The organism is Marinobacter sp. (assembly GCF_965229985.1).
GTDB lineage: Bacteria > Pseudomonadota > Gammaproteobacteria > Pseudomonadales > Oleiphilaceae > Marinobacter.
The window spans coordinates 968,488-1,891,233 of the sequence record NZ_OZ245935.1; the positions used below are offsets into that span (position 1 = coordinate 968,488).

Annotated in this window: 838 protein-coding genes, 13 tRNA genes and 3 pseudogenes (1 of these 854 only partly in view); 339 read left to right on the forward strand and 515 right to left on the reverse strand. The window is 56.8% G+C overall.

The window, feature by feature from the left end; all coding sequences use genetic code 11:
* Together ACO06L_RS04400 and ACO06L_RS04405 are read right to left on the reverse strand one after the other, a co-directional pair.
* Window positions 1–1,227 carry the 5' portion of a carbamoyltransferase gene (locus ACO06L_RS04400; RefSeq protein WP_336143547.1) on the reverse strand. It extends 642 nt beyond the left edge of the window, so only the first 1,227 of its 1,869 coding nucleotides appear in the window; its start codon is at window positions 1,225–1,227; its stop codon lies beyond the left edge, outside the window.
* Between the two features lie 176 nt (window positions 1,228–1,403).
* Entirely contained in the window at window positions 1,404–2,132 is a 729-nt protein-coding gene (locus ACO06L_RS04405) for a PEP-CTERM sorting domain-containing protein (protein ID WP_336143545.1), read from the reverse strand.
* A 378-nt stretch (window positions 2,133–2,510) separates the two neighbouring features.
* Here ACO06L_RS04405 and ACO06L_RS04410 point away from each other — a divergent pair, with 378 nt between their 5' ends.
* The 9 genes from ACO06L_RS04410 (at window position 2,511) to ACO06L_RS04450 (ending at window position 14,249) form a co-directional block, all read left to right on the forward strand.
* Complete coding sequence (locus ACO06L_RS04410; RefSeq protein ID WP_336143542.1) at window positions 2,511–4,034, forward strand: lipopolysaccharide biosynthesis protein; 1,524 nt, start codon at window positions 2,511–2,513, stop codon at window positions 4,032–4,034.
* A 57-nt stretch (window positions 4,035–4,091) separates the two neighbouring features.
* A complete protein-coding gene (locus ACO06L_RS04415) occupies window positions 4,092–5,180 on the forward strand; it encodes a glycosyltransferase family 4 protein (protein WP_336143827.1) in 1,089 nt (362 codons plus the stop codon).
* A 29-nt stretch (window positions 5,181–5,209) separates the two neighbouring features.
* Complete coding sequence (gene wecC / locus ACO06L_RS04420; RefSeq protein ID WP_336143540.1) at window positions 5,210–6,418, forward strand: UDP-N-acetyl-D-mannosamine dehydrogenase; 1,209 nt, start codon at window positions 5,210–5,212, stop codon at window positions 6,416–6,418.
* 9 nt (window positions 6,419–6,427) lie between these two features.
* Window positions 6,428–7,588: a non-hydrolyzing UDP-N-acetylglucosamine 2-epimerase gene (gene wecB, locus ACO06L_RS04425; protein WP_336143538.1), complete on the forward strand. Its 1,161-nt coding sequence runs from the start codon at window positions 6,428–6,430 to the stop codon at window positions 7,586–7,588.
* Between the two features lies 1 nt (window position 7,589).
* Window positions 7,590–8,423, forward strand: a complete 834-nt coding sequence (locus ACO06L_RS04430; RefSeq protein ID WP_336143536.1) for a hypothetical protein — start codon at window positions 7,590–7,592, stop codon at window positions 8,421–8,423.
* Window positions 8,416–9,411, forward strand: a complete 996-nt coding sequence (locus tag ACO06L_RS04435; RefSeq protein WP_336143534.1) for a glycosyltransferase — start codon at window positions 8,416–8,418, stop codon at window positions 9,409–9,411. The genes ACO06L_RS04430 and ACO06L_RS04435 overlap by 8 nt, the downstream gene beginning before the upstream one ends.
* Before the next feature lies 1 nt (window position 9,412).
* Complete coding sequence (locus tag ACO06L_RS04440) at window positions 9,413–10,651, forward strand: glycosyltransferase family 4 protein (RefSeq protein WP_336143532.1); 1,239 nt, start codon at window positions 9,413–9,415, stop codon at window positions 10,649–10,651.
* Between the two features lies 1 nt (window position 10,652).
* Window positions 10,653–12,629, forward strand: a complete 1,977-nt coding sequence (gene asnB, locus ACO06L_RS04445) for an asparagine synthase (glutamine-hydrolyzing) (RefSeq protein ID WP_336143530.1) — start codon at window positions 10,653–10,655, stop codon at window positions 12,627–12,629.
* A gap of 114 nt (window positions 12,630–12,743) precedes the next feature.
* The gene (locus ACO06L_RS04450; RefSeq protein WP_336143528.1) at window positions 12,744–14,249 is read left to right on the forward strand and encodes a right-handed parallel beta-helix repeat-containing protein; all 1,506 of its coding nucleotides are present in this window, start codon (window positions 12,744–12,746) and stop codon (window positions 14,247–14,249) included.
* 29 nt (window positions 14,250–14,278) lie between these two features.
* Here the strand turns inward: ACO06L_RS04450 and ACO06L_RS04455 are convergent, their stop codons facing one another.
* The 4 genes from ACO06L_RS04455 to ACO06L_RS04470 are packed head-to-tail and all read right to left on the reverse strand — an operon-like array spanning window position 14,279 to window position 19,434.
* Window positions 14,279–15,616, reverse strand: a complete 1,338-nt coding sequence (locus ACO06L_RS04455; RefSeq protein ID WP_421845352.1) for a glycosyltransferase — start codon at window positions 15,614–15,616, stop codon at window positions 14,279–14,281.
* Window positions 15,583–16,725 (reverse strand): glycosyltransferase, encoded by a 1,143-nt coding sequence (locus ACO06L_RS04460; RefSeq protein WP_336143059.1) that lies wholly within the window; start codon window positions 16,723–16,725, stop codon window positions 15,583–15,585. Before ACO06L_RS04460 ends, ACO06L_RS04455 begins: the two co-directional genes overlap by 34 nt.
* Window positions 16,725–18,044, reverse strand: a complete 1,320-nt coding sequence (locus tag ACO06L_RS04465; RefSeq protein ID WP_336143061.1) for an O-antigen ligase family protein — start codon at window positions 18,042–18,044, stop codon at window positions 16,725–16,727. Before ACO06L_RS04465 ends, ACO06L_RS04460 begins: the two co-directional genes overlap by 1 nt.
* A gap of 4 nt (window positions 18,045–18,048) precedes the next feature.
* Entirely contained in the window at window positions 18,049–19,434 is a 1,386-nt protein-coding gene (locus ACO06L_RS04470) for a glycosyltransferase (protein WP_336143063.1), read from the reverse strand.
* A gap of 94 nt (window positions 19,435–19,528) precedes the next feature.
* Here ACO06L_RS04470 and ACO06L_RS04475 point away from each other — a divergent pair, with 94 nt between their 5' ends.
* A complete protein-coding gene (locus ACO06L_RS04475) occupies window positions 19,529–20,107 on the forward strand; it encodes a serine acetyltransferase (protein WP_336143064.1) in 579 nt (192 codons plus the stop codon).
* On the opposite strand, the gene ACO06L_RS04480 is transcribed toward ACO06L_RS04475, so the two are convergent.
* The 3 genes from ACO06L_RS04480 to ACO06L_RS04490 all read right to left on the reverse strand — a co-directional run bounded on the left by ACO06L_RS04480 (window position 20,097) and on the right by ACO06L_RS04490 (window position 23,798).
* Window positions 20,097–21,272 carry a glycosyltransferase family 4 protein gene (locus ACO06L_RS04480; protein WP_336143066.1) on the reverse strand — a complete coding sequence of 392 codons (1,176 nt, stop codon included), beginning with the start codon at window positions 21,270–21,272 and terminating at the stop codon, window positions 20,097–20,099. The genes ACO06L_RS04475 and ACO06L_RS04480 overlap by 11 nt on opposite strands.
* Window positions 21,273–21,402: 130 nt before the next feature.
* A complete protein-coding gene (locus ACO06L_RS04485; protein ID WP_336143068.1) occupies window positions 21,403–22,926 on the reverse strand; it encodes a hypothetical protein in 1,524 nt (507 codons plus the stop codon).
* Window positions 22,927–23,054: 128 nt separating this feature from the next.
* Window positions 23,055–23,798: a 4'-phosphopantetheinyl transferase family protein gene (locus ACO06L_RS04490; protein ID WP_336143070.1), complete on the reverse strand. Its 744-nt coding sequence runs from the start codon at window positions 23,796–23,798 to the stop codon at window positions 23,055–23,057.
* 160 nt (window positions 23,799–23,958) lie between these two features.
* Between ACO06L_RS04490 and xrtA the strand changes: the two genes are divergently transcribed.
* Window positions 23,959–25,464: an exosortase A gene (gene xrtA, locus ACO06L_RS04495; RefSeq protein ID WP_421845355.1), complete on the forward strand. Its 1,506-nt coding sequence runs from the start codon at window positions 23,959–23,961 to the stop codon at window positions 25,462–25,464.
* On the opposite strand, the gene ACO06L_RS04500 is transcribed toward xrtA, so the two are convergent.
* The 14 genes from ACO06L_RS04500 to prpD all read right to left on the reverse strand — a co-directional run bounded on the left by ACO06L_RS04500 (window position 25,451) and on the right by prpD (window position 46,058).
* On the reverse strand, window positions 25,451–26,179 hold the full coding sequence (locus ACO06L_RS04500) for a hypothetical protein (protein WP_336143073.1): 729 nt from the start codon (window positions 26,177–26,179) through the stop codon (window positions 25,451–25,453). The genes xrtA and ACO06L_RS04500 overlap by 14 nt on opposite strands.
* Window positions 26,180–26,242: 63 nt before the next feature.
* The gene (locus tag ACO06L_RS04505) at window positions 26,243–26,965 is read right to left on the reverse strand and encodes an FkbM family methyltransferase (protein WP_336143074.1); all 723 of its coding nucleotides are present in this window, start codon (window positions 26,963–26,965) and stop codon (window positions 26,243–26,245) included.
* Between the two features lie 247 nt (window positions 26,966–27,212).
* Window positions 27,213–28,394, reverse strand: coding sequence for a DegT/DnrJ/EryC1/StrS family aminotransferase (locus ACO06L_RS04510; RefSeq protein ID WP_336143076.1), 1,182 nt, complete (start codon window positions 28,392–28,394; stop codon window positions 27,213–27,215).
* 44 nt (window positions 28,395–28,438) lie between these two features.
* Window positions 28,439–29,566 (reverse strand): glycosyltransferase, encoded by a 1,128-nt coding sequence (locus ACO06L_RS04515; RefSeq protein ID WP_336143078.1) that lies wholly within the window; start codon window positions 29,564–29,566, stop codon window positions 28,439–28,441.
* Window positions 29,559–35,384, reverse strand: coding sequence for an amino acid adenylation domain-containing protein (locus ACO06L_RS04520; RefSeq protein WP_421845358.1), 5,826 nt, complete (start codon window positions 35,382–35,384; stop codon window positions 29,559–29,561). The genes ACO06L_RS04515 and ACO06L_RS04520 overlap by 8 nt, the downstream gene beginning before the upstream one ends.
* Before the next feature lie 13 nt (window positions 35,385–35,397).
* Window positions 35,398–36,717: a FemAB family XrtA/PEP-CTERM system-associated protein gene (locus ACO06L_RS04525; RefSeq protein ID WP_336143084.1), complete on the reverse strand. Its 1,320-nt coding sequence runs from the start codon at window positions 36,715–36,717 to the stop codon at window positions 35,398–35,400.
* A gap of 9 nt (window positions 36,718–36,726) precedes the next feature.
* Window positions 36,727–37,587 carry an XrtA system polysaccharide deacetylase gene (locus ACO06L_RS04530; RefSeq protein ID WP_421845360.1) on the reverse strand — a complete coding sequence of 287 codons (861 nt, stop codon included), beginning with the start codon at window positions 37,585–37,587 and terminating at the stop codon, window positions 36,727–36,729.
* 63 nt (window positions 37,588–37,650) lie between these two features.
* Window positions 37,651–38,940 carry an outer membrane beta-barrel protein gene (locus ACO06L_RS04535; RefSeq protein ID WP_336143087.1) on the reverse strand — a complete coding sequence of 430 codons (1,290 nt, stop codon included), beginning with the start codon at window positions 38,938–38,940 and terminating at the stop codon, window positions 37,651–37,653.
* Window positions 38,933–39,754 carry a hypothetical protein gene (locus ACO06L_RS04540; protein ID WP_227512730.1) on the reverse strand — a complete coding sequence of 274 codons (822 nt, stop codon included), beginning with the start codon at window positions 39,752–39,754 and terminating at the stop codon, window positions 38,933–38,935. The genes ACO06L_RS04535 and ACO06L_RS04540 overlap by 8 nt, the downstream gene beginning before the upstream one ends.
* A complete protein-coding gene (locus tag ACO06L_RS04545) occupies window positions 39,754–41,280 on the reverse strand; it encodes an XrtA system polysaccharide chain length determinant (protein WP_064228350.1) in 1,527 nt (508 codons plus the stop codon). The genes ACO06L_RS04540 and ACO06L_RS04545 overlap by 1 nt, the downstream gene beginning before the upstream one ends.
* A gap of 43 nt (window positions 41,281–41,323) precedes the next feature.
* A complete protein-coding gene (locus ACO06L_RS04550) occupies window positions 41,324–41,974 on the reverse strand; it encodes an XrtA/PEP-CTERM system exopolysaccharide export protein (protein ID WP_336143089.1) in 651 nt (216 codons plus the stop codon).
* A gap of 61 nt (window positions 41,975–42,035) precedes the next feature.
* Window positions 42,036–43,448, reverse strand: coding sequence for a TIGR03013 family XrtA/PEP-CTERM system glycosyltransferase (locus ACO06L_RS04555; protein ID WP_064228349.1), 1,413 nt, complete (start codon window positions 43,446–43,448; stop codon window positions 42,036–42,038).
* A 193-nt stretch (window positions 43,449–43,641) separates the two neighbouring features.
* The gene (locus tag ACO06L_RS04560) at window positions 43,642–44,403 is read right to left on the reverse strand and encodes a PEP-CTERM sorting domain-containing protein (protein WP_064228348.1); all 762 of its coding nucleotides are present in this window, start codon (window positions 44,401–44,403) and stop codon (window positions 43,642–43,644) included.
* Window positions 44,404–44,573: 170 nt separating this feature from the next.
* On the reverse strand, window positions 44,574–46,058 hold the full coding sequence (gene prpD / locus ACO06L_RS04565) for a 2-methylcitrate dehydratase (protein WP_336143093.1): 1,485 nt from the start codon (window positions 46,056–46,058) through the stop codon (window positions 44,574–44,576).
* Window positions 46,059–46,326: 268 nt separating this feature from the next.
* On the opposite strand from prpD, the gene ACO06L_RS04570 reads away from it, so the two are divergent.
* The gene (locus ACO06L_RS04570) at window positions 46,327–47,043 is read left to right on the forward strand and encodes a DUF1194 domain-containing protein (RefSeq protein WP_336143094.1); all 717 of its coding nucleotides are present in this window, start codon (window positions 46,327–46,329) and stop codon (window positions 47,041–47,043) included.
* A 65-nt stretch (window positions 47,044–47,108) separates the two neighbouring features.
* Here the strand turns inward: ACO06L_RS04570 and prpF are convergent, their stop codons facing one another.
* The 10 genes from prpF to ACO06L_RS04620 all read right to left on the reverse strand — a co-directional run bounded on the left by prpF (window position 47,109) and on the right by ACO06L_RS04620 (window position 60,713).
* Window positions 47,109–48,287, reverse strand: coding sequence for a 2-methylaconitate cis-trans isomerase PrpF (gene prpF, locus ACO06L_RS04575; protein WP_202347533.1), 1,179 nt, complete (start codon window positions 48,285–48,287; stop codon window positions 47,109–47,111).
* Window positions 48,284–50,881, reverse strand: coding sequence for a Fe/S-dependent 2-methylisocitrate dehydratase AcnD (gene acnD / locus ACO06L_RS04580; RefSeq protein ID WP_202347532.1), 2,598 nt, complete (start codon window positions 50,879–50,881; stop codon window positions 48,284–48,286). The genes prpF and acnD overlap by 4 nt, the downstream gene beginning before the upstream one ends.
* Entirely contained in the window at window positions 50,878–52,008 is a 1,131-nt protein-coding gene (gene prpC / locus ACO06L_RS04585) for a bifunctional 2-methylcitrate synthase/citrate synthase (RefSeq protein WP_202347531.1), read from the reverse strand. The genes acnD and prpC overlap by 4 nt, the downstream gene beginning before the upstream one ends.
* A 124-nt stretch (window positions 52,009–52,132) precedes the next feature.
* Window positions 52,133–53,020 (reverse strand): methylisocitrate lyase, encoded by an 888-nt coding sequence (gene prpB / locus ACO06L_RS04590; RefSeq protein ID WP_202347530.1) that lies wholly within the window; start codon window positions 53,018–53,020, stop codon window positions 52,133–52,135.
* Window positions 53,021–53,037: 17 nt separating this feature from the next.
* Window positions 53,038–53,718 carry a GntR family transcriptional regulator gene (locus ACO06L_RS04595; protein ID WP_202347529.1) on the reverse strand — a complete coding sequence of 227 codons (681 nt, stop codon included), beginning with the start codon at window positions 53,716–53,718 and terminating at the stop codon, window positions 53,038–53,040.
* Between the two features lie 111 nt (window positions 53,719–53,829).
* On the reverse strand, window positions 53,830–55,416 hold the full coding sequence (locus ACO06L_RS04600) for a glucan biosynthesis protein (RefSeq protein WP_202347547.1): 1,587 nt from the start codon (window positions 55,414–55,416) through the stop codon (window positions 53,830–53,832).
* A gap of 54 nt (window positions 55,417–55,470) precedes the next feature.
* Window positions 55,471–57,600 carry a glucans biosynthesis glucosyltransferase MdoH gene (gene mdoH / locus ACO06L_RS04605; protein ID WP_202347528.1) on the reverse strand — a complete coding sequence of 710 codons (2,130 nt, stop codon included), beginning with the start codon at window positions 57,598–57,600 and terminating at the stop codon, window positions 55,471–55,473.
* Window positions 57,593–57,877, reverse strand: a complete 285-nt coding sequence (locus ACO06L_RS04610; RefSeq protein WP_202347527.1) for a hypothetical protein — start codon at window positions 57,875–57,877, stop codon at window positions 57,593–57,595. Before ACO06L_RS04610 ends, mdoH begins: the two co-directional genes overlap by 8 nt.
* Before the next feature lie 25 nt (window positions 57,878–57,902).
* Window positions 57,903–59,450, reverse strand: a complete 1,548-nt coding sequence (locus ACO06L_RS04615; protein ID WP_227715955.1) for a glucan biosynthesis protein G — start codon at window positions 59,448–59,450, stop codon at window positions 57,903–57,905.
* A gap of 114 nt (window positions 59,451–59,564) precedes the next feature.
* A complete protein-coding gene (locus tag ACO06L_RS04620) occupies window positions 59,565–60,713 on the reverse strand; it encodes a ShlB/FhaC/HecB family hemolysin secretion/activation protein (protein ID WP_202347526.1) in 1,149 nt (382 codons plus the stop codon).
* Between the two features lie 332 nt (window positions 60,714–61,045).
* Between ACO06L_RS04620 and galU the strand changes: the two genes are divergently transcribed.
* Window positions 61,046–61,882 (forward strand): UTP--glucose-1-phosphate uridylyltransferase GalU, encoded by an 837-nt coding sequence (galU, locus tag ACO06L_RS04625; RefSeq protein ID WP_136631891.1) that lies wholly within the window; start codon window positions 61,046–61,048, stop codon window positions 61,880–61,882.
* A 16-nt stretch (window positions 61,883–61,898) separates the two neighbouring features.
* On the opposite strand, the gene ACO06L_RS04630 is transcribed toward galU, so the two are convergent.
* Window positions 61,899–62,141, reverse strand: coding sequence for a hypothetical protein (locus ACO06L_RS04630; RefSeq protein WP_064228336.1), 243 nt, complete (start codon window positions 62,139–62,141; stop codon window positions 61,899–61,901).
* Window positions 62,142–62,276: 135 nt separating this feature from the next.
* Between ACO06L_RS04630 and ACO06L_RS04635 the strand changes: the two genes are divergently transcribed.
* Complete coding sequence (locus tag ACO06L_RS04635) at window positions 62,277–63,158, forward strand: RibD family protein (RefSeq protein ID WP_202347525.1); 882 nt, start codon at window positions 62,277–62,279, stop codon at window positions 63,156–63,158.
* On the opposite strand, the gene ACO06L_RS04640 is transcribed toward ACO06L_RS04635, so the two are convergent.
* Genes ACO06L_RS04640 through ACO06L_RS04655 form a run of 4 tightly spaced genes read right to left on the reverse strand, consistent with a single transcriptional unit; the run spans window position 63,155 to window position 67,431 of the window.
* Window positions 63,155–64,072 carry a lysylphosphatidylglycerol synthase transmembrane domain-containing protein gene (locus ACO06L_RS04640; RefSeq protein ID WP_202347524.1) on the reverse strand — a complete coding sequence of 306 codons (918 nt, stop codon included), beginning with the start codon at window positions 64,070–64,072 and terminating at the stop codon, window positions 63,155–63,157. The two genes, ACO06L_RS04635 and ACO06L_RS04640, sit on opposite strands and share 4 nt — an antisense overlap.
* Window positions 64,069–66,009 (reverse strand): glycosyltransferase, encoded by a 1,941-nt coding sequence (locus ACO06L_RS04645; RefSeq protein ID WP_202347523.1) that lies wholly within the window; start codon window positions 66,007–66,009, stop codon window positions 64,069–64,071. Before ACO06L_RS04645 ends, ACO06L_RS04640 begins: the two co-directional genes overlap by 4 nt.
* Entirely contained in the window at window positions 65,996–66,394 is a 399-nt protein-coding gene (locus ACO06L_RS04650) for a 6-pyruvoyl trahydropterin synthase family protein (RefSeq protein WP_064228332.1), read from the reverse strand. Before ACO06L_RS04650 ends, ACO06L_RS04645 begins: the two co-directional genes overlap by 14 nt.
* A 29-nt stretch (window positions 66,395–66,423) precedes the next feature.
* A complete protein-coding gene (locus tag ACO06L_RS04655) occupies window positions 66,424–67,431 on the reverse strand; it encodes a zinc-dependent alcohol dehydrogenase (protein WP_202347545.1) in 1,008 nt (335 codons plus the stop codon).
* A gap of 214 nt (window positions 67,432–67,645) precedes the next feature.
* On the opposite strand from ACO06L_RS04655, the gene ACO06L_RS04660 reads away from it, so the two are divergent.
* The 8 genes from ACO06L_RS04660 to ACO06L_RS04695 all read left to right on the forward strand — a co-directional run bounded on the left by ACO06L_RS04660 (window position 67,646) and on the right by ACO06L_RS04695 (window position 73,987).
* Entirely contained in the window at window positions 67,646–68,380 is a 735-nt protein-coding gene (locus ACO06L_RS04660; RefSeq protein WP_064228331.1) for a CDP-alcohol phosphatidyltransferase family protein, read from the forward strand.
* Entirely contained in the window at window positions 68,367–68,984 is a 618-nt protein-coding gene (locus ACO06L_RS04665) for a YceI family protein (protein ID WP_138103102.1), read from the forward strand. The genes ACO06L_RS04660 and ACO06L_RS04665 overlap by 14 nt, the downstream gene beginning before the upstream one ends.
* 145 nt (window positions 68,985–69,129) lie before the next feature.
* Window positions 69,130–70,200, forward strand: coding sequence for a hypothetical protein (locus ACO06L_RS04670; protein ID WP_064228330.1), 1,071 nt, complete (start codon window positions 69,130–69,132; stop codon window positions 70,198–70,200).
* A gap of 102 nt (window positions 70,201–70,302) precedes the next feature.
* Window positions 70,303–71,391 (forward strand): hypothetical protein, encoded by a 1,089-nt coding sequence (locus ACO06L_RS04675; protein WP_064228329.1) that lies wholly within the window; start codon window positions 70,303–70,305, stop codon window positions 71,389–71,391.
* A 145-nt stretch (window positions 71,392–71,536) separates the two neighbouring features.
* Window positions 71,537–72,487, forward strand: a complete 951-nt coding sequence (locus ACO06L_RS04680) for a DMT family transporter (RefSeq protein ID WP_064228328.1) — start codon at window positions 71,537–71,539, stop codon at window positions 72,485–72,487.
* A 55-nt stretch (window positions 72,488–72,542) separates the two neighbouring features.
* A tRNA-Val gene (locus tag ACO06L_RS04685) sits at window positions 72,543–72,619 on the forward strand.
* A gap of 252 nt (window positions 72,620–72,871) precedes the next feature.
* On the forward strand, window positions 72,872–73,318 hold the full coding sequence (locus ACO06L_RS04690; protein ID WP_064228327.1) for an antitoxin Xre-like helix-turn-helix domain-containing protein: 447 nt from the start codon (window positions 72,872–72,874) through the stop codon (window positions 73,316–73,318).
* A gap of 27 nt (window positions 73,319–73,345) precedes the next feature.
* Window positions 73,346–73,987, forward strand: coding sequence for an RES family NAD+ phosphorylase (locus ACO06L_RS04695; protein WP_064228326.1), 642 nt, complete (start codon window positions 73,346–73,348; stop codon window positions 73,985–73,987).
* 10 nt (window positions 73,988–73,997) lie between these two features.
* Here ACO06L_RS04695 and ACO06L_RS04700 read toward each other — a convergent pair whose 3' ends face one another.
* The 6 genes from ACO06L_RS04700 to dapA all read right to left on the reverse strand — a co-directional run bounded on the left by ACO06L_RS04700 (window position 73,998) and on the right by dapA (window position 79,173).
* Window positions 73,998–74,543 (reverse strand): lipocalin family protein, encoded by a 546-nt coding sequence (locus tag ACO06L_RS04700; protein ID WP_082905047.1) that lies wholly within the window; start codon window positions 74,541–74,543, stop codon window positions 73,998–74,000.
* 61 nt (window positions 74,544–74,604) lie between these two features.
* Window positions 74,605–75,612, reverse strand: coding sequence for an NAD-dependent epimerase (locus ACO06L_RS04705; protein ID WP_064228325.1), 1,008 nt, complete (start codon window positions 75,610–75,612; stop codon window positions 74,605–74,607).
* A 28-nt stretch (window positions 75,613–75,640) separates the two neighbouring features.
* Window positions 75,641–76,372, reverse strand: coding sequence for a TIGR04219 family outer membrane beta-barrel protein (locus tag ACO06L_RS04710; protein ID WP_202347522.1), 732 nt, complete (start codon window positions 76,370–76,372; stop codon window positions 75,641–75,643).
* A gap of 30 nt (window positions 76,373–76,402) precedes the next feature.
* A complete protein-coding gene (purC, locus tag ACO06L_RS04715) occupies window positions 76,403–77,116 on the reverse strand; it encodes a phosphoribosylaminoimidazolesuccinocarboxamide synthase (RefSeq protein WP_064228323.1) in 714 nt (237 codons plus the stop codon).
* A gap of 45 nt (window positions 77,117–77,161) precedes the next feature.
* Window positions 77,162–78,259 (reverse strand): outer membrane protein assembly factor BamC, encoded by a 1,098-nt coding sequence (gene bamC, locus ACO06L_RS04720; RefSeq protein WP_064228322.1) that lies wholly within the window; start codon window positions 78,257–78,259, stop codon window positions 77,162–77,164.
* 35 nt (window positions 78,260–78,294) lie between these two features.
* A complete protein-coding gene (dapA, locus tag ACO06L_RS04725; RefSeq protein ID WP_064228321.1) occupies window positions 78,295–79,173 on the reverse strand; it encodes a 4-hydroxy-tetrahydrodipicolinate synthase in 879 nt (292 codons plus the stop codon).
* A 74-nt stretch (window positions 79,174–79,247) separates the two neighbouring features.
* Between dapA and ACO06L_RS04730 the strand changes: the two genes are divergently transcribed.
* The gene (locus ACO06L_RS04730) at window positions 79,248–79,715 is read left to right on the forward strand and encodes a peroxiredoxin (protein WP_202347521.1); all 468 of its coding nucleotides are present in this window, start codon (window positions 79,248–79,250) and stop codon (window positions 79,713–79,715) included.
* A 7-nt stretch (window positions 79,716–79,722) separates the two neighbouring features.
* On the opposite strand, the gene ACO06L_RS04735 is transcribed toward ACO06L_RS04730, so the two are convergent.
* On the reverse strand, window positions 79,723–80,802 hold the full coding sequence (locus ACO06L_RS04735; RefSeq protein WP_064228319.1) for an AI-2E family transporter: 1,080 nt from the start codon (window positions 80,800–80,802) through the stop codon (window positions 79,723–79,725).
* Window positions 80,803–80,818: 16 nt separating this feature from the next.
* Window positions 80,819–81,046, reverse strand: a complete 228-nt coding sequence (locus tag ACO06L_RS04740) for a sulfurtransferase TusA family protein (protein WP_202347520.1) — start codon at window positions 81,044–81,046, stop codon at window positions 80,819–80,821.
* Between the two features lie 165 nt (window positions 81,047–81,211).
* Here ACO06L_RS04740 and ACO06L_RS04745 point away from each other — a divergent pair, with 165 nt between their 5' ends.
* Window positions 81,212–82,684, forward strand: coding sequence for a M48 family metalloprotease (locus ACO06L_RS04745; protein WP_064228317.1), 1,473 nt, complete (start codon window positions 81,212–81,214; stop codon window positions 82,682–82,684).
* On the opposite strand, the gene nadA is transcribed toward ACO06L_RS04745, so the two are convergent.
* The 15 genes from nadA to aspS form a co-directional block, all read right to left on the reverse strand.
* Window positions 82,685–83,746 carry a quinolinate synthase NadA gene (gene nadA / locus ACO06L_RS04750; protein WP_202347519.1) on the reverse strand — a complete coding sequence of 354 codons (1,062 nt, stop codon included), beginning with the start codon at window positions 83,744–83,746 and terminating at the stop codon, window positions 82,685–82,687.
* Between the two features lie 190 nt (window positions 83,747–83,936).
* Window positions 83,937–84,012, reverse strand: a tRNA-Lys gene (locus tag ACO06L_RS04755).
* Window positions 84,013–84,080: 68 nt separating this feature from the next.
* Window positions 84,081–84,156: transfer RNA gene (locus tag ACO06L_RS04760), tRNA-Lys, on the reverse strand.
* A gap of 94 nt (window positions 84,157–84,250) precedes the next feature.
* Window positions 84,251–84,988 carry a tol-pal system protein YbgF gene (ybgF, locus tag ACO06L_RS04765; RefSeq protein ID WP_064230138.1) on the reverse strand — a complete coding sequence of 246 codons (738 nt, stop codon included), beginning with the start codon at window positions 84,986–84,988 and terminating at the stop codon, window positions 84,251–84,253.
* A 16-nt stretch (window positions 84,989–85,004) separates the two neighbouring features.
* Entirely contained in the window at window positions 85,005–85,577 is a 573-nt protein-coding gene (gene pal / locus ACO06L_RS04770) for a peptidoglycan-associated lipoprotein Pal (RefSeq protein WP_202347518.1), read from the reverse strand.
* Between the two features lie 67 nt (window positions 85,578–85,644).
* Entirely contained in the window at window positions 85,645–86,958 is a 1,314-nt protein-coding gene (gene tolB / locus ACO06L_RS04775) for a Tol-Pal system beta propeller repeat protein TolB (RefSeq protein WP_202347517.1), read from the reverse strand.
* A 16-nt stretch (window positions 86,959–86,974) separates the two neighbouring features.
* Window positions 86,975–87,955, reverse strand: a complete 981-nt coding sequence (tolA, locus tag ACO06L_RS04780) for a cell envelope integrity protein TolA (protein WP_202347544.1) — start codon at window positions 87,953–87,955, stop codon at window positions 86,975–86,977.
* Between the two features lie 79 nt (window positions 87,956–88,034).
* A complete protein-coding gene (tolR, locus tag ACO06L_RS04785; RefSeq protein ID WP_202347516.1) occupies window positions 88,035–88,481 on the reverse strand; it encodes a protein TolR in 447 nt (148 codons plus the stop codon).
* Between the two features lie 46 nt (window positions 88,482–88,527).
* Window positions 88,528–89,217: a protein TolQ gene (gene tolQ, locus ACO06L_RS04790; RefSeq protein ID WP_064230142.1), complete on the reverse strand. Its 690-nt coding sequence runs from the start codon at window positions 89,215–89,217 to the stop codon at window positions 88,528–88,530.
* Window positions 89,218–89,220: 3 nt separating this feature from the next.
* Complete coding sequence (locus ACO06L_RS04795; RefSeq protein WP_064230143.1) at window positions 89,221–89,682, reverse strand: YbgC/FadM family acyl-CoA thioesterase; 462 nt, start codon at window positions 89,680–89,682, stop codon at window positions 89,221–89,223.
* Window positions 89,675–90,706: a Holliday junction branch migration DNA helicase RuvB gene (gene ruvB / locus ACO06L_RS04800; RefSeq protein WP_008169131.1), complete on the reverse strand. Its 1,032-nt coding sequence runs from the start codon at window positions 90,704–90,706 to the stop codon at window positions 89,675–89,677. Before ruvB ends, ACO06L_RS04795 begins: the two co-directional genes overlap by 8 nt.
* A gap of 132 nt (window positions 90,707–90,838) precedes the next feature.
* Window positions 90,839–91,468 (reverse strand): Holliday junction branch migration protein RuvA, encoded by a 630-nt coding sequence (gene ruvA / locus ACO06L_RS04805; protein WP_064230144.1) that lies wholly within the window; start codon window positions 91,466–91,468, stop codon window positions 90,839–90,841.
* A gap of 30 nt (window positions 91,469–91,498) precedes the next feature.
* Complete coding sequence (gene ruvC / locus ACO06L_RS04810; RefSeq protein ID WP_014577393.1) at window positions 91,499–92,026, reverse strand: crossover junction endodeoxyribonuclease RuvC; 528 nt, start codon at window positions 92,024–92,026, stop codon at window positions 91,499–91,501.
* An 18-nt stretch (window positions 92,027–92,044) separates the two neighbouring features.
* Window positions 92,045–92,788 (reverse strand): YebC/PmpR family DNA-binding transcriptional regulator, encoded by a 744-nt coding sequence (locus ACO06L_RS04815; RefSeq protein WP_064230145.1) that lies wholly within the window; start codon window positions 92,786–92,788, stop codon window positions 92,045–92,047.
* A 25-nt stretch (window positions 92,789–92,813) separates the two neighbouring features.
* Complete coding sequence (gene aspS, locus ACO06L_RS04820) at window positions 92,814–94,622, reverse strand: aspartate--tRNA ligase (RefSeq protein ID WP_064230146.1); 1,809 nt, start codon at window positions 94,620–94,622, stop codon at window positions 92,814–92,816.
* 209 nt (window positions 94,623–94,831) lie between these two features.
* Between aspS and fabR the strand changes: the two genes are divergently transcribed.
* Window positions 94,832–95,449: an HTH-type transcriptional repressor FabR gene (gene fabR / locus ACO06L_RS04825; RefSeq protein WP_064230147.1), complete on the forward strand. Its 618-nt coding sequence runs from the start codon at window positions 94,832–94,834 to the stop codon at window positions 95,447–95,449.
* Window positions 95,450–95,461: 12 nt separating this feature from the next.
* Here the strand turns inward: fabR and ACO06L_RS04830 are convergent, their stop codons facing one another.
* From ACO06L_RS04830 to guaB, 6 genes are all read right to left on the reverse strand, one after another.
* Window positions 95,462–95,896, reverse strand: a complete 435-nt coding sequence (locus ACO06L_RS04830) for an HIT domain-containing protein (RefSeq protein WP_064230148.1) — start codon at window positions 95,894–95,896, stop codon at window positions 95,462–95,464.
* Between the two features lie 23 nt (window positions 95,897–95,919).
* Window positions 95,920–97,263, reverse strand: a complete 1,344-nt coding sequence (locus tag ACO06L_RS04835) for a UDP-glucose dehydrogenase family protein (protein WP_064230149.1) — start codon at window positions 97,261–97,263, stop codon at window positions 95,920–95,922.
* Window positions 97,264–97,293: 30 nt separating this feature from the next.
* On the reverse strand, window positions 97,294–98,289 hold the full coding sequence (gene galE, locus ACO06L_RS04840) for a UDP-glucose 4-epimerase GalE (protein ID WP_202347515.1): 996 nt from the start codon (window positions 98,287–98,289) through the stop codon (window positions 97,294–97,296).
* Between the two features lie 9 nt (window positions 98,290–98,298).
* On the reverse strand, window positions 98,299–98,802 hold the full coding sequence (gene tadA, locus ACO06L_RS04845; protein WP_064230151.1) for a tRNA adenosine(34) deaminase TadA: 504 nt from the start codon (window positions 98,800–98,802) through the stop codon (window positions 98,299–98,301).
* Between the two features lie 20 nt (window positions 98,803–98,822).
* Entirely contained in the window at window positions 98,823–100,400 is a 1,578-nt protein-coding gene (guaA, locus tag ACO06L_RS04850) for a glutamine-hydrolyzing GMP synthase (RefSeq protein ID WP_202347514.1), read from the reverse strand.
* A 62-nt stretch (window positions 100,401–100,462) separates the two neighbouring features.
* Complete coding sequence (guaB, locus tag ACO06L_RS04855; RefSeq protein ID WP_202347513.1) at window positions 100,463–101,926, reverse strand: IMP dehydrogenase; 1,464 nt, start codon at window positions 101,924–101,926, stop codon at window positions 100,463–100,465.
* Window positions 101,927–102,118: 192 nt separating this feature from the next.
* On the opposite strand from guaB, the gene xseA reads away from it, so the two are divergent.
* The 3 genes from xseA to ACO06L_RS04870 all read left to right on the forward strand — a co-directional run bounded on the left by xseA (window position 102,119) and on the right by ACO06L_RS04870 (window position 106,011).
* A complete protein-coding gene (xseA, locus tag ACO06L_RS04860) occupies window positions 102,119–103,507 on the forward strand; it encodes an exodeoxyribonuclease VII large subunit (protein WP_202347512.1) in 1,389 nt (462 codons plus the stop codon).
* A 103-nt stretch (window positions 103,508–103,610) separates the two neighbouring features.
* Window positions 103,611–105,485 carry a propionyl-CoA synthetase gene (locus tag ACO06L_RS04865; RefSeq protein WP_202347511.1) on the forward strand — a complete coding sequence of 625 codons (1,875 nt, stop codon included), beginning with the start codon at window positions 103,611–103,613 and terminating at the stop codon, window positions 105,483–105,485.
* Between the two features lie 316 nt (window positions 105,486–105,801).
* Entirely contained in the window at window positions 105,802–106,011 is a 210-nt protein-coding gene (locus tag ACO06L_RS04870) for a cold-shock protein (protein WP_008169155.1), read from the forward strand.
* Between the two features lie 91 nt (window positions 106,012–106,102).
* Here ACO06L_RS04870 and leuA read toward each other — a convergent pair whose 3' ends face one another.
* Complete coding sequence (gene leuA / locus ACO06L_RS04875; RefSeq protein WP_421845376.1) at window positions 106,103–107,797, reverse strand: 2-isopropylmalate synthase; 1,695 nt, start codon at window positions 107,795–107,797, stop codon at window positions 106,103–106,105.
* 145 nt (window positions 107,798–107,942) lie between these two features.
* Here leuA and ACO06L_RS04880 point away from each other — a divergent pair, with 145 nt between their 5' ends.
* On the forward strand, window positions 107,943–108,440 hold the full coding sequence (locus ACO06L_RS04880; RefSeq protein WP_069183406.1) for an Lrp/AsnC family transcriptional regulator: 498 nt from the start codon (window positions 107,943–107,945) through the stop codon (window positions 108,438–108,440).
* A gap of 1 nt (window position 108,441) precedes the next feature.
* Here the strand turns inward: ACO06L_RS04880 and ACO06L_RS04885 are convergent, their stop codons facing one another.
* Window positions 108,442–109,056 (reverse strand): TetR/AcrR family transcriptional regulator, encoded by a 615-nt coding sequence (locus ACO06L_RS04885; protein WP_202347543.1) that lies wholly within the window; start codon window positions 109,054–109,056, stop codon window positions 108,442–108,444.
* A 127-nt stretch (window positions 109,057–109,183) separates the two neighbouring features.
* On the opposite strand from ACO06L_RS04885, the gene ACO06L_RS04890 reads away from it, so the two are divergent.
* A complete protein-coding gene (locus tag ACO06L_RS04890; protein ID WP_064230159.1) occupies window positions 109,184–110,917 on the forward strand; it encodes a proline--tRNA ligase in 1,734 nt (577 codons plus the stop codon).
* A gap of 36 nt (window positions 110,918–110,953) precedes the next feature.
* On the opposite strand, the gene murB is transcribed toward ACO06L_RS04890, so the two are convergent.
* From murB to ACO06L_RS04935, 9 genes are all read right to left on the reverse strand, one after another.
* Window positions 110,954–111,988, reverse strand: coding sequence for a UDP-N-acetylmuramate dehydrogenase (murB, locus tag ACO06L_RS04895; protein ID WP_202347509.1), 1,035 nt, complete (start codon window positions 111,986–111,988; stop codon window positions 110,954–110,956).
* A complete protein-coding gene (locus tag ACO06L_RS04900) occupies window positions 111,981–112,463 on the reverse strand; it encodes a low molecular weight protein-tyrosine-phosphatase (protein ID WP_202347508.1) in 483 nt (160 codons plus the stop codon). Before ACO06L_RS04900 ends, murB begins: the two co-directional genes overlap by 8 nt.
* Window positions 112,456–113,250 (reverse strand): 3-deoxy-manno-octulosonate cytidylyltransferase, encoded by a 795-nt coding sequence (gene kdsB / locus ACO06L_RS04905; protein WP_202347507.1) that lies wholly within the window; start codon window positions 113,248–113,250, stop codon window positions 112,456–112,458. Before kdsB ends, ACO06L_RS04900 begins: the two co-directional genes overlap by 8 nt.
* A gap of 27 nt (window positions 113,251–113,277) precedes the next feature.
* The gene (locus tag ACO06L_RS04910) at window positions 113,278–113,466 is read right to left on the reverse strand and encodes a Trm112 family protein (protein ID WP_064230163.1); all 189 of its coding nucleotides are present in this window, start codon (window positions 113,464–113,466) and stop codon (window positions 113,278–113,280) included.
* Window positions 113,467–113,485: 19 nt separating this feature from the next.
* Window positions 113,486–114,532, reverse strand: a complete 1,047-nt coding sequence (gene lpxK, locus ACO06L_RS04915) for a tetraacyldisaccharide 4'-kinase (RefSeq protein WP_202347506.1) — start codon at window positions 114,530–114,532, stop codon at window positions 113,486–113,488.
* Complete coding sequence (gene msbA / locus ACO06L_RS04920; protein ID WP_202347505.1) at window positions 114,529–116,307, reverse strand: lipid A export permease/ATP-binding protein MsbA; 1,779 nt, start codon at window positions 116,305–116,307, stop codon at window positions 114,529–114,531. The genes lpxK and msbA overlap by 4 nt, the downstream gene beginning before the upstream one ends.
* Window positions 116,304–116,729: an ExbD/TolR family protein gene (locus tag ACO06L_RS04925; RefSeq protein WP_202347504.1), complete on the reverse strand. Its 426-nt coding sequence runs from the start codon at window positions 116,727–116,729 to the stop codon at window positions 116,304–116,306. The genes msbA and ACO06L_RS04925 overlap by 4 nt, the downstream gene beginning before the upstream one ends.
* Window positions 116,730–116,734: 5 nt before the next feature.
* Window positions 116,735–117,361, reverse strand: coding sequence for a MotA/TolQ/ExbB proton channel family protein (locus ACO06L_RS04930; protein WP_069183399.1), 627 nt, complete (start codon window positions 117,359–117,361; stop codon window positions 116,735–116,737).
* 72 nt (window positions 117,362–117,433) lie between these two features.
* A complete protein-coding gene (locus ACO06L_RS04935) occupies window positions 117,434–119,866 on the reverse strand; it encodes a DNA internalization-related competence protein ComEC/Rec2 (protein ID WP_227715952.1) in 2,433 nt (810 codons plus the stop codon).
* An 81-nt stretch (window positions 119,867–119,947) separates the two neighbouring features.
* On the opposite strand from ACO06L_RS04935, the gene ACO06L_RS04940 reads away from it, so the two are divergent.
* Complete coding sequence (locus tag ACO06L_RS04940) at window positions 119,948–120,493, forward strand: DUF2062 domain-containing protein (protein WP_064230168.1); 546 nt, start codon at window positions 119,948–119,950, stop codon at window positions 120,491–120,493.
* On the opposite strand, the gene lolD is transcribed toward ACO06L_RS04940, so the two are convergent.
* Together lolD and ACO06L_RS04950 are read right to left on the reverse strand one after the other, a co-directional pair.
* Window positions 120,481–121,170 (reverse strand): lipoprotein-releasing ABC transporter ATP-binding protein LolD, encoded by a 690-nt coding sequence (gene lolD / locus ACO06L_RS04945; RefSeq protein ID WP_064230169.1) that lies wholly within the window; start codon window positions 121,168–121,170, stop codon window positions 120,481–120,483. The genes ACO06L_RS04940 and lolD overlap by 13 nt on opposite strands.
* Window positions 121,171–121,183: 13 nt before the next feature.
* Window positions 121,184–122,425 carry a lipoprotein-releasing ABC transporter permease subunit gene (locus tag ACO06L_RS04950; protein WP_202347503.1) on the reverse strand — a complete coding sequence of 414 codons (1,242 nt, stop codon included), beginning with the start codon at window positions 122,423–122,425 and terminating at the stop codon, window positions 121,184–121,186.
* A gap of 129 nt (window positions 122,426–122,554) precedes the next feature.
* On the opposite strand from ACO06L_RS04950, the gene ACO06L_RS04955 reads away from it, so the two are divergent.
* From ACO06L_RS04955 to infA, 9 genes are all read left to right on the forward strand, one after another.
* Window positions 122,555–123,142: a PilZ domain-containing protein gene (locus ACO06L_RS04955; RefSeq protein WP_202347502.1), complete on the forward strand. Its 588-nt coding sequence runs from the start codon at window positions 122,555–122,557 to the stop codon at window positions 123,140–123,142.
* A gap of 95 nt (window positions 123,143–123,237) precedes the next feature.
* Window positions 123,238–123,540 carry a hypothetical protein gene (locus tag ACO06L_RS04960; RefSeq protein ID WP_064230172.1) on the forward strand — a complete coding sequence of 101 codons (303 nt, stop codon included), beginning with the start codon at window positions 123,238–123,240 and terminating at the stop codon, window positions 123,538–123,540.
* A gap of 101 nt (window positions 123,541–123,641) precedes the next feature.
* Entirely contained in the window at window positions 123,642–124,691 is a 1,050-nt protein-coding gene (locus tag ACO06L_RS04965) for an agmatine deiminase family protein (protein WP_320407641.1), read from the forward strand.
* Window positions 124,691–125,614, forward strand: coding sequence for a carbon-nitrogen hydrolase (locus tag ACO06L_RS04970; protein WP_064230174.1), 924 nt, complete (start codon window positions 124,691–124,693; stop codon window positions 125,612–125,614). Before ACO06L_RS04965 ends, ACO06L_RS04970 begins: the two co-directional genes overlap by 1 nt.
* Window positions 125,615–125,621: 7 nt before the next feature.
* Window positions 125,622–126,533, forward strand: a complete 912-nt coding sequence (locus tag ACO06L_RS04975) for an AAA family ATPase (RefSeq protein WP_064230175.1) — start codon at window positions 125,622–125,624, stop codon at window positions 126,531–126,533.
* 141 nt (window positions 126,534–126,674) lie between these two features.
* Window positions 126,675–127,628, forward strand: coding sequence for a thioredoxin-disulfide reductase (gene trxB, locus ACO06L_RS04980; protein ID WP_202347500.1), 954 nt, complete (start codon window positions 126,675–126,677; stop codon window positions 127,626–127,628).
* A gap of 214 nt (window positions 127,629–127,842) precedes the next feature.
* Window positions 127,843–128,556 carry a leucyl/phenylalanyl-tRNA--protein transferase gene (gene aat / locus ACO06L_RS04985; protein WP_064230176.1) on the forward strand — a complete coding sequence of 238 codons (714 nt, stop codon included), beginning with the start codon at window positions 127,843–127,845 and terminating at the stop codon, window positions 128,554–128,556.
* Window positions 128,557–129,270, forward strand: coding sequence for an arginyltransferase (locus tag ACO06L_RS04990; RefSeq protein ID WP_202347499.1), 714 nt, complete (start codon window positions 128,557–128,559; stop codon window positions 129,268–129,270).
* An 80-nt stretch (window positions 129,271–129,350) separates the two neighbouring features.
* A complete protein-coding gene (gene infA, locus ACO06L_RS04995) occupies window positions 129,351–129,569 on the forward strand; it encodes a translation initiation factor IF-1 (protein WP_008169200.1) in 219 nt (72 codons plus the stop codon).
* Window positions 129,570–129,675: 106 nt separating this feature from the next.
* On the opposite strand, the gene clpA is transcribed toward infA, so the two are convergent.
* Together clpA and clpS are read right to left on the reverse strand one after the other, a co-directional pair.
* Window positions 129,676–131,946, reverse strand: a complete 2,271-nt coding sequence (gene clpA / locus ACO06L_RS05000; RefSeq protein ID WP_064230178.1) for an ATP-dependent Clp protease ATP-binding subunit ClpA — start codon at window positions 131,944–131,946, stop codon at window positions 129,676–129,678.
* Window positions 131,947–131,964: 18 nt separating this feature from the next.
* On the reverse strand, window positions 131,965–132,324 hold the full coding sequence (gene clpS / locus ACO06L_RS05005; protein ID WP_008169202.1) for an ATP-dependent Clp protease adapter ClpS: 360 nt from the start codon (window positions 132,322–132,324) through the stop codon (window positions 131,965–131,967).
* A 306-nt stretch (window positions 132,325–132,630) separates the two neighbouring features.
* Here clpS and ACO06L_RS05010 point away from each other — a divergent pair, with 306 nt between their 5' ends.
* The 8 genes from ACO06L_RS05010 (at window position 132,631) to ACO06L_RS05045 (ending at window position 139,669) form a co-directional block, all read left to right on the forward strand.
* Window positions 132,631–132,942, forward strand: a complete 312-nt coding sequence (locus ACO06L_RS05010) for a cold shock domain-containing protein (RefSeq protein WP_064230179.1) — start codon at window positions 132,631–132,633, stop codon at window positions 132,940–132,942.
* A gap of 173 nt (window positions 132,943–133,115) precedes the next feature.
* Window positions 133,116–133,748, forward strand: a complete 633-nt coding sequence (locus ACO06L_RS05015; RefSeq protein ID WP_202347498.1) for a pseudouridine synthase — start codon at window positions 133,116–133,118, stop codon at window positions 133,746–133,748.
* Entirely contained in the window at window positions 133,745–134,209 is a 465-nt protein-coding gene (locus tag ACO06L_RS05020; RefSeq protein WP_202347497.1) for an NUDIX hydrolase, read from the forward strand. The genes ACO06L_RS05015 and ACO06L_RS05020 overlap by 4 nt, the downstream gene beginning before the upstream one ends.
* A 36-nt stretch (window positions 134,210–134,245) precedes the next feature.
* A complete protein-coding gene (gene mnmA, locus ACO06L_RS05025) occupies window positions 134,246–135,433 on the forward strand; it encodes a tRNA 2-thiouridine(34) synthase MnmA (RefSeq protein ID WP_202347496.1) in 1,188 nt (395 codons plus the stop codon).
* Complete coding sequence (gene hflD, locus ACO06L_RS05030) at window positions 135,430–136,074, forward strand: high frequency lysogenization protein HflD (RefSeq protein ID WP_202347495.1); 645 nt, start codon at window positions 135,430–135,432, stop codon at window positions 136,072–136,074. The genes mnmA and hflD overlap by 4 nt, the downstream gene beginning before the upstream one ends.
* Window positions 136,075–136,162: 88 nt before the next feature.
* Entirely contained in the window at window positions 136,163–137,530 is a 1,368-nt protein-coding gene (gene purB, locus ACO06L_RS05035; RefSeq protein WP_202347494.1) for an adenylosuccinate lyase, read from the forward strand.
* Window positions 137,531–137,546: 16 nt separating this feature from the next.
* A complete protein-coding gene (locus ACO06L_RS05040; protein WP_202347493.1) occupies window positions 137,547–138,698 on the forward strand; it encodes a cupin domain-containing protein in 1,152 nt (383 codons plus the stop codon).
* A gap of 5 nt (window positions 138,699–138,703) precedes the next feature.
* Window positions 138,704–139,669, forward strand: coding sequence for a GNAT family N-acetyltransferase (locus tag ACO06L_RS05045; RefSeq protein WP_202347492.1), 966 nt, complete (start codon window positions 138,704–138,706; stop codon window positions 139,667–139,669).
* Here the strand turns inward: ACO06L_RS05045 and ACO06L_RS05050 are convergent.
* Window positions 139,658–140,668, reverse strand: coding sequence for a LysR family transcriptional regulator (locus ACO06L_RS05050; RefSeq protein ID WP_039882066.1), 1,011 nt, complete (start codon window positions 140,666–140,668; stop codon window positions 139,658–139,660). The genes ACO06L_RS05045 and ACO06L_RS05050 overlap by 12 nt on opposite strands.
* Window positions 140,669–140,903: 235 nt before the next feature.
* On the opposite strand from ACO06L_RS05050, the gene ACO06L_RS05055 reads away from it, so the two are divergent.
* Both ACO06L_RS05055 and ACO06L_RS05060 read left to right on the forward strand, forming a co-directional pair.
* A complete protein-coding gene (locus tag ACO06L_RS05055) occupies window positions 140,904–141,671 on the forward strand; it encodes a hypothetical protein (protein ID WP_064230187.1) in 768 nt (255 codons plus the stop codon).
* A gap of 53 nt (window positions 141,672–141,724) precedes the next feature.
* A complete protein-coding gene (locus tag ACO06L_RS05060; protein WP_202347491.1) occupies window positions 141,725–144,058 on the forward strand; it encodes a hybrid sensor histidine kinase/response regulator in 2,334 nt (777 codons plus the stop codon).
* 3 nt (window positions 144,059–144,061) lie between these two features.
* Here the strand turns inward: ACO06L_RS05060 and ACO06L_RS05065 are convergent, their stop codons facing one another.
* A complete protein-coding gene (locus ACO06L_RS05065) occupies window positions 144,062–144,553 on the reverse strand; it encodes a glutathione peroxidase (protein WP_202347490.1) in 492 nt (163 codons plus the stop codon).
* A 252-nt stretch (window positions 144,554–144,805) separates the two neighbouring features.
* On the opposite strand from ACO06L_RS05065, the gene ACO06L_RS05070 reads away from it, so the two are divergent.
* The 3 genes from ACO06L_RS05070 (at window position 144,806) to htpX (ending at window position 147,479) form a co-directional block, all read left to right on the forward strand.
* Window positions 144,806–146,020, forward strand: a complete 1,215-nt coding sequence (locus tag ACO06L_RS05070) for a pyridoxal phosphate-dependent aminotransferase (RefSeq protein WP_064230190.1) — start codon at window positions 144,806–144,808, stop codon at window positions 146,018–146,020.
* 11 nt (window positions 146,021–146,031) lie between these two features.
* Entirely contained in the window at window positions 146,032–146,502 is a 471-nt protein-coding gene (locus ACO06L_RS05075) for a hypothetical protein (protein WP_064230191.1), read from the forward strand.
* A gap of 95 nt (window positions 146,503–146,597) precedes the next feature.
* A complete protein-coding gene (gene htpX, locus ACO06L_RS05080; protein WP_064230192.1) occupies window positions 146,598–147,479 on the forward strand; it encodes a protease HtpX in 882 nt (293 codons plus the stop codon).
* Between the two features lie 53 nt (window positions 147,480–147,532).
* On the opposite strand, the gene pdxB is transcribed toward htpX, so the two are convergent.
* The 3 genes from pdxB to ACO06L_RS05095 are packed head-to-tail and all read right to left on the reverse strand — an operon-like array spanning window position 147,533 to window position 150,572.
* Window positions 147,533–148,684, reverse strand: coding sequence for a 4-phosphoerythronate dehydrogenase PdxB (gene pdxB / locus ACO06L_RS05085; RefSeq protein ID WP_202347489.1), 1,152 nt, complete (start codon window positions 148,682–148,684; stop codon window positions 147,533–147,535).
* A gap of 17 nt (window positions 148,685–148,701) precedes the next feature.
* The gene (locus ACO06L_RS05090; protein ID WP_064230194.1) at window positions 148,702–149,985 is read right to left on the reverse strand and encodes a DEAD/DEAH box helicase; all 1,284 of its coding nucleotides are present in this window, start codon (window positions 149,983–149,985) and stop codon (window positions 148,702–148,704) included.
* Window positions 149,982–150,572: an elongation factor P hydroxylase gene (locus ACO06L_RS05095; protein WP_064230195.1), complete on the reverse strand. Its 591-nt coding sequence runs from the start codon at window positions 150,570–150,572 to the stop codon at window positions 149,982–149,984. The genes ACO06L_RS05090 and ACO06L_RS05095 overlap by 4 nt, the downstream gene beginning before the upstream one ends.
* Before the next feature lie 160 nt (window positions 150,573–150,732).
* On the opposite strand from ACO06L_RS05095, the gene dsbD reads away from it, so the two are divergent.
* Entirely contained in the window at window positions 150,733–152,628 is a 1,896-nt protein-coding gene (gene dsbD, locus ACO06L_RS05100; RefSeq protein ID WP_064230196.1) for a protein-disulfide reductase DsbD, read from the forward strand.
* Between the two features lie 12 nt (window positions 152,629–152,640).
* On the opposite strand, the gene tusA is transcribed toward dsbD, so the two are convergent.
* Window positions 152,641–152,880: a sulfurtransferase TusA gene (gene tusA, locus ACO06L_RS05105; RefSeq protein WP_064230197.1), complete on the reverse strand. Its 240-nt coding sequence runs from the start codon at window positions 152,878–152,880 to the stop codon at window positions 152,641–152,643.
* 86 nt (window positions 152,881–152,966) lie between these two features.
* Here tusA and ACO06L_RS05110 point away from each other — a divergent pair, with 86 nt between their 5' ends.
* On the forward strand, window positions 152,967–153,257 hold the full coding sequence (locus ACO06L_RS05110; RefSeq protein WP_008174741.1) for an antibiotic biosynthesis monooxygenase family protein: 291 nt from the start codon (window positions 152,967–152,969) through the stop codon (window positions 153,255–153,257).
* On the opposite strand, the gene rlmM is transcribed toward ACO06L_RS05110, so the two are convergent.
* On the reverse strand, window positions 153,254–154,330 hold the full coding sequence (gene rlmM / locus ACO06L_RS05115; protein WP_202347487.1) for a 23S rRNA (cytidine(2498)-2'-O)-methyltransferase RlmM: 1,077 nt from the start codon (window positions 154,328–154,330) through the stop codon (window positions 153,254–153,256). The genes ACO06L_RS05110 and rlmM overlap by 4 nt on opposite strands.
* A gap of 112 nt (window positions 154,331–154,442) precedes the next feature.
* Here rlmM and ACO06L_RS05120 point away from each other — a divergent pair, with 112 nt between their 5' ends.
* Window positions 154,443–156,284, forward strand: a complete 1,842-nt coding sequence (locus tag ACO06L_RS05120) for a sensor domain-containing diguanylate cyclase (RefSeq protein ID WP_064230199.1) — start codon at window positions 154,443–154,445, stop codon at window positions 156,282–156,284.
* 3 nt (window positions 156,285–156,287) lie between these two features.
* Here ACO06L_RS05120 and ACO06L_RS05125 read toward each other — a convergent pair whose 3' ends face one another.
* The gene (locus ACO06L_RS05125) at window positions 156,288–156,935 is read right to left on the reverse strand and encodes an alpha/beta family hydrolase (protein WP_202347486.1); all 648 of its coding nucleotides are present in this window, start codon (window positions 156,933–156,935) and stop codon (window positions 156,288–156,290) included.
* Between the two features lie 220 nt (window positions 156,936–157,155).
* On the opposite strand from ACO06L_RS05125, the gene ccoN reads away from it, so the two are divergent.
* The 9 genes from ccoN (at window position 157,156) to ACO06L_RS05170 (ending at window position 165,834) form a co-directional block, all read left to right on the forward strand.
* On the forward strand, window positions 157,156–158,586 hold the full coding sequence (gene ccoN, locus ACO06L_RS05130; protein ID WP_064230200.1) for a cytochrome-c oxidase, cbb3-type subunit I: 1,431 nt from the start codon (window positions 157,156–157,158) through the stop codon (window positions 158,584–158,586).
* A gap of 15 nt (window positions 158,587–158,601) precedes the next feature.
* Window positions 158,602–159,210 (forward strand): cytochrome-c oxidase, cbb3-type subunit II, encoded by a 609-nt coding sequence (ccoO, locus tag ACO06L_RS05135; RefSeq protein WP_064230201.1) that lies wholly within the window; start codon window positions 158,602–158,604, stop codon window positions 159,208–159,210.
* A 4-nt stretch (window positions 159,211–159,214) separates the two neighbouring features.
* Window positions 159,215–159,400, forward strand: a complete 186-nt coding sequence (locus ACO06L_RS05140) for a CcoQ/FixQ family Cbb3-type cytochrome c oxidase assembly chaperone (protein ID WP_064230202.1) — start codon at window positions 159,215–159,217, stop codon at window positions 159,398–159,400.
* Complete coding sequence (gene ccoP / locus ACO06L_RS05145; RefSeq protein ID WP_064230203.1) at window positions 159,397–160,287, forward strand: cytochrome-c oxidase, cbb3-type subunit III; 891 nt, start codon at window positions 159,397–159,399, stop codon at window positions 160,285–160,287. The genes ACO06L_RS05140 and ccoP overlap by 4 nt, the downstream gene beginning before the upstream one ends.
* Window positions 160,288–160,415: 128 nt before the next feature.
* Window positions 160,416–161,846 (forward strand): cytochrome c oxidase accessory protein CcoG, encoded by a 1,431-nt coding sequence (gene ccoG / locus ACO06L_RS05150; protein ID WP_202347485.1) that lies wholly within the window; start codon window positions 160,416–160,418, stop codon window positions 161,844–161,846.
* Between the two features lie 44 nt (window positions 161,847–161,890).
* A complete protein-coding gene (locus ACO06L_RS05155; protein ID WP_202347484.1) occupies window positions 161,891–162,406 on the forward strand; it encodes a FixH family protein in 516 nt (171 codons plus the stop codon).
* Window positions 162,403–164,850: a heavy metal translocating P-type ATPase gene (locus ACO06L_RS05160; RefSeq protein ID WP_202347483.1), complete on the forward strand. Its 2,448-nt coding sequence runs from the start codon at window positions 162,403–162,405 to the stop codon at window positions 164,848–164,850. The genes ACO06L_RS05155 and ACO06L_RS05160 overlap by 4 nt, the downstream gene beginning before the upstream one ends.
* 37 nt (window positions 164,851–164,887) lie before the next feature.
* Window positions 164,888–165,148: a cbb3-type cytochrome oxidase assembly protein CcoS gene (ccoS, locus tag ACO06L_RS05165; RefSeq protein WP_064228984.1), complete on the forward strand. Its 261-nt coding sequence runs from the start codon at window positions 164,888–164,890 to the stop codon at window positions 165,146–165,148.
* Window positions 165,145–165,834: a sulfite exporter TauE/SafE family protein gene (locus ACO06L_RS05170; protein ID WP_064228983.1), complete on the forward strand. Its 690-nt coding sequence runs from the start codon at window positions 165,145–165,147 to the stop codon at window positions 165,832–165,834. Before ccoS ends, ACO06L_RS05170 begins: the two co-directional genes overlap by 4 nt.
* A 4-nt stretch (window positions 165,835–165,838) precedes the next feature.
* On the opposite strand, the gene ttcA is transcribed toward ACO06L_RS05170, so the two are convergent.
* On the reverse strand, window positions 165,839–166,753 hold the full coding sequence (gene ttcA, locus ACO06L_RS05175; RefSeq protein WP_202347482.1) for a tRNA 2-thiocytidine(32) synthetase TtcA: 915 nt from the start codon (window positions 166,751–166,753) through the stop codon (window positions 165,839–165,841).
* A gap of 72 nt (window positions 166,754–166,825) precedes the next feature.
* Between ttcA and ACO06L_RS05180 the strand changes: the two genes are divergently transcribed.
* Genes ACO06L_RS05180 through ACO06L_RS05190 form a run of 3 tightly spaced genes read left to right on the forward strand, consistent with a single transcriptional unit; the run spans window position 166,826 to window position 169,241 of the window.
* Entirely contained in the window at window positions 166,826–167,470 is a 645-nt protein-coding gene (locus ACO06L_RS05180) for a TetR/AcrR family transcriptional regulator (protein WP_064228981.1), read from the forward strand.
* Window positions 167,471–167,498: 28 nt separating this feature from the next.
* The gene (locus ACO06L_RS05185; protein ID WP_202347541.1) at window positions 167,499–168,164 is read left to right on the forward strand and encodes a DNA-J related domain-containing protein; all 666 of its coding nucleotides are present in this window, start codon (window positions 167,499–167,501) and stop codon (window positions 168,162–168,164) included.
* A 45-nt stretch (window positions 168,165–168,209) separates the two neighbouring features.
* Entirely contained in the window at window positions 168,210–169,241 is a 1,032-nt protein-coding gene (locus ACO06L_RS05190) for a polysaccharide deacetylase family protein (protein ID WP_064228980.1), read from the forward strand.
* 4 nt (window positions 169,242–169,245) lie between these two features.
* On the opposite strand, the gene ACO06L_RS05195 is transcribed toward ACO06L_RS05190, so the two are convergent.
* From ACO06L_RS05195 to ACO06L_RS05210, 4 genes are all read right to left on the reverse strand, one after another.
* Entirely contained in the window at window positions 169,246–170,220 is a 975-nt protein-coding gene (locus tag ACO06L_RS05195) for a MalM family protein (protein ID WP_320407640.1), read from the reverse strand.
* 117 nt (window positions 170,221–170,337) lie between these two features.
* Complete coding sequence (locus tag ACO06L_RS05200; RefSeq protein WP_064228979.1) at window positions 170,338–171,963, reverse strand: OmpP1/FadL family transporter; 1,626 nt, start codon at window positions 171,961–171,963, stop codon at window positions 170,338–170,340.
* Window positions 171,964–172,001: 38 nt separating this feature from the next.
* Window positions 172,002–173,012: a hypothetical protein gene (locus ACO06L_RS05205; RefSeq protein WP_064228978.1), complete on the reverse strand. Its 1,011-nt coding sequence runs from the start codon at window positions 173,010–173,012 to the stop codon at window positions 172,002–172,004.
* Between the two features lie 54 nt (window positions 173,013–173,066).
* On the reverse strand, window positions 173,067–173,867 hold the full coding sequence (locus ACO06L_RS05210; RefSeq protein WP_064228977.1) for a C39 family peptidase: 801 nt from the start codon (window positions 173,865–173,867) through the stop codon (window positions 173,067–173,069).
* Between the two features lie 249 nt (window positions 173,868–174,116).
* Here ACO06L_RS05210 and malT point away from each other — a divergent pair, with 249 nt between their 5' ends.
* A complete protein-coding gene (gene malT / locus ACO06L_RS05215; RefSeq protein WP_202347480.1) occupies window positions 174,117–176,873 on the forward strand; it encodes an HTH-type transcriptional regulator MalT in 2,757 nt (918 codons plus the stop codon).
* On the opposite strand, the gene ACO06L_RS05220 is transcribed toward malT, so the two are convergent.
* The 7 genes from ACO06L_RS05220 to ACO06L_RS05250 all read right to left on the reverse strand — a co-directional run bounded on the left by ACO06L_RS05220 (window position 176,870) and on the right by ACO06L_RS05250 (window position 185,575).
* The gene (locus tag ACO06L_RS05220) at window positions 176,870–178,351 is read right to left on the reverse strand and encodes an SLC13 family permease (RefSeq protein WP_064228975.1); all 1,482 of its coding nucleotides are present in this window, start codon (window positions 178,349–178,351) and stop codon (window positions 176,870–176,872) included. The two genes, malT and ACO06L_RS05220, sit on opposite strands and share 4 nt — an antisense overlap.
* 51 nt (window positions 178,352–178,402) lie before the next feature.
* On the reverse strand, window positions 178,403–179,008 hold the full coding sequence (locus ACO06L_RS05225; protein ID WP_064228974.1) for a DUF2238 domain-containing protein: 606 nt from the start codon (window positions 179,006–179,008) through the stop codon (window positions 178,403–178,405).
* A 20-nt stretch (window positions 179,009–179,028) separates the two neighbouring features.
* A complete protein-coding gene (locus tag ACO06L_RS05230; RefSeq protein WP_202347540.1) occupies window positions 179,029–180,777 on the reverse strand; it encodes an N-acyl-D-amino-acid deacylase family protein in 1,749 nt (582 codons plus the stop codon).
* 98 nt (window positions 180,778–180,875) lie between these two features.
* The gene (locus ACO06L_RS05235) at window positions 180,876–182,081 is read right to left on the reverse strand and encodes an efflux RND transporter periplasmic adaptor subunit (protein WP_202347479.1); all 1,206 of its coding nucleotides are present in this window, start codon (window positions 182,079–182,081) and stop codon (window positions 180,876–180,878) included.
* A gap of 32 nt (window positions 182,082–182,113) precedes the next feature.
* A complete protein-coding gene (locus tag ACO06L_RS05240) occupies window positions 182,114–184,495 on the reverse strand; it encodes an ABC transporter permease (RefSeq protein WP_064228971.1) in 2,382 nt (793 codons plus the stop codon).
* A 20-nt stretch (window positions 184,496–184,515) separates the two neighbouring features.
* Window positions 184,516–185,247 (reverse strand): ABC transporter ATP-binding protein, encoded by a 732-nt coding sequence (locus ACO06L_RS05245; RefSeq protein ID WP_202347478.1) that lies wholly within the window; start codon window positions 185,245–185,247, stop codon window positions 184,516–184,518.
* A 7-nt stretch (window positions 185,248–185,254) separates the two neighbouring features.
* Window positions 185,255–185,575: a TraR/DksA family transcriptional regulator gene (locus ACO06L_RS05250; protein ID WP_064228969.1), complete on the reverse strand. Its 321-nt coding sequence runs from the start codon at window positions 185,573–185,575 to the stop codon at window positions 185,255–185,257.
* A 143-nt stretch (window positions 185,576–185,718) separates the two neighbouring features.
* On the opposite strand from ACO06L_RS05250, the gene ACO06L_RS05255 reads away from it, so the two are divergent.
* The 3 genes from ACO06L_RS05255 (at window position 185,719) to ACO06L_RS05265 (ending at window position 189,327) form a co-directional block, all read left to right on the forward strand.
* Entirely contained in the window at window positions 185,719–186,051 is a 333-nt protein-coding gene (locus tag ACO06L_RS05255; RefSeq protein WP_064228968.1) for a phasin family protein, read from the forward strand.
* Window positions 186,052–186,060: 9 nt separating this feature from the next.
* Window positions 186,061–187,863, forward strand: coding sequence for a PHA/PHB synthase family protein (locus ACO06L_RS05260; protein WP_064228967.1), 1,803 nt, complete (start codon window positions 186,061–186,063; stop codon window positions 187,861–187,863).
* A 99-nt stretch (window positions 187,864–187,962) separates the two neighbouring features.
* Complete coding sequence (locus ACO06L_RS05265; protein WP_064228966.1) at window positions 187,963–189,327, forward strand: sodium:solute symporter family transporter; 1,365 nt, start codon at window positions 187,963–187,965, stop codon at window positions 189,325–189,327.
* Window positions 189,328–189,351: 24 nt separating this feature from the next.
* Here the strand turns inward: ACO06L_RS05265 and ACO06L_RS05270 are convergent, their stop codons facing one another.
* The 15 genes from ACO06L_RS05270 to ACO06L_RS05340 all read right to left on the reverse strand — a co-directional run bounded on the left by ACO06L_RS05270 (window position 189,352) and on the right by ACO06L_RS05340 (window position 204,518).
* Window positions 189,352–190,350: an AgmX/PglI C-terminal domain-containing protein gene (locus ACO06L_RS05270; protein WP_201257839.1), complete on the reverse strand. Its 999-nt coding sequence runs from the start codon at window positions 190,348–190,350 to the stop codon at window positions 189,352–189,354.
* A gap of 5 nt (window positions 190,351–190,355) precedes the next feature.
* A complete protein-coding gene (locus ACO06L_RS05275; RefSeq protein ID WP_064228964.1) occupies window positions 190,356–190,856 on the reverse strand; it encodes an ExbD/TolR family protein in 501 nt (166 codons plus the stop codon).
* Complete coding sequence (locus tag ACO06L_RS05280) at window positions 190,853–191,365, reverse strand: ExbD/TolR family protein (protein WP_064228963.1); 513 nt, start codon at window positions 191,363–191,365, stop codon at window positions 190,853–190,855. The genes ACO06L_RS05275 and ACO06L_RS05280 overlap by 4 nt, the downstream gene beginning before the upstream one ends.
* A gap of 25 nt (window positions 191,366–191,390) precedes the next feature.
* Window positions 191,391–192,098 (reverse strand): MotA/TolQ/ExbB proton channel family protein, encoded by a 708-nt coding sequence (locus ACO06L_RS05285; RefSeq protein WP_064228962.1) that lies wholly within the window; start codon window positions 192,096–192,098, stop codon window positions 191,391–191,393.
* 139 nt (window positions 192,099–192,237) lie between these two features.
* Entirely contained in the window at window positions 192,238–192,543 is a 306-nt protein-coding gene (locus ACO06L_RS05290; RefSeq protein WP_064228961.1) for a hypothetical protein, read from the reverse strand.
* 15 nt (window positions 192,544–192,558) lie between these two features.
* Entirely contained in the window at window positions 192,559–193,128 is a 570-nt protein-coding gene (locus tag ACO06L_RS05295) for a tetratricopeptide repeat protein (protein WP_064228960.1), read from the reverse strand.
* A complete protein-coding gene (locus ACO06L_RS05300; RefSeq protein WP_202347477.1) occupies window positions 193,115–196,000 on the reverse strand; it encodes a tetratricopeptide repeat protein in 2,886 nt (961 codons plus the stop codon). The genes ACO06L_RS05295 and ACO06L_RS05300 overlap by 14 nt, the downstream gene beginning before the upstream one ends.
* Window positions 195,993–197,927 carry a hypothetical protein gene (locus ACO06L_RS05305; protein WP_227512769.1) on the reverse strand — a complete coding sequence of 645 codons (1,935 nt, stop codon included), beginning with the start codon at window positions 197,925–197,927 and terminating at the stop codon, window positions 195,993–195,995. Before ACO06L_RS05305 ends, ACO06L_RS05300 begins: the two co-directional genes overlap by 8 nt.
* Window positions 197,928–197,947: 20 nt before the next feature.
* Window positions 197,948–198,499, reverse strand: a complete 552-nt coding sequence (locus ACO06L_RS05310) for a hypothetical protein (RefSeq protein ID WP_064228958.1) — start codon at window positions 198,497–198,499, stop codon at window positions 197,948–197,950.
* 19 nt (window positions 198,500–198,518) lie between these two features.
* Window positions 198,519–199,682, reverse strand: a complete 1,164-nt coding sequence (locus ACO06L_RS05315) for a DUF3570 domain-containing protein (RefSeq protein ID WP_064229018.1) — start codon at window positions 199,680–199,682, stop codon at window positions 198,519–198,521.
* Window positions 199,669–199,905, reverse strand: a complete 237-nt coding sequence (locus ACO06L_RS05320; RefSeq protein ID WP_082905028.1) for a DUF4266 domain-containing protein — start codon at window positions 199,903–199,905, stop codon at window positions 199,669–199,671. Before ACO06L_RS05320 ends, ACO06L_RS05315 begins: the two co-directional genes overlap by 14 nt.
* An 18-nt stretch (window positions 199,906–199,923) precedes the next feature.
* Entirely contained in the window at window positions 199,924–200,421 is a 498-nt protein-coding gene (locus tag ACO06L_RS05325; RefSeq protein WP_064228957.1) for a TlpA family protein disulfide reductase, read from the reverse strand.
* A gap of 17 nt (window positions 200,422–200,438) precedes the next feature.
* Entirely contained in the window at window positions 200,439–201,083 is a 645-nt protein-coding gene (locus ACO06L_RS05330; protein WP_064228956.1) for an outer membrane beta-barrel domain-containing protein, read from the reverse strand.
* Window positions 201,053–201,805 (reverse strand): SH3 domain-containing protein, encoded by a 753-nt coding sequence (locus tag ACO06L_RS05335; protein WP_064228955.1) that lies wholly within the window; start codon window positions 201,803–201,805, stop codon window positions 201,053–201,055. The genes ACO06L_RS05330 and ACO06L_RS05335 overlap by 31 nt, the downstream gene beginning before the upstream one ends.
* A 22-nt stretch (window positions 201,806–201,827) precedes the next feature.
* Window positions 201,828–204,518 (reverse strand): PD40 domain-containing protein, encoded by a 2,691-nt coding sequence (locus ACO06L_RS05340; protein ID WP_202347476.1) that lies wholly within the window; start codon window positions 204,516–204,518, stop codon window positions 201,828–201,830.
* Window positions 204,519–204,688: 170 nt separating this feature from the next.
* Here ACO06L_RS05340 and ACO06L_RS05345 point away from each other — a divergent pair, with 170 nt between their 5' ends.
* The 3 genes from ACO06L_RS05345 to ACO06L_RS05355 are packed head-to-tail and all read left to right on the forward strand — an operon-like array spanning window position 204,689 to window position 209,993.
* Window positions 204,689–205,924 (forward strand): hypothetical protein, encoded by a 1,236-nt coding sequence (locus tag ACO06L_RS05345; protein WP_138103134.1) that lies wholly within the window; start codon window positions 204,689–204,691, stop codon window positions 205,922–205,924.
* A gap of 31 nt (window positions 205,925–205,955) precedes the next feature.
* Complete coding sequence (locus tag ACO06L_RS05350) at window positions 205,956–208,421, forward strand: LamG domain-containing protein (protein WP_202347475.1); 2,466 nt, start codon at window positions 205,956–205,958, stop codon at window positions 208,419–208,421.
* Window positions 208,422–208,433: 12 nt separating this feature from the next.
* Window positions 208,434–209,993, forward strand: coding sequence for a hypothetical protein (locus ACO06L_RS05355; protein ID WP_064228951.1), 1,560 nt, complete (start codon window positions 208,434–208,436; stop codon window positions 209,991–209,993).
* A gap of 21 nt (window positions 209,994–210,014) precedes the next feature.
* Here ACO06L_RS05355 and ACO06L_RS05360 read toward each other — a convergent pair whose 3' ends face one another.
* Window positions 210,015–211,028 carry an FAD:protein FMN transferase gene (locus tag ACO06L_RS05360; protein WP_227512767.1) on the reverse strand — a complete coding sequence of 338 codons (1,014 nt, stop codon included), beginning with the start codon at window positions 211,026–211,028 and terminating at the stop codon, window positions 210,015–210,017.
* A gap of 217 nt (window positions 211,029–211,245) precedes the next feature.
* On the opposite strand from ACO06L_RS05360, the gene ACO06L_RS05365 reads away from it, so the two are divergent.
* Both ACO06L_RS05365 and malK read left to right on the forward strand, forming a co-directional pair.
* Window positions 211,246–212,859 carry an alpha-glucosidase family protein gene (locus ACO06L_RS05365; RefSeq protein WP_202347539.1) on the forward strand — a complete coding sequence of 538 codons (1,614 nt, stop codon included), beginning with the start codon at window positions 211,246–211,248 and terminating at the stop codon, window positions 212,857–212,859.
* A 31-nt stretch (window positions 212,860–212,890) separates the two neighbouring features.
* On the forward strand, window positions 212,891–214,006 hold the full coding sequence (malK, locus tag ACO06L_RS05370; protein ID WP_202347474.1) for a maltose/maltodextrin ABC transporter ATP-binding protein MalK: 1,116 nt from the start codon (window positions 212,891–212,893) through the stop codon (window positions 214,004–214,006).
* A gap of 198 nt (window positions 214,007–214,204) precedes the next feature.
* On the opposite strand, the gene malG is transcribed toward malK, so the two are convergent.
* The 3 genes from malG to malE all read right to left on the reverse strand — a co-directional run bounded on the left by malG (window position 214,205) and on the right by malE (window position 217,962).
* On the reverse strand, window positions 214,205–215,095 hold the full coding sequence (malG, locus tag ACO06L_RS05375) for a maltose ABC transporter permease MalG (protein ID WP_064228948.1): 891 nt from the start codon (window positions 215,093–215,095) through the stop codon (window positions 214,205–214,207).
* A gap of 10 nt (window positions 215,096–215,105) precedes the next feature.
* Window positions 215,106–216,599: a maltose ABC transporter permease MalF gene (gene malF / locus ACO06L_RS05380; RefSeq protein WP_230707373.1), complete on the reverse strand. Its 1,494-nt coding sequence runs from the start codon at window positions 216,597–216,599 to the stop codon at window positions 215,106–215,108.
* 163 nt (window positions 216,600–216,762) lie between these two features.
* Entirely contained in the window at window positions 216,763–217,962 is a 1,200-nt protein-coding gene (gene malE / locus ACO06L_RS05385) for a maltose/maltodextrin ABC transporter substrate-binding protein MalE (RefSeq protein ID WP_336143228.1), read from the reverse strand.
* Window positions 217,963–218,223: 261 nt separating this feature from the next.
* Between malE and ACO06L_RS05390 the strand changes: the two genes are divergently transcribed.
* The 3 genes from ACO06L_RS05390 (at window position 218,224) to ACO06L_RS05400 (ending at window position 222,361) form a co-directional block, all read left to right on the forward strand.
* Window positions 218,224–220,047: an alpha-amylase gene (locus ACO06L_RS05390; RefSeq protein ID WP_202347472.1), complete on the forward strand. Its 1,824-nt coding sequence runs from the start codon at window positions 218,224–218,226 to the stop codon at window positions 220,045–220,047.
* A 7-nt stretch (window positions 220,048–220,054) separates the two neighbouring features.
* Window positions 220,055–220,933 (forward strand): aldo/keto reductase, encoded by an 879-nt coding sequence (locus ACO06L_RS05395; RefSeq protein WP_227715948.1) that lies wholly within the window; start codon window positions 220,055–220,057, stop codon window positions 220,931–220,933.
* Between the two features lie 177 nt (window positions 220,934–221,110).
* Window positions 221,111–222,361, forward strand: a complete 1,251-nt coding sequence (locus ACO06L_RS05400; protein WP_202347471.1) for a substrate-binding protein — start codon at window positions 221,111–221,113, stop codon at window positions 222,359–222,361.
* 23 nt (window positions 222,362–222,384) lie between these two features.
* On the opposite strand, the gene ACO06L_RS05405 is transcribed toward ACO06L_RS05400, so the two are convergent.
* The 9 genes from ACO06L_RS05405 to ACO06L_RS05445 form a co-directional block, all read right to left on the reverse strand.
* Window positions 222,385–224,016: an NADP-dependent glyceraldehyde-3-phosphate dehydrogenase gene (locus ACO06L_RS05405; protein WP_202347470.1), complete on the reverse strand. Its 1,632-nt coding sequence runs from the start codon at window positions 224,014–224,016 to the stop codon at window positions 222,385–222,387.
* A gap of 11 nt (window positions 224,017–224,027) precedes the next feature.
* Window positions 224,028–224,834 carry a triose-phosphate isomerase gene (tpiA, locus tag ACO06L_RS05410; RefSeq protein ID WP_202347469.1) on the reverse strand — a complete coding sequence of 269 codons (807 nt, stop codon included), beginning with the start codon at window positions 224,832–224,834 and terminating at the stop codon, window positions 224,028–224,030.
* A 23-nt stretch (window positions 224,835–224,857) separates the two neighbouring features.
* Window positions 224,858–226,159 (reverse strand): phosphopyruvate hydratase, encoded by a 1,302-nt coding sequence (eno, locus tag ACO06L_RS05415; protein ID WP_202347468.1) that lies wholly within the window; start codon window positions 226,157–226,159, stop codon window positions 224,858–224,860.
* Between the two features lie 325 nt (window positions 226,160–226,484).
* Window positions 226,485–228,227, reverse strand: a complete 1,743-nt coding sequence (locus tag ACO06L_RS05420) for an extracellular solute-binding protein (RefSeq protein WP_064228939.1) — start codon at window positions 228,225–228,227, stop codon at window positions 226,485–226,487.
* Between the two features lie 223 nt (window positions 228,228–228,450).
* Window positions 228,451–228,726, reverse strand: a complete 276-nt coding sequence (locus tag ACO06L_RS05425) for a DUF2160 domain-containing protein (protein ID WP_064228938.1) — start codon at window positions 228,724–228,726, stop codon at window positions 228,451–228,453.
* Between the two features lie 11 nt (window positions 228,727–228,737).
* Window positions 228,738–229,544, reverse strand: coding sequence for a carbohydrate ABC transporter permease (locus ACO06L_RS05430; protein ID WP_064228937.1), 807 nt, complete (start codon window positions 229,542–229,544; stop codon window positions 228,738–228,740).
* A gap of 10 nt (window positions 229,545–229,554) precedes the next feature.
* Window positions 229,555–230,421: a carbohydrate ABC transporter permease gene (locus ACO06L_RS05435; protein ID WP_064228936.1), complete on the reverse strand. Its 867-nt coding sequence runs from the start codon at window positions 230,419–230,421 to the stop codon at window positions 229,555–229,557.
* Window positions 230,421–231,521, reverse strand: coding sequence for an ABC transporter ATP-binding protein (locus tag ACO06L_RS05440; protein WP_202347467.1), 1,101 nt, complete (start codon window positions 231,519–231,521; stop codon window positions 230,421–230,423). Before ACO06L_RS05440 ends, ACO06L_RS05435 begins: the two co-directional genes overlap by 1 nt.
* Window positions 231,521–232,615 carry an ABC transporter ATP-binding protein gene (locus ACO06L_RS05445; protein ID WP_202347466.1) on the reverse strand — a complete coding sequence of 365 codons (1,095 nt, stop codon included), beginning with the start codon at window positions 232,613–232,615 and terminating at the stop codon, window positions 231,521–231,523. The genes ACO06L_RS05440 and ACO06L_RS05445 overlap by 1 nt, the downstream gene beginning before the upstream one ends.
* Before the next feature lie 332 nt (window positions 232,616–232,947).
* Between ACO06L_RS05445 and ACO06L_RS05450 the strand changes: the two genes are divergently transcribed.
* Window positions 232,948–234,828, forward strand: a complete 1,881-nt coding sequence (locus tag ACO06L_RS05450; RefSeq protein WP_202347465.1) for a sigma-54-dependent Fis family transcriptional regulator — start codon at window positions 232,948–232,950, stop codon at window positions 234,826–234,828.
* Between the two features lie 26 nt (window positions 234,829–234,854).
* Here the strand turns inward: ACO06L_RS05450 and glpK are convergent, their stop codons facing one another.
* Complete coding sequence (glpK, locus tag ACO06L_RS05455) at window positions 234,855–236,327, reverse strand: glycerol kinase GlpK (RefSeq protein WP_064228932.1); 1,473 nt, start codon at window positions 236,325–236,327, stop codon at window positions 234,855–234,857.
* A 204-nt stretch (window positions 236,328–236,531) separates the two neighbouring features.
* Here glpK and ACO06L_RS05460 point away from each other — a divergent pair, with 204 nt between their 5' ends.
* Together ACO06L_RS05460 and glpD are read left to right on the forward strand one after the other, a co-directional pair.
* Complete coding sequence (locus ACO06L_RS05460; RefSeq protein WP_202347464.1) at window positions 236,532–237,290, forward strand: DeoR/GlpR family transcriptional regulator; 759 nt, start codon at window positions 236,532–236,534, stop codon at window positions 237,288–237,290.
* A 182-nt stretch (window positions 237,291–237,472) separates the two neighbouring features.
* Window positions 237,473–239,002, forward strand: a complete 1,530-nt coding sequence (gene glpD / locus ACO06L_RS05465) for a glycerol-3-phosphate dehydrogenase (RefSeq protein WP_202347463.1) — start codon at window positions 237,473–237,475, stop codon at window positions 239,000–239,002.
* Between the two features lie 276 nt (window positions 239,003–239,278).
* On the opposite strand, the gene ACO06L_RS05470 is transcribed toward glpD, so the two are convergent.
* Window positions 239,279–240,421 (reverse strand): porin, encoded by a 1,143-nt coding sequence (locus ACO06L_RS05470; RefSeq protein WP_064228930.1) that lies wholly within the window; start codon window positions 240,419–240,421, stop codon window positions 239,279–239,281.
* Window positions 240,422–240,779: 358 nt separating this feature from the next.
* Between ACO06L_RS05470 and ACO06L_RS05475 the strand changes: the two genes are divergently transcribed.
* Window positions 240,780–242,531 carry an ABC transporter substrate-binding protein gene (locus tag ACO06L_RS05475; RefSeq protein WP_265103108.1) on the forward strand — a complete coding sequence of 584 codons (1,752 nt, stop codon included), beginning with the start codon at window positions 240,780–240,782 and terminating at the stop codon, window positions 242,529–242,531.
* Between the two features lie 14 nt (window positions 242,532–242,545).
* On the opposite strand, the gene ACO06L_RS05480 is transcribed toward ACO06L_RS05475, so the two are convergent.
* On the reverse strand, window positions 242,546–243,148 hold the full coding sequence (locus ACO06L_RS05480; RefSeq protein ID WP_064228928.1) for a uracil-DNA glycosylase family protein: 603 nt from the start codon (window positions 243,146–243,148) through the stop codon (window positions 242,546–242,548).
* A 92-nt stretch (window positions 243,149–243,240) separates the two neighbouring features.
* On the opposite strand from ACO06L_RS05480, the gene ACO06L_RS05485 reads away from it, so the two are divergent.
* Window positions 243,241–243,981: a nitroreductase family protein gene (locus ACO06L_RS05485; RefSeq protein ID WP_202347461.1), complete on the forward strand. Its 741-nt coding sequence runs from the start codon at window positions 243,241–243,243 to the stop codon at window positions 243,979–243,981.
* A 21-nt stretch (window positions 243,982–244,002) separates the two neighbouring features.
* Here ACO06L_RS05485 and ACO06L_RS05490 read toward each other — a convergent pair whose 3' ends face one another.
* Window positions 244,003–244,968, reverse strand: a complete 966-nt coding sequence (locus tag ACO06L_RS05490) for a glucokinase (RefSeq protein WP_202347460.1) — start codon at window positions 244,966–244,968, stop codon at window positions 244,003–244,005.
* A complete protein-coding gene (gene edd, locus ACO06L_RS05495) occupies window positions 244,965–246,785 on the reverse strand; it encodes a phosphogluconate dehydratase (protein ID WP_064228925.1) in 1,821 nt (606 codons plus the stop codon). Before edd ends, ACO06L_RS05490 begins: the two co-directional genes overlap by 4 nt.
* 169 nt (window positions 246,786–246,954) lie before the next feature.
* Here edd and gap point away from each other — a divergent pair, with 169 nt between their 5' ends.
* A complete protein-coding gene (gene gap, locus ACO06L_RS05500) occupies window positions 246,955–247,959 on the forward strand; it encodes a type I glyceraldehyde-3-phosphate dehydrogenase (RefSeq protein ID WP_202347459.1) in 1,005 nt (334 codons plus the stop codon).
* Between the two features lie 68 nt (window positions 247,960–248,027).
* Complete coding sequence (gene pyk / locus ACO06L_RS05505; protein ID WP_064228923.1) at window positions 248,028–249,476, forward strand: pyruvate kinase; 1,449 nt, start codon at window positions 248,028–248,030, stop codon at window positions 249,474–249,476.
* Window positions 249,477–250,014: 538 nt separating this feature from the next.
* On the opposite strand, the gene ACO06L_RS05510 is transcribed toward pyk, so the two are convergent.
* Genes ACO06L_RS05510 through zwf form a run of 3 tightly spaced genes read right to left on the reverse strand, consistent with a single transcriptional unit; the run spans window position 250,015 to window position 252,873 of the window.
* Window positions 250,015–250,662: a bifunctional 4-hydroxy-2-oxoglutarate aldolase/2-dehydro-3-deoxy-phosphogluconate aldolase gene (locus tag ACO06L_RS05510; protein WP_202347458.1), complete on the reverse strand. Its 648-nt coding sequence runs from the start codon at window positions 250,660–250,662 to the stop codon at window positions 250,015–250,017.
* A 29-nt stretch (window positions 250,663–250,691) separates the two neighbouring features.
* Window positions 250,692–251,405, reverse strand: a complete 714-nt coding sequence (gene pgl / locus ACO06L_RS05515; protein ID WP_202347457.1) for a 6-phosphogluconolactonase — start codon at window positions 251,403–251,405, stop codon at window positions 250,692–250,694.
* Window positions 251,398–252,873 (reverse strand): glucose-6-phosphate dehydrogenase, encoded by a 1,476-nt coding sequence (zwf, locus tag ACO06L_RS05520; RefSeq protein ID WP_104322841.1) that lies wholly within the window; start codon window positions 252,871–252,873, stop codon window positions 251,398–251,400. The genes pgl and zwf overlap by 8 nt, the downstream gene beginning before the upstream one ends.
* 211 nt (window positions 252,874–253,084) lie before the next feature.
* On the opposite strand from zwf, the gene ACO06L_RS05525 reads away from it, so the two are divergent.
* The 4 genes from ACO06L_RS05525 (at window position 253,085) to ACO06L_RS05540 (ending at window position 259,444) form a co-directional block, all read left to right on the forward strand.
* The gene (locus ACO06L_RS05525; protein WP_064228920.1) at window positions 253,085–253,957 is read left to right on the forward strand and encodes a MurR/RpiR family transcriptional regulator; all 873 of its coding nucleotides are present in this window, start codon (window positions 253,085–253,087) and stop codon (window positions 253,955–253,957) included.
* Between the two features lie 276 nt (window positions 253,958–254,233).
* Window positions 254,234–255,562, forward strand: a complete 1,329-nt coding sequence (locus tag ACO06L_RS05530) for a carbohydrate porin (protein ID WP_227715947.1) — start codon at window positions 254,234–254,236, stop codon at window positions 255,560–255,562.
* A gap of 216 nt (window positions 255,563–255,778) precedes the next feature.
* Entirely contained in the window at window positions 255,779–258,943 is a 3,165-nt protein-coding gene (pulA, locus tag ACO06L_RS05535; protein WP_202347456.1) for a pullulanase-type alpha-1,6-glucosidase, read from the forward strand.
* A 72-nt stretch (window positions 258,944–259,015) separates the two neighbouring features.
* The gene (locus tag ACO06L_RS05540) at window positions 259,016–259,444 is read left to right on the forward strand and encodes a hypothetical protein (RefSeq protein ID WP_082905029.1); all 429 of its coding nucleotides are present in this window, start codon (window positions 259,016–259,018) and stop codon (window positions 259,442–259,444) included.
* Between the two features lie 79 nt (window positions 259,445–259,523).
* On the opposite strand, the gene ACO06L_RS05545 is transcribed toward ACO06L_RS05540, so the two are convergent.
* The 10 genes from ACO06L_RS05545 to ACO06L_RS05590 form a co-directional block, all read right to left on the reverse strand.
* Window positions 259,524–261,368 (reverse strand): SurA N-terminal domain-containing protein, encoded by a 1,845-nt coding sequence (locus tag ACO06L_RS05545; protein ID WP_202347455.1) that lies wholly within the window; start codon window positions 261,366–261,368, stop codon window positions 259,524–259,526.
* Between the two features lie 156 nt (window positions 261,369–261,524).
* The gene (locus ACO06L_RS05550; RefSeq protein ID WP_008174603.1) at window positions 261,525–261,797 is read right to left on the reverse strand and encodes an HU family DNA-binding protein; all 273 of its coding nucleotides are present in this window, start codon (window positions 261,795–261,797) and stop codon (window positions 261,525–261,527) included.
* A gap of 238 nt (window positions 261,798–262,035) precedes the next feature.
* Window positions 262,036–264,453 (reverse strand): endopeptidase La, encoded by a 2,418-nt coding sequence (lon, locus tag ACO06L_RS05555; protein ID WP_064228916.1) that lies wholly within the window; start codon window positions 264,451–264,453, stop codon window positions 262,036–262,038.
* A gap of 161 nt (window positions 264,454–264,614) precedes the next feature.
* Window positions 264,615–265,898, reverse strand: a complete 1,284-nt coding sequence (gene clpX, locus ACO06L_RS05560; protein ID WP_064228915.1) for an ATP-dependent Clp protease ATP-binding subunit ClpX — start codon at window positions 265,896–265,898, stop codon at window positions 264,615–264,617.
* 76 nt (window positions 265,899–265,974) lie between these two features.
* On the reverse strand, window positions 265,975–266,610 hold the full coding sequence (clpP, locus tag ACO06L_RS05565; protein ID WP_064228914.1) for an ATP-dependent Clp endopeptidase proteolytic subunit ClpP: 636 nt from the start codon (window positions 266,608–266,610) through the stop codon (window positions 265,975–265,977).
* Between the two features lie 172 nt (window positions 266,611–266,782).
* Window positions 266,783–268,087 carry a trigger factor gene (gene tig / locus ACO06L_RS05570; RefSeq protein ID WP_202347453.1) on the reverse strand — a complete coding sequence of 435 codons (1,305 nt, stop codon included), beginning with the start codon at window positions 268,085–268,087 and terminating at the stop codon, window positions 266,783–266,785.
* A 223-nt stretch (window positions 268,088–268,310) separates the two neighbouring features.
* Window positions 268,311–268,395 (reverse strand) — tRNA-Leu (locus ACO06L_RS05575).
* Between the two features lie 79 nt (window positions 268,396–268,474).
* Window positions 268,475–268,550, reverse strand: a tRNA-His gene (locus ACO06L_RS05580).
* 75 nt (window positions 268,551–268,625) lie between these two features.
* Window positions 268,626–268,702, reverse strand: a tRNA-Arg gene (locus tag ACO06L_RS05585).
* Between the two features lie 32 nt (window positions 268,703–268,734).
* A tRNA-Pro gene (locus tag ACO06L_RS05590) sits at window positions 268,735–268,811 on the reverse strand.
* 233 nt (window positions 268,812–269,044) lie between these two features.
* Here ACO06L_RS05590 and folD point away from each other — a divergent pair.
* Window positions 269,045–269,902, forward strand: coding sequence for a bifunctional methylenetetrahydrofolate dehydrogenase/methenyltetrahydrofolate cyclohydrolase FolD (gene folD / locus ACO06L_RS05595; RefSeq protein ID WP_202347452.1), 858 nt, complete (start codon window positions 269,045–269,047; stop codon window positions 269,900–269,902).
* Between the two features lie 138 nt (window positions 269,903–270,040).
* Here folD and ACO06L_RS05600 read toward each other — a convergent pair whose 3' ends face one another.
* The 3 genes from ACO06L_RS05600 to ACO06L_RS05610 all read right to left on the reverse strand — a co-directional run bounded on the left by ACO06L_RS05600 (window position 270,041) and on the right by ACO06L_RS05610 (window position 275,436).
* Window positions 270,041–272,221 (reverse strand): malate synthase G, encoded by a 2,181-nt coding sequence (locus ACO06L_RS05600; RefSeq protein ID WP_202347451.1) that lies wholly within the window; start codon window positions 272,219–272,221, stop codon window positions 270,041–270,043.
* A 150-nt stretch (window positions 272,222–272,371) separates the two neighbouring features.
* Window positions 272,372–273,760 carry a cysteine--tRNA ligase gene (gene cysS, locus ACO06L_RS05605; protein ID WP_202347450.1) on the reverse strand — a complete coding sequence of 463 codons (1,389 nt, stop codon included), beginning with the start codon at window positions 273,758–273,760 and terminating at the stop codon, window positions 272,372–272,374.
* The gene (locus ACO06L_RS05610) at window positions 273,757–275,436 is read right to left on the reverse strand and encodes a glutamine--tRNA ligase/YqeY domain fusion protein (protein WP_202347449.1); all 1,680 of its coding nucleotides are present in this window, start codon (window positions 275,434–275,436) and stop codon (window positions 273,757–273,759) included. The genes cysS and ACO06L_RS05610 overlap by 4 nt, the downstream gene beginning before the upstream one ends.
* 138 nt (window positions 275,437–275,574) lie before the next feature.
* Here ACO06L_RS05610 and ACO06L_RS05615 point away from each other — a divergent pair, with 138 nt between their 5' ends.
* Both ACO06L_RS05615 and ACO06L_RS05620 read left to right on the forward strand, forming a co-directional pair.
* Complete coding sequence (locus ACO06L_RS05615) at window positions 275,575–276,075, forward strand: peptidylprolyl isomerase (protein WP_202347448.1); 501 nt, start codon at window positions 275,575–275,577, stop codon at window positions 276,073–276,075.
* Window positions 276,072–276,797, forward strand: a complete 726-nt coding sequence (locus ACO06L_RS05620; protein WP_202347447.1) for a UDP-2,3-diacylglucosamine diphosphatase — start codon at window positions 276,072–276,074, stop codon at window positions 276,795–276,797. The genes ACO06L_RS05615 and ACO06L_RS05620 overlap by 4 nt, the downstream gene beginning before the upstream one ends.
* A gap of 38 nt (window positions 276,798–276,835) precedes the next feature.
* On the opposite strand, the gene ACO06L_RS05625 is transcribed toward ACO06L_RS05620, so the two are convergent.
* From ACO06L_RS05625 to ACO06L_RS05675, 11 genes are all read right to left on the reverse strand, one after another.
* Complete coding sequence (locus tag ACO06L_RS05625) at window positions 276,836–277,606, reverse strand: amino acid ABC transporter ATP-binding protein (RefSeq protein ID WP_064228906.1); 771 nt, start codon at window positions 277,604–277,606, stop codon at window positions 276,836–276,838.
* Window positions 277,607–277,644: 38 nt separating this feature from the next.
* Window positions 277,645–278,730, reverse strand: a complete 1,086-nt coding sequence (locus ACO06L_RS05630; protein ID WP_202347446.1) for an amino acid ABC transporter permease — start codon at window positions 278,728–278,730, stop codon at window positions 277,645–277,647.
* On the reverse strand, window positions 278,730–279,917 hold the full coding sequence (locus ACO06L_RS05635; protein ID WP_336143264.1) for an amino acid ABC transporter permease: 1,188 nt from the start codon (window positions 279,915–279,917) through the stop codon (window positions 278,730–278,732). Before ACO06L_RS05635 ends, ACO06L_RS05630 begins: the two co-directional genes overlap by 1 nt.
* Window positions 279,918–280,008: 91 nt before the next feature.
* On the reverse strand, window positions 280,009–281,034 hold the full coding sequence (locus ACO06L_RS05640; protein ID WP_202346831.1) for an amino acid ABC transporter substrate-binding protein: 1,026 nt from the start codon (window positions 281,032–281,034) through the stop codon (window positions 280,009–280,011).
* A 260-nt stretch (window positions 281,035–281,294) separates the two neighbouring features.
* Window positions 281,295–282,152, reverse strand: coding sequence for a hypothetical protein (locus ACO06L_RS05645; protein ID WP_227715841.1), 858 nt, complete (start codon window positions 282,150–282,152; stop codon window positions 281,295–281,297).
* 98 nt (window positions 282,153–282,250) lie between these two features.
* Window positions 282,251–283,459 carry an ABC transporter permease gene (locus ACO06L_RS05650; RefSeq protein ID WP_202346833.1) on the reverse strand — a complete coding sequence of 403 codons (1,209 nt, stop codon included), beginning with the start codon at window positions 283,457–283,459 and terminating at the stop codon, window positions 282,251–282,253.
* Window positions 283,456–284,199, reverse strand: a complete 744-nt coding sequence (locus tag ACO06L_RS05655; protein ID WP_202346834.1) for an ABC transporter ATP-binding protein — start codon at window positions 284,197–284,199, stop codon at window positions 283,456–283,458. Before ACO06L_RS05655 ends, ACO06L_RS05650 begins: the two co-directional genes overlap by 4 nt.
* A complete protein-coding gene (locus ACO06L_RS05660; protein WP_202346835.1) occupies window positions 284,199–285,449 on the reverse strand; it encodes an efflux RND transporter periplasmic adaptor subunit in 1,251 nt (416 codons plus the stop codon). The genes ACO06L_RS05655 and ACO06L_RS05660 overlap by 1 nt, the downstream gene beginning before the upstream one ends.
* Window positions 285,450–285,697: 248 nt before the next feature.
* Window positions 285,698–286,090, reverse strand: coding sequence for an acyl-CoA thioesterase (locus ACO06L_RS05665; RefSeq protein ID WP_064228898.1), 393 nt, complete (start codon window positions 286,088–286,090; stop codon window positions 285,698–285,700).
* 67 nt (window positions 286,091–286,157) lie between these two features.
* Complete coding sequence (locus tag ACO06L_RS05670) at window positions 286,158–287,738, reverse strand: PQQ-dependent sugar dehydrogenase (protein ID WP_202346836.1); 1,581 nt, start codon at window positions 287,736–287,738, stop codon at window positions 286,158–286,160.
* A gap of 113 nt (window positions 287,739–287,851) precedes the next feature.
* Window positions 287,852–288,622, reverse strand: coding sequence for a ferredoxin--NADP reductase (locus tag ACO06L_RS05675; protein ID WP_064228897.1), 771 nt, complete (start codon window positions 288,620–288,622; stop codon window positions 287,852–287,854).
* A gap of 145 nt (window positions 288,623–288,767) precedes the next feature.
* On the opposite strand from ACO06L_RS05675, the gene ACO06L_RS05680 reads away from it, so the two are divergent.
* The gene (locus tag ACO06L_RS05680) at window positions 288,768–289,652 is read left to right on the forward strand and encodes a LysR family transcriptional regulator (RefSeq protein ID WP_064228896.1); all 885 of its coding nucleotides are present in this window, start codon (window positions 288,768–288,770) and stop codon (window positions 289,650–289,652) included.
* Here the strand turns inward: ACO06L_RS05680 and ACO06L_RS05685 are convergent.
* Entirely contained in the window at window positions 289,644–290,252 is a 609-nt protein-coding gene (locus tag ACO06L_RS05685) for a tRNA-(ms[2]io[6]A)-hydroxylase (protein WP_064228895.1), read from the reverse strand. The genes ACO06L_RS05680 and ACO06L_RS05685 overlap by 9 nt on opposite strands.
* A 256-nt stretch (window positions 290,253–290,508) precedes the next feature.
* Between ACO06L_RS05685 and ACO06L_RS05690 the strand changes: the two genes are divergently transcribed.
* Window positions 290,509–293,103, forward strand: coding sequence for a bifunctional aconitate hydratase 2/2-methylisocitrate dehydratase (locus tag ACO06L_RS05690; RefSeq protein ID WP_064229012.1), 2,595 nt, complete (start codon window positions 290,509–290,511; stop codon window positions 293,101–293,103).
* Window positions 293,104–293,208: 105 nt separating this feature from the next.
* Here the strand turns inward: ACO06L_RS05690 and ACO06L_RS05695 are convergent, their stop codons facing one another.
* The 13 genes from ACO06L_RS05695 to ACO06L_RS05755 all read right to left on the reverse strand — a co-directional run bounded on the left by ACO06L_RS05695 (window position 293,209) and on the right by ACO06L_RS05755 (window position 304,730).
* Window positions 293,209–293,955, reverse strand: a complete 747-nt coding sequence (locus ACO06L_RS05695; protein WP_064228894.1) for a sulfite exporter TauE/SafE family protein — start codon at window positions 293,953–293,955, stop codon at window positions 293,209–293,211.
* Window positions 293,956–294,084: 129 nt separating this feature from the next.
* Window positions 294,085–295,575: a sodium/proline symporter PutP gene (putP, locus tag ACO06L_RS05700; RefSeq protein WP_064228893.1), complete on the reverse strand. Its 1,491-nt coding sequence runs from the start codon at window positions 295,573–295,575 to the stop codon at window positions 294,085–294,087.
* A 303-nt stretch (window positions 295,576–295,878) separates the two neighbouring features.
* A complete protein-coding gene (locus ACO06L_RS05705; RefSeq protein WP_064228892.1) occupies window positions 295,879–296,658 on the reverse strand; it encodes a helix-turn-helix transcriptional regulator in 780 nt (259 codons plus the stop codon).
* Between the two features lie 99 nt (window positions 296,659–296,757).
* Window positions 296,758–297,399: a dTMP kinase gene (gene tmk, locus ACO06L_RS05710; protein WP_202346837.1), complete on the reverse strand. Its 642-nt coding sequence runs from the start codon at window positions 297,397–297,399 to the stop codon at window positions 296,758–296,760.
* On the reverse strand, window positions 297,396–298,460 hold the full coding sequence (gene mltG / locus ACO06L_RS05715; RefSeq protein ID WP_202346838.1) for an endolytic transglycosylase MltG: 1,065 nt from the start codon (window positions 298,458–298,460) through the stop codon (window positions 297,396–297,398). The genes tmk and mltG overlap by 4 nt, the downstream gene beginning before the upstream one ends.
* A 5-nt stretch (window positions 298,461–298,465) precedes the next feature.
* Window positions 298,466–299,284, reverse strand: coding sequence for an aminodeoxychorismate lyase (pabC, locus tag ACO06L_RS05720; protein WP_202346839.1), 819 nt, complete (start codon window positions 299,282–299,284; stop codon window positions 298,466–298,468).
* A gap of 8 nt (window positions 299,285–299,292) precedes the next feature.
* Window positions 299,293–300,540, reverse strand: coding sequence for a beta-ketoacyl-ACP synthase II (fabF, locus tag ACO06L_RS05725; RefSeq protein ID WP_202346840.1), 1,248 nt, complete (start codon window positions 300,538–300,540; stop codon window positions 299,293–299,295).
* 130 nt (window positions 300,541–300,670) lie between these two features.
* Window positions 300,671–300,904 carry an acyl carrier protein gene (gene acpP, locus ACO06L_RS05730; protein WP_008174976.1) on the reverse strand — a complete coding sequence of 78 codons (234 nt, stop codon included), beginning with the start codon at window positions 300,902–300,904 and terminating at the stop codon, window positions 300,671–300,673.
* A gap of 133 nt (window positions 300,905–301,037) precedes the next feature.
* Entirely contained in the window at window positions 301,038–301,781 is a 744-nt protein-coding gene (gene fabG / locus ACO06L_RS05735; protein WP_064228887.1) for a 3-oxoacyl-ACP reductase FabG, read from the reverse strand.
* 18 nt (window positions 301,782–301,799) lie between these two features.
* The gene (gene fabD / locus ACO06L_RS05740; RefSeq protein WP_202346841.1) at window positions 301,800–302,738 is read right to left on the reverse strand and encodes an ACP S-malonyltransferase; all 939 of its coding nucleotides are present in this window, start codon (window positions 302,736–302,738) and stop codon (window positions 301,800–301,802) included.
* Between the two features lie 112 nt (window positions 302,739–302,850).
* Entirely contained in the window at window positions 302,851–303,852 is a 1,002-nt protein-coding gene (gene plsX, locus ACO06L_RS05745) for a phosphate acyltransferase PlsX (protein ID WP_413816173.1), read from the reverse strand.
* Between the two features lie 43 nt (window positions 303,853–303,895).
* Window positions 303,896–304,075, reverse strand: coding sequence for a 50S ribosomal protein L32 (gene rpmF, locus ACO06L_RS05750; protein WP_008174968.1), 180 nt, complete (start codon window positions 304,073–304,075; stop codon window positions 303,896–303,898).
* A 100-nt stretch (window positions 304,076–304,175) separates the two neighbouring features.
* Window positions 304,176–304,730 (reverse strand): YceD family protein, encoded by a 555-nt coding sequence (locus ACO06L_RS05755; RefSeq protein WP_202346843.1) that lies wholly within the window; start codon window positions 304,728–304,730, stop codon window positions 304,176–304,178.
* Between the two features lie 137 nt (window positions 304,731–304,867).
* Here ACO06L_RS05755 and ACO06L_RS05760 point away from each other — a divergent pair, with 137 nt between their 5' ends.
* The gene (locus tag ACO06L_RS05760; RefSeq protein WP_202346844.1) at window positions 304,868–305,485 is read left to right on the forward strand and encodes a Maf family protein; all 618 of its coding nucleotides are present in this window, start codon (window positions 304,868–304,870) and stop codon (window positions 305,483–305,485) included.
* Here the strand turns inward: ACO06L_RS05760 and ACO06L_RS05765 are convergent.
* From ACO06L_RS05765 to rluC, 3 genes are read right to left on the reverse strand one after another with little or no spacing between them, the layout of a single operon-like run.
* Complete coding sequence (locus ACO06L_RS05765) at window positions 305,482–306,525, reverse strand: S49 family peptidase (RefSeq protein WP_202346845.1); 1,044 nt, start codon at window positions 306,523–306,525, stop codon at window positions 305,482–305,484. The two genes, ACO06L_RS05760 and ACO06L_RS05765, sit on opposite strands and share 4 nt — an antisense overlap.
* Window positions 306,526–306,564: 39 nt before the next feature.
* A complete protein-coding gene (locus ACO06L_RS05770; protein WP_064228882.1) occupies window positions 306,565–307,212 on the reverse strand; it encodes an HAD family hydrolase in 648 nt (215 codons plus the stop codon).
* Window positions 307,209–308,270 (reverse strand): 23S rRNA pseudouridine(955/2504/2580) synthase RluC, encoded by a 1,062-nt coding sequence (gene rluC, locus ACO06L_RS05775; RefSeq protein WP_202346846.1) that lies wholly within the window; start codon window positions 308,268–308,270, stop codon window positions 307,209–307,211. The genes ACO06L_RS05770 and rluC overlap by 4 nt, the downstream gene beginning before the upstream one ends.
* A 595-nt stretch (window positions 308,271–308,865) precedes the next feature.
* On the opposite strand from rluC, the gene rne reads away from it, so the two are divergent.
* Window positions 308,866–312,117: a ribonuclease E gene (gene rne / locus ACO06L_RS05780; protein WP_202346847.1), complete on the forward strand. Its 3,252-nt coding sequence runs from the start codon at window positions 308,866–308,868 to the stop codon at window positions 312,115–312,117.
* Window positions 312,118–312,120: 3 nt separating this feature from the next.
* A complete protein-coding gene (locus tag ACO06L_RS05785) occupies window positions 312,121–312,663 on the forward strand; it encodes a YecA family protein (protein ID WP_104322878.1) in 543 nt (180 codons plus the stop codon).
* Here ACO06L_RS05785 and ACO06L_RS05790 read toward each other — a convergent pair.
* Window positions 312,660–313,538 carry a PHP domain-containing protein gene (locus ACO06L_RS05790; protein ID WP_202346848.1) on the reverse strand — a complete coding sequence of 293 codons (879 nt, stop codon included), beginning with the start codon at window positions 313,536–313,538 and terminating at the stop codon, window positions 312,660–312,662. The two genes, ACO06L_RS05785 and ACO06L_RS05790, sit on opposite strands and share 4 nt — an antisense overlap.
* Window positions 313,539–313,669: 131 nt before the next feature.
* On the opposite strand from ACO06L_RS05790, the gene ACO06L_RS05795 reads away from it, so the two are divergent.
* From ACO06L_RS05795 to ACO06L_RS05805, 3 genes are all read left to right on the forward strand, one after another.
* Window positions 313,670–313,969 (forward strand): YciI family protein, encoded by a 300-nt coding sequence (locus ACO06L_RS05795; RefSeq protein ID WP_064228877.1) that lies wholly within the window; start codon window positions 313,670–313,672, stop codon window positions 313,967–313,969.
* Between the two features lie 125 nt (window positions 313,970–314,094).
* A complete protein-coding gene (locus ACO06L_RS05800; protein ID WP_202346849.1) occupies window positions 314,095–314,766 on the forward strand; it encodes a TIGR04211 family SH3 domain-containing protein in 672 nt (223 codons plus the stop codon).
* Window positions 314,767–314,770: 4 nt separating this feature from the next.
* Window positions 314,771–315,061, forward strand: a complete 291-nt coding sequence (locus ACO06L_RS05805; RefSeq protein ID WP_202346850.1) for a PilZ domain-containing protein — start codon at window positions 314,771–314,773, stop codon at window positions 315,059–315,061.
* A 52-nt stretch (window positions 315,062–315,113) separates the two neighbouring features.
* Here ACO06L_RS05805 and rraA read toward each other — a convergent pair whose 3' ends face one another.
* Entirely contained in the window at window positions 315,114–315,593 is a 480-nt protein-coding gene (gene rraA, locus ACO06L_RS05810) for a ribonuclease E activity regulator RraA (RefSeq protein WP_202346851.1), read from the reverse strand.
* A gap of 30 nt (window positions 315,594–315,623) precedes the next feature.
* The gene (ppsA, locus tag ACO06L_RS05815; protein WP_413816174.1) at window positions 315,624–317,960 is read right to left on the reverse strand and encodes a phosphoenolpyruvate synthase; all 2,337 of its coding nucleotides are present in this window, start codon (window positions 317,958–317,960) and stop codon (window positions 315,624–315,626) included.
* A gap of 216 nt (window positions 317,961–318,176) precedes the next feature.
* On the opposite strand from ppsA, the gene ppsR reads away from it, so the two are divergent.
* Window positions 318,177–318,992, forward strand: coding sequence for a posphoenolpyruvate synthetase regulatory kinase/phosphorylase PpsR (gene ppsR / locus ACO06L_RS05820; protein ID WP_064228872.1), 816 nt, complete (start codon window positions 318,177–318,179; stop codon window positions 318,990–318,992).
* 96 nt (window positions 318,993–319,088) lie between these two features.
* On the opposite strand, the gene ACO06L_RS05825 is transcribed toward ppsR, so the two are convergent.
* The gene (locus ACO06L_RS05825; RefSeq protein ID WP_202346853.1) at window positions 319,089–322,013 is read right to left on the reverse strand and encodes an insulinase family protein; all 2,925 of its coding nucleotides are present in this window, start codon (window positions 322,011–322,013) and stop codon (window positions 319,089–319,091) included.
* A 100-nt stretch (window positions 322,014–322,113) separates the two neighbouring features.
* On the opposite strand from ACO06L_RS05825, the gene ACO06L_RS05830 reads away from it, so the two are divergent.
* The 3 genes from ACO06L_RS05830 to ACO06L_RS05840 all read left to right on the forward strand — a co-directional run bounded on the left by ACO06L_RS05830 (window position 322,114) and on the right by ACO06L_RS05840 (window position 325,157).
* The gene (locus tag ACO06L_RS05830; RefSeq protein ID WP_202346854.1) at window positions 322,114–322,575 is read left to right on the forward strand and encodes a hypothetical protein; all 462 of its coding nucleotides are present in this window, start codon (window positions 322,114–322,116) and stop codon (window positions 322,573–322,575) included.
* 115 nt (window positions 322,576–322,690) lie between these two features.
* Window positions 322,691–324,010, forward strand: a complete 1,320-nt coding sequence (locus tag ACO06L_RS05835; RefSeq protein ID WP_202346855.1) for an MORN repeat-containing protein — start codon at window positions 322,691–322,693, stop codon at window positions 324,008–324,010.
* A gap of 52 nt (window positions 324,011–324,062) precedes the next feature.
* Complete coding sequence (locus ACO06L_RS05840; protein WP_202346856.1) at window positions 324,063–325,157, forward strand: response regulator; 1,095 nt, start codon at window positions 324,063–324,065, stop codon at window positions 325,155–325,157.
* Here ACO06L_RS05840 and ACO06L_RS05845 read toward each other — a convergent pair.
* Window positions 325,117–325,902 carry a nucleotidyltransferase family protein gene (locus tag ACO06L_RS05845; RefSeq protein WP_202346857.1) on the reverse strand — a complete coding sequence of 262 codons (786 nt, stop codon included), beginning with the start codon at window positions 325,900–325,902 and terminating at the stop codon, window positions 325,117–325,119. The genes ACO06L_RS05840 and ACO06L_RS05845 overlap by 41 nt on opposite strands.
* Between ACO06L_RS05845 and ACO06L_RS05850 the strand changes: the two genes are divergently transcribed.
* Complete coding sequence (locus tag ACO06L_RS05850) at window positions 325,894–326,745, forward strand: 6-carboxytetrahydropterin synthase (protein WP_202346858.1); 852 nt, start codon at window positions 325,894–325,896, stop codon at window positions 326,743–326,745. The genes ACO06L_RS05845 and ACO06L_RS05850 overlap by 9 nt on opposite strands.
* 129 nt (window positions 326,746–326,874) lie before the next feature.
* Here the strand turns inward: ACO06L_RS05850 and ACO06L_RS05855 are convergent.
* From ACO06L_RS05855 to gltX, 3 genes are all read right to left on the reverse strand, one after another.
* A tRNA-Glu gene (locus ACO06L_RS05855) sits at window positions 326,875–326,950 on the reverse strand.
* Between the two features lie 7 nt (window positions 326,951–326,957).
* Window positions 326,958–327,033, reverse strand: a tRNA-Ala gene (locus ACO06L_RS05860).
* Window positions 327,034–327,146: 113 nt separating this feature from the next.
* Window positions 327,147–328,631, reverse strand: coding sequence for a glutamate--tRNA ligase (gltX, locus tag ACO06L_RS05865; RefSeq protein WP_202346859.1), 1,485 nt, complete (start codon window positions 328,629–328,631; stop codon window positions 327,147–327,149).
* Between the two features lie 186 nt (window positions 328,632–328,817).
* Between gltX and ACO06L_RS05870 the strand changes: the two genes are divergently transcribed.
* Window positions 328,818–329,816, forward strand: coding sequence for a zinc ABC transporter substrate-binding protein (locus ACO06L_RS05870; RefSeq protein ID WP_202346860.1), 999 nt, complete (start codon window positions 328,818–328,820; stop codon window positions 329,814–329,816).
* On the opposite strand, the gene ACO06L_RS05875 is transcribed toward ACO06L_RS05870, so the two are convergent.
* Window positions 329,793–330,707 (reverse strand): AEC family transporter, encoded by a 915-nt coding sequence (locus ACO06L_RS05875; RefSeq protein WP_064228864.1) that lies wholly within the window; start codon window positions 330,705–330,707, stop codon window positions 329,793–329,795. The two genes, ACO06L_RS05870 and ACO06L_RS05875, sit on opposite strands and share 24 nt — an antisense overlap.
* A 5-nt stretch (window positions 330,708–330,712) precedes the next feature.
* Window positions 330,713–331,483, reverse strand: a complete 771-nt coding sequence (locus tag ACO06L_RS05880) for an SDR family oxidoreductase (RefSeq protein ID WP_201257841.1) — start codon at window positions 331,481–331,483, stop codon at window positions 330,713–330,715.
* Between the two features lie 107 nt (window positions 331,484–331,590).
* Between ACO06L_RS05880 and ACO06L_RS05885 the strand changes: the two genes are divergently transcribed.
* The 6 genes from ACO06L_RS05885 (at window position 331,591) to ACO06L_RS05910 (ending at window position 336,742) form a co-directional block, all read left to right on the forward strand.
* A complete protein-coding gene (locus ACO06L_RS05885) occupies window positions 331,591–332,085 on the forward strand; it encodes a hypothetical protein (protein ID WP_202346861.1) in 495 nt (164 codons plus the stop codon).
* Window positions 332,086–332,192: 107 nt separating this feature from the next.
* Window positions 332,193–333,227 (forward strand): tRNA dihydrouridine(20/20a) synthase DusA, encoded by a 1,035-nt coding sequence (dusA, locus tag ACO06L_RS05890; RefSeq protein WP_227715843.1) that lies wholly within the window; start codon window positions 332,193–332,195, stop codon window positions 333,225–333,227.
* A gap of 127 nt (window positions 333,228–333,354) precedes the next feature.
* Window positions 333,355–334,320, forward strand: coding sequence for a transaldolase (gene tal / locus ACO06L_RS05895; RefSeq protein WP_064228861.1), 966 nt, complete (start codon window positions 333,355–333,357; stop codon window positions 334,318–334,320).
* 42 nt (window positions 334,321–334,362) lie between these two features.
* A complete protein-coding gene (locus ACO06L_RS05900; RefSeq protein ID WP_064228860.1) occupies window positions 334,363–334,812 on the forward strand; it encodes a TerB family tellurite resistance protein in 450 nt (149 codons plus the stop codon).
* An 11-nt stretch (window positions 334,813–334,823) separates the two neighbouring features.
* Window positions 334,824–335,951, forward strand: coding sequence for a 3-deoxy-7-phosphoheptulonate synthase (locus ACO06L_RS05905; RefSeq protein WP_064228859.1), 1,128 nt, complete (start codon window positions 334,824–334,826; stop codon window positions 335,949–335,951).
* Window positions 335,948–336,742, forward strand: coding sequence for a glycerophosphodiester phosphodiesterase (locus ACO06L_RS05910; RefSeq protein WP_064228858.1), 795 nt, complete (start codon window positions 335,948–335,950; stop codon window positions 336,740–336,742). Before ACO06L_RS05905 ends, ACO06L_RS05910 begins: the two co-directional genes overlap by 4 nt.
* A 69-nt stretch (window positions 336,743–336,811) precedes the next feature.
* Here the strand turns inward: ACO06L_RS05910 and sthA are convergent, their stop codons facing one another.
* From sthA to ACO06L_RS05960, 10 genes are all read right to left on the reverse strand, one after another.
* Window positions 336,812–338,203 (reverse strand): Si-specific NAD(P)(+) transhydrogenase, encoded by a 1,392-nt coding sequence (gene sthA, locus ACO06L_RS05915; protein ID WP_202346862.1) that lies wholly within the window; start codon window positions 338,201–338,203, stop codon window positions 336,812–336,814.
* Between the two features lie 58 nt (window positions 338,204–338,261).
* Window positions 338,262–338,510, reverse strand: a complete 249-nt coding sequence (gene nqrM / locus ACO06L_RS05920) for a (Na+)-NQR maturation NqrM (protein WP_064228856.1) — start codon at window positions 338,508–338,510, stop codon at window positions 338,262–338,264.
* Window positions 338,511–338,522: 12 nt separating this feature from the next.
* Complete coding sequence (locus ACO06L_RS05925) at window positions 338,523–339,572, reverse strand: FAD:protein FMN transferase (protein ID WP_202346863.1); 1,050 nt, start codon at window positions 339,570–339,572, stop codon at window positions 338,523–338,525.
* A 9-nt stretch (window positions 339,573–339,581) separates the two neighbouring features.
* Entirely contained in the window at window positions 339,582–340,808 is a 1,227-nt protein-coding gene (gene nqrF, locus ACO06L_RS05930; RefSeq protein ID WP_014577567.1) for an NADH:ubiquinone reductase (Na(+)-transporting) subunit F, read from the reverse strand.
* A gap of 37 nt (window positions 340,809–340,845) precedes the next feature.
* Window positions 340,846–341,454 carry an NADH:ubiquinone reductase (Na(+)-transporting) subunit E gene (nqrE, locus tag ACO06L_RS05935; RefSeq protein WP_064228854.1) on the reverse strand — a complete coding sequence of 203 codons (609 nt, stop codon included), beginning with the start codon at window positions 341,452–341,454 and terminating at the stop codon, window positions 340,846–340,848.
* Window positions 341,454–342,119 (reverse strand): NADH:ubiquinone reductase (Na(+)-transporting) subunit D, encoded by a 666-nt coding sequence (locus ACO06L_RS05940; RefSeq protein ID WP_008175066.1) that lies wholly within the window; start codon window positions 342,117–342,119, stop codon window positions 341,454–341,456. The genes nqrE and ACO06L_RS05940 overlap by 1 nt, the downstream gene beginning before the upstream one ends.
* Window positions 342,120–342,121: 2 nt before the next feature.
* On the reverse strand, window positions 342,122–342,925 hold the full coding sequence (locus ACO06L_RS05945; RefSeq protein ID WP_064228853.1) for a Na(+)-translocating NADH-quinone reductase subunit C: 804 nt from the start codon (window positions 342,923–342,925) through the stop codon (window positions 342,122–342,124).
* Window positions 342,918–344,126, reverse strand: coding sequence for an NADH:ubiquinone reductase (Na(+)-transporting) subunit B (locus ACO06L_RS05950; RefSeq protein ID WP_202346864.1), 1,209 nt, complete (start codon window positions 344,124–344,126; stop codon window positions 342,918–342,920). Before ACO06L_RS05950 ends, ACO06L_RS05945 begins: the two co-directional genes overlap by 8 nt.
* A gap of 4 nt (window positions 344,127–344,130) precedes the next feature.
* Entirely contained in the window at window positions 344,131–345,477 is a 1,347-nt protein-coding gene (locus tag ACO06L_RS05955; protein ID WP_064228851.1) for a Na(+)-translocating NADH-quinone reductase subunit A, read from the reverse strand.
* Between the two features lie 268 nt (window positions 345,478–345,745).
* Entirely contained in the window at window positions 345,746–347,200 is a 1,455-nt protein-coding gene (locus ACO06L_RS05960) for a glyceraldehyde-3-phosphate dehydrogenase (RefSeq protein ID WP_413772190.1), read from the reverse strand.
* A 236-nt stretch (window positions 347,201–347,436) separates the two neighbouring features.
* Between ACO06L_RS05960 and mfd the strand changes: the two genes are divergently transcribed.
* The gene (mfd, locus tag ACO06L_RS05965) at window positions 347,437–350,970 is read left to right on the forward strand and encodes a transcription-repair coupling factor (RefSeq protein ID WP_202346865.1); all 3,534 of its coding nucleotides are present in this window, start codon (window positions 347,437–347,439) and stop codon (window positions 350,968–350,970) included.
* Window positions 350,971–350,999: 29 nt separating this feature from the next.
* Window positions 351,000–351,824, forward strand: a complete 825-nt coding sequence (locus tag ACO06L_RS05970; RefSeq protein ID WP_202346866.1) for a CsiV family protein — start codon at window positions 351,000–351,002, stop codon at window positions 351,822–351,824.
* On the opposite strand, the gene ACO06L_RS05975 is transcribed toward ACO06L_RS05970, so the two are convergent.
* The 5 genes from ACO06L_RS05975 to ACO06L_RS05995 form a co-directional block, all read right to left on the reverse strand.
* Window positions 351,799–352,587 (reverse strand): S-methyl-5'-thioinosine phosphorylase, encoded by a 789-nt coding sequence (locus tag ACO06L_RS05975; RefSeq protein WP_202346867.1) that lies wholly within the window; start codon window positions 352,585–352,587, stop codon window positions 351,799–351,801. The genes ACO06L_RS05970 and ACO06L_RS05975 overlap by 26 nt on opposite strands.
* Window positions 352,584–353,807, reverse strand: coding sequence for a mechanosensitive ion channel family protein (locus ACO06L_RS05980; RefSeq protein ID WP_064228846.1), 1,224 nt, complete (start codon window positions 353,805–353,807; stop codon window positions 352,584–352,586). Before ACO06L_RS05980 ends, ACO06L_RS05975 begins: the two co-directional genes overlap by 4 nt.
* A 24-nt stretch (window positions 353,808–353,831) precedes the next feature.
* A complete protein-coding gene (locus ACO06L_RS05985) occupies window positions 353,832–354,296 on the reverse strand; it encodes a L,D-transpeptidase (protein ID WP_264753879.1) in 465 nt (154 codons plus the stop codon).
* Window positions 354,297–354,381: 85 nt separating this feature from the next.
* The gene (locus ACO06L_RS05990) at window positions 354,382–355,059 is read right to left on the reverse strand and encodes a TetR/AcrR family transcriptional regulator (RefSeq protein WP_064228844.1); all 678 of its coding nucleotides are present in this window, start codon (window positions 355,057–355,059) and stop codon (window positions 354,382–354,384) included.
* Between the two features lie 60 nt (window positions 355,060–355,119).
* Window positions 355,120–356,013 (reverse strand): hypothetical protein, encoded by an 894-nt coding sequence (locus ACO06L_RS05995; RefSeq protein ID WP_202346868.1) that lies wholly within the window; start codon window positions 356,011–356,013, stop codon window positions 355,120–355,122.
* Window positions 356,014–356,170: 157 nt separating this feature from the next.
* Here ACO06L_RS05995 and ACO06L_RS06000 point away from each other — a divergent pair, with 157 nt between their 5' ends.
* Entirely contained in the window at window positions 356,171–356,791 is a 621-nt protein-coding gene (locus ACO06L_RS06000; RefSeq protein ID WP_202346869.1) for a riboflavin synthase subunit alpha, read from the forward strand.
* Window positions 356,792–356,804: 13 nt separating this feature from the next.
* Here the strand turns inward: ACO06L_RS06000 and ACO06L_RS06005 are convergent, their stop codons facing one another.
* The 5 genes from ACO06L_RS06005 to ACO06L_RS06025 form a co-directional block, all read right to left on the reverse strand.
* The gene (locus tag ACO06L_RS06005) at window positions 356,805–357,953 is read right to left on the reverse strand and encodes a class I SAM-dependent methyltransferase (RefSeq protein ID WP_202346870.1); all 1,149 of its coding nucleotides are present in this window, start codon (window positions 357,951–357,953) and stop codon (window positions 356,805–356,807) included.
* A 168-nt stretch (window positions 357,954–358,121) separates the two neighbouring features.
* Window positions 358,122–359,168: a class I SAM-dependent methyltransferase gene (locus ACO06L_RS06010; protein WP_202346871.1), complete on the reverse strand. Its 1,047-nt coding sequence runs from the start codon at window positions 359,166–359,168 to the stop codon at window positions 358,122–358,124.
* Between the two features lie 124 nt (window positions 359,169–359,292).
* The gene (locus ACO06L_RS06015; protein ID WP_162841237.1) at window positions 359,293–359,466 is read right to left on the reverse strand and encodes a hypothetical protein; all 174 of its coding nucleotides are present in this window, start codon (window positions 359,464–359,466) and stop codon (window positions 359,293–359,295) included.
* A gap of 111 nt (window positions 359,467–359,577) precedes the next feature.
* Window positions 359,578–360,270, reverse strand: a complete 693-nt coding sequence (can, locus tag ACO06L_RS06020) for a carbonate dehydratase (RefSeq protein WP_202346872.1) — start codon at window positions 360,268–360,270, stop codon at window positions 359,578–359,580.
* 65 nt (window positions 360,271–360,335) lie between these two features.
* Window positions 360,336–365,222, reverse strand: a complete 4,887-nt coding sequence (locus ACO06L_RS06025; protein ID WP_202346873.1) for an NAD-glutamate dehydrogenase — start codon at window positions 365,220–365,222, stop codon at window positions 360,336–360,338.
* Window positions 365,223–365,385: 163 nt separating this feature from the next.
* On the opposite strand from ACO06L_RS06025, the gene ACO06L_RS06030 reads away from it, so the two are divergent.
* From ACO06L_RS06030 to ACO06L_RS06055, 6 genes are read left to right on the forward strand one after another with little or no spacing between them, the layout of a single operon-like run.
* Window positions 365,386–366,348, forward strand: coding sequence for an AAA family ATPase (locus ACO06L_RS06030; RefSeq protein WP_202346874.1), 963 nt, complete (start codon window positions 365,386–365,388; stop codon window positions 366,346–366,348).
* Window positions 366,349–366,385: 37 nt separating this feature from the next.
* Entirely contained in the window at window positions 366,386–367,327 is a 942-nt protein-coding gene (locus ACO06L_RS06035) for a DUF58 domain-containing protein (RefSeq protein ID WP_202346875.1), read from the forward strand.
* Window positions 367,324–367,794: a DUF4381 domain-containing protein gene (locus ACO06L_RS06040; RefSeq protein WP_202346876.1), complete on the forward strand. Its 471-nt coding sequence runs from the start codon at window positions 367,324–367,326 to the stop codon at window positions 367,792–367,794. The genes ACO06L_RS06035 and ACO06L_RS06040 overlap by 4 nt, the downstream gene beginning before the upstream one ends.
* Window positions 367,788–368,819 carry a vWA domain-containing protein gene (locus ACO06L_RS06045; protein ID WP_082905032.1) on the forward strand — a complete coding sequence of 344 codons (1,032 nt, stop codon included), beginning with the start codon at window positions 367,788–367,790 and terminating at the stop codon, window positions 368,817–368,819. The genes ACO06L_RS06040 and ACO06L_RS06045 overlap by 7 nt, the downstream gene beginning before the upstream one ends.
* Window positions 368,809–370,620, forward strand: a complete 1,812-nt coding sequence (locus ACO06L_RS06050; RefSeq protein WP_202346877.1) for a VWA domain-containing protein — start codon at window positions 368,809–368,811, stop codon at window positions 370,618–370,620. Before ACO06L_RS06045 ends, ACO06L_RS06050 begins: the two co-directional genes overlap by 11 nt.
* A complete protein-coding gene (locus ACO06L_RS06055) occupies window positions 370,614–372,356 on the forward strand; it encodes a BatD family protein (protein ID WP_202346878.1) in 1,743 nt (580 codons plus the stop codon). Before ACO06L_RS06050 ends, ACO06L_RS06055 begins: the two co-directional genes overlap by 7 nt.
* Window positions 372,357–372,359: 3 nt before the next feature.
* Here the strand turns inward: ACO06L_RS06055 and ccmI are convergent, their stop codons facing one another.
* The 9 genes from ccmI to ccmA form a co-directional block, all read right to left on the reverse strand.
* A complete protein-coding gene (ccmI, locus tag ACO06L_RS06060) occupies window positions 372,360–373,628 on the reverse strand; it encodes a c-type cytochrome biogenesis protein CcmI (protein ID WP_202346879.1) in 1,269 nt (422 codons plus the stop codon).
* Window positions 373,629–373,696: 68 nt separating this feature from the next.
* Entirely contained in the window at window positions 373,697–374,170 is a 474-nt protein-coding gene (locus ACO06L_RS06065) for a cytochrome c-type biogenesis protein (protein WP_064228831.1), read from the reverse strand.
* Window positions 374,170–374,706, reverse strand: coding sequence for a DsbE family thiol:disulfide interchange protein (locus ACO06L_RS06070; protein WP_064228830.1), 537 nt, complete (start codon window positions 374,704–374,706; stop codon window positions 374,170–374,172). Before ACO06L_RS06070 ends, ACO06L_RS06065 begins: the two co-directional genes overlap by 1 nt.
* The gene (locus tag ACO06L_RS06075) at window positions 374,703–376,709 is read right to left on the reverse strand and encodes a heme lyase CcmF/NrfE family subunit (protein ID WP_064228829.1); all 2,007 of its coding nucleotides are present in this window, start codon (window positions 376,707–376,709) and stop codon (window positions 374,703–374,705) included. The genes ACO06L_RS06070 and ACO06L_RS06075 overlap by 4 nt, the downstream gene beginning before the upstream one ends.
* Window positions 376,710–376,746: 37 nt before the next feature.
* Window positions 376,747–377,217: a cytochrome c maturation protein CcmE gene (gene ccmE, locus ACO06L_RS06080; RefSeq protein ID WP_064228828.1), complete on the reverse strand. Its 471-nt coding sequence runs from the start codon at window positions 377,215–377,217 to the stop codon at window positions 376,747–376,749.
* 14 nt (window positions 377,218–377,231) lie between these two features.
* A complete protein-coding gene (gene ccmD / locus ACO06L_RS06085) occupies window positions 377,232–377,471 on the reverse strand; it encodes a heme exporter protein CcmD (RefSeq protein ID WP_202346880.1) in 240 nt (79 codons plus the stop codon).
* A gap of 2 nt (window positions 377,472–377,473) precedes the next feature.
* Complete coding sequence (gene ccmC, locus ACO06L_RS06090) at window positions 377,474–378,217, reverse strand: heme ABC transporter permease CcmC (RefSeq protein WP_202346881.1); 744 nt, start codon at window positions 378,215–378,217, stop codon at window positions 377,474–377,476.
* A gap of 31 nt (window positions 378,218–378,248) precedes the next feature.
* A complete protein-coding gene (gene ccmB, locus ACO06L_RS06095; protein ID WP_202346882.1) occupies window positions 378,249–378,974 on the reverse strand; it encodes a heme exporter protein CcmB in 726 nt (241 codons plus the stop codon).
* Window positions 378,964–379,602, reverse strand: a complete 639-nt coding sequence (gene ccmA / locus ACO06L_RS06100; protein ID WP_202346883.1) for a cytochrome c biogenesis heme-transporting ATPase CcmA — start codon at window positions 379,600–379,602, stop codon at window positions 378,964–378,966. Before ccmA ends, ccmB begins: the two co-directional genes overlap by 11 nt.
* A 156-nt stretch (window positions 379,603–379,758) precedes the next feature.
* On the opposite strand from ccmA, the gene ACO06L_RS06105 reads away from it, so the two are divergent.
* The gene (locus ACO06L_RS06105; protein ID WP_202347018.1) at window positions 379,759–381,117 is read left to right on the forward strand and encodes a flagellar hook-length control protein FliK; all 1,359 of its coding nucleotides are present in this window, start codon (window positions 379,759–379,761) and stop codon (window positions 381,115–381,117) included.
* Window positions 381,114–381,431, forward strand: coding sequence for an EscU/YscU/HrcU family type III secretion system export apparatus switch protein (locus ACO06L_RS06110; RefSeq protein WP_202346884.1), 318 nt, complete (start codon window positions 381,114–381,116; stop codon window positions 381,429–381,431). The genes ACO06L_RS06105 and ACO06L_RS06110 overlap by 4 nt, the downstream gene beginning before the upstream one ends.
* Here ACO06L_RS06110 and ACO06L_RS06115 read toward each other — a convergent pair.
* The 16 genes from ACO06L_RS06115 to flhA form a co-directional block, all read right to left on the reverse strand.
* The gene (locus tag ACO06L_RS06115) at window positions 381,417–382,520 is read right to left on the reverse strand and encodes an ATP-binding protein (RefSeq protein WP_202346885.1); all 1,104 of its coding nucleotides are present in this window, start codon (window positions 382,518–382,520) and stop codon (window positions 381,417–381,419) included. The genes ACO06L_RS06110 and ACO06L_RS06115 overlap by 15 nt on opposite strands.
* Entirely contained in the window at window positions 382,517–384,799 is a 2,283-nt protein-coding gene (locus tag ACO06L_RS06120) for an ATPase, T2SS/T4P/T4SS family (protein WP_202346886.1), read from the reverse strand. The genes ACO06L_RS06115 and ACO06L_RS06120 overlap by 4 nt, the downstream gene beginning before the upstream one ends.
* Window positions 384,800–384,825: 26 nt before the next feature.
* Window positions 384,826–385,218 carry a DUF2802 domain-containing protein gene (locus ACO06L_RS06125; RefSeq protein WP_064228820.1) on the reverse strand — a complete coding sequence of 131 codons (393 nt, stop codon included), beginning with the start codon at window positions 385,216–385,218 and terminating at the stop codon, window positions 384,826–384,828.
* 67 nt (window positions 385,219–385,285) lie between these two features.
* Window positions 385,286–385,774, reverse strand: coding sequence for a chemotaxis protein CheW (locus ACO06L_RS06130; RefSeq protein WP_008173094.1), 489 nt, complete (start codon window positions 385,772–385,774; stop codon window positions 385,286–385,288).
* Window positions 385,775–385,908: 134 nt separating this feature from the next.
* Window positions 385,909–386,730, reverse strand: coding sequence for a chemotaxis protein CheW (locus ACO06L_RS06135; RefSeq protein WP_202346887.1), 822 nt, complete (start codon window positions 386,728–386,730; stop codon window positions 385,909–385,911).
* Entirely contained in the window at window positions 386,723–387,520 is a 798-nt protein-coding gene (locus ACO06L_RS06140) for a ParA family protein (RefSeq protein ID WP_202346888.1), read from the reverse strand. Before ACO06L_RS06140 ends, ACO06L_RS06135 begins: the two co-directional genes overlap by 8 nt.
* A gap of 196 nt (window positions 387,521–387,716) precedes the next feature.
* A complete protein-coding gene (gene motD, locus ACO06L_RS06145) occupies window positions 387,717–388,499 on the reverse strand; it encodes a flagellar motor protein MotD (RefSeq protein WP_202346889.1) in 783 nt (260 codons plus the stop codon).
* An 18-nt stretch (window positions 388,500–388,517) separates the two neighbouring features.
* The gene (locus ACO06L_RS06150; protein WP_064228816.1) at window positions 388,518–389,258 is read right to left on the reverse strand and encodes a flagellar motor protein; all 741 of its coding nucleotides are present in this window, start codon (window positions 389,256–389,258) and stop codon (window positions 388,518–388,520) included.
* A complete protein-coding gene (locus tag ACO06L_RS06155; RefSeq protein WP_064228815.1) occupies window positions 389,258–390,421 on the reverse strand; it encodes a protein-glutamate methylesterase/protein-glutamine glutaminase in 1,164 nt (387 codons plus the stop codon). The genes ACO06L_RS06150 and ACO06L_RS06155 overlap by 1 nt, the downstream gene beginning before the upstream one ends.
* A gap of 65 nt (window positions 390,422–390,486) precedes the next feature.
* Entirely contained in the window at window positions 390,487–392,637 is a 2,151-nt protein-coding gene (locus ACO06L_RS06160; protein ID WP_202346890.1) for a chemotaxis protein CheA, read from the reverse strand.
* A gap of 16 nt (window positions 392,638–392,653) precedes the next feature.
* Window positions 392,654–393,439: a protein phosphatase CheZ gene (locus tag ACO06L_RS06165; protein WP_104320479.1), complete on the reverse strand. Its 786-nt coding sequence runs from the start codon at window positions 393,437–393,439 to the stop codon at window positions 392,654–392,656.
* 20 nt (window positions 393,440–393,459) lie between these two features.
* Entirely contained in the window at window positions 393,460–393,843 is a 384-nt protein-coding gene (gene cheY / locus ACO06L_RS06170; RefSeq protein ID WP_008173086.1) for a chemotaxis response regulator CheY, read from the reverse strand.
* Window positions 393,844–394,005: 162 nt separating this feature from the next.
* A complete protein-coding gene (locus tag ACO06L_RS06175; RefSeq protein WP_202346891.1) occupies window positions 394,006–394,749 on the reverse strand; it encodes an RNA polymerase sigma factor FliA in 744 nt (247 codons plus the stop codon).
* Window positions 394,750–394,780: 31 nt separating this feature from the next.
* Window positions 394,781–395,593, reverse strand: a complete 813-nt coding sequence (locus ACO06L_RS06180) for a MinD/ParA family protein (protein WP_064228812.1) — start codon at window positions 395,591–395,593, stop codon at window positions 394,781–394,783.
* Between the two features lie 85 nt (window positions 395,594–395,678).
* Entirely contained in the window at window positions 395,679–396,974 is a 1,296-nt protein-coding gene (flhF, locus tag ACO06L_RS06185; RefSeq protein ID WP_202346892.1) for a flagellar biosynthesis protein FlhF, read from the reverse strand.
* A gap of 60 nt (window positions 396,975–397,034) precedes the next feature.
* Window positions 397,035–399,215: a flagellar biosynthesis protein FlhA gene (gene flhA / locus ACO06L_RS06190; protein WP_202346893.1), complete on the reverse strand. Its 2,181-nt coding sequence runs from the start codon at window positions 399,213–399,215 to the stop codon at window positions 397,035–397,037.
* Between the two features lie 218 nt (window positions 399,216–399,433).
* On the opposite strand from flhA, the gene upp reads away from it, so the two are divergent.
* From upp to ACO06L_RS06205, 3 genes are read left to right on the forward strand one after another with little or no spacing between them, the layout of a single operon-like run.
* The gene (gene upp, locus ACO06L_RS06195; RefSeq protein ID WP_064228809.1) at window positions 399,434–400,072 is read left to right on the forward strand and encodes a uracil phosphoribosyltransferase; all 639 of its coding nucleotides are present in this window, start codon (window positions 399,434–399,436) and stop codon (window positions 400,070–400,072) included.
* Window positions 400,073–400,074: 2 nt separating this feature from the next.
* Complete coding sequence (locus ACO06L_RS06200; protein WP_202346894.1) at window positions 400,075–401,331, forward strand: uracil-xanthine permease family protein; 1,257 nt, start codon at window positions 400,075–400,077, stop codon at window positions 401,329–401,331.
* Window positions 401,312–402,166 carry a class I SAM-dependent methyltransferase gene (locus ACO06L_RS06205; protein WP_202346895.1) on the forward strand — a complete coding sequence of 285 codons (855 nt, stop codon included), beginning with the start codon at window positions 401,312–401,314 and terminating at the stop codon, window positions 402,164–402,166. The genes ACO06L_RS06200 and ACO06L_RS06205 overlap by 20 nt, the downstream gene beginning before the upstream one ends.
* A 468-nt stretch (window positions 402,167–402,634) precedes the next feature.
* Here ACO06L_RS06205 and flhB read toward each other — a convergent pair whose 3' ends face one another.
* From flhB to ACO06L_RS06320, 23 genes are all read right to left on the reverse strand, one after another.
* The gene (gene flhB / locus ACO06L_RS06210; RefSeq protein ID WP_064228806.1) at window positions 402,635–403,771 is read right to left on the reverse strand and encodes a flagellar biosynthesis protein FlhB; all 1,137 of its coding nucleotides are present in this window, start codon (window positions 403,769–403,771) and stop codon (window positions 402,635–402,637) included.
* A gap of 6 nt (window positions 403,772–403,777) precedes the next feature.
* Window positions 403,778–404,563 (reverse strand): flagellar biosynthetic protein FliR, encoded by a 786-nt coding sequence (gene fliR / locus ACO06L_RS06215; RefSeq protein ID WP_104320353.1) that lies wholly within the window; start codon window positions 404,561–404,563, stop codon window positions 403,778–403,780.
* A 3-nt stretch (window positions 404,564–404,566) separates the two neighbouring features.
* Window positions 404,567–404,836, reverse strand: a complete 270-nt coding sequence (fliQ, locus tag ACO06L_RS06220) for a flagellar biosynthesis protein FliQ (protein ID WP_008173075.1) — start codon at window positions 404,834–404,836, stop codon at window positions 404,567–404,569.
* An 8-nt stretch (window positions 404,837–404,844) separates the two neighbouring features.
* Entirely contained in the window at window positions 404,845–405,621 is a 777-nt protein-coding gene (gene fliP / locus ACO06L_RS06225) for a flagellar type III secretion system pore protein FliP (RefSeq protein WP_064228804.1), read from the reverse strand.
* A gap of 4 nt (window positions 405,622–405,625) precedes the next feature.
* Window positions 405,626–406,075, reverse strand: a complete 450-nt coding sequence (fliO, locus tag ACO06L_RS06230) for a flagellar biosynthetic protein FliO (protein WP_202346896.1) — start codon at window positions 406,073–406,075, stop codon at window positions 405,626–405,628.
* Window position 406,076: 1 nt separating this feature from the next.
* Window positions 406,077–406,568, reverse strand: coding sequence for a flagellar motor switch protein FliN (fliN, locus tag ACO06L_RS06235; protein WP_202346897.1), 492 nt, complete (start codon window positions 406,566–406,568; stop codon window positions 406,077–406,079).
* Entirely contained in the window at window positions 406,561–407,559 is a 999-nt protein-coding gene (gene fliM / locus ACO06L_RS06240; RefSeq protein ID WP_062782258.1) for a flagellar motor switch protein FliM, read from the reverse strand. Before fliM ends, fliN begins: the two co-directional genes overlap by 8 nt.
* A 36-nt stretch (window positions 407,560–407,595) precedes the next feature.
* On the reverse strand, window positions 407,596–408,105 hold the full coding sequence (locus tag ACO06L_RS06245) for a flagellar basal body-associated FliL family protein (RefSeq protein ID WP_202346898.1): 510 nt from the start codon (window positions 408,103–408,105) through the stop codon (window positions 407,596–407,598).
* Window positions 408,106–408,270: 165 nt separating this feature from the next.
* Window positions 408,271–409,449, reverse strand: a complete 1,179-nt coding sequence (locus tag ACO06L_RS06250; RefSeq protein ID WP_202346899.1) for a flagellar hook-length control protein FliK — start codon at window positions 409,447–409,449, stop codon at window positions 408,271–408,273.
* A gap of 153 nt (window positions 409,450–409,602) precedes the next feature.
* A complete protein-coding gene (locus ACO06L_RS06255; RefSeq protein WP_064228798.1) occupies window positions 409,603–409,950 on the reverse strand; it encodes an Hpt domain-containing protein in 348 nt (115 codons plus the stop codon).
* Entirely contained in the window at window positions 409,943–411,700 is a 1,758-nt protein-coding gene (locus ACO06L_RS06260) for a PP2C family protein-serine/threonine phosphatase (protein WP_202346900.1), read from the reverse strand. The genes ACO06L_RS06255 and ACO06L_RS06260 overlap by 8 nt, the downstream gene beginning before the upstream one ends.
* Before the next feature lie 24 nt (window positions 411,701–411,724).
* On the reverse strand, window positions 411,725–412,030 hold the full coding sequence (locus ACO06L_RS06265; protein WP_064228796.1) for an STAS domain-containing protein: 306 nt from the start codon (window positions 412,028–412,030) through the stop codon (window positions 411,725–411,727).
* 122 nt (window positions 412,031–412,152) lie between these two features.
* A complete protein-coding gene (fliJ, locus tag ACO06L_RS06270) occupies window positions 412,153–412,596 on the reverse strand; it encodes a flagellar export protein FliJ (RefSeq protein ID WP_064228795.1) in 444 nt (147 codons plus the stop codon).
* Window positions 412,596–413,993: a flagellar protein export ATPase FliI gene (gene fliI, locus ACO06L_RS06275; RefSeq protein ID WP_064228794.1), complete on the reverse strand. Its 1,398-nt coding sequence runs from the start codon at window positions 413,991–413,993 to the stop codon at window positions 412,596–412,598. Before fliI ends, fliJ begins: the two co-directional genes overlap by 1 nt.
* Complete coding sequence (locus tag ACO06L_RS06280) at window positions 413,974–414,867, reverse strand: flagellar assembly protein FliH (protein WP_202346901.1); 894 nt, start codon at window positions 414,865–414,867, stop codon at window positions 413,974–413,976. Before ACO06L_RS06280 ends, fliI begins: the two co-directional genes overlap by 20 nt.
* Entirely contained in the window at window positions 414,867–415,910 is a 1,044-nt protein-coding gene (gene fliG / locus ACO06L_RS06285; RefSeq protein ID WP_202346902.1) for a flagellar motor switch protein FliG, read from the reverse strand. Before fliG ends, ACO06L_RS06280 begins: the two co-directional genes overlap by 1 nt.
* Window positions 415,903–417,606: a flagellar basal-body MS-ring/collar protein FliF gene (gene fliF, locus ACO06L_RS06290; protein ID WP_202346903.1), complete on the reverse strand. Its 1,704-nt coding sequence runs from the start codon at window positions 417,604–417,606 to the stop codon at window positions 415,903–415,905. Before fliF ends, fliG begins: the two co-directional genes overlap by 8 nt.
* A gap of 15 nt (window positions 417,607–417,621) precedes the next feature.
* Window positions 417,622–417,990, reverse strand: a complete 369-nt coding sequence (gene fliE, locus ACO06L_RS06295) for a flagellar hook-basal body complex protein FliE (protein WP_008173058.1) — start codon at window positions 417,988–417,990, stop codon at window positions 417,622–417,624.
* Window positions 417,991–418,205: 215 nt separating this feature from the next.
* A complete protein-coding gene (locus ACO06L_RS06300) occupies window positions 418,206–419,669 on the reverse strand; it encodes a sigma-54-dependent transcriptional regulator (protein WP_202346904.1) in 1,464 nt (487 codons plus the stop codon).
* A 12-nt stretch (window positions 419,670–419,681) separates the two neighbouring features.
* Complete coding sequence (locus tag ACO06L_RS06305) at window positions 419,682–420,926, reverse strand: sensor histidine kinase (RefSeq protein ID WP_202346905.1); 1,245 nt, start codon at window positions 420,924–420,926, stop codon at window positions 419,682–419,684.
* Between the two features lie 230 nt (window positions 420,927–421,156).
* Window positions 421,157–422,608, reverse strand: a complete 1,452-nt coding sequence (locus ACO06L_RS06310; protein WP_202346906.1) for a sigma-54 dependent transcriptional regulator — start codon at window positions 422,606–422,608, stop codon at window positions 421,157–421,159.
* 70 nt (window positions 422,609–422,678) lie between these two features.
* Complete coding sequence (locus ACO06L_RS06315; protein WP_202346907.1) at window positions 422,679–423,008, reverse strand: SOS cell division inhibitor; 330 nt, start codon at window positions 423,006–423,008, stop codon at window positions 422,679–422,681.
* A gap of 17 nt (window positions 423,009–423,025) precedes the next feature.
* Complete coding sequence (locus ACO06L_RS06320) at window positions 423,026–424,384, reverse strand: DUF1329 domain-containing protein (RefSeq protein WP_202346908.1); 1,359 nt, start codon at window positions 424,382–424,384, stop codon at window positions 423,026–423,028.
* A 224-nt stretch (window positions 424,385–424,608) separates the two neighbouring features.
* On the opposite strand from ACO06L_RS06320, the gene ACO06L_RS06325 reads away from it, so the two are divergent.
* Both ACO06L_RS06325 and ACO06L_RS06330 read left to right on the forward strand, forming a co-directional pair.
* Window positions 424,609–425,121, forward strand: coding sequence for a DUF6586 family protein (locus tag ACO06L_RS06325; protein ID WP_064228785.1), 513 nt, complete (start codon window positions 424,609–424,611; stop codon window positions 425,119–425,121).
* Window positions 425,122–425,172: 51 nt separating this feature from the next.
* The gene (locus tag ACO06L_RS06330) at window positions 425,173–425,433 is read left to right on the forward strand and encodes a hypothetical protein (protein ID WP_008177453.1); all 261 of its coding nucleotides are present in this window, start codon (window positions 425,173–425,175) and stop codon (window positions 425,431–425,433) included.
* Between the two features lie 4 nt (window positions 425,434–425,437).
* Here ACO06L_RS06330 and ACO06L_RS06335 read toward each other — a convergent pair whose 3' ends face one another.
* Window positions 425,438–425,929, reverse strand: coding sequence for a cell division inhibitor SulA (locus ACO06L_RS06335; RefSeq protein ID WP_064228783.1), 492 nt, complete (start codon window positions 425,927–425,929; stop codon window positions 425,438–425,440).
* A gap of 41 nt (window positions 425,930–425,970) precedes the next feature.
* Window positions 425,971–426,582: a transcriptional repressor LexA gene (gene lexA, locus ACO06L_RS06340; protein WP_192875727.1), complete on the reverse strand. Its 612-nt coding sequence runs from the start codon at window positions 426,580–426,582 to the stop codon at window positions 425,971–425,973.
* Between the two features lie 210 nt (window positions 426,583–426,792).
* On the opposite strand from lexA, the gene ACO06L_RS06345 reads away from it, so the two are divergent.
* The 3 genes from ACO06L_RS06345 to ACO06L_RS06355 are packed head-to-tail and all read left to right on the forward strand — an operon-like array spanning window position 426,793 to window position 429,257.
* Window positions 426,793–427,794, forward strand: a complete 1,002-nt coding sequence (locus ACO06L_RS06345) for an amidoligase family protein (protein WP_064228781.1) — start codon at window positions 426,793–426,795, stop codon at window positions 427,792–427,794.
* On the forward strand, window positions 427,787–428,521 hold the full coding sequence (locus ACO06L_RS06350; RefSeq protein ID WP_064228780.1) for a gamma-glutamyl-gamma-aminobutyrate hydrolase family protein: 735 nt from the start codon (window positions 427,787–427,789) through the stop codon (window positions 428,519–428,521). Before ACO06L_RS06345 ends, ACO06L_RS06350 begins: the two co-directional genes overlap by 8 nt.
* 31 nt (window positions 428,522–428,552) lie before the next feature.
* Window positions 428,553–429,257, forward strand: a complete 705-nt coding sequence (locus ACO06L_RS06355) for an SIMPL domain-containing protein (protein WP_064228779.1) — start codon at window positions 428,553–428,555, stop codon at window positions 429,255–429,257.
* 2 nt (window positions 429,258–429,259) lie between these two features.
* Here ACO06L_RS06355 and ACO06L_RS06360 read toward each other — a convergent pair whose 3' ends face one another.
* Together ACO06L_RS06360 and ACO06L_RS06365 are read right to left on the reverse strand one after the other, a co-directional pair.
* Window positions 429,260–433,012: a translocation/assembly module TamB domain-containing protein gene (locus ACO06L_RS06360; protein ID WP_421846199.1), complete on the reverse strand. Its 3,753-nt coding sequence runs from the start codon at window positions 433,010–433,012 to the stop codon at window positions 429,260–429,262.
* A 5-nt stretch (window positions 433,013–433,017) separates the two neighbouring features.
* Window positions 433,018–434,667 (reverse strand): autotransporter assembly complex protein TamA, encoded by a 1,650-nt coding sequence (locus ACO06L_RS06365; RefSeq protein WP_064229005.1) that lies wholly within the window; start codon window positions 434,665–434,667, stop codon window positions 433,018–433,020.
* Window positions 434,668–434,958: 291 nt separating this feature from the next.
* Between ACO06L_RS06365 and ACO06L_RS06370 the strand changes: the two genes are divergently transcribed.
* On the forward strand, window positions 434,959–435,966 hold the full coding sequence (locus ACO06L_RS06370; RefSeq protein ID WP_202346909.1) for a hypothetical protein: 1,008 nt from the start codon (window positions 434,959–434,961) through the stop codon (window positions 435,964–435,966).
* A gap of 45 nt (window positions 435,967–436,011) precedes the next feature.
* The gene (locus ACO06L_RS06375; RefSeq protein ID WP_064228777.1) at window positions 436,012–437,499 is read left to right on the forward strand and encodes an amidase; all 1,488 of its coding nucleotides are present in this window, start codon (window positions 436,012–436,014) and stop codon (window positions 437,497–437,499) included.
* A 55-nt stretch (window positions 437,500–437,554) separates the two neighbouring features.
* On the opposite strand, the gene ACO06L_RS06380 is transcribed toward ACO06L_RS06375, so the two are convergent.
* Together ACO06L_RS06380 and ACO06L_RS06385 are read right to left on the reverse strand one after the other, a co-directional pair.
* Window positions 437,555–437,631 (reverse strand) — tRNA-Met (locus tag ACO06L_RS06380).
* 98 nt (window positions 437,632–437,729) lie between these two features.
* Window positions 437,730–439,067, reverse strand: a complete 1,338-nt coding sequence (locus ACO06L_RS06385; protein ID WP_227715845.1) for an acetyl-CoA C-acetyltransferase — start codon at window positions 439,065–439,067, stop codon at window positions 437,730–437,732.
* Between the two features lie 315 nt (window positions 439,068–439,382).
* Here ACO06L_RS06385 and ACO06L_RS06390 point away from each other — a divergent pair, with 315 nt between their 5' ends.
* A complete protein-coding gene (locus tag ACO06L_RS06390) occupies window positions 439,383–440,789 on the forward strand; it encodes a 3-oxoacyl-ACP reductase (RefSeq protein WP_202346910.1) in 1,407 nt (468 codons plus the stop codon).
* A gap of 42 nt (window positions 440,790–440,831) precedes the next feature.
* Here ACO06L_RS06390 and ACO06L_RS06395 read toward each other — a convergent pair.
* From ACO06L_RS06395 to ACO06L_RS06420, 6 genes are all read right to left on the reverse strand, one after another.
* Window positions 440,832–440,907, reverse strand: a tRNA-Val gene (locus ACO06L_RS06395).
* Window positions 440,908–440,929: 22 nt separating this feature from the next.
* Window positions 440,930–441,006, reverse strand: a tRNA-Asp gene (locus ACO06L_RS06400).
* A 67-nt stretch (window positions 441,007–441,073) separates the two neighbouring features.
* Window positions 441,074–441,149, reverse strand: a tRNA-Val gene (locus ACO06L_RS06405).
* Between the two features lie 161 nt (window positions 441,150–441,310).
* Window positions 441,311–441,568, reverse strand: a complete 258-nt coding sequence (locus ACO06L_RS06410) for a hypothetical protein (RefSeq protein ID WP_202346911.1) — start codon at window positions 441,566–441,568, stop codon at window positions 441,311–441,313.
* Window positions 441,569–441,617: 49 nt separating this feature from the next.
* Entirely contained in the window at window positions 441,618–442,490 is an 873-nt protein-coding gene (locus tag ACO06L_RS06415) for a DUF2846 domain-containing protein (protein ID WP_202346912.1), read from the reverse strand.
* Window positions 442,491–442,630: 140 nt separating this feature from the next.
* Window positions 442,631–443,611, reverse strand: a complete 981-nt coding sequence (locus ACO06L_RS06420; protein WP_202346913.1) for a hypothetical protein — start codon at window positions 443,609–443,611, stop codon at window positions 442,631–442,633.
* 296 nt (window positions 443,612–443,907) lie between these two features.
* On the opposite strand from ACO06L_RS06420, the gene purE reads away from it, so the two are divergent.
* The 6 genes from purE (at window position 443,908) to ACO06L_RS06450 (ending at window position 451,346) form a co-directional block, all read left to right on the forward strand.
* A complete protein-coding gene (purE, locus tag ACO06L_RS06425) occupies window positions 443,908–444,399 on the forward strand; it encodes a 5-(carboxyamino)imidazole ribonucleotide mutase (RefSeq protein ID WP_202346914.1) in 492 nt (163 codons plus the stop codon).
* Window positions 444,400–444,614: 215 nt separating this feature from the next.
* Window positions 444,615–445,733 (forward strand): 5-(carboxyamino)imidazole ribonucleotide synthase, encoded by a 1,119-nt coding sequence (locus ACO06L_RS06430; RefSeq protein ID WP_202346915.1) that lies wholly within the window; start codon window positions 444,615–444,617, stop codon window positions 445,731–445,733.
* Between the two features lie 71 nt (window positions 445,734–445,804).
* Entirely contained in the window at window positions 445,805–446,383 is a 579-nt protein-coding gene (gene sodB, locus ACO06L_RS06435) for a superoxide dismutase [Fe] (RefSeq protein ID WP_064228770.1), read from the forward strand.
* A 283-nt stretch (window positions 446,384–446,666) separates the two neighbouring features.
* Window positions 446,667–448,727 (forward strand): putative bifunctional diguanylate cyclase/phosphodiesterase, encoded by a 2,061-nt coding sequence (locus ACO06L_RS06440; RefSeq protein ID WP_064228769.1) that lies wholly within the window; start codon window positions 446,667–446,669, stop codon window positions 448,725–448,727.
* A 22-nt stretch (window positions 448,728–448,749) separates the two neighbouring features.
* Window positions 448,750–449,337, forward strand: coding sequence for a LemA family protein (locus tag ACO06L_RS06445; protein WP_014577658.1), 588 nt, complete (start codon window positions 448,750–448,752; stop codon window positions 449,335–449,337).
* Between the two features lie 11 nt (window positions 449,338–449,348).
* Window positions 449,349–451,346, forward strand: a complete 1,998-nt coding sequence (locus tag ACO06L_RS06450) for a M48 family metallopeptidase (protein WP_202346916.1) — start codon at window positions 449,349–449,351, stop codon at window positions 451,344–451,346.
* 4 nt (window positions 451,347–451,350) lie between these two features.
* On the opposite strand, the gene gspD is transcribed toward ACO06L_RS06450, so the two are convergent.
* The 7 genes from gspD to ACO06L_RS06485 form a co-directional block, all read right to left on the reverse strand.
* Window positions 451,351–453,300, reverse strand: a complete 1,950-nt coding sequence (gene gspD, locus ACO06L_RS06455) for a type II secretion system secretin GspD (RefSeq protein WP_202346917.1) — start codon at window positions 453,298–453,300, stop codon at window positions 451,351–451,353.
* A 32-nt stretch (window positions 453,301–453,332) separates the two neighbouring features.
* Window positions 453,333–454,187, reverse strand: a complete 855-nt coding sequence (locus ACO06L_RS06460; protein WP_064228767.1) for a type II secretion system protein N — start codon at window positions 454,185–454,187, stop codon at window positions 453,333–453,335.
* Between the two features lies 1 nt (window position 454,188).
* Window positions 454,189–454,413, reverse strand: a complete 225-nt coding sequence (locus tag ACO06L_RS06465) for a hypothetical protein (RefSeq protein ID WP_421845448.1) — start codon at window positions 454,411–454,413, stop codon at window positions 454,189–454,191.
* Window positions 454,377–454,979: a type II secretion system protein N gene (gene gspN / locus ACO06L_RS06470; protein WP_421845450.1), complete on the reverse strand. Its 603-nt coding sequence runs from the start codon at window positions 454,977–454,979 to the stop codon at window positions 454,377–454,379. Before gspN ends, ACO06L_RS06465 begins: the two co-directional genes overlap by 37 nt.
* Window positions 454,980–455,112: 133 nt before the next feature.
* Window positions 455,113–456,765, reverse strand: a complete 1,653-nt coding sequence (groL, locus tag ACO06L_RS06475; RefSeq protein WP_064228765.1) for a chaperonin GroEL — start codon at window positions 456,763–456,765, stop codon at window positions 455,113–455,115.
* A gap of 78 nt (window positions 456,766–456,843) precedes the next feature.
* Window positions 456,844–457,131, reverse strand: a complete 288-nt coding sequence (gene groES, locus ACO06L_RS06480; protein ID WP_008171363.1) for a co-chaperone GroES — start codon at window positions 457,129–457,131, stop codon at window positions 456,844–456,846.
* Between the two features lie 194 nt (window positions 457,132–457,325).
* A complete protein-coding gene (locus ACO06L_RS06485) occupies window positions 457,326–457,874 on the reverse strand; it encodes an FxsA family protein (protein WP_202346918.1) in 549 nt (182 codons plus the stop codon).
* A 282-nt stretch (window positions 457,875–458,156) separates the two neighbouring features.
* On the opposite strand from ACO06L_RS06485, the gene ACO06L_RS06490 reads away from it, so the two are divergent.
* From ACO06L_RS06490 to ACO06L_RS06500, 3 genes are all read left to right on the forward strand, one after another.
* The gene (locus ACO06L_RS06490; protein WP_064228763.1) at window positions 458,157–458,918 is read left to right on the forward strand and encodes an SDR family oxidoreductase; all 762 of its coding nucleotides are present in this window, start codon (window positions 458,157–458,159) and stop codon (window positions 458,916–458,918) included.
* 124 nt (window positions 458,919–459,042) lie between these two features.
* Window positions 459,043–459,285: a helix-turn-helix transcriptional regulator gene (locus tag ACO06L_RS06495; RefSeq protein ID WP_008171357.1), complete on the forward strand. Its 243-nt coding sequence runs from the start codon at window positions 459,043–459,045 to the stop codon at window positions 459,283–459,285.
* On the forward strand, window positions 459,275–460,459 hold the full coding sequence (locus tag ACO06L_RS06500; protein WP_202346919.1) for a type II toxin-antitoxin system HipA family toxin: 1,185 nt from the start codon (window positions 459,275–459,277) through the stop codon (window positions 460,457–460,459). Before ACO06L_RS06495 ends, ACO06L_RS06500 begins: the two co-directional genes overlap by 11 nt.
* On the opposite strand, the gene ACO06L_RS06505 is transcribed toward ACO06L_RS06500, so the two are convergent.
* The 3 genes from ACO06L_RS06505 to ACO06L_RS06515 all read right to left on the reverse strand — a co-directional run bounded on the left by ACO06L_RS06505 (window position 460,416) and on the right by ACO06L_RS06515 (window position 462,622).
* Entirely contained in the window at window positions 460,416–460,724 is a 309-nt protein-coding gene (locus ACO06L_RS06505; protein WP_202346920.1) for an MGMT family protein, read from the reverse strand. The two genes, ACO06L_RS06500 and ACO06L_RS06505, sit on opposite strands and share 44 nt — an antisense overlap.
* The gene (locus ACO06L_RS06510) at window positions 460,724–462,061 is read right to left on the reverse strand and encodes an AmpG family muropeptide MFS transporter (RefSeq protein ID WP_202346921.1); all 1,338 of its coding nucleotides are present in this window, start codon (window positions 462,059–462,061) and stop codon (window positions 460,724–460,726) included. The genes ACO06L_RS06505 and ACO06L_RS06510 overlap by 1 nt, the downstream gene beginning before the upstream one ends.
* Window positions 462,062–462,139: 78 nt before the next feature.
* Window positions 462,140–462,622 (reverse strand): YajQ family cyclic di-GMP-binding protein, encoded by a 483-nt coding sequence (locus ACO06L_RS06515; protein ID WP_008171349.1) that lies wholly within the window; start codon window positions 462,620–462,622, stop codon window positions 462,140–462,142.
* 111 nt (window positions 462,623–462,733) lie between these two features.
* Here ACO06L_RS06515 and ACO06L_RS06520 point away from each other — a divergent pair, with 111 nt between their 5' ends.
* Together ACO06L_RS06520 and ACO06L_RS06525 are read left to right on the forward strand one after the other, a co-directional pair.
* Window positions 462,734–463,705 carry a response regulator gene (locus ACO06L_RS06520; protein ID WP_041645339.1) on the forward strand — a complete coding sequence of 324 codons (972 nt, stop codon included), beginning with the start codon at window positions 462,734–462,736 and terminating at the stop codon, window positions 463,703–463,705.
* Window positions 463,706–464,004: 299 nt separating this feature from the next.
* Window positions 464,005–465,030 carry an AraC family transcriptional regulator gene (locus ACO06L_RS06525; protein WP_202346922.1) on the forward strand — a complete coding sequence of 342 codons (1,026 nt, stop codon included), beginning with the start codon at window positions 464,005–464,007 and terminating at the stop codon, window positions 465,028–465,030.
* On the opposite strand, the gene ACO06L_RS06530 is transcribed toward ACO06L_RS06525, so the two are convergent.
* The 5 genes from ACO06L_RS06530 to ACO06L_RS06550 form a co-directional block, all read right to left on the reverse strand.
* The gene (locus ACO06L_RS06530; protein ID WP_064228759.1) at window positions 465,027–466,238 is read right to left on the reverse strand and encodes an argininosuccinate synthase; all 1,212 of its coding nucleotides are present in this window, start codon (window positions 466,236–466,238) and stop codon (window positions 465,027–465,029) included. The genes ACO06L_RS06525 and ACO06L_RS06530 overlap by 4 nt on opposite strands.
* A 138-nt stretch (window positions 466,239–466,376) precedes the next feature.
* Window positions 466,377–466,778, reverse strand: a complete 402-nt coding sequence (gene fliS, locus ACO06L_RS06535) for a flagellar export chaperone FliS (RefSeq protein WP_202346923.1) — start codon at window positions 466,776–466,778, stop codon at window positions 466,377–466,379.
* A gap of 36 nt (window positions 466,779–466,814) precedes the next feature.
* The gene (gene fliD, locus ACO06L_RS06540) at window positions 466,815–468,806 is read right to left on the reverse strand and encodes a flagellar filament capping protein FliD (RefSeq protein WP_202346924.1); all 1,992 of its coding nucleotides are present in this window, start codon (window positions 468,804–468,806) and stop codon (window positions 466,815–466,817) included.
* A gap of 202 nt (window positions 468,807–469,008) precedes the next feature.
* Window positions 469,009–469,446 (reverse strand): flagellar protein FlaG, encoded by a 438-nt coding sequence (locus ACO06L_RS06545; RefSeq protein WP_202346925.1) that lies wholly within the window; start codon window positions 469,444–469,446, stop codon window positions 469,009–469,011.
* A gap of 72 nt (window positions 469,447–469,518) precedes the next feature.
* The gene (locus tag ACO06L_RS06550) at window positions 469,519–471,021 is read right to left on the reverse strand and encodes a flagellin (RefSeq protein ID WP_064228755.1); all 1,503 of its coding nucleotides are present in this window, start codon (window positions 471,019–471,021) and stop codon (window positions 469,519–469,521) included.
* 394 nt (window positions 471,022–471,415) lie between these two features.
* On the opposite strand from ACO06L_RS06550, the gene ACO06L_RS06555 reads away from it, so the two are divergent.
* The gene (locus ACO06L_RS06555; RefSeq protein ID WP_421845456.1) at window positions 471,416–472,927 is read left to right on the forward strand and encodes a flagellin; all 1,512 of its coding nucleotides are present in this window, start codon (window positions 471,416–471,418) and stop codon (window positions 472,925–472,927) included.
* Window positions 472,928–473,022: 95 nt separating this feature from the next.
* On the forward strand, window positions 473,023–475,023 hold the full coding sequence (locus ACO06L_RS06560; protein ID WP_202346926.1) for a hypothetical protein: 2,001 nt from the start codon (window positions 473,023–473,025) through the stop codon (window positions 475,021–475,023).
* A 57-nt stretch (window positions 475,024–475,080) separates the two neighbouring features.
* On the opposite strand, the gene sbcB is transcribed toward ACO06L_RS06560, so the two are convergent.
* Complete coding sequence (sbcB, locus tag ACO06L_RS06565) at window positions 475,081–476,526, reverse strand: exodeoxyribonuclease I (RefSeq protein WP_202346927.1); 1,446 nt, start codon at window positions 476,524–476,526, stop codon at window positions 475,081–475,083.
* Window positions 476,527–476,575: 49 nt separating this feature from the next.
* Complete coding sequence (locus ACO06L_RS06570; protein ID WP_202346928.1) at window positions 476,576–477,451, reverse strand: hypothetical protein; 876 nt, start codon at window positions 477,449–477,451, stop codon at window positions 476,576–476,578.
* Window positions 477,452–477,804: 353 nt separating this feature from the next.
* On the opposite strand from ACO06L_RS06570, the gene ACO06L_RS06575 reads away from it, so the two are divergent.
* Together ACO06L_RS06575 and ACO06L_RS06580 are read left to right on the forward strand one after the other, a co-directional pair.
* Window positions 477,805–478,833, forward strand: a complete 1,029-nt coding sequence (locus ACO06L_RS06575) for a response regulator (RefSeq protein WP_064228750.1) — start codon at window positions 477,805–477,807, stop codon at window positions 478,831–478,833.
* A 3-nt stretch (window positions 478,834–478,836) separates the two neighbouring features.
* Window positions 478,837–479,790, forward strand: coding sequence for a sensor domain-containing diguanylate cyclase (locus ACO06L_RS06580; RefSeq protein ID WP_202346929.1), 954 nt, complete (start codon window positions 478,837–478,839; stop codon window positions 479,788–479,790).
* 37 nt (window positions 479,791–479,827) lie between these two features.
* On the opposite strand, the gene ACO06L_RS06585 is transcribed toward ACO06L_RS06580, so the two are convergent.
* The 29 genes and pseudogenes from ACO06L_RS06585 to cysQ form a co-directional block, all read right to left on the reverse strand.
* Complete coding sequence (locus ACO06L_RS06585) at window positions 479,828–480,196, reverse strand: histone-like nucleoid-structuring protein, MvaT/MvaU family (protein ID WP_202346930.1); 369 nt, start codon at window positions 480,194–480,196, stop codon at window positions 479,828–479,830.
* 178 nt (window positions 480,197–480,374) lie between these two features.
* The gene (gene tviB, locus ACO06L_RS06590; protein WP_202346931.1) at window positions 480,375–481,637 is read right to left on the reverse strand and encodes a Vi polysaccharide biosynthesis UDP-N-acetylglucosamine C-6 dehydrogenase TviB; all 1,263 of its coding nucleotides are present in this window, start codon (window positions 481,635–481,637) and stop codon (window positions 480,375–480,377) included.
* Window positions 481,638–481,680: 43 nt separating this feature from the next.
* On the reverse strand, window positions 481,681–483,069 hold the full coding sequence (locus ACO06L_RS06595; RefSeq protein ID WP_202346932.1) for an MBL fold metallo-hydrolase RNA specificity domain-containing protein: 1,389 nt from the start codon (window positions 483,067–483,069) through the stop codon (window positions 481,681–481,683).
* Between the two features lie 78 nt (window positions 483,070–483,147).
* The gene (locus tag ACO06L_RS06600; RefSeq protein WP_202346933.1) at window positions 483,148–485,091 is read right to left on the reverse strand and encodes a polysaccharide biosynthesis protein; all 1,944 of its coding nucleotides are present in this window, start codon (window positions 485,089–485,091) and stop codon (window positions 483,148–483,150) included.
* Between the two features lie 80 nt (window positions 485,092–485,171).
* Window positions 485,172–485,732, reverse strand: a complete 561-nt coding sequence (locus tag ACO06L_RS06605; protein WP_202346934.1) for a sugar transferase — start codon at window positions 485,730–485,732, stop codon at window positions 485,172–485,174.
* A gap of 9 nt (window positions 485,733–485,741) precedes the next feature.
* A complete protein-coding gene (locus ACO06L_RS06610; RefSeq protein ID WP_202346935.1) occupies window positions 485,742–486,680 on the reverse strand; it encodes a UDP-glucose 4-epimerase family protein in 939 nt (312 codons plus the stop codon).
* Window positions 486,677–487,861: a glycosyltransferase gene (locus ACO06L_RS06615; RefSeq protein ID WP_227715846.1), complete on the reverse strand. Its 1,185-nt coding sequence runs from the start codon at window positions 487,859–487,861 to the stop codon at window positions 486,677–486,679. The genes ACO06L_RS06610 and ACO06L_RS06615 overlap by 4 nt, the downstream gene beginning before the upstream one ends.
* Before the next feature lie 10 nt (window positions 487,862–487,871).
* Window positions 487,872–489,008 (reverse strand): non-hydrolyzing UDP-N-acetylglucosamine 2-epimerase, encoded by a 1,137-nt coding sequence (gene wecB, locus ACO06L_RS06620; protein ID WP_202346936.1) that lies wholly within the window; start codon window positions 489,006–489,008, stop codon window positions 487,872–487,874.
* 29 nt (window positions 489,009–489,037) lie between these two features.
* Window positions 489,038–490,162, reverse strand: coding sequence for a UDP-2-acetamido-2,6-beta-L-arabino-hexul-4-ose reductase (gene wbjC, locus ACO06L_RS06625; RefSeq protein WP_202346937.1), 1,125 nt, complete (start codon window positions 490,160–490,162; stop codon window positions 489,038–489,040).
* Between the two features lie 5 nt (window positions 490,163–490,167).
* Window positions 490,168–491,196: a polysaccharide biosynthesis protein gene (locus ACO06L_RS06630; protein WP_202346938.1), complete on the reverse strand. Its 1,029-nt coding sequence runs from the start codon at window positions 491,194–491,196 to the stop codon at window positions 490,168–490,170.
* Between the two features lie 55 nt (window positions 491,197–491,251).
* Window positions 491,252–491,416, reverse strand: a pseudogene (locus ACO06L_RS06635) (DapH/DapD/GlmU-related protein); the annotation flags it as partial.
* Between the two features lie 314 nt (window positions 491,417–491,730).
* On the reverse strand, window positions 491,731–493,056 hold the full coding sequence (locus ACO06L_RS06640) for a surface carbohydrate biosynthesis protein (RefSeq protein ID WP_227715864.1): 1,326 nt from the start codon (window positions 493,054–493,056) through the stop codon (window positions 491,731–491,733).
* Complete coding sequence (locus ACO06L_RS06645) at window positions 493,034–493,675, reverse strand: hypothetical protein (RefSeq protein WP_202346941.1); 642 nt, start codon at window positions 493,673–493,675, stop codon at window positions 493,034–493,036. Before ACO06L_RS06645 ends, ACO06L_RS06640 begins: the two co-directional genes overlap by 23 nt.
* Before the next feature lie 692 nt (window positions 493,676–494,367).
* Window positions 494,368–495,132 carry an oxidoreductase gene (locus tag ACO06L_RS06650; protein WP_202346942.1) on the reverse strand — a complete coding sequence of 255 codons (765 nt, stop codon included), beginning with the start codon at window positions 495,130–495,132 and terminating at the stop codon, window positions 494,368–494,370.
* On the reverse strand, window positions 495,116–495,817 hold the full coding sequence (locus tag ACO06L_RS06655) for a cytidylyltransferase domain-containing protein (protein ID WP_202346943.1): 702 nt from the start codon (window positions 495,815–495,817) through the stop codon (window positions 495,116–495,118). Before ACO06L_RS06655 ends, ACO06L_RS06650 begins: the two co-directional genes overlap by 17 nt.
* A complete protein-coding gene (locus ACO06L_RS06660; protein WP_202346944.1) occupies window positions 495,814–496,824 on the reverse strand; it encodes a Gfo/Idh/MocA family protein in 1,011 nt (336 codons plus the stop codon). The genes ACO06L_RS06655 and ACO06L_RS06660 overlap by 4 nt, the downstream gene beginning before the upstream one ends.
* Window positions 496,821–497,867, reverse strand: coding sequence for a nucleotidyltransferase family protein (locus ACO06L_RS06665; protein ID WP_202346945.1), 1,047 nt, complete (start codon window positions 497,865–497,867; stop codon window positions 496,821–496,823). The genes ACO06L_RS06660 and ACO06L_RS06665 overlap by 4 nt, the downstream gene beginning before the upstream one ends.
* A 44-nt stretch (window positions 497,868–497,911) precedes the next feature.
* Window positions 497,912–498,535: an acetyltransferase gene (locus tag ACO06L_RS06670; protein WP_202346946.1), complete on the reverse strand. Its 624-nt coding sequence runs from the start codon at window positions 498,533–498,535 to the stop codon at window positions 497,912–497,914.
* On the reverse strand, window positions 498,532–499,596 hold the full coding sequence (gene neuB, locus ACO06L_RS06675) for an N-acetylneuraminate synthase (RefSeq protein WP_202346947.1): 1,065 nt from the start codon (window positions 499,594–499,596) through the stop codon (window positions 498,532–498,534). The genes ACO06L_RS06670 and neuB overlap by 4 nt, the downstream gene beginning before the upstream one ends.
* A gap of 5 nt (window positions 499,597–499,601) precedes the next feature.
* Entirely contained in the window at window positions 499,602–500,768 is a 1,167-nt protein-coding gene (gene neuC / locus ACO06L_RS06680) for a UDP-N-acetylglucosamine 2-epimerase (protein ID WP_202346948.1), read from the reverse strand.
* On the reverse strand, window positions 500,765–501,925 hold the full coding sequence (locus ACO06L_RS06685; RefSeq protein WP_202346949.1) for a LegC family aminotransferase: 1,161 nt from the start codon (window positions 501,923–501,925) through the stop codon (window positions 500,765–500,767). The genes neuC and ACO06L_RS06685 overlap by 4 nt, the downstream gene beginning before the upstream one ends.
* Entirely contained in the window at window positions 501,918–502,901 is a 984-nt protein-coding gene (locus ACO06L_RS06690) for an NAD-dependent 4,6-dehydratase LegB (RefSeq protein WP_202346950.1), read from the reverse strand. The genes ACO06L_RS06685 and ACO06L_RS06690 overlap by 8 nt, the downstream gene beginning before the upstream one ends.
* A 39-nt stretch (window positions 502,902–502,940) precedes the next feature.
* Complete coding sequence (locus tag ACO06L_RS06695) at window positions 502,941–504,164, reverse strand: lipopolysaccharide biosynthesis protein (RefSeq protein WP_202346951.1); 1,224 nt, start codon at window positions 504,162–504,164, stop codon at window positions 502,941–502,943.
* A gap of 8 nt (window positions 504,165–504,172) precedes the next feature.
* On the reverse strand, window positions 504,173–505,153 hold the full coding sequence (locus ACO06L_RS06700; protein WP_202346952.1) for a Wzz/FepE/Etk N-terminal domain-containing protein: 981 nt from the start codon (window positions 505,151–505,153) through the stop codon (window positions 504,173–504,175).
* On the reverse strand, window positions 505,153–507,852 hold the full coding sequence (locus ACO06L_RS06705) for an SLBB domain-containing protein (protein WP_336143391.1): 2,700 nt from the start codon (window positions 507,850–507,852) through the stop codon (window positions 505,153–505,155). Before ACO06L_RS06705 ends, ACO06L_RS06700 begins: the two co-directional genes overlap by 1 nt.
* 33 nt (window positions 507,853–507,885) lie before the next feature.
* Entirely contained in the window at window positions 507,886–509,367 is a 1,482-nt protein-coding gene (locus ACO06L_RS06710) for a capsule assembly Wzi family protein (RefSeq protein WP_202346954.1), read from the reverse strand.
* 220 nt (window positions 509,368–509,587) lie between these two features.
* On the reverse strand, window positions 509,588–510,346 hold the full coding sequence (locus ACO06L_RS06715) for a Wzz/FepE/Etk N-terminal domain-containing protein (RefSeq protein WP_202346955.1): 759 nt from the start codon (window positions 510,344–510,346) through the stop codon (window positions 509,588–509,590).
* 88 nt (window positions 510,347–510,434) lie between these two features.
* Entirely contained in the window at window positions 510,435–510,914 is a 480-nt protein-coding gene (rfaH, locus tag ACO06L_RS06720; RefSeq protein ID WP_202346956.1) for a transcription/translation regulatory transformer protein RfaH, read from the reverse strand.
* The gene (gene cysQ / locus ACO06L_RS06725) at window positions 510,911–511,687 is read right to left on the reverse strand and encodes a 3'(2'),5'-bisphosphate nucleotidase CysQ (protein ID WP_202346957.1); all 777 of its coding nucleotides are present in this window, start codon (window positions 511,685–511,687) and stop codon (window positions 510,911–510,913) included. The genes rfaH and cysQ overlap by 4 nt, the downstream gene beginning before the upstream one ends.
* A 90-nt stretch (window positions 511,688–511,777) precedes the next feature.
* Between cysQ and ACO06L_RS06730 the strand changes: the two genes are divergently transcribed.
* Window positions 511,778–513,139 (forward strand): MBL fold metallo-hydrolase, encoded by a 1,362-nt coding sequence (locus tag ACO06L_RS06730; RefSeq protein ID WP_202346958.1) that lies wholly within the window; start codon window positions 511,778–511,780, stop codon window positions 513,137–513,139.
* Here ACO06L_RS06730 and ACO06L_RS06735 read toward each other — a convergent pair.
* The 3 genes from ACO06L_RS06735 to ACO06L_RS06745 all read right to left on the reverse strand — a co-directional run bounded on the left by ACO06L_RS06735 (window position 513,136) and on the right by ACO06L_RS06745 (window position 515,841).
* Window positions 513,136–513,579 carry a pilin gene (locus ACO06L_RS06735; protein ID WP_064228998.1) on the reverse strand — a complete coding sequence of 148 codons (444 nt, stop codon included), beginning with the start codon at window positions 513,577–513,579 and terminating at the stop codon, window positions 513,136–513,138. The genes ACO06L_RS06730 and ACO06L_RS06735 overlap by 4 nt on opposite strands.
* Window positions 513,580–513,682: 103 nt before the next feature.
* Window positions 513,683–515,110, reverse strand: a complete 1,428-nt coding sequence (locus tag ACO06L_RS06740; protein WP_202374531.1) for an O-antigen ligase family protein — start codon at window positions 515,108–515,110, stop codon at window positions 513,683–513,685.
* 227 nt (window positions 515,111–515,337) lie between these two features.
* Window positions 515,338–515,841 carry a pilin gene (locus tag ACO06L_RS06745; RefSeq protein WP_202346960.1) on the reverse strand — a complete coding sequence of 168 codons (504 nt, stop codon included), beginning with the start codon at window positions 515,839–515,841 and terminating at the stop codon, window positions 515,338–515,340.
* A gap of 386 nt (window positions 515,842–516,227) precedes the next feature.
* On the opposite strand from ACO06L_RS06745, the gene pilB reads away from it, so the two are divergent.
* The 12 genes from pilB to ACO06L_RS06805 all read left to right on the forward strand — a co-directional run bounded on the left by pilB (window position 516,228) and on the right by ACO06L_RS06805 (window position 530,058).
* Window positions 516,228–517,946, forward strand: a complete 1,719-nt coding sequence (gene pilB, locus ACO06L_RS06750) for a type IV-A pilus assembly ATPase PilB (RefSeq protein ID WP_202346961.1) — start codon at window positions 516,228–516,230, stop codon at window positions 517,944–517,946.
* Between the two features lie 2 nt (window positions 517,947–517,948).
* Window positions 517,949–519,169 carry a type II secretion system F family protein gene (locus ACO06L_RS06755; protein ID WP_064228717.1) on the forward strand — a complete coding sequence of 407 codons (1,221 nt, stop codon included), beginning with the start codon at window positions 517,949–517,951 and terminating at the stop codon, window positions 519,167–519,169.
* Entirely contained in the window at window positions 519,169–520,044 is an 876-nt protein-coding gene (locus ACO06L_RS06760) for a prepilin peptidase (protein WP_202346962.1), read from the forward strand. Before ACO06L_RS06755 ends, ACO06L_RS06760 begins: the two co-directional genes overlap by 1 nt.
* 3 nt (window positions 520,045–520,047) lie before the next feature.
* Window positions 520,048–520,647, forward strand: coding sequence for a dephospho-CoA kinase (gene coaE / locus ACO06L_RS06765; protein ID WP_202346963.1), 600 nt, complete (start codon window positions 520,048–520,050; stop codon window positions 520,645–520,647).
* Window positions 520,640–521,734, forward strand: a complete 1,095-nt coding sequence (locus tag ACO06L_RS06770; protein WP_202346964.1) for a hypothetical protein — start codon at window positions 520,640–520,642, stop codon at window positions 521,732–521,734. The genes coaE and ACO06L_RS06770 overlap by 8 nt, the downstream gene beginning before the upstream one ends.
* Entirely contained in the window at window positions 521,734–522,477 is a 744-nt protein-coding gene (tsaA, locus tag ACO06L_RS06775) for a tRNA (N6-threonylcarbamoyladenosine(37)-N6)-methyltransferase TrmO (protein WP_202346965.1), read from the forward strand. The genes ACO06L_RS06770 and tsaA overlap by 1 nt, the downstream gene beginning before the upstream one ends.
* Before the next feature lie 43 nt (window positions 522,478–522,520).
* Window positions 522,521–524,872, forward strand: a complete 2,352-nt coding sequence (locus ACO06L_RS06780) for a response regulator (protein WP_202346966.1) — start codon at window positions 522,521–522,523, stop codon at window positions 524,870–524,872.
* Window positions 524,873–524,934: 62 nt separating this feature from the next.
* On the forward strand, window positions 524,935–525,123 hold the full coding sequence (gene yacG / locus ACO06L_RS06785; RefSeq protein ID WP_008170214.1) for a DNA gyrase inhibitor YacG: 189 nt from the start codon (window positions 524,935–524,937) through the stop codon (window positions 525,121–525,123).
* Window positions 525,124–525,235: 112 nt separating this feature from the next.
* Window positions 525,236–525,793, forward strand: a complete 558-nt coding sequence (locus tag ACO06L_RS06790; RefSeq protein ID WP_064228712.1) for a YfaZ family outer membrane protein — start codon at window positions 525,236–525,238, stop codon at window positions 525,791–525,793.
* 141 nt (window positions 525,794–525,934) lie between these two features.
* Window positions 525,935–528,106, forward strand: a complete 2,172-nt coding sequence (locus tag ACO06L_RS06795; RefSeq protein WP_202346967.1) for a hypothetical protein — start codon at window positions 525,935–525,937, stop codon at window positions 528,104–528,106.
* A gap of 89 nt (window positions 528,107–528,195) precedes the next feature.
* A complete protein-coding gene (locus ACO06L_RS06800; RefSeq protein ID WP_064228710.1) occupies window positions 528,196–529,131 on the forward strand; it encodes a glucosaminidase domain-containing protein in 936 nt (311 codons plus the stop codon).
* 12 nt (window positions 529,132–529,143) lie between these two features.
* Entirely contained in the window at window positions 529,144–530,058 is a 915-nt protein-coding gene (locus ACO06L_RS06805; RefSeq protein WP_064228709.1) for an acyltransferase, read from the forward strand.
* On the opposite strand, the gene ACO06L_RS06810 is transcribed toward ACO06L_RS06805, so the two are convergent.
* From ACO06L_RS06810 to zapE, 5 genes are all read right to left on the reverse strand, one after another.
* Window positions 530,024–532,726, reverse strand: coding sequence for a LuxR C-terminal-related transcriptional regulator (locus ACO06L_RS06810; RefSeq protein WP_064228708.1), 2,703 nt, complete (start codon window positions 532,724–532,726; stop codon window positions 530,024–530,026). The genes ACO06L_RS06805 and ACO06L_RS06810 overlap by 35 nt on opposite strands.
* Window positions 532,727–532,941: 215 nt before the next feature.
* Window positions 532,942–534,303: a DUF1329 domain-containing protein gene (locus ACO06L_RS06815; RefSeq protein ID WP_202346968.1), complete on the reverse strand. Its 1,362-nt coding sequence runs from the start codon at window positions 534,301–534,303 to the stop codon at window positions 532,942–532,944.
* 34 nt (window positions 534,304–534,337) lie between these two features.
* Window positions 534,338–536,188, reverse strand: a complete 1,851-nt coding sequence (locus ACO06L_RS06820; protein ID WP_202346969.1) for a DUF1302 domain-containing protein — start codon at window positions 536,186–536,188, stop codon at window positions 534,338–534,340.
* A gap of 438 nt (window positions 536,189–536,626) precedes the next feature.
* Complete coding sequence (locus tag ACO06L_RS06825; RefSeq protein WP_202346970.1) at window positions 536,627–537,811, reverse strand: thiolase family protein; 1,185 nt, start codon at window positions 537,809–537,811, stop codon at window positions 536,627–536,629.
* A 33-nt stretch (window positions 537,812–537,844) separates the two neighbouring features.
* Window positions 537,845–538,942, reverse strand: coding sequence for a cell division protein ZapE (gene zapE, locus ACO06L_RS06830; protein ID WP_227512777.1), 1,098 nt, complete (start codon window positions 538,940–538,942; stop codon window positions 537,845–537,847).
* Between the two features lie 231 nt (window positions 538,943–539,173).
* Here zapE and ACO06L_RS06835 point away from each other — a divergent pair, with 231 nt between their 5' ends.
* Window positions 539,174–539,614, forward strand: coding sequence for a YhcB family protein (locus tag ACO06L_RS06835; RefSeq protein ID WP_064228703.1), 441 nt, complete (start codon window positions 539,174–539,176; stop codon window positions 539,612–539,614).
* Between the two features lie 228 nt (window positions 539,615–539,842).
* On the opposite strand, the gene ACO06L_RS06840 is transcribed toward ACO06L_RS06835, so the two are convergent.
* From ACO06L_RS06840 to ACO06L_RS06890, 11 genes are all read right to left on the reverse strand, one after another.
* Complete coding sequence (locus tag ACO06L_RS06840; RefSeq protein WP_202346971.1) at window positions 539,843–540,586, reverse strand: Nif3-like dinuclear metal center hexameric protein; 744 nt, start codon at window positions 540,584–540,586, stop codon at window positions 539,843–539,845.
* 166 nt (window positions 540,587–540,752) lie between these two features.
* Complete coding sequence (gene hisC / locus ACO06L_RS06845) at window positions 540,753–541,805, reverse strand: histidinol-phosphate transaminase (RefSeq protein ID WP_202346972.1); 1,053 nt, start codon at window positions 541,803–541,805, stop codon at window positions 540,753–540,755.
* Window positions 541,806–541,958: 153 nt separating this feature from the next.
* Window positions 541,959–543,263, reverse strand: a complete 1,305-nt coding sequence (gene hisD / locus ACO06L_RS06850) for a histidinol dehydrogenase (RefSeq protein WP_202346973.1) — start codon at window positions 543,261–543,263, stop codon at window positions 541,959–541,961.
* A 53-nt stretch (window positions 543,264–543,316) separates the two neighbouring features.
* Window positions 543,317–543,958 carry an ATP phosphoribosyltransferase gene (gene hisG, locus ACO06L_RS06855; RefSeq protein WP_008170183.1) on the reverse strand — a complete coding sequence of 214 codons (642 nt, stop codon included), beginning with the start codon at window positions 543,956–543,958 and terminating at the stop codon, window positions 543,317–543,319.
* Between the two features lie 40 nt (window positions 543,959–543,998).
* Entirely contained in the window at window positions 543,999–545,261 is a 1,263-nt protein-coding gene (gene murA, locus ACO06L_RS06860; RefSeq protein WP_014577731.1) for a UDP-N-acetylglucosamine 1-carboxyvinyltransferase, read from the reverse strand.
* A gap of 29 nt (window positions 545,262–545,290) precedes the next feature.
* Window positions 545,291–545,533 carry a BolA family protein gene (locus ACO06L_RS06865; protein ID WP_064228698.1) on the reverse strand — a complete coding sequence of 81 codons (243 nt, stop codon included), beginning with the start codon at window positions 545,531–545,533 and terminating at the stop codon, window positions 545,291–545,293.
* 104 nt (window positions 545,534–545,637) lie between these two features.
* Window positions 545,638–545,970, reverse strand: coding sequence for an STAS domain-containing protein (locus ACO06L_RS06870; RefSeq protein ID WP_202346974.1), 333 nt, complete (start codon window positions 545,968–545,970; stop codon window positions 545,638–545,640).
* Window positions 545,967–546,620, reverse strand: a complete 654-nt coding sequence (locus ACO06L_RS06875) for an MlaC/ttg2D family ABC transporter substrate-binding protein (protein WP_064228696.1) — start codon at window positions 546,618–546,620, stop codon at window positions 545,967–545,969. The genes ACO06L_RS06870 and ACO06L_RS06875 overlap by 4 nt, the downstream gene beginning before the upstream one ends.
* A 32-nt stretch (window positions 546,621–546,652) precedes the next feature.
* Window positions 546,653–547,102, reverse strand: a complete 450-nt coding sequence (gene mlaD, locus ACO06L_RS06880; protein ID WP_202346975.1) for an outer membrane lipid asymmetry maintenance protein MlaD — start codon at window positions 547,100–547,102, stop codon at window positions 546,653–546,655.
* Window positions 547,103–547,136: 34 nt separating this feature from the next.
* Complete coding sequence (gene mlaE, locus ACO06L_RS06885; protein ID WP_064228694.1) at window positions 547,137–547,919, reverse strand: lipid asymmetry maintenance ABC transporter permease subunit MlaE; 783 nt, start codon at window positions 547,917–547,919, stop codon at window positions 547,137–547,139.
* A complete protein-coding gene (locus tag ACO06L_RS06890) occupies window positions 547,916–548,728 on the reverse strand; it encodes an ABC transporter ATP-binding protein (RefSeq protein WP_202346976.1) in 813 nt (270 codons plus the stop codon). Before ACO06L_RS06890 ends, mlaE begins: the two co-directional genes overlap by 4 nt.
* Before the next feature lie 188 nt (window positions 548,729–548,916).
* Between ACO06L_RS06890 and ACO06L_RS06895 the strand changes: the two genes are divergently transcribed.
* The 12 genes from ACO06L_RS06895 (at window position 548,917) to yjgA (ending at window position 558,275) form a co-directional block, all read left to right on the forward strand.
* Window positions 548,917–549,897: a KpsF/GutQ family sugar-phosphate isomerase gene (locus ACO06L_RS06895; protein ID WP_064228996.1), complete on the forward strand. Its 981-nt coding sequence runs from the start codon at window positions 548,917–548,919 to the stop codon at window positions 549,895–549,897.
* A 22-nt stretch (window positions 549,898–549,919) separates the two neighbouring features.
* Window positions 549,920–550,468, forward strand: coding sequence for a 3-deoxy-manno-octulosonate-8-phosphatase KdsC (gene kdsC, locus ACO06L_RS06900; protein ID WP_202346977.1), 549 nt, complete (start codon window positions 549,920–549,922; stop codon window positions 550,466–550,468).
* The gene (gene lptC / locus ACO06L_RS06905; RefSeq protein WP_064228691.1) at window positions 550,465–551,049 is read left to right on the forward strand and encodes an LPS export ABC transporter periplasmic protein LptC; all 585 of its coding nucleotides are present in this window, start codon (window positions 550,465–550,467) and stop codon (window positions 551,047–551,049) included. Before kdsC ends, lptC begins: the two co-directional genes overlap by 4 nt.
* The gene (lptA, locus tag ACO06L_RS06910) at window positions 551,033–551,599 is read left to right on the forward strand and encodes a lipopolysaccharide transport periplasmic protein LptA (protein WP_202346978.1); all 567 of its coding nucleotides are present in this window, start codon (window positions 551,033–551,035) and stop codon (window positions 551,597–551,599) included. The genes lptC and lptA overlap by 17 nt, the downstream gene beginning before the upstream one ends.
* Entirely contained in the window at window positions 551,577–552,302 is a 726-nt protein-coding gene (gene lptB / locus ACO06L_RS06915; protein ID WP_064228689.1) for an LPS export ABC transporter ATP-binding protein, read from the forward strand. The genes lptA and lptB overlap by 23 nt, the downstream gene beginning before the upstream one ends.
* Window positions 552,303–552,459: 157 nt before the next feature.
* Window positions 552,460–553,980, forward strand: coding sequence for an RNA polymerase factor sigma-54 (locus ACO06L_RS06920; RefSeq protein WP_202347022.1), 1,521 nt, complete (start codon window positions 552,460–552,462; stop codon window positions 553,978–553,980).
* A gap of 100 nt (window positions 553,981–554,080) precedes the next feature.
* The gene (gene hpf, locus ACO06L_RS06925; protein ID WP_008170154.1) at window positions 554,081–554,389 is read left to right on the forward strand and encodes a ribosome hibernation promoting factor; all 309 of its coding nucleotides are present in this window, start codon (window positions 554,081–554,083) and stop codon (window positions 554,387–554,389) included.
* Window positions 554,390–554,476: 87 nt separating this feature from the next.
* The gene (ptsN, locus tag ACO06L_RS06930) at window positions 554,477–554,947 is read left to right on the forward strand and encodes a PTS IIA-like nitrogen regulatory protein PtsN (RefSeq protein ID WP_014577742.1); all 471 of its coding nucleotides are present in this window, start codon (window positions 554,477–554,479) and stop codon (window positions 554,945–554,947) included.
* Window positions 554,948–554,975: 28 nt separating this feature from the next.
* Window positions 554,976–555,860 (forward strand): RNase adapter RapZ, encoded by an 885-nt coding sequence (rapZ, locus tag ACO06L_RS06935; RefSeq protein ID WP_202346979.1) that lies wholly within the window; start codon window positions 554,976–554,978, stop codon window positions 555,858–555,860.
* 7 nt (window positions 555,861–555,867) lie between these two features.
* On the forward strand, window positions 555,868–556,137 hold the full coding sequence (locus ACO06L_RS06940; protein ID WP_064228687.1) for an HPr family phosphocarrier protein: 270 nt from the start codon (window positions 555,868–555,870) through the stop codon (window positions 556,135–556,137).
* Between the two features lie 93 nt (window positions 556,138–556,230).
* Window positions 556,231–557,592: a magnesium transporter gene (mgtE, locus tag ACO06L_RS06945; protein ID WP_064228686.1), complete on the forward strand. Its 1,362-nt coding sequence runs from the start codon at window positions 556,231–556,233 to the stop codon at window positions 557,590–557,592.
* A gap of 161 nt (window positions 557,593–557,753) precedes the next feature.
* Entirely contained in the window at window positions 557,754–558,275 is a 522-nt protein-coding gene (yjgA, locus tag ACO06L_RS06950) for a ribosome biogenesis factor YjgA (RefSeq protein ID WP_202346980.1), read from the forward strand.
* A 9-nt stretch (window positions 558,276–558,284) separates the two neighbouring features.
* On the opposite strand, the gene ACO06L_RS06955 is transcribed toward yjgA, so the two are convergent.
* The 7 genes from ACO06L_RS06955 to ACO06L_RS06985 are packed head-to-tail and all read right to left on the reverse strand — an operon-like array spanning window position 558,285 to window position 567,485.
* On the reverse strand, window positions 558,285–559,130 hold the full coding sequence (locus tag ACO06L_RS06955) for a carbon-nitrogen hydrolase family protein (RefSeq protein ID WP_202346981.1): 846 nt from the start codon (window positions 559,128–559,130) through the stop codon (window positions 558,285–558,287).
* A gap of 30 nt (window positions 559,131–559,160) precedes the next feature.
* Window positions 559,161–562,916, reverse strand: a complete 3,756-nt coding sequence (locus tag ACO06L_RS06960; RefSeq protein WP_202346982.1) for a YhdP family protein — start codon at window positions 562,914–562,916, stop codon at window positions 559,161–559,163.
* Window positions 562,917–562,956: 40 nt separating this feature from the next.
* Complete coding sequence (gene rng / locus ACO06L_RS06965) at window positions 562,957–564,438, reverse strand: ribonuclease G (protein ID WP_064228682.1); 1,482 nt, start codon at window positions 564,436–564,438, stop codon at window positions 562,957–562,959.
* Window positions 564,435–565,040 carry a Maf family protein gene (locus ACO06L_RS06970; protein WP_202346983.1) on the reverse strand — a complete coding sequence of 202 codons (606 nt, stop codon included), beginning with the start codon at window positions 565,038–565,040 and terminating at the stop codon, window positions 564,435–564,437. The genes rng and ACO06L_RS06970 overlap by 4 nt, the downstream gene beginning before the upstream one ends.
* A gap of 2 nt (window positions 565,041–565,042) precedes the next feature.
* Window positions 565,043–565,519: a rod shape-determining protein MreD gene (gene mreD, locus ACO06L_RS06975; RefSeq protein ID WP_202346984.1), complete on the reverse strand. Its 477-nt coding sequence runs from the start codon at window positions 565,517–565,519 to the stop codon at window positions 565,043–565,045.
* On the reverse strand, window positions 565,519–566,442 hold the full coding sequence (gene mreC / locus ACO06L_RS06980; RefSeq protein ID WP_227715869.1) for a rod shape-determining protein MreC: 924 nt from the start codon (window positions 566,440–566,442) through the stop codon (window positions 565,519–565,521). The genes mreD and mreC overlap by 1 nt, the downstream gene beginning before the upstream one ends.
* Before the next feature lie 2 nt (window positions 566,443–566,444).
* Window positions 566,445–567,485, reverse strand: a complete 1,041-nt coding sequence (locus ACO06L_RS06985) for a rod shape-determining protein (RefSeq protein WP_008170134.1) — start codon at window positions 567,483–567,485, stop codon at window positions 566,445–566,447.
* Between the two features lie 453 nt (window positions 567,486–567,938).
* Here ACO06L_RS06985 and gatC point away from each other — a divergent pair, with 453 nt between their 5' ends.
* Genes gatC through gatB form a run of 3 tightly spaced genes read left to right on the forward strand, consistent with a single transcriptional unit; the run spans window position 567,939 to window position 571,168 of the window.
* Window positions 567,939–568,226 carry an Asp-tRNA(Asn)/Glu-tRNA(Gln) amidotransferase subunit GatC gene (gene gatC / locus ACO06L_RS06990; RefSeq protein ID WP_008170132.1) on the forward strand — a complete coding sequence of 96 codons (288 nt, stop codon included), beginning with the start codon at window positions 567,939–567,941 and terminating at the stop codon, window positions 568,224–568,226.
* A gap of 11 nt (window positions 568,227–568,237) precedes the next feature.
* Window positions 568,238–569,695: an Asp-tRNA(Asn)/Glu-tRNA(Gln) amidotransferase subunit GatA gene (gatA, locus tag ACO06L_RS06995; RefSeq protein WP_202346985.1), complete on the forward strand. Its 1,458-nt coding sequence runs from the start codon at window positions 568,238–568,240 to the stop codon at window positions 569,693–569,695.
* Between the two features lie 21 nt (window positions 569,696–569,716).
* Complete coding sequence (gatB, locus tag ACO06L_RS07000) at window positions 569,717–571,168, forward strand: Asp-tRNA(Asn)/Glu-tRNA(Gln) amidotransferase subunit GatB (RefSeq protein ID WP_202346986.1); 1,452 nt, start codon at window positions 569,717–569,719, stop codon at window positions 571,166–571,168.
* 505 nt (window positions 571,169–571,673) lie between these two features.
* Here the strand turns inward: gatB and rimO are convergent.
* Window positions 571,674–573,020, reverse strand: coding sequence for a 30S ribosomal protein S12 methylthiotransferase RimO (gene rimO, locus ACO06L_RS07005; protein WP_202346987.1), 1,347 nt, complete (start codon window positions 573,018–573,020; stop codon window positions 571,674–571,676).
* Between the two features lie 304 nt (window positions 573,021–573,324).
* Here rimO and ACO06L_RS07010 point away from each other — a divergent pair, with 304 nt between their 5' ends.
* The 4 genes from ACO06L_RS07010 (at window position 573,325) to ACO06L_RS07025 (ending at window position 577,885) form a co-directional block, all read left to right on the forward strand.
* A complete protein-coding gene (locus ACO06L_RS07010) occupies window positions 573,325–573,735 on the forward strand; it encodes a PilZ domain-containing protein (protein WP_202346988.1) in 411 nt (136 codons plus the stop codon).
* A 159-nt stretch (window positions 573,736–573,894) separates the two neighbouring features.
* Window positions 573,895–574,803: a sulfate adenylyltransferase subunit CysD gene (cysD, locus tag ACO06L_RS07015; protein ID WP_202346989.1), complete on the forward strand. Its 909-nt coding sequence runs from the start codon at window positions 573,895–573,897 to the stop codon at window positions 574,801–574,803.
* 1 nt (window position 574,804) lies between these two features.
* Window positions 574,805–576,463, forward strand: a complete 1,659-nt coding sequence (gene cysN / locus ACO06L_RS07020; RefSeq protein WP_202346990.1) for a sulfate adenylyltransferase subunit CysN — start codon at window positions 574,805–574,807, stop codon at window positions 576,461–576,463.
* 405 nt (window positions 576,464–576,868) lie between these two features.
* The gene (locus ACO06L_RS07025) at window positions 576,869–577,885 is read left to right on the forward strand and encodes a nucleoid-associated protein (RefSeq protein ID WP_202346991.1); all 1,017 of its coding nucleotides are present in this window, start codon (window positions 576,869–576,871) and stop codon (window positions 577,883–577,885) included.
* On the opposite strand, the gene trmH is transcribed toward ACO06L_RS07025, so the two are convergent.
* Window positions 577,821–578,603, reverse strand: coding sequence for a tRNA (guanosine(18)-2'-O)-methyltransferase TrmH (trmH, locus tag ACO06L_RS07030; protein ID WP_202346992.1), 783 nt, complete (start codon window positions 578,601–578,603; stop codon window positions 577,821–577,823). The genes ACO06L_RS07025 and trmH overlap by 65 nt on opposite strands.
* 186 nt (window positions 578,604–578,789) lie before the next feature.
* On the opposite strand from trmH, the gene miaB reads away from it, so the two are divergent.
* From miaB to lnt, 5 genes are all read left to right on the forward strand, one after another.
* Complete coding sequence (miaB, locus tag ACO06L_RS07035) at window positions 578,790–580,136, forward strand: tRNA (N6-isopentenyl adenosine(37)-C2)-methylthiotransferase MiaB (RefSeq protein WP_064228673.1); 1,347 nt, start codon at window positions 578,790–578,792, stop codon at window positions 580,134–580,136.
* Window positions 580,137–580,611: 475 nt separating this feature from the next.
* Window positions 580,612–581,595: a PhoH family protein gene (locus ACO06L_RS07040; RefSeq protein WP_064228672.1), complete on the forward strand. Its 984-nt coding sequence runs from the start codon at window positions 580,612–580,614 to the stop codon at window positions 581,593–581,595.
* On the forward strand, window positions 581,592–582,065 hold the full coding sequence (gene ybeY / locus ACO06L_RS07045; RefSeq protein ID WP_064228671.1) for an rRNA maturation RNase YbeY: 474 nt from the start codon (window positions 581,592–581,594) through the stop codon (window positions 582,063–582,065). Before ACO06L_RS07040 ends, ybeY begins: the two co-directional genes overlap by 4 nt.
* Entirely contained in the window at window positions 582,062–582,907 is an 846-nt protein-coding gene (locus ACO06L_RS07050) for an HlyC/CorC family transporter (RefSeq protein ID WP_064228670.1), read from the forward strand. The genes ybeY and ACO06L_RS07050 overlap by 4 nt, the downstream gene beginning before the upstream one ends.
* Entirely contained in the window at window positions 582,897–584,459 is a 1,563-nt protein-coding gene (gene lnt / locus ACO06L_RS07055; protein WP_064228669.1) for an apolipoprotein N-acyltransferase, read from the forward strand. Before ACO06L_RS07050 ends, lnt begins: the two co-directional genes overlap by 11 nt.
* Here lnt and ACO06L_RS07060 read toward each other — a convergent pair.
* Window positions 584,428–584,976: a zinc ribbon-containing protein gene (locus ACO06L_RS07060; protein WP_064228668.1), complete on the reverse strand. Its 549-nt coding sequence runs from the start codon at window positions 584,974–584,976 to the stop codon at window positions 584,428–584,430. The genes lnt and ACO06L_RS07060 overlap by 32 nt on opposite strands.
* 448 nt (window positions 584,977–585,424) lie before the next feature.
* On the opposite strand from ACO06L_RS07060, the gene leuS reads away from it, so the two are divergent.
* From leuS to ACO06L_RS07085, 5 genes are all read left to right on the forward strand, one after another.
* Window positions 585,425–588,010 (forward strand): leucine--tRNA ligase, encoded by a 2,586-nt coding sequence (leuS, locus tag ACO06L_RS07065; RefSeq protein ID WP_202347025.1) that lies wholly within the window; start codon window positions 585,425–585,427, stop codon window positions 588,008–588,010.
* Between the two features lies 1 nt (window position 588,011).
* On the forward strand, window positions 588,012–588,599 hold the full coding sequence (gene lptE / locus ACO06L_RS07070) for an LPS assembly lipoprotein LptE (RefSeq protein ID WP_202346993.1): 588 nt from the start codon (window positions 588,012–588,014) through the stop codon (window positions 588,597–588,599).
* Window positions 588,596–589,603: a DNA polymerase III subunit delta gene (holA, locus tag ACO06L_RS07075; RefSeq protein WP_064228666.1), complete on the forward strand. Its 1,008-nt coding sequence runs from the start codon at window positions 588,596–588,598 to the stop codon at window positions 589,601–589,603. Before lptE ends, holA begins: the two co-directional genes overlap by 4 nt.
* A 111-nt stretch (window positions 589,604–589,714) precedes the next feature.
* On the forward strand, window positions 589,715–589,978 hold the full coding sequence (locus ACO06L_RS07080; RefSeq protein ID WP_064228665.1) for a hypothetical protein: 264 nt from the start codon (window positions 589,715–589,717) through the stop codon (window positions 589,976–589,978).
* 197 nt (window positions 589,979–590,175) lie between these two features.
* Window positions 590,176–590,811: an endonuclease gene (locus tag ACO06L_RS07085; protein WP_064228664.1), complete on the forward strand. Its 636-nt coding sequence runs from the start codon at window positions 590,176–590,178 to the stop codon at window positions 590,809–590,811.
* Between the two features lie 88 nt (window positions 590,812–590,899).
* Here the strand turns inward: ACO06L_RS07085 and ACO06L_RS07090 are convergent, their stop codons facing one another.
* The 9 genes from ACO06L_RS07090 to bioB form a co-directional block, all read right to left on the reverse strand.
* Window positions 590,900–592,690 (reverse strand): acyl-CoA dehydrogenase C-terminal domain-containing protein, encoded by a 1,791-nt coding sequence (locus ACO06L_RS07090; RefSeq protein ID WP_202346994.1) that lies wholly within the window; start codon window positions 592,688–592,690, stop codon window positions 590,900–590,902.
* Between the two features lie 211 nt (window positions 592,691–592,901).
* Window positions 592,902–594,701, reverse strand: a complete 1,800-nt coding sequence (locus tag ACO06L_RS07095; protein WP_421845482.1) for an acyl-CoA dehydrogenase C-terminal domain-containing protein — start codon at window positions 594,699–594,701, stop codon at window positions 592,902–592,904.
* 270 nt (window positions 594,702–594,971) lie between these two features.
* Window positions 594,972–595,640 (reverse strand): putative metalloprotease CJM1_0395 family protein, encoded by a 669-nt coding sequence (locus ACO06L_RS07100; protein WP_202346996.1) that lies wholly within the window; start codon window positions 595,638–595,640, stop codon window positions 594,972–594,974.
* Between the two features lie 22 nt (window positions 595,641–595,662).
* Window positions 595,663–595,908 (reverse strand): flagellar basal body rod C-terminal domain-containing protein, encoded by a 246-nt coding sequence (locus ACO06L_RS07105; RefSeq protein ID WP_064228661.1) that lies wholly within the window; start codon window positions 595,906–595,908, stop codon window positions 595,663–595,665.
* Window positions 595,909–595,959: 51 nt separating this feature from the next.
* Window positions 595,960–596,652: a dethiobiotin synthase gene (gene bioD, locus ACO06L_RS07110; RefSeq protein WP_064228660.1), complete on the reverse strand. Its 693-nt coding sequence runs from the start codon at window positions 596,650–596,652 to the stop codon at window positions 595,960–595,962.
* 22 nt (window positions 596,653–596,674) lie between these two features.
* On the reverse strand, window positions 596,675–597,502 hold the full coding sequence (bioC, locus tag ACO06L_RS07115) for a malonyl-ACP O-methyltransferase BioC (RefSeq protein ID WP_202346997.1): 828 nt from the start codon (window positions 597,500–597,502) through the stop codon (window positions 596,675–596,677).
* Window positions 597,490–598,245, reverse strand: a complete 756-nt coding sequence (locus tag ACO06L_RS07120; protein ID WP_202346998.1) for a carboxylesterase — start codon at window positions 598,243–598,245, stop codon at window positions 597,490–597,492. Before ACO06L_RS07120 ends, bioC begins: the two co-directional genes overlap by 13 nt.
* Window positions 598,242–599,417: an 8-amino-7-oxononanoate synthase gene (bioF, locus tag ACO06L_RS07125; protein WP_202346999.1), complete on the reverse strand. Its 1,176-nt coding sequence runs from the start codon at window positions 599,415–599,417 to the stop codon at window positions 598,242–598,244. The genes ACO06L_RS07120 and bioF overlap by 4 nt, the downstream gene beginning before the upstream one ends.
* Before the next feature lie 210 nt (window positions 599,418–599,627).
* On the reverse strand, window positions 599,628–600,686 hold the full coding sequence (gene bioB / locus ACO06L_RS07130; RefSeq protein WP_202347000.1) for a biotin synthase BioB: 1,059 nt from the start codon (window positions 600,684–600,686) through the stop codon (window positions 599,628–599,630).
* A gap of 41 nt (window positions 600,687–600,727) precedes the next feature.
* Here bioB and ACO06L_RS07135 point away from each other — a divergent pair, with 41 nt between their 5' ends.
* Window positions 600,728–601,471 (forward strand): ComF family protein, encoded by a 744-nt coding sequence (locus ACO06L_RS07135; protein WP_227715849.1) that lies wholly within the window; start codon window positions 600,728–600,730, stop codon window positions 601,469–601,471.
* 160 nt (window positions 601,472–601,631) lie between these two features.
* Here ACO06L_RS07135 and ACO06L_RS07140 read toward each other — a convergent pair whose 3' ends face one another.
* Entirely contained in the window at window positions 601,632–602,741 is a 1,110-nt protein-coding gene (locus tag ACO06L_RS07140; RefSeq protein ID WP_202347001.1) for an NAD(P)/FAD-dependent oxidoreductase, read from the reverse strand.
* Window positions 602,742–602,890: 149 nt separating this feature from the next.
* On the opposite strand from ACO06L_RS07140, the gene ACO06L_RS07145 reads away from it, so the two are divergent.
* Genes ACO06L_RS07145 through cmoB form a run of 5 tightly spaced genes read left to right on the forward strand, consistent with a single transcriptional unit; the run spans window position 602,891 to window position 606,511 of the window.
* Complete coding sequence (locus ACO06L_RS07145; protein WP_082905036.1) at window positions 602,891–603,316, forward strand: hypothetical protein; 426 nt, start codon at window positions 602,891–602,893, stop codon at window positions 603,314–603,316.
* An 11-nt stretch (window positions 603,317–603,327) separates the two neighbouring features.
* On the forward strand, window positions 603,328–604,344 hold the full coding sequence (locus ACO06L_RS07150) for a serine/threonine protein kinase (protein WP_202347002.1): 1,017 nt from the start codon (window positions 603,328–603,330) through the stop codon (window positions 604,342–604,344).
* A gap of 34 nt (window positions 604,345–604,378) precedes the next feature.
* A complete protein-coding gene (locus ACO06L_RS07155; RefSeq protein WP_202347003.1) occupies window positions 604,379–604,747 on the forward strand; it encodes a kinase in 369 nt (122 codons plus the stop codon).
* Window positions 604,740–605,516, forward strand: coding sequence for a carboxy-S-adenosyl-L-methionine synthase CmoA (cmoA, locus tag ACO06L_RS07160; RefSeq protein WP_202347004.1), 777 nt, complete (start codon window positions 604,740–604,742; stop codon window positions 605,514–605,516). The genes ACO06L_RS07155 and cmoA overlap by 8 nt, the downstream gene beginning before the upstream one ends.
* Before the next feature lie 2 nt (window positions 605,517–605,518).
* On the forward strand, window positions 605,519–606,511 hold the full coding sequence (gene cmoB, locus ACO06L_RS07165; RefSeq protein ID WP_202347005.1) for a tRNA 5-methoxyuridine(34)/uridine 5-oxyacetic acid(34) synthase CmoB: 993 nt from the start codon (window positions 605,519–605,521) through the stop codon (window positions 606,509–606,511).
* A 54-nt stretch (window positions 606,512–606,565) separates the two neighbouring features.
* Here the strand turns inward: cmoB and ACO06L_RS07170 are convergent, their stop codons facing one another.
* The 11 genes from ACO06L_RS07170 to ACO06L_RS07220 form a co-directional block, all read right to left on the reverse strand.
* Complete coding sequence (locus ACO06L_RS07170) at window positions 606,566–607,861, reverse strand: adenylosuccinate synthase (RefSeq protein ID WP_064228650.1); 1,296 nt, start codon at window positions 607,859–607,861, stop codon at window positions 606,566–606,568.
* Between the two features lie 82 nt (window positions 607,862–607,943).
* On the reverse strand, window positions 607,944–609,125 hold the full coding sequence (locus ACO06L_RS07175; RefSeq protein ID WP_202347006.1) for an ATP phosphoribosyltransferase regulatory subunit: 1,182 nt from the start codon (window positions 609,123–609,125) through the stop codon (window positions 607,944–607,946).
* A 173-nt stretch (window positions 609,126–609,298) separates the two neighbouring features.
* A complete protein-coding gene (gene hflC, locus ACO06L_RS07180; RefSeq protein WP_064228648.1) occupies window positions 609,299–610,174 on the reverse strand; it encodes a protease modulator HflC in 876 nt (291 codons plus the stop codon).
* 2 nt (window positions 610,175–610,176) lie between these two features.
* Complete coding sequence (gene hflK / locus ACO06L_RS07185; protein ID WP_202347007.1) at window positions 610,177–611,364, reverse strand: FtsH protease activity modulator HflK; 1,188 nt, start codon at window positions 611,362–611,364, stop codon at window positions 610,177–610,179.
* A gap of 83 nt (window positions 611,365–611,447) precedes the next feature.
* Window positions 611,448–612,746: a ribosome rescue GTPase HflX gene (hflX, locus tag ACO06L_RS07190; RefSeq protein ID WP_202347008.1), complete on the reverse strand. Its 1,299-nt coding sequence runs from the start codon at window positions 612,744–612,746 to the stop codon at window positions 611,448–611,450.
* 118 nt (window positions 612,747–612,864) lie between these two features.
* Window positions 612,865–613,116: an RNA chaperone Hfq gene (gene hfq, locus ACO06L_RS07195; RefSeq protein WP_008170056.1), complete on the reverse strand. Its 252-nt coding sequence runs from the start codon at window positions 613,114–613,116 to the stop codon at window positions 612,865–612,867.
* Window positions 613,117–613,149: 33 nt separating this feature from the next.
* A complete protein-coding gene (gene miaA, locus ACO06L_RS07200; RefSeq protein WP_265103098.1) occupies window positions 613,150–614,118 on the reverse strand; it encodes a tRNA (adenosine(37)-N6)-dimethylallyltransferase MiaA in 969 nt (322 codons plus the stop codon).
* A gap of 64 nt (window positions 614,119–614,182) precedes the next feature.
* A complete protein-coding gene (gene mutL, locus ACO06L_RS07205) occupies window positions 614,183–616,093 on the reverse strand; it encodes a DNA mismatch repair endonuclease MutL (RefSeq protein ID WP_202347009.1) in 1,911 nt (636 codons plus the stop codon).
* Window positions 616,094–616,113: 20 nt separating this feature from the next.
* Window positions 616,114–617,472: an N-acetylmuramoyl-L-alanine amidase gene (locus ACO06L_RS07210; protein ID WP_064228643.1), complete on the reverse strand. Its 1,359-nt coding sequence runs from the start codon at window positions 617,470–617,472 to the stop codon at window positions 616,114–616,116.
* Between the two features lie 38 nt (window positions 617,473–617,510).
* A complete protein-coding gene (gene tsaE / locus ACO06L_RS07215) occupies window positions 617,511–618,008 on the reverse strand; it encodes a tRNA (adenosine(37)-N6)-threonylcarbamoyltransferase complex ATPase subunit type 1 TsaE (protein WP_202347010.1) in 498 nt (165 codons plus the stop codon).
* Entirely contained in the window at window positions 618,005–619,558 is a 1,554-nt protein-coding gene (locus tag ACO06L_RS07220) for an NAD(P)H-hydrate dehydratase (protein WP_202347011.1), read from the reverse strand. Before ACO06L_RS07220 ends, tsaE begins: the two co-directional genes overlap by 4 nt.
* A gap of 147 nt (window positions 619,559–619,705) precedes the next feature.
* Here ACO06L_RS07220 and queG point away from each other — a divergent pair, with 147 nt between their 5' ends.
* Complete coding sequence (gene queG / locus ACO06L_RS07225) at window positions 619,706–620,785, forward strand: tRNA epoxyqueuosine(34) reductase QueG (RefSeq protein WP_202347012.1); 1,080 nt, start codon at window positions 619,706–619,708, stop codon at window positions 620,783–620,785.
* Here queG and orn read toward each other — a convergent pair.
* Window positions 620,780–621,325 carry an oligoribonuclease gene (orn, locus tag ACO06L_RS07230; protein WP_202347013.1) on the reverse strand — a complete coding sequence of 182 codons (546 nt, stop codon included), beginning with the start codon at window positions 621,323–621,325 and terminating at the stop codon, window positions 620,780–620,782. The genes queG and orn overlap by 6 nt on opposite strands.
* A 281-nt stretch (window positions 621,326–621,606) precedes the next feature.
* On the opposite strand from orn, the gene rsgA reads away from it, so the two are divergent.
* Window positions 621,607–622,662 carry a small ribosomal subunit biogenesis GTPase RsgA gene (gene rsgA, locus ACO06L_RS07235; protein WP_202347014.1) on the forward strand — a complete coding sequence of 352 codons (1,056 nt, stop codon included), beginning with the start codon at window positions 621,607–621,609 and terminating at the stop codon, window positions 622,660–622,662.
* Window positions 622,663–622,673: 11 nt separating this feature from the next.
* On the opposite strand, the gene motB is transcribed toward rsgA, so the two are convergent.
* On the reverse strand, window positions 622,674–623,633 hold the full coding sequence (gene motB, locus ACO06L_RS07240; protein WP_202347015.1) for a flagellar motor protein MotB: 960 nt from the start codon (window positions 623,631–623,633) through the stop codon (window positions 622,674–622,676).
* A 31-nt stretch (window positions 623,634–623,664) separates the two neighbouring features.
* Complete coding sequence (motA, locus tag ACO06L_RS07245) at window positions 623,665–624,516, reverse strand: flagellar motor stator protein MotA (protein WP_064228636.1); 852 nt, start codon at window positions 624,514–624,516, stop codon at window positions 623,665–623,667.
* 174 nt (window positions 624,517–624,690) lie between these two features.
* On the opposite strand from motA, the gene asd reads away from it, so the two are divergent.
* Window positions 624,691–625,545 carry an archaetidylserine decarboxylase gene (gene asd, locus ACO06L_RS07250; RefSeq protein ID WP_064228635.1) on the forward strand — a complete coding sequence of 285 codons (855 nt, stop codon included), beginning with the start codon at window positions 624,691–624,693 and terminating at the stop codon, window positions 625,543–625,545.
* Here asd and epmA read toward each other — a convergent pair whose 3' ends face one another.
* The gene (epmA, locus tag ACO06L_RS07255) at window positions 625,546–626,514 is read right to left on the reverse strand and encodes an EF-P lysine aminoacylase EpmA (protein ID WP_202347676.1); all 969 of its coding nucleotides are present in this window, start codon (window positions 626,512–626,514) and stop codon (window positions 625,546–625,548) included. It lies immediately after the preceding gene.
* A gap of 7 nt (window positions 626,515–626,521) precedes the next feature.
* On the reverse strand, window positions 626,522–627,097 hold the full coding sequence (efp, locus tag ACO06L_RS07260; RefSeq protein ID WP_041645387.1) for an elongation factor P: 576 nt from the start codon (window positions 627,095–627,097) through the stop codon (window positions 626,522–626,524).
* A gap of 45 nt (window positions 627,098–627,142) precedes the next feature.
* Between efp and epmB the strand changes: the two genes are divergently transcribed.
* From epmB to ACO06L_RS07275, 3 genes are all read left to right on the forward strand, one after another.
* The gene (gene epmB / locus ACO06L_RS07265; RefSeq protein ID WP_202347677.1) at window positions 627,143–628,183 is read left to right on the forward strand and encodes an EF-P beta-lysylation protein EpmB; all 1,041 of its coding nucleotides are present in this window, start codon (window positions 627,143–627,145) and stop codon (window positions 628,181–628,183) included.
* A gap of 222 nt (window positions 628,184–628,405) precedes the next feature.
* Window positions 628,406–630,211 carry a GTPase gene (locus ACO06L_RS07270; RefSeq protein ID WP_202347678.1) on the forward strand — a complete coding sequence of 602 codons (1,806 nt, stop codon included), beginning with the start codon at window positions 628,406–628,408 and terminating at the stop codon, window positions 630,209–630,211.
* Between the two features lie 108 nt (window positions 630,212–630,319).
* The gene (locus tag ACO06L_RS07275) at window positions 630,320–632,404 is read left to right on the forward strand and encodes an EAL domain-containing response regulator (protein WP_202347679.1); all 2,085 of its coding nucleotides are present in this window, start codon (window positions 630,320–630,322) and stop codon (window positions 632,402–632,404) included.
* Between the two features lie 11 nt (window positions 632,405–632,415).
* Here ACO06L_RS07275 and serB read toward each other — a convergent pair whose 3' ends face one another.
* Both serB and parC read right to left on the reverse strand, forming a co-directional pair.
* The gene (gene serB, locus ACO06L_RS07280; RefSeq protein WP_320407644.1) at window positions 632,416–633,648 is read right to left on the reverse strand and encodes a phosphoserine phosphatase SerB; all 1,233 of its coding nucleotides are present in this window, start codon (window positions 633,646–633,648) and stop codon (window positions 632,416–632,418) included.
* The gene (parC, locus tag ACO06L_RS07285; RefSeq protein WP_202347680.1) at window positions 633,641–635,950 is read right to left on the reverse strand and encodes a DNA topoisomerase IV subunit A; all 2,310 of its coding nucleotides are present in this window, start codon (window positions 635,948–635,950) and stop codon (window positions 633,641–633,643) included. Before parC ends, serB begins: the two co-directional genes overlap by 8 nt.
* Before the next feature lie 278 nt (window positions 635,951–636,228).
* Between parC and ACO06L_RS07290 the strand changes: the two genes are divergently transcribed.
* Together ACO06L_RS07290 and ACO06L_RS07295 are read left to right on the forward strand one after the other, a co-directional pair.
* Window positions 636,229–636,468 carry a hypothetical protein gene (locus ACO06L_RS07290; RefSeq protein WP_064228628.1) on the forward strand — a complete coding sequence of 80 codons (240 nt, stop codon included), beginning with the start codon at window positions 636,229–636,231 and terminating at the stop codon, window positions 636,466–636,468.
* Between the two features lie 134 nt (window positions 636,469–636,602).
* A complete protein-coding gene (locus ACO06L_RS07295) occupies window positions 636,603–638,240 on the forward strand; it encodes a methyl-accepting chemotaxis protein (RefSeq protein WP_202347681.1) in 1,638 nt (545 codons plus the stop codon).
* 34 nt (window positions 638,241–638,274) lie between these two features.
* Here ACO06L_RS07295 and ACO06L_RS07300 read toward each other — a convergent pair whose 3' ends face one another.
* Window positions 638,275–638,856 carry a YceI family protein gene (locus tag ACO06L_RS07300; protein WP_064228626.1) on the reverse strand — a complete coding sequence of 194 codons (582 nt, stop codon included), beginning with the start codon at window positions 638,854–638,856 and terminating at the stop codon, window positions 638,275–638,277.
* Window positions 638,857–638,926: 70 nt separating this feature from the next.
* The gene (locus tag ACO06L_RS07305; protein ID WP_202347682.1) at window positions 638,927–639,472 is read right to left on the reverse strand and encodes a cytochrome b; all 546 of its coding nucleotides are present in this window, start codon (window positions 639,470–639,472) and stop codon (window positions 638,927–638,929) included.
* Between the two features lie 529 nt (window positions 639,473–640,001).
* Here ACO06L_RS07305 and ACO06L_RS07310 point away from each other — a divergent pair.
* Window positions 640,002–641,288 (forward strand): EAL domain-containing protein, encoded by a 1,287-nt coding sequence (locus tag ACO06L_RS07310; protein WP_227716010.1) that lies wholly within the window; start codon window positions 640,002–640,004, stop codon window positions 641,286–641,288.
* On the opposite strand, the gene ACO06L_RS07315 is transcribed toward ACO06L_RS07310, so the two are convergent.
* The 8 genes from ACO06L_RS07315 to ACO06L_RS07350 form a co-directional block, all read right to left on the reverse strand.
* Window positions 641,283–643,061: an SLC13 family permease gene (locus ACO06L_RS07315; protein ID WP_064228623.1), complete on the reverse strand. Its 1,779-nt coding sequence runs from the start codon at window positions 643,059–643,061 to the stop codon at window positions 641,283–641,285. The genes ACO06L_RS07310 and ACO06L_RS07315 overlap by 6 nt on opposite strands.
* A gap of 95 nt (window positions 643,062–643,156) precedes the next feature.
* A complete protein-coding gene (gene parE, locus ACO06L_RS07320) occupies window positions 643,157–645,052 on the reverse strand; it encodes a DNA topoisomerase IV subunit B (RefSeq protein WP_202347683.1) in 1,896 nt (631 codons plus the stop codon).
* Window positions 645,053–645,119: 67 nt separating this feature from the next.
* Window positions 645,120–645,593: a protease complex subunit PrcB family protein gene (locus ACO06L_RS07325; protein WP_202347684.1), complete on the reverse strand. Its 474-nt coding sequence runs from the start codon at window positions 645,591–645,593 to the stop codon at window positions 645,120–645,122.
* Window positions 645,593–648,211 (reverse strand): S8 family serine peptidase, encoded by a 2,619-nt coding sequence (locus ACO06L_RS07330; RefSeq protein WP_202347685.1) that lies wholly within the window; start codon window positions 648,209–648,211, stop codon window positions 645,593–645,595. The genes ACO06L_RS07325 and ACO06L_RS07330 overlap by 1 nt, the downstream gene beginning before the upstream one ends.
* Window positions 648,212–648,373: 162 nt before the next feature.
* Window positions 648,374–650,425 carry a TRAP transporter large permease subunit gene (locus ACO06L_RS07335; RefSeq protein WP_202347686.1) on the reverse strand — a complete coding sequence of 684 codons (2,052 nt, stop codon included), beginning with the start codon at window positions 650,423–650,425 and terminating at the stop codon, window positions 648,374–648,376.
* A gap of 15 nt (window positions 650,426–650,440) precedes the next feature.
* The gene (locus ACO06L_RS07340) at window positions 650,441–651,451 is read right to left on the reverse strand and encodes a putative solute-binding protein (RefSeq protein ID WP_202347687.1); all 1,011 of its coding nucleotides are present in this window, start codon (window positions 651,449–651,451) and stop codon (window positions 650,441–650,443) included.
* Window positions 651,452–651,509: 58 nt separating this feature from the next.
* Window positions 651,510–652,574 carry a hypothetical protein gene (locus tag ACO06L_RS07345; RefSeq protein WP_202347688.1) on the reverse strand — a complete coding sequence of 355 codons (1,065 nt, stop codon included), beginning with the start codon at window positions 652,572–652,574 and terminating at the stop codon, window positions 651,510–651,512.
* A 204-nt stretch (window positions 652,575–652,778) separates the two neighbouring features.
* Complete coding sequence (locus ACO06L_RS07350; RefSeq protein ID WP_202347803.1) at window positions 652,779–653,399, reverse strand: TetR/AcrR family transcriptional regulator; 621 nt, start codon at window positions 653,397–653,399, stop codon at window positions 652,779–652,781.
* A 157-nt stretch (window positions 653,400–653,556) separates the two neighbouring features.
* Between ACO06L_RS07350 and ACO06L_RS07355 the strand changes: the two genes are divergently transcribed.
* The 8 genes from ACO06L_RS07355 (at window position 653,557) to ACO06L_RS07390 (ending at window position 665,455) form a co-directional block, all read left to right on the forward strand.
* Window positions 653,557–655,350 (forward strand): acyclic terpene utilization AtuA family protein, encoded by a 1,794-nt coding sequence (locus ACO06L_RS07355; protein WP_202347689.1) that lies wholly within the window; start codon window positions 653,557–653,559, stop codon window positions 655,348–655,350.
* Window positions 655,351–655,502: 152 nt separating this feature from the next.
* Window positions 655,503–656,369: an SDR family oxidoreductase gene (locus ACO06L_RS07360; protein ID WP_202347690.1), complete on the forward strand. Its 867-nt coding sequence runs from the start codon at window positions 655,503–655,505 to the stop codon at window positions 656,367–656,369.
* A gap of 9 nt (window positions 656,370–656,378) precedes the next feature.
* Entirely contained in the window at window positions 656,379–657,995 is a 1,617-nt protein-coding gene (locus ACO06L_RS07365) for an acyl-CoA carboxylase subunit beta (protein ID WP_064228613.1), read from the forward strand.
* Between the two features lie 412 nt (window positions 657,996–658,407).
* Window positions 658,408–659,568, forward strand: a complete 1,161-nt coding sequence (gene atuD, locus ACO06L_RS07370; RefSeq protein WP_202347691.1) for a citronellyl-CoA dehydrogenase — start codon at window positions 658,408–658,410, stop codon at window positions 659,566–659,568.
* 227 nt (window positions 659,569–659,795) lie between these two features.
* The gene (locus tag ACO06L_RS07375; protein ID WP_202347692.1) at window positions 659,796–660,617 is read left to right on the forward strand and encodes an enoyl-CoA hydratase/isomerase family protein; all 822 of its coding nucleotides are present in this window, start codon (window positions 659,796–659,798) and stop codon (window positions 660,615–660,617) included.
* Between the two features lie 153 nt (window positions 660,618–660,770).
* Entirely contained in the window at window positions 660,771–662,741 is a 1,971-nt protein-coding gene (locus ACO06L_RS07380; protein ID WP_202347693.1) for an acetyl/propionyl/methylcrotonyl-CoA carboxylase subunit alpha, read from the forward strand.
* Window positions 662,738–663,565 (forward strand): SDR family oxidoreductase, encoded by an 828-nt coding sequence (locus ACO06L_RS07385; protein ID WP_202347694.1) that lies wholly within the window; start codon window positions 662,738–662,740, stop codon window positions 663,563–663,565. The genes ACO06L_RS07380 and ACO06L_RS07385 overlap by 4 nt, the downstream gene beginning before the upstream one ends.
* A gap of 63 nt (window positions 663,566–663,628) precedes the next feature.
* Complete coding sequence (locus ACO06L_RS07390) at window positions 663,629–665,455, forward strand: long-chain-acyl-CoA synthetase (protein WP_202347695.1); 1,827 nt, start codon at window positions 663,629–663,631, stop codon at window positions 665,453–665,455.
* Window positions 665,456–666,016: 561 nt separating this feature from the next.
* Here ACO06L_RS07390 and ACO06L_RS07395 read toward each other — a convergent pair.
* Together ACO06L_RS07395 and ACO06L_RS07400 are read right to left on the reverse strand one after the other, a co-directional pair.
* A complete protein-coding gene (locus tag ACO06L_RS07395; RefSeq protein ID WP_202347696.1) occupies window positions 666,017–666,997 on the reverse strand; it encodes an NADPH:quinone oxidoreductase family protein in 981 nt (326 codons plus the stop codon).
* Between the two features lie 145 nt (window positions 666,998–667,142).
* Window positions 667,143–667,709, reverse strand: coding sequence for a BLUF domain-containing protein (locus ACO06L_RS07400; protein ID WP_202347697.1), 567 nt, complete (start codon window positions 667,707–667,709; stop codon window positions 667,143–667,145).
* 192 nt (window positions 667,710–667,901) lie between these two features.
* On the opposite strand from ACO06L_RS07400, the gene ACO06L_RS07405 reads away from it, so the two are divergent.
* The 5 genes from ACO06L_RS07405 to ACO06L_RS07425 all read left to right on the forward strand — a co-directional run bounded on the left by ACO06L_RS07405 (window position 667,902) and on the right by ACO06L_RS07425 (window position 672,606).
* Window positions 667,902–668,519 carry a trimeric intracellular cation channel family protein gene (locus ACO06L_RS07405; protein ID WP_202347698.1) on the forward strand — a complete coding sequence of 206 codons (618 nt, stop codon included), beginning with the start codon at window positions 667,902–667,904 and terminating at the stop codon, window positions 668,517–668,519.
* A 151-nt stretch (window positions 668,520–668,670) separates the two neighbouring features.
* Window positions 668,671–669,969 carry an NCS2 family permease gene (locus ACO06L_RS07410; RefSeq protein WP_064228604.1) on the forward strand — a complete coding sequence of 433 codons (1,299 nt, stop codon included), beginning with the start codon at window positions 668,671–668,673 and terminating at the stop codon, window positions 669,967–669,969.
* A 30-nt stretch (window positions 669,970–669,999) separates the two neighbouring features.
* Entirely contained in the window at window positions 670,000–670,542 is a 543-nt protein-coding gene (locus tag ACO06L_RS07415; protein WP_064228603.1) for an adenine phosphoribosyltransferase, read from the forward strand.
* A 23-nt stretch (window positions 670,543–670,565) separates the two neighbouring features.
* A complete protein-coding gene (locus ACO06L_RS07420; RefSeq protein WP_202347699.1) occupies window positions 670,566–671,228 on the forward strand; it encodes a fumarylacetoacetate hydrolase family protein in 663 nt (220 codons plus the stop codon).
* Window positions 671,229–671,277: 49 nt separating this feature from the next.
* Entirely contained in the window at window positions 671,278–672,606 is a 1,329-nt protein-coding gene (locus ACO06L_RS07425; protein WP_202347700.1) for an ABC1 kinase family protein, read from the forward strand.
* A gap of 6 nt (window positions 672,607–672,612) precedes the next feature.
* Here ACO06L_RS07425 and ACO06L_RS07430 read toward each other — a convergent pair whose 3' ends face one another.
* Window positions 672,613–673,290, reverse strand: a complete 678-nt coding sequence (locus ACO06L_RS07430) for an SIR2 family NAD-dependent protein deacylase (RefSeq protein WP_202347701.1) — start codon at window positions 673,288–673,290, stop codon at window positions 672,613–672,615.
* The gene (locus ACO06L_RS07435; protein WP_421845499.1) at window positions 673,290–674,693 is read right to left on the reverse strand and encodes an FAD-binding oxidoreductase; all 1,404 of its coding nucleotides are present in this window, start codon (window positions 674,691–674,693) and stop codon (window positions 673,290–673,292) included. Before ACO06L_RS07435 ends, ACO06L_RS07430 begins: the two co-directional genes overlap by 1 nt.
* A gap of 190 nt (window positions 674,694–674,883) precedes the next feature.
* Here ACO06L_RS07435 and serA point away from each other — a divergent pair, with 190 nt between their 5' ends.
* Window positions 674,884–676,113, forward strand: a complete 1,230-nt coding sequence (serA, locus tag ACO06L_RS07440) for a phosphoglycerate dehydrogenase (RefSeq protein ID WP_209400783.1) — start codon at window positions 674,884–674,886, stop codon at window positions 676,111–676,113.
* A gap of 67 nt (window positions 676,114–676,180) precedes the next feature.
* On the opposite strand, the gene ACO06L_RS07445 is transcribed toward serA, so the two are convergent.
* Both ACO06L_RS07445 and ACO06L_RS07450 read right to left on the reverse strand, forming a co-directional pair.
* On the reverse strand, window positions 676,181–676,837 hold the full coding sequence (locus ACO06L_RS07445) for an OmpA family protein (RefSeq protein ID WP_064228599.1): 657 nt from the start codon (window positions 676,835–676,837) through the stop codon (window positions 676,181–676,183).
* Window positions 676,838–676,874: 37 nt separating this feature from the next.
* Complete coding sequence (locus tag ACO06L_RS07450) at window positions 676,875–677,882, reverse strand: alpha/beta hydrolase (protein ID WP_064228598.1); 1,008 nt, start codon at window positions 677,880–677,882, stop codon at window positions 676,875–676,877.
* Window positions 677,883–677,959: 77 nt separating this feature from the next.
* On the opposite strand from ACO06L_RS07450, the gene ACO06L_RS07455 reads away from it, so the two are divergent.
* Window positions 677,960–678,853, forward strand: coding sequence for an alpha/beta hydrolase (locus ACO06L_RS07455; RefSeq protein ID WP_202347703.1), 894 nt, complete (start codon window positions 677,960–677,962; stop codon window positions 678,851–678,853).
* Here the strand turns inward: ACO06L_RS07455 and ACO06L_RS07460 are convergent.
* Both ACO06L_RS07460 and ACO06L_RS07465 read right to left on the reverse strand, forming a co-directional pair.
* Window positions 678,831–679,085 carry a GIY-YIG nuclease family protein gene (locus ACO06L_RS07460; RefSeq protein ID WP_082905039.1) on the reverse strand — a complete coding sequence of 85 codons (255 nt, stop codon included), beginning with the start codon at window positions 679,083–679,085 and terminating at the stop codon, window positions 678,831–678,833. The genes ACO06L_RS07455 and ACO06L_RS07460 overlap by 23 nt on opposite strands.
* A gap of 13 nt (window positions 679,086–679,098) precedes the next feature.
* Window positions 679,099–680,004 (reverse strand): DMT family transporter, encoded by a 906-nt coding sequence (locus ACO06L_RS07465; RefSeq protein ID WP_202347704.1) that lies wholly within the window; start codon window positions 680,002–680,004, stop codon window positions 679,099–679,101.
* 171 nt (window positions 680,005–680,175) lie between these two features.
* Here ACO06L_RS07465 and dctP point away from each other — a divergent pair, with 171 nt between their 5' ends.
* A complete protein-coding gene (gene dctP, locus ACO06L_RS07470; RefSeq protein WP_202347705.1) occupies window positions 680,176–681,279 on the forward strand; it encodes a TRAP transporter substrate-binding protein DctP in 1,104 nt (367 codons plus the stop codon).
* Here dctP and ACO06L_RS07475 read toward each other — a convergent pair.
* Genes ACO06L_RS07475 through ACO06L_RS07485 form a run of 3 tightly spaced genes read right to left on the reverse strand, consistent with a single transcriptional unit; the run spans window position 681,253 to window position 684,188 of the window.
* Window positions 681,253–682,056, reverse strand: coding sequence for a mechanosensitive ion channel family protein (locus tag ACO06L_RS07475; protein ID WP_202347706.1), 804 nt, complete (start codon window positions 682,054–682,056; stop codon window positions 681,253–681,255). The two genes, dctP and ACO06L_RS07475, sit on opposite strands and share 27 nt — an antisense overlap.
* Before the next feature lie 10 nt (window positions 682,057–682,066).
* The gene (locus tag ACO06L_RS07480; RefSeq protein WP_227716008.1) at window positions 682,067–683,314 is read right to left on the reverse strand and encodes a hypothetical protein; all 1,248 of its coding nucleotides are present in this window, start codon (window positions 683,312–683,314) and stop codon (window positions 682,067–682,069) included.
* 34 nt (window positions 683,315–683,348) lie between these two features.
* Window positions 683,349–684,188, reverse strand: a complete 840-nt coding sequence (locus tag ACO06L_RS07485) for a 23S rRNA (adenine(2030)-N(6))-methyltransferase RlmJ (RefSeq protein WP_202347707.1) — start codon at window positions 684,186–684,188, stop codon at window positions 683,349–683,351.
* A 193-nt stretch (window positions 684,189–684,381) separates the two neighbouring features.
* Between ACO06L_RS07485 and ACO06L_RS07490 the strand changes: the two genes are divergently transcribed.
* The 5 genes from ACO06L_RS07490 (at window position 684,382) to ACO06L_RS07510 (ending at window position 690,626) form a co-directional block, all read left to right on the forward strand.
* Window positions 684,382–685,668, forward strand: coding sequence for an imelysin family protein (locus tag ACO06L_RS07490; RefSeq protein WP_064228592.1), 1,287 nt, complete (start codon window positions 684,382–684,384; stop codon window positions 685,666–685,668).
* A gap of 2 nt (window positions 685,669–685,670) precedes the next feature.
* The gene (locus ACO06L_RS07495; RefSeq protein WP_064228591.1) at window positions 685,671–687,077 is read left to right on the forward strand and encodes a di-heme oxidoredictase family protein; all 1,407 of its coding nucleotides are present in this window, start codon (window positions 685,671–685,673) and stop codon (window positions 687,075–687,077) included.
* A gap of 30 nt (window positions 687,078–687,107) precedes the next feature.
* Window positions 687,108–688,121: an imelysin family protein gene (locus tag ACO06L_RS07500; protein ID WP_227716666.1), complete on the forward strand. Its 1,014-nt coding sequence runs from the start codon at window positions 687,108–687,110 to the stop codon at window positions 688,119–688,121.
* A 13-nt stretch (window positions 688,122–688,134) separates the two neighbouring features.
* Complete coding sequence (locus tag ACO06L_RS07505) at window positions 688,135–689,229, forward strand: DUF1513 domain-containing protein (protein WP_202347708.1); 1,095 nt, start codon at window positions 688,135–688,137, stop codon at window positions 689,227–689,229.
* An 83-nt stretch (window positions 689,230–689,312) separates the two neighbouring features.
* Complete coding sequence (locus tag ACO06L_RS07510) at window positions 689,313–690,626, forward strand: hypothetical protein (RefSeq protein WP_064228986.1); 1,314 nt, start codon at window positions 689,313–689,315, stop codon at window positions 690,624–690,626.
* A gap of 53 nt (window positions 690,627–690,679) precedes the next feature.
* Here the strand turns inward: ACO06L_RS07510 and ACO06L_RS07515 are convergent, their stop codons facing one another.
* From ACO06L_RS07515 to ACO06L_RS07545, 7 genes are all read right to left on the reverse strand, one after another.
* Window positions 690,680–692,170, reverse strand: coding sequence for a thrombospondin type 3 repeat-containing protein (locus ACO06L_RS07515; RefSeq protein WP_421846200.1), 1,491 nt, complete (start codon window positions 692,168–692,170; stop codon window positions 690,680–690,682).
* A 16-nt stretch (window positions 692,171–692,186) separates the two neighbouring features.
* A complete protein-coding gene (locus ACO06L_RS07520) occupies window positions 692,187–693,257 on the reverse strand; it encodes an OmpA family protein (protein WP_202347710.1) in 1,071 nt (356 codons plus the stop codon).
* 321 nt (window positions 693,258–693,578) lie between these two features.
* A complete protein-coding gene (locus ACO06L_RS07525; RefSeq protein WP_064228586.1) occupies window positions 693,579–693,944 on the reverse strand; it encodes a DUF4870 family protein in 366 nt (121 codons plus the stop codon).
* Window positions 693,945–694,012: 68 nt separating this feature from the next.
* Complete coding sequence (locus ACO06L_RS07530; protein ID WP_202347711.1) at window positions 694,013–695,653, reverse strand: methyl-accepting chemotaxis protein; 1,641 nt, start codon at window positions 695,651–695,653, stop codon at window positions 694,013–694,015.
* Between the two features lie 219 nt (window positions 695,654–695,872).
* Entirely contained in the window at window positions 695,873–697,876 is a 2,004-nt protein-coding gene (locus ACO06L_RS07535) for a PhoX family protein (RefSeq protein ID WP_202347712.1), read from the reverse strand.
* Window positions 697,877–698,056: 180 nt separating this feature from the next.
* Window positions 698,057–698,353 (reverse strand): hypothetical protein, encoded by a 297-nt coding sequence (locus tag ACO06L_RS07540; protein WP_202347713.1) that lies wholly within the window; start codon window positions 698,351–698,353, stop codon window positions 698,057–698,059.
* Window positions 698,354–698,444: 91 nt separating this feature from the next.
* Window positions 698,445–698,696, reverse strand: coding sequence for a hypothetical protein (locus tag ACO06L_RS07545; protein WP_064228280.1), 252 nt, complete (start codon window positions 698,694–698,696; stop codon window positions 698,445–698,447).
* 183 nt (window positions 698,697–698,879) lie between these two features.
* On the opposite strand from ACO06L_RS07545, the gene ACO06L_RS07550 reads away from it, so the two are divergent.
* Complete coding sequence (locus ACO06L_RS07550) at window positions 698,880–700,148, forward strand: alkane 1-monooxygenase (RefSeq protein WP_202347714.1); 1,269 nt, start codon at window positions 698,880–698,882, stop codon at window positions 700,146–700,148.
* A 199-nt stretch (window positions 700,149–700,347) separates the two neighbouring features.
* On the opposite strand, the gene ACO06L_RS07555 is transcribed toward ACO06L_RS07550, so the two are convergent.
* Both ACO06L_RS07555 and ACO06L_RS07560 read right to left on the reverse strand, forming a co-directional pair.
* A complete protein-coding gene (locus ACO06L_RS07555; protein ID WP_202347715.1) occupies window positions 700,348–701,127 on the reverse strand; it encodes a crotonase/enoyl-CoA hydratase family protein in 780 nt (259 codons plus the stop codon).
* A gap of 177 nt (window positions 701,128–701,304) precedes the next feature.
* Window positions 701,305–703,107: an acyl-CoA dehydrogenase gene (locus tag ACO06L_RS07560; RefSeq protein ID WP_202347716.1), complete on the reverse strand. Its 1,803-nt coding sequence runs from the start codon at window positions 703,105–703,107 to the stop codon at window positions 701,305–701,307.
* 257 nt (window positions 703,108–703,364) lie between these two features.
* On the opposite strand from ACO06L_RS07560, the gene ACO06L_RS07565 reads away from it, so the two are divergent.
* A complete protein-coding gene (locus ACO06L_RS07565; protein WP_202347717.1) occupies window positions 703,365–704,357 on the forward strand; it encodes a GlxA family transcriptional regulator in 993 nt (330 codons plus the stop codon).
* A 110-nt stretch (window positions 704,358–704,467) separates the two neighbouring features.
* Window positions 704,468–704,632, forward strand: a complete 165-nt coding sequence (locus ACO06L_RS07570; protein WP_162841244.1) for a hypothetical protein — start codon at window positions 704,468–704,470, stop codon at window positions 704,630–704,632.
* Between the two features lie 15 nt (window positions 704,633–704,647).
* On the opposite strand, the gene ACO06L_RS07575 is transcribed toward ACO06L_RS07570, so the two are convergent.
* Window positions 704,648–705,670: a CNNM domain-containing protein gene (locus tag ACO06L_RS07575; protein ID WP_202347718.1), complete on the reverse strand. Its 1,023-nt coding sequence runs from the start codon at window positions 705,668–705,670 to the stop codon at window positions 704,648–704,650.
* A complete protein-coding gene (locus ACO06L_RS07580) occupies window positions 705,667–707,721 on the reverse strand; it encodes an NADPH-dependent 2,4-dienoyl-CoA reductase (RefSeq protein WP_202347719.1) in 2,055 nt (684 codons plus the stop codon). The genes ACO06L_RS07575 and ACO06L_RS07580 overlap by 4 nt, the downstream gene beginning before the upstream one ends.
* Window positions 707,722–708,074: 353 nt before the next feature.
* Between ACO06L_RS07580 and ACO06L_RS07585 the strand changes: the two genes are divergently transcribed.
* From ACO06L_RS07585 to ACO06L_RS07655, 15 genes are all read left to right on the forward strand, one after another.
* Window positions 708,075–710,876, forward strand: coding sequence for a monovalent cation/H+ antiporter subunit A (locus ACO06L_RS07585; RefSeq protein WP_202347720.1), 2,802 nt, complete (start codon window positions 708,075–708,077; stop codon window positions 710,874–710,876).
* A complete protein-coding gene (locus ACO06L_RS07590; RefSeq protein ID WP_064228271.1) occupies window positions 710,876–711,241 on the forward strand; it encodes a Na+/H+ antiporter subunit C in 366 nt (121 codons plus the stop codon). The genes ACO06L_RS07585 and ACO06L_RS07590 overlap by 1 nt, the downstream gene beginning before the upstream one ends.
* Window positions 711,238–712,755 (forward strand): monovalent cation/H+ antiporter subunit D, encoded by a 1,518-nt coding sequence (locus tag ACO06L_RS07595; protein WP_064228270.1) that lies wholly within the window; start codon window positions 711,238–711,240, stop codon window positions 712,753–712,755. Before ACO06L_RS07590 ends, ACO06L_RS07595 begins: the two co-directional genes overlap by 4 nt.
* A complete protein-coding gene (locus ACO06L_RS07600) occupies window positions 712,755–713,243 on the forward strand; it encodes a Na+/H+ antiporter subunit E (RefSeq protein ID WP_064228269.1) in 489 nt (162 codons plus the stop codon). The genes ACO06L_RS07595 and ACO06L_RS07600 overlap by 1 nt, the downstream gene beginning before the upstream one ends.
* Window positions 713,240–713,509, forward strand: coding sequence for a K+/H+ antiporter subunit F (locus ACO06L_RS07605; RefSeq protein ID WP_064228268.1), 270 nt, complete (start codon window positions 713,240–713,242; stop codon window positions 713,507–713,509). The genes ACO06L_RS07600 and ACO06L_RS07605 overlap by 4 nt, the downstream gene beginning before the upstream one ends.
* Before the next feature lie 42 nt (window positions 713,510–713,551).
* Window positions 713,552–713,884, forward strand: a complete 333-nt coding sequence (locus ACO06L_RS07610) for a Na+/H+ antiporter subunit G (RefSeq protein WP_064228267.1) — start codon at window positions 713,552–713,554, stop codon at window positions 713,882–713,884.
* 117 nt (window positions 713,885–714,001) lie between these two features.
* Window positions 714,002–716,311 (forward strand): putative monovalent cation/H+ antiporter subunit A, encoded by a 2,310-nt coding sequence (locus ACO06L_RS07615; protein WP_202347721.1) that lies wholly within the window; start codon window positions 714,002–714,004, stop codon window positions 716,309–716,311.
* Window positions 716,308–716,733: a Na+/H+ antiporter subunit B gene (locus ACO06L_RS07620; protein ID WP_064228266.1), complete on the forward strand. Its 426-nt coding sequence runs from the start codon at window positions 716,308–716,310 to the stop codon at window positions 716,731–716,733. The genes ACO06L_RS07615 and ACO06L_RS07620 overlap by 4 nt, the downstream gene beginning before the upstream one ends.
* Window positions 716,734–716,767: 34 nt before the next feature.
* Window positions 716,768–717,115 carry a Na+/H+ antiporter subunit C gene (locus ACO06L_RS07625; protein ID WP_202347722.1) on the forward strand — a complete coding sequence of 116 codons (348 nt, stop codon included), beginning with the start codon at window positions 716,768–716,770 and terminating at the stop codon, window positions 717,113–717,115.
* Window positions 717,112–718,626 (forward strand): Na+/H+ antiporter subunit D, encoded by a 1,515-nt coding sequence (locus tag ACO06L_RS07630; RefSeq protein ID WP_202347723.1) that lies wholly within the window; start codon window positions 717,112–717,114, stop codon window positions 718,624–718,626. The genes ACO06L_RS07625 and ACO06L_RS07630 overlap by 4 nt, the downstream gene beginning before the upstream one ends.
* The gene (locus ACO06L_RS07635; protein WP_064228263.1) at window positions 718,623–719,096 is read left to right on the forward strand and encodes a Na+/H+ antiporter subunit E; all 474 of its coding nucleotides are present in this window, start codon (window positions 718,623–718,625) and stop codon (window positions 719,094–719,096) included. Before ACO06L_RS07630 ends, ACO06L_RS07635 begins: the two co-directional genes overlap by 4 nt.
* Window positions 719,097–719,105: 9 nt before the next feature.
* Window positions 719,106–719,378, forward strand: coding sequence for a monovalent cation/H+ antiporter complex subunit F (locus tag ACO06L_RS07640; RefSeq protein ID WP_014577875.1), 273 nt, complete (start codon window positions 719,106–719,108; stop codon window positions 719,376–719,378).
* Complete coding sequence (gene mnhG, locus ACO06L_RS07645; RefSeq protein ID WP_064228262.1) at window positions 719,371–719,778, forward strand: monovalent cation/H(+) antiporter subunit G; 408 nt, start codon at window positions 719,371–719,373, stop codon at window positions 719,776–719,778. Before ACO06L_RS07640 ends, mnhG begins: the two co-directional genes overlap by 8 nt.
* Window positions 719,779–719,848: 70 nt before the next feature.
* Window positions 719,849–720,130: a pyrimidine/purine nucleoside phosphorylase gene (locus ACO06L_RS07650; protein WP_064228261.1), complete on the forward strand. Its 282-nt coding sequence runs from the start codon at window positions 719,849–719,851 to the stop codon at window positions 720,128–720,130.
* 168 nt (window positions 720,131–720,298) lie between these two features.
* Window positions 720,299–721,942 carry a fatty acid--CoA ligase gene (locus tag ACO06L_RS07655; RefSeq protein WP_064228260.1) on the forward strand — a complete coding sequence of 548 codons (1,644 nt, stop codon included), beginning with the start codon at window positions 720,299–720,301 and terminating at the stop codon, window positions 721,940–721,942.
* Between the two features lie 60 nt (window positions 721,943–722,002).
* On the opposite strand, the gene ACO06L_RS07660 is transcribed toward ACO06L_RS07655, so the two are convergent.
* The 6 genes from ACO06L_RS07660 to ACO06L_RS07685 form a co-directional block, all read right to left on the reverse strand.
* Complete coding sequence (locus ACO06L_RS07660) at window positions 722,003–723,256, reverse strand: D-amino acid dehydrogenase (protein ID WP_202347724.1); 1,254 nt, start codon at window positions 723,254–723,256, stop codon at window positions 722,003–722,005.
* 145 nt (window positions 723,257–723,401) lie between these two features.
* Entirely contained in the window at window positions 723,402–723,758 is a 357-nt protein-coding gene (locus ACO06L_RS07665; protein ID WP_064228258.1) for a translation initiation factor Sui1, read from the reverse strand.
* Window positions 723,759–723,793: 35 nt separating this feature from the next.
* Window positions 723,794–724,321 carry a DUF4136 domain-containing protein gene (locus ACO06L_RS07670; RefSeq protein WP_201257856.1) on the reverse strand — a complete coding sequence of 176 codons (528 nt, stop codon included), beginning with the start codon at window positions 724,319–724,321 and terminating at the stop codon, window positions 723,794–723,796.
* 82 nt (window positions 724,322–724,403) lie between these two features.
* Window positions 724,404–725,009, reverse strand: a complete 606-nt coding sequence (locus ACO06L_RS07675; RefSeq protein ID WP_064228256.1) for a YigZ family protein — start codon at window positions 725,007–725,009, stop codon at window positions 724,404–724,406.
* A 168-nt stretch (window positions 725,010–725,177) separates the two neighbouring features.
* On the reverse strand, window positions 725,178–726,500 hold the full coding sequence (locus ACO06L_RS07680) for a sensor histidine kinase (RefSeq protein WP_202347725.1): 1,323 nt from the start codon (window positions 726,498–726,500) through the stop codon (window positions 725,178–725,180).
* Entirely contained in the window at window positions 726,497–727,183 is a 687-nt protein-coding gene (locus ACO06L_RS07685) for a response regulator transcription factor (RefSeq protein WP_202347726.1), read from the reverse strand. The genes ACO06L_RS07680 and ACO06L_RS07685 overlap by 4 nt, the downstream gene beginning before the upstream one ends.
* Window positions 727,184–727,380: 197 nt before the next feature.
* Between ACO06L_RS07685 and ACO06L_RS07690 the strand changes: the two genes are divergently transcribed.
* Both ACO06L_RS07690 and ACO06L_RS07695 read left to right on the forward strand, forming a co-directional pair.
* Window positions 727,381–728,547 (forward strand): GNAT family N-acetyltransferase, encoded by a 1,167-nt coding sequence (locus tag ACO06L_RS07690; RefSeq protein ID WP_202347727.1) that lies wholly within the window; start codon window positions 727,381–727,383, stop codon window positions 728,545–728,547.
* 47 nt (window positions 728,548–728,594) lie between these two features.
* Window positions 728,595–729,260: a hypothetical protein gene (locus ACO06L_RS07695; RefSeq protein WP_202347728.1), complete on the forward strand. Its 666-nt coding sequence runs from the start codon at window positions 728,595–728,597 to the stop codon at window positions 729,258–729,260.
* A 26-nt stretch (window positions 729,261–729,286) separates the two neighbouring features.
* On the opposite strand, the gene ACO06L_RS07700 is transcribed toward ACO06L_RS07695, so the two are convergent.
* Genes ACO06L_RS07700 through ACO06L_RS07710 form a run of 3 tightly spaced genes read right to left on the reverse strand, consistent with a single transcriptional unit; the run spans window position 729,287 to window position 731,449 of the window.
* Complete coding sequence (locus ACO06L_RS07700) at window positions 729,287–730,624, reverse strand: nicotinate phosphoribosyltransferase (protein ID WP_202347729.1); 1,338 nt, start codon at window positions 730,622–730,624, stop codon at window positions 729,287–729,289.
* A 27-nt stretch (window positions 730,625–730,651) separates the two neighbouring features.
* Complete coding sequence (locus tag ACO06L_RS07705) at window positions 730,652–731,200, reverse strand: isochorismatase family protein (RefSeq protein ID WP_202347730.1); 549 nt, start codon at window positions 731,198–731,200, stop codon at window positions 730,652–730,654.
* Between the two features lie 33 nt (window positions 731,201–731,233).
* Window positions 731,234–731,449 (reverse strand): dodecin, encoded by a 216-nt coding sequence (locus tag ACO06L_RS07710; RefSeq protein ID WP_008173934.1) that lies wholly within the window; start codon window positions 731,447–731,449, stop codon window positions 731,234–731,236.
* A 192-nt stretch (window positions 731,450–731,641) separates the two neighbouring features.
* On the opposite strand from ACO06L_RS07710, the gene ACO06L_RS07715 reads away from it, so the two are divergent.
* Window positions 731,642–732,415: a DUF3750 domain-containing protein gene (locus tag ACO06L_RS07715; protein ID WP_064228252.1), complete on the forward strand. Its 774-nt coding sequence runs from the start codon at window positions 731,642–731,644 to the stop codon at window positions 732,413–732,415.
* A gap of 134 nt (window positions 732,416–732,549) precedes the next feature.
* On the opposite strand, the gene ACO06L_RS07720 is transcribed toward ACO06L_RS07715, so the two are convergent.
* The 4 genes from ACO06L_RS07720 to ACO06L_RS07735 all read right to left on the reverse strand — a co-directional run bounded on the left by ACO06L_RS07720 (window position 732,550) and on the right by ACO06L_RS07735 (window position 735,608).
* Window positions 732,550–733,866, reverse strand: a complete 1,317-nt coding sequence (locus tag ACO06L_RS07720) for a hypothetical protein (protein ID WP_202347731.1) — start codon at window positions 733,864–733,866, stop codon at window positions 732,550–732,552.
* A gap of 88 nt (window positions 733,867–733,954) precedes the next feature.
* Window positions 733,955–734,266: an AzlD family protein gene (locus ACO06L_RS07725; protein WP_202347732.1), complete on the reverse strand. Its 312-nt coding sequence runs from the start codon at window positions 734,264–734,266 to the stop codon at window positions 733,955–733,957.
* On the reverse strand, window positions 734,256–734,996 hold the full coding sequence (locus tag ACO06L_RS07730; RefSeq protein WP_202347733.1) for an AzlC family ABC transporter permease: 741 nt from the start codon (window positions 734,994–734,996) through the stop codon (window positions 734,256–734,258). Before ACO06L_RS07730 ends, ACO06L_RS07725 begins: the two co-directional genes overlap by 11 nt.
* A 69-nt stretch (window positions 734,997–735,065) precedes the next feature.
* Window positions 735,066–735,608: a hypothetical protein gene (locus tag ACO06L_RS07735; protein ID WP_202347734.1), complete on the reverse strand. Its 543-nt coding sequence runs from the start codon at window positions 735,606–735,608 to the stop codon at window positions 735,066–735,068.
* A gap of 327 nt (window positions 735,609–735,935) precedes the next feature.
* Here ACO06L_RS07735 and ACO06L_RS07740 point away from each other — a divergent pair, with 327 nt between their 5' ends.
* Window positions 735,936–737,033, forward strand: coding sequence for a Glu/Leu/Phe/Val family dehydrogenase (locus ACO06L_RS07740; protein WP_064228247.1), 1,098 nt, complete (start codon window positions 735,936–735,938; stop codon window positions 737,031–737,033).
* Between the two features lie 91 nt (window positions 737,034–737,124).
* Window positions 737,125–738,558, forward strand: coding sequence for a sodium-dependent transporter (locus tag ACO06L_RS07745; RefSeq protein WP_202347735.1), 1,434 nt, complete (start codon window positions 737,125–737,127; stop codon window positions 738,556–738,558).
* A gap of 6 nt (window positions 738,559–738,564) precedes the next feature.
* Here the strand turns inward: ACO06L_RS07745 and ACO06L_RS07750 are convergent, their stop codons facing one another.
* The 4 genes from ACO06L_RS07750 to ACO06L_RS07765 all read right to left on the reverse strand — a co-directional run bounded on the left by ACO06L_RS07750 (window position 738,565) and on the right by ACO06L_RS07765 (window position 742,750).
* Complete coding sequence (locus ACO06L_RS07750; RefSeq protein WP_202347736.1) at window positions 738,565–739,467, reverse strand: NAD-dependent protein deacetylase; 903 nt, start codon at window positions 739,465–739,467, stop codon at window positions 738,565–738,567.
* A gap of 15 nt (window positions 739,468–739,482) precedes the next feature.
* Window positions 739,483–740,214: a hypothetical protein gene (locus tag ACO06L_RS07755; RefSeq protein WP_064228244.1), complete on the reverse strand. Its 732-nt coding sequence runs from the start codon at window positions 740,212–740,214 to the stop codon at window positions 739,483–739,485.
* Window positions 740,215–740,415: 201 nt separating this feature from the next.
* Window positions 740,416–740,979: a DUF1415 domain-containing protein gene (locus ACO06L_RS07760; RefSeq protein WP_202347737.1), complete on the reverse strand. Its 564-nt coding sequence runs from the start codon at window positions 740,977–740,979 to the stop codon at window positions 740,416–740,418.
* 184 nt (window positions 740,980–741,163) lie between these two features.
* Window positions 741,164–742,750 (reverse strand): ABC-F family ATPase, encoded by a 1,587-nt coding sequence (locus ACO06L_RS07765; protein ID WP_202347738.1) that lies wholly within the window; start codon window positions 742,748–742,750, stop codon window positions 741,164–741,166.
* Window positions 742,751–742,932: 182 nt separating this feature from the next.
* Here ACO06L_RS07765 and ACO06L_RS07770 point away from each other — a divergent pair, with 182 nt between their 5' ends.
* Both ACO06L_RS07770 and ACO06L_RS07775 read left to right on the forward strand, forming a co-directional pair.
* Complete coding sequence (locus ACO06L_RS07770; RefSeq protein WP_064228242.1) at window positions 742,933–743,211, forward strand: peptidylprolyl isomerase; 279 nt, start codon at window positions 742,933–742,935, stop codon at window positions 743,209–743,211.
* A gap of 23 nt (window positions 743,212–743,234) precedes the next feature.
* Complete coding sequence (locus ACO06L_RS07775) at window positions 743,235–744,161, forward strand: hypothetical protein (RefSeq protein WP_227716007.1); 927 nt, start codon at window positions 743,235–743,237, stop codon at window positions 744,159–744,161.
* Here the strand turns inward: ACO06L_RS07775 and ACO06L_RS07780 are convergent.
* Window positions 744,158–745,339 carry a M24 family metallopeptidase gene (locus ACO06L_RS07780; protein WP_202347740.1) on the reverse strand — a complete coding sequence of 394 codons (1,182 nt, stop codon included), beginning with the start codon at window positions 745,337–745,339 and terminating at the stop codon, window positions 744,158–744,160. The two genes, ACO06L_RS07775 and ACO06L_RS07780, sit on opposite strands and share 4 nt — an antisense overlap.
* Before the next feature lie 97 nt (window positions 745,340–745,436).
* On the opposite strand from ACO06L_RS07780, the gene ACO06L_RS07785 reads away from it, so the two are divergent.
* Window positions 745,437–746,516, forward strand: coding sequence for an MBL fold metallo-hydrolase (locus tag ACO06L_RS07785; RefSeq protein WP_202347741.1), 1,080 nt, complete (start codon window positions 745,437–745,439; stop codon window positions 746,514–746,516).
* On the opposite strand, the gene ACO06L_RS07790 is transcribed toward ACO06L_RS07785, so the two are convergent.
* Entirely contained in the window at window positions 746,488–747,318 is an 831-nt protein-coding gene (locus ACO06L_RS07790; RefSeq protein WP_202347742.1) for a DUF2059 domain-containing protein, read from the reverse strand. The two genes, ACO06L_RS07785 and ACO06L_RS07790, sit on opposite strands and share 29 nt — an antisense overlap.
* 99 nt (window positions 747,319–747,417) lie before the next feature.
* Here ACO06L_RS07790 and ACO06L_RS07795 point away from each other — a divergent pair, with 99 nt between their 5' ends.
* Window positions 747,418–748,125: a lysozyme-like domain containing protein gene (locus tag ACO06L_RS07795; protein WP_202347805.1), complete on the forward strand. Its 708-nt coding sequence runs from the start codon at window positions 747,418–747,420 to the stop codon at window positions 748,123–748,125.
* A gap of 6 nt (window positions 748,126–748,131) precedes the next feature.
* Here the strand turns inward: ACO06L_RS07795 and ACO06L_RS07800 are convergent, their stop codons facing one another.
* On the reverse strand, window positions 748,132–749,031 hold the full coding sequence (locus ACO06L_RS07800) for a LysR family transcriptional regulator (protein ID WP_064228237.1): 900 nt from the start codon (window positions 749,029–749,031) through the stop codon (window positions 748,132–748,134).
* Between the two features lie 148 nt (window positions 749,032–749,179).
* Here ACO06L_RS07800 and ACO06L_RS07805 point away from each other — a divergent pair, with 148 nt between their 5' ends.
* Entirely contained in the window at window positions 749,180–749,374 is a 195-nt protein-coding gene (locus tag ACO06L_RS07805; protein WP_064228236.1) for a hypothetical protein, read from the forward strand.
* A gap of 152 nt (window positions 749,375–749,526) precedes the next feature.
* Here ACO06L_RS07805 and ACO06L_RS07810 read toward each other — a convergent pair whose 3' ends face one another.
* The gene (locus ACO06L_RS07810; RefSeq protein ID WP_202347743.1) at window positions 749,527–751,209 is read right to left on the reverse strand and encodes an AMP-binding protein; all 1,683 of its coding nucleotides are present in this window, start codon (window positions 751,207–751,209) and stop codon (window positions 749,527–749,529) included.
* Window positions 751,210–751,548: 339 nt separating this feature from the next.
* Window positions 751,549–751,977 (reverse strand): Lrp/AsnC family transcriptional regulator, encoded by a 429-nt coding sequence (locus tag ACO06L_RS07815; protein ID WP_064228234.1) that lies wholly within the window; start codon window positions 751,975–751,977, stop codon window positions 751,549–751,551.
* A 117-nt stretch (window positions 751,978–752,094) separates the two neighbouring features.
* On the opposite strand from ACO06L_RS07815, the gene ACO06L_RS07820 reads away from it, so the two are divergent.
* On the forward strand, window positions 752,095–753,216 hold the full coding sequence (locus ACO06L_RS07820; protein WP_227716005.1) for an arginine N-succinyltransferase: 1,122 nt from the start codon (window positions 752,095–752,097) through the stop codon (window positions 753,214–753,216).
* A complete protein-coding gene (locus tag ACO06L_RS07825) occupies window positions 753,206–754,012 on the forward strand; it encodes a DUF1338 domain-containing protein (RefSeq protein WP_202347745.1) in 807 nt (268 codons plus the stop codon). Before ACO06L_RS07820 ends, ACO06L_RS07825 begins: the two co-directional genes overlap by 11 nt.
* A gap of 22 nt (window positions 754,013–754,034) precedes the next feature.
* Here ACO06L_RS07825 and ACO06L_RS07830 read toward each other — a convergent pair whose 3' ends face one another.
* Complete coding sequence (locus ACO06L_RS07830) at window positions 754,035–754,691, reverse strand: protein-L-isoaspartate(D-aspartate) O-methyltransferase (RefSeq protein ID WP_202347746.1); 657 nt, start codon at window positions 754,689–754,691, stop codon at window positions 754,035–754,037.
* Between the two features lie 191 nt (window positions 754,692–754,882).
* Here ACO06L_RS07830 and ACO06L_RS07835 point away from each other — a divergent pair, with 191 nt between their 5' ends.
* Window positions 754,883–755,548: a hypothetical protein gene (locus tag ACO06L_RS07835; protein ID WP_202347747.1), complete on the forward strand. Its 666-nt coding sequence runs from the start codon at window positions 754,883–754,885 to the stop codon at window positions 755,546–755,548.
* Window positions 755,549–755,563: 15 nt separating this feature from the next.
* Here the strand turns inward: ACO06L_RS07835 and ACO06L_RS07840 are convergent, their stop codons facing one another.
* Window positions 755,564–756,340, reverse strand: a complete 777-nt coding sequence (locus tag ACO06L_RS07840) for a sulfite exporter TauE/SafE family protein (RefSeq protein ID WP_064228229.1) — start codon at window positions 756,338–756,340, stop codon at window positions 755,564–755,566.
* Window positions 756,341–756,478: 138 nt separating this feature from the next.
* Between ACO06L_RS07840 and ACO06L_RS07845 the strand changes: the two genes are divergently transcribed.
* The 6 genes from ACO06L_RS07845 (at window position 756,479) to ACO06L_RS07870 (ending at window position 762,171) form a co-directional block, all read left to right on the forward strand.
* The gene (locus ACO06L_RS07845; protein ID WP_202347748.1) at window positions 756,479–757,540 is read left to right on the forward strand and encodes a PA0069 family radical SAM protein; all 1,062 of its coding nucleotides are present in this window, start codon (window positions 756,479–756,481) and stop codon (window positions 757,538–757,540) included.
* A 66-nt stretch (window positions 757,541–757,606) separates the two neighbouring features.
* Complete coding sequence (locus ACO06L_RS07850; protein ID WP_202347749.1) at window positions 757,607–759,295, forward strand: L,D-transpeptidase family protein; 1,689 nt, start codon at window positions 757,607–757,609, stop codon at window positions 759,293–759,295.
* Window positions 759,296–759,327: 32 nt separating this feature from the next.
* A complete protein-coding gene (locus ACO06L_RS07855) occupies window positions 759,328–759,780 on the forward strand; it encodes a hypothetical protein (protein ID WP_202347750.1) in 453 nt (150 codons plus the stop codon).
* 6 nt (window positions 759,781–759,786) lie between these two features.
* The gene (locus ACO06L_RS07860; RefSeq protein ID WP_064228225.1) at window positions 759,787–760,077 is read left to right on the forward strand and encodes a SelT/SelW/SelH family protein; all 291 of its coding nucleotides are present in this window, start codon (window positions 759,787–759,789) and stop codon (window positions 760,075–760,077) included.
* Window positions 760,078–760,182: 105 nt separating this feature from the next.
* Window positions 760,183–761,283: an NADH:flavin oxidoreductase gene (locus ACO06L_RS07865; protein ID WP_202347751.1), complete on the forward strand. Its 1,101-nt coding sequence runs from the start codon at window positions 760,183–760,185 to the stop codon at window positions 761,281–761,283.
* A 102-nt stretch (window positions 761,284–761,385) separates the two neighbouring features.
* The gene (locus ACO06L_RS07870) at window positions 761,386–762,171 is read left to right on the forward strand and encodes a ZIP family metal transporter (RefSeq protein WP_202347752.1); all 786 of its coding nucleotides are present in this window, start codon (window positions 761,386–761,388) and stop codon (window positions 762,169–762,171) included.
* Here ACO06L_RS07870 and ACO06L_RS07875 read toward each other — a convergent pair.
* Window positions 762,158–763,066, reverse strand: coding sequence for a LysR family transcriptional regulator (locus ACO06L_RS07875; protein WP_202347753.1), 909 nt, complete (start codon window positions 763,064–763,066; stop codon window positions 762,158–762,160). The genes ACO06L_RS07870 and ACO06L_RS07875 overlap by 14 nt on opposite strands.
* 188 nt (window positions 763,067–763,254) lie before the next feature.
* On the opposite strand from ACO06L_RS07875, the gene ACO06L_RS07880 reads away from it, so the two are divergent.
* The 3 genes from ACO06L_RS07880 to ACO06L_RS07890 all read left to right on the forward strand — a co-directional run bounded on the left by ACO06L_RS07880 (window position 763,255) and on the right by ACO06L_RS07890 (window position 767,176).
* Window positions 763,255–764,766 (forward strand): CoA-acylating methylmalonate-semialdehyde dehydrogenase, encoded by a 1,512-nt coding sequence (locus ACO06L_RS07880; protein ID WP_202347754.1) that lies wholly within the window; start codon window positions 763,255–763,257, stop codon window positions 764,764–764,766.
* A gap of 28 nt (window positions 764,767–764,794) precedes the next feature.
* Complete coding sequence (locus ACO06L_RS07885; RefSeq protein ID WP_202347755.1) at window positions 764,795–766,465, forward strand: GMC family oxidoreductase; 1,671 nt, start codon at window positions 764,795–764,797, stop codon at window positions 766,463–766,465.
* Window positions 766,466–766,555: 90 nt separating this feature from the next.
* Window positions 766,556–767,176, forward strand: a complete 621-nt coding sequence (locus ACO06L_RS07890; protein WP_202347756.1) for a LysE family translocator — start codon at window positions 766,556–766,558, stop codon at window positions 767,174–767,176.
* A 5-nt stretch (window positions 767,177–767,181) separates the two neighbouring features.
* Here the strand turns inward: ACO06L_RS07890 and ACO06L_RS07895 are convergent, their stop codons facing one another.
* The 4 genes from ACO06L_RS07895 to ACO06L_RS07910 all read right to left on the reverse strand — a co-directional run bounded on the left by ACO06L_RS07895 (window position 767,182) and on the right by ACO06L_RS07910 (window position 770,962).
* Window positions 767,182–767,853, reverse strand: a complete 672-nt coding sequence (locus ACO06L_RS07895; RefSeq protein WP_202347757.1) for an NAD-dependent epimerase/dehydratase family protein — start codon at window positions 767,851–767,853, stop codon at window positions 767,182–767,184.
* Window positions 767,854–768,015: 162 nt separating this feature from the next.
* The gene (locus ACO06L_RS07900; RefSeq protein WP_421845518.1) at window positions 768,016–769,542 is read right to left on the reverse strand and encodes a tripartite tricarboxylate transporter permease; all 1,527 of its coding nucleotides are present in this window, start codon (window positions 769,540–769,542) and stop codon (window positions 768,016–768,018) included.
* Entirely contained in the window at window positions 769,542–769,988 is a 447-nt protein-coding gene (locus tag ACO06L_RS07905) for a tripartite tricarboxylate transporter TctB family protein (RefSeq protein WP_209400669.1), read from the reverse strand. The genes ACO06L_RS07900 and ACO06L_RS07905 overlap by 1 nt, the downstream gene beginning before the upstream one ends.
* Window positions 769,985–770,962: a Bug family tripartite tricarboxylate transporter substrate binding protein gene (locus tag ACO06L_RS07910; RefSeq protein WP_305965984.1), complete on the reverse strand. Its 978-nt coding sequence runs from the start codon at window positions 770,960–770,962 to the stop codon at window positions 769,985–769,987. The genes ACO06L_RS07905 and ACO06L_RS07910 overlap by 4 nt, the downstream gene beginning before the upstream one ends.
* Before the next feature lie 202 nt (window positions 770,963–771,164).
* On the opposite strand from ACO06L_RS07910, the gene ACO06L_RS07915 reads away from it, so the two are divergent.
* From ACO06L_RS07915 to ACO06L_RS07930, 4 genes are all read left to right on the forward strand, one after another.
* On the forward strand, window positions 771,165–772,829 hold the full coding sequence (locus ACO06L_RS07915) for an ATP-binding protein (RefSeq protein ID WP_305965983.1): 1,665 nt from the start codon (window positions 771,165–771,167) through the stop codon (window positions 772,827–772,829).
* The gene (locus ACO06L_RS07920; RefSeq protein WP_305965982.1) at window positions 772,826–773,539 is read left to right on the forward strand and encodes a response regulator; all 714 of its coding nucleotides are present in this window, start codon (window positions 772,826–772,828) and stop codon (window positions 773,537–773,539) included. The genes ACO06L_RS07915 and ACO06L_RS07920 overlap by 4 nt, the downstream gene beginning before the upstream one ends.
* Entirely contained in the window at window positions 773,540–774,331 is a 792-nt protein-coding gene (locus ACO06L_RS07925) for a M48 family metallopeptidase (RefSeq protein WP_305965981.1), read from the forward strand.
* A gap of 69 nt (window positions 774,332–774,400) precedes the next feature.
* Complete coding sequence (locus ACO06L_RS07930; protein ID WP_222465083.1) at window positions 774,401–774,913, forward strand: DUF2244 domain-containing protein; 513 nt, start codon at window positions 774,401–774,403, stop codon at window positions 774,911–774,913.
* A 10-nt stretch (window positions 774,914–774,923) separates the two neighbouring features.
* On the opposite strand, the gene ACO06L_RS07935 is transcribed toward ACO06L_RS07930, so the two are convergent.
* The 3 genes from ACO06L_RS07935 to ACO06L_RS07945 all read right to left on the reverse strand — a co-directional run bounded on the left by ACO06L_RS07935 (window position 774,924) and on the right by ACO06L_RS07945 (window position 777,205).
* Window positions 774,924–775,148, reverse strand: coding sequence for a hypothetical protein (locus tag ACO06L_RS07935; RefSeq protein ID WP_305965980.1), 225 nt, complete (start codon window positions 775,146–775,148; stop codon window positions 774,924–774,926).
* A gap of 151 nt (window positions 775,149–775,299) precedes the next feature.
* On the reverse strand, window positions 775,300–776,082 hold the full coding sequence (locus ACO06L_RS07940; RefSeq protein WP_222465085.1) for a substrate-binding periplasmic protein: 783 nt from the start codon (window positions 776,080–776,082) through the stop codon (window positions 775,300–775,302).
* 211 nt (window positions 776,083–776,293) lie between these two features.
* Window positions 776,294–777,205 (reverse strand): diacylglycerol/lipid kinase family protein, encoded by a 912-nt coding sequence (locus tag ACO06L_RS07945; RefSeq protein ID WP_222465086.1) that lies wholly within the window; start codon window positions 777,203–777,205, stop codon window positions 776,294–776,296.
* 79 nt (window positions 777,206–777,284) lie between these two features.
* Here ACO06L_RS07945 and ACO06L_RS07950 point away from each other — a divergent pair, with 79 nt between their 5' ends.
* On the forward strand, window positions 777,285–778,175 hold the full coding sequence (locus ACO06L_RS07950) for a haloalkane dehalogenase (protein ID WP_305965979.1): 891 nt from the start codon (window positions 777,285–777,287) through the stop codon (window positions 778,173–778,175).
* Between the two features lie 26 nt (window positions 778,176–778,201).
* On the opposite strand, the gene rarD is transcribed toward ACO06L_RS07950, so the two are convergent.
* The 5 genes from rarD to ACO06L_RS07975 form a co-directional block, all read right to left on the reverse strand.
* Window positions 778,202–779,092 (reverse strand): EamA family transporter RarD, encoded by an 891-nt coding sequence (gene rarD / locus ACO06L_RS07955; RefSeq protein ID WP_222465088.1) that lies wholly within the window; start codon window positions 779,090–779,092, stop codon window positions 778,202–778,204.
* Between the two features lie 26 nt (window positions 779,093–779,118).
* On the reverse strand, window positions 779,119–780,006 hold the full coding sequence (locus ACO06L_RS07960) for a DMT family transporter (RefSeq protein ID WP_305965978.1): 888 nt from the start codon (window positions 780,004–780,006) through the stop codon (window positions 779,119–779,121).
* A 102-nt stretch (window positions 780,007–780,108) separates the two neighbouring features.
* A complete protein-coding gene (locus ACO06L_RS07965; RefSeq protein ID WP_305965977.1) occupies window positions 780,109–782,304 on the reverse strand; it encodes a hypothetical protein in 2,196 nt (731 codons plus the stop codon).
* Complete coding sequence (locus ACO06L_RS07970; protein ID WP_305965976.1) at window positions 782,301–783,035, reverse strand: TVP38/TMEM64 family protein; 735 nt, start codon at window positions 783,033–783,035, stop codon at window positions 782,301–782,303. Before ACO06L_RS07970 ends, ACO06L_RS07965 begins: the two co-directional genes overlap by 4 nt.
* 60 nt (window positions 783,036–783,095) lie before the next feature.
* The gene (locus tag ACO06L_RS07975; RefSeq protein WP_069182895.1) at window positions 783,096–783,335 is read right to left on the reverse strand and encodes a TIGR02647 family protein; all 240 of its coding nucleotides are present in this window, start codon (window positions 783,333–783,335) and stop codon (window positions 783,096–783,098) included.
* A 53-nt stretch (window positions 783,336–783,388) separates the two neighbouring features.
* Here ACO06L_RS07975 and ACO06L_RS07980 point away from each other — a divergent pair, with 53 nt between their 5' ends.
* Entirely contained in the window at window positions 783,389–784,087 is a 699-nt protein-coding gene (locus ACO06L_RS07980; RefSeq protein WP_305965975.1) for a pseudouridine synthase, read from the forward strand.
* A 75-nt stretch (window positions 784,088–784,162) separates the two neighbouring features.
* Entirely contained in the window at window positions 784,163–785,512 is a 1,350-nt protein-coding gene (locus ACO06L_RS07985) for a dicarboxylate/amino acid:cation symporter (protein ID WP_421845524.1), read from the forward strand.
* Window positions 785,513–785,547: 35 nt separating this feature from the next.
* Here ACO06L_RS07985 and ACO06L_RS07990 read toward each other — a convergent pair whose 3' ends face one another.
* Entirely contained in the window at window positions 785,548–786,036 is a 489-nt protein-coding gene (locus ACO06L_RS07990) for a hypothetical protein (protein ID WP_202347769.1), read from the reverse strand.
* An 81-nt stretch (window positions 786,037–786,117) separates the two neighbouring features.
* Entirely contained in the window at window positions 786,118–786,642 is a 525-nt protein-coding gene (locus tag ACO06L_RS07995; protein ID WP_202347770.1) for a shikimate kinase, read from the reverse strand.
* A 179-nt stretch (window positions 786,643–786,821) separates the two neighbouring features.
* On the opposite strand from ACO06L_RS07995, the gene ACO06L_RS08000 reads away from it, so the two are divergent.
* The 9 genes from ACO06L_RS08000 (at window position 786,822) to ACO06L_RS08040 (ending at window position 794,653) form a co-directional block, all read left to right on the forward strand.
* Entirely contained in the window at window positions 786,822–787,523 is a 702-nt protein-coding gene (locus ACO06L_RS08000) for a lytic transglycosylase domain-containing protein (RefSeq protein ID WP_202347771.1), read from the forward strand.
* A 23-nt stretch (window positions 787,524–787,546) separates the two neighbouring features.
* Complete coding sequence (locus ACO06L_RS08005) at window positions 787,547–788,479, forward strand: LysR family transcriptional regulator (RefSeq protein ID WP_202347772.1); 933 nt, start codon at window positions 787,547–787,549, stop codon at window positions 788,477–788,479.
* Between the two features lie 68 nt (window positions 788,480–788,547).
* On the forward strand, window positions 788,548–789,363 hold the full coding sequence (locus ACO06L_RS08010) for a putative hydro-lyase (protein ID WP_064228197.1): 816 nt from the start codon (window positions 788,548–788,550) through the stop codon (window positions 789,361–789,363).
* Between the two features lie 50 nt (window positions 789,364–789,413).
* Window positions 789,414–790,379, forward strand: coding sequence for a TRAP transporter substrate-binding protein (locus ACO06L_RS08015; protein ID WP_202347773.1), 966 nt, complete (start codon window positions 789,414–789,416; stop codon window positions 790,377–790,379).
* Window positions 790,380–790,438: 59 nt separating this feature from the next.
* Window positions 790,439–790,957: a TRAP transporter small permease gene (locus ACO06L_RS08020; RefSeq protein ID WP_064228195.1), complete on the forward strand. Its 519-nt coding sequence runs from the start codon at window positions 790,439–790,441 to the stop codon at window positions 790,955–790,957.
* Window positions 790,957–792,264: a TRAP transporter large permease gene (locus ACO06L_RS08025; protein WP_064228194.1), complete on the forward strand. Its 1,308-nt coding sequence runs from the start codon at window positions 790,957–790,959 to the stop codon at window positions 792,262–792,264. The genes ACO06L_RS08020 and ACO06L_RS08025 overlap by 1 nt, the downstream gene beginning before the upstream one ends.
* Window positions 792,265–792,295: 31 nt before the next feature.
* Window positions 792,296–793,030, forward strand: a complete 735-nt coding sequence (locus ACO06L_RS08030; protein ID WP_064228193.1) for a 5-oxoprolinase subunit PxpA — start codon at window positions 792,296–792,298, stop codon at window positions 793,028–793,030.
* The gene (gene pxpB, locus ACO06L_RS08035) at window positions 793,027–793,719 is read left to right on the forward strand and encodes a 5-oxoprolinase subunit PxpB (protein WP_202347774.1); all 693 of its coding nucleotides are present in this window, start codon (window positions 793,027–793,029) and stop codon (window positions 793,717–793,719) included. Before ACO06L_RS08030 ends, pxpB begins: the two co-directional genes overlap by 4 nt.
* Entirely contained in the window at window positions 793,709–794,653 is a 945-nt protein-coding gene (locus ACO06L_RS08040) for a biotin-dependent carboxyltransferase family protein (RefSeq protein ID WP_202347775.1), read from the forward strand. The genes pxpB and ACO06L_RS08040 overlap by 11 nt, the downstream gene beginning before the upstream one ends.
* Before the next feature lie 32 nt (window positions 794,654–794,685).
* Here ACO06L_RS08040 and putA read toward each other — a convergent pair whose 3' ends face one another.
* Together putA and ACO06L_RS08050 are read right to left on the reverse strand one after the other, a co-directional pair.
* On the reverse strand, window positions 794,686–798,315 hold the full coding sequence (putA, locus tag ACO06L_RS08045) for a bifunctional proline dehydrogenase/L-glutamate gamma-semialdehyde dehydrogenase PutA (protein WP_202347776.1): 3,630 nt from the start codon (window positions 798,313–798,315) through the stop codon (window positions 794,686–794,688).
* 169 nt (window positions 798,316–798,484) lie between these two features.
* A complete protein-coding gene (locus ACO06L_RS08050; protein ID WP_202347777.1) occupies window positions 798,485–801,979 on the reverse strand; it encodes an NAD-glutamate dehydrogenase in 3,495 nt (1,164 codons plus the stop codon).
* A gap of 159 nt (window positions 801,980–802,138) precedes the next feature.
* Here ACO06L_RS08050 and ACO06L_RS08055 point away from each other — a divergent pair, with 159 nt between their 5' ends.
* Window positions 802,139–802,591, forward strand: coding sequence for an Lrp/AsnC ligand binding domain-containing protein (locus ACO06L_RS08055; protein WP_064228188.1), 453 nt, complete (start codon window positions 802,139–802,141; stop codon window positions 802,589–802,591).
* 27 nt (window positions 802,592–802,618) lie between these two features.
* Here the strand turns inward: ACO06L_RS08055 and paaY are convergent, their stop codons facing one another.
* Window positions 802,619–803,218: a phenylacetic acid degradation protein PaaY gene (paaY, locus tag ACO06L_RS08060; RefSeq protein WP_064228187.1), complete on the reverse strand. Its 600-nt coding sequence runs from the start codon at window positions 803,216–803,218 to the stop codon at window positions 802,619–802,621.
* Between the two features lie 384 nt (window positions 803,219–803,602).
* On the opposite strand from paaY, the gene paaG reads away from it, so the two are divergent.
* The 11 genes from paaG to paaZ all read left to right on the forward strand — a co-directional run bounded on the left by paaG (window position 803,603) and on the right by paaZ (window position 815,151).
* The gene (paaG, locus tag ACO06L_RS08065) at window positions 803,603–804,394 is read left to right on the forward strand and encodes a 2-(1,2-epoxy-1,2-dihydrophenyl)acetyl-CoA isomerase PaaG (RefSeq protein ID WP_202347778.1); all 792 of its coding nucleotides are present in this window, start codon (window positions 803,603–803,605) and stop codon (window positions 804,392–804,394) included.
* A 3-nt stretch (window positions 804,395–804,397) separates the two neighbouring features.
* Window positions 804,398–805,918 (forward strand): 3-hydroxyacyl-CoA dehydrogenase PaaH, encoded by a 1,521-nt coding sequence (gene paaH / locus ACO06L_RS08070; RefSeq protein ID WP_202347779.1) that lies wholly within the window; start codon window positions 804,398–804,400, stop codon window positions 805,916–805,918.
* The gene (gene paaI / locus ACO06L_RS08075) at window positions 805,915–806,361 is read left to right on the forward strand and encodes a hydroxyphenylacetyl-CoA thioesterase PaaI (RefSeq protein ID WP_202347780.1); all 447 of its coding nucleotides are present in this window, start codon (window positions 805,915–805,917) and stop codon (window positions 806,359–806,361) included. Before paaH ends, paaI begins: the two co-directional genes overlap by 4 nt.
* On the forward strand, window positions 806,358–807,605 hold the full coding sequence (gene pcaF, locus ACO06L_RS08080) for a 3-oxoadipyl-CoA thiolase (protein ID WP_202347781.1): 1,248 nt from the start codon (window positions 806,358–806,360) through the stop codon (window positions 807,603–807,605). Before paaI ends, pcaF begins: the two co-directional genes overlap by 4 nt.
* Before the next feature lie 59 nt (window positions 807,606–807,664).
* Window positions 807,665–808,975: a phenylacetate--CoA ligase PaaK gene (paaK, locus tag ACO06L_RS08085; protein WP_202347782.1), complete on the forward strand. Its 1,311-nt coding sequence runs from the start codon at window positions 807,665–807,667 to the stop codon at window positions 808,973–808,975.
* Between the two features lie 328 nt (window positions 808,976–809,303).
* Window positions 809,304–810,296: a 1,2-phenylacetyl-CoA epoxidase subunit PaaA gene (gene paaA / locus ACO06L_RS08090; RefSeq protein ID WP_202347783.1), complete on the forward strand. Its 993-nt coding sequence runs from the start codon at window positions 809,304–809,306 to the stop codon at window positions 810,294–810,296.
* 17 nt (window positions 810,297–810,313) lie between these two features.
* Window positions 810,314–810,595, forward strand: a complete 282-nt coding sequence (gene paaB / locus ACO06L_RS08095; RefSeq protein WP_014577967.1) for a 1,2-phenylacetyl-CoA epoxidase subunit PaaB — start codon at window positions 810,314–810,316, stop codon at window positions 810,593–810,595.
* A 12-nt stretch (window positions 810,596–810,607) separates the two neighbouring features.
* The gene (gene paaC, locus ACO06L_RS08100) at window positions 810,608–811,372 is read left to right on the forward strand and encodes a 1,2-phenylacetyl-CoA epoxidase subunit PaaC (RefSeq protein WP_064228182.1); all 765 of its coding nucleotides are present in this window, start codon (window positions 810,608–810,610) and stop codon (window positions 811,370–811,372) included.
* Entirely contained in the window at window positions 811,356–811,925 is a 570-nt protein-coding gene (paaD, locus tag ACO06L_RS08105; protein ID WP_202347784.1) for a 1,2-phenylacetyl-CoA epoxidase subunit PaaD, read from the forward strand. Before paaC ends, paaD begins: the two co-directional genes overlap by 17 nt.
* Before the next feature lie 13 nt (window positions 811,926–811,938).
* On the forward strand, window positions 811,939–813,018 hold the full coding sequence (gene paaE / locus ACO06L_RS08110) for a 1,2-phenylacetyl-CoA epoxidase subunit PaaE (RefSeq protein WP_202347785.1): 1,080 nt from the start codon (window positions 811,939–811,941) through the stop codon (window positions 813,016–813,018).
* Between the two features lie 87 nt (window positions 813,019–813,105).
* Window positions 813,106–815,151 (forward strand): phenylacetic acid degradation bifunctional protein PaaZ, encoded by a 2,046-nt coding sequence (gene paaZ / locus ACO06L_RS08115; protein ID WP_202347786.1) that lies wholly within the window; start codon window positions 813,106–813,108, stop codon window positions 815,149–815,151.
* 121 nt (window positions 815,152–815,272) lie between these two features.
* Here the strand turns inward: paaZ and ACO06L_RS08120 are convergent, their stop codons facing one another.
* The 6 genes and pseudogenes from ACO06L_RS08120 to ACO06L_RS08145 form a co-directional block, all read right to left on the reverse strand.
* Window positions 815,273–815,977 (reverse strand): ABC transporter ATP-binding protein, encoded by a 705-nt coding sequence (locus ACO06L_RS08120; protein ID WP_064228284.1) that lies wholly within the window; start codon window positions 815,975–815,977, stop codon window positions 815,273–815,275.
* Between the two features lie 210 nt (window positions 815,978–816,187).
* Window positions 816,188–816,637, reverse strand: a pseudogene (locus tag ACO06L_RS08125) (hemerythrin domain-containing protein); the annotation flags it as partial.
* A 17-nt stretch (window positions 816,638–816,654) separates the two neighbouring features.
* A complete protein-coding gene (locus ACO06L_RS08130; RefSeq protein ID WP_064228178.1) occupies window positions 816,655–817,413 on the reverse strand; it encodes an ABC transporter ATP-binding protein in 759 nt (252 codons plus the stop codon).
* Complete coding sequence (locus tag ACO06L_RS08135; protein WP_202347787.1) at window positions 817,410–818,417, reverse strand: branched-chain amino acid ABC transporter permease; 1,008 nt, start codon at window positions 818,415–818,417, stop codon at window positions 817,410–817,412. Before ACO06L_RS08135 ends, ACO06L_RS08130 begins: the two co-directional genes overlap by 4 nt.
* Window positions 818,417–819,292 (reverse strand): branched-chain amino acid ABC transporter permease, encoded by an 876-nt coding sequence (locus ACO06L_RS08140; protein WP_064228176.1) that lies wholly within the window; start codon window positions 819,290–819,292, stop codon window positions 818,417–818,419. Before ACO06L_RS08140 ends, ACO06L_RS08135 begins: the two co-directional genes overlap by 1 nt.
* A gap of 82 nt (window positions 819,293–819,374) precedes the next feature.
* Complete coding sequence (locus ACO06L_RS08145) at window positions 819,375–820,532, reverse strand: ABC transporter substrate-binding protein (protein ID WP_202347788.1); 1,158 nt, start codon at window positions 820,530–820,532, stop codon at window positions 819,375–819,377.
* Between the two features lie 306 nt (window positions 820,533–820,838).
* On the opposite strand from ACO06L_RS08145, the gene paaX reads away from it, so the two are divergent.
* Window positions 820,839–821,807, forward strand: a complete 969-nt coding sequence (paaX, locus tag ACO06L_RS08150) for a phenylacetic acid degradation operon negative regulatory protein PaaX (protein WP_064228283.1) — start codon at window positions 820,839–820,841, stop codon at window positions 821,805–821,807.
* Window positions 821,808–821,815: 8 nt separating this feature from the next.
* Here the strand turns inward: paaX and ACO06L_RS08155 are convergent, their stop codons facing one another.
* The 4 genes from ACO06L_RS08155 to ACO06L_RS08170 form a co-directional block, all read right to left on the reverse strand.
* On the reverse strand, window positions 821,816–822,325 hold the full coding sequence (locus ACO06L_RS08155) for an acyl-CoA thioesterase (RefSeq protein ID WP_202347789.1): 510 nt from the start codon (window positions 822,323–822,325) through the stop codon (window positions 821,816–821,818).
* Window positions 822,326–822,368: 43 nt separating this feature from the next.
* Entirely contained in the window at window positions 822,369–823,553 is a 1,185-nt protein-coding gene (locus ACO06L_RS08160; RefSeq protein ID WP_202347790.1) for a YbfB/YjiJ family MFS transporter, read from the reverse strand.
* A gap of 30 nt (window positions 823,554–823,583) precedes the next feature.
* Entirely contained in the window at window positions 823,584–824,150 is a 567-nt protein-coding gene (yeiP, locus tag ACO06L_RS08165; RefSeq protein WP_092033827.1) for an elongation factor P-like protein YeiP, read from the reverse strand.
* A 74-nt stretch (window positions 824,151–824,224) separates the two neighbouring features.
* Complete coding sequence (locus ACO06L_RS08170) at window positions 824,225–825,310, reverse strand: threonine aldolase family protein (RefSeq protein WP_227716012.1); 1,086 nt, start codon at window positions 825,308–825,310, stop codon at window positions 824,225–824,227.
* A 109-nt stretch (window positions 825,311–825,419) separates the two neighbouring features.
* Here ACO06L_RS08170 and ACO06L_RS08175 point away from each other — a divergent pair, with 109 nt between their 5' ends.
* Window positions 825,420–827,621 carry a LemA family protein gene (locus tag ACO06L_RS08175; protein ID WP_202347792.1) on the forward strand — a complete coding sequence of 734 codons (2,202 nt, stop codon included), beginning with the start codon at window positions 825,420–825,422 and terminating at the stop codon, window positions 827,619–827,621.
* Window position 827,622: 1 nt separating this feature from the next.
* On the opposite strand, the gene ACO06L_RS08180 is transcribed toward ACO06L_RS08175, so the two are convergent.
* The 3 genes from ACO06L_RS08180 to ACO06L_RS08190 all read right to left on the reverse strand — a co-directional run bounded on the left by ACO06L_RS08180 (window position 827,623) and on the right by ACO06L_RS08190 (window position 830,601).
* The gene (locus ACO06L_RS08180) at window positions 827,623–828,321 is read right to left on the reverse strand and encodes a crotonase/enoyl-CoA hydratase family protein (RefSeq protein WP_202347793.1); all 699 of its coding nucleotides are present in this window, start codon (window positions 828,319–828,321) and stop codon (window positions 827,623–827,625) included.
* A 261-nt stretch (window positions 828,322–828,582) separates the two neighbouring features.
* Entirely contained in the window at window positions 828,583–829,131 is a 549-nt protein-coding gene (locus ACO06L_RS08185) for an outer membrane beta-barrel protein (RefSeq protein ID WP_202347794.1), read from the reverse strand.
* A 180-nt stretch (window positions 829,132–829,311) separates the two neighbouring features.
* The gene (locus tag ACO06L_RS08190) at window positions 829,312–830,601 is read right to left on the reverse strand and encodes a cation:proton antiporter (RefSeq protein WP_202347795.1); all 1,290 of its coding nucleotides are present in this window, start codon (window positions 830,599–830,601) and stop codon (window positions 829,312–829,314) included.
* A gap of 231 nt (window positions 830,602–830,832) precedes the next feature.
* Here ACO06L_RS08190 and ACO06L_RS08195 point away from each other — a divergent pair, with 231 nt between their 5' ends.
* Window positions 830,833–831,036: a CsbD family protein gene (locus ACO06L_RS08195; RefSeq protein WP_202347796.1), complete on the forward strand. Its 204-nt coding sequence runs from the start codon at window positions 830,833–830,835 to the stop codon at window positions 831,034–831,036.
* Window positions 831,037–831,758: 722 nt separating this feature from the next.
* Here the strand turns inward: ACO06L_RS08195 and ACO06L_RS08200 are convergent.
* The 7 genes and pseudogenes from ACO06L_RS08200 to ACO06L_RS08230 all read right to left on the reverse strand — a co-directional run bounded on the left by ACO06L_RS08200 (window position 831,759) and on the right by ACO06L_RS08230 (window position 836,957).
* The gene (locus ACO06L_RS08200; RefSeq protein ID WP_202347797.1) at window positions 831,759–832,319 is read right to left on the reverse strand and encodes a hypothetical protein; all 561 of its coding nucleotides are present in this window, start codon (window positions 832,317–832,319) and stop codon (window positions 831,759–831,761) included.
* Window positions 832,320–832,379: 60 nt separating this feature from the next.
* Complete coding sequence (locus tag ACO06L_RS08205; RefSeq protein ID WP_202347798.1) at window positions 832,380–832,889, reverse strand: hypothetical protein; 510 nt, start codon at window positions 832,887–832,889, stop codon at window positions 832,380–832,382.
* Window positions 832,890–833,458: 569 nt separating this feature from the next.
* Entirely contained in the window at window positions 833,459–834,367 is a 909-nt protein-coding gene (locus ACO06L_RS08210) for a hypothetical protein (protein ID WP_202347799.1), read from the reverse strand.
* Window positions 834,368–834,458: 91 nt separating this feature from the next.
* Entirely contained in the window at window positions 834,459–835,280 is an 822-nt protein-coding gene (locus tag ACO06L_RS08215) for a hypothetical protein (protein ID WP_202347800.1), read from the reverse strand.
* 98 nt (window positions 835,281–835,378) lie between these two features.
* A pseudogene (locus ACO06L_RS08220) lies at window positions 835,379–836,203 on the reverse strand (IS3 family transposase); the annotation flags it as partial.
* Window positions 836,188–836,559 (reverse strand): transposase, encoded by a 372-nt coding sequence (locus tag ACO06L_RS08225; RefSeq protein WP_421845538.1) that lies wholly within the window; start codon window positions 836,557–836,559, stop codon window positions 836,188–836,190. The gene ACO06L_RS08225 and the pseudogene ACO06L_RS08220, both read right to left, overlap by 16 nt.
* 77 nt (window positions 836,560–836,636) lie before the next feature.
* Complete coding sequence (locus tag ACO06L_RS08230; protein ID WP_202348346.1) at window positions 836,637–836,957, reverse strand: hypothetical protein; 321 nt, start codon at window positions 836,955–836,957, stop codon at window positions 836,637–836,639.
* A gap of 770 nt (window positions 836,958–837,727) precedes the next feature.
* Here ACO06L_RS08230 and ACO06L_RS08235 point away from each other — a divergent pair.
* Window positions 837,728–838,696, forward strand: a complete 969-nt coding sequence (locus ACO06L_RS08235) for an integron integrase (protein ID WP_202348345.1) — start codon at window positions 837,728–837,730, stop codon at window positions 838,694–838,696.
* A 158-nt stretch (window positions 838,697–838,854) separates the two neighbouring features.
* Here the strand turns inward: ACO06L_RS08235 and ACO06L_RS08240 are convergent, their stop codons facing one another.
* The 3 genes from ACO06L_RS08240 to trxC all read right to left on the reverse strand — a co-directional run bounded on the left by ACO06L_RS08240 (window position 838,855) and on the right by trxC (window position 840,841).
* Entirely contained in the window at window positions 838,855–839,334 is a 480-nt protein-coding gene (locus tag ACO06L_RS08240) for a hypothetical protein (protein ID WP_202348344.1), read from the reverse strand.
* A gap of 92 nt (window positions 839,335–839,426) precedes the next feature.
* Window positions 839,427–840,143, reverse strand: coding sequence for a substrate-binding periplasmic protein (locus tag ACO06L_RS08245; RefSeq protein WP_202348343.1), 717 nt, complete (start codon window positions 840,141–840,143; stop codon window positions 839,427–839,429).
* A gap of 257 nt (window positions 840,144–840,400) precedes the next feature.
* Window positions 840,401–840,841 (reverse strand): thioredoxin TrxC, encoded by a 441-nt coding sequence (gene trxC / locus ACO06L_RS08250; RefSeq protein ID WP_202348342.1) that lies wholly within the window; start codon window positions 840,839–840,841, stop codon window positions 840,401–840,403.
* A gap of 74 nt (window positions 840,842–840,915) precedes the next feature.
* Here trxC and ACO06L_RS08255 point away from each other — a divergent pair, with 74 nt between their 5' ends.
* Window positions 840,916–841,719: an SDR family NAD(P)-dependent oxidoreductase gene (locus tag ACO06L_RS08255; RefSeq protein WP_227716096.1), complete on the forward strand. Its 804-nt coding sequence runs from the start codon at window positions 840,916–840,918 to the stop codon at window positions 841,717–841,719.
* A gap of 9 nt (window positions 841,720–841,728) precedes the next feature.
* Here the strand turns inward: ACO06L_RS08255 and ACO06L_RS08260 are convergent, their stop codons facing one another.
* Together ACO06L_RS08260 and ACO06L_RS08265 are read right to left on the reverse strand one after the other, a co-directional pair.
* Window positions 841,729–842,112: a DUF2750 domain-containing protein gene (locus ACO06L_RS08260; RefSeq protein WP_202348340.1), complete on the reverse strand. Its 384-nt coding sequence runs from the start codon at window positions 842,110–842,112 to the stop codon at window positions 841,729–841,731.
* Window positions 842,113–842,159: 47 nt separating this feature from the next.
* On the reverse strand, window positions 842,160–842,969 hold the full coding sequence (locus tag ACO06L_RS08265) for a type II CAAX prenyl endopeptidase Rce1 family protein (RefSeq protein ID WP_202348339.1): 810 nt from the start codon (window positions 842,967–842,969) through the stop codon (window positions 842,160–842,162).
* Window positions 842,970–843,233: 264 nt separating this feature from the next.
* On the opposite strand from ACO06L_RS08265, the gene ACO06L_RS08270 reads away from it, so the two are divergent.
* Entirely contained in the window at window positions 843,234–844,190 is a 957-nt protein-coding gene (locus tag ACO06L_RS08270) for a DUF2860 domain-containing protein (RefSeq protein ID WP_202348338.1), read from the forward strand.
* 28 nt (window positions 844,191–844,218) lie between these two features.
* Here the strand turns inward: ACO06L_RS08270 and ACO06L_RS08275 are convergent, their stop codons facing one another.
* From ACO06L_RS08275 to ACO06L_RS08285, 3 genes are all read right to left on the reverse strand, one after another.
* Window positions 844,219–845,016: an SDR family oxidoreductase gene (locus ACO06L_RS08275; RefSeq protein WP_202348337.1), complete on the reverse strand. Its 798-nt coding sequence runs from the start codon at window positions 845,014–845,016 to the stop codon at window positions 844,219–844,221.
* A 19-nt stretch (window positions 845,017–845,035) separates the two neighbouring features.
* On the reverse strand, window positions 845,036–846,085 hold the full coding sequence (locus ACO06L_RS08280) for a mechanosensitive ion channel family protein (protein ID WP_202348336.1): 1,050 nt from the start codon (window positions 846,083–846,085) through the stop codon (window positions 845,036–845,038).
* Window positions 846,086–846,160: 75 nt separating this feature from the next.
* Window positions 846,161–847,717: a BCCT family transporter gene (locus tag ACO06L_RS08285; protein ID WP_202348335.1), complete on the reverse strand. Its 1,557-nt coding sequence runs from the start codon at window positions 847,715–847,717 to the stop codon at window positions 846,161–846,163.
* A 139-nt stretch (window positions 847,718–847,856) separates the two neighbouring features.
* Here ACO06L_RS08285 and ACO06L_RS08290 point away from each other — a divergent pair, with 139 nt between their 5' ends.
* Complete coding sequence (locus ACO06L_RS08290; RefSeq protein ID WP_202348334.1) at window positions 847,857–849,050, forward strand: multidrug effflux MFS transporter; 1,194 nt, start codon at window positions 847,857–847,859, stop codon at window positions 849,048–849,050.
* Window positions 849,051–849,158: 108 nt separating this feature from the next.
* Entirely contained in the window at window positions 849,159–851,312 is a 2,154-nt protein-coding gene (ovoA, locus tag ACO06L_RS08295) for a 5-histidylcysteine sulfoxide synthase (RefSeq protein WP_227716097.1), read from the forward strand.
* Here ovoA and ACO06L_RS08300 read toward each other — a convergent pair.
* From ACO06L_RS08300 to ACO06L_RS08310, 3 genes are all read right to left on the reverse strand, one after another.
* Window positions 851,287–852,396 (reverse strand): ADP-ribosylglycohydrolase family protein, encoded by a 1,110-nt coding sequence (locus ACO06L_RS08300; RefSeq protein WP_202348333.1) that lies wholly within the window; start codon window positions 852,394–852,396, stop codon window positions 851,287–851,289. The genes ovoA and ACO06L_RS08300 overlap by 26 nt on opposite strands.
* 79 nt (window positions 852,397–852,475) lie before the next feature.
* The gene (locus tag ACO06L_RS08305) at window positions 852,476–853,249 is read right to left on the reverse strand and encodes a substrate-binding periplasmic protein (RefSeq protein ID WP_064227828.1); all 774 of its coding nucleotides are present in this window, start codon (window positions 853,247–853,249) and stop codon (window positions 852,476–852,478) included.
* Between the two features lie 207 nt (window positions 853,250–853,456).
* A complete protein-coding gene (locus tag ACO06L_RS08310) occupies window positions 853,457–853,906 on the reverse strand; it encodes a pseudoazurin (protein WP_202348332.1) in 450 nt (149 codons plus the stop codon).
* Window positions 853,907–854,094: 188 nt separating this feature from the next.
* Between ACO06L_RS08310 and ACO06L_RS08315 the strand changes: the two genes are divergently transcribed.
* The 4 genes from ACO06L_RS08315 to ACO06L_RS08330 are packed head-to-tail and all read left to right on the forward strand — an operon-like array spanning window position 854,095 to window position 856,345.
* Window positions 854,095–854,670: a demethoxyubiquinone hydroxylase family protein gene (locus ACO06L_RS08315; RefSeq protein ID WP_202348331.1), complete on the forward strand. Its 576-nt coding sequence runs from the start codon at window positions 854,095–854,097 to the stop codon at window positions 854,668–854,670.
* Window positions 854,671–854,680: 10 nt separating this feature from the next.
* A complete protein-coding gene (locus ACO06L_RS08320) occupies window positions 854,681–855,199 on the forward strand; it encodes a hypothetical protein (protein ID WP_064227826.1) in 519 nt (172 codons plus the stop codon).
* Between the two features lie 14 nt (window positions 855,200–855,213).
* Window positions 855,214–855,843 (forward strand): DNA-3-methyladenine glycosylase family protein, encoded by a 630-nt coding sequence (locus tag ACO06L_RS08325; protein ID WP_202348330.1) that lies wholly within the window; start codon window positions 855,214–855,216, stop codon window positions 855,841–855,843.
* 10 nt (window positions 855,844–855,853) lie between these two features.
* Window positions 855,854–856,345 (forward strand): nucleoside deaminase, encoded by a 492-nt coding sequence (locus tag ACO06L_RS08330; RefSeq protein ID WP_230708102.1) that lies wholly within the window; start codon window positions 855,854–855,856, stop codon window positions 856,343–856,345.
* Here ACO06L_RS08330 and ACO06L_RS08335 read toward each other — a convergent pair.
* Window positions 856,315–857,181: a DMT family transporter gene (locus tag ACO06L_RS08335; protein ID WP_064227824.1), complete on the reverse strand. Its 867-nt coding sequence runs from the start codon at window positions 857,179–857,181 to the stop codon at window positions 856,315–856,317. The two genes, ACO06L_RS08330 and ACO06L_RS08335, sit on opposite strands and share 31 nt — an antisense overlap.
* Before the next feature lie 119 nt (window positions 857,182–857,300).
* Here ACO06L_RS08335 and ACO06L_RS08340 point away from each other — a divergent pair, with 119 nt between their 5' ends.
* Entirely contained in the window at window positions 857,301–858,227 is a 927-nt protein-coding gene (locus ACO06L_RS08340) for a helix-turn-helix domain-containing protein (RefSeq protein ID WP_202348329.1), read from the forward strand.
* 72 nt (window positions 858,228–858,299) lie between these two features.
* Window positions 858,300–858,833 (forward strand): prepilin-type N-terminal cleavage/methylation domain-containing protein, encoded by a 534-nt coding sequence (locus tag ACO06L_RS08345; RefSeq protein ID WP_202348328.1) that lies wholly within the window; start codon window positions 858,300–858,302, stop codon window positions 858,831–858,833.
* Window positions 858,834–858,867: 34 nt separating this feature from the next.
* On the opposite strand, the gene ACO06L_RS08350 is transcribed toward ACO06L_RS08345, so the two are convergent.
* Entirely contained in the window at window positions 858,868–859,281 is a 414-nt protein-coding gene (locus ACO06L_RS08350; protein WP_202348327.1) for a hypothetical protein, read from the reverse strand.
* Window positions 859,282–859,406: 125 nt separating this feature from the next.
* Here ACO06L_RS08350 and ACO06L_RS08355 point away from each other — a divergent pair, with 125 nt between their 5' ends.
* A complete protein-coding gene (locus tag ACO06L_RS08355) occupies window positions 859,407–859,976 on the forward strand; it encodes an NnrU family protein (protein ID WP_202348326.1) in 570 nt (189 codons plus the stop codon).
* Window positions 859,977–859,996: 20 nt separating this feature from the next.
* Here the strand turns inward: ACO06L_RS08355 and ACO06L_RS08360 are convergent, their stop codons facing one another.
* The 3 genes from ACO06L_RS08360 to ACO06L_RS08370 form a co-directional block, all read right to left on the reverse strand.
* Window positions 859,997–860,962: a zinc-binding metallopeptidase family protein gene (locus tag ACO06L_RS08360; RefSeq protein WP_064227820.1), complete on the reverse strand. Its 966-nt coding sequence runs from the start codon at window positions 860,960–860,962 to the stop codon at window positions 859,997–859,999.
* Between the two features lie 116 nt (window positions 860,963–861,078).
* Window positions 861,079–861,705: an NAD(P)H-dependent oxidoreductase gene (locus ACO06L_RS08365; RefSeq protein WP_202348325.1), complete on the reverse strand. Its 627-nt coding sequence runs from the start codon at window positions 861,703–861,705 to the stop codon at window positions 861,079–861,081.
* Between the two features lie 134 nt (window positions 861,706–861,839).
* Window positions 861,840–862,736, reverse strand: coding sequence for a LysR family transcriptional regulator (locus ACO06L_RS08370; protein WP_064227818.1), 897 nt, complete (start codon window positions 862,734–862,736; stop codon window positions 861,840–861,842).
* 134 nt (window positions 862,737–862,870) lie between these two features.
* Between ACO06L_RS08370 and ACO06L_RS08375 the strand changes: the two genes are divergently transcribed.
* Window positions 862,871–863,776, forward strand: coding sequence for a DMT family transporter (locus tag ACO06L_RS08375; protein ID WP_202348354.1), 906 nt, complete (start codon window positions 862,871–862,873; stop codon window positions 863,774–863,776).
* 122 nt (window positions 863,777–863,898) lie between these two features.
* Window positions 863,899–867,174, forward strand: coding sequence for a carboxyl transferase domain-containing protein (locus tag ACO06L_RS08380; protein ID WP_202348324.1), 3,276 nt, complete (start codon window positions 863,899–863,901; stop codon window positions 867,172–867,174).
* Between the two features lie 2 nt (window positions 867,175–867,176).
* Here ACO06L_RS08380 and ACO06L_RS08385 read toward each other — a convergent pair whose 3' ends face one another.
* From ACO06L_RS08385 to ACO06L_RS08395, 3 genes are all read right to left on the reverse strand, one after another.
* Window positions 867,177–868,862: a BamA/TamA family outer membrane protein gene (locus tag ACO06L_RS08385; protein ID WP_227716098.1), complete on the reverse strand. Its 1,686-nt coding sequence runs from the start codon at window positions 868,860–868,862 to the stop codon at window positions 867,177–867,179.
* A 67-nt stretch (window positions 868,863–868,929) separates the two neighbouring features.
* Entirely contained in the window at window positions 868,930–870,813 is a 1,884-nt protein-coding gene (locus tag ACO06L_RS08390; protein ID WP_202348322.1) for a monovalent cation:proton antiporter-2 (CPA2) family protein, read from the reverse strand.
* Window positions 870,814–870,881: 68 nt separating this feature from the next.
* On the reverse strand, window positions 870,882–871,742 hold the full coding sequence (locus ACO06L_RS08395) for a LysR substrate-binding domain-containing protein (protein ID WP_202348321.1): 861 nt from the start codon (window positions 871,740–871,742) through the stop codon (window positions 870,882–870,884).
* 190 nt (window positions 871,743–871,932) lie between these two features.
* Here ACO06L_RS08395 and ACO06L_RS08400 point away from each other — a divergent pair, with 190 nt between their 5' ends.
* Complete coding sequence (locus ACO06L_RS08400; RefSeq protein WP_227716099.1) at window positions 871,933–872,208, forward strand: hypothetical protein; 276 nt, start codon at window positions 871,933–871,935, stop codon at window positions 872,206–872,208.
* On the opposite strand, the gene ACO06L_RS08405 is transcribed toward ACO06L_RS08400, so the two are convergent.
* The 4 genes from ACO06L_RS08405 to ACO06L_RS08420 all read right to left on the reverse strand — a co-directional run bounded on the left by ACO06L_RS08405 (window position 872,205) and on the right by ACO06L_RS08420 (window position 876,255).
* On the reverse strand, window positions 872,205–873,110 hold the full coding sequence (locus tag ACO06L_RS08405; protein WP_202348320.1) for a homocysteine S-methyltransferase family protein: 906 nt from the start codon (window positions 873,108–873,110) through the stop codon (window positions 872,205–872,207). The genes ACO06L_RS08400 and ACO06L_RS08405 overlap by 4 nt on opposite strands.
* A 10-nt stretch (window positions 873,111–873,120) precedes the next feature.
* The gene (locus ACO06L_RS08410) at window positions 873,121–875,151 is read right to left on the reverse strand and encodes an alkyl/aryl-sulfatase (protein ID WP_202348319.1); all 2,031 of its coding nucleotides are present in this window, start codon (window positions 875,149–875,151) and stop codon (window positions 873,121–873,123) included.
* 74 nt (window positions 875,152–875,225) lie between these two features.
* Window positions 875,226–875,549, reverse strand: a complete 324-nt coding sequence (locus ACO06L_RS08415; protein WP_202348318.1) for a hypothetical protein — start codon at window positions 875,547–875,549, stop codon at window positions 875,226–875,228.
* Between the two features lie 103 nt (window positions 875,550–875,652).
* The gene (locus ACO06L_RS08420) at window positions 875,653–876,255 is read right to left on the reverse strand and encodes a pyridoxamine 5'-phosphate oxidase family protein (RefSeq protein WP_202348317.1); all 603 of its coding nucleotides are present in this window, start codon (window positions 876,253–876,255) and stop codon (window positions 875,653–875,655) included.
* Between the two features lie 107 nt (window positions 876,256–876,362).
* On the opposite strand from ACO06L_RS08420, the gene ACO06L_RS08425 reads away from it, so the two are divergent.
* Together ACO06L_RS08425 and ACO06L_RS08430 are read left to right on the forward strand one after the other, a co-directional pair.
* Window positions 876,363–877,796, forward strand: coding sequence for a PLP-dependent aminotransferase family protein (locus ACO06L_RS08425; protein WP_064227807.1), 1,434 nt, complete (start codon window positions 876,363–876,365; stop codon window positions 877,794–877,796).
* Window positions 877,793–878,470 carry a class I SAM-dependent methyltransferase gene (locus ACO06L_RS08430; protein ID WP_202348316.1) on the forward strand — a complete coding sequence of 226 codons (678 nt, stop codon included), beginning with the start codon at window positions 877,793–877,795 and terminating at the stop codon, window positions 878,468–878,470. Before ACO06L_RS08425 ends, ACO06L_RS08430 begins: the two co-directional genes overlap by 4 nt.
* Here ACO06L_RS08430 and ACO06L_RS08435 read toward each other — a convergent pair.
* Complete coding sequence (locus tag ACO06L_RS08435) at window positions 878,442–879,344, reverse strand: LysR family transcriptional regulator (RefSeq protein ID WP_202348315.1); 903 nt, start codon at window positions 879,342–879,344, stop codon at window positions 878,442–878,444. The two genes, ACO06L_RS08430 and ACO06L_RS08435, sit on opposite strands and share 29 nt — an antisense overlap.
* 105 nt (window positions 879,345–879,449) lie before the next feature.
* Here ACO06L_RS08435 and ACO06L_RS08440 point away from each other — a divergent pair, with 105 nt between their 5' ends.
* Both ACO06L_RS08440 and ACO06L_RS08445 read left to right on the forward strand, forming a co-directional pair.
* Complete coding sequence (locus ACO06L_RS08440) at window positions 879,450–880,076, forward strand: class I SAM-dependent methyltransferase (protein WP_202348314.1); 627 nt, start codon at window positions 879,450–879,452, stop codon at window positions 880,074–880,076.
* A 108-nt stretch (window positions 880,077–880,184) separates the two neighbouring features.
* Entirely contained in the window at window positions 880,185–880,388 is a 204-nt protein-coding gene (locus ACO06L_RS08445; RefSeq protein ID WP_104322768.1) for a DUF3185 family protein, read from the forward strand.
* 14 nt (window positions 880,389–880,402) lie between these two features.
* Here ACO06L_RS08445 and ACO06L_RS08450 read toward each other — a convergent pair whose 3' ends face one another.
* The gene (locus ACO06L_RS08450) at window positions 880,403–880,795 is read right to left on the reverse strand and encodes a DUF2784 domain-containing protein (RefSeq protein ID WP_202348313.1); all 393 of its coding nucleotides are present in this window, start codon (window positions 880,793–880,795) and stop codon (window positions 880,403–880,405) included.
* A 108-nt stretch (window positions 880,796–880,903) separates the two neighbouring features.
* On the opposite strand from ACO06L_RS08450, the gene ACO06L_RS08455 reads away from it, so the two are divergent.
* Window positions 880,904–881,647, forward strand: coding sequence for a maleate cis-trans isomerase family protein (locus ACO06L_RS08455; RefSeq protein WP_202348312.1), 744 nt, complete (start codon window positions 880,904–880,906; stop codon window positions 881,645–881,647).
* On the opposite strand, the gene ACO06L_RS08460 is transcribed toward ACO06L_RS08455, so the two are convergent.
* Window positions 881,644–882,672 carry a GGDEF domain-containing protein gene (locus ACO06L_RS08460; protein ID WP_202348311.1) on the reverse strand — a complete coding sequence of 343 codons (1,029 nt, stop codon included), beginning with the start codon at window positions 882,670–882,672 and terminating at the stop codon, window positions 881,644–881,646. The two genes, ACO06L_RS08455 and ACO06L_RS08460, sit on opposite strands and share 4 nt — an antisense overlap.
* A 345-nt stretch (window positions 882,673–883,017) precedes the next feature.
* Between ACO06L_RS08460 and ACO06L_RS08465 the strand changes: the two genes are divergently transcribed.
* Together ACO06L_RS08465 and ACO06L_RS08470 are read left to right on the forward strand one after the other, a co-directional pair.
* A complete protein-coding gene (locus ACO06L_RS08465; protein ID WP_202348310.1) occupies window positions 883,018–885,588 on the forward strand; it encodes a GcvT family protein in 2,571 nt (856 codons plus the stop codon).
* 117 nt (window positions 885,589–885,705) lie between these two features.
* Window positions 885,706–886,830, forward strand: a complete 1,125-nt coding sequence (locus ACO06L_RS08470; RefSeq protein WP_202348309.1) for a GlxA family transcriptional regulator — start codon at window positions 885,706–885,708, stop codon at window positions 886,828–886,830.
* Here the strand turns inward: ACO06L_RS08470 and ACO06L_RS08475 are convergent.
* The 6 genes from ACO06L_RS08475 to ACO06L_RS08500 all read right to left on the reverse strand — a co-directional run bounded on the left by ACO06L_RS08475 (window position 886,822) and on the right by ACO06L_RS08500 (window position 893,061).
* Window positions 886,822–888,561 carry a formate--tetrahydrofolate ligase gene (locus ACO06L_RS08475; RefSeq protein WP_202348308.1) on the reverse strand — a complete coding sequence of 580 codons (1,740 nt, stop codon included), beginning with the start codon at window positions 888,559–888,561 and terminating at the stop codon, window positions 886,822–886,824. The two genes, ACO06L_RS08470 and ACO06L_RS08475, sit on opposite strands and share 9 nt — an antisense overlap.
* Complete coding sequence (locus ACO06L_RS08480; protein WP_202348307.1) at window positions 888,558–889,472, reverse strand: methylenetetrahydrofolate reductase; 915 nt, start codon at window positions 889,470–889,472, stop codon at window positions 888,558–888,560. The genes ACO06L_RS08475 and ACO06L_RS08480 overlap by 4 nt, the downstream gene beginning before the upstream one ends.
* A gap of 66 nt (window positions 889,473–889,538) precedes the next feature.
* Entirely contained in the window at window positions 889,539–890,900 is a 1,362-nt protein-coding gene (locus ACO06L_RS08485; protein WP_053112835.1) for a glycine cleavage T C-terminal barrel domain-containing protein, read from the reverse strand.
* Between the two features lie 116 nt (window positions 890,901–891,016).
* The gene (locus tag ACO06L_RS08490) at window positions 891,017–891,472 is read right to left on the reverse strand and encodes a DUF4112 domain-containing protein (RefSeq protein ID WP_202348306.1); all 456 of its coding nucleotides are present in this window, start codon (window positions 891,470–891,472) and stop codon (window positions 891,017–891,019) included.
* A 20-nt stretch (window positions 891,473–891,492) separates the two neighbouring features.
* Window positions 891,493–892,140 carry a DsbA family oxidoreductase gene (locus ACO06L_RS08495; RefSeq protein WP_202348305.1) on the reverse strand — a complete coding sequence of 216 codons (648 nt, stop codon included), beginning with the start codon at window positions 892,138–892,140 and terminating at the stop codon, window positions 891,493–891,495.
* A gap of 57 nt (window positions 892,141–892,197) precedes the next feature.
* Window positions 892,198–893,061 (reverse strand): LysR substrate-binding domain-containing protein, encoded by an 864-nt coding sequence (locus tag ACO06L_RS08500; RefSeq protein ID WP_202348304.1) that lies wholly within the window; start codon window positions 893,059–893,061, stop codon window positions 892,198–892,200.
* 112 nt (window positions 893,062–893,173) lie between these two features.
* Between ACO06L_RS08500 and ACO06L_RS08505 the strand changes: the two genes are divergently transcribed.
* From ACO06L_RS08505 to tenA, 3 genes are read left to right on the forward strand one after another with little or no spacing between them, the layout of a single operon-like run.
* Window positions 893,174–894,076: a DMT family transporter gene (locus tag ACO06L_RS08505; RefSeq protein WP_053112839.1), complete on the forward strand. Its 903-nt coding sequence runs from the start codon at window positions 893,174–893,176 to the stop codon at window positions 894,074–894,076.
* Between the two features lie 58 nt (window positions 894,077–894,134).
* On the forward strand, window positions 894,135–894,347 hold the full coding sequence (locus ACO06L_RS08510) for a hypothetical protein (RefSeq protein WP_053112840.1): 213 nt from the start codon (window positions 894,135–894,137) through the stop codon (window positions 894,345–894,347).
* A 25-nt stretch (window positions 894,348–894,372) separates the two neighbouring features.
* Window positions 894,373–895,041: a thiaminase II gene (gene tenA, locus ACO06L_RS08515; RefSeq protein ID WP_202348303.1), complete on the forward strand. Its 669-nt coding sequence runs from the start codon at window positions 894,373–894,375 to the stop codon at window positions 895,039–895,041.
* Window positions 895,042–895,081: 40 nt separating this feature from the next.
* Here tenA and ACO06L_RS08520 read toward each other — a convergent pair whose 3' ends face one another.
* Complete coding sequence (locus tag ACO06L_RS08520) at window positions 895,082–895,561, reverse strand: NADAR family protein (RefSeq protein ID WP_202348302.1); 480 nt, start codon at window positions 895,559–895,561, stop codon at window positions 895,082–895,084.
* 97 nt (window positions 895,562–895,658) lie between these two features.
* Entirely contained in the window at window positions 895,659–896,351 is a 693-nt protein-coding gene (gene mtgA / locus ACO06L_RS08525) for a monofunctional biosynthetic peptidoglycan transglycosylase (RefSeq protein WP_202348301.1), read from the reverse strand.
* A 110-nt stretch (window positions 896,352–896,461) separates the two neighbouring features.
* Here mtgA and ACO06L_RS08530 point away from each other — a divergent pair, with 110 nt between their 5' ends.
* From ACO06L_RS08530 to ACO06L_RS08545, 4 genes are all read left to right on the forward strand, one after another.
* Complete coding sequence (locus ACO06L_RS08530) at window positions 896,462–896,791, forward strand: 2OG-Fe(II) oxygenase (protein WP_064227786.1); 330 nt, start codon at window positions 896,462–896,464, stop codon at window positions 896,789–896,791.
* On the forward strand, window positions 896,788–898,005 hold the full coding sequence (locus ACO06L_RS08535) for a polyhydroxyalkanoate depolymerase (RefSeq protein WP_202348300.1): 1,218 nt from the start codon (window positions 896,788–896,790) through the stop codon (window positions 898,003–898,005). Before ACO06L_RS08530 ends, ACO06L_RS08535 begins: the two co-directional genes overlap by 4 nt.
* A 108-nt stretch (window positions 898,006–898,113) precedes the next feature.
* Entirely contained in the window at window positions 898,114–898,857 is a 744-nt protein-coding gene (fabG, locus tag ACO06L_RS08540; protein WP_202348299.1) for a 3-oxoacyl-[acyl-carrier-protein] reductase, read from the forward strand.
* A gap of 25 nt (window positions 898,858–898,882) precedes the next feature.
* Window positions 898,883–900,793, forward strand: coding sequence for a PHA/PHB synthase family protein (locus ACO06L_RS08545; protein WP_202348298.1), 1,911 nt, complete (start codon window positions 898,883–898,885; stop codon window positions 900,791–900,793).
* Here the strand turns inward: ACO06L_RS08545 and ACO06L_RS08550 are convergent.
* Window positions 900,771–901,490 carry a DnaJ domain-containing protein gene (locus ACO06L_RS08550; protein WP_202348297.1) on the reverse strand — a complete coding sequence of 240 codons (720 nt, stop codon included), beginning with the start codon at window positions 901,488–901,490 and terminating at the stop codon, window positions 900,771–900,773. The genes ACO06L_RS08545 and ACO06L_RS08550 overlap by 23 nt on opposite strands.
* 46 nt (window positions 901,491–901,536) lie before the next feature.
* A complete protein-coding gene (locus ACO06L_RS08555; RefSeq protein ID WP_202348296.1) occupies window positions 901,537–902,232 on the reverse strand; it encodes a VWA domain-containing protein in 696 nt (231 codons plus the stop codon).
* Between the two features lie 91 nt (window positions 902,233–902,323).
* On the opposite strand from ACO06L_RS08555, the gene ACO06L_RS08560 reads away from it, so the two are divergent.
* Complete coding sequence (locus ACO06L_RS08560) at window positions 902,324–903,196, forward strand: hypothetical protein (RefSeq protein WP_202348295.1); 873 nt, start codon at window positions 902,324–902,326, stop codon at window positions 903,194–903,196.
* A 35-nt stretch (window positions 903,197–903,231) separates the two neighbouring features.
* On the opposite strand, the gene ACO06L_RS08565 is transcribed toward ACO06L_RS08560, so the two are convergent.
* The 4 genes from ACO06L_RS08565 to ACO06L_RS08580 all read right to left on the reverse strand — a co-directional run bounded on the left by ACO06L_RS08565 (window position 903,232) and on the right by ACO06L_RS08580 (window position 906,470).
* Entirely contained in the window at window positions 903,232–903,660 is a 429-nt protein-coding gene (locus tag ACO06L_RS08565; protein ID WP_064227779.1) for an organic hydroperoxide resistance protein, read from the reverse strand.
* 42 nt (window positions 903,661–903,702) lie between these two features.
* A complete protein-coding gene (locus tag ACO06L_RS08570) occupies window positions 903,703–904,197 on the reverse strand; it encodes a MarR family winged helix-turn-helix transcriptional regulator (RefSeq protein ID WP_064227778.1) in 495 nt (164 codons plus the stop codon).
* A 100-nt stretch (window positions 904,198–904,297) separates the two neighbouring features.
* Entirely contained in the window at window positions 904,298–904,753 is a 456-nt protein-coding gene (locus tag ACO06L_RS08575) for a GatB/YqeY domain-containing protein (RefSeq protein ID WP_202348294.1), read from the reverse strand.
* Window positions 904,754–904,877: 124 nt separating this feature from the next.
* The gene (locus tag ACO06L_RS08580) at window positions 904,878–906,470 is read right to left on the reverse strand and encodes a BCCT family transporter (protein ID WP_202348293.1); all 1,593 of its coding nucleotides are present in this window, start codon (window positions 906,468–906,470) and stop codon (window positions 904,878–904,880) included.
* Window positions 906,471–906,702: 232 nt separating this feature from the next.
* Here ACO06L_RS08580 and ACO06L_RS08585 point away from each other — a divergent pair, with 232 nt between their 5' ends.
* Both ACO06L_RS08585 and ACO06L_RS08590 read left to right on the forward strand, forming a co-directional pair.
* Window positions 906,703–907,596 carry a patatin-like phospholipase family protein gene (locus ACO06L_RS08585; protein WP_202348292.1) on the forward strand — a complete coding sequence of 298 codons (894 nt, stop codon included), beginning with the start codon at window positions 906,703–906,705 and terminating at the stop codon, window positions 907,594–907,596.
* 90 nt (window positions 907,597–907,686) lie between these two features.
* Window positions 907,687–908,355: a glutathione S-transferase family protein gene (locus tag ACO06L_RS08590; protein ID WP_064227774.1), complete on the forward strand. Its 669-nt coding sequence runs from the start codon at window positions 907,687–907,689 to the stop codon at window positions 908,353–908,355.
* Window positions 908,356–908,366: 11 nt separating this feature from the next.
* Here the strand turns inward: ACO06L_RS08590 and ACO06L_RS08595 are convergent, their stop codons facing one another.
* From ACO06L_RS08595 to ACO06L_RS08625, 7 genes are all read right to left on the reverse strand, one after another.
* Window positions 908,367–909,149 carry an alpha/beta fold hydrolase gene (locus tag ACO06L_RS08595; RefSeq protein WP_227716100.1) on the reverse strand — a complete coding sequence of 261 codons (783 nt, stop codon included), beginning with the start codon at window positions 909,147–909,149 and terminating at the stop codon, window positions 908,367–908,369.
* A gap of 42 nt (window positions 909,150–909,191) precedes the next feature.
* Window positions 909,192–910,265, reverse strand: coding sequence for a hypothetical protein (locus ACO06L_RS08600; protein WP_064227772.1), 1,074 nt, complete (start codon window positions 910,263–910,265; stop codon window positions 909,192–909,194).
* Window positions 910,266–910,294: 29 nt separating this feature from the next.
* Complete coding sequence (locus ACO06L_RS08605) at window positions 910,295–912,313, reverse strand: ABC transporter ATP-binding protein (protein ID WP_064227771.1); 2,019 nt, start codon at window positions 912,311–912,313, stop codon at window positions 910,295–910,297.
* 1 nt (window position 912,314) lies between these two features.
* Window positions 912,315–913,235, reverse strand: a complete 921-nt coding sequence (locus tag ACO06L_RS08610) for an ABC transporter permease (RefSeq protein WP_064227770.1) — start codon at window positions 913,233–913,235, stop codon at window positions 912,315–912,317.
* 21 nt (window positions 913,236–913,256) lie between these two features.
* Complete coding sequence (locus ACO06L_RS08615; protein WP_064227769.1) at window positions 913,257–914,174, reverse strand: ABC transporter permease; 918 nt, start codon at window positions 914,172–914,174, stop codon at window positions 913,257–913,259.
* A complete protein-coding gene (locus tag ACO06L_RS08620; RefSeq protein WP_064227768.1) occupies window positions 914,174–915,727 on the reverse strand; it encodes an ABC transporter substrate-binding protein in 1,554 nt (517 codons plus the stop codon). Before ACO06L_RS08620 ends, ACO06L_RS08615 begins: the two co-directional genes overlap by 1 nt.
* Window positions 915,728–915,878: 151 nt before the next feature.
* Window positions 915,879–916,802: a LysR family transcriptional regulator gene (locus ACO06L_RS08625; protein WP_064227767.1), complete on the reverse strand. Its 924-nt coding sequence runs from the start codon at window positions 916,800–916,802 to the stop codon at window positions 915,879–915,881.
* Between the two features lie 144 nt (window positions 916,803–916,946).
* Here ACO06L_RS08625 and ACO06L_RS08630 point away from each other — a divergent pair, with 144 nt between their 5' ends.
* The 3 genes from ACO06L_RS08630 (at window position 916,947) to ACO06L_RS08640 (ending at window position 918,883) form a co-directional block, all read left to right on the forward strand.
* Window positions 916,947–918,197 carry a porin gene (locus tag ACO06L_RS08630; RefSeq protein ID WP_202348290.1) on the forward strand — a complete coding sequence of 417 codons (1,251 nt, stop codon included), beginning with the start codon at window positions 916,947–916,949 and terminating at the stop codon, window positions 918,195–918,197.
* A 169-nt stretch (window positions 918,198–918,366) separates the two neighbouring features.
* The gene (locus ACO06L_RS08635; RefSeq protein WP_227716101.1) at window positions 918,367–918,717 is read left to right on the forward strand and encodes a DUF6635 family protein; all 351 of its coding nucleotides are present in this window, start codon (window positions 918,367–918,369) and stop codon (window positions 918,715–918,717) included.
* Window positions 918,659–918,883 carry a DUF6635 family protein gene (locus tag ACO06L_RS08640; RefSeq protein WP_320407649.1) on the forward strand — a complete coding sequence of 75 codons (225 nt, stop codon included), beginning with the start codon at window positions 918,659–918,661 and terminating at the stop codon, window positions 918,881–918,883. Before ACO06L_RS08635 ends, ACO06L_RS08640 begins: the two co-directional genes overlap by 59 nt.
* 10 nt (window positions 918,884–918,893) lie before the next feature.
* Here ACO06L_RS08640 and ACO06L_RS08645 read toward each other — a convergent pair whose 3' ends face one another.
* Window positions 918,894–920,279, reverse strand: coding sequence for an FAD-binding oxidoreductase (locus ACO06L_RS08645; protein ID WP_064227765.1), 1,386 nt, complete (start codon window positions 920,277–920,279; stop codon window positions 918,894–918,896).
* A 232-nt stretch (window positions 920,280–920,511) separates the two neighbouring features.
* Between ACO06L_RS08645 and ACO06L_RS08650 the strand changes: the two genes are divergently transcribed.
* Window positions 920,512–921,807, forward strand: coding sequence for an NAD(P)-binding domain-containing protein (locus ACO06L_RS08650; protein WP_064227764.1), 1,296 nt, complete (start codon window positions 920,512–920,514; stop codon window positions 921,805–921,807).
* Window positions 921,808–921,854: 47 nt separating this feature from the next.
* Here ACO06L_RS08650 and ACO06L_RS08655 read toward each other — a convergent pair whose 3' ends face one another.
* Window positions 921,855–922,013 carry a hypothetical protein gene (locus tag ACO06L_RS08655; RefSeq protein WP_162841249.1) on the reverse strand — a complete coding sequence of 53 codons (159 nt, stop codon included), beginning with the start codon at window positions 922,011–922,013 and terminating at the stop codon, window positions 921,855–921,857.
* Between the two features lie 165 nt (window positions 922,014–922,178).
* Between ACO06L_RS08655 and ACO06L_RS08660 the strand changes: the two genes are divergently transcribed.
* Window positions 922,179–922,382, forward strand: coding sequence for a hypothetical protein (locus ACO06L_RS08660; protein WP_064227763.1), 204 nt, complete (start codon window positions 922,179–922,181; stop codon window positions 922,380–922,382).
* Window positions 922,383–922,483: 101 nt separating this feature from the next.
* The gene (locus ACO06L_RS08665; protein ID WP_014578073.1) at window positions 922,484–922,660 is read left to right on the forward strand and encodes a DUF1328 domain-containing protein; all 177 of its coding nucleotides are present in this window, start codon (window positions 922,484–922,486) and stop codon (window positions 922,658–922,660) included.
* Window positions 922,661–922,746: the final 86 nt, after the last annotated feature.

The window sequence follows — 922,746 nt, forward strand, 5'->3', positions numbered from 1 at the left end:
AGTTTCCTGGGTCTCTTCATCGAAAACCGCGTCAAACCGATTAAGGGCCGAACGAATATCCTCATCAGAGAACTCAGGGCCGAGATAAGCACCGTTCATACCATCAGGGCTGTCCTGTCGCCGCTGCGGATGCTCACCCGCATACCAGGCGCTCAGGGCGGCTCCTATTGATCCTCCGGCATCCCCGGCGGCGGGCTGAACCCACAAGCCCTTGAAGCCAGCCAGGCGAGCTACCTCACTGTTCGCCACACAGTTCAGAGCCACCCCCCCGGCCAGACACAAGTGCTCCATCCCCGTTTCTTTTCTGAGCTGGCGAGCCAGGCGCACGACACAATCGTTGGTTACTTCCTGAATGGACGCAGCGATATCCATGTGGGCCTGAGTCAGCGCATCGCTCTCAGGCGCCCGGACTGGCAATCCAAAGAGCTTCCCGAACCGCTCGTTCACCATGGTCAGCCCGGTACAGTAATCAAAGTAATCCATATTGAGCCGAAACGAGCCGTCGGGCTTGATATCAATCAACTCAGAGCGAATGAGCTCGGCAAAACGGGGCTCTCCATAAGGGGCAAGCCCCATTACCTTGTACTCTCCCGAGTTAACTTTGAAACCCAAATAGTAGGTAAACGCCGAGTACAAGAGCCCTAATGAGTGCGGGAAATCAATCTGCCACAGCGGCTCCAACCTATCTGAACTCCCCACCCATGCCGAGGTTGTGGCCCACTCTCCCACCCCATCCAGACACAGCACTGCGGCCTTCTCATAAGGGGATGGAAAGAAAGCTGACGCTGCGTGAGACTGATGGTGGGCAGTAAACAGCAGAGGCGGCAACGCTTTGCGCGCCAGCCCGGAGAGTTCGCACAACTGGGAGCGCAGCTCCTGCTTCAGATACAGCTTTTCCTTCAGCCAGACGGGCATGGCCTTGAGGAACGAGCCAAGCCCCTTTGGCGCAAAGCTAAGATAAGTCTCCAGAAGGCGCTCGAACTTCAGCAATGGCTTGTCATAAAAAACCACTGATTGGACCTGGTCCAGACCAATGCCGGCGAATTCGAGACAGAACCTGACTGAGTGAGCGGGAAACCCCGGATCATGTTTTTTTCGGGTGAATCTTTCTTCCTGGGCGGCGCAAAGTATGGTGCCATCACGTAACAAAGCGGCACCTGAATCGTGGTAAAAAGCTGAAATACCGAGAATATACACAGGAGAGGAATTGACGAAGTCATCATCCATGGAACACACGCGCCCTTGAGTTCAAAACAGCTACAGTAAAGCGCAATACCGCAGGGATTTCACTTGTAAAATTTACTGACGCCAAACAAAAACGCAGGATGGAGAGATCTCCACCCTGCGTTGACCAGCAATGCTAAATAAAGCCTGGCTTCAAGCACTTTGACTGCTCGTGACCATCAGGCCTTTGCGCGCTTCCTTAGCGAAAGACCAATCAGACCAAGGCCAAGCAATGCAAGAGTGCCAGGCTCAGGAACAGTGTACGAACCCTCGGTGATGTCGTTCGCACAGGTCATAGTCCAGCGCAGACCAATCTCTTGTGGATTGAGCGCGTCCAGACCAAGGTCGGCGAGAGCAATCTGGAAACTCAACATCGTGATCGTAGCGTTATTCCGGTCCTCTCCGGAAATTGACAGAGCTGAGCTACCCGCAACCGTACCACCAGATCCGAACCGCACTTCCTGGCCCGCACGAACGCTAGAGGCACCGTGGACATCTTCCGAATTTTGAATCGTGGCGCCCGCAAGGTTCATCAGATTTGCAGAACCAGCAAGCAAAGAGCTCACATCAACAGCATACTCCCAGGATTCACCGTTTGAGGAGTTATCATTCGCATACGGAGCAGCGCCAAACGGATTCCACCCGTCAGTACTGATAAACAAATCCCCATACTTCCAGCCACTGTGTTCCTCGAAATTGGTGGAAACATCAACGTAGAGATAGCTCATGTCGCTGGAAACATCCATGCCGAACACTGCAAAATCACGCGCTGCACCAAGAACATCACCAGCACTACCAGCACCGATATATTGGTCAGCACCGTCATCATCAATCGTGTAAGCAGCTGCTCCTGATGCTACACCGAACGACAATGCGGTCGAGAGTAATAGTTTGTTTAGCGGTTTCATAAGATTTCGTCCCTTTTCCCTGATTTCGAGGTTTACTACAGTCCTCACGCACTGAAAGGTAAGCAAACATTGAACCAGAAAATAATAAACCTTTGTATTCAATGCCCTATAAAAACACAGAGTGTTTCGCTACTTCGCCAATGTAAAGTTAACTGACGGCGCCTTTCCAAATGGAGTTAGAACAAGTAATCTCGGCATCGCATGACGATCAGTAGTACTGGGATGTACTCTGTACAGTAATTGGACCTAGAGGGATCTTGCAGTCTTGATTGAGTTTACCTCCCACCAATCGCCTTCGAACATGTGTGGACCAGTTAATGTTTGCTCCACGCTCCAGCAGGCATTTTCCATTTTTCACCCTATGGGTGAGGGTGCAGTATGAGCGCCAAGGTATTGTTATCCGGCTCTTTCCTGCGCTTGGTGGCCCTGCTGACGGGGATGGCCATATCCCTTTTCATGATGCCATTCCTGGTGAAAAGCTTGGGAGATCACTGGTATGGGCTTTGGGTTCTTGTAGCGAGCACTCTCGGATTCTATGGAGTGCTGGACCTGGGCCTGAGCAGCGCAACCCAGCGCTTCATTTCCCATGCGCTGGGGCAAGATGACAAACCCGAGATGAACAGTGTCCTGTCGAACTCGCTTGCGCTGTTCACCGGTATAGGGTTAGTTGCTGCAATCATTACAACCGTTATAGCTCTGGTTTCTCCCCTATTTTTTTCCAGCGCAGTCGATGCAGAAATATTCAGGAGTATTGTGCTGCTGATGGGTTTTGCGCTGGCTCTGAACTTCGTAATGAACGCCTACAATGGTGTCCTTGTCGCCTACTACAGGTTCGATATCCAGGCAAAAGTAACCTTGTTCAAGAATATATTTCGAGCTTTGGCGGTCGTTCTCGTATTTCAGGTCGACCCAAGTGTTATGAACCTCGCGTTAATCACAGTGTTGTTTGATTTGATCGGCCATTGGATCATACTCAGGTCGTCAATGAGGCAGGCGCCCTGGATTTCTCCGTCAGTGAAGCTTTTGTCAAAACATCAAATAAAACAGCTTACCGGGTTTGGTTGGTTCAGCTTTCTAGTATTTGTAGGCCTACAGATACGCAACAAGGGCCCTTACTTTATAGTCGCTTCCACGCTTTCCATCGCCTCAGTGACAGTGTTCCAGATTGCCAACCAACTGATTTCCTACCTCAATCAACTCCAAACCAGCGTTTTCGGCGTGTTAACCCCTTACTTTACGAAAACATACAGCCAGAACCATCGCGATAAGCTTAACGCTCATTACTTACTGTCACTCAAGCTCTCAGCGATCTCGGCCTCTGTCCTCGCAGGTTCAATGATTCTTCTGGGCAGGCCCTTTATTCACGCCTGGATGGGGCCTAGCTACGACGAGGCTTACCTTACCCTCATCCCTATTGCCATAGGAACCTACTGCGCCTCCATCCATGCCCCAAGCTTTCAGTTACTGCAGGCAATGGCCAGACATCGCTATTACTCTTATTTTGGACTTGTAGAAGGCATACTGATAATCGGAGTTGGCATCTGGGCGACCGAGGTCTTTGGCCTCATCGGTATCGGATACTCAATCGGGGGAATTCTCGGCGTAAGCCGTTTCCTGCTCATGCCCGTTATGGTCTCGAAAATCACAAATATTTCCTGGCGTAAGATTTATGCTGCGGGCTCCAGGGTTACGCTTTTGACTATCCTGGTACACGGCCTTATGTGGCTGTCTCTGGTTCAAATTGGAATTGAAAATCAGTTATTCATTGCGATGCCAACCGTCATAATGTTGTACGTTGTCGGGTTACCTGCCCTCCTTTACCTTTCACTGACTGCCATGGAAAGACAGTTGGTCGCTGGGATTATTCGGCAGTTTCTGAGGAAAGAAGCCTCATCAAGCTAGGCTCTCTCCTCAGAACTACTCTGTTTATTTTTCGAAAGGATGTTAAGACCGGTGCAGATGCGAATTGGGCATTTTATCGAAACAGAAGTCGCAGGAGGCGCCGAACAGGTACTGATTGACCTCGCTCGCTACGCGAACTCTATGCCACAGAAGTTTCAGGCAGTGGTTTTACACTTCGGCCACCCCTGGATTTCGGAACAATGCGAAATCTACGGCATTGAACAGCGTGTTATACCTTTCCGAAAAAACTTCAAAAGCACAATTCGTTTGCCGCTATTTGCGTGGGAATTTGGCAAATGGCTCAAGGGAGAGCACATAGACCTACTCCATAGTCACCTATTCGGGCCCGTAACAGGCGGAGCGCTCGCAGCCTGGGTTGCGAGCATCCCCCATGTTGGGACATTACATGACGTCTACATGATTGAGGAGAAGCCAGCGCGCATTTATCTGGTTAAGCTGGCTGCACTCCTTGGCACCAGACTCGTAACCGTTTCCAGAAATATGGAAAGTTTTTACCGGGCAAGAGCTTCTTTCCCGGACGATTCAATGATCACGATTTACAACGGGATCGAATTGGATGCCAGTACATCAAGAGCCCCCCAGCAAAAGGACCCCGTTTCCATAATTTGTGTCGGACGCCTCGTTTCGCTCAAGAATGTTGATCTGGTAATCAAGGCTGTGATGGCCGTCGCGCAACGCTATAAAGTCCAACTTTACATACTGGGAGACGGCCCGGAACGTCCATACCTCGAGTCCTTGGTACCCCCTGAGTTTGAAGAAACAATCTTCTTTTCAGGCGTCTCCAACGATGTATTCTCCTGGTTACAACGGTCCGACATTTTTGTTCAGTTTTCCTCAACGGAAGGACTATCACGCAGCATTATTGAAGCCACGGCCGCGGGACTACCATCTGTAGTAAGTGATGTGGGTGGGAACTGTGAGATAGTTGAACACAACGCTACCGGTTTTGTTGTCCCTGCGGGCAACTTGGGCGCTCTCATCGAGTCGATTACTAAACTGCTAGACGACAATAATCTTCGCCTCACCATGGGCGAACGGGGCATGCTTCGGGCCAAAAGGCTTTTTTCCAGAACGGCCAACAACGACCGGTATATTAACCTGTATCAACAGTTGCTTACCCTCTAATATAGTCTTTCAAATGTGGAAAGGATGCTATGACCAAAGAATTTAAATCGATCTGTGTAGTTGGCCTCGGATATATTGGTCTTCCCACTGCCTCCCTGCTGGGAACGAAGGGATTCGAGGTTCTAGGCGTTGACGTCTCAAAAGAAGTTGTCGACACAATCAATGCCGGGAAAATCCATATTGTCGAACCGGATCTCGACATCCTCGTGAAATCGTCAGTCAATGCCGGTTACCTCACCGCTTCACTGACGCCAAGGGAAGCAGATGTTTTTATTCTCGCTGTACCCACCCCATTTCAAGAAGACCATCAACCTGATTTGAGTTATGTCGAAGAAGCCACCCGGATGATTTCACCCCACGTGAAGCCTGGGAACCTGGTTATACTGGAATCAACCAGTCCGGTGGGCACTACCGAGCATACCGTCGCGAGGATTCTCCGTGAAAACGGACATGACGTCGGGAAAGACGTTCATGTAGCCCACTGCCCGGAAAGAGTGCTTCCCGGAAGAATCCTTATTGAACTCGTGGAAAACGACCGAATCGTCGGCGGGATAAATGCGAGGTCCACCGAAATAGCCGCAAACTTCTATCGGTCATTCGTTCGTGGGGAAGTTCTCGAAACCAATGCAGGCACCGCCGAAATGGCAAAGCTGACAGAAAATGCCTTCCGGGACGTCAACATCGCGTTTGCCAATGAGATGTCGATTATCTGCGATAGTCTGGGTATAGATATCTGGGACCTTATCAACCTCGCCAATCGCCACCCCAGGGTAAACATCCTGCAACCAGGGCCTGGGGTTGGGGGGCACTGCATCGCGGTCGACCCATGGTTTATTATCGCTAGCGATCCGGAAAACGCGAAGCTGCTGGAAACAGCCAGACTGGTTAACGACAAAAAACCTCAATGGGTCATCGATAAGGTTAAAGCGAAGGCGGCCAAATTCAAAAATCCGAAGATTGCGTGCCTCGGCCTCGCCTTCAAGGCAAACGTTGACGACCTGCGCGAATCTCCCGCCGTAAAAATAGTGCGGCAACTTCAGAAGGAAGCAGTCGGTGAGCTTCTCGTATGCGAGCCTAATATCGAAAAACACCCTGACTTACCCCTTCACAGCCTCAGCGACTGTATTGAGCAAGCTGATATAGTCCTTCTTCTGGTAGACCACAGAGAGTTCAAAGCCCTCAAACCAGCAGATCTGAACGAAAAGATTCTCATCGATACACGCGGAGCAATTCGATAGGTTCATGGAATGAAACGAATTCTTTCTATTTTCGGCACACGTCCCGAAGCCATCAAAATGGCACCAGTCGTAAAAGCTATTGAAGCGAGCTCGTCGCTGGAGAGTATTGTGGCGGTAACCGCGCAGCATCGACACATGCTTGATCAGGTACTCAACCTTTTCGAAATCCGTCCTGACTTTGACCTTGATATCATGAAAGCCGACCAGGACCTTTTCGACGTTACATCAAGAGTGCTGCTAGGAATCCGGGAAGTCATCAAACAGGCAAAACCTGACATGGTGCTTGTACATGGCGACACTACCACGTGCTTTGCGGCCGCACTGGGAGCATTTTACAGCAATGTTCCTGTTGGCCACGTCGAGGCCGGACTACGAACGGGCGATCTGAGTGCCCCCTACCCCGAAGAAGCAAACCGTTCCCTCGTAGCCCGCATTGCAACCCTCCATTTTGCTCCGACCGAGACTGCCCGTCAGAATCTATTGAAAGAAGGAATTAGCGATAATCGGATTATAGTAACTGGCAACACTGTGATAGATGCGCTGTTGATGACACGGAGTCGTCTCCGGGAATACGGGGAAGAACACTGGAAACACTATCTTGGTGAAGGGGCTTATCTCCGCATCTCACAAAGGCTGGGGAAGATGATCCTGATTACAGGTCATAGGCGAGAAAATTTTGGCCAGGGCTTTCTGGATTTCTGTACGGCCATTTCTAACCTTGCTGATCGTTATCCTGACTGGCTCTTTGTGTACCCGGTTCACCTGAACCCCAATGTTCAAAGACCCGTCCGGGAAATTTTGTCTCAGCATTCCAACATCTTGCTAACCACACCTACCGATTATCTGCCGTTCGTTTGGCTGATGAACGAGTGTGATCTGGTGCTGACAGATTCAGGCGGAATACAAGAAGAAGCGCCGTCTTTGGGCAAACCAGTCATCGTCACGCGAAAAGTTACAGAGCGCCCTGAGGCCGTTGAGGCAGGGACTGTCGTTCTAGTTGGAACTGATCAAAGACTGATTGAAGCAACGGTCACCCAAATCCTGACTGACACAAACACGTACCAGGCCATGTCTCGAGCCCATAATCCGTACGGGGATGGAACCGCTGCTCTAGCAATACAAACAGCACTAAGCGATTTACAAGCTGAGAATTCTAACCGGAACTTGTGACATGCGACTTTATTATTACAAAGATCCCCACGGTATCATTAACTTTGGGGACGACCTTAATCCTTGGATATGGTCAAAGCTTCTTCCAAACGGTTTCCTAGATAAAGACCAAGAACACCTCTTAGTCGGAATTGGAACTCTCCTAAATGACAATTTACCTAAATCAGCCTCAGTATCTGTCTTTGGCTCCGGGGTGGGTTACGGAACTCGTCCACCTGTCGTGGATACAAGATGGAAAATTTACGCGTTAAGAGGCCCTCTTTCAGCCAAAGCTCTGCAAGTCGCCGACGAGTACGCGATTACAGACGGCGCCTATCTGCTTCGGGGTTTAATCAAAGACTTACCTGAAAAGAAGTTTCGAGTATCGTATATGCCCCACTTTACTCTTTCCAGCGATTCCCAGAGAGATTGGTGCGAGAGCCTTGGGATACACTACATTGATCCGTCAAAAGACATCCATATTACACTTCAGGATATACTCAAAACCGAGCTCCTTCTTACCGAAGCTATGCACGGAGCGATCGTGGCGGATTGTTTTCGCATACCGTGGATTCCTGTCAAATCAAGTAAAACAATACTGGACTTCAAATGGATAGACTGGTGTTCCTCTCTAAGTATCGATTACACACCAATTAATATTGTTCCCATTTGGGAGAATGTACAAAATAAAGCTCACAAAGAATTCATCAATTTTTCAAAATCGAAAATTAATGAAAGGATATTCAAAAGAGCTATTGAAAAGCATCCAAGATCCCTGAGCGGGAATGAAATATCCAAACTTAGGTTTCAGCAACTTTCGGACAAAATTGTAGAACTGGTAGAGAGAAATGCTTAAGCAATCAGTTGACATGGGCAATCTAAGGGTAAGCACATTGATTGCAGCATTTAATGTCGAAAAGTACATTAGGGAATGCCTTGAATCCATTGACAGCCAGTCTTCGGCTCCAGATGAAGTTATCATAATCAACGATGGTTCGAGCGACAATACACTTAAATTAATTGAGGACTGGTCAAAACTAACAGCCATTCCTGCCACCATAATCTCTCAAGAAAATAAGGGCATAACAAAAACCAGAAATCGGCTATTAAGTTTAGCAAATTATGAGCTCATTGCGTTTCTTGATTCAGATGACTACTGGGAGAAGCACCACATTGAGAAAATGAGATTAGCATTCCATAAGCACCCAAACCTAGTATGTGTTTTCTCAGATGCATCTGCATTCAACAAAAACGGAATCGCAGAGAAGAGTTACCTATCGAGGTCAAACCTAGGTTGCTTTAGATATGAAGAGTCCGGCAGTCTGAGACTGCTGCAGGAAAGAATAACAAGATCGCTGATACCTGGGTGCTTTATTCACCTGAACAGTGCGGTCTTTAAGAAAGAAGATGCAGAGAATATTGGCTTTTTTGACGAATTTCTTCCACTTAGCGAAGATAGAGATTTCTTTATTCGTCTTTCAATAAACGATGGGTTGGCATATTACACGGACGTACATTCATTTGTCAGACAACATGACTCCAATAGTACCGGTTCTAAAAATAGACTTTCAGTTTTAGAAAAATCCGTCTCAGTAGCCAAAAAGATAAAAAATTCAAAATTTATATTACAAACAAGACTAGATCATCTAGAGGCAAGACGTGTGCTTCGAAGAAGTCTATTCAATTATCGCTATACAGCGTCAACAATGGGTATATCATCATATATTGGCGCGGGAGCTCTGCACGATTCTTGGTATAAAATTGTTTGGATCTTGGACATCAAATCATGGTTAAGAGCGTCGGTCGCAAGCCTGAGGCCTACAACCAAAAAAGGGTCCTGTTAAAATGAAGATTTTGTGGCTTTCACATTTGGTTCCATACCCTCCAAAAGGCGGGGTTCTCCAGCGGTCTTACTACCTCATAAAAGAGCTTTCAAGTCATCACACTGTCGATCTCGTTGCATTCAATCAGGCGGGTCTGATTTCCCCGCTATATAACGGCGACGTTGAAAAAGCTCTCGAAGATGCAAGGCAGCATCTTTCGACTATCTGTAATCAAGTTGAGTTCTTCCCGATTCCGAACGAGGCAAGCCGCTCCGGAAAGCTGGGGCTCGCGCTGAAGAGCCTCCTTACCCCGGCCCCTTACACCATAAACTGGCTACGGTCGAGCGAGTTCGAAAAATACCTTCATCATCTGACCAGCACTGAAGAATATGATCTTATTCATTTTGACACCATCAGCCTGGACATTTTCCGGCACTGCTTTGATGGCGTCCCCTGTTTTCTGGACCACCACAACATCGAATCACACATGTTATTGCGGCGGGCCCGCAACGAACCGAACCCGTTTAAGAAGCTCTATTTTTTCCAGGAGGGCTTGAGGCTTAAGCGATATGAAGAGCGAGTATGTCCCTTTTACGATGGCCATATAACTTGCTCCGATGTCGACACTGAACGCCTGAGAACCCTGACACCGAACTCAAGCATCAAGACGGTTCCCAATGGCGTCGACACCAATTTCTTCAAGCCCACAGGTCTTAAACACGAGGAGCGAACGCTCATCTTCGTTGGTACTATGAACTGGTATCCGAACATCGAAGCTGTTCTTTTCCTTTGTAGCCAAGTGATGCCTCTACTCAGGGAGCAGTACAAAGACATTACCTTAAAAATCATTGGCGCTAATCCTCCAGACGAAATCCAAAAATTCAATTCTACGACGACTGATATCAAGATCCTCGGGTTCGTGGATGAAATTCGTGACCACATTGAGAAAGCGACTTTATACGTCTGCCCAATAATGGATGGTGGAGGCACCAAGCTTAAAATTCTTGATGCACTCGGCATGGGCAAAGCTATAGTCGCTAATCGAATAGCGAGCGAAGGCATAGATGTAGTAGAGGGCGAGAGTATTGTTTTTGCGGATTCTCCCGAAGAGTATTGCAGTGCAATCATCAGCCTACTGAACGATCCCGCCAAAAGAGAGCGAATGGGGGAGGCCGCCAGAAAGCTCGCCATTGAGAAATATGACTTCAAGTCAATTGGACAATCACTAACCAACTATTATCTGGAAAGGACCGGCCACTAAAATGTGTGGAATCGCAGGATGCACCGTTCGAGGCATGAGCCAATCAAAGGTAGCGGGCTTGGCAGATGCCTTCATTGCCTCTCTGAAACACCGGGGGCCAGACGGGCATGGATTCTGGTCGTTTCCCGATACAGTTCTTCTTGCCCATACGCGGCTTTCGATTCAGGACCTTTCTGAAGCTGGCAAACAGCCCATGAATTCGGCCAGCCAGCGATATGTCATCTCTTTCAACGGAGAAATCTACAACTTTCCACAGATTCGAGATGAGCTCCAGCAGCAGGGAGTAACCTTCAAAGGTCACTCCGACACTGAAGTAGTTTTAGCGCTGGTTGACTCCATTGGTATCCCGGCAACCCTCGAGAGAATCGAGGGCATGTTTGCGATCGCGCTGTTCGATCAACAGACCGGAAACCTGACACTTGCCCGGGACAGAATGGGGGAAAAGCCTTTGTTTTATGGCTGGATTGGTGAGCAATTCGTTTTTGGCTCAGAGCTGAAAGCATTTCATGCCCTTGGTAAAAAGCTCACCTTGAACAATGAAATCATAGGAGACTTCCTTGCGTGTGGTTACATTCCTACGCCCTACTCGATCTTTAAAGACATATATAAGCTCACTCCTGGAACATACCTGACACTGTCACCGCAAGATCAAACCGGACGGCCACAAAAGTTCACCCCACTGCCGGGGAGCCCGTCAGGCCCGATACGATACTGGAACCTCCAGGACGTTGCCGCGGTGATCCCAGATCTTACGACATCTTGCAGTGCAATCAGTCACCTGCAGGATTGCTTAATGGAAACAACCAGCCAGCAGCTAGTGGCAGACGTCCCTGTTGGCTGTTTTCTCTCTGGTGGCATTGATTCTTCACTAGTGACTGCTTTGGCACAGTCGGTATCTTCAACCTCGGTTGATACGTTTACGATAGGTTTTGACGACCCTCAGTTCGATGAAGCCCGCTACGCATCAGAACTGGCGAGACATATCGGGACCAATCATCACGAAACCTATATTTCTAGCAACGATGCATTGGGTGTCATCGACGATTTACCAACGATTTACGATGAGCCGTTTGCAGACCCATCTCAACTTCCTTCCGTACTTGTTTCAACCATTGCCAAGAAGAACGTTACCGTTTGTCTATCCGGCGACGGAGGCGATGAACTCTTTGCCGGATATAACCGGTATGCCAGCACCTCAGCAATGATGGCGAAAACCAAACGGATCCCAAAACAAGTTCGCGAACGCCTTGGAAGCTTGCTGTGTAATATGAACCCCGGATGGATCGAGAAGCTATTGCCTTTTATTGGCCGTATTCCCGGTCTTAAAGCTGCAAAACAGGCCAACGTAGCCCTAAAAATTCGGAAACTTGGCTGGTTGATGCAAACAAGCAAACCGGAAGACATATATCTGTTCCTTCTGAGTTTTAATGGGCTGGACCCGGATCCAGAACGTTGCCCCGAGATTCTCAGGAAACGCGTGCTTGAGGCTTTCCAGAATCCGTGTGATTTCCTCGATACCGTAATGCTTCTTGATCAACTTAACTATCTGGTAGACGACAACCTCACGAAAGTTGATCGATCTTCGATGTCAGTATCGCTCGAGACCCGCCTGCCCCTGCTTGATAGAAAGGTTGTGGAGATGTCCTGGCGAATTGCGCCGTCGTTGAAACTAAACCAAGGGCAAACCAAGTGGCCACTGCGCCAGATTCTTTATCAACATGTTCCCAAGCACCTGATAGAACGCCCGAAAATGGGTTTCTCTGTTCCGCTTTCGCGCTGGCTCAGAAAGGAGCTAAACTACGAGGTAGGAACCTTGTTGTCCGGTGATCGGTTCAGGAATCTGATCGACCTGGATCATTACAGAGCACTTTGGGCGCAACATGATGGAGGAAGACGGGATAACAGTTTGTTGCTCTGGCCTGTGATTGTCTTATTGCAGTGGTTGAACGCAAACGAAGAGCGTATCGATGGTTTTTAGTAGTCATTGTGTTCTTTTTTGTACTGTGCCGAACCGATCAACGTCTGTCAGCGGCGATCGATCAGAATAGATCCCTCTGACCCAGGGCCCACTGAAAACGAGGGAGTTTATCCTATGTGTGCACTTACGCGCTTTCTCCTGCTGCTAACCCTAGCACTTGCCATGCCCTTGATCGCGCATGGCCAGAGTGCCGAGGAAATCGACCCCAATGCCCTCTACGTCGATAAAGATCATCCCAATGCCTCGGATGGAAATGATGGACGATACCAACAAATGGGTGGGACAGGTCCTCTCAAAACCATTCAAGCTCTTGTTGACGCCTTAAAACCTGGGATGACCGGCTATGTGAGGGAGTCCGTTGAGCCCTACTTTCAAGATCATAGAGCGAGTGGCGCGGCATTCGGCGGAGTAACATTTACGAGTGGCGGAGTTGAAGGGCAACCGATTGTCGTTGCTGGATACCCTGGAGAGCGACCAGTTATTGATCAAAAGTTAGGAATAAGCACCGATCAATCCAAGCCATTGAGCGCCTTCTTTATTTTTCGTGGCGACTATATCACGATCAGAAATTTTGAAATAACTCGAACCCGTTCATCCGGCATTTTTACGAATCCAGGCGCTGCGACAGGTGATCATATCAAGCATTTGATTATTGATGATGTACACGTACATCATTTGTACGGCGGTGACAATGTCGGAGGTATTAGGATAGATGGCTGCGAGTCGTGCGTCGTGAAAAACTCCACTATCCATGACATATACGACACGAGAGTATCATCTAACGAGCTGACACCAGAACCGTATGGATTGCACGCAGGTATACATGGCTACGGACCAAGGAACTCCACAATTGAGAAGTCTACATTTTTCAATTTAAAGCGGGCAGTTTATCAGAAGCAGCCCAATGAGTATGGTGATCCATCGAACGTTGTCAGACAAAGCATCTTTCGCAATGTTGGCGTAGCCTATTCGCTCGAAGTAGCAGGCTACAAAGCGCCGGCGGTGAACTCCGCAGGATTTTACGGAAATCTTGTAATAGATAGTGGAACTGCAGTAAAAGCCGTATTACACGAGACAGCCAGCCAATCCAAGGGTCTAAAAATTTATAATAACACTCTTTTCAACACTACGGTGCTCTCTTACATTCGCGGTATTACAAACGTAGAAGTTTTTAACAACATTGTGGTTGGTAGTGATGACTATCCGATTTATTCCGAGAGGACTGGGGCAGAAGAACTGGGAAATCAAACTCAATACAGCTTTGTGGACTACAACCTCTATTACGGCGTCCCAAACATCGCGTTGATAGACCGCTCTGGTGATTATTATTACTTTAGAGATTTATCGAGCTGGCAAACTGCGGTTACCGTATCAGATGCAGAGCACCTCGCGACAGATCCGGGTGCCAACAGCCTTTTTACAGACCCGCTATTCGCAGACGCTACCCAGGAGGATTTTCACACCCTGAATGATTCGGTTAAGGTCGCCGGTCGTGGGGGCCTTTACAGCAGCGAACTGGGCGTTTACGGACTGTTTGCCGATATTGGCGCGGATGCTGTCAGCGCTGCAATCGCTACCAAGTCTGCAGCGCCGAAACCTCCCACACTTCAGATAGACTAGGTCGCCAAGTTGAGAAATGGGAGCTGCTTTCAAGCTCCCTTTTTTTGATCTCCGCCGCACATGCTGTGGATCTTGCCAACATCCCAGCAAGGCTTCTTTCCGCCCTGGCTCCACAAGGTTGCTTCTGGTGAATTCACCTTAATGAACAGTTTTTCCGGTTGAGATGTAAAGCGACCATAGTCCGGATCGAACCTTTTGAGCACATTTTCGAGCTTCTCAGTAGTCTTAACTGGGGAAATGTTTTCAATGGCCCACTCTCTGGGCGAAAAAGAATCCCAGTTCTGAGAAAAGAAAATCAGCGTTTTTGGAAGATCGGATTCAGTTATGGTGACGCCGGTCTGTGAATTAAAGTACTCTTTGTTTACTCCGATATTATTTGATAATAATATGCCGGGCGTCCCAGCAAAAAAGCCCTCAAAAAGGCTCCGATTGCTTCCCTCCTTGAGGGAGAGCAGAATATTAACCTTTGATTTGTTGAGCAGAACATTAAGCTCAGGTTGCGAAAGCCCCTCGTAGAAAGTTATCTTGTCAGAGAGTTGAAAGTCACGAATCAAATCCAGTATCTCTTCACGACATTCTCCCCAACGGCCACAGACTAACGCTGCTTTCAACGTTACTCCCTGCCTGTCCAGGTCACGAAGCGCCTTGAGAAAGACATATTGCCTTTTGATCGAATTGAAATTGGCAACATAGATGACGTCATATTCCTTCTCAACAGCCTCGATCGGCCTGAATACATCCGGGTCTACCCAGTCACCTGAGCCGAATTCCACCGGCACAAGGTTGGTATCTAACGACTCAAGGAGTGATCTATCTTCGCATTCAGATGCTTCAACAATGATAGGTGCAGAAAGAGATGACCAGCTCAAAATCTCCGGAAGACAATAGCCCGCCCAACTAGGTTCGAGGACTATATGAAAATACTCCAACAATCGCTCCAGGTTAAAACGAGCAAAAGCGTCAGGAAATGTCGTGGTAAACTTGATGAGATACACCCCTTTCTCCAGTACTCCACCGGTCTCATCAATAACCGGGTCTTTAAGCACAATTGAACGTTTTTCAATCCATTCAGGAGAGGCATTTGCCTCTTTCAATACGACGCGCCTGCTAACTTCAACCAGATCTTCAAACCACAATCGGACAAGCACCCGGGAAAGCCGGCTTGGCCCTACTCGATCAGCTTTCATCAATAAGACAAGGCCATTATCCCTGACACCCACTGTCTTCAGGAGGTACGAACCCAGCGCCAAAACAGAAGATAGATAGCTACGTAAAGGAAATACAACGTAGTCTTTTACGTGCCACTTTAAATAGGCAAATCTGGTTCTGAGCCTCACGACAAATCGACCTGATTTCTTTCCAGGCATTCTTTGTAAAAACTTCTGAGAAGCTCAAAATAATAGTCTGGAAGAAATTCCCGCTCGTAACGCTCACGGGCTTTTTTGCCCAACGATTGTCGCAAGGCTGCGTCTCCCATAAGCGTATCAAGCTTCTTGGCAAGATCGCTTGAAGATCCCTTTTCAAACAACAGACCATCAACGCCATCTTCGATTACGCTAGGAATCCCCCCAACCCTTGAGCCGATTCTCGGTTTTCCCGCGGCCATCGACTCTAAGAGGACGCGTCCCATAGCTTCCGTTCGGGAAGCTAATACAAAGATCCCACAACTGCCAATATGTTCGGGCATATCGGCGGGATCAACGGCGGGGTGGTGGAAGATTTGCGGATGCCCCTGGAAATATTGTTCCAGAAATTGTTGGTCGGGGTAGTGCCCCAGGATTTTCAGTTTCCACTCCGGGTATTTTGGGGCAACAATTTTAAATGCCTCGATTAGAACATCGACCCCCTTGATCCAGAAAGGGTAACCCGCAAACAGAACAACCTGCTCCTCTCTCAGGTTCTCAAACCGATTCGCATCCACGAAATTCTGGAACCTCGATATAAGGGGGTTCCGGGGAAAGGGTCGGAATGAATCGACCTGGCCGTCGTACAGGAGCTTTATGCCGTCCGCGCGCTTAAGAACATACCTCTCGACATTCACCATTGAGAATTTCTTCAGGCGGCGTTTAAGAGGACTTTCGATGTCCATATAGATTGTGTCGTCGGTGTAATCCCCATTCACCTCAGTTACAAGCTTGACCTTAAAAAAACGGCAAAGAATAGCGCCGAGCAATCCTGTCTTGAGAGGATCATAAGTTATGAATAAATCATAGGGTTGACCGCTTTTTTGCGCTTTACGAAGGTAGCGAAAACCGAGCCAAAGAAACCCCAGAGTCGATCTTAGGGACCTTGGCTTTTGCTCGGATATGCAGTGTATATCCATTCGACCGTATTTTACTTGCTGAGCTCGCGGCCCAGCAGTTAGAACCGTCCCATAGAAATCCTTCGAAAGCATCTCACACCGCCTGCCAAACACATGTTCAAGGTTGTATTTTGGGCCTGGAGAGAGAAAAAAGATCTTTTTGCCTTGCGCCATCAACGGCTCCCTTTTTTGAGTTTCCCTTGCCTGGAATGAGGCAGGCATTCAGATTTAAGAAATATCCACCATGCTGCAACTGAAAAGCCGATAAGGTTCCAAAAAATCGGGTAGTACAAAACCGATATGAACGTAGCGGAAACCAAAAACCCAGTCATTGAAGCAAGCAGCGCCGTCGCAAACAACACTGTGGCTTCACTTTTCCTGCTTTCCTCGTCAATTCGTTGCTTTGACTGCGTCTGACTCAAGTATGTCTTTTTGTAGACTGACCTGATTCGCAAGCCTCTCTTGTAGAACGATACCGTGAGGGCAAAATATATCAGAATGCCCGCAAAACCCATTTCCGGAATCAGTGAGAAATACAGGGAATGACTTTGCCTTCCGGCGCGGCCCCTGGCACCTTCCTCATAAAAGGGGCTCAAATGGAAATATCTTGCTGAAGTCCAGGGGTAATTCTGGGGGCCGACACCGAATATGGGGTTGTCCTTAAAGATTTCCCAAGCGGTAGTCCAGTGAAGAAAACGAAGATTCCGGGTCGAATTCTCCTTATCAGTTATCGTTTTCATATCCGCAACATAGTCGTCGGGCACGAAATTCATTGCGACCCCGCCCAATACACCGGCCAAGATGGTTGATAAAAGGATATTCCGAACAGGCTTCTTCGAAAAAAGTAGTATCATTCCCACAACGGCCATCAAGCCCAGGAATCCGCCCCGGGATGAAGTCATCACGATTGCTGCGATCGCCAACGCGGCAGCCCCCAATGCTAGCCAACGCTTGAGTTGCCTCTCCCCAGACAATTTGTGGTAATACCAGCAAAAAGGCAGCCCAACGACCAGAAACAGGCAAACATCATTTTCATCGCCAACGAACCCTCCGGGCCCTCGCCCGCCGTTTAACAGAACCCAAACTGAAACGAGTAGAACAATATAAACCAATGACTCAAATAGCTTTTTTAAGGCTGATTCGCTATCAACCAATATCGTGGTCGCAAACACGACTGCCAGCGTCAGAAACATCGCCTTCGTAGCGTTAAACGCGTGATAGTTATTGTTTGCGAACGGCACATGAATCAACATCAAGACCCAGAATGTGAGTACCAGTAATAAAAGCCGATCTTTGGGAAGGTCTTTTGAGTAGACATACACGATACCCAGGAGGAAGATATTTAACAGAGCGGGGATCTTAAAAGGTCCCAGGAAACTCAGATAGCTGTCTTGAAGGCGAACATACTCAAAGAAGAGAAAAGCCAGTAGGGCCAACAGGTAGCGGCTCTTCTTTGCGAATCGGGCACGCTCTTTCCTTTCTAGAACTTCCATCGTTCTACTCACCCAACGACTCGATCAGCTCCAGATACACCCTGTTCTGAGCTGCCCTTGAGAACTCTTTTCGCTTTCTGAGTTCTTCCTGAGAAAGAGATTCTGCGTTGTGACGGCTTAAATCATTCAAGGCCAGAAGAAGCATTTCTTTCAAACGATTCAGGTTATCGTCAGATGCGTATCCAAAACCATTTCCTCTCACGAACTCTCCGGTCGAAGAGGTGTCTTCAGTAATTACAAATGACTTGCAGGGATAGCGGAGGTAATCAAACGTCTTTGCTGGAATCTGTAAAGGCTGCTGCTGAGCATAGCTCACCAGCAAGTTGGCTCGAGACAACTCCTTTTCGAGGTTGTTCGGTGGCAACATTCCATGAAGTAGCACCACATGCTCAAGATTATTCTCCTGAGCCCAGTCACGAAGGCTGTAACCATTCCAGGTTTCGCAGTTTCCATAAAGATGAAAACGGATACCACCGTTCTTGATTTTTCCGCATTCCATTAGCGATTTTATAGCCTTCAGTAGCGGAAAAGGGTTCCGGTTTGCATAAAGTTCTCCAGCAAAGGCGAGCTCAAAACCGCTTTCAAAGGGTGCCGACTTATCAATGAACTCTCCATCAAAACCGTTGTATACTGTATTAACGCGATAGCTATAACCTTCCCGTCTTGCTACATCTCTCATTTCATTTCCGAGAGCCTCGGTCGTTACTACTACCTGATCAGCTTTACGAAGGTAAAGTTTTTCCAACCAGTTTTCGAACGCTACCCTGTATGGCGCCCTACACACGGGTTTGACAAGCTCCCACATGTTGATGGGGTCCCGGATATCCATTATCCATTTTGCGTTGAAAAGGATGAGGGAAAAGCGAGCCAGAAAGTGGACCGACGCTGGAGGAGACGAACTGATCACCAAATCAAATTGCTGTCCTTTGATTTTCTGATAGATCAGCAGAAACATAGAAGCAAGCAACCATCCTTTGGTGGCGTTTAACATCGCTTGTCCCGATATGATCATGCGTTTGAGGAGGAACCTAAATGAGTATGTCCCATTGGGAGCATCTGGAGGCCTACCACTTTCTGGATTCCCACCATCATCAGCAGCTCTCGTAGGGCGTTGCTCTACTTCTTGTCCCGCACCCCTCGCAGATCTATTCAGCTTTTTAAGAAAAGCATAGGTAGGGTTTAACAATCCTGGCAGGTGGGGAGCTTGTATTATCTCAACAGAATCTTGCCATTGGCGTGTGCTTGCCGCCGGTTGGTCAACATGTTTCGTGGTGAGGACAGTAACCTTCCATCCGGCGGCCAGCATTGAGTTAACCAATTCCGTGGGCCGTTTGGCCCCCACCGAACGATCAGGGGAAAAATGATAGCTGACTACCAGAGCACGCTTCATAGCAACCTTTAATACATTCCATAGCGTTTAAGAGACAGTTTCAAAAAAGCCTCGCTTGACTTAGACTTCTGAGCATCGATTTCAGGGGTTTACCATGACTTTTCGAAAGCTAAAAGATTTGATTCGATCCGATTTGTACCGTTATTTTGGATCCTGTTCATTTTCTCTATTTTTCAAAGCCTATCTCAGACATCCCGGATTCCGTTACACCTTCTATCTCCGGTTCGGAGAATACTGTCATGATAAACGACATTTGAGGTATCTGATTTATCCTCTTGTAAAAATCATCCACAAACACCTCACGTTTCGCTATGGGATTTCTATACCCATAGGCACTGAGATCGGCTATGGCTTCTACATAGGTCATTTCGGAGGAATTGTGATTAACGGTCAATCTATCATTGGCAATAATTGTAACCTTTCCCAGGGCGTGACGATCGGCGAGATTCCATTTGGCACAAACGCCGGCGCTCCTGTTGTGGGGGACAACGTTTATCTTGCCCCCGGAGCAAAAGTGATTGGCGGAATACACGTGGGCAGTTTCTCAGTTGTGGCACCCAATTCGGTTTTGCACCGCTCAATTGATCAGCATTCAGTGGTAAGCGGAGTTCCAGCCACCCTTATCTCATGCAATGGGAGCGGTGGTTATATCCACAATCCTTTCAGTAACTAGGCCGCTTGCGTTCAAGATTTCCCGCTATTCCAAGGACATTCGAATAAATATCGCAATACTGCCTAGTCATTTCCCTTGCGGAGAAGCCGTGGCTTACCCTTTCATAACCCTGCTTCTTGCAAGATTCCAGTTTTCGGCTATCAGTTAGGAAGTCGCCAATAGCCTGCGCAGTCATATCCGAATCGTCCGGCTGAATTAAAGCACCTTGCTCCGAACTACTAAGCACGGACTTTACTTCTCCCACATCGGTAGCCACCACAGCGCAGCCTGAAGCCATAGCTTCTAGCAAGGAAATAGGCAACCCCTCGTTTCTGGACGGAAGCACAAAGATATCGACCAGCTTTAACAAATCACGCGCGTCTGAGCGGTGGCCAAGCAAGACTACAGTTTTTTCCAACCCCAAATCCTGGATTAGGGCTTCAAGACGCGGCCGTTCCGGCCCTTCACCTATGACCAAAACCTTAAAAGACAACTTTTGAAGTTCAGGCAATCTCAGAACCTTGTCAATAGCATTGACCAGCACATCAATGCCCTTCTCAGGGGTAAGGCTTGAAAGTGAAGCAACGAGCAATGTGTCTTTGTCGATATTCAAGCTGGAGATTAGGCGCTCACGATCCGGTTCAGACTTGCTAATAGAGTCAACATCAATCCCGTTTAGAATTAAAGACGTCCTGGAAGCAGGAACGCCTAGCCTGTTCATATCTTTTTGGATCTTGCTTGAAACAGCAACAACGTGCTGAAAAGTCCGAAGACTCAAGGCATCCAGAAGTGAATATATCCAGAGTTTGAGATTGGTCCGTTTCCAAAGATGATTCGTCGCGACTTTCGGCAGACTGATCCCCGCAAGCCAAACAAGAATATCTTCTTTGTAACCATGGCAGTGCAGAGCACTTACGGAATAGGATTCACAAATCAGGCGAAGATCGCTAAGAACCTTTCGAGAAGGGGTGCCGCCGCATTCCAGCTCAGTTACGCCAATCCCCATGTCGTTCGCAACTTTGTATAGCTGTGTGGTAGGGTCATTCGGATCCCTTAGCACGAGCAGAAACGCATCAACACCAAATTCGGCACTGTTTTTGAGTAGTTCCAGAACTACCTGCTCTGCTCCCAAAAGAGCACTGGAACTTCGAATATGCAGGACGCGAGGCCGGATCCCGACCGCCATATACAACTCCCTGTACCAATGGCTCCTGAAGTCATCAAACCTCGGAGAGACATTGCAGCGTTAGTAAACGACTGCTTCCAACTACAGGATATATTGATTGGCCTTCGCTTGGAATACTGTTGCCATGAACCTATTCCACAATTTTGACTTTAGTATCTGACAAATCACTTTTTACGTTATCGGTATCAACAACCCTGATTTGGAATGACCAGGAGCCGGTAGAGAGGTCTTCGATCATGTAAGTGGTCGTGGTCGGGTCTGTTACAGAAATCACCTTCGGCTCTGGGATGTCCGGAGACACCCGCATAGCATCAACAATGACGTACCCATTGGCCTGGTTTGTAACACTGACGCTCAATTCTTTGTCGCCCGGGATAACAGCTCCCAAGGGCTGCCAATCACCGCCGTTCGACCTTTGGTCAACCTCAACCATTTTCTCTACAATATTGCCGGCTTCGTCAACATAACGTAATTTATAGGCTGCATTACTGGCGCGGTTGGAAGCTGATGTCCAATTAGTCACGACCGCGTAGGTGAGACCCGGCTGCAGATCAGAGAAGACCCACTCCGCTCTTGACTCACCGCCCCCGCTGGCTACTGCCAGATAGTTTTCACCAATATAGCCACTCACGCTAGTGGATTCGGCAAATCCGATCCCTGCTCTACTGAATCCGGGATCGCCATTATCAATCGTCGTCTGCTCGGCACCGACGCTTCGCTTGTAAACGATCTCGTAACCTGCGATTTCCGAGATGCTGAGATCTTGCCCATTTTCTCGCTCGGTAGGTATCGTCCAATTCAGAAAGGCTATATTTGATGCTGGCAAACTGTCAGCGTTATTCGGATCGGAGGAAGCAAGAAACTCTTCATAATTTGAGTATCCGTCTGCATCCGCATCCTCGGACCGATCGTCCCTCAGTGGATCAAGACCATAGCCAACTTCAAAGGCATCATCGACTCCATCGGCATCACTGTCTTTACTGCTGGGATCAGTAAGTAATACAAACTCGTCCAGATTGGTCAGTCCGTCACCATCAAGATCATTATTCGCGTCCCCGCCATCATTGGGATTCAGACCATACTGTAACTCCCAGGCATCATCTATTCCGTCCGCATCCTTGTCAGGATTAGCCACGGATACTTCTTCAAAAAGAATAGCGTCTGCAATGACATATCCGTTGGCGTCGTCGCTTACCGTGACGCGCCCCGTTAATGCAGACATTCGGTATGTACCAAGTTTGAACCAGACTCCACCATTAACCGTTTGATCGACTGAGACTACATCCTGAACAAGGTTGTTCTTATCATCGAGGTGATGCACCGTGTATTTGACGTTCGTTCCGCGGTTGCTATGAGATGTCCAACGGGCGTAGACGTTAAAGTTCTTGATAATGTTCAGGTTCCAGGTTGCCTCACTTTCACCGGTACCACTTGGGGCAAAGGCATAATCATCCCCATAGAATTGACCTGAGTGGGAGGAGTTTTTCCAGTTTCCCACCTGAAAGTGCGCTACATCATTATTATCGACAATGTACTCTCCAGCTGTGCCAGATGCCGGAGCCTCCTGTTCGTTCGGATCAATCTCCGGTTGGAATGCGCAACCCACTAAAGAGCCAGCAATAGATAAAGCCAAGATGATACGGAAGCTGGACATAAACCTACCCCCGGTTACCATAAATGTTTAATCAACTCTTCTTCATCGTGGCACACTTTCGAGATTTTTACAGAGCCGATGTAGTCCAACATCTTCTATTAACGAAACGACTGCAACTCAATCGTTCTTTAGATTTCCAGAGCACCAATTTGCAGCGAAATCGTATCAACGGTCGATGGTTTCCAATTAACACAAGCTGAAAGACAGTAGTCGGAACTACCCACGACATCGAAAACCCAAAAGCCATTGAGCTGAAAAGGAGCGGTTCTGCCTTCAGACTCGTTGCAGCGCGGCAGCCCGGCAAAATCCAATTGCGAGCTGAGGCCGGCAAGCCCTTGCCCAGTGGCTTTCAGGTAAGCCTCTTTTCTGGTCCAAAGGCGAAGAAAACGCTGACCTTTATCCAGGCGATTGCCAGCCTCCTCTAACCAAAGCTTTTCTTGCGTAGAAAAAAAACGGTCGTGGATTGGCAGGCATGCAGGTAAAGCCTCACTTGACTCGATATCAACACCACATTCACCGTCCGATGAAAGAGCCAACGCAACGAATGGACCACTATGGGATATACTCACACCAAGACCACCGGGGTATTCAATTCTTGGTCTGCCCGACTCTTGGATTTGAATCGAAACCTCACTCGGCTTTATTCCATAAATCTGTGAGATTACCTCCCTGGTTATCAGGCGGCCCACTGCAAATCCCCAAGACGAAGGGCCATCTTTGAACGCCTTGAATTTTTCCATCTCCACACTCGAGAGCTTTTCTTCCAACGTAGCGTACTTGATGCTAGCCGCCCGTAAGTCCTGCTGAGCTACAACAAGCACAAGCCTATCGAGTTCAAGGTGCTTACGAACAGTCTGTGGTCTCGATAACATCAACTTCACCTTGTTTGTGATTTCTCGGCTTGCCGGCTAGCCTAGCTTGGGCTTTTTCACTAAATAGCGTAAGCTTTGACTATCGCCCCACAGATGCGACATACCTATTCGTGCAGGGCGCAGGGATGCTTTGGCTATTATGCGAAGGAACTACCGCAAGATGATTGTCGTTCGAAACAAGGATTACCTCCTCCTCTTAAGCATCTTTCTCTTCGCGGTAGCCTTTGCCCCTGAGTGGCGATCTTATTTTGACCTTTGGTACCACTCAATCGTTTATTCACACGGCTTCCTTGTTCTGGCTTTGTCGCTTTACCTGCTGTGGCGCCAATGGCCAGAGCTAAAAACGCGCTCGTTGAGTCCCTCTTTGATCGGTTTCGCGGCGTTGGTTACCAGCTGCCTAATGGTGCTTCTAGCAAAGGCGGCCGATATCAGGACGGTTACACTTTTATTACTCCCCTTCGTATTCCTTAGCTGGGGGTGCGCGCTTTGGGGAAGCTCTTTCATTAAGCTCTGCGGAGTACCTGTCCTTATTCTGGTGTATGCAGCACCAATTTGGGACGACTTTTCACCACTTTTCCAGGTGATTACGGTATTTGCGAACGAGTTACTGCTGTCGTTAGTCGACATCCCGGCTGAAATTCGAGAACTCTATATAACAATTCCCGGCGGCACCTTTTTTGTAGCCGGCGGTTGTAGCGGAGTTCGCTATCTTATGGTCGCGCTTTGTCTCGGTACAGTTTACGGCAATCTTTTTTATGGTGATGCTCGCCGCACCCTTTTTCTAACTCTGATCGCCGGCGCTCTCTCCATGCTCGCGAACTGGATTCGTGTCTTTGGAATCATAGTAGCGGGCCATATTACAGAAATGGAAACATCTCTCGTCGAAGATCATGAGACATTCGGATGGATTGTCTTTCTGATCATTGCATTGGTACCCCTGTTCTTTATTGCAAGAAAACTTGAAACGCGGGACACGGACATCGATCTTTTGCGTCAAGCCATGCCGAAAGTCTCGGAGAACAGATATCAAGATAGAAAAACAGCTCAAGCAACGGTGATCAGTTTTCTGATCGTTCTTGCCGTACCCACGGTTTTCTACTCGCAAACCTCGTTATTTGTTGAAAAGGATGGTGCCAGGCTGCCAAGTTTGCCGGTCGCCCCGAAAGACTGGCGTGGCCCGCTGCGTTTTGCGGATTTCTGGAAACCCAGTTTCCAGAACGAAGATATTGATCTCAGCGGAATCTACGTTTCGAAGACCCTCCAACAGGTTCAACTACAAATTACCGGCTACCACACACAAGGCCAAGGGAAGGAACTGATCTATCACAGCAATCGTTTGTACGATTCAGATGAGTGGAACCTGGTTTCGAGCAATATTTTACACTCAGGCCTAGAGGATCAAGGTATCAACGAAGTAAGAGAATCGATCCTTGAACGCCGAGACGGGTCAGAGCGCATCATAATCTGGTCGTGGTATTTCCTTGATGGATACCAAGGCCCATCGGTGTTGAAAACCAAGCTGATAGGAGGTATCCGAAAGCTCATGGGAGATGGAAGCGGAGCATTAATTGCGGTTGCAGCACGCTGCCCCAAAGATGGAGAGTGCAAGGCGCAAAGATCCGATATTAAGAGCCTCTTGAAAGCAATGAGTTTTAAGACAGATTGAGTTTACTAGTGCCGATAGCCTCACCCCGCGTCTCCTTTCGGAAAATAAGCAGCGATAAACCGAGCATGATAATCCATACGATATGCTTGGGTTCCGATACCTCGAATGTTTTTCTATAAATATCAATGTGGTATTGAGTCTCGAAAAACCCCCGGGAAGTCCGAAATGATGCATCGCCCTCAGTGCTTACATAATCAAAACTTAACTCTGAACCAAAGTTGCTTTGATTAACAAAGTAATCAAGCACATCTCGCTCGTTAAAGATAAAACGCGACTCAGTCCCTTCAACTGTTTTGTCGTATTCACGACCATCGAAAACAAAGCGGCCTCGGTCATACGCGCCGAAAACCGCGTTATCATCTGCGACAAGCTCCCAAAACAGAATCTCCACCGCCTCCAGCTTCAAAATGTAGTCGCCCGACTCCTGCCAATTTTCACCATTGGAAACCAAATGATCCTCGAAGAGAGACCATTCCTGCTGATCGAGAATAGTTCCCGCGTAGAAGCTATCGATATCCTCCCGAACTTCAGCATATAAATTCCTTGGGCTGGTAAGTTCATATGCTTTCCCCTGCTCGAAATGGGTATTCTGGGCATGAAATCCGGCGCCCAGGTATATGGCGTCGGAAATCTGAATGAGCTTTGAGAACGCCGGGCTGGAAAAGAGCACCATAGCCACGAAGATGATAGATGAATAATGACGTGTTAGTTGCATTGAATTATGCCTCCATGCATTTATATAGAATGACTTCCTAACCTAGATGATCCGTGATGCTCATCAACACAATTGCGAAGATTGTTCGCTGGGAACAAAAAGGTAATTGACCCCTACAGAGGCGTCGTCGGCAGCCAATAATTTGCCGTCCTCCTGGATCACCCACGGAGTATAATCCAGATCGAGAAAAACCTTGAATATCTCTTCTTTATCAACTGACACTTCGCTGTAAACAGCGGGCCTTACCGATCGTATAGTTGACAGTGCTCCTCGGAGAAAACTCAACTCATGTCCTTCAATGTCGACCTTTATAAGAGATATATCGCCATCAATACTGGTTATTAAATCATCAAGCTTGGCAGACTCTACCTCTATTCCGGCACTTGCCCCAGCGGTGTTGTCAATCCGTGCTTCACCATGAGCCGGGGTTCCATCTTCATAGGCGGGAATCATCATTCGCACAGCGCGGTTATGATCAGACAGTGCAAGCCTGAGAACCGTAACATTGTTACAGTTTTTGTATTTCAAGTTTTCTAGAAGAATCTTATACGTATTGGGAATAGGTTCAAATGCATAAACGTTACCCTCATGACCAACCAACTCAGACATGATCAAACTATACAAACCAATATTGGCGCCGACATCCAGACAGGTTCCACCTTGAGGAATAAACCTTTTCAAGATGGCGAACTCACTTTTGTCAGCAATCCCCCAGTTGCGCAAAGTCTTTCTGTAATACAGCGCCTTCAACCTCAGCAGAATGAATTGAGGAAGATTCCGATCCAAGAAATGCCTTACCGCTAACGTGTTCACATGACGAGCCTCGGTTTCGTGCCTTTGAGCAGAAATCGATAGCTTTATAGAGCCACGGAACAATCTCACATTTGATCAAAGGAACTGCCCCTATTCCGCTAGGCCTAAATCCAAAGCAATCTTCAGACGCACCCCAGTCATTCATTTGTGCAATATTTGATCTATCATAGACAGAGAAAAACCCACCGTCTAGCTAATCGGTGAAGTTGGTTTTTAGGACTTACAAGCGTGCTTTTAGAATCCGGGAAATCCTTGAAATCTGCTCCACAGAAACAGAGTCATGGGTGGGAAGGACCAGGAGCCGTTCGGCAAACGATTTTGCGTTAGGGAAGTCGGCTGGCTCTGGAGAAATCCCAATGGCGCTCGCAACCCCTTCGACTTCGGGTAGGGCCCGCCCATATAGCGCATTTACCCCAAGACCTTCATTCTCGAACAATTCCAGTAAACGGTCGCGTTCATAGGGGCTATTCATAAGAATCGGGTAGCGAAGCATCGGCTCGGAGTATCGAGCCATTAAAAGCGCATTTTCAGATTTGCATTTCAAAGGCAGCAAAGTGAAAGAAGAGGCGTTGGGCTCAGCTACAAGTATCCGGTCGTATTCTAGATGCCTCGGTGCGCGAGCCATAAATGCCCGTATACCGCTATTGAGTGGACCTTCCAAGGACTTTAGTGTCTGTATTTTTTGCAGGGGCTTGTAGCAGGTTTCTCCTAGCTTCAAAAATGGCAGGCGGGCCAGAAAAGAATAAGGGATTCGGCTCATCATAATATTGACTGCGACCCGTTTTACCGCCCACAAAAATGGGCCAGACACCGTTGAATGCTCTTCACCTGCCCAGTAACAACCTGCGCCTTTTGGTATAGAGTCTTTAACCAACAACGCACCGCCTCCCATCAGGTTAATAGGCTTACCACGGCCAAAGCTCTGAACGACACAGTCTGCATGGTGTTCTTGCGTTGATACTGGAGGAAAGCATTGGGCAGAATCGTCAATCAATCGTATTCCGCACTGTTTCGCAATTGCCGACAGTTGAGTCAGACGTTCCGGAATGCCGAGAAAGTTTACAGCCACAATTCCAACGGTATTGCCAGAAATCGCCTTCCTAATTCTTTCAAGGTCCATCCAGGGCCGGTTCTGTATGAGATCAATGAAAACCGGAACGGCACCCTGGGCAACGATTGCTGACACAAGGTCCGGGCAACCATAGGCCGGAATCAGCACTTCAGGCGTTCCCACTGGTTTTACCGACTTAATGGCGAGGTTTACTGCGACGGAAAGTGCGGACGTTCCGGAATCAAGGAATACAACTTCGTAGCCGCTGTGCCAATTCACCTGCACTGAGTCGGATGGCCGATAAGAAGGCACACGGTTTCCAACGGGCCTTAGTTTCAGAAAGCTAGCCACTGCCCTGCCTCCGGAAGGTTAAGTTCAATGCGGTCCTTGACGACCTATCTCTTGGACGGTGACCACACAGTCATCCTCTCACCCCGGAGAAAACGAAGGGTCGCATGAGCTATTGCGACGTTCACCTGGACAAAGAAGTAAGGAATCTTTACCACTGTTTTGTCTCGATGCGAGCTTGAAAAATACCCGAACACGACAATGGCGTAGAACGCGAGTTGACATAACATGGCCAGCGAGTAAATACCTCCACGATATGCCAAGAGCAACGTGCAGATTGCCAGTAAGACCAAAAACCAGGGAACGGCCCACCGCAGTATCTTATGGCTCCAAAGCTGAAATGCAAACCACCGGAATTTAAATGGATTTAGAGCCTCCTTGTGTCTCGCTGCAGCGGTCAACCCCCTTATTACTGTGCGCAGCTTACGCTGATATTCCTTCCCGGGATCCTGGACATCCTGATAGTAGCCAAGAACATCGGGCGCTGTAATCGCAACATACCCCAACGTCGCGCAATTCAAAGCCGTATTAAAATCACTGGGCGATAGAATATCCCACGCTTCACAGACTTCCTTTCTTGCCGCAAAGAACGATCCACTCAACCCAACCAGGCCAGCCCGTTGGGACTCCAAGCGACGCAGTAGCATCTCATACTTAACATATGCACCTTCGCCCGCAACGAGGCCATCGCGACTAATAAAACGATCTTCACTCGATACGGCTCCGACTGCCGTATCCTCAAAATGACTCACGAGTTTTTCGATGGCATCCGGCGGGATCCTTGTTGCGACGTCAGAAAAGACAAGGATATCTCCCTCGGCGGCACGAATTGCATGCAACTGCGCGTTTTCTTTGCCCTTCCTTTCTTCAGCTCTCGCAAGCTTTACTCCGTCGTTCTTGAAACTCCGTACTATCGCGTCCGTTTCATCAACAGACGCATCGGAAGCGACCACAACTTCCAACTGCGGATAGCTCAGTTCGAGACAATTAAGAATTTTATCCCTGATGCGCTCCTCTTCATTGTGGGCTGTGACAATCAGGGATACTCTCGGTGGTTGCGCATTGAGCTTTCGTTCAGAGGACCCACGCCGCGGTGTTAGCTTGAGGACAATCGGGTAGAGAAAATAACTGTAGACACTGCCTAGAAGGGCAACCCAAAACAACAACTCAAGCATTTTCATTAGCCCTGTTAGTATTATGCGATTCGATTTCCGCAAAGAACCTTTGAAGTATGTCCTGGACTGCCTCAGACTCCATGAACGAATTGTGCTCAACATCCACAAACTCAGTACGGACCTTCCCCAGGAGCACCCCCTCCCAACCGAGACTCGGTGCCGCATATACTGGGCCCCGCCCTTCTGGAGCGCGGATCAGCAGTACATCGCCGGAATAGATTTTGTCCCGATGCGTGTACAATGCTTTCTTATTTGACTCTTCAACCCAAAACGGACGTAATTGGTAGGGTAATTCGCGTCCGATGGCCCTATGAATATGTGTCGCAAGTGCTTTTCCATAATAGATTCCACGAGCTCTGATGCTCTCTATTGCCCTGCGAACAATGCTCGGGTCAGGGAAATAATCTGGATACTCTCGTGCGTGGGGTCCAACCGTATCAAGGAGTATGACCCAATCAACATCATGCCCCAGGAGTTGCAGCCTGTGAGCCATTTCTAACGCAATATTCCCACCCATCGATCCGCCCATTAATGTAAACGTACCCCGATAGCCTGCAGCAAGCAGTTCGTTTACATAATCGGCCGCCATTTGTTCAATGGTTTCCTGGGGCTTTAATAATCCATCAAGGCCCCGCGATTGGAAACCTACAACGGGCCGATTAACATCGCGGAAGTGACGAAGCCCACGATAGCTAAGAACATTACCGCCAACCGCGTGCACACAAACGATCGGAGATAATTCAGTCTTCTTGTCAACAAGAGTGACTAAACTGTTCCAGTGGGCTTGAGGGCGATAGGAATCCGAGTTGTTTGTTTCAGGGTGGCTGAGCACATTTATCTGCTCGGCCAAGGCTCTGATTGTAGACGTTTTTAGCAGAACGGCCAAAGGCAGATTCACACCGAAAGTTTTCTCGATCCGTGAGAAAACCTCTAATGCCTTAAGCGAACTCCCTCCAAATACAAAAAAATCGTCATGTCTTCCAAAGTCAGCTCTTCCGAGTATATCTCGCCAGATTTCAGCAAGCTTTTGCTCAAATTCACCCTGGAATTCTGTTTTACCCTGAAGAGGCAATTCACTCTGTTTCACTACTGGCTTGGGGAGTGAGGACTTGTCAATCTTTCCCGTAGGCCCGGTCGGAAGCTTATCAACCTCAATGATATGGGTTGGAACCATGTAAGCGGGAAGGCTTACATGCAGGACTTCATGAATTGCTTCAATTGCTCTATCGTATGGTGCTTCATTACTCCGCACGAAGTAGCAAACAAGTTGTTGTTCGCCTGAAGGTGCCCGCCAAGGCATGGTAAAGGCATGATCAGCAAGACCACTTCCTACTACCTTGAGCGTCACTTCCTCGGGTTCGATTCTGAACCCCCGGATCTTTACTTGATTATCAGCTCGCCCCAGAAACTCAATATTGCCATTACCCAACCACCGGGCAAGATCCCCAGTCCTGTATACCTTCTCAGGGTCATAATGCTCTATTACTGTAAACGCTTGCTTGGTGAGATCCGGTCTATTGATATAACCCAAGGCGACACCATCACCCCCTGCATAGAGTTCCCCCGGAATACCTATAGGGCAACGTTGTCCGTTCGGATCCAGGATATGAACGCGGGTATTGGCAATTGGTTTGCCTATAGGGACTGGAACAGGCACTTTGTCGGCATCTGACATGCTAAAACAGCAGGTAAATGTTGTATTCTCGGTTGGGCCGTAGCCGTTTACTAGTGTCAGTCCAGGATTACGCTTGAGCACTTTTTTGGCAAAAACCGGTGATAAAACTTCACCTCCGGTCAGCAGATAACCAAGAGAATCGAAAATGCCCGCCGCCTCTTCGGCGAAATAATGAAAAAGCGTAGTTGTCAGAAAAACACTGTTTACATTCTTAGCCTTCAAAATCCGTTCCATGTCTCTGGTCGTTAGCCTTTCCTGTTCAGGAATAACCAATACCCCACCATTCAGTAACGGTCCCCAGATCTCAAGGGTTGATGCATCGAAAGGGACGGGCGAGTTCATAAGGAATCGGGTTTCAGAATCGAGCTGCATGAAATCAGTGTTCTTTACCAGCCGAAGCACGTTCCTGTGCGCTACCTCAATACCTTTCGGATCTCCTGTTGAGCCAGACGTAAACATGATATACGCCCTTTCCATTGGCTCGATGGTTGGAAAATTCGAAGAGGCCGGGGAGGAAGAATGCGGCTCTATCTGCACTAACCGGCACGCGTCAGGGAATGATTCCTTGACGCTTTGTTGCAGAGAGTGGGCTAGGACGATCTTGGTTCCGGACTGAAGAATCATCTGTTCCAGTCGTTTGGCAGGAAATCCGGAATCCAGAGGAACATAGCTAGCCCCCGCTTGCAGAATCCCTATCAAAGCAGCGATAGTGTCAGGGTGGCGGCTCGCAATCACTCCAACAGGATCTCCTCTCAAGACACCCTGCTCTAGCAATGTCTCCGTGATACTTCCGGCCCGCTCTGCAAGCTGTCTGTAGGTCCAGCATTGGTCACCAAACTCAACGGCTGGGGAATCAGGATTACTGGACACTTCTGCACTAAAACAGCTAACAATGCTTCCATCTCTGGGGTAAGAGCATTTGGTCGTATTGGCTGCTGAGATAATGTCCAGATCTTCCTCTAACAGCATGCTGAGATTAGCTACCGGAGTCTCAGGGGCGGAGATAGCGCTGATCAGAAGCTCCCGGAAATGATGAGCCATCCTGGACAGCGTTTCTTGTCGAAAAAGTCCCGCGCTGCCCTTCAGCCGCAAACTCAATCCTTCCGCATCATAGTCCGCAAACATTGTTAACTCAGTTGGTCCGTATCCGGTATCGACCATCAACGGTCCCTCCAGACAATTAGTCGTTCCAATTGCCTCAGGTAGTCCCTGCTCATCATTAAACGAAAAGATCGCCTGGTACAACGGCGTCCTTCCAACGTCACGATCAGGATTTACGCTGTTCACCAGGACACCAAATGGCACCCTGCCGTGGCTTAGTGCGTCAATTGTTGTCTTCCGCGCACGACTCAAAAACTGGGAAAACGTTTCGCTACCGATAACCTTTTCCCTAACCGGCACAGTGTTCATAAACAGGCCGATCGCCTTTTCCCCGACTCCAGATTCGCGACCACTAACGGGAACGCCTACTACGTAGTCGCCTTGCTGACTGTATCGGTAAAGCCACACGAAGAACACAGCAAGCAGAATCTGAAAAGGGGTTGAATCCGTCCCCCGCGCGTATTGATTCAGTCTTTTGTAGGCTAATCTGCCAAGGCGTAATCCAGTTTGTATGCTCTCCTGGCTGAATTCCGGCGGGCGAGGATTGTCTGCTTTCACTTCCAGGTAAGGTGGCATTTCCTGAAAGATGGACTGCCAGTAGGCAAGGTCTTGCTGGCTATGCCCGGCTGGTGCGCGCAAGTATTTTTCAAATACATCCTCACAGAGAGCCTCATCATCGGACGGATGACCCTTCTCTACCTCCCCATAAATCTGCGCAAGGTCGCTCCAAAGCCGTTTCTCTGACAATCCATCAATGATCATGTGATGAGCAATGAACTGCAGAACATCGCCTGAGGGGAAACGGTGCAAAACAAACCGGATTAAAGGCTCGGAAGGAGAAAAACTGAACTCCTTCCTGGATTCTTTGCTCAGGATCTCTTCACGAGTGGAGTCTTCCGTTTCCCTACTAAAAACCGTTAAGGCAATACCCGGCGATGTAGCGTTTGTTTTCCATCCAACAAGCTTGCCATCTGAAATCTCAGGAAACATGCGAAAGGCGACATGCCGTGACTGAAGGGTTTTCAAAGCCTCAGAAAGGACTTTTTTATCCAGCCTGCCCTCCAACAGTAGAGCTTCAGATTCGTTATAGACACTTTGCGTTCCGTGAAGCACCCCCGAATACCACATACTCTCCTGCGCAGATGAAACAGGAACTAGACCCGATGGTTCAACCAGCCGGGAACCAGGAGGCTTTTGCATTGCTCCTCCTGGTTTATCATGAAGTTGCCGCTCAATGAGGTTCCAGTGCTCAAATAGATGCGGAGTCGCGAGAAATTGGACCGGTTCTATCCAGCATTTGTAGTCTTGCTCCGCGAGGACGCTTAAACGCGCTGCAGACAAGGAGTGTCCGCCCATGGAGAGGAAAGTAGCTTTGGCATGGGTAGGCGCTCTCCCTAAAACCTGCTCCCAGAGTTTCGCAAGCCCGCTCATTTCTGAGGGAACAGTGTTCACTTCCGGACTTGCTTGAAGAAAATTTTTCGGTAGAGATTCTCTGAGCTTTCGCCGATCCACCTTACGGTTGGGCGTTTCGGGAAATTCATCCACACGGAACCACACAGTTGGAATCATGTACGTGGGAAGAACGGATGAAAGCATCTTGGTTAGAGACTCATCATCAGGCGCTACCTTTGGTCGGATGAAACCAACTAAAACTGGCTCATTAATTTCATCATTGGTTTTGACTACTATTGCATCCTGGACTTCGTCAACCTGTCGGAGAACGGCTTCAATCTCTCCAAGCTCGATCCTGTGTCCGCGAATTTTAACCTGATTATCGAGTCGATCCAGATAGACAAGATCACCGTTGCCCAGAACGGAAACAAGATCGCCCGTGCGGTAGAAACGCTCAGCCCTTCCAAAACCGCTGGCGGAAACGAACCTGTCCTCGGTTAGCTCTGGGCGGTGGTAATAGCCAGGCGTCAGAGCAACACCGCCAATCCAGAGTTCACCAGCATCATTTTTGGGAACACGGTTTCCATTGCTATCACAGACTACGTATTCAATATTCGGTAATGGTTTACCAAGCGGAATTCGCCCGGTACTCAGATCTGCTTCTGAAACCTGATGACAGCTGGACCAAACAGTAGCCTCAGTCGGGCCATACATGTTCCAGACTTCCCCGGCGCAGGCGACAAGTCCGTTCGCAAGGCTCAACGGGAACGCCTCCCCCCCACAAAGCAACTTCTGGTGCCTTTGGGGCCGCCAACCGTAGTCATACAGTAATCGCCAGGTTGCCGGCGTAGCCTGCATCAGGGTCAGACGATTTTCATCAATGACCCGCGATAGCGATTGAGGGTCGAGGCTGTCTCGTTTTGAAACAACATAAACGGTGGCTCCGGCAATCAGCGGCAGGAACAATTCCAGAACGGAGATATCGAAAGAAATTGTGGTGAGGGCCAAAACCCGGTCTTCGGCAGCTATACCCGGTTTATCCGCCATCGCCAGCAGGAAGTTCATCATGGCTGCCCGGGTGATGGGGACGCCTTTGGGGCGGCCTGTCGAGCCGGACGTGAATATCAGGTAGGCGAGATCGTCCGGGCGCCATTCAGGAAGAGATCGGGCCTCAAGCTGGGCAGGTTTGTCCTCCACCACAAAGCGAACGGACGGATTGCTCGGGGGAAGGAGCGCCTCACTTTCCCGGTCTGAGATCACAGCGGCCGAATCGGAGTCTTCAATGATCACAGCGATGCGATCCGACGGAAATGCTGGATCGGCTGGAACATAGCATGCCCCGGCCCGAAGGATACCCAATAACACAGCAGGCAGTTCCAGGGCACGTTCCATGCACACCAGAACCTTGTCTCCCGTCTTTATGCCTTCTGACAGAAGCCAATACGCCCACTGCCGGCTCTGGAGTTCCAGTTCCCGGTACGTGAGAACATCTTCACCAAATACTACAGCGGTTTTTTCCGGCTTATCCTGGCTTTGATTGATAAACAGGTAATCGTAAGGAACTTCCGGCCAGTTCTGGGAATCTGACAGTAATTCAACTGGAGCGATGACCGAACCAATCGTCTGATTATCCCTTTGCGCTCTTTCCATTGAACATCCGATCTCAAGGGAGGTTTTTTACAATACCCGGACCAATTAGCCGGCTCATCCATACTGGCATTCGTTTCCAAATCGCAATTAAAAGGCGAAACTTTGGGTTGTCCGGATTCAACTCTGGCAGGTTTTTCCCTTCGGGCAACGCATAATCCCAGAACAGAGGGATTTCACTTGCACCCCATTGTCGCTTAAACCTTGAGGTACCCGCTCCCCTGCTACAGCGCCCAAAATCAAATATTTGATATTTGTTCTGAATCGCGTATTCAAGGATTCGCCAGTACATCAACATATTAATTCCGGTGTAATTCTCCTCGCGAATCGTCGAGGCCCAGGGTATCTCGAGGCGCCCACCCTGGCCTGCGATGAAAGCACACCCGACTGGCCGGCCATTCTTTTTAACGACCACCAGGCTGGCACCAGAACCTAGCTCTCTCAACAAGTTGGAGAAGAACTCCTTGCCGTAAACGGGTGTCCCAAGGTCTCGCATATTGCGGGCGAACACTTGATAGAACTGACTCAACAGTTCTTCCCCGCCGAAAACGACCTCATCCGCTTCCCGCTCGCCCCTGCGAATCTGGGCCCGGACTTTGGGCCGAAAACTGTTCCACAGGTCCTCTTTCGCTTCTGGAAGAGGTAGCCAGAAGGTCAGTTTATCGGTGCGCTTGGGAAACTTAAACCCGATATCGAAGGCGTGCCTCAGTTCGACATGAGCTACCCCGGTTTCATCTCGCCAGGAAACGGCATTATCGGCAAGTAAATCAGCCGCCTTCCGGTGGTTCGCCAGCACCCCGCCGTAATTGAAGTAGGGAACCGAGACAATAAAATCACCGAAAAGACGGCTTTTCATGCGCACCAGGGGCAAAACCCCGATAACACGGTTGTTTTCGTCCAGTGCGCAAAGATATCGGGTCTGATGGCCAGAGGTTGCTTCGATGAACCTGGTAGTACCTGTGGAATGCCAGATTGAACCCGCAGGGTGCGCCCGCACGTACGCATCCGCAGCAGCGAGGAACTCTCTGCAGGCGAACGCATCAACGATCCGGACTTCTCCGGCTACGGGGTTATCCAGGATTGGCGAGGGAACATCCGGCGTTCCGGGAAACCATGCTTTGGGTTGCTCGTCGACCGTTAATTGCTTTTTGAGCGTTTTCTGAAGTTCCTTGATCTCACTTGAGACCGTCTTCAGTTTGTTGATCAGTGAATCGGCATTGGCGCCCGATTTTTTGGCCACTCCGATCGCTCTGTTCAAATCACCCTTTCTGTCGCGGAGGTTCTCCAACTGCACTTTGAGCTGCCCGGTATCAGGGAATTCGCGATGTGAACCCATATCCGCCCCCTAGACTGAAACCGGTTCAGGGCGGAGTTCCACGCTCGATAGTACGTCTTGTACTGAACCAAAACGAAAATCGCCGAGAAGGGTTTCCAGCCGCCCCATGCATTTATCAAGGTTGTTGTAATGACGGAACCGCGAGAACGCTTTTACTTTCAGGCGGGGTTGGTCGGCGTCAATCTCCCAGGGGTGCAAATAGAAGATGAAAGGCTGCCCTGACCGATTGATTCGCCCAAGCCCCCAACGGCTCAACCAATAGGGGAAAAGACGAAAATACCCGCCTCCGGCAATGGGTAATCGGTAATTTCCCAATGGGCAGGTGGACAGAGGAAACTCGATCAGCGTGCCTCCATTCGGCGCGCGCAGTCGGTAAGGCTCATGAGGCGTCCCTGGCATGCCATAGCGGTCATGATGCACGGGGAAAATCGAGGAATCCCAGGTGAAGCCCTCCTCACACAGGATGTCGAGAGCCCAGCGGGATTGTGCCGTAATTGAATAACTGGCCGCCCGATAGCCGGTAATCGCTTCGCCAGTAATGTCCTCAAGGATACCCTTCGATTTGCGGGTTTCTTCTCGAAAAACTTCAGGACTCTGGTTATAGACAAGCTGATGACTGTATCCATGGCTGGCTATTTCATGGCCAGCATTCCGAATTCTTCTGACAAGATCCGGGGAACGTTCAGCCACCCATCCGAGGGTAAAAAAGGTTGCTTTCACGTCTTTATCCGAGAACAACTGCAGAAGACGGTCTGTGTTGGCTTCAACACGATACTCCATTGAAGGCCAATCCTCAGGACTGACTGCTTCGGATAACGCGGCTACCTGGAAATAATCTTCAACATCGATCGTTAGGGCATTCCTGATCACTTCCGTGTACTCCACTGCCTTCAGAGGCGCTTGAAATATTCATTCTGGGGAGGCTTAACTATTTCACCGGAACCTGTAATTCACTCCTACACTCACCCAGTTCTCTTCAAAATCATTCGCAGGAAGATCGCTTTCGCGATTCTCATGACCAATTTGAGCTGTCAGATCGAGGTCACTCGTTGCTGAATAAGTGATTCCCGTCCTTAGCCTCAGCGCCACGTCATCCTGGGTATTGACTTCAAAGCGAGAATACTCGTAATTACCGGACAGCTGGACGCTCAGCAAAGGCCTCAAGGGCTGACTGTAGGCAATATTTAAACCTGCAACATCTTCGCGGTCATCGGTGCGGAGGTAATCCGCCCTGTTTGCGTATAAACGAACGCTCAAGTCAGCATTATTGCTGTAGCTTTTATTCAAACCGGTGCTTACAGCTGTTACTTCTACTTCAGTCGTTTCCCGCAAATTGAAGACGAAGTCCTGAAACCGGATATCAAAGTCAGATGTTTGATCAGTAAGTTCCCGGCTGGCCTCAAAAAAGAATGCCAAGGATGAGGTCAGATCACGTTCAAGGAACAGGTCTCCTATCCAGCCATCCGAGCTTTGCTCGAAACTGCCGAAACGGCTGGTAAGCTCGCTATAACCGAGACTTCCACGAAATCGAGTGGCCGCCCACTCTTTGGACCAGTTGAACGAGGCCGAATCGGTATCAATCTCACCTCCTGTATCCAGTTCTGCCCTGTCTGCAGTAAAGCTTATTCCCCCCGAGAGGGTTGCATTGAACAGATGGTTCCAGCCTGCCGACCCGATGTATCTTTCGCTGTCTGTTTCTTCAGGTTCGCGAAACTCGGTATTTTCATAGTTTATCGAGAGATTGATCTGGTCCCGGTTGCTAATGGGAATAACGTAGCTGGGCCCTGTGCGGAAGACGTTTTTGAGAGTGCGGTTATCCGGAGTATCGGTTCCGCGCGAATCCTGTTGAACCTGCCTAAGATTATCGGACAACTGCCAGGTCAACCCTGGTCGTAGTTCACACAGCCCCCTGAATGCAAGGTCGGCATAGGTCTCAGGGTCATAGGTAGAATCTGCCCAGACCCCATAGCCAAGACTGCCACCCGTTTCTGACACGCACCTGCCCGGATCAGATTGGTGCTGAACAGATAACGTAACACGGGTTTCCGTATCGCTGAGTTCATTGTTCGCGCTCTGGGTGACGTTGTCACTGTATTTGGACTCTACGCCTCCCGATAAGGTTACAGGTTTGGCAAAAACATGCTGGGCACCAAGGCCAACACAAGCAAGCAAAGCGATGTGGCAAGCGTACTGAATCGTCCCGGATTTTCCTGGCCTATCCATTAATTACCGCTCCCACGAATTTATTCGAACTAAAGGCACTCGCAGCTTGCTCCAGTCCGGAACTGGTTATCTTGCCGTGAGGAACCACCAGCATCCCGTAATCACAAAGTTCAGTGAGTATTCTGGCATCAGGCGAGTCCGAGATAGGCGCTGTATCCAAAACTATAAAGCGATCTGGATAGCGCCGACGAACCGCCTGAAGGAATTGTTTCATTCGGAAAGACGTGAAAAATTCCGCAGGTGTCTCACGCCGGCTACCAGCCGGTATCAGTCGTAGACGTGGGATCCCCGTTGGGTAGAGAATCCGACCAATGTCGAAATCGGGGTCGTCCAGAAAATCGGTCAGGCCGTTCTCTGGCATGATATCCAGTGCTGAGTGTAAGGTCGGTTCCCGGAGATTACAGTCGATAACGAGCGCGGTTTTCGCATGGTCGAAGGCAAAGGCTGCAGCCAGATTCAGTGCAACGAACGATGAGCCAGCTGATTCGGACGCCCCGCTGACAACCAGAGTGAAGTTATTTCCGCCGGATATCTCAAGCAGTTTGGTTCTGAGATTACGGAATCTGTTCACAAGATCCCTGTTTGCCGATTCAGGATAGATTATCCGGCGCTCATCCAGATCCTCTTTGGTGAGCTTCCGAGGTTCCTGCATCCGGGCAATCTGTTTGCTCAGGACATACTTGTCGACGGCGCCAGGCCCCAATTCCAAAGAGCTCGGTACCAGCAGCCTGGAATCATTCCAGTCTGCTTGCTCCTCAACCTGTTTATCCTCTTGGGAGCGTTCCAGCTTTTTGTTAGCGTCAACATCTCTCATCAAATCACCCCAATGATGGTTGCGGCAGCGACAGCAATGTAGGCCGCAGCAACCAATGCCGACAGAATAAATACAGCAACGGTGATCCGCCTGTCACGACGCTTCTCATAGGGCGTCCGAACCACCGGTATCTGCTCAAGCACCGGGAAGTCAAACTCTTCCTCCACCTGACTACGCACTCTTATTCTGGGATCGACTTGAACCCATCCGATTGCCGCCCCGAACGGAGCCACAAGACCTATGAACAGGCCCGCCATGGCGAACATCTCAAACCTTGGCCCGTCCGGGGCGAGTGGGTATTGGGCTGTTTCGTTTATCCGGTAATTCAGGCCCTGACCTTCAATATCCAGGTGCATGGATACACGCGCTTTTTCTCGACGTTTCAGGAGGTCATCATAGATCTGTTTATTTACCTCCATGTCGCGGGTCAGCTCGGAGTACTGGGCCTTATTCGCCTGGATCCGCTCCATTCTTTCCTTCTGTTCTGAAATCAGCCTCTCAATGGAGCGAATGCGGGTTTGTATCGTCTCCATATCCGCTCGGGTAGTAACCAACTCGGATCGAACCTCTTGATAGACCGGATTGGCGACGCTCTCCCCCTGATTCTGATTCAATTCAGGAGTCGCCTCCGCCAGCGCCCTGTCACGCTGCTTGCGAAGCTCTGCCAGTTGCTCTCTCAGGATTACTATGTCCGGGTAAGAATCGTGGTATTGCAGTCGAAGGGCGTCAAGACGAGCCTCGAGCGTATTGATCCGCTCCTGAAAGGCATTTTCCGTTTTGCCTTGGCGAAGAGTGGGAGGCAGATTACTCAATTGTTGTTGGAGGGAATCAGCTCTAGTTTCAAGCTCTTCTCGCTCTAGCTGTGCCAGCTCAAGTTGACGCCGGAGGTCCGCCATCCTGTTATTGGCTTCGCCTTCTGTGCCATCTACGTTCCTGGAAAGAAAGTCCTTAAGGCGCCTCTCAACTTCTGCGAGCTGCTGCTCATAGCTCTTTACCTGTTTATCAATGAAGTCGTACGCAGCTCTGCTTTCAGAACGCTTGCGTTGATTATTCTCCTCGATAAACAGCTGCCCAAAACGCTGTGCCACCTTGAATGCGCGGATCTGCGATTCTGCCGTGTACTCAATACTGAAATAGGAGTCACCACGAGGCCTGACAATAAGATTGCTCCGCAAACCAGCGATTCGACCTTCAAGAACCTCCGGAGATGGCGACGCAGCGCCTTCACCAAAGATGTCCGGGTCCGTCGCTATCTGTTCTATGACGCTGCGCGACCAGAGGAGCTCCTTGGCAGCTGATGCCCGCTCATTTATTTCTGTCGGTACCGCACTTCCTTCCATCAAAGGCCTGATAATGTTTTGGTCATCAACGAAGATTACCACGCTCGATTCGTATTTGTATGGCCACAGAAAACCAAGCGCCAGAACCGCCGCACTCACAATTGCAAATAGCAGGAAGGACAGCCATTTCCGCGACCGGACTTCACGCAGGGCCTCTCGTGGCAACTGACTTAAAGGAAGAGCCATTTCAAATACTCACTCAGGAATCGATGGTCTTTCAGGGATCTATTCAGAAACTGCGCTCAGGGACGCTGATAATGTCGCCCGGTCGCAGGGAATAGTTTGTTGTGATGTCCCCATCACTCAGAATGTCTCCGAGACGAACAGGAATGGCGACCACTTCTCCCTCATGAACTCTATAGAGGCGGGTATCATTTTCGGCAGCAAATGGTGTTAGACCGCCTGAACCCAGCACCATATCAAGAACGGTCATCCCTTCACGGTATGGGACAGAGGTTGGTTGCTGGACGGCGCCAGTCACCCTCACCCGATTAACAAACTCGTTACTCCCCATGGAAGTAACAACAATGCTCACCTGAGGTTCGCGAATATATTGTGCCAATTGCGTCTCGATGGAATCGGCTAACTGTTGTGGTGATCTACCACTAGCCTGAACATCGCCTACCAGAGGCACAGAGATCTTTCCGTCCGGCCGGACAGGAACCGCTATGCTAAGGTCCTCATTTCTCCAAACGGAAACCTGAACGACGTCGGTTGGCCCCAGAACGTATTCTTCATTCTCTTGTGTCACCGGCGCCTCCAGGGCCCGTTGAATTCGATCGGGGGAGGATGACGGTGTTGAGGAGCAACCGCTCAACACGATCAAAGCCAGAACAGAGGCAAAACCATTCAGCAAAAACTTTGCGCCAGTCATATTCATTACTCTCTTTCTTCTCCGTGAATGGGAAAGCTGTAATCGACGAGAAAACTCTGACCCACAGCTACCTTGATCCTTTTTTGAACAATACCACCTCTACTGTCTGAATTATAACCAACAAATCCAGAAGTAAACTTTGGTTCTTGATGTAATAAAGGTCGTACCTGAGTTTCTCGCGAGTGTCCTCTTCATTGTCGGCGTACGCAAAGCAAAGCTGCGCCCACCCGGTCAGACCAGGCTTTACGCGATGTCGTTCATTGTAGAATGGAATCTTGCGGGTCAACTGCTCAACGAACACAGGACGTTCTGGTCTCGGCCCAACAAAAGCCATGCTGCCATTCAGGACGTTGAATAGCTGAGGCAGCTCATCAATTCTTACCTTTCGAATAAAATCTCCGACCCTGGTTACCCGGGAGTCGTTTTTCTTCGCCCATACTGCGCCATCTTTCTCAGCGTCGGTCTTCATTGAGCGGAACTTGTGGACCATGAAAGGTCTGCCGTTAAGTCCAACCCTTTCTTGACTATAAAACACCGGTGCTTTCCAGCCATCCTCAATCTTGATCGCGATAGCGGTCAACAACATCAATGGGCAGGTAGCAATAAAAAGCGCGCCGGCGGCAAGCAAGTCGAGAGAGCGCTTGCCTGCGCCAAATACAGAAGAAACATTGAAACCGTCCGAGAACACCAGCCATCCTGGCGTAATCATCTCAAGGGCAACTTTGCGCGACTCACGCTCATAGAAACTCGCTCCGTCGACAATCTTGATGCCTTCCATTTTGCATTCCAGAAGGTCCTCCATCGGCAGACCCTTTCGACGGTCATCGACAGCAACCACAATCTCGGCTACCGGGCTGCGCAGCACATAATCGTGAAGCGTACCCGGAAAGTTCAGCAGGTATTGTTGATCGACTTCAATAGCGGCATCCGGCATGGGGACAAACCCGGCCAACACAAATCCCTTCCTGTTAAATGGCGTTCTCAGATCCTCCAGCAACTGTCGGGCACGAACGCCGGCGCCCAGCACCAACACTTTCCGTTTGAACGCATCCTTGCCGATGACCGCAAAAAATACCGAACGAGCAATACCAAGAAGAAAAACACCAAATACCGAAGAGGTCGTCAGAACACTGCTGTCTCCCAGGTACCAAAGCCATTCACTTGAGGTAAACCAGGCAAAACCACTCAGTGGAAGCGCAATAACAACGGCCATGATAGTCCGGAGCATCATGCCGGACATGCCCTCCTCAACCCGGGACTGATGAACACCCAAAGCGACCATCACGACAAGGTTGAATATTGCAAAAACAACACAGGAAGGAAGAATAAATTTCAGATTAGCGCCGAAAAGCTCAACATCTCCAAAAAACCGGAAAAAGATGGCAAGTGCACAAGCCAGGACCAGGACAGCGCAGTCGATCAGGCCAAGAATGACGAAGGGGAGATGAATGTAGTGTCTAAACAATCTGACGTGGGCCACGTCGACTCCTTTTGCTGCTCACAACCATAAAACTGCATCCTTTGCGTTCTATACAGCGATTTCAGAGCAACAGTGTACTTCAATTTGGGTTTACTTCAATCGAGGGGACATAACCTTTTCGATGCATTCCGCTATTTGTAAACAAAACTGACAGGCCGTACTTCTCCGACCTGCCAGTTACGTTAACCTCTTCTTACGATTTCGCCTGCTTTCGCTTCCGCGACAGCGCGAGCCCGGTAATACCAAGGCCAAGAAGAGCCAGAGTTCCAGGCTCAGGGACCGTCACACGGCCAACGGTAACGTTGTCTATACCAATGCCATCACTGGTGTTGTTCATATTGAAAGAAAGCTTTTCAATAGAACCGCTTAGCGAAAAAAAGCTGAGGTAGTAGGTGTTTCCGGAGGATACGTTGCCATTCGTTCCAAGTATATTTTGAATTGATTCGGTGAAAACGTCGTCAATTCCGCTAACTTTGATATCCAGGGTGCCCCACTGGTCATTAGGGTCAGTAAGGAAGAAGCCAATGGCAGTAACACCGTCTATTGGCTTGAAATCGAAAGCTTGATGATCGAGGCTATCCAGATACTGTTCGTTGTCAGTGTCACTTGGCATCGGGAAGCGGCCGTAAAGGTCACCTTGCACAATCCCCAAACCTTCACCGCAAGAAAAACTCCCTTGATTACAGGATTGGCCATATTGATCCGGATTATTCTCAGAGGTAGAGAATTCGCCGACACCGGTATTGACTACCAGGCTTTGAAAGCCACTTGTAAGCCCCTCAAAACCTTCCGTTTGTCGGCTGGAGAGTTGGCCCCAAAAAAACTGCTCATCATCCTGGGTGGCGCCGGGGCCGCTAACGTAATGGACGATACTGGCTTGAGCGATGGACGAAAAAGCAAACGCTGATGCGACCGAGATGCCGGCCGCCAATCGAAGGAATGAAGACATCACCATGATACTGCTCCTTGGTACTTCCCTTTTTGATGTCTGCTCCTTGAAGCAAATTCGGGGCCGAAATTTTTAACCTATTACTTTCAATTAGTTAAACAAAAAATAAGCCAATGAGCTTAACGTTGTGTAAAAATTACTGACAGGCGGCCTCACTTGTCCCTTGTCCAACCTCGCTAAATGGTAAAAAGTGAAACAAAATCCTGTACGGCAGTTGCTTCCAGATCCTGCTGGTCCTTGCATATTGCGTTGATCTGATCACAGCGCTGAGCTGGAAACCGCGTGGCGAGGTTGTGGCGGAATTTATCTAACAGCAATGGCATTCCATCTTTTCTCCGCCGGCGATGGCCAATAGGATACTCAACGGCTACTTTGTCGGTGCTGCTGCCATCTCTGAAAAATACCTGGACCGCATTGGCTATTGAACGCTTGTCCTCCTCCAGGTATTCCCGGGTATAGCGCTCATCTTCAACGATCTCCATTTTATCCCGAAGGGTGTCGATGATCGGGTGAGCCTCGTGAAATGAATCCTCATAGTGTTCTGCAGTGAGAGTTCCGAAAATCAAAGGTACGGCTGTCATGTACTGCAAACAGTGATCCCGGTCCGCCGCGTTCGCCAACTTTCCAACCTTGGAGATGATCCGGATAGCCGATTCGTGAGTGGTAATAACAATCCTGTCGATATCATCAAGCCGGTCCTGTATCTCTGGATGAAGCGTTACTGCTGCCTCAGCAGCGGTCTGGGCATGGAATTCGGCCGGGAAGGAAATCTTGAAAAGGATGTTCTCCATTACATAGGAGCCAAAATTCTGGGGAATCGAGAATTCTCTTTTGCCCTCTGGCTTGAGCTTCTGATCTTTGTTGGTTTTGCTGAATAGTACGTCGTAGAAACCCCATTGCGGCGCTGTCAGCACTCCCGGTATTCCCATCTCCCCACGCATGGCTATATCGGCCAGCCTCACTGCCCTCGATGTGGCGTCGCCGGCGGCCCAGGATTTTCTGGAGCCTGCGTTGGGTGCGTGACGATAAGTCCTGAGTGATTGTCCATCTACCCATGCATGGGATAACGCAGAGAGTAGCTGCTGCCGGTTGGCGCCCATCATTTTCGCCGCAACTGCTGTAGAGGCGACTTTCACCAGCACTACATGATCCAGACCCACGCGATTGAACGAATTCTCAAGCGCCAGGACCCCCTGGATTTCGTGAGCCATGATCATGGCCTCCAGAACCGCTCCCATAGTCAGGGGGGCTTTGCCCTCGGCGACCCGTTTCTGCGAGAGGTGGTCTGCCACTGCCAATATGGCACCGAGATTATCCGATGGGTGACCCCATTCTGCCGCCAGCCAGGTGTCGTTGTAGTCCAACCAGCGAACGATACAGCCGATATCCCAGGCGGCTTTCACCGGATCAAGCCGGAAAGACGTTCCGGGTACGCGCGCACCATGAGGAACCACCGTGCCCTCAACGATCGGGCCAAGATGTTTCGTGCAGTCCGGAAAACGCAGAGCCAGAAGACCGCACCCGAGAGTATCCATCAAGCAGTAGCGAGCGGTGTTCCAGGCTTCGTCGCTGTCAATGCGATAGCCTAGAACGTAGTCAGTTATTTTGCTCAGGACTTCGTCATAATCGGGGCGTTCGTTTATATCGAATTGCGCAGACATAAACCGTTTTCCTCTTTTGAAGTCAGCTTTACGATCAAGACTAGTTGAATACCCAGCGGAATTCAGTGATCGCGGATCGGCTGATGTTGAAAAAATTTACACCTCAGTGTGTCATTTTTTAGACAGAAATCCCTATGTCACTGTTTATAATGTTGAATTTATTATTGGCACGAGTCTGGCTATCGAAAAGAATAGAGCAAGCGACTGCGTTGCTCAGGCAAAGGCGGGTTCGGAAACCTGTAAAAACAATTTTCAAGGAGATCTTCATATGAAAATCAAGCAAACACTCGCAGCTCTGCTTCTGGCGTGCTGCACGGCATTTGCGCCATTCTCAGCGTCAGCAGCTCCGATTACGGAATTGGCTCTGGTGGTGGATGCATCTGGAAGTATCAGTAGCAGTAACTGGAACCTCCAGATGAGTGGTTACGCTAACGCAATCAACAATGTGGTGCCCACTGACGGAAGCGTTGGCATTTCGGTCATCCGGTTTGCACAGACCGCAAGTGTCGTGCGGACCATGACGACGATTACCGACATTACCGCCAGGACAAATCTGGCAAACTTTTTCCTTGGTCTCAGCCAAAGCGGAAATGGTAACCTCACCTGTATTTCATGCGGGATAACCTCTGCTGAAGGCACGTTTAGCGGCTTAGCGCAACGTTCCATCATCGATGTTTCAACAGACGGTTTTAACAATGTGGGAACTGATCCTGCTGGATCTGCTGCCATAACCGGCACTTCAGCGTGGGCCGTGGAAAATGGCAATGCCGATGTAGTCAACGCAATTGGCATCGGAACCGGCACTGCTCCCGACTTCGCTTATGGACCGGGATCGTTTTCGCTCCTGGCGAGTAACTTCAACGACTTCCAGACTACCCTCGAAGAAAAGCTTCGTCGCGAGATTCAGGTTCCTGAACCCGCCACATTGGGCCTTCTGGGTCTGGGACTCCTCGGTGTTGCAGGTATGCGTCGCAAGAAAGCCTGACAGAAAGACCTGCACGATTGAGCCATAAGCAGAATGAAACGGCGGCCAAAAGGCCGCCGTTTTTGTTAGAACGTATCGCCAGGCACCATCACCCAACCTTCCATCAATACCCGCGCACTGCGGCTCATGATGGCTTTGGTTGCGGTCCATTGACCATCCACTTCCTTCGCTTCTGCCCCCACACGCAAGGTGCCGGAAGGGTGACCGAAGGTCACATGGGTTCGGTCGCCACCGCCTGCCGCAAGGTTCACCAGGGTTCCGGGAACCGCCGATGCCGTGGCAATTGCCACCGCCGCCGTGCCCATCATGGCGTGGTGGAGTTTGCCCATGGACAGGGCGCGAACCAGGACATCCACATCCCCTGCCCCGATGCTCTTGCCGCTTGAAGATACGTAATCCGACGGCTTCGCCACGAAGGCCACTTTCGGGGTGTGCTGACGGTTGGCGGCTTCTTCGATGTTCTGGATCAGCCCCATCTTCACCGCACCGTGGGCCCGGATGGTTTCGAACATTGCCAGGGCTTTGGGGTCGGAGTTGATGTCGTCCTGTAGCTCTGTGCCTTTGTACCCGATGTCTTCGGCGTTGAGGAAGATGGTGGGGATGCCGGCATTGATCATGGTGGCTTTCAGGGTGCCTACGCCGGGCACTTCCAGGTCGTCCACCAGGTTGCCGGTGGGGAACATGGAGCCTTCGCCGTCAGCCGGGTCCATAAATTCCACCTGCACTTCGGCAGCCGGGAAGGTTACGCCGTCCAGCTCGAAATCGCCGGTTTCCTGTACCTCACCGTTGGTGATGAGCACGTGGGCGACGATCGTTTTCTTGATATTGGCCTGCCAGATGCGGACGGTGCAGGTGCCATTCTCCGGAATCCGGTCTTTGGCCACGAAACCGCTGTTGATGGCGAAAGCGCCTACAGCAGCAGTAAGGTTGCCACAGTTACCGCTCCAGTCCACAAACGGCTTGTCGATGGAGACCTGGCCGAACAGGTAGTCGACATCATGATCCGGCTGGGTGGGCTCCACCAGGATCACGGTTTTGCTGGTGCTGGAGGTAGCGCCGCCCATACCGTCGATTTGCTTCTGGTAGGGGTCGGGACTGCCGATCACCCGCAGCAGGAGTTTGTCCCGGGCTTCGCCCGGGCTCTGGCAGGCTTCCGGCAAATCCTTCAGCCGGAAGAACACGCCTTTGCTGGTGCCGCCACGCATGTACGTGGCGGGGATTTTTATTTGTGGCTTGTGTGTCATGCCGCACCTTCCGATTGCAGGAAATCCTCGGCGAACCTCTGCAACACACCACCTGCGCTGTAGATAGACACTTCTTCAGCGGTATCCAGGCGGCAGACAACCGGAATGCGCTCGGTGCTACCGTTCTTCCGGTGGATTACCAAAGTGAGCTCAGCGCGGGGCGCCGGTGTGCCCTCCACGTCGTAGGTTTCGGTGCCGTCGATGCCCAGGGTCTTGCGGGTGGTGCCTTCCTCGAACTGCAGGGGCATCACGCCCATGCCGATCAGGTTGGTACGGTGAATCCGCTCGAAACCTTCGGCAACGATGGCTTCGACACCGGCCAGCGCCACGCCTTTGGCGGCCCAGTCACGGGAGGAGCCCTGCCCGTAGTCGGCACCGGCAATGATGACCAGCGGCTGCTTGCGCTCCATGTAGGTTTCAATGGCTTCCCACATACGGGTGACCTTGCCTTCCGGCTCGATCCGCGCCAGGGAGCCCTGCTTCACGTTGCCGTTTTCGTCCCGGACCATTTCGTTGAACAGTTTCGGGTTGGCGAAGGTGGCACGCTGAGCGGTCAGGTGGTCACCCCGGTGTGTGGCGTAGGAGTTAAAGTCTTCCTCCGGCACACCCATCTTGTGCAGGTATTCACCGGCTGCGCTGTTCATCAGGATCGCATTGGATGGCGACAGATGGTCAGTGGTGATGTTGTCCGGCAACACCGCCAGCGGGCGCATGCCCTTGAGGGTTTTCTCACCTACCATGCCACCTTCCCAATAAGGCGGGCGACGGATGTAGGTGCTCTGCGGGCGCCATTCGTACAACGGGTTGGTGTTGGCCTGCGCATCGCGAGTGATGTCGAACATCGGGATGTAGGTGCTGCGGAACTGTTCCGGCTTCACGCTGGATTTCACGATAGCATCGATTTCCGCGTCGTCCGGCCAGATGTCCTTCAGGGTGACGGGGTTGCCGTCTTTGTCGTAGCCCAAGGCATCTTTCTCGATGTCGAAACGGATGGTCCCTGCGATCGCATAGGCAACCACCAACGGCGGCGACGCCAGGAACGCCTGCTTGGCGTATGGATGAATCCGGCCGTCGAAGTTGCGGTTACCGGAAAGCACCGCAGTGGAATACAGATCCCGATCGATGATTTCCTGCTGGATTTTCGGGTCCAGGGCGCCACTCATGCCGTTACAGGTGGTGCAGGCAAAAGCCACAACACCGAAGCCGAGTTGTTCCAGCTCTGGCAGCAGCTTGGCTTCTTCCAGGTACATCTTGACCGTCTTGGAGCCCGGCGCCAGGGAGGTTTTCACCCAGGGCTTGCGAGTCAGCCCCAGTTTGTTGGCGTTGCGGGCGATCAGGCCGGCAGCCACCATATTGCGGGGGTTGCTGGTGTTGGTGCAGCTGGTGATGGCGGCGATGATGCAGGCGCCATCCGGCATCTTGCCCTCTTCCTGTTCCCACTCACCGGCAATGCCGCGTTCTGCCAGCTCGGATGTCGGCAGATGCGCATGGGGGTTGGAGGGGCCAGCCAGGGTACGGGTCACTTTGGACAGGTCGAACTTCAGCACGCGCTCGTATTCGGCGTTCTTCATGCTGTCGGCCCAGAGACCGGTTTCCTTGGCGTATTTCTCCACCAGAGCAACCTGATCGTCTTCACGGCCGGTCAGTTTCAGGTAGTCGATGGTCTGGCCGTCGATGTAAAACATCGCAGCGGTGGCACCGTATTCCGGGGTCATGTTGGATATGGTGGCACGATCGCCGACTGTGAGGCTGTCAGCGCCTTCACCGTAGAACTCCAGGTAGGCGCCAACCACGCGCTCTTTACGCAGGAATTCGGTAATGGCCAGTACCATATCGGTACCGGTGATACCCGGCTGCAGTTTGCCAGTCAGCTCTACGCCGACAATATCCGGCAGGCGCATCATGGACGCACGGCCAAGCATAACGCTCTCTGCTTCCAGGCCACCCACGCCCACGGAAATAACGCCCAGGGCATCCACCATCGGGGTGTGGCTGTCCGTACCAACGCAGGTATCCGGGAAAGCCACTCCATCGCGGTTCTGAACCACCGGGGACATCTTTTCCAGGTTGATCTGGTGCATGATGCCGTTGCCAGGAGGAATCACGTCCACGTTCTTGAACGCGGTCTTTGTCCAGTTGATGAAGTGGAAACGGTCGTCGTTGCGGCGGTCTTCGATCTGACGATTCTTCTCGAACGCGTCTTTCTCAAAACCGGCGTGCTCAACGGCCAGGGAATGATCCACGATCAGCTGGGTCGGAACCACCGGGTTGACCTTGGCAGGATCACCGCCCTTCTCGGCGATGGCGTCACGCAGACCCGCCAGATCCACCAGGGCCGTCTGGCCAAGAATGTCGTGGCACACCACGCGGGCCGGGTACCAGGGGAAGTCCAGGTCGCGCTTGCGCTCGATTAGCTGCTTCAGTGAGTCCGTCAGCACCTCAGGGTCGCAGCGGCGAACGAGTTGTTCCGCAAGGATCTTGGAGGTGTACGGAAGTTTTTCGTACGCGCCGGCCTGGATGTCTTCCACGGCCTGGCGGGTATCGAAATAGTCCAGGTCGGTGCCTGGTAATTTTTTACGGTATTCGGTGTTCATGGGCGCTCCTCAATCGGTACCCACTTGGCATCCGCCGGGCCGGTGTAATCGGCGCTTGGGCGGATGATGCGGTTGTTTGCACGCTGCTCTTTCACGTGGGCGGTCCAGCCGGATACCCGGGACATCACGAAGATCGGGGTGAACAGTTCGGTCGGAATGCCCATGAAGTGATAGGCAGAGGCGTGGAAGAAATCGGCGTTACAGAACAGCTTCTTCTCGCGCCACATAACGGCTTCACAGCGCTCGGATACCGGGTACAGCACGGTATCGCCCACTTCTTCCGCCAACTTCTTCGACCACTGCTTGATGATGGCGTTGCGCGGGTCGGACTCTTTGTAGATCGCATGGCCGAAGCCCATGATTTTCTCTTTCCGCTCAAGCATGCCCATCAGACCTTCTTCGGCCTCTTCCGGCGTCTTGAACTTCTGGATCAGGGCCATGGCTGCCTCGTTGGCACCACCGTGCAGAGGACCGCGCAGAGAACCGATCGCGCCGGTCACACAGCTGTGGATGTCAGACAAGGTGGAGGCACAAACGCGGGCGGTAAATGTGGAGGCGTTGAATTCGTGCTCTGCGTACAGGATCAGAGACACGTTCATCACGCGCTCGTGGAGTTCGCTGGGCTTCTTGCCGTGCAGCAGCTCCAGGAAATGGCCGCCGATGGAATCCACGTCGCTTTCAGTTTCGATACGAACGCCATCGTGGGCGAAGCGGTACCAGTAGGTGATGATGGACGGGAACACTGCCAGCATGCGGTCGATCTTGTCGTCCTGCTCGCTGAAATCTTCTTCAGTTTCCAAATTACCCAGCATGGAGCAGCCGGTACGCATCACATCCATCGGGTGCGCGTCTTTGGGGATCTGCTCAAGCACGGTTTTCAGGGCAGCAGGTAGACCGCGCAGGCTCTGGAGCTTTTTCTTGTAGGCATCCAGTTCCTGACGGTTTGGCAGTTTGCCGCGCAGCAGCAGGTAGGCGATTTCTTCAAACTGGGCTTTCTCGGCGAGATCTGCGATGTCGTAGCCGCGGTAGGTCAGGCCTGCGCCGCTTTTACCCACTGTACACAGGGCAGTTTCGCCAGCTACCTGGCCACGGAGGCCTGCGCCGCTCAATTGTTTTGCTTCAGCCATTGTTGTCTCCCATCGTTATCTTGTTTGGGGTGTCGGATTACGGCTTCGCCTAATCCGACCTACATAATTGATGCCGGAATTTTTGTAGGTTGGATTAGCCGAAGGCGTAATCCAACAAACCTCATTAACCTTTGCTCTGCTGGAACAGCTGGTCCAGCTTCTGCTCGAAATCGTGGTAGTTCAGGAAATCGTAAAGCTCCATACGGGTCTGCATCAGGTCTACCACGTCTTTCTGGTCGCCCTTCTCCAGAATGTTCTGGTAAACAGTCAGGGCGGCCTTGTTCATGGCGCGGAAGGCGCTGAGAGGGTACAGAACCATGTCGGCGCCGGCTTCCGCCAGTTCCTTACGGTTGTACAGCGGGGTGGCTCCGAATTCAGTGATGTTGGCCAGGATCGGCACATCGAGGGCTTCAGAGAAGGCCTTGTAGTGCTCAAGTTCCGTAACCGCTTCGGCGAAGATGCCGTCGGCGCCGGCTTCGATGCAGGCCTTGGCGCGCTCGATGGCGGCTTCGAGTCCTTCTTTCTGGAACGCGTCGGTACGGGCCATGATGAAGAAGTCTTTGTCCTCACGGGCATCCACGGCGGCCTTGATGCGGTCGACCATTTCTTCCTGGGACACGATTTCCTTGTTCGGGCGATGACCACAGCGCTTCTGGGCAACCTGGTCCTCAATGTGGACAGCCGCAGCACCGGCACGTTCCATTTCGCGGATGGTGCGGGCGATGTTGAAGGCGCCACCCCAGCCGGTATCAATATCGACCAGCAGCGGTACGTCGGTAGCTGCGGTGATACGGCGAACGTCCTCGACCACGTCGTTCAAGGTGGTCATGCCCAGATCCGGCAGGCCGTAGGAGGCATTGGCGACGCCGCCACCGGACAGGTAGATGGCCTGGTGGCCCACTTTATCGGCCATCATGGCGGCATAGGCGTTGATGGTGCCGACAATCTGCAGGGGCTGGTTGTCTTTGAGCGCCTTGCGGAAGCGGGCGCCGGGGCTGAGTTTGTTGGACATGGTGTTGGCCTCTTTCATTAAATGGAGATTTCGCCTTCCTGGATCTTTTTCTCAATGTTCTGTCTTGCTGCGTTGATATGGCGTTTCATCAGAAATTCGGCGAGTTCGCCGTCGCGCTGGGCGATGGCCTCGACGATACGGCGGTGTTCACCGAGAGCACGCTGGGGGCGCCCGGTGGAGGTGCTGAGACGGTAGCGGTACATCCGTACCATGTAATAAAGATCACCCAACAGCATCTGGGCAAGTTTGGTGTTGCGGCTGCCGGTGGCGATTCTGTGGTGGAAGTCGTAATCCCCTTCGGCCTGGTAATAGGCCTGGCCCTGCGCTTCGTCGATCATGCGTTCGTGGGTGTCGAGGGTAGCCTGAAGATCGGCGATTTCCTGATCGGTCATTCGCTCGGCTGCCTGTCGGGCCGCCAACCCCTCCATGACTTCACGTATGCGGTAGAGCTCCATCAGCTCTGAGGCGCTTACTGAAACCACTTTAACGCCGGCATGGGGGCGGCGCACCAGAAGACCACGGGATTCAAGACGGCCTAGCGCTTCCCGGAGAGGGCCGCGAGTGAGGTTAAAACGGGAGCAAAGCTCCAGCTCGCCAATCTTTTCGCCGGGCGCCAGCTCGCCCTTCACGATTGCCGTTTGCAGACAATCAAAAGCTTCATCGGCGCGCGTATAGGTGGTAGACAGTAACTCAGTCATAGTTTGTCAACAAAACCGGGTTGATTTTGAGAAAAGCTACGCCTGAGTGGTCATATTGTCAACAATATTGACTAAATTCAGCTTCAAATTGTTTACAATAGCTGTAATCAATCAATAGATCTGGCGTTGGGCAACCGGGGGTGGTGTGTACTGGTATAGCCAGGTTTCCGTGAGTGGCTCGCCGCCCAGCCTGAGATACAGGCGAATATTGATAGGTTCAACGGAGTCGTCCGGCACCAGGTCAAACATGGCCCGGTAGCCGCCGATTGCAGACAATGGTCTGGCGGACGTGATTTCGACCTCTCCCCTGCTCACACTGATAACCGGCTCCACATCCGCATCCTTACCGAGCATCTCCAGCGCGCCGCCGGCGAAATCAACAGCAAAGCGCCATGAGAAGTAGGTCCGCTTTTGTCCTACCACTCCGCCCAGCCCGGTACGGGTTGCTGTCACCGTGGCCAACTCATAGGGCTGTAGCGGCGCTTGCTCCCCCCAGTGCAGGCGGTAGCTGTAGAGATACTCCTGGCCCGGCAACAGGGGTTTTTCCGGGTGCCAGAAAGCAACGATGTTATCGAAGGTTTCATCCACGGTGGGGATTTCCACCAGGTCAACGCTGCCCCGCCCCCATTCTCCGCGGGGCTCCACCCAGAGGCTGGGCCGACGATCGTAAAACACACCGTCATCCTGGTAGTGGTCGAAATTCCTGTCCCGCTGCAACAGGCCAAAGCCGATCGGGTTGTTATCCTGGAAACTGTTGAACCGGAGATTGGTGGGATTCACCAATGGCCGCCACAACCACTCGCCGCTTCCGTTGCGTATGGCCAGGCCGTCAGAATCGTGTATCTCCGGCCGCCAGTCGTAGCCCATGCGATCGTCGTTTTCACCCACCTGGTACATGCTGGTCAGCGGCGCAATGCCTGCCCGGGTGATTTCGGTTCTGGGATACAGCGCGACATCGACATCCATGACCATGTTGCGCCCCGGGTCGAGCACAAAGGCGTAAGCGCCGGTGGTGCTGGGCGAATTCAGCAGAGCCCATACCCGGAGGAGCTGGCTGCCCGGTGCCGGCTTCTCCAACCAGAATTCGGAAAACCGGGGAAACTCTTCTTCGCCGGCAGTGCCGGTATCAATGGCCAGCCCTCTGGCCGACAGGCCGTATTGCATCTCGGAGCCCACCGCCCGGAAATAGCTGGCGCCCAGGAAGGCGGCCAGGTCCAGGGCAAAGTTGTTGTGGTAATGAACCCGAAAGCCGGCGTAGCCGAGGTCTTCCGGCAGATCGCCCAGAGGCTGCTCTCCGCTGTACCGGAACAGATCCTGTCGATAGGCCAGCTCATTGGCCTGGCCATCGATTACTTCGTGGATTTTTACGGGTTGTTGGAAATACAGCCCAAGGTGGAAGAGCTGAATCTGGAAAGCGGTATCGTCGTCTTGCCAAAGCGCCTTATCTGCGCGGAAAGCAATGGCCTGGTAATCGTCCCAGGAAAGATTTTTCAGGGATTGGGGCAATTCACCTTCATGGGATACGTACGCCTCGGCCGCCAGCGCCCGGGCGCGGCCCTTGAGCCAGGCGTAGCTGAATGCACGGAGCCTGCTGCCAGATACCGGTTGAATTCCGGCTCCATTTACCAGGGGCGCTAGCGGCAGGAAACCGACGCCTAGGATTCCGGCCAACGCCTTGACCACTGACCGTCTATCCACCTTGGTGACCCTTTCCATTTTTCCTCCTGTCTCTAACTCCGGCATCCGGCTCCGTTAGCCAGATACTGGGTCTTGCCTGGATACCTGCTCGTGACTTCTGCGGGTGATGCATTGGCCCCAGTAGCCCCGTTCAGGTGCACGCCAGGCGCCTTTATGCAGGTCAGCCAGGGACTGGCTGTCTCTAGCCAGGCCACTCAGTTCTGCACGACTCATCACCGATGGTCCCTTCTCAAGGCAGCGGTCAACGGCGACCATAAGCTTTTCGCTCCTCGGTCCTCTGCGGTGATCTTTTGCCAGAGCCCTGTGTAACCGGTTCAGGCCGGGATTGAGAACGGCCTGTTCAAAGGGACTCCATACGGAATCGCAAACGGGCTCCGAACGAAAAGTGCGCGCATCATCCAGCAATGGCAATGGAGGCTCGCGTTCCTCCGGTATTCTCAGAAGGCCCCAGGCCTTTAGTACGCTGCCCGGCCCGATTCTGCTCAGATAAACTGCGGTTGGAGCCGCCACCAACAACGGAATGGCAACTGGCAATGACCAGAGGAAAAACAGTTTATCCAGGCTCAATGCAAACGCCGACCAGCACCCACCAACGAGCATTCCGGGAAACTGCGTAACCAGCGCCTGCCGCCAGGTTGTTTCCTCCGTGCGGTTCTGGCCAGACCAGGAAAGCGACAAATTGAGCAACGCTGCCACAACATAACGGCTGTGTGCCCACATTCTTACCGGTGCCAACAGGATCGAGATCACTATCTCCAGCAACACACTGGCAAATAGCCGAAGGAATCCTCCAAACTCCCGGGTGTAACGGTGGAGAACAGCATCAAGAATGGCCAGGAATTTGGGCAGGAACAGCAGTGCGAAGGTGCTTAACGCCAACACCAGGGCCCAGTCCGGCCGCCATTCCGGCCAGAGCGGAAACGGCCCTTGATGACCTTCAGGAAAGTACTCGATTGGAGCCAGCGTCATTCTCGCTGCCTCTAACGTGGTCAGAACAAGGAAGCCAAACCACAGTGGGGATGCGAGGTACGCCATTACCCCATTGAGAAATGCCATCCGGTGAGCAAAGCGCAGTCCCGGCTCACGAAACATCACCCAAAGATGCTGGAGGTTGCCCTTGGCCCAGCGGTTGTCTCGGGACAGTTCATCAGCAAGCGTGGGAGGAGATTCCTCAAAGCTGTTGCCAAATCCCGTCTCGAGCCAGACTTCGTATCCCGCCCTGCCCATGAAGGCTGCCTCGACAAAATCGTGGCTCATGATCGGGCCACCAAAAATGCCGAATCCGCCCAGTTTGGGCAAACCACAATGCTTCATGAATGGTTCGGTCCGGAGGATCGCGTTGTGTCCCCAGAAAGCGGCGTCGCCCATCTGAATCGCGGCCAGGCCCGTAGCAAACAACGTTGAATAGAACCGATTGGCAAATTGTTGAACACGGGCAAACAGTGATTTCCCGTTGATGATGGTCGGATTGGTTTGCAGAATACCGACACCGGGTTCCCGTTCCATCAGCTGCACCATGCGCACAACCGTATCGCCGCTGAGCAGACTGTCGGCATCAAGTACCACCATATACTTGCACCGCCGCCCCCAACGCCGGAGAAAGTCTGCAACATTTCCGCTCTTGTAATTGAGGTTCACCGGACGCCGACGATAGAACAGTCTACCCTCGGCGCCCAGCTCTCGGGCGAGCTCATGCCACCGCCGCTGCTCCTCCAGCCAGACATCGGGATCACGGCTGTCCGAGAGAATATAGAACTCGAAATGCTCAATCCTGCCTGTCCGTTCAATGTCCCTGTACACCGCTTTCAGGCCGCTCAGGGTCCACTCTACCGGCTCGTGGTATATCGGCAGCAAAATAGCCGTTTTTGCCAGTGGCGTAGCGGCAAGGGCTTCCGGATTATGGCGCCGCAACAGCCCGTGACGGTCGCCACCGGTGAGGCGTAGCACAAAACCGAATACCGCCGTCCAGAAACCGACTGCAATCCATGCATAAAGAATGGCAAACAGCGCTGTCATACCCAGTTCGAGCCAGGTCCCTCCATGGTATGGAAGCACCCAGAGCAGGTAGTAGCTGGCTACGGCTGTCTGCCCCAGCACAAACAGGATCAGCAGGCTACGGCGAGCGAATGCAATGTGTCGCCAGCGGTAGCCTTGAGACAAGGTGGCGCCGGGAACTTCAGCCATGAGCGGGGTACCCTATGCTTCCGCGCAACAGCGGCGGAGCTGGCGCGGGAATCGTTTCCTCCACAACGGGGAAGTAGTTGGGAAGGCGATCCATGGCCCGGGCGAGTAACTGCGCTTCGCTGAAATCATTGGTCTCACCCTCCCCGCCCGTCTCCGCAAGGGCATCATCCAGCATTTTCAGAAGCTTGCGGGACATGCTTCGGTTCATCGTTACGCCGGATTCCGTCAAGTAGGTGGATACCCGAGCGACTACTTGCTGTAGCGTCTGCGCTGTCATCGTTGCCTCCTTTCGTCTGCCGTCGTCACTCAGATTTCGCCCGCAATCCGGTAGCGGGTGGCAATGAGTAAGTCCATGTTTCGGTTAACGTCTCACTACCCAGGCTCAGGAATCCCCTCAATGACAGCGGCTCTTCTTCAGAGGGTTTTGCAAGAATCGAGAGCCTCCAGGCATCAGTGGCAGGGATGTACTCTACAAAATGCTCTATTATCTCGACGCCTTTGCCACCCGAGACCTGACTGACCACGGCATCCTCTGGCCCCAGGGCGCTCAGTTGTTTGCCCTGAAAGTCGACTATGAACCGATAGGCTCCAACCTCATTGCCTCCGCCAGTACGGTTTCCATCTCCCACGAATGTGTGGATCGCGCGGCCTGAAGGGTGGCGGGATACTGATGGCGATCCGACGGCCAGATCGTATTCGAATCGGCGGCCTTCCCCTTTCTTCACGTCCTGATCCGGTTTCCAGAAGGCCGCAATGTTGTCATTGGTTTCTGCACCGGAGGGAATCTCAACAAGCACAACAGAGCCCGGCCCCCAGTCTTTAACCGGCTGAACCCAGGCGCTGGGGCGCAGATCGTAGCGTGCTTCACTATCCTGGAACTGCTGAAACTGCTGATTCCGCTGCATCAAGCCGAACCCCTTCAACTGCCCTACCTCGTGGAAATTCAGCTGCAGTTGCGATGGGTTGATCAGTGGCCGCCATAGCCATTCTCCAGACTGGCCATCATGAACCAGGAGTCCATCTGAATCATGCACCTGGGGCCGCCATTCTCCCCGGGGACGAAGTGTGTTTTCACCGTAAAAGAACATGGAGGTGAGCGGCGCCAGGCCCAACTGCTGAATATCGTCCCTGAAGAAAAGTTCAGCGGTTACACGAATCCGCGTACTTTCCCCTGGCTGAATCACAAAACGGTATGCACCGGTCAAACTGGGCCCGTCGAGAAGCCCGTACACCACCATGGTGTCACTGTCTGCGGCGGGCCGCTCCAGCCAGAACTCCTTAAAAGACGGAAACTCCTCACCCGAGGGCAAGCCGGTATCAACCGCGATACCACGCCCGGAGAGGCCGAACTGCTGCCCCTTGCCAATAGCCCGTAAATAGCTGGCACCACCAAAAACCAGAAACTGGTTCTGTACGTTCTTGCCATCGAAGGGAAAGGTGAGCTTGAAACCGGCATAGCCGAGATCAGCCGGGATGCGCTTGGCAAGCTCCGGCGTCGGGTAGTCAAAATCGGCCTTGTCGTAAGCGACCGACTTCACCCCCTCGCTATCAATCACATGGAGCTTTACCGCGTGGGCGTAGAAACTTCCCTGAGGGATCATCATTACCTGGAATGGGGAGCGCCCTGAGCGCCAGAGACTTGCCTCAGGTTTAAAGCGGATGCCCTGGTACACAGGGTATTCCAGCGCCTGGAGGAAATCCGGTGCAGGTTGTGGTTGCTGATAGCTTTTCCTGGCCAGCTCATTAGCCTTGCCCACCACATCCTCAAAGCCGAAAGCATTCGCCAGTGATGGATGGCAGGCGAGGAAAAACATCATCAGACAAGTTGTTGGTAGTCCTGAACCTTTCATGCACAAAATCCCTTGCTTTCCGTTGCTTGAATGTAGCACCTGATGGGCGCATCGCCTCAAGTGACATCTTCGTAACGGCTTTGAAAGGATTTTGCCGATTTTCCGGCGCCAGATTCAGATCCCCAGGGACATGGAAAGAGATACATCCGGACCCGCGGGACGACGCATGGCTTCTCCTGAGAGATCCAGAATCTGCCCAACATTCATGCTGGCATAGAATCCCCTGCCCTGGAGGCGAAGCGAGACCTCTCCGGTGCTGGCGCCAAAACCCTGTCCGTCAGTTACCGATGTCGGCGCCCACCCTTTGAGAACCGACACCGAGACATAGGAATTAACCGAATTGAAAAAAGGCAGGGAATACCCCGGACTTCTGGCATTCATGCGAACCCACCCACCCTCGGATACATACATGGACTGGCCATTAAACCCCTGCGACATGGAAGGGCCGGCGACCAAAAGGTATTCCGAGGAAGCAAGATCTTCCGGTGCCAACTGATATCGTCCGTCCAGCCCAAGATCCCAGGCGTAAAACGAACGGCTCAGGGATGCGCCCAACGTGAGTTTATGGAAGCGGGTGCGCTCAGAGGTAACTGCCGATACGCTAGTGGATTCACGGTTTTCCAGTCCCCCCATTGCAGTGACAAGGGTGCCAGCCTGAAAACCGCCGACCATTTCCGTCTTGCCTGAACATCGCACACCAAAGCTGGACAGCTGATGAGATGTATCCGAAACCCACACCGACTCTTCGTATCGGCGACTTGTACCACTGGAATGGCTGAATAGGCCGTCCATTTCAAAAGCGTTCCATGACCACAATGCCCGACTTCCTGATAGATTCAGACCGCTGTATTCGTCACGAGCATCGACTTGCTGCCCTGCTTTGGTGGTCACACCCCCATTTTCTGAATCTTCGACGGCGAGTGCAAAGTCAACGCCCGCCACCGGGAACGAGTAATGGAAAGTGAGAGACTGGAAATCCCCATCACTCTGGCGTGAAACCGAATCCCTGAAATCAAGCGAGATATCGTGGCGGGACAAAATCATGTTGCTGCCGGCCACGCGAAGACGCCCGTCGGCAGAGTCATTGGTATGGTCCGTGGCCCCGGAAAATTTGAGAGTGGAGGCGAGGTAGCTGGTGACAGACCTGAGCAGGTCTTCCGGGTACAGATTCCAGCCTGCAGGATTCAGAGGCAACTTCTCAGCTATCGAAACGGCGCTGGCGGGCGCGCACCAAAGCAGTGCAACCAGACAATAAATTCGCAAAACAAACGCCTCGGCCGGTCAGGTTCAGGATTACCAACACTTTAAAAGAGGTATGCGGTTTGGGCTATGGTTTTTTGCTAAAACTTACAATTTTAATCTTCCTAAAAACAGAGTGTTAGGGCGCCCTGTGAAAGTTGTATCTTAACGTTTCCAACCAGCCCTCGTGGGACACACAGAGATACTCACAGTTACAAATGTGGATGCCCCCTGCATTTGTCTCAACAACTTGGGTAAACTCGGCACACTTTGTGAAAGAACAACCGTTCATAGGCCAACGCAGAGGCGTTGAGCAGCCCACAGGGCGCGAAAACGACTATTAAAGGACGAATGATATGATCAAAAAATGCCTGTTTCCCGTCGCCGGCTACGGCACCCGTTTTCTTCCGGCAACCAAGGCGATGCCCAAGGAAATCCTGCCGGTGGTGAACAAACCCCTGGTTCAGTATGGTGTTGAGGAAGCCGCGGAAGCCGGTATTCATGAGTTCGGCTTTGTAACCGGTCGGGGCAAGCGGGCTATCGAAGACCACTTCGACATCAGCTACGAGCTTGAGCACCAGATTGCCGGTTCGGGCAAGGAAGACCTGCTGACCTCCATCCGTGATCTGATCGACCACAACAGTTTTGCCTTTACCCGACAGAATGAAATGAAAGGCCTCGGCCACGCCATCCTGACCGGTCGCAACCTTGTGGGGGACAGTCCCTTTGCAGTCGTGCTGGCCGATGACTTCTGCATTGGCCCCGAGGGTGAAGACGGCGTACTGGCGCAGATGGTCAAGCTCTACAACCAGTTCCGCTGCTCCATTGTTGCCATTGAAGAAGTGCCTGCCGACGAAACCCACAAATACGGGGTGATTGCCGGTGAATCCATGAAAGATGGTCTCTACCGGATCACCGATATGGTGGAAAAGCCGGCCCCGGAAGATGCCCCGAGCAACCTTGCGATTATCGGGCGGTACATTCTTACCCCGGATATTTTCGACATTATCGAGCGGACGCCGGCGGGCAAAAACGGTGAGGTCCAGATTACCGATGCCCTTCTCGAACAGGCAAAGAACGGTTGCGTACTGGCTTACCAGTTCAAGGGGCGCCGGTTCGATTGCGGCAGCATTGATGGCTTTGTGGAAGCCACCAACTACGTCTACGAGAATATCTACAAGAAAGGCAAGTAACGGATCCGGGGCGGGTTCAGCTGCCCAGAATCTGAAGAATCATTCGCCGGTTTTCCGCGCTCGTCCTGCGGAACCGGCGAAGCAATTCCACCTCTTCTGCAGTCAGCTGCACCTTCTCAAGCGCTTCCTCCAGCTCAGCCAGCGACTCCAGCAGCTCATCACTCTTGTCCAGGGCAATACCGGGAAGCTCAAGTTGCCCGTGGTCCTCAGGCCTCTCTGGTTCCCAGTGCTGAATGGGTTGCGCATGTTGCATGGCCATTTACCTCGTCATCCAAATCGGGATACTTGCCCCAATAATGCCCTGCGAAGTGAATCAATCCGGAAATGTAACGTACATATAGCTTTGCACACAATCTGCCTATACTGAAGATGGCAACAACTGAACAGGCGATTTATGGCGGCAAGAACCCTGGATATCGACTCGGCATGGGAGCTGGTGCTTAGCGCAGTTAACCGCAGCAATGTGACACTGCCATTGCCGGGAACTGACAAAGAAGCAGTAAAACTTAATGGCCACGGCGCCTGGCACCTGATGCAGCCGGCCACGGGCGAGGCAAAGGATCTGCTCTCGGTGTTTCTTCCCCTGTGTCGGCCTGTACCAGAAGATGGCAACCCCAAAGTCATCGGCCAGCTGGGCCAGAGCCTCGATGGGCGGATCGCAACGGTGACCGGTCGCTCCCGTTTCATCAACGGAGATGACGGCATTACCCATCTTCATCGGATTCGTGCGGTGTCGGATGCCGTGATCGTGGGTGCCGGCACCGCCTCCACCGACAACCCCCGCCTCACCGTGCGTCGCACCAGCGGGCGTAATCCGGTACGTGTTGTCATCGACCGTCACCGCCGCGTACCAGACAGCCATCACCTGTTTACCGACGGTGAGGCCCCTACCCTGCGATTGGTGGCGGGCCACTATGACAAAAGCAAGAACCCTTCGATCGATTCCGGCGTTAGCGAGATCCCCTGCCTTGGAGATGCGAACGCCGAGGAGCCCGTGGATCCAAAGTTCATCCTTCAGGTTCTGGCGGATCTTGGTTTGAAAAAGGTGTTCGTGGAAGGGGGCGGCGTCACCGTCTCCTCGTTCCTCAATGCGGGCTTGCTGGACCGGCTTCACGTAATGGTCGCCCCCATGATCATCGGCAGCGGCAGGCCGGCCTTCTCCCTTCCGGAGATCGATTTTCTGGATGACGCCCTCCGGCCACGGGCGCAGCTGGTGAACCTCGGCAGCGATATGCTCTTCGACCTCGATTTTTCCCGCGACACGAGGCTGGATTAGCGGCTGGTGAACAAAAACCCCCCCCCGGGCAAACTCGAAACCAGCACCAACGCCCCATACCCTACGCTAAGCGCCACCCCCTGCTCTGCCGGCAGCCCAACCATAGGCCACAGCACGGCCGCAGCACCTTCCCGAATCCCCCAGCCAGCCACGGTCAATGGAATAACCATGCTAAGCAGCAAAATACTGCCCAACCCGGCAGTCACCACCACAGATTCCACGCCATCAAGATAACCGGCTCCCCAGGCCAGGCAGAGAAACACCCCAAGATAGCTCGCCAACACCAGTAGCGAAGAGCCAAGCTGGACTGGCAATACGGTGCGATTCAGCAGCGACAGATACAGATCATGCCGAAGACGCTGCAGGTAACTTGCGATTGCGGTTTTCACTGCCATCCAGGCGCCCAGAACAACGACAACAGCGACAATAACCAGCCATTGCCCACCGTCCCAGGGCCCGAAAGTGAGATGCCCGGAACTGACCAGCCAGCCAACGGAGAAAGCGACAACCAGACCCAGCACCAACTGGCCGGAGAGTCGCTCGATGGCCACCCCGTGAACCGCAGACAAACGTTCACCAGCGCCGCTGCCATGGCGCCAGGCCCTGTTTACGTCGCCGAGGACGCCGCCCGGCAGGACCTGATTCAGGAAAGTGGCCAGATAGTACTCCCGAACCGCAACAGGGTACGCCAGAGGTAGACCAAGCCGTTCCACGGTATAGCGCCAGCGCCAGGCAGAAAGTGCCACCTGGAAAACCGTAAGCGCCAATGCAGGCAACAGCACATAGAGAGAAACACGGGCAAGCTCTTCGAAGAGCGCGCTGGCATCCACAGCGCGGACAACAAATCCGATGATCAGAACTGTGAACAGCCAACGGGCCGCCAGTCGCAACTGTCTTTGGCGCAGTTCCGTCAAGGCAACTCCCCGGGTGGCAGCGCCAGCAGATCCAGATGCCGGACAACAACCGTCAGTTTGCCCTCGGACAACTGACGGTTCCGCGTGTCCAGCCATCGGTTCAGGCGATCACGGTCGGTGGGCGACTGTTCGATGGCGGCGTCGGTCCATCCCTGCATCAGCATCCCCACCAATGCCTGATCCCCACTACTCAGGGTCCAGGGGGATTCCGCCAGCTTGACCCGATACCCTTCCTGGGTGAGCAGGTCTCTAAGAACGATGGGGGCTTCAGGCCCGAGGGCCGCGCCGGTGCCCTTGTCGCCATGCTGGTGCTGGTTCACCAGATTCCGAAGCAGCTCATCATCCGGATGACCTGGGGACACTTCAAAATGTCCTGCATAGCTCAGCACAATGAGCATCGCTGATTTCCTGTGCGCCGCCGCGTGGCTGAGCGTTTTCAGCCAGGGCTCTGAAACAAGATCAATCAGTGCTGACGCCGTGATCAGGCTAACCTCGGCAGGCAGGTGTTGCTCCATGTTCTCTGGTGACAACTGTACGGTGGTCGTCTCAAAGGGCACGTCCAGTATGTCCACCCGCTGTCTGGCCTCACGCAGTAGCGCCGCATCCTGATCCAGAGCCAGCCAGGTTTGCGGTACCTGTAAAAAAGGCACGAGGAACAGCGCATTGGAACCACGCCCGGTGCCAATATCGACAATCTGCACGGGGCAATGAATTTCGGGCGGCAGGCTATCGTAATGGAGGAGCAGCCACTGATTTAACTCTTCAGTCAGCTCTCTGGAACGTGCCCGATGATCTGCCGCCTCCCGCGCTGCCAGCCAATCGCTCGCAAACTCGGAGTGCTGGTGCAAGCTGGAAGGCAAACCCTGAAAAAATCGGAACGCTTCGCCGACGTCGTTAGCGGTATCCGCCCATGAGCGGATACGCCTTGATTCTCTGGCAGCCAGTTTTCGGGAATGGTCGAGTTGGTCCGGATGCTCAAGCCAGTTCCTGATCCGGGCCTCAAGGGCCCTGACATCCCCGGCACAATACTGAACCACTCCCGGCCTCGCAGACGTGTTGGCAAGGGCACCACCATCGGAAGAGATGACCGGCAGCCCCTCGGCCAGCGCCTCGTCGATCACCATGCCATAGCCCTCATAGAGCGACGGCAGTACAAAGAAATCAGCCTGCCCATAGAGATCGGCAAGTTCGGTCTCGTCCACTTCACCGACCAGTTGAATCCTGTTTTCGAGGCCAGCTTCAGCAATGGCCCGACGCACCTGATGGCTGTATCCCGGATCACGAGTGTCAGACCCCGCCAGCGTGCAATGCCATGGGAGGGCCTTCATGTGTTCCAGCGCTTCCACCAGTTGATGTTGGGCCTTTCTTGGTGACAGATGGGCGACGCACAGAATGCGGGGGCCATCTTTTTCAGAAGACTCAATTCGGGCTTTCGGGTTATTGGCTCTGGCCACACCCGGCTCAGCTACGCGAATGGCCTCGGTCGGCACATCGTAATCCGCCAGACGGAAAGCCGTGTGTTGGCTGGTGGTAATAACTCCCTTCACGAACCCCAGCGCCCATTTTTCAGACTCAAAGAACCACTGCCTGTCGGCCTCGCTGATGCCCGTCTCGTCAGCAAGGGGGTGATGCACAAGGGCAAGAAGATTCAGGCGATGGGAATGCTTTTCGAGGATCTCCGGCAGGCCACCCATCGCCAGACCATCGAGTACTACACAAGTGCCATCGGGGAAGCTCGCAAGCCTCTCATCCATCGCATTGCGGGCGACCCTGTCCGGGCGCGGGAACTGCCCGGGCAAACCGCTTACCCGGGCCATACAACCATCCTCGCAAAGTGCCTCCACCAACTTGCGGACATACCGGTAACCGCCAGTGTTCTGCTGCGGATCGCCCGGCACCAGAAACTCGACGGATTCCGGCGCGTCAGATTCCGGCATGGTAGCTGGCCCAGGCAATATGGGATTCAGAGAGGGTGACTTTCAGGCTGACAATTCCTTTACCCGTCTCGCCCAAGCGGCCCCCGTGAATGGCCGCCGCCATCCGGTCGAACACCAGCTTGGCCATGAATTCAGTGGTGGTATTGCGGCCTCGCAGTTCCGGCAGCTCGTCCAGGTTCTGCATGTTGAACTCGGAGAGAATATTCTTGAGAAGCTCAGAGGCCAGGCCAATATCCACGACCAGGTCGTCCTTATCCAGCTGGTGACGTTCAAAGGTCACATCCACCACATAGGTGGCACCATGGACCTTCTGGGCAGGGCCAAAGATCTCTCCGTTGAAGCTGTGGGCAATCATCATATGGTCCCGGACCGTCAAGCCGAACATAGTCTCTCCTTAGCGGGTAGTTTGGATTATCAGTAAACAACTCGATGGCAGAGAGTGTCCCGGCCATCAATGAGAATTCGTGCCATGGATTTTGGCAGGTCATCGAACCGGCACTCGCCGGTAATCAGCGCATCCAGCGCATCGTCCTGGAGCAGTTCCAACGCCAGTGCCAGGCGTTTGCGATAGTCCCACCGCGGAACGCGGGAGGGCACAATCTGGCCCACCTGGCTGGATTTAAGGGTCATACGCCGCGGATGGAATGCGGCACCCAATGGTGCAGGTACCAGCTGATCCCCGTACCAGCTCATTTCAACAATGGTAGCCTCCTGGCCAGCCAGCCCAAGGGCCGTTTCCAGGCCCGATGGGTGGCCACTGGCATGGATTACCAGATCGTGATCGTCGGCCCCGGGTCCGCTGCTGAAAGTAAGCCCCAGCTGCTCGGCGACGGCCTGTCTCTCTGGATTCGTGTCGATCGCGGTGACACGGGTTCCCGGAATGCGACTGGCTAGCCAGGCGACTAGCAGGCCAACCACACCGAGACCAACCACCGCAATCCGGTCACCGACCGCTGGTGCGCCATCCCAGAGGCCGTTGACAGCGGTTTCCATATTGGCCGCCAGAATCGCCCGCTCGGCGGGCAGGTCTTTCGGCAAAGGCGTTACCGCCGATGCCGGCACCCGATAGCGATTCTGGTGCGGGTACAGGCAAAACACGGTCTGCCCCACCAGCTCAGCAGGCCCTTCAGTCACCTTGCCGACGTTGGCGTAGCCGTATTTCACCGGCCACGGAAAATCCCCTGCCTGGAAGGGGGCCCGCATTGCGATGTATTCACTTCTCGGGACCCGACCATGAAAAACCAGTGATTCGGTACCCCGGCTGATGCCTGAATAAAGGGACTGAACAGTGACCAGCTCTCCTTGCTCTTCAACCCCGGGATTCGCCAACGGCGTTTCCTGAATCTCGCCTTTTCCGGCGCCGGTTACCCACCAGGCCCGGGCCATTGTCTCGGTGTTGGGAGTGTCAGGGGCACGTTGCACTTCAGGATCGCGTTGTACTTCAGGATCGCGTTGCAATGGGAGCTCCTTTCTTGGCAGTGTTCTCAGCGGCTTTTGTCGTCGCCCTTCCCGGGCTGAACCTTCAGGTCTGAACGCGGTCAATGCTCGTAAGCACACTCAGACATATCAACTATAGTCAGTGTACAGCGCATCCGGGGTGTTTGATGCCTGCAAACCTATACGCTGGAGTTCAGTGATGGATTCTAACGGCAGTTCAGCTTCACAAAAGGTTCCCCTGCCGCTGGACCTCGCCTGGGGGTTTGGTCTTGTCGCCCTGCTATGCCTGGCCACAGGCTGGCTCACCGCTCCACCCGATCTTTTCTATTTGCTGGCAGCCGCACTTTATCTGGGCGTTTGTGGCCTGGTTATCCGGGCCTGGCCCGAAACCCGGGACTTCGGCTGGGCCAACCGGGCAACCCTTTTGAGGGGCTGCCTGGTGATTGTCCTGGTGGCCCTGGCCCCATTTTCCGGACACCTGACTGACAGCCTCTGGCTGTATGGCTGGATGGCATTGCTGGCGCTGATTCTGGATGGAGTGGACGGCAAGGTTGCCAGAGCGACAGGATCCGAGAGCGACTTCGGCGCCCGGTTCGACATGGAGCTGGATGCCCTATTCATCCTCGGGCTCAGTATCGCCGTTCTGACACTGGGCAAGGCGGGCATATGGGTGCTGGCCCTTGGCCTTATTCGCTACGCCTTTGTTGCTGCCAGCCACTTCGCCGATTGGCTGAATGGGCCACTGCCGGACAGCTTCAGACGTAAGACGGTTTGCGTATGGCAGATCGTTACCCTACTTGTGGCGGTACTGCCGCCAGTCAATACGCTGTTTGCCACCACCACCCTTGCAACCGCCCTTGCGCTGCTGGTGTGGTCGTTCTTCGTGGATATTCACTGGCTTTATAAGAGGAGACATCACCATGATGTTCGTTAACCGGAAAACCCTTACCCACTCTGCCATTGCCCTGCCTGCGGCCCTCGCATTGAGCCCTGCAGCCATGGCCGAGCCGCAAAACTTTGTCGTTGATGACGAGCACTTCTCGATGTTCTTCGAGATCATGCACATCGGGTATGCCCCGGTGATGGGCATGTTTCGGGAAGTCGAAGGCCAGTTCGTTTACGACGAGGAAGCCAGGGAACTCAAATCCGGCAAACTGGTGTTCCAGAGTGACAGCGTGTTTACCAACCACAAAAAGCGGGACGAACACGTTCGAAATGAAGACTTCCTCGACAGCGAAGAGCATCCGGAGATCACCTTCACCGTCACCGACTTTGAAACCACCGGCGAGAACACCGGCAAAGTAACAGGAGATCTGGAGCTGCTGGGCCAGACCCGGCCCGTGGTTCTGGATGTAACCCTGAACAAATCTGACGTTTACCCCTTCGGCCACGAGGAATACACGCTCGGGATTAGCGCTTCCGCCACGCTGAAACGCAGTGAATGGGGCATGACCTATGGCCTTGATGGTCAAATGGTCGGTGATGAAGTGAAACTGCACTTCGGGTTCGAAGCCATTCGGGAGTCCGGCTGGCTCTGATTACTGATTGAGTGTTCCGGGCAACTGGAATGTGACCCGGCGCACAATGCGGACACATTCTGTTACACAAACAGGCCGGTTTTTTGGGCTGCGGCGTAATTCCCGTTATGTTTAGACCTACAACAACAAACAAGGGACCTGCCGCATGCCCGGTAAGGCAGCTTTACTGTTCACAATGGTAACCGCCGGTGTGGTTGGCACCGGGTATCTGCTTTCCGCCGACAACCACCGCCAATTCAGTTGGCTCACCGAGCTGGCCAGCACAGACGAATCTGGGTCTGTTCAGAACACACAGCCGGCAAAGCAACCGCCCAACGCCCCCACACAGCAACCCGAGCCTCCATCGGACAACGCCCTTGGCTTCATGCTGGCCAGCGTTGCCGACCAGTACGCCAAATCCACCCGTTTTCCTGCCTGGTCGGTGCCACTCAGCCCGGAACAGGCCAGCGCCTATCGTGGCAATCACTACGAGCCGGTCAGCCTGCCACTGGAGGGTAAAGGGCAATTCACGGTCACGCTTGAAAAGTACCGGTTTACAGAGGGCGAAGAGATCCTTGTTGCTGCAGCCATCCAGGGCCCTCAGGTGGTTGACCGCTCTCTTTCTGCAACCCTCGAGCGACCCGAAAGTCGGGATGCAGTCGCTAGCACCACACTTCAGGAAGCCGGTTCGCCGGGTTACTTCGAGGGCGTTCTGTCCGCCGACGAATCACCGGGTGAATACCGCCTGATCGTCGAAGCCCGACTTGACGGCAAACCGGTTCGCCATGCCTCAACGCTGACCATTGAACCTTACCTGGGCGACTTTGAGGGACTGGGCGATGCCCGCATCAGTAACAACAATCTGATTATCCCCGTTCGGTTCTCACCGGAAGATCCCGGCTTTTACGCGCTCTCGGCCCAGCTTTACGTCGGGCAGCGTCCGGTTGCCCAGCTGCAGATGGAAAAAAGGCTGGACAGCACATCGGACACCATCAACCTGAAGGCACACGGCACGGTATTGGCGAACCAGACCGTGGACGGTCAACTACAGCTGAAGAACCTGCAGATTCGCCAACTCCCCGCCAGGCCAGGTGACAGAACCAACTACGCGTTCGGCCCTGACGAGGGCTACACATTCACACCGCCGGACCTCGACAGTCTTACCGATACGCCGGCGGTGAACCCCGAATCAGAACAACGGGCGGCGCTGCTGCGGCAGCTTGCCGACAAGTTCTGATGGCAGAGCGTAAGCTCTGCGCCGGCTGACGCCGGGCTGTACCGCCAGAAATGGCGGAGAAACGTCTTTTGACAACAATAATTCAGCAAAGACGGAGCAACTATGAAAACAACAAAGATCGGAAGTGCCTGTAAGACCGCCCTGGCGGTCGCTATCACCGGCAGCCTCTTTGCCGGCACCGCCCAGGCCCAGCTGGCCGGGCACAATGTGATACTGGTGCACGGATTCCAGCAGGAAGACCTGGCCAATCCTCCCGCCAACCTTCAGGAAGTGAAGAGTGCTGGTGAGGACTATTGGCGCACCTTCTGGCTCTCCCGTGCCGAAGCCCGTATCGACTGGGGCAGTGACGGACGTGTTGAGGGTGGCATTGCCCAGCAGGCCTATGAACAGATGCGGCAGATCAGTCAGCAAGGGCTGTGCAATGACTACTGCATCGTCGTCTCCCACTCCACCGGTGATCTGGTTACCCGCTATCTGCTGGAAAACCAGGCTCGGTGGCTTCAGTCCGAGGGCCTTCAACCCCTGAAGATCCTGGCAGCCCTGGATTACTCCGGCGCCGGGGGCGGGACGGAACTGGCCAACCTGGCCCTGAGTCTTGCCTACAACGACAGCTGGTACAACTGGCCCCTCAGGGCGGCCGTCGAAGCCTTCACCGGCATAGAGCCGGAGCCCGGCAAGCTGGGCGTGGTAAATGACCTGCAGACCAACGCAGCTCGCAACCTGGCGGTAAGCCCGAATTCAATCCCCAGGCTGCGCTTCGTGGCCGGCGGCTCCTCCTATGGCGGTATCACCAAACCGTTCATCGCCGGCACCGACGATGGCGTGGTGCCCACCCATTCGGCTTGCGGTGCAACCTCCGCCACCGGGATTGATTCCTGCTCCTCCAGCATCAGCCTGGCGGGCAAGGTAACGAGCCAGAATGGCCCGGGCGCTCTGTACTACAACCACTACCCGGTGCTGATGAACGAGGACGTTACCCACAGCGGTGTGCTGGGCTCCGAGACGGGCAACATCTCTGTACCGGTAGTCAACAACACCACCCTCAACGGTCTGCAGGTGGACTTCGCCAGCCGCACCTACAACAAGCGCGCCTGGTGGCAGTGGTGGGGTTCCGGTGACCGGTACATTGAGGTTCCCGGCTCGGACCAGACGGATATGTCCAATCTGGTGTACACAACTCTGAATAACTAGACCCATCCGGACCATGTAAACGAAAGGCTCAGGGAAGAGCCACTTCTTGCCTCGGTAATTCTACCCATCTTTTCTTTTTAGTTCGCAAACTATACATTGGTTCGCTTCCCCGTTTGATTCACCCACTGCCGGCAAGCCATATCCGATGTCTGACACCCACAAATCCGATCTGCTCCTGATTGTTGTCACGCTGTTTGCGGCCATCAGCTGGATGTTCTCCAAAGAAGCAGTGCTGCTGATGCCTCCGCTGATGTTCATGGCTGCGCGGTTTCTGATTGCCGGCACGGTGCTCGCCTTTTTCGCCCGCCGCTCGCTGATGAGGTTAAGCGTGGATCAGCTTCGTCGAAGTGTGGGTGTGGGCCTGGTATTCGGCACCGCCATGACCTGCTGGGTGATGGGCCTGGTTCATGGCACCAGCCTGGGCGAAGGCGCTTTCCTGACCAGCCTGGGTGTGGTGATTGTCCCTATCATTGCCCGATTGGTGTTCAAGGAGGCTCAGCCTCCAAGTACGTGGTTGGCCATTCCCATTGCGGTTGCCGGGCTGGCGTTATTATCCCTTGAAAACGGATTCCGCCCGGAAGCCGGCCAGATTTTCTTTGTTATGGCAGCGACGATCTTCGCCCTGTACTTCAATCTCAATACCCGCGCAGCTAACCAGAGAACGGTGATTAACCGGCTGGGAAAGACGGTGGAAAAGCATCGGGTACCCGCCCTGCCCCTGACAGCCATTGCTTTGCTCACGGTCGGCATGCTGACTATGATCGAGTCCATGATTATGGAGCCCTGGCTGCCTACCCTGAATAACCTTTCGCCAATACTGGTCTGGTGGGTGGCGGCCAGTGCCGTCATTGGCACCGCCGGACGCTTCCTGCTTCAGACCCTGGCCCAGAGCCTGTCTACAAACAGCCATGGCGTCGTAATTCTGGTACTGGAGCCGGTGTGGGTCGCCCTGTTCGCTGCAGGCTGGTTTAGCGAGACCATGACCAGCATTCAACTGGCCGGCTGCGGTCTGATCTTCGCGGCACTGATCGTCAACCGCTGGGCGGTTCTGAGCAAAGTCATCAAGGAAAAACTCCGGAGCCGGAAAACCGCATAAAAGTGGTTGACCAGCATCGGCTGAATCAGTATATTTCGTCCCCGTTGCAGGACACAGGACCATAGCTCAGTTGGTTAGAGCGCTACCTTGACATGGTAGAGGTCCCCAGTTCGAATCTGGGTGGTCCTACCACTCCTGCGAAGAAAGTCAGTTACTTACATCCGCTGTAAGAACTGGCTTTTTTTGTGCCCGCAATTTCCCTGCTGCCTCCGTTACCTGCGCCCGTCATCCGGTACAGTGAGAAGTACACCTGTACGTCGGCGAGCATTTATGCTCACCTTAACTTTTAACGAGCAATATTGCGCAGAGCCAGGGAGGAGCCTATACTTTTACTGAACTATTCAGTAATGGGCCTATAGATATTGAGGGCCAGGAGAGGCAGCCATGCTTGGCTTGAAGCACCATCAGCCGTTGGACACTACCCCGCCCACCAATTCCGGACGCGTACTGACAGCTACCCATAGCACAGCAGGACTTCGCTGGTTATTCGAACACAGGGAGCACTGGGGGCTGACTATGGATCAACTGGGAATCCTTCTTGGTGGCATTCGCCGCAGGACGCTTACAGATTGGCAGCAGCGGGCCAATCGTGGAGATGAAGTGGAAGTCTCACGGGATACCATGGATCGAATTAGCCTGCTCCTGGGCATTCACAAGGCCCTGACACTGCTTACCCCGGCCGGACATGAGCAACTGGCGTATGAGTGGTTCCAGACACCAATCGAGCTTATGGGTCTGCAGGGAACATCGATCCGCGACTACCTGCTTAAGCAAGGGTCCATGGATGCGCTCTATTACGTTCGCCGGAACCTTGACGCGATGCGCGGATGAGAATATCAAAACGACAGGGAGTATGGGTTGAATCGTGTAAAGCCTGAATGGAAGCATCACCGGGTCATCCATAGCAAGCACCCTCCGATCGACTGCTTTGAAAGCCCCGACTCCATGATTCTTGCCGAGCTGGAGTCCGCCACCAGCGACCGTATTGCGCATTGGCCCCGTTACGTCGATAAAGCAGACTTTCGGGCCGGCCCCGGCTGGAGCCCCGTCATGGCGTCCTTCTGCTACCCCGCTGAGGGGCGTTTCAATACCAGAAACCGTGGGGCTTACTATGCGGGCGATTCTGTTGAAACGGCACTCCGGGAATGGGTCTACCATGCAGGCAATGTGTGGCGGGGCTTTGGTGTTGGCAACGATTTTTCAGCAGTGGTCCGTTGCTACAGTGGCCACGTGGCTAAACCACTGGTGGACCTTCGGAACCAGCACCAATACATGCATGAAACCAACTATGAAACCGGGCAGAAGGTCGCCGCGGATCTTCTGAATGCTGGTGAATTCGGGGTTCTTTATAACTCGGTCCGCAACCCGGGGGGAGAAGCCATTGCCCTGTTCCGACCACCGGCAACGACACCCGTTGTTCAGGCTGGCCACTATACGCTCTACTGGGATGGCCAACGATTTACCAAGTACGCCCGGCTTGAGGAGTTCAGACCGCTTTAGGCGGTTAGCCCTAGGGCTCCTCGAGGTTCTTTTCCTGCCCTACCAGGATCAATTCTTCCAGATCGAATCCTTCCGCCCTGGCCCGATCCCTGAACGCCTTAATCGCCTCTTCGCTGACTTCCGGCGTGCGTGAGAGAAACCAGAGATAGTCACGGTCGTAACCGGTCACATAGGCATACGAATACTCGTCTTTGTCGAGTTCGAACACCACGTAAGAGGCGTAAAAGGGCCCGAAGAAGGACACCTTCAGATGGCCTGTGTTTTCGTCTTCGACAAATACGGCGCGGCCGTCAGCTTCCTCCCATTGCTCTTCTTCGGCGTTATAGCCGCGGTTGATGACCTTGATGCTGCCGTCGTCGTTAAGGCTGTACTCGGCACGAACATTGGTGAGGCCGCGCTCGAATGAATGGTCCAGGCGGGCGATTTCGTACCAAGTACCCAGGTAGCGGTCACTATCAAAACCAGAGACTGGCTCAATGCCTTCCGGAAGGCTGGTGCAGCTGGCCAGACCCATAAGCCCGACTATCAGGAACCATCTTCTTAACGCTGCCATCATCGCTAAGGCTCCATTTTCGAGTAACAGATACAACAAGGGCCAGCAGTTTCTGGCCCTTGTTTTAAACGTTGTAGAAGTCCCGATACCAGTCAACAAACCTGGCAATCCCCTCCTCGACGGGAGTCGCCGGCTTGTAGCCTACGTCGTCGATCAGATCATCGACATTGGCATAGGTGGCGGGCACGTCTCCCGGCTGCAACGGAAGCAGTTTTTTCTCCGCTTTCTTGCCGACCCGCTCCTCGATAATCTCGATAAACCGGGACAGCTCAACCGGGTTATTGCTGCCAATGTTGTACAAACGGTATGGAGCCTTGCTGGTGCCAGGGTCCGGGGTTGCACCACTCCATTGATCGTTGGGCTCGGCAACATGATCCAGGGTCCGGATCACGCCTTCCACGATGTCGTCGATGTAGGTGAAATCCCGGCGGTGGTGGCCATGGTTAAAGACGTCGATGGGCTCGCCGGCGAGTATCTTTTTGGTAAAGATAAACAGTGCCATATCCGGCCGGCCCCATGGACCATAGACGGTGAAAAACCGCAGGCCTGTGGTTGGCAGGTTGTACAGATGGCTATAGGTGTGGGCCATGAGCTCATTCGCCTTCTTGGAGGCCGCGTAGAGACTCAGAGGATGATCCACGTTGTCGTGCACCGAGAAAGGCATGGTCTCGTTGGCGCCATATACTGAGCTGCTGGAGGCATATACGAGGTGTTTCACCTTGTTATGCCGACACCCTTCAAGGATGTTCATGAAGCCAACAAGGTTGGCATCCACGTAGGCGTGCGGATTCTCGATCGAATACCGCACACCTGCCTGGGCTGCCAGATGCACCACCCTTTCTGGCTTGTGCTCAGAAAAAAGCGCTTCCATGGCGGTTCGGTCTGCCACATCCTCACGAACCTCGGTGAAGCCCGCCTTGCCAACCAGGCGCTGCAGCCGGGCTTCCTTCAGATTCACATCGTAGTAGTCATTGACGTTATCCACGCCAATAACTTCATCTCCCCTGTCGAGCAGGCGATGCGCCAGATGAGAACCGATAAACCCGGCCGTACCAGTCACAAGAATCTTCAAGTGTCTCTCCTTGAAAGGAATGCCATCCTTAGAACGAAACGCCTGCACTCACGAACGGGCCACCAATCTCGACATCGAGGCGATCATTGTCATCTTCGTAATCAATGGACATCTGACGATAGCCCGCACGGAACTGGATCAATGAGATTTCGTACTGACCGTAGGCGTTGAAATCGTGCAGCGAGTCGCCGTCGAAGCTGATGAAATTACCTTCTGCCCCCACAGACAGGCCGGTTAACGGCAGATCGAAACGCGCTGCCAGGTAGGCCATGGGGATAACAGCGTCGACCTTCGTTTGGCTCGAAGGAACGCCGGTAAACGCCTCTTTAACAATCAGCTCACCTGAAAAATCGCGTGCGGTCAGGCCAAGATCAAGGTTTACCCAGTTATCAAGCACTTCGTAATAAAGGGTCAGATCCAGCTGTTCCAGATCCAAATCGGACTGGACCTCACCAGTAACGCCGTCGAAGCCAGCGAGACCTACATCGCCTCGACCACTCTGTTCAACCAAAGTGTAGTTCAACCGAACATTGGGCAACAGCGGCACCGGATGCTCAAGGTACAGGGAGGCATTGGCGTTGGTATCGCTATCGAGATTCAGATCGTTCTCGACATCCACAACATCGTTGTTGGTGGCAGCCTTACCGGAAAGATCGGAATCCCAGTAACTCACGCTGGCACCCAGACCAACCACGTCTGCCTGTGACAGAGGCGCCACGAGGATCAATGAACCACCTACAGCAAGCATCAGTTTACGCATGACACACCTTCTATTTGTTGTCTGTTTCGATCAGTCGAACTGGATTCCCAACCGGCGCCCGACTTCCTCGTAAGTCTCAATGACCTCGCCGAGGCCCTGACGGAAGCGATCCTTATCCATCTTCTTGCGGGTTTCCTTGTCCCAGATGCGGCAACCGTCCGGGCTGAATTCGTCGCCCAGGACGATCTTCCCTTCACTGCGACCAAACTCCAGCTTGTAGTCCACCAGCAACATACCGGCGGCGTCAAACAGGGCCTTGAGTACGTCGTTTACACGGTAGGTCAGCACTTTCATCTGTTCCAGCTCATCAGCTGCAGCCCAGCCAAAGCTGACGGCCAGCGATTCGTTGACCATGGGATCGTGGAGCGCGTCGTTCTTCAGGAACAGTTCGTAGGTTGGCGGATTCAGCTCCTGCCCTTCTTCTACGCCCAGGCGGCGGCAGAGGCTGCCAGCGGAGACGTTACGGACCACGCATTCAACTGGAATCATGTCCAGTTTCTTCACGAGCGATTCGGTGGACGACAGCAGTCCCTCGAAATGTGTGGGTACGCCCGCCGCCTCAAGTTTTTCCATAATGAACGCATTGAACTTGTTGTTCACCATGCCCTTGCGATTGAGCTGTTCCTTTTTCTCGCCGTCAAAGGCGGATGTGTCGTCACGGAACTCCAACACAAACCGGTCGGGATTGTCAGTCCGGTAGACGGATTTTGCCTTGCCGGCATAAAGTTCTTCGCGTTTTTCCATTGGGGTTCTCCGAAAAGCGGCCGCCCTGGGCGGCCTCTTCCTGAATCAGTATAGGTAATCGAATAGTTGCGCGAGCAAATCCGGCGTAGTACGGCTGCCGGTGTAGCCCGGAACCTCCTCGGCAGAGATGACAATGGCGTCGCTCTGCTGGCTAAGGCTCACTGTATGGGTATGCTGGGGTTCTTCCTTGTCGCTGAACCAGCTGAACCAGCCCGAATCCCGCTCATCTTCGGTGCGGAAGTCAACATGGAACCAGCCTTCACTGCGGTTAAGATCAACAACAGGAATTCCCGAGTCTGTCAGTGCCCGGCTTACTTCCGCCCAGGAGCGACCGTAATCAAGCTCCATGCGGATCGCGACCGCCTCATCATTTTCCGAGATCAGGCGGACAAGGGGATCGCTGACCATACCGGATGCAGCGCGGGAAAAGGATTTGGTTTCCTCCCGGGCCCTGAGGAAATCGCCCAGGTCAGACAACAGGCGTCTCTGCAATTCCAGCGCCTGCTCCGAAGGATCGGATACACCGGTCCAGGGGATCAGCTCTTCCGGCTGATCCGGAACTTCCAGTTTGCGCACCTGCACTTCGGTGGTCTTGCGTCGAACGCCGGGGGCCATACGCACCTGCAGGACCACTTTCTGTTCGCCGGCAGACGGGTTATCGGAAAGTTCTACCAGATTCCGGGCCCGCTTGCTGAAGTTGGCAAGTTCGGTCTGCAGGATGCCCAGTTGAGGGCTATCGAAGCCAACACCCAGACCGCGCTCGGAAAGGTAGCTGTTCACCGCCGGCCAGATTCTTCCAGGCACGTCGTTTACCAACAGCCAGAGCCGGCCATCGAGCTCTTCGATCACGTAGTTTTCATCCAGGATGTCCGAGGTCATGTCCGGCGGCTGCGGTATATCGGACGGATACATCTTGCTGGCATCGGCCGGCTGGACATCACGGATTGGCATGGTCTGGCTGAAGCGGGAATCGTCAGCGGTTGCCGGCAATTCCAGTGGCTTCCCTTCCTTCGCATTCACATAGCGTTCGGAACGATCTTCAACAAGACTGCATCCCGAGGCTGCTGCCAGAAGCAGCAGCCCGGATACCATAACAACGGGTTTCAACATCAGGGTACTACCGGTTCCTTTTAGAACCTGCATCAGGTTACTCCGGGGATGGGATGATTTAAGCAAACTCAGAGTACACCTGAGGCCTTGAGGGCATCTTCCACTTCGCCATGGAATTTTTCGCTGAGCGGTGTCAGCGGCAGACGAATGCCTTCCCCAATCATCCCCATGCGATGGAGCGCCCACTTCACCGGAATCGGGTTCGCCTCGAGGAACAGCTTCCGGTTGAGAGGCATAAGCAGTTCGTTAAGACGCTCGGTCTCTTCACGGTTTCCTGCTACAGCCGCTTCGCATAGCTGGGACATTGCTTTCGGAGCGACGTTGGCAGTAACCGACACGTTGCCCTTGGCACCGGCCAGCATCAACTCCGCTGCAGTGGCATCATCACCCGAGTAGACCGCTAGACGGCCATTCAACGCTTCGATCAGTTCAGCGCCGCGGGGAATGTTGCCGGTGGCGTCCTTGATTCCCACGATATTCGGGATATCCGCAAGCCGAAGCACGGTCTCGTTCAGCATGTCGCAGGCCGTTCGACCCGGCACGTTGTAAAGCATCTGGCTCATGCCGGGGACGGCTTCGGCAATAGCCTTGAAATGCTGATAAAGGCCTTCCTGGGTCGGCTTGTTGTAGTAAGGAACAACGAGCAGACAGGCATCGGCGCCAAGCTTGTGGGCTTCCGCAGTCAATTCAATGGCCTCACGGGTACTGTTACCGCCCGTGCCCGCAATAACGGGGATACGTCCGTTAACGCGTTTGATGATATGGCCAATGGTCTGGCAATGCTCTTCCGGGTCGAGCGTTGCGGATTCGCCGGTGGTGCCCACAGCAACGATGCCGTGCGTGCCGTTTTCAATATGAAAGTCTACCAGCTTGTCCAGATCCTCCCAGTGAATGTCACCGTTTGGATGCATGGGCGTGACCAGTGCGACAAGGCTACCCGTAATCATAAAAGCTCCGTCCGAATAAAACCGATATGGTAATGTTGGGCACGAACTGACACAAGGGAATTAAAGGAGATGTCATGCCATCAGTTGAGTTAAACAAACCCGTTCCGGATTTTGAAGCTCCGGCAACCGGAGACCAGACCATTCGACTGGACGATCTTAAAGGCCAGAATGTGGTGATTTATTTCTACCCGAAAGACAACACACCCGGCTGCACCACCGAAGGCCAGGACTTCCGGGACCGAATGAAGCAGTTTGAAGAACTGGATACGGTTGTTCTCGGGGTATCAAGAGACGGCCTGAAAGCCCATGAGAACTTCCGCGCCAAGCATGAGTTTCCCTTCCACCTGATTTCAGACAAGGACGAAGCCCTCTGCAACCTTTTTGACGTGATCAAGCTGAAAAAGCTCTACGGCAAGGAGTACATGGGCGTCGATCGCAGCACCTTCCTGATCGATAAGGACGGAGCTCTGAGAGCTGAATGGCGTGGCGTAAAAGTCAAAGGCCACGCGGACGAGGTCCTGGAAGCTGTAAAGGCGCTTTAGGCGCCTTTCAGGCGTCGCTGGTCTCGGTCAGCGGCGCAGACTCCTTTACCGGCCAGGCGGCAAACACAGCCTTGAGCATGGTTGCCAGCGGAATGGCAAAGAAAACACCCCACAAGCCCCAGATGCCCCCGAAGAACAATACTGCAACGATAATTGCCACCGGGTGCAGATTGTTGACCTCCGAGAACAGAATCGGCACCAGTACGTTGCCATCCAGCGCCTGGATAACACCGTAGGCCACCATCACCCAGATGAACTGGCTACCCCAACCGAAGGCGAACAGGGCAATCACCGCAACGGGGATGGTAACAACAGCGGCACCGATATAGGGAATAACCACGCTTAGCCCAACCAGCAGAGAGAGCAGTGCCGCATAGGGCATGCCCAGCAGTTTGAAGGCAATGTAGGTGGCGCCGCCCACGATCAGTATCTCCACCGCCTTGCCGCGGACATAGTTGGCGCACTGAAGGTTCACCTCGTGCCAGATCTGCAGCATCATCGGGCGCTGGGGCGGCAGCAACCTGGCAATGGAGCTAAGAAGAACTTCCCGATCCTTGAGAAAGAAAAACACCAGGATGGGCACCAGCACCATATAGATAAGCAATGCCACGAGATCTGGAATGCTGGACAGCGAGAAAGACACCAGCCATTGGGTCATATGTCCCACTTCGGTACTCACCTGGCTATAGACCGTGCTGACAGCCTCGCCGGAGATCAGGTGCGGGTACTGCTGCGGCAGCAGCTCAAGATAGGATTGCAGCTCGCGGATGATGCGCGGTGCCTCACCGGCGAGGTTACTCAACTGGGTCCAGATTAACGGTAAAAGGCCGAACAGAAAGCCCACGAGCACACCGAGGAACACCAGGAATACACCAATGATCGATACCGTCTCCGGCACACCCAGTTTGTTGAGCTTGGTCACCAGGCCCTGCAGAATAAAGGCTATGATCAGAGAGGCAATGGCCGGCGCAAGCATCGCACCAAACCAGATAACGAAGATGGTTCCCGTTACCAGAATAAGGAACAGGATGACGGCTTCTTCATCCGAGAAATATTTGTGGGCGAGACCGCGTAGTGTACTGATCATTTACAGCTCCGAATCCTTAACCGCCGCACTTTATCACAAACCGGTACTGCCCGGCGGACTCAGAACTGCTCATCAACTTGTGATCGGACAACTGCAGGAAGGCCGGGATATCGCGGGCCGAACCGGCATCCGTGGCAATGACCTCAAGTTCTTCGCCCGGCGCCATGCTGTTCAGTTCCAATTTGGTCTTCAGCAGAGGCATGGGGCAGCGTAACCCGGAGGCATCAAGCGTTCGATCAACCATACTAGCGATACACTCTCGCAAAAATTATAAGCGGATTTAACAAGCGGGCATTATGCCGACAGTGATAATGTATTGCATCACAATCCTCTTCAAGCAGGGGATCAGAACTTTTTATCGTAAACCGCTGTCAAACCGGCGACTCAGACCACAGGCACCCGGCACTACATGATTGTTAACCAACCCCGAACCCGAACGCTACCGTCACTGGCCGTCACCGCCCTGCTGGCACTGCTGCTCGTTGCCCTGACCGGCCACGCCCAGGAAAGCAGGCTACCGAGCATTGGTGGCAGTGGCGGAGGCCTGATCGCGGGCCAGCAGGAATCGGATATCGGCCAGCAGGTCATGGTGTCTATCCGCCGATCGGCACCCAGGATCAGCGACCCCCTCGTTTATGACTATTTGAGCGCCATCACCTATCGACTGGTTCCCTCGGCTCCGCTTCAGGACCGGGACCTGACCCTCGCGCTGATTGATAGCCCCGCCATCAACGCATTCGCAGTGCCCGGCGGTATTGTCGGCGTCAACGGCGGCCTGTTCCTCAATGCTGCAACAGAGCAACAGTTTGCTTCCGTCCTGGCCCACGAGCTTGCCCATCTTAGCCAGCGGCATTTTGCCCGGCGCATGGAACAACAGGAAACCAGCGCTCCGCTTACACTTGCAGGCATGATTGCCGGCATTGTGTTGTCGGCGGTCACCCAGTCGGATATTGGTTTTGCTGCCATTGCAGGAACCCAGGCTTTGGCGGCCCAGAACATGCTGGCGTATAGCCGGGCTCATGAACAGGAAGCCGACCGGGTCGGGCTCGACATTCTGGCCAGTGCAGGCATGGATCCTCGTGGCATGCCGGAAATGTTCGAAATCATGATGCGCCAGAATCGAATGCAGGGAAATCGCCTGCCCGAGTATCTGTCAACGCACCCCTTAACCCAGAGCCGTGTTGCCGACACCCGCAGCCGTGCCGAACAGTATCCGGACGAGAACATCCGGGACGGCCAGGAATACCACCTGATGCGCAGCCGCCTTCAGGTGCACTACGCACCTTCGCCTGATGTTGCCGTGGAAACCTTCGAGGCCTATCTGGAAAGCCCGGATGCCCAGAGAAACGACGCTATCCGATATGGATTGTCCGTGGCCTACCTCGAGAACAGGCAATACGACAAAGCCGTGGACATTTTGAACGACCTGCTGACCAGGAACCCCGGGCGAATCACATTTCAGGTGACGCTGGCGGAAGTCAGGCTGGCGCAAAATCGTATGGGCGAGGCACGGGATGTTCTGAAAGACGCACTGGCGAGGAATCCGGGGAATTATCCGATCATCCACACCCTGGCTCGCACCGAAATAGCAGACGGCAATGGTGCCGCAGCGGCTGAATACCTGAAACAGCTGACCCGTCAGTTTCCGGGGCAGGAACACCTCTGGCTGAAACTGGCCGAGGCCGAGGGTATGGCAAGGAACATTGTCGGCGTGCATCGCGCCCGGGCAGAGTACGACGTATTGATGGGCGATCTGGAATCTGCCCAGCGTCAGCTCAGGCAGGCGCAGGAGAAGTTACCCGCGGGCGCGCCGCAACGACAGATTGTGACCGAGCGACTGGCGGAAATTACCAGTCGCCTGCACGCGCGGGCCAACAGCTGATCAGGCGTTACCGGCAGCCTCGAGATTCATGTTGGCTGTAAAATCCAGCATACGCTGCAAAGGCTGCAGTGCTTTCTCTCTCAGCTCTGAATCCACGAGGACTTCCTGATCGCCCTGCTCCAGCACCTGAAGCAGATTCTGAAGGCCGTTCATGGCCATCCAGGGGCAATGGGCGCAGCTACGACAAGTAGCGCCATTACCTGCAGTGGGCGCCTCGATCAGCGTTTTGTTTGGAGCCAGCTGCTGCATCTTGTAGAAGATGCCGTTGTCGGTGGCAACAATGAACTTTTCATTGGGCAATGTCTGAACAGCGTGAATCAGCTGCGAGGTCGAGCCCACAACGTCTGCCATTTCAACCACCGCATCGGGCGATTCCGGATGCACCAGCACAGCCGCGTCGGGATAGAGCGCTTTCAGATCCTCCAGCCCACGGTACTTGAACTCCTCATGGACGATGCAGGAACCATCCCAGAGCAGCATATCTGCGCCTGTGGTTTTCTGAACGTAGTGACCCAGGTGCTTGTCCGGGGCCCAGAGAATTTTTTCGCCGCGGGCATCCAGATCCTCAACAATCGCCTGGGCACAACTTGAGGTAACCACCCAGTCCGCCCTCGCCTTCACGGCCGCAGATGTGTTGGCGTAGACCACAACCGTGCGGTCCGGGTGCTGATCGCAAAACTCGGCGAATTCATCGGCAGGACAACCCACATCCAGGGAGCAGGTTGCCTCAAGGGTTGGCATCAGAACACGCTTTTCCGGGTTCAGGATCTTCGCCGTTTCACCCATAAACCGCACGCCGGCAACCACGACGGTCGAAGCCGGGTGCTGGTTACCAAACCTGGCCATCTCCAGGGAATCCGCAACACAGCCACCGGTTTCCTCGGCAAGGCGCTGAATATCAGGATCGGTGTAGTAATGGGCTACAAGTACCGCATCCTGATCCTGCAGGGCCGACTTGATACGAGCTTCCAGCTCGGACTTTTCGTCCTCGCTGAGCGGCTTCGGCTCGGCGGCATGTGCCAGGTGTTCTTGAACAAGGATACGGTCTTCGGCGTATGTCATTACTGCGTCTCTGTGTTGCGTTAACCGGGGGATTATAGCATTCATGCCCGGCCTTCATGTTTCTGAAACAGTGCTATCACAAAGTTGTGATTTCGTTTTCTGTTACCTGTTTACCTAGGTAGGAACGTATACGCAAAAAAAAAGAGCCCGGAGGCTCTTTTTTCACAAAAACCCGCAGGTTTCTGTTATTTGGTGGGTCGTGAAGGATTCGAACCTTCGACCAATTGGTTAAAAGCCAACTGCTCTACCAACTGAGCTAACGACCCTGAACTGCTGACTGAAGCCGCGACTTCAATCCATACCGAATGACTCAGCCCACCCGGCATTTCGTGTTTGGTGGGTCGTGAAGGATTCGAACCTTCGACCAATTGGTTAAAAGCCAACTGCTCTACCAACTGAGCTAACGACCCAAACGAGGCGCATATAGTAATGATTTTTGGCCGCTGATCAACCCCTTTTTTTCAGGTTTCTCAACATTTTTGCCACGCCCGACAATCAGCCGTTCTAGGACTCCAGGAACTTCCGGGCCAGGTCCGCAGCGCTGCTGGATGGGTAATCCTCAATCACGGTTTGCATAGTGCGCCGTGCCTGATCCTTTTCACCCAGACGATCGTGGGTCACACCCAGCTTGTAGACGGCATCCGGCGCTTTACGGTGGTCTGAAAAGCGGGTGGCAACAATGGTGAACGCCTGCTTTGCCTGCTCCAGCTGCGGCTTGACGAGATACACCTCACCCAGCCAGTAGTAGGCGTTAACAGTCAGATCACCCTCTGGATACTCATCGATAAACTCGTATATCCGGCTGATGGCCTCATCGTATTTTTTCTGGTTACGGATCAGATCCTGAATCTGTTCGTAAGCCTTTCGCTCCTCCGCATCCGGCTGACGATATTCCCTTGCTGCCGGTGCTGACCCCGAAGCTGTGGAATTACTGGCTGTACTGGCCTCGGGCGCGGGTTGAGAAGCCACCTTCTCCGAGAGATCCAGAATACGCTGATCCAGATCGATATAGCGGTCACGCCCCTGCTGCTGCAGGCGGTTGATCAGGTGCCTCTGCTCCTCGACTTCGCCCTGGAGCCGCCTGACTTCACCCTGAAGCTGCTGGATCATGTAGAACAGCTCAGCTGTCGCCTGGCTATTATTGGCGTTGCGCTGAGTGTCCTGAGCTGATTGCGCCAGAGTAACTCCCGCATGCCCAAGGGCAAGCGGGAGCACCACTGTCGCCATGAGGATTTTTCTCATGGTCCTTCCTGTGTGATTACTCAAATACGAGTTCCACACGACGGTTCTGGGCCCAAGCACTCTCGCTGGAACCCATCACTGCCGGCTTCTCTTCACCATAGCTTACGGTTTCAAGCTGGCCACGTGAAGCGCCATTGACGATCAGGAAGCGCTGTACAGCGTTGGCACGACGCTCACCCAGAGCCAGGTTGTATTCCTTGGTGCCGCGCTCATCGGCGTGACCTTCGATACGCACGTTCTGACCGGGGTTGTTGGCGAGGAAGCGAGCATGGGCCACCAGCACGTCGCGGGCTTCCTGCTTGATTTCGGCAGTGTCGAAATCAAAGTAGAACACGGTAATTTCACGGAGAGCCTGCTGCTCCGCCTGCTCCCGCGCGGCCATGCGCTCTTCTTCGGTCATGGCTGAAGAAGAAACACCACCCTGATCATCACCGCCGTAAACGGTGGAACCGCCTTCCTGATCTACCGCAGAAACGTCAGAGCCGAACTCACCACCGTCTTCTGAGGTGCCACCGGTGGAGCTACAGCCCGCTACCAGGCCAACGGACAGCAACAGTGCGAACGCTTTTGATTGAGCCGAGAAAATCATATTTTCTTCCTTTCAGTTGAGTAACATTATTAATTGAACGATTGCCGACGCCGAAGGGCATGGGCAATCAGCGAACCAAAGGTCCCCAGGCAGGCTCACGGACATCCCCTTCGGATGCCGGCAAGCTGTAGGCTGCCCCACCATCCGCAGAAATAACCGTGAGCACGTTGCTTCCGTTCTGCCGGGTAGCGTAGATCAGCATCCGACCATTGGGCGCAACACTGGGAGACTCATCAGACTCCGTACGGGTAAGGATCGTTTCCTCCCCGGTTTTCAGTTCGGTACGGGCAATGTGAAATGCCCGGTCCCGCTGGTGAACGTAATAGACATATTTGCCGTCATTGTCGGGCCTGGGCCGGGCGTTGTAGCGGCTGCCGAAGGTGATACGACGAGGCTCCGCACCCGGTGTTTCCATATGGTAAATCTGGGGCCCGCCGGAACGATCCGAGGTGAAGAATATACCCTCGCCACTGGCGTCGTAGCTCGGTTCGGTATCAATGGCCCAGTGGTTGGTAAGCTTGGTCAGTTGCCGGCTATCGAGACTCATCCGGTAGATTTCGGCGTTGCCATCCTTCGAAAGGGTCATCAGTAACGACCTGCCGTCGTCGGACCAGGCCGGCGCCGAGTTCAGACCTGGAAAATCAGCAACCTTGGTGCGCTGGCCGGTTGAAAGCTCATGCACAAAGATAACGGGCTTTCCGGTTTCGAAAGAGACATACGCCAGTTTTTTCCCGTCCGGCGACCAGGCGGGTGACAGAATCGGCTCCTGGCTTTCGAGGCGAATCCGGGCACGCTTACCATCGACATCACTCACCTGCAGCCGGTAACGAGGCTTGCCATTGGCGGTATCCAGCGTGACGTAGGCGAGCTTGGTTGAGAAAGCACCGGGCACGCCGGTGATCGCTTCATACACCTTATCACTGATGTGGTGCGCCAGAGAACGTATATTGGAGGCGGGTGCTGCCGCTGTCTCGCCAAGAATCCTTTCTTCCCGGTTGACATCGAACAGCTCATATCGCGCCTGGACACGGTCACCGCTTCTGGTGAGCGAACCGACCAGGACGTAGCGCTGACCAAGCAGACGCCAGTCCCGGAAATACACTTCTTCCCGCTGGGATGGCAGGCTCAGCATTTTTTCCGGAGGCAAGGTACGGAACTCCCCCGTCATGGTCAGATCGGCCTGGACAACGCTGCCAACCTTGTCTCCCGCCGGCATCTGTCCCGACTCAGCGAAGGGCACTACCGCAACAGGAATGGCGGAATCCGCACCCTCGGTAATCCGGATCAACAGCTCGGCACGGGCTCCTGAAACCGCAAAGAAGATCAATGCAAGGACGGCGAGCAGTGTTCTGGACGGTTTGTACCAAATCCGATGTGTCATGGTGTTATCCGTATCCTTATCTCAACCGGCGTGGGTTGAATTCAATCGTAAACTGTCGGAAATACCGTTCAAAGGTATCCCGATCATTGGGTATCGGGTAACGGCTCAGTGAGCGCACCGCCCCCAGGGCGGAATTATCAAACGCAGTGTTGCCACTGCTGCTGACCAGACGCACTCCTGCAAGCTCCCCCGTTGGCAACAGGGTAATCTGAAGCCGCGCAGTCATATCCTCCGTAGCCGAGGATGGCGGATACCACGCCTGGCTCAATCGCTCCCTGATCAGTGCCTGGTACTTCTCGCTCTCCGACAGCATCTGAGCTTCCCGGGCTTTCGCGGCAGCCGCCTCCTGCTGGCGACGTGCTTCCTCTTCCCGAGCCTTTTGAGCCGCCTCCGCCTGGGCTTCAAGCTGTTGTTCCCGCAGCTTGCGCTCCGCCTCAAGACGTTTGCGCTCTGCTTCCTGGCGGGCCAGTTCTTCCTGGCGCTTGCGCTCAGCCTCTTCACGCTTACGCTGTTCTTCCTGCCGCCGCTTCTCCTCTTCGGCCTTTCGTCTGGCCTCTTCCTGGCGGCGTTTTTCTTCCTCGGCTTGCTGTCGAGCCCGTTCCTTGGCCTCCGCTTCTGCCTTTTGACGCGCCGCTTCTTCTTCACGCGCTTTCTGGGCTTCACGTTCCTTCGCCTCGGCTTCCTGACGCTCCTGCTCTTTTTGCTGCTGCAGCCGCTTCTGCTCTTCCTGCCGCTTCTGCTCAGCGATACGGCGAGCTTCTTCTTCCTGCTTTTGCCGCTCTGCCTCCTCGCGGCGACGCTGCTCCTCAGCCCGGCGCTCCTCAGCGCGCTTCTGCTGATCATCTGGCTCAACAACCGGACTCGGCTCCGGCTCTTGCTGGGTAATCAACCGTGCCGATATGCTTCTGGGCGGCGGCTCGTGATCGGTACTGGTCCAGGACCAACCTGCCAGCGCAATACCCAGAATCAACAGATGAAGCGTTACCGAAAGCGCCACCGGTGATTTCCAGGGTGGCACTCCGGTTGTGGTTACTTCGCGCTCGTGATCTCTCACAACACTCCTGCCCGCACCACGATCAATTGTCGTCTCGGGGTGATTCAGTGATCAGGCCGATACTGCTCGCCCCGGCACCCTGTAATTCCGCCATCAATCTGACAACGGTGCCGTAAGGAACGTTTTCATCACCGCGAACCAGGATCTCACTTGAAGCGCGCTGCGAAAGAATCTTGGAGATCTGTTCCCGTAAATCCCCAAGAGTCATGGGGTCACTGCCTTCATCACCAATTTCGACGTAGTAAGCACCGTTCGCATCCACGGAAACAATGATCGACTCAACGTCTTTATCTGCCTGGATCGGGTCCGAGGTAGTCTGAGGCAAATCAACCTTGACTCCCTGGGTCAGCATCGGAGCGGTGACCATGAAAATAATCAGCAGCACCAGCATGACATCAATGTACGGAACCACGTTGATCTCGGACATTGGCTTACGCCGGTTTTCCGGCATCATTCCCATGCCTTTCATAAAGCAGTGCTCCTAAGCTGATCCCTGCCCATGAATTTCCGTGCCATCATGCGGCACCCTTTTCGCTCTGGTGCACGCGACGATGGAGAATGCTGGAAAACTCATCGGCAAAGGTTTCATAGTTCTTCAGCAGTGCATCGGACATGGCCGAGAAACGGTTGTAGGCGATAACCGCCGGTATTGCGGCAAACAGGCCCATGGCAGTCGCAATCAGGGCCTCCGAAATGCCGGGCGCCACCGTGGCCAGGGTTGCCTGCTGAACCTGGGCCAGGCCGCGGAACGAGTTCATGATGCCCCAGACGGTACCAAACAAGCCGATGTACGGACTGGTGGAGCCAACCGTGGCCAGAAACGGCAGGCTGGCCTCAAGCCTCTCGTGCTCCCGGGAGAAGGCCACACGCATTGCCCGCTGGGTACCTTCCATAACCGCATCGGCATCCCGGCTTTGCTGGCGCAAACGGGAAAACTCCTTGAAACCGGCCCGGAACAGGGACTCCATGCCGGAAAACGGCGTCGGATCGGCATTCACCTCCCGGTACAGCTGGCCCAGATCCATACCAGACCAGAAACGCTCTTCAAACGCCAGTTGAGCCCGCTTGGCTTTGCGGAATACCTGCAGACGCTGGAAAATCAACGCCCAGGACATGACCGACGCCAGGGCCAGCAAAAGCATGACCAGTTGCACCAAGACACCGGCATTTGCAATCAGGTACCAGACTGAAAGTTCTGAATCCACTTCTTACTCCTGGCTCGTTCTGTTTATCGTTTCAGTGGGCTGGACATTCCTGGCCAGCAATTCCTGCATGTTTTCCGGCAAACGCCGGGGGCGGCCGGTATCGAGCGCAACGCAGGCGACCCGCACATTGCTATCACTCAAAACCTTGCGGTCGGCGGCCCGCAGGACACGCTGCCGAAAATCCATCCATACCCGGCCAAACGCCACCGGTTCGGCAGTGACAAGCAGCTCATCATCAAGCTTTGCGGCTACCGCGTAATGAATGTCCAGACGCTGCACGACATAACTGATGTTGTCTGCCAGCCCCGCCCTGAGGCCAACTCCGCAACTGCGTACCCATTCGGTTCGGGCCCGCTCCATGTAATGGAGGTATTTGGCGTGAAATACGATGCCGCCGGCATCGGTGTCCTCAATATAGACCCGGATCGGCAGCTCGAACCTTGCCTCTGGCGCCTGTTCAACCAAAAAGATCGTCCTCCCTGCCCGACTTCGGCGGAATGACGCCGAAATGCTGATAGGCGTTGGAGGTCACCATCCGTCCCCTAGGGGTTCGGACCATGTAACCCTGCTGGATCAGGAATGGCTCAAGTACATCCTCAATGGTGCCGCGCTCTTCACTGATCGCGGCGGCAAGGCTTTCAACCCCCACCGGGCCACCGTCGAACTTTTCGATCATGGCCAGCAGCAGACGACGGTCCATATGATCGAAACCCTGGTTATCCACTTTCAGCATGTTCAGGGCCTGATCAGCTATGTCAGACGTGATCCGACCGTCGGAGCGCACCTCCGCAAAATCCCGCACCCGACGCAACAGACGGTTTGCGATCCGTGGCGTGCCCCTTGACCGACGGGCAATTTCAAACGCGCCCGCCTCATCAACGGCAACCGAAGAGAGCCGCGCGGAACGGAGAATGATGCTGGTGAGATCCTCGGTGTTGTAGAACTCCAGCCGCTGCACGATCCCGAAGCGATCCCGCAAGGGCGATGTCAGCAACCCCGCACGGGTGGTGGCCCCTACAAGAGTGAACGGCGGCAAATCAAGCTTGATGGATCGGGCCGCCGGACCCTCACCAATCATGATGTCGAGTTGGTAATCTTCCATCGCCGGATAAAGGACTTCTTCGACGGCGGCGCTGAGACGGTGTATCTCGTCGATGAAGAGAACGTCACCTTCTTCAAGATTGGTCAGCATGGCTGCCAGGTCCCCGGCTTTTTCAAGCACCGGACCAGAGGTGGTCTTGATGGACACGCCCATCTCGTTGGCGATGATATTGGCCAGGGTTGTCTTGCCCAGACCGGGCGGGCCAAAAATCAGAACGTGGTCCAGCGCTTCCTGACGGCCACGGGCAGCGGATATAAAAATATCCATCTGCTCACGAACCGTAGGCTGGCCAACGTATTCAGCCAGCAAGGTCGGGCGAATGGCCCTGTCCTGTACTTCCTCGTATTCACCGGCCCGGGCCGAGATCAACCGGTCGGATTCGATCATGGCATCACCCATAGTGTGGGAATCAACATCGTGCCTCACGTTTGCCCGCTATTCCAGCGCAGCCCCAATTGTACAAAGGGGTTTGCAGGTGTCACGTTACGCTCTCTACAGGTTCACGACAGGTTTTCACGCTCAGGCCGGTATCATGTTTCGCAGGGCCAGACGGATGAGGGTTTCGCTGGTCATACCCTCCTCGGCCACTTTGCTGATGGCCTTGGCGGCCTCCTGGGGCTTGTAACCCAGTGCAATAAGTGCGGCTTCCGCTTCCTCGGTGGCCGCCGGCCCGCCAGCGGGACCTTGTCCGCCCGGCTGCACAACTCCTGTCGTCTCTGGCGACGTTGGCACAAATTGCCCTTCAAGTTGCACTATCCGGTCCGCCATTTCAATAAGAAGGCGTTCTGCGGTTTTCTTGCCAACACCGGGGAGTTTGACCAGTGAGGCGGAGTCACGGTTCTCAACGCAGCGAATGAACTGTTGGGCGTCCAGACCGGAAAGAATGCCGACCGCCAGTTTCGGGCCAACACCGTTGACTTTGATCAGCAGGCGGAACAGGTCCCGGTCCAGGCTGGAGGCAAAGCCATAAAGGCTCTGGGCGTCTTCACGGACGGCAAAATGGGTGTGCAGGGTGACTTCATCGCCGGTTTCCGGCAGGTGAAAGAAGGTGGTGTAGGGAATGTCGACTTCGTAACCCAGGCCGGCGCACTCAACCAGCGCCTGGCCCGGAGCCTTTTCAACCAGAATACCTCGGATACGACCAATCAAGTTGAATCTCCTGTCGCTCCTGGGAGCGGTTTATTGTTGTCGCACGCGACCGCTTCGGACCTTTCCGGCGCCACTGGCCACCCGCAGAATACTCTGGCTCATGTGGGCGTGGCACATGGCAATGGCGAGCGCATCGGCCGCATCCGCCTGGGGTTTGCGTGAGAGCGAGAGCAACACCTGAACCATGTGCTGCACCTGGGACTTGTCAGCGCCACCCTTGCCAACCACTGCCTGTTTTACCTGCCTGGCAGAGTATTCATGAACCGCCAAACCACTGTTGGCGGCACTGACGATGGCCGCGCCGCGGGCCTGACCGAGTTTCAGAGCGGAATCGGGATTGCGGGCCATAAACACCTGCTCAATGGCAAATTCTTCCGGCCGATATTCTCCGATCAGGGTGGCAAGGCTCTGGAAGATGGTCTGGAGGCGCTCCGCCATGGGCTTCTCGCCCACCCGGATACAGCCACTGTCGATATACTCGATGTGTCGACCATCGGCGCGAATGACGCCGTAACCGGTTATTCGTGATCCCGGATCAACGCCCAGAATTATCGCCACATCAATGCCCCTGACTGGTTAAAGCGATTCCATGATTTCGCCGGAGATATCCGCGTTGTGGTAGACATTCTGAACATCGTCCAGATCTTCGAGCATATCAATAAGCTTCAGGATGGTTTCTGCGCCGTCCCGATCGAGCTCCACTCGCGTGGACGGAACCATGGTTACTTCGGCATTGTCCGGCACCAGACCGGCATTGACCAGCGATTCCTTGACGTCCAGAAACTGCTCGGGCGTGGTCACGATTTCCCAGGAGCCGTCGTCCTGGGCCGCAAGGTCCTCGGCGCCAGCGCTGAGCACGGCTTCCACCAGCCTGTCCTCTTCCCACTCCGGACCGTAGCTGATGATGCCCTGTTTGCTGAACAGGTAGGCCACCGAACCGTCAGTGCCGAGATTACCGCCCATCTTGTTGAATGCGTGACGGATCTCGGCAACGGACCGGTTCTTGTTATCGGTCATGACTTCCACGAAGATTGCCACGCCACCGGGACCATAGCCCTCGTAGGTCAACTCCTCGTAGTTGTCGTCATCGCCACCACCGGCGCCACGTTCTACCGCGCGCTCGATGGTGTCTTTTTTCATATTCGCGGTGAGCGCCTTGTCGATAACCGCGCGCAGACGGGGGTTATCGTCTGGATTCCCCCCGCCCTGGCGTGCGGCTACGGTCAGCTCACGAATGATTTTGGTGAAGATCTTGCCCCGCTTGGCATCCTGTGCCGCCTTGCGGTGCTTGATGTTGGCCCACTTACTGTGACCCGCCATACAGCTCCTCCCTTAAATCACTGACTTACTCGTTGCCCTCTCCGGCTTCCGCCTTGTTGCCTTCAACCGGCTTTGACGGCTTTCGCAGACGGATATGCAACTCACGCAGCTGCTTCTCATCCACTTCGCCCGGCGCCTGGGTCATCAGACAGGTGGCACTCTGGGTTTTCGGGAACGCGATGACGTCACGGATAGACGTCGCACCAGTCATCAACATGACCAGACGGTCCAGGCCGAACGCCAGGCCACCATGGGGCGGGCAACCGAACTTCAGGGCATCCAGCAGGAAGCCGAACTTGGCTCGGGCTTCTTCCTCGCCGATACCCAGGATGCGGAACACCGCTTCCTGCATTTTCTCATCGTGAATACGGATAGAACCGCCACCCAGCTCGGTACCGTTCAGCACCATATCATAGGCGCGGGACAGCGCATTGGCGGGGTCTGCGGCCAGGTCTTCCGGGCTGCAGGAAGGCGCAGTGAACGGGTGGTGAATCGCGGTCAGGCCGCCGTCCGGGGTTTCTTCGAACATCGGGAAATCCACAACCCAGAGCGGTGCCCACTCGGAGGTCAGCATGTCCAGATCGTGACCGATCTTGATCCGCAGTGCGCCCAGGGCCTCGTTGACCACGTTGGTCTTGTCCGCACCGAAGAACACGATGTCGCCGTCTTCGGCACCTACGCGCTCCATGATGGCCAGAGCAATGTCATCGCCCAGGAACTTGATGATCGGGGACTGCAGACCTTCAACGCCCTTGGACAGATCATTGACCTTGATATAGGCAAGACCCTTGGCGCCGTATATACCGACGAACTTGGTGTAGTCATCAATCTGCTTCCGGGTCAGCTCACCACCCTTCGGCACACGCAAAGCCGCCACACGACCCTTTGGATCCTTGGCGGGACCGGCGAAGACCTTGAAGTCTACCCCTTCAACCAGATCGTTCACATCCAGCAGCTCCAGCGGGATACGCAGATCCGGCTTATCGCTGCCGTAACGTTGCATTGCCTCGGCATACGGCATTTGCGGGAAGGACGGCAGTTCAACCTCCAGCACATCCTTGAACAGCGCCCGGATCATGTCCTCGTTTAGCTTCATCAGGGTCTCTTCATCAATGAAAGAGGCCTCGATGTCTACCTGAGTGAACTCCGGCTGACGATCTGCACGCAGGTCTTCATCCCGGAAACACTTGGCGATCTGGTAGTAACGATCAACACCAGACACCATCAGCAACTGCTTGAACAGCTGGGGAGACTGCGGAAGCGCGAAGAAGGAGCCTTCATGGGTACGGCTCGGCACCAGGTAATCCCGCGCGCCTTCCGGCGTGGCACGGGTCAGGATAGGAGTTTCCACATCCATGAAGCCGTTGCTGTCGAGGTAGTTACGGATATAACTGGTTACCCGGGAACGGAAACGCAGGCGGTTGATCATCTCCGGACGACGCAGGTCCACAAACCGGTAGCGCAGGCGCACGTCCTCGCCCACATCGACATGCTCATCCAGCGGGAACGGCGGCGTTGCGGCGGCGTTCAGGATGCTCAGTTCTTTACCCAGAAGCTCAACCTGCCCGGTCGGCATGTTGTTGTTCTCGGTGCCGGCAGGACGACGACGCACCCGGCCGGTTACCTTGATCACGAACTCGCTGCGGACTTTTTCCGCAAGCGCAAAGCTCTCAGGGGTATCAGGATCAACAACCACCTGAGACATACCATCCCGATCCCGCAGATCCAGGAAGATAACCCCACCGTGGTCACGGCGGCGGTGTACCCATCCGCAAAGCGTGACTTCCTGATCGATGTGGGATTCGTTAATCCCACCGCAATAGTGACTGCGCATACCGGTTCCCGTTACGTTTAATGTGTTCAAATTTGTTGCTCGAAGTGCCCGCTGAAAATGCTGCGACCATAGCGGAAAAGCCGCCCATTATAAACACTATTGGCCCGAAAATCAGGCGCCCCTGAGGCGTAAATTGGAAGGCAGGATGACTGCGGGGTATTAGAGGACTAGAATGCTGATTTTTAACGGCAGAGGGATGGAGTCTCACCTTGGCAACCAGAGCGGAGCAGAAACTGAAAACCCGGCGGGCACTGATGGATGCGGCGCTCTCGCAACTGAGTGCCGACCGGGGCTTTGGCAGCCTGAGTTTAAGGGAAGTTGCCCGGGAAGCGGGAATCGCCCCCACGTCTTTCTACCGGCACTTTGCGGAGCTTGATGAACTGGGGCTGGCTCTGGTGGACGAAGGCGGCGTGGCGCTGAGGCAACTGATGCGTCAGGCCCGCAAGCGGATTGCCCGGGACGGTGGCAGCGCCATTTCCACTTCTGTGGAAACCTTCATGGAGTACCTGGGCAACAACGCGAATCTGTTCCGACTGATGCTGCGGGAAAGAACCGGGGTATCCAAGCCGTTCCGGACAGCGGTAAAGGCCGAGATTGATCATTTTGTCACCGAGCTGGCAGATGATCTTCGGCGGATCGCCGATGAACAGAACAGACCGCTTTCCGAAGCAAGACTGGTGGCCGAATCAATGGTGACGCTGGTCTTCAATCAGGGGGCCGAAGCGCTTGATGCAACGCCGGCAGAACGTGAAGAACTCAAGGCCAAGCTGAAAACCGAGCTCCGGATGATTCTGGTGGGCTCGCAGACTCTGGCAAAGCGCCAGTAGCCTGCACTGGGATTAAACGCCCGCTTTCAGTTCCGCCAGCACTGGCGCCAGTCGTTGCCGAACCTGCTCCAATTCCTCATCGGAATACGGTACCGGCGCCCGCTTGCCCCATATCGGGCCCGGCCAGGCCGGATCGCCCTCGAACCGCACGATGTGATGAAGATGAAGCTGGGGCACCATGTTGCCAAGGGCGGCGACATTCATCTTGTCGCCGCCGAAAACGTCCATCATGGCTTCACTGAGGGCCGAGGACTCGCGGACCAGCTGGTGCTGCTGATCCGCCGACAACTGGTAAATCTCCCGGATCCCGGCAACCGCCGGCACCAGGAGCACCCAAGGCCAGGTACTGTCGTTCATCAGTCGGATTTCACACAGCGAGGTGCTTCCAAGGCCCATCGTGTCGGCCTCCAGTCGCTCATGTAACCGGAAAACCACCGGCTCACTCATGATTCCCTCCCCATTATCTGCATTTACTCCGAGTGGAACCGCGTACGGCCACGGCCAATGGCGTAGTAAATGAGGCCGTAGCGCTCGAGCATTTCCGGCTCGTAGAGGTTGCGGCCGTCAAAGACCACTTGCTCGCGAATGGTCGCTGCAATGGATTCAAAGTCCGGCGAACGAAACTCCTTCCACTCGGTACAGATCGCCAGCACATCTGCACCCTTGAGAGCCTGCTCTTTGGTACCACACAGGGTCAGGCCATCCTGATCACCATAAATACGCTGGGTTTCTTCCATGGCCTCCGGGTCAAAAGCCTGCACCTTGGCACCGGCCTTCCAGAGATCTTCCATCAGAGTGCGGGAAGAGGCTTCGCGCATATCATCCGTATTTGGCTTGAATGCCAGTCCCCAGAGCGCGACGACCTTGCCATTCAGATCGCCGCCAAAGTAATGGCTGATCTTGTCGAACAGCACGTGTTTCTGGGCATAGTTCACCGATTCAACTGCGTTCAGCAAGCGTGCTTCATAGCCGCAGTCGCTGGCGGTTCGGGCCAATGCCTGGACATCCTTCGGGAAACAGGAGCCGCCGTAACCACAACCCGGATAGATGAAGTGATAGCCAATCCGCGGGTCGGAACCAATGCCCCGGCGCACGGCTTCAATATCGGCTCCCAGCCGCTCTGCCAGGTTCGCAATCTCGTTCATGAAGCTGATTTTGGTGGCCAGCATGGAGTTGGCCGCATACTTGGTAAGTTCCGCGGACCGCAGATCCATAAAGATCATCCGGTCATGGTTGCGATTAAACGGGTAGTAAACCTCCCGCAGCAGTTCCGCCGCCCGCTCGCTGTCGGTACCGACAACAATACGATCAGGCTTCATAAAATCGTTGATGGCCGCGCCTTCCTTGAGAAACTCCGGGTTGGACACCACATCAAAATCGAGCTCCAGACCACGACGGTCCAGCTGGGCGCGAACCGCAGCCCGGACCTTGTCGCCGGTACCCACCGGTACCGTGGACTTGTCGACCACCACCTTGTAGTCCTCCATGTGTTCACCAATGGAACGGGCTACGGCAGTAACATACTGGAGGTCGGCAGAACCGTCTTCGTCCGGGGGCGTGCCCACTGCGATAAACTGGAGTGTTCCGTGACGGACGGCCTCTTCGGTATCTGTTGTGAAGGAGAGGCGGCCCGCCTCAACGGTGTGCTTAACGATATTTTCGAGCCCCGGCTCATAGATGGGAATCTGGCCATTCTTGAGCTTTTCAATCTTGCCCTGGTCAACATCCATACACAGTACATTGTGGCCAACATCCGCCAGGCATGCGCCGGTGACCAGGCCTACATAGCCTGTTCCAAAAATCGTTATTTTCATCCTTTAAATCCCGATACAAATACAGAAAAGTTATTGGGCGTTGTCGGCTTTTTTCTTCTGCCAGATCGCTTCCCACGCCAGAGCCGTGCTCACAATCGTTTCCAGATTGTCGTAATCAGGCTGCCAGCCCAGGGTCTGGCGAATACGCGTGTTGTCCGCCATCAGCGCCGCCGGATCGCCGGCGCGGCGGCCCGTTTCGGTGACCGGAAAATCAACGCCGGATTGCGCCTTGACCACATCAATCACTTCCCGGACCGTAAAGCCGCGACCATAACCGCAGTTCATTACCTTCGAATGACCACCGTCTGCCATGTAGCCCAGCGCCATTACATGAGCCTTGGCGAGATCTTCCACATGGATGTAGTCACGAATGCAGGTGCCATCCCGGGTATCGTAATCGGTGCCGAAGACACCCATCCCCTCACGCTGGCCGGTCACGCATTCGCACGCCACCTTGATCAGATGCGTAGCTTCGGGCGTAGCCTGGCCCAGCAGCCCTTCCGGATTGGCGCCTGCCACATTGAAGTAACGCAGAATCACATAGTTGAGGCTTGAGGCTGCAGACAGATCCATGATCATCCGCTCGCTCATCATCTTGGACGCGCCGTAGGGATTGATCGGAGCCAGCGGCAGATCCTCGGTGAGCACCGTCTGCTCGGGCATACCATAAACGGCGGCGGTGGAGGAAAACACCATGTAAGGCACTTGGTGCTTTTCGACCGCTTTCAGCAGGTTCAGGGTATTGCGGGTGTTGTTGCTGTAGTACTTCAGGGGGTTGGCGACGGATTCCGGCACCACAATGTTGGCCGCAAAATGCAGAACGGCTTCAAACCGGTGACGGGAGAACAGATCCTCGACCGCCCCCTCATCAGCCAGATCGCCGACCACCAGTTCGCCGGCGGTCACCGCCCAGCGGTAGCCTGTAGAGAGGTTATCGAACACCACGATATCGTGACCAGCCTGGCCAAGCTGACGAACAACATGACTGCCAATATACCCGGCTCCGCCGGTAACGAGGACTTTCATAGGCGAGAACTACTCCTTCCCTGAATTCTGTTTACGCAAACGCCGGATCTCTGCCCGGCGCCGGCTGAAAAACTCACTGATCACCTGGCTGCACTGGCCTGAGAGAACACCGCCAACCGCCGTCACATCCCAGTTAAGGTGGGGCTCCTCAAGCGTTCGGCGTGCAGATTCTATTGCCCCGGCCTTGGGCTCACTGGCACCGTAGACAAGCCGACTGATGCGGCCATGAACGATAGCGCCCACGCACATGGTACAGGGCTCCAGAGTAACGTAAAGCGTGGCATCGGGCAGCCGATAATTGCCCACCCGGGCGGCGGCATCGCGCAAAGCCCGGATTTCCGCATGAGCCGTGGGATCGCAACCGGAAATCGGCGCGTTAAAACCAGCGCCGACTTCTTTACCGTCCAGAACCACAACAGCACCAACAGGCACTTCGCCTTTGGCTGCGGCTTCACCAGCCAGCTGCAGCGCTCGAGTCATCCAGTATTTGTCTTCCGCTGTCACCTCAGACATCGGACCCGATCACCCGCTGATTATTCCCACTCAATCGTTGCCGGTGGCTTGGACGAAACATCGTAGGTCACCCGGGAAACGCCGGTGATCTCGTTGATGATCCGGTTGGACACGGTTTCAAGCAGATCATAGGGAAGATGCGCCCAGCGGGCGGTCATGAAATCGATGGTTTCTACCGCCCGGAGGGCCACTACGTATTCGTAGCGGCGGGCATCTCCTACCACGCCTACCGACTTGACCGGCAGGAACACCGCAAAGGCCTGGCTGGTCTTGTGGTAGAAATCCGCGCGATGAAGTTCTTCCAGGAATATGGCATCGGCCTTGCGCAGGATATCGGCGTATTCCTTTTTCACTTCGCCAAGAATACGCACGCCGAGGCCCGGCCCCGGGAACGGGTGGCGGTAAACCATGTCGTACGGAAGGCCGAGCTCAAGTCCGATCCGGCGGACCTCATCCTTGAACAGCTCCCGCAGCGGTTCAACCAGCTTCATTTTCATGGTTTCCGGCAAGCCACCTACGTTGTGGTGTGACTTGATCACATGGGCCTTGCCGGTTTTGGAGGCGGCAGACTCGATGACGTCGGGATAGATCGTGCCCTGGGCCAGCCAGTTCACGTCCTTGATGTTGGCCGCCTCGTCATCAAACACGTCGATAAAGGTATTGCCAATAATCTTGCGCTTCTGCTCGGGATCACTCACGCCCTTGAGTTTCGACAGGAACAGGTCTTCGGCATCAACCCGAATCACTTTCACGCCCATGTTGCTGGCGAACATATCCATCACCTGGTCGCCTTCGTGAAGACGCAGGAGGCCATTGTCTACGAACACACAGGTCAGTTGGTCACCGATCGCGCGGTGAAGCAGCGCAGCCGTTACCGAGGAATCAACACCGCCGGACAGGCCAAGCAGTACCTTGTCAGTGCCGACCTGTTCACGAATCTGCTGAACCGCGTCATCCACAATTTTGGCCGGTGTCCAGAGAGCCTCGCATTTACAGATGGTCAGAATGAAATGCTCAAGAATCCGCTTACCCTGAAGGGTGTGGGTAACCTCGGGGTGGAACTGAACACCGTACAAATTCCGGCTGAGATCCTGCATTGCGGAAATCGGAGCACTCTCGGTGGAGGCCAGCAGCTCGAAGCCTTCCGGCATCGCCACCACCTTGTCACCGTGACTCATCCACACGTCCAGAAGAGACTCTCCAGCCGGCGTCAGGTGATCGGTGATATCCGCCAGCAGTGGCCCTTTGGCGCGAACCTTCACCTGAGCATAGCCAAACTCTCGCTTCTCGGAACTGGCAACGCGGCCGCCAAGCTGCTCTGCCATGGTTTGCATGCCGTAACAGATACCGAGAATCGGAATGCCGCGGTCAAACAACCCTTCCGGCGCCCGGGGACCGCCCAGCTGAGTTACTGACTCCGGACCACCTGCAAGAATAATCCCCTTGGGATTGAACTCATTGAGCTCGTCATCGGTGATATCGAACGCCTTGATTTCACAGTAAACGCCGATCTCCCTTACACGGCGGGCAATCAGCTGGGTGTACTGGGAACCGAAATCGAGAATCAGGATGCGGTGGTCGTGAATGTTCTGGGCCATGGAGTCCTCGGAGCTGAATAAACAACGCGGCCCTCTGGGGGCCGCGTCTGGTAGGGCAATGGTTAACCGATACGGTAGTTGGGCGATTCTTTTGTGATGGTCACATCGTGCACGTGGCTCTCACGCATGCCGGCGTTGGTGATGCGCACGAATTCCGGCTTGGTCCGCATTTCTTCCATGGTCGCACTACCGGTGTAGCCCATGGCCGCACGCAGACCGCCGACCAGCTGATGAACGATGTTACGCATCGGGCCCTTGCAGGCAACGCGGCCCTCGATGCCTTCCGGCACGAGCTTCTCGATACCTTTACTGGCATCCTGGAAATAGCGATCGCTGGAGCCCTGCCCCATGGCGCCAATGGAGCCCATGCCCCTATACGCCTTGTAACTGCGCCCCTGGAACAACTCTACCTCGCCAGGTGCCTCATCGGTGCCTGCCAACAGACTGCCGATCATGACACTGTGGGCGCCAGCGGCGATGGCCTTGGCAATATCACCGGAGAAACGGATACCACCGTCCGCAATCACTGGAACTCCAAGCTCCTTAAGGGCTGCCGCCACGTTGGAAACCGCTGAGATCTGCGGTACGCCGATACCAGCCACAATGCGAGTGGTACAGATGGAACCGGGACCAATACCCACTTTCACGGCATCCGCGCCGGCTTCTGCCAGGGCAAGTGCCGCGTGTGACGTGGCAATGTTACCGCCAATCACCTGAACATCCGGGAAGTTTTTCTTGATCCAGCTAACACGCTCGATAACGCCACGGGAATGGCCGTGGGCCGTATCCACAACGATCACGTCAACGCCGGCCTCGGCCAGTGCGGTAATCCGTGCCTCGGTGTCACCGCCGGTGCTGACCGCTGCTCCAACCCGCAGACGCCCCTGATCATCCTTGCACGCCAGCGGATAATCCTTGGCTTTCTGGATATCCTTCACGGTGATCAGGCCGCGCAGCTCGAAGTTGTCGTTGACCACGAGGACCTTTTCGATCCGGTGACGATGCAACAGTTCTTTCACTTCCTCGAGGCAAGCGCCTTCCTTCACCGTAACCAGCTTCTCTTTCGGGGTCATGATGTCCCGAACCAGCGTATCCATACGGCTTTCAAACCGGATATCACGGCCCGTCACGATACCGATCAGGTCGTGCCCATCTACGACCGGCAGGCCGGAAATGCTGTTTGCCATGGTGATATCGACCAACTCACGAACGGTGGTCTCTGGCGATACGGTAATCGGATCCTTGACAACACCACTTTCGAACTTCTTGACCTTGCGGACGGCAGCCGCCTGTTGCTCAACGGTCATGTTCTTGTGCATGATGCCGATACCGCCTTCCTGGGCCATGGCGATGGCCAATTCTGCCTCGGTAACGGTATCCATGGCGGATGACAGAAGAGGGATGTTGAGGGTGATACCCTTGGTCAGCTGGGTTTGCAGGCTAACCTCGTGAGGCAGCACTTCTGAATATCCGGGAACCAGCAGAACGTCATCAAATGTGAGGGCTTCTTCGGCAATTCGCAGCATTGGGATCCGCCTTTTGATCGTGCTAAGTTGGGAATTTCCGTGCCGTACCCGCGGCGGTACGACAAAGCAAAATCCTTAATCGATCTATTATAATGGGGCTCTCGGGGACAGTAAACCGGGGCGTTTTTAAGGTTCGATTGCATCTTTTTGAAATTTCGCTATTTTTACCCTTCCTTTTTTCGGCTATTGCGTATGTATAACGACGGATCAGGACCGGCGGCGCCGCATCTTCAGGACACCCGGCCCCGGGCGCTCAGTGTCAGCGAGCTCAACCACCAGGCCAGACATCTGCTGGAGTCCAGCTTCATGCAGGCGTGGGTGGAAGGCGAACTCTCCGGATTCTCACGCCCCTCCTCCGGCCATTGGTACTTTTCCCTGAAAGACCGCAAATGCCAGGTTCGCTGCGCCATGTTCCGGGGAATGAACCAGCGTATTCGGACATTGCCCAAAGAGGGTGATCAGGTTCGGATACGCGGCAAGGTGACCCTCTACGAGATCCGGGGCGACTTCCAGATCATCGTTGAGCATATTGAGCCAGCGGGGCTCGGCGCTCTGCAGCAGGCCTTCGAGGAGCTCAAGCGCAAGCTGCTGGCCGAGGGTCTGTTTGATCAGACCAGGAAGAAACCACTGCCGTCCCTGCCCCGGCACATCGGTGTGGTTACCTCCCCCACCGGCGCCGCGATACACGACATACTGACCGTCCTGGCCCGTCGCTGCCCCGCCATTCCCGTGACACTTTACCCCACGGCTGTTCAGGGCAAGGCCGCCACGGCCGATATTGTTGGCGCCATTGAAGCCGCCCAGAGCCACGGGGTTGCCGACGTGCTGATTATCGGTCGCGGCGGTGGCTCCTTGGAAGATCTCTGGTGCTTCAACGAAGAAGCGGTAGCCCGCGCCATTGCCGCTTGCCGGATTCCCACCGTGAGCGCGGTTGGCCACGAAGTGGATGTGACCATTGCGGATTTCGTGGCGGATCTCCGAGCACCGACACCGTCGGCGGCAGCTGAAAAGATTTCACCGGATCAGTCTGACTGGCTCAGACAGCTCCGTGAGCGGCAATTCCGTCTTTCCAATGCCATGAGCCTTGCCCTGAAGCGCCTTGGTACCCAGCTCGGGCACCTGGGTGCACGGTTGCGGGACCCGCGACGGGAACTTCTGGAGAAAGCCCAGCGGATGGATGAACTGGAACTGCGACTTCAGAAGGCTATCCGACAGCGCCTGACAACGGTGGGCGTGCGCAATGATCACCTACGCCAGAGACTGGTCATGCAGTCACCGCGCCGCCAGCTTTCTGATAGCCGGGAAGCCCTTCGGCGCGTGGGCGAACGACTGACTTCTATCATCCAGCAGGATCTGAGCCACCGCCGGGAAAACCTGGAACACGCGGCGCAGACCCTGAACGTGGTCAGCCCCCTGGCAACCCTTGGCAGGGGGTATGCGATCGTCCGCGACAACCAGGGGAACATCATCCGGGAAGCATCTGAAGTCGGCCCGGGCGATACCATTTCCGCCCGGGTTGCCAAGGGTGAAATGAAGGCAAAGGTGACGTCGGTCAAATCTGCAGAGGAAACTGGCCCCTAGAGCGCGCAGACTAAGCCAATGGTCTACTAGTCCATGATTTCAAACGGCCTAAAGTTGTCAGGAAACGTATTAAAACAACAACAGGCACGATGAGGTGGAATGTATGGACTACCACTCGGAGTTCCGGCGGTCGATAGACAAACCGGACGACTTCTGGCGTGAACAGGCGGAAAAAATTGACTGGATTGAACCGCCGAAAACCATCTGGCAGCCAACAGACAATGGCCACGGGGAGTGGTTCCCCGATGGCACCCTGAACACCTGCAATATCGCGCTGGATGCCAACATCCGCGCAGGCCGTGGTGACCAGAAAGCCCTGATCTACGACTCTCCGGTTACCGATACCCAGCGTTCCTACACCTACAACGAACTGACCGACGAGGTTGCACGCTTCGCCGGTGCCCTGAAAGACCGGGGCATCACCAAGGGTGACCGGGTCATCATCTACATGCCAATGATCCCGGAAGCCGTCATTGCGATGCTGGGCTGCGCGCGGATCGGGGCTATTCACTCTGTGGTTTTTGGCGGCTTTGCTGCCCACGAACTGGCCGTGCGCATTGATGACGCCAAACCCAAGGCCGTGATTACCGCCTCCTGCGGCATTGAAGTCGCCCGCGTGATCGAATACAAGCCGCTGGTCAACAAGGCCATCGATCAGGCCAGCCATAAACCGGAAACCTGCATTGTTTACCAGCGTCCCCAGGTGAAGGCCGACCTTCAGGCTGGCCGGGACCACGACTGGAACGAGTTGATGAAAACGGCTGAACCCGCCAACCCGGTGCCCGTCAAGTCAACGGATCCGCTCTACATCCTTTACACCTCCGGTACCACCGGAAAACCCAAGGGTGTGGTGCGTGATAATGGCGGTCACGCGGTTGCCCTAAACTACAGCATGAAGCTGGTCTATGATGCCAAACCCGGCGATGTTTACTGGGCCGCCTCCGACGTTGGCTGGGTCGTTGGCCACAGCTACATCGTTTACGCCCCACTGTTTGCCGGCTGCACCACAATCCTGTACGAGGGCAAGCCGGTGAAAACGCCGGATGCCGGCGCATTCTGGCGTGTGGTACAGGACCACAAGGTCAACATGCTGTTTACCGCTCCGACCGCATTCCGGGCCGTCCGCAAGGAAGATCCGGAAGCGGATCAGTTGTCACGCTATGACATCAGCTCACTGAAACGCCTGTTCCTGGCCGGCGAGCGCCTGGATCCAGCCACCTATGAATGGCTGAAGGAACATACCGGCCTGCCGGTTCTTGACCACTGGTGGCAGACCGAGACGGGCTGGGCCATCTGCTGCAACCCGGTGGGTATCGAATTGATGGCCACCAAACCGGGATCTGCGACCGTGCCCTCACCCGGCTACAACGTTCAGGTGGTGGACATGAAAGGCAGCCAGATGCCCGCCGGCGAGCAAGGCCAGATTGCCGTGAAACTGCCCCTGCCGCCAGGCTGCATGATGACGGTCTGGGGCGACGACGAGCGCTTCCGCAAAACCTATCTGGAACCGATATCGGGATTCTACAGTTCCGGTGACGGCGGGTTTATTGACGATGACGGCTATGTGTTTGTCATGGGCCGCACCGATGACGTGATCAATGTGGCCGGCCACCGTCTTTCCACCGGCGAGATGGAAGAAGTGGTGGCTTCACACCCCGCCGTTGCCGAGTGCTGCGTGGTAGGTGCTCACGATGACATGAAAGGGCAAATTCCCATCGGACTGGTTCTCATCAAGGATGGCGCAACCATCGACCATGACGAACTGGAAGACGAACTGGTGGAGATGGTTCGCGACAAGATCGGTGCCATCGCCTGTTTCCGTCGCGCCCTGGTAGTGGACCGACTTCCCAAGACCCGTTCCGGGAAGATCCTGAGACGGGTTATCCGTCAGATCGCTGATGGCGAGGAATACTCGGTGCCCAGCACCATTGATGATCCGGCCATTCTGGAAGAAATCAGCGAGCAATTCCGCCACTGACGGAAGCGCCCTGAACCCTGCCCGCCCCCGGTTAACGGGGAGCGGGCATTTTTTATTCAATCAAATCCCAAGCCGTTGTTTTTGCCGACAATAAAACCTGCATGAAAGGTGCAAAAATTTCGTTGACGCCCCCCAAAGTCGGTCTATACTGAAATTGCTGTGAAAATACAGCGGTATTTGGTGAATGCGTTTCAACGTCCTGCCGAAGTGCTCTTCGTTGCCCCTTCCTCAGTACTCTCTGGATTTCTCAGCAACGATTCCATGTGGAATTTTGAAGGTCCCGTGAGGGCAAATTACAGAAAGACAGGAAAGATCAATGTCCGATACTAAAACCGGCCACGTTAAGTGGTTTAACGAGTCCAAAGGCTTTGGCTTCATCGCTCAGGACGGTGGCAGCGACGTGTTTGTTCACTACAGCGCAATCAACGCAAGCGGTTTCCGTACCCTGACCGAAGGCCAGCAGGTACAGTTCACCGTAACACAGGGCCCGAAAGGCCCGCAGGCGGAAAACGTTACCCCGGTCTGAGGGTTTACGTTCCGTCCTTTGCCCCTCACGGGCATCGGAAAACCAACAAGCCGGCATTCGTGCCGGCTTGTGTCGTCAGGGCAGTGCGGTATCAGGCACCGGCTGTTTCAGCCTCCATTTCCTTCCTGGGCATTTCAACACCCACCGCCTGGGCTACCGCCGAAAACAGTGCCTGCAAAGTAGCAGACGTGGTGTCCTCTGCCAGTGCCGCTGCACTGCAATGCATACCGCTTGCGGTCAAGCGGATACAGGCCAGAGCGTTGGCATTAGTGCCCTCACCCAGGGCAAATTCGTCGTAAGCCTCGACGGCGATGGAGATACCAAAGCGCTTCTCCAGCGCCTCCGATACGGCCTCCACAGCGCCCAGCCCATGGCCATCCAGACGAATCGGCGACGCATCGCGACCCACTGACACCTCGGCGTGCACACCCTCTTCGTCACGGTGCAGGTCGTAGGAACGCAGAGCCCAGTCGGCGTGGACTTTCAGGTAGCGATCCTCGAACAGGCGATGAATGGTCAGTGAGTCAATCTCACCACCGTTGGTTTCCGCTTCTCGCTGCACCACCTTGCTGAACTCGATCTGCAGCCAGCGCGGCAGGCTGATGTTGTAATCCCGCTCCAGTACATAGGCGACACCGCCCTTGCCAGACTGACTGTTGATTCGCACCACTTCCTCATACCGGCGGCCGACATCAAACGGATCGATGGGCAGGTAAGCGACATTCCAGGTCTCCCCTTCCTTGCGGCGCGCCAGGCATTTTCGGATGGCGTCTTGGTGGCTGCCTGAGAAGGCGGTAAAGACAAGCTCGCCGGCGTAGGGATGACGCGGATGGGTGGAAATCTCGGTGCAGGCCTCGACTACCTCTACGATCTCTGCCATGCCGGACAGATCCAGTGTGGGATCAATGCCCTGGGAATAGAGGTTCATGGCCATGGTCACCAGGTCCATGTTGCCGGTGCGCTCACCGTTGCCCATCAGGGTACCCTCGACTCGGTCGGCTCCGGCCATCACCGCCAGCTCCGCAGCGGCCACGGCGCAGCCACGATCGTTGTGGGTGTGCACGCTGATGCTGATGTGCTCACGGCGCTTGATGTTGTCGCAGATCCATTCAATCTGGTCGGCGAACACATTCGGTGTCGCCATTTCAACGGTGGCAGGCAGGTTGATAATCATCGGCTGGCCCTCTTCCGGGCGCCAGACCTCACTTACGGCATCAATCACTTCCGCAGCGAAATCCAGTTCGGTTCCGGTAAAGCTCTCCGGTGAATACTGGAAGGTCCACTCGGTTTCCGGGTGGCGGGCAGCAATGTCACGAACCAGCTTTGCACCATTGACGGCAATATCCCTGATGCCATCGCGATCCAGTCCAAACACCTGCTCCCGCTGAACCGTGGAGGTGGAATTGTAGACATGCACGATCGCCTTCCGGGCGCCGGCAAGTGCTTCATAGGTGCGTTCGATCAGTTCAGGGCGAGCCTGGGTCAGCACCTGGATCTTCACATCCTCGGGAATGCGGTTTTCTTCAATCAGTTTGCGACAGAAATCAAAATCCGGCTGGCTGGCAGCGGGAAAGCCGATCTCGATTTCCTTGAAGCCCAGCTTGACCAGCAACTCGAACATCCGCGTTTTCTGGGCAACAGACATGGGCTTCACCAGCGCCTGGTTGCCATCCCGAAGGTCAACGGCACACCAGGTGGGCGCCTTCTCGATGACCTTGTCCGGCCAGCGACGGTCGGTTTTGGCAACAGGTTTGAACGCAACGTATTTGCGATGATCGAAAGCCATGCGTGTAATTCCTTGCGGTTTCGGGAATGAAATTATCAATGCGTACAGGTTAACGCGATAAAGCTGGAATTTGATTGCGAACTTCAACGGGAATGGGTACTTTATAATCTATAAATTGCCCACAAAATAGGATTCGTGGAATTTTATGGCTGAAAATCAGAAAACCCTCGTCAAAATTGACAAGATGGACCGTCGAATCCTCGAACACATCCAACAGGATGGTTCCCTGACCAACCAGGAACTGGCAGAGAAAGTCGGGCTGTCACCTTCACCCTGCCTGCGCCGTGTGAGGGCTCTCGAGGATGCTGGCATTATTGTCAGAACCGTCACTATTCTGGACCACAAGAAGCTTGGCCTCTCACTGACCGCGATCATACTGATTGGTATGGACCGGCATACGCCAGAGCGATTCGCGGCCTTTGAAGAGCAGGTGGCCGAGTACCCGGAGGTGCAGGAGTGCTACCTGATCACCGGCCAGGACGCCGATTACATGCTCAAGGTGGTGGTGCCGGACATGGACCACTACCACCATTTCCTGTTGAACCGTATCACCCGCATTCAGGGGGTCAGCGGTGTACATTCCAGCTTTGTACTCCGCAGAGTAATCGACAGTACCGCCCTGCCCCTGGGTTATCTTTCCTGATTCAGGCGACAAGCTCGCGAACGTAAGCCCGGGCCATGCACTTGAGTTCCTCCACCAGTTGCCGGCCCTGTCCCTCCGGGAGGGTCACTGCCAGCCGCAGCACAGTGCCCGCGGACCGTGGCAGCAACAAGCTTGCTGTCCAGCGCCGGGCGTCAGCGATCTGGGGGCATTCCTTTCTGAGCTTCTCGTCCAGGTCCCGGGCGTTGGTGTACAGCTCTCTCAGATCCAGCTCCCGGAGTTCCGGCATGGCCTCCACGCCGCTCCAGATAGCCGAACAGGCAGGCTCATCGCGGTAAAATTCGTAGAACTGATCAATGAGAACGTCTACCGCATCAACCACGCTCAGTTCCTGTAAACGCTCCCTCAGAGCACGTTCCATCTTCTCCACATGCTGTTCAGCAATGGCATGAACGATGGCCGCCTTGTTGGGAAAATACCGATACAGGGAGGCCAGGGACATTCCCGACTGCCGGGCAATGGCTGACATGCTGACAGCCTCGACGCCGGTCTCGTGAAAAATGGCGGCGGCGTGGCGAAGGATGGTGTTGACGCGTTCCCGGCTGCGCGCCTGGACCGGCCGGCGCCGCGGGGCCACATCAATAGATTCGTCGGTCATCATCTGTACCTTGTGCAACAGGCTCCGTACAATAATGGCCACTTTACGACAAATAAAGGCTTCGGCGGACCAACCGCCGCCTGTCCATTAGTCTAACACTTCAGATTTATTACAAACGGAAGACACGATGCGAGCAAGCCGTTACCTGATTGCCACCCAGAAAGAGACCCCCGCTGACGCCGAGATCATCAGCCACCAGCTGATGTTGCGTGCCGGCATGATTCGTAAACTGGCCGCCGGGCTTTACACCTGGTTGCCAATGGGCCTGCGCACCCTGCGTAAGGTTGAGCGGATTGTTCGCGAAGAAATGGACAAGAGTGGTGCCCAGGAAGTATTGATGCCAGCGGTCCAGCCGGCCGAGCTCTGGGAGGAATCCGGGCGCTGGACCCAGTACGGCGGCGAATTGCTGCGAATGAAAGACCGCCACGGCCGGGATTTCTGTTTCGGGCCGACCCACGAAGAGGTCATTACCGACCTGATCCGGAACGAGCTGAGCAGCTACAAGGAACTGCCGGCCAATTTCTACCAGGTACAGACCAAATTTCGGGACGAGCGTCGCCCCCGGTTTGGCGTCATGCGGGCCAGGGAATTTCTCATGAAGGATGCCTACTCCTTCCATCTGAACGCAGAGTCTCTGAACGAAACCTATGAGCTGATGCACCGCACCTACTGCGCCATCTTCGACCGGTTCGGCCTCGATTACCGTGCAGTACAGGCGGATTCCGGCGCCATAGGCGGCAACGCTTCCCACGAGTTCCATGTACTCGCATCCTCCGGCGAAGACGACATCGTTTTCAGCACAGAGAGCGATTACGCGGCCAATATCGAGAAAGCTGAGGCGGTAGCGCCGGGCGGAGATCGCCCTGCCCCGGCCGAGGAGATGAAGGAAGTCGCCACGCCAGACCAGAAAACCATCGAGGCGGTGTCCGCGTTGCTGGGCATTGACCCCACCCGCACGGTCAAGACTCTGCTGGTGAAGGCCGAAGCGGACGAAGACGGCAATTCCGGCCTGATCGCTCTGGTTCTGCGCGGCGATCACACCCTGAACGAGATCAAGGCCGAAAACCTGGCCGGCGTTGCCGAGCCTCTGACCATGGCCACCGATGAGGAAATCGAGCAGGCTGTCGGGTGCAAGGCCGGGTCTATCGGACCGGTAAAACTCAATGTACCGGTGATTGTTGACCGTAGTGCTGCCCACCTGGCGGACTTTGTCTGCGGCGCCAACCGAGAAGGCTTCCACCTGACCGGTGTGAACTGGGACAGGGACGCAACGCTTGACCGTGTGGAAGACCTGCGCAACGTGGTTGAGGGCGACGCCAGCCCGGACGGCAAGGGCACTCTGGAAATCCGTCGCGGGATTGAGGTCGGCCATATTTTCAAACTCGGCAACAAATACAGTACCGCCATGAACGCCACGGTTCTGGATGAGAACGGCAAGACCGTAATCATGGAGATGGGATGCTACGGCCTCGGCGTTTCCCGGGTTGTCGCTGCCGCCATTGAGCAGAACCATGACGACAACGGCATCATCTGGCCGGACGCCATCGCACCGTTCCAGGTGGCCATCGTGACCCTGAACGCCCACAAGTCACCCACGGTTGCCGAAGCCGGTGAAAAGCTTTATGAGCAGCTTCGCCAGGCGGGCTACGACGTGCTTCTGGATGACCGCAAAGAGCGCCCGGGCGTGAAGTTCGCCGATATGGAACTGATCGGTATCCCGCACCGGTTCGTGGTGTCCGAGCGCGGTCTGGCAGCAGGAACCCTGGAATACAAGGGCCGGCGGGATGCGGAGAAACAGGATGTGCCGGTGGCCGAAGCGCTGCCATTCCTGGTAAATGCCTCGCCCCGCAAAGGACTGTGAAAGGATCTTTGAATCCGTGCCCGCCTCCGGGCGGGCTTACCTCTGGCTACCCACGATCCCCGGCTCCATTTCCAGCGTTACCCCGAAACGGTCTGCCACCGATTGACGGATCGTCTCCGCAAGCTCGAGTATGTCGGCGCCAGTGCCGCCCGAGTGGTTAATCAGGACCAGTGCCTGCCGGTTATGAACGCCCACCCGGGCATTACGGAACCCTTTCCAGCCACTTTGATCAATCAGCCAGGCCGCGGCCAGTTTAACGCCGTGCTCCTGGGGATAGGCCACGATATCGGGGTTCCGTTCCCTGAGAGCCTCATAGGTTATGCTATCCACCACCGGGTTCTTGAAGAAACTTCCGGCGTTCGGAATGATGTCCGGGTCCGGCAGCTTGCGTCGCCGGATGGCCATTACGGCCTCCGCAACCTGCAGTGGGTCAAGGGCGGTTTCCGGCGTATCACCCAGGTATTCCTGAAGATCCCGATACCCCAGCACCAGGGGCCGTGAGCGGGACAGGCCCAGACGAATTTCAGTGATCACATAACGGCCCGGTGTCTGTTTGAACAGGCTGTCTCGGTAAGCAAACCGGCACTCCGCGTTTTCCAGAACTATCAGCTCGCCCGTATCACGATCCAGCGCCGTGACAGATTCCAGACAATCGCAGAGTTCCACTCCGTAGGCACCGATATTCTGCACAGGCGCGGCACCCGCGGTTCCGGGAATCAGTGCCAGATTCTCGATACCGCGATAACCGGCCCGGGCCGCATAAAGAACCGCCTCATGCCAGTTCTCACCAGCGCCAAGCACCAGGGTGGCCTTGTGATCCTGGATGTGCGCCCAGCGGCGTCCACGAATGGCCAGACGGACCACCAGGCCCATAAAGTCGCCGGCCAATACCAGGTTGCTGCCACCACCGAGAATCAGCACTTCGTGGTCTTCGGACGCAGCCCAGTCCAGGGACCGGGCCAACTCTTCGGCGCTGTGAACCTCCACGTAGAAGCGGGCCCTGGCCGGCACATGCAGGGTGTTCAGCGCCTCCAGTTCGACGTTTTCCCGGATCTCCGGCTGCTCACTCAAGCCAGGCGCCCCGGATGTCCGCCAGCAACCCCTCGCCAGCCTCGTTTATCAGATCAAGCACGGTTTCAAACCCTTCGTCACCGCCGTAGTACGGATCTGGCACTTCCTTATGCGCCGAGCGGCCATACTCCAGGAACAGTGCTGGCCGGGTGCCGCCGTTCTGATGCCAGAAATCCCTGATGTCGGCCAGGTTCTGGCGATCCATTACCAGTACGTAGTCGAAGGTATCCAGATCCTCTGGACTGAACTGGCGTGCCCGCAACCCGCTGATATCAATGCCCCGGCGCGAGGCGGCCTCCTGGGCCCGGGTATCAGGACTCTTGCCAATATGCCAGTGACCAGTGCCACAGGAATCGATGTGAACTTTTTCCGCGAGGCCAGCCTGCTCCACCAGGGAACGAAACACCCCTTCGGCACTGGGCGAGCGACAGATGTTGCCCAGACAAACGAAAAGTACCTTTACCGGTTCAGCCATTGTCGATCTCTCTCCTTTCCAGCCAGTTGCGGACCCGTTGCAGATCGGCTTCCGTGTCAATCCCGCCCGGCGGGTTCACGGCAGCCACATCCACGTGGATCCGGGCGCCGTTGTAGAGCGCCCGCAACTGTTCCAGGGATTCGGTAACCTCTGTGGGGGCAGGCGCCCAACTGACAAACTGTGCAAGCACCGAAGCACGGTAACCATAAATTCCGATATGCCGGAAATACCCCATATTGTGTGGCAAGGAGATGTCGACGCCCTTCAGCGGCGTACCCCCCTGCCACTGGTCCCGGGCCCACGGAATCGGTGCCCGGCTGAAGTAATGTGCCATCCCCTGGTGATCAAACACCACCTTGACCACGTTGGGATTAAAGACCTGCTCCGGGTCATGAATTCGCTCGCACAGGGTGGCAATGGCGGCTTCCGGATACAGCTCCAGGTTGTCGGCCACCTGATTGATCAGTTCCGGCGGAATCAGGGGTTCGTCACCCTGCACGTTGACCACCCGGTGGTCGGCCTCGAACCCGAGCGCCCGGGCAACTTCCTCGAGTCGGTCGGTGCCACTGGCATGATTCGGGGATGTCATGACCACCTCGGCACCAAAGCCTTCGCAAGCGGTGCGGATTCGGTCGTCGTCGGTGGCCACAACCACACGATCTGCCCGGCTTTCTGCAGCACGCTCGCAGACGTGCTGGATCATGGGCTTTCCGGCAATTTCCGCCAGCGGCTTGCCTGGCAGGCGACTGGAGGCATAGCGGGCCGGGATCACAACGGTAAAAAACATGAGGTAACTACCCTGATGGACTTGGGTTCAGCGCTTGTGCAGACGCTCATCGGTGGACAGGGTCCGGGCCTCTGTGGCCAACATCACCGGAATTCCCTCGCGGATCGGGAACGCCATGGCGTCCTGATAACAGACCAGCTCGGTTCTGTCCTCGTTAAGCTTCAGATCGCCCTTGCAGACCGGACAGGCCAGCATCGCCAACAGTTTCTTATCCATGTTGCTCACTCACTCGAAATCACGAAGTTATAGGCTCGGAACACTGGCGAACACGGGCCAGAAACGCATCCCGGAACTGTTCCGGCAACCTGGCCTCAACCACCAGGCTCCACGCATTCTCGGGCGCGAACTCCCGGCATTTCACCGCATCCTTTGCCGTCATGACAATCCACTCATCGGTCTCGGTTGTCAGATCTTCCGGGCGGAACCGGTGATGATCCGGAAAAGCCGTCTCGGTGACCGATGCACCCAGGGCCCTGAGCGTATCGAAAAACCGGGCCGGATTGCCGATGCCCGCTACCGCCTTGACCGTTTTCCCCTTCAGTTCTCCGACAGCTCTGCACGCCCCCGATTTAAGGTGGATCAGGGTCGCGGGCTCCAGAACCATGGAATAAATGGCCGGATGGTCAACGCCGACAAAACTCTCCAGAGCCTGCTCCGAGAGTCGCTTGTCGTTTACGATAACAAAATCCACGGAAGCGAGCCGGGAAACCGGCTCTCGCAGGGGACCGACCGGAATCAGGGCGCCATTGCCGATGCCCCGCTGCCCATCAAATACCGAGAGTTCGAGATCCCTGGGCAATTTGTAATGCTGTAGACCGTCGTCACAGATCAGCAAATCACCAAGGTTGTTCTCGATAGCAAAATCTGCGGCGCGTCGACGCTCGGGATCAACAACCACCGGACAACCGGTGCTGAGTGCCAGCATCACCGGCTCGTCACCGGCTTCGGCGGGGCTGGTATCTGCTGCGACAACCAGCGGGTATTGGCCGGCGTCACCGCCATAACCCCTGCTGAGGATGACCGGTCGCCAACCGGCAGATGCCAGTTCAGAGACAAGCCATGCGGTAAGCGGTGACTTCCCGGTTCCACCGGCGGTGATATTGCCAACCACAATAACCGGAACCGGAAGCGAGACATCCCTTGCGTCCCAGGCCGAACGGCGACGGGCCTCTGCGATGCTTCGGTACAACCAGGACAACGGAGCCAGAAAGCCCAGGGGCCGTTTACTGCCATACCAAAGACGTTCAACCAGCGAGCTTATGGCGGATTGCACCGCGCTCATGGCTGCTCGCTGAACTGCATCTGATGCAGCTGGGCGTAGGCGCCGCCAGCAGCAAGAAGTTCGTCGTGGCGACCGGATTCTGCGATTCGTCCGTTTTCCATCACCAGAATCCTGTCGGCTTTCTCGATGGTGGAAAGGCGATGCGCAATGACCAGTGTGGTACGACCCTGCATCACTGTTTCCAGCGCCTCCTGGATGTGCCGTTCAGATTCAGTATCCAGCGCCGATGTGGCCTCATCAAGGATCAGGATCGGGGCATTCTTGAGCAGTGCCCGGGCAATCGCGAGCCGCTGTCGCTGCCCACCCGAGAGCATTACGCCATTGTCGCCGATCATGGTGTCCAGGCCTTCGGGCATGCGGTCGATAAACTCAAGGGCGTGCGCCTTCGCGGCGGCCTCGCGAATTTCTTCGCGAGTACAGTGCCGGAGCGCGCCGTAAGCGATGTTGGCGGCGATACTGTCGTTGAAAAGCACCACATTCTGGTTCACCAGTGCAATCTGGGAACGCAGCCCCTTCAGGGAGAACTCCTTCAGCGAATGACCATCGATGCGGATATCGCCGCCGGTGTATTCATAGAATCGTGGAATGAGACTCACCAGGGTGGACTTTCCACTCCCAGAACGACCGACGAGTGCCACACTCTGACCGGCAGGAATGCTGAAGGAGATACCTTCCAGAACATTGTCGAGCTGGTCCCGGTACCGGAAGGACACCTCATCAAACTCGATGTCGCCCTCAACCCGATCCGGAGAGTAGGTACCCGGATCCTGCTCCGGGGCTTCATCAATGGTTTCGAAGACATCGTAGGCCGCTGCAACACCCTTCTGGATCTTGGCATGAACCGAGGTGACCTGACGGATAGGCTTTGCCATGGTGGTTGCAGCGGTGATAAAGGCAACGAGCTGCCCCGTGGTCATTTCGCCACGGATTTCCGGCGCGAGCATCATCCAGACCAGTCCGGCAATGGCGATGGCGACCAGTACCTGGATGACTGGAACGCTGATGGCCTGGGTGGATGCCATCTTCAGACTTTGCTTGAGGTTTTTATTGTTAACCTCTTGAAAACGATCGCGTTCATAATCCTCGCCGCCAAAGGTGCGAACAACGCGATAGCCGGTAATCGACTCTGAGGCCACATGGGTTATATCGCCCATGGAGCCCTGGATCCGCTGACTAATCTTGCGGAAGCGTTTGCTGGCATAGCTGACAACCGCGGCAATAAGCGGCCCCACCGCCAGGAAAATCAGTGTGAGTTTCCAGTTGGTGTAGAACATGTAGCCCAGCAGACCGACGATGGTCAGGCCTTCACGGAGGGTAATGGTCACGGCATTGGTCGTCGCCTCCGCCACCTGCTCAACGTTGAAGGTGAGCTTGGAGACCAGGCGTCCGGCTGCGTTGTCATCAAAATACCGGGACGGCAGTGTCATCAGGCGATCGAATACGTCATTGCGCAAGGCATTAATGACCTGGCGACCAACGTAGCTGATGAAATACTGGCTCAGGAACGTGCCGAGCCCCCGGAAAGCGAACACGCCTACAATAACCAGAGTGAGAATCAGGCGGTTCTGCTCGGTGGGGTTCTCGATAGCCGCTATGACGTATTCCATGGCCGCCGCCATGCCGGTCGATGCGGCGGCGTAGATGATGTTCCCAAGTACCGCCAGGGAGAAAGCCAGCAGGAAGGGCTTCACATAAGCGAGCAGGCGTTTGTAGGTTTGCCAACTGCCCGTTGGCAACCCGGCCGAGGGGTCGGGCAAAGGCTCGGTTACCTTCACTGGTTCTCAGCCTCCCGCTCAGTGGTAATACTGAGCTTGGCGAATCCCAGACGTCCGGCAACGTCCATGGCCCGAACCACAAACTCGTGAGGCGTGCGGGCATCAGCGGTGATTATGAAGGGAAGCGAATTGTTGCCTTCAGCCAACTCACGCACACCCCGTTCCAGCGTCTCGCGCCGGTTATTGACCAATGTCCGGTCGTTCAGGATGTACTGTCCCTCGGCATTGATCACCACATCAATCTGCTGTACTTCCGATGCCGGCGCGGGCTCGCCACTGGCCTCGGGAAGCTCAACCTGCATATGGCTTTCCCGGGTAAAGGTTGTGGAAACCATAAAGAAAATAAGCAGCAGGAACACCACGTCGATCAGTGGTGTCAGGTCTACCCCGACTTCCTGGCTTCTCTGGCGCTTGAACTTCACGGCGTTCAGGCTCCTTCCACGTCGATTTCGCGGTCTCCGTGTACTACCTCAACCAGCTTGATGGCTTCCTGCTCCATACCGACGACCAGCTCATCCACCCGGCGAATGAAGTAGCGGTGGCAGATCAGCGCCGGAATCGCCACGCTCAGGCCGGCAGCCGTGGTAATCAGCGCTTCGGAGATGCCGCCAGCCAGGTTGCCCGCGTTGCCAACTCCGGCCAGCTGGATCTCGGCGAACACCTTGATCATGCCAATAACCGTGCCCAGCAAACCCAGCAAAGGGGTAATGGTCGCGACAGTACCCAGCGGGTTCAGGAAGCGCTCCAGATCATGGATAACCTGGCTCGCCTCGTGCTCGATGCTCTCTTTCATGATTTCGCGGCCATGCTTGGCGTTAAGCAGGCCACCGGCCAGAATCCGGCCCAGGGGCGAGGAACCCTGCAGGGCTTTCAGCTTCCGGCCATTGAGTTCTTTTTTCTTGATCCAGCGCCATAACTCGTTAATGGTCTGGGGAGGCGCTACCCTGGAGGCACGAAGGGTCCAGATACGCTCCAGAATGATGGCCAGCGCCAGAATGGAACAGGCAACAATTGGCACCATGAGAATGCCACCGGCTTTCAACAGCTCGAACACGCTTGGTCTCCCTCATTGTTTGCAAGCCGCGCTACTTTAGCATAGCTACCGGTGGAGGCCACACCTGCAATGTCACGGTATTTTACATTGATCACGGGCAAGCCCCGGGCCGCCAATCCAGAACGGCGACCGATGGCGCATTTCCTTTAACGCCAACCGGTTATCCTCAATCGTCATCACGATGCTGCCGGAACAGGCTGTATTCAGCGATACGGCACCGATCCCGGCATAGCGGGCGGTAACCATCGGGTGAGGATGGCCATAACGGTGTCGATAGCCGGCGGTATAGATCACCTGACCCGGCTTCAAGGCCTTGACCCAGGCTTCGGAGGATGACGTTTTGCTGCCATGGTGGGGCGCGACAATCACTCGGGTAACCGGCGCCGGAAGATCCTCTCGATCAGCGAGATAAGCCAGATACCGGGCTTCCATGTGGTCGGTGATATCCCCCGGCAGTAGCCATTCGGTGCCTGATTCGGGATGGTATATCCGCAGCACACAGGACGCATCGTTACCTTCTGTCGCCCCCTCCCCCTGCCAGAATTCCAGCATCAGGCTGCCGAGTCTTTGGGATGATCGTTTGCAGCCCCAAACCGGCAGATCGGCAACCTGCTCTCTGACCGCTACCGGCTCGCCAGCGATGACTTTTCCGACTTCAATCTGCCGGGTCAATTCGGATACACCCCCGGCATGATCACTGTCTGCGTGACTGATCACCAGGGTATCAATCCGCCTGATGCCCTCGGCCTCAAGATTTGGCAGGAGGGTCGATTCAACAGCCGAGAATACACCCGGAACGGCAGGGCCTGTGTCGTAGACCAATACCTCATGCCCATGACGGACAAGAACCGACAGGCCCTGGCCAACATCCCAGACCCGTATTTCCGGCGCGCTCAAATAGGGATTCTTCACCGAGGTCGGGCCCGGATACATCAGCCATGACACGGCCGACAGAGCGGCAACAAGGCGAAATCTGGCAAACGGCATAAAAACCAGGGTCACAGTCAGCAACGCCCAACCCACAATCTCCGGAACACTGGCTTCAATGCCCGGCGCCTGCCACTCCGCGAACCATGTCAGCACGTACCAGAGCACGCCCAGAGTCCAATCGAACAGTGGCACAAACAGCTGGGCGGCGCCGGGCACAACGGCCGTGATCAACCCGCCCGCGACCAGTACTGGCATGACTACCAAGGATACCCATGGGATCGCTGCGAGATTTGCCAACAAACCAACCAGGGGCTGTCCTTGCCCAAATATCTCCAGGATTGGCCACAAACCGCCGAATACGGCCAGCTGCGCAACGACGAGCCCGGTCAACGAGCCGGTTCCCTCAAGCCGCGCCGAAAACACAGCAATCAGCACGGCGACAGCCGTGAACGACAGCCAGAACCCCTGATCCAGTGGCGCAAAAGGATCCAGCAGAAGAACAGCCACCAATGCAGCCAGAAAGGCCTGCCAAACCGGCGCCTGACGACTCATAAGAATCAGCCAACCGCCTGCAACCACCATGACCAGGGCGCGACGGGTCGGCACGGTAAAACCGGCCGCCAGGGCATAAATCAGGCAACAACTTAGAACCGATGCGAAGACAATCCAGCGTCTGGCCTCGTCACTGACCCTTCGGGCCGGCAACGCCAGCAACAGTCGCCTGCACAAAAAGCCGGCACCCAGCGCAACCAGCCCCAGATGCAGACCCGATATCGCTACCAGGTGAATGGTGCCGGTCGCCTTGAGTACATCCCAGTGCTTCTCTTCCATATAGCCGCGATGGCCAATTAAGAGCGAAGAAACCAGCGGAAAATGCCTGGCATCGCCAAACTGCTCCGTGGTCCAGTGTTTAAGGGAAAGATGGAGACTCCGGTACTGGCAATGCAGCAAACACCTGACCGTTGAGTCGACCTGAACACTACGGACGCTTCCTGTGGCCCGGTACCCCTTCCGAAAAAGCCAGTCCTCGTAGCGGAAGCCTGCAGGGTTGAGGCTGCCATGAGGGCGTTTGAGAGCGACTTCCAGCCGCAGGCGGGCCCCGGGAAGTTGTTCATTCCCGTGACCATACCAGGACAATCTGAGCAGGCGCGGCATCCTTGCTTCCTGCCCGGTTTCGATGGGAAGGTTGTGCCACTGGGTGACACAGAAACTGAAACGTAAACTGTTGAAGCTTCCTTTCGAAGGAATGTCGCACAGGTATCCCGAGACCGCGAGGCGCTCCCGTTCAAGACTGCTCGGAAGGGTGGTCGAGAGCCGTTCACCAGCATGCCAGGAGGCCCAGAGCAGTCCGGCAAGCAGGCCAAAGGCGAACACTGTTAACCGGGTGGCGACGGTCGATAAAGAACAGGAAAAGGCAAGAGCGAGCAGCAGTATCGCGGCGATCAACCATTCGGGAGGTGGCAGTATCGACAACCAATACAGTAAGATAACGCCAAAAGAGAAGGCGATCACGCCCACTACTGCTGAACCGGACGTGCCAAGAGAGCATGCCGGGCGGTTGATACTTCCGGACAATCCTTGTCCTCCTGTATGTCACAAACACCGGCGACATCCGATGAGCCGGTATATTAACTCCGTTTAAAGGCAGAACTTCCAATGCCAAAGAAGTTCATGAAACGCTATCTGCCCTCACCAGAGAAGGTGCAAGCGATGCAGTCGCTGAGCTTTCTGGGCGATATTCTTCATGAACCGAACCTATGGCACATTAACCGTCACAGTGTCGCCAGGGCGTTTCTGGTCGGTATCTGGTTCTGCTTTATTCCAATGCCCTTCCAGATGCTTGCGGCAGCCTTCTTCGCCATCTGGTTCAATGCCAACCTACCGCTTTCAGTGGTTCTGGTCTGGATCAGCAACCCGGTGACCATGCCGCCGATGTTCTATTTCAACTACAAAATCGGGGCCTGGGCCCTGGACCGTCCCGTACTCAGCTTTGAGTTCGAACTCTCCTGGTCCTGGATCAGCGAGCGGCTGCTGGATATCGGCATTCCCCTCTATCTCGGGTCCCTGGTGGTCGCAACGGTTTCCGCTTGCGTGGCCTACCTGATTATCCAGTATCTGTGGCGCCGGAAAATTCGCTCTGACTGGCAGGTGCGGCGCACCGCTCGACTCAGGCGCCGCCGGGCGGCTGATCAGACTTCCTGAATCAACCGGCCCTGTTCAAGCCGCATGACCCGCCCGAGGCTTCGGGCCATTTTCATATCATGGGTTACCATGACAAACGCAATGCCCAACTGATCCCTGAGAGACTCGATCAGTGCCTGGACTCCCTCGCCGGTATGTTCATCCAGGTTACCGGTCGGTTCATCCATCAGCACGCAGTCCGGCTCATTTACCAACGCACGCGCTATAGCCACCCGCTGACGCTCGCCCCCGGAGAGCTCGCCAGGCTTGTGATCAAGCCGTTCGGCAAGGCCAACCCGCTCCAGTAAGCTGCTTGCCTTGTCGCGCGATTTCGACACCGCCATGCCACCCAATGCACAAGGCATCATGACGTTCTCAAGCGCCGTAAATTCCGGCAGCAAGTGATGAAACTGATAGACAAAGCCCAGATGGGCGTTGCGAAACTTTGCACGCCGCGACTCGGAGAGCCGGTGAATGTCCTCACCACAGATAGAGATCTGGCCGGACGACGGCTTGTCGAGCCCGCCCAGAAGATTCAGCAAGGTTGTTTTTCCGGCACCGCTGCTGCCAACGATGGCAACGGTCTCACCCTGGGCAACTTCCAGTGAGATATCTGAAAAAATGGTGAGCTTTCCGGGGCCCTCGTTGTAGGTCCGGGTCACCTGGCGACAGTCGATCACCGGGGCAGAATGCGCCATAGCGGAAGGTTCCTTATTCATAGCGAAGCGCCTCCGCCGGATCCACCCTTGAGGCCCGCCAGGCCGGGTAAATGGTTGCCAACAAGCTCATGGCAAGGCCGGCGCCGCTGATTATGAAAACGTCCTGCCATTGCAATTGGGACGGCAGGTAGCTGATAAAGTAGACATCTGCGCTTAGGAACTGGTGCCCAAGCGCACCCTCCAGCCAGGAGATAAAGGCGCTGATGTTGAGTGCCCCGAACACACCCAGCGCCGTGCCAACGATGGTTCCGAAGATACCGATGACCGCTCCCTGAACGATAAAGATGCGCATGATCCGACCCGGCGTCGCTCCCATGGTTCTCAGGATCGCGATGTCACCGGTTTTATCAGTAACCACCATCACCAGCGTGGACACGATATTGAAGGCCGCCACAGCGACGATAAACATCAGAAGCAGGCCGATCATGGTTTTCTCCATGCGGATGGCCTGGAACAGATTGCCGTGGGTGCGGGTCCAGTCGGATACGTAGTATCGGCCGCCCAGGGCCTCAGCGGCCTGCTGCGACACCTTGGGCGCTGCGAACAGGTCATCCACCAGCAGGCGGACGCCTTCGGCCTTACCCCCGGTGCGCATTAGCTTGGCGGCATCATCCATGTGGATCAGGGTGTAGTTACCATCCAGCTCAGCCCCGACACTGAAAATGCCCTTGACCGTAAAACGCTTGAGCCTTGGCAGTACCCCTGCTGGCGTCACCGAGGCTTCCGGCAGCACCACGGTCACCTTGTCACCCACCTGAAGACGCAGGCTGGCCGCCATCAAGCGGCCGATGATGATGCCAAACTCGCCGGAGGCCAGATCATCCAGCCCACCTTCGATCATATGATTCTCAATGATGGACACCGTGCGCTCTTCTTCCGGCAGGATGCCATTAAGCATGACGCCACGAACATTCCCGCCCCCGGTGACCATGCCCTGCCCCTGAATGAATGGAGCCGCAGCCAGCACCCGGGGATGCTCCTGTACCCGTGCATCAACGGACTGCCAATCATCCAGTGGGCCGGCGCCCTGTATGGTGGCGTGGGGAACCATCCCGAGAATTCTCTGCTTGAGTTCCCGGTCGAAGCCATTCATGACTGACAGCACGATGATCAGCACCGCCACCCCCAGCATCAGCCCGATCATCGAGGTCAGGGAAATAAAGGATATGAAGTGATTGTGGCGCTTTGCGGCCGTGTATCGCAAGCCAATGTAAAATGATAAGGGTCTGAACATGAAGAGGTGCCTGTTGCTACCTTCAGGTCTGTCGTGGTCTGGTTTTCCCGAGTACCTTCTACCTTCCAGCACGGAGGGAAACTGCTAAACTGTTCTGTACCAATAAAAATTCAGCTTTCCGGAGCCGCGATGCAGTCGTCCGACACCCCAAACGAACCGGTGGACTATTCACCCGAACGCCGGGACTTTTACCGCATTGAAGACCGGATCGGCCTGGAGATCCGCAAGCTGGCCCCCGACACTCCACTGGACGGGAATGCCTTCGATGGTGACCACCTCGAAAGCCTGAAAGCTGAATTCAGGCGGTTGGACCAGGACGTAAAATCCCAGCTTGCCAGCCTTGCCGAAAAAGACCGGCTGCTTACCGGGCTGATCAAATCCCTGAATGGCAAGCTGGATACGCTTGCGCGCATTATGGCCTTTGAGCAAAATCCGTTGCAACCTGAGGACTGGCAGGAGGTGACCCTGAGCGAAGGCGGCCTGTCGTTCTCCAGTAGCACCCCTGCCTGGCAACCCGGAGACCGGCTTGCTGTCCGAATGACCCTGCCACCCGAACTTTTTCAGCCCCAGGCAATCGCCCGTGTTCTCGAGGTACACCCCGATTCTTCAGGCGGAGCAAGGGTCCACACCGAATTTGCCCGGATTGATGACGGCGATCGCCAACAAATCGCACGGCATGTGATGCGGTGGCAGATTCGACAGCGTCAAAAAGAGTAGACTGGGGAAAAACGGGTGACTTTTGCTAATCTTTTTCGGATATTACGCTTTATCCATGTCCTTCTGAGGACGCCAGTTTTCATGGAGACCCATCAATGAGAAAACAATCTACCCTGTTCGGCGCACTGGCAGTGACTGCCACACTGGCCTTTTTCCCGATGACGTCCGCGGTAGCTGAAGAAGTTCGCGTGCCGATTGGTGCCCAGGCCGATCGCGATCAGGCTAGCTTTCCGGGCTCCGGCATGAGCCAATCATCAGTCCGCGCGTCCTGGGGCGCGCCTATGGAGATTCAGGGCCCGATTGGCCAGCCACCGATTATCCAATGGCATTATCAGAACTTTGTCGTGTATTTCGAAGGCGACCGGGTTATCCATACTGTTCTCAAGCATAATCGCTGAAGGCCCGAGGGGCCTTTCCAGGTCGGAAATCCCCTTCTCATGTCCTGACGTTCAACCAATCGTTGGTTAGAATGGCGTCTTTTATGATTCAAGGTGACGTAGTGACAACCAAACGAGTGTTGCCCGCGGAATGGGCGCCCCAAAGCGCCGTAATGCTGACCTGGCCCCATCCGGGAACCGACTGGGCAGACCTGATCGATGAGGTGGAGCCAGTTTTCGAGAACATTGCCAAAGCCGTTCTCCGACACGAACATGTGGTTATCAGTTGCGAACACGTAACCCGTCTGCAGGAGCTAGAGCGGGACCTCAACCTCTACGCCGAGCAAAACAGTTTCCCGGGCCGTGCGAAGGCGGTTCCCGCGCCTGCTAACGATACCTGGGCAAGGGACCATGGGCCGATCACTATCCTGACTGACGACAGGCCCACACTCCTGGATTTCCGGTTCAACGCCTGGGGCGGAAAGTTTCCCTCGGAAAAAGACGACGCATTGAACAATCATCTGTTTAATGCGGGTGTATTCGGCACAACAGCGACACAGCAGGTGGACTTCGTACTGGAGGGCGGCTCCTTTGAATCGGATGGTCAGGGCACTTTTCTGACCACCTCGGAATGTCTGCTGACGCCGACCCGAAACCCGGCCATGGATCGCACAGCCATTGAGCAACTGCTATCAGAGGTATTGGGCGTGTGCCGGATTCTCTGGCTCAACCATGGCTACCTTGCCGGAGACGACACCGACAGCCACATTGATACCCTGGCCCGATTCTGCGCACCGGATCATATCTGTTATGTGTCCTGTCCCGACGTGGCCGATGAACACTACAGCGCTCTTGCGGCCATGGAAGAAGAGCTTCAGGAATTCCGTCAGGCCGACGGCTCCCCCTACAAACTGACGCCTCTGCCCTGGCCCGACGCCATATATGACGAGGACGGTGAGCGCCTGCCGGCTACCTATGCAAACTTTTTGATAATCAACGATGCGGTGTTGCTGCCGGTGTACGACGTGCCGCAGGATGAAGACGCCATCACTGTCATGAAAGAGATTTTCCCGAGCAGGGAGATTGTGCCGATTGATTGCCGACCCTTGATTCGCCAGCATGGCAGCCTTCACTGTGTGACCATGCAAATCCCCGCCGGAGTAGTCAGTTGATGAGCAGTGAATCGCGCAAGAGCCAGATCAATGTTGCCGCCATCCAGCAGGCCTGCAGCAGTGATAAGGCGGCCAGCCTCGCCGTTACCGAGAAACTGGTCCGCGAAGCCGCGGCCAGTGGTGCAGACCTGGTTATTCTCCAGGAACTCCACGCCACCCTGTACTTCTGCCAGACCGAAGACACAGCGGTTTTCGAACTGGCCGAGCCGATTCCCGGCCCCACCAGCCAGCGTTTGTCAGAACTGGCCCGTGAGCTGGGCATCGTTCTGGTTGGATCCATTTTCGAACGTCGCATGAACGGTGTTTACCACAACACCGCGGTCGTGTTTGACAGAGACGGCTCCATGGCAGGCCTGTACCGGAAAATGCACATTCCGGACGACCCGGGTTTCTATGAGAAATTCTACTTTACGCCCGGCGACGCCCAGTTCAATGATGGCCGCAGCGGCTTCACGCCCATTAATACATCCGTTGGCAGGCTTGGGGTGCTGGTGTGCTGGGACCAGTGGTATCCCGAAGCTGCCCGGCTGATGGCCCTGGCCGGCGCGGAGATCCTCATATACCCCACCGCCATCGGCTGGGATGTAACGGATGACCCGGATGAACGGGCACGCCAGCTGGACGCCTGGGTCACCGTGCAGCGGGGCCATGCGGTTGCCAACAACCTGCCGGTGGTGGCTCCGAACCGGGTAGGCACCGAACCCGACCCCTCAGGACACAGCGACGGCATTCGCTTCTGGGGCAACAGTTTTATCTGTGGCCCGCAGGGTGAGTTTCTGGCCCGGGGCGATGACAGCTCTGAGTGCATTCTGGCTGTAACCCTTGATCGCACCCGCAGTGAATCGGTTCGCCGTATCTGGCCGTATTTGAGAGACCGCCGTATAGACGCGTACGGTGACATCCTCAAACGCGTAAGGGACTGAGCCCGGAATGAAAAAACTGGTCGATACCGTAGTCAGTGAACTGAACCAGATACTCCTGGGCAAAGACCAACAGGTACGCCTTGCCCTGTGCGGGCTACTGGCCCGGGGGCACCTGCTGATCGAAGACATTCCCGGCATGGGCAAGACAACGCTATCCCATGCCCTCGCCAAGGTCATGGGGCTGAGTTACCAGCGGATTCAGTTCACCAACGACCTGCTTCCGGCGGATGTGCTTGGCTACTCCATGTACGATAAACAGGCCGGCAGCCTGGTATTCCACCCCGGCCCAATTTTCGCCCAAGTGGTGCTGGCTGATGAAATCAACCGGGCATCACCTCGCACACAGAGCGCTCTGCTCGAAGCCATGGAAGAACGGCAGGTGTCCATTGAGGGAGAGACCCGGCCACTGCCACATCCGTTCTTCGTGATTGCCACCCAGAATCCCATCGAACAGGGCGGCACCTACCCCCTGCCCGAGTCCCAACTGGACAGATTCCTCATGCGCCTTCGTCTGGGTTACCCGGACCCGCGGGCAGAGCGGGAGCTGCTGGAGGGCGAAGACCGTCGTGCCATGACCGAAAAACTCCCCACACTGCTCTCCCAGGCCGACCTGAAAACCCTGCAGGAAGGCGTAACCCGAATAACCGCCAGCCCAGCTCTTCTGGATTATGTTCAACGGTTGCTGGAACAAAGTCGGAGAATGCCCGGGCTTCTGTACGGGCTTTCGCCCCGGGCGGGACTGGGGCTGGTACGGGCCGCCAAGGCCTGGGCGTTGATGGAGGGTCGTCATCACGTACTGCCGGATGACATCCAGGCGGTCTTTCCCGCCGTGGCGGCCCACCGCCTCGAACAGGGCGAGTCCGGCAAAAGCGCTGAAAGGGTTCGCCAGCTGTTGGCAACCGTTTCCGTGCTTGAGTAAATAGCAAGGTTTTATAAGCGGAATTGGCCAAAACGAATGGCAGACCGCGCCTTTCATGTTAGCCTTTGCTCCTTTCCCCGAAGCGTCTGGCCCTGAAACCGGGCCCGGCAACGTACGGCTTTTTCAGTGAGAGAATTCCCAATGAGCGACACCAAACATTCCCGACTGATCATCCTCGGTTCCGGCCCCGCAGGTTACACCGCTGCTGTCTACGCAGCCCGCGCCAACCTGAACCCGACCCTGATTACCGGTATTGAAGTCGGCGGCCAGCTCACCACCACCACCGACGTCGACAACTGGCCCGGCGACAACGACGGCGTTCAGGGCCCAGAGCTCATGCAGCGCATGCTCAAACACGCCGAACGCTTCGAAACCAGCATCGTCTACGACACCATCAACGAAGCTGACCTGCGCAACCGCCCCTTCCGCCTCAAGGGCGACGGCGGCGAGTACACCTGCGACGCCCTGATCATCGCCACCGGTGCCTCCGCCATGTACCTGGGCCTGGAATCGGAAGAGAAATTCAAAGGCCAGGGCGTATCCGCCTGCGCCACCTGCGACGGCTTCTTCTACAAGAAACAGAAAGTCGCCGTTATCGGCGGCGGCAACACCGCCGTTGAAGAGGCCCTGTACCTGTCCAACATCGCCGACGAAGTGACGCTGGTGCACCGCCGCGACAGCCTGCGTGCCGAAAAGATCCTCCAGGACAAACTGTTTGAAAAAGCCGAAAACGGCAACGTCAAGATCGTCTGGGACCACACCCTCAACGAAGTCCTGGGCGACGGCACCGGCGTCACCGGTATGCGCATCAAAAGCACCAAAGACGACTCCACCCAGGAAATGGACTTGGCCGGCGTATTCATCGCCATCGGCCACAAGCCCAACACCGACCTGTTCCAGGGCCAGCTGGACATGGAAAACGGCTATATCCGCATCCGCTCCGGCCTTGAAGGCATGGCCACCCAGAGCAGCATCCCCGGCGTCTTCGCCGCCGGCGACGTAGCCGACCACGTCTACCGCCAGGCCGTCACCTCCGCCGGCTTCGGCTGCATGGCCGCCCTGGATGCGGAAAAGTTTCTGGATCAGCAAGACTGATTGTGCTTGAGTAAAGTAGAGGAACGCGAACTCAGGAGTTTGCATAGGCCGGCGGGAAACCGCTTCTGAAACTGTGCGGAGCCATGGATGGCGGAGCCAAGCCTACATGGATGTATTCACGGCGTGTTTCAGAAGCGGGTTCCCGCTGGCCGAAACTCCAAAGGCCCGTTAGCAACAAGATCAACGCGAACTAGGCAGTAAAAACCGGAGAAGGATGACCTCACTACCCTGGCTAGACCCGGACCAACTCTGGTTCCCCCCCGCCAACGAAGCCCTGGACGACCCGGATGGCCTTCTTGCCCTCGGCGGCGACCTTTCCACCGAGCGACTCATACTGGCCTACCGGAACGGCATCTTCCCTTGGTACAGCGACGACCAGCCCATTTTATGGTGGTCACCGAATCCGCGGTGCGTCCTTTTTCCGGACGAAATCCACGTTTCACGGAGCCTACGCCGCACCCTGAACCAGCAACGCTTCCAGGTAACCGCAGACAGACACTTCGGACGGATTATCCGCCTGTGCGCCTCGACCCGGGCCGAAGGCACCTGGATTACCGAAGAAATGATTGCCAGCTACTCAGAGCTCCACCGCATGGGCGTGGCTCACTCCATCGAAATCTGGAACCGCCGCGGCGAGCTGGCCGGTGGCATGTACGGACTGGCTATTGGCCGGTGCTTTTTCGGGGAATCCATGTTTTCCCTGGAGACCAACGCGTCCAAGGTTCTCATGGTCCACCTGGCGCACCAGTTACAGAACTGGGGCTACCGAATCATGGACTGCCAGGTTGAGAGCCGGCATTTGCTGACCATGGGCGCGCGGACTATTCCCCGGGAAGAGTTTTTATCTATACTCAGGATGAGTATCGACCAAAAACCGGATCAGACCGACTGGACCTTCCAATGGCGTTGGCCCGGGCCGGAGGAGTGAATGAGCAATCTCAGAACCCTGGTGTTCTTCGCGACGCCACCCCATGATTGCAGCTACCTGCCAGACCGCGAGGCAACCACCATGTTTGTGGATCCTCGGGCCCATGTCGATAAAAGACTCTACAGCCAACTCACCGCTCTTGGTTTCCGCCGCAGCGGATCGCATTATTACCGGCCCCACTGCGAGCAATGCAATGCCTGCATACCGGTTCGATTAAAAGTCGATGATTTCAATCCGGACAGAAGCCAGCGACGGGTGCTCAAGAAAAATACAGACCTGAAGTGCACCATGGTGCCGGCCACCTTCGCGGAAAGGTACTACCAGCTCTACGCCAACTACATTGAGCAACGGCACCAGGATGGCGATATGTACCCGCCCACCCGGGAACAGTTCACGTCGTTCCTGGTGGAAGGGGCAACCGACTCCTGGTTCCTGGAAATCCACAAGGATGAGCGGCTGGTGGGACTGGCGGCCGTGGACCTTCTGGACGACGGACTCTCGGCCATCTACACCGTTTTCGACCCGGATCTCGAAGACAGGAGCCTGGGCACCTACGCGATCCTGTGGCAAATCGAGGAAGCTCGCCGCAGAGGACTGCCCCATCTCTATCTCGGTTACTGGATCAAGCAGTGCCGAAAAATGAACTACAAAACCCGCTTTCGCCCGATCGAGGCGCTTCGAGACGGGCACTGGCGCGAACTGGACCCAGGCTAACTTTGCCAAACGCCGATAAATCAGGCAGAATTGCGCAATTTAAAATTACGAGAAGCATATCCAAACGAGGTTTCTACTGAATGCCGAAATCAGATGCCATTGAAATGGAGGGCGTTATTATCGACACCCTTCCAAACACCATGTTCCGCGTTGAGCTCAGCAACGGTCATGTTGTGACAGCTCACATCTCCGGCAAGATGCGCAAGAACTACATCCGCATCCTGACAGGTGACAAGGTCAAGGTTGAGCTGACTCCCTACGACCTGAGCAAGGGCCGCATCGTATACCGCGCCCGTTGATGCTCCCGTGACATCTGAAAAAGCCCCTTCGGGGGCTTTTTTCGTTAGGGCGTAAAAAAAACCGCTGCCGGTTACCCGGACAGCGGTTTTTCCTTGTTGAAGTATGTCAGACAGCCTCTGCAGGCTCGTCCTCGTACTCGAATACCAGCTCGTCATCACGAAGGTGGATGAAGACATCCCCGCCCTTCTCTGACAAACGCCCGAACAGGATCTGCTCGGCCAGCGGCCGCTTGATCTTGTCCTGGATCAGGCGCGACATCGGGCGGGCACCCATTGTGACATCGTAGCCCTTCTCGGCCAGCCAGGCCTTCGCTTCGTCGTCCACATGCAGAACCACATGCTTCTCGTCCAGCTGCGCCTGCAGCTCGGTGAGGAACTTGTCCACCACGTGTGTGATGGTGTCGATCTGCAGGTCACCGAACTGGATGATACCGTCCAGACGGTTGCGGAATTCCGGCGTGAAGGTCTTGCTGATGATTTCCATGCCGTCCGTGCTGTGGTCCTGCTCGCTGAAGCCAATGGAGCGACGGGCCATACTTTCGGCGCCGGCGTTGGTGGTCATTACCAGGATCACGTGGCGGAAATCCGCCTTGCGACCGTTGTTGTCAGTCAGCGTGCCATGGTCCATGACCTGCAGCAGCAGATTAAACACTTCCGGATGGGCTTTCTCGATTTCATCAAGCAGGAGCACACAGTGCGGGTGCTTGTTGACCGATTCCGTCAACAGGCCGCCCTGATCGTAGCCGACGTAGCCCGGAGGCGCACCGATCAGCCGCGACACAGTGTGGCGCTCCATGTACTCGGACATGTCAAACCGTACGAGCTCGATGCCCAGCACCTTTGCCAACTGCTTGGTAACCTCGGTTTTACCAACACCGGTCGGCCCTGCAAACAGGAAGGCACCCTCAGGCTTCTCGGGAGACTTCAGTCCGGCACGGGCCAGCTTGATGGCAGTGGACAGCGATTCGATGGCCGGATCCTGACCAAACACGGTCATCTTGAGGTCCCGCTCCAGATTGCGCAGCAGATCCTTGTCGCTGGTAGAGACGTTCTTCGGCGGAATGCGGGCAATATTCGCAACCACATCCTCGATCTCGGTGACGTCTACCGTCTTCTTGCGCTTACCCTCAGGCTGAAGCCTTTGACGGGCACCCGCTTCATCAATAACGTCAATGGCCTTGTCTGGCAGATGACGGTCTGTAATGTAGCGGTCGGACAGCTCTGCAGCTACCCGAAGGGCCTTGTCGGTGTACTTGAGATCGTGGTGCTTCTCAAAGCTGGGCTTGAGGCCCTTGAGGATCTGATAGGTATCCTCAACGCTCGGCTCGTTCACATCAATTTTCTGGAAACGGCGAGCCAGGGCGCTGTCCTTTTCAAAGATTCCCCGGAACTCCTGGAACGTGGTTGAACCGATGCACCGGATCTCTCCGGAGCTGAGCATGGGCTTCAACAGGTTCGAGGCGTCCATCACGCCACCGGAAGCGGAGCCCGCCCCAATGATGGTGTGAATTTCGTCGATGAACAGAATTGCGTGGTTCTCTTTCTTGAGCTCGGCAAGCAGCCCTTTCAGACGCTTCTCGAAGTCGCCCCGATACTTGGTTCCGGCGAGCAGAGCCCCCAGATCCAGCGAGTAGACTACGGCATCCGAGATGATGTCAGGAACCTGGCCATCGACAATGCGCTTGGCAAGGCCTTCCGCTATTGCAGTCTTGCCGACACCGGCCTCACCCACCAGCAGCGGGTTGTTCTTGCGCCGGCGCACCAGAATCTGGACGACCCGCTCCACCTCGTGCTCACGCCCGATCAGCGGATCAATCCGGCCCTGACGGGCCTGTTCATTCAGGTTGGTGGCATAGCTTTCCAGCGGCTTGGACTGACCGCCTTCCTCGCCAGCCTCATCATGGGATGCCTGGTCGTGACTCTCCTGGTCTTCCGCACCCTGGACGCGAGAAATGCCGTGGGACACAAAGTTCACCACATCAATGCGGGCAATGCTCTGTTTCTTGAGCACATAGACCGCCTGGCTTTCCTGTTCGCTGAAAATGGCTACCAGCACGTTGGCACCGGTCACCTCTTTCTTGCCCGAGGACTGCACGTGGAAAACCGCCCGTTGCAATACGCGCTGGAACCCCAGTGTGGGCTGTGTCTCCCGCTCACTATCACTGCTGGGAATCAATGGTGTGGTTGAATCCACGAATTCGACGAGCTCTTCCTGAAGCCGCTTGAGGTCTGCGCCACAAGCTTTCAGAACGCCCACTGCCGATTCATTATCCAGTAGGGCCAGCAACAGATGCTCCACGGTCATGAACTCATGACGCTTGTCCCGGGCACTCTTGAAGGCCGTATTCAGCGTAATTTCTAGATCTTTGCTCAGCATGGGCCACCCCAACGTCTTTCAGTCCGCACGTTCAATCTCGCAAAGGAGCGGATGTTCGCATTCCGAGGAATACTGGTTCACCTGTGCCGCCTTTGTTTCCGCGATGTCCCGGGTATATACCCCGCATACAGCTTTTCCCTGTGTATGGACGAGCAGCATCACCTGCGTCGCCTTTTCCTCGTTCATTCCGAAGAACTTCATCAACACATCCACAACAAAATCCATGGGCGTGTAATCATCGTTCAGAAGCACCACTCGATATCGCGCCGGACGCTTGAGAGCAGGCTTCTCGGGAGCAACGCTGAGGTCATCCTGTCGCCCCGGTTGTTCGTCCTCCCCCTGATTAAATACTAGTAGAGAATTTTCGATAGTCCGCATCATTCCTTACCGGTTTATCGGTGCTCCTGTTAAATGTGGATGTCCGCCCCCGGGTTTTCAAGCGGGGCATGAGATATTTATCAATACGAACATGATACCGCTTCCAGACTGCGTTCAACCACACATTCCCGGCATAGAAACTATTGACTCATCGCCATGATTGGTCGAAAGTTAAGTTGCATTGTAAAATAATGTAAATCCATGCAAGGATTGTGTAACAGGATTCGGACCGACTGTGCGACGGCACCGATAGGCAAACAAAGAATCAACAAGAACAGTGACAGCAAAAGAACAGGGGAGTTCATCATGCCAAGAGGCAAAGTCAAGTGGTTCAACAATGCCAAAGGGTACGGATTCATCATCGAGGATGGCTGCAGTGACGACCTGTTTGCGCACTTCTCTTCGGTGCAGATGGACGGCTACAAGACCTTAAAAGCCGGCCAGGCCGTAACCTTCGACAAAAAGCCCAGCGACAAGGGCATTCACGCAGTCAACATCGTCCCTGACGAACTGCCCGCCAGCAAGGGACAAACTGGCGCCAGCAGCGACTCTGCCGGGCAATCAGGGCAGCAGGAGTCAGGCCGGGACGGCTATCCGCCCCGTGCAGTAAACGCCTGATCGACTGTTACAATAAAGTAATCGCACCCACCGGTGGCCGCTGGTGGGCCCTCCTTTTTTTGTCCTTTAATCCCACTCCTTCTTGATCGACGTTAACGTTGCTTTGCCAGCGCCCCGCTTTGCAGTACCCTGCCTTCACCAAAGACATCAGAATTCCGGGAACCTATCAGCGCATGGCTGAACTCGTGCTTTTCAACAAACCCTTCCAGGTTTTGAGCCAGTTTACCGACGATGGCGCCTCCGGCGGTGAGTCACCGAGAGCCACCCTGGCGGACTACCTGCGGATTCCGGGCATCTACCCGGCCGGTCGCCTCGACTATGATTCCGAGGGCCTGCTTCTTCTTACCTCTGAAGGCTCACTGCAACACCGGATTGCATCCCCTTCGCTCAAGATGCCTAAGACATACTGGGTTCAGGTGGAAGGCGACATTACGGAAGAGGCGTTGAAACACCTGGCGACCGGGGTTCAACTGAAAGATGGTCTGACCCGGCCGGCTAAAGCCGCCAGAATACCCGCCCCTTCAGTCTGGCCCAGGGTGCCGCCGGTGCGCCATCGCGATACAGTTCCCACCAGTTGGATTGAGCTGACCATCACCGAAGGTAGGAACCGGCAGGTTCGACGAATGACTGCCGCCGTTGGCTTTCCAACACTCAGACTGATCCGATACCGGATTGGCGACTGGACGCTGGAAGGCCTGGATTCAGGAGCCCATCGAACTATTACCGTTAATCTTCCCGCTCCAGCAAAGTCACCTCGCCGCCGCAGTGCCGCCGGCGCCCGACCCAGGAGAAACCGCAAATCATGACCTGGACACCCCACGCCACCGTGGCCGTCATTGTAGAAGATGGTGCCGGCCGCTATCTGATGGTTGAAGAAGTCAGTGGCGGTAAGATTGTTTTCAACCAGCCCGCAGGCCATGTGGAGGAGGACGAAGCCATTCTGGATGCCGTTCGCCGGGAAGCCCTGGAAGAAACGGGCTGGGATATTGAGCCGTTACACTTTCTCGGCATATACACCTATAAGGCCCCGGCCAACGGAGTTACCTACTATCGGTTCTGTTATGCAGCCCGGGCCCGCACCCGCCTTACCGATCAGCTGGACGATGGCATCATTGCCGCCCACTGGCTGACCCTCGATGAAATTCGCGCGCTGGGCGATAAACTGCGCAGCCCGCTCGTGCTTCAATGCATAGAAGATTACCGAAACGGCCGGCATTACCCGCTGGACGTGGTAGTAGATGCGCAGACGGCACCTCCGGAAAGATGATAAACTCCCGGTTTTTTAGCCGGTAACAAAGCTGTCATGACCATCGCATCCGAAGCGCACTCTTCAACCAGCAATGCCAACACCCGCGTGATCGTCGGCATGTCCGGCGGCGTGGACTCGTCCGTGGCCGCCTGGCTGCTAAAGGATCAGGGCTACCAGGTTGAAGGCCTGTTCATGAAGAACTGGGATGAGGACGACGGCACCGAATACTGCACCGCCATGACGGACCTGGCCGACGCCCAGGCCGTGGCCGACGCCATCGGCATCAAGCTGCACACTGCCAGCTTCGCCGCCGAATACTGGGACAGGGTATTTGAGCACTTCCTCTCCGAGTACCAGGCCGGGCGGACACCCAACCCCGACATCCTGTGTAACAAGGAAGTGAAATTCCGGGCTTTCCTGGACTATGCCGTTACTCTCGGAGCAGACTATATCGCCACCGGCCACTATGCCCGTCAGCGACCGATTGCCGACGCCCCGGGCAAGGCCCAGCTCCTCAAGGGCCTCGATCCCAACAAGGATCAGAGCTATTTCCTGCATGCCGTCTCTGGCGACCGCATCGCGCGGACCCTCTTCCCGGTAGGCGAGCTGGAGAAACCGGAAGTCCGCCGTATTGCCGAGCAGCAGGGTTTCGTCACCCATGATAAAAAAGACTCCACCGGCATCTGCTTTATTGGCGAGCGCAAGTTCAAGGATTTCCTGAAGCAATACCTTCCGGCCCAGCCCGGCGACATCGAAACACCCGATGGCCAGAAAATTGGCCGGCACCAGGGCCTGATGTATCACACCATTGGCCAGCGTCAGGGGCTGGGCATAGGCGGCCTCAGTGAGTTCGGGGACGAGCCCTGGTACGTGGCGGAAAAAGATCTCAGTCGCAATGTCCTGATTGCAGTTCAGGGCAAGCATCACCCCCTGCTCTTTTCCCGGGGCCTGGTATCGGGACCGATTGACTGGGTCGCTGGCGAACCACCTGCAGGGACGTTCCGATGCAAGGCCAAAACCCGTTACCGGCAGCCGGACCAGGATTGCGAGGTTGTCGTGATCGAAGGCGGCGTTCGGGTAGACTTTGATGACGCCCAACGCGCTGTCACTCCTGGACAATCTGTTGTTTTCTACGATGGCGATGTGTGTCTTGGCGGCGGCGTCATTGAAGAGACGTGGCGAGACGGGGAACCCTTGCCCGCCCGCCTGACCGGAACCCGGCCCCAGGAAGAGACCGCATGAGCCGCTCCCTCAAGGATCAGACCCTGGCGCTGGCCGGGGTTTTTCAGGCCGCCAACCTGGTGCAGCAGATTGCCCACAACGGCCAGTGCAACGAGGCCAGCCTGGAAACCTCCATCCGCTCCCTGTTTGCCACCAATCCTGAAAACACCCTGGACGTCTACGGCGGCGAACTTCGCGACATCCGCGAAGGCCTTGTGACCCTGTCCTCGGTGCTTAGCCAGCAGTCCCGGCAGCAGGACATCGAAGTATTGCGCTATGCCCTTAACCTGGTGCAACTCGAATCCAAACTTAATCGCCGCTCTGACATGCTGGATGTGATTGGCAGTCGTATTGATCAGGCCAGGCATACCGCAAGCCATTTCGGGTACACCCACCCCAACCTGATCAGCAATCTGGCATCGGTCTATGCCGACACCATCAGCACCTTTCGACTGCGAATCCAGGTCAGCGGCAACCCCTCGGTGCTGCAGCGGGAGGAGAATGCGGCAAAAGTGCGTGCCCTGCTGCTCGCGGGCATTCGTTCCGCCGTGCTCTGGCGTCAGACCGGCGGCCGCCGCTGGCAGCTGATCTTTGCCCGAAAAAAGGTCATCCGGCTCGCCGGCGAGCTTGCCGAGGAAGCCAATCGCTCCCTGTACCACTGACGGCGCTGATTCAGTGCCTCCGGTGGTGTATGATATGCACCCCTTATTTTCTTTTGATCCGAATCTTTGATTACTTGAGAGGTTTTCGATGGAACTCACCGCCCTGACCGCCATTTCCCCGGTCGATGGACGCTATGGCAGCAAGGTCAGCGTCTTCCGTGAAATTTTCAGTGAATATGGCCTGATCAGGAACCGGGTAACCGTCGAGATCCGCTGGTTGCAGAAGCTAGCCGCTCATCCCGGGGTAACTGAGGTACCCGAGTTCTCCGCCGAAGCCAACAAAGTTCTGGACAGCCTGGTCAGTGAGTTCAGCCTTGAAGACGCCGAGCGCATCAAGGACATCGAACGCACTACCAATCACGATGTAAAAGCGGTCGAGTACTTCATCAAGGAGAAAATTGCCGGCGTTCCGGAACTGCACGCCGTCACGGAATTCGTTCACTTTGCCTGCACCTCCGAAGACATCAACAACCTGTCCCATGGCCTGATGCTGCGGGAAGGCCTGGACCATGGCCTCCTGCCGGCCATGGACCGCGTTGTCGACAAGCTGGCGCAGCTTGCTCACGACCACGCCGAACAGCCGATGCTGTCGCGCACACACGGCCAGACGGCCTCCCCCACTACCGTTGGCAAAGAACTGGCGAACGTGGTTCACCGTCTGCGTCGCCAGGTAAAACAGATCCGTGAAACCGAGTTGTTGGGCAAGATCAATGGCGCCGTGGGGAACTACAACGCGCATTTGTCTGCCTACCCGGAAATCGACTGGGCCCTGAATGCCCGGGAATTCATCGAAAGCCTCGGCCTCGACTGGAACCCGTACACTACCCAGATCGAACCACACGATTACATCGCCGAACTGTACGATGCCGTCGCCCGCTTCAACACAATCCTGATTGATTTGGATCGTGACATCTGGGGTTATATCTCTCTCGGCTACTTCAAGCAGAAAACCGTGGAAGGCGAAGTGGGTTCCTCAACCATGCCCCACAAGGTCAACCCCATTGATTTCGAGAACTCCGAGGGCAACCTGGGCATCGCCAATGCGCTGTTCAGCCACCTCTCCGCCAAGCTGCCCATTTCGCGCTGGCAGCGGGATCTGACTGACTCCACCGTACTGCGCAATCTGGGCGTTGGCTTTGCCCACAGCCTGATCGCCTATGAAGCCACACTGAAGGGCCTCGGCAAACTGGAAATCAACCCGGCTCGCCTCGATGAAGACCTGGACCATGCCTGGGAAGTGCTTGCCGAACCGATTCAGACCGTGATGCGCCGTTACAACATTGAAAAGCCCTATGAAAAGCTCAAGGCTTTGACCCGCGGCAAGGCAATGACGCCGGAAGTGATCAAGAATTTCGTGGAGAGCCTCGACATTCCGGAGCAGGCCAAGGCCGAACTGATGGCCCTGACGCCGGGCCGCTACATCGGTAACGCAGTCGATCAGGCACAAAACATCTGAAACTGGGAGTACACCCATGGACATGCTTGGCGGACTGACACCTTCTGAATTTCTGCGGGACTACTGGCAGAAAAAGCCGCTGGTTATCCGCCAGGCATTTCCCGACTTCCATTGCCCGGTCAGCGCCGATGAACTTGCGGGCCTGGCCTGTGAAGAGGGCGTGGAGTCCCGGATTGTGATCGAAAATGACGATGGCAAGCCCTGGCAGCTCCACAACGGCCCCTTTTCGCCGGACCGGTTCAGCAGCCTGCCCGAACAGGACTGGACGCTGCTGGTACAGGGGCTGGACCACTGGGTGCCCGATATTGCCGATCTTCTGGAACACTTCCGCTTCATTCCCAATTGGCGCCTGGATGACATCATGGCCAGCTTTGCGCCGAAAGGCGGCAGCGTCGGCCCCCACTACGACCAGTACGATGTGTTCCTGCTCCAGGCCCAGGGTCACCGCAGGTGGACGTTTGGCGGGCATTGCGACCACACCTCGCCCCGGGTGGAAGGCACCCCTCTGAGGATTCTGAGCAGTTGGGATGGCGAGGAAACCGTTACCCTGGCACCCGGTGACATGCTGTACCTGCCGCCGGGCATTGGCCACCACGGCGTGGCCGAGGACGACTGTATCACCCTGTCGGTTGGGTTCCGGGCGCCGACTATGGACGATATCCTTACCGGCTTTACCGACTTCCTGTGCAGTCAATCCGACGCTGCGGACCACCTGAACGATCCGGACCTGAAGGTCCAGGACAATCCCGGAACGATTCAACCCGATGTGGTCGACCGCCTGGAGAGTGTCATCCGGGAAAAGCTCGGGGACCGCCGGCAACTGGCGCTCTGGTTTGGCCAGTTTTCAACAGCGCCCAAGAGCATGGACATTGTTGTTCCCGCCGAGGAGCCTGCATCCCCCGAGGATGTTGCCGAAGCGATTCATGCGGGCGAACAGTTGCGCTGGAACGAGGGTTCCCGTTTCGCTTACTACGACTTTCCCAGTGAAACCGCCCTGTTTGTCGATGGCGAGCAGTTCCTGCTCAAGGGCGACGCCCGGCCGGTCGCTCCGTTACTCTGTTCTGCCGCCCGCGTAGACATGGCTGCCCTGGCCCGATTTACCGAAGATGAAGCGTTGCTGGGGCTTCTGACCACGCTCTACAATCAGGGCTCTGTTTACTTCGAATAGGCATTATGAGCATTCGGTTTCGCAAATACAGCTGGCAACTGGCTCCGGCATCCATCCGGGATATTCGCCAGCAGGTGTTTATTGAGGAACAGAAAGTCCCGCCGGAGCTGGAGTGGGATGAAACCGACGAAATTGCCGATCACTACCTCGCCGTGCTACCGGACAACACCCCCGCCGGAGTGGCCCGGCTGTTTTCGACCCTGGAAGAAACCGGCCACATCGGTCGCATGGCGATATTGCCCCAGTACCGTGGACACGGCATCGGGGAAGCACTGCTGAGGCACCTGATCGCAGAATCCGCCGACCGGTTTTCCGAGCTCAGGTTGTCTGCCCAGGAGCATGCCATTCCCTTCTACCAGCGTTCAGGCTTCCATGTCTGTTCGGGCGTTTATGACGACGCCGGCATTCCCCACTTTGACATGCGCTGCCTGGCACCGGATCTTGCCGCCGAGAGTCTCGGGACCAAGGACCAGCCGATGATTCTGGGCAGCGACACGGATTCATGGCTGTTTGACACCGAGGCCAGACTTCTGGGCCTGATGGATTCAGTGGTTGGCCAGGCCGGCCAGCGTATCTGGCTGTACGACCGCCTGCTCGAACATGACCTCTATGACCGGCATCGTTTCCGGGAGCTGATCTCTGCCCTCGCGCGCCGGCACCGGCTCAGTGAAGTCAGGCTGTTGATCCATGACGATAAGCCTCTGGTGAAACGGCGTCATGCGCTGGTCGAACTGATGCGCAGGCTGCCGAGCCGCATGGAACTTCGACTGGTCAACGAGGACTATCCGGTTGAGGACCAGCCATTCATTCTCGCGGATCGTGAGGGCGTGGTTTACCGGCATGACTTCTACAAGCCAGAAGGTTTCGCCAAGTTCTCGGACGGTGGCCGGGTAAAACTGCTGTCTGAGAATTTCCAGCGCATGTGGGATGCAGCTCGCCCTTCCCTGGAACTCAGGGAACTACCGCTCTGAGTGATGGGCCTGGGGCGCGTCCGGCGCTTCGAATCTGGCCCCGAACGGAGCAAATTCGGTATCTACCTCGGTAGCCACCTCAGCAATCAGTTTGCGCAGCCATTGATGATCTGCGTTGTGCTGCAACAGCGGGCTCCAGGCCATCTTCAGTTCAAACGGCGGAATCTCGAACGGCGGCACTTTCACCACCAGGTTCGGATTGTCTTTCTGCAGCCAGGCCGCCCGGGATGGCAAGGTGGCAATCAGATCGTGCTGCTCGGCCAACAGCATGGCCACCTGGTAGTGGCGGGTGAATACGGAAATCTGGCGCTTGCGGCCCATTCTCGAAAGTGCCTCGTCTACCCAGCCCAGGCGCTGAACATCCTTGGGGTTCACACCGACGCCAACGCCAAACCCGGTCTTGCTGACCCAGATATGGCTGGCGTCCAGATAGGTATCCAGGGTGAAGGGCTCTTTCAGTACCGGATTCCGGGCGTTCATCAGGCAGGCAAAGTACTCGGTCCAGAGGGTCTTCTGGTGAAAAGACTGCGGAATCTTGTCGAACCGGTTGATGGCCATGTCGAGCCGCCCCTGCTCCACATCCAGAAAGCTGACATCACTGGGAGTGAGTACGTCCAGGGTAACGTGGGGTGCCTCCTGGCGGATCCGTCTGAGAACCCGGGGCATCAGGCAGGATTCGGCATAATCACTGGCCATGATCCGGAACACGCGCTGGCTTTCCAGGGCAGAAAACGGTGTCTTGTCCTGCACGGCCTGTTCTATGTCCGACAGGATTCCCCGTACCAGTGGTTGCAGTTCCCGCGCGCGCTCCGTAGCCGTCATCCCCTCACTGGTTCGCACCAGCAGCGGATCACTGAACAGGTCCCGCAACCGCTTCAGACCATTGCTCATCGCAGGCTGGGTAATACCCAGGTGGTTGGCGGCCTTGGTAACATTCCGCTCGCGCAACAACACATCCAGGTAGACGAGCAGATTCAGATCAACACGGGAAATATCCACAAAAACTCCGGAACGCCAGAAAAACGGGAAAAGCCAAGCTCATTCACAAAAACAATATACATGATACCGAAGATTCACGTAATCAATCAGCAACACGAACTTTCACATTTGAAAACGGATCTGGAGCGGGATTTCTGCTAGTCTTTCGGATACTTGCTGAATAATATCGGTATTTTGAGGCCGGTTTATAGACCCGCCATCATTTGATCCTGAAGCCGGAGTCGTTACTGACAAAATGGATACCACTACGATCGTCCTTCTACTGGCGGCCATCGTTACCGTCTCGATTGTCATTATTGTGCTCAGCCAGATGCGAGAGCGCGCCCGTATTGAACGGGCACGCAAGATTACGGCCCAGGAAGACGCCTACAACAGGGCCAATCGGCTACTGACCGAGATTCCCGGCCAATATCTGACGGCCGATCTGAAACTGCTCTTGATCAAACGCATGGAAGAAGCCTGTGCGGAGCTTGCCGGCCTGAAGTCCAACCTGCCGGTCAAAGAGTGGCAGAACTCCGCCGCCGAACTGAAAACCCAGATCATCGAAAAGCGTGACACCACCACTCCGGTCAAGATTGATTCCGCCGAAAAATCCAATTACGTCAAGGAATTGCTTCAGAATCTGTTCAAGATGATCGAAGCCATGCACAAGAGCGGCCGGATTGATGCCGCCACCGCCAAGAAAAACCTGAAATATGTACTCTTCCTGGTCCACAAGACCCACGCAGACCTGCATGTGTTTCAGGCCCGGGACTACGTGCGCCAGAACCAGTTTCGGAAGGCCATCCACGCCTATCATCTTGCCAGTACCGAAATGGGCAAATCCCGCGACAATCCTCTCGCAATGAAAGCGGTCAAGAGTTTCCGTACCCGCATAAAGGAACTTGAGGCACTGAGTGCAGAGGGCAAGGAGAGTCCGCAGGGAGAATCCAAACTGGATCGAGAGTGGGATACCTTCCTCCACGACGACGAGTGGAAGAAAAAGGCCGATTACGACGACTGAAGGCACAGAACGGGTCGCCATTGCAGGCCCGCCAACAGGGACAGTGCAAACCCGTGAGCAAGGGCTTCAAACAACGACTTTCCTATCGACTGACTCGGGACACGGTACTGGTTGCCATGGCCCTCGGGCTGGTGCTGAATGTTGTCCAGATTACCCTGGATTACTTCAGCGCAAAGGAGTCCATGGAGAAGGAAATCCACGCGCTGATCGATATCAGCAACAGCCCAGCATCCCAGATTGCCTACAATATTGATGTCCGACTGGCGGAAGAATTACTCGATGGTCTGCTTCGCCATCCCGCCACCATCGATGCAAGGATTACCGACAACGACGACGAGACCATGGCTGCAGCCAGCAAGAGCAGTCCGGTGTCGCCCTACCGATGGGTCAGTGATCTGCTGTTCGGCTCCGACCGGGTTTTCCGTCAGGAATTGCAGGTTCCACAGCTAGAGGATCTGCCACTTGGGCACCTGATCGTCACCATCGATACCTATCACTATGGTGCGCTGTTTCTTCAGAGGGCCGGCTACACACTGCTCAGCGGGCTGCTGAAAAGCCTGATCCTGTCTGCGGCATTGCTGGCCATCTTCTACTTCGTGCTTACCCGCCCCATGCTCAACGTGATCAGCGCGCTCAGTCAGGTGCGGGCCAGCTCTCCCGAAAAGGTGAGGCTCCCGATACCGGCAAACCATCGGGAAGACGAGATCGGGACCATGGTTGGCATTATCAACCAACATCTCGAAACCATTGACTCGAGCCTTGCCCAGCTGCGGCAGGCTGAGAGTACCATGAAGAATTACTCCACCCAGCTTGAACAGGAAGTTGAGGATCGGACCCGGGAAATCTCCGAGAAGAACGATGCCCTGCAACGCGGTAACCGCGCCCTGGTGAAAGCCAAGGAAGATGCGGTTCGCCGGGCACGGGCAAGGGCCAACTTCTTGGCCAGCATGAGCCACGAGATCCGCACCCCCCTCAATGGCGTTCTGGGCATGCTGGGCCTGGCCCTTGAGGGCGAACTGGACCCGGCACAACGCAACCGGATGGAAATCGCCCTGAACGCCGGCGAGAGCCTGCTTGGTCTGCTCAACGACATACTGGACATCTCGAAAGTCGAGGCCGGCAAACTCAGCCTGGAAAACATCCCGTTCAGTGTCCGGCATCTGATCGAGGAATGCGCAACACTCCACGCCCAGCAGGCACGCCGGAAACAAATTCACCTGGTGACCGAAATCGACCCTGATCTGCCCGAAAACTTCCTCGGCGATCCGACACGGGTACGCCAGGTACTCAACAACCTGCTGAGCAACGCCATCAAATTCACCGACGAAGGTAGCGTGAAGATTCGCGCGGCCTATTCCGGTGGCAGCCTGAGAATCGACGTGGTGGACACCGGGATTGGTATGTCCAACGAAGGCCTGCACCGGATATTCTCTCCGTTTTCCCAGGCTGACGTGGACACCACCCGGCTTTATGGCGGTACTGGCCTTGGCCTGACCCTCTGCCGTCAACTGGTGGAGCGCATGCATGGCCAGATCCTGGTTGACTCCCGGGAGGGCAGCGGAACTCACTTCACCGTTACCCTGCCATTACCGATACACGAGGTGTCCGGAGAGCAGCATCTGCCGCAGGTGGACAACCAGCTAAAAGACATTGGTATTGCCATGGCCATCCCCGCCGATAATCCGTATCGTTCGGCGATTGAGGCTCAGCTTCGGAAGTGGGGCATTCCGATCCGCGGAGCAAGCAGGCACCCGGACGGAATTCTGTTGGCGCTGGCCAGTGCCGAGGATGAAGAAACCCTGGAATTTGCCGCCGATTGGCAAGGCGCCGGCGTCATTCTTGCCGACTTCACCGGAACCCTGCCCCCAGGGAAGGGGCGTCATCAGCTACTGTCACTGCCTTTACGGCGAGACGAGCTCCTACGCTGCCTGGGCCGGGCCGCGGGCCTGATTCCCGCTGACGATCAGCTTGCCTCCGCCATTGAACCAATTGAGCGTAACGGTACGGAATCTTCTCTGTCGATCCTTCTGGTTGAGGACAACCAGGTGAACCAGCTGGTGGCGACCAGCCTGCTGAAAAAACTCGGTCACCGGGCAGACCCGGCCGAAAACGGTCTAAAAGCCATACAGGCACTTGAGCAGAACCACTACGATCTGGTGCTTATGGATTGTCAGATGCCAGTCATGGATGGCTATGAGGCAACACAGAGGATTCGCCAGAACCCGGAATGGAAAGACCTGCCAATCATTGCGGTTACGGCCAATGTGATGCAGGGCGATCGCGAAGACTGCCTTGCCTCAGGTATGAACGACTATATAACCAAGCCGTACAAGCGAGACGAGCTCCGGTCAGTGATTGAGCGCTGGCGCCCCTCTGCCCCACCCTAGGGTTCAGGCCGTTAGCAGCTTCTCGATGTCGGCCCGGATATCTTCAGGTTTTGTGGTGGGCGGATAGCGGCGAACAACTTTGCCATCGGGCCCGACCAGAAATTTTGTAAAGTTCCACTTCACCTTCTCAGACCCCATAAGCCCCTTGGCTTCGCGCTTGAGAAAGCGGAATAGCGGATGTGCGCAATCGCCATTGACGTCAATCTTCGAGAACATGGGGAAATCGACACCGTAGTTCAGGCTGCAGAACTGGCTGATCGTAGCCTCGTCGCCCGGATCCTGATTCAGAAACTGATTACAGGGAAAGCCCAGGACCTCAAATCCTTTATCGCCCAATTCCTTGTGAAGGGATTGTAAGCCCTCGAACTGGGGCGTAAAACCGCACTTGCTGGCAGTGTTCACAATCAGGAGCACTTTGCCCTGATACTCTGCCATGCTTTTCTCGTTACCCTTGATATCCCGGACCTTGAAATCATAGACCGTTTCGCCTGCCATAAGGTTCTCCATCTGATGGTTTGCACTCTTCTTCAACCATTGTTCACAACACAGCCCAAAAAACCATGGCAATGCAGGCTCTATGGGGATCATTTTTAAAAACCGGTTCAGGTTTGTGAGCTAAATCTGCCTTATCAGGACACAATTCATCATAATTCCCCTGTTGCCGCCGGCCCTCGCTCCGCTAGAATAAAGGCCTGTCGTGTTGGCAGATGCCATTTTTCGATCTCAAAAGAAGGACGTCCGGGTCTTATGCAGAACTACTACAAATCCGCCAAGCTGGATAACGTGTGTTATGAAATCCGTGGCGTAGTTCTGCGGGAAGCGCGTCGACTCGAAGAAGAGGGGCATCGGGTACTCAAGCTCAACATCGGCAACCCTGCCGCCTTCGAACTGGATGTCCCTGAGGAAATCCAGCAGGACGTCATCTACAACATGCACCTTGCCCAGGGCTATGTGGAATCGAAGGGGCTGTTCTCTGCCCGTAAGGCGGTTATGCACTACTGCCAGCAACGGGGCGTCGACAAAGTCGATATCGACGATATTTTCCTGGGTAATGGCGTCAGCGAGCTGATCGTGATGACCATGCAGGCCATGTTGAACACCGGTGACGAAGTGCTGATCCCGGCCCCGGACTACCCCCTGTGGACCGCTGCCGTTACGCTTTCCAGCGGCAAGCCTGTGCACTATCGCTGCGACGAACAGCAGGACTGGTTTCCGGATATCGATGATATCCGCAAGAAAATTACCCGGCGTACCCGTGCCATTGTGCTGATCAACCCAAATAATCCGACCGGGGCGGTGTATTCGAAGGAGCTCCTGGAGCAGGTCATCGAACTGGCCCGCAAGCACAACCTTATCATCCTGTCCGACGAGATCTACGACAAGATTCTTTATGACGGTACCCAGCATATTTCCACCGCCTCACTGGCCGACGACGTGCTTTTCTTCACCTATAACGGCCTGTCCAAGAACTACCGGGCAGCAGGTTACCGTTCCGGCTGGATGATTGTCAGTGGTGCCAAGCATCGGGCAAAGGATCTGATTGAGGGCATCGACATGCTCTCCAACATGCGGCTCTGTGCCAATGTTCCGGCCCAGTTGGCCATTCAGACAGCATTGGGGGGCTACCAGTCCATTAACGATCTGGTGGCACCAGAAGGGCGGCTGTATGAGCAGCGGGAAACCGCCTGGCGAATGCTCAACGACATTCCGGGGGTAAGCTGTGTCAAGCCTCAGGGCGCGTTGTACCTGTTCCCGAAACTGGACCCGAAGCACTTCCCCATCGTGAATGATGAAAAGCTGGTTCTGGACCTCCTGTTGCAGGAAAAAATCCTGCTGGTACAGGGTTCGGCCTTTAACATTGATGACAAGCAGCATCTGAGAGTGGTGTTCCTGCCACGGGAAGACACCCTGGAGGACGCCATGGGCCGGCTCGGGAATTTCCTTGGCCAATACCAGCAATAACGGGGAAAACCATGGCGGATATTCACGTCGAGGAATTCTACAAGGATGCGGCGATTGCTCTGGTGCAGCTATACGGCGCATTCCCGCGTCGGATAAACCTGTTTGTCGAGGATATTGCCGGTCCGGATGAGCCGGACGAGTTCGGCCTCCACAGCAAGCGGCATATGGCCTGCTTTGGTGCCCTGCTCTGGCTTTCGGAGGAAGGCCTGCTCAGATACATCGATACCATCCGTCAGGAAGCGCTGGACCAGGCTGTGCTGACCCGAGACGCATTTATCCGCTTGAGTTCTCCAGCGCCGCAGGCTTTGGCCAGGGAGTTCGGAGTTCCCGAGGAAGGTTCGGCCAGCTCCCTGCCTCCCTCAGTCAAAGAAGATCTTTCCACTCACATTCATCTGATCCGGACAGCGCTGCGCAGCGGCAACTCCGCCCGAATCAGCCAGATCATGCAGACAACCTTCTTCGCGGACCGCGGCAATTATTAAATCACCGTAAGCTCGTTGATTGATTGAACCGCGGCCGCATATAACGGTCTGAATGACGGCTTTATTTTCTGCGACGAACTGATCAGGGAACCAACATGCGTATTCTGCTGTTTCTGGCAACCAACCTTGCTGTAATCCTTGTCGCCAGTTTCACACTGCGGCTGCTGGGCGTGGACAGCTACCTCGCCCAGAATGGTATTCAGTACGGCTCTTTGCTGGCTTTTGCTGCGGTCTTCGGATTCGCCGGCGCCATCGTGTCACTGCTGATATCCAAGCGAATGGCCAAGTGGAGCACCAAGGCCCGGGTCATTGATTCCCCGAGAACACCCGCCGAGCGCTGGCTGGTAGACACTGTGGCGGAGTTGGCCAAGAACGCCGGTATCGGCATGCCGGAGGTCGCTATTTTCCCGGCGTCCCAGTCCAATGCCTTCGCAACGGGCTGGAACAAGAACGATGCGCTGGTAGCCGTCAGCGAAGGACTTTTGCATCGCTTTAACAAGGATGAGATTCGGGCGGTCCTGGGCCACGAAATCGGCCATGTCGCCAATGGTGACATGGTGACGCTGGCGCTGATTCAGGGTGTGGTGAATACCTTCGTCATCTTTGCGTCCCGGGTGATTGGCTCGTTTGTCGACCGGGTGATTTTCAAGAACGAAAGCGGACATGGGCTCGGCTTTTTCGCGGTCAGCATCGTTGCCGAGATTGTCCTGGGAATACTTGCCAGTACGATCGTGTTCTGGTTCTCCCGCCGCCGGGAATTCCGGGCGGATATTGCCGGTGCCCAACTGGCTGGCCGCTCAGCCATGATCAGTGCCCTGGCGAGGCTGAAGCAGGAAAGCGAAGTGCCGGACCAGATGCCCGACAGCCTTCAGGCGTTTGGCATTAACCGGGGGGCCCGAGGCGGCCTGAGTGCCCTGTTCATGACCCATCCGCCACTGGAAGACCGCATACAGGCGTTGCAGAGCGCCAGACTGTAAACAAAAAAGCCGGGGTCTTATGACCCCGGCTTTCTTTTCGGAAGGGGCTACGATCAGATTTTCAGTTTGAACCCGATAGCCCGGAAACTGTCCTGCAGGGATTTGCTGGTGCCCTTGAGCTGAATCTTGAGGCTTGAGCACTCCCGACGAACCGGGTAGTCCCGGCGCAGTCTGTCAAACGCCGCACCCCGCTCTTCAGGAGAGCCTGTCATGGCGTTGCGAAGCCTTGCATCGTCCCGGCGCGGGTCGTAACAGGCCCGCAGAGCAATGCGAATCGCATCTTCTTCGTCGGCAGAGCTGGTAAAGGAAATCTTGCTGAGGGCTGGCTCCGGTAGAAACTGGCCTGCTTTTTTGCGAACCGGCAAACCGAGAAACTGGCTTAGAGCCTGATAGATCATTTCCGTTCCCTGCACCTTGCCTTCCAGGCTATATCCAGCAATGTGCGGTGTCGCCAGCCAGACCCGGTCAACCAGCTCGGGACGAATCCTCGGTTCCTGCTCCCATACATCCAGGGCCACAGTCGGCGGGTTGGCCTGTTCAAGACGAGCCAGCAGCGCTGACGAGTCGATGACCTCTCCCCGACCAGCATTGATAAGAAGCTGGCCGGCACTCAAGGCCGCAAGTTCGGCGCCCCCGATCATATGCAGAGTGGGATGGTCCCCCTCACGGGTCAGCGGAGTATGCAGGGACACCACATCACACTTCATGGCTTCTTCAAGCGCCACAAACTGCTGATCACCCTCTTCCTTGTCTGCTCTGGGCGGATCGCAAAGACGCACATCGAATCCAAGGCGCTCCAGCTTGTGGGCCAGCTCACCACCAACGTTACCAACACCTACGATACCGACGCTGAGCTGGGACCAGTCTGAAAGTCCGCGCCGTTCAGCATGCAGTGACAGCACGGACAACACATACTCGGCAACACTGTTGGCGTTACAGCCCGGCGCCGCAGAGAAACGGATCTCCGCCTGTTCTAGCCAGTCGAGATCGACATGATCGGTACCGATGGTGGATGTGCCCACGAACCGGACCCGACTGCCCTCCAGAAGTTCTCTGTTGACTCTGGTGACGGAACGAACCAGCAATATATCGGCGTCCCGGACATCCGCGTTCGACATGGTACGACCGGACACCCGTCGAATCTCACCGATATCGCCAAAGAAGGAGTCCAGTAGGGGAATGTTTTCGTCTGCTACGATCAACATGATGATGTCCGGCCCTGTCAGTTCCTGCGCTGACGCTGATTGCGACCACCCTGGCCACGACCGCCTGAACCCTGGGGGCGTCGGCCACGCTTGCGGGTGATCGGCGGGTTGTCCATCGGCGCCATGAGCGCCTCATCGGGCACCGCGGTCTTCAGTTTCTGGCTGATGTAGGTTTCGATGGCCGGGAGTGCAAAAGAATCGTCCTCACCGGCAAAACTGATGGAAACCCCATGCTTGCCAGCCCTGCCGGTACGCCCGATGCGGTGCACATAATCCTCGGCATTATCCGGCAGATTGTAGTTGAAGACGTGGGTCACGCCGTTCACGTGAATGCCACGGCCGGCCACATCGGTGGCGACCAGCACCTGGATACTGCCCTTCTTGAACTGGTCCAGGGTTTTAAGGCGTTTGTTCTGGGCAATCTCGCCAGACATCAGAGCCACCTTGACTCCCTGGTTCCTCAAGTCTTCTTCCAGGTCGCGGCACTGATCCCGGCGGTTGGCAAATACCAGCGCCTTTTCCACTTCCGGCCGTTTCAGGAAATTAACCAGTACCGGAAGCTTCTCGTCGTCGCCCACCAGGTAAACAGTTTGCTCCACCCGTTCCGCCGTTTTCTGTTCCGGCTCGATTTCCACGAACTCTGCGTTGCTCGTCCACATGGAGGCGAGATTGAGAACATCCTGGTTGAAGGTGGCACTGAACAGCAGGGTCTGGCGCTCCTCCTTGGGGGTGCACTTGCGGATGATCCGCTTCACATCCGGAATGAAGCCCATGTCGAGCATGCGATCAGCTTCATCAAGAATCAGGATGTCGAGCTGGTCCAGAAACACGTCCTGGGATCCGAGAAAGTCGATAAGGCGCCCGGGAGTCGCAACGAGAATGTCGACAATCTCGTTCTGCAGCTGGTCCCGCTGCTTGTCATAGTTCATGCCGCCCACAACCGTCACCACATTATGGCCGGTGTGCTGGCACAACTGCTCTGCGTCCTTGGCGATCTGCATGGCCAGTTCCCGGGTGGGAGCCAGTGCAAGCACACGGGGCTCAGAGGCAAATCGGTCTTTCTCGGGAATCGGGGTCTCCAGTAGACTCTGGATTGCCGTAATCAGAAACGCAGCGGTTTTACCGGTGCCGGTCTGCGCCTGGCCAATCAGATCTTCGCAGGCCAGTGTCCAGGGCAGTGTTTCTGCCTGAATGGGTGTGCAGTATTCGAAACCAATGGCGGTGATGGCATCCAGCAAACGCTTGTCGAGGTTCAGATCGCTGAATCTCAGGTCGCCGGTGTGTTTTGGGTCAGATGTCATAAAGTCTCAGTATTCCTGGGATGTCCTGATTCAGAATATAACGGAGCGATACGCCGGGCATCTTCTTGCCAGCGCTCTTCAAGGGCTTCTCCGGTACCATAAAACGTTGCCAGCGCATCAAAAAATGTCTGGGCCCGGTGCGGCAACCCCCGCACCAGATACTCGCCTGCCTGGTCCCGAACGTTGTGCCGGAACCGCTGTTCATTGGCGGCGCCAACTCCGGAGAGGTTGTCCACGCTGATGTTGAATCGGGAACCTGCAGCCACCGAAAACAACCATTCAATGGCCTGTGGCTTGACCTCGACCTGCTCGAAAGCCTCTTGTTGTTGCAGTGTACGGCCATCCGGACAGTACCAGTAACCATAGTCGTGAAGTGTGCGCCGGTGCTCACCAGCAATACACCAGTGGCTTATTTCATGCAAAGCGCTGGCATAATAGCCGTGAGCAAAAATAACCTGAGCGAGACCTTCGGGCCCGCTGGCAGGCAAGTATTCAGGTTCGTCACTGCCTTTGACCAGAACTGTCCGGTATGCTTCCCGGAAAAGGTCATTAAACAGCATGATAAGATCATTTGGACTGTGATTCATTGGGTGGCTATTGTGCGACTTTACCGCCCCCAATACCAGAGGGAACTTTGACAGCCCCCTCGTGTCCATTGCTGGCGTGATCCGGCAGCGATTGCGCTGTAACAGTCCGACTTGAAAAGACTCTACTTGAAGAGACACTAACCGGGAAATCGTACAATCAATGATGGCTTTCGCTGCAGTATCAAAGATGAAACGCCAATGGGCGAGTTCGCTTAGCCTGTTACTCGCACTCACCCTCATGCTTTGGGCCTCTTCGTCTGCCTGGGCCCTTGGCAGCAATGGGAGCTCCCTGTTTGGCGGCCAGGGCAACGAGTTCCTGCCTGTGGATGAAGCACTGCCCTTCAGTTTCACCACCGACGCTGACGCTGTCGTTCTCTCCTGGGATATCACACCCGGGCACTATCTCTATAGAGAACGGGTCAGCATCACCGCCACCGATCCCGATGTCGGGATCGGAGAACCGGCCTTTTCGGCGCCGGGAACGGTGACGGAAGACGAGTTTTTCGGCAAAACCACGGTATTTTTCGACCCCGTTGAAGCCCGTGTCCCGGTCTCGCTTCCCGCCGGCGCCCGGGAAGCCCAACTGCAGGTAACCTATCAGGGCTGCGCCAAGGCGGGGCTGTGTTACCCGCCCCAGACCCGGGATGTGCTTTTCTATCAGGGTAGTGGCGGCTCTGGCTCGCAGACAGCCTCGGCAGCCGGTTTTTCAGGAGGTGGCAGCGTACCCGTCGACACCGAGACCGCCACCGGTCTTGCCGGTTTTCTCGCCCAGCAATCCACCCTTGTGATAGCGGGGGTGTTTCTGCTACTGGGGCTGGGATTGACCTTCACCCCCTGCGTTCTGCCCATGGTGCCGATTATTTCATCGCTGGTTTCCGGCAGGAACACCCGAACCACGGGGCATGCCCTTCTCTTGTCGGGCAGTTACGTTCTGGGCATGGCATTGACCTACGCTGCAGCCGGCGTGTTGACCGGTCTGCTCGGGGCCAGCTTCAACCTTCAGGCACAATTGCAATCACCCTGGGTTTTGAGCGTCTTTGCCCTGCTGTTCGTGGTCTTCGCGCTATCCATGTTCGATCTGTTCGAGATCCAGCTACCCCGTTTCATTCGCGAACCACTCAATGACGCCAGCCACAAGCTCACCGGAAGCCGGGTTTTCAGCATCTTTGGTATTGGCGCCCTGTCTGCCCTGATTGTATCGCCCTGCGTATCGGCGCCGCTGGCTGGCAGCCTGTTGTATATCTCCACCACCCAGGACGCCGTAATCGGCGGAGTCGCGCTTTTTGCACTTGGCCTCGGCATGGGCATTCCATTGATTCTGGTGGCTGTCGGAGGCCGCAAACTGCTGCCAACTACCGGCCACTGGATGACCGCAGTGAAACACTTCTATGGTGTGATGTTGCTGGCGGTGGCCATCTGGCTGGTTGAGCGCCTGGTCCCGGGGTGGCTGGCACTGACGCTGTGGGGCCTTCTTGTTGCCATCACCGGTGTTCAGTTGGGCGCCTTTGATGCCGCTAAAGCGGGTTGGGAGAGAACACGCAAAGGCCTTGGCCTGGTCCTTTTCGCCTACGGCCTGGCTTTGCTCGCAGGCGCTGTGGGCGGAGCCAATGACCCGTTAAAACCTCTGGCTCCCTTTACAGTAGCCTCGGCGTCGTCCGGTACCGTTGGCACCGGAGGTCTCCAGCACGCGGATTTTTTGCGCCTCGAACAGCCCACTGAAATCCGGGCGATGTTGCAGCAGGCCCGGGAACAGGGCCGGCCCGTTTTGTTGGATTTCTATGCCGACTGGTGCATTTCCTGCAAGGTCATGGAGCGCAACGTGTTCAGCAAGCCGGATGTAGTCCAGGCGCTTGCCCCCTACACCTTGTTGCAGATCGACATGACCGACAACACACCGGAACAACAGGCCATGCTGGACGAGCTTGGCCTCTTTGGCCCCCCGGCCATCCTGTTCTACGGCAGCAATGGAGAAGAGCTACCCCGGCGGCGGGTACTTGGCGAAATGGATCGGGAGGAATTCCTTGGTCACCTCCGGTCGCTGCGCCCGGAGGTTTAACGCTATGGGCAGCTATTGCCCACGGCGTATCAGATAGATAAACAGGTCATCGTCTTCAGTCTGGTTTATCAACTCGTGACCAAGGAACTGGCAGAACCTCGGTATGTCCCGGGTCGTGGAAGGATCAGTGGCCAATACTCGCAACACACCACCGGGTTGAACATCATTGATCCGGTTATGAAGCATCATCACCGGCTCCGGGCAGAAAAGGCCGCGGGCGTCCAGCTCCAGGTCGTATTCGGTTGCGCTCACACTTGGTCTCCTGTCATTGAACCTGATTTTTCGTAAAAACCTGCTAAATTATTGTTTATAACAGTTAAAACACTTGGAGGTTTGTCATGATCCGGGTTCTGATTGAACGCCATATTGCTGAAACCCTGGAAGCAGCTTACGAAGAACGTTCGCGTAAGGTTCTACAGCAGGCTGTGAGTGCGCCCGGATTTATTTCCGGCGAAACCCTGGCAGACAGCCATGACCCCAATCACCGGTTTACCCTGGCCAATTGGCGATCTGAAGCGGATTGGGACCGCTGGTTTCACTCCGATGAACGCCGCGAGCTCATGCTGGAGCTTATTCCCATGATGGACGAAGAAGAACACATAACCGTTCTGGAGCAAAGCGCCTTCTAGCCAGTCCGCTCAATGAAACAGGTGATCTCTTCCCTGTCATGATACAAGTGGCGGGCCTTGAGACGAAAGCCGATGCCCGCCGCACTCAGGCCATTGACGAGAATGTCCCGACAGATCAACCACTCGTCGTACCGCTTTTTCATCGGCAACTTGAGATTGAATACCGTGTAACGACAAAGGCCCTCAGCAAGCCAGGTAACAGCCAGCTTTGCGGTTTTCCTGGGCTGATCCACAATATCGCAAACCATCCAGTCGATACCCCGTTTGGGGCGCCAGCCATAGCCATCCGCTTCCACATGCTCCACCTGCCCCGACGCCATCAGCTCGGCGTTCATGGGGCCGTTATCAACGGCGGTTACCATCATGCCCTGGCGCACAAGCTGCCAGGTCCAGCCTCCGGGGGCGGCTCCCAGATCAGCGGCTTTTTTGCCGCCACCAAGGTAGTCCAGTTCCTGATCAGGTGGCAGAAAGACCTTCCAGGCTTCCTCAAGTTTCAGGGCGGACCGGCTGGGCGCTGAAGCTGGCAACCGAAGTCGCGGTATACCACCGACATACCGGGCGCGGTTATCCGCCAGACTGAAACCGACAACCACCGAGGCGAAATCCGGCAGGAACACCTCGAGGCGGGCCGGGGCCGAAGCATTCTGGTCGGCCTTGAGCAGGCCAGCTCCTCGCAAGCCCCGGGAGAGAGGCGATACCCACTTTCGGGCAAAGTTACCAAGATCACCATCCGCGTTATTTTCCGACAACCGGACTTCCAGCCGCGCGCAACCGGGGTAACCGCGCCCGAGGCCCCTGAGCCCTGCTATCACGGCACCAACACGGTCCGCTTCCGGGAGACTGAATTCCCCCAGCACCACCATCCAGTCACGGACGAAAACCAGATCATCGAGGGCGACGCGCGCCATCAGATCATCCGGAGTTTCAGGCGCAGCCGGGTAGAAACGCACCAGCCCCTGATCTTTAACAGGCTCGAAATAGCCGAAGATACCCCGTTCCGCGGCGGAGTCGGTTATTTCACGGCCGGCTTCGGTTTCAAATCCGGGCCGGCAAAACACTAGAATCTGTTCCATGCATTTCCCGAAACAGGGTTGGAGACCAACCCGTAAAAGTTGAATCTGTTTAACAGCGCAGATTGTCCTCTCTGGCTACACTTCCCGCTCTGATAACCGCGGGAAGCCATGAATGACGTCCGTTTTGCGCTTGATTGCCATTCTCAGCCTTTTGCTGGTCCCTGCCCTGGCGTTGCCAGACGAAGGATCCGTCCCGTCCGGCTGCCCCACACTCGAGGCAACCGATCCTGCCGCCCGCGCTTCCCTGATGCAATATGTTTGCTATTACAGCGCCCCGCCGGGCGCGCCTGGCCATACGGCGACAGATCCGGAACAGCTTCCGGAGGATCTGGAGTGGACGCCGGCAAACGGGCGGGACCTGGTGTTCAGCCATACCAAATCCGTTTACTGGGCCCATCTGCACGTCAGAAACTCCGGGACTGAACGTGCCGGCTGGTACCTGAAAGTCAACTACCCCCTGCTGGACGAAGTTACATTCTGGCAAACCGGGGATGATACTACAGAGACACTGGTTACCGGTGATCAGCGTCCTTTTGCATCCCGGGCGGTAGACTACCGGTACTTTCTGCTACCCGTCACACTGGATGGCGGCGAGACCCGGTCTTTAACGATCCGGATCCATAGCAATGGCGCGCTGAACGTGCCGCTCAGTTTTGAAACTGCGGCAGAAGTGATTGCCCGCAGCAATCACCTGACACTGACTCACGGGCTTTTCTATGGAGCCCTGCTGGTATTCGCGGTCTTCAACCTGCTGCTCTTCTTCAGCTCCGGAACCGGTTATTACTTCTATAATGCGTTCTACCTTGCGGCACTAGGGCTCTTTTTGTTCGCCATGGGCGGATTCGCCAACCAGTACTTCTGGCCAGACAATGCCAGCTTTGCCAATACGTCCATTCCTCTGTCTTTGTCACTTTGCGCCTTAGCCATGATACTTTTTGGCCGGTCGTTCCTGGAAGTGGGCCGGGGAACCATCTCGGAGACCGTGCTCAAAGGTCAGGCCTGGTTCTGCATCGGGTTCCTGGCGCTGACACTGATCCTGCCCTACAACAAGACCATTCTGCTCAACACGGTTCTGGCGATGACGGTTATTTCGAGCCTGTTCATTATTGCGGCGGTCCGGTGGAGGCAGGGCTATCAACCAGCCATCTGGTACCTGCTGGCGTGGCTGATCATGCTCGTTGGCGGCCTGATATATGCTCTTGCGGCCTTCGGCTACCTCACCGACTTCCTGGCGCGGGAAGCACTGATGCAATCGGCGGTGGGTGGTCAGGTGATCCTGCTGAACTATGCCATGGTGCAGCGATGGCGCCTGCTCAACCAGAAACTTCTGGATGTGGAACACAGTGCAAGGACAGAGCTCGAATTCAAAGTGCACGAGCGCACTGCACAGCTCAGAAACACCATGAGGGAACTGGAAAAGGCCAACCGGAAGTTATCGACGATGAGTCTGAACGACGCCCTCACAGGCCTGCATAACAGAAGGCACCTGAATAACATTTTCCCCGAGCTGTGCGCCGAAGCCCGTCGAACCTCCCAACCACTGACTCTGGCTCTGGTAGACGCCGACCATTTCAAGAACATTAACGACACCTGGGGCCACGGTTTCGGGGACACCTGTCTTCAGTTCATCGCCGAAATGCTTACCCGACATGTAAAGCGCCCGAGGGATGTAGCTATCCGCTTCGGCGGTGAAGAGTTTGCGCTGCTGCTACCGGGAACCGATGCCTCAGGCGCCCTGAACGTCTGTACGGCACTGCTTGAGGATATCGCCAGTACCCCGCTTTTGTCGCCGGATGGTACCGAGGTAAGAATGACTCTGAGCGCCGGCATCGCATCACTCAACCCCGGCGAGACTCAGAACCAGCTGTTCGAGAGAGCAGATGAAGCGCTGTACCGCGCGAAAAGCAAAGGCCGCAACCGCGCTCAGCTATCTGAAGCTATTGAAGTGGAGTAAAGATCACGCTTGAAGCCGCTCATCCACGAAGATCCGGGTTTCCCGGGCAGCCGAGGAGATCAGTTCACTTTGTGTCTGTGCCTGGCTTTTCAGTGTCTGTAAATCGTGATTGCCACCTTCCAGCCAGCGCAAGTTGATGCCGTCCAGCTCCCTTTCACGGCCGGTCATTTCGGCCGGCTTGCCAAACGGGTCTCTTGTTCCCTGTAGCACCAGCATCGGGCAGTTCAGATCGGGGAAGTGTGCGGTTCGCCAACGGTCCATTTTCCCCGGCGGATGGAACGGATAACCAAAACAGACGACCCCATCAATGCCATCCCGACGGCTGGCCAGTATGCTCGCCATGCGGCCGCCCATGGACTTGCCTCCGACCAGGATCATGCTTTTGCTCCCAAGCTCTGCGCGAATCTGGTCAATTACCCCGGAAAAATACTCCAGCAATACCGGCTCCCGGTCGGGCGGACGTTTCTTTCCATCCAGGCGTCGTTTCTGCATGTAGGGGAACTCAAAACGAACCGTTCCAATACCCTCACGCTCAAGCGCCACAGACAGCTCTTCCATGAACGGCGAGTCGGCCGGCGCACCCGCACCGTGCGCCAGAATCAGTACGACTTCCGAATGACTTTCACAGCCTTTGGTCTTAATCAACTCCACGGAATTCACCTCATCCAATTAAGCGACTATCATTGCACTCAGGCAACACACATTCCCTGCGCTGAAACAACTCCAAGAACGGCACTGAAAAGGAAGCCATGTTGCTGATTTCGGCGCATTTGACGGATGTCAGGAGTTGACCTGAGTCATTGCAAACAGCTAATCGTTTCTCCATACTTGCGCCCGCATATTTCCCCACTTTAAACCCATTGGTAAGGCTATGAGCACAGTAAATGCAAACCTGACATACAACTACAAGGTGGTGAGACAGTTCGCCATCATGACAGTGGTATGGGGTATTGTAGGTATGGCGCTGGGTGTGCTGATTGCAGCACAGCTGGTCTGGCCGTCCCTCAACCTCGACCTGCCCTTTACCCACTTCGGCCGCCTCAGGCCGCTGCATACCAACGCCGTTATTTTCGGCTTTGGTGGAAGTGCCCTGTTCGCTACCTCCTACTACGTGGTGCAACGCACCTGTCAGGCCCGTCTGATTTCCGATAGCCTGGCGTCGTTCACTTTCTGGGGCTGGCAAGCGATCATTGTCTCGGCAGCTATTACCCTGCCGCTCGGCCTTACCTCTTCAAAGGAATATGCCGAACTGGAGTGGCCTATCGATATCGCCATTGCCATCGTCTGGGTGACGTATGCTCTGGTGTTCTTCGGAACCGTCATGAAACGGGCTACCCCGCATATCTATGTGGCTAACTGGTTCTACGGTGCCTTTATCATTACCGTTGCCTGCCTGCACATTGGTAACAACATGGCGCTGCCCGCCAGTGCTTTCAAGTCCTACTCCGCCTACGCGGGCGTCACTGACGCCATGATGCAATGGTGGTACGGCCACAACGCGGTAGGCTTCTTCCTCACCGCCGGCTTCCTGGGTATGATGTACTATTTCGTTCCCAAGCAGGCCAACCGTCCCGTTTACTCCTATCGTCTATCGATCGTCCACTTCTGGGCCCTGATCGCAACCTACGTATGGGCCGGCGGCCACCACCTGCACTACTCTGCCCTGCCGGACTGGGCGCAGACCGCAGGCATGGTCATGTCCCTGATTCTGCTTGCACCGTCCTGGGGCGGCATGATCAACGGCATGATGACCCTCTCGGGCGCATGGCATAAGCTGCGCACTGACCCCATTCTGCGCTTCCTGGTGGTTTCCCTGTCCTTCTACGGCATGTCCACCTTCGAAGGTCCGATGATGTCCATCAAGACTGTGAACGCGCTTTCCCACAACACTGACTGGACCATCGGCCACGTTCACTCCGGCGCCCTTGGCTGGGTTGCCATGATCAGTATCGGCGCGGTTTACCACCTGATTCCCAAGCTGTGGGGCGTCCAGGCCATGTTCAGCACCGCCCTGATCAACGCGCATTTCTGGCTCGCGACGGTCGGCACCGTGCTGTACATCGTTGCCATGTGGGTAAACGGCATCATGCAAGGCCTGATGTGGCGTGCGGTCAACCAGGACGGCACCCTGACCTACAGCTTTGTTGAAGCACTGGAGGCCTCCTACCCGGGCTACTTTGTCCGCTTCCTTGGTGGCGTAATCTTCCTGTCCGGCATGCTCATCATGGCTTACAACGTGTACATGACTGTTCGCCAGAAAGATGCGGTTGCGCAGGACAACGCGGCAACACAGCCGGCGTAACGGGAGAGAGATCAGATGAAACACGAAATAGTTGAAAAGAACCTTGGTCTGATGATCGTACTGATTGTCCTGACCATCAGCGGTGGTTTTCTTGCCGAGGTAGTGCCCCTGTTCTTCCTGAAAGAAACCAATGAGCCGGTTGAGGGCCTCGAACCCCTGTCGGCACTTGAGCTGGAAGGCCGGGACATCTACATCCGTGAAGGCTGCCATGTGTGCCATACCCAGCAGATCCGCCCGTTTCGGGCGGAGACCGAGCGGTATGGTCACTACTCCGTTGCGGGCGAGTTCGTGTACGACCGTCCGTTCCTGTGGGGTTCCAAGCGCACCGGCCCGGATCTGGCCCGCGTAGGTGGTCGTTATTCTGATGCCTGGCAGCGCCAGCATCTTTATGATCCGCGCAGCGTTGTACCCGAGTCGAACATGCCGGCCTTCCCGTGGCTGTTCGAAGACCGGGTAGATCACACCAAGACCGCCGCGAAGATGGAGACCCTCCAGACGCTGGGCGTGCCCTATACCGATGAGCAGATTGCAGAGGCTTCTGCCCAGGTAGAAGGCAAATTCGAAATCGAGGCTCTGGTCGCTTACCTGCAACAGCTGGGTACAGTGATTTCAGACAAACGGTGAACCCATGGATATTAATGAGTTACGCGGCATTCACACACTTCTGGTAATGGCGGTTTTCCTTGGAATCGTCTGGTGGGCCTACAGCGCCCACCGCAAGAAGGCCAACGACGAGGCAGCTCACCTGCCCTTCGACGATGACGACGTGGAAAAGCGTACGCTCGAACAGGAAAAAACGGAGAAAAAAGAATGAGTACCTTTTGGAGCATCTGGATCAGTGTGATCGTGCTCGGTACCGTTTTCGGCTGCTGGTGGCTGCTTTGGGCAACCCGCAAGAGCCAGACGACCGATACCGAAACCGACCGCACCATGGGCCATTCCTTTGATGGCATTGAGGAATACGATAACCCACTGCCCAAGTGGTGGTTCTATCTGTTCCTGGCTACCTGTATTTTCGCACTCGGCTATCTGGCGCTGTACCCGGGTCTTGGCAACTGGAAAGGTCTCCTTGGCTGGACCGCGGTCAACCAGTGGGAAGCCGAAGTTGCTGAAGCCGAAGAGAAATACGGTGAGATTTACGCCCAGTACGGCCAGACTCCGGTTCCCGAGCTGGCCGAGAACGACGACGCGATGAAAATCGGTCAGCGTCTGTTTGCCAACAATTGTGCGGTCTGCCACGGCTCCGCTGCTCGTGGCCAGGTTGGCTTCCCCAACCTGACTGACGACGACTGGCTGTGGGGCGGAACGCCTGAAGCAATCCTGGAAACCCTGCACAATGGTCGTATGGGTAACATGCCCGCCAAAGGCACCATGCCCGGCATGACCAACGAGCAGGTAGACCAGGTTGTGAACTATGTTCTTAGCTTCAGTGGTCGGGAAAAAGACGCCGAAGCTGCCAAGGCAGGCGAACAGGTCTTCGCACAGGCTTGTGTGGCTTGTCACGGCCCTGAGGGTAAAGGTATGCAGGCTATGGGCGCGCCCAACCTGACCGACAATACCTGGCTCTATGGATCAACCTACGAGTGGATCAAGGAGACCGTCATGAACGGTCGCCAGAACCAGATGCCTGCCCAGGATCGTCTGCTTTCCGACGATCAGATTCAGATTCTCGCGGCTTACGTCTATAGCCTCTCGAACTGAGTCAGCCGGCCGGGGGCAATCCCCGGCCCGGTCTTTTCAACCCTGTGTCTGCACTGCGGGCACAGGCTTGAAAAGATCAGCAGCCTAAAAGCCTGTTGCCCCGCATCACCATTTTTCTGGAGGTAACGATGAGCAGTGAGATTCCGGTCAAACAGGTTGACCCATCCTCTGACCCCTCCGACAACAACAATAAATCCGGAACCGTCGAGCTATACGCCAGCCGCAAGAAGATTTACGTCAAGGAAGTCAAAGGCTTCTTTCAGCGCATTCGTAATGTCAGCCTGACACTGCTGATGGGCATGTACTTTGCCTTTGTCTGGTTCACCCTGGACGGACAGCCACTGATTCATTTTGACCTGCCTGCCCGTGAGTTTCATTTGTACGGGGCCACCTTTTACCCGAAAGATTTCATCCTGCTCTCGGGAATGCTGATTATTTGTGCCTTTGGCCTGTTCTTCATTACCACGCTATTTGGCCGGGTCTGGTGTGGCTACACCTGCCCCCAGACTGTCTGGACCTTCATTTTCATGTGGGTTGAAGAGCGCATCGAAGGCAGCCGGAACAAGCGGATGAAGCTGGACAAAGCTCCCAGCTCGGCAAACAAGATCGCCAAGAAGTCCGCCAAGCATGGGGTCTGGCTCCTGATCGCCCTGGCTACCGGCCTCACCTTTGTCGGCTACTTCTACCCGATCCGGGAACTGATCGCAGACCTGTTCACCTTGCAGGCCAATGGCTGGGCCTATTTCTGGGTTGCCTTCTTTACCGTTGCCACCTATCTCAACGCGGGATGGATGCGCGAGCAGGTTTGTCTGTATATGTGCCCCTATGCCCGCTTCCAGTCGGTCATGTTTGATCCCAACACCCGTGTGGTCTCCTACGATCCCAACCGGGGCGAGCCACGGGGTGGCCGTAAAAAAGGCGTGGATCCGGCGGAGGCCGGGCTGGGCGACTGCATCGACTGCGGCCAGTGTGTCCAGGTATGTCCAACGGGCATTGATATCAGGGACGGGCTTCAGTACGAATGTATTGGCTGCGCACTGTGTATTGATGCCTGTGATGAGATCATGGACAAGATGAATTACCCAAAGGGGCTCATCCGTTACACCACAGAGAATGAACTGGAAGGCAAGACCTCGAAGCTCCTGCGGCCACGAACCTTTGGCTATGGAGCGGTCCTCTCGTTGATGATTGCGGCGATCATCTTCACAATCGCCACGCGAGTACCGGCCCAGATGGACGCCCTTCGGGATCGCGGCGCCCTATACAGCTTCAATGGCGAAGGGCGAATTGAGAACTCCTACACGCTGAAAATTGCCAATATGACAGAGGTTCCCCAGACCTTCACTGTGGCAGTGACTGGCCTGGAGGGGATCCGGATCCTGACTGATACCTCGGTAACCGTTGAAAGTGGTGAAAACCGCTCACTGCCGACCGTTGTCGACGTGCCTCCGGAATCCATTACTGAATCCAACAACGAGATCCTGTTCAGAGCCCAGTCCGAGACAGATTCTTCGCTGAGTCTTGAAACTGAAAGCCGATTTGTCGGTCCAACGCGCTGATTTCCGATCGCGCGGACCTGACCGTTTATACGAGACACTGAGTTATGACAACTGAAACACCCGTAGCACCCTGGTACCGCCAGCCCTGGTTCTGGTTCCTGCTGATATTTCCGGGCGCATCCATCATTTACTGCGCCGTCGCAATCACCATCGCGATCAACACTGAAAATGCGATGGTTACCGACGACTGGTCCAAGGAAGGACGGGGTATCAATATGTCCATCGCCCGCGACCAGAAAGCGGTGGACCTGGGAATGGAAGCCCAGATCGATTTCCAGAACCGGAACATCACCGTGGACCTGAATACCGTTGACGGCCCGGCAGACTTCCCCTATCTGATTCTCAATCTGTTCCATCCAACGCTGTCCGACAAGGACCGTACGATCCAGTTCCAGCAGGTTGCCCCAGGACGCTTTGCCGGCAAGCTCCACAACGACATCGACGGCCGCTGGTACTATGACCTCCGCGGCCCGGCCAACGAATGGCGTCTCAAGGGCGAAGCCTGGTTACCCTCTGAAAGCGGCATAACGGTCAAGGCCGGGGAGTCTGCCCAAGGTTGACCAGCCTGAATTGTTTCCACTGCGGTGAACCGGCAGACGGTGAGCCGCCCATTACCCTTGAGCTCGATGGCACAACTCGTCACTTCTGCTGTCAGGGCTGCAAGGCGGTTTGCCAGACCATCCATAGTGAGGGCCTGACCGGTTTTTACGATTTTCGGACCAAACCGGCGGTCACACCGAAGCAACTGACGACCGCCGAAGTGAATCGCCTGAGAGAACTTGACCATCCCCTGGTTCAGGAAACCTTTGTTGTCCCGGTTAAAGGCGCGCAGGAAGCTCAGTTGCTGATCGGTGGTATCACCTGTGCGGCCTGTATCTGGCTGCTTGAAAACCACATGAAGCAACAGCCGGGTGTCGTGTCCTTTTCGGTGAATCACACCACACAACGTGCCCGCCTGGTCTGGTCCCAGGATCAGGCGCCTTTGAGCGACCTTCTGATTGCCATCCACGAGCTTGGCTACACCGCCCGCCCCTATCAGGCAGACGAGGCGGAACAGGCCCTCAAGGCCGAGCACCGGTCCATGCTTATCAGGGTCGCCATCGCAGGCATAGGCTCCTTCCAGAGCATGATGCTGGCATTTCCCCTGTACTTCGAGCTGGTCAACGATCTGTCACCGGAATTTGTCAGCTTTTTCCGCTGGTTCAGCCTGCTGGTGGCCACCCCTGTGGTTGTCTATAGTGCCGCCCCCTTTTTCCGTAACGCCCGCCGGGATATCCAGAGCCGACACTTGACCATGGATGTGCCGGTTGCCATTGCAATCGGGCTGGCCTACCTCGCCAGTGCCTGGGTAACCATAGTTGGCGGGGACGAAGTCTACTTCGAGTCCGTGTGCATGTTTACCTTCTTCCTGCTGCTGGGTCGTTATATCGAAGTGCAGGCCCGCTACCGCGCTGGGCTGACCGGTAACGCCCTTGCAGGGTTCCAGCCCACCGTTGCCACATTAGTGAACGGTGAGGATACGGACATTGTTCCGGCCCACCAGATCCGACCCGGCGATATCGTTCGGGTTCGCCCCGGTGAGACTCTCCCGGTAGATGGAGAGATCGTGCGGGGAGAGTCCACCCTGAACGAGGCCGCATTGACGGGCGAGTATCTGCCAGAAACCCGCCACCCCGGGGACACCGTTCATGCCGGCAGTGTAAACGGCGAGAATCCGCTCGACGTCCGGGTGGTGAAGGCAGGCGCACAAACCCGGCTTTCAGGCATTCTCCGGGTGTTGGACCGGGTGCAGTCCGAAAAGCCCCAGGTCGCGATGATGGCCGACCGGATGGCAGGGAAATTTGTCGGACGGGTGCTGATACTGGCACCGGTGGTCTGGATAGGCTGGTGGCTGGCCGGCGCCGACAATGCCTTCGACATTACCCTGTCGGTGCTGGTGGTAACCTGCCCCTGCGCTCTATCGCTGGCAACACCGACGGCCATCACATCGGCGACAGTCAGGCTTCGCCGCCTTGGGTTCCTGCCTACCCGGGGCCATACCCTGGAATCGATGAACACCATTGATACCGTGGTGTTCGACAAAACCGGAACATTAACCCGCGGAGAACTCAGTCTCACTGGTACAAATGTTGTCGGCAGTATGGATGAAGAGACCTGCCTGAAGCTTGCAGCCGGCCTCGAGAAGTATTCCGAGCATCCGATTGCCAAAGTATTTCATCGGCGAACCACTGCTGCTGTTGAACATGTGGAAAATCATGTGGGCGGGGGACTTTCGGGGCAGTTTGGGGGCATGCGACTTTTTATCGGTCACCGGGGGTTTGTAGAGAGGCACACCTCTGCGCCAGCCCCACAGGTAGAACATCATCAGGGAATGGAGATCTGGCTTGCCTCAGACCATGAATGGCTGGCCGGCTTCAGGCTCGACGACCAACCCAGGGATGACGCCCGAGCGGCCATCAAGTCTCTTCAGGAAGCTGGCATTCGCACTGTTCTGCTGAGCGGGGACCGCTCCGGGCATGTTGAGCAGGTAGCTGGCATGCTGGGCATTGATGAAGCGATCGGACAGGCCTCTCCGGAAGAAAAGCTGGAAGTGCTGCAGAAGTTGGAATCCGAAGGCCGGCATATCATGATGGTTGGCGACGGGCTGAACGATCTGCCCTCCATGGCCGGTGCCGGAATCTCGGTTGCCATGGGCACAGCCGCAGACCTGACACAACTGAAGGCCGATGCGGTTTTGTTGAACGGCCAGCTACTGCAACTGGTCGAGGCCCTGAAAGCAAGCCGTCAGACACGGCGCATCATCAGGCAGAATCTCTGGTGGGCACTTGCCTACAATGTCTGCGCGTTGCCCCTCGCGGCGGCAGGCATGGTGCCCCCCTGGCTGGCAGCGATTGGCATGTCCCTCAGTTCCCTTGTGGTTGTGTTAAATGCGCTGAGACTCGGCAAGGCACCACCTCAACCGAGTCAGCACAATCCGGCGGTTGGCGCCCAGGCCCTGTCCTGATACCGTAGCCTTATACTCATTTCTGCGAGGTTTCACCGTGCAAATCGTAATGTTCCTGGTACCGGTGATGCTCATCCTGGTGGCCCTGGGCATCGTTCTGTTTTCGTGGGCGGTCAAGAACGGTCAGTACGACGATCTCGAAGGCCCTGCCCACCGGATACTCTACGATGATGACAAGGACATGATCCCGGACGACGCTCGCACCGATAAACCGGCTGCAGAGGAACAAACCTCGGAGCAGACAGCTGATGTCAGCAAGACCGCCACTCCGGATGAGGATAAGTCCCAGCAAGGATGAATCCGGAACTCTACCTCAGTTACCCGAGTGCCTTCCTGATCGGACTGCTCGGCAGCACACACTGCCTTGGCATGTGCGGCGGCATCAGCGCTTCCCTCTCCATGGCCTTGCCGGTGGGCCGGGGGTTCCGTTTCCGGCAAACGGTAATGCTTCTGGCCTTCAACTTCGGGCGCATCGGGAGCTATGTGCTGATCGCCACACTGGTTGCGCTGGCCAGTACTTCGGCCGCCAGCCAATGGGCGGCTGCGGGCCTTGTGCTTCGGACCCTGGCGGGGATTCTGCTGATCTTTATGGGGTTGTCCATGGGACAGTGGTGGCAAGGGATTCGCTACGTGGAGCGGATCGGTGCTCCAGTCTGGGCACGCCTTTCACCCCTGACCCGTCGCTTCCTGCCCGTGAATCACGGCGGACAGGCACTTGCGCTTGGTGCGCTCTGGGGCTGGCTGCCCTGCGGGTTGGTTTACAGCACATTGGGTTGGGCGGCATTGCAGCCAACGGTGGGCTCTGCCGCCCTCACCATGCTGTTTTTCGGGCTTGGCACCCTGCCCTCCATGCTGGCCACAGGGTTCGCGGCCAACTGGATCCGCGGCTTGCAGAGCCACCAGTTGTTCCGGAAAGTCACTGGCGGCCTGCTTATCCTGTTCGGCCTCTGGACACTGCCTTTCCTGCATCTCGCCGGACACTAACCGGCTAGATATTCAGTACATCCAGACGCCCGAAGTCCGTTTGTGCCTCAGGTTCCGCCGTCTGAACGGCCTGGCGCTTGCCCCCGAGGCGCTTGCCTTCCTTGAAATCGAAGAGATTGGTATCCGCCAGGTGCGAGGGTTCCACATTGCACATGGCGCGGAACATGGTCTCCAGCCGACCGGGGTGCTGTTTATCCCAGGTCTGGAACATGTCCTTGATCACCTGGCGCTGAAGATTCTCCTGGGAACCACACAGATTGCACGGGATGATGGGGAACTCCCGAAGACCCGCATAACGGGCTATATCTTTTTCCCGGCTGTACGCCAGCGGCCGGATAACCGTGTTGCGGCCATCGTCACTGTGCAAAACCGGAGGCATGGACTTCAGCTTGCCTCCGTAGAACATATTCAGGAAAAGGGTTTCCAGCAGATCGTCCCGATGATGGCCCAGGGCTATCTTGGTAACCCCGTGCTCCTCCGCAAAATTATAGAGAATTCCGCGGCGTAGCCGGCTACACAGACCGCAGGTAGTCTTCCCTTCAGGGACTTTTTCCTTAACAATACTGTAGGTGTCCTTCTCGATGATGTGATACTCGATGTCCATGGAGGACAGATATTCGGGCAATACCTCCTCCGGAAAGCCGGGTTGCTTCTGGTCAAGGTTGACGGCAATCAGCTCGAACGAAACCGGGGCGCTCTTCTGCAGGTTGAGCAGAATATCGAGCATGGCGTAGGAGTCTTTGCCACCGCTGAGGCAGCACATGACTTTGTCGCCGGCTTCAATCATCGAGAAATCGGCAATCGCCTGCCCGACTTCGCGGCGCAGACGTTTCTGCAGCTTGTTCAACTCCAGTTTCTGGCGGCGCTCCCGCTCTGGGTTGAGGGACTGTTCGGAACTGGCGATCATTGCTTCGGACATACCAACTACGTTCATAAGGCAAGTGGACGTGGGATTATACGCGTCACATGGATTCAGGGACAGGATACCGACATGGATATGTTGCAATCGAGTGAAGAGGTCGCGGGCAAACGGGAACAAAACCGGATCCGGAACCGCAGGGCGATCCTGCATGCCGCCCGGGAGTGCTTTCGAGAACGGGGGTACGAAAACTCGACCATCCGCGACATCGTACGCCGTACGGGCCTTGCCGCCGGCACTTTCTACAATTATTTTTCCAGCAAACAAGATATCTTTGCCGCCCTGCTCACCGACTTCCTGACCAACCTGAACGACAATCTCACCCGCCATCGGCGCTCGGCAAATACCACCGAGGATTTCATCCACTATGCCTATCTGGCCCTTTTCACCGCGACCGCCAGGGATCCACTGGTTTATGAGCTGGCGCATCGCAATGATCGTGCGCTTCGGGAACTGTTCGGTTCGGATATTCTCGGTTTGACCATGCTATCCCTGGAGGACGATGTCCGCGAGGCGATGGAGCGAGGACTGCTTCCCCGGATCGATCACGAATACCTGTGTGCCGCTTTTTTCGGCGTCGCCTACGAGACCAGCCTGACTCTCGCAAGACGCGCCCACAGCAACCCGGAGTCGGCGGATACTGAAGCGTTGACCGCAACCCGGTTTTCGAGCGCTCTGTTCATGGGCGGCCTTCCCGGGCTGGCTGCACTTCCCTGATAGCCGGGAGTGGCCTACCATGGGCTCTATGACAGACAGCCATTCCCCGATAAATGCCTCTTATCCCGGAGCAGAGAATGAAGATGACTGCCTGGAGCAGCAGATTCAGCACCTGCTGGTAGCCGTTGAGCACGAACTCAGGTCGGCACCGGCAGGCATGAACGAATTATCGCTGATCAAGGCGCTTCAGAAACCGCCATGGGAACTGCTTGGAGACGTTGTTTTCAGCGAACCGGAAAAGCTCTACCCGGTTCATTTTCTGTTGTTCCATGTACTTTACCGTCTCCGGGACCAGTTGTCCGAGGCCGGCGAGAGCCTCACGATTTCGCCTCTCAACGTACGTATCGAAGCGCAGACTGTGGTCAGTGGCGAGGGGGTGCCCGACAATGTCGACGCACTTCGCCATTTCTATCTGGACCTCTCTCAGTACCGCCTGCCAGAGGAAGCTATTCAACAGATGATGAATGATTTCTGGGCAGGAGCCCCTGGCCAGGCACCTGCCCAGTCCGAAACAAGGGAAGCAGCGGAAGCATTGGGCTTCAAGTCTGTTCCCACGGACTTTCCAACGGTCAAGAAGCGTTTCCGCCGGGCAGTGATGCACGCCCACCCTGACCGCGGCGGCAAGACCGAAACCATTCAGCATCTCAATCAGGCCTTCGCGGTACTGAAAGCCCATTTCCGCCATAGCATCTGACCGGTCTGTTCGAGCTGGCCGGAGAACAGAAACACAGGAGACGATATGCCGTTCAAAGTATTCCTGAAATTTTCCGTGACCGTCGCTGTTATGGCGACGGCCATCTCAGCCCGCGCGGACCTGGTTGTCCTGCAGTATCATCATGTCAGTGATTCAACACCGCCTGCCACCAGCACATCTGTGTCTCTGTTTGAAGGGCAACTGGATATGATCTCGGATCTGCAGCTGGAAGTTGTAGATCTGCAGAAAGGCACCGAAACAACGCTGGCTGGCACCGATGGACAAGGTAGTCGCATCGCTATTTCCTTCGATGACGCCTACGACTCCGTCTACCATACGGCGGCGCCGCTGCTGGCCGACAAGGCCTATCCCTACACGATTTTTGTAAACACCGAAGCGGTTGGCCGAAACGGCTACATGACCTGGGATCAGATTCGAGAGTTGGCCGAACGTCCGGGCGTAACGATAGCAAATCACAGCGCGGACCATGGGCACCTGGCCCGGAAGCCAAAGGAAAGCGAAAGTGACTGGCAGGCCCGGGTTACCAACAGCCTTGATTCGGCCCAGAAGGCCCTCGCCCGGGAGCTGGACGCGCCGGCGCCCATGTTCGCCTATCCTTACGGAGAATTTGACGAAGCACTGGAGCGAGAAGTTGCCGAGCGCGGCTGGTATGGTTTTGGCCAGCAATCCGGCGCCATTGGCCAACAAACCGAGAAAACCCGATTGCCTCGCTTTCCAATGGCGAACGCCTATGGCCAACTTGGGAGTCTTGAAAACAAACTACGCAGCAAAGCTTTCCCTGTTGATACCGGCAGACTTCCAGACGGCGTGATCTCGGAGAATCCGCCCACCCTGGTGTTCCCGCTCGCTGATCCCATTGATCCTGACCGGCTGACGTGCTTTGCCTCCGGCCAGGGACGTATCGACTTTAACGTGATTGACGGCAACGTGGAGGTGCAGGCACCAGAAACCTTCAACAGCCGACGATTCCGCTACAACTGCACCCACCCTGCAGGCGACGGCAGCTTCTACTGGCTGTCCCAGCAGTGGCTGGATCTAAGCAAACCTGAGGACTGAGACCTCATTCCTCGACCTGCATCAGGCCAATTTCACCGCGCCTGATGTGAGGGATTTTCCGGGGGCCATCGCCGGTTTCCATAACCGTCTGGCCCTCCAGATCCTGCTCTCGGGTAAACAGGACCAGCCAACGCTCCCCCTGGCGCGGAAACGCGGGAACCCATGCTTCCAGGTAGCCTCGCCGGTGCCAGTTCTCCGGGGTGAAATCCATAACCAGGTCTGTTACCAGCCTTAACGGTGCCATCGTCTCATCCAGAAACACCAGGGAGGGCACGAACACGCCGTCTTTTGCATAGGAGCGCAGGCGTATAACCAGACTGGCGTGCTTATCCGCATCCGGGAGCTCAACCAGTTGATAGGGGCTGGTTCCCGTGAGAAACGGATGGGTTACTGAACCGTCCGACAGAGTGACTCCAAACTCTCGTCCCGATTGCCACTCTTGCCGACTGGCGGCATCCATGGAATCGCAACAGGTGGCTGAAAACCGGGTAAAGAAGTCATCGGTTGGAGCCTCGATGCCGAGGATGGCGAAGGCGTCCGGGTCATAACCCTCTACCGGGGTCTGGTCTGCTCCATCGGGCCCCGCATGGTAAACGCTGGCTTCGGTGATCTGTACAGGGGGCGCAACCAGCCCTTTCTCAAGGTCAGAGCGGGTATCCGGCCGGTAATAGCTGACCCGTACATTACCTTCGGCGTCGCGCCAGGTGAAATAGGGCTGCCGCTCTCCGGGCCGAACGTAACCATTTTTTTCAAGCTCCCCGGCATCCGGGTAGTTTTCAAGTGTGTACTCGGTTTCCTCTCGCAGCTCTGACTCAGGGTCAGCCGCATTATCTGACTGCGCTGGTTCCACCGCAGCCCCCGGGTCACCCTGCTCTTGAGCGTCCTTGTCAGACTCCTTGTTCCCGGTTTCGGCGATGGGGGAATACCGCACCCTTCCCTGCTCGTCTACCCAGGTAAAATAGCCTTCCCGTTCCGACACCGTGGATCCACCAATCTGACAGCCTCCGAGAAGTGCTGCCAGAGAAAGGCACAAGGCTGATTTCCGTACAGAGCCGTTTATCACTGCGAATGACTACCCTTCGGTTATTGGCACCACTCAGAACTTGGTCCGGAAACTGAGACCTGCCATGACAACCCTCAGCGATGTCTTGATATCAAGGCCCGCATAAGGGTTGTAGATAATATTGGTGATGTTGTCGCAGTTTACGTTACAGCTGGTGTCCGCGGGAATCGACTCTATCGAGTGAAGATAGCTGAGGTTCATGTCAATTTCGGTGTCCTTGTCCCACTGGTACCCCATGCCGATGCTGTAAAGGTTTGCGCCACCGAAAGGTGCCATTACCTGTCGCTGATCATCCGGGATAACGGAATCCCGGATTTCCACACCGGCACGCAGGTCTAAACGGGAAGACGCATGAAACTCCATACCAAACGCCCAGTTCCACTGGCTCTTGAAACCCAGGGGCAGCCTCAGGGTATTCGGTGTGGCATTGTCCGGTGAAAGGATCCGGGCCGCATTGAGAAACTCCAGGTTGCGGTCAAACCGGAAAACGAAGGCATCCCACTGTTTGTAATCGGTCCAGCCAATGTCGGCGTTGAGGGTCAGTTTCGGGTGCACGTCAACACTGATGCCGGTCTGGAAATGCTGGGGGTACACCAAATCCATACTGACATTACCGGATTCCTTTGGCGCACCGGATGGCAGACTCAGGATCGCCGAGGTGATAGCACCCAGAACGGATCCGTTGACGCTCTGCCAGAAGCCTGACCAGTCTTCGGTGTACTGGATCTCGAAGGTGCCCTTCATGTTCATTTCGGCTTCCGAGGTGTAGCTTGCACCCCAGCTGAACCAGTCCGTCGGCTCCCACATCACACCTAGAGCATAGGTGGGGGACAAGGTTTCCTGGACATTGATGTTCAGGGCGCCAATGTCATCCCAGGGGCCGACGTTACCACCACAAAGCGCCAACCAGGGCTGAAGGGGCTCATCGCCACTCTCACAGTTGAAGGCGTCCTGCAGAACTTCAGCAACCCCCAGCAGCAGGTTGGGCGCGCGCATATACTGGTCCGCCGCGATGCCCATATGAGACAGGTGGATGCCTGCTCCTACGGACCAGTCATCGTTGATCTCGTAACCGACCGTCGGTGAAAGATAGGTGGTGCGCTGCAGCGCCGTGGCCTGGGGCTGGTAACGGCCTGGATCGTCCTTGTCGCGGTAAAAACCGGCCGCCAACGGCAGGTAAAAAGCATTACCGAAGGTCAGCTTGGAGCCAGGCGGATTGATGCTGATCCCCGCTGAAGGCGCAAGGGCCGGCCCGGGCGGCGCACGCAGAATACCGTATCCTGGCAAATACAGAGCCACATTGTTGGTGTGACTGTGGGTATTGGCAACCGGGTCCCGCTGCTTCCCCGTCTGAGGATCAATCTCCAGCCCGTCAATGCCGAAGATCTCATAGCCTTCCGGTGCGGTGAAGTCCGCGTCAATGTCCAGATAGACGCTCATCAGGTTCACTTCCAGCTGACGCCCGTCCAGTTTGGTCAGGCCAGCAGGATTGTAGTGAATCGCCATGATCCCAGGCGGATCGGCGGTCACGGCGTTACCGAGAGCCAATGCCTTGGGATGAATGGTTAAATTCTGCGCCAGCTGGGCCTGTGCGCCACAGGAGATGGTCGTGGCGATCAGGGCCGCGAGAATCTGACGGTTGTGGCTTTTCTGTCCCATGAAGTCCTTCCCTTCCCGTAGATCGTCAACGACACCAATCACTCTTTAAGACCGGAGAAGTTAATGGGCAGGGAGACCCCCAGGGAGAAGTCCGGCGCATCCTCGGTCAGGCCAATACCCAGGCTGGTGTTGACGATGGTGGTGTCGCTGACACGGGTACCCAGTGACATGCTCAGAAAACCCGTCATCTGGTCCTGGGCAACGGCCTGATCGCCATTGGAGAAGGTCAGAATGGTTTCATCGCTGTAGCTGAGCTGGGCCGAGATGCTCAGTGAAATATCGTAGGAAAGCGAGTAGGCAAAGCCAGCGGAACCGGACAACCCGAAACCGGGGTCCACTTCGGTCAGCAAACGTGCCCCCCGAACCTGCTGAAGGTCTTCAGCTGGCAGGTTGTAGGTGGCACTCACTGAACCAAACACCACCACCGGATCCAGAACCTTCGAAAGACTCGCCCCACCCCCGATAGAGTAATAGCCGCTGCCAGTGGACAGCTGCTCATTGATGTCTATCTCGTAGGGGCTGACGCCGGTCTTGGTGGACAGGGTTCCGAACAGAGTGGTCGACATCTTGCCCGGAACGTAGGCAAATGGCTGCCAGCGTCCGGTGAAGGAGATATCGCCAAAATCATAAACGTTGAGCTCGTCCTGGGTATCGTATTTAACCACCAGCGGAATACGGGTACCCACCGTCAGGTTATCCAACAGGCCATAATCGTAGGAAAAGGAATTGGTAAAGCTGTGAGTTGCCGACGGCACGACGTCCAGGTTTCTCACTGAACCATTGGTGATGGCCAGGTCCAGTCGCTGGTCCGCAGTGTAGGAATAGTCGAACGAATAATTCAGGGAGTGGGAGCCTTTCTTCTGCAAAGAATAGTTCTTCTCTGCAGCCTGGAACACTTCTTCAAGCTGTTGTGAAGCGTCCTCGTCTCCCTCCTGTTTGGCCAGCGCTTCCCGCGCCTGGTCCACACTCCCTTCCTGCGCCAGGGCCATGCCCGGAAGCAGACCTGCCGTGGAAACAAGGATAAAACCTCGCACAAACCAACGATTCATCCTGACTCCCTTATTTTATTTGTAGTGTTCCTGACCCGGGGATTGCCCGGCGAATTAGTTACGACGGTAGTGCAACTGCTTTCGGGTGTTTTCTACACTGCCGTCGGGATTGTTTTTCTGGCGTTCCAGCAGATTCTGGATCCGCCTCTGGGTGGACTCGTGAAACGCCGGTATCCGTTCCAGCGCCAGAAGGGTCATTGTCTGGTCATCCACGAAGCGAAGGTCCTCCTCCTTCAGCTCGAGGTTGTCCAGTGGCTTGTCACTGCCTGGAAAGACAATGAAGAGCACGTTGTCGTCCCATTTCTCCTCGAACTGGGCGAGGGTAAAGGAGATATTGCCGACCGACGGGTCTGCCAGGTAGGCGCGCCCGTCCCGGATCGTCCGTAACACCACGAAATGCTTGAAGCCCGCGTGATGGATCGGCACGATTGCCGGGTGATCAAGGTCCTTGAGGTCATCAATGGTGGCCCGGAAGCCACCTGACGGGTAACCGAGTGCCGTCACCAGTCGCTTCATGTCGAGCATGGAAAAAGCGCGGCGCTCAACAATGCGCTCGCTTTCGCCGTAATGGAGCAACCCCTCCATGACCTGTCGTTCTGACAAAGTCCGGCCCAGGTAGAAATTCAGCACGGTGGTCAGCGCTGCGCTTCCGCAGCTGTAGTCATAGGCCTGACGCACGATATTCCGGAATTTCTGCTCAACCAGCGGCTCGACCCTGACGTCGGACCGTAGCTCTATCGGGCTCGAATCCACATCCTGCTCGATGACGATCTGGCCCTTCTCAAAAGGCTCCACCACGGTCGCTTCCTGCACCATGGTGAATGTAAGAATGGATCCAGCGAGCACCAGCAGCATGTCAGACGAAGTCCCTGTTTTTATTGGCCACGTTATTAATCGGGTTACATGTTGTTACGGTAAGATACCGAAAAGCCTGCGCCCTTAAAGATAACTGTGCCTCAAATCTGTCGCTGCAGGAGGGGCCTTGCGGGGCGGATTTGAGAACTGGTTCAAGACGCTGACCGAGAAGGCCTCGGGAGTTGACGGAACGGCACAAAGCCGGTATCAACACCAGTCCAGACACTTAATTTCCTGATGTAGATCCTGATGACAACAACACTGAATCCGGGACAGATCACCTTTATCACTGCCAAGAACCAGAGCCCGGTGTCACCCCCCGCGCTGCTGCCAAGAGAGAAGTTCAACGATGTGCTGCATGGCCTCGAGCCGGTGAGTCTGCTTCTGGTTCATGCACCGGCCGGCTATGGCAAAACCACCACCATTGCCGAGCGACTGGCAAGTCTCGAGGCCCGTTCGGCCTGGTTCCGTCTGGAAACCAGTGATAACGCACCGGGCCGCTTTGCCGGATACCTGGCCAATGCACTGGCCAGAGTTACCGAGGGGAGCTGCCAACCGGTACTGGAACGACTTCAGACAGAAGGCTATGACAGCCTCGAATCCTTCCTGACAGATCTGCTCGCCGGTCTGCCCCAGGATGATGAGCCGCTCTATCTGGTACTTGATGACTATCACCTGATCACCAACGGCGAAATCCACGAGGCGCTGCGCTTCCTTCTACGGCATCTTCCTGGGTACCTGACTCTGGTTCTCATCAGCCGCACCATGCCGCCTGTGGGGGTAGCCCAGCTCCGGATGCAGGGGCGTCTGACCGAAATCACCAGCCGGGACCTTGGTTTTGAAGCGGACGAAGCCCAGCAGTATCTCCAGAGCCGGCTGCCGTTCGAGATTGCGAGAGAGGATATTGAGCGGGCTGTCCGAAGGGTTGAAGGCTGGATTTCTGCCCTGCAGCTGCTTTCCGCTTCATCTGCAACCAGTGTCGAATTCACCGAGTTTGTCGATCAGTTGGAACACGGAAACCAGAATATCTTCGATTACTTTGATGAGCTGGTGGGAAACGACCTGAGCGAACAGCAGCGGCGGTTTCTCATGCGTACCAGCATTCTCGACCGATTCAATGCGGGAATGGTGATGCGTGTTATGGACGATACCGACGGCCAGGCGCTGCTCAGTAGCCTACTGTCCATGGGGCTATTCATAACGCCCGTGGATAATTCCGCGCTCTGGTTCCGGTACCACCCTCTGTTCTCGGTGTATCTGCGTCATCTCCTGACTTGTACTACCCGTGAGAACCAGAGAGACCTGAATCAACGGGCCGCCGATGCCTGGCTTGAGCTGGACCATGCCGAAGAGGCTGCCAAACATGCCATTGCCGCAGAAGATCCCGAGCGAATCACCCGCGTACTGACCATCCACGGACGAAAATTCTTTACCGAGGGTCAGTTTCATCTGTTGCAGCGCTGCCTCGATACGCTGCCCCAGGAAATCATTGCGGAAGATCCCACTCTGACGCTGCTCAGGGCATGGGTTGCCCAGGGCCAGTACAAGTTTGATGAAGTGGAAAACTGGTTATCAGCTGCGGAAGCCCGTTTGCAGGCATCCATGAACGAGGACACTCAGCGGGCCGTTCATGGCGAGTTCAGCGCCATCCGCGCCCAGGTAGCCATGAATTATGGTGACGGCGACCGCGCCCTGACGCTTGCCCGGGAAGCCATCGAACAGGAAGCGCGTTACCTGCCCACATCCCGAGTGGCCGCGGCCTCGGTTATTGGTGAAGCGCTGTTTGTGCGCGGAGAACTTGAGGAAGCCCTGGCTCGCATGCAGGACACCGAGCATCTTGCCCGGGCCCATCAGGCCCACCAGAACGTTATTTGGGCGCTCTGCCAGCAAAGCGAAATCAGTGTCGCCATGGGGCTCCTGCAAAAGGCCTACAACATTCAGGAGCGCGCTTTCCAATACGCGGAAGAAAACCAACTGAACCATCTGCCGATCCTGGAATTCCTGTTTCGCATCCGCAGCCAGATCATGTGGGAGTGGCACCACCTGGAAAGTGCCGAGCGTTGCGCGCTTCAGGGCATCGAAATTCTTGAGGCGCAGGGGGAGCGCTGGTACGTGCAGAGCTACACGTCCCTGGCCAAGGTCGCCCAGGCCCGGGGCCGGCAGAGCCTGTGTGCGGACTACATTGCCAAGATCCAGAAAATGCTGGCGGCCGAAGACTACCACCTCGACTGGGTGGCCAACGCCCAGGCCACCATGCTGTCGTACTGGGATGCCGTTCGGGATCATGACTCAATCCAGCGCTGGCTCACGATTGCACCACTCTGTGAGCCCGCAAAGGCCACTAACCATTTTAATCAGTGCAATGGCCGCAACCAGGCCCGGGCATTAATCAGCCTGGGCCAGTACGAACTGGCCCGACCGCTCCTGGAAGAACTGACCGCGGTAGCGCGGGAATTTGGCCTGAAAACAGATCTGAATCGCAACCACATTGCCCTCGCCTACCTCTACTGGCAACTGGATGAGCGCGAACAGGCTCTCGATCATATGAAAACGGCACTGGAACTGGCGAGTACCACCGGTGCTGTCGGCAGCTTCCTTCGGTTGGGCAAGGAACTGATTGTTCTGCTCAAGGCGCTGATAAACGACGAAGCTATTGAAGGCATGGAACTTCAGCGGGCGGAGCGTCTGATTCAGCTGGCCCAGCAACAACGGGACTTCAGCCGCGCCATCCGGATCTCGCTGGATGAGGCCATCATTCAGGACATCATCGACCGGCCGGACGTGCCGGAACTGATCCGGACCTCCCCCCTCACCCGCAGGGAGTGGCAGATCCTCAGTCTGATACACGCTGGTCTTTCCAATGACCAGATTGCCGAGCACCTGAAAGTGGCCTCGACAACGGTCAAGACCCATATCCGCAGCCTTTATCAAAAACAGAACATCAGCCATCGTTCAGAGGCCATCGAATTGGCCAAAGATCTGCTGAGCAAGATTCAGGGCGATTAGCCAACCCCTGACTGCATGGAGAAAACCACGCCAAGAAGCAGATAACTAATCAGTGTCACCACGACAATGCCCATCAGATTGAGAGCAAACCCGGCTCTGATCATGTCACTGATCTGCATATGACCACTGGAGAACACGATGGCATTGGGTGGCGTAGCCACCGGCATCATGAAGGCACAGCTGGCCGCAATGGCGGCAGGCACGGTCAACAGTAGCGGTGACACCCCCTGACTCAGGGCCAACGCCCCCAGCAACGGCAGAAACGCCGCCGCCGTCGCGGTATTGCTGGTAACTTCCGTCAGGAAGATGATGATGCCCGCCACCAGAACAATCATGACAAGGGTTGGCAGGGCGCCGGCCACGCCAAGGCTTTGGGCGATCCATTCTGCCAGACCGGAACTGCTGATCACGCCGGCCATGGCCAGCCCTCCGCCGAACAGTAGCAGCACACCCCAGGGAATGCCCTTCGCGGTCTCCCAGTCGAGCACGAATTCGCGGGTACGGGTATTAACGGGCATGAGGAACATGGCAATAGCCGCTGCAATGGCAATGCCGGTGTCGCTCAACCAGGGCATGAGATTCTCGGATAGCAGCGGTCTGAATATCCAGGCGGCGGCGGTGATCAGGAACACCAGGGCAACCAGCTTTTCGCCCTTGCCCAGCGGCCCCAATGCGTCAAGCTCCTCCCGTATGGCCTTGCCACCGTCGCCGGAGCTGCCCAGCCCGAAGTCACGCCGGGTCAGCCACCACCAGGCCAGCGCCAGCATGACAACCGTTACCGGAACCCCCAGCAACATCCATTGAGCAAAGCCCACAGAAATACCCTGGTTTTCGCTCAGGTAGGCCGCCAGCAAGGCATTTGGCGGTGTGCCGATAAGTGTGGCAATACCACCGATACTGGCGGAATAGGCGATAGCCAGAAGTAGTGCTGTGGCGTAACGCCGAATGCCCTCGGGATTGTCATTGCTGTCCATCATCGCCACCACCGACAGACCAATCGGCAGCATCATAATCGCTGTTGCGGTATTGCTGACCCACATGCTCAAAAAGGCGGTTGCCAACATGAACCCGGCAATCTGCCGTCGGGGTTTACTGCCAACGGCCCTCAGCGTCATCAGGGCGATCCGGCGATGCAGGTTCCATCGCTGCATCGCAAGCCCGAGGGTGAAGCCACCCAGGAACAGGAAAATGATCGGATTGGCAAAGGGCTCGGTAGCCTCAGCAACCGTGCCAAGCCCGAGGGCGGGAACCAGCACGATTGGCAGCAAGGCAGTGGCGGGAATCGGAATAGCTTCAGTAGACCACCAGGTAGCCATGAGCAGCATCAACCCCAGCGCCGCCCAGGCTTCCGGGGCCATGGTTTCCGGAGGTGGGAGTATGGTGGTTGCCAGCAGAAATGCTGCCCCGAGGATCAGTCCGATGACCTGGCTGCGGGGCAGCCCCTCGGCCTGGTTGTCAGCTTTGAGCTCTTCGGACATACGGTTCTAATCCACCATTCGGACATTCAACATCAGCAGGCGAGCGAAACGTCAGAGCGCCTGAAGCTGGCGATCATGAACTCGCCCGAGCAGGATCAGGGCCAGAATGGCGCCGGACAAGGCCCAGGCCATATCCGACTGGGTATCCCAGACGTAGCCCTGTGTGCCCAGAAAGGCCTCGGCGGCTTCGTCACTTAGCAAGGCCACCCACCATTCAATCAACTCGTAAAAGGCGCTTACCGCCAGACAGAAACAGACGATGAAAAACGCCGCCCAGCGGCGACTGGAGAACACGTCGAAGCGAATGACCACTTCCCTGGCGACCATTGCCGGTATAAACCCCTGTGCCAGGTGGCCCAGCTTGTCGTAATTATTGCGCTCCCAATCAAACCAGTCCCGAAACCAGTCGAACAAAGGCACTTCCGCATAGGTATAGTGCCCGCCAACCATCAAGATGATGGCATGCACCAGAACCAAAACATAAACCAGCGGCGTGAGTGGATAACGGAAGAAACACCAGACAACCGCTGCGAAACCAACGGCGGCAGGCAGCACCTCCAGAACCCACGTGGCCCGGTCCGTGGGCCCGATGGCAGACCAGACAAATACAGCAAGAAAGACCACCACCCAGACTGCGGGTGCAAATCGCTGGTTCATAGCTTTCCTTTTTTCCGTGGTTATCCAGACGCCCCGGCGCGCAGGAAGTGTCCGTATCCAGATTCCCTGCCCAATGCAGCTTCCACCTCACCATCCGTTACCGCGGATCGGCCATTGATCAGCACTTCTCTGACACAGCCAGGGACCCGGTTAACCATTCTTTCCAGTCCGAAGTTTTCCATCTCGCCCCATTCAACCTGCTCCAGATCCTGATCAAGGCCACGGGGGTCAAGTACCGTTATATCGGCCCGGTCCCCCACTCTGATATGACCGGCATCAACACCAAGCCAATCTGCCTGTTCGCCGGTCAGCCGGTGTACAGCGCGTTCCAGCGACATGACCGGCTCACCCTCGCCATGGCTTTCGTGAACCAGCTTCAGAAACCTTAGAGGCAGGTTGTAGAAGGCCATATTCCGGATGTGCGCCCCGGCATCGGAAAAGGTGATCAGGGCACCGGGGTTGGCGACCATTTTCCTGAGCCGATCCTTTCTGTGGTTGCCTACCGTGGTGAACCAGCGCAGCGAACGGCCATGGGCTACCACCATGTCGAGAAAGAAATCGACTACATGGATGCCACGGTCAGCGGCAAGCTCGGCAAAATTGCGGCCGACCACGCTTTTATCCGGGCAATCGAGAATCACGGCATCGCCGAAATCCCTCTGCCACACCCGGGGCGAAAGCTTTTCCTTGTAGAATTTCCTGAATTTCCGACGGTATTGCTCGTCCTTCAGAAGTTCGTTGCGCTCCAGTTGATCCCGTATATCCAGGGCCATTTCACCGGCACCGAATTCTTCGAACAGCACGATATCCATGCCATCGGCATAGACCGTGAACGCTGTCGGGAGCAGCTGCCAGCGAAAATTACCACCAAAGCTGTTGGCCAGCCATCCGACCAGACTCGCCATCGGTTTGACCGTGGGGTTGCCCTTGAGGTCGATCATCGCAATGAGGGTTGTTTTCAGGGGCTTTCTCAACCAGCCCAGGGTCTCTTTCAGGTACTGGGTCACCTGCAACGGATTGGCCGCATTCGGTGCGCCCTGGTGCACCCGCCCGTAACGGCGCAAAAGTGCATTCAGACGGCTGACCTCCCGCCAGCGGGCGTAGGTGCTTGGCAGGCTCTTGGACCACTCCCGATCACCGTCCACCTTGTCCCATTTAAGGCACATGGTGGAAAGTCCGAGAAAACCTTCCTGCAAAGCCTCCTCCAGCAAGGCTTCCATCCGCTCCTGTTCATCGGTGGTCGGAGTCACGCTCCGGTCGGTGGCGCGATGCAGCCCCATAACGGCGGTTCTCAGATCACTGTGACCAAGAAAGCTGATGACATTGGGCCCCAGTGGATGCTGGTCCATGAACGCCACCCACTCTTTGGGGGTCTGCCAGGACTTGTACTGTTTCAGAATGGGCAGCACTTTTTCCCTCGGGACAGTTTCCACCCGGGTAAAAATATCTGAGGCGTCCTCCGGATCGGAACAGACCATACTCAGGGAACAGCTGCCGATCAGCACAGTGGTGACACCGTGACGCACAGACTCAGACAGGGACGGCGCTACCAGCAACTCGGCATCGTAATGGGTATGGGTATCGAGAAACCCGGGCGTCACCCAGCAACCGCTGGCGTCAATTGTGCGCGTCGCAAGGCTGGTGTCGGGCTGTTCATCAAATACCTTGGCAACCCGCCCATCCTTGACGCCAACATGGGCTATGCGTGAGGGGCCGCCAGTACCGTCAAAATAGCGGCCACCGATAATAAGAGTGTCGAACCGGTCCACCTTGAAAGGCTCCTTTTTGTTGTTTTCTGCCGTCAGTCTAGCCAGCAAGACGTGATATGTCCTCTCATTTCAACGGACGGGGCCGGCAATACGGGCCATTAACGAACCCTGATCTGGCTGCCATCTTCCAGCTGGCGATCCGGATGCCGGACCACACGGTCTGCCTCACCAAGACCATCCTGAATCACCGTATGGAATCCGTTTGTACGTCCCACCGACACGTTTGTGAGAACCGCTCTGTTATCGACAACGCGGAATACTTGATGCTGGCCGTCACTGACGAAGATGGCAGATTCCGGCACCTGAAGAACATTGTCTGATCGCCAGAGCAGAAACTCCGCATCCACCCGGTAGCCGTCTCCCAGGCTCTGCCACGCATCCGGAGGACTGGTAATGTCCGCAACGACCTGTACCCGTCTTTCCTCAACTCCAAGGGCGGACACATCCTCGAAGCCCACCGGCTCAACCCGTCGGACAACGGCATCCAGGGTGCCGCCACCCCATCCAGTGAGGCGCGCCTCAATACCGGGCCGGAGGTTCACGGCATCAAAGCTCAACACATCGACAACCACCTCAAGCGCCCCGGGGTCTCCCAGTTCCAGAATGGCTTCACCGGCCTGAATCACACCCTCACTTTTCCGGGCTATGCCGAGGACTGAGCCATTCACCGGAGATCTGACCGGCACACGCTCCACTGCGCCGTCGCCATTAGCCCGAGCAGCAGACACTTCAAGGCGGGTTCTGGCCGCTGCCAGTTCATGGGCCATTACTTCCTCGTCAAAGCGGGCGGAACGCAGAATGGCCTTTGCCCTGTCCGCAGCTGCCCTCGCCTGCTGCAAACGCTCGTCGGAAACAAAATGGTCATCACTCAGAGCCTGCAGGCGGGCCAGTTCCCGAACGGCCAGATCTGCTTCCGCCTCAGCGGCTGCGACTTTCTGACGAGTTGAATTAAGCGCTGAACGGGCCGATTGTACCTTGGCCTCCGCTTCTGCCCGGCTGCGGGCGTCGAGGGTACTGGCAGGCATGGGGTCCACCTCTGTCAGCAGCTCTCCCGGAATAACCGGATCCCCCACTTCCAGCAAGACCCTGTGTAAGTAGCCGGCAACCGGGGAAGACACCACGTAACGGTCCCGCACCCGGGTTTTTCCTTCTTCCTTGATGGTGATTTCCATGGGTCCACGGGTTACCGGCGCCAGGTCCACCCAAACCGGATCGGGCCGGATCGTGACCACAACTGCAGCAATGGCGAGCAGAACAAACACGCCCCAGAACAACCATTTCCCCGCAAACCCTTTTTTCGCCATGACCTCAGTTCACTCCCTGGTTGCTTCCGCACCTATTCCCGTGTTTTCAACACTGCTACCAGATCCAGCGCTTTCAGGCGCCACCAGGCAATCACCCCGGAAGCGATTGCCGATACCACCACGACCAGCGCGGACATGCCAAGGGTCTGGGTGGTTATGGTCAGGGGCACCCGGTACAGCTCGGTTTGCATGGCAGTAACAATCATGAGCGCCAGACCCTGGCCAATCAGCCAACCGAGCGGAATGCCCAGTAACAGCAATAGCGCAACCTCTCCCAACAATATATGCGCAACCTCATTATGGGTGTACCCCAGCACCCTCAGGCTAGCCAACTCCCGACCTTTCTCGGCGAGGGAAATCCGGATGGTGTTGTAGACCACCCCGAAGGCAATGATTCCGCCCATCAGGCTGTTAAAAAAGGTGAACGTCAGGAAGGTTCTCGCCAGGGTGTCATAGAAACTGTCCAGCATGGCCTGGCGGATGCTCAAGCCAAGCACCCCCGGTGTTTCACGAAGGCTGTTGTAGACTTCCGAAGCCTTGTCGGGCTCCAGGTTTATCATGGCCTGATTGATCAGGGGGCCGTCACCCAGCGCCCGGTTCAGGGCATCCAGATCCATGTAGGCACCGACCCCAAGAAACTCGCTGGTAATACCGGCGACCGGAACCATAACCGTTCGCCGGTCACCTTCGAGGAGCTCCAGCTGCAGAACATCTCCTGGCCCAACGCCCAGCTCTTCAGCCAGATAATCGGTCAATAGCAGCCCCTCCCTGGGGAGCGTGACCGGTTGCAGATCGCTGTCGATGACAAATTGCAGTCTCGCATCGGAGGGTATTCCGGTGACCGCACTTCGCCACTCCCTGTGGCCAGCAACCAGGCGGGCCGGCACAGAGCGGCGACCCTCCACGTACCGGATCCCGGCTTGCCTCTGCAAGCCGAACAACGCCGCGCTGTTAACCGGATCAATAAAGGTCGCAGCCAGATCCTGTTGCTGCACCCGTGCAAACTGCGTGTGCACCATCAGGGATACCGAATCGAACTGGAAGTTACCCACCATCACGATGGCGGTCGCCATGGCGACCCCACTCATGGATAACAGAGTCCGGACCGGGCGACGGGAAAGCTGACGCACAATCATTCGGGAGGGCTGGGAGAAGCGGATTCCCGACAGCAGCTTTTCCACTACGGTCACTCGGTACCTGGCGGGGCCTTCGGGCCTCATGGCTTCGGCGGGCGGCAGGGAGGCCGCCTGTCTGATGGCCCGCCAGGCACCGAGCCAGGCCACCGCGATGGTCAGAATACCCAGTAACAGAAGCCATAGAGGGTCGATACGGAACAACAACCCGGGGAATCGGTAGTAATCCATATAGAGCTCCCCCAGTGACCTCCCCAGCCAAAGCCCCAGGGCAAGGCCGGCCAACAAACCGATAACCGCAATCACGATGACCAGTTTGCTGTAGTGCCAGGCGATCTGGCGGTTGCTGTAGCCGAAGGCCTTGAGCACGGCAACAATATCCCGCTGGGTGCTTATCAGGCGGCCGATCACCACGTTCAGCAGAAACATGGCCACACTCATGAAAATGAGTGGAAACACCGTCGCCATGGTTTTCAGCTGATTCAGCTCGTCACTCAGGAAGCGATGAGAGAACTGATCATCCCGGCCAAAGGCTCCCGTCGCCCCATAACGGGCCAGGAGTCGGTCCAGGGCATCGACCACAGAGGCAACGGAATGCCCCGGTCTGAGTGTTAAAACCAGACTGTTGAATGCGCCCCTCATGTCCATGGCGGATTCCAGGGCCTCCCTGTTCATCCACAGCACACCATACCGCTGATAGTCCGGCAGCATGCCACCAGGCGGAATGACGTATATGAACTCCGGTGATTCAACAATGCCGGTCACAGTAAGTGCCTGGCGACGACCATTGATGATTGCCTGGAACTGATCACCCAGTTCTAACTCGTGCGCTTCGGCAAAGCTTCCGATGATCGCGACTTCCTGGCTGCGACCTGTGCCCGGAAGCCGACCCTGACGGATGAACAAGCGATTGACCTCGGGCTGGCCCTCCGGAGGAATAGACACCAATCGGGCCGACACCGGGTCCGGGAAGCCCGGCATTTCCAGTTTTGCAGCTCCCTCAACTCTCCCCTCGTACCTTGCTATGGCAGGTAATGAACCTATTTCCTTGAGGGCGTGGCGTGGCGCACGTTTAACGGGTGCAAACACATCGGCAAACTGGTGCTGATCGTAGTACTGGGCTCTGGTCGCCAGTAACGATGAATAGTTCACCAGCGACATCACACAGACACCCACGCCTCCGGCGATCACCAGCGCAATAGCCAGTACCTGGCCCCGCATCTGCCAGAGCTCGCGCCGTAGCTTGATATTCAGAACCGTGTTCAGACCTTTCGTGGCCATTTTTCTTCCATTTGGCCCCGTTACCAGGACAGCGTCCTGGGATCCTGGCGACGTTCGTTATGACGCTCACCACTGATATTGCCGTCGGAGAGCGTGATTACACGATCCCCCATGCCAGCGATGGAGGCATTATGGGTGATAATAACGGTGGTGGTGCCCGTTTCCCGGTTGGCTTTTTCCAGAGCTTCAAGAACCAGCACACCAGTGGCCGAATCCAGAGCGCCGGTCGGCTCATCGCAAAGAAGTACTTCCGGTCGTTTGGCAATGGCCCTGGCGATGGCAACCCGTTGCTGTTCACCACCGGAAAGCTGGGCGGGAAAATGGTCGATACGGCTCTTCAATCCAACCAGCTCAAGAGCTTCTTCGGGAGACATCGGATCGGATGCAATCTCGGTGACTGCCGCAACATTTTCCCGCGCCGTCAGGCTTGGAATGAGATTGTAAAACTGGAACACAAAGCCAACATGCTCACGCCGGTAACGGGTCAGTTCGCGGTCTCCGGCTGCACTGAGATCGATATCCCGATACCGGACCTCACCGGAGGATGGCACATCCAGCCCGCCAAGAATGTTCAGAAGTGTGGATTTGCCCGAGCCGGAAGCGCCCAGCATGACGACCAGTTCGCCGCCATAGAGATCCAGATCCACCCCACGGAGCGCATGAACCTGAACTTCTCCCTGATCATAGGTTTTCGTAAGGCCCCGGGTCTGGAATACCGCGGAGCCGCTCCTGGCTGCCTTTCCTGGCTCCATGGGTCAGTCAGTCTTCGGCACAGTCCACGCAAACCGTGGTGTAAGGCAGCACCTGCAAACGGCGGGGGTCGATGGCCTCGCCGCAGGATTCGCATTCGTCGCCAACACCGCTCTCTATCCGCGCAAGCGCGTGTTCAATCTGAGCGAGTTCGGCACGGGTTTCCGTTTCAAGCGAGTCGACCACCTCGTCATTCTGGGTCTGGGTAGCCTGCTCCTCGAAATCCTTGTCCAGCGCGCCACCCTCTCGATGCTGGTGAGCTTCATAACGGGAAAGCCTGGCCGTCAGGTCTGCCCTCAGTGTTTCAAGTTCGGATTTCCGGTCAGTCATGTGGCGCCTCCTGCCTTGCCTGGAAAACATGTTCCTACAGTAAAGCATAAGCTGAACCCGGGATTGATGCTTGTCAAAATTGCGTCATGCGGAGTGAGGCAGAATAGAGACCCATCAAACCTGTATGCAAAGGAGTTGTGACTATGAACACCGAGCTTTTCGAGAAAGCGACGCGACTGAATGAAACCCTGTTTGAGCAGGTAGGCAAGGCTGCCGAAATGCAGATGAACGCCTTCCGCCGCTATGCCGATGTCACCATGGAGCAGGCTAAAAAGGTGTCTGAAGTTCGTGATCTGGAGGGCCTGAAAAGCCTTACCGGTGATCAGGCGGAAACCCTGAAATCCCTGAGCGAGCAGTTCACGGCAGACTGGAAAGCCTGGCAGGATTATTTCAACGAGAGCCGGGAGCAGATTCAGAAGGTGTTCGAAAAAACGCCGGAAGAAACCACCAAAGCCAGCCCGAAAGCTGCCAAATAAGGGATAGCCATGTTCGGTCTGGATACGCTCGGGAAAGCTGTTGGTCAGCTCGTCAACGGTTTCGAAACCAACGTCCGTCAGGGGCAGCAGCAATTGGAGAAATTGCTGGGCGACGCTGGCGTCCTGGATGATGCAACGCTCTCCACGATGACGGAAATGTCCGATGCCTACCGTACGATGGCAGAGGACCTGCTACTCCACCCGCTCCGGTTCGCCGGTGCGGAACTGGATCTGGCTCGCAAACATGCCGCGTTGGGGTATTACACCCTCGCCCGGCTGGTGGGCAAGGATAATAAGCCCGTTGTCGAACCTGAGCCCGACGACCGGCGTTTCCAAGCCGAGGACTGGCACAAGCATCTGCCTTTTGATGTTCTCCACCAGGCGTACCTGATCAACTCCCGCACGTTCCTGAACTGGGTAGCCGGCATGGAGGGCATGCCCCAAGCCGGACGGGACCAGATGCTTTTTTATGCCCGGCAACTGACCAGTGCGCTGTCACCCTCTAATTTCCCTGCCACGAACCCGGAAGTGCTCCGGATTACCTGGGAACGCAAAGGGATGAACCTGATCGACGGTGGTCGCCAGCTGATCGAAGATCTGCGCCAGAACCCGTCCCTGTTCAATGTTGGAATGACCGATCGCTCCGCCTTCGAGGTAGGGCGTAACCTGGCCACCACCCCGGGCAAGGTGGTGTTCCAGAACGAACTGATGCAGTTGATCCAGTACTCGCCGACGACAGACACCGTCAACAAGCGCCCCTTGCTGATTGTTCCGCCCTGGATCAACAAGTATTACATCCTGGACCTGACCTCCAGAAACTCCTTTATCCAGTGGTTGGTTGACCAGGGACAGACCGTATTTATTATTTCCTGGCGCAATCCTGGCCCTTCCATGCGTGACAAAGGCTGGGAAGACTACATGGAACTCGGGCCACTGGCTGCCATGGATGCCGTTACCGAAGCCACCGGCGAAGAACAGATGAATCTGATCGGTTATTGCATCGGTGGCACATTGCTGGGCTCAACGCTGGCCTGGCTCAAGAAAAAAGGCCGTAATCCAGTAGCCAGTGCTACCTATCTGACTACCCTGCTGGACTTCTCGGACCCTGGCGGAATCGGTGTCTTCATCAACGATCACTCGATCCGGGGCATTGAGAAAATGCTGGAGCGCAAGGGCTACCTTGACGGTCGCGCCATGGCGTTCACCTTTAACCTGCTGCGGGAAAACGAACTGTTCTGGTCGTTCTGGACCAATAACTACCTGAAAGGCCAGAAACCGGCGGCTTTTGACCTGCTGTACTGGAACACCGATGGCACCAACCTGCCGGCCCGGATGCACAGTTTCTACCTGCGCCAGATGTACCTGAATAACCGGCTGGTGCAGCCAGACTCCCTGAGTCTGCTCGGTGAGTCCATCAATCTGTCCGAGATCGAGGTGCCCTCATTCTTCCTGTCCGCCCGACAGGATCACATCGCCAAATGGAAAACCACTTACAAGGGAGCACTGGCCCACGGTGGCGATGTCCGCTTTGTGCTGTCTGGCTCTGGCCACATCGCCGGGGTGATCAACCCGCCCTACAAGGAAAAGTACGGCTACTGGACCAATGACACACTGGTGCCGGATGCAGACACCTGGTTCGAGCAATCCGAACACCATCCCGGATCCTGGTGGCCCCACTGGCTTGAGTGGATTGCGCGTTTCTCGGACGGTGACGTACCCGCTCGTATCCCGGGCGAAGGGAAATTGCCTGCAATCGAGAACGCACCGGGTAGCTACGTCAAAGTCAAAGCTGCAGAGGCAGTTAAGCAGTAGACTTTTGGGTGGCTCGCGCTCCTGCCGGCCACCGCTTCTCGCCCCGCACCCGCCGTTGTGGCACTATTGCCCGCTCGATGACTGGCGGAGAAGCACCCGATGTTTTATACCACCCTCGCGGCGATTGCGGTCGCCATGATTCTGTTCGCCTGGCTGGGACTCAGAGCCCGGCTCGCAGACGGCGGTCTGGATGATTACGTAACGGCACGGAACAGTCAGGGAGCCAGGGCTTTGGGGCTTTCTTTCCTGGCCTCCGGGATGGGCGGCTGGATCCTGTTTGCCCCGCCGGAAGTAGGCGCGCTGGTCGGCCCGCTGGCACTGGCAGGCTATGCCCTAGGTGCCGCTCTGCCATTCATTGTGTTCGCCTTCTGTGGACCCGCCATCCGCCGCTTCCTGCCCGAGGGGCGCAGCATCGGCGAGTTTGCCAACGCCTGCTATGGCAATGGCGTGCGCCGCTATGTCTCGATGATCTCAGTACTTTACATGCTCTGCTTCCTGACCGCCGAGCTCACTGCCATCGGCGCCATTACCTCGCTGCTCTCCGGCATTGACGGTGGCGTCGTGGTCATTGGAGTTGCGGTTACCACGCTGGTATACACGGCTGTCGGTGGCCTCCGGGCAAGTATCGTTACCGATCAATGGCAGGCATTATTGCTGATCGGCCTGCTGGCGATTGTCAGTTTCGTCGCGCTTGGCAAACTCCCGGACGCAGCTCCCGCAGCCTTGCCCGACATCCCGACCTCTGGGGCCCTCAGCGTGGCGCTGACTCTGGTGATCGCCGTCACCGCCGCCAACCTGTTCCATCAGGGATACTGGCAGCGGTTGTGGTCAGCCCGCGACACCGATGCCCTCAGCCGTGGAGCACTGCTCGGCGGCGTAGTTACCATCGGCGTTGTCGCCGTTGTGGGCGGGTTAGGAATCCTGGCGGCCCTGAGTGGCGCGGACCTTGGCAATCCTCCGATTCCGTTCTTTGCCTTGCTGGCCGATGCCCCGGCCTGGCTGGCTTTGCCGGCCCTTATTCTGGCCATCACCCTGGTCGCTTCCTCGGTGGATACCCTGCAGAATGCGCTCGCATCCCTGGCGGTTACCGAAAAACAGGGCCTTTCCATTGTCAGTGCCCGATGGTTCACAGTGCTGCTGATGATTCCGGTGGTTCTGGTAGCCCTTCAGGGCATTTCCGTGCTCCGGCTGTTCCTGATCGCCGACCTGCTGTGTGCCACGGCGGTACTGCCTGTGCTGATGGGACTCTGGGGGAAAATGACCACCCGGGCGGCCATTCTGGGCTGTCTGGCAGGGCTTTTCGGGGCGATTCTGCCCGGCTGGATGTCCGGAGGCAGTTTGATGGCCGGCCTGGAAGCTGCGAGTTTCCCCGGCAGCATTCCAACCCTGATGCCATTCGTGGGTGCCCTTGCAGGCTCTGGTTTGGTCAGTCTCGCAATCGCAGTTGCGGCCCCGAAACGCTAGCAAGACGCTGTGCTGTCCAGTTGGTTAACTGGACAGCAATTCAATCGGATAACGGATCTTGGTCTGGTCGACGCCCGGCCGGGCCCCGAAATCCACCAGCCTCAGACGATTACAGATCTTGTTCTCCAGTGCCGGTTCGTTGAGGGTGGACTCCACGACTGAACAACTGGATACCGCACCGTTGGGCTCAATCACCAGCTCCGGCGTGATACTCCCCTGAAGCGAAGGCTTCCGTCGCAGCTCCCGGTTGTAGATGCTGTAGATCGCGGACTTGTTGGCGTCCATGGTCCGGCGCAACTCCTCCTTGCTCCGGGTTCTGGCAGCGGTTTCCTGCCGTTCATTGCGGGCTGCCTCTTTGACTGCAGCAACCCGTTCGGCTTCCGCAACTTCCGCGCGCTGGCGCTCAGCCAGGGCGACCTGACCGGCCTCCCGATTGAGCACTTCCTCGTTCACGCCACTGCTCTTGGCACTCGCGGTAGCGCGGGAGGCCAGCGTATCACCGGTTTTGCGAGCAATAGGCTCAGCTGTATTGGCAACCGGGCCATCCAGCTTGACCGACTCCGCCAGCGAGCTGAGCTTTTTCAGTTCGTTCCCCATTGCCAGAATACCGGTATTCTTTGCCTTTTCCCGCGCCTTGGCGACTTCCTCGGGCTTGGGTTCCGGCTTTGGCTCTGGTTTTTCCGCTACTTCTGGTTCAGGTTCAGGCTCCGGTTCCGCAACCACCGGTTCGGGCACAGGCTCCGGTTCGGGTTCTGGCTTAGCCTGCTCCACCGGCTTTTCCTCAGGTTTCGGCGGCTCGGGTTCAGGCAGTACCGGTTTTGGCGGCTCTTTCTTCTCAATGATCAGTTTTGCCAGCTGTGGCGGCAACGCCTCCTGTTCCTGCCTGTCCCGCTCAGGTAGTTCTATCCAGCTGACATAGCCTGCGAACGCAAGGAACAGCGGCACCACCACAACGGCCGCAGCCAGCAGACGTTTCCGCTCACCGCGCTCCTGATTCCAGGGCAATCCGTACCGATAATCCATAATGGTCAGGCTCCCTGTTCCGTACGCTGATTAACCGCCAGGGAAATGCTGGCATAACCGGCGTCCACACAGGTGGACATGATTTTCTTGAGCAGCTCGTAAGGCAGTTCCCGATCCGCAAGAATGGTAATTGGGCGGCCAGCATCCGGTGCAGGCGCCGACGAACGGCTGGCCTGGTAGTCAAGCTCCTGTTTCAGGGAGGGCTCAACCTGCCCGTCGAAGGTCTGGAAAGCGTCGCGTTTTACCACCAGTCGCCCGTTCACCAGGATGTCCCTGTCGGTTACGGTCAACGCTAAAACATCACCCGGGGGTTGTTGGGCAGTGGAATCCGGCAGTTTGATGGTGCTGTTCTGGTTCAATACCTGTACGTCAGAGGAGGAGTTCACCATCAGGAAGAACACAAGGATGGTGAAGATATCCATCAACGAGACCAGGTTCATCTTTCCCTGGCTCTTGTTGCGTCGATAGTGGCGCTTCAGACGACGGGCTTTCGCGGATTCTTTCATGAACTCACCTCCGCGGATCCAGAAGTCTTAACAGGAGCATCACCAAGCGAGATCTCAGGGAACAGTTCTGCCTCAACAACGCTGCCAGCCACGACAGCTTCGTAGGAGCGCACTGTGTCCATCACGGAGACCAGGGACTGATACGAGGTTTGCCGGGACGGCATGATGATCACATCCTTTTTGTCCGGCACCCGACTCTTGATTTCCTTCATGACATCCTTGAGCAGAACGAAATCATACTCGCCCTCGCGCTGGGGGATGTTCTTGATAACGCCGCCCTGGTTATCCGCAACGACCAGGCGATCCTCATAGATCACCACCTGGATCTGGAGCTCTTCCGCCTGCTCGGCCGAAAGGCTCTCACCGGTCGGGAAGTTCAGTTCCAGAACGCTGGTGTGGGCGAACACCATATTCAGCAGCAGTACCGGCACCAGCACAATCATGAGATTCATGAAGGGCGTGATGTCGAGATCGGCCTCACTTTGTAGGCGACGATGTTTCCGTCTCATGGCCTGACATCCTTCTGGCTGGTTATCAGGCCGGGCTACCGGCCGGAGTCGCTACCTGTGCCGGTGCAGCGGCGTTCTGGGCCTGTGGTTGGGCGACCGGTTTGTTACCAGAACCGTCGCTGAGAAGGTTCAGCACCTTGATGCCGGCCATTTCAAAACTGTCGACGATTTCATTGGTCTTGGTTTGCAGCAAGGAGTGAATCAGCAGCATTGGGATAGCCGACATCAGGCCGAACGCCGTGGTGTTCATGGCGACTGAAATACTCTGGGACAACAGACTTGCCTTCTGGGCTGGATCCGCTGCAGCCACGGCAGTGAACGCCGCAATCAGGCCAATGATGGTACCGAGAAGACCCAGCAGCGTGGCGATGTTGGCCAGCGTCGCCAGGTACTGGGTGCGCTTTTCCAGCCTGGGCATGACATCCAGCAGCCCCTCTTCCATCGCGTACTCGATCTCTTCGCGCCCCTGGCGGCGGGCCAGACGCTGAAGGCCGAAGCCGATCATGGTCGACATGGCACTACCGGATTCCTGGGTGTAATTCAGGGCGCCCTTCAGATCGCGCTTGGCAATCATCTGGTGCAGACGGTTGAAGTCCCGACGGTTGGTCAGTTTCTGGGCGGAAAGGTAAACGTAACGTTCAATGGCAACAATGAGTCCGATAATCAGCACAACGGCGATCGGAAACATAAAAAAGCCACCTTCCTGGAAGAAGCGAACGGCGGTATCGATCATTTTCTGGGCACTCCATGGTCCGGTTTTCAGATCAGTCTATGCGCGACCCTCCCCCGAGAGGGTAAGTTCGCGAAAGTCTGTGTGAGGGTTTGTTTAATCTTGCGCAGGAACACACTCAGGACGTGACAAACGTCACATTCTACTGCCCGATGGCGGCCTCCGTCTGTCTGATAAAGGCTTCGTGGTACTTGATAAAACGCTGGAATTCATAGCGCTCCAGGGGCCGAAGGCCCTGATCAACCATCAGGCGTTCCTCCGGCGCTCGCAACTCGTCCACTTCCGGTGGCTGCCAGGGCACCAGATACATCACCGTGGGCACTTCCTGATCGCCACGGATGCGAGTGCCCTCAATGGTTACCACCCCCGGGGCATCCTGGGCGTAGAGCATGGGCGCCGCAGGCAACAACGCGGAAGCGGCCAGAGCTATCAGCGCGAGACGTTTCATATCAGGTTATCCATATCAGATTCTGTTTTGCGCATCGAAGATCCAGTCTTCCAGTCTCGGGTGTGGCTCGCTGGCAGCTGATTGATAGCGCTCATAAAGTTCAACGGCGTCAGCAGGTTTACCCAGGTAGATATCAAGCAGGAAAGCCAGATTAAGAATCGCGGGCGCATATCCAGGATCCACGGCCAGAGCTGCACGGTAATACCGCTCTGCTTCATCAAATTCACCGGCGTTCCGGGCAATCACGCCCAGATGATTCAACGCCTGGACATGTTCGGGGTTCACCGCGAGCGCGGCCTCAAACCACCGTGTCGCGATATCGGTGTGCCCTTCCTGGAAAGCAATGATGCCAAGGTTGGCCATGGGTCCGGACTTTTCCGGATAGTCGCGGGCCAATTGCTCAAAACGGGACCGGGCTTCGGCAAGATTGCCCTGCTCCATGGCCTGGACCGCTTCGCTGAATGAGGCTTCAAGGACAGCCTGCTCGGCTTCTGCGTCAGACTCTGGCGGCGTCGGGGCCGTCACGCATCCAGACAGGGCGACTATCACCAAAAGACACAGTCCACAGGCCTTAATCGATTTCATAGACAACCCCCGAGGTCACTTCTTCTTTTCGGTAACGCCCCGGCAACAGGACTTTCAAAGCCTCATAGCTGCGCTTGACCCACTCATCGAAAATGCCCTCCCGGGCCCGCCGGATGTTCTGCTCGTGGACATCGATGGCGTTGTCCTCAAACGGGTAGGCCTGTTCTTCCAGCAGTAGCTCGTACTGGGCCAGTTCAAGCTCGCTCAATCCAGTGGGCCGCTCAGAGTCCATCAGGTCGGCACCGAGGCGTCCATAGATATGGGCGATCTGGTACCCGGCCTCGGTTGCAAACGACGAGAGACCGTAGCTGGCAGTTTTCTTGTAGGCATTGACTGCCCTTTCGAGTGCATCGGTCTTTGCTGTCATGCTCTGATTCAGCGGCAGAGTCAGGCGAATGCTGTCATACCGGGCAAGGGCATCGCGGGCGAGAATTGCAGAGGCTGACGCCGCAAGGTACCTCATGCGATCGTCCGCGGCGTCCAGGTCCCGGTCCACCGTTTCCATCTGCTTGCGCAGCCAGTAATCCCGTTTTTCGGTATCCCCCTCTTCCTGGTAGAGCTCGGACAACCGATTGGCCGCTTCCATGTAGACATCCGCCGGCTCGGGATGGCTGTTGGCGTAACTGCGCCAGGTGTCGATCGCCTTTTCCCGGTTGCCGGCCTGATCGTACAACTCTGCTGCAATCAACAGATTTTCTCTTCGCTCTTCCGGCGTCGTCGCCAGTGCCACCATTTGCTGAAGTTCGTCGGCTGCTCGCTCCCACTGCTCCGTTTCACGGTAGGCCAACGCCAGTTTTGCCGGGACCGTATCAATCAGTTCGTGATCCGGGAAAGTCCTCCGGAATCCGTTCAGCACACTGATAGCCTGATCCCAAAGACTGGCAGTTATAAGAAGTGAGGCAGCATCGTATTCCGCATTTGCCCGCAGAACGGATTCGGGAACGGCCGTGCCGACTCGCAGGAACTCGCTGACGGCCGCCTCCACATTGCCGGCATCAGCTAACTGCTCTGCCTGCCGATAGACCGCGGCGGCCAGATTTTCACGAACCCCGCTTCTGCGTTCATCGTCTTCAGCCATTGTCGCAAGGGCGTCACGGTAAGCCAGTTCCGCCTCCGCATATCGACCCAGTTCGGACAGACTGTGGCCAGATAACAACAAGGCTTCCGTTGTTAATTCGGCCGGAGGCGCCGGTTGCCAGGTAACAAGACGAGCCGCCATGTTGACTGACTCTTCCCAATTGTTCTGGTCAAACTCCCGCTGCAGTGCAATGTAATACACAGCCGGCGCCCGGGAATCACCTGGGAAAGCATTTGCAAACCTCAGTCGGTTCAACTGCTGTAGTTCCTGATAAGCCATTTGCTCAGATACGGGATCGTCGCCCCACGTCTTTGCGTACTCCCGGAAAGCGAGTACCGAAGCATAGCCTGCCTCCGCTGCTCGCTCGGGCACCTGGTCGCCGGGATAGTCATAGGCCACCCGCTCAAAAGCAGCGATGGCCGCCGGCCAGTCTTCCAGTTCCAGATAAGTCTCACCCAGGAGGAAGAGACGCTCGGGTGTGCGGGGATGATCCGGGAAAGTAGCCGCAAATTCGGCATAATAACTGGCGGCTTTGCGGTAGTGATCGTCCGCCTGCTGATCATCCGTGGCCTCCCCTGCCAGCAGGTACTGACGGTCTGCCAGTTCCGGCAACAGCTGTTCCAGCTGCTGTTCGATAAAACCGATCGCCGCAGGGTCCGCTGACTGCCAGTAATCGCTGTAGAGTCCGTAAAGGCTGACAAAGCCGGCCTTTCGTTCAGGGATGGTACGGGTGAAACCGGCGAGCTCCAGGGTATCGATGATCCGGATGTGGTAGCGTGGCGCCCAGGGGCTGGCCGGATGGTCTTCTATATAGGCCTCAAAGACATCGATGGCGTCACTGTATTGTTCCCTCTCGAGCAAAAGCTCGCTGTATCGGTCGTAGACCAGGATTTCATATGGACGCCCACCCGTCTGGCGGAACAGCGCCTGGAGGGTTTCCGCGCCGTCAAGGTAAGACAGCGACAACCCAACTACCCTGAATAAATCCTCTATCAGGGTCTGGCTACGCTGATCCACATCCGCAACCGGTTGCCCATCGGGCATCACCAGATCGAGCACTTCTACGTAGCTGAACAGGGCCTCCTGGTACTGCGCCTGTTTGAACAGGCTCCAGCCTTTCATGTAATGCGCGTTCACCAGGAACGAGGCATCGGCCAAGCGTTCCTGGCTGGCCAGGGTAACCTCGTCGAACGCCTGCTCGGCTTCCCGGTACCGGCCATCGATGAACAGCAGATCGCCCCGACGGAACTGGGCTTCAATCCAGTATTCTGAATCGGGGTAACGTTGGACCAGGGTATTCAGGGCCTCCAGCTGTTGAGGCGTCGCACCCCGAAGCTCCCAGGCCCTGGCAAGCTGATAGTAGATCTGATCATTGCCTTCGCGTTCTGGATATTCGGACAGAAGGCGCTGGTAGGCTTCAATAGCACCGGAGAGCTCATCGACGGCGGTATCGGCCATTTTCCGCTCCGCCCGCTGGAACTCCAGATCGGCCAGCCGATGCCGGATGGTGACCTGCTTCCGGGGATCGTCCACGAGTGGCAAAAGTGCCTTGTAGCTGTCCATCACCGTCTCGATGGAAACATCGCCCGCCGGGTCGCTACCAGCTTCTATACTTCCACTGGCTTGCCGGGTTTCGGTCGCCGGAAGCGCTGCCAGGGTGCCCTCACGGACCCGGGGCATTTCCTCGTCGCCGGCGGGCATCATCGACTGCAACATCTGGCAGCCACTGGCCATAACAAGGGCCCCCGCGATGACAAGTCCCTTAACGGTCTTTCCAATCGTCCGATTACTCATCCCCGGCACCTGCATTTTGCGATGCACGGAACAGCTGGTCCGCGAGTCTGGCCTGGGCATGACGGGAAGCCAACAGATACCCGTTCAGCTCCTCCTGCTGGGCTACAAGCATGCTGTCTACCTGGCTCAAGAGGGCTTGCCGGGCATTGCCCAATGCATCGGCAATCTCTTCCCCAAGGGTCGCGAGTTCCCGTTCACTGGCAGCGATGCGTCGAGCCAGTTCAGCATGGCGGGCGTCGTCGGCCATCAGGGTTTCAACCCGCTGCCGCTGAGCCTGAAAGCGATCCATTTCGCGATTCAGCTCCCGCAACTGTTTTTGCGCCGCCCAGCGATTCACGCCATAGTCATCCGCAATCCACCAGTCGAAGTAGGCACGCATCCTCTGATAAGTCGCACGCTGGCTGGCCGTGGTCGCGTCGTCAGGCAAGCCCGCCAGAGTTTCTTCAACCTTATCGAGCTTGTCTCTCAGCGCCTTCTGTTTGGAGGTCATGAAGAAACCGGCGTCTTCCTCCGTCAGTGCCTCAGAAATCTTCTCACTGAATTCCTGGTGCAACTGCTGCCACTGGTCCGCCTGCTGGTTTTCCAGCGCCCGACGGGTTTGGGCAATACGAACCTGACGCTGCTGTTCGCGGGTTTCCAGCATGACCCGGAAGGACTCGAACCGGGACTGCCGCTCGGCGACGAAGGACTGCATCCGGTAAAGTTCGTTCAGTTCCGCAAGGGCCTGCTGGAACGTTTCCGAAGCCAGCACTTCGGCCATGCCGAAATCGACCGGCTGAACCCGCAGTCGTCCGTAGGAATCTGTGAGAATCCCGTCACTATCGCGGCTGAAATCGAGCTGCGCCATCAAATTTTCTTCACTGAGCCGGTTCCGGATGTTATTGAGTTCCTCGATACGGGCCTGGTAATGATCGGCTGCCTGTTTAAACGCGGGCAATGCTTGCTGTGGTCTGTTCATCTGCTCAAGCACATAGGCCCGGGCAAACGGAACCTGCTGTCGCCACGGCAAGAACAGATCACGGTTCGAGAGGGTATCAAGGGCATGGAGTGCCCGCTCCGGCCTACCCTGCCCGGCCGCGGCTACGGCATAGTCAAACAGGGCCTGATCGGCGAACACCCCATTCAGGGGCATGTCCCCAAGAACCCCCAGGGCCGCGTCGAACTGGTTATCCCTGAGATACAGTCGGGCAAGTGACAGGCGGGCCCTGCCCAACAGCCCCTCGCGTTCTGCCTCTGGTTCGGCAGAGTCGGTAGACTGTTCAATGATGGCGATGAGTGCCTGCAGTTCCGCCTCGGCCGTGACGGCGTCTCCGGCAGCCAGGGCGGAAACGGCCGAATTGTACCGGAGGTAAAGGGACCAGATATCCGTGTCTTCCAGTTTCGCCCGGAGCGACGCCAAATCCGATTCGTCTCCGAACCTCGAAGACATCATGGCCAGTCGGGCTCGCAGATAAATCCACTCGCGAAACAGGTCATGGTTGGCCTCAGCCAGGATGTCACCATCTACACGCTCGAGATTCTCGCTGGCCAGGTCATGATCACCTTCCAGGTAGAACACCTTGCCCAGATAGAACCAGGCCTGATTGCGAACATCGGTCGAAAGTGTGCTGCCCGCACCGTCAGCACCGAGCAGTTCCGTGAATAATCTGCTGGCCTCACGGGTCATCCCCCAGGACAGCATGAGCCCGCCCTCTACCAGAGCCGGATGATCACCATGTCCGTCGATACCGCCTTGTTCCCGGGCAACCGCCAGCTGGGTCAGAGCCTCAAAGGCGTTGCCCTGATGGTATTCATAAAGTACCCAACCATACCTGAGGTCCTCCGCACGCTCCGGTTGGGGCTCATCGGCCTGGGCCGGAGCAATCATCGTCAGCCATAGCAAAGCACCGGTGAAAAGTACCGGGCCTGCCCGAAACGGCTTGAACACTGTCAATCCCACGACGCGGCTTACTCCCACTCCACGATGGAAACTGAGGGCTGGTAATCGGAGGAGCGATCCTCGACACGGATCTCCAGAGCGGCTGTGCCGGTGCTCTTTTCAAATTCCAGGGACGCGGCCTGCTTGTAGGGCCGCTGATCCGGACCGATTCCCTCAACAAACGCCGTCATCTGGTGGACTCCGGTCTTCAGGTTGCCCACGTACAGCCGCTGCATGCCGCCACGTTCAAGCGCTTTCGCCTGACGCTCGGTATAGAGGTGAGACGCAACGATCTCATCGTCGACCTTCAGCTTCACTGCATCAAGCTTCAGGAACTTCCCGGCATCCACGCTGAGAAACACCGCAACCTGGGTATTGGCCGGGAACAGCAGATCCTCTTCGAGGATAAACAGGTCCCGGTTCAGGCGGATCACCTTCTTCTTGAGAGCCTCCACCTGCTCGGCGACGGCTGTATCATCTTTCTCCGCGCCGGGATTGGTCTGGGCAAATGCGGGGGCTGTCAGGGCGAGGGTCAATGCCGCTAAAAGCACCGGAAATCGGGAGTTCAAGCAAGTGGCCATGGTCGTTCTTCCTGCATGCTCAGTATTCAAGAATCAACGACGCCCGGGTTACATAGGCATCGAAGGAATAAAGGGGTTCTTCGCCGGGGAGAAAGTCACCGGCTGCGGTGACATCCCGGAAGTTGTCATATTCAAAATTCAGCCAGTCAACCAGTAAGCTGAACTGGAGGCGATCGATGCCGGGAAGCGACGTCTGCTTCCATTCGTAGACCGCGCCCACCGCCAGGGTTGTCCCGGAAAGGGAGCTGAGTTCCTTGTCACGGGCCAGGTGTGTCTGGGAGTTCTCGAATGGGAAAAGATCGCTGTAAAAGTCCGCCTCGCTCTGGCTGTAGTAACGAATGGACCCCTCAAGGGTCCAATGCTGGTTCAATCCGTGCACGTATCCCAGCTCGACCGTGTGGGCGTTGATGCCCCAGGTATCGGAAAAATAACGGTATTCACCGCGAATTGAGGCGCGATACGGCAGATAGTAAAGCGCTCGCATGGCCACGGAGGTGCTGGTTCGGGTTTCCGGATAACGCTCCGGTTGATACAGGAACCCTGTGGAATCGTTCGGGTCGATGTAGCGGTTTTGTCGGTAAGGGTTCTGCAGGAAGCCCTCATCCGTGACTACCTCAAGGTCCAGGCCCACCAGACTGTTGCGGGTGACAACCTGGCTCAGACCCAGCTGATAGTTGCGACGATCGGCTTCCTCGCTGAAGGAATCGTTACCAACCCGGCCAACCTCATCCCAGCCACTGGCATAACCCATGGTGACCGTGGACATACCCCCGAAGAACTCCTGACTGACAGAAAAATAAACGGTATTGGCTTCGTAATCGTTTTCGGTACTGTTGGTAAAGCCAAGGCTCAGAATGGATTTGTCGTGCAGGTAATCAACGCCAAAGGTGTACTCGTTCCGCTCTTCCTCATAGGGGCTCGCCGTTGCAAGGACATCCACCGAAGCGGCCGAAACAGAGTCGACGTAGTACTGCCCCGAAAACGAAACCGACGAGCCAATACCCTTGCGCACCAGAACTGATGGGCCGTCAATGACCATGCCACCACCATCGTAGCGGTGGTAGAGAACATCCACGTTATCCACTGGCAAGGTCGCCGCAATCGCCTGATGCCCGAACGGCAACAGCGCCAGCAAAAAAAGCAACCCGGACCGCACCAACTGTCTTCTGTCAGTTGCAGCCACATCCACCTCCCGAACCGCCTTCCGCTCCCCGTGCAGACTCCCGGGACTGATAGACGTGGTGCATGTAGGAATCCGCTTTGCCATGACGACTGAGACTCATGACCGGATCCGCCAGATTATCCCGCTCGTAAGGTTTCACCCACGGCTTGACTGAACTGCATCCAGAAACCGCGAACGAGGCGGCCAGAAGAGCGGAGACAGTGAAGATCGACAAACTACGCATAAACGTCCCGTCCGAAAATTACTCGCGCACCAATTCGCGAATCTGCTGTTCGTACTCGTCTTCGTAGCCCGGCTGGTATCCGTAGTGGAGATAACGGGCATTGCCACTGCGATCAATCATCACGGTGGTTGGCATGGCCTGCACTTCATACAGTTCGCTCACCGAGCTCTCCGGATCGTAGAGGATCGGGTAATTCACGGGCACCTTGTCCAGGAAGCGATGCGCCTCCTCCCGGTTCTCATCCACATTGACCGCCAGGATTGTGAAGCCGAGATCCTTGTACTGGCTGTACAACTCATCCATCAGGGGCATTTCCTGGCGGCAGGGCCCGCACCAGGAGGCCCAGAAGTTCAGCATCACCACTTCACCACGATGATCCTCCAGCCTCAGGTTCTCCCCGGAACGGCTTTCCAGGGTGAAATCCGGAGCCGGAACATTGATTGCTTCTGCGCCTGCCAGTGGGCTCAGGCAGACCAGGATGCCCGCTACTGCCAGCGATTTTATGGATGCTTTCATAACCGTTGCTCCTGTAATCAGAAAAAGACCGACAGGCCAGTGCTGACCTCGGTGTTCATGGAGGTCTTCTCGGCCCCCAGAACATCAATGCGGTAGTAGTGCTGGCGCACACCAAGGTGGACTGCGACGCTGTCCGTCAACAGCACCTGATAGCCCGCCCCGGCATTCAGGGTAAACCGGGTATCACCGGCAAAATCTGTGGCTCCGGCCCCTGCGATCAGGTAGAAATTGGTGTTGAACGCATAGTTCTCAGTGAGGAAGGCCTCGCCCGGCAGCACGTTGTAACCCAGGTTAATGTTGTAATAGCTGTAATCCCGCTCACTGTCGGTGAGCACCTCCACGTTGCCGGCCAGCTTCTCGAAACTGGTTTCGCCGCCCTCCGCAAAGCCCACTCCCGCCTCGAAAAAGAAGGACTCACTGAGGTGGTAGGTGAGCTTGCCGCCATAAAGCAGCGACGACTCGAAGTCCTCGATATTGAGCACACCCACAAACGCGCCGATTTCAAAGTTCTCGGTGTCAATCAGCGCCTCGGTGACCGGCACCGGGGTAACATCCGGCTCGATCAGCGGCCGATCATCCTGGGCCTGGGCGGCTGCGGCTACGCATAGCCCAGCTCCGAGACACAGCGGTTTCAGAAAAAGATGCTTAGTCCGATTTTCCATTCTGTCGCTTCTTCGTTGGTGGACCGGGTCGTGAACACTTTGTAGTCCTTCACTTCGGCACGGATGAAATATCGATCGGTAATGTAGGCACGAATACCGAGTCCGGCATGGCCAATACTGTTATCCCGCTCTTCGGGCTGAGCCAAAGTGGCCTTGGGATCAACCCAGATATGTCCGACCCCGAGCGTAAAAAAGGGCGATACCCGCCAGTGCGGGAATGGCTGATGCACCAGATTCGCATTCACCATTTGAATCTCCGAGGCGCTGCCCAGGATCTGCGAGGCCCAGAGCTCGGCCGACAGGTTTCTCGTCATCCAGAAACCGCCGTAGCCTGCCGTGACAGCGGCACCATCAAACTCACCCATCATTAAACCAGCTTCGACTCGCCGGTTACCGAATGAATCGAAATCCGGTACCTGAAGATCCACTCGATTACCGGTGCCATCCACGGTCTGGGCGATATCAGCAACCGCAACCCAGCCTTCCCGGCCCCGGGCGTCCGTTACTTTGATCCAGCTGGTCTTGCGTTGAAGAATGGTCAGCCATTCCCCTTTCTCGCTGGTATGGAAAACCGGATAGCCAGTTGCCGGGCCGGTTCGCCATTCAATGTAAGGCTCGGTCACCTGCACTTGCGCCACGTCTTCTTCAGCCTGGCCCCACAGCCAGCCAGCCCAGCTCTGGGCCGGCAAAAATAATAGAAACATGAGAAAGGCAATGGGCATGGCGCGAGTGTCAGTCCTTGGATCAGTCTTCCGGGGCATCGAACGGATTGTTGAAATACTGGCCGCCAATATCCAGCCACTCTGCGATCAGTCTAAGTTCTGCAGGAGTCAGGAAATCCCTGTGAGTTCCCCCCTCGGCGAATACATCGAAGAAATCACTGGCACGGGCGCCGTTAACAGACATTGACGCTGGCACTGGAATGGTTACGAAAATGGGCTGCTCGTCTCCGTTGGCATCCAGAATTGGGTTGCCTTCTTCATCTCTCAGTATTTCTCCCGAATCCTCGAGTTCATCGACCAACGCACCATTCACCACCTCCTGCTTGTTATCCGGAAAAAGCAGTTCTCGGTAGGCATTGAAATGCAGCGGTTCATCGGGTGAAGGGCCATCGCCCAGATCCAGTTGTCCAGCCGGCACTTGCTGAGCGTCTGCCGCATCAGTGTCGGTATGGCAACTGGTGCAGGTGTAGTCATCCACGACCGTCATGGTGTTCGGGTCCAACACCTCCCGATTCAGGCCCCAGAGCGGGTGAATATGCTGCTCGTAGTTGATCACGATCCGGCAATTCGGCGCCCAGTCGGTGGCGCAAACGCCGGATACTGGCGGCGGTGTCTGCAGATCGGCATAGGCGTAGGCAAAGCTTTCAGGCTTGGGATCCACGGCATCTCCGGACCATTCATCGGCATAGATCACATCCGGCGTCGGCCGGCGAATCTCGTTGATGCGGGCAAACACCTGAGCCATGGTTTCACCCATGTCGGCAAACAGAGCCTGGTCGGTATTCGGAAACGGAAGGCTGGTGGTTGCGGCCCCACCCCACACGGACGATGGACCGGCATCCGGCCTGCCATGGGGTGTCGGACTGTTCGGGTTATGACACCCTGAACACTCGAGGGTCTCGCCTGGGCGCACCGTCAGCCAGTTCTGATGCCTGGCACCGATTCGCTGGCCTTGCTCATCCAGTACACTGATGGCGAATGCGACATTAGCCGGCACCGCCACCTTCACTGAGCCGTCCGGCTCGATCGGTACGTAACCCAGTATTTCCCGCATCAATTGAGCTCGGCTGCGGCCAAAAGCGCTGTTGTCGAAATCCCGGACATTCTCATCGGGAATGGCCACGGGTTTTTCCAGGCGAAGGAACCTGGCAGGCCGATCCTCCGGTGGCGTCTGCAGCGGATCGGCCATTGCAGCAATACCAGCCGGCGTGGTGTCTACTCCGTCAATATCATAGACACTGCGGATGTGCAGAACCCCGTAACCGGCATCCCCGAGGGCGCCCTCATCACCGGTAAACTGGGACTCAGGAATAAATCCTTCCAGGGACCGCTCCTTCATCAGTACGGCTTCATCGAACTGAATACCTTCAACAGGTGGGACGACTGGTCGCTGGGTTTCACTGGTGATATCGAGAAGCCAGAGACCGTAGACGGGCTCTGCGGGCTGGTATTCTTCGGATTGGAGGCGGTCTTCCGTGCAGTTAACGATCCGGTCGGTTGCTGTTTCCCGCAACCGGCAGGGTGTCCAACTCACCAGGTAACGGTTGGTACCGTCCAGCAGCGGTGAAACCGATGCATAGCTGCCTTTCAGCGACAGCTGCCCATCCAGGCCTACACCGGGCACAAGCGAGCGCTGACCAGAACCTTCGGTCCCGTCGGTGCGCAGGTTGGCCTCAACAAACTGGTCAACATCGACTTCTGCCAACACGGACGCATAATCATCACTCTCAAATGGCCTTAGCTGAACCAGCAGATTGCCACTGTCTGACTTGCGGGGCTGCAGATATTGAATATCGTTGGTTTCTGGTACCGAATCGTGAGAGTGACGACCGAAGAGATAGCTCAGGCCGGTGCCGTCAGGGTTCACGCGATAGAGGTTTACACCGTTGTTGCGGGTCTGGCCGGCATTGTCCCAGCGGCTGAACACAATGGTGCCATCATCGGCCACCATAGGGTCGAGGTCGTGGCTCTGGTTGAACGTGATCTGCTCAATATTCTGGCCATCATCGTCCATCACATGAAGAACAAACGCAGGGCTGTCACCCTCCTCGTCCAGGCCGGAATACTGGGGTTTGCCTTCATCCAGCAGCACCGCCTTGGAAATCCGCTGGCGGGTTGAAGAGAAAACGATCCTGCCATCGGGAAGATAGGCGGGCGCAACGTCCTGGCCAGCACGGGCAGTGACGTCCGAATCGATGATCCGACGCAGGGCGTCGGTACTAACGTCGTATTCCCAGATATTCCAGGTTGGCTGATCCTCGTCATCGGCGTCTTCGATCTCCGGGGCGCGCATGGAGAACAGCAATCTGGAGCCATCGTGGGATACGTGGAGATCTTTCACGTCGTAACGTAACTGGCCGTTGTCATCGAGGAATTGCGGCCCGGCGAACGCCCTGGAAGCAATATCCCGTGTTTCGGCGTCGGCGGTCGCGCTGGCCTTCAGAAGCAGTCGAGCACCGGGGCGAAAGGCGCTCGGGTCGGCCAGGTTGTCCTCCACCAGGGCACCGGTGTTCTCGTCAAAAAGCAGAGCCCTTTCGACATAAGCCACAGGGTTCTCGACAACAACCGGATCTGCCTGCTGGCTGTCACTGCTTGAAAGACAGCCAGACAGAGCGGCAAGCGAGCCAAGTGCGATAGCCAGGCGAGCACTGCGGGAGATATTTAGGCTGGGCGACTTAATTTCCAACGTGACAAACCCTGTTTCGGATGACATTCCATGACATAAATTAAGTCGGTTCCGTTGGCAGGCTCCAAGGGTTTTACGTAACGCAATGTAATAACGTGGCCTACGACTCAAAACGAAGGATATAGCAAGCCGTAAACTTTTAACAATTGTCAAAAAGCATTAATGTGCAAATGCTATCGATCACCGAGGGAAAGGACATGACCGCCCGGAACAGGATCAGGAGCCTCCTTTGCAAGGCTTGCAGTACCGCAGTTCTCGTCGCACTGATGTCTGGACAGGCAAGCCTTGTTCAGGCCGGCCCCAGAGAGCAGGCCAAACGAATCCACGACCGGATAGCCGGTGTGCCCCCTTCCGCCGACGTTCTCAACCAGATGGAAGGCGATATTATCTCGGGCAACACGATTGACGCCGCCTTCACTGCCATGGAGGACAGCGCCTTCTACGACGTCACCCTGAAGAATTTCGCCGCCCCCTGGACCAACGAGGCGATGTCAAAGTTCGTACCCCTCAATGATTATATCGCCACGGTGATTGGCCTGGTGCGGGACGGGGAAGATTTCCGCAAAGTCCTGTATGACGATGTGCTGTATATCGGAGATCCTTCCCTGAATCTGCCGAACTACTCCAACAGCAACAACAATCACTACGAATCCCTGGAGAACAGCGGGGCCAGCCTCAAGAACAATCTGATGAGCGTGAATCAGTCGACCTACACCGGCCTGCCGCCCTCTGCCACCGCGGGCGTCATTACGTCAAGAGCCTCAGCCCGAGCATTCTTCAGTGCGGGCACCAACCGTGCCATGTTCCGCTTCACGCTGATCAATCACATGTGCAACGACCTGGAGCAGGTTGCGGACGTTACTCTGCCACCAGACCGCATTCGCCAGGATGTGTCCCGCAGCCCGGGTGGTGACAGCCGGGTATTCCTGAATAATTGCGTGGGCTGCCACAGCGGCATGGACCCCATGACCCAGGCGTTTGCCTACTACGACTACGAATACGACGCCAATGCCGACCCTGATGGGGAGCTGGGCAGGCTCGTCTACAACGCCATGGGCGAAACGGATCCGGAAACCGGCTCCAGAGTTCAGGCCAAGTATCACATTAATGCTGCAACCTTTGAGCAAGGCTATGTGACACCAGACGACAGCTGGGATAACTACTGGCGCCAGGGCGCCAATCGCAGGTTGGGATGGGATCAGTCGCTCCCGGGCTCTGGCGCCGGTGCCAAGAGCCTGGGTAGAGAGTTCGCCCATTCCGACGCCTTCGCCGAGTGCCAGGTCAAGAAGGTGTTCGAGAATGTCTGCCTGCGACCTCCCTCAAACAGCGCAGACCGTTCACAGGTAAGCAGTATGGTTGCCAGCTTCGCAAGCCAGGGTTACGACCTGAAGCAGGTATTCGCAGAATCCGCCGTGTATTGCATGGGGGAGTGAGGACGCTATGAAAACACTTAAAGGAATTTCCATGAGCTCCCTCAAATCAGCGATTGCAGTCACGGCCCTGGCTTTCCTGCTTTCAGCCTGCGGCGGCGAATCCACGGAACAACTGCCGAATACCTCCCAGAATTCCGGCACGGTTACCTACAACGGGCCCCCACCCTCCACCGATGATGTGGCCAACTTCAAACGTACGGTGTGGGACAACCTGGTCACCCAGGATAAATGCGGCGCGTGCCACGGCTCCAATGGCCAGGCACCCACGTTCGTCAACGAGCAGGACGTGAACCTGGCTTATGCCCAGGCGAACTCCATCGTTAACCTGTCTGATCCATCCCAGTCCACTATGGTGACCAAGGTCGCCGGTGGCCACAATTGCTGGCTCCAGAGCACGTCAGCCTGTGTGGACATTCTCACCACCTATATTTCCAACTGGGCAGGCGGCTCAGAAGGCTCTGCCAAAACCGTTGAACTACGCGCTCCAGCGCTCAAAGAACCGGGCGCCACGGTTGCCCTGCCCAGCGACACTGGCCTGTTTGCCACAACGGTATACCCCGAACTCAGAGAGTATTGCAGCGACTGCCATGCTGATGGTGGCCAAACCCCTTACATTGCCAGTGCCGATGTCACTACTGCCTACGATCAGGCCAAAAGCCGTATCGATCCTATGAATCCGGGCGCATCCCGACTGGTTGAGCGCCTGCGCTATGACTTCCACAACTGCTGGGATGACGACTGCGAGGCATCAGCCGATTTGATGGAGCTGAGGATTCTTCAAATGGTCCAGGACCTGAGCGCCCAGCCCGTAGACCCGGCAATGGTTGCCAGCAAAGCACTCAACCTCCAGGCAGACGGTTTGCTTGCCAACTCGGGCGGACGGTTTGAAGACAACGTGATTGCCCTCTACGAATTCAAGTTCGGAGAAGGCCAGACCGCTTTTGATACCAGCGGCGTGTCGCCTGCGCTGGACCTAACCCTGAGCGGAAACGTCGACTGGGTTGGTGGCTGGGGTATTGACCTTGGCCCCGCAGGCGAAGACGAGCAGGGTTTCATGATCCCTGCGGGCAAGGCCCAGGGCAGCACCACCGCCAGCCGGAAGCTGCACACCCTGCTGACCGCCTCCGGCGAATACAGCATCGAGGCCTGGGTCGCCCCGGGCAACATCACCCAGGAGGATGCCCGGATCGTGACCTACTCCGGCTCATCCACCACCCGCAACGTCACCCTGAGCCAGTCGCTCCAGCGTTACGAGGTACTGCATCGCAGCACCACCAGTGATGAGAATACGCCTTTCGCGACCCAGGACGCCGACATGCTGCTGCAGGCAACCCTCCAGCACGTGGTGGTGAATTACACCCCGACGACCGGGCGCCAGATTTTTGTGAATGGCGTTCCGACCGGCGATGTCGACCCGGACGACGGCGGACTGTTGACAGAATGGGACGACAGCTTTGCCCTGGTACTGGGCAACGAGACCGATGGCAACTCCCCCTGGCAGGGTGCGATCCGGATGGTTGCCATCCACAATCGTGCGCTGACACCAGAACAGGTCCAGGCCAACTTCGAGGTGGGTGTTGGTCAGAAGTTCTATCTCCTGTTCGGAGTCTCTCACCTGATCGACGTGCCCGAGAGTTTCATCGTGTTCGAAGTCAGCCAGTTCGATAGCTATGCGTACCGGTTCACCAGTCCCTTCTTCATCAGCCTTGATGACACCGCCGAGCCATCAAACATTCCTCTGCGCGGCATGCGACTGGGCATCAATGGCAAAGAAGCGACTGTCGGACAGGCCTGGGCCAACCTGGACGTTGTCCTGGACAGCGGCAGCTATGAACCCGGCACCGGGCAACCGCTCTCCTCTCTTGGCACCATCATTGCGCTGGAAAACGGGCCCGAGAGCGATGAGTTTTTCCTGACGTTCGACCAACTGGGCGGTAACAACTTTGCCCGCTCGGAACCTTCTCTGCCACCGCAGCTGGAACCCGCTGACCTGCCACCGTCATCGGAGATCGGCTTGAAAACTTTTGACGAGATCAACGAGTCCATGTCGCGGATGACCGGTGTTCCCACAACCAACCAGGCTGTATTCAACACATACACCACGGTAAAGCAGCAATTGCCCACGGTAGAGACGATCCAGGGTTTCCTGTCATCTCATCAGATGGCGGTTACCCAGATGGCCATCCAGTATTGCGATGCCCTGGTCTCAAATGCGCAACTTCGGGACCAGATGTTCCCAGGGTTCGATTTCTCAGCACCGGCCAGCACCGCATTTGATCATGGCGGCAAGAGCCTGGTTACCGGGCCATTGCTGTCCCGGTTCGTGGGCAGCAACCTGGCATCACAGCCCGGTGATAGCGCAATCGAAACGGAGCTCAGCGAGCTCATGGATAGACTGACCAGCTGTGGTGCAGGGTGTGAGCCTGACCGCACAGAAACGGTCGTAAAGGCAAGCTGCGCGGCTGTGCTTGGCAGCGCCACCACCCTGGTTCAGTAGAGGAAGCCGATCATGTTTATACGCAAATCTCGTAAAAAGCCCCTGGTCAACGGCAGCCCACTGCTCCACGACGATCACGGCAAGCCAAGGACGCGCCGAGAGTTTATCGCACAAGGCCTGATGGCGGGCTCTGCGACGGTATTCGGTGCCTCTCTGTTCAGCCTGTTCGGAAACCCACGAATGGCCGCAGCTGCGCTTTCAGACGATCTAAACACTTTGAAGGAAAGCTGTGGCATAGCGGTTCAGGGTGCCGGCAAGATTCCATTTATCTGCTTTGATCTGGCAGGCGGTGCCAACATTGCCGGCTCCAACGTGCTGATGGGAAAATCCGGCGGGCAAATGGACTTCCTGAGTACCGCGGGCTACAACAAACTCGGGCTGCCGGGTGACATGCTGCCGAACGACCCGGCGTTCGTGAACACTGAGCTGGGCCTGGCGTTCCATTCCGACAGTGGTTTCCTGCGCGGCATCCTGCAGAGCACCAGTGCCGGCACCCGGGCGGCAATCGACGGCGCCATTATTGCGGCTCGCTCGGAAAACGACACCGGCAACAACCCCCATAACCCGATGTATGGCATTCATCGCGCCGGTGCCGACGGCTCCCTGCTCTCTCTTGTCGGTTCACAGAGTTCGGAATCCGGTGGTAACTCGCTGGCACCGATGAACCTGATCAATCCTGAGGTACGTCCCACGAAGATTGACCGGCCCTCAGACGTTACCGGCCTGGTGGACGTGGGCGACCTGATCGGCATTCTGGACCAGCAAGATGCTGTCGCCGTCATGGAATCCATCCAGCGCATCAGCGACGCCAAGATGAACCAGGTCAATACGGGCATCTCGACGGATGAAGTCGTCAAGGACCTTGTCCGCTGTGGCTATGTAAAGAGTGCCGATCTCGCCGACCGATTCGGCAACCCGGCGGATCTGGATCCGGAGTTGGATCTCGAAATCGTTGGCCCCACTGGCATATTCAGCCGCGATGAGTTCAACAGCAACCGCGAATTCCGCAAAACTGCATCTGTGATGAAGCTGGTTCTGAGCGGCTATGCCGGTGCCGGCACGATCACCATGGGAGGCTACGACTACCACACGGGTGAGCGCGGAACCGGCGAACGTCGTGACGAACAGGCCGGCCGTTGTATGGGGGCGTGTCTGGAGTACGCTGCTCGGGTGGGCATGCCGCTGATGCTCTACGTATTCAGCGACGGCTCGGTGTCGAGCAACGGCCGGATTGACGATTCCATGGACGGTCGTGGCAAGGGCGAATGGACCGGCGACAACCAGCAGACGGCCGCCTCTTTCTTCCTGGTTTACAACCCGGCAGGCCGCCCTACTCCGATTCGCAGGCAGATCGGCTTCATGCGCTCTGATGCGTCGGTGGAAACTGCCTCCAGTCCTGCGGCCAACAACGTCAACCAGTTGGTTCAGACCGTGCTGCTCAACTACATGGCATTGCACGGTGAACAAAACCAGTTCGGAACCCGCTTCAACGGCCACGGACTGGGCAATGGCACATCTCAGGACAGCCTTATTGCGTTCTCGAATGTCGTAAACGGCACTATCGGAAATTGACGGAAACCGCTCGTTCCGCCCCTAGTCTGTTTGGGGCGGAACGAGCCCTTCTGACACGTGCATCATGCGCTGATCGTCGATAACCACAACATCAATACCCGGCAAACGCTCGATCATCTCCAATCCCTTCGCAGGTCCGAGAACAAACACCGCCGTGGACAGGCCGTCGGTTGTCAGCGCGTCCTCGCCGATAATGGTCACGCTCTGGACGCCCTGAACCGATTTGCCGGTCTCAGGCGACAGGATGTGATGGACTCTTTCTCCCGCTTCATCCACGAAGAACCGCTCGTAATCCCCGGAGGTAGACACCGCCACGTCTTCCAGCGGCAGAACCACCGCGTTGCGCCCTTCTGAGCGGGGGTCTCGAATGCCGACGTACCAGGGCCGACCCCGCTTGTCACCCAACAGCCGCATGTCTCCGCCAGCACTCAGCCGGGCATGGCGAATGCCAAGATTGATCAGGCGTTCGATGCCCAGATCAACGGCATAGCCCTTGGCAATACCGCCCAGATCCACCCGGATGCCTGCCTGGCGGAATTCGACGGTTCGCGCATCCTGATCAAGAACTACATCCCGGAAATTCACCCGGGGCAGGCCAGATCGAAGCTCCTCCTCCGTCGGCTTTTTGCCGGCCCTGAAGTCGTATAGATAACCGACTGAGCCAAAGGTGATGTCGAAGGCGCCATCACTGAGAATCGATACCTCCCTCGCCTTTTCAAGCACCTGGAACAGACCGTCACTGACGGTAACGGGACCATTGGCGGCATTGCGGTTGAGTCGGGAGACTTCCGAGTCCTCCCGGTACCGACTCATCTGCTCATCAACCTGATGAAAAACCGCCAGCACCTCTTCCCCAACCCGGTTCGCCAGCGCTTTATCCTCTGCCCAGAACTCCAGCTCGACAGGCGTCGTCATGGCGGTATCGGAGAACCGATACCAGTCAGCGCTGGCCGTGCCCGCAAAGCCGGCAAGCCAGAGGCAGGTTACCAACACCGGGGCGCGCCATAACCACTCGCTAAATCCTTCATTACTCATTCTGGGTTCACCATGTCTGTTATCCACTCCTCATCACCATCGTTGGCTCCCCCCTCCTACTCCCCCCTCATCCCCCCGTCTACGCCAACAAAAAGTGGCGCAGGAGGATGAAGGGAAGGCGCGCCAGACGCAGTATGGATCGAGTCTATTTGGGTGGAATCCTATGACCACTTCAACAATAACAACTTCTCACCGCCAGAAGTACAAGCGAGGCTACATGATCAAGAACCCGGACTGGTGGCGTGGCGCCGTCATTTACCAAGTTTATCCGCGAAGTTTTTACGACTCCAATGGCGATGGTATAGGAGACCTGCCCGGGGTCACCGCAAAGCTGGACTACATCGCCAGCCTGAACGTGGACGCTATCTGGCTATCCCCGTTCTTTACCTCCCCGATGAAAGACTTCGGCTACGATGTCTCGGATTATCGCAACGTGGACCCTATCTTCGGAACTCTGGAGGATTTCGACGAGCTGATTGCCGAGGCCCACAAGCGGGACCTGAAAATCATGATCGATCAGGTGTTGAGCCATTCCTCAGACCAGCACCCCTGGTTTGTCGAAAGCCGTGCCAGCCGTGACAACCCGAAGGCAGACTGGTACGTGTGGGCCGACCCGAAATCCGACGGCACGCCGCCGAACAACTGGCTGTCGGTCTTTGGTGGCTCGGCATGGGCCTGGGACAGTCGCAGAAAGCAGTATTATCTGCACAACTTTCTCACCAGCCAGCCGGATCTGAACTTCCACAACCCGGAGGTTCAGGAACAGGTTCTGTCAGATGTTAAATTCTGGCTGGACCGCGGCGTCGACGGGTTCCGTCTGGATGCCATCAACTTCTGCTTCCACGACCCCAAACTGCGGGATAACCCTGCCAGCAAGGCTGTTGCAGAAGGCTCTATTGGCGTGCGCAAGGAAAACCCCTACGCCTACCAGTTCCACAAGTACGACAAGACCCAGCCGGAAAACATCGAATTTCTGAAGCGCCTTCGTGCTCTGCTGGACCAGTACCCGGGCACCACCACGGTAGGCGAAATCGGCGACGACAATTCCCTTCAGACCATGGCCGATTACACTAGCGGTGGCGACAAGCTGCACATGGCTTACTCCTTCGATCTGCTGACAGAGCAGCACGGTGCGGATTTCTTCCACAAAACCGTGAACACCATCGAAGGCAAGCTGACCGACGGCTGGCCCTGCTGGGCCATCGGCAACCACGATGTAGCCCGTGTTGCCACTCGCTGGAACGCCACATCGGAGCAGCAGCTCAAGGCCTACATGGCCATGCTGCTGACCCTGCGCGGCAGCGTCTGCATCTACCAGGGTGAAGAACTGGGGCTGACCGAGGCCGAACTGCAATACGAAGACCTTGTCGATCCCTACGGCATTACCTTCTGGCCGGAATACAAGGGCCGGGATGGTTGCCGTACGCCCATGGTCTGGCACCACGAGGAATCCCACGCCGGATTCTCCGATGCGCGCCCCTGGCTGCCGGTTTATGATGATCATTACAATGCGGCTGTCGCTGTCCAGCATGCTGAGGATAATTCCGTGCTGGCCGCTTACCGGGCGTTCCTGGACTGGAGAAAGGATCAATCCATCCTGCTCAAAGGGGACATAGAGTTCAGCAAGAGCCCGAAGAATACCCTGGTTTACACACGCAGTCTGGGTGATGAAACCGTGATGGTGGCACTGAACTTGAGCGAAAGCGCCGTCACCATTCCAATGCCCGGCGTTGGCTCACCTGAACCGGGTACCCCGGATTTCGTGGGCGGCCAGTGGCATGGCAAGGATCTGACACTCGGGCCCTGGGGCATCGACATCGCCCGGCTCTGACATTCAATGACCTAACAAGAAGACACGAGATATGGCCAGCGTCACTTTACGCAATATCTGCAAGAGTTATGACGAAGTCCAGGTAACCCGAGACGTTAACCTGGACATTCAGGACGGAGAATTCGTGGTCTTTGTCGGGCCCTCGGGCTGCGGCAAATCCACCCTGCTGCGCATGATCGCAGGTCTGGAAGACATTACCTCCGGCGACATGTACATCGGTAACGACCGGGTTAACAACCTGCCGCCCAAGGAACGGGAAGTGGGCATGGTGTTCCAGTCCTATGCCCTCTACCCCCATATGGACGTGGCAGAAAACATGGCATTTGGCCTCAAGCTTGCCAAAACCAACAAGACTGAAATCAATCGTCGGGTCCAGGATGCCGCTAACCTGCTGCAACTGGACAAGCTACTGGAGCGCAAGCCCAAAGACCTCTCCGGCGGCCAGCGTCAGCGTGTGGCCATCGGCCGGACCATTGTCCGGGAGCCTGAAGTATTCCTGTTCGACGAGCCCCTTTCAAACCTCGATGCCTCCCTGCGGGTCCAGATGCGCATCGAAATTTCCCGGCTGCACAAGCGCCTCGGCGCCACCATGGTGTACGTAACCCACGACCAGGTAGAAGCCATGACCATGGCAGACAAGATCGTGGCCCTGGACAACGGCACCATCGCCCAGGTGGGCAAACCCATGGAGCTGTACCACTACCCCGCTACCCGCTTTGTCGCCGGCTTTATCGGCTCGCCGAAGATGAACTTCATTGATTGCACCGTCGTTTCCGCCAGCAGCCAGTCGGCCACCATCGTCATGCCGGGTGACCACCGTCTGGAGCTGCCGGTGAACGGCGCCGAACTCTCCGAGGGCGAAACCGTCACCCTCGGGATTCGCCCGGAACACCTGAGCGAAGACCAGGAAGCCGACATGTACCTGCAAGGCGAGGTGCACGTGGTCGAACGCCTGGGCTACCAGACCCTGGTACATCTGGACGTCAATAACGTTGAGGGCGTCATCACCATGCGCACCGATGGCTCCAACCCGATTCAGGAAGGGGCCCGAATGACCCTGGGTATGAACGCCAACAAGTGCCATCTGTTCCGCCAGGACGGTACCACCTGTCCGCGCCTCTACCGGGAGCCCTGCATCGACTTCTAACCCACTCCGAGGGGCCTACCCGGCCCCTGTCTGATTCGATCTGTCGTCACCCTTAACGGGGTTACTCTTGGGCCGGTTCCGTCACGTACCGGCCCTTTTTTTGGGACCAAAAAAAGCCCGGTCAGCAGGGGGAATTAACCTGACCGGGTCGCGAAAGTTAACGCTGGAAGACGCAGAGATCGCGTAAAGAGAAGTCGCCTATCCTTTAACACCACCGGCCGTGAGGCCACCGACAATCCATTTCTGGCAGTAAAGGAAGATCACCGTGATCGGCAGGCCCGAGAGTACCGCCGCTGCCGCGAAATCTCCCCAAAGGTAGTTCTGTTCATACAGATACTGCTGGGCACCCACCGCCAGGGTCAGTTTATCGGTGTCTACCAGAAGCACCGACGCCATCGGGTACTCCATGATTGTCATGATGAACGCCAGGATGAACACCACCACCAGAATCGGAACCGACAAAGGCAGCAGGATATAGCGGAACGCCTGCCAGGTGGTGGCGCCATCCACGATAGCGGCCTCCTCCAGGGAGCGGTCAATAGAGTCGAAATAGCCCTTGATGGTCCAGATATGCAACGCCATACCACCCAGGGAGGCCACGATGACCGCACCATGAGTATTCAGCCCGAGCCAGCTGACGTGATTGCCAATCTGATCGAACAGGGCGTACAGCGCCACCAGGGAAAGCACCGGCGGGAACATCTGGAAGATCAGCATGGATTTCAGGACAAATCCCTTGCCGGCAAAACGCATGCGGGCAAAGGCGTAGGCACTGGTGGTGGAAAGTGCCAGGATCAGCACCGCCGAAACAACAGCGATCTTGATCGAATTCCACAACCACAGAAGCACGGGAAACGGTGGCTGCGTGGTAACACCATCTTCACCGGTGTAGGGAATACCCAGCGCCAGATACCAGTGTTCCAGCGAAGGATTCTCCGGCAGCAGGCTGCCGGCGGCAAAGTTACCGCTGCGGAACGAGATGGAAATAACCATCAGCAGCGGAAACAGAATGATCGCGATGAACGCCAGCATCCCCAGGTGGGATGCCAGCACGCGGTATTTGGTGGAGCGGGGTTCAACCATGGCCATAAGAAGCTCCTTACACCTTGATCTTGGACAGTTTGAGATTGATCAGGGACAACGCGCCCACCACCAGGAAAATTGCAGTGGCAATAGCGGCAGCCAGACCAAAGTTCTGTCCGGAGTCCTGGAACGCAATGCGGTAGGTGTAGCTCACCAGAAGATCGGTGGTACCTGCCGGCGTGCTCGCACCGATGATGTCCGGGGCGCCCCCGGTCAGCAGTGCAATCAGGACAAAGTTGTTGAAGTTGAATGCGAAGCTGGCAATAAGCAGCGGCATCAGCGGTTTGATGATCAACGGCAGGGTAATATTGAACAGATTGTTCACCGGGCCTGCCCCGTCCATGGCCGAGGCTTCATACAGGTCCCGGGGGATGGCCTGCAAAAGTCCCATACACAGCAACATCATGTAGGGATAGCCGAGCCAGGTATTCACGATCAGAATCATGGTGCGCGCCAGCGCCGGATCGCTGAACCAGTCCGGACGGATCCCGAACAGTCCCTCAAGCACCAGGTTGATCTCACCAAAGTTCTGATTGAACAAACCCTTGAACACCAGAATCGAAATAAAGGCCGGCACCGCGTAGGGCAGGATCAGCATGGTGCGGTAAAAGCCCTTGCCGCGAATCTGGTCCCACTGCAGCAGGTTGGCCAGCAGCAGGCCCAACGCCAGGGTAAAGACAACCGTGGCGACTGCGAACGAGAGCGTCCACACGAAAATCTCGAAGAATGGCCCGCGAATGGAGGGGTCGGACACCACTTTGAGATAGTTGTCCCAGCCGATATTGACCGTCCAGCCCGGCGACAGGGCATTGCCATCGCCGTCCCGGTAGAAACCGGTTTCCTGGTCCGGGAAATAGGTAACGCCGGTCTGGTTGTTGGTCAGGCTGCCATTGTCATGCAGCGTAAACTGGGGGTGAATCGCCGCGAAAGAGCGCAGGCTGGCCTGGCTTAACTCACGCCCATCTTCGGTGATCAGGGTTAGATCCGAGAGTTCACCCCTGAGCTGGATGATCTCTCGAATGGACAAGGGCTCACCCTGCGGCTTGCCCGACACCGGCAACACTGGTGCCGAGTGTTCACCCGCCTCCAGGTCTACAGGTGTTGAAGTCAGGTTCTGGTGCTCTCCCTCAAGCCAGAAGACATAGCCTTCTTCGGTCTTGTAGAGCTGGTAGTCATAGCGAACCGCTTCGGACTGATAGGTCCGGCTCAGGAGGTTTTCCTGCACCTGCTCGAAACTCAACAGATTGCTGGCGCTGTAATTGGTGAAGCCGATGCCCACGGTGTACATGAGTGGGAAAATGACGAACAGGCCCATGCCGGCGATGGCCGGAAAAATATATCGGTGCGCGTACAGCTTCTTGCTGACAAACACCGCAACAGCAGAGGCGGTGAGCACCAGAAACAGCATAGCAAAGACAAACTCGCGCTGGGCGTAGAGTGCCAGTATAAGGTAGAGCGCGGCGCCGACCAGCGCAGCCAGCGCTCCCCATTTGAGAAGTACTCGGGTCATGGAGTGTCTGCTTTCAATACCGGGAGAGGACAGGGTTTCCGTTATCATTGTAGTCAGCCCGTTAATGACCGTCGCGCGATGGCAACGGCGGATGTTCTTGCACGTCTCAGCGGGCCGGTGTCGGACGGAAGCATAGCCGTCCGACACCGGGTTACCCTTCTGCTTAGCGGGTAATTCGCTGTGCTGCTGCGTTCAGGGCGTCTTCAACGGACTGGCGTCCGGACGTGATGTTTTGCAGGGCCGGCCCCATGGACGACCAGAAGGCACCCATGGCCGGTACATTCGGCATGGGTTCGCCCAGCTGGGCATTCTCGAAGGTCGCCTTGATATTGGGATCGGAGGAGAGTTCGTCCATGAATTCCTTGTTGGCCACAGCACCCAGGGGAACGTCGTTATTCACCATTTTCAGGCCCTTGACGGAGAGCGCGTAGTTCTCCAGGAATTCAACCGCCAGATCCTTGTTGGGGCTGGCAGAATTCAGGGTCGCGGCCATAACGCCCACCATGGGTTTGCTGGGCTGCCCATCCACCGTCGGAATGGTGGTTACGCCGAAGTTGATGCCGCTCTTCTCAAGGTTGCCCCACGCCCAGGGGCCGTTGATCATCATGGCGGTCTCGCCCTTGTTGAAGCTGGACTCCATGGCGCTGTAGTCTGCTCCGCGGGGCATCACGCCTTCCTCGATCAGCCGGGTCAGCGCTCTGGCACCTTTGATGGCACCTTCGGTGTTCACCCCGGTATCCTTCACATCCACGGAACCATCGGCATTTTCACCGAAGATATATCCTCCGGCTGCGGCCAGCATCGGCCAGGTAAAGTAGGTATTGTTGTAATCCCACAGAATGGCGCGCTTACCGTCTTCCGCCAGCTTTTCATGAACGGCAGGAATGTCTTCGAAGGCGCTGGGAGGCTCGGGCAACAGATCCTTGTTATAAATCAGGCCAATAGACTCGACCGCCATCGGATAGCCGTACATCTTGCCGCCCACCGTGACCGCATCCCAGGTAAAATCATAATTGGCGTCGATGACGCTCTTGGACGGTTTGATCTCGGAAATAATGCCGCTCTGGGCCCATTCACCGAAACGGTCGTGGGCCCAGATGAAGATGTCCGGGCCATTGCCGGTTGCGGCAGACTGCTGGAACTTGTCGGTGGCGCTGTCCGGATGGGCGACTTCAACCGGGATACCGGTTTCTTGAGTGAACCAGTCCCCCACTTCCTGCAGGCCATCATAGCCCTTGTCACCGTTGATCCAGACCAGAAGCTTGCCCTCTTCAATTTCGGCATGGGCCGGCGCGGCAACACCGAAGCTGGCGGCAACAATGGAGGCGGCGAGTGTGCTGCGGATAAAAGTTCGACGATTCATCAGGTGATTCCTCTGTATGTTCTTGCCTTATTCTTGTTTTCCGGCCATTCACGAGGTTGTCGGGCCGGACTTAACGCAAACTTTCTTTTGCGAGTATTGGCACTGTGTGGCAATTCCCGGTAATAAGCATCACCCCTTATTTCATTCCCCGAGGCGTAGTAGAGGGGAGTAGACGGGCGTAGAAAATTCCTTCTACCACCCCGGGGTGGAGTCTGGTTTGATGGCATCCACAAGAATGAAAACCGAAACGGAGCAATTGCCATGACAACCCGCGCCAGACACCTGAAGTTCTCAGCTTGTATCGCCTCAGCCCTTATTACGGCCGGTTGCGCCTCGGGCCCGGGCAAGCCCGCGGTTGTGGCCGGGCCACCTTCAGCCAATGATACCAATGTCTTTTGCGAAGCCGCGTCAGCCGAAATGACGATTCCGGTCGGTTCCGCATTCCCGGACGGGACACTGGTCCGGGATTTCTACACAGGCAACACTGCCCGGGTTATCGACGGTGAGGTAAGCATGGCACCGGGTGCCAATGCCGAGGGGCTGGTGTTACTGGAATCAGTCGACGCCAAGGCGGGCCAGTTCACCTGGGCCGGGGCGACCGTCTATTTCGCCGTAACAGACCGGTTTGCCAATGGCAGGACCGACAACGACCTGAATTATGGTCGTCAACCAGACGGCAAGGATGAAATCGGCACCTTCCATGGCGGTGATTTTGTCGGCCTGACCCAGAAACTGGACTACCTGTCGGAACTGGGTGTCAGCGCGCTATGGATTACCCCTCCGTTCGAACAGATGCACGGCTGGGTCGGCGGTGGCGACCGGGGCGATTTCCAGCACTACGGCTACCATGGCTACTATGCCCTGGACTTCACCGTTCCAGATGCCAACTTCGGTACCCGGGAGGAATTCCGGACCCTGGTTCAGGAAGCCCACAAGCGAGGTATCCGGGTGGTTATGGATGTGGTCATGAACCATCCGGGCTACAGTACCCTGCAGGATATGCAGACCTTTGGGTTCGGCTCGCTGTTTGAAGGATTCGAAAAGCATCTGCCCGAGCGCTGGGGCGACTGGCAACCGGAATCCTGGGAAAACTTCCACGCCTATCATGCCCTCATTGATTACGACCATCCGGATTGGCGCAACTGGTGGGGCAAGGACTGGGTCCGGGCTGGTATCGCCGACTACGACACGCCGCCGAACGCCTCCGTGGATGCCCAGCGCGGGTCTCTCGCGTTCCTGCCGGATTTCAAGACCGAATCCGAACAGCCCGTGGATCTCCCGGAATTCCTGAGAAACAAAGCCAGCTCCAGAAGCCAGCAACTGGACGACGCCACCGTTCGGGATTACCTGATCACCTGGTTGACCGACTGGGTACGGGAATTCGGTGTGGATGGCTTCCGGGTAGATACTGCCAAGCATGTGGAACCGGAAGCCTGGCTGGCGCTCAAACAGGAGGCCCAGGCAGCCCTGGACGATTACCGCAGCCACAATCCCGACGCCAAACTGCCGGCAGAGGAATTCTGGATGGTTGCCGAGGTATTCCCCCACTCGGTCCGCAAGACCGCCTATTTCGATGCCGGCTTTGATGCGGTCATTAACTTCGACCTACAGGAAGAAGCCCGGGCCGGTGCACAGTGCCTGCCCTCCATGGAATCCATCTACAGTGATTACGCCAGCAAACTCCACGGGGAAGACGACTTCAACGTGCTGAGCTATATCTCTTCCCACGACACCAAGCTATTCAGCCAGGTTGCGGGTAACGACCCGGCGCTCCAGAAGCGGGCTGCGGCGGCACTAATGCTCACGCCCGGAGCGGTTCAGGTGTTCTACGGTGATGAGTCCGGTCGCGCGTTCGGGCCAACCGGTTCCGATCCCCACCAGGGCACCCGCTCGGACATGAACTGGAGTGCCATTGAGAATGGCGAGGTGTCCGGTATCCTTGAGCACTGGCAGAAGCTGGGTCAGTTCCGCGATCGTCATCCCGCGATCGGCGCAGGCGAGCACCGGTTGATCAGCCAGCAACCCTATGTATTCTCAAGAACCAACGGCGATGACCGGGTGGTGATTGCGTTCGGGAGGAAGTGACCTGACCATGAGTTATTCGAGATTTCTGGAAGACACCCCCCTTATTCCGGGCATGATGCGTCTGCTGGACCATCCCGATCTCTGCCAGCCGGCGAGGCTGGCAAAATGGATCCACGGAAGACTGGATGAAGGACTGACTGTCTTCGATCATGCCGACATTTACGGGGATGGCGAGTGCGAGCGTGTTTTTGGCGAGGCACTGATAGCCTCACCGGAACTGCGTCAGAAGGTGCAGGTTATATCCAAGGCCGGGATCGTGCCGGCCCATCGGGACTCCTCCACCTGGAACACCAAACACTATCGTGCGGAAGCTGATTATTTTTCCGGGGCAATCGACAAGTCACTCAGCCGGCTTCGAGTTGAGCAGATCCACACCTTCCTTATTCACCGGCCAGATCCGCTGCTGGATGCGGAATCACTGGCGAGAGCCCTGGAACGGGCCGTGACCGCCGGCAAGATTCAACATATCGGGGTATCCAATTTTCTGCCGGAGCAGTGGCGCTGGCTTCAGAAAAATACCGATCTGCCTCTGGTGTGCAATCAGAGCGAGCTTTCTCTCAGCCACTCAGAACCCCTGGTTGATGGCACCTATGAGGCCCATCTGAACGATGGGCTTCGCTGGCTTGCCTGGTCTCCGCTGGCCGGCGGCACCCTGCCCGGCTCGGTTCCCGAAAGCTTGCTTCAGGCCGCCGGGGAAGCAACCGGCCTATGCGAAACAGGATTGGCCATCGCCTGGCTGCGACAGCTTCCAGGCGCCCCCATCCCGGTTCTTGGCTCAATGCGTGAGGCCAGAATTGAGGCCGCGCTTGAGGGCGCCCGCACGGTCCTGCCAAGACCTCTCTGGTTCGCCCTACTGGAGGCAATGCGGCAAACTGCGGTGCCCTGAGGGGCATCGCAAATTTGATATAAGTCACCGACCTACAATTTGTTACCCAAAATTCCACTTTAGTCCCATTGTTGACTCCATAATCAGCGCTGACACTAGCTCTGCTTAACAAATAATCAAAAAAACGATTGGCAGCCCCTCCCCCCAGTGGCGCTGCAATTCCGGAGGCCAACCTGAATGAACGTCAGAAAAGTACTCTTTTCTGCTTGCCTGCTGTTGCTGGCGAGCACCACCGTCTATGCCGAAACTCTTAAAATCGGCCTGAATTATCCTCAAACCGGTCGTTACAAGGACCAGGGCCTGCAACAGCGCCTGGGCGCCTTTCTGGCCGTTGACGAAATCAACAAAGCCGGCGGTGTTATGGGCCGCCAGTTGGAACTGGTGATCAGAAATACCCGCGGCGAACCTGCCCAGGGTGCCAAGAACACCGCGGAGCTCATCGACCGTGAAGGCGTCCAGATGGTGTTCGGCGGCGTGTCCAGCGCCGTTGCCATTGCCTCTGGCAAGGCTGCGCGGGATCGCAACCGGATTTACTTTGGCACCCTCACCTACTCGAACGCCACCACCGGTGCCGAAGGTCACTCACACATGTTCCGGGAGCCCTACAACGCCTGGATGACCGCCAAGGCGCTGAGCCAATATCTCACCACCAATCACGCCGACGACGAATACTTCTACATAACCGCTGACTACACCTGGGGCTGGTCTGTGGAAGAGTCTGTGCGCAAGTTTTCGGGAACCGAGGATACCAACCGCCACCAGGGCGTGAAAACGCCTTTCCCCCGAGCGCTGATTACTGACTTCCGGGAGGCGCTGGAGCAGGCAGACGCGAGCGATGCCAAGGTTCTGATGATGGTTCTGTTCGGCGACGACATGGTGCGTGCCCTGAATGTTGCCTACGAAATGGGCCTCACCAAAAAAATGCAGATCGTTGTGCCCAACCTCACCCTCGGTATGGCACGTCAGGTGGGCCCCACCATTATGGAAGGCGTTATCGGCGGCTCACCCTGGGTATGGAACGTACCCTACGAGCTGAACTACCCGAGAGGAAAAGAATTTGTCGAAGCCTTCTCAGAACGGTATGAAATGCGGCCATCAACCGCTGCGGCCTCTGCCTACAGCATTGTTTACCAATACAAGGATGCGGTGGAACGTACCGGCACTACCAATACCGCCAGCCTGATCGAAGCCCTGGAGGGACACAGGTACACCTTCCTGAAGGACGAGCAGTACTGGCGGGAATTCGATCACCAGAACGTCCAGACGGTGTATGTGGTCAAGGTAAAACCGCGCAACACAATCATTGCTGACGAATACAGTTCCGATTATTTCAGCATCATCGATTCCATGCCCGGCGACCAGGCGGCTCAGACCCGGGAAGAATGGGAAGAGCGGCGCCGGGAGGCTGGCAAACCCCTCCGGCTCTGAGTCCACACTAAAAGATCCGGCGATCAGAACAGGTAATCGGTCGTCAGGATCTTCGATTGTCGTCCACGCACGATGCCGGTCACCAGGTCCCGATTGCTGTCACTGGACTTGGTGGCCACGGTTGTGCGGATCGAGAACACCCTCAGGGCATCCGATACCGACAGCGTACCCTCAGCGGAATCCTTTCGTCCGTTAAACGGCAGGGTATCCGGCCCCCTCTGGCACTGGGCATTGAGGTTGATCCGGCCTACCTGATTGGCAAGCAGATCAATCAGCTTGCCCACCGTGTCAGAATCCGAACCGAAGATACTGAGCTGCTGCCCGTAACTGGAATCCCGGACGTGCTCAACCACTTCCTGCTCGTCCGCAAAGGCTGCAACAGGAATGACCGGCCCAAACTGCTCCTCATGGTAGATGCGCATATCGGCGGTTACCGGGTAAAGCACGGCAGGATGAAAATACGTGCCATTGACCTCACCACCACCTTCATTGATCACCGATGCACCCTTGGCGACGGCATCGTCCACCAGCGCCCTGAGGAACCCGATCTTGCCCGGCTCGGGCAATGGCGTCAGCGATACCTCCTGCTCCCAGGGCATCCCCGCAACGAGTTCGTTGACGCCTGCCGATAGCCTACTGACAAACTGATCCGCAAGGGAATCATGGACAAACAGGAGTTTAAGAGCGGTGCAGCGCTGGCCATTGAAAGACAGCGCGCCAGTGACACATTCGTTGACGGCGAGCTCAAGATCCGCGTCTGACAGCACAATGGCCGGATTGTTGGCGTCCAGACCCAGCACAGCCTTCAACCTGTGGGGCTTTGGATGCATCTGTTTGAGCGCTGACGCACCCCGGTGGGTTCCTATAAAGGCGAACATGTCGACCTTACCGCTTTTCATCAATGGTCCGACGGTATCCCTGCCCCGTCCGAAGATAATGTTGATGACTCCCGGTGGAAACGACTTCCGAAATGCTTCCATCAGAGGGCCGATCAGGAGCACCCCGTATTTGGCAGGTTTGAACACCACAGTGTTGCCCATGATCAACGCCGGAATCAGCGTTGTGAACGTTTCATTAAGCGGGTAGTTGAACGGCCCCATGCACAGTGCAACGCCCACCGGTAAACGACGGGTCTGAGCCACCACACCACCGACGATTTCAAATCTCGATGAGCGTCGGTCGAGCACCTTCAACTCATGGATAGTATCGTTGATGTAGTCGCAGGTTCGGTCAAACTCCTTGCAGGCATCTTTTCGGGTCTTGCCGATTTCCCACATCAGAAGCTCTACCACGGCCTCCCGATGGTTGCGCATTTCCACGAGGAACTGTTCGACGTGTTCGATTCTATTGGCTACTGACATGCTAGGCCATTCTCCGCTGCCCTGACCGTAGGCCTGCACCGCCGCATCCAGAGCTTCGAGGGCGGCCGCCTCGTCCATCAGCGGCGTCCGACCGATCACCAGAGGCTGAGGTTCGCTTTCACCCTGCACGATAGTGCAGATCGGGCTGCGAACTTCTGCGAAAGGACCGTCCCAGGGGCGCAGTTTCCCCGCCACCAGGGTATGCGCTATTTCCACGCCGCCCCGACGAAACTGTTCGGGTACGTCGGTTTTTCTCGGAAAAAACGTGGTTTGCATCCAGCGTCTTGGCTGCATTTCCATCTCCATCAATTGGTTTCGCATTCGCCGGCCAGAATGCCGGAAGCCTCAGCCAGGGCACCGGCAATCGTTCCGAATTCGTCAGCATGCAGTGAGGCACCGCCAATCAAGCCACCATCAACGTCGGCAAGACTGAACAACTCGTAGGCATTGGCAGCCTTGACGCTGCCTCCGTATATCACCCGAAGCTCCTGACTGATGTCATCGGATGCCTCAGGTGCACTTTTCGCGATGAATTGGCGAATTTGCTGGTGCACCGCAGATACCTGCTCCGGCGTTGCGGTTTTGCCCGTTCCGATAGCCCATACCGGTTCATAGGCGATTACTCCGTTCGCCATGGCCGCCAGACCTACCTCGTCAATAACAGCCTGGATCTGCTGCTCAATGACTAGCGCGGTACGGTTGGACTCCCGGTCTTCCAGGGTTTCGCCCACGCACAGCACCGGCATGAGACCGGCACCAAGAACCGACCGGTAACGGGCGGCGACCTCCTGATTGCTTTCACCGAACAACAACCTGCGTTCAGAGTGACCCACCAACACATAGCGGCAGCCCATCTCCTGAAGCATGGTGGCGCTGACTTCGCCGGTGTAGGCGCCGGAGACAAACCCAGACGCATTCTGGGCACCAAGCATGATGCCGGTATAGCCCAACAGATCCCGCACCTGAAAGAGATAGGGGTGTGGAGGGCATACCGCCAGATCTATGGACTTGCGGAACATCCTGAGACGGGGCAGCACACGGACCATCAGGGCCTGGTTGGCCTGAAGACTGCCGTTCATCTTCCAGTTTCCAATCAGAATCGGTTTTCTCATGATGTTTCTCCCGAAAAGCGGTTTCAGGTATCCAGAGCGCAACGAATCGCGCCGACACCGGGATAAAACGCGTGAGCGCCAAGGTCCTGCTCGATACGCAGGAGGCGGTTGTACTTGGCGACCCGGTCTGATCGACAGAGTGAGCCGGTTTTGATCTGACCCGATCGGGTTGCCACCGCCAGATCCGAAATGAACGTGTCTTCGGTCTCACCGCTGCGATGGGAAATCACCGTGGTGTAGCCGGCATCCTGGGCCATACCGATCGCATCCAGCGTTTCTGTGAGGGTCCCGATCTGGTTGAACTTGATCAGTACTGAGTTGGCAATGCCCTTGCGGATGCCCTCAGTGATGATCGCGGTGTTGGTCACGAAGAGGTCGTCGCCCACCAGCTGCACCCGTTCGCCGAGCTTCTCGGTCAGCAGTTTCCAACCGTCCCAGTCGCTTTCATCCATGCCGTCTTCAATTGAGGCGATGGGATACTTCATGGCCAGGTCGAGCAGGTAATCCGAGAACTCTTCAGAGGTAAACTGTTTGCCAGCCCCGTTCAGGTTGTAGAGGCCATCTTCGTAGAATTCGGAAGCGGCGCAATCGAGGGCAAGGACCACATCGGACCCGGGCCGGTAACCCGCCTTTTCAACAGCGGCCAGAATGAGGTCGAGGGCCTCCTCGCTGGAACGCAGATTCGGTGCAAAGCCACCTTCATCGCCGACCGCCGTGGACAGGCCGTTTTTCCGGAGAAGCGACTTGAGGGCATGAAAGGTTTCCACACCCATCCGAAGCGCCTCGCTGTAGCTCGGCGCCCCGACGGGCTGGATCATGAACTCCTGGATATCAACGTTGTTGTCGGCATGAGCCCCACCGTTGATGATGTTCATCATGGGCACCGGCAGGATGCTGGGGCCGTTGCAGCCATAGAGCTCGGCAAGATACCGGTACAGAGGCTGTTGCCGGTAATTGGCACCGGCGTTGGCCGTGGCAAGGGATACGGCCAGAATCGCATTGGCACCCAGTTCTGCCTTATTCGGTGTGCCATCCATCTCGCACATGAGGCGGTCCATCACCAGCTGGTCAAACACCACCCGCCCCTCCAGGGCCGGTGCTATGCGTTCGTTAACACACCGGACTGCCTCCAGGACGCCCTTGCCGTTGTAGCGGCGGGCATCACCGTCGCGCTTTTCCAGCGCTTCCCGGGTTCCTGTGGATGCCCCGGATGGCACCCGGCCCTGCCCGACCACGCCGTTACGGAGTTCAACGTCCACTTCCACTGTAGGAAATCCCCGGGAATCCAGAATTTCCCGGGCCGTGACTTTTTTTATGTGTTCCATAGCGTTGTTCCTGTTCAATCATTGTTGTTTGCGAATTTATTTTTTTTGGATAACGAACATTAATTACATCTTAATATTCGTAAACGAACATCATCAAGCGAAAAAAACCGACCAATCAGACAAATTTGTTATATGGAAACGAAAATGATTACGAGAAGGAAAAAGGGCCGGCAGGGTTGGCCCCGGGAGGGGCTACCTTGAAATGCTTTAAAGGGGGGGGAACTATAAGCAACCGGCCAAAACCCACCGTGACAACGGTGCTCTGCCTGCCGCAACTAAAGGGTCCTGTTGCGGCAGACATTGCTCTTGCAGGAATCAGCTCGCTTTAGCGCGCCTCTTCCCAGGTTTTCAGCAGCTCATCATAGGCAACGGTTTTGCCTTGCGGCTTCTCGTTCGCCAGCTTCGGCTTGGGTGCGCCAGGCTGGTCCAGCCAGTACTGCGGGTCGCGCGGCTCGTTCAGCTTTGGACCACAGGTCGGTTGTACGTTGGCACGTTCAAGGCGCTCCATGACCCGATCCTGAGCCTGGGCGAGGCCGTCGAGGGCTTCCTGAGGAGTGGCTTCACCACTGGCCGCCTGGGCAATGTACTGCCACCACAGCTGGGCCAGCTTCGGATAGTCTGGCACGTTGGTGCCGGTCGGGGACCACTGCACACGTGCCGGGCTACGATAAAACTCCACCAGGCCGCCCAGCTTCGGAGCCATTTCAGTCATCGCCTCAGACTCGATGTCGGACTCACGAATCGGAGTCAGGCCGGCAATCGTTTTCTCCAGAGATACGGTCTTGGATACGGTGAACTGCGCGTACAGCCAAGCTGCAAGGCGACGTTTCTCAGGCGTGGAATCCAGGAAAGTCCAGGAACCTACGTCCTGATAACCCAGCTTCATACCTTCTTCCCAGTAGGGCCCACGTGGAGACGGTGCCATGCGCCATTTGGGGGTGCCATCCTCATTCACAACGGGCAGGCCATCCTTGATCATGCTCGCGGTAAAGGCGGTGTACCAGAAGATCTGCTGGGCAACGTTGCCCTGAGCGGGAACCGGACCGGCCTCTGAAAAGGTCATGCCCTGAGCTTCGGGGGGCGCGTACTCACGCAGCCAATCCACGTATTTCGTAGTGGCATAGACAGCCGCAGGCCCGTTGGTTGCGCCGCCGCGGCTGACGCTTGCTCCAACCGGATGACATTCCTCAACGCGGATACCCCACTCATCAACAGGCAGACCGTTGGGAAGGCCCTTGTCGCCGGCACCCGCCATGGAGAACCAGGCATCGGTAAAGCGCCAGCCGAGGGAAGGGTCTTTCTTGCCGTAGTCCATGTGACCGTAAACGCGCTCACCGTCAATTTCCTTCACGTGAACCGAGAAGAACTCGGCGATATCCTCATAGGCCGACCAGTTGACGGGAACACCCAGGTCGTAGCCGTAGATCTCTTTGAACTGTTTTTGCAGATCTTCACGTTCGAACCAGTCGGCCCGGAACCAGTAAAGATTGGCGAACTGTTGCGACGGCAACTGATAGAGCTTGCCATCAGGCCCTGTAGTGAAGTCGAGCCCGATGAAATCATCGAGATCCAGAGTGGGCAGAGTGAGATCTTTACCGGCACCGTTCATGATGTCTTCAACGGCCACTACCTTGCCATAGCGGAAATGGGTACCAATCAGATCAGAATCGTTCACGTAGCCATCGTAGATGTTGCGTCCGGACTGCATCTGGGTCTGGAGCTTCTCGATGACATCGCCTTCCTGAATCAGTGTATGGGTCAGGTTTATGCCGGTAATTTCCGAAAACGCCTTGGCCAGAACATTGGACTCATATTCGTGAGTCGCAATGGTTTCGGAAACCACATTAATGTCCATCCCACGGAATTGCTCAGCGGCTTTGATGAACCACTCCATTTCCTTGAGCTGCTCTTCCTTGCTCAGAGTAGAGTTCTTGAACGCTTCATTAACCCACTTTTCAGCCGCTTCACTGTATTGATCGGCGCTGACATGCAGGCTCAAACCCATGCAGGCGACACCAACGGCGGCGCTAAGCAAAAGGGTCCTCGGATATTTATTGTTGTTGAACATATCCAACCTCGTTCGTCTTTTTATGAATGGAACGAAACAGCCGGGTTTCGTTTCCGCAGTTATAGCGCTCTGGTCGCTATTCTTTTTTTACCGGAATCTCCCGTGATCGATTCCGATCATTAAATTAAAAATAGTTCGTTTTCGAAATCATTACAAGTCCCTTTAAAGAAATTTTAGGTCCGGATGTTCGCAAAAAGAACATAACGAACATCCGGTTACGGATTCACCCCCAGCGCAACAGCACCAATAGCCACACCACCGAAGCCGCGAGCGCAACCCATAACGTGATATCGCTTACAGCCAGGAAAGCCAGGTGTATGTACGCAGCCGAGAGCAATCCGATAAACAGCCGGTCACCACGGGTGGTGGCAATCGGCAGAAAGCCCTTCCTTTCGGTGCACGGGGAGACAATTTCGTAAACCGTCATTACTGCCAGAATTCCCGCAATCACGGCAAAGAAAATGGCAACGGTCGGTGTCCAGTTCATCCAGGCGATCATAAAACGTCTCCTTACACGCGTCCGAGGGCGAAGCCTTTGGCAACGTGGTTACGAACGAACCAGATCACCAGCAGGCCGGGAATGATGGTGAGTGAACCGGCAGCAGCCAGAACACCCCAGTCGATACCGCTCGCCCCTATCGTTCGGGTCATGATGGCACCAATCGGCTGGGCATCCACGGACGTCAGCGTCCGGGCCAGCAGCAGCTCAACCCAGGAAAACATGAAGGCAAAGAACGCCGTTACCCCGATTCCGGAGCGAATCATCGGCAGAAACACCTTCACGAAGAACTTTGGAAAGCTGTAGCCATCAATATAGGCCATCTCGTCATACTCCCGGGGTACGCCGGACATGAACCCTTCCAGTATCCAGACAGCCAGGGGCACATTGAACAGACAGTGAGCCAGCGCCACCGCAATGTGGGTGTCGAACAAGCCAATCGATGAATACAGCTGAAAGAAAGGCAGCAGGAAAACCGCCGGCGGCGCCATCCGGTTACTCAGCAGCCAGAAGAAAAGGTGTTTGTCACCCAGGAACTTGTAGCGACTAAACGCATAGGCCGCCGGCAGTGCCACAAGCAACGTAATGGTTACGTTTATGGACACGTAAATCATCGAGTTTATGTAGCCGTTGTACCAACTGGGATCAGTAAAGATGACGGCATAGTTATCCAGGGTGAAATTCTGGGGCCAGAGGGTAAGCCCCCCGAGAATTTCCTGATTGGTCTTGAACGACATGTTCAACAACCAGTAGATCGGAGTCAGGAGCAGCAGAATAAACAGCGTAATCCCGACGTTTTTTGAACGTGTCTGTCTCATCACACTCTCCTTATTTTTCTTTGTCGGCGTGCGTAATGGCGGTAAAGAAGAGCCATGAAATCAGCAATACAATGAGGAAGTAGATCAGCGAGAACGCAGCCGCGCGCCCCAGATCAAACTGCCCGATTGCCATGGTTGTCAGGGTCTGGCTCAGGAAGGTTGTGGAGCTGCCCGGCCCACCACCGGTAAGCACAAACGGCTCAATGTAGATCATGAAGCTGTCCATGAACCGCAACAGCACTGCGATGATAAGAACACTCTTGAGCCTGGGCAGCTGGATATACCGGAACACCGCCCATTTCGAGGCACGGTCAATTTCCGCCGCCTGGTAGAAGGCCTCCGGAATCGCCCTCAGTCCGGAGTAGCAGAGTAACGCCACCAGCGGAGTCCAGTGCCAGACATCCATCAACAGAACCGTCAACCACGCATCAAGGGTGTCTCCGGTATAGTTGTAGTCAATACCCAACTGATTGATCCCCCAGCCGAACAGACCGATGTCGCCACGGGCGAAGATCTGCCAGATGGTGCCAACCACGTTCCAGGGAATCAGCAGCGGAATGGCCAGCAGAATCAGACAGAGCGAGCCCTTGATGCCGGATTTGGGCATCATCAGGGCAACCCCGATCCCGAGAGGGATCTGGATCAAGAGGACCGCGCCAGAGAATATAAACTGGCGAATCAGGGAATCCTGCAGGCGCTCGTTGCTCAGCACCTCCTTGAACCATTCCGTGCCTACATAGAACGCCTGGCCCGGACCGAAAATATCCTGGACCGAGTAATTCACCACGGTCATCAGCGGAATCAGCGCCGAGAAGGCAACGAGCAGAAATACCGGCAGCACCAGCCACCAGGCTTTGTTGTTTTGTACCTTTTGCATCACTGTTGCTCCTGTATCAGGAATTCATCCACATACAGCTTCAGCCATTGCTTCGGGAACGAGAGATGAACCCGGCTGCCAATCGATGCTGCGAAGTCCTCACTCTGCCGGACTTTCATTTTCTCGTGGTCGAGCTGCACGGTAACTATCTTGTAGGTACCCAGATCCTCGACATCCAGGACCTCCGCCTCGAAGGTGTCGTCTGAAGCCACTGAGGACACTTCCACAAACTCAGGGCGGATTCCGATCTTGATGTTGGTGGACCTGGTCCGCTGCAGGACATCAACCTGCCAGGGTTCAAGTGCCACAACCGTGCCTCCGAAACACACGCCCCGGGGACATCGCTGTACCTCGATGAGATTCATGCCGGGACTTCCGATGAAAAAACCCACGAAGGTGTGGTTGGGCTGTTCGAACAGCTCCGTTGGGGTGCCGAACTGGACGATCTGCCCGCCGTACATCACGGCAATCTTGTCGGCAAAAGTGGAGGCTTCGAGCTGGTCGTGGGTGACATACACCATGGTGATGTCGAACTGCTCGTGAATCTGCTTGAGCTTGCGGCGCAGCTTCCACTTGAGTTGCGGATCGATCACCGTCAGTGGCTCGTCGAACAGAATGGCCGAAACGTCTTCCCGCACCAGGCCGCGGCCCATGGAAACCTTCTGCTTCTCATCCGCGGTCAGGTTCTTTGCCTTTTTGTAGAGCTTGTCCTCAATCTCCAGGACTTCGGCAATCTCATGAACGCGGGCCTTGATCTTGGAAGCTGGAACCTTGTTGTTCTTGAGGGGAAACGCCAGATTGTCGTAGACGGTCATGGAGTCGTAAATGACCGGAAACTGGAAAACCTGGGCAATATTTCTGTCTCGGGGAGACAGCTCATTGACACGCTTTCCGTCGAACAGGACATCGCCCTCGGAGGGCTGAACCAGGCCGGAAATAATGTTCAGCATGGTGCTTTTCCCGCAACCGGACGGCCCCAGCAGCGCGTAAGCCCCACCCTTGTGCCAGACGTGGTCGAGCTGACGGATGGCGTAATCGTCAGGGCCCTCGGGCATATCACTGTAACTGTGGGCGAGTGATTTCAATTGAATTTCAGCCATCAGACAGACCCTCCTGAAACCTGAGACGGTGTGTGCACCAGTTGTTCGTTATTGTCGAAGACGAACAGTTTGTTGATCGGCAAGTACACCTTGATTGGTGAGCCTGTGTGGTACTGATGCACGCCCATCAACTGCAAGACCATTTCGAAGTGACTGTTCTCCACATGCATGAAGGTTTCAGAGCCACTGATTTCGCTGAGCTCTACCTCCATGGACATTTCCAGATCATCGTCGCTGGTAGGCACCAGACCGATATGGCTGGGTCGGATCCCGAACCAGTAGTCACCCGGTTGAAGCTTGGCCAGCTCCTGGGTCAGCGCGTGGTGTGAATATTCGTCGAAGGTCACTTCGGTTTCAGAAACACGCCCGCGAATCATGTTCATCGGGGGTTCACTGAACAACTGTGCAGCGAGGGTGTTCACGGGGGCGCGGTAGACATCCATCACCGGGCCGGTCTGAACCACCTGGCCTTCGTGTAACAATGTGGTTGTGCCACCGAGCGCCAGGGCTTCGTTGGCTTCCGTGGTGGCGTATACCGCTATGCACTGCCGCTCCCGGAACAGGTCCCGCAGTTCCGCCCTGAGCTCTTCGCGCAGCTTGTAATCAAGGTTGACCAGAGGCTCATCGAATAGCACCAGCGTGGCATCCTTCACCAGCGCCCGGGCCATGGCAGTTCGCTGCTGCTGGCCACCAGACAGTTCCAGCGGGTAGCGTTTGAGCAGAGGGTCTATCCGAAGCATGGACGCGGTTTCTTTCACCCGGCGATCAATCTCGGACTCCGCCATTTTTGCAAGCCGCAGCGGCGAGGCGATGTTTTCGTAGACGGTCAGATTGGGGTAATTGATGAACTGCTGATAGATCATCGATATGTTGCGGCTCTGCACGCTCTGCCCTGTGACGTCCTCACCGTTATAGATCAGACGGCCGCTATCAGGCTTGTCCAGCCCGGCCATCAGTCGCATCAGTGAAGTCTTTCCGGCCAGTGTCCGGCCGAGCAGAACGTTAAAGGAACCTGCCTCAAAGGTGAGGTTGGCATCCCGGATATAGTCGACACCGTCGACCTCACGGGAGAGATTCTCCAGTGTTAAGGACATAGGCTTTCCTTTTTGTTCTTGTGGAAACGCACTCCGGGCCGATTTACACCGACCACGAAAATTCGATTTCGAATCTCCTTACGCAAGGGCTATACCAGATTTCGAAGCTCCGTAGGTAATTTCACCTACAACACTGTTTTACATAGCATTTTATTTTTACTCTAGTTTCTCATCCGAAAATACGAATGTTCGTTTAGCAATACTTTGTTCAAATTGAACATTGACGTGAACACCATTTGCACAGATGATTGAGCAACACCTTTGACACATTTGCCTGGGTTAGCTGCTCGAACGTCGACCAGAACAAAAAACGAATGCCAGAGTGACACCAGATGAGAAAAAACGAATATTCGGATTACCGGAGCGTTATTGCCGATTCGTGGAACCGGTGTATTGCCTGGGGCCTTGATCACGATCATGAGCCAACACCGCTGATGCCGGAATCTGCCAGGCTGGAAGAAATAAACCGCCAGTACAGCGAATTGCTCTCGGTGACCGAGGCTGAAGCTCTGCCCTACTACCGGAACGTACTTTCCAACAGCCGATGCCTCATTCTGCTTGCCGATCAGCACGCCACGGTCCTGAACAGCTGGGGTGATGAACGTATCACCGAGACCCGCCTGAAACCCTGGTTCCAGACAGGAGCGAACTGGCAGGAACAGAATTGCGGTACCAACGCCATTGGCACCTCGATTGCCGTCGGTGCGCCCGTCCAGATTCAGCGAAACGAACATTTCCTGAAAACGAACCGGAGCATCATTGGTTCTGCAGCCCCTATTTTCGACGCCCACAGGCAGATTGCCGGTGTTCTCAGTGTATTCAGCGACGCTTACCTGCCACAGGCGCACACCCTGGGCATGGTTCGGCTACTTTCTCAATCTGTCGAAAATCGCCTCATCAACCGTCAGTTTGGCCCCGATCATTTCCAGATAACCCTGAATACAACGGCGGATAACTTCGACAGCCCCTGGTCGGGAATCCTGGTTTGCGATGATTCCGGGCGGGTCATTGCGAGCAACCAGCGAGCGGACCAGTTACTGGGGATGAATACAGTCGAGGCCCGCCTGGATGAATTGTTTACGAGCCGCCGCAATCAAATTCTTGGCCATCCGGAAACCGAAACCTTGCAACTGACCACCCGCAGCAAGGTGCGACTGAGTGCCCGGATCAAACGCCCTACAAGGGTTGCCGATAACCCGGCTCGGATCAGTCCATTACCGCTGTCGAACGACGGCAGGTATTTAGATGAGTTTCTGGGTATCGACAACCTGGAGTTCGGTGATTCGGCAGTGAAACGTTGCGCCACACAAAGTCTCAAGGTACTTCAACGGGGTGTCCCGGTTCTTATCACCGGCGAGACAGGGGTCGGTAAGGAAGTGCTGGTCAAAGCCCTGCATCGGGCATCCCACCGCAAGGATCAACCACTGGTCGCGGTTAACTGCGCGGCCATTCCGCCGGAACTGGTTGAGTCGGAGCTGTTCGGTTACGAAGCCGGTGCCTTCACCGGCGCCCGGGCGCAGGGTTCGCTGGGCTTTATCCGGAAGGCTCACAAGGGCATTCTGTTTCTTGATGAGATTGGCGAAATGCCCCTGTCGGCGCAGTCCCGGCTACTTCGAGTGCTGCAGGAACGGGTCGTTACCCCGGTGGGCTCCACTGACAGTGTTCCTGTCGATATTCTGCTGGTTACCGCGACCAACCGACCTCTGGGCTCACGTATCGACAACGGCCATTTCCGGGCGGACCTCTACTACCGCATCAACGGCCTTTGCGTGGAACTCCCTGCGCTTCGAAACCGGGCCGACAGGTTGCCCCTGATACAAACCCTCTATTCGCAGCACCGGGATCCCGGCCAGTCAGAGCATCTGTCTCCCAAAGTTCTTTCCGCCCTGGAGAACCACCCATGGCCTGGCAACATCCGGCAACTGGTAAATGTGTTGCGGGTGGCGATCGCGATTGCAGACGGGGAGGACGTGCAGGTGTGGCACTTGCCGGAAGACTTTCTCGCGGAATTCGAGGCCACTGCCGGTGAGAAGTCCGAAACAGCGATCCTGGAGCCAGGTGTCGACAACGTTGAGGTGGAACCAGAAGATACACTTGCCACAACGCTCAAGGTCTATCGAAAATGCACAGGCAACGTATCTCAGGCAGCGAGAGAACTCGCTATCAGCCGCAACACACTTTACAAGCGACTGCGGGAATTGGGAGTTCGCTGATATTCGCTGCCGGGAAAGTCAGGGCTTCAAAGCTTTTCCACCGCCTGGATCCAGCCATCGTAAAGCTTGTCCCGATCCTCTTTGGTCATGACCGGCTCGAAATTCCGATCGCATCGCCATAATTCAGCGAGCTCCTCGAGAGATTTGTAAACACCTGCTTCTAGGCCCGCCAGGTAAGCGGCGCCCAGGGCCGTGGTTTCAACAAGCGACGGGCGATCCACCCGGGCACCAAGAATGTCAGCCAGAAACTGCAAAACCCAGTTATTCGCCACCATGCCACCGTCGACCCTGAGGTTAACCGGGCGAATGCCGTCTTTTTCCATGGCCTTCTGCAGATCCTTGGTCTGATAGCAAACGGATTGCAGGCCCGCCGTGACAATCTCCTTGATGCCGGTATCGCGGGTCAGACCAAATATGGCGCCTCTCGCATTGGGATCCCAATAGGGCGCCCCAAGCCCGGTAAATGCCGGCACCAGGTATACACCATGATCGACTGGCGTTCCCTCAGCCAGAGGCTCCGTTTCACAGGCATCCCGGATAAGCTGAAGGCCGTCCCGCAGCCATTGAATGGTGGCGCCGGCGATAAAGATACTGCCCTCAAGGGCATAAGTAGGCTTGCCATTCACCCGATAGGCCACCGTGGTCAGCAACCGGTGCTCCGATTGCAAGGCTTTGTCGCCGGTATTGAGCATCAGGAAGCAACCGGTGCCGTAGGTGCTTTTCGCCATACCGATACCGAAGCAGGTCTGACCGAACAGGGCCGCCTGTTGATCTCCAGCAATACCGAGCACCGAGGTTCCGTTAAGGGCTCCACCCTCTGTGATCTCTCCGAACTGATCGGCAGAGTCCATTACCTCCGGCAACAGCGATTCGGGAATGCCGAAAAGCTCCAGGAGCTCCGGATCCCATTTTTGGTTGTGAATGTTGAACAGCATTGTACGGCTGGCATTGGTGGCGTCAGTGCGATGCTCGCGGCCACCTGTCAATCGCCACAACAAAAAGCTGTCGACGGTACCGAAAGCTAACTCGCCGCGCTCCGCACGCTCCCGCACTCCGTCGACATTTTCCAGAATCCAGCGGATTTTGGTGGCAGAGAAATAAGGATCAATCAGCAGGCCGGTCTTGCTGTTGACCCAGGGTTCGAGCCCTTCACTTTTCAGGGACTCGCAGTAGGAGGCGGTTCGCCGGTCCTGCCAGACGATGGCGTTGTATACGGGCTCTCCGGTTTTGCGATCCCAGACTACAGTGGTCTCGCGTTGGTTGGTAATGCCTACAGCAACCACTTCACCACGATCACCACACTCTTCGGCCATTACTGCGTGACAGGTCTGCTGAACCGATGACCAGAGATCTTCCGGATTATGCTCAACCCAACCACTGGCCGGGAAGTGCTGAGGAAACTCTTGCTGGCGGGTGGCATGTATGTTGCCCTGCAAGTCAAAGAGTATGGCTCGGGAACTGGTAGTCCCCTGATCGATGGAAAGTATGTATTGGCTCATAGGGTTTCGACCTCGGTTTCTTATTTTTTCGCATTTTTACCTTTTTGAACATAAATGCCAAGTAGTTTTCACGGTAAGCGCGCATATTACCAGCCAACCCCTTTAAAAAAGCTGCATAACCCGCTGAAAACTACTAAACTTTGAGACTGTTTTCGGACGCACAGTATTTCGCATGATAAAAATGACAGAGCGGAGGAGGTTTTAATGGCACAGCGTCGCCGACAGGATCTGATTATGGAGCTGATCCAGCAGAACGGTTTCGTCACGACCGAACAGCTGGTAGACCAGTTCAAGGTTACGCCCCAGACCATCCGCCGGGACCTGAATGAACTCGCCAAGCAGAAAAAGCTCCGCAGACACCATGGCGGAGCGGGCATCGATTCCAGTACGGTCAACACCGCCTATCAAGCCCGCAAGATCATGGATCTAGAGGCCAAGGAAAGGATCGCTGAGGCTCTAGTGGAACTGGTTCCGGACAACTCCTCGATGTTCATCAATATCGGCACCACCACCGAGACTATTGCCAAGGCCCTGCTGGAAAAAAACAACCTGCAGATCGTCACCAACAACCTTCACGTTGCGTCCATACTTTCAGCCAAAGAAGATTTCCACGTGATCATTGCCGGTGGTGAGGTACGCAACAGGGATGGCGGGATTGTCGGCGAAGCTACCCGAGACTTCATCAACCAGTTCAAGATGGACTTCGGCATTATTGGCATCAGCGGTATTCACAACGATGGTTCCCTCCTGGACTTTGATTACCGCGAAGTCCGCGTCGCCCAGGCAATCATTGCCAACTCCAACCAGGTTCTTCTCGCAGCCGACCACTCCAAGTTCGGGCGCAATGCCATGGTCCGACTCGGCAGCATTTCCCAGGCCGATCACGTGTTTACGGACCAGCAACCTCCCGTGGAAATCCGCCAGCTGCTGACCGAACACAACGTACAACTCCATATCGTCTGATTGCTTTTCGCTTGCCCCTCTATCCGAAAACGTGAACGCCTCCGCTTTTTCGTTTTTTTTCTATTTTTTCCTTTACGAATATCTTTGGCTTTCGCATAATAGAGTCATACCGCATATTGAACATTGAAAAGTGCGCATGACAACAAAGCGTCTTTTCCATTGGCGTCAGGAGATGACCAACAATGACTATGGAGCACGATCAGTTTGACGTTATTGTCGTTGGCGGCGGAGTCAACGGCACTGGCATTGCCATGGACGCGGCGGGGAGAGGCCTGAAGGTCCTGCTTTGCGAAATGAATGATCTGGCATCAGCCACGTCATCAAGCAGCAGCAAGCTGATACACGGTGGTCTGCGCTATTTGGAACATTATGAATTCCGCCTCGTCCGGGAAGCTCTCGCCGAGCGCGAATCCCTGCTGCGCAATTCCCCACACATCATGTGGCCGATGCGCTTTCGATTACCTCACCGCCCTCACCTGCGCCCAGCCTGGATGATTCGCACCGGTCTGTTTCTGTATGACCATTTGGCAAAACGGGAAATCCTGCCGGGCTCCCGCTCGATCAAGTTCGGTGAGAACGATCCGCTGAAACCCGATATCACCAAGGGCTTCGAGTACTCGGACGGCTGGGTCGACGATGCTCGCCTGGTGGTTCTGACCGCGAAAAAAGCACAGCAGTTCGGTGCGCAGATACTGACTCGCACCAAATGCATCAAGGCGGAACAGGGCAACCGAGACTGGAAAGTCACCCTCCGCGACATGACCGATGAAACCGAAAAAACCGTGTCGGCCAAGGCCATTGTAAATGCCTCTGGCCCCTGGGTGAGCAGGTTATTCGGTGAAACCCTGTCGATGCCGGCCCCGAAAATGATTCGTATGGTCAAAGGCAGCCATATCGTGGTTCCAAGGCTTAACAAGGGCACCGAAGCCTACATTCTTCAGAATGAAGATGAGCGGATCGTGTTTGTCATTCCCTACGAGGATGAGTTCTCGCTGGTGGGCACCACCGACGTCGATTACGAGGGTGACCCGAAAAAAGCAAAGATCTCGCCTGAAGAAACCGACTATCTTCTGAACATCGTGAACTCCCATTTCAAGCGACAACTGGAGCCTTCGGATGTGATCTGGTCTTACTCCGGTGTGCGCCCCCTTATGGACGATGAGCAGGAGAATGCCCAAAAGGCATCACGAGACTACTCCTTCGAGGTCAATAGTGAAAAAGGGAAGGCGCCGCTGATTTCGGTTTTCGGGGGCAAGATCACGACCTATCGCAAGCTGGCCGAAGCCGCCACTGACAAACTGTGTCAGTTCTTTCCAGAGGCTGGCGGGCGCTGGACCAAGACCGGAGTTTTGCCGGGCGGCGACTTTGCCAACCACGAGGCACTTGAAGAAAAACTCAGACGAGACTTCCCTTGGCTCTCAGAGAAGGTGATTAGCCGCTATGTGCGCACCTATGGCACAACCAGCTATGACATTCTCCGGGATTGCCATTCGATGGACGATCTGGGCATACATTTCGCCGGGACGCTGTATCAGCGCGAAGTCGAGCACCTGATCAAGAACGAATGGGCCATGACGTCAGAGGATATTCTCTGGCGCAGGACCAAACAGGGGCTATACGCCAGCGACTCCGATATTGAAGCCCTGGAACGTTATCTGATGAAAACTGTCACTACTGAAACTCGCAAAACTGCTCTCCACCACAGCGCCTGAAGCTCTCTCAGGCATTTTTGCTCCGGCCGGATTCTATCCGCCCGGAGCTTTTTTACGCCGGAGTACACGGATAGGGGGAGGGCTTTCCCAAAACTCGCTGTAAATGCGTTCCTGTATGCTCGGCTCCGCCATCCCTGGGCTCCGCACGGTTTTGGGAAAGCCCTCCCCCTGCCCTCGGAAGCTTTGTGCATAAACTCCAACAAAAAAGGTTGAGGAATGACCCTCAACCTTTTCATTGCATCCCCTATGGTTGGAGGAGCAGTCATCTGGCATCAATCAGAACGTCAGCTGCGAACCAAAGATGATCGCATCATATTCGCCCTGCCCGTCACCCGTGCCCAGAGTAGTGTATTCCGCCATAAGGGTCAGGTGGTCTGTCGCCGCATACCGGGCGAAGAGCATGGTCAGATCGGTATCGTCACCGTCACCGGCAATAAAGTCGTCCTCGCCTTCACCATAGCTGACACCCAGCGTGGTTCGGTTGATCTGGTAGGTGGTTTCAACATACCACTGGCTGGCGTCTTCCTCGTTCGGGTCCAGGCGGGCCGCAAAAACGCCGTTGCCGGTACCCTGGGTCATGCCGTAGTTACCGCGAACACTCAGACCACCAAGTGAGACGGAGCCACCGAAATCGATACCGGACATGGTGTAGTTATCAAAAGCACCGGTTTTCGAGTCCACGTCCTGAGTGAAGCCACTGGACCATAGGGAGAAATTGTTGCCGGAGTACACCACGTTCGCTTCGATCCGGGGCATGGTGTATTCAGCGTCTGCCGCCGCTGGAAAATCTGCTTCACTAACCTTCGACGGACTGAACAGGCCAACTTTGAATTGCAGGCCGCCCAGGCTGTTGGAGGTATACATCACGCGGGGCGTGAAGTTGGCGTAGAAGTAACCGTTACCGATGCGCCCGGCGGTGGCTGCCACCTGGTCCGGCCCACCGATCAGGCCGACACCCAGCGCGCTGCCGTTATCACCAATAGCAGGAACCCCATAGATCCCGAAGCCCTTACCAATATTGACCTTGCCGAAATCGCCGGCCACGGCAATCTCGGAAACCCGGCTACGGAACTCGGCGTTGGCATCGCCCGGTGCAATGTTGGCGTTCATCTGGAAATGACCAGAGACTTCCAGGCCATTCTGGGTCGGCGCATAGATGTTGGTTTGCAGTGTTGCCGGATTAAAGCCGGTCGTGATGGTGAATGAATCCTCATCGGTTGGTTGGTCATAGTTCCCGAACACCGCAAAGATCGGAATATGCCCGTTAAAACCGGCTTTCCACCCGTTATCAGACTCAAAAGAAACTTCCGCCAGGGCTGGCGAAGAAACGCCTGCCGCCAGTAAGAGCGCGGCTGCCAGAGGAGCTTTTCGGAACGAGTGGTTGTTGGACGACGTTGGAACATTGTTATTTTCGATCATGTTAGCTTCCTGTTTTTGTTAGCGCTGAACGATCGTCGGCCACCCAAAACGTCTTGCGAAGGACATAGCCATGGGTGGCTAACTGCGTTAACGAACTGCCCGCTTTTCGTTTTAAGACGCAACAGTTCGAAACAGAACAAATCTAACGCCGAAAATCGGAAATGAAAAGTTTATGATCGAAAAAATTTTCGTTTAGACGAGCTTCAGAAAGGCAAAAATACCATAAAAACCACTTAAATTATTGTTTAATAGCACTTTAATCCAATAAACAACTGATCAATATTTTTTCGTTGACGAACCTTCTATCTAGTCATAAGATCGTTAATTGTACGAAAAGCAACAAAAACAAGAGACGATCATGAAAACATTTCTGCTATTTATCGGCTTGATGCTAGTGATTAGCCGCCCGGCAATAGCCGGCCCCCTCTTCGACTCGCTGTCCGATGAAAAGCGATCGCTCATCCGCACGCTGATCCAGGACCACTTTCCGGATTCGACCCTGTCGGGGGATGAACAGGCCGAAGAGCTGGCCTGGTTCGCCCACGCAGCCATGGAGCTCAAGGGAACCGAGATCTCGGTCCTGTCGGAACAACTGCCAACCCATGACTATGAAGCTCGGGTTTTAGCGCCTGCGTTTTCGAAGCTCACGGAGATTCCCGTAACTCACGACAGAAAACCAGAAGGCGAGGTCATCCGCCAGATCAACCTTCAGCGGATCATGGCTGCCAAAGGCCGTTACGACGCGTTCGTTAATGACTCCGACATGATCGGCACCCATGCTCGCAGCGGCTGGGCCCTGGCGCTCAGCGATTACATGGAGGGGGCAGGCAAACTGTTTACCCTGCCCACCCTTGCGCTGGAAGACTTCATCGGTCTGGAGTTCGTAACAGGCCCGGATGGCAAGATCTACCAGCTGCCCGACCAGCAGTTTGCCAACCTGTACTGGTTCCGCTACGACTGGTTCCAGCGGCCGGAACTGAGGGCTCAATTCCGAGAGCATTACGGCTACGAGCTTGGCGTACCCATCAACTGGTCGGCTTACGAAGACATCGCCGAGTTCTTCACGAACCACGTAAAGGAAATTGATGGCGAGCGCGTCTACGGACACATGGACTACGGCAAACGGGACCCGTCCCTGGGATGGCGCTTCACCGATGCCTGGTTTTCCATGGCAGGCGCAGGTGACCGTGGCATCCCCAACGGATTACCGGTCGATGAATGGGGCATTCGTATGGAGGGCTGCCATCCTGTTGGCTCGTCGGTTAGTCGTGGCGGCGCTACCAACAGCCCGGCGGCGGTCTACGCACTGGACAAATACATTGACTGGTTGCAGCGCTTCGCTCCGCCGGAAGCTGCGGACATGACGTTTTCGGAAGCCGGGCCCGTACCGGCCAGGGGACAGGTTGCACAGCAGATTTTCTGGTACACAGCCTTTACATCCGATATGACAAAAGAGGGTTTACCCGTCGTCAACGAAGACGGCACCCCAAAATGGCGCATGGCGCCCTCCCCCCGCGGCGCCTACTGGCAGGAGGGAATGAAACTGGGATACCAGGACGTTGGTGCCTGGACTATTCCGCGCGCAATGGGGGCTGACCAGCAGAAAGCAGCCTGGCTTTACGCTCAATTCACCGTCTCGCGCACCGTGTCACTGCAGAAAACCCTCTACGGCCTGACACCCATCCGGCTTTCAGACCTGGAATCGCCGCAAATGCAGCAAAGAGCGCCGGCACTGGGAGGCCTGGTCGAGTTCTACCGCAGTCCAGCGAGGACAGCCTGGTCGCCCACCGGAGTGAACGTGCCAGACTACCCCAGGCTGGCAAAGCTCTGGTGGCCAAACATCGCCGATGCGGTGACGGGTAAAGTCAGCCCGCAGCAGGCGCTCGATAACCTGGCTGCGGCACAGGACAGAACCCTGTCGGTCATTGAGCGTAATTTCCTGGCCGGTGATTGCGGCCCGAGAATGGCGGATGAAGAACAGCTAAAGGGCGAAGAGTGGTGGCTGGCCCAACCCGGTGCGCCGAAGCCTCGCCTGAGCAATGAAAAACCCCAGGGCAAAACCATCCGCTATGAGGACCTGCTCAGGCAGTGGGACATCGCGGGCAAGTAAACAACCTCCCGGCCTCAATCGGGCTCAAGAAGCTTGGCAACTCGACCCTGCAGCGCGGGCACCACTTCGCTTTCGAACCAGGGATTGCGGCGCAGCCAGAGGTTATTTCTGGGGCTGGGATGAGGCATAGGCAGAACGTCCGGCCAATACTCCTGCCAATGCTGCACATTGGCCGTGACGGATTTACGACAATCGGCCAGGTGCCAGGCGTGGGCATACTGGCCGATAACCAGAGTCAACCCGATATGCTGCAGACGATCCAGCAACAAGTTGCGCCAAGCTGGCGCGCACTCCGGCCGCGGCGGAAGATCCCCGGATTTTCCGGTACCCGGATAGCAAAACCCCATGGGCAGGATGGCGAGCTTTTGCTCGTCATAGAAGGTATCCCGGGTTATCCCCATCCATTGCCGAAGCCGATCGCCGCTGGGGTCGTTGAAGGGCAGCCCGGTCTCGTGCACTCGCCTACCCGGGGCCTGCCCGACCACCAGAATGCGGGCGCTTTCCGATATCTGTATGACCGGCCTTGGCCCACGGGGCAGAACGTCGGCGCAAATCGTACAGGCCCGCACGCGTCGAACCAGGTCGTCGAAGGGAAGCCGGGAAAGATCCTCAGTCATGAGCGTTCCGTCTTCAGGGTGATTGCATAAACAGACTTTTCTCGTAACGATAGAGGCACAATCACGACACAACAAGTCTCGAAGGACACATCATGAATGCCAAAGCAGGCCCTCTACCGCTGCCCGAAATCGATGTCGAAGAGTTCCGGAAAGTCGTTCGCACGCGCCGTTCCATCAGGCGCTTCACCGATGAGCCGATTCCCGAGACGGTGCTTGAGGATTGCCTGGAGCTGGCGACCCTGGCTCCCAATTCCAGTAACCTGCAGCCTTGGGAATTTTTCGTTGTCCGCACTCCGGCGCTGAAAGAAAAGCTTGCCCACGCCTGCCTTGGCCAGAATGCCGCGAAAACCGCCGCCGCGCTAATCGTGGTGGTTGCCCGACCCGATACCTGGCGGGCCCATGCGCGGCAAGCGCTGGAGGATTGGCCGGAAGAAAAGCTGCCACCCATCGTTGAAAAGTACTACCGCAAAGTCGCCCCCATTCATTACAACCAGGGCCCCTTCGGTATTCTGGGATTAGCAAAGAAAGCGGCAGGCCTTGCGGTGGGAATCACCCGACCTGTGCCCCGGGGCCCATACTCCACCTGCGAGATGAAAATCTGGGCCACCAAATCCACAGCCCTGGCGGCCCAGAATCTGATGCTTGCGCTCCGGGCCCACGGCTATGATTCCTGCCCCATGGAGGGTTTTGACGAGTACCGTGTCAAGAAACTGCTCAACCTGCCCGGGAAAGGACTGGTGACCATGGTACTGGCAGCCGGCCGACGGGCAGAAAACGGCGTGTACAACCGCCAGTACCGTTTTGATCAGAGCCAACTGGTACATTACCTCTGATCACGCGGCGGCAATCCGGCGTCACACCTCCGGATTGCCCAGTGCCTCGGCGGCTCCCAGCAGACCGGTGTAGGGCTCGGTGACCACATAGACCGGTGTGAACTCCAGCAGCGGACGCATTCTTCCTTTATCCTCAAAGCCATTACGGAATGGACTTTCCAGAAAGAACTCGAGGAAACGGGGCAGGATTCCGCCGCACAGGTAGACACCGCCAGTGCTCCCCAGGGTCAGAACCCCATTGCCGGCTGCCCGACCGAGGATTTCACAGAAATGGCGAAGCGTGTGACGAGCCAGGCTATCGGTGTTTTCCACCGCAGCCGAAGTGATTTTCTCCGGTGCATCCAGTGGGGCGGCCACGCCCTGAATTTCTGCGTGGGCCTGATACAGGTTCAGCAGGCCCTGGCCGCACAGAATTCGTTCTACGGACACGCGGCCAAACCGGGCCTTGAGAATCCGCAGCACAGCCATTTCGGTATCGTCCGTGGGAGCGAAATCCACGTGGCCACCCTCGGTCATTAACGGCACCCAGCCATGCTCAATGGGCACCAGGCCTGAAACACCGAGCCCAGTTCCAGGACCCATAACGAGTCTGGGGCGACGGCTGTCACCCGGGCCGCCACAAACATGCACCAGATGGTCGTCCGCAACGTGGGGAACGCCAAGGGCCATGGCGGTAAAATCATTGATTACCTTGAACGTGGACCAGCCAAACTGTTCCCGGACTTCTTCGGTATCGAAACGCCAATGGTTGTTGGTCATCCGAACCTGGGTACCGCGAACCGGTGAGGCAACTGCCAGACAGGCCCCATTTACCTCTGAAACCCCGACCCGGGCCAGATAATCCCGCACGGCGTCATCAAGATTTGTATATTCCCCACAGGGCAGAATCTCGATGGCACGAGGCTGCACGCTGCCCTGCTCTACCAGGGCAAACCGCGCATTGGTGCCGCCAATATCACCAACCAGTGAATAATGTGTTGCTGTCATGCCTCATGATTCCAGAAAAAGCTGGCCCCTTCCTCGGGATTGCTGGCAGCGCGACGCATCCAGCCAAACAACTCCCGACCATATCCGTGATGATACCCGGTCAGGTCGGCTTTTTCAGATTCCCGGCCGGCGAACTCCTGTTCATCCACGCGGATGGCAAGAACACCGTTTTCGGCATCCAGGCAGACCGTATCACCATTCTTGACCTTCGCCAGGGGACCACCATCCAGTGCCTCTGGGTACACATGGATCGCCGCGGGAACCTTGCCCGACGCGCCGGACATACGGCCATCTGTCACGAGGCCCACCTTGAACCCGCGATCCTGCAACACGCCAAGGTAGGGGGTGAGCTTGTGCAGTTCCGGCATGCCATTACTCTTGGGCCCCTGGAAACGCACGATCACAATGCAATCCCTGTCCAGGTCGCCAGCCTCAAAGGCTGCCTTGAGTTCGTTCTGGTCATTAAAGACAACGGCCGGCGCTTCAACTTTCCGGTGTTCCGGGGCAACGGCAGATACCTTGATGACGCCCCGCCCAAGGTTGCCATCAAGCACTCTCAGGCCGCCATCCGGCGCAAACGGTTCCGCAACCGGGCTCAGCACATCCGGGCGCAGGCTTTTTTCCGGCGCCGGCTTCCAAACCAGCTTCTCACCCACCAGTTCCGGCATTTCGGTGTATCGCTCCAGGCCAAAGCCCACCACGGTGTTTACGTCATTGTGCAGGAAGCCACCGCTCAGCAGCTCCCTGATCAGGAACGGGGTACCGCCTGCCTCGTGGAAGGCATTCACGTCTTCCTGCCCGTTGGGATAGATCCGGGTCATGGACGGAACCACCGAGGAAAGCTCGGCATAGTCATTCCAGTCGATGATGATCCCTGCCGCACGGGCAATAGCAATCCAGTGGATGGTGTGATTGGTGGAGCCACCGGTAACCAGCAATGCCACCAGGGCATTGACGATGCTCTTTTCATCCACCATGTCGCCCAGGCCGAGCTCGCCGCCGTGAGGCTTCGACAGTTTGATCACCTGCTCGGTTGCCGCCCGGGTGAGCTCATCGCGCAGCGGCGTATTGGGATTTACAAAAGCCGACCCCGGCATGTGCAGACCCATGACCTCCACCAACAGCTGGTTGCTGTTAGCCGTGCCATAAAACGTGCAGGTGCCCGGACTGTGATAGGACTTGCTCTCGGCCTCCAGCAACTCGTCCTTGCCAACCTTGCCCTCGGCGTAAAGCTGGCGAATACGCTGTTTTTCCTTGTTCGGCAGCCCTGAAGGCATGGGGCCTGCAGGAACCAGGATGGTGGGAAGGTAGCCAAAGCTCAGCGAGCCGATCAGAAGGCCCGGCACAATCTTGTCGCAAATGCCCAGTAGCATCGTGGCATCGAACATGTTGTGACTCAGGGCCACGGCGGTACTCATGGCGATGGTGTCGCGGGAAAACAGGCTCAGCTCCATACCCGGCTGGCCCTGGGTTACGCCATCACACATGGCGGGCGTGCCACCGGCCACCTGAGCCACGGATCCCATCCCCCGGGCCGCCTCCCGAATAAGATCCGGGAACTTTTCGTAGGGTTGGTGGGCCGAAAGCATATCGTTATAGGCCGTTACCATGGCCACGTTGGCCTTGTTCATGAACTTCAGGGTGTCTTTGTCGCCCTGATTACAGGCCGCAAAACCGTGGGCCAGATTGCCGCAGGACAGAGAACTCCGGTGCGGGGATTGGGCTTTGAGAGCATTCATGCGGTCCAGGTAGTCCTGCCGCGTTGAGCGACTGCGCTCGATAATTCTCTGGGTAACCTTGTCTACGGTCGGGTGCATGGTGGGCTCCATTGCATAATTTATTAGAGTGGTCGTTTTTAGACGTAATTTTACTTCCTTTTTTTGTCATTTCCACCGTTGAATCGTTCATTTCTTCTTTTTTTGTTGTTATATTTACTACATTACCGAGGTTAAGCGAACAAAAAACGACCACCCAAGGAGTCAGACGATGACAATCCGTATCGCAATCAACGGTTTTGGCCGCATCGGTCGCAATGTTCTCAGAGCATTGTATGAAAATAACTACCGGAGCCAGCTCCAGGTTGTTGCCATCAACGACCTTGGCGACGCCGAGACCAACGCCCATTTGCTCAAGTATGACAGCGTTCATGGCCGATTTAATGCTGACGTCAGCCACGACGCCGAATCCCTGACCGTCAACGGGGACAGGATTGCCATTACCGCTCTCCGCAATCCCGAGGAGCTGCCCTGGAAAGATCACCGTGTTGATGTTGTTTTCGAGTGTACCGGCCTTTTTACCAAACGCGACAAGGCAGCGGCACACCTGAAGGCAGGCGCCCGCAAGGTCATCATCTCGGCGCCCAGCCCCGATGCGGATGCCATGGTGGTATACGGCGTGAACCACGATACACTGACCGCCGACCACGACATCATTTCCAACGCGTCCTGCACCACGAACTGCCTGGCACCGGTTGTTGAAGCCCTGCAAAAGACCATTGGCATCGAGAGTGGCCTGATGACCACCATCCACTCCTACACCAACGATCAGAAGCTGAGCGACGTTTACCATTCCGATCTCTATCGCGCACGCTCTGCCACCCAGTCGATGATTCCAACCAAGACAGGCGCTGCCGCCGCCATTGGCAAGGTCATTCCGGAGCTTGACGGCAAACTCGACGGCCTGGCGGTTCGCGTTCCCACCATCAATGTGTCACTGGTAGATTTCGGCTTTATTGCCAGCCGGGAAACAACCGTGGAGGAAGTGAACGACGCGGTTAAAGCAGCCGCCGAGCAAAATCCGGTTCTTGGCTATAATATCGAGAAACTGGTAAGCGTGGACTTCAATCACAATGCGCTCTCCAGCATTTATGACGCCAACCACACACGGGTTCTGGGTCGTCACGTAAAAGTCATGGCCTGGTACGACAATGAATGGGGTTTCTCGAACCGCATGCTGGATAATGCCCTCGCCCTGATCAAGGCCGGCCAGTAAATCTGGCCGTCCCGGCTGATTCCGCTACTCTGTTCGAGACCATTTTGAAGAACCAAAGGACACCAACCATGCTCAGGCGTACCAAGATTGTCGCCACCCTCGGCCCCGCCACCGACTCACCGGAATCCCTCGCGGCCATTATCGCCGCCGGTGTAGACGTTACACGACTTAACTTTTCCCACGGCAGCGCCGAGGAGCACATTGGACGAGCCCGCCGCGTTCGCGAGGCGGCAGCATCACAGGGCCGGTTCGTCGCACTGCTGGCCGATTTGCAGGGCCCAAAGCTCCGCATTGCCCGGTTTTCGGAAAACAAGGTCACCCTCAAGGCAGGCGAGACGTTTATCCTGGATGCCGCCATGGATAAGGAAGCGGGCACTGAAGAAAGAGTCGGTATCGATTACGAGCAACTGATCGAAGACGTGGAACCAGGCGACATTCTTGTTCTCGATGACGGCCGTATAGAGATGGAAGTGCAGTCGGTCAATGACCACAGCATCACCTCCACCGTTCTGATCGGCGGCCCGCTCTCCAATAACAAGGGCCTGAACAAGCGCGGCGGCGGCCTGTCCGCTGAAGCACTGACGGAAAAGGATAAGCAGGACATCGTAACGGCCGCCAAACTGGGCGCGGATTACGTGGCGGTCTCGTTTGTCCGCACCGCCGAGGATATGCACATCGCCCGGCGCCTGCTGAAAGAGGCAGGCTCTGACGCGGGCTTGGTCGCGAAAATCGAACGGGCGGAACTTGCCGACGATGTCGAAGCCCTGGACGCGGTAATTGAAGCATCCGATGCCGTGATGGTTGCCCGCGGCGATCTGGCCGTGGAAATCGGCGACGCCCAGCTGGTTGGCGTACAGAAGCACATTATCTCCCGTGCCCGCGTTCTTAACCGTGCGGTAATCACGGCCACGCAGATGATGGAGTCGATGATCACCAGCCCGATGCCAACGCGAGCCGAAGTCTCAGACGTTGCCAACGCGGTGATGGACTATACCGATGCAGTCATGCTGTCTGCAGAAACCGCTGTGGGTGATTATCCAAAGGAAGCCGTGGAAGCCATGGTGCGTATCTGCCTGGGTGCAGAGAAGCATCCTTCCATGCATCAGTCCAAGCACCGGATTCACGAGAGCATGGAAGCGGTGGACGAGGCTATTGCCCTGTCGGCCATGTACGCGGCCAACCATCTTGAAGGCGTCTCAGCCATCATCTGCATGACCGAAACCGGCGCCACGCCAAGGCTGATGTCACGCATCAAATCGAGCCTGCCGATCTTTGCGTTTTCGCGCCATCACTCCACCCAGCACAGGGTTGTGATGTTCCGGGGCGTTCAGACGGTGCCTTTCGATTCTGCAAAGATTCCGAACGAGCGGACCAATGCGCTGGCGGTGTCGGAGCTGGTGAACCGCGGGGCAGTCAAGGATGGTGATCTGGTGGTGATTACCAAGGGTGATTATGTGAATGCCCAGGGTGGGACCAATACGATGAAGATTGTTCGGGTTGGGTCGGATATTCGCTGACTCTCTTCTATCTCTCCAGCCCGCTGTCGCTTGGTGTCTGACCTTGTAGCTTGAGGTTAAGTGCTGGGCGGCAGTGGGGTATCCCTTTCCAAAAACCGCTACGAGCACATCCATGTGCGCTTGGCTGTGGCCATCCTTGGCCACAGACATTTTTGGAAAGGGATACCCCACTCCCTCTCGCAAAGTTTTCAGTTATCGCTGTGTGACAGCTTTTCTAGCATTAAGAGCGTAATGTAGGTCGGATTACGCCTGCGGCTAATCCAACCTACGAAATCACGGAGACTAACGGCTTTATCGGAAAGTTTGACAAGCGCTTTGGGGCGGGGCTTCCGGGAATGTCGCTGGCCAAGGATGGCCAGCGCCAAGCGCACATGGGTGAGACCGAGCGTTTATGAAGCGAAGCTTCATGCGACAGGCGAACGACAGCAATCTATGATTGCTGGCTGGACCCCGCAGGGGTGCTCGTAGCGTTTCCCGGGAGCCCTGCCCCAAAGTGCATCCACTCCAAAACTTCCAGTCTGGGAAACCAAGTCAGAAGTCAGAGATCAGCCAGACTCCCCCGCGCAATCTCCGTAATCTGCGACCAGTCTTTGGCCGCCACCACATCAGCTGGAGTCAACCAGGTGCCACCAACAGCCTGGACGTTGCCGAGGGCCAGATAGTCTGCCGCGGTGTTGCGGCGGATGCCGCCTGTGGGGCAGAAAGTGACGTCCGGGAATGGCCCGCTGAAGGCTTTTAGGGCCGGGATGCCGCCGGCGACCTCGGCGGGGAAGAATTTGAATTCGCGGTAGCCGAGGTTATAGCCGACCATCAACTCTGAGATGGTGGCAATGCCCGGCAACAGCGGGGCTTCGGAGGTCACGCCGAATTCCAGGATGGCTTCGGTCACGCCCGGGGTGATAACGAACTGGGCGCCAGCGGCTTCCACCTGGCGGTACTGGGCAATGCTGGAGACGGTGCCCGCGCCTACCCAGGCGTCCGGGATGGCTTTGCGGACTTGTTCGATGGCTTTGAGGCCGTGTTCGGTGCGCAGGGTGATTTCCAGGACGTTGATGCCGCCATCAACCAGTGCCTGGCAAAGTGGCACGGCGTCTTCGAGATCTTGAATAGCGATCACAGGCACCAGGGGTGAGGATTGCAGTACCGCCCTGACGCGCTCGCGATGGTAATCGGAAAGTTGGTTCATGATTTTCTCCATAACAAAGATCGGGCGTTTCAGGGGCTCCAGAACACCTGGAGGCCAGGCTTCAGGAAAGCTCTGATGGGCATTTCGAGCACCTTGTCCGGTTCGGACATGGCCCGCTCGAGTGTCTGCAGCTTGTCCTCGCCCTTGAGATGCAAGGCGGTGAAGCGGGCATCTCTCAGGGGTGGCCATGTCAGGGTGATGCGTTTTTGGGGTTGCGACGCGGGCGTGGCGGCCGCAACGATTTCCTGACACTCCGGATCCATGGCGCCCTCCAGCTCCGGTGCGTCCGGGAACAGCGACGCCGTGTGGCCGTCGTTACCCATGCCCAGAATCAGCACGTCGATGGGCAGGGCCAGACCTGCCAGCTCGGCCTTCGACATCTCAAGGCCCTCGGCAGGTGTGGCGCCGGGCTGTTTGAGGGACAGGAATCGGGCCGACGCAGCTTTGTTCTGCAGCAGATGCTCGCGAACCAGGCGGGTATTGCTGGCGTCGTCGTTTTCATCCACCCAACGTTCATCCGCCAGCAACACGTCTACCCTGCTCCATTCCAGATCCTTGCCGGAAAGCGCCTTGAAAAATGGCAGCGGCGTGGATCCGCCGGATACCACCAGGCTCGCCCTGGGCGCTTCTCTCAGGCGGGCAGCCAGGAACCCGGCGACCGCATCTGCAAGATTCAGGGCCACTTCCTCCGGCGTTTCACCTGAACGGTCGCTGACACCCTCGGGCAAGCGAAGATCAGACATCCTCATACCAGCTCCTCCCGTCCCGGGTAATCATGGCGATGGAGGCAACCGGCCCCCAGGTTCCTGCGGCATAGCGCTTGGGTGGCTCACCACTGTCTTTCCAATTCTGGATAACCTGGTCTACCCAGCGCCAGGCAAACTCCACCTCGTCACGACGGACAAACAGGTACTGGTTGCCTTTCATCACCTCCCACAGCAGACGCTCGTAGGCGTCCGGAATACGGTCGGTGGCAAACGTCTCCGAAAACGTCAGCTCCAGCGGGCCCTGGCGAAGGCGCATGCCCTTGTCCAGACCCTGGTCCTTGGTGAGGATTTTCAGGGCCATACCTTCATCTGGCTGAAGACGGATGATGAGTTTGTTGTTGGCCAGGTGCTTCTGGTCCGGATCAAAGATGTAATGCGGCGCCGGCTTGAAGTGAATGATAATCTGCGACAGCTTCTCCGGCAGGCGTTTGCCGGTGCGGATGTAAAACGGAACACCGGACCAGCGCCAGTTGTCGATCTCGGCCTTGAGCGCCACGAAGGTTTCGGTGGCACTGCCCTTATTCGCACCCTCTTCTTCGAGGTAACCGGGAACCGGTTTGCCGTTACTGGTGCCGGCGGTGTACTGACCACGCACAACGTAGCTGTCCATCATGTCCGGAGTAATCTGCTTCAGCGCCTTGAGCACTTTTACCTTTTCATCCCGAATGCTGTCCGCGGACAAATCCGAAGGCGGGTCCATAGCGATCAGACACAGCAGCTGCAACAGGTGGTTCTGGATCATGTCGCGAATCTGGCCGGCCTTGTCGAAATAACCCCACCGGCCCTCAATGCCAACACTTTCAGCAACGGTAATTTCCACGTGTGAGATGTGGTTCTGGTCCCATTGGGAGGCAAACAGGTTGTTGGCAAATCGCAAAGCGATCAGGTTCTGAACCGTTTCCTTGCCCAGGTAATGATCAATCCGGAACAGCTGGTTCTCGTTGTAGACTTCACCCAGCTCGTCGTTGATCACCTTCGACGACTCCAGATCGTGACCGATCGGTTTTTCTACCACCACCCGCGTCTTCTCGGTACAGCAACTGGCGGAGCGCAGGTTTCGGGCTATGACGCCATACATGGACGGCGGGGTTGCCATATAAACAATAAGCTCATTGTTCGCGTCATCACGCCACTCGTTGAGCACACCGAAAGCGTCCGGTTCGTTAAAATCCAGAATCTGGTAATCAACCCGCTTCAGAAAGGACTTGGCCAGTTCAGCATCGAACTCTTCTGGCTTTACATGCTGCTTCAGCTTGTCAAATAACTGCTGGCGTACGGTCTCGGTATCCGCCTCTGTGCGGGCAATAGCCAGCACCCGGCTACCGTCAGCCAGGAGGTTGGCGCGCTCCAGCTGGTACAGGGCCGGAAACAGTTTTCGCTGGGCAAGGTCACCCAACGCTCCGAATAGCATGAGGTCACAACGGGTATTAATCTTGTTGACCATTGGTTCCTTCTCTCTGGTGGGCAGCCCGTCGCAAAAACTCGATGACAGGCATCAATGTAGTAATTTTAAACAAATAATGACATCCAAAAATCAATTTTCCAAGAAAAAACTGCGTCTCGTGATACTTTTACTACCCCAAAACCGGTAAAAAAGCGGTATAATCACCGCGTTTTCAAGACAACGACCGCCCATGATTCAGGGAGTACCATTGATGGCCGCGAACCAGGCGCACCGTGACGACAATCTGCTTGAGGACATCCAGTCCAGGCTGGAGACCCTTAACAAATCCGAGCGGAAAGTGGCCGAGGCCATTCTCCGCGACCCAAGCGCGGCCACCCGTTACAGCATAGCTGCCCTGGCCAGAGCCGCCGACGTCAGCGAGCCAACGGTTAACCGTTTCTGCAGGGGGTTCTCGGCCACAGGCTTCCCGGATTTCAAGATCCGCCTCGCCCAGAGCATCGCCACCGGCACCCCCTATATCGGCCAGAACGTCGAGCCTGACGACACCGTTGCCGAATTCGCCGACAAGATCATGCTCAGTACCATTGCCAGCCTGGACAAGGCCCGGCAGGCGCTCGACCCGAAAGCCCTGGCCACTGCGATCGATTACCTGATCCAGGCCAAGCAGATCAATTTCTTTGGTATGGGCGGCTCTGCTGCTGTGGCGATGGACGCCCAGCACAAGTTTTTCCGCTTCAATATTCCGGTCATGTCCTACGACGACGCCCTGATGCAACGCATGGTTGCGGCCGGCGCCAACGTGGGTGATGTCATCGTGCTCATTTCGTATACAGGCCGCACCCGGGAAACCGTGGATATCGCCCAACTGGCGCGGGCCAACGGTGCTACTGTGATTGGCATCACCAATCCCGACTCCCCACTGGCAGAAAGCTGCACGGTGGTGCTGGGCGTGACCGCTCCTGAGGACACCGAGGTCTATATGCCAATGTCCTCACGCATCATTCACCTGAGCGTTATCGACATCCTCGCAACCGGCGTAACCCTGAAACGCGGCGCGGACTTCCTCGGGCACCTCAAGAAGATCAAGGAAAGCCTCAAGCCCACCCGCTTCCCGCCGAACTGAGAACGACTGCAGGAAAGATAGCAAAGCGAATAACGGAGGGGCTCATCCTCCTACGCCCCTCCTCCCCCTGAAAACTCACCCCCCAAATTCTTTGGGGCGGATGATGTACTAACCCCTACGTTACAACACTATGAAATCCGGTTTCCCAATGTCTGATTGGCAGAAGCTGCAATCGCGGGAACCGGAAGCCTGATCCGGCCATTGCCGATCCAGTTTCGGCATCCGGAGATTCCGCTTCCCTGACATTTAAAAAATGACAAAAAGCACAGGACACAGATGATGCAAAATAAAAAGCGCTTTACTGCAAACAAGCTTCCCCTGGCTGCAGCAATCACCGCCGCAGTCCTGGCAACGCCAGCCGTTGCCGTTGACTTCCACGGTTATGCCCGGGCAGGCGTGTCCACCAACATTGGCAGCGGTGGCGAGCAAACCTGTTTTGGCAGCGGCTCTACCGGCCACTACGTTGGTCGTCTGGCCGATGAATGCGACACCTATTCTGAACTGGCACTTGGCGACGAACTGTTCAGCCAGGACGGCAAAACCTTCCGGTTTGATTCCATGCTGGCCTACAGCGCTAACCGCCAGGGCAACGACTACCAGGCCCTGAACGGCTTCAACAACATCAACAACGTGGATTTTGGCAATCAGGAAACCACGTCGAACAGCTCCGACCCCTACGGCGGTGGTGACATTGCACTTCGCCAGCTCTATGTCTCCGCCAACAACGTGATTGAATCGCTGCCCGGCTCCACTCTCTGGGCCGGTAAGCGCTTCTACAAGCGGAAGGACATCCACCAACTGGACCTGTTTTACGTCAGTAACGCCGGCTATGGCGCCGGTATCGAGAACATCACCGCAGGCCCCGGCCAACTCTCACTGGCCTACACCAACTCCGATACCAGTGATGGCGACAACTTTGTTCAGAACAACAAAGTCGACGTGCGCTACTCCTTCCCTCTGGCAGGCGGTAACAACCTCGAGCTGATCGGCATTTACGCCATGGCCGACCTGACCGACGCCCAGGAAGACGCCGGCGTAAATGATGAGAACGGCTACTTCTTCACCGCAGAATTCTCGTCCGGCGTGATGGGCGGTTTCAACAAATTTGCGGTTCAGTACGGTGCTGATTCCATGGGCTTCGCCCTGGCGGAGAATGCCAGTGGTGGCCGGGTGGACAACGGCAACGTGGCCGGCTACTTCGAATCCAGCTGGCGCGTGCTCAACCACGGTGTGATCAAACTGGGCAAAGGCTGGGATCTCGGCCACTCCGTTGTCTACGAGCAGGCCGAGTCTCATGACCCGTCCGCCAAAGACGGCGAACGCCTGAGCATTGTTGCGCGCCCGATCTACAACTGGTCGCCAGTGATGAGCACCGCAATCGAAGTGGGCTACAGCGACACCGACCGCCCCTGGTTCACCGAATCCCAGGACCTCGGTAAATTCGCGATCGCCCAGCAGTGGCAAGCAGGCCCCGGATACTGGGCGCGCCCGGTTATCCGAGCCTACGCCGCAACCTTCTTTGGTGACGAAGCCGAAGGAGCTCGCGGTGGTGAAGGTGTCGATGGAGATATCCAGATCGGCGCCCAGATCGAAGCCTGGTGGTAAGGCTCTAAAACCCACACTCTCGTTGGACCTCCTCTGGGCCGGCTTTTGCCGGCCCCTTTTTTGCCTGCTGAACCGTTTCTACTACCCCAGCACCATTCCATCTACGCCCCGAAAAATTGCCCGCCGAAGGATGTTCTTCCGGCTTTATCACGCAACTATGAAACTGACCCGAAAGGGTTCAAAGCCAAACAAAAACAATGGAAAAGGGGATTTCCCATGCCTGAGCAAAAACTGGTTGCAGGCAGCCTGGCACTGGCGTTTTCGCTGGCGCTGGCCGGCTGCAATTCCGGAAGCGACAGCGCTGCGCCGGACGACGGCACCGGTGGTGGCGGCCAGACCGACACACTGCTGGAGCCGGGTGAAAACGAAGCACTGCTCTATTACAAACGACCTGACGAAAACTACAGCGGCTGGGGCCTGCATCTCTGGAACAACCCCGCAGATGGCTGCGACGGTCTTGCCGAGGGGGTTCCAACAGAATGGAGCAGCCCACGGTTGCCCGATGGTGTCAGCGACACTTACGGAGCCTGGTACCTGATCCCGATGCGCGAAGCCGGAGAGTGCATGAACTTCATCATGCACAAGGGCGATGAAAAAGATCTGGGCGGCCTTGATCACCGCTGGCACTTCGGCTCGCTCGGCGACCGAATTTTTACCCTCAGCGGCAGCCAGGAATTGTCACAAAACCCGATTGAGGCAGAGGCCGTAACCATCGCCGGGGCCAAGGCTCACTGGCTCGATGAAACCACGGTTGTGATCAAGGACGCAGGTAGCCTGGCCCGGGTTGAACTACGGCACGACCAGAATGCGCAAATCAATGTTACCGAAAGCGAAACGCTCGACGGGGGACAGTCCCTGGCACTATCGGCAACGTCCCTTGCTCCTGCCCTTGCGGAAAAATTCCCGCACCTGAGTGACTGGCCGGCCTTTGAGGTTCAGGCAGGCAACTCGGACATCAAAGCGGCCCTCAAAGGCCAACTGGTGGCCGCCGGCTTCAACAGTAGTGACGATCTGGTCATGGCGACCGGCGTCCAGATTCCGGGGGTGCTGGACGATCTGTTTGCCTATAACGGGGAGCTGGGTGCCGTGGTAAACGGCGCAGACGTAGACTTCGCCGTCTGGGCGCCCACCGCACAGTCTCTGCGTCTGCACGTTTTCGACGATTCTGGCACTCTGCTTACAGGCTACCCGGTCAGCATGACTGAAACCGATGGCGTCTGGACCCACAGCGGAAGTTTTGCGGACCTCGATCAGCAGTTCTACCAGTACGAAGTGACTGTCTACCATCCCAGAACGGGGGCCATCGAAACCACCATGGTTTCGGATCCCTATGCGCTCAGCCTCTCAACCAACGGCGAGTATGCCCAGGTTGTGGATCTGGAGAGCAACCACAAACCGGCTGGCTGGGATTCTCTGTCAACACCGGCCATGCTGGCGCCGGAGGATGTGGTTGTCTATGAGACCCACATTCGTGATTTCAGCGCCACCGATGAAACCCTGGATCCGGCATTGAGGGGCAAATACCGTGCATTCACCGCACCCGCAGACGGTAGCGTCGACAGCGTCGCACACCTGAAATCCCTGGCCGATGCCGGCGTCACCCACCTCCACCTGCTTCCCGCTTTCGATATTGCCACCGTCAACGAGGACCCCACCGCGGTGGTCGACATCAGTGATGACTTCGGCCGTCTTTGCGATCTTTCCGACGATACTGCCAGCGCCTATCAGTCATATTGCGCCAGTGGCAAAACGATTCGTCAGGTGCTGGCTGAATTTGATCCGCTGACCGGCGACGCCCAGGCTCTGTACAACACCTTCCGGGACCTGGACAGCTTCAACTGGGGGTACGACCCGGTACACTTCACCGTTCCGGAGGGCAGCTATGCCTCCGATGCGGACGGCACCCAGCGTATTCTGGAGTTCCGGGAAATGGTGCAGGCGGCGACAGCACTCGGCCTGAACGTGGTCATGGATGTGGTCTACAACCACACCAACTCATCCGGGCTTGCCGAGAATTCCGTACTGGACAAGCTGGTCCCGGGGTATTACCACCGCCAGAATCCGGAAACCGGAGCGGTGGAACAATCCACCTGCTGCGAGAATACCGCCAGCGAACACGCCATGATGGAAAAGCTCATGGTGGACTCACTGGTGACCTGGGCGGACCATTACAAGATCTCCGGTTTCCGCTTCGACCTCATGGGCCACCATATGCTCAGCAATATGGAAAAAGCCCTTGCAGCGGTAAAGGCAGTTGATCCGGACACCTACTTCTACGGGGAGGCCTGGAACTTCGGCGAAGTGGCCAATAATGCCCGGGGCCAAAACGCCATCCAGTCGAATATGGCAGGCACCGGCATCGGCTCTTTCAACGACCGGCTCCGGGATGCCGTCCGTGGCGGTGGCCCATTTGACGGCGGCGATGCCATACGCGCCAACCAGGGCTTTGGCAATGGGCTCTTCACCTTACCGAACGATCGCAACAGTGGCAGCGAAGACGAGAAAAACCGCCTGCTGCAGCTCAGCGACTGGGTGCGCATCGGTATTGCCGGCAGCCTGAAGGATTTCAGCTTTGAGACGGCCAACGGCGAGATTCTGAGTGGCGCCCAGATTGATTACAACGGGCAGAATGCCGGCTACACCGACGATCCCCAGGAAATCATCAACTACGTCTCGAAGCACGACAACCAGACCCTGTGGGACAACAACCAGTACAAGGCAGATTATGCCGCGACCACTATGGAGCGGGCACAGATGCAGGTGATCAGCCTGGCCGTACCCATCCTCAGCCAGGGCATCCCATTCCTGCATATGGGTTCGGAGTTGCTGCGCTCAAAATCCATGGAACGGGACAGCTACGACTCCGGCGACTGGTACAACGAGGTGGACTTCAGTTACCAGAGCTCCGCCTGGAATCGGGGTCTGCCACGCCAGGACAAGGACGGCTCGAACTGGGACCTCATCAGCGAAGTGATTCAGTCCGCAGGAGCCGGTGCAGCGCCAACGCCTGAAGCGATTGCCTACACCAACGAACAGGTCGGTGAGCTTCTGACCGTGCGCAGGGACAGCCCGCTGTTCCGCCTGCAGACGGCCGAGGCTATCCAGAATCGGCTGCACTTCCTGAATACAGGCTCCGGGCAGATTCCAGGAGTAATCGGTTACAGCCTGCTGGATGACACCAGCAACGACCTTGCAGATCTGGATGCCGCCAACGACGAGATTGTTGTTGTGATCAATGCCAGCAATACCACCCAGACTCTAAGTACGGCGCTGACCGGCACCTTTGCTGTCTTGGCGGACACCTCGCCAACCAGCACGGCCAGCGCGTCGGGCGGCGATTTCTCCGTTCCCGCACTGTCCGTTGGCGTCTTTGCCCGCTGACCGGCGGGTACTGGGACCACCAAACAGCCACCGGGCCACCCGGTGGCTTCTACAAAAAGAAGGAGAACACCCATGAACATGAAACTCCACACTCTCGCCCTGGCTTCCGTTCTGGCCGTCACCGGTTGCGCGACGACCGGGGGCGAGCGAGACTACAGTGACTCGCTGTATCTCAGAGGCCAGTTTGCCTGGTGGGATGCACTGCCAGAGTACAAAGTGAAGAAGGTCGACAGCGGGCTGTACCGGACTGAAGTGGAACTGAAAGCGGACGGTCAGCCCTACGAATTCAAGTTTGGCGATGCCAACTGGAGCAGTGGCACCAATTGTGGCTATCTCTCAGAGGCCGACGACAAGGTGGTTGAGCTGGACAAGCCGGTAAACGCTAACTGTTCCGCCGTGTTCGAGAACTTCCGTTTCACACCACCGGAGTCGGCGGTCTATGGCTTCTATTTTGACACCTCCGGCGAAGTGCCACAGGTCTATATCAAGAAGGCCGAATAACAGAAAAGCCCGGGCATTCGCACCGGGCTTTTCATCTCTCGCGGGGCGCCATTCGGCGCCCTTTTTTATGGAGCAGACATCAGGGTCTCTCGACTTCCGCCCGGTTCCTCAGGAACTGCTGGTAGGCGGCGTATTCACGCTGCCCTTCAAGCGACGCCAGGAACTCACGGAGCTGGTTCAGCTCAGTGCTTTCTTCGGCCACCTGACCGTCGGTGACCTCATCCAACGCGATCACAGCAGCTGAATTGGCCGTAACAGCCTTGCCGAAACGGGCGTTATCCGCAGGACGGGGCAGAGAAAAGACCTGTTGCAAAATGGCAGGCCCAACATCCGAGGAGTTCCTGGCAAGGCCTTCATAGCTCGACCATTCACCAATACCCTCAGGGGTCTCGCCCGCTTCAAGGTCAGCGATAATCATATCGGCCCTTTCAGAGAGAGCCTCACGTGTCTTGCGCTGCTCAAGTGTGGTTCGGATCTGACCACGAACCTCGTCCAGCGGCAGCTGTTCGGCCTCATGGTACTCCCGAACCCGCGCGACAACGGACACGTTGTCACCGACATCAATCAGCTCGGTATTGTAGCCCGCCTCCAGAACATCCTCGGAGAACAGCTGCCGAACCAGGCCGGCATGATCAAACGGAGCCTGACCACCTTCGCGGGTAATGCCGGTGGCCTCACGCACCTCCAGACCGAGCTCTTCCGCAGGGCCGGCCAGATCATCGGCTGCATAGGCAGAGTCGGCGAGCTCGGCACGAACTTCCGCAAAACGCTCCCTGGCCTGTTCACGAGCCAGCTCACGACGCAGTTGCTCTTCCATTTCGGCCAGAGACGGCACCTCTGACTCCCTCACATCTTCCAGGCGGATCAGATGGACACCAAATGACGTACGAACCGGCTCGGAAATTTCCCCCTCTTCAAGGGCAAATAACGCTTCCTCGAAAGCCTCGGCATAGATTCCCCTGCCGGCATAACCCAGATCGCCGCCTTCCTCAGCGGAGACGGTATCGATCGAATACTCCCGGGCCAGATCGGCAAAGGACTCACCGGCCGCCAGGCGCTCCTGGATAGTCGCCATGGTCTCGTCCGCATCGCTGCCCTCTTCGATCAGGATATGAGCCGCACGACGCTCCTCGCTCGCCAGATCAGCCGACCGCTGCTCGTAATAGGCCTGAAGCTCCGCATCGTCAATTTCAATGCTCTCGGCAAGGGCACCTTGGGACAGGGTGATATAGGCTGCATCGACCCGCTCCGGCTTCTGGAATGCCCCTGAATTCTCTTCATAGAAGGCTTCAATATCAGCCTCAGTAACCGAGATAGTGTCGGCCACTGCGCTGGCAGGAATATCCAGCACCCGGAAACTGCGGGTCTGATTCTGGATCTGGAGCAGTTGCTCGGCGTTCTCATCCGCCACCAGGCCACTCTGGACGATGCCTGCACGGATCTGGTTAACCACATACTGCTTGCGCATGGCTTCGCGGAATTCGCCGACACCCATGCCCATGTTGCGCACCGTGGAAACGAACCGGTCGCGGTTAAACTGTCCGTCCACCTGGAACTGCGGCATCTGGGTAATCAACGCATCGATATCGGTATCATTGAGTTCCAGACCCTGGGCATTGGCATCCTGGATCAGGACCTGCTCCTGGATCAGGGAATCCAGTACATCCGTGCGGATCTGGTCTTCGTTAAGCATGGAAGGATCGGGAGTTTCCATTCTGGATAGCCTGCGCTGGCTCTCCATCTGCACCACGCGGAGAAACTCCCGCTCGGTAATATCCTCGCCATTGACCGTTGCCACTTCAGGCTCGCCGGAGAAGCCGCCAACAATGGCGTCCATTCCCCAGATGGATAGCGACACAATCAGAAGACCAATGATGATCTTGGCAATCGTGCCCTGGGCATTTTCCCGAATATCTTGAAGCATGTTTCTCCCGGATCCCTGTTCAAGGTCGTGCAGTGTTATTCGTTTGAGCGCGCTGTTACGGGCGGACTTAACGTAAAAAGGCGCACCCGGTCTGGAATGCGCCTTGAATTCTTCTTGGGTGGCTCCCTGTGACAGGAGCCACCGGAGAAAGAACCGTTACTTAACGGCGTCTTTCAGGGCCTTGCCTGCTTTGAACCCAGGCACTTTGGAGGCCGGAATCTTGATCTCGGCACCAGTCTGCGGGTTACGACCGGTACGAGCAGCACGCTCTTTAACGGAGAAGGTACCAAAACCGATCAGAGTTACCTGATCGCCTTTTTTCAGGGCACCGGTGATGGAGTTGGTCATTGCGTCCAGAGCACGGCCAGCGGCGGCTTTGGAGATATCTGCGGACTCTGCAATTGCATCGATAAGTTCGGACTTGTTCACACTAAACCCCTTCGATTTCAGGTTGAAGATGTTATAGGTTGGTTTGTTTTTTCTCGGACGTTCTCGACTATCGCATAAGCGGTCAGAGAATTCCATTCTTCAGTTTTCTTATTCCTTTCGGCTTTATACCGGCATTCGGAATAGGCACTAACTGCGCGGGAGCCCTTGGTATTGGCTGCTTCACGGCGAAACAGTTATACCAATGGGCTCTCAGGCATGTCAACAACTCATCAAGGCTTTAATGTGTATTTATGCGTTCTGACGCGTCACCTTCTTCATCACGCGGCTTACCAGACCCGGTTTCCGGGGATGAATCTTCCGCCCTGGGCTCGGGCGGATAAGCCAGCGCAATATCCAGCACTTCGTCAATCCACTTCACCGGGCGAATCTCCAGCGATTCCTTGATATTCTCCGGTATCTCCTTGAGATCCCGGACATTTTCATCCGGAATAATCACCGTCTTGATGCCACCCCGGTGCGCCGCCAGCAGCTTTTCCTTCAAGCCGCCGATGGCCAGTACACGCCCGCGCAGGGTAATCTCACCGGTCATTGCCACGTCGGCGCGAACCGGAATCTTGGTCAGTGAAGAAACCAGCGCCGTGCACATGCCGATACCCGCACTCGGGCCGTCTTTCGGTGTTGCACCTTCCGGTACGTGGACGTGCAGATCGTGTTTCTCGTGGAAATCATCCGCAATACCCAGTCCGGGTGCACGACTGCGTACCACTGTCAGGGCCGTCTGGATGGACTCCTGCATCACATCACCCAGGGAACCGGTTTTGACTACCCGGCCCTTGCCCGGTGTGAGTGCACATTCAATGTGCAGCAGTTCGCCGCCAACCTGGGTCCAGGCCAGACCCGTAACCTGACCGATCTCGTTCTTTTCCTCGGCGAGGCCGTACTTGAATTTCTTGACCCCTGAGTAGTCTTCAAGCATGTCCTGACTCAGGGTCACAGATGCCTTCTCGCCACTCTCCACGTGGTCGCGTACCACCTTACGGCAGATCTTCGCAATCTCGCGCTCCAGGCCACGCACACCGGCTTCACGGGTGTAGTATCGGATCAGGTCCCGGAGGGTATCCTCGGGCAGCTTCAATTCGTCCTTGCGCAGCCCGTTTGCCTTGATCTGCTTGGGCAACAGATACCGCAGGGCAATGTTGACCTTCTCGTCCTCCGTGTACCCGGGAATCCGGATAATTTCCATCCGGTCCAGCAGCGCCGGCGGAATGTCCATGGAGTTCGAGGTGCACACGAACATCACATCGGAGAGATCGTAATCCACTTCCAGGTAGTGATCGTTGAATGTGTGATTCTGCTCCGGATCCAGAACCTCAAGCAGCGCTGATGCCGGATCACCGCGGTGATCCATACCCATCTTGTCGATTTCATCGAACAGGAACAGCGGGTTTTTCACGCCCACCTTGGACAACTTCTGCAGAAGCTTGCCCGGCAGCGCACCGATGTAGGTTTTCCGGTGACCACGGATCTCGGCTTCATCCCGAACGCCACCCAGGGCCATGCGGGTGTACTTCCGGTTGGTGGCACGGGCGATGGACTGCCCGAGCGACGTTTTACCAACGCCAGGAGGCCCAACCAGGCAAAGCACCGGACCCTTGACCTTCTTCACACGGCTCTGAACCGCAAGGTATTCCAGAATGCGCTTCTTGACCTCATCCAGGCCGTAATGATCCCTGTCGAGGATTTCGCGGGCTTTCTCGATGTCGTGACGGACACGGCTGCGCTTCTTCCAGGGAATCGCCAGCATCCAGTCGATGTAGCCACGCACTACGGTAGCTTCCGCAGACATCGGCGACATCATCTTGAGCTTGTTCAGTTCGGTTTCGGTCTTCTTGCGGGCTTCTTCCGGCAGACCAGCTTCCTCAAGCTTCTGCTCAAGTTCCTCGAAGTCGTTGTTGCCTTCGCCCAGGTTACCCATCTCCTTCTGGATAGCCTTCATCTGCTCATTCAGATAGTACTCGCGCTGGCTACGCTCCATCTGCTTCTTAACGCGGCCACGAATACGCTTCTCGACCTCGATCAGGTCGATCTCGCCATCGAGCTTGCCCAGCAGCAGGTCCACGCGCTTGCGGATATCCAGCGCTTCAAGAAGCTCCTGCTTTTCGGGAATGCGCATTTCCAGATGCGCGGCCATGGTATCGGCCAGACGTTCCAGCTCCTCAATACCCGTGAGAGCATTGGAAACTTCGGAGGGCACCTTCTTGGACAGCTTTACGTACTTCTCGAACTCGTCCATCAAGGTCTTGACGAGCACTTCCTGCTCACGCTCAGGCAGCCCCTCTTCATCCATAAGGACAGCGCTACCGGACAGGTATTCGCCCTCAGTGATATCGCTGATAGTGGCGCGGGCATTACCTTCCACGAGCACCTTGACGGTGCCGTCGGGCAGGCGGAGCATTTGCAGGACCGTGGCCAGAGTGCCCATCTCGAACACATCCTTGGGACCAGGTTCATCGGTGGAAGCATCTTTCTGGGCTACCAGGAGGATTTCCTTGCTTCCTTCCATCGCGGCTTCAAGAGCCTGAATGGATTTTTCACGGCCCACGAACAGCGGGACCACCATGTGCGGAAACACCACCACGTCACGCAGCGGGAGCAGCGGGTATTCTTGCACGGCATTCTCGGGTATACGGGTCATTGGGAATCCTCTGACGGTATTTACTTCAGCATATCACCCTTCATTGGGGCGCCCGCAAAAATTGCAATATTTTTACCAAACGAAACAGGGCAGGAATATCGGGATACAAAACGCGAAAAGGGGCGTCACCGCCCCTTTTCATTTTAACCACTGAACAGCCTTCAATCCTCGGGCACAGCCTTGGCGTGATCACTGCTCGCGTAGATCTTGAAGGGCTCGGAGTCCCCGCTGATTACACTCTCGTCGATCACAACCTTGGTCACGTCATGCTCAGAAGGAATCTGGTACATGGTGTCCAGCAGCGTGGCTTCCATAATGGAACGCAAGCCCCGGGCGCCGGTCTTGCGCTCCATGGCCTTCCGGGCAACAGCCCGCAATGCGTCTTCCCGGAAATCAAGCTCAACCCCTTCCATATCGAACAGTTTCTGGTACTGCTTGGTCAGGGAGTTCTTGGGCTCGGTCAGAATCTGCACCAGCGCTTCCTCGTCCAGCTCGTTGAGAGTGGCAACTACCGGCAAACGACCCACGAACTCGGGGATCAGACCGTATTTCACCAGATCCTCGGTCTCCACGTCCTTGATGACATCGCCGGTGTTCTTGGCGTCGTCCTGACTGGCTACCGAAGCGGAGAAACCGATGCTGTTCTTTTCGGTACGCTCGCGAATGACCTTGTCGAGCCCGGCAAAGGCACCACCGCAGATGAACAGCATATTGCCGGTATCAACCTGCAGGAACTCCTGCTGCGGATGTTTGCGGCCACCCTGCGGCGGGACCGACGCAACGGTACCTTCAATCAGCTTCAACAACGCCTGCTGAACACCCTCACCGGAAACATCCCGGGTAATGGACGGGTTGTCTGACTTGCGGGAAATCTTATCGATCTCGTCAATGTAAACAATGCCCCGCTGGGCCTTGTCGACATCGTAATCGCACTTCTGCAGAAGCTTCTGGATAATGTTCTCGACATCCTCACCCACGTAACCGGCTTCGGTCAGCGTGGTGGCGTCGGCAATGGTAAAGGGCACGTTCAGCATCCGCGCCAGGGTTTCTGCAAGCAGCGTCTTACCGCTACCCGTAGGACCGATCAGCAGGATGTTACTCTTGCCGAGTTCCACATCACCCTTGCCTTCACCATAACGAAGACGCTTGTAGTGGTTATAGACCGCAACCGACAACACCACCTTGGCGCGATCCTGGCCAATGACGTATTCATCGAGAGTAGTGCGGATCTCGGCCGGTGTAGGAAGGCGATCGCTCGGCTCTTCCTGCGCATTCTCCTGGATTTCTTCCCGGATAATGTCGTTGCACAGGTCGACGCACTCGTCGCAGATGAACACCGAGGGCCCTGCAATGAGCTTTCGGACTTCATGCTGGCTCTTTCCACAAAACGAGCAGTAGAGCAACTTGCCGTTATCGTCGCCCCTGCCGTTTCTTTCATCTGCCATTGAAATACCTCTGATCTCGTTTTGCCGGCGTCACTGCCTGATACGCCGGCCAAGTATGATGCGATTACTTCCAGTATTATTTATTCGGTACGCGCTTATCAAGTATTGAATCAATCAGTCCATACTCTTTCGCCTGGCCCGGATCCATGAAGTAGTCACGGTCGGTATCCTTGGCGATCGTCTCCAGATCCTGCCCGGTGTGATGGGCCAGAATGGAGTTCAGCGTGTGCCGGATCTTCAGGATTTCCCGGGTGTGAATCTCGATGTCCGTTGCCTGACCCTGGTAACCACCCAGCGGCTGATGAATCATCACGCGGGAGTTGGGCAGACAGGCCCGCTTTCCAGCGGCACCGCCGGCGAGCAGAAACGCGCCCATGCTGGCCGCCTGGCCGACGCACAGGGTCGCAACGTCCGGTTTGATGAACTGCATGGTGTCGTAGATGGACATGCCAGCAGTTACCGAGCCACCCGGGCTGTTGATGTACAAGTGAATATCCTTGTCCGGATTTTCAGACTCCAGGAACAGGAGCTGGGCCACGATCAGATTCGCCATGTGGTCCTCGACCGGGCCCACCATGAAGATCACCCGCTCTTTGAGCAGACGGGAATAAATGTCGAATGACCGTTCGCCGCGAGCTGTCTGCTCGATAACAATCGGTACCAGTCCGGAATTGGTAACCATTGCGGGACCATCGATTGGTTTCTGCGTCATGATGCGCCTGAACTCCTTATGGACAATGGGTCGTGGACTCGCGCCACGGCAGTTTCAGTAATGTTGCACCCCATACTTTGCCAGCAGCAGCCCCAGATGAAAACAGCCGGGCATGCCGGCTGTTCTCGGGGTCGGCCTTCGGGACCGGCTTTTACGCCGGACCCGGGCAAAATCAGCGCTGGGGCTGACCGGCCTGAACGGCCTCTTCGTACTTGACCTTCTTCTCTTTGACCTTGGCCTGCTCCAGCACATGGTCAACAACCGCATCTTCCAGGACAGAAGACTCAATCTGGGACTTCTGCTCCGGGTTGCTGTTGAAGTGCGCAACAACCTCTTCCGGCTGTTCATACGTAGACGCGATTTCCTGGATCTTTTCGTCTACCTTCGCCGGGTCGGCCTTCAGGTCGTTCTTCTTGACCACTTCCTGGAACAGCAGCCCGGTCTTCACGCGACGCTCAGCCTGCTCCTGGAAAATTTCTTTCGGCAGCTGCTGGAAATCAACCTGGCCACCGAAACGCTGAACGGCATCCTGACGCAGGCGATCGATTTCCTGATCAACCAGGGCAGCCGGAATATCCAGCTCGGTGGTTTCCAGCAGTCCGTCAACAACGTCGTTCTTGACCTTGTTGGAAACCGCCTGCTTGAGCTCGCGCTCCATGTTCTTTTTGACTTCTTCGCGGAAAGTCGCTTCGTCTTCGGCATCGATACCGAACTTCTTGAAGAATTCGGTGTCGAGTTCCGGCAACTGCGGCTCTTCAACCTTGTGAATCTTGATCTCGAACTTGGCCGGCTTACCTGCCAGATCTTCGTTGTGGTAATCCTCCGGGAAGGTAACCTCGATTTCCATGTCTTCGCCGGCCTTACCACCAACGATCGCCTTCTCGAAGCCTGGGATCATCTGACCGGAACCCAGAGTCAGACGATGGCCTTCAGCGGCTCCGCCTTCGAATTCTTCACCGTCGATGAAACCTTTGAAGTCAATGGTCAGCACGTCCTTGTTCTTCGACTTGCGCTTGACTTCTTTCATGGTGGCCTGCTGACGACGCAGGTTGTCGATCATGTTGTCGACGTCTTTGTCGGTGATCTCGGAGGTCAGCTTTTCGACTGAAATCTTGCTCAGATCGCCCAATTCGATTTCCGGCAGCACTTCGAAGATAGCAACGAATTCCAGGTCTTTGCCCTCTTCCATGGTCTTCGGCTCAAACTTCGGCCAACCTGCCGGGTTGATATCCTGTTCCTGCAGTGCCTTGATGTAGTTGTCGCGCATAACCTCACCAACGATTTCCTGGCGGACGCTGTCACCGAAACGACGTTTGACGACGCTCATGGGCACCTTACCCGGACGGAAACCGTTCAGGCGCACGGTACGCGCGGTTTCCTGCAGGCGTTTCTGGACCGCCTGGTCGATTTCCTGGGCGGGCACACCAATCGTCATGCGACGCTCGATGTTGGAGGTCGTTTCAACAGACACTTGCATGGAAGATCCTCAAATTACAGGTTCGGTATGTGAATGAAATTAAACCCAAAAGTCCGATTCCGGGGGAATTCCCGCAAAAGGACCGAAAATTAAAAGCCGGTAGTTTATCATGCTTTGCACCGCCGAGAGAATCACCCTGCTGTGCAGTTTGATATCACTTAAAAACACGGCTGGTAAATCGGGTAAAAAAAGAGATGGGGACGAAACAGAAAAAAGAAAGGGGTGGTGCGCGAGGAGAGACTCGAACTCTCACGGGTTGCCCCACTGGAACCTAAATCCAGCGCGTCTACCAGTTCCGCCACTCGCGCACAACAGAATGAAGAATGCCCGATGGCCAGAGTGCCATCAATCTATTCAACAAACGCGGAATCAACTCTTAAAGAAAAGTGGGGTGGACGAAGGGGTTCGAACCCTCGACCGCAGGAGTCACAATCCTGAGCTCTACCAACTGAGCTACGTCCACCACATCGGGACATGCCTTTACTTTTCAACTTTGCTGGTTACGGTCGCTCCGGCGCGGACCAAGCCGACGACTTGATGGCGCGCCCGGCAGGACTCGAACCTGCGACCACCCGCTTAGAAGGCGGGTGCTCTATCCAGCTGAGCTACGGGCGCTTGACCGTTCGCCCACCTGAACATCCAGAAAATGGTCGGGGTAGAGAGATTCGAACTCCCGACATCCTGCTCCCAAAGCAGGCGCGCTACCAGACTGCGCTATACCCCGTTTGAACTGAACAACAAGTGCCTCAGCAAAGTTGGCGCGCATATTACCGGCGCCGGAGGGTTCCGTCAACACGGATTTCCAAATTCCCTGAAACAACAGTCTCTTCAGTGACAAAGCGCGTTGCCGAAAGTTCCTCCAGGCCACGCCACCCAACCGTCCAATTGGAGTTCGCATGGAAGCATGAGACAATGCCCGTCCTTCAATTTACCGATGCCCAACCGACAAGACGAGACATGACCGCCAAACTGATCAACGGAAAAGAGATTGCCGCCGAAGTACGACAGCAAGTCGCCGCAGGGGTGGAAGCAAGAACCCAGCAAGGGCTGAGAGCCCCCGGGCTGGCAGTTGTACTGGTCGGCAACGATCCCGCATCCCATGTGTACGTGGGAAACAAACGTAAGGCGTGCGACCAGGCCGGAATTCTCTCCCTCTCATATGATCTGCCGGAAGACACCTCCCAGGAAGCGCTTGAGGCGCTGATTGATGAGCTGAACGAGAACCCCACCGTGGACGGGATCCTGGTGCAACTCCCCTTGCCTTCGCACCTCGATGCAGATCCGATTCTGGTGAAAATCCGGCCAGATAAAGACGTTGATGGCTTCCACCCATACAACATCGGTCGCCTGATGCAGCGCAAACCCACCCTGCGCCCCTGCACACCGGCTGGCATCATTACCCTGCTCGACAGCATTGACACGCCCTACAAGGGCCAGCATGCCGTGATTGTGGGCGCTTCCAACATTGTCGGCCGCCCCATGAGCATGGAATTGCTGCTCAAGGGCGCCACCATTACCGTCTGCCATCGATTCACACCGGATCTCGAGAAGTTTGTGCGGGAGGCGGACATCCTGGTAGCCGCTGTTGGAAAGCCCGGCCTGATCAAAGGCGATTGGGTGAAACCGGGGGCAACCGTGATTGATGTGGGCATCAACCGTATGGAAGACGGGAAACTGCATGGCGATGTGGATTTCGCAGCCGCGGCTGAACGAGCGGCCTACATCACGCCGGTTCCCGGTGGTGTGGGGCCGATGACCATCGCGACCCTGCTGCAGAATACCCTGTACGCCGCTGACGTGCTGCACAAGGACTGAGCTTAGGTGTTGGATTACGGCTTCGCCTAATCCAACCTGCGGAAGGGAGCAGTCTGTCAGGTAGGTCGGATTAGGCGAAGCCGTAATCCGACAAGCCACAAAAAACCCCGCCGAAGCGGGGTTTTTTGTGCGCAGCGCTTACTGCCCGTACTTGGCTTTCGCCTTCAGACGGTAGGCGTGCAGCAGCGGCTCGGTGTAGCCGTTCGGCTGCTCCCGCCCCTTGAGAACCAGGTCCAGCGCCGCCTGGAAGGCGACGCTGTCGTCAAAGTTCCCGGCCATCGGGCGGTAGGCCGGATCACCGGCGTTCTGCTTGTCGACCACCGCAGCCATGCGCTTCATGGTTTCCATGATCTGCTCTTCGGAGCAGATACCATGGTGCAGCCAGTTGGCCAGCAGCTGGGAGGCGATACGCAGAGTCGCACGGTCTTCCATCAGTCCCACATCGTTGATGTCAGGCACCTTGGAGCAGCCAACGCCCTGGTCGATCCAGCGCACAACGTAACCGAGGATACCCTGGGCATTGTTGTCCAGCTCCTGCTGGATATCTTCGGCGCTCAGGGACGCCGGATCATCCATTACCGGTACTGTCAGGATATCTTCCAGAGCCGCGCGTGTGCGGCTTTCCAGCTGCTTCTGGACGTCAGCCACGCTCACCTGATGGTAGTGAGTGGCATGCAGCGTGGCGGCAGTCGGAGACGGAACCCACGCAGTGTTGGCACCCGCCTTCGGATGGCCGATTTTCGCCTCCAGCATGCCGGCCATCAGGTCAGGCATGGCCCACATACCCTTGCCGATCTGGGCAACACCACGGAAACCGGTTTCCAGGCCGATGTCCACGTTCCACTGCTCGTAGGCATTGATCCAGGTCGCCTGCTTCATCGGGCCTTTGCGGATGAACGGACCCAGTTCCATTGAGGTGTGGATCTCGTCGCCGGTACGGTCCAGGAAGCCTGTATTGATGAACACAGCACGCTCTTTGGCAGCATGGATACAGGACTTGAGGTTAACCGTAGTGCGGCGCTCCTCGTCCATGATGCCCACTTTCAGGGTGAAGCGCGGCAGACCCAGCGCATCTTCAACACGACCAAAGAATTCATTGGTGAACGCCACTTCTTCCGGACCGTGCATCTTCGGCTTCACAATGTACATGGAGCCTTTGGTGCTGTTCTGGAACTTGCCATTGCCCTTCATGTCGTGAATGGCGATCAGCGAGGTGATCAGGCCGTCCATGAGGCCTTCCGGCACTTCGTTGCCGTCTTTCAGCAGGATGGCCGGGTTGGTCATCAGGTGGCCGACATTACGGATAAACATCAGGCTGCGGCCTTTCAGGCTCAGCTCGCTGCCGTCCGCCGCTGTGTAGGTGCGATCCGCATTCATCTTGCGGGTCAGCTGCTCACCACCTTTTTCAAAGGTTTCCTGCAGATCGCCCTTCATCAGGCCCAGCCAGTTGCGATAGGCCAGCGCCTTGTCGTCAGCGTCTACGGCCGCTACCGAGTCCTCGCAGTCCATGATGGTGGTCAGTGCAGACTCCATCAGTACGTCTTTGACGCTGGCTCCGTCGTCTTTACCAATCGGGTGGCTGGCGTCAATCTGGATCTCGAAGTGCATGCCGTTCTTGACCAGCAGTACGCCGGTAGGCGCGTCAGCAGCACCGGTGTAGCCAACAAAGCCGGCTTCGTCTTTCAGGCCGGTGGACTCACCGTTCTGCAGCTTGACGACCAGCTTGCCGCCTTCAACCAGATACCCGGCAGCATCTTTATGGCTGCCAGAGGCCAATGGCGCTGAGCTGTCGAGCAGGTTCCGGGCCCATTCGATAACTTTGGCACCGCGAACCGGGTTGTAACCACGGCCTTTTTCAGCGCCGTCTTCCTCGGAAATGGCATCGGTACCGTACAGGGCATCGTAAAGGCTCCCCCAGCGCGCGTTCGCCGCGTTGAGAGCAAAACGGGCATTCATGATCGGAACCACCAGCTGAGGGCCGGCCATGGTTGCCACTTCCGGGTCAACATTGGAGGTGGAGATCTTGAACTCGGAAGGCTCGTCTACCAGGTAACCGATGTCTTTCAGGAAAGACTTGTACTCGGCCATGTCCAGCTTCTGGCCCTTGTGGTCGCGGTTCCAGCTGTCCATTTTTTCCTGGATAGCATCACGCTTGGCCAGCAACTCACGGTTGCGTGGCGCCAGCTCGTTCACGATCTTGTCAAATTCTGCCCAGAATTTATCGGCATCGATTCCGGTGCCCGGGATCGCTTCGTTGTTCACGAAATCATACAGATTCTTTGCGACCTGAATGCCGCCGACTTGTACGCGTTCTGTCATCGTTGTCTGCCTCAGTGGGTTACGTTTCCCGACTCCCCCTTCATCTTGAGGGGGCATTCTAATTTGAGCGCCGCATTGTAAGGGAAAATCCTTACAAGATCATTCCTGCAGGCACAAAACTGGTCTGACCAACCAGCAGCTCCCTGAAATTCAGGCTTTACGCCAGGTTGTCCCCTCTCGGGAATCGTCCAGAGTAATACCTTTCTCGAGGAGCTCGTCGCGGATCCGGTCGGCCTCCGCAAAATCCTTCGCCTTGCGGGCATCAGCCCGGGCCTGGATCAGCGCTTCAATGTCCTCGGCGCTGAGCTCACCACCCGTGTCCGCCTGGAAGAACGCCTCTGGGTCCTGCTGCAGCAGACCCAGAACACCACCGAGCCTAACCAGAACCGCCGCACTTTGCTTGGCATCGTCTTCACGACCATCGCGGCGATGCTGATTGATTTCGTTGGCAACCGCGTGCAGAACGGCAATGGCTCCGGCGGTGTTGAAGTCATCGTCCATCGCCTCGGCAAATCGCTGGTCATGCTCGGATTCCGGCACATCCGCGGCCTTGGCAGGCACAATACCCCTCAGCGCATGGTAAAGCCGGGTGAGCGTGCGGCCGGCCTCGGCCAGATTTTCCTCGGAGTAATCCACCTGGCTGCGGTAGTGGCTGGAAACCAGGAAGTAACGGACCACTTCTGCCGGGTACTTCTCCATGATTTCACGGATGGTAAAGAAGTTGCCCAGGGACTTGGACATCTTTTCCTTGTTTACCCGGATGGCACCCGCGTGCATCCAGGTATTCACAAAGGTATGGCCGGTGGCACATTCCGACTGGGCGATCTCGTTCTCATGATGCGGGAACAGCAGATCCGGGCCACCACCGTGAATATCGAAGGTATCGCCCAGGCAGCAGGTGGACATGGCGGAGCACTCAATGTGCCAGCCGGGACGACCATCCCCCCAGGGCGAAGGCCAGCTGACCTCCCCTGCCTTTGCTGCTTTCCACAACGCGAAATCCGCCGGGCTGCGCTTGGCTTCCTGAACATCAACCCGCGCGCCCGCCAGCAGATCCTCGAGCTTTTTCTTGCTGAGCTTGCCGTAGTCATCGAAGGAATCCACGGCAAAGTAGACATCGCCATTGTCCGCCGCGTAGGCGTGGCCACTGGCAATCAGCTTGTGGATCATCGCGATGATTTCGTCGATATACGCCGTAGCCCGGGGCTCTTCATCCGGAGACAACACACCAAGACGGGCTTCGTCTTCGTGCATCGCCTTGATCATCCGGTCCGTGAGCTCGTTATAGGGCTCACCGTTCTCATCCGCACGGCGCAGGATCTTGTCGTCAATATCGGTGATGTTGCGAACATAGTTTACGTCGTAGCCGCGATGACGCAGGTAACGGGTAATCACGTCAAAGGCTACCAGCACCCGGGCATGGCCCAGGTGGCAGTAGTCGTAGACTGTCATCCCGCAGACATACATCCGGACCTTGCCCGGCTCAATCGGCCGAAACTCTTCCTTCTGCTGAGTCAACGTGTTGTAGATGCGGATCACTTGCCCCCCTTACCCCAGGAATCCCTGAGCGTAACAGTGCGGTTGAATACCGGCCGACCGGCAGCTTCGGTATGGGCCTGATCACAGAAGAAGTAGCCTTCCCGCTCGAACTGGTAGGGAAGATCTGTGCGGGGCGCGGCCAGGCTCTTCTCGACCCGTGCACCTTTCAGAACCACCAGTGATTCCGGGTTCAGGTGATCCATCAAATCCCCTTCCTTGTCGCTGTCTGGAGATTCGTGATTGAACAGGCGGTCATACAGATTGATGTCTGCTTCCACACTGTCGGTGGCCGAAACCCAGTGAATCACGCCATTGGGCTTGTAGCCTTCGGGGTTAACGCCCAGGGTGTTAGGATCGTACTCGCACTTTAGCTCGACAATCTCGCCGCTGTCGTCGCGGATTACTTCCCTGCAAGTCATTACGTAACCACCCCGGAGGCGTACCGCCTGGTCCGGTGCCAACCGCTTCCACTTACGCGGCGGTTCCATTTCAAAATCGTCGCGATCGATAAACAGGGTCTGGGTCCAGGGCACTTCCCGCTCGCCCATATCCGGGTTCTGCGGATGCACCGGCAGGGTCAGGGTTTCGCTCTTGTCAGCCGGGTAGTTTATGAGCGTCACTTTCAGCGGCCGCATCACACACATGGCCCGCGGCGCGCGAGTGTTGAGATCTTCCCGAATGGCGTGCTCCAGCATGCCTACATCCACGGTTCCGCCGGCCTTGTTCACGCCAATCATGTCGCAGAAAGTTCGGATGGATTCCGGCGTATAACCGCGCCGGCGCATGCCGGAAATGGTAGGCATACGCGGATCGTTCCAGCCATCAACGACACGCTCATCCACCAGACGCTTGAGCTTGCGCTTGGAGGTGATGGTGTAGTTCAGATTCAGCCGGGCAAACTCGATCTGACGCGGATGGCAGGGGCCGGAAATGTTATCCAGCACCCAGTCATACAAAGGCCGGTGGTCCTCAAATTCCAGCGTGCATAGGGAATGGGTAATTCCTTCCATGGCGTCTGAAATCGGATGCGTGAAGTCGTACATCGGGTAGATGCACCACTTGTTCCCAGTCTGATGGTGCTCGGCGTAACGGATGCGATAAAGGATCGGATCCCGCATGTTGATGTTCGGAGAGGCCATATCAATTTTCGCCCGCAGTACCAGTTCGCCGTTCTGGTACTTCCCATCCCGCATATCACGGAACAGCTGCAGACTCTCTTCCACCGGGCGGTCACGGTAGGGGCTGTTTCTGCCGGGCTCTTTCAGGCTGCCCCGATATTCGGCCATTTCATCGGCCGTCAGGGCGCAGACGTAGGCTTTGTCCCGGGTAATCAGCTCCTCGGCAAATTCATAAAGGGCGTCAAAGTAATCGGAGGCGTAACGCACGTCCCCGGCCCACTCGTAGCCAAGCCACTCCACATCCTGCTTGATGGCGTCGATGTATTCCTGGTTTTCCTTTTCCGGATTGGTGTCGTCAAACCGCAGGTTACAGTCGCCGGAAAAGGTCTCGGCGATGCCAAAGTTCAGGCAGATCGATTTGGCATGACCGATATGCAGGTAGCCGTTGGGCTCCGGCGGGAACCGGGTGACCACCTTGCCGGTGTGCTCACCGCTGGCGATGGCGTCTTCGATCAGGCTCTGGATAAAGTTGTGGGCTTTCTTCGACTCGGCGCTCATACAATCTCTGTTAAAAGGGGAGTGAATCTTAAACCGCGTATTATACTCACAAATCCTTGCCGGACTCATGCATAGCGGGAAACTCTTGAGTACAATGGGCACGTTAACGTACCCAACCTTTCTGAACAGGAAAACCTGATGATTCTGCTGACAACCAACTACGGTGACATCAAGCTGGAACTGGACTACGACAAGGCACCGGAAACCGCCAAAAACTTTGAACAGTACGTTCGCGACGGTTTTTACGATGGCCTGATCTTTCACCGTGTGATCAGCAATTTCATGATTCAGGGCGGCGGCTTCGAGCCGGGCATGACCCCACGTAAAACCCGCGACTCCATCCAGAACGAAGCCGATAATGGCCTGAGCAACATGCAGGGAACCATTGCCATGGCACGAACCATGGACCCGCATTCTGCTACAGCCCAGTTCTTTATCAACGTTGAGAACAACGGCTTCCTGGACCACACAGCCAAGAACGCCGAAGGCTGGGGCTACTGCGTGTTCGGCAAAGTCGTCGAAGGCATGGACACGGTAAACGCGATCCGCGCCGTTCGCACCACCATGCGCGCCGGCCACCAGGATGTGCCAGCGGAAGACGTGGTTATCGAGAAGGCCGAGGTTCTGGAGGGCGCGTGACCACGCTGTTTATTTCAGACCTCCACCTTGAGGAATCCCGTCCGGATATCACTGAGGCGTTTCTCACATTTCTTGACGAGAAAGCCAGGGGTGTCGATCAGCTCTATATCCTCGGCGATTTCTTCGAGGCCTGGATCGGCGATGACGAGCGCACGCCGCTTCAGGAGCAGGTCGCTGCGGCCCTGCGCAAGCTTCGGGACAGCGGCACCGATATCTTCCTGATGCACGGCAACCGGGATTTCCTGATCGGCCAGGACTTCTGCGACCGGGCCGGCGCAACGCTTATGGACGACCCAACGGTGATTGATCTGCACGGCACCCCTACTCTGCTGATGCATGGCGACAGCCTGTGTACCGCCGATGTGGAGTACCAGAAATTCCGGGCCAACATGCGTAACCCGCAGTGGCAGCAGATGATTCTCCAACGCCCACTGGAAGACCGACAGCAGATGGCCCGCCAGCTTCGGGAAATCAGCATGGCGAAAAACCAGGGCAAGGAAGAATTCATCATGGACGTAACGCCCGAGGAAGTCGTGAAGGACATGGAAAAGTACGGGGTTCAGAGACTGATCCATGGCCACACCCATCGCCCCGCAGTGCATGAGCTGACCGCCAACGGCTCGCCGGCCAAGCGCATTGTTCTGGGGGATTGGGACAGGAACGTCTGGTGGCTTGAGGCGAAACCGGGCGAAGAGCCCGAGTTGAAAAAGCAGCCATTATAAAAAAGCCGGGCAAATGCCCGGCTGTTCTAACCTTGGCTTCAGTGCGCCAGTATCTGCTGCAGGAATTTCTGAGTCCTTGCTTCCTGTGGGTTTGTGAAGAACTCGTGGGGTGGCGCCTCCTCCACAATCTCACCTCCATCCATAAAGATAACCCGGTCAGCCACCGTCTTGGCGAAACCCATTTCGTGAGTTACGCAGAGCATGGTCATGCCACTGCCCGCCAATTCAATCATTACGTCGAGCACTTCCTTGATCATCTCGGGATCCAGAGCTGATGTTGGCTCATCGAACAGCATAATCTTTGGTTTCATACACAGGGCCCTGGCGATAGCCACACGCTGCTGCTGACCGCCCGAAAGCTGCCCCGGGAATTTGTTAGCCTGATCCGGGATCTTGACCCGCTCAAGGTACTCCATCGCTGATGCCTCCGCTTCCTTTCGGGGCGTTTTTCGCACCCAGATAGGCGACAGACAGCAGTTTTCAAGGACGGTCAGGTGCGGGAAAAGGTTGAAGTGCTGAAACACCATGCCGACTTCCCGCCGAACCGTATCAATATGGCGGACATCATCGGTCAGCTCGATACCATCAACAATGATTTTTCCTTGCTGATGCTCCTCCAGCCGGTTAATGCAACGGATGAAGGTGGATTTTCCCGAGCCGGACGGCCCACAGATAACAATTCTCTCGCCCTGATCAACGGTCAGGTTGAGATCCTTGAGAACATGAAAGTCCCCGTACCACTTGTGCATTCCCTCGACCCGGATAATGCCAGGCTTTTTGTCCGACTGGGCTTGCGACTGGGTCTGCATTTCTGAAGTTTGTGTTTGGTCTGTCATAGAGTTACCCATCAGGTCTTATGACCGGTGTCGAGTTTTCGTTCAAGATTCTGACTGTATCTGGAGATGCCGAAGCAGAAGACCCAGAAACAGAACGCCACAAATACATAGCCCTCGATGGCAACATTCTGCCAGGCGGGATCAGTAACCGTAGACTGGACCGTCCCGAGCACATCAAACAGGCCGATGATCAGTACCAGCGTGGTGTCCTTAAACAGGGAAATGAAGGTGTTCACGATACCCGGAATAACCATTTTCAGGGCCTGGGGCAGGATTACCAGGCCCATTTTGCGCCAGTACCCCAACCCCAGAGCATCAGCAGCCTCGTACTGGCCTCGAGGAATGGCCTGCAAGCCACCGCGAATCACTTCCGCCATATAAGCGGACTGCCACAGTGTTATGCCGATCAGGGCCCTGGCCAGCTTTTCGAAATTCACACCCTCGGGAAGAAACAGCGGCAGCATCACCGAAGCCATGAACAGGACCGTGATCAACGGAACCGCCCGCCATACCTCAATGAAAACCACACAGATCCCACGGATGATGGGCATCTCGGAGCGCCGGCCCAGCGCCAGCAGTATGCCGATGGGCAATGACGCAATGATCCCGATGTATGCCAGGATCAGGGTGAGCATCAGACCGCCCCATTTCGAACTCTGCACTTCTTCCAGGCCGAAACTGCCACCGGGAATCAGGAAGTAGCCGACGATGGGCAGACCGAAAATACCGAAAAGCCCGAGCCACTTACGGCCGGGAAAGCGCTCAACGAACTGGGGCACAAAGGCCACGGCCAACAGCAGGAACATTACGTCAACCCGCCATTGCAGTTCATCGGGGTAGAAGCCGTAGATAAAGAAATTCAGCCGCTGGCTGATGAACAGCCAACAGGCACCTGCTCCTGTACAGGCGCTCGGATCGCTGCCAACAAAGTTGGCGTCAAGGAAAAACCAGTTAAGCAAGGGCCCGATACTGGTCACAAGCAGATAAGCCACAGCCAGCGTCAACACCGTGTTGAACCAGCCAGAGAACAGGTTCTCCCGCATCCACTTGACCGGCCTGAGCGCCTTCTTGGGTGCTTTCATGGTTGACTCGGTCATCATCGCTCCTTAATGGCCACAGCCCGGTTATAGATGTTCATAAACAGCGAGATCAGCAGACTGATGGTGAGATAGACCGCCATGGTTATGGCAACAACCTCGACGGCCTGCCCCGTCTGATTCAGCGTAGTGCCCATGAAGACCGCCACGAGATCCGGATAACCGATGGCCGTTGCCAGGGAGGAGTTCTTCACCAGATTCAGATATTGACTGGTAAGTGGCGGAATGATGACCCGCATGGCCTGGGGTATAACCACCAACCTGAGGGTAAGGCCATTGGGCAGCCCCAACGCCTTCGACGCTTCGGTCTGGCCCTTGCTTACCGAAAGAATACCGGAGCGGACGATTTCAGCGATGAAGCTGGCCGTGTACAGAGACAGTGCAATCCACAGGGCTGCCAACTCCGGAATGATGCTAATCCCTCCGCCAAAGTTGAACCCCCTGAGCGCTGGCAGATCCCACTCCAGAGGCCGACCGGCCACGAGATAAGAGACCACCGGTACCAGCACCAGGATAGCCACGCCGACCTTGAAAGTCGGGAAGATCTGTCCGGTAGCCAACTGGCGTTTTTTGGCCCAGATCCGGATCCCAACGACAGCAGCAATGGCAAGCAGAATGCCGCCCCAGACAATCCCGAATCCTTCCTGAGTCATCGGCTCAGGCAGATACAGTCCACGATTGTTGAGGAACAGTGCGCCACCAACATCAACACTCTGGCGCGGTGACGGAAGATTGCTGAGTACGGCGAAGTACCAGAAAAAAATCTGCAGCAGTAGCGGTATGTTTCGAATCACCTCGATGTAGACCAGCGCCATCTTGGCCACCAGCCAGTTACTCGAGAGCCGCGCCACACCGATAATGAAACCGAGAATGGTAGCGGCGACCACACCCATCGCGGAAACAAGCAGCGTATTGGTCAGACCGACCCAGAACGTTCGGCCATAGGACATGGTTGCATCGTAAGGCACCAGATTCATGATGATGCCAAACCCGGCGGTTTCATTCAGAAAACCGAAACCGGTACTGATGCCACGGCTTTCCATGTTGGAAAGCGTGTTATCGACGAGAATCCAACCGCCCCAGAACACAAGGGCAATGGCTATCACCTGAAAGAAGAGAGAGCGGACCCGCGGGTCATACCAGGGCTTCGGCCCTGCAGGTCGGGTATCAATTGTTTGTTTTTTCATGGAGTGTCCTGAACAGCTTCCCTGTGGTTTACAGCATCAGAGATAACGGCGAAGCCTCCATTACAGAGACTTCGCCGCAGGCTTTCAGGTCTTAACGGACTGGCGGGGCATACAGAACACCACCATCAGTCCAAAGCGCATTGATTCCGCGATCCAGACCCAGAGGGGTATCCGGACCTACGTTGCGCTCGTACATCTCACCGTAGTTACCGACCAGCTTGATTGCCTGGTAACCGAAGTCATCGGGCAGTCCAAGCTTGGCACCCATGTCACCGTCAGTACCCAGCAGACGCTGAATGTTCGGGTTATCGGACTTCAGCATGTCGTCGGCATTGGCGCTGGTCACGCCCAGCTCTTCGGCGTTGATTTGCACGGCGAGCACCCACTTGACGATGTTGAACCACTGATCGTCACCCTGGCGAACAACAGGACCCAACGGCTCCTTGGAAATGGTGTTCGGCAGAATCTTGGCTGAACTCGGGTCAGACAGCTTGGAGCGCAAGGCCGCCAGCTGCGAGCGGTCTGAGGTCAGAACGTCGCAACGACCTGCGGCAAAGCCCTGAACGGTTTGCTCTGAGGTATCGAATACGATCGGCTTGAATTCCATGCCCTTGGCACGGAAATAATCAGACAGGTTCAGCTCCGTGGTGGTACCGGCCTGGATACAGATGGTGGCACCGTCCAGTTGAGTGGCGTCGTCCACGCCAATACCCTTGTTGATCAGGAAACCCTGCCCGTCGTAGTAGTTCACACCTGCGAAGTTCAGGCCCAGAGAGGCATCCCGGGTCAGTGTCCATGTAGTGTTACGGGAGAGCATATCGATTTCGCCAGACTGCAGGGCGGTGAAACGCTCCTTCGCGGTCAGCGGCGTAAACTCAACGGCGTTCGCGTCACCGAAGATGGCTGCGGCCACCGCACGGCAGGTGTCCACATCGATACCGGTCCAGTTACCTTTTTCGTCAGGCTGAGAGAAACCTGGCAAACCGCTGGTCACCCCACACTGGAGATGGCCTTTTTCCTTGACGTTTTCCAGAGTGGTGGCAGCCATGGCTCCAGTGGCCGTGAACGTGCCTACCGCCAGAGCAATCCCCAGGGCAATCGATTTCGTCTTTCTCATTGTCTTTTCTCCGAACATCAGTTGGTTTTTCGCGACGTGTGACCTCAGCAATTTGCGAGCCACAGACCATAAACCCATGATTTATATTGTTTTTATCCGCCACCGAAGCGTTACAGACAGATCTGGAACGAAGTGGCGCTGCTTCATGCACTGATACAGTGCCCTCACTGCGACCCTATGCGCCGAAAAAAGGCAGCATTAGGGCCTTGCTCCTTAAAAGTAGAACAAGGTTCGGTAAATGAACTAGTTTTTATGCAAAATTATTCGGAAATTTTGAAGACAGGAGGCTCTTTATAGGTCTCGAGACGCCTCAGCCATCCGGGCAGCCAGCGCTCTCGTTCGATTGGATCCTTTGCGTTTTCAGCCCTGCGTGTAAGAACAGTGCCGGCGGCCTCCCGAAATTGCCCAAGAGCATTCCGGTCAGGTGAGCCAGACATTTCCAACAAGACTTGCAGCAGCCCCCAGCCTTGATCGTTGTAGCGTTCCGTAGAGGAAAGCCCCTCACCCTTGAAATTCACATAGTCGATGATGGCGTAGACGCCGCCGGGAGTCTGACTAAGCGCTTCAAGCCTGTCAGCCACGTCTGACTTCCGATCATCCGGAGCGGCCTCAACAATCCTTCCAAGCGACTCTCTGGCGCGCCGGAAGATAAACTCAGCCTGTATTCCCTGGGTTCCGGCCAGAAATTCACGCAGTTCCGCGAGCCGGGGCGAGTCGTCGACAGCCAGGAATTCCGCTTTTTCGCTCCAGGGCGCATCGAAGGGCTCCAGAGCCAGCAGCCATTCGGGAATATTGACTTGCCGTTGTTCCATGTATTCCATCAGCGCGGGGAAACTCTCGACAAAACGACCCTCAACGCCCTTCGGATACCAGATGAAGTGGCCAATCCCGAGCGATGGGAACGCCTCACCATCGTTCCAGTGGACCAGGCACTGGAAACGACCGGCACACTCGTTCCGAAAAATCTGTTGTCCCACCCAGTCCAACTGGGCAGAAGTCAGTGCCAGGGATATATCTCCGGTCTGCAAGTCTGGATTCTCCGCATCCACTTTGCCGGACTCGGCCGCTGGCGCCTTTTCGTCAGAATCGCAGCCAGCCAGACCCAAAAGACCTGCCAATAAGATCACTCCGAGGGATTTGAAAACCAATGATTCACTCCTGATAGCCGGGTTGTTTCCACAATCAATAACATAGTTGGCAAGGTTCCGGCAGGTCGCTATTCGTGACGTAACGCATCAATCGGGTTCAGCATGGCTGCCTTGCGAGCGGGGAAGTATCCAAAGATAACGCCGATGGCCACCGAGAAAGTAAACCCGACCGCCATAACCGCTGGCGAAACAACAAAGGGCATGTCCAGTTGCCAGGTGACAAGCCAGGTGCCCCCAACCCCGACAATGAGACCAATAATTCCACCAAGGGTGGACAGCGCAATGGACTCGACCAGGAACTGGGTCAGCACATCCCGTGCCCTGGCCCCGATGGCGAGGCGAATGCCGATCTCCCTGGTGCGCTCGGTGACCGAGACCAGCATGATATTCATGATCCCGATACCGCCGACCAGCAGGCTGACCGCGGCAATCGCACCGAGCAGAACCGTCAGCGTGTTGGTGGTGCTTTCCAGCGTCTGGGCAATATCCTGGGTATCCCGGACATAGAAATCGTCGGCCCCACCTGCCGCTGGATTGCGCCGCTGCCTCAACAGGGACTCAATCTGGGCCTGGACCAATCCTGTCGTGCCATCCACCAGAGCCGATACATAAATGGCGCTGACGTCCAGCTCGCCCACCAGCCTTCGCTGCACCGCCTTGACCGGCATGAGAATGATCTTGTCCCGATCCTGGCCCATGGACTCGCCCTTCTCTTCCAACACACCGATCACCCTGCATGCCGTCCGGCCAACACGGATATTCGCTCCGAGGGGTTCCTGCCCGAGAAACATCTCCTCGATCAGGGTCTTGCCAATGATGCACACGGCAGCGCCGGCAGACTGTTCACTGTCCTCGAACTCACGGCCATAATTGAGGTAATGATTGCGTACGGCGAAATAGTCATTGGTAGTGCCGATGACCGGGATGGTGTCATTGGCATTTCCGATGACCACGGTGGCACTGGTGGTGAGCGCAGGGGCGACCAGAATGCCAGCCACTTCATTGCGAATGGCCTCCACATCGCCCAACTCGAAATTCTCCGCACTGGTGCGCAGCCCGCCGGGACCCCGCTGGGCGGTACCCGGCATAACGAACAGCAAGTTGGAGCCAATGCTTGCGATCTGTTCAGTTACGCTTCGGGTAGCCGACTGCCCCAGATGCACCATGGCCACCACACTTGCCACCCCGATAATGATGCCGAGCGTTGTCAGGAACGACCGTAGCTTGTTTCGGGCAATGGCCTGTACCGACATGCCCAGGGTATCCAGGGCCCTCATGGGATAACCTCGGACGGCGTACCATCCCTGACCAGCTTGCCATCGGTGAAAAACAGAACCCGGTCCGCGTATCGGGCAATATCGGGCTCATGGGTCACCATGAGAATCGTAATTCCCCGCTGTTCACGAATGGACACAAGCTCCTTCATGATCTCTCCGGCCATGGCGGTATCGAGGTTGCCCGTGGGCTCATCCGCCAGCAAGAGCGGAGGCTCCGTTACCAGGGCCCGTGCTATCGCTACCCGTTGTTGCTGACCACCGGAAAGCTGGGACGAGGTCGCATGCGCCCGATCCGCGAGACCAACCGTGGTAAGCGCCTGCATCGCCAACTCATGACGCTGCGCTGGCCGGACGCCCTCGTAAATCAGCGGCAGTTCAACGTTACTCAGGGCACTGGTGCGAGGCAGCAGATTGAAGCTCTGAAACACAAATCCCATGAAGTTCCGGCGCAGCAGGGCTAGTTCGTCCCGGTTGAGGCCGCCCACCTCCACGCCCCGGAACCGGTATTCCCCGGAGCTGGGCACATCCAGGCAACCCAGGATATTCATACAGGTGGATTTGCCCGAGCCCGACGGCCCCATGATGGCAACAAACTCCCCGGCCCGAATATTCAGGCTGACGCCATCCAGGGCACGAACCTCGGTCGCGCCGCTACCGTATATCTTGTAGATGTCGCGCGCCTCCACAACGCATGGCGAGGATTGCGAAATTTCAGACACACCGACATTAACTGGTCCCATCACGGAATTACCGCCGACTGCACGCCGGTTATTACCGCCTCACCCTCCGCCAGCTCGTCACCAGGCAACTCCGTGTAGCGTCCATCGGAGGCCCCCGTTTTTACGACCACCCGGGTCGGCGCCCCGTCTCGCAGCAGCCAAACAGTGTTTGAGGGGCCGGATCGATTTGAGCCACCCCGGGCACCGGGGTGACTGAACAGGCCACCACCGACGCTATCGGTTGCCGGCGGGGTAAAACGGAACGCAACATTCGGCACCCGCAGAACATCCTCACGACGGCCGGTTTCGATGATTGCGGTGGCCGTCATGCCCGGTTTGAGCAAGCCCTCGCTGTTATCCACGGAGAGAACGGTGGTGTAGGTGACCACGTTGTTGTCGACGGACGGGTAAAGGTGAACCTTCAGCACTTCGGCGGAAAATGCCTGGCCCGACCAGGCATCCACGGTAAACGTTGCCGTCTGACCAGCTTCCACCATCCCGACATCTGCTTCATCCATGGACACATGCAGCTCCATGGCTTTCAGATCTTCCGCCAGCAGGAACAGCACCGGTGTCTGGAAACTGGCCGCCACGGTATTGCCGGGCTCAATACTTCGCTGCAGAACCACACCGTTGATGGGCGAGGTGATCACCGCTTTTTCCAACCGGGTCCGGGCCTGAAGCACCGACGCATCCGCCTGCCTCACCGATGCCCGGGCATAGGCCAGCTTCGCTTCTGCCCGCTTGCGGGCCGCAATGGCAGCATCCAGCTCCGCCTGAGCGCTGGTGCCCCGCTCACGCAGTGCGCTGATCCGCCGTTCGTCCACCCTTGCTTCTTCGAGAGTCGCCTCAGCCTCCGCCACCGACGCCCGGGAAAGGGCAAGCTGGGCTTCCGCCTGTTCCAGCGCCACCGCCAATTCATCGGTGTCGAACAGCGCCAGAACCTGTCCTTCAGTCACCTGATCGTTTTCTTCCACCAGAACCTGCGTAATCAGCCCCGATATTTCTGCACCCACAGAAACCTCACTCTTGGGTTCAAGGCTTCCAGTGGCAGTGGCCGTCATCACCATGTCGCCCCGGTCCAGATTGTGGGTCTGCCAAAGCACCTCGCCATCATCTGGCCACAGCCACAAACCAGCGAGCGCCAAAACCGCCATCAGTGCAACTAGCCAGGCGAAGCGGCCAGCCCTTCCCCGCTTGCGTTCCGAGCGAATAACCCGACTGACCTCAGCAGCCATTTCCTGCCGGGTTGAATCCTTTTCCTCTTCCATCAAGCTCTCCTTCCAATCGGAAGCCCAGGGCACAAACTTGAGGGCCCTCAATAGGCATTACGCTGAACAGGCTCTAGATTGCAAGCATGGATCGTAAATTTTTAGTCAACGCATCAGAGCCATCAACCTTTCCGCCCACAAAACGAAAAAGGCCGGGATTTCCCGGCCTTCTTCGTTTTTGTCGAACTTGATTGATCGATATCATTAACCTTGGACTTCTCGGACTTTTAAAAGCCTCCTGCCAAGCATCACCCGACGAGATGCTCAGAAAGCTTCGCCCTGATTTCATCCGGAATCGGCAGGGCTTTCTCTGTTTCATAATCGAAATGAATCAGCACGGCGACGCCCCGGGCAATCTGCTTGTCGCCCTGCCAGGCTTCCTGAACCACATGGAACGAGGAATTGCCGATCTTGCCGATGCCTGTTTTGATCTTGACCGGAATATGCCAGTAGCTCTGGGCCATCAGATCAATCTCCAGCCGCGCAATGATCAGCGGCCAGGTCTCCGCCTCAAGGGTGGGATGAAAAATCCGGAAAACCGGCGTTCTGGCCTGCTCGAACCAGACCGGTAAAGTGGTGTTGCTGATGTGCCCGAGGGCATCGGTATCGCTGAAACGTGGCTCCAGCTCCAGATGAAACATAGCGGCTTCCCCTTTCTGAAAACCGCCTACTATACACCGGCCGGACACAAACACCCCAAATCTGCGACTAAGGCACGAGGCGAAGCACCCGGCCATCCGCGCTGTCGGTGAGCAGATACACCGCACCCTCGGGCCCGGTGGCGACATCCCTAATTCGCTCGCCGAGCTCTTCGAGCATCGTTTCCACGTCGCTTGCTTGCCGTCCGTCCAGCGTCACCCGATGCACACTTCTGTCGGCAAGCGCACCAACAAGCAGGTTACCCTGCCAGTCTGGAAACAGCTCGCCCTGGTAGCGGGTCATGCCTGAGGGCGCGATTGAAGGCGTCCAGTGCAGCAGCGGCTGTTCCATACCTTCCCGCTCAACAAAGGGCGTGATCATCGCTCCGGTGTAGTCTATGCCGTGAGTGATCACCGGCCAGCCGTAGTTGTGCCCCGGCTCGATGATGTTGATTTCATCCCCACCACGCGGTCCGTGTTCATGGGCAATCAGAAGGCCCTCAGCGGAGTCGTAGACCAGCCCCTGCACATTGCGGTGCCCGTAACTGTAGATTTCCGGAAGCGCGTCGTCCCTGCTGACGAAGGGATTATCGGCCGGAGCCGTGCCATCCGGGTTCAGGCGGACAATCTTGCCGAGATGACTCGACAGGTCCTGCGCCTGCTCACGGTAGTCGAATCCATCCCCAAGGGTGACGATCAGCGTATCATCCGGAAGCCAGGCCATCCGGCCACCGTAGTGGGCACTGCCCTGTTTCGCTGGTTTAGCCCGGAATATCTCGACAACGTCTTTCAGAGCCATTCCCTGTAACTGACCACGGGCAACACAAAGGTGATTGGCAGATGCGGTACCGCAGGCGTAGGCGAGAAATACCTCCTGGTCAGTCTCGAAATCAGGCGACAACAGAACATCAAACAGGCCTGCCTGGGCGTCATTGAAAACCGTCGGCACACCGGTAATCGGCTCCTGGCTCAACTCCAAGTCCGCCGAGATTCGCCGCAGTCGCCCTGCCCGCTCGGTTACCAAGGCGCCACCGTCAGGAAGAAATGCCAGTGACCAAGGATGCTCAAGGCCAGACACCAATGTTTCAACGGAATAACTGGCGACGGATTGGGCCTTTACCAGGCCCGGCTGCCAGCCAAGACCAACCGCAAGACAACAGATCGCCACAGCTGGCACTGTGTTGAGACCACTCGCCTCCTTGCGAGAAGCGGTCAATCGGGCAAACAGCCACCCGGCGAATACCCCTGACAGCAGCATTGCAATCAGGCCGCCCGGGGATCGGGTTGCGGCGATCAGCGTCGGCATTGGCAACATCGCGTTGACGGTTGCCAGCGCAACCCATAATCCGGCTCCACCGGCCAACGCACAAAGCGGAGATCGCCAGCCCGGCCCCATCAACCGGGAGAATCCTGCGGCAGCTAGCTGGGAGACCAGAAAACTGACTCCGAAGAGAATCCCATAAACAGGCGCGAAGGATCCCAGGTCATGAAGTGTGGCAGAAATTCGTGCTTCAACACCGATCTGCACACCTATTTCCTGAAGCGCCAGCAGGTTGAACTGGGTCTGCACCACGGTCCCGAGAATGACACCGACCAATAGCGCAATTGTAAAGCTCACCAGGATCTTTTTGTTTTTGTGCATGCCTGCCATCACTGTCGTCTCCGGAGTTTTCCCTTTTATACGAACACTTCCGTCAGATACAAACACAAAAAAGCCGGAGCATCACGCTCCGGCTTATTCAGAGGTGGGTTACCCCTGCATACTCACTGCTCCACAAAGGCCCGCTCAATCACGTAATGCCCCATGTCGCCACCGCGGGCTTCCTTGAATCCCATGTTGTTCAGGATAGCGCAGGTATCCTTGAGCATGCTCGGACTGCCGCAGATCATGAAACGGTCGGTCTCCGGATCGAAATCCGGCAGGTCCAGATCACGGGTGATTTTCCCGGTTTCCATGGCATCGGTCAGCCGGCCCTGATTACGGAACTCTTCGCGAGTGACGGTAGGGTAGTAGACCAGTTTGCCCTTCACCATCTCACCGAAATATTCGTTCTCCGGCAATTCTTCGATTTCCTTCTGATAGGCCAGCTCAGAGACGTAACGCACGCCATGAGTCAGGATCACCTTGTCGAAGGCCTCGTAGACCTCGGGATCCTTAATGATGCTCATGAACGGTGCGAGCCCGGTGCCAGTGCTGATCAGCCACAGGTTCTTGCCAGGCAGGAGATTGTCCAGAATCAGAGTTCCCGTAGGTTTGCGGCTAACCAGAATCTCGTCACCCACCTGGATCTTCTGCAGGCGCGATGTCAGTGGGCCGTCCTGCACCTTGATGGAGAAGAACTCGAGCTCTTCCTCATAGTTGGCACTGGCAATACTGTAGGCGCGCATCAAGGGCTTACCCTCTGTCTCCAGACCAATCATGACAAAATGACCGTTCTTGAAACGAAAGCCCGGATCCCGGCTTGTGGTAAAGCTGAACAGGGTATCGTTCCAGTGATGAACGCTGGTAACTTTCTCTTTGATCAGGTTGCTCATGAAAACCTCTTGCCTGTTCGATACGCTGTTTTACGGCGAATGATTTAACTTTGGATTGCGCTTAGTCTAACCCGGCACTAACCTATCGGGAAAATGGGATATTCTCATAACCTTATTCGAGCGAGCCGATTAAGAGCTAAAAGTTATGAAATACAGTTTCCGACAGCTGGAAGTTTTCCTTGCAGCGTCGCACTTCCAGAACATCACCCGCGCTGCCGAATCGCTGGCCATGTCGCAGTCAGCAGCCAGCAGTGCACTGAAAGAACTGGAAAACCAGTTCGACATCCAGCTGTTCGATCGCGTTGGCAAACGGCTCCAGTTAAACGAACTCGGGCGGCTTTACCGCCCGAAGGTGGAAGCCGTCTTGGCCCAGGCCAATGAACTGGAACAGGCCTTCAGTAAGCACACGGAAGTGGGTGCTCTGAAAGTTGGCGCCACGCTTACTATCGGAAACTATCTGGCCGTGGGTGTGATGGCCCAATACATGAATACCCCTACCCACCCCAGAGTCTCCCTGGAAGTTGCCAACACCAGCACCATTGCCAGACGTGTCAAAGACTTCGAGCTGGATATAGGTCTGATCGAGGGGGAACTGCAATCATCAGAGCTGGATGTGTTGCCCTGGCGAGGCGACGAACTGGTGGTGTTCTGTTCGCCCAGCCACCCCCTGGCGAACCGGGATTCGCTCTCGGACGAGGACCTTCGCAACGCTACCTGGATAATGCGGGAACAGGGGTCAGGCACCCGCCAGAGCTTCGAGCGAGGCATGCACGGACTGCTGCCGGATCTGAACGTGCTATTGGAACTGGAACACACGGAAGCCATCAAACGGGCGGTCGAGGCAGACCTGGGCATTGGCTGCCTGTCTGAAGTGGTGCTGGCCGACGCCTTCAAGCGTGGCAGCCTGGTGCCGCTAACCGTCCCGGCACACCGACGGTTTGATCGCCAGTTCTACTTCATCCTGCACAAGCAGAAATACCGCAGCGCGGGGATCGACGCATGGATAGAGCTGTGTCGGCAATTACGCTGAAACCGGCCCACTGTGGAACCGGAACTCGGTATCCGGCTCCTCGATCAACGCCTTCTCAAGCGCCAGAAATTCGCCGACGCGCGCCTCGATAGGCCCACCGGCGGCCTGCTCGGCCAGCGACAGATAATCCTGATAATGCCGGGCTTCGGATTTCAGGAGACTGGTGTAGAAATCCGCCAGCTTCTCATCCAGGAACGGAGCCAGGGCGGCAAAACGCTCACAGGAGCGCGCTTCGATAATGGCGCCAACAATCAACACATCCACCAGACGCCCGGGATCTTCTGTGCGAACTTCCTGTCTCAACCCTGCGGCGTAACGAGCCGGCGTCAGGTGACAATAATCCACGCCCCGCTTATTCATGATCGCCAGCACCTGCTCGAAATGCCTGAGTTCTTCCCGGGCCAGCCGGGACATCTTGTACAGCAGATTGGTATTGTCGACGTAGCGGTACATCAGGCTGAGCGCTGTGGAGGCGGCCTTTTTCTCGCAGTGGGCGTGATCGATCAGCATCAGGTCCTGATTAGCCAGGGCGTTGTCGATCCATCGTTGCGGAGTCCGGCATGGCAGGAAGTCGTGAATCTCTTGCAGTGCGTCGTTCATGGCTCAGTATATTGATTGATTTGCGGCCGGCGAGTATAGCGCACTTAACAGATTCCTCCGACCTCTGTCCAACTTAACTTTATAAGGGGTTTCCTATAGAATGCAGCGCCAGATTAAGGAGTCTCTGAATAAACCCTGAAACCCCATCGGTGATTTGAGGCATTATTCAGAGGCTCCTGCGGCCTTTCCGCCAAAACCTCCCGCCAAGGCATGAAGCCAACGGCGCGGGACATTCCAACTGATGAGGGTCCATATCGTGTTAGAAGCCTATCGTGAACACGTTGCTGAACGTGAAGCCCTGGGTATTCCTCCCAAGCCCCTGAACGCCGAGCAGACCGCTGCTCTGGTCGATCTGCTGAAAAACCCGCCGGCCGGTGAGGAAGATACCCTGGTGTATCTCCTGGAAAACCGCGTACCGCCGGGCGTGGATGAAGCCGCCTATGTGAAGGCCGCTTTCCTGACCGCCATTGTTAAAGGCGAAGCATCCTCTCCCCTGCTGGACAAGCAGAAAGCGGTGAAGCTCCTGGGCATGATGCAGGGCGGTTATAACATCGCGACCCTGGTTGACCTGCTGGACGACTCCGAACTGGCTGAACTGGCCGGTGAGCAGCTCAAGCGCACTCTGCTGATGTTCGACGCCTTCAACGATGTGAAGGAAAAGATGGACGCAGGCAACACCGTTGCCAAGGCCGTGGTTGAATCCTGGGCCAACGGCGAGTGGTTCACCAACAAGAAGAAGGTGCCCGAGAGCACCAAGATGGTGGTGTTCAAGGTCACTGGCGAAACCAATACTGACGACCTGTCCCCGGCCCCGGATGCCTGGTCCCGCCCGGACATCCCGCTGCACGCGCGTGCTGCCTATAAAATGGAACGTGATGGCCTGAAGCCGGAAGAACCCGGCGTAACCGGCCCCATGAGCCAGATCGATGAGATCAAGTCCAAGGGCCTGCCCGTTGCCTTCGTTGGTGATGTTGTCGGTACCGGTTCTTCCCGTAAGTCTGCCACCAACTCCGTTCTGTGGTTCTTTGGTGAGGACATCCCGGGCGTTCCCAACAAGCGTGCCGGTGGTGTCTGTATCGGTAACAAGGTTGCCCCAATCTTCTTCAACACCATGGAAGACGCCGGTGCCCTGGTTTTCGAAGCTCCGGTCGACAACATGAACATGGGCGACGTTATCGAGATCCGCCCGTATGAAGGCAAGATCCTGAACGAGGCCGGCGAAACCATCTCCGAGTTCAAATTCAAGTCCGACGTAATCCTGGACGAAGTTCAGGCCGGCGGCCGTATTCCGCTGATCATCGGCCGTGGCCTGACCGCCAAGGCTCGTACAGCACTGGGCATGGGCGCGACCGACCTGTTCCGCCTGCCGAAAGATCCCGAAGCCGGCACCAAAGGCTTCACCCTGGCCCAGAAGATGGTCGGCAAAGCCTGTGGCCTGGAAGAAGGCAAAGGCGTTCGTCCGAACACCTACTGCGAGCCACACATGACGACAGTCGGCTCCCAGGACACCACCGGCCCGATGACCCGGGACGAGCTGAAAGACCTGGCGTGTCTGGGCTTCCAGGCCGACCTGGTCATGCAGTCTTTCTGCCACACTGCTGCTTACCCGAAGCCGGTTGACGTGGAAATGCAGCACACCATGCCGGACTTTATCCGTACCCGTGGCGGTGTTTCCCTGCGTCCGGGCGACGGTATCATCCACTCTTGGCTGAACCGCATGCTGCTGCCGGACACCGTGGGCACCGGTGGTGACTCTCACACCCGCTTCCCCATGGGCATCTCCTTCCCGGCCGGTTCCGGTCTGGTTGCGTTTGCCGCTGCAACCGGCGTTATGCCGCTGGATATGCCGGAATCTGTTCTGGTTCGGTTCAAGGGCGAAATGCAGCCAGGTATCACCCTGCGCGACCTCGTACATGCCATTCCGCTGTACGGCATCAAGCAAGGCATGCTGACCGTTGAGAAGAAAGGCAAGATCAACGAATTCTCCGGTCGCATCCTTGAGATCGAAGGTCTTGAGCACCTGACCGTAGAGCAGGCTTTCGAGCTGTCTGACGCGTCTGCCGAGCGGTCTGCTGCTGGCTGCACCATCAACCTGTCTGAAGAGTCCGTGGCCGAGTACCTGCGCTCCAACATCACCATGCTGCGCTGGATGATTGCCGAGGGTTACGGCGATCCTCGTACCCTGGAGCGTCGCGCCCAGCAGATGGAAGAGTGGCTGGCTGATCCGAAGCTGATGCGTGCCGACAAGGACGCGGAGTACGCCCACGTAGTGGAAATCGACCTGGCCGAAATCAAGGAGCCGATCGTGTGCTGCCCGAACGATCCGGACGACGCCCGGACGCTGTCCGAAGTGGCCGGCGACAAGGTAGACGAAGTGTTCATCGGTTCCTGCATGACCAACATCGGTCATTTCCGTGCCGCCGGTAAGTTGCTGGCGCAGAACAAGGAACCCCTGAAGACCCGTCTGTGGATGTCACCGCCCACCAAGATGGACCAGGCTCAGCTGATGGAAGAAGGCTACTTCAACATCTACGGCACCGCCGGTGTTCGCACCGAGATGCCGGGCTGCTCCCTGTGCATGGGTAACCAGGCGCGTGTGGCGGCCAAGAGCACCGTGCTGTCTACCTCCACCCGTAACTTCCCGAACCGTCTGGGCGATGGTGCCAACGTGTACCTGACCTCCGCGGAACTGGCAGCGGTTGGCGCGGTACTGGGCAAACTCCCCTCCGCCGAGGAATACATGGAGTACGCCAAAGACCTCAACAGCATGTCGAAAGAGATTTACAAGTATCTCAACTTCGACCAGATGGAGAACTACACCAAGAAGGCCTCTGAGGCGAACGTTGCCTGAGCAGTGACTTTTAAGGTTTAGCTCCAAAAACGCCAGCCCTCGGGCTGGCGTTTTTTTATGCAACATGGTTCGCCATAGACTGTTCAACGCGTGACTTGTTGGCAATCAGTAAAAAACCAGCCTCGCCAGAATGGCCGCTACCATCACCAGGGTAATCAATTTAATCCAACGCGCTCCGCGTTTGCTCATATTCACTCGGGTAGCAATAAAAGCACCGGTGATATTACCCAGCGCCAGCGTCAGCCCCACACCCCAGCGAACCTGGTCGTTGAAAGCGAAGACCACCAGAGCAGCGAATGTAAAAGGCAACACGATCGATACCTTGAGCACGTTCACCTGGCGCAGGTCGATCTTGAGCATGTGGTAAAGCACCACAATGAACAGCACGCCAACACCTACCTGAATGAATCCGCCGTACATGCCAACGACGAACATCGCCAGATAAATGGCCGGACTGAGACGCTCCGGGGTCAGCGGCCGGGTACTGAGCACCGGTTGCGGCAGAAGCATAAATGCGGAGGCGCCGATCATGGCGGACACCAACACCCACTCGAAGACAGTGTCCGATACCCAGGTAGCAATCCAGGCGCCCAGAAGCGAACCGAGAACTGCGGGAAAGGCCAAATGCAAACTAACGACCAGGTTGCCATGCCCCATCCGGTAGAAGCTGCCTACTGCAGTGATACTCTGCAGCGTTATCGCCACCCTGTTAGTGCCATTGGCCACTTGTGGCGGCAACCCCAAAAACATCAATAGCGGCAGAGTCAGCATCGATCCGCCAGCTGAGAGAACGTTAATAAACCCGGCAATGCCACCGATCGACAGTAATGCCAGGACTTCCAGAACAGTCACTCATCGCGCTCCGTTGCGGATTGGGGCGTCGCCACAAAAGAGACGAACGATCCGGAATCATTATGACCAAAAAAAGGACTCCCGCAGGAGTCCTTTTCACTTCTTCAAACGCGCTTGGCGCGATTTTCTTTACCGCTCGATATGCTGATACTCGCCGGCATCGGCGGTTACCGAGCTCACTACCAGGATTGCGATGAAGGCAGCAATGAAGCCGGGAATAATCTCGTAGACACCTGGTCCACCCATGAACGAGCCGTTCCAGCCCATTGAAATCCAGATCATGACCGTGGCCGCACCGACAACCATGCCAGCGATGGCACCTGCGCCGTTAGTTCGACGCCACATCAGCGACAGGATAATCAGCGGACCGAATGCAGCACCAAAGCCTGCCCACGCGTTAGCAACCAGGGCCAGAACCTGAGAGTTCGGATCGGAGGCGATGACGGCTGCCACCAGACCAACAAGGACAACGCACACGCGACCGATATTTACGCACTCCTTGTCAGTTGCTTCCTTACGCAGGAACAGACGATAGAAATCTTCTGTCAGTGAAGAGGAAGATACCAACAGCTGACTGGAGATGGTACTCATCACCGCCGCCAGCAGAGCCGCATACAGGAAGCCTGTGATCAGCGGGTGGAACAGCATGTCTGACAGGATGATAAAGATGGTTTCCGGATCCTGTACGTCCATGCCATTACGGATAGCGTAGGCACGGCCGAATACGCCCAGAGAAATCGCGCCGATCAGGGAAATCAGCATCCAGCTCATACCGATGTTCCGGGCAACCGGTACATCCTTCAGGGTGCGGATGGCCATGAAACGCACGATGATGTGGGGCTGACCGAAATAACCCAGCCCCCAGGTAACGGCAGACAACCAACCAATAAAGGTTAGCCCCTCCGTCCAGGACAGCAGCGTGGGATCAACCTCGTTCAGGGTTTGAGAGGCCTGGGCGAAACCGCCACCGCCTTCACCAAACAGCACAACCGCGGGCATGATGACCAGAGCCAGCATCATGATACAGCCCTGTACAAAGTCCGTCATACTCACGGCCAGGAACCCACCCACGACGGTGTAAGCCAGAACCACACCCAGGGTAATTACGATGCCTGCTGCGTAATCACTCATGCCACCGAAGTTGAAAATTCCGGCGAATGCGCTCTCAAACAGCTTGCCGCCGGCCACCAGGCCTGACGCTGTATAGACCGCGAAGAAAATGACAATAACGATCGCCGAGACGGTGCGCAGCGACAGGGCCTGTGTCGGGAATCGATTTGCCAGGAAAGACGGGATGGTGATCGCATTGCCATAGTGAACGGTTTGTTCACGGAGGCGGGGCGCAACCAGCGTCCAGTTAAAGAATGCACCTACGAGCAGGCCAATACCAATCCAGGCAGATCCCAGACCCGACGCAAACAGCGCGCCCGGCAGACCCAGAAGCAGCCAGCCACTCATATCAGAAGCACCTGCCGAAAGCGCAGCCACCTTCGGACTGAGGGCTCGGCCGCCCAACATATAGTCTTCGGACGAAGACGTAGCTCTGCGCATGGCATAAACGCCGATGGCAATCATGAGCGCAAAGTAAGCAAATAGACTGATCCAAACACCAATAGCCATAGGGGCTCCTCCGGTTTAATGAGTCGGAATAGATCCGCTCGCAAAGCACATGGCTGACCTTATGCCAACTCGCTGCACTATTCTTCTTTTGTTTCCGAGTTCCATCTCATTTGAAGCAGGGAATTTCCTTGTGATCACTCCCTGAACCTGAGTACGCAAAGAACATTTGCGACTCTCGCCCCGCACGCTCGCGTGAGACCGGGCTCCAGTCGCTATAACTTAGTATTAGTGCGGATTTCAGGCTTACGAAATCCTACGATTCTTTTGCACAATCCTACGGGACTAAGGAACTGACCGGCCAAATCAGGCCACACTCTCGCCAACCTGCAATCTTGATGGCGTGGTCCCCTTGTATTTCCGCAAGGCATTTGTCAGCGCGCTTTGAGACGAGAAACCCGATCGGTAACTGATTTCGGACACTGTCAGGGTCGTTGTTGCGAGGAGGTTGGCGGCCTGATCGAGTCGTGTCTGTAACAGAAACTGGTGCGGCGTTATACCTGCCACCTCCCTGAACACCTCATGGAAACGGCTGACACTGAGGCAAACCTCTCCTGCCATATCTTCGACAGTAATCTTCTTGTGGAGATTTTTGAGAATGTAGCGTCGGACTGTATCAGGGCTGATAGCATTCCGGTTTGACGTGAAGGACTGGCCATCTGTGATCCGGTCAGCCATACAATAGAGAATGCTTGAAGCCAGGTGCTGCTGGAGCGTTGTATGATCGGGCGCTCGGTCAAACTCGCCAGCGGCGAACTGGACGAGACCATGTAAGCGACTATCCATCTGCAAGGTTCGCGGCTTTTCAAACACCCGCATCATGCGCTCGTAATCGGCGTGGGCTGGAGAATTGACGGCAGGCATAAGCGGATCGAGATTGATCACCAGAACATGATTCTGGTCATTACCACGATAATCGTGTCGGGCTTCCGTGGGCACCAGGTATGCTCGCCAGGTGTCCAGATAAGCCCCTGCCCCATCAACGCTTAACTCGGCTTCGCCCCGCACCCCGATGACAATCTGGTGGTGTTCATGCCAGTGCTGATGCGCTGCCATGGGAAGCTTCAGAAGTTTCGCGTTAACCATTAAAACTGCCAGCGTTTAACTGAGAATGTTCCTCAATTAAAGCAGAACATTACAGAAAGTGCACGAATGGAACAGAAACATCGGGGAAACTCGCAGCTCTCAGCGCACCGCTGAACGGCTCAACCACTGCTTCAACAGTCCCGAAACCTGCTCAGAAACCTCAGCCAGTGGGCGCGAGGCATCAATTACCTGATACCTGGCGGGCTGCGCCTTGGCCCGGGCAAGATAGGCATCTCTGATTCGCTGAAAGAACTCCAGATCTTCCTGCTCGAAGCGATCAAGTTCTCCCCGCTTGCGGGCCCTGGCCATCCCTGTGTCCACGGGGGCATCCAGAACAATCACGTGATCCGGACGAATGTCGCCCTGCACCAGAGTTTCAAGCAGGGCGATTCGTTCCTCCGGAACGCCGCGCCCGCCGCCCTGATAGGCAAACGTCGCATCGGTAAAACGGTCGCACAAGACCCAGTGACCGCGCTCAAGCGCCGGCAAAATCCGCGTGTGCAGGTGCTGGGCCCTGGCAGCAAACATCAGCAACAGCTCGGTGATTTCATTCACCGGCTCATCCCGGGGAGCCAGCAGGAGTTCGCGGATGGACTCAGCCATGGGCGTGCCGCCAGGCTCCCGGGTGACGATATAATCGACACCGATCTGATCAAGTGTGCTGGCTGCGTTCGTCAACTGAGTTGACTTGCCAACCCCCTCGGTACCCTCAAATGTTATGAACTGCCCACGAACCGTCATCCCGCATCCTCATCGGAGTCGTTGTTCTGTGGTGCAGGGGAGGAACGGTAGTCGTCACGTCTGTTCAACTGGAATTCACGCACGGCTTTCTGGTGCTCCGACAGTGTGCGCGAAAACTTGTGCGTGCCATCACCCCGGGCAACGAAATAAAGTGCATCACCGTCATCCGGATGCAGGGCCGCGTGAATGGATTCACGGCCAGGGAGGGCAATGGGCGTGGGAGGCAGACCATTGATTCTGTACGTATTGTAGGGTGTATAGGTGCGCAGGTCCTTGCGCCCTATCCGCCCCTGATAACTATCGCCCATGCCGTAGATGACCGTGGGGTCGGTTTGTAGCCGCATTCCTTTCTGCAGGCGGCGGACAAACACGCCGGCAACCTGATCCCGCTCGTGGGGCGCTCCAGTTTCGCGCTCTACAATCGAAGCCATGATCAGGGCTTCGTATGGGTTATCGTAAGGAAGCCCTTCTTCCCGCGCAGCCCATTCCTCGGCCAACACTGTTTCCATCCGGTTGAAGGCCCGCTTCAGCAGGTCGAGGTCAGATTCGCTACTGGTAAAGGCGTAGGTATCCGGAAAGAATCGCCCTTCGGGGTGCTCGCCCTCGGCGCCAACAGCTGCCATGATCTGCTCAACAGTCCACTGGCCAGTGACCTTCTGAAGCCGCTCAGCCTGGGCCAGAGCCGATCTCATGTCCTTGAAGGTCCAGCCCTCAATGAACTGTACATACCAGTGCTTGGTATCCCCCGACACCATGACACCGATCATGTCCCTGGGGCTCATGCCACTGAGAAACTCGTATTGGCCAGCCTTGATCCGGGTCTGCCCGGGTTCGAGCCGACCGTACAGCCTCAACCACAGCCGGTCGGAAACCAGCCCCTCGGCCTCAAGCCTACCAACCACTTCAATGAAGGAACTGCCCTGGGGAACATCAAAAAGCAGCGGCTCTTCCAGTATCACCGGCTTTTTCAGGCCTTGCAGACCCTGCCACACCCAGAGGCCTGTTCCTGCCGAGGCGAGGACGGCGACACAAACGCACGCAAGCAATAACTTCTTGAACAAACGATTTATTCCAGTGTTTCGAGAGGATTGAAGATTGTCGCAAGTCCGCTATCGACAGGCAAATCATGACCGGCAATAGTGCGAACCGGAACAATACCCAGCACGCTGTTCAGCAAAAAAATACCCTGGCAATTCGGGCCAAGCACATCATTTACCGTGACCGGACGCTCTGTCACCGTCTCCCCCCTTTGCCTCAGGCGTTCCAGAAGCCATTGCCTGAGCACACCGGCAACCGCCAGACTGGATGCCGGCGGCGTCACCCAGCCACCTCCCTGACGAAGCAGAAGATTGGTACGGGTGCCTTCGACCAGATTGCCATCGCGATCCGCCATGATCACCTCGAACAGCGGGGGCCCGAGTTCCGCAGCCGCCAGTACTTGCTCAAGCCGGTTCAGAGACTTCATTCCGGCCACTAACGGATTGACCGCCAGCGGTACTTTGGAGAAATCAACCGCCACGCCTGCAGGATCGGGCGCTGGCGGCAGAGGTGATGCGGAAACCAGCAGATTGGGCTCCATCCCGGGATCCGGGCGATACCCTCGCCCGCCACTGCCACGGGTCAGTGTCAGCTTGAGGATCCAGCCATCTGCCTTGAAACGATCGGCGAAACGTTGCGCCGCCTCGACGCAAACGTTGGCGAGCTCTTTCCGGGAAACCTCAATACCAAGTCGCCCGGCGTCGCGCACCATTCGTTCCAGGTGGCGGGACAACAGAACACCTCTCTGCCCCGACATCCGGATAGTTTCGAACAGCCCGTCACCATAGGCAAGCCCACGGTCATCGGCGGGCAGGCCGCCCTCATCGGCCCAGTAAAGACGAAACACAGCGATTATCAGCCTTCGTAGCGACGGAAAATCAGGGTTCCATTGGTACCACCGAATCCGAACGAGTTGGACAGCGCCACCCGAACATCGGCCTGACGACTCTTGTGGGCCACGAGATCCAGATCGCACCCTTCATCGGGATTGTCCAGATTGATGGTTGGCGGCAGCACGCCATCGCGAATGGCCATGACCGAGAAGATTGCTTCCACCGCACCGGCGGCGCCAAGCAGGTGCCCGGTCATTGATTTGGTGCTGCTCATGGCCAGCTTTTCAGCATGCGCGCCGAACACCCGCCGAACCGCAGCCACCTCGGCGACGTCACCGACCTGCGTGGAGGTACCGTGAGCATTGATATAATCAATTTCTTCCGGTTTCAGGCCGGCGTCACGCACGGCATTGGCCATGGAACGGGCCGCGCCCTCACCGTCCTCCGGTGGCGCAGTAATGTGGTGGGCATCGTCACTCATCCCGAAGCCAACCACTTCGCCGTATATCGTGGCACCGCGCTGTTTTGCGTGTTCCAGCTCCTCAAGAACGACCACCCCGGCACCGTCGCTGAGGACAAAGCCGTCCCGATCTTTGTCCCAGGGGCGGCTGGCCTTTTCCGGTTCATCGTTGCGGGTAGACAGTGCCCGGGCAGCGGAGAAAGCAGCCATGCCGGTACGTGTGGTTGCCATTTCCGACCCACCGGCCAGCATCACTTCGGCGTCACCATAGGCAATCGTACGGGCCGCATAGCCAATGTTATGGGTACCGGTAGTGCAGGCGGTAACAATTGCAATGTTCGGGCCCCGATAGCCAAAACGGATAGCAGCGTTCCCGGAGATCATGTTAATGACAGAGGCTGGCACGAAAAACGGCGAAACCTTTCGGGGCCCGGACTTGTCCATGGTGAGAACACTTTTCTCGATATACTCGAGGCCACCGATGCCAGAGCCAATGGCTATACCGACGCGCTCCCGGTCAAGCCCGTCAAACGACTCAAGGCCGCTGTTGTCCACCGCCTGTTGGGCGGCAATCAGGCCATAGTGGATAAAGGCGTCGAGCTTCCTGGCGTCCTTGGGAGAAAGGTAGGACTCCATATCCAGGTCCCGGATGGCCCCTCCAATCCTTGTGTTATAGGCAGACGCGTCAAAGCGATCGATCATACCGATCCCGCTACGTCCGGCCTGAATAGCTTCCCAGGACGACTCCACGCTATTGCCGACCGGAGACAGCATGCCCATTCCTGTAATGACAACTCGCCGTTTAGTCATAGCCTGTTGCACCTGATCTTGTCCGAATGAATCTGAACGCAGATTGAACCTGATTATCAGCCAATAAAAAAGCCGTCCCTCGCTGTTTCACAAGGACGGCTTTTTGCCTGGCTTTCTTAAATGCAGAGTATCAGGTGTGCGCGACGATGTAGTCGATCGCGTCCTGAACACTTGTCAGCTTCTCGGCTTCCTCGTCAGGAATCTCGGTTTCAAATTCCTCTTCCAGTGCCATAACCAGCTCAACGGTGTCCAGTGAGTCAGCGCCAAGATCCTCTACAAAAGAAGATGAGTTCTGAACCTCGGACTCTTTAACGCCCAACTGTTCACAAACGATCTTCTTCACGCGCTCTTCAACTGTACTCATAATGTCCTCACTTTGTGTGTCAACCAAGCAACTCTAGTGCTGCCAGTTTAGTTTAAACCCTACCTGCAAACAAGCAGGGATTCTGATAAACATGTTGTGCGACAAGGAGTTGCGCACAGACCCCGACTGGGGCTTATCCCATGTACATTCCGCCGTTCACGTTGATGGTTTCACCCGTCACGTAACCGGCTGCATCTGATGCCAGGAAGGCAACTACGGCTGCCACTTCTTCCGGCTCACCCAGACGACCCGCGGGTATGATTTCCAGCATAGTCTCGCGCTGCTTGTCGTCCAGTTTTTTTGTCATATCCGTGTCAATAAATCCGGGAGCCACACAATTTGCAGTGATACCCCGGTTCGACATTTCTTTGGCCAGGCTTCGGGTAAACCCTTCGACGCCAGCCTTGGCAGCGCAATAGTTGCCCTGCCCCGGGTTGCCCATACCGGCAACCACCGAGCTTATATTAATGATCCGACCCCATTTAGCCTTCGCCATGCCGCGAAGCACGGCCTTGCTGGTGCGGTAAACACTGGAAAGATTGGTTTCCAGAACTGACGACCAGTCATCGTCCTTCAAACGCATCAGCAGATTATCACGGGTAATGCCGGCATTGTTGACCAGAATCAGAGGTGCGCCGGATTTTTCTGTCAGCTCTTTCAGACCTGCTTCTATGCTGGCGGGATCTGCCACGTTCATGACCATGCCATAGCCTTTGTAACCGGCCGACTGGAGATCATTGGTGATGGATTCGGCACCGGCCTCACTGGTCGCCGTACCGACGACTTCAGCACCCTGCGCAGCCAGCGCACGGGCAATCGCCTGGCCAATACCGCGGGTTGCACCGGTTACCAGTGCGGTTTTACCTTCCAGAGACATGAATAACTCCCTTTCGTTTCAAGACTGGCCGAAGGCGTCCAGCGCCTTCGCCAGCGAATCCGGGTCTTCGATACTGTGAACGGCCAAAGCCCGGTCGATACGTTTGGCAAGCCCTGCCAGGACCTTGCCGGTACCGCACTCAACGGCGACTTCGACATCATTGGCAACCAGAGTACGCACAGAATCCGTCCAGAGGACCGGTGAATAAAGCTGCTTGAGCAGGTTGGCCTTCAGTGTAGCGGATTCGGTCTCGGCGGCGGCGTTAACATTTTGTATAACCGGGATGACAGCATCATTAAAACGCACATCTTCCAACGCTTTTGCCAATTCCTCGGCAGCGCCCTTCATCAAGGCGCAGTGGGAAGGCACGCTGACCGGCAATGGCATGGCCTTGCGGGCGCCTTTTTCCTTGCAGGCGTCAATGGCGCGCTCAACCGCGGCGGCCGAGCCAGCAATGACGACCTGGCCGGGAGCATTGAAGTTAACCGCAGAAACCACATCACCCTGAGCCGCTGCTTCACAGGCTGAAACAACGTCGTCGTCCTCAAGACCCAGGATGGCCGCCATTTTGCCTTCCCCGGCCGGCACGGCGTCCTGCATGAGCTCACCCCGCAGGCGAACCAGCTTTACCGCTTCCACAAAGTCGAGGCTCTCGGCGGCGACAAGGGCGCTATACTCGCCCAGACTGTGACCGGCAAGGAAATCCGGCGCACTGCCACCCGCCACAAACCACTGCCTCCACAGGGCAACACTGGCCGTAAGCAGCGCAGGTTGGGTAACCATGGTTTTGTTGAGCTCCTCGGCCGGGCCCTTCTGGCAGAGCGCCCAGAGGTCGTAGCCAAGCACATTGGAGGCTTCGGCGAAGGTTCTGTTGATAATGGGCCAGGCTTCAGCGGCATCCGAAAGCATGCCCACTGATTGCGACCCTTGTCCTGGAAAAATAAAGGCTGATTTCATAAGCGGGATCTTATCGTCATTGGGTGGTTACGTGAGATTAGCCAATAGTACAAGTTAGGCCAATTATCCGCGAACGCGTGACCAAACCGGGACAGACTTTAGTCTCAGGTACTCAAAGCATGAGATCGTCGAGACGCTCATTAATACGGCGGGGTACTTCCAGCTCAACTTCCCTGACAGCCTGGCGAATGGCGGACAACACAGCGCGTTCGTTGGCGTTGCCATGACTTTTGATCACCACACCCTGAAGGCCGAGGAGACTGGCACCGTTGTGGCGGGAAGGATCCATCAATTGCAGAAGCCGACCGATAATCGGCCGGGCAAGCAGGCCAACCAGCCTGCCGTAGAGATTTCGGGTGAAAGCCTGCTCCATCAACTCAATCAGCAGTCCGGCAACGCCCTCGCCGGTTTTCAGGGCGATGTTGCCGACAAAGCCATCACAGACCACCACATCGGCCACGTCCCGGAACAGATCACTGCCTTCTACATAACCGATATAGTTGATGGTATCGCACTGGGCCAGCATGTGAGATGCCAACCGTACCTGCTCATTCCCTTTGATTTCCTCCTCACCGACGTTCAGCAAGGCAACCCGCGGCTCCGCCTGGCTGCAGATGGCAGACGCCATCAGTGAGCCCATCAAGGCATACTGATAAAGGTTTTCGGCTGTGGAGTCGACATTGGCACCCAGGTCAAGGACGTGGCAACGTCCACGCAGCGAGGGAATCAGCTTGGCGATGGCGGGGCGCTCTATGCCCGGATACATCCGGATAATGGTGCGCCCGAACGCCATCAGCGCACCTGTGTTCCCGGCGCTGACACAACCCTGGGCTTCATCGTCCCGGACGAGGCTCAGCGCGATGGCCATGGAGGAATTTTTCTTGTGACGAAGAGCGTGCGAAGGGCGCTCGTTCATGCGCACCACATCCGCCGCTTCAACGATGCGGATTCGGGCATGCCCTTCACGCAACAAAGCCTCAAGCTCGCTCCGGATTCCCACCAGAACGATGCTCAAGGCTTCGTTTTCGCGCACCGCCTGCAACGAAGCGGCAACCACAACGGCTGCGCCGCGGTCGCCACTCATGGCGTCAATCGCGATGGTGACCGGTTTCACCGTTCTGCCATCCGATTCCTGGCGATGCATAGCGGCAACGAGATTACTCGTCGCGAGCTTCGATTACCTGCTTGCCACGGTAGAAGCCGTCCGGAGACACGTGGTGACGACGATGAACTTCACCGGTGGTCGCATCAGTGCTCAGAGCAGCGGCGCTCAGGGCGTCGTGTGAACGGCGCATGCCACGCTTGGAACGGGTCTTACGGTTTTGCTGTACAGCCATGATTATGCTCCTGACCTGTTAACGTAAACTTTGTCTTGCTGAATAAGTAACGTCTGTTCGTTAAATGTGCGCCGGTTTCCCGAGGGACACCCGCGCCCGGTTAATGCTTTGTCTTCTTGAGATCCGCCAGGACACTGAACGGATTCTCGCCCGACTTTCTCACCGGCTCAGCCCCGGAGCCGTCAGGCTCGTAAGCTTCCAGATCTTCCCGGGCCGGACACTCGTCCCGTTCGTGAAGCGGGAACGGTGGCAACACCAGCAAAAGCTCATCTTCCACCATCGACCAGAGATCCGCGGTGAAATCATCGGTCAGAAATGGCTCGAGCTCTTTCGGTAGCTGTTGCGCCTGCTCGTCACTGGTGACCAGCCCCAGCTTGAATTGGGAGACCAGATTCACGCTCATGGCCCCCATGCACCGCTGACATTCCAGATCCACCGGAGCGGCCAGTTCACCCGAAACAACGCGACGCCGCTCGCCATCCATAAAGAAAGACAGCTTCACCCGGCACGCAGCGCCTTCCGAGAACCCGAAAACCGCTTCGCGAAAACGGCCAAGCCCGCTGATGGGAATCTCTCCCTCCAGTGTGCTGTTCTGTTCCGCTAACCGGTAAGGATCAACAGATTTGGGCAACTCGGCGTTGGACGCGTTTGACATAGGCGCGCAATTTTAGGGGCGCAGCCCGCTGCTGTCAAAGACTTCGTTGCTTTTTCACAAGGGTTTCCGTGCAGATAGGTGTAATTTACGATAACCGCACCTCAGATACGCTAGCCAGGCACTCACAGGATACTACTATGACCCGAAAACCGCTTTTACTGGCATCTTCATCACCTTACAGAAAGGCTCTACTCGACCGGCTGGGCATGCCCTTCACCTGCGCCAGCCCCGACATCGACGAATCACCACAACCAGGGGAATCCGGGGAGGCGCTCGCCACGCGACTGGCCGAGAACAAGGCCCGGGCACTGGCGGATCGCTTCCCCGGCCATTGGATCATCGGCTCCGACCAGGTGGCCTGCCTGCCGGATGGCTCGGTGCTGAGCAAGCCCGGCAATCATGAGCAGGCAACCAACCAGCTACGCCAGAGCAGTGGTCACAGAGTCCTGTTTCTTACCGGCCTGGCGCTGCTTGACGCCGATTCCGGAAAGCTCGAGAGTCTCTGCGAGCCTTACAACGTCCGATTCCGTGACCTGACTGACGAGGAAATAGACGCCTACCTGCTGCATGAGAAACCCTACGACTGCGCCGGCAGCTTCAAGATGGAAGGCTTTGGCATCACACTGTTTGACGCTCTGGAGGGCCGAGACCCCAACAGCCTGGTTGGACTACCCCTCATTGCCCTGAACGATATGCTGCGGCGCTGGGGCCGGAATCCCCTACTGGAAAACCGGCCTGAGCCCGGAAAAACTTAACGCAGCTCGAGACGGGACTCGACCAACTGACTGGCAAAGCCCTCACCAAAGGCAACGCCAAGCTGATCGACAATATCCTGGAACGGCGACTTGCGGCGACTGTAGTCCACAAGCTTCTCCTGCCCGATGATCTGCCGGGCCACGTGTGAAGCACTGCCAAGCCCATCAGCCAGCCCTAGCTCAACGGCTTGCTCGCCACTCCACACCAAGCCACTGAACAGCCGCTCGTCATCCGCCAGGCGATCACCACGACCCTGCTTGACTGCAGCAATAAATTGTTGATGGGTGTTTTCCAGCACGCTCTGCCAGAACGCTACCTCTTCTTCCTGCTCCGGAGAGAACGGATCCAGGAAAGCCTTGTTTTCACCTGCAGTATAAAGGCGGCGATCGACGCCAATTTTCTCCATTACCTCGGTGAACCCGAAGCCACCAGCTACTACCCCGATCGAGCCGACAAGACTGGCACGATTGGCGTATATTTCATCCGCAGCCGCAGCAATGTAGTAAGCCCCGGAGGCGCCAATATCCGAGATCACGGCGTAAACCTTCTTCTCCGGGTATTCTTCCCGCAGGCGATTGATCTCATCGTAAACATAGCCCGCCTGAACCGGGCTACCGCCCGGACTGTTGATGCGCAGGATCACGGCCACCGAGTTTGGCTCTTCAAAGGCTGTCCGGAGAGACCCAACAATATTGTCTGCGCTTGCCAGCTCGTCTGCAGCGATCGGACCGTTAATCTCCACCAGAGCAGTATGCTTTCCTGCCACCCCTTCAAGAGACTCGCCAAGGGGAAATTTGAACATGAACAGCAAGGCGATCAGGTACCCGAAAGTCAGGAACTTGAAAAAGATACCCCAACGCCGGCTTCTGCGCTGTTCGGCCTGCAGCGACATAACCAGCTTTTCGATAAGCTTCCAGTCACGGCCTGATTCGGGCGGAAGCTTCGGAGACTTACGCCCGAAAAACGGTTTACTCTCTTTCTCCGGCTCCACCGGCTTGTCACCCCAATCGGCAGACTTGTCAGATTCCCAGTCACTCATGCTCGCTTCCTGTCAGCAACTTCAATGAATTCGGCCCGTTTACAGCCCGAGCACCCGACGAAGGTCAGGCACGGAATCAACGATGGCGCGCGGGGAATAATCACCCAGCACGTCCCGCTTATGCACACCCCACTCCACCCCGATGGAAGGCATGCCAATACGCTGGGCCATTTCCAGGTCATAGCGGGTATCACCAATCATCACGGCCTCTTCCGGCTCAATGCGGTAGAACCGGAGAATTTCCTCGAGCATGGCTGGATCGGGCTTTGAGCGCGTCTCATCGGCGCATCGGGTAATCTCAAAGTGGTCGCCAAGACCGCTGGAAACCAGGGCAGAATCCAGCCCGCGCCGGCTCTTGCCAGTGGCAACGGAACAGCTGCGCCCGGCTCCGCGCAGATCTGCAACCACATCAGCCATCCCCTCAAACACGTTCTGGGGTGTTGTCACCTTGCTGAAGAAATAGCGGGCATAGCCGTCTCGGATACTGTTCATTTCTTCCCGGCTGATGCCCGGATAAAGCTTTTCCAAAGCCTCGACCATGCCAAGACCGATGATATCCCGGTAAGCTTCACGCTCCAGTTCGGGGTAGCCCAGATCGGTTGCGGCCTGGTGCAGGCTGTCGGCAATGTGCTCAACCGAGTCCACCAGGGTCCCGTCCCAGTCAAAAATAACCACTCTGACGTTCATTGATCGGATCCTTTAAGACGCCCAGAAAGCTTCCTGAGCACGTCATTGAATGCATCGTCGTAGGGCGCCTCCAGGCGCATGGCCTCACCGGAGACCGGCAAAGTGAACTCCAGGGCCCGGGCATGCAGCATCAGTCGCTGACCACCAATAGACCGGAACGCTTTGAGGCTGACATCATCCATATACTTGTCGTCACCCGCAATCGGATGACCCGCCCAGGCACTGTGAACCCGGATCTGGTGCGTCCGCCCGGTGATCGGCGACGCCTCCACCAGGCTATATCCGGCATAACGCTCCAGACAGCGGAACGTGGTCAGGGACGCTTTCCCGGCATCGTCTACCTTCACGCGGCGCTCGCCATTGGGCATCTCATAGCGCAGCAGCGGCACATCAACCCGGTCGACACTGGCCGGCCAGTCACCGGCAACCAGCGCATGATAGTGCTTGCGGATACGCTTCTGGCGCAGCTCATCCTGAAGAAAACGCAGTGCCGATCGCTTCTTGGCCACCATGACCAGGCCGGAGGTATCGCGATCCAGACGGTGAACAAGCTCCAGGAATTTTGCCGATTGGCGAGCCGAACGAAGCACCTCGATCAACCCGAAACTCAGGCCACTGCCACCGTGAACCGCAATCCCGGATGGCTTGTTGACCACCAGCATCTGGTCATTCTCGAACACAATGGCCGATTCCATCACGCCCTGAACCCGGGATCCGGGCGCCACCGGCTCGGGTTTTTCCTTGCGGGTTACCGGCGGTATACGTACTTGATCACCGGTATTCACGCGGGTATCCGGCTTCACACGCCCCTTGTTAACCCGCACCTCGCCCTTTCGGATGACCCGATAAATAATACTCTTGGGCACACCACGAAGCTGCGCGAGCAGGAAGTTGTCCACTCTCTGACCATCGTTATCCTCGTCCACCGTCACCCACTGAACTCCGTGACGAACCTCTCCATGCGCAGCCGCGTTGTGGTCACCGCTTGCGTTACTCGTCTTGACCGGCTTTTCGGGCCTGGCTCGGGCTGGCTTCTTGCTCGCAGACTTTCGGGACATGAAGTTCCTTGGGTGATGGAGTGACTGCAGGATTGAACGGCTGCATGAATACTGTTATATTCCGGCGTGCTCTGCCGTTTGTCTACGGCCTGACCAACTCAAGTCAGAAGCCGGAGCGGCAGAAGTATACCGACACTATTCGAGAGTTTGAACGCCGTGCACCCAATCACTACCGGGAACGGCGAGAGAAATGCTCCCGGAGGACCAGGACAGATCTTCCTGAGACTGCACCCTGTACCCGGGAGAGAGAAAAACCGCGCAGAAAACCGCGGGCGACATCGCGAAGAATCATTGCCACCCAGGGCCGGGCCGTCCAGCATACGAATACGACGTGAGACCCAGGCACCTGAGTGAACCTGAAAACGGATAACATGCGTCAACAGACACGAACCTTACACGACCTCTCCCTGCCCACAGGCAGCCGGATCGTCGGCGTTGGTCTCAGACCGATAGGATCACACCCCCGAAGGGTCTGATTCGTCTGGCCGCCGGTCCGCCCTTGATGTAACAGGGCCCGCGGCACGCACATCCTGCTTCGCTGATGCGAACCCCTCCGGTTTTCTGTCAAATTAAACGACAGGAACTCTTTCTTTCCATGAAAAGAATGCTTATCAATGCAACTCATCCTGAAGAGTTGCGCGTCGCCCTGGTTGACGGCCAGCGTCTGTTTGATCTTGATATCGAATCCAGCTCCCGCGAGCAGAAGAAAGCCAACATCTACAAAGGCCGCATTACCCGCGTTGAGCCCAGCCTTGAGGCTGCCTTTGTGGATTTCGGCGCCGAGCGCCATGGCTTTCTACCGCTGAAAGAAATCTCCAAGGAGTACTTCAAGAAGTCTCCCGGCCAGATTGAAGGCAAGATCAACATCAAGGACGTGGTGTCCGAAGGCCAGGAAGTGATTGTCCAGGTCGACAAGGAAGAGCGTGGCAACAAGGGCGCAGCCCTCACCACCTTTATTTCCCTGGCCGGCCGTTATCTGGTGCTGATGCCCAACAACCCCCGTGCCGGCGGCATTTCCCGCCGAATTGAGGGCGATGAGCGGGCCCAGCTTAAAGAGGCGATGAACGACGTCCAGGTGCCGAAATCCATGGGCATCATCGTTCGCACCGCCGGTATTGGCCGTAGCACCGAAGAACTTCAGTGGGATCTGGATTATCTGGTGCAGTTCTGGGAAGCCATCACCCAGGCCGCTGGCGAGCGCAAGGCCCCCTTCCTGATTCACCAGGAAAGCAACGTTATCATTCGCGCGGTTCGCGACTACCTTCGCCAGGACATCGGCGAAGTCCTGATTGACGCCAACGGGGTCTATGAAGACGTTCTGAGTTTCGTTCGTGCGGTCATGCCCACCTTCGAAAACAAGATCAAGCTGTACAAGGATGAAATCCCCCTGTTCAGCCGCTATCAGATTGAAGGCCAGATCGAGACGGCGTTCCAGCGTGAAGTGAAACTGCCCTCCGGCGGCTCCATCGTGATTGACCCGACTGAGGCCCTGGTTTCTATCGACATCAACTCCTCCCGGGCCACCAAAGGCCAGGATATCGAGGAAACCGCTCTCCAGACTAACCTGGAAGCGGCCGAGGAAATTGCCCGCCAGTTACGCCTGCGTGACATGGGCGGCCTGATTGTCATCGATTTCATCGACATGACGCCGGCCAAGCACCAGCGGGAAGTTGAGCAGAAGATGCGCGAGGCCCTGGAAATCGACCGGGCCCGGGTTCAGGTAGGCAAGATCTCCCGATTTGGCCTGCTGGAGATGTCCCGACAGCGCTTGCGCCCTTCCCTGGGCGAGACCCGCAGCGAAGTCTGCCCCCGGTGTGAAGGCCAGGGCACAATCCGCGGCATTGAGTCCCTCGCCCTGAGCATCATGCGCCTGATCTACGAGGAGTCTTCGAAGGACAAGACCGGCGAAGTGCGAGCCGTCGTGCCCGTTTCTGTTGCCACTTTCCTGCTCAACGAGAAGCGCAAGCAGCTGGCCGACATTGAGGCCCGGCAGGAAGTCAGCGTGGTGGTGGTTCCGGTTCCACACATGGAAACCCCACACTTTGAAATCATCCGGATGCGTCAGGATGAAACCACGCCCGAGCATATCTCCAGCCACCAGGTGGCCCAGGAGTACAGCGAGCGTGAAGAGGAAATCTTTGAGGCCCCGACCCCTGAAAAGCCGGTTCGTGAGCAGGCCGCTGTGAAGGCCATCCGGCCCAGCGCGCCCGCGCCCACGCCCACCCCGGCAGAACCGAAGGCCGCCGAGACGGCCGAGCAGGAAGAGGGCCTGTTCCGCCGGCTCGGTCGAAAGATCTCCGCTTTCTTCAGTGGCGAGGAAGAGCAAAAGATCGAAAATCGCGACCAGGGCAAAGGCCAGCGCGAGGATCGCCGAAACCAGGGCCGTCAGGATCGTCGCAAATCCCGGGTAGCCCGCGGCGACGACCAGCGTTCCGGTGGCAACCGCACTGGTAACGACCGTCGCCAGGGTGGCCAACAAGGTCGCGGTGACGACAACCGTGGGCGCGGACGCAACCGCAATGATGAGCAGAGCCGAGGCAACCAGAATCGCCAGAGCGCAGACAACAAAGGCTCGGATAACCGCGGAGGCGATAACAAGGGCGCTGACAACAAAGGCTCTGATAACCGCCGTGACAACCGTCGCGACAACCAGAGCCGTGGCCGCAACAGACCCCAGCGGGACCAGAAAGACAACCGCGATCAGAAGGATCAGAAGGATCAGGGCCCGCAGGATAACGCAGCCAAGTCCGGTCCGGCTGACAAGTCCGGCACGGACGAGAAGCGCCGCAAGCCACGTCGCCAACGCAATCGTGACGGTTCTCCCTCTGAAGCACCAGCTTCCTCACCGGCGGATCGCAAAGCCGCCCGCAGCGAGAAGCACCAGAAGGATACCCAGCCGGAAAAAGGTCGTGACGATGCCAAGGTGGAAGTAAAAGCCGAGCAAACGCAGGGAACTGCCAGCAAGGCGGTGGCAGCCGAAAAGTCCGAGCAAGCCGAAACCCGGACCGAGACAGCGCCCGCTGCCAAGGAAGAGCCGAAAACAGCGGCAGTCCAGCAAGAGCCTGAAAAGGAGCAGAAGCCTGAGCAGGCATCTGCAGACAAGGCGGCTTCAGACAGCAAACCCGAGGCAAAGCCGGAAGAGGCGGCAAAAGTCGCCGACCAGTCAGCTGAAAAACCGACTGAAACGCCTGAAGCAGATAAAGCGAAAGCTGAGAAGCCTGAAAAAGCAGAGCCGGCCAAGGCTGAAAAAAGCTCCGAACCTCGCCAGAAGTCTGAGGTTAAAGGCGAAAAAGTTGCCGAAAAGGCTCAAAAAACTGCCACGGACGCAGCGCCTGCCAAGAGCAGAGCCGCCGCTGATGAGCAGAAACCGGTGACCGACCAGGCTCCGAAAGAAGAGACCGCCAACAAGCCAGCGCCGGAATCCAAGGCAGCCCCCAAAGGCGAACAGACGCCTGCGGCCAAAGAGCAACCTGTGGAATCAAAGGAGGCGCCCGCGCCGAAGGCCAAACCCGAGGCGGCGGCCAAACCTGAAACGGCAGCCGAATCCGAGAAAGCTGAAAAGCCAGCGGAGAAGAAGGCAGTAACCGAGAGCCCGGCTCCCGACGCCCAGCCGGAGCCGAAGCAACCGGCACCTGCAAAGGCTGAAGCTGAGAAGGCGGTGACTGAAAAGGCAGAGCCGAAGCAGGTCGAAAAGCCTTCAGCTCCGGAAACAGCAGCGCAGGACACGCCTACTGAAGCTCCGGCAGTTGACGTTCCGGTGACGCCGGGCCGCGCCTACAATGACCCAAGAGAAGTCCGCAAGCGCCAGAAGGCTGCGGAAGAGGCCAAAAAGGCCGGGAGTAACTAACTGATGCTATCGAACTCCGACATTGAAGCGCTGGAAGACATCCTCTTTGCCGAGCCCTGGGGCGATGATGCCCTGGATTTCTTCGGTTTCCACGGGGTGGTCTGTGCCAGCGTCGTCGGCCCGGCTGAACTGAGCGCGGAAGAAATCTTTCGCCTCGCCACGGGCGCCGATCAGGTACCCGACACCGGGATTCCCGAGGTGTTCAGGCGTTGCTCCGCCCAACTGGCCAATGACATGGCCCATGCCCTGGATATGGGGCAGGCCCTGGAATTGCCGGAGCCGGAGGACGGCGATCCGATGAACGCACTGGAAAACTGGTGTGCCGGGTTCGTGGATACGTTCCTTGAACACGAAGAGCAGTGGCTCGAAGCGGCCAGCGAGGAAGAAACCGCCGATCTGATGGTGCCTATGCTGACCCTTTCGGGACTGTTCGATGACGAGGACTTCCAGAAGGTTCGCAACAGTGACAAGCTGTCCCGGCAGATGGCCGATGCCATTCCGGACTCACTGACGGACCTGTACTTGCTGTTCCACGCGCCGGATTAAGCCGGCGCGCCGCTCAGAACAGGTTGTCTGAATGAATGCCAGACCGGCTCAAGCCCGTCTGGCATTTTCATGATACGGCCAAGTTCACACCAGGGAGCGCCAGGAAAGTGAAAATCACTGCCCTGAGATGCCAACAGTTTCTCTTTCCGGCACAGCTCTGCCAGAAAGCCCAAATCGCCACTGGACTGACCTGAGGTAGAGACCTCAATTGCTTGCCCCCCTGCCCTTCGGAAATCCGCGGTCAGTTCCCTGAGCTTTGTTGCCGTAAGCTGATATTTTCGGGGATGGGCAAGAACCGCAATGCCACCCGCCTCGGTAATCCAGCGAACGACCTCTGGAAGCTCCGGCCAAAACGCCTTTACATCACCAGCCTTACCGTTGCCCAGATATCGCTTGAATGCCTGGGCAGCATTGCGAACCACGCCAGCCTCTGTAAGAACCTGAGCAAAGTGCGGGCGCCCCGGAACATCGCCGCCGGCAGCCTCGGAGGCCTTACCGAGAAGATCATCAACACCAAGTTTACCCAGCCGCTCAGCGATCATTCGTGCACGAGCCCAGCGATTGTCATTTTGCCGCTCCAGAGCCTGCCGGAAACCGTCTGCCTCAGAATCAAAATCGAGGCCGACGATATGGATGGTGCGGCTTTTCCAGAGGCAGGAGAGCTCAACCCCCGGAATCAGCACGATGCCCTGTGCCTGCGCAGCCGCCTGCGCTTCGGCAAGTCCCGCGATAGTGTCATGGTCGGTCAGGGAAAGGTGGGTAACGCCGCGACCGGCCGCACGCTCAACCAGCGCCGCCGGTGATAGCGCGCCATCAGAAGCCGTGCTGTGGCAATGCAGATCAATGCACAAATGCGGGTCTTGCGGTATAGTCACAAAATATCCTGAATCATCAGATAACTGGCGGCATGCCATGGATTTACAGTGTACCAGCCAACCCCGGCGCGACACGACCGCTGATTATCTGCTCGATTACCTCGTATATGAAAGTCATTACGGAGAGCTGAATGTATTACGCGATTATCAGTGAAGACGTCGAGAACAGCCTGCCGTTGCGCCAGTCCGCCCGCCCTGCACACATCGAGCGGCTGCAGGCTTTGAAAGCAGAAGGACGGTTACTTGTTGCCGGACCTCATCCGGCACTTGATACACCCGAGCCCGGCGATGCCGGATTTACTGGCAGCCTGGTGATCGCGGAATTCGACTCTCTGGAAGCAGCCCAGGCCTGGGCGGATGCCGACCCCTACGTTGATGCAGGCGTCTATCAGAACGTTGTCGTGAAGCCTTTCAAAGCCGTTCTGCCGTGAGCAGAAGGCCAGGCTGCATGAGTTTATTGTAATGATGGCTCGCTTGCACGGCGGGGCATCTGTGACAAAATTGCGCTTTTAATCACGCTCAGATTTCAACCGAAGAATTTCAGGGAACGTAACCAGTGACGCTTTTTCGCCTCGCCATCAGTGTATTGTTCGCAGTGTCGTCCATTGCCGTTGCCCAGGCCAAGACTGTGTGGGTGGACGACCAGTTGTACCTTCCGGTGAGGTCCGGCGCGGGTTCCCAGTTCCGGATCATCGAAAACGCGGTGCCCAGCGGCACACCGCTGGAAGTGATCGAAGCGTCGGATTCCGGGTATACCCTCGTTCGGACCCCGAAGGGCAACGAAGGCTGGGTATCCAGTCAATACCTGAGCGAAACGCCCATCGCCGCAGACCGCCTTCGGACAGCCAATCGCCAACTGGAAGAAACCCGCGCGGAGCTGGCCCGTGTCAAGGAGCAGCTGTCAAACGTGGTTAGTGAGCGAGACTCTCTGGAAAGCTCGGAGGCCTCCCTTTCTGACCGCTCACAGGAGCTCCAGGAAGAGCTGCAGCGGATCAAGAGTATCGCCGCCGATTCCATCAACCTGGAACGTCGTAATCGCGAGCTCCGTGAAGAAAACCAGAAGATTCGCAACGACCTTGAGGTACTTACGGCCGAAAACGAACGCCTTGAAGCCAGCAAGGAATACGACTTCATGCTGCTGGGCGCAGGCCTGGTTCTCGGTGGAGTGCTGCTGGCACTGATCATCCCGATGCTCAAACCGACAAGAAAAACCGACAACTGGGCCTGATGCCATGAAGGATTACTCGGAAAAACGCGATTTCCACCGTATGCAGGTAAACTCGGAGATTGAGATTACCGATAGCCAGGGCAATCGCTTCAAAGGAGTTTGCCGCGACCTGAGCGCCGCTGGCATGCAGCTATACGTCGAGCGGGAGGTGGCCGTGGGAGAGGAACTCCAGACGGTTCTTCACCCCAGCAGTGATCAATTCCCGCCACTGGAAACCGTTTGCGAAGTCATTCGCTGCGAGCCGGAAGGGGATGGATTCCTCCTGGGAACAAACATCAGCGAAGTCACTCGCTGAATAAAAAAACGGCGGCCATTGGCCGCCGTTTCTGTCTGTGCCGGCAAAAGCCTCAAACCAGAGGCTTCTCCGAGACGATGATGCCGTTGTTATCGGCGTAGACGTAGTGTCCGGGATGGAAGGTTACGCCGTGAAAGGTGACCGGAACATTCAGGTCACCAAGGCCACGCTTCTCACTCTTCCTGGGGTGGGTTCCCAGGGCCTGGACACCCAGAGCTGTATTGCCAATCTCATCCACGTCGCGCACGCAGCCATAGATGATAAGACCGGCCCAGCCGTTGCCCGCCGCTTTTTCAGCCAGCATGTCACCCAGCAGCGCATGGCGCTTCGAGGCACCACCGTCCACGACCATCACACGACCGTTTCCAGGTTGACCAACCTGCTCTTTCACCACGGAGTTATCCTCAAAGCATTTCACGGTCACAATCTCGCCGCCAAAAGCCTTGTTGCCGCCGTAGTTATTGAACCCGGGTTCAACAACCTGCACTTCCGGAAATTCGTCACACAGATCCGGGGTAATTATCGTCGTCACGTTGTCGCTCTCCTTATCCTGGAAATGAACTCAGTCGATTTTCTCGTCGGCCAGGAAGAACCAGGTATCCAGTACCGAATCCGGGTTCAGTGACACCGTATCGATGCCCTCATCCATCAGCCACTTGGCAAGATCCGGGTGATCCGATGGCCCCTGCCCGCAGATCCCGATGTACTTGCCGGCTTTTTTGCAGGCCTGGATAGCATTGGACAGCAACGCCTTGACCGCATCGTTACGCTCGTCGAACAGATGGGCAATGATGCCGGAATCCCGGTCCAGCCCCAGCGTCAGCTGGGTCAGATCGTTGGAGCCGATGGAGAAGCCATCGAAGTGTTCCAGGAACTGATCCGCCAGCAGCGCATTGGCTGGCAGCTCGCACATCATGATCACCCGCAGACCGTTGTCACCGCGCTTGAGCCCGTTTTCCGCCAGCAGATTCACTACCTGTTCCGCTTCACCCACGGTGCGCACAAACGGAACCATGACTTCCACATTGGTCAGGCCCATCTCGTTGCGCACTTTCTTCAGGGCGCGGCATTCCAGCTCGAAGCAGTCCCGGAAGGTGTCAGAAATATAACGGGAGGCACCCCGGAAACCGAGCATCGGATTCTCTTCATCCGGCTCATACAGCGTACCGCCGATCAGGTTGGCGTACTCGTTAGATTTGAAATCCGACAACCGCACGATCACCTTCTTGGGCGCGAATGCAGCGGCCAGTGTAGAGATGCCTTCCACCAGCTTGTCGACGTAGAAATCCACCGGAGAACTGTAGCCGGAAATGCGTTTTTCGACCGTCTGCTTGATATCCCGGGGCAGCCCGTCAAAGTTCAGCAGTGCCTTGGGGTGAACGCCGATCATCCGGTTAATGATGAACTCAAGCCGTGCCAGACCAACGCCCTCGTTGGGTAGAGCCTGGAAATCAAAGGCCCGGTCCGGGTTGCCCACGTTCATCATGATCTTGAACGGAATGTTGGGCATCGAGTCCACGGTGTTTTCCCGCAGTTCGAAATCGAGAGAGCCCTCATAGATCATGCCGGTATCACCTTCGGCACAGGAGACAGTCACTTCCTGGCCATCGGTCAACAACTCGGTGGCATCGCCGCAACCAACCACGGCCGGAATACCCAGCTCGCGGGCAATGATGGCCGCGTGGCAGGTACGGCCACCGCGATCGGTGACAATGGCGGAAGCCCGTTTCATGACCGGTTCCCAGTCCGGGTCGGTCATGTCGGTGACCAGCACATCGCCGGCCTGAACACGGTCCATTTCCTTGATACTGGTAATGATCTTCACCGGACCGCTACCGATCTTGTGGCCGATACTACGGCCTTCCACCAGGACCCTACCGGTCTCTTTGAGCAGGTAACGCTCCATCACATTGGCGGAAGCACGGCTTTTTACTGTCTCAGGGCGGGCCTGAACAATGTAGATCTTGCCGTCATCACCATCTTTGGCCCACTCGATATCCATCGGGCGCTGGTAGTGTTTCTCGATAATCATGGCCTGGCGGGCCAGATCTTCCACCTCGGCATCGGAAATGCAGAAGCGGTTGCGGTCTTCCTGTTCAACTTTCACCGTTTCCACAAACTCACCTTCACCAGGCTTGGTGTGGTAAACCATCTTGATGGCCTTGCTGCCCAGGTTGCGGCGCAGAACCGCCGGCCGGTTGGCCTCCAGTGTGGGTTTATGCACGTAGAATTCATCGGGGTTCACGGCACCCTGCACAACGGTCTCACCCAGGCCGTAGGAAGCGGTAACAAACACCACGTCACGGAAGCCGGATTCGGTATCCAGGGTGAACATAACGCCACTGGCGGCTGTTTCACTACGTACCATCTTCTGGATGCCGGCTGAGAGTGCGACCATCTTGTGGTCGAAGCCGTGGTGCACGCGGTAGGAAATAGCGCGATCATTGAATAGCGATGCAAACACTTCCTTTACAGAGGTGCGAACCTGCTCAAGGCCCACCACGTTCAGGAAGGTTTCCTGCTGGCCGGCGAACGAGGCATCTGGCAGATCCTCCGCGGTAGCAGACGAACGAACCGCAACTGCCATGTGCTCATTGCCATCCTGCAGGGCCGCAAATGATTCTTTCAGGGCATTTTCCAGCACGTCAGGAAAGGGCGTCTCGATGATCCACTGGCGGATTTTCGCGCCAACCCGGGCCAGGTCGTTAACGTCGTTGATATCCAGGGCATCCAGAGCGTTGTCAATGCGCTCCTTCAATCCATCCGTAGCGAGAAATTCGCGATAAGCGTGCGCTGTAGTGGCAAAGCCACCCGGAACGGTAACACCTGCGTTGGCGAGATTACTGATCATTTCGCCGAGTGAGGCGTTCTTTCCGCCTACCCGATCGACGTCGGACATTCCCAGGTGATCAAACCAGATAATGTAATCTTCCAAAGCATGTCTCCCTTGAGTCTGTAAAGCTAAGAGCAAAATCGGGCCAGCGGTATCAAGCAGTAAAACCAGACAATATCCACTGCGGAGTCTCGAACTTGGCGTGTATGATACTGTAACCTGCGGAAATTACCTAGGCCACCAAGCCAGGAATCAAGGAACCAAGGAACCGGACGATACAGCATGAAACGCACTGCTTTTTTCATTTCTGATGGCACCGGCCTGACAGCCGAAGCACTGGGGCACAGTCTTCTGGCCCAGTTCGAAAAGATCGAATTTGAACGGGTCACCGTTCCCTATATTGCGGACGAAGAAAAAGCCCGGGAAATGGTCAAACGGATCAACAAGGCGGCCGAGACAGATGGCGCCCGCCCGCTGGTGTTCGACACCATTGTAAACAGCGATATCCGGGAAATCATCGCCACCGCCGAAGGCTTCATGGTGGATATTTTCGGGACCTTTCTCAAACCCCTGGAGCAAGAACTGCAGTCCTCCTCGTCGTACACCGTGGGTAAGTCCCATGCCATCAATAACGAGGGGAGCTATGAGCGCCGGATTAATGCGGTGAACTTTGCGCTGGATAACGACGATGGCGCGCGCACGCGGCATTACGATGAAGCTGATCTGATCCTGGTGGGTGCTTCCCGAAGCGGGAAAACGCCCACCTGCCTCTATCTGGCGCTGCAATATGGTGTGAAGGCGGCGAACTACCCGATTACGGAAGAAGACTTGGCGGACCAACAGATCCCCAAGGCGCTCAAACCGCACAAAGAGAAGATTTTCGGGCTGACCATCGATCCGGAGCGCCTGGCGACCATACGCAACGAGCGCCGGCCGAATTCCCGTTACTCATCCATAAAGCAGTGCATGCATGAGATTGAGGAAATCGAGTTGATGTACCGGCGTGAACGGATTCCGTACCTGAACACCACGGCCTACTCGGTGGAGGAAATCTCCACCCGAATCATGGTGACAACAGGGCTGAAGAGACACCGCTAAGGGCATCAACGACCCGGGAATGGGTCAGAATAGATAGGGGAAAATCAAAACGGGGTCAGATGAACACTTCATCTGACCCCGAATTCAAGGCCTGCTCTAAAGCTCCTGAATAGCCAGGCCCAGCTTCTCCGCCCTGGCCCGGTTTTCCGGGCTGGTAACCACGGCGGTGCTGGCTTTCTCCGGCACCAGCCAGGTTCTGGCCACGCGCTTAAGATCATCCAGGGTTACCGACAGCACCCGCTCCCGGAACCTGGCACGCTGTTCCGGGGTACGGCCAAACAGCTTGTTGTGGAAGGCATGACGGGCCGCACCCGCGGGAGACCGGGGCCTGTCGAGCTGGCCAATAACACCAAGAATCGACTCTTCCAGCTCCTGATAATCGTGGTCGTTGTCCTGCAGCCAGGCCAGGGCCGCGTCGAAATCGTCCAGCGTTTCCTCCAGTCGCGGATCACGGTAGGAGAAGAACCGGAAAGTCCCGTTCACACTGTCCTGGCCGGCGCCACCGCCGTAGGCACCGCCCTTTTCACGGATGGCACGGTGCAGGTAACCATTACGCAGGAAGCCACCCAGCACGGTCAGTGCCGCCGCATCCGGATGATCCACGGCTACGGTGCTGTAGGCCCTGGAACAGAAGTTGACCTGGGTAGAGGTCAGCCAGGCCTCGCGGGTTGTGTAATTGACCGGCTCCATTTTCCAGCCGGAGACACCCGCTTCGGAGGCGTCACGCCAGCAGGACTTCAGATCGTCAACCATCGCCGGGAGCTGGTCTTCTTCACCAATCACCAGGAACTCGCGGCCCTGTTTGCCAATCTTCTCGTGCAATGCGGAAAGCTTGTGGCACAGCGCCGTCAATTCCTCAGGATCTTTCAGGGCCTGATCCAGCTGCTTGGTGCCGCGAATACCGGCAAGACCGCCAAGCCGGAACGACAGCCAGGCTCCGGGGCTCATACCCTGGGACGCCGCGCCCATGGCCAGGGCATGACCACTACCGGTTACTGCCTGCTCGCGACGGGCACGGATCTGGGCAATGATCTCCCGGATTCGCTCTTTCTCATCGAAGCGGGCACTCGTGTAGACATCCCGAAGTAGACGGGTTAATTCACTGCGGTTACGGGCCAGCGCCTTACCATTGAAGATGATGTATCCGGACAATTCCTGAACATCATCAATACGGCCTTTGGCGCTGAATGCCGCGCCGATACCACCGGACTCCGCAGAAATACGGTCCTGCATCTGCAGATAGTCCAGATCCCCACAACCCACTTCGGAGATCAGGGTGGTGTAATAAGGCACCAGCAGAAGCTCCTCTTCGGTCAGGGCCGGCACCGGGACAACAATCTGTTCGTAAACCAGACCATTGGTACCACGGGCATAAACGGTCGCCGAAATGTCGCCGTCGTAGCGTCCTTCAGGCTCAGGCATCTGCAACGGCACATCAGACAGATCCACTTTGGGCAGGATGGAATCGTCGTCCTTTTGCATCTGGCGTTCTTCCAGTGCCTTGGCCCGGTCTACAATCATCCGTACTTCATCGTCGGTCAGCTCGGCCTTGCGACGGGCCAAGGCTTCACGGATCGCCTCCTGCCGACGAGACTCGAGCTTTTCGTCCGGACGCAGAGTCAGAGTGACCCGGTGTGGGTTCTCCAGAAGCTTACGGCGGATCAGATCCGGCACGTACTGCGGATCCCGGATCTTTTCCCGGAGCGTTGCCAGAACCGGCTCCAGATCCAGCAGTTCGACGGGGTCTCCACCGTGCACCATGGGCGCGATGGCGCTCATGATCAGCTGCAGACCATAAGGGAACTGATCACCTGCGATTTCCCGCTGGTGCAACTCGAGCTGATGCAGGATGGCTTCCAGCCGTTCCTCGCTGACGCCCTCTTCCACCACCTTCAGAAGCGTGGACTCAAGCAGCGCTTCCAGATCCTTGTGCTTGTCCGGCTCACTGCCTTCGATGCCGCAGACAAAGGTCATCTCACGGTTGGAATCTTCCAGCCCGCACATGGGCGACGGCGCATGCCCCAGGTCCGTGGTTTCCAGGGCCCGCATCAGCGGCGAGGCGCTGTTTTCCAGCAGAACGGCAGACAGCAGCTGCCCCTCCAGGTTTTCCTGCAAATCGAAGCTGTGGCCCAGAAGCCAGCCCACCACGATGTGGGTCTTGTTGTCGGTGCCCTCGCCTTCATTGACAGCGTAGCCCTGCTCCACTCGCACAGGTGCAAACATGCGCTTCTCATCGCGAACCGGCAGATCGATGTCCAGTCGGTCGAACCGTTTCAGTGCCAGCTCTTCAAACTTTTCATGGTGCTCGTGAGCCGGGATATCACCGTAGGTAGCAAATATCGCATTGCTGGGGTGGTAGTGATGGCGATAGAACTGCAGCAGGTCGTCGTAGCTCAGGTCGACAATGTGATCAGGCTCACCGCCACTGTTGTAGTGATAGGTCGTGGTCGGGAACAGATGGCTGCTCAGGTTCTGCCATAGCTGAGAGGTCGGCGAACTCATGGCGCCTTTCATTTCGTTGTAGACAACGCCCCGATACACCAGATCAGTCGAAGGGTCTTCCGGTTTGTCGAACTCCAGGCGGTGACCTTCCTGGGCGAAATCCAGCGGATCCAGCTTGGAGAAGAACACGCAGTCCAGATAAACGGACAACAGGTTGTCGAAATCTTTCCGGTTCATGCTGGCGAACGGATAGGCCGTCCAGTCGCTGCTGGTAAAGGCATTCATGAAGGTATTCAGTGACCGCCGGATCATCATGAAGAACGGGTCACGGACCGGATAACGCTCACTGCCACACAGTGCGGTATGTTCGAGAATGTGGGCTACGCCGGTGGAATCCATCGGGAAAGTCCGAAGCGCCACGAAAAATACGTTTTCGTCGTTATCGGCTGCCAGATGCAGGTGCCGGGCGCCGGTCTTCTTGTGGCGATACTCCTCAACCTCAAGGTTGAGCGTTTCGATCCGGTGACTGCGAAGCTTCTCAAAGGCCGGATGGGTTGCGTTGTCGATCACTGCAGCCATTCAAACTATCCTGTCTTTAAACAATTGGAGAATTGTAGGGTAACACGTAGTATCGATTATCATGCATCACTCCAGTAGCCATAAGGTACCCCACCCGTCCATGACAACACCTGCACCTCAATCAAAGGCTGTTGACGCCCCGGAAGTAGCCGCCTATTGGGCAGAACGCCGCCGTTATCTTGACCGGATCCGGAAAGTACCGGAAATCAGACAGCGTTTCTGGCGGGAAGTTGCCATTTACCTGCTTCGCCGCTTGCTCTGGTCGTTCGGATTCTTCCCGGTTTTTATCGCCTTCTGGGTACCGTTCGTAATGGCCAGCTTCAATCCGGTTGTCCTCGCTTCAGATCTGATTCCACTGCTGCAGAACTTCGTCGATTCCAACCCGGAAGTGCAAGCCACCACCATCAGCACGCTGGTCATTGCCTGGGCTTCCATCGGGTTTTTCTTCCTGGTGTTCGATTTCGTGCTCACCCCATTCAAATCACCCTATGAGTACGAAGCCGATGTGTACATGAGATCATGGGAGCAACTCAACCATGACCAGCTTCCGGACAAAGTGTGATTTGGCCTGCATTCTCGGTAACTCCCTGACACTTTCTGTTACATAGCGTTGCAGTCACTGGGTAAGATGAACCGGTAGACAGAATTCCAAGAATGCAGGATCAAGAGGTTCCGTCATGGTCGATTTCAGACCGCTTCTATTCGCCAATGCCCTGGCACTTATGCTGCTGGTTACCGCCGGATTCGCATCGGTCCGGGATGATCTGCGGATAACGGAAACCTTCGAACCGCCCGCCGCTGAACAGGTGGTTGCCGCCGTAGCCGCTAACCCCGAAACCAGCACGCCACCTGAACCTGCTTCCAAAGTATCCGCCAAAGCCGAGCCACCTGCCCCGGAAGTCCGTTCACCCGTGGTCGACACTACTCCGTTTACTGTTCCACCCATGCCGGAGAACCCGGAAGTACTGGCAGTGGCTGAACCGCCGGCAGCGATGGCAACGCGCACAGACGCAGCCCCTACAACTCAGAAAAAAACCGTAAAACAGCAGCAACCGCAACCCCCAACGCAGGCTCTGCTGGTACTCCGCTCCAATGTAGTCGGCGATCAGGTCACCATTAATGGCAAGGAATATGGCGCGACCCGACTGGATCTGAAGCTGGATCCTGGCCGGTACGAGGTCACCATCAGCAAACCCGGCTTCAAGCCCTGGAACCGTACGGTTGCCCTGGAAGCCGGCAACGAGATGACCCTGGTGGGCAAGCTGGAAGCCTTTACCACCGTGAATTACCGTAACGGCACCTGGATTGGCGGCGTGAAAACCGGTGACGGCACCTATCAGGATGCCGATGGCCTGCGCTACGAGGGCCATTTTGTAGACGGCCAATTCCACGGCCAGGGCACCGCGTGGTATCCCGATGGCAGCCGTTACGAGGGAGGCTGGTCGGCCGGCAAGCGCGAAGGCGAAGGTGAGTGGCGCAGTTCCGACGGCTCCCGCTACTCCGGCGAATTCCGGGCCGACCAGTTCAATGGCAAGGGCACCCTGACACTGGCAAACGGCGACATATTGACCGGCCACTGGCAGGACGGACAGTTAAACGGCCACGGCTCCCTGACCACTGCAGACGGCATGCTCTATGTTGGCGGCTTCCGGAACGATGAATTCCACGGCAGCGGCACACTGACCTACCCTGACGGGCGCCACTACGAAGGCGAGTTCTCCAACGGCGCCTTCCACGGCACCGGGGCCGAGGTCTTTGCCAGCGGCAAGAAATACGAAGGCCAGTACATCGAAGGGAAGTTTCATGGCAAGGGGTTGTTAAAGAACCCCAATGGCAGCTCGATCGAAGCTACTTTCCGTCATGGCGAGCCTTACGGACAGGTACGCCTGACCACGGCGGCAGGGGAGATTTTCACTGCCCGAACCACTGAACCCGGTGTCTGTTATCGGGACAAGAGCTACCGGGCCACCGAGTGCCCGAAACTGGAAGGCTGGTAATCACAACGGCCCGATAACAAACGCGTTTGCAGTAAACGATTGAGGTAGTGACATGGCGATCAAAAACGCTCTGCTGGTAGATGACTCCAAGGTGGCACGATTTGCCCTGAGCAAACTGCTGGAGAGTCGCGATATGGAAGTCAACATGGCTGGCTCGGCCGAAGAAGCCCTGGATTTCCTCAACAGTCATGGCCGTCCGGATGTTATCTTCATGGACCACCTGATGCCCGGAATGAACGGCGTGGAAGCCACCAAGGCCATCAAGGGCAATCCCGAGACCGCCGGCATCCCCATTATCATGTGCACATCCAAGAAATCGTCCTCGTTTATGGAAGAAGCGAGGAACTTTGGTGTTTACAACATCCTGACCAAGCCACCGCAAACCGAGGGACTCAGAGAAGTTCTTGATCAGCTGGCCAGCGATGTTACAGGCGGAACCCTGCCGGAACCGCCCGCTGAAACGGCCGCTTCCCCGGGGGACGAGGACGAACCGCTGAACGTGCCAGCAGATGCGTCGGTGGAACTGTCGCCCAAGACCGGCGATGCAGCCGGTCGCAGCAACCCACAAGCCAATGTAGTTCCGCTGACCAGCGAGCTCATTGAGCAGATTGCCCGTTCCGCGGTCAAAACCCACATCAACAACCGCCTGCACGAACTGCTCAGCTCACTCTTCGACGAACAGTTCGACCATTTGAAGCGGGCCCTGGATGAATCCCGCAGCAAACAGGACTCAACTATCGAGGAACGCCTGAACGCCCTTACCGACATGGTCGACGAGCGCACCAGAAACCTGCGCGACGAAGTCGCCGCCGAGGTCAACCTCAACCTCGGGAGCGAGCTGGCAGTACTCAAGAAGGAGCTGAAAAAGAACTCTGGCTTTACCAGCGAACACATGGCCGAGCTGAAAGACCACATCACCAGCGTGCAGACGATTGATACGGAGTTCTGGCAGACCCTGCAATCCGAGGCCATTCAGCAGGCCCACGAGATTTCCCGGGAAACGGCCGAGGACATTGCCCAGCGCACAATCGACCTGTTTGTTGCCCAGCAGCGCTCGGCGGCGTCACGGATCTACACCATTGGTCTTGCCGTAAGCCTCGGGATCTTCAGCGTCGGGATTGCCTGGCTGTCGGGCCTGTTCGGCTGAGCAGCGCCCGGATTCTGTGCCAGTCTGCCGGGGTGTCGACATCGTCGTGGACCCCCGGAATGTCTACCCGGGTTGCCCGCACCTCTGCCAGCAGGCGCCCGGCGCCCCTATCCCCCTCCAGATCCAGTACCAGTGGCCAGAGCCAACGCGGCAAGTAGGCCGGTACGCCCGGCAGGCCACCGTAATCTGCGGCAATGGGCTGTTCCGGTACGCAGCGGGCCGCCTTGCCAAAAGCCTCAAGGGCGTTCAGGTCCAGTAACGGCTGGTCCGCTACCAGAACAAAAACGCCCTTCACCGCCGGCCCCAGGCTTCGAAGCCCCGCAGACAGCGATGCCGACATGCCCTCGTGCCAATCCGGCGCCCGCAGCCAGGAGGAAGGCTGGCGTCGACAACGAAACCGGATCAGGGGATACCAGGCCCCGCACACTACCCGGACATCCGGGCTCAAGACCCGGCCCTGGCCAATGGCGGCGTCCAGAAGTGTATGGTTGCGGGAATCCGTCTCTGCCCGGTTGCCAGGCATCAGGGGCAACAGGGCTTTCGGCCGGCCAAGGCGACTGGAAGCACCGGCAGCCAGTATCAGTACCGGGAATTGCTGATCGTTGCGCTTGTCGAAGTTTAAGATGATGAGCTCGATGCAAAAAGAAATGGAGCGCTGGCCAGCCGCCAGACTGCTGTATTCGGTGATTTTTGCTAGAATTCGGCCATCAATCAACCATACCCGCCTGGAAATTTGATGAACCATCTGTTTGTAGACAACCTGACCGTTATCGATTTCGCCTACCTGGACCCGACCCGGGGGTTGGTGGGTGAAAGCTGGATTGCGGATGTGGTGCTTGGCGGGGAGCTGGACGAACAGGGCATGGTGTTCGACTTCAGCAACGTAAAACGCACCATCAAACGGGTGATCGATGAGCGTGTTGACCATCGCCTGGTGATTCCCCGTGGCTACCAGGGACTGTCCTGGAACGAGGAACAGCCGGACACCTTTACCTGGGCACTCACCGATGGCAGCCAGATCATTCACCGCTCGCCGGACGAAGCCATCGTCTGGTTGTCCGGCGACCGGGTTGTGCCTTCGGCCGTTGCCTCGCTGCTGGAACAGGAAATCAAGGCGGTGCTTCCGGGCAACGTGATTTCCGTGGAGATCAATCTGCGGGAAGAGGAAATCGACGGCGCCTACTATCACTACGTACACGGCCTGAAGAAACACCTGGGCAACTGCCAGCGCATTGCCCACGGCCATCGCTCACCGATTCGTATCGATCGTAACGGCCACCGCGATTACGATCTGGAATGCCGCTGGGCGAAGCTCTGGCGGGATATTTACATGGGTTCCGAGGAGGATGTGGTGCGGCGCCATGTGGGCGACGACGGCGTTCGCTACGTGACCTTCGAATACGAGGCCAATCAGGGGGAGTTTGCGCTGACCCTGCCGGAGGAACGCGTATACATGCTGGATACAGACACCACGGTGGAACTGATTGCCGCCCACATGGCCGACAAGCTCAAGGTGGAGTTTGCGACGGACACCATCCGGGTGAAGGCTTATGAAGGTGTTGGCAAAGGGGCCATTGCCGAACGTTGATCGGATTCGGGGTCCGATGAAAATGTCATCGGACCCCGGTTTTGCCTGGCCTGACATTCAGGCACAAAAAAACCGCCAGAAAGCGGTTTTTTTGATGGCTATCCGGTGGACTAAACCGTCAAGCCGTATTGGCGTCCCCTAGGGGGTTCGAACCCCTGTTGCCGCCGTGAAAGGGCGGAGTCCTAGGCCACTAGACGAAGGGGACTAGAAATTGGTGGAGCCAGGCGGGATCGAACCGCCGACCTCAACACTGCCAGTGTTGCGCTCTCCCAGCTGAGCTATGGCCCCTCAACGGCTGCGTATATTAAGGATCCGCCCTATGGGCGTCAACCTCTGAAACACACTTTTTTTCAGTTTTCTGAACATCCTTGTTCAAGCCGTTTATTAATTCACCAAAGCGGTTAATGAATACCCAGAGCCGCGTATTCTTTTTCCACCTTCTTGGTTTCCTTCTTGGAGAAACCACCCATCACTTCCAGCGCATGCCGAAGCCTTGAACGGGTCATGTCCGGGCCCAGAAGTTCCATGGAGTCCATCACAGACCAGGAATTCGGCGTACCGGCAACCGCCACAAAAATGGAGAACATGAAATCTCCCATCTTCAGGTCCATGGCTTTGGCCAGGGCCTTGATGTCCGCAAAGATGGTCTCCTTGCTCCAGTGGCGCTGTGCTTCAAGCTTCCAGAGCGTAAACTGCAGAACCCGCTTGATCTGGGCCTCTTCCAGCTTGTTATGGGCAAAGTCCTCCGGCTTCAGGTTGAGCATGCCGGAGAACATGAACTGGGCCATGGGCGCCACATCCGAAAACACCTCTGCCCTGCCCTTGATGTGAGGCACCAGAGCACGCAGGGCGTCCTCGTTAAACCACCACTGGCGCATCCGCTCCATGAACTGCTCTTCAGTCAGCTCTTCGCGCAACCACTGGCCGTTCAGCCAGCGAAGCTTCTCCACATCGAATACCGGGCCACCGAGAGAGACACGCTGGATGTCAAAGTTCTCGATCATCTCATCCAGGGTGAACTTTTCCCGCTCGTCGGGCATGGACCAGCCCATGCGCCCGAGATAGTTGGTGACGGCCTCCGGCAGAAAGCCCATGCGCTCATAGAAATTGATGCTGGTGGGGTTCTTGCGTTTGGACAGCTTGCTCTTGTCCGGGTTACGCAGCAGCGGGAGGTGACAGAGCACCGGCATATCCCAGCCAAAATACTGGTACAGCAGTTTGTGCTTCGGCGCCGAGTTGATCCACTCCTCGCCCCGCAAAACATGGGTGATTTCCATCAGGTGATCATCAACCACGTTGGCCAGGTGATAGGTGGGCATGCCGTCGGATTTGAGCAGGATCTGGCAATCCACCTGGGCCCAGTCAATCTCGATGGTGCCCCGGAGCATGTCGTCAATCTCGCAGACGCCCTCGTCGGGCACTTTCATGCGAATCACATATGGCTCGCCCGCGTCGAGGCGCTGCTTCACTTCGTCCTCGGGCAGCTCCAGATCACCCTTTATTCCCGGGTTCAGGCCCTGGGCTTTACGTTCTTCCCGAATGGCCTCCAGCTCTTCCGGTGTACGGAAGCAATAAAAGGCGTGCCCGGCGGTCACCAGGTCCTCGGCGTACTGACGGTAGGAGTGCTTGCGCTCGGACTGGCGATAGGGGCCGTGGGGGCCACCTACATCGGGGCCTTCATCCCAGTTCAGGCCGAGCCAGCGCAACGCCTTCAGAATGTCCTGCTCGGATTCCGCGGTACTGCGGGCCTGGTCGGTATCCTCGATACGCAGGATGAACTGGCCGCCGTGCTGACGGGCAAAGCACAGGTTGAACAGGGCCACGTAGGCGGTACCAACGTGAGGGTCACCAGTGGGTGACGGAGCAATTCGGGTACGTACAGTCATGAAACCTTCCTGAAAAATCGGTGGCCGTTTGATAAAGCGGGCATTATACCGGCCATCGTCAGGTTTCGCATGATCAGGAAGTTAACGAGCGCACCACAAAGCACCCGCGGAAAGTTTCTTTTGCCGCCGTTCGGCTCGTTTGTTATATTATAACATTACAAATTGCATCGCAGGATCTGATTTATCATGCGCGTTCCCGGAAAAGCACTTTCTCTGGCACTCGGTGCCGGCACCCTTTTGATCAGCGGCGCTCTGCAGGCCGAGACCCGTATTGTTGCTTCCATCAAACCGGTTGAGCTGATTGTCAGCGCGATCGCCACGGAAGACATGCAGACAACGAGCCTCGTTCCGCCTGGCTCCAGCCCCCACAACTACAACATGAAGCCATCCCAGCGTCGGGCACTGGAAAACGCCGACGTCATTTTCTGGGTAGGCCCCGACATGGAAACTTTCCTCAATCGCCTACTGGCCGGCCCGGAATTCAGCAACCGAACGGTCGCACTCATGGATGCTGAGCAAGAGTCCGGGGAAGATACCCACGACGAGCACGGTCACGATGAACACGCGGACGACCATCATGGCCACGCTCATCAGGAAGAGGCGAAGGAAGAAGAGCACCACAACGACAGCCACGGGCACGGCCATGATCATGGTGACGGTGAGGATCCGCACATCTGGCTGGATCCCGAATTGGCCATCGAAATGGCCGAAACGATCCGGGAGGCCCTCTCGGCACAGGAAGGCGTTGATGCTGCCGCACTGAACGAAAATTTCGAGCAGTTCAAAGTCAGCGTTCGGGAAACCGATGCCAGCATTCGCGACCGTCTTGCGCCGGCACATGACATCAGCCTATTCGCCTACCACGACGCCTTTACCCGGTTTGCCGACCACTATGGCCTGAAACTCGAAGGCGTTCTTACGCTCAACCCGGAGCTCTCGCCGGGGGCACGCCATATCGCAGAGGTTCAGGAAAAGCTGCGCAACGCCAACCACCCCTGCCTGCTGACCGAACCGCAGTTCAACCGGCAGTGGTGGCGCTCGATCACCGAGAACCTGGACGTTACCTTCAGCACCTGGGACCCTCTGGCCACCGACATCGAAGCCACGCCCGAGGGTTACAACAACTTCCAGCAAAGCATTGTCGACGCGGTGCTCAAGTGCCTACCAAAGGATACTGAGCATTAACGGAATGGTGACGATGGCCAGCAAGGTCTGGCCACTGATGATGCCCGCCATCAAGGGGGCATCACCGCCAAGCTGCCGGGCCAGAATATAGGCTGAGGTGGCCGTGGGAAGCGCCGCCAGCAGAATCGCCACCTGCACCATCAGGCCCTCAAGACCCAGCAACATTGCCAGCCCGGCAGTCATCATCGGAAACCCAACCAGCTTCAGCGCGGATGACACAATAAACGGTAGGGAAGCACCGCGCAGGGCTTTCAGTTGAAGCCCGGCACCGACCGTCATCAGCCCCATCGGCAACGCCAGATTGCTGAGAGGCTCTAGAATACCGCCGATCAGCGGATGAAACCCGATTTCGAAGAAACTCCAGAAAACACCAATCACCGAGCCCACAATCAGCGGATTGGTCACGATCGCCTTGAAAACCGGCACCAACCTCACCGGCCCTTCCGTGGCCACCAGCGAAAACATCAGTATGCAAAGCAGGTTCAGCAAGGGCACCATGATGGCCACCGCAATCGCCGTGAGTGAAAGGCCCTGATCCCCCAGCAGCATGCCACCCGCGGCCAGACCCACGTAGGAATTGAACCGGATACTCCCCTGGTAAACGGAAGAGAAAACCGGACCAGACCAGCGCCAGAACCACTGTGCAAATGCCAGGACCAGCGTCATCGCAATCAGCATGGTACCGATCAGCAAGGCAATGTCGCCATAGGCGGAGGCCGGCAACCGGGCCTGCCCCAGCTTGAAAACCAGCATGGCCGGGAACAGCACGTAGTAGGTAAACCGCTCCGCCTGAGGCCAGAAATCACCACCCGGAAAGTCAATCCGGCGGAACACATGCCCGAGCATGATCAGCACAAATACGGGCAAAAGGGCCTGTACCATCAGGGGCATAGTTATTAACTCCGGCGCAGCTTTTTCATTACGGCACGAGTCACTGCCGTCGGCGACGAGCGGGCAATCGGCCAGAGGATTTTGAACTGATTGGAAACCGGCCTGTGAAGTTGCGGTGAGCACACCTGCTTCCAGACCTCAGCGGCAACCTCAGACGGCACCAGGTTAACCCCCAGGCTATCGAACAAACGCGACGCTCCGGCATTGGCCTGAACCATCCCCGTATTCACAAAGGGCGGCATCAGGTCGCAGACGCGAATCCCATGCACTTCCCATTCGATGTCCAGGGCCTCTGTCATGGCTCGAACCGCGTGCTTGCTGGCCGAATAGGAGGCGAAATCCGGAGTTCCATATGCCGCTGAGGCCGAACTCATGTTCACAACCACCGCACCGGAGGCAGCCTTGAGGTAAGGAAAGGCAGCGTACAGGACATTCATCAGGCCAATCACATTGATTTCAACGATCGCGCGATGGTCAGCAATATCAATGCTTTCAAAGGGACCTACTCTCAAAATGCCGGCGTTGTTGTGCAGCGCATCGATGGTTCCCCCGGTTAATTCAGCGAATTCTGACAGGGCCCCAGCGACAGCCTTTTCATCAGTCACATCGACGATATGAGTAGAGCATACTCTCTCACCCAGCTCGGCCTGCAGACTCTCGAGCGCTTTTTGATCCCGGTCTGCTGCGCCGACAAACCAACCTTTTGAGGCGAACAGACGCGCTGTTTCCAGGCCAATTCCGGCACCTGCACCGGTAACGAATATGGATTTGATCAAGGTTACTTTTCCTTTCGAGATCACTGCCAGATGAATCCGATCAACGTTTTCTGCACATTGCGTTTATCACACCTTTTGTTTGCAAACTCCAACGCAAGGAACGCGTTATGAACTATACATGGCCTGTAAAGGCCGCTGCACTTTTAACGTTCCTGGCAACCTTCCTGACATTTTCAACGACTGGCTCCGCTGGCTGGTTAAATGCGCATATGGAAATCTATCCAGATTGCACAGAGGCATTGACTCTTCGGAGCAGTGAACTTCTTGATCTTACCCGCAACAGCGAACTGTTCGTTGTTATGGCCGAACCAGAGAGCGATGGCATGGACGCCATTCTCGCGTTGCGCCATGGTTTTCATGGCTCAATTTTCGATATCGATATCCTGAACGATAACCTTCCTCTTGCAGACCAAACTGTTCAGTTTACTGGCACCGTCGTTCGCCGTGATGCCAGCATTCCAGAGCGTGTTCTAGGAAGATCAGGGGGAGACTCATTCTTCTTTGTTTTGAGACTGACAGCGGGTAACTTCCTTCTCCATCCGGATTCCTTTGATCACTCCCGATTTCCGGTTTGCGAAGCGCTGCTCGAGGACCTGGATTAGCCGTTTCGCCAAAGCCCTACGGAAATCAACCGGCCAACCCTGTTAAACTATCCCGCACTCGGAAACGTACGTCGTACACGATTTTTTCAGTCAATCAGGTAACCGTAATGCCAGCACTACCATCACACGCCGCCGCAATGAACGAATCCGGCCTCTCCCGCCGCTTCTGCGTGGCCCCGATGATGGACTGGACCACCAGTCATTACCGTTATCTGGCGCGCCAGCTTAGCAGGCATACCCTGCTCTACACCGAAATGGTAACCACCGGCGCGCTGATCCATGGCGATACGGCACGTTTTCTGCGCCATGACGAGGCAGAGTACCCGCTGGCCCTGCAGCTTGGCGGCAGCGATGCCGGCGAACTTGCCCACTGCGCCAGGCTGGCTCAGCAATACGGGTTTGATGAGGTCAACCTGAATGTCGGTTGCCCCAGTGATCGGGTTCAGAACAACATGATTGGCGCCTGCCTGATGGGCCACCCGGACAAGGTGGCGGAGGGTGTACGTGCCATGATTGAGGCAACCGACCTGCCTGTCACCGTTAAGCACCGGATCGGTATTGATGGCCGTGAATCCTGGGACGATCTCTGCGAATTCGTGGAAAAAGTGTCGGACGCTGGCTGCCGGACGTTTATCGTGCACGCCCGGATCGCGATTCTTGAGGGCCTGAGCCCCAAGGAGAACAGGGAGGTCCCGCCGTTGAAATATGATTGGGTTTACCGGCTGAAAGCGAAATACCCGCACCTGGAGATCATCATCAACGGCGGCATCAAGACCTTCGAGGAGTGTCACGAACATCTTCGGCACACCGACGGCGTGATGCTGGGCCGGGAGGCGTACCACAACCCCTGGCTGCTGGCGGGCGTTGACTCGGAGTTTTTCGGGCAGACTGCGCCGGTGCAGAGCCGGCATCAGGCGCTTCGGGCCATGCTTCCGTTTATCCAGAGCGAGCTTGAGCGGGGCGTATTCCTGACCCACATGTCCAGACACCTTCTGGGCCTGTTCCATGGCCAGCCTGGCGGACGACAGTTCCGCCGCTATATCAGCGAAAACGCCCATAAATCCGGCGCTGGTCTGGAAGTTATCGAGACTGCTCTGGAAAAGGTGCGTGAGCCGGCGGCGCCGGAGATTGCCGAAGCTTAATCGCAGGCAATGGCTACCATACCTTTTGTTGTCTTGTTCCTGTCAGAGCGGCCCGTTATTGTAGGCATATAGCCAGCGCCCGGGATTCGGGCGCACCAATAACAGATCAACCGGGACGACAGGACGAATGACCAGCAAGCTCGACCAACTGAAGACCATGACCACAGTAGTGGCCGATACCGGCGATATCGAAGCCATTGGAAAGTGGCGGCCGGAAGATGCCACCACCAATCCATCCCTGCTGCTCAAGGCTGCCGCCTCTGACGCGTATCGCCCTATGCTGGACAAGGCTGTGGCCGAGGCACGCAGGCATGGCGGCTCAGACGCCGAGCAGCTGACCATGGCCACCGATATGCTGGCCGTACTTGCCGGCCGTGAAATCCTGAACCTCATTCCCGGGGTAGTTTCCACCGAGGTGGATGCCCGGTTGTCCTTCGACACTGTCGGCACTCTTGAGCGCGCTCGCCGTCTGGTTGAGCTGTATGACAAGCAAGGTGTCGACACCAGCCGGGTGCTGATCAAGATTGCTTCCACCTGGGAGGGCATCCGTGCCGCCGAGCAACTGGAGAAGGAAGGGATTCGCTGCAACCTTACGCTGCTGTTTTCTTTCATCCAGGCTGCCGCCTGCGCCCAGGCCGGCGCCTTCCTGATTTCGCCCTTTGTCGGTCGGATTCTGGACTGGCACCTGGCCAGCACTGGCCGAGACAGCTACCCGGCGGCAGAAGATCCAGGGGTGCTTTCAGTCTCCCGCATCTACAATTACTACAAGGCCAACGGCTTTAACACGGTGGTGATGGGAGCCAGTTTCAGAAATACCGGCGAAATCGAAATGCTGGCAGGCTGCGACCGCCTCACCATAAGCCCTGCCCTGCTGCAGGAGTTGCAGGACGACCAGGGTGACCTGCCGCGTCGACTGGTCGCCGACACCGCCAGCTCACCGGATCAGTTTGGCACCATCGACGAGAAGCTGTTCCGCTGGGAATCCAATGAAGACGCCATGGCCACCGAGAAACTGGCCGATGGCATTCGCCGGTTCACAGCTGACCAGATAGAACTGGAAAACCGGGTCCGGCAGCTGGCCAAGGCCGCCTGACTGCTCAACTGAATTCGAACGCAGGAGTAGGACTGTCCGATCATGATCGAAAGCCTGAAAAAACTGTTTGCAGCACCGGAAGCTGAAAGCGAGAAACCGGATTCTCATCAATTGGCCGTGGCTGCAACTGCCTTGATGGTTCAGGTTTCACGGATCGACCAGCATGAAGATGAGCGCGAGCTGCAGGCCATCGTCGATGGCGCGGTGAAAGCGCACCAGGTCACCCGGGCAGAGGCCGAAGAGATTCTTCAGGATGCCCTGAGCCACGCAGACGATGCCACGTCGCTCTATGAGTTTACCGGGCAGATCAACGAGTGCCTGGACCAGGAGGGCAAACAGGCCCTGCTGGAGAGCATCTGGCGGGTGGCCTTCGCGGACGGTCGCATCGACAAGTACGAAGAACACCTTATTCGCCGCATGGCAGACCTGCTGCACCTTAATCACCGGGAATTCATGCAGGCGCGGCACCGGGCAGAGGACGCCGGTTCTTAAAAGGAGACCGTATGTTAGCCATTCTTCATCCGAATACCGCTCTGGACAGCGAAGAATACCGACAGACCATGCACTACCTCGAGAATCTTCCGAACGTCTCGGTTCGGGTTCATGAGGTTCAAGGTGCTACCCAGAGGCTGACCGAGATTTATCTTCTCGGGGACACCAAGCCCCTTAACAAGGAAGAAATCGAGGCGCTACCTGCGGTTGAACGGGCTATTCGCATCTCGGATGACTACCGCATTCTCGGTCGCCACCGGGATGATCGCCGGCAAAGCGGCTTCGCCTACAACGGTGTGGAGTTTAATCAGTCCAATCTGAACATTTTTGCGGGCCTGTGCGCCGTCGATGTGCCCGAGCATGTCGACATGATGATGCAGGCTCTGGAAGACAATGGCGAGGTGTGCACCCGAATGGGCGCTTACAAGCCCCGCACCAACCCCTACTCGTTCCAGGGCCACGGCAAGGGCTGCCTGCCCTGGGTGTTCGAGAAGGCGGGCAAGCATGGCATCAAGGTAATCGCCATGGAAATCACCCACGAGAGCCACATTGAGGAAATCGACACTTGCCTCGAAAAGCTCGGCCGCCCTACCGGCGTGATGCTGCAGGTGGGCACCCGTAATACCCAGAACTTCGAACTGCTGAAGGCCATTGGCCGCCAGAGCACTTATCCGGTACTGCTCAAGCGTGGGTTCGGGATCACTCTTAATGAGTCCCTCAACGCCGCCGAGTATCTGGCCAGCGAAGGCAACGCCAACGTGATCTTCTGCCTGAGGGGTATGAAAACCGAGGCCGGCCAACCCCACCGGAACATGGTGGATTTCGCCCATGTTCCGGCAGTCAAGCGCCTCACCCGTATGCCGGTGTGTGTAGACCCCTCCCACTCCGTTGGCAGCCGCGAACAGTCTCCCGATGGCATTCTGGATGTGATGCACGCAACGGCACAGGGCGTGATAGCCGGTGCCAACATGGTGCTGGTGGATTTCCACCCCAAACCGGAAAAAGCGCTTGTGGATGGGCCCCAGGCGCTGCTCATGCACGAACTTCCGGCGTATCTGGAAGACATTCGCCTTTGCCACGACACCTGGAAGAAGCGCCAGGCCATTTACCAACGGCTGAAGGATGACACAGCGGAATGATTGTCTACGGACACAGAGGCGCAAAGGGAGAGGCACCAGAAAACACCCTTCCCGGTTTTATTCATGCTTATCGGCATGGCATCCGGCATTTCGAGCTGGACCTGGTGCTTTCGAAGGACGGCAAGCCGGTTCTGGTGCATGACCTTTCAGTAGACCGCACCACCAGCCAGAAAGGCAGCATCAGCCAATACACCGCCGCCGAGCTGGCAGCCATGGATGCGCGCAGAAACACCAGCTCCTGGCCGACACCCACCGGAATTCCCGCGCTGGAAGACCTGCTGGACCAGTTCGACGACCTCGAACACCTGCAACTGGAAGTCAAGAAGGACACACGTCAGCGGCTGAATATTCTCAGCAATCGGCTGACGGAGGTTATACAGCACCGCAACCTGTACCAGACGGTGGCCATAACCTCTTCCGACACCTGGTTTCTGAAACAGATCCGGCGGCGAAACAGGAACATTCGCATTGGCCTGGTCACAGAACGGAAGTTTCCCCGACCGTTGAGCATGGCGAACCGACTTGGCTGCGAATACCTCTGCATCAACTGGAAGCTTTGCTCGAAAACGCTGGTTGAACAGGCCCATCGCCGGGGAATGCATGTGTCTACGTGGACGGTGAACCGGATTCACGACATGCTGCAACTGGAAGAGATGGGGGTGGACAGCATCATTACCGATTATCCGACAAGCACCCGTATGTTTTTTGATAACCGGGCCAGATCGGCACTGTCTTTACCACAGAGTCACGAAGGCGTGTCGGCCAACCAGGAGGCTATGTCAGCGGGCTGAAACCAGCAGATTGAAAAATAAAAAGGGGTCAGATGAGCATTTTCATCTGGCCCCTTTTTCGTAGACAGCCTAGAAAATTCTGTTCAGGCCATTCAATGCGGCAACCCGGTAGGCTTCCGCCATGGTCGGGTAGTTGAACGTGGTGTTAATGAAGTAGTTCAGAGAGTTAGCCTCCCCTTGCTGATTCATTATGGCCTGGCCGATGTGGACGATTTCTGCCGCCTGGTCACCGAAACAGTGGATACCCAGAATCTGGCGGGTCTCCCGATGGAACAGGATTTTCAGCATGCCTACCGCTTCTCCGGTGATCTGCGCACGGGCAAGATCCTTGAAGAACGCCTGTCCAACCTCGTAGGGCACCTTGGCTTCGGTCAATTCACGCTCGGTTTTGCCAACGGAACTGATTTCCGGAATGGTGTAGATCCCGGTCGGCACATCTGACACAAAGCGGAAGTACTCATCGTCAACGATATCCGAGGATGCCGAGCGGCCCTGGTCGTAGGCGGCACTTGCCAGACTCGGCCAGCCGATTACATCGCCCGCAGCGTAGATGTTTTCCACCTCGGTGCGGTAATGCGCGTCGACGGCCAGTTGGCCGCGGCCGTTGGGCACCAGACCAATATTCTCCAGACCCAGCTTCTCAGTGTTGCCACTGCGCCCGTTGCACCACAGGAATGCATCTGCGCGGATTTTCTTGCCGGACTGTAGCGACAGCACTACACCATGATCATCACCCACAACCGACTCATACTGCTCGTTGTGGCGTACCAGAACACCGTTATTGCGCAGGTGGTAACTCAGGGCGTCCGAGATCTCGTCATCCAGGAAGGACAACAGCCGGCTACCCGGGTTGATCAGATCCACTTTCACGCCCAACCCGGCAAAAATCGAGGCATATTCTGAACCAATAACGCCAGCGCCATAGATAATCAGGGTTCTCGGAGTATGGGAAAGGTTCAGAATGGTGTCTGAGTTGTAGATTCGGTGGTGGCGAAAATCCACGTCCGGCGGCAGATAGGGCCTGGAGCCGGTCGCAATGATCGCCTGTTTGAAATGCAGGGTTTCCGAGGACTTGCTGCCACGGACTTCAATACGGTTCTGGTCGATGAAAAAGGCCCGACCGTTGATGAGATCGACCCGATTACGGGAATAGAACTGGGTCCGGAGTTTAACCTGTTTGCCAATAACCTTCTGGGCGTTCTGAAGCACACGGGGGAAGGAGAACCAGCGAGGCTCGCCAATGTCCCGGAACATCTGGTTGGTGTTGAAGGTAATGATCTGTTTGACGGAATGACGCAGTGCCTTGGACGGGATGGTACCCCAGTGAGTGCAGTTACCGCCGACGGTAGGCTTATCCTCGATGATCGCGACACGCTTGCCGTGTTTCGTCGCATTCATCGCCGCGCCTTCGCCGGACGGACCGGCGCCGATAACGACGACGTCGTAATGATGTTCTGCCATGCGCGCAGTGACTCCTTATCTACGTCGTGAAAAGATGATTGTAATTGTCAGAAACAGATCAGTGCTTGCTGGTCTTGCTGGCGTCGTAAGCCAGAGCCTCGGGCTCTTTACCTTCGTTGGCCAACCGCTCGTTTTCTTCTTCGCACTTCTGGGTATTACCACCGCAGATATCACAGGACTGGCTGATACCGAGCGCGCCAATCCCGCCGCAGGTTCCACTGATGGGCTTGCGCCCCAGAATTACGCCGATGGACATGGCTGCAACCAGCAGCACTACAATAAACAAAACCAAAAGAAAGGTACCCATGTTGCCCTCCCCTCATTGAGTCACGTAGGACGAAAAAGCCGGCGTCTGGTGCGTCTCGAAGCCTTCTTCCGTCCTGACAATAAAATAGGCCGGGATATTTTCCCTCACCGCGAGCTCATTGGCCCGCTCGTAGCCCATCACATTAAAGCCAGTCGCCAGAGCATCTGCCGTCATACAGTCGTCCGCGATAACGGTGACCGATGCCAGCTTGTGCGCAATCGGCTCACCAGTAGCAGGGTCTATTGTATGGGAATAGCGACGCCCTTCCGATTCGTAATAGTTACGATAATCGCCCGATGTTGCCATAGCGCGTGATTCCAGCGCCACCACCCGGTTTACCTCACGTCCCTCGGACACCGGCTGTTCGATGGCCAGGCGCCAGGTGCTGCCATCCGGTTTTCGGCCATTGACCCGAACCTCTCCGCCGATCTCCACCAGATAGGCCTCTACGCCTTCACTTTCCAGGAAGCGGGCTACCGCGTCCACACCATAACCTTTGGCAATAGCCGACAGATCCACATATTGCGGTGGTGTCGCACGCACCGCGGGCGGATCTGCCCGAAGATCGAGCTTTTCGAAGCCGGTGGCGGCAAGAGCATTGGCAAGCGATTCTTCCGACGGAATCTGTTCCGGCCGTGCCTGGGGCCCGAACCCCCACAGATTCACAACCGGCCCGATCGTTACATCAAAGGCGCCGCCGGTCATCGTCGAGATCTCTTGGGCTTTCTTGAGAACCTCGAACAACCCGGCTGAGACGGGAATCCAATCGGATTGGTCGGTCCGTTGATTGAAAAGGGACAGCTCCGAATCGTCACGCCAGGTCGACATTGACGCGTCAACGCTTTCCAACACCTCGTCAATGCCACTGGCCAGAGTTTCAAGCCTGGCCTGATCCTCGGTCAATACGACATTAATGTGATAACTGGTGCCGAAAACAGGCCCGGAGATTTCCCAGATTTTTTCTTCTGGCTGAAACGAACAACCCGCCAGAACGGCAAAGACCAGCGCTGTAAAAGCGCTGGCCAGGGCCACCCTGGCGGGTCGTACCATGCGGGATGTCATCAGGACTGCTTAGCCTCCAAAGTCATCCAGCATGATGTTTTCATCCTCAACACCAAGATCCTTGAGCATCTTGATGCAGGAGGCGTTCATGATTGGGGGCCCACACATGTAGTACTCGCAGTCTTCCGGAGCCGGGTGGTCCTTCAGATAGTTTTCGTACAACACGTTATGGATGAAGCCGGTAGGCCCTTCCCAGTTATCCTCGGGCAACGCGTCGGAAAGCGCAACGTGCCACTCGAAGTTGTCGTTCTCTTCCTGCAGCCCGTCGAAATCTTCCACGTAGAACATCTCTCGAACGCTTCGGGCACCGTACCAGAAGCTGATCTTGCGCTTGGAGTTCAGGCGCTTGAGCTGATCGAAGATGTGGGACCGCATGGGCGCCATACCGGCACCACCACCGATAAACACCATTTCAGCGTCAGTCTTCTTGGCGAAGAACTCACCGAACGGCCCCATCACGGTCACCTTGTCTCCCGGCTTCAGGTTGAACACGTAGCTCGACATGATGCCCGGATTGTGGTCAGTGCCTGGAGGCGGTGTGGCGATACGGATGTTGAACTTGAGAACACCCTTCTCTTCCGGGTAGTTCGCCATGGAATAGGCCCGGATGGTCTCTTCCTTGTTGACCGCCTTGTAGCGCCAGATGTTGTGCTTGTCCCAATCTTCGTGGAACTCTTCCTCGATATCGAAATCCTTGAAGTCGATCTCGTAGGGAGGACACTCGAGCTGGACGTAACCGCCGGCCCGGAAGTCAACTTCCTCGCCTTCCGGCAGCTTGAGCACCAGCTCCTTGATGAAGGTGGCCACGTTGTGGTTGGAGACAACCTCGCATTCCCACTTCTTGACGCCGAAGAACTCTTCCGGCACTTCAACCTTCATGTCCTGTTTTACAGGAACCTGGCAGGACAGGCGCCAGCCCTCTTTCTCTTCACGATTGGTGAAGTGGGTCTTTTCCGTAGGCAGCATGGCACCGCCACCTTCCAGGACCTTGCACTTGCACTGCGCACAGGTACCGCCGCCACCACAGGCAGATGACAGGAAAATACCACTGTTCGCCAGAGTACCGAGCAGCTTGCCGCCGGCTTCGGTCTTCAGCGTGTGTTCGGGATCATCGTTGATCTCAATGGTCACATCACCGGTGCTTACCAGCCTGGACCGGGCCGCAAGAATCACTGCGACCAGGGCCAGAACGATAACGGTGAACATGACCACGCCGAGAATAATTTCTGTATTCATGGTCTCGCCTTTTCGTTAAACCGAATCACCGGGTGAGTTACAGTGAGATGCCGGAGAAGGACATGAAGCCCAGGGACATCAGACCAACAGTAATGAAGGTGATACCCAGACCGCGCAGGCCTTCCGGAACGTCACTGTACTTCAGCTTCTCGCGAATCCCCGCCAGGGCAATGATTGCCAGGGCCCAGCCGAGGCCGGCGCCGAAGCCATACACCACACTCTCGCCAAAGGTGTAGTCACGCTCCACCATGAACAGCGAGGCACCCAGAATGGCGCAGTTCACGGTAATCAGTGGCAGGAACACACCCAGAGCGGCGTAGAGCGCCGGGATATACTTGTCCAGTACCATTTCCATGATCTGGACAATTGCCGCGATTACACCGATATACGTCAGCAATCCGAGAAAGCTCAGGTCAACGTTCGGCAGACCTGCCCAGTCCAGGGCACCTTCACGCAGGATGCTGTTGTACAGAAGGTTGTTCACCGGAACGGTGACAGTGAGCACAACCACGACGGCAATGCCAAGGCCCGTTGCGGCCTCGATCTTCTTCGAGATGGCCAGGAAGGTGCACATCCCCAGGAAGAAGGCCAGCGCCATGTTTTCAACGAAAACAGCCTTCAGAATCAAGCTGATATAATGTTCCATCAGAAGGCCTCCTTGGCAACATGGCGGGACATTTTATAGTCCGGCTCTTCAACCTGCTCCGGCTTCCAGGTCCGCAGACCCCAGATTGCCAGGCCGATAATGAAGAACGCACTCGGCGGCAGCAACAACAGACCGTTCGGAATGTACCAGCCACCTTCGTTGACCACCGGCATCAGGGAAACACCGAACAGGGAGCCGGCACCCAGAAGCTCGCGGAAGAAGGCAACGAAGATCAGGAGTACGGAGTAGCCCAGACCGTTACCAACGCCGTCCAGGAAGCTCAGCCAGGGGCCGTTCTTCATGGCGAAGCCTTCCGCGCGGCCCATAACGATGCAGTTGGTGATAATCAGACCAACGAACACCGAGAGCTGCTTGGAAATCTCGTAGGCATAGGCCTTGAGCACCTGGTCAACCACGATTACCAGAGAGGCGATAATGGTCATCTGCACGATGATCCGGATGCTGCCCGGAATCTGGGTGCGAACCAGGGATACTGCCAGGTTCGAAAATGCGGTAACGGCAATAACCGCCGCGCACATAACAAGTGTAACGTTCATGCTGGTGGTAACCGCCAGCGCTGAACAAATGCCCAGGATCTGCAGGGCAATCGGGTTATTGCTGAAGATCGGTTCGAAGAGAACCTGTTTGGCTGATGCATCTGCCATGATCAGACCTCCCCTTCACGAAGTTTTTGCAGGAACGGCGCGTACCCGCGGTCGCCCATCCAGTAGTTGACCAGTTGCTCAACACCGCGGCTTGTCAGCGTCGCGCCAGAGAGAGCATCAACCTTGTGCTCCTTGTCCTGGGCGTCTGAGCTTACACCGCCCTTGACCAGGCGCACCTGAGGCTCGGAACGGTCTTCATTGTAGACCTCCTTGCCAACCCACTGGCGTTTCCAGCGCGGGTTGTCCACCTCACCACCAAGACCGGGGGTTTCTGCATGAGCATAGAACCCGAGACCCTCGATAGTGTTCAGATCGCCCTCAAGGGAAATGAAGCCATACAGCGTTGACCAGAGCCCGTAGCCGTGGATCGGAAGAACCACGCGGTTGATCTGGCCGTTTTCACTCATGGTGTAGACCTTGGCAACATTCGGACGGCGCTTGATACCGGCCTTGTCTTCAGAAGACGGAATGTTGGTGGACATCTGGGGGTCCGAAGCAGCCTTGTACATGTCGTACTTCATGGGGTCCTGGACACCCACGTCGGAAGGCTCGACGAATTCACCCGTGTCCAGATCGACCAGCCGGACGTCAAAGCGTGCGAACGCCTCTTCGATCTGCTCAGCGCTGGAGCCAGATTCCAGCATGCCGGCCGCAGACAGAATATTGGTCTTGATATCCAGGTTCTGGTTCTGGATCTGGGCCGGGCGAAGCAGAACTGCTGCCGTGGATACCACGACAGAGAACACGATACTCAGCACCAGCGCAACGACCAGCGTGCGGGAGACAGTTTCTTTAGCTTTAGCCACGTGCAAGCCTCCGTTTGATGTTGGCCTGAACCACGTAATGGTCCATCAGCGGCGCGAACAGGTTAGCGAACAGGATGGCCAGCATGATGCCTTCCGGGAAGGCGGGGTTGATCACGCGGATCAGGACGGTCATCACGCCCACCAGTATGCCGAAGCACCAGCGACCGGTATTGGTCATCGCCGCGGAGACAGGATCGGTAGCCATGAACATCATACCGAAGGCGAACCCGCCCATGACCAGATGCCAGTGTGCCGGAATCGCAAACATCGGATTGGTTTCTGACCCGATAATGTTCAGCAGCAGGGACATGCCGATCATACCGATCAGAACACCACCGACAATCCGGTAGCTGGCAATCTTCATGGCCAACAGGACCAGGCCGCCAATAAGTACCGCGACCGTTGAGGTCTCACCCATGGAACCTTGAATCGTACCTACAAATGCGCTCATCCAGCCAATTTGGGCTTCCAGGGCTTCCAGGCCGCCACTTGCTGCCCAGCTCAACGCCGTGGCGCCACTGAACCCATCAACCGCGGTCCACACTGTGTCACCGGAAATCTGGGCCGGATAGGCAAAGTACAGGAACGCACGACCGGTCAGGGCCGGGTTCAGGAAGTTCTTGCCGGTACCGCCAAACACTTCCTTACCGATCACCACACCGAAGGTGATACCCAGGGCCACCTGCCAGAGCGGGATGGTGGGCGGGCAGATCAGTGCGAAGAGCACCGATGTAACGAAGAAGCCTTCGTTCACTTCGTGACGACGCACGGTGGCAAACAGCACTTCCCAGAAACCACCGACCACGAAGGTCACGAAGTAAATGGGCACGAAGTAGGCCATGCCGTAAACGAAATTATCCCATACACCAGCACCGGCACCGGTGATGGCAAGTGCCTGAATAAAGGCAGTCCGCAGGCCGCCGTCAGCGACCATGGCATCCGGATTGGAAGCCAGGAAACTGTTGGCCTGGTAGCCGATGTTCCACATACCGAAGAACATCGCCGGGAAAGTACACAACCACACCGTGATCATGATGCGCTTGAGGTCAACGCCGTCACGCACATGGGCAGTGGTTGAGGTTACCTTGCCGGGAGTGTAGAAAATGGTATCCACGGCCTCATACAGAGCGTACCAGCGCTCGTACTTGCCACCCTTTTCAAAGTGATGCTCGATTCCATCGAGAAACTGTCTGATAGCCATCGTATTAGCCCTCGATCTCGATTCGGGTCAGGTTCTCGCGGAGAATCGGACCGTATTCATATTTGCCGGGGCACACAAACGTGCACAGCGCCAGATCTTCTTCATCCAACTCCAGCGCGCCAAGCTTCTGCGCCATCTCTGTGTCGCCGACGATCAGCGAACGCAGCAGCTGGGTCGGGAGAATATCCAGAGGCATGATCTGCTCGTAGGCTCCTACCGGAACCATTGCCCGCTCACTACCGTTGGTAGTGGTGGTGAAGTTGAAAAGCTTGCCACTGGTCAGCTTGGACAGATAGATATTGAGCACCGAGAATCTGTTGGGGCCCGGAGACAGCCAACCCATGAACTCGCGCTTGTTGCCTTCTTCTAGTACGGATACCTGGTTGGCAAACCGTCCAAGGTAGGCGCAGGGGCCATCGCCGCGACGACCACCGAAAACAGAGCCCGAAATCGCCCGGATCTCGCAGTCTGTGGCAACTTCGCCCTCCAGAAGTTCCTCGAGGCTGGCACCCAGACGGGTACGAACCAGGCGAGGCTTCAGCGCCTTGGGGCCACCAATCGCGACAATACGCTCCACCGGAACCTCTCCGGATTCGAACAGTTTGGCGATGTCGATGACATCCTGATAATTGATGCTCCAGACCGTCTTGCTGCCGGATACCGGATCCAGATGATGGATGTGGGTACCAACGTTGCCTGCCGGATGCTTGCCATCAAACTGGTGCACCTCAACAGCGTCAGATTTGGGTACCGCCACGTTGGATCCGGGCTTGCCGGTAACAAACACTTTGCCCGTGGTAAGCTTGGTGAGAAGCGTAAGGCCTTTTTCAAACGCCTGGCTGTTCTCGCCAATGATCACCGTCGGGTCCGCTGCCAACGGATTGGTGTCCATAACCGACACGAAAATGGAGTGAGGGGCGGAGTCGATCTCCGGAACCTTGCTGTAGGGGCGCGTCTTGAACGCCGTCCACAAACCGGATTCCACAAGATTATCAACCACCTGCTGGCGTTCCAGGCCGGCAAGATCCGCTTCGGTGTAGCGGGCAAAGGTCTCAGCCTCATCGCCATCGATTTCGATAACGATCGACTGGAATACCCGACGCTCACCACGGTTAATCTCTTTCACCACGCCGGCGGCGGGTGACGTATAACGAACGCCTTCGGTCTTCTTGTCCGTGAACAGCAGCGTACCGCGCTTGACACGGTCCCCCTCTTTCACAGCCATCGTCGGCTTCATGCCGATGTAGTCAAAACCGATCAACGCCACGTGGCGAACGGGTTTGCCGTCTGTAATGGTCTGTTCGGGAGCGCCGCTGATGGGAAGATCCAGGCCTTTTTTGATCTTGATCATTAGCCTCATCCAATCATCAGAAACTTTTCAATGGATTCGTAACGTCCGACACCTGCGGCCCAGAAAAACCATGAGAAACGGAGTGCCAGACGTACCCAAAATCGCGCCAATTATAGAGATTAAGGAATCCTATTTCCACCAGAAACCAGAACCGGTTAAGCGTCGACAACCAAACGACCCGGCTTGCTGGCCGTAAAAACAAAAACCCCGACAGCAAACGCTATCGGGGTTTTAGAAACCGTTACTTCACCGGATCGGTACGATCTGCTCAGTCTCTCGCACGTTTGGGGAAGATCGGGTAACTTACGCCGGCCATCTGGTTGACCACACGAATTACCTGAGCGCTGTAACCGAACTCATTGTCGTACCAAACGTACAGGATCAGGCGCTTGCCGCTAGCGATGGTTGCCTGGGCATCAACGATGCCGGCATGGCGGGAACCGACAAAGTCGGTGGAAACCACTTCCGGGGAATTCACGAAGTCGATCTGCTTTTGCAGCTCTGAATGCAGAGCCATATCCCGCAGATAGTCGTTCACACCTTCGACATCAACGTCTTTCTTGAGGTTGAGGTTCAGAATCGCCATGGAAACGTTCGGCGTCGGCACCCGAATCGCGTTGCCTGTCAGCTTACCTTTAAGTACCGGCAGCGCCTTGGCAACGGCTTTGGCAGCGCCTGTCTCGGTAATTACCATGTTAAGGGCAGCACTGCGTCCGCGACGGCTTCCCTTGTGGTAGTTGTCGATCAGGTTCTGGTCGTTGGTGTAGGAGTGGACAGTCTCAACATGACCGTCTTCGATGCCATACTCGTCTTCAATCGCCTTAAGCACGGGCGTGATGGCATTGGTGGTACAGGAGGCTGCTGACAGGATCTTGTCTTCGTCGGTAATCCAGTCGTTGTTGATACCATAAACGATATTCTTGATATCGCCTTTGCCCGGTGCGGTCAGGATCACGCGGCTGACACCCTTGGATTTGAGGTGCAGACCAAGGCCTGCCTCATCGCGCCACTTACCGGTGTTGTCGATAACGATAGCGTTATTGATGCCGTAATCGGTGTAATCCACCTTGTCCGGCCCATCAGAGTAGATAACCTTGATATAGTTGCCGTTGGCAATCAGGGCGGATTCCTTCTCATCAACGGTAATGGTGCCATCGAACGGACCGTGTACGGAATCACGGCGAAGCAGACTGGCGCGCTTCTCGAGATCGTTTTCCGCACCGCCCTGGCGAACCACAATCGCACGCAGACGCAGGTTGTTACCGCCGCCGGCTTTCTCGATCAGGATACGCGCCAGCAGACGACCGATACGGCCGAAACCGTAGAGAACGACATCCTTGGTGTCGTTATGAGCGTCTTCTTCGGACTGAGCGGCATACTGCCCAACAACCGGCCCGATTTCGCGCTTCAGGAATTCGGTCAGGTCGCCGCCTTCCTCTTTGAACTTGACCGCCAGCTTGCCGATATCCACATGGGCGCGGCCCAGATCAAGCTTGTCCATGGCCTGGAGGATCGGCAGGGTGTCGTGAACAGAGAGCTCGCTGTCTTCAACCTGGCGCACAAAACGGTGGGCGCGGATAATGTCGATAACCGACTGGTTGATAATGGCGCGACCGTATACAGAAGTAACCACATTGTTCTTGCGGTAGAGGCGGCCGATCAGCGGAATCATGGCTTCCGCGGTGGATTCTCTTTCTGTCCAGTTGGACAGGTGCTGATTGATCTGTTCGTGACTCACGCTTGGACCTCTGCAGTTGGCACTGGGAAATTGGGGCGCACATTATCCAACTTAATCCGGCCGACCGCAAATACGCCAGCCCATGACCTTCGTATAGGTCCCGCCTGTCTATAAAGCAAGCGTCGCCCCGAATATCGGCGCCATGACAGTGTCAACCGCGAGCGTTAGAATACGCGCCACACCGCCGCCCGGAAATACATATCAGGAGAACCAGATCGCCCATGAGCCAAGGTGCCAGCACACGCCCGTCGCCCCCATCCATGATTGCCCCGGAATTCCCGACCCGGCCGGCCGACCACAGGACATGGGGCCAATTGCACGGCAGCACTGACGCGCTGGCCATCTGTGAGAGTGCGCGCGCCCACAAGGGCCTCACTCTGGTGATCACCCGCAGCACCGCCGATGCCATCCGCCTTGAACAGGCCATGCGCTTCTTCCTCGGTCTGCCCCCGGAAGAGGATGGCCCGGCCGTCAGCGATGACGGCCTGGAACTGCTCTCACTGCCAGACTGGGAAACCCTGCCCTACGATCTGTTTTCGCCCCACCAGGACATTATTTCCCGGCGAATCCGGACACTACACCGCTTGCCGTCAACCAGCCATGGCGTATTGGTGGTTCCGGCAAGAACGCTTATGCACAGGCTTCCACCGGTTAACTACCTGCAGGGCAACACTCTGCTACTGGAAGTGGGGCAGTCCCTGGATATCGAGAACTGGCGAATGCAGCTGGAGGCCGCAGGTTACCGGCATGCCGAGAACGTTTACGAACACGGCGAATACGCGGTCCGCGGCGCCATACTCGACATCTTCCCCATGGGGGCCAGCCAGCCCTACCGGATTGACCTGTTCGATGATGAGATCGAAACGCTCCGGACCTTTGATCCCGACACCCAACGTTCGATCGACCGCATTGACCGTATCGAGTTGCTACCCGCTTTCGAATTCCCCTGGCATAAAGAGGCGCGTTCCGGCTTCCGCAGCCGCTGGTTCGAACAGTTCCCGGATGCCGACAAGGACACGCCCATATACCAGGACGTAACACACGGCATCACTCCGCCGGGGATCGAGTACTACCTGCCCCTGTTCTTCGACGAGACGGCAACCCTGTTTAACTACCTGCCGGGGGCGACCCATGTTTTTACTGCCGACGGACTGAACGATGCGGTCAGCCATTTTGACAGCGAAACCCGCAACCGGTACGAGGACCGGCGCCACGATCGCCTGCGGCCGATTCTGCCGCCGACCCGTCTGTTTCTGCAGCAGGAAGAGCTGTTCGGACACCTGAAAGCTTTCCCCAGGGTGACAGTCTCCTCAGAAATCCACGAATCCGCCGGATCGGTGAATTGCCCCACAAGAATCCTGCCGGATATCGCAATGGATGGTCGGGCCGCAGATCCTGCCGGTCGTCTCAAGCGTTTTCTAGGCGAGTTCGACGGCCACGTATTGATCTGCGCCGAGTCCTCCGGTCGACGAGAAGCCCTGATGGAGAACCTTGGCGAACAAGGCCTTGAGCTGAAAACCCTCTCTGGTTGGCAGGCCTTCCTCGAAAATAAAGAGAGCCCGCTGGCCATCACCATCGCTCCGATGGAGCAAGGCCTCGTGCTACCCGAGCATTCCGTTGCCCTGATTACCGAAACGGCCCTGTTCGGAGAGCGGGTTCTGCAGCGCCGTCGCCGTGAAAAACCCACCGAAACCGACGATGCCGGTTTCCGGGACCTGTCGGAATTGAGGATCGGCGCGCCCGTGGTCCACATTGACCACGGCGTGGGCCGCTACCGTGGCCTGGAAACCATTACCGTTGAAGGCGAAGCCAGCGAATTTCTGATGCTTGAGTACGCCGGCGGCTCCAAGCTCTACGTGCCAGTGTCCAGCCTGCATTTGATTTCCCGCTATGCCGGCAATGACACCGAGCATGCACCGCTGCATAAACTCGGCACGGATCGCTGGAGCACCGCCAAACAGAAAGCCCTCGAGAAAATCCGCGATACCGCCGCCGAGCTACTGGACGTGTACGCCCGCCGGGAGGCACGCAAAGGCTTCAGCTTCGAGGATCCGAAGGAGGCCTACCGCGCCTTTGCCGCCGGCTTCCCGTTCGAGGAAACGCCGGACCAGCAGGTCGCCATTCAGTCCGTGTTCGAGGACATGACCAGTGAGCGACCGATGGACCGCCTGGTATGCGGCGATGTGGGTTTCGGCAAGACCGAGGTCGCCATGCGCGCGGCGTTCATGGCGACCTGGTCCGGCAAACAGGTGGCTGTACTAGTCCCCACTACCCTGCTGGCCCAACAGCACTACGAATCGTTCCGGGATCGCTTCTCCGATACCCCGGTACAGGTCGAGCTGCTGAGTCGGTTCCGCACCGCCGGCCAGACCAGCAAATCTCTGGAGGCTGTTGAGAATGGCAAGGCAGACATCGTCATCGGCACACACAAACTGCTTCAGGGCGACATCAAGTTCAAGAATCTGGGTCTGGTCATCATCGATGAAGAGCACCGTTTTGGCGTACAGCAAAAGGAAAGGCTGAAGGCGCTGCGGGCAGAAGTGGACATGCTCAACCTGACCGCAACTCCGATTCCGCGGACCCTGAACATGGCCATGGGGCACCTGAGAGATCTTTCTATTATTGCAACACCACCGGCACGGCGACTCTCGGTGAAGACTTTCGTTCGCCAGAAAGACAATGCCATGGTCAAGGAAGCCATTTTGCGGGAAATCCTCCGTGGCGGTCAGGTCTATTTCCTCCATAACGATGTGGCAACTATCGAGAAAACGGCCGAGGATCTCCGATCACTGATTCCCGAAGCCCGGGTGGGTGTAGCCCATGGCCAGATGCGGGAGCGGGATCTGGAAAAGATCATGTCGGACTTCTACCACAAGCGCTTCAATGTCCTTGTGTGCACAACCATCATTGAAACCGGCATCGACGTTCCCAGCGCCAACACCATCATTATCGAGCGAGCCGACAAATTCGGCCTGGCTCAGCTGCATCAGCTTCGGGGCCGCGTGGGCCGGTCTCACCACCAGGCCTATGCGTACCTCCTAACACCACCGCCGAAATCGATTACGGCGGACGCAAAAAAGCGGCTGGACGCCATCTCGGAGGCCCAGGACCTTGGCGCCGGCTTTATGCTGGCCACCCACGATCTGGAAATCCGGGGCGCGGGCGAGTTGCTGGGTGAAGAACAGAGTGGGCAAATCGAGAGCATCGGCTTTACTCTTTATATGCAGCTGTTGGACGAAGCCGTCAAAGCCATCCGGGAAGGCCGAACACCCAACGCCGACCTGCCCCTGAGCCACGGCACGGAAATGAACCTGAGAATCCCGGCACTGATTCCCGAGGATTACCTGCCGGATGTCCATAACCGCCTGATGCTTTACAAGCGGATTGCCAGCGTTGACAGTCCGGACGCATTAAAAGAACTTCAGGTTGAAATGATTGACCGGTTCGGTTTGTTACCGGATCCGGCAAAGAACCTGATCCGCCAGACCGAGCTACGTCTTCGCGCGGAAGCCCTGGGCATCGTAAAAGTGGACGCCGGCAAGGAATGGGCGCGGCTCGAGTTTGGCAGCTCGACACCGGTGGACCCTCTGGTTCTGGTTAAAAAAGTGCAATCCTCACCGGACCAATACCGGCTCGAAGGTGCCAACAGCTTCCGTTTTCGGCTGAAGGATGCGACAACCGGTGGTAAACTCGACGGCATTTCCCGGATGCTTGGCGAGCTGGAGCCTGCAAAAAGTGACGCGTCCGGCTCATGAATAGCCGACCAACATGTGGAGTACGACCCTTGCAGATTGACGGAATTCGCTGGTGCCGATACCCGACCCGGGCCTTCCTGGCCGCCCTCCTGCTGAGCTTCGCAGCCACAACGGCTGCCCAGCAGCCCGGCCGGGCAGCACTGCCCCTTGAGCCCGGCACCCCCATTCCCGACGACTACTACCGCGCCGAGTTCGTGATTCTTGAGCGAATCATTGAGCCCGAGGCCGTGAATGAGCGAATGTCTGGCCGCACGGTAGATGAGCCGACGGAAACAGAGGAGATTCTTTGGTCAGCGCTTGAAGATGGCACCATGCAAACCACCCTGGAACTGGCGCCCCGGCAGGATCTTCATCTTGCCAGCGCCGCGGCACGACTTGAGCGCAGCGGCCGGTACCGGGTGCTCGTCGCTGCGGGTTGGTACGAGGCGTTCCCACCGGATTACGAGGGCACCCCTTTAAGGATTGAGACGGGCGACTGGATCGAAGGAGCTCGAACTCGCGAGGTGGAGGGCCACATCACCATCGACCGGCAGCGCTACCTGCACGTCAATGTTGACCTCAACCACTGGCAGTTGGCGGAAGACGCTCCAGCGCTGCCTGCAGACGCTGCGACTGGAACGCCCCAGGAGACGCCCTCACCCACAGAAGCGTCTGGCACTCAGGATACGGCCGCCGCAGCGACAACCGGTGAATCTGCAGCTCAGCAACTTCCTGTCCTGGCTGAGCCTGCCCCGCTTGAGCTATTGACCTGGATCCGGGAAACCCGCCGGATGCGCAGTGAGGAAATCCATTTCCTGGACTCCCCCACTATCGGCGTGCTGGTGTTCTTCAAGAAGATTGAGGCAACGGAGTAAGCACACCAAGGCCGGCCATTGAGACCTCAAGAATCCGTTTGACACCGGACATTCCCTGCTCGATGGCCGCCTCAATCTCCTCCATGGTGATAATGTGGTCGGATTTGCCGGCCGCCCAGTTTACCACCAGCCCGAGACAGACATAGCGCATACCCAGTTCTGCTGCGAGAGCCGCTTCCGGCATACCGGTCATGCCCACAAGATCACAGCCTTCACGCTCCATCCGGATAATCTCCGCCGCGGTTTCCAGCCTCGGCCCCTGGGTTGCGCCATACACCCCAAAACCCGAAAACGGCACTTCCTCGGCACCGGCAGAATCAATAAGAATCTGGCGCGCACTCTCATCGTAAGGCCAGGTGAAATCAATGTGGGTCACCGAGTCCAGCTCACCCTCAAAGAAGGTGCTGGCACGACCCCAGGTGTAATCAATAATCTGGTCGGGAATAACGACTTGGGCGGGCCCCATCTCCGGGTGGATCCCACCGACGGCGTTGACACCGACTACCGTTCTGACGCCAGCATCATAGAGAGCCTTGAGATTCGCCCGATAGTTCACCTGATGGGGTGGAATACGGTGCGGATTACCATGGCGCGACAGGAAGATAACCGGCTGATCGCCAAGTAGCCCCTCTACCAGTGGCGCAGATGGATTTCCCCATGGTGTTCCAACCTGCTTTTCATTGGTAATTTCCAGGCCTGACAGCGTGGTCAAGCCGGTGCCACCAATGATACCAACAGGGTGCATTTTCTCCGGTGACGTCATTCTGAATCTCCTGAGTCTTCCACATCTCCGGTTGTCTGACGATTCTGCGACTTCTCCGCATTCTTACCGGAAGCAGCTTCCGCGTTCTTATCCGATGATTCATCTGACTGCGATCCGGACAGCCGCACGCCGTCCGGAAGATGCAGGGTACGGGTCGGGAAAGCCACTTCGGCACCGTAACCCTCAATAATGTCGCTGATTTTCAACAGCACGTCCTGCTTCACCTCATGGAATGGCACCCATTGGGTGGTTTTGGTGAAGGTGTACACCATGATATCCAGAGACGACGCATTGAACGCCAGGAAGTTCACAATCAGGGTCTGGTCGCTGTCGATGTCCTCATGCTGCTGCAGCATGGCCTTGATGTCGTCAACAATACTTGCCATCTGCCCGACATCGGCATATCGGATGCCAATCGTTTCATAGATCCGGCGATTGGTCATTCGGGAGGGGTTTTCCACCGCGATGGTGGTGAACGCCGCATTCGGCACATAAAGCGGACGCTTGTCGAAGGTGCGGATTGTGGTCAGGCGCCAGCCGATATGCTCGACCGTGCCCTCAATGTTCCGGTCCGGCGACCGCACCCAGTCCCCGACCTTGAACGGCCGATCCAGGTGGATGATAAAGCCGCCGAAAAAGTTGGCCAGAAGATCCTTGGCGGCAAAGCCGACAGCGATACCGCCTACGCCGCCGAACGCCAACACCCCGGAAATGCTATAGCCCATGGACTGCATCGAAATCAGCACTGCAGTAATAATGACTACGGCCCTGGACAGCTTGCTCACCGCATTGACGGTGGTGTAATCCATGGGCTGCTTCATTTTCAGAGGAGAAACCAGAATCCCCTCTGCTTCCTTGATCAGTCGCAAAACCGCCCACACCAGGACGAAGATGAAACCGATCTGCAGAACAGACTCATTGGCCTTGAAAATCTCTGCGTCCGAGTATTTGTGAGCTACCTCCGCAGCCCAGTACACGCCCTGAAGCCAGACGAACGCCACGGCCGGCTTGCGGGCTGCATGCAATAACGCATCGTCCCAGAGGTTTTTGGTTTGACTGAACTTGCGCTCCAGAGCGCCGATGATGTGGCTGGCGATGTACGCCACCGTGGCCGTTCCGAAAACCAGCGCAAACACGACAATCCCGACGCGCCAGGCTTCCGAAAGAAGCCCGAAATTCTCGATCCAGCCATTCACCACGGCCATAACATCCCCGATCATCGGATCCCTCTGGTATCTTCAGGTTTATCGAATGGAAACAGCTGTTCCCGGACCGACGCGATCAAACAGATCAATAATGTCTTCATTACGCATCCGCACACAGCCATGGGACAGCGGCACTCCCATAGGCTCGCTGTCCGGTGTGCCGTGAATGTATATGAAGCGGCGGAAAGTATCGACACCCGGCCCCCTGTTTCTGCCCCACTCACGGCCGCATAACCAGAGAATCCGGCTCAGTATCCAGTCACGGCCGGGGTTTTGCCGGGCAAGTTCGGAGCTATAGGTTTCGCCTGTCGGGCGCCGGGCACGAAATACCGTTCCCACCGGAAGTCCGGCGCCAATACTCGCGCGAATATAGTGCTCGCCTCGTGGGGTACAGCCACTGCCATCGCTCTCACCCGGCCCGTTAAGCCCGGTGGAAACCGGATAGGAGGCAACAAGTTCTCCGCCTTCGGTTTCAAGCCGCAGGCACTGGAGGGTCAGATCAATGTCGATGCGGAGTGATGCAGGATGCGTCAAAACCGGTCAGGCTCCCGTGGAGGTTCTAGGGGAAGCCTAACCGAGAGAGAGGAACTCAGGCAACCGAGACCTTGCTGCCGGCCGGCGGAATCAGCATGGCGTCTTCTGCCTGCATGCCGGCGGCCAGGAAGGGAACCAGTCGGGCGGCAATTTCCTGAACAGTGGTTTCCACGCCCAACTTGTTCTGAAGGATATCCCTCAAGGCATCGCTGCTGGACATGGTAAACGCCGTTGCCCCCAACATGAACTGGATGCGCCAGTATCGATCCACCGAGGACAGCTGCGGGGTCGCTTCCTTGAGCAGCCGCATGAAACGGCTGAAGGGCTCGCTGTATTCCTGCTCCAGGAACTTGCGTAAATGCCCCTGGGACTGGGTGTAGGCAAGCCCGAGCAGGCGCATGAAGATAGAGATACCCTTCTCGTTGCGCTGGGGCATTCGCACCGCGCTTTCCGTAAGCGCCCAGAGTGTCTGATTCAGTGTTGGCGGCTTACCGTCACACCGTTCCTCAAGCTGATCAAAGGCGTTCTCCAGCGTTGCTGAAAACGGCGTAAGAAAACGCGCGAAAACGGCGTGGATCAGGGCGTTCTTTGAACCAAAGTGGTAATTGACAGCGGCCAGATTTACTTTAGCCTTACTGGTAATCATTCGGAGCGAGGTTTCCGAAAAACCCCGGTCGGCGAACAGCTCTTCGGCTGCATCGAGAATCCGGTCAACGGTATCAGACTGCGCCATTTTGTTATCAATGCCTCTAGCAAACGTCTGTTTGAAACATACGTTTGAAGCGCATCGCTGTCAAGTTCTGGGCTCAGGCTCTGCTGCCACTTCCTCCCACCCCTGATCAATCGCTTCCTGGTTGCCCTCGAAAAAAGCTTTCTGAACACGGCTGTACGCTTTCTCTGCTTCCAGCAGGTAGATCAGGTAAAGACGCACATGCTCCCGACGTGTCAACTGCCGGGACAGGATGCGATTCTCGGACAACCTCAGAAGATGACTGAACCGGGTATTCTTCAGCGCAGGGTTGAAATCCGCCATCCTGGCGCATTGCCAGATCAGGCCATCCGAGCCCTCCAGATGGGCAACGTGCTGCCTTGCCTCCCGGAGCATCCGCTGGCGTGTCATGATCAGATCAAGATACGAGGGTTTGCTGGTGTAGATTCTGCGTACCGCCGGTATTCCCAGCAACAGAATGATCACAAAGGCGCCAAAGCCGCCGCCTGCTATCCATGCCGGCACAAACCCGGTCAGACCGCTCAGAAAGATGGCTGCGGCGATCAAGGCACTGAACAACCAGAGGTCCCGACCCCGACGCGCCTCGGCCATTGTAAAGTTGTCCGGCCAACCGTTCATGGCCAGCAGGTCGAAGTCCATCAGCAGCACCCGGTCGCACTGTCGCAGCATCAACCGGAGTTTGCGTTGCCGGGATTCGGCCAACACCCTCTCGGTCCCGCTACTGCCCTCATTTCGGAAGCCCTCACTGCCCGACGATTTATCCGGCTCTTGACCGGTGTCCGGAACCTGATCGGCTGGTGCTGTTTCTGCAGCCTGGCTGGTTGATGCCGGTGCCGAAGCCGGGGCATCCGCCGTTATGGGCGCTGGCACCGGATCGGCCGCCCGGCCCGGCCTCAGCACCGGTGCCTGCGTCGGCGCGTTCGCCTGGGTAGCAGCCTTTCTCTGATTTTCAGCCATGGCAGATCGTCCGGATTCAGGGGTTTAAACAGGTATCGACCGTCGCATCAGATACTTGAATTCCCCCTGCTCCACCTTGGCATTGATGAGTCCGCTCGCTATCCTTGCTGTCCTGCCGGAAAGGCAACCGCATACCACACCAAACGAGGTCAGGATTATGTTCACAGGCATTGTCCAGGGCATTGCAACCATCGAAGACGTCACTGCCGAGCCCGGACTGAGCACTTTTGCTATTCGGCTGCCAGCAGACAAAGCCGGCGGGGTGTCCATTGGCGCTTCGGTGGCAATCAACGGCACCTGCCTGACCGTTACACGCCAGGACGACAGCGTGCTTTATTTCGATGCCATGCAGGAAACCCTGAGACTGACCACGCTGGGGGACCTGAAAACCGGAGACCAGGTCAATTTCGAACGGGCCGCCCGGATCGGGGATGAAATTGGCGGCCATTTGCTGTCAGGGCATATTCATACGACAGCCCGGATTGTCGAAATCCTGAGACCGGAGAACAACGTCACCCTCTGGTTTGAAGTGCCCGACGAATGGACACGCTATATTTTTCCCAAAGGCTACATCGCCATCAACGGCGCCAGCCTTACCATCGGCGAAGTTCGAGGTAACCGGTTCAATGTCCATCTGATTCCGGAGACACTGAGGGCCACGACCTTTGGCACCTCTGACGAAGGTCAGCGTGTGAACATCGAAATAGACAGCCAGACCCAGACCATCGTCGACACCCTGGCCCGTATGGGTTACGACCGCCCGGCCCCGACGCTTTAACTCATGTGGCCCTTCAGCGGTTGCCGGCCCGGAACACCACGAACTTGGGGCTGGCATCCAGCTGTTCTACCAAAGAAAAATAGCGCAGAAGGCTTCGGTGATAACCCAGGTGGCGATTTCCCACCATGAGCAAGTGACCACCTGGTTTGAGGTGTTGAGAGGCCTGCTCAAACAACCGCAGGGCAATATGGTCACCGACCACACCGCCCTCATGGAACGGCGGATTCAGCAGAATCAGATCGCAAGCGTCCGAAACTGCATCAATGCCGTCGCAGTGAGAGAAAATTGCGTTGGCCTCCGGGAACGCCTGCTCAACATTACGGCGGGCACTGAGCACAGCCTGGCTTGAAACGTCGCTGAAACCCAACTGTAAGTCTTCTCTTTCCGCCAGCACCGCCAGACCCAGCACACCATTGCCACAGGCCAGATCCAGTACAGAGTCGCCTGCCTGTAAAGTCGTTACCGCTTTCGCCACATGGGGCAGAAGTAAGCGGCTACCGATATCCAGTTTTTCCCTGGCGAATACCGCGGGCAATGCCTCGACTTCCACAGCGCCGTTCCGACCGTTTACTGCATACCCCTTCCAGGTACCTGACCAGCCCGCCAGATTCGCAGTACCTTTCCGGCAACGAATTGCCCGGGCCTTTTTTCGCGCAGGCAAAACCTGCTCCGTCTGCACCGCCCCGGCAAACACCTCGACACTTTTCGCCGGCAGATGCTTGATCATTCCTCCTGCCAGCAAGACACCGGAATCCGCCATCACGCTGTTGAGCCAGCGCAGCAACCAGGCCAGATAGTCAGCCTGGCGCGGTATTCTCAATACCACCAGGTCGAATGGGCCCGCCGGCGGATTGATCCAGCTATAAACCGGCTCTGCTGCAGGAAATGCGGGATTCAATGCGACATTATTTGCCAACGCGCCTGGCAACACAGCGCTGTCGGCAACGATGGTGGGAGAAAACCGAGAGAGACCCAATGCAAGTGCCCCGAACTGATCATCCACTATCAGGACCCGGGGCTCATCAAAACCGGCTGCGGAATCAAGAGCAGCCTCCAGCAGCAGCTCGTCCGCTGCATCCCACGCCCTCAGAGTCGGATCACCGGTACCCGGGCGGCTTAGGGTCAGCCTGCCCTGAGAGAAAACGAGTTCAGCAGTTGTCATTTCGGGCATCCTGGAGGCTTTTTGTCACAAAAGCGCCATTCTAGGCTGTTTATTCTAGAAATTAACCCTAACGTGGAAGGTGTTCACGCTGAACATCCCTTTTCCGGTTGGCTCCGTTGTTCTGGACGCGAACCTCTTGCCCCTCACCCCAGGGGCTTTTTTTTGCGTTCAGGAACGACGAAACGCGCGATAGACGGTAAATCGTCGATCCTCCCGCAGGCGCTCAACCGGGCCGATGCAGCGTTTCATCAAAGGCTCATATGGCAAAAAGCTGTTCGCCACCAGGCGCACCTCACCACCCGGCGCCAGATGACGCACCACCTCTCGAAGAAAGCCTTCGGTCATCGACAGATCGGTTCTGACTCCGGTATGAAATGGGGGGTTGCTCAGAATAACGGGCCAGGTGCCTTCGACCTCAGATAGGCCATCCGACGCCAGAATGCGCCCGGAAACACCGTTGCGCTCATAGGTGGCCCGGGCACAGATAACCGCCTGGGACTGAACGTCGATTCCGTCGACCGTTACCGCGGGTTGGTTCTGCTGCTCATGCCAGCGATGCAGCCAGGTACCAAGGACACCCGCGCCACAGGCGAAATCCAGGACAGAGCCGGGGCGCAATGGATTCTCGTCAAGCGTCTCCAGCAGCATGCGAGTGCCCTCATCCAGCTCGCCGAGGCTGAAAATGCCCGGCAGCCCGGCAACTTCCAGGCGCACCGATTTGCATTCAATGCCCGTCCAGGTCATCCATTGCTGAAGCGAGAATTCGGGCAGCGGTTCGATAGGCTCGGCACACCAGACCTGGCAATGTCTGGCACTGTCAATCTTGGTCGCTTGCGGCGCCACGGCCTTGAGCTGTTTAACAGCCCCGGCAATGCCTTCTTTTTTCTCTCCAACAAGCACCAGCCGGGCGCCCTGCGCTGCCAGCCAGCGTGCCAGGGCAAGGCGCAGATCAAGCTCTGCCCGGGCCTTGGGCAGAAACACAACCAGGGTGTCAAAGATGCCGGCTGCCAGTGCCGGATCGTCATAGCCGAAACAGATCTGCCAACCCTCGTTCCCGGCAAGCGCGACACAGACACCGGCATGCTCACTCATGGCCATACCGCCGGCAGGCAGATCGGCCAGCAGCCCATTGGCGGCTACGCCCAGCAGGGCCACCCGACCCCGCAAGAGGTGGCGGTTTCGCAACAGGACTTCATGGGAGTTGGGCAATGACATTGATTGGCTGTTCCCGCGTGGATGGTTCGGAAACGGGATACTCTAAACGGAATGAGCCCTCGCGTCTCCCCTGCAAGGTGGAGACCGGAGGGCTTTCAGAGGGTAAATACCATGGCAAACTCAGTCACTTGTAGCGTGCAACCGTACCAACCCTCAAGGCATCTTCAGGAGACATACCCCAGTCTTCCGGCTGGCTGGCATCAGAAGGTTTCCGCCCCCGACCCCGTTGCTCCGGGTCGACAGTAACGTCTTTACGCTGGTTCAGGGCTGTCAGGGCTTTTTGCATCAGTTCTTTCATGGTCTACCTCCTCGCTTACTGCAGGATCTACTCTAGCAAAGCGGGAGGTGACCAACTGTGATGACGCCGAGGGTCAGGAAGTGACGCTCATCACGAATTTTTGACGCAATTTTACATTCTTTGCTGGACGCTTTTCTGACGCCCCGAGCGTACCGGTCTCTGTACCAACTCGTCGATACTGTTCTGCCTGACCTGTTCACGATCCTCCTCGCTGGCGACCGACAGCCCCATATCCCGGAGAACCCCGTCAGCCACATCGTAGACAAAGCCATGGACCGTGAGCGGCTGGCCCCGCTTCCAGGCTTCCTGAACAATGTTGTTCTGGCACACGTGCCCTACCTGCTCAACGACATTGAGCTCACACAGACGATCGACCCGGTCCTGGACGCTTGGCAGATCATCCAGTACCTGCTGGTGCCGATCACGGACATCCTGAACGTGGCGAAGCCAGTTGCTGATCAGCCCAAACCCTTCATTGAGCAATGCCGCTCTCACACCGCCACAACCATAGTGACCAACCACCAGAACGTGTTTCACCTTCAGCACTTCAATGGCGAACTGCAGTACCGACAGACAGTTAAAATCCGTGTGGACAACCACGTTGGCCACGTTCCGGTGAACAAACAGTTCCCCGGGCAGAAGATCGACGATCTGGTTGGCCGGTACGCGACTGTCCGCACAGCCGATCCATAGGTATTCCGGTGCCTGCTGATTCGACAGGCGGTGGAAAAACTGCGGATCCTGGGCCTTGATGCCATCCGCCCAGGCCCGGTTTTTTTCCAGAAGATGGTCAAGCTGACCCATTATCCCACTCCGTTTGATGATTCCCGATCATCGATTGAACGGGAATGCGGATTTCAAAGCAATACTCAGTTGGTCTCAACCTCTGCCTCAGCGTGTGGCTGGTGCATTGTACTCTGGGCCAGATCCAGCAATTCGCGCAGGGCCACCGAGAACATGGCGTATTCCGGCTCCCGCACTCCCTTGAGCTCCGACAGCATGGATTTCCAGCGATCGATCATCTGCTGATGGCGCGACAGCCAACTCTCCACGCAGGCAGGGACGTCTTCTGGTTTCTCCGCCAGTTTCAGTACACCGGTGGTCAGCGCCCGCTGCTGCCAGTCCAGGTCCTCACGGAAACTCTCCCTGGCCAGTGCCTGCCAATGGGATGCAGGTGTGAGAGCGGCAATGGCGCTGGCAAACCAGTTCAGATCCAGACGATCACCCAGCTCATAATAAAGATTGGCAACGGTTTTCAGTGGCATACCGGAGGCTTCGTGGGCTTCTATTATGCCGAGAGACGAATACAGGTGGCCTGTGCCCGACACCACGGAGGCCAGCTCTGAAGGCAGACCTGCATCCACCAGGGCCTGATGTCGTTTTTCCCAGGTAGTTTTGGCCTGGTCACCAAGATACTCGGGCAAGCCGGCGGTAATCGCCCAGACGCTGTCGGCAAAGCGCTCCATATGGTGCTGGATGCTGAGCTCCGCACGGCGGTTGCGCAACAGCCAGCGCACCGACCGGCGCATCAGACGCATGAGGTCCTGCATCAGCTCCATCTGCAGTTGGGCCGGCACATGAAAATCCAGAGCCTCAATCCTGTCCCACCAGTTATCAATGCGGAACACATCCCGGGCAATGATCCAGGCCAGTGCAATGGAGGCTGCATCGGCGCCGGTAGACTGATTCAGACGCTCGACAAAGGTAATCCCCATGTGGTTGACCATGTCGTTGGCAATCTGGGTCGCGATGATTTCACGACGCAGTTGATGCTCTCCCAGCTCCTTGGAGAATTTCTGGGTCAGGTCCCGTGGAAAAACCTTGTACATCTCACCGGCCAGCAACGGATCGTCAGGCAGAGTGCTCTCGATCAGGGTCTGCTTAAGATCGCCCTTCACGTAGGAAATTAAAACCGACAGTTCCGGCCGGGTCAGCCCCTTCTTGTCGAGCTTGCGCTCGGACAGGGTTTCATCATCCGGCAGGAATTCAAGGGCCCGGTTCAGCTTGCCCTCGCTCTCAAAGGTATTCATCAGCCGGCGGTATTCCTCCAGCCGGGTCGCTGCATCCTCACTGGCGATGCTGATAGCCTGGGTCTGACGGTAGTTGTTTTTTAGTACCAGATCAGCAACGTCGTCGGTCATCTCCTCAAGCATGATGTTGCGCTGCTTGTTGGTCAGATCGCCCAGGGCCACGGCCCGGTTGAGCAGGATCTTCATGTTGACCTCATGGTCGGAACAATCCACGCCGCCGGAATTATCGATGAAGTCGGTGTTCAGACGGCCGCCACGGAGGGCGAACTCAATCCGGCCGAGCTGCGTCAGGCCAAGGTTGCCGCCCTCACCGACCACCTTGCAGCGCAGTTCCGAACCATTGATCCGCAGACCGTCGTTGGCCTTGTCACCCACGTCGCCATGGGATTCGCTGGCGCCTTTCACATAAGTGCCGATTCCCCCCACCCAGAGCAGGTCTACCTGGGCCTTGAGAATATGGGAAATCAGCATGTTTGGCGGTACCCGGTCCGATTTGATACCCAACAGCTTCTTCATTTCCGGGCTGACCGGGATGGACTTGGCATTCCGGCTGAATACGCCGCCCCCCTTGGAAATGAGTTTGCTGTCGTAATCAGTCCAGGCGGAGCGGGCGAGCCCGAACAGTCGCTTGCGCTCCCTGTAGCTTTTCTCCGGATCCGGCGCGGGGTCAATAAAGATGTGCACGTGGTTGAAGGCCGCAACCAGCTTGGTCTTCTCCGAGCACAGCATGCCGTTGCCGAAGACGTCGCCGCCCATGTCACCAATGCCGATGGCGGTGAATTCATCCAGTGCCGGATTGATGCCCATCTCCCGGAAGTGACGTTCTACCGATACCCAGGCACCCCGGGCAGTAATGCCCATTTTCTTGTGGTCGTAACCATTGCTGCCACCAGAGGCGAAGGCATCACCCATCCAGAAGCCGTATTCTGCGGCCAATCCGTTGGCAATATCCGAGAAGGTTGCCGTGCCTTTGTCAGCTGCCACAACCAGATAATGGTCATCTTCGTCATGGCGGATAACCCGTTCAGGTGGGGCAATGCCCGAATCCACCAGGTTATCGGTGATATCCAGCAACCCCCGGATGAATGTCTTGTAGGCCTCGATCCCCTCGGCCTGAAAAGCCTCCCGGTCTGAGGGATCCGGCAGGCGCTTGGCCACAAAACCACCTTTCGCGCCAACCGGAACGATGACCGCATTCTTGACCTGCTGGGCCTTGACCAGCCCCAGGATCTCGGTGCGGTAATCCTCGAACCGGTCAGACCAGCGCAGGCCACCGCGGGCGACTTTTCCACCCCTCAGGTGCACACCCTCAACGCGAGGTGAATACACGAAGATCTCGAACATCGGCATGGGCAGAGGCATGTCCGGAATCCGGGATGGATCGAACTTGACACTGATGTAGGGCTTGGGGCCGCCAGCCTCGTCAACCTGGAAGTAGTTGGTTCGCAGGGTAGCCTGGATCAGCTCGAGGTAGAGCCGAAGCACCCGGTCCTCACTGAGATTCTCGACATCCTCAAGACCGGCATTGAATTCGATTTCCAGTTTCTGCTGGGCCGCCTGGCTCTTGCCGGGGCTCTGGTAGCGCTCCGGGTTGAAGCGGATCTCGAAAAACTCCAGCAGCAGCCGTGTCAGCTCAACATGATTCACCAGAGTGTTGGAAATGAAGGTCTGACTATTGGAGAACCGGATCTGACGCATGTAACGGGCATAGGTCCGTAGCAGCGCGATTTCACGCCAGCTCATGTAAGACGACAGGAGCATTCGGTTGAATGCGTCGTTTTCCGCCTCGCCGTACCAGACCCGGCGGAAAAGTTCCTCGAAGATTGGCCGGATACGGTGAATGTCCACGACATTGCCGGTGTGGGCCTGGAGGGTGAAATCGTGGATCCATACAGTCTTATTGTGCCGGTCAGTCACCTCGAAGGGGTGCTCACCAATAACCCGGAAGCCAAGATTATCGAATATCGGCATAACATCCGACAGGGGCAGCGGCTCGTCCGGATAGAAGAGTTTGAAATGCAGCGTGCTTTCGTCCTCTTCCAGAGCCCGGTAGAAACTCATGGCCAGATCATGGTTGTTAGCCGATGCCGCAATGTGCTCCAGATCGATGGCCGCCCGCCTGGGCGAAAACATATCGGTATAACTGGCCGGGAAACCGCCCGCCCAAAGCCGGTAAAGCTCATTCCCCTGCTCTTCACCATAAGCCTCGCTCAGGGCTTCGGAAAGACCGTCACGCCAGGACTGGGCAAGCTCGATGACCTTTTCACGGATCTCAGCCGTGGGCAGTTGGCGGTTCTCAACCTGGGGTACCCGGATGGTGAACTGGACCCGCGCCAGCACCGACTCGGAAAAGTGCGTTACAAACTCCACATCCTCGGCTTCCAGCCGGTCGACCAACACCTGCTCTACCTTCAGCCGCAATTCGGTGTTGTAGATGTCCCTCGGGAAAAACGCCAGGCAGGTAACAAACTGGCCGTAGACATCTTCCCGCATGAACAACTCGATGCGGCGGCGCTCCTGGATATACAGGATACTTTTTGCCACCTTGAGCAACTCGTCCGGCTCAATCTGGAACAGCTCGTCCCTGGGATACACCGTCAGGATCTGCTCCAGCTCCTTACCGGCGTAGTCGTCACGGAGGAACCCGGACCGCTTCATTACGCTCTGGAATTTACGACGCAGCAGGGGAATTTCGTCGGGCCGCTCGTTGTAGACCCGGGCGGTGTAAAGCCCGAGGAAACGGCGCTCACCAACCACCTCACCCTTGCTGTTGAACTTCTTGACGGCAATGTAGTCCGGGTATGCAGGGCGGTGGACCCGCGAACGCTGGGCCGATTTTGCGAAGATAAAAATATCGTCGCTCCGGGTCATTTCATGGCGGGTACGCTGTGGCAGTTCATTCAGGCGAACCCGGTCCGGGCGTTCGTTATTGACCCGGAGGATACCCAGCTCCGAGTTTGCAACCCGCCGTACCACCATGCCGCTTTTATCCTTGGCAAAGTCGTACTCGTCATAGCCAAGAAAGGTGAAATGATCCCGGGCCAGCCATTCAAGAAACTCCCGTGCCTCTTCCTTCTGCTCTTCATTGATGCCTGCGGTGGTGCTGTCCAGCTCGCCCAGAATCTCGTTCACCTTCTCGGTGACGATCGGGAAATCGCTGACTGCGATCCGCACCTCATGCAGCACATTCTGGAGCGCATCTTCCAGATCCCGAAGATCCTCGGGATTACTGTGTCGATCAATCTCGAGGACAATGAAGGCCTCGTAGGCCGAGCCAGAGGCTTTCTTTTTTGTGGTGTGCAGTTTCTTGAGCTTGCCGTCCTCGGCTCTCTCCACCTGCAGGATCGAGTGCTGGATGGAGTGAGTACCGATTTCGCGCTGGTTAATGGCAATGCGCAGGGAATCGATCAGAAACGGAATGTTCGGGTGCAGGATGAACACCACGGTGTGGGTCGACTGCCAGCCGTCGCTCTCCAGATCAGGATTGAATACGGCAACGGGCGTTTCTTCGGCGGACCGCTTCTGCAGAAACTGCCATGCGGCAAGGACGGCACCGTAGGTATCTGCAAATCGTCGACTGACCAGCTCCTCAAGTGGAATATGAGCATAATGCTGCTTGGCAAATTCGCTGATTTTCTTGGCTTCGGTTTTAGAAATCTTCTTTGCGAAAGCGTCAGCCAACTGTTCAAAGAATTGATCCTTGCTGGCCACTGTCAGCGCATTCATGGTCGACCTCAGTTAGTGTGAAATAAACGTAATCGGCGTATCGTCACATAAGCATAGTCAAACCCTTGATTTTTGCCGGCCAGACGCCAAAACTTCGGCAACTACCTACGCACGATACGGGTTTCTCCGGAAAATCCTCAGATACAGAGGGCAGTCATTTCCAATGTCGCTACAGCATACGTTCGGTGAGTTACGGGAACAGTTAGCCAAACGGATAATCGGGCAGGAAAAGCTGGTGGATCGTTTGCTGATCGCGCTGCTTGCCGACGGGCACCTGCTGGTAGAAGGCGCGCCGGGGCTGGCAAAAACCACCGCCATCAAGGCCCTTGCCGACCACCTCGAGGGTGACTTTCACAGAATCCAGTTTACCCCGGACCTGCTGCCTTCCGACGTCACCGGCAGTGAAATCTACCGGCCGGAAACGGGGCAGTTCGAGTTCCAGCGCGGCCCGATCTTCCATAATCTCGTGCTTGCGGATGAGATCAACCGCGCGCCCGCCAAGGTACAATCCGCCCTTCTGGAAGCCATGGGCGAACGACAGATCAGCGTGGGTATGCGCACCTTCCCCCTGGACCGGCTGTTCCTGGTTATGGCGACCCAGAACCCGATCGAGCAGGAAGGCACCTACCCATTACCTGAAGCCCAGCTGGACCGCTTCCTGATGCACGTGGTCATCCGCTACCCATCGGCGGAGGCGGAGAAGGCCATCTTGCAACTGGCCAGGAACGATTATCGCCATGGCCTGCCCAAAACAGACCTTCGCCTGACGGCAGACCAGGTGTTCGACGCCCGGGCGGAAGTCGCGAACATCTATATGGCAGAACCAGTTGAGCAATACCTGCTGGCCCTGGTGCTGGCAACCCGTGATCCGGCCGCACTGGACCCGGAACTCGCCCGCTGGACTGCCTTCGGCGCCAGCCCCCGTGGCACCATCGCCCTGGACCGCTGTGCACGGGCACTGGCCTGGCTCGACGGCCGTGATTACGTAACCCCGGACGATGTCCGCGCCATGGCCTTCGATGTGCTCCGCCACCGCATCCTGCTCACGTTTGAAGCAGAAGCCGAAGGCATGACCGCCGATACCGTCATCGAGCGGCTGATCGAACGTGTTCCGGTGAGCGCCTGAAGCCATCGACGGAAGCAAGACACGGGAGCCGTCAGGCATGGGCAACACCGAAGCAATAACCCACATCGGCCTACCGGATCTGATCCGCCTGCAGGCAGATGCGCGGGCACTGAAACTGCCCTCTGCCCGCCCGGTGCGTTCGCGGCAGGCCGGCTTGCAGCGCTCGCCACAGCGCGGCAGAGGTATGGCGTTTGCCGAAGTCCGGCTTTACCAGCCTGGAGATGACATCCGCAGCATCGACTGGCGGGTAACGGCCAGGCGCCAGGAACCGCACACCAAACTCTATGAGGAAGAACGGGAGCGGCCCGTGCTGCTCCTGTGCGATCTCGGCCCAAGCCTGTTTTTTGCCAGCACCGGTGCCTTCAAACAGGTTCGCTGTGCCCAGATCGCCTCCATTCTGGCCTGGCTGGCGTTGTGGTCCGGAGACCAGGTGGGGGGCATTGTTTTCAATGGCGAGGCCCTTAGCGTCCTTCGCCCTGCCCGTCGCAAGAAGTCGGTGCTGCGGTTCCTGGACACCCTGGACCAGCAGCAACGAAGGGATAACCGGACGCTGGCACCGGACGAACAGCCCGGCCAGTGCCGGCTGGACACGGCACTCACTGAGGCCCGTCGGGTCGCCCATACCGGCAGCCGGATCTTCGTGATCAGTGATTTCCTGGATATCTCGCCAGAGACAGGCACTCTGCTCGGCGCCCTGGCCCGCCATAATGCTGTCAGCGCCCTGAGAATCGTGGACCCATTGGAGAAACAGCTGCCGAAAAGCGGACGCTTCGCGGTGGCCGGTCCGGACGGCCCGGTGTGGTTCGACGCCGGAAACCCTCGGTTCCAGAGGGCCTGGCATGAGAAGGTCACCAACCATGAACACCGATTGGAGGAATGTTTCCGGACCTCCGGGGTGACCATGGCAGAGGTATCCACCGCGGAAGATCCCGCAGCCACTCTGAAGTCACTACTGGGGCCGGGAGGGCGGATCGGATGAACCCGCAGGATCCGCTCAGCCAGCTCAGGGATATTCACCTGCCCGAGACCGGGGGCTTCTGGCCCCCGGCGCCGGGTTGGTGGATTCTGGCCGTATTGATGATTGCGGCGCTTGCAGCCCTGATCTGGCTGATCCTGAAGCGACGAAAAAGGAATCGGTGGCTCCGATTCGCCCGGGCCGAGCTTGCCAGACTGGAACGTTCAGCCAGCCCCGACCCCTCGTGGTTTGCGCAACTGAACACGCTGCTAAAACAGGCCGCTCGTGAGCGCTACCCGGACCAACACCCGGAAGCGCTGTCTGGCGATGCCTGGGTGGAGTTTCTGCTGACCACCGCCCCCAGGGACCGGATTGCCTCCCGACCGGTTGCCGAGGCACTGGTCTCCAGTGCCTGGCGTCCCAAAGTTTCCGCTGAGCCCACCGAGGCGCTGGCGTTCGCCCGGTTGTGGCTGGGAGGGCAGAAATGCTGAATCTTGCCTGGCCCTGGGTACTGGTTCTGGTGCTGTTACCGCTGGTCCTGAAATGGCGCAAGCCCGGAGGACAAGCGGTCGACGCGCCGGTGCTGCCGGTCGGCCACTGGCTGTCGGACCTGCCCGGCGTGAGTCGTCGGGGCAATGCTGTTCCACTCTGGCAGCAACTGTTGCTGTTTCTCATGTGGACGCTTCTGGTAATCGCACTGGCACGACCCCAGCATGTGGGAGAGCAGGTACAGATGCCGGTTTCCGGCCGCGATCTGATGCTGGTTGTCGACATTTCTCCCAGCATGGATGAGCAGGATATGGTCCTTCAGGGCCGGAGCATTAATCGCCTACAGGCGGTCAAACGGGTACTGGATGACTTCATCTCCCGCCGCCAGGGTGACCGGCTCGGTCTGATCCTGTTCGGTACCGAGCCCTATGTGCAGGCGCCCCTCACCTTCGATCTTGAAACCGTCAGAACCCTGATGCGCGAGGCGGGCCTGGGAATGGCCGGGCGCGCCACCGCCATTGGCGACGCGGTGGGTCTGGCAACCAAACGGCTGAGAAACCGGCCCCAGGACCAGCGCGTTGTGGTCCTGCTCACCGATGGCGCCAATACCGCCGGCGAAATTACCCCCGACAAGGCCACCGAAATCGCCGCCGCCGCCAGCATTCGACTGTACACCATCGGCATTGGCGCCGAGTCCATGGTGCAGCGCGGTCTGCTCGGCTCGCGCCGGGTTAACCCATCCAGGGATCTGGACGAAAACCTGCTGACCCGGATGGCCCAGCAAACCGGTGGAGAGTATTTCCGGGCACGCAGCCTGCCGGAGCTGGAACTCATCTACGAGAGCATCGATCAACTGGAACCTATCGAGCTGGAGGGCAAGTTCTTTCGGCCAGTGACCGAACTCTATTTCTGGCCCGCCGGCCTGGCAGTGCTTCTGTGGCTGTTCCTGTTCCTGGTTCGCCACGGCCGGGAGCTTGTTGCTGACTCCCGCCGGAGCAGGAAGGAGGAGGAAGCGAATGTGGGCTGACTTTCATTTTCTGCGGCCATTCTGGCTATTGCTGCTCCTGCTATTACCGATCCTGTATCTGGCATTCCGGCAAATGCGTCTGGGCGACAGTGGCTGGTCCCGGCTGATTCCGGCCCGTTTGCTATCGCCGCTGATTCGTCATGATGGCCGCTCGGGGAAAGCGACAAAGTCGCCTCTGGCCCCGGCCGTCGTTGCCCTGATCATTCTGTCCGTGGCGCTGGCAGGGCCCGCCTGGCGGGAGGCACCCACCCCACTGAAACAGCCGGGCGACAGTCTTGTGATTGCACTGGACCTCTCCCTGTCCATGCTGGCCACGGACGTGGAGCCTGATCGCCTGACCCGGGCCAAACGGAAAATCCGGGATATCCTCGAGCTTCGGGAAGGCAGCCTGACCGGCCTGCTGGTCTTTTCCGGCGACGCCCACGTGGTCACACCGTTAACGGATGACGGCCGCACGATTGAGGGGATGCTCAATGTGCTGGACCCGGTCATCATGCCAGCCACAGGCAATCGGGCAGACCTCGCAGTTACCCGGGCAAAGGAATTGCTCCAGCAGGGCGCCCCAGGGGAGGGCCGCATCCTGCTGATCACTGACGACATCAACGATCGTTACACCGGGACGATCCGGGAAACCCTGTCTGGTACCGGTTACGTGCTTAATACTCTCGTTGTCGGAACCGAGGAGGGTGGCCCCATCCCCCTGGCCAGGCGCGGATTTATCCGTGAAAACGGCGACATTGTGATCAGTCGGGCCAACCCGGAAGGGCTGTCGGACCTCGCTCGCAGCACCGGCGGCCAGAGCCATGAGCTGACCCTGGATGATACCGATGTTCAATCCCTGAACCTGAGCCCAAAGGACGGTGACGACTGGCAGGCATCAGAAGACGGCCTAACGGTCAGTCGCTGGCAGGATGACGGCTACTGGCTGCTCTGGCTCGCCCTTCCCCTGGTTTTGCTTGGCTGGCGCCGCGGTGCCTTCAGTGCCTTCGCCCTGATCCTGTTGCCGATCTGGCCACAGCCGGCTGCCGCCATAAGCTGGGATGAACTCTGGCAACGGGAGGATCAGAGAGCCCCTGAGCTGATTGAGAAGAGCCCGGAAACAGCCGCCCGACAGCTGGACGACCCGGAATGGCGGGGTTCCGCACTGTATCGTTCCGGCCAGTTCGATAGCGCTGCTCAGACGTTTGCCCGGTCACAGGGCCCGCGTGCCAGTTATAACCGGGGCAACGCACTGGCCCGTACCGGCAAACTGGAAGAGGCTCTGGCCGCCTACGATGCGGCCCTGGAAAAAGCGCCTGACATGGCGGATGCCCGACACAACCGGAAGATTGTCGAGGAACTTCTGAATCAGCAGAAGCAGAGCCAGGAAGGCAGCCAGCAGGATTCGTCGGACTCCTCCAGCAACGAGGGAGGCGAAGGCGATCAGCAACAAAACCGTCAGAATCAGGATGGAAACAGTGAGAGCGAGAATTCCGGCAACTCAGGGAATAATCAACAGCAAAACCCTGAAAACAGCCAGTCCTCGCCCGGCAACCAGGATCAGCCAAACAATCAGTCCGATGAGCAGAATCAGCAGGAGCCCGGTGAGGAAGGCAGTCCCGAGCAGGCCTCCGGCGAGGGGGACTCACCGTCAGGCCAGGCGCAGTCACCCGCCCCGATTTCAGAAACGCCGCTGACCCAGAGCCAGGAACAATGGCTCAGACGGGTGCCGGACAACCCGGGCGGCTTACTGCAGCGCAAGTTCCTGCAGCAGTATCAACAACGCCAGACTCCATCCGATGAGGGCGATACACCATGGTAAAACGGCTGATTACACCCGCCGTCTGTCTGTTTCTGCTGACGGCGCTCTTAACAGTAATCTGGCTGCCGGCCCAAGCACAGACACAGTCACAGCAACTGACGGTCGAGCCAGACCGGACCCGCCTCTACGAGGGTGAGGTCCTCAAACTGACCGTGAAGGGCAGCATGGAGATCGATATCAACCTGGGCAACCTGTTTGACTTCGACATGTCCAACCTGCCCAAGCCTGATATCGAGAAAGTGGAACCAGATTTTGAGATTCTGGCCCAGAACCAGCAATACAGCATCCGCACCGTGAACAACCAGATGGTGGGCGAGATTACCTGGACCTACCAGCTTGCACCGAAAAACACCGGTGAGCTGACCATCCCGGCGCTCACCTTTAAAGGGGCAGTGTCAGAGCCGGTAACGGTGGAAGTGGTGGATGGCTCACCACCGGATCAGGCCGCTCCTGGCCGGGACAGCTTCATCGAGCTGTCTGCCGACAAAGATGAAGTGTATGTGCAGGAGCAGTTGATTCTGACCGTTCGGCTTTTCTTCCGGGGCAACCTTATTCGTGGAGAGCTATCCGAGCCTACCCATCCCCATGCCATCATTGAATCCCTGGGCAGGCAGCAGGAATTCTCACGCTATCGCGACGGTGTCCGATATCGCGTTGTGGAACGCCGGTACGCGATATTTCCCCAGCGTCCGGGGACTCTGAAACTTCCTCCGGTCCGGTTCGAGGGCCAGGCCAGAGACGCTTCCGGCAGCCTCCGTTTTCTGCGGGACAGCGAAGAGCTCTTTGAAGTGCCGGTCAACGATGTACCTGCACAATTCAGTGGTGAAACGTGGCTGCCGGCAACCGGCTTAGCGCTTGAGGAGTCCGGGCTTCCGCCGACTCTGGAAGTCGCCACCGGCGAAAACATTACCCGCGAAATCAGGCTCACGGCAGCGGGACTGCCCTCGGAGGCCCTGCCTCCGTTGCCCGATGCCGTACCAGACGGCTTGAGAAGTTATCCCGAAGAGCCGGAGCGCCAGACCGAAACCACACCCGCTGGCCTCACATCCTCACTGAACCAGTCCGTGGCTCTGGTGCCCGTTGAGGCTGGCCAGATGACTCTGCCGGCCATTCGAATAGCCTGGTGGGATACGGAAGCAGACCGGGAACGAGTTGCCGTGATCCCGGAGCAAACACTGACCGTGAAAGACCCGAATACCGTTGCCGCTGCGTCGTCTCCGCAAAGCGACCAAGGCAAGGCAAGCCCGGAACCGGGTGCCGCCACCACTGACCCCCCCGCTAGCCCGCCATCGGACGAAACCGGACCCTGGCAGTGGCTAGCAGTGGTGCTGGGATTTCTCTGGGCCGGAACACTGTTGGCATGGTGGTGGTCAGGCAAAGCCGGGAAAGCCACTCCGGCACAGACTGACAACCGGGATGAAGATACCGCGTTCGACCGTCTGATCAAGGCCGCGAGGGACGGCACAGCAGAGACACCGGAGCTTGTGGTGGAGTGGGCAAATATGCACTCGCCCGGCCACGGCTTCCGGTCTGCATCTGACGTTGTCGATCACTTCGGCGACGAGACACTGGCCACGGAACTCAGAAGGCTTCAAGCCCGGCTTTTTGCGCCCGGGCACGAGAACGACACCTGGGATGGTCGGCCATTGGCGCGGGCCCTTGAGCAGATCCGGAGGCACAGGCAGGCCCAAACCAGCGCCGATCTGCCTCCGCTCTACCCAAGAGGCCTGTCCTGAGTATTAATCGATCAGCTGCTGATCGATTACAACCGATACCGGCGTGTCCTGGCTTTCATTAACAGCTATGGGCCCGTCGGTGCTGCCCTGCCAGTCACCCGCCTGGGCGCTAACACTGCCGGAACGACTGAGACGAGCCGTTACGACAACCTCGTCAACACTGGAAATCGTGGCCTGTGGTGACATTGCGTACCGGTCGTCCAGACGGATTTCCACCGGCAGCTGATCGGCCGTCAACCGAGCAACGGCCAGAGGTGGCCCCTGCCGAACATTGGCCTGACGGGCAAACAGGAACAGCGTGGTATCGGCCGGCACCTGATCCAGGAAGTCCTCGGCAAGAGTCACACGAACGGTCACTCCGGCCCCGGCTGCTTGCGCTTCGGCCATCTGGGCCGGCGGTTCCTCCCCGAGACGGGCGTAGGCTTCACGAATCCCTTCCTGTATGGACGCAATCTGCGGGTGGTCTGGCGCAACGGTTTGTATTCGCTCCCAGTACTCTATGGCTTCCCGATAATTCTCCTGACTGAAGGCATTGATGCCCAACAAGCCCAAGGCATTAACCTCATCCGGGTTGAGCTCACGGGCCTGTTCAATGGCAGCCGTAACCTCTTGCGTCATGGCACCCTGACTACCGAAGAACAGCGCCTGGGCAGAAAGACCATAGGCAACGGCTTCTGCCCTGTCATCGTCATTCACACTGTCCGCCAGCTGCCGGAATGCCCAGGCCGCGTCGTCATAGCGCTCCAGGCGCATGTAGGTGCGCCCGAGCATCGCCCAGCCCTCTGGATTATCCGGGCTGGCCTCCAGCCGCTCTCGCAGTTTCCCGGAAAGCTCAATCATCTGGGCCTGTCTCGAACCGTCGGTGGCGCCCATTTCCTGCATGGTGATAAATTGCTCAACCCGGTCCATCGCCCCCCAACGCTCATACAGGTAAACGGTAGCCGCCGGGATCAGAAGAATCGACACCAGCGCCACTGCCATGGCGCTCCGGCGACCGCTGATCACGGGCCTCACCTGTTCCTGCTCGGGGACATCATCCAGCATGCTCCCGGCGAGCTCTTCCTTGAGCTGGCGGTAGTTCTCGTCGTCCAGAATACCGGCCTCGTATTCACTATCGAGCTCCTTCATCCGGGAGCGGTAGGCCATCAGATTCTGGTTTTTGAGATCGGTCTGTTTTCGTGCACCAAGCCGATGAAAAAAGACCGGGTACAGTACAAACAAAAGGGCAAGAATGATCAGTACCGTTGCGGCAATCCAGAAAGTGTCAGTCATGGAGTATCAGTCACAGGTTCAGAATTAAGAATGAGGTAGCAGCCAGGACATCCCGGGCAAAGCCAGCTTCAGGACGGCTTGTCCTCGTCTGTCAGCATTTTGTCGACCCGGGCTTTCTCCTCGGCACTCAGCGCCGGGCTCTCCTGCCCCACCCTCCGGGAGCGGATGACCACACCGGCCACCACCAGCAACCCGCCGAAGACCGCAATGGCCGGTGTCGCCCAGAGCAGGAACGTCCGGCTGTCAAACTCCGGCTTGTAGCGAACGAACTCACCGAACCTGCCAACCAGGGACTCAACAATCTCCTCGTTACTGGCACCGTCTTTCATCATCCGGTAGACGACGTCTCTCATGTCCTTGGAGATGGGCGCGTTGGAGTCGGCAATGTTCTGGTTCTGGCATTTCGGGCAGCGCAGTTCCGCGATCAGGTTCTGGTAGCGCTGCTCCTGGGCCCGATCGGAAAAATCATAGACATCAGCAACGTCGGCCGTCGCCAGGGCCGGGAGAAGCAGAGCCAATACCAAACAGACGATTCGCACCATCAGCCATTCCCTCGAACGTCGTTGATCACCGGCAGCAACGTCTGTTCCCAGACTGTCTCATTCACCACACCCACGTGGCGATAGCGGACCACACCACCGGCATCAATCACAAAGGTTTCCGGCGCGCCATAAACCCCCAGGTCAAACCCGAGGGTGCCCCGTGGGTCATAGATGGTTTTCCGGTACGGGTCACCCAGACGGTCGAGCCAAACCAGGGCATCTTCGCGATTGTCCTTGTAGTTCAGACCAATGATGTTGACGCCTTTCTCCTCGGCAAGCCACATCAGGTCGTCGTGCTCATCCTTGCAGGCAGGGCACCAGGTGCCCCAGACATTCAACAGCGTAACCTGCCCCTGAAACAGGCTTTGATCCAGCATGGTCTCCGGGTTGTGCAGATCCTTCAGGCTGAATTCAGGAACCGGTTTGCCGACCAGGGCCGATTCAAGCTTGGTCGGATCCTTGCCGATGCCCGCGAACAGCACGACGCCAACAACAAGGGCGATCAGCAGCGGCAGAAACAGCAGAAACCGTTTCATGAGGTCGCTCCAGCGGATGTCGCAGAACCTGTCTCGGGCGCGGCAGTGCCGACCTGCACCTTCTTGTCAGCTCCCTCCCGGATCCGGTAGCGGCGATCAGCGATAGCCAGGAAGCCGCCGGCGGCCATAAACAGGGAGCCCAGCCAGAGCCAGCGAACAAGCGGCTTGTATTGCAGCCGGATGGCCCAGGCCTCGTCGGTGATGCGCTCACCAATGGCCACGAAGATATCCCGGAACAGACCGGCGTCGATATCAGCCTCGGTCATGACGCTCATCCCCACAGAGTACTGGCGCTTCTCGGGATGAAGCACGGAAACACGCTCGCCATCCAACATGACATCGAAGGTGCCGTACTGAGCCGTAAAGTTAGGCCCCTGGCGCGCGCCGATATCCCTGAACACAAACTGATAATCGCCGACGGTCGCGACATCGCCGGGTACCATGCGGACATCACGCTCGATGCCGTAGTTGGAGACCACCGTAGCGCCCGCCATGGTAATGGCCAGACCCAGATGCCCGAGTACCATGCCGTAATAGCTGCGGGACTGCCGCTTCAGACCGTGCAGGCGGCCCTTTCGGGAAGAGGACTTGTCCCAGAGATCCCAGAAAGTGGCAACCGTTACCCACATGGCGGAGAAAATACCGAGGAACGCCCAGGGCTTGAAGCCGCCGTAACCGATCAGAACCGCCGTGGTGGCGACAATGCTGATTGCCAGGGGCCACAGAAGCTTTCGTGCCAGCCAGCCGCCATCGGTTTTCTTCCAGCGGGAGAAGATGCCGGCACCCAGCAACAGGCCGGTCGCCACCGCCAGGGGACTGAACGTCAGGTTGAAGAACGGTTCACCGATCGACAGCTTGCCCAGTTCCAGATAATCAAGAACCAGCGGATACAGCGTGCCGACTGCCACCAGAAGCGTGGCGGATACCAGCAGCACGTTGTTGAGCAACAGGAACACTTCCCGGGACAAAGAGCCATAACGGGAGCGGACGTGCACCACCGGTGCCCGGAACGCATACAGCGCCAAACTGGCTATCACGGTCACTGCCAGCAGGGCCAGCAGGAATGTACCCCGCTCCGGATCCGAAGCGAAGGCGTGAACCGATGTCAGCACGCCTGACCGGACCAGGAAGGTGCCGAGCAAGCTGAGCGCAAAGGTGACTATGGCCAGCAGTACCGTCCAGCTCTTGAACACACCGCGTTTCTCGGTGACCGCCAGCGAATGCATCAGGGCGGTACCGGAAAGCCAGGGCAACAGTGAAGCATTCTCGACCGGGTCCCAGAACCACCAGCCACCCCAGCCGAGCTCGTAATAGGCCCACCAGCTCCCCAGGGCAATACCGAGGGACAGAAACGCCCATGCAACCGTGGTCCAGGGCCGCGACCAGCGGGCCCAGGCGGCATCGAGACGGCCATTGATCAGGGCGGCAATGGCAAAGGCAAAGGCCACGGCAAAACCGACATAGCCCATGTAGAGCATCGGCGGATGCACGATCAGCCCGAAATCCTGGAGCAAGGGGTTCAGGTCCGCGCCATCGGCGGGCACATTGGGCAGCAGACGGTCGAACGGATTGGAGGTGATAACGATAAATAGCAGGAAGCCGACACAGACCATGCCCAGCACCGACAGCACCTGGGAGATCATCACCGCCGGCAGGCGCCGGCTGAAGATAGCGACCGCCAATGTCCAGCCCGCCAGCATCAGTATCCAGAGTAGCAGCGAGCCCTCATGACCGCCCCATACAGCGCTGAACTTGTAATACCAGGGCAACAGGCTGTTGCTGTTATTGGCTACATAGGCCACCGAAAAATCGTCAGTTACAAAGGCATGGGTCAGGACGGCAAAGGCAAGCCCCACGAACACAAACATGCCGGATGCAAGTGGCCTGGCGAAGGCCTGAAGATTGTCCCTGCCGGTCAAGGAACCGGCCAGGGGGACTACGGAAAGGAGCACTGCCAACAACAGCGCGAGAATCAGTGCAAGCTGTCCGAGTTCGGGATACATCAAAGGCCTCCAGAAACCAGGCTGTTAGATAAAACGGTTAGTAGGACACGGTTTCCGCACTGCCACTGGCTTTATGCTGGCCCTTCGAGGCCTTCTCCAGTGCATCCGCGACTTCCGGCGGCATATAGTTTTCATCGTGCTTGGCGAGAACCTGATCGGCCACAAAGCGACCGTTTTCATCCAGTCGGCCCATGGCAACCACACCCTGCCCCTCGGCAAACAGATCCGGAAGGATACCGGTGTATTGAACCGGCACAGACGCGTTGAAGTCAGTCACCTTGAACTCAACCATCAGGCTGTCCGGATCACGCAGAACAGAGCCCTCCTCGACCATGCCACCGGCCCGGATTCTGACATCCACCGGTGCTTCACCGGCGGAAATCTGGGTGGGGTCATAGAAGAGGTTGATGTTCTGGCGCAGCGCATAAGTCGTCAAACCCACAGCAATGGCCAGTCCCACCAACAGGAACAGAACAATGGTCAGCCGCTTTTTTCGGATTGGATGCATCAGATATCTGCCTTTCAGTCTTGGGAAACCTTGACGCGGGTGAAGGACGCAGTCGAAGCTGACGCAGCCTGCGAGTCCTGCCGACCTGCCTGGAACTCATAACCGCGACGGCAGGCCTCAATGGCGGCTTTGCGGCGACGCAGAGACCAGACCATAAGGCCGATCATCAGCAGGAAAAATGCGGCATAACAGGCCCAGACATAGGGCCCGTGACCTTCCATCACCATGAATGCCGAAAAGGAATCAAATGCCATATCTAGCCCCTCCCGGCCAACACGTAATCTTTAACCCAGCGCGTTCTCTGTTCACGTAGTAGAATCTCTGTCTGCATACGCAAACAGGCGAGCCAGCCAAACAGCAAGTACAGCCCAAGCACAGACAGGAGCAACGGCACCCACATTTCTGCCGGCATGGACGGCTTTTCCGTCAATTTGAACGTCGACGGCTGGTGTAGCGTATTCCACCATTCAACGGAGTACTGGATAATCGGTATATTCACCACCCCGACCAGAACCAGCACGGATACAGCCCGTGCCGCAGATTTTTCATCATTGATGGCCCTGTCCAGGGCAATCACGCCGCCGTAAAGGAACAGCAGGATCAGCATCGAGGTCAGCCGGGCGTCCCAGACCCACCAGGTTCCCCAGGTGGGCTTGCCCCAGACAGCGCCGGTAAACAGTGAAAGAAAGGTCAGAACCAGACCCACCGGCGCGACCGACTTCACAAACACATCGGCCAGCTTCATGCGCCAGACCAGGGTGACAACGGCTGCCACAGCCATCATCACGTAGACCGACTGGGCGAGAAAGGCCGTGGGCACGTGAATAAAAATAATCCGGTAACTATTGCCCTGCAGGTAATCCTTGGGCGCAAAGGCCAGCCCCCAGACAATGCCCGCCATCAACAGCAGGATGCCACCAGCCAATAGCCAGGGCATCAGCCGGGCTGCAATCCCGAAGAACCATTTGGGAGAACCCAGCTTGTGAAAAAATTGCCACATCAGATGGTCACCGTCCTACCGTTACCTTGTTTTACCCGTTAGACAGGCTAATACGCAGCGCCGCTGCCGATGCGAAGGGCGCCAGAGTCAGTGCCAGCACCAGAAATGCGCCCATCAAAGCGAGATAGGCACCCACTGGAGCGCCCTCCGCAGCCGAAGCCACCGTACCCGTTCCAAAAATCAGGACGGGAATGTACAGCGGAATGATCAGCAGGGACAAGAGTACCCCTGCCGACCGTAATCCTAGCGTCAGTGCCGCGCCGATTGACCCGATAAGGCTCAACACCGGTGTACCGATCAGCAGCGTTAGACACAAAACTCCGATGGAGTTCCCGTCAAGATGAACCATTACGCCCAAAACCGGCGTTAGTACCACCAGCGGCAAGCCGGTTAACACCCAGTGCGCCGCTGTTTTCGCCAATACCAGCAGAAACAGGGGCTGGGGCTGAAGCACGAGTTGCTCAAGCGTGCCATCGTCAAAATCATGGCGAAACAGGTGGTCCAGCGACAACAACACCGATAGCAACGCAGCAACCCACAGGATACCGGCTCCGGCCTCCCGCAGGAATGACACTTCCGGGCTAACCCCGAGAGGAAAAAGGGTTACGACCATGACAAAGAACAAGAGCGGATTGAGCAAATCCTGCCTTTGCCGGAAAGCCACCCTCATATCCCGGGCGAACACCGCCTGCATCGCCGCCAGTGCGCCGACGGTATCCTGGCGCAAAGTCAGTGCCGGTCGGCAATCAGCATTCATCGGTCGACCCTCCGCCCAACACAATGCGTTGCATACCGGGTAATCTGAGATCGTGATGGGTCGTCACTACCACCGCACCTCCCTCGGCAGCCCGTTGTTGAAGCAGCTGTTCAATGGCGCTGACACCGCTGGCATCAATGGCGGTAAAAACTTCATCCAGCAGCCAGAGCGGCTCGTCGGCAATCAACAGGCGCGCCAGGGCAACCCGTCTTTGCTGCCCCGCAGAAAGATTGCGACAGGGCACATCCTGGAACCCGGCCAATCCGGTACCCTCGAGCGCCTGACGCAGAACGGGATCTGGCAGCGGCCGCCGCCCTGCCGTCAGTGCCCGGAGATTCTCCATCGGTGTTAGCAACGGCTTGATGCCCGGCCGGTGGCCAAGATACAGGGTATTGCGGAGGAATTCTTCCCGCTGGGCAGACCTGGACTTGCCGCACCAGAGCAGATTGCCGGACCAGGCGTCGTTCAGGCCAGCCAGCATTCGCAGCAGCGTGGTCTTGCCGGAGCCGTTCGGCCCCTCGACACGGGTGACCGTACCGGGCAGTATGGAGAACGACAGGTCACGGAACAGGATCCGTTCATCCCGCTCGCACTGCAGATCGACAGCCTGTAATAACGGCTCAGACATCAGGGCCCCGTAACCAGGATGATGCGCGTGAAGTCGGCATCGGGTGCATTCGTGACAGCGGCGGCCATGAATAGTGTTCGCGCATGACCTGCCGGCGCGCCGTATTATAACGAAAGTGCCGGCGGATTACTCTTGTCCAACATCAAATCAGTGACGATGAAACTACCCAACGGACAACAGCCCCCGACACCTCCAGTGCAGCCTGCAACGCAGACTTCCCGGCCCGCAGTCACAACCGAAGCGGCCCGCGAGCCTGTGGCTGCATCGGCACGGCAACTGCTCGATCAGCTGCAGCTGACAAACCGGGAAACCACCCTGGCCCGGGTGGCAGAAGTCATCAACCGTCAGGGCGGCAACGGTGCAGATCTGTTATTGGACATTCGGGGCAAGTCGCTTCTCGTCCAGGCTGCCGTCGGCAAGACCGAACTGGCGATCGGTGATTGGGTAAAAGTGATGCGGGCCGGCAATGAGCTGCAGCTGATGGGCAAACTGGCTCCCGCGCCCGAAGCCGGTATCGCCCGTGCCCTCGCCCAGCGACTGCCCTGGCAGCAAACCCTGGACGCTGGTCTGGCCAGACTGATGGGCACGCTGACACAAGGCCTCCGCCAAGACCCCCTACCGGGCCAACTGCCCTCATCGCGCCCCCCCCAACCTCTTCCGGAGGCCGCCAGGCAGGCTATTGAACAAATGGTGGCGAGGCTGCCTTCGGGGAACAGCCTGACTCCCGGTTCTGGCAGCCAGGACACGACATCGCAACAGGTCCGGCAGTGGCTTTCAGAAAGTGGCCTATTCGCCGAATCACGCCTGGCCCAGACACCCTCTGCCCAGTTACCCGATCTCAAGCTGGCGCTTGCCAGGGTGATCACCGCATTGCTTGCCCAACAGGGTAGTACACCGGAGCACTTCAACCGGCTGACACCAATCTCGACGCCAGAACTCATGCAGGCACCACTTCAATTTCCGCAACCACTGGCCACACCCCAGGCCCCCGGCAGTGGCGAAGCACCCAGCGTCGGGCAGATGCTCCGCCTGCTGGCCGGAATGCTCAATCGGATCACCGTCAACCAACTGCACAGCCAGGTACTTACTGCCCGTGGCGGCGGCGATGCGGCCGGTCCCGCACCTGCGTCTACTCTCGTGCTCGATCTTCCATGGCTGACGCCACAGAACGAGCCGAGGCTGGCGCAGGTCCGGATCGAACAATACCCGGACAAGGGGGAGTCAGAAACCAGATCCGCGAAAACCGCCACAGCCGAGTGGCGGCTTTCACTGACCATGGATCTGGATGAGGCTGGCCCCCTGCATTTCGATGTTGCCCTTCGCCAACAGGCAGTGAGCGCCCGGGTCTGGGCAGAAAAACAGACAACCCTGCGTCAGGTGAACCAGGAGCTTCCCGCGTTGCGGCAGAGCCTGACCGATCTGGGCCTGGAAGTGACAGACCTGGATTGCCGCCGCGGCACACCTCAGAGCAGCGTAACCCGACTCGAACACAGACTGGTGGATACCCGGGCATGACATCAGAGACCGAACAGCAAAGCAGAGCAGCCGTTGCGCTCAAGTACGATGGCGAGAAAGCGCCGACCATCAGCGCCACCGGCACCCACGAGCTGGCGGAGGAGATCATCCGCATCGCCCGTGAGCACAATGTTCCCCTCTACGAAAATGCGGAGCTGGCCAGCATTCTCGCGCGCCTGTCCCTGAATGAAGAAATTCCCGAGTCGCTGTACCGGATTATTGCGGAAATCCTGGCGTTTGCCTTCCACATTCGGGGGCTGACTCCCGAAGACCGCAAACCCGGCACGCCATCGGATGACTCAATGAATCAGTGAGCGCAACGCCCAGGCCTGCTGCCAGTTGTCGCCACGCCTTGGCGCCACCGTGGTTTCAAAGTAATGGCGCAACCGGCGCCGATCCTCAGGCTGGTCCTTGAGGGCTGACCCGATAATGTGGTGCATCAACTGTTCAACCGTGATACTCCCGCCACCGTAGTACCAGGCATTGAGGCTGGCCGCATGGGCAACGGAAACGGCTTCCGCCGTGGACAGCGCTGAGCCGGCAAGCCGGTCGGTACTGCGACCGTCCAGAGTCTGGCCATTGCGCAGCTCGTGAAACATGGTCACCAGAATCTCGATCACCGCCTCATCAAGCTCCACCTCGATGCCAGCTCGGCGGTTAGCCCTGTTGACTTCGCGAAGCACCACGCCCATCTCGTCGGCCAGATTTCGGATCGGCCGGATTTCTTCAAAGTCCATCCGCCGCTTCAGCGCGGCACTCATCCGATGGACACCCTCATCGATACTGTTGGAGGTAGCGATGACGTTGAAGCCTTCCCGCGCCAGCACCACACCGTCGTCACCCGCCAGCTCGGGAATCACCGCGACCCTGTCGGACAGAACGGAGAGCAGCGCATCCTGCAGCGCCTGTGGGCAGCGGGCGATTTCTTCAAACCGCACCATTCGCCCCTCCATCATCCCCCGCAACAACGGGCTGGGTACCAGCGCTTTCAAACACGGGCCCTCGGTATGCAAAACCGCCTCGTTCCAGCTGTACAGCAGTTGTCCCACACTGTTCACCGCCCCGCCCTGAAGGGTCAGCGTAGAGCTGCCCGAAATGGCGGCAGCCAGCAATTCCGACATCCAGGATTTGGCCGTCCCCGGCTCACCGACCAACAGGCAGCCGCGGCTGGTGCACAGGGAAATGATGATACGGACCACCATGGCCCGGTCGGCAACGAACTTCCGCTCAATGCCAAGCTTCTCATCCCCCATCACGAACTTTTCCACCGCCCGTGGCGACATCAACCAGCCGGGAGGTACCGGGCCATGATCCATACTCCTGAGCTTGTCCAGCTCCGCAGAGTAGACTACCTCCACGGGCTCCCGCTGGGCCGCCTTGTTAACAGATTGCTTGTTGCTCATTCCTGACTCCTGCGGCCGCCACGAACTTCCGGTGCCATGCGCTCCCTCGGGAGAATCCGCGGCAGTTCGGAAAGCGGAATAATGCCTTCAATTACATGATCCAGAGCGCTGTCCCGCATAGTCACCAGCCCGGCATCAAGAGCTCGCCAGCGCAGCTCCCCAATGGGAGGTTGGCTGGAAATGGCGTTCCGGATGTCCGAATCGACTTCCATGTACTCGACAATTGCCACTCGACCCTGAGTACCCCTACCATTGCATTTATCGCAGCCGGCGCCTTCAAAACAGCGAAAATCTGCGGGCGGGCCATCCGGAAACACCTCGGACAGAATCACCGGATCCGGCTCTGCGGGCTGACGACAATGCTTGCAGATACGCTTGGCCAGGCGCTGGGCAATAACGGCCAACAGCTCACCGGCGATGGAATTCGGGTGAATGCCCAGATCGTAAAGCCGTTGCAACGAATCCACCGCGTCGTTGCAGTGCAGCGTCGACAGGACCACGTGCCCGGTCTGGGAGGCCCGTATCGCTTCCAGAGCGGTTTCCTGGTCCCGAATCTCGCCCACCAGAATCACATCCGGATCTTCCCGAACAAACGCTCTCATGGCGTCGGCGAAACCAAAACCAATCTCCGACCGCACCCGGGTTTGCTGGATGTTATCGATGGAGTACTCGATGGGATCTTCCACCGTAATCACTTTCCGGCGGCCATCATCGGCCAGGGTCTGCAGGCCGGCATACAGGGTTGTGGACTTGCCGGAGCCGGTCGGCCCCACCACCAGTACCAGCCCCGCCGGGTTGTCCAGCAGTCGCTGATAGCGGGCCCCGATCAGCGGTGACATGCCAAGCTCGGCGATGGTCATGGCGCGGCCGGTCTGCGGCAACAGCCGGATAATCGCATGCTCGCCATGCAGGGAGGGCTGGGTCTGGATACGCAGGTCGTAGGCCATATCGCCAAGCTGAAGCCGGGATCGCCCACCCTGGGGCAGTCGATGCTCGGCGATGTTCAGTTCCGCCCGCAGCTTGATCACGTTAATCACCCCTTTGATCTCCCGGGGCGACAACTGGTACTGGGGCAGATCATGGAGATCACCATCCACCCGCAGGCGAATGCGAATCCGGTCACTGTATTGCTCAATATGGATGTCGCTGGCTTTTTCGCTCACAGCATCCAGCAAGATCGCTTCGTAGACAGACACCAGGTAAGGACTGACGTGCTTGTTTTTCGGATCGTTGCCCAGCAACTGATCGGTGCCGCCGGTCGAATTGGCCTGCGGCTCCTGGCCAGGCCCGTGATCCGCTGCAAAACTCCGGCCCTTTGCGGTCAGATCCAGCGCCGACCAGAGGCGGCGAAAATCCGTCGGTGTCACCAACAGGCAATCAACCACCTGATTGGGGCTCAGCCGTTCGAGCTGATCCGTGCGCGCATCCGGATCATCGGTCACAACCGTGATCCGGCCATCTTCCTCGGCAATTGGAACCAGACGGGAAAGGTCGAGGAATGTACGGGAGAATCGCCGAAAAAGTGCCGGGTGGAGGTCGGGCAGAATCTCGTCCGCGTCGGTGAAGGTCATTCCGCGCTGCCTGGCAAGAGAACGATAGAGATCGATCTCTTCAAGATTCAGTTTGCGCCGGAGAACTTCAAGCAGGCGGCAATTCTGCTTCGCTGCTTCTGCCTTTGCCTCGGCCAGGATCTTGTCATCCACAAGGCCCTGATCGATGAGGATCTGTTCCACATTACGATTGAAATCGACCCAACCCAGGGTCCTCACCCGCTCCAGTCCCGCGTCACGACGCACAAACATGGCGAGGCTCGGAACAGGTCCCGCGCGACCCTCGAGGCAAACCAGGTGCCCTCCTTGCCGCACCAACCGGGCCAGAACACGACGCTCTGTGATGAACGTGGTGCAGAGTACAAGATCGCATAGCGGATCGGGCTCCGGTGCTTCTTCCGCACTGGCGACCAGAACATCCACATTATGCAAACCGAGCCGGAAGAAACGCTCCCTGGCGGCCTCAGCGACAACGGCATTCTTTTCCAGGTAGATCACCCGATGGGCCAGGCCTGAAAGCACGGCAGCCAGATAGCCGGAACCTCCGCCCACGTGCATGACCACCTGATCCGGTTCGATTTCTGGCAACAGTGAGAGAATGTGGCTGACGGTTTCTTCGCGGGGAATGGAGTGGCCGGTTATCGAGGGAACCAGATCAGAACCGGAAACAAAATCATGGCGGGATACAGATCGGAGGGCCTCAAGGGCCCTCGGATAAACTCTCTTCATTCAGCAGCGTCCGTAACGGCATGGTATCAGGCCGCCTGACGTTTTCTGAGTGCTGACACCAGCTCGGCCTCGGGACGGGAAATTCCGCACGTGTTCATAAGATCGTCGATATCGGCGCCGAGATCAACCAGTCTTGAGGCTTCATCGTAGGAGATGCGCAGCGGATCGTTCTGACGCATTTCATCAAGCGTGGTCCGCAGTTCGTGCAGTTGGCGTTCACAGGCTACCAGCCGCTGCCCTACCCCCATGCTGCCACTGGTGGTGGCATGCAGTTCCCGGCCAAGAGTGTCGCAGCGTTCTTTCAGGGTTGCTCTCAGGCTGCGCACCTGGCGTCCGAGCACCAGGCCCTGAACGAAAACCAGAGACAAGGCGGCAACAGTCAGCGCCCAGGGAAGATACGAAGGAATTTCTGCAAACATGACGGATGTCTCCCGTTAATTGCCACGGAAGGCATCCATCTTCAGGCCCGTAACGGGTTGCCCCGGATTACAGTGCCGCGATTTCAGCCCACTCGTGGTCTGACAGCATCTTGTCGAACTCGACCAGAATGATCAGTTCGCCATCCTTGTTGCACACGCCCTGGATAAACTTGGCACTTTCCTCGTTACCCACGTTCGGTGCGGTCTCAATTTCGCTGGCTTTCAGGTACACCACCTCGGCCACGGAATCCACCAGAATACCCATTACCTGATTGGCGGATTCCATCACCACAATCCGGGTGGCGTCGGTTACTTCCGCATCCGCCAGGCCAAAGCGCCGGCGGGTGTCTATGACCGTAACCACGTTACCCCGAAGGTTGATGATGCCGAGCACATAATCCGGAGCGCCCGGAACCGGAGCAATCTCCGTGTATCTCAGCACTTCCTGAATCTGCATGACATTCAGACCGTAGGTCTCATCATCCAGCCGGAAGGTAACGTACTGCAGTACCTGATCGTCCTGGGCCTGATTGGTTTGTCCGCTCGGGGATGCCATAGCGATGTTTCTCCTCTTGGGCTGCCCGGCGGGCAACCTGATCGTCAAAAAAATATCATCAGTGCCCAATACTATAGTTAAGGGCACAAACCGTGCCAGCACGGCTCGGTTTCATTCAGTAACCGTTGTTTGCGTCAGCTCAGATCCAGATGGTGCTCTCTTTCCGCCCGCACCAGCAAGTCTGCCATGGTACGCACGTCTATCAACGCGCACATCTGGTCAATCACCGTCCCGGCCAGCCAGGGACGCTTACTGCGGGCAGTCCGCCATCGAACCTCGTCCGGGCGGAGCGTAAAGGATTGGGCCACGTCATCACAGGCCAGCCCCCAGTCGCTGTTATCAAGCCGGATCACGAACCGGTAGTTGTCTCGGGCACCAGGCGGCACCCGCCCCGCCATAATCCATTCGGCGGAATCCACCACCCGCAGGTTCTGGTCCCGGTCAGGGCGAATGCCCATATACCAGCGTGGACTGCCAGGAATCGGCCGAATCTCTTCCTCAATACGGTGAATGGCACCGAGCAGAATCAGTGGCACCGCCAGCTGGAGCCCGGCAACCGTGAATATGAGGCACTCGAAAGGCTGCTCTGACCATTCCGGACGGGAGGGTGGCGCAGCCGGCTCTGGCTCTGGCTGTGGCTCAGGCCGAGCCTCCACTTTTGGCTTCGGTACCGGCGCTTCCGGGGGCGTACGCACCACTGGGCGTGCTGGTTCTCCAGGCTTCTCCGGGGCCGGCCTGGGCGCTTCGGGCCTTGCCGCCGGTTTTTCGACGGTTGTTACCGGGGCCGGACTTGGTCGGGTTGCTACCTGAGGCTTCTGGGGTGCCGGCTTCACCGGTTCAGGCGCCTCGACTTCCTCCCGTAGCGCAGTGTCAGTGGCCGTGTGCAGCAGTTCGTCAAGGTAACTGGCAATGGCGGTTTCCGGGTCTGCCAGCCTTGTCAATTTATCGTCAGCCATGCTGACGCTCCTTCACCGTGCCCACCCGGGACATGAGATCGTCCAGCAGATGGCTGTAGGCCCGGACACCGTGAGTTTCCGCATCCAGTGCAGAGGGAGTAATACCGCCCTGGCTGGCATCCCGGAACTTGGTGTCCACGGGAATGGCAAACTGCCACAGGGACTCACGATAGGTTTTTCGCAGGAGGTTCAGGCTCTTCACCGATGCCTGGGTACGCCGGTCATACAGGGTTGGCACAATGGTGTAGGACAGCTCGTTTTTCTGGGAACGCATGATCATCTTCAGGGTATGCAGCATGCGTTCCAGGCCCTTGATGGCCAGAAATTCGGTTTGCACGGGAATAATCAGGTGCTGGGCCGCCGCCAGGGCGTTCACCATCAGGACCCCAAGCGAGGGGGTGTTATCCAGCAGGACATAATCGAAGTCATCCCAGAGCTGAGCCAGGGCTCGGGATATGATAAGCCCCATGCCCTCAACGCCGATCATCCGGCGCTCAAGTGTGGCCAGGGCCGCACTCGCCGGGAGCAGGGACAGCCCCTTGCAACTGGTTTCGGTAATCAGCTGGGCCGGAAGTCCCTCGGGCACCTTGCCCTGGTGCTGGAACAGATCGAAAACGCTGTGGGTAATGGTGTCCGGGTCGTATCCAAACCAGCTGGTAAGCGAGCCATGGGGGTCGAGATCCACAACGAGAACACGCTTGCCACGCTCGGCAAGCAAGCCGCCCAACGCAACAACACTTGTGGTTTTACCGACACCACCTTTTTGATTGGCTACTGCCCAGATTCGCACGCTTCGATTCTCCAGAGAACACTTCGGTGTGGCCGGCAATCACTGTGGCCACCGTCCCGGTTATCGGCCATTCCCCGGGCAACTTGAACAAATCGCACCGGGGAATGCCGGCAAGCTCTTGCCGGCGCCTTTTTGTTAACGGGGAGTAATACAGGAACCATGCCAATGGCTCTATACGCATCTGCCGACGAGCTGTTCAGCGCATGGCGCCGCGGATACTGGCGTCACGGGAAATCAGCAATACCACCCGGCGATTTCTGCGCCGCCCCTCTTCTGTGTCATTGCGGGCAACCGGCTGATACTGGCCATAGCCCACGGCCGCCAGACGCTCCGGCTCGATGCCCTCCATCACCAACATCCGTACCATCGACGCCGCCCGGGCCGCAGACAATTCCCAGTTGGAGGGATAGCGGGAGGTACTGATCGGCTGGTTATCGGTGAAGCCTTCCACTTTGACCGCGTTGTCCCTGTTATTCAGGACAGTGGCGATCTTCTCGACAACATCAAACGCGTCGTAATGGGGCTCTGCGTCGCCGCTGCCAAACAACAGACTGTTGGGCAGATTCAACTCCAGCCACTCGTCACTGGTCTCCAGCGACACCACCCCCTGGTTGATCAACTCATCGAATTCCATCGACAACTGGTCGGCCATGGCCCGCAGCGCTTCCGTTCGGGCCTGGGCGTCCATCTCCGGATTACGGGGGGCTTCGGTCACTGCCGGCGGAATGACATTCTCTGCAGGAGCATTATGTGATCTTTGCGGCTGATCGCCAATCTCAATGGGCTGGAAAGACCGCTGGGGCGCGTTAAACACACCGGTCAGGGTTTCCGACAGGACTTTGTACTTGCCTTCGTTGACGGACGATACCGAATACATCACCACGAAAAAGGCGAACAACAGCGTGATGAAATCCGCATAGGAAATCAGCCACCGCTCCTTGTTGTGCAGATCATCCTGGGGTTGCCTACGGCGCCGCATAAGTTGGCCTGCGCATGCTTACTGCAGGAAGCCCCGCAGCCGCAATTCGATGGATTTCGGGTTTTCACCCTCGGCGATGGCAATAATGCCGTCGATCATCATGTCCTCGTATCGGGTACGTTCCCGCACGATACCGCGCATCTTGTTTGCGACCGGGAAGAACAGCAGGTTGGCCAGGGCCACACCGTAGATGGTGGCCACAAAGGCGGTCGCGATCCCGCTGCCCAGGGACTGTGGATCCTCCAGGTTCGTCATTACCTGGATCAAACCCATCACAGCCCCGATGATGCCGATGGTCGGCGAGTAACCGCCCATGGCCTCGAATACCTTGGCAGACTCCAGATCACGCTGCTCACGGGACTCCAGGTCCACCTCCATGATGCCTCGGATGGTCTCGGTTTCCGCCCCGTCCACCAGCAGTTGCAAACCCTTGCGGGCAAAGGGTTCAGGCTCGCGCTCGGCAAGACCTTCAAGGCCCAGCAGGCCCTGCTTCCGGGCCTTGACACTCCAGTCGATCACCTTGCCGATACCATCTTCCAGATTGATGAACGGCGGAACGAATACCCAGCGCACCTGGGTAAAGGCCCGTTTGAGCATGGGCCAGGAGGTCTGCAGGATGGTCGCCGCCAGGGTACCCCCAATGACGATAATGGCTGCTGGCCCGTTGAACAGGGAGCTAACGGCCCCGCCCTCGAGCAGATTACCGCCGAGTATGGCGGCAAAGGCCAGTATGACCCCGAGGAGACTCAGGATATCCATCAGCAGACACCTTCGACCAGGCGTGGCCCGATTTCGTCCAGCGACAGAACATCATCGGTCAGCCCTGCCTTGGCAACGGCCATGGGCATGCCATAGATAACCGACGACTTTTCATCCTGGGACCAGATGTCGGACCCGCTCTGTTTCATCATCCGGCAACCTTCTTTGCCGTCCGAGCCCATGCCGGTAAGAATGACACCCAGCGTCTTACCCGGAAAACTCCTGGCCAGGGAACCGAAGGTTACGTCCACACAGGGCTTGTAATTGAGCCGCTCGTCGCCCGGCAGGATACGGATCCTGGCCTGACCGCCCCGATTCTCGACCATCATCTGTTTGCCACCGGGTGCCAGCAAAGCAAGGCCGGGCCGCAACACATCGCCATCCTGCGCTTGCCGCACTTCAATCCGGCAAAGCTTGTTCAGGCGTTCAGCGAAAGCCGGCGTAAAACTGGCCGGCATATGCTGTACCAGTACGATGGGTGCCGGGAAAGTGGCGGGTAACGCGGTCAGCACTCGTTGCAGGGCAACTGGTCCGCCCGTCGAAGTACCAATACCAACCACCGCGTAATGCTTGGCGGCGCCTCGCCGGGCATGGCGCCTCGGTGCTTCGGCGTCACTCGGGGAACTGGTCGGGGCTGCAGGGCTGTGTGTGTCCGGGCGCTGGCGCGGCGTGATGTCCGGACGAGGACGTGCCGTTGTGCCTGGTGCCCGGGAAGCGGGCGCCGACGGCTCAGGACGGGCCGGAGCAGCAGGCCGGTTGCCGGGGCGGCTGCCAGCCACGTCAAGAATTCGATCGATCAGGATTTTCTGGAGCTGGCTGTTGTCCCGGGCAATTTCTTCAAAATTCTTGGGCAGGAAATCAACGGCACCCGCCTCGAGCGCGTCGAGGGTCACCCGAGCGCCCTCGTAGGTTAGGGAAGAGAACATGAGCACCGGAGTCGGATGCTTGCGCATGATTTCGCGCACGGCGGAGATGCCATCCATCACCGGCATCTCGTAATCCATGGTGATTACGTCTGGACGCAGTTTTTCAGCCAGCTCCACGCCTTCCCGACCGTTGGTAGCCGCACCAACCACCTTGATCTGGCCGGAGCTGGTCAGGATTTCCGTCAGCCGTTTGCGAAAAAACCCTGAATCGTCAACGACCAGGACAGAAACTGTCATCCACTTCTCCTACCCAATCCATCGTTCTCCGGCCTTCTCTGGCCACAGTCACCTGAAGTCCCGGCTCAGCCGTAGTGTTGCAACAGGCTTGGTACATCAATAATCAGCGCAATCCGGCCGTCGCCAGTGATGGTGGCGCCGGCCATTCCCGGCGTACCCTGAAGGGCGCGCCCGAGGGGCTTGATCACCACCTCTTCCTGCCCGACCAGCTGGTCGACAACAAAACCGACCTGTTTGGTCCCCATGGCCACGATGACCACATGGGCGTTTTCAGGCACTTCCTGGGAAGTGCCGCCACGAACCAGCCATCGCTTGATATGGAACAGCGGGAATACCTTTTCCCGAACCACAATGCACTCGCGGCCGTCGACGATATTGGTCTTGGTCAGGTCCAGGTGGAAGATCTCGACCACATTGACCAGCGGCAAGGCAAAGGACTGGTCCCCGAGCATGATCATCAGGGTGGGCATGATGGCCAGCGTCAACGGAACCTTGATGACAATCCGGGACCCCTTGCCCAGTTCCGATTCAATGCTCAACTGGCCATTGAGCTGGCCAATCTTGGTTTTCACCACATCCATGCCGACACCACGACCGGAGACATCTGAAATCTGGTCTTTGGTGGAAAATCCGGCCGCGAAAATCAGATTGAAGCACTCGGAATTGGTCAGGCGATCAGCGGCATCCTGGTCGTAAATCCCCTTCTCAACTGCCTTCCGGCGCAGCACTTCCGGATCCATGCCGGCGCCGTCATCCTCTATGAACAACAGGATATGATCCCCTTCCTGCTCGGCAGACAGGGTAACGGTACCCTGGCGGGGTTTACCTGCTTTCTCGCGCACCTCCGGGGCTTCGATCCCGTGATCGACCGAATTCCGGACCAGGTGAACCAACGGATCGGACAGCGCTTCGACCAGATTCTTGTCCAGGTCGGTATCTTCACCATGCATCACCAGGTTGACCTCTTTCTTGAGGTTCCTGGCCAGATCACGGACCACCCTGGGGAAGCGACCAAACACCTTCTTGATCGGCTGCATACGGGTCTGCATCACGGCAGACTGAAGATCGGTGGTGACCACATCCAGGTTGGACACCGCCTTGTGCATGTGCTCGTCTTCGCTTTCGTTGCCCAGACGCTGCAGGCGATTACGCACCAGCACCAGTTCGCCCACCATATTCATGATGTCATCAAGGCGCTTGGTGTCGACACGAACCGTTGTTTCCGCCGCAGGCGCGTTCTCGCGAGCGGGCATGGCAGGTGCGGCAGCGCCTTTGGCTTCCGGCTTTTCGGCTGGCTTAGCGGCCGCCTTCGGCTTGGCCGGCTCTTTCGGCGCGGACGGCTCTTTCGGATCCGCGGACTGTCCTGGAGCTGAAGGCTCTTTCGAAGCTGAAGGCTCTTTGGAAGCTGAGGGCTCTCCCCCGGCGGTCGGACTTCCTCCTTTGCCGTGAAGATCGTCCAGCAGTTTTTCGAATTCGTCGTCAGTGATCAGGTCATCGCTGGCACCGCCCTCTGCCTTGGCGGCCGGCTTTTCTTCTTTGCTGACAGCCTCTTCCTCGCCCGCAGGTGCTCCGGCAAACTGCCCTTTTCCGTGTAACTGGTCCAGCAGCGCCTCGAATTCGTCGTCGGTAATCTCGTCGTCTCCGGAACCCTCCTGGTCACCCGCAGCCGCTCCGGAGCCTGAAGCTGGTGCCTGGCCTTCGGATTTTTCGTCCTCCAAGGCATCCAGAAGCTGTTCGAATTCGTCGTCGGTGATATCACCACCGTCTTCTGCCGGTTCGTTCTCTTCATGCTCAGGTTGAGAAGCAGCGGCGGGTGCCCCCTCGCCCTCCGGCTGGGCCAGGGCATCCAGGCGTGCAATCAGTTCGTCCGGGGCTGGTGTCAACTCCTCGTGATTGCGGACCTGCTCAAACATGGCATTGACGTTGTCCAGGGCTTCCAGAACCACGTCCATTAACTCAGAGTCCACCTTGCGCTTGTGATTGCGCAGGATATCAAAAACGTTCTCGGCGGAATGGCAGCAATTCACCAGTGCTTCAAGCTGAAGGAAGCCCGCGCCGCCTTTAACGGTGTGAAAGCCACGGAAGATGGCGTTGAGCAGATCACTGTCGTCAGGATGTTGCTCAAGATCTACCAACTGCTCTGACAGCTTTTCGAGGATTTCGCCGGCTTCTACCAGGAAGTCCTGCAAAATCTCTTCATCAGCATCAAACGCCATGCGTTACCCTCTTCATTCAGAAACCGAGACTGGACAACAGGTCGTCTACGTCGTCCTGTCCCGAAACTACATCTTCACGCTCATCGGCCTTGATCTGGGGCCCGACGCCCTTCTCCGCAGACTCTTCTTTTTCTTCAATCTGGTGCACCGTGCCCGTGAGCTGGTCCACATGGCTGGCCATCACCACCAGGCTGAGCATCTGTTCCTCAACCTCTTTCACCAGGGCAGTGACCTTCTGGATAACCTGCCCCGTCAGATCCTGATAATCCTGGGCCAGCAGGATTTCCGACAGGTTGCTGTACATGGTGTCAGCGTCGGTAGCCATACTGACGAAAAAGCGATCAATCCGGCCATAAAGCTCCCGAAACTCGGCCGGCTGCATTTCCCGGCGACGCAGACGCTGCCACTCATCGCGCAAAGCAGCGGCCTCGTCCCGCAGGGCATTGGCCACGGGCATGGTTTCCTCAACCAAATCCATGGTCCGGTTGGCCGCTTCACCAGTCATCTGCACGACGTATTCGAGGCGATCGGAGGCATCTGTCATCATTGACAGTGCTTCCTGCTGTTCGGCGTTACGGGGATCAATCTGGAAGTTCCGGATTGCTTCGTGCAAGCTCCGGGTCAATCGCCCGACCTCGCGATACAGACTCTGATCCCTGACCTCACTGAGTTCATTGATCAGGGTCATGGCTTTGGCATAATCACCCGCATCAACACTCTCTGCCAGTTCTGCTGCCTGCCGCTGGAGCTTTTCCGTCACCTCCGGTTCAAGGCCCCGATGGTTCTTTTTGCTATCGCTCATGAGAGCCATCCGACCTCTGGTTACTGGATTCTTTCAAAGATTTTCTCAATCTTTTCCTTGAGCACCGCGGCGGTGAACGGTTTGACAACATAGCCGTTCACGCCCGCCTGGGCAGCGGCAACAATCTGGTCCCGCTTCGCCTCAGCCGTTACCATCAATACCGGCAGGGTTTTCAGGTTCTCGTCCGCCCGAACGGCCTTGAGCAGATCGAAACCGGACATGCCTGGCATGTTCCAGTCGGTGACCAGAAAATCGTACTTGCCGCTCTTGAGCATCGGCAGAGCTGTGTTGCCGTCGTCTGCTTCATCGGTGTTGGTGAAGCCCAGATCACGCAGCAGGTTCTTGATGATCCGTCGCATTGTGGAGAAATCATCCACAATGAGGATTTTCATGTTTTTGTCCAATGGGACCTCCAGTTAGTAACACCCGGAATTCGTTTGACCTTCGCGTTCAAAGTCTAGCAGGCCGCTGTTTTAACCGCTTATTGTCAGACCTTTGCTTCGGTTGTAAAGCATCGGTTACCAAAAACTACAGACTGCCTCTTCGAGGACACAGACTGAACGCAATCAGCTGTCCGATTCCTGGCGCCAATCCGACAGCCGTCCCCGAAGGCGCAGGGCCGCCTGGCTATGAATCTGGCTTACCCGGCTCTCGCTGACGCCAAGCACTGCACCAATCTCCTTGAGGTTCAGTTCTTCCTGGTAATACAGGCTCAGCACCAGTTTTTCCCGTTCCGGCAGGTCTTCAATGGCCTCAGCGAGGCTGCGCCGGAAGGCATCGGAGGACAATCCCTCAAGGGGATTATCCTGCGTCTCTGTCTGTTCTATCGGCAGCTCTCCGGATTCATTGAGCTCATCGAGGCTAAAAAGTCGGCCGCTGTTGGAATCGGAAAGGTAAGAGTGATATTCCGCCAGCCCCATGCCCAGCTCCTCGGCCACTTCCAGATCCTGAGCTTCACGACCCAAACGGTCTTCAACGGCCTTGATAGCCTGGGAAATACGGCGGGCATTGCGATGGACGGAACGGGGAACCCAGTCGCCCTTGCGGATTTCATCCACCATGGCCCCGCGAATCCGGATGCCGGCGTAGGTCTCGAAGGTTGCACCTTTGGTAGAGCTGTAGCGCTGGGCTGCCTCAAGCAGGCCGATCATGCCGGCCTGCATCAGGTCTTCAAGCTGAACCGAAGCAGGCAGGCGGGCCATCAGGTGAAGGGCAATTTTCTTGACCAGCGGCGCATGCTGCTCAATGAGCTGTGACGGCTTCTGCGCACCCGACTGGTTATAGATTCCGAGGTTTTTCGCCAATGTCATGTATCCGGGTTTTTGTTTGACTGGATCCGATTCAGACTTCGACGAGCCGCTCCACAAAAAATTCCAGATGCCCGCGGGGAGAGGACGGCAACGGCCAGCTGTCTACCTTATCCGCCAGAGCCTTGATAGCCAGTGACGCCTTCGCCCTGGGGTAGGCATCCAGCACTGCACGCTGTCGCTGAACCGCTTTCTTCACAGCCTCATCGTAAGGCACCATCCCGACGTATTGTAGTGCCACATCCAGGAAGCGCTCGGTGACCCGGGTCAGTTTTTCGAAAAGATGCCGGCCTTCCTGCTCGTTTCGTACCTGGTTGGCAAGGATACGGAAGCGGTTGGTACCGTAGTCACGGTTCATGAGTTTGATCAGGGCGTAACAGTCGGTAATCGACGTGGGCTCGTCACAGACCACCAGCAACAACTCCTGGGACGCTCTCAGAAAGCTGACCACCGATTCCGAGATACCGGCAGCGGTATCCACGATCAGGACATCAATCTGATCCCCCAGCTCGCTGAACGCGTTAATCAACCCGGCATGCTCCATGGGGCTGAGCTGGGTCATTCTCTGGGTACCGGAGGAGGCAGGAACAATCTTGATGCCGCCGGGACCATTCACCAGAACGTCCTTGAGATCACAATCGCCCGCCAGCACATCCTGAAGATTACGGTTGGCGGTAATACCAAGCAATACGTCGATATTGGCCAGCCCCAGGTCGGCGTCGAGCAGCACCACTCTCCGGCCTTTCTGCGCCAGGGCGATTCCGAGGTTCACCGACACGTTACTTTTGCCGACTCCACCTTTGCCGCCGGAAACTGCAATCACCTGTACCGGTTGTGCTTTGCTCATACTGTTTTTTGTCTCTCGCCACGTCTAGCCGGGGGCTGTTGTTCGGACGCTCGCTGTTTGTTTGTCCGGTCCGGGGTTCATGAGTTCAGGCCCCCTCTGCGACCGCCTGCTGTTGCTGGAGTGTTTTAAGCCGGTCCACGGCCAGCCGCACCAGCGGAACGGCTTCTGCGTGGTGCAGGTCTTCAGGAATTTTCTGCCCGTCTGTGTAATAGGCTACCGGCAGACCGGTTTCCATCACAAAGCCGAGAGATTCACCCAGTGTGAGGGCTTCATCAATCTTGGTCATCACACAGCCCGCAAGATTTGCCATCTTATAGCAATGCCAGACGGATTTCATGATGCGCGGCTGACTGGTTGCCGAGACTACCAGATGCGTTTTGATATTGTGATGGCTGCGAGCCAGTTCGGCCAGCTGTTCCTGATACCCCTTATCCGCACTTGTCAGCCCTGCGGTATCGATCAGTACCAGGTGACGGTCTGACAGCTCGTCCAGAATATCGTCGAGACTGTGGCTCTCGTCCACCACACGAACGGGCACATTCAGGATGCGCCCGAAGACAAACAGCTGCTCATGAGCGGCCACTCGGTAGCGGTCGGTGGTTACCAGTGCCACCGAGTCGGAACCGTGCTTCAGCACGTAGCGTGCCGCCAGCTTGCCAATGGTGGTGGTTTTCCCGGAACCGGTGGGGCCCACGAGCGCGTAGGCGCCACCCTCATCCAGCCACTCCATGCGGGAGGTCCGGACACCAGTGCACAACATTTTGAGGGACTGTTTCCAGCCATCCTCGAGGCGCCCGGCCTTGTGGCGACGGGAAATTGAGCCCGCCAGTTCGCTGCCCAGGCCAAATTCCTGCAGGCGCTCAGCCAGCCTCTGTTGAACGGCGGTGGTTGCCGAAACCTCCGGCTCCGATTCCGGCCGGCGGCCCTGCATCATGTCCCGCAGGGAACTGATCTCGGCTCGCATCTGCGCCAGCTCATCGGGATAGGCTTCCCTCGGAGCGCGGGGCATCTCAGGCTCATCAAAACCCGCACCCAGCGATTCCTGCACCGCCGCAAACGAGGCTCCGGCATAGCCGGCGCCCTGGGACGCCCGTTTTTCCCGGACCTCCCGAATGCGATCCCGAGACCGGCCCAGCTCGTCTTCAAGACGGCGGTGCTGGTCGGCCTGCATTTCGGCAAGTCGGGAACCGTTGGTCGCTTCTTCAGCCTGATTTCCCAGGCGCTGACGCGCCATGTTTTCGTCATAGTCCAGCGCCGTCACAATTTCGACACCGCCATCGACCCGACGATTGGAAAGAATCACGGCATCCGGCCCCATCTGTTCACTGACCTGCTTGAGCGCCTCTGCCATGGTCTGAGCAAAAAACCGTTTTACTTTCATGATGCCTCTTCCTCCACCGGCAACGCCGTGCCGGCGCTGTCCGCTCTGTCATCCGCGCCGTTACTGGCCAACGGACGCCACGATCGTAATCTGTTTGTTATCCGGAATTTCCTGGTACGAGAGCACGTGCAGGCGCTCTACCCCATAACTGGCAAACTTCGCCAGTACCGGCCTCAGGGGCCCGGACACCAGCAGAATGGCCGGTTTGCCGAGCATCTCCTGGCGCTGAACGCTCTCCTGCAGGGAGCGCTGGAGCTTTTCAACCATATTCGGCTCCAGAACCAGGCCAATATCTTCCTGACCGCCGGATTGTTGACTCTGCTGAACTGACTTTAGCAATAACTGTTCCAGATCCGGATCCAGGGTGATGACCGGTATCTCCGATTCGTTGCCGCAGATACTCTGAACGATCATCCGCCGCAGGGACTGCCGGGCTACCGTGGTCAGCAGCTTCGGATCCTGGCTCTTCGGATGCACGTTCACGATGGCCTCGGCAATGGACCGCATATCCCGGATCGGCACCTCCTCCTTCAGGAGGTTCTGCAGTACTTTCAGCAGCAGACTGATGGAAACAGTAGTGGGCACCAGTTCCTCGGCCAGCTTCGGAGAAATCTTCTCCAGCTGATCCAGCCACTTCTGAACCTCCTCGTGGCCCAGCAGTTCGTGGGCGTGTTTCTGCAGCACCTGGTTCAGATGGGTGGCGACCACCGTACTGGCATCAACCACGGTATACCCCAGGGTCTGGGCCTGGTCTTTCTTGTCCGGCTCAATCCAACTGGCATCCAGACCGAACGCCGGATCCTTGCCTTCAATGCCCTCTATCTTTCCGAATACCTGGCCAGGATCGATGGCCAGTTCGCGGTCTGGATGGATTTCCGCCTCAGCGATGGTCACGCCCATCAGCGTGATGCGGTAGACGTTGGGCATCAGATCCAGGTTGTCTCGAATGTGGACCGAGGGCATCAGGAAGCCCAGATCCTGGGAAAGCTTTTTACGAACACCCTTGATGCGACTGAGCAACTGGCCACCCTGGGATTTGTCGACCAGCGGAATCAGCCGGTAACCCACTTCCAGACCAACGATATCGACGGTAGACACGTCGTCCCATCCCAACTCTTTGGTCTCTCCGGGTGCCGGCAGCTGACGGCCCTGATCGCCCCCTGCGTCACCGCCCGGCGGCAGATCACGACCCGCAGGCCGCGGTGCTGCGCCGCCAGCGCCCCTGGCCGGAAACGCGCCCTCTTCCTCAACGGTTTGTCTCTGGTGCTTCCAGATATACCAGGCAGCTCCCGCTGCCAGCGCACCCAGACCGAGGAAGGCTACGTGGGGCATACCGGGAATCAGGCCGAGGATAATCAGGATCGCGGCTGCTATAGACAGCGCCTTGGGTGCACTGAACATCTGCTGAAGGATCTGGCCGCCCATGTCCTGGCTGGAGGTAACCCGCGTCACCATGATCGCCGCCGACGTGGACAGCAGCAGCGAAGGAATCTGGGCCACCAGGCCGTCACCAATGGTCAGCAGCGCATAGCGCTCCATGGCCAGCCCGAAATCCAGGTCGTGCTGGAGCATGCCGATGGCAATGCCGCCAATGATGTTGATGGCGAGAATCAGCAGACCGGCAATGGCGTCCCCTTTCACAAACTTGGACGCACCGTCCATGGAGCCATAGAAATCCGCTTCCTGGGCAATCTCGGCACGCCGATGCTTGGCTTCGTCCTGATTGATCAGCCCGGCGTTAAGATCCGCATCAATGGCCATCTGCTTGCCGGGCATGGCATCCAGGGTAAAACGCGCACTCACCTCGGACACCCGGCCGGCACCTTTGGTCACCACCAGGAAGTTGATGATCATCAGGATCGCAAACACCACCAGGCCCACGGCATAGTTACCACCGATCAGTACCGCACCGAAGGATTCAATCACCTTACCGGCGGCATCACCGCCCTCGTGGCCGTTCAGCAGAACAATCCGGGTGGAGGCCACGTTCAGGGCGAGACGCAGGAGCGTGGCCACCAGCAGAACTGTTGGGAAGGAGGCAAACTCCATGGGCCGCAGTGCGTACACACAGACAAGCAGAATGACAATCGACAGGGTGATGTTGAAAGTAAAGAACACGTCCAGCAGGAACGCCGGCATGGGCAGAATCATCATGCCCAGCAAACCCATCAGCATGATGGGAATGCCCAGATTGCCCCGCGTCAGGGTTTTGACGTTATTGAGGACTAAAGCTCTGTCCATGCCGGATACTTCTCCGATTGGCCGTGCCTGCAGGCGTTTTAAAGGTCGAAAATCTGACACCGGGGCGTCGTTTGGAAGGGTTATCGCAAGATCCGTACCAGCCCTTAGTGGATTTCCGTGAACCTGCCATTTGCGGCCTGACTCCCCTTGCCAGATGCGGTATCCTTGCGCCATTTGATCGCGACGCAAAAATTCCAACCAGACACACAGGTGACCCCATGCCAATCCACGAGGTAAAACACCCTCTGATCCGCCACAAGCTCGGCATCATGCGCCGTGCGGATATCAGCACCAAGAATTTCAGGGAGCTGGCACAGGAAGTTGGTGCACTCCTGACCTACGAGGCCACCAAGGATTTCAATCTGCAGGAAAAGACCATCGAAGGCTGGGCCGGACCGGTTAACGTGGAACAGATTCACGGCAAAAAAGTCACCATCGTTCCGATCCTGCGGGCCGGTCTTGGAATGCTCGACGGTGTGCTCAGCCTGATTCCGGTGGCCCGGGTGAGCGTTGTCGGTCAGATCCGCAACGAAGAGACGCTCGAAGCCAGCACCTACCTGGAGAAACTTGTGGGCGAACTGGATCAGCGCATGGCCATGATTGTCGATCCGATGCTCGCCACCGGCGGCTCCATGATCTCCACCATCGACCTGCTCAAAAAGGCCGGCAGCACCGAGATCCGGGCCCTGGTTCTGGTTGCCGCTCCCGAAGGCATTGAAAAGGTTCTGGAGAAACACCCGGACGTGTCTATCTACACGGCGTCTGTCGACGAGCGCCTGAACGATAAAGGCTACATCCTTCCGGGTCTCGGCGATGCCGGTGACAAGATCTTCGGTACCAAGCAGAAGGACGTTTAAGCATGCAGGACCATACCAACGACCCGGTCTGGAAACAGGCCATTGCCGGCTCACAGATGCTGCTGGTGGCCTTCGGCGCACTGGTTCTGATGCCCCTGATTACCGGCCTGGATCCCAACGTGGCGCTGTTTACCGCCGGTCTGGGCACCCTGATCTTCCACATAGTCACCGGCGGCCAGATCCCGATTTTCCTGGCCTCGTCCTTCGCTTTTATCGCCCCGGTGATTGCCTCTAAAGGCCGGTTTGGCATGGAAGAAACCCTCGGCGGTCTGATGGCCGCGGGTATTCTCTACATTTTCCTGAGCGGCCTGGTACGCCTGCGGGGCACCGGCTTTGTCCGTCGCCTGCTGCCGCCCGTGGTCATCGGCCCGGTGATCATGACCATCGGCCTCGGACTGGCTCCGGTTGCGGTTCACATGGCCTCGGGTCGCACCGGTGACGGCGCCACCCAGCTGATCCCCTACGACACCGCCATCTGGATCGCCATGATCTCTCTGGCCGTGACCATCATCATGTCGGTCTGGGCCAAGGGCATTTTCCGGCTGATTCCGATCATGTTCGGCGTGATCACCGGCTATATCCTGTCTGCTTTTGCCGGCATCGTGGATACCACCCCGATTCAGGAAGCCGCCTGGTTTGCCGTCCCCAACTTTGTTGCGCCAGCCTTCAGCTGGGGGGCGGTATTGTTCATGATTCCGGTGGCCATTGCCCCGGCCATCGAGCACATCGGCGACGTACTGGCCATCGGCAACGTGACCCGCAAGAACTACCTGGAAAAGCCGGGCCTGCACCGCACCCTTCTGGGTGACGGCCTGGCCACCAGCGCCGCCTCCATGCTCGGCGGGCCGCCCAACACCACGTACTCGGAAGTCACCGGCGCCGTGATGCTGACCAAGAACTTCAACCCGAAGGTCATGTGGTGGGCTGCCTGTGTCGCCATCGTACTGGCCTTCGTTGGCAAGTTCGGCGCGGCACTGCAGACCATCCCGGTCCCCGTCATGGGCGGCATCCTGTGCCTGCTGTTCGGCTCCATTGCCGTGGTTGGCCTTAACACACTGATCCGCCACCAGGTGGATCTGTCGCAGTCTCGCAATCTGGTTATCGTGGGTGTCACCCTGGTGTTCGGTATTGGCGGCATGGTTCTTGGCAACCTGGAAGGCATTGCGCTGTGCGCAGTGGCCGCCATCATCCTGAACCTGATACTCCCCGGCAGCCGCGAGGCATGGGGTAAAGCCGTTTATGAGCAGAAAACCGACTGACAGCTCCGGCATCAGTTTCACTGCCCTCTATACCGGTGCCGTCTGGCACCGGTATGGGCTTTCTGACGACACCCTGGCCACGGAAAAAGGCCGCTGGCTTTACCGTCTGATGACCCCCTTTGAAGCCGCCAGCAAAGCGGCCATCGGTGGCAACATCCGCACCTTCCTCCTGCAAAGACATCTCATCATTGATCACCTGATTGAACAGGCTATTCGGGATAAAGGCATTACCCAGGTACTGGAAATCGCCTGCGGCATGTCGCCCCGGGGGATTCGCTTACGGCAGAAGCACTCCCTACTCCACATGGTCGAAGCCGACCTGCCCGACATGGCCGCCCGCAAAGCCCTCCGCCTGATGGCCACGGGACGACTGGGCGACCACCATCAGGTCACACCGATTGATATCCTCGCCGACCACGGCGAATACCAACTGGAAAAAGTGATCGACCGGGTATTCGAGAATTCCGGCCCTGTGATCATCATCACCGAAGGCCTGACCAGCTACTTCTCACTGGAGACCATCACCGAGTTCTGGCGCCGACTGGCCGCCGCCATGGCCAAACGCCCGGGTTCGGTTTACCTGTCCGAGAGCTATTACCAACCCCGCCAGCCGTTGCTGAACACTACCCTCAAGGCCCTCGGCGGCATACTCGGAGCCGCCACTCGCAGCCAGGTATCGTTCCACTTCCAGACCGATGCCCAGGCCCGGGAGCACTATCTGTCCTGTGGTTTTACCTCAGCCACGGTGCATGATCCGCGGTCCTGGTATGGGGTGCTGCCTATTCCCGAAAGCCGCGGGGAGCCGATGGTTCGGGTTATTGAGGCTGGCTGCTGATCTTGCCTTCGAGTCCTGCCCTAGCCTGCTGATTCGGGGTAAGAGGTATGTGGGTCTGCTTCCCAAAAAACGCTACGAGCACATCCATGTGCGCTTGGCTGTGGCCATCCATGGCCACAGACATTTTTGGGAAGCAGACCCACATACCTCGCAAACCTGACAGGAATTCGCCAAACCCACGTAGGTTGGATTAGGCGAAGCCGTAATCCAACAAACATAAATGAAATCGAAATAGCAGTGTCGGATTACGGCTTCGCCTAATCCGACCTACGGTCAACATTGGTATTTTTCAGCGATATCGAAGGGGTTTGATAAGTGGTTGTGGGTGGCCTTTTCAGGACTGTCTGTGGCCATGGATGGCCACAGTCAAGCGCACATGGATGTGCTCGTAGCGTGTCCTGAAAAGGCCACCCACAACCGCGCTATCTCCCAAACCCGCAGGCTACCAAAAGGAACCCAACTCCAAACTCAGACATCCCGCCGCAAATCCGAAGGAATCGGGAAGTCAGGCATACCGGGCTTAGGCCCACGCCCCTTGCGGAACTGACGCAGCTGGAACACATAGGCGAGCACCTGGGCAATGGCCATGTAGAGGCCATCGGGAATCTCTTCGCCGATGTCGGTGTTGTGGTACACCGCCCGGGTAAGCGGCGGCGTTCTCAGAATCTCGACTTTGTTCTCACGGGCAATCTCCATGATCTTGAAGGCCACCTCATCGGCCCCCTTTGCCACCACAATTGGCGCAGCCATGGCCTTCTGATCGTATTTCAGGGCAACGGCGTAATGGGTCGGGTTGGTGATCACCACGTCTGCAGTGGGCACGTCCTGCATCATCCGGCGCTGGGCCATTTCACGCTGGAGTTGGCGGATCTTGCCTTTGACCTCCGGCTTGCCCTCGGTGTCCTTGTATTCGTCTTTCACTTCCTGCTTGGTCATGCGCAGTTTTTTCTGGTGATCGTAGATCTGGAAGGGTACGTCGATCGCCGCGATGATGATGGTGGCGCAGGACAACAGGAAAAAACTCCAGGCGATGGTCCAGAGCACGTGCTCCATGGCCGGTACCACCGGCTCCTCGGCAATGGCCAGCAGGTCCTCCGTGCGCAGATCGAGGATCAGGATGGCCAACGCCATAACCAGACCGACTTTCGCGATGGCCTTGACCAGCTCAATGAGAGAGCGCGCTGAGAACATGCGGCCGAGGCCCTTGATGGGATCCATGCGATTGAGTTTCGGGGCCACGGCTTTGCCGCTGATCAACAGACCGCCGATGCCGATGGAACCGAAGATAGCGGCGATCAGCAGCAATACCAGAATGGGCGAGAGGGCCCAGGCGGCTTCCTTGGCGGATTCGATAAGCTGGACGCTCATATGGCGCATGTCGAAGATGGCGGAGCGCTCGATGACAAAGCTGTCGCGCATGATGGCTTCCAGCGACGCACCCAGGCTGGCGCCGAACATGAGCATGCCGCCGGCGCCGGCCAGGAGCACAGCCATGGTGGCCAGCTCCTTGGAACGGGCAGTCTGGCCCTCCTCCTTGGCTTTCTCAAGCCTTCGGGGAGTGGCCTCTTCCGTTTTTTCCTGACTGTTGTCGTTTTCTTCGGCCATGAGTCTTTACGGCTGCCCCTGCAATCCCCGCATGAAATCAAAGGTCTCTCGGGTGTACTGATCGAAGTGCGGCAGAAAATTGGCGTGCAACACCCATATGGCAAACAATCCAAAAATCAGGCCAATCGGGAAACCCAGGGCGAAGATGTTCATCTGGGGAGCGGCGCGCGTCATGACACCAAAGGAGATGTTGACGATCAGCACGGCGGTAACCGCCGGCAACGCCAGGAGCATGGCGGAGGCAAACATCCAGCTGATCCGGTGGGCCAGTTCCCAGACGCCGGTCTGCCCCAGGCCTTCCATGCCGATGGGCAGGGTCCGGAAGCTTTCGATAAAGACTTCAAAGGCAACCAGGTGGCCGTTCATGGCCAGGAACAGCAGGGTGATGGTGATCGTATAGATCTGGGACAGTACGGGCACGTTAACGCCGTTGGCCGGATCAACCATGGAGGCGAAGCCCAGGCCCATTTGCATGGCGATCATCTGGCCGGCGATGACGAAGAGTTGCCAGAGCGCAGTGAGCGCGAAGCCCATGCCCACGCCAATGAGGATCTGCTGAAGCGTGATCACTACCGCATCAGCGCTCAGCGCTTCTACTTGAGGCACGGGCGGAATCATGGGTGCGATGAGGATGGTCATCAACAGAGCCAGCCCCAGGCGGATTCTTGCGGGCACCAGTTGGGTGCCGAAGATAGGAATCACCATCAGGAAGCTGGCCAGCCGGAAAAGAGGCCAGAGATGCTGGCCGACCCATTGGCCGATAACGTCCGCGCTGATCTCCGCCGGTATCATCCGTCAGCCGATCAGGTAAGGAATATTGCCGAACAGCCGGTTGGCGTGGTCCAACAGCTGCGTCAGCATCCAGGGGCCCCAAACGATGATAACGATCAGCGTGACCAACAGGCGAGGCAGGAAACTCAGGGTCTGTTCGTTGATCTGGGTGGCGGCCTGAAAGGTACTGACGACCAGGCCGATAACCAGACCGGGGCCGATGATGATTGAAGCAAGGAGGACAATCATCCAGAGGGCTTCGCGCAGGATGTCGATAACGGTTTCCGGAGTCATGACGCCTCCTATATTCCGTAACTGGCAGCGAGGGTGCCCATGATCAGGGCCCAGCCATCCACCAGTACAAAGAGCATAATCTTGAACGGCAGGGAGATGATGATTGGCGACAGCATCATCATACCCATGGCCATGAGCACACTGGCCACCACCATGTCGATAATCAGGAACGGGATGAACAGGATAAACCCGATCTGGAACGCGGTTTTGAGCTCACTGGTCACGAATGCCGGCATCAGTATCCAGAAAGACACGTCCTGCGGGGTCTCGTACTGCGTGTCGGAGATTCGCATAAACAGGGCCAGGTCACTCTCACGGGTCTGCTCCAGCATGAATTTCCGGAACGGCTGGCTGGCCAGCTCGACCGCCTCCAGGGAGGTCACCTCTTCCTGCATATAGGGTTGTAATGCGACCCGATTGGCCTCCTCCAGCACCGGCTTCATGATAAAGATGCTGAGAAACAGGGCCAGCCCAAGAAGTATCTGGTTCGAGGGCGTGGATTGCAGGCCAATGGCCTGACGCAGGATGGCAAACACAACGATGATGCGGGTGAACGAGGTCATCATCATGAGCATGGCCGGCAGGAACGTCAGCGCAGTCATCAGCGCCAGGATCTGCAGGGTTACCGAGTATTCCTGAGCGCCCTCGCCTTCTCCGGGCGTCACCGTGAAAGCCGGTATACCGGGGATACCGGAAGGCTCCTGAGCCAGTGCCAGAGGCGCCCAGATAAAGCCTGCCAATACGATCAGGGAAGGAAGAACTCGCTTGATGGTTGCGGCAAGCATGGGGCTAATCGTTCCTTGTCGGGGAGGTCCAGGATTTGCCGATCATGCCCTGCAGGCGACGGGCAAAATCACCGGAACCGGCGCTGCCGGCCTCGACAACCGGCTCGTCAAACACATGCAGAGTCCGGATCGCTGACGGGGTAATGCCCAGGAGAATCTGCTGGCCGCCCACCTCAATTAAAGCAATACGCTCCCGGGCGCCGATGGCCATCACCGACACCACCTTGATGGCGTTGTTGTTCATGCCGGTCATTCCATTCATCCGCCGGATGATCCAGGCGCAGCCATAGATCACGGCAACCACCGCCACCAGACCCAGCCCGAGGCTGACAATGGTACCGAGGGTGTCCGGGGCTCGCACCGGGGAATCAGGCGCAGCCGTCTTTGCCGTTTCCTGGGCAACGACCGGATTGATCACAAGCAGCGCCAGTGCCGCAGTCAGTCTGGACCACATGTTACTTCTGCAACCGCTTGATGCGTTCGCCCGGGCTGATCACGTCGGTGAGACGGATACCGAACTTCTCGTTCACCATGACCACCTCGCCGTGGGCAATCAGGGTGCCGTTTACCAGCACGTCCAGAGGTTCCCCCGCCAGCCGGTCAAGCTCGATAACCGAGCCCTGGTTGAGCTGCAGCAGGTTCCGTATCGGGATCTGGGTGTTGCCTACTTCCATTGAAATAGTCACCGGTATGTCGAGGATAACGTCGATATCCGGAGCCGGGCCGCCACCCTGGACGGGCTCGCTTCCGGTATCAAACTCCTCCATGGGGGCAGCCTGAACGTCATCTTCGCCCTCACCGGTCTCGCCGGCCTCTGCCATCGCAGCGGCCCACTCGTCTTCGCGTTCGCCCTCATCACCGGACTCTTCCATGGCGGCTTCCCACTCGGCAGCCAGCTTTTCGTCTTCGCTGAGTTCCTGCTCGTCTTTCTTGTCGTCGTCAGCCATTTCGTCCCACCTTCAATTGTTTCTTTACCTTGGGCACTGATGCCCGTTCATGAATTCGCAGTGCCAGTTTTCCGTCACGGGTACCCAGCGTTGCCTTGTAGATCGGGATTCCATTGGCAGTGACCGTCAGGTGCTCAGGAATCTCCACCGGGATGATGTCGCCGGCTTTCATCTTGGCAATGTCCCGCAACGATATCCGGCGGCGACAGACCGTGGTGTTGATCGGTACGTTAACCTCTTTAATGTCTTCCTGGAGCGCGTTCACCCAGCGCTCATCAACATCGTCAATATCACTCTGCACCCCGGCATCAAGCACGTCGCGAATAGGCTCGATCATGGAATAGGGCAAGGCAAAATGCAGCTCACCACCGCCGCCGTCAAGCTCAATGTGGAAGGTGCTGACCACCACCACTTCACTGGGGCTGACAATATTGGCCATGGCCGGATTGACCTCCGAGCTCAGGTACTCGAAATCCACCTTGAGTACCGCATGCCAGGCTTCCTTCATGTCATGGAACACCTGATCCAGGACCATCTGGACAATACGGGTCTCGGTCGGGGTGAACTCGCGACCCTCGATCTTGGCGTGTCGCCCTTCCCCACCGAAGAAATTGTCGACCAGTTTGAAGACCAGCTTGGCATCCAGTACGAACAGCGAAGTGCCGCGCAATGGGCGGACTTTGCACAGGTTGAGACTGGTGGGCACATACAGGGTGTGAATGTACTCGCCGAATTTCATGATCTGGACGCCGCCGGTGGAGACATCGGCATTGCGACGCATCAGGTTGAAGAGACTGATTCGGGTGTAGCGGGCAAACCGCTCGTTGATCATTTCCAGGGTCGGCATCCGGCCCCGCACGATGCGGTCCTGGCTGGCAAGGTCGTAGGACTTTATGCCGGTATCGTCAGTCTCTTCGTAGGTATCAATGTCACCGTCGTCCACCCCATGGAGGAGGGCATCGATTTCATCCTGTGACAACAAGTCCTGCATACGTAGTCCTGCCCCTGAAGTACCGTGGCCCGTGCGCTATTGCACGACAAAATTTCTGAATAACACCCGTTTGATGGCGGGCTCGCCTTCCTGTTCCAGCACCTGATTAACCGTGGTCAGCATCCGGTCGGCCAGGCTGCTCCGCCCCTCGGGCGTCTGCAATTCATTGAAATTGCTGCTCCCAAGTACCGTCACCAACTGGCTTCGAATCAACGGCATATGCAACTTGGCAGCTTCCAGTGCCTGTTGATCTGTGGACTCAAGCGCCAGATAAACCTGGGCATACCGCTGGCGACCTTCCGCCTGAACGGTGGTTACCACCGCCTTGTCTATCAGGTGGTAGCTGCTAGGTACAAAGGTTTCCTCTGCGGTTTCGGCCACTTCGCCTTCGTCGTCCCCCATGCCCGGCAAACCGTCACCAAGGAACCAGAGGGTGCCCACGACAGACAGCACAATCGCCAGGATTACCACCACGACCAGCATGATGATCAGCTTCAGTTTCCCTTTCTTGGCGGGAGCCGCTTCAGATTTGTTATTTTCAGCCATAGTCTTCGATTTGCCAGAAATCCGTCAGAGGAAGCGTTTTTCCGTGACTTTTCAGGATTGGATGCAAAGGGCGGGCCAGAATACCCAACCTTCCCGTTCAGAACAGCAGTTTAGCGTTGCCGGGAAGGATGGGCAAAGGAGATTGAAAGAGAACTTCGGAGGGTGTCAGGCGAAGATGTCTACTTCGCCTTTCCAGCTCAGATCGAGGCTGCCGGAGCTGACGTTTTCATCGTCCTGATCGCCCGCGACCAGCGACGTCGAATCTGCACCGGAACCATCACCATCTCCGGCTCCCTGCTCGCCGGTCTGCTGCCGTGGCGAATCAGAAACGTCGAAGCCGGCCAATGACAGCCCCTGCTCACCCAACATGTCGCGAAGGCGATGGGAGTGCAGTTCCAGCTGATCCCGGACCACCGGGTTCGCGGAATGGACAGTAATGTTCGCTTGCTCGTTCTGCACCCGCACCTTCACCTCCATGGGCCCCATATCCGGCGGGGTCAGGTGGATTTCCGCAACCGACATGTTACGGGCGGTCAGCCAGCTGAGCTTGCCAACCAGCTTGTCACCCCATTCAGCATGACCAACCGGCACGTCGATGGACGTGGCATAACCTCGCAGAGGCGCAGCGTTCTCGGCTGCCAGTTTGGCCGCGCCATTAGCGCCACTGGCCACCTGCTGGGAGACGAGATCCATGGCAGACTGGAAGCGGCCAGAGCCGAGCAGCGAACCGGAATCCGGGTTTCGACCGGTATCGGTGAGTACCGAAGCCTTCATGGCGTCCGTTAATGTGGCATCGCCGGTGACGACGCCGGCAGAGGCCTGGCCGCTCTGCCCGGGTGTGGACGAGAGAATGCCATTGAACATACCGCCCACGGCTGCAGGCCCACCCGCCGAAGCACTGGCGCCGGCTCCAGGGCCGGTTGCCGACAAGGTCGCCTCACCGGAACGACCGGCTTGCGGGCTCAACCACGACTGCAGCTCGGCAAAAGTCAGAGGCAGTGCAGTAGGCTCTGAACCGGCTTCATCACTGGCAACGCCCTGCTCACCGGATTCCCGAGGCTCGGTCCCCGCGGCCGCGTCGGGCTTCTCGCCAGACTCTGCCCTGGCGTTCGAATCGGCTTTGGCATCCGACGCATTATCCTGGGCGGACCGGGATTCATCAGCAGCCTTTGCATCGGCGTTGCGATCCGCTTTCTGGCGGTCCAGCCGCTTCTGCTCCGCCTGGGAGACAGATTCAAAATCGTTTTTTCTGTCAGCCGGATCCCGGCTGTTTCCGGATTTGGACGGGCCGGGATCATTTTGTGTCCCGGGCGCGGGGGTTTGGGGAAGAACCATCTGGGCCATGGCAACCTCTTGCCGCTTTTATCGCATTGTCGCCCTCACCTTGCCGGACCTGGCCGGTGTTTGGGCGGTTAATCCACTCACTGCGAAAGACAAAGCAATTGTGATGCCAGAGCACACCGGCCCTGCCTGGCCAAAGGCCTGAGTTGGCGAAAGCTATCGAACCAGCATTCCATCCAGGCGCCCAATCACCTGCTCGAATTCCCGGTCAATCTCATCCAGCAGACCCGGCGCGTCTTCCAGCCGGGACTCTTTTCCGGCCATCTCGGCCTTGAGACAGATTGCGCCAAGCCTGGGAGCACCGATATTGATGCAACTGCCCTTGAAACTGTGGGCCGTCTTCGCAAAGGCATCACTATCCTCAGCCTTCAGGGCTTCCCGCAGCGCCTGGATTCTGTCCCGGGAATCTGCCAGATAGGTCTGTATCAGCACTTCGAACTCATCTTCCATGACGTCCCGAAGCTCAGCCAGTGCCTCCTCGTCCAGATGTGGTTTATCAGTCATCTCGATTCTCCGCTGTTCGGGCGAACTGCCAATCATAAACAATTTCAACATGATTGCCCTGTTCATGAAACCTGATGGTCTCAGCGAGACGTTTCAACAGCAGCAGGCCCCGCCCTGCATAACGCCCGCTCATCGTCGGGGAGATACCAGAGGCCACACTGGGATGATTCCGGAAATCAAACCCATGGCCACTGTCCTCGCAGACAACACGAAGCCGGCCGCCATCCGGTTTCAGGGAATGATGAAGTGTAAACCGGATGTAGTGTCCCTCAACGTTGGCCAGCCGCCGATTGCGCTCGGCATAATAGCGGCCGAAGCCCTCCGGTGAGTGTTTCCATTCAGACGGTAGTTCAAGAACACCATGTTCCAGAGCGTTGTTGTAGAGTTCCGCCAGCAAGGTGTAAATTTCTCCGCTTTTACGCCGAAGACCTGGCACTTCCATGCAGATGTGAAGCAAGAGGGGCAAGGGACTGAACTCGCCGAGAGTCCGCTCCCGGACTTCATAGGTGCAGCGCCACTCCGCAGGCCCGGCCAGGGCAGAGGGCACCGCGCGGTCCGGCAGGCCAGCGAAACCGGCCTCATCCATCATTTCCAGACAGCATAGGGTCAGATCGTCGCCATCTTCAAAGGTACCGGTAAACCGGTGAACCGCGGACATCATGGCGTCGAATGGGTGGTCACCTGCCTCCAGCCGATCAAGCGTTCCAGTGACTCCCTCCTCGCCGAAGACCTTGCCGGCACTGTCAGCAGATTCCAGAAAGCCATCGGTCATCATAAGCACCCGATCACCCGGGGCGGCACCGACCCTTTCGAAATCGGCATTGAACTGATCGGGCGAGAGGATACCGAGTGGCAGGTGCCGCGATGGCAGCGCCAGGTGCTCTCCTGAGGGCCGGATCAGCCATCCATCGGGCAGACCGCCGTTCCAGATCTGCACCTGATTGAGTTTGAAGTCGGCCTCGATCATGGCGCCACAACAGAACATCCCGGTGGGCAGGATCCGTTTGAGCTTCTGGTTTATCTCGCGCAACACGTCCTGGCCGTTAAAGCCTTTGTTGGCCATGCCGTAGAAGATCTCGGCAACCGGCATGGCACCAATAGCCGCCGGCAGACCATGGCCGGTGAAATCCCCCATGAAAATCAGCATCCCGCCTGCGGGCCGTGGCGAGGCGAACAGCACATCGCCATTGAAAATGGACTGGGGCGAAGCGTGATAACGAATGTTGACGGCATCCAGGCAACCGGAGTGAGCAACGTTGTCGAATACCCGCTTGGCAATTTCCTGCTCTTCGGTCAGCTGTCTGTTCCGTTCCCGGATCAGATCCCGCTGATCCGACAGGGTCTGGTGCATCAGCCGCATCCGGTTGAACGCTTTAATCTTGGCTTCAATGATAATCCGGTTGTAGGGTTTGCCCAGAAAATCATCACCACCTGCCTCCAGGCAACGGGCCAGCGCGCCAGCTTCAGAAAGGGAGGTCAGGAAGATCAGTGGCACCAGCCGCTCGCCGGCCAGAAATTTGATCTGACGGGCAGCCTCCATGCCGTCCATGATCGGCATAAGGGCATCCAGCAGAACCAGATCCGGCGACTCCTGCTGGAATACCGAGACTGCATCCAGTCCGTTGGCCACGTCCAGAACCTCGTGCCCGAGACGCTTCAGGAGTGTTTTGAGGATAAGGCGGTCGCTGTCCGAATCGTCAGCGATGAGTATTCTCAGAGGGCTGTTGTGTTCTGCAACGGAATCATCCATGACTACTCCGGCAGTCCGCGAGCATCAGCGGATGTTGAACAATTGCTCGAAATTGGAGATGGAAAGAATCCGCCGTACATCGTTATTGCAGTTTTCGATCACAATGCGGGCGCTGTCTCCCCCGGCGTAATCCCTGAGCAGCAACAACATACCAAGGGCCGAACTGTCCAGATAGGTGGTGTCCGAGAGGTCCACAATGTAGTCGCGGATATCCGGATCACCGTGCTCGTAGGCATCCCGGAACGCCTGGTGGGTACTGAAATCAAACCGCCCCTCGATTCTGATAACAAGGGTCTGACCGTCATCATCGCGGCGCGTCTGAATCGGCATTCCTCAACCTCCCAAGGTATCAAGAGCAGCATTCAACCGGCGTTCTTCACCGGTCCTTCTTCGGGTAAGGATAGCTGAGTGGACTGATTTTGCATCCGTATTTGCTTGATGCGGAGCAAGATTCAGCGTCGACGGCGGTTAAAGGCCCGCCCGGCCGCCTCGTCAGAGAGCTTTTGTTCGCGAAGATCCTGCTCTTTCTGCTCCTGTTGCCGGCAGGTTTCGATGTACTTTTCCATGCCGCGCCGCCGTTCCCAGGCCTGCTGCCATTCCAGTTTGCGTGCCTCAAAGACCTTTTCTGCCTGGTCCAGCTGTTTCTGCTGCTGCCGGATCACCTGATCCAGTTGCGCGATAAAGGCCTGCCAGGCCTGGAGTCGGGACACCTGCACCACACCCTGCTGACTGTTTCGGATCTGATCCCGGTACTCCTGCTGGTAACGGTTCAGGTTCTGCACCTGTTCGCGCTGCTGTTCAGCCAGCTTTCGGGCCTCTCCCATGCGTTCCAGAGCTTCCTGTTCCTTGCGTTCTTCAAGTGAAAGAACAACTTCCAGCCGCCTGGATCGCAGCATCAGGCGTCACCCCCGCCGGGGCCGGCTGCCGGATTTGGAACCGCCGACTTGCGCCGCTCGGGGGACCGACGTTCCGGCACCACCGCCAGCAACTGCTCGACACTGTCTTTCAGCGGGGCGCTCTCATTAAGCCCCTGCTGCAAAAACTGGCGCATATTGCCTATGTGCGTGATGGCAAAATCGGTCTCGGGATCGGAGCCCTTGACGTAGGCGCCTACGGAAATCAGGTCCCGGGCCTGCTGATAGCGGGAATACACCTGCTTGAACCGCTGGGCCCTGGAAAAATGTTCGGTCTCGGTAACCTGGGGCATCACCCGGCTGATGGACGCTTCCACGTCAATGGCCGGGTAGTGGCCTTCTTCGGCAAGCCGACGGGACAGTACGATATGGCCGTCCAGAATCGCGCGGGCGGCATCGGCGATCGGGTCCTGCTGGTCGTCGCCTTCCGTAAGCACCGTGTAGAACGCGGTGATCGAGCCGCCCCCGGGGCGGCCGTTACCGGTTCGCTCCACCAGTTGGGGCAGCTTGGCAAATACCGAAGGCGGATAGCCCTTGGTCGCCGGCGGCTCGCCCACGGCGAGGGCGATCTCCCGCTGGGCCTGAGCATAGCGGGTCAGGGAATCCATCAGCAGCAGCACCCGTTTGCCCTGGTCCCGGTAGTACTCGGCAATCCGGGTGGTCAGCATGGCGGCGCGCAGCCGCATCAATGGAGAATCGTCGGCCGGCGCAGCCACCACCACCGAGCGGGAAAGCCCCTCCTCACCCAGTATGTCTTCGATAAATTCTTTTACCTCACGCCCCCGTTCACCAATAAGGCCCACCACGGTGATGTCGGCATCGGTGAAGCGGGTCATCATGCCCAGCAACATACTCTTGCCCACGCCACTGCCGGCAAACAGACCGAGACGCTGGCCCTGGCCGACGGTCATCAGCGCGTTTATTGCCCGGATACCAACATCCATGGATTGTCGCACAGGGGCTCGATTCAGCGGGTTGATGATATCGCCGGTAAGCGCAACGCGGGCTTCGGCCTGCAGGGGCCCTTTTCCGTCCAGGGGCTCACCACTGCCATCCACCACTCGGCCGAGCAATTGGGGTCCTACCGGAACGCGGCTGGCGGCGGACAGGGGCACCACCCTGGCACCGGGTTTGAGCCCTTCAATCGCCGTGAGGGGCATCAGATACACCCTGTCATCCTCGAAACCCACCACCTCTGCTTCCACGTTGCCGGTGTTCTGGCCGAAGATCACGCAACGGTCACCAACGACCATGGGGCAGCCGACACATTCGAGGGTGAGGCCGACCATGCGGGTCAATCGGCCGGAGAGCTCAGGTTCAGGTTCGTTACCCAGAAAGCCCTGGAAGCGGTTGAGGCGATCAGCGAGATTCGAGGTCATCACCGTCACCTCCATCTTGCGCCGGCTTCGGGTCGTCTTCGGAGCCCCCGGACTCATGAGAATCCAGTACCTCTCGATGGAAGCCCGTCAGGTCTTCCATCATGGAATCCAGGTCCTCGGTCTCTCCGCTTTCGCTGTCGTTCATCTGCTGGTCCAGCATGCTCTGGACCGCACGCTGGAAGCGCTTTTCGACGGTGAAATCCACCAGGCTGTGGCGGGTTTCCACCTTGCAGCCACCGGGCAGAATACTGGCATCTTCAATGACGGAAGCGGACGCTTCCAGGCGAGCGGTCACCTCGCGGACCATCTCGCAATCTTCGGGATTTATGTGGATGCGGATGTTCTCGGCGGTGGAGGGCAAAGCCTCCATCGCTCGGCGAACCACATGGCGGATCTGGGAGGAGTCGATGGTCAGTTCACGATAGACCACCGCCCGCGCGAGAACTGTGGTCAGATTGACCAGCGAGGTTTCAAGTTCGTCCTCATGCCGTTTGATTGGCAGCAGCAGCTCACCCAGCAAATGTTCGAGACGGTCGAGTTTGGTGTCGATTTCCTTGCGGGTGTCGTCGTAGCCCTGGGTTTTGCCCTGCTCCCTGCCCTCTTCCAAGCCGGTTTCCAGACCTTCCCGGTGCCCCTCTTCCCTCCCGGCTTTCAGACCGTCCTCGTAACCCTGGTCACGTCCCTCTTTGTAACCGTCCTCACGGGATGCCTGACGGATCTCGTCAATGTCGGCCGCCGTCAGAGGTTTAACCTCCCGCTCCTCTTCCCGGGCTACTTCGTTGCCACGGGCATCCAGCAAAGGCAACTCCCAACGCTCATAGGCAGTCAGCTGCTCCTTGGGAATCCGGTTGACATCTCGGGTGGAATCTTTCATCACATCATTTCTTCGCCGGCACCGCCGAGGGAGATTTCGCCGGCCTCAGCCATACGGCGTGCGATGGTAATGATATCTTTCTGTGCCGATTCAACTTCGCTAACCTTAACCGGCCCCTTGGCCTCAAGATCATCCTGCAACAGTTCCGCAGCACGCTTGGACATGTTTTTGAAGATCTTGTTCTGAACCTCCTCGTCGGCGCCTTTGAGCGCCACCACCAGCACTTCCGAAGAAACTTCCCGCAACAGAGCCTGGATACCGCGATCGTCCACTTCCTTGAGGTTGTCGAACACGAACATAAGGTCTTCAATGGTGCTGGCAAGGTCCGGATCCATATCCTTGATGGAATCCATCAGATTGCCTTCAATGCTGCGATCCATGAAGTTCATGATGTCCGCTGCCCGCTTGACACCGCCAATACGGCTGGTCTGGGACGCGGCACCGCCGGAGAACTGTTTCTCCAGAATATCGTTGAGCTCCTGCAGCGCCTGGGGCTGGATACTCTCCAGTGATGCCACCCGCATCATGACGTCGAGGCGCACTTTTTCATCGAGGGTGCCAAGAATTTCCGCCGCCTGATCCGGGTCCAGATAGGAAATGACAATGGCCTGAATCTGCGGATGCTCGTAGCGAATGATGTCACCCACGGCCCGGGGCTCCATCCATTTGAGGGTATCAAGGCCGGTGGTGTTGCCGCCAATCAGGATGCGATCGATCAGGCTCGATGCCTTATCATCGCCCAGGGCCTGGGTCAGCATCGTCCGGATGTACTCATCATTGCCGACACCCAGACCGGTCTGGCCGCCCACGGCATCAACAAACTGGTTCATCACGTAGGTGACTTCGTCCTTGCTGACATCCTTCATCTGGGCCATGGCCACGCCCACGCGCTGAACCTCCTTGGGCCCCATATGCTTGAGGATCTCAGCCGCGTCCGCCTCGCCCAGTGACATCAGCAGGATCGCAGCCTGCTCCACACGCGGAATTTTCCGCTGTGGCTTCTTCGGCTCACCGCCACCCTGTTGATTGGCTTGCTCAGTCATCGACATTCACCCACTGGCGCATTACCTGTGCGACCCGCGCCGGGTCCTCGGCAATCAGACCTTTCAATGCGTTCAACTGCCTATCATAACCGTCTGTGGCACCCGGCAAAAGCAGATCATCCTGGGCGGACATGGCCTTGCGCAATTCATCTCCGCCCTCGATATCGTCAAGGCCACCGTATCCGCCGCCGCTACCGGAATCCAGGCCGCGCTCACGCTGACCACCGCCCGACAGGCTCTTGAGTGTGGGGCGCAGCAGCCCTAACACGAGCACCAGAATCACCAGGCCTGCCAGCACCTGTTTCATCAGGTCCCAGAACCAGGGCTGCTCCCAGAATGCCGGGGCTTCAAATTCAACCGCTTCTTCCGGTGCAAAAGCGGTGTTCATCACGGTAACACTGTCTCCCCGGGCGGCAGAATAACCCACCGCGTCCCGCACCAGCATGCTCAGGCGCTGCAGTTCCTGCTCCGGCCAGGGCTCGTAGCTGACTTCGCCAGTCTGGGGATCGACGACTTTCATATCATCCACTGCAAGAGCGACAGTCACCCGTTTCACCCTTCCCAGCTCCTGGCGTCTGTAGCTGACCGTGCGATCCATTTCATAGTTGCGCGTGGATTCCCGACGAACATTTACCGGCGCGGGAGCGGCCCCTTCGCCATCACCACCAGCAGCCTGCTCGGGCACCGTCGCATCGGCCGGTGGCTGGTTTGCCAGTGCACCGGGGATGCCGCCCTGGGCACCGGCAGCACGCTGTTCTGTAAGCTCACGCTCGCTGCGGACCGCCTGTTGTTCCGGATTGAACAATTCCTCTGCCTGCTCTACCGAGGAGAAGTCGAGATCTGCGGAAACTTCGGCGCGATAACGGCCATCACCCACAATCGGTCCAATCAAGGAGGCCACCCTGCGGGTCAGGCGCTCCTCGACTTTGGCGGTGTATTCATACTGGTCGGCCATCTGGTCCGCACTGCTCTGACTTTCCTTGCCAGTCAGCAGATTGCCGTTCTGGTCGACAACGGTAACGTGTTCCTTGCTCATCATCGGAACGCTGCCGGCAACCAGATTTACAATGGCGTTGATCTGTTCCTGTTCCGGACGACGGCCAGCAAAGACTTCAAGAAATACCGAGGCAGACGGGTCGCGGGCATCGCGGACAAATACGGAGCGCTCCGGGATTGCCAGGTGTACACGGGCATTCCGGACACCGCGCATGCTGGCAACGGTGCGGGCAAGCTCACCCTCGAGCCCGCGTCGGTAAGAGATGGTTTCCATAAACTGGGACGTGCCGAGACCTCGTTCCTGGTCCAGCAACTCGTAGCCCATGGTTTGGCGATCCGTGACGCCCTCTGCCGCCAGCTTCAGCCGTGCGTTGTAGACCTGATCCGAAGGAACCAGTAATGCGCCGGTGCGCGGATCCATCTTGTAGTCGATGCCGTTGCTTTCGAGGATGGTGGTCACATCCTGGGGGTTGTAGGAGGAGAGATCACCCACCACAGGCTGATAGTTCGGCTCCTGGGCCCAGAGTACAACGGCCAGGCCCAGCGCTACGCTGGCGGCAAGCCCCACCATCAGGCCGATCTGGCGCAGCAGGTTGAGGCGGTTGAACCCCATGAACAGGTCGCTACGGCTCTCTGGCGCGTCGCCCTCCCGGGCTGCCGGCATGTTGGAGGCGTTGGTTTCTGCAGGTACGCTGGCCATGACTCTGCTCCGTTATCAGATCGGCATGTTCATAATGTCTTCGTAGGCCCGAACCACCCGGTTACGTACCTGGGTCAGTGCTTCGAAGGAGACAGAGGATTTCTGGGCGGCAATCATCACACGAGTAATGTCCACGTTCGGGTCGCCCATATCGTATGCGGTTCGTAGATCCCCCGCGGTTTTCTGGAGGTCGTTCACGTTGTTCACAGCATTGCTCAGCATGTCATTAAAGCTGGGCGTCTCCTGAGTTTCCTGAACCTGGCGAGGGCCGTCTATGCGGCCACGAACCGATTGATCCTGTTCGACCCGCTGGTTCTGCATCATCTGGGAACGCAGGGACCGGATATCGGACAAAACACTGTTAATGTCGGCGCGTTGAACCATAACTCTCTCCTGGCTCCGCCCTCCCCGGGACGGCATTGCTCTTGGGGTGCTGTTAGTCCCGGTAAAGCAATTGGCAGGCCAAGTAGTTTTTAATATTAAATATCATACAGTTAGCAAACTTCCTCCTGATCCGGAAGAAATCACTGACGGACTTTTGACGACATAAAAAATGGCACCCCGAGGGGTGCCAATGAAGGAGTTCGTCTTGCAGGGGGTCAGACCAAGGCCATTTCGGCGTCCAGATCGATTCCGGCGTCGCGCATCTGGGCCAGCTTGTAACGCAATGTCCGGGGGCTGATCCCCAGCTGCTCTGCGGCCCGATTGCGACGTCCACGCTCTTTCCGAAGTGTCTGGATAATAATACGGAATTCCTGCTGCCTCAGATCATCTCCCAGCGAAACCGCGCCTTCAGGCTCATCTACCTGCCCATGAGGCGGCTGATCGTAGGTGGAAATACCGGAGTCTGAAATGCCCGCCGCGTCCGCGGTGTTGCCACCGATTGCGGGTGGCGAAGCCGGCTCCGCGCTGCGAAGGTCCGGTCGGCCGGTGATGCCCAGCTCCAGACACAAATCGCCCGAGTGAATGACATTGCCCTGGTGCAGTACCAGGGCTCGCTGAATGGCGTTATCCAGCTCCCGGACATTCCCCGGCCATTGATGATTCATCAACGCGCTTTTTGCGTCCTGGCCAAAGGTAATACCGGTCAGCTTCATTTTTCGGCAATGCTTTTTAAGCAGCGACGTGGCCAGCGGCATGATATCCAGCGGACGCTCCCGGAGCGGCTGACAGTGCATCGGAAACACCGTCAGGCGATAGTAAAGGTCTTCCCGGAATTTGCCTTCGCGAACGTAATCCGCCAGATCCCGGTTAGTGGTCGCCACCACCCGGACATCCAGACTGATGGTCTTGCGACCGCCAACCCGCTCCACTTCCCGTTCCTGCAAAACCCGCAACAGCTTGGACTGGAGCCCCAGATCCATCTCCGAAATCTCGTCCAGAAGAATGGTGCCGCCGTTGGCCTGCTCGAATTTGCCCGGCGAAGAGGCAACGGCACCGGTAAAGGCGCCTTTCTCGTGACCGAACAGAATGGCCTCCAGCATATTCTCCGGGATCGCCGCACAGTTGATGGCCACGAACGGCTGATCAGCCCGGGGTGACTGCTGGTGAATAAAACGGGCAAGCACTTCTTTACCGGTTCCGCTTTCACCGGAGATCATGACCGTCGAGTCGCTGCCGGCCACTTTGGTCGCCAGCTGGAACATGCGCTTGCTGATCGGATCCTCGGCCACTGGCTCATCGCTGGCTTTTTCACGTCCGCCGCCAACAATCTTGCTGACAGCATCCACCAGGAACCGTGGCTCGAACGGCTTGACAAGGTAGTCGATGGCTCCGGCCTGCATGGCAGAGACCGCATCGCTGATCTGGCCATAGGCGGTGATCAGCATCATTGGCAGCCCCGGATACAGCCGCTGTACCTCAGCCAGCAACTGATGTCCTGACAGACCCGGCATGTTGACATCGCTGACCACCATATCCACCGGGGACTCTGCCAGTCGCTCAAGCGCTTCGCTGGCATTCGACGCTTCCCGCACCCGAAATTTTGCCAGTTCAAGGGTGGTTACCAGCGCTTCCCGCAGGTCATGGTCGTCCTCAACAATCAGAATCTGGGCCTTAGCCATGGTTGCCTCCGATCAGTTTCTGTTACGTAATTGCGGTAGCCGCAAGGTAGCGATGGCGCCGCCCTGGTCCGGCGACTCAATAGAAAACCGCCCCTGATGCGCCTTGATGACGGCTTGCACGACCGCAAGACCGAGCCCCGTGCCATGGGACTTGGTTGTGTAAAATGCTTCTGTTAACCGCGCCGCGTCCGAGGACTCGAAGCCCGGCCCGTTATCCACAACGCGAATGACCAGCTCGCCGGTTTCTTCGGTTACCCGAACAGCAACATGGGTCGCGCCGGCTTCAAGACTGTTATTTACAAGATTGGTACAGGCGCCTACGAGGGCGTCCCGATTGCACATGAGACGACAGTCGCTGGAGATTTCATTCTGGAGCCTCACTTCTGCCCCGGGAGCCGGCTTCAACCCTTCCACCGCTGAAGCCAGCGCCGAAACCAGCTTGCCGGCAGACAGCTCCTCCGCCAGCCGGGTTTCGCCCCGGGCGAAAATCAGCATATCCCGCACCTGCTGCTCAAGGTGGGTCAGGCGAGACATCAAACGAGAAGCACAGCGCTGACGCATTTCCTCGTCGAGATCTTCCTGACCAAGGTGACCGCCATAAAGGATAGCGGCAGACAGCGGGGTGCGAATCTGGTGAGCCAGGGATGCGACCATCTTACCCATGGCAGACAGGCGCTGGGCGTGTGCCAACTGCGCCTGAAGATGCCGGGTTTCTGTCAGGTCGGTCAGCAGAATCAACTGGCCGGGCTGGTTTTCCATGGTCCGGATCTCGATGCTGACCCTGCGGCCATCTTTCAAAGAGACCTCGTGACCGTCGTCGCGCCGGGGCGCAAAACAGCGATGGATGACATCCACCCATCGGGCGCCATCCAGGGGTTCTCCCAGAAGCGCAATGGCCGCCGGATTCGTCTGCGTCACCACGCCCTGGCTATCCAGAACGACAACGCCGGCAGGCAGTGCGTTCAGCAACGTAGACAGGCGGTCTGCCAACTGCTCTTTCTCTTCAAGCTCCTGCTGACGCTGAAGCGATTCCTGATTCAGTTCGCCAGAGAGCTGGTTAACCCGCGACTCAAGGGTTCGGTACGAGTCAGTAATCTGTCGCGACATCCGGTTGAACAGTTCCAGGGCGGAATCCACCGCCGCGTCGTCCTGCTCCGGAAACAGGGCCGTAACCTTGTCGTTTACATCCGCCGCAGCGTTGGCGTTGGCTTTCGCGCCGCCTGCGCCGGACTGAAGAACAAACTGTGCCTGACTCATAACCTGACTCCCCGATCGGCCCTTCAGTTCGGACCCAATAGTTCGGATACTTCGTTTGCAGGTCGTTAAGCCAGCACCGTGCCAACTTCATTTTTTCTATATATTTCAGCAGGAAAGAGAATCCAGAAAGAGAGGGATGACAATTTTACGTCGGTCAGAAATGGATACGGCGCCTCAGGTTACGAACCTTTGACGCCGTTTAATGTGCTTCAGAATCTGGAAGATCCAGCTCAGGATTCCTCAGATTCCTCTTCCCGTAGCCCGTACTTGCGAACCTTCTCTACCAGAGTGGTGCGACGGATCCGCAGCTTCTCGGCGGCTCTCGCCACTACACCGCCGGCTTCGTCGAGTGCCTGCTGGATCAGCTGCTTTTCAAGGTTGGAGAGGTAATCCTTGAGGTCGATACCGTTCACCGGCAGCAACGCCGGGGCATCCAGACCCACCAGACCGGGAATACCGGAAGGCATCCCGGTGTCCTCTACCGGACGGTTTTCATCGTAGTCGTCAATATAGCGGAACTTCTTGGGTAACTCCTGAACGCCGATTACGCTGTAGGGGTGCATGATCGACAGGCGTTCAACCAGATTGGCCAGTTCACGTACGTTACCAGGCCAGTCATGGCGACACAGGCTCAAGATCGCCGCCGAATTCATCCGCAGCGAGCCCCGCTTCTCTTTTTCCATCCGGGAAATAAGCTCGTTGATCAGCAGAGGAATATCTTCCACCCGATCACGCAAAGCGGGCATCTCGATGGGGAACACGTTCAGGCGGTAATACAGATCTTCCCGGAAATCTCCGGACTCGATCATGTCTTCCAGATGCTTGTGAGTGGCGGCAATGACCCGGACATCCGCCGACTGGGTCCGATTACTACCCACCCGCTCGAAGGTACGCTCCTGCAAAACCCGAAGAATCTTCACCTGCATGTTGAGCGGCATGTCACCGATCTCATCGAGAAACAGAGTGCCACCCTCGGCCATCTCGAAGCGCCCTACCCTGGCCGTGATGGCACCGGTGAAGGCGCCTTTTTCATGGCCGAACAGCTCGCTTTCCAGAAGCTCCGCCGGAATGGCGCCACAATTGACCGGAACGAATGGTTTGTCCCGCCGGGAAGAATGGTAATGCAGGTTGCGGGCGACAACTTCCTTGCCGGTACCGGACTCACCGGTAATAAGAACGCTGACGTCCTTGTCCGCCACCTGCTCCATCAGCTGGCGTACCTGCTGGACTTTTCGGCTGGTTCCCACAAGGCTGCGAAAGAGCTGAAGACCGCGCTGCTGGCCGCGCTCCCGGGAACGGCTGAACTGGTCCCGGTATATCTGGGCCCGGTAGAGGGAATCAACAAACTTGGTGTAATTGAGCGGCCATTCCATGCGCGCAATGATGCGCGCGCTGGCATCATCGGACAGGCCCTTGAGTTCAGGATGCCCAACAACCAGCAACGGAACTCCCTGAACCGCATTGCTCACAACCGTAATGGCCTCGGTGGCGCCAGCATCCTCTCCGTTCACCACCGCGACTGCAACATCTGAAAGCCTATCCTCGTCGCCGCTGTTCAAAAGTGCCCTGGCTTCATCGCCGGCAAGGACCTGCTCCTCGCCGATGAACTCAAGAATGGTGACCATGTCCCGCAATCTTGAATCATCCTCGCTCAGCACCAGCACTTTGTTATTTTTAGACATTCAACCGAATCTCTTGAGGGATTTGTGCGGTATTTAAGACTGTAAGGACGACAGAGTCAATTTTATGACGCTATTTTGGTCGACTCGAAGAGACGTTCTGATAGGCCTTTGCTGCGCTCCGATTCCGGTTTACTCCCTTGAGTCCGTCTTCCGCTTCCTTGCGGGCAATGCGGGCAGATTCATCCGCTGCGTCAATAAACTGCTGCAACTCCTGCAAGCGGACCCTCACCGGCTCCGCCTCGACCTCTCCCGCCTCCAGGGCAGCCATCAGGGGCTCGACTGCCGGCTTCACCTTCTCGTTGAGACTGGTCATCGTTTCCCAGTCTTTGTCTGCGAGAGCACGACCAAGATCGGCCATCAACTGGTCGAGATGATCGAGGTGAGTCTGCGGGTCTGCCATGTCGGTCTCCTTGGGAATCAACGGCGGGCAGCACGACGGGCGGCTGAGGCAGTAAATTCACTGCCCCGGAACCCGGGACTGAAATCATACGCCGGGAAACCATCATCCAACCCATCAATGTAGTAACGCTCCGCCTTCAGGTCATAGGTCATCTCCATGGTAGTCCAGAAAACCGGCTCACTGTAATAGCTGATGTTGTGGGCCTCGGACACACGCCACAGGTTTCCGTCCGCATCGTATTCCTCGGAGGCCAGAATCTGCCAGCTATCTTCATCCACGTAGAACACGCGCCGATCATAGATGTGGCTGATACCAGTCCGACGTTTCGCTTCCACCACCCACACCCGATGAAGCTCATACCGGGTCAGCTCCTGATTGATATGGCCCGGACGAATCACGTCATCGGCTTCCACCTGAGGACCGTGCAGTTTGTAGGCATTGTAGGGTACGAACAGCTCTCGCTTGCCTTTCAGCTCCCAGTCGTACTGGTTAGGCGCACCGTTGTACATATCTTTCTGGTCTACCGAACGCAGTGACGATGAATTCGGCAGGTCGGTCTCGTAGGCCAGGTTCGGCGATCTGCGGAGCCGGCGGGAGCCGGAATCATACCGCCAGGCCAGACGCGGCGACCGCACCTGATCAAGGGTTTCGTGGACCAGCGTAATGGTGCCAGCCAGCGACGACGGCGCAATGGTGTCTGTCTTCAGGTAGAAAATCTTGTTATCGATTTCCGCCAGTTCCGCTCCTTTCTGGCTGTACGCAAAAAAGTAGTCGTAATCATTGATCACCGGGTTGTAGGAGCCATCCCTCTGGGGCGTCGCAGATGCACTGCGCAGGGAAATCTCTTCGCCCCGGTAACGCAGGATGTGGTTCCAGATGACTTCCAGGCCGTCTTTTGGGATTGGGAACGGGCTGGTCATGATGGTGTCGCGGACGCCGTTACCGTTATCCAGCAACTGTGCTGTCAGCGCATTCTCACGAAACTTGTCATAGACATGCTCCGGAAACGCCGCCGTGCGGCGAGTCTGGTAAACAGGCATGAAGAATTCAGGCCCATACTTTTCCAGCATCGCGATATGGCCATCTGAGAGCTTGTCCCGGTACAGGTCAAGATTGTCGGAGGTTATGACAAAGAGGGCCTCATCTCCCGGAAAGGGATCTATTTCAACCTGGCCCTTGCGCCAGCCCTCCGGAGGTGTGGCAAGACCTCCCGTCCACTCTGGAATGCTGCCTGAACGGTTGCCTTCCCTCTCGGCTCCAACCGGCGTGAGGTCGCCACCCAGCCGCTCGGCTTCGGCGGTCGTGACTTTGGACAGAGCCTGTCCAGAAAAACCGAAAAAAACCAGGGCGACACCTGCAACGATGTGGCTTCGCATCCCTTACACCTCCAGAAATTCATGCTGTTGGGTAGCCGCAACGATCAGAACTCGCACAGCCGGGCGCCTTTTTGCCAAATTCAAACGGTCGTTTCAAGTGAATGTTTGTATTTTATTGTGAAACCTGTCTGCACAGACAGTTGAAGAAATTTGCCACCGAAAATGGTATAGTGGCGAATTAATTTTCCGGGGTTACACCCGCGCTGGGGGATTGAAGGTATTCCATGGCCTCGCAATGGCACTCACTGGTTTCGCAAAAGCTCTTTCTCGCCCGCACCCTGCTGGGGCAACTGGACCGGCCAACCGTCGAGGCTGAAGGGCAATCTCCTAACGAAGCAGAACAGGCCTTGCGTAGAGAGGCAGCGATTCAAGGAGCGATTGAACTCCTCCTCAGATCCCGGAAATTATTGCTGGTGATGATCGCCAGGCTGTACCAGAAAAAGTCCGAAGAACCTGCAACTCTGGATGAACTGGCCTCTCTGATCGGACCGGAACCGAATGAAATAGGTCGGCTGAGAGAGCTGGAACAGCGCTCGGGAAGCTGGTGGAACCACATGGAACAACTGGAACGCTCACAGAGCCGACCACCGGCGACCAAAAAAACCGTCAGCGCGGAGAACATCATTGCGGTGTCCGCCGATTCCGGCCCGGATCGATCCGCGACGGCGTTGCTGAAAACACTGAATGCCGTCAAACATTTTGCCGACGATCTGGAAGACCAGCACAGCGAGTGGTAAATCACTCCAATCGCCTGCTTTCCAGATCGTTTTAACTTGAAGGTTTACTGAATGTCACCATCGTTTTTTGAAATCGTGCAACTGACCAACGGCGATTACGCCCTGCGCCGCATTGATGATGACAGTGCGCCGCTGGTAAAGATCTCTTTCTCGGAAGAAGCCCGGGAAATGATGGAAGACCGTGATATGTCCGTCGCCAAAGCAATGATCGCCGCAGGCATTGAGGCTGTGGGCAATGTTGCCCACGATATCGACTGGGAAGATGACGAATTGGACGCTTCAGACGCCCAGCCCTCCTACACTCTCCACTGAGCGACTAACGCTGCCTGAGAACGACCCCGTGACTGCTGCCTTCGGCAGAAGCTTTTTGCAGGGATTCCAGGGCAGCTCGCCCCAGTTTACGGGTCCACATGACCACCGCATGGCACGTACCCGCGCTGAGGGCTCGCTCGGCCAGCTCCTGAGCTGGATAGTCCGGTGTTGAACGAAGCACCAGCAACTCGCCAGCCACGATCCCATGCATTTTTTGCCACTTGCTGACCAATGCCTGAGGCGGGTCGATCCAGGCCAGCCAACGCTTTTCCTGGTTCAGTTGGGTCAGCATGGGCAGCAGCAGCTGGAAGTTTTCTACCTGGCCCTCCGGCAGGATAATTTCCGTTACGTTGCCGGCGACCTTGGCTTCGGTGGGTTCCGGAGAACGTCGGGCGCGAATGACAGAACGTCGCTCGCGGGCGGCGGTTGCCGGCACTGAACAGGACAGAGCATTAGGATTGTAGGCCAGATTCTGATTAAAGCTCATTTGTTCCATAATTCACCCGTTTTCAATCTATCTGAGGCTATCCGGACTGATCAGTGCAGATCAGAGCGGCGGATAACACCGACACCCAGACCTTCGATGAACAATTCCTGCTCTGTCAGGTCTACTTCGATGGGTTCGAATTCTTCGTTCTCGGCAATCAGGTAGACTTTCGAGCCTTCCTTACGGAAACGCTTTACCGTGACCTCATCGCCAACCCGGGCAACGACCACCTGGCCATTGTGAACATCCTGTGTGCTGTGCACCGCCAGCAAGTCGCCATCAAGAATGCCAATATCCTTCATGCTCATGCCCCGAACCCGCAACAGGTAGTCTGCCGAGGGCGAGAAGAACTCAGGCCGGAGAGTGCAGTGATCCTCAATGTGCTCCTGGGCGAGGATCGGACTACCGGCCGCAACCTGCCCGATAACCGGCAAACCCAGATCTTCTTCAGCCTCAGGCAGACGGATACCGCGGCTGGCCCCGGGCACCATCTCGATGGCCCCTTTACGAGCCAGCGCGCGAAGATGCTCCTCTGCTGCATTGGCCGAACGGAAACCCAGTTCCGCCGCGATTTCAGCGCGAGTTGGCGGATAGCCGGTCTCATCGACGTATCGGCGTATGATATCCAGTACCTGTGACTGCCTTGCTGTCAGCTTCATCAAGCTACTCCGCTATATCGGGGCCTGGGCCGGAATTCGCTTTCCGGAAAAACCGCACCGGGCGCCCTGTTTTTTTATACAGTAAACTGACTATATACAGTGTTTTATCCAGTGTAAAGTCAGGCCCATGATTTTCTTGCATTCGCTTAACGATGATGATCTCCAGCCGTGTGATATGGTTAACGCACGAGTCCTCACGAATCAGGGAGCACCATGACCCAAGCCAGTGCCTGCAGGATGCCTGACATCCTGAAGACAAACGAAGGGAAGGAACGCCGGGTTGGCGTCGAGATCGAGCTATCCGGCCTGGGCTACGATGAGCTGGTCACATTGGCCGCCAAACTATTGAAAGGTACCCCGGTACTCCAGTCACGGTACGTGACAGCACTGCAGACAGAACTCGGCGAATTCACGGTGGAGCTTGATTCCGACCCTATCAAGGATCTGGATTTGACCGATGGGCGACTTCCTGAATCGATCAGGGAACTGGGTGGCCAGGCGATGGATGTGATTGATGCGGCCGCAGAGCGTGTTGTGCCCCTGGAAATCATCAGTCCACCCCTGCCATTTTCCAGCCTGGATGCCATCGAATCTCTCGTTGACGACCTCAGGAAGGCCGGTGCGCTGGGCAGCCGGGATGCCATCTATTTTGCCTTCGGACTGCAGCTGAACCCGGAACTGCCGGATCTCAGCCCGGAGACATTGGTCCGCTACTTTCAGGCGTTTGCTGCGCTGTACGACTGGCTCAAGCACCGGCATCAACTGGATGTCAGCCGCAAATTCACGACCTACATCGAACCCTGGCATGGTCGCTACACCGAGCTTCTGATGGAAGATAACTACCAGCCAAATCTCGGCGAACTGATGGAGGACTACCTGGAGTTCAATCCAACCCGCAACCGTGCGCTTGATCTGCTCCCGCTCTTTGCCCATCTGGACAGGGAGCGCCTTGAACGCCATGTTCAGGACCCGAGGATCAAGAGCCGGCCAACCCTGCACTACCGCTTGCCGGATTGCGACATCGATAATCCCGACTGGCATTTTTCCACCGTGTGGAACGATTGGACCGTACTGGAGCAACTGGCCAACAATCCGGACGACCTGGCCGACATGCGGCGACTGTTCCGGGAGCGGCGGAAACTCAACCTGCATAACCTGACCCACAGCTGGCAGGAAACTACCGAAGACTGGCTGGCCAAGAACGGGTATGTCTGAACAGCATTCGGAACAGGAGCTTGAGGTTCCCGGCCTGACCATCGGCATCAGCGGCCCCGCCCGCAAAAGCCTGGCCCATCGTCTGATCAGCCTTGGACTGCGTCTTCACGGCGCCCGTACCCATTACATTCGTCCCGGATCACGGGTAGCCGTAGCCATGCTGGATGGCCTGGTACTCTCCGGCGGCACCCATGTCCATCCAGAGCGATACGGCCAGGAACCCCGGGTTACCGCTCACTATGACCGCAAACGGGATGCAACCGATCAGTCGCTGCTTGAGCAGGCTGAGGCCATTGGTATTCCCGTGCTCGGGATTTGCCGCGGTGCACAGTTCATCAACGTTTTTCATGGCGGGTCGCTGTGCCAGAACGTGACACCGCTGAGGTTCAATACCCGACATCGCCCGTTGCTATTGCCCCTGCAAACCGTGCGTCTGGTCACGCACAGCCGGCTTGAACAAGCGATGCGCTCGCCGGTGATCGGCGCCAACCGGATTCACAGCCAGACAATCAAGCGCCTGGGCCGGAATCTGCGTGTGACCGCCGTGGATAATGACCTTTTCGTACAGGCCATTGAAAGCACAGGAGGCCAGTGGCTGACAGGTATACAGTGGCATCCTGAATATCTGCTCTACCATGGTGGGCACCGGCGCATCTTTGGCCAGTTCGTGGATGCCGCCCGCCGATTCAAACTGGCCCGCCTGGAGCCGCAAACCGGCGATGCCTGATAATCTAACTGTTTCCAAAGGAGGAAAAACCATGAATGGACGGAACCCCAAGCCCCGTTTAAACCGACAATCCTGTTTTCTTCTTTCCCTGGCACTCACGTTGCCGGCTGCAGCCCTGGCGGGCGAGGTCACACTGACCGGCGAGGGCAGTGTTCGCTATGAGCCCGACAGCGCCCGGCTGCAGTTTACTGCCAGTGCCGAGCACGCCCTTCCCCAGAAGGCTACCGAGCGGGTGGCTGCACTGATGGCGCAGTGGCGTGAGGGCATTACCGACTACCGGGATCAACTCAACGATTATTCCGACGCAACGGTCAACCTGTACACCCGCACGCTGCCTGCGCAGGAGCGCGGCGAGGAACCAGAAAAACAGGCGGTAGCCTCACAGACCATAAGCTTCAGCATCAATGATCTGAGCCTGTTAAACCCGCTGATCCGGGAAGCCCAGGACGTGGGTCTGGATTACCAGCTTGGGCCCCATCAGTTCTTCCACTCGGATGAAACCGGTATGGAACAGGAAGCATTGGCCAGAGCCATTGCCGACGCGCAGGCCAGATGCAGATTTGTAGCCAGCCGGCTCGACCAGACCTGCGGCGATGTAGTCACCATCAACATTAATGGCGGGCATCGGCCGGTGCCGTTGATGATGTCGGAAGCCAAATCAATGTCAGATACGGTTTCAAGCGTGGGCGAGCGCGAGATCCGTGCCTCGGTGAGTGCGACCTTCGAACTGGACTGAGGTCAGAAATCCCGGGTGTAGAAAATATCCAGGGAGGCCGCCAGCCCGCTGGCAGCCTCCAGGTAAAAGTACCGGCCCAGATCGTAGCGCAGGGCAACGGTCGTGATCGGCTCGAAGATGCCGACACCATAGCGCACGCTCAGCTCGTCGGTCAGGTAGCCGCTGGCTACCACCGAAGTCTGATCACCCGACCCCTCCGCCTCGAGGGTGAGTTGGCGAATCCCGAACTCCTCACCAATCTGCCCGGTCACCTTGCTGGCCTGGGTCAGCCCCAGTGAAAGCGCAGCCCGGCTCATCTGGCCTTCGTCACCCTGGCTCTGGGGAGGCCTGCCAAGAATCACGTAGGAAAGCGCATCAGTCTGTGGCATATCAGGATTGGAGAACACCTCAGTCTCCGGCGATTGCACCGGGCCAGTCAGACGGATACCGGCAACCACGGTATCCACCCGCCGCACTGCTTCGATATCGAGGTAGGGTTGAGCCAGGTTACCAACAAACAGCAGCCTGGCACGCCTGAGTTCGAGCTCCTGTCCATAGGCCTCATACTGGCCATTGACCAGCTGGAGCGTTCCCCGGGTGTCCATATCGTTGCTGATCCGGAGGGAGCCCTCGAGATCGCCGGTCACCCCGAAGGCCGAAAAAGTCACCTGATCTTCACCCACCACGACATTCACATCCATGTTGAGTGAACGGACCACGGGTTCCTCCCGTTCAACACCCACGATGACTTCGTCTTCAGAAACCGACACGGCCTGCTCAGGCAAGCCCTTTATTTCAATGTCCCCTCTCGGGACTGCAATCTGCCCGGCGATCTCCAGCGCTCCTTCACTGAAGACAAGGGTCAGATCCGGCTCCACCTCAAGCTGGGCATAGGGTTCCACATTGAACGGCACCCGCTTCCCGGAGATTGTGATTTTTCCCTTCGGCGCCTGCTGCCAGTCAACCTCGCCATCGAGAATGGTCTGACTCCGGGCATTGCTCTGGATTCTGCCGCTGATCTGTGCCGAATAGCCCGAGAATTGAATACTGGCAATCATCTCTTCGATGGGCACCGGCAAACGGGGATCTGAAACCCGGCCATCCACCAGGTGCAATTCGCCGGTCACGGCCGGTTTCATCAAGGGACCCGAAAGCTTACCCTGGCCGTTCACCCGACCCGCGACCTCATCAAGCCCAGACAGCAGACCTGCAAGTGCGATATCCAGCCCTTCCAGGCTGAAAGAACCCTCGACGTTGCGACTTTCTGAGTTCGGGTCCAACCCCATATCCAGAGAAAACCTGCCCAATTCGGGGCCGGAGAGACGAACAGCAACATCGGCCTGTTCTGGCTTGAACGTAACCTCCGTGGTCAGGGCATCATAGACTAACGATTCCCATTCACCGTCTACCAGCAGCTGAAATTCGCCATCACCGGCATCAAGATAAATACGACCGTCCGGGCCTTCAGCCATGGTTGTAAAGTCGACCTCGCCGTTTAACCGCGCGTTCCATCGCACGGTTTCCGGCAACAAGGGTGCCAGGGCCAACGTCGGGAACCGGTCAATTCGGTAGGCAATATTGGGTACAGGCAGCAATGTCTGATCGTCGGCGCAAACAGTGCTCTGCTGCCACCGCCAGCAATGGTTACCAAAGGTCAGCTCACCGTCGGCTCCATAGGCCAGTGTCGCTGGTGACTCCAGTTGCCATCGCTGGGACTGTTCCGGAAGATTTATCAGACCGCGTAAAAGCTGGCCCTGCCAGGTTTTCCATTCAGCACCAGCCCCACCCTGAAGCGCCAGCTCCAGGTCTGCGTCGGAATGCTCAGCGCTCAAGTTCAACGTGTGCCGCCCCTGCGTGCCGTTCGCCTGGAGCGTCAGCGTTTCAAGCTCCTGACCAAAACCTCCGAGGTTCTCGGCCTGCAATCGGCTTGCAAGCCTTAGCCCGTCTTCCAGCTCGGCCTCCAGGCTCAGTGTTTCAATACTCAGTTGATCCTGCCAGGCGAGGTTTTGAGCACTCGCCTTCAGTTCTCCCAATGGTCGCTCCGGCGTTCCCTCTGCCACCAGCGTCGCTTCCAGATTGCCACTCAGACCAGGCAGGACGATCTCCGGATCGGGCAGGTTCAAAACCAGATCACCCCGTAACAGATTGCCCCAGGTGCCACTTCCCTCCACCCGGTTGTCGCCAATGGCCAGACTCAGCCCGGACAACTCCCAGCTACCGGATGAGGTATCAAGGCGGCCTTCGAGCGACGCAGGGCTGGAACGCCATTCACCCTCAAGGTTCCAGTTGGCGTTCATGGCAGGTATGGGGCCATCCCCGAGCTGCCCTTCGGTCGTCACATCTCCACTCAGGCTGGCTTCAAGAACGGGCACCCAGTAACCCGGGTTGAAATTCTGAAGGGTCAGAGCCGCCTGCCAGGATAGCGGCCCGGAAAAGTTCACCGATCCCTTTCCGGCAAGCGACCCGGCGCCGGTGCTGACGCTCAGATCGGTCAGTGTGGTTTGCTCGGTGTCACCATCGACAGTGGTCGACAGCTCGGCACGACCCTGAGGGCCATCAACACCGGCTTCGAGCTCCGCGTGGTAGCTTCCCTCCCGCCAGGAAATGGTGCCATCCAGCGACCGAAGCGCAACTATCGGCGGCTCAAGGTCCGGGACCAGTGTGTACCAGGGAAACCCGCGCAAGCGGACATCCGCGCTGGCGTCCAGGCCCTGGCTCCATGCCACACGTCCGTTGGCCACCAAGGTATCCCGTTCGCCGCCATTCTTTCCATCAGTGGCCAGTTCAATACGGATGTTCTCAGCCGCCTGCGTGGTCACGAGGCCCTCCAGCGCCAGGTTCACCGGCCCCGTTGTGCCGGGCAACCTCGCCTGGCCCTGGGTGCGAAAACCTTTCTGCAGGCTGCCACGGGCTTCCACAGACCAGTCGTTGAGCACCAGGGTCTCCGGCAGCGCCTCAACAGCCCGGAACTGATCCGAGGTTATCCGAAGTCTTGCCGGCAAGGTTGGATCCAGCGGTTCGACTTTCCCCGCAAGTTCGGCATTCAGGTAGCCACGGCTGGTGGCCGCTACCATCAGATCTCGCACGCTGCCTGAGAGTGTCGCGTCCAGAGCCCACTTGTCACCATAGGGTGGTGGAATATCTGCCATGACCTTCAGATTGATGGGCCAGTCACGTCGGGTTTCTATTCGGCCGTCGGCAGAGACCGTGTAATCGCCCAACTGATACCAGGCGCGCTCAATGGTCCAGTCAGCGCCGGATCCACCGGCATCCAGCTCAAACCGGTCCCAGATCCTGTTGCCATTGAAGGTGAAAGGCCCCATCCGGACGCCGCTGATATTCAGGGACAGCGGAAGGTCCACACCCGGCAGCGTGATGGCGCCCCCAGCCCCGGATTTGTCGGCCGGGGGCAACTGGGTGACCTCGAGCGTCTCTGCCTTCAGACTGTCAACACACAGCTGCTTTCTGAACAGGCAGGAAGGCGACCAGTCCACTAGTGGAGATACAACGATTACTTCAACCCCGTAGCCACGCCATTGCAGGCGGTCAGCTTGCCACTGCCCAAACAGCGAGCCACGGTCATTCTCAACCTGCAGTCCCGGCACCTGCTCAATCACCCAGGCGGTTCCAGCCTCGGACCGCAGGGCCAACAAAACAGCCGCCAGCAACAGTACAGGTACGAGGAACAAGATTCCCAGACACACAAGCAGCCAGAAACGAACGCGGCGCGGATTGGCCGGCTGTTCCTGGTGGTTGTCTTCCGATCTCTCTGGTATCTGTGTCAAAGCTCGGGCCCCATGGAAAAGTGAATCCGCCAGTCCCCACCAAATTCCCTATCCAGCCCTTTGGCAATATCCAGCCGCAGCGGACCGACCGGGCTGATCCAGCGAATGCCGATCCCGGCGCCAGTTGCCAGGGGATCGTTCAGATCGTTAATGGCATTACCATGATCCACAAACACGGCGGCGCGCCATTTATCGGCAAACTGGTACTGATACTCACCGCTGCCCACCATCAGAAAACGGCCGCCCACCGGCACACCGTTATCGTTTTCAGGCGACAGGGTTTCATAACCGTAGCCCCGGACGCTTTGATCACCACCGGCAAAAAAGCGCAGGGACGGCGGCACATCTGAGAACCGATTTGTGGCAACGGCTCCTGCCTGAAAACGGCCGACAAAGCGGTGCCTGCCGGCAATGGTAAACAGCCCCTTTACCAGGGCGTTTACGTGCAGAATGTCCACATCGGAGAGCACAGCCCGATGAGAGCCGGTAACATCCAACTGCAAACGGTAGCCGCGGGACGGGTCCAGGGGTGAATCCGCGTGAATCTTCGAGTAACCAGCGCCCGGGAGTAGAAGTGTGCTCGTGCCTTTCTCATCGTTGCCGATATTGAACCGTTCACCTTCCCAACGTAATGAAAGAACCTGGAGCCAGCCATTATCAAGCTCATGCTGCCACTGCTGGCCCAGGGTCAGAAGCTCCGATTCAACATTTTCGATATCCTCCCGCTGATATCCAGCAGTCAGACGGATCAGATCAGTCATGGGAGGATCCAGAGGCAACTCGTACCAGGTGCTCAGATTCTGACGGGGCACCGAAAGCTCTGTTTCCGCCCCCCGCTTGTGGCCCATGGGATTTATCCAGTGCTCCCGCCAGGTACCCCGGAATCTGGGGCCAACGTCAGTCGAAAACCCGACACCTGCAGCAACAGAACGCGCGTCGCGCCGAGACAGGCCAACACGAACAGGAATGACCCCATTTTCGGCGTCCGCCGGTGAGATATTGACATCAACATTGCTGAAGTAACCGCTGTTCAGAAGGTCCTTGTTCAGCCGCGCAATTTCGTCGGCGTGATAGGGCGTTCCCGGTTCGAAGGTGACAAAATCCCTCAGAAGCTCAATCTCGAACCAGTGCCCTTCTTCAAAAGTGACCTCCCCCAGCTGATATCGCTGACCGCTCTCATAAATGAGGGTAATTTCGGCGCTGCGCTTCGTCGGATCCACTTCCAGAGTGCGGGTGACAAACCTGCCGTCGAAATACCCCCTACGGCGGGCACGGTTCTGGATGGTGTCCCTCAGGTTAGCGTAGTCGCCGTGATTGAGAATATCGCCTTCTGCCGGATGCGCCGGCAGATCAGAGGTAAGCCTTGCATCTGACGCAGCAGCCCCTCGGATCTGGACGTTCCGGGACGTGACTTTTACTGGCTCTCCGGGGGTAATGGACAGGATGAGAGTCGCGGTTGTATCCGAGTCGCCCTCTTCAATCCGCCAGTCAATCATGGGCCCGTAATATCCCAGGGCTCGTAAGGCTTCCCGAGCCTGACCGACAGCCGTGGAGGCATACCGTCTCAGGTTTCCGGCGCTGCGACCTTCAACTTCACCAATAAAGGCCTGAGCGTTTGATTTCAGCTTCGGATAGTCCCCCTCCATGTTCACCACCACCTGTTGCGCACCAACCCACGCAGGCAGACAGCACAGCAAAGTGATGAGAAGCCGGACCCGGCCCGAATTCACGACTTGGTAGATTGATAGCATCCGGCTATTTCAATGTTGGTGGTAACAAGAAGGATTTCCGTTCAAGCGTGGGAGTTTAATGGTAGAGGGTCAAGTTAATCCATGGTTGGCCCTCCGGCATTCTTTGAGCGGCGTCAGGGCGAGTCGTTTGTGGCGTCGAAATAAGCTAACCTGTCAGATACTTAGCAACAGACCGGACCTTGGCGAATGCTGAAGATAAATCGAGAAAACCTGAAATCCAGCCACCAGCTTATCTGGTTCATCATTGACTTCCTGATGCTGGGCCTGCTGATCATCAACCTGGCGTTCATCATCTGGGACTCGATCTATAATTTTGTCGCCGTCCAGAACCTGCTCAAAGAACATGCACCGGCCATCCAGTCCGCTTACCACCCCATTCACGAACGCTTCATTTTCTACGATCTGATCTTTGTCAGCATCTTCCTGACCGAGTTCTTTGTTCGCTGGGGCTACGCCATCAAGGCCAAAGTCTATGACCGCTGGTACTTTTACCCGTTCATACACTGGTATGACCTGGTGGGGTGTATTCCGGTAGGAAGCCTGCGCTTCCTCCGTATTCTGCGGGTAATCTCAATCATCTACCGCCTGCACCAGTACAAGATCATCGATATCACCAGCACCAAGATCTATCGATTCGTGAATTTCTATTACGAAGCCTTTATGGAAGAGCTTTCGGACCGCATTGTGCTCAAGGTGCTGAGCGGCGTGCAGCAGGAGGTTAAACGGGGCTCACCGCTGTTCGACAAGATCCAGGAGGACATTCTCTACCCCCGGAGGGACATGCTCTCCGACTGGATCTCCAAGCGGGTTGCCGAGGCGGCCCAGGAAGGCTATGTACCCAATCGAGGAGCGCTGCGTAGCTATCTGGAGGACCGGGTCGATAACGCCCTCAAACAGAATCTCGAACTATCACGACTGAAATATCTGCCGGTGGTGGGCCCCACGATTCAGGAAACCCTGGAAGAGGCTGTGGGGGATATCGTCGCCCACGTTATACACCAGATTCTCGAAGATCTGGCCTCAGCCTCCAACCACGCCTTCATTGAAGACATCGTCAACGTATTCCTGCCGACACCCGGTGAAGTGAGAGCCGACGAGGCCCAGAACGAGGCGCTCATCAATCTGATTGTCGAAATCATCGACGCGATCAAAGGACAGGTAAAGGTAAAACACTGGCGATCAGAGTTGCCCTGACAAACCGGCGAGATTTCCAGGAAACCAACAACAAAGAGAACATCCATGGATGCATCGCAATTGCCACTGCACTACCAATCCGCCCATGACCTTTTGGCACAGCTTGAGGCCGGTACCCTGACGAGCGAGGCTCTGACCACTGCCCTGTTGAACCAGATCCGCGAACACAATCCGGCCATCAATGCCGTTGTGACCCTGGATGAGGAGCGGGCACTCGCCAGTGCCCGTCAGGCCGATGAGCAGCGTGCAGCCAACGCGGTAAAAGGGCCCCTGCACGGGTTGCCACTCACCCTGAAAGACACCTGGGAAGTGGCGGGCCTGACCTGCACTGCAGGCGCACCGGCCCTCAGAAACCATAAACCCGAATACCACGCTGACGTTGTCCAGAGGCTCGAAGACGCGGGTGCCATTATCCTGGGCAAAACCAATGTGCCCATCTATGCCACCGACCTGCAGAGCTACAACAAACTGTTCGGGGTAACCAACAACCCCCACAACCCGGCGCACACTCCCGGGGGCTCCTCGGGCGGCGCGGCGGCTGCCCTGGCCGCCGGCATGACGCCCCTGGAAGTGGGCAGCGACCTGGCAGGCTCCATACGCACACCGGCCCATTTTTGTGGCGTTTTCGGCCACAAGCCCACCCGCTCCCTGGTCTCGTTTCGCGGTCACATTCCCGGACCGCCCGGCACCCAATCCCGACCGGACCTGGTCGAGGGCGGCCCGATGGCGCGTAACGCCCGGGATCTGGAGCTCCTGCTGAAAGTCATTGCCGGGCCCCGGCCAGCGGAAGAGCGCAGTTGGACGCTCCAAATGGCACCATCAGCACTTCAAAGCCTCGACCAGGCTCGAGTGGGTTTATGGCTGGAGGATCCGCTGTGCCCGGTAGAGCAGGAGCTGACCGAGGGCTATCAGGCCCTGGGCAGGTCACTGTCTGAACGGGGCGCAATGGTCACCGAAGCCAGCCATCCTTTACTGAGCCTCGAGCACATCCTGCCCGCTTACTTCAATTTGCTCGGCGCTCTACTCAGCACATCCCTGAAACCCGCCCAGCGCAGGCAGATGAAATGGATCGCCCGACTGGAACCCTGGCTCAAGTTCCTGGGCCCGATGACGCCGTTTATCGGTGAATACGGACGAGGCGTGAATCAGCCGGTCTACCAGTGGATGGCCTGGAGCGAAATGCGGGAGAAAATGCGGGCTGAAATTGAATCGTTATTTCAGGAAGTGGATGTCCTGCTTACCCCGGTAACACCAACCACCGCCATCCGGCATGACCACACCCACCCGGTCTTCAAACGCCGAATAACCGTCGCCGGCCAGCCACGGGCTTACATGGACCAGTTCTGCTGGATCGCCCTCGCCACCCTGTTGGGCCTGCCCGCGACATGTGTACCCATTGGACGGACGAAAGAGGGCCTGCCATTCAATGTCCAGGTAATTGGTGCACCGGGGATGGATCTGACCACGATCGGGTTTGCGGGACTGCTGGAAGAGGCCGGGCTGGCTGGGTTTTTGAGGCCCGAGGGCTTCTAGATAATCTCTAGAGTAAAAACGAGAAAAGCCGGCTCTAGGCCGGCTTTTCTCATGTTGGTAGCGGGGGCTGGATTCGAACCAACGACCTCCGGGTTATGAGCCCGACGAGCTACCAGACTGCTCTACCCCGCATCAAACTGGTTGTTTCTCAGGGAACCCCTGATCAACGTGGCGCGCATGATAAGGGCTGTGACCGACACTGTCAAAGGAAAGTTCCAGTTTTCCAAAACTTACCTTTCCAGAATCGCAGTAACCCCCTGTCCGCCGGCGGCGCAGATGGAAATCAGGCCTCGACCACTGCCCTTCTCCTCCAGCAACTTGGCCAGCGTCGCAACAATGCGGGCACCGGTGGCCGCGAAAGGATGGCCGGTCGCCAGGCTGCTGCCTTTGACGTTGAGTTTGTCGCGGTCAATGCTGCCCAGAGGCTTGTCCAGACCCAGGCGGTCCTTGCAGAAGGCCGAATCTTCCCAGGCTTTCAGGGTACAGAGTACCTGAGCAGCGAAGGCTTCATGAATTTCATAGAAATCGAAATCCTGAAGGGTCAGCCCCGCCTTCTCCAGCATCCGGGGCACCGCATAGGCAGGTGCCATCAGCAGGCCTTCTTTCTTGTCCACGAAATCGACCGCAGCTACTTCGGAGAACGTCAACCACGCCTTGACCTCGTAATTATTGGCCTTGGCCCATTCCTCACTGGCCAGCAACACGCATGAGGCGCCATCCGTCAACGCCGTGCTATTGGCCGCGGTCATGGTGCCATTCTCCCGATCAAAAACCGGCTTGAGCGTCGCCAGTTTCTCCAAAGAGGTGTCCGGCCGCAGAATATTGTCTTTCTCCAGGCCCGCCATTGGTGTCAGCAAATCGTTGAAGAAACCCTCCTCATAGGCTTTGGCCAGCTTCTGGTGGCTCTCAAAGGCCAGCTTATCCTGATCCTCCCGGGCAATATCCCACTCCTTCGCCGTCACCTGGGCATGCTCGCCCATCGACATACCGGTGCGGGGCTCGCCATTTTCCGGCACCTCCGGCTTGAGATGGCCCGGCCGAAACCTGGCCAGAATCTTCAGCCGCTCGCCTGCGGTCTTGGCCCGGTTCAGATCCAGCAGAATCTCCCGTAGCCCCTCACCCACGCCAATCGGCGCATCGGACGTGGTGTCGGTTCCTCCGGCTATGCCACACTCGATCTGCCCCAGGGCAATCTTGTTGGCTACCAGAATAGCCGCCTCCAGCCCCGTGCCACAGGCCTGCTGGATATCGTACGCCGGCGTCTCCGGCGCCAGGCCACAACTCATCACCGCCTCCCGGGTCAGATTAAAATCCCGCGAATGCTTGATAACCGCCCCGGCAGCCACCTCACCCAGCCGCTGCCCCTCAAGACCGTACCGATCCACCAGCCCACGCAGCGCCGACGTCAACAACTCCTGATTACTGATCTTGCTGTACGCTGTATTGGAACGCGCAAACGGAATCCGGTTACCACCCAGCACCGCCACGCGGCGAATACCCGAAGGCGCAGCACTGGTCTTCTTCGATGTGGCGGTTTTCTTTTGAGTCGTTTTCGGTGCCTGTGCCATGATCAATCCATTCCTTTTATGAGATATCTGCGATGCCCAAAGGAGCAATGGGGTTGGGCTTTCCAAAACCGTAGAGCGCCAGGGATGGCGCGACCGAGCCCTACAGGGACGTATTCATGGGCGTGTTTTGGAAAGCCCAACCCCATTGCTCCCTGCACCCAACCTGAAAACAAGTGTAGCGACAACCGACAACGCCTCATTGGCACCCCTGACAACACCCTACAGGCATTGAGTCAATCCAAAAACTATCCGATTCTTTACCCTGTAGGACGATTCGCATCCAGCAACCCGAATGCAAACACAAGGAAGCCACCCATGTCTGACCTCTATCTTAGATTAGTAAACACCCCGGTAGGCAAAACCGCCGCACAATCCCTGGGCCTGCCCGCTCCAGTCCCCCTGAAACGCCTCAAACGGACCGACCAGCCCTTTATTGAAGGCGACGTGCTAATTGGTGCGGCAGCCGGCGGCAAAGCCATCGCGACCATTGGCAGCACCCTCAGCGCCAGTGCCGCCACACTGCACCACGCCAGCGGCAACGACCGCCTGAAAGACTCATCCAAAGCCGGTAACAAAGCCCGACCACTGGATCTGGGGTCGGAAATCGGCCATAAATTTTCGGCCCTGGTGTTCGACGCCACCGGCCTGAAAGGACCGGACGACCTCCGGGCCCTTTACGATTTTTTCCACCCCACCATCAAAAAACTCGGCAGTAACGCTCGCGTTCTGGTCATTGGCCAGACCCCCGCCACCTGCAGAAAAGCGCCCCAGGCCGCTGCACAACAGGCCCTCGAAGGATTTGTTCGCAGCGTGGGTAAGGAAATTGGCAAAAAAGGCTCCACGGCGAACCTGCTTTGGATGGCGCCCGGAGCAGAGAACCAACTGGATTCCAGCGTGCGATTCTTCCTCTCTGCCCGCTCTGCCTATGTATCGGGCCAAGTCGTCAAGATCGGCAAAAGCGATCCAGCGCCCGCGACCAACCCAGTCGCCCCACTGACCGGAAAAGTCGCACTGGTCACGGGCGCCTCCCGTGGCATCGGCGCCGCCATTGCCGAGACCCTGGCGCGGGACGGCGCCACCGTTATCGGGCTGGATATTCCGCCGGCCATGGAGGATCTGAAGAAAGTCACATCCGCCATCAACGGCAAGGCTCTGGCCTGTGACATTACCGACGACAAAGCACCAAAGCTGATCGCCGACTTCATCGAAGAGCATTTCAGCGGGGTTGACCTGGTTATTCACAATGCGGGCATTACCCGCGACAAAACCCTGGGCAACATGCCGGAGCACTTCTGGGACATGACCATCGCAGTGAACCTGACCGCGGAGGAGTTGATCGACGAGGAGCTGGCAAAGCGAGAGCTCATGAAAGAAAACGGACGCATTGTCTGCATTTCTTCCATCAGCGGAATTGCCGGTAACTTCGGGCAGACCAACTACTCAACCGCCAAGTGCGGGGTAATCGGGTATGTGGAGGCCATGGCCCGGCAACTGAAAAACGGCGTGACCATCAACGCCATTGCCCCCGGATTTATCGAAACCCAGATGACGGCGGCCATGCCGGTCACCATCCGCGAGGCCGGTCGCAGGATGAACAGCCTGTCCCAGGGTGGACAACCGGTGGATGTGGCCGAAGCCATCGCCTGGTACTGCAGCCCTGCGTCCAATGGAGTGAATGGGAATGTTGTGCGGGTTTGCGGGCAGTCTTTGATTGGTAAATAAAAAAAGGGCCGATCCTTGCGGATCGGCCCTTTTTCGGAATTTTGGTGGGTGGTACTGGGATCGAACCAGTGACCCTCGCCTTGTAAGGGCGATGCTCTCCCAGCTGAGCTAACCACCCGGGTATACTTCTTTAATAAAAATGGCGGAGCGGACGGGACTCGAACCCGCGACCCCCGGCGTGACAGGCCGGTATTCTAACCAACTGAACTACCGCTCCGCATCAATTCCGGCCCTCGGGCCCGAACCTGAAACCGGATGGGGTGATCCGGTGATGCATTTGAAAGTGGTGGGTGGTACTGGGATCGAACCAGTGACCCTCGCCTTGTAAGGGCGATGCTCTCCCAGCTGAGCTAACCACCCACTTTCAAGCCTTTCAAAGGCCCTCACTTGCTGGCCAGCGTTGCTGTCTCAACCAAGTGAGAGGCGCATTTTAAGCATTTGGCTGGCGGTGTCAAATATTTTCCCTGAATTTTCTGAAAAAACCTGCAAGCCATTCAAAAGCGTACGGTTTTTGAGCAAATTCACTTTCGCCGCGAGCCCTTGCCCGCCGCTTTAACTGCTCGCACAACCGGACGATCCTGTCCCGCCTGCTGCGCTTTCTCCTGAAGGGACAACTCGCTGACACGGCTGCGCCTGTCTTCCGGCACGGCCCGGTTGGCCAGGGAACAGTTCAGGTCATCCAGCCGCTTCTGCAGATCACCCCAGCTATCGAGAAGTTGAGGGACAACATCGTCTGCCAGTTTTTCAAATCTGAGTCTGAGAGAATCCTTGAGCGCCATTGTTTTCGAATATCCCGAGTCTTTCACCTGTCGTCAGTGTAGTCAGCACTCAGAAAATCCACCAGCCGCCGCCGGATTCTGCTTCTTCCCGCCGCTCACGCTCCAGCTCCAGTTCCGCGTATTCCTGCTCCAGTTTCTTAATCTTTCGATCTGTCTCCAGAGGAACCGTGGGGCCACCGCCGAATGGCCAGAACCAGGAAGCGGATTCGTACTTGCCCTCTTCCCGCAAGCGCTCAATTTCAAGCTCCCGCTCCTCTTCCAGCAATACAAGTTGCCGCTCGTAATCCTGGTCTTCGTTCACTTCCACAATCGAGGTAGCCGCGTGGTTCGGTGCCAACAGATCACTGTTGAGGAATTGCGTGGAAACGATCTCCTCTGCCTGCATGGCATATTCCCGCGTCACCAGTTGGAGGTCGCCCTGAGTCAGCGGGTGATCCGGATCCAGGTCCGGATGTCGCTGGCCCGGCTCCGAAAGCTCGTTATAACGCAGGTAATAGATCTGGCCTGGCTCGACTTCCAGCGTGGCATCGGCGATCAGGCTCAGACTGAAAGAGTTCATCCCCTCCAGCCCCAGCAACGGCCGGCGCATGGCAATATGACGCTCTCCGGGACTTACCTCCAGCCAGGTGAAGCTGTCGTTGCGGATGTTGAAATATTGGGTGTCGTCAATGTAAACACTGGGAGCTTCGATCTCATCGGCCGCCCACTGGGAATGGGTCCGGTAGAAATACAACACGGCGTTGCGCCGGTCCCAGCTGTCATTATCAATGTGGACGAAATCATGGCCGGAAACCGGGTGCAGGAACGAACCGACGCTTTTACCAATAGACTGATAAACCGTACACCCCGACACCGCCAGCAACAGAAATACCACCACCAGCGGCCGGAGAACGGGAACAACGGAAGGCACTCGGGTTTTCATTGTTGTTAACTCTTCATCCTGATTGCGAGTTGCCTGATCATAACAACTGCAAATCGCCAGAAATGAGAGCTACCGCAAGGGATGGCTACAAACCGTTACAAAACCCGAAATGCCTAAGACCAAAATGCTCTGCGGGCCAGTTACTGCCCGCTGACCTGACTCCGCAGCTGATTCACCTCTTCAGACAGCCGAACCAGACGGGAAGTCAGCTGTGAACGGGAAGCATCGATGGACTCGACCGTTCGCTTGAGGCTGGCCACATCATTCCGCAGTGCCTGAACCCGGCCATCCCCGGCAAGCTCATCCGTCTCCCGCTCCAGGGCCGAAATCCGCCCTTCCATGCCACTGATACCGAGCTTCTGCTCCTGCTCAAACCGCCGGATACGACTTTCGATGACCTGATCCACATCCGCCAGCTGCTGACTCAGTTTCGCCAACTGCTCCGTTGCCTGCCGGTTGGCATCCTGCAGTGCTGTGATCGACGTCTCCGTCTGCTGCTTCAGAGCAGCAATATCCGCTGAAAGCGACGACCGAACCTTCTCTACCGACGTCTCTAGAGCGCCAATAGACTTCTTACCCTCCGCAAGGCCGGATTCCAGCGCAGCAATCCGCTCCTGCTGTTCATCCAGACGCTTCTTGTTGCGCTCATTGGCAATCGCCCAGAGCTTCCGGATCTCACTGTCCGCCGTATCAAGACGCTTTTTATTCGCTGCCAGTTGGTCCTCCAGCGATGCGCCCCGCTCCTGCAGGTTCTCCCCCGTCTCCGAAAGCTCACCCTCAAACCGAGCCAGCGCCAGCTTGCTCTGCCGGGCCCAGTAATCCGCTTCCTCAAGCTGACCTTCCAGAGCCTGAACCCGCTGTTCCTGGGAATACCAACCCGCGCCGGCTGCAACGGCCAGCACAATCAGCAGTACCCAAAGCATTGGCGAGCTACCGCGACCATTGCCGCCGCTGCCCCCATTACCGCCCTTGCCGCCTTTGGGAGGCTTCGTTGGTGTCGACGGTTCGCCTTTCCCTCCGGACGCTGGTCTGGACTTTCTCTCCGCCGGCTTCTTCGTCTCGGCACTACCAATCGGTCGTTCAGCCCTCAGCTCATCATCATCTGGACGGATGGGTTCCATTACAGCTCCTGACTATGGACGGTTAAAACAATAAGGTCCGATAATACCTGTACTTACTCGCAGGTAAAAATGAAGCTGCGCTCATGCTGAATCTTCCAGAGCGTTCGGGGCGGAGTTGAGAGGCCTTTTCCGGAAATGTCTGAAGCCAAGGATGGCTTCAGTCAAGCGCACATGGATGTGCTCGTAGCGGTTTCCGGAAAAGGCCTCTCAACTGCGCCTTCCGCCGAGGTTTGTTGCATGGTAGGTAGCCAAAACATACAATGGCCGGCTTTCCAATTATCACAGGACTGTTGCATATGCAGCCGCTTGTAGGACTCATCATGGGCTCCAAATCTGACTGGCCCACCATGGAACACGCCGCCAACATGCTCGAAAAACTCGGTGTGGCCTATGAAACCAAAGTCGTCTCGGCCCATCGCACCCCGGATCTGCTGTTTGACTACGCCAAAACAGCCGCAGACCGCGGTCTGAAAGTCATTATTGCGGGCGCCGGCGGCGCAGCGCACCTGCCGGGCATGGTTGCGTCACAAACCGCCCTGCCGGTCCTCGGCGTACCAGTTCAGTCCAAAGCCCTGAACGGTCTCGATTCGTTGCTGTCCATCGTCCAGATGCCCGGCGGCATCGCCGTCGGCACCCTGGCCATCGGCAAAGCGGGCGCCACCAACGCTGGCCTGCTGGCAGCGCAGATTATCGGCACCTCCGACGACAACGTTCGCAAAGCCGTGGAACAGTTCCGGGCAACACAGACCGAAACGATTCTGGACAATCCTGATCCCCGAGATCAATGATTCAAGTTGGGTGAAGGGAGCCTTCGGCGGGAGCTTTTCCAAAACACGCTACAAGCACGTCCATGTGCGCTTGTTTCGGGCCATCCTTGGCCCTCTACAGTTTTGGAAAAGCCCCCACCAAAGGCTCCCCCAGCTATTGGTGGCATCCCCAACCTTGTCACCAGCACAGTCAGAAGCCAGAAGATTAATCGCGGAAACCAGGCAGGAGAACACAAATGAGAATTGGTGTACTGGGAGCCGGCCAACTGGGAAGAATGCTGGCACTGGCCGGATACCCACTGGCCAAGACCTTTGTTTTCTATGACATGTCCGGCAGCCCCAGTGCCGGCCTTGGTGAAGTCATCATCGACCGGGACGGCGAATACCTGGACGACTTCCTCTCCAGGGTTGACCGCGTTACCTATGAGTTTGAACACCTGCCGGTGGACGTCGCCGAGAAAATTGCTGCCCACAAACCCGTGCATCCCTGCCCCCGGGCCCTGCAGGTATGCCAGAACCGGGAAGCCGAGAAAACCCTGTTCGGCCAGTTAGGCATCCCGACGCCGGAGTGGAAAATTGCCGACAGCGCGGCTTCACTGAAAGCCGCTGCCGAAGAACTTGGCTGCCCGGTGGTGGCAAAGTCCAACACCGAAGGTTATGACGGCAAAGGCCAGGCTGTGCTCAGAACACCCGAGGAGGCAGAAGCCGCCTGGGAATCCATCGGCCACCCGCGCCTGATCGTGGAAAAGTTTGTGGACTTCCACCGGGAAGTATCGATTATCGCCATACGCGCTGAAGACGGTGAGCTGGCGTTCTACCCGATGGCGGAGAACACCCATCACGATGGGATTCTGCGTTACTCGATTGCTCCGGCACCAAAACTGTCGAAGCATGTTCAGGAAGATGCCGAGCGTTACATCAAGGCACTGCTGAACGAATTGGATTATGTCGGCGTACTAACACTGGAGCTGTTCGAGACAGCCGATGGCCTGGTAGCCAACGAGATGGCCCCCAGGGTTCATAACTCCGGGCACTGGACCATTGAAGGGGCGATGACCAGCCAGTTTGAGAACCACATCCGTGCGGTGAGCGGACACCCTCTTGGGAATGTCGCGCCCCGTGGCGTAAGCTGCATGATCAATATCATCGGCGAGCATGGCGACATTGACCGCATCCTCGAACTGCCCTATGCCCATGTTCACCTCTATAATAAAGGTGAGCGGCCGGGCCGGAAGTTAGGCCATGTGAACATACTGGCCGACAGCTACGAAGAACTGGTGTGGCGGGTGAAGAACTGCGCGCAGTTCCTGCCCGGCAGCCCCGAGTTTAAAAGTTCTTTAACACCAAAGGGTTGATCTGAAGCAAATCGACCCTATATTGGGTTCACGTACATCAACATAAACAGAGAGACAGGGAGAACGACCTCATGGCATTTGAACTTCCCGCACTGCCTTATGAAAAGAACGCACTGGAACCGCACATCTCTCAGGAAACTCTTGAGTACCATTACGGTAAGCATCACAACACCTACGTCACCAAGCTCAATGGCCTGATCGAAGGTACTGACAACGCCAACAAATCTCTTGAAGACATCATCAAGAGTGCCAGCGGCCCGCTGTTCAACAACGCCGCACAGGTCTGGAACCACACCTTCTACTGGCACTGCCTGAGCCCGAACGGTGGCGGTGAGCCGACCGGCGCAGCCAAGGAAGCCATTGAGAAGGCGTTCGGTTCTTTCGAAGACTTCAAGAAAGAATTTAACGACAAGGCCGCCAATAACTTCGGTTCTGGCTGGACCTGGCTGGTGAAGAAAGCTGACGGCAGTGTTGGCATTGTGAACACCAGCAACGCCGAAACGCCGCTGACCGGCGCCGACAAGCCGGTGCTGACCGTCGACGTTTGGGAGCACGCTTACTATATCGACTACCGCAACTCCCGTCCGAACTACCTGGAAGCGTTCTGGAACCTCGTCAACTGGGATTTCGTGAACGAAAACCTGGCCTGATCCAGGTTTCGCTCCCAGACATAGCCTGTATAGGCTGCGTTGAAACGCCCGCCCCTGGCGGGCGTTTTCGTGTCTGTCATACCTAAGCAATTACAATTTGATACAACCACACCCTGAAATCTTTGAAAAAATCGCCGATACTCCATGAAGATATCGAAACTCTGAACCATACTTAGCAACAATAATCAGGGTGAGGCCCCAAGCACATCGCCCGAAGTGCGACATTTTCGCCCTGAACAGTGCGGAACGCTCGTCCTGCATAACCGGAATAAGACAGGCTTGAATGCAAAACTCCTTCGAGGTTGAACATCGCCTGGGCTATCGAATCTTACGGTGGATTCTTGCCGTGGCCCTTGTCAGTGGCGTAATTGTCAGCACCATACAGGTCATACTGGATGCTCAACGCGTGTCCAGGGGGCTGGACAACGACGCCGAGCAGACCATCGCTATGGTAAAAGACGCCGCTACCCAGGCAGTGTTCAGCATAGATGCCGAACTCGCCCAGCAGGTGGTGGACGGCCTCTTTGCGAAGGAAGCTATTCATACAGCCCGAATTGTTCATCCGGACGGCGAGCCACTCGGGAATCGCGACCGCCCGTTGCAGCATACCGCCTTTCGCCCGGTTACCGATCCCTTCTTCGATGCTGAACGCATGTTCCGGGAACCACTCTTCCGTGAAGGCAATCCGGAGGATGTCTACGGCTACCTCGATGTTCATTACGATACGGCACCGGCTGCGCGTACCTGGCTGGACCGGGCGGCGGTCACCTTCGCTTCCGGCATAGCGACGGCCCTTATCCTCGGGATGGTGCTGTTCTATGTTTTCCATCTGCTTCTGACGCGCCCACTTCTCAGAATTGTCAGCTCCGTAAAGCAAGTCGACCCCGCTCACCCGGATGACCGCCTGGTCACTACGCCACCCGGCCACCAGAGCGACGAGCTGGGGCTGTGGGTAAACGCCACCAATAATCTGCTGGTCGCCATTGGTGACAGCCAGAAACGTCATCGCGAGGCAGAGGATCGGGTAAGCCGCCTGTCCCGCTACGATCAGCTCACCGGCCTGCCCAGCCGGGATACCTTTATGGAATTGCTGGTGCGGGACATTGAGGAGGCCAACAAACGCAACTCACAGCTGTCCCTGATTGTCTGCGGCATCGACGACTTCAAGTCGGTGAACGAGCAGTGCGGTTTCCGCTCTGGCGATCTTATCCTGCAGACGGTCGCAGACCGGCTGACCAACAAACTGGACAACGCCAGGTTTACCATTGCACGCCTGGGCAGCGATCAGTTCGTGATTGTTCAGAAAGGACTCCGGGACGGATTCCAGGCGGCGGACACGGCCGAACGAATTCTTGCCTGTATCAGCGCCCCCATGCTTGTTGAAGAGCAGAGCATTTCCATGACTGCTACCATGGGTGTTGCGCTGTACCCGTCTGACACCAACCAGGCAGACCGGCTGCTGCAAAGTGCCGAGCAGACCATGACCCTGGCCAAGCAGAACGGCCACAACCACTTCCAGTTCTACGTTGCCAGCATTGACCAGGAAATCCGGGACCGAAAGCAACTGGAAAAGGATCTGTCCCAGGCACTTGCAAACCACCAGTTGCACCTGGTTTACCAGCCCCAGATCAACCTTGAAAGCAAACGTGTAATCGGGGCCGAGGCGTTGCTGCGCTGGGAACACCCGGCTCGCGGCATGGTTCCTCCCGACTTTTTCATTCCGGTCGCCGAAGCGAACGGCTCCATTGTTGAAATTGGCCAGTGGGTTCTGGATCAGGCCTGTTGGCAGGCGGCACGCTGGGCATCGGATGGCACTCCATTGCGCATTGCGGTTAACCTCTCAGCCGTTCAACTGCGCCAGGAAACCATCGTCGATGACATCCTCGACACCTTGCGACGACACAAGATTCCTGCCGGGCGACTGGAGCTTGAGGTGACCGAAACCAGCTTCATGACCAACCTCTCAGATGCTGTGGCCAAACTCCACAGGCTCAACAAGGCCGGAATCAGTATCGCCGTGGACGACTTCGGAACCGGCTACTCCTCCCTCACCTACCTCAAACAGATGCCAGTGCAGCATCTGAAAATCGACAAACAGTTTATCCGGGACCTGCTGGTTAACGAGGAAGACACCCGAATCGCAAACACCATCATCGATCTTGGCAAGAGTCTGAATCTGTCAGTGGTTGCTGAAGGTGTGGAAACGGCAGAACAGGAATACTACCTGAGTCAGCGCGGCTGCCAGCTGGCCCAGGGCTATTTCTTCAGCAAACCATTGCCGCCGCGTGAATTTGAGACCTTCGTAAAAGGTTTCCACGAGCAAATCGTGGAAAATAACGCCTGACCCATTACCCTGAGGAGTTGCTATGGGAACTACCGTTATCGGCCTGATCGTTATTGCCGTCGTTGTTTTCTACCTGGTCTTTATCTACAACCGCCTGGTTTCCCTGCGCAACCAGTTCAAGAACGGGTTTGCCCAGATTGATGTGCAGCTGCAGCGCCGGCACGACCTGATTCCGAACCTGGTGGAAGCAGCAAAAGCCTATCTTACCCATGAGAAAAGCACCCTCACCCAGGTGATGGAAGCCCGCAACAATGCGGTCAGCGCCCAAAAGGATGCCGCCAAGGATCCAGGCGACGGAACCAAGATCCAGCGCCTGGGCAGTGCCGAAAATCTGTTGACCAAGGCGCTTGCCAACTTTTACGCCGTGGCGGAGAACTACCCGGAGCTGAAGGCCAACGAAACCATCCAGCAACTGATGGAAGAACTTTCCAGCACCGAGAACCGCGTCGCCTTTGCTCGCCAGGCCTATAACGATGGCGTAATGAGCTACAACATTTTCCGAGAGCAGTTCCCCAACAACGTGATAGCCGGCATGTTTGCGTTCAAGGAAACGTCGCAACTGGAACTGGAATCACCGGAAGCCCGTCAGGCACCGAAAGTGGCCTTCTGAGGCCCTGAGGCATGGCTCACCCCGGTTTCTTTCAGCGCCAGGCCCATGCCCGGCGCAACACCAGTCTGCTGGTCTTCCTGTTCCTGACGGCGGTCGCGTTTATTACGCTCGCCGTCTGCCTGGTGGGTTATTTCGTGACCCGCAGCGAATCCTCCGGCCTCGCATTCCATCACTGGTTGCTCTCCAATCACGGTCTGTTAACGGCCGTTACCGTTGTCGGACTAATTGTACTGGGTTCCCTGCTCCGCTGGGTCGACCTGGCCGGCGGCGGCGACCGGGTTGCCAAAATGGTTGGCGCGCGACCGATTGATCCCGATACCCGGGACAGTGACGAGCGCAAGCTGCGTAACATAGTCGAGGAAATGGCCATTGCCAGCGGAGTTTCGGTGCCGGAGCTCTACGTAATGGACCAGGAAACCGGCATCAATGCCTTCGTGGCGGGCTATACGCCCGGCGAAGCCGTCATGGTCGTCACCCACGGAGCCATCACCCAGTTGTCCCGGGACGAACTGCAGGGGGTGGTTGCCCACGAATTCAGCCATATTTTCAACGGGGACATGCGGCTGAACGTCCGGCTCATTGCCCTTCTTGCCGGTATCCTGATGATCGGACAGATCGGCGGCTTCCTGCTTCGGGCGTCCTTTTACCGTGGTCACCGAGTGGGCCGGTCCCGGGACGGGCGGGCCCAGGCGGCCATGGGCATCATTGGCATCGCCCTGTTCGTCATTGGCTATGTGGGGGTATTCTTTGGCCGCCTGATACAGGCAGCTGTTTCCAGACAACGGGAGATGCTGGCGGACGCCTCTTCAGTCCAGTTTACCCGCAACCCTGAAGGGATCGCCGGCGCCCTGTTCAAGATCGGCATGAAGGGTGGCTATCTGGACACCACCAGCCACGCCAGCGACATGAACCACATGTGTTTTGGCGAGAGTGCACGGATGAAGTTTACCTCGCTTCTGGCATCCCATCCGCCGATCGACGAGCGAATCAATGCCATTCAGCCGGGCATGCTGGCCAGATTGCGTAGCCGGCTTCGGGATACCGAGCCAGGTGCCGACCTTTACCGCGGATCTGCGCCTGCACCGGAAGCCGGAGCAGCGGGGTTCACCGGCGCGGCATCCGACATCCTCGGGCCGGTCACCGGTAAGAGCGGGAGGACATCACCCCTCGCATCCAGCCCGGAGAAGACCATAAAGCCGGGCCGGAAGTTTTCAGATCAGGTGGGAACCATAAACCGGCAAAGTGAAGATTTCGCACTGCGCTTCCTCGAGCGCCTGCCAGCCACCTTTCGAAACCTGCTGTACACCCGTGCCGGGGCCGCCCAGCTTTGCTATGCCATGCTGATCAGTGAGCTGCCACGCCCACAGCAAACGGAACGACTGGACCTGCTGCCGGCTCACCCGGTCTTGGGCAGCCAGCCGGAACTTCTGGAGAAACTGTTGCCCGCCCTGAAAACCATTGGTGAAGGCGTCCGCTTCCCTGCTCTTGAGCTGGCCATGCCGGCGCTCCGCAAGCTGGACCCGGAAGAACGGGAGATGCTGATTACCAACGTCCAGAAACTGGTTGCAGCGGATAACCGGGTTACCCTGTTCGAGCTGGCCCTGACAAGCTTCCTGTCCCGCCATCTGGGCGATGAGGCAGCCAGAGTAGTACCGGTCCGCTACAAGAGCTACAAGCCCGTCATGCCGGCCCTGCAACGCCTCCTCAGCCTGATGGCACGGGCTGGCTCTGGGTCCCAGGCTGACGCCGAAAAACTGTATCGGGAAGCCATGGCAGGCTTCATGAATGCGAAGGATGCTGTGGAACCGGTTCTGGAGAAAGTCACCATGCGCCAGCTGCGGGAGGCATTGACCGCGCTGAACGGCCTCTCGCCGCTACTGAAACCGGCGATCATTGATGCCTGCGGGCACTGCATCAACCGCGACGGCAAAGTGGAAACCCGGGAGTATGAACTGATGCGTCTGGTGGCGGACCAGATGGACTGTCCGATGCCGCCACTGGCTGCCTGAGAGCTTACTGGACCCGGGAGCTTCCGTCTTCAAACAGCGCGTCCACAGTCGGGCGCTGCTCTTCAGTCGGGATACCCAGCTTCTCACGGATGTTCAGATTGACATCCCATAGCTGATTGAACTTGTCGGAGGTGGCCGCAACGGCTTCCTCCTTACCCAGCATGATCTTGGGGCGGAGGAACACCAGCAGGTTACGCTTCACCCGGCGCTCCGACTCCGACGAGAACAGACGCCCGACAAACGGAATGTCACCCAGAAGGGGCACCTTGCTCTTGTTGACCTGATAATCATCCCGGGTCAAACCACCCAGTACGATGGTCTCTCCATCATCCGCCAGCACCGTGGTCTTGATTTCCCGTTTGTTGGTGACGATATCCGAGGCGTTCTCGATACTGTCTGCCACGCTCTCAGTGGTCTGCTCCACCACCAATCGCACCAGGCCATCGGCACTGATGGTCGGGGTAACCTTCAGTGTCAGACCGATATCTCGACGCTCGATGGTGGTAAACGGATTTGTGGTGCCATCACCAGTGACGGTGGACTGCCCGGTGCGGAACGGCACGTTCTGGCCCACGATAATTTCCGACTCCTGGTTATCCAGGGTAATGATGCTGGGCGTGGAGAGAAGGTTTGCAGCCGCCGAGGTAGAAAGCGCCTGCAGGAGAATCCCCCAACTGACGCCATCCTCGTTTCGCTGGCCGGCGCCGACGGTGATACCGCCCGTTGCGGGCGTAATGGCGGATCCGGTCAGGATCGCGCTAAGCACTTCACCCAGGCTGCGACCGACGTTACCGAAGTTGGTGCCGGCGACCGGCGTGGATTCGCCAGATTCGTCACCCACGGCAACCTGTACGCCCAGATCCTCGCCCAGTTCGTCACTGATCTCGACAATGGCAGCCTCAATCATTACCTGAGCACGACGCACATCCAGCGCTGCGACAATCTGTTCGGCTTCCTGCATCAGAGACGGCTCTCCTCGAACCACCAACGCGTTTAGCCCTTCATCGGCAAAGACGGCGAAGCTGCTCTGCGGTTTGGCGGCACCGCTGCCTCCTGAACCGGCACCTTCTTTCACCAGCTCGCCCATGACCCCCTTGAGAATTTCAGTGAGGTTTTTGGCGTCGGCGTGTTTCAGCCTCAGGACCTTGGTGGTGCCGCCGGTTGCCGAAGGTTGATCCAGTTGCCGGATCAAGCCGCGCATCTTGTCCCGGAAGGTCTCATCGCCTCGCAAAATAAGACGGTTACTACGCTCGTCTGCGGTTACGCTGTATTTTCTGGCGGCATTGTCGCCGCCGGCCCGGCCCAGTTCATCGGGGGCCAGTTCCTGTAGCAGCGTCACCATATCGCCCACCCAGGCTTCCTGGAGCTGAATGACTTCCACTTCGTACTTGGAGGGGCTATCCAGCTCCCGGACAATCTGCTCGATACGCTGGATGTTTGAAGAATGATCGCTGATGATCAGCGCGTTGGCAGCGGCCACTCCGGCCAGATGACCATATTTCGCCACCAATGGGCGCAAAATGGGCACCAACTCGAGGGCATTGGCGTTGTCGATCTGGATGACCCGGGTAATCAGCTGTTCAGAGGGCGTTTCGGGAAACCGCTCCAGGATTTCCGCGGACTGCTTGGCATCAACCTGCTGCACCACCTTGATCACTTCTTCGCCTGGAATGGCGGTAAAGCCGTGAACATTCAGAACTGCCAGGAACAGATCGTAAATCTCATCCTTGTTCATGGGTGCGCTGGAGAGCACGGTTACCTTGCCCTTCACCCTCGGATCCACCACAAAACTGTACCCGGTAATATCAGCCACCTGGGTCACAAAGGCGCGGATATCGGCGTCTTTAAGATTAAGCCGCCACGTCTCAGCTTCCTGCCCATGCGCCATGGACATAAAGGGAAGGAGAACAAGCAGGACAATGGCCCGCAAAAGATTGATCTTATGGTTATACATCTGGCGATTTCGTCCTGTTTCGATGAACCCGATCAGCGCCACTGTTCGGGTATGGCATAACTGATGGTGAGGATGGATCCGTCACGCTCTATTTCTATCTCCAGCTGGGCCTGGCCACGCCAGTTCTCAAGCAGGGCCTTGTCCTGGCTGATATCACCCAGCCGCTGGCCGTTGATCGCTGTTATGACATCACCGGCCTGCAGGTTGACGGCATTCAGCATGGCATTGGAGCCGTCGTATACATAGCCAGACATGCCGCTGTCATCCACCGGGCTCAACCCGAAAGGCGCCAGTGCGGCAATGCCCTGACTGTCGATCTGTTCGCGGGCGCTGGCCAGGAACTCGTCCGGTGATGATTCTGCCGGCTCGGCGGCCACCTCTGCAACCAGATCTGACGATACCTGCTCTTCAAACGTCAGGGTCTCGTATCGTCCGCCCCTACGAATCAGAATTCGCCCCGGCTCTACTTCCGCCAGCTCGGCACTGCCGGGCAACATTTCCCCTACCCGGTAATACGCCGTTTCACCATTGCTTCCAGCAACTATAGCACCGGAGTCCTCCGGGCGCTGTGCTACCAGTACCCCTTCGAGTCGAAGCCGAAGGCGGGTTTCCGGAGCCGAACGCCGAACGGCTTCCGCCACCTCAACCGGCCGCTCCGAACGCCCGAAAAAATCATAGACTGACATGGAGGTGGTCAGACGGCTGCCCGCAGCCATGTTCCCGGCGCTGCTTGACGCTGGCGCGCTGGGAACCGGCCTGTCGTCCCAGGCGAACAGCCAGGTCACACGGGCGAGGGCGACAGCCAGATACACCACCAGCACCATCAGCAACAGGTTTGCGAGGACCCGCGAAATCCGGCTCTGGGCCGGGGTACTCAACAGAGCCATACTATCGCGCCCCCGGTACAAGAGGCTGGCGTACCCGGAAAACCACATCGCCGGGGCTGGCAGAATCTGGCCAGGGCTGGCCGGCAAGGTCCACCATACGTTTGTAGACACGCAGTTCCATCATTCCGTTCCAGAACACGGTGGCATCTGCTGCAGGCCCCTGCCCGCCCTGCTCGGACACGGTCAATGCTACGCCACCCTGGGTGGTATCCATGCTCGCCTGCATGGGCGGAAACTCCGCCTGCCCGCGTTGATCTCCATTGGCCAGGTCACCAGGCCGCCATCCCAGCGCCCAAGGCCTTCTGCCCGGGTAATCCGGTTGTCGACCCAGGCCATATTCAGCCGGTCGATCATGACTTCGCCTTCGATCATTGCACCACCACTCTGGCGGATCAGGTCTTCAAACTCGGCAACCATAACCCGACCGTTGGCATCCAACTTAGCGCTGGCAGGCCAGCCGATCGTAACATTACCGTTGAGCGACGATTGTGACGATTCCACGGAAATTCTGGCGGGCCACTCGAGACGGGTAACAGAAGGCATGTGAAGACGCCAGTCAACACGTAGCGGAAAACCGGCAACAACAACTCCGGCCTCTCCATCCCAGAGTTTCCCGGCAACCTGTTGGACCTGCACTTGGGGAGGCAAAGATACATGGGCAGAGGCCTGCTGCCAGACCCATCCCGCCGGTACCAGAAAGACCAATGACAGCAGATAAACCAGAGCGCCCAGCAGCAGAAGCAGGAATACCTTGCCGGGGCGAAGAAAGGATTTGGGTTCAGCGTCACTCATTCGGCGTTGCACAGATAATGGACCGGAAGCCGAGTCTAGCAAAGGCATGGGGCAAGTTCATGACAAAAAAACAAAAACCCCGCGTTAGCGTGAACCAACGCGGGGTTTTTCAGGGGCCAGGATCAGGCCGGCATTACATCATGCCGCCCATGCCTCCCATGCCGCCCATTCCACCCATGTCCGGCATGCCGCCGCCGGCTTTGTCGTCTTCCGGCTCATCCGCAACCATCGCCTCGGTGGTGATGATCAGGGAAGCTACGGAAGCGGCAGCCTGCAGAGCGGAACGGGTGACCTTGGCAGGATCCAGGATACCCATTTCCAGCATGTCGCCGTAGGCTTCAGTTGCTGCGTTGTAGCCGAAGGAACCTTCGCCTTCGCGAACCTTGGCAACCACAACAGAAGACTCACCGCCTGCGTTGTAAACGATCTGACGCAGAGGCGCTTCCATGGCACGACGCAGGATGTTCACGCCGGCTTTCTGCTCTTCGTTGATGGCGTCTACCTTGTCCAGAGCCGCGATGGCACGGATCAGGGTAACGCCGCCGCCCGGCACGATGCCCTCTTCAACCGCAGCGCGGGTAGAGTGCAGCGCGTCTTCAACGCGGGCCTTCTTCTCTTTCATTTCCACTTCAGAACCGGCACCAACCTTGATGACGGCAACACCGCCAGCCAGCTTGGCAACACGCTCCTGCAGCTTCTCCTTGTCGTAGTCGGAAGAGCTGTCTTCGATCTGCTTGCGGATCTGCTCAACGCGAGCTTCGATGTCCGCCTGCGCACCAGCACCGCCGATGATGGTGGTGTTTTCCTTGGTGACGTTCACACGCTTGGCCGTGCCCAGGTCATCCAGGGTGGTGTTCTCAAGAGTCAGGCCGACTTCTTCAGAGATTACGGTACCACCGGAAAGGATCGCGATGTCCTGCAGCATTTCCTTGCGACGGTCACCAAAGCCAGGCGCCTTAACGGCGTTAACTTTCACGATGCCACGCATGTTGTTCACTACCAGAGTAGCAAGCGCTTCGCCTTCGATATCTTCAGCGATGATCTGCAGCGGCTTGCCAGCTTTGGCAACAGATTCCAGCACCGGCAGCAGTTCGCGGATGTTGGAGATCTTCTTGTCTACCAGCAGGATGTACGGGTCTTCCAGCTCGGCAGACATGTTGTCCTGGTTGTTGATGAAGTACGGAGACAGGAAGCCACGGTCGAATTGCATACCTTCAACCACGTCCAGCTCGTCTTCCAGGCCACGGCCTTCCTCAACAGTGATCACGCCTTCCTTACCAACTTTCTGCATCGCATCGGCAATGATCTTACCGATGGTCTCGTCGCCGTTGGCAGAGATGGTGCCAACCTGGGCAATCATCTTGCTGTCGTCGCAGGGCTTGGCCATCTCGCGGATCGCCTTTACAGCCTCGGTGGTGGCTTTGTCGATGCCACGCTTCAGATCCATCGGGTTCATGCCGGCAGTAACAGCCTTCACGCCCTCGTTAACGATGGACTGGGCCAGAACGGTTGCAGTGGTGGTACCGTCACCAGCCGTGTCGTTGGCCTGGGAAGCCACTTCTTTCACCATCTGTGCGCCCATGTTCTCGAACTTGTCTTTCAGCTCGATTTCCTTGGCTACGGAAACACCATCTTTGGTGATGGTCGGCGCGCCGAAGGATTTTTCCAGAACCACGTTACGGCCTTTCGGGCCGAGGGTCACTTTAACCGCGTCTGCCAGAACGTTGACGCCCGCGACCATGCGCTTACGCGCGCTATCACCGAATTTAACGTCTTTTGCTGCCATGTCTTCTATTCCTGTTCGTTAAACCGAAGTCGTTGAATCAATCGGATTAATGAGAGTTCGTGCGATTCGCCTCAGCGATCACTCAAGCACGCCGTAGATGTCGCTCTCGCTCATGATGAGGAGCTCTTCGCCGTCGATCTTGACGGTGTTACCGGCGTACTGGCCGAAGACCACGGTGTCACCCACCTTGACCGCCAGTGAGCGGGTTTCGCCGTTTTCCAGGATGCGACCGTTACCAACGGCAATCACCTCGCCCTGGGAAGGCTTCTCTTTGGCGTTACCCGGCAGCACGATGCCACCCGCAGTTTTCTCTTCTTCTTCCTTACGGCGCACGACAACACGATCGTGTAGCGGACGAATTTTCATTGCTCGGTTTCTCCAATAGTCAGATTAATGTGGCAATGACATTGTTGATGTAAGTCGGACAGGCAAAGCCTGAACCGACAAATTGCCCGGCTGGATAACCAACTGTTTTCAGTGGAAATCAGCCCGCAGCGAACTTGTGGTTCCTATTTGGGGTAGCTGGCAGGTGTTTTCAACACCCCGGAGAGAAAATTTTTTCACTTTTTTTCGATCCGGTCCCGATCGGATTCCGTCTCGTCCTGATACTCGCCTTCGATGATGTCGCCGTTACTGTCCCGGTCAAACGGCCGCTGGCGGCCAAACGGGTTTTCACGGCCACCAAACGGATCCTGTCCAAACGGATTCGAACCACCACCGGCACGAAAATAGAAGCGGCTGCTACGGTTCTGACCAGCCACGACCATGCGCTTCAGAGCCTGGGCTGCAAGCCAGTGGCGAGTGCCCGGGATGAGACACAGAAAGCCGACCGTATCGGTAATAAACCCCGGCGTCAGCAACAAGGCACCGCCAATGGCCAGAATCAGCCCCTCGGCTACCTCTTTGGCGGGCAATTCACCACTGTTCAGCCGCTGATTGGCCCTCAACAGCGTTGCCAGGCCCTGCTGGCGAAGGAGCCACGCACCAATCACGGCGGTCAGCAGCACCAGCCCGACGGTGTTGAGTACACCAATCATGCCGCCGACCTGGATCAATACCGCCATCTCGGCGATTGGCATGATAATGAATAAGAACAGAAACACAGACATCGGGACCTCAGGGTCTGAATGTGGCTTTAAGAAGGTCTGGTATACTCCACACCCTCGAAATTAGAAAGGCGGCTCGCACAGGTCAAGAGGCGTCGCCAGAGCAGCCCCTCCGTGGAATGTTGGAGGCCAAGGATGGCCGGAAACAAGCGCACATGGACGTGCTCGTAGCGGTTCCACGGAGGGGCTGCTCTGGTGACGCTGGCACCCATGCAGAAGGCGTCAGAATAAACTAAGACGCACAGCAACCGTAAAACCACCTGATAACAGTAGTTAGGGCAAAACATGAAACTTCAAGATTCCGTGATAGCAATCACTGGCGGCGGCCAGGGCCTTGGCCGCGCCATGGGCGAATACCTTGCCGCCAAAGGCGCAAAAGTCGCGCTCATCGACCTGATGCCGGAGAAGCTGGACGAAGCCGTCACCGCCTGCGTGGCCGCGGGCTCCGAGGCCAGAAGCTACGTCTGCAACGTCGCCAAAGAAGAAGACGTGGAGAGAACCTTTGAAGCAATCGTAAAAGACTTCGGCCACCTCAATGGCCTGATCAACAACGCCGGCATCCTGCGGGACGGCCTGATGGTCAAAGTGAAGGATGGCGAAGTTGAACGCCGCATGGAACTGTCCCAGTGGCAGGCCGTCATCGACGTCAACCTCACCGGCGTATTCCTCTGCGGCCGCGAAGCCGCCACCCAGATGATCAAGAACGGCGACCAGGGCGCGATCATCAACATCGCCTCCATCTCCCGCGCCGGCAACATGGGCCAGAGCAACTACTCAGCCGCCAAAGCCGGCGTCTCCGCCCTGGTTCCCGTCTGGGCCAAGGAACTCGCCCGCTACGGCATCCGCTGTGCCGGCATCGCCCCGGGCTTCATCGAGACCGAAATGACCGCCTCCATGAAACCGGAAGCCCTGGAAAAAATGACCGCAGGCATTCCGCTTAAGCGTATGGGCAAGCCGGAAGAGATTGCCTCGGCTGCGGCGTTCATCTTTGAGAACGACTATATGTCCGGACGGATGCTTGAGGTGGATGGGGCTCTGAGGCTGTAATCCCTCAGATCCATCAGAGAAGTGAGGCCAGCTCAGGGACGAGCCGGCATACAGCTAAAATACTTTACATAACGAAAAACAGAGACGATAATGTAAATTATTTTAGCCAAAAAACAGGCCGGCAATGGATTTTCAGACCCTCGGACACGAAATCTCTGCATTCCGCCAACAACAAGGCGTCTCCCAGCAAAAAATGGCAGACCACCTCGGCATCTCTCGCGCCACAATCAATGCGCTGGAAAACGGGCGGTCTGGCGACATCGGCATCCGCAAGGTTATGAAAATACTCGACTACCTGGGTAAGGAGCTGGCTGTCCGGGACAAGTCTCCATTCCCGACCCTGGAGGAGCTGCGTGATGAGCGATGAGTTGGACGTTCATGTAAATCACAGGCCTGCCGGGAAACTGTTCCGCGAGTCAGGCGAATTTGTCTTCAGCTACTCCGAGAAAGCCAGTCCCGCCGCCTTCGTCTCGCTGACCATGCCGGTCCGCAAAAAAGATTATAGCCACCCCCAGCTGCACCCGGTTTTCGAGATGCATCTGCCGGAGGGCTACCTGCTGTCGGTAATCAAAAAGCAGTTTGCCAAACTCACGGATACCGACGACTTTGGGCTTCTTCGACTCCTTGCGCCGAATATACGTGGCCGGGTCGAGTTCAACCCTGATGACCACTCCGGAGAGTACTCCTTAAGTCTCGACAAACTTCTACATTCTGATAACCCCGCCCTGTTCGAGGAACTGGTGTCACGGTTTGCGCTTCGCTCTGCTTTAAGTGGCGTACAGCCCAAAGTCCTCGCGACACTGGAAAACAAGGCGACACTCCGGCTCGAAGACTACATCGTCAAAGCCTGGGGCCCTGATTATCCGGAACTGGCTCTCAACGAATACTGCTGCATGCTCGCCTGCCAGTACGCCGGAATTCCCGTTCCCGAATTCTATCTATCGGATGACGAATCCCTGTTCATCATGAAGCGGTTCGATTTGAAAGACGGCGGCAAGGCGCTTGGCTTTGAAGACATGTGTGTGCTTCAGGCAAAACAGCGGGAAGAAAAGTACACCGGCAGCTACGAGCAAATTGCCAAAACCATCAAAACGTTTGTTAGCGCAGAGAACAAGAAAGCCTCCTTTGAACAGTTTTTCAAGATGATGGTCCTGAACAATATCCTGCAAAATGGCGACGCCCACCTGAAGAACTTTGGCCTGGTCTACGAGAGCATCGATTCCATCAGACTGGCGCCAGCCTACGATGTCGTGTGCACAACCGCCTATATCAGGCAGGATATCTCCGCTCTCACCCTCATGGGTAGCAAGAAATGGTGGCCCAGAAAACACATGGAGCGGTTTGGAGTTCAGGTCTGTGACCTGAGTGCGATCAAAGCCAGAGAGTTGTACGAGGAGTGCCTGAGGGCAATTGCAAAGGTTCACCTCTATATCGCGGACCGGCTTTCACGGGAACCTGCCGGAGAAAAAGCGGAGCTGTTGGCTCACCTCCAGACGCTTATTGCCAACGAAACCGCGACATCGAAACCCGCCCATCGGTGACTTCGACACCTTCAGCTTCAAGGCGGCTTACCTGCTCCCGGTATTTCTCGGACCCCACGGGAAACGCAATCTGGCCGTTACTGCGAATCACCCGATACCAGGGCACCGCATGCCCTTCTGGCAGCTTGCCCAACGCCTTTCCGATATATCTCGCCTGACGGCCCAGTCCTGCCATCTCCGCAACCTGGCCGTAACTGACCACTCTCCCTTTTGGGACGGCAAGTAAGACTTGCCAGATTTTCTGGTCTTTGGTTGGTTCGACCATCAAGGGCTTACCGCTTCTGCATCAGGCTTTGATTCATTGCGCGGCGCCAACGCATCCAGTCGATGGCCATTTCGGATCATGAAAATGGCCAACAGAATCGCAGGCACGCCCATTATGCCGGCCACCAGGAAGAATTCGGCGTAACCAAAGCCCGCCACCACAATGCCGGAGAACCCACCGAGAAACTTGCCAGGCAGAGTCATCAGAGAACTGAACAGGGCGTACTGCGTTGCCGTGAACGAGGCACTGGTCATACTGGAGAGCCAGGCAATCAGGGCCACGTTGGCAATGCCGCCACTGAGGTTATCGGCGCTCACCACCGCAGCCAGGGTAACGATGTTGGGCGGATACTGGGCCAGGACCACGAACAGCAGGTTGGTGGCGGCCGTCATGATCGCCCCCAGCAGAAGAATCCGGCGAACGCCGTAGCGAACCACCATAACCCCACCAACCAGCGAGCCGGCAATAGTCATGAAGAAGCCGAAGATCTTGGTCACATCCGCTACCTGGGTTTTGCTGAAGCCCATGAAGTCCAGGTAGAAGGGATTGGCCATGACGCCCATGGCGATATCGGAGATCCTGTACACGGCAACCATGAGCAGGATGACCAGCGCCAGTTCCTTGTACCGGCGAAAGAAATCCAGGAACGGGCCGGCCACAGCGGCATAGAACCAGCCAACCAGCCTCGCCAGGCGCGGATTCAGATGGGTGCGCTTGGCGGCCTCCTGCTCAATCTTGTGAGCAATGTCCTGGGCGGCGGCGAAGTGGTTCACGGTGGGCTCACGCACGATCAATACGGTGAGTGCGCCAACGCCCACCAGAGCGGCCATCACCTCATAGGACACCTGCCAGGACCAGAACTCCGCCAGGTAAAGAGCGCCGGCGCCGGCCACCAGAAGCGCCAGACGATAACCGAAGATATACGTCGCAGCCAGCGCCGCCTGCAGCCGTTCCTCGGCAATCTCGATGCGGTAGGCATCAATCGCCACGTCCTGGGTGGCCGAGGAAAAAGCAACCAGCAGGCCGCAAAGAGCCATCATTTCAGGAGCTGCCGTGGCATCCACGTGAGCCATCAGATACAGCCCCGTAGCAATACCCGCCTGTGCAAAGATAATCCAGCTTCGCCGCTTGCCCAGCAGGCGGTCGAGCAGCGGCAGTTTCAGGCGGTCCACAACCGGCGCCCAGAACACCTTGATGGAATAGGTAATACCCAGCCAGCTGAAAAACCCGATGGTCGCGGTTTCCACCCCCACATCCGCCAGCCGGGCATTGAGAGTGGAAAACACCAGCAGGAACGGCAGACCCGCCGAGAAGCCCAGGAACAACAGGGCGATCACCTGCCAACGGGTGTAGGTGTAGAGCGTATCCCGAATCAGGGTCAGGCGGGTGCCGGTTAAGATGGTGGAGCCTCCGGATTAGTCGCGGAAATTATTGAACTGCAGCGGGATATCCAGCTCAGCTTCGCGCAGCATGGCGATGGCTTCCTGAAGATCATCCCGTTTCTTGCCGGTCACTCGCACTTTGTCGCCCTGGATACTGGCCTGGACCTTCATCTTCTGGTCCTTGATCATCTTCACAATCTTCTTGGCCATATCGGTTTCAATGCCCTGCTTCAGCAGCAGGTGCTGTTTAACCAACTTGCCGGACTTGCTGTCACCGTCCTCGGCCAGCGCGCGAGCATCGATATTACGCTTGGCAAAGGCCATACGCAGCATGTCCAGCAACTGCTCAAGTTGGAACTCCTGCTCGGCACTGATGGTAATGCCCTTGTCGTCCAGCTCAATGTCGGCTTCAACGTTCTTGAAGTCCCAGCGATTGCCCAGTTCGCGCTTGGCCTGGTCAACCGCATTGGTGACTTCGTGCATATCGATTTCTGAAACAATGTCAAAAGAAGGCATGGTCGTTATTCTCCAACAGGGTAAGAAGGTATACTTCTTCAATTTGCTGGGGATGATACCAACCCCCGGCATCTCTCGCACCTGACAACGGACTGCTAAAAGTAGATAACAATGCCAAATCTGGACCTTCCCATCCTGGTAGTAGACGACGCGAAATTCAGCAGTATGGTGGTTGGCCGCACGCTGCGAAATGCCGGATATCGCGACGTACGCATCGTGAATAACGCACCGGAAGCCCTGCAGTTGATCGAACAGCGCCCGGTAAGCGTTCTGATTGCCGACTGGCTGATGCCCGAGATGGATGGCCTGGAGCTGACGGACCAGGTGCGACAACAGGACGAGCAGAACAATCACTACACCTACGTGATCCTGCTCACGGCACGGGAAAGCGTCGAGGCTCTTTCAGAAGCCTTCGACCGGGGCGTGGACGACTTCATCTACAAGTCCGACATGACCAAGCAACTGATCCCCCGCATCTTTGCCGCAGACCGAATGGCCGACCGCCAGAACACCCTGCTCCGTGCCAACTCCCTGCTCATCGAAAACAACCGGGAGCTGGAATCCACTAACATCATTGATCTGGAAACCGGTCTCTGCAACACCAAATACGGTCGCGAGCGGCTGACCAAGATGCTGCGCCACGCCGAATCCCGCGGCGGCTGTTCTGCCTACGTACTGTGCGGCATTCGCAACTGGCAGGAACTCAAGCGCAAACACCCGCCCACGGTGATGAGCGAACTGGCCATCGGCATTGCCCGCCGGCTGAGCACGCTGATTCGCCCCATTGATGCCCTGTGCCGTGTGGGCGACAACCAGTTCGCCATCATTGCCTACTTCCCCAACAGCGACCACTGCACCACCACGGCCTTCCGCCGCGTGTTCGACGGTATCAACCACAAGGCCCTGAAAACCACAGCCGGCTATATTTCTGTGGAAGCCGGCATGGTGCTGTGCAAAGCCGACGCCCAGAACGGCACCCCCTCAATCCAAGACATGGAGCGGGCAGCGGTGCAGGGGCTGGTAGATGCCTATGATACGCGTCGGTTTACCGAGACTGCGCCGGAGATTGGAGCGACCGCCTGAACCGGCATCACATTCGGTAACACTGATACACACTTCACAAACAGACAGGAAGGCGCGGAAGACTTATTCTGCAATTGTGGATTTAAGCAGTATCCCCCATGGTGGAGGAGCCGAGTAGTACCTCCGCCGCCATATGGGGAATCGAATCCACCGGATTAACGAATTTTTCAGGCACTTTCGTTCTTTCCTTGTTTTTTAGGCCAGCTTTTTAGCTGGCCTTTTTATTTTCTGCTCCAGACGTTTACGCACCAGTTCCGTTATACTCCAACGATAACGACTCCAAAAACAGTGCTGTAACCATGAAAACCCTCGGAACCGCCTCCGTCGCCGCCCTGCGCCAATACGTTCGTGCTGCCGAATCCGCCGGCGTGGACATCAACCGCCTTTTCGACCAGGCCGAACTGGACCAGAACATCCTCGACACCGACGACGGCCGCATCAATGGCGAGCAGTTCCAGCACTTTATTCATTTATTGTGCGAACAAACCGCCAACCCCATTCTGGGTCTGGAAACCGGCGACTTTGTTCAACCTGGCTCCTACAGCGTACTTGGCTACATCACCATGAGCTGCGCCACACTGGGCGAAGCCGTGGCACGCATTGCACCGTTCGAAAAACTCGTCGGAGACATGGGAACCACCAGCCTCGCCATGAAAGGCGAAGACATCAAACTGACCTGGAACTGCAACTACACCGATCCCATCGTCCGGCCGCAACTGGTGGATAACGTGTTTGCCTCCTGGGTGAACTACGCCCGCTGGCTTGCGGATAATCAGGAAGCCTCCCCCAGCTCGGTAAAACTCCGCCGATCCTCGCCAGGTTCAGAATTTGAAACGGCCTACCAGGAACGCTGGCACTGCCCGGTCACTTTCTCGGCCGAAGAAGACAGCATCACCCTCAAGAAAACCCTGCTGGAAACCCGACTGAGACAACCAGACCCCCTGCTCCGCAAAACCCTGGAAGCCCACGCCCTGAGCCAGCTCGCCTCCCTGGATACCGACAGCGACCTGACTTCGAAAGTCCGCCACAGCATCCAGCAACAACTGATGCACGGTATCACCCGACAAGACATGGTGGCCGAAGATCTGGGCATGACCAGCCGAACCCTGCAGAGAAAACTCGGCCAGGAAGGTGTGTCTTACCAGAAACTGTTAGATGAAGTGCGGCAAAAAATGGCCGAAGACTATCTTCGCAACAGCGAGTTGGCCATTCCGGATATTGCACTGAGGCTGGGGTACAGTGAAACCACGTCGTTTCACCGGAAGTTCAAAGCGGTAACGGGGAAGACGCCCGGAGAGTTCCGGGCGTCCGTAGAGCAGACTTAAAGCTTGCGGCCTTTGCCAGCAGCAATCCGCAGACGCAGCGCATTCAACTTGATGAAGCCTTCCGCATCCTTCTGATCGTACGCACCCTGATCTTCCTCAAAGGTGGCAATCTTCTCGTCGAACAGAGAATCCTCAGACTTACGGCCAACCACATCCACATTGCCCTTGTAGAGCTTCAGGCGAACAGTGCCGTTTACATAGTGCTGGGTCTGATCGATCAGCGCCTGCAGAGCCTCGCGCTCTGGCGACCACCAGTAACCGTTGTAAATCACCTCGGCGTAGCGCGGCATGATACTGTCTTTCAGGTGCGCCACTTCGCGGTCCAGGGTGATGGACTCGATGGCGCGGTGGGCACGCAGCATGATGGTACCGCCCGGGGTTTCGTAACAGCCGCGGGACTTCATGCCCACGTAGCGGTTCTCGACGATATCCAGACGGCCAATGCCGTTGGCACCCGCCAGCTTGTTCAGGGTTTCCAGAACCACGTGGGGCTTCATGTCCTGACCATCGATAGCAACGATGTCGCCCTTCTTGTAGGTCAACTCAACGTAAGTCGGCTCATCCGGCGCGGCTTCCGGAGACACACTCCAGCGCCACATATCTTCCTCGGCTTCCGCCCAAGGATCTTCCAGGTTGATGCCTTCGTAAGAGATGTGCAGCAGGTTGGCATCCATGGAGTACGGGCTCTTGCCCTTCTTCATTTCCACCGGGATGTTGCGCTCTTCGCAGTACTTCAGCAACTTCTCGCGGGAATTCAGGTCCCACTCACGCCAGGGTGCAATCACCTTTACACCCGGCTTCAGCGCGTAGGCACCAAGCTCGAAACGCACCTGGTCGTTACCCTTGCCGGTTGCACCGTGGGAAATCGCATCGGCGCCGGTTTCATTGGCGATATCGATCAGACGCTTGGCAATCAGAGGACGGGCAATGGACGTACCCAGCAGGTACTCACCCTCATAGATGGTGTTCGCGCGGAACATCGGGAACACGTAATCGCGCACAAACTCCTCGCGCAGGTCCTCGATGTAGATTTCCTTAACGCCCAACGCCTCGGCTTTCGCCCGCGCTGGTTCAACTTCCTCGCCCTGGCCGATGTCGGCGGTGAACGTCACCACCTCACAGTTGTAGGTATCCTGCAACCACCGAACGATTACGGAAGTATCCAGGCCACCGGAATAGGCCAGCACCACCTTTTTGATATCAGACATGCCCTTGCTCCAGACTGAACAGAATGGATGTGTTGAAAATAAGGGCAGTATTGTACGGGAGAGCGGGGGGAATGGCTATTGGGCCGGGGTATTACCCAGCCCAATAACCGGAGATAGCATAGCAATCAGCTCGTCGCTTCACACAGCCTGCTGTTGGCCGCTTACAGCTTCTTCGCGAATGCCATCCCAGCCTTCTTTGATGGCCCGGAGCAGATCAGCAACCTCATCGAGCTTGGCAACGTCATTCTTCGCATTCGCCTCGAACAGGGTCCGCTCCATGTAGTCATAGAGACCTTCCAGGCGAACAGCCAGGTCGCCACCCTTCTCAAAGTCCAGGAAGCTGCGCAAGCCGCCAATAATCTCAATGGCCTTGGAAATCAGCTTGCCTTTGCCTTCATAGTCCTTCGCCTGCATCCGCGCCTTTGCCATGTTGATGCGTTCAAGAGCACCGTTGTACAAAAGCTGAATCAGCTTGTGAGGATCGGCATCGGTGATGCTGGTTTGGGTGTTTACGCGCTGGTATGCCTGTAAACCGTTCATATCAGACCTCTTTGTTCGCTAACCGGCTAACGCCGATCAGTTGTTGTTCCGGTTGTTTTGGGGTGCAAGCGCTGCAAGCTGCTGGCTTACGTAGTCTTGGGTGCTGTTGAGCTGCGAAATCAGTGAGTCGGCTGCTGTGAACTGGCTTACGAGGCGCTCACGATAAGCTGCGATTCGCTCTTCCAAACGTGCCTGATTCTGCTGAATCTGCTCAAGGTCACGGTTAAGGCTTTCTGTGCGTGATTCGAGAGCACCGTCGGCGCCAACGAAGCTGGTCACAAGATCAACTGTTCGCTCTGCGACACCTTCTACAAAGGTAATTGAGCCGCGATTTCCGGTCTGATCGCCCAGAATACGAACCTGAAGCCCGGACGCTCCACCACTGCCATCATCAAGGAACAGAACCTGACCATCTCCTTGGGCTGTCCGACCACCAATCGTACCTGCGACATCGGATCCGACTGCTCCAGTGGCAACCGCCAAGCCATAGGCGGCCCCGTCTTCAACAGAGGTAATACTGACATTGGAGCCGCTGCCGTACTGGGAGGAGGTAAACGTTAACTCACCTCCAGCCCCTATACCCACCTGAACTGAGCCACCTGAGGCGCTGAGTGCATTATTAGCATTGAGCTGCGCCTGGAGCTCATCCACCAATTCCTGAGCGGAATTATAGGTTTGCTGGGTCAACTGAACGCTGACGGTCGTTTCGCCATTTACCAGAAACGTTAACTCATCGTTGCTTCCGTCAATTGTGACCGGGGCAAAAACGGCAGAAGCTCCCACCAGACTTCCCTGAGTCGCAGCTTGGGTGATGTTGATAGCATATTCGCCGGGTTCGGTATTTACCCCGCTTCGTACAAACTCAACCTGGCTGTCACTTGCGCGCCCCTGTTCGGCAAACAAGGCAGTAACATCGTCCGGATTATTCTTCAACTGCTCTTGAAATTTCGCCCTGTCAAAATCAAGACCTCCCGTCTCAAAGTTGGTGGTGATACCAACGTCGGCCAGACTCCTCACGCTTGCCCCTTCGAGGCCAGGAACGACCCGGGTCAGAATCTGGCGGAGCTGATTTTGAATCCCCCTGACTGTTCTGTCTCCATTGAGAAGCCCGCCTACGCCAGCCTCTGCATTGAAGCCGGCAAGGCTGTCAATCGTCGACTGAAGAGAATTAAATTTGTCGACAAACCCTGCCACACGATCAGCGACAGCGCCGTAGTCCTGCTGAACCTTAACAATGGAAGTTCCGGTGGCTGCGATATCGAAGGTAAGACCATCAATAACATTTTCAAAGTTGTTGGTAGAACGAGTGACTTCGACTCCGTTTATCTTCATGACCGCGTCAGAGGCGGCGATCGTTTCGTTCAAACCAGAATCGGCATCCATTCCCGTGTTGAAGGCAAATCGCGAAAGTCCCTGGTTATCAGTATCGGTACCGCCTGAATCCCCGGAAACGGAAATACTCACAGCATTATCTGTACCCGTCTCATCGGCAGACAGAACCAGCTGGAAACCATTGCCTGTATCGATTACGCCAGCTGATACCCCAGCCTCCGCCTCATTAATGGCGTTGGCCAGTCCCTGAAGCGTGTCATTGCTGTTATCAATCGTAATATTCGCAGTGTTGTTGCCAACGGAGAGAGTTAGCGTCCCCTGGCCAATACTTGTTGAGTCCCGGTCCGCAAAGACGTCCCGAGACGCGAGCGCCTGCGCACTTGCCAAACTGGTGACTTCAACACTGTAGGTGCCGCGGTTGGCTTTGGAACTGTCCACTGTCACCGCTATGTCTTCATTGGACGAGCTCGCCGAGAAGGCCTGCAGGTTATCTGGGGCACTCAGTTGCCTCATGGGGAGGCGTAGTTCAGTGATGGCACTGCGCAGCTTCCCGTAAGCCGAGATCAACGCCTGAGTCTGTTCCGTTTTCTGGGCAAGACGGTTCTCAGTTGGGGCCCGCTCAGCCTGGACCAACTGATCAACCAGGTCCGACGTCAACACGCCGGAACCGATACCCAAGGATGAAATACTCGCCATAACTGTGCCTCCTCAAGGGGGCTAATCCACTCACTGTTCAGGTTATCGGCAAAATGCGGCAAAACTTTGCCTTTTTCTTTTCCCGATTTGTAACAGCTTGTAAAAAACAAGCTTAGCTCATAACGCAGAACACCGCCGGACCCAGTCGGGTGCGGCGGTGCTGAAATACCGATGCTTACATCACTGCATAAGCGGCAATCACTTACACTTTGATGTTAAACAACGTCAGCGGCTCATCCTGCTGCAAGTTTTCTGCCAACCTCATTGCCACTTCATCTGGAATCTGGCGAATAACTTCCTGGGTTTGCTGATCCACCACGCGGACAACCGTCTGACCCAATTCGTTATTCACTTCAAATTGCAGATCCCGCTGGACACTCTGAACATAATTGTTCAACTGAGACACCGCATCATCAAGCTCTTCTCGCTGAGCTTCATTCTGCTTCTGAAGCTGTTCAGCTCTCGAAACATCCTGAACTTGAGAAGCTTTAGATGTAGGCGCAACGCGTCCCGCTGTCGAAGAGGCAAGGTCGGAGGCATTCCTGCCTTCGGCCTGAGATGACGAAATTGCCCGAGCCGGTGCTTGGTCACTGGCACGAACCAGCTTCAGATCCGGGCTGTTCAGGTTAACGTCATTCATAGCTTACCTCGCTATCCTAAAACGGCGCTAAGCCGGAACCCGCAGGTTCCGGCTAGTACCGCTATGCCCCAATTACTGCAGGAGGGACAGAACCTGCTGCGGACGGGCGTTCGCCTGTGCCAGTACTGAGATACCAGCCTGCTGCAGAACCTGGGACTTGGATAGTTTCGCTGTTTCAGCCGCGAAGTCTGCGTCCAGGATTCGGCTGTTTGCAGCACTCAGGTTTTCAGAGGTGGTCGCCAGGTTAGCAATTGTGCTTTCGAAGCGGTTCTGAGCCGCACCGAGATCAGCCCTAATACCACTGATTTGCTCCAGTGCGGCGTCAGCAATCTCAATCGCACTGTTGGCGCCGGCAACTGTTCCGATATCAATAGAAGACACCGACTGCAAGTTAGAGCCAACCACGGTATCAGCCGCAACGTTCAAAATGCTGCCTGCAGTCTCCGCCACTGAGGAACTGACAGAAAATGCACCAGATGATGAAAACTCAACCGAACCTGAAGCAATAGTACTATCAGAGGTACCAGCTGTGAGTGTGACAGCTGAAGGATCGCCACTGCCTTGAAGTGTAGCGGTACCAGTAGCATTACCGGAGTTGGCAAAATTTTCCAATCGGATATCTTTACCATCGGCCTGAGTCAGGGTAATTTCACCCCCGTTGGCTTCGGCAGTGATGCCAGTCGTGCCGGAGGTATCGTTGATGGCTTTTGCCAGAGCGCCGAGATCCGTTGTAGTGACCGCCGCAGAGATAGTGGCAGTATCACCACCACTTCCCAGAGTGAATGAGACTGTGCCATCATCCGAGAGGCCAGCAAACGTCGCTGTTGTGGACGCTGTAGCTGTCACGCCGGTGGTTCCAGTTTCTGCGTTCACTGCCGCAGCAATCGCTTCAGCAGTGTCGCCTTGAGTAAGGCTAATGACTTTAGAGCCTTCGGTACCAGATACGGTGATGTCCTGGGTAGCAATAGTATTATTTGCTACTGTCGCCACATCAGCGGCGGCTACAGCAACAGAACCCGTACCTTGGCTGACAGTAGTGTCACTCTCGCCAGAAACGGTGTTGTTACCGATATCTGCACCGCGCGCGCCAGTGATTGACACTGAAATTGTCTGATTGGCGTTCGCACCAACCTGAAATGACTGGGCTGTAAAGCTACCATCCAAGAGATTCAGGCCGTTAAACTGTGTAGTGCTTGCAATGCGATCGAGCTCTTGCTTGAGCTGGTTTACTTCGCCTTGAAGCGCAGAGCGGTCTGAAGACGAGTTTGTAGAGTTAGCGGACTGGACCGAAAGCTCACGGATACGCTGAATGATGTTGGTAGTTTCTTCCAAAGCACCTTCTGCGGTTTGCGCCAGAGAAATACCATCGTTCGCATTCCGCTGAGCAACATTCAAACCAGAAATCTGTGATTGGAATCGAGTAGAAATCGCCAGCCCTGCCGCATCATCTTTTGCAGAGTTAATCCTCAGACCTGAAGACAAACGCTCCAACGCCTGATTCGAAAGTTCTTGAGACTTGCTCAGCTGATTCTGAGCGGACAGTGACGCAACGTTAGTGTTAATACCGAGAGCCATTATGCTTCTCCTTCGACTGGTGTCGTTATTTCATGGAAAAGGTCTGGCGCCCTTTTTTCACTTTGGGAGCGCCGCCCTGTTACACCGCTTAACGGCCCCCCATTCCCATCCTTTAGAAAAAAAAGCCCAAATTTTGTAAAGGAATGTAAAACCGTTTAAAAAGCGGCAAACGCATGCCAGAAAAAAGAATCCGAACACGTAACGATCAGTCAAAAAACACCCAATCTATATATTTTTTATCTTTATTTTCATAGCCTTAAAAGCATATTACCGAAAGTGGCACGCCCTTCGCTTACTCAGATAAAAACGGCAATCAAACGAATACCTGCCGGTCGTTCGTTTCCTGTTTTCGGAAAAAACGAATAGCCGGCACCTCTGAGCAGGGAGAAGAGACATGCCTCAGATCATCAACACCAACATTGCGTCACTCAACGCGCAGCGAAACCTCAATGCCTCTCAGGAAGATGCCAACGTTGCACTTCAGCGTCTTTCTTCGGGTTTGAGAATCAACTCTGCCAAAGACGATGCCGCAGGCCTTGCGATCTCCGAACGCTTCACCTCTCAGATCAAAGGCCTCAACCAGGCAATCAGGAATGCCAATGACGGCATTTCTCTTGCTCAGACGGCAGAAGGCGCCCTTGGCGAGTCCGGCAACATTTTGCAGCGCATCCGTGAACTGGCGGTTCAATCTGCTAACGCCACGAACTCGGCTTCGGACCGAAAGGCTCTGCAATCTGAAGTGAACCAGTTGAAAGGAGAGCTTGAGCGAATTGCCACTACCACTGAGTTCAACGGACTCAAGCTGCTGGATGGCACGTTCCAAGCCCAAAAATTCCAGGCGGGCGCTAACGAAAACCAGAGCATTGCAGTTTCTATTGAGGGAGCTCGCACAGACGACCTTGCCAACAATACGCTCTCAGCAGCCAACGCAACTCTTAACCAGGGTACAGGCTCTACTACGGCAGCCAACGCTACGCTCCCGGCGCAGAACACGATCGGCGCTCAAAACCTCACGATTTCGAGTTCCCTGGACAGCCAAGTTGTACCAATCACCGCCGGAGATACTGCTGAAGATATCGCCGCCTCCATAAATGATATAGCGGCGACCACGGGTGTTAACGCTACCGCACGAACCTCCGCGACCCTCAGCAATACTGCAACGACACCGATTGCAGTGCCACAAACCGTGTCACTCACAATCTCAAATGGTAGCAGTTCAGCAACGATCTCAGCGCAGATTACAGATGCCAATGACCTGTCCGCCATTGCTCGAGAGGTAAACGCAGCTTCGGGCAAGACCGGCATTACTGCCGAAGTAGAAAATGACGGCAGTATCACGCTGGTTCAAGAACAAGGCAAGGACATAACCATTGAAGACTTTACTGCTACCGGTGCACAGCAGCTGGCGGTTCAGGGAAGTGGTGACCCAAGCGCTATTGAACTGACAAGTGGCGCTGCTAATGCTACCCGAATCGCTGGCGAACTGACTCTCGATTCATCGGTAAGCTTTGCAGCCACCTCAGACGCGACTCTGGCAGCAGGCAGTGTTCTGAATAGTGCCCAGAACATTGCAGCGGGCTCCACTCCAGAAGCCGTATCAGGAATCGACATCAGCACTGTTGATGGGGCAACCAGCGCCCTTGCCGTTGTCGATGACGCCCTGGAAACAATAAGCGGCATCCGCGCCGATCTTGGTGCCGCCCAAAACCGACTTGAGTCCACCATCGCGAACTTGAGCACCACGTCCGAGAACCTGTCGGCGGCCCGCTCCCGGATCCGGGATGCAGACTTCGCCGCCGAATCCGCCGAATTGGCCAGAACCCAGGTCCTCCAGCAGGCCGGGCTGTCCGTTCTGGCCCAGGCCAACGCACGACCGCAGCAGGTTCTGCAGTTGCTGCAGGGCTAATGAGGCAGACCGGGTGATGTCGGATTACGCCCCAGGCTAATCCGACCTACTTTTTGATCGCAGTGACTGCCGCGGCAGGTTTTACGAGGTGTCCCATGCAAGCCAAGCATCAAGTTCAGGTATCCCAGTCCCAACAGGCCCAGGTTGCCCGCCTGCTTCTGCAGGCCAATCTTGCCTACGGAGAGTCCAACAGCAACGGCCTCAGCCATATCCAGCGGCTGAAGGCCCGGCAGGAATGCCGGGGTTATCTGAACGAAGCGCTGGCTCTGGAGCCGGAGAATGCCGGTGGGCTGGGCCTGCTTGGCCGCGTGGAGATGGACGACGGGCAGCTTGAGAAGGCTCATACCCTATTCAATGCCAGCCTGAACCATCAGCCGGACCAGGCGCAGCAGTACTGCAATCTGGGTTACTGGGCGCTTAAAACCGAGCGGCCGGCGCTTGCAGAGCAGTATTTCCTGCAAGCCCTGGACTGCGACCGGCAATCTGCCGCCGCTTTCTGCGGTGTTGCCCACGCCAAACGGTTGCAGGGACAGTTCGATGTGGCCTACTTGCATTATCGCAAGCTGCTGGAAACCGGCGCCGAATGGGATTCCGTCTACAGCGGCATGCTCACCTGCGCCCAGCACCTGGAAGTGAACAAGGCGGATTCCGCCCTCGCCCATGATGCTATTGCCCTTCTCCAGCGGGATGGTTTGCCGCATCAGGAGCTGGGCCGGTTTGTCGGCGCGATCATTCATCAGCAATACGATCTGGATAACCCGGATGCTCAGATTTTCCTGGATGCCGCCAGCGAAGATGAACTGCTGATCCTTGCCCTCCAGAAAACCCTGATGCCCAATCCGGCGGTGGAAGAGCTGGTTACCCTGCTGCGTCGGGCGATCATTGCCGAAGTCGCACAAACCGTTGAACTTCGGGACGAACTTCAGCGCCTGACGCTGGCCATCGCTCAGTACGCCGACAGAACCGGCTATGCCCTGGCAGCTGAAGACGATGAAGAGCGACTGGTCTCTGCCATCAACGACAGCATCCAGGCCCAGTTTGCCCTCGGCGAGGAGCAGGATGGCCTCATCGGCTCGCTGATGATCAGCGCAATGTATGGCGCCCTCTTCCACCAGCCCTTCGCGGTACAACTTGGCCAATGGAACCTGGTGGACTGGCCTTTGGCATTACAGCCAGTTCTGGCTGTCAGCTATTACGATCGCGCCGAGGAAGAGGCGATCAAACAGAATTTCGATGAGAAGGCCGAAGAGCTCTGTTTGGAGAAGACCGATGTTCCCCAAGCATGGCCTTCATGGTCCCAGTTGGCCTACCGCACCGAAAGCAGCCTTAAAACACTGATGGCCACCGAACTGGGGCTGGACACCGACAATCTCCCGGCGACCCTTCGGATCATGGTCTGCGGTGCGCAGGCCGGCCAGCGGGCGATGGAACTGGCCAGCTATCTGGACGATGTGGAAGTGATCGCGGTGGATGAATCCCTAGCCAACATCGCCAAAGCCACGCGCATGGCGAATGAGATGGGCAGGGACAACATCGTGTTCTGGCCCTGGTCCATCGCCCAGCGTTTTGTGGCCGATGGCCACCAGGTGCACTGGATTGAAGTTGGTCGCCTGCCCTCATCGGCCATGACCACCCTGTCTCTGGCGGCTCTGGTTAACCAGGCCACCGGCTCCGGCGCTGTGGTGCACATGCACACCGCCATTGCAGAACAAACCTCCGGCGACAAACAGATTCGCAAACTGGTTGCCGAGCACAAGCTCCAACCCACCCGCCAGACGCTGCGCCAACTTCGCCGGATGGTGCTTGCCAATAGAAACGATACCGCCTGGCAGGAACTGACAGCCGACGCCGATTTCTACAGCCTCGGCGGCTGCCGCGACAGATGGTTCCGGCCGCAGGATACCTCACAACTGAAAGAGTTGATGGCCATGGCGAGTAACGAGGTGGAATGGAAACTGGTGAAAGCGCGGGATGTGGATGGCCACAGCCTGGCAACCGGGCCGGTTCAGAAGCAAATTCAGGCGGAGGCACTGGGCAGTGAGGTGCAGAGCCTGATGGGGCAGAGTTTGAGTGTTTATTTCGTGAAGCGGCGGTGAACGTGAACCCGAGGTCAGATGAGCTTGTCATCTGACCTCGCCACCGGATCCCGATTCTCAGATGTAGGGAATCAAAGACTCCCCATACAAATGCAAATCCTCAAGGATATGCCGCCTCTCCGGCGTCAATTCCGGGTCCGCTGCCAGGCGCTGTAGCTCCTGGGCATACGCCTCCAAAGACCGCCAGCCCTTCTTCGGGTGCATTAGCCTCTGGCTGCGAAACTCCTCCCATCGCTCCAGTTCCTCACCCATCAGGCTGCCCGGATAATTGCGCGCCCGATAACGAAACAGCAGTTCCTGCAGGCGATCATCTTCGAAGGTCACATCCAGCTCGCCCAGGGTTTCCAACGGCTGCTCCAGCACCCAGTTCAGCTTCTCCCGGTCAGTTTTGCTGATAAAGCCGCCAGCATAGAGCTGTTCGTCCGGGTCTGTGAGGTCACTTTCGTGGGGCTGATCGAAGGCCTCGGCAATCCTGGCTGGTAGATCCTGGGCCTTGCGCAACATGGCCAGGTTGGCCCGTAGAGTATCACCATCCAGCGCCAGTTCTTCCAGGCGTTCCTGCGAGAGCGTGGAAAGCATGTTCGCCGGCGCCAGCACCGGGCACTTGTTCAGTTGCACCCCTTTCAGTGGAAAGCGGCTTACGCCCTCCCCCAATTCCGCCTGGGAAGTAAACACCCGCTCACGAATCTGCTCAGGGCTGGCGTTTATCAACTCGCTGGGGTCTTCACGCAGGTCGTAAACAATCACCAGGTTCTTGTTGGTGGGGTGCTCGGCCACCGGCGCCACCATTGCGCAGCAACCCCGGCTGGCCGGGTACTTGGCGGATATGTGGAACACCGGCTTCATGGTGGCGGTGTCCAGCATCGCTCGGGCAGAGTGTTTGTCCTTGTTCTGCAAAACAAAATCAAAGAGCTTTGGCTGTTTCTCCTTGATCAGCTTAGCCACTGCAATAGTTGCCTCAACATCCGACATGGCATCGTGGGCCGCTTCGTGGGCGATGCCGTTGGCAACGGTCAGCTCCTCCAGTTTGAAACTGGGGCTGCCATCTTCCTTGCGGGGCCAGTTGATGCCCTCCGGGCGCAGGGCATAGGTCAGGCGCACCATATCAATGATGTCCCAGCGGGAATTGCCGTTCTGCCATTCACGGGCGTAGGGATCGCGCAGATTGCGGTACAGGGTGTGGCGGGTAACCTCGTCGTCGAAGCGCAGACTGTTGTAGCCAACCACACAGGTACCTGGCTGGCTGAAAGCTTCGTTGATCTGGGCGATAAACTCGGCCTCCGGAAAACCGTCTTCCAGGGCTTTTTGAGGAGTAATGCCGGTGATCAGGCAGGCCTCTGGCGCTGGTAAGTAGTCATCGGCAGGCTTGCAGTAGATTACCAGCGGTTCTTGGATGATATTGAGATCCGCATCCGTTCGCACGCCAGCAAACTGGGAAGGCCTGTCGTGAACCGGGTCTACTCCGAAGGTTTCGTAATCGTGCCAGTAAAACGAGCGGATCAAGGGACTAAGCTCCTGCCGAATGGGTTAAACACTGGCAGGAGTTTAGCATTTAAAACAATTGGGTACCCATATCGTCCCGATGGGTCTGCAGCCGATCTACGCCTTGGGTAATCAATTGGCTCATATCCACTTTCATGTTCGTGGGCAGATTGATAAACACCCCTTTGCCAGCGTTGATTACATTGGCACCGTCCGGGCTCTGCCAGTCTACCCCTTCTCGCTGGAAACCAATGAAGAAATCGCTGGTGAAATCGGTAACGCCATCAACGCCCTCTTCGCCCACATACAGTGACTGAAGGTGCGTCAGAGGTGCGCAGTTAGTGCCTGACGCACAGTCCGCCGTTCCATCATCGATGCCGATATGGCTGGCCCGATAATTGGTGGCCTGGGTGTTCTCATCAAAAAGCGTAGCGTCGAATTCCTGCCCGGAGCCGTCCACCAGCTTCAGGCCAATGTCGCCACTGAAACTGCTGGTCAAAGAAGAAACCGAACCTCTCGCCTGCCCGAACCCCATACGAAAGCCCGAGAGTTTCCCCTCGGCAGGGTCTTCCGCCAGCTCGATATAAGGTTTGAACGCCTCGAAATGAACGGTGTCTCCGGCACTGTAGGTTCGGCCGTTGAACTGCTCGCCGTCATTACGGGCAATATGGCCCAACGCCACATGCTGGGCAGCGAAGTCCACGCCGCCATCAATCTCACCGGCTTGCACGTCATCCACGTTCATCCGGGTTTCCACATCCATGGTCAGCGTCATACGCGTGAACGCGTGGGTATCCCCCGGTATGTTCTCGATCTGCATAAAAGCCTGCCCTGTCACCTCACCCATTGTTTCCTCAGAAATGGGCTTCAGCTCGGCCTGGGCAACGGGCGCAATACCCAGGCAGAACAGGGTGACGGCAGCGTATCCATACGCCTGCTGTCTCATAATGTCGTGTCTCTGAAGTAATATTTTTGAGCCAGTTTCCGACGCCCGACTCCACTGCAGCCCGGTTTGTTTTTGGTTTTCCCGGTGCTCACAGGCGGCAGGGTTTTACATTATTTTTTATTTGCCGCAAGCACACTATAACCAAGGCAGATCGGCCAATAGAGTGAGCAGAGTCACAATCGCCGTTTACAATTCAGTAATACTCAACCAACTTTGAATACAGTCACAAAACCTTTGGCTTAATATACTTACAGCACCTTACCGATTGTTACGAATGCTGTAGCAAACGTGTACATAACAAAGACTACTGGTATACTTTCGCACCTTATGACCAACCCTCTACGGCCCCATCAATGACCACCCGCATTCTGATCTGCGACGACTCTGCCCTTGCCAGAAAGCAAATGGCCCGAGCCCTGCCAGAAGGATTGCGTGGGGATGTCAGCTTCGCGAAAGACGGTGTGGAAGCATTGGAGAAGTTGCGCCGGCACGAGGCAGAGCTGATGTTCCTGGATCTGAACATGCCGGAGATGGACGGCTATCAGGTGCTGGAGCAGGTTCGCAGGGAAGATTTGCCGGTCATGACCATCGTGGTTTCCGGCGATATCCAGCCTGAAGCCCGGGAGCGGGTAAAGAAACTCGGCGCCCTCGACTTTATCAAGAAACCCACCGAGACGTGCATTGTGCTCGACCTACTGGTGGAATACGGGGTGTATCGCCCCGGAGAACTCGAAGACACAGCGCTGCAGGACACCAGCCTCAAAAGCACAGGCAGCCCCGCCCCGGAGATCTCCGTTTCCCTGAACGACTACCTGCAGGAAATCTCCAACGTCGCCATGGGCCGATCCTCGGATCTCCTGGCTCGCCTGCTGCGTGTCTTCGTTAAACAGCCGATTCCCAAGGTCGCCTTCCTGGCCAACTCCGAACTCCACATGGCGATTTCCTCGGTCAGCGACAGCGACACGTATTCGGCCGTGTGCCAGGGGTTCACCGGCGCCGGAATTGCCGGGGAAGCGCTTCTGTTGTTTGCAGATGCCAGCTTCCGGGAAATGGCAGAGATGCTTCACTACGACACCCTTGAGGGTGAAGCGGTGAATGTGGAAGTGCTGATGGATATGTCCAGCATTCTCTTCGGCGCCTTCCTCAAAGGCATCGGCGACCAGCTGGACCTGAAACTCGGCCTGGGCCACCCAACGGTGCTTGGCCAGCATCGGCAGATTACCGAATTGCTTGAACACCACAGTTCCAGGGAAGAACAGCTGCTGTGCATCGAAATCTGCTACACCCTGGAAGACAGGGACATCGAATGCGACATGCTGATCCTCCTCACCGAGGATTCAGTGCCTTTTCTCGAAGATCGCCTGCAATATCTGGTGGACTGACTCATGGCCATAGAAGAATCTGAAGCCAACACCTTTCACTGGCTGATGGACATGCTGGAATCCGTGGAAGTGGGCCTGGTGGTGCTGGACCTGGATTTCAAAGTCGAAGTCTGGAACGGATTCATGGAAAACCACAGCGGCATCACCGCCAGCAAGATCCAGGGCCAGGTACTGTTTGATGTATTCCCGGATATCCCCCAAGCCTGGCTGACCCGCAAAGTGGACGCCGTAGCTTTGCTCAACACCAAAGCCTTTACCTCCTGGGAGCAACGCCCTTACCTGTTCCAGTTCCGCAATACCCGGCCCATCACCGGTACCGAAGAGTACATGTTCCAGAACCTGACCATCAGCCCGCTCTCCGGCACCAACGGGGAAGTCGAGAAAGTGTGCCTGATGGTGTACGACGTTACCGACATCGCCAGCAGTAAAATGGCTTTGGAACGGGCCAACGAACAATTGGCCAAACTTAGCATGACAGACCGCCTCACCGGCCTGCTCAACCGGGGCACCTGGGAAAACCTGGTGGATGCTGAATTCGAACGCTTCCGCCGCTACGGCCACACCACCAGCCTGGTAATGTTTGATATCGACCACTTCAAGCCGGTGAACGACACCCACGGCCACCTGGCCGGGGATGAAGTAATCAAACACACCGCCAGCATCACCCGCAATGCCATCCGCCAATCCGACAGCGCCGGCCGCTACGGTGGTGAGGAATTCGGCATCATACTGCCGGAAACAGACGCCGAGGGCGCACGCATCATCTGTGAGCGAATACGGGAAACCATTGAACAAAGCGTGGTGGAAACCAGCGTGGCACCGATCCGCTATACCATCAGCATTGGCATTGCCCAGTTAACGGAAGAGCCTGAGAACTATATGCAGTGGATGCAGCAGGCGGATGAGGCGTTGTATGCGGCGAAGGAAGGTGGTCGGAATCGGGTTGTGGTGGGTTAAAAGCCCCTCTCCTCGAAAGGAGAAGGGCCAGCTGACATCAGTCCTGCTGCCAGCTCTGTACGGCTTCCTTACCATGCTTCTGACGCCACTCGTTCAGCGTCTTGTGATTGCCACCACGGGTCTTGACCACTTCACCGGTGTGCGGGTTCTTGTAAGTCTTCATCGGGCGCTTCGGGCGGCTGCCAGCCGTTGAATCGATCTTGCCGCCAGCCACTGAGGGATCAATCGCAGAGAGAATCTGAAGTACATCCTTCGGCGACTTGTCATACTCCTTCATCAAGGCGCGAACCTTGTTTTCAAACTCCAGTTCACCTTTCAGAGCCTGGTCTTTTTCAAGCTGTTCCAGCTCTGCAGCAAGCTTTTCCATAAGCTGTTTTTTCTGGTAATAGTCGTTAATCTTTGCCATGGAATTAAAACCTTATTCAAATAGGGGTTTTAAAAACTTAATTGGAGTTGACCAAAAGTCAACCAAGATAATAATCAAATAAATGTGATCTGGCAAAATTATTTATTTACGAGCCTTTAATAAAAAAAGCCAGTCAAGTTGACCGGCTTTTAAATCACACTCTGTACAAATTTTGTACTTACAGCCTGAGATCCGCTTCACCCAACGGCAAAACCCCCTTCAGATCAAACAGAACACCATTGTCTTTCAAATAAGCTCGCAGCTCTTTTGAAGATTTGGCGGCATATTCACGATGGGGCACCGCAAGAAATAGCGCATCATAATCTCCGGATTTCGGTGACTCCACCAGAGAAATACCATATTCATGATCGGCTTCGGTATTATCCGCCCAGCAGTCCGTTACATCCACGGAACAGCCGAAATCCTCCAACTCTCGAATAACATCAATCACCCGGGTGTTCCGCAAATCCGGGCAGTTTTCCTTAAAGGTAAGACCCATTACCAGCACTTTTGATGATGCCACGGTATGCCCGGCTTTAATCATTGCCTTAACCAGTTCGGCTGCTGCATAGGGGCCCATATTGTCGTTTACCCGCCGGCCGGACAGAATAATTTCAGGATGGTAACCAATAGCCTGGGCTTTGTGAGTGAGATAATAAGGGTCAACACCAATACAGTGGCCACCTACCAGGCCGGGTTTAAACGGCAGGAAATTCCACTTTGTGCCCGCTGCCGCCAGCACTTCATGGGTATCAATTTTCAGACGCGAGAAAATCATCGAAAGCTCATTCATCAGCGCTATATTCAGATCACGCTGGGTGTTTTCGATAACCTTTGCCGCTTCTGCCACTTTGATGGAACTGGCTTTGTGAGTGCCTGCGGTAATAACACTGGCATAAAGCGCATCCACTTCATCGGCAATTTCCGGAGTGGAACCAGAAGTCACTTTCATGATGCTGGTTACCCGATGCTCTTTATCACCCGGATTTATTCGCTCAGGACTGTAACCGGCAAAGAAATCCTTGTTAAACGCAAGACCGGAGACTTTCTCCAGTACCGGCACGCAAACCTCTTCCGTGGCGCCGGGATATACCGTGGATTCGTAAATCACAATATCGCCCTGCTTCAAAACCTTGCCTACGGTTTCGCTGGCTTTTACCAGAGGGGTTAAATCCGGAGTTTTGAATTCATCAATCGGAGTGGGCACAGTGACAATATAAATCTGGCAATCGCGAATGCCTTCAAGATTATCGGTAAAAGACAAACCCGACGCAGCAGCCAGCTCTTCTCGGGACACCTCACGGGTGAAGTCCACACCATCTTTCAGCTCGGCAATACGTTTGTTATTGATATCAAAACCGACAATTTCCCGTTTTTCGCCAAAGGCAGCTGCAAGAGGCAGCCCCACGTAACCCAGACCAATAACTGCAATTTTCTTCATTTGAATTCCTTTCCCCAGAAGCAAAACCCGGCGTCGATCCGCCCTACTCAGATGGGATAATTATGTCTGTACCAGTCAGAGATTGAAAACACCTTTTCAACGCCAGTTTGGCGCCCGAATCACCGTGGACAATTCGAATCTCACTGGGAGGTACAGGTATACCTGTTACAAACTCCACAAGATCCGATTGCCCCGCATGGGCCGAATAGCCCCCGACCTGATGAATCCGGGCCCGGATATCGTAGCGTTCATCATCCAGCTCTACCCAGCCACCGCGAGGCCCATAAGTCAGAATATCCCTTCCTGGCGTGCCCGCGGCCTGGTAGCCCACAAAGAGTACATCGTTCCGCTTAGCCCCCAGCATCGCCTTCAGGTAATTCACCACCCGGCCACCGGCGCACATACCGGAACCGGCCAGAACCACACAAGGGCGATGGGAGCGGGCCAGGTAATCCACCGCATTCAGGTGGTCTTCGTGGGAATTGATGACCGTGAGTTGCTCAAAAGAGAGCGGATGCCGGCCCTGGCGCACCAGGTCTGTGGCCTCAGCATCCCAGTAGGGCTTCAGGTCTCGGTAGATTCGGGTGAATTCCGCAGCAAGGGGCGAATCCACGACGATTTCCAGATTGCTCCATAGCTCTCCGCCAAACTCATGAATCAGGCCCTCAATCTCATAAAGCAACTCCTGCGTCCGCCCAATACTGAACGCCGGCACCAACACCGTGCCGCCATCTTCCAGGGCGTGCTCGAGCACCGCCTTCAATCGATAGCGCCGCGTTTCCCGATCCTCATGGTCCTTATCCCCATAAGTACTCTCAATCACCAGCCGGTCCGCCCGCTCCGGGGATTGGGGCGCCGGCAGCAAGGGTGCATGGGGCGCCCCAAGATCGCCACTGAACACAATCCGCTCTTCAACATCCCCCTCTACCGCATCACACTCCACATAGGCCGAGCCCAGAATATGCCCTGCTCTCTGCAGCCGAACCGACAGCGAACAATCTCCCTCAGCAAACACCGAATGCCACTGGCCATAAGGCACCGGCACGAGGCGGGAACGAATCAGCCCCAGCACCCGCTCAATCAACTGCCGGTCGCGGGTGAAGCCGATTTTCAGGGCATCCTCCAGAATCTCCGGCAGCATAATGGCTGAAGGCTCGGAACAAATAATGGGCCCGTCGAAACCCGCAGCCAGCAAATAGGGAATGCGCCCTACGTGGTCGATATGCACGTGGGTGATCACGAGGGCCCGGATATGCTTGATAGGGAAATCAATGGAGAGATCGGAAGCGGAAGCGCCGCGGCCTTCGTCCTGCCCCTGAAACAGGCCGCAGTCTATGAGGATGCCGCTCTTCTGGGCCCCTTGGCCAAGGGTAAGTTCGTGGCAGGAGCCGGTTACGCCAGAGGTGGCGCCGTGGTGCAAAATATCACTCATGGTCAACATTCCTTGTTGAAAAACGAAAACGGGGGCATTTAAGCCCCCGCCACTGAATCGCGAACTGCCAATCATATACTATGCCAACGGCAACCTACGGACCTTGTCCGCATTACTTATCTCTCCAACCCGCTCCTGATGGCCATTGCACCAAACCAGATCCGCCACCTCCCCATTGTGGGCAAATCCTGTGGGCGCCATTTTGAGGATCTTCATAATCTCATCGCAGTCAAATTCATGGCTTGCCCGCATTAACCGGTTCAGCGTCTGCTCTACCTCACCCCAAGCCATCGAGACCTCCCTTGCCATCATTATCCGGGGGTGAGCCGTACCCTGCGGGTTGTCGCCAATCAACAACTCCTCATACAGCTTTTCACCCGGCCGCAGCCCGGAGAAGACAATTTCGATATCCCCATCCGGCCGCTCATCTGTTTTCTCCATCAACCCCATCAGGTGAATCATCTTGCGGGCGAGGTCGGCAATTTTTACGGGCTCGCCCATATCCAGAACGAAAACTTCGCCACCCTGCCCCATACTGCCAGCTTGAAGCACCAACTGGCTGGCTTCGGGAATAGTCATGAAGTAGCGGATGATATCCGGATGTGTAACGGTAACTGGTCCGCCATCGCGAATCTGGTCCCGAAATAGCGGAACTACCGAACCGGAAGACCCAAGCACGTTGCCAAACCGCACCATGGAAAAGATGGTGTCTGACTGCCTCTGAGCCAGGCCCTGCAGAACAAGTTCAGCCAGACGCTTACTGGCACCCATCACATTGGTTGGACGCACCGCTTTGTCAGTGGAAATCAAAACAAAGCGCTTCACCCCAGCGGCTATCGCCGCTTCCGCAACATGGAAGGTGCCGAACACATTATTCTGAACACCTTCAATAATATTGTGCTCTACCAGCGGCACATGCTTGTAGGCCGCGGCGTGGTACACCGTCTCTATGCCAAAACTCCGCATTGCAGTTTCGCAGCGACGACGATGGGTAACACTGCCCAGCAACGGGTGGATCTCTACCCCAAGCGCCTCAATCTGATTGATCGCCTGAAGCTCGCGCTCAATTGCATAGAGGGAAAATTCGGACTGTTCGAACAGCACCAGCTTGGAGGGGCGATGCTGAATGATCTGGCGGCAGAGTTCCGAACCAATCGAACCTCCGGCACCGGTTACCATGACCGCTCGGTCATAAAGGCTCCTGGCCACCTGAGCGTTGTCAGGCTGGACCGGATCACGCCCTAACAAATCTTCTATCTCCAGGTCCCGGATATCGTTAATACGCGCCTGGCCAGCCACCAATTCAGACATTGTAGGAACGGTCTGTACCGGAATAGCCAGAGGCTCAAGCCTTTTTAGAAGCCGCTTGCGATCAATTCCTGAATCAGCATCCAATGCCAATAATAGCCTTTTAATCCGGTGTTCTTTTACAACACGCTCGATATGGCTAATGTCATACACTGGGATGCCGTTCACCAGCGCCCTGTGATTAGCCTTTAAAAGTGAAATAAATGCGCAGGGGTGGTACTCGGTTCCTTGGTCCAACGCATTGGCCAATTGGAGCCCCGTTTCGCCGGAGCCTACGATTCCGACGAATTGCTTATTCTGGTGCTTTGGACGGTTAACCAACATTCGCACAGTCATTCGAGTACCGCTGACGAAAATAAATGCCAGTGCGCCGTATATTATTGGAACCGAGCGAGGCACCAGTACCTCAAGCCAATACCCCAGTAAAATCAGAGTAATAGCCGAAACAAAAACACCTGTGATCACCGTGATGAAAGCACGGTCGCTCAGATATCGAATGACAGCCCGGTAAAGGCCCAGCCTCACAAATACTGCAATCGTAATAATTACTGTCAGCCCGGAAACGATAAGCTGGCCTCGATCTGGGACCCAAAACTGTTGTTCAAGACGGAGCGAGAAAGCCGCCCACAGAGCAAATAACAGGACCCCAACATCGGCGAAAACCGATATCAATCGCTTGTAAACCCGGGATAGATTAAGGAATTTCTGAAACATGGTTGTCCTTTACCAGCTAAATAGTACGAGGGCGCTTACTATTATAAGACATGAGGGGCAGAAACGGAGCTTTGAGCCCGTCAGTCAATTTGTCCGGGCACCCTGTCGCCGGAACCTTTGCCGGAGACCGTCATCAGTATATATTTGAAGTAGGCGGGTACGGTCAGGTTCTCCAGCATTTTCTTGTCAGTTTCTGCCAACAACCTGGGAGTAGACATGTCGATGTCATTCACCTGCGCTAACCCAGTAATACCCGGCCTCGCGGCCAGTACACCACGTGTCTCACGCTCCTTAATCAGTTCCTCTTGATTAAAAAGGCAAGGCCTTGGGCCCACAAGGCTCATCTCGCCTTTCAACACATTCCAGAGTTGCGGTAGCTCATCCAATTTGGTGCGACGCAAAAATCGGCCGAATGAAGTTATTGAAGAAGCGCTTGCTAAATGACTTGCAACGGAGGCGGTCTCTTTGGTCATGGTCCGGAACTTGACCAAAGTAAAAGGTCGCTTATTTCGGCCGACCCGCTCCTGTCTAAAAATGGGAGAACCTGTATCGAAGAAGCCGACAAAAAATAAAAGCAGTAACAATGGCAAACCGAATGCCAGCCCAAGGAGAGCAAACAAAAAATCAAAAATACGAATCACATCGAGTCCCTAGCAATCATAAAAGCACCTTCGTAAGCCATCGTGCACACTCAGCGGAGGTTCCCAGCCAAGCAAATTTTGGGCTTTGGAAATATCAACCTGCAAAGAATCAAGCAAACGCCGAGCGACCGGCTTTTTTCCAAGTAGGGCTGCACCAGCCATTAGTAGTCCAGCGGGTAAGGGTATCAGCCTAGATGGCTTTCCCATTGCCACGGCGACAGCCCTTAGTAGCTCAGTTGTCGACAGATCTTCACTATCACCCGCGAGAAAAACCTGATTAGCTGCGGCAGGATGGGAAATACAGGTAATGATCAAATCCACCAAATTACCCAATGCCACCAAAGAGCGCTTATTGTGAACGGCACCCAGAGGCAATGGTAGGCCTTTATCGACCAGCCGTATCATGCTCGCAAAGTTACCTTTTACACCGGGCCCATAGACCAGAGGCGGACGGATTATCACTACCTCCATACCAGTCTCGGCGGCCAATTCGATCAAGCCTTGTTCGGCCTCGAGCTTCGAGAAACCATAGGGATCTTCCGGAGAAGTCATCTCATCCGCCCGAAAGGGACCACGGCCCGAGGTGGACTCACCATTTACCTTTATAGTACTGAGAAATATAAAGCGCCTGACACCTCTATCCGCCGACTTCCTCGCCACCGCAAGAGTCATGTCCCGATTGATCTTTCGGAAAGCCGAGAGCGGATCTTCCGCCGTATCCTGCATTTGGTGCGCACGCGCAGCACAATGGACGACAACATCAGCCCCGTTGAGCGGTTTTGTCAAAGCCAATGGGTCTTCAAGCGAGGGTATCGTAACGACCGGAAAGCCGAAATCCTCGTCATTTCGACAAATGCCCAGCACTTGCTCACCCTCAGACTGTAAACGCTTAGCCAGGGCGCGACCAACAAACCCGCTGGCACCAGTAACAACGATCTTTCGACTCATTCAACCAACGTCCTGTCGAGAATAGTATGGCTCAGGTGTTCAATAAAACATTCGAAGCTCAAACCCCGCTTCAATTCGGCGCGGTCGCGGTCTAGCTCATCAGTTTCGATATTACCATCCTCAATTCTCGCAAAAGCATTTGTCAACGCCCCAGCGTCGGGCTCCACAACCACGCCAAGTCGGTTCGAAGTTACCCATTTTGCTACGCTAGTCTGTTCGCCGCATACTGCAAGAATGAAAGCACCGGAGAACACGTAGGAGGACGACTTACTAGGGAAGGCATATCGGGTAACCTCATCTTCGATCGGTAGCAGCGCCCACTCGTAATCAGCATTCAACTGGGCCGCCTCTGTCGCTGAAATCAGCCCGTCGTAACGCACCTGGGAATACTGATTTGCCAATTTTTTCAATTTTGGCGCGAACACTCCGCCACCGGCAAACGCAAACTCAAGCGAGCCACCAGCATCCAGATACCGCTCAATCGCATCGACCAAAAGCGGAATGCGTTGCAGCCGGCCGGCGTTTCCGCAGAACGAAAACCCTCGTCTTTTCGTCGACACCGGATCAACGCCTTCGAAGGATACAGCGGGATTGCTCAGCACAACGATTTCAGCATGTGTTCCCGATCGGCTGTAAATTTCATCGGCCATTTCCTGTGTAATAGTAATCAGCCTGCTAGCTTGTCGCATCACCAGACCATCAATCCACCGCAAGCACCGGTAAACAAGAGGGTTTACGGGAACTACCACGTTTGTGGCCTCAGGATGAATATCCTGTAAATGGTATATATAGGAAGCACGGAAAAGCTTTGCATATACCATAACAATAAACGGAACCACCACTGGCGGATCAGTAGAGACATATACCTTCCGGGGCCGGGTCCAGAGCAGCACACCCATCACCCAAATCATAAAAAAGGCAGCATCAACGATCCGGCGCGCAATGCCACTGGCAGAGGTTGTCCAGGCTTTACATGGATAGAACGCCACACCTTTGCCGCGCCCTTGCTGCGAAAGCTTAGAGCGGATATCAGCGTGGTCCTGAAGAATCACAGAGACGCGAAGTTCACCAGCGGCATTTTCCGCGAACCGCAACAATGCCTCTCCAATAACTGGGTACACGGGCCAGAAACTGCGGTTAATAATGGCTAGGTCTGAACGGCGGGGCAGTGGATAAGTCATGAGGTTGAAGTCAATACTTTTTCCAAACTACCCGATTCACATAATCAGTGTAGCTATGAATGATTCGTACCACTTTGTCAGAGACATTGGGCATGCTGTAATCCCCAACTAATCGCAGGCCTCTTTTCTCACCGCGGGCCTGGGTTTCAAGAATCGACAGCCCCTGCCTGACTCTTTCAACGTCCAGACCAACCATCATAACGGCAGCCTCTTCCATTCCTTCAGGGCGTTCGTGGGCCTCACGAAGATTTAGTGCAGGAAAATTCAGAATCGATGACTCTTCGTTGATCGTACCGCTGTCTGACAACACCGCCCGAGCCGAGAGCTGCAGTTTCACGTAATCATGAAAGCCTAACGGCTTCAAAAGCTGGACCTTATCGTGAAATACCGAGCCCGTGGCATTGATGCGATTCTGGGTTCTCGGGTGCGTGGACACGATCACCGGCAAGCTGTAATCCTCGGCGACGCCATTCAACGTTTCCACAAGGCGGGTAAACGAGCGCTCGGATTCTATATTCTCCTCCCGATGAGCGCTCACGACGAAATACTGATCAGCCTTCAACGAAAGCCTATCCAACACATCAGACGCCTCAATGCGTTGCCGGTAGTGATTCAGCACCTCGAACATCGGGCTACCGGTTTTGATCACCTGGTCCGGAGCCAAGCCCTCTCGCAGCAAATACTCCCGAGCAATGCTGCTGTAAGTCAGATTGATGTCGGCCGTATGGTCCACGATCCTCCGATTAGTCTCCTCGGGTACCCGTTGGTCGAAGCATCGGTTGCCCGCTTCCATATGGAAAATCGGAATTTGTCGACGCTTGGCTGGGATTACAGATAGACAGCTGTTGGTGTCACCAAGCACCAGTAAAGCCTCCGGTCGCACCTGTGCCAGAACTTCATCAATCGCAGAGATCAGGTTACCAATAGTGTTGGCAGCCCCCTTACTATCTGTCGCGCTATTAAGGAAGTAATCAGGTTTACGGATATCCAGGTCGTCGAAAAACACCTGATTCAGTTCATAGTCATAGTTCTGCCCAGTGTGCACCAGGACATGTTCACAGTGCTCATCCAGCCGGGACAACACCCTAGATAACCTAATAATCTCAGGCCGGGTGCCAACCACTGTCATTACTTTCAGCTTATTCATGGAGGATCTCAGGATTCAGGAAGAATTAATCAAAGAGGACAGGCGTAGGTGTCTGGATTGTCGCGATCAAAAATCTCATTGGCCCAAAGCATACAAACTAGCTCACAGTCACCGATGTTTGTGATGTCATGGGTCCAGCCAGGAACAGTTTCAACAATTTCCGATTTATCTCCCTGTGTCACCAACTCATATTCTTCACCCGTCTGCATATGGCGAAACTTGAACCTTGCAACTCCAGAGATCACCAGAAACTTTTCCGTTTTAGAGTGATGGTAATGTCCGCCTCGAGTGATTCCCGGGTGGGCCGTAAAAAATGAAAACTGACCACAGTCTGGTGTTTTCAACATTTCGACAAAGACACCACGCGCGTCACCATGCTGCGGCACAGCGTAAGAAAATTGCTCGGGCCGAAGAAAACTCAGATAGGTGGAATACAGCGCTCTGGTAAGGCCTGCGCCAACTCTAGGCGTCACAAGAGTGTTGCGACTGTCTTTAAATCCTTGAATAGTCTCTGCGAGCTCACCAACACTGGTGGCGTACTCAGGATAAACCAGTTCAAAGCCTTCAGAATCGCGGTTCGGCAGTGCACCGTCCAAGAGCGACAAAAAACGCGTAACAACATCGTCGACGTACACGAGTCGCAAAGGGGCACTCGGATTATCTATAGAGATCGGCAGCCCCTGTGAAATATTATTACAAAACGTCGCAACGACTGAATTGTAGTTCGGACGAGACCATTTACCGAACACATTGGGAAGACGGAACACATGCACCGCCACATCGTGTTCACGGCCATACCCGAAGACTGTAGTTTCAGCGTCGCGCTTGCTGCAACCATAATCATTGTCAAGCGCTGCCTGGGTTGATGATGAGAACACGACTGGAACCGCTTCACCTTTTTTGGCCCTGGCCGACAATCTTTTGCAAAGCCAAGAAGTCAGATCAACATTTCCCTTCCGAAACTCTGTAGCATCTTTCGGGCGATTTATGCCCGCTAGATGAAACACAAAATTGGCTCTAGCGATCGCAGTTTCGAACTCTTCCAGCGACGACTCCCTCGAAATCAACAATAACTCAATATCCGAGCGCTCAGCCAAATGCTGCCTCAGATTTTTTGCAATAAAACCGTTGGCGCCGGTGATCATTACTCGCATAACGTTCAATCCTGGGGTTGCGCATTTTCGCCACGGACGATGGCGCGAATGAAATCCAGCTTCATCAAAAGTTCCTGCATGCCTCGAATGTCTAGGCGAGTTGTATTGTGAGAATTATAATCCTGTGCTTCAGAAATCTGCTTTTCCCCCTCTTCCACGAACTTTCCGTAATTCAGATCTCTTAAATCCGGTGGAATCCGAAAGTACTGCCCCAAATCCTCTGCAGCAGCCATTTCCTCTCGGCTCAGCAAGACCTCAAACAGCTTTTCACCATGTCGGGTACCAATCTCACGTACTTCATGTTCTGGCCGATCCAGTAGGCTCGTTAATGCATAGGCCAGAGTCTGAATCGTGGCTGCAGGAGCCTTTTGCACAAAGATATCACCGGGATTGCCATGCTCGAACGCATACAGCACCAAATCCACCGCATCATTCAGCGTCATCATGAAACGAGTCATATTAGGATCAGTTATAGTAATCGGATGCCCAGACCGTATCTGATCAACAAATAATGGAATTACCGATCCCCTAGAAGCCATGACATTACCGTAGCGTGTTGCACATACTACGGTGTTGTTGGAGCTACGAGATTTTGCAACGGCGACTTTTTCCATCATTGCCTTAGATATACCCATTGCATTAATCGGGTAAACCGCCTTGTCCGTTGAAAGGCATACAACTCGTTCAACGCCACTGCTGATTCCAGCTTCGAGAACGTTTTCGGTTCCAAGCACGTTGGTTTTCACCGCCTCCAACGGGTGAAACTCACACGAAGGCACCTGTTTCAGAGCCGCTGCATGGAATATGTAATCGACGCCTCGAACAGAATTTAGAACGGATTGATAATCCCGAACATCGCCAATATAGAATTTTAATTTTGACGAACGATACCGTTTACGCATATCGTCCTGTTTCTTTTCATCACGACTAAAAATGCGTATTTCCGAAATATCTGTATGGAGAAACCGGTCCAATACGGCATTTCCAAAAGAACCGGTTCCGCCAGTAATCAACAGTGTTTTGTCTTTGAACATAACCTTACCGCAACCCATTTAAATAATCCGAGTGTAATTTCTGATCAGAGCTGGAAAACCTCATTTTTAAAACCTTTGCAGGATTCCCAGCAACAATGGAATAGGGAGCGACGTCACGTGTAACAACGGAACCTGCTGCCACAATCGCCCCATCACCAATCTGTACACCATTTAAGATAGTGGCCCCGTACCCGACCCACGCATCTTTACCAATTACAGTGGTCCGCCAATGTTCTCGACCACTGTCACGCATCAATACAGCAGGTGAATCAAATGAGTGGTCGCCACCTACAATCGCAACATTACCTGCAAGCATCGTATAGTCGCCGATAACTATAGACCCATCAAGATAACAACCACGCCCTAAGAAGCAGTAATTTCCAAGGACAACCTGGTCAGGATAAATGAAAACGCCGGAAGCGATGCGGCAGCAACGACCTGTGGATTTAAATTTATAAATGAAGTTCTTCTGGACATTGAATAAAACGTACAACGCGAAGGACTTCAAAAGACTTTTTAATGAGAACATATCTATCACCGCTGAATCGAGCCAGAGGTGTCGAACTCGTCTAGGCTTTCTCTTATTTTCTTGATTTCCGAAGATTCAGCAAATTGGTTATCAAACTCAGAAAACCACCGATCAAAAAACGGAATCTTTCTCACAAAGTCGACGAGTGGGAATTTTTTTGTAAGTCGATATAGGATGAAAACTGAAAGAACCGAAAATGAAATCACTTTGGCACGAAAAAGATGCTTATTCGAAACTGAAAAGTCCTGACAAGCTTGATTCATCAACATTTGCTCAGCATAGTTAACCAATCTTTCCGAAGCGATTGAACCATCAATATTTTCATAATAACCAGCCACGTCTTCATTTCTAAGGGGCAAATCCTGAGCCTCTGGCGAGGACCTGAGGTATTCGAGGAACTGATCTTTCGAGGTTAGAAACTTAGCCCTCTTTAATAGAACGCTATCGAAATAATCCGGTAGGTCAAACGGGCGTAAAATCTGGTAATGCTTTTTTAGGTAATGCGACTCAACAACTGTTGTTGAATACCAGGAAAGTATTGTATCCGCTGCCATAATCCATTGCTTGGCGGAACCAAAGGAAATAACTCTGAAATTATTATATTTATTTGCGAGTTCATATACCTTGTCCAGGTTGAGCTCATCAGGATGAGGACGATATATCAGTATGCTACTTGGATTCTTGTTCAACGCTTGCTCAAGCCAGGTGAGGACCTCGTTTCTCGATTTCGAGTGAATTTCCACGAAGTCTTCGAGATTAGATCCAGCAACCGATTCATTCATGCGAAGTCTGTGCTCCGAAATATCGGCGTATGTGAAACTCGAAAGGAAAAGACTCCAATCCTGACCCTTTTCTATACCGAACGCCTTGGCTAACTTTCTCTTTTGTTCAGCACAGTAGCCCTCGTCCACCCCACTCAATAAATCAAGATGTGGCGCTCCGATTGTAAGAAGATTCTCCGATGGAACTCCAAAATCTCTAAGGCGATCGAAGGTCGTCCGTCCCCAGCAGATGTGGACAGCATTCATCGCCGTTCCAGATGGGTTATGGTGTCCAAGTCGCTCCCATTTATCGGAAAGAACCTGTTCATACTGAAGATTGAGAATAAATCGTGGTCGCCCGTATCTAGCAATCAACCTTGCTACGCTTAGACCATTATATAAATGGGGAACCACTAGTATATCTGGTCCAGCACTTAAAAGATTAAACCCAAACCCCCAATAAAATTGTACCACATTGCATTCAAAGCCAGCCTTTTGGAACTTCTTTTGCAAAAAAAGAGCAGTCTCTAGCTCTCTATTTTTCCTTTCATAGACGATCAGGACTTTCATTTTCAACAGAAGACCTCTTTAAAAACATTAAGCATAGCAAAAACAACACAAACTGGGACTGGTGAACATAATTTGGAACGAATATCGCCACCAAATAAACTAGATTCAGAATTAAGAACGTAAACAATAAAATTAGAGTTAAAAAATATTCTCGAAACGAAATGGCCTTACTGCTCAGACCAAAAGACCAGATTAAAAAAACAACGAAAAAAGGAAAGAATAAGAGGCCATTTTCATAAACAACACTTACTAACCCGGAGTGGCTTTTTAAGTTAAAAGAAACACCATTATAAAAAACTTCCACCTCTTTAAAAGAGCTTCCGAAACCGTAACCAAAAATAATATTGAAAAAATTTCCGGAAACAAGCTCATCGATCAGATACAAAGAAACCGCGTTTCTCAAAAAATAAGATGTTTCTCGGTCAAAAATTTCCAAAATAATCGGCGAAAAATATAATATCGCTGAAGAAATTCCGGCTGACATTATCACGAGTACACCAAGAATCGAAGAAGAGATTCGAGAAACTTTTCTTGTCTTAATACGTGAATTGATACGAGAAGAAAGCCACAAGAAAACAGCAGATAAATATAAAAATATAGTTATGGAAAAGGCTTTCACTTGAATCCTCAAATCTTCGGTAAAATAGAAAATCGAGATGAAAATCCAACAAACATAGAAGGCATACAATAGAAAATAAAAGAACGGCTTACAGTTCTTGTCAAAACCAATGACAAGGAACAAAGCGATAGTCAGAAATGGAAGCACGTTCGAAAGAATTACATGCTGGCTTTTATTAATAAAAATAACGCTGAAAAAGTCAACGAAAAGATAGAGAATTATCGAATGGAAAAGCACTCCTTTTATGATCGAAATCTGCTCATCCCTAGAAAAATCCCCATAGATAGAGACGATTAATGGCGCAAGAAGCAAACAAAGAAATGGCACAAATGAGAACTCAGCTTCCTTGCTATTAAAAACACCATTTAGCAACTGAAAGGAAAGATATGATAGATATATAAGAAAAAGAGCAATCGAGACTTTCGAAAACGTTTTTTTATTAATGAATATAAGCAAGAAAAAAGATATGGAGAATAACGTCGCATAAGACCCAACAACCGAAAACCCGAACTTGTACGCGCTCATATATAAGATGTCAACGCTGTTCATCATCACAAAAATGATTACAAGCAAAGATCTCACCGCTTTTCTTTTACTCAAAGCTACGGTCATATAAAAGGTATTACTTTGAAAAAGGGAAAAGGTTATGTACTTCCGCAATCTTTGGCTCTAAGAACTATATAATTCGGCGCTTACAAGCAAAATCCATCGTCAACCACTATATTCTGGCCACAAATGTAAGACGAGAAATCCGACAAAAGGAAAACTATACTGCCGGTCACATCCCCCTCATGCAGAAGCCCTTTGCTCCGGCATCGTTTATTGTAGGCGATCTGAAAAGACTCCGGCTGACCTGCACTTATGCCACCGGGACTCACTGTGTTCACCCTAAAACCTGACCCCTTCATTAGAGACGAGAAATATGACCCCAGATGAACAACGCCCGACTTGATCGCCGCGTATTCTACCGGCATCGTCATATTAGTATTCTCGTATATTTCGAAGTCCGGAGCGACTACGCCATATATAGACGCGAGATTTACCAACGAAAAGTCAATCTTTTTATCGTTCGAGTACACCGCGCATTGCTGAGTAAATAGGAAGTATCCACCCAGGTGCAAACCTACATTTTCACAGAAATCACTATAGGTGACGTCGAGTGCTTTTCGCCCGTACCGCTCATTTCTAGGATAAGCCGCGTTAACTGCGCCGGCCACTTTCCCCCATTTTACTTCAGCAGATGCAAATACGTCTTCAACAGATTCTTTTTTACCAATATCAACTTTCACCGGAAGTATTTTACTGTCACCCAACTCTGAGATAAGGTCATGTAGTAAATCGGGATCTATATCTGCAGCAATTACGCGTCCACCTTCCTTCACTACAGAACGAACAATTTCCCGTCCCAACAAGCCTCCGGCGCCAACAACAAGTATAACTTTATTTTCCAATAACATTCTTGACCTCGGCGTAAAGCAATTCAGCAAATTTGAAATCCAGGATGTCATCTATGTCAACGGCTCGCTCTTTCGGTACGACTACAGATTTGAGCCGCCCCTCAAAGAGCCCATTCCGCTGCATGATGAAACTCTTTTTCAGGACATAGGCTACAGTCGTAACATCGAAAGCCTCTGGGGTATCCTGCCGCCGGACATACCCATCAGAAGGACATAGAATCGAAGTAGACCCGTCCAGTTCTCTGGAAACCATATTGAAAAAGGGGCTTCTGGCTGCAGGTGTAACCGTGATAACAGCATCTGTTTGGAAGTTCAGTGCGTTTATTGCTGCTTGAACATCATGAGTCGATCTGAGAGGACTTGTGGCGGGAAGGCTCAGGAAAGTATCAAATTCCTCTCCCAAGTCTTCAAGGTATTGAATAGCGTGGCGCCACGCTTCCCACTCTGGCGATTTATCGCCCGCCAGTTCCTCAGGACGATCGATAACTTCTGCACCATATTGCTTCGCTACGCGCTTTATCTCGGAATCATCAGTCGAAACAAATACCTTCGAAACTTGCGGGAGTGCTTTCGCCGTATTTATTGAATGGCCGATTAAAGGCACGCCGCCCAACGGGAGGAGGTTTTTCCGGGGCAAACCTTTGGATCCGCCCCGGGCGAATACAAATGCGTAGATCTTGCTCACAAGGCCTCCTCCACTTCAGTCCAAGCAGATTGATCACTGGACATCCTTATAGATTCAACCAGTCGCATTACTTGCATGGACGAATCCAACGTAGATTCAAAATCTGCTTCTGCCTTTATGAAGCCAATGAACGCAATCATTTGGTCAATGTACATCTGATTTCGGTCATAGTTCGGATCTGCATACACCGTCTCGGTACTACCATCCGCATGAAAAAGAAGTACCTTATTTGCTATCAGGTCCCATTCAATGGTGCCGATGGCACCAACTGCCTTAAAGCGCCGGGTGGGATGACGCTGCAGGAAGTCGAGGTGCACGTGGACCAACTGGCCTCCGCTTTGCTGGAGTAGGACATCTACAGTGTCCTCCACGTCAATCTCCAGGCTACCGGCGTTGCGAACGACGCCCAATGCGCGAGAGAACGGGCCGAAGAACCAGTTCAAATAGTCTAACTCATGGCTCAACTCCAACAGTGCGCCGCCGCCAAGATCTTTAATTGCTGAAACGCCCTTGCGATAGTCGCTTCCGGGGCGCCAATCTGGCAGGAACTGCCCCACTTCCGCAAATGCAGTGCTAATTGGTCCCACTGCCGCATCATCAATAAGCTTTTTCACTATTTGTGCCGCAGGCATGAATCGCAAGTTGTAGGCAACGCCAATGCGGGCGGTATACCCACGCAGTTTGGTCGCATCAAGTTCACGAACTGAGGCACAGAGGGGCTTTTCGATTAACACAGGTATGTTCGCGGCCAACAGCTCATCCGCGTGGCTTAGATGGTAGGGTGCGGGTGAAGCTATCACCGCAAAATCCGGTTTTTGCCTGACAGCGGTGGCTAAGTCCGATAAGACCTCGGAAGCGCCGACCTCGGCAGGATCAAGCATCCGGCCTGAAGCACTGACACAAACCACGGATAAATCCGGGAACAGATGTCGCAAATTTGCGATGTGTCTCTTCGCGATACTTCCACTTCCGACCACCAGAGCTCTCTTAAGGGGGGTGTCACTCATAGAAGCTCGACTTCTTCTTGTGCTTTCTTGAAATCGTCCATTTTGCCAATGTCGAGCCAGTATTCATGTACCGGAAACATCGCGACTTTTTTGGCAAGATCAATCTGTTTTTCCAACAAGCTTGGCATATCAATTCGTTCGCCAGTCTCGACGCAACCCACCAGTTCCGGCGACACAACGTATATCCCGGCGTTAATGAAGCACTTCTGAACCGGCTTCTCCTCCATACTCTGTATATAGGTGCCGTCTGTTTGAACAACGCCATAAGGAACCCGGTGCTCATACTCACGAACACACATTGTTGCAATACTGTCATGTTCAAGATGGAAGTCCAGGAGTCCACGGTAGTTCACTGTGGTGAGGAGGTCGCCGTTCATCATAATCAGTGGGCAGTCAATCTTTTCCTTGGGCAACAGTCCCAACGCCCCGCCCGTTCCAAGGGGCTCTTCTTCATGAACATACTCGATATTAACACCCCACTGAGACCCATCTCCAAAGTGCTCTCTTATCATTTCCGGCAAATAATGCGTTGAAATGAAGAAACGATAAAACCCTGCCTTGGCCAAGCTTTCCAGTATCAGTTCAAGAATCGGTTTGTCACCAACCTTTAGTAGGGGCTTGGGACACTCGTTGGTCAAAGGTTTCAAACGAGTTCCGAATCCGCCTGCCATCAGAAAGACCGGGTTTTCGACCGTTCTGCGCTCCATTAGCCCATGCAAGGTTTCAAGCCCGACGACTCGCCCTTCTGAATCAAGTAGCGGGATCTGAAGTAATTCGAGATCTTCCATTACGGAGAGGATCTTATCCTTAGACCAGTCAACATCAGCCACATGGGGCTTAGCGCACATCACATCCCTAACAGGCGCGGTCAGCGGAATATGCCGCAACAAGGCGCGACGGATATCGCCGTCGGTCAATGTACCCACTAACTTATCGTGGTCCTGCACTATCAAGGCAATTCGCAGCCCACCTTTATCAAGAACTGCAATCGCGTCTTCCAGCGGCAAATCCGGCTGGATAAGTACGTTCTGCCACTTTTTCATGTATCAAGTATTCCGTTTGCAAAAGGAATTGGTGTTCCGGGGCCTTAGAGAACGTCTTTGGCTGTCAAAGACCCAGCTTTTATGAAGGTTTTTGGCGCTACTGTCACTCCGTGGGTAATCGTTGCACCAGCACCAATAAAGGTACCGGCACCAACACTTGCATCGCCACAGAGGGTAGCGCCGGGTGCGAGGTGACAATGCTCTCCTAAACAGGAATCATGATCGACGGAGCTGCGGGTGTTAATGATCGTATTAATTCCGATCCGTGCGCCCGGTTGTACAACACATCCCGCCATCAGCTGGACGCCGTCGCCTACGTGAGCGTCGTGAGAGACCCAGGCAAAAGGGTGGACGAGAGATGGGAAGTGAAAACCCAATGCTCTGAAACGCTCGAACACGCCCTGACGAATGCGACTTCCGGGCATCATTCCAATTCCATTGAGCAATAGAACCGTTTGTGGGTTTACCCCAGACAAATATTCATCCCCTCCGAGAGCCTTCAAGCCATTCCAGATCTCGCTGTGTGTGCCCTGAAACTTCGGGTCGCAGACGCCGAGGATGTTGGCACCGCACAGTTCTGCAAGTTCCCGTACAACCTTCGCATGCCCGCCCGCCCCTATTAAAATACAATCTCTCGACAAGAGGTCGGCTGCCAACACCTGGGTCACTCTGGCACATCTCCCTCTGAGTAGGATTCTGAGGCAACTTTGCCCACCATATCCCAAAGCCCCATTGGAGAAACCCCCCGTCCACAGCGGGCCGTGGATAATGCACCTCGCTCGATTTTTTCGCCTTTTTTAACTGGCTCGCAAAAAATCACCTGCTGCCGTGCTGCCTCACGAGTATCCCACTCGCTGGGCTGCGGTTTTTTAATACCGTCACCGAGGGCCCGCTCAACATCTCGTAGGGCGCGCACCAAATCGTAAAGCTCGTCCGGCTCCAGAGAAGCCCTGTGATCCGGGCCCGGCAATGTGCGGTCCAGCGTGAAGTGCTTCTCAATAATGGTTGCTCCGAGTGCTACGGCAGCTGTAGGTATAACCAGGCCCTGCGTGTGATCAGAGTAGCCAACAGGCAAACCGAAAGCGTTTGCGAGGGTCCCCATGGCATTGAGGTTCACCTCTTCAATCGGCGTTGGGTATTGCGACGTACAATGGAGCAACGAAACCTTGCCTTGCAGAGAAGCCTGAACGTCCGGATTGCTCCAGAAGCGCCACACTTGCTCGAGACTTTCCGGCTCTTCTTCGTGAGCATAGCCAAATGCGACGATGGCAAGCGCCTGTTCAATTTCACTCAGCGTCGCCATGCCTGTAGAGATGATCAGTTCCTTGCCGGTTTGGGCAAAAGCCAGCAATAGCGGACCATTGGTGATCTCCCCGGAAGGGATCTTGTAATAGGGAAGGTCCAATGTTTGCAGGAAAGCCAGGCTCTGGAGATCAAAGGCTGTTGATATGAATGTTATATCCAGTTCCCGTGCGTACCGCTGGAGCTCGAAATGCCATTCGGTTGGCAATTCCAGTTTTTTCAGCATATCGAACTGGCTTTCGAGCGCATCCGTGGTCGCTTGCTGATATTTCGCTTTCGGCGCTGTAAGGGCTGCCAGTCGCTCTGCGTTAAAGGTCTGGAATTTAACGGCATCGGCACCTGAATCCGCTGCTACTTTGACCAGTTCAAAGGCCATGTCGCGATCGCCGTTGTGATTAACTCCTGCTTCTGCAATTACTCTTACCATTCAAATCATTCCTCGTGGGCCCAGGAAATGTCATGAAAGCGTTTTGCTCCAGTGGCCCGCTGATTTTTCAGAATATCGACAATCTCTGTCGACGTATCACCACTGCCATAAGGGTTCTCACAAGTTTCTGAAATCTTCTTGGCTGAAGGTGAAAGTGCCTTACGGATGGCCTGGGTGATGTTATCTTGGGATGTCCCACAGTGAATAACTGAGTCTGCTGCAAGCCTTCCTTTTTGACGCACACCAATATTAACCGTCGGTCTTCTGAGAGAGGGAACTTCAATAACACCACTGGAAGAATTGCCAATCACACCATCGCTAAGGTCAACCGCGCTCAGATAGCACTGCATACCAAGCGAGGGTACCGCAAACACTCTGTCGGGATGGGCAGTAGCGAATTGTTCGAGCATCTGAATCAACCGATGCCCGCCATCGTCTGAATTGGGATAGGTGAGCAAAACCTGATGGTCCGGGAATTCATCAAGGGCTGACAAGAGGTTTCTGAAGGTATCTTCGCTATCCTCATTCCCCGCAGTTACCGGATGATACGTCACGAGAAAAAACGGGTGTTTGAGATCGGTCTGAAATTTCTGGTTAATGGTGCTCAACGGAACACGTGGGACCGTGCAGATATTCTCAATTCCCAACGCTCCCACGTTCCAGACGCGCTCGGGATCCTCCCCCATCTGAATGACCCGTAGCCTGTACTCTTCCGAAGCGACAAAATGAAAATGAGACAGCTTGGTAATCGCATGCCGGATCGGGTCATCATAAGCACCCTCAGTCAGCTCACCACCATGAAGGTGAGCAATTGGAACGCGCATCACCGCAGCCACTTGGGCAATTGCAAGCGCTTCATAGCGATCACCCAGAATCACCAGGCAGTCAGGCTGGAGGCGCTCCAACGCATCTGCAAACCCGAGCACCCCAACCCCCATAGATTTGGCAATGCCACAGCTGGTGTCAGATGCCAGCAACATTTCTACCTTGGCATCAATGGTAAACCCATCGTCCTCTATCGTTCGCCAAGTCTCTCCAAACTGAGGTGCGAGGTGCATACCGCTTACAATCAACTGCAAGCGCAGCTCTGAATGCGCTTCCAGTTTTCTGAGCAAGGGATATAGCAGGCCATACTCTGCTCGGGTTCCGGTGAATACTGCGATCTTTTTCATTTCTGGACCGGCTTTACGCTGCTGGGAAGATTTACCAGGCGCTCGGCTATGCTCCTTGAGGTGCGAAGGTCTCCCCTGGGGCAGTGGGAATACATTGGCAAATCGCACATCAGTTGCCAGACTGGACGAGTCATTACGTTTTTGGCATTTGTACGCTCGAGTAGATGGTCTCTTGATGACTGGTCCGGGCAGAGAACCGCGTTCAGCCAGAAGTTGCTCCTGCAACCATCGGGCTCGTCCACAAATTGAAACTCCGTGTCTTTGAGGAGCAATCTATACTCCCCTGCCAAGGCCCTTTTCTCAGCCAAAAACTCCGGTAATTGCTCCATTTGGGCAACGCCCAACGCAGCATTGATGTTGGGCAACCGATAGTTGAAACCTACCTCGTCGTGAACGTATTCATAGGGATGCGGCTTTTTCGCGGTCGTAGTGAGATGCTTGGCTCGCTGGCCTGTTTCCGCATCACAGAGAATCATGCCACCGCCACCGGTGGTAATGATCTTGTTTCCGTTAAAGCTCACCGCTGCCAGTTTGCCAAAGGATCCAGTATGACGACCCTGATAAAAGCTGCCCAAGGATTCTGCCGCATCCTCAACCAAAGGAATGTCCCATTTTTCGCAAACACGGACTAGACCGGCGAGATCAGCGGGGTGACCGAAAGTGTGCATTGGCATGCATGCGGAAATCCTTCGGCCGGAGGCTCGATCAACGCACTCACCCGACTCGTTCTTGCTGGCGAAGTTTTCCAACCAGCTTTCCAGAGCATTTGGGCTGAGCCCAAGGGTAGCCTCGTCAACATCAATAAACAGTGGAACTGCGTTACAGTAGTGTATTGCATTGCATGTGGCGACGAAGGTCAGTGCCTGAGTAATCACCAGGTCTCCCGAAGAAACGCCTGCTAATCGGAGGCTCACATGGAGTGCGGCGGTTCCGTTTACCGTAGCGACCGCTGCTTGTGTGCCAGTGTAAACAGCCATGTCCCGTTCAAAACGATTGACATACTCCCCAACACTGGAAACAAAAGTCGAATCGATTGTGCTGGCAACATAGGCTTGCTCGCTGCCCTTGAAAACCGGCGCGTGTAGTGGAATGAATTCGTTGGTTCCGTAATGGTGCTTCACGAACTCAACAAGCCGATTTACCGACACTTCAGACATTATAGATTCCAGCCTTGTAGTGCTTAAGATTATCCGGGTTTGTAAACCACTCCACGGTTTTCCTCAAACCCTCCTCAATTGAATGCTCAGGGGCGAATCCAGTCAAATCACGGATCTTGGCGTTCTCTCCCCAAAGACGGAACACCTCTGATTTTCCTGGCCGAATTCGTTGTTCATCAGTAATGAATTCAACATCGCTTTGCATTATCTCCCGTATCAACTTCAGAGTATCGCCAACTGAAATCTCGAAGTTCGAGGCAATGTTTACCGTTTCACCGATTGTTTTCTCAGAATTGGCCAGCGCGAGAAATCCCCGGCAGGTGTCTTCCACATAATTGAAATCCCTGGTGGGCGACACATCTCCGAGCTTGATTGATTTCTGGCCAGCAGCAATCTGGGTGATAATCGTGGGAATCACCGCTCTGGCGGACTGCCGTGGACCATAAGTGTTAAATGGGCGGGCGACAGTCAGCGGCAGGTCAAACGCATTGTAGAAACTCATCGCCATCGCATCAGCGGCGATTTTGGATGCACTGTAGGGAGACTGCGGCTGAACCGGGTGCTTCTCATCAATCGGAACATACTGGGCAGTGCCGTACACCTCACTGGTGGAGGTGTGAATCACTCGCTTCACACCATTTTCGAGCGCTGCCTGGCAAATATTCAGTGTTCCTTTGATGTTGGTATCGACATAACTATCCGGTGCCACATATGAGTAGGGAATGGCAATCAGTGCGGCCAAGTGGTAAACAATATCTACACCCTTGGTGATATGTTTGCAGTAATGTGGATCACGAACATCACCGTTTAGTACCTCTATCTCGTCCAGACAATCGATATTTTCGAGCCAGCCCCAATAATTGAAGGAGTTATATTGAGACAAAGCTTTTACTTTATAACCTTCACGAACAAGAAGTTCAGTGAGATGAGACCCGATAAATCCATCAGCGCCGGTTACCAATACAGTTTCTTTCATAATAATAAAGATCCAATTCCAAGATTACAGAAGCAAGCTTTACGCGAGTAGAAGCTCTCTGCGAGTAGTGAGCCATTTCCAATATTTCAGGCCTGTAGCAGTAGCACTCCCCACAACCATTGCAACAGTGACTGCCCAATATTCAGAGTGAGAGGCAAGAATGAACAATGTTAATCCTGCTGCCATCAAACCAACAACATTTGCGGCAATAATGCTGCCATCCCTTGTCGTAGTGTAGAGCCCATACTGAAATACATAGCCAATGATAAAAATGGCCATGGCAAAGATAACAGCAGCGAATAAAGGAAGATTTTCTGCATAGACCCTCTCTTCAAGGAGAGGAAAGATTATTATTCCCGCAAGCCCGGCGCCAACCGTCAAAACTGCAAGCCACAAAACCGACTGCCTTGCCAATTTTCTGTAAGAGACTTGGAACTCACTGAGATTGTTCTCTTTGTACGCCTTCATCATTCTCGGGTAGTAGAAGACAAAAACACCTGATTCCATAAAAGAAAGCATCGCGGATGCTACCCCCATGTAGACACTGTATGCGCCCAGAAGAGCTAAACCATTCAGAGCCTCGAAGGCGTATCGATCAAAGGTGAACAAAGATCTGACAGCCACGGAAGACAAAAGCAAGGGCACAGCAATGATCACGCCTGCTTTTACCCAGCGCCAATCAAGCCTTGACAATGCTCCTGCCCAATCCAACTTCAACAGTGGCCACACTCCAATAAGTATGCTGCTAGAGGTACCTATCATCCAGAACAGCAGCAGATCAGCAATATTTCTGAAGTTTGGCTCCAGCCACATTGCTAATGTAAAGCAGATTGCCCAAAGGGCCTGCTTTATGAAGATGATCAGAGTTGCCAGCAAAGGTCTTTCAATTGCAACAAGCAACCTCATCAATTCGGTTGAAAGGTGCTCCAGAACCACCAGACAGAAGAAAGACGCCATGACGGTCCAGGGCAACACTCCCATCAGAAACAGAATACTTGAGGCAGGCAGAACGACAAGATACAGCAGGCAAAAGAAAACCAACTGACTGGCCAAAAGACCCGACCACTCGGACTTAGGCCTCGCTACGATGTCACGCGTGCTGTAGGTATAAAACTCGAAACCAACAAAATAGATAGAATAAAAAACTGTGACCGTAATGAGGCCATACAAACCGACTTTTTCGGGTGGCAGGAAAACCGCCAATGACAAAATGAAGGCAAACTTTACAGCTAATGTCAGAGCCCGCAGGCTCAGGTTGAACAAACGAATTCTCATTCAGGCTGATTAGTTTTTTCAGGAGTCTTTCGTCGCCCACTCCTCACGAAAGTACACACAAAAATCACAGCAACGCCCAAAATCGCTCCTAACATCACCGAAAGTGCCACAATCAGACTGCGCTTTGGTTCACTCTTCTCTTCAGGAATAACGGCAGGATCGACAGTCTCGAATACATATTCTTTCTGAGCATTTGCCAACATTACAGTGCGGGTCTCGCTCTCAATCAACTGATAAAAGACCTGCTGCATCCCAGCTACATTCGTATCATTCAGTTTCTCTTCAAGATAAGAAATCCTGGCATTGGATTCATCGACGTCTTTTCGACGCATGTACTCGTTAATATCCGCAACCAGCCACTCAGCCCACTGCTGCGAAGCTACCGGGGACATGCTTCTCACCTTCAAAGTTATCATTCCACTATCTTTATTATCACTGACACTAATATGCTCATGCTTTAAAGCATTCACAAGCTCCCAGTCAGTCGGCTTGAATGTCTTTCCCGACTGATCGGCGAGCCACTGTTGGGTATCAGGATCGTAAACTTCTCTGTTGAAGATCCAGGATTTACTGGCTTCATTCCAACCAGAGGTACCTAGCAGAGGAACTTCAAGCTCGTGACGTTTTACGAAATCTGCTAGAAATGCCCTGGATTGCAATACCTCTTTTGCAATCACCGTCTGGTTTGAACTGCCACTGCCAATGTTAATGCCAGCGAGGCTTGCCAAACCACCAAGCTGCCCACTTATACCGTTTAACGACCCCTCTTCATTTGCTGGTGCCAACAAAACGCTAGACTGATAGATATTTGGCTTTTGAAGAGCGTAGGCAATGCCTGCAATGGCAAACACAAGAGTTACTGCGAGGATCAACCATTTGCCCGCCCATAGCGTCAGGAAAAGTTCACGAAGATCAATTTCATCATCTTTGTGAGGGTGGACGTCAGGAGTCCCATTTAGTTTCTCATAGCCACTCATTACAGATTCCCCACTGCCGCTGCACCAAGCGCCATCTGATAAACAATCTGGCTCACGTTTGTCCAAAGCTCCAGCTGGTTCAGGCGGTCCACGTCAATCGGCATGATGATCGTGTCTCCCGGCTCCAGTTGCTTGCTGCGGCCACCAAACCATCTGCTTTTCTCTGGCAGCATCACGGAGCCGTCTGCCTTCACAACGTAGACTCTGCTGTCATCCGCCTGGCGGGTTGGGCCGCCGGAGCGTTCCAGATAGTCATCCACGGTGAGGCCGGACTGATGTAGGTGACTGGTCGGGAACTGCACTTCCCCAAACACAGAAACCGACTGGGGTATGTTCGGAACACTTAGGGTATCGCCATCCTGAAGCCGAATGCTCTGATAACCCTCATCCTGCATAACGGCAGCAAGGTCGATCACCATCCGGCCTACAGGGCGGCTGTTCTGCACTTCTTCCAACAAGCCTTGAACCTGCTGCACCCGCTGGGCGTTCTGCCCACCGAAGGTGTTGCCCTGGAGCTGGACACCCAGGAGGTCACCTTGCAAGCGTTCTTTAGCCTCTTGCAGGCGCTGGGCCTCCAACCGGCGAAGCTTTTGGCGGGTGAACACCGCTCCTTTCGGGAATGCGTTCTCGGTCAGTCCGCCCGCGCGGAGAATAACGTCCCTCAGGGTCTCCCCTTCACCAAAGGTGTACTCTCCCGGATAGCGTACCTCACCAGAAAGGGTGATTCGGTATTGTTTGTCAAAATCTGGAGTAGGCTGAATCAGGATAGAATCACGGCTTTGAAGTGTTTGACGCGTTTCACCAGCCATTACATCCGCCAACGCAATCTTGCGGGTGATCACTCTGCGGTCGCCCTCTTCTGCAAGCTCCGATCTGGCCAGTTCCGCCGAAAGCAGGGATGCTGAGTCTTTCAGCCCTCCAGCAAGAGCAATCACATCGGCAAGTCCGCCGTTTTCAGGAATCGGATAGTCACCCGGGTAACGAACTTCGCCGGATATGGTGACAAACGAGGCAGGATCGAGCGGCGTTGCCTGAATGCGCAGCTGCTTCAATAAACCTGGTAGCAGTTTGTCGCGCTTTGCATCCTGCAGTTGCCGGAGCTCATCCTGTTCGCTTTCCGTTAGTTGCTCCCGCTCCAGCATAGCGAGCCAACGGCGCTCTTCGTAGTTCTGTTGGAGTTCCTCCCGCTGTTGGGGGCGCAGATTCGCCAATTGTTTCTCAGAAGGCTTGGAGATCCGCTCCCCTTTTTTCAGGCGTTCCTGCAAATCCTGGTATTCCTCATATCGCAGCGCCCTTTCATCAAGTTCTGTTTTCTCCAGATCAGAGAACACGAACAGTTGGTCCCGTTCCGCAAGGATCAGATCGGCTTCACTGCCAGGGCTGCGAAGGGCATCTCGCAGATCAATCACCAAGGTGCTCAGGTGATCATCTGCGGACTTTCTTACGAGAAGAGCTACATCGCGATCTGCCGCAGGCAGAAGATCGTTTCGGAGATTATTGAGGACAGATGACACCCTCATGCCGGGCACGAATGCATAGCGCCCTGGCCGCGTGGCAGCTCCACGGATTTCGATATACTGGCCAGTAATGTCAGCAATAGAGGCAATGGTGATGCGATCCCCTGGCAGCACCCGAGTACTTTGGCCCTTCTGCTCCGTGTAATCCGCTTCTGCGATGATTCTCAGGAAGTCTTCATTGGTGCGCTCAATTTTTACTCGTTCCGGGTAAGCCTGCGGTGTAAGCCCCCCGGCCAGGCGCACCAGCTCTTTCAGGCTGGTTTCATCTTCCAGTTCGTAAAGCGCGGGCCTGTAGACTTCGCCATCAATGCCTGCTCGTTCGCCTACCGGTGGTATGAAAACAACATCCCCTGGCTGAAGGCGGTGATCGCCGGAGCTATCGCCATTGAGAAGCAGATCATACAGATCCAGGGTGCCGATAAGCTTGCCGTTGCGCTTATGCTGCACAGCACGCAGGGATCCAGACTGCTTTACCCCGCCTGACACATACAGGGCGTTGGTGATGGTGGAAAGCGAGCTTACCATGTAGGAGCCGGGGTTTCGGGCCTCGCCAAGAACGAAGACTCGCATACTGCGCAATTCGCCGAGAGAAACACTGGCCTGTACGCCGATGTATTGCTCGGAGACCAGCTTCTGGATTTGCTGGCGCGCTTCATCAAAGCTAAGGCCTGCAACGCTGAGAGGGCCGGAATTGGGGAAGCCAATGGACCCTTCACGGCTCACGGGCAGTTGCAACTGCTGATTTTCTTTGCCCCATAACTGGATGCGCAGCACGTCGCCGGGGCCAAGTGTGTAATCGTTTGGTACGGGGATTTCTGTTACCGGCGCAAAGGTGGTCGGACTGCCTGCAAACAGGTCATACCCGAATGGTTTCAGCCCACCGTTCTTGCGAGCCCGCTCTTCCTCTTTTTCCTGCTCTTCCCGTTCTTTCTGGGCTTTCCGGCGCTCGTCATCGCCATTGCCACTTTCGGACTCGACAACCTCAATATTTTCCGGGCGTTGCTGGCTCTGGCGGCGACCCTGAATATTATCCAGGTCTATGCCGTACTGCCGAGCCAGGGCTTCTTGCTGGGCCCTTGGCAGGTTTTTGAACTGCTCAATCTGAGACGGGCTGATGGATTGGGCGGCGGCAGCCATTGGCAGTAGCAGAGCCAGCGGGAGCAATAGATTCTTAAGCTTCACAGTTATAAATCCGGCGGTTTGGTTCGGTAAAATTTAGAATCGGTAGGTCCAGGTGGCGCCGAAAGACCATTGGTCTTTCTCGCCACCCAGGTACTGTATTTTCTTGTCGGTGGCCTGGAGGTTCATATCCAGCCAGCCATTTAATAAACGGGTTCCGTAGCCGAGATCAAGAATGGCGACGTTCTGGTCGCCGTCGGGAACGGTGTAAAAGATATCTTGATCGGTTACAACGGTGCGGTTTTCGCCATCCTTATTCAGTCGGGCGTAGGTTACCTTGGCCGTCAAATTGGCACCATTGTCGAAAAAGTTCAGAGCTCCCAAGGTAACGGCTTCTGCATCGCCATCGAAGCTAGCTGCCATGCTGCGGCCGTAATAGCGATAGCCGGAGCGGTAACGGGAGTGATCGTAGGTGATGTTGGGCATGGCGTCGCCAAGGAAGTCATCCGCCAGGGTGTTGGTGTATTCAACAAACCACTGCTGGTCAGCTTTGAATAACTGCGTCGTCCAGTCCGCGCCCAAAAGCCAGGACTTACGGGCTGGAAAGGCTCCGGCTTCGTCTTCGCCCATCATCTGGGCGTATAGCCCCATGGATTGCTGGCCAATTGCGAATCCGTAGCGGGCATCAATGCTGGCGAGCTGGTTGCCCGGGTCGTTTTCCTCAAGCTGGCCGTTATCGCGCCCGATCAGGGCGTTCCAGATGGTTGAAGCGCCTTCAGGTCGCCCCTCTCCACCAAACATGATGGCCCGTGAAAGACCAATATCCAGGCCATCGATCGGGCGGAACGTGAAGCGCATGCCAATCAGTTTGGCATCGGGTACCGCACGGTCACTCTCATATTGGCCGGCAAGCGCTGTGAACTGCCAGGGGCCGACCCAGCTTAACCATGGGGTTTCGAAAGCGTGGGTGTTGTTCCGGTTAATCCAGAGCGCCGGCATGGGACGAGCGTTGTTGGAGAGAATGAGACTGGATTGCCAGCCTGGGCCCCACCACCGGTCAATGGCCCCAGCGCCCAACACCCAGTTACCTGCAGCCGCAGCCAGGTAGCTACCATCCAGCCGAAGCTCTTCGTCATCATCGCTTTCATGGGCGTACGAGGGCTTAAGCCCCAGGGCCCATACTTCGCCCTGCCACTGGAGGTTGATCGCCGTGCCAGCTTTCGCAAGCGGATTCTGGTCAAAACCGCGAACTCCGGGTATCTCGCTGCTGCCATAAAGGCTGTACTCGCCCCGGAAACCCTGCTGGGCCTGTTGTTCTTTTTCGAAGCGCAGGTAGGCGGCAGCGGAGCCCACCGCCACCTGATCAGCGCTGACACTATCCTCCAGGCCACTGTGGACCGTACTCCACATCATCGGCCAGGTGCTGATGGTGCGATCCATATGGCCGCGGTCTGCCAGTTTCTGGGCCGCAAATCGCGCCCGAGAGTCGCCTGGATCAAGCCAGGGAGCGGCCGGGAGGGCAACACTTGTCAGACACGCTACCGCCCCACCGACCAGGGCCCAGTGTTTTAAGGTCATAAAATTGGATTGTCTGAAAAGCGACAGGAAACAGGCAAAAGGAAGGGGACAACTGACTCCCAACTGTATCCTTGTCGGTAGATGAATGAACTGTTTCAGAAGCGTGACGATTTTACGGCAATGTCTATGACAAGCAAGTGACAAAAAGTCTGACACATTGGTTATCATAGGGTTATCGGGGTAAAGATTTGTTAAAGGTTTGGAACCTCAACCTTATCGTCTACATTTCGTTCAGATTGGCTCTTACCAAGCTTACAAACTCGGCAAAAAACGATAGAAAAATGCCTGCCATCAAACCCAGCATGGCAGCCAAAACCACGATCAGGCTCCGCGCAGGGCCTTTTCTTTCTGACATCTGGCGATTGAGCACCAGAAGTTCTGCCGGCTGGATCGAGCGCAGAAGCACCTCAAGGGAGAGGCGCTTATTCACTACGTCGGCAATGGCAACGCCCGCATCCCGCGAAGTCTCTAACCTGTCGATGGTTGAGGCCAAAGACTCGATCTGTCTTTCCAGGTTTTCTTTGAGGGTAGATACTGCAACAGACTGAGCCTGCTCCAGCCTATCAATGAGCTGACTGTGGATCTGCTTAACATCGTCAGACTCCGACGGTTCTGCCTCAGAAACAAGCCGGACTAGCCCCGTATTCTCCGGATTCGAAAAGACCACATCGAAAGGAACTGGCTGGTCGTGCCCTGCGCGGTAGGTGGCCTCAATTTCAGGAAACCAATGATTTTCAAGCGTGGCGATCACCGTGGCCGGTTTTTCGACAAAGCCCCCAGCATCCTTTTCTGCCAGCTTGAACAAACTAACGTAGTCGTACTTCTCGGGCGCCAAAATGGCATAAAGGATGCCAGCCACAAGTGTAACCAGAAACACGACGTAGAAGATTCGGCGGCGCTTCAGAAAAGTGGAAGCCAGGTCTACAAGACTGATCTCATCGTCAGGTGTATGTTGAACTGAGCGCTGTCGTTCTTCCATATCAACTTATCTTTCCTACTTGTTATTGGAGCGGCACACCGATTACAGCTTAAGATCAGAGCTGCGATTCAGCTCCACGGCAGTACCTTTAGTTTTTTATAGCAGAGACCGGAACTTTTACCTTCTGCTGCTTCTGCATGAAGTTGATAAGCACTATCGCGCGGGCTTCGCCATCATAGGACTGAAAAATGGCATTGATGCCTTCAAATGGCCCTTCATGCAGCTGCACGGCCTGGCCAGGTTTGATACCGCCCTGCTCTGCTACGGAATCGAGACCATCCTTTATATGATGGATCACATCGTCACCGATGGCCGCGGGCTTGTTAGCAAAACCCACAATCCTCAACACACCGCGAGTAGAGCGCAGTTTTGCCCACACGGGATCCGATTGTTCCAGATTCACGAACAGGTAACCCGGAAACAACGGCTCAAGCTTCTTGGTGCGCTTGCCAGCCCTGATTTTCTCCACCGTAATTTTCGGGTAAAAACAGGTAATACCCTGATTTTGAAGATGCTGCAGGGCGCGGTCACCCTGCGCGGGCTTGTACTGAAGTGCGTACCATGTCATGGCTGCGGAAGATACCAGCTTCCCGCCGCAATGAAATACGGATTTAACACATCTTGTTTACCGTATTTCAGTGGCTGGCCATCTACCGTTTGCACTTTCCCGCCGGCAGCCACCAGCACCGCCTGCGCTGCGCCCGTGTCCCACTCGCAGGTTGGCCCCATACGCGGGTAAATATCGGCGTGGCCCTCGGCAATACGGCAAAACTTTAACGAGCTTCCAGCTTGCACAAGTTCGTGCTCTCCGAGCTGATCGATAAACGCTCTGGTTTCCGGGTTGAGGTGGTTCTTGCTAGCCACCACACGTTTTACATCTTTGGGCTCCGCCACCCGAATTCGGTGAACTTTGCCAGTTCGATCACGCATGTGGGCACCCTCACCTACCACTCCCCAGTAAGCTTCTTTCAGGGCCGGAGCGATGACCACGCCCATAACCGGCTCACCGTCCTCAATCATCGCGATGTTGACGGTGAACTCACCCGTACGTTGAGTGAAGTCCTTGGTACCGTCGACAGGGTCCACCAGCCAGAACCGGCGCCAGTGTTTGCGCTCTTCCCAGGGGATATCCCTCCCCTCTTCCGAAAGGATGGGTATATCCCGGCTAATTCTGCGCAGCCCGTGGGTGATGATGTCGTGGGCGGCGGTGTCTGCGGCCGTGATCGGAGAATCGTCTGCTTTGTAGCTCACCTTGAAATCAGACTGGTAGATATGAAGCACTTTTTCGCTGGCTTCGTCTGCTACCTTGATGACATCCGGGAGAACGGAGCTGTAATGCATGCGATTCGCTTCCTGCTTCAGATCAAAACGTTATGAACTATGATGGGTAATAGTAACACTCCCTTAACAAAGAACCAGAAGGACGCCTCTATGAAACTTCGCTTCCTTGGCGGCACAGGAACAGTTACTGGCTCACGCTACCTGCTCTCGGACGAGAAGCACCGGGTACTGGTAGACTGCGGCATGTACCAGGGCGTGAAAACCCTGCGCCGGCGTAACTGGGCGAAGTTTCCGGTGGATCCTTCCACCATCGATGCGGTGGTGCTTACCCACGCTCATATTGACCATTCCGGCTATCTGCCAGCCCTCGTAAAAAACGGCTTCAAAGGCAAGGTATACTGCACCAAGGCCACCCATGAACTGTGCAAGGTACTTCTGCCGGATGCCGGCTTCCTGCAGGAGGAAGATGCGAAATACGCCTTCCGCAAAAAGTTCTCGAAGCACGAGAAGCCGGAGCCGCTGTTTACCGAGAAAGACGCCTGGGAAGCTCTAAAACATTTTGAGTCCCTGCACTACCATGAGACGTTCGAGCCGGTGAAAGGGTTCCAGGTAACCTTTACTCCGGCAGGCCATATTCTGGGATCATCCTGTGTGCACGTTCATCACAAGGGCGCAGACAGAACGGTTGTGTTCAGCGGGGACGTGGGGCGACAAAACGACATCATCATGCGGCCGCCGGAGCCGCTGCAGAAAGCCGACGTGCTGGTGTGCGAATCCACGTACGGGGATCGCGCCCATGGTGAAACAGATCCGGAAGCGGAGCTGGCCGAAATCATCACGAAAACCGCCGGGCGCGGCGGCATTGTGCTTTTACCGGCGTTCGCCGTTGGCCGGGCGCAGATGCTGCTTTATGTGATACACAAGATTATGGGAGACGGGAAAATCCCCAAGCTTCCCGTGTTCCTGAACAGCCCAATGGCCATCAAGGCTACAGAGATCTTCTGCAAGCACCACAAGGAACACAAGCTCAATGCGGCCCAGTGTGAACTGATTGATGAGAAAACCCAGTTTGTTCGCAAGGTGGAAGAATCGATCGAACTGGACGCGGTGCGCTACCCCTGCGTGATTATATCTGCCAGCGGAATGGCCAGTGGTGGGCGGGTGCTGCACCACCTGAAAACACTGCTACCGAATCCTCGGAACAGCATCGTGTTTGCTGGCTTCCAGGCACCGGGTACTCGTGGTGATGCGTTAGTGAATGGTGCGGAATCGGTGAAGATTCATGGCGAGTACTGGCCGGTGAAAGCCGAAATTCATAACCTCGACTCTCTCTCCGCCCATGGTGATTACAACGAGATTCTAACCTGGCTGGAGCAAGGTTCACTTAAGCCGGAGAAGGTGTACGTCACTCACGGCGAGCTGGTTGCGAGTGACGTAATGCGCAAGCGGATTTGCGAAAAATTCGGCTGGGATGCAGAGGTGCCTGAACTGTTTGAAGAAGTGGAGGTTTAAATAACGGTACAACCTAATGGGCTATACCTGTCTCTCCAGTTTGAGGCACCGCTTGTATCAACCACACAATTCCAGGTTCCGTTGACCGTGCGTTCGAGCCTCAACACCAACCCCGAAAGGTCGCCGTGTGCATTGCCGCCCATGGTCACCTGGAGGTGCCCAGAACCGTCAGGATTTAACACTGCTATATCAGTCGCCGGGGTACCCGTAGTTAAGGGTGAAGGGGAATAACCGATATCGGAGTTTGCGAGCGTACCGTTCCGGACAAGGCGCTCCTCCACGGCCGACTTGTAGGCGGCTAGTTCCCCAAGCGCCTGATTAATTTGAGATTGCATCACGTGCCCCTGGTAGGCTGGCAACGCAAAGGACGCAAGAATCCCTATGATCGCAACAACGATCATGAGTTCAATAAGGGTAAAACCACGATTTTTTGCAGACATGCCTTGTATTCCACAGACTCTACGATACCTTGGGATGAGCAAAGATCGGACCAAAGTGTTTGCGAATCGGAGAAGAGTCTCTTGCTTCGCGTCCAGGCGGAATTTACGGAGCGTTACCTCGAGGAAAGTTTCCGTGAAACCAGAAGCGCGGCATTGTTGGCTGCTTTAGCTCCTCTTTGTAGTAAATCTCATCGGTCCTCATATCAACATAATAGGAATGAACCTGACCCAGCCATAGAAGCCAAAGCAAGACAATCAGCGGCGCCAAAAAGGCGGTAAACACAAGCCTCCCACTCGATTTTGGATTCGCTTGCACTCCTCGCACCTCAAACAAGCCGCACGGGACAATTAACGCCCAGAAGCCGGCCAGTACCAACACTCCAACCAACATTGACCCCGGCGCTATGAATACTGCGGACACGCCCGCGTGTACCAGCGCTCCAATCACGGAGGCAGCAACGCCACACAACACATTGATATCTTTTGTTTCGCCTTCCAAAAGCAAGGTGGTTCGGCGCTTCCAGAAAAGGAAGGTGCACTGAACCGCAAATATGGCGAGCAGGAAGACTTGCAGCCACCCATACTCGGCAGCCCACATCAGATACATGTTATGCGGGTGCCCAAACTTGCTGCTTTCTGAATACTCCTGAGTAAGAAGATCGTGGGTTAACCAGGATTGAGGCCCCATACCGAATGGGAAATGCTGGATACTCATTTGCCACGCTTCCCTAAAAAGCGGCAACCTCCCGGAGCTGGTAGCGTGAACGGAACGTAACTCTGTTTCGCCTAAAAGCAGCGATGGCACCAAGACGGAAAGGACTAACCAAATCGCCCCACCTGCCAAGAGATAGGCGGTGAATTGCCTTAACCAGGGCCAGCTTTGCCGGCCAAAGCAAAGTGCTATGATTAGCACACCAGTGACAACGCCAACAATTGATCCGCGAGAAGCAGACAAGAAAATAATCCACCACCAAATCCCGGCCCCTATAGCGACGAGGGAACGCCAAAGCCGGTATTCTCGCAATGGGCCAATAAGTACAGCCAGTGGCAGAATTGGCAAAAGCCAGGTGGCAACATGACTCCAGTACCTAATATTTACGAAGCCCCAGGGAATCAAATCTGAAAGATCTGCCTGGCCATCTGCCAATGCAAACAGGTACACGTTGACCGACATGGCGCCATAGAGAAAGCACGAAGCCGCAGCAACGGAAACGAAAATCTCAAGGTAGCGATGGACCCGCCCCTGCATAGCCAGAACTAAACCAGAAGATACAATTGCAGCGAAATAAAACGAGTAGAGGCCTGGCTCCACAAAAGCGTAATCCTTTTCAAAAAAACCAAGCGAAAGAATAGGAAAACCGAGAATAAGCGCAATCGCAGGTAGCAAGGTTTGCGTGAGTTTCCCCGACGGGAACCCTTTGAATAAAAGCAAAATAGCGGCGGCGCACGAAACAAAACCAGTTAAACCCACCAAAAGAAAACGCTGATCCGCGTACGAACCGCCATAGGTGGGGAGAAAATCCGCGAACATCACGGCACACAAACAGAGGATTACTGCGCACCCAGCCACTGCGGGCACTATCTGATCAGCTCTCAACCTTTTAGCCCTCCAGTTAGCCGGCTGGTGACCCCCAACACAAATTAACTGATGTGGTGGTCGTCGCAACAAAAAAGCCCGGGGCCTAAGTCCCGGGCTTTCTTTACTTCCGCGCTGATTCTGGCGAATCGTGGCGGAGACTACTTCTCAGCTATCGTACATTAGGATACCGGGCAGCCTGCAGGTGCGTAGCTGTCTTTCCAACCGCCACCAGCTGCAGGGGCAGTGATGGTGCAGGTATACGCGCCGTTGGCACTGCGAGACACAGTAATGATTGCGCCGCGAACTGCAGTAGAAGCGTCGGTACCCATTTCGGCTTCCCAGGACAAGGTCGCCAGGTTGCCGTCGTTAATGGTCAAGCCAAAGTCAGGACCAGTGTTTGCGCCGTCAACCAGATTAGAACCAGTCCAGCCAATGCCGATTTCACGCGGATTTACAGTAAGATCGTCTTCGATTGCAACAATGCCGCCGCTGTTGAAGATACTTTCGGCGTTGGATTTCAGTGCGTTAAGTTCACCCACCAAGCGGGATACCTGTGTACGGGCGGTGTAGTCCTGATACTGCGGAATAGCAACAGCAGCCAGGATGCCGATGATCGCAACTACGATCATCAATTCGATCAGTGTAAAACCCTTCTGGGCGTGGTTGATTTGAATATTCTTCATTGTCGACCTCTGTGTTTGACGGTTATCAACTCTCAATGGCCCGGGCCCGGTGGAGCCGTGCCCCGCGACCGGTCTTTGAGCCTGAGCGATTCAAAGCAGCTGGCGTGCCAGTTTTGAAACTTACTGCTTTAAGGCTTTATTTTCAGTCCTCTACGCTCTCCAGTGTCGCCGAACATGACCCTATGGAAACAGATCCGCAGCGACAGGATACGTCACCAGGTGACGATTTTTGTCAGTTCCGAGGAGCGTTCAATTGATTCATTCCAGATAATCGTCACTCAATGAATACAGAAAGCGCCTTTCCAAACCAACACCAGACATCTAAACTCAGTGTCATTGACAAAACACCCGATTCAGCAACTTAGGCAGCTTTTTTTAATCGATTTATGTCTACCAACAAAACCAACGTGACTTTAACCGGGCTGGCCAGGCGCTTCGTAGATGATGGACTTCTTGATGAAGCCACCGCCAAGGACGCATTCCTCCAGGCTTCGCAGAATCGTATTCCTCTAATCACCTACCTTACCCAGAACAACCTGGCAGATAGTTCAAAGCTGGCATTTTCTGCTGCCATGGAATTCGGGGTTTCAGTACTGGATCTTTCGGCATTTATGCCGGAGATGATGCCGGACAAGGTGGTGGACGAGAAGCTGATCCGCAAACACAATGCGCTTCCCCTATATAAACGAGGGAACCGACTGTTCATTGCGGTTTCGGACCCGACCAATATCCAGGCACTGGATGAGATCAAGTTCAATACCGGCCTGAGCACAGATGCGATTTTGGTAGACGACGCAAAATTGCGGGAGGCCATCGACAAATATCTGGAATCCCATGACACAACGATGGGAGATCTGGATGATGCCGACCTTGAGGGCGTCGAGACGGAGGGGGGCGAACAGGAAGATGACGATGGCGCCGTAACTGCCAGCGATGTCGATGACGCTCCAATCGTAAAATATGTGAACAAGATGTTGCTTGATGCCATTCGCGGTGGCGCGTCGGATATCCACTTTGAACCGTACGAGAAGATCTACCGCGTGCGCTACCGGACGGATGGCATTCTCAAGGAAGTTTCTCGACCCTCTATCAAGCTTGCACCGAAGATCTCCGCCCGCGTGAAGATTATGTCGCAGCTCGATATTTCCGAGCGTCGAGTGCCCCAGGATGGCCGCATCAAGATGAAGCTATCCAAAACCAAAGCCATTGATTTCCGGGTGAACACGCTCCCGACTCTGTGGGGCGAAAAGATCGTACTTCGGATTCTGGACCCGAGCCAGGCAAAACTGGGCATCGACGTACTCGGGTACGAGGAAGACCAAAAGAAACTTTATATGGATGCCCTTGCTCAACCCCAGGGCATGATTCTGGTAACGGGCCCTACCGGTTCTGGTAAGACCGTTTCCCTTTACACCGGCCTGAACATCCTGAATACGCCGGGCATCAATATTTCCACTGCTGAAGACCCGGCGGAAATCAACCTGGAGGGCATCAACCAGGTAAACGTGAACACAAGGGTCGGGCTAGGTTTCGCGGAGGCCCTGAGAGCCTTCCTACGCCAGGACCCCGATGTGATCATGGTGGGTGAGATTCGGGATCTCGAAACGGCCAATATTGCTATCAAGGCTGCGCAGACTGGCCACCTGGTTCTTTCAACCCTACATACCAACAGTGCAGCCGAAACACTCACCCGGATGATGAACATGGGCGTGCCTTCGTTCAACATCGCTACCTCCGTAAGCCTGATTATTGCCCAGCGCCTGGGCCGGCGGCTCTGCAATTCCTGTAAGCAAGCCTTCGATGTTCCCAAGGACGTGCTTTTGGAGGAGGGGTTCACACAGGAACAAATTGATACAGGCTTCACGTTGTACCGCCCCAAGGGCTGTGATAAATGCAATGGAGGATATAAAGGCCGCGTTGGTATCTACGAGGTGGTCAAGATTACAGACGAGCTGGCGAACATGATTATGGAAGAAGCCAGCTCCATCAAAATTGCAAAGCAGGCTCAGGCAGAAGGCTTCCGCAACTTGCGACAGTCCGCACTCATGAAAGTGATCGAGGGCGTGACAAGCCTTGAGGAAGCCAATCGCGTGACGAAGGATTAAGCATGGCAGAGAAAGCACAAAAGCTGGAATCGTATATTTGGGAAGGCAAGGACCGTAAGGGTAATAAATCCAAAGGTGAACTCACCGGTTCTAACCTTGCGCTGGTGAAAGCGCAGCTGCGCAAGCAGGGCATTATTCCAGACAAGGTGAAGAAAAAGCCCAAGCCCTTGTTCGGCGGCAGCAAGAAAATCACTCCCTTTGATATTGCCATGCTCACCCGCCAACTGGCCACAATGATGAAAGCGGGTGTGCCGCTGGTTCAGAGTTTCGACATTGTTGCCGATGGCCTTGAAAACAAGGGCCTTCAAGAGCTGGTGATGGGTATTCGGAATGACATTTCTTCAGGTACTAGCTTTGCCGGCGCGCTTCGCAAGTACCCGCGGCATTTCGATGATCTCTACTGCAACCTCGTCGATTCAGGTGAGAAGGCCGGTGCACTTGAGGCCATGCTGGACCGGATCGCAACCTACCTGGAAAAGACTGAAATTTTGAAGAAGAAAGTCAAAAAAGCAATGACTTACCCTGTGGCCATTATCGTGGTCGCGATCATTGTTACGGCGATTCTTCTTGTTAAAGTCGTTCCTCAGTTCGAGAGCCTATTCCAGGGCTTCGGGGCCGAACTACCTGTTTTCACACAGATGGTGGTTGGCTTATCTGAATGGATGCAAAGTTGGTGGTTTGTTGTTCTGCTTGGAATAGTGGGCACCATTTTCCTCTTCAAAGAAGCGAAACACCGCTCCAGAAAGTTTTCTGACCTGGTAGATAAATACGTTCTTAAACTTCCAGTTGTGGGCGAAATTCTCGACAAGGGTGCTGTTGCGAAATTTGGCCGAGTTCTTTCCACAACCTTTGCGGCCGGTGTGCCCTTGGTGGATGCTCTGGACTCTGTAGCCGGAGCTACCGGCAATGCGGTCTATCGCGACGCTATCGAGCGGATTAAGAATGATGTGGCCAGCGGCACACAACTGCAGGCATCCATGCGCCAACAGGATATCTTCCCGGTAATGGCTGTTCAGCTAACCGCTATCGGCGAGGAATCCGGTAATCTGGATGAGATGCTCGGCAAAGTGGCGGAACACTACGAGGCGGTAGTAGACGATATGGTCGATAACCTTACTGCCTTGATGGAGCCGATCATTATGTCGGTGCTGGGCGTGCTGGTAGGTGGTTTGATCATTGCCATGTACCTTCCGATCTTCCAGATGGGTCAGGTTGTGGGTTGATGCCGGCGCTAGACACATTCCTGACGACACCCTGGCTTCTTTACGTTTCCGTTATATTCTTCTCCCTCTGCATCGGCAGCTTCCTGAATGTTGTCATTCTGAGGCTGCCGAAAATGATGCACCAGGACTGGCGCTGCCAGTGCGAGGAATTCCTGGAGCTGCCCGAGAAGCAGCGTAAGGAAGAAGAACGGATTACGCTTTCCAAACCGGCTTCCACCTGCCCTTCCTGCGGCCATGGCATTCGGGCGTGGGAAAATATTCCGGTGGTGAGCTGGCTGGTTCTTCGGGGCAAATGCGCTTCTTGCAAGGCGCCTATCTCGCCCCGTTACCCGATCATTGAGGCCGTTACCGCGATTTTCTCGGTGGTGACCATTGCTGTCATCGGGCCGAACGAATCGGCGCTTTGGGCCCTTCTGCTGGTTTGGGCTCTGGTGGCCCTGACCGTGATTGATTTCGACACTCAGCTTCTGCCGGATAGCATCACCCTGCCCTTGATGTGGCTGGGCCTGGTGCTGAATTACTTTGGTGTGCTTACGGACTTCAACAGTGCTTTCTGGGGTGCAGTGGCCGGGTATCTCTCGCTTTGGTCGGTTTACTGGCTGTTCAAGCTGGTTACCGGCAAGGAAGGCATGGGGCACGGGGACTTCAAGTTGCTCGCCGCGCTTGGTGCGTGGCTGGGGTGGCAGTTGTTGCCGGCGGTTATCCTGCTTTCCTCGGTGGTTGGGGCGGTTGTGGGTATCAGCCTGATGGTGTTCAAGAAGCATGGGCGCGAGGTGCCGATTCCGTTTGGGCCGTATCTGGCAACTGCCGGGCTACTCTGTTTGTGGTTCGGGACTGAAATTCAGGCGTTCTGGTACGGATTCCTGGGAGTCTGATTCATGAAGATTGCTGGCCTCACCGGCGGAATTGGTTCCGGGAAATCCACTGTGGCTCGCCTGTTCGGCGAACTTGGCGTGCACTGGGTGGATGCCGATGATGTTGCCCGGGAGGTGGTTGAGCCCGGTACGCCAGCGCTTGCTGAGATTACCAAGCACTTTGGGGAGGAGATTCTCACGCCCGAGGGTGCATTGGATCGTGCGCAGCTTCGCGCAATTGTCTTTCAGGAGCCGGAAGAGCGAGTTTGGCTGGAGTCGCTGTTGCATCCGATCATCCGCGAGGAATTGATTCGGCAATTGAATCCGGAAAACTACCAGCTCCCCTATGTGCTTCTGGTTTCCCCTCTCCTCCTCGAGACCGATCAACACGAACTGGTTGACCGCATTATCGTGATCGACGTGCCCAGGGACGTTCAACTTGAACGCACCATGGCTCGGGACACCAATTCCCAAGAGCAGGTTGAACGGATCATTGCGGCTCAGATATCCCGTGAAGATCGGCTGGCGCGGGCGGATGAGGTGATTGATAATGACCGCCCTCTGGATGATGTAACGCGTCAGGTGCGGGAGCTGCATGAAAGGTTGCTGGTGGAATTTGGCTGACTGTTTTTTCCGCTATCGTTTTGCAGGTCTTGCGGCTGCACTCTTCCTGACACTCTCTTCCCCAACCCACAGCATCGAGCCGGTGTTTGAGGTTCGGGAGCGCTCTGTGGCTGAGATTCTGTCTCCGGCACAGCTCCCGATCGGCTTCTACACATTTGAGCCAGATGAATACTGGGCCGATCCGCGGGATTCCTATTGGCTCAAATTCAGCAACTGGGTGCTGCGGCAGGAGCGCCTTCACGGGCAGAAGATCCAGTCGGTTGGCCAGTGGGCAGACCGGACGCTTTCCGGCAGCGCCCAGAGCCTCCCCAATAATGAGAGCTATCTGCGGGTTGGCTTTGCAACGGAATCCGAATATGGAGACCCGGCACAGTTTGAGCCGGAGGCGCGATTTCGGCTGGATATTCCCACCACCGAGCGAAAACTGCGGCTGGTTATTGAGAGCGAAAGCGAAGACCTGATCCCACTCGGCGAGCGCCAGCGGGACCGGCAGCTTACCGAGCCGGAACGCTCCGATACGGAAGCCACGGGTGCGCTGCGGTACCTGACCCAGATTGGCGATGCCATCAATTTCTCCAACGATGTGGGTGTGCGCCTGCGGCTCCCTCCGGATGCCTTCTGGCGGGCAACGGCGGAGAAACGCTGGCGCCTGGACGACAAGTGGATCCTGAACGCTCAGCAGCGGTTCTATTATTTTCATCAAGACGGCTGGGGCGAGCGAACCTGGATTGGCGTTGGGCGCCCGGTTGGCAATGACTGGTATTTCCGTTCGTCTTCGGAACTGGAGTGGGTGCATAACGACAAGGAATTCGTGGCGGGCCAGATCTTCAGCATGCGTAAGCGCATGAATAACCGGCTGATCGTAACACCGAGGCTGGGCCTGCTGGGGGAAAGCAAACCTTCCTGGCGCACCACCTCCGCGTTCACAGATCTTACGTTTCGCTACCGGCTGCACAGCAACTGGCTATACGCGGAGCTGATTCCCGCGCTGGAATTCCCCCGGGAGGAAAGTTTCAAAGACCGGGCTTCTGTGGTGTTCCGGGTGGAGATGTTTTTCTCCGGTACTATCGAGGATGATCGTTTGTAATGCCAAGACACCCCTCAAAGCCAGCGGCCGAGGCCCTTACCCTTACGCCGATTGCCATCACACGCTCCTGCTTTCAGGACAAGTTCGGGGTGCCTCGTCAGCCAGGGCTGACCCGTCATGCCCGGGCCGACCTGATCATCCAGCCACCGTTTGACCGGGAAGATGCGTTCCGGGGGCTGGAGACCGCCAGTCATCTGTGGCTGACTTTTCAGTTTCACGAGGCAGTGCGGGCGGAATGGCGGCCAGTGGTGCGCCCTCCCCGGCTGGGCGGCAACCGCAAGATGGGGGTGTTTGCCAGCCGCTCACCGTTTCGACCCAACAGTCTCGGTCTGTCGGTGGTGCGCAATGAGGGGCTGATTCGCAGAGATGGCGAGCTCATACTCCGCATCAGCGATCATGACCTGATCGAAGGCACACCGATTCTCGATATCAAACCCTACCTTCCCTTCGCCGATTCCGTGCCCGAGGCCACCCTGGGCTGGGCAGATTCTCCGCCCACGGAAAGGCTGGAGGTGGTTTTTCTGCCGGAAGCCGAGACGCAGATCCGTCAGCTCTCATCGGAAGACTATCCGGAACTGCGCCCGCTGATCGAGGATGTGGTCGCTTACGATCCACGCCCCTCCTTTCGCAGAGGGCGGGATGAAGAGCGCATTTACGGTGCGCATCTGTACGATCTGAACGTGCGATTTCGATTCGTGAATGATCATTCACGGAAACGTGTCGAAGTGCTGACGGTCTGTTAAACTGCTTTTGGTGATTTTGTAGTCGACACAGGGAATTTGTGCCTTGCCTTCAAAACGGCTCTTCAAACGATTGGGAATACGGCCATTGGCGGCAAGGTTGCTCGCCTACGTATTGCTGTTCAGTCTGTTTCTGTCTCTGGTGGCAACCGGCGTTCAGCTGATCGGCGAATTCGAGCGGCGGAAGACTGATCTACTGAACGATCAGGCTCGAGCCGCCGAGCTGGTTTCCGGGAGTATGAGCAACAACATCTGGCTGATGAATTTCAGCGAGGTGGCTAACAGCCTGGATGATATGAAGGCGGTACCCGCTGTCCAGTACGGTCGGGTGGTGACCAGCACTGGTGAAACCTTCAGTACCGGCACCTACCCCGAGGGTCGGGTGCTTTCCCAGACTTTCCCCCTTGTGTTCGACCGTTCCAGCACCCGCAGCCCGGAGAACGTGGGTACACTGACAGTTACCTCCTCCATCGACCAGATATACACAGATCTGCGCAACCGTGCCCTGCTGAACCTGCTGTTCCAGTCCATCGTGGTCATGCTGGGCACCCTGGGACTTCTGGTGATCGTTCGTCTGACGCTATCCCGGCACCTGGAAGCCATGGCCGATTACGCCGCCCGTCTGAACCTGGACGCGCTGGTGGACCCGCTGAAACTCAAACGCAAAAGCCGGAAAACGCCGGACGAGCTTTCAGAGCTGGAGCAGGCCCTGAACAAGATGCGCCTGCAGATCCTTGAGGACACCCGTTCCCTGCGCCAGACCACGATTCAGTCCCAGGGTGAGCGGGACGAGGCGGTGCGGGCCAACCACGCGAAGAATCAGTTCCTGGCCAATGTCAGTCACGAGCTGCGCATTCCGCTGCAATCCGTGCTGGGTTACGCCAACCTGTTGACCGACACGCCCCTGGATCAGGAGCAGCGGGAGTATGTGCAGACACTGCTGAGTGCCTCGGAGAGTCTCTCTGCCATCATCAACGACTTGCTGGATATTTCCAGCATGGAAGCCGGTAAGCTGATACTGGACGACATTCCCTTTGATCTTCGGGAAACCCTGAATGATCTGGTGCACATGCTTGGCGCCCGCGCCCGGGAAAAGGGGCTGGCGCTGGAGCTTCGAATTGACGAGAACCTGCCCTGGGCCCTGAAGGGCGACCCGGTGCGACTCCGCCAGATCCTGCTGAACCTCACCTCAAACGCCATCAAGTTTACCGATTCCGGCCATGTGCTGATCAGTATCGAGGTGCTGGGTCGCCGGGACGACAAGGCACGCCTTCGGATTGCCGTGGAAGATACCGGTGTGGGAATTAACCCGGAAGATGTTCCGCTGGTTTACGAGCCCTATGTGCAGCTTGGCCAGCAATTCCAGCGCCAGTTACCCGGTGCCGGCCTGGGCCTGACCATCTGCCGCCAGCTGGTTGGCCTGATGGATGGCTCTATGGATCTGGAAAGCCGCCCCGGCGAGGGCTCCACTTTCTGGATGGAGCTGACACTGCCCGTAGCCCCGGAGAACGCTGCCCGGGTTCGGCCGGACACCCGGATGGTGAAGAATCGCAGGATTCTGGTGGTGGATTCTTATGAGCTGTCCCGCAAGATCACCCTGGAAATGCTGTCCCGGCACGAGGTGCACATTGAGGCGGTGAAGTCCGCCGGCGAAGCACTAACGTCCCTGCGCACGGCGTTCGATGGCCAGCAGCCCTTCGACGCGATTATCCTGGACGGTTTTGTGCCGGATATGGACAGCGACCTGCTGTGCCGGCAGATCCGTAGTAATCCGCTGTGGTCGGATATGCGCCTGCTGATTCTGTCATCCAACCCGCAAAGGGGCGATGCCGAGCATTTCCGGCAGGCCGGCGCCGATGCCTTCCTGAGCAAATCTCTGCGGGAATCCTGCCTGACTCCCATTCTTAACCAGTTGTTTGCCGATGCCGCCAAGGATGAACGGCGTTTCCTGACCCGGTTTTCCCTGCAGGCGGTTAGCGACACGGCCCGGCGCCGGGAACTTCCCTGTGGCCGCATGAAGGTGTTGCTGGTTGAGGACAATCCAGTTAACCGTACCCTGACTCGCCGACTGCTCGAGAAGCTCGGCTGCGACGTGATGACCGCCAACGACGGCGAGGCCGCAGCCAGCCTGTGGCAGTGGCATCCCTTCGATCTGGTATTCATGGATTGTGTAATGCCCCGCGTGGATGGTTTTGAGGCCACCCGCCGCCTCCGGGAGTGGGAGAAAACCCACAACCGCGTGCGAATCCCCGTGGTCGCCCTGACCGCCAGTGCCATGGAAGAAGATGAGGAACGCTGCCGCCGTTGCGGTATGGATTCTTTCGTTGCCAAGCCTGTCAATATTGAAATGCTGCGGGCAGTACTGGAACAATATTGTCAGGCGTCTGCTGCCTCCTGAAAGCTGTTTGCTTGAATCAGAGCACAGACATCCAGACACGTTTCCAATACCCGAAGGCAACCATGAACGTTGAATGCCCAACCTGTAAAAAGTCCGTGGAATGGACCGAGACCAACCCCTGGCGCCCTTTCTGTTCCGAGCGCTGCAAACTGATCGACCTGGGGGCCTGGGCCAACGAGGAATACCGGGTACCCGCAGAGAACGCATCACCAGAGGATCTGGACCAGGGCGGCGAGACCACCCGGCACTGACCTGCGAAAAATGAAAGTTAACGGGGACTTACTGGCATTTAAGTTGAGTGGCCCGGTACACCCCGTTAACATACCGCCAATTCTGCTAAAAACGTAACGAAGGTGCACACATATGAAAGCGTCCCGGATTTCCCTGATGGTTCTCTCACTGGCTGCCGCGCCTGCCTTTGCAGGTGATGTCGACCTCAGCCTCACCAACGATTCGGTGAAGGGCCAGGTGAATTTCTTCAACACCAACAATGATGTCCAGCTTGGCACCGGCTACACCTATCACGAAGGTGGCCGCGACATCTTCAACGCGGATTTCCACGCCCAGGGCCGCACTGCTATCGGTAACCTGCCGACCACTGCCGGCATCGGTATGCGTGGCATCTTCTGGGATCAGAGCCGTGCCGACGGTGGGGCTCTGGGTCTCGGTGGTTTCGCCACCGTGAACATCCCGAATGTGCCCGGCCTGTCCTTTACCGGTGGCCTACACTACGCGCCGAGCATTCTCTCGTTCGGCGATTCCGACGATATGACCAGCCTGGAGCTGCGTGGCAGCTATCGCGTTATCCGTAACGCCGAGCTCTTTGCCGGCTACCGTTATCTGAACACCGATATCGAGAACTCCTCACGAGACGTCAACCTTGATGAAGGCGTTATGGCGGGCATGAAGATTTTCTTCTGATTCCCGGCCTTTCCGAAACGGGCCTCGCCTTGTAGGCCCGTTTCCTGTTCTCTCCATACCCCTTTCGTGCTTTTCCTCACGCTTTCCCGAGAATCCGACTGTTAGACTGTTTGCCTGTATTTTCTGCACGGATAGCCAGGCATGCGTTTCACACTCGGTTTATTGCTCTCCTCAACTCTGTTGCTCACCGCCGGATGCGGAAGCGGCGAAGACGCCATTGAGGGCGCGGCCAGCCAGCCCAACGACTTCGCTGGAAACAAGAATCCGGTTGATGATTTCAGCTCCGGTAGCACCGGCGATTCCAACAACGCCGGTGGCCTTGCCAGCAATGAAGTCCGGGTGACCATGGAAGTACCGGGTGGTGTCACCAGCGAGGGCGAGCCTACCCGCCGCAACCTGAGAATCGTACAGCCGGACAGGGTGAGTGTTTACTACACAAATCAGGCCCTGTCTGTGCTTGATGAACCCGCGATTTCCACCCGCACCGACAGCGAAGGCTTCACCATTATCGAATTCACCAACGGTCTGCCCCTGGGGCCGGATGTGATTATTGATGCCAGTTACGGCAATACCCGCATGCGTGCCCTGGCCGCCGATGCCGACCGGGATGTGAAGGTGAACCCATTTTCCGAGTATCTGGTGCGCAACACTCTCAGCAGCTACACGGCAGGTGAGTTCCAGACCATTATGGATTGCGTTGCCGATGAGGGTGGCGAGCTGTGCCTGAACAAGTATGTCTGGTCTACCCTGGCCGATCAGGTGCACGACTTTGAAATTGATATTCCTTCGAATGTTGGCCTTGGTGGTGCTCTGGATGTTCTGGAAAACCGGGGAGACTTCGCCCGGTACGTAAGCGCCATGGCCGATTACGCGGTATTGGACGAGACCTCCTCGGGCAAGATCAGCGCCAGTTCCGCGGACTACAACTCGGTATTCCTGGGCATTGAGCTGGGGCAGACGTTTCTGGAGCCATCCATCAGTGGGTCGGGACAGTGGGGCGTTCGCACCGCACAGGAAGAGGTGCTTACGGACGTTAACGGCACCGGCTATGTTTACCCGGCCCTGACGCTCACCAGTTTCGATGCTTTCAATATCCGCGTTACGTCTCTGGCAAACGATATCCCTTACGACCGGGAAGCCCTGATTCATCAGGAGGGTAACAATTTCTTCGTGCGTGGCTCCGAAGACTGGGAACGCAACACCCACTCATCCTCACCCGGGGCGGCCACATTACTGGAAGATACCCGCTTGCTGGCCGGCCGGGCGCTGTTCCAGAGCATTACCGGCCGTGGCAGCTCGAAAATCATTGGCTGGACCCGCAATCCCTACTACCTGGATGCCTTCACCAGCGCTCCCGTGGATGAAACCACGGGCCCGGACCGGGTAATCACCGGCTATTTCAGTGCTGGCAAGGCTATCGAGCTGGAAGCTGACGGCGACCAGTTGCGGCGGCTGGCTACTCTGGAAGACCAGTATCTGTCGGTTCTTGAAATCAATCTGCTTCGGAAGGAAGGCTTCGACGCGGACGCCCTGAGTGGGCGCGAATACAACACCCTGTACCTCGGAACCCGGTTCAGCGACGAGACAACCCCACTGGCCATCGAAGCAGGCGTGGGCCAGTGGCAGGTTAATGGCAGCACAGTCAGCCAATCCCAGAGCTTTACAACGGTGCAACGCGGTAACTCAGGCAATGTCACCACCGACCCCACCGGCACCCGAACAGAATCCTGGACCCTGAGCAACCGAACTTCGCGGCTCAGCAAAGGCGATGTGGATATTGGCCGGCTGAACCTGGACATCACCACCGCCTCCGGTGATTTCTCGCAACCAGACATCGGTATAGGCGCCAGCACACCGGACGGCACCCTGATGGCGTTCAATCTGGACGACAGCCCCCTCGGTGACGGACTTTTGATCGCGGCAGAGCAAACCGGCAACAGTGCACCCGCCACGGGTCAGTTCCGGCTTCAGGGCATAGCCTTCGCCCTGTCACCGGATACAAACCGCATCCGGCATTTTGACAATGCGTTGCTGACCATTGATTCCTCCAGTGCCGCGACGCTTTCGCCAATCGCCCTGACCAGTACCCACTCCGTCGCCAACGAGACGGTTACAAAACCGGCTCTTGAGAACCTGCCGGACATCGCCCTGACCTACAGTCAGTCCGGCGATGGCCAGGTACAGTTCACCGCCGGGAACCTTGTACTGGAGGGCTTTCATACCGACAGCCAGGACCAGTTCTACCTGCGTTTCCGGACCACCGGGGGCAACGAGGAGCAGATCGGCCTGGTCATTGCGACCCGCCTGCCCTGACCGCAGAACCGGCCGACCAAACCCAACAGGCAGACGCTCTCGTATAACCTGTTATAATTCTTGCCATATCGACTTTAACGAGAGGTTTTATGTCTGCGGGTAAACGGGCGGTCATGCTGATGATTCCCCTGATTGCGTTTGCGATCGGGGGTGGTTTCTATACGCCACAGGCGAACGTTGACCAGGGCAATTCTGATAACTCTGGATCCGAACCTGCATTATCCTCCCTGCCACCGCTGCCCCATTGGGCCAATGACGATCTGCCCGACTTCTCACAGTACCGGGACACCACCGAGAAAAAAGCCGCGTTCTTCTCGTTTCTATACCCAAGGATTGTGCTGGCTAATTCCCGGATTCTGATTGAACGCGACTACCTGGACAGCCTTGCTGACAAGGACAAGCTGACCAGCAAGGAATACAACTGGCTGGCCCAGCAATCCGAGCGGTTAAGGGTGGACGCCGAGCCTGGCAGCGACGAGCAGTTTGCGCTTTTACGCAAGCGCCTGGACGTAATTCCTCCGTCCCTGATCCTGGCCCAGGCTGCCAACGAATCCGCGTGGGGCACCTCCCGGTTTGCCACCAAGGGCAACAATCTTTTTGGCCAGTGGTGTTTTTCCAAAGGCTGCGGTCTGGTCCCCCTCAGTCGTGCCGATGGCGCCAGCCATGAGGTGGCCAAGTTCTCCTCGCCTTACCGGTCGGTTCGGGCCTATATCCAGAACCTGAACCGCCACCCCACCTACCAGCTGTTGCGGGACGTTCGGCTAAAAGACCGCCGTAACAATGCTCCTTTGTCCGGCCTGGAACTTGCTGAAGGCCTGCTCGGCTATTCCGAACGGGGCGAAGAATATATAGAAGAGATCCGGGCAATGATTCATTACAACAACCTGGAATTCTATGACGACGATTTCCGCAACGTGGTCCGTAACCTGGAACCGGGCAGCCTTGAGCAACTGGCCTCCACGGAAGCGGCAACCGGCTTGTTGCCCCGCCAATCATCACTGACTACCAACCCGGCTGAAGGTTAGAGACCCTACCCCATGCTCGATTTTCTTCCCGCGCCGCTGAAGGGGACTTTGGCGGCCCTGCTTATCCTGTGTAACACGTTGGTGCTGTTTCCTGTTCTTCTGGTATTCGCCCTGCTTAAACTCGTGCTGCCGATTACCGCCATTCGCAAGGGCTGCACGGTGATCCTGAACAACATCGCGTGGGTCTGGATCGGATTCAACAACCTGCTGATGGATCTTCTGCACAAGGTCGACTGGGATGTGCGTGGGGTTGAAGACCTCAGCCGGGAGCACTGGTATTTCGTCACCTGCAACCACCAGAGCTGGGCCGACATTCCCGCCATTCAGTATGTGCTCAACAGCCGGATCCCCCTGCTGAAGTTCTTTCTGAAGAAACAGCTGATCTGGGTGCCGTTTCTCGGGGTTGCCTGGTGGGCACTGGACTTTCCCTTCATGCATCGCCACACCAAGGAACAGATTGCCAAACGCCCAGAACTCAAGGGCAAGGACGTAGCAGCCACCCAGGCTGCCTGCGAGAAGTTTCGCTACACCCCGGTGACGATCTTTAATTTTATGGAAGGCACCCGCTTTACACCAGAGAAGCACGACCGCCAGAACTCACCCTACCGGCACCTGTTAAAACCAAGAGCAGGTGGCACCGCGTTTGTGCTGGGCGCTATGGGCGAGATGATCCATACCATGCTGGATGTCACCATTGTGTACCCGGACGGCCGCGCGGGCTTCTGGGATTACCTGTGTGGGCGGATTCGCAGGATTATTATTGAGGTGCGTACGCGCGAAATTCCCGCCGAGTTTTTGGGGATGGATTACGAAAACAACCGGGAGACCCGGGTCGCGTTTCAACGCTGGGTAAGTGAGATCTGGGCCGAGAAGGATGCGCGGATTGATGAGCTTAAAGCAGCCCCAGCTCCCGGGCCCGGACAATAGCCTGAGTGCGGGATTTCACTTCCAGCTTGGCATTGATCCGACGAGCGTGGGTTTTCACCGTGTGAAGGGAAATGTGCAGTTTGTCGGCAATTTCCTGGTTTGACAGTCCTTTGGCAATCAATTCAAGCACGCCCTGCTCCCGCTCGCTGATCGGTTCCGCCAGGGTGTCAGCACCGGCTGCACCGACCCGCAACTCGAACAGCTCGCCCAATGCCTCCTTGAAAGCACTCTCCGGCAACTGGCCAAAGCCTTTTGCCATCAGTTCCTGCAGCTCACTGCGCAGCTCCCGGAAGGGACTGATGAAGTGCTCTGCCCCCGCCTCGGTAACCACGGTGGACAGGATCTTCACGGCAACCACCGGCCCCTTTTCATCCAGAACGATCACCGCCTCCAGCAGGCGCATGTGCAACTCCACGCCCCAGGGAATGGCTCCTTCGTAACGCTCCCGGATTCCCTGAAGGGTTTCCCTGGCTTTAATAAGGTCACCGCGAGCCAGGTCGACCCGCACCTGAAGGCAATCCAGAAGCCCCGGCATCATCGGGAACAGCTCTGGCACGCAGCCAGCCTCCCTATACGGAGCCAGCTTACGAACTGCCTGATGGGCACTGTCGATCTGGTTCTGGGAGAGCCAGCAATTGGCTTTCAGGGCCTCGAGCACGGGTACGAACAACGATTCGTCAACCTGCCAGGAATGCATGGTACGTTCCGCCCGGCCAATCCATACAAAGGCATCTTCAAGCCGGCCCTGGGCACGGCACATCAACACGCGGATTGTCATTGCCAATAGCAGACCCAGATCGCGGGTCTGTTCGGCATGGCGCCCGCAGGTAACCAGCAACCGGTCGGCCTCGGCTTCCCGGCCCTGGTGCCAGAGCACCAGCACCAGATTCAACTGCAGCCGGGTTTCCCCAATTCGGGCGGGGCGAGAGAGCTCCTGCATGGCAGTATCGAGGCCGGTGCGTAACAACTGCTCTGCGTGTTTCAGGGCGCCTTTGCCCAGTTCGATCCGGGCATGGGCGTAAACCGCCAGGGCTTCTGAACCGGAATCCCCTGCTTCCCTGGCAAGTCTCGAGGCTGCGCGATTCGCTTCCCGCGCTTCCTGGAACCGACCCGCTGCACACAGGGCACTGGAGCGTACCATCTGGGTCACCAACTGGCCCTGGGTACTGAGCTCGCCTTCGGCCAGGGCCCGATCCGCCATTTCCAGGGCCGGGCCAACACTGCCCTCACCCCGCAAGATGAAAGCTTTCAGAGCACAGATCCGTGCGGCCTGCTCTTTCTGGTCAGGCTCAGGCAGACCATCAATCAGGGCTCGGGCCTGGCGGAACTGGCCGCCAATCGCATGAACCCAGCTGTAGACAATTCTGAGACGCACGCTCCGTTCCAGCAGCTGTGCCGGCAGACTCTTGCGAAGGCGCAAGAGTGACGCGGTATCCTGCCCCAACAACAAAGCCTCTGACCCTTCAGAAGCAATGCGGATAACTTCCTCGGCATCGCCAGCCAATAGCGCGTATTTGAGTGCTTCCGGGAACTGGTCGCGAACGCCAAACCACCGACTCGCCTGCAGCATTCGCTCCGAATAACCAGCCATTACCGGTGACTTCAGCCATTCCTGCAACAAAGGGTTAATACGGTACCAGCGCCCACGGCCCGGCATGGACTTCAGCGGGAGCCCCCGCTCAACCGCCTGAGAGGGAACGAAACCAGTTTCTGGGAGGAGCGGCTCAAGCGCCAGGAACAATTCATCGGAACAAAGCTCAAGTTCGGCAATGCCGCGCATGGAACGCATCTGACCCGGTGTCAGGTTGCCAAGGACCGATTCCTTGAGAAAGCGTTCAACGCTTGGTGTTTCCTGAATCGGTTTCCTTTCAATATTCTGGTAGACCTCTCGGCGATAAAGCGCTAACGGCGTCGCCCAGCCCTCAGTCATGTCATAGAGATTATCGACAGCAACACTGGTGAGTTCGCTGTTTGCCGTGGCCGACCTGAAAAACTCGAAGGTTTCCGAACGGGAGAACTCGAGCGTTTCTGGCCCTATGCGGATGAACCGATTTTCCAGCTCGAGACTGTGTGTTTCGAAAGGCAGTGCCTTGCGCGAAATCAGTACAATGGATGAGCCTGCCGGAAAATCAGTAACCAGTTGCTGAAGCAGATCCACAACCGCGGGGTTGCTCAGGTTCTGGAGGTTGTCCAGCACCAGTACCCGTGGCTGACCGGAAGTTTTGCGGGCCAGCGCAACTTGCATCATCGACAGGGTATCCGAGAAGGTCGCGCCACTCTGCAAGCCCTGTTCAGGGGTTTCTGGCAGGTCCAGGGCGATGGCAAGCAAGGTCAGAAAGCGGGAGGGCGCATTATCCTGGGAGTTAAGGGCAACCCACCGAACCTGATCAGCGGTCATGTCTGCGCTGCCCAAGGCATTGACCACGGCGTGGGATTTTCCGTAGCCACAGGGCCCTTCTACAAAAAGCACGCTCCTGGAGGTCAGTGCTTCAGAAATCCTGCCATTGAGCCTAGGCCGGGCCAGTGAATCCGACGGAACCGGGGGGATCTGAATTCGCTGCCTGAGCAGATCCCTGACCAGCTCACCTCGCTGAAGACCACTATTCGCCGACTGAAATTCATCGTTGGCTGCACAGCCATCATTGAATGGTTTCACGCACTGCCCCATTTAACTCCGGCCTGTACTGCCTTGAAACGCCGGAAAAGTGGATCTCGCTAACTCTTTTTATCGACGACCAACATCGGGTACGCCTTTAGTATGATAGGAAGGTTAAACCAATTGAGGGGTGGGCTGCAAAATTTTGACGTGAAAGGGTTTTCTCAGGTGTAAAAAAAACGGCGGGCCCAGGGGGGGCCGCCGTTTTAGAGTCTTCTGAAGAACGCTTACCGGGTACCTGCGCGGCGTAGTGCGGCCGGCGTGTAATCCCTGGAGCGACGCTCAACGCCGAACTCGTACGGGTTCTCTTCTTCGTTGGTCAGACCAAGCGCGAGGTAGCGGCCAGAGAGCAGGTCGTACAGAGTCTCAATGGCGTACCAGGGCACGTTCTGATCATAGAACTGCATGTTGTGGGCTTCGGCAACGCGCCAGAGCTCGCCACGACCGTCATAGTGATCAATGACGGATGCCTGCCAGGAGTCTTCATCAATGTAGAAGTCACGCTGTGCGTAGATGTGACGGGCGCCTTCTTTCAGGGTTGCCCGCACGTGCCATACGCGGTGCAGCTCGTAGCGGGTGTAGTCCTGATTGATGTGACCAGCCTTGATGATCTGGTCATAGCTCAGGCTGCGATCGGTCAGCTTGTAGGAGTTGTACGGAATGTACATTTCCTTCTTCCCAACCAACTCCCAGTTATAGCGGTCTGGAGCACCGTTGAACATGTCGAAGTTGTCCGAGGTACGCATGCCATCAGACGCGGTACCTGGTCCGTCGTAAGCAACCTGCGGTGCGCGACGAACACGACGCTGACCGGCGTTGTATACCCACGCACGGCGTGGCTCAGCAACCTGGTCGATGGTCTCGTGTACCAGCAGGACGTTACCTGCCAGACGTGCTGGCGCGGTGATGGCCTGCTTGAAGTAGAACAGTACGTTCGGATCCATTCCCGGCTCGTAGTCTGCCAGGTATGTACGCCAGGTCAGCTCGTCCTGGAACTTCACTACCGAGAAGTCACCACCCTCGGTCGGGGTTACCTGGCCAACATTACGCTGCACAGAACCGCCGCGGTAGCGGGTAATGTGGTTCCAGATCGCTTCCAGACCGTTCTGGGGAATCGGGAACGGAGTGGCGGACTGATAGTTGCCGAGACCGTTACCATCCTTGATCAGCTCAACCGTGGTTGCGTTCTCGACGGTCTGCTCCATCACCTCTTCAGGGTAAGCGGCAGTACGATGGGTTTCGTACACCGGCATGAAGTAGTCGTCGTATCGCTCAATCATGGCAACCTGCCCCGGGGACAGGTTGTCTTTGTATTGCTCGACGTTGCTCTGATCAATGGTGAACTTAGGCTGCTCATCCGCGAACGGATTTACATAGATACCATCACCCTTGTAGCCGGGAGGCGGCGTTGTCAGACCACCGGTCCAGGCAGGAATGGCGCCACCGTTACCGGCTTTTTCTGCACCCATCGGTGTCAGCGAGTTTCCCAGCTTGGCCGCTTCTTCAGCAGAAACCGCACCCCAGGCCTGGCCGGCAAACATGCTCGCTGCCAGTACGCCTGTGGCCAGTAGTTTCTTGTTCAGTTTCATTTAAATTCCCTCGTTCAACGAATTCTTTCCGGGTTCAGAATGAGTATGAAACGCTAGCACTCACGAAATCGCGGTCAGTCAACTCGTTATACGGCTTGCCGCCGAAAAAGTTTGTGTAACCGATGTTGCCGGTAATCTTGTTCTGGTAGACCGCTTCCAGCGACAGACCAATGGCCTTGCTGCCTTCGTTGAAAGCACCACCCGGTTGCGGGCTGTAACCTTCCACATCATGGCTCCAGGCCAGCTGCGGCGACAGGTTCACACCAGCCAATGCGTTCGGATAGCTCCAAACCAGACGCGTACGGTAACCCCAGGAGAAGTCGGTTGTGAAGCCATCGTTTTCGCAATATGTGTCGTTTATATTGAGAAGAGGGCACGCATCAGCACCGCCTGCACTGGGAACAGGGCCTATGCCAAATGTTCCTGAGCGACCGTAACGGGCTTCATCATAGCCGGGAAGGTCGTGAACATAAGTGGCGCCAAACTCTGTTATCAGTGAAAGACGGCTTGCACCCATAACCTGGTCGAAGAATTTGATCAGCGTGAACTGTGCTTGCGAAACATTGAAACGATCATTGCCTGAGACCTCGGATCCTGGAGCTATCGTGCCGCCCGCTTCTTCCAAGCGTTGTTGCTCTAGCAGACTCACCACGCTTCCATCGATCGGGTTCCTCTGTTGCAATCCCCCGTAAATCAGCTCAAAAGCGTTCCATTGCAAAGGCACATTGTCACGGAATGAATATTCAGCACCCAACGACCATCCGCCAGGCGTCGTTGTGTTGATACTGATGCCATAGAGGTTGATGTTTTCTGGGTATTCGATGAAGTAAGACGGAAACTGCTCGTTCGTATCTTTGATGGTACCGCTGACGTAGGGCAGCCGGCTGTTGTACTTGATGTAGTAGAAGCCAAGTTCAGAATCATTTAGCTCTGGAACGTACCAGCGCAACGCTACACCGAATTGATCTTTTGAATCAGCTTCCTTGTCACCGAGTCGAGGTGCTATAAAACCTTGGGCTTGGGCTTGGGAGTCGGGAAGCTGCCCAGCCAGAAGCACCGGACCGCAGCCATCAGCTGCGAAGTCATTGGTTGAGAAGAACGTACCGCAGTCATCCGGACGAACCGGTTCCCAGTCAGCCTGAACGAAGGTTTCGATGGTTACGTTCTCTGTAATACCGGCAGACATGTAAAACATTTCAACCGGCAGCAACGCATCTTTCAGTTCAGAACCAGGTGCGCGGAAGGCAGGGACATCCACAGGGTTGATTACGTTGATACCACCCGGGATAAAGGTGCTCTCACCCCAGCTTACCACCTGTTTGCCATAGCGAAGGCTCACGGGGACGTTGCCAAAATACCAATCAGAGAAGACGTAGGCGTCAAGAATCTCACCACCGGACGCATTGTCCTTGGCCTCGGGGTTCAGCTCGCGCTGCTGGCCAACGTAATCTACTGCCCTGCTCTCGTCTTTAAGTTCGAAGTCGTACCAGTAACGACCACGCAGAAGACCGCCGACCCGGGTCAGGTAGGGGTTGTCGACGTAATAGTTCAGATAAAGTTCACTGTTGCCCTTGACGATTTTGGAGTAGGTATCCCCACTTTCGAAGTTGAGGTTACCGTCGTCATAGTTATTTGTGGAGGCACCAATATTCTCGAGGGAACCACCGGGGGCGTACTCGGGACCTAGGTTGCCTTGTGCGATCAGACGCTTGTCGCGATCCTCGACCCGCCAACCCGCACCCGCAGAAAGCGTGGTGTTGAACTGGGCTTCCACATCACCCAAATAGAACGAATAGGCTGTCGCTTGACCGGACATGCCGGCTGCAACTGCCACGGCCAGCGGTAATTTGGTCCAACGCTGCCATTGATGTGTTTTTCTTGTCATTGGAAGGCTACTCCATTGTTGTTCTGAGTCGCTGCTCTGATTATTGGTGTTCACGATGTATTGGAGGCTTCATGCACAGTGCTCGTGATGTTGGCACTATAGCTAACGCCTTCGGGCGCTTTGATCAGTCAAAAGTATGATTTTGCTCTCACACCTCTATTACCGCCGCTTGCTGCCGGGTTTCTTCGCACAGAATCACTATAGACAACAAATTTGGATGCAACCACTTTGGTTTTGGTGGTTTTTCTGGCTTTCGTGATGTTTTCAACTTGGGTGGAAGCACTGCCGCCGGGGTGGGGCTTCCGGGAACCGCTACGAGCACATCCATGTGCGCTTGGCGTCGGCCATCCATGGCCGCCGACATTCCCGGAAGCCCCACCCCAGCGTCAGCGCCCCTTGCCCAACTACCGGAGCAAAAGAGCTATCAAGATTCCCTTCTTAGAGCATCTCGATAGCCATGGCAGTCGCTTCACCACCACCGATGCAGAGAGCTGCGATGCCTTTCTTTTTGCCGTAACGCTGGAGGGCGTACATAAGAGTTACCAGCAGGCGGGAGCCGGTGGAGCCGACCGGGTGGCCCTGTGCGCATGCGCCGCCGTGGATGTTAACTTTCTCGGGATCCAGGCCGAGTTCGCGGATGGGCATCATGGCGACCATGGCGAAGGCTTCGTTGATCTCGAAGAGGTCTACGTCGTCTTTGCTCCAGCCGGTTTTACCGAACAGGGTTTCGATGGCGCCAACCGGAGCGCAGGTGAACTCGGAAGGATGCTGGGACTGGGTGCTGTGGCCAACGATGCGGGCGAGCGGCTTGAGGCCGCGCTTTTCGGCTTCGGACTCGCGCATCAGGAGCAGCGCAGACGCGCCGTCTGAGATTGATGAGGCGTTGGCAGCTGTGACGGTGCCGTCTTTGGCAAAGGCCGGGCGCAGGCTCGGGATCTTGTCGATGTTGGCGTTGTGAGGCTGCTCGTCGTCTTCAACAACCACTTCGCCTTTACGGCTTTTCACGGTTACCGGGATGATTTCGTCTTTCAGCAGGCCTTCCTCAATGGCTTTCTTGGCTCGCGTGAGGGAGGTGATGGCGTATTCATCCATTTCTTCCCGGGTGTAGCCTTTCTTGTCCGCCATTTCCTGGGCGAAGGCGCCCATCAGGCGACCGGTTTCGGCGTCTTCCAGACCATCCAGGAACATGTGATCCTGGGGCGCCTGGCCCGGGCCCATGCGGTAGCCGCTGCGGACGCCCTGCAGGATATAGGGGGCGTTGGACATGCTCTCCATACCGCCGGCAACCATGATGTCGTTGCTGCCGGCTTTGATCAGGTCGTGGGCGAACATGGCGGCTTTCATGCCTGAGCCGCAGAGTTTGTTGATGGTGGTGGCGCCGGTGTGATCCGGAAGACCGGCCTTACGCATGGCCTGGCGCGCCGGGCCCTGCTTGAGGCCGGCGGGCAGAACGTTGCCCATGATGACTTCTTGCACATCCGCAGGCTGCAGGCCAGCGCGTTTCACGGCTTCAGTAATGGTAAGGGCGCCCAGGTCGGTGGCGCTGACGCTGGCCAGGCTACCCTGAAATCCGCCCATGGGGGTGCGTACACCGCTTACGATGACGACGTTGTCTGTGCTCATTTCTGAATCTCTCTGTTGGTTGTCTGGTAGTTTTTATGGTTTATGCGGCGCTTCAAGGTATTCCCGGGACTGCATTTCGAGCAGGCGGGATTCAGTGCGCTCGAATTCGAAGCCCAGGCGGCCGCCGGTGTAGAGCTCGGTAATCGGGGCAGCTGCGGAGATAATGACTTTGACGTTGCGGTCGTAGAATTCGTCAATCATGTTAATGAATCGGCGAGCCTGGTCGTCTTTCTCTTTGCCAAGAACAGGCACATTGCTGACGATGATAGCGTGGAACTGCCGGGCCATTTCGATGTAATCGTTCTGGCTCCGGGGGCCATCGCAGACGTCTTTGAAATCAAACCAGACCACGTCGTCTGCGTGAGCCTGGGCCGGAATTTTACGACCGTTGATTTCCATGGTTTTGCTGTGTTTGCCAGCCTCAACCGCAAGCGCATCAAAGCTTTTGCGAAGGCTGACATCCGCCTCTTCATCCAATGGCGAGTGAAAGAGCTCCGCCTGCTCCAGGGTTCTCAACCGGTAATCTACCCCGCCATCCACGTTGACCACGTCGGTGTGCTTTTTGACCAGTTCGATAGCCGGGAGGAACCGGGCGCGCTGGAGGCCATCCTTGTAAAGACCATCCGGGACGATGTTGGAGGTACACACCAGGGTGACGCCGCGGCTGAACAAACCGTCCATGAGGGTGGCGAGAATCATGGCGTCGCCAATGTCGGACACGAAGAACTCGTCGAAACAGATAACCCGGGTTTCGTCGGCAAATTTTTTCGAGACCAGCTCCAGGGGATTTTTCTCGCCCTTGAGCGATTTGAGCTCGCTGTGTACCCGCTGCATGAAGCGGTGGAAGTGAACCCGCATCTTGCGATCAAAGGGCAGCGACTCGTAGAAGGTGTCCATAAGGTAGGTTTTGCCCCGGCCTACCCCGCCCCAGAAATACAGGCCCTTGACCGGCTCTTCCTTGCCTTTCTTGAGCTTGCGGAAAAGTTTGGCCTTGGGCTTGCTACGATCCCTTTCGGCGTCCACCAGTTTGTCGTACAGTGACTGAAGGCGCTTGACCGCATCTTCCTGGGCCGAGTCCTTCTGGAAATCCGGGCGTTCAAGATCCTTCTGGTAACGTTGCCAAGGGGTCATGGTCGCACTGGTTTCGGAGGACATCGCAGCTGTCATCAAGGTATTCCCGGAAGTTGATCGTAAATTTGGGCGCCGTATTGTCTCGCATTTGGCGATTTTTCGCCACGTTGGCCGCCTGTGCAGCAATACGACGATTGGCGCAGGCCACAATCATGGGATGATGGAGCCTGGGGCGTTATACTGGCCTGACAGGGGCTTGGCTCACTTCTAGGTAAAAGGACGACACAGCATATGACAAACCTGATTCTGGCAGCGATTGCCGCATTGGTTGTTGGCATTGTCATCGGGGTATTTGTTGGCCGTTCCGGGCAGGGAACGACGCTTCGGCAGCGCCGGGCGGAACAGCAGATTGAGGAACTGAGAAGCGAATATACCCGCTACCAGGCCCAGGTGAATGAGCATTTCATGGAGTCGGCCCATTTGCTGCGCCGCTTCAACGATGCCTACCGCGATGTGAACCAGCACATGGCCCGCGGTGCCAACCGTCTTTGCAATGACGAAGACTGGATGGAGGAGTTGGCGCAGGAGACTTCCAAGAAGCGCCTGGAGGAAGTCCGCGAGGACGCTTCCGAGCCGCCACGGGATTATGCACCAAAGACGGATCCGAAGGATTCCGGCACGCTTGCTGAGGACTTTGGGCTCAAGAAGGGTGATAAGGCTCAGCAGGCCTGAGTTCTTTTTTTGTTCTAGCGGAAACTTGGGAGTTTAGTCTCGATAAGACTTCTAAGTTCGGCGAGGGACCGGGGTAGTCACCCCTTTCCGAGAACCGCTACGAGCACATCCATGTGCGCTTGACGTCGGCCATCCTTGGCCGCCGACATTCTCGGAAAGGGGTGACTACCCCGCTCCATCGACTCTGTGCAATTCGCATCAAGCCTTCGTCTGACCACCTATTCGCGATCAGACCGGGTTATCGCAATCGATGAATTTGTGGTCAACGCCAAACTCCTCAGCTAACGCCCTCCCGAGCGCTTGTACACCGTAACGCTCGGTCGCGTGGTGCCCGGCAGCGTAATAATGAATGCCACATTCTCTGGCTGTGTGCGTCGTCGGTTCAGAGATTTCCCCGCTAATATAGGCGTCCAGGCCAGCATCGAGAGCAGTGTTAATAAACCCCTGTGCAGCGCCGGTACACCACCCTACCCGTTTGATCGCAGTCGGACCTTCGCCAACCCAGAGCGGCTCGCGGTGAAGCTGTCTGGCGATGTGAAGACCGAATTTCTCGGGAGACATTGCTTCTTCCAGCTCGCCTTCCCACACCAAACCGCCTAACGGGCGCGGATTCTTGATGTTAAGAATGTCCGCCAGCTGACGATTGTTGCCATATTCGGGATGGTCATCCAGCGGAAGGTGATAGGCGACCAGATTGATATCGTTGTCGAGAAGCTGTTTCAAGCGTTCGCGTTTCATGCCCTGGATTCGCTGGTCCTCACCTTTCCAGAAGTAACCATGATGGACCAGGATCATATCGGCGTTTGCTTCAATGGCGGCTTCGATCAAAGCCTTTGAGGCCGTCACGCCGGAGATGACGGTTTTAATGTCCGACGTGCCCTCAACCTGCAGGCCATTGGGACAGTAATCCTGGAAATTATCGGGCTGGAGCCATTCGTTGATTTTCTTGAGAATCTCATTTCGACTGGCCATAAAAACTCCATTCTGGACTATTTCCGAGAAGTTCGATGAGAGAGGCAGATCCCCCTTCCCGGGAATGTCGCCGGCCATGGATGGCCGGGGTCAAGCGCACATGGATGTGCTCGTAGCGGTTCCCGGGAAGGGGGATCTGCCTCTATCTACCCGCCAACTTAGCAGGCTAGAGGGACCGGAGACCCCCGATCAAAGCATCGTTCTGCTCAACAGTGCCGATGGTGATGCGCAGGAACTCGCTGATTCGGGGCTTGTTGAAGTGCCGAACGATAATGCCCTGCTCACGAAGGCTCTTCGCCAAAACCTCACCAGGCTGCTCTTTATGACGGGCAAAGATAAAGTTTGCCTTTGAGGGTAACACCTCGAACCCAAGATCCTCGAGGGCAGCAGTTACGCGCTCGCGTTCGGAGATCACGCCATCGCAGCACTTCCGGAACCAGGCCTCATCTTCGTAGGCCGCTTTCGCACCAGCCAGGGCCAGGCGGTCCAGCGGGTAGCTGTTGAAGCTGTTCTTGACCCGGTTCAGAGCCTCGATCAGGTCTGGATGGCCAACGGCGAAACCTACCCGCAAACCGGCTAGTGAACGGGCCTTGGAGAGCGTCTGAGAGACCAGCAGGTTCGGGTATTTGTCGACCAGGGTGATCGCCGACTCGCCACCGAAATCGATGTAGGCTTCATCCACAACAACGACACGATCCGGGTTGGCAGCCAGGATTTCTTCCACATGCTGCAGCTCGAGATACCGCCCGGTTGGCGCATTCGGGTTCGGGAAGATCACTCCGCCGTTGGGCTGCTTGAAGTCATCCGGGTTGATTTCAAAGCTTTCTGTCAGCGGTACTTTTTTACTCTCGATCTTATAGAGGCCGCAGTAAACCGGATAGAAGCTGTAGGTGATGTCCGGAAACAGGATCGGTTCGCCATGCTGGAACAGGCCAAAGAAGATGTGGGCCAGGACTTCATCGGAGCCGTTGCCGAGGAAGATCTGTTCGGGCTTTACCTTGTGGTAAGCCGCGATAGTCTGGCGCAGGCTTTCGCCTTCCGGATCCGGATAGAGGCGCAAGCCGTCGTTCAGTTCGGCCTGGATGGCTTCGATGACTTTTGGTGAGGGGCCGAAGGGGTTTTCGTTGGTGTTCAGCTTCACCAGGTTGGCCATTTTTGGCTGTTCGCCCGGTACGTACGGAACCAGATCGTTTACCAGGGGGCTCCAGAATTTGCTCATTTTAAACTCCGAGCTGACGGTCTGGTGGTGACCACCTTTCCGGGAAACGCTACAAGCACATCCATGTGCGCTTGTTTCGGGCCATCCATGGCCCTCTACATTCCCGGAAAGGCGGTCACCACCATCCCTGCATACATAGGGGGTATAGTCTTTTTAATCTTTAATACGATATTCCGCCGACCGGGCGTGAGCGGTTAAGCCCTCGCCACGGGCCAGAACCGACGCCACACGTCCCATGCGGTCTGCACCGGCAGCGCTGAAGCCGATGATGGAGGACCGTTTCTGGAAGTCGTAGACGCCCAGGGGCGAGGAGAACCGTGCGGTGCCGCTGGTGGGCAGCACGTGGTTCGGGCCGGCGCAGTAGTCGCCGAGGGCTTCTGCGGTGTAGCGGCCCATGAAGATGGCGCCGGCGTGGCGGATGTCTTCGAGCATGGCCTCGGGGTCTTCGACCGACAACTCCAGGTGTTCCGGGGCGATGCGGTTGGACACTTCGGCGGCTTGTTTCAGGTCGGCGACGTGGATCAACGCGGCGCGGTCGGTCATGGAGGTGCGGATGATGTCGGCGCGCTCCATGGTTGGCAGCAGTTTGTTGATACTGGCTTCGACCGCATCCAGGAATTCGGCATCCGGGCTGATCAGGATGGACTGGGCCTGCTCATCGTGCTCTGCCTGGGAGAACAGGTCCATGGCGATCCAGTCGGGGTCGGTTTTGCCGTCGCTGATCACGAGGATTTCCGAGGGTCCGGCGATCATGTCGATGCCGACAACGCCGAAGACTTCGCGCTTGGCGGTGGCAACGAAAATGTTGCCGGGGCCGACGATTTTATCAACGGCCGGGATGGTTTCTGTGCCATAGGCAAGCGCGCCGACGGCCTGAGCGCCGCCGACGGTGAAGACCCGGTCAACACCGGCAATCGCTGCGGAGGCCAAAACCATGTCGTTGACCACACCATCCGGTGTCGGAACGACCATCACCACTTCGCTGACACCGGCAACTTTCGCGGGAATGGCGTTCATGAGCACGGATGACGGATAAGCGGCTTTGCCGCCGGGCACGTACAAACCCGCCCTGTCCAGCGGCGTGACCTTCTGGCCGAGCACGGTTCCGTCTTGGTCCTCATACTGCCAGGACTTCTGGTTCTGGCGCTCGTGATAGTCACGGATCCGCTCAGCGGCTTTTTCCAGGGCCACGCGCTGGTCCCGGGGAATCGCTTCCAGAGCCTTCTGCAGTCGGCTCTGGTCCATTTCCAGCTCGGCGACAGAGCCAACCTTCAGGCGATCGAACTTCTCGGTAAACTCCAAAACCGCCTGGTCACCACGGGTTTTCACCTCATGCAGGATATGACGCACCGACTCGTTCACCTGATGATCAACGCTGTCGTCCCAGGCCAAAAGTTTGGCCAACGCATCATTAAAGTCACTTTGGGAAGCGTTCAGTCGGGTGATCTTGGCGGTCATAACTCAAATCCTTTATGGGATTAACGACTAACTGACTCTGGCCGGCCCTGACATTAGGTCCGGCGTTTATCCACAGCTGCGGACATCTTTTCGATTATGGGGTTAATACGCTCGTGTTTCATCTTCATGGAGGCACGATTGACAACCAGCCGGCTGCTGATATGCTCAATCAGCTCTCGGGCTTCAAGCCCATTCGCCTTCAGCGTATTGCCGGTATCCACAATGTCGACGATCTCATCAGCCAGACCAAGAATCGGTGCCAGCTCCATGGCGCCGTAGAGCTTGATGATGTCCGCCTGCCGTCCCTGGGCCGAGTAGTACCGGCGGGCCAGGTTGACGAATTTTGTGGCCACCTTGATACGACCGGATGGCGGAGTCTGATCTTTCGGGCCGGCGGTCATCAGGCGACAACGGGAAATATTCAGGTCCAGTGGCTCATAAAGACCTTCGCCACCGTGCTCCATCAACACATCCTTGCCGGTTACCCCGAGGTCGGCCCCGCCGTACTGAACATAGGTCGGCACGTCGGTGGCACGGATGATCAATACCCGCACATGGGGATCCGTTGTCGGGAACACCAGTTTGCGCGACTTTTTGACGTCGTCGATCAGCTCAATGCCCGCTTCTGCGAGCAGCGGCAGGGTCTCTTCCAGGATTCGTCCCTTCGACAAGGCGATGGTTATGGAATCTGTCATGGATTCTTCCGGTTTCCCGTATTGTCTGGATGGATGTCTTTCACGCTGGCAGGCGGCGGATAGTGGCACCCAGCAACTGCAGTTTCTCTTCAATACACTCGTAACCGCGGTCAATGTGATAGATGCGATCTACGATGGTATCGCCGTCAGCCATGAGTCCGGCAATAACCAGACTGGCCGAGGCCCTCAGGTCCGTGGCCATGACCGGAGCGCCGGTGAGGTGGTCCACGCCCTTGATGATGGCGGCGTTGCCCTCAAGCGTGATATCCGCACCCATGCGGATCAGCTCCTGCAGGTGCATGAACCGGTTCTCGAACACGGTTTCCACGATGGTGCCGGTGCCCTCGGCCACCGCGTTCATAGCGGCGAACTGCGCCTGCATGTCCGTGGGGAACGCCGGATAAGGCGCGGTACGAAGGCTCACCGCTTTCGGGCGATTGCCTTTCATGTCCAGCTCAATCCAGTCCGGGCCGGTATTGATGTGGGCGCCGGCTTCTTCGAGCTTGAGCACAACCGCTTCGAGCAGGTCCTCCCGGGTATCCTTCAGCTTGACGCGACCGCCGGTTGCAGCGGCAGCCACCAGGTAGGTACCAGTTTCAACCCGGTCTGGCAGCACGTTGTAATGGCAACCGTGCAGGCGCTCAACACCGTTGATTTCGATGGTGGCGGTACCGTGACCTTTGATGTCTGCACCCATGGCAATCAGACACTCGGCAAGGTCGACAACCTCAGGCTCGCGGGCGGCGTTCTCCAGGATGGTCTTTCCGTCTGCCAGGGCAGCGGCCATCATCAGGTTCTCGGTGCCGGTTACGGTGACGGTATCCAGGAATATATGGGCACCCTTAAGGCGACCGTTGGTCTTGGCCTTGATATAGCCATTTTCGACCTTGATATCCGCACCCATCATTTCCAGGCCATGGATGTGCAGATTCACCGGACGACTACCGATTGCACAGCCGCCCGGCAGGGATACTTCTGCCTCGCCGAAGTGGGCAACCAACGGACCCAGCACCAGGATAGAGGCACGCATGGTTTTAACCAGCTCGTACGGCGCATGGAAATGCTTGATGGTATTGGCGTGAATCTCCACGCTCATTTTCTCATCAATAATCACTTCAACACCCATGCGGCCAAGAAGCTCGATCATGGTGGTTACGTCGTGCAGGTGCGGCAGGTTGCCTACAGTCACCGGCTCGTCCGCCAGCAGGGTTGCTGCCAATATAGGCAGTGCGGCGTTCTTGGCACCGGAAATCCGGATCTCGCCATCCAGGGGCTTGCGGCCCCTGATCAGAAGTTTATCCACAATAAATGTCCTGTTTTTGTTCGGGCCGTTCAGCCCTGGCGCTCAGCCCATTCAGCCGGAGTAAATGCTTTCGGATGAAGTGCGTGAATTGAGCCGTCCATGATCTGTTGGAACAGCGCCTTGTTGATCAGTTGCTGGCGTTTGATGGTCGGCAGGCCTTCGAAGACATCACCCACCACGACGACCAGATAATGGGTACCATCAACCTGTACCTGAACTTCGCAGCCGGGCAATGCTTCCTTGACCAGCTCGGTGACTTGGGTGGCATCCATAGAAAATCCTCGGGTGTTTTGAAATCAGGGGCGAGATTGTAACCAATTCCGGAGCTCGGGTCAGCTTTACTGTCCGGTAAACAAAGGGGCTGGGGCCGGAAGAGTCAGTGGGCGGGATGGACGGATTCCGGACCGAACCCCGCGAACTGGTCATCAAGGTTGCTCAGGGCCGCCAGAGAGGCAAGACGGCCGCTGACACCCCGGAACGACAACGAAATACCTGTCTGACGGGCCAGGCGTTGCCAACAGAGCAACATGGAAAGAACCACGCTGTGGGCGGTGATCAGACCATCGAGGTCGACCACCAGATCGGCAGAAACCGATCGGATCAGTTTCTCGCCCTCTTTTCTGAGGCCAATGACTGTATCTGTGGTCACCTCGCCCGAGACGACCAGAGCTCCGTCGGCGAGCTGGACCCGAGGTAGCCCCGCAGTCATGAGTTGTCCACTTCCTGCTCAAGGTTCAGGGACTCAACCGCATCGCTCCAGCCGTCGATGACTACCTGAATCTGGCCGCGGTTTTCTTCCATTTCCTGACTGAACCTATCCCGGAAAGCGAGACCTATGTTCACGCCCTCAACGATGACATTTTCCATCAACCATTTGCCCTCGGAGTTCTTGTACATCGAGTAGGTCACCGGGTAACGGTTCCCGGATGCACTGATGACCTCCATCTGGACAGAAGCGCGGTCGTCGCTCTGGGGGTTAATGGTCGCTTCCTTGACCTGTATTTCGAAATTTTCCGCATTGACGAGAGCCTGCGCGTAGCTGTCAAACAGGCTGCGCTTGAACTTGACCACAAACTCGTCCCTCTGTTCGGGCGTGGTCTGGCGGGCATAACGTCCCATCACCCGCGCCGCAATGCGGCGGAAGTCCACGAAATCCGTCAGGGCCTGATCCATGCTCTCATAAAACGCTTCAGGGTCACGCTCGTAAAGGCCTCGCTCTTCGTTGAGCTTTTCAACGAGCCGCTGGGTGTTCTCATCCACATATCTGCGGAGATCTTCCGCCTCGTTCGCCTGTGCCGGCGTAACCAGCACCAGGGCCATCAGAAGGCCAAGCAGAATGTGGTGTTTCAGTGCAAACATCAGGATCTCCTGTTGAATCTTCCCGGCCCGAATCAGCGGCCCGATGCAAAGTTACTGATAAGCCGTTCCAGATTCATGGCCGACTGTGTCGAATAGAAGGTGTCGCCTTCTTTCAGCGAATCCATCTCGGCGCCAATGGATATATCAATGTACTGCTCTCCGAGCAGACCGGATGTACGTATAACTGCGGAACTGTCGGCAGGGATGTTGTCGACATCCGAATGAATCGACATTTCCACCCGGGCCTGAAACGTCTCTTTGTTAAGACTGATGGATTCGATGGTGCCGACCGTTACACCGGCCATGGAAACTCGCCCCCGTGGCGTAAGCCCACCGGTATCGTTGAAATTGGCGTAGATGGTGTAGGTGCTCTCAGCCGATTTCGGCGACAGCCCGCTAACCTGCAGGGCAAGGAAAAGCAGTGCTGCGCAGCCTGCGATCATGAAAAGGCCGACGATAATTTCAGTGGTTCTCTGTGCCATTTCCGGCTCCGGTATTATCTCGTTAATCGATGATTCAGAAATCGCCAAACATGACAGCGGTCAGAACAAAATCCAGCCCCAGCACCGCCAGCGATGAGTACACCACGGTCTTGGTGGTCGCCGAACTGATACCTGCCGATGTCGGCACACAGTCATAACCCTGGTAAACCGCAATCCAGGCGCAGACAAAGCCGAAAACAACGCTTTTGATGACGCCGTTGAGGACATCATCGACAAAATCCACCGACGACTGCATGTTGCCCCAGAAGGAGCCTTCGAACACGCCCAGCCAGTCTACACCCACCAGCATACCGCCCCAGATGCCGACCACCGAGAAAATCACCGCAAGCACCGGCATGGCAATAAACCCGGCCCAGAGCCGGGGCGCAATGACCCGCCGCAGTGGGTCCACGCCCATCATTTCCATGCTGGACAGCTGCTCTGTGGCCTTCATCAAACCGATCTCTGCCGTCAGCGCCGAACCCGCCCGGCCCGCAAACAACAACGCAGTCACCACGGGCCCAAGTTCGCGCACCAGGGTCAGGGCTATCATCTGGCCAATGGCCGCTTCAGAGCCGTAATCGCTGAGGATCGTGTACCCCTGCAGCCCCAGCACCATGCCGATAAACAGACCGGACACCACAATTATGGCCAGGGACAGCACGCCAACGGCGTACAGCTGCTTCAGAAGAAGCGGAAAACCGGTCGCAGGCCTGGGCACACCGCCCAGAACGCCCGCCAGGAAACGACCTGAGCGGCCGAATGACGAAACAATATCAAGCCCGAGACGCCCAAATGCCGCGATTCTCTCGATCAAGACACACCTCCGGACAACCCGAAGTCCTGGGCGGCGCCCTCGGCTGGGTAATGGAATGGAACCGGGCCATCCGGCTGCCCCTGGAGAAACTGCTGGACCTGCTCGGAAGGATGCGCCCGCAACTCTTCCGGCGTGCCCTCACCAATTACCTTGCCGTCCGAGATGATGCAGGCGTAATGGCAGATGCTCAGGGATTCAGGAACATCGTGGGAGACCAGGACGCTGGTCAGCCCCATGGAACTGTTCAGATCGCGGATCAGTTTTACCAGAACGCCCATGGCAATCGGGTCCTGGCCGGCAAATGGCTCGTCGTACATGATGAGCTCCGGATCCAGGGCAATACTGCGGGCCAGGGCCACCCGGCGGGTCATGCCGCCGGACAACTCCGAGGGCATCAACTGGCGGGCACCACGCAAACCAACGGCCTCCAGTTTCATCAGAACTATGTCGCGGATCATGTCTTCCGGCAGTTTCGTGTGCACCCGCAGCGGGAAGGCCACATTCTCGAACACGCTCAGGTCGGTGAAAAGGGCCCCGCTCTGGAACAGCATGCCCATCTTTTCCCGAAGACTGTAAAGAGCCTTGCGCTTGAGCTTCGGAACCTCATGACCATCCACCACAACACTGCCGGAATCCGGCCTGAGCTGACCGCCAATAAGACGCAGCAGTGTGGTTTTGCCGGTTCCGCTGGGGCCCATAATGGCGGTAATTTCCCCACGGGGAATATCCAGGCTGACACCGTCGAAGATACGGCGCCCGGAGCGGGAGAACACGACATCCTTGAGCGATATGTAAGCCGGTGAATCCATAGTCCTTACCTTTTAAAGAGGGGCTACATTATGCCAAGGAGCGCCCGAGCTCAATCCAAAGAGCGCAAAATGTCCTGATAGCAATGATCAGTTTGACTGAACTTTCAGTAACCGGGCATCGTTGCCGGGTGAAAATGGTATACTCTGCCCAACTTTTTAAATGTCCCGACAGCCAGGCCGAAAGCCCGATGACCGAACAGACTCCCAGCGATTTCCGATCTTCTGCCATCCGCGCCATCCGCATCGAGCGCGACGCCATTGATGCCCTTGAGGGCCGGATCGACGACCAGTTCACGCGGGCCTGTGAAGTTATCATGAACTGCAAGGGCCGCGTGGTCGTGACCGGCATGGGGAAATCCGGCCACATTGGCAACAAGATTGCTGCCACCCTGGCCAGTACCGGCACACCATCGTTTTTCGTGCATCCCGGTGAGGCAAGCCACGGCGATATGGGCATGATCACGCCTCAGGATGTGGTGATCGCCATTTCCAATAGCGGCAACACCAGCGAGGTGATCACCATTCTGCCGCTGATCAAACGCATGGGCGCCCCACTGATCAGCATGACTGGCAATTCCAACTCCACCCTGGCCCGGGAAGCCGTCGCCAACCTGGACGTCAGTGTCATGGTGGAAGCCTGCCCCCTGGGCCTGGCGCCCACCTCCTCAACAACGGCCACCCTGGTCATGGGCGATGCACTGGCAGTCGCCCTGCTTGAGGCCCGCGGCTTCAGTGCCGAGGATTTTGCGTTCTCCCATCCCGGTGGCAGCCTGGGACGCCGGCTGCTGCTCCGGGTGTCCGACATCATGCACACCGGTGACCAGATTCCGGTGGTCAATGAGGGAACGCTCTTGAGTGGCGCACTTCTTGAGATCTCCCGAAAAGGCCTCGGCATGACCACCGTTGTCAACGAAGAAGGCACTCTTACCGGAATATTTACGGACGGTGACCTGCGCCGGACTCTTGATCGATCGGTGGATATCCATAATACGCCTATCAATGAGGTGATGACCCGGAATGGCAAAACCATCCAGGCCGACCACCTGGCGGCGGAAGCGCTGAATATCATGGAGGAAATGAAGATCAACGCCCTGCCGGTAACGGACGATGGCGGCGCCCTCATTGGCGCCATCAATATGCACGATCTGCTACGGGCCGGCGTAATCTAGGGGCTATGAGGAGCTATTTGACATGAAGCACCAATGGCCGGACTCCCTGCTGGCAAAAGCCGCCAAAATCCGCCTGATTGCCCTGGATGTCGACGGTATCATGAGCGATGGCAAGCTTTACTTCAGCGCCAACGGTGATGAACTGAAGGCATTCAACATTCTGGACGGTCTGGGATTGAAACAGCTTATGTCAGCCGGCATTACCGTGGCCGTTATTACCGGCCGCCGGTCGCCATTGACCGAGAAGCGCATGCGGGATCTGGGCATCCCGCACCTGATGCAGGGCCGCGAGGACAAGAAAGTAGCCCTGCAGGAACTCGTCAGCACCATGGATATCAGCCCCGAAGCCATCGCCTATATGGGCGACGACCTTCCAGACCTGCCGGCGTTGAGGTTCGCCGGGCTCGGCATCACCGTGCCCAATGGCTACTGGCTGGTGCAGCAACATGCCGACTACTGCACCCATGCCCGGGGTGGCGAAGGGGCGGTGCGGGAAGCCTGCGACCTGCTGCTGACTGCCCATGGCAAGCTTGATTCTGCCCTTGCGCCCTACCTGGAGCCCGAGGCATGAACTGGCTCCCGGACCGGCCCTGGCTGCGAACACTGGCACTCGCCGGCACCGTGGTGGCAGCGGTCTTTTTGCTCTGGCAAAGCGATGAGCCACCGGTCATTGATGATGATGCCGCGGCGCTGCGAGGCGATGCCGAGCCAGACGGCTTCGTGGTGAATGGCAAGTACACATCCTTCAACGAATCGGGCAACCTGAAGATCCGGTTCTCCAGCCCCCGCATTGAACAGTTCGAGGAAGGTAACCTGGCCACCATGGAATCTCCCCGCGCCGAACTTTATGGCGGCGAGAGTGCCCTGCCCTGGATTGTTGAAGCCGAGAATGGCAGCCTGCTGCAGAACCAGAATCTGGTGTACCTGACGGACAATGTCCGGATTCAGCGCACTATTGGCGAACGGGACGCCACCCTGACAACATCAAGCCTGACCCTGGATAACGACCGGGGCATGGTTTATACAGACGCACCCGTAGAAATACGCGACGTTACCGGCATTACCCGGGCCACGGGCATGAAAGCGTGGATAGACGAGCGGATTCTGGAACTGAACTCCCAGGTGGAAGGACGCTATGAAACCGGAAACTAACCGATACCGGAGCCTGCTGGCCGCTCTGCTGACGGTCGCAATGATCGGCCCGGCGGCCGCTTTCGATCTTGATTCCGACACCCCCATCAAGGTCACCGCCGACAATGCCCGCCTGGATGACGGCCAGGGTATTGCCACCTACACCGGGACTGTGGAGCTCGAGCAGGGCAACACCCGCCTGAGTGCGGACCGTGTGGTGCTGTATCGCACAGAAGACGGCCTGAGCCGGATCGAAGCCTCTGGCACTCCTGCCAGGTACCGGCAGCCGGCGCGGGATGGCGAGAGCGAAACCGATGCCCGTGCAATGAACATTACCTGGTCGGCTACAGACAGCCGACTGACCTTTGAACGGGAAGCAGTCATCGAGCAGAATGGCAACCTGTTCCGTGGCGACGTCATTCACTATGATACCGCTGGTCGGGTTGTCACCGCTGAAGGCGGGGCAGACGCTGGCGAGGGTGGCGGCCGTGTCGAGATGGTGATTCAGCCACGCAGCGCCGACAGACGCACTGATAGACAGGAAACCGATGGCAGTTCTGAGAGCCAGTAATCTGGCAAAGAGTTACAAACAGAAAAAAGTGGTAATCGACGTTTCCCTGGAAATCCGCAGTGGGGAAATTGTCGGGCTGCTTGGCCCCAACGGCGCCGGTAAAACCACCTGCTTCTATATGATCGTCGGGCTGGTCCCTGCTGATCGTGGCCGTATCACGATCGACAGCCGGGATATTACGCCCCTGCCCATGCACGGCCGAGCCCGCCAGGGTATTGGTTACCTGCCCCAGGAAGCCTCGGTGTTCCGCAAACTGTCGGTACGCGACAATATCATGGCCATCCTCGAAACCCGCCAGGGTATGGGCAAGGCCGAGCGGGAGAAAAAACTCGAGGAGTTATTGGAGGAGTTCCACATAACCCACATCCGGGACAGCGTTGGTATGGCCCTGTCCGGCGGTGAACGGCGACGGGTAGAGATTGCCCGGGCGCTGGCCATGGAACCGGCCTTCATTCTTCTGGATGAACCCTTCGCCGGTGTCGACCCCATATCCGTCAGTGATATCAAGCACATCATCCGGCACCTGCGGGACAAAGGTATCGGAGTATTGATTACCGATCATAACGTGCGAGAAACCCTGGACATCTGCGAAAACGCCTACATTGTGTCCGGCGGCCATATCATCGCCTCTGGCAATGCCGATGCGATCCTGGCCAACCAGCAAGTCAAGGAAGTCTACCTGGGCGACGAATTCAGGCTGTGACACCGAATGGCTCATTGTTTTGATGATCTGTAGCAAGTAAACTCGGCAAAGAACTTGCTAGGGTAAAATAAAACTACGGCAAGTAACCGGCATATATAGATTTTTTCACGACTTATGACACAAAGCGCTGATGAGTGACGGATCCTGAACCATGGTTATGAAAGCCTCCTTACAGTTAAAGCTGGGTCAGAGCCTGACCATGACGCCCCAGCTGCAACAGGCTATCCGGCTTCTCCAGCTCTCCACCCTCGACCTCCAGCAGGAAATCCAGCAGGCACTGGAATCAAACCCAATGCTGGAGACTTCCGAGGACGACGATCAGAACGATGCAGCTACAGAGAACGATGAGCGCGAAGCCAACGCCACCGAATCAGCTGCTGAAACCGCGCCGGAACCGTCCAGCGACTGGGACGAATCGGAAAACGGCCCGGACTGGTCTTCTGAAAACGACATCCCGGACAACATTCCGGACGACCTGCCGGTAGACACTGCCTGGGACGACATATACCAGTCTGCACCCGCCCCGGCCGCCCGCAATGACGACGAAAACGATCACGATTTCGAAACCCGAAACTCGCCCACCGAAACACTTCAGGATCACCTGGAATGGCAGCTCAATCTGACCCCGCTGAGTGAACGGGACCAGGCCATTGCCCATGCCCTGATGGACGCGGTGGATGAGCGGGGCTATCTCACCAGCCCGCTGGAGGAAATCCACGCCGGACTGCTGGATGAGAACGAGGAAGACCCTCTTGAACTGGATGAAGTGGAGGCCGTCCTGCACCGCCTGCAGCACTTTGATCCGCCCGGTGTGTTTGCCCGGGACCTTCAGGAATGCCTGCTGATCCAGCTCAACCAGCTGCCGCCAGACACGCCCTGGCTGGCCCAGGCGCGACTGGTGATCACCCATTACATTAACCTGCTGGGCAACCGGGACTACGCACAGTTGCTGCGCCGCAGCCGCCTGAAAGAGGATCAGCTCAGGGAAGTCCTGGCATTGATCACCGGTCTGAACCCGCGGCCGGGTGACGTCATTGACCGCGCCGAACCCGACTACGTCATTCCGGATGTCATCGTTCGCAAGCACAATGGCCGCTGGCGCGTTGAACTGAATCCGGAAATTGCACCACGCATCCGGGTCAATGCCAGCTATGCTTCACTTATAAGGCGTGCGGACAGCAGTGCAGACAACACCTACCTGCGTGATCAGTTGCAGGAGGCCAAATGGTTTATCAAGAGCCTGCAGAGCCGCAATGAGACCCTGCTGAAAGTGGCGACCCGTATTGTCGAGCACCAGCAGGGATTCCTGGATCACGGCGAGGAAGCCATGAAGCCGTTGATCCTCTCGGACATCGCCCAGGCGGTAGAAATGCATGAATCGACGATTTCACGGGTAACCACCCAGAAATACATGCATACGCCCCGGGGCATTTTCGAGCTGAAGTATTTCTTCTCCAGCCATGTCAGCACTGACGAGGGTGGAGAATGCTCCTCCACGGCCATACGCGCGATGATCAAGAAACTGATTGCGGCGGAAACGCCCAAAAAGCCGTTGAGCGACAGTAAAATTGCAGCCATGCTAGGGGAACAGGGAATCAAGGTTGCGCGACGCACCGTTGCCAAGTACCGGGAGGCCATGCACATTCCGCCGTCCAACGAGCGCAAGCGGCTGGTTTGAATACCCCGGGGCGGGACGCAACACCGTATTCGCCGGCGCACAATGCGCCAGCACCCAGACCGGCTCCCGGGAGCCGGCATGATGACAACAGGAGACGCCTATGCAACTCAATATTTCAGGCCATCACGTAGAACTGACTCCCGCACTGAAGGATTATGTTTCCGAGAAGTTCGAAAAGCTCGAGCGTCACTTTGACCACATCAGTAACTGCCAGGTGACCCTGGAAGTGGAAAAGGTGCGTCAGATTGCGGAAGCCACGTTGCATGTGGTTGGTGGTGAGATTCACGCAAAGGCAGAAAACGAGGATATGTACGCAGCCATCGATGCCCTCATCGACAAGCTGGACCGCCAGATTCTCAAGCACAAGGAAAAGAATGTAGACCGGATGCACGGAAACGGCTCTCGCTAACTGGCTGTTTTCATGCAATTCATCTAATCGAGCTGCGACATGAGCAACATGTCGCAGCCTTTTTTTTAACGGAAACGCAGTCGATCCATGAGCGACACATCCCTGACCATAGACAACATTCTTGCGCCGGAGCTCACCCTCTGCAGGGTAGCTGCGTCCAGCAAGAAACGGGCCCTGGAGTTTATTGCCGAGCAGATAAACCATCAGGACAACACGCTCAGCGAGACCCAGCTTTTCAACAACCTGATTTCCCGTGAGCGCCTGGGCAGCACCGGCATTGGCCAGGGAATCGCCATTCCCCACTGCCGCCTGGAAGGCCTTGATCACGTGGTGGGCGTACTGATGACGCTTGAAGAAAGCGTTGAATTCGATGCTATCGACAATCAGCCGGTGGATCTGATTTTTGCCCTGATCGTCCCAAAAGAGGCAACCAGCGAACACCTGGAGCTGCTGAGCCAACTGGCGGAGAAGTTCAATGAGCGGTCGTTCTGTGATCGCCTCCGGCAATGCGAGGACGCCAGCACGCTGTACCAGCGCATGACCGCCTCAGGCGGCTGATATTCATTGCAGTGGAGGTAGTTTGGTCATGAAGCTGATCATCGTCAGTGGCAGGTCTGGTTCAGGCAAGAGTACCGCGCTTCATGTGCTGGAGGACCTCGGGTTCTATTGTATCGACAATCTTCCCATTGGCCTGCTTTTCCCCCTCACCCGGGAAGCGGCCAGCCAGACCAAGCCTGGCCGGCTGGGCAAGATGGCCGTCAGTATCGATGCCCGCAACCTTTCCGGTGAACTGGCCAATTTCGAAGAAATTTACCGACGCCTTCAGGAGACCGGGGTTACCGTTGAAATTATCTTCCTGGATGCCGACGAGCAGTCTCTGCTTCAGCGTTTCCATGCCACCCGCAGAAAGCATCCGCTGAGTGACGACAGGACCTCCCTGCGGGAAGCCATTACCAGCGAGAAGAAGCTTCTTGAGCCGCTCTCCAAGCTTTCCGACCTGTATGTGAACACCACGGGCATGTCCATGTACGAACTCCGGGACATGGTGAAGCAACGGGTGGTTGGCCGGAAAGACCAGGAACTGGCCCTGCTATTCCAGTCGTTCGGCTTCAAACACGGTGTTCCGCTGGATTCCGATTACGTATTCGATGTCCGATGCCTGCCGAACCCCTACTGGGATACGAGCCTCCGGAAATACGTGGGTACGGATCAGCCAGTGATCGAATTTCTGGAAAAAGAACCGGCAAGCCGGAAAATGATTGATGATCTGAAGGCATTTCTGGATACCTGGCTGCCTTCCTTCGCAGACAGCAACCGAAGCTATATGACCATTTCCATTGGCTGTACCGGCGGCCAGCACCGGTCGGTGTATGTGTGCGAGCAGTTGGGTGAGCACTTCCGGCAACGTTACAACAATGTGCAGGTGCGCCATACCGAACTGCCACACCTGCAGACCCGGGAAGAGATCTGATCGCACCATGATTCGCCGCCCGATTACCATTATCAACAAACTGGGCCTGCATGCGCGCGCCACCGCAAAGCTGGTTGCCACGGCGTCCGAGTTTGATAGCAGCGTGCGAATAAGCGGCAAGGGCCGGGATGTGGACGCAAAGAACATCATGCAGGTGATGATGCTGGCAGCCAGCCAGGGAACCGATGTGGAGCTAATTGCCGACGGTCCGGACGAGGAACAGGCCGTTGAGGCACTGGTTGAACTGATCAACGACTATTTCGGCGAGGGCGAGTAATCCCCCTTCCGTACGGCATTCACCTACAACTCTTTCTCACCGATAGCGCCTAACTCCGCTATAATACAGGCGTTTTCTGACGCCGGGTGATTCATGACCGATATTCTGGAAAAAAGCCAGGCCCGCCAGCGCCTTCGCTCCCTGAGCGAAGCCCTGGACAGTGGCGCACTGAAGCAGGTTGCCCGCATCCTGAACGGTGGCCTGAGCCCCAGTGATATTGCCCATCTGCTGGAATCCTCCCCGCCCCGGCAGCGTGCCCTGCTGTGGAACCTCGTCGACAAGCAGCTGGAAGGGGAAGTCCTCCAGTACCTGAGCGACGATATCCGTGGTTACTTCCTGAGCCAGCTGAACGCCCAAGAACTGGCGGATATTATCGAGGATTTCGAGTCGGACGACCTGGCCGACTTGCTGCAGCAACTGCCGGACACGGTGATCCAGGAAGTACTGGACACCATGGACGAGCAGGACCGCCAGCGGGTGGAGGAAGTGCTCTCCTATCCGGAGGACACCGCAGGCGGCCTGATGAACACGGACACCATTACGGTGCGCCCGGACATCAGCATTGACGTTGTACTGCGTTACCTGCGCAGGCACCGCACCCTGCCACCCATGACCGACAGCCTGATCGTGGTCAGCCGGCGGGATGATTTCATTGGCATGCTGCCCATTACCAAAATGCTGGTATCCAACCCCGCTTCCACCGTGCGGGAAGTGATGGATACCGACATCGAGCCTATTCCCGTAAGCCTCTCCGACACCAAGGTAGCGACATTGTTTGAACGCTACGACCTGATCTCGGCGCCGGTGGTGAACGAGGAAGGCCGACTGCTGGGGCGCATCACCATCGATGACGTGGTTGACGTTATCCGGGAGGATGCGGACCACTCACTGATGAGTATGGCGGGTCTGGACGAAGACGAGGACACCTTTGCGCCGGTCTGGAAGACATCGCGCCGCCGTGCCATCTGGCTGGGGATCAACCTGATCACCGCCCTGATCGCATCGGCTGTGATCGGGTTATTCGAGGAAACCATCGCCAAGGTCGTGGCCCTGGCGGTACTAATGCCCATCGTCGCAAGCATGGGCGGCATTGCGGGCAGTCAGACCCTTACCCTCGTCATCCGCGGCATGGCTGTGGGGCAGATCAGCGGTGCCAACGTCCGCTGGTTGCTGAACCGGGAGTTCCTCTCGGGCATCATGAACGGAATGCTCTGGGCCGCCGTTGTAGCCGGCGCCGCGATGCTCTGGTTCCAGGATGTGCTGATCGGTGCCATCATCGCCGCCGCACTGGTGATCAATCTGGTTGCCGCGGCGCTGGTGGGCACGGTTCTGCCACTATTTCTCAAATCGCGTAATATCGACCCGGCCCTGGCAGGCAGCGTGATTCTCACGACCGTTACGGACGTAGTCGGGTTCATGGCCTTTCTTGGCCTTGCGACGATTTTCTACGCCTAGCAATGTGTCGGATTACGCTTCGCTAATCCGACCTACGGTTGGCGCGGATTTCTATGCTTGATCGGGTGTCGGATTACGCTTCGCTAATCCGACCTACGGTTGGGTGCTCTTTTTTTGTAGGTCGGGTTAGCGCAGCGTAACCCGACAATCAGGCTGAACTTATGAAAGACGACAACGAAACACCAGAATACGACGGTCCCAGCAAATCCCAGCTGAAACGGGAAATGCACGCCCTGCAGGATCTCGGCAAACGGATGCTGGACCTGAGCAACGACCAACTGGAAACGCTGCCGATCAGCGACACCCTTCTCGCTGCGATAGAAGAATCCCGGCGTATCCGCCAGAACGAGGCCAAACGCCGGCACCTGCAATATATCGGCAAAGTCATCCGCCAGGAGGACGATCCCGAGGCCCTGGCGAAAGCCATAGACGCCTTTGATGCCGGTAGCGAGGAACACACCCGCAGGCATCACCTGGCGGAGCGCTGGCGGGACCGAATGATTGCCGAGGGCGACTCAGTCGTTGGCGAATTCTTCAGCTACTGCCCCAGCGCCGATATGCAGCATCTGCGCAACCTTGCCCGCAACGCCCGGAAGGATGTGGAGAAACAGAAGAACACCGGCCAGGCCCGGAAACTGTTCCGCTATCTTCGCGAATGCATCGACGACGCCGAGGCCATGTGAGCGTTTGAATCAGCCTTTGAGCCGACGGTGCTCCCACACAGGCATACGGGTGCGCAGATTGGCTACCTGATCTGAATCCAGCTCGGCGGCAACCACGCCCGGCCCTTCGCCCATTTCCGTGACCACCCGGCCCCAGGGATCACAGATCAGACTGTGGCCATAGGTCCGCCGGCGCTCGCTGTTCTGGCCACCCTGGCCCGGCGCCACTACCCATACCTGGTTTTCGATGGCTCGCGCCCGGATCAACGGATACCAGTGGGCGTCGCCGGTCTGCCAGGTAAAGGCGCTCGGCAGGCAAACCCAGTCCACTTCCTGCTCTCGCAATAACCGGAACAGTTCCGGGAAGCGCAAGTCGTAACAGATAGCCAGGCCCAGCTTTCCGGCGGGCGTATCCACGGTCACCACCTGGTCGCCAGGTTCGAATGTGTCGGATTCCCGGTACTGACCATGGGCGTCTTCTACCATGGCATCGAACAGGTGGATTTTGTCGTAGCGGGCAACTTCCCTGCCCTGGTCGTCAAACACCAGACAGGTTGCCCGGACACGATCGCCGATCTCTGAACCATCCGGTCGCTTGGCCACAGGCATTGATCCGCCAACGATCCAGATTCCCAGTTTTCGGGCCTGTTCCGCGAGGAATGATCGGATGATGGGTTCCGGGCCCGCTTCCCGGCGACCACAATCAATCATCTGGGAAGTGGCCAGGACCGCGAAGTTTTCCGGCAGAACCGCAACAGACGCGCCCTCTGCGGCGGCCTCGGTCAGCAGTTTTTCCGCTTCGGCCAGGTTGGCCTCAATATCATGGCCGCTGACCATCTGAATGGCTGCGACCCGGTTGGAAACACGCTTACTCATAACTGCCTCCACTATTGCCGAACAGAAAAATCACTCGCCGGTATCAAATACCCGCTGCAGATCCACTTCAGGCTCATCCCATGTACCAGTCACACTGTACGTTGCGCTGGTCAGCTTGCTCAGAGGATCGCCCAGAATCTTGTCCAGCACAAACAGGGCGCCGCCAATCGGCGCTCCGGCCCCCATAAGCAAAGCGGCCAGGGGCAAGTTCTGGGTCAGAGGTAACACTACCACAAGCCGCATATCCAGCTCCTCCCTGGCCATGTTGGTTGTGCCGCTAAGTTTGAAGGCTCCCGAAGGGCCGACAATCTGCAACTCCGGATCCATGGTCAGCAATCCATTAATGATCTGCGCCTTGCCCGAGATCGCGTCAAAGGCCACCCCCCGTTCGTACAGATCAGAGAAGTCGAGCTTCAGCCGGCGCCAGAGGGTGTCGGAGTTCAGCAGATTGAAAACCCGGAACAATTGGGCCGTGTTGTTTCGCTCAAGGATCACGCCCTCATCCAGCCTCAGGCTTACAGAGCCACTGAGTTCCGGGATGGAAAACTCATCCGGGCGGCCGGGCCAGTCCAGATCCAGCTCGATATTGGTACCCTCGTTGGTGACCGGCATTTCTGCATTCAACAATTCATTCAGATCCGCCAGGGCGCCGCCGGTGATTGAACCCTTGAACCGGCTGGTTTCGCGGTCTCCGACTATGCTCCAGGTCATATCTCCCAGCAGTGTCAGGGAATTGAGGCGACCCTCAATGTCGTTCACTTTCAGCCGGAAGGGTTCGGGACGAAGCCCGAAAGCCCATTGACCGAGGGATTCCTCGTTCAGCTGAAGCTCAGCGATCGACACATCAATATCCGGCCAGCTGCCCATGTCCAGCGCCCGGAAGGCTTCCAATTGCTCTTCCAGCGTCAGTAGTTCGGGCGAATCATCACTGGGTGTCTCGCTGCGAACGAGCCGTAGCACCTGAAAATCGGCCTTCACCGTATCGCCGTTCTGCGGGATTACCAGCCGGCCTTCGGCGCGTTGCGAACGGGTGTTAACCACCCATCGGTCATCAAGATCGAGCGCATTGATATCGATGTCGGTCAGCGCCTGGTTACCAAGATAAAGGCGACCCAGGCGCAGATCGAATCCGGTTTCTTTCCACAACAGATCGAACGTGGCCCGGTTTTCCCAATCACCGGTAATGCCGAGACCGCCAGAAGCCGATGGATTGATGGTTGCCCGCAGCGGCGCGGCCTCACTCGCCGCTTTTGACAGAGGTTCCGGCCAGTCCACCGACAAGCCCTCAAGGCTGGAGCGCACCCGAATGCCGGATGTTGACTGGGCCCCCACATCCAGTTCGGCGATATAGGCAACCTTGCCCTGCAGGCCAAATCCGGAGTCGGTTGACAGCCCTGCTTTGGCGAACACGCCGGGTACCGGGAGCGAGCCGGACTGGCGGATGCTGAGTGCATTGCCGGCGCGGGCCTTGCTGAAGTCTATGGCTACCGGCTCACCGAAAAACTCCGCCGTCAGGGGACCACCCGAGAATCCGTCTTCACTGTGATAGGCCAGCTCACCACGAACCGATTGCCAGGCCAGCCCCGCAGCCGGATAGGTTACGGAGCCCTCCTCAACGGCAATGTTGGCCTCAACCACAGGCGGCTGTTCCGAGCCCAGCGGTAGATCAATGCCCAGATCCAGCTGATACTCACCACCATATTGCAGCTTCTGGGCCTCTGTCCCTGCCATATCACCCAACGGGCTGTTTGCCATCCAGTAACCAACCGACTCCCCGGGCACCAGTGCCGAGGTGTCCACTCTTATCCGGGTGCCTTGATCGGAGGGAATCACGCGAACCGTTCCGGGATCGAGATCCAGGCCCCCGGTCCGGCCGGCTTCAAGACGGACCAGGGTGTTCCCATTGTGAACCCTGACATTGCCCCGGGCACCAGTGACTTCCGGCCATGCGTCATCATAGCGGACGGATGCCTGATCAAATTCATAGATCATGGAGGTGACAAAAGCCCCCTTCGGCGCATCCGAGCCTATCTGGCCGTGGCCAAAGAAGGTCCCCGAAGTGATATCTGCTTCGAGAATGGCCGTGGTAAGCCAATCATATAGCCCGGGGTCGACGGCTTTGACCGGAACAAAATCCGCCAGCATTCCGGCGTTGCCGTTTTTTACTGAAACCCTGAGGCCAAGGTTATCCTCGCCCTCGCGGTCCATTCTCAGGTCAAAAGCACCGTCGAGCTCTGTGGCTTCGCCATAGCGCATCTGAACACCGTCCGAAAACACGCGGGTAATGGGGCCATCCAGTTGCCATGCCACCTGGCCGTCCAGTTTCGGAAATGACCACGCGCCAGCGAAAAGCTCCGGGAATTCGAGTGAGGCAGGCGACTCTCCGGCTGCAACGCGAACATATCCCTTTTGTCGGTCGAGAAAGATGTCTCCGTTGACCGAGGCGACGCCCGGTGCACCGCCGTGGGCCCGGATGCTGACCTCGCGCAAACGTCCCGAGAGTTCAAAGTCCTCTGGGGTGCCCTCCGGAAAGAATATTTTCAGTTGATCCAGAAAGCCACCGGGCCGATAGTTGCGCAAAGCTCTGAGTGCACGCTCCGGCAATATCGGGAGCCTGGCCGCCAGGCGGCGGGTAGGCGCGAGCGGCAGGGCGTCGGCAATGACGGACATACCCCCTTCAGAGGGTGCCAGGCGGAGACTGAAGGGAGAAACCACGTCCCCGTCCCAGGTCCATTGGAGCTGCTTCAGATGCCACTCCCCGAGGGCTAAGGCGCCGGACTCAACCACTGTCTCATCGGTCATCACCGTATCGTGGCGACGCCAGCCAAATCTTGCCTGGATGTCTTCCAGGGGCGCCAGGGATTCATACCCGACACCCAGTTGCAGGTAGGGTGTTTGAACCGTTCCGGTCACCTGTTGCAGAAGGCCATTGCGGAACGTCAGCCAGGCCTCACCGCCAAGATCAAACCCCTCCACCCGGAGCGTCCGCCACTGGTACTCGTCGATGAGTCCATCAAACAGCCGGCCGGAATCCACATCAAGGTACAGCTGACCGGTAAAGTCGCCCCTGAAAAAGTGCCGGCCTACGAGGGCAAAGCTGGCCAGCTGCTGGGTGGTTCCCGACTGCATGGCGCGGCCCGATGCATGGAAAAGCCCACGGCGGTAATCCAGGTCCAGTTGGGGAATATCCAGGTGGCGTAGATTGCCCTGATTGTCCCGGATGCCCAGATTGACGCGGGTAATCTTCACGTAGGGGTCAGACAGCCAGTTGCCGGCAAGCTCCAGCCACTCCTGCAACTGATTGCTCACCGGTTCCGGTATTTCTGCCCCTCTGACAGCGACATCGCCACCCCGCTCCTGATTGACGGTCAGCTCCAGGCCGTCTGCCTGAAAATCCTCAAAGACGATTCTCAGACGGGTCAACGAGGCGAGCGCATCAAAGCGGATATTCAGATGCTGGAGGTTGGCAACAACAACGCCGGTGTCAGGATGGCTGACCTGAATATCGCGGGCTGTGAATGCAGGATCTAGCCAGTACCATTGGGAGGAAAGACGTCCGATACTGACATCATGGCCCAGTCGATCTGACAGCTCCCGAGCCAGATCATCGCGAAAGCTGTCCACATTCTGTGTCAGCTGGCGACCGAGCCCGGCATAAAGGGCCAGGAGCACCAGCAGCGCCAACAGCATCCACCAGATCAGGCTGGCCAGCCGCGCCAATAGCCGAACCGGAGGGCTCTCAGGCAAGTTCTCCGGAAGCGGCGGTTCGTGATCAGCAGAGGACATCCGGGCCCCTTAATCCAGTAACCGGCGCAGTTTCCCGGGCTCAGAGCAGAACAACATCGTACTGCTCCTGGCTGTAGAACGGCTCCACCTGGAAGCGAATGGTCTTGCTGATGAAGGTTTCAAGATCGGCGACGTTGTCGGATTCTTCATCCAGCAGGCGATCCACCACACTCTGGGACGCCATCACAAGATAGCTTTCGGCATCGTAGGCGCGATTGACCCGGAGAATTTCCCGGAAAACTTCATAGCACACGGTTTCCGTGGTTTTCAGGAAACCGCGTCCGTCGCAGATCGGGCAGGGTTCACAAAGCACCTGGCCGAGGCTCTCGGTGGTACGCTTGCGGGTCATTTCCACTAGGCCCAGCTCGGACACCCCGGTGATCTTGGTCTTGGCGTGATCCCGCTCAAGCATTTTCTCCAGCATCCGGTGCACCTGACGCTGATGCTCCGGGTCTTCCATGTCGATAAAATCGATGATGATTATGCCGCCCAGATTCCGCAGACGCAGTTGACGGCTGATGGCCCTGGCGGCCTCCAGATTGGTCTTGAAGATGGTCTCTTCCAGGTTCCTGTGCCCCACAAACGCGCCGGTATTGATATCGATGGTGGTCATGGCCTCGGTCTGATCGATGATCACATAACCACCCGACTTGAGCTGGACCTTTCGGCTCAGGGCTTTCTGGATTTCATCTTCCACCGAGTACAAGTCAAAGATGGGCCGCTCGCCCGGGTAGTACTCGACCTTGTCGGCAAATTCCGTAACGAACTCTTCGACAAACTCCATCACCCGCTGATGACTCTCCCGGCTGTCGATGCGTACCTTTTCAGTCTGCGGCCGGATCAGGTCCCGGATTGTGCGGATGAACAGAGGCAGGTCCTGGTAGACCACGGCAGGTGCCTGAACCCGGGAAATCCGCTCATGGATGGACTGGCTTAACCGGTGCAGGTAAGCCATGTCGCCGATCAGATCTTCCGGAGGGGCTGCTTCTGCGGCCGTCCGGATAATATAACCACCCTGAACGTCTTCATCTTCCGCTGCTGCCTCTTCAACCAGGGTTTTCAGGCGCGCCCGCTCCGCGTCGTCCTCAATCCGCTGGGAAATACCGACGTGGCTGACACCGGGCATGAAAACCAGATACCGGGACGGGATTGAAAGCTGGGTGGTCAAGCGGGCGCCCTTGGTGCCGATCGGGTCCTTGGTAACCTGAACCACCAGGGACTGCCCCTCTCGAAGTAAACTGCGGATATCGGGAACGGTTTTGGGGGTGTCGGCAGGCTCATCGCCATTGGACTGACTCGGAACCACATCGGAGGCATGGATAAATGCAGCCCGTTCCAGACCAATATCGACGAACGCCGCTTCCATGCCCGGCAAAACACGCACTACTTTGCCCTTGTAGATGTTCCCGACAATGCCTTTCCTGCTGGTACGCTCTATGTAGGCTTCCTGCAGCATGCCGTTTTCTACGAGGGCCACCCGCGTTTCCACCGGGGTGACGTTGATAAGAATCTCTTCACTCATAATGTTTGGCTCTCCAGACTGCGCGGCCAGTTTTTCCAGACCGGGTAACCGGCACCAGCCAGCAATGCGGCGGTTTCCTGCAGCGGCAGACCAACCACGGCACTGTAGCTACCCCGTAGCTCATTAACAAAAATACCACCAAGGCCCTGAATTCCATAACTTCCGGCCTTGTCCATGGGTTCGCCGCTGGCCACGTAGGCTTCGATCTCTACAGTAGAAAGCTCCCTGAAACATACCTCGGTAATGACCAGAACCGACTGGCACTGCCCTTCAGTGGCCAGCGCCACGGCAGTCATTACCTGGTGGGTGGCACCGGAGAGGCGGACCAGCGTTTCCCGGGCATCGGCCGGGTCTGTCGGCTTACCGAGTATTTTGCCTTCGAGCACCACGGAGGTATCTGACCCCAGAACCAGGCATTCCGGCGAAGACCCGGCCACAGCCAGCGCCTTCTCCCGGGCTAATCGTTCCACATAGTGTTCCGGGGTTTCATCGGGCTCTGGTGTTTCGTCGATGTCTGCAGGACGAACCGAGAAATTCAGGCCGATTTGCTGCAACAGCTCCGCCCGGCGCGGCGAAGCCGAAGCGAGAATGATTGATGGCATGGCTAACCCAGTTTGCGGTTAATGTTGTCCAGCAAAATACAGAATACCGGCCATACCAGCGCGCTGGTCAGGGCCGGCCAGAGATAGCTGAAACCGGCATCGTCGGCACCCAGCAGCTGCTTCACGAAATGCACCAGCATCTGATTGATGCCCAGCAACAGGAACACCATCAGGCACTGCTGGGGCATCGGATACATACGCAACCGTTGATGAATGGTGAGTACCAGAAAGGCGATCAGCGCCATGGCCATGGCATTCACGCCAAGGGGTGTGGCTTCCAGCACATCGAGCAGCAGGCCCAGGCACCACGCCAGCAGGATGCCAAACTGGGCCGGAGCCCTGAATGTCCAGTAGAAAACAACGAGCCCCAGCCACTCCGGGCGGAATTCGAACCACCCCATCGGGAACAGGGAAATGCTGAACACCAGGGCAACAACCACTGAGAGCACGAAAACCGGGTAGCTGATTACCGATAACATCAGTCCTGCCCTCCCTGGCTGTTTTCTGCGCCAGCGTTGGCAGCAGACTCGCCCTCATCGGTCTCGGCCTCTGCCAAAGAGGCGTTCTCAGGAGGAAAAACCACCAGCACCAGACGGCTCTGGTTCAGCTGCGCCTTGGGAGTGGCTTCGATAGACACAAAGGGTTCGCCCGGCTCCTTGGAAATGCGGCTGACTTCGGCGACCGGATAGCCCCTCGGAAACCGGCCACCAAGGCCGGAGCTGACCAGCAGATCGCCTTCACGGATATCGGCCGTATCCGGCACATGAACGAGATCCAGGGTATCGGTATCGCCGGTGCCCAGCAGGATTGCCCGCAAACCGTTGCGCACTACCTCCACCGGCACTGCGTGGCTGCTGTCGGAGACCAGCAGCACGCGAGAGGTGATCTGGCTGCTCTGCACCACCTGCCCCATCAGACCATGGGCATCAAGAATGGCCTGACCTGCCGACAAGCCGTCGCTGCGACCCTTGTTGATGATAATTTCATGGGAAAAAGGATCCGGGGAGACACCGACTACCTCACCCACAATAACCCGGTCATCGAGCACTTCGGAGGAGTTCATCAGGCGGCGAAGTTCGTTGTTTTCAGACGCAAGAGCGGCGTATTTCAGGGCACGACGTTCGAGAATCAGCAAACGGGCCCGGAGATCTTCGTTCTCTTCCTGAAGATCCTGTTTGTTTTCAAACAGTCCGGCAACCCAGTCAGTGAACTCGTAGGGTGCATTGCCCAGCCAGTACACTGGCGCCAGGCCGGTTGCGATGGTACTTCGCACGGTTGAGAGCTTGTCGAAACGCGCATCGGCAACCACCAGGGCTGCCGATACGAGTAGAACAATGAGGAGTCTGAAGCCGGGAACAGGCCCCTGGACGAAGATGGTTTTAATGGCGAGCCCTCCCCACAGGATTATCCCTCCTGGGAGAACATTCCGATGCCACCCCGATCAATCACTTCCAGCGCCTTGCCGCCACCACGGGCAACACAGGTCAGCGGGTCTTCAGCGATGATCACCGGCAGCCCGGTTTCTTCGCTGATCAGCTTGTCCAGCCCGCGCAGCAGTGCGCCGCCACCGGTCAGAACGATACCGCGCTCAGCAATATCGGACGCCAGTTCGGGCGGAGACTGCTCAAGAGCGCTTTTGACGGTCTGAACGATCTGCGCCAGGGATTCCTGCAGCGCGTCGAGAATTTCTTCGCTGTTGAGGGTGAATGCCCGGGGGACACCCTCGGCCAGGTTGCGGCCACGAACATCGATCTCGCGAATCTCGAGGCCTTCGTAAGCACAGCCGATTTCGTGCTTGATTCGCTCGGCGGTGGAGTCACCGATCAGGCTGCCGTAGTTGCGGCGCACGTAGGTAACAATGGCTTCGTCGAACTTATCGCCGCCAACCCGCACGGATTCTGCGTAAACGATGCCGTTCAGGGAGATAATGGCGATTTCGGTAGTACCACCACCAATGTCGACGATCATGGAGCCGCTGGCTTCTTCGACCGGCAGGCCGGCACCGATGGCGGCGGCCATGGGCTCTTCGATCAGGAAGACTTCCCGGGCGCCGGCACCAAGTGCGGACTCTCGAATGGCCTTGCGCTCTACCTGGGTGGACTTGCTGGGTACACACACCAGCACCCTCGGGCTCGGGGTAATGAAGCTGTTCTCATGCACCTTATGGATAAAGTGCTGGAGCATTTTTTCGGTTACCACAAAATCTGCAATCACGCCGTCTTTCATGGGGCGGATGGCGGTGATGTTGCCCGGTGTACGGCCGAGCATGCGCTTGGCTTCGGCGCCGACAGCGGCAACCATTTTCTGGGAGTTGTTGGTGCGAATGGCCACTACCGAGGGCTCGTTCAGCACGATTCCGCGCTCACGCACGTAGATCAGGGTGTTGGCGGTGCCCAGGTCGATGGACAGATCGCTGGAGAAGATGCCTCGGAGTCTTTTTATCAACATTCGTGTAGTTTCAACCTGAGAGTTGCAGTCGCAAAGAAAAGATGCGGCAACTTTAGCAGTGAGCACCCCTGCAGGCAAGGCGCGAACGGGCCTCACGCCTTACGGTTCACACATTTACCTTATGGGCTGGGGCCTCCCGCCATTGTTCGAATCTGTTACCATACTCGCTTTGGTTTTCTGGCCTTGGTGAAGGGCCATTCGGGGAATCCTTTTCAAAACACGCTACGAGCACCCGCAAGCGGGTCCGGACAGCAATCACAGATTGCAGTCGCGGCGCGGCACGCGAAGCTTCGCTTCTAAAACGTTTGCTTCGCCCATGTGGGCTTGTTTCGGGCCGTCCCTGGCCCTCAACAGTTTTGAAAGGGAATCTCCGACCGGCCCCGAACTTCAGAAGTGCCTTCAATCTCTAAAGATTTATTACCGACATTTCATTTATCTGGGAGGCAATGCGTGACCATTTCCCGTGAGGACATTGAGAAAGTCGCTGTGCTCGCCCGCATTCGTGTGGATGACGAGCAGGTTTCGGCTCTGGAGAAGGATCTGGGAAATATCCTGGATCTGGTGGATCAGTTGGGTGCTGCCGACACCGATTCGGTTGAGCCCATGGCCCATCCGCTGAATGCGGTCCAGCGCCTGCGCGCTGACGAGGTAACCGAGACCAATCAGCGGGAGGCGTTCCAGGCGATTGCGCCGGCTACCGAGAACGGGCTTTATCTGGTTCCCCGAGTGATTGAGTGAAAGGACAAGTCATGCATAACAAATCCGTAGCAGAGCTTTCCCGGGAGCTGGAGAGCGGCCAGGTTTCCAGCGTGGAGCTGACCCAGGAGTTCCTCGACCGCATCAAGCGGGAAGATTCGAAGTACAACAGCTTTATTACCGTGACCGAAGAGCAGGCCCTGGCCGATGCCCGGGTCGCGGATGAGCAGCGGGCGGCTGGGAATGCGACGCCCTGGACGGGGGTTCCGTTCGCGCACAAGGACATTTTCTGTACCAACGGCGTGCGGACCACTTGCGGTTCGAAGATGCTGGAGAACTTTGTTCCGCCCTATGATGCCACCGTTACGGCGAATTTCCGCCAGGCGGGTGCGGTGTGCCTGGGCAAGACCAACATGGACGAATTCGCCATGGGGTCGTCCAACGAGAACAGTTTTTTTGGCGCAGTGACCAACCCCTGGGGATTGAATGAGGGCAACAAGCGAGTGCCGGGCGGTTCGTCTGGCGGGTCGGCTGCGGCGGTTGCTGCTCGACTGGTCCCGGCGGCTACCGCCACGGATACCGGCGGCTCGATCCGTCAGCCAGCGGCACTGTGTGGTGTTACCGGGCTGAAGCCGACTTATGGCCGGGTGTCCCGGTACGGGATGATTGCCTTTGCGTCCAGCCTGGACCAGGGCGGCACTATTGCCCGGAGCGCAGAGGACAATGCGCTGATGCTGAATGTGATGGCAGGCTTTGATCCGAAGGACTCAACGTCGATTGACCGCGAGGTGCCGGATTACACGGCCACATTGAACGAGCCACTGAAGGGCCTGAAGATCGGCCTGCCGAAGGAGTACTTCAGCGACCAGCTCAGCCCGGCGATGGAGCAGCAGGTTCGCAACGCGGTAGCCGAATACGAGAAGCTGGGCGCCACCGTTAAGGAGGTGTCGCTGCCCAACGCGAAGCTGGCGATTGCGGCCTATTACGTGATTGCGCCGGCAGAAGCCTCCGCCAACCTGTCACGGTTTGACGGTGTGCGTTATGGCTACCGCTGCGAGGATCCCAAGGATCTGTTGGATCTTTACACCCGCTCCCGCGCGGAGGGTTTTGGTGCCGAGGTGAAACGTCGGATTCTGGTTGGCACCTACGCCCTCTCTGCCGGCTATTTTGATGCCTATTACCTCAAGGCCCAGAAGGTTCGCCGGCTGATCCAGCAGGATTTCATCAATGCCTTCAAGGAAGTGGACGTGCTGATGAGCCCGACCACGCCCTCGCCTGCCTTCATTCAGGGCGAGAAGACCAGTGATCCTGTGACCATGTACCTGGAAGACGTGTTTACCATCGCCATCAACCTGGCGGGCGTTCCGGCCATGTCGGTACCGGCTGGTTTCGTGGACGGTCTGCCGGTGGGTTTGCAGATCATCGGGGATTATTTTTCTGAGGCACGTTTGCTGAACGCCGCCCATCAATTCCAGCAGGTGACCGACTGGCACCAGCGTGAACCGCAATAAGCCCGGGACAGGAGAACGAGTATGCAGTGGGACGTTGTGATCGGGCTGGAAATTCACGTTCAGCTCGCCACCAAGACCAAGATTTTTTCCGGCTCCAGCACCGCTTACGGCGCCGAGCCCAACACCCAGGCCAATGCCGTTGACCTGGCCATGCCCGGCACTCTGCCGGTGCCAAACGAGCAGGCGTTCCGCTATGCGGTCATGTTCGGCCTGGCAGTGAACGCCGAGATCGAGCGCCGATCGGTTTTCGAGCGGAAGAACTATTTCTACCCGGATCTGCCCAAGGGCTACCAGACCACTCAGCTGGAGCGGCCGATTGTCGGTCCCGGTTACGTGGATATTGATCTGCCGAACGGTGGGACCAAGCGCGTTCGCATTCACCACGCCCACCTGGAAGAGGATGCCGGAAAATCCCTGCATGAGGATTTCCATGGCATGACTGGCGTCGACCTGAACCGGGCCGGCACACCGCTGATCGAGGTGGTCACGGAACCGGACATGAACAACGCGGAAGAAGCCGTAGCATTTGCGAAAAAGCTGCACGGCATCGTGACATCCCTGGGCATCTGCGACGGCGACATGTCCCAGGGCTCCATGCGTTTCGACGTGAATATTTCGTTGAAACCGAAGGGGTCCGACACTCTGGGCACACGTACCGAAACCAAGAACCTGAACTCGTTCCGGTTCATGGAGCAGGCTATCGCCCACGAAGTCGAGCGGCAAATGGACGTTCTGGAAGACGGCGGCAGCATAGTGCAGGAAACCCGCCTGTATAACGGCGACCGTGACGAATCCCGCTCCATGCGCACCAAGGAAGAAGCCAACGACTACCGCTACTTCCCCTGCCCGGACCTGCTGCCGGTGGAAATCGATGATTCCTTTATTGAGGAAGCTCGCAACAGCCTTCCGGAACTGCCGGACGCTCGCAAAGCCCGCTTTATGGAGCAGTACGGTCTGAATGACTACGACGCCGGCCTGCTAAGCGGCGACTCGAAACTGGCCACTTTCTTTGAGGAAGCTGCCAGCCAGGGCAAAGACGCAAAACTGGTCGCCAACTGGATCCAGGGCGAATTCTCTGCGCGCCTGAATGCGGAAGAGAAATCGGTTGCCGACTCGCCCATCAGCGGCGCTCAGCTGGGCGATCTGGTGGTACGGATTGCCGACAACACGATCTCATCCGCCGGCGCCAAGAAAGTCTTCGAGGCGCTATGGTCCGGTGAGAACGACAGCGTTGACGCCATCATCGATGCCAAGGGTCTGAAGCAGGTGTCTGACACAGGTGCTCTGGAAGCCATGGTGGATGAGGTTCTGGCAGGTATGCCGGATCAGGTGGCGCAATACCAGAACGAAGAAGACCCCAAGAAGCGCAAGAAGATGCTTGGTGGCTTTATGGGGCCGCTGATGAAGGCCTCGAAGGGTCAAGGGAACCCGAAGCTGTTCAATGAGATTCTTGTTCGCAAGCTTGGGGGGTGACCCCTTTGGCTTGGGTCGTGGTTTCTGGCTTCGGCCCTAGCCTGTTTGGTTCGGGGGGCAGCCCTGGCAGGTCACTTCTCCCGAAAACCGCTACGAGCACATCCATGTGCGCTTGGCTGTGGCCATCCATGGCCACAGACATTTTCGGGAGAAGTGACCTGCCACGGCGTGATACCCCGCAGGAAACGCCGGCAAGAACACACCGTAGGTCGGATTAGCGAAGCGTAATCCGACATCTTTGAACGGCCGACTCCTTTGTCGGATTACGGCTACGCCTAATCCGACCTACTGGTCTGACGCTTTGTTGAATTGGGCTGCGCTCAGTGGACAAGCTTGCTGCCTATCCCCGATAGTTCTGAGGCCTTGGCGGGGTGTGCCTCCCAAAAATGTCGGCGGCCAAGGATGGCCGACGCCAAGCGCACATGGATGTGCTCGTAGCGGTTTTTGGGAGGCACACCCCGCCGAGGCCCACCCCCACATTCAGAAGGCTAGGTGCCCAAGCCGATCAAAGAAGCCGAGCCCAAAGATCGTGCTCATCGGCATGCTCAACAACCGCCTGAACGATTTCGCCTGGCACAAGGTCGGTCTCATCGTTGAGGTAAACCATGCCGTCGATTTCTGGCGCATCGGCCTTTGAGCGACCAATGGCGCCTTCCTCATCGACCTCATCAATCAGCACGTCGATCGTCTGGCCGATTTTGGCCTGAAGGCGGGCAGCGGAGATCTCTGCCTGTTTTTCCATGAACCGGGCCAGGCGCTCTTCTTTTACTTCCTCCGGAACCGCACCCTCCAGTTCGTTGGCTTTGGCGCCTTCGACCGGGCTGTATTTGAACGCGCCAACACGATCCAGTTGAGCCTCGTCGAGCCAGTCCAGCAGGTACTGGAAGTCTTCCTCGGTTTCACCAGGGAAGCCGACGATGAAGGTGGAGCGGATGGTGAGCTCGGGGCAGATTTCCCGCCACTTGCGGATGCGTTCCAGGGTTTTGCTGTCGTGGGCCGGGCGTTTCATGGCCTTGAGGACTTTCGGGCTGGCGTGCTGGAACGGGATATCCAGGTACGGAAGGATCTTGCCTTCGGCCATGAGGGGAATGATGTCATCCACGTGGGGATACGGGTAAACGTAGTGCAGGCGCACCCACACGCCCATTTCACCGAGGGCTTCGCAGAGGGACTGCATTTTGGTCTTTAACGGACGCCCTTGCCAGAAGCCGGTGCGGTACTTGGTGTCAACGCCGTAGGCCGAGGTGTCCTGGGAGATCACCAACAGCTCTTTCACACCTGCGTCCACCAGGCGCTGGGCCTCATCCATCACATCGCCGATGGGCCGGCTGACCAGGTCGCCGCGCATGGAGGGGATGATGCAGAAGGTGCAGCGGTGGTTGCAGCCCTCGGAGATTTTAAGGTACGCATAATGCCTCGGGGTCAGTTTGATGCCCTGGGGCGGAACCAGATCGGTAAAGGGGTCGTGTTGTTTCTTCTGGGGAACAAACTGATGAACTGCGCCGACCACCTCTTCGTAGGCGTGGGGGCCGGAAACGGCCAATACACCGGGGTGAGTGTCGCGAATCTTGTCGGCTTCCACACCCATACACCCGGTGACAATCACCTTGCCGTTTTCGCTGATGGCCTCGCCGATGGCATCCAGGGATTCCTGTTTGGCGGCATCGATAAAGCCGCAGGTGTTCACTACAACGATATCAGCGTCGTTATAGGTGGGCACGACATCGTAACCGTCCAGCCTCAGTTGAGTGAGGATGCGTTCGGAGTCTACGAGAGCCTTGGGGCAGCCGAGGCTGATGAAACCGACTTTGCCGTTACCGGAAGCGACGGGGTTCTGGGTGTTATCTGTCATAAAAGGTTTGGAATTCCCGGAGCTCTGCGCGAGCCCACAAATGAATGAAGGGCGGTATTTTACACCAGCTACGGGACCGGCTGCAGCAAAAGTCCGACCAGCAAATCCATAGGAATAATCTGACAGACGTCAAAATTTGTGACGTCTTGTTCAGAAAGATTTAACAAATCTGCCACTATAGACGGCAGGCTTCTTGCTGATCACAAAGTAAACAACTACACTTTCATGCGTTTAAGTGTTTTTCTGGAAGAGATTTATGGGAAAGGCAGCCTCATTTGCAACCAGACACGCCAGAAGAGTCAACATGAAACCTGTCGCCGCCAAACTGAATTTGCGCAACCAACAGCGGGTGGACGTAGCCACCGACATTACTATTGAGAAACCGGACGGCTGCTGCCTGACCTGTTCGGTGTCCAATCTCTCCCGCACCGGCGTGATGATTTCCTGTAACCAGGAAACGGTGAAGCAGCTCATCCCCGAGCAAAAGGCGCCGGCTCCCGGCAACTGGATTGCCGTGAAGACGCGGTTCGCCGTACCGGTGGTTGCCACACAGCCAGTCTCTATTATTGCCGATGGCAATATTGTCCACATGCGACGTATCGCACGGGATGAATTTCAGCTCGGCATCCAGTTCGCAGAGTTTGAAGGCAACGGCTTCGATTACGTCGACCGCTACGTCGCCAAGTTGTTGGCCGACTCCCGCAATCCGGCCTGAGCTTCCAGCCACGGTTCCCTTAAGCCCAGAGCCCGCCACTGCTATATTGTTATAACGCCAATGTCTAGTTGGCCGTCTTCTTATGCCCTTACCCCCTCTGGTATAGTTGCCGTATTCATTCGCATAGCCAAACGGCCCGCACGGCGGCAACGGATTATCATGACCACATACAACCTCACGCACCTGAAACAGCTGGAAGCGGAAAGCATCCACATCATCCGGGAAGTGGCAGCCGAGTTCGACAATCCGGTAATGCTGTACTCCATCGGCAAGGATTCCGCGGTAATGCTCCATCTGGCCCTGAAGGCCTTCTACCCGGGCAAACCACCCTTCCCGTTGATGCACATTGATACCACCTGGAAATTCCGGGACATGATCAAGTTCCGGGACAACGTCGCTGAGAAGTTTGGCCTCGACCTGATCGTGCACACCAACCAGGAAGGCGTGGACCAAGGAATCGGGCCGTTTACTCACGGTAGCGCGAAGCATACTGATGTCATGAAAACCCAGGCCCTGAAACAGGCGCTGGACAAGTACAAGTTCGACGCAGCCTTCGGCGGTGCCCGCCGCGACGAGGAAAAATCCCGGGCCAAGGAACGCGTGTATTCGTTCCGGGATGAATACCATCGCTGGGACCCCAAGAACCAGCGGCCGGAGCTGTGGAACATCTACAACGGCAAGATCAACAAGGGCGAGAGTATCCGGGTATTTCCGCTGTCCAACTGGACGGAACTGGATATCTGGCAATACATCTACCGTGAGAACATCGACATCGTTCCGCTCTACTATGCCGCCGAACGCCCGGTAGTTGAGCGCGATGGCACCCTGATCATGGTGGACGACGACCGCATGCCATTGAAGGAAGGCGAGAAACCGATGATGAAATCGGTCCGCTTCCGAACACTGGGCTGCTACCCGCTGACGGGCGCCATCGAATCCGAAGCCAACACGCTTCCGGACATTATCCAGGAGATGTTGCTGGCCAAGAGCTCCGAGCGCCAGGGTCGGGTAATTGACCACGATTCAGCCGGCTCCATGGAACAGAAAAAGCGGGAAGGGTATTTCTAAGATGTCACACCAGTCTGATCTGATTGCAGAAGATATTCAGGCCTACCTGAAACAGCACGAGAACAAGGAGCTCCTGCGCCTGCTCACCTGTGGCAGCGTGGACGACGGCAAGAGCACCCTGATCGGCCGCCTGCTCCATGACACCAAGATGATCTACGAAGATCATATGGCCAGCCTGAAAACCGACAGTGCCAAGATGGGCACCACCGGCGAGAAACTTGATCTCGCCCTTCTGGTGGACGGCCTGCAGGCCGAGCGGGAACAGGGCATCACAATCGATGTGGCCTACCGATACTTCTCCACCGACAAGCGCAAGTTCATCATTGCCGACACCCCGGGCCACGAACAGTACACCCGTAACATGGCCACCGGCGCCTCCACAGCGCAGGTTGCGATCCTGATGATCGATGCCCGCCACGGCGTGCTGACCCAGACCCGTCGGCATTCCTACATCGCTTCCCTGCTTGGTATCCGCCATATTGTGGTGGCGGTGAACAAGATGGATCTGGTGGATTTCAGCGAAGAGCGCTTCAACGAAATCAAAGACGATTACCTGGCGTTTGCCGCCAAGCTCGGCCTGAAGGATATCCGCTTCGTGCCGCTGTCCGCCCTTGAAGGCGACAACGTGGTGAACAAGAGCGAGAACACGCCCTGGTTCACCGGCCAGCCCCTGATGGAAATTCTGGAAACGGTAGAAGTAGGCCGGGACAAGAATCTGGAGCATTTCCGCTTCCCGGTTCAGTACGTTACCCGCCCGAACCTCAATTTCCGCGGCTTCTGCGGCACCATCGCCTCCGGCGTGATCCGCCCGGGCGAACAGGTCATGGCCCTGCCCTCACGTCGCACCAGTACAGTCAAAGAAGTTGTAACTTTCGACGGTAATCTGGAAGAGGCCTATATCGATCAGGCGGTCACCCTCACCCTGACCGACGAAATCGACATCAGTCGCGGCGATATGCTGGTAAAAGTCGAGGACGAGCCGGAAGTGGGCAACCGCTTCAACGCCAACATCGTCTGGATGACCGATGCGCCACTGGAAACCGGCCGTCTTTACGATATCAAGCTGGGACCAACCTTTACCTCCGGCGCGGTGAAAAAGATTCACCACCAGACCGACGTAAACACCCTGGAACAGCAGGCCAACCCGAGCCAGCTCCAGCTGAACGAAATTGGTCTGTGTGAGCTGACGCTGAACCAGCCGATCGCCTTCGACGCCTACCAGCGAAACCATGCCACCGGCAGCTTCATCGTGATCGACCGGCTGTCCAACGTCACCATCGGCGCAGGGATGGTTGCGGGCCTGGCTGATTCCGGCGAATCCCTCGATCCGGTCTCGGTAGAAGAACGCGAACGCCGCCTGGCCCAGAAGCCGGCGATCATTGCCTGCAATGGCAAACAGGCGCCGGCACTGGCCCTCGCCGTTGAGCGTGCGCTGTTCGACCAGGGCAAAACGGCCGTGGTGGTCACCGAAGAAAACGCCGGCGATGCTGACGAACGCCGCCGCGTGGCCCAGCTTCTGACCTCCCATGGATTGGTTGCCATTGCCGTTAACCTCGGCACTGACGTAGCCAACGCGGGGGCAACTGCAGACAGCGAACAGGAGATTCCTGAGGCTGTTAGCAAACTTGTGCAGGAGTTGATTCGCAGCAAGCGGGTCTAAGCTTTGAACTGACTGGAGATATCCCTACTTCGGTGGCTGGCGCCGGGGTGGGGGTATCTTTTTCTTTGTGAAAAGCAACTCGCTTCGCTCAGACATCTTTTCCCGGCAGAAAAAGATACCCCCACCCCGTCGCCGACATACCTTGGTGTTAATTCCCAAAACCAAAGCACGGTAAACCACCCGTTCTTTTTTGGCGGAACACTGAAAGGCCCGTGGACGTGGGGTAGGTTATTCTTTTTCTCTAGAAAAAAGATGTTTGAGCGAAGCGAGTTGTTTTTTCGTAAGAAAAAGAATGACCTGCCCTGCGGCCCTCCCGCAAACCTTCAGGCTACCAATGAATCCGCCACCAAATCGTGGCAGAATCCCGCCTCTCTGAGTTAACCGAAACAACGAACAGGAGCCAAAATGGCCATCAAACACCTCCGCACTGCCTTCGCCAGCCAGTACCAGCCGGGCCAGCCTGCCCGCCTAGTGACCGGCGAGGCCCTGCAGGAGCCCGGTGGCGATTACGAGGGGCTGCACAAGCAGATGAAGCGGCTGTTCAACAGCAAGCCTGGTAAGAAGTATGGCCGGTTTTCTGAGGATCTGGGCGAGTGCCCGTTCAGCGCCTGGTTGAAGGACTACCTGGAAGACAAGCAAACCTTCGGCGCCATGACCGACCGCCTGTTTGGGCAATGGCAGGAGCTGTTGACCGGCAGCCAGGAAGAATTTGATGGCCATCTGATGGTCGTCCACGATGCCCTGGCGGACGCCGAGGTTGTTTACCTGTTTATTCTGGAAACCGACAGTGCCATGCGTTTCGATGGCAACCAGTCACTGGATGCGACAGACGTCCTCAGCCTTTCCCGTTTGAACCTGGCCGTTCGCATCGAGCTGGAAGACTGGCGAGGTAACAACCCGGCGGAAAACTACCTGACACTGGTCCACGGCCGTGGCACCGGGGAGCCAGGAGAACTGTTTATTCGTTTGTGCGGGTTTACCAATCAGGTGGATGTGGAAAAGGAAACCATGACCTTTCTGGATGCCGTGGAGGCCTTCGCGAAATCCTCGGAACCCGAAAAAGCCGGCGAGGTTCGCAACAAGGCTTATGAGTTCTGCAAGGAGCAGCATGCCCTGGGCGAGCCAGTGGAAATTGAGGCGCTGTCTGGCTATCTGGACGAGAGTGAGCCGCAGCGGTTCAAGGAGTTTGCCTCGAAAACCGCCGAACTGCCTGAAAGCGGAGTGCTGCACCCGGACCATCGCAAGGTGAAGAAGCTGGTGCGTATTGCCGGCTCCGGGGGTGGCATGAGCGTGTCGTTTTCATCCGACCTGGTGAATCAGGCGGTTTACTATGACCGTGACAAAGACGCGTTGACGATTACCCGGCTTCCCAAGGCTTTGCGGGAGCAGCTTCAGCGGTATCTTGAGGCTCGCGAGGAGTAATATTTGCCGGGTCGTCCCGTCTGCGGCGATTGGCCCGCAGTTTGCGGACCTCCTGCATCCAGCCCACGCCGTCGATCAATTCGCCGGTTTCGGGATCGATGGGCGGGTAAGGCAGGTTGCGGTCGTCGCAGTAGCGTTTGACCGTGGGCTGGCACCAGCGGAACAGTAGACGGTTGTATTCGTCGTCCGGCAACCGGCGCTTGTCGAACATACCGGCCAGTTTTCTTTGTCTCTGGGCTTCGGACAGAATAATGGCGCAGGCGGACGAGACGTTGAGCGACTCCACCATCCCCATCATCGGGATCACAATATGTTCGTCGGCCTGGGCCGCGGCATCGGCGCTAACGCCATCCACCTCGTTACCCATAATCACAGTACAGGGCACCGTGTAGTCCGCCTCTCTGAAATCAATCGCCCGGTCGGAAAGCTGCGCGGCGTATAGCTTGTGGCCCTGCCCTTTCAGACTTTCAATCGCTTCGTCCATGCTGCGGTGAGTGTGGGTGGTGACCCAGTTGTAGCTGCCACCGGCGGTTTTTCGAAACGCCCGGAAGCCTTCCTTCGGCCAGACCACGTGCATGTTGGCAAGGCCAAATGCGTCGCAGGAGCGGATGATGGCGGACAGATTCCGGGGTTTGTGCACCTGGTCGGTGAGGACGCTCAGATCCGGTTGCCGGGTGTTGAGGGTTTGTTTGATTCGGGCGAGGCGTTCGGGGGTCATGATCGTGTTCGGGCTTGATTGTCGATTTAAAGAATCAAAAATAATACCACAAGCGGACTAGCAACTAGCCGAGACAAAGGTGGTTGAAGTTTAAGCACCCCGTTATAATACGCAGTTCCTTTTTGCTGGCGCCCCGTTTCAACCATCCAGTTCCCGGCGCACCATCCACCAGATTACGTGAGACCCATGGCCAAAAAGCTGTACATCAAAACCCACGGCTGTCAGATGAACGAGTACGATTCTGCCCGCATGGCAGACCTGCTCAAAACCGGTGAAACCGTCGAAATGACCGATTCACCCGATGACGCCGACATCCTGTTGCTGAACACCTGCTCCATCCGGGAAAAAGCCCAGGAGAAGGTGTTTCACCAGCTTGGCCGCTGGAAAAAGCTGAAGAGCAAAAAGCCCGAAATGATCATCGGCGTCGGCGGCTGCGTGGCTTCCCAGGAAGGCCAGGCCATCATTGACCGCGCACCCTACGTGGATATGGTCTTTGGCCCACAAACCCTGCATCGCCTGCCGGACATGATTACCGAAGTGCGGGCGAAGGGTAACGGTGTTGGCGTGGTGGACGTCAGCTTCCCGGAAATCGAGAAATTCGACAACCTGCCCGAGCCCGGCGCAGACGGCCCTTCCGCGTTTGTTTCGATCATGGAAGGCTGCAGCAAGTACTGCACTTTCTGCGTGGTGCCCTACACACGCGGGGAAGAAGTTAGCCGCCCGGCCGACGACGTAATCGCCGAGGTTGCCCATCTGGCCAGCCAGGGTGTTCGGGAAGTGAACCTGCTGGGCCAGAACGTGAACGCCTATCGGGGCGAAACCCACGACGGCGACACCATGGACCTGGCGGAACTGATTGAACTGATCGCCACCATCGACGGCATCGATCGCATCCGTTACACCACGTCCCACCCGGTAGAGTTCTCGGACGCCCTCATCGACGTTTATGAGCGTGTTCCAGAGCTGGTCAGCCACCTGCACTTGCCGGTCCAGAGCGGCTCCGACCGTATCCTGGCCGCCATGAAGCGTGGCCACACGGCCTTGGAGTACAAATCCAAGCTCCGGCGCCTTCGAAAGATTCGCCCGGATATCAGTTTTTCATCGGACTTCATCATCGGCTTCCCGGGCGAAACCGAGAAGGACTTCGAGGACACCATGAAGCTGATCAATGACATCGGCTTCGACATGTCCTTCAGCTTCGTCTATAGCGCCCGGCCGGGCACACCCGCGTCGGACCTGCCGGACGAGACGCCGATGGACGTCAAGAAGCAGCGTCTGAGCATCCTGCAGGATCGCCTGAATCAGAATGTGATGGATATCAGCCGCAAGATGGTTGGCAGCACCCAGCGGATTCTGGTGACTGGTCTGTCCAAGAAGGACCCCGGCGAGTACGCGGGGCGTACCGAGAACAACCGGATCGTGAATTTCCGGCATGAGAATCCGGAGGTTGTTGGGCACTTTATTGATGTCGATATTGTGGAGGCCTATCCCAATTCTCTTCGCGGGGTGCCTGTGAGCTCGGAGTTGTTTTAGGCCTGGTTTCGTATTCGTCTGAGACTTGGAGTGGGGCGAGTGATGGGGCTCCCCTCCCAAAAACCGCTACGAGCACATCCATGTGCGCTTGGCGTCGGCCATCCTTGGCCGCCGACATTTTTGGGAGGGGAGCCCCACCACTCTCCGGCGGCTGCACAGCCGTCTGCCTGGTGCAAGCTTCGTATGCGTGGGCAGGGTTAGACGGGGTCGCAATCCAATAATGTGCCTGTAACCAAGAAATTTTACGGATTACGCCTCGGGCGAAGCCAGACTACTTGTTTTTTCACATTCGGACCTGCACATAGATTGATCAGGGCGAGGGCCGGAAGGTGTTTCCAAAAACGTGGAGCGCCAGGGATGGCGCGACCGAGCCCTACAGGGACGTATTCACGGGCGCTTTTTGGAAACACCTTCCGGCCCTCGCCCGTTTCGCCAACATCAGATACTCGTTCTCCCAAACCAAAACGGAGCACTTTTGAACGCCAACGATCACAGACAATTTGACCTGCACCCGGTGGACCAGCGTCGGCTGGCGACGCTTTGTGGCCAGTTTGATGAAAACCTGAAGATGATTGAAAAGCGCCTGCATGTAAAAGTCGGCAGGCGGGGTCATCATTTTCGGGTGGAAGGGGAAACCGAGCATGTGGCGGCGGCCGTTGAGGTTATCCGGCATCTGTATCGGGAAACCGAGGCCACGGATGATATTCCGCCGGATACTGTGCATCTTTTTATCCGGGAAACCGGCTTTGAGCGCCTGCCGGAGGACGTGCCCTACGATGGCGCTGTGACGGTTATCAAGACGCCGAAGCTGCAGGCTAAGCCTCGGGGCGCGAACCAGCAGAAGTATGTTCACAATATCCGCACCCACGATATCAACTTCGGGATCGGGCCGGCGGGTACCGGCAAGACCTGGCTAGCGGTGGCCTGCGCGGTTGAGGCCCTGAAAGACGAGCAGGTGAAGCGGATTTTGCTGGTTCGGCCAGCGGTCGAGGCCGGCGAGAAGCTTGGTTTCCTTCCCGGCGATCTGGCCCAGAAGGTGGATCCGTACCTTCGCCCGCTGTACGACGCGCTGTATGAAATGCTGGGGTTTGACCATGTCACACGGCTTATCGAGAAAAGCGTGATCGAGATTGCGCCGCTGGCGTTCATGCGGGGCCGTACGCTGAACAACTCGTTCATCATTCTGGATGAAAGCCAGAACACCACCCGGGAGCAGATGAAGATGTTCCTGACCCGGATCGGCTTTGGCTCTACCGCCGTTATTACCGGCGACACTACACAGGTAGACCTGCCCCGCGGCCAGAATTCCGGGCTGATTCATGCCGCAAGTGTTCTGAGCAAGGTGCCGGGCATCGGGTTTACCCGGTTCGAAGCGAAAGATGTGGTACGTCACCCGCTGGTACAGCGCATTGTCGAAGCCTACGATTCCTTTGATGACGGGAGTGCGACTGGCCAGTGAGCAAGTTGACTGTGGATTTTCAACAGGTTTTTGAAGCGCCGGGTATACCTTCGGAGTCGCAGGTTCAACAATGGGCGCAACTGGCCTGGCAGGGTGAGGATCCGTCCGAGGTGACGGTCCGTATTGTTGGAACTGAAGAAAGTCAGGCCTTGAATCATCAGTACCGGGGGCGGGACTATCCGACCAACGTGTTGTCCTTCCCATTTGAGGCGCCAGCCGGTATAACGGTGCCATTGGCCGGAGATCTGGTGATTTGTGCGCCGGTTGTCGAGACAGAGGCCAGGGAACAGGACAAAACCCTGGACGCCCATTGGGCTCACATGGTGGTGCACGGTATGTTGCATCTCCAGGGTTTTGATCATATTGAAGACGATGATGCCGAGGTCATGGAAGCCCTCGAAATCCGGCTGCTTGCGCAGCTTGGATTTGGCAATCCCTACGAAGCAGAGGAAACGGAACAAGACTCATGAGCGACGATCAGTCGAGTCGCAGTCAGGGCGGCAAGTCCTGGCTGGAACGTATATCACAGGCCTTCTCCAGCGGGCCTGAGTCCGTCGAGGACGTGCTGGAAATCCTGCGGGACGCCGAGTCCCAGAACATCATCGATGTTGATGCCATGAGCATCATCGAAGGTGCCATGCAGGTGATCGACATGCGGGTCGATGAGATTATGATCCCCCGTTCGCAGATGGTCACCGTCAAGGCATCCCAGGAGCCCAAAGAGTTTCTGGGCGAAATCATGGATTCCGCACACAGCCGTTTCCCGGTCATCGGGGACAGCCAGGACGACGTGATTGGCGTTCTTCTGGCCAAGGATCTGCTTCCCCTGGCCCTGAACAATGATCTGAACTGGAACCGTATCCGGGAAATTCTGCGCCCGCCCACCTTTGTGCCCGAGAGCAAGCGTCTGAACCAGCTGCTCAAGGAGTTCAAGGAAAACCGCAACCATATGGCCATTGTGGTGGACGAGTACGGCGGCACTGCCGGGCTGATCACCATTGAAGACGTGCTTGAACAGATTGTCGGCGAAATCGAAGACGAGCACGATTTTGATGAAGAAACCCACATCAAGGCCCGGGGCGATGGCAGCTACGCCGTGAAAGCGGTGACGCCCATTGATGATTTCAACGAGTTCTTCGAAACCGAAATGGACGAAGAGGAATTCGATACCATTGGTGGCGTGGTTCTCAAGGAATTCGGACACCTGCCCAGACGGGGCGAATCGGTTGAATTCGGCGGCTTGCGCTTTACCATTGCCAACGCCGATAACCGCGTAATCCGTCTGCTGCAGGTAACCCGAAGTGACCAGTGACGCCACAAACACCAGAGCGCTGAAAACCCCGCTTTCCTCCAACGCCTGGTTGGGCGCGGCCGCCCTTGTGGTTGCCGGCGCCCTGCAAACCCTGACCTTTTCTCCGTTCAACCTCTGGTGGCTGGGCCCGGTCTCGGTCCTGCTGATCCTCCTGGTTACCGTACCACTGGCACCGGAGAAACTTTTCCGGGCTGGCTGGCTTACTGGCCTGGGGCTGTTTGGGAGCGGCGCCAGCTGGGTCTACATCAGCATCAGCGAACATGGCAACACGGCAATTCCCGTCGCCATCCTGTTGACGGTTCTGTTCGTGGCGGGCCTCGCGCTGTTCCATGGTCTGGCCTTCTGGTTCTGGGGCAAACTGGCCAAGGACAGCCCTGCCCGGCGCCTGATCCTGTTTCCGGCCATCTGGATTCTTGGCGACTGGCTGCGGGGCTGGCTGCTCACCGGCTTTCCCTGGCTGTATCTGGGCACCGCACACACTGACGGCCCGCTCGCCGGGCTGGCACCTCTGACCGGCGTCCATGGCATCACGTTCTGGATTGCTGCCACCGGTGCCGCATTGTACGGCGGCTGGTGGCTGCTGAAACACCTAAAACCGGTTGCTGCGGGCGTTACCCTCGTTGTTGCCCTGATTCCCTGGCTGGTTGCCCCGGCCATGAACCGCCTCGACTGGACAGATTTGAGCGAAGACGCTACAACCTTTGCCGCCATGCAGGGCAATATTCCCCAGCAGATCAAATGGGACCCGGAGTTCCTGAAGGACCAGATCGTCACCTATCTGAGCATGACCGAAGACCATTGGGACACGGATCTGATTCTCTGGCCGGAAACCGCTATTCCCATCCCCCAGGATCAGGCCGGTAAAATCATCGACCACATCAGTACAGAACTGGGTGACAACAGCACCCTGATTACCGGCATACCCTGGTACGGATTCAGCGACCGAATTGAAGATTTCACGTTTCACAATAGCATCATGGCCATCGGCAACGGCGAGGGCATCTACCACAAGCAAAAGCTGGTGCCATTCGGGGAGTACGTGCCACTTCAAAGTGTGTTGCGGGGACTGATAGGTTTCTTCGATTTGCCCATGAGTGATTTCAGCCGGGGGCCGGAGTGGCAGGATCCGCTCAAGGCCAATGGCGTCAATGTGATGCCCTTCATCTGCTACGAGGTCGCCTACCCGGATTTCGTGGCCTTCAACGCCCGGGGCGCGGGCTTGCTGCTCACTATCAGCAACGACGGCTGGTTCGGCGATTCCATTGGCCCGCTGCAGCACTTGCAGATCGCCAGAATGCGGGCGTTGGAGACCGGCCGTTACATGCTTCGTGGCACCAACAATGGCGTAACGGCGATCATCAATAATCGGGGCGAGCTGACCGAAACCATCCCCCAGTTCGAGCGCGCCACCCTGACCGGCGAGGTGTTCACCGCCACTGGCAGCACGCCCTACATGCAGACAGGCTCCTGGCCAGTCCTGACCCTCGCAGTTATTTTGATCGTGTTTGTCCGGGAGCGGATCATTCCTCCTGTTTCGGCCAGCGGCTCGTAACCCGCTCGTAGTAGTGGGAGCCGCAGGCTTCACAGGGTTCCAGGTGGCTGGTGGCTGTCAGACACCGCATGTGCCCGCAGTTGAGGCACTGGAACATACCAGCGGTGGCCACCTCGCCCGAGATATACTGGCCCACTTCCTTGTTTTCCAGTTTCTGTTTGAGCTCGAGGAAGTCGACGACGGTTTTATCAGCAACCGATAACAAACTGTCAGCCAACTGGTGCTCCAACAGCGCGATATCAAGCTGCAACCATTCACTCAGGCCTTCGCCGGTCTCCTCGACAAAATGCAGAAGATGTTCAAGATCCCGCTGAAGATAGGCACCCAGAAGGTCTGCTTCTTCGCGGGTCATTTCCTCGAGCTCATACTCAAACTCGACCGCCTTCTGCACTTCTTCCTCAAGGGTCTGGAGCGACGTTTCCTCCAGGTCGTGGAGACGCGCTTTCACCCGCTCCAGCATACGGTCGTAAACTTCCAGTGCCTTGCCTGAGAGATGACTTCTTTCTGGTTGTGTCATATTGACTCCTTGATACCGCAAATCTGGGTGCAAGAGCCGCGCTGGGGGCGTTCTTGCCGGGACGCGCTGTAAATACATCCCTGTACGCTTGACTGCAGCATCCATGCTGCAGACAGTCCCGGCAAGAACGCCCCCACCACGTCTCCCAAACCTCGGGAACACGCCTGTTGGATCCACTTACTTTGTTTGGGGTTCTGGCGGGTGTGGCTCCCCGGGACTGTGAGCAGCAGGGATGCTGCGATCAAGCCTACACGGACGTATTCACGGCGTGTCCCGGGGAGCCATACCCGCCAGAACCTTCCCCATAGCTATAAGTCTGGCACAAGAACAGAAAATTGGCAGACTACCTGTAAAGGCTAGTGTGCGTTAGAATGTTCGGCCCGCTCCGGACGTGATTTTGACACAGGCTTTTATTTTTCCACACAAGGTAATTTCGGTAATGGCAGGAATGGACGAGCAATACAATCCCCGTGACGTAGAACAGAATGCCCGTAATTTCTGGGAAGAGAACAAGACCTTCACGGTTAAGGAAGAACCGGGCAAACCCAAGTACTACTGCCTGTCCATGTTCCCCTACCCCAGCGGCAAGCTACACATGGGGCATGTCCGTAACTACACCATCGGCGATGTGATTTCCCGCTACCAGCGTATGCAGGGCAAGAACGTAATGCAGCCCATGGGCTGGGATGCTTTCGGCCTGCCCGCTGAGAACGCCGCCATTGCCAACAAGACTGCTCCGGCCAAGTGGACCTACGCCAATATCGAATACATGAAGAACCAGCTCAAGCAGCTGGGTTTCGGGTACGACTGGGACCGGGAGCTGGCGACCTGCAAGCCGGACTACTACCGCTGGGAGCAGTGGTTCTTTGCCCGCCTGTATGAGAAGGGCCTGGTGTACAAGAAGATGTCCACGGTGAACTGGGACCCGGTGGACCAGACGGTTCTGGCCAACGAGCAGGTTGTTGACGGCCGGGGCTGGCGTTCCGGGGCATTGGTGGAACAGAAGAAGATTCCCCAGTGGTTTATCCGCATTACCGATTACGCCGAAGAACTGTTGAACGATCTGGATGAGCTGGAAGACTGGCCCGAGCAGGTCAAGACCATGCAGCGCAACTGGATCGGCAAGTCGGAAGGTACCGAGCTGACCTTCCCGCTTAAAGACCGTGACAGTGGCCTGACCGTTTACACCACACGCCCCGACACCCTGATGGGCGTGAGCTACATGGCCGTAGCCGCAGAGCATCCTCTGGCCAAAGAGGCGGCGGAGCGTCATCGCGATGTGGCTGAGTTTGTCGAGGAGTGCCGTAACAGCAAGACCGCGGAGGCCGAGCTGGCAACCATGGAGAAGCGCGGCATCGACACCGGTTTCAAGGCTGTCCATCCGCTGACTCAGGAAGAGATTCCGATTTGGGTCGCCAACTTTGTTCTGACTGATTACGGTACCGGCGCCCTGATGGCGGTTCCGGGCCATGACGAGCGGGACCATGAATTTGCCCGCAAGTACAAGCTGCCCATCAAGCAGGTTATTGCCGCCCGCGATGGCCGTGAAATTGATGTTCAGGAAGAGGCGTTTACCGAGAAAGGCACGCTGGTGTCCTCGGGCAAATACAGTGGCCTGACCAGCGAAGAAGCCTTCGACGAAATCGCAAGCTACCTGGAAGAACACAAAATCGGCAAGCGCACTGTGAACTATCGCCTGCGCGACTGGGGCGTATCCCGCCAGCGTTACTGGGGCGCGCCGATCCCGATGATGACACTGGAAGACGGCACCGAGATGCCGGTGCCCGATGACAAGCTGCCGGTTCGCCTGCCAGAAGATGTGGAAATGGACGGTGTCCAGTCCCCGATCAAGGCCGACCCCGAGTGGTGCAAGACCGAATTTAACGGCCAGCCGGCGACTCTGGAAACCGACACCTTTGATACGTTCATGGAGTCTTCCTGGTACTACGCCCGGTTCTGCAGCCCCAATTACGATCAGGGTATGCTGGACCCGTCCGCCGCCAACTACTGGCTGCCGGTGGATCAATATATTGGCGGCATAGAGCACGCGATTCTGCACCTGCTGTACGCCCGCTTCTTCCACAAGCTGCTGCGGGACGTGGGCCTGGTAACCAGTTCCGAGCCATTCAACCGGCTGCTTTGCCAGGGCATGGTCCTGGCGGAGACCTACTACCGCGAAGATGGCAAGGGCGGCAAAGTATGGATCTCGCCCGCCGACGTGACCGTAGAGCGTGACGAAAAGGGCCAGCCTGTTCGGGCGGTGCATAAGGAAGATGGCGAGCCGGTGGTATCCGGCGGCGTCACCAAGATGTCCAAGTCCAAGAACAATGGTATCGATCCCCAGGCCATTATTGACGAGCACGGCGCCGACACTGTTCGCCTGTTCATGATGTTTGCTGCGCCCCCGGAACAGTCCCTGGAGTGGTCTGACAGCGGTGTCGAAGGTGCCCACCGTTTCCTGAAACGGGTCTGGCGCCTGGTGAACGAGCACGCCGCGGCTGGTGATGCGCCGGCTGTGAACGCTGCCGACCTGAACGATGACCAGAAAAACCTGCGGCGCAAGACTCACGAGACCATTGCAAAAGTCAGTGACGACATCAGCCGTCGGCTGACCTTCAACACTGCCATTGCGGCCGTGATGGAGCTGCTCAACGATGTTGGTAAGTTGCAGGGTGACGAACCACAGACCCGGGCGGTCCGCCAGGAAGCCCTGGACACCGCGGTGCTTGTACTGTCGCCGATCGTTCCGCACATCTGCCATACCCTCTGGCAGGCGCTCGGGCACGAGGAGCCAGTTGTTGATGCTGCCTGGCCAAAAGCCGATGAAGCCGCCATGGTTCGCAGCCAGATCCAGGTAGTACTGCAGGTGAATGGCAAGGTACGAGCCAAGGAAGATGTGCCTGCCGATATCAGCAAGGCGGACCTGGAAAAACTGGCGCTGGAGAACGAGAACGTTATGCGTTTTACCGAGGGCGCAACGGTACGCAAGGTTATCGTGGTGCCTGGCAAACTGGTGAACGTGGTGGCTAACTGATATGTTCCGGCACTCCGCTCTGAAATCCCTGGCAAACCTGATGCTGATTGCTGTGATGGCGGTGCTGCTTGCAGGATGCGGATTCCAGTTGCGGGGTGCGCCACCGGTTTCTTCAGCCCTTGAGCCGCTGGCCGTGAATTGCTCATCACAGGTGCCCGAAACCCTTTGCCGGTCATTACGGGAACAGCTCAGCCTTGGCAACGTCAGCCTCGCGCCGGTTGCGGACGCCGACTACATTCTACGGTTGAAGAACTTCGAGCGGGACCGTCGCGCAAGTGCCATCACGGCCCAGGCGGCGGCTGCAGAATACACCCTGCGTCACTCCGTTGACCTTGAGGTGATCAGCGCAGACCGGGTTCCCATGGTAGCCGCAACACGCCTGACCACCAGCGAAAGTTACCGGTACGACGAAACGAACGTTCTGGCAAGACAGCGGGAAGAGGAGACCCTGCGCCAGCAAATGGACGATCGCCTTGCACAGCAGGTGATATTCCGGCTGGCACCTTTGACCCCGCAGAGAATCGACGCCATCCGGGCAGAATACCAGCGTAAACAGGAAGCCGACGCCCCAGCCACAGGCCAGCCATGAAGACCAACCCGGGACAGTTATCCCAGCTTCTGAAAAAGGGCCTCTCGCCGGTCTATCTCATTTCCGGTGATGAACCCCTGTTAGTGCAGGAATGCTGTGATCAGGTTCGAAAGGCCGCAAAAGACGCAGGCTTTCATGACCGCCTGACCTTCCACGCCGACCATCAGCTGGACTGGAATGCCGTTGGCGAAGAGTTCAGTGCTATGTCCCTGTTCGCAGAGAGACGGCGTATTGAAATTCATCTGCCGACTGGCAAGCTTGGCGACGGTCGTGCAGTTCTGGAACGGGTGCTGGCTGATCCCCCCGAAGATATCATCCTGCTGCTGATCAGCGCTCGCCTGGACGCCGCGGAGACCCGCCGCAAATGGTACAAGGAGCTTCAAGGTAAAGGCGTACACGTACCGGTGTGGCCCGTTGATGCTGACAAGTTCCAGGGCTGGCTCCAGCAGAGGGCCAGCAACCGCGGCCTCAGCCTGACCAGGGGCGCCCTGGCCATCATGAGCGAACGCCTGGAAGGCAATCTGCTCGCCGCCAGCCAGGAGCTTGACAGGCTGTCTCTGCTGGCAAACGGCAACACCATCGATGAGGAAACCGTTGAACAGGCGGTCCAGGATAGTTCCCGGTTCAATGGCTTTGAACTGGTGACGGAATTGATCAGCGGCCGGGCACCTCACGCCGGCAAGATGATCACCGTTCTGCAGCAGGAGGGAGAAAACCCGCTGGGCCTTTTGTCTGTCCTTAGCCGCGACCTGAATCTCTTGCTGGAGCTAAAGTCCTCAGCCGGTCAGTCGGAGAATCCCGCGGCATTCCTGAAAAAGCGAGGAGTGTTCCAGCCCCAACGGGCCCGGGCACTGGAGCAGGCCGCACGCCGACTGAACCGCTCCCAACTGAATGAGGCTATCACCCTTTGCAGCCAGATCGATCGGGCCGCGAAAGGTTTCGATCCCCTGTCGCCCTGGCATTATTTGCGGGACATGTCCGCCCTGCTCGCGGGCCGTTCCTGATCTGCATCAAACTCCGCTCCCTTTGTACTCTTTTGGCGGGCCCAGCCCCTTGACAGTTTTTTACAATCGGGCGCATTGTAAGCACACCAACAATCCAAGGAGGTGCTTGATATGAGTCTTCAAGAAGAACTCAAAAAGCTGTCGGAAAAGGTAAAACAATACCGGGATGAAGCACGCGTCCAGATGCATCTGGCCCGTGAAGACGTTAAGGACGAATGGGAGGATCTCGAACAGGACTGGGATCGTTTCAAAAGCAAGATAGATGAAGTGCTGCACGATGCCGAGAACGCCTCCCAGGAAGCTCGCCAGACCGCATCAAAACTTGGTGAAGACCTGAAAACCGGTTACCAGAACATTCGCAACAAACTGAAGTAAAACTGTTAACCCGTTAACACTACGCCACAAATTTCTACCACAGAGGCTCCGCGCTTTGGAGCCTCTGTGCCATACTTCACAGTATCAGTGAACAAAGCGTCATAGTTTTGACCCGCCTGATCAAATCCTGACCAGCCCTGATCAATAGGGCCCGAATTACCAGGACGCTTGAGCACACTGCGAGGTATAAAAGGCGTATGAAAAAATTCTTACTGATACCCACTGCACTCTGTCTGTTACTTACCACCACCCTCGTGATTGGCCAGAATACCCGGTTCAGCGATCCGGAGACCGTTGTTTCCGATCACTTCTGGGGCGACCTCTACGCCAGTGGCGGCAACTCCTTCTTCTGCAACACTGCTTTCACAAGCAAAGGTTTCGTGCTGACAGACGGCTACGTATACCCGCTGGCTGATGTCCGAAGCGCACTCGACTGTGGCACCTCGCGTGAATGCGAACAGGACAATCGCTATCGTCAGATCGCGTCTGACATGCATAACATGATACCTGTGCGCAGCCGGACGGAGATGGGCCGGCGCAACGCCCGCTACGAGGACCTGGGCTCATCGGTCAGCAAAGACGAATGCGGCATTCGCCAGAGCGCCCAGTTCTTTGAGCCGCCGGTGCGGGTCAAGGGTGATGTGGCGCGCACGGTGGCCTACATGGTCGACACCTATGACCTGCCCTGGCTTGGCTCATCCGCGGTATTCAAGGGTTGGAACCGGCTGGACCCGCCAGATGATGGCGAACTCACCCGGCACCGGCGCATCGCCGAAATCCAGGGCAACGACAACCCCTTCGTTACCAATCCGGACCGAATGGAGCGACTATAAGGTTTTGAAGCATCAGGCTGATAATTCGTTAACCACAAAAAAACAGGCCCGAGGGCCTGTTTTTTTACGTGGCTAATTACTGTCGGAATCAGAATTCCTCTGCAGTCAGCGCCATCATGGAGTCACTACCGCTACGAATACCTTCAGCCAATGAAACGGTCTTTGGCAACAGGCGATCAAAGTAGAATCGCGCTGTCTTCATTTTTCCGCTGTAGAACCCGGAGGTATCTGCATCCGCCTGGGGCGCAGCCGCTTTGACGATCTTCGCCCACATATATCCCAGTGCGGTCAGGCCGAACAAATCGAGGTAGTCCACAGACGCTGCACCAATGGCATTCGGGTTATCGCCAGCCTGCTTGATCACATGCTCGGTCACGTCGTCGAGCCGCTCGACCGCTGCGGCAAGTGGCTCAAGGAACGGGCGCAGATGCTCGTTACCACTGTTCTCCTCGAGAAAGTTTGCGACGTCCTGGGCAAACAGCTCATAGAGCTTACCCTGGCTGCCGACCACTTTCCGTCCCATCAGGTCCAGTGCCTGGATACCATTGGTTCCTTCGTAGATCTGGGTAATGCGGCAGTCACGAACCAGTTGCTCCTGGCCCCACTCGCGGATGAAACCATGGCCACCGAAGACCTGCTGGCCCATGATACAGGCATCCAGGCCGCGATCGGTCAGGAATGCCTTGGCGACCGGGGTCAGCAACGCCACCATGCCCTCAGCGTGCTTGCGGCGTTCATCATCCTCTGCGTACTTGGCGATATCCAACCACTGGGCCACGTAGGTTGAGAAAGTACGACCACCTTCCACATAGCCTTTCATGGTCAACAGCATGCGTCGCACATCCGGATGCACAAGAATTGGATCTGCTGCTTTTTCAGGCTGCTGAGCGCCGGTTGGAGCGCGGCTCTGGATACGGTCCAGGGCGTACTCACGGGCACTTTGCAGGGAGGCCTCGGCAGCGCCAATGCCCTGGATACCCACGCCCAGACGCTCGTAGTTCATCATGGTGAACATGGCCGCCAGGCCCTTGTTCTCTTCGCCGACCAGCCAGCCTTTGGCGCCATCAAAGTTCATGACACAGGTTGCGGAACCCTTGATGCCCATCTTCTTCTCGATGGAGCCGCAGCTGAAGCTGTTACGCTCACCCAGGGAACCGTCTTCATTTACCAGGAACTTGGGCACGAGGAACAGGGAAATGCCTTTCGGGCCATTGGGCGCGTCCGGCAGCTTGGCCAGCACCAGGTGGATGATGTTCTCCGCCATGTCGTGCTCGCCCCAAGTGATGAAGATCTTGGTGCCGGTCACGTTGAAGGAGCCGTCATCATTGGGCTCGGCCTTGGTGCGGATAATACCGAGATCGGTGCCGGCATGGGGCTCGGTCAGATCCATGGCCCCGGACCAGACGCCGGAATACATGTTGGGCAGGTATTTTTCTTTCAGTTCCTGACTACCGTGGGCATCCAGGGCGAGACAGGCACCTGCCGTGAGCATGGGAGCGAGGCCAAAGGCCATGTTGGCACCCTGCATCATTTCTTCGAACTGGGCGACCAGGGTCTTGGGCATGCCCATACCGCCGAAGTCCGGGTTGCCGCCGAGGCCGTTCCAGCCGCCCTCAACGATGGTCTGGTAGGCTTCCTTGAAGCCGTCCGGCGAGGTCACCTCACCGTCGTTCCACTTGCAGCCCTGCTCGTCACCCTCACGGTTCAGAGGCGCAAGTACACCACTGCTGATCTTGCCGGCTTCTTCAAGAATCGCGTCCGCCGTTTCCGGGTCCACATACTCGGCAACTTTGGGCAGTGAGGCCCACAGCGCGGGGGCATCGAAAACCTCATTCAGAACAAAACGCATGTCACGTAGGGGTGCCTGATAATCAGCCATCTAAAACTCTCCAAAAATTCTGTCAGTCTGTTCAGGTGGCAATGGGGCCGTCATTCCGGCCAGTCACACCTGCTCGGGCTATGTGTCCGCTGAAGATTATTTTTATGGGCGCCTATTCTACCCCAAAAGCGGACCGCAACTCATGAAAAAAGCCCGCCTCCGGGGAGCGCGGGCTTTCTGTCCTCTGGAACCGTCCTTCGGTGCCCGCGCCTTAGATGACGAAGGCTTCCTCCGGCATGTCCATCAGGCTGTCAGCGCCAGCCAGCATGCTCTCAGCGTGTCCCTTGGCCCGGGGCAGCATACGCTTGAAGTAGAAGCGCGCGGTCTGGATCTTGGCGTTGTAGAACATTTCCTCGGTAGTGCCCTCAACCATCTTGTCCAGGGCAACCTTGGCCATACGGGCCCACAGGTAGGCGAATACCGCGTAACCGGAGTACATCAGGTAGTCCACGGAGGCCGCACCCACTTCTTCGCGGTTCTTCATGGCAGACATACCAATCTTGGTGGTCAGCTCGCCCCATTCCTTGTTCATGGCCGCCAGCGGCTCGATGAATTCCTTCAGCTGCTCGTCTTCCGCGTTTTCCTTGCAGAACAGGTGCACCTGCTTGGTGAAGCCCTTCAGGGATTCGCCCTGGGTCATCAGAACCTTGCGGCCCAGCAGATCCAGCGCCTGGATGCCGGTGGTGCCTTCGTAGATCATGCCGATGCGGGCATCACGAACGTTCTGCTCCATGCCCCACTCGGAGATAAAGCCGTGACCACCGAATACCTGCATGCCCAGGTTGGCTGCCTCGTAACCGATTTCGGTCAGGAACGCCTTGGCGATCGGTGTCAGGAAGCCCAGCGCCTCATCGGCCGCCTTGCGCTCTTCTTCGGTCTTGCCGCTGTGAACAACGTCTGCCTGCTGCGCGGTCAGGTAAATCAGGGCACGGGCGCCTTCGGCAACCGCCTTCTGTGTCAGCAGCATGCGACGAACGTCCGGGTGAACAATGATCGGATCGGCGATGCCTTCCGGATTCTTCGGACCGCTCAGTGAACGCATGGCCAGACGCTCTTTGGCGTAGGCGAGTGAACCCTGGAAGCCCAGCTCGGCGGCACCCAGCCCCTGGATCGCGGTACCGATACGGGCGGTGTTCATGAAGGTGAACATGCAATTCAGGCCTTTATTCTCCGGCCCGATCAGCCAGCCCTTGGCGCCGTCGAAGTTCATAACGCAAGTGGCGTTGCCGTGGATACCCATCTTGTGCTCGATAGAACCGCAGGAAACGGCGTTGCGCTCACCAGCAGAGCCATCTTCGTTCGGCAGGCACTTGGGCACGATGAACAGGGAGATGCCCTTGGTGCCTTCCGGTGCGCCCGGCAGACGTGCCAGAACGATGTGGACGATGTTCTCGGCCATGTCGTGCTCACCGGCAGAGATAAAGATCTTGGTACCGGTGATGGCGTAGGTGCCATCGGCATTCGGCTCTGCCTTGGTGCGCAGGGTGCCAAGATCGGAACCGCAATGCGGCTCGGTCAGACACATAGTGCCGGTCCACTCGCCGCTGATCAGCTTGGTGAGATAAGTCTGCTTCTGCTCTTCGGTACCATGCTCTTCAATGGTGTTGGTTGCGCCGTGGCTCAGGCCCGGGTACATACCAAATGACCAGTTGGCGGTACCGACCATCTCACTCATGACCAGACCGAGGGAATGCGGCAGACCCTGGCCACCGTAGTTGGGATCGGCCGTCATGGACGGCCAGCCACCCTCGACATATTGCTGGTAAGCTTCCTTGAAGCCAGTCGGTGTCTTTACACCGTCTTCGCTCCAGGTACAGCCTTCCTTGTCACCCACCTGGTTCAGCGGAGACAGAACCTGCTCACAGAACTTGGCACCTTCCCCGATAATGGCATCCACCATATCCGGAGTAGCGTCTTCGGCACCTTCCAGGTTGGCGTAGTGCTGCTCACTGTTCAGCAGCTCGGTCATTACGAATTTGATGTCACGCAGGGGCGCTTTGTACTCAGGCATGGAATCCACCTCGGTTCTCGGTCTCAGCTGAATCAGGTTTGACAGCTTCTGGCCTTGGGTTTGCTCAGACACCGCAACGCAGTGCGCTGCAGCCTTAATTAAACACTTGTTTGAAACATACGTTTACAGGCACAGAATTGTCAATAGCCGGATGCAAAATTTGTGTTGCGATCTGTCACCGGATCATGCGCCACTACAGTGCATGCAGCCGGATCACAGGTATAAGTGCCGGATATCTATGGAAGGACCTGGGAGTTGGAAAATAACCGGTCAGGCAGACACCGGTTCGGAGGAGGGAGCACGGTTTTCGTCACCGCTCTGATCAGCTTCTCCCATGGCGGAAACCTCACGATAGGCATCGCTAGCAGCCCTTGATGAAGTTCCTGTTTCGGCGGCGAGCTCCGACTGGGCCTGAAGCATGATCTGCATCGCCTGAGCAGCTACCGCACGATCCTGACCGGAGGGTTCCGCCGGCGCCATGGCCGCCGCCCGGACAATCCGCATCTTCTCGATAGTCGCCTGGGGATCCCCCTGAACGGGAGACAAATCGATAGAGACTTCACCACCTACCGCATATTGCGCACCGTCCGGCCCGCGCTGATAGGTGAAAGACATGGCACCCGCATACTGACCGCCAACCGCCTGGTGCGCGGCTTCGTGGGCACGAACCTCACGGTCCCGTGCTTTCAGCTCGGTGAGTTGTTTCAACTCTTGTTCAGACAGGCCCTGCGGGTTATCGGAATTCTGGCCATCAGGTTTCGACTGGGGGTTTTCCCGTGCAGACTCGGCTTTACCGGAAGCCTCAGTGGATCTGGCTTCAGCAGCAGGCGTCTCGGGCTCCGCCGCTGCCGAACCAGTTGGCTGGACCCGTGGCGACACCTGCCCTTGAAAAGAGACCCCGGGGGAAAATGGAGGAACAGGAGGGAGAGAGGAAAGCACGAGCTCGGCGCCCTTTCAGCTATCAGGCCATGATATCCAGGAGTGTTCCAAGTGTTTCGTCCGCGGTTTTTACCACCTGGGCGGACGCTTCAACACTGCGCTCGTAGATCTTGAGATCAACAATGGGCTCAACAAGACTGCCCGCACCTTCTGCGGTTCCCTGGGGTCCATCGGTGCCAGCACGGGCAATCTTGCGGGCGGCATTCTCCATGCCGACCATGCCATCCTGAATACCCTGGATCCCAACTGCGAGAGTGTTACTGATCATAACTGCGCTGCCCGATGACCATTAATTGACTTAATTAAGCCACATATCTGGTCAATTTTCAAACAGCCCATCAATATTAAGATAACCAGCAAGCATTTCCGGCCGCGCCTGCTCCAACCACGGAAGAATACCCAGGCAGGGCGCCCCCATGTGGTTAACCAGGTAATTCAGGGTGTCCTGCTCGCAACTCATGGGCTCGGATTCGGTACGATTCGCAACCCACCCCGCCAGCCGCAAACCGTCATTCCTGATAGCTTCCGCCGTCAGCAAGGCATGGTTGATACAACCCAGGCGGAGCGAAACCACCAGAATAACCGGCATGTTCAGCTGGCGCGGAAACTCCGAATAGGTTTCCCGATCGTTGAGAGGGACCCGCCAGCCGCCGGCACCCTCCACCAGCAGCATGTCTGCGGGACGAATCTGCAAACCACGGCAGAACCCGACAAGGCGGTCGGAGGTAATGTGACGCCCGGCCTGCTCAGCGGCCACGTGAGGGGCAATGGCCGGTTCCAACGCCACCGGGTTGATCAGTTCATAGGCCAATGGCTCCGTAATCGCATTCTGCAAAATCAGGGCATCTTCGTTGCGAAGGCCTTCGGGCGTTCGATCGCAACCAGACGCAATGGGCTTCATCGCCAAGGTGTGCTTCCCCATGGCCCTGGCCGCGTGAAGAATGGCTGCGGATACCAGAGTTTTTCCAACCCCCGTGTCGGTGCCCGTTACAAAAAAGGATTGCTTGGCCATTATTATTCCCAGTCAACGAGTCCTATGGTTTCTGCCAGTAAATCCAGGCAGCTTCATAACTTGCCATGATAGTGCCGTCCGGCTCTTTGGGGTACTGCCTGCACATTGCTCGCAATCTCCCGGGTGCCGTGACCGCTCTTCGCCGACCAGCGCCGCGAAAACCCGCCCCAAGATGGCGAAGCTCACCAGCCAGGGCGATCGGCGACTCGTAGGGTAAACTGATGGTGCGGCTTTCAACAACGGCATCCGGCAACTCGGCACGCACCTTGGCCTGCAAGGCAAGCTCGGTCTCGAAACGATTTACGTGCTGATGATCAGGGTCCGCCGCATGCCAGGCCGCTTTCAGCTCTCGAAGTGTGCCATCCAGCAGCGTGGAGACCATGAGAAATCCACCGGGACGCAGAATCCGCTGACATTCCTTGAGCACCGCACGGGGGTCATCACACCACTGAATCATCAGGTTGCTGAAGATCAGGTCCACACTGTCACTGAGTAAAGGCAGATGCTCCGCATCGCCCACAATCCAGTCAATTCCTCCAGGCCCATTCTCACGAGCCCGCTCCAGCATACCCAGTGACAGATCAACACCGACCAGCGCTCCAATGAGCTCAGTATCAGCGAACTTGCGGGTAAACCAGCCTGTTCCACAACCAAGGTCCAGGACGGTCGAATCGAATTTCTGGCCTTCGCGGGACTGGAGTTTTTGCAGCATGGTATTGCCCATGAAACGCTGCAGCCTTGAGGCACTTTCATAGGTGTCACTTGCAGTGCCAAACCCTCGGGCAATATCCGACTTCAGCGTTTCAGAGACACCGGCCGATGCACCCGGCGGACAGTTCAAAGCGCCCATGACAAAGCCTTTTGCGAGGCAAAGAACGCTTGAATGGCGCCCCAGCAGTCCGACGCCGAGCAGCCGCCTGGCCAGTGCGCCATCCCGGGGATGACCGCATGGCCACTTGAAGCGGGAAGCGAAAGATCACTGGCCCCGGACCTGACCACAATGTCGTTTTCACCCATCACATGGAGGGCCGGCGTGACAAGTGAACGCCATAAAGCCCTCTGGTCGCCTGTTTCCAACCAGGCAAGACTCTTGCAGAGGTGTTCGTGAGAAACCAGGGTGCCTTTTTCGAGCCAGGGTTTGAGTCTTTGCCGCTCCCCTTTTTCATGGGCAGCGCCGTTAATCATCAACAACAGAAAATGCAACCAATACCGCTGGGGGTCCCGCCGGATACCCAGGGCGAAAGCCCGGAAATCCCCTGCAGGCATTCCATGGGGCCAGCTTTCATCGGCAACAAACTTGGGAAAACCACCCAGCGTTATGGCGCAGGATACCGCGCCGGTCTGCCGCGCGGCGGCCTCCATCACAACCTGACTGCCCAGGGACCAACCCATCCAGACCGACGGCTCCGAATACAGCGACAACAGCTCATCGGTGACTTCTGAAAGAGAATCGCAACGGGCCAGTAACTCATCGTCGAGCGACACCGGCACCACTTCCCCGGGCCAGTAACCATAGAGCTCCGACAGCATCTCTGCGCGAACACCCCAACCGGCAACCACCACCAGGCGTGGACAGACCTTACCGGAACTCATATCGCCACGTCCGTCTTTTGAACCAGATGACGGCACTCGGAGAGTACGCTCAACAGACAATCGAGATTCTCCTGAGAATGTGCGGCACTGAACGTAACCCGCAAACGCGCCTCACCTACCGGAACCGTGGGCGGGCGAATCGCCGAGACCAGAAGACCTTGCTCCTCCAGCGCCTGACTCAGTGCCAGCGCATCGTGATTATCGCCAATCATGATCGGCTGGATCGGCGTACGCGACGGCATCAATTCATACCCCATGGCGGAAGCCTCCCGCCGGAACCGCGACACAAGCCCCAACACATGATCACGACGCCCCTGATCCCGCTCAATGAGATCCAGGCTCGAAATGGTCGCCACGGCAAGCGCTGGCGGCATCGCCGTCGTATAAATATAGGTCCTGGCCTTTTGAACCAGATAATCCATCAGCATCGACGGTCCGGCCACGAATGCGCCACTGGTTCCGACCCCCTTGCCCAGGGTGCCAATCAGCACAGGTATATCCTCTTCGGACAACCCCGCTTCAGCAACACTGCCCCGCCCCTCAGGCCCGAGCACACCAATTCCGTGGGCATCATCAACAACCAGTAGTGCATCATGAGCCCGACAAACCCGAGCCAACTCCGCCAAAGGCGCAATGTCACCATCCATGCTGAACACACCGTCTGTTACCACCAGCTTGTGCCCGGACGTCTCTGCCAGCATCGCCTCCAGCGCTGCTACATTACCGTGGGCATAACGCCGAACCCGGGCACGGCTAAGAATACAGCCATCGATAATGGAGGCGTGGTTCAGCCGATCCGAAAAAATCGTATCGCCCCGCCCGGCCAGCGCCGAAATAACCCCCATATTCGCCATGTAGCCGGTCGAGAAAAACAGCGCAGAGCTGCGACCGGTGAACTCCGCCAAACGAAGCTCCAACTGGTGATGGGCATCATGGTGCCCACAGATCAGATGAGAAGCTGCGCCCCCGAGCCCTGTCTCCGGAAGCGCATTGCGAAGTGCGTCGATATTGGCAGGATTATTGGCAAGGCCAAGATAATCGTTGCTGCAGAAAGACAGCAGAGGTTTGCCGTCAGCAACAAGAGAAGGCTTCTGGGGGCCGGTTACCTGTCGGCGCGTCCGGTAAAGCCCAGCGTGTTTACGTTCTTCCAGTTCAAGGGCAAAGTCCCGCACGGGCATCGCTCCAGGTTAGCCGTTGCACTTTGGATCAGATTAGATGCCATGAAGGCACCCGAAGGTTCGGGCGGGCTGCGTGCAGGGCTCTCCGGGATTGTAGAGGGCCAGGGATGGCCCGAAACAAGCGCACAGGGACGTGCTTGTAGCGTATCCCGGAGAGCCCTGCGCGCAGCCTGCTCCCCCGAGCTTCAGTAATTCATTGTAAAATCAGGCAGATTCCCGGGTAGCGTCATAGAACATATGACGAGTCGCCTCATACTCCACGGCCTCGGCAATCGCCTCCTCTTCCTGCTCCTCGGACGCACACTGCTCCCGCTGTTCAGGCCGGATTCCCAGACGCTTGAACAACAGCATATCCGCATCAGCCTCAGGGTTGGCGGTGGTCAGCAGCTTCTCACCGTAGAAGATCGAGTTGGCGCCAGCCATGAAACAAAGAGCCTGCATCTGCTCATTCATGTTCTCACGGCCCGCCGACAGACGAACGTGGGAAGCCGGCATCATGATCCGCGCCACCGCAATAATGCGGATGAACTCGAATGGATCCAGATCTTCCACATCCTCCATGGGCGTACCTTTCACCTTCACCAACATGTTCACCGGCACACTCTCCGGATGATGAGGAAGGTTTGCCAACTGCATCAACAGACCAACCCGGTCATCTTCATCTTCGCCCATGCCCATAATGCCGCCGCAGCAGACTTTCATGCCGGCCTTGCGAACATTGTCGAGCGTGTCCAGACGGTCCTGGTAGGTGCGCGTGGTAATGATGTGACTGTAGTACTTCTCAGAGGTATCCAGGTTGTGGTTGTAGTAATCCAGCCCGGCATCGGCCAGTTCCACCGCCTGCTCTTCTTTGAGCATGCCAAGCGTCATGCAGGTCTCAAGCCCCAGGGACTTCACCTGTTTGACCATGTCCAGAACATAAGGCATATCTTTCTTGGAAGGACTGCGCCAGGCGGCGCCCATGCAAAACCGGGAAGCCCCCTTCTGTTTTGCGGCCTTGGCTTCCGCTACCACCTTTTCAATTTCCAGCAGCTTTTCTTTCTCAAGGCCAGTGTTGTAGTGACCGCTCTGCGGGCAGTACTTGCAGTCTTCCGGGCAGGCACCGGTCTTGATTGACAGCAGAGTGCTTACCTGCACTTCATTCGGGTCGAAGTGCTGGCGATGCACGCTTTGGGCACGGAACAGAAGATCGTTAAAGGGGAGCTCAAAAAGCTCGCGGGCTTCCTGCAGTGTCCAGTCGTGGCGGAGTTCTGTAGCGGTCATGTAAAAGTCCTGTTAACCTTTCCCGGTCTCTGGGTTTACGGATGAATCAGATGATAAAGGGACTGAACTGGCTGTCAACCTTCATGGAACAAAAGGTTAACAGCGTAAAGCAGGGCGGACTCTGCGTCGCCTGCCTTTCCCCCAACGCTTTCAATGGGTTATGCCAGCCTTGCCGGGACGATTTACCAGTTAACCGCTGGCACTGTCGCTGCTGCGCCCTGCCCCTGGCTTATCCATCCTCGGAACTTCTCTGTGGCGACTGCCTGAAGCACCCTCCACCCTTCGAGACGTCCTTTGTTCCCTGGCGTTACCAGTACCCGCTGGATGGCATGATTGGCCGTTACAAATACAATGGCCAACGCAAGTTTGGCCGGCCGCTGATGTCGGATTTCGCCGGCTTGCTTGAGCAGGCATTAATGGATGGCAGCATCACGAGGCCTTCGGCGTTGGTGCCTGCACCAATGGATGCCCGGCGACGACGCCGACGGGGATTCAATCAGGCTCAGGACATTGCCGAGACTATCGGGGGCCAACTGGACATCCCCGTGGCTACCGGGCTGGTGGAGCGCGTCCGGCGGGTTCGGGCGCAGCGAGAGTTGAACCGTGAGGCGCGGCTGGCGAATCTGCGCGGGGTGTTTGAGGTCGTTTCGGAGGTGCCTGAGCGGGTCGCCATTGTTGACGATGTGGTGACGACGGGGGCGACGGTTCGGGTTTTGGCTTCGGTTCTGAGGGAGGCCGGGGCCAGGGAGATTCAGGTTTGGGCTTTGGCGCGGACACCCGGTTAGTGCGATTGACCGCATTTACCTCGGAGCATGCGCCGGGCGGGATAGCCTTCCCGGGATACGCTACGAGCACATCCATGTGCGCTTGTTTCGGGCCATCCATGGCCCTCTACAATCCCGGGAAGGCTATCCCGCCCGGCGCCCAAACTTCATAGGCAGCTGATCAAGCCAGCTTTTTCTGAACAAAATCCGCAATTGCCAGGCAAGATGTCAGTCCAGGCGACTCAATGCCAAACAGGTTAACCAACCCAGTCAGACCATGATCTTCAGGTCCATCGATTCGGAAATCCGCAAAGCCACCATCAGGCCCCGCCAGCTTGGGGCGGATGCCGGCATAGGCAGGTAGAAGTCTGGCCGGGTCGAGGCCTGGCCACCATTGGCGGATGCCTCTGGCGAAGGTTTCCTGGCGGTTTGGGTCGACCGTATAGTCTTCCGTTTCGATCCATTCCACGTCGGGGCCAAAGCGGGCCTGGCCGGCGAGGTCGAGGGTGAGATGAACACCGAGGCCACCGGGTTCCGGGACCGGGTAGATCAGGGTTTTGAACGGTGTTCGGCCGCTGTAACTAAAGTAGACGCCCCTGGCGAACCACTGCCGGGGTTTGTATTCATCAGGCAGGCCGGCCCAGGACTTTGCCAGCGGGACAGCGGCGAGTCCGGCGGCGTTAACGACGTTTTTCGCTTTCAGAGTCAGCGGATGGTCGCCTCCCACGTGGAGACGATGCCAGTGGTTGTCCGATTCAGCGGCCACCACGGGTGACCGGAGAACGAGTTGGCCGCCGGCATCCTCTAGCTCTCCGAGCAAAGAGAGCATCAAACCATGACTGTCGACGATTCCGGTTTCCGGCGACCAGAGACCTGAACTGGCGCGGATTTCCGGGATTTCACGGGTGATTCTGTCTGGGTCATGCAGGGCCAGCTCTACGCCGTTGCGCTCTGCAGCGGCCTGAATATCCCGGAGTTTGCCATTCTGTGACTCGTCTGCCGCTACAATCCATTTGCCGCATTTCCGGTGCTCGACTTTATGGCTCCGGCAGTATTCGTAGAGCCGCTGTCGGCCTTCAACGCACAGTTCCGCTTTCAGTGACCCTTCCGGGTAGTAGATGCCGGCATGAATGATTTCGCTGTTGCGGGAGGATATGCCCTCACCAAAGCGGCTCGCGGCTTCCAGTACAATCACTTCATGTCTGGCTCTGGCCAGGGCTCGGGCAATGGCAAGCCCAACGACACCGGCGCCGATTACAACGGTCTGGTTTTCAAGGACTTCTGTCGACACTTACGCTTGCCCCGGCTCAACTGACAACGCACTGAGCTTACCCCATCCTGCCATCCCTGCAAAAACCGGCCCGGGAAGGCTCAACACATTACTCGAGAGCCCATACCGGTTATACTTGCAGCCGGAAAGTAGTGCATGGAGCCCGGCTTATGATGTCTGACAGGAAGCAGTTTGTTCTGGTAATGGTGGTGGCCGCCCTGTTTGTCGGGTGGCTCGGCTGGCGTGGCTTTGAGGTAATCAGCCTTAATGAGCGACTGAAATCCGATGAAGTAGTTGCCAGCTATCCCTACAAGCACCGGGTGCTCCGGGTGGAAGGTGACACTGCCATTATGAGCTCTTTGCGGTCCCACACGACATCGACCCACAAGGCCCTGAGTGCGGTATTTCCGAGCATGCGCAATCTTGGCGACAGCCATCGGGACTGGCAGCGGGCAGAACGCGAGCTGGCGCAGGTGCAGGCCCGTGCCGGGGACGTGGTTCTTGGGGCGTCTGGCATCAGTCGTATCCGCTGGGAACTGGATGAAAACTGGTACCATCTGCAATCCATGAAATCCAAATACGATACAAGGCTCTGAAACGTCCCTTTATGACCCATGACCCCACAGTTGCGGCATCCTCCCACCCCTATGACTCCCTGACGCCGGATACCATTCTGGATGCGATGGAAGAAGCCGGGTTTGCAGTAAGTGGCCGCCTTTTCGCACTGAACAGCTATGAAAACCGGGTTTATCAGGTGGGGCTGGATGAGGGGGCACCGGTCATAGCCAAATTTTACCGTCCCGGTCGATGGACCGAGGCGGAAATCCGGGAGGAGCATGACTTCACCCTGGAGCTTCTGAAGGCGGACATTCCCGTGGTAGCCCCAATGAAGCTGGCTTCCGGAGACACCCTGGGACGTCACGGCGAATTTCTGCTGGCGGTGTTTCCTCAGCGTGGCGGCCAGGCGCCAGACACCAGCGTGACTGACACCCTCTACCGGCTGGGCCAGTGGCTGGGCCAGATTCACAACATTGGCGCCAGCAAACCGTTTGTACACCGCTCCAGCATGGACTTGCTTGACGGTATTGACGCCAGCAACCGGCTTCTGCTGGAAGGCGGCTGGATTCCGGCGGACCTCAGGCCCGCCTGGGACAGTCTGATCCCGGACCTGCAAAGGCTCTGTGCCGCTCGAATTGATGAAGCCGGCCCGGTGGAAACCCTGCGGCTTCATGGCGACTGCCATGCCGGCAATATTCTTTGCCGCGATGAGCAGATGCTGTTCGTGGATCTGGACGATTGCCGAACGGGCCCTGCTATTCAGGATATGTGGTTGCTACTGAACGGCGACGAGTTCGAGCGCGGCGCCCAGCTTGGCGAATTGCTGGAAGGTTATGAAATGTTTCGTGATTTCAATCGTCGTGAACGCCATCTGATTGAGCCCTTGCGCTGCTATCGACAGATCGCGCACTGTGCCTGGCTGGCCAAACGCTGGGATGATCCCGCCTTTCCACGCTTTTTCCCCTGGTTTGCCCAGCCACGTTTCTGGTCAGACCAGGTTCTCTCGCTTCGGGAACAGCTATCCGCCCTGCAGTCCCTGTCCATCACGGTGCCGGGGCAGTACTGAACAACACTTTAAATTCGTTTGATTCGAGGTAGGCATGAGCCAGAATGAGGCCCGTTACACCGTCCGCAGCCTGATCGTAACCGCTCTGGTTGCGGTCATCGGTACCGTTCTTGCGCTGGAAATGAGTGGCAGGATCAGCCACAGCGACAACAAGGACCACATGCCGGTTGGCGATTTCCAGGCCATTCATGTGACCGAGGACGATCCGTTCCGGATGTCACCCAAAGCGTCGGAATTACATGCGGTCTGCGAAAATGGCTATCTTGCCATTGCCGCCGATGTGGACCCGTCGTTCCGGGGAATCCTGGTGGACTATAAAAACCGGGGCGTACGCTGCTCCCGGCCATCACCGACAGGCCCTGCCGTTCCACCCTCCCCCGAGGTACCAGATTCCAATGGCTAAATCCCGAAAGCCGTCGGAGGCACCCGAGCAGGTGACGGACCGGCTATTTGCCACAGAACGCCGGCCGGAGGATTTCCGATTCGATGCATCGGTAGCCAGGGTGTTCCCGGACATGATTCGCCGTTCTGTTCCGGGCTACACCACCATCATTCCGATGATCGAGGTGATCACCGAACAATACGCCCAGCCAGCCTCCCACTGCTATGACCTGGGCTGTTCCCTGGGCGCCTCAACCCTGGCGATGCGTCACGGCATTTCCCATGGGGATTGCACGCTTGTTGGCGTGGATAACTCCAGCGCCATGATCGAACGCTGTGAGCATTACATTGCCCTGGACGACAGCGCCCTCCCTGTCACCCTGAGGTGTGAGGATATTCTGGACACCGAACTCAGCAACGCCTCGGTAACTACGCTGAATTTCACCTTGCAGTTTGTCGATCCGGAAAAACGGGCCAGTCTGCTAGAACGAATTGCCGATGCCACACTTCCCGGTGGCGTGCTGATCCTGTCGGAGAAAATCCGCTTTGAGTCCGAAGACGAGCAGGCCGTTCAGACCCGGCTGCACCATGAATTCAAGCGCGCCAACGGCTATTCGGATCTCGAAATCAGCCAGAAGCGCACGGCCATCGAACAGGTACTGATCCCCGAGACACTGGCCGCCCACAAGGCACGACTGCTGGCGGCGGGCTTCAATGATGTGGTGGTGTGGTACCAGTGCTTCAATTTTGTTTCCATGCTCGCCATCAAGGCCAACCAAACCATCGAATGACCATGGCAGATTTTGACTGGAAAGCCCGATTCGGGCCAATCACCAATGAACTCGCCGAAGACGGCCTGGATCACTGGGCCACTTTACTCCGGCAGCAACTGGTTCACCGCTTCGAAGACCGCCCCCATGGCGATCTGGATCGCTGGCAGGCCGCCCTGGACCGCCTGCCCAACCTTGAGCAGGTGGAGGCGCGGCTGGACCGCTCTGCCATTACCCTGACCTCCTCGCAGCCCCTGACCGCGACACAGCAGGAACAGCTGGAGCTCGGACTGCGGGGCCTGATGCCCTGGCGCAAGGGCCCCTTCGATTTTTTCGGCACCTACATCGATACCGAGTGGCGCTCTGACTGGAAGTGGGACCGGGTGTCTCCCTACCTTTCAGACCTGGCCGGTCGCCGAATACTGGATGTGGGTTGTGGCTCCGGATACCACTGCTGGCGCATGCTGGGAGAAGGTGCGGGCCGGGTGATTGGCATCGACCCGGGACTCCTGTTCCTGTTCCAGTTCTTCAGCGTCAAGGACTACCTCGGCGACGTCCCCGTCGACCTGCTGCCGATCAGAATGGAAGATCTGCCGGCAGATCTTGAAACCTTCGACACCACCTTTTCCATGGGTGTCCTTTATCATCGTCGCTCTCCGCTGGACCATCTGTTGGAGCTCAAGGGAACACTTCGCCGGGGTGGCGAGCTGGTGCTGGAAACACTTGTGGTTGATGGCCCCGAGGGCTTCAGCCTGATGCCCGAGGATCGCTACGGCCAGATGCGAAATGTCTGGTTCCTGCCCAGCTGCGACACACTGCTGCGCTGGCTCGACCGCACCGGCTTCCGCAATGCCCGGGTGGTGGATGTAACCGAGACCACCACCGAGGAACAGCGCAGTACTGACTGGATGCGCTTCAATTCCCTGCAGGACTTTCTGGATCCAGACGACCCGTCGAAAACCGTGGAAGGATACCCGGGCCCGCTTCGGGCCACTGTGATTGCCGAGAAGCCCTGAACACAAAAAAACCGCCGTGCCTTTCGGCAGGGCGGTTTTTTCATCCTTCAGCGATTACTCGCCGAATGGATGACGAAGCGTAATGGTTTCAATACGATCCGGACCGGTTGAGATCACGTCGATTGGCGCCTCGATCTGCTCTTCCAGGAAACGGATGTAGGCCTTGGCATTCTCCGGCAGCTGATCAACGCTGGTCAGCCCAACGGTGCTCTCACTCCAACCCGGCAGCTCCTCGTAGACTGGCTCGATGTCCTTGTAACTGTCGCAGCCAATGGGCGGCCGGAAAATCTCGCCATTCGGGGTCTTGTAACCGACACACACCTTTACGGTCTCGAGTCCGTCCAGCACATCGAGCTTGGTCAGACAGATGCCGGACACGCTGTTAATCTGGATAGCGTGGCGAAGAGCCACGGCATCGAACCAGCCACAACGACGGGCGCGCCCGGTTGTGGTTCCCACTTCGTTGCCCTTGACGGCCAGATGCTGGCCCATATCGTCAAACAGTTCGGTGGGGAACGGACCGGAACCAACACGGGTGGTGTAGGCCTTGGTGATACCCAGCACGTAATCCAAAAACAGCGGGCCGAAACCGGAGCCAGTGGCGGTGCCGCCGGCGGTGGTGTTGGAAGAAGTCACATACGGGTAGGTACCCAGGTCGATATCCAGCAGTGAGCCCTGGGCACCCTCGAACAGGATATTCTCCCCACGCTTGCGGAAATCGTGCAGCATGTCAGTGACATCCGCCGCCATGGGCAGAATTTCCTCACCCATCTGTTTCAGCTCTTCCAGGGCTGCATCAATGTCTTCAGCTTCTTCCTTGAAGTACTCGGTCAGAATGAAGTTGTGGTACGACATGATCTCCCGCAGCTTCATTTCGAAGTCAGCAGGATTGCAAAGGTCACCCAGGCGCAGACCGCGGCGGGATACCTTGTCTTCATAGGCGGGACCGATTCCGCGACCGGTCGTACCGATCTTGTCGACACCGCGCGCTCGTTCACGGGCCTGATCAATGCGGACATGGGTACGCAGTATGATCGGGCAGGCCAGGCTGATGCGCAGGCGATCGCGCACTGCCACGTCATTGGCTTCCAGCTCCCGTACTTCTTTCAACAGGGCCTCGGGTGACAGGACGACACCGTTACCGATCAGGCAATAGACGTGCTGCCGCAGGATACCGGAAGGAATCAGGTGAAGCGCTGTTTTCTTGCCGTCAATTACCAGGGTATGGCCGGCATTGTGCCCGCCCTGGAAGCGAACAACCGCAGCGACCTTGTCAGTCAGCAGGTCAACAATCTTACCCTTGCCTTCATCACCCCATTGGGTGCCCAGCACAACAACGTTTTTACCCATGATTCTCTCTCAATGCGGCTGCCCCGCAGGACAGGCGTTTCGCAAGTTTACCTGTAAATGAATTCACCGAGGCCCGGGGGCATCAGCCCAGCTTCTGCACGACCCATTGGCCGTTCTGTTTAACCAGCTCCCGGTCACAGCCTCTGACGGCCGGATTAACACCCTCGTCTTCGGGCAGGGCCCGGACAACGGTTTCTGTCATTCTCAGACCGGAGATCACGCCCTCAAGGGCGGGATCGTCATCCGCCGGTGCCCAGACAGCACCCGCTTTGCGTGCCACCCGTTCTCCGAGCGAGACCAGTGACCGAATATCGAGACTGAACCCGGTTGCCGGGCGAGCCCGGCCAAAATCACTGCCAATGGCATCATAACGACCACCCTTGGCCACGGAATCACCATGGCCGGGCACATAGGCCGCAAAGACCAGCCCAGTATGGTAGTTGTAACCACGGAGCTCACAGAAATCGAATCCGAAACTGATGTCCGGGTAATCGCGTCCCAGCATGTCAGATACACGCCCCAGCTGATCGAGTGCGGCATCAAGACTGTCGGACGCCCCCTGCAGGATCCTGCGTGCTTCGCTCAAGGCTTCCGGGCCACCGCTGACACGGGCAAGGTCTCGCAGGCGAGCGCCAGCAGAGCCAGACGCACACTGACCCAGCAGTTCGTCAAGCTCGGGAACCGATTTGCGGGCCATGGCATCGAAAATGGCGCTCTCAGTGTCCCTGTCAAAATCCGCCTCGCCGATCAGGCTCTCGTAGATGGCCACATGGGCCAGATCCAGATGGATACGCGGCAAACCGGCCACCCGGAGTGTTTCCAGCATCAGGCTGATCACTTCCATGTCCGCCGCTTCCGAGCCACTGCCAAACAGTTCGCAGCCGGCCTGGATGGGGGTGCGGCCTGTCAGCATATGCCTTGGACGGGTATGGAGTACGTGCCCGGCATAGCACAGGCGAGTGATCCCTTCCTGACCCAGTGTATGGGCATCAATGCGGGCGGCCTGAGGCGTCATATCGGCGCGCACACCCATCATGCGACCCGTCAGTTGATCGGTCAGCTTGAACGTCTGTAGCTCCAGATCATGCCCGGTTCCGGTAAACAGGGATTCGAGATATTCAATGAGCGGTGGGATTACCAGCTGATAACCCCAGCGCTGGCAGGTATCCATTACATCCCGACGCAGGGATTCGATCCGTCCGGCCAGGGGAGGCAGAATATCCTCTACCCCGTCTGGCAGTAACCAGCGATCAGATACTGTCATGAGATTCCGTTGTCCGTTATATCCGCTCCGGCGCAGTCGGCGGGGGATCACACAGGATTTAAGGCGGCACTCGTTAAAAAGCCCGACACAAAACCGCCAGAATTTTACACGGTTGGCGGGCACAAAAAAACCGGAATACCGAGGTATTCCGGTTTTTGCTATCGGGCTCCGATTTACTGGGCGCCCTGGGGGTCGTTCAGGAATTTCATAAACGCGCTGTTGGAATCGATCACCATGATGTCATCCTTGCTCATGAAGGTGTTGCGATACGCCTGCAGGCTGCGGTAGAAGCTGTAGAATTCCGCGTTGGAGCCATAAGCATCGGCGTAGATTCTGGCAGCCTCACCGTCACCTTCACCCCGGGTTTCTTCTGACTGGGCGAAAGCCTCCGCAAGAATCACGGTTCTCTGGCGATCTGCATCAGCCCGAATACCTTCGGCCAACTCACGACCACGGGAACGAAATTCCTGAGCCAGTTTCTCGCGCTCTGTCGCCATCCGGCGGTAGACGTTTTCGCTGACCTGACCCGGGAATTCGATGGCCTTGACCCGGATATCCAATACCTCGATACCAAATTCGCTCTGGGCTGTCTGGTTTACCCTGTCCCGGAGGGTATGCATGAGCTCATCCCGTTGACCCGAAACCACTTCAACCATGGTCCGGATACCGAACTCGTCACGCAGCCCGTTATCGACACGGGAGGCAAGCAGAGACTGGGCACGGAACTCGTCACCGCCCGTCGCCCGATAGAACTGGTCTACATCCCGGATCTTCCAGGCAATATAGGAGTCCACATCCAGCGGCTTCTTCTCCACGGTCAGATACTGCCGCGATGGCAGATCCATGGTCAGAACCCGAATATCGAATTCACGCACCTGGTCGATGACCGGAACCTTGAAATGGATACCCGCCTGGATGTCGGTTTCTACCAGCTCACCAAACCTTAGCAGAACGCCCCGATGGGTTTCCGGAATGATGTACACACTGGACAGCACCAGCAGGACAACGATAAGGGCGCCTGCAAGGCCCACTACACCTTTAGGTCCCATAATTATCTGCTCCTCCGAACGGTAGTATCCTGCCTGGTTCGCAGTTCCTGAAGAACCTGATCAGTCAGGGTCTGGATGTCCACACTGCCCTGGTTGCTGCCGGAAGAAGATCCGCCGGTGCGTGGCAGGGAGCCCTGGGTCAGGCGATCAAGCGGCAGGTACATCATGTTGCCGCTGCTCTCCGTATCCACCAGGATCTTGCTGCTGTTGGCCAGCACTGTCTCAAGGGTCTGCAGATACATCCGCTCGCGGGTAACGGTCGGAGACATCTGGTAAACCGCCAGCAACTCGTTGAAGCGCGCAGTTTCACCTCGCGCCCGCTCAATAACTTCCTGTTTGTAGGCGTTTGCTTCTTCAATCATGCGTTGCGCCTGACCACGAGCCTCCGGCACGACCTTGTTTCGGTAGGTTTCGGCTTCTTCCTTGACTCGCTGCTCATCCTCACGGGCACGCTGTACCTCACGGAAGGCATCCTGAACCGGCGCGGGAGGCTGCGTGCTCTCCACGTTCACTCGAACCAGCTCAAGACCAGTCCCATAGTCTTTCAGGAATGTCTGCAGTCTTTGCTCAACACGAACAGCCAGTTCCGCACGACCTTCAGTCAAAACGTCATCCAGAGTAGAACTGCCGACCTCATGACGAATCGCGCTGTCGGTCGCGAACGCCAACGCCTGATTCGAGTCCCTGACGTTCAGCACATAGGCTTCAGCATCGCCAACGCGATACTGGACCTGCAGATCAACGGTCACCAGGTTTTCGTCCTGGGTCAGCATCTGGCCGCTGGACTCAGCAGTCCGAACGCTGGTTACTCGCACCTTGGTCACACTGTCGATCAATGGCACCTTGAATCTCAGACCAGGATTCGCGGTCTGGTGGTATTCACCGAATCGAAGCACAACCGCCCTTTCCTGTTCGTCCACGGTGTAAAACGACTGGAAGATGACGTAGCCGACCACCAGGATGCCTGCCAGCGCGAGGATGGCCCCGAAGCCGCCGGCGCTTCCGCCGCCACTGCCACCGCTGCCGCCGGATTTACCACCCTTTCCGCCGAGCATCTTGTTGAGCTTGTCGAGACCCTTTTTCAGCGCCTCATCGAGGTCTGGCGGCCCCTGATCATTGCCGCGTCGACCACCACCGGTACCCCAGGGGTCATTGTCGTTACGGTTTCCACCCGGTTCGTTCCAGGCCATAGTGCTCTCCGTTACTGACTTATAGATAGAATGGCTGCAAATACTAGGGATTTATCTCCGCCCCGGCAATAGCCGTGGCGGTTTCATGCGCGTCCAGCGTCCAGCCTTACTGACTTTTCGTTAACTCCGGCCCGGCTGAGCAGTTGCTGCCAGTCCCGATTCTGCAATCGCACCTCGACAACCGTATCGCCGGAATCGCGGTACTCCTCGCTCAGTACCGATCCCGCTTCATGTAGCAGCGCCCGCAACTTGCCATCCGAGGGACCGAGGAGAACGAAGTGGTGAACAACATCTTCTGCGACCCGTTCAACGATTGCATCGAACAGGCCGTCGAGACCTTCACCGGTTACCGCTGACACCCAGGCCCGCACCGGAACACCGTCTTCATTGCGCTCAACCCGTGGTGTGAAGTTTTCCAACAGATCAATCTTGTTGAACACTTGCAGCATGGGAATCTCATCTGCACCGATCTCGGCCAGAACCTCTTCAACCTGCCCAATATTCTCGTCGCGACGCGGATCGTGGCTGTCGATGATATGCAGCAGCAGAGTTGCCTGCGTGGTTTCCTCCAGCGTGGCCCGGAACGCCTCAACCAGTTTGTGCGGAAGATGCCGGATGAACCCTACGGTGTCCGCCATTACGACCGGCCCGATATCCGGAAGTTCCAACCTCCGCAGAGTCGGATCCAGCGTGGCAAATAGCTGATCTGCAGCATATACGGACGAAGTGGTAATACGGTTGAATAATGTCGATTTACCGGCGTTGGTGTAACCAACCAGTGATACCGTGGGAATGTCGGCCCGCTGACGAGCTCTTCGACCCTGGTTTCGTTGGCGACGCACCTTCTCGAGGCGCTTGTGGATGGACTTGATCCGCTCCCGCAAGAGACGGCGGTCGGTTTCCAGCTGGGTTTCACCAGGCCCGCGAAGCCCGATACCGCCTTTCTGTCGCTCAAGGTGGGTCCAGCCCCTAACCAGGCGCGTGGACATGTGCTCAAGCTGCGCCAACTCCACCTGAAGCTTGCCTTCGTGAGTCCGTGCCCGCTGAGCGAAGATATCAAGAATCACACCGGTGCGGTCCAGCACACGGCATTTGAGCTCATGCTCAATGTTGCGCTCCTGACGCGGACTCAGCGCGTGATTGAACAGCACGACGTCGGCTCCATTCGCAGCGACCGCATCGCGAATCTCTTCCAGCTTGCCCTCACCGACGAAAAATCTCGGGCTGGGCTGCTTGCGGGACCCGGTAACGGTGCAAACCGGCTCAACACCGGCAGATGTTACCAGTTCCCGGAATTCACCGGGGTCTTCGGTGCCATCGTGGGCAGTAAAATCGATGTGGACGAGTACTGCGCGCTCACCGACATCAGGACGTTCAAACAATTGGCATCAACTCCGGGGCAATCAGACTATGAGTGTCATAAAAACAAACACCCGCGGCCACAAGACCCCTCAACAGGACCTTATGGAGCGCGGGTGGCAAGACCGGGAAGCGGATGAATCAGTCTTCAGACTCGCCCTCTCCTCCCGGCGCCTGCTGCGGAATGCGAACATTGCGGGCAGGCACCACAGTGGAAATGGCGTGCTTGTAGACCATCTGGCTGACAGTATTTTTCAGCAAAATCACGAACTGGTCGAAAGACTCGATCTGGCCCTGCAGTTTGATGCCGTTGACCAGAAAGATGGAAACCGGAATGCGTTCCTTGCGCAATGCATTAAGGTAAGGGTCTTGTAACGAATGCCCTTTTGACATGTGTTTTCTCCTGTTTTTAGTAAATGCAGATCGTCATTTGTCAAATTTAAATGTGGTGCGAAGTCGGATTTTTTTCAAGGCTGCCTCAGCGATAAGTTTGTCGTCGCTGTCCAGCCAGTCCACATCCGACCACTTGCGCAACCAGGTCAACTGCCGTTTGGCCAGCTGGCGTGTTGCTGCCACTCCCTTGCTGACAAATGTCTCGTAATCATCTTCCCCGGACAAATAACTCCAGGCCTGACGATATCCGACACAACGCATGGAAGGGAGATCAGGGTGCAAGTCTTCCCTGAGCATCAGTGCCCGCACTTCGTCGAGAAAGCCTGCATCCAACATTTTCAGAAAACGCAGACGAATTCGCTCATGAAGCACTCGCCGCTCCGGCGGCATCATGGCAAGCTGAACCACAGTATACGGAAGCAAAGATGTTTCGTCTGCCTGCCAGCGAGTGAAATAGGTGTAATCCTCAATATCGCCGCCTTCCGCCGCTGCCGTGGGTTGTCCGCCCGAATCGGATTCGGCCTTCCAGAATTCGGAAATCGGCTTACCGGTGAGACGCAGGACTTCCAGGGCCCGCATCAGACGCTGCCGGTTATTGGGATGGATGCGCTCCGCTGCGACCGGATCACTGCCCCTTAGTTCCTCATGCAGGGCCTCCCAGCCCCGATCTTCGGCCTCTTTTTCCAGGGCCAGTCGCACGACAGGACTTGCCGAAGGCAGACCGGACATACCATGGAGCAGCGCTTTGAAATACATCATGGTGCCGCCTACGAGCAGGGGAATTCGGCCAGCAGCCGTTATTTCCGCCATCGCTGCCAGGGCGTCCCGACGGAAATCCGCGGCGGAGTACGTTTCCGCCGGATCGCAGATATCAATCAACCGATGGGGTGCGCGGGCCAGTTCGGCAGCGGTTGGTTTGGCCGTACCGATGTCCATGCCACGATAGATCATGGCAGAGTCCACGCTGATAATTTCGCAAGGCAGGTGGTCACAGAGCGCCATGGCCAGGTCGGTTTTACCCGAGGCCGTGGGGCCCATCAGAAAGATGGCAGGGGGCAGCGACACCTCAACGCCCCCGTAGGAACAGCTTGTCCAGTTCAGACATGGTCACCAGGGTCCATGTCGGCCGGCCGTGATTGCACTGGCCGCTCCGCTCGGTCGCCTCCATATCCCTGAGTAGCGAGTTCATTTCAGGAATGGTCAGCTGCCGATTGGCGCGCACGGACCCATGGCACGCCATGGTTCCCAGCAATTCGTGGGTCACCGCTTCAACCCGGTCACTCTGTCCGTGCTCAATCAGATCGGCCAGTACGTCACGCACCAATTGCTCGGTATCGGCACCACGCAAGAGCGCGGGCACCTGCCGCACCGCCAGGGTCTCCGGGCCAATGCGTTCAATCTGCAAGCCGAGTTTTTGCAGTTCTTCACCATGACTCTCGGTGAGAGCTGCCTCTTTCTGGCTGACAGCCAGGGATAGCGGCACCAGCAACGGCTGGCTTTTCAGATCCTGCTCGACGAGCGCACGTTTCATCCGCTCGTAGGTAATGCGTTCATGGGCCGCGTGCATGTCCACCACGATCAGACCCGCGCGACCCTGGGCAAGAATGTAGATCCCATGCAGCTGGGCAATGGCATAACCCAGCGGCGGCTCCTGATCACTATCAACGGGAGGCGTGGGCATTGGCGTAGCAACGCCATCGCCGGAGGGCATGGGCTGTTGCCCCTCGCTACCGCCGCCGGCATTCAGGGATTGGTAGAACGCCATCTGATCACTGGCGCGCCATTCCTGTTGCGGCTGGGACTGACCACCAAAGCCGGCACCGGAGCCACCCGGATGGCCGTAATTTGGCATCGCTGGCTGGCCGTTCCAGGAAGCCTCCGCCGGAACGCCTGCTGCAGGAGCCGGTTCATGGGCCTGGGCCGACGCTTCGCGACCGAAGGATTGGGCCACCGCACCGCGAAAATGATCGTCCGGCCGAACATCGGCCAGCGCCTTGTGCAGAGTTCTGAAAATGAAATCGTGGACCAGGCGACCGTCACGGAATCGGACTTCGTGCTTGGTCGGATGGACGTTCACGTCTACGGTGGCGGGATCCACTTCGAGATAGAGCACAAACGCCGGATGCCGGTTGTTATAGAGTACGTCCCGATAAGCCTGGCGTACGGCGTGGGCTACCAGACGGTCACGGATCACGCGACCGTTAACGAAAAAATACTGCAAGTCGGCCTGGCTGCGTGAAAACGTGGGAAGGGCTACCCAACCCCAGAGCCGCAACCCGGTGGCTTCAGCATCGATAACCACCGCGTTATCTATGAATTGCTGGCCACACAGGGCGCCAATGCGCCGCTCCCGGTCGAGAGGCGATTCGGCCGGCCTCAGACTCTGAACAACACGCTGATTGTGGCGCAGGGTAAAACCGGCATCAAACCGGCTCAAGGCCTGCCGGCGCACGCACTCTTCGACATGATTGAATTCGGTTTTTTCGGTGCGCAGGAATTTACGCCGGGCCGGGGTGTTAAAGAACAGATCCCGCACTTCCACGGTCGTTCCGACCGGATGAGCGGCAGGCGAAATCCGGGCGTCCATTTCACGGCCTTCGACTTCCACCCGGGAAGCCGCTTCCTGCGACTCGGTTCTTGAAGTCAGAGTGAGCCGGGAGACAGAGCTGATACTGGCCAGCGCTTCCCCCCGAAAACCGAGGGAGGCCACGGCCTCAAGGTCGTCAAGGCTGGCGATCTTGCTGGTGGCGTGACGACTCAGCGCCAGAGGCAGATCGTCTTCCTCAATACCACTGCCGTCATCCCTGACGCGAATCAGCTTGACGCCGCCCTGCTCGACTTCAACATCGACCCGGTTGGCACCGGCATCCAGGGCGTTTTCAACCAGTTCTTTGACGACAGACGCGGGGCGCTCCACCACCTCACCCGCGGCAATCTGGTTCGCGAGCCGTGGTGACAGCAATCGAATGGGGGGCATGTTACGGAAAAACCTCTTGATCAGGACGCGGGAATACGAATGGTTTGTCCTACCATAACACGGTCGTCCCGAAGGTCGTTAAACTGCATCAGCTCACTGACGGTGGTCTGGTTCTTCCGGGCTACGCCGGAAAGCGTATCGCCGCGCTGTATGCGGTAGTGACTGATACTGTTCCCGCCCTGGCGATTCTGTTTTTGCCAGGCCAGAAGCGTCCCGGGAGGTGGAGTCTTCTGGAAGTAGTCATCAATGCCTTTCATGATGGCGCCGGCCAGCTTGTTGCGGTACCACTCGGTGGCCAGATTTTTCTCTTCCTGGGGATTCGAAATGAATCCAGCCTCCACGAGAATGGAGGGGATGTCCGGCGACTTCAGAACCGCAAAAGCGGCCTGCTCGACGCCGGGCTTGTGCAACTTCGCCACGCTACCAAGCTTGCCGAGAACCGAACTGCCAACCCCAAGGCTGGCATTGATACTGGCTGTCATTGAGAGGTCCAGCAAAACACCGGCAAGCATGTCGTCCCGGCCATCCAGAGACAATCCGCCGGCACCACCGATCAGATCAGACCGGTTCTCACTGTTGGCCAGCCATCGGGCCGTCTCACTGGTGGCACCTCGCTGGGAAAGGGCGAACACCGAGGCCCCTTTGGGCTGTGGTGTCCGGAAAGCGTCGGCGTGTACCGATACGAACAGGTCGGCATTGTATTTCCTGGCCAGAATCGTTCGATTGCGAAGGCCAATATAATAGTCACCGGTCCTGGTCAATTTGGCGGTATATCCCGGCCGATCATTGATCAGGTTGGCCAGGGTTTTCGCCATTTTCAGAACCACATCCTTTTCACGGGTTCCCCGGGGACCAATGGCACCAGGGTCCTCGCCGCCATGCCCGGCATCGATGACCACAATAACGTCCCGCTTCCCGGATGAATCCTGGGTAACGGTGGGCGTTGTGGCCTTCTCCAGACGGCTGCCACTTTCGTCAATCAGATCGACCACCAGCCGGTGGCCATACTGCTGGTTCGGCTCAAGCTGAAAGCTCCGTGGCTTGATGTCGGCCTTGAGATCCAGGACCACGCGTAAATCTGTACCGTTCCTTGGTGCGCTCCGGATCCGTTTGATCGGGCTGCCGGAAAGATCCAGACCGGAGAAATCGGTCTTCAGGTTCGCATTTTTCAAATCGATAACCAGCCGCGCCGGACTGCTCAGGGAGAAAATGTTGTGCTCTACCTGCCCGCCGGTATCCAGAACCAGCCGGGTATGATCTGGCGCGGGCCAGATACGCGCACTCTCGACCTGCGTTGCAGCCGAACCGTGAAACGCCAATGTCGCGAATAGTATCGCAATCGGCCAGATCAGTTGTTTACTCAGCTTTGCACAATTCATAAAGCTTACCTGCCAGTCTATTGCCGGTCTCGGTCTCGCTAATGCGCCGGACCAATCAACTCCAGTTCATTCAGCAATTGGGCGCCCAGTTCTGAGCGGGCCCTGATCACCACGGAACGTCCTTCGCCTTGAGTCTCGAGATGAATTTCCAGATCCGGCTCGGGCAATATACCTGCCCCTCGCTCAGGCCACTCAATCAGGCACAGGTTGTCACCGGAGAAATAATCCCGGATGCCCATATATTCCAGCTCTTCAGCATCGCCCAGGCGATACAGGTCGAAATGGTAAGTCGGTGGATTCAGGTTTTCATAGGGTTCCACCAGTGTGTAAGTCGGGCTCTTGACAGCCCCTTCGTGCCCCAGCCCACGCATGACACCACGACTGATGGTGGTTTTCCCCATACCGAGCTCACCATCCAGATAGATCACCAGGCCGTGGCCAGATTCTGCGACGGTTCTCGCCAGTTCCCTACCGAGATGTTCGGTCTCCGCCTCGTCTTCCAGAAAAACCCGACGCTCATTACCCATAATGCTCATGACTGTTCCGCCCCCGGAGTCTTTTCAGACTCCCGAAAAACCAATGGCAGCGCGTCGATAACATCGGTCGGTATCAACCCGATGAACCCACTGTCTTCTGAAGCTCTGTCAGCAGCAGCGAGGTGCACCACTGCCCCGAGCACGGCGGCTTTTTGCCCATCACCAATCTGTCCCAGAACCGCGCCGATAATACCCGAGAGCACATCCCCCATACCGCCGGTGGCCATGCCGGGATTGCTGCCGCTGATAACATCAAGAGCGCCGCCTTCAGAGGCGACAATGGTGCCCGCGCCTTTCAGCAGAACGGTTCCGCCATAAAGTGCCTGCAGTTTTCGGGCGGCGGCCATCCTGTCCGCCTCTACCTCCGGCACCAGACAATTCAGCAGCCTGGCCGCCTCACCCGGATGAGGTGTCAAAACGTGATTATCTGCCGGTACGGCAACCCGACCGGACAACAGGTTCAGGGCATCCGCATCCAGCACCCTTGGTTTGCCACTGGCAATCACCTGCTCCAGCATCTGCTGCCCCCAGGCACTTCGCCCGATACCAGGACCGCACACTACAACCGAGGCGGCGTCCAGCAGCGACGGTAATTCAGAGCCATGGATCAGGCCATGAACCATGACAGACGGACATCTGGCCAGGGCGGCCGTCACGTGCTCAGGGCGTGTTGCCAGCGAGACAAGTCCTGCCCCGGAGCGCGCTGCGGCCTCTGCCGCCAGCAGGCCGGCACCGCCATAGCCCCGATCGCCGGCTACCACCAGTACATGCCCGAACCGCCCCTTATGGGCGTTGGCAGGCCGGGGCGGCAACCAGGACATGACGGAATCCCAGTCACGACGGCACGCCACGGGTTTTTGACCACTACCGGCGACACCATCTTCTGTATCCAGGGATTCGAAAACCACTTCCCCGCAAACCGCTGGGCCTTGCCCTGTAAAGAGGCCGGCTTTGAGCCCGATAAAGGTCACCGTCATGGCCGCATTGACCACATCCCCTTCGGCTGCTCCGGTGGTGGCGTTCAACCCGGACGGCAGATCCACCGCCAGGACTGGAGCAGGCGCACTGTTACACCGGCCTATCAGAGTGGCAAACGGCTCCCGGGGTGCGCCGGACACGCCGGTACCGAGCATGGCGTCTACAATCAGCCCGGCACCAGCAAACAGATCATCCAGTGATGATTCGCTGAGAGCCTCCAGCTCGAGGACTTCAACACCGTCCGCCAGGGCCTTTTGACAGGCCTTACGGGCGTCACCGGACAGTTTTTCGGTTGGCGCGACGGCGATACAGCTCACCTCCAGGCCGTGCCTCCTCGCACTGGCTGCAACCAGGTAGCCGTCACCGCCATTATTACCCGCACCGCAAAGTACCAGAACCGAGCCACAGTTACGCCAATGCCGCACCAGACAACGAAAGGCTGCATGGGCAGCAGACTGCATCAGCTCAAAACCATCAACACCTTGTTGATCAATCACATAGCGATCAATCTGCCTTACCGCATCGGCGGAAAACAGTGCGTCTGGTAAACTGTGCCCAGCGGACGGCGGCATGAACCTTTGCTCCCGTTACAGAAACCGGTTTAAGAAAATTGGCCAGATACCTGTAAAGCATAGCAAAACAGTGGAAAAGGTCATAACTTAATCAGATTAAATATCCGTACCCGGGTTCGCGAACGAACTCCAGCACCGGCAGTGACTATGAGCCCCACATCATCAAGCACCACAACACACCCGGAACTCGCTGACCTGCCAGCACTTATCCGCCAGTGGGCGGCCGAGCTCGGGTTCGCCGATGTGGGCATTACCACCGCAGATACCGGCGAGCACGCGAACCATTTGCAGAACTGGCTGGCTGCGGGTTATCAGGGCGAAATGGACTATATGGCCCACCATGGTGACAAGCGTTACACGCCCACTTCCCTGGTGCCGGGCACCACTCGGGTGATTTCTGTGAGAATGGACTACCTGCCCTCACCGGACAGCCCGAAAGAAGCGCTTACTAACCGCGAGGGAGCCTATGTTACGCGCTACGCTCTTGGGCGGGATTACCACAAGCTGATTCGAAAACGGCTTGCACAGTTGGCAGCCAGGATTGATGAAGGCGTCCGCGGATACGACTATCGGGCGTTCGTGGACAGTGCGCCGGTGCTGGAGCGCGCCCTGGCGCAGAGGGCGGGTCTGGGCTGGATCGGCAAGAACAACATGCTGATCCACCCGAAGGCCGGCTCGTTCTTCTTCCTGGGGGAAATCTTTACCAGCGCGCCCCTGCCCACAGATGAGCCCTTTGAAACCGATCATTGCGGCACTTGTTCTGCCTGCCTCGAGCTCTGCCCGACAGACGCGTTTGTTGGCCCCCACAAGCTTGATGCCCGACGTTGTATCAGCTACCTGACCATTGAGCTCAAGGGGAGCATTCCTGAAGAGCTGCGGTCACTAATGGGCAACCGTGTCTTCGGCTGCGACGACTGCCAGTTGGTGTGCCCCTGGCAGAAGTTCAGCAAGCCCACCGGGGAGAAGGATTTTCAGCCCCGGCACGGGCTGGACAACAGTTCCCTGGCAGAACTCTTTCTCTGGACGGAGGAGCAGTTCCTGAAACGTACCGAGGGATCCGCGATTCGGCGAACGGGCTATGAGGGCTGGCTTCGCAATCTGGCGGTCGGGCTGGGCAACGCGCCCTCAACCATTCCGGTGATCGAAGCCCTGAAACAGCGGGCAGACCACCCTTCAGAGATGGTCCGCGAGCATGTCCAGTGGGCCTTGAGGCGGCACGGCCTATAGTTTGAAGAACTGTTCCCGATAATGGCGCAGTTCGTTGATGGAGTCGCGGATGTCGTCGAGGGCAAGATGGCTGCCCTTCTTTTTGACGCCGGCCAGGACATCCGGGCGCCAGCGACGGGCAAGTTCTTTCACCGTAGATACGTCGAGATTCCGGTAGTGGAAGAAGTCTTCCAGTTCGGGCATGTATTTGACGAGGAACCGGCGATCCTGGCCGATACTGTTGCCGCACAGGGGTGACTGGCCCTTTTCTACGTGCTTTTTCAGGAATTCGATGGTTTGCTGTTCGGCTTCGGATTCGGAGATGTCGCTTTCCTGAACGCGTTTGGTGAGTCCGCTTTCACCATGGGTTCGGGTGCACCATTCGTCCATGGCATCCAGAAAGGATTGTGGCTGATGGACGGCGATAACCGGTCCTTCCGCGACTATATTAAGTTCTGAATCGGTGATAATTGTGGCCATTTCGATGATCCGTTCTTTTTCGGGATCCAGGCCTGTCATTTCCAGATCGATCCATACGAGGCGATTATTGCTCTCTGCCATTGTTTTCCTAGCCTTCTAGATTCGAGTTCACGGCCGTGGGGATGTCATTCCGGGAAACGCTACAAGCACATCCATGTGCGCTTGGCGTCGGCCATCCATGGCCGCCGACATTCCCGGAATGACATCCCCACGCCCGCGTGCAAATTGGGAGATATACAAAATAGGCGCCGCTTCCGGCAAATACTATCGGGATTGCGTCGGTTTGATTTGTCTTTGTATTGTGGACGATTAACGTATGATGTAACACCTCACGCACACCAAATTTGGCACCAGCTAACTACATGGCAAAACGGCGACTGAACAAACAGCAGCAATTCCGCATCAAGAAAGTCCAGGAAGAGCGGGCGGCCCGGGCGGCGCGCAAGGAGAAGAAAGTTCAGGAGCAGGCTGATGCCGGGGAGCTTGGTCCGGAGCAGGAAGGGCTGGTTATTGCCCACTATGGCCAGCAGCTGGATGTCGAAGCCCTTGAGGGTGATCAGGTCGGTGACGTGGTGCGGTGCTTTGTTCGGGCCAACATTGATAGCCTGGTGACCGGTGACAAGGTTGTCTGGCGGCCGGGCAAGAATGAAACCGGGGTTATTGTCGCCCGGAGTGAGCGTCGCAATCTGCTGCAGCGGCCGGATAATTTTGGCGCCCTGAAGCCGGTAGCCGCCAATATTGATCATATTATTCTTGTGATCGCGCCGGAGCCGGAGCCTCACGATAACCTGATTGATCGGTATCTGGTGGCGTCCGAGATCACGGACATTCCGGCGGTGATTCTGTTGAACAAGACGGATCTGATCAACGAGAGGAATCAGGAAAGTATCGATGCGCTTCTGGGCCGCTATGCGAGCCTGGGTTATGAGGTGGTGCGGACGTCTGCTGCCGAGTCGGGGGATAAACCCTCGCCGGAGGTTGAGGCGTTGGTGAAGGATCAGACCAGTGTGTTCGTAGGTCAGTCCGGGGTGGGCAAGTCATCCATTATCCAGACTCTGATGCCGGATGAAGCCATTCGCGTTGGAGCTGTGTCAGAGAGCACCGGCAAGGGAATTCATACCACAACCACGGCCAAACTGTTCCACCTTCCGCTCGGTGGCGAGCTGATCGATTCTCCAGGCATCCGGGAGTTCGGGCTCTGGCATATGACGCCGCAGGAAATCGAGTATGGGTTCCGGGAAATCCGGGAGGTGATTGGCACCTGCAAATTCCGCAATTGCCGGCACATGGGTGACCCCGGCTGTGCCATCGACAAGGCCGCTGATGAGGGGAAAATCAGCCCGGAGCGGCTGAAAAGTTTCCACCGGATTCTGCAGGACATGACAGAGCAACAGGCCCGGGGGCTTAAACTGGACTGAGGTCCCCGGCTTTACCAGTTCAGCTCGCCCGGCGCAGGCTCCTCCTTCTCCTGCAGCCATTCACCGCTTTCCAGGCGCTCACGGGCCGCCTCCCGCTCTTCCTCAGTCGGCTGGGTCAGATCGATCAGGGGCTCATCCGATTGGCCGGCGCTGCTCTGGATGTTATCGACGGTTTTCTTGTTCAGGACGATGATGGAGATGCGGCGGTTCACCGGCGCATTCGGGTCTTCCTTATCGAACAGCACGGAATCGCTCAGCCCCACAACGCGGGCAATCTGCTGCTGACGGACGCCGCCGGCAACCAGGGCTCTTCGGGCAGTATTTGCCCTGTCTGCTGACAATTCCCAGTTGGTATAGCCGGGCCGGCCGCCGAAGGGTGTTGAGTCGGTGTGCCCGGTAATGCTGAGCTTGTTATTTACGGAGCCCAGGGTCTTCGCCAGTTCAAACAGAATATCCTGGGAGTAGTACTTGAGCTCGGCCCGGCCGCTGTCGAACATGGGGCGGCCTGAACGATCGACGATCTGGATGCGCAGGCCTTCGTCGGTGATATCGATCAGCAACTGATCCTTGAACTCCTGCAGGGTCTGATTCTGCTCGATGCGATCCTTCAGCTCCTGAAACAATTCTTCCATCCGCCGCTGCTCCAGGGTTTCAGAAAGCTCATCTACCACCTGGTCTTCGATCTGGATCTGACTGGACTCGATGTCCGGACTTGCCTCGTTGACCACCGAAGCACTGCCCTCCAGATCAACCGGGTTCGGGGATCCACCCTCGGTAAAACCGACCGGGTCCTTGAAATAGCCTTCAACCGCTCTCTTCTGCTCTGGCGATGCCGTCGCGGTTAGCCAGAGCACCAGGAAGAACGCCATCATGGCGGTGGCAAAATCGGCAAACGCGACTTTCCAGGAACCACCGTGATGGCCCCCGACAATCTTCTTCTTGCGTTTGATGATGATCGGCTGTTCTTCCACGAATCGGCTCCGGGGTCAGGTTCTGGCGGTATTACTTGGAGCGAACGTGATCGTTCAGTTCCTGGAATCCGGGGCGTTTATCAGTCGGCAATGCTTTCCGGCCGAACTCGATGGCCATCTGGGGTGCCTGCCCGGAAACGGTCGCGACAATTGACGATTTGACGCACTCGTAAGCCTTCAGCTCGTACTTTGCGGCATGCTCCATAGCAATGGATGTGGGGCCCACAAAGCCGTAGCCCATAAAAATACCCAGAAACGTACCCACCAGGGCAGCGGCCACGCTGAGACCGATCTTTTCGGGCCCTTCGGTAAGGAAGTTCATGGTAATCACAATACCAAGCACCGCGGCAACGATGCCGAGACCGGGCAGCGCATCGGCAATCTTGTTGACCGCGTGGGCAGGCTCTTCAAGCTCGTGCTGACGACTGTCGATCTCGTTCTCCATCATGCCTTCCAGCTCATGGGTTGCCATATTGCCAGAGCTGATGATGCGCAGATAATCGGTGATAAAGGCCAGCAATTCCTTCGATTTCATGATGGCCGGATAGCGACTGAAAATCTGGCTGGACTCGGGATTGTCGATATCTTCCTCGATCGCCATCACACCCTGTTTACGGGACTTGTCGAAAATCTCGTACATCAGGCTGAGAAGATCCATGTAGAAGGATTTGTTATAGGGTGAGCCGGTAAGCAGCTGAAGCCCTCTACCGAAAACCTCTTTGAGCGTGTGCATGGGATTGGCAATAATGAACGACCCCAAAGCCGCCCCGAAAATGATCAGCACTTCGGTTGGCTGCCAGAGCACCATCAAATTGCCGCCATGGAGAACATAGCCAGTCAGTACGCTGGCCAGAACAATAATCCCGCCGATGATCAGTAACATGGTAACTAAACACGCCTTATATTCTTGGTTATCGGCCGGAGCCGGAAGCTGTCACGTAAAAGGTGACCTGATAATAGCAAGGCCTCGCCCGAACCGCGAAGTCGTGAAACAATTTCTATACAGGTGGCAGTCTTTGGTAAACTTCGCGCCTTTGAGCGCAAAGGATCACATTTAATGTTCGACAAGCTTTTTGTTCTGAGCCAGTACATCACGCCGCAACTGGGGGTTTCCAACCTGGCCGGCCGTCTGGCCGACAATAACCGATCCCCTGCGCTCAAGAACCGGGTCATCAAATGGTTTATCGGCCGCTACGGCGTAGACATGAGCGAAGCCGCCGAACCGGATCCGGAAGCCTACTCCACCTTCAATGCGTTCTTTACCCGGGCTTTGAAACCGGGCATCCGCCCCTTGGCGGACGGCGAAAAAACGCTCGTCAGCCCTGTCGACGGTGCCATCAGCCAGCTGGGGCAGGTGACCGGAGACCGGGTTTTCCAGGCCAAGGGCCAGTCTTTCAGCCTGAGTGAGTTGCTGGGCGGCGACGAAGCGACTACGGCCCCGTTTGCCAATGGCGAGTTTTCGACTATCTATCTCTCGCCGAAAGACTATCACCGCATCCATATGCCGATGGCGGGTACGCTGAGACAGATGATCCATGTTCCCGGCAAACTGTTCTCGGTGAACCCGGTGACTGCCGAGAATGTCCCGAATCTGTTCGCCCGCAATGAGCGGGTTGTCTGCATCTTCGACACCGATTCCGGTCCCATGGCCCTGGTGCTGGTTGGCGCCATGATTGTCGGCAGCGTGGAAACCAGCTGGGCAGGTGTCGTTGTGCCCGGCAGTAAGCAGGTTACCTCAACCCGATATGAAGGCGAGCAGGCCATCAGATTCGCCAAGGGCGAGGAGATGGGCCGATTCCGCCTTGGCTCCACGGTTATTATGGTTATGCCCGAAGGAGCCGTCACCTGGAACAGCGACCAGGTGGCAGGAAAAACCGTTCGCATGGGCGAGGCATTCGGCGCCCTCGCTTGATCACGCCCGTTCGAACGGAAACGCCAAAACCTCACTGATATCCTGAGCCCCGAGCTTGAGCATCAGCAGTCGGTCCAGCCCGAGCGCCACGCCGGAGCACTCGGGCAATCCTTGCTCAAGCCCGGCGAGAAACGCCTCATCCAGCGCCATTTCACGCTTACCGGAGCGCAAGCGCTGCTGATTATCGGCCTCCAATCTCAGCCTCTGCTCTTTTGGATCGGTCAATTCCCAGTAGCCGTTACACAGCTCCAGGCCGTCAATATAAAGCTCGAAGCGGTGCGCCGTTTCATAACCATGTGACCGTGAGACCCTGGCCAGCGACGCCTGCGACGCAGGATAGCCGGTTATGAACATGGGCTTATCCCGGCCAAGATGCGGCTCGACCGCAAAGCTCATGAGCAGATCGAGGCAGCCATCGCGGCCAAGATCCGCCAGCTGCTCAGGCTCCAGCCATTGCTCACAGCGCCGCATCAGTTCGCGATCGGTTGCGACAAATGGATCGATATCTGCCCAGTGCTTCAATGCGTCCCGATACTGAATAACGACGGGCCGCTGACACCCCAGCCAGCCGCAGACAAGATCCGACACCTCTTCCATAAGAGCCAGGTCATCAAATCCCGTCCGATACCATTCCAGCATGGAAAATTCAGGGTTGTGACGACGCCCCTGCTCGCCATCGCGGAATACCCTCGAGACCTGATAGATCGATCCACAGCCGGCCGCAAGCAGGCGCTTCATGTGGTATTCGGGAGACGTCTGGAGCCAGCCCCCGGTCCGGGAACCGGCAGTGACCTGCGCATGAATGCCGTCTAGATTGACGTCGGTAACGCCGCACCGGCCCAGTACCGGCGTTTCCACTTCCAGGACCCCTCTTTGCGCAAAAAAGCCGCGCACAAACTCCAGTTGCTGTGCACGGCTTTTCAGGGCAGCCTGCGAGGCAGAGGGCTGCCAGACAGGTTCGCGGGTCATGACCGGATCAACTGCTCTTCACCCGGCTCACGTATTCGCCGGAGCGGGTATCAACCTTGAGGACTTCACCGATGGTAATAAACAGCGGTACGTTGACCACAGCACCGGTTGAGAGAGTCGCGGGCTTGGAGCCACCCTGGGCGGTGTCGCCCTTCATGCCCGGGTCGGTATCAACCACTTCGAGTTCGACAAAGTTGGGGGGCGTTACCGAGAGCGGAGAGCCGTTGTAGAGCGTTACGGTGTAGACGTCCTGCTCTTTCAGCCACTTCAGTGCATCGCCAACCGCCTTGGCATCCGCCGGGTACTGCTCGAAGGAGCCATCAGTGAGCATGAAGTGCCAGAACTCACCGTCGGTATAGAGGTATTCCATGTCCTGATCAATGACATCTGCGGCTTCCAGACTTTCGCCGGACTTGAAAGTGCGCTCCCAGACCCGGTTGGTCATGAGGTTACGCAGCTTTACGCGGTTGAAGGCCTGCCCCTTACCGGGTTTGACAAACTCGTTCTCGAGAATGATGCAGGGGTCGCCATCCAGCAAAACCTTAAGACCGCCGCGAAATTCATTGGTAGAATATGAAGCCATGAAATGTCCACCTGACAAAAAGCTGTTTAGAATTCGAAGGGCGTTATGATACAGCGAACCCCCGCCCGTATAGAAGCCCACCTTTGCGACCATGAACATCGCAGCTGGCAGCAATTGCTGTCGGACTCCGTGACATCACCGGAAGAGCTACTCCGTCGCCTGGAGTTACCCGAGGAGCCGTGGCTGTCGGCGGCACGACAAGGTCACCGCCTGTTTTCGGTTCGCGTGCCCGAACCGTTTCTTGCACGCATGGAAAAGGGCAACCCGGCCGACCCCCTGCTCAGGCAGGTGCTTCCCCTTGCGGAAGAAACCGCGCACGCGCCCGGCTTTATCAGTGACCCGTTGGAAGAGTCGGGCGCCATTGCCACCACCGGGCTCATCCGCAAATACCGCAGCCGCGCTCTGCTTATGGTGACCGGGCAGTGCGCGATAAACTGCCGGTACTGCTTTCGCAGACACTTTCCCTATGATGAACAACGTCTCAGCCCGGACGACAGGCAACGGGTGATTGACACCCTGGGCGCCAGCCCGGAAATCAATGAAGTTATTTTCAGCGGCGGCGACCCCTTGGCTGTCAATGACCGACTTCTGGCTCAATGGGCAACGGCAATCAGTGGCATACCCCACATTCGCCGCCTGCGCCTGCATACACGCCTGCCAGTCGTTATTCCACAAAGAGTCTGCGACGAGCTCTTGAAATGGCTTTCAACGACGCCACTGCAGGTTATTATCGTGTTGCACATCAATCATCCGGCGGAATTAGATACCGCCACGCGCCGCGCCCTGGGGTACCTGCGCGCAGCAGGCGCAACGCTGCTCAACCAGAGCGTTATCCTGAGGGGCGTGAATGATCGTGCGTCGGTGCTTGAAGAATTGAGCGAGGCTCTGTTTGAAGCAGGCGTCCTGCCCTACTACCTGCACGCATTTGACCCGGTAGAAGGCGCCCACCACTACGATGTGCCGGACGAAGAGGCGCGAAATCTGATGCGTGAACTGCTGTCGCGCTTGCCGGGGTTCCTCGTGCCGAAGCTGGTGAGAGAGGAGCCAGGCAAGGAAAGCAAGACCCCGATCAACCTGTTCCCGTGACCGGTTTCGCAAAAAACGGCCCAAATTCACTTGTCAAAGATTGTCAACTCATGATCTTCTCGCTTTTTACGACTGGTTTGCTACTTTAAAGTCCAGTAACGTTGAAGATAAAAACATGTATTTACGGCGTTTTCCTGACAGGCCGGCGGACATTCAGTAGCCCCCGGCCGGGCAGGGCCAACCCCGGAATACCACCTGTGGTCCAGACATTGGCATGCATTCATGGAAGGTAAGACCCTGAAACCTGATCTCCGCGTTCCCGAACAGAAAACGGCCAGCCTGTCGTTCTGTGACACGACGCCCAAGGCGTTCCGGGTCTGGATCGACCAGCTACCTATGGCCAATATCGGTGAGGTATCACGGCAGCTCTACCATGCCATTATCGAGTTGAATCACCTCTTCCTGGCACCCCAGCAGCGCATGCAGTTCCTGGAACTTATCCGGGAAAAGATTCATTTCGTCTGCAACGAGCTTTCCCGGCACTACCTCGGTCTGGCCGTGGCACTGCCTGAAAAACAACGGAAAATCGCCAATCTGTCCCAGGCGCTTCAATTGCATCTGGCCGGCGGTTACAAGCTGTGCGTTCTGGAGTTCATCGACAATGGTGGTCTGGACAAGAATCGCCGCCAGATTGCCACCGCCGCGCATCGAGCCATTTCCGAGCTTTCGGCGACCATTCTGAGATCACATCAGCTTTATTGCCCCAGCCCTGCACAGAGCTGGCTTGAGTGTCACCGGTTGTACCGGTTCGCCCATCGTAACAAGCTCTCTGTGGTTCAGGTGGAGGACGACACGCTTCAGCATCGTCGTACCAGTTCGGTCGCCGACGCCTATAAACGAATTCTCCTGCTCGGCTGCGCCCGCCCCAATCAGCTGCGCCAGGCTGAACTCTTGCATGTCTATGAACTTTTCGAATCGTGGACTGACCACACCCGATGTGGGCCGGATATCGGCGACGACAGTCTCTTCGTAATCAACATGGAGCGGGACAATCCACCGTTTTACCGCAGTCTTCTCGAACAGAAGCCCGGCGATGAGAGCTTCGGTTTCGACACCCGGGATCTCTCGGCTATGCTCTCGGAAACGCTGCATGCCCGGCGCGAGCATAAAGAAACCGATCACGAGCTGAGGGTGCCGGCAAAGGTCAGCGACACCCTGCTCACCCATCTCAGCCAGGCCCTGGGCATTCTCGCCAAGCGAAACTTCAATCGAATCGCCAGCCAGGGGTCCCTGGAAGTCTGCGTAGGACTGACAGCTGCCCACTACTTCATCGCCGGCGAGAAAACCTTTACCGAATTCGTGAATGGCAATGACAACGGCCATCATGAGGAAGAGAATCTGTTCGTGCGGTCATCACGCCAGAAACAGGACGCCTGGTCGGGTGCCCACGATGCAGGTCCAAGCGACGAAAGGCTCCATGCTGCCGATACGCCTATCAACTTCAAGGGTTCCTATGGCAACTCGCAGGCGCCATCGACGGACAGGAACCGGCCAAGATCTCACCATTCCCTGTTGATCAATACCAGCCCCGGGGGCTACTGCGTTGCGTGGGAAAGCAATGTTCCCCCCTCATTGCAGGCCGGCGAAGTGCTGGGCGTTCGGGAACAGAGCACCCACCCCTGGAGCGTGGCTGTTGTCCGCTGGATTCGTCAGATCAAGAACCAGGGCACCCAGGTCGGTATTGAACTACTGGCCCCCAGCGCTTCACCCTGTGGCGTGCGCCTTATCCAGAAAGTGGGCAACAGCAGCGAGTATCTGCGTGGCTTGCTTTTACCTGAAATCAGCGTAGTCAACCAGTCTGCCACGCTGATCACGCCTCGCCTGCCATTCCAGTCCGGGAGCCGCATCTCCCTGCTCCATGATGGCCGGGAAGATCAGGGTCAGTTGTCTCGCAAGGTGTCCTCCACTGGCAGCATCAGCCAGTTCGAACTCAAGCTGCAGAACGCGGCAACGCTGAATGCTGGCGCACCGCCTGCATCATCCGGAGCCAGCGAGGACGAATTCGACTCGCTTTGGCCATCTCTGTGAGGTCTCCAAACTGAGACACCGGAAGCCCGCAGAGGGTTGTTATTGATCGGCAACCCCTGCATCATTCAGCGTTAGTGAATGAACCGTGTATCACGAGACGCCCTTCGAATGCAGAAAAAGAACGCGACCGTACACCTGCTGATTCTTGACCCATCGCAAAACGATGCCGAATCCCTGGTCAGCCTGCTCCGCAACTCCGGTAAGGCCACCCGAGCCCACAGAATCACCTCGGAAGAGGACCTGGAAGAGACGCTGAAGGCCGGTAACTGGGATCTCCTTCTCGCCCGCGACCTGGACCAGGAATTCTCGGCCGATGATGCCCTCGCCATGATCCGCCGGATGGACAAAGACATTCCGTTTATCCTCCTGACGGAGGAGGAAAGCCGCGAACGCACGGTCGGAATAATGAAGGCCGGCGCCCAGGACACCGTGTCGTCCGAGCATAGGGACCTGATAGTGCTGAAGGTTAACCGTGAGCTGGCAGCCCTCGACGAACGCAGAAGGCGTCGTGTCCTGGAATCCCACCTCCGGGAGGCGGAACAGCGTTGCCAGTTACTTCTCGAAAGCTCCAAGGATGCGATTGCCTACATTAATGATGGCATGCACATCTATGCCAACCAGTCGTACATGGAGTTCCTCGGGTACGACGATATTGACGATCTTATCTGCGTACCGGTCCTGGACACCCTTACTCCGGAAAGTCAGGAGAAGTACAAGGAGTTCACGAAGTCATTTGCCGAAAAGGGTGAAGACGGCATGACCTTGAACTGCACGGCACGACGCAGTGACGACCACGAACTGAACGTGACCATGTCAGTCTCGGCTGCCACCTATGACGGCGAGGCCTGCACGCAGATTGTGCTGCAGCCAGAGCACAGTGATGCAGAACTTGAAGAAAAACTTCGCCAGATCAGCAGTCAGGACCTTTTGACAGGTCTGTTTAACCGTCAGTACCTGATGGATGCGCTTGCTGAAGCGATTGCCAATGCCGGCAAGAAGAACGAGACCGGTGCACTGGCCTACATCGCCCTGGATAACTTCATGAGTATGAAGGGCCAGGTGGGAATTTCCGGCGCAGACCTGCTGCTGGGCGATCTGGCAAACCTGCTCAAGGAGCAGGCCGGTGACGACCTTGCCCTGGCCCGATTGAGCGACGATGCCTTCAGTCTGCTGTGCCAGCCCTGCGACGAAGGCACCATGAAAGAACACGCCGAGCGCATCCGAAAGGCGGTAGAAGACCATCTGTTCGACATCAATGGTCGCACGGTCCAGTTGACTGTGAGCATCGGTGTTGCGGCAATTACCGAGAATTCTCCGAAAGCTGAAGAACTCATGGCCCGGGCCCATACCGCCTCGGCGGAAGTGCGCAAGCTTGAGGGGCATGCCGAGGGCAACGGTGTGGTGGTCTACAACCCCGCCGACTTCGAAACACTGGATCAGAGCAATTCGGTAGAAGCCATCCAGAAGGCCCTGGAAGAAAACCGCTTCCGACTCCTGTTCCAGCCGATCATCAACCTGCGCGGCGAAGGAGAAGAACATTACGAAGCCTTCGTACGTATGCTCGACAAGGACGACGAGGAAGTCTCACCGTATGACTTCCTGCCGCCAATGGGACCGAGCGACACCGCGATCAAGATCGACCGCTGGGTCATCCTGCAGACCATCAAGCAGCTGTCCAGCCATCGTTCACGGGGTCACGATACGCGCCTGTTCCTCAATGTGACGGCCGAAACCCTTCAGGATAAAACCTTCACTCCCTGGCTGAGCGTTGCCCTGAAAGCCGCACGGCTGCCGGGCGACTCCCTGATCTTCCAGATCCGTGAAGGCGATGCCAACAATTACATGAAGCAGGCGAAAGACTTCACCAAAGCGGTCCACGAGCTTCACTGCAAGGTATCCATCGCCCAGTTCGGCTGCGCCCTCAATCCGTTCAACACCCTGAAGCACATCGATACAGACTACGTGAAAATCGATGGCTCCTTTACCGAAGAAATCCAGAAGAGCGATGAGGCCAAGGAACAGGTCAAGGAAATGGTCAAGAGCCTGCAGTCAAACGGCAAGCTCACCATCATTCCGTTGGTGGAAAATGCCGGCGTTCTCGCCACCCTCTGGCAGGCTGGCGTGAACTATATTCAGGGTTATTACCTGCAGGCGCCGGTTCCCGAAATGAACTACGACTTCGGCGACAACTGAGCCTGAACGGCTCAGAAGTCGGCGTTTTCCAGACTCTGGTTGGTTTCGCTCTCACGGAAACCAATCAGATAGAGGATTGCGTCCAGCCCAAGGGTCGAAATGGCGTGACGAGCAGATTCCTTCACCAGTGGCTTGGCACGGAAGGCCACACCCAGGCCGGCCTGGCTCAGCATGGGAAGGTCATTGGCGCCATCACCTACCGCGATGACCTGCTCCCTTGAGATGTGCTCTTTCTCGGCGATCTCCAGCAGCAACTCCGCTTTACGTTTGCCGTCCACGATCTGCCCAGACACCCGGCCGGTCACCTTGCCGTCCTCAATCTCCAGCTCGTTGGCGTAGATGTAATCGATACCCAGTTTCCGCTGCAGATGGCGGGCGAAGTAGGTGAACCCACCCGACAGTATGGCCGTGCGATAACCTAGCGCCTTCAGGCTGAGAATCAGGTGCTCGGCCCCCTCGGTCATTCGAAGCCGGGAGGCGATGCCTTCGAGCACCGACTCATCCAGCCCTTTCAGAAGCGCGAGACGTTCGGCGAAACTCTGACTGAAATCCAGCTCGCCCTGCATGGCCCGCTCGGTAATCTCCGCCACCTGCTCGCCCACGCCGGCTTCCGTGGCCAGCTCGTCGATCACCTCGGCTTCGATCAGCGTGGAGTCCATGTCAAAGACCACGAGACGACGATTTCGCCGGAAAATGGAATCCTCCTGGAAGGCGATATCCACATTCATTTCGCCGGCAATATGGAGGAAATCCGCTCGCAACTGCTCAAGATCCGATGGCGTGCCCCGCACCGAGAACTCGACACAGGCAATGCGGTTGTCGGAGGCGTTCAGCGAAGGCCTGGCAGACAGCCGCGAGATATTATCGATATTAAGACCATGGCGAGCAGTAATGGCGGAAACCTTGGCAATCTGCTCGGCTTTGATATCACGGGCCAGCAGGGTGACAATGTAACAGGCGCGGTTCCGGGCCGCGGCCCAGGATTGGTATTCCTCCACCGTGATCGGCGCAAACCGTACCTGCAGATCCAGGGCATGGAGCCGGAACAGCAGATCCCGAATCACAGGCGAGGATTTGGATTCATCCGGAATCTCGATCAGGATGCCCCAGGTGAGGTGATCGTGAATGACCGCCTGGCCAATATCCAGGATGCGCACATCGTAGCGCCCCATGATGCCGGTTATTTCCGACGTCAGGCCGGGCTTGTCACGCCCGGAAACATTAATCAGTACCAGTTCACTCACCGTCGGCACCCTCACTGTCAGAGCCTGCCTCTTCCTGCGCCCGGGCAGCGGAAGGAATCACGTCAATGCCATCAACCCGTTGCAGCCCCCTGGGCAGCTTGTGGCCACGACGGCCCCGCTCTCCAAGATAGTGTTCAAGGTCACTGAACTGCAGCCCCATCTTGCGCTTGCCCGCCCGTATCTCCAGCTGGTCGTCCTCGGCAAATACCGCCACTGCCACCACGTACTCTTCACGGTTCTGGACCCGGGCAGAAGGAATGCTGATGATCTTGTTGCCCTTGCCCTTGGCCAGTTCTGGCAGTTCGCTCAGGGGGAACACCAGCATACGGCCCTCGTTGGACACCGCTCCGAGATACAGCGTTTTCTCGGTGGTCGGTATGGTCACCGGAGGCATGATCCTCGCCCCCTTGGGAACACTGACGACCGCCTTGCCATTGCGGTTCTTACTGATCATGTCGTTGAGCGATGTCACAAACCCATAGCCACCATCCGTAACCAACAAGGCCTTGCGGGAAGGATCCCCCATCAACAGACCGGAAAAACTGGCACCAGATGGTGGATTGATCCGCCCGGTCAGCGGCTCGCCCTGGCCTCTGGCAGACGGAAAACTGTGAGCCATCAAGGAATAGGCGCGTCCGGTAGAATCCAGGAAGATCGCCTGCTGGTTATTGCGTCCCCGGGCCGCCAGGGAGAAACGGTCGCCGGCTTTATAGCTCAAGCCTTCCGGCTCAATGTCATGCCCTTTGGCGGCGCGAACCCAGCCTTTTTCAGACAACACGACGGTCACAGGATCGTTCGAAACCAGATCCACTTCGCTGAATGCCCGGGCCTCCTCACGCTCGACAATCGGCGAACGGCGGTCATCGCCAAAGGTTTCGGCATCCGCTTGCAGCTCACTCTTGATCAACTCACGCAGGCGATCTTCAGAACCCAGGATTGACTGGAGCTCATCCCGTTCAGCCGACAGTTCATCCTGTTCGCCCCGAATTTTCATTTCCTCAAGCTTGGCCAGGTGGCGCAGCTTGAGCTCCAGGATGGCTTCAGCCTGATCGGCGGACAACCCGAAACGGGCCATCAGCTCGGCCTTGGGCTTGTCTTCGGTACGGATGATTTCGATCACTTCATCAATGTTGAGATAAGCAATCAGCAAGCCTTCCAGGATATGCAGCCGAGCAAGAACCTTGTCCAGACGGTGCTGGAGCCGGCGGATAACGGTAGTGCGCCGGAAGGTCAGCCACTCCGTAAGGATCTGGTGCAAACCCTTCACGCCCGGCCTGCCGTCGTTACCGATCACATTGATGTTGACCCGGTAGGTTTTCTCAAGATCGGTGCTGGCGAACAGGTGCGCCATCAGGCCATCAAGATCAACGCGGTTGGACCGGGGCACGATCACCAGGCGGGTCGGGTTTTCATGATCGGATTCGTCACGAAGGTCGGCCACCATCGGGAGTTTCTTGGTCTGCATCTGATGGGCGATCTGCTCCAGCACCCGATTGCCAGATACCTGATGCGGGAGGTCCGTAACCACAATCTCACCGCTCTCCCGGATCCATCGGGCGCGCATCCGCAGGGATCCGCGGCCAGTTTCGTACATCTGCCGGATGTCCTTCCGAGGGGTAATGATTTCCGCCTGGGTCGGAAAATCCGGGCCCTTGATGTGTTCACAGAGTTCATCAACTGTCGAGTCCGGCTGGTCCAGCAGGCGTATGCACGCTGCGGTGACTTCGCGCACGTTGTGCGGTGGGATATCCGTGGCCATACCAACAGCAATGCCGGTGGTGCCATTCAAAAGCACATGGGGCAGCCGGGCAGGCAGTACCGAAGGCTCTTCCATAGTGCCATCGAAGTTGGGCACCCAGTCTACGGTGCCCTGCCCGAGCTCGCCCAAAAGCACTTCTGCGAACGGCGCCAGACGGGATTCGGTGTATCGCATGGCCGCGAAGGACTTGGGATCGTCCGGGGAGCCCCAGTTCCCTTGGCCGTCTACAAGAGGGTAGCGGTAGGAAAACGGCTGGGCCATCAGCACCATGGCTTCATAACAGGCGCTGTCACCGTGGGGATGAAATTTACCCAGTACATCGCCCACGGTGCGAGCGGACTTCTTGTACTTCGAGGTGGATTTCAGCCCCAGTTCGGACATGGCATAGACAATTCGCCGCTGAACCGGTTTCAGGCCATCGCCGACATTGGGAAGTGCCCGGTCAAGAATGACGTACATGGAATAATCGAGATAGGCCTTTTCCGTGTAATCCCGGAGCGAAACCCGCTCGAAGCCTTCATCCGTTGTCTGAAACTCTGGCATGGATGCCTCTTTGATTGCCTGTATTGCCTGATTGGAATAATGTCCGTGATCCTACTCCCTGCGCCCGGATTAATCACCGGTTAACAGGAGCGCACATTATATGGAGCGAGGCGCCGATACACCAACAACCTGCGGATTTATTGGCCAAAAACGGCCACTTGTCGCACAGACAACTGATTCCAATAGCGGAATTCCCGCATGGAGAGTCCGTAAGGTGGGCCGTATTCTCCACTCCAGTGAATAGAAGACCGTTTTACTTCTCTAACAAGCGGAACACTATGAAACCCAACATCAAAGCCTGCGGGCAAGCCATGGTGACAGCCTTGGTAAATGCAGTTCTGGCGGTGACGCTGATGCTTCTGGTCGAGTTTGCTATCAGCGGCAGTTTCCAGATTCCCGAGACCTATCTCTGGGCAGGATTACTGATCTGGGTCGTTATTTTCGCGGGACAGTTCTGGCGCCAGAGGCACCTTTGCCGATCCGGTGACACCCACCGGGAATCACCGGACCCTTCCTGATAGCTTATCCCCGCTCCCGGCGAGAATCCCATCTCATTGACCGGGAGCAATTACTCTACTGTTTCTCAAATCAAACGTCCTCCCGGTGCTATATTGATTGGCAATAGGCCATTCCGACAACGCGGGAGAGACGTATGGATTTTGGTAAACGCCTGGGACTCCGGGTTAAAATTGCTTTGCCTTTCGCTATTACGGCTGTCGCCCTGGTTGTTATCGGACTGTTTGCCGTCAGCACCGTCCGAAACCTGGTATCCGACACTGACAATATTGCCGAAACCTATCTGCCTTCCGTCAGCGAAATCCTCAACGGTGACCGGGATCTATATCAAGCGCTGGTTGCCCAGATGGCCTATGTGGACGCCCAGTTCAACAATGAGGAAGGTGAGAATTACCTGGCCAGTTTTGATGAAAATGCCGGACAGGCCTTAGACCGCTTCAACAAGGCGGTTGAAAGGCTTGAGGGTACGGGCGTCTCCGATGTTGCTAGAGGATTCGATGCCGCCTATCAGCGCTGGCTGGGATCCGCCCAACGGATTCTTGAGCTTGCAGAAGCGGGGGATCCAGAACAGGCAAGGGCGCTGGCAGCCAGTGAAACCAACAACCTCTTCGACGATCTCAGGCAATACTTTGACGAGGTTGGCGCCCACGCTGATGCCCAGGCCCAGATTCGGGCCGGTGAAGCCTCTTCGGAGGGCCAGAGCAGCTCCGTCACGATTCTTCTGATAACCGCGATTGCCATCCTGATCAGTATTGGACTGTTTGCTGTATTCCTGAAAATGATCATAGGCTCTATCACGGCGCTGCGGGATCAGCTTGACAATATTGCCCAAGGAGAAGGCGATCTTACGGAGCGGATTCCCGTGGAAATGGATGATGACCTGGGCAAACTCGCGAAAAGTTTCAACCTGGTCCTGGAGAACCTGCAATCCATGATTGGCTCCATTCAGCAGTTGACCCGCGAACTTGGAACCGGAGCCACAGATCTTGCCCGGGCGGCGAAGGACAACAACGATGGCGTGACTCGACAGACCGACTCAATTTCCATGGTCGCCACTGCCATCAACGAAATGCAGAGTGCGATCGAGGAGGTTGCCGGTAATGCCTCAAGAGCCGCCGAAATTACCCGGGAGGCCGAAGAAAAAGGCAGGAACGGCGCTCGTATTATCCGCAGTTCTTCAGAACAGGTTCACCGGCTGGCAGCCCAGATTTCAAAAGCAGTGGACGTAATCCGCAAGCTATCTGATGATTCCGACAACATCACATCCGTTCTGGACGTGATCCGGGGCATCGCAGAGCAAACCAACCTTCTGGCACTGAATGCAGCTATCGAGGCAGCACGTGCCGGAGAACAGGGAAGAGGTTTTGCGGTTGTTGCCGATGAAGTCAGAACCCTGGCAAAACGCACCGGGCAATCGACAGAAGATATTCAGACGATGATCACTACCCTGCAGACTGGCGTTGCCGACATTGTCTCGGTGATGGAAACGGGCAGCAAAGAGGCAACCGAAACCGAAAAGCTGGCCACCGATGCGGAAAAAGAACTTAAGGCCATTCTCGAGGCGATGGCCAACATCGCGGATGTAAACACCAGCGTGGCATCAGCCACTGAAGAACAGACTCAGGTGGTGGACGAGATCAATCGCAGCATCACCGAGATCAACGATCTGGCGACGGAAAGCGCAAACCGGTCACGGGACATTGACGGAATAAGTGAATCCCTTGAGGGCTATGCGAGGGAACTGGAAAGTCAAACAGGCAGATTCCGGGTCTAGGCCCGGAATCTGACGCTGGCAGGGTCAGCCAGGATTACTGCCGGATACCCTCGACAGAAATGATGATCTCAACGGTCTCGGAGGCCTTTCCGAGATCCATCGGAATACCAAAATCTTTCAGGCGAAGCTCGGTTTCCGCCTCAAAACCCATGCGATAGCCACCCCAGGGGTCTGCGCCGTGGCCCAGCATTTCGGCATCGAGGGTAACTTCTTTGGTCACACCACGGAGAGTCAGGTCGCCGATGATATCGGCCTCGCCTTCTTCATCCAGGACCACTCTCTTACTCTTGAAAGTTGCCTGCGGAAATTCGTCAACATAAAGGAAGTCTTCGCTGCGCAAGTGTTTGTCGCGCTCAGCGTGATTGGAATCCACGCTACCGGTATCAATAGTCACGTTAACAGTGCTGTTTTCCGGATTTTCGGCGTCATATACAAATTCACCGTCAAAATCGTTGAAACGCCCGTACAACCAGCTGTAGCCGAGATGGGAAATCTTGAAGGTGACGAATTGGTGGGCGCCTTTGGTATCAAAAGCATAGGTACCACTGTGCTCGTTGGCATGAACTGCACCAACAAGCGCCATCGACACGGCAGAGGCAAGCAGAACTTTTTTCATAATTTTCTCCCTTATTTCATTGATGCCCGACTCCCGGGCGTTAGACGATGAATAAACAACCGGCAGGCGCTCACTTCCCTAACATACGCCGTAATGTGCGGTCACGATCAAACAGGTGGTGCTTGAAGGCGCCGGCCGCATGAACCGCAGCCAGGCCCACGATTGCCCAGGTAGACCAGTAGTGAACGGTTCCGGCGATGTCTTCCATGCCCTTGATCTGGCCGGTAACTGATGGCACCTCAAACCAGTCGAAAACACTGATTGAAGAGCCATCCGCCGTCGAAATCAGGTAGCCACTCACCATTGCAACGAAAATCAGCACATACAGCAGAAGGTGGGCGATGTGCGCGCTGCGGATCTCCCAGCGCTTATGGCCTGGCAGTGGCTCCGGCGAGACGTTGCCCACTCTCCAGACAACCCGGAAGAGCATGACCATCAAGAGCAGGATGCCAATGCTGCGGTGGATATCCGGTGCCCTGCGATACCAGTCGTCGTAGTACGACAGGTCCACCATCCAATAGCCAAGCCCGAAGAGGCCAAGGACAACCAGCGCAACAAGCCAGTGAATAGTGATAGCTACGAGACCGTAGCTGGCCGGAGTGTTCCTGATTTGCATGATGAAAAATTAGCCTGTTCCCTGGTCAAACGATGAGCCCAAGTCTAGAAACTCGGACCGACGAAGAAAATCAAAATCTTTTGCAGCGTTACATCAGAATTTCTGATCATGCCCCGCCCTTTTGCCTTTGGTCGCATACGGGTTTTACGGATTGTTCAAAATTATAGCAACGATAGACTTATTACATATTTGGATGCCCCGTCTGGGGCCTCATTGACCGAGAGGACAGGACATGGAACTCGAATTCGACGAAAGCGTGGTTGTACCCAGCAATAACTGATTCTCTGGCGGTCCGCCCGGACCGCTGGGCTTTTCCTTCCCCTTTCCCTTTCCCTTTCCAGACAGCGAAAGATACAAACCGTTTCCAGTTTCTACATGAAACAGTGGTAATAAACGCGTTTTTTTGGCAATCTTCCCTCCAACTATCAGTAACTTCGCGCGATTTCACACGCCATCTGTACTGATAAAAGACAGTTCAGACGCCAGACTGGGGCGGCTGATGCGTTCGTTTAATTAACCAGAATCGTCTATGTCGAAACGGCTCCCTGAAAAGCTGACAGCTCCGGAAGTGGAACTGTTATCCCCTATGCTGAACAGGGAAGGTGACACATGGACCGCCGATTTTCGCGGACTGACTCTCAGAACCGCGCTCCAGCCCATCTACAGCATTTCGCACAAGCGCATCGTTGGCTATGAGGCGCTGATCCGGGCCTTCGATACCGATAACTCTGCAGTCCTCCCGCTCCATCTTTTCCAGCTACCGGCCTCGGAAGCGGAGAATCTGCTCCTTGATCGCCTCTGCCGCTACCTGCATATACGCAATTACAGTGGCATCCGTGACCAACTTAACTGGCTCTTCCTCAACGTATCGCCGCAGGTGGTGACCAGCGGTAGTCAGGCCGATTCGTTTTTTGGTCAATTGCTTGCCAAAACCGGCCTGCCTCCGCACCGCATTGTCATGGAAATCGTCGAGCAGCCAACAGACGACGCAGAAAGGCTGCGGGAAACGGTTGCCTACTACAAAAAGCTGGGCTGCCTTACGGCCATCGATGATTTCGGCGCCGGCCACTCCAATTTCGAGCGAATCTGGAACCTGTCGCCGGACATCGTGAAACTGGATCGGAAACTTCTGACCCGGGCGACAGACGATCACAAGGCCCGACAGATTCTGAACGGCATTGTGTCACTGCTGCACCAGTCGGGCTGCCTGGTTCTGCTGGAAGGTGTGGAAACCCGGGATCAGGCAATGATTGCCATTGATGCTGGCGTTGACTTCGTACAGGGTTTCTATTTCCGCAGGCCAAGCACCGACCTGGATCAGCTGACCCATGCGCCCGCGGACTTCGACCACCTGTTGCAGGAATACAAGACCCGCAACCAGGTTACCCTGGACCCGACACGGCAATTAGTGGATTTTTTCAGTGGCTTTTTTGACCATGCCATCACGAAGCTTCGCAGCGGAATGAGTATGCAACAATCCTGTCTGGAGCTGTTGAACCATCCTGCGGTCTCCCGCTGCTATCTGGTCGATGACAAGGGCGTCCAGATGGATGACACCCTGGTTTCCGACGCCGGCACCCGCAGCATGGACCCGCGCTTCAAACCCCTGGAAAGCACCAGCAGCGCTGACTGGTACCGCCAACAGTATCTTCGCCAGGCTTTGGCCCAACCGGAGAGCCTGCACGTCACCGCACCGTATCTCTGCGTTACCGGGGCTTATATGTGCGTCACTCTGTCACTGGGATATTATCAGGATGGCAAGCTTCAGGTGCTGTGCTGCGACATTCTCGCCAACCCGACGGAACAGCCTTTATAAGCTGAGGCTGATGTCGTACACCAGGGCGATGACCACCACCGTGACGGCACCAATAAACACGTTCATTGGCAGCCCTACCCGCACGAAATCACTGAACCGGTAACCGCCTGGCCCAAACACCATCATGTTGGTCTGATACCCCAGCGGCGTTGCAAAACTGGCCGAGGCGGCCATCATGACGGCTATTACAAACGGCTCGGCAGCCACGCCCATACTGGTCGTCATTGAAAGAACGATGGGGATTACCAGCACAGCGGCTGCGTTGTTGGTAATAACCTCGGTCAGCACCGACACCACCAGATAGACCAGCAGGATGGTTAACAAGACGTTGCCCTGACTGAACTCAAGAATGCCTTCGGCAACAAAGCCTGCCGCGCCGGTCTGCTCCAGGGCCGCGCCCATGGCAAAGGAAGCGGCAATAGTGAGAATGACCGGCACATCCACCGACTTCTGCGCCTGGCCAACCGAGCAGCAGCCGGTCAGAATCATTCCCGCTGCGCCCAACAGTGCCGCGTTGAGCATACTCAGGGTGCCACAGGCAGCGAGGCCCACCAGCACCAACAGGATTCCCCAGGACAGCCAGGCCCGGTCATGCCGGGGCGTCTCGGTTTCCAGATCATTGATCAGCAGGAAGTCCTTGTTATAGCGCTGACGGCTGACAAACGCGGGACGAGCTTCCAGAAGCAGAACATCGCCGGGTTTTAGACGAATATTCCCAAGGTTGCCGGAGACCCGCTCCCCGCCCCTGGCAACGGCCAGGACAACAGCACCGTATCGGTCCCGGAAGCGCGCGTCCCGAATGGTCAGGCCGAGTACGTCAGACTGGGGCGACAATGCGGCCTCCACCAGCCGCCGCTCGGCCCTGTCCTTGCTAAGACTCGGCTCATCCTCGTGGACCGAGGGTACAATGCCATTAATCCGCAGAAGGTCTGAAATCGCCTGGGTATCGCCGGCAAACACCAGTCGATCGCCACCCCGAAGCCGCTCTTCCGACGGCACAGCGGTAACCACGCTGCCATCCCGCTCAATCTCGACCAGATACAGCCGTTCCAACTCCCTTAGCCCGGCCTCACCTACGGTCTTCCCGACCAGGGGGCCGTCGAACGACACCGCGACCTCCAGAGTAAATTCCCTCATGGAACCGAATTTCTGCTGGTCCTTGCGGTCCGGCAACGCTCTGGGCATAACCAGCAGGAGGGCCGCAACACCGATGATGGCCACAGGCAGTCCGACGGCCGTAATGGAGAAGATCGAGAAACCCTGCTCGCCGGTCAGTTGCTGGTACTGACCATTAACCACCAGGTTGGTGCTGGTTCCGATCAGTGTGAGGGTACCCCCGAGAATGGCGGAATAGCTCAGTGGAATCATCAATTTCGACGGCGAGATACCGATCTTACGGGACCATGCATGCACCGCAGGAATCATGGTGGCGACGACCGGGGTGTTGTTGAGAAAACCACTCAGAAGGGATACCGGGAGCGCAATCCGGGCCTGGGCAGACCGGACAGTCTTGGGATTGCGAAGCAGGTGATGCACCAGTAGATCGACACCACCGGAATGATGAATGCCCGCTGCCACCACGAACATGGCGACAACGGTGATCAGACCACTGTTACTGAAGCCGGCAAGAGCCTGATCCGCTGAAACAATTCCGCTGGCACTGAGCACCACAAGCACACCCATCATCACCAGATGGGGCGCAAATCGCCCTGCACTCATCAGTATCAGCGCGGTGCCTGCGAGGCCCAGCGCAAACCAGCCCTGCCAGTCCATCAACGGTTCTTCCCGATCAGAAAACTGGCAGGATAACGAGTTTACGGAATACAGAGAAAGAATAAAGGATGCTGTTTATAGCACCTTATAGAATATTAAACTTCAATGTCCGCCATATTGCCATAGGTCTCAAGCCACGCCCTTCGATCCGATGCGCGCTTCTTGCCTAGCAGCATATCCATACGGCTGTCGGTATCGTCACCGTCTTCGATGGTCAGCATGACCAGGCGGCGAGTGTCCGGCGCCATGGTGGTTTCACGCAACTGAAGGGGGTTCATCTCACCCAGGCCCTTGAAGCGGGTCACCGAAATCTTGCCTTTGCGCTTCTCAGCCGCAATACGGTCGATAATGCCCTGCTTTTCGTGCTCATCCAGGGCGTAAAAGGTTTCTTTGCCCAGATCCACCCGATAAAGTGGCGGCATCGCCACAAACACATGGCCGGCGGCAACCACAGGGCGGAAGTGTTTTACGAACAACGCGCACAGCAGCGTGGCAATGTGAAGGCCATCCGAGTCGGCATCAGCGAGGATGCAGATCTTGTTATAGCGAAGGCCATCCAGCTGGTCAGAACCGGGATCCACGCCGATGGCAACGGCAATATCATGCACTTCCTGGGACGCCAGGATCTCGCCGGAGTCCACTTCCCAGGTATTGAGAATTTTGCCTCGCAGCGGCATAACCGCCTGAAACTCCCGGTCCCGCGCCTGCTTAGCAGAACCCCCGGCCGAGTCACCCTCTACCAGGAACAGCTCGGAGCGGGCGGTATCACCGCCGGAACAGTCTGCCAGCTTGCCGGGCAGTGCCGGGCCCGAAGTGACCTTCTTCCGGGCAACCTTTTTACTGGCTCGCAGGCGGCGCTGGGCATTGCTGATAAAGAGTTCCGCCAGCGCCTCAGCGACATCGGTATGCTGGTTAAGCCAGAGACTGAAGGCATCCTTGACCACACCAGAGATGAAAGCAGCCGCTTCCCTGGAAGACAGGCGCTCCTTGGTCTGGCCGGAGAACTGAGGTTCCTGCATCTTGAAGGACAAAACATAGGCCGCCCGCTCCCAGATATCCTCCGGAGAGAGCTTCACGCCACGAGGTAACAGGTTACGGAACTCACAGAACTCACGCATGGCCTCCAACAAGCCGGTACGCAACCCGTTCACATGGGTTCCGCCCTGGGCCGTGGGAATCAGGTTAACGTAGCTTTCCATGATGGCTTCGCCGCCCTCCGGCAGCCACTGGATGGCCCAGTCCACCGCTTCCTTGTTTCCGGAAAAGCTCCCGGTAAAAGGTTCCAACGGCACCACTTCGATGTCCGCCAGGGCCGTGCGCAGATAGTCCCGCAAGCCGTCCTCATAGAACCACTCGTCTTTCTCACCGGTTTTTTCCTGCAGGAAGGTCACCGTCAGGCCCGGGCAGAGAACCGCCTTGGCCCTCAGGTTGTGGCGAAGCCGGCTGACAGAGAAATTGGGGCTATCAAAATAGGTCACGTCTGGCGTGAACTTCAGTCGGGTACCGGTATTACGCTTGCCGACGGTATCAATCACTTCGAGCTCAGACGCCTTGTCACCATTGGCGAAGGTCATCCGGTGAAGCTGGCCATCCCGCTTGATAGTCACTTCCAGGTGGGTGGACAGTGCGTTTACAACGGAAACACCGACACCGTGGAGGCCACCGGAAAAGTTGTAGTTGCCCTGGGAGAACTTGCCGCCAGCGTGGAGGCGGGTCAGAATCAGTTCGACGCCAGGCAGGCCCTCTTCTTTGTGAAGATCCACCGGCATGCCCCGGCCGTCGTCCTCAACGCTTAGCGAGCCATCGCTGTACAACACCACGTCGATACGCTTGGCATGGCCTGCCAGTGCCTCATCCACACTGTTATCAATGACTTCCTGCGCCAGGTGATTGGGCCGACTGGTGTCTGTGTACATCCCCGGACGCTTGCGCACCGGATCCAGGCCGCTCAGTACTTCAATAGCATCGGCGTTATATTGTTGCTGGCTCATGGGCAGGAACTGACTCCGCGATTGATGTGAAAAGCTGAGCCATAGCTTAGGGATTCGTGACGAAAGATCAACGGTTGTTTTCGGCGCGGGTGATCTGGATATCGTCCCAGCCTTCCGCAGTCACAGCGATGACTGCGCAGGGGGTGGTGAGCGCCTGGGTGACGATGGTTCCGGGGTCCGGTTCGGCCACTCTGACCCTCAGCTCCAGGGTTCCGCCACGGATCTCAGAAGAGTCAAGGGTTACGCTATAACCCCCAGTTGGCTTCTGACCAATAGCCGCCAGAACGATGTGCTCCCTCTCAAACTCTATATTCTTCAAAGACTCAAGGGAGAGATTGCGCGCCGGCAAAGCTTCCAGCTTCTCCACGTCTTCGATACTTTTCAGGTGAACATGACCGGGAGCCGTAAGACCGCAGTGTGCTGACTGGGTAATCTGGCGTGCCAATGGCCCACCTTCTGCGGTTTCCGAGCGACTGCTCGCACATCCGGATGCCAAAAGCGTTGCAACCAGAAGACAAACAGCGCGAATGTGATTGGGCATCAACGTTTGGTCTCCAGGGTTCTCACTGGTTGAGCAGTTTGGTTTTCATCATTTTTCAAACGATAGCCTTCGAAGCCGATGCGAGGCAAACCCATCGAAGCAATGGTAGGGCGCCGGAAGCTTGTGCTTAGACTGACTCCGGTAACCCGTTCTTCCCCGATAACGATCTTCTCTGGCAGACCATTTACCGGATATTCGGCGCAAGCTTCACCGCTCTCACAGATAAAGCCGTTGTTGTCCATGTCCGTTCCAGCCACCAGGAAATACTCCCCGGGCTCTATGTCATCGAACGAGAAGCTGTAGCTTCCATCACGAGCGGTCACCACGCGCTGCTCTATGGTTTCACGGCTTTCATCAGGGCTTACCAGCAATACGTAATGGCGACCAGCGTCTCGCTCATCAGCCAATTCCCTGAGGTCTATCGACACTGGAATCTCCAGGGTTCCCGTTTCGCCACCGGCACTGTAGTCAATCTGAATCGTCGTGGCATAACTCTGCCCGTCAACGACATTCTGCTCCACCACCGAGACGGACACCGAGCTGGGCAGAGGACTGCCAGGTGAAAGCACCGGATCGAGAGAGATCAGATCAGAATCGAAGGCAACGCTATTAACCTCGACCGATTCGCCTTCGGGGTAAACAGTAAAATCAAGTTCGCTATTGAAGCGCGCGCGATCGAACTCGATGGCGGAAGGCGAAGACAATACGATCGTGCTCACTGACCCGTCGAGGGCCACGTCGACTGACTTGAGCGCGTTTATCAGACCGGCTCCATATTCGGTATCGTTGCCAACGTTCTCTGTCAGCACACCGCTGGCCAACCAGGCTCGAAACTGGCCGGGCGTAACTGCAACAGGGTTTGCCCCTTTCATCAAGGCATAAACGCCCGCAACGTGCGGAGCCGCCATTGAGGTTCCCTGCAATCCGGCATAAGAGCGAATGAATTCGCCACCATCGTCAACACCCCAGGTACTGATAACCAGATCGGCATTGCCATCCAGATTCGCGTCCCTGGTCGCATCTCCACCCGGTGCAACAAGGTCCACGGAACCGCCAAAATTGGAGTATGAAGCCCGTACCTTGCCCGCATCCACTGCGCCAACGCCAATGACTCGCTCAAAGGCGGCTGGATAGGTCAGCTCATCGGTGCCCTGATTGCCTGCCGCAGCGACGACCAGTTTTCCATTTGAATCTGCCCGGTTTATGGCCGCCTCCAACACGGTGCTTGGGCCAACGCCCCCAAGGCTGAGGTTTATAACATCGATATCGGGGTTGTCGGCGGCCCAGTTTATCGCTGCAACCAGATCATCGAGAGTGCCCGCTCCATCGCGCCCAAGCACTCTGACGGGCCAAAGTGTAGTCTCCGGCGCAACGCCATCCACGCCGGCAGAGTCCTGCAGCGCAGCTACAATGCCGGCAACATGGGTCCCATGGAAGTTGCTGCTCTGAGGTTTACCGTCGCCTGGGTCAGCCGGGTTGTTGTCATATCCCAACGGATCGTTGAACTGAGGATCTATATCCACATCGGCTGACACGTAATCGAGTATGCGTCCGGAATTGAACGGCACGACATTCGCATCCAGATCAAGATGCCAATCGCCGTAGGTTTGGGGAGTGGACGTAAACAGGCCGGTATCCATCACAGCGACCCCGACAGAGTTGCCTTGGCTCGGTGCGGCCTGCCAGGCAAGCGGCAGACTGATGAGGGGTAAATTCCACTGCAGAGATGAGAGATCCCGGTCCGCCTGGGCCCGGTAGATATAATTCGGTTCTGCAACCTGAACTCCGGGCTCCGCTTTCAGTTCGGCGATCCAACGAAGCGTCTCACGCCGCAGGCCACCAGCAGAGCCGGACGATTGGGAAGCGACTACGCCAACAGAATCACGCCTTACCAACCAGGCGCCCTGCCCCAGTGATTTCGCGGAAGAGGCCGACAAGGCTCCGGCGAGGCCCTGCGGCCCCATGCTACCCTGCTCTTCCGGTGACATCAGGACAATAGCTTGGTCCGGCACGAATTCCGGCTGGCTGTAGTGAGAACTCTGGAAATTGGTGACGCCGGCAGTCGAAATAGACAATACGTATCGGAAAGGACCGCCACCGGTGGTGCTGAGGCTTATCTGTGTGGCCCCATCAGCAGGCGCACTTACCATCAAAGGCGTATCGCCTGCCCCCGAAACCGAATCCGAGGCACCGCCCTGTTCAACTGACAGCGTAATCTCGGGGGTTGGAAAATCCGAATCCCTGAAAACCTGCACGGCAATCGTGCTCCCCGCTGCGAGATCAGCGCGGAAAACATCCTGTGCATCGGTTACATACTCAAATACAAACTCGCCGGAACCGGGATAGGTGCCAGAGGTAGCGCTCAAATAGCCTCCCAGGATACCAGTTGAAGGCACTAACTGAGCGGTGGTGGATGAATCGTTGGAAATCGCCTCATTAAGCCGACTGTCATCCGCCGTATCCGAGTCCACTCGCGTTCCACTTTCGATGGTAATGGTGCCGCTCAGACCGGGCTCCTGAGAATCCAGGCCATCGCCACCGCCACCACCCCCGCAACCCACCAGTGAAAGCAGAGCCAAGAAAACCGGGACCAATTTCGAGGGGGCAAGTGAATTCATATGTCAGGCCACTGGCAGCAAGTCGATTGTATTTCCTAGGGTATACCAAACACGCTCCACGCGAGTGTTCGGTTTCGTTCAAACTACGTTTCCTCTTGTATTCCAGATGCAAAAAGCCGCCTGAAGTTTCCCTCAGGCGGCTTTCTTTATCTCATCTCAACATTACAACGCGTAGAACAGCATCGGCACAAAGGCCACGAACAATAGTGTTGGCCCCATCACAGCCAGAGGTAGCAACAGGCGCTCATAGCGATGCCAGAACGTACCGGTACGTTCTGCCGCCAGCACTTCCGTCTCGCCCACAACCTGACGGGTCAGCAGATGGTTCAGTGCCACCGGCGGGCTCAGATAGCCAAGCTCGAACGCCACCAGGCAGACAATCCAGAAGTGCAGCGGATCGATACCCAGTTGGATTGCCGGCTGGGCAATGGTAGCCGACACCAGGATTACCGCGCCGAACGGGTCCATGACCATTCCGATTACCGTAAGCATAACCACAATCACCAGCATGGCGATCCAGGGACTGGTGAGGTCCTCCGGGAAGAGCGCGTGAACTATATCCGAGCGTTCGAGGATACCCCCGAGGCAGATCGAAAACCCGATGAGCGCAAGCAGGGCTCCGATATGCACCGCTGAATCGCTGGCAGCGGCGGAACTTCGGCTCCAGAATGCCTGAGAGCGGGTCTGGCCCCGGTCCTCACTGCTCCGGCCGGAATCCAGGAGGACCAAAGCAAGCATGACCAAGGGCAGGATCAACGGGGCGCTGTACTCGTTGAACTTCAAACCCAGAACAATCCAGATCGACAGGATGACCAAAGCAGCCACAACCACATAAGGCAGCAATGCCCGGCTTTCACCAAGGGCTGCACGGAAGGCTCCCGGCGCCGGACGAGGCTTCCAATTGCCCTGGGTCTTGCAGACAATCAGCGAGAACAGGGTTGCCGACATAATGAAGACCCAGAAACCCCAGCTGTACATCTCTGTGGTCGTGACTTCTTTATTAAGTGCAGCCACGACAACAATCAGCAGGCAAGGATTCAGCACTACGCCGAGGCTGCCCGACATGGCGGTCGTTGCCAGGGACAGCTGGCGCCCTGCCCCGGCACGGCGGAGTTCGTCATAAACAACGCCACCCACGGCCAGGATGAAAATGCCCGATGCGCCGGTGAACGCGGTCGGAAACGCGGTTGCGAAGATGATCACCGAAGCCAGAAGCGGTGCAGGAAGATTGAAGGGCTTGATGAGGTTAAGCAGAAGCTCGGGAATGCGGGTCTGCTTCAGCATCATGCCCACCAGCACGTAAAGGCCAATGTTGATGAACATGGACGACAGGTTGGACATCATCCCGAAATAGATGGCCAGCCCCGAGGCGTAACCGTCCACCAGGAAGAAATAACTCATGGCGATCAGGCCCATGGCACAGTAGAGCGGCACCACGAGACCAGACGAGGCGGAAAGACCGCCGGGACGAATTCGTTTCGGAACGTTCAGAAACCGGACGGCGTTAATCACCATGAACAGGCCGAAGACCCCACCCCAGGCGTACTGCAGACTCATGGTGTCTTCCGAACCCGGCGACGTGGCCAGTTTCCCAAGATAAGCGTTCAGCGACAGCAGCATCAAGCCATTAACCACAAACTGCACGCCCTGGCTCAGCCGCCATTCGGCACGATTGCGAGGCAGGCGAAGTGCAATGTGGTCGGTATCCAGTGCAGCGATTGCCGCAGCCATCGCGAACATTGCGATAAACAGGTACTTGGTAAGCTCAATGTTCTCAAGCAGGAAATTCGCAAGACCCTGCTCTACTGTCTTGAACGCCCCCAGGGCTGGCGTGGCGTGCGCAAGGTTCTGCTCATAGACATCGTATTGCTGCTGGCAGAGCTCCAGATTGCTCTGGAGGGATTTGCGAATGGCTTCCGGATTCGGCGGTGAACTGAAAAGGTCATCCGGGTCCGGCTTGTAACTGGCCACCCGGCGGGCAACCTCGGCGTCGATATCCATCTCCAGTTGGCACGAGGGCTCCGTGGCATCCGGATTCAGCAAATAGTAGTTTGGCCACGTCTGCTCGCCGACCCAGAGCAGTCGGGAATGCAGGGAATTGCCCATCCCCAACAGCAACGTAAACAACAGCAAGAGCAGAAGAACGGCCCCGTACATCCGATGTACGGGGTAGAGGGTCCTTGCGGCCGGAGCGGTAATTGCTCGCCAGTTCATGATGGATCCGCCCAGTTATTCGCGGTTGGCCGCAGTGCACTCGGCAGCAGCCGGGTTACTTGCACACCGGATCTTGCTGAGCAGCCCCATCATTTTCGGGTGATACACATCCGGCGCACCGTTCAGGCCATCGCGCATCTCGATACGGTTCTCCCGGAACATTTCCTGATAGCCGCGGATGTCCTTTTCAGGAATGCGTACCCATTTTTCTTCAGGAATGGCCGCTTCCTGGCCCTCGATCAGGCCCATGGCCTGCGGGAACATGTTCCAGGCTACTTCCCGGGCTTTCTGGGCCGTTTCATCGTCCAGCACGTCATCACGGGCAACCATCTGAAGCGTCAGCTGTGCCAGCGGATAGTCCACAACCCCGCCGTTGTCGCCAATGCCCTTGTAGAGCTCCAGAGCTTCGTAAGCAAAAGCCGGCGCGTAGGCGGTATCCACCGAACCGTTGTTAAACTTGCCGGCGAAGTTGGTGATGTCGGAGGGCACGACCGTGGCCTTGACGAAGTTCACCATGTGAATTGCGTCTTTCTGGTAGTCCAGGGTTGCCATACGCTTGCCGGCCAGCTCGCCGGCGGTATCAATACTGCGATCGTTTACAAACAGATAGCCGGCACCGACAGGAATGATCCCGAGCACTTCGTAACCGTTATCCTTCATTAATGGTGCTGCTTTGGGCTGCGCCAGAGTGGCCAACAGGGTTTTCAGGTTGTCGTAGGTGGGAAGAGCTCCCACGGCGCTGATGCTGCCCGTGAATTTGTTGAATGGACGAATCCGGATGTCGGTGGCGGCAACCGCATCACATTGCCCGGCATTAAAATCACCAATCGCCACACCTTCATCGGTGTAGGGTTTCAGCTGGAAATCCACGCCGTGACCTTTCATCTCCAGGGCATAGTCTTTGACGAAGTTGTAGAAGTCTCCATTGGCGCCGATTACATCGAACACACACATGGATACAGACTGCGCCGATGCCAGAGGAGCGGCGGCGACAAGGGCCATGGCTGTCAGGGATTTGCGGATCATAACGACCTCCGGGTCATTCTTGTGTTTGTCAGTTTTCAGAGGATGTCGGCAACCTGCTTTACAGCAGATCGTCCAGATTCATGGTTTCGACGTTTTCGGTTTGCCGCTCCGGGCTCATCCTGCCGAAGAAGGATTGCGGCGTCCGATAGCCGTAGTTGGCGGTCCAGTGCTTGTCGGAGGAAAAGCGAACCACTCCGGCCGCGACTTCATCCACCAGACGGTACTCGTCCCAGACCTCAATAGTTGCATCGGCCTCGGCGAAACTGGCGATGGCTTCCTCAAGCTTTTCCGGCCGGCCAAATGTTTCGGCGGCGACAGCCTGGAGCGCGTGCGGAACCCGCATGCCTTTCTCAACGCCCAGCTCCCTGCTGTGTTCCAGCACCTGCCAGGGATCCGGCGCCAGCGCCGGACGGGTATCTGGCAGCAGTAGCCAGACCAGGGCCCGGATGGCATTGGGCATGCCGCCCCACTTTTCATTGTCCAGACAGGTAGCGGCACGCTCGGCCTGGGGAGCTATGTTCCTGGGTACTCCGGCCATGGCGCCGGAATTGGCATCGTTCACGATGGCCTGCATGCCAGTCAGCAAACCGAGCAGAAAGGTAATTTCATCCTGCTCGCTAAACAGGAATGGGCACTCAAGGGGTTCAGCGCCGGGATCGAACTCGTAGGCGGCCATCGCTCGCTGAAAGGACGCATAGCGACGCTTCGCAGTCAGTGCGTTCAGGCGTTTTGCCACTTCCCTGGCGTCCTTGGCCGCTTCGACATCGCCCTCGTAGTCCGCTCTGAGGTAGGCGAGCTCCGCCTCCCAGGCTTCATACTCGGCGCAATTGCCTGCCAGGAGCATCAGCAAGGAGCCGGTGCTGTCAGGAGCATCGGTCACCCGTGAGAAGGAATAGAGCAACGGGTCAATGCCCTCACCCAGCGCACAAGCCATCTGGGCGTCGGACATCTGCAGTACGTAGGGCGTGGCTTCGCCCTCCGAGTAATTGGAGAGTACAACGCCGGTGGTGGTGTAGATGGGATTTGCCGAGCATCCTGCGAGAACGACAACCGCCGCCAGCGAGAGAGCCTTGAGGCGAGCCGCAATAAGGTGCGGTCCGAGCTTTGCCAGAGAGGAGATCATATTTCACCCTGCATCACGTTGTTTTTGTTTGGCCGATCTGAACTCGGTTTTTGTCAACGGGTGCAAGAATGCGGTGAAAACTGTCCTACAAAAATGGCTCGAATGCCGATTTTGTTATGCCGATCGGGCCAATGGCCCGGAAGGAAATGGATTTCGCACGATTTTCTTGATTTAAAACAATGACTTTTGAAAATACCAGTCCGCTTACAGTGCCATCATCGCCATCACCTGATCGGTCAGGCCATCCAGTGTCAGGCCTCCCCGCTCTGGCTTGTACCAGGTTACGGTCCAGCTGAGGGCGCCAGTCAACATCCGTCGAACAACGAAGGGATCCGCCTCCAGGGCGCCCTCGTGTTTCAGCGATTCCAGTACATCCAGCCAGAGCTTCTCGTAGATATCCCGGAGTTCCAGCACTTCAACCTGGGAAGCGGCCGACAGACTCCGCCATTCGAATACCAATACCGCCATGGCCTCACCGGTCTGGCCATTGATCGACTCCAGCTCGGCACGGACCAGACCCCGCAGCTTCTCTCTGTTGGTATCGGCAGCCTCCAGAGCCGCCTGCATGAGCGCCGTATTCAGCCGGATGGTTTCGACCATCACCGCTTTGAGAATCTCTTCCTTGGTCCGGAAGTGATGAAACAGGCTGCCAGACTGAATACCGACGGCGGCGGCCAGATCGCGAACCGTGGTCCGTTCATAGCCCTTTTCCCGGAACAGCCGGGCGGCCTCAGTGAGCAGGCGGCCACGGGCACCACTGGGGTCTGACACAAGGTTTTCAGCGATCAGCGACTGGAGGATCTGGTTCTGGCTCACTAAAGCTATCCGGTTGGCAAAAGAGGCCTTTAATTCTACCTTAAACTTGCCTATTTACAAACCAAGCGCTTGCTTGGTATCGTCAACTTCATCGTGAGACAAAACCGCGATTGCCGCAGGTATCGAACCGGCAACCATAGACAGGGCATAGACAAGGCACAGAAACATGGCTGAATCCCCAAAAACCGTTCGAATCGGATGCTCCGCCGCTTTCTGGGGCGATACGGAAACCGCCGCCGGGCAACTGGTTCATCAGGGCAACATCGACTATCTGGTGGCCGATTATCTGGCCGAAATCACCATGTCCATTATGGCTGGCCAGAAAATGAAGGACCCGACCCAGGGGTATGCGCGGGATTTCGTCCAGACGGTCATGGGCCCCTTGCTCGGTGACATCAAGGAAAAAGGCATCCGCGTTCTGGCCAACGCAGGCGGCGTGAATCCGGTCGCCTGCCGCGACGCCCTGCAGGCCCTCTGCGAAAAGGCAGGCGTAGAGATGAAGATTGCCCTGGTGATGGGCGACGATCTGCTGATGAAGAAGAAAAAGCTCGCCGACATGGGCGTTACGGAGATGGGTTCCGGCCAGGCGATACCACCGATGATGGTCAGCCTGAACGCTTATCTCGGTGCGCCTGGCCTGGTTGCCGCCCTGGAACAGGGTGCCGACATTGTTATTACCGGCCGGGTTGCCGACAGCGCACTGGTGCTGGCGCCTCTGGTGCACGAGTTCGGCTGGAGCTGGCAAGACTACGACAAACTGGCCCAGGGTAGCCTGGCCGGGCACCTGCTCGAGTGCGGTGCCCAGTCCACCGGCGGCAACTTTACCGACTGGGAAGAGGTAGCCGGAGGCTACGCCAACATGGGCTTCCCGATCGCCGAAGTGAGCGGCGACGGCAGCTTTTTCATCACCAAGCCCGAAGACACCGGCGGCCTGGTCAGTCGGGGCACTGTGGCCGAACAGCTGGTCTACGAGATTGGCGATCCCAGAGCCTACCTGCTGCCGGATGTCACCTGCGATTTCACGGGGGTTGAACTGGAGGAAACCGGTAACGACCAGGTTCAGGTTCGGGGTGCCCGAGGGCTTCCGCCCACGGACAGCTATAAGGTATCGGGCACCTGGCCGGATGGATTCAAGTGCACGGTCACATTCCTTCTGGCTGGCATGAACGCCAGGGCCAAGGCACAGACGGTGGCCCAGGCCATTCTGGCCAAGACCTCACGCATGTTCAGCGAACGCGGCCTGACCGATTACAGTGAGACCAGTATCGAGCTACTCGGCACGGAAACCACCTATGGCGCTCACGGTCGTGGCGAGGACTGCCGGGAAGTGGTGGTGAAGATCAGCACGGCCCATCCCAAGAAAGAGGCCCTGGTGCTGTTTTCCCGGGAAATTGCCCAGGCGGCAACGGGCATGGCGCCGGGGATTACCGGAATTGTCGGGGGGCGGCCCACGGTGTGGCCGAAAATCCGGTTGTATTCGTGCCTGGTGCCGAAAACAGAAGTTGAGGTATCGGTGGATCTCGGTGGCGAGCGGCAGACCGTTGAGGTTGAGACCAGCGGCGGTTTCAATAATAGCGATCTCCAGCCCCAGTCATTCACACACGAGACAGGCACCACGGATACAACCGTGCCGCTGGTGAAACTTGCCTGGGCCCGGAGTGGCGACAAGGGTGACCACACCAACATCGGCGTGATCGCGCGGAAACCGGAGTATCTGCCCTTTATCGAGACAGCATTGACGGAAGCGGCCGTTGCCGACTGGATGGCCCATACCCTGAATCCGGAAACCGGTCGGGTCACTCGCTGGGCCATGCCCGGGTTGCATGCCATCAATTTCCTGCTGGAGCACAGTCTTGGCGGCGGTGGCGTGGCCAGCCTGCGGATTGATCCCCAGGGGAAGGCGTTTGCCCAGCAGCTATTGGAGTTTCCGGTGCCTGTTCCTTCAAAGATCATCAACTAATAAACCATGGAGCACGCGCTCGGGCCGCTGGCCCCTCCCGGGACACGCTGTGAATACGTCCCTGTAAGCTTGATCGCAGCATCCCTGCTGCTCACAGTCCCGGGAGGGGCCAACGACCCGAGCGCCCGAACATTGGGAAAGGTTTTCGAGAAATGAGCTATCAATCTGTTTTTCATCCGGACCTGTTTAAAGGCCAGGTGTTTATCGTTACTGGCGGCGGCTCCGGCATCGGTCGGTGCACGGCCCATGAGCTTGCTGCATTGGGTGCGCGGGTTGCCCTGGTGGGCCGCAAAGTCGAGAAGGTGGAATCGGTAAAAGCGGAGATCATCGAGGACGGCGGTATTGCGTCGGCTCATGTCTGCGATATCCGGGAAGAGGAATCGGTAAAAGCCACCGCCAAGGCGATTATTGCCGAACATGGCGGCCTGAATGGTTTGGTGAACAATGCCGGCGGGCAGTTTCAGGCACCGCTGACGGGGATCAACCAGAAAGGCTGGGAGACGGTGGTGCGCACCAATCTGACCGGCGGATTTCTGATGGCCCGGGAAGCCTACACTCAGGCACTGTCCAAAACCGGGGGCGCCATCGTCAATATCGTGGCCGATATGTGGGGCGGCATGCCCGGCATGGGGCACTCCGGTGCCGCCAGGGCCGGGATGGTGAACTTTACCCAGACAGCCGCAGTTGAATGGGGCGCTTCCGGCGTTCGGGTTAACGCGGTTGCTCCGGGCTGGATTGCTTCCAGTGGCATGGACAATTACCCCGAGCACATGAAGCAGTGGATCCGCAGCCTTGGCGATAACGTGCCCATCAAGCGGATGGGTACCGAATCCGAAGTCAGCTCGGCCATCTGCTTCCTGCTCAGTCCGGGGGCGGCGTTTATCAGTGGCGACTGCCTGCGGATCGATGGCGGCGCCTCCCAGGGTGGCCGGGTCTGGCCGTTGCCGAAGGCCAAGAACAACGAGCCCTACAACGGCTTTCACCGGGCCATCACCCCGAAAGTTCTGAGCGACGACTGAGGAGCGAACATGCAGGTACTTGAATCCACCGTAACCTCCCAGTCCGACGACTTCCGCGCCAACGCCGAAGCCATGGAAGCGCACATCACCGCGTTTCGAGACGTGGAACAGAAGGTGCTGGATCTGGCGGAGGCCGCCCGGGAGAAGTTCACCAAGCGGGGCAAGCTGCTCCCCCGGGACCGCATCAACCGGTTGCTGGATCGTGGAACGCCGTTCCTGGAACTGTGCTCCCTCGCCGGCTATAAGATGCACGACGACAAGGACGGCAGCATGGCCGGCGGCGGAATCATCGCCGGTATTGGCTATGTCAGTGGCATACGCTGCCTCGTCGTTGCCAGCAACAGCGCTATCAAGGGCGGCACCATTACCCCGGCAGGCCTGGACAAGACGCTGCGGCTGCAGCAGATCGCCATGGAGAACAAGCTCCCTGTCGTGTCCATGTCCGAAAGCGGCGGCGCCAACCTGAATTATGCTACAGATATTTTCGTGCTGGGCGCCCGGGGCTTTGCCAACCAGGCTCGCATGTCTGCCGCCGGCATTCCCCAGGTAACCGTGGTCCACGGCAACGCCACGGCAGGCGGCGCCTACCAGCCGGGCCTATCTGATTATGTGATCGTGGTGCGCGAGCAAGCCAAGATGTTCCTCGCCGGCCCACCGCTTCTGAAAGCAGCGACCGGTGAAGTTGCCACCGACGAAGAACTCGGCGGCGCGGAGATGCATGCCACGGTGGCAGGCACCGCCGAATACCTGGCCGAAGACGACGCCGATGGCATCCGCCAGGCCAGAAACATCCTCGAAGCCCTGCCCTGGAACGAGCAGTTACCACCGCAGCGAGAGCTTCAGTGGGAGGAACCTCTCTACCCGGCCGATGAATTGCTGGGCGTGATTCCGGCGGATTCCAAGAAACCCTACGATGTTCGCGAAATCCTTGCCCGTATCGCCGACGGTTCCAAGTTCATGGATTTCAAGAACGAGTTCGACGACCAGACCGTGTGCGGCACCATCCGGATTGAAGGCCATTCGGTCGGCATCATCGGCAACAACGGCCCGATTACGCCAGCAGGCTCCGCCAAAGCCGCCCAGTTTATCCAGCTCTGCGACCAAGCCGGAACGCCGCTGCTGTTCCTGCATAACACCACCGGTTTCATGGTGGGCACCCACTCGGAGCAGAACGGCATCATCAAACACGGATCAAAAATGATCCAGGCCGTGGCCAATTGTCGGGTGCCAAAGGTCGCAATTGTGATTGGTGGTTCCTATGGTGCAGGTAACTACGCCATGTGCGGGCGCGGTTTGGACCCCAGGTTCATTTTCGCCTGGCCCAACAGCCGAACCGCAGTTATGGGCCCGGCACAGGCCGGCAAGGTGATGCGCATCGTGGCAGAAGACAAGCAACGCCGCGGGGGCATGGAGCCAGATCCGAAGACATTGGACTTTCTGGAGCAGGCCACGGCGAAGAAACTGGAGGAAGGCTCAACGGCGCTGTTCGGAACGGCCCGTTTGTGGGATGACGGGCTGATCGACCCGCGGGATACGCGGCGCGTTCTGGCTCTGGTTCTGGACGTTTGCCGGGAAGCCGAGGCTCGGCAGTTGCGGCCTAATACGTTTGGGGTGGCCCGCCTGTAGGCTTTCTGGGTTTGGTGGGGCCCGCCTCCAGGCCTTCGAGCTTTGGGGCTGGAACCGGGGCAGAGGGCTTCCCAAAAAACGCCCGTAAATACGTCCCTGTAGGGCTCGGTCGCGCCATCCCTGGCGCTCCACGTTTTTGGGAAGCCCTCCGCCCCGGTTCTCGTCGACCACGAGTTATCGTTTTGGAAGAACAACAAAACTGCCAGCAGGCAGCAACAAATTTACAGACATAGGCAGGTGTGTGGGGCCGCTTCCAGAAAATGTCGGCGGCCATGGATGGCCGACGCCAAGCGCACATGGATGTGCTCGTAGCGGTTTTCTGGAAGCGGCCCCACACACCTGCCACCCAAGCTATAGAACGTGCACCGAAACAAAGAAGGCACGGACTCTCTACCAGCAGGAGAACAAGAAAGTGAAATTCACAGCCGAACACGAAGCCCTTCGAAAAACCGTCCGCGATTTCGTGGAAAAAGAAATCAACCCCCACTGCGACGAATGGGAAGCCGCCGGAGAATTCCCGATTCATGAGCTGTTTAAAAAGCTCGGCAACCTGGGAATTCTGGGCATCCAGAAGCCGGAAGAGTATGGCGGCATGGGGCTGGATTACAGCTACAACCTGGTAGCGGCTGAAGAGCTGGGCATGGCCCATTGTGGTGGTGTTCCGCTGGCCATTGGGGTTCAGACCGACATGTGTACCCCGGCCATCTCCCGGTTTGGTTCCGATGAACTGAAACGCAGCTTCCTGGCCCCGGCCATTGCCGGCGACATGGTGGGATGCATTGGCGTCAGCGAGGTCGGCGCGGGTTCTGATGTGGCAGGGATGAAAACCACCGCCAAGAAAGACGGTGACGACTACATCATCAACGGCTCCAAGATGTGGATCACCAACAGCCCCAAGTCCGACTTCATCTGCCTGCTGGCCAACACCTCGGACGACAAGCCCCACAAGAACAAATCCCTGATCGTGGTGCCCACCAAAACCCCGGGCATCTCCTTCAGCCCGCACCTGAACAAACTGGGCATGCGCTCCTCGGAAACCGCCCAGATCTTCTTTGACGACGTCCGTGTGCCCCAGCGTTACCGCATTGGCGCCGAAGGTACCGGTTTCATGATGCAGATGCTGCAGTTCCAGGAGGAGCGCCTCTGGGGTGCCGCCAACGTGATCAAGGCGTTGGAAAACTGCATCACCAAGACCATCGAGTACTGCCGCGAGCGCAAGACCTTCGGCCAACCGCTGATCGATAACCAGGTCATCCATTTCCGCCTGGCTGAGCTGCAAACCGAGGTCGAGGCCCTGCGCGCCCTCACCTATCAGGCTTGCGAGCTACACGTTGACGGCAAGGATGTGACCCGTCTGGCGTCCATGGCCAAGCTCAAGGCCGGGCGTCTGGGGCGTGAGGTAACGGACAGCTGCCTGCAGTACTGGGGCGGCAACGGTTACATGTGGGATAACCCGATTTCCCGGGCACACCGGGATGTTCGGCTGGTGTCCATTGGCGGTGGTGCCGATGAAATCATGCTCGGGATTATCTGCAAGATGATGGGGACTTTGCCGGGCAAGAAGCGCGACTGACATACGGTGCATGGCCGTCAGGCCGGTAGTTCTGTCCAGGACACGCCCGCAAGTACGTCCGTGTAGGGCTCGATCGGGCCATCCATGGCCCTCAACGGTCCTGGACAGAACTACCGGCCTGACGGCCCCGAACTTGGGTTGTCGGATTACGCCTTCGGCTAATCCGACCTACGAATCGACAGGCTCTGAAAGCGTGCTCGCTCCATGCCTGAATAGTGGAGTTATGTATGGATCAGCTACCACATTGCGAAACACTTTTACTGGAAAAACAGGGCCCTACCCTGTTCATCACCATTAACCGCCCGGACCTTCGAAACGCCATGAGCCTGGAAATGGTGGCGGAGCTTTCGGCTGTACTTACCCAGATCGAGAGCGACCTGCACATCCGCGCCGTCGTAATCCGGGGTGCCGGTGGTCATTTCTGTGCCGGTGGCGATATCAAAGACATGGCAGGTGCCCGGGGCCAGAAAGCAGCCGAAGGTGAGGCCGATCCGTTCTACCGCCTGAACCGGGCCTTCGGCCAGATGATCCAACAGGTCAACGAATCTTCGAAAGTCGTTGTCGCGGTCACCGAAGGTGCCGTCATGGGCGGCGGTTTCGGCCTGGCCTGCGTTTCTGACGTTGCCATCGCCGGGCCGACGGCAAAATTCGGCATGCCGGAAACCTCCCTCGGCGTCATTCCCGCCCAGATTGCACCGTTCGTGGTTGAACGAATCGGCCTCACACAGGCCCGGCGACTGGCCCTGCTCGGTTTGAGAATCGATGCGAACGAGGCTTGCCGTCTTGGCATCGTTCACCAGGCGGCATCTTCCGATGATGAACTGGAAGAGATGCTGGCCAGCGCTCTGGATCGTGTTCGCCATTGCGCTCCGGTTGCTACATCTGAAACCAAGGCGTTGCTGCACCGGGTTGGTCATGAGCCGATGAGCGGCCTGCTCGACAGCGCGGCTGAGAAATTCGCGGAAGCTATCCGGGGAAGTGAGGGCACGGAAGGCACCATGGCCTTCATGCAGAAACGCGCACCGGCTTGGGCAGAAAACTCCGAATGACGCGGAGCGAGGGCGGGAGCGGTCTGGCTGCCAGAAAATGTCGGCGGCCATGGATGGCCGACGCCAAGCGCACATGGATGTGCTCGTAGCGGTTTTCTGGAAGCCAGACCGCTCACGGCCTCGCGGCGTACTCCAACAGGGGAAAACAAAAACATGTTGAGAAAACTGTTAATAGCCAACCGAGGCGAAATCGCAGTTCGGGTCATCCGCACAGCGAAAGCCCTGGGTTACCGCACCGTGGCCGTCTACTCCGAAGCCGACGCCAAAGCCATGCACGTGGAAATGGCCGACGAAGCCGTCTGCATTGGCCCGGCTCAGGTATCCGCCTCCTACCTGAACAGCGATGCCATCCTTGATGCCGCCCGCAAAACCGGCGCCGACTGCATCCACCCCGGCTACGGCTTCCTCTCCGAGAATGCTGCCTTCGCCAATGCCTGCAAAGACGCCGGCCTGGTCTTCGTTGGCCCGCCAGCCTCCGCCATCGAACTGATGGGCAGCAAGCGCCGATCCAAAATCGCCATGCAGGAAGCTGGAGTGCCCGTGGTGCCCGGCTATGAAGGTAACAACGCCAGCGACGACGAACTCATTGCAGCCGCCAAAGACATTGGCTATCCCCTGATGATCAAAGCTTCCGCCGGCGGCGGTGGACGCGGTATGCGCCTGGTTGAGAGCGAGTCAGACCTGGCCGACAACATCAAGCGGGCCCGCTCCGAGTCGAAGCAGGCCTTCGGCGACGACGAGTTGATCCTCGAGAAAGCCGTGATTGAACCACGGCACGTGGAAATCCAGATATTTGCCGATTGCCACGGCAACGCCGTCTATCTGGGCGAACGGGACTGCTCCGTGCAGCGCCGACATCAGAAAGTGGTTGAAGAAGCCCCCTCCCCCTTTGTGACACCCGAACTGCGCCAGGCCATGGGCGAGGCTGCGGTCAAAGCGGCCCTGGCCTGCCATTACGAAGGCGCTGGCACCGTCGAATTCCTGGTGGACAAACACCGCAACTTCTATTTCCTGGAAATGAACACCCGCCTGCAGGTGGAGCATCCGGTCACCGAGCTGATTACCGGCCAGGACCTGGTGGCCTGGCAGCTCACCGTTGTCGAGGGGCTCCCGTTACCCCTGGCCCAGGACGACATCCGCCTGAATGGCCACGCCATTGAAGTACGGCTCTACGCGGAAGACCCTGCCCAGGGTTTCACGCCCCAGACCGGCCCCCTTTATGCCTTTGAACCCGCCGAGGGGGAAGGCCTTCGATACGATACGGGCGTTCGTTCCGGAGACAACATCACGCCCCATTACGACCCCATGCTGGCGAAGGTCATTGCCTGGGGCCAGAACCGGGACGAAGCCCGTCGCCGCCTGATCCGGGCCCTGGAGGACACCACGGTGTTCGGCGTTACCACCAACCGCCACTTCCTGAGCCGTATCATTGCCAACGACACTTTCGGCGCCGGCGAGGCCACCACCGCCTTCCTGCAGCAGGCTTTCGGCGATGATCCGTCCCTGCAGCCGCAGACTCTGGACATTCGCCAACTGGCCCTGGCCGCCTGCGTACTCGACCATGGCAGTTCAGGCCAGAGCGCCTGGAGCAATGCGCCGGCCACCATGACACCCATCAAGCTGGAAACCGGCGAAACCACCGTCGAGTTACTGGCTACCCGCAGCGGCAACCGGTTGTCTGTCAGTATGGGTGAAACCCGGCATTCCCTGGTACTTGAAGGCCAGCGCGATGGCCTTTTATGCATTATCGACAACGGCGTTCGTCAGACTTGCCAATATCACCGCCAGGGCGATTCTCTATATTTGCAGGCGTTCGGGCAATCCTGGTCGGTGCGGGATGTTACCCACCAGCCTGCGCAGGGTGCTGGGGGTGCCGGCAGTGGCCGAATCCAGGCAACCATGGATGGCGCCATCATTGATGTGTTGGTCGAGGCTGGCCAGAGCGTTCGTCAGGGCGATACGCTGGTGATACTGGAAGCCATGAAAATGGAGCATCCGGTGAAAGCCGACCGAGACGGCATTGTCGGCGCGGTCCAGGCCAGCAAGGGCGACCAGGTGAAACGAAGCCAGTTGCTGGTTGAGATTACCGCCAACGAGACGGCCGAACAGGAGAGCAACGCATGAGCACATTGCGTAACCGCACCGTTTTTATCACCGGCGCCAGCCGGGGCATTGGTCGGGCCATTGCCCTCGCCTGTGCCCGGCAGGGCGCCAACGTGGTGATTGCCGCGAAATCGGACACGCCACACCCCAAACTGCCCGGCACCATTCATACGGTGGCCAAGGAAGTGCGTGAAGCCGGCGGCCAGGCATTGCCACTGGTTCTGGATGTCCGGGATGAGAAGCAGATTCGCCAGCGTATCGATGAAGCTGGCGAACATTTTGGCGGCATTGACGCGCTGGTCAATAACGCCGGTGCGATAAAACTGACCGGGGTGGAAAACCTGAAAGTCAGCCGTTACGACCTGATGCATCAGGTTAACGCCCGGGCCGTCATGGCCTGCAGCCAGGCCGCCCTGCCCTGGCTAAAGGAGTCGGACCAAGCCCACATCCTGAGCCTTTCGCCGCCCCTCAACCTGAATACCCGGTGGTTCGCCCAGTATGGGCCCTACACCACCACAAAATACGCCATGACGATGCTGAGCCTGGGCATGGCGGAGGAATTCAAGCGTTACGGCATCGCAGTTAACACACTGTGGCCGAAAACCCTGATCGCCACGGCGGCCATCGAGTTTGAAGTGGGCGGCCCGAAGATGATGGCCCAGGGCAGGAAGCCGGACATCATGGCCGATGCCGCCGTCAGCATCCTGAACCGGTCGCCTGACACCATGACCGGCCAGAACCTGATCGACGAGGACCTGCTCAGGCAGGACGGTATTACTGACTTCGAGCATTACCGGTACGAACCGGGCGACAAGCCCCTGATGCCGGATCTGTTTCTGGACTGAGCCCGAGGCATGCGTTGTTACGGGCCCATAGTCCACACAATAAAAGGGACCAATGGAAAGACCATGAGCCAAGACAACGTATCCGCACTGGACATCGCCCGCAGCCTTCCCGGGGTTTTTCGTCGACTACCGGCGATTACCCGGGGCCTCTACTACTACGCCCTGAAAAACGAAAACCGGGAGCTCACTCTCGGCACGCTTGTCGAAAACAACGCCCGGAATGTGGGTAACCGGCCAGCCATTCTGTTTGAGGACCGTTCAATCACCTGGAGCGAGCTCAACGGCTGGGCTAACCGTATCGCCCGCTACCTGCAGGACCAGGGGCTCGCCAAAGGCGATGCCATCGCGGTATTTCTGGAGAACCGTCCCGAACTGCTGGCCGTGGTGGCCGGCGCCGCCAAACTCGGCGTCGCCTGCGCCATGCTCAATACCTCCCAGAAGGGCAAAGTACTCGAACACAGCATCAACCTGATTAAACCGAAATTGGTTGTTGTCGGCGAAGAGCTGATGGAGGCCTTTGACGGCATCAAGGCAGAGATCAACACCGACCATCCGCAACCATTCCAGTTTCTGGCAGATACCAACACGCTAAACGCCTTTGGCGAAGCGCCGGTCGGCTACACCAACATGGCCGGAGAGGTGAGCACCTTCAACAGCGATGAGCCGGTTCTGAGCGATCCCCCGACAATGGGTGACACAGCCATCTACCTGTTCACCTCCGGCACTACCGGCCTGCCCAAGGCCGCCCCGGGCTCGCACCGAAAGTTCATCAAGGCCTATGGCGGCTTCGGCCTGATGTCTCTGGCGATGAAGCCGGAGGATGTTCTCTACTGCACCCTCCCCCTTTACCACGGCACCGCACTGCTGGTCTGCTGGGGCTCCGTACTGGCCGGCGGCTCCGCTATTGCCCTGCGCCGTAGGTTCTCCGCCAGCGCCTTCTGGGACGATGTCCGCCGCTACCACGCCACCACCTTCGGCTACGTCGGCGAACTCTGCCGCTACCTGTTGAATCAACCACCGAGCGAGCAGGACCGGAATCACAGCCTCACCAAAATGATCGGCAACGGCCTGCGGCCCTCCATCTGGAAGGAATTCAAGGAGCGTTTCGGCATCGAAACCGTGGCGGAACTCTATGCCTCCAGCGAAGGCAACATCGGCTTCAGCAACTTTTTCAACATGGATAACACCGTGGGTTTCTCCACCGCCCCGTACAAGCTGGTGAAATTCCACGATGGCACCCGGGATCCAATTCGTGACGACAAAGGCTTCATGAAGGAAGTGGCCAAGGGCCAGCCCGGCCTGTTGATCGGAGAGATCACCGAGAAGTGGTCATTCGAGGGTTACACCCAGAAAGACGCCACGGAAAAATCCATCCTCCGCAACGCCTTCAAGAAAGGCGACGCCTGGTTCAATACCGGGGATGTCCTTAAACAAATCGGCTGCGGCCACTTGCAGTTCGTTGACCGCATGGGCGATACCTTCCGCTGGAAAGGCGAGAATGTCTCAACGACGGAAGTGGAAAACATCATCGACGGTTCCGGGATGGTGGAGGAAGCCATCGTCTACGGCGTCGAGATCCCCGGCACCAACGGCAAGGCTGGCATGGTGACGCTGGTTCCTAAGAGCAACGGCACCTCGTTCGACGTCAACAAACTGTTCACGTATCTCCGGGATAACCTGCCGGCCTATGCAGTGCCGGTGTTCGCGCGAGTAACCCACGCAATCGAGAAAACCGGGACCTTCAAGTACCGGAAGGTGGATATCCAGAAAGCGGGTTATTCGCTGGGAGACGGCGAGAATGTCTATGCCCGGTTGCCCGGGACTGACGGGTATTCCCTGCTGACTACGGAGCTGGTTTCGGAGATTAACTCGGGTTCGGTCCCGTTCTGACTGTTTCGTTTGGTTTTTAGTCCTGACCTAGCCTTCCAGGCTTCGGGGTTGCCAGCTTCGAGCCGTCTGCCCAAAAACCGCTACGAGCACATCCATGTGCGCTTGACCCCGGCCATCCATGGCCGGCGACATTTTTGGGCAGACGGCCCGAAGCCGGCGATCAAAGCTCAGAGTTATAGTCCAAGGAATTTTCACATCGGATTAAAAGTCCAGTAGGTCGGATTAGGCGCAGCCGTAATCCGACAAAAAACACACCGACCTATTAGATTCGTTGTCGGATTACGACTTCGTCTAATCCGACCTACAGACTATAACTCCAAAGCTGGATGGTGAGAGTGGGCGGCCCCTCCCAAAAATGTCGGCGGCCATGGATGGCCGACGCCAAGCGCACATGGGTGAGGCCGAGCGTTTATGAAGCGAAGCTTCATGCGACAGCCGAACGACAGCAATCTGTGATTGCTGGCTGGACCCCGTAGGGGTGCTCGTAGCGGTTTTTGGGAGGGGCCGCCCACTTTCACCCACTCCAAGCCCCAGAAGGCTGGGGCAGGAGCCAGACCAGACTCAGGAGCCGACCTTCAACACCACCTTGCCGGTCGCTTTCCGCTCGGTCAAAGCCCCCAGTGCCTTTGCGTAATCCTCAAATTCGTAAACAGCACTGATCTTCGGATCAATCTTGCCTTCGGCATAGAGCTTCATCAGCTCCATCATGTTCTGGGCACTGGCCTCCGGTTCGCGCTGGGTGAAGCTGCCCCAGAATACGCCGACCACGGAACAGCCTTTCAGAAGGGTCAAATTCGCCGGGATCTTCGGGATGTCACCGGCGGCGAAGCCAATGATCAGATGACGGCCATTCCAGCCCATGGCACGAAGAGCCTGTTCGGTGAAGTCACCGCCAACCGGGTCGTAGATCACATCCACGCCCTTGCTGTGGGTTAGCTTCTTGACCGCGTCTTTGAGAGGCTCTTCGGTGTAGTTGATCAGCTCGTCAGCACCGGCTTCCTTGGCAACCGCAAGCTTTTCGGCGGAACTGGCGGCCGCAATCACCTTTGCACCCATGGCCTTGCCGAGCTCGACCGTTGCCAGACCAACACCACCACTGGCACCGAGCACCAGAAGCGTCTCGCCAGGCTGAAGGTTGCCGCGCTGTTTGAGCGCGTAATAGGAGGTGCCGTAAACCATGGTGAAGGCGGCCGCCTTCTCATCAGACATGCCATCAGGAACCGGCAGGAGGTTCTGCTCCGGTACGATCACTTCTTCTGCAAAGGCGCCATAACCGGTGAGCCCTGCGACACGATCGCCCACTTTGAAACGGGTTACCTTGTCGCCAACCTCGATAACCTCACCCGCCATTTCACCACCCGGGGAAAAAGGCAGGCTCGGCTTCAGCTGGTATTTGTTTTCAATAATGAGGGTGTCCGGGAAATTCAGGCCGGCGGCTTTTACGCGTACTTTCACGCCGCGGCCTTTCACCTCAGGACTGGGAACATCTTCGATGACCAGCGTCTCGGCCGGACCATATTCCTTGCAGAGGATGGCTTTCATGAACTCTCCATTTTTGTTTGATGGGGTTCCAGGCGGCTCGCGCCTGTGATGGTTATCCGTCAAGCTAAACAGAGTCTTATCATGAAGCAAATAAAGTTCTTTTATCCAAACGCATAAGCCAGGCTTATTTCTTACAGCAATTCCATCAGAGCATGGTCCCGCCGATCACCAGAGCCCCGACCAGAACCAAGCCGGCCACAATCAGGCCCACTTTCATCCCGGAGGACAACACCTGGGGCGCATCGCCGACGGATTTACGATCGTCCCGACTACCCAGATTCTGATCCTGGCTGGAGTTGCGTATGAGTTCGATCATTTTCTCACACTGATCCGATGTGAAAGAGGAAGGCTCGAAGGATTCCAGCCCCTGCTCGTCCAGAAACTTCCGGACATCCCGGGACAGCGGCACATACTTCATAGACCAGTTGCTAAAGGTCCGACCGGACAGCGGTTCCTCAATAAGAGTCACTATATTCCGATGGCGTTCGTCTTTCAAAATGCGTTCGTAGGTCCTCCGTACCGCATCCTCATCACCTTCCAGGTACTGGAAAAAACGATTGTTACCGTAATACAGGCCGCCGACCAGCTGGTCCTTGGCGTTGTTTTTTCGGGAGGTCATCAGGATTCGCGCAACGTGAGGCTCCACCCCTTTTTCCACCGGCTTGGCTTCGAACGTGGCTTCACTGGCATAGGCCAGACGCATCAAGGACATAGCAACTCCGTACAACAGGATAGACGTAAGATGAATCCAAGATACGTCTGAACGTGTCGTTATGGATCACAGTTCCGGGTGGCCACAAACCTGACAGGTCCGATCCGTAGATGAAAGGAGGCGCTTTTTCCGCTATCCTCGGCGCTCAAAACCAGGCCATCAGGCCATTCTCCGCCTCTCCCGGGTTTCGCCATGCTCGACATCATCTACGTACTTGAAATGATAGGAATCGTCGCGTTCGCGATTTCGGGCATGATCGTGGCGCGCTCCAAGAATATGGATCCTGTGGGCGTGTTTACCATCGGATTTATCACGGCTCTGGGCGGCGGAACCCTGCGGGACCTGATCATGGACAACCACCCGCTCTACTGGATCAAGCATGAAGAACAGCCCATGCTGATTCTGGCGATGGCAATTGTCTTCAGTTACTGGAAGCGGGCGGAGCGGCTTCGGGAGTCCAGAATCGTATTTCCGGACGCTATCGGACTCGGGGTGTTTTCCATTCTTGGTGCCCAGCTGGCACTCGACCTGGGGCACTCCTGGTTTATCGCCTCCCTGCTCGGGGTCATGACCGGCACCTTTGGCGGTGCACTACGAGACACCCTGTGTAACGAAGTGCCCTACATATTCCGCAAAGACCAGATCTACGCGTCCATTTCCTTTGCCGGTTGCTGGCTGTACTTCGTGTGCCAGTGGTTCCTTGATAACGAAGCTCTGCCCCTGACCATTGGCCTGCTTTTCATCGTGATAGTGCGCATGCTGGCCGTGCGGTTTGATATCCGGCTGCAGCGGGATCCTCGCAGTAACTAGCCACTCAGTCAGTCTGACGAACTGTCAATCATCCCTTGGCCTGAGACAGATGAGCCGGTAATATTGCCGTTTTTTCACGCAATTCACGATTTCCGCACAGACCAGACTTCCAAACACTAACTTTCAGCATCCTGTGAGGCAGACACCCGTCATGCTTGAACGACTGTTCCAACTCCAGGCCCACGGCACCACTGTTCGTAAAGAAGTGGTTGCGGGCATTACCACCTTCCTGACCATGGCGTACATCATCGTGGTCAACCCGAGCATCCTGTCGTCCACCGGTATGGATTTCGGGGCTGTCTTCGTTGCTACCTGCCTTGCAGCCGTTATCGGCACCCTGATCATGGGACTCTGGGCCAACTACCCGATCGCTCTGGCGCCGGGCATGGGGTTGAACGCCTTTTTCTCCTTTACGGTTGTTGGCAGCATGGGCTACAGCTGGCAGGTGGCGTTGGGAGCGGTGTTCATTTCGGGCTTCCTGTTCTTCCTGCTGAGCATTTTCAAGGTCCGCGAATGGATCATTAACAGTATTCCCATGTCCCTGCGCTTTGGCATATCCGCAGGCATTGGTTTCTTCCTGGCTCTGATTGCGCTCAAGAACGCCGGCATTGTGGTGGATCACCCAGCCACGCTCGTGGGGCTAGGCGAAGTGAAGGTTGCAGAGAGCCTGCTGTTCTTTGGCGGCTTCTTGTTGATCTGCGCGCTGTCGTTCCGTCAGGTCACCGGCGCCGTCATGATTGGCATTATCGCGGTTACCGGCGCTGCCATGGCGCTCGGAATGGTGGAGTACAAAGGCTTTGTTTCCGCCCCGCCCAGCCTGGCACCGACCTTTATGCAGCTGGATCTTGCCGGCGCCCTGAATATAGGCATGATCAGCGTGATCTTTGCGTTTCTGTTTGTCGATTTGTTTGACACTTCCGGAACGCTGATCGGTGCCGCCCAGCGCGGCGGGCTGCTGGACAAGGACGGCAAACTGCCGCGTCTTGGCCGTGCCCTGATGTCAGATTCGGTTGCGACCATGTCCGGTGCTGCCCTCGGTACCTCCACCACCACCAGCTACATCGAGTCCACGGCGGGCATTTCCGCCGGCGGGCGTACCGGCCTGACAGCTGTGGTTGTTGCCGCACTGTTCCTGGCGTGTCTGCTTCTCTCACCCATTGCCAGCATCATTCCGGCCTACGCCACTGCTCCGGCACTGCTTTACGTCGCGGTTCTGATGGCCAGCGGCCTCAAATTGATTGACTGGGATGACGTAACCGACGCGGCCCCGGCTGTGGTCACCGCCCTGATGATGCCGCTGACCTTCTCCATCGCCAACGGCATCGCGCTGGGATTCATCACCTACGCCATCCTGAAGGCGTTGAGCGGTCGCTGGGCGGATCTGAACGCCAGTGTTGTTATCATTGCCGTTGTCTTTGTTCTGAAATTCATTTTCCTGGATGCGGCCTGATCCGCATCCAGAGCATTAACCGGAACGTCTATGGATTATTTTTCTGAGAGCATCAAAAAGGCTATTCGCACGGTCCCGGACTGGCCGAAGCCCGGCGTGGCCTTTCGCGATATCACCACGGTACTGCAGGACAAAACCGCTTTCCGGAAGCTGATTGATGCCTTCGTACACCGGTATCATGGCCACAAGATTGATGCGGTAGCAGCGGTAGACGCGCGCGGGTTCATCATCGGCTCGGCACTGGCCTATGAGCTCAACGCCTCCCTGGTGCTGGTCCGCAAGAAAGGCAAGCTGCCCTTCGATACCCTGGTGGAAGACTACGAGCTTGAATACGGTACCGCCTCTGTTGAACTGCATAAGGATGCCTTCAAGCCGGGTGACAAAGTGGTCCTGGTGGACGACCTGATTGCCACTGGTGGCACCATGCTGGCGGCTACCCGCCTGATCCGCCGGATCGGCGCAGAGATTGTGGAAGTGGCAGCCATGATTGATCTTCCGGATCTCGGCGGCTCACGCAAGCTGCAGGATGAAGGGCTTCAGGTTTATACTGTCTGCTCGTTTGAAGGGGAATGACCAACAGCAAACAGGAGGCGACCATGCCGGGTTACCAACACCACTGGAAAGACGGCACCCCCGTTCACCTGCCACTGGGGAAGATAGTCTGCATTGGTCGCAATTACGCCGAGCATGCCCGGGAGCTCAACAACCCGGTGCCGGATGAACCCCTGCTGTTCATCAAGCCCGCCACCTCGGCCGTACATATCACCCGCCCCCTGAATTTCCCGAGGAACCAGGGGGCAGTTCACTTCGAGACCGAACTGGCGGTTCTTATCGGTCGCCCCCTGACCCGGGCATCGGCCAGTGAGGCCAAAACCGCCATCCTCGGCTACGGCCTGGCTCTGGACCTCACCTTGAGGGACCTCCAGACCACGCTGAAAGAGAAAGGTCAGCCCTGGGAACGCGCCAAGGGATTCGATGGCGCCTGCCCCCTGTCACCGTTCGTCTCCGCCGATAAGTTTGCCGAGGGTCCCATCCACTTCACGCTGGACATTGACGGCAGCCGCCAACAAACCGGCGATACCGGTGACATGCTGAACCCGATCGTGCCCCTGATCGCTCACATCAGCAGCCAGTTCACTCTTCTGCCGGGCGATGTCGTTCTGACCGGCACGCCCAAAGGTGTTGGTCCACTGAGCTCCGGCCAGACGCTTTCCCTTGAACTGGAGGACCTGCTGTTCGTGGAGACCAAAGTGGTTTAACGTGCAGGGCCGGCTAAACCCAAATCCGGTCAAAGGCGTACATCTGTTTATGGCAAAGAAACCGGTAACCTCCAGACGTGGTCGCTTCTTCAAACTCGCTGGCATGACTGCCTCTGTCGCAGGGCAATATGCAGGACAGCGGGCGCGACGACTATTCCGCTCAGAGAACGATGAAGGCGCCCAGAGCGAAAGCTATACCCGCATGGCCGACCAGATTGCCGACACCCTGGGCGAACTGAAAGGGGCGGTCATGAAGGTGGGACAGATTGCCTCCCAGACTCAGGATTTCCTACCCAAGGAATTCTCGGACGCGCTGGAAAAGCTCCAGAAAGAAGCGCCGCCCATGCCGTTCGAAGTCATCGTCGGCCAGATCGAATCGGAACTGGGTAAACCGGTATCCGAGCTCTTTGAATACCTGCAGGAAAAACCCTACGCCGCCGCTTCCATTGGCCAGGTGCACAGGGCCCGGCTTCACGACGGCACCGATGTGATTGTAAAAGTTCAATACCCGGGCGTCGACGAATCCTGCGATTCCGATCTCAAACAACTACGCATGGCCCTGAGACTCGGCGGCCTGCTTAAAATGCCCAAGGAGTCTGTCGACCGGTTGTTCGCTGAAATTCGGGAGCGGCTCAAGGAAGAACTGGATTATGAGAACGAAGCCAGAAATATTGAGCTGTTCCGCCAGTTCCACAAGGACCAGCCCTGGGTTCTGATACCTGAAGTCGCGCAAAGCCACTCAACCCGCCGGGTTCTCACCATGGAGCTGGTTGAGGGCGATCACGTCAGCAAGATCACAAAAGAACGCTACGACCAGGACACCATCAACCTGATCGGCCACCGGATCTTCACCCTGATGGCGGATCAACTGTTCCGCTTCCAGTGCATCCATGGCGATCCCCATGCCGGCAACTTCGCCTATCGGCCGGATGGATCCATCATCATGTACGACTTCGGCTGCGTGAAAAAACTCAAACCGGAGATCATCGAAGCCTACCGGAACGCACTGGTTTCAGCCCTGGATGAGGATTACGAAGCGCTGGATCGCCACCTGATTGACCTTGGCGCGAGGGTCGGCAGCCAGCCAGCCGTGGATGAAGCCTACTACGCCATGTGGCGTGATATTCTGGTGGTGCCTTTTGAAAAGCGCGATGTGCCCTACGACTTTGCCGAGGCCGATATCCATAAACGCGTGGCCGAGAAAACCAGCACCGTGTTCAAATACCTGGACTACTTCAAGCCGCCGGTGGAAAGCATCTTTATAGACCGGATGATTGCCGGTCACTACTGGATGCTGAAGCGGTTGGGGGTTCAGGCGGCGTTTCGGGAAGAGCTGGAGAAATACCTTCAGACTTCTGAGCAAATTGCGTCGCAATGAGGAGAGTTATTTCAGACTATCCACCCACTCGGCAACGCCCTCAGAAGCGCCATTGCGAATAACCTTGGCTCTCGAAACCGAGGCCGGCTCGCCCGGGTCGATTACCGTGATTGGCACATCCAAATCCACTTCATACACCAGACCGGCCGCAGGATAGACCTGGAGAGAGGTCCCAACGATCAGAAGATGATCGGCCGTACGGACAATTTCGGCGGCTTTTTCCAACATGGGAACTTCCTCACCGAACCAGACGATATGGGGACGAAGCTGGGCGCCGCGATCGCAGGTGTCACCGGGATTGATATCACGGTAACCGATGTCGTAGACGAGCTCAGGATACTTTGAGCTCCGGGCCTTGGTCAGCTCCCCGTGGAGATGAATCACGTTGCTGGCGCCACCGCGCTCATGGAGATCGTCCACGTTCTGGGTAACAACCGTCACCCGGTAGCGCTGCTCCAGTTCCGCCAGCAAGCGATGGGCCTGGTTGGGTTGGGCGGATGCCAGCTGGCGGCGGCGGTCGTTGTAGAACCGCAGTACCAGCTCCTGGTTCCGGGCAAACGCCTCGGGTGTCGCCACATCGTAGACACTGTGCTGCTCCCACAATCCGCCGTTATCCCGGAAGGTGGAGAGGCCGCTTTCGGCGCTGATGCCAGCGCCTGTCAGTACAACGATATGGTCCTGCATCAGTCGAAGATCTTGCCCGGGTTCATGATGCCATTAGGATCAAATACCTGCTTGATCCCTTTCAGATAGGCGATTTCGGCCTCACTGCGGGTGTACTTCAGGTAAGGCTTCTTGGTCATGCCAACGCCGTGCTCGGCAGAGACGCTGCCCTGGTAGCGCTCGACGATCTCGAACACCCACTTGTTGACCTGCTGGCACTTCTCGAAGAAATCCTCGTTGGCCATACCCTCGGGCTTGAGGATATTGAGGTGCAGGTTACCGTCGCCGATGTGGCCAAACCAGATAATCTCGAAGTCCGGATAATGCTCGGTGACCACCGCATCGATTTCCTGAAGGAAACCGGGCACTTTGGAAACCACCACGGAAATGTCGTTCTTATATGGTGTTCGGGGTGCGATCGACTCGGAAATCCGCTCCCGCAACTGCCAGAGATTCTGGGCCTGGGTTTCGCTCTGGCTTATCACGCCGTCCAGCACCCAGCCGTTCTCCACGCACTGCTCGAACAGCGCCATGGCGTCGTCCATCACCTGATCGGAAACGGCTTCAAACTCCAGAAGCGCATAGTACGGTGCCCCCGTCTCAAAGGGCGCCTGTACCTGGCCATGGGCCAGCACATGCCCCATGGCCTGATGGGAGAAGAATTCGTAGGCGGTGAGGTCAATCTTCTTCTGGAAGGTTTGCAGCACATCCATGGTGTTGGTCAGGTCGTTCAGCCCCAGCACCAGTACCGTGAGGTTGTCCGGTTTCCGGGACAGCTTCATGGTAGCTTCGGTGATAAAGCCCAGAGTGCCCTCTGCGCCGATAAACAGGTGCCGGAGATCGTAACCGGTGTTGTTCTTCTCAAGATCCTTGTTCAGATCCAGGATATCCCCCTTACCAGTCACAACTTTGAGACCGGCGACCCAGTCCCGGCTCATACCATAGCGAATCACCTTGATACCGCCGGCGTTGGTGGACAGATTACCGCCAAGCTGACTGGAACCGGCCGAGGCAAAGTCCACCGGGTAATAGAGGCCGTTATCCTCAGCCGCATTCTGCAGCTGCTCAGTCACAACGCCGGCCTGGCAGCGAACTGTCCGATCGCTGGCGTTGAAATCCAGGATCTGGTTCATGTTGTCGAACGCCACAACCACTTCACCATTGGCGGCCACGGCACCGGCACTCAGACCTGTCCGGCCGCCGGAAGGCACCAACGCCACCTGATTCTCGTTGGCGAACTTCACCAGCGCCTGCACCTGCTCGGTGGTTTTGGGCAAGGCAATCGCCAAAGGTTTGGGTGGGTAGATCTTGGTCCAGTCCTTGCCGTAGGTATCCAGATCCGCCGGGTCGGTCAGCACCTTGCCGGGTGCATCGCCAGTAGCCATCAGGTCTTTGAGGGAAGCAATGATCTGTTCAGAATTCATGGGCTATTCGGTCTCGTCAGGTTTCGGCCGGAGCATCCTGCAACAGGAGTCACAGACAGTTGATTCAGGCAAACCGGCGCGCTGTGAAAATCTGCGTTTATGGTATCATACCGGCCCTGTTCTGTGAGCCAGCCCCGACGATCACTGGCCACAGGTCATTTCACGTGACGAAAGGTTCGGAAGCAAGCCCATGTCAAATACGTCTCTTGAGAAGAGCAAAATCCGTATCCTGCTGCTGGAAGGCGTCCATCAATCTGCCATTGATACCCTGAACGCTGCGGGCTATACCAACATCGAGTACCTGTCTCACTCGCTGGCCGAGGAAGAGCTGATTGAGAAAATTGCCGATGCGCACTTCATCGGTATCCGCTCGCGCACCCAGCTGACAGAGAAAGTATTTGAAGCCGCCAACAAGCTGGTGGCCGTGGGTTGTTTCTGTATCGGTACCAACCAGGTGGATCTCCAGGCAGCCACCCGGCGCGGCATTGCCGTATTCAACGCGCCCTTCTCCAACACCCGGAGCGTTGCCGAACTGGTTCTGGCCCAGGCCATTCTGCTCCTGCGCGGTGTTCCAGAGAAAAACGCCAAAGCCCATCGCGGCGAATGGCTGAAGTCCGCCAAGGACAGCTACGAAATCCGCGGCAAGAAGCTGGGCATCATCGGCTACGGCAACATCGGCACCCAGTTCAGTGTCCTGGCCGAGGGCCTGGGCATGGATGTGTATTTCTACGATGTAGTGTCAAAGCTGTCGATCGGTAACGCCACTCAGGTGGGCACGCTCCAGGAGCTGCTCAACATTGCCGACGTGGTCAGCCTGCACGTGCCGGAAACACCGGCCACCAAGTACATGTTCAAGGCCGAGCAGTTTGCCCAGATGAAGCCCGGCAGCATTCTGATGAATGCCTCCCGTGGCACGGTTGTCGACATTGATGCCCTGGCCGACGCTCTGCGCAGCGGCAAACTGCTGGGCGCCGCCATCGACGTATTCCCGGTGGAACCCAAGTCCAACGACGAGGAATTCGTGTCTCCGCTACGGGAATTCGACAATGTGATCCTGACCCCACACGTTGGCGGCTCCACCATCGAAGCCCAGGAAAACATCGGTCGGGAAGTGGCGGAAAAACTGGCCATGTACAGCGACAACGGCACGTCCGTTTCTTCCGTGAACTTCCCGGAAGTGGCCCTGCCGTCACACCCCAACCAGCATCGCCTGCTGCACATTCACGAGAACGTGCCGGGTGTGATGTCCGAAATCAACCAGGTATTCTCCGAGAACGGCATCAACGTGTGCGGTCAGTACCTGCAGACCAAGGAAGACATCGGTTACGTGGTAGTTGATGTGGACAAAGAGTACGGCGAACTGGCACTGGAAAAGCTGCTCAAGGTGAAGGGAACAATTCGCTGCCGCGTCCTGTTCTGATTCACGGCCTGGCATAAAAAAACCGGAGCAAATGCTCCGGTTTTTTTATGCCAACGAAGCGCCCTGCTTACTGCATGGGCACCAGCGTCAGCTCAACACGACGATTCTGCTCGCGACCCGCCGCGGTATCGTTGGACGCCACAGGGTAGCGCTCACCGTAACCAACAGCACGGGTACGCTTGGGCTCGATGCCCTGATTCAGCAGGAAGTCACGCACAGAAGAAGCGCGACGCTCACTGAGCAACTGGTTGTAGCTGTCTGAGCCAGAGCTGTCGGTATGCCCCTCGATCTGGATAATGGTCTTGTCATATTCCTTCAGAACCAGCCCCACAGACTCCAGGGTGCCACTGAATGACGGTTTGATCGTCGATTCATTCAGGTCGAAGGTGATATTGCCCGGCATCACAAGCTCAATCTCATCACCGTTGCGCACTACACGAACACCGGTGCCTTCCAGCTGGCGACGCAGCTCGGCTTCCTGCTTGTCCATGTAGTAACCGATCCCGCCGCCAATGGCCGCACCACTGGCTGCGCCGATCAAGGCCCCTTTTCCACGATCACTCTTACTGGAGGTTGCCGCACCAATGGCAGCGCCGCCAATGGCGCCAATTATACTGCCCTTGGTCGCACTGGAGGTTTTCTCCTCGCCGGTGTAGGGGTCATAAGTCATGCAACCACCGAGACCGACAGTGGCCACTGCAAACGCGAGTATTGTCTTTTTCACAACTATCTCCTGTGCCTGATGTTCCTGGCAGAGACCGCTAGCGGGTCTGTGATGCCGAGTTCGTGAATGTATCAATGATGGTATTAAATACGGTTGCCTGTAAATCCTGAGCTTCGTTCACAAGATGATGACGTCCGTCAGGGATCTTCAGTTCCTCCACCGAGGAAAATTTATTCCGGATTATGCGCAAATTGTGCTGCCAGTCGACGGTAAGATCCTTTTCACCCTGCACGACCGTTACCGGAAAGTCGACAGGCCGGGCGGATTCGATGTGGGGCACCCACTTTCGCAGTGCACTCACCCAATCCACATGCACCGCCCTGGCCTGGAGGGGATCATGCTCCCGCAAAAACCGGAGGAATCGACTATTGCCACTGTTCTCCGCAAACACCCGCCGCCACCGGGATATAAACGGTTTTGCGATGCTGTGAAGTACCTTGGCTCCCAGCCAGCCCGCAGGTCTGACCAAGGGCGCCAGAAGCACCACTTTCCGGAAGTCGGAGGTCTGCTGGTTGTGCTGGTTGGACAACAGGTAGTCGATCAGGATCGCGCCGCCGGTGCTCTGGCCAACCGCAAACCAGGGCTGACGCACCTTTTCCCTGACCTGAGCCATAACGTCTGCCAGAACCCCCTGGTACTCCAGAAAACTACCAATCGCCGCCGGCGTGCCGCTGGAAAGGCCGTGCCCCGGCTGATCGTAGGCGAGCACATCAAAGCCGGCTCCCAGACAACGATCAATCAACTGGCTGTACAATCCGACATGATCGAAATAGCCGTGCAGAATAAACACTGTGCCACGCTCAATTGCCTGCTCTGGCAACCGGAAATAGTGCACCATGACCTCATGATCGCACGCTTTGACATAACCCTGGTGGTATGCCACATCCGGATGCTCTACCCAGAGATCCAGGCCGTAAAAGCGGCAATAGGCCACCATTTCATCACTGAGATCCCGCGAGCAGGCCGGGTCGAACGGTTCGAGTCTGTCCAGGAGCGAGTGTCTGTCCCAATCCGGTATTTCTATGGTATCTGTTTTCCAGTACACGTAGAGTTAAACGCCTGTCATGAATGAGTTATGAATTTTGGCTTCCAATCCTAACCCATAGCAGGGGAAAGACACAGATGTTGCAACAGCTTCTGGAGACTGCGTTGCGCCAGACCATGAACCGGTTGGTCAGACCGGTTCTCACCCCGGCAGTACCTGTTTCACTCCAGCGACGCATTGTGCGCCAGGCTTACCGGAGTTCCATGCCACCGCGGGGGGCAAGCTTCGAAAACACCACAGTGGGCGGCATTCCGGCCATCAGCACCAGTTTTGGCAACAACCCTCACGGCGCTGTTCTCTATCTGCACGGCGGTGGCTATATTATCGGTTCCTCCAGCACTCACCGGGGCATAACCGGACACTTGGCCAAAACCAGCGGTTGCACCATCGTCACACCGGATTACCGACTGGCGCCCGAATACCCATTTCCCGCCGCTCTGGATGATTCGGAGGCTTGCTGGAACGGACTGCTGGCGGAGGGCTTCAAACCGGAGCAGATTGCTATTGCCGGCGATTCCGCCGGTGGGGGCCTCGCCGTTGCCCTCGCCATGCGGCTGCGTGACAAGGGCCAGCCGCTTCCGGCATCGCTCACGGTGCTTTCACCCTGGGTAGACCTCACTCAGGAAAAGCTCTACGCACCCGAATGTGAACCGGTGCTCCAGGCCAGCTGGACCAGCAAGGCAGCCCATCTCTATGCCGGCCAGGAATCCCTGACCAATCCGTTGATCTCACCCGTGTTCGGCGATTTGAGCGGCTTGCCACCCATGCTGATCCAGGTGGGCAGCCAGGAAATCCTGCTCAATGATGCCGAACGGCTGGCCGAGGCCGCAAACCGGCACGATGTGGAAACCCGCCTTGAGGTTTATAACAGCCTCTGGCACGTTTTTCAGGTGCATAGCGGGCAACTCGACCGGGCCACGGCCGCGATAGAGACCGCCGGTGAACACATCAAACGTCATCTGGCAGGCTGAGCTCACCCCGCGCCAAGGCCTCTTTCCTGGGCCGCGGCCACTGTTTTATGTGCCACTCCAACCGTGAAGCACGGCTTCGGTCTCCGGCCGGCGCGCTGAACACCAGCTCAAGCGGCCCCTTGCCCCTCAGACTACGCGCTCCCCGGGGAGCGCCTCCCTGATGTTCATTGAAACGCCGGTCAACGTCAGTGGTTATGCCTGTATACAGGGCCCCCCGTGCGGTTCGCACCATGTAAACAAACCAGCTAGCCAAGGTTCAGGGCCTCTTCCCGGTCCTTCACTTTTTTCTGCTGGATCCAGAGCCCCATCATGATCAGGACCAACCCGATGTAGGTGGAAGGCAGGATATGCTCACCCAGAATAAAATAGATAAACACCAGTGAAAGGAATGGCGAGATAAAAATCAGGTTGCTGACCTTCGAGGTGTTCTCCGCCTTCTTCATGGCGTAGGACCAGAGCACGAAAGCGATGCCCATCTCGAACACGCCAACATACAACGCAGCAGCAAGCGACGTTCCGGTGGTAAAGTTCAGGCCCTCCGTCCACCAGCAAATCAGAAGAATCACCGGCAGCCCGCACAGAAAATTCAGGAACAGGCCAACCACCGGATCACGGGTATCCCGGGTGGCAATAATCCAGTAGGACGCCCAGACCACAGTACTGCCCAGGGCGAGAGAAACCCCGAGCGGATCCTCGAAACTCAGGGAAGTCACGGCACCACGGGTGGCAATCACCACCACCCCGGCATAGCAGATCAGACCTGCAACAATATCCAGCTTGCGCAGCCGATGCCCCAGAAACGGTACCGACATATAGGCCAGCACCAGTGCCCAGGTGTAGTTCAGCGGTTGCGCCTCCTGGGCCGGCAACCGGTCAAACGCGCCGAACAACAAAAAATAGTACAGACAGGGATTGATCAGCCCCATGCCAAAGGACTGGGCATACTGTTTGCGACTGAGTGAAAACACCAGATGCCAGCGCCCCTGAAGCATCAGAATAATGGCCATCACGACTACCGACGCGGTGCAGGCAATCAGTAGCATCTGAACGGGAGCCAGCTCTCTCAGGGAGAGCTTGAACGCGGTTGCCACCGTGGACCATAACAGCACGGTACCCAGGCCATAGAGCATCGCCTGCTTCTGGTTTTTCATTCATGGCCTCCTGCCAGCCACTGACACTCCATTGATTTTCTCCTTTCTCCACGGGATTGTTTGGCCGACAGTGTAATCCAATCGAACCCTGTTACCCATGGCAGTGAGCATTCTTGTGTTACCTTGTATATCAATATCAAACAAGGATTGAGAAAACTGGAGTCCCCCGCTATGCCCAACACCCGTTTCAGGTTCTGGCCATTGAGCCTCGCATTGGCCATTGCACTGACCGGTTGCTCAGACAGCCAGACCGATCGTGGGGACAAGACGTCCGAGGCTCCGGAACCCCCTGAATACCCCGTAACCTGGCGCTTTGCGCTGGAGGAAATCGAGGGTAGCGTTCAGCATGCCTATGCTGAAGCATTAAAAGAACGCATTGAAGAGCGCTCCGATGGCAGGATCGAGGTTGATATCTTTCCCTATGGGTCTCTGGGTACTTCAGCTCAGCTTACTGAGCTGGTACGGAATGGCTCGGTCAGCCTTGCCTTCGCCTCCCCCGGACACCTTGCCAACACCATCCCGGAAGTCGGCCTGTTTACCCTGCACTATGTTCTACCGGACAACGCTGACGTAACCCGACAGGTTCTCGCGAGCCCGGAATTGCTCGATCTGTTCGAGCAGCCCTACGCCCGGGAGAACATGAAACTTCTGGGCTTTGTACCCGAGGGCTGGATGGCGTGGACCGCCAACAAGGCGCTCCGCACACCGGAAGACTTCGATGGCCAACGGATCCGCACCATGACATCCGATATGGCCGAGGAAGCGTTTCGCGCCTATGGCGCCGAACCGAGCCAGATCCCCTATTCGCAGGTCTACAGCGATCTGCAACTACGCAAGATTGATGGCCAGAGCAACCCCGTTTTTGCCATCGAGGAAATGGACTTCTATGAAGTCCAGAGCACCATGACGCTCGCAAGGCCAGCGCAGTTCGTTGCTTCAGTGGTTTCGAATCTTGAGTGGTACAACGCATTACCGGAAAACCAGCAACAATGGCTGGATAATGGTCTCAATGATGTTGCACAGGTTGCCTGGGAGACCCAGGAGGAACTCAATCAGACCCGGCTGGAAAAAATGCTGGAAGAAGGCCACCTGAAGGTCGTCCGCCTCACCGATGCAGAGCGGGAGGCATTTCGGCGAGCCAGCTTGCCGGTGCGTGACATCTATCTGGAGCGCACTGGCGAGAGTGGGCAGCGAATTTTTGAGCGGTTATACCAGTTGATTAACGACACCGAAACCGGAAGTCAGGGTTCAGCGGGTTCCGGCGACGGGGGCTGAGACAAAACCAACGCCTTCAGCTGCCAGAGCGCTTGCCCCCAGCGCAGTCAGTTCAGAAATAAATCGGAACTGGTCCTTCAGATCAATCGGGTAAGCCTTCAGGCGGTAACACATGCCCCAGGGATTATTGGAAACCACAACCACTACGGGCCGAAATGTCCGGGTGCGGGGGCAGGTGTATGCCACATCCCGCAGCAGATCCATAACCCGGCTGACATCGTGGTGGGGCTCAAGATTGAATTCCGCCACACACATCAGGTTGTCTGTGCCATCGTTGCCATTGGCAATCAATGACGCCCAGAGCTTGCTGTGCGGGATCACCACTACCGTGTCATCTGGCGTTACAAGCTCAGCGGCACGGGTACCGATCGACCGCACTTCCCCGTATTTTCCATCCACTTCAATCCAGTCGCCGGGCCGGTAGGGCATCTCATAGAGTGTAACGATGCCTGCGATCAGGCTGTTTGCATAATCCTTGAAGGCAAAGCCCAGCGCCAGGCCCAGCGCACCAAAGATGGCCACCATATTCTCGAACGAGGGTTCCACAAGAATCGGAACCACTACAATGATGGTGACCACTATGATAATCAGGCGAAGCAGTGGTACCGATGCGAGCACGTAAAACCGGAGCTTGCCACTGAGTTTCATCGCCACTTTTGGAAACAGTTTCTGAATAGCAATGGTCAGCGCCGTCGCCAGAAGTACCACCACCAATGCTTCCAGCAACGCCGTGGAGGTGATGGCTGAGAACGCTTCCTTGATTCCAAGATCACCCATGATTCATCTCCTAAAAGCTGTCCACCGGAAAGCCCCAGCCTTGCAGGTGTCTCCGTACAGAAGGATATCCAAGCGCGGAGACCTTCCAGCAATTGCCAGCTTCCGTTTGTTCAATCAGGTCTGATCGGGCCAGCCGGGCCAGCACAAAACCCAGCTCAGGTTCCCGGATACCCGTCACCAGCCCGAGCAACGAGGCATCGAGTCCGTCGTGCAGGAGCAATGCATGCAGCACCAGACCAATACTGTCGCCCTGAATCTGCGGAACAACGGGCAGGCTCAGTTGGTCAAAAGGAACAACCCAGCAACGTACACAATCGCCTCCTTCAGCAGGTGGTTCCTTGATATTCTCCGTTTCTGCTCTGTCTTCGGGGCGCGCCCTGAGTGACTGCTGCCAGATTGCGAGTGCAACCCCCGGATTTCCCCGCGCAACGGATGCCAAATCCCGGAGAAATCCACTGTGCTTTCGTTTTTTTCCATCCACCGTATCCGCCGTCGGCAAGACATAGAGGCCATCATCAGCCATCCGCGCAATCACTCCCTGCGCTCCGGCGCCTGAAGCGAGGTATTCAAACCAGTCTCCGAGCATGGCGGCTGTCATTGGCGCCGGAGTCAGGGGCGCCAGGTGAGCCGCCTCAAAGTAGGACGACCAGAATTGCCAGCACCAACTGGAACAACCGATAAGGCCACGGGCAAGACCGCCAGCGGAAACTCGCCGGAGCAATTCACGAATCAGCGCAAGGCCCGATAAATGACGGAGCCAGAAATCTGCCAGCTCCGGAATGACCCAGGGCCGGGAAAGATCCTGCCTGTCCCACCAATCCCGAGCACCCTGATCGTCAAGTAGCAGATTTTCGGGCGGCCGGATCAGGGTCCATTGGCCTGCCCCGGCGCCATTCTCCGACCGGAGCTCCGGAAAATGTTCAAGGGCCGACCGCACCCCAAAAAACGGGGGAGCCACAAGAAAGGTCATGTTCCTGCTGGCATCCAGAGCGTTCGATATAGCGCCTGCCAGACTTGAGGCATCCGGCAACGGAGCCAGGCTTTGCAACTCAGAGCGGTCCAATTCTGGAAGGTTATCAAGGCTCTTGAAGGTCTCGTCTTCCTTCGCAACACCAGCACGGATCTGTGCCAGAATATGACGAAAAGCGTCTTTCAGTGAACGCCTGACAGATGTTTCAGGCGTATTCCACTCATCTACGGGAATTAGGCCACCCCGAAGACACGTGCTTTCAATCTCTTGAACCGGTTTCTCTGTCAATCAAATTGCTCCTTCAGACCGCCAACCGGCCGGACTATTCAGGCACCAGCCACTCAACTCCGTGAGACAGATTCAGAGCCTCCGGGCCGGAAATATCATCCATCATTACAGACAACCGGGTATCGAATCCCCAGGGCGGATTAATCACCAGCAGCCCCGAGCCCGTCATGCCTCGATCCGGCGGAGTGCGCAGATGCACCTCACTGCAAAGCACCTTGCGTACGTCGGTACGCTTGACGGCTTCTTTCAGCTGCACCTGCGAGCCACTGGTTAGTATCGGATACCACACAAGATAAACCCCATGCCGGCACTTCTGCCATGCTTTTCCCAGGGTTTCAGCAACCTCAACGTAATCAGATTTGATCTCATAGGAAGGATCGATAAGCGTGAGGAGCCGCGGCTGTTTTGGTGGAAGCTGCCTGAGCAGCCCCGCAAGGCCATCCTGCCGAAGCACTCGAATCGGCGCCTCCGAAGCCCAACCCACCAGCTGCTCGCTCTCGCTCGGATGGAGTTCGAAAAGCGTCAGCGCGTCCCCGGCCCTGAGAAAGTGCTGGAACCAGGCCGGAGACCCCGGGTAAACGGAAAGTTCGCCACTACCGGCATTGAATCCTGCCAGGACATCCAGAAACGGATTCCAATCCTCGGACCGAAGCCGATCTTTGGCGCTCCACAACTTCTGGACACCATCGTCGGCCTCTCCCGTCTTCCGGGCCCGCTCACCTCGCAGATCGTATATGGCGCTTCCGGCATGGGTGTCGAAACAGGCAATGCCGGATGACTTCGCCTGCATCATGGTCTGGACCAGTACCAGGGCCCCATGTTTCTGGACATCAGCGAAATTGCCGGCGTGGAAGGCGTGCAGATAACTCAACATACAAGAATAGCTCCCTGGTGACGGGGCCATTAAGCCCGATCACGGCTGCCCAGGGCAAGAGCACTATCGTCAATCCTGATCACACTGGTCCTTTTCCCGCTTGCGTTTTCATATACGGGCAACCATAATCCTGAACGCTAATATTTATCATTCGCGCCACGATTACCCAAACTTGGAGAAAGGAATGACGTCCATGTTTCGTCCAGCCCCGCTGGCATTAACAGTAACCGCTCTGCTGACTGCAGGCTGCGCCAATCATCCCTGGTCCGCCGAAGACTCTCAGCCGGCAACCAAAGCCTCAGTGGTCAATCACTACGCCGACCTGGCTCACGCCAACTATGAAGATGCCCTGACCACAGCACGAGCCCTGGACGAAGCCACCGATCGACTTATTGCCAACCCGACCGAAGCCAACCTGGCCGCCGCAAAAGAAGCCTGGCTTGCGGCGCGAGTCCCCTACCAACAAACCGAAGTGTTCCGCTTTGGCAACGCCATTGTCGACGACTGGGAAGGCCAACTGAACGCCTGGCCGCTGGACGAAGGCCTGATCGACTACGTGAAGGCGGACGGATACCAGCACGAACTGGGTAACGCCGGAGCAACCGCCAACATCATCGCCAGCGACAGCATCAACGTCGGCGGGGAAACTCTGGACGTGTCCTCACTGTCTCCGAGCCTGCTAGCCGATCTGAACGAAGTGGGCGGGTCTGAAGCCAACGTCGCTACCGGCTACCATGCCGTTGAATTCCTGCTTTGGGGCCAGGATCTGCATGGCTTTGAAAGCGGTTCCGGGGAGCGTCCGGTCACGGATTACGCCAGGGGTGCTGATTGCACCAATGGTAATTGCGAGCGTCGTGGCGAATTTCTGGATGCAGTGACCGACCTGCTGGTATCGGATCTGGAGTGGATGGTAGCCCAGTGGGCGCCGGGCGCCGGCGACAACTATCGCGCCCAGCTGACGGCGGCTGACGCCAACGAGGGTGTTCAGAAGATGTTGTTCGGCATGGGCTCCCTATCCCTCGGTGAGCTGGCCGGTGAGCGCATGAAGGTAGCCCTGGAAGCCAACTCTTACGAGGACGAACACGACTGCTTCAGCGACAACACCCATAACTCCCATTACTACAACGGCCAGGGCATTCAGAATGTCTATACCGGCACCTACCGTCGTGTGGATGGCAGCCTGGTAACAGGTCCTTCCCTCTCTGATCTGGTTCAACAGAGCAATCCGGAACTGGACGCCCGCCTGAACAACCAGCTGGACGCCTCCATGGAAGCCCTGGCTCTGATGAAGGCTCGTGCAGAGAGCAGCGAAAATCCGATGGCCTTCGACACCATGATTGCACCGGGTAATGCCGAGGGAACCCGTATCGTCAACGGTGCCATCATGGCGCTGGTTGCACAGACCGGCTCGATCGAGCAGGCCGCGCGGGACCTGGGTATTGAAGCCCTGTCTCCGGATGATGCCGGTCACGCGTTCTGAACATGATGAGGCAGCTTGCTTTAATCGGGGCGCTGGCAATCGCCAGCGCCCACGTTACCGCCCAGACCCACGCGGGCTACCCAATCCAGACATCGCCGGCAACAGGGGGCGGTGGCACGGTACAACAGTCAGACACCAACGCTTACTCGCTTCCCCAGGGCAACCTGTCCATGACCAGGCGTCTGGATTTCAGCGTCGGAAACAGTTTCTTCCGGAACCCCTGGGTCGAAGCCCCGGCAAGCACTGATGCCCGTGACGGCCTGGGCCCGCTGTTCAATACCAACTCCTGCCAGGGATGTCATATCAAGGATGGTCGTGGACATCCCCCTGGTGTCGACGAACCGCCGGTGTCCCTGTTTCTGAGGCTGGCAGTTCCCGCTGACCCGGAGCGGGACGCCGAGATTCTGCGCAAGCACGGTTTTAAACCGGCGCCGGTATACGGCAGCCAGTTGCAGACCGCTGCGCTTCCCGCTGCAAAACCGGAGGCCGATCTGATCATTGAATGGACGCCGGTGAAAAAAACCCTTGCGGACGGCACTGTTGTTGAACTGCGCAAGCCTGTGTACCGCATCGAAAACCCAAACTACGGACCGCTGCCCGAGGACCTGCTGGTGTCACCCCGGGTAGCGCCGCAGATGATCGGAATGGGTCTGCTGGAAGCCATCCCCATTGAAGATTTGCAAGCTCTCCATGACCTTGATGATGCGGACCAAAACGGCATCTCCGGAAAGCTTAACCAGGTCTGGGATCTGGCAACGGAACAGACGTTGCCCGGCCGATTCGGCTGGAAGGCGGCCGAGCCAGATGTCCATCAACAGAGCATGGGTGCCTTCGCCGGAGATATGGGCCTGACCTCTACTCTGAAACCCACAACCGACTGCATGCCCGAGCAGCATTGTGAGCGATTCACTCACGGCGGCGATCCTGAGGTCAGCGACAAGGTCGCCAACTTCGTGACCTTCTATGCCAAGAGCCTCGCCGTTCCGGCCCGGCGCAATCTTGAGTCCGAATCCGTTCAACGAGGGGCAGAACTGTTCAACGAAATTGGCTGCGCGGGCTGTCATACTCCGCGACACCAGACGGGTGAGGTTGCTGACCGCCCGGACCTGAGCAATCAAACCATCTGGCCCTACACGGATCTGCTGCTCCACGATATGGGCCCAGCCCTGGCGGATGGACGTGATGAATTCCTGGCCAATGGCAACGAATGGCGAACGCCGCCGCTCTGGGGCATTGGCCTGGCCCAGGTGGTGAACCCGCAGGCCGGGTTCCTGCACGACGGTCGCGCCCGCACACTGGAAGAGGCCGTGCTCTGGCATGGTGGCGAGGCCCAGGCGGCCGCCGATCGCTACCGCCAGATGTCGTCGGAGGATCGCACGGCCCTGATCGATTTCCTGAATTCACTCTGAGGATCCGCCATGCACCCGATCACCAGACTTATGTGTACATCTATTCTGGCCGTGCTTTCGCCTCTGACGTGGGCAAACGATGCCAACGCCCAGGCCCGTCATCAGTGGCATGAGGGCATTGCAAACGGCTACGAGGCGTTGTCATCGGAGACCGCCGACCTGAACATGGCGGCCCGAAAATATTGCAACGCGCCTGCACCAGATAGCAGGAAACTACTGGAAGCAGCCTGGCTTGACGCTTTCCTGGCCTGGCAACGGGTGCGTTTCGTCGATTTCGGCCCGGTGGAAAACAACAATCTATCCTGGCAGTTCCAGTTCTGGCCGGATCCAAAGAATCTGATCGCACGAAAAGCCGCTTACCTGATCGGAAACGATGAACCGATCACTCCCCAGGTGATCAGCCAGTCCGGTGTCGCTGTGCAGGGCTTCCCGATGATGGAATACCTGCTGTTCGATCAGCAGCTCAATGCCGGGGACCATGCACTGCCTGCCGCCCGGACGTGCGAACTGCTGACCAACGTGGCCAGGCATGCGAAAAGCAACAGCGACGAGTTGATGGACGGATGGCAGGCTTTTCGGCCGCACTACCTGGAGACCGATCAATACCACGACACCACAATCCGCGCGGGGATGGCTGCGCTGGAAATCCTGGAAGAACGCCGTCTGGCCCAGCCCATGGGGCTTCGCGGCAACGGCAAACGCAATCCCTACATCACGGACGCCTGGCGTAGCGGCAACACCCTGATGACCGTTGAAGCCACTGTGGATGGGCTGCGACAGTTCTTTTTGCCGGGGCTCGCTACATTACTGGAAGCGATGGGGAAGTCCGATCTGGCGACGCGCATTCGCAAGCAATTCAGCGAGGTTCAGCAGAACTTTCCCGGCGCCCATCTGCCCATGGCAACCGCCCTGAACGAAGAAGACCAATTCCGGGTCCTGCAGAGCCTCTATGTCGATATTTCCCAGTTGGCCACGTTGGTCAATGACCAGGCGGCGGTTGCTCTTGGCGTGGTAAGAGGCTTCAATTCAAGCGATGGCGACTGAGGAGGCTGATCGTATGCTGTTGAACCGCAGGGCCCTTGTCAAAGCGTCCCTTGCCGGCGGTATTTCCGTGGGCCTGACCGGCTGCTCCCTGCTTCCCGGAAAAGCCTCGGGCCAACCTGACAGCTATGTCGGCGCCGTTGGCTTGCCGGACGGCAGTTTTGGAGTCAGCGCCTTCGACCGCAGCGGCAGCATCCTCTGGCAGACTCCGGTCGAAACCCGCTGCCACAGTGGATGCAACCGGCCTGGCATGGGTGAAACCGTCTTCTTCGAGCGCCGCCCCGGATGGTCGTTCTACGTGTTCGATGCCACTGCCGGCACCAGAAAACACCGTGTAGGCGCAAAAGCCGGCGAACACTTTGTCGGCCACGGGATTTTCTCGACCGATGGCCGCTGGCTGTACGTCACGGCCAGCCGGTACGAAAAGGGCGAGGGAATTATTGCGGTCTATGACGCCGAACAGGATTACCGGCGAACCGATACCTTTGATCTGAATGGCATCGGCCCCCATGAACTGACCCTGCACCCGGATGGCGAAACCCTGGTGATCGGGCTTGGCGGAATCCTGACCCACCCGGATTACGACCGCATGAAGCTCAATCTGGAGACCATGGATCCTGCCCTGCTGCTGATGGATCGTCATTCTGGCAACATCGTTGGCCGCTTCAAGCCGCCCCATCATCAGCAAAGCGCCCGTCATGTAAGCGTCAGCAACAGCGGACGTGTGTACGTGGCCTATCAGTACCAGGGGCCTCTCTATGAAACGCCGCCTCTGCTGGCGCGTCTTGAGAAGGGAACACTGCGCGAATACCGGTTTGACGAAGACACCCAGATAGCCTTGGCCAACTATATTGCCAGCGTGGTTGCCCACCCGGAAAACGACTTCGTTGCTGCTGCCTCGCCTGTTGGTGGCACAGCCATTGTCTTCAGGGGCAGTACCGGTGAACTCGTCAACCGCGTCTCCATAGCCGATTGCGCTGGCATCCAGGCCCTTGCCGGAGGCGACTTTCTGGTTTCCTCTGGCCGGGGAAAACTGGTTCAGCTGGGCGCGGCCACACCCGCCAGGGAACTTGCAGACCTCCCCGTTCACTGGGACCACCATCTGGTCTGATTGCCCGCAACTGCCGTACTCCGGGCTTAAGGATGCCGGGCAACACTGGTATCCTTCCGACTCATTTTCCGGAGGACAGCGGTTTGCCCGAGAGCAGAAAGGACACCATCGACCAGCTTTACAGCCTGATTGCCAACGAAGAAGATGCACGGGTCTGTAAAGACATACCGGAGGAGGCCTGTCGCGAGGTACCCCGTAATTTCTTCCTGATTCTCGCCAGCAACGTCCTGACCAAGCTGGGCGACCTGCTGATCAGCCCCAAAACCGTACTGGCCTGGCTGATGAGCGCCATCGGAGCACCCGCCCTGGTGGCCTGGCTGGTACCGATCCGGGAATCCGGCTCTCTAGTGCCACAAATGGTGATTGCAGCCTGGGTGCGCCGCAAACCTGTCCGCAAGTGGTTCTGGACCCTCGGAAGCTTCGGCCAGGCCGCCAGTGTTGTGGCCATGGCGGCCAGCATCTGGTTTTTCGAGGGTTATGCCGCAGGTTCCGGGATCATTGCAGCCCTCATTATGTTTTCCCTCGCCCGCGGATTCTGCTCGGTGTCCATGAAAGATGTGCAGGGCAAATGCATCCCGAAAACCCGGCGGGGAAGACTCGGCGGGCTGGCGTCCACCATTGGCGGCACCGCCACCGTTGTGTTGACCGCCCTGCTGTTCTGGGAACGCGGCGACCCGACGATTGCCTTTTACACAGTGCTCCTGCTTCTGGCAGGTGTGCTCTGGGTGATTGCCGGTTTTCTGTTTGCCGGAGTGGAAGAGTACGAAGGTGAAACAGGTGGTGGCGGCAACGCCATCAACGAGGCGTTCCGGAGCCTTTCCCTGCTCCACGACGATGTACCCTTCAGAAACTTCGTGATCACCCGAGCGCTATTGCTCTGCTCGGCCCTGGCGTCGCCCTACTTCGTGGTCCTTGCGCAGAAAGAATCCGACATTGGCTGGATGCTGGGTATCTTCCTGCTGGCCAGCAGTCTTGCCAGTTCGCTCAGTGCCAGCTTCTGGGGCTGGGCGGCGGACACCTCCAGTCGAAAAGTCATGATCCGTGGCGCTGCAATGGCCAGCGGTGTGTGCCTGATCGTCGGCTTCACCGCGCTCTTTATCGGGACGGAAATTGGCAGCGTCTGGTTTTACCCGATCGCCTTTTTTGTGCTGAGCATTGCCCATGCGGGCGTCAGGCTGGGGCGCAAAACCTATCTGGTGGATATGGCAGGGGGTAACAAGCGCACCGATTATACTGCAGTGAGCAACACGGTCATCGGTGTTCTGCTGCTTGTTACCGGCGGCCTGACCGCCCTCATATCAATGATTTCAGAGGTGGCGGTCATTATTGTCCTGGGCCTGATGGGGCTGGCCGGGATGGTCAGTGCCATACGGCTGAAAGAAGTCACCGAAGACTGAAACGAAAAGAGCCGCTTTGGTAGCGGCTCTTTTCATTCTTGCCTGAATGTGTATCAGGGCACTGACACGTCCGTTTTGCTCGCACAAACCGCGTGCACATTAACTTCATTGAGCAAAGACAGTAGCGATGGCGCAAACTCAATTTCAACGGAATCAAAGCGCTGCTCTGTCTGGAAAACAAGGAAGCTCGTGTCTGCTCCTGCGAGAAGACCGGACGCACCCAGCAGATCGAGATCCAGCACACCAGCACCAGAGCTCTCTTCCTGAACTTCCCCGTTAAGCCTGGTTCTCACGATCAGATCGCCGCCCAACAAGTCAGCCTGCAAAGCCTGAGCACTTTCGCTGAAGGCCACACCAAGAGCATTTGCACCAGGGTAGGCAAAACCTGTGGTCGTCGCTACCCGCAAAGTCACAGTCGAAAGCCCCAGCAGATCGGTGTTCTGCATCGTCGCCACATTGGAGAGATCACTGTCTACCACATTGCCCGGAGACTGGACGTCGCAAAGAAGCCCAAACCCAAGCAGGCATCCGGACAGGTCTTTGGAGGCCTGGGCTGACAGATCTGAGTCATTGGCGAGCAACGGTGTAAACTGTTCACCGTTAATTCCGCAGGCATATTCTGCATCGTTTACAAGATCGCAGGCATCTCCGATGCCGTCACCATCGGTATCGGACTGATCGGAGTTGGCGACTCTAGGACAATTGTCTAGAGACTGACCGAGTGCGTCCTCGTTATTGATACCGTCACCATCTACATCAGAATCGCAGACGTCCCCGATACCATCGCCGTCGAGATCCTCCTGCCCCGGGTTCGCTATGGCAGGACAGTTATCGGCGCCGTCCGGAATACCATCGCTTTCGCCATCATTTTCACAGGCGTCGCCAACGCCATCACCGTCAGCATCTTCCTGACTCACGTTTGCTACCAGAGGACAGTTATCGCCTCCGTCAGCGGAATCAATAACACTGAAGGTTCCGTCGCCATCATCAGCTTTGTCCGCGACCGTATCGCCATCGGTATCGGTGTCGCAGGCGTCTCCGATCGAGTCAGCATCAAGATCGGACTGACCATCGTTCGGCGCCAAAGGGCAATTGTCTCCTCCGCTGGAAGGCGCCAGTGCTGAGAAACTCCCGTCCCCATTATCTACCTTGTCGTCAACGCCGTCGCCGTCAGCATCGGTGTCACAAACGTCGCCAAACAGATCTGAGTCCCGGTTCGCCTGATCGCTATTAGCAATATCGGGGCAATTATCCGAGCTATTCAGGATGCCATCGCTGTCCAGATCATTTGACGTCCCTATATCAGTATCGCAGGCGTCATCGACTCCGTCAGCGTCCGCATCTACGCCGGTGTTGGCAACAGTCGGGCAGGAATCCTGATTATCGGGAACGCCATCCTGATCTGCATCAAATACCGTCGTGCCACCATCGGAGCCGGAATCATCGGCTAACTCGGCTGGACTGCTGTCGGATCGGCATCCCGTTAAGCCGAAGATCAGAGCAACCAGAACTACCAAGGACCATCTCATTGTTCTTGAATTCATCTTTTCCACCCCACGCTCACTCGGAAATCACGTTGAACTCGACACGACGATTGCGCTCTCGTCCTTCTTCGGTTCCATTACTCCGGACTGGTCTGGCTTCGCCATACCCCTTGGCTTCCAATCGTTCCGGGCCTACCCCCAGATCAACCAGATAGTTGCGGACAGAGTCAGCCCGTTCCTGGGAAAGCGTGAGGTTATAGCTCTCCGCCCCAACGCTGTCTGTATGCCCTGCAAGTTCAACCCGAAGATCAGGCTGGCCCTTCAGGGCATCCGCGGTCTTAACCAGGATGTCCTTTGCATTGGCCGTCAGGCGAGCAGAGTTAAACTCGAAAGAGACACCCAGGAGAACAACGCTCTGCGCCTTGTCAGTCTTAACACAGCCAACCGAGTTCACCTGCAGCCCTTTGAGCGTGTTCGGGCATTGATCTACGCCATCAACTACCCCGTCCTCATCTGAATCCGCCATTCCGACAAGCTTCTCTTTCTCCACAACCACTGGTTTCTCGATGTACTGGACCTTTTCAACAACCTGGCGCTGCGTAGCCCCCAGAGGGAGGGTTATTCCGGCTGAAAGGTGGACATCTGAAAGGCCATCGTCAAAGGAGTCGTACAGATATCTGACCTCGGCCCGGAACCTCAGCCCGAAGTCAGTAGTAGGCGACGTCAGAAAACCCGCACCGAGGTTCCCGTAACCGCCAATTTCGCTGTCGTCATGATTCGCCACATCGTTCCTGGAGACGCCAAGCCCGGCGAGTGCAAAAGGCGTGAAGCCTTTGTTTCGAAACAGCCGATAAGACATATCGATGCCAGCAGCTTGATGGTAATAGTCCGTCAATCCGGTACGCCCTGTTTCAAAGATACCGGCAGAAACCGTTGGCTCCAGCCACCAGTATTCTCCCAGCTGTTTACCGTAGCTAACTCTGAACGCCGTGCCGTATTCATCCGTTCGATCATCATCCGGGATGATGTAAGATCCCATGATCGACAGGTCGTTTCGGTATTCCAGCGTCTCTGCAGCAAGCCCTGCTGAACCGAACGCAAGGAACAGGATTGGCAGCGGGGTGGATAGTTTTCGTGCTCTACTCATGCTCTCAATTCCTCTCTTGTTGTCATTGTCTCCACCCCGGAAGAGAGGTATGCGATCAATGCGCTTCGAGGTTAAGAAAGCTGGTGTGGTGGCACGATGGCCGAAATTTCCAGGATTCCCGTCAAAAATGACACCCTGTGGGGCCAAGAAGATTCATGTCGAGGAGGCCCAAAACAATAAGGCTTTGATTGTCAAATGGATGTGGTAACAGGCAAGCGGGGAGTGCGAATGCCCTTTCTAGAACTGAATACTGTCAGGCAAACGAAATTTTACATTGCCTGACAATATTACTCGAAATGCTTTCCAAACGTTGCGATTCGTTCAGGCGGGGGGTTTACCGTCATTCAGAGCCAGGGCCCCTTTCACAATCCGGTAGATGATCCAGATAGAAATACCAAGGAGAATAAACCAGCCGATGATAATCGGCGTGGTCACTATGCCAATCACGGTCCAGAGCAGGCCGATCCAGAAGGTGCGAATCTGCCAGCGGAAGTGCCGCTCCACCCAGGTATTACGTACGTCGTCCAATTTGACGTAGTTGATGATCACGCCCACCAGACCGGTGATGCCTCCTACGAAAAAAGACAGCGCCTGAAGGATGTAGACCACCACCGCCAGGTTACGCGCCGGGTCACTTCGGCGGGAGGCGGGGTCCGTGTCGGCAGGAATAAACTCTGGTTCGGCCAAGACAAGTCTCCTATTGATCTGTTAACCCGAGTCTACCACAGGCCCCGTGACCGAAAATCCTGCCGCGGTCAGTGATTGTCCGGACGGTAACCCAGGCGGAAACCGCCCCAATGCTTGCCATTCACATAGATCGGCACTGAGAGATCATGCATGATTTCGCCGGTATCTCGACGGTAGGTTTGCAAAAGCATGTTCTCGGTGTGCGTTCCACAACGGATGCCTGTCCGGTCGTTGAACAGCCGCTTGCTCCGGCTCTTCACCAGATCCACCTTCGGATCTCCGGTCGGTGCGTGGGCGAAATCCCGGTTGTGGGTCGGTACATACCCGTCAGGCGCAGCGGCTATGGCAAAGACGATGGCCTCATGTGCATTCTTCACCTGCTCCTGAATGGCCGGCAGATACTGGTCGGTAAACGTGTCAAAGCTGCTGGAGTATTTCGGAGGATGCGTGTTCGGTATGGGAGTGCGCTTCTTGTCGAACAGCGCGCTTTCGGAAAGCTTGCCTTCGCGGATGGCCTGTTCAAAGAGCTGACCAATCTGGTCAGCACCGGCCCTGGCCTGATCGAAGAAGGGGCGGTGATAGCTGGCTTCGCTGTTCAAGGCGAATGAAGCATTGGCTTTCTCCGCCAGCTCCATAAGCGTCGCAGCCTGTTCTGCGAGTGAAGAAACACTGGTATCACTTTCGGAGATCTGGTCCCGCACCGTTTCAATGGCCGAAAACACCTGGGCCAGGCTCTGCTCGTTGTTCTGGTCGATCTCGGCAATTCGGGCTACTTGCTGCTGAACCCGGTCCGACTGAGAACTAATCTGGTCCAATCGCTCGCCCACGCTCTCAACAGAGGTGAGCCCCTCCTCGATGCTGCGGGCGAGGTCTTCAATGCGGGACACGATCAGCGTGGTATCGGACCTTATTTCTTCCAGAGTTTCCGCCACTTCCCCTGTCGCCTGGGCGGTTCGACCAGCGAGCTGGCGCACTTCGTCGGCCACCACCGCAAAGCCGCGACCCTGGTCACCTGCCCTGGCCGCTTCGATGGCGGCATTGAGGGCAAGCAGGTTGGTTTGCTCTGCAATGCCCTGGATCGTGGTGGTCACCCCCTGGATCTTGTTGGACTTCTCGTTCAGCTCCTGGATCAGGCGCAGGTTTTCCCCTGACTGCTGGTGCACCGCCCGCACACTGTCTATGGCAGAGATCAGGGCTTCACGACCTTCGGTGCTGACCTGTTTGTTCTGCAGTGCCATGGTGGCTGCATCCGTGGCCTGCTCCGAGGACTCCCGGACGGTCTCGGTGATTTGGCCGGCGTATTCGGCCATCTGGGCGGTTTCTTCAACCTGTCGGTCAAGCCGGAGCTTCAGTTGATCGGCTGCAAAAGACACCTGGGCCGCGGAGATAGCGTTCTTATCGGCGCTCCCGGACAGCGTCTCCACCAACGCACGCCCCGCCCTGGCATCGGCAAGCAGTTGGCGGCACTGGGCCTGCAGCGGATGATCATCAGCCAGAGTGCCATCATTCAGCGCTTTGAGGCCTCGCTCCGTTGGCTCCAACACCCTGACAATGAGGAAGCCGCCAGCAGCCACCAGGCCGACGACAAGCCCGATCAGAATCGACGCAGGTTCCAGGCCTAGCAAAGGCGCCACCACTGCACAGACGACTGCAAGAACAACGGCAACCGCCACCCCCCATAGAACTGAAGCCCGATCCAGTAAGCCCATAGAAACCTCTTCTTTTTCGTTGCTTCTGCAAACATTTTGTTATTAAAGGCCATTGTGGAGACTAAAGAATTGACATGAGTTTATAACTCATACTTTAGTGTATTTATTAGTCATATCGGCGGGGAATAGCGTTTCTGAAACAAAAAACCGCAAACCCGACTCACTCTGTTACCGAGCGGGCCGGGTTTGCGGTGTTCAGATGACTACTTCGGCGTTGGCTCAGGCGCCAATAATGCCTCCGTCGTCCTTGGTAACGATGACAGTTGCATCACGCGGGCGCGGATCATTGGAATCCGGCCAGTTACCGTCAGGGTGCTGGATGTTGACGAACATGGTCTTCACATCCGGCGTGGAGACAACGCCGGTAACCTCACAACCAACGGGCCCAACAAAGAAGCGCTTGATTTCACGGGTCTCCGGGTTGGCAGCCAGCATCATGTTGTTCTGGTACGGCGCGGCATCAGAGCCGTCGGTCTGGATCCAGAGACGACCGTTGTAGTCGAACCACAGGCCATCCGGGCTGTTGAAGATGTTGTCGTCGGTAAGAGATACGATGACCTCGTCATCAACCACGGTTTCCGTACCCTGCTCGCCGGCGAACACGAAGATATCCCAGTCGAAGCTGGTGGCGGTGTGGTCGTTGCCTTGCTCGCTCCAGCGGATGATGTGGCCAGTGCGGTTATTGGCGTTCGGGTTGGCCGCGTTAACCTGTTCCTCTGTCCGGCGGGAATTGTTGGTCAGGGTGAAATACACCTGGCCTGAATTCGGGTCAACCGCACCCCATTCCGGACGGTCCATCGGGGTTGCACCGGCAATATCGGCGGCCAGACGTGTGTTCAACAGAACATCAGCCTGGTTCTCGAAGCCGTCGAAGGCGACGTCGCCAACCGTGGTTCCAACCGCAGCATCAACCTTGGCCTTGAACTCGGCATCGTCGAGGTCCAGAGACAGCCAGTCGCCGGAGCCGTCATCGTTGAAGCGAGCAACGTACAAGGTGCCTTCATCGAGGAGGTATCCACCCGCTGTGGCGGCGTAGTAAGGCTTGGACGATACAAACTTGTAGATGTATTCGAACCGGGAGTCATCGCCTGAGTAACAAACCACCGGCTCGCCTTCCTTGACCGGGGCGAAGATCACACCCTCGTGGCCGAATCGGCCCAGAGCAGTGCGCTTCTGCGGCTTGCTTTCAGGAGTAAACGGATCGATTTCAACCATGTAGCCGTAAGTGTTGGCCTCGTTGCGATAGTCATCGGCAGCTGTTGCGCCAATAGTGCTTACATTGAATCGAACGTACTGGTCCTCAGCACTGTCGGCCAATTCCCAGTCATAACGACTGGAACTGCCCACGCCGTGGCGGGTCTGCTCGCGGGGCTGTGATTCGTCACTGTTGGCAAAATAGCCGTGCCAGTTTTCTTCAGCCGCGAGGTAGGTTCCCCAAGGTGTCGGCCCCATTGCACAGTTGTTAAGCGTGCCGCGGGTCTCGGTTGCATCCGGGCTGTACTTGGTGATCAGCTTGCTGTAGCCGCGAACCGGTCCACGAATATCCATCTCGGTGTTACCGGTGATACGACGGTTGAATGGGCTGCCAAACACAATGTCCCACTTGCCGTTGGTGTCCCGCTTGATGTGTACGACAGAAACACCGTGAGCTGCGATTTCCTTGCGAACTTCGTCCGCAGGGCGCATATCGTTCACATAGGTGGCTCCGTTGGCATGCAACGCGCCCTGGGCGATGTACTCATGGTTCATCACCAAAAGGCCTTCGGTTGAACTGTTGCCGCCAGCCTTCTGGTCAATCGGGAAAAAGTGCACGCCGTCGTGGTGCATGCCCACCTGCTGCTCCTGCTCCGCACCGGTGTTGGTGCCATCAGGCTTATATTCAGGGTAAGACCCGGTGATGGGAGTGCCCCAGGGGAGGAATGTTTCGGAGGAGTAGCCTTCCGGAACAACCACCTCGTTGGCCGTTGATGTCGGGACCGCCTTGAAGCCGATATCCGTGCTGGACACGTTGCTGCTGGTGGTACTGTCGTCGCTGTCGCTGCCACAGCCGGCCAGCCCCAGACCCATGACGCTGGCGAGAGCAGCACCTACGCTGCCTTTCATCACGGTACGGCGCTGCATGCGCGCGGCCAGGACCTGGTGAAAGGGGGTGTTTTCAGTGTGGTTGACTACCGGCTCGTAGTTGGGATCCAGGTAATTGGGATCAAGGTCGTGCTTAGCCATGTTATTGCCTCTCTCAAAAAAACAGCGGGTCAATGTTGTTGAGAGGCCAGTTTCGGCGGGAAATATGACAGTAAGCGGAAGTTAAAAAGACAAATTCGTTAACATTAGTTTACAAGGGCTGGCGCCGGGGCACCGACCGCTCCGTGCAATTTGTTGCGGCGGAGCGGTCAGTCTACTCAGTTACTGCTGGGTGGCTTCTTCATAGCCTTCTTCGATTGAATCGCCAGCTTCTTCGGCAGCATCGCCCATGGCTTCACCGGCTTCCTCTGCGCCTTCCTGCAACTCGCCCATTGCACTTTCATCCTGGCCGGTGGCTTCCTCGACAGTTTCCTCAGTGGAATCTGCCGCGTCCTCCATCATGTCTCCGGCGTTATCTGCAGCCTGCTCGACATCCACCCCTTCGTTGTCTTCCGAGCTGCAGGCAGCAAGGCCGAGTGTCAGAACCATCAAAAGCGCACTCAGTGTGAGCTTGTTCATACCATATCCCTCTGTTGGTAAGTATTTACAACGGAGCACAGGGTACGGCGAGAGCTCTGATAAACACAATTACCGGCCGATTACCCTTTCGTTACCCGGCACTGTCAGAGAGCACTTGGCCATCAATGGTGATCACGTGATCAAACGGGAGCATGATCCCCCGCCCGAGTAGTAGAAAGTCCTGACCGGCCCGACTGAACAGCTCGCGAATAACATCATGAACCAGGCAGATCTGGCCGGCGCTGTCGCGGTAGACAACCTCAGTCAGCCTGCCAGAAGACAGGTACTCCCGAAGTATCCCCTGAACAGAGTACGAAGCAGTGGCAGAAGAAGGATTAGGCATGGCTGATTCTTCCTTGTGATCAAGCTCTTCTTGTCTAAATCAGTCTGGCCCAGAAACCCGCTTTCTGCCAAAGAAATGCCATTTGTCATTTCGAGCCAAGGTTCTTTCAGGCGCTGGACGACCGTTGCATTGCAAGATTGTCCGACATAAATTACAAAGACGCGCACCGAACGGGAGAAAACAATGAACGCCAAAACCCCAGACAATCTGCAATCGCACCAGATCACATCACCTGTCGAAAAAGACGCTACTGGCACCTGGAAAGACCCGAAACGCTACATGTGGCTGCTCGGTCCCGCCCTGCCGGGAATCGGGCTTGCAGCGCTGACCGGCTACGCCCTGGCCCCGAAAAAACTCAAGGCCCTGGCCTGGACCGGACCGGCCCTGGTGCACGGCATTATTCCTGCCCTGGACCGTGCCATCGGGGAGGATCAGAGCAACCCTCCAGAATCCGCAGTGAAGACACTGGAGCAGGACAAGTACTACGACCGGATTGTGAAGGCATTTATTCCCACCCAGTACGCCATGACCTTCATGGGTGCCTGGCTTGCCAGCCGCAAAAGCACACCGCTGGACGACAAGATAGGGCTGACGCTGACGGTCGGCGCCATCAACGGTGTGGGCATTAACACGGCCCACGAACTCGGCCACAAGTCGAACAGACTGAACAAGTTGCTGGCGATGGCAGCCCTGGCGCCCACGGGCTACACCCACTTTGTTGTTGAGCATAACTTCGGCCATCACAAACGGGTGGCAACGCCGGAAGATCCGGCCAGCAGCCGCATGGGGGAGAGTTTCTGGAAGTTCCTGCCGCGCACAGTGGTAGGTGGTATCAAATCGTCCATCAAGATCGAGAAGGCAAGACTGGCCCGCAAAGGCAAGGGTTTCTGGAGCCTGGACAACGAGCTGCTTCAGGGCTGGGCCATGAGCGCTGGCTTCTTCGGTGCAACAACGCTGGTTTGCGGCCCGAGAGCGGTTCCGTTCCTCGCGGCGCAAGCGGTATACGGTGCCAGCCTGCTGGAAAGCGTGAACTACATTGAACACTATGGCCTGCTGCGCCAGAAGGACAAGCACGGCAAGTACGAGCGAACCCAACCGGAACACAGCTGGAACAGCAATCACATTGTGACCAATCTGTTCCTGTATCAGCTGCAGCGGCATTCAGACCATCACGCTCACCCTCAGCGCAGCTTCCAGGCTCTGAGGCATTTCGAGAAGGCGCCGCAACTACCCGGTGGTTATGCCTCGATGCTGTTGCCGGCCTATCTGCCTCAGTGGTGGTACGAAACCATGGATAAGCGGGTGATTGATCACTACGAGGGAGATCTGAGCAAAATCAACTGGGATCCGGACCGGAAGGAGGAGCTGATGGCCAGGTATGCGGACTACGCTGCTGAAGTAGCTGCTGAAGCGAAGGCTCGCCGAGAATCCGGGAATTCCGAGGCTGCCTGAATATAGCCGCCTGCCAGCTCGGGCCCCAACCTTCAGGGTCGAGTGCAGGCGGCCGACCAATGACCCCTGCCGGGAGACGCCGTAGACCCATCCATGGGGGCTTGATCGCAGCATCCATGCTGCTCACACTCCCGGCAGGGGTCATCGGTCAGCCGCAGCCAGTTCTGGTGGGGTAGTCCTTACTGCTGAGGCGCACAGCCTAACGGCCCTTGAACACAGCCTCCCGCCGTTCCAGGAAAGACTGAATTCCCTCTTTGACATCTTCACTGGCCATGACCGGCTGCAGGTCCGGGAACAAACGCTGTTTCGCAGCCTCCTGTCCCTCGCTGACAGCGATTTTCGAGGATTTCAGACTGCCTTGCACACCCAGCGGTGCAGCCTTGGCAATTTTCTCAGCGATTTCCAACGCAACGTTAAACTGCTCGCCGGGTTCCACCAGTTCCTGAATCAACCCCCACTGATACGCCTGATCGGCGGTCCACTCATCGCCAGTCAGCAGGTAACGCTGGGCATTGCCCCAGCCGATTTCGCGCTGCAGGCGGATCGTGGCTCCGCCGCAGGCAAAGATGCCGCGTTTGACTTCCAGTTGCGCGAAACGGGTGCCTTTGGCGGCGATGCGCACGTCGGTGTTGAGCATCATCTCAACGCCGCAGGTGAAGCAGATACCCTGGGCGGCGAAGACCACGGGTTTGCTAAGCGAGGGCCCAGTGATATGGAACGGATCCAGTTCGCCCTCACCCGGTTCGATGCCCTTGCCGTTGGCAAACACGCCCGCCCAGTCGTCCAGTTGCAGGCCGCTTGTGAAGTGGTCGCCTTCAGCGTACATCAGACCGACCCGGAGCTCCGGATCGTTTTCCAGCTGGTAATACGCCGCCGCGATCTGGTGATACATCTCGCGGTTCATGGCGTTCATTTTTTCAGGGCGGTTCAGCCCGATCAGCAAAATGTGGCTTTTCTTTTCAACACTTACCAGAGCCATAGCTCTCACCTTTTATATATTTCTCTTGTCTGCAGGCTGCACCCGGGTCTGGGCGCAAGCGGCCGGGATCGCTTTCCGGGACCGTCTGTGGCCAAGGATGGCCACAGTCGAGCGCACAGGGATGTGCTTGTAGCGTGTCCCTGAAAGCGATCCCGGCCGATTGTGCCTACTCCGAAGTCAGAACCAATCGGCCTTCATATTCAGGCAGGTATCGTCCTGATTGCGCAGCAGAACCAGATCCTGGGCCACGGTTGGCAGTTCCCAGTGGAAGAAGTACTGGGCCGCCTGCAGTTTGCCCTGGTAGAAATTGCGCTCCTCATCGGTGTTCGCAGAACCCAGGGCATGGGCTGCAGCATTCGCCTGGCGAAGCCACATCCAGGCAACGATGATGTGCCCGAAAAGGTGCAGGTAGCAGGAGGCGTTGGCCAGGGTCTTGTCGGGATCCCCTTCCATCAGGGATTTACCTAAACTCTGAGTAACTTTCACCGCTTGCTGCAGGGTTTCACTCAGGGACAGCGCCCACTGCTGGCAGCGATCGGTGGTGGCTGCCTGCAGATCCACCTGCATCTCCTGCATGAGCAACTGCAGACCGTGACTCTGATCCTGCCAGATCTTCCGGCCCAGCAGGTCGAGGGCCTGGATACCATTGGTGCCCTCGTGGATCGGGTTCAGGCGGTTGTCGCGCCAGCATTGTTCTGCCGGATACTCACGGGTGTAGCCGGCGCCACCATATACCTGAATGGCCAGATCGTTAGCCTTGGGGCCGTATTCAGAGGGCCAGGCCTTGATGACCGGGGTAAGCAGGTCCAGCAGCTTTCCGGCTTCCTGGCGTTTCTGTTCGTCCGGGTGGGTGTGCTGGTCATCCATCAGTCGGGCGCCATAGAGACACAGGGCCAGGCCGCCCTCGCTGTAGGCTTTCTGAGCCAGAAGCATACGCCGGACATCGGCGTGATCAATGATCGGTACCTGCGGGCTTTCCGGGTTCTTCTCGCTGGCCTTGCGGCCCTGCAGCCGGTCTTTGGCGTATTCCAGGCTGTGCATGTACCCGCGATAACCGATCACGGCAGCGCCGAAACCCACGCCAACCCGCGCTTCGTTCATCATCTGGAACATGTATTTCAGGCCCTGGTGGGGCTCGCCGACCAGGTATCCATGACAGGGGGCGTCGTCACCGAAGCTGAGTGCGGTAGACGTGGTTCCCCGGTAACCCAGTTTGTGGATCAGGCCAGCCAGACTCACGCCGTTGCGCTCGGTGGGGTTGCCTTCGTCATCCACCAGGTACTTGGGCACGATAAACAGGGAGATGCCTTTCACGCCTGCCGGCGCACCTTTGATCTTGGCCAGCACCATGTGAACGATGTTATCAGTGATGGACTGCTCGCCACCGGAGATATAAATCTTGGCGCCCTTGATCAGGTAGTGCCCTTCGTCGGTGGCGGACGCCGAAGTCCGGATATCCGCGAGGGACGAGCCGGCGTGGGGCTCGGTCAGGGCCATGGTGCCACTGAAACGGCCGCTGAGCATATTCGGCAGGAAGGTGGTTTTCTGCTGTTCATTGCCAAAAACCCGGATCAGGTTGGCGGCTGCTGTGGTCAGGAACGGATAACCGGCGGTGCCCGGGTTGGCCGCGGTGAAGAACCCGTTGCAGGCGGCCATGACCGATTCGGGCAACTGCATGCCACCCAGTTCATAGTCGTAACGTCCTGCGATAAAGCCTGCCTGCGCATAGGCATCAAAGGCTTCCTTTACCTGCGGCAGCATCTCGACCTGGCCGTTGACGAACTTCGGTTCGTCTTTGTCGGCAGCGCTGTTATGGGTCGCGAATTTCTCCCGGGCCATCTTGTCGGCGGTTTCGATGACGGCATCGAAGGTGTCGCGGTTGTGTTCGCTGAAGCGCTCGCGGGTGGTGAGGTTTTCTGTATCGAGGACTTCGTATAGCTGGAACGCCAGGTCGCGGCGGTCGATCAGGGTGTCGGTCATGCTTGGTCTCCTGTTTGTTGTCGACAGCCTCTCACAACTGGTTTTTTCTGGGAACCGGCGTTTATGACATAATTATGGTCGATATTGCCACACGCGGTTCTTTTTCTAGTTGAACCCATGTTTGGCGACCGGCCACCAGCGAGGCATTCCCTCCCGGGACACGCTGTAAATACATCCCTGTACGCTTGACTGCAGCATCCATGCTGCAGACATTCCCGGGAGGGAATGCCTCGCTGGTGGCCTGCTTTGGAGTTTGCATGCGAACAGTTTCAGTTATTGGTTTCGATGGCGCTTTAGCCAGCGCCATCACTGGCATTATTGATCTTTTCCGTCTTGCCGGAGTCACTTGGGCGCGGATTAACGATGAAACGCCGGCACCCCAGTTTACAACCCGACTTCTGACAAAAGATGGAGCCCCCTGCCGTTGCATTAACGGGCTGACCATTCAGCCAGACGGGGCCTGGAATGATCTGCTGCCGGGCGACGAGAGTGATCTGGTGGTGATACCGACTATTGGCGGCCCGATTGATGTCATTCTGGCCGGAAATTCGGAGCTCATTGAGTGGCTCAGCACTTTTCGGTCTTCAGACGCCGGGCAGGTGCGGGTGGCGAGTAATTGCACCGGCGCATTCATGCTTGCCGAAGCAGGGCTACTGGATGGTCGGCAGGCGACTACCCACTGGGGTTTTAGTCATCAGTTCCGGCAGCGTTTCCCGGCAGTGAACCTGCAACCGGACAAGCTGGTGACGGTGGACGGTGACATTGCCTGTGCCGGGGGCGGCATGGCCTGGTGGGATCTGGGGATTTACCTGGTAGAACGTTACACAGGGGCTCAGGTTGCGCGGGAGCTGGCGAAGGCGTTCGTAATTGATGCGGGGCGGACCAGTCAGGCGCCTTATAGTGCCCTGCAGGCTCGCCGTTACCATTCTGACGCGGCCATTCTTAAGCTACAGGACTGGCTGGATGGCCATTACAGTGAACCCATAACCCTCCAGCGCCTGGCCTCATTAGGCGGACTGACCGAGCGGTCTATGATTCGCCGATTCAAGGCTGCAACCGGCGACACGCCTACCGGGTACCTGCAGCTTCTGCGGATTGAGGTGGCCCGTCAGCATTTGGAGAAATCGCGTTTGCCAATTGATGAAATCACGCAATTGGTAGGCTATGAGGACGTGAGTTCGTTCACTCGCCTGTTCCGCAAACATACCGGGCTGTCCCCGGGCGCCTACCGATCACGATTTGTCAGGTAATGTCCGCATACCCATGAATGGCCCGGGTTATGCATCGGTTTTCATTGAAGGCCAACATCCGGCCTGAAACGTAAAGAATACCGACAGGTGTCACTATGGGGAGGTCCGCCATGAACGCACCGATCAGACAAAGCCAGGCAGACATTCTGAGCAAGCTGTACAATATGAAGCGAAAGCAGATCGAGCAAGCATTGCAACAAGGAAACAGCCTTCGGTGTCAGGTACTTGAAGCGGAAGCCGAGGCTATTTTCAATGCCTTGAAAGCAGCCCGTTAACCATTCCAGCCCCGTCTATCCGGAGCCATACTTCTTCAGACGACGGCTCCAGCGCTGCTTCGCATACCGGCGAAGGTTAGAGACATTATCGGTTTCATCCATGATTTCGGTGCCCAAAAGTGTCTCCAATATGTCCTCCAGCGTCACTATTCCCAGCCAGGTACCCAGTTCGTCATAGACCACGGCCAGGTGTTGCCGTTCTCTAAGCATGTCCGAGAACAGGAATTCGATGTTGGTATTGCCTTTCACGCGTTTGGTCTTGCGCATGTGTTCCAACAGGTCGACATCGGCATCCAGGTTGATCAGATCTGCCCGGTGCAGGTACCCAAGCGCCTCGCCTTCTTCATCGATTACCGGATAGCGGGAGAACGGTGATTTTCTGACCTGCTCCCTGAACTGTTCGTAAGTGATGTCCGGGTCGACGTATTTGCACACCGTTCGAGGCGTCATTACTGAACTGACCTTGATCTCGTGGAATCGCAGGACGTTATGGATCATCCGTCGTTCGTCTTCGTCCAGGGCCTGCTGATCCTTGCCTATTTCTGCCAGGGCGCTGATCTCGGCACGGATATCCGTGTCTGCCTCACCCGATGCAATGCGGCGAGTGACCTGTTTGGACAACCAGATGAACGGCAATAGCGCCTTGATCATGAACCCCAGGATGGCCGGCAGATGGGGCGCAATGCTGCGCCAGTACTTGGCACCGATGGTTTTGGGAATGATTTCTGAGAAGATCAGGATCGCCAGGGTCATCACGGCGGAGGCGATCCCGAGCCAGGCTTCACCAAATACCACCGTTACCTGGGCCCCGACACCGGTTGCGCCGACCGTGTGAGCAACGGTGTTCAGTGTAAGGATTGCAGACAGCGGATCATCCACATCGTCCTTCAGTTTGCGCAACCGGGCGAAGAGCTGCGGCTTCTCTTTCTTTAATGAAGCGATGTAGCTCGGAGTCACCGAAAGCAGCGCCGCTTCAAGAATGGAGCACAAAAAGGAAAAGCCAATCGAAAGTACGGCGAAGGCAATAAGTAATGTCATAGTTTGGCTGCGACTTCCGTTCCCTGCCGGATGGCTCGTTTTGCGTCCAGTTCTTCGGCAACGTCTGCGCCGCCGATCAGATGTGCGTTCACCCCAGAGTCCGACAACTGGTCGAAAAGTTCCCGGAACGGTTCCTGGCCGGCGCAAATAATCACGTTATCCACAGCCAACACCCGGTTTTCAGTCACTTTGCCGTCTTTGTCGGTTACGGAAATATGCAGCCCCTGGTCGTCAATCCGCTCGTAGCGACAACCCCTGAGCATTTCCACTTCGCGATGTTTCAGGCTGTTGCGGTGAACCCAGCCCGAGGTCTTGCCCAGGCCTCCGCCCACTTTGCCGGTTTTTCGCTGCATCAGGTAGATCTTGCGGGGAGATGGAGTCGGCTGGCGCTCGGCCAGCCCTCCGGGGCCATCAAAGTCCGGGTTGACGCCCCACTCCGCCTGCCAGTCGGCAACGCTGACCTGTTCGCCTTCCGGATGATGGCTGAAGTCGTGGGTGAGGAATTCGCTGACATCGAAACCTATGCCGCCGGCACCAATGACCGCCACGTTCTTGCCCACCGGTTTGTTGTGACGAAGCACATCGAGGTAACCGAGCACCTTCGGGTGATCTATACCCTCGATTTTCGGTGTTCTTGGTTTCACGCCGGTGGCGATCACCACGTCGTCGAAACCCTGTGCCTTCAATGATTCTGCATTCACGCGAGTACCGAGCTGAAGATCAATCTCCAGCAATTCGATCTGGCGCTGGAAGTAGCGAAGGGTTTCGTAAAACTCTTCCTTACCCGGGATGCGCTTGGCGTAGTTGAACTGGCCGCCGATCTGGTCATCCGCTTCGAAAAGCGTCACTTTGTGGCCCCGTTTCGCGGCTGTTGTCGCCGCGGCCAGCCCCGCAGGTCCGGCGCCTACCACGGCAACCCGGCGCACAACGGGCGCCACCGTCAACACCAGCTCGGTTTCGTGGCAGGCTCGCGGGTTTACCAGGCATGAGGCCCGCTTGGCCTGGAAAGCATGATCCAGGCAAGCCTGGTTACAGGCAATGCAGGTGTTGATTTCATCACTGCGGCCCTGCTCGGCCTTACGCACGAACTCGCTGTCTGCCAACAGGGGCCGGGCCATGGACACCATATCGGCCTTGCCCGAGGCGAGGATTTCTTCCCCTTTTTCCGGGGTGTTGATGCGGTTGGTGGTACACACAGGGATATCCACTTCGCCATAGAACTTGGCGGTTACATCGGCGAAGCCGCCACGGGGCACAGAGGTGACGATGGTGGGAACACGCGCTTCGTGCCACCCGATACCGGTATTGATGATAGTGGCTCCAGCCTGTTCGATGGCCTTGCCCAGAGTTACGATCTGGTCCCAGGTCTGGCCACCCTCAACCAGATCCAGCATCGACAACCGGTAAATAATGATGAACTCCGGCCCGACGGCTTCTCGCATGCGCCGCACAATCTCCACCGGGAGGCGCATACGGTTCTCGTAGGGACCGCCCCATTTGTCCGTTCTCTTATTGGTGCGCTCGCACAAGAACTGGTTGATGAAATAGCCCTCAGAGCCCATCACTTCAACACCGTCGTAGCCGGCGAACTTTGCAAGTTTCGCGGCACTGACGAAATCGTTGATCTGTCGCTCAACCCCCTTGGACGAGAGAGCGCGAGCCTTGAACGGGCTGATCGGCGCCTTCGTTGCGGATGCAGAGACAATCAACGGCTGATAGCCATAACGCCCTGCGTGCAGAATCTGCATACAGATCTTTCCGCCAGCCTCATGCACCGCGCTGGTCACATGACGATGCAGCAGGGCTGTGGCCCGGTTGTTCATGGTTGAGGCAAGCGGGGCCAACTGACCGACCAGATTGGGCGAGAAACCGCCCGTTACCATGAGCCCGACACCACCTTCGGCCCGCTCGGCGAAGTAACGGGCAAGCTTGTGAATGTTCCAGAACCGATCTTCGAGCCCTGTGTGCATGGACCCCATCAACACCCGGTTCTTCAGTTCGGTAAAGCCGAGATCGAGGGGTTTCAAAAGGTTGGGGTAGATTTCGGTCATTGGAGTCTCTCAATAAATATTTATCGCGAGTATACACTTGATCAATGGCAAGTTGACTTGACCTTCCAGACGGGGCACGTATCATCGGCAATCAAGTTTGACTGACGGAGCAACCATGACCGCAAGGTCCTTCGGCTGCACAAGAGTTACCCGCCCACCTGTTACCGCTGACATCGCGCGGCACCGGGGTCGTCTACCGTACTTCCCGGACCCGCCTGCTTTCCGCTGATCCACCCCACCCCCTATGCCGTAGTTGCATCGGCGCTCAATGTGCAGGGTGGCTGGCCGGAGACTAGACTCAGGCAAACATGCCTTCAATACTCACGTAAAAGAAAACCAATAACGAGGTTGCGATGTCGCTACCGCTGGTTGTTTTACTGCCTTTTCTGGGTGCTATAGCCGCACCCCTGTTCGCCCAGGGCGGCAGAACGGCGATTGCCGTTGCATCTTCTGTACCCGCGCTGATCGCACTCGCAGCCCTGTTCCCTCATTGGGAAACCCTGGCCGATGGCGGCGTGGTGCTGCACAGCTACGAATGGCTGCCGGCCCTCGGCCTCTCCTTCAGCTTCCGGCTGGACGGACTGTCTCTGCTGTTCGCCCTGCTGATCCTGATTATCGGGCTGCTGATCATTCTTTACGCCCGTTATTACCTGAAGGCTTACGAGAACGTCGGCAAATTCTACGCCCTGCTGCTCTGCTTCAAAGGTTCCATGCTGGGCATCGTGCTCTCCAGCAACCTGCTACTGATGATGATTTTCTGGGAGCTGACCAGCCTGACCTCGTTCCTGCTGATCAGCTTCTGGACCCACAAACAGGACGCCCGCCGGGGCGCCCGGATGGCGCTTGCGGTGACCGGTGGTGGCGGTCTCGCGCTGCTGGCCGGCATCCTGATTATCGGCAACATTGTTGGCAGCTTTGAACTCGATGCTGTGCTGGCAGCCGGTGACCAGATAAAGGCCCATGCCATGTACCCGGTCGCCCTGACGCTGGTTCTGCTTGGGGCCTTCACCAAATCAGCACAGTTTCCGTTCCATTTCTGGCTACCCCATGCCATGCAGGCGCCTACCCCGGTATCGGCCTACCTGCACTCGGCCACCATGGTTAAAGCCGGCATCTTCCTGATGGCCCGGCTCTATCCGGCGCTGGCAGGCACCGAGCAGTGGTTCTACATGGTCAGTTTTACCGGCATGGCCACCCTGCTCATTGGCGCTTACGTCGCCATGTTCAAGCATGACCTGAAAGGCCTCCTGGCTCATTCAACGGTTAGCCACCTGGGCCTGATTACCCTGCTGTTTGGCATGGGTACTCAGCTTGCCGCAGTGGCAGCCGTCTTCCACGTTATCAATCACGCCATATTCAAGGCCTCCCTGTTTATGGCCGCCGGCATCATCGACCATGAAACCGGCACCCGGGACATGCGCCGCATCAACGGCCTTTGGCGTTACATGCCTCACACCGCGACCCTGGCCATGGTGGCCGCTTCGTCCATGGCCGGTGTTCCACTGCTGAACGGATTCCTGAGCAAGGAGATGTTCTTTGCCGAATCCCTGGAGCTGAATCTCCCTGGGCTTATAGCCTGGCTGCCGCCTATTGTTGCAACCCTCGCCGGGATTTTCGCAGTGGCTTATTCGGCCCGTTTTGTCCACGATGTTTTCTTCAATGGGAAGCCGGTGGATCTTCCTATCTATCCACCCCATGAGCCGCCGCGCTACATGAAATTTCCAGTGGAGATCCTGGTTTTTGCCTGCATCATGGTGGGCGTCTTCCCGGCGGTTTCTATCGGGCCGCTGCTTTATATGGCCGCGTCCGCCACGCTTGGCGGTGATGTTCCGGAATACACCCTGTCTGTCTACCATGGCTTCAACCTTCCGTTGCTTATGAGTTTCGTTGCCTTTTTTGGCGGCCTGCTCATGTACAGTCAGCGTCAGCGCTTCTTCGACTTCCACGCCCGGTTCAAGGAGATTGATGAAAAAGCTGTCTTCGAAGCGGCCGTTCTGAGGGTTGTCGATCTGGCCAACAGGTTCACAGCGCGAGTCGAGAACGGCTCGCTCCAGCGATACGCCATGTTCCTTCTGGTAAGTGCCATTGCGGTCGCAGCCATGCCGCTTCTTGGTATGGGTCTCTTTATTGGTGAAAACGGGCTTGGCCCGGTAGATCTGCCGACAGCTATTGCGGCCGGGTTGCTTATCCTGTGCGCCCTGACAACAGCTGCCCTGCACCGGCAGAGGTTTTACGCGCTGGTTCTGTTGAGCGTGGTGGGACTTTTTGTGGCCCTGGCCTTCGCCCGTTTCTCGGCACCAGACCTGGCTATGACCCAGCTGTCTGTCGAAGTGGTGACCATTGTTCTGCTTATGCTGGCCATCTTCTACATGCCTTCCTGGACGCCAATTGAAACACCATTGAAAAGGCGTCTCAGGGACATTGCTATTGCAGCGGTCGCTGGTATTGGCATGACACTGGTCACTCTGGCCATGCTGACCCAACCGTTCAGTTCAATATCTGATTTCTTCCTGGAAAACAGCAAAACCGGCGGTGGCGGCACCAATGTGGTCAACGTGATTCTGGTGGACTTCCGGGGCTTTGATACCCTCGGCGAGATCACCGTTCTGGCCATTGCGGCCCTGGGTATTTACGCCATGCTCAAGAACACCGCCCTGACGCCGCCGCCCAGCGACGGCGAAGGCCACGCATGGACGCGGGACTCCCACCCGCTGATGCTGCGGCTGATTGCCCGGCCCATGCTGCCACTGGCACTGATGGTTTCCGCGTTCATTTTCCTGCGGGGCCATAATCTGCCCGGCGGTGGTTTCATCGCCGGTCTGGTTACCTCGGTTGCCCTGATCCTTCAGTACATTGCCGCTGGCATGAACTGGACTCAGGATCGAATTTCCTTCCGCTACCATAACGTCATCGGTCTGGGTCTGCTGTTCGCAACCGTTGCCGGTGCCGGAAGCCTGGCCTTTGGCTATCCGTTCCTGACCTCCACGTTCGATTACATAACCTGGCCGGTGGTCGGCAAGTTTGAGGTCGCGTCCGCCCTGATATTTGATCTGGGTGTCTATCTCACCGTGATCGGCGCTACCCTGCTTGCGCTGGTCAGTATCGGCCGGATATCTCCCCACTCCGCCATTAAGAGTAAAAAGGAGGGTGCATAATGGAGCTTGTTTTCGCGCTGGTCATTGGTGCCCTGACGGCATCCGGCGTTTATCTGATTCTGCGGGCTCGCACCTTCCCTGTGGTGGTGGGACTGACCATGTTGTCCTACGGGGTGAACCTTTTTCTCTTCTCCAGCGGACGCCTGGCAACGGGCGAGCAACCGGTCCTCGGTACCGCGGCAAGCTATTCCGATCCGCTGCCACAGGCACTGGTATTGACGGCTATTGTGATTGGCTTCGCCATGACCGCGTTCGTTGTCGTCCTGTCACTGCGCAACCTGGCCGACAACGAGGACGACCATGTGGATGGCAAACAACCCTACAAATCGCCTGCTCCGGAAGAAGAGGAGGTGACCGGTAAATGAACCACTGGCTCACCGCTCCTATTCTGATTCCGCTGCTAGGCGGCATTCTTCAGGCTTTCATGGGCTATGCGCCCATTAGCCTTCGCCGCACGCTGGCACTGGCAACAACCGTCCTGATGCTGGTTTCTGCCATCGTGCTTCTGGTGCTGGCAGACGACGGCAGCTATCGAATCTATGCATTCGGCAACTGGCAGCCACCGTTCGGGATTGTATTGGTCCTGGACCGCCTGGCGGCACTGATGCTGATCATGACGGCCGTTCTGGGCCTGTTCTGCCACATCTATTCGATCGGCGGTGCCGACGAAGGCAATCGCCAGTTCCACGCTCTCTTCCTGTTCCAACTGATGGGCCTGAACATCGCTTTCCTGACCGGCGATCTGTTCAACCTGTTCGTTGCTTTCGAGGTGCTACTCATTGCCTCCTACGGCTTGTTGATGCATGGCGGGGGGACGATCAGAACCGTTCCAGGATTGCATTATGTTGTATTGAACCTGATTGGCTCTGCGATTTTCCTCATCAGTGTCGGCATGATCTATAGCGTCACCGGCACCCTGAACATGGCAGACCTGGCGATCAAGATCCCCGAGGTTTCCGGCGAGGGCCTGAATATCGTCAAGGCAGGCGGCATGCTGCTGCTGGTGGTCTTCGGTCTGAAAGCAGCCATACTGCCCCTGTGCTTCTGGCTTCCCCGGGCTTACTCAAAAGCCACTGCACCGGTTGCCGCACTGTTTGCCGTGATGACTAAAGTTGGCATCTACGCCATTTTGCGGGTGTATCTGTTGATCTTCGGCGACGATGCCGGCGAACTGGCCAATCTTGGTATGGACTGGCTGTTCCCGGTTGCCCTGGCTACCCTCGCCATGGGTGTTATCGGCGCGCTGGGATCCGGTAGTCTGAAGACGTTGGTCGCCTGGCAGGTCATCATTTCCGTGGGCACATTGCTGGCGCCAATTTCGCTAGGTTCCGAAGCCGGCCTCTCTGCTGCCCTGTTCTATCTGTTAAGCACGACCTGGACGGTGGGTGGACTGTTTCTTGTCTCGGAGCTGGTGGCCAACCAGAGAGGCACTGCCCGGGACCGCATCATTACCGCCCCGAAAATGCAGAACCGCACCTTCCTGAGCGTGCTGTTCCTGATTGGCGCCGTTGCCGCAGCCGGTCTGCCACCACTGAGTGGCTTCTTCGGCAAGGTACTTATTCTGCAATCCGTGCAGTCGGGAACCGAAATGGCATGGCTCTGGTCAGTACTTCTGATCGGCAGTTTCCTGACCGTTATCGCGTACAGCCGCGCTGGAAGTATTGTTTTCTGGCGTACCGTGGAAGGCCATCTGGAAAAGCCAGACCCGCTCAACGGCCGGATTTCTGTTGCAGCCGGAGCACTTACCGCACTGGCAGTGGTGATAGTTGTGCTCGCCGGCCCGATTACCCGTTACACCGATGCCACGGCAGAACAGCTGCACGATAGAGATGCCTATACTGAGATCCTGCAAACCAAGATGGTCAGGGAGGATAGCTAATGCTTGATCGCCTCAGTTTTCCCCAGCCCTGGCTGAGTTTGACCCTTTTTATTACCTGGCAGTTTCTGAGTGACGGCGTCAGCGGCGGCAGTGTTGTCCTCGGCATCATCCTGGCGTGGGGTATACCCCAGATGACACAGGGTTTTTGGCCTGATCCGCCTGCATTCATCAAGGCCTGGCGAATGCCTGCGTACCTTGTACGAGTTGTCTGTGACATTGTTGTGGCCAGTTTCCAGGTGGCAAAACTCATTCTCAGCCCGCGTCCGGCACGCCCTGCATTCGTCTGTTATCCCCTGGAACTGGAGCACCCTCTGGCCATCACCATTCTGGCCAGCACAATCTCGCTGACGCCAGGAACCGTAAGCGCTGATGTCAGTGATGATAACAAGCTGCTGCTGATTCACGCTCTGGACGCAGAAGATGACCAGGAGGTCATCGACACGATAAGAGCCCGTTACGAGAAGCCTCTGCTGGAGATGTTCCAATGATGGTTACCGCTCTCTACATCACCATTGCCATGGTCACGCTGGCGGTACTTTTAAACGTTTACCGCCTGTTCAAAGGCCCGGACGCGCCGGACAGAGTGCTGGCCCTTGATACGCTCTATATCAATGCCATCGCTCTGATAATCCTGCTGGGCATCACACTGGGAACCCGTATGTACCTTGAGGCAGCCCTACTTATTGCCGTTATGGGCTTTGTCGGAACCGTTGCCATGGCCAAATATCTGAAACGGGGCAGCGTCATTGAGTGAGCCCGCACCAGACAAAACCCTGTTTTTGGGAGGACAGATCAGATGAACCCATACGCTGAATACGCCATCGCCCTTTTGCTGTTGATCGGGGGTGCGTTCACCCTGATAGGCGCCATTGGACTTGCTCGCCTCCCGGACTTTTTTACCCGCCTGCATGGGCCCACCAAGGCCACCACGGTCGGAGTAGGTGCCATCGTGATCAGCTCGGTGATCTACTTCAGTACAGTTGGACAGGGCATCGGCATTGAGGAATTCCTGATTACGGCCTTTCTGTTTATGACTGCCCCCATAAGTGCCAACTTCCTGGCAAAATCAGCCATGCATCTGAAGGTTAAGACGACAGAAAATTCTCGGGGCCAACCCTGGGACCAATGAGTCTACCGACTATTTTTTAAGAACCTTTTTCACCAAGGAGTCGTATTAAATACTGGTTTTAAAAAACACCGTTAACCGCAGGACGTTTTAACTTGGGTCGTAAAGGAGCACCCTTGCATGATGTTACTGGCTGTTCTTTCGGGATTTTTGCTGGCGGTGGCGGTCCCAGCGCTCTATCGCGTGGCAGGCAGACACATCGGCTGGGTGCTGGCCCTGCTCCCCGCATTGCTCACAGCCTATTTTGCCAGCCTGATCCCTGCGATCAGCGGCGGTGAAAGTCTCCTGATTCGGAACCAGTGGATGCCGGGCCTCGGCGTCTCCCTTGATTTCATGGTTGATGGCCTGTCGCTGGTCTTTGCTCTTCTCATCAGCGGTATCGGCACGTTCATCCTGATCTATGCCGGCTCCTACCTGAAAGGCCATAAAGACCTCGCTCGCTTCTACGTCGTCATGCTGTCGTTCATGGCGTCGATGCTCGGTTTGGTGCTGTCCGACAACCTCATTACTTTCTTCGTATTCTGGGAACTGACCAGCATCACCTCCTACATGTTAATTGGCTTCAACCACGAGGACGCGGAAGCCAGAAAATGTGCCTTGCAAGGGCTCTTCGTTACAGCGGGAGGTGGCCTGGTATTAATGGCCGGATTGATTCTGCTGATCTTTATCACCGGCAGCTACTCGTTTTCCGAAATACTCGCATCCGATCTGGCGATTCACGAACACGGTTACTACACCGCAGCGGCAGTTTGCATACTTGTCGGAGCCTTCACCAAGTCCGCCCAGGTCCCTTTTCATTTCTGGCTACCCAATGCCATGGCTGCGCCCACACCCGTTTCTGCCTATCTGCACTCGGCGACCATGGTCAAGGCCGGTGTCTATCTGCTGGCACGCATGAATTCCTCCATGGACGGGGATGCGCTCTGGAGCAACTCCCTGATGTTTTTTGGGGCTGCAACCATGCTCACCGGGGCTTACCTGGCCTTCAGCAGCACCGGCATCAAGAAGGTGTTGGCGTACTCAACGGTTATGGCTTTGGGCACCCTTACCATGCTGATCGGTGTTGGAACGGAGAAGGCTATCATCGCCTTCGTATGCGTTCTGGTGGCCCATTCCCTGTACAAGGGCGCGCTGTTCATGCTCGCAGGTGCCCTGGACCACGAAACCGGCACCAAAGACATCACGAAAATGGGCGGTCTCTGGCGCAGCATGCCCAGGACTGCACTCATTACCTGCATGGCGGCACTGTCTCTGGCAGGACTTCCCCCACTCTTTGGCTTCGTGGCCAAGGAACTGATGTTTGAGTCGGTCATCAATTCGCCAGCGTGGTCCTGGGGATTGCTGGCAGCCGCTGTCGCGTCTTCGATCCTGGTTGTGGCCGTGGCGGGACTGGTTTTCCTGAAGCCGTTTTTCGGTCCCGCTCGCACTACCCCGAAGCAACCTCATGACGCGCCCTTCGCCATGCTGATTGGCCCGGCAGTATTGACCCTGCTGGCCCTGATTCTTGGCGTGGCGCCGTTTTTGCCGGCACCGCTCGTGCTGGATGCAGCCGTATCCTCAGTCTATGGCAGCGGCGTACAGACCGCCCTGGCCCTGTGGCACGGAGTGAATGTCCCGTTGATACTGTCTGGCATCAGCCTGCTGGCAGGCTCACTGCTTTTCGTAGCCTGGCAGCGACTGCATCCGACACTTCATGCGGTCAACACAGCCGGCGGTCGCGTTGGCCCCGAGGCGGGGTATTTCCGATTCATGCTCGGGATTACTCAGATCGCAAGCTGGCAAACACGTGTGTTGCAGAACGGGGTACTCGGTGTTTACCTGCTGATCCTTGTGCTTGTGACCTTCGGTCTGTCCGGCTACACACTCTTTACCCGGCAAGGTTTCCAACTCGATTTCGATTTCAGCAATGGCTACTTCTATGAGTTTGGCATCGCTCTTCTTATCGTCGCGGCAACCGTTTTTGCCAGTGTCACCCGGTCCCGGCTGGGCTCCGTGGCCTCCGTCGGTGTGCTCGGTTTCGGGGTGGCCCTGATATTCATCCACTTCAGCGCGCCGGACCTTGGGATCACCCAGCTGCTGGTGGAGACTCTCACCGTCATATTGCTGGTGCTGGTGCTCTTTAAACTGCCGCCATTCGTCAACCTGTCATCGCCCTGGGAACGTTACCGGGACCTGACGGTCGCAGTCTTTGCGGGCGCGATCATGACCCTGCTGATGCTTGCGGCACTGGACATCCAGTACTTCGACAGCATTTCCAGTTATTACATTGAAAACAGTTACGGCCTTGCCTTTGGCAAGAACATCGTCAACGTAATTCTGGTGGACTTCCGCCAACTGGACACCCTGGGAGAGATCTTTGTTCTGGGCCTTGCCGCTATGGGTGTCTACTCAATGGTCAAACTCCGGGCGGAGGACCAGCACAAGGCATGAAGACGAACACGCTCATACTCCACACCGCGGCTCTGGCCATCATGCCGCTGCAATTGATGTTTTCGGTTTTCCTGCTCCTGCGGGGACACGACGAACCCGGCGGCGGATTCATTGGCGGGCTGGTGGCGGCCAGCGCTTTTGTGCTCTATGCCTTCGCCTTTGGGGCAGAGTCAACACGCAAGCTTCTGCGTGTCAGCCCGAGGGATATTCTTGCAGCAGGATTGCTTTTCGGTCTCGCCTCAACCATCCCGGCCTTCTGGACGGGCCAGGCCATGCTTACGGCACTCTGGTGGGAGGTTCCGCTCCCCGGTGACGGCTATCTCAAACTATCAACCGTTCTGATTTTCGACATTGGCGTCTACCTGGCGGTTCTGGGCACGCTGATGACCTTTGTGATCAGCCTGATGGAGTCGGACGAATGAACCGGGCACTCATTGACAGGGAGGTAGCTCAGTTATGGAAACCTTGATGGCCTACGTCGTTGGGCTGCTTTTTACAGCCAGCATATACATGATGCTGCGCCGCTCTATCGTCAAACTCGTCATTGGCCTGATTATTCTGAGCAACGCGGCCAACCTTCTGATCTTCGTCGTCGCGGGTTTGACCCGGGGCGCGCCACCGCTGATTCCCGAGGGGGCGAGCGAAATAGCCGGAACGGTAGCTGATCCACTGCCACAGGCCCTTATCCTCACCGCCATTGTGATTGCTTTCAGCGTCCTGGCGTTCGCCGTGGTTCTGATCCGTCGTGCCTACGAGGTGGTCGGAACCGATGACCTCGACAAGATGAAGGATACGGATACTTGAACCCGGAACTCGTTCTCCCGATCCTGATACCCCTGACAGCCGGAGCTCTGTCCCTGGCGTTCTGGCGCTCCGTCAAGCTCCAGCGGGTCCTTGCAGTTATTGCCACCGGGCTCTTGCTCGCGGCCGGCATCTGGCTTCTACGCTCAACCATCGCGCACGGCTTCCTGGTGGTGGAAATGGGCAGTTGGCCTGCGCCCTTCAGCATCGTGCTGGTGTCCGATGTTCTTGGCGCCATCATGATTGTGCTCACCGGCATTATCGGCCTTGCCATCGCGATCTATTCGCTGGCCTCAACGCCGAAAGGTCATGAGAAATTCGGTTATTACCCCCTGATGCACCTGCTACTTGCAGGCGTGGCCGGGGCCTTCCTGACTGGCGATATATTCAACCTGTTCGTCTGGTTCGAGGTGATGCTGCTCGCATCCTTTGCCCTTCTGACCCTGGGTGGGGAGCGCGCCCAGATGGAAGGCGCCATCAAGTATGTGACCCTGAACCTGTTTTCGTCGGCCATCTTTCTATCTGCCGTGGGCTTGCTGTACGGCATGGTGGGCACCCTGAACATGGCGGACATCGCTCAGAAGGTAAACAGCGTTGACGACCCCGGCATGGTTACCGTTGTCTCCCTGCTGTTCATGGTGTCGTTCGGCATCAAGGCCGCGGCGTTCCCGCTGTTTTTCTGGCTTCCTGCCTCCTACCACACCCCACAAGTTGCCGTTTCAGCTTTGTTCGCGGGGCTGCTTACCAAGGTCGGGGTGTACGCCCTGTACCGGGTATTTACGCTGATTTTTACTCAGGATGTCGCGTACACCCATACCATACTGCTTTGGGCCGCTGCCTTCACGATGTTAACGGGCGTGCTCGGAGCCGCAGCGCAGTTCGAATTCCGGCGTATCCTGTCTTTCCATATCTTCAGCCAGATTGGCTATATGCTTCTTGGGCTTGCGTTATTCACGCCTCTGGCACTGATAGGTGGTGTGTTCTATATCATGCACCACATCATTGTGAAGACGAACCTGTTCCTGGTGAGCGGCATTACCTACCGTCTGCTGGGTAGCTACGAGCTGAAAGACCTGGGCGGCGTTTACCGTCAGCGCCCTTACCTCGCTCTGTTGTTTTTGATTCCTGCATTATCGCTCGCCGGCATTCCCCCTTTGTCCGGCTTTTTCGCCAAATTCATTGTGGTTCGTGCCAGCCTGGAAGCCAGTGAGTATGTGGTCTCGGCGATCGCCCTGCTGGTTGGCTTGCTGACCCTGTATTCAATGATCAAGATCTGGGCGGAGGTTTTCTGGAAAAAACTGCCAGATCATGTAACGGATGCGAGCAGGCTCAATGGCGAGGTAAAGGACAGAAACAACTGGGCCTATTATGTGCCTGTCGTCGGGCTAGCCGCATGCACGCTGATTATCGGCCTTTATGGGCAGCCCATTTACGTCCTGGCCGAAACCGCCGCAGACCAGTTGATGAACCCGCAACTTTACATAGAAGCGGTTCTTGGAGGGCAGTCGAAATGATCGGTCTGTTCTGGAACGTGCTGCTCGCAATCGCCTGGGTGGTTCTCAGTGGCAGCGTCACTGCCATGAACCTGCTGGCCGGTTTCTGTTTTGGCTACGTTGCGCTCATGGTTCTGCAAAACCAGGTTCCTGCTTTGAAGGGCTACTCCCGTAGGATTCCGCGATTGGTCGCCTTCCTGGCCTTTTTCCTGAAGGAACTGGTGAAATCGAACTTGCGCGTTGCTTACGACGTCGCCACACCGGTTTGGCATATGAAGCCGGGTGTTATCGCGTTTCCACTCGAGGCAAGTACCGATATGGAGATCATGTTTGTCAGTAGTGTCATCTCCCTGACTCCCGGCACGCTAAGCCTGGATGTTTCCGATGATCGACGGGTGTTATTTATCCATGCCATGTTTCTTCAGGACGAGGAGCAACTCAGAAATGACCTGAAGGAACTGGAGCACCGAATCCTGAAGGTTATGCGCTAGGGGGCCGCCATGCTTGGAATCGCCATTAATATCGTTTATCTCATGCTGTCCCTGGCATTGCTCTTTGCCTTCATCCGGTTAACCCGTGGCCCTTCCCTCGCCGACCGGGTCGTCGCGCTGGAACTGATTGCATCCGTGGTGGTTGGCTACGTCGGAGTTCATGCCATTGATACCGGGGTCTCCAGTTTTCTTGATGTGGCTATCGTGATATCCCTGACGGCTTTCCTCGCCGCCATCGGGTTCGCCAGATTCTTGGAGCGGGGAGGCGTCAAGGATGAGTGAAATCTTCGTTTCTATTCTTTTGCTGGCAGGCGCTTCGTTCATGGTGCTTGCGGCCATCGGCATAGTGAGGCTGCCTGATCTGCCAACCCGCATGCATGCTTCCACCAAAGCAGGAGCAATGGGCGCAATATTGACGATGGCCGGAGTGGCACTGCATTTTTCCGACAGCGCTGTGGCCGCCCGGGCAATCGCCTTCATCGTGTTTATTCTGTTAACGGCGCCGATTGCTGCTCATGTCATCGGCAGAGCCGGCTATTTCACCGGTATAACGCTCTGGAGCGGTACAACCAAAGACGAACTGCGTGAGCGGTACGATCCAGACAGTCACAAGCTCAGTAGCGGGCTTGAGAACAAAACAGAGCGAGCAGTTTCGTCCAGGGACGAGAACGCCTCAGACTGATGATTTGTCATTGGAAGTGCACGAAATTCCCGTATAGTAGGCCTCCAAACTTATTCCAGGAGCCCAGCACATGCTGAAAGTAAATGAATATTTCGACGGCAAGGCAAAATCCATCGCCTTCCAGACGTCCACTCTGCCTGCCACGGTCGGAGTTATCAGCCCGGGTGAGTATGAGTTCGGCACCAGCAAGAAAGAAACCATGACCGTCATCAGCGGCGCCCTCACTGTCTTGCTCCCGGGCATGGAAGAGTGGATGACCTATGGTGCTGGCGAAAGCTTTGACGTCGCGGGCCAGGCCAGCTTCAAGGCAAAGACCGACATCGACACCGCTTACCTCTGCACCTACGAGTAAGACTGAAGCCCTAAAAGGCGCGTCCGCAGAGCGAAACGGAATTTGCATCTAAGCCACCGTTCGCTCTGCATTTTTTCACTATTACCGGTTCCTGTTTCAGCCAAACTGTGTCAGATTTATTCCTGTTTCTCGCGATAACACCAACAACTGGGAAAGAGGAAACAAGCAATGGCACAGACCCGCATTCTACCCCCGGCTGAAAACGCCTATGAGTACCCGCTGCTGATCAAACGACTCCTGCTCTCAGGCCCCAGGTACAATCCTGACCAGGAAATTGTCTACTCCAACCGCAGCAAGTACACCTACACCGATCTGGTCGAGCGCATCCACCGCCTGGCAAACGCGTTGACCGATGCCGGTGTAAAACCGGGCGATACCGTTGCGGTAATGGACTGGGATACCCCACGCTATCTGGAGTGTTTCTTTGCCATTCCAATGATTGGTGCCATTCTGCACACGGTCAATATCCGGTTGTCTCCGGACCAGATTGTTTACACCATGAACCATGCCGAGGACGATGTGGTTCTGGTGCACGATGACTTCCTCCCGATCATTGAGGCGGTCAAGGGCGAGATCAAAACGGTCAAGACCTGGATTCAGCTCACCGACAGCGAGGCCGCGAAACAGGCTCCTGTTGAAACCATCGGCGAGTACGAGAGCCTGCTGGCCAAGGCCAATGATCAGTTCGACTTCCCGGATTTCGACGAAAATAGCGTGGCAACCACCTTCTATACCACGGGTACCACAGGTAATCCGAAGGGCGTTTACTTCAGTCACCGCCAGCTGGTACTGCACACGCTGGCCATGACAGGCACCGTGGCGTCATTCGATGAGATGCCTCTGATGCGCTCCTCGTCGGTGTACATGCCGGTGACCCCCATGTTCCATGTGCATGCCTGGGGTGTGCCTTATGCCGCCACCATGATGGGCATCAAACAGGTGTACCCCGGCCGCTATGAGCCGGAGCTGCTGGTCGATCTGCTCAAGGAACACAAAGTGACCTTCTCCCACTGCGTGCCCACCATCATGCAGATGATGATGGCCACCGAATCCATCAAGACAGCCGATCTGAGCAACTGGCACGTGCTGATCGGCGGCAGCGCACTCACAAAAGGGCTCTGCGATGCCGGGGCCAAGCTCGGCATCAAGATGTACACCGCGTACGGTATGTCTGAGACCTGCCCGCTGCTCTGCGCTTCACACCTCAAGCCCGAGGATCTGGAGCTGCCTCTTGAGCAGCAAACGGCAATCCGTGTGAAAACCGGTATTGCAACGCCCATGGTTGAGCTGGAAATCGTCGACCCCGACGGTAACCCGGTTCCACATGATGGCGAGGCCAAGGGCGAAATCGTGGCCCGCGCACCCTGGCTGACCCAGGGTTACTTCAAGGAACCCGAGAAAGGCGAACAGCTCTGGGAAGGAGGCTGGCTTCACACCGGCGACGTGGCTTCCATGGAGCCGGACAACACCATCACCATCAAGGATCGCATCAAGGACGTGATCAAGACCGGCGGTGAGTGGCTGTCGTCACTGGACCTGGAAAACCTGATCAGCCAGCATCCGGCCGTGGCCGGCGCTGCCGTGGTTGGCGTACCCGATGAAAAATGGGGCGAACGGCCGCACGCGCTGGTGACTCTGAAACCTGGTGAGCAAGCCAGTGCCGGGGATATCCAGAACCACCTGAAGCAATTCGTGGAAAGCGGCGAGATCAATAAATGGGCGATCCCCGAGCATATTGATTTCGTGGAGGATATTCCCAAGACCAGCGTTGGCAAGATCAACAAAAAGCTGATTCGGGATCAGTTGCAGTAAACCGTCCGAACGCTGGAAACCGGGGTCAGATGAAGGCTTTCATCTGGCCCCTTTTCGGTTTTATAACCCGGAGAAGGTAAAATCTACGTCCGGCGTGCGGCCGTCAATGATGTCCGCGAGTGCCGCGGCAGAGCCACAGGAATGGGTCCAGCCCAGGGTACCGTGCCCGGTATTCAGATACAGGTTGGCAAAGTGGCTTTTTCCGATGTAAGGCACATTGGAGGGGGTCGCAGGCCGCAGACCGGTCCAGAATTCCGCCTGGTCCCAGTAGCCCGCTTCGGGCATGACTTCCGCCGTCCTGCGGACGATGGCTCGGCAACGGGTGTAATTCAGTTTTCGGCTGTAGCCACTGAGCTCCGCCGTACCTGCAACTCGCATGCGGTCCCCAAGGCGTGAGTAAACCAGCTTGTACTCATCGTCGGTCAGGCTGACCTTGAACGCCGCCTCCTCGTTTTTCACCGGCACGGTAATCGAATAGCCCTTGGCCGGGTATATGTTGAGGAAAATACCCAGCTGCCGGGCCAGAGCTGCACTGAAGCTGCCCATACTAAGTACATAGGCATCCGCTCGGAGCGTCTCATGATGGCCTTCACGGAGAGTCTGGACCCCAAGCACCCGCTCTCCGGCGCGCTCAAAACTCAGAATTTCTGTGCCGTAGCGGAACTCCACCCCGGCTTCCGCGCAACGGGTGGCCAGATTCTGTGTGAACAACCGCGCATCACCGGATTCGTCTTCAGAGGTGTAGGTTGCCCCAGCGATCCGATTGCGGATCGGCTTGAGTGCCGGCTCGAGTTCAACCGCCCGATCGGCATCAATAACCTGCCGGTCACAACCCAGATCCTGCATGATCCGGGTAGGCGCCATGGCGCCATCAAACTCGGCGGGATTGGTGTAGAAATGCAGGATCCCCTTCTCGAGGTGGTCGTACTCTATGCCGGCTTCCTTACGCAGAGCCTGCAACTGGCTTCGGCTGTAGGTGCCAAGGTTCACTATCTGGCGGATATTGTGAGCGGCCCTGGCCGACGTGCATTGTCCCAGGAAAGAAAGCGCCCAGCGCCACTGGTCCGGATCCAGCTTTGGCCGGAACAGTAACGGCGCGTCCAGTCTGGTCAGCCATTTCAACACTTTCAGGGGGGCTGATGGATTGGCCCAGGGCTCGGCATGGGATACCGAGATCTGACCACCATTGGCATAACTGGTTTCCAGGCCGGCCTGATTCTGGCGATCAACCACGGTGACCTGGTGTCCCTGCTTTTGCAGATACCAGGCCGTGGTAATGCCCACAACGCCTGCGCCCAAAACCAGTATATGCATGCTTGCCTCCGGTCGAACGGATCCTGCCATCCCCAGGGATATACCCCGGGGATTTCCGGCCAGATTCCGGTTGATGTAAAACTCGGGATTCGTTGTTCGAGGGCTCTATTGTAACGTGAGCAAGGGGGAATTGCGTGTTATACCATTAGCCACCAGCGCGCTTGACCGTCCACCCCTTCTGTTCCAGCAATGGAATCAGAAGATCTCTCTGGTCGCCCTGGATTTCGACCACGCCGTCTTTTACCGTGCCTCCGGTGCCGCATTTCGCTTTCAACACCTTGGCATAGGCTTTGAGTTCTTTGTCATCCAGCGGGATGCCGGTAATCAGGGTGACACCCTTGCCTTTACGACCTTTGGTTTCCCGGCTCACCCTTACGATACCGTCTCCGGCGGGCCGTGATGGCGCAGTGCAGGTGCATTCATTCACCGGGTTGCGACAATCCGGGCACATACGCCCCTGCTCGGTCGAAAAAACCAGACCGCCCTCGGATCGCTTCTTCATTCCGTCTCCGTGCTATTCCGGTCTTGCCCGGCCTTTCAATCAAGACCGGGAGGGTACTTGGTAAACATTTCAGCCACGACCTCGTCAATCAGTTCCCTGCGGGTCTCGGGTGACTGGTTTTCATTCAGATAGCGACGGCTGGCGGCCCGCCAGACAACTTCTTTCGACTTGCTGTCTGCCAGCTCTACAACCAATTTTCCCTCTTCAATTTCACGCACCGGGGGCGGTGCGGACAGGGCCCAGCCGAAGTTACCGCTGCCGAAACCAAAACCCAGTCCCAGTCCCGTCTGCTCAAGACGCTCCTCGGGCACGATCTGCCAGCTCACCAGCAAGTCGGCCTCTGCCTCAGGGACCTGTTTCAGCGCTTTGCGATTCAGCTCTCGCTCAACGGCACTGCGCACCCGAGTGCCGTCGAGCGAGGTAAAGGATGACGAGCCGTTACCACTGGCAAACGCCCAGGATGAATAATTTCCAAAAACCACGGACGAGTTATAGTCGGTCACTACATTGCTGGCGCAACCGGTCATGGCCAATGTAACAACCGCCAACATCAGAAAACGCATCATGATTTCTGCCCTCAATTCAGAAGAACGCTCTTTAAACAGTATACGCGTAGCAGACGTGTGACGATGCCCCCTGGATCCATCATCTTTCAAAACTGTAATCCAGCTTATGGGCATCGCAGAAAGCCCCGAACTCTGCCTGGCAGTCCTCCGGAACCAGTACCCGCGCACGAACGGATGCCCCATAATCGACAGACTCCACCGATGCACCGTTAACCTCACACCAATGGCGCAGGGGCTGTTCATCGGCAAAGGAGAGGGAAACCAGCACATCCGTCATGGGTTTCTGCACCACGCGGTCAACCGCTGACAGAACACTCTCTGCTGCCCCGGCATAGGCCCGCACCAGTCCGCCGGCACCCAGCTTGATACCGCCAAAGTACCGGATCACCATCACCAGGACATCACCCATATCCTTGTGCTGAATCACATTCAGAATCGGCTTGCCTGCCGTTCCGGAGGGTTCGCCATCGTCGTTCATGGCGGCCTCGGCGGCAGAACCGGGGCGGCCGATCTGGTAGGCCCAGCAGATATGACGGGCGTCCGGATGATCCTGATGCGCCTGCTCCAGCCACTCCTTTACTTCCTCCCGGGAACCCACCGGGGCCACCCGAGCAATGAACCGGCTTTTCTTCACTTCCGTTTCACGCTCAAGGTATCCTGCGGGAACGGGGTAATCTTTTTTCATGGACAACGACCTATGGCCTCTGACGGCGAGTACAACAACCCGGGCACTGCCAAACCCGCAAAAATTCGCAAAGCAGCCTGCGGAATCCGCTTTGACGAGGACGAGTTGCAGGAGGGTATCGACTTTTCAGGGGCAGAGAAACTGAAACCCTCCGATTCGGAGCCCGAATCAGCCGCCCCCGAAAAACACCGGCAGACGAACCGTCACCCTTAAGCCACCACGCTCACCGGCCTCTGCTGCTATTGAACCATCGTGGGCAGCAACGATGTCCCTGGCAATAGCCAGCCCCAGTCCCCAGCCTTTGCCTCCGCGGGACTTATCGGCCCTGAAAAACGGCTCGAAAAGCTGATCCATAAGCTCCGGCGGGACGCCCGGCCCTTCGTCATCCACCGCCAGACTGAGCCAGCCACCTGAGACCGTCACACCCAGATGGACGGCCCTGCCCGGCGGCGTATGATCAAGGGCATTTTGCAGGATATTGTCGATGGCTCGCTGTAGAAGGCCCTCGTCGCCGAGAACGGATACTCGTGCGCTTTCCTGTGACACAACCAGCTTGCAGTCCACACCCTGGTGTTCGGCGTAGTCTGCAGCATCCTGGAGCACCTGGTTGATTACGTGCACGGGCCTCAGGGGTTCCCGCTCAATATCACCGCCAGCGTCAGTCACCCGGTACAGGGTCAGGATCTGTCCGGTCATGGTTTCAAGCCGCTCGTTCTGGCGCAGGATACTGGCCATCAGCTCCTCATCAGCGCCGGACTCGTTCGCCAGTTCAATGGCGATACGCTGGCGGGTGAGCGGCGTTCGGAGATCGTGGGAAATATCCCGGAGCAGGTATTTCTGACGATCCAGAAGGCTGCACAGCTGCTCTGTCATGGCATTGAAGGCGGTCGCCAACTGCCCAACCTCATCCCTGCGCTGTGCGATCTCATCACTGACCCTGAGAGAGTTATCCCCGCCCGCAATCGCCCGGGCCGTGCTCTCCATATGCCGCAGCGGCCTTGATACCAGGCGGGCGATCCACCAGCACGCCAGGGAAATCATCAGCAAGGCCAGCCCGAACTCTATAGCCCGGAAGAACCTGGGGTTGAGCCAGCCAGCGCCCTGCACCCGGGGCCAGGCCACCAACCTGTAACCGCTGCCAACGTCCAGAACCGCCGGTTTCTGCGGATACCATCCGGATTTCATGCGGTCGCGAATGAACGAAGGCAGCTTGCCATCGTTCTCATCCTGTTCGAGCAGCACCAGAAACAGTTCAAGGCGCTCGCCCTCATCCCGCAGAAAGCGCCAGGCAGCACCTCGATCACCGGACTCACGGATTGCGATCGCCTCTTCGGCCAGATCCCTGAGACCTGCCTGCCGCTCGATCGCCTCCCGTTCCCGGTCGAGAAGCATTCTGGTTGCCAGATTGCTGGCCACCACGGTGACCGCCATGGCCAGCCAGATCGAGAGGAAGATCCGCCAGAACAGGGGGAACATGGGCCGCTGCTTCATTCAGGCACCCGATAGCTGTAACCCAGCCCGCGAACGGTTTCGATACGGGGCGGATCGTCGTTCCCCAGCTTCTTGCGAAGGTTACTGATGTGCATATCAAGGGTGCGGTCGTATGCCTCCAGCCGGCGGCCAAGGGCCCACTGCATGAGATCGGTTTTGCGGACCACGCTGCCTGCGTGCGCGAGAAGCACTTGCAGAACTTCGTATTCGGTGGCCGTCAGCTCCATGACAACATCGTTCTGGTATATCCGGCGATGACCGGGCTCGACCCTCAGGTCACCATAGGTCCGGGCAGCATGGACTTCGGTTTTCTGGTCCCAGGCAATCCGTCGCAACAGTGCCTGCAGGCGAGCCACCAGTTCCCGTGGGTTGCAAGGCTTGGGAATATAGTCATCGGCACCGACTTCAAAGCCCACGATCCTGTCGGTTTCATCGCCCCGGGCCGTCAGCAGCACAACCGGCAGATGAGTCTCTGCCCTCAATTCCCGCAAAACCTCAAGGCCGCTGATGTCCGGCAGCATAATGTCGAGCACGACGATATCGCAGCCCTGGCCAAGCGCCAGAGCCAATCCGTCCCGCCCGTTTGCTGCCTCGCGGACGGTGAAACCCTGATTGGTCAGGTAACGGGCAAGCAGTTCCCGCAGTTCATCATCGTCTTCGACCAGTAACACCCTGTTCTGCATCTTGCCTCTCCACCTGTCGTGCCGGCCACCGTTGCTGCCTGAAGTCTAACACGCTCGAGGCAAGTCGCTGATTCAGCCTTTCCCACTTTGCAGAACCTTTACACAGGCGTATCCCGGGCTTTAGAGCGTGATGAAGGATGATCAGAACCTGTGTTCTGACGTATGGTATCGGGTACACAAAGGAGTTTTCCCGCACCATGCCAGAATCCGGACCAGCGACTTTTTCCCTGGAAACCTGTTCCAGTATCAATGACATTCCCGCACGAGAGTGGGAGCGACTGGCAGGATGCACCAACCCTTTTCTTCGCTACGAGTTCTTCCAGGCTCTGGAAGAGTCCGGATGCACATCGGCAGCCACAGGCTGGTCTCCGAAACACCTGGTGTTCAAGTCGGATGGCAGAATCGTCGGCCTGGCACCGGCTTACCTGAAAAGCCACTCCATGGGTGAATACGTTTTTGACTGGGCCTGGGCCGATGCCTACCAGCGACATGGCCTTGCCTATTACCCTAAGCTGTTGATCGCCATCCCGTTTACGCCCTCTGCCGGCCCCCGGTTGCTGCTGGATCCGGGCCTGCGAGAACAACTGACACCAGAACAGATTCATGACCTTCTGGACACGCTGACCGACAAACTGGGCGCCCACTCCTGGCACCTTCTGTTCCCCGACAGCGAGGACCAGAAACTGCTCCACCACGACCGGGAGTTGCACCGGATCGGATGCCAGTTCCACTGGCACAACCACGGTTACGGGAACTTTGATGGTTTTCTGGCAGCGCTGACTTCCCGCAAGCGAAAATCCATACGCAAGGAGCGCCGCCAGGTTGCCGAACAGGGCATTTCCTTTACCCGCTTCCACGGCCGGGGCATTCCGGAACATGTGCTGTCTGCCTTCTACGTATTTTACCGGGCCACCTACCTGAAACGGGGCCAGCGGCCTTACCTGAACAGGCGCTTCTTTGAACTGCTTCTGGAGCAGTTACCCGAGCATGTGCACCTGGTCATCGCCGAGCACGAAGACGAAATGATTGCCGGAGCCCTGTTTCTGGCGGGCAAAACCACCCTCTATGGGCGCTACTGGGGATGCCTGGACGAATACAACCACCTGCACTTCGAAACCTGTTATTACCAGGGCATCGAACTGGCTATGGACCTGGGGCTGAGCCATATCGACGCTGGCGCCCAGGGTGAACACAAACTGGTACGTGGCTTTGAGCCGGTAATTACCCATTCATGGCATGGAATTCGGCACCCCGGCTTCCGCGAGGCCATCGAGAACTTCACCCACGAAGAAGCGGAACACGTGCTCGGTTATTTCGAAGACGCCAAATCCGTTCTGCCCTTCCGTCAGCAGGAGCAGGATTAGCTTCTATACTGAATTACCATACAGGAATTGCGCGGGGGTCAGAGACTATGGATACAGACCCATTATGGAACATGATATCGGCAGACAGCCTCCCTCTGCTGCTGGGTGCGGGGGCTCTGGTGCTTGCGCTCATCGCGCTGTTTCTCGGCTCGGGAGCACGGCGCCGCCACCAGGATCAGATGGCAGCGCTGCGCGAGCGATCTGACACACTGTGGCGGGAGGTTGACGACATACGGGTCGCGCAATTCAACCGTCCCGGTGAGGCGGGTAACGGCGTGGCGGGCTCGTCGGTCGAGGAAGCCCGCTACCACACTGAAGTGGAAGCCTACAGCAAGATCTGGCCCCAGGTTTGGCATCTCCACGAACGCCTGGGCATGTTCCTCAGGGCGGTTGAAGCCGGCGAAGCCGCCGGTGAACTGAGGTTGGAAGCCCGCAATGCCGCCCTGGAGGCACGCAATCTGTTGAACCGGAACCGCCCCTTCTGTACCGAATCCGTCGAAGAACTGGTGACCCGGCTCATCGATGCCGAGATCAAGGCCCACCTGGCGGCCTGCCAGTATCTGGATCTGCTCAAAGACGTCTCCAGCGCTTCATCCAACCATGACCGCCGGGTACTGCAGGACAAATGCCACAGCCTGCATGAGGGCGAGGCCCGGGAACTGATGAACCAGCTGGCTTCGTCCATCCGGCACCGAACCATCAGAGGCGTCTGAGTCCGGCCGAACCCATAATGGATGGGTCAGACAGCGACTTGCCTGAGGGTTTCAGCCTGCAGATTCTGCAGGTATTCGGTGAATTCCACAGGAAACGCCTCTGCCGGCTGCAACGCTTTGAAGGGTCTGGGCAGAGCGGCTACGGCGTCACTGGCTCGTGATACCAGGTCATCAAGGGGAGCCGGAAAGCCGGGTAACAGCGCTCCATTCGTCATAACGGTCTCCAGTAGTGGCGAACCATCAACCTGTTCGCCAATCCCTGCAATGACGTCGCCCCTGGCCAGACCACTGCCATCGAACTGCCGGAATACTTGCTTTGGGCCCGGCCAGGAGGTCTTGCCCGAAGAGTTCTTCATCTTCGGTTCACCCGCGTACTCGGTTAATTTGTAGGCCAATTCAAGGGCGGGGGCGTCATTCGCTGCGCCGATAGCGGTACCGACACCAAAGCCATCAATGGGAGCACCCGCCTGCAGAAGCGCGGCAATCCGATATTCGTCCAGGCCGCCGCTGGCCATAATCTTGATGCCCCTGAAGCCTGCATCGTCGAGTATTTTCCGGCAATCCCTGGATTCTTGCTCAAGATCTCCGGAATCGATCCGGATTCCTCCAATGCGCACATCGGGCTCCTGCCGGAGCCAGTCAACAATTCGCCTCACCGCACGCCGAGTGTCGTAGGTGTCAACAAGGAGGGTGGTGCCCGGATACAACCGCGCATACACCTTGAACGCCTCCATTTCGTCCGGGTAAGCCTGCACAAAGCTGTGCGCCATAGTGCCACTGACGTCCAGGCCATAATCCAGCCCGGCAAGGACATTGCTGGTACCGGCCAGTCCCGCCAACCGGTAGGCCCTTACTCCCCTGTGGGCAGAATCCAGGCCATGCATCCTTCGCATGCCAAAATCCACCACCGGCTTGCCGTCAGCGGCAAACGTCAGGCGAACCGACTTGGACGCCAGAACTGACTCCAGATGGACATAATTCATGATCAGGCTTTCCAGAAGCTGCGCCTCAGCAATCGGCGCGGTAACTTCCAGAATCGGTTCCTGCGGAAACAGTGGCATTCCCTCTTCTACAGCACGGATACTGCCGCTAAAGCGAAATCCCCTGAGCCAGTCCAGAAACTCCGGCTGAAAACGATTCAGTTGCCGCAGCCGATCTATGTGGTCTTCGGTAAACCGCAGTTGACCGATAAGCTCGGCGATATGCCGCTGGCCACAGGCGAGAACAAAATTACGGTTCTCTGGCAATTCCCGGAAAAACAGGCTGAAAACAGCCGTGTCAGCCATGCCTTCGGCCCAGTAGGCCTGGGCCATGGCCAACTCGTACAGATCCACCATCAGAGGAAGATCTTCCTGTTTAATCAAAGTTCCTCCTCACATTTCCCGGAAAATTCAGCCTATGGCTGCACCTGCGGCCCGGAGTTCCTCAAGCACCTTGGAAGCGCCTTCCTGATCAACCGCCCGGGTGCCGTTGGCAATCAGCTCGATATCGAAACCGTATTTCAGCCCATCCAGAACCGTAGCCCGAACACAGACATCCAGGGCCAGCCCCGCAATCCTGAGGTAGCGGATACCGTGGCGATCCAGGAATGTGTCCAGTTGGGTTCCGTCAAAGGCCGAATAGGCATCGGTGTCAAAACCGGTGCCCTTGCTCACCCGAACCGCATCCTCAGGTAGCTGCATACCAGGATGAAACGCCGCTCCTTCAGTATCCTGAATGCAGTGGGGCGGCCAGGGGCCGCCTCGCGCCTCAAAACTGGCATGGTCGACGGTATGCCAGTCGCGGCTGGCAATTATCATCTGGCCTCCGTCCGAGGCTTCACCAATCAGGCTATTTACCACGGTCAGGATCTCACTGGCGCCCGGAACAGCAAGGCTTCCGCCTTCACAGAAGTCGTTCTGAATATCCACAAGTAACAAGGCACCGTTGGTATCGGGCATGTAGCACCTCCCGGACAACCATCCTTACCAAACTCAACTGTTAGCGATACGAAACCCGACTTTCATCACGACCTGGTAGTGACCGACCTTGCCGTCAACGATATGGCCTCGGGTTTCGGTTACCTCAAACCACTCCATGTTGCGGACGCTTTTTCCACATTCCTCAAGTGCGTTTTCGATTGCATCTTCAATGCTTTTCTTCGAAGAACCGACAATTTCCACTTTTTTGTACACGTGATGGTCAGACATAAAACCCTCCTGAAACTTGCAGCTTGTATCTTTGAGCCTAGAAGAGAAGCCTGATGCCGGCAAACCAAGGCCCAGCGCCGTCCTCATCCGCCAACTAACGGGTGACGTATCTGTTCGCTACAATCAATACAGTGATCCGGAACTTTCTACGGCCAAAGGGTTCCGGATATCCTCACGCTTGGGACTGGGTTCATGAAACGATTTCTGAAATACACCGGCTGGTTGGTCGGTGCCGTACTCCTGCTGCTGTCCGGCCCGATCCTGCTTGCCACGAGCGGAAGCCTGCAGGGGGCTGAGAGCTGGCAAACAGCAACCCGGGAGAGTGCCCGGATTGCGCCTTTGCCAGAGCAGGCCGAGGAAGCCATCGTTCAGGTGTATGGCGCCCGGGCCTGGAGTTGGCGGGGTTACTTTGCCGTCCATACCTGGATAGCCACCAAGGAAAAAGGCGCCAGCCACTACCGTGTTCATGAGGTAACCGGATGGCGCAGCTACGTGGTCAATTCCCGCCCGGGTGAGCCGGACAGGCACTGGTACGGAGCGAAACCGGAACTCTATGCCGACATCCGCGGTGAAGAGGCCGAAAAGCTTATTCCCGACATCTACCAGGCGGTGGAATCCTACCCCTACCCGACCGAATATGAAGCCTGGCCCGGCCCGAACAGCAATACCTTCGTGGCCTGGGTAATACGGGACGTTCCGGGGCTGGATGTTGCCTTGCCCAACCATGCCATTGGTAAGGACTTCCTCGGCGACCGAGTGATAGCAGAGGTTCCGGGTGGCACTGGCTATCAGTTCTCGTTGGGCGGGTACTTTGGTGTACTAGCGGGTATTCGGGAAGGCCTGGAGTTGAATCTTCTGGGCCTTTCCTTCGGTATCAATCCGCTGGCTTTGGGGGTCAAATTGCCGGGCATCGGCGAATTAGCGCTAAGAAACCCCAATCCGATGCCCAAGCCCTCCATGGAGTAAACAGACGGTCCGGCCGGGGGCAAGGCTCCCAAAAAACGCTGTGAATACGTCCGTGTACGCTTGGCTCCGCCATCCCTGGCTCCGCACATTTTTGGGAGCCTTGCCCCCGACCGGCCCTGCCTCGGAGTCGATCGCTACAAGCTGGCAAACTCCAGATACCGGCTCGCCGCCTGCTTCTTTTCGTCCTGGCTATTCAGCATTTCCAAACGCATCTTGTCGATCAGCTTCAGGTAATCCACGATCGGCGACTCGGGCTTGCCGGATTCTTTCGACTCTTCGATAAACGCCTTCTGCTTCTCGCGGATTTCGTTGAGCTTCTCAAGCGCCGAGCGGATCGCCTCCACCCGCGCCTCGACAAGGCCGTTACCACCCCGATCCGGCGAACCACGATCGCTACTCAGCACAGTCTCCGCAGCCGGCGCGTCGGCGGTGTTCTGCTCCGCGAGGTCCATTTCCTCCAGGGTGCGGACCTCACCGTCGGTGGTCAGGTAAATGCCGGAACTCTTGATCTGGCCGAGGGGTACACCCTGGCTGTTGGCGAGGGTGAAGCGGTCTTCGACATTGTCCACGTATAGGGCCTGAACCCCGACCTCGCCAAGGGATTTGAGAGCCTGCGAGCCATCCGCGGTTTGCACCCAAACGGACAGCGACTCAAAGATCTCATCATTGGCATCTATCCAGCGGTTGCCGTCGTCGTCGAACCTGGCCAGTTCGCCGAAACCGGAACCGCTCCGGGGACCGAAAAGTTCAGTGCCATCGTCCACCTTGCCGTTGCCATTGCGGTCCAGCACCAGGTAGCCGCTGCCGCTGCCCAGGGAGGCGAACTGGCCGGTTTCTCCATCACCGTTCAGATCGAATTCAAACAGCGTGTCAGTCAGGCGCGCGGTAGCATTGCCGAAGTTTATCACCAGAGGATCGGTGAGCGGCCGCTCCTGGATCTGGACCAGCTCCGAGTACTCGTAGGTTCGGGACTGGGACTGTCGCAGGGAAAGTGTGAAATCAATGGTTTCGCCGTTTTCGAGGCTTATGGTGCCGGTGGAGGCAAAGCTTCTGGATTCGCTCTCCGAGTAGAACATGTAGCGCCCGGCTGAAACTGAGAGGCTGCCGCGACCCTCGACGCCGGCATCACCGCCCAGAGCCGCACGGCTCACACTCAGCGCCTGTCGGCCCATCAGAAACAGCTCCGAGGTTTTCTCGGCGAGCTGGGCACTGGTGAACACGCTCTGCTGACCGTTGCCGGTTACCGTACTGCTGCCGCTGAAAGCGAGTTGCTCCTGGCTGCTGTAACGGTAGGCGGCCTGGCGCATAAGTGTCAGCTCTGAGCCCACTGCATTCGCGTTGGCCTGGGGCGCAGCCGGCGCTTGTCGGCTAATGCGCAGTTGGGTGCTGTCGAAAGCCGATACCTGGCGGGAACTGTCCTGGAAAAGCGAAATCTGGCTGGAGGAAATCATGGCTTTGGGTACCTGTAATCACTACACAGGTGTATCGGCCGGGAGACGCCAGACTTGAGCAGTTTTTAAGCACTTCAGATTCGAGAGGTCAGGTCAGATAACGAACGATACCGGCGGCAGCAATGCCGGCTGCAATGGCCGGCAGAGGCTTGCGTAATACCAGCATGGTAACGGCAGTCGTGATAAGGGCCGCCAGTGCTCCGGCGTCACCAGTCACCGCCATGGGCACGATAATGGCAATCAGGACTGAGCTGGCCATGGTATTGATGAAGCTCTCAATCCGCGGATTGATCTTCACGAACGACATAACGAACGCCCCACCGAAGCGAGTCACCAGTGTGACGGCCGTCATGACCGCAATCAGGAACAGAATGCCGGCCGTGGTGGTTTCAACAGTCATGGTCGCTTCCCTCCACACCTGCAGCTTGCTTGCGTTCAAGCCAGAAGAAGCCAATCGCGCCGCCCGCCAGGGCACCGACCACCACATGGGTGTTGGGTGGTAGCCATCGCCAGGCCGCCAATGAGGCCAACGCCGCAACGGCCCAGGCTAGTAGTACCCTTGGGGACTTTTTCCCGCCCAACGCCATTGCCAGCAGGAAGCAGCCGAGGACCATGTCCAGCCCGAGGGCTTTGGGATTCTGTAGCAGCCCACCAAAGTAGACACCCAGGCCCGTGCCGATAATCCAGGCCAGCCACAGCGCCAGGCCACCACCGAGGATCACCTCCAGGTTGCGCCGGCCACTCTGATATTCCTGGGCAGAGACAGCCCAGTTGGCGTCTGTCAGCAGCAGCAACAGACCATAGCGCTTACCCGGCGAGACGTCCCTCAGCATCGGGTACAACGAAGCGCCCATGAGCAGGTGGCGGGAGTTGATGGCGAAGACCACAGCAATCATCGGGAGGACAGATACTTCGGCGCCCCACATGTCGACGGCTGCAAACTGGGACGCCCCGGCAAAGACCGTGGCACTCATCAGCACGGCCTGTAGCGGTTCAAGGCCTTTCTGGGTAGCTGCCAAACCGAAGGCAGCGCCAAACGCCACCACAAACAATGAGATGGGAAGTAGCCGGAAGAACTCCACCCGCACCCGGGCCGGCTGCAGCTGATAAGGATAGGAAGCGACAGACATCAGGGGAAACTAGGCCAGTTTCCCCGATAGGCGTATAGGTAGTTCCCGAAGAAACCACCAAATCTGAGACTAATGGACGAGGTGTATGCGTCCGTCTCCTGCTGCAAACGGATTGTTGAAACTGCTGCCCTCGCCCTGCAATTCTGCTTCCGGATGATTCCGGGCCATCAGGCGCTTCATCTGTTGTAAGTCGGGCCGTGGCACGTCAACCATGACCAGATGACGGCCAGCCTCAATGTCACTGTGGTATTTGCGGATTCGGTAGTTCTCGGTACCAATGCCGCCAAAGCCCCCGAGCCAGCCGCCTGCAATGATGGCGAACGCACCCATGGCCACATAGGCTGCGAGTGGCCACCCAAGACCTCCCCAGGTTGCCAGGGGTACGACGAAAAACAGTGTGAAAAGTGCGCCAATGATCATGCCGCGCTCAACAAACCTTGGCAGATCGGTCCTGTCCAGCACACTGGCTGAATGCAGTCGATGGGTATACAGGCCGGCTTCATCCTTGCTGACAATGTGAAAACGCCAGTCTGTAATCCCGCGTTCGTGAAGGTCTTGTGAGATTTCGTCGAGACTGTCGATGGAGTCCACAAGATAAAAGAGCCGTTTCATGATTCACCTCCTCTGAGCAAATCTGAGAAAGACACCCTGTATTGATTATAATTTAACCAGAGCCGGTAACCCCATGATTGCTGGAACCGTTTTACGATAAGCCGGGACAGCATATGCCGCCTGTTTCTAATCGTTCACTTTTGCATGTTGACGTTAACGTCAATTGCGGCTAGTTTGTTTTTCGTCCAGCCCCAAAAGGGCATCCTCCATCGGAAATCCCGATGGAAATATCGGACACCTGAAATCGGAACGCCGGCCATAAGCCGGTCGACAAGAACAAGATACCCGCTCACGCCGAGATCCGGCCCAGTGGGAAAGGATTTCACAATGCTATTCAGCCATCCCGAGTTCGATAACCACGAACATCTGTCCTTTTTCTGCGATCCCGAAACCGGTCTCAAGGCCATAGTTGCTATCCATAACACCTCCCGCGGCCCTGCACTGGGCGGCTGCCGGATGTTTCCCTATGCCTCTGATGAAGAAGCCCTGCGCGATGTCCTGCGACTGTCACGGGGCATGACCTACAAATCCGCCCTGGCCAATCTGGATCTGGGTGGCGGCAAATCGGTGATTATTGGTGACCCGCGCAAACAGAAAACCGAAGCGCTGATGGAGGCCATGGGGCGTCATCTGGAAAGTCTTGGCGGGCAGTACATTGCGGCGGAAGACTCCGGCACCAGCGTACCCGACCTCAAGGTAATGGGCCGGCATACGCGCCACGTGGCCGGAATTGCCTCACGCACCGGATTCGACGGCAACCCCAGCAACGGCGATCCATCACCGGCAACCGCCTACGGCACCTTTATCGGCCTGAAAGCAGCGGTAAAACACAAACTCGGCCGCGAAAACCTGAACGGGTTGAAGGTGGCCATCCAGGGCATCGGCAATGTCGGCTTCCGGCTGGCCAGACACCTGAGGGACGCCGGCGCTGAACTCTGGGTGTATGACATCCACGAGGACAATATGCAGCGGGCGGTGGATCAGCTGGGGGCCAGACCGGCAGCGGCCGAGGACATTCTGTCCCTGCCGGTAGACGTGGTTGCGCCCTGCGCCATGGGCGCGGTATTGAACGACAACAGCATTCCCCTACTGCAGGCCCGCATTGTCGCCGGCGCCGCCAACAATCTGCTGGAACACCCGGAGCACGATGCCATGCTGCGGGACCGGGGCATTCTCTATGCACCGGATTTTGCCATTAACGCCGGTGGCATCATCGATGTGTTCTACGAGCGCACCGGGGCCACACCGGAAACGGTTCGTGCCCACGTTGAGACCATTGGCGACACCCTGACCGAAATCTTCAACCGTTCCGACCGCTCGGGGCGCCCCACCGGGGAGATCGCCAACGAACTGGCCGAAGAACGGTTCAAAAAGCACACCGCCGGAGCCAGCCTGGCGCCCGAGCGGTTGGCTCGCACCGGCTGAGCTGACACCGGCGCACCCCTCAGGAAGCTGCAGATAGCTGCAGCTTCCCTCTTAAACCCTGATACAAAAACAAATACTCCGGGAGATAGTTATGTCTGTTACTTCATCAGATTCCGCCAGCCATTCTGGGGCGCTCGAAGGCTCCTCTGCGGCGCTTGAAGGTTCAAACGCCCAACGCGGGCTCTGGTCATCACGCCTGGCCTTTATTCTTGCCGCTACCGGTTCCGCCGTGGGCCTTGGCAATATCTGGAAGTTTCCCTACGTGACCGGCGAAAACGGGGGCGGCGCCTTCGTGCTGGTGTATCTGCTGTGCATCGCAGTCGTCGGTATTCCCATCATGATGGCGGAAGTCATGATTGGCCGTCGCGGTGGCCGAAGCCCCGTCAAGAGCCTGAGCCTGATTGCCGAACGGGACCGCCTCAACCCGGCCTGGAAGCTGGTTGGTGCCATCGGTATTCTGGCGGGCTTCCTGATTCTCTCGTTCTATTCGGTCATTGGGGGCTGGGCCATTTCCTACGTGGGCACAACCGCCAGCGGCCAACTTACCGGCCAGACTGCCGACGCCGTCGGAGCCATCTTCTCCGGACTTCTCAGTGATCCCACCACCCTGCTCGCCTGGCATACTCTGTTCATGGCGCTGGTGATGGTTGTGGTCGTGCGGGGTGTTCGCTCGGGCCTTGAGCGGGCGGTCAGCATCCTGATGCCGGCCCTGTTCGTGCTTCTGTTGATTGTTGTGGGCTATGCGATGACAACCGGGCACTTTGCCCAGGCTGCGGCGTTCCTGTTTCAGCCGGATTTCTCCAAGCTAACAACGTCCGGGATCCTGGTGGCGCTGGGCCACGCATTCTTCACCCTGAGCCTGGGTATGGCGGTGATGATGGCCTACGGCTCCTACCTGCCCAAGAATATTTCCATTGCCAAGACCTCCATCACTGTGTCGGTCATCGACACCGGTGTGGCGCTGCTCGCAGGCCTGGCCATTTTCCCGATCGTGTTCGCCAATGGTCTTGAACCAGGCGCTGGCCCGGGGCTGATCTTCCAGACCCTGCCGCTGGCCTTCGGCCAGATGCCCATGGGCTCCCTGTTCGGCACCCTGTTTTTCGTATTGCTGATCTTCGCCGCCTGGACATCAGGGATTTCACTGCTGGAGCCCATTGTGGAATGGCTGGAGGAGCGTAAAGGCATGAACCGCACCGTCAGCACACTGGGCGCAGGTTTTGTCTGCTGGGGACTGGGTATCGCCTCGATTCTGTCCCTGAACCTCTGGTCCGACTTCGCACCCCTGGGCTTTGTGCCTATGCTGGAAGGCAAGACCATTTTCGACCTGCTGGACTTCTTCACTGCCAACATCATGCTGCCCCTGGGCGGCTTGCTGGTTGCCCTGTTTGCAGGCTGGGTGATGTCGCGCGAGGCCATGAAGAAAGAACTGGCGCTGTCCCCGGGCATGTTCAACCTGTGGCTGATCACTGTGCGGTTCATTACCCCGGTTGCCGTGGCTGTAGTATTTATCTACAACCTGATGTAACCACCGCTATAACTGATCGAGGGAGGCCTTCAGGGTCTCCCCGATCCTTGCGTTCAGTTTCAGATCCACCAGATCCTCCGCCCGTGTCCGCCCCAGATTCAGGGTGGCAATGGGCTTGTTCCACTCGTTGGCGTACCGGCAGAAACGGAAGCCGGAATACACCATCAACGACGAACCAATCACCAGAAGGCCATCACTGGCTTTGAGCGTATCCAGGGCCGAATACACCCGGTCTTTGGGAACAAAGTCACCAAAGAACACCACATCCGGCTTCAGAATCCCCTCGCACTTCGGACAGTCCGCCAGCCGGAAATCCTCGAAATCCACATCCAGATCGGCGTCGCCATCCGGTGCCGTATCGGCGGTATACTTCTGGAACCCCGGGTTCAGATCCGCGCAGCGATCGTGCACTTCATCCCGAGGGCAGCGGTAGTCGCAACTCATGCACACCACCTCATCGGCCCGCCCGTGCAGATCCGTCACCGCCCGGGTGCCTGCCTTCTGGTGCAACCGATCCACGTTCTGGGTAACCACCAGGCTGCTGTGGTTGAGCAGTTCCAGGTCTGAGATGTAATGATGGGAAGGGTTGGGCCTGGCATTACGCATCACCGGCCAGCCAATCAGGCTGCGACCCCAGTAGCGTTGGCGGGTGTAAACATCTTCCATGAACGCCTTGTGCTGAACCGGCTGCTTGCGCTTCCAGGCGCCATCGCCATCCCGGTAGTCCGGAATACCGGAATCCGTACTGACCCCAGCACCGGTCAGAATCAGCAAGCGAGGGTGGCGATGGATAAACTCCGCCAGCAACGCCCCGGCCTCGTTCGGTTCATGCAGCACCGGCGGCTGATCCGGCTTAGGCAGACGCTGGCTGGAGCTGAAGGGTCGGCTGCGGTGCGTGGTCAAAGACATACAGACTCCGGTTTCTCAACCCGGCTTGCGGGCCACATACACGGTGTTGAACGATTCCCTGTTCTGAAATGGATTGAAGAAGGATACGACATGGCAGGCCACATCGGTGAACACCTCGTTGAGAACGGCCATGAACTCGTCATCCTCGCCCTCGTTCGACCACATGGCAAACACCCCTCGGGGCTTCAGTTGCCGGGCCATCAGACGCAGGTTGTTGGCGGTGTAGAAGCTGGCACTGGAATCGTGCAAAAGCGCCCGGGGTGAATGGTCGATATCAAGGAGGATGGCATCGAATTGTTTGCCGGGATTCTCCGGTTCAAAACCACCAACCTCAGGATCTGCAACCGCAAGATCGAAGAAACTGCCATGAACGTAGCGGTTCCGAGGGTCGGCATTCAGATCTTTACCCAGAGGCACCAGCTCCTGCTGATGCCAGCCGATGACCGGCTCCAGGTATTCAACCACCAGCAACTCGGCAACCCGCTCATGCCTGAGCGCCGCAACCGCGGTGTAACCCAGGCCCAGACCACCGACAACCACACTGAGGTCGTCACCCTCGGTTTCCCCCAGCCCGATATCCGAGAGGGCCACTTCGGCATCCACGAACATGCTGGACATCAGGAATTCCTCGCCCAGCTTTACCTCGTAGATATCCCGGTCACCAATGGCCGGAATCCGCCGCCGGCGCAGGGTGATCTCGCCAATCACCGACGGTTGGCTGTCAATTTGCTCGAAAAGCAGTCCCATTTGTTGTGACTCTTCTGGTTGGTCTGGTTTACAACTGTGCCGTTATTTCTGAGTTAACCGCTCTGGCCTTCAGATCCGTGCATTCGCCGGTGGGTAGGGCTTTCCAAAACACGCTCCTTGCGGCACATCCATGTGACGCTTGGGCTCCGCCATCCCTGGCTCCGCACAGTTTTGGAAAGCCCTACCCACCGGCTCCTGATCCTACTCCCCTGTATCCGGCGAGTTCTCCACGCAGTTAACGAGGATCTTCCGCATCTTCTCCGCGCCCAGTTCTTCCATCAATCCGATGTTTCGCTCGGGTATTCCATCCACATCCGGATAACTGTCAATCGCGGCTTCCAGACTCGCTTCCCTTAATAGGTGTAGCATGGGAAACGGTGACCGATTCGTGTAATTCTCCGCCGCATCCGGCGCGGTGCCTTCAAACTGGTAATCCGGATGGAAACTGGCAATCTGGTAAACGCCTTCCATTTCCAGATACGCCAACAAACCATCGGCCGCATCCAGAAATTCATTGTAGGGCCCGAAATCCTGCAATACAGCCGGATGAATCAACAGTGTGGTTTCAATCTCCGGCTCGTCGTCCAGCCGCTGAAGCTCCGAGTGCAGGGCCTGTAACAGCTCGTCTTCCGTTTCGGCTTCCGACACCACAAACCGAACCCGGTTCCGCACCAGTTCCCGTTTGGCGAACGGGCACAAGTTGTAGCCGACGACGACGTCTTCGACCCATTTTTGGGTTGAAGCGATAATTTCGGTCTCGCCCATATCTTTTTCCTTTGTTAGTCGAAGGCCGCTCACAGGCACGAGCGGGCGGGTGGGTAGGCCTTTCCAAAACTGTGCGGAGCCATGGATGGCGGAGCCCAAGCGCCCCAGGGATGGGCCGCAAGGAGCGTGTTTTGGAAAGGCCTACCCACCCGTACGCAAACTCCTAAAGCCCGAATCAATATGCTTAGAGGTACCCCTGACTCCGAAGGTAATCATCATAAGAACCACTGAAGTCAGTCACCCCATCAGCCTTAAGCTCAATAATTCGAGTCGCAAGGGAAGAAACAAACTCCCGATCATGACTGACGAAAATCAGTGTACCCGGATAGTTCTCCAGCGCCAGGTTCAGCGCCTCGATGGACTCCATATCCAGGTGGTTCGTAGGCTCATCCATCAGCATCACATTGGGCTTCTGCAGAATCAGCTTGCCGAACAGCATCCGCCCCTGCTCACCGCCCGAGATCACCCGCACCGATTTGCCAATATCATCGCCGGAGAACAGCATGCGACCCAGAGTGCCGCGCACCAGTTGTTCGCCGCCTTTGGTCCACTGGGACATCCAGTCGGTCAGGGTCTCATCGTCGGCAAAGTCTGCCGTGTGGTCCTGGGCGAAGTAGCCCACTTCCGCGCTGTCGGTCCACTTCACCTCGCCGCTGTCAGGCGTGTAAGCGCCGGCCATGCATTGCAGCAGAGTGGTTTTACCGATGCCGTTGGGGCCAATGATGGCGATTCGCTCGCCGGCCTCGACCTGTAGATTAAGATTCTTGAACAGCGGCTTGTCATCGAAGCCCTTGGTCATGTTTTTCAAAGTCACCGCCTGGCGGTGCAGTTTCTTGCCCTGCTCGAAACGGATAAACGGGCTCACGCGGCTTGAGGGCTTCACCTCTTCCAGCTGGATCTTGTCGATCTGGCGGGCGCGCGATGTGGCCTGTTTGGCCTTGGAGGCGTTGGCCGAGAAGCGGCTGACAAACTGCTGCAGCTCGGCTATCTGGGCCTTCTTCTTGGCGTTATCCGACAGCATCCGCTCGCGGGCCTGGGTGGCGGCAGTCATGTATTCGTCGTAGTTGCCGGGGAACAGGCGCAGTTCGCCATAGTCCAGGTCCGCCATGTGGGTACAGACACTGTTCAGGAAGTGGCGGTCGTGGGAGATGATGATCATGGTGCTGTTACGGGCCACCAGAATGTTCTCCAGCCAGCGGATGGTGTTGATGTCCAGGTGGTTGGTAGGCTCGTCCAGCAGCAACACATCAGGATCGGAGAACAGAGCCTGGGCCAGCAATACCCGCAGCTTCCAGCCCGGTGCCAGCGCACTCATGGGGCCGTTGTGCTGCTCCAGCGGGATATCGAGGCCAAGCAAGAGCTCGCCGGCGCGGGCATCGGCGGTATAGCCGTCCATTTCGGCGAACTGCACTTCCAGGTCTGCCACGACCATGCCGTCTTCTTCGCTCATTTCCGGCAGGGAATAGATCCGGTCCCGCTCTCTCTTGACGTTCCAGAGTTCCTCGTGCCCCATGATCACGGTATCGATGACTGAGCAGTCTTCGTAGGCAAACTGGTCCTGGCGCAGTTTACCCAGACGGACATTGGGCTCCAGCATGACCTGGCCGGCCGAAGGCTCAAGGTCGCCACCCAGGATTTTCATCAGTGTGGACTTGCCACAACCGTTGGCCCCGATAAGGCCATAGCGGTTGCCGTTACCGAATTTGGCGGAGACGTTTTCAAACAGGGGTTTAGCCCCGAATTGCATGGTGATATTGGCAGTGGAGATCAAGAAACAAACCTGTCGATGTGGGGCCGGCAAGGCGCCGGCGAAAAGAAAGCCGGCATTGTACAGGTTTGCAGACAAGACCGTGAGGCCGCAGAAACACGGATAAAAAGGCTTGCCTCTGGCGAGCTGTGCGGGCAGCATTCCCGTTCTGATGTACCCATTCATCCGACACAAGGACATTGATCATGGCACAGGCAACAGCGCGCCACATTCTGGTAGACAGCGAAGCAAAATGCGAAGAACTGAAAAAAGCGATTGAAGGCGGGCAGGACTTTGCCGAAGTGGCGAAGCAGCATTCCTCATGCCCCTCCGGTCGTAATGGCGGTGACCTTGGCTCTTTTGGTCCGGGCCAGATGGTTCCGGAGTTCGACAAGGCGGTATTTAACGGCGAAGTGAACACCGTCCTCGGTCCGATCAAGACCCAGTTCGGCTATCACCTGCTGGAAGTTACCAGCCGCAGCTGATGATTCCTGGTTTCATACCGGGAATGCCAATCACCGGCCGGCAACTACCATGGCTGGCCGGTGCTGCTTCGCTGCTCATTGCGCCCTTCCTGTTTATTGGCGGGCCGGACTGGGCCTCGGGGCCGCTCCTCAAGTCGGCCTGGAACCTTGGCCACATCCTTCTTTTTGCGTTGCTGACACTGACCTTCAGGCCCTGGCTGTGGTTGAGCGGCTGGCGTCTGTGGCTGGTCATTACCGCAGTAATTCTGGCTATCGGAATTGGTATCGAACTGATCCAGGGCGACCACAACCGCGACATGGACGGTCGGGATCTGCTGCGCAACCTGATTGGCGGTTGGTTGATTATCGCTTGGCGCCCAGTATTACTGTCGGGGAAACGAACCTCCGCCCGCCAATGTCTGATCACGACGGCAGCCACGCTGCTGTTGTGTTTCGAATTGGGCTCGACCGGGATCGTTGCGGCCCGACAGTGGCAGGTTCATCACCAGCTTCCCCTGCTCTATGACTTCAGTCATCAGAACCCGGAACCCTTCTGGGCGGGCAGGCTGGCGGTCTCTGTCAATCATTCAGTGAATCACCCGCACAGCCTGAAGATCGATCTGGGCACGGCAACCTACTCGGGGGTCTCGCTCAATAACCTGCCAGCCGACTGGCGGGGTTTCGAGAGACTGACCATAACGCTGTTCAATCCTTCAACGGAACCTCTGGCACTGACGCTTCGAATCAATGACGTGGCCCATGACCGCAGCGACCATGACTACAATGACCGTTACAACGCGCGCCTGATCCTTGGCCCCGGCTTCAATACTTTCACGCGGAATCTGACTGCCATTGAAAACGCTCCGGATAGCCGGACCATGGACATGTCGAAAATCAGGCGAATAGGTCTCTTTGCCGTTCGTCTGCCCGAGCCGCGAACCGTTTACCTGTCAGATCTGCGACTGGATTAGCCGAGCGTCCAGGGGTTGTCGGTAATCGGTTCCGCTCCGTTTTCGGTAACCAGAATGGTTTCGCTACAGCCAATGCCCCACTGCCCCGGGATACGCAAACAGATGGGCAGATGGAAGACCATGCCGGGCCGAAACTCCATGTTGCCGCCCCTGGCGATAAAGCCCGAGCCCTCCACCCAGGAAGGGGGAAACTGGGCGCCAACCGTGTAGCCAAACACGCCGGAGAAAAATACCTTGCCTGCCAGCGGCTGGAGCGCTTTTTCGGCGTCCTGGGCGGCCTGATCAAAGGTGACCCCAGGCCGGGCAGACGCCAGGAGAGTATCCACAATCCGACGGCAGCCGTCGTGAACCTTCTGCATTTCCGAAGAGGGCCTGGCTCCGGCCACCACGGTCTGCATCATTGGTGCGGTGTAGCGGTGCCACGCTGAGCCGAATTCCAGAAACACCGGATCGCCCTCCCGCACCACCGTGCGCTTGTGATTGCAATGGATCACGCTGCTGCGCCGGCCGGTAACGACAATCGGCTGCATGCTCATGAATTCACTGCCGGCCTCCAGCAGTGCCCGGGCGCCTTCTGCAGCAATATCATTGTCGGTGACTCCCGGGCGAACCGCTGCCACAGCTGCCTTCAGGCCATCAGCGGTAATTCGCGCGCTCTCCCGCAGAAAACGGATTTCGGCGTCGGACTTGACGATCCGGATCTGCTTCAACAAACCACCATTGTTCAGAAATCGCACACCCGCCATCCGTGCCTTGAGGCCTTCCAGCACTCCCTGACGAAGGGAGCCGTGCCAGGCATCAATGCCGACCGTTTCAACGCCATCGTTCAGAACCTGCACCAGGGGCTCCAGCACTTCACCGATGCCTTCCCACCGGTATCCGCTGACCCGCGCAACCCGGGTGGTCACCATGGCCGGGCCCATTTCAATGGACGGCACCTGCAAGAGCATGTCCTCCTGTGTAACCACAAGAGCCACATGCACAGACACCTCAAAGGTGCTGTAACCGGTCAGGTAAAAAATATCCGAGGGATCGGTCAGCAGCAGGGCGCCAAAATCCTCCTGTGCCATGCGATCCCGGACACGAGCCAGCCGCTCCGCAAACTCCTGCTCCGGAAACGGGCACTCCAAGCCCCTCAGTTGTGAGGACAAGGCTTTTTGATAGGCATTGAAATCCATAACGACACTCCTCACTCGCATATACTAGGGAGATTGGACCCTATTCTGGCTTTGCACAAATCGCACTCACCGAATACTTCAATAATCGGGAGAACCTATGAACCGCAAGCAACAGAGCGATGGTGCCGTCCAGGTCAGCGTCGAGCTGGGGGCGCTGACCAGCATTGCCGACGACCCGCAAGTGGCAGTGCGGGTCGGCCCCGTGGTTGCCTCCCTGGTGAACGGTGTATGCGGCGACCCGTTGTTGCAGCTCAGGCTACTGCATCAGTCCCGCAGCTTGTTGTTCGATCTGGGCGATACCGGTCGCATGCCGCTCCGGTCTGCGCATCAGGTGACCGACGTTTTCATCAGTCACTGCCACGCCGACCACATCGGCGGTTTCCTGTGGTTCCTGCGCAGCCGGATCGGTTACTTTCCGCCGTGCCGGCTGTTCGGACCTCCAGGGTTAATGCAGCACATTGCCGGCATGATCAGCGGTATCCTGTGGGATCGCGTGGAGGATCGAGGGCCCAGGTTCGTGGTTCACGAATGGCACGGCGACCACCTGAAGCGCTGGAGAATTACTGCCGGCGATCCGGCGCCCACCGCTCTGGAGGACCAGGCCACCCCTGACGGGGTGTTGGTGCGGGAACTGGAGTTTCAGGTTCGTGCTGCCCTGCTGGACCACGGCACGCCTGTACTGGCTTTCGCCTGGGAACCCTTCGGCAAGCTGCAGGTACGCAATGAGCAATTACAAGCTGAAGGCCTGAAACCCGGCCCCTGGCTACACGACTTGAAAATGGCTGTGTTGCGCCAGCGGCCGGATGAACTCATCTCGCCAGACGCCAGACGCACGTATCGCGCCGAAGACCTGGCCCGCAAACTCCTGATTCAGGCGCCGGGAGAAAAGATCGCCTACGGCACGGATTTCGCCGATACGCCCGATAACATCCGCAAAATGACGGAACTGGCTCAGGGCGCCCATACGTTGTTCTGTGAAGCCTCATTCATGGCTGCGGATGAGGAGCAGGCCCGGCACACCCACCATCTCACCACCAGGGCCTGTGCCGGCATCGCCGAGGCGGCACAGGTCCGGCAACTGATTGCGTTCCACTTTTCCCATCGCTATGACCGCAAGCGTGACCAGGTCTACCGGGAGCTCGGGGAATTTACTGACCGCCTGGTGATTCCGGGCTGAGAAAACGGGACATCTGTTTGCCGATGGTTTCCACGGGCTCGGTTATGGCTTGCTGGATGCTGTCGGTAACAACCTTCGAGAAGGCTGAACCGGCCGGACTCTCCAGGAACTGCAGGTACAGCTCCATCTCCTGGCCACCAATGTTCTGGTAGGTATAGAGATAGCTGTCGTATACCTGCTGCCCAACAACGCCTCTGAGCATGCCGCGCTGGCTTTCAATGCGTTGCCTCAGCTGTTCATAATTGGCTGAATCACTGCTGAACGCCGCCATGGCGGTTGCCAGCCCGAGCTGGACGGCAATTGTGGTATCCACCGCGCTTTCTGTTGCCCGGGCCGCCCGATCAAACCGGTCGAACATTTCCGCTCTGCGAGTGCCCTTGTACTGGCTGTTCAGTTCCGCGGCGCTCGCCTGGATTTCCTTCCATGCAGAAGGTTCCGAAGCCGCGATCTCAGCAGAAGAAATCTTTCTGGCCACAGGGGTCTCGTACCACTCATGGACGGCCTGGAGCTGCGAGTCCGTGAGACTTGCTTGCAGATCGTTAATGATCTGCTGCTCAATATCCACGGAGTTGAAACCGCTGCTGACAATGTTGCCGATGGTATTGGCCACCATGGGTGGGAGCTGACCATTCTGCTTGAGCCCCTCACGGATGCCCTGGCTCATCATGGCCGGATAGCGGGCCACGATATCGTCAACAGGCGATACTTCCAGTACCTGGCGGGCATCCGGCGCCGCCTGGGCAGTACCGGTTATTAGCAGGGCGGTGACTAAAAGAGGTTTAATTAGGGGAAATCGCTTCATTTACCTATCATCCCGAACGTGTCGTTGATTCCCTTATGCCATGGGTGTGATGCATGCAGCAAGCAATCCCTGGATGCCGGAGATGACGGTTTGGTAGGAATACGAAAAAGACCTCGCCGGAAGACCAGAAGCCGGAGCACGACTCTGGATACCTGGAAAAGCCGGGCCAGATGGTATGGGCTTCCCATGCTGGGCTTGCTGATGGGCATCTGGGCGACGCTACGCTTCAGCCTGCTGGCACCGGACCCTCCGGCAAACCCGGAGAACGTCTGCGAAATTTTCCGGGAACATCCGGTCTGGTACGACTACGCCAGCGAATCCGAACAACGCTGGGGCACGCCCATTGCCACCCAGATGGCGTTTGTCTATTACGAATCCTCGTTCCGCAGCCACGCCCGGCCGCCCCGCACCCTGCTGTGGGGCTTCATTCCCTGGACCCGGCCAACAACAGCCTATGGCTATGCCCAGGCGCTGGACCCGGCCTGGCAGGAATACCTCCTGGCCAACGGTGATGGCTGGTTTACCGTGCGAACCGATATGGAATACGCGCTGGATTTCGTCGGCTGGTACAACCAGCTAAGCCACCGGAAGCTGGGCATTCCCTACTCGGCCCCCAGGAAACTCTATCTTGCCTACCATGAGGGCCGGGGCGGATACGCCCGCAGGAGCTACGAACAGAAGCCGGCCGTCATGGATCTGGCCGCCCGGGTACAAAGCCGGGCGTTCCGCTACGACAATCAACTCAAAACCTGCGAGCAGGAATTCCAGTGCTGGCGCTGGTATCAGTTCTGGCCGTTCTGCGGCTGATGCTCGCTAGAACGTCGAAGATATCTCCAACTGGGGCTCCAGAGCCTGCAAACGTTCAACCAGGTATTCCATTACGATGCGGACCCGGGCCATGTGCTGCGTGTCCTGGTTGACATGCAGCCAGAGATCAACGCTCTCACCCTCCAGCGGGTCCGACAGGCGGCGGAGTTCGCGGGTGCCCTCTCCCAGATAGCAGGGCAAAACTGCCAGGCCGGCACCAGCTTTCGCCAGAGCATGCATGGATTGCAAGCTGTTGCAGCGAATGAGGGAAGTGACATTCTTCAGGTACTTGCGATACCACCGGCCGGTGGCCAGATGGCTGAAGGTTTCATCGGGTAGGATCCAGAGGCAACCTTCCGGGTGGTTCTCAATGTCCATATCGCGGTGCCGCCGGCAATAGCGGGCAGATCCGTAAACTGCGGACTCGATGGCCGCAATCCGCTCGCCTTCCAGGGTCGCCTGGGGCTTGTTCTCGGGTCTAAGCGTCAGATCGGCTTCACGATGGCTCAGATTGGCAACGTCGTTGTCGGTCAGGGTTTCCAGCTCAATATCCGGAAACTCCCGCACCAGCTCGGCAAGGATCGGGCTGAGCAACGCGTTCATCATCGCGTCTTCTGCCGCCAGCCTTACCTTGCCCACCGGCGCCGAATCCTGCCCGACCAGCTTGCGCTCGAGATTTTCCATCTCGATGGCCAGCCGATCCGCCTCACGGAACGCGGTCTCCCCGACTGGGGTGAGCTGCAATCCATCCCGGCTGCGTTCAAAAAACTGTACACCCATCGACTCTTCCATCTGGTCGAGTCGCCGTAAAACGGTGGTCTGGTGCACACCCAGTAATTCTCCGGCCTTGGCAAGCGTTCCGCCTATTGCCAGAGCCCGTATATATCGAAGATAATCCCAATCCATAGTTACTGCATATTTGCAACGTGAGTACGGATTTTAACGTATTCAAACTGCAAATAAGAACCCTTAGAATTGCATTTAAATTAAAGGTAGATCCCTAACTAACCTACCTACCAAAATCAATACACCTATTAAAAAGGAGGAAGGCGCTATGACTCAGAACCATATCGCAACCGTAAACCCGCTGCCGTCCAGTATCCTCCACAACAGTGCTGAGGTCAGGCGCCAGTATACCCGTGCTGCGGCAAAGCAGGCGGTACAGTTTTTCAGTCGCAAGATGCGGAGCTTCAACCGGAAAGCAGCCACCGTTGCTCCGGACATGAGCCAGATGCAGGGCGGCCACTAAACCGGCAGCCGAATCTGGCATGAGCGAGGGGATCGCTCAGGCTGAGAACAGAACATAAGGATTTGAAAACGCCGGTGGCTCCGAGGGAGCACCGGCGTTTTGCGTTTGAACGCAAGAAAGAAGGTGGAAAGAACCAGGAAACTGAAAGGAAATCAGAATTCCCAGACGACTTTCTTCTTCTGGCTGAACCAGTCGTCCATCTTCCGGTTGTAGAAATCTTCAATCACATTCCGCTTGATCTTCATGGTCGGCGTCAGCATACCATTTTCCATGGTCCAGGGTTCCCGAACCACCACCACGAAGGCCACTTTCTCGTGGGACTCGCACTCAGCATTCACCGCATCCAGCTCGGCCGCCAGCTCCTGCTCCAGTTCACCACGGTCGGCTCCGGTTTCCAGTTCGTCCCTGGCTTCCTCGGAAAGCAGTACCATCAGGCAGGGCTGTGGCTGGTTGGCACCGGCTACACAGACCACCTCGGCCTTGGGATGATTGAAGCGATTCTCGATGGGCACCGGAACCACATATTTGCCCTTAGAGGTTTTGAACAGATCCTTTACCCGGCCCGTGATCCGGAGGGTGCCATCCCGGTCAATTTCCCCCATATCTCCGGTCTTCAGGAAGCCGTCTTCGGTAAGATCCTCCTTGGTTTTCTCCTCATTCTTGTAATAACCCAACATCTGCCCGGGGCTTTTCACCTGCACTTCGCCGCCCTCGCCGATGCGATGCTCAACCCCTGGGTTGGCCATACCCACAGAGCCAGCCCTGGCCTGTCCAGGCCGATTGGCGTGGGAATATCCGAAGTTTTCAGACATCCCATACACTTCCAGCAGCTCCAGCCCAAGGCTGCGATACCAGTTGACGATATCCGCTGACAGCGGCGCGGCACCGGTCAGGGCTGCCCGGCAATAGTCCAGTCCCAGTTGTTTCAGGACCTTCTTTTTGACCAGACCGTTGATGATCGGGATATTGAATAACAACCTCTGTTTCTTGGGCGGCAGCTTGGCGTTAACCCCCAGATAGAACTTCATCCACAGGCGAGGGACCGAGAAAAACAGCGTCGGCCTTGCCCGCTGCAGGTCTTCCTGGAAGGTATCCAGGGAATTGGCGAAATAGAGATGGAAACCGTAGTACAGGGATTGCGTTTCAACCGCCGCCCGCTCCGCCACGTGAGCCAGGGGCAAATAGGAAAGCATGCGTTCTTCAGAGGAAACCGGGAACAGCTGCTGCAGGCCGTCGGCCACCGAAATCATGGTGCGAAAACTGTGCATAACGCCCTTGGGTCGGCCGGTGCTGCCCGAGGTATAGACAATCGTGGCCAGGTTGTCCGGATCCGGCAGCTTTGGTTCCGCGGGCTCCTGCTTGGTAACAATTTCAAGCCATTTGGGCGTATCGTCCCGTGGCGACATGGGCAGGGAAATCAGGGGCAAATCGTCCGGAATGTGGTCCTTGATGTCGTTCCAGCCGTCCGCAGTGCCATCAAGTTTGCCGAGGAATAGCAGCTTTGCCTCGCTGTGCTCGAGAACGTAGGCGGCGGTATCACCATTGAGCGTGGGATAGAGCGGCACCGAAACGTGTCCCGCAGCCCAGATCGCCAGATCGGCGAGGATCCAGTGCGCGCTGTTCTTGCCCAGTATACTGATGTTACTGGGCTCGGGCAGTTCCAGGCTGTTCAGGTAAGCGGCCATCCTGGACACCTGGTCGGCAGCCTGCTTCCAGGTAATGTCTTCGACACGACCATCCGGGAAAGGCTGAGTAAGGTAAACGTTGTCAGGGGTTTCCTCTGCCCAGTAATACAGGCAATGGAGTGAGGTCTGCTTCCGGGGGTCTACCGCCATAAACGGCTCCTTGTTGTTATTTTATTTTATGTTTGAGTTTGCAATTCCTGTTCATACTAGCGTCATTTCAGACCCGCTCAATAGCATTTAGTGCCCGCGCAATTGGCAAATTAATCCTCGTCCGAGAACTGTTCCTCAAAATTTTTCGTAACATTTGTCAAGTTTGAGCTACTGTGAAGAGTGTAAATCTACTTTCCGAGCAAATTGGATATGGCCATGAGCAAAGCAAAACGTTCGTTTTTGATCTTTCCCGCCTGGGGCATCATTCTTCTGGGCTCGGGTGCCTTTTTCTACAGTGCCTACGCAGGAATGCTGGGCTCCTGATCTGTTCGGGCCCGCCTAGCGCCGGAACCGGGTTTCGAGGACCACGGCAGAGTTGGTCCGCTCGACCCCCTCCAAGTTGCCAATATCGTCCAGCACGGCGCTCAGTTCCTCCAGTGACTGGGCCTCAACGATGGCAATCAGGTCGTACTCTCCACTTACGGAAAACAGCTGCGACACCTGGCTGATTCCCTCCAATGAGGCGTTTGTCCGGCTGGTCAGCTTCTGGAAAACCTTGATAGACACGTGGGCCTCAACCTGTCTGGCAGAGAATTCCCCACCCAACTGCACCGAGTAGCCCCGTATCACCCCGCTGGCTTCCAGACGCGCAATGCGGTTCTGTACCGTTGATCGGGATACATGCATGGCCTTCGCCAGCTCAGTGATACTGGCCCGGGCATTCTGCCTCAGCAGCATTAACAGCTTCTGATCCTGGGCACCAATCATTTTGCTCAAACCTCTTTTCAATTTGCACTAATTGTAGATCATTTCGATCATTATGCAGCTGCAATTTGGCATCCAGGACTTTCATACTGAGCCGAAACAATGCTCAGGACGCTCGCCATGCTAATTCGACCGATTACCCCAAAGGATCTTGATGCCCTGGTGCAGATCGCCAATGAATCCGGACCCGGCTTCACCTCCCTGATGCCGGATCGCGATGCCCTGAGTCGCAAGATTGATCACTCGGTCGAAAGCTTCGCCCGGAACGTGACGAAGCCCGGCGATGAACATTATCTTTTCGTGCTGGAGGACATTACGACCGGTGACATTATGGGAACCACGGGTATTGAGGCCGCCGCAGGCGTTTCCCGTCCGCTCGTCCATTTCCGCCGCAATGCCGTTATCCGCCATGCGGGCGACCGGCAAAAACGTCATACCGAGGAAAGCCTGACCCGTTGCCAGCAATACACCGGTTGCACAGAGGTCTGTTCGCTGTATCTTCGGCCCGAATTTCGCCGTGCCAATGCAGGCAAGCTGCTCTCCCGGGTGCGTTTTCTTTTCATGGCCCTGCACCCGGAGCGGTTCGCGGACACAGTGATCGCAGAAATGCGCGGGGTATCGGATCCTTCGGGTCAATCTCCGTTCTGGGACTGGCTAAAGCATCATGTGGCGGATCTGGACTTCATGTCCGCAACACAACTGGCCTGCTGCGGCCAGAGTGGCTTCATTGATCAGTTCATCCCTGCCAAACCGTTGTATACCCGGCAAATGACCAGTGAAGCCAGGGCGGTTATCGGCCAGGTGCATGAGGACACGCGCGCGGCGCGGCATATGCTGGAACGCGAAGGTTTTCGACACCGGGGGTTTGTGGACCTTCTGGACGGTGGGCCAACTCTGGAGTGTCCCAGGTCAGACATCGCCAGCGTCCGCGAAACCTTGCTGGCCAGCGCCGTGCTTCGGGGCAAGCCTCGGAACCCGGCGGTTGATTCGGGAGAAACCTTTAAATCCGCTATAGTTGCCAATACCGGCTGTTCCGAATTCAGGGCGACGGTGACCAGCCAGGTCTGGCCTGCTCCAGATAGCTGTAATCTGGTTGTGGAAGAGCTACTGGCGAGGCAACTGGACCTTGGCGACGGCAGTCTGGTCTGCTACCTGCCACTCGGCCGGACCAGCCAACAGTCGCAGGGGCGCCAACAGCCCCGCCAAGAACCGGCTACTGAGGAGATTCGCTATGCATACTGATCCGGATACCCTGTTTGCGCGGCTCTGGGAGTCCTACCGGCAGGTTACCCCCTCTGCAGAACGCATACATACAATCCTGGGCGCCGAAGAGGGTCAGGCCATCGTCAACGACCATATAGCGCTTCGAACCTTCAACCTGGATCCGGTTCGTCTGGACGCTCTGGCCGAGCACTTCCTCAGCCTCGGCTACAAAGAAGGTGGTGAATACCATTTCGAGGCCAAAAAACTCTATGCCAGGCACTATGAGCATCCCTCCCGGGAACTTCCGAAGGTGTTTATCTCCGAACTGCTGGTGGAGGAATGTTCACCGGAGTTGCAGTCTGTGGTGAAACGTCTTGTCGAACAGGTAAGGCCGGAAGCGGTAATCGCTGATGATTTTCTCTATTCCGGGCGCCACTGGGAGGTTGATTACGAAACCTACCGTAAACTGATGCAGGAGAGCGAGTACGCGGCCTGGATGGCCGCCTGGGGCTATCGCGCCAACCATTTCACAGTCAGCATCAACCACCTGGACCAGTTCCGCTCGGTGCCGGAAATCAATCAACTGCTGAAAGATCACGGCTACACGGTAAATGCATCAGGTGGAGAGGTGAAGGGCTCGCCGGCGGAACTGCTGGAGCAATCATCTACCATGGCCGATCGTGTACCAGTGGCCTTTTCCGACCAGACGGTGACCATCCCCAGCTGTTTTTACGAGTTTGCCCTGCGTTATCCGAAGCCGGATGGCCAGCTCTACTCGGGTTTCGTGGCGGCATCGGCTGACAAGATCTTTGAAAGCACAAACGCCGGCAGCTGATTCAGCACGTCAGGTCTGACAGTTACGACCACCCCTGTTCGCCGAGCAGGGGTACAAACCGCACCGCGCCCAGGTTCTCGGTCCGGAATTCATCCTCCGCCAGACGGGTAACGCGCATCAATGACTGCACCGAATGTTCCGAGCCCACCGGAATGACCAGATGCCCGCCAACTGCCAACTGATGCTTTAACGAATCCGGCACTGCCGGGGCACCCGCAGCCACGACGATGCCATCATAGGGCTGGTGCTCCGGCCAGCCCATCGTGCCGTCGCCACAGCGAACCTCAACATTATCAAAACCCTCAGCGACAAGTGTGCGTGCAGCGCGATCGGCCAACTCCTGTACCCGTTCAATACTGAACACCTCGCCAGCAATACAGCCCAGAACCGCCGCTGCATAACCAGAGCCGGTCCCTATATCGAGAACCTTTTCCCCGCCCTCCAGATCCAGAGCTTCCGTCATCAACGCAACAATATAAGGTTGCGAAATGGTCTGCCCTGCCCCTATGGGAAGGGGGCCGTCATCGTAGGCGCAATCCCGCATGCGCCTGGGAACAAACTGTTCGCGTGCTACCCGGCCCATGGCCTCGAGTACCAGTGGCGACTCGATTCCACGGGAACGGAGCTGATAATCCACCATGGACGCTCTCTGTGATTCAAAGCCATTGTCCCGATTCATTGCCTGTTTTCCTTCCGGTGGTCTGGCTGCTTACCGGCCGTTACAAAGCAGTAACTTTTTTACAACGGCGCCCCCGCCATTATCTGACTACTTTTTAGTCACCGGCAATGACAGATACAACCACCGAACGCCAAAAACAACAAACGGACAACGGGATGAATCATCAGGAAACCCGTTGCCGAGGAGGAGAAATGTCGACATCCGTAAACCACCTCGACGAGCGCACGCGGGATTCCTCCGACTTGCTCGAAGAGATCATGCCCTCAGCCATAACCCTTGCCATGATGCTTCGCCACCGGAAAATGGCCGCCTGGCTGCGTACCGAATTTGATGGCTACCAGGATGTTGCTGCCGCGCCACCCTACCGCAGGGAGCTACACGGACACATCGTTGCCAAATCGCCCCAGTACGGCTGGATTCCGGCGCCAGTAGACGATCAGCAGAAGGAAGAGTTCGGTTACATGGATCTGCTCGAGGGTGTAAAAGCCCTTGAGAAAATTTGCGTGAACTGCAAGAAAGGCAACGGCAACCGGGTTCTCCTGGAAAAAGACGAGATGGCGGTGCTGCAGAAACAGATCAACCTGACGGCCGAACTGGCTATCAACCTGAGCCGCGACGTTTACTGCCGCCTGCTGAGAACCGTCCGGGCCGCCATCTATCTCTGGACCCAGGAACTCATGGCCGAAGGCATTGCAGGAGAACACAACCATTACAGCCCTGACGAGCGGGCCAAAGTGGCCCACCTGGATGAACCCGAGAAGTTCTGGCGACGGGCCATGGAAGAGGTCGACAGCCTGCCGATACCGAACGTGCGTGAGGTTGGATTCTTCGAAAGGGTGTTCGGGCGCGCGGGCTGAAGCCCGCCGCCCCGCTTACCACAAGACGCTGACAATCCCGATACTGCTTACCAGCAGCAGTACCGCTCCCAGCAACCGGAAAAACACCGGGGTTTCAGCCTGGAGGATGCGGTCATGGGCGTAGAGCCCGATGATATGCCCCACGGCTGCGCAGGGCAGCAGCCAGAGATGATGGATAAGCTGGAGATCGACACCGGCCCAGACGAAAGCGGCCATCTTGATCAGCACCAGGATGAACCATAGCGCAAATAACGTATCCCTCAGTTTCTCCTTTGGCAGGTGCTGAGCTGCCACGGCAATGATCAGGGGTGCACCGATCAGGGAAGTGCCACTGATGTAACCGCCCACCATCAGGAATATCGCATCCACCGTTTTACTGCCACTGCGAAACGGCCGGTTGATGATGTACGAGACGGAGTAGAGCGCCACGATCACAAAGATGATGGCACTGAGTATGTCAGAGGGCATGGTTATCAGACCGAAAACACCAATCAGCTTGGGCACGATCATGATGCCCAGAATTCGCCACAGGTATTGCCAGTCGACGGTTCCCGATCCCTCCTGACGTTGCTCTCCGTTCCCGGTTCGATTGTTCATCCAGATCGTCAGTGACGAGAACACCAGAAGATGGACCGCAATAATCGGCAGGAATACCAGTGGCTGATCAAGAACCAGCAACAGAAATGGCAGGGACAGAACTGCACCACCAAACCCCAATCCGGAGCGGACAAAACCACTCCAGACGAAAATCAGGGCAATCAGAAAATACTGTACAAACGAAAGCTCCGACATCGGCTCCCCGGTCAAGAATAAAAGATCGGCGAATGTTACCTGCCCAGGGAGCAAGTCTGCGAAATTTTCTGGTTGATGAGAGCAAACGGCAAGGGTACCATCGAATTACTGTTCATACATACAGTATATGGATTCCCCATGAAAACTCGCGCCACCGCCCTGAATCCCCATAACCGTTTCCAGCCGATTGTCACGGACCGTGAAGTCGACCCTGACTGGTATAACGATCCCGAAGACGACCTGAACCCCGATACCCTGGCCACTGAAGTCATTCAGGAAACCGCAAAATCCATCATCAGCCGCAACACGTCACCGGATGTACCTTTTGATCAGTCCATAAACCCGTATCGCGGCTGCGAGCATGCCTGCATTTACTGTTTTGCCCGCCCCACCCATGCCTATTGGGACATGTCGCCGGGCCTGGATTTCGAGACGCGACTGATCGCCAAACCCAACGCTGCGGTGCGGCTGCGAGAAGAACTGGACAGGCCCGGGTACCGGGTTTCGCCCATCGCTCTGGGCGTCAATACCGACACCTACCAGCCACTTGAGCGGGAGCAGAGGATTACCCGACAGGTACTGGAGGTTCTGGCCGAGTATCGTCACCCGGTGTCGATCATTACCAAGGGTGCTCTCATTCTCAGGGACCTTGATCTTCTCGCCGATATGGCCTCTGATGGGCTCTGCTCTGTGCGCATCAGCCTCACCAGTCTGAGCAACGACCTGAAACGACGAATGGAGCCAAGAACAGCGGCCCCGGCAACGCGCCTGAAAATGATCCGCCAACTCTCGGAGGCCGGCATTCCGACCGGCATTATTCTCGGGCCGGTCATCCCCTTCATTAACGATCACGAGATCGAGTCGATCCTGGAAGCCGCCGCAGAGGCGGGGGCAACCCAGGCCAGCTGGATTATGCTTAGGTTACCCCATGAACTGGACGAGCTGTTCCAGGACTGGTTGCACCGGCACTTTCCGCAAAGGGCCGAGCATGTAATGAACCGGATGCGCGACTTAAGGGGCGGCAAGAGTTATGACGCCACCTTCGGCCGAAGAATGACGGGCACGGGCCCCTACTCGGACCTGATTCGCCAGCGTTTCACCAAGAAATCACGGCGCTTGGGACTCAACCTCCATGAAGTGGAACCATTGCGAAACGATCTTTTCCGGCGGCCAGGTGGGGAACAAATGCCTCTGTGGTAGCATCAAAGTATTGCCCCACCTACCACTGCAATTTAATGCCTCTCAGGGATGAGGTGGAGAACACCCATGCATGGAATCAGACGTTTTTACCTCGCCACAACATTTCTTGCCCTGTTTGCCGCCCTCTGGCACCCCGTCTGCCTGGCAGCAGATGAAGCCATTGTATCCAGGATTGAGGCCATGGAGGCCGGCTTCCCAGTGCAGGTGCTTGGAAGCAGGCTAATGGCCCACAAGGCACTGTCGGCCTTTTATGGGGCCAACGGATACCAGCGCGCCTGGCAATCGCCCGATCTTCGCCGCCAACTCATTGATGCGGTTGAACAGGCCGCCGGTGACGGGCTGAACCCGGCAGACTATCACGCAGATATTCTCTCTGGCCTTGCGCTCAGGCCCATGAGCGATTTTTCCGAAGACCTTAGGGCCGATCTGGATTTGCTCTTCTCAGACGCTTTTCTCATGCTCGGGTCACACATGCTGGAGGGCAAGGTCAATCCACAGACGGTTCACGCCGAGTGGACCGCCAATCGTCGCCAGCGAAAGATGGAATCCATTCTGACTGAAGCATTGGAACGTGGGGATATTGCCGTCACCCTGGATTCCCTGCGGCCTGCCGATCCTGCCTACCGAAAGTTGATGGCAGCCCGGCAGGATCTGACAAAATTGCTTGGCCAGCCGTGGTTGCCGCTGGCTGTGCGGCCGACAATCCGGCCCGGGGACCAGGATGACCGGATGCCTGAAATCCGCCACAGACTCTCCAGGCTGGGGGAACTGAAGGAGCAACCCGCCACAGGCGAAGACCCGCGCCAGTATGATGAAGGCCTTGAATCGGCGGTAACCCGTTTTCAGGCCCGGCACGGCCTTGAACCCGACGGTCTCATTGGCCCGGACACCGTGACAGCGCTCAACCTGATGCCAGTGGAGCGCCTGCGCCAGATTGATGCCACTCTCGAGCGTTGGCGATGGCTGCCCGAATCCCTCGGCGAGACCTACGTGCTGGTCAACATCGCCGGTTTCGAACTACAGATGGTGGAAAATGGCGAGGAGGTGCTGCGAAAGCGCGTTATCGTGGGCCAGCCCTTCCGACAAACCCCGGTGTTCAGTGATCGCATCCGGTACCTGGTATTCAACCCCGACTGGACCGTACCCCGGACGGTAATGATTCAGGACCAGTTGCCCCAGATTGTCCGGGATCCGGACTACCTCTCCCGACTCAACATCAGCGTCTACCGGGGCTGGGGCGCAGATCGACAGAAAGTGGATCCGCTGGACGTTGACTGGTCATCACTGAACCAGAACAATTTTCCTTATCAACTGGTTCAGGAACCCGGCCCTCAGAATGCGCTCGGGCAGGTAAAATTCATGTTTCCGAACCAGTATGATGTGTACCTGCACGACACCCCGGGCCGGGGCCTGTTTGCGCGGAGCGAGCGATCGTTCAGCTCCGGCTGCATCCGGGTTGAACAGCCGTTTGATCTTGCCCAGCGCCTATTGGCGGGATCGCCTGACTGGTCCCGTGAGAAAATCGACCGTGTGGTTTCAGAAGCCGAGCCCCGGACCGTATTGCTGCCCGAACCGGTGCCGGTGCATATCCAGTACTGGACGTCCTGGGTGGATAGTGAAGGCCGCCTGCAATTTCGAAATGATCTGTACAACCGGGATGCCCGCCTGATCGATCAGCTCAGGGGAACACCCGACGGAGACGCACGCTACAATACACCGGTTGTTGGGTTGGTTCAGGAACCGGGCCCGCAATGAACCAAGGCAAGTGGATAAGCTGAGGAGATACCATGAAACAGGCCCTGCTCGTGGTTTTCGGTTCACTTTTACTAAACGGATGCCAGTCACTGCCCTCTGCCGAGGATGGCATCGAAGCAGACGCTGTCTTCGTCAGCGCCAGTCATTGTCTCAACGAATACCTGGATGATCTCGAAAAGGTGCATTACGGTCCCTGCCTGAAGGTCATCAGCATCAACGGCGAAGAGCCGGCTGTCCGGGAAGACGGCTTCATAGAAATCCCGGCTGCAACGGCGCTGACGATCGGAGTCAGCTGCGTTTATCGCCACGCCGACGGCTCGCCTATTCCGGCAACCATGGAAAACGCGGACTTTGCCGTGGGCAGAAATACCTTCGCAGAAGCCGGCCAGCGTTGGTATCTCCACGCCCATAAACAGGCCCGTGGCGTTGTCGGCTGCGAGCCCACCCTGTCGCGCTCGGTCTATCCCACCTACGACACGGACTGATTCATCATGACTAGCAAAATCGATATCCACTACTGCACCGGTTGCCGCTGGCTTCTGCGCTCCGCCTGGATGGCGCAGGAGCTGCTGACAACCTTCGATGGCGAGATCAGTGAACTGAGCCTGCACCCGGGTACTGGCGGCATTTTCGAGGTATGGGTTAATGACAGGCGTATCTGGTCCCGCAAAGAAGACGGCGGCTTCCCGGAAATCACCAAACTCAAGCAACTGGTTCGGGACCAGATTGCGCCGGAACGTTCGCTTGGCCACTCCGACGCAAAAACTGGCGCTCCGGAATAATCATTCAAAAATACTGACAGGCTGTGTCGATATTCTTCGCTTTAAGAGTCCGCGGCACGGCCCGATAGTAGATGCCCAGCAATTCACTGAAATGTGAGGGTATCTATGAGCGACGTGATGCAATCCATCAAATTCAAATCTATCGAGGTACCTAATCGGTTCGCCCTGGCACCGATGACGCGCACCAGCGCGGAGCCAGACGGCACTCCGAATGCCCTGATGGCCGATCACTATGAAGGCTACGCCAAGGGCGGCTTCGGTCTGGTGATCACTGAGGGAACCTATACCGATGACAAGGCAAGCCAGGGCTATGCCAATCAGCCCGGCATCATCAACCAGGATCAGATTGATGGCTGGAAGACCATTGTTGACAGGGTGCACGCCGCAGGCAGCAAAATCATTGTGCAGTTGATGCATGCCGGCGCGCAGTTCCAGGCCAACCGTTTCACCGAACAGCCCCAGGGGCCCAGCGAAGTCACCCCAAAAGGAGCCCCGCTGGGTTTCTATGGCGACCAAACCGAGTGGCAACCCCCCAGCGCCATGACCAAAACCGACATTCAGGCAGCTATTGATGGTTTCGCAAAATCCGCCACCAATGCGAAAGCCGCCGGTTTCGATGGCATTGAAATTCACGGTGCCAATGGCTATCTGCTGAATCAGTTCCTGAGTACCTACTTTAACCAACGGGACGATGAATACGGCGGGTCACTGGAAAACCGGCTGCGCCTGGTGGTTGACGTGGTCCGTGCGGTTCGCGAGGCCGTCGGCGAGGACTTCACAGTAGGGATTCGCCTGTCCCAGGGCACAGTCACCGACCCTGACTACCAGCTTCCGGAAGGTGAAGCCGGATTCCGTCAGATTGTGGAAGCGGTCCGCGATGCAGGTGCCGATTTCGTCCATACAACCGACGGTGACGTTAACCGGAAGCATTTTGTAGAGGGTGATGAGAGTCTGGCTGGCGTGGCCGCCAGCGTTGAAGGGATCGGTCTGATCCTCAATGGCAACATTAACGAAACCAACTGCCAGGACGTGGCCAATCATTTCCCAGGCGCACTGCTGGCGGTCGGTAAGAAAGCGCTCGCAAACCCTGACTTTGTAAAGCGCCTCAAGGACGGCAAAGAGATTGCAGACATCGATTTCACGATGCTGCAGCCGAAGGCCACCATTTCCAACGAACTGGCCTGGCGCAAGCAAAACGCCGCCTGACCTCTCCCTCCCGATTAATGCAGCCGGAGGGACCCAACAGGGTTCCTCCGGCGTAGCTACTTCAAGCTGCTATGCTGACATCACAAGCCAACGGGAGACTGAATGACCTCAGACATCAGTATTGTCTGGCTGGGCACAATTGCCAGCCTGCTGGCAGGCCTCGCCAGCGGTGTGGGCGCTCTGGGTGTATTCCTTGTCCGTACCCTCACCCATAAACTACGGGACGGAATGCTGGCCTCAGCCGCAGGTGTGATGCTGGCAGCTTCATTTTTTTCATTGCTGTTGCCGGGTCTGGAGTATGGTGAGCAGATTACCGGCGAAACCTGGACCGCCGCGCTGATTGTCATCTTTGGCCTGCTCTCCGGCGCCGCCGCACTCTATTTCGTTCACCAGAAACTCCCACACCAGCATTTCGAGCTTGGCCGGGAGGGACCGGACGCCTCCTACATTCGCGGCATCTGGCTCTTTATCGTCGCCATCACCCTTCACAACTTTCCCGAGGGCATGGCCGTGGGCGTCGGTTTTGCTGGCGGCGACGTGAATAACGGGTATGTATTGGCCACCGGGATCGGGCTTCAGAATATCCCCGAAGGGTTGGCAGTAGCATTTTCACTGCTTGCCATCGATTATTCCCGAATCAAGGCCTTCAGCATTGCTCTGATGACCGGCCTCGCCGAACCGTTGGGCGGCCTGTTCGGCGCCACCCTGGTGTGGCTGGCCGAGCCCCTGATGCCCTGGACTCTGGGCTTCGCAGCGGGCGCTATGTTGTTCATCATCAGCAACGAAATTATCCCCGAAACCCACCATCGGCAATGGAAAATCATGTCTACCTTCTGCCTGATGGGTGGTTTCGCCGTGATGATGTTCCTGGACGCTACGCTGGGCTAACAGCCCAGACGCCCGACAAGGCTTCCAGCGCTTCCGCAATCAGGGGCTCGTCCTGGCGGTCGCGGTGCCATATAAAGCTGAGCGCACAGGGCAGTTGCACTCCGTCGACAATTTCCAGGCCGGTTTCCTGGCGCTCAGCCATGGCAAGTGCGTCCCGCGCGAGACTCAAACCCACACCGGCCCGAACCAGGTCCAGCATGCAGGCCTCCTGATCGACCTCTGCTACGCCCCGGGGCATTAACCCAAGTGGTTCCAGAGTGCCTTTGAGCAGCCGGTGATGAACGGAGTCCACGGGTGTCACAATCCAGGGCATGGTGGCCAGATCAGACCATTTCGCAGATCGAATTCTCGGCCCCCAGCCTGCCGGGGCAACGACATAATAATTGAACCGGGTCAGCTCACGATGAGTCACATCGGGTGCCAGGGGACCCGGCCCAACACCCGGCGGCGCCAGGAAAAACCCGACGTCGAGCCGGCCATCACGGACCTGCTCCAATACGCTGCCGCTCATACCCTGCCGTAGTTCGGTTTCCAGTTGCGGCGCCCGCTCGACCAGCCGGTGCAGAAATGCCCCCAGACGGATGAATTCCGGATCCACAATGGTGCCGATTCGCAAACGCCCTCTCAGGGTGCTGTGCAGTGCCCGGGCGCTCTGCTCAAAGGCCGCCACGGCCGCCAGCGCTTTCTCTGCCGTGGGCAGCAGCGCCTGGCCATCCGGTGTCAGGACCAGCCCCTGAGGTTTGCGCAGAAACAGCTTCAGGCCCAACTCGTCCTGCAATTGCTTCAGTTTCAGACTAACTGCCGGCTGGGTCAGGTGAAGGCGAATCGCAGCACGGGAAACGCTACCCTCCCGCGCTACGGTAACGAATGCCCGAAGGCTCTGAAGGGGATGCATACAAGACCTCGTTTCCAGAGCAACAATATAAGATTAACTTATATCTTGCTTTTAAAAATCTCAATTGCTTTACCCAATAGCCACCCCTACCCTATATGGTTAGATATTAACCAATTCGGATCTTTAGCCCGCAGAATAGAAACTTCTGCCACTTCCCATCGGCTAAAAACGAAAAGACAGAGGCATCCATGACCGACGCGACCATCCACCATTATATCAATGGCCAAATATCATCAGGCACTGGCAGTCAGACTCAGGACGTGTTCAACCCGGCTACTGGCCAGGTAACCGGACAGGTTGCCCTGGCCAACCGCGACGATGTGAATGCCGCTGTTGCTGCCGCCGATGCGGCGTTCCCGGCCTGGGCCGATACACCTCCCATCCGCCGGGCGCGGGTGATGTTCAAGTTTCTGGAGCTGCTGAACACGCACAAGGACGACCTTGCCCGCGCCATTACCGCCGAACATGGCAAGGTCTTCACCGACGCCCAGGGGGAAGTGGCCCGGGGCATCGACATTGTCGAGTTTGCCTGTGGTATTCCCCAGTTGCTCAAAGGCGATTACACGGAACAGGTGAGCACGGGTATCGATAACTGGACCACCCGACAGCCGCTGGGCGTGGTCGCCGGGGTAACACCTTTCAACTTCCCTGCCATGGTGCCGATGTGGATGTTCCCGGTGGCCATCGCAGCGGGCAACACTTTTGTTCTGAAGCCCAGCCCGCTGGACCCCAGCGCCTCCCTGATGATCGCCGATCTTCTGAAACAGGCCGGCCTGCCCGATGGCGTATTCAATGTGGTCCAGGGTGACAAGGACGCAGTGAACGCACTGATCGAGCATCCGGATGTCCAGGCCCTGAGTTTTGTCGGCTCCACACCGATCGCCAACCTGCTGTACGAGAAAGGCGCCAAACACGGCAAGCGCATCCAGGCCCTTGGCGGGGCCAAGAACCACATGGTGGTGATGCCCGATGCCGATCTGGACAAAGCCGTCGACGCCCTGATCGGCGCGGCTTATGGCAGCGCCGGCGAGCGTTGCATGGCCATCAGCGTTGCGGTACTGGTTGGGGATGTTGCGGACAAGATCATGCCAAGACTGGCCGAGCGGGCCCGAAGCTTGAAAGTGAAGAACGGCGAACAGCTGGATGCCGAGATGGGACCAATTGTTACCGCCGCCGCACACCAGCGTATTACCGGCTACATTGACAAGGGTGTGGCCGAAGGTGCCGAACTGTTGGTCGATGGCCGCGAGTTCGATGCATCGACCACCGGTGAGGGCTGTGCCGAAGGTTTCTGGATGGGCGGTTCACTGTTCGATCATGTCACGCCCGACATGACGATCTATAAAGAAGAAATCTTCGGCCCCGTTCTGGCCTGCGTTCGGGTGCCGGATATTGCTACCGCCATCCGCCTGATCAATGATCACGAATTTGGCAACGGTGTCAGCTGCTTCACCGAAAGCGGCACCGTCGCCCGGGAATTCGGTCGCAGAATCCAGGTGGGCATGGTCGGGATTAACGTTCCCATTCCCGTCCCAATGGCGTGGCACGGCTTTGGCGGCTGGAAACGCTCCATGTTCGGCGACACCCATGCCTATGGCGAGGAAGGCGTGAAGTTCTACACCCGTCAGAAATCCATCATGCAGCGCTGGTCTGATTCCATTGATGCCGGTGCGGAATTTGTTATGCCAACAGCCAAATAACAACGGAACGAGCTGCGGAGAAAGCGCCATGTCCGACAACAATAACGCGACGGGACAGCAGGAATTCGACTTTATCATCGTGGGCGCCGGCACAGCCGGCTGTCTGCTCGCCAACCGCCTGAGCGCAAACCCGGACAACCGGGTGCTGCTCATCGAGGCCGGTGGGAGGGACAACTACCACTGGATCCACATCCCGGTCGGCTACCTGTACTGCATTGACAACCCACGCACCGACTGGCGCTTCCGCACCGAGCCGGACCCTGGCCTGAATGGCCGTTCCCTGATTTATCCCCGGGGCAAGACCCTCGGCGGCTGCTCCAGCATTAACGGTATGCTCTACATCCGCGGCCAGGCCCGGGATTATGACCAGTGGTCCGACATCACCGGTGAAAGCGACTGGAGCTGGGACAACTGCCTGCCAGACTTCATGCGCCACGAGGACCACTACCGGCTGGACGACGGCGGCGATGCCGACCCGGAGCACCACAAGTACCACGGCCACGGCGGTGAATGGCGGGTAGAGCACCAGCGGCTGAAATGGAAGGTTCTGGAAGACTTCGCAACGGCCTGTGTTGAGGCGGGTATTCCGCGAACGCGGGATTTCAATCGCGGCGACAACGAGGGCGTGGATTACTTCGAGGTGAACCAGCGCTCCGGCTGGCGCTGGAACACCTCCAAAGCCTTTCTGCGGGAAGCAGAAAAACGCCCCAACCTGACGCTCTGGCACTCCACTCACGTGCTCGGTCTGGAAACGGAAATCTCTGAAACCGGCCCCCGCTGCACGGGTGTGCGCGTTGAACGGCCCGGTGAAGGCAAATTCACGGCGAGGGCGAAGCGGGAAGTCATTCTCTCTGCCGGCGCCATTGGCTCACCGCAACTGTTGCAGCTCTCCGGAATCGGTCCCGCCGATCTTCTGAAAGAGCACGGCATTGACGTGGTTGCCGATCTACCCGGTGTGGGTGAGAACCTTCAGGACCATCTGCAGATCCGCTCCGTGTACAAGGTGAAGGGTGTCACCACTCTGAATACCATGGCCAATTCGCTGATTGGCAAGGCCCGTATAGGTCTGGAGTACCTCCTCACACGCTCCGGCCCCATGAGCATGGCACCGTCACAGCTTTGCCTGTTCACCCGCAGCTCCGAGGAGTACAAACACGCCAACATTGAATACCACGTTCAACCCCTGAGCCTGGATGCCTTCGGCCAACCACTGCACAAGTTCCCGGCCATCACCGCCAGCGTCTGCAACCTGAACCCCACCAGCCGTGGCACGGTGCGTATCCGCAGTAACGATCCTAAACAGGCACCGGCCATCGTTCCCAATTACCTGAGCACGCCGGAAGACAGGAAAGTGGCCGCAGATTCATTGAGGGTGACCCGGCTTATAGCAAACCAGCCGGCGTTTCAGCAGTACCAGCCGGAGGAATTCAAACCCGGTCTGGAGTACCAAACCGACGACGAACTGACCAAGCTGGCCGGGGATATTGGCACGACGATCTTTCATCCGGTGGGCACCACCCGCATGGGGCGTGCCGATGATGACCAGGCGGTGGTGGACCCGCACCTTAGGGTTCGGGGCGTTTCCGGACTGCGTGTGGTGGATGCTGGCGTGATGCCCACCATCACCAGCGGCAATACCAATTCCCCAACCCTGATGATTGCTGAAAAGGCCGCCCGCTGGATTCTGGCGGGTGATTGAGCATTGAACTGATTGCAGTTTCCAGGTTTTTGACAATGATCAGGCTGCTAGAATTGGCGGCCTGTTTCATTTGCAAAGGACGGATCCACCATGACGCTTGCCACCTGGTTGGCTGTTGTCACTATCTGTATTCTGGGCGCCATGTCACCAGGCCCGTCTCTGGCACTGGTGCTCAAGCAGACGCTTACCGGCGGTCGCCGCAACGGTGTGATCACCGCCCTTGCCCATGGTATCGGTGTCGGCATCTATGCCTTTCTGAGCATCCTCGGGCTCGCGGCCATCATCACCGCCTCGCCAACGGCGTTTTCAATCCTGCAGTGGGGCGGCGCCCTGTACCTGGCCTGGCTGGGCGTGAAGGGACTGATGGCAAAGCGGCAGCCGGATGACGAACTGCCCGAGCCGCCCACCACCAAAAGTGCAGCCCGCGACGGTTTTCTGATCGCGTTCTTCAACCCGAAAATCGCCGTGTTCTTTCTGGCCCTGTTCAGCCAGGTGGTCGGCACTGAAACCAGCTTGCTGGCCAAATTCGGCTACGCCGCAACGGCTCTTGTCATTGATACCAGTTGGTACCTGATCGTTGCCTGGCTGTTCTCCAACCCGAAATGGCTGACCCTGCTCAGACAGAAAGCTGTGTGGTTCGAGCGTATCTTTGGGGCCATTCTCATTGGCCTTGCCGGCCGTCTGGTGGTCGGCATTCTGAACGGCAAATAGCTGGCTCAGTCCGCCAGTTGGACGATCTCATCGTATTCGCGCGTCTGGACCACTTGCTCGGCGGCGGGTTCCGCCGCCAAACGGCAGGCTTCATTGACCATGGCACTGGCCACTGTTTGCGCCTCAATGCCGCGGTACTTATCCAGGGGACCAATAAGCAGACGGTTGACCAGCGGCATCGCCTTGATGCCCAGGGCCTCGGCGGTGCGCTGTTCTTTCCGGTCGCCCAACAACAGACTGGGGTGATAGATGGACAAGTAGGGGTAACCGAGATTTCTCAGGGCATCTTCAAGCTCGCCCTTCACCCGGTTATAGAAAATAGTCGACGAGGATGAGGCACCGATGGCAGACATCAGGATAAAAGCCCGCACCTCATGAGAGCGGCCCAGCCCCCCAGCTTTCAGGGGGTAGCCCAGATCAACCTTCCGAAACTGATCCTGTGAGCCGGCCTTTTTGATGGTTGTGCCCAGGCAGCAGATAATCACATCCACATCGAACAGTTCGGCATGCTCGTCCAACCGATCGAAATCGACTTCATGCTGTGCGAGTTTGTCGTGCAGCGTCGGCAGCTTGTGCCTCACCAGCGCCACCACCTGCGAAACTTCATCCCTGCCCAGCAAACCCTGTAGCACTTTGCCACCAGTCAGGCCGGTAGCGCCCAGCAACATCACCCTCATAACAGTCTTTCCCTCGGAATTCTCTATGCCCATCCTACCAAAGACGGTCAAAGCAGGTCTGTCACCTTTTGAATCGTATTCCCGACTCTCTTTATGACACACAAAAAAGCACCGGGACAGGCCCGGTGCAAAGACTGACTGCAGATCGTCAGGTGGGAGTAATCAATCGCTGACCGGGCTCTCCTTCATAGCGGCGTTCATTCGCCGACGCAAAAGGGGGCCTACCAGGTAGGGAAGAATCAGTCCCATGCCTGCAACGATCCAGAGCCCCATTGCAAGCGGGCTTGCCCAGAGCACGCTCCAGTCGCCATCGGAGAGCACCAGGGCATGGCCAAGGTTCTTTTCCATCTCCGGCCCCAAGAGCAGGCCCAGGATGATCGGCACCAGGGGAATTTCCAGCTTGCGCAGGAAGTAGCCGGCGACACCGAACGCCACCATGAAGTACAGATCGAAAGTGCTGTGGCTGATCGAATAGATGCCAACGAACGCCACCATCGTAACGATGGGCAGCAGATACATCGGTGGCACCGACAGCAGCTTCACGAAGAAGCCCACCAGCGGAATATTCAACACCAGCAGCAGGACGTTACCGATCAACAGGGCTGCGATGACGCCCCAGACGATGTCCGCGTTCTGGGTAAACATCAGCGGTCCCGGCGTGATGTTCAAGGAGATCAGCATGGCAAGCAGAACCGCGGTGGTGCCACTACCTGGAACCCCCAGGGTCAGCATAGGCACCAGGGCCCCCGAAGATGCACCGTTGTTGCCCGCTTCCGGCGCCACAACACCCCGGATGTCGCCCTCACCAAACTTGCCTTTCTTACCGACCACCTGCTTTTCGAGGGTATAGCTTATGAAGCTGCCCAATGAAGCACCGGCCCCAGGCAAAACACCGGAGATAAAACCAAGCACACCACCACGCAGCTGGGTCGGGATCGTCATCATCAACTCTTTCATGGTCAGAGTCAGCTTGCCCACGTTCATCTTGTCGCGGCCACGCCCCATCCGGGATTCCACGAAAAACAGCAGCTCGGAGATGGCAAACAGCCCGACAATGGCCAGGATGAAATCGATACCCTCATACAGCTCCAGAACACCAAAGGTATAGCGCTGGGTTCCGGTCGAGATGTCGATGCCCACGGTGGAGATCATGATCCCCAGAGTGGCAGCGACCACAGTTTTCACCGGGTTCTTGCCGGTAATTCCACCCAGCGTGGCAAAGGCCAGCAGGAACAGGGCAAAGTACTCGGCCGGTCCAAAGGTAAGGGCAAACCTGGCGAGCACCGGAGCCAGCATGATCAAACCGATAGTGCCAATCAGACCCCCAGCGAAGGAGGCAATTGCGGAAACTGCGAGAGCGTCGGCTGCCCGGCCCTTCTGAGCCATGGGATACCCATCCAGACAGGTCATCATCGCCGGTTCATCACCCGGAATGTTCAGCAGGATCGAGGAAATCCGGCCACCGTACATGGCACCGGCGTACACTGCTGTCAGCAGGATCATCGCGGTTTCCGGCGGCAGGCCAAGGGTGAAAGCCAGGGGAATAAGAATGGCGACACCATTCGCAGGCCCCAGACCGGGCAGACATCCAATCAATGTGCCCACGAACGCACCGAATAGCGCAAACATCAGGTTGTAAGGGGTCAACGCAACGGCAAACCCCTCCATCAAGAAGCCAAGCGTTTCCATCAGTGCACCTCCAGCAAGCCGGCCGGGAGACTCAGGGACAATCCGTAATTGAACAGCACGAAGACCACCACAGCGCTCAGCAGCCCCGTGAGGAACGCCGGTTTTGGCGCTGCACCCATGCGCCAACTGAGGGTGCCCACAGCGAGGGTGGTGGCGATGACAAAGCCGAGAGGCTCCAGCAGCAGCGTGTAGACCACAAGAACCACCAGCGAAACCATAAGTTCAAAGGCGGATTTGCCGATCGGCCACTGGGCATCCGGATCTGGCTTGATCATGAGGTAGAGGCTACCTGCCACCAGAACAACCGCGAGCATGGTGGGAAAGGTTTCCGGGCCCACGGTCTCGGCACCACCGAATGGCTCGGGCCACTGCTGGGCGGCCCAGCCATAGGCAACGGCGAGAACGAGCAGACCCAGACCGAGAATACGATCACCGAGACTGGTCATTTGAGGAGCCCTATTTCACGTGAGAGGATCTCAATGTCCTGCACCTGGTTGCGAACAAACTCGTCGAACTTGCTAGCCGGCGGGTGGAACGGAATCAGGCCATTGCTCTTCATAACCTTTTTCCACTCCTCACTGGCGTAGAGAGTATCGACAGCCTCAACCCAGTAGGACTTGGCTTCCTCGCTGGCGCCTTTTGGCATGTAGAAGCCACGCCAGTTCGGACCAACCGCATCAATGCCCTGCTCCTTAGCTGTTGGAAGGTCTCTGAATTTTCCGGGCAGACGTTCCTCGGAGAGCACTGCTACCACCCTCAGGTCACCAGACTCAAGAAAGCCGGTGGCTTCCGAAATATCTCCGGTGAACGCGTCCACCTGTCCACCAACAACCTGACTCATAGCCTCGCCGCCATTGTTGTAGGAGAGGTAGGGTATCGAGGGGAGCTTGTCGGCACCCGCTGCCTTGGCAGCAATCAGCACCTTGAGATGGTCCCAGCCGCCACGTGCGCTGCCACCGGCGAACTTCACAGACTTCGGGTTGGCCTTTACGGCATCCATCAGGGCATTGAGGGACTGGTACTCGGAGTCCTTGCCAACGGCAATGATGCCGTAATCGGCACCGAGCGCACCGACCCAGGTCACCATATCGGCGTTCATACCGGGGAACTGCCCCTGGGCGAGGCGGGTGGTGGTGGCAGTAGACGCGGCAACGAGCAGCTTGTTGTCGTCGGCCCGCTTGCTCACCGTGTGCGCATAGGCGACGCCGCCGCCGGCGCCCGCCATGTTGACGGTCTGCACACTGCCATCCACAAGGGCAAGATCCTGCAACACGTTACCGACACTGCGGCAGGTGAAATCCCAACCGCCGCCGGGATCGGCAGGGGCAAGACATTCCACTTTCCCGGAGGGCTGCCAGGCCATGGCAGACATGGAGACGGCCGCAGCCGCCACGAAAGACAGGGTTCGTTTGATAAACATGATTGTCACCTCATCAACTTGTTTTTGTGATCACTCCTGAGGCAGGACCGTGTTGGCCGGGTCCCTGGCTGTGGCAGGCCAGAGGAGCGATTGCGGGCAGGTTAATAGGTGAAAGCCGAGATCCGGAAGCTTCTGCAAGTAACGCCTTTAAAGGGCTTAACGGGCATTTTGTTCATATTGATCACGGGCAACCCGGGCGATCATGCAGTACCCTGAGAACCAAACGACAACAAGCCATGAACGATCCGTGCTACGAAAAACCAAACTCAAAACCCGAATGATCCTCACGCTGGGTCTGCTGGGCGCGCTTCAGACCATGCTCATCGGTGGCTTTGCCGGCTATTACCTGAGCGATTCCCTGTACGACGAGATCGGCCAGCGGGCGCTGATGGTGGCAAAAACCGTAGCCGCCACTCCCGCGGTGATTGATGGCGTTCGCGCCCGTGACGTAGAGGGCCTGAACCGACTTGCCACACGATTGACCGATACCAACGAGGCTTTGTTCATCGTGATTGGCGATCACAAAGCCGTCCGTCTGGCCCACCCCGACCCGACCCGCCTTGGCCACTCAATGGGTGATGATGATGGCGACTTTGGCCGCAAGGCCCTTGTGGAGGGCAATGCCTATGTCGCCCTTGCCAGGGGCAGCCTAGGCGAATCCATGCGGGGCAAGGCCCCCATCACCGTTCTGGAAACCGGTGAGATCGTAGGTATCGTCTCGGTCGGATACAGCCTTGAGCAGGTCGAAACCACGATTCAGCGATACAACTTTGTCCTCTATGGTGTGGTAGGGCTGATGCTGTTGGTCACCATCCTGTCAGCCATTGTCATCGCCGGCCGATTCAAGCAGGCCATCTTCGGGCTGGAGCCGGAGGAAATCGCCCGGCTGTTCCAGGAACGGGAGGCAACCCTCCAGTCCGTGCGGGAAGGAATCATTGCCGTTAATCGGGACGGGATTATCACCACAGCAAACCGTGCAGCCTATGAAACACTGGATTTGCCAACCAACAATCCTCTTGCCGGCCGCCCGATTCTGGAGGTTCTGCCGGAAAGCAGCCTGATGTCGGTACTGGAATCCGGCCACCCAGATTTCGACCGGGAGATCTGGCTGCGTGGACGCCAGATGGTAGTTAACCGATTGCCCGTGCGCCAGGGCGACGAAATCATTGGCGTCGTTGCCAGCTTCCGGCTGCGCAATGAACTGGATCAGGTAAGCCGACAACTGACGCGGATTCAGCAATATGCGGATACCCTGCGCAGCCAGACCCACGAATATTCGAACAAACTCCACACCATTGCCGGGCTTATCCAGATCGGGGCTACCGACGAAGCCTTGAATCTGATTGGCAGTGAAGTGAGTGACCATCAGGCGCTTATTCACCTGCTGCTGGAGGCCGTGCCTGACCCGGTCATCGCCGGTTGCCTGCTCGGAAAATACAATCGCGCCCGGGAAATGGGATTACGACTGGATATCGATCCCGACAGTCAGATGGCAGATTTGCCTGCCGCCCTGCCCCGGGATCAGCTCGTCAGCGTACTTGGTAACCTCATCGATAATGCCCTGGACGCTACACGCCTGGAGGCAGGTGCAAGTGGGCGAGTACAACTCTCGATGACCGATCTCGGCCAGGAGCTGATTTTCGAAGTCCAGGATCAGGGACCCGGTATCCCGGAGTCTGAACGACAGCGGATTTTCGAGAAAGGGGTCAGCAGCAAGGAAGGGGAAGCCCGCGGCTATGGCCTGCATCTGGTGCAACAGTTTCTTGTGTACTGGGGCGGCTCGGTAACCGTCGATAACATCCCGGAAGGCGGCAGTCGCTTTACCCTATACTTACCGAAAAAGCCCGAGCGGAGGTTCGAACATTGACCACCATTCGCCTGCTGATTGTGGAGGATGACCGGAAAATTGCCGAAATACAGCGACGCTTTGTTGAGCGGCTGGAAGACGTTGAGCTCTGCGGCATAGCCCATACGCTTGCCGATGCCCGGGACCAGATTGAAATACTGGCACCCGACCTGATTTTGCTTGACGTTTACTTTCCCGATGGCAATGGTCTTGAACTGCTTCGGGAACTGAGGGCTGAAGACAGCGGTAGCGATGTCATCCTGATTACCGCCGCCAAGGAGGTCGAAACCCTGCGCAGCGCTTTGCGAGGTGGCGTTTTCGACTATATCCTGAAGCCGCTGGTATTCGAGCGCTTGCAGGAGGCCGTGAACCGCTACCGTGAGCACATGGCGCGCTTGTCTTCACTGCATCATGTCGCGCAGAAGGAGGTGGACGCCCTGCTTCCAAGAACGTCCAACGAAACTGTCCAGAGTATGGATCAGCGATTGCCCAAGGGGATTGATGCACTGACCCTGGACAAGATCCGGGCGGTGATGGCGAGCGGTCACCACCTGAGTGCCGAGGAAGTCGGAGCAGCCATCGGCGCCTCCCGAACCACTGCGCGTCGTTACCTGGAATACCTGGTGGGTACCGAAGAGCTGTCCGCCGAAGTGACCTATGGTACTGTCGGCCGCCCGGAGCGACGATACTGTGCCCCACCCACTTCTTCACGAGTGACAACGGAGTTCTGATTGAAGGCGCTGATTCTCACTCTTGCAGCACTCATATTCCTGACCGGCTGTCAGGAATCCCCCACCGGTCGGAACCGGCTGGCCCTGGTTCCCGACGCTGTTCTGGCGGACATGGGGCAGCAAAATTTCGAGCAGATGAAACAGCAGAACGCCTTGATCACACGGCCGGATGTCAACCGGCTCGTCCAATGCATCACGGAAGCCCTGGTGGTCGCCGCCCAGACGGAGTATCCGGAAGCTCCTATGCCCCAATCCTGGGAGGTAGCCGTCTTCGATAACCCCACGCCCAATGCTTTCGCCCTGCCCGGAGGGAAAATCGGCGTGCATTCAGGCCTTCTGGAGATCGCGGAGAATCAGGCGCAACTGGCCACGGTCGTTGGCCACGAAATTGCCCACGTTCTTGCCGATCATGGCAATGAACGGCTGACCCAGGAACTGGGTCTGCAAGCCGGCATGCTGCTGATCGGCCTGTTCACCGAGAGCGAAATTGCCGAGGACCAGATTCAGCAGGCCCTCGGCATCGGTGCCCAACTGGGCATCACCCTGCCGTTCAGCCGTGCCCATGAGGAGGAGGCAGATCTGATGGGTCTGGAAATCATGGCCCGAGCCGGCTTCGAACCGGACCAGAGTGTTCGCCTCTGGCAGAATATGGCGCGGGCTTCAGGCGCACAACCGCTGGAATTTCTCTCCACCCACCCGAATCACGATACCCGCATTGCCTCGCTGCAGAATCAATTGGCGGCTGCCCGCTCGGTTTTCGAGACCGTTCCGCCAGCCAACTGCCAGATCTGATCAGGTCGCGCTCACCGTATAATTGACTATCATCAAGTCAAGCGGCGCGTTAATACTGAGGCAGATTCCATGGTGGAACGCTTGCCACATCCGGACGGCTTCCGGCTAATTCTCACCCCCAACCGCTCCCTGAGCTGGCATGGCAATGTCAGAATCTGGGCCGCCCTGTTCGTGCTTTCAGCCCTCATAGCCACGGGATTCACGCTCATAGGCGCCTGGGTAATCATCCCGTTTGCCGGGCTGGAACTTGTCGCGCTTGCCTGCGGCATCTACCTCACATCCCGGGCATGCCAGCGGCAAGAGGTTCTCTCCATTAGCCGTGACGACATTCATCTGGAGAAGGGCAGAAAACGCAAGCAGGCAGAATGGACGCTCCCCACCCGCTATGCACGGCTTCGGATCCAATCACCGCCGCATCCGTTCACGCCGGCCAAACTGTCACTCACCCATCGGGATACAGAAGTATCAATTGGCGGCTTCCTGAACATTGAAGACACCGAGAAGCTCATCGGCCTGCTCGAACAGAAAGGCCTGATGATCGAACGTAAAGAGCCCGATCCGCAGATCGGGCTCTGGTTCTGAGAATTGAGGGCTATTTGAGCGGGGGAGTCTGTTTGCGGGCCAGAAAGTAATAGACAAGACTGGCCACACCACACACGATCATAACCCAACCTGCTCCCTCGGCCATCTGGGTGTCTCCGCTGCCCAGCCCGATCAGCACCACAGTTCCGATGATGATGCTGTACAGAGCTGACAAGAAGAGAATGATCAGACTCTTGCGCGGCTCATACTTAATAACCGTCTTCGGATCTTCCATAGTCCATCCTCCCGTTCGGTCGATGAGCGGGCAGGCGATAGTCATACCTGCCATTTGCAACGCTCTATCCGGGAGTGTAGATCATTTTTTGCTCACCCACGGCTATCAAGCATAGCGAATACCACTTATCCGAGCTCTGACAGCGGAAGCCTTACTCGTAGCTGGATGCAATGCGGGCGATCTCTCCGGCATCACGGGCCTTATCCAGAGCCCGCTGAAGGTCTTCGATCACCGCCGGATCGGTATTGTTGCTGAATGCCAGATACATGGGCGTTTCCCGGAACACCAGCACGGGCTTCAGCCCGGTAATCCCGTGCTCCTCTTCCGCCACCAGGGGACCAACCAGACCATCGGTTACCCAGAGATCCGCCTGGCCCAGGGTGAGACGACGGGTATTCACGTCCCCGGAAATACCCATGATTACGTTGAAACCCTGATCGACCAGGTACTCGGACATCACATCGCCCTTGTAGCCTGCGATTCTCAGGTCTTTGGCATCTTCCAGGGAATCCAGTGTGATGTCGGAATCCGGTGCGGCAAAGAGTGTCCACTTGATGGATGCCAGGGGCCCCACCCATTGAAACTGGTCTTCCCGCTCGTCGGTTCGTGCGGTGCAGAAAAGTCCATGATTTTCCCTGTCCTGAACCCAGTTATAGGCGTAGCTCCAGTCCCGCATCTTCATGACATAGTCGTAGTCGACCCGGGAAAGCATGGCTTTCACCATATCCGTGCAAATGCCGGTAATGTCCTCTTCGTTATGGGCAAAACCTTTTCCGGTTTCAGAGGCGTTATAGGGAGGGTAGTTTTCGGTAAAGATGTACAGACGCTCGGCTGCAAGAAGCGGTTGACCGATGGCAGACAGCGTTAGGGCGATGATGCCGGTTTTTATGCCTTTGATTACCTTCGAGGAGAGCGATGCAGTTTCTGTGGGCATTCTCTAGTCCTTTTCGACGATTCAGCTGGAACGGGAGTCAGGCGGCCGCAACGGGAGGCCAGAAATCAGAAATATGGTTGCAAAAGCGACACTCTGGCATTTAATGTCAGCCATTGTGGTTGATTATGCCAGCACAGCCCATGATTGCGTTTCCTGCGGGAAAAGTCAGTGACAAAACGTATCTGAAAGCCCGCCACCTTTTAACAACCCTTCATGCAGTGCCGGGCATACCTAATCGGTCTTCAGTGTTGGCGGCGGTGCTGACGACCTTCGACCCGATCACACGCAGGCTGCTCTGCTTACACACTACGTTGAGAGGGGTCCGGGAGACCACATCACCATCGGCCGTCACCGTTTTCGGTTTGCCGGTATGCACCAGACAGCGCTGGCTTTTGATATGGACCAGGGTGCTGGTGCGTTGCGGAGCCTGCCTGTTCAGGCGGACCATCAGAAACGTGAACAGAAGCTGAAGAATTGGTCGTGGCCGGATGGCGATGATATCCAGCTGACCATCGCTGGCCGACGCCTCGGGAATCTCGTTGCCGCCCCCGAAAAAAGCGCCACTGGCCACTGCAATGGAAAGCCACCGTCCCTTGACCACACCCCGGTCGCATCGGATGGTTGCCCGGAAACCTCTTTTTGCGTTCAACCGACGCAGCAATTCCACACCGTAGCTGAAACGCCCGAGGATTTTTTTCTCAGCACCACGGGACTCCCTCGCAGGCAAGGTCCCCATGCCGATATGGGCTACATTCAGGAAGATGCCATCGCCATAGTCTGCAACGTCGACCGTTTGCGTGATGCCGCTGGCAATCAGCTCGCACAGGGCTTGCGGCTGGTCAGGAAGGCCGAGATTCCGCGCAAAGTCGTTGGCGGTTCCAGAGGGCAGAATGGCCAGCGTGGCACCTGTCGCCCGGCAGACGGCAGCCGCACGGTTCACTGAGCCATCACCCCCTGCAACGATAACGGTATCCCGGTCACCCAGATTCTCGGTCCAGCCAGCCTCTTCAAAGTCATGGCAGTGAAGATCCCGGATACCCGCGGATGCCAGGTGCTCCAGCCAGAAGTCCCGGCCTCGCTCACCATCACCCGCTCTGGAATTGCAAATCAGCCAATAAGCCATGGCGCTTGTCTCTGCTCCCCTGCTCCAGCACAATCCTTGCGACCATTCCCTCACAATAATGAACAACAAGGCAAGCGCGATGGATTTTGTCAGAACCCCGGAGAAACGCTTTGAAAGACTGCTGGACTATCCCTTTGAGCCCCACTACCTGGAGGTGGGCGGTCTGCGAATGCACTACCTGGATGAAGGTCCCTCAGACGCAAGCCCGATTCTGATGATGCACGGGGAACCTTCCTGGTCCTACCTCTACCGTCACATGATTCCGATCTGCGCGGCGGCCGGACATCGGGTTATCGCACCGGATCTGATCGGTTTCGGCAAATCCGACAAACCCACGGCGATCAACGACTATTCCTACCAGCAACACATGGACTGGATGCAGTCGTTTTTGGATCAACTGGACCTGAACAACATCACTCTGGTCTGCCAGGATTGGGGGTCTCTGTTAGGGCTGCGGCTGGCCGCAGAGAATCCCGACCGGTTCCGGGCCATCGTGGTCGGCAACGGCATGCTGCCCACCGGCGACCAGAAAGCGCCGCCAGCGTTCAAAATATGGAAGAACTTCGCCCTGCACAGCCCGTGGTTCCCCATCGCACGGATCATAAACACCGGATCCTTCCGCAAGCTGGGCCCCGATGAAATGCGCGCCTATGATGCGCCCTTTCCGGACAAGAAATACAAAGCCGGCGCCCGGGCCTTTCCCCGACTGGTACCGATGCACCCCAACGACCCCGCCAGCGAGGCCAACCGCAACGCCTGGAAGGTGCTTGAGCGCTGGGAAAAGCCCTTCCTGACCACCTTCAGCAACGGCGATCCGATAACCCGGGGCGGCGATGCGTATATGCAGAAGCGGATCCCGGGCGCCAAGGACCAACCCCACGTGACCCTCAAAGGCGGCCATTTTCTCCAGGAGGATTCACCCGTGGCCTTCGCCCAGGCGATCAACGGTCTGCTCGCTACCCTGTCCTGACAAATGCAGGCCTGACGGTGGCGATGTCAGTCCTGGCCAACCGGCACCCGCGGCCGGTAATGCCAGGACGACCAGCTGTACAGGCCCAGTGCGATCCAGATCACCACGAAACTGATCAACTGAACGTCACTCAGTGGCTCGCCGAAAACCAGCAGGGCAATGAAGAACTGCAGGGTCGGGTTTATGTACATCAGAAAACCGACGGTCGCCAGCCGCAGACGTCGGGCAGCACCGGCAAACAGCAACAACGGGATGGCAGTCACAATACCGCTGGCCATCAACAGCGCGCCTATATAAGCGCTATCTCCGAAGTGGGACATGCCCTCCCTGGCAAGCCAGCCAAAGGTCAGCAGGCCAACCGGCAGCAGCAACATGGTTTCGACAAACAATCCGGATAATCCATCCAGCATCACCTGCTTTCGAACCAGGCCATAGGTGCCAAAACTGATCGCCAGAGCCAGGGAAATCCAGGGCAGCTCACCGAGGATCACCAACTGGATCAGAATTCCGACGCCGGCAAGTACAACGGCCGCCATCTGCCAAGGCCCCATGCGTTCACGAAGCACCAGCATACCGAGCGCCACATTCACCAGCGGCGTCAGAAAATAACCCAGACTGGCCTGGAGAACATGGCGGGTTTCCACGGAATAAATGTAGATGCCCCAGTTGGCGGCAATGAGCACGGCACAGGCCAGCACTCGCCAGAGCTGGGTGGGATTCGCCAATGCGGCTTTAACCGCCGGCCAGCGACGCAGGCCACTGATAACCACGGCCAGAAAAACGCAGGACCAGATGATCCGGTGAATCAGAATCTCGAAGGCAGGCACGCCCTCGAACAGGGCAAAGAACAGAGGAAAACAGCCCCAGATGGTGTAGGCGCCCAGTCCATACCAGACGCCTTTGGTCACTTCCGTCATGTGTCAATCACCCCTGGGAACATTGGCTAAGCCGGTTTTTTCTGGGTGACCACCAATGCCACGCCAACGATGGCGATCAGGCCGCCCGTCATGGCGAGCCCGCCCAGACGCTCATCGAACAGCAGATAGGCCTCAAGCGCGGTAACCGGTGGCACCAGATAGAAAAGGCTGGCGACCTGGGAAGCTGCGCCCTGGCGGATCAGCCACATCAACAGAAGAACGGCACCGGTGGACAAACCGATGACAAGCCAGGCCATGGAAACCTGCAGCTGCAGGCTCCACTCAACTTCCCGGGTTTCGAGGGCAAAGGCTCCAATGGCAAACAGGACGGCCGCTGCCGCAAACTGGATCAGGGTGCCCGCCACCAGATCCGCATTGGTGCCATACCGCTTCTGATAGACGGTCCCCATGGATATACCGGCAAGTGCAAAAACGGCCCAAAGCAGACTCCAGGGGGAATACAACGAGTCTGAACCGTTGACGCCAAATTTTTCCAACAGCACAAGGGCAACACCGACCAGCCCCAGGGTCAGGCCGACCCACTGCCGGACACTCACGGACTCCTTGAGAATCACGACGGCAGCCGCCGCTGTCACCAGCGGTTGCAAACCAACGATCAACGATACAATCCCGGACGCCATACCATCCTGGATCGCGTAATAGACCCCGCCGAGGTAGCAGCCATGCACCAGCATCCCGGTGACCGCAAGATGCCCGGCTCCCCGCCAGCCCGGCCAACGGGTTTTCATAACCCACGCCAGCGCCCCGAGTACCACCAGCGTCAGCAACATGCGGATCAGCAGAAGCGTAAACGGCTCTGCAAACGGCAGGCCGTACTTGGCGCCGATAAAACCGGTACTCCACAACCAGACAAACAGTGCGGGCACGAAAAACGAGAAGAACAGTGAGCGCATGAACCTCAACCGGATTCGATGTATTTATAAGCCTTCTACTTTATAAGTTAGCAGGCAAACAAAACAGATACAGAAATCCGGTTTCGTGACCAGTACAGTTTGTCAGTCTTTCGTGTCCGGCAGCCTTACCTCGATATCAGGTTCCGAGTCATGCCAGCGGCCTTCCCAGGACACATCGGGCGAGGCACCGGGCCTTGGCGTAATGGTGATGGATATGGTTCCGAAACTGGTTGGTGCCGGACCAAACCGGATTGGCGTTTCCTGGGCCAGCCAGCGCGGAGGAATACCGGCCCCGAGAATGAGGCGATCACCTTCCTCCCGGACAAAGCAGTTACGCACCATCAACACCCACTCTGCGGACGCCCAGACATGATGGCCATCGCCCATGCAGCCGCCGCCGGTCGCAGGATGGATCGCTTCCGGCCACTGTCCCGTTGGTGAGGCCAGCCCGGCCACCGCATCCACCAACTCCAGGAACCGCGGATCACCCGCGCGCAGTAGCACCTGCGCCACGTGCAGGGTCAGGTATGCGTTCAGGCCCGAATGAATCATGTCCTGATAGAAGGCGCCTTTCACGAAGCATTTTTCGAGCAGAAACTCGACGCAGTCGAGCAACCTGGGATCATCCGGTTCACACAATTGCGTGGGGTAACCCATCGCCAGAGAGCCGATGGCGCCGGCATCCAGGCGACGATAGGGCGAGGCTGGCATTCCCGGTCGCTTGAGTCGCTGCTCGCAGGTTGCCAGGCTGCGGTCAACGGTCTGACTGAACTCACGGGCACCGGCACCAAAATGCTCGCTGGTTTCCCGGTCAACCGGGGCAAGCATTGCTTCGGCCGCCTTGAGGCCGGCGATGCCCCAAAAATCATCCCAGTAGTAATAATCATTGGGCCCCAGGTGCTCGGCACTGAAACCGGCGGGCAGCAGACCGGCATGGGGCTCATCAATCGTGTCGCTGAGACGTTTATTCTCGATCCAGCGGGCGCCCTTGCGCACGGGCTCCTGCCATTCATGGTGCAGCGGCCGGCCGGTCAGCTCATGGAAACGTCTCAGGATCCAGAGCACTTCACCGTTGGCGTCCCACTCCCCTTCCTGAGAGCGGAAATAGCCGCTTTTGAGTTGTCGTGCCGGAAACTGGTAGAGCGCTCGCTCGGCCCGGTCGGTCAGACCTGTACATAGCAGGGCATGGATGATGAAAGCGGCATCACGAAACCAGAACCGTTTGTAGGTGTAGGGCCCGGGGTAAACATCTTCGGGAGAATGAAGCACCAGTGAGTGAAGAGCCGCCTGGTAGAGAAACTGCCAGTTCTCGTCCGGACACTCCAGCCGGGCGTACTCCCCAATGGCGCTGTCCCAGCCATCCGAGCGGATGGTCGGCGCCGACTCATCCTTCAGCGGAATCCTTACCGTCAGTTCCGACTCTTCGCCGGCCTGAAGCGCGAACAGAGCCGCCGCTGTCACCATTCCGACATCGCATTCGCCCCGGCTCTGGTCTTCCTTATCCTGCAGGTGAATGCGAACATCGCCCCGGCGATAGTCTGACACGTGATGGCTTTCCGCGGGTCGACTGAAAAACACCGCCTGCCTGCCATCCACGCTCCATGCATCACGTTGGTCTGACAGGCCAACCCGATTGATAAAACTGATCCCCTCGGGGTTGGCCGGACGCAGCGAAAGCACCAGTGAACCGGATGTCTCCGACCGCGCCTTCAGGACCATCTCACACACCGGCCGGCCCTTTTCCACCACCACCCTGGAACGACTGGTCAGGCTCAGACCGTTCAATTCGGATTCGGTCACGACACAGGGGCCATCCTCGAATTCCTGGCGCTGCTGGGCCGTCTTGCTACGTGAAGGTAAAAGACATCCGCCGTCGTCCGCCAGGACCCAGGCATCCAGTGACCAGCCGTCGTGGAACGGCGTCAGCAATCCACGGGGATCCACAACCGGCAATTCATCCACATCCGGCTGGCCGATCGCCGTCCAGTTGCGGTTACTGAGATTGATATGGGTGATCGAAAATGCGCGGGGAATGAAGGACGGATCCATAGGGTCAAACTGGCGCTCTACCCAGTAGGGCCAGACCCAGTCCAGGTTGTGCTGGATAACACGGCTGTTGATCAGCCCCCGAGCGTGGAACACCACGCCGGCTCGAAGCAGCTCGATGGGCTCACCGACTTCCGATGGCTGGGCAAAACTGTGCAGCTTACCGAGCAGCGCGATCGGATCCAGGAAACCATGACGATGGGCCACACGCTTCACCACATAACGCCAGGGCAGCCACTTCATCCAGCTCATTCGTTTGCCTCCTGTTCCTTTGGTTCGGTTTCAACTTTGTAACGGGCCAGGGCCCGGCGCGCGAGACGATTGAGAAACACCACTGCCAATACCGTGCCTACGAAACCGGCACCGTAAATGGCCCACTCCAGGGGCGTACGGCCGGTTTCCCGCACCCCCAGTGTAGAAAGGTCGGCGGCAAGCGAACCCAGGTACACGTTGTGCAAGGAAAAGGGAATCACACCCAGAAAAGTGCCGGCAACAAACCCGCCGAAGGAGAAGTTGGTAAGACCGAACAGAAAATTGGACAGCTTGCCCGGAAAGAAGGGAATAAGACGGGTGAGCAGCACTATCTTCCACCCATGGGGCGCCATTTCATTGCTCACCACAGACAACCGGGCGCGACTGTGAATATAGACTCGGGCATGCTCGCCCAGAAAATGCCGGGCAATCAGGAAGGCGATGGCCGAGCCCAGGGTGGTGCCCACCACCACATACGCTGTGCCTTCCAGCACACCGAACACAAAACCTGCACCGGTGGTCAGCAGCACTCCCGGCAATAGCAGCACCATGGCAAGCACCATGATGCCAATAAACAGGAAAGCCGCCCACGCGCCCTGGGTATCGAACCAGCGCAAGAGGTCAACCACCTGCTGATGAACACCGAACGCATAGAGCAGACCAACTATCAGTCCGACACCGGCTATGCTGCCGCCCATCCACAGGAGGGGCGATTTCTTCCAGTTCCTCATGCCCACACCCTACCCTGCGAAGACGCCTGGGCTCAAAGTGCGGGCAGGCTCATCTCTGGTTCAGGCGCTGCTGAGAATCGACTGGAGCTTCTGAGTCAGGTCTACTGCCTCTGCGCCCAGTGGTGTGAGGTAACCGCCGTCTTTCTGGCTGATCAGTCCTTTGGCGTGCAGGCTTTCGGCCGCCCTCACTGTCTCCGGGGCCGCCGAATGAGCATGTACCTTGAGACCTTCCTGGGTGGAAGTAGAGGGAAACTGGCCCAGCAGATTGAGTTCGGCAAGATGATCAACAGAGAATGGCATGGCATTTCCTCGTATTATTGTCGGTGTTACCTTCAGCATAGCCGATTCACACCATGAAGCTTTCGAGAATTCTCAGCAACCAGAATGGCATCAGTCGTCGTCAGGCCAGGTTCCTGATCGCTTCGGGTCGTGTTGCCGTGAATGACGTTGCCTGCGGGGATCCTGCAGCCGAAGTGGACCGCTTTTCCAGTGTGAAGGTCGACGGCGACATCATCCAGAAGGCGGAACCCGGCCATTACCTCATGCTGCACAAGCCGGCGGGCTTCCTGAGCGCGACCCTCGATCACACGCACACAACCGTGATGGAACTGATAGCGCCGGAACTGCGCGAAGATTTACATATTGCCGGACGGCTCGACCGGGCCAGCACCGGGCTGTTGATTCTCACCAATGATGGCCGCTGGTCTCGCCAACTTACCGAACCGCGCATCAAGATCCCGAAAGTCTACCGGGTCTGCACCGCGTATCCGATTTCTCCGGAGACGCCTCAGCGATTCGCGGAAGGGATCTGGTTCGAGTATGAGCAACTCACCACCTCACCCGCTCAACTCGACCTGTTGAGCCCCTGCGAGGCCAGGGTGACCATCTACGAAGGCCGTTACCACCAGGTAAAGCGGATGTTTCATGCCGCCGGTAACCGCGTAACTGCGCTACATCGGGAGCGAATGGGGAATATCCGGTTGGACGATGCCCTGGCCCCCGGCCAATACCGCCCCCTTACTCCTGAAGAAATCGACTTGATGCAGGCTTGATCTGTCTCACGAGACTTTCGCACGCATCGACTATCCTTGTAAGGCGCTCCAGAGAAACAGGGATGGTTCAGAGTAATGCCAAACCAGACGAACGATTTTTATCCGCGGCCACTTCGTCACCTCAGCAGCTACCTCTCGGGGCTGGTTCAGGGAAAGCTATGGCTGAAGGTTTTGATCGGCATGTTCCTGGGTTTGATCACGGGCACGCTCCTCGGCCCCTCAGTGGGACTGGTGGAACCGGACACCGGCACGCTGATCGGCAACTGGCTGGCTTTCCCCGGGCAATTGTTCCTCGCCACGATCCAGATGATTGTGATCCCCCTGGTGATTGCCTCGGTAGTTCGCGGGCTTGCCGCCAGCGAGGACCTTGAACAGTTGCGAAAGCTCGGCCTGAGGGTAACCGGCTTTTTCGTAATCACGACGGCCATGGCAGCATCGATAGGTCTCTGGATCGGCGACCTGATCAACCCCGGCAGAATGATGGCAGGGCTCGGCACTCCCGTTGCGGCCGGGGAAAACAGTGTGCCTGTTGCCTCCATGCCGGGCGTGGATGAGCTGCCCAAGACCCTGATCGGACTTCTGCCCGGCAACCCGCTCGATGCCATGGTTGAAGGCCAAATGCTCCAGGTGGTGATCTTCTCCATCATTGTTGGCATTGCCCTGGTGAGCATGGCCCCGGAAAAATCCAGGCCCATGCTGGACCTGCTCGATTCCCTCCAGCAAATCTGCATGACGGTCGTGCGCTGGGCAATGCGCCTTGCCCCGATTGCCGTGTTCGGCCTGATGGCCCAACTCACAACCACCCTGGGATTCCGGGCAATGCTGGGCATGGCCTCCTACGTCGCAACCGTCATTGCGGGCTTGCTGGTGCTTCTGGGCGTTTACATGCTGATCCTGAAGCTGCTCGCTGGCCAATCCCCCGTCCGCTTCCTGAAAGACACCCGGGATGTGTTGTTGCTGGCCTTTTCCACATCCAGCTCGGCGGCCGTCATGCCGCTCTCCATAAGAACCGCCGAAGACAAGCTCGGAGTCCGGCCGTCGGTTTCCCAGTTCGTGATTCCACTGGGTGCTACCATCAACATGAACGGCACGGCACTCTACCAGGCCGTTGCTACCATCTTTCTGGCACAGGTCTACGGCATCGATCTCAGTATGGGCAGCATGGCGCTCGTGGTCGCCATGGCTGTGGGTGCCTCAATCGGCTCTCCCGCCACGCCCGGGGTAGGCATCGTGATCCTTGCCATGGTGCTGCAGACCGTGGGCATCCCTCCCAGCGGCATTGCGCTGATCATGGGTGTGGATCGGATTCTGGATATGTGCCGGACCGCCATCAACGTCACCGGCGACCTGGTTACCTGCCGTCTGATGGAGAACTGGTCCGGAAAGAGACTGCTGCCCGAACCAGTTCCTGAGGAAACTTCCTGACCGGACGGAAGTGGAATGATCAGGTTAACGCCAGATCAGATGCTGTCGGAGCGTTTTTCGGAGTCCTCATCGAGCTCCTTCTCGGTGTTGTTCCATTGCTCCGAAAGCGCTTCATAGGCCTCCGAAAATCCCTTGCGGGCACGTTCCCACGCTGACGCGGAACTTTCTTTAAGCTCCTGGTACCAGCTTTGAACACGAGCCCGCTGTTCCCGCAAAGACTCCAGGCTCTTCTGGGCCCGCTCCCGAGCGGTGTCGCTCATATCGTCCCAGTTTTCGGAAAGTTGTTGCTCAAGCTCCTGGATCCGTTTGTCCAGGGCGGACAATGTTTCGTTGATCGAATCCTCAGCCTGCTCTTTCTGGTCAGAACCATAGTCCTGAAGCGCCTCGCCCAACTCCCGGGTTTCCTGTTTAAGCGACTCCACGGAAGAATCCGTCGAGGAATCCGCCGGTGGCGTTTCGGCCAGAGCGGCACCTGAAAAGATTCCAAAAAAAGTGATCGCAAGCACGTAAGTCCAGTTCTTCATTGTTCAATCCTCCAAACACATATCTGGACTGTAGCAGCGAGATCTGGCTCGATGCACCTTAACGAAACCTAATACTGGGGCTCACCGCTGATCTGAAAACAAGCTATTGACGACCGCTTCGCAGACCTGATCCTGATTCAAACCTGCCCCCTTCACGGTCAGATCCGCATACCGGGAATACAATTCAAACCGTTCTTCAAACAAGGCTTCCAGGGACTGGTCCGGCCGCCGGGAAATGCCCCGCATGCTGTGATCGCCGATTCTTTCAATAACCAACTCGAGCGGGATATCAAGAAACACCACGGTACCGTTGGTCTTGAGGTGTTCCATGGCGCGGGCACTGTAGACGGCGCTGCCTCCCGTGCTGATCACCTTGTGCCGAACATCCAGCTTGAGAAGCACCTGCTCTTCGATTCGCCGGAGGGCTTCGTAGCCGTCGTGGTCTACAATTGCCTGGAGAGTGCTACCGGCTTCTTCCTGGATGAGCAAATCGGTATCGACAAATCCGAGGCCCAGGCGCTTGGCCAGCAGGACACCCACCGTGCTCTTGCCACTGCCGGGCATACCGATGAGAACGAGGTTGCCTGCGTCGGTCTGGGTAACCATGATGCTCTTGTGTGACCTCCACGGAGAATGAGAACTGGCCGGCATTAAATGCAGAACGTAACATTTTTACGACAGAGCGCGCGCTTTATTCCGCCCCGCAAGCCCGTATAATTCCAGCTACGGCGGTTTTTAGAGAATACCTGAAGCCGGCCATTGACGGCATCTTTCGCGAGTGAGTAATGACCATCGGCAGATCATTTCTGATCCCATCCATCGCAGCGCTTGTGCTTGCCCTGTCCGCATCCGCCATGGCAGACGGCATCAAGCGTATTGTGCATCCGGATGGCACCGTTGAGTTCACCAACGTTAAAAGTGCCAGTCAGCCCAGGGCCTCTACGGGCAACGATACCGTCTATCGCTACACCGATGACAATGGTGTGGTGGCCTATAGCAGCGTGCAGCCTGCCGGTGCCGAGTTCGACGTTATCCGCTTCCATTGTTATGCCTGCGACCCGGAATCCAGCGTCGACTGGCGCAAGACGCCACTGTTCACAAAGCCATTCGATTCCGAGATCCAGACAGCGGCACAGGAATTCGGGGTTGATCCCGCGCTTGTTCGCGCTGTAATCCACGCCGAATCCGCATTCAACGAAAAGGCCCTGTCCCCGGTGGGTGCACAAGGGCTGATGCAACTAATGCCAGGTACGGCCGAAGAACTGGGTGTGCGCAATGCGTTGGCGGCGGCCGAGAACATCCGTGGCGGGGTGCATTATCTGGCCAAGATGCTCGACCGGTTCAATGGCGACATCCGGCTGGCTACTGCCGCCTACAATGCAGGGCCCGGTGCCGTGAGCCGCTACCAGGGCGTGCCGCCCTACGCCGAAACAAAGGCCTATGTTGAACGGGTAGGCATCCTTCACGAGCGCTATGCGGCGCTTTAGGCCCCTCTGAGGTCCGGGAATCAATGAACTTCAAGCGTCTGGAGACCTTTATCTGGGTTGCCACGCTGGGTAGCTTTCGCAAGGCTGCAGAGCACCAGCACACCACCCAGCCGGCCATTTCCAACCGTATCGCGGCTCTTGAAGAAGAGCTGGGAGTCAGGCTGTTCGAGCGCGAATCCGGCCACAGCAAACTGACCAGCAAGGGCCAGGAACTCCTGCCCTACGCCGAGAAAATCGTCTTTATGGCCCAGCAGCTGCGCAAGCGCGCAGACCGTGGGGCCTCGCTGTCAGGCATTCTTCGACTTGGCGTTTCCGAAACCATCGTTCACTCCTGGCTGCCACGTTTTTTCCGGGAACTGCATGAAACGGCCCCCAATCTGGATGTGGAAATCACGGTGGATGTCTCCGGCAACCTTCGATCCGGCTTGCTGGATCGGAGCCTGGATCTGGCCTTTTTGATGGGCCCCGTATCCGAGCCGAAAATTGAGAATCGGGCGCTGTGCAGTTTCCCGCTGATCTGGGTGGCCAGCCCGGAGCTGAATCTTCCAGACAGGCTTTTGAAACTCAAAGAGCTCGCCGAGTGGCCCGTCATAACCTATGCCAGAAACACCAAACCCTTTGCTGAAATCAGCCAGAAATTCAGTGAGCTGGATGACCTGCCAGCGCGCTTCTATTCGTCAAGCTCGCTGGCAGCCTGCCGGCAATTGACCCTGGATGGCATTGGTATCTCCACGCTTCCGCTGAGCGTGATCAAGCATGAACTGGAAAGCGGTCGTCTGGTCCAGCTCAACACCTCGTGGACGCCCTCCGAGCTCGCCTTCACCGCGTCTTATTCCGGTGCCCCTTTCAACCCGATTGCCGAACTCGCAGCAAACCTTGGCGTGATGGTTTCCGACGAATACAACCGGACAACACATCACGAAAACTTATCACCAGACCTAAAAAACGATAATTAGACTTTTTCACCAGCCGGTATACCCTGAAATTTAGTTGTAAAAAACAATTTCAATCAGGGGTTACCGTCATGCACACCGGTGCGTATTCCGATTTCAAGAACAACCTGCTTGATCAGGCCTCAGAAGTACGCGCCCGCATTCGTTCGGGCGCCCACACAGCGCCCACAAGTGGCCTGGCCAACAGCCTGCTCCAGGGGAACGTGGTCATCCTGCCGTCCGAATGGGCCGGCGATTTTCTCCTATACTGTCAGAATAACCCGGTTGCCTGCCCCCTGATTGGCATGTCTCAACCCGGTGACCCCAGCCTCCCAGACCTGGGACACGATCTGGATATCCGGACCGATGTACCGGAATACCAGGTATTCCGGAATGGCGAGCGGGCGGAGAAAGTCACGGACCTCAAGAGCCTCTGGCAGGACGACCTGGTGACCTTTGTCCTGGGTTGCTCGTTCTCGTTTGAAGATGCCCTGATCAGGGCCGGCCTCTCTGTCCGGAACGTGGACGAGGGACGGAACGTTTCCATGTTCCGCTCGAACATAGCTACCCGGCCCGCGGGCCGGTTCAGTGGCAACATGGTGGTCTCCATGCGCCCGTTCAACGGTGCGGATGCGATCCGCGCGATACAGATCACGACCCGCCTGCCAAAGGCCCACGGTGCACCGGTTCACATCGGCGATCCGGCCCTCATTGGCATCCGGGACGTTAACCAGCCTGATTTTGGAGATCCGGTAACGATCAGGCCGGGCGAGCTTCCGCTGTTCTGGGCCTGCGGGGTTACCCCGCAACTGGCCCTCGAGAACGCGCGCCTGCCTTTCGCAATAACCCACGTACCGGGAAAAATGCTGCTTACCGAGCGGCTGAATGAAGAACTGGCGGTACTCTGAAGCCCCAGTTCCTTTTAAACGATAAAAAACAGAAACACGGGAGATTCGTTATGTTCAAAAAACTCGCCACAGCCACCCTGGTTACCGGGGCGCTGCTTACCTCAGCCGTTCAGGCCGATCAATGGCACATGCCAACGCCCTACGGCGACGCCAATCTGCCTACCCAGATCGCCTACGGTTTTGCCGAGGACATCAAAAACGGCACCGATGGTGATATCACCATCACCGTTCATTCCGGTGCATCCCTGGTAAAGCACCCGGAGATCCCCCGGGCCGTGAGAACCGGCCAGGTACAACTGGGTGAAATCTTCATCGGCATCATGGGTAACACCCATCCGGTGTTCAAACACGACAATATTCCGTTCCTGGCAACCAGCTTCGAAGATGCCAAACGACTCTGGGAAGCCGCCAAGCCACAGATCGAGAAGCAACTGGACAAGGAGGGCATGACCCTGCTGTATACCGTGCCCTGGCCCGCACAGAGCCTGTATACCAAAGCCCCGATTAACACGCTGGAAGATCTGGAAGGCCTGAAGATGCGAGCTTACAGCCCCTCTACATCGCGTCTGGCTGACCTGATGAACACCACCCCGACAACGGTTCAGGTACCCGAGATCCCGCAGGCGTTCAGCACCGGCATCATCGACGCCATGATCACCTCGCCGTCAACAGGTGCCAACGGGCAGGCCTGGGATTACCTTTCCCACTACACCGACATCAAGGCCTGGATTCCCAAGAACGTCGTAGTCGTCAACAAGCGCGCCTTCCGTCGCCTGAGCGATGAGCAGCAGCAGGTCATCCTGGATGCGGCCGCCGCTGCCGAGGCCAAAGGCTGGGAAGGCGTTCTCAAGACCGCGGCAGAGGACACTGCCACCCTGGCTGAAAATGGCATCACGGTTTCCGAGCCGTCTGATGAACTGATGGCCGAGCTCCAGAAGATCGGTGACATCATGGTGAAAGAGTGGGAACAGGAAGCACCGGAAGAAGTCGGCGCCATCCTGTCCAACTACCGCTAAAAGTTCACTCAACGGAAGCCTCCTGAGTCTTCGGGAGGCTGTTCCGGGAGGCATCCGTTATGAACTCTCTTCGAGAGAAATTTTATCTGGCATCCGGCTACGCTGCTGGTTTCTGCATCGCCCTGATCATGGTCGTTATTCTGGCGCAGATCGTCGGCCGCCTGTTCGGCTTTATCATTCCCTCAGCGGAAGACGTGTCCGGCTGGGCTCTTGCCGCCTCCACTTTCTTCGGTCTTGCCTACACCTTTCATAACGGCGGCCATATCCGCGTCACTCTGGTTATCCAGAAGTGGTCGGCACGGCCGAGATTCTGGCAGGAGCTGGTCGTACTTGTTTTCGGGTTCGGGCTCGCCTGCTACATGACGTTCTATTGCTGGCACATGGTGTGGGAATCCTACATCTTCGAGGAGGTGTCCCACGGCTATATCCCGATCCCCATCTGGATACCGCAGGTTCCGGTTGCACTGGGCATGACGGCACTCAACATTGCCATCCTGGACGACCTGGTTGCCGTGATTCGCAAGCGCACACCGTCCTACCAGCAGCATGAAGACGAGCTCAATCTGGAGGAAGTGTAATGGATATCGCATTTCTCTCGATTGTCCTGGCAGTTGCGATGATCCTGATGCTTGCCGTAGGCGTGTGGGTCTCCCTGACCCTGGTTGGTGTCGGCGTTCTGGGCCTGCTGCTCTCCGGCAACGATCAGATCGGCCTGCTGTTCGCCACGTCCAGTTGGGGCGCCAGTACCAGTTGGTCTCTGACAGCCCTGCCCATGTTCATCTGGATGGGGGAGGTTCTGTTCCGTACGCGACTGTCCGAGGATTTGTTCAAAGGCCTGGCCCCCTGGATGGGCGGGCTGCCGGGCAAACTGCTCCATGTAAACATTCTGAGTTGCGGCATTTTCGCGGCTGTTTCCGGCTCTTCCGCAGCCACTGCCGCAACGATCGGCCGAATGACTCTGCCAGAACTGAAAGCCCAGGGTTACAGCGACAAGATGGCGGTGGGCACCCTGGCCGGCTCCGGTACGCTTGGGCTGTTGATTCCGCCCTCCATTATTCTGATTGTTTATGGCGTGGCCGCCGAGGTTTCCATTGGCCGCCTGTTTATCGCCGGCGCCCTGCCCGGTCTGATGCTGGTCGCCATGTTCATGGGCTACACCATGATCTGGGCCAAGCTTAACAAGGATCAGCTGCCAACCACCAAAAAGGAAAACCTGGCGTTCTCGGTCAAGATCAAGGCCCTGAAGATGCTGCTTCCGATCGTTGGCCTGATCATTTTCGTACTCGGTTCTATCTACACCGGTTTTGCCACGCCAACCGAAGCCGCTGCACTGGGTGTGTTCGGCGCGCTGATCATCGCGGCCGCAACCGGTTCACTCAGCATCCAGAGTTTCAAGGACAGCCTGTTGGGGGCGGTGAAAAGCTCCTGCATGATCGGCCTGATTCTCGTCGGTGCCCACTTTCTGACCCTGGCCATGGGCTTCCTGGGTATTCCGCGGGAACTGGCCGCCTGGATCGGCAGCATGTCCCTGTCGCCGTTCGAGCTGCTGATCGGCCTGACAGTGCTGTTCGTCCTTCTCGGCTGTTTTCTCGACGGAATTTCAGTTGTGGTTCTGACTGTCGCGGTTGTCATGCCAATGGTTCAACAGGCTGGCATTGATTTGCTCTGGTTCGGAATCTTTATTGTACTGGTGGTTGAAATGGCACAGATTACGCCCCCGGTTGGCTTCAACCTGTTCGTCATCCAGGCCCTGACCGGAAAGGACATACTCTATGTGGCCCGGGCAGCCCTGCCGTTCTTCCTGCTGATCATGGCGGCGCTTTTCCTGATCGGCTGGTTCCCGGAGATTGTCACTTACCTGCCCCAGACCATGAGCCAGGGATGACGCAGGCAACAACGTTTTTCGGAGGTACACAATGAAACTCAACTGCGATATGGGTGAGAGCTTCGGCACCTGGACCAAGGGTATGGATGCCGAAGTCATGCCCTACATTGATATGGCCAGCATTGCCTGCGGGTTTCATGCATCCGACCCGCTGACCATGGATCACACGGTCAAGCTGGCATTGGCCCAGAACGTCACCATCGGGGCCCACCCCGGCTACCCGGACCTTCTCGGTTTCGGCCGCCGCGACATGGACTGCCGGCCGGACGAGCTCAAGGCCATCCTGGTTTACCAGATGGCCGCACTGAACGGGATCTGTCAGGTGCATGGCACCTCCATTTCCTACGTGAAGCCCCACGGGGCTCTCTATAACCGGATGATGGTGGACAACACCACGCTATCCGTTGTTATGTCCGCAGTGCGCTCTTATGCGCCGCAATGCCCGCTGGTGGTTATGGCAACCCCCGAATGGCAACAGGTCAAGGACCGGGCGGATGAGTACGGTATTGAGGTCTGGTTCGAGGCCTTTTCCGATCGCGCGTACAGCGACGAGGGCAAACTGGTAAAACGGTCGGTACGCGGTGCCGTCCACGAAACCACAGAAGCCATTGAAGAACAGGTCACCCAGATTATCCGGGACGGCACTGTCACCTCAATTTCAGGCAAACGCATTCCGATCAAGGCCGATACAATCTGTATTCACGGTGACAGCTACCATGCCGTCGATGCCGCGCGGCACATGCGGAAAGTTGTTGAGGCACTATGAAGATCGAGTCGGTCAACGAAAACACCTGCATGGTGTATTTTGGCGACCAGATTGGGGCGGAATCTGCGGGCCTGGTCAAACAGGCCAGCGACCGGCTGCGGCGCGATATGTCAGACCTCATCATCGACCTGGTGCCGTCTTACACGTCGATCCTGGTAACCTGGGATCTGGACAAGGCTGACCGGTTTGCCATCACCCGCAGGGTGCGCGCAGTGATAGACGCCGACGACAATGACTCCACCGGGGACGATTCAGCCCGGATCGTCGAGCTGCCCGTCTACTATGATCCGGAAGTGGGGCTGGACCTGGAAGATGTCTGCGGGCATGCCGGCCTGTCCCGGGACGAGGTCATTCGCATCCATAGTGAACAGCTTTATCAGGTCTACGCCATCGGCTTCGCTCCGGGGTTTGCCTACCTGGGAAGTACCGACGAACGGATTGCCATTCCCCGGAAATCCACTCCCCGACTGAAAGTCCCTACCGGCAGTGTCGGCATCGCGGGTACCCAAACCGCAATCTACCCGAGCTGCACCCCCGGTGGCTGGCAGATCATTGGCCGCACGCCGCAGAAAATGGTTGATTGGGACAGCGACTCGCTGGCGCTGGTACAGGTGGGCGATCAGGTGCGCTTTCGCGCCATCAGCCGGGACGAATTCCTCGAGCTGGGAGGCAACCTTGATGAGCTTTGAAGTCCTCGAACCCGGAATGCTCGCCCTTATTCAGGATGCCGGCCGCTACGGCTACCAGCATATGGGGGTGACAACAGGTGGCCCCATGGACGAGTTTGCGTTTTTCTGGGCGAACCGACTGCTGAACAATGATCTCAATGCCCCCCAGATCGAAATCACCTTTGGCAGGTTCAGCCTGAAGGCGAACCATGATGCCTGCATTGCCATTACCGGCGGCGATCTGGGCGCCCGCATCAATGGTCGGGCCATTGAGCCCTGGCGCACCCATCAGATCAGCGCGGGTGACCGGCTGGACTTCACCGCGCCGATGAGCGGCCTGCGGGCCTATCTGGCGGTCAGCGGCGGATTCAAGCCAGCCATGAAACTGGGCAGTTGCGCTACCGTCAGCCGTGAAGGCCTGGGCGGCATCGATGGCCAGGGAGCGAAGCTGGCAAAAGGTGACAGGTTGGAGTTTGAGAGAAACGCAGCATTTGTTGAAGCGTTTCTGCCCGAATCAGACATCCCCGATTACCAGCAGCATCTCCGCCTGGGCGTAATTCCAGGCTACCAGTACGAAAGTTTCCCTGCCGTTCAGCGAATGAAGTTTTTCTCCTGCGACTATGAAATCAGCCAGAATATCGACCGCATGGGCTACCGCCTGAAGGGCGACGCCATTCATTCGGACCTGGACGGAATTGTCTCGGAGGGGATCGCCTATGGCGCCATTCAGGTGCCCAGCGACGGCCAGCCGATTGTTCTTATGAAGGATCGGCAAACCATCGGCGGCTACCCGAAAATCGGCTGTCTGAGTGCCCTGGATGCGGGCCTTCTGGCCCAGAGGGGGCCGGGGTCATCGGTGAGTTTCTATCTTTCGGACGTTGCCGAGGCCGAAGGCCGCCGGATGCTGTTTAACCAACGCTTGAAAACAAACGCGCCCGGCATCAGGGCTGACTGACGCCGGGCGCGTTTGTTACTGATTGCCGCCGATTATTCGGAGGCGGCAATCAGGCTGGCGTTACCGCCCGCTGCAGTTGTGTCGACGCACAGGTGACGTTCGATCACAAACCGCTGATCCAGGGTGTGTTCTGTAATCAGCGGCAGCAACGCGCCATCACGCTTGGCCAATGCCTCACGATAGGCCTTCAGCAAAGACTGAACGCCGCAGCTGACCACCGCCTCGAAGCCGTCGACGGTTGCCAGTGCCTCCGGCTCCAGCAGACCTTCCGCGCCAGTGATTGGCAGTCCGGCATTGGCGGCCTGGTCCACGGTGTCCTGAACACCCGGCGCAATCACCACCACCTTATTACCTTGTGACAACGCGGTGCCGGCCTGCTCCAGAGCAGTTTCCTTATCCGGCCCCAGACACAACACCACACCACGGGCATGGTTGGTCAGGCGGTTGGTCTCACCGGTTGGCCCGGGCAGCTCTTCCACGTGAGCGTCGAGCGGCGCCGGAACGTCCCCGAAGATTGGCTTGATGGCCTCCATGCGGGCATCCGGCTTGGGCGCCTTTAGCTTATCCAGCTGGCCGATCAGCTTCTGCAACTGCTTGGCATCCACTTTCCTGGCGCCGGAATCCGCCTCACGCTCAACCGTTTCACCTTTCAGGAAACGACGAACATACTGGGGACCACCAGCCTTGGGACCTGTGCCGGAAAGGCCTTCACCACCGAAGGGCTGGGAGCCCACGATGGCGCCGATCTGGTTCCGGTTCACATAGGTGTTACCCACCTTGATCCGGCTGGAGATGCGCTCAACCCGGCGATCGACACGGCTGTGGATACCAAACGTCAGGCCGTAGCCCTTGGCATTGATGTCATCCACCACCTTCTCGATATTCTTCGCCTCGAATGTGGCCACATGCAATACCGGCCCGAAGATCTCCTCTTCCAGTTCCTCAATACCACTGACGCTGAGAACCGCCGGCGAAACAAACAGCCCTTTCTCGGGAACTTTCAGCTTCTTCAGGAGCTTGCCGTTGCGCTCGAACTTGTCGCAATGGTCCACGATTTTCTTGCGGGCATTCTCGTCGATCACCGGCCCCACATCCGTGGACAGCAACCAGGGGTCACCGATGCCCAGTTCTTCCATGGCGCCGTACAGCATCTCAAGCAGACCATCGGCAATGTCTTTCTGCACATAAAGCATGCGCAGGGCCGAACAACGCTGGCCGGCACTCTGGAAAGAGGAGGCCAGCACATCGCGCACCACCTGCTCCGGCAGTGCCGTGGAATCCACGATCATGGCGTTGAGACCACCGGTTTCCGCCACCAGCGGCGCGTCCGGCGCCATGTTCTCGGTCATCACCTTGTTGATGCGCTGAGCGGTGGCGGTAGAGCCGGTGAAGCATACGCCACTGACACGGGAATCAGAGGTCAGGGCCGCACCCACGGTGGCGCCGGTGCCCGGCACCAACTGGATGGCATCCGTCGGGATACCGGCCTGGTGCATCAGTTCCACTGCGCGAATGGCCAACAGCGAAGTCTGCTCCGCCGGCTTGGCCACCACGGTGTTACCTGCGGCCAGGTTGGCCAGGATCTGCCCGGTGAAGATGGCCAACGGGAAGTTCCAGGGGGAAATACACACCATGACGCCGCGGGCATCGCCACTGTCTTTATAGCGGATGGCCTCGTTGGCGTAATACTGGGAGAAGTCGACCGCTTCACGGATTTCCGCCACCGCATCCAGCAGCGATTTCCCCGCTTCACGGGTGGTGAGGGCGAACAGCTCTTCGTAGTTCTCCTCATACAGGTCGCCGACCTTACGAACGCACGCTGCGCGCTCTTCAGCGGACTTCTCGGACCAGCTTTTGAACGCAGCTGCAGCAGCGGTAATCGCGGTGTCCACATCAGCGTCCGAAGCCTGGGTTACATGGCCGACCAGATCGTCCGGGTCCGCCGGATTGCGCACTACCTGCACTTCGGTGCCGGCCACTTCGCCGGCAATCACCGGACCGCCCTTCCAGCGATAGTCCTTGTAGGCACCGCGACCCTTCTCGATCTCGTTGACCGTGACCGGATCGGTGATATCCCAGCCCTTGGAGTTGCGACGCTGATCGCCAAACAGTTTGAGCGGATGAACGATCGCCTTGCTGGAGATGTTCTTGCCCATCTGCTCAACGCTGACAATCGGATCCTTGGCAATTTCCTCAGGGGTAATGCTGGTGTCCACGATCTGGTTCACGAAGGAACTGTTGGCACCGTTCTCCAGCAGACGACGCACCAGATACGCCAGCAGATCCTTGTGAGGACCGACAGGCGCGTATATACGGCAGGGCACGCCGCTGACTTTCAGAACCTCATTATGCAGGGACTCGCCCATGCCATGCAGACGCTGGAACTCGTAGTTGTCCACACCCTTGGTTTTGGCCATTTCCAGAATGGAGGAAACCGAATGGGCGTTGTGGGTGGCGAACTGCGGGTAAATGCGGTTCGTCATGTTCAGCAGCTTGGTGGCGCAGGACAGGAACGACACGTCGCTACAGGCCTTACGAGTGAACACGGGGAAGCCGTCCAGGCCCATTACCTGGGCACGCTTGATCTCGGCATCCCAGTAGGCGCCTTTTACCAGTCGCACCATGAACTTGCGGTCGTATTTTTCAGCCAGGCCGTAGAGCCAGTCGATGACGAACGAAGAACGCTTGCCGTAGGCCTGGACCACCACGCCGAAGCCATCCCAGTTCGCAAGCTCGGGATCGGCAACCAGTGCTTCGATCACATCAAGGGAAAGATCCAGACGATCCTGCTCCTCGGCGTCGATGTTGAAGCCCATGTTGGCGGCTGCTGCCTTTTTGACCAGCTTGCGGGCCCGGGGCAGCAGTTCGTTCATCACCCGCTCTTTGTTGCCGTATTCGTAACGGGCCAACAGGGCAGAGAGTTTTACAGAGATGCCGGGATTCTTACGGACATCGCCCTTGCTCGCCTTGGCAATACTATCGATGGCATTGGAATAGGAGTCGTAGTAACGCTTGGCGTCATCATCGGTGCGGGCGGCTTCACCCAGCATGTCGTAGGAATAGGTATAGCCCTTGGCCATGTATTCCTTGGCTTCATCCTGGGCTTCCTCGATATCACGGCCCAGCACGAACTGACGGCCCATTTCCTTCATGGCCTGGCCGGCAACGGTGCGGATGACCGGCTCACCAAAGCGCTTGAGCAGTTTCCGCAGGGTTTCGCCCACGGTATTGCGCTCTGAATCCTTCAGCAGGTTGCTGGTCATCAGCAAGGCGACCGTGGCCGTGTTGATCAGTCCAGACGACGCCTTGCCCACGTGGGTACCCCAGGCGCCGGAGGTGATCTTATCCTCGATCAATTCATGGATGGTCGTGTTGTCAGGCACACGCAACAGCGCCTCCGCCAGACACATCAGTGCCACGCCTTCCTTGGTGGTCAGACCATACTCCGCCAAGAATTTTTCCATGATGGTGGACTTGGCATTCTTGCGAACGCTACGCACCAGTTCAGCCGCACGGGCAGAGATAGCATCGCGCTCGGCCTGGGACAACTGGGCACCAGCAATCATCTCGTGGATAACCTTGTGCTCGTCAGCGAGATAATAATCACGAATCGCCTGCCGGCTATCGACAAGCTCGGGCGTCTGTGATTGCTGCGGTCTCATAGTTGTACCCTCTTAGTTGTTTGTCTCTCCCGCATTCTACCGAGATCAACAAAGACTATTTCTCTATAAAATTCGGACAAGCGCCCCATTACGGCTTTTTTAGATAATGAAAATTTAATATTTTTCTTCCAAAACCTTGTCTTTAGGGCGTTTTGCCTCTCTTCGCCCTCTAAGCGGCTTTCATTGCCAGCTCTCTGAGGACGCCATGTGCCACCGAGAAAACAGCACAATCCACATCATTGGCGGCCTGCATGTCGTTCAGCATCCGCTCCCAACGGGCGAGCAACATCCGCTTGTCCTCGCGCCAGGACTCGAGACGGCTTTCCGGCGTTCCCTCACCTTCCACCGGCTCGGAAAACACGCTGAACGTCAGGTTCCGCAACTGATGATCCAACTCGTCGCGGAAGTGAATGGTCGCCAGTACCTGCCAGTGGCCATTCGCCCGGAACGCTCGCATCTGCCGGTCCAGCCAGGTCAGGTTTAGACTTTCACCAAGAGTGAAATAGACCCAGGCTACGGATTCCAGATCCTCACCCAGCTGACGGGCGATCTCGATCATATCCATCAGCCAGTAGCGGCTTTCTGCGGACGCACACCAGGCCGATAAGTCCTCGGGAACCATCCGCTCACAGTACTCAGCATAGCGGTCATACCACCGACTTGCAGGAATCACCGATTCAAGGCGGCTTCTGGAGGCCAAAACGTCCGCCATCGGGGCCCGGTAATGATCAATGCAGGAAACCGGGTCCAATGCCTGCCGGCGGTTTTGCAGCAGCCAACTGGTGCTGCGGGTGACCAGTCGGATGGCATCGGCAAACAGGTCTGCCTGAACGTCTGCGCTGACTTTTCCATCCAGTGATTCCATAGCCTCCCAGTGGGCGTCTACGTCATGGATTCGCAGGGAGATCAGGTAGGCCGCAGCAATCCGGCCGACATCTGCCCCCGTGGCACTGCGAATACGGTCGAACCAGGTAATGCCCATGCGGTTCACCATATCGTTGGCAATCTGCGTGGCCGAGATTTCGGCACGCAGGGGATGAGATTCGACCGCTTCCGGGAAAGCGGCCAGCAGGGAGGCAGGAAAGGCCGAGTGCAGGGCCGAGTTGAAGCGCGTGTCATGGACGATTGGCGATGCGACCAGGGCCTGCTTGAGCTCAATCTTTGCGTAGGAAACCAGAACCGCCAGCTCCGGCCGTGTCAGACCTCCCCCGTGTTCGCGGCGGGCCTGCAACTCCTCGTCAGAAGGCAGAAATTCAAGACCACGGTCAAGCTTGCCCTCAGCTTCAAGCCTGCGCATCAGGCGATCATACTGGTCAACAGTGGCAACCGCCGGGTTCTGGGCCAGGCTGAGCGCCATGGCCTGCCGGTAATTGTTGCGGAGAACAAGCTCAGCCACTTCCGGGGTCATGGCCCTGAGCATCCGGTTTCGCTCCGGAAGCGACATCAACTGCCGATGCACCAGGTCGTTGAGCAGGATCTTGATATTTACCTCGTGGTCCGAGCAGTCGACGCCACCGGCATTGTCAATAAAGTCGCTGTTCACGGAGCCGCCGCGACGGGCGAAGTCGATCCGGGCCTTCTGGGTCACACCCAGATTGCCGCCTTCACCAAGAGCTTTGCAGCGCAGCTCGGTGCTGTCGATACGCAGAGCGTCATTGGTTTTGTCGCCCACATCCTCGTGGGACTCCGAGGGTGCTTTCACATAGGTACCAATGCCACCGTTCCACAGCATGTCTACGGGTGCTTTCAGCAGAGCGCTGATCAGATCCGCCGGCGACAGGCTTCGAGCCTTTATGCCCAGCACCTTACGCATTTGCGCAGACACCGGGATGGATTTCATGGAACGCGAGAACACCCCGCCGCCATCGCTGATCAACCCGGTGTCATAATCGGCCCAGGAGGAGCCAGGCAGATTGAACAGTCGCTGTCGCTCGCGAAACGACGCCGCGGCATCCGGATTCGGGTCCACAAAAATATGCTGGTGGTTGAACGCACCCACGAGGCGAATCCGGTCTGACAGCAGCATCCCGTTGCCAAACACATCCCCACCCATGTCACCGATACCGACCACCGTGAACTCATCGGACTGGGTATCCGTGCCTTTTTCGAGGAAATGCCGCTTTACCGATTCCCAGGCGCCCCGGGCGGTAATGCCCATTTTCTTGTGGTCATACCCCTCGCTGCCGCCAGAGGCGAAGGCATCGCCCAGCCAGAACCGGTACTCTGCGGCCAGGGTGTTCGCTATGTCGGAAAACGTGGCAGTGCCTTTGTCGGCGGCGACCACCAGATAGGTATCATCGCCGTCATATCGAACCACGTTGTGCGGGGGGACCACCTGACCATCATCCAGGTTGTCGGTGATATCCAGAAGCCCTCTTATAAAGGTCTGATAGCAGGCGACACCTTCCTCCCTCAGAGCCTCCCGTGAGCCGTCACGTGGCGGCTGTTTCACCACGAAGCCACCCTTGGCGCCCGCGGGCACGATCACCGAGTTCTTCACCTGCTGGGCTTTCACCAGACCAAGAATCTCCGTGCGGTAATCCTCAATCCGGTCAGACCAACGGAGCCCGCCCCTGGCCACCGGCCCCGAGCGCAGGTGTACACCTTCAATCCGCGGCGAATAGACAAAAATCTCGAACTTCGGCGTCGGGCGTGGAATATCCGGAATCGACGACGGATCCAGCTTCAGCGACAGGTAGGAAGGAAACCCTCCATCCTCCCGGGTCTGAAAATAGTTGGTTCGAAGCGTTGCCCGGATGAGCATAAAGAAGCGCCGGAGAATGCGGTCATCGTCCAGGCTTGCCACGGCTTCGAGGGAATCCCGAAGCTCAGCCTCCAGCCTTTCGGCTTTTCCCTTCCGACCTTTGATAGTGGGCTCGAAACGGCTGAAGAAGAATGCAACCAGCCGCGAGGTAATATCCGGATGACGGGCAAGGGTCTCTGCGATGAAGGGCTGGCTGAAACCGAATCGAATCTGCTTGATATAGCGGGCATAGGCCCTGATCAACGCCACTTCACGCCAGCCGAGGCCGCACAACATGATCAGCTGGTTAAAATCGTCGTTTTCGGCAAAGCCGTTCCAGATTTCCCGGAACGCTGACTGGATCAACGGCCTTGCAGTGCCCAGATCGGCCGCCCGGCACCTGTCGTGGAGCTCGACGGTAAAATCACTGACCCCGAAGGTTTCCCCATCCCGGCGACGGACCCGATAGGGATGCTCACCCAGAACACGCATTCCCAGGTTCTCCAGAATCGGGATAACGTCTGAGAGAACGACCGGCTGGCCTTCACTGTAGAGTTTGAAGTGGAATCCCGTCTCGGCCGGATCCCGCGGCTGGTAAAAGCGCATGGGGACATCGGTGCTCACCGCGATGGACTGGATCTGCTCGATATCGGCCAGGGCTTCAGCCACCGCAAATCTTGCCCGGTAGGCGGAGGGAAAACCGCCACTGAACACCTGGGCGTAGCGCCCGCCAATCGAATCTCCAAAACTCCGGACCAGCTCGCCATGCAGGTCGTCGTCCCAGGATCGGGATTCCTCCACCATCCGGGCCACGATCTCCCGGAGCTCGAGGGAGTCGTCGTTGTCAGACGCCTGGTTCTGGAGGACGTCGGCAAGCTGTTCCAGCAGGGTTTGTTTTTGTAATGCGCGGGAATCGGTCATCGAAACTCTCCGGACTTGGTCAACATTCACACTGGGCTGATTGAGCTACCAGTATACGCAAGCCCAGAAAGTCACTTAGACCATATAGTTTCGGATTAGAGGAGTTTCGATTATATTTGGCACATCATTTAGCCGTTAATTTAACCCGGAACAGACAACATGGCCGATTTGGATCGAATAGACCAATCCATTATCCGCGAGCTGCAGAAGAACTCCCGGATTACGGTAACCGAGCTTGCGTCCCGGGTGGGCCTCTCCAAAACCCCCTGCCAGGTTCGGATGCGTCGCCTTGAAGAACAGGGGTTCATTACCGGCTACACGGCCCTGGTGAACCAGACGAAGCTGGGCCTCAGCCATATTGCCTTTGCCCAGGTCACTTTGAATGACACTAGCAGCGGCGCTCTCTCCGCCTTTAACAAGGCCGTCCAGAATGTCTCGGCGGTGGAGCAATGCCACATGATTGCCGGAAATTTCGATTATCTGCTCAAAGTCAGAACCCGCAACATGCAAGAATATCGGCAGGTTCTGGGGGAAGAGATTTCGGCCCTGCCCCATGTATTGCAGACGAGTACCTTTGTGGTGATGGAGAACGTCAAGGACGCCGGATTGTAGCCCCCCCGCACCACCCGGCGTCGCCTGTCACTCGGACTGCTCGTACTTGGGCTTGTAGCCACTTGCATCGACACGGGCCCGATCAGGCTCTGCTTCTTCCAGTGGCTGAACTTCCTGCAGGCTGGCGAGGGACCGAAGCGTCAACCGCTGGTATTCTTCAGTCCCCTTCTTCTTCCATGCAATTTCCTTATCGCTGAGCATCCGCATTACCTTGGCCGGTGAGCCAACGATCAGTGAGCCTGGCTCACAGGTGAACTTCGCTTTTACGAAGGCGCAGGCGCCAACGATGGAACGAGGGGCAATATGGGCCTCGTCCATCACCACCGCGTTCATTCCTACCATGGCATCCTCGCCGACGATGCAGCCGTGGAGAATCGCCCCGTGCCCGATATGGCCATTCTTCTCGACAACCGTGTCCATGCCCGGGAAGGCATGCATCACGCAGGTGTCCTGGACATTGGAACCCTGCTTGAGAACGATCCGTCCGAAATCCGCACGTAACGAAGCCGCCGGCCCAACATAGCAATCCGGCCCAATCCAGACATCGCCAATCAGAACGGCCGTGGGATGCACATAGGCGGACGGGTGAACGACGGGAACAACGCCTTCTATACTGTAGCTGGGCATAGCGATCTCCTGGTTGGCCAGGTCCGGCAGTGATCAGCCATACACCGGACTGAACGTGGGACCCGAAAAGCTATTGTGATTCATTTTCTGTATCACATTATCCTTTTCCGGGAGTTTTTTCATACCCTGGCAGCTGTTTTCAGTCCGTAATCCACCATCCTTTGCCTGCCTCACCCAAAGCCCATAAAAATTTTTATCGATTTTTCAGAGACATAGAATTCGAACTCTAGCACGATCGACTAAAGTGATACAAAACCAGGCAAGCACAATCCTTGACGAGTATCAATTCTAAGATATACTCATTTTCCACGATCGATAGCACCGTGCCGATCAAGGACACCTTTCACGCTATCCCCCTACAACAAACAACAGGACAACAACGCCATGACTCAGCCGAGCATTCTTCTTGAAATCGATCAGGGCGTGGCTCTGCTTACCCTGAACCGTCCGGACAACCTGAACAGTTTCAATGTCGAAATGCACGAACGCATGCGCGATGCTATCAGCACCGTGCGCAAGGATGAGTCTGTCCGTGTACTGGTCATTACCGGCTCAGGTCGGGGCTTCTGCGCGGGGCAAGACCTTTCCGACCGCAGCGTCTCGCCGGATCAGGAAATGCCGGACCTGGGCGCTTCACTGGAGAACTACTACAACCCGCTGATGCGTAGCCTGCGTGATCTGCCCATGCCGGTTCTGTGTGCCGTGAATGGCGTGGCGGCCGGCGCAGGCGCCAATATCGCCCTGGCCTGCGACATTACTCTTGCAGCCCGTTCTGCGAATTTCGTTCAGGCCTTCTGCAAGCTGGGCCTGGTGCCTGATTCCGGTGGCACCTGGACACTGCCCCGCGTGGCAGGGATGGCCCGGGCCAAAGGCATGGCACTCCTGGGTGAGAAGATCAGCGCCGAGCAGGCCGAAAACTGGGGCATGATCTGGCGCTGTGTTGATAACGAGCAGCTCATGGAAGAAACCATGAAACTTGCCCGTCATTTCGCGACCCAACCCACCAAGGGCCTTGCGCTTATCAAGCGGGCACTGCACGCCAGTGCCAGCAACACCTTTGAAGAGCAGATCAATCTGGAGCGCGACCTTCAGCGCATGGCCGGGCAGACCGAGGACTATCGTGAAGGCGTTGGCGCCTTCATGGAAAAACGTACGCCGAACTTCAAGGGGAAATAAGCCATGCCGGCACTGGACACCCAAACCAAAGTTGCCGTCGTCGGCGCCGGCGCCATGGGCTCCGGCATTGCCCAGGTGGCCGCCCAGGCAGGCCATCAGGTTTACTTGCACGACCAGAGAGAGGGTGCCGCCGAGGCGGGCCGTGACGGTATCGCCAAACAGCTTCAACGTCGTGTCGACAAAGGCAAGATGCAGCAGCAGGAGCTGGACGATGTTATCGGCCGGATTCACCCGGTTGCAAAGCTTGATGACGTCGCAGACGCCGGGCTGGTGATCGAGGCCATCATCGAAGATCTCCAGATCAAACGTCAGCTGCTGGCGAACCTCGAGAACCTGTGTGGCGGGGATGCGATCCTCGCCACCAATACCTCCTCCATCTCTGTGACGGCCCTCGGCGCTGAAATGAACAAGCCCGAGCGCCTGGTAGGCATGCACTTCTTCAACCCGGCGCCCCTCATGGCTCTGGTAGAAGTCGTCATGGGGCTAGCGACCAGCCAGGCCGTCGCCGATACCGTTCATGCCACGGCAACCGCCTGGGGCAAGAAACCGGTCTACGCGACATCGACTCCCGGCTTTATCGTCAACCGCGTGGCCCGTCCGTTTTACGCGGAAAGCCTCCGTCTGCTGCAGGAACAGGCCACCGACGCCGCCACACTGGATGCCATTATCCGCGAAGCCGGCCAGTTCCGCATGGGCGCATTCGAGCTGACCGACCTGATCGGACACGACGTCAATTACGCGGTGACCAACTCGGTCTTCAATTCCTATTATCAGGACCCCCGCTTTCTGCCGTCACTGATCCAGAAAGAACTGGTGGAAGCTGGTCGCCTGGGACGCAAGAGCGGCCACGGATTCTATCCCTATGACGAGAGTGCGGAAAAGCCGCAGCCAAAGACCGAGCCGGCACATCAATCCGATGAGTCCGTGGTCATTGCCGAGGGCAATCCCGGTGCGGCTGCTCCGCTGCTGGAACGTCTCAAGGCTGCCGGCCTGACGATTGTCGAGCGCGACGGTCCGGGGCAGATCCGTTTTGGCGATGCGGTACTGGCACTCACCGACGGCCGAATGGCTACGGAACGCGCTGCCAGCGATGGCGTTTCCAATCTGGTGCTGTTTGATCTGGCCTTCGACTACAGCAAAGCCTCCAGGCTTGCCCTGGCGCCAGCCGACCAGGCTTCCGAAGCAGCAGTTTCCTGCGCCTGTGCTTTACTGCAGAAAGCGGGTATTGCCGTCAGCCTGATCGCTGACCGCCCCGGCCTGGTCATCATGCGCACCGTTGCCATGCTGGCCAACGAAGCTGCCGATGCCGCCCTGCACGGTGTGGCGACAATCGCGGATATCGATTTGGCAATGAAAGCGGGCCTGAACTATCCCGACGGCCCCCTGAGCTGGAGCGACCGCCTCGGCGCAGGCCACGTGTTCAAGGTGCTCACCAACATCCAGACCAGCTATGCAGAAGACCGCTATCGCCCTGCCCTGCTGCTCCGGAAGAACGCATTTGCACAGAAGGGGTTTTATTCATGAGCGAGATGGATCCGCAAGTACTCGCCGAAGAATGCGCCAAGGCCATGTTCGCGCGGGACCGCGCCAGCCAGAGACTGGGCATGAACATCGAGTCCGTTGCCCCGGGCAAGGCAGTGCTCACCATGACGGTCACCGGCGACATGATCCAGGGCCACGGCTCCTGCCACGGCGGTTACCTGTTCACCCTGGCCGATTCGGCATTTGCGTTTGCCTGTAACAGCTATGACCGGGCCACCGTGGCCTCCGGTTGCAGCATTGATTACATGTACGGCGCCAAGGAGGGCGACCTGCTGACTGCCACCGCCGAAGAACAGGCCCGCGGCGGCCGCACAGGCGTTTACGACATCACACTAACCAATCAGGACGGCCGCAAGGTTGCCCTGTTCCGGGGCCGCTCCTATGAGGTTCGTGGCACCGTACGTAATTCGGAGGAAACTGCATGAGCACCGACAATACCCTTAAAGACGCCTACATCGTCGATGCCATCCGCACCCCCATCGGTCGTTACGGCGGTGCCCTTTCCGCCGTGCGGGCAGATGACCTGGGCGCCATTCCCATCAAGGCGCTTACCGAACGCCATCCGGATCTGGACTGGTCGAAAATTGACGACGTTCTTTATGGCTGTGCCAACCAGGCCGGTGAAGACAATCGCGACGTTGCCCGCATGTCCCTGCTGCTGGCAGGCCTGCCGGTCGACGTACCGGGCAGCACCATCAACCGTCTGTGCGGTTCCGGTATGGATGCGGTCGGCAGCGCCGCCCGGGCCATCCGTACCGGCGAAACCCAGCTGATGATTGCCGGCGGCGTCGAATCCATGTCCCGCGCTCCCTTCGTTATGGGCAAGGCCGACTCTGCATTCAGTCGCAAGGCGGAGATTTTTGACACCACCATCGGCTGGCGCTTTGTAAACCCGGTACTTAAAAAGCAATACGGCATTGATTCCATGCCCGAGACGGCGGAAAACGTTGCGGCCGACTTCGGCATTTCCCGGGAAGACCAGGACGCGTTCGCCCTGCGCAGCCAGCAGCGCACCGCGGCTGCCCAGAAAGAAGGCCGGCTGGCCGCTGAAATCACGCCGGTAACCATTCCCCGCCGCAAGCAGGACCCACTGGTGGTGGACACCGACGAGCATCCCCGGGAGACCAGCCTTGAAAAGCTGGCCTCGCTGCCAACCCCTTTCCGCGAAAACGGCACGGTCACTGCTGGCAATGCCTCCGGCGTGAACGACGGCGCCTGCGCACTGCTGCTGGCCGGAGCCGACGCCCTCAAACAGTACAACCTCAAGCCCCGCGCCCGGATTGTTGCCATGTCAACCGCCGGTGTGGAGCCACGGATCATGGGCTTTGGCCCGGCACCGGCCACCCGAAAGGTTCTGGCCACGGCTGGTCTGGAACTGGCCGATATGGATGTGATTGAGCTGAATGAAGCCTTCGCAGCCCAGGCCCTGGCGGTAACCCGGGATCTCGGCCTGCCGGATGATGCCGAGCACGTAAACCCGAACGGTGGCGCCATTGCCCTTGGCCACCCCCTGGGCATGAGCGGCGCCCGGCTGGTAACCACTGCCCTGAACGAACTGGAGCGTCGCCACGCCGCCGGCCAGAAAGCCCGGTATGCCCTGTGCACCATGTGCATCGGCGTTGGCCAGGGCATCGCCCTGATCATTGAACGGGCGGATGCGGTGGCCTGAAGCCACCCGTCAACAAGAACAAAGACCATTATTCGACAAGAACAACGCAGGACAGAACCATGACCTTACCACTGCAAAAACTTGGCAAACTTGACCGCATGGAAACCGCCAGCATTGATGAGCTGCGCCACGAACAACTGCAGCGTCTGCGCTGGAGCGTTGTCCATGCCTACACCAACGTGCCTTTTTACCGCAAAGCGTTTGATGACCTGGGGCTGAAACCCATGGACATCAACTCGCTGGAAGACCTGGCCAAGGTGCCATTCACCACCAAGGCGGATCTGCGAGACAACTACCCGTTCGGCATGTTTGCCACACCCATGTCCGATGTGGTGCGGGTGCACGCCTCCAGTGGTACAACCGGCAAGCCAACCGTGGTCGGCTACACCCAGAGTGATATCAACACCTGGGCCGACATTGTGGCGAGGTCCATCCGGGCCGGTGGCGGCTCCCGTGGCGACAAGGTCCATGTAGCTTACGGCTACGGCCTTTTCACCGGCGGTCTGGGCGCCCACTACGGCGCCGAACGCCTTGGCTGCACGGTCATTCCGATGTCTGGCGGCCAGACCGAGAAGCAGGTCCAGCTGATCAAGGATTTCGAACCGGACATCATCATGGTAACGCCGTCCTACATGCTGAACATCGCCGACGAAATGGAGCGTCAGGGCATTGATCCCCATAAACTGCCCCTGCGGCTCGGCGTTTTCGGCGCAGAGCCATGGACCAACGCCATGCGATCAGAGATCGAGGAGCGCCTGGGCATCGAGGCTCTCGATATCTACGGCCTGTCGGAAGTTATGGGTCCGGGCGTGGGCATGGAATGCATTGAAACCAAAGATGGCCCGACCATCTGGGAAGATCACTTCTATCCGGAAATCATCAATCCGGAAACCGGCGAAGTACTGCCTGACGGTGAATACGGTGAGCTGGTCTTCACATCATTGACCAAGGTGGCCCTGCCGATTCTGCGCTACCGCACCCGAGATCTCACCCGCCTGCTCCCGGGCACAGCGCGTCCGATGCGCCGGATTGACAAAATTACCGGCCGCAGCGACGACATGCTGATCATCCGCGGTGTAAACGTGTTCCCCAGCCAGATCGAGGAACAGGTTCTGAAGTGCGAGTCCCTGGCGCCTCACTACGAGATCGAGGTTTACAAGGATGGCAACCTGGACTGCGTGGACATCCGTGCCGAGCTGAAACCGGGCGTAACCGACACCCCCGAAAGTCGTGCCGCGGCAGCCAAGGAACTGGCGCACCACATCAAGTCCTACATCGGGATCAGCACCCGTGTCGAGGTGGTGGAAACCAATCGCCTGGCTCGCTCAGAAGGCAAGGCCAAGCGCGTTTTCGACCGCCGTAACAAGTAAACCCGACCGACCAGCGGAGAGTCAGCCGGCAGCGGATGCCACTGACTCTCGCGCCTCTACCTGTCTTCCTTACCTCAGAATTGCCGATTTAATTTGACTCTCCTTTTGCTGATCTCAATAGCATTTTCTCACGTATCACTTTTTTTATTATGCAAATCAGCAATATAAGAGCCTAAAAGGAAGCTTTAAGATATAACATGACACACAAAGACAGTTCTTGATATTTATTCAGTATCATATAATATGGAGTCATTGGCCTTCAGTCCTTACTGAGGGATCTCTGTTCACGGACAACAGAACAACAAGCCCGATCCGGAGGTAATTGTTTATGTACGCCCAGCTCGTTGAAACCGGCGCCAAGCGCCTGAAGACCAAAGAGGAAATGTCGCCCGAAGAGCGCGAGTTTCAGGAAAAGGTCGACGCCGAAACCAAGATCGAACCCAAAAACTGGATGCCGGAAGGCTACCGGAAGACCCTGATCCGCCAGATTTCCCAGCACGCTCACTCTGAAGTGGTTGGCATGCTGCCGGAAGGCAACTGGGTAACCCGTGCACCGACGCTCAAGCGCAAACTCCAGTTGATGGCGAAGATTCAGGACGAAGCGGGCCATGGCCTGTACCTGTACAGCGCCATGGAAACCCTGGGTGCCGACCGTGACGAAGAGATCGAAAAGCTGCACCAGGGCAAAGCCAAGTATTCCAGCATCTTCAACTACCCGACCCTGAACTGGGCGGACATGGGTGCCGTTGGCTGGCTGGTAGACGGCGCCGCCATCGTTAACCAGGTGGTGCTGCAGCGTACCTCCTATGGCCCCTATTCCCGCGCCATGATCCGCATCTGCAAGGAAGAAAGCTTCCACCAGCGTCAGGGTTACCAGATCCTGCTGGACATGATGCGCGAAGGCACCGAGGAACAGAAAGCCATGGTGCAGGACGCCATTAACCGTCTGTGGTGGCCGGCACTGATGATGTTCGGACCGCATGACGACGAGTCCCCGAACTCCCAGCAGTCCATGGCCTGGAAGATCAAGCGCAAGAGCAACGACGAACTGCGCCAGATGTTTATTGACCAGACCGTGCCGCAGCTCGAATTCCTTGGCTGCACTGCACCGGATCCGGACCTGAAGTGGAACGAAGAAACCGGCCACTACGATTTCGGTGAGATCAACTGGCAGGAATTCTACGACGTTCTCAAGGGCAACGGTCCCTGCAACCGCGAGCGCATCAAAACTCGCAAAAACGCAATTGACGAAGGCGCCTGGGTCCGTGAAGCGGCCGTCGCCTACGCCGAAAAACAAAAACAGCGCGCACAAGCCGCCTGATACCGGAGGAACACAACATGTCTGAATGGCGCCTTTACGAAGTCTTTGTGCGGTCCAAGCACGGCCTGAACCACAAACACGTGGGCAGCGTGCATGCCGCTGACGCCGAGATGGCCATGGAAAACGCCCGTGACCTTTATACCCGCCGCAACGAAGGCGTAAGTATCTGGGTGGTTCCCTCCGACGCTATCACGGCCTCCGCATCCGATGAGAAGGAAGTACTCTTCGATCCGTCGGAAGACAAGGTTTACCGGCACGCTTCCTTCTACAAGCTGCCCGATGAAGTCGGACACATGTAAGGAGCGGTACCAATGACACAAGCAGAAGCATTAAAGGAATACCTGCTGCGCCTGGCGGATTCCGACATGATCCTGGGTCAGCGCCTGTGCGAACTGTGCGGCAAGGCTCCGGCACTTGAGGAAGAGATGGCACTGATGAACGTTGCCCTCGACCTCGTCGGTCAGGCCCGCAACTGGTACGAGTACGCAGCCGAGCTGATCAATGATGGCCGTGATGCCGACAAACTGGCATTTCGCCGCGATGCGCATGAGTATCGCAATCTGCTGATGACCGAGCAGCCCAACGAGGACTACGCGGTCACCATGGGTCGTCAGTTCTTCTTCGACGTGTACCACTACTTCACGCTCAAGAGCCTCACCGAATCCAGCGACGAGCGCATTGCCGGCATCGCTGCCAAGGCGCTGAAAGAGGCGACCTATCACTTGCGTCGTTCCTCGGAGTGGGTGAAGCGTCTGGGCGATGGCACCGAAGAAAGCCACCGCCGCATGCAGGAGGCTGTCGATATCCTGTGGCGCTTTACCGGTGAGCTGATCACTCCGGACGACACCGATCGTGTGATGGCTGAGGCGGGCATTGGCCCGGATCCTGACCAGCTGGCCAAAGACTGGCGCGGCATGGTCAACGAGGTACTCACCCAGGCAACCCTGACGCCGGGCGCGGAAGACGCGTGGATGTACATGGGTGGCAAGCACGGCGAGCATACCGAACACCTTGGTTTCATTCTGGCAGAAATGCAGTTCCTGCAGAGGGCCTATCCCGATGCCACAACATGGTGATTCAGACAGCCGGTCAGCTGTCGACATTCTGATTGCCAGTGATCGGGTGCCGGCCAATGCCCGCCCCGATCTGCTGACAGAGGACGACATCTGGGCACTGCTTGAAGAGGTCAAAGACCCTGAAGTGCCGGCAGTCAGTGTCGTGGAGCTCGGCATTGTCCGGGCGGTTCACTGGGATGGCAAAGAGCTGTCCGTTGATGTGACCCCGACCTACTCCGGTTGCCCAGCCACCGAATTGATTGAGGAACTGATTGCCGAGGCCCTGCGGGCCGCAGGCTTCCGGGATCCGAAAATCAAACAGGTGCTGACCCCTGCCTGGACCACCGACTGGATCACAGACGAAGGCAAAGAGAAGCTTCGGGCATTCGGCATCGCGCCGCCTGAGGGCAGTTCGAGCAAGATGAGCCTGCTCGGGGAGCCGGAAGTCATTGCCTGTCCTCACTGCGGCAGCAAGGACACCGAACGGGTCAGCGAGTTCGGATCCACCGCCTGTAAAGCCCTTTACCGTTGCAAGGAATGCCTCGAGCCCTTCGACTATTTCAAATGCATCTAGAGCCGATACGATCATGAACAAATTCTACTCACTGACCCTCAAAGAGGTCAGACCTGAAACAAGAAACGCCGTATCACTTGCTTTTGACGTGCCAGAAGATCTGGCAGACAAGTTCCATTACCAGCAGGGCCAGCACCTGATCGTGCGCACCAAGCTGGATGGTGAGGAAGTCCGCCGCTCCTACTCGATCTGCCGCAGCGTCAACGACCAGGAACTGCGTATTGCCGTCAAACAGGTTCCCGGTGGTCGCTTCTCCACGTTCGCCAATGAGCAGCTCAAGCCCGGCCAGACACTCGAAGTCATGCCTCCCCAGGGTCATTTTTCCATCGATCTGGACCCGGAGCGTGAAGGCAATTACCTGGCCGTTGCCGCCGGCAGTGGCATCACACCGATTCTGTCGATCGTGAAAACCACACTGGAGACCGAGCCTAAGAGTGAGGTCACCCTGTTCTACGGCAACAAGGCCACCAGCAGCACCATGTTCCGTGACGAGCTGCAGGACCTGAAGAACGAGTACATGTCACGCCTGAACCTGGTGTACATCTTCACCCGCGAAGAGCAGGACATTGACCTGTATAACGGTCGCATCGATCACGAGAAGTGCGACAAGCTGTTCGACCACTGGATTAATGCCAAGGAACTGACTGCCGCCTTCATCTGTGGCCCACAGTTGATGACCGAAACCGTGCGGGACTCCCTGCTGAACCACGGCATGGAAAAGAGCAAGATCCACTTCGAACTGTTTACCCCGGCTGGCGGTGTTCCCCAGGCCCGGCAAGACCGGGATCCGGCCCACGTCGATCCCCAGTCGATCAGCGAAGTGACCGTGATTGCGGATGGCCGCTCCCTGACTTTCCCGCTGGTGCGCGATACCAAGAGCATCCTCGATGCCGGGAACGAGGAAGGCGCCGATCTGCCCTACTCGTGCAAGGCCGGCGTCTGCTCGACCTGCCGCGCCAAGGTGGTGGAAGGCGAAGTGGAGATGGACCAGAACTTTGCTCTGGAAGACTACGAGGTGGAAGCCGGTTACGTGCTTTCCTGCCAGTGCTACCCGATCAGCGACAAGGTGGTTCTGGACTACGACGAAATGTAGTTTCCGCCCCCAAAACAAGACAAGAGCAAGGCAAGTCCCGCAGCAACGGGGCTTGCCTTCGCGTTTCAGAAACGAATGGAGTTCCCCATGTCAGTCCTGAAAAGTTTCATTGCCGGCCAATGGGTCGGTGAAAAGCCTGCCAAGGCTTTGCCCAGTGCGGTGAATGGCGAGATCGTTGCTCACACCCACGACGACACCCTCGATTTCAAGAACGCTGTTGAGTATGGCCGCAAGGTTGGCGGCAAAAATCTGATGGCGATGGATTTCCAGGAGCGTGCCCTGGCCCTGAAGGCCATGGCCCTGTACCTCCAGGAACACAAGAAAGAACTTTACGCCCTGTCGATGCATACCGGTTCCACCAAGGGCGATAACGGCATTGATATTGATGGCGGCTTCGGCACCCTGTTCTCCTACGCGAGCATGGGCCGGCGCGAACTGCCCTCCGGCAATGTTGTTCACGAAGGACCGGTAACACCACTGGGCAAGAACAACCACTTTGCAGGCACCCATATCCTGGTGCCCCGTGGTGGTGTGGCGGTTCACATTGATGCCTACAACTTCCCGGTGTGGGGCATGCTCGAAAAGTTTGCACCCACCTTCCTGGCGGGCATGCCGTCCATCGTGAAGCCGGCCACCTCAACCTGCTACGTGACCGAACTGGCCGTTCGCCTGATGCAGGAATCCGGCGCGCTTCCTGAGGGCAGCCTGCAGCTGATCATCGGCAGCACCGGCGACCTGTTTGACCATCTGGAAGAGCAGGACGTAGTGACCTTTACCGGTTCCGCCGCAACCGCCCGCAAACTCAAGAACCATCCGAACATCATTAACCGTTCGATTCCGTTCAACGCCGAGGCCGATTCACTGAACAGTGCCATTCTGGCGCCGGACGTCACCCCGGAGCACGAAGAATTCGACATCTTCGTGAAGGAAATACGCCGCGAGATGACCGCCAAGGCCGGTCAGAAATGTACCGCCATTCGTCGAATCCTGGTGCCGAAAGATCAGGTAAACGCGGTCTGCGACAAGCTGAAAGAGCAGCTTTCCAAGGTCACCGTGGGCGATCCTGCGGTAGAGGGCGTTCGCATGGGCGCCCTGGCTTCCGTCGACCAGCTGGAAGATGTGAAAGCCAATATCCAGGAACTGCTCAAGACCAGTGAGCTGGTTGTTGGTGGCGAAGGCAACTTCAAGGCCACTGGCGATGGCACAGAAAAAGGCGCTTTCATTGAGCCCCACCTGCTGCTGTGCCGGAACCCGGAAAATGGCTGTGGCGCCCACGACATTGAGGCGTTCGGCCCCGTGGCCACGGTGATTCCCTACGACACCATCGAGGATGCCGTTGAGCTATGTTCAAAAGGCCGCGGCTCCCTGGTCACTACCCTGACCACCCGGGACCCCGCCATTGCCGGCAGGATCGCGCCACTGCTGGCCGCTTTCCATGGCCGCCTGCACCTGCTGGACGCTGAAGCCGCGAAGGAATCGACCGGTCACGGCTCGCCCCTGCCCATGCTGAAGCATGGCGGCCCCGGGCGCGCCGGCGGCGGTGAGGAACTGGGCGGTATCCGTGCGGTTCACCACTACCTGCAGCGCACCGCCATCCAGGGCTCTCCGACCATGCTGGCAGCGGTTACCCGCGAGTATGTGCGCGGTGCGAACGTTATCGAAACCGAGGTACATCCGTTCCGTCGCCACTTTGAGGACCTGCAGATCAACGAGTCCCTGCTGACACATCGCCGCACGGTGACCGAAGCAGACATCGTGAACTTTGGCTGCCTCTCAGGCGATCATTTCTACATGCATTTCGATGAGCTTGCTGCGCGCGAATCCCAGTTCGGCAAGCGCATCGCCCATGGTTACTTTGTACTGTCGGCCGCTGCCGGCCTGTTCGTTTCCCCGGGTGAAGGTCCGGTACTGGCGAACTACGGCCTGGACACACTGCGGTTCATTGAACCGGTAGCGCCGGGTGACACCATCCGCGCACGGCTGACGTGCAAGCGCAAGATCGATCAGGGTCGGACATCCCCCGACGGCCACCCCCAGGGTGTGGTTGTATGGGACGTCCAGGTGACCAACCAGAACGACGAGCTGGTTGCGAGCTACGACATCCTGACACTGGTTGCCAAGAGGCCCGAGTAACACCGGGCTTCCCTGCTTTCTCCCTGTCTTGGACCCCAGGGGGAAAGCGTCAGGCAAATAAAAGGGGGACAGGTCGCAAGACCTGTCCCCCTTTTATTGGTGCAAGGAAAGTTCCGGGCGTTTACATGCCCAGGTAAGCCTCACGAACCTTCTCATTGCTGAGCAGTTCACGGCCGGTGCCTTCGATCACCACCTTGCCGGTCTCCAGCACATAGCCACGATCTGCGAGGGCCAGCGCCTGGGAGGCGTTCTGCTCTACCAGGAAGATGGTAATGCCCTCTTCCTTGAGCTCTTTAACGATGTTGAAGATCTCTTCGATGATCAACGGCGCCAGACCCATACTGGGCTCGTCCAGAAGCAGCAGCCTCGGCTTGGCCATCAGGGCACGCCCCATGGCCAACATCTGCTGCTGACCGCCGGAGAGCTCACCCGCCAGGTTATGACGCTTCTGACGCAGGATCGGGAACTTGGTGTACATCCGCTCCAGATCGTCCATTACCTCGGGGGTTTTGCCCCGGGTATAAGCACCCAACAGCAGGTTGTCGTGAACGCTCAGGTCCTTGAACACCTGCCGGCCTTCTGGCACCTGAACAATGCCATCAGCCACCCGCTGATCCGCGCTGATCTTGGACAGATCCTTGCCCTCGAAGGTGATGGCACCACGGTCGGTGGGCTGCAAACCAGAAATAGTCATCAGCAAGGTGGACTTGCCGGCACCATTGGCGCCGACAAGTGACACGATCTCACCACTGTTGATGTGGATGTCCACATCATGCAGCACTTCAATCTGGCCGTAAGACGTCACCAGCCCCTTAATGGACAGCATCTCTTCTTTAGCATGAGGTGCAGTAACCCGGTCCGCATGCTTCAGGCCGAGACCACCGAATTTCTCTGGGGTGTAGCTGACAATCTGGTGCCGCAGTTCCCGGAACTCTTCCCGGACGCGCTCACCGAACAACGGATCATTTTCCACGTCCCGGGCTTCGATGATCTGCTGCCAGTCTTCTTCCGTCAGCAGTTTACGGGCCCGCGGAATGACCACACCCTCTTCCTTGCGAATATGTTTGCGCAAGGCTTCCGTGAAACGCGCCAGAGCATGACTGAACTCTTCGCGACCTTCTGGCCAGCCTTTTTCGCATTCCGCCAACAACTGGCGCAACTCCACCAACTTTTCGTGACCGATGACATAACCCTTGGCCAGCTTCTCCAGCAGAGGCGCTGTTTCGGGGGACTTCTCACTGAGCCGTTTGTACAGCTCAATGTCCGTGGGCGTGCTATGGACCCGCTGGGAGAAGTGCTGAATGTAATCAAAAATAGTTGTCAGCAGCCGCTCATCCGGCCGCTGATCGTTGAGATTCATATCACTCAGAAGCTGATCCAGCAGATCCAGAATCCGCCACAGCGCCTGGTGTTCATGAACAATAATCCGTACGGCCTGCTCACTGCGTGACTGGGCAGGCGCCATTTCAGTGTTTTGCTCGCTCATGTGAAATGTCTCCTTGCTCAGCCACCCAGATAGGCGGCGATAACATCCGGGTTCTGGCGAATTTCCTCAGGGGTTCCTTCAGCCAGAACACGGCCGTAGTTAAGCACCAGCAGCCGGTCGGATATGCCCATCACCAGCTTCATGTCGTGCTCAACCAGCATTACCGTGGTGCCCTGATCAGCAATCTTCCGGATCAGCTCTTCCAGGGCAGCAGTTTCAACCGCGTTCAAACCGGCGGCTGGCTCATCCAGAAGAATAACCTTGGGTTCAGCCGCCAGCGCCCGGGCGATTTCCAGACGCTTCAATGCGCCATAGGACATGGCCGAGGCATCCGTATCGAGGTAGTCACCACAGCCCACATATTCCATAAGTTCCGCAGCACGCTTACGGGCAGCAGCTTCGTTGCGACGAAGGGACGGCAACCGGAACAGGGTGGTAAACAGGCTGCTTTTGAGCTGCAGGTGCCGACCCAGCATCACGTTTTCGATGGCGGTCATGTTCATGCAGATCTGCATCTGCTGGAACGTGCGGCACATGCCCCGCTCTGCCAGCTCATTCGGCTCCAGTTTAGCGGTGCTCTCACCGTTCAGCAGAATCTCGCCCTTGGTCGGCGTATAAAGTCCTGTGATCAGGTTAAACAGCGTTGTCTTGCCGGCACCATTGGGGCCGATAACAGAATAGACCTGTCCGGCTTCAACCGAAAAGCTGACGCCTTCCACCGCATGGACACCACCAAAGGCTTTATCCAGCCCCTTTACTTCAACCAGTGCTGTCATGCCTCACCTCCCGCTTTCTTGCGCATCTTTTTGGACACAAACGCGGTCAGTGTGGGCAACAGGCCCTTGGGCATAAATATCATGGTAAGCATCAGTATCAGGCCGAACATGACGTGCTCCAGCTCCTGGAAATCCGCCAGGACCTGGGGCAACAACTTCAGCACCACGGCACCGAGAATCACACCGAAGGTAGACCCCATGCCACCCAGTACGACCATGGTGATGAAAAGAATGGAGAATTCGAAACTAGCCACTGCGGGGGTAATGAAACCCTGGAAGTGGGCGTACAGGCTGCCCATCAGGCTGGCGTAGATCGCCGAGATCACGAACACCAGGCTTTTGTATTTCGCGGTGTTTACACCGACAACACTGGCGGCCACTTCCGAGCCGTGCACCGAACGCAGTGCCCGGCCAATGGGCGACTCAATAAGGTTCAGGGCAAACCAAACCGCCACCAGAAGCACGACGCTGGCAAAGATATACCAGGCCTGGAAGCCTTCGATCTCGATACCAAACAGTGAATAACTACCAAAAGCGCTCAGCTCCCAGCCAAACACCTCGAACGCAGGAACCGGCATGCCGTCCGGCCCGCCTGTCAGCGCCCGCTCGTTGTTCAGGATAATGGCGATAATAAAGCCTACGGCGAGGGTCGCCATGGACAGATAGTGGCCCTTCAAGCGCAGTATCGGACGACCCACAATCCAGGCAATAAAGCCTACAACGATCGCTCCCACCACCAGCGCAGGTACTGAAGACCAGCCGTAAGTGCCGGTCGCGATGCCGGTAAAGTAGGCGCCAAGACCGAAGAAACCGGCATGGCCAAGACTGATCTGGCCAGCAAAGCCCACCAGGAGATTAAGACCAACCACAGTAGCGGCAATGATCGCCATCTGGGTAACCAGTTCGTAGTGGAACGGGTTGCCGAGAAAAGCGGGCAGAATAATGAGAATGAGGGCAAGGATCATCAGCCCCCGGAGGCGCGACTGCATAAACGTATTCAACATCAGACGCGCTCCACTACCTTGGCACCAAACAATCCGCGGGGCATGAAGAACAGCACCAGCAGGATCATGGAGAATGCCACAGCATCCTTATAGTCCGATGAGATGTAACCGGCTGCCATGGCTTCAACGATACCCAGCGACAGACCACCTACAACCGCGCCAACACCGCTACCCAGGCCACCAATGGCAGCGGCCACAAAGCCTTTGAGCCCGAGAATGATACCGATGTCGTACGACGTGAACGTGATCGGAGCAACCACAATACCGGCTACAGATCCCAGCAGTGCTGACACCATAAACGCCAGCATGAGCACCATCTGGGTCCGGATACCAACAAGGCGCGCCGCCTCCTTGTTCATGGACGTGGCCAGAATGGCTTTACCAATCAGCGTCTTGGTAAAGAACAGTACCAGCCCCACTACCAGGATCGCACCGATACCCAGAACCCACAGGCTCTGGCTGTTCAGCACGGCGCCAAAGACCTGAATGGGCTGGTCTGTGCTGAAATTCTGCATCACGTGGTATTCCTTGCCCCAGACTACCTGGGCAATACCGCGAATAAAGATCGACGCGCCGATGGTGATAATGATCAGGGTAACAACATCGGCCTGCTTGGCAGGTGCAATCGCGAACCTCTGCAGGGCGACGCCAAGAATGCCGGCCAGGATCACGGCCAACACGACCGCCAGGATCATGGGCACGCCCATGGCCGTAAGCGAAACCGTAGCCATGCCTCCAATCATCAGGAACTCGCCCTGGGCGAAGTTGATGACGTGACTGGCGTTATAGATGAGGGTAAATCCGAGGGCTATCAGGGCGTAAGTCGCACCGATAGTAATCCCGGTGAACAGGTACTGTAAGAATTCTGCGAGCATAGCGGTGGTTCCGGTCGAACATCGGCTGGCGACTTACCCTGAAAAGGGGTCATCGCCAGCCGCGAGACAGGTTAAAGGGGTATCAGTCGATCAGTTTCCATTCGCCGTTCTGGACTTCCAGAATGCGGAAGGATTCGGGATCAAGGCCGTTGTGATCTTCCGGCGACATGTTGAACACACCGGTGACTCCGACATAGCCCTTGATGTTTTCCAGTGCGTTACGAACGGCTTCCGGATCGGTAGAGCCGGCCTCTTCCATAGCGCGGACTGCCAGCATCAGGCCGTCGTAAGCGTAGGCACCGAAAGTGGACACCTTGGAATCCCAACGAGCTTCGTATTCAGCCTTGTAGTTCTGAACCACTTCTTTCTGCGGATCGTCGATCGGCAGGGAGTCCGGCACCAGCAGCGGAGAGGCAGGCAGGCGCAGACCTTCGGCAGAAGAGCCAGCCAGCTCGAGGAAGCTGTCAGATGCGACACCGTGGGACTGGTAGAACGGAAGCTCCATACCCAGCTGGGCATAGTTGCGCGTTACGATGGCTGGACCCTGGCCGAAACCGAAGTTCAAGACCGCTTCCACACCATTTGTGTTACGGATATTGGTCAACTGGGCGGTCATGTCTGTATCAGATCCGCTGTACGTCTCATCGGCGACCACTTCCATGCCCATCTGCTCGGCCACTTCCAGGGTCTGGGTGCGGCCGGAGCTGCCGAACCCGCCAGTGCCGGAGATCAGACCAAACTTGGTAATACCACGGTCTTTCATGTCCGCGAGAATCCGCTCAGCCGCCATGCGGTCGGTCTGGGGCGTCTTGAAGACCCATTTCTTGACAGGATTGGTAATAACCACAGCACCGGCCAGGGAGATGAACGGAACCTGAGCCTGCTCAACCAGAGGAACGGCCGCCATGGTGGCACCGGTAGTACTGCCGCCAACGATAATATCGACCTGGTCCGAGCGGATCAGGCGACTGGCAAAGTTACGGGCAGAGGAAGCGTTGCCAACGTCGTCGTAGTGAATCAGCTCCAGCTGACGACCAAGAACACCGCCTTCTTCGTTGATTTTTTCGACGTACATCTCGAGCGTCTTCAGCTCGGGATCGCCGAGAAAGGATGCCGGACCTGTGACAGACAGGAACGACCCGATCTTGATGGGATCAGCTGCCTGGGCGCTCATCATCATGAGACTGGCGGCTGCAACGGCTGCGCATTTTCCTGCGCGACGAATCACTGTTTTAAACATTGTTTTTGTTCTCCCGAATTGTGCAGGGGCATGAGTATGTTTTTGTTTCATCGTCCGTGACTACTGCAGTCCCTATTCTTCGCTCCCGGTAAAATTCGATACCATTGACGAATATCAAACGAAGTTATTGTATCATAACTCTCGTGTCAACCGATTTCAGAAGGTCGAGTCTCGGCTCTTTCAGTAAAGCCGACACTGCCGCAAGGCGCCAGTATGGCTAACAGAAAGACAAGCCTTTACCTGACACGTAAGAACCGGATAATAAGCGCAACATGTTTCATTGATTCTTATTTGCGAACTCAGGCCATGACTGCAAAAAGCCAGCTAGAACTGCTCGTCAAGAATTTCCAGAAGAAGCGGCCGCTGCGTGCAGGCTCCCTCATCATTACCATTTACGGTGATGCCATCGTTCCCCGTGGCGGCAATGTCTGGCTGGGCAGCCTGATGAAGCTGGTTGAACCCATGGGTATCAGTCAGCGACTGGTCCGCACCTCGGTGTATCGCCTGGTTCAGGAATCCTGGCTGCAGACCGAGAAGGTGGGTCGTTGCAGTTACTACAGCCTCACCGGCCCCGGACTGCGGCGGTTCGAACAGGCTTTCCAGCACGTCTACAACCTGGACACTGAGGAATGGAGCGGGAGCTGGTGCCTGGTGTACCTGAACCAGCTGTCCCCGGAGCTGAGGCAAAAAGTCAGGGAGGAACTGAAGTGGCTAAGTTTTGGCAGCATGGCGCCAGGCTTGATGGAGCACCCGCGTTTCACCCGTAGCGAGTTGATCCCCATGCTTCAGGAATGGGGTGCCCTGGAAGACACTATCGTGATGCAGACCATGCCCATGGAGCAGAAGAGTCCAAGGGCGCTGAGACTGCAGGTTCGCGAAAGCTGGAACCTGGACGAGCTGGGCGGCCGCTACCGTCGCTTCCTGAGCCAGTTCCGCCCCTTGTGGCGTGAACTCCAGACCGAGGACACACTCAGCCCCGAGGAGTGCCTGATTCTCCGGGTCCTGCTGATCCACGAATACCGGAAAATTCTTCTGCGAGACCCTCTGCTGCCTGATGAGCTGTTACCCGGTGACTGGGAGGGCCGAAGCGCCAAGCAGCTGTGTCGGAACCTGTATCGACAGATCTACGCGCGGGCTGAGCAGTGGCTGGACGAAACTCTGGAGAACGCCTCTGGCCCCCTTCCAGGTCCCGGCGAGAAGTTTTACAAGCGGTTCGGTGGATTGCGGGATACTGCCATCCAGACAAATTCCACGACAGAACCAGAGGTTCTGTAGGCGCCCGCTCAGTCAGTTGACGACCCGGAAGAGGATGCCAGTTGTTTTCGGGTCTTAAGACGCCCCTCCCGGCGAATCTCGGCATTGTCATACCGGCGCTGCTGCTCGTCCGTTTCCGGTATTACTTCCGGGACATCCACCGGACGGTCATTTTCGTCCAGAGCAACAAAGGTGAAAAAGGCCGAGAGAATGTGCCGCGTGTCGCCCGTGTAACTGTTCTCGGCCTCTACCCGCGCACCTATCTCCATGGACGATCCCCAGCTCCGGTTCAGCGACAGGCTGAATAGCAGCGTATCGTTACCCTTCGCCGGCGCCCTGAAATGGATTGAGTCCACGGCAGCCGTCACACAAACATGGGCGGAGTGGCGCTCCGCAACCACCAGAGCCAGCCGGTCGCACTTCGCCATGATCATGCCGCCGAACACTGTGTTGTGGGAATTCATGTCGTTCGGGAACACCTTGTACACATGTTTCTCAATCGCCGATGCGGATACCGGCTTTGAAGGCTTTCCTGGCATGACTTCCTTTCCTCTTCGACTGAATTTCGATCGGGGACGCAATTCAACTGGCAGCGGCAGCTTCACCCTGACGCTGCTGTGCCCGCCTTGCGAGATGAAGCATAACCACACCCAACGCCATCACCAACAGCGTTAGCCAGAGGCCGTTGGTGTAATTGCCCTCCACATCGGCGAGATAACCAACTACTGCAGGCGCTATCATCTGTGCAATGCCATAGCTGAAAGTCAACCGGCTCATGGGCCGGGAAGGGTTCTCGGGGAAAACCCGCCCCACCATCGCAAGCATCATGCTGACGATACCGATAAAGCTGGCGCCATAAATCACCGAACTGAGCATCACGCTGGCGAAGCTGGTGTTCACGATCATCATCAGGATGCTGACGGAGTTCAGGGTATAAGCCAGATAGAGCGCCAGCCACTGCCCCCAGCGGCGAGAGAACACATCCCATAACCAGCAGGCAGGGGTTGCAGCCAGGCCTGCAATCAGCCAGACCAGCCAGCCCTGCCCCTGAAGCTCGGGCATGGATTCAGCAATTGCCACCAGGAAAGTGGCCGTGACCACATAGCCCACGCCGGCGCAGAAATACGCCAATTGCAGGATCCGTATGAACCGGCTTCGCTCATCACCGGCCTTGACCGCACCTGTTTTTGGCAACGCACAGGCCCGGTAGTCCGGCATCCAACGCCAGGCGGGCAACAGAAGCCCCAGGGCCACAAGCCCGTAGATCACCCATTGCTGATCCCAGGTGAACGGATCCTTGATCAGCTCCGCCACCACAGCGGTGAGTACAATCCCGAGCCCGATACCGGAAAAGAACACGCCAAGCTCGGATTTCTGGTTGTTCTTGATCAACCAGCTCATGAGAAGACCGGCACCCAGCAACATACCTGCTGAAGTGCTCAGACCCGAGATAAAACGCAGAATAGACCACACCCACACATTGGTGGTGTACCCCATGAGAACCGTTGAAACCACCGCAACCACAAGGCCAAGCTGGTAGAGCCTTACCTTGAGACCGAGATCGCTGATGCGGGTAATGAGTACCGCGCCAGTCAGGTAGCCTGCGTAGTTCACGGTTGCCAGCATACCGACAACGGATTTGCTCAGCCCCAGTGCCGCGACCATTTCCGGGATCATCGGCGTGTAGGAAAACCGGGCAATTCCCACCATGACCACAACAGCAATCACGCTGGCGACCAGCACCTTTATTGTTTCTATTGGCTTCACAGGGTTTCCTTACTTCGGAACGGCTTCAGATCAGGCGCGGCCCAGGAACTTGCGCTCCTCCACGTTAATGCGAATACGATCTCCGGTTGAGATGTGCTCGGGAACCTGCACCACCAGTCCCGTGGCGAAGCGGGCTGGCTTGGTTCTGGCCGTCGCCGAGCCGCCTTTGACAGACGGATCCGTCTCTTCAATTACAAGCTCAACGGTGGGGGGGAGTGCGAGTGCAACCGGAGAATCCTTCAGCAGGATGACCATCACACCCTGGGTATCTTCAGAGATGAACAACAGCTCGTCAGCAATCGCGTCGCGGTTCAGGCTGTACTGCGTGAAATCCTCGGTATCCATGAATACATACTCATCGCCATCGGCGTAGGAAAAGGTGGCTTCACGGCGAGTAAGGTCGGCCAGGTTGAGCATGTCCGAATCTTTGAAGGTCTCGTCCAGCTTCTGGTTGGTTACCACATCGTACATGCGCATGCGGTAAAGACTGCCGCCAGCCCGGCCCTGGGGCACTGAACGCTCGATATCCTTCACAAAATACACCCGACCATCGTACTCAACGGCGGAATTCTTCTTGATTTCACTGGCTCTGGGCATGTCTTCTGTTTCCGTAAAAATTGGGGTTTTGGGGCTGCTGATATACCACGACTTCGCCCCGGAATCGATAGATCTTAACTAACCAGGGCACGAACATCCGACAGGAAGCGGTCTACCTGCTCATCGGTCGTTGCCCAGGAGCACATCAAGCGGGCACTGCCACCGATAAAGTTGTAAAAGCGCCAGCCTTTGTCCCTCAGTGCCGCCTGCAAAGGCTCCGGCATCTCCACAAAAACACCGTTCACCTGTCTCGGGTAGCGTAGCTGGATTCCTGGAAGGCCTTCCAGCCCCCGGGCAAGGCGCTGGGCACAGGCATTGGCGTGGCGGGCATTCTCCAACCACACATCGCCTTCCAAAAGCCCGCACCAGGGTGCCGAAATATAGCGCATCTTGGAGGCCAGCTGGCCCGCCTGCTTACACCGCCACTCGAAGTCCTCCGCCAGAGACCGGTTGAAGAACACCACCGCCTCGCCAAGGGCCAGGCCATTCTTGGTGCCGGAAAAACACAGAACATCGACACCGGCCTTCCAGGTAATTTCCGACGGATGTACATCCAGCGCAGCCACCGCATTGGCGAAGCGGGCGCCGTCCATATGGATATTGAGCTTATGGTGATCGGCGACCGCCCGAATAACCCTGAGCTCCTCGGGTGTATAGACCGTCCCGACCTCTGTGGCCTGGGTAAGGCTGAGCGCCTTGGGCTTGGGGTAGTGAATATCGGTCCGCTTGGTTACCAGGTGCTCGATACTCTCCGGTGTCAGCTTGCCGTTCTCACCCTGCCCCAGAAGCAGCTTGGCGCCGTTGGAGGCGTACTCCGGGCCGCCGCATTCATCGGTTTCAATGTGGGCCAGCTCGTGGCAGATCACGCTGTGAAACGACTGACCGATCGAGGCCAGGGCCAGAGAGTTGGCGGCGGTGCCATTGAACACGAAGTAAACGTCACAGTCGGTATCGAACAGAGTCCTCAGACCATCCGCTGCCTTTTGCGTCCAGCTGTCCTCGCCGTAGGCTGGTTCATCCATCCGGTTGGCGGCTTCCATGGCTTTCCAGGCCTGCGGGCACACACCGCTGTAGTTGTCGCTGGCAAATTGCTCGGACTGGGACACAACGCGCTCCTGAATTCTGAAAGGAAAGCCTTTAACGTTATAGGAACCACCCATCATTGCCAACTTGCATTCCATCCCAATTCGGGAGGAGCCGGGGGAATGAAAAAGCCCGATACTTTATACTCGTGCCTCTGAAAGACAGCAGAACAAGGACTCTCCCGCCATGAGGCGCTTCAATATCGCCAGCATTCCTGGCCGGATTATCACCGCCATTATCGCAGTCGCCTGCCTGGCCGGCAGCTACTATGCAATGACGACCGGGCTCAGCCAGCTCACCGAAGCACGGCAACTGGAACGCCTACCTGAAACGCCCGTCGGCGCTTTGACCACAGGCCCCTATGTGATCGCAGGCGAAGTCACGGATCAGCTGGGAACTCTCGAAACGCCCTATTCCAACACCGAGGCGGTCTACTATCGCTACAAACTTGAGGAGGAATATCGCGACTCCGACGGTGATCTGCGTATCCGCACCCTGGATTCCGGCGCCCGCGGCGGCGACTTCCAGCTCAGGGACCAGACCGGCTCAGTCGTTGTAGCTCCGGGCAGCGATCTGGAAGCGCTCGAATGGAACCTGGAGCGAACCTATCGCAATCAGTCCGGCCGCAGAATCTACTCGGAGTGGGCGCTCATTCCCGGACACACTGCGCGGGTAATCGGCCAGTACAGCAGCGAAATTGGAGCAGTGACCTTTAATGGCCTCGAGGACTTCAGCCTGCCGGCCATGGTTTCCCGGAACACGCTGACCGTGGACAGTGGCGACCGATTCTTCGAAGCAGCCATCCGCATTTCCATCGCAACTGGCCTTCTGGCTCTGGGTATCGCGCTCTCGCTTCCGTTGATCAGAATTCACCGGTTCTGGGTCTATGTCCTGGTAATGACGATTGCGGTGTCCGGCACGCTCTCGGTGCTTGGCATCAACAAACTCCGGCAGGAATGGTCTGCCATCGCCAACTTGTATGAGGCCCGCTATCAAAAAATCGACGAAACAAGCGCCCGCTCACTGGTGCTTGCCGACGTCGCTGCTTTACAGCAATTGATCCGCCAAAGCACCAGTGGCTGGCTGGATCGCTGGATGTTCCGGAGCGTGGTCCAGAATCGCCTGCCAGTCCCTGAGCTTGACGAGCAGACCGCCAACATTGCCCGATCCATTGTGGCCAGCCAGCCCGAGGGGCGTTACCAGCATGCCTGGACCAGCCGAGGGCTTGCAGCGGCCAGCATTATTGCGGCCCTGCTGCTTTTGTGGCTATCCATCCGCACCGTCAAGTTCAAGCGTCTGATCGAAGCGGTACCCACCAGCAGCACCCGGGGACTCAGTTTTGGCGTCTCGGAGCTGAAGGCGATGGTGGATGTCGATGAAGACCACCCTCCCCTTCGGGATCCACTGAAAAACGAGAAATGCGTGGCCTTCGACTACAAGGTGGAAGAAAAGCGAGGTTCCGGAAAAAACGAAAAATGGCGAGTCATCGAGCATCGGGAAGAACGAGCGCCTTTCTGGCTGGAAGACAGCGAGGGAAAGGTTCTCGTCCAGCCAGACGGTGCGAAGATCGAATATCCTCAGTACCATTCAGAGCGCCAGGGCGACAGGCGTTACACCGTTCGATTCCTCGATACCTTCGTGAACGTTTACTGCCTGGGCTTTGCCGGCCTGGATCGCGATCAGCCGGACCGGCTCACCATCCAGAATGACGAAGCCTCACCCTTCCTGATCAGCGGTAATGAAGAGGAAGACATTGTGCTGGACCGAGGGGCGCGGGGTTTCGCGGGCATCGCCCTGACACTCGGGCTGTTCCTGTTCTCCACCACCGCACTGTTTGCTGCAGACGGCGGTTTCAGCCCGGACAACCTGATTCTGTCGACTCTTACGGTACCGATCATCTTGCTCATCTACACCGGAATACTGCACTACAACGACATTGTGTTCCTGAAAAACCGCGTGGACCGGGCAGCCGCCAATATCGACACCATTCTCCAGCAACGCCATGAGCTCTGGCCCAACCTGGAGAAAGTCGTCAAGGCGTCTCTGGCACATGAAAAGCAACTGCTGAAGGCCATTGCCCAGTTACGCAGCGCAGACCCTGTCGAAATGAGCTCGAACGGGCAGGCAGACAAGTTGATGCAGTTTGAAAAGAAGGTAACAAATGCGCTTCAGGCCCGGATCGAGGGATACCCGGACCTGAAGAACAATGAGGTGATTCAGAAATTCATGTCGATCATGGCAGAGACGGAAAACTACCTTTCACTGCTGCGAAACAGCTTTGCCGAGAGTGCCATGATCTACAACACGCGGATCCAGTCGTTCCCGGACGTGATCCTGGCCAAACTGTTCCGTTTTCGTGAAGCACCGCAGTTCAGTTCGGAAACCTGAACTAGCCGTTCAGGCCAAGGTGCTCGGCGTCCTGCTCGATGCAACGATCCAGCAGCGCCAGATAGTCTGCCTTGGCCTTCACCTTCGTTTCACGATGGGCGCGCATGTTCAGGGTTTTGAAATGGAGCGCCAGTTCGGTGGCCCGCTCAACCAGCTTGTCCTGGGCAACCACCTCATCCAGGAAACCCGCCTCTACGGCGCCTTCCGGATTGTATATTTCGGCGTTCACTACGGAACGGTAGAAGTGAGCCGGCGCCAGCCGATGGCGGGCAATTTCAATCCCGGCATGGTGCATGGTCATGCCGATTGCCACTTCGTTTAGGCCAAGCTTGAAGGGCCCCTCAATACCAATGCGGTGATCCACTGACAGCAGAATGAATGCGCCCTTGGCAATGGCATGGCCGCTACAGGCACCAATGATTGGCAACGGGAATGCGGCCAGACGCCGGGTAAAGCTGGAGCCGGTTTTTACCAGCGCGGCAGCCTCTTTCGGCCCCTTCTGCATTTCTTTCAGATCATATCCGGCAGAGAACACGCCTGGCTGCCCGGTCAGGATCACAACGGCCTTGTCCTGCTCGGCCCGATCCAGCGCCGCGTTGAGCCCCTCGAACACTTCCTGGCTCAGGGCATTGGCCTTGCCATTGCTGATGGCAATCGTCGCAACACCATCTTTCAAGTCATAACTTACCAGCTCAGTCACCTGTTCTACCTCTCTAGCGGAATTAAAGTGAGCGTTTGTTTACTTCGGTAAGCCTGATTGTGTGTTACGCGGGGCCGAGTTTCAATATCCACTGGTCATGTCGCCAAAACCTGGCCGAAATTTGAGATAGTCAAGTACCCGGTAAGGTGGTCCAGTGACAGACCAACGGCTTGGTCCAACGTAGATGGAAATCGGGCCAGCGACCGTCAACTAGTCACCGGCACCGACCCCGATCTTACCGAATCAGCACTGTAACCTTGTTCAGAAGTTATAACCCAGACCCACTGTATAGGCCCAGATGCCGTCATCCTGGAACGCGTCCGTGGCATCGTCGGTGTCACTGAACAGGAACTGGTACTCGGCGCGCGCCAGGAAATAAGTCTTGGTCTGCACATAGTACTTTAACCCGGCTTCAAGGCCGGCAAAGGCGCTATCCTTGACACCATCACCATAAATGCCGCCTAAACTCGCGCCAACAAAGGGGCGGGCCCGATCGTCAAGGAACTGATAGTCAAGGTAACCCCGGGTTGAGCCGTTCCAGAAATCATCAGTGACGCCCTCGCCTTCAATATCGGCATAATTGAGACTCTGGCGGATACCGGCCACGACCTCCTTCCGCAGATACCAGCCCAGATCACCGGTCACACCGAAGTTTCCGCTGTTAAAATCCCGGTCGTTACTGCCTGTTCCCGATAGGGAAAATTCACGGTCGCCCTCGCGAGGTCCAAACTCGGCGGATTGTGCGGATACTGCCGGGGCCAAGCCACCTAGAAGACATAAAGTGATCACGGTAGTCCTGATTCTGATCATGAGAAGCTCCTTGCTTACATTACTGAGATTGCAATTCCATAATGCGCCAATGAAGATCGGACGCGGGTTGTGGCGCAGCGAATGGTCTAACGTCGGTTCGGTGCAAGCCCACCTTCCCAGAATCAGGTTTGGACGGCTGCGCTGTCTGTTCGCAAGCACACACAGGATGAAAAGAGACTTTCAGGGCCCCCACCACCGCGTCATCATCGGTTTGACGGTCAACCCATGAATGATTATCGAGAGTACAACGACCACCAGCGTGATATGGATAAGCTCCAGGGCCAGCTCTTCCGGCAGGCCGAAAACAACGGCGAACATCAGATAGTAGAGAGAACCGATTCCCCGAACCCCGAACCAGCCCACCAACATCTGCAGCCGCCAAGATGCGCCAGAGCCAAGCAAACCAAGGAATACGCTGACCGGCCGAACAACCAGAAAAAGGAATAACCCCAGGCTTACAGCCCGGAGGCTCCAGGAGTCGGTAAACAACATGCCACCCAGCAGGACCACCAATACCAGTTCGGACAAGCGCTCAAGGGGCTCCTTGAACCTCAAAGAACCTTCCGATACCTCGCTGGGGCCATGAGGGGTGGTTTCGCGCGGCTGTTGGGAAGAGGCTGAAGATGCGCCCGGGCGCAGGCTAGATTCTTCATCCCGGGCCAGCGTTATTTCGGATTGCCGCAGGGAAATGGCGGTGACAAACACACCCAGAAATCCCCAGGCATCGATCAGAAGGCACACGCCATAGGTCAGGCCAATTAGTCCAAGACCAAGGAAATCGTCCAACAACGGGACCGTTCTTTCATGGGATCGCTGCCATCGCACAAGCTGAGCCAGCAACCGACCCGTGACAAGCCCGACCACAATGGCCGACGCCGTTGACCACAAGACGTCCTTAAGAACCCATCTTCCAAGCAGTTCGTCACTAACCGGGGAACCGAGTAACAACAGCCCCAACATTACGAAAGGAAAGGCGCTGCCATCATTCATTCCCGCTTCACTCGTCAGAGTAAACCGCAGGGGATCGGTATCCCCCATGTGGCGGACCTGGACGTCCGTTGCCAGTACAGGGTCAGTGGGCGCCAGTATGCCTCCTAACAAAATCGCCGCCCCCAAAGGAAGTCCAAGCAGGTAGTAACCAAAGGCCGCCGTCAGCACGACACTGATGGTCATGGAGATGAATGCCAGACGCAAAGGTACGCGCCATCCTCCCCATCCGAACGGCACTGGCATCTTCGTGCCGGCAATAAACAACGACAACAACACCGCAAGCTCCGCAAGCACTTCCAGCAAATGCGCCTGTTTCAGCGGGTTAAAATGAAATACACCGAAAATCGAAGGGCCCAGAAGCACGCCCACACTCAAATAGACCATGGACGGTGTCAGATTCAGACGCTGAAGCACTGGCGGGCGCGTCCCCATAAGAATCAGCAGAGTCCCGATAGCGACAAACCAGACGGCGTTATTCAAATGACTACCTCAGGCTCATAAGGGTTCAAAAGCTCATTCCTGCGAACCAATGTGCCAGAGAAACAGACCGGCCTCTGTGCGCTATCCCACTTGAAGACATCTGTGTTTGTTAACGCACAGACCGCGACCCGCTTTCAACGAAGGATGAATTACTGGTGGCACAGGTTCTATCAGGAAATGGGCCGCCGTTGCATGAAACCATTATCTGGCCAGAGGGCCAAAGGAGCTGAAATGAACAAGGACACCATCGAAGGCAACTGGAAAGAACTAAAGGGCAAGGTGAAAGAGCAATGGGGTAAGCTAACGGATGACCGCCTCGATGAGATTGCAGGCCGGCGTGAACAGCTGGCGGGCGAGATTCAGCAGGCTTATGGCGTCACCAGGGACGAAGCGGACAAGCAAATCAAGGACTTCGAACAAATCAGCAAGCAGTAATATACCCCCACCTAACTCTGATTTGGCTGCCTGCAGGTTTGTTTTGCAGGCAGCACTTCAACGACCAAACCATACCCACCACCATTTTTTCTGCGCTCTGTGGGCCAGCGTACAGACCCGGCAACGCTGATACCTCAATCTAACCCCCGATGTGGCAATGGATCAGCCAGTACAGGGAGTTGCATCATCCGACGCAGGGATCGCGTCGCACTAAAATTAAAGAATTTAGAAAAGGTCATCAATTATGAACAATATCGTTTATATCGTTGGTGCAGTCGTTATCGTTCTGGCAATTCTCTCGTTCCTCGGTTTTCGCTAAGCAAAGACGGACTGAGGGGTCACAAGTCACCGGTTAAACCCAGGACTTGCTCGGCCTCTGGTACCAGGTTCGCACAGAGGCTCTCGAAGGCACGCTTTGCGGCATCAGGGAGGGATTTCATTGCCTTCGACAGCATATGGTTTGGCAACCGGAAAGTTTCAGACGAGGAACGACAGTCCCGGCGAGTACACGTTCTGGTTTGAAATCCTTAAACATCAAATGCGGATTTTTCGGGGTCGGAACGCGATACTTCAAGCTGCACGACGCCGCCATTTCCCGAAGTAGTGTAGCAATGTGAAATTTCAAGTTGGTCGCAAAGCGGACATTAAGGTGCGTCGACCGAATGGCGCGTTAGTCGTCACATGGCCTCTACGATCGGTGAAGAGAACTCTTTCATCTTTCTCTACTCTACCTCTCGTGTTTTAAGCGTCGTCCTCCAGTGGCTGGTACACACGCCTTCCCAGGCCCGCTGTGTCTTCCATAGAATAAAAACCGCGTATAGAAAAAGAACTGAAGCAACTATCAGAAAAAAAGTCTCAAAAGAGATCAACTTCAATGAAACCATAATCACTGGGAAAGCCAAAACCAGCGGAGAACGGTAGCTATCTAAGAACCTGAAAGCCAACAGAAAACCGCCAACCCAAACCACAAGTAAAAGGCCCGAAATGGAGGAGCTCATCTCCTGCAATACATCAAAGTAGTCGAGCGAAGGAGCCCCCTCCGTTTTCCCTCGACGCTCTTCAAACCATTCATTATTTTTTCTGACCAACTCCTTGTATTCCTGCCATTTCTCAGAGTGTGGCGAAATGCCTCTATCCATGTTTTTAGAGAGTTCATCGATTTGTTCCGCATAAGGAGACAGTCCAAGCCTTTGTCCGCTCTCCGTTACAGAGCTTGGGACCACAAAAATCAACACAAAGCTAAGCACGGCGAGAATGAACGAGAACGACAAAATTTTAATCATTATTAACCACATCCAAAATTGCCAGTCGCCATGCCTAGCCTTGTTCAAAATGTCTGACGTTTACCCCGATGGTGACATAAGTCGTGCAATTTCATTGCGCAATTTCTCTACGGATTCTTTATCTGGGCCTGCAACGGCAAGATAGAGAAACGAAGACTCTCCCTTCTGGTCAACGCATTTAACTGCGGCCCTGTTGGGCCCATAGTTACCGTATACGTAGGTGCCACTACGAACAACAGCGGTAAAGTTTAGAGATTTAAGAGTCGAAACTCCCCTATCTGAGCAACTTTTTGCATTTAAATTCAATAAGTTGTGATGCGACCAAAGCTGTGGAGGAGAATTATTGGACTGAGATAGAAGTGATTCTTGGTCGGCAGCAAACGATTTCCGAAGCCCAAGGCATGTCGTGAACCACTTTTCCTTGAAGTCCTTAACTGCCTCGTTCCGGTTCGACACCATTCTGTTCACGGGAACTAGAAGAGCATCCGCGACCACCACTTTCGCAAAAGCCACTGACTCAGACATTTCAATCATCTCATCATCAGGCACGCCATTTTGACGGGCCTGCATAATATTTTCCGCTAAATATCCGACCAGTTCGCACGAGGGTGTCTCGCGATCCTCTGCTAGCGAGGACATAGAATGCAGTAAGAGGAAAGTAACAAGACCTCTATAAATAGGTGACATTAGCCCAAGTTCCCATTTGGTTTTTAACGCCAGCGCACAACGGCGCCCTTGGAATGGAGGCGCAGCCGCAATGTAAAGGGCGTCCGGCGGCCACCGGCCGCGAATTGATGCGCCTTGTTAGATGCCGGTTACCCCGGCAATTTATTACGGCACCCAATGCTGAATGCCCACTCCCGATACCTTGCACCAGCGCGACCCATGGCGCTAGGAACCAGAGCACTGAATGAGCGGGAGTTGTCCGACGTTTACGCCGGATTACCCCGCGACCCGAACACCAGATTAACTGCGAAAACCGCTGCCAAACCGAGGGCTGTGTTCTGCCCGAAAATTACTGCCAAGCCGCGCCCAAACACCAAACCAAAGAACGCCGGAGCCAGGCATTTAACGCCGCGCTTTGCGGCTGGTTTGGAGCGCAGCGGAAAACAAGTCCGACAACAGCGCTTTGTTAGGCATTAGCCTTCCGACTGACAATATTCTAAATGACACTTTCCAAAACCAATACTTGCCTCTAGGGCAACTTCTGCCCCACACGTTTTACAGAGATATACCAAGTCATCCTCCTTACACACCAAGCACAACGCTCCAATAGTGAAGTCTACCTGTGCTTCTATATTTAATGCATCGTAGATCATTGCGCCACGACTCTTACAGTAAGGGCAGTCGATGAAACCAGCCCCTGTAAAGTCCGAGCAGCACGAATAACAGTGTTCATTTCCAGAGTCTATAGCAAGTGATTCGTTTCCACAGTGTACACACTCATACACAAATTTTGATTGGTCTTTAGCGACTCTGTGCATTTCATGTGCATAGGGCGGAAAACTTACTAATTTTTTGAAATTTTTAGGATCTAGATTAATTGCTATGGCTTCAGATGGCCTAACATACTCCTCCGAAAGAACTGGTATAGCTATTTTTACAATAAAGTATGTAAGGTCATATTTAAGGTCGTACAAATCACCTACACCAAACTCATAATTCAGGTGAACTAGCTTGTTCCTAACTTTCTGAAAATCGTCAATAAGGTGCTCGTCATCTTTATATAAGAATACATTTTCATCAGAGGCTTTCTTTTTCAATGTATTGAACGACTTTGTATTTAATTCATTCCTTTCAAACTTAAATAAAAGCTCTTCCTCTGTAAGTGAAGAATCTGAACCTTTCACGATCCCATGAATTCCTTCGCTTTTGAGGTAGTGAGCAACTAAAGCGAGTTCAAAAGATATCTGGATAAATGTAGTGGCAATAGTGGCGGTTTCTTTAGTTAGCGCTTCGTCACTAGAGTCATCGTGACTCACTAGCTCTTTAATTGCTCTTCGAAGAAAAAGCCAAGAGTTTTGCCTAACTTTAGAAACAAGATCCAAATCAGAACTCCTTTATGCCTAACGCTTGGCTTTGCGGCGTGACGGAGCGTAGCGTAGGCACGTCCGACAACAGCCACTTGTTAGAAATCAATTACATACCAATGAATGATCGAACATCTTGGTCTAGTCTTTTTTGCAGATCACTGATTACGGGTGACAGATTATCGTCATCAGGGGTCTCGTAGTCATACCGGAAACTTTTCGATTGCCCCTCTACGCTCCCCGGCAGCACAGATACATGCAGTTGATTATCTTTCACATCCACTAAGAACTTTGCGTCAGCCCCAGAGTATTTTTCTATGATGTGATTTTTGATCGACTCTTCAACATACTTCTCTGCTGTAACTAAGATATTGCTTCTATTGAGATTACTGTCAGACGCTCTAGGATTTCTCTTCACAGAAAATTCGCCAGATTGTGTTCTGTTGTATTCCTTACTTTCCGATTCTTCAAACTCTCTTACTATTTCTTTGAGACGCTCAACATTAGCAACTTGCTTTTCCAGCTCTTCCTCGAGGTCCATTGTTCTCTTTAAAGCCTCTTTTCTTATAGCTCTTGCTTCCTCTTTTGTGAGCGGCGTTTCGTCATCAATTTTTTGCTGTATTTCTTTCAGATCTCTTTGTCTTTTTTTGGCATATTCGTAAACGTATTTGGCAGGAATTGGGTATAAGAAAATTAGAACCAAAGCGGCCGCTAATGGATAGACCAATCCATTTAGCAGAATTAAGATTCCGGACGGGAACGCGACAGCGTCGATCATTTGAAACTTCTCTTGGAGAGAAACTGAGGCGAATAATATGAGAACAAATTTATAGTTCCATACGAGCCAGGCAATACTGAATGTGGCAAGCAGCGGACTACTCACTCTCTCATGAAGTTGCGCACGAATGGTTTTGCTCAATTCATCAATCAAAGTCACATTCCTATGATTTCTAACGCCAGTGGTAATGGGCGACAACGAAGCGCAGGAAGTGCAGCGTGGACTTCCCCCAATAAAGTGGACACGCCCCATTAATTGATTCCTTCGAACTCTATCGGAGTCCGGTAACCAAGGCCACTATGCAGCCGTTGGCAGTTATAAAAGCACTCAATATAGTTACTTATATGTTTCCGTAATTGCCGCATCGTCACGAAGCTAGTGGCGTGCAGCAACTCGCCCTTCAGTGTCTTGAAGAAGGACTCCACCTCGGCATTATCCGTGCACTGTCCTGGGCGGTTCATGCTGTGCCGTACCCGGTACTGATTCAGCAGAGCCTGGGTCTTGTGGGCGCGATATTCGATACCACGATCCGTATGGAACAACAGGCCTGAGGCTGGTTTCCTGTTCGTGAAGGCCTCCCGGAGCGTGGACCTGGCGAAATCCGCGCTCAGGTTCTCACCTAGTCGCCAACTGATGATGCGTCGGGAATACAGATCCAACACCACCGCCAGAAACACGTATTTCTTACCCAGCTTGATGTAGGTGACATCGCTGCTCCATTGCAGATTCGCTGCGGCCGGTTTGTCGGCCTCCAGTCGATGATTAGGCAGGGCTTTCAGGTCTTCCCTGAGCTTCTTCATTCGGCGATATACTCGAGCAACACGGGCTTTCATTCCCCATTCTCGCATGACCCTCGCAACCCGATTCTCACCCACAATCAGGCCCTCTTTACGAAGAGCCTGATAGACTCTGGGGCTGCCATAACGGCCCTTACTGCCGTCATAGACTCTGCGGATCTTCAAGAGCAAATCAGCATTCTCAGCAGCTCTCTGGCCGGGCTTGCGGTTTGCCCAGGCGTAGTAGCCAGACCGCGAGATGTTCAGGTGACGACACAGCGACTTTACTCCGTGCTGTCCCCGGTGTTTCCAGACGAATCTGAACGCTTCCGTCGTTCCTCTGCCTGAAAACGTTGAAACTTTTTTAGGATGTCATTTTCCTCCTGAAGCTCCGCTATCCGGCGTTTCAGACGATTGATCTCATCCCGTTCCTTCAATAGCTCTTTGGCGCCCGCTGGTGCTTTCTTGACCCGCTTCATGGCGAACTTCCCTTCCCGGTATTCCTTTCGCCAGCGTGACAGCATGAAGGGGTGAATATCCAGCGCCTCGGCCACCCCTTTTACACTTCGGTGGGGCTGGTAGCTCCACTCCACCGCTTTGACTTTGAACTCAATGCTGTACCTTTGGGTCTTCTTCCCCGTGTTCATTGCAGGCATCGTTCTTCTCCTGTTGAGGAGTTATCGATGCGTGTCTACTGAAGTGGGGGAAGTGCAGCGTCCCGTTGACCGCCTGGTTATGCCAGTTGTTGCAGCCAGTCACGAAACCACTCCGTTGGCATTTGCTCTTCCTCGAAATTCTTCGTTCGGAGTTCCTCTGGTGAGTAGGTGTTCGCCAAATGTAAATCCCACTGTGTTTCTACATCAGTGAGGATTGGCAACAACGACTCTATCTCCTGCTCCGCATCAACTTCGAGATACTCACACCAAAATCTGTCACACCACTCCGCAATTTGCTTGTGGGAGTATGGCGACGTTGCCGGCTCTGCACCCCACCTCAACATCTTGAGCGCCGCTTCCCGTGTAAAAGGCATTTCTGCCGGAGTGCTCAATTCCATACTAGGTGGCTCGCACTAAAAGGGCATAACGCCAAGCTAAGCGGTGCCCTGACAAGGGCATCCGGTGGACGGCCGCAAGGCCGGGAACAAACTTGAGCGATTGGTTATGTGAATGATAGTGGACCCCCTTAACGCTTCCTGCGCTGTCTTTTCTTGGCCCGCCACTTCTTGTTGCCCTTTGATTCGCTATATGCAGCAAAAACGATGCACAGTGCGCACACACTCACTACCCCAATGCCCGTGTACTCTGGAGCATACTTTTGCGAAAGCTGAATAACGACAAAGAAAAGTAAGCTGGCACCGCCAACTCTGTAGATGAACTGTTTGTATGTTGGATTACTCATCGATGCCAGCACTATCAGAAACCATCAGAAACCATGAAAATCCTTTTCGTCAGCTTCACCACTCAACCTGTATTTACACATAACAGCTTATTAGTTTGCATTCTTATTAAACCGCAACACCATCGCCCCGTCCAAAACTGCTTCACAACCCGATTAACCGCGATTTTTCAGAGCATTACCTTTCTCTCTCAGGGGATTTTTGAGCTTCTGGTTCCGTGAAAAGTGTGCACGCGGGATATTTATGCACGTTTTTGCAAGTTTAATCCAGAGGGGCGAAATTTTCCCATTCGAAAACAGGTACCTACAGAGGTGCTTTGTGAAAAGTGTGCAGGGCCGTGCACATTAAACCGCAGGAAATTTGGCATTTTGAGAGGTTTTCCATTATAGCTGTATGGATATACAGTTATTGCGCCAAGGAGGGCGACCGTGTCGAAATCACCGTTTTTGCAGTCGGTCCGCACAGAGATCAGGACCAAGCAGTACAGCTACCGAACCGAGAAGTCCTATCTCTACTGGGTTCGTCAGTTCATCCTTTTCAATGACAAAAAGCACCCAGAAGTCATGGGTAATCACGAAATCGAGCGCTTCCTGAATCATCTCGCCGTCAATCGGGGAGTCAGTCCGGGCACTCAGAATCAGGCGCTATGCGCGATCATTTTTGTCTACAAGCATGTGCTGAAACGGGAGATTGAAAACTTACAGTACAAGATGACGAAAACGCCTCGGCGCATGCCGACCGTTCTGAGTCCCGATGAAGTCGCTTCCATTCTTCAAAACATGGAATCAGAGTATTGGCTCATTACCGCGCTTCTTTATGGATGTGGTTTGAGAATCAATGAAGCTCTTTCGCTTCGCGTGAAAGACATCGACCTCAAAAGCCGCAACTTGCTGGTATTCAACGGTAAAGGACGAAAAGATCGATACACACTGATTCCAAGCAATCTTAGAGAAAAGATGGAGCAGCAATTCGCCCATGTCAGGGCTGTACATGAGTCCGACTTGGCCGACGGATTCGGGCTTACGTCAGTGCCGGCCTCACTCCACAAAAAGTATGGACCGGCCATGAAAGACTTTGGTTGGCAGTTCCTGTTCCCATCCGCAACAAGATGCGTTCATCCCATTGCTGGTTATGTGTGCCGCCACCATCTTCATCACTCATCGTACTCTCGGCAATTGAGGCAGGCCGTTCTGGCCACGGGAATCACCAAGCGTGTGACGGCTCATACCTTTCGGCATGCCTTTGCGACAGAGCTATTGAGATCGGGAAGCGATTTCAGGACGGTTCAGGAAATTCTCGGGCATAGCGACATTCGAACGACCGAAATCTACACGCATATCATTGGCGATCGTCGGGCTGGAACCGTCAGCCCTTTTGATCGTTTGCCAAGTTCTTAATGGGCTATTTCTTACCCGTTTAAGGGGCATAAAAGCAAGGAATTGGCGGTGCGGCGAATGTTCGCTTTTGTTTAGTAACTGAGACGCTTGACTGGTCGCAAAACGAACGCCCAGTTCTGGGATAATGCTATGCGGCTATTCGTGCCATTGGGCGGGACTCACAAGAGCCAGTCTGAGAGATAGTCACCCAGGCCGAGACTGGCGATGAAAACTCCAAGAACAAGACCTGCAGGGAGGCTAAGACGCCGCAGCAGCGGCGCCTTGCGCGCCCTGTCTGGTTCACGTGCGGGCCGTATCCCACTCGGAAAGAGCTTTTTACCCAAGCGGTCGTGCAAGAACACGATAAAAAACAGTACAGCGGACAACACTGCAATGTTGAACACCGCAGCCCAAGCCCCGGTAAACATCAATTGAACCAAGCCGTTAATTGCCACCCCAAGCAATACACCAATAACGACGTTTACTGCTGAGCTTGCCAGATGGCCGGCCTGTGCAAAAAATGCGGCAGCCCGCTGAGCACGTAGTTCAGATTCTTGTTTGTCGGGCTTTGCATCTGGTTTGAGCCGCGACCAGATGACCAACGCCATGACAACGCAGATGAAGGTTAAGGCTATGAGAAAGTCGACTATGGTGAACATGAGGTCACATTTGCTCCAGCCTGAGCACGAACGATAAAAACGCCACTCTCTTCACTGATGTGCCGGACCCGCAGCAGCCAGACCTTTCACCATTAAAGGTCTGGCCGCGGCAGTTTGGGTAGCAGGGCCTCCACGTTAATCGTGTAGGTAGAGAAAAAAGCTTCCGCCGCTTCAATTAGAGCAGTCTCGTTTTCAAGTATCCCAAGATAGACCGGCCACTCGGCGTCTATCAGTTCCGTGCTGTAAAGCTCCGGATCGACGCTCCCCAGCTGTGCAAGAAACCGGAACTCCGTCTCGTTCATGACGATGTAATCGCACCGTTTGTGCAGAAACATTTGCAGCATCTGCTGGGCATTGTAGCCGTCATGGCGCACCAGATGGCTCCCGATCCGCGCCTCAAGTCGATCACTGTAGACAAACCATCTGCGAAGACAGATACCTCCCTTGAGGTCATCGAAGGAGTCCGGTTGCCGGCCAGGTTGCGCGAACACACGGTCACGCCAGGTCAACAGCGGCCCTACGGCGTGCATTCGTTCCGGCAAAGGCATCCATAACGGGTTGGCGAAAACCGCGTTGGCTAGTCCTCGTTCCAGGGCCCAGGCCTGGCGTTTGCGCGCCATCGGGAGGAAATCGGCTTCGATACCGGTCTGTATAGTGAATTCATTGATCACCTCGACCAGAATGCCCTCGTTGAGATTATTGCCGTAATAAAACGGCAGAAAGCTCTCGTCCGAACCCATAATCTTGAGCGTTTGGGAAGAAGCTGGGAGGAGCCAGAACGCCATGATGATAAACAGGACTGCTCTCATTCGGTCCTCGTTGGAGTGATCAATCGGGTAAGGCCGTCGCTTGCCCGACTATGCCTTGCTAGTTACAGACAGTTTGGCTCGAATTCTGGCCACACGCCATCAGAAAGTCGATGTCGCTGCAAAGTCAGCTTTACCCACAAAAACTGTGGATAACTTTGTGGGAACAGCTCGGATAGGTGCCTTCAGCCCTGCAATGGCAGGGCCTCAGCAATTGTGGCGTTTTAATGACCGGCCAGCGAATAAATGGCCTTATCAGGCTAGCGAATACCCTTGGATTGCAGCCATTGGCTGATCTGCGCCTGATTCATGGCGCCGCTCTGGCGGGCCACTTCCCGGCCATTCTGGAACAGGATCATAGTGGGGATACTGCGGATGCCAAACTGGCTGGCCGGCCCCTGGGCCTGTTCGGTATTGAGCTTGGCAAAGCGTACCTTGCCCCGCCAGTCTTTCGCGGCCTGCTCAAACTGGGGCGCCATCATTTTGCAGGGGCCACACCAGCTTGCCCAGAAGTCCACCAGCACCGGCAGATCACTGCGTCCGGTATGAGCAGCAAAGCTCTGGTCCGTGAGCTCCAGAACCCGATCCGGCCACAACGGCTGTTTGCAGGCACCGCAATTGCCGCCCGCTGACAGTTTATCCACGGGTACGCGATTAACCTTGTGACAGTGGGGACAGACCAGGTGTCGGATGTCAGTCATGATTAATTACCTTCAGGTTGTATACTGGAATAGATGATCTGGGCAGACGAAAAGAAATCAAGCTGGGGTTCAGGATGAAAAGACTCGATGGCAAGACCGCTTTGATCACCGGCGCGGCCCGCGGTATTGGTGAGGCAATCGCTATTAAGTTCGCTGAGCAGGGAGCAACGGTCATCGTATCGGATATCGATGACCAACAGGGCCAGGCACTGGTTGATGGCTCAAAACTGGACATGCACTATCTTCACCTGGACGTCAGCGATGAGTCCCAGTGGCTAAGCTGCGCGAAGTCTATTGAAGATCAGTTCGGGGGGCTGGACATTCTGGTGAACAATGCCGGGATTACCGGTTTCCTGGAAAGTACGGGGCCTCACGATCCGGAAAACCTCGACCTGTCTTCCTGGCAGACAGTCCATGCCACAAACCTGAATGGCGTTGCCCTGGGCTGTAAATATGGAATCAGATTGATGAAGTCCTCCAGGTCCGCCAGCATCGTCAACATTTCCTCAAGATCCGGGATTGTCGGTATTCCCGGGGCGGCGGCCTACGCGTCCAGCAAGGCCGGCGTTCGGAATCATACCAAGTCAGTCGCGTTGTACTGCGCCGAAAAAGGCTATCCGATCCGGTGTAATTCCATCCACCCCGGCGCCATCATGAGCCCCATGTGGGAAGCGATGCTTGGAGAGGGAGAAGCAAGAGAAGCTGCGATTGCCGAGGTAGAAGCTGGCGTTCCAGTTGGAAGGATGGGAACGCCCGAGGATGTTGCCTATGCGGCCCTGTACCTCGCCTCTGACGAATCAAACTACGTAACCGGCATTGAGCTGAACATCGACGGGGGCATACTGGCCGGAAGCGCCTCTGCTCCGGCCAGACGATAAAAGCCGTCTTCAGAAATCGGACATCACGTCCTGAAGATCCTGCTTGAGCTCTGCAGGTTCGGTGATCCATACCGTTTTATCAGGGCCGGGAAACACACCCACATCGAGGCCATCCTTCGTTAAGCCGGGGACCCATTTCCGGAAGAAGTCCGGCAGTGAAATACTGCGGGGAGTCAGCTCCTCCCCGCCTTTGGCGTACTCGGAGGCAAACACCGAAGTTGGCCACACCGGCAGGTATTCCACATCGCCGTCGTCCGAGGCGATCTTAAGGAACCGGCTCTCGCCATTAACCAGAATCCAGATTTCCCGCTCTTCGGCCACCTGGCTCAGGAAGTAGTCGTACCGCTCTTCACCATCCATTTCCATTACTTGATTGAGGTCTTCACCGCTCATGTCAGGTACGCCACTCCAGTCGTTTGCTTTTGGGTATTTGCCGGAGACTAACACGGATTTGGCGGAGACTGGCGGCCGCTTTTCCAAAACATTATCAGCAACGCTGCAAGGGCCAAGTTGCCGAACAGCATGAAGGGGTACATTTCCGGGGAGATTCGCAACCATTCGCCAGTAAAGTTCATCATGGCATGGAAAATCAGGACTGCCAGAATGCTTCGACCGGTGCGGTTATAAACGAGCACAATCAACAGCGTATGGCAGATGATCATCGGCATCCACCAGTAAAGCTCGGGGTGAAACGTGGTGTTGGCGTAATACCCAGGGAAAAAGACGAAGGGTGCGTGCCAGAGCGCCCAGACCGCGCCGTTCACCAGGCCAGCCACGACCGGACTGAAACGCTGTTGCAGGGCCTCCAGGTAAAAACCGCGTAACCCCACCTCTTCCACTGCCGGAAACACAAAGGAAAGAACCAACAAAAACAGCAAGGGCCCGGGATTAACAAACAACTGCCAGTTGGTATCAAGGGGCTCGCCAGTAACGCCCAGAAGCACCGCCAGACCGGCCATGGCAAGATCGTACGCCAGCCAGAAGAACAGGATGATGAGCCACCAGCGGCCGGGGATACGACGCCAGTCCGTCAGGCGCCGCCACAAGTCTCCCAACTGTTCTTTTCCACCGTTCGCAGCCGCCAGGCCAAGACCGGCAACGACAGGGCTGGCCCCGCCGATCAAGAACCAGATCAGGTTTGGAAATGCCCAAACCGAGGAATCCGAGAGCAGCACCGGTATCCAGAAGAGATAGGCCCATCCCAGGTAAACCAGTGGAAACGCTGCTAAGGGGTGTTTAATCAGCGGCACTATCTTCGCCTCTCACTACCTGCCTATTATCATTATGCAGTGGGCTCGCTCCTCGGCCACACCACGACAAGGACAACCGCCAATGCTTTCTGCTGATCAAAGCACGCAATCCGACGCCGTACCTTATGACACCTGCATCTTCGTAGTGGTGGCCATTATAATCGTCTGGCTGAACCGCGAGACACTGTTTACACGTAAGTACAGCATCATCGATGGGTACCCCCAACGAAACCGCGTCCAATTCAGAATGATCGGAGCTTCCGAATGAAAAAGTACCTTGCTCTCCTGGCTCTGTTCATCGCAATCCCGAGCTTTGCACAGCCGGCACCTGCCCGGCCGGGATTCAGTGGTGAAGTCTCACTGAATGCGGTAATTGTCTCTTCAACCTCCAACTTTAACGTCGATGGCGATGCAACCATCAGTTCCCTGGAGAACAAGGCAGACAGTGAGTCAGAGGGCCTGATCGCGCCCCTTGGCAACGTTGCTTATACCTTCGGCGATGGACTGAATCAGCAGATTTACTTTGGTACCACCAGGGAAGATATTGCGGTCGGCACCCTGGCCGTGCAACTCGGGTATAAATACAGTCTCAGCTCGGGCACCGTGGTGGATGTTTCCTTTTTGCCCACGGTGATTTCGGGAGAAACCTGGCAGAACCCATATGAGCTGAATACGCCAAGACAAGAGACCGACATCTCGGGCAACGCCTATCGCCTGCAGTTGAACAGCATTTCCGGCTCTAACTTTAGTCTGGACCTTGCCTTTGCGACGACGGATGTCGAGGACGATCTGACCGCAGGAACCGATCTGGCCCACGATGCCGAAAGTTACTACGCCAAGGGCAGTTACCGCTTCACTCTCTCGCGGACCAGCTTTGTCTCACCCTCTGTCCTTTACATTCAACATGACGCCGATGGCAGTGCCAGCAGCTTCGACGCCTATGGCGCCGAAGTCAGCTGGTTCAATATTCTGGGCAGGCACAGCCTGGTACTGACCGCAGGTTTCACACAGCGGGACTACGACAGCGCCAGCACACTATTCAGCAAAAAGCGCTCGGATGATGAGCTAAGCCTGTTTGCAGCCTACGAGTACCCGAAGTTCATGGGCTGGAAGGATTGGTCGTTCATTTCGTTTGCCGGCTATGGCGACACCCAATCCAACCTGACCTTCTACGATGAATCGTCGTACCTGTTTGCGGTGGGGCTGAACTACAAGTTCTGATCAGCCCCCGGCTTTGATCGGCTGAACCCTAGGATCGAGCCCTCGCCATACGGAACAGGGCCTCTGGCGAAATTCGCTTGATCCAGAGGGCGGCCATTTCCTTGCCCTTCCCCACCGGGATTTCGCGCTTCTTGGCCTTGAGGCCCTTGAACACCACCTCGGCGCACTCGGTAACGTCCATACCGCCAGCAATATCTTCATCTTCCTTGCCGTAGGCTGAGCCATCGCCGGCGAGGGCATTGCGGGAAATGTCGGTGCGAATGAAGCCGGGCGTGATTGTCGACACGCTTATCCCCTGGCCTTCCACCTCGGCGCGTAATGCATCAAAGAACCCCATAACCGCATGCTTCGCGGCGCAGTACCCTGTGCGCATGGGAGCGCCGACCTTGCCGGCAACGCTGGAGGTCACAGCAAGGTGGCCGGAGCCACGTTCCAGCATATGGGGCAGCACGGCTTTGGTCAGGGCAATCTGGCCCATCACGTCCACATCCATGAGCTTTTGGTAAACGGACATCTCGGTGTCCTTGCACAGGGAACGCTGTGACACACCGGCGTTGTTCACCAGCAAATCGATGGTGCCAAACCTGTCCAGTACCGTCTGAACCTTGCCAGGCAGGGAATCCCAGTCGGTCACATCCAGCGGGAGCACGAGAACCTGGTCGCTCGCCAATCCAGTGGCAGCCCGGCAACGTTCAGCAACACGCTCCAACTCATCTTCCCGGCGAGCGGAAAGAACCAGACGATCGCCATTCTGTGCAAACTGCAAGGCAAGCGCTTCGCCGATGCCAGAGGAGGCGCCGGTTATCCATATGGTTTGGGCAGACATGAAGGGTCCTCGAAAATACTCAGTTTTCAACCACCCGGGCCCGGAGCCTCGGGAGCTGGGCCGGGTAGTGTTCCTGGATGAAGGTTACCATGCCCTCCCGGATCGCACATCTGAGGTCCCAGTTCTTGCTGGAGTCCGCAGCGCTCATCAAGAAACGCACCTGGATCGCCTGGTCACTGGAATCGGTGACCTGTACTGATGAAAACTCACCGTCCCAGAGCCCGGAGTCATTCAGCAACCGGGTAAACTCCTGCCTGAGTGGTTCAACCGGCATGGTGTAGTCCACCCAGATAAAAACTGCTCCCAGCAACTCTGAGGTATTTCTCGACCAGTTCTGGAACGGATTCTCGATAAACCATTGCAGCGGAACAACGAGGCGACGCAGATCCCAGACCCGCAGGACCACGTAGGTCGCCGTCACTTCCTCCACCCAGCACCACTCGCCCTGCACGTGCAGGACATCGTCTATACGGAAGGGCTGGGTCAGGGCAATCTGCATGCCCGCCAGAAGGTTGCTCAGGACGGGGCGGGCCGCGAAGCCAAGAATCAGGCCGCCGACACCAGCAGAGGCCAGCAGGCTCGCGCCCATATGCTGAACGGACTCGAAGGTCATCAGGGCGGCGCCCAGGCCGATAATAACAATGAGGATATTCAGCGCGCGGACGAGAAAACGGGTCTGGGTTTCAACCTTGCGCGCCCGCTTCCACTGCCCTTCCAGCACCGGATTGAGCGCGACAATGACCTCACCAATGGCCGAAGTCAATCGAACGGCCGCCCATGTAATGGCCAGCACGAGCAAGAGGGTTGTAACCTGCTGGATCGCCGCCATCAAAGGCAGATCCGGTGGGGCGGTTTCCAGAGAACCTGCCAGAGCAAGCAGGCAAAAGACCACACCAAGAGCCCGGGCAGCGGCATCCAGAAACAGCCGGATGACCGTTCTGGATTCTGAAAAATGCCGGAACACGGCGAGGGCCAGACGGTAAACGATGTAAGTTATCGCAACCGCGAGAATCGCCGAAAACCCCGGCCACAACCACGCCGTGAAACCGGCTTCAAACGATTCCAGCATCAGCCCTCCCGGAGCTTTCAATCAGAGAAGTCAGCCTGCGAACACCTCCCTGTATTCGCTCGGCTGTATAAAAGCCTAGACCAGCCCCTGCTCCCGTGCCATCGCCATGGCCGCTTTCGGCCCGGTCCAGAGCGACGGGAGGATAATCAGTGAAACCGGAATCGCTGTCAGCACGATAAACTGCTGGAGCACACCAATCTGGCCGGCGCCCATATACAGAAGAATGGCCGCCATCAATGCCATGGCACCACCCCAGAACACACGGATCCACGGGTTGGGTTCGTCATGGCCAGCCCCGACCATGGCAATGGAATAGCTCATGGAGTCGCCGGTGGTGGCCACGAAAATGGTTGTCAGCAGCAGAATCGCAGCCGCCATCCAGGTGCCGCCGGGCAAGGCCTGCGCCACGGTCAGTGTGGCCACATCAAAGCGGAAGTTGTTCAGTGCTTCGGTCAGGTCGAAGGTGCCGGCAAGCTGGTGGTAAATGCCGGAACCACCGAGCAGTGTGAACCAGATGGTGGTCGCGATGGGCGCCAGAACAGCCACGGCCAGAACCATTTCCCGGACCGTCCGGCCCCGGGAGATTCTGGCGACGAAGACCGCCATCAACGGCGTGTAGCCAATGAACCAGGCAAAGAAGAACACCGTCCACCATTTCATCCACCAGGCCGGGGCGGTTTCAGCGGTCATGGTTGCCATGGCAAAGAACGAGGTGACGTATTCGCCCATCGACTGGGTGTAGGTATTGGCCAGGAAGAGCGTGGGGCCGAAGACAAAGATTACCCCGGCAATGACCAGTGCCAGAATCACGTTGAAACGGCTCAGCAACTGAATGCCCTTGTGCAGACCGGTCATGGCCGAGGTCATGTAGACGCCGGCCAGCACCACCAGCACGGTCAACTGGGTGCCATATCCGTCCGATACGCCAAACAGCTCATGCAACCCAAAACTCATCTGGGTGGCCAGAAAACCGATGGGGCCGACGGTTCCGGCCACCACGGCAATCACACAGAAGGCATCGATGACACCACCGACGCGCCCCTGGATGACTTTCTCACCGAATACCGGGTACAACAGCGTTCTTGGTTGCAAAGGTTTGCCCTGTCCGTAGTGGGCCCGCGTCAGCACCAGAGCCGTGAGGGAGCCGAGCACAGCCCAGGCCAGAAATCCCCAGTGCGTGAACGACTGGGCCATTGCAGGAGCAACCGCCGAGGCTGAGCCAGCTTCGGTATCAAAGGCCGGCGGTGTGACAACGAAGTGGTAAACCGGTTCCCCGGCAGCAAAAAACACTCCGCCCCCGGCCAGCAGGGTGCACATGATCATCGACAACCAGCGAAACCGACCAATCTCCGGCCGATCCAGTCCGCCGATTCGGGCAGCGCCGGCCCGGCTCAGGGCTGTTCCCATAGCGATAAAAAACGTGAGTAGCAGCAGCACCTGGAAAAAAGAGCCCAGATAGGTTGCAGTCCACGCAAACCCGGCTCCGATCAGGTCCGCCACGTATCCGCTGTCGACGATAGACGCTCCCACGAACAGAAGTATGAAGCCGATCGTGAGCACGAGAACAACGGGATCGCTGTCTGTAAGCGGCCCTCTTCGGGCTCGCGGGAGAGATTGGGATTGAGCGGTCATAAGGTCTGCCTCCGGAAGAAAAAGCCGCGCAGGCTACAGGAAGTGAATGGATCATGCACGGGGGATTTCTGAAAATACGCATGGTCTGATGAAATATGCCACCGTATTGTTAGGATTCTATCTTTCAAGGAGATCACTCTTGTCGCATCTTCACCTGGCCATACTGCTGGGCATGACCGTGGCACTCGGGCCATTGGCGCTTGATGCCTACCTGCCCGCTTTCCCGGAGATCGCCGACGGCCTGGGCGTTGATCACGGGCACGTGGGGCTTACGCTCAGCGCCTATGTCACCACACTGGGCCTCGCCCAACTGGTAGGCGGTCCCCTGTCTGACCGATACGGGCGCAAACCGGTGCTTTTCGGGGGGCTACTGATCTTTATGGCAGGCGCAGTCATGGTATCGCTGGCCGATAGCCTGTCCGACATGGTGTTCTGGCGGATAGCGCAGGGTATTGGTGGCGCCTTCTGCGCGGTTTCGGTGCCTGCGATTGTTCGCGACGAAGTCAGTGGACAAGACGCTGCCCGGCTGTTCGGACTCATTGGCCTGATCATGTTCATAGCACCCGCTGCGGCGCCGTCGCTGGGTTCACTGATGCTTGCACTGGGTGAGTGGCATTGGATATTCCTGATGCTGGCCGGCTATGCCGGGTTTCTTGTGCTGACCCTGCAGGTGGCGCTTTTCCCGAGGCTTCAACCCCGCACACCGACAACCACGCCTATTCGCTCCCTGGTGACCAATTACCTGCTGGTGCTCAGGCACAAAACCACCATGCGCTTTATCGGCATTCAGGTTCTGTGTTTCAGCACCATGCTGTTATTCATCACCCATTCCTCTTTTATCTATCAGGAATGGTACGGCCTCTCAAACAGCACGTTTGCCATTCTGTTCGCCGCCAACATTGCGTTCATGGCTGCACTGAACCTGATTAACCGTCCGCTGCTGAGGCGATTTTCCTCGGTGCAGCTGGTGCGCGCCCAGGTTATTGCACAATGCCTGGCGCTTGTCGCTCTGGTTGCCAGCGTGCAGTTCCAGGGCCCCCTCTGGATGGTGGCAGGCTGTATCATCGTTGCCATCGGCTGCCAGGGCGGCATCGTGCCCAACAACATGGCCAACGCCATGGAGTTCTTCCCCAACTTAAGTGGCACCGCGGCCGCTCTGCTGGGCGCATCGCAGTTCACTATTGCCGGGGCCGTCACCACCCTCTCTTCGGTCTCGGGTGACCAGACACTCCTGAGCATCGCAGTTTCAATGCTTGCCTGTTCATCGGGTGCCGTTGTTCTTGCCCTGGGCGCGCCCAGGGCGGTAGCTTTAGCGAAAGAATCTGGTTTGTAACAATTTCAGCAAAGGGATCGTCTAAACAGTTTTCGGGGGGAAATTGAACCATCCCCCACAAAGAAGACGTATTGCTGTTAGCAAACACAACAAAGGACGTGTCCAGAAATGACAATGCCAATACCGGAAGTGCAGTCCCCCAGCCGAGCCCTCAAACCCGGAGTCGGCCTGCTCAGAACGCCGGATCTGAGTGTTGGGTCTGTGGAGGACAAACGCGCTGAAATCGCTTCCTACTTCACGAACACCTTTGATACCTACACGCGCCTTTTCGACTGCCTCGCCGATGATTCGGGCTATTTCCAGAAGTCGATTCCCCTGAGACACCCTCTCATTTTTTACCTCGGCCATACCGCGACTTTTTTCGTCAATAAACTGGTGCTGGCCAAACTCCTCCCGGAGCGCATCGACCCTCACATGGAGTCGATTTTCGCGGTGGGCGTTGATGAGATGAGCTGGGACGATCTGGACGAAGATCATTACGACTGGCCCACCGTTGTCGAGGTGCTGGATTACCGGGCTAAAGTCCGCGCCACCGTTCTGGACCTGATTGAAACACTCCCGCTTAGCCTGCCGATCAATTGGGAGAGTCCCTGGTGGCCGATCGTCATGGGCGTCGAGCACGAGCGTATCCATTTGGAGACCTCGTCTGTGCTAATCCGCCAGCATGATCTGGCAAGGGTCCATCCGCAGCCGGAATGGGCCCCGATTCGTGAAACCGGTGAAGCGCCGGAAAACGAACTGATTACCGTGCCAGCCGGCACAGTTTCAATCGGCAAATCTTACGATGACGCCTACTACGGCTGGGACAATGAATATGGCGAGCATGAGGCCGAGGTCGATGAATTCAGGGCCAGTCAGTATCTCGTCAGCAACCAGGAATTTCTGGAGTTTGTTGAAGCCGGTGGTTACCAGGAAGACCAGTTCTGGAGTGACGAAGGTTGTGCCTGGCGGCAATTCGCCAGGGCGAAGCATCCGACTTTCTGGCGCTGGCAGAACGGTTGGCATCTGCGCCTTATGACTGAAGAGGTCGAGATGCCCTGGGACTGGCCCGTCGAGGTCAACTACCACGAGGCCAAAGCCTTTTGCGAGTGGAAACAGGAGCAAACCGGCCAGCCAATCCGCCTGCCAACCGAGGACGAGTGGTACCGCCTGTGCGCCGAGGCCGGCATCGAAGAAGTGGGCCATGATCCCGCAAATGCCAACCTGCATCTCGACCATGGAGCATCTTCTTGCCCGGTTACCCGGTTCCGGCACGGTCAGTGGTTCGACGTTGTTGGCAACGTCTGGCAATGGACGGAAACACCGACCTATCCGTTCGATAATTTCAAGGTGCATCCGCTGTACGACGATTTCACAACGCCGACGTTCGACGGGCAACACAACCTGATCAAAGGCGGCTCCTGGATTTCCTGCGGCAACGAGTCCCGGTTATCGGCTCGTTATGCTTTCCGGAGGCACTTCTTCCAGCATGCCGGCTTCCGCTACATCGCCTCCGAAAGCGAAGCAGTGCAACCCAATGCTTACTATGAAAGCGACCGGTTGCTGACTGAATACGCAGAGTTCCACTTCGGTGACACCTGGTTTAGTGTGGAAAACTTTCCGAAGGCCCTGGCGGATCTTGCCCTGGATGCGATGACGGGCAAGCCAACCGGAAAAGCCCTGGATCTCGGCTGTGCCTGCGGCCGGTCCAGCTTTGAATTGGCAAAGCGCTTTGACGAGGTGGAAGGCGTCGATTTCTCGGCCAACTTTATCAGGCTGGGCGTGGAGATGGCCGAGCAGGGCTCCATTCGCTATGCGCTGGCAGAGGAAGGTGAGCTGGTCAGCTATCACACCCGGACACTCAAAGAGCTGGGCCTTGAGGAATGCTCAGATCGGGTAAGCTTCTACCAGGGCGATGCCTGTAACCTGAAACCGCAGTACTCGGGCTACGACCTTGTTCTGGCGGCCAACCTCATTGATCGCCTTTACCGCCCAAGGCGCTTCCTGGACAGCATCCACGAGCGCATTAACGACGGTGGCCTGTTGGTTATTGCCTCCCCCTATACCTGGCTGGAAGAACATACGCCCAAAGACGAGTGGATTGGCGGTTTCAAAAAGGACGGTGAGAACCACACCACGCTGGATGGCCTGAAAGAACACCTCTCACAGCATTTCCGGTTAGTCAGTGAGCCGAAAAAAGTGCCTTTCGTTATCCGCGAAACCCAACACAAGTTCCAGCATACCCTGTCTGAAGTGACTATCTGGGAGCGCTTGCCGCGCTGATCAGCGCGGTGATCTCCTCACTGATCGCCTTGTGGTCCACCAACTGATCGAACCAGTTGGTGGCCACTTGACCGGTCGTCAGGCCCAACAGGGTCCCCAGCACGATGCCTCTGTGAACGTTATCGCCACCCAGGTTGGTGTTCATGCGCAGCGCCAGCCATGGATCGTTCCGGTACTTGTAGGCCAGGTAAAGAACAACCGGCCAGGAGTCGGAGATATAACACGCCGGCGAATACATCCGACCTACGACCTGGTTGTCGGGGAGGTTCCGCTTGACCAATCCGGCGACATCCAGCCCGCCAGCACCCTTGCCAGCCTCTGAAAGCAGCGCCTTGATCCCCTCGTCATCCGGACCTTCGAGCAGACCACAGAGAAGTTTCACGTAGCGGTCGCAAACCTTCATCAAGCTTTCATCCGGATGGGTCAGCGCAAGATGGTCCCGACAGCGGGCCTGAATTCCGGTTACGTCCCTGCCACGAAGTCGCTCCGCAAACACCAGTGCGGCAATGGTCACCAGGCCACCGATGGAAGGCGTATCGTGGGTAACCATGGCACACTGCTGCGCCGGTAAACCCTTCGCATAATTGGCGAAAAACCCTCGGTGGTAGGATTCAGCATAGGTATCCGGATGCGCCGGTGGATCGGCGGTCATAAAGCCGATGTACGCCGAAAGAAACGCCTGAGAACTGTATTCACCGTTCCCGTCCGCCAGGCAACGCATGAGCACGCGGCTGCAATGGGCATTCAGGGTGTTCTCGCCCGCGCCCATTCCATGGTGATAATGCACGTTCGGCACATTCCAGAACTGGCCACGGCCCTTAAGGATCACGTTGCCCACAATTTGCGGCTCCGCCTCAGATTTATGACCAGAGCGACGACCACCGCTTCGGGTCGAGTGCAAAGACATGATGGAAGATGGGTGAAAGTCAGGTGCAGCTTCAAATCCCTGGATGCCGCCCGGGAAAGCCTTCTCGATATCCATAGGGTTGTAATACCAGTGTACGGGCATGGCGAGGGCATCAGCCACGAATTGTGTTTTCAGTGCACTGGCAATGCGGGGAACATAAGCCGGGTCGCTGCTCAAAACGTCGCCTCCTGAATAGGTCGAATCGAATTGTAATTACGCCCATTATTGCGGAGCAGAGCTGTTCCGAGGCAGGATTTTATCTGCGGTATTCGAAAGGTTCTTCGAGCATGATTCGGTCGATAGTGCCATCCTCGCGCATATCCTCAAGAACCTTATCGATGTCTGCTAACAAACCGGCTGCCCGCCCAGCTTTTGCCAGGCCTATTCGGAAACCGACTGACTCGAACGGCCCTTCATGCGCCACCATCCTCGCTTTCAACAGCGGATAATCATGGAGCGCATAGTCCGCTGCCATCCGGTTGACCAGAAAAACATCTATCCAGTGACGATCCAGACGCCTGAAATTACCCAGAATTGATGGTGCTTCATCCACCATAAGATTCGATTGCACTACAGCAGTGTTAAATGGCTCACCATAATTGAAACCTGTCACCACCCCAATTCTGAGCCCTTGCAAATCGGCAAACCTCGAACGCGGAAGGGCGTGGGGGCTATCAATTCGGTACCAAAGCAGGTTGGCATCGGAAATGATCGGGCGACTCATGAGCAGAAACTGCTTTCGCTCCTCGTTTTCGGTGAGCAGCATGATGCCGTCAACGTCGCCATCCTCTGCCATTTTGAGGCATCGAAGCCAGGGAAGAATTCGCAACTCGACCGGTCGCGCAATTCGGCCTGATACCTCATGCAAGAAATCAACTGCATATCCACCGATGGCTAAACCATCGTCATTACCATAACTGTAAGGTGGCCAATGGCTGTTACAGAAGAGGAGAGGCTCGTCGGACAGCTCATCACCATAGACAGCCTGAAAAGAGAAAAACAAAAACAAAAAACAGCCTAGAACCTTCATCGGGACGCACTCGAGAAAAATACGCTTCAGCAGAGCTGTACATGAGGCTTACAAACGAATTCTGAACGCCCTCAAACTTATTGTAGCCGCTTTTATACGCCGACGAATTGACTATGGAAGGTTTGACCAAAATTTACTTGGTGGGTCAGCTTTGCTTAAGGAAACGAAAGCAGCCGCGGCAAAAGAACCGCGGCTGGGATGGAGAAGTTACTTCTCAACCTGTTCGAAGTAGCCAGTCAACCGCTCCTTGTTGGTGGCGGCTGCTGCGGTCAGTTTATCGACGGCCGCTTTTGCAGCGTCATAGTTCGCCGGCTCACCTACCTGAATCACGCCAGCCATGTTCAATGCCGCGTGGGGCGTGCACTTGTAGACGTACACTCCTTCCTCATTAAGCGTCACTGTGATGCCCTCGTTCATGGCGCCCTGCCAACCATCCGCGCCCTCAGGCACTTCTACGGAAACGGAGTTGTGGGCCGGGTCCACCAGAACAAATTTAACTGTGTCGCCGGGCTCAGCTTTCACGAAGCCTGGCTCGAAGACCATGGCACCGTCAGCGCCGGAGTTTTTCATCTCGACAACGTGCTCCGCTGCCATGGCGAAACCGGAAACCAGTGTCAGTGCAATTGCGGTCAGACCGTTCTTGAAAGTAAGTTTCATTTTGACTTCACCTCATTGGTTGGTCGTTGAAAATACTCAAAACGGTACGCGCCTTAAACACAGTGGGATTCTTTTCCGGGCTAAGGGCATATCCTTATGGGAATGACACTCGTGTTTCGCCAGCGATCGAGCCTGAGAACCAAAGGTGGCCTCGTTCGTACAAACCTTATCGTGTCTGCGGAAATTTAATGATGGCGGAGCTTAACATCGACGGTATACACCACCAGCTCTCTCAGGTTGGAGTAAGCAGGCAATTCGAGCAGGAGCTGCGTTGCAGTCATGCGGGAGAAACCGGTGCCGTTTGGATTTACCGGGGAATTCTGGCGACGCGCCCCCGAAAAGAGCTGCTGAATTTCGCAACGGAGCACCTGGCGTCGGAGAGCGAGCATCTACGTTTCTTTAACCAGCTTCAGTGCTGCTATCGCCCAAGCCTGCTGCTGCCACTGTGGCGCCTGGCCGGCTTTTTGACGGGTCTTATCCCGGCATTGATGGGAAAACAGGCGATTTTCGCCACGATCGAAGCCGTGGAAACCTTTGTTGACCTGCACTACCAGGAGCAGATCAAAACGCTTTCTCCGTATGCATGGCGCGAGTCGGAGCGGGCTATACTTGCAGGATTCGAGAAATGCCGGCTCGACGAAGTCCACCATCGTGACGAAGCCGGGCAAAATCGATCCGCTGAAGCGAGTCTTCTTCTAAGGCTGTGGACAGGGCTCGTGGGGGCCGGTTCCAAAGCGGCTGTCCAGTTTGCCCGACTGATTTGAGAGTCATTCCATGAGCCTGATAACCAAACCCTTCGATGACAGCGGCGTTGAAATGGTGGACGAGATCGCCCACTACGGCACAGCCATCTCGAAACGGCTCGAACAATTCCGATCGAAACGACAGCTTCGTCACGACACACCCGGCGGCTACTCGGGCATCGTGATCTCGGCTTCCATCTGCAGCGCGATGGGAAACATCATCGAACGCTCGAACCAGAAGCCTTTTCGTGCCGGATACGCCCGAGCAGCCCAAACGTTGTTCTTTGAGCACGTATCCCCGGATACACCATCAATCCCTGCAACTGTTGAGGATTGCCGCTCTTCTCCCGAGCTCCTGCAGGTCATCAACACCTTATTGGCAGACGACCAGGTACTGCCCGCCGATGGCAGCGTTTCACTCCAGACCGTCATGATGGCTCTGGTCTGGTCGGCATTGACCTTTGCAATGGAGTCTCTGCCGCCGGAGCAAGCTCGCTCCTATGTGCAGCAGCAGATCCTGAACGGAGACCGGGAATCGGCTCGCCATTAGGCAAAAAGGGGCTTATGCAACAAAAGACGATCACTGACGAAACCTTGAGGATGGGCGTTGACGTCCTGGCTGAGAAAGATCCCGATCTTTGCGAGGTGCGAGCCCGACTGGGATACCCCCCAATCTGGACTCGCGAACCGGGCTTTGCATCATTGATCAACATCATCCTTGAACAACAGGTCTCTATCAAAGCCGCAGCTACGATGTTCCAGCGGCTAGCGTCCCACCTTGGATCGGTAACCCCGAAACTGGTCCAGAGGGCTGGCGAACCTGAGCTAAGACGAGTCGGGCTTACCCGACAGAAATCCAGGTATTGTGTTGAGCTGGCCAATCGGATAACGAGTGGTGAGCTGGACCTCTCACGGCTTGCAACACTTGACGATGCCGAGGGCCGAAGCCACCTTTTAGAAGTACCCGGTCTGGGGCCCTGGACCGTCGACATCTATTACATGATGGCGCTACGGCGACCGGATGTCTGGCCCCAGGGAGACCTGGCTCTGGCCTCCGCGATAAGGGACATCAAGAACCTCGACGCCCGACCGACACAAGAAGAGCAACTGGCCTTTGCCGAACAATGGGCGCCGTGGCGAGCGGTAGCAGCCCGCATGCTTTGGATGCATTATCTGGACGCCCGAGGTCAGTGAAGGAGTAATTGTGATCTACGAAACTGAAATGAAACACCTTGCCCGCTGCGTGGAACTGGCTTCAATGGCCGTTGATAGCGGGAACCCGCCGTTTGGTTCTGTGCTGGTGGATGAGACCGGTGCCGTCAGGTACGAGGGACACAACGAAACCGCTGGCGGTGATGAAACCCGCCACCCCGAGTTCGAGATCGCCCGCTGGGCTGCCGAGAACATGACCCAGGATGAGCGAGCTGCCTCAACGGTGTATACCTCTGGCGAGCACTGCCCGATGTGCGCGGCTGCACACGGCTGGGTTGGCCTTGGGCGAATCGTCTATGCAAGCTCGTCAGAGCAGCTTTCAACCTGGCTGGACGAACTGCATGTGGCGCCACCGCCCGTTGCAACCCTGCCAATCAACCAGGTGGTTCCGGGCGTGCCCACCGAGGGCCCCTTCCCCGCGCTCGCAGACGCAGTGCGCGAGCTACACCAGCGTTATGTTTTGGCCGATCGGAACAAAACATAATTTCCCAGCAGGGCCAGGGATGCGCCCAGCACCGCGGTTGCTGTCCATTCAAAACCCTCGAGCCAGGTCGATACACTCAGGGCGACCACCGGGAAAAGCACGGTGGCGTAGCCAGCCTTGTCGGCTCCGAGAGTCTGGATAACGGTGATGTAGCAATAAAAGGCAATGATGGAGCCAGGCACCGCCAGAAAGACGGTTGCCCCCCAGAATGTCGCCGCAGTCGGAACCACCCATTCCACACCCTGAATCAGGCACCAGATGCCAAGAATCACCGCGCCGTAGACCATGGCCCATGCGTTGGCGAGGAAGAGCGGCACCTGTGACATTCGCACCTTGATGCTGACCAGGTTACCCATGGAAAACCAGAAGGTTCCGGCAATCGCGAACAGAATGCTGGTCGCCGTGGCATTGCCAAGCTGCAGATCATGCCAGAACAGAAGGGCCACGCCCGTGATACCGAGAGAGATTGCCGGATAAAGCCGAGCGGTAGGTTTCAGGCGCAACCAGAGCCAGCCATTCAAAGCGTTAAACAGGGCGGCCAGCGAAAACACCACCGCCAGCAGACCGCTTGTCATCGATTCTGCGGCGCGATAAATCAACAGAAAGTTGATGCTGTACAGGGTTGCCCCCTGCAGCACCAGCCAACCGTGCTGTTTGAGGGTCAGTTTTTCCAGCCTGCGCACCAGAGCTACAACCAGCAATGCGACGACAGAGGCCATGACGAATCGGTAAAAAACAGATATGTCGACCGGCGCAGCTTCAACCTGCAAACGAATCGCTGTCCAGGTGAGCCCCCAGATCAGTACCGTCAGACCATAATGAACAGAGATGGGCATGGCGTTAATTCCTGTTGCTATCGGGAACAATTGTTGAGCAGGGACCAGCATAGGGCTCAAACCACACCAAAACTTGTCAGATCCTGCTGAACCATGGATGATTCTTGCGGAGGCTCCCTATGCAGACCGATTCTGATTCCATGCCCAAATGCCCAACGCCATCGCGCCCGGCAAATCGCGACATTGTCGATACCCTGAGAACGGCTGGCGTCGCTCCGCAGCGAATGCTTGAACTGGATCAGGGGCGGGCTCTGGCGCAATGGCAGAATCGTCAGGGCGAAGTGCGTTACGAACGGCCCCGTCACCATGCATTGAGCATTTACATAGACAAGGGCGAGCAGGCCCGAAGGGTATTGAACGGTAAGGTTGTAAGCCAGGGCTTTCCGGGTGCCGTATGCCTGTTCCCGGCGGGCAGCCGCTCAAGTTGGCAAATCAGCGGACAGTTCGAATTTTTTCATCTCTATTTCAATGACCTGGACGTCGCTCGGTGCGCAGAACAGACATGGGATGCGGATCCGGACAAGCGCCAGCTTTCCGAGCTGTACCACGCCGAAGACCCGGTTCTCGCCCAGGCCGGAAAGCTCCTCGCGCTCAGCGACTGGCAGGCTCCCGGCCAGACCATGGCCATGGACCACCTCGCACAATGGCTCCTTCTCCAGGTTGTCAGTCGCCATTCCGGCGTCCGACAGACACTGCCGGAAGTCACGGGGCAGTTGTCACTTCGGTACCGCAGAATGCTGCAGGAACGCATCCACGCTCATCTGGATCAGTCATTAACGCTTGCCGACATGGCCAGCTGGGTCAACCTGAGCCCTTATCATTTTGCCCGGCTTTTCAGGGCTACATTCGGTTGTGCGCCTTATCAATATGTCCAGGAGCAGCGATTAATCCGGGCCCGAGACCTGCTTAGGAACAGCCGAGACAAAATCACCGCCATTGCGCTCTGTTGCGGATTCAATGATTCCAGTCAATTCAGCCGGGCGTTCAAGTCCAGGTTCGGAGTCAGCCCTTCAGGCTATCGATCCCACTCAGGGTCCGATCAATAAAGCAACATGGATCCGTTTCAGACTTCATGAAATAATGCTTTGTTTATCAAAGCCTTCAGACGAGCACTATCCATGGCCATGGCAACTCGCCCAGAAAAACAGCCGAATGCAGACGGGTTTACGCTGATCGAACTGGTTCTCGTCGTTGTCATTCTTGGAGTTCTGGCCGCCTTTGCACTGCCACGATTTTCGGACCTCTCAACCGATGCCCGCCTGGCGGCATTGGATTCACTGGAAGGCACGATGAAAAGCACAATAGGAATAGTGAGAAGCAAAGCCTATGCACAGGGGCTGTCCCCAGCAGCCAGCAATCCCGGCGGAATACAGACCAACTATGTAATAGAAACTGAAGCGGGCCGCTCGGAAGTCGACTGGCGCAACCTGTGCCCAGAAAGCCGCGCCGAGGCGGATGATACGCTAACAATGCTTGATTACATCTCGGTGGACGCCAACGATTCCTCCCTGGAGACCTTCGTCGACAACCAGTACACCCGTGTAGGGTTTTCTTTGCCTGCAGGATCTGGCGCCGGCCCCGGCTGCTATGTCGAATACGATTCCTTCGGCGATCCGGAGTGCACGGTGACCCAGATAACCTCGGAATGCTGACACACGTCTTATCCAAAAATCGGTGGAATGCGGCCTACTTTACCAAGCCTGAACGGGGCACAAGACACTCCATCGCCGTGAGTGAAACATCCCGGAATACCGCCTCTGAGGCAACAACACTCGGGAATCGGTCGTAAAGCATCCGACGGCACGTAGAGGTTCGTGCCTCGGCTTTTTCGACGCAATCAGCTTGGGCCTTCGCGCCACTGCCCTCGTCAGTAACATCAGAACAGAAGTCCGGAATCTGAGTGAAAATCCAGTCGACTGCAGCACTGAGTTCAACAGGATTGGCCCGCAAATTGGTCAGGCGGTTTGCATCGATGGGGTCGGGTTGTTCACGGGTCTGGTCCCATAGAACAAACAGCAGGGCGGCAGATACCAATACAACAGTGACCTTGGGAAACTTCATGGGCGCCTTTTCAATCCGGTGAATCAGATCGCCGATCATAAACGCTCAGGCATCTGCTGTCCCGGTTTCCTATACTTATCTGGATTTCACACAAATGGGCTTTCCAAGAAAAGCGCCCAGCCAATCAGACAACCCTGTCGCTCAAGCCAAAAGGAGTTTTGCAAATGACCACACTGATCGTTGGTCTCATTCTGTTTCTGGGCGTGCATTCGCTTTCCATAATTAACGAGCCGCTGCGTAACCGGCTGAACGCGTCCATGGGCGAGGGCGCCTTCAAAGGACTCTATTCCGTGGTGTCCCTTGTAGGTCTGGTTCTGATCGTCTGGGGTTATGGCGCCGCCCGGATGGATCCGACAGTGATCTACGTGCCGCCGGCCTGGCTCAAGCACGTGGCATTCCTGCTTCTGGTGCCTGTGTTCCCCTTGCTGTTTGCCACCTACCTGCCCGGCAAGATCAAGGCGAAACTGAAGCACCCCATGCTCGTTGCCGTCAAACTCTGGGCTCTGGCTCACCTGCTGGCCAACGGGATGCTCCACGACCTTCTGCTATTCGGCTCCTTCCTGGCCTGGGCCGTAGCCGACCGGATCTCCATGAAGCGCAGAACTCAGCGAGCCATCACAACGTTGCCAGCCACCAAAGCCAATGACGTCATTGCGATCGTTGGAGGTCTGGCAGTGTATGTGGTTATGGTGGTGTGGGCCCACCAGTGGCTCTTTGGCGTGGCACCGGCCTGATTGACCGGCGCTCACTTGGACTAGAGGCCCTGGGCTCCGCGGCGTAACCAGTCGTGCACGAACGCAAGTTTGCGTTGCGCCGTTTCGGACAGGACAAACGGGTACAGGTCAGACAGTCCCATGGAGCGGTTCACATGGTTAACCCGGATGGCCAGTGACGCAGCAACGTTAATCAGCATTGCAGTGTCGGGCTCCGAGTAGGGATCCCAACCCTGTCTCGGCACCTCGGGCGAGGTCAGACCGGATGACACCAAGCTGTCGGTGATGTCCGTCAGGTGCAGCAGGTGTGCGGCAGTCTCCGCCCAGTCCTCGTGCGGGTGTGCCGAGGCGTAGCTGGTGAGATAGAACAGCCTCCAGTCTTCCGGCGGACCTTTGTGATAGTGATGTTCAAGGGCCGCCGGATAATCGGCGCGTTCATCACCAAACATCTCCCGGAACGCATCCAGAAAGTCTTCACGCAAGCTAAGGCGCCACCAGAGCATATGGGCGATTTCATGGCGCATATGGCCGACCATGGTTCGATAGGGTTCGTCCAGGGCTTGCCTCCGGGTGGCACGAACCACTGGATCCGCCTCTGCGACACTGATCGTTACCACCCCGTTGGCATGCCCCATGGCAACGGGGGTCAGGCCTTCGGCCAACATGTGAAAAACCGGGCGCGTACCTGGATCCTCAGGGCGAAACCAGTGCCAACGGCCGAGATTATCCAGCACCCAGCGCTTTGCCGCTTCAGTCTCGGCCCAGTTCGGCATGGCATTGGGAATGTTGGGATCAGGTGCCAGCGCCGTCATCGCGCAAGACCGACAGAAGGCCCCTTTTTCCGGCGCAATCCAGTTGCAGCCGATAATATCCCGATTTACACAGAAGGGAGGCATGGGAACGAAGGCCCTCGCCTGTGGATCGTACGCGACGGGCGTGCCCTGTGCCGTGGTGAGATTATCAAACCACAGATTTCCGGAACCAACCGGGTTGGAAAAAACCTTCATAGAGCTGGTGCTCCTTTTGAACGGCAGTCTGCTTGAAAATGTATCGCCGTTCTTCCGAACCTATACCCTATGGCAAAGGAACACCAGCCAGAGCGATCAATCGGCCAAGCCAGCACTTACATCCAGATCACCAGATCGTCGTAATCAAAACGCACTTTGGGCAAGCCAGAACTCCTGTCACGTGCGCTGCGATAGCCCAGGGCAACAATGGCAGAACTCTCCAGACCTAACTCCGCCAATCCGAGTACCTCATCGTAGGCTCTGTGGTCAAAACCGGTCATCGGGCAGCTATCGATTCGCATTGAGGCCGCCGCGGTAAGCAGAGTACCAAGTGCAATGTAGGCCTGCTGGTGCGCCCAAGCTTGCTTCTCCGCGCGGGATTTGGCCGCAAGTGCCTGTTTCATGTGGCTCACGTAGCCCGAGATGTCTTCTACAGGCACGCCTCGGGTTTTCACAAACTGTGTGACATACCTGTCGACGGTGTGATCGCCAATATCCGCGTGCGCCGCAAAGACAATCAGATGTGAGCAGTCCAACACCTTCTGCTGACCGAAAGAATAAGCCAGTAGATCCCGTCGTACCGCTTTGCTCTCAACGACAAGAATTTTGTAGGGCTGCAGTCCGTAGGAAGAGGCGCTCTTGCGAGCCGCATCAACCAGTGTTTCCACCGTCTGGGCATCGAGCTTCTCGGGCGAAAATTCACGGACGGCGTAACGCCAGTCCAGGGCTTCGTGTATGTTCATAAAGTTGTCTCCTTCGGGATGAAGTAGCAACTCTATGAGACCGTAGCGAGTAAAAAAACGGATAGAATAGAACTACATATTTTCCGGTACGGAAACAATGAGCTGGTCACCGTAAACACCTCGTGCACTTTGCACTACTCCCAGTAGGGTTTTTCCCCCAGATGCTGATCGAGGTGATCAAGCAGCAGGCGGACCTTCGTGGGTTGCTTGCGCCCCGGCGGGAACAGGGCAAATACAGTATAGGGTTTGGGTGGAAAGTCAGGCAGCAGGGGAATCAGTGCGCCTTTCTCAATATCTCCCTGAACCAGAAACCGCGGCAATAAACCAACGCCGGCCCCCCTCAACAGACTCTGGCGGATCGCCAGGCTACTGTCCGTTCGATAGTTGCCGCTAACCCTTACCTCCCGATCGCCCAGCTCCCAGACTCTCGGTCTGTCATGCAGCGAAAACGTCAGACAGTTGTGCTGTGTCAGATCCTCCGGATCGTGAATCTCCGGGGCACCTTCCAGATACCCAGGCGATGCGCAAACAATATTTCTGGACGTTCTCAGTGGCCTGGCCATGAGGCTCGAATCGGCCAGGGAGCTTCGAATCCGAATAGCGATGTCTACGCCCTGCTCCACCAGGTCAACCATTCGATCACTGAGCTGAAGATCGATATCGATTTCAGGATAGTCGCGGAGAAAACTGTCGATGGCCTCTGTTATGTGGGTCAAACCGAACGACATGGGCACATTCAGTCTTATCGTCCCTCGGGGCTCCGCCTGAAACCCTCTTGCCTCCAACTCGGCGTCTTCCAGCTCATCCAACAGGGACTGGGTGCGTTTCAGAAAGGCGAGCCCGGCATCGGTCAGGTTCATGCGGCGGGTAGTTCGGTTGATGAGTCTCGTGTCCAGATCCCGCTCCAGAAAGGCAATATGCTTGCTGACCGTTGCTGCGGTGATCTCAAGGTCGTCCGCAGCCCGGGTAAAGCTGCCCAGCTCCGCAACGCGCCTGAAGATCGTCATCGCTACCAGCTTGTCGGTGGCCACAGAACCCCCTGATTATTTCTGATTTGGAAGGAGTATTGTTCGAATGCGCTCAATTATCAACGGAATCAAATGCGGCAAACTGGTTCCTGGTGATATTCCTCCACAACCCGGAGTACTTGGTGATGATAGCCTCAATGCAGCGTGCAATTCTCCCGCCCCAGGCCGCAGTCTGGGGGCTTCTGCTGGCCAACGGATTTCTGATCGCGCTGATGCTGGCACTGGCAAAAGCGGCAACATCCCAGGGCATGCCGGCCGTCACTTATGCCTTCTGGCAAACGCTCATTGCAGGAGCCGTTCTGCTGTTGTGCTCTCAAAAACGCCGATCTCTGCTGGAACGTCGCCTGACCCGTTATTTTCTTATCAGCGGTTTGACCGGTATCGCAGTCCCGAATGTCATCGGATTTTATCTGGTGACCAAACTGGGGGCAGGATTCACGGGCATTATGTACGCCCTGCCACCGATATTTACGTTTCTGATCGCCACTGGCATCGGGCTCGAAAAACGCAGCTGGATCAAACTGACCGGGCTATCGATTGCGGTCGTCGCCTGCACCTGGATTGTGCTGCAACGTCATTCGGAAATCAGCAGCCCCAACATACTCTGGTTTGCCATGGGCCTGATTATCCCGGCCATGCTATCCATCGGTAACGTCTATCGCTCAGTAGCCTGGCCTGATGATGTAAAACCCATGATCCTTGCATCGGGTACGCTGCTGGCGTCGGCTTTCACGCTTGGCCTTTTCGCAGGTCTGACGGGGACCTCCATTTTCCCGGAAAGCACAGGATTTCACCTCCCTGGCATTGTCATTCTTCAGGGCCTGCTAACCGCGCTGACCTACCTTTGCGCCTTTGAGCTGCAGCGTCGCTCCAACCCGGTTTTCTACAGTCAGCTCGGTGCCGTAGCGGCCGTATTCGGGTTGCTGATCGGAGTTATCTGGTTCAGGGAAAACTACTCGTTAACCATCTGGCTGGGAGCCTTCCTGGTGATCCTTGGGCTCAGGATCAGCAACAGGAAGAGCGCGCAAACTGCCGAAACCTGAACTCATCAACCAGATTCATAACCATCCCTCAAACAAATTCATTTGTCTAATCGGAGCCCCGTTCCTAGGATGGTGACTTCTGTCACCCACAATAAGAATCACACCCCGGGGAACCAGGTACCATGACTTTCCGCTCCGTACTGATTGCCAATCGCGGCGAAATCGCAATCCGCATTGCCCGAGCCTGCAGCGAGCTCGGTATGCGGGCGGTCACCGTATTCTCTGAAGACGATGCCGCCAGCCTGCATACCCGCATGGCCGATGAGGCAGTGGCTCTCACGGGCCGTGGCGTTAAGGCCTACCTTGATGGGGCACAACTGATAGACATTGCAAAGACCCATGGCTGCGAGGCGGTCCATCCAGGCTACGGCTTTCTGGCGGAAAACGCCGGTTTTGCCCGCGAATGCGAGCAGGCCGGTCTGATCTTTATTGGCCCGTCGCCAGACGTGTTGGAGGGGTTTGGCGACAAATCGGCAGCCCGGGCTCTGGCGGAAAGCTGCGACGTTCCTTTGATCAAGGGAATCAACAAACCGGTGAGCCTTGGCGAAGCCAGGGCTTTCCTGAGGGAGCATGGCCCTCTGATGCTCAAGGCCATTGCCGGTGGTGGTGGCCGCGGCATGCGGGCGGTATATGGGGAAGAAGAGCTTGAGCAGTCCTTCCAGCGCTGCCAGTCCGAGGCTCAGTCAGCCTTCGGCAGTGGATCGCTATACATTGAACAGCTGATTGATAGAGCGAGACATATTGAAATCCAGATAGTCGGCGACGGTACCGGGGCCGTCAGCCACCTCTGGGAGCGTGACTGCAGCCTCCAGCGGCGCAACCAGAAGCTGATCGAGATTGCGCCGAGTCCTTCTCTGGACGCCTCGATCCGGGATGCCATGATCGACTGCGCCCTGAAGCTGGCCAGATCCGTTAACTACCGTGGCCTCGGTACCTTTGAGTTTCTGGTGGACCAGGACCAGCCCGACCGTTTCTATTTCATGGAGGCCAATCCCCGCATTCAGGTTGAGCACACCATCACCGAGGAGATCACCGGTGTTGATCTTGTGCAAACCCAGCTGCAGTTACTAGCGGGCCACAGCCTCGCGGATCTGGCCCTTGAGTCTGCACCAACGGTGCGGGGATTCGCGATTCAGGCGCGGATCAACAGCGAAACGCTTCACCCCGATGGTCATGCCACCGCCGCTACCGGCACACTGAGCGCCTACGAGCCACCGTCGGGCCCCGGTTTACGAGTCGATGGCTATGGTTACGCCGGCTATACCGTCAGCCCGTCGTTTGACTCCCTGCTCGCCAAGCTGGTTGCCCATGGCAGCGATTATTCATCAACGCTCCGCCGGCTGTATCGGGCCCTGTGCGAGTTTCGGCTGACCGGTGTCAGCAGCAATATTGGTCTGCTTCAGAACCTGGTCCGCCACTCGAGCGTCGAAACCTGGGCGGTTACCACTCGCTTTGTCGAAAACCACCTGGAAATCCTGCTCCCGGAAGAAACCCACTCATCCCATCCAAGTCTGCACTTTGGCAACACGAATGCCCCGGAGGCGATCGAAAGCTCGGGGGCCAGCCCCGCGCCGGCTGGAACGATCGGCATCACAGCGCCCAGCTCCGGCACAGTTGTCAGTATTGATGTCGCATCCGGAGATGCAGTGGCCATTGGCCATCCCATAGCGGTACTTGAAGCCATGAAAATGGAATTCGTGGTCAAGGCAACACAATCCGGCATCATCCATACACTTGCCGCGGAACCAGGGGCAACGGTGAACCAAGGGCAAGCGCTAGCGTATCTGGAACCCGCCGACGTGGACGCGAGCGGCATTCAGGATGAAGAGACGGTTGATCTGGAGTACATCCGGGCCGATTTAGCAGAGGTTCTGGAGCGCCATGACCTGCTGACTGACGAGCGCCGACCGGAGGCGGTCGCAAAACGGCGTAAAACCGAGCAGCGAACCGCTCGCGAAAACGTTGAAGACCTGCTCGATCCGGACAGCTTCAACGAATACGGGTCCCTCGCACTGGCGGCACAGCGCCGCCGACGTTCGGTGGATAAGTTGATTGAAATGAGCCCGGCGGATGGCCTGATTACCGCCATCGGCAGCGTGAACGCCCCCGAATTCGGAGCAGAGGCCGGCCGTTGCGCCACCATGGCCTACGACTACACCGTGTTTGCCGGCACACAGGGGCTGGCCAACCACCGCAAGGCGGACCGCATCCTGGCTCTGGCCGAGCAATGGCGAATTCCACTGGTTCTGTTTGCGGAAGGCGGCGGTGGTCGCCCATCCGACACCGACACCAACGGCGTGTCCTTTCTGGACTGTCATACCTTTGTCAGCATGGCCAGGCTCTCAGGCGTGGTGCCCACGCTCGGCATTGTCTCCGGCCGATGCTACGCGGGCAATGCGGCCCTGTTGGGCTGCTGCGACACCATCATCGCCACCGAAGATGCCAACCTGGGCATGGCAGGGCCCGCGATGATTGAAGGCGGCGGCCTTGGGCGGTTCAGTCCGGAAGAAGTGGGGCCGGTTTCAGTGATGGGCCCCAACGGAGTGATTGATATCCTGGTTGAGAACGAAGCCGAGGCAGTCCGCGTGGCGAAGCAATACCTGTCTTACTTCCAGGGCACTTTGAAGGACTGGCAGTGCGCCGATCAACGACGGCTCCGCCACCTGATTCCGGAAAACCGAATGCGGGTTTACGATATCCGCCAGGTCATCGAAACCCTGGCAGATCAGGACAGTGTTCTGGAACTCCGCAGGCAATTTGCGCCCGGGCTGATCACGGCACTGGTGCGGATTGAAGGCCGTCCCATGGGCCTGATCGCCAATAACCCGAGCCACCTGGGCGGGGCGGTCGATGCTAACGCGGGGGACAAGGCGGCCCGCTTCATGCAGTTGTGCAACGCCCACAACCTTCCGATCGTGTCACTGTGCGACACCCCGGGCTTCATGGTAGGGCCTGACGCCGAAAAACAGGCCACCATTCGCCATGTCTCGCGCATGTTCGTAGCAGCAGCCAAGCTCAACGTGCCTTTCTTCACCGTGGTTCTGCGCAAGGCTTATGGGCTTGGCGCACAGGCCATGGCGGCGGGAAGCATGCTCACGCCCTTTTTCACCGCAGCCTGGCCCAGCGGTGAGTTCGGGCCCATGGGCTGGGAAGGCGCCGTGCGTCTGGGCTTTACCAAAGAGCTGGCCGCCCAGCCCGACGAAGAATCACGAAAGACCATGTTCGATGCCCTGGTGGCCAAAGCCTACGAGCAGGGTAAAGCGCTCAACGTGGCCAGCTACCTGGAGATTGATACGGTCATCGACCCGCAGGAAACGCGGGCGTGGTTAATACGAGGGCTTAATTCCGCTTCCGGAGGTTGCTCTGACGGCGGCGGACAGTTTGTCGACACCTGGTGACGCTAGAACTGGCTACGCCCCCGCAACAGAATCTGAACATCATCGATACTGTCGTCGCCATCCAGGGGGAAGGCAAAGTCCAGGTGCAGCATGCGTTGCACCTCGATGCGGCTGGACGCCAGCCTCATGCCGAAGCCAACATCTTTCAGCACGCCTTCGTCCGGTCCATTGTTCCGGTCATCGGTAAACCAGGCCCGGCCCACATCGGTGAAGAGTACGCCGCCCACCCGAAACAGCTTGAACGGATGCCAGTCCGGAAAATAACGCCGCTCCAGGGTCCATAGCGCGCGGCGGTTGCCCTGCTGGTACTCACTAGGGTACCCGCGCAAACCGTTCTCACCGCCAATGAGCAGTTGCTGGTCCGCTGTCAGATTGTGCGCTGCCGTGAACGCGAGGTTGGTGTACCAGCTATTCCATTGCTCGGAGCCACCGTGAAAATACTGAACGCTCACTGTCCCCAACAGGTTTTCCACCCGGTCTTCGTCGAGCCGGTAAGTGCCACTCTGGCTGAGGGTGTAGCTGGCGTAGTTGGTTTCCGATGCATGCAGTACATCCTGGAAATCCATATTCAGAACCACACGGTCCTCGGTGGCACCAAGCCCGCTGCCGGAGTAGCCCAGCTCGGTTCGCCACACGAAGCCATCACGCACATCCTCCACTCGCTGGAGCCGCGTCAGATTGGTCATTTCCCGGAAGCGGTTCTGGCGGTAATCGAAGCCAATCCAGGGGTAACTCAGGGTCCGGTCGTCGGGCAGGATGTCCAGATTGGGTTCATTGGGGAGCCTCTCGAATTCCAGGGCATCGTATCGATAACCCGCCAGTAATCGGAGCTGGCGTTCATTCCGCTCAGCCAGGCGCCAGCCCCCATCAATACTGAAAAACTCCTGGCTGCGTCGATAATCCGCAATAGACTCAGCACCCACATAACGGGATTCCTCCCGTACGTCATCAATGCCGCTCAGGCCAAACCGCCAGTTTGTGGTCTCACTGAAGAAAGGCCTCTCGAGGTAGGCGCCGCGACCCCGTCCATCGCTTCTCTCATCGAACGAGAACCCCGCCTGCCAGTGGGAGCCCAAGACGTTCGGGTCATCAAAATACAGACTGGTTTCGGTGCGGTCCGGGTCTTTCGCATAGCCGATGCCAAGGCTTTTGCCTGACCCGGCAAAGTTGGGATCAGACAGCCCGAAGTTGGTGGTGTTCTCACCGCCAGATCGCGACACGCCAACGCTGGGGAAAAGTGTCCAGGTATCCCGCGTAAGAACACTTACCTCGATTTCGTCCCCACAAACCCGGGTGACGCCCACCCATGCAGCAGTCAAATAATCCCGCTGGCGCAGCACCCGCTCGGACTCGGAAATAAGCTTGGCCTCGTAGACATCGCCTTCCTCGAATACCAACTGGGCACGCAAGGCAGATTCCCAGGTAGGCGTGTTAAGTGCGTTCAAAGTTCGATAGAGCGCGTTGTTCTGTTCCGGATCAGTGGTATCAAAGATCGGGCGGCGAAGAATACGAATGCTGCCGATGCGCGCGCCCTCAGGAATCAACAGATCGTTCTGGCGAGCGAGCTGATCCCTCGGTTTGTCCAGGTCAATGGCTTCCGGCTGAATACTGCTGGCAATGCAATCATCCCTGCCCGACTCGGCAGCAGCGCAGGACCCGGCAAACACCAGCCCTGATACAACAAGCATGTTTCTGAACACCATACTGACCTCTACAGCCGCATAGGCAATAATTTAGCCTAGCGTTTCCTCACTGTCAGCGGTCCGGCGGTCGCCATATGGGAACATCCTCCTGCTTTGGTTCTTCCCAGTCCCGATGCATGGCGCTGCTAAGCGCTTCTTCGAGCTTCATGAAGAGTTCACCGTAGCGGGGACTGAACCGGATACCTTCCTCGATTTCTTTCCAGGCTTCGAACAGCTCATCCTCGTGGGCTTTCTCGTTATCCAGGAAAGCCCAGGTCATCTGACGGGCACGCATTGGGTGCACGCCCATGGCGGTCAGTGCATGACCGCCGAGCTCAAGTGCCGAATGATAGGTTTCACTCACCACATCATCGGCCCCGGCCTCCCGCAGTCGATATCCGTGGCCTCTGTCGAAAGCGCGAGCCAGTACCCAGACACCGGGGAAGAACTGCTTCACGTGCTCCACCATCTGGACCGAACGGTCACGATCATCGATAGCCACTACCAGCAGTCGGGCCTGTTCGATGCCTGCAGTTTCCAGCAAATCCGGCCGACTCGCATCCCCGAAGAAGCTCTTGATGTTGATCTGCCGGAGGTTCTCGATCTGCTCGATCTCATGGTCCAATGCAACAATAGGAACATTATTGGCCCGCAACAGCCGGCAGACAATCTGGCCGAAACGACCAACACCGGCAACGATAACCGGCGCCTGTTCATCGATGGCATCCGCCTCCCGCTCATCGTTTTGTGAACGACGATAGCGAGGCAACACAATCCGGTCGTACACGATGAACAGCAACGGCGTCAGGAACATCGACAGCGCCACCACCAGTGAGAGGACCTGGGAGGTTTCCACGGCAATCACACTGTTCTGGACACTGTAGGTCAGAAGCACAAAGCCAAACTCACCGGCCTGTGCCAGGGACAGCGTGAACAGCCAGCCATTACTGCCATGAACTCGGAACAGCAAAGCCAGGCCGAGCAGAATCGCGGCCTTGACTGCGATCACCGCAACCGCAAGTGACACCACCGTACTCCATTGCTCAGACAACACATCGAAGTTGATGCCCGCGCCAACGGTGATGAAGAACAGCCCCAGCAGAAGTCCCTTAAATGGTTCGATATTCGCTTCCAGCTCATGCCGGAATTCACTGTTGGCCAGTACCACGCCGGCCAGGAAAGCCCCAAGCGCCGGCGACAGGTTCACCAGGCTCATCAGGGCTGCAATCCCGATCACAAGCATCAACGCAGTGGCCGTAAAAACTTCACGCAAACCCGACTGCACCACATAACGGAACAGGGGCCGACTCAGGTAATGACCACCTACAACCACGGCCGCGATGGCTGCAACCACAACCAGCCCATGGGCCCAGCCAGGAAGGCTGTCCACCAGGCTCAGGTTGCCGCCATGACCATCGAAGGTACCCGAGGCATCCATGAGTTCCGGTAATGCCAGCAATGGAATAAGCGCAAGCATCGGGATGACAGCAATGTCCTGGAACAGCAGCACCGAGAAGGCACTGCGACCACCTTCGGTTTTGACCAGCCCCTTTTCATTGAGGGTCTGCAGGACAATCGCAGTGGAAGACAACGCAAAGATCAAGCCTACGGCAAGTGACGTCTGCCACTGGAGCCCGAGCCAGGCGGCCACCGCCATGCCGGCTGCCGCCGTCAGCAACACCTGAAGCCCGCCAAGGCCAACCAGGCGGACACGCATGGCCCAGAGTGCTTTGGGGTCCAACTCCATACCAACCAGGAAAAGCATCATTACCACACCGAACTCGGCAAAATGCTGGATGGTGTTGGCTTCCTGCCCCACCAGCCCTGTAACCGGACCGATCACCACGCCCGCCACCAGGTAGCCGAGGACCGACCCCAGACCAAGACGTTTTGCCAGGGGCACGGCGATCACTGCTGCCACCAGGTAGATAAAGGCCTGGACGAAATAAACTGTCATCAATGGTTTCCTTGATTCCGAATCGGTCGGCTAGAGGTTTTCCGGACGATCATTCGTGCAAGAGCTATTCAGCTCAGGCCCTGAAATGCTTCCTTCACGTGAGAAGCAAGCGCATCGTTCAAGGGGTTGGAACCCCGCCTTACCAGGGCCAACTGATAAGAGCCGATGTCCGGCAGGCTGCCACCGACCACCTCTTTCAGCGGCGGGCGTATCAGGCTTTGCGGAAACGGTGCCACAGCAAGATCTGCCAGCATCGCCGCCTCCTGACCTGAACAATGTTCACACGTATAGGCAATTCTGTAGGAAATACCCGCTCTGTCCAGTGCCCGCAGCGTCATCCGGCGCCAGGCGCACCCTTCATGAGCCATGGCGATGGGCAACGGTGAACGCTGGTAAGCGGATGACCCTTCCCTACCAGCCCAGACCAAAGGCTCTTCATGAACCAGCTCACCGCGGCCAATACCGGCCTCGTCCGCCACAGTAACCAGGGTCATATCCAGCTCACCCGCGTCGAGGCGGGCCAGGTTTTGCTTGCTTGAGCCCACAACCACATCAACCAGAACCGCGGGATAGGATCTGGCGAATTCCGCAAGCACCTCAGGCAAAATCCGGGTGCCGACGTCATCGGACGTACCAATTCCCACTTTTCCTTCGAGGGTCGGCGATATGAAGTGCTGGACGGCTTCCTCGTTCAACCGCAACAACCGCCGGCTGTAATCGAGCAGAACCTCACCCTCCGCCGTCAGGGTGACGCGTCGCGGTTCTCGAATAAACAGGGTTTTGCCCAGGTTTCTTTCGAGCTGCTTGATTTGCATGCTCAGGGCGGAAGGTGTCCGGTGCACTACTCTGGCCGCACTGGTGAATGTGCCACTCTCAGCGATGGCTACGAAACTCCTCAAGACATCGTTATCAAGTAGCGGGATCTTCACGAATGCACCTCTCGAGTCGATTTTTGTGGCCTGAAACTGACTTAAGCATAACTGAACGAGATCTTAAATTCTTTTCGTTTGATTGAAGACTTAGAGGAGATCAGAATACTCGTCGAAGGCACCCGTATGCGAGTTACACAACGTCCAAGCGAGCTGGTGCAGCCATTTACCAACTGTCGGGGCCGCAGACATGCAGAAGAGCACAGAGTATCAATCAAGCGCCGCAATCCAGCCGATCACCTCATGGTTTGAAGGGTATGCCAGGCGCCAGAAATTCCGCCGTATGGCGCAGTCGTTGCTGAAGGAAAAGGATGACACGCTGTCGGATCTCGGCTACGACCGCCATGATCTGGAAGGCGCCCTGCACCTTCCTATCCGGAACGATGCGATGCAATACATTGAGGCACGTCGCTCCAAACGTGCCATGGAAGCGCGCAGGACAAAAAGCCCTCGACTCGCCGGCTAATTGCGGGCCAATTCCGAGAACCGTACCAGGTTAAACTCGCCTGTCAGCACATCGGCCAGATGGCTGATGTGCTCCGGCGTAATCTCACAACAGCCACCAACAACGCCCGCGCCGTCCTCCAGCCACTGTTTCACCTGAAGCGCATACACCCCGGGAGACACGTCCGGCCTGGCTTCCAGTTCATCCACCAATGCTCCGCTGGCCATCGGCTCAACCGTTTTGAACGCGTTAGCGTAGCCACCCGTTAAGGGGAAAAGGCCGGCCAGTTCAGGCATTGCCTGCGAAATCACTTCCGGATCGCAGCAATTGAGCAGGATAGCCGTTGGCCCGAACGGCTTAACCGCTTCGACAGCCTCTGCAAGCGTTTCCCCGGACCGAAGTTTGCCATCCGTTTCCAGCCGGAACGCCACCCCAAAGGGCTTGCCTGATTCACCGGCGGCGGCACAGGCAGCTTTCGCCTCCAGCGAGTTCGTCATGGTTTCGATGAGGAAGACATCTGCCCCACCCTGCAGTTCAACGATAATATCGAACTCCGATTTCAAATCCTCGAACGTCCGGGCAGGCTGGCTCCGATAACTTCCGACCAGGGGCGGCAGGCAACCGGCGATATCAACGTCGGCGCCCGTTAACGCGATGGCGCGCTCCAATACCTCGAACGCCCGTTGATGGATTGCACTAATCTCGTCGCCAAGGCCTTCTCTGGCCAGTCGCGTTGGCGTTGCAGCATAGGTGTTCAGTGTCAGGGTCCGGGCGCCTGCCCTGATAAAATCGGCATGGACATCGGTAACGACGTCCGGCTGTTCCCGCATTACCGCCACTGACCAGAGCAGTGACGTAACATTCATGGCCCTGCGGTAGATTTCCTGGCCCAGGCCGCCATCAAGAAGTGCAACAGATTTCATAAAGTACTCGTCAGGGTGTAACGATGTTGAACCGGCCCTGAGGCTTGTCCAGCATACTGAAAAAGCCTATCAGGTCGAGTCTGCTTCCCTCAAAGCTGATCTCGTCGCTGAACAGAAGTTCCTTCAGCCCTGCCCGTCCAATCAACAGGTCTACAAACAGAGGCCTCGTCAGACGCAAGGTGGCATCAGCGGGAGTGTCCTCACTGACCAGACGGTTATGAAGTACTGAATGTTTCAGGGTCAACAAATAATTTTCGTTCAGATCCGTAAAGTTAATCTTGATGGTGGTGCTCTCGCCTTCTGCGTCCTCAGCCTTCAGCCTCACCGCCATGCTGTCAAAGAACAGGGATACCGGTGTGTTCAGCAGCACCTCTCTCATCATCGCCGGTTTGATACCCTCCTCCGGCGAACCGTGCCGCAATTCGTATGCCCCCGTCAGGTAGAAGTCACGCCAGGGCGCGGATTCCGCCTGATAGCCAAGCTGGTCATAGACGCTGGCCAGAAGCTGTTTTGCATCGTCGTTCCCGGGCTCGGCGAAGACCACATGATTGAGCAATTCCGCCAGCCACCGGTAGGTATCGCGCCCCTCATTGGCGCCCATGTCCGAAGCCGCCTCGAAATCCTCGCGGGCTCTTTCAAGAACCTTTTCAGCGCCTCCCATCATCTGGACATAACGCTGTGCCGATTCACTTTCCGGAAGTGGATTGAGCTGGGCCGGGTTGGCAGTAAACCAGCCCAGGTAGTGCTGATACACCGCTTTGGCGTTGTGAGACACGGTGCCGTAGTAGCCCTGGTTATGAAAAGCACGGTTCAGCTCCGGCGGCAGCTTGAGCTGGTCGGCGATCTCCCTCGGCGTGGCACCCTGGTTCATCAAGCGCACCGTCTGATCGTGAATGAACTTGTAGGTATCCCGCTGAACAGCCAGGAAGTCCTGGATATTCTCCTGCCCCCACAGCGGCCAGTGGTGGCTGCCGAAGTAGGTATCGGCGTCGGCAAACAGAGTCTTTGCTTCGTCGATAAAGCTGCTCCATAGACGGGCATCCCGAACCTTCGCGCCCCTCAGGGTGTAGATGTTGTGCATATTGCGGCTGACCAGCTCGGCACCGCAAAAGGCCTTTTGTTCGGGGAGGTAGAAGGTGAACTCTGCAGGCGCTTCGGAACCGGAGACAATGTGGAAAACCATTGGCACGCCGTCCACCTCCAGCTCCGTGCCGGTCTCGCTGATCAGGTCCGTCGCCGGGGCAAAGCCAAAGGTGCCGAACGCCGGTCCTTTGCCCAGCCCCGTGCCAACATGGCCACGTTCATTCCTCTCCAGGCGCTTGCCATACATGAACATGGCCCGCCGTGTCATCGCAGGGCCGGCAATGATGTTCTCGCTGGTTGCCTCTTCCTCAAAGCCGGCTGGCGCGATAATGCGCAGGTTGGCTTTTTCCTCGTCCGACAGGTGCTGGAGAATGCCCTGCACACCGCCAAAGTGATCAATGTGGCTGTGGGTAAAGAGAATCGCCCGCACCGGTTTTTCGCCCAGGTGTTCGCGGGCAAACAGGAAAGCTTTACTGGCAGTCTCCCGGGCGGTCAGCGGGTCCACCAGAATCCACCCGGTTTCGCTCTCGATAATCGACATGTTCGCCAGGTCGTAACCCCGGATCTGGTAGAGGCCGTCGGTAACCTTGAACAACCCGTGAATATTGTTCAGGGCAGCCTGGCGCCATAGGCTTGGGTTTACCGAGGATGGCGCGTTCTCTCCGTCCTTATCGATAAAGCCATAGGCCGGCATGTTCCAGACTTCACCACCCTCAAGATGATCGATAACAAGATCCGGATCCTGGGCAATCAGTCCGCGTCGCGCATTTTCGAAATCATCACGGTTTTCAAATGGTCGCTGTTCAAGCACCTCCTCATTGGCCTTGCCGGTAGTGGCAGTGGGCGAACTGTGTCCGGCACTGTTGGCTGCAGAAGAATCGGGACCGGAATCGCACCCCGTAATGACGAGGGCAATACCCAGCAGAGGAACAAGAAGAAGCTTTCGAGATAGTGGCATGTGGGGAAACCTTGTCGGTCTGTTGTTATTGGTTACCCCAAGTTTACTTCAGAGTGGGCCTGAATCTGCGCAAGTCAGCCAAAATACTCCTGAATCCACTCGAACAGCTTGGTGGTTGTCATGTCACCGAGCGCCATCTGCTGGAAGTCATTCCCTACCTCATCCTCAATGGTCACGAACTGGAAAAGAAGAGTGCCGGGCTGTTTATCATGCAATATGAGCGTAATCCTTCGGCGGGTCCGCAAACAGTCAATCGTCATCACATCCGCCGGTATACCGGCGTCGCGCATACCACGGCGAACCTCCACCACCGGATTGATGTGCTGGTGGGTTGCCTGGATGCGGGCATGGGCATCGCTGGCAAGGTCGGAGAGGGTTTTCAGGGGATCTTCAGACATTGGAATCCTTTTTGACAAGACAAACGCTCAGTTCTCACTGATCTCAGAGTAACACTGGGCCAGGTAGTCGATGAAGGCTCTCACCGCCGGCAACAATTAAAAATCAGCCCCCGGCAGGCAGAGTCCCATGCCAGACCGGCAACCCCAGATCCTCCGGATCGTCATTCGGGCCGCCCGTGCGGCTTTTGAATGCCCCTTCTTCAATCGGTATCCGGAATAACGCCGTTGCCTTTCGCTCCTTGTCATTCGGCGCCCTGACCTGCTCCCACCGCCCTGGCTCTATCTGGTTGATGATCGCGCGGAACGCGGCATCAAAAGCGGCATTGTCATCTACGGGCTCAGCCCGTCCATACAACACCAGTGACTCGTAATTAGCACTGTGATGGAACGCCGACTTGGTCATCACCCATTCATTCGTCACTGCGAACGAGATGCAAAGCAACGCACCAGACCCGAGGCGTCGGGACAAGCGTCCGCCATTCAATGTGTGTAGATAAAGATCATCACCAAGCCGCCAGGCAGTGATCGGGATGATGCGAGGCTCGCCATCTTCCACAAATCCGACATGCGCCGTTTTGAGACGATCAATCAGCCTGTACGCTGTTTCTCTGTCATAGCTTGCTCGCTTTACTGCCCTCTGCACCCTGCTGCGTGGACAGGAAGTGAGAGGGGACACTGTGGTCCCTGCCAGATCAGTCGTTGTCATCAAAAGCTCCTTTCCGCACTTGCACTTCACAAAATGTACTTCTATTGAAAGGCACTTCTGATACCATCGAAAGATCCAGATCGTGAATTTTTATAGGACCAGTTGATGTGATCGACGATATCCGGCTGGACGGCAAGCATCCGCTGCAATATCAGCTGTATCAACGATTATCCGAACGGATACTCGACCAGCGATACCCACCCGGGCGCCAGCTGCCGCCAAGCCGCCAGATGGCAAAGGACCTCGGCATCAGCCGCAACACGGTGAACGCGGTTTACGAACAGCTCAAGGCCGAGGGCTTTCTTCAAAGTCGTGCTGGCAAGGGCATTTTCGTCCATGAAGATATCAAATCGGCCGTGAACCCCTCAGGGCCTGGCTTTGGCAAACCTCGTGGCGTCTCTATGGAACTGCCCCCGCTGCCTGCCCTTCCACGGGGGAAGTCGAAGCCTGTTGAAGACGCCAGTTTGCCATTCCAGCCGGGCCTGCCGGACCTTGACGCGTTTCCGATCCGTACCTGGAACCGGATCATGCACCATCAGGAAAGCCGCCGGTCACTGCGGGGATATGACAGCATCCAGGGGTATCAGCCCCTGAGACGCGCCATCGCCGCCTACCTGAGAACCTCCCGCGGTGTTCGCTGCGAAGAAAGTCAAGTCATCATCACCAACGGCGCACAACAGGCGCTCTCGCTGCTTGCGGATGTGTTTCTGCAGCGAGATGACAGCATCCTGTGTGAAAACCCCGGATACCGTGGCGCCCGGAATGCACTTGGCCGTTTTGGCAACCCACTGATTCCAATACCCCTTAGAAACCAGGTTCTGGACGTGGAAGCGTTGCCCGGCCTTGAGCCTGCCAGGGCCAGACTCCTTTTCTGCACACCCACACACCAATACCCCATGGGCGGCATCCTGGACCTGTCCCAGCGAATGGCGCTTGTTCAATGGGCCCAGCGCAATGAGTGCTGGATCATCGAGGACGACTACGACAGCGAGTTCCACTTCTATAACAAGCCCTTCGCTGCCATTCAGGGCCTGTTCGAAAATGCGCCCGTGCTCTACATGGGCAGTTTCAGCAAAACGCTGCTGCCGGCATTACGGATAGGCTATCTGGTGGTCCCGGAGGCGGTAGTCGAACCCTTGCTCTGGGCGAAGCAGATTAGCGGTGGCGAAACGCCCCTTCTTACCCAGGCAACCATCGCCGAATTCATTGAGAGTGGTCAGTTCACACGCCATCTGCGGCGCATGCGCCAGCTATATCGGGACAAGTGGCAACTCTTCCAGAGCGAGGTTACGGAAAAGCTCGGCGGTCTTGCTCAACCGGTGGCGGAAAGCGCCGGGATGCATCTGGTACTTGAAGGAGATTTTGACGACTGGGCGCTCAGCCAATGGCTGAAAACCAGGGGATTTGGCAGTACACCGCTGAGCGCGCATTTTCTGGGAGATTCTGCCAGAACCGGCCTGGTAATGGGATTTGCCAGCGCCAACGAGCGCGAGATCAGAGAATGCGTCAACACCCTGCGATCGGGGCTCACCAAACCATGACATCCAAGCACGAAAAACAAATTCTTGCCGCATGGAACTCGAATGCCAGCCCCTGGATCAAGGCTGTGGAACAAGCAGGCATACGAGCGCCAGGCAATCTCTCCAGCAGTAGTGTTTTAAGAGTGATTGAAGATTACGCCCCTTCGGGCGGCTCAATTCTCGACGCAGGATGTGGCGAGGGCTGGTTGATCAGAGAATTAACCAGACTTGGCTACCAGGGCACAGGAACAGATGCCGTGCCGGAATTGATCGAATACGCCCGGCAGCAGGGAAATGAAACGTTCAGGGTCCTCAATTACGAACAACTGGAAAATGCCGATCTGGGAACGTTTGATCTTGTTGTGAACAACTTTGCCTTGCTGGGAGACACCTCAACTTGTGCGTTTCTCAAAGCTTTGTCCGAGCTTCTCAACCCCAGTGGCGCGTGCGTCATCCAGACGCTGCACCCTGTCGCCTTTTTCCATGAGGGGGAATACTCGGATGGCTGGAAGCCTGGCACCTGGGCTGGCCTTCCTGGCGATTTCGGCGAGCCTGCTCCCTGGTACTTTCGAACGCTCTCTGGTTGGCTGAACCTGTTCACGAAAACGGGATTGACGTTGCGGGAGATCAGGGAACCTTCAACCGGGCGCCAATTGCCGCAATCGGTTATTTTTGTGGTTCAAAGTACTCGGTAAGTTCAGCAGCGAGGAAATCAAAGACCGTCCGAACCCGAAGGTTCATCCTGAGCTCCCGGTGGGAGACGAGCCAGACATCGCCGCCGAAAACTTTATCCTCGAAGACCCTCTCAACGTCAGGCTCTGCATCACCCAACTCAACGGGCATCATACCAATACCGATACCCGCCCGAGCCATTTGCCAATGAACCAGATGGCTGTCGGTCTTTGCAACAAAGTTCTCCTCCCGCAGCTTGATGCCACGTGTCGATAGAGCACTCAGGTAAGCAGCGTTATTCGAAAGAAAGCCTATGAACGGTCCCTCACAAAAATCCTCAGGCAACAGTGATGGCAGATTGGTAAGGATTTCAGGTGTGGCGAAAAGAGTCGCAGAGAATTCACCCACCTTTCGGGCGATCAGATCAGGTTCGGTAGGTCGAAAATTACGTATGGCAATGTCTGCTGCGCGGCGGCGAAGATCGCTGGCTTCGTTGGAGGCAACGAGGTTAATGCGAATACCCGGATACTCATACCGAAGCCTTTGAAGAATCGGCGGCAGAATGAAAGCGGCGGTGATTTCCGACGCCGAAATCGCAATCTCGCCTTCAATAGACCTTGCCCGGCCGGTTGCCGCGAGCGAAAGGCTGCTGGCAGCCTCACCCATTGCTCGAACATACGCCAGCAAATCGAGACCCGCCTGCGTTAGCTCCAACCCCCGACCGCCCCGCTCAAAAAGCGCGGTGGACAATTCTTCCTCCAACGCAGCGACCTGCCTGCCAAGGGTTGGCTGAGATACCCCCAGAGCCTTTGCTGCAGCAGACAGAGACCCTTCCTCGGCAGTCACGAGAAAGGCTCGAGCCCGGTTCCAATCAAACTTTACAGATTGCCAATTCATTCAGATTTGCATACCAGACATTCGATTCTGGCAATATTACCAACAGCTTCGCACAGATAGAATGGGTTCACTGAATTTATGCCGCCAGGCTGGAAAGGGGAATCCATGAGCTCGTCTGTCAATTTCTGGAACCGCAGCGCAGCGCGTTACGCCCGTCGCCCTATCTCAGATCAGAATGCCTATTTAAGAAAGATTGCCCTTACCCAAAAATACTTCCACCCCGAAATGGACGTGTTGGAGTTCGGCTGCGGTACCGGTTCCACAGCATTAATTCATGCTCCAAGAGTCCGCAGCTACCTTGCAACCGACGCTTCCTCCCGAATGATCGACATTGCCCGGGAGAGGATGGCAGGAAATACTCTCAACAATCTTCGTTTCGTCGTTGCCACGCTTGAGGACATGCAACATCGGCAGCAAGCCTTCGACGCTATTTTGGGATTGAACATCCTGCACCTGCTCCGAGACCCGGAGAGCGCCATAAATCAGGTTTTCAGCATGCTCAAACCCGGCGGCGTGTTCGTCAGCAATACCGCCTGCCTTCAGGACACGCGCCCATATCTCAAACCAGTAGCCTGCCTGGCCCGCCTACTGCGATTTGCACCCTATGTAAAATTCGTATCGCGTCGTCAGTTGGAAATGCATCTGGAAAATGCCGGATTCCAGATAGGTTGCCGCTGGGTACCGGAAAACTCTAAAGACGTTTACTTCCTGATTGCCAAGAAACCAAAGTAATGCCGAGGCAACTGTCACAAGAGAAATGTCGACTGATGGAAAGAGCTGTTGGAAAAACCAGGGACGGGTGGCAAGCTGCTGGTCAGCGCCATTCAAAAGGAGAATTCAATGGGAAGTTCCAAACTGGTCGGCATTGTTTTATTGGTCATTGGCATTGGGCTGCTCTACTTCGGCTACCAATCAACACAGTCCCTGGGAAACCAGCTTACCGAGACGGTCACAGGCCGATTTACCGACGACACCATGTGGTATCTGATTGGCGGTGCCGCCGCGGCTGCAGCGGGTGCTTTCCTGACATTTTTCAAGAAATAACCCTGCCTGTTTTTTCACCGCTGGGGCCTGACCAGAAACCAGCTGGCCAGGACCAGTGCGCCGAATACCGTGTAAGCCAGAATGAACACCCATTCCGGCGCACTGTAATACAGGATGGATTGGAGCCAATGCTGGATGAACGATCCCTCATAGCCCGCCTGCCCGGCCTTGGCCCTAAGCGCCATTTCCCAGCTCGTAAGCGGGCATAACACACCCAGCCAGGATTGCAGAACCACAACAGCAATAACCGCCAGGTGGGTCAGGCGGAACCAGAAATTGCGCACCCACCGCCAATTCAGCAAATAGCCAGCGAAGGTCACCACCAGCCCCAGGATGACGAAGGCCACCAGTATCGTGTGCAGGATCAGGAGCGCATCAGCAAAGACCAGTAACCATTGGCTGTCCATCGCTACTCTCCATAGCTATTCTCCATCGCTACTCTCGAAAGACTGCTGACTTGCCAGTTTTGGTCTATTGTACAGGCACGTCAATCTCTGCCAGTGAGGGAGCGTTCTATGAGCCACACCCCGCCTCCAGCCAGACTCGGGTTCCTCTACCCGGGCCATGCGGCCGAAGACGATTATCCCCTGATGGGCTCCATGATAGAGCCCCCGGCGCAGGTAACCCTCATCCACACCGAATTCCTGGAGGACGCCCACACCGTTGAAGCCCTCACAGAGATGGGCAGCGTCAGCCGGCTTTCAAAAGGTGCAGAAGCGCTGGCTGGCTCAGGGATTGAATCGGTTATGTGGACCTCCACCAGCGCCAGTTTTGTGCTCGGCCTCGACGGTATTCGCCAGCAGATCGATACGCTCGAGAAGCTGCTGGGTGTACCGGCTTCGACAACGGCAATGGCATTCGCCAGAGCGGTGAAAGCTATTGACGCCAAACGGGTGGCCATTGCTGCCACCTACCCGGAGGACATCGCGCAGCGCTTCCGGGCATTCCTCAATCATTTCGATATCGAAGTCGTGCACCTGGCCAGCCGCGGCATCATCACAGCCGCGGAAGTCGGTCTGCTTGAGAAAGACGCAGTTATTGAATTCGCCCTGGCTAACGTCAGGGAAGAGGCCGACGTCCTGCTGATGCCAGACACAGCTCTTCATTCTTCAGCCTGGCTCACCGATCTGGAGCAGGCAATCGGGCAGCCGATACTGACCGCTAATCAGGTCAGTTTCTGGGAGGCTTTGCGACTGTGCAGCAAGCTCACTCCCCAGTCGGGGCTGGGCGGTCTGTTCGAACACACGCCCGAGGATTAGGCCATTACGTAACGGGCGCGGCCCTGTTTTTTCGCGCGATACAGGGCTTCGTCGGCCCTTCGGATCATGTCGTCAATTGAATCGAACTCGTTGGCCAGGCCCTGACAGACACCGATGGAGCAGCTGAGCACCTTGCTATCCGGGCTGTCCTCGTTTGGCACAGCACTCTCCTGCCATTGCTTCAGAACCTCCGCAGCAAGCAGCTCAAACCGGTCGGCATGCTCGCCCTCAATCACAGCCATGAACTCCTCGCCACCATAGCGTCCGAGGATATCTGTCTGCCGTTTGAATACCTGCCTCATGATGTCCGCCTGCGAACGAATAGCTCGATCACCCTCCTGGTGGCCATAGCGATCGTTAAACTGCTTGAAATGATCCAGATCCATCATGAACACGGCGATCCGCTGATTGGCGCGCCGCTGTATGGCAAACAGGCGCTCCGATTCACTCATCAATGCTCGCCGGTTGAATAACTCCGTAAGACCATCCTCGGTACTCAGACCAAGCAACTGTTCATTGGCATCCTCCAGCTTCCCCAGCAATCGATCTATCCTGTGCCTGCCAATCACACCGACAAACAGTGAGCCAGCCACGAACCCGGCATTCATCCAGGTTCGCTCACCGTAGACGGAATCCAGCAGCATCAAACCGACAAAGCCGAGGGAACTGATCAGCATCGCGGTTAACGCGTAATAGAATTTCATTCCGAAAACAAAGTAACCGAAGAAGGCATACAGCAGCGTGCCCTCATAGGGAAAACTGAATGCCGCCTGTTCCCAGGCCACATGAATGAGGTAGTAATTGGCGTAGGTGATGCTGAGAACGGTCGCCAGGAAGGCCGCTTGTGCGAAACGGAGAAATTGCGGCGCGAAGGTCAAGGCTAGCAAGCCAGCAAGAATCGGAAGTTGAATTAGGGCTCTGCTGGTGATGTAGGAGCCCGCCAGTTCAGGCGGAATCAACTGAAGATCACCAATCATGAACAAAGAGATCAGAATGCCGCCAACCACGATGGAGAGTCGCAGCATAAGCATGTCGCGTGGGGATACGGTATTTGATTCAACCGAAGGGGTCGGCATAAAAAGAGCTCACAGCGCACTTTATTCCCTGTACATGCCGAATCTAAACAAATTCTCGCCCTGACCACCAGTAAATATGCGGATCAAAAGAGGTACTACTTGTACAGTTTTGATCCAGGCCTCACTCGAAAATCAGAATTTCCACCATTCGACTGGCCGAATCTCTGCCGCTTTTAGACGGCTCGGTGTCGTATTGGATTTACCTGCCATCAGCAATTAGAGCCACATTGATTAAAGGCCCTGCCCGAAATGCGGCAGCGCGGTGGCATTCAATGCAGGTAGAGGGGATCCAAAATGGCACAACTACCGAAACGGGCAAAAGTCGTAATCATTGGCCAGGGCGGTATCGTTGGCTCGTCGGTAGCGCACCACCTGATCGAGCAAGGCTGGGATGACATCGTGGGTCTGGAAAAATCGGCTATTCCCTCAGATATCGGTTCAACTTCCCACGCATCGGATTTCTGCTTCACCACCTCCCACGACAAGCTGAACATATACACCACCAAATACAGCCAGGCGTTTTATGAAAAACGCGGCAATTACGTGAAATGCGGCGGCATGGAAGTGGCCCGGTCTGACGACGACGAGCGGATGGACGAGCTTCGTCGCAAGGTGGGTTCCGGAAAAGCGTTCGGCACCAATGTCAGCATGATCTCGCCCAAACAGGCAAAGGAGCTGTTTCCATTGCTGGACGAAAGTCAGATCCAGGGCGCGATGTGGGACCCGGATGCCGGGTTGGTGGTGCCCCGGTCCCAGAGTGTTGCTGGCGACCTGGTGGAAGAAGCCGTGGCCACCGGCAAACTGCAGGCCTTTGCCTATACGCCGGCCATCCGCATTGATGTCCAGGATGGCCAGGTGCGCGGCGTTGAAACCCACAAGGGCTACATTGAGACCGAATACGTCGTTCTCTCCATGGGCATCTGGGGGCCCCTGATGGCCAACACCGCGAACGCGCCCCTACCACTGATGCCACTGGAGCATCCGTTGCTGTTTTTCGGCCCCTACGAAGAGCTGAATGGCACCGGCAAGCAGATTGTCTATCCCCTGTTCCGCGACCAGGGTAATTCCGCCTATGTGCGGGACACCGGCGACCCAACGACCACCGAAGGCGGCCGTATCGAGTGGGGCTATTACGAGGCCGAGAACCCGCGGCTGGTCTACCCTGGCGCCATTGCGGAGCCCGGTGATGCGCGGATGTCTCCCTCAATGCGGGATCTTTCACTGGACCAGGTCATGGATGCCTACGAAAAGGCCATTGAGATGACGCCTATCCTCGGCGAACTAGGGTGGGAGGAGAAACACTCTTTCAACGGGCTGCTGTCCGTCACACCGGATGGCGGTTCACTCATGGGCGAATCCCCGGAAGTCCGTAATCTGTGGTTCTGCGAGGCAGTCTGGGTGAAGGACGGCCCGGGAGCGGGCAAGGTACTGGCCGACTGGATGACCCACGGCTCCCCGCAAATGGATCCCCACAGTATCGACATTGCGCGTCATTACCCGCTGCAGAAAACCCCGGACTACGTGTATAACCGCTGCTACGAGACCGCCAAAAAGATCTACACCCCGGCGGTTCACCCCCGTGAGCCGTACCTTACCGGTCGCAAGATGCGAACCAGCCCTTTCTACCTGCGGGAAGTGGGTCTGGGTGCTTACTTCATGGAGGCCGCAGGCTGGGAGCGTGCTCACGGTTATGCAGCCAACGAGTCCACCCTGCTGGCGAAATATCGCGACCGGATCCCGGTGCGGGAACACGAATGGGACGCCAGACACTTCTGGGAGGTATCAAACGCTGAACAGCTTGAGATGAGCGAATCCGTGGGCATGATCAATCTCTCGCACTTCGCCATCTTCGACATTTCCGGTGACAACGCGGAAGCGCTGCTGGAATATCTGTCGGTTGCCAAAGTCGGCGGTACCACGCCCAACGGCAAAGGTGTCTACACTCATTTCCTCGACGAGCGCGGGGGCGTGCGTTCCGACCTGACCATCATTCGGCGGGGCGCGCAAGGCTATCGGGTCGTCTGCGGCGGCGACACCGGCCACCGGGACTATTGCTGGATCACCCGTATGGCCCGGGAGAAGGGGCTGGACAACATCCAGGTGCATGACCGCACCGACGAGCTGGCGACCCTTGGCCTCTGGGGACCAAAGGCCCGGGAGACATTGGCCCAGTTCGTGACCGACCCGGACCAGTTGTCCGCGGACAATTTCCCGTTTGCCACCGCCCGGGAACTGAACATTCGAGGGGTCCCGGTCTGGGCCTTCCGGATTTCCTACGTGGGCGAGCAGGGCTGGGAGCTCTATTTCCCGTTCAGTTATGGCCTGAGAATCTGGGACTTGCTCTACGATGCGGGCGTTACGCCGGTGGGCATTGAAACCTACGCCAATACCCGTCGCCTGGAGAAGAGCCTGCGACTGCAGAACGTGGACCTGGAAACGGAATACAATCTCTACGAAGCCGGTTTGCAACGGCCCAAGGTCAAGGAAGCCGATTTTCACGGCAAGGCCGCGTATCTGGAGCAGCGGGAGTGGCCACGGCAATCGGCCTACCTGTGCACCATGACCATGACCGAGCACCGGGATGCCAACGGCATTCTGCGCTACCCGGTTGGCCAATGGCCGATTCTGGACCCACAAACCGGTGAAGTGCTGGTGGATAGCCACGGTCGCCGCTCTTACAACACCAGTGTGGCGTGGGGGCCCTCAGTAGGGAAGATCATTCTGCTGGGTTACATCCCCGCCGAGTATGCCCAGGAAGGGCGTGAGCTCACCCTGGAATACTTCCAGGAGCACTACCCTATCCGAATCGAAGCGGTGGGTTACCGGGCACTGTTTGATCCGGATAACGAGCGGGTCAAATCCTGATCATTTATTGCACGATTTAGGTGCAACAGCTAGTGTTCAGGTAGTGGTGGTGGTCAGTACAGGCAATCCCGGTGCTGGCCGTTGCGACTGGCCCAGACAGGGCAAAGGGGGTTGTTTATGACCACTGATACCGGTTCGCAAACAGACAAGCCCGTCCAGCAGCCCTATCGGGTCGGCTTCCTTCTGATCGACAACTTCACCCTGATTGCCCTTGCCACTGCGGTGGAACCTCTCAGAATGGCCAACCAGTTGGCGGGCACCGAACTCTATTCCTGGAAATTGCTTACTGCCGAGGGCGATTACGCCCTCGCCAGTGACGGCATCACCATGGTGCCGGATGCCTCAATTCAGGAAGAGCACAGCTTCGATCTGGTCATCGTGGTTGCCGGAATTGACGTCACCCGCAGTTTCTCACGCCGGGAGGTCCAATGGCTGAAACAGATGGCCCGGCAGCATGTCCTGCTTGGCGCTGTCTGCACCGGCCCCTATGTGCTGGCCAGTGCCGGCCTGCTCGACGGCTACGCCTGCAGTGCCCACTGGGAATGCCTGGAAGCCATGCAGGAAGACTTTCCCCGGGTTCAGACCAACAACCGCCTGTTTACGGTCGAGCGTGAACGCATGACCTGCACCGGAGGCACCGTGCCAATGCACATGATGCTCAGCTTCCTGGCACGGCGGCATGGTCAGGAACTCAGCAATGCCATATCCCATATGTTTGTCTGCGACCGGGTCCGGGAGGAGAGTGAGCAACAGCCCATGCCCATGCATCCGGGCCTGGCCCGGGTGCAACCCAAGCTGGCGGAGGCTGCCCAGCTGATGGAATCCAATATCGAAGAGCCGATCGAACTGCAGGAACTGGCCACCCTGGCAGGCATTTCACGCCGGCAACTGGAGCGGCTGTTCCTGAAGCACATGGGGTGCACGCCGTCGCGCTATTACCTGAGAGTGCGGCTGAACCGGGCGCGCCGTCTGCTCAAGCAGACTTCCTGTTCCATCGTGGAAATTGCCTCCATGTGCGGTTTCGTTTCCGCCACCCACTTCAGCCGCTGTTATCGCAAGACCATGGGGCGCGCGCCCAAGTATGAACGAATGGAAGTCTTTACTCCGGCCAGGGCCGACGGCCTCCTGACCGAAACCATGGCCAGTTTGCCTTCTTCATCCCTGCAAGCCCTGAAGCGGGCCCGAACCGAGCCCACTTACGGAACCTTTGAGGATGCCCCCGGGCAAACGGTCTCAGGTTAATCCCACCACAAGGCCATTTTCATCCAGCGCGATGTCCAGGGCGGCAGGGCGCCGTGGCAGCCCTGGCATGGTCATAATATCGCCACAGACCGCCACCACGAAGCCGGCTCCGGCCGCCAGTCGCACTTCCCTCACCGGCAACATATGCCCGGACGGCGCACCCTTCACCGACGAATCCACCGAGAAGCTGTACTGGGTCTTGGCAATGCACACCGGCAGGTGACCAAAGCCCAGGCCTTCGTATTCCTCCAGCTGTCGTTTGGCGACCGTTGTGAACTCCACGCTTCCGGCATGGTAGATCCGGGTGGCAATGGTGCGAATCTTGTCCGCCAGGGGCAGGCTGTCTTCATAGAGGAATTTCACCTCTGGCTTGTTGCCCTCATCCATCTGGTCCAGCACCGCCTGAGCCAGCTCAGTGGCGCCCTCACCACCGGTTGCCCAGTGATCCGCGGGCACTGCCCGCACGCCCAGCTCCTCGCTGATGGACTGGACCAGCGCCATCTCCTCCTCGGTGTCATCCGGGAAACGGTTGATGCACACCACCGGGGTCAGGCCAAACTGCTGCAGATTGCGGATATGCCGCTCAAGGTTGGCCGCTCCTTTTCGCAGCGCCGCCAGGTCGGGAATCCCCAGCTGGCTGCGGGGAATACCGCCCTGCATTTTGAGGGCTCGAATGGTGCAGACCACTACGGCGGCATCCGGGCGCAATCCCGTGTGCCGGCACTTGATATCAATGAACTTCTCCGCACCCAGGTCGGCGCCGAAGCCGGCCTCGGTAACCACCACGTCATTCAGGGCCAGCGCAGCGCGGGTTGCGGTGACGGAATTGCAGCCATGGGCAATATTGGCAAAGGGGCCACCATGGATAAACACCGGATTATGCTCCAGACTCTGTACCAGGTTCGGGTGTAATGCGTCCTTCAGCAGCACGGTCAGTGAACCTTCTACGCCCAGGTCACGGACGGTCACCGGCGACATGTCAGACCTCCGGCCAACGATGATATTGCCCAACCGCTGCTTCAGATCCGCACGCCCGTCCGCCAGGCACAGAATTGCCATGATCTCGGACGAAACGGTGATATCAAAGCCTGTCTCCCGGGGCACGCCATGGGCGGCGCCACCCAGCCCGGATACCACATTGCGCAGGGAGCGATCGGTCAGGTCCAGCACCCTGCGCCAGCTGACATAGCGCGGATCCAGGCCAGCTTCGTTACCCCAGTGCATGTGGTTGTCGATCAGTGAGGCCAGGAGATTGTGGGCGGTTGAAATGGCATGGAAGTCACCATTGAAATGCAGGTTGATGTCTTCCATTGGAATCACCTGGGCCCGGCCTCCGCCGGCAGCCCCACCCTTCATGCCAAAGCAGGGCCCCAGGGACGGCTCCCGCAGACACACGGAGGAGCGGACACCCAGCCGGTTCAGGCCATCGTTCAGCCCGACACTGGTTGTGGTCTTTCCCTCGCCCGCCGGCGTCGGTGTAATGGCGGTGACGAGCACCAGTTTGCCTCTAGGTGCCGAGTCGGACGTATCCACATACGCCATGTCCAGCTTTGCCTTGTAGTGGCCAAAGGGCACCAGGCTCTCTGCCGGCAAGCCAAACCGCTGCTGCGCCAGCAGAAGTATCGATTGGGGCTGGACCGAACGGGCAATCTCGATATCCGGAGTACCCGGCGGCAGAAACTCCGCCGGCGCTGGCGTGTCGGGTGTCAGTTTATTGTATTGAAGACTCATGGCACTGCCTCCCTCTTGTCCTCAAAGGACCCACTGTGATCCCGAATCCATTGCGCTGACTGGCGCAGGCCTCCGAACGGAAACAGATGAATGCCCCGCAGCAAAGTCTCCGGATTTTCCAGGCAGTACTGCACCAGCGCCCGGACCATATCGTCGGGTTTCCAGGCACCCAGCATCCGGGCACTGCCAGGGCGACGAAGCAGCATACGTGCGGATGCGCCTACCCCACACATAGCTGCATAAGCGATAAGCGTTTTAACCCGGGTTGGGCCCGCCATGCCGATATAGACAGGCACTTCTTCCAGAATATTGCCCAGCCCTTGCAGCCAGTCGATCACCACCTCAGCGTCGAAGGTGAACTGGGTGACCACCCAGAGCCTGGTAGCGGTCGTACGGGCGTATTCACGCTTGACGCTCAATGCCTGAGCCAGGGTTGCCCGATCCGCCATAGGATGGCCGTCCGGATGAGCCGCAACACCGATACCGTGGAACCGGAACTGCGCCAACAATCCCGATTCGAGCACGGCCAAAGTGTCGGGAAACGGGCCGGCCACGGCATCGCTGTCGCCCGCGATCAGCAGCAGACGGTCTACCCCGCTTTCATCTAATTGGGCAAACCAGTCCCGCAACTGCCCCCGGCTCTGGGCCATTCGGGCGGGCACATGCGGCACTGGCTGCATACCCAGATCCAGCAGACGACGGGAAGCTTCCAGCGTGTCACTGAACTGCCCCTTTGGCAGGAAGGGCACGTAAACGCAGGTGCCCGCCGGCAGAAGATCCGGCAAATGTTCTGTCGTCAGGATCTGGCGGGGTGTGGCTTCAATGGATGCCGAGCGCACCAGATCACGAAACCGTGCTGCTGCCTCCTCATCGGGCCGATTGAACGCCTGTCTTTCGCTAACCAGTGTCATAAACCGCGCACCCCATTGCCAACGGTGTTTACCCGACAGCTGCTATCGCCGGTTCTTCCCGTTAGGTTAATCGGCGAAGTCGATCCCCTTGGCCCGGGCTCTTTCCCGGGCGTTGGGATTCACCGAAGGCCGGAAGGGCACTTCCACCACTTCCGCCTCCACAGCGGTTGAGCCATCCGCGGCGGCATATTCCACAGGAAGATGCACAGTCAGCCGCGTGCCGACAGCCCGAAGGTCAAACGGCACATATGCCAGCGCGATGTTGGTCTCAAGCTCCGGGGAGTACCAGGGGGAGGTAACATAGCCCTCCGCTTCGCCGCCGTCCGGGCCGCTGATCAGCCAGAAATCGTTGGAGTAGTCAGTCACCTTGCCGCCGCCAAAACGGATGCCCACCATGATGTGGCTGAAAGGCGGGCGACCGGCGTCCAATTGCTCACGGACCTGCTCAAGCTTTTGCTTGCCGATGTAATCGGCCTCCTTGTTGCGCGGCACCTGGTACGCCAGGTTGCACTGGAACGGCAGGGTTTCCTGGTCCACATCCTGCCCCCAGGACAGAATACCCGCGGCAATCCGGCGATGGTGGGCGGGCGCTATGACCCGCAAGTTGTGGGGCTCGCCCGCGGCAAGCACGGTGTACCAGAGGTCCTCGGCGTATTTGGTCGCATCCTTGAGGTAAATCTCGTACCCCTTCTCTCCGGTAAAGCCGGTCTGGGACACGATCACGTCGTGGCCGGCCACCTGGCCTTCCATCAAGCCGTAGTAAGGAATGTCCCGGACGGCGTCGCCAAACAGGTCCGCCATCAGGGCTTCAGACTTGGGCCCCTGAATCTGCACGGGCGCCACATCGATTTCCGCAATGGTGACATTGAATCCCATGCCAACGTTTACGCCCCGCATCCAGAGCTCAAGATCACTGTCGGAGAGCGAGAACCAGAACTCGTCCTCGGCGACCCGCAGCAGAACAGGATCATTGATGATGCCACCCTCCTCGTTGCAGAGGATGACGTACTTGCCACGCATGGGCTTGATCTTGGTCGCATCCCGGGTGATCACGTAATTCACGAACCGCTCGGCATCCGGGCCTTTGACCTGGATCTGACGCTCAACCGCCACGTTCCACATGGTGACGTCGTGGATCAGCGACTCGTACTCCAGCATGGCACCGCCGTCTTCCGGGCGAACATAACCCCGGGGGTGGTACATGCGATTGTAGACCGTCGCGCGCCAGCAGCCCGCCTCATAGGCCAGATGCCAGTAAGGTGACTTGCGGACCCGTGTGGAAATCAGCATCTCCACCGGCGTGGGGCCAGATTGGCGCAGGTTGATGGGAACGCGTCGATCAGACTGGTCGACGCTGTCGGGCTGGCGTGCCGCACCGGCCCGTTGTTGTGGATAATCCAGAAGTGCTTGCTCGAATTTAACAGCCATTGCTATCTCCCCCTTCCCGGGTTGTCGATAGCCCTAATGTGGCCCTCTTTGATCTTTTCGGAAGGAACCAATACGACACTGAGTCGACTAAAAACGTCAGAGGGACGGCAGCAGGCCTAGAGAATCAATGTCAGACCGCCCGTAACGACAGCGAACAGCACGGACAACCAGATTACGGTCATCCAGGGGAAAGGCGGAGGAGGCGGTTCAATCGCCAACTCTTTTTCCAGGTAGTTTCTGAGCAAGCGGGTGTTGCGGGTGTTGGCTTTGTATACCGCGTCAAAGGCATCACCGACCACCGGAAGCAGGCCACCCAGGAAATCAATGCCCATGTTGCGCAGCATGCGAAGCTTGACGGCCTTGCTGGCGCCCGCCCGATGCGCTTCCACCAATACGTAGCCGGCCAGCACCAGGCCCACGGCGTCCCCCACCACGGGCAACAAGCCAATCACTGCCTCCGCACCTATCTTTATATTGGTAAACGGAATCGCAATGTTGCTGTCGGTGAACCGGCTGAATTTATCCAGCCGCTCCAGAATGGCTCGCTGCCGGGCTTCGGAAGATTTCGGCATTTCTTCTCCAGTTCAGGCGCTCACTCAGGCTTTGCGCCGATTTCCTCGAACGCCTGTACCAGGGTGTCTGGTTCCTGGGCGCCGGAGATCAGGTATTTCCCGTTCACGATGAACGCCGGCACCGCCGAAACACCGGCCTGCTGATAGGTGGCTTCGTCCTCCCGGACCACATTGGCGAACTCATCAGAATCCAGAATTTGCTTGGCCCTGTCGCGATCCAGCCCAAGGCCCTCGACGCAGCCCAGCAACACATTCCGGTCTGACACATCCTCTGCCTTTCCGAAATAGGCCTCGAACAGCGCCTGCTTCATCTCCGTCTGCTTGCCCTGCTCAGCAGCCCACTTGACCAGTCGATGGGCATCGAACGTGTTGCAGGTGAAACGCTCCTGCATTTTCTCAAAATTGAGGCCCAGATCCTTCGCAATCGTCATCATCTGGTTTTGGGTAGCGCGCATCTCATCCTCGCTCCGGCCGTACTTGCGGGCCAGAGCCGGCAGGATGGGCTCACCATCACCCGTATGATCCGGGTTCAGTTCAAAGGCATGCCATTGAAGGCCAAATTCGTACTCAGACGCCAACTGTTTCATGGCCTGCTCCAGGCGGGCATAGCCAATGGCACACCAGGGGCAGGCGATGTCGGAAACAATGTCGATGTTGATCGTTTTCATGGCATATCCCGTTCATTGCGTTTAGACACGATATCGTCAGCCTAACACGGAGACAGATCAGCCATCTCCCGCCAGATGCTCCCGGATCAGCTCCGCCATCTGCCGTGCAGGTTCAGTCGGGCGGCCCGAGGGCCGGTGCAGGGCCATCTCGATGGACTGCAGGGCCGGCATACCGCTTCGTTCGTCCAGAACACGCAACTGGGGCGTGAGCATATCGCGGGTTACCGGCACCACCGCCAATCCGGCCACTACCACTGGCATCAGCCCCGTCATCGACTGACTTGAGTAGGCCAGGCGCCATTGCCGACCCGCAGAAAACAGCGCCTGCTCCGCCACCTCCCTGAACACATCAGCACCCGGCGAGTAGAGCGCAAGAGGAATGGGATCTGTGAGGGATGGCTGTTTCTCGGCGCCCACGGCCCACACCAGTGGCTCCCGGCGAATCACCTCGCCCCCGGGAGAACGGGTCTGGCGTGTTACAACCGCCAGATCCAGCTCACCGGCCTGCACCTGCTGAAGCAGCCTGACGCTTGATCCGCAGATAACCTGCAGCTGAACCGCCGGAAACAACTGGCTGAAATGGGAAAGAACGGAGGTCAGCAAAAACGCATAGTCTTCCGGGATACCCAGGCTCAGCTGCCCTGAAACCTGCCTCTGCCGAAGCGAATCCAATGCCTCATTGTTCAGGGCCAGCATCTTCCGGGCATAACCGATCAGCTGCTCGCCCTCCGCGGTAAACCGTATCCGCCGCCCTTCCCGCTCGTGGAGGGGCACCTCCAGCAGAGACTCCAGGCGATGCAGCTGCATGCTCACGGTTGACTGGGTATAAGCAAGCCGGTCTGCAGCGGCGGTAACCGTTCCGGTGTCGGCAATGGCCACCAGCGTTTGCAGCACGTTCAGATCAAGAATCCTGGGACGCAATCCATCAACTCCTGTGATGCTTTGTATCAAAAACCGTTGTTTTTGTGATCTTTAATCCGAGTATATCCTCCCACTGTCAGATCGCAACACACCGGCTAAAGGAGGACTGCCCATGAGGATTCTTAACGCGACCATCGGTCTGCCAAACATCCTGAGCATCATCGCGGCTCTGGTTGCCGTGGTGCTGTGGGCCGTCGCACCTCTGCTGGTGGATGCAGCGCGCTCCATCCCTCCGTTTCAACTTACAACCATCGCCCTGATCAGTGGCGCCCTCGCGGTGCTGCCCATGAGTTTCCGGGGGCGCGAAGCGCGCAGATCTGTGAAAGTGTCCTGGCAATGGAAACTGGTGATTTTCGGTCTTGTGCCTTTGCTGGTACTGGGGGCGGTCGGCGCGTATCTGGCCGGCCTGGGCATGGCGCCCACCGCAGAGGCGTCTCTGATCACCTATACCTGGCCGGTTATGTTTATCCTGATCAGCCAGTGGGCTTTCCATCGGCGGATCGCCCTCCCGGTTGTTGCGGGGGCACTGATTGCCTTTTCCGGGGCGGCTTTGCTGCTGGGCCCGGAGGCCCTGAGTAATGGTTTCTCAGGCAATCTGACTGGTTACGGATTGGCTCTTCTGGCCGGGGGCTGCTGGGCCCTGTACTCGTGGATCTGCCAGGCAACACCTGTTGCGATCGCTCCGGTAATGCCCGGCCTGTTCCTTCTGGCAGGCGCCGGAGCAGCAGCCGCAGACACCGTATCCGGCTCTGCCCATGCGCTGCCTTCAGGAACCGCGCTGGCCGCTGGCGTCGCCCTGGGCCTGGGGCCATACGGACTGGCCATGGTGGCCTGGGATCTGGCCCTTCGGAAGGGGCCTACAGCCCTGGTGGGCAGCCTCGCCTATGCGGTGCCCGTGCTGGCCGCTCTTTTCCTGGTACTGGCCGGGATTGCCGCGCCAGACTGGCGGCTTCCGCTGGCTGCGATACTCGTGGTTCTGGGTTCACTAGTGGCCTCCAGCCGTCGGCGGGCCTGAACCTGAAGACTTGCGTATACTCCTCCTGTGAAACTCAAATCGCACGAGGAGTATGCCAATGGCCGACGAAGACACGCTCACCGCCCTGAAAACCGCCTTTACCTTCATGCCCCAGCCGGTCGAGATCAACCGGTTTGAATACGGAGATGATGCTGACAGAATTCTGGCTCAGGTAAATTTTGTGCGGGAAGTACTGATCAGTCACGGCATTGATCCGGAAGAAGTCTCCGGCGAAATCAACCCGGACTCGTCACCCAATTCCTGTTACTGAGCCGACACTGTTTCCAGGAGCAAGCATGCCTTATCAGTTCGAAGACCTGAAAAAGAGCTGCCAGAACGAATGGCAGGCCTACATCGAGCACGGCTTTGTGCAGCAACTCGGTAATGCGACATTAGCGCCAGAAGCGTTCCAGCATTACCTGAAGCAGGACTACCTGTTCCTGATCCAGTTTGCCCGTGCCTTTGCTCTTGCAGCCTATAAAAGCCCGACACTGTCGGACCTTCGCCAGGCAAAGGAGGGTTTGCAGGCCATCGTGGATGTGGAACTGGATCTGCACGTCAGCTACTGCAAGGAATGGGGCATTTCCGAACAAGAGCTGGCCGACCTGCCGGAAGCCCGAGCCACGCTGGCCTACACCCGCTACGTTCTGGACACCGGCAACCGGGGCGACCTGCTGGACCTGCACGTGGCCCTGTCGCCGTGCATGGTGGGCTACGGTGAAATCGCCAACTGGCTGAACAGCCGGGCAGAAACGATTCGGGGTGAGAACAACCCCTACGATGCCTGGATCGCCATGTACGAAAGCGAAGAGTTCCAGGACGCTACGCAGGCAGAGATCAGCTGGCTCAACGAGCGACTGGCCGAAGCCTCCCCTGCCCGCTTCAAGGAACTAACCCGGATTTTCAGCGACGCCACCCGGCTTGAGATCGATTTCTGGGAAATGGGCCTGAAGCAGAGCGATTGACCTGCACTACTGGTGTGGCAGGTGGCGCGCAGGTTGAAGCTCAATCCTGCGCTGCCCGCTCCTCCCGCAACCTGGCCCGCACATTCATCAACACTTTCCCATAACGATTTTCGCCCCGCCGATCCCGGCCACAGCCCCAGAAATAATCGAAATTGCTGTTTTCAACGATTTTCGTCTCGCCGGTATCCAGCAGAGCCTCCGCCAGCTCGGGATGGGTTCGGCAGCGCACGTAGATCCCCCGTGTCATAACGGTTTCGCGCACCTGCTTCCAGTCCCGCCGCAGGCTCTTGTGGCGCTTGCGCCCAAGCTTTCCGGCCTTTCCAGGCGTATCGGCGTTGCGCACCTTTTCCTGGCGGTTATCGTCGGTAAACTTCATGCCCTGGAAATAGTGTTCCACGGTTGGCCAGACTTTGCCTTCCAGCTCAAAACTATAGGGGGCATGGGTGCCTAGCGGGTTTTCCGGGTCGGTTCGAGACATAAACAGGTCGTTTTCGCCATTGTCGTCTGGGAAAAGAGCCATTGTTGCAATCCTTGAGAAGAAAAGTGGTATTGAGTTCCCCCCAGTATCAACGAGTCAAAGCCAATGGTCACGCCAATAAATCTGCCTACCAGCCAGACTAGAGATCATGCAGATATCCAGCACCAAGCTGCGCAATCTGGCCCTGAATCCAGGACACTCGCTCCAACACATACGAGGATGGCGAATTGACACTCAAAACCTTTGGATTCGGGAGCACGGCCGCGAGCAGAGCGGCCTGGTACTCGGTAAGGTGACGGGCGGGCTTGCCAAAGTAAGCCTGGCTGGCAGCTTCAACGCCATAAATACCGGGACCAAACTCGGCAATGTTCAAATAGACTTCCAGTACCCGCTGTTTTGACCACAGGCCGTCTATAACAAGCGCCAAACCCGCCTCGATGGCCTTGCGAATGAAACTACGCCCGTTCCAGAGAAAGAGGTTCTTGGCCGTTTGCTGGGTGATGGTGCTCGCCCCTCGAAGCCCCTCGCCCGCCCTGTATTCGGACAAAGCCTGGCGAATGGCTTCAAAATCCACGCCCACATGATGCGGGAATCGCTGATCCTCGCTGGCAACCACTGCCAGGGGCATCCAGGGTGAGATCTCGCGCATGGGCACCCATTCCTGAGCGAGGGATTTGCCCGTGCTTTGAATCTGATAGCCCAGCATGAAGGCCGACGTGGGTGGATTTACAAACCGGAACATCAGAACCACCAACAGGATCAGCACGATAGCGCCAGCGCATAGCAGCAAAAACCATCGCAAAAGCTTGCGACCACCTGATGCTCTGGTCATCAGTTCAAATCCTCATCTTTGTATGAGCAAGTTCCCGGCCATAATTGACCAACGCGCAGCATAGCGCGCAAACTGCTGCTAGTGACTCTGCAAGAGCGTATGCCACTACCATGCCTGCAAAAGTAAGAACCCGGATTCTCTTTAATTCCAGACGCCTGAATATATACCTGGTCCGATATCCAGAAGGCCACAAGGTAGGGCCGCACGTGGACATGATTTCCGAGGGCCGGCTCTACAAACTCAATTGGGTTCTGGCCAAACCCAAAGCCGGTGGCGAATTCATCTGCGACAAGAACATTTTCAACCTTTTTGGAAGATTGTATCTGTTTCGCCCGGATCTTTATCAGCATCGGGTATCAAAGATCGAGCGCGGAAATCGATGGCTGTTAAGTTTTGCGTTGACTTCCGGACTCCATAACTCAAGCAGGACAGTATCATGATGTATTTTGCCCATGAAATGAGCCGCGCTGCGCTGATGCCCTTGCGCATGATGACAGACACACAGAGCAAATTGCTCAGGCATCCTCTCAGCCCCCTGTCCCGCTTGCCGGGCGCTCGCAGTATTGCTTCGGCCTACGGTGTGTTCGGCGATCTGACTCGACGCTACCCGAAACCGGCCTTCAATCTGCACACAACAGTGTGCGATGGGGAGGAGGTCGACATCACTGAAGTCATCGTCAAACGCAAACCCTTTGCCCAACTCAAGCATTTCCAGCGCAGCGTATCCCGCCCCGATGACCCGAAACTCCTGATCGTTGCGCCCTTGTCCGGGCACTTTGCCTCACTGCTGCGTGGCACTGTGAAGGAAATGCTGCCAGACCACGACGTCTACATCACCGACTGGCGTGATGCCTGCAGGGTGCCTCTCTCCGCGGGCGACTTTGGGCTGGACGACTATATCGACTACGTTATAGATTTTATTGAACAGCTTGGGCCAGACACCCATGTATTGGCGGTTTGCCAGCCCGTAGTGCCGGTGCTCGCAGCCACCGCCCTCATGGCCGAAGATAAAAACCCGGCGACACCGCGTTCGCTGGCTCTCATGAGCGGCCCCATCGACGGACGCATTGATCCCACCGCACCCTGCGAACTGGCCACCAAACACAATCTCGCCTGGTTCCGGCGCAACCTGGTTCACCCGGTACCCGCGCCCTATCCAGGAGCCATGCGGAAAGTTTATCCCGGCTTTCTGCAACTGACCGGGTTCGTGAACATGAACTTCGACCGCCACGTTGATGCCTACCGGGGCCTGTTCAAGTCCATGCGTGACAAGGAAGTCGAAAAGATCAGACGTCATCGTGAATTCTATGACGAATACCTCGCGGTCATGGATCTTCCGGCCACCTATTACCTGGACACTATCCAGCGTGTCTTCCAAGAGTTTCACCTTGCCCGGGGCTGCTTCATGCACCGGGGCCGAAAAGTGAATCCGGCGGCTATCGAAAAAACAGCACTGATGACGATTGAAGGCGAGAAGGACGACATTTCCAGCCCCGGGCAGACCCGCGCTGCTCACGACCTATGCGTGAATATTCCGGACGCCAGACGGCTGCACCACCTGCAAGAGAGGGTTGGCCACTACGGTGTCTTCAACGGCAGCCAATGGCGCGGATCCATTGCGCCGCGACTAAAGACATTCATTCGCAATGCGTGACAGGCGTCACATTTTCTTGTCGCGATTCAGGTGCTCTGCTAGCTTGAATGAGGTGATCAATAATAAGGAATAACAATCAGAGCGGCCCACCGCTCCAGGGAGGATTTCATGCAGGATCTAAAGGGCAAGGTCGCCCTCGTAACCGGTGCCTCACGCGGTATCGGTCGTCACATCGCACTGCAACTTGCCCAACGCGGCGCCGACGTCGCCATCAACTACCGCTCCCGTCAGCCTGAAGGCGAAGAGGTTGCCAAGGAAATCGAGGCAACCGGCGTCCGGGCACTCTCTTTCAAAGCAGACCTGTCCAAAATGCCGGAAGCGCGGAGCCTGGTTCGTCAGGTTCAGGACCAGTGGGGCCGCATAGACATTTTGGTGAACAACGCGGGCATCACCAAAGACAAGTCCATGAAAAAACTTACCGACGACGATTGGAACGACGTGCTCGACACCAACCTGGGCAGCGTCTACGCCACCTGCTCGGAAGTGTTGAAGATCATGATGGACCAGAAGTACGGCCGCATCATCAACATCACGTCTTTCGTCGGGCAGGCCGGCAACTTCGGGCAAGCCAACTATGCGGCCAGTAAGGGCGGCATTATCGCGTTTACCAAGACCCTGGCACTGGAAATGGCAAAGTACAACATTACGGTCAACGCCATTGCCCCGGGCTTCACAGAAACCGAAATGCTGGCTCAGGTTCCGGAGAACATCCGCGAACAGATCATTGCCCGGGTTCCCATGGGTCGCTTTGGCAAACCGGAGGAAATTGCCCGCGCCGTGGTTTTTCTGGCCGCAGAGGGGGATTACATCACCGGCCAGCAGATAAACGTTAACGGCGGCGTTTACATGTAACACGTGAAAGGCAGAAGGCGAAAAAATGGCTGATAAACCAATAAAAAAGCAATCAACGCCTGACTTCGAACCCAATGTGGTAAGCCGCTCTCTGGCACGAGTGGGTGTCCATGGTGGCCACCTGCTCAAGCGCTCCATAATGCGCCGTTTGCGCGGTGGCCCGCCGAATCCGGCCAGCGTCGGGAGCATGACAAAACCCTTTGTCACCCTGACCGGCAAACTTGCAACCCAGCCTGACACGCTTCTCTTTGCGCAGATGCGACTGCTAAAGGACACCAGTCTGTTCTGGTCTGGCCTGCTGGCCAGCGGTATAGGCAAGAAACCATTGACTGTAGCCGAGCCGGAGCCCGGCGACGGCCGCTTCCGGGATCAGGCCTGGAACGACGTCATAGCCTTCAACGCCGTCAAGCAGGCCTACTTACTGTCAACTCGCTGGGTTATGGACACTATTGACGATGTCCGGGATATGGACGAACACGATAGACAGAAAGTCCGTTTTTTCACCAGCCAGATGACCGATGCCCTCGCCCCGAGCAACTTCATTCTGAGCAATCCGGAAGTATTACGCACAACCGTCAAGACACGGGGAATGAACCTGCTGCGAGGCCTGGCAAATCTGCTTCGCGATCTGGACGAAGGCAAGGGCCCCATGCCTTTCCGCATGTCCGACCCGGACGCCTTCGAGGTGGGGGACAACCTTGCCAACACACCTGGCGACGTGGTGTTCCAGAACGATCTGATGCAACTCATCCAATACCGGCCGACCACCGAGACCGTCCATCGCCGGCCTTTGCTGGTGATACCGCCCTGGATCAACAAGTACTACATCCTCGATCTTGGCGAGAAAAAATCCTTCATTCGTTATTGGGTGGAACAGGGGCACACCGTGTTTGTGGTTTCCTGGGTGAATCCCGGTCCAGAGCTGGCACACAAGACCTTTGAGGATTACATGCTCGAAGGTCCGGTTGCCGCCATGGAAGCCATTGAGCAAGCGACGGGTGAGCGAGAAATCAATACTGTCGGCTACTGCATCGGCGGCACCCTGCTGGGTTGCACTCTGGCCTGGCTGGCTGCTCGCGGGGATGATCGCGTAAAAAGCGCGACGTTTCTAAACAGCATGATGGATTTCTCGGACGTCGGAGATCTGGCTGTCTTCATCGACGAGGACTCGATCGCCAAAATCGAGAAGGCCATGAACAAGCAGGGCTATCTTGAAGGCGCCTCCATGGCAACGGCCTTTAACATGCTGCGGGCCAACAGCCTGATATGGTCGTTTTTCGTCAATAATTACCTTCTCGGCCGCGACACGGCCCCCTTTGACCTGCTTTACTGGAACTCGGACGCCACTCGCATGCCAGCGGCCATGCACAGTTTTTACCTGCGCAATATGTATCTGAACAACCGGCTGCGTGAACCCGGTGGCATTACCCTGGCCGGCACGCCGATCGATTTGAGAAAGGTGAAGGTCCCAAGCTACTTTGCATCCGCCATTGAGGACCACATCGCACCCTGGGTCTCCTGCTACAAAGGCGCAAGTAACCTGGGCGGCCCACTGCGTTTTGTGCTTGGCGGCTCAGGACACATCGCTGGCATCATCAATCCGCCCGAGAAGAAGAAGTACGGTTATCGCCTGAACGAAGACAACCCATCCAACCCGGAGGAATGGCTGAAAGGTGCCGAGCAGTTCGAAGGTTCCTGGTGGCCAGACTGGGTAGCCTGGGCTGAACAGTTCAGTGGCGGCCAAGTGAGTGCACGCACTCCCGGAGAGGGCAATCTGCCCCTGATAGAGCCCGCACCGGGAGCCTACCTGCGCAACGAGCCGGCACCGCCAACCCCGGCAGCCCGGAAGCGGCGGCAACCGCCACAAAAGAAATCGGCGTCTGATAAGCAGAAGGCCACATCATCCGAGAAAGTCAGCCCAACAGGCACTCTTTAGCCTCATTGATACGTGCCGCCAGATAATTGCTGCCACCATGGTCCGGGTGCAGCTTCTGCATCATCCGCCGATGGGCTTTGATGATTTCTTCTCGACTTGCCCCCGGCTCGAGCCCCAGAATGTCTAGCGCTTCGCTCTCGTTAAGCGGGCCGCTAGTATTGCCATTATCGCCCGACTGATCGTTTTCAGAGGCAGCAGCATCGTCTGCTCGCCAGGAGTCTCCGAACCGGCGATCCAGGTAGGTTTCAAGGAGGCGGGCGGAATCCTCATCCTGGCCGCGGCAATAGCGTAGTAGTTCAAGGAACTCGGTTTCGCTCAAGTCTGCCAGCTCTCTCCCTTCCATCGGGCCTTTGATGATTTTGCCGCTCATGGTTCCTGAGTCGTGGTCCAGAGTCATTTCCAGAATATCGCTGGACACATAGGACTGGTTGCCAGATTTGGCCTTGGTACCACCCGCCATACCACCAAGCCCTCCGCGCAACAGGGAGGGCAGCAAGCGACGCAACAGTGGATAAAGAAATGCCAGCCCTGCGAACAGGAAATGCAGACGCCCGGTCGCAGCCAGCAACACCACTACGCCGATACCCGCCAACAAAGCAAGCTTGAGAATGGCGGCATTGCGCTGGCTGGCCGGCTGGTTACGCAACCAGATCCAGGCAACAACCGCAACAACGATGGCAACAAGCGTTAATGGCACTCAGTTACTCCGGGCTTACAGGCCCCTCAGTGGATGTCTAGCAGCGCTACCGGATCTGCTTGGTCAGGCGCTTCACTTCAGGAGAGCTACGGCTGGAAAAGTCCTGCAACGCCTTCGCTCCCCCGGAAGCATAGACCGCAACCGCCGCCATAAGATCCTTCAGAACCTGAGGACTGTTACGATCGAATGGCGCGTATGCGCCTCCAGACAACTTGCTCACCTGCTGGAAGACCGCTCTGGCATGGGCATCGTTGCCCTCGTGGAACATAAACACCGGCGTGCGCAACATGCCCAGTTCACCGGCGGTATGGCAAAGCTCATCCACCGGTTCCTCGCAGCAGTCTCCGATAAACACCACCGCCTTGACGGGCTTTGAGCGGGTCTCCTTCACCGCATGGGCCAATACCCGGCTGATCTGGGTACGGCCGCCCAGGCAGCAAACACCGTTCATCAGGTTCAGCAGTTGGCCGGTCTCGGTCACAAACCCCGTGGCCTTGAACTCGCCAAAGCCTCGGTAATAACAGAGCTGAATGGCCAGCCCGCCCAGATCGCGAGTTGCCATAAACAGCTCGCTCTGCAGGTGGCAGGCCTGGTCCCAGGTTGCTTCCCGGCTTGCGGTCGCGTCCAGCGCGAAAATCAGCCGCCCCCGCCCGCCGCCCTGTTTAGGCAGCGTGCGAACCTCGTTGATAAACTGATCGATCGCCTGTTTGTCGGATCGGGTGCGTAACTCTTTGTCGGACATAGGCTCCTGAAAATCGCAGCGACTGAAGAATCTGACGCTAAAATAGTAGGGCATAGATCGCGCAATTCACAGGCTTGGCAAGAGGCAACGCATGGTGAAATCAGGGCGCTGTTATCGAATCAGGCGTTTGGCCACATCCCGGTTTATCCTTCTGGCCCCGCTTCTTTTCGTCTCTCTCGCGCTGCCATGCGTGGTGCAGGCCTCAAACAACGTTTACCTGCTCTATCGGCAATGGCAGCCCTACGATTGGCCGGAGAATCAGCCATCTGCCAACGAGGTGACCCGTTCGCAGCGCGGGCTCGGCTGGCAAAAACAGGGCTCTGCCGGCACTTTCGGTATCGATTACGATTACCAGCCACTACGCATCCGCACCGGCGACCCGGCCCACAACGGGCACCTGCATCGGTTAACCTTCGGTGGTGAATGGCAGCATCAGCTTTACCGCCTGGAAGCACAGGCCGGCATTGCCGGCACCTCCAACATGTTCAAGTACCAAGACTTCCACAGTGATATGGTAAACGGCCGTATGGCTCTGTTTCGGGCCCTGGATGAGACCAGCGACCTCAGCTTCGGCATCGGCGGTGACCATCGCTTCGGATCTTTCCAATGGCTTCCCAGGGTACGCTGGCAACAGAGCAACGAACGTGGGCACTGGTTGTTCGATCTGCCGGTTTTGATCCAATGGCAAAGCCCCGTGCAGCTTTGGGAGTTTCGGGTAGAGCGAAACGGAGATCGATGGGCCACGCTGGATAAGGCCAGGGAAATTGAAAGCGCGCTCTATTTAGAAGAGTGGAGAACAGAACTGACGTACCGGATTCACGACGGAGGCGGAGCCTGGCCGGCAGTGGTTGTTGGCGTAGGCGCCAGTGTGGATACCCGTGTCCGGTATGAGGACCTGAACACGGGCACGGTGGATCTGAGCCTGGGTGAGGCGCTGCTGGCCAGCCTCAGGCTCGATTGGTAGATCCAGAAGCAGAGCCTGACTCTACCAACCGGGTATCAGTCCACCCGGTTCAGTGTTACATCAATGTTGCCACGGGTTGCGTTGGAGTAAGGGCAAACCTTGTGAGCTTCATCGATCAGCTTCTTGGCCTCGGCATCATCCATACCGGGCAGGCTGATGCGCAGTTCCACCTCGATGCCAAACCCATTGGGAATCTGGCCAATGCCAACAACACCTTCGATGGAAGCATCTTCCGGCATCTTAAGCTTGTCACGACCGGCTACAAACTTCATCGCGCCGATGAAGCAGGCAGAGTAACCTGCGGCAAACAGCTGCTCCGGGTTGGTTCCCTTGCCTCCGGCACCGCCCATTTCTTTCGGCGTTGCCAGCTCGACATCGAGAATACCGTCTGAAGAAATGGCCCGGCCGTCACGACCACCGGTTGCTTCTGCATGGGCTCTATACAACACTTGTTCGATAGACATAACGCTTTCCTCTCTGCTTTGGATTTAAACAGGAATGCCTGTTCAGGCACTCTCTGCAAGATGAGTATCCAGATGACTGTGCAAGCGGTTTCTCAATGCACAGAGCTCGGTCTTCAAACCCTCCAGTTCGGCCAGTGAACAACCAGATGCACTGGCTACCCGCTGCGGTACCCCGACTGCTGCTTGCTGGAGACTCCGGCCTTTCTCCGTGAGGCGAACGATCACCTGCCGCTCATCCTCCGGTGAACGCTGGCGAACCAGTAACCCGTGTTTCTCAAGCCGTTTGACGAGGGGCGTCAGAGTGCCGTAATCCAGAAATAAACGCTCCTTGAGGGTCGACACCCGAATACCATCCTTCTCCCACAACACCAGCATTACCAGGTACTGCGGATAGGTCAGCCCAAGCTCGGTCAGTAGCGGCTTGTACAGTTTGGTCATGGCTAAAGACGCGGAATAGAGGGCAAAACACATCTGCCGATCCAGTGTCAGCAGATCTGCGCCGGGAATCGATTGATCTGAAGATTCATGCTCTGACATTTAAATTGCTCGCGATTACCTTGTGCACGATTTAAATTAACCAAATAGTAGTCAGTTTGCAACCCCCGCCAGTCTCGGCCAGACGGGGGGCGAATCAGAATCAACCCGCCAGAGCGGACCTCACCTTCTTGCTCAGATGGCCCATTTCAACCCGACCAAGCACTTGAGGCTTGAGCTCGTTCATCACTTTGCCCATATCCTGCATCCCCTGGGCGTCGGTTGAACTGATGGCCATTCGGATCAACCCATCCAGGTCATCCTCGTTCAGGGCCGCGGGCATGAACTCCTCAATGATCACCATTTCAGCACGCTCTTTGTCGCCCAACTCTTCACGGCCGGCGTCATCATACTGGCTCGCGGCGTCGCGGCGCTGTTTGAGCATCTTGTCCAGCACCTTAAGAACATCCTCGTCGTTGAGCTCGCGGCGTTCGTCAATCTCGATCTGCTTCACCGCAGACTGGGCCATGCGCAGGGTAACAAGCCGGGTTTTATCCTTGTTCCTCATTGCCTCCTTTACCGCACTGTTCAGTTGTTCTTTCAGAGTTGGTGCTGTCATTTCCGGTCTCCTGTTTGTTGGGGCCTTTTCAGTTTACATGGGGACAGAATCCGGAAAATACAAAGGCCCATTCGGTGAGGGACCTTTGACGTCGTAGGAGGGTTTGCAGGGGGCAGCCTGCCATTTACATCTTACCTTCCGCGATCAGCAAGCGGCGTTCGTGATGAAGGCCCTTGAACAGGCTATACATCATCACCAACAGCACCAGGGTAAAGGGTAGCCCAACACTCAGGGCGCCGGCCTGCAAGGCGCTCAGCGCTTCCTTTCCGCCCACAAACAACAGCACACCGGCAATCGAACCTTCAATAACTGCCCAGAAAATACGCTGAGCTTTCGGGGCGTCGGTCTTGCCACCTGACGTGATGCTATCAATCACGAGCGAACCTGAATCTGAAGAGGTCACAAAGAAGGTCAGCACCAGCGTAATCCCGATAAAAGAGGTAATCCCCGAAAGAGAAATATTCTCTAGTGCCTGGAACATGGCCAGCGATACATCGGTCAGCCCCTCGGACGCCAGCACCCCAATGTCGTTCTGAACCTGATGGAGCGCGCCGCCACCGAAAGCGCTCATCCAGAACAGCGTGATGATGGTCGGAATGATCAGCACGGCGGTGACAAATTCACGTACCGTGCGGCCATGGGACACACGAGCGATAAACATACCCACGAACGGTGACCAGGAGATCCACCAGGCCCAATAGAATACAGTCCAGCCGTGGAACCAGGTGGTATCTTCTTCGCGGCCAAACGGATTGCTGAGTGCAACCATGTTGGAGGCGTAAGACACAGACGTATCCCACAGCCACTGGAATACAGCAAGCGTGGGGCCGGCAAAGATGACAAACAAGAGCAGCAACCCTGCCATCACCATATTGGCGTTACTCAAAATCCGGACACCGCCGTGAATGCCTCGAATCACAGAAAAGGTGGCAACGGCCGTAACGCCGGCAATGACGCCCACCTGAATATTCAGGCCTCCCTCAATATCGAACAGGTAGGAAATACCCGATGCCGCCTGTTGGGCACCAAAGCCGAGCGAGGTCGCAAGACCAAAGATCGTTGCCAGAACAGAAACGGTATCGATCACGTTCCCCGGCCAACCCCAGACCTTGTCCCCGAGTATCGGGAAAAAGGCAGAGCGGATGGTTAACGGCAGGCCCTTGTTAAAGGCAAAGAAAGACAATGAGAGCCCGACAATCGCATAAATCGCCCAGGGATGCAGGCCCCAGTGGTACATGGTTGCCCCCATGGCCAGGCGCGCACCTTCTGCGGTGTTAGGCTCAACGCCAAGCGGCGTTCCATACCAGTCAGTGTAATAGGCAACCGGTTCGGCAACCGACCAGAACATCAACCCGGTCCCCATGCCTGCCGCAAACAGCATGGCAAACCAGGACAGCAGAGAGAACTCAGGTTTGGCGTCAATCCCGCCAATCCGAATCTTACCCACCGGCATGAAGATCAGTGCCAGGCAGAAGAGAACAAACAGGTTTGCGCTGAGAAGAAAGCCCCAGTCGAAGACAGCGATCGCACCATTCTTGGCGCTATCGAGCAATTCCTTTGCACCCGAAGGAAAAATGAGTGTTCCGACAACAAAGGCAACGATCAGGAATGCGGTTAGAGGAAACACGATGTTGTGGATATCAAATCCAAACTTCTCGATATTATCCTGACCTGCTACATAATCGGTCTGATAATCATCTTTAATGACGTCACCCAATGTGAGGACTCCTATGACTGCAAAATGCGGCAGTCGGTTGGAAAATTTGCCTCCTTAAGTGCTACGCCAATATTTTGAACTCTAAGAATTAAAATTTCCAACGTGTCTCCGGAACTCAGGCCAAGGCCCCTCGGTAAACACACATACAACTTCATTCGAATCAGGCTGAATCAAACACGCCGCTTACTCTGGTAGACTTTACCTCCTCGAACACGGCAACAGGCCCACGACCATGAGACTCAACCCCTTCAACACCCGGATCGGCCTGGCCCTGGGGGGCGGCGCGGCAAAAGGCATTGCCCACATCGGCGTTCTGAAGGCTTTCGAGGAAGAGCAAATCAGAATTCACTGTATTTCCGGCACCAGCGCAGGCGCCCTCATCGCGAGTTATTACGCCTTCGGCCGCCCGGCGGAGTCCATCCTTTCCATATGCTCGACCCTGAACCTCTCGAAAATCATCAACTTTACCTTCGAGCGTGGTGGCCTTTTCAGCACCAATGCCATTCGGGAGATGATCCACCATGACCTGGGGGATGTCAGGATCGAAGACGCCGAGATTCCCCTGGCCATCTGCGCAACGGATATCGAAACCGGCGAACAGCTGATCTTCCGGGAAGGCAACCTGGCGGATGTTGTTTGCGCGTCCATGGCAGTGCCCGGCCTGTTTGTACCGGTAGAGATCGATGGGCGAACACTGGTGGACGGCGGGCTGGTTGAGAATGTGCCTATTTCACCATTGGCGAAAATGGGGGCGGGAATAACTGTGGCGGTGGATCTGAGCCATGTCAGCCGATACCCGAAACCGGACAACACCTTCGATGTCATCACCAACGCCATCAATATTGGCATCGATTTCAACACCCGCAAGCAACTCAGGAACGCCGACATAGCCGTGCCGCTGGATCTGAGCAGCTACAGCCTCACCAACAACGCAGACCGTGTTGAGGAGTTGTACCTCGAAGGCTATCACCCCATGAAGAAAAAGATTCGACAGGTGCTCTGGTACAAGCGGATGCACCTCGCCATCAGTCTTCTGAAAACAACCCGGACATTAATGCCCTTCAAGGTGCCGGAGATTCTCAAGGAACTCAAACGCCACGGCTTTGCGGTGCGCAATCGGCATTAGCCACTCAATCACCATCACCGGTGAACCAAAACGCTCTTCGAAGCCTACTCTTCACACCCGATCATTTTTCAATGCGAATGGAGCTTGCGCATGATTACAGTCCACCACCTCAACAATTCCCGCTCACAACGCGTTCTCTGGATGCTGGAAGAGCTGGGTGTGCCCTATGAGATCAAGCATTACCAGCGTGATCCCAAAACCATGCTGGCGCCGGAAAGCCTCAAAAAGGTACATCCTCTGGGCAAATCTCCGGTGATTACCGATGGAGATCTGGTGGTGGCCGAATCCGGCGCCATTATTGAATACCTGGCCCACACCTACGGCAAAGACACGATGCTGCCCGAGAGCGGCGGCCAGGCCTGGCTCGACTACACCTACTGGCTGCACTATGCCGAGGGCTCACTGATGCCGCCACTGGTTATGCGTCTGGTGTTTGAAAAGGTCAAAACCAGCCCGATGCCGTTCTTTATAAAACCGGTCGCCAAAGGCATTTCAGACAAAACCAATGAAATCTTCATCGGCCCGATGATCAAGACCCATCTGGATTTTGTGGAAGGCCACCTGGCGAAAAATACCTGGTTCCTGGGTGACAAACTGAGCGCTGCGGATATCCAGATGAGCTTCCCTCTCGAGGCCTCGGTAGCCAGAGGTATCGTCGGCAGAAACCGCCCTCACATCACCGGTTGGGTGAAACGGGTTCACGCCAGACCGGCTTATCAGAAGGCGTTGGAGAAAGGCGGTGACTACGACTTTGCCTGAATGACAGGTTGTCACGACCCCAGCAGGAAGTCCGAGACGACAGCGTTAAAACGCTTCGCGTCTTCAAGGTAAGGCGCATGGCCCAAGCCACTCAATTCCAGGTGTTGGACATCCGGAATATGCTCCAGTAGCGGCTCGGCCTTTTTCAGCGGTGCCACCGAATCCTTGTCGCAGGTGATGACCAGAGTCTTTGCCTTGATTCTTGCCAGCTCTGGTATCAGGTTGGCGGTCTGGATGGCCCAGGCCGCATTCACAACACCATCCGGCCGGGATTCGGCCGCAATGGCTGCAACCCGCTGGAACAGTGCCTCGCTGGTTTCATCCGGCAACATGCCCTTGGCGCGTCGCCTGCCGTATTCCTCCCTGGGCAGCTCTTCCAGTTCACGCAACCTGCGCTGGTAGCGCTCATTGGCACCGTCTGTCAAACCGTGGCCGGGGTGCGTACATGAGAGAACCAGTCGCCTCACGAGCTCGGGTTTCATGATGGCTACTTTCATGGCCACCAGCCCCCCCATGGAATGCCCGACCAGATTGACCGGTCTGGTGGCACAGGTCTCAAGAAACTCGATGGCGACTTTTGCAAGCTCTGTAACCGAATCACCAGCAACATCGGACTGCCCATAGCCCGGTGCGTCCCAGGCCCACATCTTCATTGATGCTGCCAGGCCCGACAGCTGGTCAACCCAGCTCGATCCGTTACCATTAAGGCCGTGAAGGAAGAGCACCGGCGTACCGCTGCCGTTTTCCAGATAGCTAAGCCGACCATGCGCGAGGCGTACAATCGATCGGGGCATTTGCTTTTCCATAGTGGTCCCTTCGCTCATAGTTGGGTGTCTTCAGAACGGAGATTCTTCACCGTCGTCTGAGCCTTTCAGCAATTCGTTTTCTTCTCCGGAATCACCGTCCGAGCGATAGGACTCGTTCAGCTGCATATCGTCAGTGAACAATGGCTCCTCAGCCTTACCCTCCAACAAGTACTCGGCCCCGGCTTCCGACATTTTGCGACCGCTGTGGCCAATGCCGTAGACGGTTTGCAGCTCCCAGTTGTATTCCGTGTTCAGCTTTTCGGCCTGTTCCCTGTTCACCCGGTAAAAGTTTTTACCCTTCTCGAGGCGATGCGCGCCCTGGGCCCTGGCAATCTCAAGCTGGCTCAGCAGACGATGAGAGGTATCGTCATCATCGGTGCCCAGCATGATCACCAGGTGATGCTTGTAGGACGCTTTCAGGTCCTCAGGCTCAACACCGGTGTTCTTCAACCCGTAACGCAGTGGCAAGGTCCAGTCCGGGAAAGTGTATGTGCCTGAGTTAGCGGCGATGCCCGTGCCTATGCGGGCCTGGGGATACAGCATGATCATGCGGGTAACAAACTGTGCGCCACTGCCATGGCCCCAGATATCGTAGGTCTCAGCATCCAGATTGAAGTGGTTTTTCAGTTCATCGAATGCCCGTTCAAAGGCAGCAAAGGAGGTCTGCTCCACGGGCACCCGCTCACCCTTGGTTTCGTCTGTAGAATCGGAATCCGGCGTTACCCAGTTACCGGTCTGATACCCCCAGCCCGTAGGAAAGTCTTCGTCTGAAATCTCCGGAGCAACGATCAGTACGCCGTACTGTTTTGCGTAAGCGCCCCAGTAATCACGGTATTTGTCGGCGTCGCGACGACCGCCGTGCATCACCATGATGACCCGTGTGTCGGGTGTGATCTGATCGGGTCGGGAATACCAAAGCCGCATGTCCACCGGCTTGGCATCAGTGCCAGCAGAGACCACAAAAGAGCCGTAGCTCTCAAAGGTTTCCGGCTGAAAGAGCTCAGATTCGGATTCTTCGCTGTATGCCGCACTACCGGGTTGCACCGAGGCACAACCGGAGAGGACTGACATAAGCCCTACTAGAAATATGGCGATGAGTTTCATGGCACAGGTCCTCTGTTTTGTTGTTTGGTTCAGGGTTTCAACTGGCTGCCGGCGGTTTTTGCTTTCCAGCACTGAACCAGCGTGTTGTCGATGAGCTCCGGCCCCGGAGCCTGTTCACGGCATTGCTGCCCGGCAATGGGGCAGCGTGGGTGAAACGGGCACCCGTTGGGACGATTCATCGGATTCGGAAAATCGCCGGACAAGCCTGGATCAGGCACGCTCTCGCCCGGAGAAATACTCAGCGCGGAATCCATCAGCGCATGGGTATAGGGGTGCTTCGGGCTGGACATTACCTGGTCACGCTCGCCGCATTCGACGATTTCGCCCAGGTACATCACCGCTACCCGATCCGCCATGTGCTGAACCACAGAAAGGTTGTGGGTTACGAACAGATAGGTCAGATCCAGCTCGTCCCGCAGGTCCAGCAGCAGGTTCAGGATCTGGGCCTGTACCGAAACATCCAGAGCCGAGGTAGGCTCATCGCAAATCACTACTTCCGGATTCAGGATTAGCGCACGTCCGATGGCCGCACGCTGGCGCTGACCACCGGAAAGCTGATCGGGGTAGCTGTTAAATACCCTTGAGGGCAGGCCGACCAGTTCCATCATCTTCCGGACCTGCTGGTGTTGTTCTTGTGTCGAGCCAATGCCGTGAACAACCAAGGGCTTGGCGATAATCTCGCCGATGGTTTTCCGGGGATTCAGAGAAGAATATGGATCCTGGAAAATCGGCTGGATCATGCGGGCCCGTTCCATGGGCGGCAGGTTTCCAATCCGCTGGCCATTGAGCGTGACGAACCCGGTTGAGGGAGCCTGCAGACCCATGATGGTTCGGGTCAGCGTGGTTTTGCCACAGCCTGACTCGCCCACCAGTGCCAGGACCTCGCCCTTTTTCAGGGTCAGGCTGACGTCATCCAGTGCCTGCAGCGGTTTGCGCTTGCCGAAGAGGCCCCGGCGCACTGAAAAGGTACAGCTGACGTGGTCCACCGTCAGAATGTCTTCGGCCCCGCGACAATCGGTTTTTCCGGTTCTTTCACTGCCGACTGGCTGCTCCGCAGTTCCTTCTCCTTGCTCAATTTCAGGCTCATGGCACACAAAGTACCTGCCTTGATGGAGCTTCTTTGTTGGCGGATTCGTTGTCCTGCAAACATCTGCCGCCCTCGGGCACCGGGAAGCAAAGGCACAGCCCGAGATCTCGCCGGTCATGGCAGGAACAATACCCGGAATAGCCCCGAGCCTTTGCTGGCTGTGCCCCTGGTAGCCAGGCACACACTCCAGTAACCCTTTGGTATAGGGATGGCATGGGTTTTCCAGTACCTCGGCGGTCTTGCCGGTTTCGACAATATCACCGGCATACATAACCGCTATGTTGTCAGCAGCCCGCGACACCACACCCAGGTCGTGGGTGATCAGAATCATGGACATGCCGAATTCCCGCTGAAGGTCTCGAAGCAGATGCAGGATCTGGGCCTGGATGGTCACGTCCAGAGCCGTCGTGGGCTCATCGGCAATCAACAGTTCCGGCTCGTTCATCAGGGCCATGGCGATCATCACCCGCTGACGCTGACCACCGGACAATTCATGGGGGTACTGCTTAAGCCGGCTGGCAGGGTCTGGCAGGCCTACCTTCTCCAGCAGGTAGATTGCCCGCTTTTCGGCCTCTGCGTCGGATACCTTCCTATGCAGCGTCATGGTTTCCTTGAGCTGCCGGCCGATCGAATACACCGGATTCAGGCTGGTCATCGGCTCCTGGAAAATCATGCCGATGCGCTGGCCCCGGATCTTGCTGGCCAGCTCCCGCTCGGTGGCGTGAGTCAGGTCACTGCCATCAAAGTCGATGCAGGACGCCTGTCGGCGGGCAGCCGGTGGCAGAAGGTTCATCAGTGCCAGGGCTGTCATGGACTTGCCGGAGCCAGACTCGCCCACAATACCGAGGGTTTCGCCCCGTTTGAGTTCCAGGCTGATGCCCCGCACTGCATGCAGCGTGCTGGAATCGGTCGGAATATCGACTGACAGATCCTGGATATCCAGAATGGATGCAGTGCTCATATCAATTCCTCCGATTGGTAACGGTCACGTCCCGCACGCCATCGCCCAGCAGGTTGATGGCAATAACGAGAATGAACAGTGAGATGCCGGGCAGGATCACCAGCCAGGGCTGGAAGAACATCGCCTGTTTGCCTTCAGCGATCATCAGGCCCCAGGACGGAATGGGCGATGGAATGCCCAGGCCGAGGAATGACAAGGTGGCTTCGTTCAGGATGGCCACCGCCACCTCGAGGGTGAAAATCACCATGATCTGGTTCACCAGGTTCGGCAGCACTTCCTTGACCGCAATCTGGAACCTGCTGCACCCCATGGCCTGAGCCGCAGCAACAAAGTCCAGCTCGCGCAGTCGCAGAGTTGCCGACCGGGTGACCACCAGATAGAACACCCAGTGCGTCGCGCCAATCACAAAGATCACCACCGTTATTGACTGGCCAATCACGAACACCAGAGCCATGATCAACAGCAGGCTGGGTACCGCTAGTTGGCAAGTCACGAGGAAGTTCACTGCCTGGTCCAGCCAGCCGCCGAAGTACCCGGCGATGAGACCAAGGGTGACACCGATGATCATGCCAATGGTGGCAGCACCAATGCCGATGGTCATGGAAATGCGCGCGCCGTAGATGATTCGGCTGAGGTAATCCCGGCCAAGATGATCAGTACCCAGCAGGTATTCCCAGCTGCCACCCTCAACCCAGACCGGTGGCAACATGCGCATCGGAAGGTTCTGAAGGTATGGATCATGGGGCGCCAGCCACGGAGCAAACAGGGCAAACACAGCCATCACCAGCAGAATGCCGAAACCAATTTTCAGGCCATAGTGATTGCGGGCACGCTTCAGGGCGGCCATGGTCGGACTCAGGCCCAGGCCGGTCTCTTCCGAATCGATGCGAGATTCGTCGGCGGTCAATTCAGACGGACTCATAGTGTTTCTAACAGTCATGGTTCACCCCATCCGAATCCGTGGGTCAAGCCAGGCGTTGATCAGATCAGCCGCCAGCGTGAGCAGTACAAAAGTCAGTACAAAGATCAGGATCAGAGACTGCACTGTCGGAATGTCCGAGTTAAAAATGGACTCCACGGCAAGGCGGCCGAGGCCATTCATGCTGAATACCGATTCGGTTACCACCGAGCCGCCCAGCTTGTGGCCAAGTTGCACTGCCAACACACTGACGATGGGCAGCAACGCGTTGCGCATGGCCTGTTGAAGAATCAGCCGGTAGCCGACGAAGCCTTTGGCGCGAGCGGTGCGAATGTAATCAGAGGAGAGCACGTCCAACAGCCCGGTTCGGGTCAGGCGCATCACCGCCGGCACCGAACTGGCGCCAAGCACCAGGGCGGGCAGTACGTAGTGTTTCCAGGTGGCGTCGCCAGACACCGGGAAGATCGGAAAGGTCACCGAAAACAGGATGATCAGCATCAGGCCCAGCCAGAAGTTCGGAATGGCCTGCGCGGATACCGCCGTCGATAGTGCAAACCGGTCAACCCAACTGTTGGGTTTCAGCGCGGCACTTATCCCCAACGGCAGTGCGATCAGGATGGTGACACCCAATGCGGAGAGCGCCAGCACGATGGTGACTTTGGCGTGCTCCTTGATCAGCTCTACCACTGGCTGTTTCCAGAAGTAGCTCTGGCCAAAATCGCCCTGAAGGGCACTGCCTAGCCAATCCCCGTACTGGACAGACACCGGCCGATCGAAGCCGTACTGCTCGCGAATGTCGTCAACCATCTCCTGGGGCGCATCTTCACCGGCAATGGTCTGGGCCGGGTCCGTTGCGAAATGGAACAGAGCGAAGGTGCCGAAAGACACGGTAAGTGCTACCAGCAGGGCCATCAGCCCACGTCGAAGGATATAGTTAAACATTATTGGTCGCTCCAGCTGGCTTGCCAGAAACGCGGAACGCCGTCTTTGGGAACCGGGAACTCAAGCCCCGGCGACAGCAGGTAGTTTTGGCTGTAGGAAAACATGGGAACCCAGTAGGCCTGCTCGGCAATGCGATTCAGGGCCTCCCTGTAAAGGCGTTTGCGCTCAAGGGGATCAATGGTGCGTTCGGCCGCCAATACGGTTTCGGCCAGTTCTTCGTCATCGGTGTAGTTGCGGGCAGAACCTGCTGCGAAATGCACCCCGGTGGAGGCGGAAGCATCGGCGGTGCCGCCACTGCCGTATGAGGCGAAGAAGGCTTCCATGTCTTTGTCGTTTCGTACTTTGGCGAACACATTGAGCTTCACAAACCGAAGATCAACGTCCAGACCGATCGCCTTCAGGTCGCTGACGACCGCCTCGGCAATGATCTTCTCGCGGTAGGCCCACAGCTTGAAGGAAAAACCATTGGGGAAACCGGCTTCTTTCAGAAGCTGTTTCGCCTTTTCGGGGTTGTAGGGATAGACAGGCCCGTCCGCATTGCAGCCAAACTGCCGCGGGTGACAGGCGTAGGGAACCACCTCTGCACTACCGCGCACCAGGTATCGGGTGATTTCCTCCCGGTTGATAGCGTGGTTGATCGCCTGACGCACCTTGAGGTTGGTAAACGGGCTGTCCGGGTCTGAATAGCCGGCAGCGTCCAGGGTAATGTAGCCAATGCGGATATCGTTGCCTTCCTTGCGCTCTACGCCCGGAAGGTGGCTGATGTTATCGGCCACATCCGGCGGCACCCCCATCATCATGTCTATGCCGCCGCTGAGCAGCTCCGCCTGCTGGGTTCCCTGGTCGGGAATCACCCGGAATACCATGGTTTCAATGGCCGGATTGGCTTTCGGGCTAGTGTGGTAGTAACCCTCGAAGCGCTCGATCACAATTTCTCGGCCGGCGCTGAACTCTTTGATCCTGTATGGGCCGATACCATTGAGTGGCCGGTCTTCGGCCGCGTTATCCATGCCATCGGCGCCCTCATAAGTACCTTCCTTGCGGACCGGAATGCTGATCGCCATGTCCCGCAGCGCCATGGGATATGGTAGATGGAGATTAAAGCGCACCGTTCTCGGCCCGGTTTTCTCGACACTCTCAAGCCACGACTGAATCACCGGTCCACGGCTGGTGTCGGACTCGTCATCGAGTACCCATTCAAAGGTATAAACCACATCGTCGGCGGTCAGCTTGCTGCCATCGTGGAAACGCACATCATCCCGAACGGTGACATCCAGCGTGGTTTCGTCGACCCATTCATAAGACTCAGCGGCCAGTGGTTCGAACTCGAGGGAATCGGGGTTCACATAAAACAGACCGTCGTCGGTCAGCCGGGAGAGGATCAGGCCTTCGCGCTGAATCGAATACAATCGGTCGACGGTGGTGAGTGGCTTTTCAAACGCAACCACCAGAGTGTTGTCATCCTTGCCTGCGTTTGCGCACACCGGCAACAGGCCAGCGACGACCAAGCTTATCAGTCGATTTTTGAATGGCACCGGGGTCCGGGTCCTCATCTCTCCTCCTGATTGTCATTATTTGGAGAATCTGATCAGCCCACCCTGGCAAGGTTCATTGACGGGCGATCATTGAATGAGGCCAGTTTAGGTAGGGCGAATTGATTTTAAAATTGAATATAAGTCATATTTCTATGCAATTAATGCATCCTTAATCGGTGTCGCCTGTCATCACGGCGTGCTCCCCCAGCGACTCACGAACCTGGTTACTCAGGCAACGAACCAGGCTTTTGGTCGCCGGTGTCTCCTCAAAGCCTGGCGGGAAAAGCAGAACAAACTGAAGTCTGTAGGAGGGGTTCAGGGGCAAAAGACTGTACCGGCTCTCGTCCACCGCCAATGCTGCCAGTCGGTCAATAATGGTTACCCCCAAACCCTCCACCACCATCTGGCAGGCCAGCACACTGGAGGTTGTTTCGATTTTGCAGGTGAGTTCTACACCGGCGGAATGAAAGATCTCTTCCATCTGAAAGCGGGGACGCAGTCCCGGCGCCAAAGCGATAATGTCGTGTTCCGCCATCTGCTCTGCCGTTACCGACTCCAGCAGCTCCAGTGGATGCCCCTTTGGCACCATCACCATGGCATCAGTATCAAAGAAGGGCCGCTGGATCACTGACGGATGGTTGCAGGGCTTGGTCAGTGCCACTGCAATATCGTAATGCCTGCCCGCCACCCATTGTTCGATATCACGATGGCCTCGAACGTCTACACTAAAACGCTGTTCGGGATGTTCTGCCACGAACCGGGCGAGCGCCGGAGAAACCAGGCTATTCGCAAGCCGCGCCAGTGCCACAATACGAAGGGTGCGAGTGCCACCATCCTTGATTTCCCGCACGATGCGCGGCAAATCATCGAGGTTGGCCAGAATTTTTTCCGCCTCTCGATAGAACTCCTTGCCCTCCGGTGTAAGCACCAGACGGCGCTTCTCCCGCTTGAACAGTTTGAGCTTCAGTTCGTCTTCAAGCGTAGAGATCAGGCGACTGGTTGCTGGCTGGCTCAGATTCATCACAGACGCCGCCGCCACCAATGAGCCATGAATTACCACCGCACGGAAGCACCTCAACTTTTTGATATTCATGTTGATCTCCGGATCAGATGCAGAAAACGCATATATCTATCTAATGTTTTCAATTTACATAGGTATCAACTGTAGCCGATAAAGAGGGTGTCAACACAGAAAACGCCACTGAGCAATCAGTACAAAACAAAAACCGGAGGCAATATGAGGTTTTCAAAAACGCTGCTGGCGGCTGGGATTTTCAGCATTGCAGCATCCCCGGCATCGGCCCTTGAAGTGGAAGTAGGTGGCCAGGTTAACCGGGCAATCATGTACGCGAAGGACGGTTACAACGCGAACGAACTGGGGCTTGGTTCTGATACCGAGATCTATCATGTGGACAACCGCAACAGCCCGACCAGGTTCAACATCGGCGGTACCCAGCGCATTATCGATGGCTGGACCGCCGGGGCTCTGATCGAAGTCGGCGTATTCGCCAACGCGTCCAATGATGTCGATCCCGCCCAGAAGAATACCGGCCCGGAAATTGATGAGCGGATCACCGATGCGTTTCTCGACACTCCTTACGGCAAGCTCACAGTAGGCCTTGGCGAAGGCGCCGCCTACAATGCCGGGCGCCGGGATTATTCCGGCACGGGCGTGATCAGTTTCCGCAACCCCAGCCTGATTGGCGGCGAACTCCGGTTTGCTCTGAAACCATTCCCGGCATCGTTTCGCTCCAGGCCGAACAGGACGCCCCCTGAAACCAACCCCTTTGACGAAGCCAACCCGTTCGGCAACGAGGTGAGCATTTCCGGGAGTATTCGAGATTACAACTTTGAGGGCCGCCACAACCGTATCCGTTACGACAGCCCTCGCATCGGCCCGGTAACCATCTCCGTGAGTGCCGGCCATGACGGCGACGACGGCCAGGATTCCATTCTTCAGATGGGCGTTAAATCCGGCTTGCGGGTTCCGGGCGGCCGAATGCTGATTGGCGCAGGGTATTCCCGCTCAACCCAGAACATCGACAATCTCAGCAGCGACGAACCAGACGTAAACACCTACGGCGGCTCCGTATCTTACTTCCACAGTGATACCGGCCTGAACCTCTCGCTGGCTGCCGTGAACCGCGCAGAGAAGCTTACCCCGGAAGAAGCGACTGACACCTTTGACGCCACCGACTCAGAGCTTGGCCAATTTCGCTATGTAAAGCTGGGGTACCGCCCGAACCGGACGCACGCATTCGACATCCATTACGGCGAAACCCGGGATCGGAACAAAAACGACGAGAAGGGGTCTGTTATTGGTGTCGGCTACGTATTCAGCCCAACCGATCTGTTTGACGCCTACGCCGGCGCAAAGATTCACAGCCACGAGCGGGCCGAATGGTGCACCACTTCCGGCAACACCTGTTATGCGCCGGAGTATGAGGACATTATTCTGGTTGCGACTGGCTTGCGAGTGAAATTCTAGAACACTCCACACAGCGTCATTGTTGTGGTCTTTTGCCCCTGCCATGCAGGGGCTTTTTTATAGAAGCCTTGGGCATCATGCTCAAATGTTCAGTTCAATTTCTCGATGCCATTGCACGTCGCTTTGCCCGATGACACTCTATCAGTCACTTTCATCCAAGTGACCAACCATGCCCGAAACGCAGGACCAAACCGTTTCCGAAGCCCAGGTAGAGCAGGCAATCCGTTTAGCCGTCGAGCGCTACTTTGACGATTGTCGGGCCCGGATCCCGGCATTCATCGACCGACATTTTCATTATCCAGGCGCTATATCAACCAATCGGATGGCACTTGGATGGGGCATGCTTCGGGCACCGATCAATTTGCTGTGGGCGCCGGTCTATGCACTCGCCTGCGTGCTTAAGTGGCTGGTACTACAGCGTATTTCCACCGGAGCCTTCATTGGCAACAACCGCCGGCGTATTGTTTGCCGTCATGGCCGCACTGGCTGCGTTTGCGGCTTTATCCGGCATGATCTTTGACCCCATCCAGGCTGCGGTGGGTTTACACCGAAGGCGACTGCACAAACTGCTTGATCATCTGCAGAGAGACATTACGCTCCACACCCAAAGCAGCTTCCGACCAAAGGACCAGTTTGTTGCGAGGATTCTGGACACGTTCGACATGATCAGATCGAGTCTGCTCTAGTGAACGAACTCTAGCCCGGCCGAATGTTCTGATTCACCCGGAACAGATTCTCCGGGTCATACTTCTGTTTGACCTCCATTAATCGCTTGTAGGCGTCGCCGTAGGCAAACTCGACCCGCTCCGTCTCGTCGTGTGAAAGAAAATTGATATATGCGCCACCACTGGCATAGGGCTTGGCAGCCTCAAAGAACGCGCGCGCCCACTGGCGGCAATGCTCATCTTCCCCGGGTGTCTCCCAGCGTCCATGAACATTCATCACGTAGTTTGCGTCGCGACTGGAATAGGCCATGGCGTCATGCGCCACGCGCCCGGTCTGGCCGCCGATCGAGGCAATAAAAATCTCGCAGTGGGGCGATGGCAGCTTCTCCCCGAATTCCAACGCAACCCGGACCACATCGTCGGTCAGCTTCACAAAGTTGTGGGACTTCCAGTAATTCCTCGCTCCGTCCGCCAGCAGCGGGTCAAACGCCTGCTGCCAGTTGGCGTAGGGCTGAACGCCAACATGCTCGCCGTGCGCTTCACCAAACGAACGTAAGGGTGCGATCAGCTTCTCGCCCACTTCCGGGTTCCCCGCGTAGCAAATCGCCAGGGCGACAATGGGCTCGCCATGAACCGACTCAGGCAGGAAAGGTAACGGAGGCGCATGCCGAATCACCAGCCACACATTGAGTTCGTCGGGCATGGTTTCCGTGAAACGTGCAAACTGCGTCAATACCGACTTGGCCTGATCGAAGGGAAATACCATCAAGCCACTCAACAGCTCAGGCCCCACCGGATGTAGCTGGAACTCAAACCGGGTGACTACACCGAAATTGCCACCACCACCCCGAGTGCCCCAGAAGAGGTCTGGATTCTCTGTAGCACTGGCGCGAGTCTGGCGGCCATTGGCGGTCACCATATCGGCGGAGATCAGGTTATCAACGGTCATGCCATGTTTTCGGCTGAGCCAACCAAAGCCGCCGCCCAGGGTCAGGCCTGCCACGCCTGTGGTGGAATTGATCCCCAGCGGCGTGGCCAACCCATGCATTTGTGCAGCCGCGTCAAAGTCTGCCAGTGTGCAACCCGGCCCAACGAAGGCTCTCCGGTTTTCAACATCCACCTCTACGTCCTTCATTTGCGACAGATCGATCATCAAACCGTCGTCGCACACAGCGTTGCCCGCGATGTTGTGGCCACCGCCCTTGATCGAGACCAGCATCGACTGGTCCCGCCCGAAATTAACCGCGGTCACCACATCCTCCGCCGAATGGCACTGGGCAATCAGCGCCGGTTTCCGATCAATCATCGCATTCCATATCTGGCGGGCCTCGTGATACCCCGCATCTGTCGGTTCAAACACAGGGCCACCAAACAGCCCCCTGAAGGTGTCTATCGTTCCTTGCTGCAACTGAGTCATAGCTATCTCCTTGCCCCGAAGGACTCCACTCTTCATCCTGCGCCATTTCAAGGGGAACACCAGCGGGTTATTAGACCGTTTAAGGACTATGGCGGAACTGTTAGCCGCTTTTGGCCAGGGGAGTGAGGAACATTGGCACTGGGCACCGGGAGGGTGTAGTTTAAAAATTGAACGCAATGCGTCGATCACCCCTACCCTCTTCGGGATGCCACCGCATTTGCAGGAGCACCCCATGAACACCAATGAAGACCTTGATCTGGTTATCGTCGGCGGGGGCATCGGCGGCATCATCTGCTTGAAATACGCCAAAGACGCCGGGCTGAATGTCATTCTTCTGGAGCGCGGTGACTGCATCGGTGGCTTATGGCGGGACCTCCCTTACTGGCAGGACATTCAGTTCCGCAAGGAAGACTGGACACTTGGCAGCCTGCCCCTTGCCGGGGAGGACCAGCGCAACATACTGGGCAACATTGAAGCCTGGGTGGAGCGCTTTGGGCTATCTCCGTATATCCACCTGAATGCGACCGTCACAAGCGCACTGCCGAACGAAAGTGGCTGGCAGATATTCACCAACACTGGAACACACCAAGCGAAATGGCTCATTGCCGCCACTGGTGGGCACAATCGCCCCACCGTACCGCAAGTCGCAAGGTTCAATTCTTCAATCACCGAATATCACTCTTCCGCCTTGCGCGATCCCGAGGAGTTGCGAGGCAAACGGGTGACCGTGGTGGGAGGTGGCGCGTCTGCTTACGATCTGCTGGATCTCTGCTTCGCTCACGGTGCAGACCGTGTTGCGTGGATCTATCGATCCACCAAGTGGATGCGACCAACGCGACGAATCAAGCACCTTGGAATCGACATGCGAGTCCTGGCCAGGTACCAGATGCTCTGCCTGCCCGCCGGTCTGATACATCGATTGACTAACAAGGATCTTCGGGCGAGGTACGCGAAAGCGGGTATAACCGGAATAATGCCGGAGGGCGATTTCGACATCCGCCGCGACCAGCTCATCCCTGGCCGGCCAGGGATGCTCATTCACTTTGCAGACATTGAGCGACATCGGGGAGAAGTGCGCTCGCTCTGCGGCAACACCATTGAGCTGTCAAACGGGGAAGAGCTGGAAACGGATCTGCTGCTCTGGGGCACCGGGTATGGCGTTGATTTCGGGTTTCTTGGCCTCGAAGCCATCAACAAGGCGAAGAACCTTAACGAGATTGGTAGTCGCTGCTACTCCGGCTTCCTCTCTGCCGACGCGCCCAACCTCTTCCTTCTGGCACCAGGCGTGCTTGACACCAATACCTCAACGCCCTGGGCCTATGCCCATGTGGCCAAATCCATCATGTCTCACATCAGGGGAAGACCGGTGTTTGTGAAGCCCCCAAGTGAAGCCTTCACCAACCATTTCGATCTCATCAAGCTACTGGCGACAAAGGATCGCGAGAACTACACATCAGGCATCTGGTACCTGAAGTACCTCTGGCTCGCACTATGTCACCCTTGGAAACGACCGATGCCTATTCCTTGAAGGGCAATGCATAGCTCGAAGTCGGAGCGTGGATCCGCCTTTGCCTGTTACTTTTTCAGGTTAATCTGCTTCGACCCCTGATAGGCAACCTGCCCGCTTTTACCCTTGCCCACGTATTCAACAGACCCGCCGGACTTCAAAAAGGCAGCGGTCTGCTCTTCAATCGTTGCAGACGTTAACGTCACTTTTTCGGGCTTCTTGCTCATAATGATATCCAGGTTAACGTTGGCTTGATTACCAACATTGGCCCTTCATCATACCCTAAATGGCGAAAAATTGTTCGGTTCCTAAAGATCACGTGTAGCCCCGTCCTGATTCTGCTTGCGCTAGTATCAGTCTATGCGAACAAACTCACCGGAGGACTTCACTGCATGGAAACCGCTGACATCTTCCTGTCGCTACTGTTCGGCTGCATCGGCTTCGGGTATTTCATGTACGGGCGGCGCAGAAAAAACATCGTCACCCGATACTGCGGAATTGCCATGATTCTTTATCCCTATCTGGCCAGCAGCGCCTGGGAGATGCTGGCCGTGGGTGTGGGGCTGATGGTTATGCCTCGGTTTATCGAGCTCTGATGGATGCCCCGTTACTATCCTTTCACAAACACGCCTGAAATTTGCGCATACACCATCCGCGTGCCACGGTTGAAAGACAGCTCTCGAAAGGAGGATAGAAAATGCTCTATTGGGCTATCGTCTGTCTGGTAATTGCAATCATTGCGGGTGTTCTTGGTTTTGGAGGTATCGCAGGAACGGCCGCCGGCTTTGCGAAGATACTTTTTTTCATCTTCTTGGTACTGCTGGTCGTGTCACTGATCGTGAATGTCTTCCGCGGCAAGGGACCAAAAGTCTAGCGGGTGGCTGGGCCGTTCAAACCGGGTTGGATTGTCCACAGGAGATCAAGCATGTTAGAGAGCGAAATCCCACCACTGGACATGAT

What these genes read in the sequence shown, in the direction of transcription:
- ACO06L_RS04405 (WP_336143545.1), bottom strand. Translation starts at nt 2,132, where the DNA reads ATGAAACCGCTAAACAAACTATTACTCTCGACCGCATTGTCGTTCGGT.
- ACO06L_RS04410 (WP_336143542.1), top strand. Translation starts at nt 2,511, where the DNA reads ATGAGCGCCAAGGTATTGTTATCCGGCTCTTTCCTGCGCTTGGTGGCC.
- ACO06L_RS04415 (WP_336143827.1), top strand. Translation starts at nt 4,092, where the DNA reads ATGCGAATTGGGCATTTTATCGAAACAGAAGTCGCAGGAGGCGCCGAA.
- wecC (WP_336143540.1), top strand. Translation starts at nt 5,210, where the DNA reads ATGACCAAAGAATTTAAATCGATCTGTGTAGTTGGCCTCGGATATATT.
- wecB (WP_336143538.1), top strand. Translation starts at nt 6,428, where the DNA reads ATGAAACGAATTCTTTCTATTTTCGGCACACGTCCCGAAGCCATCAAA.
- ACO06L_RS04430 (WP_336143536.1), top strand. Translation starts at nt 7,590, where the DNA reads ATGCGACTTTATTATTACAAAGATCCCCACGGTATCATTAACTTTGGG.
- ACO06L_RS04435 (WP_336143534.1), top strand. Translation starts at nt 8,416, where the DNA reads ATGCTTAAGCAATCAGTTGACATGGGCAATCTAAGGGTAAGCACATTG.
- ACO06L_RS04440 (WP_336143532.1), top strand. Translation starts at nt 9,413, where the DNA reads ATGAAGATTTTGTGGCTTTCACATTTGGTTCCATACCCTCCAAAAGGC.
- asnB (WP_336143530.1), top strand. Translation starts at nt 10,653, where the DNA reads ATGTGTGGAATCGCAGGATGCACCGTTCGAGGCATGAGCCAATCAAAG.
- ACO06L_RS04450 (WP_336143528.1), top strand. Translation starts at nt 12,744, where the DNA reads ATGTGTGCACTTACGCGCTTTCTCCTGCTGCTAACCCTAGCACTTGCC.
- ACO06L_RS04455 (WP_421845352.1), bottom strand. Translation starts at nt 15,616, where the DNA reads ATGCCTGGAAAGAAATCAGGTCGATTTGTCGTGAGGCTCAGAACCAGA.
- ACO06L_RS04460 (WP_336143059.1), bottom strand. Translation starts at nt 16,725, where the DNA reads ATGGCGCAAGGCAAAAAGATCTTTTTTCTCTCTCCAGGCCCAAAATAC.
- ACO06L_RS04465 (WP_336143061.1), bottom strand. Translation starts at nt 18,044, where the DNA reads ATGGAAGTTCTAGAAAGGAAAGAGCGTGCCCGATTCGCAAAGAAGAGC.
- ACO06L_RS04470 (WP_336143063.1), bottom strand. Translation starts at nt 19,434, where the DNA reads ATGAAGCGTGCTCTGGTAGTCAGCTATCATTTTTCCCCTGATCGTTCG.
- ACO06L_RS04475 (WP_336143064.1), top strand. Translation starts at nt 19,529, where the DNA reads ATGACTTTTCGAAAGCTAAAAGATTTGATTCGATCCGATTTGTACCGT.
- ACO06L_RS04480 (WP_336143066.1), bottom strand. Translation starts at nt 21,272, where the DNA reads ATGGCGGTCGGGATCCGGCCTCGCGTCCTGCATATTCGAAGTTCCAGT.
- ACO06L_RS04485 (WP_336143068.1), bottom strand. Translation starts at nt 22,926, where the DNA reads ATGTCCAGCTTCCGTATCATCTTGGCTTTATCTATTGCTGGCTCTTTA.
- ACO06L_RS04490 (WP_336143070.1), bottom strand. Translation starts at nt 23,798, where the DNA reads ATGTTATCGAGACCACAGACTGTTCGTAAGCACCTTGAACTCGATAGG.
- xrtA (WP_421845355.1), top strand. Translation starts at nt 23,959, where the DNA reads ATGATTGTCGTTCGAAACAAGGATTACCTCCTCCTCTTAAGCATCTTT.
- ACO06L_RS04500 (WP_336143073.1), bottom strand. Translation starts at nt 26,179, where the DNA reads ATGCAACTAACACGTCATTATTCATCTATCATCTTCGTGGCTATGGTG.
- ACO06L_RS04515 (WP_336143078.1), bottom strand. Translation starts at nt 29,566, where the DNA reads ATGCTTGAGTTGTTGTTTTGGGTTGCCCTTCTAGGCAGTGTCTACAGT.
- ACO06L_RS04520 (WP_421845358.1), bottom strand. Translation starts at nt 35,384, where the DNA reads ATGGAAAGAGCGCAAAGGGATAATCAGACGATTGGTTCGGTCATCGCT.
- ACO06L_RS04525 (WP_336143084.1), bottom strand. Translation starts at nt 36,717, where the DNA reads ATGGGTTCACATCGCGAATTCCCTGATACCGGGCAGCTCAAAGTGCAG.
- ACO06L_RS04535 (WP_336143087.1), bottom strand. Translation starts at nt 38,940, where the DNA reads ATGGATAGGCCAGGAAAATCCGGGACGATTCAGTACGCTTGCCACATC.
- ACO06L_RS04540 (WP_227512730.1), bottom strand. Translation starts at nt 39,754, where the DNA reads ATGAGAGATGTTGACGCTAACAAAAAGCTGGAACGCTCCCAAGAGGAT.
- ACO06L_RS04545 (WP_064228350.1), bottom strand. Translation starts at nt 41,280, where the DNA reads ATGGCTCTTCCTTTAAGTCAGTTGCCACGAGAGGCCCTGCGTGAAGTC.
- ACO06L_RS04550 (WP_336143089.1), bottom strand. Translation starts at nt 41,974, where the DNA reads ATGAATATGACTGGCGCAAAGTTTTTGCTGAATGGTTTTGCCTCTGTT.
- ACO06L_RS04560 (WP_064228348.1), bottom strand. Translation starts at nt 44,403, where the DNA reads ATGGTGATGTCTTCATTCCTTCGATTGGCGGCCGGCATCTCGGTCGCA.
- prpD (WP_336143093.1), bottom strand. Translation starts at nt 46,058, where the DNA reads ATGTCTGCGCAATTCGATATAAACGAACGCCCCGATTATGACGAAGTC.
- ACO06L_RS04570 (WP_336143094.1), top strand. Translation starts at nt 46,327, where the DNA reads ATGAAAATCAAGCAAACACTCGCAGCTCTGCTTCTGGCGTGCTGCACG.
- prpF (WP_202347533.1), bottom strand. Translation starts at nt 48,287, where the DNA reads ATGACACACAAGCCACAAATAAAAATCCCCGCCACGTACATGCGTGGC.
- acnD (WP_202347532.1), bottom strand. Translation starts at nt 50,881, where the DNA reads ATGAACACCGAATACCGTAAAAAATTACCAGGCACCGACCTGGACTAT.
- prpC (WP_202347531.1), bottom strand. Translation starts at nt 52,008, where the DNA reads ATGGCTGAAGCAAAACAATTGAGCGGCGCAGGCCTCCGTGGCCAGGTA.
- prpB (WP_202347530.1), bottom strand. Translation starts at nt 53,020, where the DNA reads ATGTCCAACAAACTCAGCCCCGGCGCCCGCTTCCGCAAGGCGCTCAAA.
- ACO06L_RS04595 (WP_202347529.1), bottom strand. Translation starts at nt 53,718, where the DNA reads ATGACTGAGTTACTGTCTACCACCTATACGCGCGCCGATGAAGCTTTT.
- mdoH (WP_202347528.1), bottom strand. Translation starts at nt 57,600, where the DNA reads ATGGCTGAAGTTCCCGGCGCCACCTTGTCTCAAGGCTACCGCTGGCGA.
- ACO06L_RS04610 (WP_202347527.1), bottom strand. Translation starts at nt 57,877, where the DNA reads ATGACAGCGCAGACGCTACAGCAAGTAGTCGCTCGGGTATCCACCTAC.
- ACO06L_RS04615 (WP_227715955.1), bottom strand. Translation starts at nt 59,450, where the DNA reads ATGAAAGGTTCAGGACTACCAACAACTTGTCTGATGATGTTTTTCCTC.
- galU (WP_136631891.1), top strand. Translation starts at nt 61,046, where the DNA reads ATGATCAAAAAATGCCTGTTTCCCGTCGCCGGCTACGGCACCCGTTTT.
- ACO06L_RS04630 (WP_064228336.1), bottom strand. Translation starts at nt 62,141, where the DNA reads ATGGCCATGCAACATGCGCAACCCATTCAGCACTGGGAACCAGAGAGG.
- ACO06L_RS04635 (WP_202347525.1), top strand. Translation starts at nt 62,277, where the DNA reads ATGGCGGCAAGAACCCTGGATATCGACTCGGCATGGGAGCTGGTGCTT.
- ACO06L_RS04645 (WP_202347523.1), bottom strand. Translation starts at nt 66,009, where the DNA reads ATGCCGGAATCTGACGCGCCGGAATCCGTCGAGTTTCTGGTGCCGGGC.
- ACO06L_RS04650 (WP_064228332.1), bottom strand. Translation starts at nt 66,394, where the DNA reads ATGTTCGGCTTGACGGTCCGGGACCATATGATGATTGCCCACAGCTTC.
- ACO06L_RS04660 (WP_064228331.1), top strand. Translation starts at nt 67,646, where the DNA reads ATGGATTCTAACGGCAGTTCAGCTTCACAAAAGGTTCCCCTGCCGCTG.
- ACO06L_RS04665 (WP_138103102.1), top strand. Translation starts at nt 68,367, where the DNA reads ATGATGTTCGTTAACCGGAAAACCCTTACCCACTCTGCCATTGCCCTG.
- ACO06L_RS04670 (WP_064228330.1), top strand. Translation starts at nt 69,130, where the DNA reads ATGCCCGGTAAGGCAGCTTTACTGTTCACAATGGTAACCGCCGGTGTG.
- ACO06L_RS04675 (WP_064228329.1), top strand. Translation starts at nt 70,303, where the DNA reads ATGAAAACAACAAAGATCGGAAGTGCCTGTAAGACCGCCCTGGCGGTC.
- ACO06L_RS04680 (WP_064228328.1), top strand. Translation starts at nt 71,537, where the DNA reads ATGTCTGACACCCACAAATCCGATCTGCTCCTGATTGTTGTCACGCTG.
- ACO06L_RS04690 (WP_064228327.1), top strand. Translation starts at nt 72,872, where the DNA reads ATGCTTGGCTTGAAGCACCATCAGCCGTTGGACACTACCCCGCCCACC.
- ACO06L_RS04700 (WP_082905047.1), bottom strand. Translation starts at nt 74,543, where the DNA reads ATGATGGCAGCGTTAAGAAGATGGTTCCTGATAGTCGGGCTTATGGGT.
- ACO06L_RS04710 (WP_202347522.1), bottom strand. Translation starts at nt 76,372, where the DNA reads ATGCGTAAACTGATGCTTGCTGTAGGTGGTTCATTGATCCTCGTGGCG.
- purC (WP_064228323.1), bottom strand. Translation starts at nt 77,116, where the DNA reads ATGGAAAAACGCGAAGAACTTTATGCCGGCAAGGCAAAATCCGTCTAC.
- bamC (WP_064228322.1), bottom strand. Translation starts at nt 78,259, where the DNA reads ATGCAGGTTCTAAAAGGAACCGGTAGTACCCTGATGTTGAAACCCGTT.
- dapA (WP_064228321.1), bottom strand. Translation starts at nt 79,173, where the DNA reads ATGATTACGGGTAGCCTTGTCGCACTGGTCACGCCCATGCATCCAAAC.
- ACO06L_RS04730 (WP_202347521.1), top strand. Translation starts at nt 79,248, where the DNA reads ATGCCATCAGTTGAGTTAAACAAACCCGTTCCGGATTTTGAAGCTCCG.
- ACO06L_RS04735 (WP_064228319.1), bottom strand. Translation starts at nt 80,802, where the DNA reads ATGATCAGTACACTACGCGGTCTCGCCCACAAATATTTCTCGGATGAA.
- ACO06L_RS04740 (WP_202347520.1), bottom strand. Translation starts at nt 81,046, where the DNA reads ATGGTTGATCGAACGCTTGATGCCTCCGGGTTACGCTGCCCCATGCCT.
- ACO06L_RS04745 (WP_064228317.1), top strand. Translation starts at nt 81,212, where the DNA reads ATGATTGTTAACCAACCCCGAACCCGAACGCTACCGTCACTGGCCGTC.
- nadA (WP_202347519.1), bottom strand. Translation starts at nt 83,746, where the DNA reads ATGACATACGCCGAAGACCGTATCCTTGTTCAAGAACACCTGGCACAT.
- ybgF (WP_064230138.1), bottom strand. Translation starts at nt 84,988, where the DNA reads ATGAGAAAAATCCTCATGGCGACAGTGGTGCTCCCGCTTGCCCTTGGG.
- pal (WP_202347518.1), bottom strand. Translation starts at nt 85,577, where the DNA reads ATGATTTTCTCGGCTCAATCAAAAGCGTTCGCACTGTTGCTGTCCGTT.
- tolB (WP_202347517.1), bottom strand. Translation starts at nt 86,958, where the DNA reads ATGACACATCGGATTTGGTACAAACCGTCCAGAACACTGCTCGCCGTC.
- tolR (WP_202347516.1), bottom strand. Translation starts at nt 88,481, where the DNA reads ATGAAAGGCATGGGAATGATGCCGGAAAACCGGCGTAAGCCAATGTCC.
- ruvB (WP_008169131.1), bottom strand. Translation starts at nt 90,706, where the DNA reads ATGATCGAATCCGACCGGTTGATCTCGGCCCGGGCCGGTGAATACGAG.
- ACO06L_RS04815 (WP_064230145.1), bottom strand. Translation starts at nt 92,788, where the DNA reads ATGGCGGGTCACAGTAAGTGGGCCAACATCAAGCACCGCAAGGCGGCA.
- aspS (WP_064230146.1), bottom strand. Translation starts at nt 94,622, where the DNA reads ATGCGCAGTCACTATTGCGGTGGGATTAACGAATCCCACATCGATCAG.
- ACO06L_RS04830 (WP_064230148.1), bottom strand. Translation starts at nt 95,896, where the DNA reads ATGAGTGAGCCGGTGGTTTTCCGGTTACATGAGCGACTGGAGGCCGAC.
- ACO06L_RS04835 (WP_064230149.1), bottom strand. Translation starts at nt 97,263, where the DNA reads ATGAAAATAACGATTTTTGGAACAGGCTATGTAGGCCTGGTCACCGGC.
- galE (WP_202347515.1), bottom strand. Translation starts at nt 98,289, where the DNA reads ATGAAAGTCCTCGTTACCGGCGGAGCCGGGTATATTGGCAGTCATGTT.
- tadA (WP_064230151.1), bottom strand. Translation starts at nt 98,802, where the DNA reads ATGTCTGAGGTGACAGCGGAAGACAAATACTGGATGACTCGAGCGCTG.
- guaA (WP_202347514.1), bottom strand. Translation starts at nt 100,400, where the DNA reads ATGGCCCAGAACATTCACGACCACCGCATCCTGATTCTCGATTTCGGT.
- guaB (WP_202347513.1), bottom strand. Translation starts at nt 101,926, where the DNA reads ATGCTGCGAATTGCCGAAGAAGCCCTCACATTTGATGACGTTCTGCTG.
- xseA (WP_202347512.1), top strand. Translation starts at nt 102,119, where the DNA reads ATGTATAACGACGGATCAGGACCGGCGGCGCCGCATCTTCAGGACACC.
- ACO06L_RS04865 (WP_202347511.1), top strand. Translation starts at nt 103,611, where the DNA reads ATGGACTACCACTCGGAGTTCCGGCGGTCGATAGACAAACCGGACGAC.
- ACO06L_RS04870 (WP_008169155.1), top strand. Translation starts at nt 105,802, where the DNA reads ATGTCCGATACTAAAACCGGCCACGTTAAGTGGTTTAACGAGTCCAAA.
- leuA (WP_421845376.1), bottom strand. Translation starts at nt 107,797, where the DNA reads ATGGCTTTCGATCATCGCAAATACGTTGCGTTCAAACCTGTTGCCAAA.
- ACO06L_RS04880 (WP_069183406.1), top strand. Translation starts at nt 107,943, where the DNA reads ATGGCTGAAAATCAGAAAACCCTCGTCAAAATTGACAAGATGGACCGT.
- ACO06L_RS04885 (WP_202347543.1), bottom strand. Translation starts at nt 109,056, where the DNA reads ATGACCGACGAATCTATTGATGTGGCCCCGCGGCGCCGGCCGGTCCAG.
- ACO06L_RS04890 (WP_064230159.1), top strand. Translation starts at nt 109,184, where the DNA reads ATGCGAGCAAGCCGTTACCTGATTGCCACCCAGAAAGAGACCCCCGCT.
- ACO06L_RS04900 (WP_202347508.1), bottom strand. Translation starts at nt 112,463, where the DNA reads ATGGCTGAACCGGTAAAGGTACTTTTCGTTTGTCTGGGCAACATCTGT.
- kdsB (WP_202347507.1), bottom strand. Translation starts at nt 113,250, where the DNA reads ATGTTTTTTACCGTTGTGATCCCGGCCCGCTATGCCTCCAGTCGCCTG.
- ACO06L_RS04910 (WP_064230163.1), bottom strand. Translation starts at nt 113,466, where the DNA reads ATGGATAAGAAACTGTTGGCGATGCTGGCCTGTCCGGTCTGCAAGGGC.
- lpxK (WP_202347506.1), bottom strand. Translation starts at nt 114,532, where the DNA reads ATGAGCGCGGTGCAATCCGCCATAAGCTCGCTGGTTGAACGTCTTTGG.
- ACO06L_RS04940 (WP_064230168.1), top strand. Translation starts at nt 119,948, where the DNA reads ATGCCAAAGAAGTTCATGAAACGCTATCTGCCCTCACCAGAGAAGGTG.
- lolD (WP_064230169.1), bottom strand. Translation starts at nt 121,170, where the DNA reads ATGGCGCATTCTGCCCCGGTGATCGACTGTCGCCAGGTGACCCGGACC.
- ACO06L_RS04950 (WP_202347503.1), bottom strand. Translation starts at nt 122,425, where the DNA reads ATGTTCAGACCCTTATCATTTTACATTGGCTTGCGATACACGGCCGCA.
- ACO06L_RS04955 (WP_202347502.1), top strand. Translation starts at nt 122,555, where the DNA reads ATGCAGTCGTCCGACACCCCAAACGAACCGGTGGACTATTCACCCGAA.
- ACO06L_RS04960 (WP_064230172.1), top strand. Translation starts at nt 123,238, where the DNA reads ATGAGAAAACAATCTACCCTGTTCGGCGCACTGGCAGTGACTGCCACA.
- ACO06L_RS04970 (WP_064230174.1), top strand. Translation starts at nt 124,691, where the DNA reads ATGAGCAGTGAATCGCGCAAGAGCCAGATCAATGTTGCCGCCATCCAG.
- ACO06L_RS04975 (WP_064230175.1), top strand. Translation starts at nt 125,622, where the DNA reads ATGAAAAAACTGGTCGATACCGTAGTCAGTGAACTGAACCAGATACTC.
- trxB (WP_202347500.1), top strand. Translation starts at nt 126,675, where the DNA reads ATGAGCGACACCAAACATTCCCGACTGATCATCCTCGGTTCCGGCCCC.
- aat (WP_064230176.1), top strand. Translation starts at nt 127,843, where the DNA reads ATGACCTCACTACCCTGGCTAGACCCGGACCAACTCTGGTTCCCCCCC.
- ACO06L_RS04990 (WP_202347499.1), top strand. Translation starts at nt 128,557, where the DNA reads ATGAGCAATCTCAGAACCCTGGTGTTCTTCGCGACGCCACCCCATGAT.
- infA (WP_008169200.1), top strand. Translation starts at nt 129,351, where the DNA reads ATGCCGAAATCAGATGCCATTGAAATGGAGGGCGTTATTATCGACACC.
- clpA (WP_064230178.1), bottom strand. Translation starts at nt 131,946, where the DNA reads ATGCTGAGCAAAGATCTAGAAATTACGCTGAATACGGCCTTCAAGAGT.
- clpS (WP_008169202.1), bottom strand. Translation starts at nt 132,324, where the DNA reads ATGCGGACTATCGAAAATTCTCTACTAGTATTTAATCAGGGGGAGGAC.
- ACO06L_RS05010 (WP_064230179.1), top strand. Translation starts at nt 132,631, where the DNA reads ATGCCAAGAGGCAAAGTCAAGTGGTTCAACAATGCCAAAGGGTACGGA.
- ACO06L_RS05015 (WP_202347498.1), top strand. Translation starts at nt 133,116, where the DNA reads ATGGCTGAACTCGTGCTTTTCAACAAACCCTTCCAGGTTTTGAGCCAG.
- ACO06L_RS05020 (WP_202347497.1), top strand. Translation starts at nt 133,745, where the DNA reads ATGACCTGGACACCCCACGCCACCGTGGCCGTCATTGTAGAAGATGGT.
- mnmA (WP_202347496.1), top strand. Translation starts at nt 134,246, where the DNA reads ATGACCATCGCATCCGAAGCGCACTCTTCAACCAGCAATGCCAACACC.
- hflD (WP_202347495.1), top strand. Translation starts at nt 135,430, where the DNA reads ATGAGCCGCTCCCTCAAGGATCAGACCCTGGCGCTGGCCGGGGTTTTT.
- purB (WP_202347494.1), top strand. Translation starts at nt 136,163, where the DNA reads ATGGAACTCACCGCCCTGACCGCCATTTCCCCGGTCGATGGACGCTAT.
- ACO06L_RS05040 (WP_202347493.1), top strand. Translation starts at nt 137,547, where the DNA reads ATGGACATGCTTGGCGGACTGACACCTTCTGAATTTCTGCGGGACTAC.
- ACO06L_RS05045 (WP_202347492.1), top strand. Translation starts at nt 138,704, where the DNA reads ATGAGCATTCGGTTTCGCAAATACAGCTGGCAACTGGCTCCGGCATCC.
- ACO06L_RS05055 (WP_064230187.1), top strand. Translation starts at nt 140,904, where the DNA reads ATGGATACCACTACGATCGTCCTTCTACTGGCGGCCATCGTTACCGTC.
- ACO06L_RS05065 (WP_202347490.1), bottom strand. Translation starts at nt 144,553, where the DNA reads ATGGCAGGCGAAACGGTCTATGATTTCAAGGTCCGGGATATCAAGGGT.
- ACO06L_RS05070 (WP_064230190.1), top strand. Translation starts at nt 144,806, where the DNA reads ATGCAGAACTACTACAAATCCGCCAAGCTGGATAACGTGTGTTATGAA.
- ACO06L_RS05075 (WP_064230191.1), top strand. Translation starts at nt 146,032, where the DNA reads ATGGCGGATATTCACGTCGAGGAATTCTACAAGGATGCGGCGATTGCT.
- htpX (WP_064230192.1), top strand. Translation starts at nt 146,598, where the DNA reads ATGCGTATTCTGCTGTTTCTGGCAACCAACCTTGCTGTAATCCTTGTC.
- pdxB (WP_202347489.1), bottom strand. Translation starts at nt 148,684, where the DNA reads ATGTTGATCGTAGCAGACGAAAACATTCCCCTACTGGACTCCTTCTTT.
- ACO06L_RS05090 (WP_064230194.1), bottom strand. Translation starts at nt 149,985, where the DNA reads ATGACATCTGACCCAAAACACACCGGCGACCTGAGATTCAGCGATCTG.
- ACO06L_RS05095 (WP_064230195.1), bottom strand. Translation starts at nt 150,572, where the DNA reads ATGAATCACAGTCCAAATGATCTTATCATGCTGTTTAATGACCTTTTC.
- dsbD (WP_064230196.1), top strand. Translation starts at nt 150,733, where the DNA reads ATGATGGCTTTCGCTGCAGTATCAAAGATGAAACGCCAATGGGCGAGT.
- ACO06L_RS05110 (WP_008174741.1), top strand. Translation starts at nt 152,967, where the DNA reads ATGATCCGGGTTCTGATTGAACGCCATATTGCTGAAACCCTGGAAGCA.
- rlmM (WP_202347487.1), bottom strand. Translation starts at nt 154,330, where the DNA reads ATGGAACAGATTCTAGTGTTTTGCCGGCCCGGATTTGAAACCGAAGCC.
- ACO06L_RS05120 (WP_064230199.1), top strand. Translation starts at nt 154,443, where the DNA reads ATGACGTCCGTTTTGCGCTTGATTGCCATTCTCAGCCTTTTGCTGGTC.
- ccoN (WP_064230200.1), top strand. Translation starts at nt 157,156, where the DNA reads ATGAGCACAGTAAATGCAAACCTGACATACAACTACAAGGTGGTGAGA.
- ccoO (WP_064230201.1), top strand. Translation starts at nt 158,602, where the DNA reads ATGAAACACGAAATAGTTGAAAAGAACCTTGGTCTGATGATCGTACTG.
- ACO06L_RS05140 (WP_064230202.1), top strand. Translation starts at nt 159,215, where the DNA reads ATGGATATTAATGAGTTACGCGGCATTCACACACTTCTGGTAATGGCG.
- ccoP (WP_064230203.1), top strand. Translation starts at nt 159,397, where the DNA reads ATGAGTACCTTTTGGAGCATCTGGATCAGTGTGATCGTGCTCGGTACC.
- ccoG (WP_202347485.1), top strand. Translation starts at nt 160,416, where the DNA reads ATGAGCAGTGAGATTCCGGTCAAACAGGTTGACCCATCCTCTGACCCC.
- ACO06L_RS05155 (WP_202347484.1), top strand. Translation starts at nt 161,891, where the DNA reads ATGACAACTGAAACACCCGTAGCACCCTGGTACCGCCAGCCCTGGTTC.
- ACO06L_RS05170 (WP_064228983.1), top strand. Translation starts at nt 165,145, where the DNA reads ATGAATCCGGAACTCTACCTCAGTTACCCGAGTGCCTTCCTGATCGGA.
- ttcA (WP_202347482.1), bottom strand. Translation starts at nt 166,753, where the DNA reads ATGTCCGAAGCAATGATCGCCAGTTCCGAACAGTCCCTCAACCCAGAG.
- ACO06L_RS05180 (WP_064228981.1), top strand. Translation starts at nt 166,826, where the DNA reads ATGGATATGTTGCAATCGAGTGAAGAGGTCGCGGGCAAACGGGAACAA.
- ACO06L_RS05185 (WP_202347541.1), top strand. Translation starts at nt 167,499, where the DNA reads ATGACAGACAGCCATTCCCCGATAAATGCCTCTTATCCCGGAGCAGAG.
- ACO06L_RS05190 (WP_064228980.1), top strand. Translation starts at nt 168,210, where the DNA reads ATGCCGTTCAAAGTATTCCTGAAATTTTCCGTGACCGTCGCTGTTATG.
- ACO06L_RS05200 (WP_064228979.1), bottom strand. Translation starts at nt 171,963, where the DNA reads ATGGGACAGAAAAGCCACAACCGTCAGATTCTCGCGGCCCTGATCGCC.
- ACO06L_RS05205 (WP_064228978.1), bottom strand. Translation starts at nt 173,012, where the DNA reads ATGAATCGTTGGTTTGTGCGAGGTTTTATCCTTGTTTCCACGGCAGGT.
- ACO06L_RS05210 (WP_064228977.1), bottom strand. Translation starts at nt 173,867, where the DNA reads ATGCTGCTGGTGCTCGCTGGATCCATTCTTACATTCACCATGGTGCAG.
- malT (WP_202347480.1), top strand. Translation starts at nt 174,117, where the DNA reads ATGACAACAACACTGAATCCGGGACAGATCACCTTTATCACTGCCAAG.
- ACO06L_RS05220 (WP_064228975.1), bottom strand. Translation starts at nt 178,351, where the DNA reads ATGTCCGAAGAGCTCAAAGCTGACAACCAGGCCGAGGGGCTGCCCCGC.
- ACO06L_RS05225 (WP_064228974.1), bottom strand. Translation starts at nt 179,008, where the DNA reads ATGAACCAGCGATTTGCACCCGCAGTCTGGGTGGTGGTCTTTCTTGCT.
- ACO06L_RS05235 (WP_202347479.1), bottom strand. Translation starts at nt 182,081, where the DNA reads ATGGCGAAAAAAGGGTTTGCGGGGAAATGGTTGTTCTGGGGCGTGTTT.
- ACO06L_RS05240 (WP_064228971.1), bottom strand. Translation starts at nt 184,495, where the DNA reads ATGGCCACGAAAGGTCTGAACACGGTTCTGAATATCAAGCTACGGCGC.
- ACO06L_RS05245 (WP_202347478.1), bottom strand. Translation starts at nt 185,247, where the DNA reads ATGGAGCCAGGAAAGGCAGCCAGGAGCGGCTCCGCGGTATTCCAGACC.
- ACO06L_RS05250 (WP_064228969.1), bottom strand. Translation starts at nt 185,575, where the DNA reads ATGACTGACCGGAAATCCGAACTTGAAACACTGAGGGCAGACCTGACG.
- ACO06L_RS05255 (WP_064228968.1), top strand. Translation starts at nt 185,719, where the DNA reads ATGAACACCGAGCTTTTCGAGAAAGCGACGCGACTGAATGAAACCCTG.
- ACO06L_RS05260 (WP_064228967.1), top strand. Translation starts at nt 186,061, where the DNA reads ATGTTCGGTCTGGATACGCTCGGGAAAGCTGTTGGTCAGCTCGTCAAC.
- ACO06L_RS05265 (WP_064228966.1), top strand. Translation starts at nt 187,963, where the DNA reads ATGTTTTATACCACCCTCGCGGCGATTGCGGTCGCCATGATTCTGTTC.
- ACO06L_RS05270 (WP_201257839.1), bottom strand. Translation starts at nt 190,350, where the DNA reads ATGGATTATCGGTACGGATTGCCCTGGAATCAGGAGCGCGGTGAGCGG.
- ACO06L_RS05275 (WP_064228964.1), bottom strand. Translation starts at nt 190,856, where the DNA reads ATGAAAGAATCCGCGAAAGCCCGTCGTCTGAAGCGCCACTATCGACGC.
- ACO06L_RS05280 (WP_064228963.1), bottom strand. Translation starts at nt 191,365, where the DNA reads ATGAGACGGAAACATCGTCGCCTACAAAGTGAGGCCGATCTCGACATC.
- ACO06L_RS05285 (WP_064228962.1), bottom strand. Translation starts at nt 192,098, where the DNA reads ATGATCGATACCGCCGTTCGCTTCTTCCAGGAAGGTGGCTTTTTTATG.
- ACO06L_RS05290 (WP_064228961.1), bottom strand. Translation starts at nt 192,543, where the DNA reads ATGAAACGTCTCGCGCTGATAGCTCTGGCCGCTTCCGCGTTGTTGCCT.
- ACO06L_RS05295 (WP_064228960.1), bottom strand. Translation starts at nt 193,128, where the DNA reads ATGAAATCGATTAAGGCCTGTGGACTGTGTCTTTTGGTGATAGTCGCC.
- ACO06L_RS05300 (WP_202347477.1), bottom strand. Translation starts at nt 196,000, where the DNA reads ATGAGTAATCGGACGATTGGAAAGACCGTTAAGGGACTTGTCATCGCG.
- ACO06L_RS05310 (WP_064228958.1), bottom strand. Translation starts at nt 198,499, where the DNA reads ATGGCCACTTGCTTGAACTCCCGATTTCCGGTGCTTTTAGCGGCATTG.
- ACO06L_RS05320 (WP_082905028.1), bottom strand. Translation starts at nt 199,905, where the DNA reads ATGCGTAGTTTGTCGATCTTCACTGTCTCCGCTCTTCTGGCCGCCTCG.
- ACO06L_RS05325 (WP_064228957.1), bottom strand. Translation starts at nt 200,421, where the DNA reads ATGAAAGCATCCATAAAATCGCTGGCAGTAGCGGGCATCCTGGTCTGC.
- ACO06L_RS05330 (WP_064228956.1), bottom strand. Translation starts at nt 201,083, where the DNA reads ATGGAAAATCGGACTAAGCATCTTTTTCTGAAACCGCTGTGTCTCGGA.
- ACO06L_RS05335 (WP_064228955.1), bottom strand. Translation starts at nt 201,805, where the DNA reads ATGCCCATTGCCTTTCTCATGTTTCTATTATTTTTGCCGGCCCAGAGC.
- ACO06L_RS05340 (WP_202347476.1), bottom strand. Translation starts at nt 204,518, where the DNA reads ATGTCATCCGAAACAGGGTTTGTCACGTTGGAAATTAAGTCGCCCAGC.
- ACO06L_RS05345 (WP_138103134.1), top strand. Translation starts at nt 204,689, where the DNA reads ATGACCGCCCGGAACAGGATCAGGAGCCTCCTTTGCAAGGCTTGCAGT.
- ACO06L_RS05350 (WP_202347475.1), top strand. Translation starts at nt 205,956, where the DNA reads ATGAGCTCCCTCAAATCAGCGATTGCAGTCACGGCCCTGGCTTTCCTG.
- ACO06L_RS05355 (WP_064228951.1), top strand. Translation starts at nt 208,434, where the DNA reads ATGTTTATACGCAAATCTCGTAAAAAGCCCCTGGTCAACGGCAGCCCA.
- ACO06L_RS05360 (WP_227512767.1), bottom strand. Translation starts at nt 211,028, where the DNA reads ATGAGTAATGAAGGATTTAGCGAGTGGTTATGGCGCGCCCCGGTGTTG.
- ACO06L_RS05365 (WP_202347539.1), top strand. Translation starts at nt 211,246, where the DNA reads ATGATCAAGAACCCGGACTGGTGGCGTGGCGCCGTCATTTACCAAGTT.
- malK (WP_202347474.1), top strand. Translation starts at nt 212,891, where the DNA reads ATGGCCAGCGTCACTTTACGCAATATCTGCAAGAGTTATGACGAAGTC.
- malG (WP_064228948.1), bottom strand. Translation starts at nt 215,095, where the DNA reads ATGGCCATGGTTGAACCCCGCTCCACCAAATACCGCGTGCTGGCATCC.
- malF (WP_230707373.1), bottom strand. Translation starts at nt 216,599, where the DNA reads ATGACCCGAGTACTTCTCAAATGGGGAGCGCTGGCTGCGCTGGTCGGC.
- malE (WP_336143228.1), bottom strand. Translation starts at nt 217,962, where the DNA reads ATGAATCGTCGAACTTTTATCCGCAGCACACTCGCCGCCTCCATTGTT.
- ACO06L_RS05390 (WP_202347472.1), top strand. Translation starts at nt 218,224, where the DNA reads ATGACAACCCGCGCCAGACACCTGAAGTTCTCAGCTTGTATCGCCTCA.
- ACO06L_RS05395 (WP_227715948.1), top strand. Translation starts at nt 220,055, where the DNA reads ATGAGTTATTCGAGATTTCTGGAAGACACCCCCCTTATTCCGGGCATG.
- ACO06L_RS05400 (WP_202347471.1), top strand. Translation starts at nt 221,111, where the DNA reads ATGAACGTCAGAAAAGTACTCTTTTCTGCTTGCCTGCTGTTGCTGGCG.
- ACO06L_RS05405 (WP_202347470.1), bottom strand. Translation starts at nt 224,016, where the DNA reads ATGCAGCCAAGACGCTGGATGCAAACCACGTTTTTTCCGAGAAAAACC.
- tpiA (WP_202347469.1), bottom strand. Translation starts at nt 224,834, where the DNA reads ATGAGAAAACCGATTCTGATTGGAAACTGGAAGATGAACGGCAGTCTT.
- eno (WP_202347468.1), bottom strand. Translation starts at nt 226,159, where the DNA reads ATGGAACACATAAAAAAAGTCACGGCCCGGGAAATTCTGGATTCCCGG.
- ACO06L_RS05420 (WP_064228939.1), bottom strand. Translation starts at nt 228,227, where the DNA reads ATGTTCAACAACAATAAATATCCGAGGACCCTTTTGCTTAGCGCCGCC.
- ACO06L_RS05425 (WP_064228938.1), bottom strand. Translation starts at nt 228,726, where the DNA reads ATGATCGCCTGGATGAACTGGACACCGACCGTTGCCATTTTCTTTGCC.
- ACO06L_RS05430 (WP_064228937.1), bottom strand. Translation starts at nt 229,544, where the DNA reads ATGAGACAGACACGTTCAAAAAACGTCGGGATTACGCTGTTTATTCTG.
- ACO06L_RS05435 (WP_064228936.1), bottom strand. Translation starts at nt 230,421, where the DNA reads ATGCAAAAGGTACAAAACAACAAAGCCTGGTGGCTGGTGCTGCCGGTA.
- ACO06L_RS05440 (WP_202347467.1), bottom strand. Translation starts at nt 231,521, where the DNA reads ATGGCTGAAATTCAATTGAAATCACTCGCCCACAGTTACAGTGATATG.
- ACO06L_RS05445 (WP_202347466.1), bottom strand. Translation starts at nt 232,615, where the DNA reads ATGTCCTTAACACTGGAGAATCTCTCCCGTGAGGTCGACGGTGTCGAC.
- ACO06L_RS05450 (WP_202347465.1), top strand. Translation starts at nt 232,948, where the DNA reads ATGAGAAAAAACGAATATTCGGATTACCGGAGCGTTATTGCCGATTCG.
- glpK (WP_064228932.1), bottom strand. Translation starts at nt 236,327, where the DNA reads ATGAGCCAATACATACTTTCCATCGATCAGGGGACTACCAGTTCCCGA.
- ACO06L_RS05460 (WP_202347464.1), top strand. Translation starts at nt 236,532, where the DNA reads ATGGCACAGCGTCGCCGACAGGATCTGATTATGGAGCTGATCCAGCAG.
- glpD (WP_202347463.1), top strand. Translation starts at nt 237,473, where the DNA reads ATGACTATGGAGCACGATCAGTTTGACGTTATTGTCGTTGGCGGCGGA.
- ACO06L_RS05470 (WP_064228930.1), bottom strand. Translation starts at nt 240,421, where the DNA reads ATGATCGAAAATAACAATGTTCCAACGTCGTCCAACAACCACTCGTTC.
- ACO06L_RS05475 (WP_265103108.1), top strand. Translation starts at nt 240,780, where the DNA reads ATGAAAACATTTCTGCTATTTATCGGCTTGATGCTAGTGATTAGCCGC.
- ACO06L_RS05480 (WP_064228928.1), bottom strand. Translation starts at nt 243,148, where the DNA reads ATGACTGAGGATCTTTCCCGGCTTCCCTTCGACGACCTGGTTCGACGC.
- ACO06L_RS05485 (WP_202347461.1), top strand. Translation starts at nt 243,241, where the DNA reads ATGAATGCCAAAGCAGGCCCTCTACCGCTGCCCGAAATCGATGTCGAA.
- ACO06L_RS05490 (WP_202347460.1), bottom strand. Translation starts at nt 244,968, where the DNA reads ATGACAGCAACACATTATTCACTGGTTGGTGATATTGGCGGCACCAAT.
- edd (WP_064228925.1), bottom strand. Translation starts at nt 246,785, where the DNA reads ATGCACCCGACCGTAGACAAGGTTACCCAGAGAATTATCGAGCGCAGT.
- gap (WP_202347459.1), top strand. Translation starts at nt 246,955, where the DNA reads ATGACAATCCGTATCGCAATCAACGGTTTTGGCCGCATCGGTCGCAAT.
- pyk (WP_064228923.1), top strand. Translation starts at nt 248,028, where the DNA reads ATGCTCAGGCGTACCAAGATTGTCGCCACCCTCGGCCCCGCCACCGAC.
- ACO06L_RS05510 (WP_202347458.1), bottom strand. Translation starts at nt 250,662, where the DNA reads ATGAACCAACTTTCCGATTACCATCGCGAGCGCGTCAGGGCGGTACTG.
- pgl (WP_202347457.1), bottom strand. Translation starts at nt 251,405, where the DNA reads ATGTCTGATCTTCGCTTGCCCGAGGGTGTCAGCGACCGTTCAGGTGAA.
- zwf (WP_104322841.1), bottom strand. Translation starts at nt 252,873, where the DNA reads ATGGTCAACAAGATTAATACCCGTTGTGACCTCATGCTATTCGGAGCG.
- ACO06L_RS05525 (WP_064228920.1), top strand. Translation starts at nt 253,085, where the DNA reads ATGGCCGCGAACCAGGCGCACCGTGACGACAATCTGCTTGAGGACATC.
- ACO06L_RS05530 (WP_227715947.1), top strand. Translation starts at nt 254,234, where the DNA reads ATGATGCAAAATAAAAAGCGCTTTACTGCAAACAAGCTTCCCCTGGCT.
- pulA (WP_202347456.1), top strand. Translation starts at nt 255,779, where the DNA reads ATGCCTGAGCAAAAACTGGTTGCAGGCAGCCTGGCACTGGCGTTTTCG.
- ACO06L_RS05540 (WP_082905029.1), top strand. Translation starts at nt 259,016, where the DNA reads ATGAACATGAAACTCCACACTCTCGCCCTGGCTTCCGTTCTGGCCGTC.
- ACO06L_RS05545 (WP_202347455.1), bottom strand. Translation starts at nt 261,368, where the DNA reads ATGCTTCAAGATATTCGGGAAAATGCCCAGGGCACGATTGCCAAGATC.
- lon (WP_064228916.1), bottom strand. Translation starts at nt 264,453, where the DNA reads ATGACCCGTATACCCGAGAATGCCGTGCAAGAATACCCGCTGCTCCCG.
- clpX (WP_064228915.1), bottom strand. Translation starts at nt 265,898, where the DNA reads ATGGCAGATGAAAGAAACGGCAGGGGCGACGATAACGGCAAGTTGCTC.
- clpP (WP_064228914.1), bottom strand. Translation starts at nt 266,610, where the DNA reads ATGACGCAGAAACCAATCGATGGTCCCGCAATGGTTACCAATTCCGGA.
- tig (WP_202347453.1), bottom strand. Translation starts at nt 268,087, where the DNA reads ATGCAAGTGTCTGTTGAAACGACCTCCAACATCGAGCGTCGCATGACG.
- folD (WP_202347452.1), top strand. Translation starts at nt 269,045, where the DNA reads ATGACCGCCAAACTGATCAACGGAAAAGAGATTGCCGCCGAAGTACGA.
- ACO06L_RS05600 (WP_202347451.1), bottom strand. Translation starts at nt 272,221, where the DNA reads ATGACAGAACGCGTACAAGTCGGCGGCATTCAGGTCGCAAAGAATCTG.
- ACO06L_RS05610 (WP_202347449.1), bottom strand. Translation starts at nt 275,436, where the DNA reads ATGAGCGCCGAGTCGAAGAAAGCCCACAACTTTATCCAGAGCCTGATC.
- ACO06L_RS05615 (WP_202347448.1), top strand. Translation starts at nt 275,575, where the DNA reads ATGATTCTGCTGACAACCAACTACGGTGACATCAAGCTGGAACTGGAC.
- ACO06L_RS05625 (WP_064228906.1), bottom strand. Translation starts at nt 277,606, where the DNA reads ATGCAGACCCAGTCGCAAGCCCAGTCGGACAAAAAGCCTGGCATTATC.
- ACO06L_RS05630 (WP_202347446.1), bottom strand. Translation starts at nt 278,730, where the DNA reads ATGACCGAGTCAACCATGAAAGCACCCAAGAAGGCGCTCAGGCCGGTC.
- ACO06L_RS05635 (WP_336143264.1), bottom strand. Translation starts at nt 279,917, where the DNA reads ATGAAAAAACAAACAATTGATACCCGACCTGCAGGGCCGAAGCCCTGG.
- ACO06L_RS05640 (WP_202346831.1), bottom strand. Translation starts at nt 281,034, where the DNA reads ATGAGAAAGACGAAATCGATTGCCCTGGGGATTGCTCTGGCGGTAGGC.
- ACO06L_RS05650 (WP_202346833.1), bottom strand. Translation starts at nt 283,459, where the DNA reads ATGAGGGCCCTGGATACCCTGGGCATGTCGGTACAGGCCATTGCCCGA.
- ACO06L_RS05655 (WP_202346834.1), bottom strand. Translation starts at nt 284,199, where the DNA reads ATGGGACCAGTTAATGTCGGTGTGTCTGAAATTTCGCAATCCTCGCCA.
- ACO06L_RS05660 (WP_202346835.1), bottom strand. Translation starts at nt 285,449, where the DNA reads ATGGAAGAGGAAAAGGATTCAACCCGGCAGGAAATGGCTGCTGAGGTC.
- ACO06L_RS05665 (WP_064228898.1), bottom strand. Translation starts at nt 286,090, where the DNA reads ATGTTTCATCTGGAGCTGGAGCCACGTTTCAGCGATACCGATGCCCTC.
- ACO06L_RS05670 (WP_202346836.1), bottom strand. Translation starts at nt 287,738, where the DNA reads ATGGCAGGCATGCACAAAAACAAAAAGATCCTGGTGAGCTTTACAATT.
- ACO06L_RS05675 (WP_064228897.1), bottom strand. Translation starts at nt 288,622, where the DNA reads ATGAGCAACCTGATCAAAGAGAAAGTTACCAGCGTTCATCACTGGAAC.
- ACO06L_RS05680 (WP_064228896.1), top strand. Translation starts at nt 288,768, where the DNA reads ATGAAATACAGTTTCCGACAGCTGGAAGTTTTCCTTGCAGCGTCGCAC.
- ACO06L_RS05685 (WP_064228895.1), bottom strand. Translation starts at nt 290,252, where the DNA reads ATGAACGACGCACTGCAAGAGATTCACGACTTCCTGCCATGCCGGACT.
- putP (WP_064228893.1), bottom strand. Translation starts at nt 295,575, where the DNA reads ATGGCTATTGGTGTTTGGATCAGTCTATTTGCTTACTTTGCGCTCATG.
- ACO06L_RS05705 (WP_064228892.1), bottom strand. Translation starts at nt 296,658, where the DNA reads ATGGTTAACGCGAAACTTCTGAAGCTTCCCATGGCAGCGCATCAGCAC.
- tmk (WP_202346837.1), bottom strand. Translation starts at nt 297,399, where the DNA reads ATGACGGTTCGTGGGCAGTTCATAACATTTGAGGGTACCGAGGGGGTT.
- fabF (WP_202346840.1), bottom strand. Translation starts at nt 300,540, where the DNA reads ATGACTAAACGGCGAGTTGTCATTACAGGAATGGGCATGCTGTCTCCG.
- acpP (WP_008174976.1), bottom strand. Translation starts at nt 300,904, where the DNA reads ATGAGTACAGTTGAAGAGCGCGTGAAGAAGATCGTTTGTGAACAGTTG.
- fabG (WP_064228887.1), bottom strand. Translation starts at nt 301,781, where the DNA reads ATGTCTCTGGAAGGTAAAACCGCACTGGTAACCGGTGCAACCCGCGGT.
- fabD (WP_202346841.1), bottom strand. Translation starts at nt 302,738, where the DNA reads ATGAAATCAGCCTTTATTTTTCCAGGACAAGGGTCGCAATCAGTGGGC.
- rpmF (WP_008174968.1), bottom strand. Translation starts at nt 304,075, where the DNA reads ATGGCTGTACAGCAAAACCGTAAGACCCGTTCCAAGCGTGGCATGCGC.
- ACO06L_RS05755 (WP_202346843.1), bottom strand. Translation starts at nt 304,730, where the DNA reads ATGTCAAACGCGTCCAACGCCGAGTTGCCCAAATCTGTTGATCCTTAC.
- ACO06L_RS05760 (WP_202346844.1), top strand. Translation starts at nt 304,868, where the DNA reads ATGACCCGAAAACCGCTTTTACTGGCATCTTCATCACCTTACAGAAAG.
- ACO06L_RS05765 (WP_202346845.1), bottom strand. Translation starts at nt 306,525, where the DNA reads ATGAGTGACTGGGAATCTGACAAGTCTGCCGATTGGGGTGACAAGCCG.
- ACO06L_RS05770 (WP_064228882.1), bottom strand. Translation starts at nt 307,212, where the DNA reads ATGAACGTCAGAGTGGTTATTTTTGACTGGGACGGGACCCTGGTGGAC.
- rluC (WP_202346846.1), bottom strand. Translation starts at nt 308,270, where the DNA reads ATGTCCCGAAAGTCTGCGAGCAAGAAGCCAGCCCGAGCCAGGCCCGAA.
- rne (WP_202346847.1), top strand. Translation starts at nt 308,866, where the DNA reads ATGAAAAGAATGCTTATCAATGCAACTCATCCTGAAGAGTTGCGCGTC.
- ACO06L_RS05785 (WP_104322878.1), top strand. Translation starts at nt 312,121, where the DNA reads ATGCTATCGAACTCCGACATTGAAGCGCTGGAAGACATCCTCTTTGCC.
- ACO06L_RS05795 (WP_064228877.1), top strand. Translation starts at nt 313,670, where the DNA reads ATGTATTACGCGATTATCAGTGAAGACGTCGAGAACAGCCTGCCGTTG.
- ACO06L_RS05805 (WP_202346850.1), top strand. Translation starts at nt 314,771, where the DNA reads ATGAAGGATTACTCGGAAAAACGCGATTTCCACCGTATGCAGGTAAAC.
- ppsA (WP_413816174.1), bottom strand. Translation starts at nt 317,960, where the DNA reads ATGTCCGACGTCGATCGGGTAGGCGGAAAGAACGCCTCACTCGGCGAA.
- ppsR (WP_064228872.1), top strand. Translation starts at nt 318,177, where the DNA reads ATGAAACGCACTGCTTTTTTCATTTCTGATGGCACCGGCCTGACAGCC.
- ACO06L_RS05825 (WP_202346853.1), bottom strand. Translation starts at nt 322,013, where the DNA reads ATGGCTGCAGTGATCGACAACGCAACCCATCCGGCCTTTGAGAAGCTT.
- ACO06L_RS05830 (WP_202346854.1), top strand. Translation starts at nt 322,114, where the DNA reads ATGACAACACCTGCACCTCAATCAAAGGCTGTTGACGCCCCGGAAGTA.
- ACO06L_RS05835 (WP_202346855.1), top strand. Translation starts at nt 322,691, where the DNA reads ATGGTCGATTTCAGACCGCTTCTATTCGCCAATGCCCTGGCACTTATG.
- ACO06L_RS05840 (WP_202346856.1), top strand. Translation starts at nt 324,063, where the DNA reads ATGGCGATCAAAAACGCTCTGCTGGTAGATGACTCCAAGGTGGCACGA.
- ACO06L_RS05850 (WP_202346858.1), top strand. Translation starts at nt 325,894, where the DNA reads ATGAACCATCTGTTTGTAGACAACCTGACCGTTATCGATTTCGCCTAC.
- ACO06L_RS05845 (WP_202346857.1), bottom strand. Translation starts at nt 325,902, where the DNA reads ATGGTTCATCAAATTTCCAGGCGGGTATGGTTGATTGATGGCCGAATT.
- gltX (WP_202346859.1), bottom strand. Translation starts at nt 328,631, where the DNA reads ATGACTGTACGTACCCGAATTGCTCCGTCACCCACTGGTGACCCTCAC.
- ACO06L_RS05870 (WP_202346860.1), top strand. Translation starts at nt 328,818, where the DNA reads ATGCGCGTTCCCGGAAAAGCACTTTCTCTGGCACTCGGTGCCGGCACC.
- ACO06L_RS05875 (WP_064228864.1), bottom strand. Translation starts at nt 330,707, where the DNA reads ATGCCCCTGATGGTACAGGCCCTTTTGCCCGTATTTGTGCTGATCATG.
- ACO06L_RS05885 (WP_202346861.1), top strand. Translation starts at nt 331,591, where the DNA reads ATGAACTATACATGGCCTGTAAAGGCCGCTGCACTTTTAACGTTCCTG.
- dusA (WP_227715843.1), top strand. Translation starts at nt 332,193, where the DNA reads ATGCCAGCACTACCATCACACGCCGCCGCAATGAACGAATCCGGCCTC.
- tal (WP_064228861.1), top strand. Translation starts at nt 333,355, where the DNA reads ATGACCAGCAAGCTCGACCAACTGAAGACCATGACCACAGTAGTGGCC.
- ACO06L_RS05900 (WP_064228860.1), top strand. Translation starts at nt 334,363, where the DNA reads ATGATCGAAAGCCTGAAAAAACTGTTTGCAGCACCGGAAGCTGAAAGC.
- ACO06L_RS05905 (WP_064228859.1), top strand. Translation starts at nt 334,824, where the DNA reads ATGTTAGCCATTCTTCATCCGAATACCGCTCTGGACAGCGAAGAATAC.
- ACO06L_RS05910 (WP_064228858.1), top strand. Translation starts at nt 335,948, where the DNA reads ATGATTGTCTACGGACACAGAGGCGCAAAGGGAGAGGCACCAGAAAAC.
- sthA (WP_202346862.1), bottom strand. Translation starts at nt 338,203, where the DNA reads ATGGCAGAACATCATTACGACGTCGTCGTTATCGGCGCCGGTCCGTCC.
- nqrM (WP_064228856.1), bottom strand. Translation starts at nt 338,510, where the DNA reads ATGGGTACCTTTCTTTTGGTTTTGTTTATTGTAGTGCTGCTGGTTGCA.
- ACO06L_RS05925 (WP_202346863.1), bottom strand. Translation starts at nt 339,572, where the DNA reads ATGACATCCCGCATGGTACGACCCGCCAGGGTGGCCCTGGCCAGCGCT.
- nqrF (WP_014577567.1), bottom strand. Translation starts at nt 340,808, where the DNA reads ATGAATACAGAAATTATTCTCGGCGTGGTCATGTTCACCGTTATCGTT.
- nqrE (WP_064228854.1), bottom strand. Translation starts at nt 341,454, where the DNA reads ATGGAACATTATATCAGCTTGATTCTGAAGGCTGTTTTCGTTGAAAAC.
- ACO06L_RS05940 (WP_008175066.1), bottom strand. Translation starts at nt 342,119, where the DNA reads ATGGCAGATGCATCAGCCAAACAGGTTCTCTTCGAACCGATCTTCAGC.
- ACO06L_RS05950 (WP_202346864.1), bottom strand. Translation starts at nt 344,126, where the DNA reads ATGGCTATCAGACAGTTTCTCGATGGAATCGAGCATCACTTTGAAAAG.
- ACO06L_RS05955 (WP_064228851.1), bottom strand. Translation starts at nt 345,477, where the DNA reads ATGATCAAGATCAAAAAAGGCCTGGATCTTCCCATCAGCGGCGCTCCC.
- mfd (WP_202346865.1), top strand. Translation starts at nt 347,437, where the DNA reads ATGAGCCAAGGTGCCAGCACACGCCCGTCGCCCCCATCCATGATTGCC.
- ACO06L_RS05975 (WP_202346867.1), bottom strand. Translation starts at nt 352,587, where the DNA reads ATGACGTCACCGGAGAAAATGCACCCTGTTGGTATCATTGGTGGCACC.
- ACO06L_RS05980 (WP_064228846.1), bottom strand. Translation starts at nt 353,807, where the DNA reads ATGATCGGGGATGTTATGGCCGTGGTGAATGGCTGGATCGAGAATTTC.
- ACO06L_RS05990 (WP_064228844.1), bottom strand. Translation starts at nt 355,059, where the DNA reads ATGGCGCAGTCTGATACCGTTGACCGGATTCTCGATGCAGCCGAAGAG.
- ACO06L_RS05995 (WP_202346868.1), bottom strand. Translation starts at nt 356,013, where the DNA reads ATGGCTGAAAATCAGAGAAAGGCTGCTACCCAGGCGAACGCGCCGACG.
- ACO06L_RS06000 (WP_202346869.1), top strand. Translation starts at nt 356,171, where the DNA reads ATGTTCACAGGCATTGTCCAGGGCATTGCAACCATCGAAGACGTCACT.
- ACO06L_RS06005 (WP_202346870.1), bottom strand. Translation starts at nt 357,953, where the DNA reads ATGACAACTGCTGAACTCGTTTTCTCTCAGGGCAGGCTGACCCTAAGC.
- ACO06L_RS06010 (WP_202346871.1), bottom strand. Translation starts at nt 359,168, where the DNA reads ATGTCATTGCCCAACTCCCATGAAGTCCTGTTGCGAAACCGCCACCTC.
- ACO06L_RS06015 (WP_162841237.1), bottom strand. Translation starts at nt 359,466, where the DNA reads ATGAAAGAACTGATGCAAAAAGCCCTGACAGCCCTGAACCAGCGTAAA.
- can (WP_202346872.1), bottom strand. Translation starts at nt 360,270, where the DNA reads ATGGGTCAGCTTGACCATCTTCTGGAAAAAAACCGGGCCTGGGCGGAT.
- ACO06L_RS06025 (WP_202346873.1), bottom strand. Translation starts at nt 365,222, where the DNA reads ATGAATGCGCTGACAGTGGCCAGCAAGGATCAATTCTTTGAACAGTTG.
- ACO06L_RS06030 (WP_202346874.1), top strand. Translation starts at nt 365,386, where the DNA reads ATGTCGCTACAGCATACGTTCGGTGAGTTACGGGAACAGTTAGCCAAA.
- ACO06L_RS06035 (WP_202346875.1), top strand. Translation starts at nt 366,386, where the DNA reads ATGGGCAACACCGAAGCAATAACCCACATCGGCCTACCGGATCTGATC.
- ACO06L_RS06040 (WP_202346876.1), top strand. Translation starts at nt 367,324, where the DNA reads ATGAACCCGCAGGATCCGCTCAGCCAGCTCAGGGATATTCACCTGCCC.
- ACO06L_RS06045 (WP_082905032.1), top strand. Translation starts at nt 367,788, where the DNA reads ATGCTGAATCTTGCCTGGCCCTGGGTACTGGTTCTGGTGCTGTTACCG.
- ACO06L_RS06050 (WP_202346877.1), top strand. Translation starts at nt 368,809, where the DNA reads ATGTGGGCTGACTTTCATTTTCTGCGGCCATTCTGGCTATTGCTGCTC.
- ACO06L_RS06055 (WP_202346878.1), top strand. Translation starts at nt 370,614, where the DNA reads ATGGTAAAACGGCTGATTACACCCGCCGTCTGTCTGTTTCTGCTGACG.
- ccmI (WP_202346879.1), bottom strand. Translation starts at nt 373,628, where the DNA reads ATGACTGACACTTTCTGGATTGCCGCAACGGTACTGATCATTCTTGCC.
- ACO06L_RS06065 (WP_064228831.1), bottom strand. Translation starts at nt 374,170, where the DNA reads ATGGTGCGAATCGTCTGTTTGGTATTGGCTCTGCTTCTCCCGGCCCTG.
- ACO06L_RS06070 (WP_064228830.1), bottom strand. Translation starts at nt 374,706, where the DNA reads ATGAAACGGTTTCTGCTGTTTCTGCCGCTGCTGATCGCCCTTGTTGTT.
- ACO06L_RS06075 (WP_064228829.1), bottom strand. Translation starts at nt 376,709, where the DNA reads ATGTATCCCGAACTCGGACAGCTTGCACTGATTCTCGCGCTGTTGTTG.
- ccmE (WP_064228828.1), bottom strand. Translation starts at nt 377,217, where the DNA reads ATGCATCCAATCCGAAAAAAGCGGCTGACCATTGTTCTGTTCCTGTTG.
- ccmD (WP_202346880.1), bottom strand. Translation starts at nt 377,471, where the DNA reads ATGGCATTTGATTCCTTTTCGGCATTCATGGTGATGGAAGGTCACGGG.
- ccmC (WP_202346881.1), bottom strand. Translation starts at nt 378,217, where the DNA reads ATGTGGCAATTTTTTCACAAGCTGGGTTCTCCCAAATGGTTCTTCGGG.
- ccmB (WP_202346882.1), bottom strand. Translation starts at nt 378,974, where the DNA reads ATGAATGCTGATTGCCGACCGGCACTGACTTTGCGCCAGGATACCGTC.
- ccmA (WP_202346883.1), bottom strand. Translation starts at nt 379,602, where the DNA reads ATGTCTGAGCCGTTATTACAGGCTGTCGATCTGCAGTGCGAGCGGGAT.
- ACO06L_RS06105 (WP_202347018.1), top strand. Translation starts at nt 379,759, where the DNA reads ATGAAACTACCCAACGGACAACAGCCCCCGACACCTCCAGTGCAGCCT.
- ACO06L_RS06110 (WP_202346884.1), top strand. Translation starts at nt 381,114, where the DNA reads ATGACATCAGAGACCGAACAGCAAAGCAGAGCAGCCGTTGCGCTCAAG.
- ACO06L_RS06115 (WP_202346885.1), bottom strand. Translation starts at nt 382,520, where the DNA reads ATGAGCAACAAGCAATCTGTTAACAAGGCGGCCCAGCGGGAGCCCGTG.
- ACO06L_RS06120 (WP_202346886.1), bottom strand. Translation starts at nt 384,799, where the DNA reads ATGAAGAGAGTTTATCCGAGGGCCCTTGAGGCCCTCCGATCTGTATCC.
- ACO06L_RS06125 (WP_064228820.1), bottom strand. Translation starts at nt 385,218, where the DNA reads ATGTTTGCAGAAATTCCTTCGTATCTTCCCTGGGCGCTGACTGTTGCC.
- ACO06L_RS06130 (WP_008173094.1), bottom strand. Translation starts at nt 385,774, where the DNA reads ATGGCATCCCCGAGCGGACAAACCAATCAGGCCCAGGACGATCAGGTA.
- ACO06L_RS06135 (WP_202346887.1), bottom strand. Translation starts at nt 386,730, where the DNA reads ATGGCTGACGATAAATTGACAAGGCTGGCAGACCCGGAAACCGCCATT.
- motD (WP_202346889.1), bottom strand. Translation starts at nt 388,499, where the DNA reads ATGCGGCGCCGTAGGCAACCCCAGGATGATCTGCACAACAAGGAGCGG.
- ACO06L_RS06150 (WP_064228816.1), bottom strand. Translation starts at nt 389,258, where the DNA reads ATGGATATCCTGAGTCTCCTCGGGGTCATACTGGCCTTTGCCGCCATA.
- ACO06L_RS06155 (WP_064228815.1), bottom strand. Translation starts at nt 390,421, where the DNA reads ATGACAGTTTCTGTCCTGGTCGTTGACGATTCAGGGTTTTTTCGCAAA.
- ACO06L_RS06160 (WP_202346890.1), bottom strand. Translation starts at nt 392,637, where the DNA reads ATGGCGTTTGATGCTGATGAAGAGATTTTGCAGGACTTCCTGGTAGAA.
- ACO06L_RS06165 (WP_104320479.1), bottom strand. Translation starts at nt 393,439, where the DNA reads ATGAGCGATAGCAAAAAGAACCATCGGGGCCTTGAACCGGAGGTGACG.
- ACO06L_RS06175 (WP_202346891.1), bottom strand. Translation starts at nt 394,749, where the DNA reads ATGACATTGGCGAAAAACCTCGGAATCTATAACCAGTCGGGTGCGCAG.
- ACO06L_RS06180 (WP_064228812.1), bottom strand. Translation starts at nt 395,593, where the DNA reads ATGAGCAAAGCACAACCGGTACAGGTGATTGCAGTTTCCGGCGGCAAA.
- flhF (WP_202346892.1), bottom strand. Translation starts at nt 396,974, where the DNA reads ATGAAAGTAAAACGGTTTTTTGCTCAGACCATGGCAGAGGCGCTCAAG.
- flhA (WP_202346893.1), bottom strand. Translation starts at nt 399,215, where the DNA reads ATGGACAGAGCTTTAGTCCTCAATAACGTCAAAACCCTGACGCGGGGC.
- upp (WP_064228809.1), top strand. Translation starts at nt 399,434, where the DNA reads ATGCCAATCCACGAGGTAAAACACCCTCTGATCCGCCACAAGCTCGGC.
- ACO06L_RS06200 (WP_202346894.1), top strand. Translation starts at nt 400,075, where the DNA reads ATGCAGGACCATACCAACGACCCGGTCTGGAAACAGGCCATTGCCGGC.
- ACO06L_RS06205 (WP_202346895.1), top strand. Translation starts at nt 401,312, where the DNA reads ATGAGCAGAAAACCGACTGACAGCTCCGGCATCAGTTTCACTGCCCTC.
- flhB (WP_064228806.1), bottom strand. Translation starts at nt 403,771, where the DNA reads ATGGCCGAAGAAAACGACAACAGTCAGGAAAAAACGGAAGAGGCCACT.
- fliR (WP_104320353.1), bottom strand. Translation starts at nt 404,563, where the DNA reads ATGATACCGGCGGAGATCAGCGCGGACGTTATCGGCCAATGGGTCGGC.
- fliQ (WP_008173075.1), bottom strand. Translation starts at nt 404,836, where the DNA reads ATGACTCCGGAAACCGTTATCGACATCCTGCGCGAAGCCCTCTGGATG.
- fliP (WP_064228804.1), bottom strand. Translation starts at nt 405,621, where the DNA reads ATGCTTGCCGCAACCATCAAGCGAGTTCTTCCTTCCCTGATCGTATTG.
- fliO (WP_202346896.1), bottom strand. Translation starts at nt 406,075, where the DNA reads ATGTGGTCCAGACTGACTGCGGCACTGGCGCTGCTTGTGATCAATCCG.
- fliN (WP_202346897.1), bottom strand. Translation starts at nt 406,568, where the DNA reads ATGGCTGACGACGACAAGAAAGACGAGCAGGAACTCAGCGAAGACGAA.
- fliM (WP_062782258.1), bottom strand. Translation starts at nt 407,559, where the DNA reads ATGCAGGACTTGTTGTCACAGGATGAAATCGATGCCCTCCTCCATGGG.
- ACO06L_RS06245 (WP_202346898.1), bottom strand. Translation starts at nt 408,105, where the DNA reads ATGGCTGAAAATAACAAATCTGAAGCGGCTCCCGCCAAGAAAGGGAAA.
- ACO06L_RS06250 (WP_202346899.1), bottom strand. Translation starts at nt 409,449, where the DNA reads ATGGCCCAGATGGTTCTTCCCCAAACCCCCGCGCCCGGGACACAAAAT.
- ACO06L_RS06255 (WP_064228798.1), bottom strand. Translation starts at nt 409,950, where the DNA reads ATGACTGATAAACCACATCTGGACGAGGAGGCACTGGCTGAGCTTCGG.
- ACO06L_RS06260 (WP_202346900.1), bottom strand. Translation starts at nt 411,700, where the DNA reads ATGGATGATTCCGTTGCAGAACACAACAGCCCTCTGAGAATACTCATC.
- ACO06L_RS06265 (WP_064228796.1), bottom strand. Translation starts at nt 412,030, where the DNA reads ATGCCGATTCAGACGCGCCGCGATGATGACGGTCAGACCCTTGTTATC.
- fliJ (WP_064228795.1), bottom strand. Translation starts at nt 412,596, where the DNA reads ATGCTGCGATCCAGGCGGCTGGAAGTTGTTCTTTCACTTGAAGAACGC.
- fliI (WP_064228794.1), bottom strand. Translation starts at nt 413,993, where the DNA reads ATGACCTCGAATCTCGCTGATCGCCTCAACCGCTTCCAGGGCTTTCTG.
- ACO06L_RS06280 (WP_202346901.1), bottom strand. Translation starts at nt 414,867, where the DNA reads ATGAAAGATTCCACCCGAGATGTCAACCGGATTCCCAAGGAGCAGCTG.
- fliG (WP_202346902.1), bottom strand. Translation starts at nt 415,910, where the DNA reads ATGACTGAGCAAGCCAATCAACAGGGTGGCGGTGAGCCGAAGAAGCCA.
- fliF (WP_202346903.1), bottom strand. Translation starts at nt 417,606, where the DNA reads ATGGCCAGCGTACCTGCAGAAACCAACGCCTCCAACATGCCGGCAGCC.
- fliE (WP_008173058.1), bottom strand. Translation starts at nt 417,990, where the DNA reads ATGGTTCAACGCGCCGACATTAACAGTGTTTTGTCCGATATCCGGTCC.
- ACO06L_RS06300 (WP_202346904.1), bottom strand. Translation starts at nt 419,669, where the DNA reads ATGGCTAAGGCCCAGATTCTGATTGTTGAGGACGACCATGACCTGCGG.
- ACO06L_RS06305 (WP_202346905.1), bottom strand. Translation starts at nt 420,926, where the DNA reads ATGAGTCAGGCACAGTTTGTTCTTCAGTCCGGCGCAGGCGGCGCGAAA.
- ACO06L_RS06310 (WP_202346906.1), bottom strand. Translation starts at nt 422,608, where the DNA reads ATGTCTAAAAATAACAAAGTGCTGGTGCTGAGCGAGGATGATTCAAGA.
- ACO06L_RS06315 (WP_202346907.1), bottom strand. Translation starts at nt 423,008, where the DNA reads ATGGCAGACCCGCAGACTCACCTCGATCATCTCGACCAGTTGATGGCC.
- ACO06L_RS06320 (WP_202346908.1), bottom strand. Translation starts at nt 424,384, where the DNA reads ATGCGAAGCCACATCGTTGCAGGTGTCGCCCTGGTTTTTTTCGGTTTT.
- ACO06L_RS06325 (WP_064228785.1), top strand. Translation starts at nt 424,609, where the DNA reads ATGGCCTCGCAATGGCACTCACTGGTTTCGCAAAAGCTCTTTCTCGCC.
- ACO06L_RS06330 (WP_008177453.1), top strand. Translation starts at nt 425,173, where the DNA reads ATGTCACCATCGTTTTTTGAAATCGTGCAACTGACCAACGGCGATTAC.
- ACO06L_RS06335 (WP_064228783.1), bottom strand. Translation starts at nt 425,929, where the DNA reads ATGGAACAAATGAGCTTTAATCAGAATCTGGCCTACAATCCTAATGCT.
- ACO06L_RS06345 (WP_064228781.1), top strand. Translation starts at nt 426,793, where the DNA reads ATGACCCAAGCCAGTGCCTGCAGGATGCCTGACATCCTGAAGACAAAC.
- ACO06L_RS06350 (WP_064228780.1), top strand. Translation starts at nt 427,787, where the DNA reads ATGTCTGAACAGCATTCGGAACAGGAGCTTGAGGTTCCCGGCCTGACC.
- ACO06L_RS06355 (WP_064228779.1), top strand. Translation starts at nt 428,553, where the DNA reads ATGAATGGACGGAACCCCAAGCCCCGTTTAAACCGACAATCCTGTTTT.
- ACO06L_RS06365 (WP_064229005.1), bottom strand. Translation starts at nt 434,667, where the DNA reads ATGGAGGGGGACTATCCGAAGCTGAAATCAAACGCTCAGGCCTTTATT.
- ACO06L_RS06370 (WP_202346909.1), top strand. Translation starts at nt 434,959, where the DNA reads ATGCTGAAGATAAATCGAGAAAACCTGAAATCCAGCCACCAGCTTATC.
- ACO06L_RS06375 (WP_064228777.1), top strand. Translation starts at nt 436,012, where the DNA reads ATGGATGCATCGCAATTGCCACTGCACTACCAATCCGCCCATGACCTT.
- ACO06L_RS06385 (WP_227715845.1), bottom strand. Translation starts at nt 439,067, where the DNA reads ATGGCACAGGCACCGAAAACGACTCAAAAGAAAACCGCCACATCGAAG.
- ACO06L_RS06390 (WP_202346910.1), top strand. Translation starts at nt 439,383, where the DNA reads ATGTCTGACCTCTATCTTAGATTAGTAAACACCCCGGTAGGCAAAACC.
- ACO06L_RS06410 (WP_202346911.1), bottom strand. Translation starts at nt 441,568, where the DNA reads ATGGCGCTCAAGGATTCTCTCAGACTCAGATTTGAAAAACTGGCAGAC.
- ACO06L_RS06415 (WP_202346912.1), bottom strand. Translation starts at nt 442,490, where the DNA reads ATGAAAACCCGAGTGCCTTCCGTTGTTCCCGTTCTCCGGCCGCTGGTG.
- ACO06L_RS06420 (WP_202346913.1), bottom strand. Translation starts at nt 443,611, where the DNA reads ATGGAACCCATCCGTCCAGATGATGATGAGCTGAGGGCTGAACGACCG.
- purE (WP_202346914.1), top strand. Translation starts at nt 443,908, where the DNA reads ATGCAGCCGCTTGTAGGACTCATCATGGGCTCCAAATCTGACTGGCCC.
- ACO06L_RS06430 (WP_202346915.1), top strand. Translation starts at nt 444,615, where the DNA reads ATGAGAATTGGTGTACTGGGAGCCGGCCAACTGGGAAGAATGCTGGCA.
- sodB (WP_064228770.1), top strand. Translation starts at nt 445,805, where the DNA reads ATGGCATTTGAACTTCCCGCACTGCCTTATGAAAAGAACGCACTGGAA.
- ACO06L_RS06440 (WP_064228769.1), top strand. Translation starts at nt 446,667, where the DNA reads ATGCAAAACTCCTTCGAGGTTGAACATCGCCTGGGCTATCGAATCTTA.
- ACO06L_RS06445 (WP_014577658.1), top strand. Translation starts at nt 448,750, where the DNA reads ATGGGAACTACCGTTATCGGCCTGATCGTTATTGCCGTCGTTGTTTTC.
- ACO06L_RS06450 (WP_202346916.1), top strand. Translation starts at nt 449,349, where the DNA reads ATGGCTCACCCCGGTTTCTTTCAGCGCCAGGCCCATGCCCGGCGCAAC.
- gspD (WP_202346917.1), bottom strand. Translation starts at nt 453,300, where the DNA reads ATGTATAACCATAAGATCAATCTTTTGCGGGCCATTGTCCTGCTTGTT.
- ACO06L_RS06460 (WP_064228767.1), bottom strand. Translation starts at nt 454,187, where the DNA reads ATGGCTCTGTTGAGTACCCCGGCCCAGAGCCGGATTTCGCGGGTCCTC.
- ACO06L_RS06465 (WP_421845448.1), bottom strand. Translation starts at nt 454,413, where the DNA reads ATGCAGGCGAGCATGGATACCACCCAGGGTGGCGTAGCATTGACCGTG.
- gspN (WP_421845450.1), bottom strand. Translation starts at nt 454,979, where the DNA reads ATGAGTGACGCTGAACCCAAATCCTTTCTTCGCCCCGGCAAGGTATTC.
- groL (WP_064228765.1), bottom strand. Translation starts at nt 456,765, where the DNA reads ATGGCAGCAAAAGACGTTAAATTCGGTGATAGCGCGCGTAAGCGCATG.
- groES (WP_008171363.1), bottom strand. Translation starts at nt 457,131, where the DNA reads ATGAAAATTCGTCCGCTACACGATCGTGTTGTCGTGCGCCGTAAGGAA.
- ACO06L_RS06485 (WP_202346918.1), bottom strand. Translation starts at nt 457,874, where the DNA reads ATGTCTGTGTTTCTGTTCTTATTCATTATCATGCCAATCGCCGAGATG.
- ACO06L_RS06490 (WP_064228763.1), top strand. Translation starts at nt 458,157, where the DNA reads ATGAAACTTCAAGATTCCGTGATAGCAATCACTGGCGGCGGCCAGGGC.
- ACO06L_RS06495 (WP_008171357.1), top strand. Translation starts at nt 459,043, where the DNA reads ATGGATTTTCAGACCCTCGGACACGAAATCTCTGCATTCCGCCAACAA.
- ACO06L_RS06500 (WP_202346919.1), top strand. Translation starts at nt 459,275, where the DNA reads ATGAGCGATGAGTTGGACGTTCATGTAAATCACAGGCCTGCCGGGAAA.
- ACO06L_RS06505 (WP_202346920.1), bottom strand. Translation starts at nt 460,724, where the DNA reads ATGGTCGAACCAACCAAAGACCAGAAAATCTGGCAAGTCTTACTTGCC.
- ACO06L_RS06515 (WP_008171349.1), bottom strand. Translation starts at nt 462,622, where the DNA reads ATGCCTTCTTTTGACATTGTTTCAGAAATCGATATGCACGAAGTCACC.
- ACO06L_RS06520 (WP_041645339.1), top strand. Translation starts at nt 462,734, where the DNA reads ATGCCAAATCTGGACCTTCCCATCCTGGTAGTAGACGACGCGAAATTC.
- ACO06L_RS06525 (WP_202346922.1), top strand. Translation starts at nt 464,005, where the DNA reads ATGAAAACCCTCGGAACCGCCTCCGTCGCCGCCCTGCGCCAATACGTT.
- ACO06L_RS06530 (WP_064228759.1), bottom strand. Translation starts at nt 466,238, where the DNA reads ATGTCTGATATCAAAAAGGTGGTGCTGGCCTATTCCGGTGGCCTGGAT.
- fliS (WP_202346923.1), bottom strand. Translation starts at nt 466,778, where the DNA reads ATGAACGGTTTACAGGCATACCAGCGCGTAAACACCCAAACCAGCATC.
- fliD (WP_202346924.1), bottom strand. Translation starts at nt 468,806, where the DNA reads ATGGCGAGTATTTCATCCTTGGGTATCGGTTCCGGCGTGTTGACGTCG.
- ACO06L_RS06545 (WP_202346925.1), bottom strand. Translation starts at nt 469,446, where the DNA reads ATGAATGACGTTAACCTGAACAGCCCGGATCTGAAGCTGGTTCGTGCC.
- ACO06L_RS06550 (WP_064228755.1), bottom strand. Translation starts at nt 471,021, where the DNA reads ATGGCTCTCGGTATTAACACTAACGTTGCGTCACTGTCCGCTCAGAAT.
- ACO06L_RS06555 (WP_421845456.1), top strand. Translation starts at nt 471,416, where the DNA reads ATGCCTCAGATCATCAACACCAACATTGCGTCACTCAACGCGCAGCGA.
- ACO06L_RS06560 (WP_202346926.1), top strand. Translation starts at nt 473,023, where the DNA reads ATGCAAGCCAAGCATCAAGTTCAGGTATCCCAGTCCCAACAGGCCCAG.
- ACO06L_RS06570 (WP_202346928.1), bottom strand. Translation starts at nt 477,451, where the DNA reads ATGAGACAGCAGGCGTATGGATACGCTGCCGTCACCCTGTTCTGCCTG.
- ACO06L_RS06575 (WP_064228750.1), top strand. Translation starts at nt 477,805, where the DNA reads ATGACCACCCGCATTCTGATCTGCGACGACTCTGCCCTTGCCAGAAAG.
- ACO06L_RS06580 (WP_202346929.1), top strand. Translation starts at nt 478,837, where the DNA reads ATGGCCATAGAAGAATCTGAAGCCAACACCTTTCACTGGCTGATGGAC.
- ACO06L_RS06585 (WP_202346930.1), bottom strand. Translation starts at nt 480,196, where the DNA reads ATGGCAAAGATTAACGACTATTACCAGAAAAAACAGCTTATGGAAAAG.
- tviB (WP_202346931.1), bottom strand. Translation starts at nt 481,637, where the DNA reads ATGAAGAAAATTGCAGTTATTGGTCTGGGTTACGTGGGGCTGCCTCTT.
- ACO06L_RS06595 (WP_202346932.1), bottom strand. Translation starts at nt 483,069, where the DNA reads ATGAGTGATATTTTGCACCACGGCGCCACCTCTGGCGTAACCGGCTCC.
- ACO06L_RS06600 (WP_202346933.1), bottom strand. Translation starts at nt 485,091, where the DNA reads ATGTTTCAGAAATTCCTTAATCTATCCCGGGTTTACAAGCGATTGATA.
- ACO06L_RS06610 (WP_202346935.1), bottom strand. Translation starts at nt 486,680, where the DNA reads ATGAGTCGAAAGATCGTTGTTACTGGTGCCAGCGGGTTTGTTGGTCGC.
- ACO06L_RS06615 (WP_227715846.1), bottom strand. Translation starts at nt 487,861, where the DNA reads ATGACTTATCCACTGCCCCGCCGTTCAGACCTAGCCATTATTAACCGC.
- wecB (WP_202346936.1), bottom strand. Translation starts at nt 489,008, where the DNA reads ATGAATAAGCTGAAAGTAATGACAGTGGTTGGCACCCGGCCTGAGATT.
- wbjC (WP_202346937.1), bottom strand. Translation starts at nt 490,162, where the DNA reads ATGCGAGTAATGATCACCGGCGCCAACGGTTTTATTGCAAAAAATCTG.
- ACO06L_RS06630 (WP_202346938.1), bottom strand. Translation starts at nt 491,196, where the DNA reads ATGTTCAAAGACAAAACACTGTTGATTACTGGCGGAACCGGTTCTTTT.
- ACO06L_RS06640 (WP_227715864.1), bottom strand. Translation starts at nt 493,056, where the DNA reads ATGAAAGTCCTGATCGTCTATGAAAGGAAAAATAGAGAGCTAGAGACT.
- ACO06L_RS06650 (WP_202346942.1), bottom strand. Translation starts at nt 495,132, where the DNA reads ATGTTATTGGAAAATAAAGTTATACTTGTTGTTGGCGCCGGAGGCTTG.
- ACO06L_RS06660 (WP_202346944.1), bottom strand. Translation starts at nt 496,824, where the DNA reads ATGAGTGACACCCCCCTTAAGAGAGCTCTGGTGGTCGGAAGTGGAAGT.
- ACO06L_RS06665 (WP_202346945.1), bottom strand. Translation starts at nt 497,867, where the DNA reads ATGAAAAAGTGGCAGAACGTACTTATCCAGCCGGATTTGCCGCTGGAA.
- neuB (WP_202346947.1), bottom strand. Translation starts at nt 499,596, where the DNA reads ATGGTAAGAGTAATTGCAGAAGCAGGAGTTAATCACAACGGCGATCGC.
- neuC (WP_202346948.1), bottom strand. Translation starts at nt 500,768, where the DNA reads ATGAAAAAGATCGCAGTATTCACCGGAACCCGAGCAGAGTATGGCCTG.
- ACO06L_RS06685 (WP_202346949.1), bottom strand. Translation starts at nt 501,925, where the DNA reads ATGTCTGAAGTGTCGGTAAATCGGCTTGTTGAGTTCGTGAAGCACCAT.
- ACO06L_RS06690 (WP_202346950.1), bottom strand. Translation starts at nt 502,901, where the DNA reads ATGAAAGAAACTGTATTGGTAACCGGCGCTGATGGATTTATCGGGTCT.
- ACO06L_RS06700 (WP_202346952.1), bottom strand. Translation starts at nt 505,153, where the DNA reads ATGAGTGGCTATGAGAAACTAAATGGGACTCCTGACGTCCACCCTCAC.
- ACO06L_RS06710 (WP_202346954.1), bottom strand. Translation starts at nt 509,367, where the DNA reads ATGACCTTAAAACACTGGGCCCTGGTCGGTGGGGCGGTAGCGTGTCTG.
- ACO06L_RS06715 (WP_202346955.1), bottom strand. Translation starts at nt 510,346, where the DNA reads ATGGAAGAACGACAGCGCTCAGTTCAACATACACCTGACGATGAGATC.
- rfaH (WP_202346956.1), bottom strand. Translation starts at nt 510,914, where the DNA reads ATGACATGGTACGCACTTCAGTACAAGCCCGCGCAGGGTGACCGCGCC.
- cysQ (WP_202346957.1), bottom strand. Translation starts at nt 511,687, where the DNA reads ATGCATTACAGCTCCGTTCTCCCGGATGTCATCAAGGTAGCAGACGAA.
- ACO06L_RS06730 (WP_202346958.1), top strand. Translation starts at nt 511,778, where the DNA reads ATGAAACTTCGCTTCCTTGGCGGCACAGGAACAGTTACTGGCTCACGC.
- ACO06L_RS06735 (WP_064228998.1), bottom strand. Translation starts at nt 513,579, where the DNA reads ATGTCTGCAAAAAATCGTGGTTTTACCCTTATTGAACTCATGATCGTT.
- ACO06L_RS06740 (WP_202374531.1), bottom strand. Translation starts at nt 515,110, where the DNA reads ATGTTCGCGGATTTTCTCCCCACCTATGGCGGTTCGTACGCGGATCAG.
- ACO06L_RS06745 (WP_202346960.1), bottom strand. Translation starts at nt 515,841, where the DNA reads ATGAAGAATATTCAAATCAACCACGCCCAGAAGGGTTTTACACTGATC.
- pilB (WP_202346961.1), top strand. Translation starts at nt 516,228, where the DNA reads ATGTCTACCAACAAAACCAACGTGACTTTAACCGGGCTGGCCAGGCGC.
- ACO06L_RS06755 (WP_064228717.1), top strand. Translation starts at nt 517,949, where the DNA reads ATGGCAGAGAAAGCACAAAAGCTGGAATCGTATATTTGGGAAGGCAAG.
- ACO06L_RS06760 (WP_202346962.1), top strand. Translation starts at nt 519,169, where the DNA reads ATGCCGGCGCTAGACACATTCCTGACGACACCCTGGCTTCTTTACGTT.
- coaE (WP_202346963.1), top strand. Translation starts at nt 520,048, where the DNA reads ATGAAGATTGCTGGCCTCACCGGCGGAATTGGTTCCGGGAAATCCACT.
- tsaA (WP_202346965.1), top strand. Translation starts at nt 521,734, where the DNA reads ATGCCAAGACACCCCTCAAAGCCAGCGGCCGAGGCCCTTACCCTTACG.
- yacG (WP_008170214.1), top strand. Translation starts at nt 524,935, where the DNA reads ATGAACGTTGAATGCCCAACCTGTAAAAAGTCCGTGGAATGGACCGAG.
- ACO06L_RS06790 (WP_064228712.1), top strand. Translation starts at nt 525,236, where the DNA reads ATGAAAGCGTCCCGGATTTCCCTGATGGTTCTCTCACTGGCTGCCGCG.
- ACO06L_RS06795 (WP_202346967.1), top strand. Translation starts at nt 525,935, where the DNA reads ATGCGTTTCACACTCGGTTTATTGCTCTCCTCAACTCTGTTGCTCACC.
- ACO06L_RS06800 (WP_064228710.1), top strand. Translation starts at nt 528,196, where the DNA reads ATGTCTGCGGGTAAACGGGCGGTCATGCTGATGATTCCCCTGATTGCG.
- ACO06L_RS06805 (WP_064228709.1), top strand. Translation starts at nt 529,144, where the DNA reads ATGCTCGATTTTCTTCCCGCGCCGCTGAAGGGGACTTTGGCGGCCCTG.
- ACO06L_RS06810 (WP_064228708.1), bottom strand. Translation starts at nt 532,726, where the DNA reads ATGGGGCAGTGCGTGAAACCATTCAATGATGGCTGTGCAGCCAACGAT.
- ACO06L_RS06815 (WP_202346968.1), bottom strand. Translation starts at nt 534,303, where the DNA reads ATGAAACTGAACAAGAAACTACTGGCCACAGGCGTACTGGCAGCGAGC.
- ACO06L_RS06820 (WP_202346969.1), bottom strand. Translation starts at nt 536,188, where the DNA reads ATGACAAGAAAAACACATCAATGGCAGCGTTGGACCAAATTACCGCTG.
- ACO06L_RS06825 (WP_202346970.1), bottom strand. Translation starts at nt 537,811, where the DNA reads ATGAGCACAGACAACGTCGTCATCGTAAGCGGTGTACGCACCCCCATG.
- zapE (WP_227512777.1), bottom strand. Translation starts at nt 538,942, where the DNA reads ATGACCCCTTGGCAACGTTACCAGAAGGATCTTGAACGCCCGGATTTC.
- ACO06L_RS06835 (WP_064228703.1), top strand. Translation starts at nt 539,174, where the DNA reads ATGACAAACCTGATTCTGGCAGCGATTGCCGCATTGGTTGTTGGCATT.
- ACO06L_RS06840 (WP_202346971.1), bottom strand. Translation starts at nt 540,586, where the DNA reads ATGGCCAGTCGAAATGAGATTCTCAAGAAAATCAACGAATGGCTCCAG.
- hisC (WP_202346972.1), bottom strand. Translation starts at nt 541,805, where the DNA reads ATGAGCAAATTCTGGAGCCCCCTGGTAAACGATCTGGTTCCGTACGTA.
- hisD (WP_202346973.1), bottom strand. Translation starts at nt 543,263, where the DNA reads ATGACCGCCAAGATCACCCGACTGAACGCTTCCCAAAGTGACTTTAAT.
- hisG (WP_008170183.1), bottom strand. Translation starts at nt 543,958, where the DNA reads ATGACAGATTCCATAACCATCGCCTTGTCGAAGGGACGAATCCTGGAA.
- ACO06L_RS06865 (WP_064228698.1), bottom strand. Translation starts at nt 545,533, where the DNA reads ATGGATGCCACCCAAGTCACCGAGCTGGTCAAGGAAGCATTGCCCGGC.
- ACO06L_RS06870 (WP_202346974.1), bottom strand. Translation starts at nt 545,970, where the DNA reads ATGACTGCGGGGCTACCTCGGGTCCAGCTCGCCGACGGAGCTCTGGTC.
- ACO06L_RS06875 (WP_064228696.1), bottom strand. Translation starts at nt 546,620, where the DNA reads ATGTTTGCACTGAAACACCACATTCTGCTTGGCCTTCTGATGGCCCTG.
- mlaD (WP_202346975.1), bottom strand. Translation starts at nt 547,102, where the DNA reads ATGGCACAGAGAACCACTGAAATTATCGTCGGCCTTTTCATGATCGCA.
- ACO06L_RS06890 (WP_202346976.1), bottom strand. Translation starts at nt 548,728, where the DNA reads ATGGATTCACCGGCTTACATATCGCTCAAGGATGTCGTGTTCTCCCGC.
- ACO06L_RS06895 (WP_064228996.1), top strand. Translation starts at nt 548,917, where the DNA reads ATGACCGAACAGACTCCCAGCGATTTCCGATCTTCTGCCATCCGCGCC.
- kdsC (WP_202346977.1), top strand. Translation starts at nt 549,920, where the DNA reads ATGAAGCACCAATGGCCGGACTCCCTGCTGGCAAAAGCCGCCAAAATC.
- lptC (WP_064228691.1), top strand. Translation starts at nt 550,465, where the DNA reads ATGAACTGGCTCCCGGACCGGCCCTGGCTGCGAACACTGGCACTCGCC.
- lptA (WP_202346978.1), top strand. Translation starts at nt 551,033, where the DNA reads ATGAAACCGGAAACTAACCGATACCGGAGCCTGCTGGCCGCTCTGCTG.
- lptB (WP_064228689.1), top strand. Translation starts at nt 551,577, where the DNA reads ATGGCAGTTCTGAGAGCCAGTAATCTGGCAAAGAGTTACAAACAGAAA.
- ACO06L_RS06920 (WP_202347022.1), top strand. Translation starts at nt 552,460, where the DNA reads ATGAAAGCCTCCTTACAGTTAAAGCTGGGTCAGAGCCTGACCATGACG.
- hpf (WP_008170154.1), top strand. Translation starts at nt 554,081, where the DNA reads ATGCAACTCAATATTTCAGGCCATCACGTAGAACTGACTCCCGCACTG.
- ptsN (WP_014577742.1), top strand. Translation starts at nt 554,477, where the DNA reads ATGAGCGACACATCCCTGACCATAGACAACATTCTTGCGCCGGAGCTC.
- rapZ (WP_202346979.1), top strand. Translation starts at nt 554,976, where the DNA reads ATGAAGCTGATCATCGTCAGTGGCAGGTCTGGTTCAGGCAAGAGTACC.
- ACO06L_RS06940 (WP_064228687.1), top strand. Translation starts at nt 555,868, where the DNA reads ATGATTCGCCGCCCGATTACCATTATCAACAAACTGGGCCTGCATGCG.
- mgtE (WP_064228686.1), top strand. Translation starts at nt 556,231, where the DNA reads ATGACCGATATTCTGGAAAAAAGCCAGGCCCGCCAGCGCCTTCGCTCC.
- yjgA (WP_202346980.1), top strand. Translation starts at nt 557,754, where the DNA reads ATGAAAGACGACAACGAAACACCAGAATACGACGGTCCCAGCAAATCC.
- ACO06L_RS06955 (WP_202346981.1), bottom strand. Translation starts at nt 559,130, where the DNA reads ATGAGTAAGCGTGTTTCCAACCGGGTCGCAGCCATTCAGATGGTCAGC.
- ACO06L_RS06960 (WP_202346982.1), bottom strand. Translation starts at nt 562,916, where the DNA reads ATGTCCTCTGCTGATCACGAACCGCCGCTTCCGGAGAACTTGCCTGAG.
- rng (WP_064228682.1), bottom strand. Translation starts at nt 564,438, where the DNA reads ATGAGTGAAGAGATTCTTATCAACGTCACCCCGGTGGAAACGCGGGTG.
- ACO06L_RS06970 (WP_202346983.1), bottom strand. Translation starts at nt 565,040, where the DNA reads ATGCCATCAATCATTCTCGCTTCGGCTTCGCCGCGCCGGGCGGAGCTG.
- mreD (WP_202346984.1), bottom strand. Translation starts at nt 565,519, where the DNA reads ATGTTATCGGTAATCAGCTACCCGGTTTTCGTGCTCTCAGTGGTTGTT.
- gatA (WP_202346985.1), top strand. Translation starts at nt 568,238, where the DNA reads ATGCATAACAAATCCGTAGCAGAGCTTTCCCGGGAGCTGGAGAGCGGC.
- gatB (WP_202346986.1), top strand. Translation starts at nt 569,717, where the DNA reads ATGCAGTGGGACGTTGTGATCGGGCTGGAAATTCACGTTCAGCTCGCC.
- rimO (WP_202346987.1), bottom strand. Translation starts at nt 573,020, where the DNA reads ATGACAGATAACACCCAGAACCCCGTCGCTTCCGGTAACGGCAAAGTC.
- ACO06L_RS07010 (WP_202346988.1), top strand. Translation starts at nt 573,325, where the DNA reads ATGAAACCTGTCGCCGCCAAACTGAATTTGCGCAACCAACAGCGGGTG.
- cysD (WP_202346989.1), top strand. Translation starts at nt 573,895, where the DNA reads ATGACCACATACAACCTCACGCACCTGAAACAGCTGGAAGCGGAAAGC.
- cysN (WP_202346990.1), top strand. Translation starts at nt 574,805, where the DNA reads ATGTCACACCAGTCTGATCTGATTGCAGAAGATATTCAGGCCTACCTG.
- ACO06L_RS07025 (WP_202346991.1), top strand. Translation starts at nt 576,869, where the DNA reads ATGGCCATCAAACACCTCCGCACTGCCTTCGCCAGCCAGTACCAGCCG.
- trmH (WP_202346992.1), bottom strand. Translation starts at nt 578,603, where the DNA reads ATGACCCCCGAACGCCTCGCCCGAATCAAACAAACCCTCAACACCCGG.
- miaB (WP_064228673.1), top strand. Translation starts at nt 578,790, where the DNA reads ATGGCCAAAAAGCTGTACATCAAAACCCACGGCTGTCAGATGAACGAG.
- ACO06L_RS07050 (WP_064228670.1), top strand. Translation starts at nt 582,062, where the DNA reads ATGAGCGACGATCAGTCGAGTCGCAGTCAGGGCGGCAAGTCCTGGCTG.
- ACO06L_RS07060 (WP_064228668.1), bottom strand. Translation starts at nt 584,976, where the DNA reads ATGACACAACCAGAAAGAAGTCATCTCTCAGGCAAGGCACTGGAAGTT.
- leuS (WP_202347025.1), top strand. Translation starts at nt 585,425, where the DNA reads ATGGACGAGCAATACAATCCCCGTGACGTAGAACAGAATGCCCGTAAT.
- lptE (WP_202346993.1), top strand. Translation starts at nt 588,012, where the DNA reads ATGTTCCGGCACTCCGCTCTGAAATCCCTGGCAAACCTGATGCTGATT.
- holA (WP_064228666.1), top strand. Translation starts at nt 588,596, where the DNA reads ATGAAGACCAACCCGGGACAGTTATCCCAGCTTCTGAAAAAGGGCCTC.
- ACO06L_RS07080 (WP_064228665.1), top strand. Translation starts at nt 589,715, where the DNA reads ATGAGTCTTCAAGAAGAACTCAAAAAGCTGTCGGAAAAGGTAAAACAA.
- ACO06L_RS07085 (WP_064228664.1), top strand. Translation starts at nt 590,176, where the DNA reads ATGAAAAAATTCTTACTGATACCCACTGCACTCTGTCTGTTACTTACC.
- ACO06L_RS07090 (WP_202346994.1), bottom strand. Translation starts at nt 592,690, where the DNA reads ATGGCTGATTATCAGGCACCCCTACGTGACATGCGTTTTGTTCTGAAT.
- ACO06L_RS07095 (WP_421845482.1), bottom strand. Translation starts at nt 594,701, where the DNA reads ATGCCTGAGTACAAAGCGCCCCTGCGTGACATCAAATTCGTAATGACC.
- ACO06L_RS07105 (WP_064228661.1), bottom strand. Translation starts at nt 595,908, where the DNA reads ATGATCAGTAACACTCTCGCAGTTGGGATCCAGGGTATTCAGGATGGC.
- bioD (WP_064228660.1), bottom strand. Translation starts at nt 596,652, where the DNA reads ATGGCCAAGCAATCCTTTTTTGTAACGGGCACCGACACGGGGGTTGGA.
- bioC (WP_202346997.1), bottom strand. Translation starts at nt 597,502, where the DNA reads ATGGGCGCTTTGAACTGTCCGCCGGGTGCATCGGCCGGTGTCTCTGAA.
- ACO06L_RS07120 (WP_202346998.1), bottom strand. Translation starts at nt 598,245, where the DNA reads ATGAGTTCCGGTAAGGTCTGTCCACGCCTGGTGGTGGTTGCCGGTTGG.
- bioB (WP_202347000.1), bottom strand. Translation starts at nt 600,686, where the DNA reads ATGACCGCTACAGAACTCCGCCACGACTGGACACTGCAGGAAGCCCGC.
- ACO06L_RS07135 (WP_227715849.1), top strand. Translation starts at nt 600,728, where the DNA reads ATGAATCAGATGATAAAGGGACTGAACTGGCTGTCAACCTTCATGGAA.
- ACO06L_RS07145 (WP_082905036.1), top strand. Translation starts at nt 602,891, where the DNA reads ATGATGTCTGACAGGAAGCAGTTTGTTCTGGTAATGGTGGTGGCCGCC.
- ACO06L_RS07150 (WP_202347002.1), top strand. Translation starts at nt 603,328, where the DNA reads ATGACCCATGACCCCACAGTTGCGGCATCCTCCCACCCCTATGACTCC.
- ACO06L_RS07155 (WP_202347003.1), top strand. Translation starts at nt 604,379, where the DNA reads ATGAGCCAGAATGAGGCCCGTTACACCGTCCGCAGCCTGATCGTAACC.
- cmoA (WP_202347004.1), top strand. Translation starts at nt 604,740, where the DNA reads ATGGCTAAATCCCGAAAGCCGTCGGAGGCACCCGAGCAGGTGACGGAC.
- cmoB (WP_202347005.1), top strand. Translation starts at nt 605,519, where the DNA reads ATGGCAGATTTTGACTGGAAAGCCCGATTCGGGCCAATCACCAATGAA.
- ACO06L_RS07170 (WP_064228650.1), bottom strand. Translation starts at nt 607,861, where the DNA reads ATGGGTAAAAACGTTGTTGTGCTGGGCACCCAATGGGGTGATGAAGGC.
- ACO06L_RS07175 (WP_202347006.1), bottom strand. Translation starts at nt 609,125, where the DNA reads ATGACAGTATCTGATCGCTGGTTACTGCCAGACGGGGTAGAGGATATT.
- hflC (WP_064228648.1), bottom strand. Translation starts at nt 610,174, where the DNA reads ATGGGACCTAAAGGTGTAGTGGGCCTTGCAGGCGCCCTTATCGTTGTC.
- hflK (WP_202347007.1), bottom strand. Translation starts at nt 611,364, where the DNA reads ATGGCCTGGAACGAACCGGGTGGAAACCGTAACGACAATGACCCCTGG.
- hfq (WP_008170056.1), bottom strand. Translation starts at nt 613,116, where the DNA reads ATGTCAAAAGGGCATTCGTTACAAGACCCTTACCTTAATGCATTGCGC.
- miaA (WP_265103098.1), bottom strand. Translation starts at nt 614,118, where the DNA reads ATGGCGCTCTGTGACCACCTGCCTTGCGAAATTATCAGCGTGGACTCT.
- mutL (WP_202347009.1), bottom strand. Translation starts at nt 616,093, where the DNA reads ATGCCCCCCATTCGATTGCTGTCACCACGGCTCGCGAACCAGATTGCC.
- ACO06L_RS07210 (WP_064228643.1), bottom strand. Translation starts at nt 617,472, where the DNA reads ATGAATTGTGCAAAGCTGAGTAAACAACTGATCTGGCCGATTGCGATA.
- tsaE (WP_202347010.1), bottom strand. Translation starts at nt 618,008, where the DNA reads ATGAGCATTATGGGTAATGAGCGTCGGGTTTTTCTGGAAGACGAGGCG.
- ACO06L_RS07220 (WP_202347011.1), bottom strand. Translation starts at nt 619,558, where the DNA reads ATGCCGCCGTCCGCTGGGCACAGTTTACCAGACGCACTGTTTTCCGCC.
- queG (WP_202347012.1), top strand. Translation starts at nt 619,706, where the DNA reads ATGAGCCCCACATCATCAAGCACCACAACACACCCGGAACTCGCTGAC.
- orn (WP_202347013.1), bottom strand. Translation starts at nt 621,325, where the DNA reads ATGGCAGAGAGCAATAATCGCCTCGTATGGATCGATCTGGAAATGACA.
- rsgA (WP_202347014.1), top strand. Translation starts at nt 621,607, where the DNA reads ATGGCAAAACGGCGACTGAACAAACAGCAGCAATTCCGCATCAAGAAA.
- motA (WP_064228636.1), bottom strand. Translation starts at nt 624,516, where the DNA reads ATGTTACTGATCATCGGCGGGATTATTGTTCTGGCCAGCGTACTGACT.
- asd (WP_064228635.1), top strand. Translation starts at nt 624,691, where the DNA reads ATGTTCGACAAGCTTTTTGTTCTGAGCCAGTACATCACGCCGCAACTG.
- epmA (WP_202347676.1), bottom strand. Translation starts at nt 626,514, where the DNA reads ATGACCCGCGAACCTGTCTGGCAGCCCTCTGCCTCGCAGGCTGCCCTG.
- efp (WP_041645387.1), bottom strand. Translation starts at nt 627,097, where the DNA reads ATGGCTTCATATTCTACCAATGAATTTCGCGGCGGTCTTAAGGTTTTG.
- epmB (WP_202347677.1), top strand. Translation starts at nt 627,143, where the DNA reads ATGATACAGCGAACCCCCGCCCGTATAGAAGCCCACCTTTGCGACCAT.
- ACO06L_RS07270 (WP_202347678.1), top strand. Translation starts at nt 628,406, where the DNA reads ATGGAAGGTAAGACCCTGAAACCTGATCTCCGCGTTCCCGAACAGAAA.
- ACO06L_RS07275 (WP_202347679.1), top strand. Translation starts at nt 630,320, where the DNA reads ATGCAGAAAAAGAACGCGACCGTACACCTGCTGATTCTTGACCCATCG.
- parC (WP_202347680.1), bottom strand. Translation starts at nt 635,950, where the DNA reads ATGCCAGAGTTTCAGACAACGGATGAAGGCTTCGAGCGGGTTTCGCTC.
- ACO06L_RS07290 (WP_064228628.1), top strand. Translation starts at nt 636,229, where the DNA reads ATGAAACCCAACATCAAAGCCTGCGGGCAAGCCATGGTGACAGCCTTG.
- ACO06L_RS07295 (WP_202347681.1), top strand. Translation starts at nt 636,603, where the DNA reads ATGGATTTTGGTAAACGCCTGGGACTCCGGGTTAAAATTGCTTTGCCT.
- ACO06L_RS07300 (WP_064228626.1), bottom strand. Translation starts at nt 638,856, where the DNA reads ATGAAAAAAGTTCTGCTTGCCTCTGCCGTGTCGATGGCGCTTGTTGGT.
- ACO06L_RS07305 (WP_202347682.1), bottom strand. Translation starts at nt 639,472, where the DNA reads ATGCAAATCAGGAACACTCCGGCCAGCTACGGTCTCGTAGCTATCACT.
- ACO06L_RS07310 (WP_227716010.1), top strand. Translation starts at nt 640,002, where the DNA reads ATGTCGAAACGGCTCCCTGAAAAGCTGACAGCTCCGGAAGTGGAACTG.
- ACO06L_RS07315 (WP_064228623.1), bottom strand. Translation starts at nt 643,061, where the DNA reads ATGGACTGGCAGGGCTGGTTTGCGCTGGGCCTCGCAGGCACCGCGCTG.
- parE (WP_202347683.1), bottom strand. Translation starts at nt 645,052, where the DNA reads ATGAGCCAGCAACAATATAACGCCGATGCTATTGAAGTACTGAGCGGC.
- ACO06L_RS07325 (WP_202347684.1), bottom strand. Translation starts at nt 645,593, where the DNA reads ATGCCCAATCACATTCGCGCTGTTTGTCTTCTGGTTGCAACGCTTTTG.
- ACO06L_RS07330 (WP_202347685.1), bottom strand. Translation starts at nt 648,211, where the DNA reads ATGAATTCACTTGCCCCCTCGAAATTGGTCCCGGTTTTCTTGGCTCTG.
- ACO06L_RS07335 (WP_202347686.1), bottom strand. Translation starts at nt 650,425, where the DNA reads ATGAACTGGCGAGCAATTACCGCTCCGGCCGCAAGGACCCTCTACCCC.
- ACO06L_RS07340 (WP_202347687.1), bottom strand. Translation starts at nt 651,451, where the DNA reads ATGATCCGCAAATCCCTGACAGCCATGGCCCTTGTCGCCGCCGCTCCT.
- ACO06L_RS07345 (WP_202347688.1), bottom strand. Translation starts at nt 652,574, where the DNA reads ATGATCTCCTCTCTGGCAAAGCTCGGACCGCACCTTATTGCGGCTCGC.
- ACO06L_RS07355 (WP_202347689.1), top strand. Translation starts at nt 653,557, where the DNA reads ATGGCTGAATCCCCAAAAACCGTTCGAATCGGATGCTCCGCCGCTTTC.
- ACO06L_RS07360 (WP_202347690.1), top strand. Translation starts at nt 655,503, where the DNA reads ATGAGCTATCAATCTGTTTTTCATCCGGACCTGTTTAAAGGCCAGGTG.
- ACO06L_RS07365 (WP_064228613.1), top strand. Translation starts at nt 656,379, where the DNA reads ATGCAGGTACTTGAATCCACCGTAACCTCCCAGTCCGACGACTTCCGC.
- ACO06L_RS07375 (WP_202347692.1), top strand. Translation starts at nt 659,796, where the DNA reads ATGGATCAGCTACCACATTGCGAAACACTTTTACTGGAAAAACAGGGC.
- ACO06L_RS07380 (WP_202347693.1), top strand. Translation starts at nt 660,771, where the DNA reads ATGTTGAGAAAACTGTTAATAGCCAACCGAGGCGAAATCGCAGTTCGG.
- ACO06L_RS07385 (WP_202347694.1), top strand. Translation starts at nt 662,738, where the DNA reads ATGAGCACATTGCGTAACCGCACCGTTTTTATCACCGGCGCCAGCCGG.
- ACO06L_RS07390 (WP_202347695.1), top strand. Translation starts at nt 663,629, where the DNA reads ATGAGCCAAGACAACGTATCCGCACTGGACATCGCCCGCAGCCTTCCC.
- ACO06L_RS07395 (WP_202347696.1), bottom strand. Translation starts at nt 666,997, where the DNA reads ATGAAAGCCATCCTCTGCAAGGAATATGGTCCGGCCGAGACGCTGGTC.
- ACO06L_RS07400 (WP_202347697.1), bottom strand. Translation starts at nt 667,709, where the DNA reads ATGTCCTTGATGCGTCTGGCCTATGCCAGTGAAGCCACGTTCGAAGCC.
- ACO06L_RS07405 (WP_202347698.1), top strand. Translation starts at nt 667,902, where the DNA reads ATGCTCGACATCATCTACGTACTTGAAATGATAGGAATCGTCGCGTTC.
- ACO06L_RS07410 (WP_064228604.1), top strand. Translation starts at nt 668,671, where the DNA reads ATGCTTGAACGACTGTTCCAACTCCAGGCCCACGGCACCACTGTTCGT.
- ACO06L_RS07415 (WP_064228603.1), top strand. Translation starts at nt 670,000, where the DNA reads ATGGATTATTTTTCTGAGAGCATCAAAAAGGCTATTCGCACGGTCCCG.
- ACO06L_RS07420 (WP_202347699.1), top strand. Translation starts at nt 670,566, where the DNA reads ATGCCGGGTTACCAACACCACTGGAAAGACGGCACCCCCGTTCACCTG.
- ACO06L_RS07425 (WP_202347700.1), top strand. Translation starts at nt 671,278, where the DNA reads ATGGCAAAGAAACCGGTAACCTCCAGACGTGGTCGCTTCTTCAAACTC.
- ACO06L_RS07430 (WP_202347701.1), bottom strand. Translation starts at nt 673,290, where the DNA reads ATGCAGGACCATATCGTTGTACTGACAGGCGCTGGCATCAGCGCCGAA.
- ACO06L_RS07435 (WP_421845499.1), bottom strand. Translation starts at nt 674,693, where the DNA reads ATGAATTCTGAACAGATCATTGCTTCCCTCAAAGACCTGATGGCTACT.
- serA (WP_209400783.1), top strand. Translation starts at nt 674,884, where the DNA reads ATGTCAAATACGTCTCTTGAGAAGAGCAAAATCCGTATCCTGCTGCTG.
- ACO06L_RS07455 (WP_202347703.1), top strand. Translation starts at nt 677,960, where the DNA reads ATGTTGCAACAGCTTCTGGAGACTGCGTTGCGCCAGACCATGAACCGG.
- ACO06L_RS07460 (WP_082905039.1), bottom strand. Translation starts at nt 679,085, where the DNA reads ATGGTGCGAACCGCACGGGGGGCCCTGTATACAGGCATAACCACTGAC.
- ACO06L_RS07465 (WP_202347704.1), bottom strand. Translation starts at nt 680,004, where the DNA reads ATGAAAAACCAGAAGCAGGCGATGCTCTATGGCCTGGGTACCGTGCTG.
- dctP (WP_202347705.1), top strand. Translation starts at nt 680,176, where the DNA reads ATGCCCAACACCCGTTTCAGGTTCTGGCCATTGAGCCTCGCATTGGCC.
- ACO06L_RS07475 (WP_202347706.1), bottom strand. Translation starts at nt 682,056, where the DNA reads ATGGGTGATCTTGGAATCAAGGAAGCGTTCTCAGCCATCACCTCCACG.
- ACO06L_RS07485 (WP_202347707.1), bottom strand. Translation starts at nt 684,188, where the DNA reads ATGTTGAGTTATCTGCACGCCTTCCACGCCGGCAATTTCGCTGATGTC.
- ACO06L_RS07490 (WP_064228592.1), top strand. Translation starts at nt 684,382, where the DNA reads ATGTTTCGTCCAGCCCCGCTGGCATTAACAGTAACCGCTCTGCTGACT.
- ACO06L_RS07495 (WP_064228591.1), top strand. Translation starts at nt 685,671, where the DNA reads ATGATGAGGCAGCTTGCTTTAATCGGGGCGCTGGCAATCGCCAGCGCC.
- ACO06L_RS07500 (WP_227716666.1), top strand. Translation starts at nt 687,108, where the DNA reads ATGTGTACATCTATTCTGGCCGTGCTTTCGCCTCTGACGTGGGCAAAC.
- ACO06L_RS07505 (WP_202347708.1), top strand. Translation starts at nt 688,135, where the DNA reads ATGCTGTTGAACCGCAGGGCCCTTGTCAAAGCGTCCCTTGCCGGCGGT.
- ACO06L_RS07515 (WP_421846200.1), bottom strand. Translation starts at nt 692,170, where the DNA reads ATGAATTCAAGAACAATGAGATGGTCCTTGGTAGTTCTGGTTGCTCTG.
- ACO06L_RS07520 (WP_202347710.1), bottom strand. Translation starts at nt 693,257, where the DNA reads ATGAGTAGAGCACGAAAACTATCCACCCCGCTGCCAATCCTGTTCCTT.
- ACO06L_RS07530 (WP_202347711.1), bottom strand. Translation starts at nt 695,653, where the DNA reads ATGGGCTTACTGGATCGGGCTTCAGTTCTATGGGGGGTGGCGGTTGCC.
- ACO06L_RS07535 (WP_202347712.1), bottom strand. Translation starts at nt 697,876, where the DNA reads ATGGCTAAGCACGACCTTGATCCCAATTACCTGGATCCCAACTACGAG.
- ACO06L_RS07540 (WP_202347713.1), bottom strand. Translation starts at nt 698,353, where the DNA reads ATGAACAAGCTCACACTGAGTGCGCTTTTGATGGTTCTGACACTCGGC.
- ACO06L_RS07545 (WP_064228280.1), bottom strand. Translation starts at nt 698,696, where the DNA reads ATGCCTAATCCTTCTTCTGCCACTGCTTCGTACTCTGTTCAGGGGATA.
- ACO06L_RS07550 (WP_202347714.1), top strand. Translation starts at nt 698,880, where the DNA reads ATGAACGCCAAAACCCCAGACAATCTGCAATCGCACCAGATCACATCA.
- ACO06L_RS07555 (WP_202347715.1), bottom strand. Translation starts at nt 701,127, where the DNA reads ATGGCTCTGGTAAGTGTTGAAAAGAAAAGCCACATTTTGCTGATCGGG.
- ACO06L_RS07560 (WP_202347716.1), bottom strand. Translation starts at nt 703,107, where the DNA reads ATGACCGACACCCTGATCGACCGCCGCGACCTGGCGTTCCAGCTATAC.
- ACO06L_RS07565 (WP_202347717.1), top strand. Translation starts at nt 703,365, where the DNA reads ATGCGAACAGTTTCAGTTATTGGTTTCGATGGCGCTTTAGCCAGCGCC.
- ACO06L_RS07570 (WP_162841244.1), top strand. Translation starts at nt 704,468, where the DNA reads ATGAACGCACCGATCAGACAAAGCCAGGCAGACATTCTGAGCAAGCTG.
- ACO06L_RS07575 (WP_202347718.1), bottom strand. Translation starts at nt 705,670, where the DNA reads ATGACATTACTTATTGCCTTCGCCGTACTTTCGATTGGCTTTTCCTTT.
- ACO06L_RS07580 (WP_202347719.1), bottom strand. Translation starts at nt 707,721, where the DNA reads ATGACCGAAATCTACCCCAACCTTTTGAAACCCCTCGATCTCGGCTTT.
- ACO06L_RS07585 (WP_202347720.1), top strand. Translation starts at nt 708,075, where the DNA reads ATGTCGCTACCGCTGGTTGTTTTACTGCCTTTTCTGGGTGCTATAGCC.
- ACO06L_RS07590 (WP_064228271.1), top strand. Translation starts at nt 710,876, where the DNA reads ATGGAGCTTGTTTTCGCGCTGGTCATTGGTGCCCTGACGGCATCCGGC.
- ACO06L_RS07595 (WP_064228270.1), top strand. Translation starts at nt 711,238, where the DNA reads ATGAACCACTGGCTCACCGCTCCTATTCTGATTCCGCTGCTAGGCGGC.
- ACO06L_RS07600 (WP_064228269.1), top strand. Translation starts at nt 712,755, where the DNA reads ATGCTTGATCGCCTCAGTTTTCCCCAGCCCTGGCTGAGTTTGACCCTT.
- ACO06L_RS07605 (WP_064228268.1), top strand. Translation starts at nt 713,240, where the DNA reads ATGATGGTTACCGCTCTCTACATCACCATTGCCATGGTCACGCTGGCG.
- ACO06L_RS07610 (WP_064228267.1), top strand. Translation starts at nt 713,552, where the DNA reads ATGAACCCATACGCTGAATACGCCATCGCCCTTTTGCTGTTGATCGGG.
- ACO06L_RS07615 (WP_202347721.1), top strand. Translation starts at nt 714,002, where the DNA reads ATGATGTTACTGGCTGTTCTTTCGGGATTTTTGCTGGCGGTGGCGGTC.
- ACO06L_RS07620 (WP_064228266.1), top strand. Translation starts at nt 716,308, where the DNA reads ATGAAGACGAACACGCTCATACTCCACACCGCGGCTCTGGCCATCATG.
- ACO06L_RS07625 (WP_202347722.1), top strand. Translation starts at nt 716,768, where the DNA reads ATGGAAACCTTGATGGCCTACGTCGTTGGGCTGCTTTTTACAGCCAGC.
- ACO06L_RS07635 (WP_064228263.1), top strand. Translation starts at nt 718,623, where the DNA reads ATGATCGGTCTGTTCTGGAACGTGCTGCTCGCAATCGCCTGGGTGGTT.
- ACO06L_RS07640 (WP_014577875.1), top strand. Translation starts at nt 719,106, where the DNA reads ATGCTTGGAATCGCCATTAATATCGTTTATCTCATGCTGTCCCTGGCA.
- mnhG (WP_064228262.1), top strand. Translation starts at nt 719,371, where the DNA reads ATGAGTGAAATCTTCGTTTCTATTCTTTTGCTGGCAGGCGCTTCGTTC.
- ACO06L_RS07650 (WP_064228261.1), top strand. Translation starts at nt 719,849, where the DNA reads ATGCTGAAAGTAAATGAATATTTCGACGGCAAGGCAAAATCCATCGCC.
- ACO06L_RS07655 (WP_064228260.1), top strand. Translation starts at nt 720,299, where the DNA reads ATGGCACAGACCCGCATTCTACCCCCGGCTGAAAACGCCTATGAGTAC.
- ACO06L_RS07660 (WP_202347724.1), bottom strand. Translation starts at nt 723,256, where the DNA reads ATGCATATACTGGTTTTGGGCGCAGGCGTTGTGGGCATTACCACGGCC.
- ACO06L_RS07665 (WP_064228258.1), bottom strand. Translation starts at nt 723,758, where the DNA reads ATGAAGAAGCGATCCGAGGGCGGTCTGGTTTTTTCGACCGAGCAGGGG.
- ACO06L_RS07670 (WP_201257856.1), bottom strand. Translation starts at nt 724,321, where the DNA reads ATGCGTTTTCTGATGTTGGCGGTTGTTACATTGGCCATGACCGGTTGC.
- ACO06L_RS07675 (WP_064228256.1), bottom strand. Translation starts at nt 725,009, where the DNA reads ATGAAAAAAGATTACCCCGTTCCCGCAGGATACCTTGAGCGTGAAACG.
- ACO06L_RS07680 (WP_202347725.1), bottom strand. Translation starts at nt 726,500, where the DNA reads ATGAAGCAGCGGCCCATGTTCCCCCTGTTCTGGCGGATCTTCCTCTCG.
- ACO06L_RS07685 (WP_202347726.1), bottom strand. Translation starts at nt 727,183, where the DNA reads ATGCAGAACAGGGTGTTACTGGTCGAAGACGATGATGAACTGCGGGAA.
- ACO06L_RS07690 (WP_202347727.1), top strand. Translation starts at nt 727,381, where the DNA reads ATGCCAGAATCCGGACCAGCGACTTTTTCCCTGGAAACCTGTTCCAGT.
- ACO06L_RS07695 (WP_202347728.1), top strand. Translation starts at nt 728,595, where the DNA reads ATGGATACAGACCCATTATGGAACATGATATCGGCAGACAGCCTCCCT.
- ACO06L_RS07705 (WP_202347730.1), bottom strand. Translation starts at nt 731,200, where the DNA reads ATGCCCGATACCAACGGTGCCTTGTTACTTGTGGATATTCAGAACGAC.
- ACO06L_RS07710 (WP_008173934.1), bottom strand. Translation starts at nt 731,449, where the DNA reads ATGTCTGACCATCACGTGTACAAAAAAGTGGAAATTGTCGGTTCTTCG.
- ACO06L_RS07715 (WP_064228252.1), top strand. Translation starts at nt 731,642, where the DNA reads ATGAAACGATTTCTGAAATACACCGGCTGGTTGGTCGGTGCCGTACTC.
- ACO06L_RS07720 (WP_202347731.1), bottom strand. Translation starts at nt 733,866, where the DNA reads ATGATTTCCTCCAGCCAGATTTCGCTTTTCCAGGACAGTTCCCGCCAG.
- ACO06L_RS07725 (WP_202347732.1), bottom strand. Translation starts at nt 734,266, where the DNA reads ATGACTGTTGAAACCACCACGGCCGGCATTCTGTTCCTGATTGCGGTC.
- ACO06L_RS07730 (WP_202347733.1), bottom strand. Translation starts at nt 734,996, where the DNA reads ATGTCTGTCGCTTCCTATCCTTATCAGCTGCAGCCGGCCCGGGTGCGG.
- ACO06L_RS07735 (WP_202347734.1), bottom strand. Translation starts at nt 735,608, where the DNA reads ATGAAACGGCTCTTTTATCTTGTGGACTCCATCGACAGTCTCGACGAA.
- ACO06L_RS07740 (WP_064228247.1), top strand. Translation starts at nt 735,936, where the DNA reads ATGCTATTCAGCCATCCCGAGTTCGATAACCACGAACATCTGTCCTTT.
- ACO06L_RS07745 (WP_202347735.1), top strand. Translation starts at nt 737,125, where the DNA reads ATGTCTGTTACTTCATCAGATTCCGCCAGCCATTCTGGGGCGCTCGAA.
- ACO06L_RS07750 (WP_202347736.1), bottom strand. Translation starts at nt 739,467, where the DNA reads ATGTCTTTGACCACGCACCGCAGCCGACCCTTCAGCTCCAGCCAGCGT.
- ACO06L_RS07755 (WP_064228244.1), bottom strand. Translation starts at nt 740,214, where the DNA reads ATGGGACTGCTTTTCGAGCAAATTGACAGCCAACCGTCGGTGATTGGC.
- ACO06L_RS07760 (WP_202347737.1), bottom strand. Translation starts at nt 740,979, where the DNA reads ATGGGCGAGACCGAAATTATCGCTTCAACCCAAAAATGGGTCGAAGAC.
- ACO06L_RS07770 (WP_064228242.1), top strand. Translation starts at nt 742,933, where the DNA reads ATGGCACAGGCAACAGCGCGCCACATTCTGGTAGACAGCGAAGCAAAA.
- ACO06L_RS07775 (WP_227716007.1), top strand. Translation starts at nt 743,235, where the DNA reads ATGCCAATCACCGGCCGGCAACTACCATGGCTGGCCGGTGCTGCTTCG.
- ACO06L_RS07780 (WP_202347740.1), bottom strand. Translation starts at nt 745,339, where the DNA reads ATGGATTTCAATGCCTATCAAAAAGCCTTGTCCTCACAACTGAGGGGC.
- ACO06L_RS07785 (WP_202347741.1), top strand. Translation starts at nt 745,437, where the DNA reads ATGAACCGCAAGCAACAGAGCGATGGTGCCGTCCAGGTCAGCGTCGAG.
- ACO06L_RS07790 (WP_202347742.1), bottom strand. Translation starts at nt 747,318, where the DNA reads ATGAAGCGATTTCCCCTAATTAAACCTCTTTTAGTCACCGCCCTGCTA.
- ACO06L_RS07800 (WP_064228237.1), bottom strand. Translation starts at nt 749,031, where the DNA reads ATGGATTGGGATTATCTTCGATATATACGGGCTCTGGCAATAGGCGGA.
- ACO06L_RS07805 (WP_064228236.1), top strand. Translation starts at nt 749,180, where the DNA reads ATGACTCAGAACCATATCGCAACCGTAAACCCGCTGCCGTCCAGTATC.
- ACO06L_RS07810 (WP_202347743.1), bottom strand. Translation starts at nt 751,209, where the DNA reads ATGGCGGTAGACCCCCGGAAGCAGACCTCACTCCATTGCCTGTATTAC.
- ACO06L_RS07815 (WP_064228234.1), bottom strand. Translation starts at nt 751,977, where the DNA reads ATGATTGGTGCCCAGGATCAGAAGCTGTTAATGCTGCTGAGGCAGAAT.
- ACO06L_RS07820 (WP_227716005.1), top strand. Translation starts at nt 752,095, where the DNA reads ATGCTAATTCGACCGATTACCCCAAAGGATCTTGATGCCCTGGTGCAG.
- ACO06L_RS07825 (WP_202347745.1), top strand. Translation starts at nt 753,206, where the DNA reads ATGCATACTGATCCGGATACCCTGTTTGCGCGGCTCTGGGAGTCCTAC.
- ACO06L_RS07830 (WP_202347746.1), bottom strand. Translation starts at nt 754,691, where the DNA reads ATGAATCGGGACAATGGCTTTGAATCACAGAGAGCGTCCATGGTGGAT.
- ACO06L_RS07835 (WP_202347747.1), top strand. Translation starts at nt 754,883, where the DNA reads ATGTCGACATCCGTAAACCACCTCGACGAGCGCACGCGGGATTCCTCC.
- ACO06L_RS07840 (WP_064228229.1), bottom strand. Translation starts at nt 756,340, where the DNA reads ATGTCGGAGCTTTCGTTTGTACAGTATTTTCTGATTGCCCTGATTTTC.
- ACO06L_RS07845 (WP_202347748.1), top strand. Translation starts at nt 756,479, where the DNA reads ATGAAAACTCGCGCCACCGCCCTGAATCCCCATAACCGTTTCCAGCCG.
- ACO06L_RS07850 (WP_202347749.1), top strand. Translation starts at nt 757,607, where the DNA reads ATGCATGGAATCAGACGTTTTTACCTCGCCACAACATTTCTTGCCCTG.
- ACO06L_RS07855 (WP_202347750.1), top strand. Translation starts at nt 759,328, where the DNA reads ATGAAACAGGCCCTGCTCGTGGTTTTCGGTTCACTTTTACTAAACGGA.
- ACO06L_RS07860 (WP_064228225.1), top strand. Translation starts at nt 759,787, where the DNA reads ATGACTAGCAAAATCGATATCCACTACTGCACCGGTTGCCGCTGGCTT.
- ACO06L_RS07865 (WP_202347751.1), top strand. Translation starts at nt 760,183, where the DNA reads ATGAGCGACGTGATGCAATCCATCAAATTCAAATCTATCGAGGTACCT.
- ACO06L_RS07870 (WP_202347752.1), top strand. Translation starts at nt 761,386, where the DNA reads ATGACCTCAGACATCAGTATTGTCTGGCTGGGCACAATTGCCAGCCTG.
- ACO06L_RS07875 (WP_202347753.1), bottom strand. Translation starts at nt 763,066, where the DNA reads ATGCATCCCCTTCAGAGCCTTCGGGCATTCGTTACCGTAGCGCGGGAG.
- ACO06L_RS07880 (WP_202347754.1), top strand. Translation starts at nt 763,255, where the DNA reads ATGACCGACGCGACCATCCACCATTATATCAATGGCCAAATATCATCA.
- ACO06L_RS07885 (WP_202347755.1), top strand. Translation starts at nt 764,795, where the DNA reads ATGTCCGACAACAATAACGCGACGGGACAGCAGGAATTCGACTTTATC.
- ACO06L_RS07890 (WP_202347756.1), top strand. Translation starts at nt 766,556, where the DNA reads ATGACGCTTGCCACCTGGTTGGCTGTTGTCACTATCTGTATTCTGGGC.
- ACO06L_RS07895 (WP_202347757.1), bottom strand. Translation starts at nt 767,853, where the DNA reads ATGAGGGTGATGTTGCTGGGCGCTACCGGCCTGACTGGTGGCAAAGTG.
- ACO06L_RS07900 (WP_421845518.1), bottom strand. Translation starts at nt 769,542, where the DNA reads ATGGAAACGCTTGGCTTCTTGATGGAGGGGTTTGCCGTTGCGTTGACC.
- ACO06L_RS07905 (WP_209400669.1), bottom strand. Translation starts at nt 769,988, where the DNA reads ATGACCAGTCTCGGTGATCGTATTCTCGGTCTGGGTCTGCTCGTTCTC.
- ACO06L_RS07910 (WP_305965984.1), bottom strand. Translation starts at nt 770,962, where the DNA reads ATGTTTATCAAACGAACCCTGTCTTTCGTGGCGGCTGCGGCCGTCTCC.
- ACO06L_RS07915 (WP_305965983.1), top strand. Translation starts at nt 771,165, where the DNA reads ATGCAGTACCCTGAGAACCAAACGACAACAAGCCATGAACGATCCGTG.
- ACO06L_RS07930 (WP_222465083.1), top strand. Translation starts at nt 774,401, where the DNA reads ATGGTGGAACGCTTGCCACATCCGGACGGCTTCCGGCTAATTCTCACC.
- ACO06L_RS07935 (WP_305965980.1), bottom strand. Translation starts at nt 775,148, where the DNA reads ATGGAAGATCCGAAGACGGTTATTAAGTATGAGCCGCGCAAGAGTCTG.
- ACO06L_RS07940 (WP_222465085.1), bottom strand. Translation starts at nt 776,082, where the DNA reads ATGCCCACAGAAACTGCATCGCTCTCCTCGAAGGTAATCAAAGGCATA.
- ACO06L_RS07945 (WP_222465086.1), bottom strand. Translation starts at nt 777,205, where the DNA reads ATGGCTTATTGGCTGATTTGCAATTCCAGAGCGGGTGATGGTGAGCGA.
- ACO06L_RS07950 (WP_305965979.1), top strand. Translation starts at nt 777,285, where the DNA reads ATGGATTTTGTCAGAACCCCGGAGAAACGCTTTGAAAGACTGCTGGAC.
- rarD (WP_222465088.1), bottom strand. Translation starts at nt 779,092, where the DNA reads ATGACGGAAGTGACCAAAGGCGTCTGGTATGGACTGGGCGCCTACACC.
- ACO06L_RS07960 (WP_305965978.1), bottom strand. Translation starts at nt 780,006, where the DNA reads ATGCGCTCACTGTTCTTCTCGTTTTTCGTGCCCGCACTGTTTGTCTGG.
- ACO06L_RS07965 (WP_305965977.1), bottom strand. Translation starts at nt 782,304, where the DNA reads ATGAGCTGGATGAAGTGGCTGCCCTGGCGTTATGTGGTGAAGCGTGTG.
- ACO06L_RS07970 (WP_305965976.1), bottom strand. Translation starts at nt 783,035, where the DNA reads ATGAGGAACTGGAAGAAATCGCCCCTCCTGTGGATGGGCGGCAGCATA.
- ACO06L_RS07975 (WP_069182895.1), bottom strand. Translation starts at nt 783,335, where the DNA reads ATGCCATTCTCTGTTGATCATCTTGCCGAACTCAATCTGCTGGGCCAG.
- ACO06L_RS07980 (WP_305965975.1), top strand. Translation starts at nt 783,389, where the DNA reads ATGAAGCTTTCGAGAATTCTCAGCAACCAGAATGGCATCAGTCGTCGT.
- ACO06L_RS07985 (WP_421845524.1), top strand. Translation starts at nt 784,163, where the DNA reads ATGCCAAACCAGACGAACGATTTTTATCCGCGGCCACTTCGTCACCTC.
- ACO06L_RS07990 (WP_202347769.1), bottom strand. Translation starts at nt 786,036, where the DNA reads ATGAAGAACTGGACTTACGTGCTTGCGATCACTTTTTTTGGAATCTTT.
- ACO06L_RS07995 (WP_202347770.1), bottom strand. Translation starts at nt 786,642, where the DNA reads ATGGTTACCCAGACCGACGCAGGCAACCTCGTTCTCATCGGTATGCCC.
- ACO06L_RS08000 (WP_202347771.1), top strand. Translation starts at nt 786,822, where the DNA reads ATGACCATCGGCAGATCATTTCTGATCCCATCCATCGCAGCGCTTGTG.
- ACO06L_RS08005 (WP_202347772.1), top strand. Translation starts at nt 787,547, where the DNA reads ATGAACTTCAAGCGTCTGGAGACCTTTATCTGGGTTGCCACGCTGGGT.
- ACO06L_RS08010 (WP_064228197.1), top strand. Translation starts at nt 788,548, where the DNA reads ATGCACACCGGTGCGTATTCCGATTTCAAGAACAACCTGCTTGATCAG.
- ACO06L_RS08015 (WP_202347773.1), top strand. Translation starts at nt 789,414, where the DNA reads ATGTTCAAAAAACTCGCCACAGCCACCCTGGTTACCGGGGCGCTGCTT.
- ACO06L_RS08020 (WP_064228195.1), top strand. Translation starts at nt 790,439, where the DNA reads ATGAACTCTCTTCGAGAGAAATTTTATCTGGCATCCGGCTACGCTGCT.
- ACO06L_RS08025 (WP_064228194.1), top strand. Translation starts at nt 790,957, where the DNA reads ATGGATATCGCATTTCTCTCGATTGTCCTGGCAGTTGCGATGATCCTG.
- ACO06L_RS08030 (WP_064228193.1), top strand. Translation starts at nt 792,296, where the DNA reads ATGAAACTCAACTGCGATATGGGTGAGAGCTTCGGCACCTGGACCAAG.
- pxpB (WP_202347774.1), top strand. Translation starts at nt 793,027, where the DNA reads ATGAAGATCGAGTCGGTCAACGAAAACACCTGCATGGTGTATTTTGGC.
- ACO06L_RS08040 (WP_202347775.1), top strand. Translation starts at nt 793,709, where the DNA reads ATGAGCTTTGAAGTCCTCGAACCCGGAATGCTCGCCCTTATTCAGGAT.
- putA (WP_202347776.1), bottom strand. Translation starts at nt 798,315, where the DNA reads ATGAGACCGCAGCAATCACAGACGCCCGAGCTTGTCGATAGCCGGCAG.
- ACO06L_RS08050 (WP_202347777.1), bottom strand. Translation starts at nt 801,979, where the DNA reads ATGACCGATTCCCGCGCATTACAAAAACAAACCCTGCTGGAACAGCTT.
- ACO06L_RS08055 (WP_064228188.1), top strand. Translation starts at nt 802,139, where the DNA reads ATGGCCGATTTGGATCGAATAGACCAATCCATTATCCGCGAGCTGCAG.
- paaY (WP_064228187.1), bottom strand. Translation starts at nt 803,218, where the DNA reads ATGCCCAGCTACAGTATAGAAGGCGTTGTTCCCGTCGTTCACCCGTCC.
- paaG (WP_202347778.1), top strand. Translation starts at nt 803,603, where the DNA reads ATGACTCAGCCGAGCATTCTTCTTGAAATCGATCAGGGCGTGGCTCTG.
- paaH (WP_202347779.1), top strand. Translation starts at nt 804,398, where the DNA reads ATGCCGGCACTGGACACCCAAACCAAAGTTGCCGTCGTCGGCGCCGGC.
- paaI (WP_202347780.1), top strand. Translation starts at nt 805,915, where the DNA reads ATGAGCGAGATGGATCCGCAAGTACTCGCCGAAGAATGCGCCAAGGCC.
- pcaF (WP_202347781.1), top strand. Translation starts at nt 806,358, where the DNA reads ATGAGCACCGACAATACCCTTAAAGACGCCTACATCGTCGATGCCATC.
- paaK (WP_202347782.1), top strand. Translation starts at nt 807,665, where the DNA reads ATGACCTTACCACTGCAAAAACTTGGCAAACTTGACCGCATGGAAACC.
- paaA (WP_202347783.1), top strand. Translation starts at nt 809,304, where the DNA reads ATGTACGCCCAGCTCGTTGAAACCGGCGCCAAGCGCCTGAAGACCAAA.
- paaB (WP_014577967.1), top strand. Translation starts at nt 810,314, where the DNA reads ATGTCTGAATGGCGCCTTTACGAAGTCTTTGTGCGGTCCAAGCACGGC.
- paaC (WP_064228182.1), top strand. Translation starts at nt 810,608, where the DNA reads ATGACACAAGCAGAAGCATTAAAGGAATACCTGCTGCGCCTGGCGGAT.
- paaD (WP_202347784.1), top strand. Translation starts at nt 811,356, where the DNA reads ATGCCACAACATGGTGATTCAGACAGCCGGTCAGCTGTCGACATTCTG.
- paaE (WP_202347785.1), top strand. Translation starts at nt 811,939, where the DNA reads ATGAACAAATTCTACTCACTGACCCTCAAAGAGGTCAGACCTGAAACA.
- paaZ (WP_202347786.1), top strand. Translation starts at nt 813,106, where the DNA reads ATGTCAGTCCTGAAAAGTTTCATTGCCGGCCAATGGGTCGGTGAAAAG.
- ACO06L_RS08120 (WP_064228284.1), bottom strand. Translation starts at nt 815,977, where the DNA reads ATGCTGTCCATTAAGGGGCTGGTGACGTCTTACGGCCAGATTGAAGTG.
- ACO06L_RS08130 (WP_064228178.1), bottom strand. Translation starts at nt 817,413, where the DNA reads ATGACAGCACTGGTTGAAGTAAAGGGGCTGGATAAAGCCTTTGGTGGT.
- ACO06L_RS08135 (WP_202347787.1), bottom strand. Translation starts at nt 818,417, where the DNA reads ATGTTGAATACGTTTATGCAGTCGCGCCTCCGGGGGCTGATGATCCTT.
- ACO06L_RS08140 (WP_064228176.1), bottom strand. Translation starts at nt 819,292, where the DNA reads ATGCTCGCAGAATTCTTACAGTACCTGTTCACCGGGATTACTATCGGT.
- ACO06L_RS08145 (WP_202347788.1), bottom strand. Translation starts at nt 820,532, where the DNA reads ATGTTTAAAACAGTGATTCGTCGCGCAGGAAAATGCGCAGCCGTTGCA.
- paaX (WP_064228283.1), top strand. Translation starts at nt 820,839, where the DNA reads ATGACTGCAAAAAGCCAGCTAGAACTGCTCGTCAAGAATTTCCAGAAG.
- ACO06L_RS08155 (WP_202347789.1), bottom strand. Translation starts at nt 822,325, where the DNA reads ATGCCAGGAAAGCCTTCAAAGCCGGTATCCGCATCGGCGATTGAGAAA.
- yeiP (WP_092033827.1), bottom strand. Translation starts at nt 824,150, where the DNA reads ATGCCCAGAGCCAGTGAAATCAAGAAGAATTCCGCCGTTGAGTACGAT.
- ACO06L_RS08170 (WP_227716012.1), bottom strand. Translation starts at nt 825,310, where the DNA reads ATGGGTGGTTCCTATAACGTTAAAGGCTTTCCTTTCAGAATTCAGGAG.
- ACO06L_RS08175 (WP_202347792.1), top strand. Translation starts at nt 825,420, where the DNA reads ATGAGGCGCTTCAATATCGCCAGCATTCCTGGCCGGATTATCACCGCC.
- ACO06L_RS08185 (WP_202347794.1), bottom strand. Translation starts at nt 829,131, where the DNA reads ATGATCAGAATCAGGACTACCGTGATCACTTTATGTCTTCTAGGTGGC.
- ACO06L_RS08195 (WP_202347796.1), top strand. Translation starts at nt 830,833, where the DNA reads ATGAACAAGGACACCATCGAAGGCAACTGGAAAGAACTAAAGGGCAAG.
- ACO06L_RS08200 (WP_202347797.1), bottom strand. Translation starts at nt 832,319, where the DNA reads ATGATTAAAATTTTGTCGTTCTCGTTCATTCTCGCCGTGCTTAGCTTT.
- ACO06L_RS08205 (WP_202347798.1), bottom strand. Translation starts at nt 832,889, where the DNA reads ATGCAGGCCCGTCAAAATGGCGTGCCTGATGATGAGATGATTGAAATG.
- ACO06L_RS08225 (WP_421845538.1), bottom strand. Translation starts at nt 836,559, where the DNA reads ATGCCTGCAATGAACACGGGGAAGAAGACCCAAAGGTACAGCATTGAG.
- ACO06L_RS08230 (WP_202348346.1), bottom strand. Translation starts at nt 836,957, where the DNA reads ATGGAATTGAGCACTCCGGCAGAAATGCCTTTTACACGGGAAGCGGCG.
- ACO06L_RS08240 (WP_202348344.1), bottom strand. Translation starts at nt 839,334, where the DNA reads ATGTTCACCATAGTCGACTTTCTCATAGCCTTAACCTTCATCTGCGTT.
- ACO06L_RS08245 (WP_202348343.1), bottom strand. Translation starts at nt 840,143, where the DNA reads ATGAGAGCAGTCCTGTTTATCATCATGGCGTTCTGGCTCCTCCCAGCT.
- trxC (WP_202348342.1), bottom strand. Translation starts at nt 840,841, where the DNA reads ATGACTGACATCCGACACCTGGTCTGTCCCCACTGTCACAAGGTTAAT.
- ACO06L_RS08255 (WP_227716096.1), top strand. Translation starts at nt 840,916, where the DNA reads ATGAAAAGACTCGATGGCAAGACCGCTTTGATCACCGGCGCGGCCCGC.
- ACO06L_RS08260 (WP_202348340.1), bottom strand. Translation starts at nt 842,112, where the DNA reads ATGAGCGGTGAAGACCTCAATCAAGTAATGGAAATGGATGGTGAAGAG.
- ACO06L_RS08270 (WP_202348338.1), top strand. Translation starts at nt 843,234, where the DNA reads ATGAAAAAGTACCTTGCTCTCCTGGCTCTGTTCATCGCAATCCCGAGC.
- ACO06L_RS08275 (WP_202348337.1), bottom strand. Translation starts at nt 845,016, where the DNA reads ATGTCTGCCCAAACCATATGGATAACCGGCGCCTCCTCTGGCATCGGC.
- ACO06L_RS08280 (WP_202348336.1), bottom strand. Translation starts at nt 846,085, where the DNA reads ATGCTGGAATCGTTTGAAGCCGGTTTCACGGCGTGGTTGTGGCCGGGG.
- ACO06L_RS08285 (WP_202348335.1), bottom strand. Translation starts at nt 847,717, where the DNA reads ATGACCGCTCAATCCCAATCTCTCCCGCGAGCCCGAAGAGGGCCGCTT.
- ovoA (WP_227716097.1), top strand. Translation starts at nt 849,159, where the DNA reads ATGACAATGCCAATACCGGAAGTGCAGTCCCCCAGCCGAGCCCTCAAA.
- ACO06L_RS08305 (WP_064227828.1), bottom strand. Translation starts at nt 853,249, where the DNA reads ATGAAGGTTCTAGGCTGTTTTTTGTTTTTGTTTTTCTCTTTTCAGGCT.
- ACO06L_RS08310 (WP_202348332.1), bottom strand. Translation starts at nt 853,906, where the DNA reads ATGAAACTTACTTTCAAGAACGGTCTGACCGCAATTGCACTGACACTG.
- ACO06L_RS08315 (WP_202348331.1), top strand. Translation starts at nt 854,095, where the DNA reads ATGATGGCGGAGCTTAACATCGACGGTATACACCACCAGCTCTCTCAG.
- ACO06L_RS08320 (WP_064227826.1), top strand. Translation starts at nt 854,681, where the DNA reads ATGAGCCTGATAACCAAACCCTTCGATGACAGCGGCGTTGAAATGGTG.
- ACO06L_RS08325 (WP_202348330.1), top strand. Translation starts at nt 855,214, where the DNA reads ATGCAACAAAAGACGATCACTGACGAAACCTTGAGGATGGGCGTTGAC.
- ACO06L_RS08335 (WP_064227824.1), bottom strand. Translation starts at nt 857,181, where the DNA reads ATGCCCATCTCTGTTCATTATGGTCTGACGGTACTGATCTGGGGGCTC.
- ACO06L_RS08340 (WP_202348329.1), top strand. Translation starts at nt 857,301, where the DNA reads ATGCAGACCGATTCTGATTCCATGCCCAAATGCCCAACGCCATCGCGC.
- ACO06L_RS08345 (WP_202348328.1), top strand. Translation starts at nt 858,300, where the DNA reads ATGGCCATGGCAACTCGCCCAGAAAAACAGCCGAATGCAGACGGGTTT.
- ACO06L_RS08350 (WP_202348327.1), bottom strand. Translation starts at nt 859,281, where the DNA reads ATGATCGGCGATCTGATTCACCGGATTGAAAAGGCGCCCATGAAGTTT.
- ACO06L_RS08355 (WP_202348326.1), top strand. Translation starts at nt 859,407, where the DNA reads ATGACCACACTGATCGTTGGTCTCATTCTGTTTCTGGGCGTGCATTCG.
- ACO06L_RS08360 (WP_064227820.1), bottom strand. Translation starts at nt 860,962, where the DNA reads ATGAAGGTTTTTTCCAACCCGGTTGGTTCCGGAAATCTGTGGTTTGAT.
- ACO06L_RS08365 (WP_202348325.1), bottom strand. Translation starts at nt 861,705, where the DNA reads ATGAACATACACGAAGCCCTGGACTGGCGTTACGCCGTCCGTGAATTT.
- ACO06L_RS08375 (WP_202348354.1), top strand. Translation starts at nt 862,871, where the DNA reads ATGCAGCGTGCAATTCTCCCGCCCCAGGCCGCAGTCTGGGGGCTTCTG.
- ACO06L_RS08380 (WP_202348324.1), top strand. Translation starts at nt 863,899, where the DNA reads ATGACTTTCCGCTCCGTACTGATTGCCAATCGCGGCGAAATCGCAATC.
- ACO06L_RS08385 (WP_227716098.1), bottom strand. Translation starts at nt 868,862, where the DNA reads ATGCTTGTTGTATCAGGGCTGGTGTTTGCCGGGTCCTGCGCTGCTGCC.
- ACO06L_RS08390 (WP_202348322.1), bottom strand. Translation starts at nt 870,813, where the DNA reads ATGACAGTTTATTTCGTCCAGGCCTTTATCTACCTGGTGGCAGCAGTG.
- ACO06L_RS08400 (WP_227716099.1), top strand. Translation starts at nt 871,933, where the DNA reads ATGCAGAAGAGCACAGAGTATCAATCAAGCGCCGCAATCCAGCCGATC.
- ACO06L_RS08405 (WP_202348320.1), bottom strand. Translation starts at nt 873,110, where the DNA reads ATGAAATCTGTTGCACTTCTTGATGGCGGCCTGGGCCAGGAAATCTAC.
- ACO06L_RS08410 (WP_202348319.1), bottom strand. Translation starts at nt 875,151, where the DNA reads ATGCCACTATCTCGAAAGCTTCTTCTTGTTCCTCTGCTGGGTATTGCC.
- ACO06L_RS08415 (WP_202348318.1), bottom strand. Translation starts at nt 875,549, where the DNA reads ATGTCTGAAGATCCCCTGAAAACCCTCTCCGACCTTGCCAGCGATGCC.
- ACO06L_RS08420 (WP_202348317.1), bottom strand. Translation starts at nt 876,255, where the DNA reads ATGACAACGACTGATCTGGCAGGGACCACAGTGTCCCCTCTCACTTCC.
- ACO06L_RS08430 (WP_202348316.1), top strand. Translation starts at nt 877,793, where the DNA reads ATGACATCCAAGCACGAAAAACAAATTCTTGCCGCATGGAACTCGAAT.
- ACO06L_RS08435 (WP_202348315.1), bottom strand. Translation starts at nt 879,344, where the DNA reads ATGAATTGGCAATCTGTAAAGTTTGATTGGAACCGGGCTCGAGCCTTT.
- ACO06L_RS08440 (WP_202348314.1), top strand. Translation starts at nt 879,450, where the DNA reads ATGAGCTCGTCTGTCAATTTCTGGAACCGCAGCGCAGCGCGTTACGCC.
- ACO06L_RS08445 (WP_104322768.1), top strand. Translation starts at nt 880,185, where the DNA reads ATGGGAAGTTCCAAACTGGTCGGCATTGTTTTATTGGTCATTGGCATT.
- ACO06L_RS08450 (WP_202348313.1), bottom strand. Translation starts at nt 880,795, where the DNA reads ATGGACAGCCAATGGTTACTGGTCTTTGCTGATGCGCTCCTGATCCTG.
- ACO06L_RS08455 (WP_202348312.1), top strand. Translation starts at nt 880,904, where the DNA reads ATGAGCCACACCCCGCCTCCAGCCAGACTCGGGTTCCTCTACCCGGGC.
- ACO06L_RS08460 (WP_202348311.1), bottom strand. Translation starts at nt 882,672, where the DNA reads ATGCTGCGACTCTCCATCGTGGTTGGCGGCATTCTGATCTCTTTGTTC.
- ACO06L_RS08465 (WP_202348310.1), top strand. Translation starts at nt 883,018, where the DNA reads ATGGCACAACTACCGAAACGGGCAAAAGTCGTAATCATTGGCCAGGGC.
- ACO06L_RS08470 (WP_202348309.1), top strand. Translation starts at nt 885,706, where the DNA reads ATGACCACTGATACCGGTTCGCAAACAGACAAGCCCGTCCAGCAGCCC.
- ACO06L_RS08475 (WP_202348308.1), bottom strand. Translation starts at nt 888,561, where the DNA reads ATGAGTCTTCAATACAATAAACTGACACCCGACACGCCAGCGCCGGCG.
- ACO06L_RS08480 (WP_202348307.1), bottom strand. Translation starts at nt 889,472, where the DNA reads ATGACACTGGTTAGCGAAAGACAGGCGTTCAATCGGCCCGATGAGGAG.
- ACO06L_RS08485 (WP_053112835.1), bottom strand. Translation starts at nt 890,900, where the DNA reads ATGGCTGTTAAATTCGAGCAAGCACTTCTGGATTATCCACAACAACGG.
- ACO06L_RS08490 (WP_202348306.1), bottom strand. Translation starts at nt 891,472, where the DNA reads ATGCCGAAATCTTCCGAAGCCCGGCAGCGAGCCATTCTGGAGCGGCTG.
- ACO06L_RS08495 (WP_202348305.1), bottom strand. Translation starts at nt 892,140, where the DNA reads ATGAAAACGATCAACATCGACATTGTTTCCGACATCGCCTGCCCCTGG.
- ACO06L_RS08505 (WP_053112839.1), top strand. Translation starts at nt 893,174, where the DNA reads ATGAGGATTCTTAACGCGACCATCGGTCTGCCAAACATCCTGAGCATC.
- ACO06L_RS08510 (WP_053112840.1), top strand. Translation starts at nt 894,135, where the DNA reads ATGGCCGACGAAGACACGCTCACCGCCCTGAAAACCGCCTTTACCTTC.
- tenA (WP_202348303.1), top strand. Translation starts at nt 894,373, where the DNA reads ATGCCTTATCAGTTCGAAGACCTGAAAAAGAGCTGCCAGAACGAATGG.
- ACO06L_RS08520 (WP_202348302.1), bottom strand. Translation starts at nt 895,561, where the DNA reads ATGGCTCTTTTCCCAGACGACAATGGCGAAAACGACCTGTTTATGTCT.
- mtgA (WP_202348301.1), bottom strand. Translation starts at nt 896,351, where the DNA reads ATGACCAGAGCATCAGGTGGTCGCAAGCTTTTGCGATGGTTTTTGCTG.
- ACO06L_RS08530 (WP_064227786.1), top strand. Translation starts at nt 896,462, where the DNA reads ATGCCTGCAAAAGTAAGAACCCGGATTCTCTTTAATTCCAGACGCCTG.
- ACO06L_RS08535 (WP_202348300.1), top strand. Translation starts at nt 896,788, where the DNA reads ATGATGTATTTTGCCCATGAAATGAGCCGCGCTGCGCTGATGCCCTTG.
- fabG (WP_202348299.1), top strand. Translation starts at nt 898,114, where the DNA reads ATGCAGGATCTAAAGGGCAAGGTCGCCCTCGTAACCGGTGCCTCACGC.
- ACO06L_RS08545 (WP_202348298.1), top strand. Translation starts at nt 898,883, where the DNA reads ATGGCTGATAAACCAATAAAAAAGCAATCAACGCCTGACTTCGAACCC.
- ACO06L_RS08555 (WP_202348296.1), bottom strand. Translation starts at nt 902,232, where the DNA reads ATGTCCGACAAAGAGTTACGCACCCGATCCGACAAACAGGCGATCGAT.
- ACO06L_RS08560 (WP_202348295.1), top strand. Translation starts at nt 902,324, where the DNA reads ATGGTGAAATCAGGGCGCTGTTATCGAATCAGGCGTTTGGCCACATCC.
- ACO06L_RS08565 (WP_064227779.1), bottom strand. Translation starts at nt 903,660, where the DNA reads ATGTCTATCGAACAAGTGTTGTATAGAGCCCATGCAGAAGCAACCGGT.
- ACO06L_RS08570 (WP_064227778.1), bottom strand. Translation starts at nt 904,197, where the DNA reads ATGTCAGAGCATGAATCTTCAGATCAATCGATTCCCGGCGCAGATCTG.
- ACO06L_RS08575 (WP_202348294.1), bottom strand. Translation starts at nt 904,753, where the DNA reads ATGACAGCACCAACTCTGAAAGAACAACTGAACAGTGCGGTAAAGGAG.
- ACO06L_RS08585 (WP_202348292.1), top strand. Translation starts at nt 906,703, where the DNA reads ATGAGACTCAACCCCTTCAACACCCGGATCGGCCTGGCCCTGGGGGGC.
- ACO06L_RS08590 (WP_064227774.1), top strand. Translation starts at nt 907,687, where the DNA reads ATGATTACAGTCCACCACCTCAACAATTCCCGCTCACAACGCGTTCTC.
- ACO06L_RS08595 (WP_227716100.1), bottom strand. Translation starts at nt 909,149, where the DNA reads ATGCCCCGATCGATTGTACGCCTCGCGCATGGTCGGCTTAGCTATCTG.
- ACO06L_RS08600 (WP_064227772.1), bottom strand. Translation starts at nt 910,265, where the DNA reads ATGAAACTCATCGCCATATTTCTAGTAGGGCTTATGTCAGTCCTCTCC.
- ACO06L_RS08605 (WP_064227771.1), bottom strand. Translation starts at nt 912,313, where the DNA reads ATGAGCACTGCATCCATTCTGGATATCCAGGATCTGTCAGTCGATATT.
- ACO06L_RS08610 (WP_064227770.1), bottom strand. Translation starts at nt 913,235, where the DNA reads ATGAGTCCGTCTGAATTGACCGCCGACGAATCTCGCATCGATTCGGAA.
- ACO06L_RS08615 (WP_064227769.1), bottom strand. Translation starts at nt 914,174, where the DNA reads ATGTTTAACTATATCCTTCGACGTGGGCTGATGGCCCTGCTGGTAGCA.
- ACO06L_RS08620 (WP_064227768.1), bottom strand. Translation starts at nt 915,727, where the DNA reads ATGAGGACCCGGACCCCGGTGCCATTCAAAAATCGACTGATAAGCTTG.
- ACO06L_RS08625 (WP_064227767.1), bottom strand. Translation starts at nt 916,802, where the DNA reads ATGAATATCAAAAAGTTGAGGTGCTTCCGTGCGGTGGTAATTCATGGC.
- ACO06L_RS08630 (WP_202348290.1), top strand. Translation starts at nt 916,947, where the DNA reads ATGAGGTTTTCAAAAACGCTGCTGGCGGCTGGGATTTTCAGCATTGCA.
- ACO06L_RS08635 (WP_227716101.1), top strand. Translation starts at nt 918,367, where the DNA reads ATGCCCGAAACGCAGGACCAAACCGTTTCCGAAGCCCAGGTAGAGCAG.
- ACO06L_RS08645 (WP_064227765.1), bottom strand. Translation starts at nt 920,279, where the DNA reads ATGACTCAGTTGCAGCAAGGAACGATAGACACCTTCAGGGGGCTGTTT.
- ACO06L_RS08650 (WP_064227764.1), top strand. Translation starts at nt 920,512, where the DNA reads ATGAACACCAATGAAGACCTTGATCTGGTTATCGTCGGCGGGGGCATC.
- ACO06L_RS08655 (WP_162841249.1), bottom strand. Translation starts at nt 922,013, where the DNA reads ATGAGCAAGAAGCCCGAAAAAGTGACGTTAACGTCTGCAACGATTGAA.
- ACO06L_RS08660 (WP_064227763.1), top strand. Translation starts at nt 922,179, where the DNA reads ATGGAAACCGCTGACATCTTCCTGTCGCTACTGTTCGGCTGCATCGGC.
- ACO06L_RS08665 (WP_014578073.1), top strand. Translation starts at nt 922,484, where the DNA reads ATGCTCTATTGGGCTATCGTCTGTCTGGTAATTGCAATCATTGCGGGT.